Annotated in this window: 574 protein-coding genes, 9 tRNA genes, 1 other RNA gene and 13 pseudogenes (1 of these 597 cut by a window edge); 321 read left to right on the forward strand and 276 right to left on the reverse strand. The window is 71.1% G+C overall.

The genetic code is table 11. The features are described from left to right. From ACZ5VD_RS02025 to ACZ5VD_RS02045, 5 genes are all read left to right on the forward strand, one after another. Positions 1 to 287, forward strand: the final stretch of a protein-coding gene (locus tag ACZ5VD_RS02025; RefSeq protein ID WP_468550521.1) for a serine hydrolase. 565 nt of this gene lie to the left of the window's left edge; only the last 287 of its 852 coding nucleotides appear in the window; its start codon lies beyond the left edge, outside the window; it ends in the stop codon at positions 285 to 287. A 43-nt stretch (positions 288 to 330) separates the two neighbouring features. Next, positions 331 to 1,383, forward strand: a complete 1,053-nt coding sequence (locus ACZ5VD_RS02030) for an esterase-like activity of phytase family protein (protein WP_468680226.1) — start codon at positions 331 to 333, stop codon at positions 1,381 to 1,383. Between the two features lie 149 nt (positions 1,384 to 1,532). Then, complete coding sequence (locus ACZ5VD_RS02035; protein ID WP_468680227.1) at positions 1,533 to 5,246, forward strand: ABC transporter ATP-binding protein; 3,714 nt, start codon at positions 1,533 to 1,535, stop codon at positions 5,244 to 5,246. Positions 5,247 to 5,390: 144 nt separating this feature from the next. Beyond that, complete coding sequence (locus ACZ5VD_RS02040; RefSeq protein ID WP_468550518.1) at positions 5,391 to 5,768, forward strand: hypothetical protein; 378 nt, start codon at positions 5,391 to 5,393, stop codon at positions 5,766 to 5,768. Between the two features lie 91 nt (positions 5,769 to 5,859). Further along, entirely contained in the window at positions 5,860 to 7,284 is a 1,425-nt protein-coding gene (locus ACZ5VD_RS02045; RefSeq protein WP_468550517.1) for a S28 family serine protease, read from the forward strand. A gap of 48 nt (positions 7,285 to 7,332) precedes the next feature. Here ACZ5VD_RS02045 and ACZ5VD_RS02050 read toward each other — a convergent pair whose 3' ends face one another. Then, positions 7,333 to 7,959: a hypothetical protein gene (locus ACZ5VD_RS02050; RefSeq protein WP_468550516.1), complete on the reverse strand. Its 627-nt coding sequence runs from the start codon at positions 7,957 to 7,959 to the stop codon at positions 7,333 to 7,335. Between the two features lie 140 nt (positions 7,960 to 8,099). Continuing rightward, the gene (locus ACZ5VD_RS02055; protein WP_468550515.1) at positions 8,100 to 9,896 is read right to left on the reverse strand and encodes a glycoside hydrolase family 3 protein; all 1,797 of its coding nucleotides are present in this window, start codon (positions 9,894 to 9,896) and stop codon (positions 8,100 to 8,102) included. A 388-nt stretch (positions 9,897 to 10,284) separates the two neighbouring features. Here ACZ5VD_RS02055 and ACZ5VD_RS02060 point away from each other — a divergent pair. Next, positions 10,285 to 10,488, forward strand: a pseudogene (locus tag ACZ5VD_RS02060) (3-phosphoshikimate 1-carboxyvinyltransferase); the annotation flags it as partial. A 12-nt stretch (positions 10,489 to 10,500) separates the two neighbouring features. Then, a complete protein-coding gene (locus tag ACZ5VD_RS02065; protein WP_468680229.1) occupies positions 10,501 to 11,130 on the forward strand; it encodes a GNAT family N-acetyltransferase in 630 nt (209 codons plus the stop codon). Between the two features lie 39 nt (positions 11,131 to 11,169). Here ACZ5VD_RS02065 and ACZ5VD_RS02070 read toward each other — a convergent pair whose 3' ends face one another. Beyond that, positions 11,170 to 12,153, reverse strand: coding sequence for a LysR family transcriptional regulator (locus tag ACZ5VD_RS02070; protein ID WP_468680231.1), 984 nt, complete (start codon positions 12,151 to 12,153; stop codon positions 11,170 to 11,172). 50 nt (positions 12,154 to 12,203) lie between these two features. On the opposite strand from ACZ5VD_RS02070, the gene ACZ5VD_RS02075 reads away from it, so the two are divergent. Then, complete coding sequence (locus ACZ5VD_RS02075) at positions 12,204 to 12,785, forward strand: RBBP9/YdeN family alpha/beta hydrolase (RefSeq protein WP_468550512.1); 582 nt, start codon at positions 12,204 to 12,206, stop codon at positions 12,783 to 12,785. Between the two features lie 18 nt (positions 12,786 to 12,803). On the opposite strand, the gene ACZ5VD_RS02080 is transcribed toward ACZ5VD_RS02075, so the two are convergent. The 3 genes and pseudogenes from ACZ5VD_RS02080 to ACZ5VD_RS02090 form a co-directional block, all read right to left on the reverse strand. Then, on the reverse strand, positions 12,804 to 13,604 hold the full coding sequence (locus tag ACZ5VD_RS02080) for a sugar phosphate isomerase/epimerase family protein (RefSeq protein WP_468550511.1): 801 nt from the start codon (positions 13,602 to 13,604) through the stop codon (positions 12,804 to 12,806). 11 nt (positions 13,605 to 13,615) lie between these two features. Continuing rightward, a pseudogene (locus ACZ5VD_RS02085) lies at positions 13,616 to 13,732 on the reverse strand (MarR family transcriptional regulator); the annotation flags it as partial. 36 nt (positions 13,733 to 13,768) lie between these two features. Further along, complete coding sequence (locus tag ACZ5VD_RS02090; protein WP_468550510.1) at positions 13,769 to 14,815, reverse strand: LacI family DNA-binding transcriptional regulator; 1,047 nt, start codon at positions 14,813 to 14,815, stop codon at positions 13,769 to 13,771. 359 nt (positions 14,816 to 15,174) lie between these two features. Here ACZ5VD_RS02090 and ACZ5VD_RS02095 point away from each other — a divergent pair, with 359 nt between their 5' ends. From ACZ5VD_RS02095 to ACZ5VD_RS02105, 3 genes are read left to right on the forward strand one after another with little or no spacing between them, the layout of a single operon-like run. Next, a complete protein-coding gene (locus ACZ5VD_RS02095) occupies positions 15,175 to 16,326 on the forward strand; it encodes a Gfo/Idh/MocA family protein (RefSeq protein WP_468550509.1) in 1,152 nt (383 codons plus the stop codon). Next, positions 16,323 to 17,474: a dihydrodipicolinate synthase family protein gene (locus ACZ5VD_RS02100; RefSeq protein WP_468550508.1), complete on the forward strand. Its 1,152-nt coding sequence runs from the start codon at positions 16,323 to 16,325 to the stop codon at positions 17,472 to 17,474. Before ACZ5VD_RS02095 ends, ACZ5VD_RS02100 begins: the two co-directional genes overlap by 4 nt. A gap of 35 nt (positions 17,475 to 17,509) precedes the next feature. After that, complete coding sequence (locus ACZ5VD_RS02105; RefSeq protein WP_468550616.1) at positions 17,510 to 18,310, forward strand: sugar phosphate isomerase/epimerase family protein; 801 nt, start codon at positions 17,510 to 17,512, stop codon at positions 18,308 to 18,310. Between the two features lie 203 nt (positions 18,311 to 18,513). Here the strand turns inward: ACZ5VD_RS02105 and rbsD are convergent, their stop codons facing one another. Genes rbsD through ACZ5VD_RS02130 form a run of 5 tightly spaced genes read right to left on the reverse strand, consistent with a single transcriptional unit; the run spans position 18,514 to position 24,353 of the window. Further along, on the reverse strand, positions 18,514 to 18,903 hold the full coding sequence (gene rbsD / locus ACZ5VD_RS02110; RefSeq protein ID WP_468550507.1) for a D-ribose pyranase: 390 nt from the start codon (positions 18,901 to 18,903) through the stop codon (positions 18,514 to 18,516). Further along, a complete protein-coding gene (locus ACZ5VD_RS02115; RefSeq protein ID WP_468550506.1) occupies positions 18,900 to 19,802 on the reverse strand; it encodes a ribokinase in 903 nt (300 codons plus the stop codon). The genes rbsD and ACZ5VD_RS02115 overlap by 4 nt, the downstream gene beginning before the upstream one ends. A 33-nt stretch (positions 19,803 to 19,835) precedes the next feature. Then, positions 19,836 to 21,785: an ABC transporter permease/substrate-binding protein gene (locus tag ACZ5VD_RS02120; RefSeq protein WP_468550505.1), complete on the reverse strand. Its 1,950-nt coding sequence runs from the start codon at positions 21,783 to 21,785 to the stop codon at positions 19,836 to 19,838. Then, positions 21,775 to 23,319: a sugar ABC transporter ATP-binding protein gene (locus ACZ5VD_RS02125; protein WP_468550504.1), complete on the reverse strand. Its 1,545-nt coding sequence runs from the start codon at positions 23,317 to 23,319 to the stop codon at positions 21,775 to 21,777. Before ACZ5VD_RS02125 ends, ACZ5VD_RS02120 begins: the two co-directional genes overlap by 11 nt. After that, on the reverse strand, positions 23,316 to 24,353 hold the full coding sequence (locus tag ACZ5VD_RS02130) for a LacI family DNA-binding transcriptional regulator (RefSeq protein ID WP_468680233.1): 1,038 nt from the start codon (positions 24,351 to 24,353) through the stop codon (positions 23,316 to 23,318). The genes ACZ5VD_RS02125 and ACZ5VD_RS02130 overlap by 4 nt, the downstream gene beginning before the upstream one ends. Before the next feature lie 551 nt (positions 24,354 to 24,904). Between ACZ5VD_RS02130 and recD2 the strand changes: the two genes are divergently transcribed. After that, positions 24,905 to 27,160 (forward strand): SF1B family DNA helicase RecD2, encoded by a 2,256-nt coding sequence (gene recD2, locus ACZ5VD_RS02135; RefSeq protein WP_468680235.1) that lies wholly within the window; start codon positions 24,905 to 24,907, stop codon positions 27,158 to 27,160. 212 nt (positions 27,161 to 27,372) lie between these two features. Next, positions 27,373 to 28,662 carry a citrate synthase gene (locus tag ACZ5VD_RS02140; RefSeq protein WP_468550501.1) on the forward strand — a complete coding sequence of 430 codons (1,290 nt, stop codon included), beginning with the start codon at positions 27,373 to 27,375 and terminating at the stop codon, positions 28,660 to 28,662. Between the two features lie 896 nt (positions 28,663 to 29,558). Here the strand turns inward: ACZ5VD_RS02140 and ACZ5VD_RS02145 are convergent. The 4 genes from ACZ5VD_RS02145 to ACZ5VD_RS02160 all read right to left on the reverse strand — a co-directional run bounded on the left by ACZ5VD_RS02145 (position 29,559) and on the right by ACZ5VD_RS02160 (position 34,075). Continuing rightward, entirely contained in the window at positions 29,559 to 31,814 is a 2,256-nt protein-coding gene (locus ACZ5VD_RS02145; RefSeq protein WP_468680237.1) for a heavy metal translocating P-type ATPase, read from the reverse strand. 81 nt (positions 31,815 to 31,895) lie between these two features. Beyond that, the gene (locus tag ACZ5VD_RS02150; protein ID WP_468680239.1) at positions 31,896 to 32,135 is read right to left on the reverse strand and encodes a heavy-metal-associated domain-containing protein; all 240 of its coding nucleotides are present in this window, start codon (positions 32,133 to 32,135) and stop codon (positions 31,896 to 31,898) included. 91 nt (positions 32,136 to 32,226) lie between these two features. Next, positions 32,227 to 33,174, reverse strand: a complete 948-nt coding sequence (locus tag ACZ5VD_RS02155; RefSeq protein ID WP_468680241.1) for a PrsW family intramembrane metalloprotease — start codon at positions 33,172 to 33,174, stop codon at positions 32,227 to 32,229. Between the two features lie 226 nt (positions 33,175 to 33,400). Then, positions 33,401 to 34,075, reverse strand: a complete 675-nt coding sequence (locus ACZ5VD_RS02160; protein WP_468680243.1) for a TetR/AcrR family transcriptional regulator — start codon at positions 34,073 to 34,075, stop codon at positions 33,401 to 33,403. A gap of 152 nt (positions 34,076 to 34,227) precedes the next feature. On the opposite strand from ACZ5VD_RS02160, the gene ACZ5VD_RS02165 reads away from it, so the two are divergent. Further along, entirely contained in the window at positions 34,228 to 36,441 is a 2,214-nt protein-coding gene (locus tag ACZ5VD_RS02165) for an MMPL family transporter (RefSeq protein WP_468550496.1), read from the forward strand. A 332-nt stretch (positions 36,442 to 36,773) separates the two neighbouring features. Beyond that, a complete protein-coding gene (locus tag ACZ5VD_RS02170; RefSeq protein ID WP_468680244.1) occupies positions 36,774 to 37,817 on the forward strand; it encodes a zinc-dependent alcohol dehydrogenase family protein in 1,044 nt (347 codons plus the stop codon). An 85-nt stretch (positions 37,818 to 37,902) separates the two neighbouring features. Here ACZ5VD_RS02170 and ACZ5VD_RS02175 read toward each other — a convergent pair whose 3' ends face one another. Both ACZ5VD_RS02175 and ACZ5VD_RS02180 read right to left on the reverse strand, forming a co-directional pair. Next, positions 37,903 to 38,103: a helix-turn-helix transcriptional regulator gene (locus ACZ5VD_RS02175; RefSeq protein ID WP_468550494.1), complete on the reverse strand. Its 201-nt coding sequence runs from the start codon at positions 38,101 to 38,103 to the stop codon at positions 37,903 to 37,905. A 407-nt stretch (positions 38,104 to 38,510) separates the two neighbouring features. Continuing rightward, positions 38,511 to 39,428: a sugar phosphate isomerase/epimerase family protein gene (locus ACZ5VD_RS02180; RefSeq protein ID WP_468550493.1), complete on the reverse strand. Its 918-nt coding sequence runs from the start codon at positions 39,426 to 39,428 to the stop codon at positions 38,511 to 38,513. 169 nt (positions 39,429 to 39,597) lie between these two features. Between ACZ5VD_RS02180 and iolC the strand changes: the two genes are divergently transcribed. The 8 genes from iolC (at position 39,598) to ACZ5VD_RS02220 (ending at position 51,156) form a co-directional block, all read left to right on the forward strand. Further along, complete coding sequence (gene iolC / locus ACZ5VD_RS02185; protein ID WP_468680246.1) at positions 39,598 to 40,548, forward strand: 5-dehydro-2-deoxygluconokinase; 951 nt, start codon at positions 39,598 to 39,600, stop codon at positions 40,546 to 40,548. After that, positions 40,545 to 41,426 carry a Cgl0159 family (beta/alpha)8-fold protein gene (locus ACZ5VD_RS02190; protein ID WP_468550491.1) on the forward strand — a complete coding sequence of 294 codons (882 nt, stop codon included), beginning with the start codon at positions 40,545 to 40,547 and terminating at the stop codon, positions 41,424 to 41,426. Before iolC ends, ACZ5VD_RS02190 begins: the two co-directional genes overlap by 4 nt. Positions 41,427 to 41,436: 10 nt before the next feature. After that, on the forward strand, positions 41,437 to 42,252 hold the full coding sequence (iolB, locus tag ACZ5VD_RS02195) for a 5-deoxy-glucuronate isomerase (RefSeq protein WP_468550490.1): 816 nt from the start codon (positions 41,437 to 41,439) through the stop codon (positions 42,250 to 42,252). Beyond that, on the forward strand, positions 42,249 to 44,141 hold the full coding sequence (gene iolD / locus ACZ5VD_RS02200) for a 3D-(3,5/4)-trihydroxycyclohexane-1,2-dione acylhydrolase (decyclizing) (protein WP_468550489.1): 1,893 nt from the start codon (positions 42,249 to 42,251) through the stop codon (positions 44,139 to 44,141). The genes iolB and iolD overlap by 4 nt, the downstream gene beginning before the upstream one ends. A gap of 14 nt (positions 44,142 to 44,155) precedes the next feature. Continuing rightward, positions 44,156 to 45,658 (forward strand): CoA-acylating methylmalonate-semialdehyde dehydrogenase, encoded by a 1,503-nt coding sequence (gene mmsA / locus ACZ5VD_RS02205; protein WP_468550488.1) that lies wholly within the window; start codon positions 44,156 to 44,158, stop codon positions 45,656 to 45,658. A 303-nt stretch (positions 45,659 to 45,961) separates the two neighbouring features. After that, positions 45,962 to 48,610 (forward strand): CocE/NonD family hydrolase, encoded by a 2,649-nt coding sequence (locus ACZ5VD_RS02210; protein WP_468680248.1) that lies wholly within the window; start codon positions 45,962 to 45,964, stop codon positions 48,608 to 48,610. Then, the gene (locus ACZ5VD_RS02215) at positions 48,607 to 49,467 is read left to right on the forward strand and encodes an ABC transporter permease (protein WP_468680250.1); all 861 of its coding nucleotides are present in this window, start codon (positions 48,607 to 48,609) and stop codon (positions 49,465 to 49,467) included. The genes ACZ5VD_RS02210 and ACZ5VD_RS02215 overlap by 4 nt, the downstream gene beginning before the upstream one ends. Positions 49,468 to 49,614: 147 nt before the next feature. Continuing rightward, positions 49,615 to 51,156, forward strand: coding sequence for a vWA domain-containing protein (locus ACZ5VD_RS02220; protein ID WP_468680252.1), 1,542 nt, complete (start codon positions 49,615 to 49,617; stop codon positions 51,154 to 51,156). Between the two features lie 45 nt (positions 51,157 to 51,201). Here the strand turns inward: ACZ5VD_RS02220 and ACZ5VD_RS02225 are convergent, their stop codons facing one another. Together ACZ5VD_RS02225 and ACZ5VD_RS02230 are read right to left on the reverse strand one after the other, a co-directional pair. Further along, positions 51,202 to 51,810 carry a chorismate mutase gene (locus ACZ5VD_RS02225; RefSeq protein WP_468680254.1) on the reverse strand — a complete coding sequence of 203 codons (609 nt, stop codon included), beginning with the start codon at positions 51,808 to 51,810 and terminating at the stop codon, positions 51,202 to 51,204. A 92-nt stretch (positions 51,811 to 51,902) separates the two neighbouring features. Then, positions 51,903 to 53,600, reverse strand: a complete 1,698-nt coding sequence (locus ACZ5VD_RS02230; RefSeq protein ID WP_468680256.1) for an arabinofuranosyltransferase AftB family protein — start codon at positions 53,598 to 53,600, stop codon at positions 51,903 to 51,905. A gap of 130 nt (positions 53,601 to 53,730) precedes the next feature. Between ACZ5VD_RS02230 and ACZ5VD_RS02235 the strand changes: the two genes are divergently transcribed. Next, positions 53,731 to 55,650, forward strand: coding sequence for an AMP-dependent synthetase/ligase (locus tag ACZ5VD_RS02235; protein ID WP_468680258.1), 1,920 nt, complete (start codon positions 53,731 to 53,733; stop codon positions 55,648 to 55,650). Positions 55,651 to 55,723: 73 nt separating this feature from the next. Here the strand turns inward: ACZ5VD_RS02235 and ACZ5VD_RS02240 are convergent, their stop codons facing one another. The 3 genes from ACZ5VD_RS02240 to ACZ5VD_RS02250 all read right to left on the reverse strand — a co-directional run bounded on the left by ACZ5VD_RS02240 (position 55,724) and on the right by ACZ5VD_RS02250 (position 57,800). Next, complete coding sequence (locus tag ACZ5VD_RS02240; protein ID WP_468550481.1) at positions 55,724 to 56,131, reverse strand: rodlin; 408 nt, start codon at positions 56,129 to 56,131, stop codon at positions 55,724 to 55,726. Between the two features lie 149 nt (positions 56,132 to 56,280). Beyond that, complete coding sequence (locus ACZ5VD_RS02245) at positions 56,281 to 57,294, reverse strand: LCP family protein (protein WP_468680942.1); 1,014 nt, start codon at positions 57,292 to 57,294, stop codon at positions 56,281 to 56,283. Between the two features lie 107 nt (positions 57,295 to 57,401). Beyond that, a complete protein-coding gene (locus tag ACZ5VD_RS02250; protein WP_468550480.1) occupies positions 57,402 to 57,800 on the reverse strand; it encodes a rodlin in 399 nt (132 codons plus the stop codon). A gap of 253 nt (positions 57,801 to 58,053) precedes the next feature. On the opposite strand from ACZ5VD_RS02250, the gene ACZ5VD_RS02255 reads away from it, so the two are divergent. The 3 genes from ACZ5VD_RS02255 to ACZ5VD_RS02265 all read left to right on the forward strand — a co-directional run bounded on the left by ACZ5VD_RS02255 (position 58,054) and on the right by ACZ5VD_RS02265 (position 59,944). After that, entirely contained in the window at positions 58,054 to 58,467 is a 414-nt protein-coding gene (locus ACZ5VD_RS02255) for a rodlin (RefSeq protein WP_468550479.1), read from the forward strand. Between the two features lie 246 nt (positions 58,468 to 58,713). Further along, positions 58,714 to 58,941 carry a chaplin ChpD gene (gene chpD / locus ACZ5VD_RS02260; RefSeq protein ID WP_269464759.1) on the forward strand — a complete coding sequence of 76 codons (228 nt, stop codon included), beginning with the start codon at positions 58,714 to 58,716 and terminating at the stop codon, positions 58,939 to 58,941. A gap of 106 nt (positions 58,942 to 59,047) precedes the next feature. Beyond that, the gene (locus ACZ5VD_RS02265; protein ID WP_468680260.1) at positions 59,048 to 59,944 is read left to right on the forward strand and encodes a chaplin; all 897 of its coding nucleotides are present in this window, start codon (positions 59,048 to 59,050) and stop codon (positions 59,942 to 59,944) included. 59 nt (positions 59,945 to 60,003) lie between these two features. On the opposite strand, the gene ACZ5VD_RS02270 is transcribed toward ACZ5VD_RS02265, so the two are convergent. Both ACZ5VD_RS02270 and ACZ5VD_RS02275 read right to left on the reverse strand, forming a co-directional pair. Beyond that, positions 60,004 to 61,257: an NAD(P)-binding domain-containing protein gene (locus tag ACZ5VD_RS02270; protein WP_468680262.1), complete on the reverse strand. Its 1,254-nt coding sequence runs from the start codon at positions 61,255 to 61,257 to the stop codon at positions 60,004 to 60,006. Next, positions 61,257 to 62,549 carry a carboxylate--amine ligase gene (locus tag ACZ5VD_RS02275; RefSeq protein WP_468680264.1) on the reverse strand — a complete coding sequence of 431 codons (1,293 nt, stop codon included), beginning with the start codon at positions 62,547 to 62,549 and terminating at the stop codon, positions 61,257 to 61,259. Before ACZ5VD_RS02275 ends, ACZ5VD_RS02270 begins: the two co-directional genes overlap by 1 nt. Before the next feature lie 149 nt (positions 62,550 to 62,698). Between ACZ5VD_RS02275 and ACZ5VD_RS02280 the strand changes: the two genes are divergently transcribed. Continuing rightward, positions 62,699 to 64,024: a glycoside hydrolase family 26 protein gene (locus tag ACZ5VD_RS02280; protein ID WP_468680266.1), complete on the forward strand. Its 1,326-nt coding sequence runs from the start codon at positions 62,699 to 62,701 to the stop codon at positions 64,022 to 64,024. A gap of 28 nt (positions 64,025 to 64,052) precedes the next feature. Here ACZ5VD_RS02280 and ACZ5VD_RS02285 read toward each other — a convergent pair whose 3' ends face one another. From ACZ5VD_RS02285 to ACZ5VD_RS02325, 9 genes and pseudogenes are all read right to left on the reverse strand, one after another. Continuing rightward, entirely contained in the window at positions 64,053 to 65,204 is a 1,152-nt protein-coding gene (locus ACZ5VD_RS02285) for a GNAT family N-acetyltransferase (RefSeq protein WP_468680268.1), read from the reverse strand. Then, positions 65,201 to 65,857 carry a lipopolysaccharide biosynthesis protein gene (locus ACZ5VD_RS02290; protein ID WP_468550473.1) on the reverse strand — a complete coding sequence of 219 codons (657 nt, stop codon included), beginning with the start codon at positions 65,855 to 65,857 and terminating at the stop codon, positions 65,201 to 65,203. Before ACZ5VD_RS02290 ends, ACZ5VD_RS02285 begins: the two co-directional genes overlap by 4 nt. Next, positions 65,854 to 67,020 carry a glycosyltransferase gene (locus ACZ5VD_RS02295; RefSeq protein WP_468550472.1) on the reverse strand — a complete coding sequence of 389 codons (1,167 nt, stop codon included), beginning with the start codon at positions 67,018 to 67,020 and terminating at the stop codon, positions 65,854 to 65,856. Before ACZ5VD_RS02295 ends, ACZ5VD_RS02290 begins: the two co-directional genes overlap by 4 nt. A gap of 1 nt (position 67,021) precedes the next feature. Beyond that, complete coding sequence (locus ACZ5VD_RS02300; protein ID WP_468680270.1) at positions 67,022 to 67,774, reverse strand: polysaccharide deacetylase family protein; 753 nt, start codon at positions 67,772 to 67,774, stop codon at positions 67,022 to 67,024. Further along, the gene (gene murJ, locus ACZ5VD_RS02305) at positions 67,758 to 69,419 is read right to left on the reverse strand and encodes a murein biosynthesis integral membrane protein MurJ (RefSeq protein ID WP_468680272.1); all 1,662 of its coding nucleotides are present in this window, start codon (positions 69,417 to 69,419) and stop codon (positions 67,758 to 67,760) included. The genes ACZ5VD_RS02300 and murJ overlap by 17 nt, the downstream gene beginning before the upstream one ends. After that, on the reverse strand, positions 69,416 to 70,750 hold the full coding sequence (locus ACZ5VD_RS02310; RefSeq protein ID WP_468680274.1) for an O-antigen ligase family protein: 1,335 nt from the start codon (positions 70,748 to 70,750) through the stop codon (positions 69,416 to 69,418). The genes murJ and ACZ5VD_RS02310 overlap by 4 nt, the downstream gene beginning before the upstream one ends. A gap of 4 nt (positions 70,751 to 70,754) precedes the next feature. Next, positions 70,755 to 72,179 carry an exopolysaccharide biosynthesis polyprenyl glycosylphosphotransferase gene (locus tag ACZ5VD_RS02315; protein WP_468550468.1) on the reverse strand — a complete coding sequence of 475 codons (1,425 nt, stop codon included), beginning with the start codon at positions 72,177 to 72,179 and terminating at the stop codon, positions 70,755 to 70,757. Beyond that, a complete protein-coding gene (locus ACZ5VD_RS02320) occupies positions 72,176 to 73,342 on the reverse strand; it encodes a glycosyltransferase (RefSeq protein WP_468550467.1) in 1,167 nt (388 codons plus the stop codon). Before ACZ5VD_RS02320 ends, ACZ5VD_RS02315 begins: the two co-directional genes overlap by 4 nt. Before the next feature lie 48 nt (positions 73,343 to 73,390). After that, positions 73,391 to 73,789, reverse strand: a pseudogene (locus ACZ5VD_RS02325) (DUF3344 domain-containing protein); the annotation flags it as partial. A gap of 390 nt (positions 73,790 to 74,179) precedes the next feature. Between ACZ5VD_RS02325 and chpG the strand changes: the two are divergent. The 8 genes from chpG to ACZ5VD_RS02365 all read left to right on the forward strand — a co-directional run bounded on the left by chpG (position 74,180) and on the right by ACZ5VD_RS02365 (position 79,374). Beyond that, positions 74,180 to 74,419 (forward strand): chaplin ChpG, encoded by a 240-nt coding sequence (gene chpG / locus ACZ5VD_RS02330; protein WP_468550466.1) that lies wholly within the window; start codon positions 74,180 to 74,182, stop codon positions 74,417 to 74,419. 166 nt (positions 74,420 to 74,585) lie between these two features. Next, a complete protein-coding gene (locus ACZ5VD_RS02335) occupies positions 74,586 to 75,362 on the forward strand; it encodes a hypothetical protein (RefSeq protein ID WP_468550465.1) in 777 nt (258 codons plus the stop codon). 256 nt (positions 75,363 to 75,618) lie between these two features. Continuing rightward, positions 75,619 to 75,906 carry a hypothetical protein gene (locus ACZ5VD_RS02340; protein WP_468550464.1) on the forward strand — a complete coding sequence of 96 codons (288 nt, stop codon included), beginning with the start codon at positions 75,619 to 75,621 and terminating at the stop codon, positions 75,904 to 75,906. 190 nt (positions 75,907 to 76,096) lie between these two features. Continuing rightward, positions 76,097 to 76,597, forward strand: a complete 501-nt coding sequence (locus ACZ5VD_RS02345) for a DUF5949 family protein (RefSeq protein ID WP_468680276.1) — start codon at positions 76,097 to 76,099, stop codon at positions 76,595 to 76,597. Next, positions 76,594 to 77,205: a vitamin K epoxide reductase family protein gene (locus tag ACZ5VD_RS02350; protein WP_468680278.1), complete on the forward strand. Its 612-nt coding sequence runs from the start codon at positions 76,594 to 76,596 to the stop codon at positions 77,203 to 77,205. Before ACZ5VD_RS02345 ends, ACZ5VD_RS02350 begins: the two co-directional genes overlap by 4 nt. Before the next feature lie 139 nt (positions 77,206 to 77,344). Next, positions 77,345 to 77,860 carry a hypothetical protein gene (locus ACZ5VD_RS02355; protein WP_468550461.1) on the forward strand — a complete coding sequence of 172 codons (516 nt, stop codon included), beginning with the start codon at positions 77,345 to 77,347 and terminating at the stop codon, positions 77,858 to 77,860. 163 nt (positions 77,861 to 78,023) lie between these two features. Beyond that, positions 78,024 to 78,524, forward strand: a complete 501-nt coding sequence (locus ACZ5VD_RS02360; protein WP_468550460.1) for a tyrosinase family oxidase copper chaperone — start codon at positions 78,024 to 78,026, stop codon at positions 78,522 to 78,524. Next, positions 78,508 to 79,374: a tyrosinase family protein gene (locus tag ACZ5VD_RS02365; RefSeq protein WP_468550459.1), complete on the forward strand. Its 867-nt coding sequence runs from the start codon at positions 78,508 to 78,510 to the stop codon at positions 79,372 to 79,374. The genes ACZ5VD_RS02360 and ACZ5VD_RS02365 overlap by 17 nt, the downstream gene beginning before the upstream one ends. A 231-nt stretch (positions 79,375 to 79,605) precedes the next feature. Here ACZ5VD_RS02365 and ACZ5VD_RS02370 read toward each other — a convergent pair whose 3' ends face one another. Next, positions 79,606 to 79,902 carry a chaplin gene (locus tag ACZ5VD_RS02370; RefSeq protein ID WP_468550458.1) on the reverse strand — a complete coding sequence of 99 codons (297 nt, stop codon included), beginning with the start codon at positions 79,900 to 79,902 and terminating at the stop codon, positions 79,606 to 79,608. A gap of 198 nt (positions 79,903 to 80,100) precedes the next feature. On the opposite strand from ACZ5VD_RS02370, the gene ACZ5VD_RS02375 reads away from it, so the two are divergent. Next, entirely contained in the window at positions 80,101 to 80,709 is a 609-nt protein-coding gene (locus ACZ5VD_RS02375) for a DUF2087 domain-containing protein (RefSeq protein ID WP_468550457.1), read from the forward strand. Positions 80,710 to 80,806: 97 nt separating this feature from the next. Here the strand turns inward: ACZ5VD_RS02375 and ACZ5VD_RS02380 are convergent, their stop codons facing one another. Further along, complete coding sequence (locus ACZ5VD_RS02380) at positions 80,807 to 81,766, reverse strand: D-2-hydroxyacid dehydrogenase family protein (RefSeq protein ID WP_468680280.1); 960 nt, start codon at positions 81,764 to 81,766, stop codon at positions 80,807 to 80,809. A 1,234-nt stretch (positions 81,767 to 83,000) separates the two neighbouring features. On the opposite strand from ACZ5VD_RS02380, the gene ACZ5VD_RS02385 reads away from it, so the two are divergent. After that, positions 83,001 to 83,786, forward strand: a complete 786-nt coding sequence (locus ACZ5VD_RS02385; protein ID WP_468680282.1) for a helix-turn-helix domain-containing protein — start codon at positions 83,001 to 83,003, stop codon at positions 83,784 to 83,786. Positions 83,787 to 83,905: 119 nt separating this feature from the next. After that, positions 83,906 to 84,514 (forward strand): hypothetical protein, encoded by a 609-nt coding sequence (locus ACZ5VD_RS02390; RefSeq protein ID WP_362309878.1) that lies wholly within the window; start codon positions 83,906 to 83,908, stop codon positions 84,512 to 84,514. A 1,152-nt stretch (positions 84,515 to 85,666) separates the two neighbouring features. Here ACZ5VD_RS02390 and ACZ5VD_RS02395 read toward each other — a convergent pair. The 6 genes from ACZ5VD_RS02395 to ACZ5VD_RS02420 all read right to left on the reverse strand — a co-directional run bounded on the left by ACZ5VD_RS02395 (position 85,667) and on the right by ACZ5VD_RS02420 (position 89,927). After that, positions 85,667 to 86,734: a helix-turn-helix domain-containing protein gene (locus ACZ5VD_RS02395; protein WP_468680284.1), complete on the reverse strand. Its 1,068-nt coding sequence runs from the start codon at positions 86,732 to 86,734 to the stop codon at positions 85,667 to 85,669. Positions 86,735 to 86,987: 253 nt separating this feature from the next. Continuing rightward, positions 86,988 to 87,233, reverse strand: coding sequence for a hypothetical protein (locus ACZ5VD_RS02400; RefSeq protein WP_468680286.1), 246 nt, complete (start codon positions 87,231 to 87,233; stop codon positions 86,988 to 86,990). 8 nt (positions 87,234 to 87,241) lie between these two features. Continuing rightward, positions 87,242 to 87,652 carry a hypothetical protein gene (locus ACZ5VD_RS02405; protein ID WP_362309884.1) on the reverse strand — a complete coding sequence of 137 codons (411 nt, stop codon included), beginning with the start codon at positions 87,650 to 87,652 and terminating at the stop codon, positions 87,242 to 87,244. A 15-nt stretch (positions 87,653 to 87,667) separates the two neighbouring features. Beyond that, entirely contained in the window at positions 87,668 to 87,919 is a 252-nt protein-coding gene (locus ACZ5VD_RS02410; RefSeq protein WP_362309887.1) for a hypothetical protein, read from the reverse strand. A 767-nt stretch (positions 87,920 to 88,686) separates the two neighbouring features. Next, complete coding sequence (locus ACZ5VD_RS02415; protein WP_468680289.1) at positions 88,687 to 89,721, reverse strand: tyrosine-type recombinase/integrase; 1,035 nt, start codon at positions 89,719 to 89,721, stop codon at positions 88,687 to 88,689. A gap of 130 nt (positions 89,722 to 89,851) precedes the next feature. Continuing rightward, a tRNA-Arg gene (locus tag ACZ5VD_RS02420) sits at positions 89,852 to 89,927 on the reverse strand. A 323-nt stretch (positions 89,928 to 90,250) separates the two neighbouring features. Between ACZ5VD_RS02420 and ACZ5VD_RS02425 the strand changes: the two genes are divergently transcribed. The 7 genes from ACZ5VD_RS02425 (at position 90,251) to ACZ5VD_RS02455 (ending at position 99,846) form a co-directional block, all read left to right on the forward strand. Further along, positions 90,251 to 91,858: a dynamin family protein gene (locus tag ACZ5VD_RS02425; RefSeq protein WP_468550455.1), complete on the forward strand. Its 1,608-nt coding sequence runs from the start codon at positions 90,251 to 90,253 to the stop codon at positions 91,856 to 91,858. A gap of 3 nt (positions 91,859 to 91,861) precedes the next feature. Continuing rightward, positions 91,862 to 93,970, forward strand: coding sequence for a YfjP family GTPase (locus ACZ5VD_RS02430; protein WP_468680292.1), 2,109 nt, complete (start codon positions 91,862 to 91,864; stop codon positions 93,968 to 93,970). Positions 93,971 to 94,301: 331 nt separating this feature from the next. Further along, positions 94,302 to 94,766, forward strand: a complete 465-nt coding sequence (locus ACZ5VD_RS02435) for a single-stranded DNA-binding protein (RefSeq protein ID WP_468680294.1) — start codon at positions 94,302 to 94,304, stop codon at positions 94,764 to 94,766. Between the two features lie 333 nt (positions 94,767 to 95,099). Further along, a complete protein-coding gene (locus ACZ5VD_RS02440; RefSeq protein WP_468550452.1) occupies positions 95,100 to 96,488 on the forward strand; it encodes a Cys-Gln thioester bond-forming surface protein in 1,389 nt (462 codons plus the stop codon). Positions 96,489 to 97,089: 601 nt separating this feature from the next. Further along, the gene (gene ettA / locus ACZ5VD_RS02445) at positions 97,090 to 98,754 is read left to right on the forward strand and encodes an energy-dependent translational throttle protein EttA (protein ID WP_468550451.1); all 1,665 of its coding nucleotides are present in this window, start codon (positions 97,090 to 97,092) and stop codon (positions 98,752 to 98,754) included. Between the two features lie 4 nt (positions 98,755 to 98,758). Then, positions 98,759 to 99,172 (forward strand): acyl-CoA thioesterase, encoded by a 414-nt coding sequence (locus tag ACZ5VD_RS02450; protein ID WP_468550450.1) that lies wholly within the window; start codon positions 98,759 to 98,761, stop codon positions 99,170 to 99,172. Further along, positions 99,169 to 99,846, forward strand: a complete 678-nt coding sequence (locus tag ACZ5VD_RS02455) for a DUF8185 domain-containing protein (RefSeq protein ID WP_468680296.1) — start codon at positions 99,169 to 99,171, stop codon at positions 99,844 to 99,846. Before ACZ5VD_RS02450 ends, ACZ5VD_RS02455 begins: the two co-directional genes overlap by 4 nt. Before the next feature lie 238 nt (positions 99,847 to 100,084). Here ACZ5VD_RS02455 and ACZ5VD_RS02460 read toward each other — a convergent pair whose 3' ends face one another. The 4 genes from ACZ5VD_RS02460 to ACZ5VD_RS02475 form a co-directional block, all read right to left on the reverse strand. After that, a complete protein-coding gene (locus ACZ5VD_RS02460; protein WP_468550448.1) occupies positions 100,085 to 101,050 on the reverse strand; it encodes an ABC transporter ATP-binding protein in 966 nt (321 codons plus the stop codon). A 247-nt stretch (positions 101,051 to 101,297) separates the two neighbouring features. After that, the gene (locus tag ACZ5VD_RS02465; RefSeq protein ID WP_468680945.1) at positions 101,298 to 104,069 is read right to left on the reverse strand and encodes an FtsX-like permease family protein; all 2,772 of its coding nucleotides are present in this window, start codon (positions 104,067 to 104,069) and stop codon (positions 101,298 to 101,300) included. 55 nt (positions 104,070 to 104,124) lie between these two features. Beyond that, the gene (locus ACZ5VD_RS02470) at positions 104,125 to 107,352 is read right to left on the reverse strand and encodes an FtsX-like permease family protein (RefSeq protein WP_468680298.1); all 3,228 of its coding nucleotides are present in this window, start codon (positions 107,350 to 107,352) and stop codon (positions 104,125 to 104,127) included. Positions 107,353 to 107,555: 203 nt separating this feature from the next. Then, complete coding sequence (locus tag ACZ5VD_RS02475) at positions 107,556 to 107,960, reverse strand: globin (RefSeq protein ID WP_468550445.1); 405 nt, start codon at positions 107,958 to 107,960, stop codon at positions 107,556 to 107,558. Positions 107,961 to 108,036: 76 nt separating this feature from the next. Between ACZ5VD_RS02475 and ACZ5VD_RS02480 the strand changes: the two genes are divergently transcribed. Further along, a complete protein-coding gene (locus ACZ5VD_RS02480) occupies positions 108,037 to 109,020 on the forward strand; it encodes a methyltransferase domain-containing protein (protein WP_468550444.1) in 984 nt (327 codons plus the stop codon). Positions 109,021 to 109,036: 16 nt separating this feature from the next. Here the strand turns inward: ACZ5VD_RS02480 and ACZ5VD_RS02485 are convergent, their stop codons facing one another. The 4 genes from ACZ5VD_RS02485 to ACZ5VD_RS02500 form a co-directional block, all read right to left on the reverse strand. Further along, a complete protein-coding gene (locus tag ACZ5VD_RS02485) occupies positions 109,037 to 110,716 on the reverse strand; it encodes an FHA domain-containing protein (protein WP_468680300.1) in 1,680 nt (559 codons plus the stop codon). A 68-nt stretch (positions 110,717 to 110,784) separates the two neighbouring features. Beyond that, the gene (locus ACZ5VD_RS02490) at positions 110,785 to 112,134 is read right to left on the reverse strand and encodes a vWA domain-containing protein (protein WP_468550442.1); all 1,350 of its coding nucleotides are present in this window, start codon (positions 112,132 to 112,134) and stop codon (positions 110,785 to 110,787) included. A 98-nt stretch (positions 112,135 to 112,232) separates the two neighbouring features. Beyond that, positions 112,233 to 113,513, reverse strand: a complete 1,281-nt coding sequence (locus ACZ5VD_RS02495) for a PP2C family serine/threonine-protein phosphatase (RefSeq protein ID WP_468680302.1) — start codon at positions 113,511 to 113,513, stop codon at positions 112,233 to 112,235. Beyond that, positions 113,514 to 115,766 (reverse strand): serine/threonine-protein kinase, encoded by a 2,253-nt coding sequence (locus ACZ5VD_RS02500; protein WP_468680304.1) that lies wholly within the window; start codon positions 115,764 to 115,766, stop codon positions 113,514 to 113,516. Between the two features lie 10 nt (positions 115,767 to 115,776). Between ACZ5VD_RS02500 and ACZ5VD_RS02505 the strand changes: the two genes are divergently transcribed. Then, on the forward strand, positions 115,777 to 116,067 hold the full coding sequence (locus tag ACZ5VD_RS02505; protein WP_468550439.1) for a hypothetical protein: 291 nt from the start codon (positions 115,777 to 115,779) through the stop codon (positions 116,065 to 116,067). A 31-nt stretch (positions 116,068 to 116,098) separates the two neighbouring features. Here ACZ5VD_RS02505 and ACZ5VD_RS02510 read toward each other — a convergent pair whose 3' ends face one another. The 10 genes from ACZ5VD_RS02510 to ACZ5VD_RS02555 all read right to left on the reverse strand — a co-directional run bounded on the left by ACZ5VD_RS02510 (position 116,099) and on the right by ACZ5VD_RS02555 (position 128,820). Next, positions 116,099 to 117,442, reverse strand: a complete 1,344-nt coding sequence (locus ACZ5VD_RS02510) for a hypothetical protein (protein WP_468680306.1) — start codon at positions 117,440 to 117,442, stop codon at positions 116,099 to 116,101. Positions 117,443 to 117,509: 67 nt separating this feature from the next. Next, positions 117,510 to 118,574: a glutamate ABC transporter substrate-binding protein gene (locus ACZ5VD_RS02515; RefSeq protein WP_468550614.1), complete on the reverse strand. Its 1,065-nt coding sequence runs from the start codon at positions 118,572 to 118,574 to the stop codon at positions 117,510 to 117,512. Positions 118,575 to 118,603: 29 nt separating this feature from the next. Further along, a complete protein-coding gene (locus ACZ5VD_RS02520; RefSeq protein WP_468550437.1) occupies positions 118,604 to 120,022 on the reverse strand; it encodes a hypothetical protein in 1,419 nt (472 codons plus the stop codon). A 608-nt stretch (positions 120,023 to 120,630) separates the two neighbouring features. Continuing rightward, complete coding sequence (locus ACZ5VD_RS02525) at positions 120,631 to 121,626, reverse strand: N-acetylglucosamine kinase (RefSeq protein ID WP_468680308.1); 996 nt, start codon at positions 121,624 to 121,626, stop codon at positions 120,631 to 120,633. After that, positions 121,617 to 122,882 carry a 6-phospho-beta-glucosidase gene (locus ACZ5VD_RS02530; protein ID WP_468680310.1) on the reverse strand — a complete coding sequence of 422 codons (1,266 nt, stop codon included), beginning with the start codon at positions 122,880 to 122,882 and terminating at the stop codon, positions 121,617 to 121,619. Before ACZ5VD_RS02530 ends, ACZ5VD_RS02525 begins: the two co-directional genes overlap by 10 nt. A 29-nt stretch (positions 122,883 to 122,911) precedes the next feature. Further along, on the reverse strand, positions 122,912 to 123,808 hold the full coding sequence (locus ACZ5VD_RS02535; RefSeq protein WP_468550434.1) for a carbohydrate ABC transporter permease: 897 nt from the start codon (positions 123,806 to 123,808) through the stop codon (positions 122,912 to 122,914). 2 nt (positions 123,809 to 123,810) lie between these two features. Continuing rightward, a complete protein-coding gene (locus ACZ5VD_RS02540) occupies positions 123,811 to 124,752 on the reverse strand; it encodes a carbohydrate ABC transporter permease (protein ID WP_468680312.1) in 942 nt (313 codons plus the stop codon). Continuing rightward, the gene (locus ACZ5VD_RS02545; RefSeq protein ID WP_468680314.1) at positions 124,752 to 126,089 is read right to left on the reverse strand and encodes an ABC transporter substrate-binding protein; all 1,338 of its coding nucleotides are present in this window, start codon (positions 126,087 to 126,089) and stop codon (positions 124,752 to 124,754) included. Before ACZ5VD_RS02545 ends, ACZ5VD_RS02540 begins: the two co-directional genes overlap by 1 nt. 118 nt (positions 126,090 to 126,207) lie before the next feature. Further along, the gene (locus tag ACZ5VD_RS02550; RefSeq protein WP_468680315.1) at positions 126,208 to 127,419 is read right to left on the reverse strand and encodes an ROK family transcriptional regulator; all 1,212 of its coding nucleotides are present in this window, start codon (positions 127,417 to 127,419) and stop codon (positions 126,208 to 126,210) included. Positions 127,420 to 127,719: 300 nt separating this feature from the next. After that, positions 127,720 to 128,820: a mechanosensitive ion channel family protein gene (locus ACZ5VD_RS02555; protein WP_468680317.1), complete on the reverse strand. Its 1,101-nt coding sequence runs from the start codon at positions 128,818 to 128,820 to the stop codon at positions 127,720 to 127,722. Positions 128,821 to 129,158: 338 nt separating this feature from the next. On the opposite strand from ACZ5VD_RS02555, the gene ACZ5VD_RS02560 reads away from it, so the two are divergent. The 5 genes from ACZ5VD_RS02560 (at position 129,159) to ACZ5VD_RS02580 (ending at position 132,916) form a co-directional block, all read left to right on the forward strand. Next, positions 129,159 to 129,695 carry an HNH endonuclease gene (locus tag ACZ5VD_RS02560; RefSeq protein WP_468550429.1) on the forward strand — a complete coding sequence of 179 codons (537 nt, stop codon included), beginning with the start codon at positions 129,159 to 129,161 and terminating at the stop codon, positions 129,693 to 129,695. A 406-nt stretch (positions 129,696 to 130,101) separates the two neighbouring features. Continuing rightward, complete coding sequence (locus ACZ5VD_RS02565; RefSeq protein WP_468550428.1) at positions 130,102 to 130,356, forward strand: hypothetical protein; 255 nt, start codon at positions 130,102 to 130,104, stop codon at positions 130,354 to 130,356. Then, positions 130,357 to 132,453, forward strand: coding sequence for a 4-alpha-glucanotransferase (gene malQ / locus ACZ5VD_RS02570; RefSeq protein WP_468680319.1), 2,097 nt, complete (start codon positions 130,357 to 130,359; stop codon positions 132,451 to 132,453). Then, entirely contained in the window at positions 132,450 to 132,635 is a 186-nt protein-coding gene (locus tag ACZ5VD_RS02575) for a hypothetical protein (RefSeq protein ID WP_468680321.1), read from the forward strand. Before malQ ends, ACZ5VD_RS02575 begins: the two co-directional genes overlap by 4 nt. A 47-nt stretch (positions 132,636 to 132,682) precedes the next feature. Next, positions 132,683 to 132,916, forward strand: coding sequence for a hypothetical protein (locus ACZ5VD_RS02580; RefSeq protein ID WP_468550613.1), 234 nt, complete (start codon positions 132,683 to 132,685; stop codon positions 132,914 to 132,916). 87 nt (positions 132,917 to 133,003) lie between these two features. On the opposite strand, the gene ACZ5VD_RS02585 is transcribed toward ACZ5VD_RS02580, so the two are convergent. Then, positions 133,004 to 133,642: a TetR/AcrR family transcriptional regulator gene (locus ACZ5VD_RS02585; RefSeq protein ID WP_468680323.1), complete on the reverse strand. Its 639-nt coding sequence runs from the start codon at positions 133,640 to 133,642 to the stop codon at positions 133,004 to 133,006. Between the two features lie 114 nt (positions 133,643 to 133,756). Between ACZ5VD_RS02585 and ACZ5VD_RS02590 the strand changes: the two genes are divergently transcribed. Continuing rightward, complete coding sequence (locus ACZ5VD_RS02590) at positions 133,757 to 135,307, forward strand: FAD-dependent monooxygenase (protein WP_468680325.1); 1,551 nt, start codon at positions 133,757 to 133,759, stop codon at positions 135,305 to 135,307. A 71-nt stretch (positions 135,308 to 135,378) separates the two neighbouring features. Here ACZ5VD_RS02590 and ACZ5VD_RS02595 read toward each other — a convergent pair whose 3' ends face one another. Then, complete coding sequence (locus ACZ5VD_RS02595) at positions 135,379 to 135,891, reverse strand: MarR family winged helix-turn-helix transcriptional regulator (protein ID WP_468680327.1); 513 nt, start codon at positions 135,889 to 135,891, stop codon at positions 135,379 to 135,381. Between the two features lie 145 nt (positions 135,892 to 136,036). On the opposite strand from ACZ5VD_RS02595, the gene ACZ5VD_RS02600 reads away from it, so the two are divergent. Further along, entirely contained in the window at positions 136,037 to 137,038 is a 1,002-nt protein-coding gene (locus ACZ5VD_RS02600) for an EamA family transporter (protein ID WP_468550418.1), read from the forward strand. 106 nt (positions 137,039 to 137,144) lie between these two features. On the opposite strand, the gene pepN (ACZ5VD_RS02605) is transcribed toward ACZ5VD_RS02600, so the two are convergent. Then, a complete protein-coding gene (gene pepN, locus ACZ5VD_RS02605; protein ID WP_468680329.1) occupies positions 137,145 to 139,727 on the reverse strand; it encodes an aminopeptidase N in 2,583 nt (860 codons plus the stop codon). 111 nt (positions 139,728 to 139,838) lie between these two features. Here pepN (ACZ5VD_RS02605) and ACZ5VD_RS02610 point away from each other — a divergent pair, with 111 nt between their 5' ends. Next, positions 139,839 to 140,315: a DUF1203 domain-containing protein gene (locus ACZ5VD_RS02610; RefSeq protein ID WP_468680331.1), complete on the forward strand. Its 477-nt coding sequence runs from the start codon at positions 139,839 to 139,841 to the stop codon at positions 140,313 to 140,315. A 10-nt stretch (positions 140,316 to 140,325) separates the two neighbouring features. Here the strand turns inward: ACZ5VD_RS02610 and ACZ5VD_RS02615 are convergent, their stop codons facing one another. After that, positions 140,326 to 141,351, reverse strand: coding sequence for an aspartate-semialdehyde dehydrogenase (locus tag ACZ5VD_RS02615; RefSeq protein WP_468550415.1), 1,026 nt, complete (start codon positions 141,349 to 141,351; stop codon positions 140,326 to 140,328). 302 nt (positions 141,352 to 141,653) lie between these two features. On the opposite strand from ACZ5VD_RS02615, the gene ACZ5VD_RS02620 reads away from it, so the two are divergent. Both ACZ5VD_RS02620 and ACZ5VD_RS02625 read left to right on the forward strand, forming a co-directional pair. Beyond that, on the forward strand, positions 141,654 to 142,187 hold the full coding sequence (locus ACZ5VD_RS02620) for an RNA polymerase sigma factor (protein WP_468550414.1): 534 nt from the start codon (positions 141,654 to 141,656) through the stop codon (positions 142,185 to 142,187). A 1-nt stretch (position 142,188) separates the two neighbouring features. Further along, a complete protein-coding gene (locus ACZ5VD_RS02625; protein ID WP_468550413.1) occupies positions 142,189 to 142,980 on the forward strand; it encodes a hypothetical protein in 792 nt (263 codons plus the stop codon). Positions 142,981 to 143,064: 84 nt separating this feature from the next. Here ACZ5VD_RS02625 and ACZ5VD_RS02630 read toward each other — a convergent pair whose 3' ends face one another. The 3 genes from ACZ5VD_RS02630 to ACZ5VD_RS02640 all read right to left on the reverse strand — a co-directional run bounded on the left by ACZ5VD_RS02630 (position 143,065) and on the right by ACZ5VD_RS02640 (position 149,083). Beyond that, on the reverse strand, positions 143,065 to 146,373 hold the full coding sequence (locus tag ACZ5VD_RS02630) for a S8 family serine peptidase (RefSeq protein WP_468550412.1): 3,309 nt from the start codon (positions 146,371 to 146,373) through the stop codon (positions 143,065 to 143,067). 229 nt (positions 146,374 to 146,602) lie between these two features. Further along, a complete protein-coding gene (locus ACZ5VD_RS02635; RefSeq protein WP_468550411.1) occupies positions 146,603 to 148,366 on the reverse strand; it encodes a TIGR03767 family metallophosphoesterase in 1,764 nt (587 codons plus the stop codon). 210 nt (positions 148,367 to 148,576) lie between these two features. After that, on the reverse strand, positions 148,577 to 149,083 hold the full coding sequence (locus tag ACZ5VD_RS02640; RefSeq protein WP_468680333.1) for an NUDIX hydrolase: 507 nt from the start codon (positions 149,081 to 149,083) through the stop codon (positions 148,577 to 148,579). A 151-nt stretch (positions 149,084 to 149,234) separates the two neighbouring features. On the opposite strand from ACZ5VD_RS02640, the gene ACZ5VD_RS02645 reads away from it, so the two are divergent. Then, positions 149,235 to 150,386, forward strand: coding sequence for a serine hydrolase domain-containing protein (locus tag ACZ5VD_RS02645; protein ID WP_468680335.1), 1,152 nt, complete (start codon positions 149,235 to 149,237; stop codon positions 150,384 to 150,386). A gap of 89 nt (positions 150,387 to 150,475) precedes the next feature. Here the strand turns inward: ACZ5VD_RS02645 and ACZ5VD_RS02650 are convergent, their stop codons facing one another. Beyond that, complete coding sequence (locus tag ACZ5VD_RS02650; RefSeq protein ID WP_468680338.1) at positions 150,476 to 151,546, reverse strand: hypothetical protein; 1,071 nt, start codon at positions 151,544 to 151,546, stop codon at positions 150,476 to 150,478. A 213-nt stretch (positions 151,547 to 151,759) separates the two neighbouring features. Further along, a complete protein-coding gene (gene pepN, locus ACZ5VD_RS02655; protein WP_468680340.1) occupies positions 151,760 to 154,375 on the reverse strand; it encodes an aminopeptidase N in 2,616 nt (871 codons plus the stop codon). Positions 154,376 to 154,534: 159 nt separating this feature from the next. On the opposite strand from pepN (ACZ5VD_RS02655), the gene ACZ5VD_RS02660 reads away from it, so the two are divergent. Further along, complete coding sequence (locus ACZ5VD_RS02660; RefSeq protein ID WP_468680343.1) at positions 154,535 to 155,197, forward strand: mycothiol-dependent nitroreductase Rv2466c family protein; 663 nt, start codon at positions 154,535 to 154,537, stop codon at positions 155,195 to 155,197. A 17-nt stretch (positions 155,198 to 155,214) separates the two neighbouring features. On the opposite strand, the gene ACZ5VD_RS02665 is transcribed toward ACZ5VD_RS02660, so the two are convergent. The 10 genes from ACZ5VD_RS02665 to ACZ5VD_RS02710 all read right to left on the reverse strand — a co-directional run bounded on the left by ACZ5VD_RS02665 (position 155,215) and on the right by ACZ5VD_RS02710 (position 165,234). Further along, entirely contained in the window at positions 155,215 to 155,439 is a 225-nt protein-coding gene (locus ACZ5VD_RS02665) for a hypothetical protein (protein WP_468550405.1), read from the reverse strand. Continuing rightward, positions 155,436 to 156,515, reverse strand: a complete 1,080-nt coding sequence (locus ACZ5VD_RS02670) for a glycerophosphodiester phosphodiesterase family protein (RefSeq protein WP_468550404.1) — start codon at positions 156,513 to 156,515, stop codon at positions 155,436 to 155,438. Before ACZ5VD_RS02670 ends, ACZ5VD_RS02665 begins: the two co-directional genes overlap by 4 nt. A 65-nt stretch (positions 156,516 to 156,580) precedes the next feature. Further along, positions 156,581 to 158,008: an FGGY family carbohydrate kinase gene (locus tag ACZ5VD_RS02675; protein WP_468680345.1), complete on the reverse strand. Its 1,428-nt coding sequence runs from the start codon at positions 158,006 to 158,008 to the stop codon at positions 156,581 to 156,583. Positions 158,009 to 158,036: 28 nt separating this feature from the next. Beyond that, complete coding sequence (locus tag ACZ5VD_RS02680) at positions 158,037 to 159,080, reverse strand: 2-hydroxyacid dehydrogenase (RefSeq protein ID WP_468680347.1); 1,044 nt, start codon at positions 159,078 to 159,080, stop codon at positions 158,037 to 158,039. Further along, a complete protein-coding gene (locus tag ACZ5VD_RS02685; RefSeq protein WP_468550401.1) occupies positions 159,077 to 160,159 on the reverse strand; it encodes an ABC transporter ATP-binding protein in 1,083 nt (360 codons plus the stop codon). Before ACZ5VD_RS02685 ends, ACZ5VD_RS02680 begins: the two co-directional genes overlap by 4 nt. Then, entirely contained in the window at positions 160,137 to 160,982 is an 846-nt protein-coding gene (locus tag ACZ5VD_RS02690) for a DeoR/GlpR family DNA-binding transcription regulator (RefSeq protein WP_468550400.1), read from the reverse strand. Before ACZ5VD_RS02690 ends, ACZ5VD_RS02685 begins: the two co-directional genes overlap by 23 nt. After that, entirely contained in the window at positions 160,979 to 162,073 is a 1,095-nt protein-coding gene (locus tag ACZ5VD_RS02695) for an ABC transporter ATP-binding protein (protein ID WP_468680349.1), read from the reverse strand. The genes ACZ5VD_RS02690 and ACZ5VD_RS02695 overlap by 4 nt, the downstream gene beginning before the upstream one ends. Before the next feature lie 22 nt (positions 162,074 to 162,095). Further along, entirely contained in the window at positions 162,096 to 162,926 is an 831-nt protein-coding gene (locus tag ACZ5VD_RS02700; protein ID WP_468680351.1) for a carbohydrate ABC transporter permease, read from the reverse strand. Beyond that, positions 162,923 to 163,807, reverse strand: coding sequence for a carbohydrate ABC transporter permease (locus ACZ5VD_RS02705; protein ID WP_468550397.1), 885 nt, complete (start codon positions 163,805 to 163,807; stop codon positions 162,923 to 162,925). The genes ACZ5VD_RS02700 and ACZ5VD_RS02705 overlap by 4 nt, the downstream gene beginning before the upstream one ends. Before the next feature lie 5 nt (positions 163,808 to 163,812). Further along, a complete protein-coding gene (locus ACZ5VD_RS02710) occupies positions 163,813 to 165,234 on the reverse strand; it encodes an ABC transporter substrate-binding protein (protein WP_468550396.1) in 1,422 nt (473 codons plus the stop codon). 259 nt (positions 165,235 to 165,493) lie between these two features. Here ACZ5VD_RS02710 and ACZ5VD_RS02715 point away from each other — a divergent pair, with 259 nt between their 5' ends. Genes ACZ5VD_RS02715 through ACZ5VD_RS02725 form a run of 3 tightly spaced genes read left to right on the forward strand, consistent with a single transcriptional unit; the run spans position 165,494 to position 168,777 of the window. Then, complete coding sequence (locus tag ACZ5VD_RS02715; RefSeq protein WP_468680353.1) at positions 165,494 to 167,317, forward strand: FGGY-family carbohydrate kinase; 1,824 nt, start codon at positions 165,494 to 165,496, stop codon at positions 167,315 to 167,317. Next, on the forward strand, positions 167,317 to 167,985 hold the full coding sequence (locus ACZ5VD_RS02720; RefSeq protein WP_468680355.1) for a histidine phosphatase family protein: 669 nt from the start codon (positions 167,317 to 167,319) through the stop codon (positions 167,983 to 167,985). The genes ACZ5VD_RS02715 and ACZ5VD_RS02720 overlap by 1 nt, the downstream gene beginning before the upstream one ends. Positions 167,986 to 167,997: 12 nt before the next feature. Further along, positions 167,998 to 168,777 carry an SAM-dependent methyltransferase gene (locus ACZ5VD_RS02725; protein WP_468550393.1) on the forward strand — a complete coding sequence of 260 codons (780 nt, stop codon included), beginning with the start codon at positions 167,998 to 168,000 and terminating at the stop codon, positions 168,775 to 168,777. Between the two features lie 148 nt (positions 168,778 to 168,925). On the opposite strand, the gene ACZ5VD_RS02730 is transcribed toward ACZ5VD_RS02725, so the two are convergent. After that, positions 168,926 to 169,567, reverse strand: coding sequence for a superoxide dismutase (locus tag ACZ5VD_RS02730; protein ID WP_468550392.1), 642 nt, complete (start codon positions 169,565 to 169,567; stop codon positions 168,926 to 168,928). A 159-nt stretch (positions 169,568 to 169,726) separates the two neighbouring features. Between ACZ5VD_RS02730 and ACZ5VD_RS02735 the strand changes: the two genes are divergently transcribed. Then, the gene (locus tag ACZ5VD_RS02735) at positions 169,727 to 170,140 is read left to right on the forward strand and encodes a hypothetical protein (protein ID WP_468550391.1); all 414 of its coding nucleotides are present in this window, start codon (positions 169,727 to 169,729) and stop codon (positions 170,138 to 170,140) included. Further along, entirely contained in the window at positions 170,137 to 172,323 is a 2,187-nt protein-coding gene (locus tag ACZ5VD_RS02740; protein WP_468680357.1) for a tetratricopeptide repeat protein, read from the forward strand. Before ACZ5VD_RS02735 ends, ACZ5VD_RS02740 begins: the two co-directional genes overlap by 4 nt. A gap of 12 nt (positions 172,324 to 172,335) precedes the next feature. Here ACZ5VD_RS02740 and ACZ5VD_RS02745 read toward each other — a convergent pair whose 3' ends face one another. From ACZ5VD_RS02745 to ACZ5VD_RS02775, 7 genes are all read right to left on the reverse strand, one after another. Beyond that, on the reverse strand, positions 172,336 to 173,733 hold the full coding sequence (locus ACZ5VD_RS02745; protein ID WP_468680359.1) for an amino acid permease: 1,398 nt from the start codon (positions 173,731 to 173,733) through the stop codon (positions 172,336 to 172,338). A 112-nt stretch (positions 173,734 to 173,845) separates the two neighbouring features. After that, positions 173,846 to 174,742 (reverse strand): TauD/TfdA dioxygenase family protein, encoded by an 897-nt coding sequence (locus ACZ5VD_RS02750; RefSeq protein WP_468680361.1) that lies wholly within the window; start codon positions 174,740 to 174,742, stop codon positions 173,846 to 173,848. A 13-nt stretch (positions 174,743 to 174,755) separates the two neighbouring features. Continuing rightward, positions 174,756 to 176,099 carry an LLM class flavin-dependent oxidoreductase gene (locus ACZ5VD_RS02755; RefSeq protein ID WP_468680364.1) on the reverse strand — a complete coding sequence of 448 codons (1,344 nt, stop codon included), beginning with the start codon at positions 176,097 to 176,099 and terminating at the stop codon, positions 174,756 to 174,758. Then, positions 176,096 to 176,845: an ABC transporter ATP-binding protein gene (locus ACZ5VD_RS02760; RefSeq protein WP_468680366.1), complete on the reverse strand. Its 750-nt coding sequence runs from the start codon at positions 176,843 to 176,845 to the stop codon at positions 176,096 to 176,098. The genes ACZ5VD_RS02755 and ACZ5VD_RS02760 overlap by 4 nt, the downstream gene beginning before the upstream one ends. After that, positions 176,821 to 177,669: an ABC transporter permease gene (locus tag ACZ5VD_RS02765; protein WP_468680369.1), complete on the reverse strand. Its 849-nt coding sequence runs from the start codon at positions 177,667 to 177,669 to the stop codon at positions 176,821 to 176,823. Before ACZ5VD_RS02765 ends, ACZ5VD_RS02760 begins: the two co-directional genes overlap by 25 nt. Next, positions 177,666 to 178,730: an ABC transporter substrate-binding protein gene (locus tag ACZ5VD_RS02770; protein ID WP_468680371.1), complete on the reverse strand. Its 1,065-nt coding sequence runs from the start codon at positions 178,728 to 178,730 to the stop codon at positions 177,666 to 177,668. The genes ACZ5VD_RS02765 and ACZ5VD_RS02770 overlap by 4 nt, the downstream gene beginning before the upstream one ends. Before the next feature lie 249 nt (positions 178,731 to 178,979). Then, entirely contained in the window at positions 178,980 to 180,254 is a 1,275-nt protein-coding gene (locus ACZ5VD_RS02775) for an ROK family protein (protein ID WP_468680373.1), read from the reverse strand. Positions 180,255 to 180,735: 481 nt separating this feature from the next. Between ACZ5VD_RS02775 and ACZ5VD_RS02780 the strand changes: the two genes are divergently transcribed. Next, positions 180,736 to 181,314, forward strand: a complete 579-nt coding sequence (locus ACZ5VD_RS02780) for a biotin transporter BioY (RefSeq protein WP_468550382.1) — start codon at positions 180,736 to 180,738, stop codon at positions 181,312 to 181,314. Between the two features lie 283 nt (positions 181,315 to 181,597). Here the strand turns inward: ACZ5VD_RS02780 and ACZ5VD_RS02785 are convergent, their stop codons facing one another. Further along, positions 181,598 to 182,317 (reverse strand): LPXTG cell wall anchor domain-containing protein, encoded by a 720-nt coding sequence (locus tag ACZ5VD_RS02785; protein WP_468680375.1) that lies wholly within the window; start codon positions 182,315 to 182,317, stop codon positions 181,598 to 181,600. 239 nt (positions 182,318 to 182,556) lie between these two features. Here ACZ5VD_RS02785 and ACZ5VD_RS02790 point away from each other — a divergent pair, with 239 nt between their 5' ends. Next, a complete protein-coding gene (locus ACZ5VD_RS02790; protein WP_468680378.1) occupies positions 182,557 to 184,572 on the forward strand; it encodes a serine/threonine-protein kinase in 2,016 nt (671 codons plus the stop codon). A 93-nt stretch (positions 184,573 to 184,665) separates the two neighbouring features. On the opposite strand, the gene ACZ5VD_RS02795 is transcribed toward ACZ5VD_RS02790, so the two are convergent. Further along, entirely contained in the window at positions 184,666 to 186,105 is a 1,440-nt protein-coding gene (locus ACZ5VD_RS02795) for an amino acid permease (RefSeq protein WP_468680379.1), read from the reverse strand. A gap of 216 nt (positions 186,106 to 186,321) precedes the next feature. Between ACZ5VD_RS02795 and ACZ5VD_RS02800 the strand changes: the two genes are divergently transcribed. Then, positions 186,322 to 186,807 carry a ribose-5-phosphate isomerase gene (locus ACZ5VD_RS02800; RefSeq protein ID WP_468550379.1) on the forward strand — a complete coding sequence of 162 codons (486 nt, stop codon included), beginning with the start codon at positions 186,322 to 186,324 and terminating at the stop codon, positions 186,805 to 186,807. A 134-nt stretch (positions 186,808 to 186,941) separates the two neighbouring features. Next, positions 186,942 to 187,748 carry an Fpg/Nei family DNA glycosylase gene (locus tag ACZ5VD_RS02805; RefSeq protein WP_468680381.1) on the forward strand — a complete coding sequence of 269 codons (807 nt, stop codon included), beginning with the start codon at positions 186,942 to 186,944 and terminating at the stop codon, positions 187,746 to 187,748. Positions 187,749 to 187,765: 17 nt separating this feature from the next. On the opposite strand, the gene ACZ5VD_RS02810 is transcribed toward ACZ5VD_RS02805, so the two are convergent. Continuing rightward, positions 187,766 to 188,995 (reverse strand): GNAT family N-acetyltransferase, encoded by a 1,230-nt coding sequence (locus ACZ5VD_RS02810; protein WP_468550377.1) that lies wholly within the window; start codon positions 188,993 to 188,995, stop codon positions 187,766 to 187,768. Between the two features lie 162 nt (positions 188,996 to 189,157). Here ACZ5VD_RS02810 and ACZ5VD_RS02815 point away from each other — a divergent pair, with 162 nt between their 5' ends. From ACZ5VD_RS02815 to ACZ5VD_RS02920, 22 genes are all read left to right on the forward strand, one after another. Further along, positions 189,158 to 190,345 (forward strand): SpoIIE family protein phosphatase, encoded by a 1,188-nt coding sequence (locus tag ACZ5VD_RS02815; RefSeq protein ID WP_468550376.1) that lies wholly within the window; start codon positions 189,158 to 189,160, stop codon positions 190,343 to 190,345. Between the two features lie 159 nt (positions 190,346 to 190,504). Beyond that, positions 190,505 to 190,831: a hypothetical protein gene (locus ACZ5VD_RS02820; RefSeq protein WP_468550375.1), complete on the forward strand. Its 327-nt coding sequence runs from the start codon at positions 190,505 to 190,507 to the stop codon at positions 190,829 to 190,831. 55 nt (positions 190,832 to 190,886) lie between these two features. Next, entirely contained in the window at positions 190,887 to 191,201 is a 315-nt protein-coding gene (locus ACZ5VD_RS02825; protein WP_468680383.1) for a pore-forming ESAT-6 family protein, read from the forward strand. Positions 191,202 to 191,308: 107 nt separating this feature from the next. Next, positions 191,309 to 191,701: a DUF6507 family protein gene (locus ACZ5VD_RS02830; RefSeq protein ID WP_468550373.1), complete on the forward strand. Its 393-nt coding sequence runs from the start codon at positions 191,309 to 191,311 to the stop codon at positions 191,699 to 191,701. 591 nt (positions 191,702 to 192,292) lie between these two features. After that, positions 192,293 to 192,619, forward strand: a complete 327-nt coding sequence (locus ACZ5VD_RS02835) for a hypothetical protein (protein WP_468680385.1) — start codon at positions 192,293 to 192,295, stop codon at positions 192,617 to 192,619. A 78-nt stretch (positions 192,620 to 192,697) separates the two neighbouring features. Further along, positions 192,698 to 193,012 (forward strand): pore-forming ESAT-6 family protein, encoded by a 315-nt coding sequence (locus ACZ5VD_RS02840; protein ID WP_468680387.1) that lies wholly within the window; start codon positions 192,698 to 192,700, stop codon positions 193,010 to 193,012. 59 nt (positions 193,013 to 193,071) lie between these two features. Then, a complete protein-coding gene (locus ACZ5VD_RS02845) occupies positions 193,072 to 193,467 on the forward strand; it encodes a DUF6507 family protein (protein WP_468680388.1) in 396 nt (131 codons plus the stop codon). After that, on the forward strand, positions 193,464 to 195,866 hold the full coding sequence (locus ACZ5VD_RS02850) for a hypothetical protein (protein WP_468680390.1): 2,403 nt from the start codon (positions 193,464 to 193,466) through the stop codon (positions 195,864 to 195,866). The genes ACZ5VD_RS02845 and ACZ5VD_RS02850 overlap by 4 nt, the downstream gene beginning before the upstream one ends. A 51-nt stretch (positions 195,867 to 195,917) precedes the next feature. After that, the gene (locus ACZ5VD_RS02855; protein WP_468550370.1) at positions 195,918 to 196,652 is read left to right on the forward strand and encodes a hypothetical protein; all 735 of its coding nucleotides are present in this window, start codon (positions 195,918 to 195,920) and stop codon (positions 196,650 to 196,652) included. Positions 196,653 to 196,857: 205 nt separating this feature from the next. After that, positions 196,858 to 197,184 (forward strand): hypothetical protein, encoded by a 327-nt coding sequence (locus ACZ5VD_RS02860; RefSeq protein ID WP_468680385.1) that lies wholly within the window; start codon positions 196,858 to 196,860, stop codon positions 197,182 to 197,184. A 97-nt stretch (positions 197,185 to 197,281) separates the two neighbouring features. Next, positions 197,282 to 197,596, forward strand: coding sequence for a pore-forming ESAT-6 family protein (locus ACZ5VD_RS02865; protein WP_468550368.1), 315 nt, complete (start codon positions 197,282 to 197,284; stop codon positions 197,594 to 197,596). Between the two features lie 132 nt (positions 197,597 to 197,728). Continuing rightward, positions 197,729 to 198,079: a DUF6507 family protein gene (locus ACZ5VD_RS02870; protein ID WP_468680392.1), complete on the forward strand. Its 351-nt coding sequence runs from the start codon at positions 197,729 to 197,731 to the stop codon at positions 198,077 to 198,079. Then, a complete protein-coding gene (locus ACZ5VD_RS02875; RefSeq protein WP_468680394.1) occupies positions 198,076 to 200,646 on the forward strand; it encodes an ADP-ribosyltransferase in 2,571 nt (856 codons plus the stop codon). Before ACZ5VD_RS02870 ends, ACZ5VD_RS02875 begins: the two co-directional genes overlap by 4 nt. A 72-nt stretch (positions 200,647 to 200,718) precedes the next feature. Beyond that, positions 200,719 to 201,120: a hypothetical protein gene (locus ACZ5VD_RS02880; RefSeq protein ID WP_468550365.1), complete on the forward strand. Its 402-nt coding sequence runs from the start codon at positions 200,719 to 200,721 to the stop codon at positions 201,118 to 201,120. A gap of 4 nt (positions 201,121 to 201,124) precedes the next feature. Beyond that, positions 201,125 to 201,280, forward strand: coding sequence for a hypothetical protein (locus ACZ5VD_RS02885; protein ID WP_468550364.1), 156 nt, complete (start codon positions 201,125 to 201,127; stop codon positions 201,278 to 201,280). Between the two features lie 78 nt (positions 201,281 to 201,358). Next, the gene (locus ACZ5VD_RS02890) at positions 201,359 to 202,540 is read left to right on the forward strand and encodes a DUF6508 domain-containing protein (RefSeq protein WP_468680396.1); all 1,182 of its coding nucleotides are present in this window, start codon (positions 201,359 to 201,361) and stop codon (positions 202,538 to 202,540) included. A gap of 97 nt (positions 202,541 to 202,637) precedes the next feature. Next, positions 202,638 to 203,081: an HD domain-containing protein gene (locus tag ACZ5VD_RS02895; RefSeq protein WP_468550362.1), complete on the forward strand. Its 444-nt coding sequence runs from the start codon at positions 202,638 to 202,640 to the stop codon at positions 203,079 to 203,081. Between the two features lie 97 nt (positions 203,082 to 203,178). After that, positions 203,179 to 203,490 (forward strand): hypothetical protein, encoded by a 312-nt coding sequence (locus ACZ5VD_RS02900; protein ID WP_468550361.1) that lies wholly within the window; start codon positions 203,179 to 203,181, stop codon positions 203,488 to 203,490. Positions 203,491 to 203,566: 76 nt separating this feature from the next. Next, on the forward strand, positions 203,567 to 204,922 hold the full coding sequence (gene eccD / locus ACZ5VD_RS02905) for a type VII secretion integral membrane protein EccD (protein WP_468550360.1): 1,356 nt from the start codon (positions 203,567 to 203,569) through the stop codon (positions 204,920 to 204,922). A gap of 24 nt (positions 204,923 to 204,946) precedes the next feature. Further along, complete coding sequence (locus tag ACZ5VD_RS02910; protein WP_468680398.1) at positions 204,947 to 206,371, forward strand: MinD/ParA family ATP-binding protein; 1,425 nt, start codon at positions 204,947 to 204,949, stop codon at positions 206,369 to 206,371. Between the two features lie 53 nt (positions 206,372 to 206,424). After that, positions 206,425 to 210,399, forward strand: coding sequence for a type VII secretion protein EccCa (eccCa, locus tag ACZ5VD_RS02915; protein ID WP_468550358.1), 3,975 nt, complete (start codon positions 206,425 to 206,427; stop codon positions 210,397 to 210,399). A 4-nt stretch (positions 210,400 to 210,403) separates the two neighbouring features. Beyond that, a complete protein-coding gene (locus ACZ5VD_RS02920; RefSeq protein WP_468550357.1) occupies positions 210,404 to 211,825 on the forward strand; it encodes a DUF6177 family protein in 1,422 nt (473 codons plus the stop codon). A 69-nt stretch (positions 211,826 to 211,894) separates the two neighbouring features. On the opposite strand, the gene ACZ5VD_RS02925 is transcribed toward ACZ5VD_RS02920, so the two are convergent. Next, on the reverse strand, positions 211,895 to 213,085 hold the full coding sequence (locus tag ACZ5VD_RS02925; RefSeq protein ID WP_468550356.1) for an acyltransferase family protein: 1,191 nt from the start codon (positions 213,083 to 213,085) through the stop codon (positions 211,895 to 211,897). Between the two features lie 486 nt (positions 213,086 to 213,571). Between ACZ5VD_RS02925 and ACZ5VD_RS02930 the strand changes: the two genes are divergently transcribed. Continuing rightward, positions 213,572 to 213,766 carry a hypothetical protein gene (locus ACZ5VD_RS02930; protein WP_030044846.1) on the forward strand — a complete coding sequence of 65 codons (195 nt, stop codon included), beginning with the start codon at positions 213,572 to 213,574 and terminating at the stop codon, positions 213,764 to 213,766. Positions 213,767 to 213,841: 75 nt separating this feature from the next. Here the strand turns inward: ACZ5VD_RS02930 and ACZ5VD_RS02935 are convergent. Continuing rightward, a tRNA-Gly gene (locus ACZ5VD_RS02935) sits at positions 213,842 to 213,915 on the reverse strand. A gap of 130 nt (positions 213,916 to 214,045) precedes the next feature. On the opposite strand from ACZ5VD_RS02935, the gene ACZ5VD_RS02940 reads away from it, so the two are divergent. The 5 genes from ACZ5VD_RS02940 (at position 214,046) to clpX (ending at position 218,929) form a co-directional block, all read left to right on the forward strand. Then, positions 214,046 to 214,122 (forward strand) — tRNA-Pro (locus ACZ5VD_RS02940). A gap of 207 nt (positions 214,123 to 214,329) precedes the next feature. Continuing rightward, entirely contained in the window at positions 214,330 to 215,730 is a 1,401-nt protein-coding gene (tig, locus tag ACZ5VD_RS02945; RefSeq protein WP_468550355.1) for a trigger factor, read from the forward strand. A gap of 391 nt (positions 215,731 to 216,121) precedes the next feature. After that, positions 216,122 to 216,727: an ATP-dependent Clp protease proteolytic subunit gene (locus ACZ5VD_RS02950; RefSeq protein WP_468550611.1), complete on the forward strand. Its 606-nt coding sequence runs from the start codon at positions 216,122 to 216,124 to the stop codon at positions 216,725 to 216,727. 50 nt (positions 216,728 to 216,777) lie between these two features. Then, on the forward strand, positions 216,778 to 217,458 hold the full coding sequence (locus ACZ5VD_RS02955; protein WP_468550354.1) for an ATP-dependent Clp protease proteolytic subunit: 681 nt from the start codon (positions 216,778 to 216,780) through the stop codon (positions 217,456 to 217,458). 184 nt (positions 217,459 to 217,642) lie between these two features. Further along, positions 217,643 to 218,929: an ATP-dependent Clp protease ATP-binding subunit ClpX gene (gene clpX, locus ACZ5VD_RS02960; protein WP_468550353.1), complete on the forward strand. Its 1,287-nt coding sequence runs from the start codon at positions 217,643 to 217,645 to the stop codon at positions 218,927 to 218,929. A 96-nt stretch (positions 218,930 to 219,025) separates the two neighbouring features. On the opposite strand, the gene ACZ5VD_RS02965 is transcribed toward clpX, so the two are convergent. After that, positions 219,026 to 220,003, reverse strand: a complete 978-nt coding sequence (locus ACZ5VD_RS02965) for a hypothetical protein (protein WP_468550352.1) — start codon at positions 220,001 to 220,003, stop codon at positions 219,026 to 219,028. A 136-nt stretch (positions 220,004 to 220,139) separates the two neighbouring features. Between ACZ5VD_RS02965 and ACZ5VD_RS02970 the strand changes: the two genes are divergently transcribed. From ACZ5VD_RS02970 to ACZ5VD_RS03020, 11 genes are all read left to right on the forward strand, one after another. Further along, positions 220,140 to 222,791 (forward strand): valine--tRNA ligase, encoded by a 2,652-nt coding sequence (locus ACZ5VD_RS02970; RefSeq protein ID WP_468550351.1) that lies wholly within the window; start codon positions 220,140 to 220,142, stop codon positions 222,789 to 222,791. 197 nt (positions 222,792 to 222,988) lie between these two features. After that, positions 222,989 to 224,488 (forward strand): bifunctional tetrahydrofolate synthase/dihydrofolate synthase, encoded by a 1,500-nt coding sequence (folC, locus tag ACZ5VD_RS02975; RefSeq protein ID WP_468550350.1) that lies wholly within the window; start codon positions 222,989 to 222,991, stop codon positions 224,486 to 224,488. Positions 224,489 to 224,497: 9 nt separating this feature from the next. Next, positions 224,498 to 224,863 carry a DUF4233 domain-containing protein gene (locus ACZ5VD_RS02980; RefSeq protein ID WP_468550349.1) on the forward strand — a complete coding sequence of 122 codons (366 nt, stop codon included), beginning with the start codon at positions 224,498 to 224,500 and terminating at the stop codon, positions 224,861 to 224,863. Between the two features lie 96 nt (positions 224,864 to 224,959). Beyond that, entirely contained in the window at positions 224,960 to 225,373 is a 414-nt protein-coding gene (gene ndk, locus ACZ5VD_RS02985; protein WP_468550348.1) for a nucleoside-diphosphate kinase, read from the forward strand. Between the two features lie 275 nt (positions 225,374 to 225,648). Next, positions 225,649 to 226,668: a rod shape-determining protein gene (locus ACZ5VD_RS02990; RefSeq protein ID WP_468550347.1), complete on the forward strand. Its 1,020-nt coding sequence runs from the start codon at positions 225,649 to 225,651 to the stop codon at positions 226,666 to 226,668. Between the two features lie 169 nt (positions 226,669 to 226,837). Continuing rightward, positions 226,838 to 227,785 carry a rod shape-determining protein MreC gene (gene mreC / locus ACZ5VD_RS02995; RefSeq protein WP_468550346.1) on the forward strand — a complete coding sequence of 316 codons (948 nt, stop codon included), beginning with the start codon at positions 226,838 to 226,840 and terminating at the stop codon, positions 227,783 to 227,785. Positions 227,786 to 227,797: 12 nt separating this feature from the next. Further along, positions 227,798 to 228,472 carry a rod shape-determining protein MreD gene (gene mreD, locus ACZ5VD_RS03000; RefSeq protein ID WP_468550345.1) on the forward strand — a complete coding sequence of 225 codons (675 nt, stop codon included), beginning with the start codon at positions 227,798 to 227,800 and terminating at the stop codon, positions 228,470 to 228,472. Between the two features lie 116 nt (positions 228,473 to 228,588). Beyond that, positions 228,589 to 230,835, forward strand: coding sequence for a penicillin-binding protein 2 (gene mrdA, locus ACZ5VD_RS03005; RefSeq protein WP_468550344.1), 2,247 nt, complete (start codon positions 228,589 to 228,591; stop codon positions 230,833 to 230,835). Next, the gene (gene rodA, locus ACZ5VD_RS03010) at positions 230,832 to 232,031 is read left to right on the forward strand and encodes a rod shape-determining protein RodA (RefSeq protein WP_468550343.1); all 1,200 of its coding nucleotides are present in this window, start codon (positions 230,832 to 230,834) and stop codon (positions 232,029 to 232,031) included. Before mrdA ends, rodA begins: the two co-directional genes overlap by 4 nt. 102 nt (positions 232,032 to 232,133) lie before the next feature. Next, a complete protein-coding gene (locus ACZ5VD_RS03015) occupies positions 232,134 to 233,648 on the forward strand; it encodes a CYTH and CHAD domain-containing protein (protein ID WP_468680400.1) in 1,515 nt (504 codons plus the stop codon). Positions 233,649 to 233,803: 155 nt separating this feature from the next. Then, on the forward strand, positions 233,804 to 235,765 hold the full coding sequence (locus ACZ5VD_RS03020) for a TIGR03960 family B12-binding radical SAM protein (RefSeq protein ID WP_468680402.1): 1,962 nt from the start codon (positions 233,804 to 233,806) through the stop codon (positions 235,763 to 235,765). Positions 235,766 to 235,861: 96 nt separating this feature from the next. Here the strand turns inward: ACZ5VD_RS03020 and ACZ5VD_RS03025 are convergent, their stop codons facing one another. Further along, positions 235,862 to 236,446 (reverse strand): TerD family protein, encoded by a 585-nt coding sequence (locus ACZ5VD_RS03025; protein WP_468550337.1) that lies wholly within the window; start codon positions 236,444 to 236,446, stop codon positions 235,862 to 235,864. Positions 236,447 to 236,743: 297 nt separating this feature from the next. On the opposite strand from ACZ5VD_RS03025, the pseudogene ACZ5VD_RS03030 reads away from it, so the two are divergent. From ACZ5VD_RS03030 to ACZ5VD_RS03100, 15 genes and pseudogenes are all read left to right on the forward strand, one after another. Further along, a pseudogene (locus tag ACZ5VD_RS03030) lies at positions 236,744 to 237,046 on the forward strand (GNAT family N-acetyltransferase); the annotation flags it as partial. A gap of 15 nt (positions 237,047 to 237,061) precedes the next feature. Further along, on the forward strand, positions 237,062 to 238,240 hold the full coding sequence (locus ACZ5VD_RS03035; protein ID WP_468680404.1) for a phage tail tape measure protein: 1,179 nt from the start codon (positions 237,062 to 237,064) through the stop codon (positions 238,238 to 238,240). Positions 238,241 to 238,288: 48 nt separating this feature from the next. Further along, a complete protein-coding gene (locus ACZ5VD_RS03040) occupies positions 238,289 to 239,068 on the forward strand; it encodes a TIGR03936 family radical SAM-associated protein (RefSeq protein ID WP_468680406.1) in 780 nt (259 codons plus the stop codon). A 249-nt stretch (positions 239,069 to 239,317) separates the two neighbouring features. Next, on the forward strand, positions 239,318 to 243,394 hold the full coding sequence (locus ACZ5VD_RS03045) for an Rne/Rng family ribonuclease (protein ID WP_468680407.1): 4,077 nt from the start codon (positions 239,318 to 239,320) through the stop codon (positions 243,392 to 243,394). A gap of 237 nt (positions 243,395 to 243,631) precedes the next feature. Further along, positions 243,632 to 243,952: a 50S ribosomal protein L21 gene (gene rplU / locus ACZ5VD_RS03050; protein ID WP_081221565.1), complete on the forward strand. Its 321-nt coding sequence runs from the start codon at positions 243,632 to 243,634 to the stop codon at positions 243,950 to 243,952. A 14-nt stretch (positions 243,953 to 243,966) separates the two neighbouring features. Continuing rightward, positions 243,967 to 244,221, forward strand: a complete 255-nt coding sequence (rpmA, locus tag ACZ5VD_RS03055; protein WP_019063244.1) for a 50S ribosomal protein L27 — start codon at positions 243,967 to 243,969, stop codon at positions 244,219 to 244,221. 118 nt (positions 244,222 to 244,339) lie between these two features. After that, positions 244,340 to 245,776, forward strand: coding sequence for a GTPase ObgE (gene obgE, locus ACZ5VD_RS03060; RefSeq protein ID WP_468552700.1), 1,437 nt, complete (start codon positions 244,340 to 244,342; stop codon positions 245,774 to 245,776). A gap of 155 nt (positions 245,777 to 245,931) precedes the next feature. Further along, the gene (locus tag ACZ5VD_RS03065) at positions 245,932 to 246,324 is read left to right on the forward strand and encodes an integrin alpha (protein ID WP_468680410.1); all 393 of its coding nucleotides are present in this window, start codon (positions 245,932 to 245,934) and stop codon (positions 246,322 to 246,324) included. A 61-nt stretch (positions 246,325 to 246,385) separates the two neighbouring features. Further along, positions 246,386 to 246,757, forward strand: a complete 372-nt coding sequence (locus ACZ5VD_RS03070) for a hypothetical protein (RefSeq protein WP_468680412.1) — start codon at positions 246,386 to 246,388, stop codon at positions 246,755 to 246,757. Between the two features lie 90 nt (positions 246,758 to 246,847). Then, positions 246,848 to 248,329, forward strand: coding sequence for an FG-GAP-like repeat-containing protein (locus ACZ5VD_RS03075; RefSeq protein WP_468552703.1), 1,482 nt, complete (start codon positions 246,848 to 246,850; stop codon positions 248,327 to 248,329). 197 nt (positions 248,330 to 248,526) lie between these two features. Then, a complete protein-coding gene (locus tag ACZ5VD_RS03080) occupies positions 248,527 to 250,077 on the forward strand; it encodes an alkaline phosphatase D family protein (RefSeq protein WP_468552704.1) in 1,551 nt (516 codons plus the stop codon). A 113-nt stretch (positions 250,078 to 250,190) separates the two neighbouring features. Then, positions 250,191 to 251,393 carry a hypothetical protein gene (locus ACZ5VD_RS03085; protein ID WP_468680413.1) on the forward strand — a complete coding sequence of 401 codons (1,203 nt, stop codon included), beginning with the start codon at positions 250,191 to 250,193 and terminating at the stop codon, positions 251,391 to 251,393. A 119-nt stretch (positions 251,394 to 251,512) separates the two neighbouring features. Continuing rightward, the gene (locus tag ACZ5VD_RS03090) at positions 251,513 to 253,012 is read left to right on the forward strand and encodes a D-ribitol-5-phosphate cytidylyltransferase (protein WP_468552706.1); all 1,500 of its coding nucleotides are present in this window, start codon (positions 251,513 to 251,515) and stop codon (positions 253,010 to 253,012) included. A 192-nt stretch (positions 253,013 to 253,204) separates the two neighbouring features. Continuing rightward, the gene (locus ACZ5VD_RS03095) at positions 253,205 to 255,307 is read left to right on the forward strand and encodes a hypothetical protein (protein ID WP_468680947.1); all 2,103 of its coding nucleotides are present in this window, start codon (positions 253,205 to 253,207) and stop codon (positions 255,305 to 255,307) included. A 213-nt stretch (positions 255,308 to 255,520) separates the two neighbouring features. Continuing rightward, positions 255,521 to 256,729, forward strand: coding sequence for a glycosyltransferase family 2 protein (locus tag ACZ5VD_RS03100; protein ID WP_468680415.1), 1,209 nt, complete (start codon positions 255,521 to 255,523; stop codon positions 256,727 to 256,729). Between the two features lie 19 nt (positions 256,730 to 256,748). Here the strand turns inward: ACZ5VD_RS03100 and ACZ5VD_RS03105 are convergent, their stop codons facing one another. Together ACZ5VD_RS03105 and ACZ5VD_RS03110 are read right to left on the reverse strand one after the other, a co-directional pair. Further along, entirely contained in the window at positions 256,749 to 258,812 is a 2,064-nt protein-coding gene (locus ACZ5VD_RS03105) for a hypothetical protein (RefSeq protein ID WP_468680949.1), read from the reverse strand. Between the two features lie 234 nt (positions 258,813 to 259,046). Continuing rightward, on the reverse strand, positions 259,047 to 260,327 hold the full coding sequence (locus ACZ5VD_RS03110; RefSeq protein WP_468680417.1) for a phospholipase D-like domain-containing protein: 1,281 nt from the start codon (positions 260,325 to 260,327) through the stop codon (positions 259,047 to 259,049). A 275-nt stretch (positions 260,328 to 260,602) separates the two neighbouring features. On the opposite strand from ACZ5VD_RS03110, the gene ACZ5VD_RS03115 reads away from it, so the two are divergent. After that, positions 260,603 to 267,022 carry an RHS repeat domain-containing protein gene (locus tag ACZ5VD_RS03115; protein WP_468680419.1) on the forward strand — a complete coding sequence of 2,140 codons (6,420 nt, stop codon included), beginning with the start codon at positions 260,603 to 260,605 and terminating at the stop codon, positions 267,020 to 267,022. Positions 267,023 to 267,109: 87 nt separating this feature from the next. Then, positions 267,110 to 267,637 (forward strand): hypothetical protein, encoded by a 528-nt coding sequence (locus ACZ5VD_RS03120; protein WP_468680420.1) that lies wholly within the window; start codon positions 267,110 to 267,112, stop codon positions 267,635 to 267,637. Between the two features lie 7 nt (positions 267,638 to 267,644). Here the strand turns inward: ACZ5VD_RS03120 and ACZ5VD_RS03125 are convergent, their stop codons facing one another. Beyond that, the gene (locus ACZ5VD_RS03125; RefSeq protein ID WP_468680422.1) at positions 267,645 to 269,048 is read right to left on the reverse strand and encodes a polysaccharide pyruvyl transferase family protein; all 1,404 of its coding nucleotides are present in this window, start codon (positions 269,046 to 269,048) and stop codon (positions 267,645 to 267,647) included. A gap of 237 nt (positions 269,049 to 269,285) precedes the next feature. On the opposite strand from ACZ5VD_RS03125, the gene proB reads away from it, so the two are divergent. The 5 genes from proB to ACZ5VD_RS03150 all read left to right on the forward strand — a co-directional run bounded on the left by proB (position 269,286) and on the right by ACZ5VD_RS03150 (position 274,463). Next, entirely contained in the window at positions 269,286 to 270,392 is a 1,107-nt protein-coding gene (proB, locus tag ACZ5VD_RS03130; protein ID WP_468552713.1) for a glutamate 5-kinase, read from the forward strand. A gap of 281 nt (positions 270,393 to 270,673) precedes the next feature. After that, positions 270,674 to 271,135: a hypothetical protein gene (locus ACZ5VD_RS03135; protein ID WP_468552841.1), complete on the forward strand. Its 462-nt coding sequence runs from the start codon at positions 270,674 to 270,676 to the stop codon at positions 271,133 to 271,135. A 149-nt stretch (positions 271,136 to 271,284) separates the two neighbouring features. After that, the gene (locus tag ACZ5VD_RS03140; RefSeq protein ID WP_468552714.1) at positions 271,285 to 272,571 is read left to right on the forward strand and encodes a glutamate-5-semialdehyde dehydrogenase; all 1,287 of its coding nucleotides are present in this window, start codon (positions 271,285 to 271,287) and stop codon (positions 272,569 to 272,571) included. A gap of 143 nt (positions 272,572 to 272,714) precedes the next feature. Then, positions 272,715 to 273,293, forward strand: coding sequence for an SCO2584 family spore wall biosynthesis protein (locus tag ACZ5VD_RS03145; RefSeq protein WP_468552715.1), 579 nt, complete (start codon positions 272,715 to 272,717; stop codon positions 273,291 to 273,293). 99 nt (positions 273,294 to 273,392) lie between these two features. Continuing rightward, positions 273,393 to 274,463, forward strand: coding sequence for an SCO2583 family membrane protein (locus tag ACZ5VD_RS03150; protein WP_468552716.1), 1,071 nt, complete (start codon positions 273,393 to 273,395; stop codon positions 274,461 to 274,463). Between the two features lie 74 nt (positions 274,464 to 274,537). On the opposite strand, the gene ACZ5VD_RS03155 is transcribed toward ACZ5VD_RS03150, so the two are convergent. Continuing rightward, complete coding sequence (locus ACZ5VD_RS03155; RefSeq protein WP_468552717.1) at positions 274,538 to 275,710, reverse strand: M48 family metallopeptidase; 1,173 nt, start codon at positions 275,708 to 275,710, stop codon at positions 274,538 to 274,540. 114 nt (positions 275,711 to 275,824) lie between these two features. Here ACZ5VD_RS03155 and ACZ5VD_RS03160 point away from each other — a divergent pair, with 114 nt between their 5' ends. From ACZ5VD_RS03160 to ACZ5VD_RS03190, 7 genes are all read left to right on the forward strand, one after another. Further along, the gene (locus tag ACZ5VD_RS03160; protein WP_468552718.1) at positions 275,825 to 275,986 is read left to right on the forward strand and encodes a hypothetical protein; all 162 of its coding nucleotides are present in this window, start codon (positions 275,825 to 275,827) and stop codon (positions 275,984 to 275,986) included. Between the two features lie 146 nt (positions 275,987 to 276,132). Then, complete coding sequence (locus tag ACZ5VD_RS03165; RefSeq protein ID WP_266439608.1) at positions 276,133 to 276,297, forward strand: hypothetical protein; 165 nt, start codon at positions 276,133 to 276,135, stop codon at positions 276,295 to 276,297. A 79-nt stretch (positions 276,298 to 276,376) separates the two neighbouring features. Further along, complete coding sequence (gene nadD / locus ACZ5VD_RS03170; RefSeq protein WP_468552719.1) at positions 276,377 to 277,015, forward strand: nicotinate-nucleotide adenylyltransferase; 639 nt, start codon at positions 276,377 to 276,379, stop codon at positions 277,013 to 277,015. Positions 277,016 to 277,031: 16 nt separating this feature from the next. Next, positions 277,032 to 278,789: an LCP family protein gene (locus tag ACZ5VD_RS03175; RefSeq protein ID WP_468552720.1), complete on the forward strand. Its 1,758-nt coding sequence runs from the start codon at positions 277,032 to 277,034 to the stop codon at positions 278,787 to 278,789. Positions 278,790 to 278,893: 104 nt separating this feature from the next. Continuing rightward, entirely contained in the window at positions 278,894 to 279,337 is a 444-nt protein-coding gene (rsfS, locus tag ACZ5VD_RS03180; protein ID WP_468552721.1) for a ribosome silencing factor, read from the forward strand. Next, positions 279,334 to 280,002 (forward strand): histidine phosphatase family protein, encoded by a 669-nt coding sequence (locus tag ACZ5VD_RS03185; RefSeq protein WP_468552722.1) that lies wholly within the window; start codon positions 279,334 to 279,336, stop codon positions 280,000 to 280,002. Before rsfS ends, ACZ5VD_RS03185 begins: the two co-directional genes overlap by 4 nt. 106 nt (positions 280,003 to 280,108) lie before the next feature. Further along, positions 280,109 to 280,181: transfer RNA gene (locus tag ACZ5VD_RS03190), tRNA-Ala, on the forward strand. 78 nt (positions 280,182 to 280,259) lie between these two features. Here the strand turns inward: ACZ5VD_RS03190 and ACZ5VD_RS03195 are convergent. Beyond that, the gene (locus tag ACZ5VD_RS03195) at positions 280,260 to 281,105 is read right to left on the reverse strand and encodes a helix-turn-helix transcriptional regulator (protein WP_468680423.1); all 846 of its coding nucleotides are present in this window, start codon (positions 281,103 to 281,105) and stop codon (positions 280,260 to 280,262) included. Positions 281,106 to 281,199: 94 nt separating this feature from the next. Between ACZ5VD_RS03195 and ACZ5VD_RS03200 the strand changes: the two genes are divergently transcribed. From ACZ5VD_RS03200 to ACZ5VD_RS03210, 3 genes are all read left to right on the forward strand, one after another. Continuing rightward, a complete protein-coding gene (locus ACZ5VD_RS03200; protein WP_468552724.1) occupies positions 281,200 to 282,684 on the forward strand; it encodes an MFS transporter in 1,485 nt (494 codons plus the stop codon). A 246-nt stretch (positions 282,685 to 282,930) separates the two neighbouring features. Next, positions 282,931 to 283,164: a hypothetical protein gene (locus ACZ5VD_RS03205; protein ID WP_053750770.1), complete on the forward strand. Its 234-nt coding sequence runs from the start codon at positions 282,931 to 282,933 to the stop codon at positions 283,162 to 283,164. Positions 283,165 to 283,271: 107 nt separating this feature from the next. Then, positions 283,272 to 283,344: transfer RNA gene (locus tag ACZ5VD_RS03210), tRNA-Ala, on the forward strand. A gap of 117 nt (positions 283,345 to 283,461) precedes the next feature. Here the strand turns inward: ACZ5VD_RS03210 and ACZ5VD_RS03215 are convergent. Further along, positions 283,462 to 285,075 carry an NADH-ubiquinone oxidoreductase-F iron-sulfur binding region domain-containing protein gene (locus ACZ5VD_RS03215; protein ID WP_468552725.1) on the reverse strand — a complete coding sequence of 538 codons (1,614 nt, stop codon included), beginning with the start codon at positions 285,073 to 285,075 and terminating at the stop codon, positions 283,462 to 283,464. After that, positions 285,072 to 286,361: a cytochrome b/b6 domain-containing protein gene (locus ACZ5VD_RS03220; RefSeq protein ID WP_468552726.1), complete on the reverse strand. Its 1,290-nt coding sequence runs from the start codon at positions 286,359 to 286,361 to the stop codon at positions 285,072 to 285,074. The genes ACZ5VD_RS03215 and ACZ5VD_RS03220 overlap by 4 nt, the downstream gene beginning before the upstream one ends. 418 nt (positions 286,362 to 286,779) lie before the next feature. On the opposite strand from ACZ5VD_RS03220, the gene leuS reads away from it, so the two are divergent. From leuS to holA, 8 genes are all read left to right on the forward strand, one after another. After that, the gene (gene leuS, locus ACZ5VD_RS03225; protein ID WP_468552727.1) at positions 286,780 to 289,659 is read left to right on the forward strand and encodes a leucine--tRNA ligase; all 2,880 of its coding nucleotides are present in this window, start codon (positions 286,780 to 286,782) and stop codon (positions 289,657 to 289,659) included. Between the two features lie 291 nt (positions 289,660 to 289,950). Continuing rightward, entirely contained in the window at positions 289,951 to 290,694 is a 744-nt protein-coding gene (locus ACZ5VD_RS03230; RefSeq protein ID WP_468680425.1) for a hypothetical protein, read from the forward strand. Positions 290,695 to 290,765: 71 nt separating this feature from the next. Then, the gene (locus ACZ5VD_RS03235) at positions 290,766 to 291,611 is read left to right on the forward strand and encodes a DegV family protein (RefSeq protein WP_468552729.1); all 846 of its coding nucleotides are present in this window, start codon (positions 290,766 to 290,768) and stop codon (positions 291,609 to 291,611) included. A gap of 197 nt (positions 291,612 to 291,808) precedes the next feature. After that, complete coding sequence (locus ACZ5VD_RS03240) at positions 291,809 to 292,900, forward strand: ComEA family DNA-binding protein (RefSeq protein WP_468680427.1); 1,092 nt, start codon at positions 291,809 to 291,811, stop codon at positions 292,898 to 292,900. Further along, positions 292,897 to 295,629 (forward strand): ComEC/Rec2 family competence protein, encoded by a 2,733-nt coding sequence (locus tag ACZ5VD_RS03245; RefSeq protein WP_468680429.1) that lies wholly within the window; start codon positions 292,897 to 292,899, stop codon positions 295,627 to 295,629. Before ACZ5VD_RS03240 ends, ACZ5VD_RS03245 begins: the two co-directional genes overlap by 4 nt. A 4-nt stretch (positions 295,630 to 295,633) precedes the next feature. Next, positions 295,634 to 296,506 (forward strand): arylamine N-acetyltransferase family protein, encoded by an 873-nt coding sequence (locus ACZ5VD_RS03250; protein WP_468552732.1) that lies wholly within the window; start codon positions 295,634 to 295,636, stop codon positions 296,504 to 296,506. 33 nt (positions 296,507 to 296,539) lie between these two features. Then, positions 296,540 to 296,785, forward strand: a complete 246-nt coding sequence (locus tag ACZ5VD_RS03255; protein ID WP_468680430.1) for a hypothetical protein — start codon at positions 296,540 to 296,542, stop codon at positions 296,783 to 296,785. A 206-nt stretch (positions 296,786 to 296,991) separates the two neighbouring features. Continuing rightward, the gene (gene holA, locus ACZ5VD_RS03260) at positions 296,992 to 297,981 is read left to right on the forward strand and encodes a DNA polymerase III subunit delta (protein ID WP_468552734.1); all 990 of its coding nucleotides are present in this window, start codon (positions 296,992 to 296,994) and stop codon (positions 297,979 to 297,981) included. Between the two features lie 491 nt (positions 297,982 to 298,472). On the opposite strand, the gene rpsT is transcribed toward holA, so the two are convergent. Continuing rightward, positions 298,473 to 298,739: a 30S ribosomal protein S20 gene (gene rpsT, locus ACZ5VD_RS03265; RefSeq protein WP_468552735.1), complete on the reverse strand. Its 267-nt coding sequence runs from the start codon at positions 298,737 to 298,739 to the stop codon at positions 298,473 to 298,475. Between the two features lie 236 nt (positions 298,740 to 298,975). Between rpsT and lepA the strand changes: the two genes are divergently transcribed. Continuing rightward, positions 298,976 to 300,844 (forward strand): translation elongation factor 4, encoded by a 1,869-nt coding sequence (gene lepA, locus ACZ5VD_RS03270; RefSeq protein ID WP_468552736.1) that lies wholly within the window; start codon positions 298,976 to 298,978, stop codon positions 300,842 to 300,844. A gap of 189 nt (positions 300,845 to 301,033) precedes the next feature. Then, on the forward strand, positions 301,034 to 302,908 hold the full coding sequence (locus ACZ5VD_RS03275; protein ID WP_468552737.1) for an AMP-dependent synthetase/ligase: 1,875 nt from the start codon (positions 301,034 to 301,036) through the stop codon (positions 302,906 to 302,908). A gap of 104 nt (positions 302,909 to 303,012) precedes the next feature. Here the strand turns inward: ACZ5VD_RS03275 and ACZ5VD_RS03280 are convergent, their stop codons facing one another. Next, positions 303,013 to 303,582: a response regulator gene (locus tag ACZ5VD_RS03280; RefSeq protein WP_468552738.1), complete on the reverse strand. Its 570-nt coding sequence runs from the start codon at positions 303,580 to 303,582 to the stop codon at positions 303,013 to 303,015. Positions 303,583 to 303,596: 14 nt separating this feature from the next. Further along, complete coding sequence (locus tag ACZ5VD_RS03285) at positions 303,597 to 307,754, reverse strand: HAMP domain-containing protein (RefSeq protein WP_468552739.1); 4,158 nt, start codon at positions 307,752 to 307,754, stop codon at positions 303,597 to 303,599. A 113-nt stretch (positions 307,755 to 307,867) separates the two neighbouring features. On the opposite strand from ACZ5VD_RS03285, the gene ACZ5VD_RS03290 reads away from it, so the two are divergent. After that, the gene (locus tag ACZ5VD_RS03290; protein ID WP_468680432.1) at positions 307,868 to 309,895 is read left to right on the forward strand and encodes a SpoIIE family protein phosphatase; all 2,028 of its coding nucleotides are present in this window, start codon (positions 307,868 to 307,870) and stop codon (positions 309,893 to 309,895) included. Between the two features lie 150 nt (positions 309,896 to 310,045). Continuing rightward, positions 310,046 to 311,278, forward strand: a complete 1,233-nt coding sequence (gene hemW, locus ACZ5VD_RS03295) for a radical SAM family heme chaperone HemW (protein ID WP_468680433.1) — start codon at positions 310,046 to 310,048, stop codon at positions 311,276 to 311,278. 157 nt (positions 311,279 to 311,435) lie between these two features. On the opposite strand, the gene ACZ5VD_RS03300 is transcribed toward hemW, so the two are convergent. Continuing rightward, positions 311,436 to 312,263: a DUF3097 domain-containing protein gene (locus ACZ5VD_RS03300; protein WP_468552742.1), complete on the reverse strand. Its 828-nt coding sequence runs from the start codon at positions 312,261 to 312,263 to the stop codon at positions 311,436 to 311,438. A gap of 34 nt (positions 312,264 to 312,297) precedes the next feature. Further along, the gene (locus tag ACZ5VD_RS03305; protein WP_468680434.1) at positions 312,298 to 313,020 is read right to left on the reverse strand and encodes an MBL fold metallo-hydrolase; all 723 of its coding nucleotides are present in this window, start codon (positions 313,018 to 313,020) and stop codon (positions 312,298 to 312,300) included. A 193-nt stretch (positions 313,021 to 313,213) separates the two neighbouring features. Between ACZ5VD_RS03305 and hrcA the strand changes: the two genes are divergently transcribed. The 10 genes from hrcA to ACZ5VD_RS03355 all read left to right on the forward strand — a co-directional run bounded on the left by hrcA (position 313,214) and on the right by ACZ5VD_RS03355 (position 324,690). Beyond that, complete coding sequence (gene hrcA, locus ACZ5VD_RS03310) at positions 313,214 to 314,230, forward strand: heat-inducible transcriptional repressor HrcA (protein ID WP_468552744.1); 1,017 nt, start codon at positions 313,214 to 313,216, stop codon at positions 314,228 to 314,230. Next, positions 314,231 to 315,367: a molecular chaperone DnaJ gene (dnaJ, locus tag ACZ5VD_RS03315; protein ID WP_468552745.1), complete on the forward strand. Its 1,137-nt coding sequence runs from the start codon at positions 314,231 to 314,233 to the stop codon at positions 315,365 to 315,367. A 379-nt stretch (positions 315,368 to 315,746) separates the two neighbouring features. Next, entirely contained in the window at positions 315,747 to 316,820 is a 1,074-nt protein-coding gene (locus ACZ5VD_RS03320) for a nitronate monooxygenase (RefSeq protein ID WP_468552746.1), read from the forward strand. After that, entirely contained in the window at positions 316,817 to 317,557 is a 741-nt protein-coding gene (locus tag ACZ5VD_RS03325; protein WP_468680437.1) for a 16S rRNA (uracil(1498)-N(3))-methyltransferase, read from the forward strand. Before ACZ5VD_RS03320 ends, ACZ5VD_RS03325 begins: the two co-directional genes overlap by 4 nt. 24 nt (positions 317,558 to 317,581) lie before the next feature. After that, on the forward strand, positions 317,582 to 317,974 hold the full coding sequence (locus ACZ5VD_RS03330; RefSeq protein WP_468552748.1) for a VOC family protein: 393 nt from the start codon (positions 317,582 to 317,584) through the stop codon (positions 317,972 to 317,974). Between the two features lie 453 nt (positions 317,975 to 318,427). Further along, positions 318,428 to 318,958 (forward strand): hypothetical protein, encoded by a 531-nt coding sequence (locus tag ACZ5VD_RS03335; RefSeq protein ID WP_468552750.1) that lies wholly within the window; start codon positions 318,428 to 318,430, stop codon positions 318,956 to 318,958. 85 nt (positions 318,959 to 319,043) lie between these two features. Next, the gene (locus ACZ5VD_RS03340) at positions 319,044 to 322,283 is read left to right on the forward strand and encodes a S41 family peptidase (protein WP_468680439.1); all 3,240 of its coding nucleotides are present in this window, start codon (positions 319,044 to 319,046) and stop codon (positions 322,281 to 322,283) included. Between the two features lie 124 nt (positions 322,284 to 322,407). Further along, the gene (locus ACZ5VD_RS03345; protein WP_468680441.1) at positions 322,408 to 322,761 is read left to right on the forward strand and encodes a histidine triad nucleotide-binding protein; all 354 of its coding nucleotides are present in this window, start codon (positions 322,408 to 322,410) and stop codon (positions 322,759 to 322,761) included. A gap of 7 nt (positions 322,762 to 322,768) precedes the next feature. Further along, on the forward strand, positions 322,769 to 323,674 hold the full coding sequence (locus ACZ5VD_RS03350; protein ID WP_468552753.1) for a ribonuclease Z: 906 nt from the start codon (positions 322,769 to 322,771) through the stop codon (positions 323,672 to 323,674). 20 nt (positions 323,675 to 323,694) lie between these two features. Continuing rightward, entirely contained in the window at positions 323,695 to 324,690 is a 996-nt protein-coding gene (locus ACZ5VD_RS03355; RefSeq protein WP_468680443.1) for an adenosine deaminase, read from the forward strand. Between the two features lie 249 nt (positions 324,691 to 324,939). Here the strand turns inward: ACZ5VD_RS03355 and ACZ5VD_RS03360 are convergent, their stop codons facing one another. Together ACZ5VD_RS03360 and ACZ5VD_RS03365 are read right to left on the reverse strand one after the other, a co-directional pair. Then, positions 324,940 to 326,280, reverse strand: a complete 1,341-nt coding sequence (locus ACZ5VD_RS03360) for an MFS transporter (protein ID WP_468680445.1) — start codon at positions 326,278 to 326,280, stop codon at positions 324,940 to 324,942. A gap of 198 nt (positions 326,281 to 326,478) precedes the next feature. After that, a complete protein-coding gene (locus tag ACZ5VD_RS03365) occupies positions 326,479 to 327,261 on the reverse strand; it encodes an IclR family transcriptional regulator (protein ID WP_468552756.1) in 783 nt (260 codons plus the stop codon). Between the two features lie 100 nt (positions 327,262 to 327,361). Here ACZ5VD_RS03365 and ACZ5VD_RS03370 point away from each other — a divergent pair, with 100 nt between their 5' ends. From ACZ5VD_RS03370 to ACZ5VD_RS03405, 8 genes are all read left to right on the forward strand, one after another. Further along, entirely contained in the window at positions 327,362 to 328,312 is a 951-nt protein-coding gene (locus ACZ5VD_RS03370) for a 5-dehydro-4-deoxyglucarate dehydratase (protein WP_468680447.1), read from the forward strand. Positions 328,313 to 328,356: 44 nt separating this feature from the next. Beyond that, complete coding sequence (locus ACZ5VD_RS03375; protein WP_468680951.1) at positions 328,357 to 329,646, forward strand: glucarate dehydratase family protein; 1,290 nt, start codon at positions 328,357 to 328,359, stop codon at positions 329,644 to 329,646. Positions 329,647 to 330,054: 408 nt separating this feature from the next. Then, on the forward strand, positions 330,055 to 331,197 hold the full coding sequence (locus ACZ5VD_RS03380) for a carbohydrate kinase family protein (protein WP_468552758.1): 1,143 nt from the start codon (positions 330,055 to 330,057) through the stop codon (positions 331,195 to 331,197). Between the two features lie 654 nt (positions 331,198 to 331,851). Beyond that, entirely contained in the window at positions 331,852 to 332,910 is a 1,059-nt protein-coding gene (locus tag ACZ5VD_RS03385) for a PhoH family protein (protein ID WP_468552759.1), read from the forward strand. A gap of 13 nt (positions 332,911 to 332,923) precedes the next feature. After that, a complete protein-coding gene (gene ybeY / locus ACZ5VD_RS03390) occupies positions 332,924 to 333,421 on the forward strand; it encodes an rRNA maturation RNase YbeY (protein ID WP_468552760.1) in 498 nt (165 codons plus the stop codon). Continuing rightward, a complete protein-coding gene (locus ACZ5VD_RS03395) occupies positions 333,418 to 334,728 on the forward strand; it encodes a hemolysin family protein (protein WP_468552761.1) in 1,311 nt (436 codons plus the stop codon). The genes ybeY and ACZ5VD_RS03395 overlap by 4 nt, the downstream gene beginning before the upstream one ends. Further along, positions 334,725 to 335,084: an MmcQ/YjbR family DNA-binding protein gene (locus ACZ5VD_RS03400; RefSeq protein WP_468552762.1), complete on the forward strand. Its 360-nt coding sequence runs from the start codon at positions 334,725 to 334,727 to the stop codon at positions 335,082 to 335,084. Before ACZ5VD_RS03395 ends, ACZ5VD_RS03400 begins: the two co-directional genes overlap by 4 nt. A gap of 234 nt (positions 335,085 to 335,318) precedes the next feature. Further along, the gene (locus tag ACZ5VD_RS03405; RefSeq protein ID WP_468552763.1) at positions 335,319 to 335,672 is read left to right on the forward strand and encodes a cytidine deaminase; all 354 of its coding nucleotides are present in this window, start codon (positions 335,319 to 335,321) and stop codon (positions 335,670 to 335,672) included. Between the two features lie 104 nt (positions 335,673 to 335,776). Here the strand turns inward: ACZ5VD_RS03405 and ACZ5VD_RS03410 are convergent, their stop codons facing one another. Both ACZ5VD_RS03410 and ACZ5VD_RS03415 read right to left on the reverse strand, forming a co-directional pair. Next, a complete protein-coding gene (locus ACZ5VD_RS03410; protein ID WP_468680448.1) occupies positions 335,777 to 337,477 on the reverse strand; it encodes an alpha-amylase family protein in 1,701 nt (566 codons plus the stop codon). Further along, the gene (locus ACZ5VD_RS03415; protein WP_468552765.1) at positions 337,468 to 338,472 is read right to left on the reverse strand and encodes a TIGR03885 family FMN-dependent LLM class oxidoreductase; all 1,005 of its coding nucleotides are present in this window, start codon (positions 338,470 to 338,472) and stop codon (positions 337,468 to 337,470) included. Before ACZ5VD_RS03415 ends, ACZ5VD_RS03410 begins: the two co-directional genes overlap by 10 nt. Before the next feature lie 637 nt (positions 338,473 to 339,109). Between ACZ5VD_RS03415 and ACZ5VD_RS03420 the strand changes: the two genes are divergently transcribed. The 3 genes from ACZ5VD_RS03420 to ACZ5VD_RS03430 all read left to right on the forward strand — a co-directional run bounded on the left by ACZ5VD_RS03420 (position 339,110) and on the right by ACZ5VD_RS03430 (position 342,145). Then, positions 339,110 to 339,586 carry a hypothetical protein gene (locus ACZ5VD_RS03420; RefSeq protein WP_468680450.1) on the forward strand — a complete coding sequence of 159 codons (477 nt, stop codon included), beginning with the start codon at positions 339,110 to 339,112 and terminating at the stop codon, positions 339,584 to 339,586. A 200-nt stretch (positions 339,587 to 339,786) separates the two neighbouring features. Next, positions 339,787 to 341,115 (forward strand): beta-xylosidase, encoded by a 1,329-nt coding sequence (locus ACZ5VD_RS03425; protein WP_468680451.1) that lies wholly within the window; start codon positions 339,787 to 339,789, stop codon positions 341,113 to 341,115. A gap of 1 nt (position 341,116) precedes the next feature. Further along, the gene (locus ACZ5VD_RS03430; RefSeq protein ID WP_468552768.1) at positions 341,117 to 342,145 is read left to right on the forward strand and encodes a DUF916 domain-containing protein; all 1,029 of its coding nucleotides are present in this window, start codon (positions 341,117 to 341,119) and stop codon (positions 342,143 to 342,145) included. Here the strand turns inward: ACZ5VD_RS03430 and ACZ5VD_RS03435 are convergent. Together ACZ5VD_RS03435 and ACZ5VD_RS03440 are read right to left on the reverse strand one after the other, a co-directional pair. Next, entirely contained in the window at positions 342,039 to 342,377 is a 339-nt protein-coding gene (locus ACZ5VD_RS03435; protein ID WP_468680452.1) for a P-II family nitrogen regulator, read from the reverse strand. The two genes, ACZ5VD_RS03430 and ACZ5VD_RS03435, sit on opposite strands and share 107 nt — an antisense overlap. Further along, the gene (locus ACZ5VD_RS03440) at positions 342,374 to 343,717 is read right to left on the reverse strand and encodes an ammonium transporter (RefSeq protein ID WP_468680454.1); all 1,344 of its coding nucleotides are present in this window, start codon (positions 343,715 to 343,717) and stop codon (positions 342,374 to 342,376) included. Before ACZ5VD_RS03440 ends, ACZ5VD_RS03435 begins: the two co-directional genes overlap by 4 nt. A gap of 162 nt (positions 343,718 to 343,879) precedes the next feature. On the opposite strand from ACZ5VD_RS03440, the gene era reads away from it, so the two are divergent. Then, positions 343,880 to 344,839 (forward strand): GTPase Era, encoded by a 960-nt coding sequence (gene era, locus ACZ5VD_RS03445; RefSeq protein WP_468552771.1) that lies wholly within the window; start codon positions 343,880 to 343,882, stop codon positions 344,837 to 344,839. 256 nt (positions 344,840 to 345,095) lie between these two features. Here era and ACZ5VD_RS03450 read toward each other — a convergent pair whose 3' ends face one another. The 3 genes from ACZ5VD_RS03450 to ACZ5VD_RS03460 all read right to left on the reverse strand — a co-directional run bounded on the left by ACZ5VD_RS03450 (position 345,096) and on the right by ACZ5VD_RS03460 (position 347,851). Then, positions 345,096 to 346,427: a GH1 family beta-glucosidase gene (locus tag ACZ5VD_RS03450; RefSeq protein WP_468680456.1), complete on the reverse strand. Its 1,332-nt coding sequence runs from the start codon at positions 346,425 to 346,427 to the stop codon at positions 345,096 to 345,098. A gap of 65 nt (positions 346,428 to 346,492) precedes the next feature. Then, positions 346,493 to 346,759: a protealysin inhibitor emfourin gene (locus tag ACZ5VD_RS03455; protein WP_468552773.1), complete on the reverse strand. Its 267-nt coding sequence runs from the start codon at positions 346,757 to 346,759 to the stop codon at positions 346,493 to 346,495. 21 nt (positions 346,760 to 346,780) lie between these two features. Then, the gene (locus tag ACZ5VD_RS03460; RefSeq protein WP_468680458.1) at positions 346,781 to 347,851 is read right to left on the reverse strand and encodes a M4 family metallopeptidase; all 1,071 of its coding nucleotides are present in this window, start codon (positions 347,849 to 347,851) and stop codon (positions 346,781 to 346,783) included. Positions 347,852 to 348,226: 375 nt separating this feature from the next. Between ACZ5VD_RS03460 and leuA the strand changes: the two genes are divergently transcribed. From leuA to ACZ5VD_RS03485, 5 genes are all read left to right on the forward strand, one after another. Continuing rightward, the gene (gene leuA / locus ACZ5VD_RS03465) at positions 348,227 to 349,948 is read left to right on the forward strand and encodes a 2-isopropylmalate synthase (protein ID WP_468552775.1); all 1,722 of its coding nucleotides are present in this window, start codon (positions 348,227 to 348,229) and stop codon (positions 349,946 to 349,948) included. Between the two features lie 315 nt (positions 349,949 to 350,263). Then, positions 350,264 to 350,959: a TerB family tellurite resistance protein gene (locus tag ACZ5VD_RS03470; protein ID WP_468552776.1), complete on the forward strand. Its 696-nt coding sequence runs from the start codon at positions 350,264 to 350,266 to the stop codon at positions 350,957 to 350,959. Positions 350,960 to 351,096: 137 nt separating this feature from the next. Further along, complete coding sequence (locus ACZ5VD_RS03475) at positions 351,097 to 353,193, forward strand: MMPL family transporter (RefSeq protein WP_468552777.1); 2,097 nt, start codon at positions 351,097 to 351,099, stop codon at positions 353,191 to 353,193. Positions 353,194 to 353,271: 78 nt separating this feature from the next. After that, positions 353,272 to 354,489, forward strand: coding sequence for a sensor histidine kinase (locus tag ACZ5VD_RS03480; RefSeq protein ID WP_468552778.1), 1,218 nt, complete (start codon positions 353,272 to 353,274; stop codon positions 354,487 to 354,489). Further along, the gene (locus ACZ5VD_RS03485; RefSeq protein ID WP_468552779.1) at positions 354,486 to 355,151 is read left to right on the forward strand and encodes a response regulator; all 666 of its coding nucleotides are present in this window, start codon (positions 354,486 to 354,488) and stop codon (positions 355,149 to 355,151) included. The genes ACZ5VD_RS03480 and ACZ5VD_RS03485 overlap by 4 nt, the downstream gene beginning before the upstream one ends. A gap of 299 nt (positions 355,152 to 355,450) precedes the next feature. Here the strand turns inward: ACZ5VD_RS03485 and ACZ5VD_RS03490 are convergent, their stop codons facing one another. The 3 genes from ACZ5VD_RS03490 to bla all read right to left on the reverse strand — a co-directional run bounded on the left by ACZ5VD_RS03490 (position 355,451) and on the right by bla (position 357,945). Beyond that, a complete protein-coding gene (locus tag ACZ5VD_RS03490) occupies positions 355,451 to 356,401 on the reverse strand; it encodes a hypothetical protein (protein ID WP_468680460.1) in 951 nt (316 codons plus the stop codon). Continuing rightward, entirely contained in the window at positions 356,398 to 356,925 is a 528-nt protein-coding gene (locus ACZ5VD_RS03495; RefSeq protein WP_468552781.1) for a SigE family RNA polymerase sigma factor, read from the reverse strand. Before ACZ5VD_RS03495 ends, ACZ5VD_RS03490 begins: the two co-directional genes overlap by 4 nt. Before the next feature lie 147 nt (positions 356,926 to 357,072). Beyond that, positions 357,073 to 357,945 carry a class A beta-lactamase gene (gene bla, locus ACZ5VD_RS03500; RefSeq protein ID WP_468680462.1) on the reverse strand — a complete coding sequence of 291 codons (873 nt, stop codon included), beginning with the start codon at positions 357,943 to 357,945 and terminating at the stop codon, positions 357,073 to 357,075. Positions 357,946 to 358,098: 153 nt separating this feature from the next. Here bla and ACZ5VD_RS03505 point away from each other — a divergent pair, with 153 nt between their 5' ends. Next, positions 358,099 to 359,241: an abortive phage infection protein gene (locus tag ACZ5VD_RS03505; protein WP_468552783.1), complete on the forward strand. Its 1,143-nt coding sequence runs from the start codon at positions 358,099 to 358,101 to the stop codon at positions 359,239 to 359,241. A gap of 3 nt (positions 359,242 to 359,244) precedes the next feature. Here the strand turns inward: ACZ5VD_RS03505 and ACZ5VD_RS03510 are convergent, their stop codons facing one another. The 3 genes from ACZ5VD_RS03510 to ACZ5VD_RS03520 form a co-directional block, all read right to left on the reverse strand. Then, positions 359,245 to 360,726, reverse strand: coding sequence for an alpha/beta hydrolase (locus tag ACZ5VD_RS03510; RefSeq protein ID WP_468552784.1), 1,482 nt, complete (start codon positions 360,724 to 360,726; stop codon positions 359,245 to 359,247). Positions 360,727 to 360,792: 66 nt separating this feature from the next. Then, on the reverse strand, positions 360,793 to 361,077 hold the full coding sequence (locus tag ACZ5VD_RS03515; RefSeq protein ID WP_468552785.1) for a DUF397 domain-containing protein: 285 nt from the start codon (positions 361,075 to 361,077) through the stop codon (positions 360,793 to 360,795). Continuing rightward, positions 361,059 to 361,892 (reverse strand): helix-turn-helix domain-containing protein, encoded by an 834-nt coding sequence (locus ACZ5VD_RS03520; RefSeq protein ID WP_468680464.1) that lies wholly within the window; start codon positions 361,890 to 361,892, stop codon positions 361,059 to 361,061. Before ACZ5VD_RS03520 ends, ACZ5VD_RS03515 begins: the two co-directional genes overlap by 19 nt. Positions 361,893 to 362,210: 318 nt before the next feature. Here ACZ5VD_RS03520 and ACZ5VD_RS03525 point away from each other — a divergent pair, with 318 nt between their 5' ends. Further along, positions 362,211 to 362,426 (forward strand): hypothetical protein, encoded by a 216-nt coding sequence (locus ACZ5VD_RS03525; RefSeq protein ID WP_468552787.1) that lies wholly within the window; start codon positions 362,211 to 362,213, stop codon positions 362,424 to 362,426. A 9-nt stretch (positions 362,427 to 362,435) separates the two neighbouring features. Here ACZ5VD_RS03525 and ACZ5VD_RS03530 read toward each other — a convergent pair whose 3' ends face one another. Then, the gene (locus tag ACZ5VD_RS03530) at positions 362,436 to 363,476 is read right to left on the reverse strand and encodes a phage baseplate protein (RefSeq protein ID WP_468680466.1); all 1,041 of its coding nucleotides are present in this window, start codon (positions 363,474 to 363,476) and stop codon (positions 362,436 to 362,438) included. A 178-nt stretch (positions 363,477 to 363,654) separates the two neighbouring features. Here ACZ5VD_RS03530 and recO point away from each other — a divergent pair, with 178 nt between their 5' ends. Together recO and ACZ5VD_RS03540 are read left to right on the forward strand one after the other, a co-directional pair. Continuing rightward, positions 363,655 to 364,404, forward strand: coding sequence for a DNA repair protein RecO (gene recO, locus ACZ5VD_RS03535; protein ID WP_468552789.1), 750 nt, complete (start codon positions 363,655 to 363,657; stop codon positions 364,402 to 364,404). A gap of 65 nt (positions 364,405 to 364,469) precedes the next feature. Then, positions 364,470 to 365,318, forward strand: coding sequence for an isoprenyl transferase (locus ACZ5VD_RS03540; RefSeq protein WP_468552790.1), 849 nt, complete (start codon positions 364,470 to 364,472; stop codon positions 365,316 to 365,318). Positions 365,319 to 365,428: 110 nt separating this feature from the next. Here the strand turns inward: ACZ5VD_RS03540 and ACZ5VD_RS03545 are convergent, their stop codons facing one another. The 5 genes from ACZ5VD_RS03545 to ACZ5VD_RS03565 form a co-directional block, all read right to left on the reverse strand. Next, positions 365,429 to 367,804 carry a M4 family metallopeptidase gene (locus ACZ5VD_RS03545; protein WP_468680953.1) on the reverse strand — a complete coding sequence of 792 codons (2,376 nt, stop codon included), beginning with the start codon at positions 367,802 to 367,804 and terminating at the stop codon, positions 365,429 to 365,431. 303 nt (positions 367,805 to 368,107) lie between these two features. Next, positions 368,108 to 368,527 (reverse strand): Fur family transcriptional regulator, encoded by a 420-nt coding sequence (locus ACZ5VD_RS03550; protein ID WP_468552791.1) that lies wholly within the window; start codon positions 368,525 to 368,527, stop codon positions 368,108 to 368,110. Positions 368,528 to 368,586: 59 nt separating this feature from the next. Further along, the gene (locus ACZ5VD_RS03555) at positions 368,587 to 369,489 is read right to left on the reverse strand and encodes a metal ABC transporter permease (RefSeq protein ID WP_468552792.1); all 903 of its coding nucleotides are present in this window, start codon (positions 369,487 to 369,489) and stop codon (positions 368,587 to 368,589) included. Next, a complete protein-coding gene (locus ACZ5VD_RS03560) occupies positions 369,489 to 370,277 on the reverse strand; it encodes a metal ABC transporter ATP-binding protein (RefSeq protein WP_468552793.1) in 789 nt (262 codons plus the stop codon). The genes ACZ5VD_RS03555 and ACZ5VD_RS03560 overlap by 1 nt, the downstream gene beginning before the upstream one ends. Next, positions 370,274 to 371,233, reverse strand: coding sequence for a metal ABC transporter solute-binding protein, Zn/Mn family (locus ACZ5VD_RS03565; protein WP_468552794.1), 960 nt, complete (start codon positions 371,231 to 371,233; stop codon positions 370,274 to 370,276). Before ACZ5VD_RS03565 ends, ACZ5VD_RS03560 begins: the two co-directional genes overlap by 4 nt. Before the next feature lie 207 nt (positions 371,234 to 371,440). On the opposite strand from ACZ5VD_RS03565, the gene ACZ5VD_RS03570 reads away from it, so the two are divergent. The 4 genes from ACZ5VD_RS03570 to ACZ5VD_RS03585 all read left to right on the forward strand — a co-directional run bounded on the left by ACZ5VD_RS03570 (position 371,441) and on the right by ACZ5VD_RS03585 (position 375,043). Continuing rightward, positions 371,441 to 372,823: a glycine--tRNA ligase gene (locus ACZ5VD_RS03570; protein ID WP_468552795.1), complete on the forward strand. Its 1,383-nt coding sequence runs from the start codon at positions 371,441 to 371,443 to the stop codon at positions 372,821 to 372,823. 91 nt (positions 372,824 to 372,914) lie between these two features. Next, entirely contained in the window at positions 372,915 to 373,931 is a 1,017-nt protein-coding gene (locus ACZ5VD_RS03575) for an aldo/keto reductase (RefSeq protein ID WP_468680468.1), read from the forward strand. 25 nt (positions 373,932 to 373,956) lie between these two features. Continuing rightward, positions 373,957 to 374,547, forward strand: a complete 591-nt coding sequence (locus tag ACZ5VD_RS03580) for a TetR/AcrR family transcriptional regulator (RefSeq protein ID WP_468680470.1) — start codon at positions 373,957 to 373,959, stop codon at positions 374,545 to 374,547. A 91-nt stretch (positions 374,548 to 374,638) separates the two neighbouring features. Then, the gene (locus ACZ5VD_RS03585; protein WP_468680472.1) at positions 374,639 to 375,043 is read left to right on the forward strand and encodes a VOC family protein; all 405 of its coding nucleotides are present in this window, start codon (positions 374,639 to 374,641) and stop codon (positions 375,041 to 375,043) included. A gap of 54 nt (positions 375,044 to 375,097) precedes the next feature. On the opposite strand, the gene ACZ5VD_RS03590 is transcribed toward ACZ5VD_RS03585, so the two are convergent. From ACZ5VD_RS03590 to ACZ5VD_RS03605, 4 genes are all read right to left on the reverse strand, one after another. After that, a complete protein-coding gene (locus ACZ5VD_RS03590; protein ID WP_468552799.1) occupies positions 375,098 to 375,313 on the reverse strand; it encodes a hypothetical protein in 216 nt (71 codons plus the stop codon). A gap of 200 nt (positions 375,314 to 375,513) precedes the next feature. After that, positions 375,514 to 376,521 carry a helix-turn-helix domain-containing protein gene (locus tag ACZ5VD_RS03595; RefSeq protein WP_468680473.1) on the reverse strand — a complete coding sequence of 336 codons (1,008 nt, stop codon included), beginning with the start codon at positions 376,519 to 376,521 and terminating at the stop codon, positions 375,514 to 375,516. Next, complete coding sequence (locus ACZ5VD_RS03600; RefSeq protein WP_468680475.1) at positions 376,518 to 377,339, reverse strand: peptidoglycan-binding protein; 822 nt, start codon at positions 377,337 to 377,339, stop codon at positions 376,518 to 376,520. Before ACZ5VD_RS03600 ends, ACZ5VD_RS03595 begins: the two co-directional genes overlap by 4 nt. A gap of 371 nt (positions 377,340 to 377,710) precedes the next feature. Beyond that, positions 377,711 to 379,156, reverse strand: a complete 1,446-nt coding sequence (locus ACZ5VD_RS03605; RefSeq protein WP_468680477.1) for an MFS transporter — start codon at positions 379,154 to 379,156, stop codon at positions 377,711 to 377,713. 78 nt (positions 379,157 to 379,234) lie between these two features. Here ACZ5VD_RS03605 and dusB point away from each other — a divergent pair, with 78 nt between their 5' ends. Beyond that, complete coding sequence (dusB, locus tag ACZ5VD_RS03610) at positions 379,235 to 380,389, forward strand: tRNA dihydrouridine synthase DusB (protein WP_468552803.1); 1,155 nt, start codon at positions 379,235 to 379,237, stop codon at positions 380,387 to 380,389. Between the two features lie 49 nt (positions 380,390 to 380,438). On the opposite strand, the gene ACZ5VD_RS03615 is transcribed toward dusB, so the two are convergent. From ACZ5VD_RS03615 to ACZ5VD_RS03625, 3 genes are all read right to left on the reverse strand, one after another. Then, positions 380,439 to 382,319, reverse strand: coding sequence for an alkaline phosphatase family protein (locus tag ACZ5VD_RS03615; RefSeq protein WP_468680479.1), 1,881 nt, complete (start codon positions 382,317 to 382,319; stop codon positions 380,439 to 380,441). A 162-nt stretch (positions 382,320 to 382,481) separates the two neighbouring features. Then, positions 382,482 to 384,419 (reverse strand): amylo-alpha-1,6-glucosidase, encoded by a 1,938-nt coding sequence (locus tag ACZ5VD_RS03620; RefSeq protein WP_468680481.1) that lies wholly within the window; start codon positions 384,417 to 384,419, stop codon positions 382,482 to 382,484. Beyond that, positions 384,416 to 385,963, reverse strand: coding sequence for an MGH1-like glycoside hydrolase domain-containing protein (locus ACZ5VD_RS03625; protein ID WP_468552806.1), 1,548 nt, complete (start codon positions 385,961 to 385,963; stop codon positions 384,416 to 384,418). The genes ACZ5VD_RS03620 and ACZ5VD_RS03625 overlap by 4 nt, the downstream gene beginning before the upstream one ends. 156 nt (positions 385,964 to 386,119) lie before the next feature. On the opposite strand from ACZ5VD_RS03625, the gene ACZ5VD_RS03630 reads away from it, so the two are divergent. The 3 genes from ACZ5VD_RS03630 (at position 386,120) to ACZ5VD_RS03640 (ending at position 390,832) form a co-directional block, all read left to right on the forward strand. Further along, entirely contained in the window at positions 386,120 to 387,376 is a 1,257-nt protein-coding gene (locus ACZ5VD_RS03630; protein ID WP_468680484.1) for an ROK family protein, read from the forward strand. A gap of 415 nt (positions 387,377 to 387,791) precedes the next feature. Next, positions 387,792 to 390,512 (forward strand): pyruvate, phosphate dikinase, encoded by a 2,721-nt coding sequence (gene ppdK / locus ACZ5VD_RS03635; RefSeq protein ID WP_468680486.1) that lies wholly within the window; start codon positions 387,792 to 387,794, stop codon positions 390,510 to 390,512. Between the two features lie 197 nt (positions 390,513 to 390,709). After that, complete coding sequence (locus ACZ5VD_RS03640) at positions 390,710 to 390,832, forward strand: hypothetical protein (protein ID WP_468680488.1); 123 nt, start codon at positions 390,710 to 390,712, stop codon at positions 390,830 to 390,832. On the opposite strand, the gene ACZ5VD_RS03645 is transcribed toward ACZ5VD_RS03640, so the two are convergent. From ACZ5VD_RS03645 to ACZ5VD_RS03665, 5 genes are all read right to left on the reverse strand, one after another. Next, positions 390,819 to 391,175: a hypothetical protein gene (locus ACZ5VD_RS03645; protein WP_468552833.1), complete on the reverse strand. Its 357-nt coding sequence runs from the start codon at positions 391,173 to 391,175 to the stop codon at positions 390,819 to 390,821. The genes ACZ5VD_RS03640 and ACZ5VD_RS03645 overlap by 14 nt on opposite strands. Positions 391,176 to 391,311: 136 nt before the next feature. Next, positions 391,312 to 391,989 carry a hypothetical protein gene (locus ACZ5VD_RS03650; protein ID WP_468680490.1) on the reverse strand — a complete coding sequence of 226 codons (678 nt, stop codon included), beginning with the start codon at positions 391,987 to 391,989 and terminating at the stop codon, positions 391,312 to 391,314. Between the two features lie 49 nt (positions 391,990 to 392,038). Then, positions 392,039 to 392,383 (reverse strand): helix-turn-helix domain-containing protein, encoded by a 345-nt coding sequence (locus ACZ5VD_RS03655; protein ID WP_468552835.1) that lies wholly within the window; start codon positions 392,381 to 392,383, stop codon positions 392,039 to 392,041. A gap of 163 nt (positions 392,384 to 392,546) precedes the next feature. Beyond that, complete coding sequence (locus ACZ5VD_RS03660) at positions 392,547 to 392,984, reverse strand: DUF4333 domain-containing protein (RefSeq protein WP_468680493.1); 438 nt, start codon at positions 392,982 to 392,984, stop codon at positions 392,547 to 392,549. 644 nt (positions 392,985 to 393,628) lie between these two features. Further along, positions 393,629 to 394,093 (reverse strand): excalibur calcium-binding domain-containing protein, encoded by a 465-nt coding sequence (locus ACZ5VD_RS03665; RefSeq protein WP_468680954.1) that lies wholly within the window; start codon positions 394,091 to 394,093, stop codon positions 393,629 to 393,631. Positions 394,094 to 394,154: 61 nt separating this feature from the next. Between ACZ5VD_RS03665 and ACZ5VD_RS03670 the strand changes: the two genes are divergently transcribed. Continuing rightward, positions 394,155 to 395,081 carry an oxidoreductase gene (locus tag ACZ5VD_RS03670; protein ID WP_468680494.1) on the forward strand — a complete coding sequence of 309 codons (927 nt, stop codon included), beginning with the start codon at positions 394,155 to 394,157 and terminating at the stop codon, positions 395,079 to 395,081. On the opposite strand, the gene ACZ5VD_RS03675 is transcribed toward ACZ5VD_RS03670, so the two are convergent. After that, positions 395,060 to 397,042: a SulP family inorganic anion transporter gene (locus tag ACZ5VD_RS03675; protein ID WP_468680496.1), complete on the reverse strand. Its 1,983-nt coding sequence runs from the start codon at positions 397,040 to 397,042 to the stop codon at positions 395,060 to 395,062. The two genes, ACZ5VD_RS03670 and ACZ5VD_RS03675, sit on opposite strands and share 22 nt — an antisense overlap. Positions 397,043 to 397,119: 77 nt before the next feature. After that, positions 397,120 to 397,728 (reverse strand): carbonic anhydrase, encoded by a 609-nt coding sequence (locus tag ACZ5VD_RS03680; RefSeq protein WP_468550864.1) that lies wholly within the window; start codon positions 397,726 to 397,728, stop codon positions 397,120 to 397,122. Between the two features lie 260 nt (positions 397,729 to 397,988). Here ACZ5VD_RS03680 and ACZ5VD_RS03685 point away from each other — a divergent pair, with 260 nt between their 5' ends. Both ACZ5VD_RS03685 and ACZ5VD_RS03690 read left to right on the forward strand, forming a co-directional pair. Next, the gene (locus ACZ5VD_RS03685) at positions 397,989 to 399,011 is read left to right on the forward strand and encodes a response regulator transcription factor (RefSeq protein ID WP_468680498.1); all 1,023 of its coding nucleotides are present in this window, start codon (positions 397,989 to 397,991) and stop codon (positions 399,009 to 399,011) included. Next, entirely contained in the window at positions 399,008 to 400,531 is a 1,524-nt protein-coding gene (locus tag ACZ5VD_RS03690; RefSeq protein WP_468680500.1) for a sensor histidine kinase, read from the forward strand. The genes ACZ5VD_RS03685 and ACZ5VD_RS03690 overlap by 4 nt, the downstream gene beginning before the upstream one ends. A gap of 337 nt (positions 400,532 to 400,868) precedes the next feature. On the opposite strand, the gene nirD is transcribed toward ACZ5VD_RS03690, so the two are convergent. The 3 genes from nirD to ACZ5VD_RS03705 are packed head-to-tail and all read right to left on the reverse strand — an operon-like array spanning position 400,869 to position 405,039. Next, a complete protein-coding gene (gene nirD / locus ACZ5VD_RS03695; RefSeq protein ID WP_468550861.1) occupies positions 400,869 to 401,219 on the reverse strand; it encodes a nitrite reductase small subunit NirD in 351 nt (116 codons plus the stop codon). After that, positions 401,216 to 403,813 (reverse strand): nitrite reductase large subunit NirB, encoded by a 2,598-nt coding sequence (gene nirB, locus ACZ5VD_RS03700; RefSeq protein ID WP_468550860.1) that lies wholly within the window; start codon positions 403,811 to 403,813, stop codon positions 401,216 to 401,218. Before nirB ends, nirD begins: the two co-directional genes overlap by 4 nt. Then, a complete protein-coding gene (locus tag ACZ5VD_RS03705) occupies positions 403,813 to 405,039 on the reverse strand; it encodes an NAD(P)/FAD-dependent oxidoreductase (protein WP_468680502.1) in 1,227 nt (408 codons plus the stop codon). The genes nirB and ACZ5VD_RS03705 overlap by 1 nt, the downstream gene beginning before the upstream one ends. A 255-nt stretch (positions 405,040 to 405,294) precedes the next feature. Here ACZ5VD_RS03705 and ACZ5VD_RS03710 point away from each other — a divergent pair, with 255 nt between their 5' ends. Continuing rightward, entirely contained in the window at positions 405,295 to 406,191 is an 897-nt protein-coding gene (locus ACZ5VD_RS03710; RefSeq protein ID WP_468680504.1) for a LysR family transcriptional regulator, read from the forward strand. Positions 406,192 to 406,391: 200 nt separating this feature from the next. Here ACZ5VD_RS03710 and ACZ5VD_RS03715 read toward each other — a convergent pair whose 3' ends face one another. The 5 genes from ACZ5VD_RS03715 to ACZ5VD_RS03735 form a co-directional block, all read right to left on the reverse strand. Next, a complete protein-coding gene (locus ACZ5VD_RS03715; protein ID WP_468680506.1) occupies positions 406,392 to 407,162 on the reverse strand; it encodes an SDR family oxidoreductase in 771 nt (256 codons plus the stop codon). A 340-nt stretch (positions 407,163 to 407,502) separates the two neighbouring features. Beyond that, positions 407,503 to 408,123 carry a class F sortase gene (locus ACZ5VD_RS03720; protein ID WP_468680508.1) on the reverse strand — a complete coding sequence of 207 codons (621 nt, stop codon included), beginning with the start codon at positions 408,121 to 408,123 and terminating at the stop codon, positions 407,503 to 407,505. Between the two features lie 116 nt (positions 408,124 to 408,239). Further along, complete coding sequence (locus ACZ5VD_RS03725; RefSeq protein WP_468550855.1) at positions 408,240 to 408,758, reverse strand: hypothetical protein; 519 nt, start codon at positions 408,756 to 408,758, stop codon at positions 408,240 to 408,242. A gap of 425 nt (positions 408,759 to 409,183) precedes the next feature. Next, positions 409,184 to 410,125 (reverse strand): aminoglycoside phosphotransferase family protein, encoded by a 942-nt coding sequence (locus tag ACZ5VD_RS03730; RefSeq protein WP_468680510.1) that lies wholly within the window; start codon positions 410,123 to 410,125, stop codon positions 409,184 to 409,186. A 121-nt stretch (positions 410,126 to 410,246) separates the two neighbouring features. Beyond that, the gene (locus ACZ5VD_RS03735; RefSeq protein WP_468680512.1) at positions 410,247 to 411,899 is read right to left on the reverse strand and encodes a M4 family metallopeptidase; all 1,653 of its coding nucleotides are present in this window, start codon (positions 411,897 to 411,899) and stop codon (positions 410,247 to 410,249) included. Between the two features lie 137 nt (positions 411,900 to 412,036). Here ACZ5VD_RS03735 and ACZ5VD_RS03740 point away from each other — a divergent pair, with 137 nt between their 5' ends. Next, the gene (locus ACZ5VD_RS03740) at positions 412,037 to 412,459 is read left to right on the forward strand and encodes a gamma-glutamylcyclotransferase family protein (protein ID WP_468550852.1); all 423 of its coding nucleotides are present in this window, start codon (positions 412,037 to 412,039) and stop codon (positions 412,457 to 412,459) included. 337 nt (positions 412,460 to 412,796) lie between these two features. Here the strand turns inward: ACZ5VD_RS03740 and ACZ5VD_RS03745 are convergent, their stop codons facing one another. Next, positions 412,797 to 414,983, reverse strand: a complete 2,187-nt coding sequence (locus tag ACZ5VD_RS03745) for a molybdopterin oxidoreductase family protein (RefSeq protein WP_468680514.1) — start codon at positions 414,981 to 414,983, stop codon at positions 412,797 to 412,799. A 394-nt stretch (positions 414,984 to 415,377) separates the two neighbouring features. Between ACZ5VD_RS03745 and ACZ5VD_RS03750 the strand changes: the two genes are divergently transcribed. The 3 genes from ACZ5VD_RS03750 (at position 415,378) to ACZ5VD_RS03760 (ending at position 419,103) form a co-directional block, all read left to right on the forward strand. Next, positions 415,378 to 417,021: an amino acid adenylation domain-containing protein gene (locus ACZ5VD_RS03750; RefSeq protein ID WP_468550850.1), complete on the forward strand. Its 1,644-nt coding sequence runs from the start codon at positions 415,378 to 415,380 to the stop codon at positions 417,019 to 417,021. After that, positions 417,018 to 418,268 (forward strand): ferredoxin reductase domain-containing protein, encoded by a 1,251-nt coding sequence (locus ACZ5VD_RS03755; protein ID WP_468680516.1) that lies wholly within the window; start codon positions 417,018 to 417,020, stop codon positions 418,266 to 418,268. The genes ACZ5VD_RS03750 and ACZ5VD_RS03755 overlap by 4 nt, the downstream gene beginning before the upstream one ends. Before the next feature lie 67 nt (positions 418,269 to 418,335). Further along, positions 418,336 to 419,103 carry an enoyl-CoA hydratase-related protein gene (locus ACZ5VD_RS03760; RefSeq protein ID WP_468550848.1) on the forward strand — a complete coding sequence of 256 codons (768 nt, stop codon included), beginning with the start codon at positions 418,336 to 418,338 and terminating at the stop codon, positions 419,101 to 419,103. Here the strand turns inward: ACZ5VD_RS03760 and ACZ5VD_RS03765 are convergent. Then, positions 419,090 to 419,776, reverse strand: coding sequence for a SanA/YdcF family protein (locus tag ACZ5VD_RS03765; protein ID WP_468550847.1), 687 nt, complete (start codon positions 419,774 to 419,776; stop codon positions 419,090 to 419,092). The genes ACZ5VD_RS03760 and ACZ5VD_RS03765 overlap by 14 nt on opposite strands. Positions 419,777 to 420,095: 319 nt before the next feature. Here ACZ5VD_RS03765 and ACZ5VD_RS03770 point away from each other — a divergent pair, with 319 nt between their 5' ends. The 5 genes from ACZ5VD_RS03770 (at position 420,096) to ACZ5VD_RS03790 (ending at position 427,164) form a co-directional block, all read left to right on the forward strand. Beyond that, positions 420,096 to 420,902 (forward strand): sirohydrochlorin chelatase, encoded by an 807-nt coding sequence (locus tag ACZ5VD_RS03770; RefSeq protein ID WP_468550880.1) that lies wholly within the window; start codon positions 420,096 to 420,098, stop codon positions 420,900 to 420,902. Positions 420,903 to 421,066: 164 nt separating this feature from the next. Next, entirely contained in the window at positions 421,067 to 422,353 is a 1,287-nt protein-coding gene (locus tag ACZ5VD_RS03775) for a deoxyguanosinetriphosphate triphosphohydrolase (RefSeq protein ID WP_468550846.1), read from the forward strand. Positions 422,354 to 422,488: 135 nt separating this feature from the next. After that, on the forward strand, positions 422,489 to 423,754 hold the full coding sequence (locus ACZ5VD_RS03780; RefSeq protein ID WP_468550845.1) for an NAD(P)/FAD-dependent oxidoreductase: 1,266 nt from the start codon (positions 422,489 to 422,491) through the stop codon (positions 423,752 to 423,754). A gap of 114 nt (positions 423,755 to 423,868) precedes the next feature. Continuing rightward, positions 423,869 to 425,770 carry a DNA primase gene (gene dnaG / locus ACZ5VD_RS03785; protein WP_468550844.1) on the forward strand — a complete coding sequence of 634 codons (1,902 nt, stop codon included), beginning with the start codon at positions 423,869 to 423,871 and terminating at the stop codon, positions 425,768 to 425,770. A 104-nt stretch (positions 425,771 to 425,874) separates the two neighbouring features. Beyond that, the gene (locus tag ACZ5VD_RS03790; protein ID WP_468550843.1) at positions 425,875 to 427,164 is read left to right on the forward strand and encodes an RNA polymerase sigma factor; all 1,290 of its coding nucleotides are present in this window, start codon (positions 425,875 to 425,877) and stop codon (positions 427,162 to 427,164) included. A 184-nt stretch (positions 427,165 to 427,348) separates the two neighbouring features. On the opposite strand, the gene ACZ5VD_RS03795 is transcribed toward ACZ5VD_RS03790, so the two are convergent. From ACZ5VD_RS03795 to ACZ5VD_RS03810, 4 genes are all read right to left on the reverse strand, one after another. Next, positions 427,349 to 429,277, reverse strand: a complete 1,929-nt coding sequence (locus tag ACZ5VD_RS03795; RefSeq protein WP_468680518.1) for an ABC transporter ATP-binding protein — start codon at positions 429,275 to 429,277, stop codon at positions 427,349 to 427,351. Beyond that, positions 429,277 to 431,010, reverse strand: coding sequence for an ABC transporter ATP-binding protein (locus tag ACZ5VD_RS03800; protein WP_468550841.1), 1,734 nt, complete (start codon positions 431,008 to 431,010; stop codon positions 429,277 to 429,279). The genes ACZ5VD_RS03795 and ACZ5VD_RS03800 overlap by 1 nt, the downstream gene beginning before the upstream one ends. Before the next feature lie 172 nt (positions 431,011 to 431,182). Next, positions 431,183 to 432,634 (reverse strand): xylulokinase, encoded by a 1,452-nt coding sequence (locus tag ACZ5VD_RS03805; RefSeq protein WP_468550840.1) that lies wholly within the window; start codon positions 432,632 to 432,634, stop codon positions 431,183 to 431,185. Between the two features lie 87 nt (positions 432,635 to 432,721). Next, complete coding sequence (locus tag ACZ5VD_RS03810; protein ID WP_468550839.1) at positions 432,722 to 433,027, reverse strand: YtxH domain-containing protein; 306 nt, start codon at positions 433,025 to 433,027, stop codon at positions 432,722 to 432,724. A 161-nt stretch (positions 433,028 to 433,188) separates the two neighbouring features. Here ACZ5VD_RS03810 and ACZ5VD_RS03815 point away from each other — a divergent pair. From ACZ5VD_RS03815 to ACZ5VD_RS03830, 4 genes are all read left to right on the forward strand, one after another. Then, positions 433,189 to 433,261 (forward strand) — tRNA-Asn (locus tag ACZ5VD_RS03815). A 6-nt stretch (positions 433,262 to 433,267) separates the two neighbouring features. After that, positions 433,268 to 433,340, forward strand: a tRNA-Asn gene (locus ACZ5VD_RS03820). Positions 433,341 to 433,569: 229 nt separating this feature from the next. Beyond that, positions 433,570 to 433,643, forward strand: a tRNA-Ile gene (locus ACZ5VD_RS03825). Positions 433,644 to 433,987: 344 nt separating this feature from the next. Then, positions 433,988 to 434,320, forward strand: a complete 333-nt coding sequence (locus ACZ5VD_RS03830; RefSeq protein WP_468680519.1) for a PIN domain-containing protein — start codon at positions 433,988 to 433,990, stop codon at positions 434,318 to 434,320. A 285-nt stretch (positions 434,321 to 434,605) separates the two neighbouring features. Here the strand turns inward: ACZ5VD_RS03830 and ACZ5VD_RS03835 are convergent, their stop codons facing one another. Further along, positions 434,606 to 435,004, reverse strand: coding sequence for an STAS domain-containing protein (locus ACZ5VD_RS03835; protein WP_468680521.1), 399 nt, complete (start codon positions 435,002 to 435,004; stop codon positions 434,606 to 434,608). Positions 435,005 to 435,558: 554 nt separating this feature from the next. Here ACZ5VD_RS03835 and ACZ5VD_RS03840 point away from each other — a divergent pair. The 3 genes from ACZ5VD_RS03840 (at position 435,559) to ACZ5VD_RS03850 (ending at position 437,469) form a co-directional block, all read left to right on the forward strand. After that, complete coding sequence (locus tag ACZ5VD_RS03840) at positions 435,559 to 436,368, forward strand: hypothetical protein (RefSeq protein WP_468680523.1); 810 nt, start codon at positions 435,559 to 435,561, stop codon at positions 436,366 to 436,368. 323 nt (positions 436,369 to 436,691) lie between these two features. Then, the gene (locus ACZ5VD_RS03845) at positions 436,692 to 437,048 is read left to right on the forward strand and encodes a PRC-barrel domain-containing protein (protein ID WP_468550834.1); all 357 of its coding nucleotides are present in this window, start codon (positions 436,692 to 436,694) and stop codon (positions 437,046 to 437,048) included. 49 nt (positions 437,049 to 437,097) lie between these two features. Further along, positions 437,098 to 437,469, forward strand: a complete 372-nt coding sequence (locus tag ACZ5VD_RS03850) for an ANTAR domain-containing protein (RefSeq protein WP_468680525.1) — start codon at positions 437,098 to 437,100, stop codon at positions 437,467 to 437,469. 132 nt (positions 437,470 to 437,601) lie between these two features. On the opposite strand, the gene ACZ5VD_RS03855 is transcribed toward ACZ5VD_RS03850, so the two are convergent. From ACZ5VD_RS03855 to ACZ5VD_RS03880, 6 genes are all read right to left on the reverse strand, one after another. After that, the gene (locus ACZ5VD_RS03855) at positions 437,602 to 437,754 is read right to left on the reverse strand and encodes a hypothetical protein (protein ID WP_468550832.1); all 153 of its coding nucleotides are present in this window, start codon (positions 437,752 to 437,754) and stop codon (positions 437,602 to 437,604) included. A 5-nt stretch (positions 437,755 to 437,759) separates the two neighbouring features. Then, positions 437,760 to 438,380, reverse strand: coding sequence for a DUF5994 family protein (locus ACZ5VD_RS03860; protein ID WP_468680527.1), 621 nt, complete (start codon positions 438,378 to 438,380; stop codon positions 437,760 to 437,762). A gap of 203 nt (positions 438,381 to 438,583) precedes the next feature. Beyond that, positions 438,584 to 439,549, reverse strand: coding sequence for a YihY/virulence factor BrkB family protein (locus ACZ5VD_RS03865; protein ID WP_468550830.1), 966 nt, complete (start codon positions 439,547 to 439,549; stop codon positions 438,584 to 438,586). Positions 439,550 to 439,633: 84 nt separating this feature from the next. Further along, positions 439,634 to 440,017 (reverse strand): substrate-binding domain-containing protein, encoded by a 384-nt coding sequence (locus ACZ5VD_RS03870; protein ID WP_468680529.1) that lies wholly within the window; start codon positions 440,015 to 440,017, stop codon positions 439,634 to 439,636. Between the two features lie 13 nt (positions 440,018 to 440,030). Continuing rightward, positions 440,031 to 440,903: an LLM class flavin-dependent oxidoreductase gene (locus ACZ5VD_RS03875; protein ID WP_468680532.1), complete on the reverse strand. Its 873-nt coding sequence runs from the start codon at positions 440,901 to 440,903 to the stop codon at positions 440,031 to 440,033. A 174-nt stretch (positions 440,904 to 441,077) separates the two neighbouring features. Then, on the reverse strand, positions 441,078 to 441,779 hold the full coding sequence (locus ACZ5VD_RS03880) for an ANTAR domain-containing protein (protein ID WP_468680534.1): 702 nt from the start codon (positions 441,777 to 441,779) through the stop codon (positions 441,078 to 441,080). A gap of 229 nt (positions 441,780 to 442,008) precedes the next feature. On the opposite strand from ACZ5VD_RS03880, the gene ACZ5VD_RS03885 reads away from it, so the two are divergent. Then, positions 442,009 to 442,320, forward strand: coding sequence for an STAS domain-containing protein (locus ACZ5VD_RS03885; RefSeq protein ID WP_468550827.1), 312 nt, complete (start codon positions 442,009 to 442,011; stop codon positions 442,318 to 442,320). After that, the gene (locus ACZ5VD_RS03890) at positions 442,317 to 443,258 is read left to right on the forward strand and encodes an anti-sigma factor RsbA family regulatory protein (protein ID WP_468550826.1); all 942 of its coding nucleotides are present in this window, start codon (positions 442,317 to 442,319) and stop codon (positions 443,256 to 443,258) included. Before ACZ5VD_RS03885 ends, ACZ5VD_RS03890 begins: the two co-directional genes overlap by 4 nt. Positions 443,259 to 443,269: 11 nt before the next feature. Here the strand turns inward: ACZ5VD_RS03890 and ACZ5VD_RS03895 are convergent, their stop codons facing one another. From ACZ5VD_RS03895 to ACZ5VD_RS03925, 7 genes are all read right to left on the reverse strand, one after another. Further along, positions 443,270 to 444,427 carry a hypothetical protein gene (locus ACZ5VD_RS03895; RefSeq protein WP_468680536.1) on the reverse strand — a complete coding sequence of 386 codons (1,158 nt, stop codon included), beginning with the start codon at positions 444,425 to 444,427 and terminating at the stop codon, positions 443,270 to 443,272. Next, positions 444,427 to 447,054: an ATP-binding protein gene (locus ACZ5VD_RS03900; protein ID WP_468680537.1), complete on the reverse strand. Its 2,628-nt coding sequence runs from the start codon at positions 447,052 to 447,054 to the stop codon at positions 444,427 to 444,429. Before ACZ5VD_RS03900 ends, ACZ5VD_RS03895 begins: the two co-directional genes overlap by 1 nt. Positions 447,055 to 447,287: 233 nt before the next feature. Beyond that, a complete protein-coding gene (locus ACZ5VD_RS03905; RefSeq protein ID WP_468680539.1) occupies positions 447,288 to 448,703 on the reverse strand; it encodes a GAF domain-containing sensor histidine kinase in 1,416 nt (471 codons plus the stop codon). Between the two features lie 35 nt (positions 448,704 to 448,738). Next, positions 448,739 to 449,776, reverse strand: a complete 1,038-nt coding sequence (locus ACZ5VD_RS03910; RefSeq protein WP_266439931.1) for a rod shape-determining protein — start codon at positions 449,774 to 449,776, stop codon at positions 448,739 to 448,741. A gap of 146 nt (positions 449,777 to 449,922) precedes the next feature. Further along, positions 449,923 to 451,269, reverse strand: coding sequence for a carboxyl transferase domain-containing protein (locus tag ACZ5VD_RS03915; protein ID WP_468680541.1), 1,347 nt, complete (start codon positions 451,267 to 451,269; stop codon positions 449,923 to 449,925). Continuing rightward, a complete protein-coding gene (locus tag ACZ5VD_RS03920) occupies positions 451,262 to 452,788 on the reverse strand; it encodes an acyl-CoA synthetase (protein ID WP_468680543.1) in 1,527 nt (508 codons plus the stop codon). The genes ACZ5VD_RS03915 and ACZ5VD_RS03920 overlap by 8 nt, the downstream gene beginning before the upstream one ends. Positions 452,789 to 452,882: 94 nt before the next feature. After that, positions 452,883 to 454,268: an SLC13 family permease gene (locus ACZ5VD_RS03925; RefSeq protein WP_468680545.1), complete on the reverse strand. Its 1,386-nt coding sequence runs from the start codon at positions 454,266 to 454,268 to the stop codon at positions 452,883 to 452,885. 182 nt (positions 454,269 to 454,450) lie between these two features. On the opposite strand from ACZ5VD_RS03925, the gene ACZ5VD_RS03930 reads away from it, so the two are divergent. Continuing rightward, complete coding sequence (locus ACZ5VD_RS03930; protein ID WP_468550819.1) at positions 454,451 to 455,158, forward strand: FadR/GntR family transcriptional regulator; 708 nt, start codon at positions 454,451 to 454,453, stop codon at positions 455,156 to 455,158. Between the two features lie 223 nt (positions 455,159 to 455,381). Next, positions 455,382 to 456,254, forward strand: coding sequence for an ATP-grasp domain-containing protein (locus ACZ5VD_RS03935; RefSeq protein WP_468680547.1), 873 nt, complete (start codon positions 455,382 to 455,384; stop codon positions 456,252 to 456,254). Here the strand turns inward: ACZ5VD_RS03935 and ACZ5VD_RS03940 are convergent. The 10 genes from ACZ5VD_RS03940 to pgfA all read right to left on the reverse strand — a co-directional run bounded on the left by ACZ5VD_RS03940 (position 456,244) and on the right by pgfA (position 468,259). Continuing rightward, on the reverse strand, positions 456,244 to 456,840 hold the full coding sequence (locus ACZ5VD_RS03940) for a hypothetical protein (RefSeq protein ID WP_468680549.1): 597 nt from the start codon (positions 456,838 to 456,840) through the stop codon (positions 456,244 to 456,246). The genes ACZ5VD_RS03935 and ACZ5VD_RS03940 overlap by 11 nt on opposite strands. Further along, complete coding sequence (locus ACZ5VD_RS03945; protein ID WP_468680552.1) at positions 456,815 to 457,648, reverse strand: FkbM family methyltransferase; 834 nt, start codon at positions 457,646 to 457,648, stop codon at positions 456,815 to 456,817. The genes ACZ5VD_RS03940 and ACZ5VD_RS03945 overlap by 26 nt, the downstream gene beginning before the upstream one ends. After that, positions 457,645 to 457,908, reverse strand: a complete 264-nt coding sequence (locus tag ACZ5VD_RS03950; RefSeq protein WP_468680555.1) for a Trm112 family protein — start codon at positions 457,906 to 457,908, stop codon at positions 457,645 to 457,647. The genes ACZ5VD_RS03945 and ACZ5VD_RS03950 overlap by 4 nt, the downstream gene beginning before the upstream one ends. Then, entirely contained in the window at positions 457,905 to 458,810 is a 906-nt protein-coding gene (locus ACZ5VD_RS03955) for a DMT family transporter (protein WP_468680957.1), read from the reverse strand. Before ACZ5VD_RS03955 ends, ACZ5VD_RS03950 begins: the two co-directional genes overlap by 4 nt. 15 nt (positions 458,811 to 458,825) lie before the next feature. Continuing rightward, the gene (locus ACZ5VD_RS03960) at positions 458,826 to 459,566 is read right to left on the reverse strand and encodes a class I SAM-dependent methyltransferase (RefSeq protein ID WP_468550814.1); all 741 of its coding nucleotides are present in this window, start codon (positions 459,564 to 459,566) and stop codon (positions 458,826 to 458,828) included. Beyond that, a complete protein-coding gene (locus ACZ5VD_RS03965; protein ID WP_468550813.1) occupies positions 459,563 to 460,933 on the reverse strand; it encodes a condensation protein in 1,371 nt (456 codons plus the stop codon). The genes ACZ5VD_RS03960 and ACZ5VD_RS03965 overlap by 4 nt, the downstream gene beginning before the upstream one ends. Next, positions 460,930 to 465,093 carry an alpha-(1->3)-arabinofuranosyltransferase domain-containing protein gene (locus ACZ5VD_RS03970; RefSeq protein ID WP_468680959.1) on the reverse strand — a complete coding sequence of 1,388 codons (4,164 nt, stop codon included), beginning with the start codon at positions 465,091 to 465,093 and terminating at the stop codon, positions 460,930 to 460,932. The genes ACZ5VD_RS03965 and ACZ5VD_RS03970 overlap by 4 nt, the downstream gene beginning before the upstream one ends. After that, positions 465,090 to 465,767, reverse strand: coding sequence for a class I SAM-dependent methyltransferase (locus ACZ5VD_RS03975; protein ID WP_468550877.1), 678 nt, complete (start codon positions 465,765 to 465,767; stop codon positions 465,090 to 465,092). The genes ACZ5VD_RS03970 and ACZ5VD_RS03975 overlap by 4 nt, the downstream gene beginning before the upstream one ends. Before the next feature lie 149 nt (positions 465,768 to 465,916). Further along, on the reverse strand, positions 465,917 to 467,071 hold the full coding sequence (locus ACZ5VD_RS03980) for a glycosyltransferase family 4 protein (RefSeq protein WP_468550812.1): 1,155 nt from the start codon (positions 467,069 to 467,071) through the stop codon (positions 465,917 to 465,919). A gap of 198 nt (positions 467,072 to 467,269) precedes the next feature. After that, positions 467,270 to 468,259 carry a cell envelope lipid trafficking protein PgfA gene (gene pgfA, locus ACZ5VD_RS03985; protein WP_468680557.1) on the reverse strand — a complete coding sequence of 330 codons (990 nt, stop codon included), beginning with the start codon at positions 468,257 to 468,259 and terminating at the stop codon, positions 467,270 to 467,272. A 424-nt stretch (positions 468,260 to 468,683) separates the two neighbouring features. Between pgfA and ACZ5VD_RS03990 the strand changes: the two genes are divergently transcribed. From ACZ5VD_RS03990 to ACZ5VD_RS04010, 5 genes are all read left to right on the forward strand, one after another. Next, positions 468,684 to 468,836, forward strand: a complete 153-nt coding sequence (locus ACZ5VD_RS03990; protein WP_468680559.1) for a hypothetical protein — start codon at positions 468,684 to 468,686, stop codon at positions 468,834 to 468,836. A gap of 21 nt (positions 468,837 to 468,857) precedes the next feature. Continuing rightward, on the forward strand, positions 468,858 to 470,117 hold the full coding sequence (locus tag ACZ5VD_RS03995) for a PucR-like N-terminal domain-containing protein (RefSeq protein ID WP_468680961.1): 1,260 nt from the start codon (positions 468,858 to 468,860) through the stop codon (positions 470,115 to 470,117). 22 nt (positions 470,118 to 470,139) lie between these two features. Beyond that, entirely contained in the window at positions 470,140 to 470,349 is a 210-nt protein-coding gene (locus tag ACZ5VD_RS04000; RefSeq protein WP_468680561.1) for a dehydrogenase, read from the forward strand. A 590-nt stretch (positions 470,350 to 470,939) separates the two neighbouring features. Beyond that, positions 470,940 to 471,713: an IclR family transcriptional regulator gene (locus ACZ5VD_RS04005; RefSeq protein WP_468550808.1), complete on the forward strand. Its 774-nt coding sequence runs from the start codon at positions 470,940 to 470,942 to the stop codon at positions 471,711 to 471,713. Further along, positions 471,710 to 472,558, forward strand: coding sequence for an SMP-30/gluconolactonase/LRE family protein (locus tag ACZ5VD_RS04010; protein WP_468680563.1), 849 nt, complete (start codon positions 471,710 to 471,712; stop codon positions 472,556 to 472,558). Before ACZ5VD_RS04005 ends, ACZ5VD_RS04010 begins: the two co-directional genes overlap by 4 nt. An 85-nt stretch (positions 472,559 to 472,643) precedes the next feature. Here the strand turns inward: ACZ5VD_RS04010 and ACZ5VD_RS04015 are convergent, their stop codons facing one another. From ACZ5VD_RS04015 to ACZ5VD_RS04025, 3 genes are read right to left on the reverse strand one after another with little or no spacing between them, the layout of a single operon-like run. Further along, complete coding sequence (locus tag ACZ5VD_RS04015; protein ID WP_468680566.1) at positions 472,644 to 474,047, reverse strand: pyridine nucleotide-disulfide oxidoreductase; 1,404 nt, start codon at positions 474,045 to 474,047, stop codon at positions 472,644 to 472,646. Further along, entirely contained in the window at positions 474,040 to 475,305 is a 1,266-nt protein-coding gene (locus tag ACZ5VD_RS04020) for an MAB_1171c family putative transporter (RefSeq protein WP_468680963.1), read from the reverse strand. The genes ACZ5VD_RS04015 and ACZ5VD_RS04020 overlap by 8 nt, the downstream gene beginning before the upstream one ends. A 38-nt stretch (positions 475,306 to 475,343) precedes the next feature. Next, the gene (locus ACZ5VD_RS04025) at positions 475,344 to 476,012 is read right to left on the reverse strand and encodes a toxin-antitoxin system, toxin component family protein (protein ID WP_468550805.1); all 669 of its coding nucleotides are present in this window, start codon (positions 476,010 to 476,012) and stop codon (positions 475,344 to 475,346) included. A gap of 239 nt (positions 476,013 to 476,251) precedes the next feature. Here ACZ5VD_RS04025 and arfA point away from each other — a divergent pair, with 239 nt between their 5' ends. Next, positions 476,252 to 477,766, forward strand: coding sequence for an arabinosylfuranosidase ArfA (gene arfA, locus ACZ5VD_RS04030; protein WP_468680568.1), 1,515 nt, complete (start codon positions 476,252 to 476,254; stop codon positions 477,764 to 477,766). 24 nt (positions 477,767 to 477,790) lie between these two features. On the opposite strand, the gene ACZ5VD_RS04035 is transcribed toward arfA, so the two are convergent. Beyond that, positions 477,791 to 480,817, reverse strand: coding sequence for a beta-galactosidase (locus tag ACZ5VD_RS04035; RefSeq protein WP_468680570.1), 3,027 nt, complete (start codon positions 480,815 to 480,817; stop codon positions 477,791 to 477,793). An 84-nt stretch (positions 480,818 to 480,901) separates the two neighbouring features. Between ACZ5VD_RS04035 and ACZ5VD_RS04040 the strand changes: the two genes are divergently transcribed. The 3 genes from ACZ5VD_RS04040 to ACZ5VD_RS04050 all read left to right on the forward strand — a co-directional run bounded on the left by ACZ5VD_RS04040 (position 480,902) and on the right by ACZ5VD_RS04050 (position 482,704). After that, positions 480,902 to 481,360, forward strand: coding sequence for an RrF2 family transcriptional regulator (locus ACZ5VD_RS04040; RefSeq protein WP_468550802.1), 459 nt, complete (start codon positions 480,902 to 480,904; stop codon positions 481,358 to 481,360). A 103-nt stretch (positions 481,361 to 481,463) separates the two neighbouring features. Beyond that, positions 481,464 to 481,886 (forward strand): hypothetical protein, encoded by a 423-nt coding sequence (locus ACZ5VD_RS04045; protein ID WP_468680964.1) that lies wholly within the window; start codon positions 481,464 to 481,466, stop codon positions 481,884 to 481,886. A gap of 167 nt (positions 481,887 to 482,053) precedes the next feature. After that, positions 482,054 to 482,704, forward strand: coding sequence for a DUF4360 domain-containing protein (locus tag ACZ5VD_RS04050; protein WP_468550801.1), 651 nt, complete (start codon positions 482,054 to 482,056; stop codon positions 482,702 to 482,704). A gap of 83 nt (positions 482,705 to 482,787) precedes the next feature. Here the strand turns inward: ACZ5VD_RS04050 and ACZ5VD_RS04055 are convergent, their stop codons facing one another. Then, the gene (locus tag ACZ5VD_RS04055) at positions 482,788 to 483,588 is read right to left on the reverse strand and encodes an intradiol ring-cleavage dioxygenase (protein WP_468680572.1); all 801 of its coding nucleotides are present in this window, start codon (positions 483,586 to 483,588) and stop codon (positions 482,788 to 482,790) included. Between the two features lie 212 nt (positions 483,589 to 483,800). Between ACZ5VD_RS04055 and ACZ5VD_RS04060 the strand changes: the two genes are divergently transcribed. Both ACZ5VD_RS04060 and ACZ5VD_RS04065 read left to right on the forward strand, forming a co-directional pair. Then, positions 483,801 to 484,097, forward strand: a complete 297-nt coding sequence (locus ACZ5VD_RS04060; RefSeq protein ID WP_468680574.1) for a hypothetical protein — start codon at positions 483,801 to 483,803, stop codon at positions 484,095 to 484,097. A 434-nt stretch (positions 484,098 to 484,531) separates the two neighbouring features. Further along, the gene (locus ACZ5VD_RS04065) at positions 484,532 to 485,905 is read left to right on the forward strand and encodes a DUF3500 domain-containing protein (protein WP_468680576.1); all 1,374 of its coding nucleotides are present in this window, start codon (positions 484,532 to 484,534) and stop codon (positions 485,903 to 485,905) included. 52 nt (positions 485,906 to 485,957) lie between these two features. Here the strand turns inward: ACZ5VD_RS04065 and ACZ5VD_RS04070 are convergent, their stop codons facing one another. Further along, entirely contained in the window at positions 485,958 to 486,374 is a 417-nt protein-coding gene (locus ACZ5VD_RS04070; RefSeq protein WP_468550797.1) for a hypothetical protein, read from the reverse strand. A gap of 302 nt (positions 486,375 to 486,676) precedes the next feature. On the opposite strand from ACZ5VD_RS04070, the gene ACZ5VD_RS04075 reads away from it, so the two are divergent. Next, positions 486,677 to 487,582 (forward strand): arabinan endo-1,5-alpha-L-arabinosidase, encoded by a 906-nt coding sequence (locus tag ACZ5VD_RS04075; protein WP_468680966.1) that lies wholly within the window; start codon positions 486,677 to 486,679, stop codon positions 487,580 to 487,582. An 8-nt stretch (positions 487,583 to 487,590) separates the two neighbouring features. After that, a pseudogene (locus ACZ5VD_RS04080) lies at positions 487,591 to 487,731 on the forward strand (RICIN domain-containing protein); the annotation flags it as partial. Positions 487,732 to 487,831: 100 nt separating this feature from the next. Here ACZ5VD_RS04080 and ACZ5VD_RS04085 read toward each other — a convergent pair. From ACZ5VD_RS04085 to ACZ5VD_RS04120, 8 genes and pseudogenes are all read right to left on the reverse strand, one after another. Continuing rightward, positions 487,832 to 489,508, reverse strand: a complete 1,677-nt coding sequence (locus tag ACZ5VD_RS04085; protein ID WP_468680578.1) for a pyridoxal phosphate-dependent aminotransferase — start codon at positions 489,506 to 489,508, stop codon at positions 487,832 to 487,834. 197 nt (positions 489,509 to 489,705) lie between these two features. Then, a pseudogene (locus ACZ5VD_RS04090) lies at positions 489,706 to 490,767 on the reverse strand (aldose epimerase family protein); the annotation flags it as partial. A 72-nt stretch (positions 490,768 to 490,839) separates the two neighbouring features. Continuing rightward, positions 490,840 to 492,084: a multiple monosaccharide ABC transporter permease gene (mmsB, locus tag ACZ5VD_RS04095; RefSeq protein ID WP_468550795.1), complete on the reverse strand. Its 1,245-nt coding sequence runs from the start codon at positions 492,082 to 492,084 to the stop codon at positions 490,840 to 490,842. After that, positions 492,081 to 493,631: a multiple monosaccharide ABC transporter ATP-binding protein gene (gene mmsA, locus ACZ5VD_RS04100; RefSeq protein ID WP_468550794.1), complete on the reverse strand. Its 1,551-nt coding sequence runs from the start codon at positions 493,629 to 493,631 to the stop codon at positions 492,081 to 492,083. Before mmsA (ACZ5VD_RS04100) ends, mmsB begins: the two co-directional genes overlap by 4 nt. A 43-nt stretch (positions 493,632 to 493,674) precedes the next feature. After that, complete coding sequence (chvE, locus tag ACZ5VD_RS04105) at positions 493,675 to 494,781, reverse strand: multiple monosaccharide ABC transporter substrate-binding protein (RefSeq protein WP_468680580.1); 1,107 nt, start codon at positions 494,779 to 494,781, stop codon at positions 493,675 to 493,677. Positions 494,782 to 494,924: 143 nt separating this feature from the next. Then, the gene (locus tag ACZ5VD_RS04110; RefSeq protein ID WP_468680582.1) at positions 494,925 to 495,893 is read right to left on the reverse strand and encodes a hypothetical protein; all 969 of its coding nucleotides are present in this window, start codon (positions 495,891 to 495,893) and stop codon (positions 494,925 to 494,927) included. Between the two features lie 121 nt (positions 495,894 to 496,014). Continuing rightward, a complete protein-coding gene (locus ACZ5VD_RS04115; protein ID WP_468550791.1) occupies positions 496,015 to 497,019 on the reverse strand; it encodes a zinc-dependent alcohol dehydrogenase in 1,005 nt (334 codons plus the stop codon). Beyond that, the gene (locus ACZ5VD_RS04120) at positions 497,016 to 498,176 is read right to left on the reverse strand and encodes a mandelate racemase/muconate lactonizing enzyme family protein (protein WP_468550790.1); all 1,161 of its coding nucleotides are present in this window, start codon (positions 498,174 to 498,176) and stop codon (positions 497,016 to 497,018) included. Before ACZ5VD_RS04120 ends, ACZ5VD_RS04115 begins: the two co-directional genes overlap by 4 nt. A 764-nt stretch (positions 498,177 to 498,940) precedes the next feature. Between ACZ5VD_RS04120 and ACZ5VD_RS04125 the strand changes: the two genes are divergently transcribed. From ACZ5VD_RS04125 to ACZ5VD_RS04150, 6 genes are all read left to right on the forward strand, one after another. Continuing rightward, positions 498,941 to 499,987 carry a LacI family DNA-binding transcriptional regulator gene (locus ACZ5VD_RS04125; RefSeq protein WP_468680585.1) on the forward strand — a complete coding sequence of 349 codons (1,047 nt, stop codon included), beginning with the start codon at positions 498,941 to 498,943 and terminating at the stop codon, positions 499,985 to 499,987. Positions 499,988 to 500,162: 175 nt separating this feature from the next. After that, entirely contained in the window at positions 500,163 to 501,167 is a 1,005-nt protein-coding gene (locus ACZ5VD_RS04130) for an ABC transporter substrate-binding protein (protein WP_468550788.1), read from the forward strand. Between the two features lie 114 nt (positions 501,168 to 501,281). Further along, entirely contained in the window at positions 501,282 to 502,820 is a 1,539-nt protein-coding gene (locus tag ACZ5VD_RS04135; RefSeq protein ID WP_468550787.1) for a sugar ABC transporter ATP-binding protein, read from the forward strand. Beyond that, positions 502,817 to 503,893, forward strand: a complete 1,077-nt coding sequence (locus ACZ5VD_RS04140; protein WP_468680587.1) for an ABC transporter permease — start codon at positions 502,817 to 502,819, stop codon at positions 503,891 to 503,893. Before ACZ5VD_RS04135 ends, ACZ5VD_RS04140 begins: the two co-directional genes overlap by 4 nt. Then, positions 503,893 to 504,915 (forward strand): galactofuranose ABC transporter, permease protein YjfF, encoded by a 1,023-nt coding sequence (gene yjfF, locus ACZ5VD_RS04145; RefSeq protein WP_468550785.1) that lies wholly within the window; start codon positions 503,893 to 503,895, stop codon positions 504,913 to 504,915. Before ACZ5VD_RS04140 ends, yjfF begins: the two co-directional genes overlap by 1 nt. Positions 504,916 to 505,077: 162 nt before the next feature. Next, complete coding sequence (locus ACZ5VD_RS04150; protein ID WP_468680589.1) at positions 505,078 to 506,274, forward strand: SCO2400 family protein; 1,197 nt, start codon at positions 505,078 to 505,080, stop codon at positions 506,272 to 506,274. Positions 506,275 to 506,307: 33 nt separating this feature from the next. On the opposite strand, the gene ACZ5VD_RS04155 is transcribed toward ACZ5VD_RS04150, so the two are convergent. Further along, complete coding sequence (locus ACZ5VD_RS04155) at positions 506,308 to 506,952, reverse strand: hypothetical protein (protein WP_468550783.1); 645 nt, start codon at positions 506,950 to 506,952, stop codon at positions 506,308 to 506,310. 319 nt (positions 506,953 to 507,271) lie between these two features. Next, positions 507,272 to 507,715: a MarR family winged helix-turn-helix transcriptional regulator gene (locus tag ACZ5VD_RS04160; protein WP_468550782.1), complete on the reverse strand. Its 444-nt coding sequence runs from the start codon at positions 507,713 to 507,715 to the stop codon at positions 507,272 to 507,274. Positions 507,716 to 507,874: 159 nt separating this feature from the next. Here ACZ5VD_RS04160 and ACZ5VD_RS04165 point away from each other — a divergent pair, with 159 nt between their 5' ends. Together ACZ5VD_RS04165 and ACZ5VD_RS04170 are read left to right on the forward strand one after the other, a co-directional pair. Beyond that, positions 507,875 to 508,897: an NADP-dependent oxidoreductase gene (locus ACZ5VD_RS04165; RefSeq protein WP_468550781.1), complete on the forward strand. Its 1,023-nt coding sequence runs from the start codon at positions 507,875 to 507,877 to the stop codon at positions 508,895 to 508,897. Between the two features lie 95 nt (positions 508,898 to 508,992). Beyond that, on the forward strand, positions 508,993 to 509,412 hold the full coding sequence (locus ACZ5VD_RS04170; protein ID WP_468680591.1) for an organic hydroperoxide resistance protein: 420 nt from the start codon (positions 508,993 to 508,995) through the stop codon (positions 509,410 to 509,412). 86 nt (positions 509,413 to 509,498) lie between these two features. Here the strand turns inward: ACZ5VD_RS04170 and ACZ5VD_RS04175 are convergent, their stop codons facing one another. Both ACZ5VD_RS04175 and ACZ5VD_RS04180 read right to left on the reverse strand, forming a co-directional pair. Continuing rightward, the gene (locus tag ACZ5VD_RS04175) at positions 509,499 to 510,650 is read right to left on the reverse strand and encodes a serine hydrolase domain-containing protein (RefSeq protein WP_468680593.1); all 1,152 of its coding nucleotides are present in this window, start codon (positions 510,648 to 510,650) and stop codon (positions 509,499 to 509,501) included. Then, the gene (locus ACZ5VD_RS04180) at positions 510,647 to 513,232 is read right to left on the reverse strand and encodes a M14 family zinc carboxypeptidase (protein ID WP_468680595.1); all 2,586 of its coding nucleotides are present in this window, start codon (positions 513,230 to 513,232) and stop codon (positions 510,647 to 510,649) included. Before ACZ5VD_RS04180 ends, ACZ5VD_RS04175 begins: the two co-directional genes overlap by 4 nt. Before the next feature lie 182 nt (positions 513,233 to 513,414). Between ACZ5VD_RS04180 and ACZ5VD_RS04185 the strand changes: the two genes are divergently transcribed. Further along, a complete protein-coding gene (locus ACZ5VD_RS04185; protein WP_468550777.1) occupies positions 513,415 to 514,203 on the forward strand; it encodes an EI24 domain-containing protein in 789 nt (262 codons plus the stop codon). Between the two features lie 187 nt (positions 514,204 to 514,390). On the opposite strand, the gene ACZ5VD_RS04190 is transcribed toward ACZ5VD_RS04185, so the two are convergent. Both ACZ5VD_RS04190 and ACZ5VD_RS04195 read right to left on the reverse strand, forming a co-directional pair. Further along, positions 514,391 to 515,686, reverse strand: a complete 1,296-nt coding sequence (locus ACZ5VD_RS04190; RefSeq protein ID WP_468680597.1) for a pyroglutamyl-peptidase I — start codon at positions 515,684 to 515,686, stop codon at positions 514,391 to 514,393. Between the two features lie 112 nt (positions 515,687 to 515,798). Then, positions 515,799 to 516,374, reverse strand: a complete 576-nt coding sequence (locus tag ACZ5VD_RS04195) for a TetR/AcrR family transcriptional regulator (protein WP_468550775.1) — start codon at positions 516,372 to 516,374, stop codon at positions 515,799 to 515,801. A 253-nt stretch (positions 516,375 to 516,627) separates the two neighbouring features. Between ACZ5VD_RS04195 and ACZ5VD_RS04200 the strand changes: the two are divergent. The 3 pseudogenes from ACZ5VD_RS04200 to ACZ5VD_RS04210 all read left to right on the forward strand — a co-directional run. After that, positions 516,628 to 517,326: pseudogene (locus ACZ5VD_RS04200) on the forward strand (glycoside hydrolase family 3 protein); the annotation flags it as partial. 129 nt (positions 517,327 to 517,455) lie between these two features. Further along, positions 517,456 to 518,577 (forward strand): annotated as a pseudogene (locus ACZ5VD_RS04205) (glycoside hydrolase family 3 protein); the annotation flags it as partial. 108 nt (positions 518,578 to 518,685) lie between these two features. Further along, a pseudogene (locus ACZ5VD_RS04210) lies at positions 518,686 to 518,922 on the forward strand (fibronectin type III-like domain-contianing protein); the annotation flags it as partial. Between the two features lie 88 nt (positions 518,923 to 519,010). Here ACZ5VD_RS04210 and ACZ5VD_RS04215 read toward each other — a convergent pair. Both ACZ5VD_RS04215 and ACZ5VD_RS04220 read right to left on the reverse strand, forming a co-directional pair. Beyond that, positions 519,011 to 519,982, reverse strand: coding sequence for an aldose epimerase family protein (locus tag ACZ5VD_RS04215; protein ID WP_468550774.1), 972 nt, complete (start codon positions 519,980 to 519,982; stop codon positions 519,011 to 519,013). A gap of 48 nt (positions 519,983 to 520,030) precedes the next feature. Continuing rightward, positions 520,031 to 520,930 carry an SGNH/GDSL hydrolase family protein gene (locus tag ACZ5VD_RS04220; RefSeq protein ID WP_468680968.1) on the reverse strand — a complete coding sequence of 300 codons (900 nt, stop codon included), beginning with the start codon at positions 520,928 to 520,930 and terminating at the stop codon, positions 520,031 to 520,033. Between the two features lie 301 nt (positions 520,931 to 521,231). On the opposite strand from ACZ5VD_RS04220, the gene ACZ5VD_RS04225 reads away from it, so the two are divergent. Beyond that, complete coding sequence (locus tag ACZ5VD_RS04225) at positions 521,232 to 521,726, forward strand: DUF3145 domain-containing protein (RefSeq protein WP_468550773.1); 495 nt, start codon at positions 521,232 to 521,234, stop codon at positions 521,724 to 521,726. A gap of 103 nt (positions 521,727 to 521,829) precedes the next feature. Here the strand turns inward: ACZ5VD_RS04225 and fabF are convergent, their stop codons facing one another. The 5 genes from fabF to ACZ5VD_RS04250 all read right to left on the reverse strand — a co-directional run bounded on the left by fabF (position 521,830) and on the right by ACZ5VD_RS04250 (position 526,787). Then, positions 521,830 to 523,101 carry a beta-ketoacyl-ACP synthase II gene (gene fabF / locus ACZ5VD_RS04230; protein ID WP_468550772.1) on the reverse strand — a complete coding sequence of 424 codons (1,272 nt, stop codon included), beginning with the start codon at positions 523,099 to 523,101 and terminating at the stop codon, positions 521,830 to 521,832. Between the two features lie 79 nt (positions 523,102 to 523,180). After that, positions 523,181 to 523,429: an acyl carrier protein gene (locus ACZ5VD_RS04235; RefSeq protein WP_109001422.1), complete on the reverse strand. Its 249-nt coding sequence runs from the start codon at positions 523,427 to 523,429 to the stop codon at positions 523,181 to 523,183. A gap of 104 nt (positions 523,430 to 523,533) precedes the next feature. Further along, entirely contained in the window at positions 523,534 to 524,535 is a 1,002-nt protein-coding gene (locus ACZ5VD_RS04240) for a beta-ketoacyl-ACP synthase 3 (protein ID WP_468550771.1), read from the reverse strand. Between the two features lie 18 nt (positions 524,536 to 524,553). Then, on the reverse strand, positions 524,554 to 525,492 hold the full coding sequence (locus tag ACZ5VD_RS04245; protein ID WP_468550770.1) for an ACP S-malonyltransferase: 939 nt from the start codon (positions 525,490 to 525,492) through the stop codon (positions 524,554 to 524,556). An 89-nt stretch (positions 525,493 to 525,581) separates the two neighbouring features. After that, a complete protein-coding gene (locus tag ACZ5VD_RS04250; RefSeq protein ID WP_468550769.1) occupies positions 525,582 to 526,787 on the reverse strand; it encodes a PucR family transcriptional regulator in 1,206 nt (401 codons plus the stop codon). A gap of 74 nt (positions 526,788 to 526,861) precedes the next feature. On the opposite strand from ACZ5VD_RS04250, the gene ACZ5VD_RS04255 reads away from it, so the two are divergent. Continuing rightward, positions 526,862 to 527,515, forward strand: coding sequence for a pirin family protein (locus ACZ5VD_RS04255; protein ID WP_468680599.1), 654 nt, complete (start codon positions 526,862 to 526,864; stop codon positions 527,513 to 527,515). A 109-nt stretch (positions 527,516 to 527,624) separates the two neighbouring features. On the opposite strand, the gene ACZ5VD_RS04260 is transcribed toward ACZ5VD_RS04255, so the two are convergent. Together ACZ5VD_RS04260 and ACZ5VD_RS04265 are read right to left on the reverse strand one after the other, a co-directional pair. Next, a complete protein-coding gene (locus tag ACZ5VD_RS04260; RefSeq protein WP_468680601.1) occupies positions 527,625 to 528,446 on the reverse strand; it encodes a serine hydrolase domain-containing protein in 822 nt (273 codons plus the stop codon). A 19-nt stretch (positions 528,447 to 528,465) separates the two neighbouring features. Further along, entirely contained in the window at positions 528,466 to 528,939 is a 474-nt protein-coding gene (locus ACZ5VD_RS04265; RefSeq protein ID WP_468550766.1) for a GNAT family N-acetyltransferase, read from the reverse strand. Positions 528,940 to 529,036: 97 nt separating this feature from the next. Between ACZ5VD_RS04265 and ACZ5VD_RS04270 the strand changes: the two genes are divergently transcribed. Together ACZ5VD_RS04270 and ACZ5VD_RS04275 are read left to right on the forward strand one after the other, a co-directional pair. Next, entirely contained in the window at positions 529,037 to 529,507 is a 471-nt protein-coding gene (locus ACZ5VD_RS04270; protein ID WP_468550765.1) for a MerR family transcriptional regulator, read from the forward strand. Continuing rightward, positions 529,504 to 530,520, forward strand: coding sequence for an aldo/keto reductase (locus ACZ5VD_RS04275; RefSeq protein ID WP_468680603.1), 1,017 nt, complete (start codon positions 529,504 to 529,506; stop codon positions 530,518 to 530,520). The genes ACZ5VD_RS04270 and ACZ5VD_RS04275 overlap by 4 nt, the downstream gene beginning before the upstream one ends. Positions 530,521 to 530,615: 95 nt before the next feature. Here the strand turns inward: ACZ5VD_RS04275 and ACZ5VD_RS04280 are convergent, their stop codons facing one another. The 3 genes from ACZ5VD_RS04280 to ACZ5VD_RS04290 form a co-directional block, all read right to left on the reverse strand. Next, a complete protein-coding gene (locus tag ACZ5VD_RS04280; RefSeq protein ID WP_468550763.1) occupies positions 530,616 to 531,479 on the reverse strand; it encodes a DUF4429 domain-containing protein in 864 nt (287 codons plus the stop codon). 66 nt (positions 531,480 to 531,545) lie between these two features. After that, positions 531,546 to 532,766 (reverse strand): alpha/beta hydrolase, encoded by a 1,221-nt coding sequence (locus ACZ5VD_RS04285; RefSeq protein ID WP_468680605.1) that lies wholly within the window; start codon positions 532,764 to 532,766, stop codon positions 531,546 to 531,548. Positions 532,767 to 532,867: 101 nt separating this feature from the next. Continuing rightward, complete coding sequence (locus ACZ5VD_RS04290; RefSeq protein WP_468550761.1) at positions 532,868 to 533,494, reverse strand: TetR family transcriptional regulator; 627 nt, start codon at positions 533,492 to 533,494, stop codon at positions 532,868 to 532,870. A 66-nt stretch (positions 533,495 to 533,560) separates the two neighbouring features. On the opposite strand from ACZ5VD_RS04290, the gene ACZ5VD_RS04295 reads away from it, so the two are divergent. Continuing rightward, positions 533,561 to 535,180 carry an MFS transporter gene (locus tag ACZ5VD_RS04295; protein WP_468680607.1) on the forward strand — a complete coding sequence of 540 codons (1,620 nt, stop codon included), beginning with the start codon at positions 533,561 to 533,563 and terminating at the stop codon, positions 535,178 to 535,180. Between the two features lie 311 nt (positions 535,181 to 535,491). Next, the gene (locus ACZ5VD_RS04300) at positions 535,492 to 535,797 is read left to right on the forward strand and encodes a small hydrophobic protein (RefSeq protein ID WP_468680609.1); all 306 of its coding nucleotides are present in this window, start codon (positions 535,492 to 535,494) and stop codon (positions 535,795 to 535,797) included. Positions 535,798 to 535,984: 187 nt separating this feature from the next. On the opposite strand, the gene aceE is transcribed toward ACZ5VD_RS04300, so the two are convergent. Further along, positions 535,985 to 538,717, reverse strand: coding sequence for a pyruvate dehydrogenase (acetyl-transferring), homodimeric type (gene aceE, locus ACZ5VD_RS04305; RefSeq protein ID WP_468680611.1), 2,733 nt, complete (start codon positions 538,715 to 538,717; stop codon positions 535,985 to 535,987). Positions 538,718 to 539,091: 374 nt separating this feature from the next. Here aceE and ACZ5VD_RS04310 point away from each other — a divergent pair, with 374 nt between their 5' ends. From ACZ5VD_RS04310 to ACZ5VD_RS04335, 6 genes are all read left to right on the forward strand, one after another. Continuing rightward, positions 539,092 to 539,529, forward strand: coding sequence for a DUF3052 domain-containing protein (locus ACZ5VD_RS04310; protein ID WP_468550757.1), 438 nt, complete (start codon positions 539,092 to 539,094; stop codon positions 539,527 to 539,529). Between the two features lie 129 nt (positions 539,530 to 539,658). Continuing rightward, complete coding sequence (locus ACZ5VD_RS04315; RefSeq protein WP_468680613.1) at positions 539,659 to 540,117, forward strand: peroxiredoxin; 459 nt, start codon at positions 539,659 to 539,661, stop codon at positions 540,115 to 540,117. A gap of 113 nt (positions 540,118 to 540,230) precedes the next feature. Then, entirely contained in the window at positions 540,231 to 540,806 is a 576-nt protein-coding gene (locus tag ACZ5VD_RS04320) for a TerD family protein (protein WP_468550755.1), read from the forward strand. A 100-nt stretch (positions 540,807 to 540,906) separates the two neighbouring features. Then, on the forward strand, positions 540,907 to 541,482 hold the full coding sequence (locus tag ACZ5VD_RS04325; protein ID WP_468550754.1) for a TerD family protein: 576 nt from the start codon (positions 540,907 to 540,909) through the stop codon (positions 541,480 to 541,482). A 49-nt stretch (positions 541,483 to 541,531) separates the two neighbouring features. After that, positions 541,532 to 542,677 (forward strand): DUF475 domain-containing protein, encoded by a 1,146-nt coding sequence (locus tag ACZ5VD_RS04330; protein ID WP_468550753.1) that lies wholly within the window; start codon positions 541,532 to 541,534, stop codon positions 542,675 to 542,677. Positions 542,678 to 542,771: 94 nt separating this feature from the next. Further along, a complete protein-coding gene (locus tag ACZ5VD_RS04335; RefSeq protein WP_468550752.1) occupies positions 542,772 to 543,512 on the forward strand; it encodes a TerD family protein in 741 nt (246 codons plus the stop codon). A 132-nt stretch (positions 543,513 to 543,644) separates the two neighbouring features. On the opposite strand, the gene ACZ5VD_RS04340 is transcribed toward ACZ5VD_RS04335, so the two are convergent. Next, the gene (locus ACZ5VD_RS04340; protein WP_468550751.1) at positions 543,645 to 544,481 is read right to left on the reverse strand and encodes a TerD family protein; all 837 of its coding nucleotides are present in this window, start codon (positions 544,479 to 544,481) and stop codon (positions 543,645 to 543,647) included. 209 nt (positions 544,482 to 544,690) lie between these two features. Between ACZ5VD_RS04340 and ACZ5VD_RS04345 the strand changes: the two genes are divergently transcribed. From ACZ5VD_RS04345 to ACZ5VD_RS04355, 3 genes are read left to right on the forward strand one after another with little or no spacing between them, the layout of a single operon-like run. Next, positions 544,691 to 545,860 (forward strand): HpcH/HpaI aldolase/citrate lyase family protein, encoded by a 1,170-nt coding sequence (locus ACZ5VD_RS04345; RefSeq protein WP_468550750.1) that lies wholly within the window; start codon positions 544,691 to 544,693, stop codon positions 545,858 to 545,860. A 55-nt stretch (positions 545,861 to 545,915) separates the two neighbouring features. After that, the gene (locus ACZ5VD_RS04350; protein ID WP_468680615.1) at positions 545,916 to 548,423 is read left to right on the forward strand and encodes a phosphoribosyltransferase; all 2,508 of its coding nucleotides are present in this window, start codon (positions 545,916 to 545,918) and stop codon (positions 548,421 to 548,423) included. Beyond that, complete coding sequence (locus tag ACZ5VD_RS04355) at positions 548,423 to 549,232, forward strand: HAD family hydrolase (protein WP_468550748.1); 810 nt, start codon at positions 548,423 to 548,425, stop codon at positions 549,230 to 549,232. The genes ACZ5VD_RS04350 and ACZ5VD_RS04355 overlap by 1 nt, the downstream gene beginning before the upstream one ends. Here ACZ5VD_RS04355 and ACZ5VD_RS04360 read toward each other — a convergent pair. Continuing rightward, positions 549,153 to 549,928 (reverse strand): annotated as a pseudogene (locus ACZ5VD_RS04360) (DedA family protein). The gene ACZ5VD_RS04355 and the pseudogene ACZ5VD_RS04360 overlap by 80 nt on opposite strands. A 61-nt stretch (positions 549,929 to 549,989) precedes the next feature. Next, a complete protein-coding gene (locus ACZ5VD_RS04365; RefSeq protein WP_468550747.1) occupies positions 549,990 to 550,208 on the reverse strand; it encodes an FmdB family zinc ribbon protein in 219 nt (72 codons plus the stop codon). A gap of 112 nt (positions 550,209 to 550,320) precedes the next feature. Here ACZ5VD_RS04365 and ACZ5VD_RS04370 point away from each other — a divergent pair, with 112 nt between their 5' ends. From ACZ5VD_RS04370 to ACZ5VD_RS04380, 3 genes are all read left to right on the forward strand, one after another. Next, positions 550,321 to 552,408: a transglycosylase domain-containing protein gene (locus tag ACZ5VD_RS04370; protein WP_468680618.1), complete on the forward strand. Its 2,088-nt coding sequence runs from the start codon at positions 550,321 to 550,323 to the stop codon at positions 552,406 to 552,408. Positions 552,409 to 552,447: 39 nt separating this feature from the next. Next, on the forward strand, positions 552,448 to 553,737 hold the full coding sequence (locus ACZ5VD_RS04375; protein WP_468680620.1) for a polysaccharide deacetylase family protein: 1,290 nt from the start codon (positions 552,448 to 552,450) through the stop codon (positions 553,735 to 553,737). 116 nt (positions 553,738 to 553,853) lie between these two features. Further along, on the forward strand, positions 553,854 to 555,038 hold the full coding sequence (locus tag ACZ5VD_RS04380) for an amidase domain-containing protein (protein ID WP_468680621.1): 1,185 nt from the start codon (positions 553,854 to 553,856) through the stop codon (positions 555,036 to 555,038). A gap of 86 nt (positions 555,039 to 555,124) precedes the next feature. On the opposite strand, the gene ACZ5VD_RS04385 is transcribed toward ACZ5VD_RS04380, so the two are convergent. Together ACZ5VD_RS04385 and ACZ5VD_RS04390 are read right to left on the reverse strand one after the other, a co-directional pair. After that, entirely contained in the window at positions 555,125 to 556,519 is a 1,395-nt protein-coding gene (locus tag ACZ5VD_RS04385; RefSeq protein ID WP_468550743.1) for a hypothetical protein, read from the reverse strand. 73 nt (positions 556,520 to 556,592) lie between these two features. Next, positions 556,593 to 557,363 carry a DUF4097 family beta strand repeat-containing protein gene (locus tag ACZ5VD_RS04390; protein WP_468550742.1) on the reverse strand — a complete coding sequence of 257 codons (771 nt, stop codon included), beginning with the start codon at positions 557,361 to 557,363 and terminating at the stop codon, positions 556,593 to 556,595. 209 nt (positions 557,364 to 557,572) lie between these two features. Here ACZ5VD_RS04390 and ACZ5VD_RS04395 point away from each other — a divergent pair. Then, positions 557,573 to 557,644: transfer RNA gene (locus ACZ5VD_RS04395), tRNA-Val, on the forward strand. Between the two features lie 104 nt (positions 557,645 to 557,748). Here the strand turns inward: ACZ5VD_RS04395 and ACZ5VD_RS04400 are convergent. From ACZ5VD_RS04400 to ACZ5VD_RS04415, 4 genes are all read right to left on the reverse strand, one after another. After that, positions 557,749 to 558,111 (reverse strand): hypothetical protein, encoded by a 363-nt coding sequence (locus ACZ5VD_RS04400; protein ID WP_468550741.1) that lies wholly within the window; start codon positions 558,109 to 558,111, stop codon positions 557,749 to 557,751. Positions 558,112 to 558,312: 201 nt separating this feature from the next. Further along, the gene (locus ACZ5VD_RS04405; protein WP_468550740.1) at positions 558,313 to 558,894 is read right to left on the reverse strand and encodes a dihydrofolate reductase family protein; all 582 of its coding nucleotides are present in this window, start codon (positions 558,892 to 558,894) and stop codon (positions 558,313 to 558,315) included. Between the two features lie 137 nt (positions 558,895 to 559,031). Next, positions 559,032 to 560,027, reverse strand: a complete 996-nt coding sequence (locus tag ACZ5VD_RS04410) for an alpha/beta fold hydrolase (RefSeq protein WP_468680624.1) — start codon at positions 560,025 to 560,027, stop codon at positions 559,032 to 559,034. A gap of 270 nt (positions 560,028 to 560,297) precedes the next feature. Then, complete coding sequence (locus ACZ5VD_RS04415; protein WP_468680627.1) at positions 560,298 to 561,200, reverse strand: ketopantoate reductase family protein; 903 nt, start codon at positions 561,198 to 561,200, stop codon at positions 560,298 to 560,300. A gap of 155 nt (positions 561,201 to 561,355) precedes the next feature. Here ACZ5VD_RS04415 and ACZ5VD_RS04420 point away from each other — a divergent pair, with 155 nt between their 5' ends. Next, positions 561,356 to 561,583, forward strand: coding sequence for a DUF2277 domain-containing protein (locus ACZ5VD_RS04420; protein WP_468550737.1), 228 nt, complete (start codon positions 561,356 to 561,358; stop codon positions 561,581 to 561,583). 257 nt (positions 561,584 to 561,840) lie between these two features. Here ACZ5VD_RS04420 and ACZ5VD_RS04425 read toward each other — a convergent pair whose 3' ends face one another. Next, positions 561,841 to 562,467: a DedA family protein gene (locus ACZ5VD_RS04425; RefSeq protein WP_468550871.1), complete on the reverse strand. Its 627-nt coding sequence runs from the start codon at positions 562,465 to 562,467 to the stop codon at positions 561,841 to 561,843. 265 nt (positions 562,468 to 562,732) lie between these two features. On the opposite strand from ACZ5VD_RS04425, the gene ACZ5VD_RS04430 reads away from it, so the two are divergent. Further along, on the forward strand, positions 562,733 to 563,275 hold the full coding sequence (locus ACZ5VD_RS04430) for a superoxide dismutase family protein (protein ID WP_468680629.1): 543 nt from the start codon (positions 562,733 to 562,735) through the stop codon (positions 563,273 to 563,275). Between the two features lie 141 nt (positions 563,276 to 563,416). Here ACZ5VD_RS04430 and ACZ5VD_RS04435 read toward each other — a convergent pair whose 3' ends face one another. The 4 genes from ACZ5VD_RS04435 to ACZ5VD_RS04450 form a co-directional block, all read right to left on the reverse strand. Further along, positions 563,417 to 563,869, reverse strand: a complete 453-nt coding sequence (locus ACZ5VD_RS04435) for a DoxX family protein (RefSeq protein WP_468550735.1) — start codon at positions 563,867 to 563,869, stop codon at positions 563,417 to 563,419. 86 nt (positions 563,870 to 563,955) lie between these two features. Next, positions 563,956 to 565,902 (reverse strand): FAD/NAD(P)-binding protein, encoded by a 1,947-nt coding sequence (locus ACZ5VD_RS04440; protein WP_468680631.1) that lies wholly within the window; start codon positions 565,900 to 565,902, stop codon positions 563,956 to 563,958. A 169-nt stretch (positions 565,903 to 566,071) separates the two neighbouring features. Continuing rightward, on the reverse strand, positions 566,072 to 567,718 hold the full coding sequence (locus ACZ5VD_RS04445) for an alkaline phosphatase D family protein (RefSeq protein ID WP_468550733.1): 1,647 nt from the start codon (positions 567,716 to 567,718) through the stop codon (positions 566,072 to 566,074). A 195-nt stretch (positions 567,719 to 567,913) separates the two neighbouring features. After that, positions 567,914 to 568,558, reverse strand: coding sequence for an HNH endonuclease family protein (locus ACZ5VD_RS04450; RefSeq protein WP_468550732.1), 645 nt, complete (start codon positions 568,556 to 568,558; stop codon positions 567,914 to 567,916). 498 nt (positions 568,559 to 569,056) lie between these two features. On the opposite strand from ACZ5VD_RS04450, the gene ACZ5VD_RS04455 reads away from it, so the two are divergent. Together ACZ5VD_RS04455 and ACZ5VD_RS04460 are read left to right on the forward strand one after the other, a co-directional pair. Continuing rightward, on the forward strand, positions 569,057 to 569,638 hold the full coding sequence (locus tag ACZ5VD_RS04455) for a TMEM165/GDT1 family protein (protein WP_468550731.1): 582 nt from the start codon (positions 569,057 to 569,059) through the stop codon (positions 569,636 to 569,638). 315 nt (positions 569,639 to 569,953) lie between these two features. Continuing rightward, positions 569,954 to 570,613, forward strand: a complete 660-nt coding sequence (locus ACZ5VD_RS04460; protein WP_468550730.1) for an HAD family hydrolase — start codon at positions 569,954 to 569,956, stop codon at positions 570,611 to 570,613. Between the two features lie 296 nt (positions 570,614 to 570,909). Here the strand turns inward: ACZ5VD_RS04460 and ACZ5VD_RS04465 are convergent, their stop codons facing one another. Continuing rightward, on the reverse strand, positions 570,910 to 571,899 hold the full coding sequence (locus ACZ5VD_RS04465) for a peptidoglycan-binding domain-containing protein (protein ID WP_468680633.1): 990 nt from the start codon (positions 571,897 to 571,899) through the stop codon (positions 570,910 to 570,912). 175 nt (positions 571,900 to 572,074) lie between these two features. On the opposite strand from ACZ5VD_RS04465, the gene ACZ5VD_RS04470 reads away from it, so the two are divergent. Beyond that, the gene (locus tag ACZ5VD_RS04470; RefSeq protein ID WP_468680635.1) at positions 572,075 to 574,123 is read left to right on the forward strand and encodes a DHA2 family efflux MFS transporter permease subunit; all 2,049 of its coding nucleotides are present in this window, start codon (positions 572,075 to 572,077) and stop codon (positions 574,121 to 574,123) included. Between the two features lie 60 nt (positions 574,124 to 574,183). Here ACZ5VD_RS04470 and ACZ5VD_RS04475 read toward each other — a convergent pair whose 3' ends face one another. Continuing rightward, a complete protein-coding gene (locus ACZ5VD_RS04475; RefSeq protein WP_468550727.1) occupies positions 574,184 to 574,696 on the reverse strand; it encodes a GNAT family N-acetyltransferase in 513 nt (170 codons plus the stop codon). Between the two features lie 211 nt (positions 574,697 to 574,907). Here ACZ5VD_RS04475 and ACZ5VD_RS04480 point away from each other — a divergent pair, with 211 nt between their 5' ends. From ACZ5VD_RS04480 to ACZ5VD_RS04490, 3 genes are all read left to right on the forward strand, one after another. Continuing rightward, the gene (locus ACZ5VD_RS04480; RefSeq protein ID WP_468550726.1) at positions 574,908 to 575,639 is read left to right on the forward strand and encodes a hypothetical protein; all 732 of its coding nucleotides are present in this window, start codon (positions 574,908 to 574,910) and stop codon (positions 575,637 to 575,639) included. Positions 575,640 to 575,644: 5 nt separating this feature from the next. Continuing rightward, on the forward strand, positions 575,645 to 576,484 hold the full coding sequence (locus ACZ5VD_RS04485) for a hypothetical protein (RefSeq protein ID WP_468550725.1): 840 nt from the start codon (positions 575,645 to 575,647) through the stop codon (positions 576,482 to 576,484). A 201-nt stretch (positions 576,485 to 576,685) separates the two neighbouring features. Next, positions 576,686 to 577,078 carry an FHA domain-containing protein gene (locus tag ACZ5VD_RS04490; RefSeq protein ID WP_468680636.1) on the forward strand — a complete coding sequence of 131 codons (393 nt, stop codon included), beginning with the start codon at positions 576,686 to 576,688 and terminating at the stop codon, positions 577,076 to 577,078. Positions 577,079 to 577,112: 34 nt separating this feature from the next. Here the strand turns inward: ACZ5VD_RS04490 and ACZ5VD_RS04495 are convergent, their stop codons facing one another. Together ACZ5VD_RS04495 and proP are read right to left on the reverse strand one after the other, a co-directional pair. Then, positions 577,113 to 577,793 (reverse strand): O-methyltransferase, encoded by a 681-nt coding sequence (locus tag ACZ5VD_RS04495; RefSeq protein ID WP_468680638.1) that lies wholly within the window; start codon positions 577,791 to 577,793, stop codon positions 577,113 to 577,115. 132 nt (positions 577,794 to 577,925) lie between these two features. After that, positions 577,926 to 579,374: a glycine betaine/L-proline transporter ProP gene (gene proP, locus ACZ5VD_RS04500; RefSeq protein WP_468680641.1), complete on the reverse strand. Its 1,449-nt coding sequence runs from the start codon at positions 579,372 to 579,374 to the stop codon at positions 577,926 to 577,928. Between the two features lie 356 nt (positions 579,375 to 579,730). On the opposite strand from proP, the gene ACZ5VD_RS04505 reads away from it, so the two are divergent. Continuing rightward, on the forward strand, positions 579,731 to 581,785 hold the full coding sequence (locus ACZ5VD_RS04505) for a bifunctional glycosyltransferase 87/phosphatase PAP2 family protein (RefSeq protein ID WP_468680644.1): 2,055 nt from the start codon (positions 579,731 to 579,733) through the stop codon (positions 581,783 to 581,785). Positions 581,786 to 581,906: 121 nt separating this feature from the next. Here ACZ5VD_RS04505 and ACZ5VD_RS04510 read toward each other — a convergent pair whose 3' ends face one another. Further along, the gene (locus ACZ5VD_RS04510) at positions 581,907 to 583,142 is read right to left on the reverse strand and encodes a cytochrome P450 (RefSeq protein ID WP_468550720.1); all 1,236 of its coding nucleotides are present in this window, start codon (positions 583,140 to 583,142) and stop codon (positions 581,907 to 581,909) included. A 251-nt stretch (positions 583,143 to 583,393) separates the two neighbouring features. Between ACZ5VD_RS04510 and ACZ5VD_RS04515 the strand changes: the two genes are divergently transcribed. Further along, positions 583,394 to 584,563, forward strand: coding sequence for a steroid 3-ketoacyl-CoA thiolase (locus ACZ5VD_RS04515; RefSeq protein ID WP_468550719.1), 1,170 nt, complete (start codon positions 583,394 to 583,396; stop codon positions 584,561 to 584,563). Here the strand turns inward: ACZ5VD_RS04515 and ACZ5VD_RS04520 are convergent. Together ACZ5VD_RS04520 and ACZ5VD_RS04525 are read right to left on the reverse strand one after the other, a co-directional pair. Beyond that, positions 584,560 to 584,844, reverse strand: coding sequence for a DUF397 domain-containing protein (locus ACZ5VD_RS04520; protein WP_468680646.1), 285 nt, complete (start codon positions 584,842 to 584,844; stop codon positions 584,560 to 584,562). The two genes, ACZ5VD_RS04515 and ACZ5VD_RS04520, sit on opposite strands and share 4 nt — an antisense overlap. Further along, on the reverse strand, positions 584,804 to 585,652 hold the full coding sequence (locus tag ACZ5VD_RS04525) for a helix-turn-helix domain-containing protein (RefSeq protein WP_468680648.1): 849 nt from the start codon (positions 585,650 to 585,652) through the stop codon (positions 584,804 to 584,806). The genes ACZ5VD_RS04520 and ACZ5VD_RS04525 overlap by 41 nt, the downstream gene beginning before the upstream one ends. 92 nt (positions 585,653 to 585,744) lie before the next feature. Between ACZ5VD_RS04525 and ACZ5VD_RS04530 the strand changes: the two genes are divergently transcribed. The 8 genes from ACZ5VD_RS04530 to ACZ5VD_RS04565 all read left to right on the forward strand — a co-directional run bounded on the left by ACZ5VD_RS04530 (position 585,745) and on the right by ACZ5VD_RS04565 (position 594,061). Further along, the gene (locus tag ACZ5VD_RS04530) at positions 585,745 to 586,134 is read left to right on the forward strand and encodes an ATP-binding protein (RefSeq protein WP_468680650.1); all 390 of its coding nucleotides are present in this window, start codon (positions 585,745 to 585,747) and stop codon (positions 586,132 to 586,134) included. Between the two features lie 54 nt (positions 586,135 to 586,188). Further along, entirely contained in the window at positions 586,189 to 586,779 is a 591-nt protein-coding gene (locus ACZ5VD_RS04535) for a hypothetical protein (protein ID WP_468680652.1), read from the forward strand. A 51-nt stretch (positions 586,780 to 586,830) separates the two neighbouring features. Further along, a complete protein-coding gene (locus ACZ5VD_RS04540) occupies positions 586,831 to 587,319 on the forward strand; it encodes a hypothetical protein (RefSeq protein WP_468680655.1) in 489 nt (162 codons plus the stop codon). Position 587,320: 1 nt separating this feature from the next. Continuing rightward, complete coding sequence (locus tag ACZ5VD_RS04545; protein WP_468680658.1) at positions 587,321 to 587,779, forward strand: pyridoxamine 5'-phosphate oxidase family protein; 459 nt, start codon at positions 587,321 to 587,323, stop codon at positions 587,777 to 587,779. A gap of 357 nt (positions 587,780 to 588,136) precedes the next feature. Beyond that, on the forward strand, positions 588,137 to 588,595 hold the full coding sequence (locus ACZ5VD_RS04550; RefSeq protein WP_468680660.1) for a GntR family transcriptional regulator: 459 nt from the start codon (positions 588,137 to 588,139) through the stop codon (positions 588,593 to 588,595). Between the two features lie 4 nt (positions 588,596 to 588,599). Then, positions 588,600 to 589,538, forward strand: coding sequence for an ABC transporter ATP-binding protein (locus ACZ5VD_RS04555; protein WP_468550870.1), 939 nt, complete (start codon positions 588,600 to 588,602; stop codon positions 589,536 to 589,538). Beyond that, positions 589,535 to 590,593 carry an ABC transporter permease subunit gene (locus ACZ5VD_RS04560; RefSeq protein WP_468550711.1) on the forward strand — a complete coding sequence of 353 codons (1,059 nt, stop codon included), beginning with the start codon at positions 589,535 to 589,537 and terminating at the stop codon, positions 590,591 to 590,593. The genes ACZ5VD_RS04555 and ACZ5VD_RS04560 overlap by 4 nt, the downstream gene beginning before the upstream one ends. Positions 590,594 to 590,707: 114 nt before the next feature. Continuing rightward, entirely contained in the window at positions 590,708 to 594,061 is a 3,354-nt protein-coding gene (locus ACZ5VD_RS04565; RefSeq protein WP_468680663.1) for a S8 family serine peptidase, read from the forward strand. A gap of 235 nt (positions 594,062 to 594,296) precedes the next feature. Here the strand turns inward: ACZ5VD_RS04565 and ACZ5VD_RS04570 are convergent, their stop codons facing one another. Then, positions 594,297 to 595,442 carry a helix-turn-helix domain-containing protein gene (locus tag ACZ5VD_RS04570; protein WP_468680664.1) on the reverse strand — a complete coding sequence of 382 codons (1,146 nt, stop codon included), beginning with the start codon at positions 595,440 to 595,442 and terminating at the stop codon, positions 594,297 to 594,299. 167 nt (positions 595,443 to 595,609) lie between these two features. Here ACZ5VD_RS04570 and ACZ5VD_RS04575 point away from each other — a divergent pair, with 167 nt between their 5' ends. Further along, on the forward strand, positions 595,610 to 596,215 hold the full coding sequence (locus ACZ5VD_RS04575; protein WP_468550708.1) for a hypothetical protein: 606 nt from the start codon (positions 595,610 to 595,612) through the stop codon (positions 596,213 to 596,215). Positions 596,216 to 596,393: 178 nt separating this feature from the next. On the opposite strand, the pseudogene ACZ5VD_RS04580 reads toward ACZ5VD_RS04575, so the two are convergent. The 7 genes and pseudogenes from ACZ5VD_RS04580 to ACZ5VD_RS04610 all read right to left on the reverse strand — a co-directional run. Further along, a pseudogene (locus tag ACZ5VD_RS04580) lies at positions 596,394 to 596,552 on the reverse strand (DUF1275 domain-containing protein); the annotation flags it as partial. A gap of 212 nt (positions 596,553 to 596,764) precedes the next feature. Next, positions 596,765 to 597,187, reverse strand: a complete 423-nt coding sequence (locus tag ACZ5VD_RS04585) for an aggregation-promoting factor C-terminal-like domain-containing protein (RefSeq protein ID WP_468550707.1) — start codon at positions 597,185 to 597,187, stop codon at positions 596,765 to 596,767. 337 nt (positions 597,188 to 597,524) lie between these two features. Then, complete coding sequence (locus tag ACZ5VD_RS04590; protein ID WP_468680970.1) at positions 597,525 to 598,301, reverse strand: ECF transporter S component; 777 nt, start codon at positions 598,299 to 598,301, stop codon at positions 597,525 to 597,527. Positions 598,302 to 598,456: 155 nt separating this feature from the next. Further along, positions 598,457 to 600,172 carry an ABC transporter ATP-binding protein gene (locus tag ACZ5VD_RS04595; protein ID WP_468680667.1) on the reverse strand — a complete coding sequence of 572 codons (1,716 nt, stop codon included), beginning with the start codon at positions 600,170 to 600,172 and terminating at the stop codon, positions 598,457 to 598,459. Then, entirely contained in the window at positions 600,084 to 601,295 is a 1,212-nt protein-coding gene (locus ACZ5VD_RS04600) for an energy-coupling factor transporter transmembrane component T (RefSeq protein WP_468680671.1), read from the reverse strand. Before ACZ5VD_RS04600 ends, ACZ5VD_RS04595 begins: the two co-directional genes overlap by 89 nt. Next, positions 601,285 to 601,977, reverse strand: coding sequence for an SCO2322 family protein (locus ACZ5VD_RS04605; RefSeq protein WP_468680673.1), 693 nt, complete (start codon positions 601,975 to 601,977; stop codon positions 601,285 to 601,287). The genes ACZ5VD_RS04600 and ACZ5VD_RS04605 overlap by 11 nt, the downstream gene beginning before the upstream one ends. Further along, the gene (locus ACZ5VD_RS04610; RefSeq protein ID WP_468680676.1) at positions 601,974 to 603,221 is read right to left on the reverse strand and encodes a prenyltransferase/squalene oxidase repeat-containing protein; all 1,248 of its coding nucleotides are present in this window, start codon (positions 603,219 to 603,221) and stop codon (positions 601,974 to 601,976) included. Before ACZ5VD_RS04610 ends, ACZ5VD_RS04605 begins: the two co-directional genes overlap by 4 nt. Positions 603,222 to 603,542: 321 nt before the next feature. Here ACZ5VD_RS04610 and ACZ5VD_RS04615 point away from each other — a divergent pair, with 321 nt between their 5' ends. Beyond that, the gene (locus ACZ5VD_RS04615) at positions 603,543 to 604,283 is read left to right on the forward strand and encodes a phosphotransferase (RefSeq protein WP_468680679.1); all 741 of its coding nucleotides are present in this window, start codon (positions 603,543 to 603,545) and stop codon (positions 604,281 to 604,283) included. Here the strand turns inward: ACZ5VD_RS04615 and ACZ5VD_RS04620 are convergent. Both ACZ5VD_RS04620 and ACZ5VD_RS04625 read right to left on the reverse strand, forming a co-directional pair. Beyond that, positions 604,227 to 604,694 carry a nuclear transport factor 2 family protein gene (locus ACZ5VD_RS04620; RefSeq protein ID WP_468680680.1) on the reverse strand — a complete coding sequence of 156 codons (468 nt, stop codon included), beginning with the start codon at positions 604,692 to 604,694 and terminating at the stop codon, positions 604,227 to 604,229. The two genes, ACZ5VD_RS04615 and ACZ5VD_RS04620, sit on opposite strands and share 57 nt — an antisense overlap. Positions 604,695 to 604,736: 42 nt before the next feature. Then, complete coding sequence (locus ACZ5VD_RS04625; protein WP_468550699.1) at positions 604,737 to 605,762, reverse strand: MBL fold metallo-hydrolase; 1,026 nt, start codon at positions 605,760 to 605,762, stop codon at positions 604,737 to 604,739. A 278-nt stretch (positions 605,763 to 606,040) separates the two neighbouring features. Here ACZ5VD_RS04625 and ACZ5VD_RS04630 point away from each other — a divergent pair, with 278 nt between their 5' ends. From ACZ5VD_RS04630 to ACZ5VD_RS04640, 3 genes are all read left to right on the forward strand, one after another. Next, positions 606,041 to 607,498: an aldehyde dehydrogenase gene (locus tag ACZ5VD_RS04630; protein WP_468550698.1), complete on the forward strand. Its 1,458-nt coding sequence runs from the start codon at positions 606,041 to 606,043 to the stop codon at positions 607,496 to 607,498. A 6-nt stretch (positions 607,499 to 607,504) separates the two neighbouring features. Further along, positions 607,505 to 607,738, forward strand: coding sequence for a ferredoxin (locus ACZ5VD_RS04635; protein WP_468680682.1), 234 nt, complete (start codon positions 607,505 to 607,507; stop codon positions 607,736 to 607,738). Positions 607,739 to 607,810: 72 nt separating this feature from the next. Next, complete coding sequence (locus ACZ5VD_RS04640; protein WP_468680683.1) at positions 607,811 to 608,365, forward strand: hypothetical protein; 555 nt, start codon at positions 607,811 to 607,813, stop codon at positions 608,363 to 608,365. Here ACZ5VD_RS04640 and ACZ5VD_RS04645 read toward each other — a convergent pair. Continuing rightward, positions 608,349 to 608,993, reverse strand: coding sequence for a TetR family transcriptional regulator (locus tag ACZ5VD_RS04645; RefSeq protein ID WP_468550695.1), 645 nt, complete (start codon positions 608,991 to 608,993; stop codon positions 608,349 to 608,351). The two genes, ACZ5VD_RS04640 and ACZ5VD_RS04645, sit on opposite strands and share 17 nt — an antisense overlap. Before the next feature lie 176 nt (positions 608,994 to 609,169). Here ACZ5VD_RS04645 and ACZ5VD_RS04650 point away from each other — a divergent pair, with 176 nt between their 5' ends. Genes ACZ5VD_RS04650 through ACZ5VD_RS04660 form a run of 3 tightly spaced genes read left to right on the forward strand, consistent with a single transcriptional unit; the run spans position 609,170 to position 612,362 of the window. After that, complete coding sequence (locus ACZ5VD_RS04650; protein WP_468550694.1) at positions 609,170 to 610,555, forward strand: glycosyltransferase family 4 protein; 1,386 nt, start codon at positions 609,170 to 609,172, stop codon at positions 610,553 to 610,555. Further along, positions 610,549 to 611,295 (forward strand): class I SAM-dependent methyltransferase, encoded by a 747-nt coding sequence (locus tag ACZ5VD_RS04655; protein ID WP_468550693.1) that lies wholly within the window; start codon positions 610,549 to 610,551, stop codon positions 611,293 to 611,295. The genes ACZ5VD_RS04650 and ACZ5VD_RS04655 overlap by 7 nt, the downstream gene beginning before the upstream one ends. After that, complete coding sequence (locus ACZ5VD_RS04660) at positions 611,292 to 612,362, forward strand: prenyltransferase/squalene oxidase repeat-containing protein (protein WP_468550692.1); 1,071 nt, start codon at positions 611,292 to 611,294, stop codon at positions 612,360 to 612,362. Before ACZ5VD_RS04655 ends, ACZ5VD_RS04660 begins: the two co-directional genes overlap by 4 nt. Before the next feature lie 52 nt (positions 612,363 to 612,414). Here the strand turns inward: ACZ5VD_RS04660 and ACZ5VD_RS04665 are convergent, their stop codons facing one another. The 10 genes from ACZ5VD_RS04665 to ACZ5VD_RS04710 all read right to left on the reverse strand — a co-directional run bounded on the left by ACZ5VD_RS04665 (position 612,415) and on the right by ACZ5VD_RS04710 (position 622,036). Further along, positions 612,415 to 612,705, reverse strand: a complete 291-nt coding sequence (locus tag ACZ5VD_RS04665; protein ID WP_468550691.1) for a hypothetical protein — start codon at positions 612,703 to 612,705, stop codon at positions 612,415 to 612,417. Positions 612,706 to 612,838: 133 nt separating this feature from the next. Continuing rightward, positions 612,839 to 613,852: an LLM class F420-dependent oxidoreductase gene (locus ACZ5VD_RS04670; RefSeq protein WP_468550690.1), complete on the reverse strand. Its 1,014-nt coding sequence runs from the start codon at positions 613,850 to 613,852 to the stop codon at positions 612,839 to 612,841. A 115-nt stretch (positions 613,853 to 613,967) separates the two neighbouring features. Then, positions 613,968 to 614,795, reverse strand: a complete 828-nt coding sequence (locus ACZ5VD_RS04675) for a hypothetical protein (RefSeq protein ID WP_468680685.1) — start codon at positions 614,793 to 614,795, stop codon at positions 613,968 to 613,970. 158 nt (positions 614,796 to 614,953) lie between these two features. Then, positions 614,954 to 615,925, reverse strand: a complete 972-nt coding sequence (locus ACZ5VD_RS04680; RefSeq protein ID WP_468550687.1) for an N-acetylmuramoyl-L-alanine amidase — start codon at positions 615,923 to 615,925, stop codon at positions 614,954 to 614,956. A gap of 22 nt (positions 615,926 to 615,947) precedes the next feature. Further along, positions 615,948 to 616,598: a class I SAM-dependent methyltransferase gene (locus tag ACZ5VD_RS04685; protein ID WP_468550686.1), complete on the reverse strand. Its 651-nt coding sequence runs from the start codon at positions 616,596 to 616,598 to the stop codon at positions 615,948 to 615,950. 111 nt (positions 616,599 to 616,709) lie between these two features. Then, the gene (locus ACZ5VD_RS04690) at positions 616,710 to 617,846 is read right to left on the reverse strand and encodes a sialidase family protein (RefSeq protein WP_468680687.1); all 1,137 of its coding nucleotides are present in this window, start codon (positions 617,844 to 617,846) and stop codon (positions 616,710 to 616,712) included. Beyond that, positions 617,834 to 618,379: an RICIN domain-containing protein gene (locus tag ACZ5VD_RS04695; RefSeq protein WP_468680690.1), complete on the reverse strand. Its 546-nt coding sequence runs from the start codon at positions 618,377 to 618,379 to the stop codon at positions 617,834 to 617,836. Before ACZ5VD_RS04695 ends, ACZ5VD_RS04690 begins: the two co-directional genes overlap by 13 nt. A 71-nt stretch (positions 618,380 to 618,450) precedes the next feature. Further along, positions 618,451 to 618,951, reverse strand: a complete 501-nt coding sequence (locus ACZ5VD_RS04700) for an RICIN domain-containing protein (RefSeq protein WP_468550683.1) — start codon at positions 618,949 to 618,951, stop codon at positions 618,451 to 618,453. A gap of 202 nt (positions 618,952 to 619,153) precedes the next feature. Continuing rightward, complete coding sequence (locus ACZ5VD_RS04705; protein WP_468680692.1) at positions 619,154 to 620,143, reverse strand: helix-turn-helix domain-containing protein; 990 nt, start codon at positions 620,141 to 620,143, stop codon at positions 619,154 to 619,156. A gap of 150 nt (positions 620,144 to 620,293) precedes the next feature. Beyond that, entirely contained in the window at positions 620,294 to 622,036 is a 1,743-nt protein-coding gene (locus ACZ5VD_RS04710) for an MFS transporter (protein ID WP_468550681.1), read from the reverse strand. A gap of 322 nt (positions 622,037 to 622,358) precedes the next feature. On the opposite strand from ACZ5VD_RS04710, the gene ACZ5VD_RS04715 reads away from it, so the two are divergent. From ACZ5VD_RS04715 to ACZ5VD_RS04725, 3 genes are all read left to right on the forward strand, one after another. After that, positions 622,359 to 623,828, forward strand: coding sequence for an MFS transporter (locus ACZ5VD_RS04715; protein WP_468680693.1), 1,470 nt, complete (start codon positions 622,359 to 622,361; stop codon positions 623,826 to 623,828). A gap of 105 nt (positions 623,829 to 623,933) precedes the next feature. Continuing rightward, entirely contained in the window at positions 623,934 to 624,473 is a 540-nt protein-coding gene (locus ACZ5VD_RS04720; RefSeq protein WP_468550679.1) for a SigE family RNA polymerase sigma factor, read from the forward strand. Beyond that, a complete protein-coding gene (locus ACZ5VD_RS04725; RefSeq protein ID WP_468680695.1) occupies positions 624,473 to 625,297 on the forward strand; it encodes a hypothetical protein in 825 nt (274 codons plus the stop codon). The genes ACZ5VD_RS04720 and ACZ5VD_RS04725 overlap by 1 nt, the downstream gene beginning before the upstream one ends. Before the next feature lie 191 nt (positions 625,298 to 625,488). On the opposite strand, the gene ACZ5VD_RS04730 is transcribed toward ACZ5VD_RS04725, so the two are convergent. Together ACZ5VD_RS04730 and ACZ5VD_RS04735 are read right to left on the reverse strand one after the other, a co-directional pair. Beyond that, on the reverse strand, positions 625,489 to 626,121 hold the full coding sequence (locus tag ACZ5VD_RS04730) for a response regulator (RefSeq protein WP_468550869.1): 633 nt from the start codon (positions 626,119 to 626,121) through the stop codon (positions 625,489 to 625,491). 194 nt (positions 626,122 to 626,315) lie between these two features. Then, positions 626,316 to 627,632, reverse strand: coding sequence for a sensor histidine kinase (locus ACZ5VD_RS04735; protein WP_468680697.1), 1,317 nt, complete (start codon positions 627,630 to 627,632; stop codon positions 626,316 to 626,318). 272 nt (positions 627,633 to 627,904) lie between these two features. Here ACZ5VD_RS04735 and ACZ5VD_RS04740 point away from each other — a divergent pair, with 272 nt between their 5' ends. From ACZ5VD_RS04740 to ACZ5VD_RS04750, 3 genes are read left to right on the forward strand one after another with little or no spacing between them, the layout of a single operon-like run. Then, on the forward strand, positions 627,905 to 628,780 hold the full coding sequence (locus ACZ5VD_RS04740; RefSeq protein WP_468680699.1) for a MaoC/PaaZ C-terminal domain-containing protein: 876 nt from the start codon (positions 627,905 to 627,907) through the stop codon (positions 628,778 to 628,780). Positions 628,781 to 628,835: 55 nt separating this feature from the next. Beyond that, positions 628,836 to 629,912, forward strand: coding sequence for a Zn-dependent alcohol dehydrogenase (locus ACZ5VD_RS04745; RefSeq protein WP_468550675.1), 1,077 nt, complete (start codon positions 628,836 to 628,838; stop codon positions 629,910 to 629,912). Positions 629,913 to 629,919: 7 nt separating this feature from the next. Further along, the gene (locus ACZ5VD_RS04750; RefSeq protein WP_468680700.1) at positions 629,920 to 630,939 is read left to right on the forward strand and encodes a 3-oxoacyl-ACP reductase; all 1,020 of its coding nucleotides are present in this window, start codon (positions 629,920 to 629,922) and stop codon (positions 630,937 to 630,939) included. 89 nt (positions 630,940 to 631,028) lie between these two features. Here the strand turns inward: ACZ5VD_RS04750 and ACZ5VD_RS04755 are convergent, their stop codons facing one another. Together ACZ5VD_RS04755 and ACZ5VD_RS04760 are read right to left on the reverse strand one after the other, a co-directional pair. Beyond that, positions 631,029 to 631,181: a hypothetical protein gene (locus ACZ5VD_RS04755; RefSeq protein ID WP_468550673.1), complete on the reverse strand. Its 153-nt coding sequence runs from the start codon at positions 631,179 to 631,181 to the stop codon at positions 631,029 to 631,031. A gap of 97 nt (positions 631,182 to 631,278) precedes the next feature. Next, the gene (locus ACZ5VD_RS04760) at positions 631,279 to 632,523 is read right to left on the reverse strand and encodes a hypothetical protein (RefSeq protein ID WP_468680971.1); all 1,245 of its coding nucleotides are present in this window, start codon (positions 632,521 to 632,523) and stop codon (positions 631,279 to 631,281) included. A 781-nt stretch (positions 632,524 to 633,304) separates the two neighbouring features. Between ACZ5VD_RS04760 and ACZ5VD_RS04765 the strand changes: the two genes are divergently transcribed. The 3 genes from ACZ5VD_RS04765 to ACZ5VD_RS04775 all read left to right on the forward strand — a co-directional run bounded on the left by ACZ5VD_RS04765 (position 633,305) and on the right by ACZ5VD_RS04775 (position 636,409). Continuing rightward, entirely contained in the window at positions 633,305 to 634,189 is an 885-nt protein-coding gene (locus ACZ5VD_RS04765) for a Nif3-like dinuclear metal center hexameric protein (protein ID WP_468550672.1), read from the forward strand. Beyond that, positions 634,186 to 634,929 carry a zinc ribbon domain-containing protein gene (locus tag ACZ5VD_RS04770; protein WP_468550867.1) on the forward strand — a complete coding sequence of 248 codons (744 nt, stop codon included), beginning with the start codon at positions 634,186 to 634,188 and terminating at the stop codon, positions 634,927 to 634,929. The genes ACZ5VD_RS04765 and ACZ5VD_RS04770 overlap by 4 nt, the downstream gene beginning before the upstream one ends. 142 nt (positions 634,930 to 635,071) lie before the next feature. Continuing rightward, positions 635,072 to 636,409, forward strand: coding sequence for a bifunctional RNase H/acid phosphatase (locus ACZ5VD_RS04775; RefSeq protein ID WP_468680702.1), 1,338 nt, complete (start codon positions 635,072 to 635,074; stop codon positions 636,407 to 636,409). Between the two features lie 119 nt (positions 636,410 to 636,528). On the opposite strand, the gene eda is transcribed toward ACZ5VD_RS04775, so the two are convergent. Then, positions 636,529 to 637,158, reverse strand: coding sequence for a bifunctional 4-hydroxy-2-oxoglutarate aldolase/2-dehydro-3-deoxy-phosphogluconate aldolase (eda, locus tag ACZ5VD_RS04780; RefSeq protein ID WP_468550670.1), 630 nt, complete (start codon positions 637,156 to 637,158; stop codon positions 636,529 to 636,531). 88 nt (positions 637,159 to 637,246) lie between these two features. Beyond that, the gene (yaaA, locus tag ACZ5VD_RS04785) at positions 637,247 to 638,032 is read right to left on the reverse strand and encodes a peroxide stress protein YaaA (RefSeq protein ID WP_468680704.1); all 786 of its coding nucleotides are present in this window, start codon (positions 638,030 to 638,032) and stop codon (positions 637,247 to 637,249) included. Positions 638,033 to 638,147: 115 nt separating this feature from the next. On the opposite strand from yaaA, the gene ACZ5VD_RS04790 reads away from it, so the two are divergent. Further along, positions 638,148 to 639,608 carry an RNB domain-containing ribonuclease gene (locus ACZ5VD_RS04790; protein ID WP_468680707.1) on the forward strand — a complete coding sequence of 487 codons (1,461 nt, stop codon included), beginning with the start codon at positions 638,148 to 638,150 and terminating at the stop codon, positions 639,606 to 639,608. On the opposite strand, the gene ACZ5VD_RS04795 is transcribed toward ACZ5VD_RS04790, so the two are convergent. Together ACZ5VD_RS04795 and ACZ5VD_RS04800 are read right to left on the reverse strand one after the other, a co-directional pair. Continuing rightward, on the reverse strand, positions 639,541 to 640,164 hold the full coding sequence (locus ACZ5VD_RS04795; protein WP_468680709.1) for a hypothetical protein: 624 nt from the start codon (positions 640,162 to 640,164) through the stop codon (positions 639,541 to 639,543). The genes ACZ5VD_RS04790 and ACZ5VD_RS04795 overlap by 68 nt on opposite strands. Next, positions 640,161 to 640,943 carry a MerR family transcriptional regulator gene (locus ACZ5VD_RS04800; RefSeq protein ID WP_468680711.1) on the reverse strand — a complete coding sequence of 261 codons (783 nt, stop codon included), beginning with the start codon at positions 640,941 to 640,943 and terminating at the stop codon, positions 640,161 to 640,163. The genes ACZ5VD_RS04795 and ACZ5VD_RS04800 overlap by 4 nt, the downstream gene beginning before the upstream one ends. A 105-nt stretch (positions 640,944 to 641,048) precedes the next feature. Between ACZ5VD_RS04800 and ACZ5VD_RS04805 the strand changes: the two genes are divergently transcribed. From ACZ5VD_RS04805 to rnpB, 3 genes and pseudogenes are all read left to right on the forward strand, one after another. Beyond that, positions 641,049 to 641,870, forward strand: a complete 822-nt coding sequence (locus ACZ5VD_RS04805) for an AraC family transcriptional regulator (protein WP_468680714.1) — start codon at positions 641,049 to 641,051, stop codon at positions 641,868 to 641,870. An 18-nt stretch (positions 641,871 to 641,888) separates the two neighbouring features. Next, positions 641,889 to 642,671 (forward strand): annotated as a pseudogene (locus ACZ5VD_RS04810) (DMT family transporter); the annotation flags it as partial. Between the two features lie 139 nt (positions 642,672 to 642,810). Next, an RNA gene (rnpB, locus tag ACZ5VD_RS04815) (RNase P RNA component class A) lies at positions 642,811 to 643,217 on the forward strand. Positions 643,218 to 643,773: 556 nt separating this feature from the next. Here rnpB and ACZ5VD_RS04820 read toward each other — a convergent pair. The 8 genes from ACZ5VD_RS04820 to ACZ5VD_RS04855 all read right to left on the reverse strand — a co-directional run bounded on the left by ACZ5VD_RS04820 (position 643,774) and on the right by ACZ5VD_RS04855 (position 652,514). Further along, entirely contained in the window at positions 643,774 to 644,811 is a 1,038-nt protein-coding gene (locus tag ACZ5VD_RS04820) for an SAVED domain-containing protein (protein WP_468680715.1), read from the reverse strand. A 190-nt stretch (positions 644,812 to 645,001) separates the two neighbouring features. After that, positions 645,002 to 645,937, reverse strand: a complete 936-nt coding sequence (locus ACZ5VD_RS04825) for a nucleotidyltransferase domain-containing protein (protein ID WP_468680717.1) — start codon at positions 645,935 to 645,937, stop codon at positions 645,002 to 645,004. Positions 645,938 to 646,481: 544 nt separating this feature from the next. Beyond that, a complete protein-coding gene (locus tag ACZ5VD_RS04830) occupies positions 646,482 to 646,898 on the reverse strand; it encodes a hypothetical protein (RefSeq protein ID WP_468680719.1) in 417 nt (138 codons plus the stop codon). Between the two features lie 211 nt (positions 646,899 to 647,109). After that, on the reverse strand, positions 647,110 to 650,322 hold the full coding sequence (locus tag ACZ5VD_RS04835) for a tetratricopeptide repeat protein (protein WP_468680720.1): 3,213 nt from the start codon (positions 650,320 to 650,322) through the stop codon (positions 647,110 to 647,112). 467 nt (positions 650,323 to 650,789) lie between these two features. Beyond that, positions 650,790 to 651,203, reverse strand: coding sequence for an integrase core domain-containing protein (locus ACZ5VD_RS04840; protein WP_468680723.1), 414 nt, complete (start codon positions 651,201 to 651,203; stop codon positions 650,790 to 650,792). Further along, on the reverse strand, positions 651,200 to 651,469 hold the full coding sequence (locus tag ACZ5VD_RS04845) for a hypothetical protein (protein WP_468680726.1): 270 nt from the start codon (positions 651,467 to 651,469) through the stop codon (positions 651,200 to 651,202). The genes ACZ5VD_RS04840 and ACZ5VD_RS04845 overlap by 4 nt, the downstream gene beginning before the upstream one ends. A 98-nt stretch (positions 651,470 to 651,567) precedes the next feature. Beyond that, on the reverse strand, positions 651,568 to 651,882 hold the full coding sequence (locus ACZ5VD_RS04850) for a hypothetical protein (protein ID WP_468680728.1): 315 nt from the start codon (positions 651,880 to 651,882) through the stop codon (positions 651,568 to 651,570). Next, positions 651,879 to 652,514: a zinc finger domain-containing protein gene (locus ACZ5VD_RS04855; protein WP_468680730.1), complete on the reverse strand. Its 636-nt coding sequence runs from the start codon at positions 652,512 to 652,514 to the stop codon at positions 651,879 to 651,881. Before ACZ5VD_RS04855 ends, ACZ5VD_RS04850 begins: the two co-directional genes overlap by 4 nt. A 363-nt stretch (positions 652,515 to 652,877) precedes the next feature. Between ACZ5VD_RS04855 and ACZ5VD_RS04860 the strand changes: the two genes are divergently transcribed. From ACZ5VD_RS04860 to ACZ5VD_RS04895, 8 genes and pseudogenes are all read left to right on the forward strand, one after another. After that, on the forward strand, positions 652,878 to 654,527 hold the full coding sequence (locus tag ACZ5VD_RS04860; RefSeq protein ID WP_468680732.1) for a hypothetical protein: 1,650 nt from the start codon (positions 652,878 to 652,880) through the stop codon (positions 654,525 to 654,527). 25 nt (positions 654,528 to 654,552) lie between these two features. After that, positions 654,553 to 654,948: a hypothetical protein gene (locus ACZ5VD_RS04865; protein WP_468680734.1), complete on the forward strand. Its 396-nt coding sequence runs from the start codon at positions 654,553 to 654,555 to the stop codon at positions 654,946 to 654,948. A gap of 141 nt (positions 654,949 to 655,089) precedes the next feature. Then, positions 655,090 to 655,281, forward strand: coding sequence for a hypothetical protein (locus tag ACZ5VD_RS04870; RefSeq protein ID WP_468680736.1), 192 nt, complete (start codon positions 655,090 to 655,092; stop codon positions 655,279 to 655,281). Positions 655,282 to 655,332: 51 nt separating this feature from the next. Next, complete coding sequence (locus ACZ5VD_RS04875) at positions 655,333 to 655,653, forward strand: transposase (protein ID WP_468680738.1); 321 nt, start codon at positions 655,333 to 655,335, stop codon at positions 655,651 to 655,653. A 344-nt stretch (positions 655,654 to 655,997) separates the two neighbouring features. Then, the gene (locus ACZ5VD_RS04880) at positions 655,998 to 656,345 is read left to right on the forward strand and encodes a hypothetical protein (RefSeq protein ID WP_468680740.1); all 348 of its coding nucleotides are present in this window, start codon (positions 655,998 to 656,000) and stop codon (positions 656,343 to 656,345) included. Further along, positions 656,314 to 656,730 (forward strand): annotated as a pseudogene (locus tag ACZ5VD_RS04885) (transposase). The gene ACZ5VD_RS04880 and the pseudogene ACZ5VD_RS04885 overlap by 32 nt, the downstream one beginning before the upstream one ends. Before the next feature lie 330 nt (positions 656,731 to 657,060). After that, positions 657,061 to 658,971, forward strand: a complete 1,911-nt coding sequence (locus ACZ5VD_RS04890) for a DNA/RNA helicase domain-containing protein (protein ID WP_468680742.1) — start codon at positions 657,061 to 657,063, stop codon at positions 658,969 to 658,971. Between the two features lie 177 nt (positions 658,972 to 659,148). Beyond that, positions 659,149 to 661,263 carry a DUF2075 domain-containing protein gene (locus ACZ5VD_RS04895; RefSeq protein ID WP_468680972.1) on the forward strand — a complete coding sequence of 705 codons (2,115 nt, stop codon included), beginning with the start codon at positions 659,149 to 659,151 and terminating at the stop codon, positions 661,261 to 661,263. Positions 661,264 to 661,316: 53 nt separating this feature from the next. Here ACZ5VD_RS04895 and ACZ5VD_RS04900 read toward each other — a convergent pair whose 3' ends face one another. The 3 genes from ACZ5VD_RS04900 to ACZ5VD_RS04910 all read right to left on the reverse strand — a co-directional run bounded on the left by ACZ5VD_RS04900 (position 661,317) and on the right by ACZ5VD_RS04910 (position 662,900). Next, positions 661,317 to 661,445, reverse strand: a complete 129-nt coding sequence (locus ACZ5VD_RS04900; protein ID WP_093774758.1) for a DUF6408 family protein — start codon at positions 661,443 to 661,445, stop codon at positions 661,317 to 661,319. A gap of 277 nt (positions 661,446 to 661,722) precedes the next feature. Beyond that, the gene (locus ACZ5VD_RS04905; RefSeq protein WP_468680744.1) at positions 661,723 to 662,022 is read right to left on the reverse strand and encodes a DUF397 domain-containing protein; all 300 of its coding nucleotides are present in this window, start codon (positions 662,020 to 662,022) and stop codon (positions 661,723 to 661,725) included. Further along, positions 662,019 to 662,900, reverse strand: coding sequence for a helix-turn-helix domain-containing protein (locus ACZ5VD_RS04910; protein WP_468680746.1), 882 nt, complete (start codon positions 662,898 to 662,900; stop codon positions 662,019 to 662,021). The genes ACZ5VD_RS04905 and ACZ5VD_RS04910 overlap by 4 nt, the downstream gene beginning before the upstream one ends. A 441-nt stretch (positions 662,901 to 663,341) precedes the next feature. Here ACZ5VD_RS04910 and ACZ5VD_RS04915 point away from each other — a divergent pair, with 441 nt between their 5' ends. Together ACZ5VD_RS04915 and ACZ5VD_RS04920 are read left to right on the forward strand one after the other, a co-directional pair. Next, positions 663,342 to 664,457: a hypothetical protein gene (locus ACZ5VD_RS04915; protein WP_468680748.1), complete on the forward strand. Its 1,116-nt coding sequence runs from the start codon at positions 663,342 to 663,344 to the stop codon at positions 664,455 to 664,457. A 55-nt stretch (positions 664,458 to 664,512) separates the two neighbouring features. Continuing rightward, entirely contained in the window at positions 664,513 to 665,217 is a 705-nt protein-coding gene (locus ACZ5VD_RS04920; protein ID WP_468680750.1) for a 2'-5' RNA ligase family protein, read from the forward strand. On the opposite strand, the gene ACZ5VD_RS04925 is transcribed toward ACZ5VD_RS04920, so the two are convergent. Continuing rightward, complete coding sequence (locus ACZ5VD_RS04925; RefSeq protein WP_468680752.1) at positions 665,098 to 665,853, reverse strand: ATP-binding protein; 756 nt, start codon at positions 665,851 to 665,853, stop codon at positions 665,098 to 665,100. The two genes, ACZ5VD_RS04920 and ACZ5VD_RS04925, sit on opposite strands and share 120 nt — an antisense overlap. Positions 665,854 to 666,309: 456 nt before the next feature. Further along, complete coding sequence (locus ACZ5VD_RS04930) at positions 666,310 to 667,206, reverse strand: replication-relaxation family protein (RefSeq protein WP_468680754.1); 897 nt, start codon at positions 667,204 to 667,206, stop codon at positions 666,310 to 666,312. 557 nt (positions 667,207 to 667,763) lie between these two features. Here ACZ5VD_RS04930 and ACZ5VD_RS04935 point away from each other — a divergent pair. The 12 genes from ACZ5VD_RS04935 to ACZ5VD_RS04990 all read left to right on the forward strand — a co-directional run bounded on the left by ACZ5VD_RS04935 (position 667,764) and on the right by ACZ5VD_RS04990 (position 694,187). Then, positions 667,764 to 669,371: a TIGR02677 family protein gene (locus ACZ5VD_RS04935; RefSeq protein ID WP_468680756.1), complete on the forward strand. Its 1,608-nt coding sequence runs from the start codon at positions 667,764 to 667,766 to the stop codon at positions 669,369 to 669,371. Further along, the gene (locus ACZ5VD_RS04940; RefSeq protein WP_468680758.1) at positions 669,371 to 670,714 is read left to right on the forward strand and encodes a TIGR02678 family protein; all 1,344 of its coding nucleotides are present in this window, start codon (positions 669,371 to 669,373) and stop codon (positions 670,712 to 670,714) included. The genes ACZ5VD_RS04935 and ACZ5VD_RS04940 overlap by 1 nt, the downstream gene beginning before the upstream one ends. Continuing rightward, positions 670,711 to 674,886, forward strand: coding sequence for a TIGR02680 family protein (locus ACZ5VD_RS04945; protein WP_468680760.1), 4,176 nt, complete (start codon positions 670,711 to 670,713; stop codon positions 674,884 to 674,886). The genes ACZ5VD_RS04940 and ACZ5VD_RS04945 overlap by 4 nt, the downstream gene beginning before the upstream one ends. After that, on the forward strand, positions 674,883 to 676,181 hold the full coding sequence (locus ACZ5VD_RS04950) for a TIGR02679 family protein (protein ID WP_468680762.1): 1,299 nt from the start codon (positions 674,883 to 674,885) through the stop codon (positions 676,179 to 676,181). The genes ACZ5VD_RS04945 and ACZ5VD_RS04950 overlap by 4 nt, the downstream gene beginning before the upstream one ends. Positions 676,182 to 676,578: 397 nt before the next feature. Continuing rightward, the gene (locus tag ACZ5VD_RS04955) at positions 676,579 to 680,229 is read left to right on the forward strand and encodes a LamG domain-containing protein (protein ID WP_468680764.1); all 3,651 of its coding nucleotides are present in this window, start codon (positions 676,579 to 676,581) and stop codon (positions 680,227 to 680,229) included. Between the two features lie 152 nt (positions 680,230 to 680,381). Beyond that, on the forward strand, positions 680,382 to 686,834 hold the full coding sequence (locus ACZ5VD_RS04960) for an RHS repeat domain-containing protein (protein WP_468680766.1): 6,453 nt from the start codon (positions 680,382 to 680,384) through the stop codon (positions 686,832 to 686,834). Between the two features lie 54 nt (positions 686,835 to 686,888). Continuing rightward, positions 686,889 to 687,731 carry a hypothetical protein gene (locus tag ACZ5VD_RS04965; protein ID WP_468680768.1) on the forward strand — a complete coding sequence of 281 codons (843 nt, stop codon included), beginning with the start codon at positions 686,889 to 686,891 and terminating at the stop codon, positions 687,729 to 687,731. A gap of 62 nt (positions 687,732 to 687,793) precedes the next feature. Further along, positions 687,794 to 688,390 carry a hypothetical protein gene (locus tag ACZ5VD_RS04970; protein WP_468680770.1) on the forward strand — a complete coding sequence of 199 codons (597 nt, stop codon included), beginning with the start codon at positions 687,794 to 687,796 and terminating at the stop codon, positions 688,388 to 688,390. A gap of 6 nt (positions 688,391 to 688,396) precedes the next feature. Continuing rightward, the gene (locus ACZ5VD_RS04975; protein ID WP_468680773.1) at positions 688,397 to 688,897 is read left to right on the forward strand and encodes a hypothetical protein; all 501 of its coding nucleotides are present in this window, start codon (positions 688,397 to 688,399) and stop codon (positions 688,895 to 688,897) included. Next, positions 688,878 to 689,432 (forward strand): DUF2399 domain-containing protein, encoded by a 555-nt coding sequence (locus tag ACZ5VD_RS04980; RefSeq protein ID WP_468680776.1) that lies wholly within the window; start codon positions 688,878 to 688,880, stop codon positions 689,430 to 689,432. The genes ACZ5VD_RS04975 and ACZ5VD_RS04980 overlap by 20 nt, the downstream gene beginning before the upstream one ends. A gap of 425 nt (positions 689,433 to 689,857) precedes the next feature. Beyond that, positions 689,858 to 693,166, forward strand: a complete 3,309-nt coding sequence (locus tag ACZ5VD_RS04985) for an SdrD B-like domain-containing protein (RefSeq protein ID WP_468680778.1) — start codon at positions 689,858 to 689,860, stop codon at positions 693,164 to 693,166. A gap of 106 nt (positions 693,167 to 693,272) precedes the next feature. After that, complete coding sequence (locus ACZ5VD_RS04990; protein WP_468550628.1) at positions 693,273 to 694,187, forward strand: hypothetical protein; 915 nt, start codon at positions 693,273 to 693,275, stop codon at positions 694,185 to 694,187. Between the two features lie 5 nt (positions 694,188 to 694,192). Here ACZ5VD_RS04990 and ACZ5VD_RS04995 read toward each other — a convergent pair whose 3' ends face one another. Continuing rightward, a complete protein-coding gene (locus ACZ5VD_RS04995) occupies positions 694,193 to 695,506 on the reverse strand; it encodes a right-handed parallel beta-helix repeat-containing protein (protein WP_468550627.1) in 1,314 nt (437 codons plus the stop codon). Positions 695,507 to 695,593: 87 nt separating this feature from the next. On the opposite strand from ACZ5VD_RS04995, the gene ACZ5VD_RS05000 reads away from it, so the two are divergent. Further along, positions 695,594 to 696,799, forward strand: coding sequence for a Dyp-type peroxidase (locus ACZ5VD_RS05000; protein WP_468550626.1), 1,206 nt, complete (start codon positions 695,594 to 695,596; stop codon positions 696,797 to 696,799). Here the strand turns inward: ACZ5VD_RS05000 and ACZ5VD_RS05005 are convergent. Next, positions 696,714 to 697,421 carry a L,D-transpeptidase family protein gene (locus ACZ5VD_RS05005; RefSeq protein WP_468680780.1) on the reverse strand — a complete coding sequence of 236 codons (708 nt, stop codon included), beginning with the start codon at positions 697,419 to 697,421 and terminating at the stop codon, positions 696,714 to 696,716. The genes ACZ5VD_RS05000 and ACZ5VD_RS05005 overlap by 86 nt on opposite strands. Between the last annotated feature and the right edge of the window lie 92 nt (positions 697,422 to 697,513).

Genomic DNA, 697,513 nt, shown 5'->3' on the forward strand with positions numbered 1-697,513 from the left:
GCGACAACGGCCGCGCCTACATCCTCAAGCTGATGGGCCAGGTCGTCTCCTCGCAGCGCTGGGGGACGCCGTACGGAGTGCCGTCCGGGGTCTCCGTCGCCGTCAAGAACGGCTGGCTGGAGCGCGCCACCAACGGCTGGCGGGTGCACAGCGTCGGCGCCTTCAAGGGCGGCGGCCACGACTACGTGATCACGGTGCTCACGCACGGCAACAGCACCATGAACTACGGGATCACGACCATCCAGGGTGTCGCCAAGGCGGTCCACAAGGACCTCGCCGCTTCATGAGGCGGTCTCCCGTCCGTCACCGGCCCGCCCTAGCGTGACCTCCATGCGCCTGCGAACCGTACTCGCCACCACCTCCGCCGCCCTGGCGGCGGCCACCTGTCTGGCCGCCGCCGGGCCCGCGAACGCCGGGGCCGGGGAGGACGCCGGGAGGAAGACCGGCGAAAGCCACGCCTGTTCGCCGTCCGTCGCCCTCGACCGCTTCTCCGACGCGCTCGACAAGACGACCTACGACGGCACCTTCGTCGGCAACCTCTCCGCGCTCGCCGTGGACCGGGACGGCTCGCTCGCCGCCCTCTCCGACCGCTCCTCCCTGTTCTCCCTGGACGCGAGGACCCACCGGCCCCGCGCGGTGGTCCCGCTCGCCGACGAGAACGGCACCGCCCTCGACTCCGAGGGCCTGGCGATCGACCGGGACGGCACCCGGCTGGTCACCTCCGAGACCGAGCCGTCCATCCGCCGCTACTCCCGCGACGGCAGGATCCTCGACCGGCTCCCCGTCCCGGCCGCCCTTCAGGTGGCCCCGGCCGGCCGGGCCGTCTCCAACGGCACCTTCGAGGGGCTGACCCTGCTCCCGGGCGGGCGCACCCTGCTGGCCTCGATGGAGTACGCCCTCTCCGGCGACAGCGCGGGCATCGTCCGCTTCCAGACCTGGCAGCGGCACGGGAAGAGCTTCCGGCTCGCCGCCCAGTACGCCTACCCGGTCGACGCCGGCCTCGGCGTCCCCGAGGTCCAGGCCCTCCCCGACGGCCGCCTCCTCGTCCTGGAACGCGGCTTCACCTCCGGCGTCGGCAACACCGTCCGCCTCTACCTGGCCGACCCGCGCCGCGCGACCGACACCGGCGCCGTCGAGAACCTGACCGGCCAGAACGGCGTCCGCCTGATCCGGAAGACCCTGCTCACCGACATCGCCACCTGCCCGTCCCTGGGCGCCACGGCGAAGCAGCCCCAGCCCAATCCACTCCTCGACAACATCGAGGGCATGGTGGTCACGGGCCGGCACCAGGGCCGCCTGAAGGTCCTCCTGGTGAGCGACGACAACCAGAACGCGGTGCAGACGACCCGCTTCTACCACCTCCGGGTACGGCCGACCCCCTAGGGGCGCGGGGCCGTATCGATGTGCGGCTCCGCCGCGGGGCGCGTCCAGCCCCCACTCCGCCGCCCCGGAATTGTTGCGGAGGGATGAAATCCGCTTCGTTTCGCGTTGGTGCCTTCCGGAAGATCAGGACTGCTGACGGAGGGCACCGCGTGACACCGCAACGGGGATGGGCACACCGGCTGGCCGGATACGCCTGGCGCCACCCCAAGGACGTCGTCCTCGCGCTCGGCGCCTCCCTGGCCGGCATGGCCGTCATGGCGCTGGTCCCCCTCGCCACCAAGGTGATCATCGACGACGTGATCGTCGGCCACACCCGGGACATGGCCCCCTGGGCCGGCGCCCTGATCGCCGCGGCGGTCGTCGTGTACGTCCTCACCTACATCCGCCGCTACTACGGCGGCCGTCTCGCCCTCGACGTCCAGCACGACCTGCGGACCGACATGTTCGAGACGATCACCCGCCTCGACGGCCGCCGTCAGGACGAGCTGTCCACCGGCCAGGTCGTCGGCCGGGCCACCAGCGACCTCCAGCTGATCCAGGGCCTGCTCTTCATGCTCCCGATGACCATCGGGAACCTCCTGCTCTTCCTGATCTCCCTGGTCATCATGGCGTGGCTGTCCCTGCCGCTCACGCTGGTCGCCGTGGGCGTCGCGCCCGCCCTGTGGTGGATCGCCAAGCGCAGCCGCAGCAAGCTCCACCCGGCCACCTGGTACGCCCAGGCGCAGGCCGCCGCCGTCGCCGGTGTCGTCGACGGCGCGGTCGGCGGGGTACGCGTGGTGAAGGGCTTCGGACAGGAGGACCAGGAGACCGGAAAGCTGCGGGAGGTCGGCCGCCGCCTCTTCGCGGGCCGGCTGCGCACCATCCGCTTCAACTCCCGGTACACCCCGGCCCTCCAGGCCGTTCCCGCACTCGGCCAGGTCGCGATGCTCGCCCTCGGCGGCTGGCTCGCGGTCCGCGGTCACATCACGCTCGGCACGTTCGTCGCCTTCTCCACCTACCTCGCCCAGCTCGTCGGCCCGGTCCGGATGCTCGCCATGGTCCTCACGGTCGGCCAGCAGGCCCGCGCGGGCACGGAACGCGTCCTGGAGCTGATCGACACCGAGCCCTCCCTCAAGGACGGCACCAAGGAACTCCCCGCCGACGCCCCCGCCACGGTCGAGTTCGACGACGTCTCCTTCGGCTACGACGTCGCCGGCGGGACCAACCCCGTCCTCGCCGGGCTGAGCTTCGAGATCCGCCCCGGCGAGACCCTCGCCGTCGTCGGCTCCTCCGGCTCCGGCAAGTCGACCGTCTCGCTCCTCCTCCCGCGCTTCTACGACGTGACCCGGGGCGCCGTCCTCATCGGCGGCCACGACGTCCGCGAACTCACCCTCGACTCGCTGCGGGCCGCGATCGGCCTGGTCCCCGAGGACTCCTTCCTCTTCTCGGACACGGTCCGCGCCAACATCGCCTACGGCCGCCCGGACGCGACCCGGGAGGAGATCGAGACCGCCGCCCGCGCCGCCCAGGCCGACCGGTTCATCGCGGAACTCCCCGACGGCTACGACACCAAGGTCGGCGAGCACGGCCTCACCCTCTCCGGCGGCCAGCGCCAGCGCGTCGCGCTCGCCCGCGCCATCCTCACCGACCCGCGCCTGCTGGTCCTCGACGACGCCACCTCCGCCGTGGACGCCCGCGTCGAGCACGAGATCCACGAGGCGCTCGCCCAGGTCATGCGGGGCCGCACCACCCTCCTCATCGCCCATCGCCGCTCCACCCTGAACCTCGCCGACCGCATCGCCGTCCTGGACGGCGGCCGGCTCGCCGACCTCGGCACCCACGAGGAACTCCAGCGGCGCTCCGCCCTCTACCGCCGCCTCCTCACCGACCCGGACGAACTCGGCGGCGTCTCACCCGGCCACGCCCACCCCGCCGCCCCGGCCGAGGACACCTCCGTACGCGACGAGCTGGACGCGGAGTTCGACGCCGAGCGCGGTGTGACACCACGGCTGTGGACCGGCGACCGCGAGCCCAAGGACGCCGCCCTCGCCGGCACCCCGGCCACACCCGAGCTGCTCGCCCAGGTCGACGCGCTGCCCCCGGCGAGGGACGTCCCGGACATCGACGAGGCGCGGGCGGTCACCACCGAGGAGTCCTACGGACTGCGCAGGCTGCTGCGGGGCTTCGGCGTGCCGCTGCTGATCAGCCTCGGGCTGGTCGCCGTGGACGCCGGCATGGGCCTGCTGCTCCCGGTGATGATCCGGCACGGCATCGACGACGGCGTCACGCAGGCCGCCCTCGGCGCGGTCTGGGCCGCCTCCCTGCTGGCCCTGCTCGCCGTGTTCGTGCAGTGGGGGGCACAGATCGGCGAGACCCGGATGACCGGACGCACCGGCGAGAGGGTCCTGTACTCCCTCCGCCTGAAGATCTTCGCCCAGCTCCAGCGACTCGGACTCGACTACTACGAGCGGGAGTTGACGGGCCGGATCATGACGAGGATGACGACGGACGTCGACGCCCTCTCCACGTTCCTGCAGACCGGCCTCGTCACCGCGTTCGTCTCGGTCGTCACCTTCTTCGGCATCATGGTCGCCCTGCTGGTCCTCGACGTCGAACTCGCCCTCGTGGTCTTCGCCACCCTGCCCCCGCTGATCGTCGCCACGTTCTTCTTCCGCCGGGCGAGCGTGAAGGCGTACGAACTGGCCCGTGAGCGCGTGTCGTCGGTCAACGCCGACCTCCAGGAGTCGGTGTCCGGGCTGCGGATCGTGCAGGCCTTCCGCCGCGAGCGGGACGGCAGCCGGCGGTTCGCGGAGCGCAGCGACAGCTACCGCCGGGCGCGCATCCGGGGCCAGTGGCTGATCTCGATCTACTTCCCGTTCGTGCAGCTGCTGTCGTCGGTGGCCGCGGCGGCGGTCCTGATCGTCGGCGCGGGCCGGATCGACGCGGCGACCCTCACGACGGGCGCCCTGGTCGCCTACCTCCTCTACATCGACCTGTTCTTCGCCCCCGTCCAGCAGCTCTCCCAGGTCTTCGACGGCTACCAGCAGGCCACCGTGTCGCTGGGCCGCATCCAGGAGCTGCTCCAGGAGCCCACCTCCACCAAGGAGGCCGAGGAACCCCTCGAAGTGCTCTCCCTGCGCGGCGAGATCGCCTTCGAGGACGTGCACTTCGCCTACGGAACGGAGGAAGAGGCCCTCGGCGGCATCGACCTCAGGATCCCCGCCGGCCAGACGGTCGCCTTCGTCGGCGAGACCGGCGCCGGCAAGTCCACCCTGGTCAAGCTGGTCGCCCGCTTCTACGACCCGACCGGCGGCCGGGTCACGGTCGACGGCACGGACCTGCGCACCCTCGACCTCACCTCCTACCGCCACCGCCTCGGCGTCGTCCCGCAGGAGGCCTACCTCTTCCAGGGCACCGTCCGTGACGCCATCGCCTACGGCCGCCCCGACGCCACCGACGCCGAGGTCGAGGCGGCGGCCCGCGCGGTCGGCGCCCACGAGATGATCGCCACCCTGGAGGGCGGCTACCTCCACGAGGTCGCCGAACGCGGCCGCAACCTCTCCGCGGGCCAGCGCCAGCTGATCGCGCTGGCCCGCGCCGAACTCGTCGACCCGGACGTCCTCCTCCTCGACGAGGCGACCGCGGCCCTCGACCTCGCCACGGAGGCCCAGGTCAACCAGGCCACCGACCGCATCGCGGGCCGTCGCACGACCCTGGTGGTAGCCCACCGTCTGACGACCGCGGCCCGCGCCGACCGGGTGGTCCTCATGGACCACGGGCAGGTCGCCGAGGACGGCACGCACGACGAGCTGCTCGCGCGGGACGGGCGGTACGCCCGGCTGTGGCGGGCGTTCGTGGGGGAGGACGAGCCGGCGGCGGCCTGACGGCGTGGCCTGAAGAGGCGCGCCGCGGCAACCATCGGACACAGGTCCTGCGTCCGTACATCAGTACGCGTGTCACGCGCGGCAACCGGAGCTGTGGAAGTCACGGAAGTCACGGGAGGGACCACTGTGGACAGGGGTGCCGCGATGCGTCGGCGGCTGGCGCTCGGCGTGGCCGTGCTGACCGCCTCCGCACTGCTCGCTTTCGCCACGCCGGGGGACGCGCTGGCCGCCGGCTCGTCCTGCGCGGGGCGCAAGGTCCGGACGTTCCCGTTCTCCACCGGATCCGTCCAGATCTACAAGCAGCGCGGATACCTCTGCGCGATCACGCTGCCCAAGAAGCCCGGGACCAAGCGCCACATGATGGTCAGCGTGCAGGTGCGCGGCCTCGTTCCGGTCGTCGACGCGGGGCGGTACGCCTACCGTGCCGGGCCGGTGACCGTGCGCTCGGGCACCCGGAAGGTGTGGCTGAAGGGGGCGGTGGGCCGGGGCTCCTACGACTCCGCGGGCTGGCTCCGGCTCTGAACCGCGACCGCACCCCGTCCGAACCGCCCCTGGTGTGAACGCCGTTGCTCCGATAGCTTCCGGCGCACATCTGTTTCACAGGGGAGGGTGCATGCGCAAGGCGCTCAGATGGCTGCTCACGCTGGTGCTGCTCATAGGTACCGTCAGTACGGCAGGGGCGGCCACCGCCGCCGAGCCGGAGGCCACCGACATCAAGGACCGACTGCTCGCCATACCCGGCATGAGCCTGATCGAGGAGAAGCCCTACACCGGTTACCGCTTCTTCGTCCTCAACTACACCCAGCCGGTCGACCACCGGCACCCGTCCAAGGGGACCTTCCAGCAGCGGATCACCGTGCTGCACAAGGACGTCTCCCGCCCGACGGTCTTCTACACCGGCGGCTACAACGTCTCCACGACCCCGGGCCGCCGCGAGCCCACCCAGATCGTGGACGGCAACCAGGTCTCCATGGAGTACCGCTACTTCACGCCGTCCCGGCCCGACCCGGCCGACTGGACCAAGCTGGACATCTGGCAGGCCGCCAGCGACCAGCACCGCATCTTCAAGGCGCTGAAGAAGGTCTACCCCGAGAACTGGGTCTCCACGGGCGGCTCCAAGGGCGGCATGACCGCCACCTACTTCGAGCGCTTCTACCCGAAGGACATGGACGGCGTCATCGCGTACGTCGCCCCCAACGACGTCGTGAACAACGAGGACTCGGCCTACGACCGCTTCTTCGCCGGCGTCGGCACCAAGGCGTGCCGCGACCGGCTCAACGCCGTACAGCGCGAGGCGCTGGTGCGCCGGAAGCCGCTGGAGAAGAAGTACGCGCAGTACGCCGCCGCCGAGGGCTTCACCTTCGACACGGTCGGCAGCCTGGACAGGGCCTACGAGGCGGTCGTCCTCGACTACGTCTGGGGTTTCTGGCAGTACAGCCTGCTCTCCGACTGCGACTCCATCCCCGCGGACGCGAAGAACGCGACCGACGGCGACATCTGGACCTCGATCGACACGATCTCCGGGTTCTCCTTCTACACCGACCAGGGCCTGTCGCCGTACACGCCGTACTACTACCAGGCGGGCACCCAGCTCGGCGCCCCGACGATCAAGTTCCCGCACATCGAGAAGAAGTACATCCGCTACGGCTACCAGCCGCCGCGGAACTTCGTGCCGCGCGACATCTCGATGAGGTTCCAGCCGAACGCGATGCGTGACGTGGACTCCTGGGTGAAGCGCAACGCCCGCCACATGCTCTTCGTCTACGGCCAGAACGACCCGTGGGGCGCGGAGCCGTTCCGCCTCGGCAAGGGCGCGAAGGACTCGTACGTCTTCACCGCCCCGGGCCTCAACCACGGCGCGAACGTGGCCGGTCTGGTCGCCGACCAGAAGGCGCTGGCCACGGCGAAGATCCTGAAGTGGGCCGGGGTCGCGTCCCCGGCCGTCCAGTCCGACCCGTCGGCGGCCAGGCCGCTGGCCAGGTTCGACAGCAGGCTGGACGTGCGTGACGTGGAGCGTGAGCCCACGCTGCGTCCGTAGCCGGGCGGCAACTCCGGTGCTGCGCCCGGCCGTCGGTCCCTCAGTGGATCACACCGGCCGGGCGCAGCCCACCTTGTGCTCGCCGCCCAACTGGACGTACAGGGCCGTCGACAGCGGGCACTGGGCACGCTGGTCGACCGCCTTGGTCACCTGGTGCTCGGGCTTCCTCTCGCCCTTGCCGTCGCAGGCCGTCTCGCGGACCTGGCCGCCGCCGAGGCCGTAGACGCAGTCGCCGACGATGGTGCGCGGCCCGCCCCCGCCGCCCGGGTCGCCGGGATGCGGCGGACCCAGGTTGCGCATACAGGCGTAGCCCTGCGGGATCGCCCCGTCGCCGTCCTCGTCGGACCCCTGGCTCTGTTCGCTGATGTGCAGCACGAAGTCCGTGGTCCCCGGGCACCGCCCGTCGCCGGCCGTGCCGTCGCGGCGGGCCACGACCCGGGCCGCCGCCCGCTCACCGTCGCACGCGACCTCGGTGAAACTGGTGGTGCCGAAGGAACTGCACTCGTCGACCGCGAGGAACACCGCGCCGTACCCGGAGGTCCGCGACGGCGACGGCGACACCGCGGTGCCCGGCCCGCCGCCCGCGTCGGACGCGGGCTCCGAACACCCCGTCACCAGGGCGACCAGCAGCGCCGACAGCGCGCACACCACCCCCACGGACCATCTCTCGCGCATCGCCATCCCCCCGGAAACCCCGCCCAGCGTGACCCGCCGAAGCGGGCACACGCCAGACAAACAGGGTGTTTTGAGCCTTTCGGGGGTGGTGCGCCGGTTGCGTGACGTACGCGTGCTACGCCCCGGGCGCTACGGCCGCTCTACCTTCTGTACGACAGCCCGTGGCCGACCGGATAGAGCACCCGCGCCGGGTCGTCCGCCCGCTGCACCGGCACCGGCAGCCTGCCGCGCGGTGCCACCCGTCCCGCGATCACCCGGGCGGCGGCCCGCAGTTCGACGTCCGTCCAGGAGTAGGTGGCCAAGCAGGCGGACACGGAGGGGAGGTGGGCCACGTCGTACGGGTTGCGGATCGCGACCGCCACCACCGGCTTCCCGGTCGCCACGAGGTGCTCGACGAGGGTCTTCTGACCACTGGCCGCGGTGACGTTGTACGTCCCCACCACCACCGCGTCCACGTCCGCCGCCGCCGCGACGGCCTGGGCGATGACGGTGGCGGAGGGCGCGGTGCCCGTCGACAGCGCGGTGGCCGTGAAGCCGAGTGCGGTGAGCGCGCCAGCCAGCACCGAGGTGGGCGGCCCGGTCGTCCCGGACGGCGAGGCGGGATCGGCCCCGACGACGAGCACCGACCGATGCGTACGCCGGGACAGCGGCAACAATCGCCCCTCGTTCACCAGCAGTGTCGTGGTCCGCTCGGCGATCCGGTCGGCCGCCGCCAGATGCGCCGGGACGCCGACGGTGCCGGTGACCTGGGCCCGGCTGACGTAGGGCTTCTCGAACAGCCGCAGCTTCGCCTTCAGCCGCAGCACCCGCAGCACCGACTCGTCGAGCCGCGCCTCGGTGAGCTCCCCGTCCCGTACGGCCTTCAGGACGGCGTTCCACGCGATGTCCAGGGAGGGCGGGTTGAGGAGCTGGTCCACGCCGGCCTTCAGGGCGAGCACCGGCACGCGGTCGTCGCCGTACTTGGTCCGCACGCCCTCCATGCCGAGCGAGTCGGTCACCACCAGCCCGTCGTAGCCGAGTTCCTCGCGGAGGATGCCGGTGAGGATCGGACGGGAGAGGGTGGCCGGGTCGCCGGAGTCGTCGAGCGCCGGGACCATGAGGTGGGCGGTCATGATCGAGTCGATGCCGGCGCGGATCGCGGCGCGGAAGGGCGGCGCGTCGAGCTGTTCCCACTGGGCGCGGGTGTGGGTGATGACCGGGAAGCCGTAGTGGCTGTCGACGGCGGTGTCGCCGTGGCCGGGGAAGTGCTTGGCGGTCGCCGCGACGCCCGCCCGCTGGTACCCGGCGACCTCGGCGGCCACCAGGCCGGCCACCGCGTCCGGCTCGGACCCGAAGGACCGCACCCCGATCACCGGGTTGGCCGGGTTGACGTTCACGTCGGCGACGGGGGAGTAGTTCTGCCGGATCCCCAGCGCGCCCAGCTCCTGCCCGGCGATCCGGCCGAGGGCGCGGGCGTCGGTCCGGGACGCGCCGGCGCCGATCGCCATCGCGCCCGGGAGGAGGGTGGCGGGCTTCCCGACCCGGCAGACGATGCCGTGCTCCTGGTCGGTGGAGACCAGCACGGGCAGCCCGCGCGGCTGTTCCAGGGACACGCGCTGGATCCCGTTCGACAGGTCGGCGATCTGGTGGGGGTCGCGGGTGTTGTGCGCCCAGGTGAAGTAGATGATCCCGCCGACCCGGTACCGGGCGATCAGCTCGGCCGCCGTGCGGACGCCGAGCTCCTTGAGGTTGGCGTCGATGTCGGCCTGGTCGGGGGCGGTCGCGGAGTGGCCGTAGACCCGGCTCACGAAGAGCTGGCCGACCTTCTCCTCCAGGGTCATCCGGGAGACGAGGGCGCGGAGCTTCTGGTCGGGGGTGCCGGCGTGGGCGGTGCCACCGGTCGCCAGGGCGGCGGTGACGCCGGCGGAGGCGGCGAGGACGGTACGTCTGGAGGGCACGTGCGCTCCTTCCGGAGGTTGATCCACTGAAGGAAACTTCCGTGGAGTCAGCAATATCCGGGAAGTTTCTGCCAGTCAAGGGAAGGCGCACGGAGGGCGCGGAAGAGGGGCCGCCATCGGCGCTGTTGGAGGGGGGCGCGCCGATGACGGTGTGCTGCCGGCCGTGGCGCGGCGGAGAGGGTAGGTCAGCGTTCGCAGCCAGCAGCGAGGCCGACACCGCACCACGGTGACTCTCCGACAGCTTGCGGGTTGGACGGGGGCGCCGGGCGGGGGGTTCCCGGTTTCCCGAAGTCGGTACGGGTGGGATCGAGGGGGCGGGAGGGTCCGACGGCGGTGTCGCCACGCTCCTGCGTCCGCTCCGTTCGGACGACCCGGAGGGCTTCGCCGCAGGGGCAAGGAGTGTGACCGCTTGGAGGCCTGCGCGGCCCCGTCGGGCGCGGAGATCACGTCCTGCGGCGACCGTCGCATCGTGATGCCCTTCGCGGTGGCCGGACCGCGCGCGCCGGGAATCTCGTTCGACGACCCGGGCTGCGTAGGCAAGACTTTCCCCGGTCTCCACGAGGAGTTCGGGGCGCTGTGCGCACGGCTGTGAAGGACGGCGAGAGTGGGCTACAAGCTTGAAGGGCCGCTCCTGGAGGGGGCGTTGGTCCGCCTGGAACCGCTGGAGCGGCGGCACGCGGCCGACCTGGCGGTGGCGGCGGAGCAGGACCGGGGAACCTACGCGTTCACCTGGGTCCCGCGCGCCGCCGAGCTCGACGACTACGTCACCGCGCAGCTCGCCCGCGCGGCCACGGGAATCCTCGCGCCCTACGCCCAGATCTCGACCCGCACCGGGCGGGCGGTCGGCGTCACGGCCTACTGGGAGCCCCGCTGCTGGCTGGCGGACGACCACCTCGACGCCGTCGAGGTCGGCTTCACCTGGCTCGCCCGCTCCGCCCAGGGCACCGGCATCAACGCCGAGGCCAAACTCCTGCTCTTCCGCCACGCCTTCGAAGAGTGGGGCGTCGCCCGCGTCGACCTCAAGACCGACGCCCGCAACGCCCGCTCCCGGGCCGCCATCGAGAGCGTCGGCGCCCGCTTCGAGGGCGTCCTGCGCAACTGGTCCCGCTCCTGGGCCCCGGGCGAGGAGAACCACCTCCGGGACTCCGCGATCTTCTCTCTCACGGCGACGGAGTGGCCGGCGTGCCGGGGGCGGCTGGAGGAGCGGGTGGCGGGGTTCCTGGCGCGCGGGTAGCGGGCCGTGGGGCCCCCGAGATGCTGGGCGACCCGCCGTTCACCTGGTGGGACCGACCGTCCGGCTGCTGGATCCGAGGGGCGCCCCGCCTGGCAACTCCGCCGCGGATGCCGCCAGTTGCTCCCGTACCGCCCGCAACACCGGATCCCCCTCCGCCCCCGCCCGCACCGCCGCGAAGACGTTCCGGGCCGGCGGGTCCCCCTCCGTCGTCAGCAGGGTCACGCGGCGGTGGGCGTAGAGGGGGCGGGCCAGGCGGGGGATCAGGGCGACGCCGTGTCCGGCCTCCACCAGCGCGGCCAGCGCACCCCAGTCGTCGACCGCGTGCCGGATGTCCGGGGTGAAGCCCGCCGCCGCGCAGACCGCCCGCGCCACCGCACCGCAGCAGCTCCGCGCGTCCCCGACGATCCACGCCTCGGTCGCCAACTCCCGCAGCGCCACCGGGCCGCCCCGACCGGCGAGGCGGTGGCCGGCCGGGACGGCGAGGTCCAGGACGTCCGCGAGGAGGTCGACGCGGCTGTAGCGGCGGTCGGTGTGCGGTGGCGCCGCCGCGAAGTCCACCGCCACCGCCACGTCGACCTCGCCCGCGTCGAGCGCGGTGAACAGGTTGGGCGGTTCCGCCTCCACGACGTCGACGCGGACGTGGGGGAGACGCTCGCCGAGGGTGCCCAACGCGGCCGGCAGCAGCCCCAGGATGCCGCTGGAGAAGCAGCCGATCGTCACCGCGCCCCGGCCGCCCGTCTCGTACGCCGCCAGGTCGGCCCGCGCCCGCTCCAGCTGGGCGGCGATGAGGTCGGCGTGGGCGAGCAGGACACGGGCCTGCCCGGTCAGCCGTACCCCCCGGCCGTCCCGTTCCGTCAGCGGTACGCCTGCCTCCCGGGCCAGTGCCGCGAGCTGCTGGGAGACCGCCGAGGGCGTCAGCCGCAGCGCCTCGGCCGTCCTCGCCAGGCTGCCCCGGCGCCGCAGCTCCCGCAGGACGGTCAGCCGGCGCAGATCGACGGTGAAGGTCTCGCTTACCTGTTCCACCGTAAAAGATTAACTGGACCTGGAGGAAGGGGATCGGGGACGATCGGGCCATGACCGCCTACCTCATCCTGCACGGCTGGCAGAACCACCGGCCCGAGGACCACTGGCAGCACTGGCTCGCCGACCGGCTCACCGCACTCGGCCACCAGGTCGTCTACCCCCAGCTGCCGGATCCCGACGACCCCGACCTGGACGTCTGGCTGGCCGAGCTGACCGGCCACCTGGCCGACCTCGACCGCACGGGGGAGCGGGTCGTCCTCGCCCACAGCGCGTCCGCCCTGATGTGGCTGCACGCCGCCGCCCGGGGCATGCCGGGCCTCGCGGACATCGACCGGGTGCTCCTGGTCGCCCCGCCCTCCCCCGTGGTGGTGGCCGGCTACCCGGAGGTCGTCACCTTCGTCCCGCCGCCCCTGGACTTCACCCTGCCCGGGCCCACCCGCCTGGTCGCCGGCGACGACGACCCGCACTGCGCGGAGGGGGTCGGGCCGCTCTACGGCGACCCGCTCGGCATCCCCACCGACATCCTCCCCGGCGCCGGCCACCTCGACCTCCCGGCCGGGTACGGACCCTGGCCGGCCGTACTGGACTGGTGCCTCGACCCGACGGCGAAGCTCACGGTCCGGGAGGCCTGACGTCCGCGGATTCCCGCTCTACGCCGACTCGTTGAGCAGCCGTGCCAGGTGGTCGTGGCCCGCGCCCAGCAGGTCGGACAGCGGGGCCGCCGCCTCGTACCACCGCTTCTCGTACTCCCAGCACAGCCAGCCGTCCCAGCCGTTGCGGGACAGCACGTCGACGCACTCGGTGAGGGGGAGCACCCCGGCGCCGAGCCGGAGCGGGGTGGTGTCCTCGGCCGAGGCGATGTCCTTGACCTGGACGTAGCCGAGGAACGGGGAGAGGGCCGCGTAGGTCTCCGAGGGCTGCTCGCCGCCCAGCCAGGTGTGCATGACGTCCCAGAGCGCGCCGACGTGACGGTGGCCGACCGGGCCGAGGACACGGATCGCGTCGGCGCCGGTGCGGTGCGAGTCGTGGGTCTCCAGCAGGATCCGGACGCCGAGGCCGGCGGCGTACTCGGCGGCCGTGCCCAGCCGCCGGGCGGCCGTGGCGTCGGCCTCCTCCCGGCTCTGCTCGGGTGCCGCGCCGGGAAAGACCCGGACGAAGGGGGCGCCCACGTCACGGGCCAGGTCCAGCAGCCTGCGGATCTCCTCGATCACGACGGCGTCGTCCCCCGGCGCCGCGACCCGCGCGTATCCCGCGATCCCCAGCACCTCCACGCCCGCCGCCTTGAACTCGGCGACCACCTCCGCCCGCCGGGCGAGATCGAGACCGGGATGGACCGGCTCCTCCGGATCCGCGCGCAGTTCGACCCCGTGATAGCCGTGGGTGGTCGCGAGCCGCAGCACGTCGGAGAGGGGCAGGCCGGGGACACCGAGGGTGGAGAACGCCAGTTTCATGGTCCCCACTCTCACTCGCCGGTGCGGGTGAGGTCCAGGCGCCAGTCCTGGCCGATCAGGTCCTTTCCGAAGGAACGGTGGGGTTCCTCGGCGACGAGGAGGAACCTGTGACGCCGGTGGATGCGGCGGCCGTCAACGGCCGTCAACGGTCACCAACGGCCCGTTCAGTCCCGCGGCGCCCCCGAAGACCCCCGCACCATCAGCTCCCCCCGGACCGTGGAGATCCCTCCCGGCGGCGGCTCCTCCCGCCCCATCGCGATCCGCCCGGCCCGGGCCCCCGCCTCCGCCAACGGCAGCCGAACCGTCGTGAGGGAGGGCACCGCGTCGATGCTGAAGGGCAGGTCGTCGAACCCGGCCACGGACACGTCGTCCGGGATCCGCAGCCCGGAGTCCCGCAGGGCCGCGCACGCCCCCAGCGCGACGGAGTCGTTCGCGGCGACCACGGCCGTCAGCGACGGATCCCGCCGCAGCAGCTCCAGCGTGGCCTCGTAGCCCGACTGGCGGTCGTAGCGGCCCCACACCGTCCACCGGGGGTCCTCCTCGATGCCGTGGGCCGCCAGTGCCACCCGGTGGCCCTCAAGGCGGTGCCGGGTCGTCGTGCGTTCCTCGGGCCCGGCGATGTAGCCCAGCCGCCGGTGCCCGAGCCCGATGAGGTGCTCGGTGAGTTCCCGTCCGCCCCCGCGGTTGTCGAAGGTCAGCGCGATGGCCTGGGTCTCCGGCGCGGGTGGCCGCCCGCACAGCACCACGCGCGTCCCCGCGTCGGCGAGCTTGCGCAGCTTGGAGGACATGGCCGCCGCGTGCGGTACGTCCTCCACGGCGCCGCCGGTGAGCACGACCGCCGCCGCCCGCTGCCGCTGGAGCAGGGTGAGATAGGTCAGCTCGCGCTCCGGGGAGCCCCCGGTGTTGCAGACGACCGCCAGCCGCTCGCCCCCGGCACGCCCGCCCGGTCCGCCGATCTCGGCCTGGATCGCGCTCGCCATGATCCCGAAGAAGGGGTCGGCGATGTCGTTCACCAGGATGCCGACCAGGTCGGAGGTGGCCGCGGCCAGGGAGCTGGCCGGGCCGTTCAGCACGTAGTCCAGATCGTCCACGGCCCGCAGCACCCGTTCCCGGGTGGAGGCCGCGACGGGGTAGTTCCCGTTGAGCACGCGCGACACCGTCGCGGGGGAGACCTGGGCGCGGGCCGCCACGTCCGCCAGGGTCACCGTCATGTCGTCGTCCTCCGGTCGCGCATCTCGTCGTACCTCGTTGTACGTGGTGGTGCGTGGGCGTACGTCGTACGTGGTGTACGTCGCCGTACGGGGGTGTACGTCGCCGTACGGTCGTCGCGTGTCGCCCTGCGGCGACACGGTCGGACCGTCCTGGTCGTAGACAGGCCGTCCCGGCCCACGGTTCCCAGGATGTACAGGCATGTCGAGCAGACCATAAAGCCCCCGGCCCCCGATGTTCGCCCCCTCGAACAACTCGACCCTGCCGCGGTCTTGTCCAGACCGCTGCTCAGAGGCTAGCTTCTCATCAGTAGAAAGCGCTTGCTGTGACGCTCATCAGTAGGCCTACGAAAGGGAACGACGTGACACGCAAGACGGTGCGTATCGCCATGAACGGCGTCACCGGGCGCATGGGCTACCGCCAGCACCTGGTCCGGTCCATTCTGGCCCTGCGGGAGGAGGGCGGCCTCGACCTCGGTGACGGCACCGTGCTGTGGCCCGAGCCGATCCTGGTCGGCCGCCGCGAGTCCGCCCTGCGCGCGCTCGCCGACCAGCACGGCCTGGAGCACATCTCCACGGACGTGGACGCGGTCCTCGCCGACCCCACCGTCGACATCTACTTCGACGCCCAGGTGACCTCCGCCCGCGAGGAGGCGCTCCAGAAGGCGATCGCCGCGGGCAAGCACATCTACACCGAGAAGCCCACCGCGACCGGCCTGGACGGCGCCCTGGAGCTGGCCCGCCTCGCCAAGGACGCCGGCATCAAGCACGGTGTCGTGCAGGACAAGCTCTTCCTCCCCGGCCTGCTCAAGCTGAAGCGCCTCATCGACGGCGGCTTCTTCGGCCGGATCCTCTCCATCCGCGGCGAGTTCGGCTACTGGGTCTTCGAGGGCGACTGGCAGAGCGCCCAGCGCCCCTCCTGGAACTACCGCGCCGAGGACGGCGGTGGCATCGTTGTCGACATGTTCCCGCACTGGGAGTACGTGCTCCACGAGCTGTTCGGCCGGGTGAAGTCCGTCCAGGCCATCGCCACCACCCACATCCCGCAGCGCTGGGACGAGAACGACAAGCCCTACGACGCCACCGCCGACGACGCCGCCTACGGCATCTTCGAGCTCGACGGCGGCGCCATCGCCCAGATCAACTCCTCGTGGGCGGTCCGCGTCAACCGCGACGAACTCGTCGAGTTCCAGGTCGACGGCACCGAGGGCTCCGCGGTCGCGGGCCTGCGCAACTGCCGTGTCCAGCACCGGTCCGCCACCCCCAAGCCGGTCTGGAACCCGGACATCCCGGCCACCGAGGTCTTCCGCGACCAGTGGCAGGAAGTGCCCGACAACGCCGAGTTCGACAACGGCTTCAAGGCCCAGTGGGAGCTCTTCCTCAAGCACGTCTACGCCGACGCCCCCTACCACTGGGACCTCCTCGCCGGCGCCCGCGGTGTCCAGCTCGCCGAGCTGGGCCTGAAGTCGTCGGCCGAGGGCCGCCGTTTCGACGTACCGGAGATCACGCTGTGACCATCCGACTCCCCGACCTCCAGGGCGGGCTGCGGACCTACGAGCCCCGCCCCGAACCCCTCGCCGTCACCTCCGGCGCCCCCTTCACCTCCCGTACGGTCTTCTCGGCGGCGCACGTCGTGGCCGACCCGTTCGCGGACGCCACCCCCGACGGGCCCGCCGCCGTCGACTGGGACGCCACCCTCGCCTTCCGCCGCCACCTGTGGTCCCACGGCCTCGGTGTCGCCGAGGCCATGGACACCGCCCAGCGCGGCATGGGCCTGGACTGGGCGGGCGCGGCCGAGCTGATCCGCCGCAGTGCCGCCGAGGCCAGGTCGGTCGGCGGCCTCATCGCCTGCGGCGTCGGCACCGACCAGATCGCCTCCGGCACCCTGGAGGAGGTCCGGGCGGCCTACGAGGAGCAGCTCGCGCTGGTGGAGGAGTCCGGCGCGCAGGCGATCCTGATGGCCTCCCGGGCCCTGGCCGCCGCGGCCACCAGCCCCGAGGACTACCTCGACGTCTACGGCCATCTCCTGCGCCAGTCCGCCGAGCCGGTGATCCTGCACTGGCTGGGCCCGATGTTCGACCCGGCGCTGGAGGGCTACTGGGGGTCGAAGGACCTCGACGCGGCGACGGACGTGTTCCTGGAGGTCATCGCCGCCCACCCCGACAAGGTCGACGGCATCAAGGTCTCCCTCCTGGACGCCCAGCGCGAGGTCGACCTGCGCCGCAGGCTCCCGCAGGGCGTGCGCTGCTACACGGGCGACGACTTCAACTACCCCGAGCTGATCGCGGGCGACGAACAGGGCTTCAGCCACGCCCTGCTCGGCATCTTCGACCCGCTGGGCCCGCTGGCCGCGGAGGCGGTCCGGGTCCTCGACACGGGTGACACGGCGGGCTTCAGGGGACTGCTGGACCCGACGGTCGACCTCTCCCGCCACCTCTTCCAGACGCCCACCCGCTTCTACAAGACGGGTGTGGTGTTCCTGGCGTGGCTCGCGGGCCACCAGAGCCACTTCACGATGGTCGGCGGCCTCCAGTCGGCCCGCTCCCTCCCGCACTTCACCCGCGCCTACGAACTCGCCGACGGCCTGGGCCTGTTCCCGGACCCGAAGCTGGCGGAGGAGCGCATGAAGAACCTGCTGTCCCTGTACGGAGTGAACCAGTGAGCACCGCGGACCTCTCCCGCTTCTCCATCAACCAGATGACGGTCAAGCAGCTGTCGATCCCCGAACTGGTCGACGCCTGCCTGGAGCTGGGCGTGCCGGGCGTCGGCCTCTGGCGGGACCCGGTCCAGTCGTACGGCGTGGAGGCGACGGCGAAGCTGCTCCGCGACGCGGGCCTCGCCGTCACGACCCTGTGCCGCGGCGGCTTCTTCACGGCCCTCGACCCGGACGAGCGTGTGGCGGCCCTGGCCGACAACCGCCGGGCGATCGACGAGGCCGCCACGCTGGGCACCGACACCCTCGTCCTCGTCTCCGGCGGCCTGCCGGCCGGCTCCAAGGACCTGCACGGCGCCCGCGAACGCATCGCCGACGCCCTGTCCGTCCTCGGCCCCTACGCCGAGCAGCACGGCGTGAAACTGGCCATCGAGCCCCTCCACCCCATGTACGCCGCCGACCGCTGTGTCGTCTCCACCCTCGCCCAGGCCCTGGACCTCGCGGAACGCTTCCCCGCACACCAGGTCGGCGTCACGGTGGACACGTACCACATCTGGTGGGACGACAGCGCGCCCGCGCAGATCGCCCGGGCGGGCGCCGGCGACCGCATCCACACCTTCCAGCTCGCCGACTGGACCACCCCTCTGCCCGAGGGCGTCCTCAACGGCCGCGGCCAGATCGGCGACGGCTCGATCGACATGCGGGAGTGGAAGGCGTACGTGGAGGCGGCCGGCTACACCGGCCCCATCGAGGTCGAACTCTTCAACGACGGCCTGTGGGCCCGGGACGGCCGCGAGGTACTGGCCGAGACCGCGTCCCGCTTCGTGGAGCACGTGATCCGCTAGCGGCCACTGCGTGACGGGCGGGGACCGGAAAAAAAATCTGGAATCCCGTACAACCCTTTCCCCACCTGCCCTGTCGTACATGGCATCAGGACTTCTCGGAGGGGGATCCGGGGGGATCGCGGGGGTTCTGATGTGGAGGGGAAAACCCGAGGGGGCCAGGTCGACGGACCTGGCCCCCTCGAAGGTTTCGCACACCGCGCGCTTCAGAAGAACACCCCGCACCGCAGCAGCACGTTCGCGTACGGCCGCGCCTCCCCCGTCCGTACCACCAGCCGCGCCCCCGCCGACAGCTCCTTGAGCCGCTCGTGCGGGACCAGGGCCAGCGTGGGGAAGCGGGTGTCCAGCAGGGCCGAGGCCTCCGGGTTGGCGTCCCGGATCTCCGTCGCCGCCGTCGCACCCTCCACGACCAGCTCGGCGAGCAGTCCGTCCAGTACCTCGGCGAAGGACGGCACCCCCGCCCGGAAGGCCAGGTCGACCACGCGCGGGCCGTCGGGGACCGGCATGCCGGCGTCGCACACCAGCACCCCGTGCCCGTGGCCCAACTCGGCCAGCGCACCGGCGAGATGACGGTTGAGTATCCCGGCCCTCTTCACAGCGCGGCCACCTCCTCAGCCGTCGGGAACGACTCCTGGGCGCCCCGCCGGGTCACGGCCGCCGCCCCGACCCGCGACGCGTACGCCGCCGCCTCGGCCAGTGCGGAACCCGTCCCCAGCCGCCACGCCAGCGCCGCCGTGAACGCGTCTCCCGCACCGGTCGTGTCCATGGCCTCCACCTTCACCGACGCCACCCGCGCGATTCCCCGCGAGGACGCCACCAGTGAGCCTTCCGCGCCCAGCGTCACCACCACCGACCGCGGGCCCTTGGCGAGCAGGATCCGCGCCCAGTCCTCCGGTACGTCGCTCACACAGGCGTCGCCCAGGATGACCTTCGCCTCGTGCTCGTTGACGATCAGCGGGTCGCAGGCGGCCAGGATCTCCGGGGGGAGCGGCCGTGGCGGCGACGGGTTCAGCACGAAGCGGCTGTCCGGCGCCAGGTTCCGTACGACCTCCAGGACCGTCTCCAGCGGGATCTCCAGCTGCGTCGACACCACACGGGAGGCGTGGAACAGACAGCGGGCCGCCCGCACGTCGCCCGGCGTCAGCCGGCCGTTGGCGCCCGGCGAGACCACGATGCTGTTGTCGCCCGACGGGTCGACGGTGATCAGCGCGACCCCGGTCGGCGCGCCGCCCACCAGGACGCCCACCGTGTCGACGCCGGCCGCGTGCTGCGAGTCGAGCAGCAGCCTGCCGTGCGCGTCGTCGCCGACCCGGGCCAGCAGGGCCGTACGGGCGCCGAGCCGGGCCGCGGCGACGGCCTGGTTCGCGCCCTTGCCGCCCGGGTGGACGGCCAGGTCGGAGCCGAGGACCGTCTCTCCGGCCCCGGGACGTCGTTCGACGTCGATCACCAGGTCGGCGTTGGCCGACCCCACGACCAGGAGGTCGTAGTCGTACATGAGGTTGCTCCCCTGGTAGGCGATGTGCGGATCTCAGCCCGTGAACCCGGCCACGTTCTCCTTGGTGACCACCTTCACCGGCACCATCACCGACTTCGCGACCTTGTCCCCCTCGGCGGCCTTCACCGCGTTCCGCACCGCGATCCTGCCGAGTTCCGTCGGCTGCTGCGCCACCGACGCGTACAGCGTGCCCGCCTTGACGGCCGTGAGACCGTCCTCGGTGCCGTCGAATCCGACGACCTGGACGGACTTGCCCGCCTTGGAACCCAGCGCCTTGATCGCGCCGAGGGCCATCTCGTCGTTCTCCGCGAAGACGCCGTCGATGTCGGAGTTGGACTGGAGGAGGTTCGTCATGACGTCCAGGCCCTTGGTGCGGTCCCAGTCGGCGGGCTGCTTGGCGACGACCTCGATGCCCGGGTAGGCCTTGAGGCCCTCGGCGAAGCCCGAGCCGCGTTCCCGGCTGGCGGAGGTGCCCGCCTGGCCCTGGAGGATGACGATCGTGCCCTTGCCGCCGAGCCTCTCGGCGAGCGACCTGGCGGCGAGCTTGCCGCCGGTGACGTTGTCGGAGGCGACGAGCGCGGCGGTGTCCGCGTTGTTGACCGAGCGGTCGACGGCGACCAGCGGGATGTCCGACTTGTTGACGGCCTTCGCCGCCGGGGTCACCGCGTCGGAGTCCACCGGGTTGACGATGATCGTGCCGAGACCCTCGCTGGTGAAGTTCTGCAGCTGGTTGGCCTGCTGGGAGGCGTCGTTCTGCGCGTCGGTGACCGTCAGGTCGACGCCCAGCTTCTTGGCCTCCGCCTGCGCACCGGTCCGGATCTGCACGAAGAACGGGTTGTTGAGCGTCGAGAGCGACAGCCCGATCTTCTGGCTCTTCGCTCCCGAGGAACCGTTGTGCAGGAAGGACATGGCCCCGACGACCGCCGCCGCGACCACGGCCGCCAGGAGGTAGGTCGCGGCCTGCCGGCCCTTGCCGGCGCCCGTACCGGCCGCCACCGGGGTCGCCCCCGCCTTCCGCCGTACCGTGTCGAGCAGGACGGCGAGCGCGATCACGACACCGATGACGACCTGCTGCCAGAACGCGGACACGCTCAGCAGGTTCAGGCCGTTGCGCAGCACCGCCAGGATCAGCGCGCCGATCAGGGTGCCGGACGCCTTGCCGGTGCCGCCCGCGAGGGAGGCGCCACCGATGACGACGGCGGCGATGGCGTCGAGTTCGTAGCCCTGCGCGGCCTGCGGCTGCGCGGAGGACAGCCGGGAGGCGAGCACGATGCCCGCGGCGGCGGCGAACAGGCCGGAGAACGCGTAGATGGCGAGCTTCTGCTTCTTCACCCGCAGACCGGAGAGGCGGGCCGCCTCCTCGTTGCCGCCGATCGCGTACATCGAGCGGCCGATGTACGTCCGGCCGAGCACGAACGCCGTGATCAGGCCCATGGCGACCATCACGAGCACCGGCACCGGCAGCCAGCCGCCGAGGGTGTCGCCGAGGTGGGAGACCGAGTCGGGGAAGGCGATGGGCGAGCCCTGCGAGACGACCAGGGAGAGGCCGCGGGCCACCGAGAGCATGGCCAGCGTCGCGATGAACGGCGGGAGTTTGCCGTACGAGATCAGGAAGCCGTTGACCAGGCCGCACGCTATGCCGGTCGCGACGGCGAGGACGACCGCCAGGACCACCGGCATGCCCTGCGAGGTGGCGCTCCAGGCGAGGACGGTGGCCGACAGGGCCGCCACCGAGCCCACCGACAGGTCGATGCCCGCCGAGACGATCACGAAGGTGACGCCGAAGGCGAGGATGGCGGTCACGGCCGCCTGGACGCCGACGTTGAGGAGGTTGTCGGTCGTCATGAAGTCGCCGGAGAGCGCCGACATGGCGATGACGAGGACGATCAGCGCGGTCAGGGCGCCGTTGTCGAGCAGGAGCCGGCGCAGGCCGCCGGAGGCGCCACCCGTGCCCGTCCTGCCCTTGAGCGTGTCAGTGGCCACCGGAGGCCTCCTTGTCCGTGGTGGGGTTGGTGTGGGGGTTGCTGACGGCGAGCGCCATCACGGCGTCCTGGGTGGCCTCGCCGGCGGGGAGTTCGCCCGCGATCCGGCCCTGGGCCATCACCAGCACCCGGTCGCTCATACCGAGCACCTCGGGCAGATCGCTGGAGACCATCAGGACGGCGGCACCGGCGGCCGTCAGTTCGTTGATCAGCTGGTAGATCTCCACCTTGGCGCCGACGTCGATCCCGCGCGTGGGCTCGTCGAGGATCAGCACCCTGGTGTCGGCGAGGAGCCACTTGCCGATGACGACCTTCTGCTGGTTGCCGCCGGACAACGTCCGTACGTGCTGGCCGAGTCCGGCCATCCGCACGCCGAGCTGCCCGGCGATCCGGGCGGCGGCGGCGCGCTGCCCCTTGAGGTCGACGAGCCCGCCGTGGGTCGCGGCCCGCATGGTCACCAGGCCGAGGTTCTCCTCGACGGAGGCGTCCAGCACCAGGCCCTGGCCCTTGCGGTCCTCGGGGATCAGCCCGATCCCGGCCACCATGGCGGCGTTCACGTCGTGCCGTCGCAGCACCGCGCCCGCGACCTTCACGGCCCCCCGGTCGTAGGGGTCGGCCCCGAACACGGCCCGCACGACCTCGGTACGGCCGGCGCCGACCAGCCCCGCGATGCCGACGACCTCGCCGGCCCGCACCTCGAAGGTCACGTCCTGGAAGACCCCGTCCCGGGTCAGCCCCTCGACGGTGAGCAACGCGGCCGTGTCCGTGCCCTCCAGGGCGGCCCGTTCCCGCGGGTACTGCTGCTCGATCGACCGGCCCACCATGAGGCGTACGAGCTCGTCCTCGGGCGTGTCGGCGGGGACCTGCCCGACCGACCTGCCGTCCCGGATGACCGTGACGCGGTCCCCCAGGGCGGCGATCTCCTCCAGGTGGTGCGTGATGAACACGATCCCGACGCCCTCCTCGCGCAGCGTGCGCACGATGGAGAACAGCTTCTCGACCTCGTCCGAGGTGAGCACGGCGGTCGGCTCGTCCATGATCAGCACACGTGCGTCGAGGCTCAGCGCCTTGGCGATCTCGACCATCTGAAGGCGCGCGATACCGAGTTCACGCACCCGCGCGCGGGGCGACACGTTCACACCGACGCGCTCCAGGAGGACGGCGGCGTCCGCCTCCATCCTCTTGCGGTCGATCATCCCGAGGCGGCGCGGCTGGCGCCCCAGGAAGATGTTCTCGGCGACCGTCAGATCGGGTACGAGGTTGAACTCCTGGTAGATGGTGGCGATCCCGAGGCGCTCGGAGTCCTGCGCACCATGGATGCGCACCTCCTCGCCGCCGGCCAGGATCCGCCCGCCATCGGGCGTGTAGGCGCCGGAGAGCATCTTGATGAGGGTGCTCTTGCCCGCGCCGTTCTCACCGAGGAGCACGTGCACCTCGCCCCGGCGCAGGTCGAAGTCGACGCCGTCGAGCGCCACCACGCCGGGGAAGGTCTTTCGTATGCCCTCGATGCGCAGCAACTCGTCCAGGTTGCTCACGGCTGGCTCCTGTTCGTTACGGGGGACGGCTCTGAGGAAGCCGGAGGCTCGCCGCACGAGCGGCGTACGACGAGACGGGCGGGGAGGGTGACGGACTCGGGGGGCCGCCCCTCGATGCGGTCGACGAGCGCGCGCACGGCGGCCCGCCCCAGCTCGCCCGTGGGCTGGGCGATCGCGGTGATCGGCGGATCGGTGTGCACGAACCAGGGGATGTCGTCGAACGCGGCCAGCGCGATGTCCTCGGGAACCCGCATCCCGCGCGCGCGGATCGCGTCCAGCGCGCCGAGCGCCATCAGGTTGTCGGCCGCGAAGACGACCTCGGGCGGCTCGGCCAGCGCGAGGAAGCCCTCGGTGACCCGCCGTCCGCTGTCGGCCTGGAAGTCGCCCTGCCCTATGTAGGCGTCGGGAAGGTCGAGCCCGTACGCGTGCAGCGCCTCCCTGAAGGCCGCCACCCGCTCCTGGCCCGTGGTGGTCGCCGCCGGGCCCGCGATGATCGCGAGCCGCCGGTGACCGAGTCCGTGCAGATGGGCCACGAGATCCCGGACGGCGGTCCCCCCGTCCGCCCGCACCACCGGCACCTCGACGCCCGGGATCCACCGGTCCACGAAGACCATCGGCGTGCCCGCGCGCACGGCATCGAGCATCAGCGGCGAGCCGCCGTCGGTGGGGGAGACGAGGAGACCGTCGATCCGGCGGTCCAGCAGGTTCCGCACGTGGTGGTCCTGGAGGTCCGGCCGCTCGTCGGCGTTGCCGATGATGACGCTGTAGCCCAGCGCGCGGGCCTCCTCCTCGACGGAGCGGGCCAGCTCGGTGAAGTACGGGTTCATCACGTCGCTGATGACCAGGCCGAGGGTGTGGGTCTGGTCGGTGCGCAGGGAACGGGCGACGGCGTTCGGGCGGTAGCCCAGCGCCGCGACGGCGGCCAGCACGCGTGCGCGTGCGTCGGCGCTGACCGACGGATGGTCGTTCAGGACCCGCGACACCGTGGCGACGGAAACCCCCGCCTCGGCAGCGACGTCCTTGATGCTCGCCATCGCCGCTCCACCTCCTCGTGGAATCGATTACACGACCTCGTGTACCGAGGATTGGAATCGATTACACGACAGTTCACAAGACCCCGAGACCGGATCGTGATGTCGCGGGGTCCTCCGGGCCGGTCCAGACGGGAGGCGAGGAGCGCGCGGCGGTCGGGCGTGCCGCCGGGCGCCCGGCGGTCTCCGGCGGCGCTCCCACGTGATCTCGCCCGCCGGGTGAACGCGGGCGCGGGCGGGCACGGACGGGTGTGGTGGGTGCGGTGGGGCTCTACGGGGTGGACGGCGGACGGCACCGCGGTTGCCGGGCCGAGCCGGGCCGTCTTGGCGGCCTCCGCGATCCGCGTGATCTACGGGATCTGTGTGAGCCGCAAGATCTGAGGGATGGTCCGGGCGCGGCTTGAGGTCCTGCGCACGAGTGCGCCGGCCGTCGCCTTCCCGGGCCGTGGGCGCCGCTCGGTCACGCGATCGCGGTACCCGGCGTCGGCCTCGTGCGGGCCGCTGCGTCCCCCGGCCCGCCCCGGTCTGTCGGTGCCGGGCGGTAACGTCGGATCATGGCCCAGGAATCGGGGAGTGCGGGGAGCGGGGAGCGGCGACTCGCCGTGCTGGAAGGCGTACTGGAGCGGATCACGTACGCCAACGAGGAGAGCGGTTACACGGTCGCCCGGGTCGACACCGGACGCGGCGGCGGCGATCTCCTCACGGTCGTCGGCGCGCTGCTCGGCGCTCAGGCCGGCGAGTCCCTGCGCCTGGAGGGCCGTTGGGGCTCGCACCCGCAGTACGGCAAGCAGTTCACCGTGGAGAACTACACGACGCTCCTGCCGGCCACCATCCAGGGCATCCGCCGCTATCTCGGATCCGGCCTGGTCAAGGGCATCGGCCCGGTCTTCGCCGACCGCATCACCCAGCACTTCGGCCTGGACACCCTCAAGATCATCGAGGAGGAGCCGAAGCGGCTGATCGAGGTTCCCGGCCTCGGCCCCAAGCGCACCAAGAAGATCGCCGACGCCTGGGAGGAACAGAAGGCGATCAAGGAGGTCATGCTCTTCCTCCAGACCGTCGAGGTGTCCACGTCGATCGCGGTCCGCATCTACAAGAAGTACGGCGACGCCTCCATCTCCGTGGTGAAGAACCAGCCTTACCGGCTGGCCGCCGACGTCTGGGGCATCGGCTTCCTCACCGCGGACAAGATCGCCCAGTCCGTCGGCATCCCGCACGACAGCCCGGAGCGCGTCAAGGCGGGCCTCCAGTACGCCCTTTCGCAGTCCACCGACCAGGGCCACTGCTACCTCCCCGAGGAGCGGCTGATCGCCGACGCGGTGAAGCTGCTGCAGGTCGACACGGGCCTGGTCATCGAGTGCCTGGCCGAACTGACCCGGCCCGACGAGGATTCCGGTGAGCCCGGTGTCGTCCGGGAGAAGGTCCCCGGGCCGGACGGCTCCGAGCCCGTCACCGCCGTCTACCTCGTCCCCTTCCACCGCGCCGAACTCTCCCTCTCCGCCCAGCTGCTGCGCCTCCTGCGCACCGACCAGGACCGGATGCCCGGCTTCCAGGACGTGGCCTGGGACAAGGCGCTGGGCTGGCTGAAGGGGCGTACGGGCGTGGAGCTGGCCCCCGAGCAGGAGGCCGCCGTCCGGCTCGCCCTCACCCAGAAGGTCGCCGTCCTCACCGGCGGCCCCGGCTGCGGCAAGTCCTTCACGGTCCGCTCGATCGTGGAGCTGGCCCGCGCGCGGAAGGCCAAGGTCGTGCTGGCCGCCCCCACCGGCCGCGCCGCCAAGCGCCTCGCCGAACTCACCGGCGCCGACGCCTCCACCGTCCACCGGCTGCTGGAGCTCAAGCCCGGCGGTGACGCGGCCTACGACAAGGACCGCCCGCTGGACGCCGACCTGGTGGTGGTCGACGAGGCCTCCATGCTGGACCTGCTGCTCGCCAACAAGCTGGTGAAGGCCGTACCCCCGGGCGGGCACCTGCTGTTCGTCGGGGACGTCGACCAACTGCCCAGCGTCGGCGCCGGGGAGGTGCTGCGCGACCTGCTCGCCGAGGGCGGCCCGATCCCGGCCGTGCGCCTCACCCGGGTGTTCCGGCAGGCCCAGCAGTCCGGCGTGGTGACCAACGCGCACCGGATCAACTCCGGTCAGCATCCCGTCACCGACGGCATGAAGGACTTCTTCCTCTTCGTCGAGGACGACACGGAGGAGGTCGGCCGCCTCACCGTGGATGTGGCGGCCCGGCGCATTCCGGCCAAGTTCGGCCTCGACCCGCGCCGGGACATCCAGGTCCTCGCCCCCATGCACCGGGGCCCCGCGGGCGCCGGCAACCTGAACGGCCTGCTCCAGCAGGCCATCACCCCGGGGCGCCCCGAGCTGGCCGAGAAGCGGTTCGGCGGCCGGGTCTTCCGGGTCGGAGACAAGGTCACCCAGATTCGCAACAATTACGAGAAGGGCACCAACGGTGTCTTCAACGGCACCGTGGGCGTGGTCACCTCGCTCGACCCGGTCGACCAGCGCCTCACGGTCCTGACGGACGAGGACGAGGAGGTGCCGTACGAGTTCGACGAGCTGGACGAACTGGCCCACGCGTACGCGGTGACCATCCACCGGTCCCAGGGGAGCGAGTATCCGGCCGTGGTGATCCCGGTCACCACCAGCGCCTGGATGATGCTTCAGCGGAACCTGCTCTACACGGCGGTCACCCGGGCGAAGAAGCTGGTCGTCCTCGTGGGTTCACGCAAGGCGATCGGACAGGCGGTCCGCACGGTGTCCGCCGGACGGCGCTGCACGGCACTCGATTTCCGGCTCTCGGGGCGGTGACCGCAAAAAATGATCGATCAAATGAGTCATGTGGGTCACAGAGCTCTTCCGGAAGCGGGTCGAGGAGGGGCAGGATGAGCAAGTTGGCGGCACTCAGTGCCGCCGACAAGCCCAACGGCCGACCCCGAGTGCACTCTTCTGCGCCAAATGGGGGATGGTAGAGACAGTCAGGGCAACCTCGAAGAAGAGGCACAACGTCGGTGAGGGATGACGTGAGCGACAACTCTGTAGTACTGCGGTACGGCGACGGCGAGTACACCTACCCGGTGATCGACAGCACCGTCGGCGACAAGGGCTTCGACATCGGGAAGCTCCGTGCCCAGACCGGTCTGGTGACGCTGGACAGCGGATACGGAAACACCGCCGCCTATAAATCCGCCGTCACGTACCTCGACGGCGAGGCGGGCATCCTCCGGTACCGCGGCTACCCGATCGAGCAGCTGGCCGAGCGCTCCACCTTCCTGGAGGTCGCCTACCTGCTGATCAACGGTGAGCTGCCGACCGTCGACGAGGCCACCTCGTTCAAGAACGACATCACGCAGCACACCCTGCTGCACGAGGACGTCAAGAACTTCTACCGCGGTTTCCCGCGGGACGCCCACCCGATGGCCATGCTGTCGTCGGTGGTCTCCGCGCTGTCCACGTTCTACCAGGACAGCCACAACCCGTTCGACGAGAACCAGCGCAACCTCTCGACGATCCGGCTGCTCGCCAAGCTTCCGACGATCGCCGCGTACGCGTACAAGAAGTCGATCGGTCACCCGTTCGTCTACCCGCGCAACGACCTCGGGTACGTCGAGAACTTCCTGCGCATGACGTTCTCGGTGCCGGCGCAGGACTACGAGCTCGACCCGGTCGTCGTCTCCGCGCTGGACAAGCTGCTCATCCTGCACGCGGACCACGAGCAGAACTGTTCGACCTCCACGGTCCGCCTGGTCGGCTCCTCGCAGGCGAACATGTTCGCCTCGATCTCCGCCGGCATCTCCGCCCTGTGGGGCCCGCTGCACGGCGGCGCCAACCAGTCGGTGCTGGAGATGCTGGAGGGCATCCAGGCCACCGGTGGCGACGTCGACTCCTTCATCCGCAAGGTGAAGAACAAGGAGGACGGCGTCCGCCTGATGGGCTTCGGCCACCGGGTGTACAAGAACTTCGACCCGCGCGCGAAGATCATCAAGGCGGCGGCGCACGACGTCCTCTCGGCCCTCGGCAAGTCCGACGAGCTGCTGGACATCGCGCTGAAGCTGGAGGAGCACGCGCTCTCCGACGACTACTTCGTCTCGCGCAGCCTCTACCCGAACGTCGACTTCTACACCGGCCTGATCTACCGCGCCATGGGCTTCCCGACCGAGATGTTCACGGTCCTGTTCGCCCTCGGCCGCCTTCCGGGCTGGATCGCCCAGTGGCACGAAATGATCAAGGAGCCCGGCTCCCGCATCGGCCGCCCCCGCCAGATCTACACGGGCGTCGTCGAGCGGGACTTCGTTCCGGTCGAGGAGCGCTGACACCTGCCGGTGGGGGCGCCGTTCAGGCGGTGCCCCGTCACCGGCCGTGCTTCTTCGCCGCCGGAATCCGCCGGCGTGGCTCCGGAGGTGCCTGCCGGCCCCGTCCCGTCATGGGGTGCGGTGGGTCCGGTCCGCGGCCGGGAGCCCAGGGGTCCGGGGAGCGTCCCCCGGGTCGGCACGGCGCGGGCGTCGTCGAGCGCGATGTCGTTCCGGTCGAGGAGCGCTGAAATCTGTTGGTGGGGGGGGTGCCGTTTCGGCGGTGCCCCCCGTTGGCGTCCCTGAGTCCGGGCCGCGCTCCTGTGGGGCGTCGGGGCTCGTGAGGAAGACGGAAAACGGAAGGCGCCCTGCCGCCGGTCCCCCCACGGGCCGGCGTACAGGGCGCCTTCCCATGTCCCGGTGCGGATTCCCCCCACGGGATCCGGCCGGGCGTCTGTGAGAAGACAGCGCCTGAATCGCTGTCTTGCGAACTGCTGGTACTGCGGTTGAGCAGAACGAGCAAAACTCCTCGTACTACTCCAGTGTGCGGTCTGCCGGGACAGCGCACGGACGGGAGGGCCGCTCAAAGCTCCCCGGAGTACGTGTCCCGGCAACGCACCTCTGAGGAAGTCCCCCAAGACATCCTCAGATGCCAGTCAGCGCCCCCCAAGACGCTTTCCGACATCGTCAACTTAGACCTTCGAACCCCTTCGATGGTTACGTTCACTTCACTGTGATCTGCATCTCTTGCATATGTCCGTTAGATGCGCAAGAGCCCGGATACAGCGAGCGAGACCCAAGCGTAAGGATGATGCGCGAGCCTTGTGAAGAGCTTATGTGAGGCTGGCGCAGGACTCCAGGGGGGCCCTGGGCTCGACTTCGGCTAACCGCCGGTAACCTTCGCGGACTTCGGCGGTGATCTAACGGAACGTTCGCAGCCGGAGGCTGTTCGTCACCACGAACACCGAGGAGAAGGCCATCGCGGCCCCCGCGATCATCGGGTTGAGCAGTCCGGCCGCGGCGAGCGGCAACGCGGCCACGTTGTAGCCGAAGGCCCACACGAGATTGCCCTTGATCGTGGACAGCGTCCTGCGCGACAGCCGGATCGCGTCCGCGGCCACCCGCAGATCCCCGCGCACCAGCGTCAGATCGCCCGCCTCGATCGCCGCGTCGGTCCCGGTCCCCATCGCGAGCCCCAGGTCGGCGGTGGCGAGCGCGGCCGCGTCGTTGACCCCGTCACCGACCATGGCCACGATCCGCCCCTCGGCCTGCAGCCGCCGTACGACGTCGACCTTGTCCTCGGGCAGTACCTCGGCGATCACCCGGTCGATCCCGACGGCCCGCGCCACGGCCTCCGCGACCGTCCGGTTGTCCCCGGTCAGCAGTACGGGTGTGAGCCCCAGAGCGTTCAGTTCCCGCACGGCCTCGGCGCTGGTCTCCTTGACGGCGTCCGCGACGGCCAGCACGCCGTGCGCGACGCCGTTCCAGCCGACCACGACGGCCGTAAGACCGTCCTGCTCGGCCTCCTCCCGGGCGCGGGTCAACTCCTCGGGGAGCGTGGCGAAGAGCCGCCCCACGGCCACCTCACGGCCCTCCACGAGCCCACGTACGCCGCGCCCCGGCACGTTCTCGAACCGCTCGGCGCGGGGGAGCGGGCCGACCCGCTGCTCGGCGCCCACGGCGACCGCCCGGGCGACGGGGTGCTCGGAGGCGTGTTCCAGGGCACCCGCGAGGCGCAGCGCCAGCGTCTCGTCGGCGCCCTGGGCGACGTACACCTTCTGGAGGGTCATGCGGCCGGTGGTGACCGTGCCGGTCTTGTCCAGGACGACGGTGTCGACGCGGCGGGTGGACTCCAGGACCTCGGGGCCCTTGATGAGGATGCCGAGCTGGGCGCCGCGCCCGGTGCCCACCATCAGGGCGGTCGGCGTGGCCAGGCCCAGCGCGCAGGGGCAGGCGATGATCAGGACCGCGACGGCCGCGGTGAACGCGGCGACGGTGTCCCCGGTCGCGCCGAGCCAGCCCCCGAAGGTGGCGACCGCGAGGGCGATGACGACCGGCACGAAGACACCGGAGACCCGGTCGGCGAGCCGCTGCACCTCGGCCTTGCCGTTCTGCGCGTCCTCCACCAGCCGGGCCATGCGCGCGAGCCGGGTGTCCGCGCCCACCCGGCTCGCCTCGACGACCAGGCGCCCGCCGGCGTTGACGGTGGCGCCGGTGACGGCGTCGCCGGCCGTGACGTCCACCGGGACGGACTCGCCGGTCAGCATGGAGGCGTCCACCGCGGAGGCACCCTCGACGACCGTGCCGTCGGTGGCGATCTTCTCTCCGGGGCGTACGACGAAGCGGTCGCCGACGGTCAGGCGGGCCGCCGGGATCCGTACCTCACGGCCGTCCCGCAGCACGGACACGTCCTTGACGCCCAGTTCCATCAGGGCCCGCAGCGCCGCCCCGGCCCGGCGCTTGGCGCGGGCCTCCAGATAGCGTCCGAGCAGGAGGAAGGCGGTGACTCCGGCGGCTACTTCGAGGTAGATCGTCGAGGCGCCGTCCATGCCGCCGACGGTCAGGGAGAAGCTCTCGCGCATGCCGGGCATGCCCGCGTCACCGAAGAACAGTGCCCACAGGGACCAGCCGAACGCGGCCAGGGTGCCGAGCGAGACCAGGGTGTCCATGGTGGCCGCGCCGTGCCGGACGTTCGTCCAGGCGGCCCGGTGGAAGGGCAGTCCGCCCCAGACCACGACGGGCGCGGCGAGGGTGAGCGCCAGCCACTGCCAGTTGTCGAACTGGAGGGCCGGGACCATGGACAGCAGGACCACCGGGACGGCGAGCGCGACGGAGACCGTGAGCCGCTGCCGCAGGGCGGCCTGCTCGGGCTCCTCCGGGTCTCCGGCACCCTCGGCGTCCTCAGGGTTCCGCGCGTCCTCCTCGCGGGGCGGCTCGGGCTCCTCGGCGGTGTACCCGGTCTTCACCACGGTCGCGATCAGATCGGCGACCTCGGTCCCCGCGGGGAAGGTGACCTTCGCCTTCTCCGTCGCGTAGTTCACCGTGGCGCTCACGCCGTCCATGCGGTTGAGCTTCTTCTCGACGCGGGCCGCGCAGGAGGCGCAGGTCATCCCGCCGATGAGCAGCTCGACCTCCGACGCGTGCGCCGGCGGTGACTGTGCGGTGGTGCTGGACATGTCCGTACTCCAGGGAGCGGACCGGACCGAACGGAAACCGGAATCGGCCGGTCGGTACGGTCCGGAGGGGGAGGTCGGTGCTCAGGCCCGGCCGACGAGCTCGAACCCGGCCTCGTCGACGGCCGCGCGCACGGTCTCCTCGTCGAGCGGGGCCGCGGACACGACGGTGACCTCACCGGTCGAGGCGACGGCCTTCACCGAGCTGACCCCGGGGATCTCGGAGAGCTCGCCGGAGACGGAGCCCTCGCAGTGCCCGCAGCTCATGCCGCTCACCTTGTAGACGGTGGTGACGGAACCCGGGGTGTCGGTCTGGGCGCTCATGTCGTTCTCCTCGTCGAGGCGTGTGGGGCGGGTGGGGGCGATGTGGGTCGGTGCGGCCCACAATGGCGTCCACTTCACCCACACTATACCCCTAGGGGGTATTTCTCCAAGAAGGGTCGCGGCGCGCCAGCGAGCGCGCCCACGCGAGGCCGAACAGGGACACGAGGATCAGCCCTCCCACCGAGAACAACGTGAACAGGTGCTGTTGTTGCCCGGTCGGCCACGGGAGGTGGTCCTGGCCGAACGGCCGCCCGTCCGGGCCCGTGCCGACCAGCCGTGCCACCAGCCAGCCCGCGATGCCGTGGGTGGAGTCCCACAGCGCGTGCAGCAGGGCGACGCCGACGTACGTGCCGACCACCGCCCCGGTGAAGCGGAAGTGCCCGTTCGGGCGACGGCAGGACAGCAGCACGCCACCGGCGATCGCCGTCCACAGGCCGTGCCCGAAGGGGGCGAGTACCCCGCGCAGGACTTCCGTCTCCAACAGCGCCCGCAGATCGACGCCCTCGGTCGAGACGGCCGCGTCGAAGGCGTACCCGGCGCTCTCCAGGGCGGCGAACCCGAAGCCGACCGCCGCGCCCAGCACCAGCCCGGCGCGCATTCCCCGGATCCGGGTCCGCCGGCGCAGCACGAACATCAGCGCGCCCAGCTTGGCCGCCTCCTCGATGAGGCCGACGCCGACGAACATCCCCAGGGAGGGGTGCAGCAGGTAGTACTCCATCACCGAGGCGCCCAGGACGCCCAGGACGCCGCCGGTCAGGAAGCAGCCGAGGATCGCGCTGACCCCCAGGTCGCGGCCGTGCCGCTCGTACGCCCACAGGGCGAACGTCACCGGCACCAGGAAGCTGCCCAGCAGGATCAGCGTCGGCAGCAGGGTGGTGTTCCTCGTGACGTACGTGACGAGCGCGGTGAGCACCCACAGCGCGAGCCCGCCGGCCAGGCAGCGCCGCCACGGTCCGGGACGGATCCGCTGCGACGGCGGGGGCTGCTGCGGCCCGGGGATGCGGGCCTGGGGTGCACCGGGCGGCGGAGGACGGGTCACGGCAGGGCCCCTTGCCTGGAATGGGTCCGATTTAGCCGCACTTTATGGCAGATGTGCCATGTGTCGCAGGCCGGGACGCTCATCCTGATCACGCCCATCACGCCCATCACGCCCACCGCGGCACCCGTGCCCCGTGGGCCTGGCTGATCTCCCCGGCGTCGGGCCTGGCCATGGCCGCCGTGCCGGCCGGCTTCGGTCGGCGACGGTCAGAGGGGAGGGGCGGCGGTCAGGGGAGTGGAGTCGTGGTGAGGCCCGGTCTGCCGAGCCGGTTCCCGATCAGCGGGTCCAGGTAGCGCAACAGGACCTGCTTCAGCTCCCGCACATAGGCCTCGCGCTCGGCGTCCTCGTGGGCGAGGACCAGCTCCAGGCCCGCCATGTAGATCCCCAGGCACATGCGCGCGGTGCGGGTGAGGTCGGCCTGGGGCGCCTCGGGCAGGAACGAGCGGAGCAGGTTCTCGACGCGGGTGACGAGGGCGGCGTGCAGGGCGTCGTGCTGCTCGGTGATCCGGCCCGGGGCGTCGGGGCCGTGCATCAGCGCGAAGAACACCGGGTGCTCGCAGTTGAAGTCGATGAACCGGTCGACGACCGCGCCGACAGTCTGCTCCAGCGGGGTCGCGGGGTCGACCGGGGCGAGCGCCTCGCCGTAGGTGTCCTGCATACGGTGCATCAGCCGGCCGCCCAGCTCGACCGCGATGGCTTCCTTGTTGGGGAAGAACTGGTAGAGCGTGCCCGGTGAGACGCCCGCCTCGCGGGCGATGGCGTTGGTGCTGGCGGCCGTGTAGCCGGTGGTGCAGAAGACGTGGGCCGCGGCTTCGAGGAGTTGGGCGATCCGGCGCTCGCCGCGGGCCTGGCGGCGGCGCGGCTGCTCCTGCTCCTGCTCCTGCTGCTGGTTGTCGGGCACGTGTTTTCCCCGGCTCTCCGAAGGCGGTTGACAAACGCGAGTGGTCGCTCGCATTCTGATGAGAACGCGAGTGCTCTCTCGTGTTTGCCATGTTATGCGTTCCACGGTGACGTTCCACGGTGACGTTCCACGGTGAAGGGGGACACCGCATCATGAGCGAAGTCAACGACCGGTCCCGCACCGGCGGCTGGACCCGCCTGGTGACCGCCCGCCCCCGGTTGTCGCTGCTCGCGGCCCTGGTGATCACCCTGCTCGCGGTGGTGGCCGGCAGCGGTGTCGCCGACCGCCTGGGCGCCGGCGGCTGGGAGGACCCGGGCGCCGAGTCGACGTACGCGACCAAGGCCCTGGAGCGCGAGTTCCCCGGCTCCCAGCCCAACTTCCTGCTCCTGGTGGACTCGGGCGGTACGTCGGTCGACGACCCTGCGGTCGCCGCCGAGGCCGAGCGCCTCGCCGCGCGCCTGGCCGGTGAGCGGGGCGTCGTGGGCGTCGGCTCCTACTGGGCGTCCGGCCTCCCCACCCTGCGCGCGACGGACGGCCGCGAGGCGCTGATCGCCGCCCGGATCACGGGCGACGAGAAGGAGATGGGCGCCACCCTGGACCGCATCGCCCCCGAGTACCGGGGCACACACGGCCCGGTGGACGTGACGGTGGGCGGCCCGGTCGCCGTGCGGCACGAGATGCAGACGATCATCCAGGAGGACCTGACCAGGGCCGAACTGATCGCCCTGCCGGTCACTCTGGTGCTGCTGGTCATGGTCTTCGGCAGCGCGGTCGCCGCCCTGCTGCCCCTCGGCATCGGCATCGTCGCGATCCTCGGCACCAACGCGGTCCTGCGCGGCCTCACCGAGGTCACCGACGTCTCCGTCTTCGCCCTGAACCTCACCACGGCGCTCGGCCTCGGCCTGGCCGTCGACTACGCCCTGTTCATCGTCCGCCGCTTCCGCGAGGAACTGGCCACCGGAGCCGACCCGACCACGGCCGTCGGCACCACCCTGCGCACAGCGGGCCGCACCGTCCTCTTCTCCGCCCTCACCGTCGCGGTCTCCCTGGCGGCGATGCTGCTCTTCCCGCAGTACTTCCTGCGCTCCTTCGCCTATGCCGGCATGGCGGTCGTCCTGCTGGCCGCGGCGGCCGCGCTGATCCTGCTCCCCGCGGCCCTGGTCCTGCTCGGCCACCGGGTCAACTCCCTCGACCTGCGGCGCGTGTTCCGGCGCGGAAGGCAGTCGGCGGCCACCCCGCAGGCGGGCGGTGCCTGGGCGCGCACCGGGACCCTCGTGATGCGCCGCGCACCCTTCTTCGCCCTCGGCACGGCCGCCGTGCTCGTCCTGCTGGGACTGCCCTTCCTGGGCGTGAAGTTCGGCACGGCGGACGACCGCCAACTGCCCGCCGGCGCCGAGTCCCACGTCGTGCAGCAGCACATCCGGGACGGCTTCCCCGGCAGCCCCGGTGGCGGCCTCGAAGTCCTCGCCGAAGGCGCGGCGACCGAGGCGCAGTACAGCGCGTACAAGCAGCGGATAGCGGACCTGCCCGAGGTGCGGAGCGTCGACGGCCCGCTGGTCAGCGGCAACGCGGCGTACTTCACCGTGCTCCCGAAGGGCGAGGCCGTCGACACCCCGGCCCAGCGCCTGGTGGGCGAAGTGCGCGCGGTGGACGCCCCCTTCGACACCAAGGTGACCGGTACGGCCGCCGTCCTGGTCGACTCCAAGCACGCGATAGGCGAGCAACTGCCCCTCGCCGGCGCCTTCATCGTGATCGTCACCCTGCTCCTGGTCTTCCTCCTCACCGGCAGTGTGCTGATACCGGTCCAGGCGGTCGTGCTCAACGCGCTCAGCCTGACGGCGATGTTCGGCGCGGTGGTCTGGGTCTTCCAGGACGGCCATCTGTCCGGCCTGCTCGGCTTCACCAGCCCCGGCTCCATCGAGACGACCCTTCCGGTCCTGATGTTCTGCGTCGCCTTCGGACTGTCGATGGACTACGGCGTCTTCCTGCTCTCCCGCATCAAGGAGGAGTACGACAGGACGGGCGACCACGACGAGGCGGTCCGGCACGGGCTGCAGCGCACGGGCGGGCTGATCACCGCGGCCGCGGTCATCCTCGCGGTGGTGATGGTGGCGATCGGCACCTCCAGGGTGACCAACACCAAGATGCTCGGCCTGGGCATCGCCCTGGCGGTCCTGATGGACGCGATGATCGTCCGCAGCCTGCTGGTCCCGGCGGTGATGCGCCTGACCGGCCGGGCCACCTGGTGGGCCCCGGGTCCGCTCAGGCGGTTCCACGCACGGTTCGGACTGAGCGAGGGCGGCGACGGCGACGGAACCGGACCGGCGGTGGAACCGGACCGCGACAAGGTGACCGCGCCCGGCTAGGACCGGACCGGTCCGCCGGTCAGGTCGCGGGAACGCGGCGGTGCTTCGGGAGCGGCGGCGAGCGGCGCGTGGTGCGGGCGCGGGCGGCTCCCCGGCGGAGGAGGGAGCCGGTGGTCGCCGGCAACGCGATCGACGGCAACGCGGCCAGGGGTCCCCGAGGGGGCGTGCCAGAGCCAGAGCGGGTGTCCCCGCGTCCTGGTGTCCCCGCGCTCCGCCGACCCCGCGTCCCGGTGTTCCTCAGACCCCGCGTCCCCGTCTCTGCGGCATCATCGGCCGGACAGTTCCTGACGTTCCGCCGTCAGGGGCGACCGACGGAAGGCAGGGCGGGCGGCATGCGGGCAGTGGTGTTCGAGCGGTACGGGGAGCCGGCCGAGGTGCGCGAGGTCGCGGACCCAGGACCCGCGGACCACGGGGTCGTGGTGCGGGTCGAGGCGACGGGCCTGTGCCGCAGCGACTGGCACGGCTGGCAGGGCCACGACCCGGACATCGCGCTGCCGCATGTGCCGGGACACGAACTCGCCGGGATCGTCGAGGCGGTGGGCCCCCGGGTGACCGCCTGGCGGCCCGGCGACCGTGTGACCGTCCCCTTCGTGTGCGCCTGCGGCACCTGCCCGTCCTGCGCGGCGGGCGACCAGCAGGTGTGCGAGCGGCAGACCCAGCCCGGCTTCACCCACTGGGGCTCCTTCGCCCAGTACGTGGCACTGGACCACGCCGATGTGAACCTCGTCGCGGTCCCGGAGGACATGTCCTTCGCCACCGCCGCCGCCCTCGGCTGCCGGTTCGCCACGGCGTTCCGGGCGGTGGTGCAGCAGGGCCGGGTCGCGGCGGGGGAGTGGGTCGCGGTCCACGGCTGCGGAGGCGTCGGCCTCTCGGCGGTGATGATCGCGGCGGCCTCGGGCGCTCGGGTCGTGGCGGTCGACGTGTCACCCACGGCCCTGGACCTGGCGAGGAAGTTCGGCGCGGCGGAGTGCGTCGACGCGTCCGGCACGCCGGACACGGCAGCCGCGATCCACGACCTGACCGGCGGTGGCGCCCACCTCTCCCTCGACGCCCTCGGCTCACCCGCCACCTGCGCGGCCTCCGTCAACGGCCTCCGCCGCCGAGGCCGCCACCTCCAGGTCGGTCTCCTGCCCTCCCCGACCGGCACGACCCCGGTGCCCATGGCCCGCGCGATCGGCCTGGAACTGGAACTCCTCGGCAGCCACGGCATGGCCGCACACACCTACCCGCCCATGCTGGAACTGGTCCGCACCGGAGCCCTCCGCCCCGACCTGCTGGTCACCTCCACCCTCGCCCTGGACGCGGCACCGGAGGCCCTGGCGGCGATGGGGACGGCGCCGGGGTCGGGGGTGACGGTCATCGAGCCGTGGAGCTGACGGGGCCATCTGCCCACGCGACTGTGGCCCACACGTGACGGTGGCCCCACTCGCGGAGTGGGGCCACCGTCACGTTCTCGGGAGGTCAGGCCTCTCTTCGGCCCCGGTTCCCGGGCCGGGAGGCCACCCAGGCGCGGACGGTGTCCGCGTACCAGTAGGGCTTGCCGCTCTCGACGTGGTCGGGCGGGGGCAGCAGCCCGTGTTTGCGGTAGGACCGCACGGTGTCCGGCTGCACCCGGATGTGTGCCGCGATCTCCTTGTAGGACCAGAGCCTTCGGTCGGTCATGAGTGGCACCTCCCTGCGCGTGCCGCGGCGGCGGCCGGGGGCGGCCGTCCGGGGGAGCCGTGCACTGCGCTGGCGATCACAAAGCCTGTGCCCGGTGAACGACGGAGAGTGAAGGCTGGGCAGTGCCTGTGCACCGGGTGTGACGCAAGACCCGCGTACACGCGACATGTGTGACGCAAAGGGGGCGTCTGTGACAGACCCGGCACAAAGGCGCACGCGGGCTCACGGGCGGGGCGCGTTGACATGGAGGGGACCCTGTGAGCAGGCCCGGCGGCGACGCCGCCGAGGGGCGTGGAGCCGTATCGATATGCGGCTCCGCCGCGGGGCGCGACCAGTCGCATACGGCCCGCACCCGCCCGTGAACAGCACCCGGCACCCCGTGAGGCGCCCCGCCTCACCCCGGAGGGCTACGCCCCGCAGGACCGAAGGAACGCCCGCGTCCGCTGCGCGATCGGCAACGGCTTGTCCGGGTCGCACGGGTACATGTCCTGCTCGACGATCGCGAAGAGGTCGACGTCCAGCTTCTGCGCGGCCTCCAGGACGGGACCCAGCGCGGGCACCCCGGTGGGCGGCTCGCACATCACACCGCGGCCGACGGCCGGCCCGAACGGCACCCCGTTCGCCCGCACGTCCGCCAGGATCTCCGGGTCGACCTGCTTGAGGTGCAGGTATCCGATCCGCTCGCCGTAGGTCTCGATCAGCTTGACGCTGTCGCCGCCGCAGTACGCGTAGTGCCCGGTGTCCAGGCACAGCGACACCAGGTCGGAGTCGGTGGCGTCCAGGAAGCGGACGACGTTCTCCTCGCTGTCGATGTGGGTGTCGGCGTGCGGGTGGACGACGATCCGCAGGCCGTACTCCTCGCGCACCCGCTGCCCCAGCCGCTCGGTCAGCGAGCCGAGGTTCTGCCACTGCTCGGGCGTGAGGGTGTCCGGCTCCAGCACCTCACCGGTCTTGTCGTCCCGCCAGAAGGACGGGATGACCACCAGGTGGGAGGCGCCCATGCCCTGGGCCAGCGCCGCGTTGTCCGCGACATGCGCCCAGGTCTTCTCCCACACGGCCTCGCCGTGGTGCAGGCCGGTGAAGACGGTGCCGGCCGACACCTTCAGGCCGCGCCGGGCGGTCTCCTCGGTGAGGACGGCGGGATCGGTCGGGAGATACCCGTACGGGCCCAGCTCGATCCACTCGTACCCGGACTGCGCCACCTCGTCGAGGAAGCGCTGCCAGGGCACCTGCTGGGGATCGTCGGGGAACCAGACGCCCCAGGAGTCGGGGGCCGATCCGATCCGGATACGGGACAGTGAGGTCTGAGGTGACAACGACGTCATGGCCGTCAGCGTGCTGTTCGGATACGGGAGGTGTCAAGGCCTGGTCCGAATGTCTGGACAAAACATTGACAGGGCGCGCCCCTCGGGGCTAGAAAGCCGTGGAGAGCCGAGACGAAGAGCCGATGCGAAGCCGGCCCGAAGAGCCGACACGAAGGTCGAAGGGAACTCGATGGCGTACGACCTGATCACCATGGGGCGGATAGGCGTGGACCTCTACCCGCTGCAGACGGGCGTCCCGCTGCCGCAGGTGTCCTCCTTCGGCAAGTTCCTCGGCGGCTCCGCCACGAACGTCGCGGTCGCCGCCGCCCGGCTGGGACGGGACACCGCGGTGATCACCCGGACCGGCGACGACCCGTTCGGCACCTACCTGCACGAGGAACTGCGCGGCTTCGGCGTCGACGACCGCTGGGTCACCCCGGTCCCCGGCCTGCCGACCCCGGTCACCTTCTGCGAGATCTTCCCGCCGGACGACTTCCCGCTGTACTTCTACCGCCGCCCCAAGGCCCCCGACCTGGAGATCGACGCCCACGAGCTGGACCTCGACGCCATCCGCGAGGCCCGCGTCTTCTGGGTCACCGGCACCGGCCTGAGCGAGGAGCCCAGCCGTACGGCGACCCTGGCGGCCCTCGCCCACCGCGCCAAGGCCGGCACGACGGTCTTCGACCTCGACTGGCGGCCGATGTTCTGGACGGACCCGGAGTCGGCCCGCCCCTTCTACGAGGAGGCGCTGCGCCACACCACCGTCGCCGTCGGCAACCTCGACGAGGTGGAGGTGGCGACCGGCGTGCGCGAACCGCATGCGGCGGCCCGCGCGCTCCTCGACGCCGGGGTCGAACTCGCCGTCGTGAAGCAGGGCCCCAAGGGTGTCCTCGCCGTCAACAGCAAGGGCGAGTCCGCCGAGGTCCCGCCGCTGCCGGTGACCGTCCTGAACGGCCTGGGCGCCGGTGACGCCTTCGGCGGCTCGCTCTGCCACGGGCTCCTGAGCGGCTGGGACCTGGAGAAGACCATGCGCCACGCCAACGCGGCCGGCGCCATCGTCGCCTCCCGCCTGGAGTGCTCGTCCGCGATGCCCACGCCCGACGAGATCGAGGCCGCGATAGCGGCAGGAGCCGTCAAGTGACCGTCGACCTCACCGAACTCGTCCGCCTGCGCACCCAGCGCCCCGAGGCCGTCGCGGAGGCCGCCGCGCGCCGCCCCCGCCGGTCGCTGCTGAACGACGACGGCCGGCTGATGATCGTCGCCGCCGACCACCCGGCCCGCGGCGCCCTCGGCGTCGGCGACCGCAAGTTCGCCATGGCCAACCGCGTCGACCTGCTCGAACGCCTCTGCCTCGCGCTGTCCCGCCCCGGCGTGGACGGTGTCCTCGCCACCGCCGACATCCTCGACGACCTGCTGCTGCTCGGCGCCCTCGACGGCAAGGTCGTCATGGGCTCGATGAACCGCGGCGGCCTCCAGGGCGCCAGCTTCGAACTCGACGACCGCTTCACCGGCCACCGCCCCGAGGACATCGAGCGGTTCGGCTTCGACGCGGCCAAGCTGCTCCTGCGGATCGACTACGACGACCCGGGCTCCCTCACCACCCTGGAGTCCACGGCCCGCGCCATCGACGACATGGCCGCGCGCCGACTCCCCGTCTTCGTCGAGCCGTTCATCAGCCGCCGCTCCCCGGAGGGCAGGCTGAGCAACGACCTCTCGGCCGAGGCCGTCACCAAGTCGATCGCCATCGCCTCGGGCCTGGGCGGCAGTTCGGCCTACACCTGGCTGAAGGTGCCGGTCTCCGAGAACCCCGACGACATGGCCGAGGTCATGGCCACCTCCACGCTGCCGGCCGTGCTGCTGGGCGGCGAGGTCGGCGGCGATCAGGACGGGGCGTACGAGAAATGGCGGGGCGCTCTTCAACTCCCCACCGTGCGCGGCCTGGTGGTCGGCCGTTCGCTGCTGTACCCGGCGGACGGCGACGTGGCCGCCGCCGTGGACACCGCCGTAGGACTGCTGTGAGGGCCGCCGGATGACCGACAAGGACCTGTATCTCCGCAAGGGTGCCACCGCCGACGCGCACTACGCCCTCGACATCGACCCCGAGCGGGCCGGCTGGGCGTACTCCGGTCTGCGGATCGTCGAGCTGGCGCCCGGCGGCACGCACACCTTCACCGCCGGGGACAGCGAGTGGCTCGTCGTCCCGCTGCAGGGCGGATGTACCGTGCGAACAGAGGGCAGTGAGTTCCAACTCCTGGGCCGGGAAAGCGTGTTCAGCGGAGTCACCGACTTCGCGTACGTACCCCGTGATGCCCGGGCACAGATCGCCTCCGGCGCGGGAGGCCGCTTTGCTTTGGCAGGAGCGAAGTGCGAGCGACGACTCCCCGCCCGCTACGGCCCCGCGCCGGAGGTCCCGCAGGAAGTGCGCGGCAGCGGCAACCGCACGCGCCATGTCCGCAACTTCGCCTCGGCCGACGCCTTCGAGTGCGACCGGCTGATCGCCGTCGAGGTGGTCACGCCGGGCGGCAACTGGTCCTCGTACCCGCCGCACAAGCACGACGAGCACCGGCCGGGCGTGGAGGCGGAGCTGGAGGAGATCTACTACTTCGAGATCGACGGCCCGAACGGATTCGGCTATCAGCGCGTATCCCCTTCCCGTGAGGGCGGTTCGGACGTTCTCGCGGAGGTCCGCTCCGGCGATGCCGTCCTCGTCCCCGACGGATGGCACGGCCCGTCGATCGCCCAGCCCGGCCACGACATGTACTACCTGAACGTCATGGCGGGACCGGGGGAGACCCGGGAGTGGCGGATCTGCTTCCACCCGGATCACACGGAGGGTTACCGATGACGGTGCAGACCTCGACGACGAGGCTCACGGTCGCGCAGGCGCTCGTCCGCTTCCTGTCCGTCCAGTACACGGAGCGGGACGGCGTACGGCAGCGGCTGATCGGCGCGACCTGGGGCATCTTCGGCCACGGCAACGTGGCGGGACTCGGCCAGGCACTGGTCGAGTACGCCGACGACATGCCGTACCACCAGGGCCGTAACGAGCAGTCCATGGTGCACGCGGCCGTCGGCTACGCCCGCCAGTCGAACCGCCTGTCCACCCACGCGGTCACGACGTCCATCGGCCCCGGCGCGACCAACCTGGTCACCGGCGCCGCCCTCGCCACCATCAACCACCTGCCGGTCCTGCTGCTGCCCGGCGACACCTTCGCCACTCGGGTCGCCGACCCGGTCCTCCAGCAGCTGGAGCTCCCGTACGCGGGCGATGTGTCGGTCAACGACTGCCTGCGCCCGGTGTCGAGGTACTTCGACCGCGTCACCCGCCCCGAGGCCTTGATCCCGGCAGCCCTGCAGGCCATGCGGGTCCTCACCGACCCGGTGGAGACGGGCGCGGTCACCCTCGCGCTCCCGCAGGACGTGCAGGCCGAGGCGTACGACTGGCCCGACGCGTTCTTCGCCGAGCGCACCTGGGCCGTACGCCGTCCGGGCGCCGACCCGGTCGAACTCGCCGAGGCCGTACAGGCGATCCGGACGGCGAAGCGCCCTCTGCTGATCGCCGGCGGCGGCGTCCACCACAGCCGTGCCGAGGAGGCCCTCGCCGAGTTCGCCGAGGCCACCGGCATCCCGGTCGCCTCCACCCAGGCCGGCAAGGGCTCCCTGCGCCACGACCACCCGCAGGACGTCGGCGGCGTCGGCCACACCGGCACCGCCACCGCGGACGAACTCGCCCGCCTGGCCGACCTGGTGATCGGCGTCGGCACCCGCTACACGGACTTCACGACCGCCTCCCACACCCTGTTCGAGCAGCAGGGCGTCCGTTTCCTCAACCTCAACATCGCGCCCTACGACGGCCACAAGCTCGCCGGCCGGCCGCTCGTCGCGGACGCCCGCAGCGGCCTCCAGGAACTGACCGGGGCCCTCCAACTGCACGGCCACCGGGTCCCGGACGGGTACATCCGCGAGTACGCCGAGGACAAGGAGCGCTGGGAGCAGCGCGTCGACGCCTGCTACGAGGCCGAGGAGCCGGACGTACGGCCCACCCAGTCCCAGGTGCTCGGCGCCCTGGACGCCCTGGCCGACGAGTCGGACGTGATCATCAACGCGGCCGGGTCGCTCCCCGGCGACCTGCACAAGCTGTGGCGGACGCGCTCCCGGGACCAGTACCACCTGGAGTACGGCTACTCCTGCATGGGCTACGAGATCCCGGCCGCCATCGGCGTCAAGATGGCCGCGCCCGAGCGCAACGTCTGGGCACTGGTCGGCGACGGCACATACCTGATGATGCCGACGGAGATCGTGACGGCCGTACAGGAGGGGATCGCCATCAAGCTGCTCCTCGTCCAGAACCACGGCTACGCCTCGATCGGCGGACTGTCCGAGTCGGTGGGCGGCGAGCGCTTCGGCACCGCCTACCGCTACCAGTCCGAGGACGGTACGTACACGGGGGCCCCGCTCCCCGTCGACCTCGCCGCGAACGTGGCGAGCCTGGGCATGCGCGTCCTGCGCGCGAAGACGGTACGGGAGCTGCGGGCGGCGCTCGCCGAGGCCCGTGCCGCCGACACTCCCACATGTGTCTACGTCGAGACGGAAACGGCAGACACAGTGTCGGGCCCGCCGCCGGCACAGGCCTGGTGGGATGTACCTGTGGCCGAAACCGCGACCCGAACGTCCGCGGTGAAGGCACGTGAGCTGTACGAACGGCACGTCTCCACCCGACGCCGCCATCTGTGAAGGAGCACTCGGTCATGACGAAGATCGTCAACCACTGGATCGGCGGCAAGTCCGTCGACGGCGCGTCGGGTACGTACGGGCCGGTCACCGACCCCGCGACCGGCGCGGTCACCACCAAGGTCGCCTTCGCGACCGTCGACGAGGTCGACGCCGCGGTCGCCGCCGCCAAGGACGCCTACGCGACCTGGGGCACCTCCTCGCTCGCCAGGCGGACCACCATCCTCTTCAAGTTCCGGGCGCTGCTCGACGCGAACCGGGACGCCATCGCGGAGCTGATCACCGCCGAGCACGGCAAGGTGCACTCGGACGCGCTCGGCGAGGTCGCGCGCGGCCTGGAGATCGTGGACCTGGCCTGCGGGATCACCGTGCAGCTGAAGGGCGAGCTGTCGACGGAGGTCGCCTCGCGCGTGGACGTCTCGTCCATCCGCCAGCCGCTCGGCGTCGTCGCGGGCATCACGCCGTTCAACTTCCCGGCGATGGTCCCGATGTGGATGTTCCCGATCGCCATCGCGACCGGCAACACCTTCGTCCTGAAGCCGTCCGAGAAGGACCCGTCGGCCTCCCTCAAGATCGCCGAGCTGCTCGCGGAAGCGGGCCTGCCGGACGGCGTCTTCAACGTCGTCAACGGCGACAAGGTGGCCGTCGACCGTCTCCTGGAGCACCCGGACGTCAAGGCCGTCTCCTTCGTCGGCTCGACCCCGATCGCCCGCTACATCCACACCACGGCCGCCGCGAACCACAAGCGGGTCCAGGCCCTGGGCGGCGCCAAGAACCACATGCTGGTCCTCCCGGACGCCGACCTGGACGCCGCCGCCGACGCGGCCGTCTCGGCGGCCTACGGCTCCGCCGGCGAGCGCTGCATGGCCATCTCGGCCGTCGTCGCGGTCGGTGCGATCGGCGACGAGCTGGTCGAGAAGATCCGCGAGCGCGCCGAGAAGATCAAGATCGGCCCCGGCAACGACCCGGCCAGCGAGATGGGCCCGCTCATCACCGCCGTCCACCGCGACAAGGTCGCGTCGTACGTGACGGGCGCGGCGGCCGAGGGCGCGGAGGTCGTCCTGGACGGCACCGGCTACACGGTCGAGGGCTTCGAGGACGGTCACTGGATCGGCATCTCGCTCCTCGACAAGGTGCCCACGACCGCGAAGGCCTACCAGGACGAGATCTTCGGCCCGGTGCTGTGCGTGCTGCGTGTCGACACGTACGACGAGGGGGTGGCGCTGATCAACGCCTCGCCCTTCGGCAACGGCACCGCGATCTTCACCCGGGACGGCGGCGCCGCCCGCCGCTTCCAGCTGGAGATCGAGGCCGGCATGGTCGGCGTGAACGTCCCGATCCCGGTCCCCGTCGGCTACCACTCCTTCGGCGGCTGGAAGGACTCGTTGTTCGGAGACCACCACATCTACGGCAACGACGGCACGCACTTCTACACCCGCGGCAAGGTCGTCACCACCCGCTGGCCGGACCCGGCCGACGGCCCGGGCGGCGTGGACCTGGGCTTCCCGCGCAACCACTGAGCACAACCGAGGGTGCCGTCCGCGGAGCGGACGGCACCCTCCCCTTTTCTCCGGTGGCTCAGGTCACTCCGCGAGGGTCAGCCGACCCAGGGGGCGCGGGGCTGTATCAATGCGCGGCTCCGTCGCGTGGGTGCGGCAGGCCGCGACGAACCCGCACCCGGCCACCAGCAGGAACCCCCCGAACTCGTGGCCGCCGTACCACGAACGCGGTACACGAAACCGTCCCCGTACCCCCAGGGGATGCCCCCGAAGTCGGTCCTCGGTCGATAACTCCCCGACAGCTTCACCCCGTACCGTTGACGCATGGATCTTCGACTGCCCCGACTACGCGGCCTGCTGCGCGCCCCGCGGCGGCTCACCGCAGCCGCGGCCGTCGTCGTAGTGCTCGCCGGCGCCGGGACATGGACGGCCGCCGCCGACGACACCCCGGCCCCGGTGCACCGCGCCGACCGCGTGATGTCCCTCGACGGCGTCCGTATCGACACCTCGTTCTTCACCTCCGGAGGAACCGGCCGGCGCCCCGCCGTGCTCCTCGGGCACGGCTTCGGCGGCAGCAAGAACGACGTACGTGAACAGGCCCAGGACCTGGCCCGGGACGGCTACGCGGTGCTGACCTGGTCGGCGCGCGGCTTCGGCAGGTCGACCGGGAAGATCGGGCTGAACGACCCGAACGGCGAGGTCGCCGACGTCGAGAAGCTCATCGACTGGCTGGCGAAGCAGCCGCAGGTGCGGCTCGACAAGGCCGGCGACCCGCGGGTCGGCGTGGCGGGCGCCTCGTACGGCGGCGCGATCTCGCTGCTGGCCGCCGGGTACGACGACCGGGTGGACGCCATCGCCCCGGCGATCACCTACTGGAACCTCTCCGACGCGCTCTTCCCGAACGGCGTGTTCAAGAAGCTCTGGGCGGGCATCTTCGTCAACTCCGGTGGCGGCTGCGCCAAGTTCGAGACGCGGCTCTGTGAGATGTACGAGCGGGTCGCCGAGTCCGGCGCTCCGGACGCGCGGGCCGAGAAGCTCCTCGACGAGCGCTCGCCGTCCGCCGTCGCCGACCGCATCGACGTGCCGACCCTGCTCCTGCAGGGCCAGACCGACTCCCTCTTCCCGCTCGGCCAGGCCGACGCCGCCGCCAAGGCGATCCGCGCCAACGGCGCCCCGGTCGACGTCGACTGGATCGCGGGCGGCCACGACGGCGGCGACATGGAGACCAGCCGCGTCCAGTCCCGGGTGAAGTCCTGGTTCGACCGCTACCTCAAGGACGACAAGGGCACCGACACCGGCCCCGCCTTCCGCGTCACCCGCACCCTCGGCACCGGCACCGGTGACGGCGAGGCCCGCCTGACCGGCGTGAGCGCCGACACCTACCCCGGCCTGGAGGGCGACGAGCGGTCGATCGCCCTCGCCGGGCGCGAGCAGAGCGTCGAGAACCCGGCGGGCGCCAGCCCGCCCGCCGTCTCCGCGCTGCCCGGCATCGGGGGCGGCGGCCTCGCCCAGTTGTCCTCGCTCGGCGTCGGCATCTCCCTGGACTTCCCGGGCCAGTTCGCCTCGTTCGAGTCGGCGCCCGTCCGGAACGACCTGCGGATCACCGGCTCCCCGACGGCCACCGTCCATGTGAAGTCGACCGGCGACGACGCCGTGCTCTTCGCCAAGGTGTACGACGTGGGCCCCGGCGGCCGTCAGCAGGTGCTGCCCTCCCAACTGGTCGAGCCGATCCGGGTCGAGGGCGCGAAGACCGGCAAGGACGTCACGCTCACGCTCCCCGCGATCGACCACGAGGTGGAGGACGGCCACCGGCTGCGCCTGGTCCTGGCCTCCACCGACCTCGGCTACGCCTCCCCGGCGGCCCCGGCGACGTACACCGTCTCCCTCAAGGGCGACCTGAAGGTGCCGACGGCGCTCAGCGGCACCGACGCGGCGGCCCCGCTGCCCGCGTGGGTGTGGTGGCTGCCGCTGGCCGGCGCGGTGATCGCCCTGGCCCTGCTGGTGACGGGCCGCCGCCGTACGGCCGCGCCCGCCGCCCCGGACCCGGGCCTCGCCGAAGTCCCCTTGCAGATCACGGACCTGAGCAAGCGGTACGCCAAGTCGGCCGACCGGTACGCCGTCCGGGACGTGTCCTTCCGGGTGGAGAAGGGCCAGGTCCTCGGTCTGCTCGGCCCCAACGGCGCGGGCAAGACGACGACCCTGCGCATGCTGATGGGCCTGATCAAACCGGACGGCGGCGAGATCCGCGTCTTCGGCCACGCCATCGCGCCCGGCGCCCCCGTGCTGTCCCGGGTCGGCGCGTTCGTCGAGGGCGCGGGCTTCCTCCCGCACCTCTCCGGCCGGGAGAACCTGGAGCTGTACTGGCAGGCCACCGGCCGCCCGGCGGGGGACGCCCACCTGGACGAGGCCCTGGAGATCGCCGGCCTCGGTGACGCACTGGCCCGCGCGGTGCGCACGTACTCCCAGGGCATGCGCCAGCGCCTGGCCATCGCCCAGGCCATGCTCGGCCTCCCGGACCTGCTGATCCTGGACGAGCCGACCAACGGCCTCGACCCGCCGCAGATCCGCGAGATGCGCTCGGTGATGATCCGCTACGCGGCGGCCGGCCGCACGGTCATCGTCTCCAGCCATCTCCTGGCCGAGGTGGAACAGACCTGCACCCACCTCGTGGTGATGGACCACGGTCAGCTCGTCCAGGCGGGCCCGGTCGGCGAGATCATCGGCTCCGGCGACACCCTGCTGGTCGGCACCGCCACACCGGTCGACGAGCCGCTCGCCGAGAAGGTCGCCGCGCTGCCGGGCATCGTCTCGGCGGTCCCCGGCGACGAGGGCCTGGTGGTCCGGCTCGACACCGACGGCAGCGCCCAGCGCCTGGTCGCCGACCTCGTCCGGCTGGAGGTCCCCGTGGAGTCGGTGGGCCCGCACCGCCGTCTCGAAGACGCCTTCCTCACCCTGATCGGAGAGTCCGCATGAGCACGCTCGCCGAGCCCGTGGAGGTCGCCGCCGGCTACCGCGCGGGCCGCACGCTGCCCATCCGGGTCGAGCTGGTCCGGCAGCTGAAGCGCCGCCGCACCCTCGTGATGGGCGGGATCCTGTTCGCCCTGCCGTTCGTGCTGCTCATCGCCTTCCAGGTGGGCGGCCCCGGCGAGAGCAACAACCGGGTCAACCTGATGGACACGGCCACCGTGTCCGGGGCGAACTTCGCCGCGGTGAACCTCTTCGCCTCCGCGGGCTTCCTGCTCGTCATCCCCGTCGCCCTGTTCTTCGGGGACACGGTCGCCTCGGAGGCCGGCTGGTCCTCCCTGCGCTATCTGCTCGCCGCCCCCGTGCCGCGGGCCCGGCTGCTGTGGTCCAAGCTCGTCGTCGCGATGTGCCTCAGCCTGGCCGCGATGGTGCTGCTGCCGCTGGTCGCGCTCGCCGTCGGCACGGCGGCCTACGGCTGGGGCCCGCTGGAACTCCCCACCGGCGGCGCGCTGTCCGCCGGCACCGCCGCCCAGCGCCAGGTGATCACGGTGGCGTACATCTTCGTCTTCCAACTGGTCACCGCCGCACTGGCGTTCTGGCTGTCCACCAAGACGGACGCCCCGCTGGGCGCGGTCGGCGGCGCGGTCGGACTCACCATCGTCGGCAACGTCCTGGACGAGGTGACGGCGCTCGGCGACTGGCGTGAGTTCCTGCCCGCGCACTGGCAGTACGCCTGGATGGACGCCGTCCAGCCGAAGCTGGAGTGGTCCGACATGATCCAGGGCACCTCCCTGTCGGTAACGTACGCGCTCGTGCTGTTCGCGCTGGCCTTCCGGGGTTTCGCGCGCAAGGACGTGGTGTCCTAGGTCAACGGAGGGTCACCTACCGGTCTCGACGACCCTCTCCCGTGCCCTCTTCGAGATCCATCCGCAACGCTCCGTCACGCACGTTCCGGGCCCCCGCCCCGTCACAGTCACAGTCACCGGCTTCAACAGGCCAAGGGGGCACGGACGATGGAGCGACACCGAACACGACGGCCGCGAGCCGCTCTGCTCGCGTTCATCGCGGCGGGCGGTCTGCTGCTCACCGGATGCGGCGCGGACGGCACGAGCGACAGCGGCGACAACGACCGGGCGAACGGAGCGACCGGCTTCCCCGCCCCCCGGTACAGCCGGGGCGGCGGCGAGCAGGACGGCGACAGCCCGGACCACGAGTCCCGTGAGGTCGCCCCCTCGCCCGACCACCTCTCCACCTTCGCCCTCGACGTCGACACCGCCTCCTACGGCTACGCCCGCCGCACCCTCGCCGACGGACAGCGGCCCGACCCCTCGACGATCCGCCCCGAGGAGTTCGTCAACAGCTTCCGCCAGGACTACGAACGCCCCGACGGCAACGGCTTCACGGTGACCGTCGACGGCGCCCGCACCGACGAGAAGGACTGGTCCCTGGTCCGCGTCGGCCTCGCCACCCGCCCCTCCGAGCAGCGCGGCGAACGCCCGCCCGCCGCCCTCACCTTCGTCATCGACATCTCCGGCTCCATGTCCGAACCCGGCCGCCTCGACCTCGCCCAGGAGTCCCTCGGCGTGATGACGGACCGGCTGCGCGACGACGACTCGGTCGCCCTGGTCACCTTCAGCGACCAGGCCGAGACCGTCCTGCCGATGACCCGCCTCGACGGCCACCGCGACGAGATCCACGATGCCATCGACGGCCTGGAGCCCACCTTCTCCACCAACCTCGGCGCGGGCGTGAAGACCGGCTACGCCACCGCCGTCGAGGGCCTGCGGGAGGGCGCCACCAACCGGGTCGTCCTGGTCTCCGACGCCCTCGCCAACGACGGCGACACCGACCCCGACTCCATCCTCGACCGCATCGACGGCGCCCGCCGCGAACACGGCATCACCCTCTTCGGCGTCGGCGTCGGCAGCGACTACGGCGACGCCCTGATGGAACGCCTCGCCGACAAGGGCGACGGCCACACCACCTACGTCTCCGACCCGGACGAGGCCCGCACGGTCTTCTGCGAGCAACTCCCGCGGAACATCGACCTCACCGCCCGCGACGCCAAGGCCCAGGTCGCCTTCGACCCGGAGACGGTCGCCGAGTTCCGCCTCGTCGGCTACGACAACCGCCGCGTCGCCGACGACGACTTCCGCGACGACCGCGTCGACGGCGGCGAGGTCGGCCCCGGCCACACCGTGACCGCCCTCTACGCCGTCCGCACCAGGTCGGGCGCCGACGGCCACCTCGCCACCGCGACCGTCCGCTGGCAGGACCCCGAGACCCGCACCCCGCACGAGGAGTCCGGCCAACTGGAGTCCGAGTCCCTCGACGACTCCGTCCGGAGCGCGAGCCCCCGCTTCCAGGTCACCGCGGTGGCCGCCCACTTCGCCGACGCCCTGCGCCGGGGCGACGACCGCTGGGACCCCTTGCCGGGTGCGGTGCCCCTGAGTGAACTGGCCGAACACGCAGACGACTTGGCGGACACCACCGAGGACAAGGCGGTGCGGGACCTCGCCGACACCATCCGCCGGGCCCGACACCTCGCCGACTAGGACCGACGCCGACGCCGGCCCCCGACCCGTCCGCCCGGGCGGGTGCTAGCCGCCGCACACGGACGGCAGCGCCCGCCTCAGCCCCTCCAGATGCAGGAGGTCCAGCTCATGCCCGTACGCGGACCGCGCGGCGGCGACGGACAGCCGCGGGAGGCAGGCAGCACCGGCCCGCACCCCCTGCGTCTCCCGCAGCGCGGCGAGCACCTGTGTGGTGATGCGGTCCAGCACCGGCCGGACCTCCTTCACCAGGTCCGGCCGCTCGGTGGGCCGCAGCCCGGGATGCGCGTCCCAGCGGGCGTACAGCCCGCGCTGCACCAGCTTGTTCGCCTCGATCTGGTCCCGGAACACCGCGCTCACCGCGTCGGGGTCCAGCCCGAGCCCGACCGCCCGGGCGGCCACGTCGTCCAGGATCTGCCGCTCGCGCACCGGATCGTCGATCGGCTGGTCGGTGCCGTACTTGGCGGCGGCCACCTTGTCGGCGACCAGCAGCCGCTCGGCGAACAGGTCGGTGAGCGCGGCGAGTCCGGGCGCGACGGCGGCTGACCGGACAGGTGCCGGGGCGGGCGCGGCGAGGGCCGGGGCGGCGCCGGTGAGGGTGACGGCCGCCGAGGCGCACACGGCGACGAGGACGGAACGAAGGCGTGGGGAGCGCACGGGTTTCCCTTCCGTGGGGGGTCGGTCGTCGAGCAACGTATCGGCCTCGCTCCCGCCGCCCGGCCCCGGGCCCCGACGGCCACCACCGCACCTCACCTTCCGCACAACTCCCGTTCGGCCGCCCTCGGATCGTTCGGGAAGCGGAACGCCGTGCGCTCCCACGCCCCGGCGATGTTCCGCAGAAAGCGCCCCGGTGTCAGCGGATCCCGGGTCGCGGCGCGCAGTTCGGCGAGCGCCCCGCAGCGCAGGGCACGCCGGGCCGCGTCGATCCGCGCCGGGTCGGTCCCGGCCGGCGGATCGGAGGGCAGCCCGCGGTCGGCGGCCAGCCAGGCGCGCGGCAGCCACTTGTCGTGCGCCACCCGCCCGCCCTCGATCCGCTCGGAGTGCGCGGCCAGCGGATAGGCCAGCCCGATCGGGTCGAGCGCGGCCCCCTCCAGCGGCACGACAGCCCCGTTGAGCCCGAGCACCACATAACTCCCGGTGACCGAGCGGGAGTTGGCGGCGGTACGCGGCCCGTTCCGGCCGAACAGCAGCGTCGGTGCCCCCGACCGCAGGGCCGCCCGTACGTCGTGCACATACCTCCGGTGGTGGGACGCCCCGGCGAAGTCGTGGTGCACCGGATGCGGGTCGGCGTTGCTCCGCACGTACACCCCGCGCTCGTCGGCGATCCCGGCCGGCCCGATGTGCCCCGCGTACGGCACCCGCAGCCACCCCGCGCACACCACCGCCCACACCCCCACCCCGACGGCCGCCCACACTCCCACCCGCGACACCGGCACCACGAACACCGGCAGCAGCATCAGCAGCAGCCCCGGCAACAGCATCCGCCCGTGCATGAAGTCCCCGCCGACCTTCACCACGTACACCCAGCACAGCAGCCCGGCGACGACGGGAGCGAGCACGGGCACCAGGGACCCGACCGCCGGCCGGCACCGCTCACGGCCGCCGCACAGCACCGCGGCGAGCACACACACCGCGGGCACCCACAGCAGATAGGGGGAGGCCAGATCCGCGAAGTAGCCGAAGCCGCGCCCCCACAGGCTCCGCGAGGCCTCCTTCGTCACGGCGGGCAGCGGCACCAGATGCCCGTAGTAGCCCGCCCGGAACACCTCGTACACGCCGGGCAGCGCACCCGCCGCCCCCACCCCCGCCAGCGTGCCCCGCCACGAGGGCCGCACGATCAGCCACTGCGCCCCCAGGAAGACGGCCGACACCAGCCCCAGATCGGGCCGCACCAACGGGCCGAGGCCGATTAGTACGGCGGTCGCCAGGGACCCGGGCCGGGCGGTCAACGCCAGCCACGCCCCCGCGATCCAGCAGGTCAGCAGCCCCGTCTCCAGCCCCGAGGTGGCGAAGTCCCATACGGGCGGCAGCCCCAGCAGCAGGAGCGAGCCCAGCGGCACGGCCGCCCGCCCGCCGTACAGCCGCAGCGCCCCGACCCCCGCGAGCGCGAACCCGACGCCGGTCAGCACCAGTCCGCCGTACACCGCGGCGGACGCCGGATCGACCCCCACCGCCCCGGCCGCCACCAGCAGCCACTGCCACAGCGTTCCCGTCGAGGACTCCACCCGCTCACCCGCGTTGAACACCGGCCCGTTCCCCGCGAGGACCTGCCGCACGGTCCGTACGTAGATGTAGGCGTCGTCCGACATCCACCGCCGCCGGAACCCGACGACCATCACGAGGACCGCGGGCAGCAGCCACACCACGGCCCGCGCCATCGAGGGCACGGAGTCGGGCGGCACCTCGGGTGGCGGGGAGGGCTGCTTCGGAAGCACGGGCGAAGGCATCGACGTCATGATCAAGTCATCGGCCCCGGCACAGCCGACCTTGACACCCTCAGTAAGTTGACTCATCAGTAGTAAAGGGCAGTTCGTACGGCAACACGTCAGCAGAGCCGCGACCGGGAGCTGAGCCGTCATGGGCGTACGCAAGGACCTGAAACGAGCGAAGCAGCGCACCGACCTGGCGGCCCGTGTCAGGGTCGAGACCAGCCAGGACGAGCACGGAGTGGTCCGCGAGGCCCGCACCCCCGCCCTCGCCCCGCCCGCCCCGACCGGCACCATCGCCGATCTCCCCTTCACCAACGCGGCCGAGGCCCCGGACGCCGTGGTCCTGCGGCGCCGGAGGCACGACGGCTGGCACCCGGTGACCGCCGCGGTCTTCGCCCGCGAAGTCACCGCCGTCGCCAAGGGGTTGACGGCCGCCGGCCTCGAACCGGGCGGTCGCGTCGCGGTGATGTCCCGCACCCGCTACGAGTGGACCGTCCTCGACTTCGCCATCTGGGCGGCCGGCGGCCAGACCGTCCCCGTCTACGCCACCTCCTCCGCCGACCAGGTGGAGTGGATCGTCCGCGACTCCGGCGCCCGCTTCGTGGTGACGGAGACCGCCGAGAACGCGGCGACGGTCACCACGGGCACGGCCCACCACCAGGACAGACCCCGCATCTGGCAGGTGGACGCGGGAGCCCTCGACGAACTCACCGCTCTCGGCCGCGACCTCTGCGACGACGACCTCACCAAACGCCGCGCCTCCCTCACCCCCGACACGGTCGCGACGATCTGCTACACCTCCGGCACCACCGGCCGCCCCAAGGGCTGCGTCCTCACCCACGCCAACCTGTACGCCGAGGCCGCCAACACCGTCGAGCTGCTGCACCCGATCTTCAAGGAGGTCACCCGCCAGACCGCCTCGACCCTCCTCTTCCTCCCGCTCGCCCACATCCTCGGCCGCACCCTCCAGATCGCCTGCCTGATGGCCCGCATCGAGATCGGCCACTGCCCGAGCATCAAGCCCGACGAACTCCGCCCGGCCTTCAAGGAGTTCCGCCCCACCTTCCTCGTCGGCGTTCCCTACCTCTTCGAGAAGATCCACGACACCGGCCGCGCCACCGCCGAGAAGATGGGCCGCGGCGCCTCCTTCGACCGCGCCGACCGCATCGGCGTCCGCTTCGGCGAGGCCTACCTGAACAGGTTCCTGGACCGCGGCAAGGGCCCCGGCCCCGGCCTCTACGCCGCCTGGGCCCTGTACGACCTGCTGGTCTACCGCCGGGTCCGCAAGGAGCTCGGCGGCCGCATGCGCTACGCCATCAGCGGCGGCTCCCCGCTCGACCGCAACCTCAACCTGTTCTTCTACGCCGCCGGAATCATCGTCTACGAGGGCTACGGCCTGACCGAGACCACGGCCGCCGCCACCATCGTCCCGCCCCTGAAACCCCGCCCCGGCACGGTCGGCCCCCCGGTCCCCGGCACCGCCGTCCGTATCGCCGACGACGGCGAGGTCCTGGTCAAGGGCGGGATCGTGTTCGGCGCCTACTGGAACAACCCGGCCGCCACGGACGCCGTCCTCACCGACGACTGGTTCGCCACCGGCGACCTCGGCTCCCTCGACGCGGACGGCTACCTCACGATCACCGGCCGCAAGAAGGACATCCTCGTCACCTCCGGCGGCAAGAACGTCTCCCCGGCCGTCCTGGAGGACCGCCTGCGCAGCCGCCCGCCCGTCGGCCAGTGCGTGGTCGTCGGCGACAACCGCCCCTTCGTCGCCGCCCTGATCACCCTCGACCCCGAGGCGGTCACCCACTGGCTGGCGGTCCGCAAACTACCGGCCGACACCCCGCTGTCGGACCTCGTCGGGGACCCCCGGATGCGCGCCGACGTCCAGAAGGCCGTGGACTACGCCAACGAGGCCGTCTCCCGCGCCGAGTCCATCCGCGCCTTCACCCTCGTCGAGGGCGAGTTCACCGAGGACAACGGCCTGCTCACGCCGTCCCTGAAGGTGAAGCGGCACGAGGTCCGGGCGGCGTACGGCGAGGAGATCGAGGCGCTGTACCGCAAGTGACGAGGGCCCCGGGCACGCACAACGGCGGGCCACCGGAAGACCGGTGACCCGCCGTGTGCAGCGGAGCGGAGGCTCAGCCGTTGCCGGCACCGTTGCCGGACAGGGCCGAGATGTCGTCCAGGATGTGCGACAGCGGCTCGTCGCCCTTGGCCTGGGTCGAGTTCTCGACACACTGCTGGTTCTGGGGGGCCGACAGGACGTTGATGTCCTGGACGGCGACCGGCACCAGGCCGACGAGGGAACCGGCGTTGACCTTCGCGGGCAGACCGACACAGGGCTTGTTCAGCGAACCCTGGACCAGCGACAGCTGCGGGCTCATGTCACCGAACGTGGCCGAGTTGCCGAACTCCTGCGAAGCGCCGTTGCCGCTGGCGGAAGTGGTGCCGTTGTCGTCACCGATGGCAAGCGCCGGGGTGACGGCCGCGGCAGAAACACCGGCGACGGAGGCGGCGATGGCCGCGGTGGCCCACAGCTTCTTCATGTTCATTCCCTTTCGAAAAGCGGACTCCGGGGAGGAGCTGCATGATCGAGAACGCGCCGACCCCCTCCGGGGTTGCGGGCTTTGCCCCGATTGGCGCAGCGCACTCCCTGACCGCCCGAGCGCCCCTGGGACGCTTCGGGCAGGACCTCTCACGGACAGGCGTAGGAGCTGCCGCGGACGGGCGCGGAGTTCGCCAGCCGCGGCGGGTCCAGGGGCTCGGGCGAGGTGCCCGCTCTGATCAGCGGACGGTCCGCGCGCAGCTTCCCGAACATCGCGTCGGCCTTGGCGCGGTCCCAGGCCAGCGTCGAACCGAGCTCCGGGTGCATCTCGTCGAACCCGGCGATCGGCACCGTCGCGAACTCGGTGTCCCTCGCCGGCACCCGGCTCAGCACGGACGCCAGCTCCACCAGCTCCCCGGCCCCGAAGCCCTGGGGCACCCGCCCCGAGCCGAGCAGGGTGCGCACCACGCGCGTGGCGGCCACCGGATCGGCGAGCAGCTCGCTAGCCCGCAGCCCCCGCAACGCTCCCACCAGGAACCGCTGTTGACGCTGGATCCGGCCCAGGTCGGCGCTGCGGTCGACCTTCCGGGAGCGCACGTACTGCAACGAGGGCCCGCCCGCGAGCCGGTGCGTGCCGGGCGCCAGGTCGAGCTTGGTGGCCTGGTCGCGCAGGGGGCGCGGGGTGCAGACCTCGACTCCGCCCACCTCGTTCACGGCGTCGATGAAACGCCGGAAGTCCAGCTGGAGATAGCGGTCGACGCGCACCCCGGTCATCGACTCGACGGTGCGCACGGCGAGGGGGGCGCCGCCCTCGGCGTACGCGCCGTTGATCTTCGAGGGGCGCGGCGGGCGCTCCCGGCCGGTGGACGCGTCGCGGTAGGGCGGGATCTCCGCGTACGAGTCGCGCGGCAGGCTCACGACACTGATCCGGTCACGGCGGGCCGACACATGGACCAGCATCAGGACGTCGGTGCAGCGGCAGGCGATCCCGCCGGCGTGGAACTCGCGCTTCTCCGCGGCGGAGATGGTGCTCCGGCCGTCCGTGCCCATCACCAGGATGTTCATGGCCCGCGGGGCGGGCGCGCGGACGGAAGGCGTGGGGGCGCCGCCGAGCAGGGCGGCGGCGGTGGCGGACACGATCAGGGAAGAAAGGCTTCTCTTCATCGTCACGCGACGCAACGTAAGCGAGCGGGCCGCCGATGTTCCGGCGGCCCGCTGGCGGGGGCTCAGAATCCAGCCCCTGGGCTCAGGAGCCCTTGCCGTACGACGGCTCAGTGGTTGGCGGCACCGTTGCCGGCCAGCACCGAGATGTCGTCCAGGATGTGCGACAGCGGCTCGTCGCCCTTGGCCTGCGTCGAGTTCTCGACACACTGCTGGTTCTGCGGCGCGGACAGGATCGGGATGTCCTGAACGGCGACCGGCACCACGCCGACGAGGGAACCGACGTTCGCCTTGGCGGGCAGGCCGATGCAGGGCTTGTTGAGGGAGCCCTGGATGAGCGCCATCTGCGGGCTCATGTTGCCGTACGTGGCCGAGTTGCCGAACGACTGCGAAGCACCGTTGCCGCTGGCGGACGTGGTGCCGTCGTCGTTGCCGATGGCCATGGCCGGCGAGGCTGCGCCGACGACGGAGACGGCGACCGCGGCGGTAGCCAGAACCTTCTTGATCACTTGATTAGTCCCTTTCTGGAGAAACCCCGTCCACCGGAGCGTCCTGGTCAACTGCCGCGGGCCCGCTTGGTTGCTGCCATTCACTCCGATGGCCCACAGATCGGTCCGTGAATTGCGCGCCGCGAACGGCCCGATCGGGTGAAGCGCCGGAACCTATCCCCGCGTCGCGGGTTGATGCGAGGGCAGGAACAGCGCGTCTTGCCGGGATGCGTCTTGCACGGGACGCCTCCTGCCCCAGGAAAGGAAAAGCGAAATGCTGAAGAAGGCAATGGCCACGGCGGCGGTAGCCGCGTCCGTCGTCGGTGTGTCGGCGGCGGCAGCCCCCCAGGCGCTTGCCATCGGCGACGACACCGGCACCACCTCCGCCAGCGGCAACGGTGCCCACGGCGAGTTCGGCAACCAGGTCACCAAGGGCAAGATGAGCCCGCAGGCCACCCTGGTCCAGGGCTCCGCGAACAAGCTCTGCGCCGGTGTCCCGGTCAAGGGCAACGTCGGTTCCCTCGTCGGCGTCCTCGTCCCGGTCGCCGTCCAGGACATCCCGGTCCTGTCGGCCCCGCAGAACCAGCAGTGCGCCACGAACTCCACGCAGGCCAAGGGCGACGAGCCGCTGGCGCACATCCTGAACGACATCTCGGCGCTGTCCGGCAACGGTGCGGCCAACGGCTGATCCGCCGATTTCCGAAAACCGCCCGGGTGGCCCCGCAATTTCCTGCGGAGGCCCACCTGGGCGGTTTCCGCATTTGTGTCAATTCTGTGAAGGCGTTCGAGTGAATTATGCGGCGGCATACGTTCCGTAGTTGCTTCTGATGTCTATCCCTCGTTTTACAGCCTGCAGGTCATGGTGCGAGCCGTTCCGACTGTGCTCGCTCGGTTTCGACCGTCACAGGGCATGACCGCAGAGAAGGGAAACCTCATGAAGAAGACCGCAGCTGTCGTCGCGGGCGCGATCATGGCCCTCGGCATGGCCGCCCCGGCCTTCGCCGACGCCGGTGCCGAGGGCGCCGCCATCGGTTCGCCGGGTGTCCTCTCGGGCAACGTGGTCCAGGTTCCGGTTCACGTTCCCGTCAACGTGTGCGGCAACACCGTGAACGTCATCGCTCTGCTGAACCCGGCGTTCGGCAACGAGTGCGTCAACGACTGACGACGTAACGCTTCAGCCACTCGGCTGTGACTGGGCCGGCCCTGGGACGTCCGCTTTCGTTCCGGGGCCGGCTTTTCCCACTTCTACAAGCAGGAAGACAAGTAGATTGCGACAGACCCTGAGTAGGGGAATGGTCGCGGCCGCCGCCGCGACGAGCATTCTGACCCTGTGTGGCGGCCCCGCGCTCGCCGACGTGGACGCGAGCGGGGCCGCCAAGGAATCAGCCGGCGCCGTGTCCGGCAACAGCGTGCAGGTTCCGGTCGACGTGCCGGTCAACGCCTGCGGCGACTCCGTGGACGTCGCCGCCGCGCTCAACCCGACCTTCGGCAACTCCTGTGCCAACGAGTCGGGTTCGCACAAGAACGGGCAGCGGGCCGTGGCCCACGGCTCCGGGTACGGCTCGGACCGCGGCGACGACGACATGCCGGGCTTCGACGAGTCCTGGTCCTACGGCGGCCACGGCGGCTACGGCGACGACGGTGGCTACGGCGACGAGGACTCCCCGGGCGGCTACGGGGACACGCCCCCGACCAAGCCGCCGCACACGCCCCCGACCAAGCCTCCGCACACCCCGCCGACCAAGCCTCCGACGACTCCGCCCACGTCTCCGCCGCACACCCCGCCGACCGGTCCGCCGTCGACGCCGCCGACGACGCCTCCGCACACGCCGCCGACGGGTCCGCCCACCACGCCGCCGACGTCTCCGCCGACGACGCCGCCGCACACCCCGCCGACCGGCCCGCCGACGACGCCGCCCACGGGTCCGCCGCACACGCCGCCGACCGGTCCGCCGTCGACGCCGCCGACGTCTCCTCCCACGGGTCCGCCGACGTCTCCGCCGACCACGCCGCCCACCACGCCCCCGACGACTCCGCCCACCACTCCTCCCACGCTGCCCGAGACCGGCAGTGAGAGTGTGCTGGCCGCGACAGGGCTCAGTGCCGCGCTGCTGGTCAGCGGGGTCGTGCTGTACCGACGAGGGCGAGCCGCCTCCCGCCGGTAGGGCGCAGATCGGGTGCCGGGCATGTACATGTGCCCGGCACCTCCGTGTGTCCGGCCGCGTCAGCCGCGTACCGCGTCCGGCTCGGGGCGGGCGGGTGAGGGGAGTGCCGGGCCGGGCGGCCCCGTCCGCAGCCGACGCCGTACGCCCCGTACCAACGTCTGGGCCGTATAGGTCGCCCCGTACACGAACCGCATCGACGGGCCGAAGCCGGAGGCGGTCAGGAGGCCGGACAGGAAGAGGCCGGGGTGGGACGACTCGAAGGCGCGGGTCGTCGCCGGGGAACCGTCGGGGGCGGTGGCCAGGGTGGCGCGCAGGTCCTCGCGGAGGAGTCCGAGCCGGTCGCGGCTCGCGGTGAAGCCCGTGGCGGCGATGACGTGTTCGGTCTCCAGGGAGTGCGGGCCGTGCGTGCGGCTCCGTACGTCGAGGCGTACCCCGCCGGCCACCGCACGCGCCGCCGTGACCTCGTGGCCCAGCAGGACCTCGACGGCCGGTTCCACCCGGTCCCGGACCCACCAGGCGCCGGCCGGTCCCAGTGCCGTCGCGGCGATGTGGGCCCGCCGCGCTGGAGGGAGACGGGGGAAGAGGCCGGGGTGTTCGGCGTAGAACCAGTTGCGCCAGCCGCAGCCGAGGCCGCCGAGCGGGGCGCGGGCCGACTGGAGCCGGGGGCGTCGCAGGGGCGGGGGCGTGTCGTTCCAGCCGAGGTGGTCGGCGCGGGCCAACACCCGGACGCGGGTGCCCTGTTCGGCGAGGAGCGCGGCCGTCTCCAGGGCCGCCTGGCCGCCGCCGACGACCGTGACGTCCCGGCCGCGGAAGGCGTCGAGGCCGGCGTGGTGGCTGCTGTGCGAGACGAGGGCCGGCGGCAGGGGGCGCAGCACGGCGGGGATCTCGACGAAGGGCAGGACACCCACGGCCAGGGCGACCGTACGGGCGGGGAAGACCTGACCGTCCTCGGTGACCGCCTCGAAGCCGCCGGGGACCGGGGCCACCCGGGTCACCGTGCGTTCGTCGACCTCGGGCACGGCGTTGCGGGCGAACCACAGGCCGTACGCGGCGAACAACTCCACCGGGATCGGCTCCCCGTGCCGGGCCGTCACACCCTGGCCCGCGCAGTACGCGTCGAGCCGCAGACGGCCTTGCGGATCCGACAGGTTGGACGCCCAGGGCTCCGACTTGAGAAACATGCCGCGCGGCATGTGGTCGCGCCAGGACGCCATGGGGCGGCCGAGGACCCGCAGTCGCAGCCCGGCCGACGCGGCGTGGGACGCGATGGACAGGCCGTAGGGGCCGGCGCCCACCACCAGCAGGTCGTCCATCAGCGGCTGTTCGCCTTCTCGTCGTCGGTCAGGTCCGGCAGGGCGGGGGAGGGGGACGGGACCGTCGGGTGGGCGAGGTCGTGCGGCTCCGTCCGGTGGCCGCCGCCGTCCCGGACCGGGCCCCGGGTGCGTTCCCGCAGGCGGCGGCTGACATGGCGGGTCCACAGGCTCCACATCGCGAGGCCCGGCGCCCGGTCGTCGGGGGCGTGCCAGGCCAGTTCGCGGCCTTCGGGTGCGGGGCGCAGGGCGGTGAGGGGCGCGTAGTTCTCGACGACGAAGGTGCGGCCGGGCCGCGGCGCGCCGTCCGGCAGCGGACGGTGGGTCAGGTCCAGGTGCAGGGCGCGTACGACGTCCAGGCCCGCGGTGTCGGTGAAGAGCCGGAACTGGGCGCCGGGGCGCGGGTTGAAGTCGAGCAGGTGATAGCGGCCGGTGCTGCCGCAGCGCCGGAAGTCGAGGTCGAAGATGCCGTGGTAGCCGAGTTCGGCGGTGAGGCGTTCGGCGAGGGCCTGCACCTGGGGGTTCGGCCTCCAGCGGCCCACGGCGGTCAGGCCGGCGCCGCGCGGCCAGGACTGTTCCTTGATGCCGGGGCCGCCGCCCCGCACCGCGCCCGTGCGGCCGGCGTAGCCGTGGAAGAACCAGTCGCGGTCGGGTCCCGGCGGCAGATACGCCTGGAGGAGGAGCCGGCTGCCGGCCTCCTCGGATCGCCGGTACAGCTCGCGCGCCTCCTGGGTGGAGGACACCAGGACCGTGCTGCGCAGTCCGCTGTCCGGGGGCAGCAGCCAGGGGCGGCTCCACTTCGCCACCACCGGAAGGCCCAGCCGCCAGGCCGCGGACGCGGCCCGGGCCGCGCTGTCGGGGGCCACCGTCTCCGGGTGCGGGACGTCGGCCGCCGCGCACAGGGTGGCCAGTTCCGCCTTGTCGGCGACGCGTTCGGCCAGCGCGCCCGGCTGGTGCGGCAGCAGGTAGGAGGGGGCCAGCTCGGCGCGCAGCCGGCCCACCGCGACCGCGCTCGCGTCGTCCATCGGGATGAGGACGGCGGGGCTCGCGATCCGGGCGGCCACCCGGCGCAGCGTCACCGCGATGTCGGCCGCGGTCGCGCCGGGCGGCGGCGGGGGATGCAACTGCCGTACGAAACGGGACGCGCGCACCGGGCTTCCGGCGCAGTCGGCGACCACGTGCACGTCCACGCCGGCCCGGCCGAGGGAGCGCACCGCGCCGAGCGTTCCGTGGTGAAAGGGATTCCGGTCGATCCGCAGCAGAACGGCGGGGACGCGGGTGTCGAAGAGCGACACGGGCATTTTCCTTCGGGTCGTTTCACTCGTGCGGGCGATCGCGGCACTCGAAAGCCGTAACCACGGTGGCGGAATTCATACTGATATGACTGAGTGTCAGTTAGTTGGTGCGAGAAATCTCTGGCACGAGAGTGGAGAAAGGAGCAGGCATGACCTCACAGCAGCGACGGGCCCGTTCCCGGCGACTGGCGTTCATCGCGGCGACAGTCGCCGCGTCGGCCGCCCTGGCGTCGGGTCCCGGTGTCGCCGCGGGGGTGGTGCGGGTCGCCGATCCTCCCGCTCCCGTACCCGTGGTCGACCCCGTCCCCGTCACCCCGGCGAACCCCGCCGAACCGGCCGTCGCCACGACGCCGACGGCCCCTCAGATCCCGGCCGCGGTCGAACCCGTGCCGCCCGCGAAGGTCGGCCCGGCCTTCGGCGCCTACCTCGACTACGGCCCCCGTGGCGTGGCCCGGATCGCCGAACTCAGCCACTGGCTGGGCAACGCCGACCTGCGCGTCGGTCACACCTATCTGCCCGGCGACCGCTGGAGCAACATCGAGGGCGCCCCCGGCTTCCTCGACGTGTGGGCGGACTGGCGGCTGGAACGCGACGACCGGATGCTCGTCCTCAACGTCCCCATGATGGAGCGCAACGAGGAGCGCGTCTCCGACGCCGAGGTCCGGATGCTGCTGCGGCAGGGTGTCGCCGGACGCTTCGACCAGCACTTCCGCAAGCTCGCCGAGCGCCTGGTCGAGCTGGAGGTGCCGGACACGGTCATCGTGCTCGGCTGGGAGATGAACGGCACGACCTACACGCACCGCTGCGGGCCCGACCCGGAGGCGTGGAAGAAGTACTGGAACAGAATCGTCACCACCATGCGGTCGGTGCCGGGGCAGAAATTCCGGTTCGACTTCACGCCGACGCGGGGCCGGGACGCCGTTCCCTGGACGCAGTGCTATCCGGGTGACGACACGGTCGACATCCTCGGGATGGATTCCTACGACCAGCCGTCCGGATTGACGTTCGACCAACAGATCAAGGAGCCCTACGGTCTCCAGGAACACGTGGACTTCGCCAAGGCCCACGGAAAGCCCATTTCGTATCCGGAATGGGGCCTGTTCCGCAATGGCGACAACTCCGAGTACATGCGGCGGATGCTCGCCTGGATGGACGAGCACAAGCCGCTGTACAACACACTGACCGACTACTGCCCGCACGGCGTCTGGCAGTGCGCGGACAACCCCAAGTCGTCCGAGGTCTACCGGTCGGTCCTCTCCGGCCGTACCGAGGAACCGACCCCGGAGCCGACCAAGCCGGTCGAGCCGACCAAGCCGGTCGAGCCCACCAAGCCGGTCGAGCCGCCCAAGCCGACCGTTCCGCCGGGGCCGGTGAACCCGCCGGGCTGCTCGCCGCTGGACCTGGGCGACTGGGTGGAGCACTGGCTCGGCGGGAAGCTGTGTCTGCGTTTCGACTGGTGGTCGCGCAGCCGGTAGGACGGGGAACGAGTGGCGGCAGGTTCGGTCAGGGCCTGCCGCCACCGTCACGCCCCTTCTGTTCCGGCTTCTCGTCCGGCTTGCGTTCCGACCGGGCTTTCCAGCCCAGCAGCAGTTCCTTGCCCCACCGCCGCGCGGCCACGTCGCACAGGACCGCCGCGAGCAGCGGGGCGGTGTGCCGCCGGGCGAGCAACAGGCGCTGGTTGAGGACCGGTTCGGGGCGCCAGTGCTGCTTGTACGGCTCGTTGCCGCGCAGCAGGCTCAGGGTGCCGCGCCCGCCCCCGCCGGTGTGCTCGGCGCACGCGTCGAGCAGCATCACCGCCACGTCCGCCTTGCGTTCCCGCAGGCACGGATGGGCGCCGTACAGATAGCCGCCCGCCAGCCGCCGCGACAGCAGCGTCAGGTCCACGGCCACCACGTCGTCCTCCAGCCGGAACTCGGTGACCACGGCGTCCCCGGAGCGCACCATCGGCCCGACCGAGCGCACGAGATGGTCGCGGAACCGTGGCCGCAGATGCTCGGACGTCACCTTGCGGCCCTGCCACTGCAGTTGGTGCAGTTCGATGAGCCGCCGCAGGGCCTTGTCCACCTCGTCCGGCGCCACGACATGACGTTCGACGCCGAGCGCGGTCAGCTTGCGCAGCTTGGCGCGCACCCGCTGCTGGGCCTTCGCCGAGGGGAGCCGGGCGACCAGGTCGTCCATCGGCAGGGCGGGCAGCTCCAGGCAGAGCGAGTCGCCGACCCGGCGCCGGGGCCCGCGCCAGTGGTCGTAGATCCGCTCGGCGGCGCCGCCGGGGCGCACCTCGCGCAGGTCGATCAGGGCGGTGCGGGCGGCGGTGGCGAGTCCCTCGGCGAGGGCGGTCACGGCCGCCTCGTCGCGCTCGTCGTCCAGCAGGACGTCCCCGTAGTCGGAGATCGCCCCGCCGAGCGGCACCAGCGAGGGGACCGGGCGGCCGACCCGCATCAGCGGAGCCGCGCCGACGAGCCGGTCCCCGTCCCGGACCAGCAGCAGCCGCAGCCGGCCGCGGCGGCCGTACGCCAGCCACCAGGAGTGCAGCCAGGCGTGGCTCTGGAACGGGGTCGCGGCGGCGCACCGGCGATACAACTCACCCCAGTCCTCGGCCAGTTCGGCGAAGGCGCGCTCGTCGGTGACGAGTTCCACCGTGTAGCTGGGGTTCACAGCTGGCCGTGGACGTCGGCGGCCGTGGCGGGCCCGGGCACGGAGGCCGGGCGGCCGGGTTCCTCGATGGCCCGGCGGGGGCGGACCAGCAGCGTCAGGCCGCCGAGCAGGCCGCCCGCGCTCGCGCCGACCAGTCCCGTCACCGTGGACGAGGCCGAGGACGGCGAGGTGGGCTTGGTGGCGCGGGCGAACTGCTGGAGTTTGACGTTGGTGGTGGCCTGCGTGTCGTTGGCGTGCCGGGTCAGCGCGCGGGAGACGGCGTTGGCCATGTCGGCGGCGAGGTCGGGACGCGCGGAGGTGGCCGTGATGGCGACCATCGGGGCGTCCGGCGAGGTCGCCGTCTGCACGCTGTTCCGCAGCGTCCGCACCGGCACCCCCGCCCACACCTGGGCGTCCCCGAGCACCGCGAGCTGCGTGGCGACCCGGCCGTACGCCGTGGCGAAGCCGAGCGCGGACGCCGGGTCGGACTTCTCGGTCGGGACGGCGACGACATAGCTGGTGGCCGTGTACACGGGCGGCTTGGCGAGGCCGTACACGCCGCCGAGCAGGCCGCCGGCGAGGGTGCCGGCCGCGATCACGGACCAGGCGGGGAGGGACTTGGCGCGGGCCAGGGCGGCGGAGGGGCGGCGTGGTCCGGTGAGGTTCTCGGTCATGAGGCGCTGACTCCCTGGGGTGACGGGGACGGTGGCGGGGGCACGGAAGAGGCGGTCACCGCGGCCGCGTAGACGTCCATGAGCTGGGCGGCGCTGCGGGTGATGCTGTAGTGGTGGGCGGCGTCGGGCGCGGTGCGCGGATGCGGGCCCCGGGCGCGGGCGTCCGCGACGGCCCGGGCGAAGGACTCGGGGCCGCCCTGGACGCGGTGTGCGGCGGACGCGCGGTCGGCGGGCAGGTCCTCGATCGCCGGGCAGGAGGCGTAGAGCACGGGCAGCCCGGCCGCCAGCGCCTCCACCGCCGCGAGGCCGAAGGCCTCCTCGGGGCAGGGCGAGGCGAGCACGTCCATCGCGGCGGTCAGCGAGGGCAGATCGGGCCCGGGCGAGCCGTCGGGGACGTAGGGGCGTTCGCCCGTGAACAGCACCCGGTCGGCCACACCCGCCTCGTGCGCGGTCCGGCGCAGGACGCTCTCCTCGGGGCCGCCGCCGACCAGCAACAGCCAGTGGTCGTCGGGCAGCGAGGCCAGGGCGTGGATCAGGACGTCGAACCGCTTGCCCGCGGCGAGGCGGCCGATGCCGCCGATCACATACGCCGTCTCCGGCAGTCCGAGCCGCTGCCGGGTGCGCAGACGCCTCGCCGGGTCGAAGCGGAAGCGGTCCAGGTCGATGCCGTTCGGGACGACCTCGATCCGGGGGCCCGGTACGCCCCAGCGTCTGAGGCGGGCGGCGACCGTGGGGGAGACGGCGACCGTGGCGCGGCCCAGGCGCTCGCTGGCCAGGTAGAGCCCGCGGACGCCCGCGGTCAGCTCCCGGCCCTCCATCTGCGAGTCGCCGAGGGAGTGTTCGGTGGCGACGATCGCGCGGACCCCGGCGAGCCGCGCGGCGAGCCGGCCGTAGACACAGGCCCGGTAGAGGTGGGTGTGCACCAGGTCGTAGCCGCCGCGGCGGATCAGCCGGACCAGGCGGGGCAGGGCGGCCAGGTCGCGGTTGCCGGCCATGCCGAGGTGGGTCACCCGCACCCCGTCGGCGACCAGCCCGTCGGCGACCGCGCCCGGGTTGGTGAGCGTCACGACGTCGCAGTCGACGGGCAGATGCCCGAGCAGCAGCCGCAGTTGCTGCTCGGCACCGCCCACCCCGAGACCGGTGATGACCTGCAGGGCCTTCACCTCAGACCCCCTCGACGGGGTGCCGGCGCAGACGGTGCAGCCGGTACTTCAGGAAGAGGCGTACGGCGGTGTCGTTCTGCCCGATGTGCAGGCGCGGCAGAGCGTGGCGGCCGGTGAACGGGCCGGGGTCGATGGCGCAGGCGTAGGCGTATCCGGCCTCGCGGACGGCGTCGACGGCGCGCTGGTCGATCGTGCCGTACGGGTAGCAGAAGCCGGTCACCGGCGCCCCGGTCAGCTCCTCCAGCGCGGCCCGGCTCTCGACGACCTCCGCCTTGAGCGTGACGTCGTCCGCCTTCGTCAGGTCGACGTGGGTCAGTCCGTGCGAGCCGATCTCGACGCCCTCGCCGGCCGCGTGCCGGATGCCGTCGGCGGTGAGGAGGGGCTTGCGCGGGCCCAGCGGATCCCAGGCGTTGTCGCCGCCGAGGCGGCCCGGCAGGACGAACAGGGTGGCGCCGCAGTCGTGGCGGCGGAGCACGGGCAGGGCGTGCTCGACGAAGTCGGCGTACCCGTCGTCGAAGGTGAGCCCGACCAGGCCCCGGCCCTCGCCGCGGGCCCGGGCGGCGAGCAGATCGGCCATCGAGACGCCCCGAAGGCCCCAGCCGCGGAGCCGGCGCAGCTGGCCGACCAGCCGCTGCGGGGTGACGGTGATGCGGTACGGGTCGTCGGAGCAGTCGCCCACGGAGTGGTACATGGCCACCCAGGGGACGGGCCCGGTGCGGGTGCTGCGGTCGGCGGAGTCAACGGTTGCGGCCATGCGGGAGCCTTCGTGTGACGGTACGGGTGAGGTGTCGTACGGAGTGGAGGGCGGGCGTGAAGCCCTGGGCGTCCAGCGCCCAGGCGAGCAGGGCGAACACGGCGGTCACCGTGGCGGTGCCGACGGCGAGACCGGGCACCGGGTCCTCGAAGCGGCTCGCCACGAACGCGCCCGCGATCGTCGCGACCAGAGCCGCCCGCACCGGCCGGCTCAGTTCGGCCAGCACCCGCCGGGTACGGATCGGGACACTGCGCGGACCCATGCCGGCCAGCAGCAGCACGGCCGTGACGGTGATGCCGGCCGCGTTGGCGGCGGCGATCCCGGTGACACCCCAGGGGCCCACCGCCCAGGCGCCGAACCAGGAGGTGACGATGATGCCGACGGTCATCGTGGCGACCGGGTACCAGGTGGGGCGGCCCGCCGAGAAGTACGAGCGGACCAGACAGCCGACCAGGGTCTGGCCGAGCAGTCCGAGCGCGTACACCCGCATCACGTTCGCCGTCGCCGCCGTGTCCTCGGCGGTGAACGCGCCCCGCTGGAAGAGGAGTTCGATCATCTGCGGGGCACAGGCGATCACCGTGCCCGCGCCGAGCAGCACCAGACAGGCGGCCAGTGCCAGGTCCCGCTCCACCCGGTCGCGGGCCCGCTCGATGTCACCGTCGGCCAGCGCCCGCGCGACCACCGGGAAGGTGACCGTGCACAGCATCAGCGACAGTGTCATCGGGATCTGCGCGACCTTCTGCGCGTAGTTCAGGTGCGAGATCGCCCCGGCCGGAAGGGTGGAGGCGAGGAACCGTTCGATGAGGACCTGGGACTGCCGGCACAGCGCGAAGAGCAGGACGGTGGAGACCAGCGCCAGCGTCACCGCCCGGTCCGGCGCCTCGACGACGGGCTCCTTCGCGACCGCCGCCTTCCGGCGGAACCGCCGCCACACCGACGGCAGTTGGACCGCCACCATCAGCCCGCCGCCCACCGCGACCCCGACCGCCGCCGACCGCACCCCCCACTGCCCGCCCAGCAGGAACATCGCCGTGATGATGCCGGTGTTGTACGCCACGTAGATCGCGGCCGGCGCCAGGAACCGCCGGTGCGCCCGCAGCAGGGCGCTGCAGTACCCGGCGAGCCCGAAGCCCAGCACGCAGAGCGCGGTGACGCGGGTGCAGTCGACGGCCAGGGACGGGTCGGGCAGGCCCGGTGCCAGGGCCTCGACCAGGTAGGGGGCGGTGCCGACGATCAGCGCGGACACGGCGACGAAGGCCAGCGCCAGCCGGGGGAGGGTGGACGCGACCAGCGAGCGGACGGGGTCGCCGGGGGCGCCCTGCGCACGCCGGGCCAACGCCAGGCTGAACGCCGGGATCAGCACGAAGGCCAGCCCGTCCTCGATGAGCAGGGTGGCCGCGAACTCCGGCACCGTCCACGCCACCAGGAACGCGTCCGTCTCGCTGCCGGCCCCGAAGAGCCGGGCCAGCGCCTGGTCGCGGACCAGCCCGAGCAGGGCCCCGGCGACGGAGAGGACCGCCGTGACGAGGGTGGCCTTGGCGAGGAACCCGCGGGAGACGGGGGCGAGTTCGGTGGGGTCCGCGGTGCGGGCCGGGGGGACGGTCGCGGCGGTGTCGGGGGTGGTCCGGGACGGCGTCACCCTCATCGCGCCGCGGCCTTCTCGGCGTACACCGGGACCGGTCGCCCGGCGGCGGCCTCGCGGGAGCCGCCGCCGGCCAGCGCCCACCACGCCACCAGTCCGAAGCACAACGCCGTCAGCACGGTGGAAGGGCCGCCGATGTCGGCGTACACGAAGTCGGTCAGCTGCCAGACCAACAGCCCGCAGGCGACGAGCCCGCAGTCCAGGCCCCGCCCGTCCTCCCGGACCCGGGCCAGCCGGCGCAGTCCGCACACCAGCAGCGCCAGCCAGCTCCCGGCCAGCGCGAGGAGCCCGATCAGGCCCTGTTCGGCGAGGATCAGCAGGTACATGTTGTGCGGGGAGAGCAGCGGCTGCACACGGAAGGCGGCGCCAGCGCCCTCGGTGTCGCTGCCCGAGGACAGCGCCAGCGAGGCGTGCGCGTCCCGGTGTTCCGGGAAGCCCTTCAACCCGACGCCCGCCAGGGGCTGTTCGCGCCACATGCCGATGGCCGCCGCCCACATCGTGTACCGGTCGGTCACGGACTGGTCGGGTGCGTCGGTGACCTGGGTGATGCTGGTGATCCGCTCCTGGAGCATCGCCGAACCGACGCCGAACCCGCCGACCAGGATCACCCCGGTCGCGGCCACCACCGCCCCGACCTTCAGGGCCCGGCGCGTCCCGGCCAGCATCAGCTGCACCGCGCACGTCACCGCCGTCGCGATCCACGCGCCCCGGCTGAAGGACAGCGCGAGCGGCAGCAGCAGGGCCAGTACGCACCCGGCGGCAACGGCCCGCTGCCGTACGGAGGTTCGCCCCAGCGCCAGCCCTACCGCGCACACCAGACCGAAGGACACCACCGTCGCCATGCCCATGACGTCCTGGGCGCCGAAGGTGCCGACGGCCCGGATCTCCTCGCCCTGGTACGAGGCACCGGTCCCGGTGGCGAACTGGTGCACGCCGATCGCCCCCTGCCACAGCGCGAGCCCCACGAACGACCAGGCCAGCAGCCGGAAGTCGGCCCGGCCGCGGATCAGCAGCAGGACGGCGGCCGGGACCAGCACGAAGACCTGGAGATAGCGGCCCATGCCGGTGAGCCCGGCGCCCGGCGAGGACGCCCCCATCGCGGCGACCGCGAGCCCGACCACGGGCAGGCCGAGCAGCACGCCGGCGGTACGGGACAGGGGGCGCCGCCGGTCCCGTACGAGACGGATCGCGCAGTACAGGACCACCAGCGCGGACAGCGCGTCGGCGGGGCCCGCGCCGCCCTCGCCGCCGGGCCCGAGCGGCAGCCCGAGCAGGGCGACCACGGCCAGCACGGGCAGGACGGGGCTCAGGCGGCGGAGCTGTGGAGGTGTCATGGGATCAGCTCCCCGTCGGGCGGACGAGCGCGACGGCGGTGCGCAGCAGGATGCAGATGTCCTGCCACAGCGACCAGTTGTCGATGTACGCGTTGTCGAAGCGGGCCCGGTCCTCGATGGAGGTGTCGCCGCGCAGCCCGTGGATCTGGGCGAGACCGGTGATGCCGGTCTGCATCCGGTGGCGGGCCGCGTAGCCGGGGTAGGTCCGGCTGAACTCGGCGACGAAGTAGGGGCGTTCGGGGCGCGGGCCGACCAGGCTCATGTCGCCCCGGCAGACGTTCCACAGCTGGAGCAGCTCGTCCAGTGAGGAGCGGCGCAGGAAGCGGCAGAACCACGGCATGCGGTGTTCGTTCGCCACGCTCCAGCGGGTCGCCGCCTCGTGCTCGTCGACCGGGCGGTGGGTGCGGAACTTCAGCAGCGTGAACGGCCTGCCGTCCCGGCCGACGCGCTCCTGCCGGAACACCACACCCGGTCCGGCGCTCAGCCGCAGCGCCACCGCGCACACCAGCAGCAGCGGGCTCACCAGCAGCAGCAGCGTCCCGGACACGGTCATGTCCAGCGCCCGCTTGCCGACGCCGCCGTGCCGCCGCGAACCCATCTCCAGCCGACGGCAGGAGAACCCGGCGAGCTGGTCCCGCATCCCGTACGACGGCGAGTCCGCGTCGACGTCCCACACCGCGCAGCCCGACTCGGCGAGCGCCCGCAGCAGCGGCCCCTGCTGGGACCGTACCGAGGGATGCACGACCAGGACGTCCCGGACGCCGTTCTGGATGAGGGCCCGCTCGACCTCCTGACCCGTCGTCAGCACCGGCAGCCCGTCGCCGCCGTCCGGCTGTTCGGCCACCACTCCCACCGGCCGTACCCCGCAGTGCGGATGCCGCAGGACGGCGGCGGCCACCCGCTGCGCGGTCGCCGCCGGGCCGATCACCAGGGCGGCGCGCGGCCGGGTCAGCCGTGTCGTGCGCCGCCGCCGGTGCACGAGAGCGCGGACCGCGCAGCCCGCCGCGCTCTGGATCAGGAAGCCCGCGGCGAGGGTGCGCGCGGAGAGCGCGTGCTGGGGCGCGTACGCCGCCACGAGCGCCGCCAGCGTCAGCCAGGCCATCGCGATCCGGGCGCAGACGGCGGGCAGTTCGTCGAGGACGCCCGGCACGGAGCGGGGCGTGTGCGGCCGCAGCAGCAGGGACGCGGCCACCAGCAGCGCGCCGAGCAGCGGCCGATGCTGGGTTCCGGTCAGTGCCAGGGCACCGAGCAGGGCGGCGACGCCGTCCGCGGCGAGCAGCGGCAGCGGGGAGGCCGGCCGGGCCGGGGGTCTGCGGGCCGGGAACCGGAAACCGGCGGTGATGCCGCGCGGCGGCATGACGGAGACGGGCGAGAATCCGAGATCCCGTGGCTGCCCGCCGGGCGAGGGGACGGTACTTTCCGCGGTCACGAGTGGATGGACTCCCTGTACTCGGTGGGCACGCGCAACGAGGCCCCCAGCAGTTCGCGGTACACGCCCGCCACCGCCTCGGCCGTACGCCGCGCGTCGTGCGTGGACAGGACGTGACGGCGCCCCAGATGGCCGAGCGACTCGCGCAGCAGCGGGTCGAGCAGCAGGTCCGTGACGGCCCCGGCCAGCCCGGCCGGGTTCTCCGCCGGGACGAGACAGTGCGGTGGGAGCCCCGGCGGCAGGCTCTCCCGGGCGCCGTCCACGTCGGTCAGCAGCACCGGTCGCCCGCACGCCATCGCCTCCAGCGGTGCGAGGGCCATGCCCTCCCAGCGCGACGGCAGGACGACCAGGTCGGCGGCCTGGTACCACGGAACGGTGTCGGTGACGGCCCCCGCGAACAGCACGGACGCCGGCGCGCGGGACCGCAGCCGGTCCAGGTCGGGCCCGTCACCGACCAGCACGAGCCGCGCGTGCGGCACCCGCGCCAGGACCGCCTCCCACGCCCGCAGCAGGACGTCCTGTCCCTTCTGCCGGCACAGCCGCCCCACACACGCCACGAGCGGCGCCGCGGGATCGACCTCGGGAAGCAGCGCCGCCCGTACGGTGTCGACGGCGGCCGGGTGGAAACGCTCGGGGTCGATGCCGTTGGGGATCACGCTCCACCGCCCGGCGACCCCGGCGCGCACCCCGGTCGCGCGCTCCGCCGCGCTCACACACACCACCCGGGAAGCCCAACGCGCCCCCCACCGCTCCCACCGCAACGCCAGCTCGGCGGTGGCCCCGCCGACCGCCTCGAACGACCAGGCGTGCGGCTGGAACACGGTCGGGATCCGCCCCCGCACGGCGAGCCGGCCGGCCAATCCGGCCTTCGCACTGTGGGCGTGCACCAGATCGGGTCGTACGTCGTCGATCAGGCGAGCGAGCCGGCGTACCTCCCGAACAAGTGTCGGACCCGGCGAGCGGGTCGCGTCCCAGTGCCGTACGTCGGCACCGAGCGCGCGCAGGGCGGGGGCGAGCGGACCCTCCGGGCAGCCGACCGTGACGTGCAGACCCGCCGTCAGCTGGGCCCGCACCAGGTCGGTCACCACCCGGGCGACCCCGCCGTCCACCGGCTGGGTGAGATGCAGGACCCGCGGCCGAGGGTCGGGGGCTGGCTGGTGCATGCGCGGTTTCCTCGCTCACGGACGGCGCTGGGACGGGCGGGAACGCGCCTACGTGCGGGCGTCTACGGCGACGAAGAGCACGCCGACCCATGCCGCGTCCTGCTGGGAAACGAGCCGGAAGGCCAGCTGGTCACCACCGGGCCGCAGCGCCTTTCCGAGTTCGAACACATCGGAGTCGTGGCCGAGGGCGTTCCGGTACGCCGGAACCCGCTCCGCCGGGGCCGTGCCGGGCTCGGAGATCGTCGAATCCAGTACGTCCGCAAGGGGGTTGGCGGACTCGCCGAGCGGGGTCGCGGTCGCGGCCCGCGCGGCGTCCGCGGTGCCCGACACGGTGAGGGAATCACCGGTACGGCCGCGGTCCCCGTCGTACGCGACCGGTCCGGCGCGGCCGGAGGCGTGCCGCGGTAAGCCGAGGCCGCGCAGCCTGATCTCCTGACCGGCCCGGGAGGAGCCGTAGGTGTTCGGGTCGCGGTCGACATCGACGTAGAACAGGTCGAAGCCGCCGCCCGGGCGCCGACGGGCAGGCCGAGCGTTCCGAGGGCAAGGACGCCCGCCACCGCACGGCGCAGCAACGGAGACCGGGAATTACGCATGACCGGCGTCGCCCTTTCGGGAAAAGAATGCGATGTGCTGGCTATAGGGGTGCGTCAAGAGGTCCGCAACTGTAGCCGCTATCAGTATTTATTCGATGAAACCCGACAAGTGTGTCGGAACGGTGAAGTCGGGCCTTCCGCGAGATCACCCCATTGGCGGCACAACCCGCGCGGGTGCCGCGCGTTGACACAGCGCCGGGCACCCCCGCCCGGAAGTTTGTTTCAACCCAAGGAGCACCTCTCCATGTCGCGTATCGCGAAGGGCCTGGCCCTGACCACCGTTGCGGCCGCCGCCGTTGCGGGCACCGCCGGTCTCGCCGTCGCCGACAGTGGCGCGCAGGGCGCTGCCGCCCACTCCCCGGGCGTGCTGTCGGGCAACGTGGTCCAGGTTCCGGTCCACGTTCCGGTCAACGTCTGCGGCAACACCGTCAACGTGATCGGTCTGCTGAACCCCGCGTTCGGCAACGAGTGCGTCAACGACTGACGTCGTCGCGCGAGCATTTCGCCGGCCGTCCTCCCGTGGCTCCACCACGGGGTGGCGGCCGGTTCGCGTTCTGTTCGGCTCGCCCGAATGGGGTTCGAACAGTTGCAGAGCGCGGAGGCCGCTTCCACGGTGGGTTCAAGATCCGAGCACATCGAAAGGACCACCCATGCGTGCTCTGCCCGCACGGCGTATCGCCTCCTCCGCCCTCTGTGCCACCCTCCTCCTCGGACTCGCCGCGCCCGCCGCGGTGGCGGTCGAGCGGGAGTCGGCCGGCGCGAGCGTCCAGGCGGCGTCCCGTGCACCCGTCCCCGGCGCGGACGGGCTCCTCGCCCAGGTCAAGGGTCTGGGTGACCTCGGTGGTGTGCTCACCCCCGTCACCGGCCTGCTCAACGCCGTACTCAAGGCGGACAACGGCCAGCTCTCCCCCGAGGAGGCCACCAAGCTCGGCGACGCCGTGAAGGACGCCATCGCCAAGGTCACCGCGGCGGCGCCCGCGGCACCCGCGGTCCCGGCGGTCCCCGCCGCTCCGGCAGTCCCCGCGGCTCCGGCGGTCCCGTCGACCAGCACCCTCCCGGCCCTGCCCACGCTGCCCGCGACGACGAGGAGCGGCGACTCCAAGGCGCCGGCCGCCGAGCTGCCCGCCGACCTCGTGGCCGACGCGCTCGCCGGGCTGCAGAAGGCGGTCGACACCCTGCTGAAGGCGGTCACCTCCGGGGACGTCGCCCAGGTGGTGCCGGCCGTCACCGGTGTCGTGACCGGTCTCGTCAACGTCGTCGCCGCCCTCCTGCTCGGCGGCGGGCTGCCCGCCCCGAGCCTGCCGGGGCTGCCGGCACTGCCGAGCCTGCCGAGTCTGCCGACGGGCGGGTTGCCGACGAGTTCGCTCCCCACCGGTTCGCTGCCCACGAGTTCCCTGCCGACGTCGGGATTGCTGCCCACGTCCTGAGTGGTCGCGCGGTGGGGCCGGTCTCCGACGGGGACCGGCCCCACCGCCATTTCCGGTGCGCTTTCCGGCACCCGCTCCGGAAAGCGCAATCTTTCAGGGATCTCATATGAGGATGAGAAACGCCGATGAGACACACTCTTCATTCGGGTGGGTTGCAGAAAGTTTCTGCTCAAAGGGTTTCCGGGCCGGTCGGGGCTCGTTAGGCACGGCGTCAGAATTCTCTCTGGTGACATGAGTTGCCGAAGAAAGGAACACGATGAAGTCCCTGAAGGCTGCCGCTGTAGTTGCCGGTTCCATGGTCCTCGCCGGTGCCGCCGCGCCCGCGTTCGCCCACAACGCCGCCGACGTCACGCCCACCAGCCTCACCGGCGCCGTGAACACCCTCACCTCGACTCCTCTCCAGCCCGGCGACGCGATGCCGCTGCAGCACCAGTCGAACGCGCTGGACTCCGAGAACAAGGACTCCGTGCTCAACACGGTCAAGGGTGCGACCACCACGCTGAACTCCAGCGGGCTTCTCGGCGGACTTCCGCTGCAGGGCTGACGTATTCGAGAGCGCCCGTCCCGAGCCCTCTTCCGGAGCCCTCGCCGAAGGGCCGGTTCCGTACCCCACGGAGTCGGCCCTTCGCGCTGTTCGAAAAACGTCCCTCGTTCGTGTGGACAGGACCTGGGCAATCGCCCGGTCGGGTGAGAACACGGTCGGCCGTATTCCGGTGCGTCGATAAGGTCGCGCGGTGACCTCAACCTCAAGCGAAACCCGCCCCTTCCGCGCGCCCGATCTGGGCACGCTCGTCGTGATGGCCTGGAGCGGTGAAGCCCCCGACGGCGACATGCCCTACCTCCTCGCCTACTCCCTCGGGGACGGCGCGAACGGCCCGGAGGCCTCCACGGCCGCCGTCGAAGCGCTGCTGGAGAACAACGGCCTGCCCGTCGGCGGCGACCTCGTCGACGGCAACGCCCGGCCCAGCCTGCCGGTCAGCCTGCTCGTCGAGTCCGGCACCGCCGTCGTCAACATGCCGGTCTTCAACGCCCAGTGCACCCCGCCCCCGGAGTGGCTCGCCGCCGTGGGCGAACGCGGCTTCGCCTACTTCGTGTTCACCACCCGCCCCTGGCCGGAGGCCGAGCCGGGCAAGCCGGTCGACCCGGAGGCGCTGGCCGCCTTCGCGGGCGCCGACGACACCCTGAACGCGGCGGCGCACGTCGTGCTGCCGGCCCGCGCCCTGCGCAGCCGATGACCGACGCCGCGGGACAGCGCACACGGGCGGCGACCGCCGGCTCCGGCCGGGGCCTCGCCCTGCTGCTGGTGATCACGGGGGCGGCCGGACTGCTGGCCTCCTGGGTCATCACCCTCGACAAGTTCAAGCTGCTGGAGGACCCGGACTTCACCCCGGGCTGCAGCCTGAACCCGGTGGTGTCCTGCGGCAGCGTGATGACGAGCGACCAGGCCGCGGCCTTCGGGTTCCCCAACCCGATGCTGGGCCTGGTCGCCTACGCCGTGGTGGTCTGCGTCGGTGTGAGCCTGCTGTCCGCCGTGGCCTTCCCGCGCTGGTACTGGCTGGTCTTCGCCGCCGGCTGTCTGTTCGGGATCGGGTTCGTGACCTGGCTGCAGTTCGAGTCGCTGTACCGGATCAACGCCCTGTGCCTGTGGTGCTGCCTGGCGTGGGTCGCCACGATCCTCATGTTCTGGTACGTCACCGCACACGCCGTACGGCACGCGTTCCTGCCCGCGCCACGACGGCTGCGGGCCTTCCTCGACGAATTCGCCTGGGTGCCGCCGCTGTCGCACGTCGGGATCGTCGCCATGCTGATCCTGACGCGATGGTGGGACTTCTGGACGAGCTGACTGCCGTAGGTCGTACTACTGCGGCAGTCGGGGGAATCTTGCGCTGGTCGCCGCCCCAGGATCGTTACGCGGTACGGGCATTGAGATCGCCGCATCCCGAACCCGAACCCCGAACATCCTGAAAGGGACCGTACCTGACATGAAGTCGACCACCCGAGGAACCCTTGCCGCCGTCATCGCGGGCGTCGCGGCCGCGGTGGGGGCCACCGCCACCCCCGCCGCGGCGGTGGACACGGTCCCCGTGCCGGTGCCGCTGGAGGGCGTCGAGCACTCCCTCAACATGGAACTGCCCAAGCTCGGCGGGGAACTCCCGCTGCTGACGCCGGGCGCGCCCGAGGGACCGCAGTACGTCGAGGGGCGCCTCATCCCGGAGCGGGTCATCCCGCAGCTGCCGATCAGCGGCGCGCTGCCCGGCGCGGGCCTGCGTACACCGGTGCCGCACATCCTCGGGGACGACTTCGACCACGTCGGCGTCGAGGCGCCCGCCTCCGACCTGCGCACGCTGGCGCCGGGCCTGACCCTCGACGCCCCGCTGACCGCCCCGAACCCCGACAACTTCGGCCTGCCGGAGCCCAAGCTGCCCCAGGTGGGCGTGCTCGCGCCGGTCCTGCAGGCGGTGCCGGGCGCCGACCTGGGCGCGGGGCCCGGCCTGTAGGCCGTACGACCGTACTCCGGAGGGGCCCGGGACCGCTTACCGCGGACCGGGCCCCTCGGCTGTCCGGGCCCGGATGTTCATCTCTTGGGCCCCTGGACGGTGACCGGTCGGGCCGCCGGGCGGTTAGCCGGTGCACAGAGCCGAACCGGACGAGGAGCAGACCATGGTCGTGAGCGCAGGCGGAGTGCCGGTGGGTGCGGAACCCTCAGCGACGAGCCCGGCGAGAGGCGGTCCCGTGCGCGGGAGCCGACGGGACCTGTTGCGCGGGCTGCTCGCCCCGGCCGTCGCGCTGGCCCTCACTCCGCTGGTGGCGGCCTCCCGGCCGCTGCGCGCGGACGATCCGCCCGCGGATATCGCCTTCGACGAGACCTACCGGGGCCGTCACATCCAAGGCGTCAGGACCGCCGCGACCGCCGCGGGACGCACCTTCGACGACGGCAGCTGGCACGTCACCGTGGACGGCCGCCCGCTGCACCTGATGCGCCGCGCCGACGGCACCTGGCTGAGCATGGTCGACCACTACCGGTCCTACGCCACCCCGCTGGAGGCCGCCCGTGCGGCCGTCGACGAGCTGGGACCGGGGCAGCGGCTGCGCGCGCCGGGGACGATCGGGGGCCAAGAACGAGAAGGGGACATGGGGGGACACCATGGTGTACACGCGTAAGGACGTCAGCACGCTGACCGCCGCCGAGAAGCGGCGGTTCGTGAAGGCGATGCTGGAGGTCAAACGGCGGGGCGAGTACGACGAGTTCGTGCGAATGCACATCGAGTACTACGTGGCCGACGGCGAGGGCGGACTGCGGTCGGCCCACATGACCCCGTCGTTCCTGCCCTGGCACCGGCGGTTCCTGCTGGAACTGGAGAAGGCGCTGCGCCGGGTGGACCCGTCGGTGAGCATGCCGTACTGGGACTGGACCAAGGACCGTACGAAGTCCTCCGCGCCCTGGACCAAGGACCTGCTCGGCGGCGACGGGCGGCGCTCGGACCGGCAGGTGACGACCGGGCCGTTCGCCTACAAGGGCGGCAACTGGACCCTCAAGGAGGGCGTCACCGACGCCGAGTTCCTCACCCGGGACCTCGGGCGGGCCGCCGACCCCATCGAGCTGCCGACCCGGAGCGAGCTGGAGTGGGCCCTGAAGGACCCGGTCTACGACGCCTCGCCCTGGGACTCGACGGTCACCAAGGGGTTCCGCAACAAGCTGGAGGGCTGGGGCACCGGACGCGGCAGCGCCGCCTGGCGCAACCACAACCGGGTGCACCGCTGGGTCGGCGGGGCCATGGTCGGCGGTGCGTCCGTCAACGACCCCGTCTTCTGGATGCACCACGCCTTCGTCGACCTGTGCTGGTCGCGCTGGCAGGCCCGGCACCGCGAACACCGCTACCTGCCGGCCAAGCCGCCCGGCCCGGGCAACGCCCAGCGCGGACGGATCCTCGCCCGGCACGAGAAGCTGCCGCCGTGGGGCGTGACACCGGATCAGCTGGAGGACCACGGCCGGATCTATCGGTACGCGTGACCCGGTACGCGGGAGCCGCACGCGTGGGCCGTACGCGTGACGCCTCGGGGCGACAGGGGGGGTGAGGCGGGGTCCGATCCGGGCCGACCCCGGTTCCGATCTGGTTCCGCCCCGGCTGTGATCTGGTTCTGATCCGCTCCTGATCCGCTCCTGATCCGTTTGTGACCAGGACGTGCGAGAGCCCCGGCGCTCGGAGATGCCGGGGCTCTCGCGGGTGTCCGTGAGGACGGATCAGCCGCCGTAGCCGTAGCCACCGTGGCCCGGGCCGGGGTGGCCGGGCTTGCTGTCGTCGACGTTGGCGCACTGGTTGCCGAACGCCGGGTTCAGCAGACCGATCACGCTGACGGTGTTGCCGCACACGTTGACCGGGATGTGGACCGGCACCTGGACGACGTTGCCCGACAGGACGCCGGGGGAGCCGACGGCCTTGCCCTGGGCGCCCGCGTCCGCCATGGCCAGGCCGGCGCCGCTGATGACCACGGCACCGGTGCCGAGCGCCACACAGGCTGCCTTCGCGATGCGAGACATCACGTTCTCCTTCTGACTCGATGAGTGCGGCAGCAGGACGTGCCGCCACACTTCCCCTTCAACGCCGCCGCCCACGGCTGGTAACGGCGCGGGCGGCGCGGATCACCCTTTTTGAACAAGGGAGCGGTTCGAGGAGGGGCACGGGGGCGGGGTGAAAATGGCTTGGGCGGGGACAGGAGCGGTCACTAGCCTCCCGGCATGGAATCCGACCAGCTGTCCCTGATCCGTCTGTTCGCCGAGGAGAGCCGGGTGCGCGCCTTCGCGGCGGTGGCCCTGGGAGCGGGCACCCCGGCGGAGGTGGCCCGGGCGGCCGGCCTGTCCGCGAAGGAGACGGCCCTCGCGCTGCTGAGGCTGCGGGACCAGGGCGCCTTGACGGCGGGCGACGACGGCGAACTGGGCGTGGCGTACGACAGGTTCAGGGAACAGGCGCGGGCCGCCGGGCAGCCGGAGCGGGTGCGGGAGATCCCCTCCGGCGGGGACGAGCGGACCGACATGATCCTGCGGACCTTCGTGCGGGACGGCCGGCTGCTGCGGCTGCCCGCGCAGTGGACCCGCAAGAAGCTGGTGCTGCGGTACATCGCCGACCAGACCTTCGAGCCGGGCGTCGCGTATCCGGAGCGGACCGTCAACGAGAAGCTGCGCGCCTGGTGCGGCGAGGACGGGGACGTGGACCATGTGACGCTCCGGCGCTGCCTGGTGGACCTGCACCAGCTGCACCGGAGCGCGGGGATCTACCGGCGGCCCGCCCCGGTGGACGGGGCGGACGTGGCGGACGGTGTCCCGGGGACGTCGGGGCAGGCGTCGTAGGGACGTGCCGGACGGTGTCCCCGGGACGCCGGGGCAGAGGTCGTAGAGACGTCATGGCGGGCGCAGTACGGACCTCACGGCAGGCGTCGTACGGAGGTCACGGCAGACGTCGTACCGGTGATCCCGCGAGGTAGGCGCGGATGTTCTCGACCGCCTGGCCGTAGTACGTCTCGTAGTTGGCGCGGGAGACATAGCCGAGGTGCGGGGTGGCGAGGAGGCGGGGGGCCGTGCGCAGCGGGTCGTCGGCGGGGAGGGGTTCGGTGTCGAAGACGTCGACTCCGGCGCCGGCGATCCGGCCCTCGGCCAGGGCGGCGAGCAGCGCGTCCTGGTCGACGATCGCGGCGCGCGAGGTGTTGACCAGGTAGGCGGTCGGCTTGAGCAGGGCGAGTTCGGCGGGGCCGAGCAGGCCGCGGGTGCGGTCGCCGAGCGCGAGGTGGACCGAGACGAAGTCGCTGTCGGCGAGGAGGTCGTGGAGGGAGGGGGCGAGTTCCGCTCCCACCTCGTCGGCGCGCTCCTTGGTGAGGTTCTGGCTCCATGCGCCCACCCGCATGCCGAAGGCGAGGCCGATCCCCGCCACCCGGCTGCCGATCTTCCCGAGGCCCAGCAGTCCGAGGCGGCGGCCGTGCAGGTCGGCGCCGACCGTCTGCTGCCAGGGGCCGCCGGAGCGCAGCGCGTTGTTCTCCCCGACGATCCCGCGGGCGAGGCCGAGCAGCAGGGCCCAGGTGAGTTCCACGGGCGGGGCGGAGGAACTGGCCGTGCCGCAGACGGTGACGCCGTGCGCCTCGGCGGCGGCGTAGTCGATGACCGTGTTGCGCATGCCGGAGGCGACGATCAGTTTCAGCCGAGGTAGCCGGGCGATCAGGGAGGCCGGGAAGGGCACGCGTTCGCGCAGGGTGACCACGATGTCGACGTCGGCGAGGGCCGCGGCGAGGGAGTCCTCGTCGGGGAAGTGCGTGTCGTAGGAGACGACATCGACCTCGCCGGCCAGTGGTGACCAGTCGGCGACCTCGGTCGCCACCCGCTGGAAGTCGTCGAGCACGGCACAGCGCAGTGGCACGTCAGTTCCTTTCCCGGAGAGCCTTGTTGCCTTCTCCCCACGGCCGGAACAGCAAAAACGCCCTCCCGGAGGGAGGGCGGAGACTTGCGCCCCCGGCAGGACTCGAACCTGCGGCCAAGCGCTTAGAAGGCAACGTGACTAGCCAAGACTCTAACCTGCGGAAACGTGCTCTGACTACCCCTCAACACCCCATCAGGCACCTTGCGTAGGAATCCCTAGTGAAGGTGCCTACTTGATTCGCTGGTGTTGTGGGCGAGGGTGCTGGACACGACAGAGCCCCGGTTTCCATTGGTTGGGTTTCCGGGGCTCTTCTTGCTGCCTAGAGCTACATGGGCTTACTGCGCTCCCAAGACCTTGACGTCACATGTCCAACCGGCCGTGTCTCCTGCCTGTCGGCCATGGACGGTAAACGTGATGGTCTTGCCAGGAGCGATGGAGTCTGTAGTCATCCTGACTCCGTCCGCCTGTCTCCCCGTGACGTCGAACCAATAGAGCTGAATCACGTAGGCCGTGGGGTCGGGGAGGCTATTGGTTGCCTTGACCTCCATAGAAGTTCCCTGGTCAACGCCACAGTGCGAGACCTTGACCGGCTCGCTCTGCTGCGCCTCACTACTGCTCTCGTCTGCGGACGCAGCACATGCGGTTACCGCAAGGGCAGTTACGAGAGCACCCCCTGCTAAGAGCGGGAGCGTCTTCCTGGTCCTCATTTCCGGACCCCCTACCTTTACCGTTCGACTTCCAGAATGGCCTACCCCGGTCTTTCGAGTGCGTAGACCTCTACGGGCTATGGGCAGTAGCCGTTCACAGCCACATAGCGGATACGTCCCTCTTGTCTAGCTCAGGGTCCTTCTCCCAGGGAGAGGGAGCGTCTTTGTGAGGTCGCCACCCTCTAGGAATTTCACCCCCTGATGGTCCTCCCCGCTGCTCCCACGTGAACCAACGGCGATAGCACCTCTGTAGCCATGCTTCAGCACCGGCACGGCTATTCCATTCGAGAGGCAGGAGCGATGACGGATCTTCGCTGTCAGGGAGTGTGCAGTAGCCCCACATTTCTAAGTCGAGAATGACCCAACGCTTGTGGTCTGGGGTCATCGTGGGCACGTAGCGACTGGGCATGTCTCACGGTTATCGAGCCATTACAGCGACCCGCGACGACTGACAAGGCGTCAGAGGGGCGTCCACTGGGGCGTCAAACCGGTGTCATTGTCGGCGTCAGAGGTCTACCGTTGATCGCATGACGACAGCCAAGCCAGTACCGAACAGCCAGCTCAGGGCGGTGCGTATGGGTCTGCTCATGAGCCAGGACGATCTAGCCCGTGCCATCCGTGACGCCGGGCAGACAGCAGGGGAGCCCAACGACGCCAGTAAGCGGCTCGTACAGCGCTGGGAGGCCGGAACGACCACAGCTCCCCGCCCGGTCTATGCAAGGGCTCTGGAGAGGGTTACAGGGCTTCCCATTGAGGCTCTGGGGTTCGCCCTCCCTGTGCCGATGGCAAGCGTTGCCGACGACGGCCACGGGGGGCATGACCTGGAGCCGTCGTCGGCAACGGCTCCCACGTCCACCACACAAACGGCTCAGACGGCCACCAGGACGCCGAACGGGAACTACTCGGGTATCTGGCTCAGCCGGTATGAGTTCTTCTCCTCTGGACGTGACGAGACGTTCACGGGGCTTCACTACGTCGTGCTCTTGCAGCACGGGAACAAGCTCACGGTTCGCTCTCTGCCGGATGCATCCCTGAATCCGAACTCTCCTCTCACCATGGATCTCACCGTTGACGGGAACGTCGTCACGGGGACGTGGGTGGAGGAGACGGCAACTGAGGGGTACTACGCGGGAGCGCGGTATCACGGTGCCGTACAGATGCTCATTGAGCCGACCGGTAGGCGCATGGTCGGTAAGTGGCTCGGGTTCGGCAAGGAGTTCGACGTGAACACGGGCCCCTGGATACTGGAGTTCAAGGACGCATCAACCAACAAGGCAGCACTGGAGAAGTGGAACGTCCGGCCGGAAGCCTGAAGGCCCAGCACAACCTAGAGAGCCCCTGGATACGGGATGTCCAGGGGTTTCTTCATGTCGAACCGCAGATGTTCCTCAAGTTAGGGTCCAAGGGGTGTGCTGGTGGGCATCCTTGGCCCATGTCGCTTCCAGTCATCGCGATCATCGTTGCATCTGTCAGTGCTCTCTTCACGGGAGCCAACATGCTTTTCTCTGCCTTGACCTATCGCAGGGTGAGGCCGCGCGTTCAGATGAAGGTCCAGTGGACTCTGGTGGGTCCAGACTCCACACGCAGAGCGCTAGAGGGTGTTGGGCAATGGGGCTTCGTCATGCATCTGAAGAACGTGAGTCCCACTGCGGCCAAGGTGAAGGGGCTTCAGTTGGTTACGCGCTACCCGCAGAGACCGAGACGGTGGGACGACCCGTTGCGATCCGACAAACAGAAGTTCATGGACCTGATCCTTGAAGTGCCCATCCCGCTGGAGAACGGCAAAGGGATGATGGTGGAACGGGACAAAGAGCTTCCTGCATTCGGCGGACTGCAATGGAATATTTTGGACGACTGGGTGACCATCCCTAGTACCCTTTGGGAATACCTGACCTTCCAAATCACGCTCACCAACGGGGACGTAGTCAGGGGCGAGTGGTACCACCGTGGACGGCTACGACGCTTCGCCGAAGAGATGCAAAAGATCTTCCCCGAGAAGCAAAACGGCTTCCCGATGCTGACAGCTTCAGAGGAAGACTGACGTTATGGCTGCTGACTGGTGGGCCCGAGGTATTGCCCTCGGTGCCGGACTCGCAACGACGCTCAACATGGCTATATCGTTTGCTACATATCGTCGGGGTCGACCACGTGTCAGCATAGAGCTTGAAAGCGTCGACCCTGGAAATCCCCGCAACGGCATGACCAAGGGGACAGTTATCTTCACTGTGCGATTGGTCAACAATAGTGGGAACACATCCGTAGATGTGGAAGATCTGCGGTTCCTAGTCAAGTTCCGAGGGCATAGTGTGCGGTATGTAAACGAGAAGACAGGCTTTAGTAAACTTACGCTCGAACCCTATGCAGGGAAGCCAGTCACACGGTCTCTTCAGTTGACGGAAATTCAAGCCACCGTGGCAACAGTGTCGTACGTGCAACTAGTCGCCAGCCTCAGTAGTGGGAAGCGGACATGGAGTAAGAAGATAAGGCCCAGAAATATACCGGGCCTGCTGTAGTTCAAGCAGGACGAGTGTGATGCCTTAACGGGCTACGTGGAACTCGGGATCAGGAAGTAAATAAGCGCTCGGTTGCCCTGTCGGAGCCGGGCGCTTCTCTGTGTCCGTAAGCGGAAGCTTCGCGTTCTGTTTGTCAGTAGTAGGTGAGATGATGGAAGTACCTCAAAAGAAGGGAGGTAGACAACATCAACAATCCACAACGTAAGCCAGCGAGGAAGTTGAAGGCGGGTGACCATCTGAGGCTCTGGAACGGCAAGACAGTAGAGATTCTGTCCATCGAACCAGGGACGAACCAGTCAGGAACCAAGTGCTTGATTCTATCGCTCTACAAGATGTCAAAGATGGTAGTGAAAACTCATCGTACGATGACGATGCACTATCCAAAGTAGTAACTAGTCAAGAGAAGTGCCGGTATCTCCGAACTCGGAGGTATCGGCCTCTTTCGTTTAGGGGGTCAACAGTAGTAACTCCTTCTAGTCGAGATACCTACGGAAACCGGGTGTCCTAGCTGGAATTCCTTATGAATTCGCATTCAGTAGCCTTATTCAATTATGAAAGAAAGGTAATTCTGTACCCCGAGCCGGCTGAGGTATTCCATATTGAATTGAATAGGCTTGGGTAATAAGAAAGGTCAGAGAGTGAATATCCCTGGTCTTTCCCGTGGGTATTCGGCGCTCCCCTTATGCTGTTCCTCTCTGACGCTGCGTTTCGTCAAGGCCCTGTGTGCGCCTCTGGGGCTCTTCCGCAGCCTCCCCGTACAGCGTGGCCAGCGAGGCTCTGAAGTCCTCTGTACGTGCCTGCACAACGTCTTGCTTGGCCCTACGGCTAGCCGCTTGCGTAGAGGCTTGCTTGGCCAAGCGGTCAAGGTGTTCAAGACTCTTGTTCCGAGGTGCGGGTACTCGATCAATTCTCTTCTTAGGAGTAAAGGAGTAACCACGCTTCTTAGTCACACCAGAGGAGGGAGACGCGTTAGCGTCGACTACGTCAACCAGAGGAGAGATATCAATCTCTTCTACTTCCTTACCTACTTCACCAGGGATAACCAAAGGATCTGCCAGAGGAGACTTAGTCTCTTCCAAGGCTTTTCCCTGGCCTTCCTTAGTTACTCTCTGGTAATTTGCTAGTTCTGTCTGGTTGATATCTGTCTCTTTAATGATCTGTCTGGTTAGAGGGTCACCCGTGACCTTATCGATAGGGTCACCAATGGCCTTATGCATAGGGTCACCAGTGACCTTATGAACACTCACCATAGGGTCAGAAGTCATAAGGTCACCAGTGACCTTATGGGTTACCCCTTCTGTGGCAGGGGTGTTCTTGCGCTTGGTCGAACGCTTACCCGTGGATAGCTCCTGGTCTACCGTGCTAAGTCTTGGCGTGTACTCCTTGGTGAGAGCGTTGTACTCGGCAGGAATGGCAATCCAGTACTTATTGGAGGTGGCCGTACGGTTCATGACGACCAGCCATCCTGTGTTCTCAAGTTCCTTGGTCCAACGCTTGATGGAAGAGTCAGAGGTCTTGAGCTTGTGGGCTAGGTAGTCACGAGTCGAGTAAGCCTCTCTGTCGTGTCCGGCTAGCTTGTTGATATACATCCATAGTGCGTATGCCTGGAGACTGATGTGTCCAGCCTCTACGTCTTTCCAGATGGCATCTGAGTACATCTCGAAAGATCCGTCTGGATACATGCCTGTAACGGTCGGATTCTCCAATACGTGGATCTTGCGGTCTGTGAAATCGGTTCTGTCTGTCATTTCTGATATCCTTGAAGTAGTTCTGAACAACTGAGCCCGTTGGCTCCTTTGTTGTAGATAGTGAATGTATCTGGACGGTTGACGTCCGAAGGTTTCAATTGCGGCAATCTCCCGCTTGGGTTTGGGTTCGATTGCTAGTTCTGGTTCATGATCCGGTGTACTGCATAGTTCTTTCGCGCATTCCTCCTCCGAAGCCCCGCTGTTTCACTACGAAACAGCGGGGCTTTGTCGTTTTCGTGTGTAGCTCTTGCCCTTAATGCACTTCCAGACTGTAGAGAGTGCTTCTATTTTCGGGTTTGAAGAGAACTCCCTTGGGGTTTCCCCAAGAACTCGAAGACGGTTCCGGCATTCTGCCTGCATTGCCCAGTTCTTCGAGAATGGCATCATAGTCATCAGTGAATTCTTTGCAGAACTCTTCCTTTGGCATGATCTCCCCGGTTCGTTCCAGCTCAGAATAGACGGCTTGCGCCGGAAAGCTCAGTTCACTCGGGTCTTTCATCCGTTCCCCTATCCGCCCATGTAATGGAGGTTTGTGTCTCGTGCTCCCATGAATCCGATAGATGACGTCACCTCATGAAGTACACCCATTCCCTTTAGCTCTTCCAGTACGTTGCGGAACTCACCAGGCGCAGCATTGGGGAAGTGCTCGGCAAACTGTCTCTCTACCTCACTGGTCTTTGCTGGGGTTGGTCTCTCGTATGCGTCGTATGCCTTGACGATTTCAATGACGGCCGGACCGCTCTGTGTCAGCACGGCTTCTCTGCGCTGACGCTCTCGGTGCACCTGAACCATGCGCTGTTGTTCCGCATCCATGGCTTCCTGCTTGGCTCTCTTCTCAGCTTGGTACTGAGGGTCAAGAGCGCGCTGCCAAAAGCTCTTTTCCTGTGCTCCGAAGTTGAATGCGCTGGGGTTGGTCATAGTTTCGTTCCTCTGCTAGATGGTTTGGTAGTCGTGCGGTTTTACGGTTCTGTCAACACTCAGACGTCCTGTGTCTTCAAGTTCGAAGACGGCAGTCTGTAGGGTCTCGATTCTTTTCACGTTGATGATCCTCGTGAGTTCTGGCTGAGTGAATCTTGTACGCCCTTTCTCTGTCTGGCTCTTCAGCCAGAGCAGCAGAACCGTTGCGTTGAGGCTCAACTCTTCGTCTTGTACAAGACTCACCAGCGTCTCGATTGTTTCCGGCATGTCTTCCTTTCTCTCCTATGCGACTAGCTTTCTCTCTGGGCGCGCCAGTAGCTCTCTCAAGCACAGTCGTACCGCTTATATCAATACTGGGACGACGGAACGCAGCGTTCTTCCCTCGGATGTGATCCATCCGGCTTGAATAAGCTCAAATTCGTACGCATCCGGCTGTGGAATAATTGCGAAAATTCCGCATACTGTCTCGGCGGAAATATCTGCCACGCTGTAATGGCACAGCCATAGGCACTTCGCAGCCAAGCTAAGGTCTGTATCCCAGACCGGCAGATCTTCGATTCTGGTCTTTCTCATACTGCTCATTGCTCATCCTCTGGTTCGGTCCAACATCTGAACCTCCCCTCTGACTCCATTATCTCCTACTCAGTCGGAGAAGTAGTAATGAGTAGACCCCCCGAATCGGACAATTCGGAGGGTCGAGTTACTGCTGTAGTTGGGTATGTGGCGAGAATCACACAGTGCGTCCGGATGCTATTCCCTGACCGAAGCTTGCCGTACGGCTCTCCGGGGCGGGGAAAGCCTCACGAATGGCCTCGCCGATGTTTGCTGCGCCTTCCTCGCTGCGTGCTGCCGTTTCGTCGCCCATACGCTCGATGGCGTCAAGGTCGTGTGGCGCTCCTGGTCCGATATCCATGTCTTCTCTCCTCTGTGTCGTGTGTTCTGGCTCCTTCCCCTCATGTCCAATTGTCCCAGCTCCGGCGACTGCATGAGAAAACCCCCAGACGCTGTCTGGGGGCTCGCTCTGTGCTCTTCCGTCAGTACCGGTCTCCCAGTCGCTTAGCCGCCTTCACCGCCCGACTGGTGGCCATGTCTGCCGCATACCTGCGGAGCATGGTGGGGTCTTTCCAGCCCTGAATGGTCATGACGTCCTCGCCGCTCATTCCCGCAGTCAGCATGTCGTCTGTTGCCGTGTGCCGGAACTGGTGGGGGTGGCAACTCTCGTACCCGGCATCCTTGGCCCTGCGGTTCAGCATCCGGTAGAGACCGGAGTAGGTGAGGCGAGACCTGTTCCGAGTGCCGAGCCAAAGATCCTGACCCTTGCTCAGTTTGTGGGCTTCCCTCGCCCTGATGTACCGGGTCAGAGCGACGACCGTACGCGGCTGAAGGGGGATGACCCTGCCCTCTCCCGTGCTCCGTGCATCCTTCAGGGGAACCACCTGTGCCAACCCCTGTTCAAGGTCCAGGGAGTCCAGGCGGAGAGTCAGCAACTCCTCTGCCCTGAGCCCTTCAGTGAGAACGCGCACGATTGCGTGATCCCTGACCTTCTCGAACTCCCTGACTCGGGGGTGTCCGTTCCCTGTCGCCTTCAACAGGTCGGTGACGAAGTCGGCAGAGAGGGTCTGGGGCTTGCCTGCCTTGGGCGGTGCGTACCTTTGAAGCTTCTTGTCCCGGTACGGGTTGGGGACATCGTGCTCCTCTTCCAGCCAAGTGAAGAAGGGGCGCAGGTTGCGCTGAACGGTGTTGGTTCCGCCCTGTTCGTGCTCCTGGAAGTAGGCACGAAAGAAGCGGTTCAGAGTGGCTGTGTCGACTGAGGTGAAGTCCTCTTCGAACCCCTGTGCCGTCATCCACTGGTCCAGCGCACGGACCGCCTTGCAGTACGCCGTGACGGTCTTCTCCTGGTACGGCCGACCATGCTTGTTGTTGGTCGCCCGGAGGTGCGTGGCGTAGTCCTGAGTCGTAGCCTGCTTGATCTCTGACGTGTCGGGGTCCTGAGGGATCGCTCGGAGGGTGGTGGCCCTGCCGGTTCCCTGAGATGCCCTGAGAGGTGACTTCTTCGCCTGTGCCGACACGGGGTGACTCCCTGGTGTCCGGGCTAGGCAAGGTGCAGTCCGCTAGGCGCCTTACCTAACCAAGTCTGGTAGGTAAGTCACGCGGCTTTCGATGATCCTTCTGACCCATAAGCCCAGTTCAGAGAGGATGTGGCGCCCCCGGCAGGACTCGAACCTGCGGCCAAGCGCTTAGAAGGCGCCTGCTCTATCCACTGAGCTACGGGGGCCGGGTGTGGTGGCCTCTGTCGTGGGTGCCCGGGTGTGGGCCGTTCCGTGACGTTGCCGGGGACAAGGATAGGGCTCCCGCGTCCTTGCCCCTGCTGCTTCACCTCCGTGGCTCGATGTGGAGGTTCGGTGAAGCGGTCCTGATAATCGCAGGCAGGTACGAATCGTGCATCGCTTTTGGCGTCTCGCGCCTCGGGTGTTGTGCACTCGTTATGCCTGGACTGTGCCTCCGTCCCAGTCGTCCCTTCCGTCCCCTTGTGTTCTGTCGGCGCGCAGACATGCTCATATGCTTCAGAATTCCCCTAAAATTGGGCATTCTTCGCATGTGGTGACCTTGGACGTACGGCCTCAGCTGCTCGACGCACTCTCCGCCCTGCGCGACCGTGTCGCCGCCGCACGCTTCCCGCTGCCCCTGGCGGGGGCGCCACGCGCGCGTGCCAACCGCGACGAACTCCTCGCCCAGCTCGACGACTATCTGGTGCCCCGCCTGAGAGAGCCCGAAGCGCCTCTGCTGGCCGTGGTGGGCGGATCCACCGGCGCCGGCAAGTCGACGCTGGTCAACTCCCTGGTGGGCAGACGGGTCAGCGAGGCGGGCGTACTGCGGCCGACCACGCGGACCCCGGTGCTGGTGTGCCACCCGGAGGACCATCACTGGTTCAGCGGCATGCGCGTGCTGCCCGACCTCACGCGCGTGTGGGTGCCCCAACAGGACCAGGCGGACGAACTTCTGCTGCCCGGCGAGAACCCCCTGCGCGTCCTGCGCATCGAGACCGCCGACACCCTCCCACCGGGCCTCGCCCTCCTCGACGCTCCCGACGTCGACTCCCTGGTCGCCGACAACCGCGTCCTCGCCTCCGAACTCATCTGCGCCGCCGACATCTGGGTCATGGTCACCACGGCGGCCCGGTACGCCGACGCGGTGCCCTGGCATCTGCTGCGCACCGCCAAGGAGTACAACGCGACACTCGTCACCGTGCTCGACCGGGTACCGCACCAGGTCGTCTCCGAGGTCTCGCGGCAGTACGGCGCACTGCTCACCAAGGCCGGACTCGGCGACGTACCCCGCTTCACCGTGCCCGAACTGCCCGAGTCCGCCTGGGGCGGCGGGCTCCTGCCGGCCACCGCCGTCGCGTCGCTGCGGAACTGGCTCCTCCAGCAGGCGCAGGACCCGGCGACCCGGCAGCACGCGCTGGCCCGAACCGCGTACGGCGTCCTCGACTCGCTCAAGGCCCGGATGCCCGAGCTGGCGAGCGCCGCCGCCGCCCAGTACTCGGCCGCGCTCCGGCTCACCGCCGCCGTCGACGGGGCGTACGACAGCGAGCACGCGCGCGTACGGGGTCGTCTGCAGGCCGGTGCCGTGCTCGCCGGGGACGCCCTGAAGCGCTGGCGGGCCTTCCCGCTCGACTGCAGCGCCGAGGAACTCCTCGACGCCCTGGTGGAGAGTCTCGGCGCGCTCCTGCTGTGTTCCGTCGCCGCCGCCGACGAACGCGTCGACGAGGCCTGGCGGCGCGAACCGGCCGCCGACGCCCCGGAGCTGACCGACCGCGGCCCGACCCCCGAGAGCGCCGAGCACCGCATCGGACTGGCGGTACGGCGCTGGCGGCGGGAGCTGGAGGAGTACGCCGAGGAGGAGGTCCGCGACCTCGACCGCAGCGTCGCGCCCGACCCCGAGATGATCGCCGTCCTCGTTGCCACCGCACTGCTGGGCGGACGCCGGGCGCGATCGGCCGGTGAGGGGCTCGCCGAGCGGATCGGCGCGCACGGCGCGCTGCGGCTGCGCGACCGCGGCGGACGGCTGCTCACCGACCACCTCGACCGGATCATGCACACCGAACGCGAGCGTCGTCTCGCCCCCCTCGACGCCCTCGATGTCCACCCCGAACCGCAGGCCGAACTCATCGCCGCGCTGTCCGTACTGCAGAAGGAGAGGTGACCGGTGACCGCCGTCACAGACCAGGACCACACGGAGCACGCGGACGAGATGGGCGACGCGAGGGAGGCGGGCGAGGTGCGTGAGGTGAGCGATGTGGGTGTCGTGGATGTCGTGGAGGACGCCGGCCGTCAGGGCGAGCCGCCCGTGAGCCCGGCCTCTGACGTGTCCCCCGGCACGGTCCCTGAGGAGGGCGCACCCGAGAACGACTCGCCTGAAGAGGGCGATGCGGAGAGCGACTCCGAGGGGGGCCGGGCCACGGAGGACGAACCCGTCGGTGAAGCGGCCTCCCAGGAAGCGGAGAGGGCGCAGGACTCCGAGGAGTCGGCGCGGGCCTCCGGCGGCCGGCACGCGCGCGTGAAGGACGACGACTCCTCCAGCCGCGCGGGCGGCGCGTCCGGGCGTACGGACCCCGACAGTGCCTGGGACGACGGGCTGATCGCGCGGAGGGTCACCGAGGAGACCACCGCGCGGCCCGCCCCTGTCGTGGAGACCCGGCCGGCCGGTCCGCAGGTCGTGACCCGGCTCGCCTACGACGGACAGCTGCGGTCGCGGCTGGACGCGCTGCGCGAGCTGGTGGGGCTCTCCCGCACCCGGCTCGACAGCAGGACACTCGCCGAGGCAGGCCGGGTCCTCGACGAGGCGGCCGCGCGCAGGCGGCTGTCCGGGCAGCACACCGTCGTCGCCATCGCGGGCGCGACCGGCAGCGGAAAGTCGCAGCTGTTCAACGCGCTCGCCGGAGTGACCATCTCGGAGACCGGCGTACGCCGGCCCACCACCGCCGCGCCCATCGCGTGCAGTTGGAGCGACGGGGCGGCCAGTCTCATCGACCGGCTCGGCATTCCGGGACGGCTGCGGCGGCGCCCGGTGCAGAGCGCCGAGGCGGAGGCGCAGTTGCGCGGGCTCGTCCTGGTCGACCTGCCCGACCACGACTCGGCCGCCGTCCAGCACCGCGAACAGGTGGACCGTGTGCTGGCGCTCGTCGACGCGGTCATCTGGGTCGTCGACCCGGAGAAGTACGCCGACGCCATCCTCCACGAGCGCTATCTGCGGCCGATGGCCGGGCACGCCGAGGTCATGTTCGTCGTCCTCAACCAGATCGACCGGCTGCCCGGAGAGGCCGCCGAGCAGGTCCTCGACGACCTGCGGCGGCTGCTCGACGAGGACGGGATCGCGCTCGGCGAGTACGGCGAACCCGGCGCGACCGTCCTCGCGCTGTCCGCGCTCACCGGGGACGGCCTCGGTGAACTGCGCGAGTCACTCGGCCAGTTCGTGGCGGAACGCGGGGCCGCGGCGCGGCGTATCGCGGCCGACGTGGACGCCGCCGGATGGGGGCTGCGGCCCGTCTACGCGACCGGACGGCGGACCGGGCTCAGCGAGGACGCCCGCGACGACTTCGCCGCCCGGCTCGCGGAGGCGGTGGGCGCCACCGCGGCGGGCGAGGCGGCCGAGCGCGCGTGGCTGCGCAACGCCAACCGGGCCTGCGGAACGCCCTGGCTGCGGCTGTGGCGCTGGTACCAGGACCGGTTCGAACCGACCACGGGGCGGCTGCCGTTGCGTTCCCAGGCCGACGAGGAGGCCACGGCCCGTCAGCGGGTCGAGCAGGCCGTACGGACGCTGGCCGAACGGGCGTCGGCCGGGCTGCCCGCGCCCTGGGGGCAGGCGGTGCGCGAGGCCGCCGTACGGGGTGCGCAGGGGCTGCCCGAGGCGCTGGACGAGCTGACGGCACGGGCGGGACTGCCGCCGGGGCGACCGCCGCGACCGGGCTGGTGGCCCGCGGCCGTCTTCGCCCAGGCGTCCATGACGATCCTTCAGATCGTCGGCGGTCTGTGGCTGTTGGGGCAGATCATCGGGTTCATGTCGCCGAACCTGGGCGTGCCGGTCCTGCTGATGGTGGCCGGCATCATCGGCGGCCCGCTGGTCGAGTGGAGCTGCCGGCTGGCGGCGCGGGGGCCGGCCCGTCGGTACGGCCTGGAGGCCGAGCGGCGCCTGCGTGAGGCGTCCGCCGGGTGCGGGCGGGCCCGGGTACTGGATCCGGTGGCGGCGGAGCTGTTGCGGTACCGGGAGGTTCGGGAGCAGTACGGGCGGGTGATGGGGGTGGGCGCGGGGAGGTGACGGGAGGAGGGGGTGGTCGCGGGGGCTGGGCGAGGGGGAGGGAGCCTGGCCGGGGAGGGGATCGGTGGGAGTGGGGGAGGGGGCGGAGGCTTGGCGGGAAGGGAACTCGGGGAAGGGCGTGGCCAGGGTGGGATCCCTCGTTCGGGTGGCGGAGTTGTCCACAGCCGGGCGGTGATCCACAGGGCTCAGCGGGCTCGGCCCGGCGGAGGCAGTCTGGTTCTGCGGCGACCGCGTACGGATCGCGGTCGCCGCGGCAGACGCAGCCGTACGGGACGGGCCCGTACGCGTATCCGCTCGGCGTGAGTGTGCCGGGCGACGGGAGGGGTTCGAGATGAACGAGACGGTCATCTGCGCGGTGGGCAACGTGGCGACGCAGCCGGTGTTCCGGGAGCTGGCGTCGGGAGCGTCGGTGCGCTTCCGGCTGGCGGCGACCTCGCGGTACTGGGATCGGGAGAAGAACACCTGGACGGACGGCCACACCAACTTCTTCACGGTATGGGCCAACCGGCAGCTCGCGACCAACGCGATGGCGTCGCTCAACGTGGGCGATCCCGTCGTAGTACAGGGCAGGCTGAAGGTTCGTCAGGACGTACGCGAGGGACAGAACTGGACGTCGGCCGACATCGACGCGGTGTCCATCGGCCACGATCTCGCGCGCGGCACCTCGGCGTTCCGGCGCGCGCCCCGGCCGGAGACGGGAGCGGTCGGTGCCCCGGGGCAACCCGAGCCCAACTGGGAGACACCGCCCGCGGAGCCGGACTCCGAACGACAGCCGGAACCGGCTGCGGTGACCTGACGTCAGTCACCGGTCGGAGGCGACAGGGGCGACGAAGACGTCGGGATGTCGGAGGTGTCGGACGTCGGCCGAACTGCGGCTTATCGGTGAATGCGCACCGAACGAACCGGGGTGGATTTGTCGATAAGCCCTGTTCAGGCGCGGTGTCGGCGATAACGATTCCGAGTCGGATCGGTTGACCGAGAGCATCCCAGGGAAGCGCGGTGCGCCAGGTACCTAGGATGCCGGACATAGCTCTCGGGGTTTCTGTTTCTGCTGGTGGGACCACACCCCCACGTCAACGGGTCCTGCTCGAAGGGGAATTCTGTGTTTTCTTCGCTCTCTGCACCGTCGGTGCGCAGGCGAGGCGCGGCCCGCCTCGTCGCCGCCACGTTGGTGTCCGGACTCGTCGCCGCCGGTGTGCTCACCGGTGCCGGCACGGCGTCCGCCGACGAGACGGCGCAGAGACAGGGCGGGGCGACCGCCACCATAGGTGGCCTCAAGACGTACGGCGACGCCGTCATACACGACGACGCCGGGGACCTCACGGTGTCGGCGGGCCTGTTCGAGATGTCCGTCGAGGGCGGCGGCACCCTGCAGACCTACTGCGTCGACCTGCACAACCCCACGCAGCGGGACGCCAAGTACCACGAGACTCCCTGGACCGGCACCTCGCTCGGCGCCAACAACGACGCCGGCAAGATCCGTTGGATCCTGCAGAACTCCTATCCGCAGGTGAACGATCTCGCCGCGCTCGCGGCGGCGGCAGGGGTGGGTGGCAGTGGCCTCACCGAGGAGGACGCGGCGGCCGGCACCCAGGTCGCCATCTGGCGCTACTCGGACCACGCGGACGTCGACGCCGTCGACCCGCAGGCCGAGAAGCTCGCGGACTACCTGCAGAAGAGCGCCCGCGGCGTGGCCGAGCCCACCGCGTCCCTGACGCTCGACCCGTCCGCGGTCTCCGGCCACCCCGGCGAACTGCTCGGCCCGGTCACGGTGCACACCAACGCGGCCGGCGCGACGGTGACGCCTCCGGTGGACGCCGCCACCAGCGGGGTACGGATCGTCGGCAAGGACGGCAAGGACATCACGACCGCGAAGAACGGCGATCAGCTGTTCATCGACGTGCCCGAGGACGCGGCGGACGGCTCGGCCGAGCTGACCGTGCAGGCGTCCACCACCGTGCCGGTCGGCCGGGCCTTCGCCTCCGAGAGCCGCAGCCAGACGCAGATCCTGGCCGGTTCCAGCGAGTCGACGGTCTCCGCGGCGGCGAGCGCGACCTGGGCGAAGGAGGGCGCGATACCCGCGCTGTCCGCGGCGAAGAACTGCGCCGAGAGCGGCCTCGACATCACCGCGGCCAACGTCGGCGACGAGGTGTTCACCTTCGAGCTCATGGGCACCGAGCACAGCATCCCGGCGGGCGAGTCCCGGACGGTGACGATCCCGCTCCAGGAAGACCAGTCGTACGACTTCGCGATCACGGGCCCGGGCGGTTTCGAGCAGCGCTTCACCGGCGTCCTCGACTGCCGGACCCAGGGCAGCGCCACCAGCGGTGACGCGGCGCAGACCCTGAGCGAGCCGAACCCGGCGACGGTGGGCGCCGCCACGACGGACGTGAACCTCGCCGAGACCGGCAGCTCCAACGCGACCCCGATGATCGCGGGCACGGCCATCGCCCTGGTGGTGATCGGCGGCGCGGCGCTGGTGCTGGTGGGCCGGAAGAAGACACCGACGCAGGGCTAGGGCCGGTTGGCGAAGTGCTGGTCATGGCCACTGGTTGAGGGTTACGACCAGCATGGTCGCCCGTAGCCGTAGCCGTAGCAGATGGCGGCGAGCCTGTCGCTCCTCGGTCGTCGTGGAGCACCGCCGCTCGTGACGGCACCGACGGTGACGGCGCTGCTGCTGACCGCTCGGCGGATGTCGCCTGGGGGCGGATCTGGTTCTCGCCGCCGCCGACGACGTAGATACGGGTTGGCTCCGGGAACGAGCTGTTCTGCTCCGCGCCGGTCCACCGACTGTCCCGAAGGAAGACGGGCCCGACCGGTGTGACGTGGGGAGAGCCGTCCGGGCGGGCGGTGTGCGGCCAGGTGTTCCTGTCGCGGGCCGGGCGGCTCAGGCGGTCTAGGACCGCAGCCCTGGGCGGGGGCACGGGATCGGCCATGCCCGCGTCATGTCGCGCGCCGGAACCCGGCAGCGACGGGCGGTGACGGTCCGGCTACCGGTACGGCCGGTGAACGCCCAGGTCGAGGGCCCTGGGCCGAACGGGTTTCCCCCGGGGGGTGGCAGTCAGGCAAGATGGGGTGTATCTGCCCACTGCCAGTTTCAAGCTGCCGGACGGTTTCTCTTGGCTGAGTACATCTACACCATGCGCAAGACGCGCAAAGCGCACGGCGACAAGGTGATCCTTGACGACGTGACGCTGAGCTTCCTGCCCGGCGCGAAGATCGGTGTGGTCGGTCCTAACGGTGCCGGTAAGTCCACCGTTCTCAAGATCATGGCCGGGCTGGAGCAGCCGTCCAACGGCGATGCCTTCCTGTCGCCCGGATACTCCGTCGGGATGCTGCTCCAGGAGCCGCCGCTCGACGAGTCCAAGACCGTGCTGGAGAACGTGCAGGACGGCGCCGCCGAGCTCATGGGCAAGCTCAAGCGCTTCAACGAGGTCGCCGAGCTGATGGCGACCGACTACTCCGACGCGCTGATGGAGGAGATGGGCAAGCTCCAGGACGACCTGGACCACTCCAACGCGTGGGACCTGGACACGCAGCTGGAGCAGGCCATGGACGCCCTGGGCTGCCCGCCCGGCGACTGGCCCGTCACCAACCTCTCCGGTGGTGAGCGCCGTCGCGTCGCGCTCTGCAAGCTGCTGCTCGAAGCCCCCGACCTGCTGCTCCTCGACGAGCCCACCAACCACCTGGACGCCGAGTCCGTGCAGTGGCTGGAGCAGCACCTCGCGAAGTACGCCGGCACCGTCGTGGCCGTCACTCACGACCGGTACTTCCTGGACAACGTCGCCGAGTGGATCCTCGAACTGGACCGCGGTCGCGCCCACCCGTACGAGGGCAACTACTCCACGTACCTGGAGAAGAAGCAGACCCGTCTCAAGGTCGAGGGCCAGAAGGACGCCAAGCGCGCCAAGCGGCTCAAGGAAGAGCTCGACTGGGTGCGGTCCAACGCCAAGGGCCGGCAGGCCAAGTCCAAGGCGCGACTGTCCCGTTACGAGGAGATGGCCGCCGAGGCGGACAAGATGCGGAAGCTGGACTTCGAGGAGATCCAGATCCCGCCGGGCCCGCGGCTCGGCAGCATCGTCGTCGAGGTCAACAACCTCTCCAAGGCCTTCGGCGACAAGGTCCTCATCGACGATCTGAGCTTCACGCTGCCGCGCAACGGCATCGTCGGGGTCATCGGGCCGAACGGCGCCGGCAAGACCACCCTCTTCAAGATGATCCAGGGCCTGGAGACGCCGGACTCCGGTTCGATCAAGGTCGGCGACACGGTCAAGATCTCGTACGTCGACCAGAGCCGCGAGAACATCGACCCGAAGAAGAGCCTCTGGGCGGTGGTGAGCGACGAGCTCGACTACATCAACGTCGGGCAGGTCGAGATGCCCTCCCGCGCCTACGTCTCCGCCTTCGGGTTCAAGGGACCGGACCAGCAGAAGCCGGCCGGCGTGCTCTCCGGCGGTGAGCGCAACCGCCTCAACCTCGCGCTCACCCTCAAGCAGGGCGGCAACCTCCTGCTCCTCGACGAACCGACGAACGACCTCGACGTCGAGACCCTCGGCAGCCTGGAGAACGCGCTGCTGGAGTTCCCCGGTGCGGCCGTGGTCGTCTCCCACGACCGGTGGTTCCTGGACCGGGTGGCCACGCACATCCTCGCCTACGAGGGCGAGTCCAGGTGGTTCTGGTTCGAGGGCAACTTCGAGTCGTACGAGAAGAACAAGATCGAGCGGCTCGGCCCGGACGCCGCCCGTCCGCACCGCGCCACCTACAAGAAGCTGACCCGGGGCTGATCTCTTGCGCCACATCTACCGCTGCCCGCTGCGCTGGGCGGACATGGACGCGTACGGCCACGTCAACAACGTGGTCTTCCTCCGCTACCTGGAGGAAGCCCGTATCGACTTCCTGTTCCGCCCGGACAAGGACTTCAAGCAGGGGTCCGTGGTGGCGCGCCACGAGATCGACTACAAGCGGCAGTTGGTCCACCGCCACCGGCCGGTGGACATCGAGCTGTGGATCACCGAGATCCGGGCCGCGTCCTTCACCATCACCTACGAGGTGAAGGACGGCGACCAGCTCTATGTGCGGGCCTCGACGGTGATCGTGCCGTTCGACTTCGAGACGCAGCGCCCGCGTCGGATCACCTCCGAGGAGCGGGAGTTCCTCACGGAGTACCGGGATGACGACGAGGAGGAGGCCGTCGCCGCATGACGGTCCTCCACCTCGCCGACGAGGGGGAGGCGGCGGATCTCGCGGCCTTCCTCTCCCGGCTGCTCCACTACGACCGTGGAGCAGCGGTGCGTCTCCAGGGAGCCGGCACCGCACTCGCCGTCTTCGGACGGCCGCCGTCCTTCGAGGTGCTGGCGATCCGCGCGGTGCGGCTCGCGAAGCCCTACGAGAACGGGCTGGACGTCATGCTCGACGTGACCGTGTCCGCCGGTGAACTCCTGGAGTCCGTCGACGAGTCCGCGGTCACCGCGGTGGTTCCGGCGGCGGTGACCGGGCCGCCGTGGGCGGGCGTGCTGCCGCCGCGCGGCGGATGGCGGCCCGTGCCCGGGCTGCCGGTACCGGACTCGCTGCGCGCGATGGTCGGCGCGGGCGTCGCCGAATTCCGGTCCCGTACGGGCGAGTTGGAGCCCGAGCTGCGTACGCGGGCCGAACTCGACCGGGTCGGGCGGGAGATCTGGTCCCGGACGGTCGGGGACACCCGGCTGCCGGTGCGGGCCGTGCATGCGGCCCAGTCCCTTGGGTTCCTGCGGTCCATGGAGAGCGCCGGAGATCTGGCGCTGTTCTCGTCCGGCGCGTGGCTGCGGCTGCGCACGCCGTACGGGTCGATCGCCGTACGGCGGGCGGGACTCGGGGCGTTGGACGTCAGCGTCCGCTGAACGGACCTTCGCCGACCGGCCGTTCGCCGGCCGGGTGCTCGCTGACCGGCCGTTCGCCCCGACTGGCCGTTCGTTGGCGGGCGTTGGCTGACCGGGCGTTCGGCGCGGTCTGCGGTCTGCGGTCTTCGGAGGGCGACGTCGTCGGGCCTCCGTCGGGTGGTACCCGCGCCGCGTTGTCGGGTGGGACTCCCGCCGCATCTCTCTGCTCGCTCACGGCGGGTGGTGGTTCCTGCGGTGATCAGTGGTGTTCGCCGGTGTCCGGCCAGACGCCTATGTGGTCCGGTTCGAGTTCCAGGGCGACCCGGTCGCGCATGCCCAGGGCCTGGGTGTACTCGGCGGGGAGCTGGAGGCGGCCGGCGCGGTCGAGCATGGCGTACTCGCGGGCGACGACCGTTTCGTGGCCGGTGGCCGCGTCGATCTCGCTGCGGCGCAGGACCTCCGTGGAGGTACGGCCGTCCCTGATCGCGACCGTGCGACTGACCTCGCCGGCCACCGCCTGGTCGTGGGTGACGATGACGATGGTGGTGCCGAGCTGCTCGTTCGCCGTGCGGAAGGCGGCGAAGACCTGTTCCGCGGTGTGGGAGTCGAGTTCGCCGGTGGGTTCGTCGGCGAGCAGGACCGCGGGGGTGTTGGCGAGGGCCACGGCGATGGCGGTGCGTTGTTGCTGGCCGCCGGACATCTGGTGCGGGCGGCGGTCGCGGCAGTCGGCGATCTCCAGCATGTCCAGGAGTTCCAGGGCGCGTTGGGCGTGGGCGCGGCGGGACCCGCGGGTGCGGGCGCGGCCGGACAGTTGCATGGGGAGGGCGGTGTTCTGGGCGGCTGTCAGGTAGGGGAGGAGGTTGCGGGAGGTCTGCTGCCAGACGAACCCGACGACTTCCCTGCGGTAGGCGAGGCGGTCCTTGGCGGTCATCGTGAGGAGGTCGCGGCCGGCCACGCGGGCGGCTCCCGCGGTGGGGGTGTCCAGGCCGGCGAGGATGTTCATGAGGGTCGACTTGCCGCTGCCGGACGCGCCCACCAGGGCCATGAGTTCGCCCTCGCGGACGAGGAGGTCGAGGCCCTGGAGGGCCTGGACCTCTATGCCGTCCGTGGTGAAGATGCGGACGAGGCGGTCGCAGGTGATGAGGGCGTCGTGGCCGTAGGTGGGGCGGTTGCGGGCGGTGGTCGCGCGGTCGGCCAGGTCGGTGAGGGTGGGGTTGGCGGTCATGGGCGGCCTCCTACGCGGGGGTTCGCTGAGCCGGGGATCGTTCGGCAGTGGCCCGGGGTGGGGGCCGGTCGGGGGTGGGTGCGCTTGCCCGCCCTTGTGGGTGCCGCTCTCGGTGGGTCGGGAGCCGCCCTGCGCCACGACTGGCCGCGGCGGGGGCCGTGCGCCGCACCGGCCGCACCGGCTCCGGCAGTCGTGGTGGGTGCGCAGGCGGTGGTGCGTGTGGTGGTCGTGATGGGGCGCGTGGGGCTCATCGTCCGTCTCCCGCTCGGAGTTCCCGTACCGATCCCCGGCGTCCCGACCACCAGGCCTGGCCCACCGCCACGGCCACCGCGAGCAGCAGGATCGAGAGCGCGGGGAGCGTCAGGGACAGGGCGTCCGTGTGGAGTCGGGGCTTGGTGGGCGGGGGTTGGGTGGTGGCCAGGGCGAGGGTGGTGAGGTCGATGCCGGGGGAGAGGAGGCGGATGGCGGCCCAGCCGGTGAGGGTGCCGCCGAGCGCGGCCAGGACGGCCTGGGGGAGGGACTCCAGGATGAGGAGCCGGCGGCCCTGGGCGCGGGTGAGGCCCATGGTGCGGAGGCGGGCCAGCAGGGCGGTGCGTTCGGGGGCGGCGCGCAGCAGGGCGAGGAGCAGGGCCAGTACCGCGTAGCCGGCGCCGGCCGCGACCGCCGTGGCGTAGACGCGTTCGGCGCCGGACTGGAGGGGTGAGTCGACGTACCGGGCGCGTTCCTCGGCCCGCAGCTGGACGGTCGCGGTGTCGCCCGCCGCCCGGCGCAGTGCCCCGGCGTCGAGGTGGTCGCCGGTCATGAGCAGGGTGTTCGGGCGGGCCGCGGTGGCGTCCAGCCCGGCGCGGTCCACGACCAGGAAGTGGGCGCCGGTGATCGCCGGTGTGCTGTCCCGGACGACGGTGATGCGGATGGTGACCGTGCTGCCGTCCTCCAGGCGGACCGGGAAGGGACGGGTGCCGTAGGTCGCGGCGGTGGCGGGGGACGCCAGTGCCGGCAGGGGCGACTCCGTCGAGGTACGGGTGGCGGCGCGTACGGTCAACTCGCCCTCTCCGAACGCCCCGATCCCCGTCCGGGCCGTCAGGGCCGCGTAGTCCTCGGGGTCCACGCCCACCAGCGGTACGGTCTGCCGGCCGTCGCCCGGCTTCGCCTGGTAGGTGATGCTCGCCACGGCGAGGCCCTCGACACCCGGCGTGCGGCGGACACGGTCCGGGAGGCCGGTCGGCAGCGGGCCGGTCGTCTCGATGCGGGCGTCGGCGCCGACGGTGAGGAGGGACGCGTGGTCGCGGGCCTCGCGTACCCCGGCGAGGACCGAGCCGCCGAAGGCCGCGGTGGTGAGCGCGGTCAGCAGGGCGAGCAGGGGCAGCGCGGCGGAGACGGAGGTGCGGCCCGCGCGGGCCAGGGAGAGATGGCCCACCGCGCCCCGCAGCCGGCCGGCCGGGCGGGCCAGCGCGCGCAGCGGCAGCGGGTACAGCCGCACCAGCACCAGCGCCGCGATCACGCCGATCAACACCGGGGCCAACGACACGAGTTGGTCGCCTGCGGCGCCCGAGGTACCGCGTCGGCGCAGGCTCTCGACCGCGCCGGCCGCGAGGGCCACCAGCGTGAGCTCGGCGACCGTACGGCGTCGGGACGGACGGACCGAGCTCACGTCCGCCCGGCCGCCGTGCAGGCTCACCACCCGGTGGGTGGCGGCGGCCCGCAGGGGCAGCGCGGCGCAGGCGACGGCCGTGACCGCGGCGGCTGCCAGGACGGCGGCCAGGGGGCGGGGGGCGGGGAGGGCGAGCAGTGCGGCGGTGAGGCCGAGGGCGCCCGCGGGGACGGCGGTCACCGCCGTCTCGGCGAGGAGCCGGCCCGTCAGGCCCCGCAGGGAGGCGCCGCGGGCGCGCAGCAGGGCGAGTTCGGTGCGGCGGCGGTCGGCGGCGAGGCCGCCCGCCATCAGCAGGACGACGGCGGCGACCGCGCCGGTGCCGAACGCGGCGACGGAGACCAGCGGGTCGACGCCCTCGCGGAGCCGGGCGTAGGAGACGAGGATGTCGTCGAGGTCGGTGGTCACGTCGGTGACGCCGGAGAGGTACTCGTTGCTGACGACGTCGGTCGTCGTGCGCACCTTCCGCAGTGCCGGGCCGGACTCCAGGGAGGCGATGGCGGTGCGCAGCCGGTCGACGTCGTGGGCGTGCAGGGCGTCGGTGGCGGGCGCCAACTGCCAGTACCGCAGGGGGGTCGCGGGGGTTCCCAGGATCGCCGGGGCCGCCTCCGGGGCGAGCAGGAGGGCGCCGAGCCAGTAGCGGTCCGCGTCGGAGGAGGGGCCCGGCAGGCGGACCAACGTGGGGGCGCGCAGGAGGGGTTGGGCCGACCAGTAGGGGCCGGCCGGGTCGCGCGGGGTGACGATCGCGGTGACGCGGACGGCCAGGGTCGCGCCTTCGACGCCGGGTACGTGGATCACCGAACCGGCCCTGATGCGAAGGCTCTTGGCGGTCGCCGCGGTGACCGCGGCCTCCACCTCGGCCGTCGTGGTGGTCACCTGGCCGCTCGCACGCGGGAGGCGTCCCGCGCTGACGACCGCGTGGCCGGCGAGCCCTTCCTGGGCGACCAGGGACACCTGGGTGGGATCCCCGGTCGGACTCGGCAGCCAGGGGTCCGAGGTCACCAGGTCCGTGGCCGTGCGCACGCCGTACGTCGACTGCTCCCGGTCGAGGGCGAGCGGCCCGGGTACGACGGCGCGCACCTTTCCGTCCAGCCTGGCCAGCGCGTCGGGGCGCAGCGCGTCCTCCCGCCGGGCCGCGGGCAGCATCGGGTCGGGCGGCGGGGCGGCGACCCGCACCCCGCTGTGCTCGGGCCGGGCCTGTTCGACGGCCCGGTGCAGACCGGCGTCCCCGTACCGGTCGACGGCCCGCGGGAACGCGGCGGCCAGACACGCGGTCAGCGCCACCAGCAGCGCGAGCCCCCAGGCGGCGGCGGGAGCCGCCCGCAGCCGGGTGCGCACCCAGGGCGCGAGAACCGGACCGCCGCCGTTCACCGCACCCGTCCCGCTCGCCGCGCCCCCCTCGTCCGCCCCGCTCACCCTCCTCAACTCACTCGCCCCCCTGTTCCCGCAACGACGTGACCGGATCGGCCCGCCGTACCGCCAGCGCCGCCGTGACCAGGACCGGAGGCAGCGCCACGGCCGCCAGGAGTACGGCGACGGCGCCGAGCGGCAGTTCGACGAGGACCGCGGGCGTCGGCCGGGCCGCCTCGGAGGTCAGGACGATCAGGGGGACCACGGCCCGGGTCAGGAGCACGCCCAGTGCGGTGCCCACCAGCAGCGCGAGACCCACCAGCACGCCCTGCTCGACGGCGATCGTGCGGGCCAGCCGCCGGCGTGGTGTGCCCAGGGCGCGCAGTACGGCGAACTCGGCGGTCCGTTCCCGCAGGGAACCCGCCGCGCTGACCGCGAACCCGACCGCGGCCAGCGCCGCCGCCACCGAGGCCGCGACGGCGAACGCGGCCTCGGGGCCCGCGCCGAACGGGTCGTCGCGCAGCTGCTCGGCGAGCTCGTCGCGCACCACCACCTGCGCCGGATCGGTGTCGGGCCGCGCCCGCAACGCCGCGGCGGCCACGGCCTCCTGGCCCGGCGTGGTCCGCAGCCACCACTCGGTGGGCGCGAGGGTCTCGGCGTGCCGCGCCTCCAACACCCGGTTCACGGACCGGAGATCGACCAGCAGCGCCCCGCCGGTGGACTCCTCGGTGGTCGGCAGCTCGCGCACGGACGCCACGATCCGCACGGGCACGGTCCCGCCGCCGAACGCCAGGTCCACCCGCTGTCCGATGCGGGCGCCCGCGGAGGCGAGGTAGCGGTCGGTCGCCACGGCCGTGACGGCGGGCGGCGCGGGCTGCGCGACCTGGAGGCGCAGCGTCAACGACGAGGTGACCCAGGTGTATTCGGCCGGGATGTATCCCGTGCCGTAGTCGACCGCCGGCAGCCCCGACGGCATGGTCAGCCGCGGCGCGGTCGGCTTGGTGCGCTCGTCCGGTCCCGCCGCCTCCGCGTCGCCGGCCGAGGTGACCCGCCAGGCGGCGGGCGGCCGGAGCCGCCGCACACCGCCGTCCTCGGCGACGGCCGCCAACTCCTCGATCACCAGACGGTGTCGCTCGGCGCGGTCGATCGGCTGGGGCACGACCAGCTCCACCGCGGTGAGGGTGAGCGGCCCCGACGGGACGTCCACCTCCAGCGGGTGGCGGCGGCCGTCGGCGGGCAGTTCGCCGGCCGGGACCCGGTACGGGGTGCCGTAGCGGTCCTGGAGGGTGAGGGTGACGTCCGCCGTCGTGGCCGGGTCCGCGGAGCCGCGCAGGGTCGCGGCCAGCCGCAGCCGGGCGGTGCCCGCGGGCACCTTCGCGCCCGCCGACCCGTTCTTCGGACCCAGGCCGGTCAGCAGCGGCCCTATCGGCTCGGACGCCAGGTCGGGGCGGAGCAGCAGGGCGTCCGCCGCGTGCGCGGTGTCCAGCGCGAGGACGGTCGCGGTCCGGTTCGCGGACAGCGCCACCTCCGCGCGTGCGGCGGGCGCGACCTGCCGTACGTGCGGTACGGCCGCGTACTCGTCGGTGCGGCCCAGACCGCCGTCCCCGGCGGCGAGGATCCGCACCGGCACCCCGGCGCGGAAATCGGCCTGGTCGTTCTGCGAGCGGTCCCAGGAACTGCCCTGCCCGATCGCCAGCATGCCCAGCGCGACGGCGAGGACCAGCAGCAGCACCGGCCCGGCCCCGCGCATCGGGCGGCGGGCGATCTGCCAGCCGGCCAGCGCCGCCGTCAGCCCGCGCCCGCCGGCCGCCCGGCGTTCCGCGAGCCGCGCCACCGGCGGCAGCAGCCGCAGCGTCACCACCGTGCCGGCGAGCAGCGCCAGCGCGGGCGCCGCCACCAGCAGCGGATCGACCCCGAGCGTGCCGGTGGCGGTGGCGGTCACGGCGCCGGAGGTCTGGCGGTCGAGCTGCCAGTACGCGACGGCGGCCACCGCCAGCAGCCCGAGATCGCCGCCCGCCCGGATCGCGGAGGGCAGCGCCCGCGCCCGCCCGGTGGCGAACGACGAGGTCAGCGCGGGCAGCGTCACCGCGAGCGCGCAGCCCAGCGCCACCCCCGCCGCCACCAGCCACACCCCCGCGCGTCCCCCCGCCGGCACGTCCAGGTGGAGCCCGATCCGGGCCAGCGGACCCTGCCCGGCCAGCAGTCGGGTCAGCGGCCCCGCGAGCAGCGGCGCGCACACCACCGAGGGGACCGACAGCAGCAGCGCCTCCAGGGCGGCCAGGCCCGCGACCCGGCGTCGGGAGGCGCCCCGGGCCAGCAACAGCCGGGTCTCACCGGTGCGTTCGGTACTCAGCAGCCGGGCCACCAGCAGCAGCGCACAGGCCGCGAGCAGCACCAGCTGGAGCGCGACGATCAGCAGGGTGGAGCGGGAGACCAGCAGCGAACGGTCGACGTGGTCGAGGACCTCGGGCAGGCCGGTGGAGGCGACGGTGATGCCGCTGAGCACCGGCTTCCCCCGCATCGCCGCGCTCTCCGCGCGGGCCGCCTCACGCAGCGCGTCGATCCGCCCGGTCGTCAGCGTCGAGAAGTCGGCCGACGCCAGCCAGGCCGACGGCCCGGCGCTCACCGCCCCGCCGGTCAGCGTGGTGGGATCGGCGAGCAGGGGACCGTACGTCGTGAAGTCGCCCTGCTTGATCCCCCGGCCGCCGAGGTCGTCCAGCTTCCAGTACGGCGCGTCCGCCTGCGTGGGCCGGTAGAGGCCGGTGACCGTGACCCGCGCCTTCGGGCCGCCGAGGCGGTCGGTGAGGGTGAGGCGGGCGCCGGGTTCCAGGCCGAGCCGCCGGGCGGCGGTCTGCGGGAGGGCCACCTCGACGGCCTGCTCGCCACTGCGGGGCAGCCGTCCGGCGACCAGCCGCACCTGCGTCCGGTCCAGGGCCGCGAAGTAGGTCAGATCCGGGTCCCCGGAGCGCTCGGCGGGCGGCTGCACGGAGCGCGGCAGGGCGTACGGGCCCGACCGGGGCAGGGTCCGCACGGTGACCGGCAGCCCGCCGAAGGTCCTGCGGGCCGCGTCCCGTACGGCGGTGTCGGCGGCCGTGCGCTGGGCGGCCGGCACGTCGGCCTTGACGATCAGCGCGGTGTCGACGGCGTTGCGCGGGTCCTGGAGCGAGTGGCGCAGGGCCGCGTCGCCGATCGCGCCCGAGTAGGCGGCGAGGGTTGCCAGGACGGCCGTGGTCAGCAGGACGGTGAGCAGGGCCGCGGCCGGCAGCAGCCGGTGCGCGCGGGCACGCAGAACGACGAACCGCACGGCTCCGCCCCACCCCGTCACCCGCCGGCCCCCCGCCGTTCCGGTCGTCCCCCGTTGTCGAGATCTCCGGGCGATGGTGTCAGAGGGGACGGGCCGCGGGTAAGCGCTTCACGGTCGGACTTGACCGGATCGTGATCGGAATACGGGGTCGGACGACCGGAATCCGGTCTTCAACGACCTTGCCGGTCAAGGGCGTTCGCTTGTCAGCCGGCGGTGTTCACCATCGAGGCCGCCGCGTACGTCAGGTAGTTCCACAGCGTCTGCTCGTGCTCCTCCGACAGCCCCAACTCGTCGACGGCCACCCGCATGTGCTTCAACCAGGCGTCGTGCGCCGCACGGTCCACGGCGAAAGGCGCGTGGCGCATCCGCAGGCGCGGGTGGCCGCGGTTGTCGCTGTACGTCGTCGGGCCGCCCCAGTACTGCATCAGGAACAGCGCGAAGCGCTCCTCGGCCGGGCCGAGGTCCTCCTCGGGGTACATGGGCCGCAGGATCGGGTCCTCGGCGACACCCTCGTAGAAACGGTGGACCAGGCGGCGGAAGGTCTCCTCCCCGCCGACCTGCTCATAGAAGGTCTGCTCCTGAAGCGTGCCGCGCCGGATCTCTTTCACCCGTCCATGGTCTCAGACGGCAGGGCCCAGGACTCAAGGCTTAGGACCAGGCCCGTCCAGGGTGCACAGTGGACGTATGAGCGCGCACGCTCTCGACAGGGATCCGCAGGGCCTCGCCTCCGCCGCGCGGGCGGCGCTGGTGCGGGAGATCGACGCGAGCGGGGCCTGGGCGGCCGACCCGGTGTGGCGGGAGGCGTTCGAGGCGGTGCCGCGGCACTTGTTCGTGCCGTACTACTACGTGGGCGTCGGCGGCGGACACGAGCGGCGCTGGGGCGAGAGCCCCGACCCGCGGACCCGGGAACGCTGGCTGCGCGGCGCCTACGCCGACGCCCCGCTGGCCACCCGGCTGCGCGACGGCGAACTCGTCTCCTCCAGCAGCCAGCCCTCGCTGATGGCGATGATGCTGGCGGAACTGCGGGTGAGGGACGGCGACCGGGTCCTGGAGATCGGCGCCGGCACGGGCTACAACGCGGCGCTGCTCGCGCACCGGCTCGGCGACGACGGCCTGGTCACCACCGTCGACCTGGAACCGGAGATCACCGAGACGGCCCGCCGGCACCTGGCCGCCGCCGGACACCACCCCGTGGTCGTCACCGGCGACGGCACCCGCGGAGTGCCCGAACGCGCGCCCTTCGACCGGATCATCGCGACCTGCACCCTGCCGTCGATCCCGCCCGCCTGGCTCACCCAGTGCCGCCCCGGCGCCCGCATCCTCACCCCGCTCGCCACCGGCCTGATCACGCTGACGGTGGGGGAGCCCGGACAGGCCGAGGGACGCTTCCTGCACACGCCCGCCTACTTCGTGCGGCTGCGCGGCGGCGGTCTCGAACCGGAGCGCGCCCCGCTGGGCGGGGTGCCGAGCGGGGCCAGGAACCACGAACTGTTCCGGTTCCTGCTCGCCCTCACCCGGGGCAGCCTCGACCCGCAGGAGGCGTACGCGCTGTGGCGGCGCGAGGGACGGCCGCCCCGCGAGCGCTACGGCATCACGGTCAGCGGCACCCGCGAGTGGGCCTGGCTGGACGAGCCGGAGGGGCCCTACGCCTGGCCCCTGCCGGTCTGAGCGGTCCTGTCCCGCGCTATCCGCGCCGGACGGTGATCGTCGTCCACGCGCCGACGTGCACCCGGTCGCCGTCCTGGAGCGGGACCGGCACGAAGGGCTGGATCGGCTCCTCGGAGCCGTTGACCGTCGTACCGTTCGTCGAGTTCTGGTCGACGACCGCCCAGGATCCGTCCGGCTGCTGGACCAGCACCGCGTGCTGGTGCGAGACGCCCGGGTCCTCCGGCGGCACCGCCAGATCGATGTCGGGGGTGTCCCCGGTGGAGTGCCGGCGGCGGCCGATGGTGATCTGGTTGCCGGTGAGCGTGCGCTGCTGCTCGGGCGAGAACGCGGGCAGGTTGAGCCCCGCGGCCTCGGGTCCTGAGCGCTGCATCATCGCCATGAAGTAGTCGCGGTCCGGGCCGATGGTCGCCGTCCAGGTGGACGGCTGCTGCGGGTAGCCGGGGCCGGGAGGGGCGGGCGGGGCCTGGGTCGAGCCCTGCTGCGGATAGCCGTAGCCACCGCCGGGGGCCTGACCGGGGCCCTGGCCCTGGCCCGGGCCGCCCTGGCCGCCGGGCGGGGGGAGCACCCAGTCGTCGCCACCGCCGCCGAAGGGCGGGCCGCCCTGCTGCTGCCGGTTCGGGTCCTGCGGGAATCCGGGCGGGCCACCGGGACCACCCTGACCGGGCTGACCACCTTGGCCGGGCTGGCCACCCTGACCGGGCTGGTGGAACGCCTGCGGGGCCTGAGGTCCGCCGGGCCCGCCAGGTCCACCGGGGCCACCGTGCGGAGTCGGGCCGGGGGGCGGCGGGACCGGCCGCGACGGGTCGGCGCCGAACGGGCCGGGGGCGTTGGGACCACCGGGGCCGCCAGGACCGCTGGGGCCGTTGGGGTTGCCGGGGTAGCCGTAGCCACCCTGCGCTCCCGGGCCGCCGGGGCCGCCGGGGCCGCCAGGACCGCCGGGACCGTTGGGGTTGCCGGGACCGCCGGGGTAGCCGTAGCCGCCCTGCGCACCCGGGCCGCCCGGGCCACCGGGGCCGCCAGGACCGTTGGGACCCTCGGGACCGTTGGGGTTGCCGGGACCGCCGGGGTAGCCGTAGCCGCCCTGCGCACCCGGGCCGCCCGGACCCCCGGGGCCGTTGGGGTTGCCCGGGCCGCCGTAGCCGCCCTGGGTGCCGCCGGGGCCGGGAGGGGTGCCGGGGCCACCGGGGGCGCCGTAGCCGCTCTGAGGGGGCGGAACGCCCGGGCCACCGGGGCCCGACGGACCGTTGCCGTACGGCGGGCCCGGCGGGATCGGTTCGGCGGGGCGGTTCATCTGCGAGGGGCGCGAGCCCTGGTAGTCGTAGGCGTCACCGCCGCCGTACGACGGACCCGGCTGCTGCTGGAAGCGCGCGGCCGGGGTGGGGCCGGGCGCCTGCGGGTGCGGTGCGGCCGGGGTGTACGAAGTCGCCGTGTTCGTCAGGAAGTTCCACCGGCACTCCTCACAGAACGGAGCGCCGCCCTCACGGGGCGTACGGCACTGCGGGCACAGCTCCGGCTCGGGCGCACGACCGCCGGGCTGACCCGGCTGGGCACCCTGGCCCTGCGGGGGCGGGAAGCCGTAGCCCCCGCCCGGGGGCGGCGGCGGAGGGGGCGGAGGCACGGCACCCGCCATGCGGTGACCGCAGACCTCGCACCAGTCGTCGGAACCCGACTGGTGTCCGTTCGGGCAGGTCGGCATGTCGGCGCGTCCCCCTCTCCTTCTGTGTCCTACTCGGTCTTGCTCAGTCGTAACGGGGTCTTACACAGTCACTTCTTTACACGAACAGTCTTTGTGGACCGGGTTTCGAGAGTCATCTCGTCGGCCTCCGCGACCTTCGCCTTCAGTCGCACAGTACCTGTCGCGGCATCGACGACGTCCACCACCTTCGCAAGCAGTTTCGCAGTATCCGCGTTCCCCGAGGCGCTCGCGAGCTGAACGGCCCTGCCCAGTTTGGCCGTCGCTCCGTCGAAGTCTCCCGATTTGCGGAGATCGAGCCCTTGTTGGATGGCTTGTGCCAGTTCGGCCTGGCCGGTGTAGTGGGCGACCTGGGGGTTGATCGACGTCGAGGCGACCATGTCGTCGGTCCACACGGCCTTCACCAACCCCTGTGCGCCGGCCAGCGCCTGGGTGCTGCCGTCGGGCTGCGGGACGACCAACGAGATGCGGCCGGCCAGCATTTCCTGGCCCACGTTGGCGGCCGGAACCTCCACGCACACGTGGTAGTCACGGGACTCGTCCCCCCAGGAACCGGTGGGGTAGTCCCCGGCGCGCGGGCCCGACTCGGTGCGGCGGTCGGTCAGTTGCTCGACGGTGGGCGCGACCTGCTTGACGAACTTCACGGTGGTGCCGACCGGCGTCCACAGCCGCAGCGAGACGTCCGCGACCTCCTTGCCCATGGCCGTCTCCATCATCTGCGTGAAGTCGGCGGCCAGGCCCGCCGGGTCGGCGACGATGTCGGACGTGCCGAGCAGCGCGGAGGCTATCGCTGTGACTTCTTTCACTTCCCAGTCGGTGCCCACTCCACGCGCGTCACACGTGAAGCGACCGGCGCAGGTGTCCAGGGCGGCCTTCAGGTCCTCGGGCGACTCGTGTTCGTTGCGGCCGTCGGTGAGCAGGATGCCGTGCCGGATCGCGACGTCCGCGGAGGCCAGCAGCCGGTCGGTGAGCCGCAGCCAGGTGCCGATGGCCGTACCGCCGCCGGCGCTCAGCCTGCGCAGGGCCTGCTTGGCCTGGTCGCGGGTGGCGGCGTCGGCGACCGCGAGCCGGCCGTTGCCCGGGTAGACCTCCTTGGCCACGTGGGTGCCGCCGACCACCGCGAAGTGCACGCCGTCGCGCAGGGTGTCGACGGCGGCGGCCGTGGCATCCCGGGCATTGCGCATCTTGGTCGGCGGGTAGTCCATCGAGCCCGAACAGTCGACCATGATCACCACGGCCGCGGACGGGCCCTCCCCGGGCGCGTAGAGGTTCGGCGCCGCGACCGCGGAGCCGATCGTGCCGCCGCCGGTGGCGGTCACCGTGACGATCGCGTTGACCTCACGGCCGCCCTCCGGCAGGTACTCGTTCTGGTACACGTCCACCGAGAACTGCGGCACATTGGACTTCGAGAAATTGGCCATGCCTGCTCACATCCCCCTCGAACCCCGCCCAGGCGGGACGACGACTGTGGACGGACCGGTCCCCACCGGCCCGTCCGAAACTTCCCCGTGTGCAGCCTTCAGGCCGATCCTGCCCCCTGGGGCGGGGCCGGGAACGGCACGACGGCCACTGTTACGTTGTCGTGGCCCCCGCCGTCCAGAGCGTGGCCCACCAGGACGCGGGCGCTGTGCAGGGGGCGTACGGCGGCGTCCGGCGGCAGGACCTCGGCCATCTCCTCGGCCGCCTCCGCGTAGTTCCACAGCCCGTCGCTGCACACCACCACCACACCCGGCCGGTCCGGCTTGAAGGAAGCGGTGTGCGGCTCCAGTTCGTAGGCGTCCGCGCCGAGCCAGCCGGTGATCGCGTGGGCGCGCTCGTCGGCGTACGCCTCCGCCTCGTTCATCAGACCCGCGGCGACCATCTGCGCGGCCCACGAGTCGTCCTCGGTGAGCCGGGCCGGGGGAGCGCCGCGGTCCAAGGGCACCCAGTAGGCGCGGCTGTCGCCGACCCAGCCGACGACCAGCAGGCCCTGCGTCACCACCGAGCCGACGATGGTGCAGGCCGGTGCGTTCTGGTGCGGGGCCTGCTCCAGGGCCGTGGCCGGCTCGTCGGCCAGCGCGTTGACCGCGTGCGAGGCGGCGACGATCGCGTCGTGCATCGCCTGCTGCGGATGCGTGCCGTGCGGCAGCGCGGCCAGCAGCGAGTCGGTGGCGGTGCGGGACGCGGCCAGCGAGGCGTCGTCGGGACGGGTGGCCGAGGACACCCCGTCGCAGACGATCGCCACGACCGCCGTCGAGCCGTCGGGCAGCGCGGCACAGCCGAGGCCGAACGCGTCCTCGTTGCGGTGGTGGCGCAGACCGCGGTCACTGACGGCGGCGACCGGACCGAAGTCCAGCTCCATGTGATCACGCTCACGCGGCTGGGCGTGCCCGCAGTTCTCGCAGTAGCCGTCGCTGTCCACCCGGCCCGCGCGGCAGGCCACGCACACCTTGACGCCCTCGGGCGGGGTCGGGACCTCGGCCATCCGTGGATCGGGCGCCTGCAGCGGATAGTCGTCGGGCTCCGACGGCCGGTCGAAGCGCACGCCGGAGGCCGGGGACACCGGAGAGCCCGCGAAGGGCTGCTGCGGCTGCGGTTGCTGGTGTTGTTGCTGTGGTGCGGCCGGTGGCAGGCCGGGAGCACCGTCCGGCGGCAGCGGCAGGCCGCCGTTCATGGCGATGGTCGGGTGGTCGCCCGGCCGGGCCGGTACGGCGGACAGGTCGTATCCGCACGCACCGCAGAAACGGTCACCCGATTCGAGGGGCTCCTCGCAACCGGGACACCTCGACAGGGCGGTCTGCTGGGGCATCTGCGACATCAACTACACCCATGTCCGGGGGCGGTAACGGTTGGCACGTTCCACCAGGTCGATCCTCTCCTCGCCGCCCGACGCCAGCCGGGCCAGCGTGCGGTACGAACGCTCCAGGCCGAAGCGCAGGCCCCGCTCGTCCAGGCCACTGCCGAGCAGTACCCGACCCCCGGCGGCTGGGGGAGGGGCGGAACCCTGGCCACCGGAGAGTATCCAGTCCAGCGCACAGCCGAGGACTTCCGCCGACAACTGCTCACGCCGCGCCGGGTCCAGACCGTACGCCTCCAGGGCCTCGACCTGTGCGGCTGCCGCCGTCAGATCGTCCAGGAAGGGTACGTCGGAAGCGACCACCGCGCGTTGCCGCAGCCGCGCCCGGACGGCCGCCACCCGCGCGGCCGTGTAATGGATGGACGACTCCGGTACCGACTCCAGCGTCCGTACGGCGCCCCGCCGGTCGCCGGTGGCGAGCTGGACGCGGGCCAGACCGAAGGCGGCGCTCACATAACTGGGGTCGGTCGACCAGACGAGACGGTAGTACTCGGCGGCGTTGTCGAGCTGGCCGAGCACCTCCGCGCACAGGCCGAGGGCCAGCTTGGGGGCGATCTCGCCGGGGAAGGCGTCGTAGATCGCGTCGAAGCCGAGCGCGGCGGCCTCGTGGTCGCCGGTGACCAGGGCCGCGACGCCCCGGTACCAGACGACCCGCCAGTCGTCGGGCCGCTCCTCCTCCAGCTTCAGCAGGGCCTGGTGCGCGGTGTGCGCGTCCCCGTTCTCCAGCCAGGCCCGGATCTGCCGCAGCCGGGTCTCCGTCGAGTGGGCCGGAGCGGCCGCGAGCGCCCCCAGCAGCTCGGCGGACGCGGTCGCCATCAGGCCGGCCAGGAACCCGGCGTTGGGATCGGACGGATCGACGTGCGGGACGGGCAGCGCGAGTCCGGCGGCGGAGGCGTTGGCGGTCTTGACCAGGCCGGCCGGCAGGGCGGGCGGAGCGGGCAGGGCGCCGGGGTGCCCGGCTCCGGGGGGCGGGGCGGCTTCGGCGGGGCCCGCGGGTGCGGGACGCCGGCCGCGTACGACCCGCGCCCCCAGCCGCGACACCTCACCGTCCAGCTTGGGGAACAACTCCGCGTCCGTGACCCGCACTTCGGGGCCGAACAGGGTCGACAGAGCCGGGCGGGCGCGGCCCGACTGGAGCGAGACGACCTCCCGGAGCACGCCCGTCAGCTGGTCCGACATCTCCTGGGCGGACGCGAACCGGCGGGCCGGGTCCGGGTCGGTGGCGCGGACCAGCAGCCGGTAGAACGACTCGTACTGGCGGAAGACCTCGATGTTGTCGGGGTCGGGCAGGGAGTCCACGAAGACGTTCGTGTAGCCCTGGAAGTCGAAGGTGAGGACGGCGAGGGTACGGGCGACCGTGTACAGGTCGGAGGCGACCGACGGGCCGACCTCGGCGACCTCCGGCGACTGGTAGCCCACCGTGCCGTAGATCGCCGACTCGTCGTCGTCCATCCGGCGCACCGCGCCCATGTCGATCAGCTTGAGCTGGTCCTCGGTCTGGATCGCGTTGTCGACCTTGAAGTCGCAGTAGAGCAGGTTGCGGCTGTGCAGGTGCCCGAGCGCCTCCAGGGCCTCGATGCCGAACGCGCACGCCTGCTCCACCGGCAGCGGATCCCGCTTGCCGTCGGGCGTACGGCGGGCGTTGGCGATCTCCTTGAGGGACTTGCCGCCGACGTACTCCATCACGATGTAGCCGTCGAGCGAGCCGGTGCGCTGGTCGAGGTGTTCGACGAAGTTGTAGATCCGCACGATGTTGGCGTGCTCGATCTCCGCGAGGAAGCGCCGCTCGGAGATCGCGGCGGCCATCGCGTCCTGGTCACCGGTGTCCAGGAGACCCTTGAGGACGACCCAGCGGTCCGACACCGCGCGGTCCACGGCCAGATAGACCCAGCCCAGCCCGCCGTGCGCCAGACAGCCCGCGACCTCGTACTGGCCGTGCACCACATCGCCGGACTTCAGCTTCGGGACGAACGAGTACGGATGCCCGCACTTCGTGCAGAACCCCTCCGTGCGCCCGGCCCGCTCGCCGCGCGAACGCCCCACCGGCGCCCCGCAGTCGGAGCGCGAGCAGAACCGCTTGCGCTCCGGCACCTCCGGGTTCTCCAGGACCATCCCCCGCGGGTCGGGCCGCGGCACACCCGGCACCTCGACCAGGCCCGCGCCCAGCCGGCCGCGCGCCGAGGACCCGGCGCTGGAACCGGAACTGCGCACCGACACCGACCGGTTCGTGGGCCCGCCCGACACCGAGCGCGACAGGCGGCCCGACACCGAGCGCCGGGACTTCGCCGACTGCGACGTCGTACCGCGCGTACTGCGCGAACCACGGCTGCTGGCACGGGAACCGGTACTGCCCGACGAGCCCCGGCCGCCGGCCGTGATCCCGGTGGGCGGCGAACCGACCATCCCGGTCGACGAGACCACCGGGGCGAGACCGCAGGTGTCGCAGTACAGCTCGCCGCCGCCCACGTCCTCGTACGAACCCTCGCAGCCGGGCCGCTGGCAGGGCTGTTGTGCCTGACTCATGACGCCACCGTCCCCCTCTTCGTCACTCACGCTCCGGCCCCCCTGCCGTCCCCGCCGTTTTCGGGTTCGCCCGGCTGCTCCGGCACCCGCGGGGCGGCCAGCAGTTCGCGGGCCGCGTGCTGATAGCGCAGCACGGCCTGTTCGGCGACCCGCAGATCGCAGGGCGCGCTCCACAGCATCCGCCGGGCCGCGTCGTACCGCTCCACCAGGAACGCGTCCTCCGCCAGGCCGTGCCGGGCGACCTTCGCCTTGTACGCGTCGAGGCGGCCGCGCAGCTCCGCACGGACCGCCAGGGGCTGGGTGACCGCGGACAACGACTCGCGGGCGCGCAGCAGTTCGTCCTCCGCCTTCTGCTCCAGGGACTCCAGGAGCGGTGACAGGCGGTGCCACTGGGCGTGTCTGCGGTACTCGGCGGCCGTCGCCAACTGCTCCTGGAGGACCGTCGGCGGGCCGCCCACCACCGGCACCTCCGTGGCGGCGATCTTCGCGAGGACCTCGCCGCGCGCGCTGCGGGCCTCGGCGAGGGTGCGGTCCGCGCGCGAGAGGACGTCCCGCAGCCGCACGAGCCGGGTCTCCGCGTCCTGCCGGACCGTCAGCACGGCGTCGATCTCACGGCGCACATCCTCCAGGGCGCGCGCCTCACGGTCGTACACCGTGGTGTCGGGCCGGCCGCCGCCCGGTGCCGAACTCCCCGGCGTGGGCACCCAGAACGCCAGCGGATCCGACACCACCTGCTCCCGCAGACGCGTCAGCGTGCCCGTGATGTGCTCCAGGTCGTCGCCCGCCGGGTGCTCGCCCGGACGGACCCCCACGGAGTGGGCGAGCGTACGGGTGCGCCGGAGCTCCGCCGCCAGCAGGTCTATCCGGGCGGGCAGCGCCGACCAGACCGCGTCGGACGCCACGACCATGTCCAGCGAGGTCGCGTACAGCTCGTTCATCCGGTCCACCAGCGTCACCAGCGAGAACCGCTCGCTCAGCTTGCTCGAACCGCCGTGCAGGGTCGGCGCGTTGGCCGTCGCCGTGGCGGACCCCGCGACCGTGACGGACTCGCCGCGCAGCAGCTCGGTCAGCTCCACCAGGTCCTCGCGGCTCGACCAGCGGCGGCGGGAACGGATGCCACGGGCGGAACGCAGGGCATCGGTGTAGGCGTCGAAGTACGCCCACAGCAGGGTGATCGACGCGTCCGCGGCCCGCCAGCGCTCCTTGGTGACACCGGTCAGCTCGGCGCCTTCGAGGAGCCTGCGGCCCGCGTGGTCCTGGAGGGCGAGGAGCGAGGTCTCGATGGCCTCGTACTCCGCGCCGAGCCGCGCCAGCGCACGGTCCACCTCGTCCCGGTCCATCACCGGCCCGGCGGGGTCCGTGACGCCCATCGATCACCTCTCGATACGTAGTGTGCGGGCAGCTTTTGAGGTGCCGTCAGCAGGCGTGGACGTGTGGTCAGCTCGTGCGCAGATACTCCGGTGCGGGCGGTTCCGAGGTCGAGGAATCCTTGCCCAGTGTCGCCGAGAGCCACCGGTCGTACGACGCCTGCCAGCCGTCCGCGGTGTCCTTGCGGTAGTCCACCAGGATCTGGTTGACCCGGCGTACCAGATCGTCGGCGTCCTTCTTCATCGCCACGCCGTAGTACTCGTCGGTGAAGGCCTCGCCCTTCAGCTCCACCGTCGGGTCCTGCGCGGCCTGGCTCGCGGCGAGCGCGCCGTCCGTCACCACGGCGTCCACCTCGCCCAGTTGGAGCCGCACCAGACAGTCCAACTGGTTCGGGACCGTGGTCCGCAGATCGGCCGACGCGGCCAGGTCGCCGTCCTTCTGGGCGTTGACCAGGGCCGTGTTGGCGGTGGACCCCGTCGCCGTGCAGATCCGCTGCTTCGCCAGCGAGCCGTCGTAGCCCGTGATCGTGGACGACTTGGCGGCCAGCACCTGCTGGCCCGTCTTGAAGTACGGTGCGGAGAAGGCGACATCGGCCAGCCGCGCGCAGTTGATCGTCATCGTGCGGACCACCATGTCGACCCGGCCGTCCTTGATCGCCGGGATGCGCTGGTCGGTGGGGATCGCCTTGAACTGGACCGCGTTCGGATCGCCCAGTATCTCCTGGGCGATCCGGTGCACCAGGTCGATGTCGAAGCCCTCAAGAGCCGCGTCCTGGCCGCTGTTGGGGTCGCGATAGCCCCACCGGTAGCTGTTCTGGTCGACGCCCACGATCAGCTTGCGCTTCTCGCCCACCCGGGCCTTGATCGCGTCGATGGTGCCGCCGTCCGCGCTTGACGGGGACAGCGTCTGCTTCTCGGGGGCCTTCGCCATCGCGTCCGTGGTGCAGCCCCCTTCGGCGCGTGCCTGACTGCCGTACGCGAGCCCCGGGCCGCCGGTGCCCGTGCTGCCGTCACCACCGCCCTGCCCGATCACCGGCAGCAGCAGCGCGAACGTCAACGCCAGGGCGCAGACGACCGCCATCGCACCGACCCCGCCCCAGCCCTTCAGGCCGGCCCGCGGACGTCGTTCCCGCATCCACCGCCGCATCATCACACCCCCTCCTCTCACCGGTACTCCGACAGCCTGCGGCCGAGCCCCAGGACCGCGCCGGCCGCGCCCAGCACCGCGAGGACGGCAGCACCCACCGTCAGCCCGGTCATCGCGTCCAAGCCGTTACCCGCAGCCTGCTCGAACTCGGTGTTCTCATGCGCGAGTGCCTGGGCGAGGTTGGCGTCGACACTGTCGAAGCACGCGCCGGTGGCGTCCTTGCCGCCTATCACCCGGTCCAGGGCGGCCTGGTAGTTGCCGTTCTCGTCCTGGGTCCGCGCCTCGGCGTGACGCTTCTTCCACTCCGTCATGTTGCCCACGGCCTCGGTCACCGGCTGCTCGCCCGTCTTGTCGTCGGCGAGCTTCTCCGCCTCGGCGAGGCCCTTGCCGAGGGTGTCCATCTCCTTGCCGAAGTCGTAGTCGTAGGCGTCGTACGTCTTGCCGCCCACGGCCACGGTCTCGGCGCCGCGGGCCACCAGCGTCAGGTTCTCGTTGCCCCGCGCCTTCAGGGAGGCGATACGGGCGTCGTGCAGGACGTTCAGTGAGCGGACGCCGTGGTCGTAGGAGTCGTCCAGCGCGGCGCGGGCGACGCTGTGGCCGACGATCAGCCAGAGCAGGACCACCGTGGTCGTGGCGGTCGCCGCCACCAGGCCGTGGTTCAGGACCCGGTTCGTCCGCCGGTAGTTGCGGTGCTGCGCCCAGGCCAGCGCGGCGAGCGCGAGGACGCCGAGGCCGATCGCCGCCCAGGGGTAGGGGGTCGCGTCCGCGTAGTCGGCGCGCAGTCGGTCGTTCTCCTTCTTGTAGAGATCCTCCGCCTCCGGGAGCATCTCCTCCTGCATCTTCTCGTTCGCGTACCGCAGGTACGCGCCGCCCACCGGGAAGCCCTGGCGGTTGTACGTCCGCGCCCGCTCGACCAGGCCCTTGTACTCCGGCAGCAGCTTGTTCAGCCTCGCCACGGTCGCCGCGGCCGACGAGTTCGGGTCGGAGTTGGCGGCGGCCTGGACCAGGCCCTCGGCGGCGGCGTCGATGTCCTTCTCGTACCGGTCGCGGGTGGCGGCCGTCTCCTGGCCGCCGGCGAGGAAGCCGCTGGAGGCGGCGGTGTTGGCGTCCGCGAGGGAGCGGTATATGTCGGCCGCGGCGGAACTCAGCGGCTGGCTGTTGTTGAGGACGTCGTCGGCGGCGGTCGAGCGGTCGGCCATCTGCCAGGCGGTGACGGTGCCGAACACGACGACGAGGAGGGCTAGGACGGCGCCGATGATGCGCAGGCGGCCGGGTTCGGTGGTCGCGGCGGCGCGCAGGCGGTCGACGCCCTCGGCGAAGGCGGTTCTGCGGGGTGCGGGTGGGGTCGGCGGGGCCGGTGGGCCGGGTGGGGCCGGTGGGGGAGGAGAGGTTCCGTTTCGCGTGGGTGGTGTGGATTGCGGTGGAACCGCCGGCATTGTGGGCATGCCGAGTGCCGGTGGTGCCGCGCTGTTTTTCGGCGGGTGTGTCACTTGACCTCCCCCATGGTCATCCGTCGGCGCAAGTATCGCTGCCGGGACTGACATCCGCACCGGCCTTGGGGGGATCTTGATCGGATCGCAGTGTGCCCCCTGCTCATGAATACGCCGGCGGAATCGCTTCGGTTCCCTCGGGTGTGGGTTGCGGGGGGTGTTGCGGGGTTCGCCGCGGGGTTCGTTGTGGGGGCCGCTGCGGGGTTCGTTGTGGGGTCGGGGTCGTGGCGGTACGGCGAGCCCGCCGCGGGTCGCGCCCCTCTGCCCGCTGCCACAGTGGGCCGGTACTGGGACCAGCTAAGCGGCGGGCTTCGCCGCACCGCCACGACCCACTCCGGTGCGTTGGCGGCTGCGGGTGCCAGGTGCCAGGTGACAGGTGCCAAATGCCGGGTGCCAAATGCCGGGTGTCGGGTGTCGGAGGCTGGGGGGTGGCTGCCGGGAGGCGTGGGGCTGTGGGTGACGTCTGGGGGTGTGGCCCGTAGGGGCGGTTACTTCTTGGCGGACCGGGGTGGGGGGTGGGTGGGCGTGGGGCCGGGGGGCTGGGGGCGGGGCCCTCAGGCGGCCTGTGGTGGTGTCGGGTCAGGTTCGAAGTGGGTTCGGGCTCGGGTCTGGGCCTGGCTGGTCGCGCCGGTTCGGTCCAGGCCCAGTAGGGCCGCGCCCAGTACGGGGCTCGCGGTGACCACCTGGGGTACGGCCTTGGGGGCCCGGGTCGCCAGGAGATCGCGTATGCCGTCGGTCAGTCGGGGCTGGTGTGCGGCCAGGACTCCGCCGCCCAGGAGGACGGGTGTCTCCTCCTCCAGGAGGTCGAGGCGGGTCAGGGCCACCGTGGCCATGGTGACGACCTCGTCGGCCAGGCGGTCGACCAGTGCGCGGGCGGTCGTGTCGCCCGAGTCGGCCGTCGTGAAGAGGACCGGGGTCAGTTCGTGCCGGCGGGACTGGGGGATCCGGTCCAGGTGCAGCGCCTCCACCAGGGCGTACACGGAGGGCAGGCCGAAGTGGGCCGGGAGGGTGTCGGAGAGGGCGGTCGGGGCGCCTCGGCCGTCCTCCGCGCGGGAGGCGTGCCACAGGGCCTCCTCGGCGAGGCCCCAACCGCCGCCCCAGTCGCCGGAGATGCGGCCCAGCGCGGGGAAGCGGGCGGTGCGGCCGTCGGGGCGCATGCCGACGCAGTTGATGCCGGCGCCGCAGACGACGGCGACACCGCGGGGTTCGGTGAGGCCGGCGCGCAGGAGGGCGAAGGTGTCGTTGCGGACCTCCACACGCGCGCCCCACGCGCGCGCGTGCAACGCGGCGGCCAACCGCTCCTCCTCGACGGGGAAGTCGGCGTTGGCCAGGCAGGCGGAGACGTGGTCGACCGACGTCACTCCGGCGCTGGTGAAGGCCCGTCCCACCGCGTCCGCGACCTTGTCCACCGCCGCCTCCACACCCACCACGGGGGGTCGGAACCCGCCGCCGCGGGCCGTGGCGAGGACGGTTCCGTCGGCCGCCACGACCGCGACGTCGGTCTTGCTGTTGCCCGCGTCGACGGCGAGGACGCTTGCGGTCAGGCCCACGCGAGGTGCTCCCGGTTGTGCGCGATCAGCTGGTCGGTGAGGGTCTCGGCGTACTCGTACTGGCCGACGAGGGGGTGCGAGAGGAGGGTCTTGAAGACGCGCTCCCGGCCGCCTCGCAGGGCGGCGTCCAGGGCCAGGTCCTCGTACGCCGTCACCTGTGCCATCAGGCCGGCGTAGAGGGGGTCGACGGGCGGTACGGGCAGGGGTGTGGTGCCCTTGCGGTCCACCGTCGCCTGTACCTCGATCACCGCGTCGTCGGGGAGGAACGGGAGGGTGCCCCGGTTGGGGGTGTTCACCACCTGGTACGGGCTGCCGCCCCCGCCGAGCAGTCCGGCCGCCAGGTCGACCGCCGCCTCCGAGTAGTAGGCGCCGCCCCGTTCGGCGAGCAGCTCCGGCTTCTCGTCCAGGGCGGGATCGGCGTACATCTGGAGGAGTTGTCGTTCCATCGCCGCTACCTCGGCTGCCCGGGGCGGCCTGGTGCGGAGTTCCCGTACGACCTCGTCGTGCGCGTAGTAGTAGCGCAGGTAGTAGGAGGGGACGACGCCCAGGCGGTTCAGGAGGGGGCGGGGCAGGTGCAGGTCCGCGGCGATCGTGTCGCCGTACGCGGAGAGGAGCGCGGGGAGGATGTCCTCGCCCTCCGGGCCGCCCAGGCGTACTCCCGTCTCCCAGGTGAGGTGGTTCAGGCCCACGTGGTCGAGATGGACCTCCTGGGGGGCGACGCCGACCAGGCCCGCGAACTTCCGCTGGAAGCCGATCGCCACGTTGCACAGGCCCACCGCCTTGTGGCCGGCCTGGAGCAGGGCGCGGGTCACGATCCCCACCGGGTTGGTGAAGTCGATGATCCAGGCGTCCGGGTTGCCGCGGCGGACCCGTTCGGCGATGTCGAGGACCACCGGCACCGTGCGCAGCGCCTTGGCCAGGCCGCCCGCGCCGGTCGTCTCCTGGCCGACGCAGCCGCACTCCAGGGGCCAGGTCTCGTCCTGCCGGCGGGCCGCCTGGCCGCCGACGCGCAGTTGCAGCAGTACGGCGTCGGCGCCTTCGACGCCCGCGTCGAGGTCGGTGGTCGTGATGACGCGGGCCGGGTGGCCCTGGCGGGCGAAGATCCTGCGGGCCAGGCCGCCCACCAGGTCGAGACGGTCCGCCGCGGGGTCCACGAGGACGAGTTCCTCGACGGGCAGTGTGTCGCGCAACCGGGCGAAGCCGTCGATGAGTTCGGGGGTGTAGGTCGAGCCTCCGCCGACCACGGTGAGTTTCACTGCGGGGTTCCTCGCTTCCTGGGGTGTCCTCACCCCTTTACTCCGGTGAGCGTGACGCCCTCGACGAACGCCTTCTGGGCGAAGAAGAACACGAGGATCACGGGGGCCATGACCAGCACGGTCGCGGCCATGGTGAGGTTCCAGTCGGTGTGGTGCGCGCCCTTGAAGGACTCCAGGCCGTAACTGAGCGTCCAGGCGCCCGGGTTCTCGGACGCGTAGATCTGCGGGCCGAAGTAGTCGTTCCACGCGTAGAAGAACTGGAACAGGGCGACTGCCGCTATGCCCGGTTTCGCCATCGGGAGGACGACCCGCAGGAGAGTGCGCAGGTCCCCGCAGCCGTCCACCTTCGCCGCGTCCAGGTACTCGTTCGGGATCGTCATCAGGAACTGGCGGAGGAGGAAGATCGAGAAGGCGTCGCCGAAGGCCATCGGGATGATCAGCGGCCAGAGGGTGCCGGACAGGTCCCACTGCTTCGCCCAGAACAGGTACATCGGGATGACGACGACCTGGGGCGGCAGCATCATCATCGAGATCACCAGCATCAGGGACAGACTGCGGCCCCGGAAGCGGAACTTGGCGAGCGCGTAGGCCACGGGGATCGACGACACCACGGTGAGGACGGTGCCGGCCCCCGCGTACAGCAGGGTGTTCTTCCACCAGGTCAGGAAGCCGGGGGTGTCGAAGACCTTGGCGTAGTTGCCCCACTCCCAGGTGCGCGGGATCAGGTCGCGGCTGAGGGCCTGGGAGTCGCTCATGAGTGACGTCAGGAAGACGAACACGAAGGGCAGGGTGAAGAAGAGGGCCGCGGCGACGCCGAGGGAGTGGATCGCGATCCATTCGAGGACGGTCCGGCGGCGGGCCGTGCGCTCGGCGGGGGAGGGCGGTGTCCCCCGCAACTCCACGGGCTTGTCCAGTACTTGGGTCATGGTCAGTCACCTGCCTGGATGAGGCCGCCACGGCGTCGCATCAACAGCCCGGTGAACGCCATCGACAGGGCGAAGAGGACGAGTGCCACCACGCACGCGGAGCCGTAGTCGAAGCGCTGGAAGCCGAGGTTGTAGACGAGTTGGGGGAGGGTGAGGGTCGACCTGTCGGGGTAGCCGGGTTCGAACTGGGTGCCCGCGCCCTGGATGACGCCCGAGGCGACCTTCCCGGCGATCAGGGGCTGTGTGTAGTACTGCATGGTCTGGATCACGCCGGTGACCACGGCGAACATCACGATCGGCGAGATGTTGGGCAGGGTCACGAACCGGAACCGCTGCCAGGCCGAGGCGCCGTCCAACTCGGCTGCCTCGTACTGCTCCTGGGGTACGTCGAGCAGCGCCGCCATGAAGATGACCATCAGATCGCCGATGCCCCACAGGGCGAGCAGGGTGAGGGCCGGCTTCGACCAGGACGGGTCGTTGAACCAGCCGGGCGCCGGGAGACCGACGCTTTCCAGGATCGAGTCGACCGGGCCGGTGCCGGGGTTGAGGAGGAAGGCGAAGGCCATGGTCGCCGCCACCGGTGGGGCCAGGTAGGGGAGGTAGAAGAGGGTGCGGAAGACGCCTGTGCCCGTCTTGATCTTCGTGATCAGGAGGCCGATGCCCAGGCCGAAGAGGACCCGGAGGGTGACCATGACCACGACCAGCCACAGGGTGTTGCGGAGGGAGGGCCAGAAGAAGGGGTAGTGCTCGAAGACGTACGTCCAGTTCTTCGTTCCGCTCCACGTCGGCGGGTTGAAGCCGTCGTAGTGCATGAACGAGAAGTAGACCGTCGAGAGGAGGGGGTACGCGAAGAAGACCGTGAACCCGATCAGCCAGGGCGACATGAAGGCGGTGGTGCGCAACGCCGCCCGGCGGCGCTTGGAGGCCAGGGTGAGGGTGCTCATCACTTCGCCTGGGCGATGTCCGTGTCGATCTGCTTCGCGGTGCTCGCCAGGCCCGACTTGAGGTCCTCGGCCTTGCCGCTCTCGTACTCGTAGCCGAAGTTCTGGACCGTCGTGAGGTACACCCCGCCGTTGACGGAGGCCGGAGCGGTCGTGGAGTTCGGGTTGGCGGCGATCTCCAGGAACGTCCTGAAACGCGGGTCGTACTTCAGGTCCGGCGATTTGAGGGCCGCCAGCGTGGACGGCACGTTGTGGATGGCGTTGGAGAAGCCCACCACCGCGGCCGTGTCGGTGCTGATGTACTTGACCAGCTCCCAGGCCGCGTTCTGCTTCTTGCTGGTCGCGGCGATACCCGCGATGGTGCCGGTGATGTAGCCCTTGCCGTACTGGTCGGCCTGATCGTCGGGGACGGGCAGCGGGGCGACGCCGATCTCGAAGTCCGGCTTGGCGTCCAGGGCCATGCCCAGGCGCCACTCGCCGTCCAGCTGCATGGCGACCTGGCCGGTCTGGAAGGGGTGCTTGGGGCCCCACTCGTCGCCGAGCGTCGAGCGGTACTTCTCCAGCCGCTGGTAGCCGCCGAGTTGGTCGACCAGCTTCTTCTGGAGGGTGAAGGCGGCCGCGACGGCCGGGTCCGTGCCGACGGTCGACTTGCCGCTGGAGTCGAAGTACGTCGGTGAGAACTGCCCGAGGTAGTGCTCGGTCGTGGTCTCCCAGCCGTGGTAGTTCGGCATGAAGCCGAGCTGCTTGTAGCCGTCGCCGTCGGAGACCGTCAGCTTCTTGGCGTCGGCCTCGAACTCCGACCAGGTCTTCGGCGGGGTCCTGATGCCGGCCTTCTCGAAGGCGGTCTTGTTGTAGTAGAGGCCGTAGGCGTCACCGAGGAGGGGAACGCTGCACCGGTTCCCCTCGAACTGGGTGTACTCGTTCATCGCCTTCGGGAAGGTCTTCTCCGGGTCGACGCCCGCCTTCTCGAAGAAGGGGTTGAGGTCGACCAGCGCCCCCGACGAACAGAACTTGCCGACGTTGTTGGTGGTGAACGACGAGATCACGTCGGGTGCCTTGGCGCCGCCCGTCCTGAGTGCCTGGTTCATCTTGTCGTCGGTCATGTTGCCGACGATGTCGACGTGGATGTTGGGGTGCGCCTTCTCGAAGCCGGCGACCAGCGCCCGCACGGCCTTCGCCTCGGCGGGCGCGCTCCAGGCGTGCCAGAAGTTGATGGTCGTGTCCTTGGAGGCGTCGTCGCTCGCCCCGGAGTCGGACTGGCCGGTACAGGCGGTGGCGAGGAGGGCGAGGACTACGGAGGCGGAGGCAGCGAGCGCGACTTTCCTTGACATTCCGGGCATGGCGGGGTCTCCCAAGGGCAGGGCGGGGTGAGGTGGTGGGTGTGCGAGAGGTGAACGCGGGGGTGAAAACGCAGGGGTGAAGCGGGTGCGGGTGCGAGCAGGGGTGCGGGTGACGGGTTCAGCGGGAGGTGTCGAAGACCTCGTCGCGGGTGGCGGCCAGCGCGTTCTCCAACGCGCCGCGCAGCACGGGGTGTTCACGGACGTCGCCGACGACGAGCCGGGGCCGGGGTGCCGCCAGCTCCTCCAGTTCGGCCTGGACCAGGGCGCGCAGCGGTTCCCCGCCCGAGGTGAGCGAGGCGCCGCTGAGGACGACGAGTTCGGGGTCGAGGACGGAGACGAGTGAGGCGAGACCGGTGGCGAGGTGGGTCGCGTAGGCCTCCAGGAGGCGCCGGTGGGGGCCGTCGTCGGCTTCGGCGGCACGGGCGACGAGGGCGGCGGCGACCTCGGCGTACGGGCCCGACGGGATGTCCTCGACGCCCAGTTCACGGGCCAGCCTGGGGATCGCCTGCGAGCCGGCCAGCTCCTGGTAGCCGCCGCTGCCCGTCTTGCCGACCTGCCGGACCAGGGGGGTGCCCGGCACCGGGAGGAAGCCGACCTCGCCGGCGCCGCCGGTCCAGCCGCGGTGCAGCCGGCCGCCGAGGACCAGGGCGGCGCCGAGGCCGCCCTCGCTCCACAGCAGGACGAAGTCGCCGTAGCCGCGGGCCGCGCCGAGCCGCTGCTCGGCCACCGCGACGAGGTTCACGTCGTTCTCGTACTCGACCGGCATCGGCAGGGCGGCGGCGAGCTCGTCCAGTAGTGCGGGGGAGTGCCAGCCGGGCAGGTGGGCGGCGTAGCGCAGCCGGCCGGTGTTGGGGTCGAAGGCGCCGGGGGTGCCGATGACGAGCCGGTGGACGTCGTCACGGGCGAGCCCCGCGGCCTTGACCGCGCCGTCCAGAGCGTCGGTGACCTGCCGGACGACGGGCTGGGCGGGGCGTCTTCCCGGGGTCGGGAGTTCGTACGCCCCCACCGTGCGGCCGGTGATGTCGGCGACGGCGGCGCGGACGCGCTCGGGGGTGACGTCGAGCCCGGCGGCGTACGCGGCACCCGCGTTGACCTCGTACAGCTGGGCGTTGGGCCCCGGGCGGCCCTCGCTGGTGCCGGTCGCCAGGACCAGCCCCGACGCCTCCAGACGGGCCAGGAGCTGGGAGGCGGTCGGCTTGGAGAGGCCGGTGAGCTTGCCGATCCGCGTGCGGGACAGCGGCCCGTGCTCCAGGAGGAGGTCCAGGGCGGCACGGTCGTTCATGGCACGCAGAACGCTGGGGGTGCCCGGCGTACCGGAGGTTCCTGCCATGGGTGTCGACACCTGCCTTTCGGCTGTCCAGGTTCCCAGTGATCAGGTCGGGAAGTCCATCGGAGCCTGTCCCGAGTGATTGTTAGGAAGGTTTCCTGTTGGATGGCCTGGACCATAGGCCGAGGGGGGAGGGGGCGTCAAGGGAGAGCCCCCGCGGCAACAGAGTCGTTACCTGCGGGGGCTGTGCGGGAGGGATGTGAGGGCTGCGAGGGGTGCGAGGGGCGTGGGCGCCGGGTCGGGGGCGCGGCGGGCGAGGCCCGGCCGCCACAGGGCAGCGGCCGGGCCGGCCCGCTACTTCGACTACTTCGACACGCTCGGCGGCGTCAGCGGGGTCGCCGCCTGGGCCTGTGGGGAGCCCGTGTTGGAGTACACCGACGGGGCCGCCATGCCGGCCGTCGGGTCGGCGTCCGGGTCGAGGGACAGGGGGACCGTCGGGCCGCCGACGATCTGGATGCCCGCCGCGTCGAAGGCGTGCTTGATGCGCCAGCGCAGTTCGCGCTCCACGGTGAGCGCCTTGCCGGGCATGGTCTTGGCGGAGACGCGGACGACCATCGAGTCCAGCAGGACGCTGTCCAGGCCGAGGATCTCGATCGGGCCCCACAGGAGCTCGTTCCAGGGCTCTTCCTTGCTCATCTTCTCGGCGACCTCGCCCAGGGTGCGCCTCACCTTGTCGAGGTCCTCGCCCGAGCGGACGGTGACGTCGACGCCGGCCGTGGCCCAGCCCTGGGAGAGGTTGCCGATGCGCTTGACCTCGCCGTTGCGGACGTACCAGATCTCGCCGTTGTCGCCGCGCAGCTTCGTGACGCGCAGGCCGACCTCGATGACCTCGCCGGAGGCGACGCCCGCGTCGATGGTGTCGCCCACGCCGTACTGGTCCTCCAGGATCATGAAGACGCCGGAGAGGAAGTCCGTCACCAGGTTCCGCGCGCCGAAACCGATCGCCACGCCCGCGACACCGGCGGACGCCAGCAGCGGGGCCAGGTTGATCTCGAAGGTGCCGAGGATCATCAGGGCCGCGGTGCCGAGGATCAGGAAGGACGCCACCGAACGCAGCACCGAGCCGATCGCGTGCGAACGCTGGCGGCGGCGCTCCACGTTCACCAGCAAGCCGCCGAGTCCCGAACCGTCGACCGACTGACCCGAACGGTTCATGCGGTCTATCAGCTTGGTGATGGACCGTCGCACCGCGACTCTGAGCACCGCCGCGATCACCAGGATCAGCAGGACTCTCAGACCGATCGCCAGCCAGGTGGACCAGTTCTGCTCGATCCAGCTGGCGGCGTTCGTCGCGCTCTCCTGGGCGTCCTGGAGCGACGGCACCGCCGGAGTGGTCGTCTCCGAGGGAGAGGGGGACGGCGACGGTGAGCCGGTGGCGGCGAGCAGGACGGCGGACAAGGACACGGCAGGTACCTCCAGGTGTAGCGGTCCGCCCCTCCGGCAGCGGTCAAGGTCTTCAGGCGCGTTTCTAGGTCACGAAAAGGTCACCGGCGGGGCAGGCCCACCACACTATCGGGGCATCGTGTGTGGATCGTTGCAATGTTCGAGGGAGAGACCACTCTCACCTGGGGATGAACAGGTGGGATGAACAACTCGTGATCCTGGGGACGCCGTAGATGTGGTCGAAAACACTCTCAGCCCGTTACCGGCACATGGTGGCGCTTCCCGCAGGCATGAGGGGAGACTGACTACGCATCGTCCCGGCGCGAGCCACGCGCCGCCGGCGTCCAAGGAGGCCATCCGTGCCGCATGTCCTGGTCCTGAACGCGTCGTACGAGCCACTCGGCGTCGTACCGCTCCGCCGCGCGCTCATCCTCGTTCTGGAGAACAAGGCCGTCTCCCTTGAGGAATCCGGCGCTTTCCTGCACAGCGCGACCGTCACCCTCCCCGCACCCAGCGTGGTCCGGCTCAAGCGATTCGTCCGGGTCCCCTATCGGGGGCCCGTTCCTCTGACCCGCCGGGCGCTGTTCGCCCGCGACGGGGGCCGGTGCATGTACTGCGGTGGCGTCGCAACCAGCGTCGACCACGTCATCCCGCGCAGCCGCGGGGGCAAGCACGTCTGGGACAACGTGGTGGCCTCGTGCCGCCGCTGCAACCACGTGAAGGCCGACCGTCATCTCGTCGAGATCGGCTGGCGGCTGCGCCACAAACCCGCCCCGCCCACCGGCCTGGCCTGGCGCATCATCGGGACCGGCCATAGGGATCCGCGCTGGTTGCCGTACTTGCAGCCGTACGGCGCGGACGACGCCCTGGCCCGGATCGACGGCATTTCCGCCTGACGACGATCCGGGCTTTTGCATACCCGCCGCCCGTCACCCGGTGTCACCGACGGCCCCACGTCCCGGACGTGGGGCCCCTCAAGGTTCCCTCGGCAGGCTCCCTCAGTCGGGCGTCCGATCCGCGCCCGACCCGCGTGTGGCGTGCGGCGTCCCGCCCGCCACGAAGAGCACCCGCGCCACGGCCCCGGCGTCCGCCTTCGCCTCAGCGCCGCGTCGCCCGGCACGGCCGCGCCCGTGACCCCCTCGTCGCCGAGAGTGGCCGCCGTGTGATGTTTGCCCCAATCTGGAGAGGCCGCGACCGAACAGAATGTGACGAGCGGCACGTTGTTCCCTTCTGTACGTCTGCCACCGCGACCGCTGGGTAGGGCTGCGATAACCGATCGTCGTCCTCGACAAGGAGGCCCCCGTGGCCGCATCGGCTCACCTTCTGCTCTCGGCCCTCTCCAAACCCGAGGCGGAGCTGTCCGCCCCGCCCGAGCTGTTCGCCCCGTCCGAGTTGCCCGACCCCTACTTCTGTGTGTTCAGCGCGGAGGGCGCCTGCGCCGAGGCCCCCCTCACCAGCGAGCCGCCTCTGCCGGACGCCGAACCTCTCACCAGCGAGCCGCCGCTCGCCGACGCCGCTCCTCTGACCAGCGAGTCCGACGCGCACGCGGAGCCGTAGATGACAGCGCCCCGGCCGGCCGAGCCCCCTTCCGAGGATCTGTCCCGGCTCGCCGCGCTGTACGGCGTCGCCACCTCCTACAGCCCCTCCCCGGACCGTGCGGTCGCGGCCTCCGCGCTCGCCGTCACCCGGGTCCTGGCCGCCCTCGGCGTGGCCGCGGGCACTCCCGCAGCCGTCTGGGACGCCCTCGCCGCCCGCGAACGGGAACTGCGCGAACGGCTGCTGCCGCCGACGGTGGCGTGCTGGAGCGGCGGCGGCACCCCCGCCGCCCTCGACGCCCTCCCGCCCGGCACCCGGCTGCGCATCGAGACCGAACAGGGCGAGACCCGCGCCGCCGCCGACCAACTCCCGCCCGGCATGCACCGGTTGACCGCCACCGCCCCCGACGGCCGCACCGCCCACGCCCACCTGGTCGTGGCCCCGCCCCGGCTGCCCGCGCCCCGAGGCCGCTCGTACGGCCTCCTGGTCCAGCTCTACTCCCTGCTCTCCCGGCGCTCCTGGGGCATGGGCGACCTCGGCGACCTCGCCGAACTGACCGCCTGGGCCGGCCGCGCGCTGGGCGCCGGATTCATCCAGGTCAACCCGCTGCACGCGGCCGTCCCCGGCGCCCCCACCGACCCGTCCCCCTACCGCCCCTCCTCACGCCGCTTCCCCGACCCGGTGCATCTGCGCGTCGAGGACATCCCCGAGTACGCCCAGGTCGCCGACCGCGAGTCGGTGCGGGCGCTGCTGGAGCGGGCGGAACGGCTGCGCGCGTCCGTGCTGGAGAAGGGCGCGCTGATCGACCGGGACGCCGTATGGGAACTCAAGCGGGAAGCGCTGGAGTCGGTACGTCAGGTACCGCTCGGGCCGGGCCGCCGGGCCGCCTACGTCGACTATCTCGCCGAGCAGGGCGAGGCACTGGAGGACCACGCCACCTGGTGCGCCCTCGCCGAGGTGCACGGCTCCGACTGGTACCGCTGGCCGGCCGGACTGCGCGACCCCCGTTCCCCCGAAACCGCCCGCGCCCGCGGGGAGTTGATGGACCGGGTCGACTTCCACACCCGCCTCGCCTGGCTCACCGACACCCAGCTCACCGCCGCCCAGCGCGCCGCCCGCGAGGCCGGTATGCCGGTGGGAGTGGTCCATGACCTCGCCGTCGGGGTGCATCCCGGGGGCGCCGACGCCTGGGCCCAACAGGCCTACTTCGCGGCCGGCATGTCGGTCGGCGCACCCCCGGACGCCTTCAACGCCCGCGGCCAGGACTGGGGTCTGCCACCCTGGAGGCCGGACCGTCTCGCCGAGTCCGGCTACGCACCCTTCCGGGCCCTGCTGCGGGCCCTGTTCCGCTACGCCGGCGCGCTGCGCATCGACCACGTCATGGGCCTGTTCCGACTGTGGTGGGTCCCGCAGGGCGAACTGCCCACGCAGGGCACCTACGTCCGCTACGACGCCGAGGCGATGCTCGCCGTCCTGGTGCTGGAGGCCTCGCGCGCCGGGGCGGTCGTCATCGGCGAGGACCTCGGCACGGTGGAACCCGGCGTCCGCGAAACCCTGCGCGAGCGGGGCGTACTCGGCACCTCGGTGCTGTGGTTCGAACGAGACTGGGAGGGCGACGGCCGCCCCCTGCCCCCCGACCACTGGCGCGCCGACTGCCTGGCCACCGCCACCACCCACGACCTGCCGCCCACCGCGGCCCGCCTCACCGGCGAACACGTCGAACTCCGCGACAGTCTCGGCCTGTTGACCCGCCCCCTGGACGAGGAACGGGCCGAGGCGTCGGCCGACACCGCGGAGTGGCTCGCCCTGCTCGCCCGGCTGGGCCTCCTGCGGGGCACCGGCGGCGGCATCGACACACTCGCGGAGGAGGCCGAGATCCAGGCCGTCCACCGCTACCTCGTGCACACCCCGGCCCGCATGGTCGGCATCTGGCTCCCCGACACCATCGGCGACCGCCGCCCGCAGAACCTGCCGGGCACCTGGGACCAGTACCCGAACTGGCGACTGCCGATCGCCGACGCGGAGGGACGGCCGGTGACCCTGGAGGAACTGGCGGCCTCACCGCGACTGCACGCGCTGATCGATGTCCTCCGCCAGTCCACGAGCGTCACCCCGTGAGCGTGAGCGTGGACGGGCGGCGGGTGATGGGCGTGGGCGTGGGCGCGGTGGTGGGGCGGGGCAGGCATCGGGTGGTGGCGGGTGGTCGGCCCTTGTCGGCGGCCCCGTCGGTGGTCCCGTTCGCCTCGTACGGCACCCCGGACGCGCGCCCCTTCGGACCGTTCGCTACTTTGGCCCTGTGAAGAAGAACGCCCTGCGCGCCGGCGCCCTGGCTGCCGGTACGACGCTGATGATGCTGCTCATGTCGTCCCCCGCGCTCGCGCTGACCCGCGACGACGGTGACGACCCCGGCACCGGACTGAGCGTCATCGAGACGCTGGGTCTGTTCGTGGTGGCCCCGATCGCCCTGTTCGTGGTCATCACCGGACTGGTGATGGTCCTGGACAAGTCGCACGTGTCGCACCGGGTGACCGTCCCCAAGGCCAAGCCCACGGCCAAGACCGAGGTCGGCTCGAAGGCCTGACCCGGCACGCTCTCCGAGGGCGCCACCCCGCCGTACGCGGCCGGGGTCGGCGCCCTTGTCGCGTTCGGCCTGGTGGCGTGCCCGGCCTCAGGGGCTCGACGCCGTCAGGTACCGCTGCACCGTGGGTGCCAGCCACGCCACGATCTCGTTCGGGTGCAGCGCCACGGCAGGCGGAATCAGGAGCACGTACCGGGTGAGCGCCAGCCCCAGCAACTGGGTCGCCGCGAGGGCGGCCCGCGTCGGCACCTGCTCCTGGTCCGGGCAGACCTGACGGGTGACCGGCAGCAACTGGTCCCGGAAGATGCCCTGCATCCGCTCGGCCCCGGCCCGGTTGGTCACACCGACCCGCAGCAGGGCGGTGAGAACCTCGTTGTCCTCCCACATGTCGAGGAAGTGCGTCACCAGTACCCGGCCGACGTCCTGCTGAGGCAGCGTGGCCAGCTCCGGCAACCGCAGATCGATGGCGACGGCCGCCGCGAACAGGCCCTCCTTGTTGCCGTAGTAGCGCATCACCATCGACGGATCGATGTGCGCGTCCTTGGCGATGGCCCGGATGGTGGCCCGCTCGTACCCGTCGGCCGCGAAGCGCTCGCGGGCCGCGGTGAGGATCGCGTTGCGGGTGGTGTCGGAGCGGCGTGAGGGAGCGGAGGTTGAGGAGACGGATGTGGCAGAGGAGACGGAGGTGGCAGAGGTGGCAGAGGTGGCGGGAGTGGTGCCTTCGGTCATGCCAACGATCGTAGGCCAACGGGCGTAGGCCAACAAGTGTTGACGTGTGCGGTCCGGCAGGACTATCTTCGTCAACAAGCGTTGGCAAACAGTTGTTGGCATCAGGAGGCCGTCATGAGCAGCCCGAGCGACACAAGCAGCCCGAGCAACACGAGCACCTCCACGATCGTCGTCGGCTCCGGCCCCACCGGCCTGCTCCTGGCCGGTGACCTCGCCACCGCCGGCGTCCCCGTCACCCTCGTGGAGAGGCGTCCGCACAAGATCGGCAACCTCTCCCGCGCCTTCGTCCTGCACGCCCGCACGCTCGAACAACTCGACGCCCGCGGCCTCGCCGACGAGCTGGAGGCCCTCGGCCGCCCCCTCGACCGGCTCCGCCTCTTCGGTCGGCTCACGGTCGAACTCGACACCCTCCCCTCCCGCTTCAACCACCTCCTCGTCCTCCCGCAGTACGAGGTGGAGAAGGTGCTGGAGCGACGGGCCGTCGAGGCGGGGGTGGAGTTCCGCTACGACACCGAGGTGACGGGCCTGACCCAGGACGCGGACGGCGTGACGGTGGAGGTCCGCGACCGCAGGGGCGAGCCCGGCGACATCGGGGCGACCGGCGTGACCGGAGCAACCGGCTCGGTCGGTGCGACCGGCGCGGTCGAGGTGCTGCGCGCCGCGTACGTCGTCGGCACCGACGGCATGCGCAGCACCGTGCGGAACGCGATCGGGCTGCCCTTCCCCGGCCGGTCGGTGATCCGTTCCGTCGTTCTCGCGGACGTCAGGCTGGCCGAGGAGCCCGACAGCCTGCTCACGGTCAACGCCGCCGGTGACGCCTTCGCCTTCCTCGCGCCCTTCGGGGACGGCTACTACCGCGTGATCGGCTGGAACCGGGCCCGCGACGTCTCCGACAGCGAGCCCCTCGACCTGGGCGAGGTCAAGGAGGTCACCCGCCGCGCCCTCGGCCGGGACTACGGGATGCACGACGCCCGCTGGATGTCCCGCTTCCACAGCGACGAGCGCCAGGCGCCCGCCTACCGTGTCGGCCGGGTCTTCCTCGCCGGTGACGCCGCGCACGTCCACACCCCGGCCGGCGGCCAGGGCATGAACACCGGCCTCCAGGACGCGGCCAACCTGAGCTGGAAGCTCGCCCAGGTCGTCGACGGCCACAGCGACCCGTCCCTCCTCGACACCTACCAGGCCGAACGCCACCCGGTCGGCAGGTCGGTGCTCCGCAGCAGCGGCGGCATCGTCCGCCTCGCCATGGCCAAGCACCCCTGGGAACTGGCGCTGCGGGCGGCCCTCACCACCTTCCTCGACACCGTCGCCCCGGCCCGCCGCAGGGCGACCGGCCAGATCACCGGCATCGGCTTCCGCTACGACGCCCCGAAGGGCTCCCACCCCCTCGCCGGCACCCGGGCCCCGGACGTCGCGCTGTCCGACGGCAGCCGCCTCTACGAGGCCCTGCGGGGTGGCCGGTTCGTACTGATCACGCCGACCGGACACACGCAGAGCCCCGCCCACAAGGACCGCCTGGTCGTGAAGCACTGGGCGAGCGACCGCCGCACGACCGTCCTGGTGCGGCCCGACGGGTACGTGGGCTGGGCGGCGGACGAGACGCCCACCGGGACGATCGAGGCCGCGCTGGCCGAGTGGGTCGGACCGACCGGGTCCGCCGGATAGATCGAGTGGGTCGGACGGGCCGAGTCGGTCGGACGGACCTCGTCCGGCCGGCCGTCCGGCCGTCCGGGGTTCTACGTCTGTGCGTTGGTCGTAGCGTCGAGCAACTCCCGCAACAACTCGGCCAGTTGGTCGGCCCGTTCGTCGCTCAGGCCGGTCTTGAGGGCCTCCGTCTGGACCGCCAGGCCCGCGCCCACCGCCTCGTCGACGAGGGTGAGCCCCTTCTCCGTCAGGGTCACGTGCAGGCCGCGGCGGTCGTGGGGGTCGGGGGAGCGGCGCAGCAGGGCCGCGCGTTCGAGTTTGTCCAGGCGGCCGGTCATGCCGCCGGTGGTGAGCATCAGCGTGGCGGAGAGCCGGCGGGGGGAGAGGGTGTACGGCTCCCCGGAGCGGCGCAGGGTGGCCAGGACGTCGAACTCGCCGCGGGAGATGCCGAGGGCCGCGTACGCCTTCTCCATGCGGTCGCCCATCGTGCGCGAGAGCCGGTGGATCCGGCCGAAGACCTCCATGGCCGCCGTGTCGAGGTCGGGCCGCACGGTGGCCCACTGCTCGATGATCGCGTCGACCGGGTCCTTGCGCTGTGCACTCATGCGAGGAGTATCCGCCGGGTTCCGGTCGCCCGCAAGAAAGTGACTTGACTGTAAGTTGCTTAGCGCTAAGCTAGTCAGTGTTGAGTCAATCGGCGTCGAGTCGGCGCAGGCGGCGATCAAGCCGTCCTCCGGGAGGGTGTCGGTCATGAAGCGGTCCACGACCGTCCTGTTCACCGCGTTGGCCCCCGTCTCCTGGGGCACCACGTACGCCGTCACCACCGAGTTCCTGCCGGCCGACCGGCCCCTGTTCACCGGTCTCCTGCGCGCCCTGCCCGCCGGTCTCGTCCTGCTGGCCATCGCCCGGGTGCTGCCGCGTGGCGCCTGGTGGGGGAAGGCCGCGGTGCTCGGGGCGCTGAACATCGGCGCCTTCTTCCCGCTGCTGTTTCTGTCCGCGTACCGGATGCCCGGCGGCATGGCGGCCGTCGTCGGGTCGGTCGGGCCCCTGTTCGTCGTGGGTCTGTCGGCGCTGCTGCTGGGGCAGCGGCCCACCCCGCGGAGTGTGCTGACCGGCCTCGTGGCCGCGTTCGGCGTGAGTCTGGTCGTGCTGCGGGCGGCCGGGGCGCTCGACACCGTGGGGGTGCTCGCGGCCCTCGCCTCCACCGCCTCGATGTCCGCCGGGACGGTACTGACCAAGCGCTGGGGGCGTCCGGCCGGCGTGGGTCCCCTCGCGCTCACCGCCTGGCAGCTGACCGCGGGCGGCCTGCTCATCGCGCCCCTCGCCCTCCTCGTCGAGGGGGCACCGCCCGCGCTGGACGGCCGGGCGGTCGGCGGCTACCTCTACCTGGCGCTGGCCAACACGGCGGTCGCGTACTGGCTCTGGTTCCGCGGCATCGGCAGGCTCACCGCCACCCAGGTCACCTTCCTCGGCCCGCTGTCACCGCTGACCGCCGCCGTGGTCGGCTGGGCGGCGCTCGGACAGGCGCTCACGCCGATGCAGCTCGCGGGTATGGCGCTCGCCTTCGGGGCGACGGTGTTCGGGCAGCTCGGAGGGGGTGGGCGGCCCGGACGGTCGGGGCCGCGTACCCGCCTTCGATCGTTCGGCCCTGGTGCGGGTGAAAGCGCGGGTGAAGGTGTGGGCGCAGGTGTAGGTGTAGGTGACGCCCGGACGGAATCGATGGATCTGACCGGTCCGGCGCTGCGGCGTTAGGGCGGGAGCCGCGTCGGCGGTAGGACCGCCCACGCGCTCGGGGGCGGCGTACGAAAGGGGCGTCCGGTGTGGCACCGGACGCCCCTCGTCGTCGTACGAACCGCTTCTACTCGGCCGCCGCGTCCGCCGCCTGGGCCCTCAGCGCGCGTTCCACGCCCGCTCGGGATTCCGAGACGAGTCGGCGCAGGGCCGCGTTCGGCTCGGCGGAGGTCAGCCACTCGTCCGTCTGGCGGAGGGTTTCCTCCGAGACCTGGAGGGCCGGGTAGAGGCCGACCGCGATCTGCTGGGCGATCTCGTGCGAGCGGGACTCCCAGATGTCCTTGAGGATCTCGAAGTACCGGTCGGTGTAGGTGGCCAGCAGCTCGCGCTGGTCGGTCTGGACGAAGCCGCCGATGACGGCCTCCTGGACGGCGTTCGGGAGCTTGTCGGACTCGATGACCGACGCCCACGCCTCCGCCTTGGCCTCCGCGGTCGGCCGGGCGGACCGGGCGGTGGCCGCGTGGCGCTCACCGGCGGCGGTCCGGTCGCGCTCGTACTCGCCGGCGATCTCCGCCTCGTCGAAGCGGCCCACCGTGGCCAGCCGCTGCACCAGCGACCAGCGCAGCTCCGTGTCGACGGCCAGGCCCTCGATCGTCTGCGTGCCCTCCAGCAGGGCGTCCAGCAGGTCCAGCTGCTCCGGCGTACGGGCGGTCGCGGCGAACGCGCGGGCCCAGGCCAGCTGGTGGTCGCTGCCCGGCGCGGCGCCACGCAGATGCGCGAGCGTGGCGTCCGTCCAACGGGTCAGCAGGGACTCGCGGGCGGCCGGGTCGGCGTACAGCTCGATCGCCATCTTCACCTGGCGGTGCAGCGACTGCACCACGCCGATGTCCGACTCCTTGCCGATGCCCGACAGGACCAGCGAGAGATAGTCGCGGGTGGGGAGTTCGGCGTCCCGGGTCATGTCCCAGGCCGACGCCCAGCACAGCGCGCGGGGCAGCGAGGCCGCGAAGTCGCCGAGGTGCTCGGTGACGAAGGCGAGGGACTGCTCGTCGAGGCGGACCTTCGCGTACGACAGGTCGTCGTCGTTGAGCAGGATCACGGCCGGGCGGCGCTTGCCCACCAGCTGCGGCACGGCCGTCGACTCGCCGTCCACGTCCAGCTCGATGCGCTCGTCGCGCACCAGCTTGCCGCCGGCTCCTTCCGAATCGTCCAGTTCGTACAGGCCGACCGCGATGCGGTGCGGGCGCAGGGTCGGCTCGCCCTTGGCGCCGGCGGGCAGGGCCGGGGCCTCCTGGCGGATCGCGAAGGACGTGATGACACCGTCGGCGTCCGTCTCGATCTCCGGGCGCAGGATGTTGATGCCGGCCGTCTGGAGCCACTTCTGCGACCAGGTGCCCAGGTCACGGCCGGAGGTCTGCTCCAGCGCGCCCAGCAGGTCGGACAGCCGGGTGTTGCCGAACGCGTGCGCCTTGAAGTACGCCTGCACGCCCGCGAAGAACTCGTCCATGCCGACGTACGCGACGAGCTGCTTCAGTACGGAGGCGCCCTTGGCGTACGTGATGCCGTCGAAGTTGACCAGCACGTCGTCGAGGTCGTTGATCTCGGCCATGATCGGGTGCGTGGACGGCAGTTGGTCCTGCCGGTAGGCCCACGTCTTCATGGAGTTGGCGAACGTGGTCCACGAATGCGGCCAGCGGGACTCCGGCGCGTACGCCATGCAGGCGATGGACGTGTAGGTGGCGAACGACTCGTTCAGCCACAGGTCGTTCCACCACTCCATGGTGACGAGGTCGCCGAACCACATGTGCGCCAGCTCGTGCAGGATCGTCTCGCCGCGCGTCTCGTACGCGGCGTCCGTCACCTTCGACCGGAAGACGTACTGGTCGCGGATGGTGACCGCGCCGGCGTTCTCCATGGCGCCCGCGTTGAACTCCGGCACGAACAGCTGGTCGTACTTCTTGAAGGGGTACGGGTAGTCGAACTTCTCCTGGAACCAGTCGAAGCCCTGCCGGGTCACCTCGAAGAGGGCGTCCGAGTCGAGGTGTTCGGCCAGCGACGGGCGGCAGTAGATGCCGAGCGGAACGGACTGGCCGTCCTTCTCGTACACGCTGTGCACCGAGTGGTACGGGCCGACGATCAGCGCGGTGATGTACGACGAGATGCGCGGCGTCGGCTCGAACTCCCAGACGTTGCCCTTGGGTTCGGGCGTCGGCGAGTTGGAGACGACCGTCCAGCCGTCGGGTGCCTTCACCGTGAACTGGAAGGTGGCCTTGAGGTCGGGCTGCTCGAACGACGCGAAGACCCGCCGGGCGTCCGGGACCTCGAACTGGGTGTACAGATAGGCCTGGTTGTCGACGGGGTCGACGAACCGGTGCAGGCCCTCACCGGTGTTGGTGTACGCGCAGTCGGCGACGACACGGAGGACGTTGCGGCCCTCCAGCAGCGCCGGGAGCGCGATCCGGGAGTCCTCGAAGAGCTCGGCGGCGTCCAGCCGGTCGCCGTTGAGGGTGACCTCGTGGACGGTCGGGGCGACCAGGTCGATGAAGGACTCCGTGCCGCCCTCGACGACATCGAAGCGCACCGTGGTCACGGACCTGTAGGTACCGCCCTCCTGCGCGCCGGAGAGGTCGAGATCGATCTCGTACGAGTCAACGGTGAGCAGCTTCGCCCGCTGCCGCGCCTCTTCGCGAGTCAGGTTTGTGCCAGGCACGCGGTCATCTCCTCGATATGTGTGGGTTGCGCCATCCTTCCACGCGCCCGCACCGAACGCGATGTCCATTTACCGCCGGTGGCCAGGGCGGACGCGCGTGAGCCTGGGGACATGACGACGTACACCGCACACCCCATCGGCCCGGTGGTCCTGGAAGCCTTGCGCTCCGGTGACGACCGGGGACGGGAGATGGTTCCCGTGACCGACGACGAGGGCGGCGCCCCGCTGCGGTGCTGTCTGCGCCGCAGCGCGCCGGGCGAGCGGATCGCCCTCGTCTCCTACGCCCCGCTGCGCCGCTGGGCGGCCCGGACGGGGGCCACACCGGGGGCCTACGACGAACAGGGCCCGGTCTTCATCCACGCGCAGGCGTGCCCGGGGCCGGAGACGGACGGCCTCCCCTTCACGCACGACCACCGCACGCTGCGCCGCTACTCGGCGAAGGGGCACATCCTGGGCGGCCGGCTCGTCACGCCCCCGGAGGACTTCGGCGAGGCCCTCCGGGAAGCGTTCGACGACCCGGCCGTGGCACTCGTCCACGTCCGGGCCGTCGAGTACGGCTGCTTCCTCTACGAGGTGCGCAGGCCCTGAAGACCGTTTGCTAGCCCTTGAGGCCGTTCAGCTCCGCCGCGACCAGCTCCGCGATCTGCACCGCGTTCAGCGCGGCACCCTTGCGGAGGTTGTCGTTGGAGACGAACAGGGCGAGGCCGTTGTCGACGGTCTCGTCCTGGCGGATGCGGCCCACGTACGAGGGGTCCTGGCCGGCCGCCTGGAGGGGGTTCGGGACGTCGGTGACGGCCACGCCCGGGGCGCCGCCCAGCAGCTCCTTGGCGCGCTCCACGCTGATCGGGCGGGCGAAGCGGGCGTTGATCTGGAGCGAGTGGCCCGTGAAGACGGGGACGCGGACGCAGGTGCCGGAGACCAACAGCCCGGGGATCTCCAGGATCTTGCGGGACTCGTGGCGGAGCTTCTGCTCCTCGTCGGTCTCGTGCAGACCGTCGTCGACGATCGAGCCGGCCAGCGGCAGCACGTTGTAAGCGATCGGCGCGACGTACTTGTCCGGCGCCGGGAACTCGGCCGCCGAGCCGTCGTGCGTCAGCTTCGGCGCGTCCTCGCCGACCTTCTTGACCTGCTCGAACAGCTCGTCCACGCCGGCCAGACCGGAGCCGGACACCGCCTGGTAGGTGGCGACGACGAGGGCTTCGAGGCCCGCCTCGGCGTGCAGCGGCCTCAGGACCGGCATCGCGGCCATCGTCGTGCAGTTCGGGTTGGCGATGATGCCCTTGGGGCGGTTGGCGATGGCGTGCGGGTTCACCTCGGAGACCACGAGCGGTACGTCCGGGTCGCGGCGCCACGCCGAGGAGTTGTCGATCACGACCGGGCCCTGCGCGGCGACCTTCTCGGCCAGCGCCTTGGAGGTCGAGCCGCCCGCGGAGAACAGCACGATGTCCAGGCCGGTGTAGTCGGCGGTCGTCGCGTCCTCCACCGTCACGCCGTCCAGGACCGTCCCCGCCGAGCGGGCCGAGGCGAACAGACGCAGCTCGGTCACGGGGAAGGCGCGCTCCGTGAGGATCCTGCGCATGACCGTGCCGACCTGACCGGTGGCTCCGACGATTCCGACCCTCACGACGACTCCCTAACGTGGTCCTGTGTGTCTGCGGCGTTTCCATGATGCGGCCGACCCCGGTCCGCCTGTCCAATTCTTTGCCCTCCATGCCCGAGGCCTGGGACGCCCCGGCGTGACCGACCGTTGCGGAACTCCCGCCACACCCCCGCTGAGCTGGAGAAATTCGCCTCACGGCGGAGCCGTGCCGCAAGCTGTGCTGCCCTTCGCTCAGGTGTGACGTACACCTCTGAGGGATTTCCCGCCGGTCGGCCGAACGTTTCCGCGCGCCACGGCGTCGTAGAGGAGACGCGGGGAGGGGAGGGGTGTCTGTGCTGCGCAGAAAGGCCCGCCGTGGCCCGGGGGACGAGCACGCCGATCCCCTGGACGCGGCCCAGGAACGCCGGGTGCGAGCGGTGCTCGCCCTGGGCGGGGTACCACAGGCGGACCTGCCGGACGGGGTGCAGCAGGTCCGCCTGCGGTTGCTGGAGCGCGCGGCGCGGGGGGACGAGGCGCCGCGCGACGTGTCCGCGTGGGCGGCGGTCGTCGCCTCCAACCTGGCGATGGACTGGCACCGCGCCAAGCGCCGCCAGGAGCGGGTGGGGGAACGCCTCGCCTCCCTGCGTCAGTCGGAACACCCCTCCGGCGAGGACACCAGCCTGCTCTCCCTCGCGGTCGCCCAGGGTCTGGACGACCTGCCCGACAACCAGCGCCAGGTTCTCGTCCTGCGTTTCTACGCCGACCTTCCGGTGCGCGGGATCGCCGAGGAGCTCGGCATCCCCGAGGGCACGGTGAAGAGCCGACTGCACACGGCGGTACGGGCCCTGCGCGCCCGCCTGCACGAGGACGAGGTGGTGTGACGTGACCGCCGAACACGACGGACGCGGCGAACACGGCGACCGCGCCGAACACGACGGCCGCGTCGGTCTGGACGCGCTGATGGCCGCGATCACCGCGGAGCCGCTGTCCGACGACGCCCGCGCGGACCCCGTCTTCCTGGCCGAACACCGGTCCGCCGAGGCCGATCTCGCCCTGCTGCGCGAGCAGTTGGGGATCATCGGGCAGGCGCTCGGTGACCCGCCCAGGGTTCCGGAACCGGCTCCCGTACGTCCCTCCGGGATCCGGACGCCGGCCCGGCGCCGCACCCTCAACCTGGCCTTCGGCACCCTCGCGGTGGCCGCCGCCGCGGCCGTGCTCTCCGGCATGGCCTGGCTGCTGGCGCAGGCCGGGGGCGGTATCAGCGCCACCTCGGACAGCGGCAGCGACAGCGGAGCCTCCAAGGAGGACGCCGACGGTGTCCTCTTCGGCAGCCCCCGCTACCTGGCCTGCGCCGGCACGGTGGCCGAGGGCACGGTCGCCCGGGTGGAGACGTTCCCCGGCGACGACGAGCTGCTGCGGGTCACCGTCCACGTGACCCGCTTCTACAAGCCGGAGCCAAAGGCGGTGCCTGGGCGCGGCGAGGACGAGCTGACCTATGTGATCAGCCGGTACGAGGTGTCCCGCCCGCTGGAGCAGGGCGACCCGGTGCTGTTCGGTGTCCCGAAGGACGCCACCACCCCGGACCACTGGGCCGTCGGTGCCAAGGAGGTGGCCCGCGAGGGGGCCTGGATCACCGCCTCGCTGCCCGAGTCCCGGAAGCTGGGCTGCCGGTGAGGCACGGGAAAGGGCGGGCGCCCGTCATGTGCTGACGAACGCCCGCCCTGATCTCCGTGACGCGTCACGGCGTGACCGCGGTGACTACGGGGTGACCTTCTCGATCTTCACGTTGCCCGCGCCCGCGACCGTGCCGCGCGCGTTGAGCAGCTGGACCTGGCCGAAGAACTCCCGGCCCTCCGGGGCGGCCGCGGCGGCGGTGACGCTGCCGGAGACCGTGGTGGAGTCGCCCGTGCCGAGCTTCACCGGCGTCGAGCCGTCGACGGTGACGCTGCCGAGGGCGGCGGAGAAGAACACGTCCTGGTAGTCGTACGCCGTGGAGCCGGCCGGGATCGCGTAGCCGATGACCTCGATGGTGTACGTGCCGGCGGCCGGTGCGGCCAGGGACACGGACTCCTCCGAGTCACCGTCGGCGGAGTTGCCCGCCTCGGCGCCCGACTCGTCGTAGACGACGAGGTCGAGGTCGGCGGCGGCGTCGGAGACGTTGCCGATCGCGACGTCCAGGGACTTGGCGCCCTCGGGCACCGTGACCGTGGTCGTCCGGGTCTCGCCCGTGGCGATCGTCGGGCGGGCCGACTTGGACGAGCCGAGCGGGCCGCCGGCCAGCTTGCCGTCGATCGCGGCGAACTTGTTCGTCACCTTCCAGGAGGCGGCGGCCGGGGTACCGACCTTGGCCTCGGGCACGGTCACGGTCTCCGGGTCGAAGGCCGCGCCGAGGACGGCGACGTCCAGCTTGTACGGGTTGTCGAGCAGCGGCGACGTACGGCGCGACTCGACCTCGATCTCCCAGACGCCCGGCACCGGGTTGGCGTACGCCCGCACGTCGGGCTTGCAGCCGTTGCCGTCGAGGTAGTTGTTGTAGCAGAACGGGGTGCCGGTGTTGTCGACCGGAACGCCGTAGGGGTGGATGGCGATGAAGCGGGTCTGGCTCTTGTCCTTGAGCCCGCCGATCGCGACCTCCAGGGACGTGGCGCCCTCGGGCACGGTCACGAAGTACGACTGCGTGCTGTTGCGCTGGACCGTGTCCGACGCCTTGAAGGTGTGGGCGAGCGGCGCGGAGACCACGACCGTCGTCAGGACCTGCTTGTCGATGCCCTCGGTCTTCGGGTCGTCGACCTCAAGGATCGCGCTCTTGAGACCCGCGGACTTCGGCGCGGCCTGGACCTTGACGGTCACCGGCTGGTTCAGCGGCAGCTTCACCTCGTCCGAGCCGACGATCTTGAAGGTCTTCGCCGCGTTGTTCTCGAAGTACAGCTCGTGGCGGATCGCCTTGTCGGCGCCGGACGTACGGGTGACGGTGACGTCGTACGTCTTCTTCTGGCCGGACTTCAGGCCGCCGTCACGGTCGTAGAGGCCCGTGCCGAAGCCCGGGGTCTTCAGGAACTGGTCGATCGTGGTGTCGACCGGCGCCTTGACCGTGTACTCGTGGGCGGTGGCGCCGTCGCGGATCGAGTCCCAGGCGTCCGGGATGTTGATGAGGCCGGCGCCCTCCTCGTAGGCCTGCACATCCTTGATGTGGTCGGCGGTCGAGGTCAGCGCGGTGCGCAGGGTGGCCGGGGAGAGCTCGATGTCCTTCGCCTTGGCGGCCGACAGGAGCAGCGCGGACGCGCCGGCGGCCTGCGGGGAGGCCATCGAGGTGCCCTGGAGCATGCCGTAGCCGGCCGGCAGGGTGTAGCCCGCCTCGGCGACCGGGGCGCCCGGCAGCCAGGTCTGGATGGTGTTGATCGCGGCACCCGGCGCGGACAGGGTCGGGGTGAAGCCGCCGTCCTCACGCGGGCCGCGCGAGGAGAACGGCATCATGGCGTACTTCTTCGACACCTGGGAGCCGTAGTTGGCGGCCCAGGTCTCCTTGGAGATGGTCGCGCCGACCGAGATGACCTTGTCGGCCAGGCCGGGGTCGCCGATCGTGTTGGCGCCGGGGCCGGAGTTGCCGGCCGAGATCACCAGCTGGACGCCGTAGGTGTCGATGAGGCGCGTGTACAGCTCGGAGCGCGCGTTGTTGCCGTCGTTGAGGGCGGGCAGGCCGCCGATCGACATGTTGACGATGTCGACACCGCGGTTGACGACCAGGTCGATCATGCCCTCGGTGAGCGCCACGTTGGTGCAGCTCGGGCCGAACAGGCAGGCCCGGGAGGAGACGAGCTTCGCGCCCGGCGCGGCACCGTCCATCTTGCCGCCGAACAGGCCGTTGGCGGCGGTGATGCCGGCCACGTGGGAGCCGTGCTCGCTGGAGATCATGCCGATGTTGACGTAGTCGGCCTTCGCCCCGGAGGCGTTGTAGACGACGTCCTTGCGGATCTCGACGACGAACGGGATGCGCTCGGCGACGTCGGTCGCCGGGTTGTCGGTGCCGAAGTAGCCGATCTGGTAGCCGTCCTTGTACGGCTTCATCGGCTGCTCGTCACCGAAGTCGTGGTCGTCGTCGAGGTCGACGCGGACCGTGCCGGCGGCGGCGTCGTACAGCACGCCCCAGACGTCGGTGGTGTCGCCGTCGCGGTTGACGTCGCCGAGCTGGTCGCCGCCGACGGTGGCGGACTCGTAGAAGTAGTTGAACTTGTACGAGCCGGCCGGTGCGGTGAACGCCTCGGCGGCGCCGCCGACGGGCGTCGCGGTGAACGCCGGGCCGGCCACGGAGGAGAGCATCCGGCGCCAGGAGCCGTCGCCGTCGGCGACCGGGTCGGTCGCCGTCACCCAGTCGACGATCTTGCGCTCGCCGGTGGTGGTCTTCTGCAGCGCCGGGTGGGAGAGGTCGATGCCCGAGTCGAGGATGCCGATGGTGACACCGCGGCCGTCCGCCTTCGGGTGGTCCTCCACGAAGTCGACGGCGCCCGTCTCGAAGGACGGGTTGTACGGGTTCTCGGCGGGGGTCTTCTTGTTCGGCGCGGCGGCGGCGGTGGCCGTGCCCTTCTTCGCGGCGCCCTTGACGGTGTCCGCGCTAGGCGTCGGGTCGTCCAGCGGGATGTCCTGGCGCAGGTCGATGCCGTGCACGGAGGAAAGCTTCGCGGCGGCGGCGATGGCCGAGTCCGCCTTGCCGGTGGGAACCGTGGCGCGGACGTAGCCGAGCTTGTCGTAGGTGCGGCCGACGAGGCCGCCGTCGACCGAGTCCAGCTGACCGGCGACCTTCTCGGTCTGGCCGGGGGCGGTCGCGACCATCAGCGTGACGGTCTTGTCGCCGTCGGCCTTGGCCTCGGCGAGGACGTCCGCGTCGTCGGAGCCGAGCTTGTCGTGGGCGGACTTCACGCTCGGGTCGGCCGTGACGGGTGCGTCGTCGGCGGCGAGGGCCATGGGTATCGGCCCCGCCGCGGAGAGCGCGGCGACCAGACCGGCGGCCACGGCTATGCGGGCCACGCGTCTCGCGCCCGATATCGGTTCGCGCTGGGGGGTGAGGGTCATCGGCATCCCTTGTAGGTAAAGGAACGAGCGGGTGGCGACCGGGTCCGATCGGACCTGGTCGCAGTCGTCCGGAAGGCGATCCCGGACGATCGCACAGCTTTACGCATGGGAAGGATGTTTAGGGAGAGTTGACCGAATCGATATGGGCGGATGGGGAAAACCCCCGATGCCCTTGGGGGATATGGGCGACGAAAGGTACAAATCGTCAAAGGGGGCGGGGAGTCCTGGTTCAGCCCTTCTTCAGTACCAGCTCCGTGTTCCGGTCCTTCGACTCCCCGGCGAGCACCGTGCTCGCGCCCGGCGCGTTGTAGGACAGCTCGCGGTAGAGGGCGGCCAGGCCGGTCTGGGAGAGGTCGGCGAAGTCGGTGCGGTGCGGGGCGCTCGACTCGACGCAGGTGGTGAACAGCGAGATCGTGCCGTCCTTGTTGTCGACCAGCTCGATGACGCGGGCGAGCTGCGGGTAGTCGACGTGCGAGGCGGTGGAGATCTCCCAGAAGGAGCGGCCGTCGGGGGCGGAGTGCGGGGTGATGTCGTTGCGGTGGATGTGGCCGTTCACCCAGGCCAGCACGCCTGCGTGGCTGCCGAGGAGGGCGAGGACCTCCTGGCCGTCGTGCCGCCGCTCGCCGGGCCGGTTCGGGTCGGGGCGGGTGTTCGTCATGGACTTGCTGGTGTGGTGGCTGAAGACGACCGCGTAGGAGTCCTTGTTGTCGCGGAGCGTCTTGTCGAGCCACTTCAGCTGGGCCGTGCCGATCGAGCCGTTGTAGTGGCCGCCGGGGTCGGTGGTGTCGAGGCTGATCCCGATGACGTCGTCGGCGATACGGAAGCTGTAGTACTGGGTGCCCGCGTCGAGGTTGGCGGACGAGTAGCCGTGGCCGACCGGGCCGACCCCGCGGTAGGCGGGGTCGAGGTGGGCCTTGAGGTACTCGGTGGCCGTGTACGGGGCGCGCCCCTCGTCCGGCGTGACCGAGCGCATGTCCCGGCTGTGCGCCTTGAGGAGGTCGCGGAACGCGGTCCCCATCGGGTCCTTGCCGTTCGTGATGGCGTTCTGGAGCTTCTTCGCCTCGGACGCGGACAGGTTCATCAGCTTCTTGCCGCCGACGGCGTACTCGGCGAGCCAGGAGTCGCCGTGGCCGTAGCAGCCGAGCGGCATGGAGTCGTGGTTGCCGACCGTGGAGTACCAGGGCAGGTTCAGGCCCGGGCTGTTCAACTCCCGTACGGCGGCGGCGAGGAAGCCGTCCAGCTGCGGGAAGCCGAGCTGCTTGTCGGCGTCGCGGACGCTCGTGTCGGGCTGCCAGTACTGCTTGAGACCGCTGTTCTGGACGCCCTCGTAGCGGCGCGGGTCACCGGAGTTGGGGGTGATCCGGCCGCCGCTCATGACGGTCAGGAACCACTCCAGCTCGGTCTTGGCGTTGTTGTCCGTGTTGTCGCCGGTCGTCATCGCGAAGTGCAGCGGGGCGCCGGTGACGGGGGCGCCCCGCAGCGCGTTGACCCGCTCCACCAGCGAGACCGCGCCGTGCACGGTCAGCGCCTCGTGCGGTCGCCAGGCGTGGACGTCCGTGGAGCGCAGGTACTCCAGCCGCATCGGGTGCTGGGCGTCGATCAGGTGCAGGTCGGTGAGTTGCACGAACGCGGCGAGGGTGGTCCGGCGCCCGGCCCGCCCGGTCTTCGGCGCGGCCAGCTCGGTCCGCACCCGCCGCTTCCAGCCCGGGCCGTCGCCGAGCCGCCGGTAACCGGAGCCGGTCCGCGGGGCGGAGACGGAGGCGAGCGTGGTGCCCCGGTCGTACGGTGCCAGGGGCGCGGCCGGCGCCCTGCGGGACTGGGCGACGGGCGCCCCGGCGGCGTCGGCGCCCACGGCGTTGGTGGCGGCCCGGCTGTCGGTGGGCCGCAGGGCGTAGCCGATGCCCGCGGAGACGGACACCGCCCCGGCGGCGGCGAGGACGGTACGGCGGTTGACCTCCAGCGCGGAGCTGGCGACAGAGCGTGTGCGCGACATGGCGCGATCTCCCCGAGTGCGAACTGCGTCGGCAGTGGCGCGGGGTGATCGCCGCCGGTCACAGCCGCGAATTTCCCGCTCGCTCTGGATCGTTGGCACCGGGGATGACCTGCACGTGAACGAGGCCGCAACGCGCAACACCGATCACCGTACGTCGATCTTGGACTACCCTGCGCGTCCGCGGGTGCTCCCCGGACGGCCCGGAGTCGGTTACTCCGTGTTCATCTTTCCGGGTAGGGGAGGGGTTCCCGGCACGGTTTCCCGTGCGGACGCGACCCGTCCCGCCGTCGGCCGCTCCCGCCACAACCGCAGGGCGGTATCGACCAGTTTCACCCGGTTCAGATCCGGTACGGCATCCAGGGCGTGCCAGGCCGCCATGTCCGTGGAGCCGCCGACCTCGTAGCGGAGGTCACCGCCGGTGACCCGGGCCTCGTAGACGAGGCGGAGGCCGTGGTGGTCGGCGGTGCGGCGGAAGCTGCGGCGAGCGGTGCGCCGGGACGAGTCGATGCCGAGCAGGGTGGCGGGCTCGACGCGGTAGCCGGTCTCCTCGGCGACCTCCCGCACGACGGTGTCGTAGGGGTCCTCCCCGTGCTCCATGCCGCCGCCGGGCAGCACCCACTCCGGCGGGCCGCCGTCCGGGGCGGGAGACCGGGACAGCAGGATCTCTCCGTCGCGCACGCATACGGCGTAGGCCGCCACCCTCAACTTCCTTCGCACCCGAGGACGTTAACCCGGTCCCGCGGGCCGCCACCGGAAAAGGGCCGAAACCGGCTCAACCCGCGTATCGGGCCTCAACCCCGTCGGCACCCCCGGGGTCTGTCCCCGCGACCCCGCCCGACGACGGGCGGAGCAGGACGGGGAGAAACAGATGACCGTACGGACGACCTTCGTGGCGGCGACCGCCGTGGCACTGACCGCGGCCCTGGCGGGCCCCGCCGTCGCGGCACCCGTCGACAGAGGTGGCCGGCACGACGCGACCCGCGCCGCGATCGAGGCCGCCGTGAAGGACGGCGTGCCCGGCGTGACCGCCACGGCGAAGGACACCCACGGCACCTGGTCGACGACCGCCGGGGTCGGCAACCTCAAGACAGGGCAGCCGCGTTCGGCGCAGGACCGCTACCGCGTCGGCAGCATCACCAAGACCTTCGTCGCCACCGTGGTGCTCCAACTGGAGGCGGAGGGAAGCCTGTCGCTGGACGACACGGTGGACGCGTGGCTGCCGGGCCTGGTCCGGGGCAACGGACACGACGGCCGCCGGATCACGATCCGTCAGCTCCTCAACCACACCAGCGGCATCTTCAACTACACCGACGACGAGACGTTCGCACGGACGTACTTCCTGAAGGACGGCTTCTTCAAGCACCGCTACGACCGCAAGACGCCCCAGGAGCTGATCGCGACGGCGATGTCCCACCGGCCGGACTTCGCACCGGGCGCGTCCTGGAACTACTCCAACACGAACTACGCCCTGGCCGCGCTGGTGATCGAGAAGGTCACCGGCCGCCCGTACGGGGAGGCGGTCCGCCGCCGCATCACCGGTCCGCTGGACCTGGACGCCACCTCGGTGCCCGGCACCCGGACCACCCTCCCGCAGCCCAGCAGCCGTGCCTACGGCAAGCTGGCCGAGACGACGACGGGACCGACCTACGACGTGACGGAACTCAACCCCGCGCTGGCCTACGGCTCCGGCGACATGATCTCGAACTCGGCCGATCTGAACCGCTTCTACGCCGCCCTGCTCCAGGGCAGGCTGCTCCCCGCCGAGCAGCTGAAGGAGATGAAGGCCACCGTGCCGGCCGGGGAGTATCCGAACGCCGGGTACGGACTCGGCCTGATCGACCGCGAGTTGAGCTGCGGCGTCCACGTCTGGGGCCATGACGGAGGCATCCACGGGTCCTCGTCGGGGGCGGTGACCACGGCGGACGGCCGCCACGCGCTGGCCTTCAACCTCAACGGGGACTGGTCGGGGGACACGGCCGCGGTGATCGAGGGGGAGTACTGCGGCACGTCGGACCGGTAGCCACCGCGCCGGTCACGGCATGAGGAGGGGCCGCCGGGTGCGACCCCGCGGCCCCTCCTCTCCCCTCCTGGTCCCGCCCCGGTCCGTCGCTACCGGGGCAGCACCACGACATACGCGGCCGGGTCGCGGTCCCCGGACGCCATCAGCGCCGTACGGACCACCGCCGCCTGCTGCTCCATCGCCTCCCGCAGCTTCTTCGGCGTGATGTGGACGACGGTGATGCCGAGCCGCTCCAGGTGCTCGCGCTTGCGGGCGTATTCGGACCAGAGGGCGTCGTCGTCCTGTCGGTGCCCCTGCCGGGGTGCGCGGGTGTCCAGTTCGACCGCGACCGCCTGCTCGGGCCAGTACGCGTCCAGGCCGCCGAGGTGCGGGCCGCCCGGCAGGCGCAGATCCACGTTCCAGACCGGGTCGGGCAGGCCGTACTCCTGGACCATCCGGTACAGGCGGTTCTCCGCGATGGCCCGGCCCTCCGCCAGCAGCGAGTCCACCGCGTCCACCACGTGCGGCCGGCTCAGCAGCTTCGCGTTGTTCAACTCCCGTACCACCGCCGCCGGTTCGCAGTGGCCCCCGCGTACCGCCTCCGTCAGCAGCCGGCGTACGTCGCCCGCGTCCGTCAGTTCGGTCACCGCGTCGGCGAGGGCGCGCGGGACCGGGGCGACCGGGACCCCGGTGACCTGCCGCGGGGCCGGCAGGGCGGCCGTGCGGACGATGCGGGCGCAGCCCGTGGAGCGGAGCCGGCGCAGGCGCGGGACCAGGACGTCGATCTGGTCGAGGGCGGTCAGCGGGGGCGTGGCGGAGAAGCCGTGCAGGGTCAGCGCGGCCAGACCCGTGATCATCGCCTCCGCGTACGTCGGCCGGTGCGGCTCCTCCGGGCTCGGCTGGCACGGCACCCCGGTCGTCGCCCGCTCCTTCGCCGCGTACATCAGCACCGCGTGCAGCCGCTCCTCGCCGGTCGGCGGGCCGGGGTGGAGCAGGAACACGCCGGGGAGGAGCTGCTGCCAGGGCCCGCCGGGGCGGCACTGCTCGTTCGTCTCGGACGCCGGGACGCCGTGCGAGCGCAGTTGCGCGGCGGTCAGGACCCGGCGGTGCACCTCGGAGAGGTGGCGCAGCGGGCGGGGGGAGAGCGGCGGCACCGGGGGGAGCGGGGTGTTGTGGTTCATGGCGGGGGGATTCCCGCCCTCGACCGCCTCTCTAACCGCTGTTACACGCTCGTCGACAAATGCGGACAAGGCGGCACTAAAGGACGAGTGTTCGGATGCCGAGTAGGCATCGAAAACCCCTGGTCCATTCGGGGTGGACCAGGGGTTACGGCTCCGATTGCCTGAATTCCGTAACGGTGACGGGACGCTCAGGCTTTGGCCAAAGGTGGCAGGTCAGCCGATGGCACCCGCAGCACCCGCGGCACCGGTGGCCGCCCCGGCGTCCGCGTCACACGCCTGCCCCCGCAGCCCCCGCGCCAGATCGTCCCGTGCCTCCAGCACCAGCCTGCGCAGCGCCGGTGCCGCGTCCTCGTGGGCCGCGAGCCACGCGTCCGTCGCCTCCAGCGTCGCCGGGGAGTGCTGGAGGGACGGGAACAGACCCTCGACCACATGCATCGCGATCTGGATGGAACGCCCGGCCCACACCCCCTCGATCACACCGAAGTACTTCTCGGCGTACGGCGCGAGCAGCTCCCGCTGGGACGGCTGGGCGAAGCCCGCCAGGGTCGCCTCGACCAGGGCGTTGGACAGGACGTCGGACTCCACGAGCTGGGCCCAGGCCTGCGCCTTGACCTCGGCCGACGGACGGGCGGCGAGACAGCGGACCTGGTGCCGCTTGCCGGACGCCGTGTTGTCGCGGGCCAGTTCGGCGGCGAGCAGCGCCTCGTCCGCGACCCCGTGGGCCGTCAGCGGCTGGAGGAACACCCAGCGCAGCTCCTGGTCCACCGCCAGGCCCTCGATCTTCTCCGTGCCGTCCAGCAGGGCCCGCAGCAGCTCCAGGTCCCCCGCGCCGGACGCCGTCGCCGCGAAGAACCGCGCCCACGCCAGCTGGGGCTCGCCGCCCGGCTCGGCGGACCGCAACTCCCGCAGCGCGCCCTCCGCCAGCAGCCGGCCGCCCTCGGCGCGCCACTGGGGCGCCACATAGTGGACCAGCGACGAGGTGGCCCACGCGTGCAGCATCTGCAGGACGCCGATGTCGGACTCGCGGCCCGCGAACCGCAGCACCAGGCCCACGAAGTCCCGCGCCGGCAGCAGCGCGTCCCGCGTCATGTTCCACAGCGCCGACCAGCACAGGGCCCGGGCGAGCGGGTCCGTGAGGTCTCCGAGGCCGCTGCGCAGTGTCTCCAGCGAGGCCGCGTCGAAACGGATCTTGCAGTACGTCAGGTCGTCGTCGTTGACCAGGACCAGGTCGGGGGCCTCGGTGCCGGCCAGCTCCGCCACGACCGTGCGCGGTCCGTCCACGTCGACCTCGGCACGGGCGTACCGCTCCACCGCGCCGGACGCGGAACGCCGGTACAGGCCCAACGCCACCCGGTGGGGCCGCAGTTCGGGATGGGACTCGGCAGCCTCCTGCAGCACCGCCAGTTCGTCGACCGTGCCGTCCGGCGCCAGCAGCACCTGCGGGGTCAGCGCGTTGACGCCCGCCGTCTGCAGCCACGCCCGCGACCACGCGGCCATGTCCCGGCCACTGGTCTCCTCCAGGACCGACAGCAGATCGCCGAGGCGCGTGTTGCCGTACGCGTGCCGCTTGAAGTAGCGCCGCGCGCCCTCCAGGAACGCGTCCTGGCCGACGTAGGCCACCAGTTGCTTCAGTACGGAGGCGCCCTTGGCGTACGTGATGCCGTCGAAGTTGAGCTTGGCGTCCTGGAGGTCGCCGATGTCCGCCGTGATCGGGTGGGTGGAGGGGAGCTGGTCGGCGCGGTAGGCCCAGGCCTTGCGGCGGTTGGCGAAGGTGATCCAGGCGTCGGTGAAGCGGGTCGCGCCGACGTTCGCGAACGTGCCCATGAAGTCGGCGAAGGACTCCTTGAGCCACAGGTCGTCCCACCACACCATGGTGACCAGGTCGCCGAACCACATGTGGGCCATCTCGTGCAGGATCACGTTGGCCCGGCCCTCGTAGGACGCCTGGGTGACCTTGCCCCGGAAGATGAACTCCTCGCGGAAGGTCACCAGGCCCGGGTTCTCCATCGCGCCGAGGTTGTACTCGGGGACGAAGGCCTGGTCGTACTTCCCGAAGGGGTACGGGTAGTCGAAGTGGTCGTGGAAGAAGTCCAGGCCCTGCCGGGTGACGAGGAAGACGTCGTCCGAGTCGAAGTAGGGGGCCAGGCCCTTACGGCACATCGCGCCGAGCGGGATCTCCAGGCGGGTGCCGTCCTCGAACTCCCTTGTGTACGAGTCCGTCACATAGTGGTACGGGCCCGCGACCACACAGGTGATGTACGTCGAGATCGGCTTCGTCTCCGCGAACCGCCAGACACCGTCGGCGAGTTCACCGGCGCCGTTGCTCCACACCGTCCATCCCTCGGGCGCCCGCACCTCGAAGCGGAACGGGCCCTTGAGGTCCGGCTGCTCGAAGTTGGCGAAGACCCGGCGGGAGTCGGCCGGCTCGTACTGGGTGTAGAGGTAGACCTCGCCGTCCTCCGGGTCGACGAACCGGTGCAGGCCCTCGCCGGTCCGCGAGTACGCGCACCGCGCGTCGACGACCAGCTCGTTCTCGGCGGCCAGGTCGTCCAGGGCGATCCGGGAGCCGTCGAAGACCTCGCCGGGGTCGAGGTCCCTGCCATTGAGGGAGACCGCGGTCACACTCGGCGCGATCAGGTCCGCGAAGCTCGACGCGCCGGGCTCGGCGCAGCGGAACCGGATCGTGGTGACCGAACGGAAGGTCCGGGGTCCGTCACCGGTGTCGTTCCCGACGGCCGAACGGATGTCGAGGGAGACGTCGTAGCCGTCGACGGACAGCAGGGCGGCCCGCTCCCGGGCCTCGTCACGGGACAGATTCTCACCGGGCACGGATGGCACTCCCTCGGGCGGTGTTCAGTATGCGGACCGGCTGATCCTGTCATGTGCCACCTGGCTCCGGCAGCCGGGAACCGGCGGGCGGCCGGCGGTGGGAATGGGCGGGCGCCGGTCGCTGTTGCACGGCGAAAGACCCGCATTATGAGGAGACCCATGTCCGAGACCTCGACCGCTTCCGGCAAGACCCCCGTCGACTTCTGGTTCGACCCGCTGTGCCCGTGGGCCTGGATGACCTCCCGCTGGGTCCTGGAGGTCGAGAAGGTCCGCGACATCGAGGTGCGCTGGCACATCATGAGCCTCGCCGTCCTGAACGAGGACCGGATCGACGAGCTGCCCGAGGAGTACCGGGAGATGCTCGCCACCAAGGCGTGGAAGCCGGTGCGGGTGGCGACCGCGGCCTGGCAGAAGCACGGCGCGGACGTCCTCGGCCCGCTCTACACCGCGCTCGGCACCCGCTTCCACAACAACGCCGAGGGCCCGACCGTCGAGGCCATCGCCGGCGCCCTGGAGGACGCCGGTCTGCCCGCCGACCTGATCGAGTACGCCGACCAGACGGACTTCGAGTTCGAGGCCGAGCTGCGCGCCTCCCACAAGGAGGGCATCGACAAGGTCGGCCAGGAGGTCGGCACCCCGGTCATCGCCGTCCCCGGCGCCGACGGCGAGCAGATCGCCTTCTTCGGCCCGGTCGTCACCCCCGCCCCCAAGGGCGAGGAGGCCGCCCGCCTGTGGGACGGCACGCTCGCCGTGGCCTCGGTCCCCGGTTTCTACGAGATCAAGCGCACCCGCACCAAGGGCCCGGACTTCAGCAACCTGTAGCCCACCGGTCCGACCGGTCACTCGGGGGCGGCGGCCTCGTTCCGGAACTTCTCGGGGAGTTCGGCGCCGCCCCGCTGGTGCAGATACGGCTGGTACCACCGGCATCCCACGGCGGTGCAGCGCCAGAGGTCGTCCACGTAGTGGCGCTCCCCCTTCTCCTCCCGGACGACCGCCTTCTCGGCCTCGTTGAACTTCCGGAACTTCTCCCTGCTCTTGCAGGTCGGACACTCCCGCTCGATCATGGATCTCTCCTCGCGATCGCCGCCAGGTCCGGGAAGTCCGTCACCACCGCGTCGACCCCCAGCCCGTAGTACAGCGCGTACTCCGCGAACGCGTCCCCGAAATCGGTGCTTCCGGTACCCCGACGGAAGTCCGCGGGCAGGAACTGGTTCTCCGCCCGGAAGGTGTACGCCCCCACCCGCAGACCCGCCGCATGGGCGTCCGCGAGCAGCGAGGTCGGGGTACCGAGCCGCCCGTCCGCGCCGACCGGCACGATCGACGTCCGGTCCGGGCCGATCCACCGCGCGTACCCGGCGATCTCCGCCAGCCCCGCCGGCGTCATCATGTCCCGGTACGTCGTCGGGTCCCCGCCGGACACCAGGTCGTAGGGCCCGCCCGTCGTCCCCAGCGCCTGCCACAACGGCACCCCCCGTCCCGCCATGCGCTGCAGGCTGGTCGGCTCGAAGGACTGCACCACGCACTCGCGCGGCCCGAGCCCGTTGCGCCGGATCAGCCGGACCAGCTCCGGTTCCAGCTCCAGGCCGATCGAGCGGAAGTAGGTGGGGTGCTTGGTCTCGGGGAAGACGGCGATCGTCCGGCCGTACCGCTTCGAGAGCTGCCGTGCCAGGTCCACCACCTCCTGGAAGGTCAGCACCCGCTCGCGGCCGTCGAAGACGGTGTTGGCGTTGCGGACCAGGGGGAGGCGTTCCACCGCCCGCAGCGTCCTCAGCTCCGCGAGGGTGAAGTCCTCGGTGAACCAGCCGGTCACCGGCCGTCCGTCCACCGTCTTCGTCGTCCGGCGGTCCGCGAACCCCGGATGCCGGGCCACGTCCGTGGTCTGCGAGATCTCGTTCTCGTGCCGGACCACCAGGACGTGGTCCTTGGTCGGGACGAGGTCCGGTTCGATCCAGTCGGCGCCCGTCTGGACGCCGTAGGTGTAGGCGGCGGCCGTGTGCTCGGGGCGCCGGCCGGCCGCGCCGCGGTGACCGATGACCAGTGGTCGCCGGCCGTCGAGGGCGGCGGCGGGCGCGGGTACGGCGGCGGCCGCCGGGGTGGCGGCGGCCGCGAGCAGCAGGGACCGGCGTCTGATGCGGGACATACGACTCCCCTTCCTCGACTTCTCGGCTTCCTCGTCGGGCGGTTCACGTACGTGGCACCCGCGCGTCAGGTGCGTGCCCGGCCGCGGGCGTCCGCCAGCCGGGACAGATGCTCCTCGAACCCCTTCGCGTAGGACGCCGCCCGGCCCGCGTCCGGCTCGACGATCGCCGTCGGCCGCGTCCAGGCCGGCGCGTCCAGCGTCACGCCGTACCGCTCGGCCGCCGCCAGGACCGCGCCCCGTGCGCCCACCTCGCCCTCGACGACCCGCAGCGGCCGGCCGAGGACGTCCGCGAGGAGCCGCATCCAGGCGGGGCTGCGGGTACCGCCGCCGCAGACGGCCAGGGACCCCGTCAGCCCGGCCGCCTCCAGACAGTGGCGGGCCGCGTAGCCGATGCCCTCGCAGGTCGCGCGGACCAGGTCGGCCTTCGTCGACTCCAGGGACACACCGGTGAGTTCGGCCCGCAGCCGCGGCTCGACGAAGGGGGCGCGCTCGCCCGAGGGCGCGAAGTACGGCAGGACCCGCACCCCGTGCGCGCCGGGCGGGGTCGACGCCAGCAGGTCGTCCACCTCGTCGTGGCGGACGCCCGTCGTCGACAGGACCCAGTCCAGCGCGGCCGTGCCGACCATCGCGGGCATGGCCCGCAGCCGGTGGCCGGGGCGGTCCGTGGAGATGTACAGGCCGGCCGGCTCGCCGGTGAGGTCGAGGTCGGTCGTCGCGACCAGGGCGGCCAGACAGGTGCCGACGATCAGCAGACCGTCGCCGGGGGCGGTCACCCCGGCGCCGAGCGCGCAGGCCGGCAGGTCGTAGGGCCCGTTCGCGATCCGGGTGCCGGCCGGCAGGCCCGCGCCGGTCGTCTCCGCCGTGGCGACCGGATCGCTGACCGGCGCGAGCAGCCCGCGGCGATGGGCCAGGCCCAGCAGCTCCACGACCCGGTTGTCGTACGCCCGAGTGCGCGGGTCGAGGAACGGCATCGACGCGTCCGACACGTCCGTCACCGCCCGGGAGGCCCCCGTCAGCCGCTGGAACACCATGTCCTTGCACGCCACGGCGGCCCGCGCCGCCCGCAGCGACTGCGGCTCGTGCCGGTCCAGCCAGGCCAGCAGCGGGCCCGGACTGCCGGGGAACATGGCGCTGCCGGTCCGCCGGAACACCGTCTCGAAGGTGCCGTCGGCCAGCCACTGGTCGAGCAGTTCGTGGGCCCGCCCGTCCATCCAGGAGGCCGCCGCCCGCACCGGCCGGCCCGCCGAGTCGACCAGCCACACCCCGTCGCCCTGCCCGGTCAGACCGGCCAGTTCCACCGGCTCCGCCACCTGCCGGGTGAGCCCCTCCAGTACGGCGACGACCGCCCCGTACACCTCCTCCATGTCCTGCTCGACGAACCCCTCGTGCAGGGCGAGCCCCACCGGGCGGGCCTCTACGGCCAGTTCGCGACCGGTGCCGTCGAACGCGGCGGCCTTCACCATCGAGGTGCCCACATCGATCCCGACGTACATGTCCGCTCCTCGTCAGTCGTCCCCGGTGTCAGGTCAGTCCGTGCGCCGGGGGCTCCCCCCGTACCCAGCGGCCCACCTCCTCGGCTGCGATCGTCGCCGCCTTCTCGGCCACGGCACGGCTCGCCCCGCCGAGGTGGGGGGTGAGTACCACCCGCTCGGCGAGGACCGGGTCCAGGAGAGGGGAGTCCGGGGGGAGGGGCTCGCGTTCGTAGGTGTCGAGGGCCACCGCCGAGACCCGTCCGCTGTCCAGTGCCTCGCACAGCGCGCCCTCGTCCAGCAGGGGGCCGCGCGCCACGTTCACCACGACCGCGCCGGGCGGGAGCAGGGCGAGTTCGCGGGCGCCGATCAGGCCGCGGGTCTCGGCGGTGAGGCGGGCGTGCAGGGTGATGACCCGGGAACGGACGAGGAGTTCGTCGAGCGCGGACACGCGCAGGCCGTGGATCTCGCCGCGGGCGTACGGGTCGTACACCATCACCTGCGCGCCGAAGGCACACAGCACCCGGGCGACCCGGCTGCCGACGGCCCCGTAACCGATCAGCCCGACGGGCAGGTCCTCCAGCTCCAGACCGCTGCGCTCGTACGTGTAGTAGGCGGCCCCCTCCCAACCGCCCTGCCGGGCCAGGAGGTCGTGGGCCCGGGGGATGCGGCGCAGGGCGGCCAGCATCAGGCCCACGGTGAACTCGGCGGTGGCGGCGGCGTTCCGGCCCGGGGTGTAACAGACGCGTACGTCACGGGACTTGGCGGCGTCGAGGTTGACGTTCACCGGGCCGCCCCGGCACACCACGACCAGGCGCAGGTCCGATGCCGCCGCCAGGACGCGTTCGGTGACCGGGCCCATCTGGGTGACCAGTACCTGGGCGCCGGACCCGGTCAGGGCCGCGATCAGCTCGTCCTCGGCATCACTGGCCTCGGTCACCTCCGCCACCGGACCGAACGGCTCCAGCGGCCAGCCGAGGGTCAACTCGGTGGTGTAGAAGGGGTGTTCGCCCAGTTCGGCGGCGAGGGCCCGGGCGATCAGGCCGGGCAGGACGAAGTGGTCGCCGGCGGCCACCACACGCAGGGTCTCGGTCATCGCAGAGAGTCTCCCGTCTCGGCGTCGAAGACATGGGTGAGCCGGTCGTCGGCCCTGACGTGGACCCGCTCGTCGTGCGCGAGCCGCACCTCCGGGTCGGTGAGCACGACCAGAGGGCGCTCGACTCCTTCGAGGGCGAGGGTCGCGATGCCCGACTCCAGGAGGGGTTCGTGGGCGACGACCCGGGCGGGCAGCCCCTGCGGGGCGAGGCTCAGGTCCTCCGGACGGATCCCGACGACCACCTCGCGGCCCGCCGGGACGGGCACCGGCAGCGGCAGCGCGAGCCGTGCCGGACCGGAGAGCCGGGCGTCGCCGTCGGACGTCGTGACGGCCGGGAGCAGGTTGATCGGGGGTTCGCCGACGAAGTCCGCGACGAAGACGTTGGCCGGGCTGTCGTAGATCTCGTACGGCGTGCCGAGCTGCTGGATCACGCCGTCCCTCATCACGGCGATCCGGTCGGCGAGGGAGAGGGCCTCCTCCTGGTCGTGCGTGACCAGGATCGTCGTATGGCCCAAATCCCTCTGGATGCGCTTGAGTTCGCGGCGGGTGGTGTCGCGCTGGGCGGCGTCCAGATGGGACAGCGGCTCGTCGAGGAGCAGCACGTCCGGTTCGCGGATCAGGGCCCGGGCCAGGGACACCCGCTGCTTCTGCCCGCTGGACAGGCCGGCCGGGCGGGCGTCCAGAAGACCGGTGAGGCCGACCCGTACGGCGATCTCCCGCACCTTGGCGTCGACGTCGCCGCGCGCCCCGCGCCGCCGTGCCCGCAGCCCGAAGGCCAGGTTCTCCGCCACCGTCAGCGGCGGATACAGGGCGTAGTTCTCGAACGCCACCCCGATGTTCCGGCGCCGCGCCGGACGCCCGACCAGCGACGCGCCGTCCACCAGGATGTCCCCGCCGGTCACCGTCTCCAGGCCGGCGATCATCCGCAGCGTGGTGGACTTGCCGCAGCCCGACGGACCCAGCAGCCCCAGCAGTTCGCCCGAGCGCAGCGCGAGGTCGAGGCCGCGCACCGCGTCCACCGCGGGGCGCCCGCGCGACCGGTAGGTCTTGCGCAGCTCACGTAACTCCAGTTCGGTCATCGCCGCCGCCCTTCGTCGCGCAGACCTCGTAGCGGACCTTGTGCTCGTCCAGGTCGCGCAGGGCGTCCGGGGACGCCCCGTCGTCGACGAGGAGCAGATCGAAGCGGGACAGCGGGACGACCCGGTGCAGGGCGACCCGGCCGAGCTTCGTGTGGTCGATCAACAGGACGTTGCGGGCGGCCGAGTCGAGCATCGCCCGCTTCACGGACACGATGTGCTGCTCCTGGTGGTAGGCGTAACCCCCGTGCACCGCCGACGTGGACGCGAAGCACAGATCCACCCGCAGCGACTGCACCGCCTCCACGCAGGACACCCCGAGGAACGAGGAGTGCAGCGGGTCGTAGTCCCCGCCGAGCGCCATCAGATGGATGCCCCGCTGGTCGGAGAGCAGGTTGATCGCCTCCAGGAAGTTCGTCACGACCGTGAGGGGGGTGATCTCGCCGAGCCGCAGCCTGCGCGCCATCTCCAGGGTGGAGGTGGAGTCGTCGAGGAGGATCGCCATGCCGGGCTCTATCAGCCTCAGCGCGTGTTCGGCCACGGCGGCCTTCTGCGGGCGCATGGTCTTCAGCCGGTACTGCACGTTCGACTCGAACACCCCGGACGGCTGCGCGGTTACCCCGCCTCTGAACTTCCGTACGACACCCTGTCGTTCGAGCTCGTCGAGGTCGCGGTGGATGGTCATCAGACTCACCCCGAAGCGCTCGGCGAGGTCGGCCGCGGTCGCCGTACCCTCGGCCAGCACCCGCTCGGCCATGGCGGCCTGCCGGGCGGCCGGTCCCTGCTGGGCGCTGCCGCCCGTGCCGCTGTGGTGGTTGCCGCTCATGGTGTGCTCTTCCCGATCCGTCGTCCTGGGCGCTCCGGCCGGTCGGCCTCGAACAGCAGCAGGTTCTCAGGCCGCACCCTCAGCCGTACCGGATCGTCGGCGGCGAGTCGGGCCGCGTCCGCGCGGGGGACCACCAGCGACACCTGCTGTCCGCCGAGCCGCACGGTGACCTCGACGGACCGGCCGAGGACCTCGGTGACGTAGACGGTGCCGGTGAGCTCATGACCGGGGCCGCCCAGCGCGAGGTCACGGGGGCGGACGCCCACCAGGACGTCGGTGCCCTCCCGCGCCGGGGCGGGGAGCGGCAGTTCGACCCCTCCGTCCGCCGACCGGAAGGTCCCCCCGTCGGTGACGACCCCCGGCAGCAGGTTGATCCGCGGCCGTCCGAAGGCCCGCGCGACCTCGGTGTCGCGGGGCCGGTACCAGATCTCCTCCCGTGTCCCCGTCTGCACGATCCGCCCCTCCCGGATCACCCCGATGCGGTCGCCCAGCGCCAGGGCCTCCACCGAGTCGTGGGTGACGTAGAGGGTGGTCGTGCGCCGTACCGCACCGAGCGCCTTCAGTTCGGCCCGCATCTGCTGGCGCAGCTTGGCGTCCAGGTGGGACAGCGGCTCGTCGAGGAGGAAGGCGCGGGCCGGGCGGACCAGGACCCGGCCGAGGGCGACGCGCTGCCGCTGGCCGTTGGACAACTGTCCCACCGGACGGTCCAACAGGGCCGCGATGCCGAGGAGTTCGGCGACCTCGGTGATCCGTGCGCGGGCCTTCGCGGCGGGCAGCCGGTGCCGGGGCGAGCGCAGGGGGGAGGCGAGGTTGTCGTAGGCCGAGCGGTGCGGGTAGAGGGCGTAGCTCTCGAAGCACATGGCGACGCCCCGGTCGTAGGGCTCGACGGCGCCGACGTCCCGGCCGTCGATCTCGACCGTGCCGGCGTCGGGCGGCTCCAGTCCGGCGACGGTCTTGAGCGTGGTCGTCTTGCCCGCGCCGGACGGGCCGAGCAGACAGAAGAACTCGCCCTCGCGGACGTCCAGTTCGAGCCCGTCGAGGGCCACGGTCCGGCCGTACGCCTTCCGGACGCCCCGCAGCGCGATGCTCATGACGTCACCGCCGGCGTGAGCCTCATGACTTCACTGCCCCGAACGACAGGCCCCGCACCAGATAGCGCTGGATCGTCAGCGCCAGCAGCAGCGGCGGGACGACGGACACCAGCGCGGCGGCGGCCGTCAGGTTGTACTTGGGCCGGTCGCCGCCGAGGAAGGACAGCGCGCCCACGGTCACCGTCTGCGCCTCGCTGGAGGTGAGGATCAGGGGGAAGACGAAGTTGTTCCAGGCGAAGATGAAGGCGAGCAGCGACACGGCCGCGATACCCGGTCTGACCAGGGGGAGCGCCACCTTGAAGAACGCCTGCTTGCGGGTGTAGCCGTCCAGCAGCGCGGCCTGCTCCAGCTCCGGGGTCAGATCGGCGAAGTACGACCGCATGATCCACACGATCAGTGGCAGCGTGACGAGCTGGAGCACCCAGATCATGCCGACGTACGTGTCGAACAGGCCGAGCTTCTGGTAGAGCACGAACAGCGGGATGATCACGGTGAGTTCGGGCGCGAAGCGGAACGACAGCAGCGTGAACATCAGGTTCTCGGAGCCCTTGAACCGCCAGCGCGCCGACGCGTACGCCGCCGGCAGCCCGACGACGAGCGACAGCGCCACCGCGCCCACCGACACCACCAGACTGTTGACGAAGAACCGGACGAACGGGATGCCCTCGCTGTCCCCGAGGACCGTCCGATAGCCGTCGAGGGTCGGGGAGAACGAGAAGTGCGTACTGAAGAGCTGGTCGACGGGCTTCAGCGACAGGATCACCATCCAGGCGATCGGGAACAGCGCGAACACGAAGTAGACGACGAGGGCGGCATCGGCCAGCCAGCCCAACAGCCGGTCGGAACCCTTCACTTGACCACCTCCGCGGCCCGCCGCTGGATTCTGCCCAGATACCGCACCAGCACCATCGCGGCGAGGTACACCACCGCCCACAGCACGATCGTGTAGCTGATCCCGAACGAGTACCGCTGGAAGCGGATCGCCTCCAGATAGGCGCGGATCTGGAGCACCACCGTGGAGTCGCCCGGGCCGCCCTCGGTGAGGGCGTAGATGATGTCGAACACCTTCAGCGAGTCCATGAACCGGAAGATCACCGCGACCAGGACGTACGGCCACAGCATCGGCAGGGTCAGCCGCCGGAAGGTGTACCAGCGGCTCGCCCCGTCGACGGCCGCCGCCTCGAAGGGGGAGGTGGGCAGCGACCGCAGCCCGGCGAGCGCGAGGATCGCCACGAACGGCGTGTACACCCACACGTCGACGGCGATCGAGGAGAGCAGCGCCCCGGTCGGGGTGTCCGTCCACTGCACACCGCCGAGCCCGAACGGTTCGAGCAGGTGGTTGACGACACCGACCGACGGTTGCAGCATCAGCTTCCACATGATCGCCGCGATCACGGGAGCGATCATCAGCGGCAGGATCAGCACCTTCTCCAGGACCCGGCCGACGAGGCTCGACCGGTGCAGCAGCAGGGCCACGGCGACCCCGAGGACCGTCTCGACGGCCGCCGCGCCGACCGCGTACAGCACCGTCACCCACGCCGAGTTCCAGAACGCCTCCTGCGTGAAGACGGCCCGGTAGTTCTCGAACCCCACCATGTCGGGCCGCGGCTTGCTCGCCGAGAAGTCGAACAGCGTGTAGTACAGGCCCAGCCCGAAGGGGTAGAGGATCCCGCAGGTCAGGACCAGCGCCGGGACGATCAGCAGGTAGGGACGCAGGGCGGTCCGCCATCCCATCGCGTTCAGTCCACCTTGTCGGCGAGATCGCCCGCCAGGTCGTCGAGGACCGACTTCGCGCCCTGCCCGCCGTAGATCTCCTGGAGGGCCGCGGCCCAGCTCGTGGTCGCGTCGAAGAACTGTGCCTGCGGGGTGAACTGGATCTTCGTCTGGTCGACGACCGTCTCGAACGTCTCGATGAAGCCCGGCAGATGCCGCATCTTGTCCTTGTAGGCGGCGTCCTGGCTGACCGACTTCCTTACCGGGTCTATGTGGTTGTGGGTGATCGCCCCCCGGCGCAGGTGCTCCTTGCCGGTCGCCCACTGCAGGAACAGCCAACTCGCGCTCTTCTTACGGCTCTTGGCGTTCATGCCGAGCGACCAGATCCACATGTTGGTGGCGAGGGAGCCGTCCGGGCCCTTCGGCCCGGGATGGAAGGCGATCTTCCCGGAGGCGGGACTGGCCCCCTCCACGGCCTGGAAGTAGGCGGCCGTGTCCGCGTCGAACAGCATGCCCGCCTTCTTCGCGCCCAGGTCACTGGAGCACTGGTACCAGCTGTACGACGTCCACGAGGGCGGCCCGCCCCGCCTGACCATGTCCGCCCAGTCCCCGGTGAACGCGACGGCCTCCGGGGTGTTCATGGCGGGTGTGAGTTTCCCGCCGTCGACCGTGAAGTCCCTCAGGCCGTTGCGGGCGTACATCGTCATGAAGCCCGGATGGATGGTCGCCCAGCTCCGCGAGCCGCGTACGGCGATGCCGTACATGCCGTCGTAGCCGGCGCCCGGTGCCTTCTCCTTGATGGCGTCGGCGAGTTCGCGCAGCTCGTCGAAGGTCTCGGCGGGCTTGAGGCCCAGCTTCCCGAAGACCTCGGTGTTGTAGGCGACGACGTTCGTCTCCCAGCCCCACGGCAGCGCGTACTGCCCGCCCTGCCCGAGCGGGGCGCCCGCCTTCAGGGACCACTGGTCGGCCTGTAACAGGTTGGGGAAGAAGTCGGCCTGGTCCCAGTCGCCGCCGGTGGCCGAGGAGTTGCTCATCCAGGGGCCGAGGTCCTCCAGCCAGCCCGGCGGCCCGTACTGCCAGACCATGTACGCGCCGAGCATGAAGACGTCGTAGGAGGCACGCCCGCTGGACAGGTCCACGGTGAGCTTGTCGAAGTAGTTGTCCTCGGGGAAGACGTCGTACTCCACCTTGATGCCGGTCTTCTCGGTGAACGCCTTCAGATCGGCGACCAGCGCGTCCGTGTACGGGTGCTTGTTGAGCAGCGCCTTGACGGTCGTGCCCCGCTCCCGCCTCCAGTCGAACGAGCCGGTGACGTCGTCCGCGGCCGAGCCGTCCCCCTGCTGGTCGTCCCCGCCGAACCCGGCGCCGCAGGCGCTCAGCAGCGGGGTCGCGGCGGCAGCGGCGGCCAGGGCGAGGAAGCGTCGGCGGTCGTGCGCGTGCGTGTCCATCCGTGACCTCCAGGTGGGGCTGGGTCCGGTGCTCTGTCGCTGCGTCCGCCCGGGGACGACCCCGGGCGGCTCGGCAGGAGAGCGGGCAGGCCGGGAGGACCGGCACGGACAGTGCGCGGCGATCCCGGTTGACACGGTGAGTCGACTCGTTAACAGAGGGTGGAACGGCGGAAGTAGGGCGTCAATCCCTCGCGCACACGAAAATCTCGGGGCAGAGTGAGAACTTCACGTCTTTGGCAGAGAAGTCGGGGAGGTCCGGATGGTGGCGGAGAGCGAGGCGTGGCTGGGCATCGACCTGGGCACGCAGAGCGTCCGGGCCATGGTCGTCACCGCCGACGGCACGGCCCTCGGCACCGGCACCGCCCCACTGCGCGGACACCGGGAGGGCGGCCGGCACGAGCAGGTGCCGCAGGAGTGGTGGGAGGCGGTCCGGGTGGCGTGCGGGGCGGCGCTGCACGGGCTCACCGGCGGGCGGACCGACGGGAGCCGCGGGGTCCGGATCGGCGGACTCGCCGTGTGCGGGACGTCCGGCACGGTCCTGCTGACCGACGGCCCCGGACGGCCGCTCACCCCCGCCCTGATGTACGACGACACCCGCGCCGCCGCGGACGCGGCCCGGCTGCGGTCGGCGGGACTCGCGGTCCAGGACACCTGGGCGCTGCCGAAGGCGCTGTGGCTGATGCGGGAGTACGGGGGAGAGCCGGGCGCGGGCCGGGCGGGCGGCGGCGGGACCGGTGGGGGCGGGACGGGCGGTGTCCGGACCGGTGAGGGTGGCACGGATGGTGGCGGGACCGGTGGCGTCCGGACGGGTGGGGGCGAGGCGGACGGCGACCGGACGGGTGGTGGTGGGACCGGCGGTGACGGGGCGGGCGGCGTCCGGACCAGTGACGCCCGGACCAGTGGCGGCCGGACGGGTGGTGGGCCCGGTGAGGGCGGGACGGGTGGCGGTGAGACGGGTGGTGTCCGGACCGGCGTCGGTGGGCCGGGTGGTGGTCGAGCCGGTGGTGGCCGGACCGGTGGTGGGCGGGGTCGTGGGGCGCGGTTTCGCCTGGCCCACCAGCCCGATCTGATCCTCACCCGCCTTCTCGGCGAGGTGCCCCCGGCCGACTCCAGCCATGCCCTCAAGACCGGCTACGACCTGGAGCGCGGCGCCTGGCCGGAGGACGTGGGCCTGCCCGAGGGCGCGCTGCCCGACGTCGTCCCCCCGGGCACCCGCCTCGGCGAGGTCTGCCCCGCCGCCGCGGAGGCGACCGGCATTCCCGTCGGCACCCCCGTGTTCGCCGGGATGACGGACGGCTGCGCCGCGCAGATCGCCTCCGGGGCACTGCGGCCGGGCTCCTGGAACTCGGTGCTCGGCACCACACTCGTCCTCAAGGGCGCCGCCGCCACCCCCCTCCGCGACGCCACCGGCGTCGTCTACAACCACCGTGCGCCGGACGGGACCTGGCTGCCAGGCGGCGCGTCCGGCGTCGGCGCGGGCGCGCTCACCGCGGCCTTCCCCGGGGCCGACCCGGCGCGGCTGGACGAAGCGGCGGCCGCGTTCGAACCGTCCGGCGTGCTCGCCTACCCGCTGGTCTCGCCGGGGGAGCGCTTCCCCTTCCTGACCCCCGACGCCACCGCCCTGCGCCTCGGCGCGCCCGCCGGCGACGCCGACCTGTGGGCCGGGCTGCTCCAGGGCGTCGGCTTCGCGGAACGCCTGTGCCTGGACTACCTGCACCACCTGGGCGCCCCGCTCGACGGCCCCCTCACCTTCACCGGCGGCGCCGCCCGCAGCGCGTACTGGAACCAGCTGCGCGCCGACATCCTCGGCCGCCCGGCACGCGTGCCGCGCCAGACCGAACCGGCCCTGGGAATGGCCGCGTTGGCGGCGTACGGGGCCGGGGCCGGAGCCGGACCGGGACTCGCGGAGGTCGCCGAGCGCATGGTCCGCATCCGCACGGTCGTCGAGCCGCGCCCCGGCCGCACCGCCCGGTTCGCGGAGCCGTACGCCCGTCTCGTCGACGAACTGGCGGCCCGGGGCTGGCTCCCCGCCCCCGTCGCGGCGCACGCACACACCCGACTGGAACGGGACACCTCACGCTGATGAACCACACACCCGCACCCACACCCGAGCCCGCGATCCCGCCGACGCCGACGACCCTGCTCCTCGCCCGGCACGGGCAGACCGTCTGGCACGCCGAGAACCGGTACGCCGGCGTCAGCGACGTGGCCCTCACCGACACCGGCCGCGCCCAGGCCGAGGCGCTGGGCCGGTGGGCCGCCGCGCACCCCGTCGACGCGATCTGGACCTCGCCGGTGTCCCGGGCCGTGATCACGGCGGTGCCCGCCTGCCGGGCCCTCGGCCTCACCCCGCACCGCGAACCGGACCTGCGCGAATGCGACTTCGGCGTGGTGGAGGGCCGTACCCTCGCACAGTTCGCGGCCGAGGACCCGCAGGCGGCGGAGGCCTTCCGCGCGGACCCGGTCGCCCATCCCTTCCCGGGCGCCGAGGACCCGCTCGACGCCGCCGCCCGCGGGGTCGGCGCGCTGCGCCGCATCGCGGCGGCCCATCCCGGCGAACGGGTCCTCGTGGTCGCCCACAACTCCCTGTTCCGGCTGGTGCTGTGCACACTGCTGTCGATCCCGGCCGGGGAGTACCGCAGGGTGTTCCCGCGGTTGCGGAACGCGGCGATCAGTGAACTCCGCGTCACCGCCGACGGATCCGCCGCACTTCTCTCACTCAATGTGCCGTGCGAGCCGGGTACGGCGTAGCACCATGGGCGTATGACGGAGATCGACACCTCGGTGCCGCATTCGGCCCGAATCTGGAACTACTGGCTCGGCGGCAAGGACAACTACCCGGTGGACGAGGCGGCGGGTGACGCCTACACCGCCGTGTTCCCCGGCATCGTCACCATCGCCCGCAGCAGCCGGGCCTTCCTCGGCCGCAGCATCCGCTACCTGGTGCAGGAGGCGGGCATCCGCCAGTTCCTGGACGTCGGCACCGGCCTGCCCACCGTCGACAACACCCACGAGGTGGCCCAGCGCCTCGCCCCCGAGGCGCGGATCGTCTACGTCGACAACGACCCCATCGTGCTGACCCACGCCGCGGCCCTGCTCACGTCGACGCCCGAGGGGGCGACGGCGTACGAGGACATCAGTCTCTTCGAGCCGGAGCGGATCCTGGAAGCCGCCGCGAAGACCCTCGACCCGACCCGGCCCACCGCCCTGATCCTCAGTGGCCTCCTGGGCCATGTCGCCGACTACGAAGGCGCCCGCACCATCGTCCGCACCCTCGTGGACGGCCTGCCCTCCGGCAGCTACCTCTGCGTCAACGACGGTTCCCGCGGCACCGACCCCGCCTACGAACAGGCCCAGGACGCCTACAACGAGACCGGTGCGGTCCCGTACTTCCTGCGCCCGGTCGACCGCATCGAGGCCTTCTTCGAGGGTCTGGAACTGGTGGACCCGGGCGTGGTGTCGGTTCCGCTGTGGCACCCCGAGCCGGGCTCGGCCCCGCCGCAACCGATCGGCCAGCACGGGGGGTTGGGCCGCAAGCCCTGAGTGCGGCCGACCCCGCCGGACACGGGAGAGCCCCCACGAGTCATGTCCTCGTGGGGGCTTCCTTCTTTCCGCCTGCCGTCGTGAAGGGTGAGAAGACGATCACGAGGCAGGACGCTCTACGGGGGCGGCCGGCCCGCCCGGCGGGGCGTCAGGGCGTCAGCAGCAGCACGTCCGCGCGGGACTTCGCGGCCTCGTAACGCCGGGCCACGTCCTGCCAGTTGACGACGGCCCACATGGCCTCGATGAAGTCGACCTTCTGGTTCTTGTACTGCAGGTAGAAGGCGTGCTCCCAGGCGTCGAAGACCAGGATCGGGGTCGAGCCCTGGCCGACGTTGCCCTGGTGGTCGTAGACCTGCTCGACGATCAGCAGTCCGCTCAGCGGCTCGTAGGCGAGGACGCCCCAGCCCGAGCCCTGCGTGGTCGCGGCGGCCTTGGTCAGCTGCGCCTTGAAACCGGCGTAGGAGCCGAACGACTCGGTGATCGCGTCCGCGAGGTCGCCCACACCGTCGGCCTCCAGGGGCTCGCCGCCGCCGTCGCCGGTCATGTTGTGCCAGTAGATGGAGTGCAGGATGTGGCCGGAGAGATGGAAGGCGAGGTTCTTCTCCAGGCCGTTCACCGAGCCCCACACCTCCTTGTCCCGCGCCTCCGCGAGCTGCTCCAGGGTGTCGTTCGCGCCCTTCACGTAGGCGGCGTGGTGCTTGTCGTGATGCAGTTCGATGATCTCGGGGCTGATCACGGGAGCGAGCGCGGAGTAGTCGTAGGGCAGTTCGGGAAGCGTGTACACGGGCATGGCGGGGGTCCCCTCCGAAACCTCTTATTGCAATGAGCTTGCAACTACACGCTAGCAGCAACAGGGTGGGTCGGCAGGCGGGGCATGCCGTGGGGGAGTGCGGGGCCGGAGGCGGCGAACTACTATCTGGTCTCGTAGCGACGACGGGGGGTGACGGCCATGGGGCCGGAGATCGCCGAGCTCGCCAGGACCGCGGGCACGACGATGGTGACGCTGATGGCCGGCCAGGCCTGGGAGTCCGCCCGCGACGGCCTCGTCACCCTCTGGCAGCGCTTCCAGCCCGCCCGCGCCGGCACCGTCGGCGACGAACTCGAAGCCACCCGCGAGGACCTGCTCCTCGCCCGCGAGTCCGGCGACCCGGACACCGAGGCCGAACTCACCGGCGCCTGGCAGGCGCGGGTCCGCCGACTGCTCCTCGCCCAGCCCGAGGTCGCCGACGAACTCCGGCGCGTCCTGGCCGAGTTGAGCCCGGAGCCGCCGCCGTCCTCGGTGGAGGTCCGGCTGAGCGCCGAGGTCTCCGGCAGCGGCCGGGTCTACCAGGCAGGCCGCGACCAGCACATCACCGAACGATGAGCGAACCCGTCGCCCGCGCCTCGGGCCAGGGCCGGATCTTCCAGACCACCGGCGACCAGTACATCGAGGAACACCACCACCACTACGACGCCGGAGCCGGCGGCCCCCTCTTCGGACGGCAGTTGGTGCCCCCGGCGGCGTCCGGGCCCGCCGCCCCGGACTCCGTACGCATGCCCCTCGTGGGCCGCGCCCCCGGCATCCTGCGCGACCGCGAGGAACTGCGCGAGGCGCTCGGCGCGGCCGTCGCCGGACCCGGCGGCGAGGTGCACGTCGTGCACGGCATGGGCGGCTGCGGCAAGACCGCGCTCGCCTACTGGCTGTTCACCGAGGCGGTACGCGAACACGACCGCGTCGGCTTCTGGGTCAACGCGTCCGAACGGATGTCCCTGCGCGCCGGGATGCTCGCCGTGGCCGGCGACCGGGGCGCGGCGAGCGGCGAACTGGCCGCCGCGGCGGCGGGCCGGCGGGCGGCGGCCGACCTCGTCTGGCACTACCTCGACCACTCCGCCGACCCCTGGCTGCTCGTCCTCGACAACGCCGACGACCCGACCGTCCTGGAGGACGGGGCGTGGCTGCGGGCCGGCGGGCCGGGGACGGTACTGGTCACGACACGGCACGCCACGTCCTCGCTGTGGCGCGTCCAGGGCGTGACCCGCCACGCCCTGGGCGTGCTGCCGCTGGCCGACGCGGCGCAGGTCCTGTGCGACCTCGCACCGGACGCGGGCGACCTGGCCTCGGCCCGCAAGGTCGCCGCCCGCCTCGGCCGCCTCCCCCTGGCCCTGACCCTCGCCGGCTCCCATCTCGCCCACCAACTCCTGGAGTCGTGGTCCATGGACGAGTACGACCGCAAACTCGGCGAGGAGTCGACGGCGATCGTCGACCGGGGCGCGGCGGCCTACGGCAGCGGACAGTCCCGCCATCTGGTGGGCCGCACCTGGCAGTTGTCCCTGGACACCCTGGCGGAACAGGGACTGCCGGAGGCGACGACCCTGCTACGACTGCTGTCGCTGTGGGCCGCGGATCCGGTGCCGTTGAGTGTGCTGGTGCCGATGGCTCGGGGCGAGGTGGCGATGGACGGTCTGGAACCTGCCCTCAGCGCGGGGCAGTTGGAGCCCGCGCTCAGAGGGCTGCTGGATCATTCGCTGGCGGCGCTCGTCGAGGCGGAGGGGGAGCGGTGCGCGCAGGCGCACGGGGTGCTGCTGGACAGCGTCGGGAACGGAGTACCTCCGGGGCAGCGTGAGGCCCTCGGCGGGATGGCGGCCGCACTGCTGGAGGGCGCACTGCCCGACGCGGGGGACGAGACCCCCGGCAGCCGGGCGCGGCTGACGCTGCTCGCCCCGCACGCCACGCGACTGGCCGACACCGCCCCCGGCGCACGGACGGCGGCCCTTGCCCTGCGGATCGCCGGACAGGTCCACGAGACGGGGAACTACGCGGCCGCGTACGACATGGCCGGGACGGCGGCCGCTGTCGCGGTGCGCGTACTGGGGGAGGAACACCCCCTCGTCCTGGAGGCACAGGACGCTCAGGCGCGGACACTGCTCGCCCTGGCCCGCTACGCCGAGTCCGCCGAACTGCACCGGCGGACGCTTGAGGCACGCGAGCGCGTCCTGGGACCCGACCATCCCGACACTCTGAGCAGTTGCCACGGCCTGCAACAGCCGCTGTACTGCCTCGGCCGCGACGAGGAGGCCGAGCGTCTGTTGCGGCGGTCGATCGACGGTCGGCGCCGAGTGCTCGGGGAGGACTCCCCCGAGACCCTGGAGGCCAGGGCCAACCTGCTTGAGGTGCTGGCGCAGGCAGGCAAGGTGGAGGACGTCGACCGGGAGGCGGCGGTGGTGCGGGACTGCGAGAGGTTCCTGCCGCCGGACCACCTGACCACGGTCGTGGCCCGGCACGCCTATGCCCAGGCGCTGTTCCTGCTGGGGCGTTTCGAGGCCGCGGCGCCGGTGGCGGAGCGGGCGCTGGCCGATCGGATGCGGCTGCAGGGCCCGGAGCACCCGTGGGCCCTCTCTGTTCTCTGCCTCACCGGGAAGGTCGCGCGCGGTCGAGGCCGGACCGCGGAGGCCGTCGCGGTCTACGAGCGGCTGATCGAGGCGCGGGGTCGAGTGCTCGGCGCGGAGCACCCGTTCGTGGAGGAGCACCGCAAGGACCTCGCCCGGTGGCGGGCCGAAGCCTCCTGACGTGCCCCCGCGTCACCCCTCGGCCCTGGCCGCCCGCACCCGCTGCCACCCGTACCCCACCCCCGCCAGAACCACCGTCATCCCACCCGTCGCATACAACTGCACCCGCGTATCCGCCTCCCGGGCCATCAGCACGAGGATCGTCGCCATCCCCGCCAGGGCCACCCATGTCAGCACCGGGAACGCCCACATCCGTACGGCCAGTTGCTCCGGTGTCTCCCTCTCCAGTCGGCCGCGCAGCCGCAGTTGGGACACCGCGACGAAGATCCAGACGACGAGGATCACCGCGCCGATCATGTTGAGCAGCCAGGGGAAGACGTCGTCCGGACGCCAGTAACTCAGCACCACGCACACGAAACCGAACACGCAGGAGGCGAGGACCGCGACCCGCGGGACGCCGCCCGACACCCGGCCCAGCGCCGCGGGCCCCTGGCCGCGCTCGACCAGGGAGTAGCCGATGCGCGAGGCGCCGTAGATGTTGGCGTTCATCGCGCTCAGCAACGCCACCAGCACGACCACGTTCATCAACCGGCCGGCGCCCGGGATGCCGAGGTGGTCGAGGGCGGCGACGTACGGGCCCTTCTCGACGACCGCCGGAGAGTCCCAGGGGACCAGCGTCACGATGACGGCCATCGAGCCGACGTAGAAGAGGGCGATGCGCCACATCGCCGTGCGGACCGCGCTCGCCACCCCGCGGACCGGGTCCGGCGACTCGGCCGCCGCGATGGTGACGGTCTCCAGGCCGCCGTACGCGAAGACGGAGGCGAGGAGGCCGACGACCAGGCCTTCGCCGCCGTTCGGGAGGAAGCCGCCCTCTCCGGTGAGGTTCGAGGTGCCCGGCGCGTCGGTGCCCGGCAGGATCCCCGTGATCGCCAGCACGCCCAGCACCAGGAACAGGGTGATCGCGCCGACCTTCAGGGCCGCGAACCAGAACTCGAACTCGCCGAAGTTCTTCACCGCGGCCAGGTTCGCACCGCAGAACACCAGCATGAACAGCGCCACCCAGGCCCACTCCGGGGTGCCCGGCAGCCAGCCCGTGACGATCTTCGCCGCGCCGATGCCCTCCAGGCCGACGGCCGTGCACAGCAGGATCCAGAAGGACCAGCCGGCGGTGAAGCCGGCCCAGGGGCCGATCGCACGCTCGGCGTGCGCGGAGAAGGACCCGGAGGACGGGTACGCGGCCGACATCTCGCCGAGCATCCGCATCACCAGCATCACGAGAAGCCCGGAGAGGGCGTAGGCGATGACGATGGCGGGGCCGGCGGCGGCGATCCCCGCGCCGGAGCCGACGAACAGACCGGCGCCGATGACACCCCCGAGGGCGATCATCGAGAGGTGGCGCTGCTTGAGGCCGGGCGAGAGGGAGGTGTGCGCCGCCGTGGGGGGCGGCTCTGCGGTGGTGCGGGGCATGGGCGCGGCTCGTCCAGTGCGTGAGATGGGCAAAACGCCCACAGTCTGGGCGGCCCCTCCGGTCAGGAGGACAGGCCGCCCAGCATGTGGACGCCCGCGGCACGCAGCGTGGTTACGCCGCCACGGACGTGTAGTGCGAGGCGTCGCCCTCGATCGCGTAGCTCTCCTTGCCTTCGATGCCGACCGGCACGTCACCGGCGACGGTCACCCGGTGCAGGCGGCGCGGCAGGCCGTTGTAGTTGTCGATGGCGTAGTGCTGGGTGATCCGGTTGTCGAAGAGGACGAGCTGGTTCTCCGACCAGCGGTGGCGCAGGATGTTCTCCGGCCGGGTGACGTACGCCTGGAGCAGGTCGAGGATCCGGCGGGACTCGCCCGGTGACAGCCCGACGATCCGCTGCGCGAACCCGCCGATGAACAGGCCGCGTTCACCGGTCAGCGGGTGGACGCGGACCACCGGGTGGACCGTGCGGTACTTGATCGACGTGAACTGGGCGCGTGCGGCGGCCTGCGCCTCGTCGACGGTCTCCTCCGGTACGGCGTAGTCGTAGTCGTTGGTGTGCTCGGCCCACAGGGTGTCGGCGAGCTTTCGCAGCGGCTCCGGCAGATCGCGGTAGGCGGCGGCCGAGCTGGCGATCAGGGTCTCGCCGCCGTACGGCGGGATCGTGATGCTGCGCAGGGTGCTGGCCTGCGGCGGGTTGAGGACGAAGGTGACGTCCGTGTGCCAGTGGTTGGCGGCCCGGCCCCGCTCGCTGTCGACGGGCAGGACGTTCGGCAGTCCGTCGACGGACGGCACGGTCGGGTGGGCGGTGGTGACGTCCCCGAAGTGCCGGACGAAGGCCTGCTGGCCCTCGTCGTCGAGGTGCACGTCGTCGAAGACCAGCGCCTTGTGCGTGTTGAGCGCCTCGCGGAGGGCGAGGGCCGTCTCCTTGTCGAGGGGCTCGGAGAGGTCGACGCCCAGGACGTGGGCGCCGATGTTCGCGGTGACCTTGCGGATCTCGAAGTCGGACATGTGCGGGGTCCTTTCAGACGCGGGCGAGAGCGGGCGTGACGTGCTGGTTGGCGGGGCGCGGGAGGCCGTAGCGCTCCCGCAGGGTGGCGCGCGGGCCGTACTCCGTGCGGAGCAGGCCGCGGGCGCGCAGGATCGGGACGACGTGGTCGACGAAGGTGTCGAGGCCGGAGGGCAGGACCGCGGGCATGATGTTGAAGCCGTCGGCGGCGCCGTGTGTGAACCACGTCCCGATGGCGTCGGCGACCTGCTCGGGGGTGCCCGCGAAGGTGAGATGGCCGCGACCGCCGCCGAGCCGCCCGATCAGCTGCCGCACGGTGAGGTGTTCGCGCCGGGCGAGTTCCACGACGAGCGTGTAGCGGCTCTTGGCACCCTCGATGGCACTCTCCGGCGGCAGGTCCGCCGGCAGCGGGGCATCCAACTCCAGGGTGCCCGGCTCCCGTTGCAGCAGGCTCTCCAGGCGGCCCAGTCCGTGCGTGTACACGATGTGGTCCTCCAGGAGCTGCTCGGCGGCCAGCGCCTCCGCCTCCGTCGAGCCGATCACCGGGACGATGCCGGGCAGCACCTTGATGTGGTCGGGATCCCGACCGGCCGCCGCCGTACGGGACTTGAGGTCGGCGTAGAAGGCCCGTGCGTCCTCGACGGTCTGCTGGGCCGTGAACACCGCCTCCGCGTACCGCGCCGCGAAGCGCTTCCCGTCCTCGCTCGACCCCGCCTGCACCAGCAGCGGGTAACCCTGCGGGGAGCGCGGCACGTTGAGGGCTCCGGCCACACTGAAGTACGGCCCCTCGTGCCGGGGTGGATGGATCTTCGTGTCGTCGGCCCAGACGCCGGCCGCCTTGTCGGCGACGATCGCGTCGTCCTCCCAGCTGTCCCACAGCTTGAGCGCCACGTCGAGGAACTCGGCGGCGCGGGAGTAGCGCTCGGCGTGCGCGGGCTCGGCGTCCAGACCGAAGTTGCGGGCCGCCTCCGCACCCGCCGTGGTGACGATGTTCCAGCCCGCCCGGCCGCCGCTGATGATGTCGAGCGAGGCGAACTTGCGGGCCAGGTTGTAGGGCGAGTTGTAGGAGGTGGAGGCCGTCGCGATCAGGCCGATGTGCTCTGTCGCCGTGGCGAGGGCGGTCAGCAGGGTGAGCGGTTCCAGGGCGCCCGAGGGGCGTTGGCCCACGCTGTTCCACAACTGGGGGCCGTCCGCGAGGAACAGCGAGTCGAACGTGCCGCGTTCCGCGATCCGCGCGAGGTGGACGTAGTGGGCGAGGTCCACGTGCGCGTACGGGTCGCTCTCCGGCAGCCGCCACGACGCCTCGTGGTGGCCGGTGTTCATCAGGAACGCGTTCAGGTGCAGTTGTCTGGCGGTCACCGGTCGTCCTCCGTCACGTGGTCCTCGGTCACGCCGAGCGCGGCCAGCAGCCGTTCCCGGTATTCGCCCAGCAGCGGATCCCGGTAGGAGCGCGGATGCGGGCGGTCGATGGTCAGGTCGAGGCCGATCCGGCCGTGGTCGAGGACGAGGACCCGGTCGGCGAGCACGATCGCCTCGTCCACGTCGTGGGTGACGAGCAGCACGGAGGGCCGGTGGCGCTCCCACAGCTCTCGCAGCAGGACGTGCATACGGATCCGGGTGAGCGCGTCCAGGGCGCCGAACGGCTCGTCGGCCAGCAGGAGTTCGGGTTCGCGGACCAGGGAGCGGGCCAGGGCGGCGCGCTGGGCCTCACCGCCCGACAGTTCGTTCGGCCAGGCCCGTTCGCGGCCCTTCAGGCCGACCTCGGCGAGCGCCTCGCGCCCCTTGCGGCCCGCGTCCTTGCCGTCGAGGCCGAGCAGGACGTTGTCGAGGACCCGCTGCCAGGGCAGCAGCCGGGAGTCCTGGAAGACCACCGACACCCGTTCCGGAGCGGTCAGCCGACCGCTTCCCGCCACCTCGTGGTCGAGGCCGGCGACCGCCCGCAGCAGGGTGCTCTTGCCGGAGCCGCTGTGCCCGAGCAGGGCGGTGAACTGCCCTGCGGGGAGGTCGAGATCGATGTCGTCGAGGACCGTGCGCCCGTCGAACGACCGGGTCAGACCCCGCAGCCGGACGGCCGGCCGGGTCAGCTGCTGAGCGTGCGGCGCCATGACAGCACCCTCCGTTCGATGAGACGGACCGCGCTGTCGGAGATCAGGCCGAAGACGCCGTAGACGACCAGGCCGACGAGGATGACGTCCGTCTGGCCGTAGTTCTGGGCCTGGAACATCATGTAGCCGAGCCCGCTGGTGGCGTTGATCTGCTCCAGCACGACCAGGCCCAGCCAGGAGCCGGTCACGCCGAGCCGCAGCCCGACGAAGAAACCGGGCAGTGCGCCGGGGATGACGATCTGTCGGACGAAGGCGTACCTCGACAGGCCCTGCACCTCGGCGAGTTCGACGAAGCGGCTGTCGATGCCGGACAGCGCCGAGTGGGTGTTCAGATAGATCGGGATGTAGACGACGATCGCGATGATCGCCACCTTGAAGGTCTCGCCGATGCCCAGCCAGAGGATGAACAGCGGGATCAGACCGAGGGTCGGGATCGCCCGGTTGAGCTGCACGGACCCGTCGATCAGTGCCTCACCGGTCCGGCTGAGACCGGCGGCCAGCGCGAGGGCGATGCCTGCGGTCAGACCGATCGCGAAGCCCGAGCCGGCGCGCTGCAGCGAGGTCAGGATGTCGGTGGGCAGGGTGCCTTCGGTCCACAGGTGGACGCCGGTCTCCAGGACCGTCCAGGGCGCCGGGATCGCCCCCGGGTCGAGCTGCCCGGCGGCGGACGCGGCGGCCCACAGGGCGAGGATGAGGGCGGGACCGAGAAGGCGGGTGGCGGGCAGCCGCCTGCCGGGGGAGAGCCGGCGGCGCCTGCGGACCTGGGGGAGTTCCTCGGCGGCGACGACGGGTGCGGCGGCGGCCGTGGTCACGGCGGCGCTCATGTCCGGTACTCCGCGGCCACGGACTTCGCCGCGATGCCCTCGAAGCGGCGGTCGAAGAGCGAGTCCACCGCGAACTCCTTCACGAAGCCGCCCTCCGCGAGCAGATCCGCGGTCTCCTGCTCCCACTTGATCGCCTCGTCCCAAATCGGTGAGAACAGCGGCTTGTTGGCCAGGTCGGTGATCGCCTGGGCCTGGGGGAGGGTGAGGTTCTGCGTCTTGACGTAGAACTCCTCGTTCCACTCGTCCGGGTGCTCGTACTGCCACACCAGGCCCTTCGCCCAGTACGGGATGTACGCGGCGACCGCGGCGGCCTTCGCGGAGTCCGCCAGCACGGAGGTCGGCGCCCACAGCAGGCTGAGCAGGTCGACGACGTCCGTGGCGATGGCGCGGGCGCCCTTCGCCCCGTACTGCTGGAGATAGGCCGGAGACTGCTGGTTGGCGAGCGGCGCGACGTCCACCTGGCCCGACTGCAGGGCGGTGAGGAACTGGTTGCTGGTCAGCGGCACCAACCGGACGTCGTCGTAGGCCAGTCCTGCCTTCTTCAACGCCCGCAGCAGGACGACACCCTGGGCCTGGCCCTGCGAGAACGCCAGCTTCTTGCCCTTGAAGTCCGCGACCGAGCGGATGTCGCTGCCCGGCTTGGTGGCGAACAGGTAGTTCGGCCTGCGGGTGATGTTGATCGCGACGATCTTCGCGTCATAGCCCTGGAAGTGCGCCTGGATCGGCGGGATCCCCGCGTTGTTGGCGACGTCCAGGGACCCGGCGCGGAAGGCGTTGATGACATCGGGACCGGCGCCGATGTTCGCCCAGCCGGCCACCTCGAACGGCAGCTCGCCGAACCCGGCCAGCTTGAACTGGAGTTGCTGGACGTTCTGGTACGAGGCGATCTTCAGGCTGGTGCCGGCCGGGACCTTCTTCGCCAGCGGCTCGGAGACGGACGCCTTCGAGGCCGCGGCGCTGCTGCCGGCGCAGCCGCTCAGTCCGACGGCCGCGGCCGAGACCCCGAGCAGGGAGGAGAGGAAGAGCCGTCGGTCGATTCCGGGTACGGGTGGAGAAGGCATGGAGGAACTCCGTAAGCTGAAGTGAAAGGAATGCGCGCGCAGTTCCGGGCAGGCGAAAACCCGACAAGGGGGTTCGTGGAATTCACGCGTCTCGCGGAATGCACACAGGAAGTGGTGAGGGCGCGCTCCGGGCGGCACGGCAACGGTGGCCCGGGCGGCGGCGGGGCGTCAGCAACAGAGGGTGCGACAGCTCATGACCAGGATGTTCCTTCCCTCGGACCGGGCCTGTCAATATTCCGCGTTTCTGAATTAACTACGCTCAGGTGAGGCGCCCAGCGGATCCCGGTACAGCACGTCCAGAGCCACCGAACCTCCCGCCACGGCGAGCACGGAATCGCGGAAACTCGTCGGCAGCACGGCCGCCGCCCGCTGCGCTCCGACCGCTTCCCGCAGCGCGGAAAGGCAGTCCTCCCGGTGCAGGACGCCGATTTCGGTGACGACGACGGCCTCCGGATTGAGCACGTCGAGCAGCAGCCCGACCGCCCGCCCGACCCGACGCGCACGGTCCAGCAGCAGCCCCACGGCGACGGGCTCGCCGTCGGCCGCCGCGGCGACCACGTGCATCGGGTTCGTCCCGTCGGTGACCCCCGCCTCCCGCGCCCGCCGGCACAGCGTGCGCTCGCTCAACTCGGCCTGGAGGCAGCCGGTACGGCCGCACTCGCAGGCCTCCGTGCCGCCCGGCACCGGCAGATGGGCGATGGCGCCGGACTGGGAACGCGGCCCGTGGTGCACCTCGTCGTGGGTGGCGAACGCCGCGTCGACCACGTTGCCGACGAACAGATGCAGCAGGCTCCCGCTGCCCCGCGCCCGCCCGAACAGCCGCTCCGCGTTGACCAACGCCCGCGCATGCCCGTCCACATGGACCGGCAGCCCGGTATGGGCGCCGACCACATCCCGCACCGGCACATCCCGCCAGCCCAGCAGGGGGTGCGCCACCACGGTCCCGGAGTCCCGGTCCACCCAGCCGCCGACCGCCACCCCGACCCCCAGCGGCCGGTGTCCCGGCGTCCCGGCCAGCAGCGCGGCCAGCCCCTCGGAGGCCCGGGCCAGCACCCGCGCCGGTTCGACGTCCCCGGCCCCGGTGCCGGTGCCGATACCGGGGTGCTTGAGCCGCCGTTCGGCCAGTACCCGGCCGCGCAGATCCAGCAGCGCGACCGTGGTGTAGGGGACGGCCACATGGACCGAGCCCACAACGAAACGTGAGTCGTCCAGGTCGACGGGCACATGGGGGCGGCCCACACCTTTGGACCGGCGGGGTGTGGCGGCCTCCCGGATGAGACCGAGTCGTGTGAACCGGGCGCAGTAGTCGGTCACCGACGCCGGCGACAGCCCGGTCAGCCGGGCGATGGTGCTGCGCGCGACCGGCCCGTGCTCCAGCACGGAACGCAGCACGACACTGGCGCTGGTCCGGCGCCGATCGGGATCGGCGGCGCGCGGAACGGACGCACCGGAGGGGAGCGACGAGAGGGGTGAGAGGGGTGAGAGGGAAGGGGCAGGAGAGAGGGGTGCCGCGGTACGGGGCATGGGGATCATCCTCGGGAACGGGTCCGACAGTGCGCCGTCTCATGAGTCGAGGCGCACCGGATCCGCTCCGCCGCCCCGGACTACGTGAGGCGGCGACAGACGGCCGTGCCCACGCGTCGCAGGTCGACGTGGCGACGCGACGAGAAGTTCCGGGCCTGGGCAACCATGTGCCCGAAGCTAGCAAAACGACTCCGCGCTGCCCAGACGGCGACCGACGGGCGAGACGGCGGCCGTCCACGCCACCCGTCGACCTGGCCGCCCCGTTGGCGGAACCCGACAGCCTCCGCTCGCGCTCCCGGGTATCCCACACCACCCCACCTCAGTGACCGGCGTCACCCCGTACCCGGTGTAACCCCCATCCTTTGTCCGGAGCCCACCAAGCCCGTGTCGCTCCCTTTGTCGAGCGCTGACGGTGATCGGCCCGAGGACGCTGGGATAGCGTCACCGTGTCCCCCGTGCCCACCACCTTCGCGGAGTCCCCATGAGCACCGTTGCCGCCGCCCCCGCCCGCCCGGGGCGGGTCCTCGCCGACCTGCTGCCCGCCTCCCGTGTCCGGGACGTGGCCCTCGTGGTCGGCGGCGCCGCGCTCACCGGCGTGGCCGCCCAGATCGCGGTGCCCGTGCCCGGCTCCCCGGTCCCGGTGACGGGCCAGACCTTCGCCGCGCTGCTCGTCGGCACGACCCTCGGCGCGAGCCGCGGCCTCTCCGCGCTCGTCCTGTACGCGCTGGCCGGACTGGCCGGTGTGCCGTGGTTCGCGAACGGCACCTCCGGAGTCTCCGTCTCCTTCGGCTACATCCTCGGCATGATCCTCGCGTCCGCCGCCGTCGGCGCCCTGGCCCGTCGCGGCGCCGACCGTTCCGTGCCGCGCATGGCCGGCACGATGCTGGTCGGCGAGGCGATCATCTACGCCGTCGGCGTCCCCTACCTCGCCTTCGCGGCCGACCTCTCCGCGTCCGCCGCCGTCGCGGCCGGCCTCACCCCGTTCCTGATCGGCGACGCCCTGAAGGCGGCCCTGGCGATGGGCCTGCTGCCCACCGCCTGGAAGCTCCTCAAGCGCTGACGCCGAACTCCCTCCGAAGAGGCTCGCCGGGTCGTCCCTCGACCGCACCCCGGCGAGCCTCTTTCGCGTCGTGGGTCCGTGCGGCCCCTCCGCCCGATCGCCCGCCCCGAACGCGAAATCGACGCGCACGGCGTCCGTCCGCCGCGGTGAGACGAACAGGCCGCCCTCGGAGGCGCCCGCGACGCCGTGGGAGGGGGCGGGAGACTCATACGCCGAGGGGGCGCCACCACCTGACACCTGACGTCAGGTGGTGCCGCCCCCGCTGTCCGGCTCTGGGGAGGGCCTAGTTCTCCTGCTGTCGCGGTCGCCGCTGCGACCACCACAGCCCGGCCGCACCGGCCGCGAGCAGCGCCGTGCCCGCCGCCCCCAGCGGCAGGACGTCACGCTCGAACCCGGTGTCGGGAAGCTTGTCCCCGCCCGGGCCGACCGGTGTGTTGTCGGTGCCGAGCAGCAGCGGCGTCGCCGGGGCGTTCGGCGACGGGTTCGTCGTACCGAACGGCACCGGTCCCTGCTGCCAGAACGTCTTCTTCCCGTCGCCGGTCTGCACCGGCAGACAGATCTTTCCGGTCTTGCCGAGATCGAAGGTCGCGTCCACCGCGTACGACTTCGACTTACCGGCCGCGAGATTGTCGATGGGGCAGGCGAAACCGCTGTTCGATCCCTCCGGAAGGTCCTTTTCGTCGATCGCGGAGCAGCCTTGGACGTTCTTGACCGAAAGGCCGTCGAAGCCGACCACCAAAAGCCTGATCTTTCCGCTGTCCTTGGTCCCTTCGTTCTTCACCGTGGCGGTGAGATCGGTTTTTTCCGAGCTGTTGTCGACCGAGATCTTCTCGGGCAGCAGCGTGGTCAGTTCCACGCCCGCCGGTGCCTCGTCGACGGCCTTTCCCCCCTTGCCGCTTCCGGGTCCCTCTTCCGCGCTCGCGGAGAAGGAAAGGATCATCACTGCCGAGAAAGATGCCGTGAGCAGCGATCCCGTGATGGTCGTCGCACGACGAGAACTCATGTTCGTCCCCCTTGGCTGCGCCTGAATTCGCAGTACTTGAAGAGGTACCACAAGATTTCTCCGCACTATGCTGGTACGGCGTGAAGTGTGACCATTGTGTTCCAGTCGGAAGGCGTTGAGGGGGGTGCGGCGGATTGCCGGGGAACGCGGGGAATGCAAGTAATACGGGGAGTGGTGGAATCCCGGGGGCGCTTGTGGCGGGGCGCTATCGATTGGTCGAGAGTATCGGCCAGGGGGGAATGGGGCGGGTGTGGCGAGCCGCCGACGAAATACTCGACCGGCAGGTCGCGGTGAAGGAGATGCGCATCGACGGCCTCGACGCCGAGGACGCCCGCACCCGCCGCGAACGCACCCTGCGCGAGGCCAGGGCCACCGCCCGCATCGACCACCCCAACGTCGTGCGCGTGTACGACGTCGTGGACGAGGGCGAGCGCCTGTGGATCGTCATGGAGCTGGTCGTCGGCCGCTCCCTGGAACGCATCATGGCGGAGGACGGCCCGCTCGGCCCGCGCGCGACCGCGCAGCTGGGACTGGGCCTGGTGGAGGCGCTGCGCCGGGTGCACGAACGGGGCGTCCTGCACCGGGACATCAAACCCGGCAACGTCCTCGTGGAGGACGCCGCCCGGCGCATCGTGCTCACGGACTTCGGCATCGCCGCCATCCAGGACGCCAAGGCGCTCACCATGGTCGGCATGCTCGTCGGCTCGCCGGACTACATGGCACCCGAGCGCATCTCCGGCCGTCCGCAGGGCCCGCCGTCCGACGTGTGGTCCCTCGGGGCGACCCTCTGTGCGGCCCTGGGCGGCCGTTCGCCGTTCTCCCGCGACACGACCCTCGCGACCCTGCACGCGGTCCTGTACGAGGAGCCCGAACTCCCGGCTCTGGAGGGCCCGTTGCGGGACATCCTCGCGGCACTGCTGGAGAAGGACCCGACGGTACGACCGGGACTGGAGGACCTGGAGGAGTCCCTGCGGCCCCTCGCGTACCCGGCGCCACGGACGACGACGGCGACCGTGCCGGTGGGCGGGGGAGCGGCGAGAGAGGCAGGAGGGGCGGCACCCAAGGAGGAGCCGGTTCAGGAAGAGCCGGAGGCGGAGCCGATATCCATACCGGAGCCGGAGCCGGAGCAGGAGCAGGAACCGGCGGCGGCCGACCCCGGCAGCGACCCCGGCCTCCAACGCACCCCCACCCCCGAGGCACCGGACATCCAGGACGCGATCCCACCTCCCCCACCCGCCCGGTCGGCATCGCCGGGATCACCCGCACCCCCCTCCGGCGACACCCGGCATCTGCGCACGGTCCGCGACCCGAGGACCCCCGCGGCGGGGCAGACCCCTGCCCCGCAACCCGCCAGCGCTTCCAGCGAAGCCGCGTCCGAACTGCGCTCCGAGGTCCGCTCGGAGACCCCGCCCGCCCCGCTCCGGTCCGCCGTCACGGTCACCGGCGTCTCGCTCGTCCGCGCCGAGGCACGCACCGAACGGCGTCGCGCATCCGCCCCCGCCCCCGTGTCCGCCTCGGCACCCACGCCCGCGCTCACCCCGGCCCCCGTCACCATGCCACCGGGCGAACTCCCGGGCCCCGCCGTCCCGGCGGACCCTGGTCACCGACGGCGCGGGGGACGCCGTAGGAGCGTCCTCGCCGCCGTGGGCGTGGTCGCCGCGGGTGCCGTCGTCGCGGTCGTCCTGGCGTCGATCGACGGCTCGCCGGGCGGTGACCGGGCGGGCGACTCCCCGGCGGCCTCGTCGGTCTCCTCGGCTCCGTCGGTGGCGTCCTCGTCCGCGCCGGGCGACAGTCCGTCGCCTACCGTCGAGGGCACGTCGAGGCCGCAGAGCCTGCCGCCGGGCGCGCACCGGGAGGCGGGCGGGTTCGCGTGGGCGACGCCCACCGGCTGGCGGCGGGACATCAAGACGGGCGCCGAGGTGCACTACACGTCCCCGGACGGCAAACAGGAACTCGCCGCCAAGTCGTCCCTCGCCCGCGGCGACCTGATGGAGAGCTGGCGCACCTCGGAGCAGAACGCCCACCAGGGCACGGAGTACCGGAAGATCCGCCTGGAGGAGACGGAGTTCCGCGGCAACCCCGCGGTCGTCTGGGAGTACACCTTCACCCTGGACGGCGTCCCCTGGCACGCCCGGCTGCTGGGCTTCAACGCGAACGGCAAGTCGTACCAGATCAACACCTGGTACCAGCCGGACATCGAGACACAGGCCCTCAAGACGTACGACAAGGTCCGGGACAGCTTCACGGTGACGTGAGGGACGAGAAAGGGACGAGAAGAGGGGCCCCGCGGCACGTGCCGCGGGGCCCCTCTCACGCGCGGCCGATCGCACGGACCGGCGCGCGGGCGATCACACCTTGGTGACCTGGCGTCCGCCCTTGACCTTCTCCTTCACGACGGCGACGACGAGGACGCCCGCCGCCACCAGGAGGGACAGCACGACGGTCTCGCGGCCGTCGTGTTCGGTGTCGGTCAGCATGTAGCCGAGGACGAACACGATCAGCGCGGCCGTCGCCCAGGTCAGGTACGGGTACAGCCACATCTTCACGACGAGCTTCTCCGGCGACTCGGCCTGGATGATCTTCCGCATGCGCAGCTGCGAGAAGCAGATGACCAGCCACACGAACAGGGCGACGGCGCCACTGGAGTTGACCAGGAAGAGGAACACGGAGTCGGGGAACTTGTAGTTGAAGAACACCGCGACGAACCCGAACACCACGGACGCGATGATCGCCGTCATCGGCACACCCCGCGAGGTGGTCCGCGCGAACGCCTTCGGCGCGTCCCCGCGCTGGCCGAGCGAGAAGGCCATCCGGGAGGCCGTGTACAGGCCGGAGTTGAGACAGGACAGCACCGAGGTCAGCACGATGAAGTTCATGATCTGGCCGGCGTGCGCGATACCGAGGGAGTCCAGCGCGGCGACGTAGGAGCCCTCGTCCTGGATGGACTTGGCGTCCCAGGGGATCAGGGTCACCACGACGAAGATCGAGCCGAGGTAGAAGACGCCGATCCGCCAGATGATGCTGTTGGTGGACTTGGTGACGGCCCGCTGCGGGTCCTCCGACTCACCGGCCGCGAGGGTCGCGATCTCGCTGCCCATGAAGGAGAAGACCACCAGCAGGACACCGGTGAGGATCGCGCCGGGCCCGTTGGGCAGGAAGCCGCCGTGGCCGGTGAGGTTGGAGAGTCCGGCCTGGTCGCTGTCGACGCCGGGCAGCACTCCGAAGACGGCGAGCAGACCGACGAGGATGAACGCGCCGATCGCCACGACCTTGATGCCGGCGAACCAGAACTCGAACTCGCCGTAGGAGCCGACCGAGACGAGGTTGGTGGCGGTCAGCACCACCATCACGATGAGGGCCCAGCCCCACTGGGGAACGGCCGGTATCCAGCCTTCCAGGATCTTGGCCCCGGCGGTCGCCTCGACCGCGAGGACGACGACCCAGAAGAACCAGTACAGCCAGCCGATGGAGAACCCGGCCCACGGCCCGAGCGCCCGGTCGGCGTGGGCGGAGAAGGACCCGGAGGTCGGGTTGGCGGCGGACATCTCACCGAGCATCCGCATCACCAGCACCACGAGCGTGCCGACGAGCGCGTACGACAGGAGGATGCCGGGGCCGGCGGTGGCGATACCGGAGCTGGAGCCGACGAACAGCCCGGCGCCGATCACACCGCCGATGGCGATCATCGAGAGATGACGGTTCTTGAGTCCTGCCTGGAGACCGTTGCCCGGTTCGCCGGGCGTTCCGGGGTCCGTACCGGCCTTGGACAGAGTCGGCTGCGAGGTCATGGGGGGAATTCCTTTGCGCCGGGTGAGCAGTTTCCCGTACGAGCGGTGTACGAGGGCCTAACAAGTTGGTCCAGTGAATCGGAGGCCAAGGGAATATTGAACCTTTGATTCCGGATCGTTACTTGAGGTTTTCCTGAGGTTCTGTAGTGTTGCTCACGCTTTTCGTGATCGGCCCCCGAGGCTGCTGCCCCGAAACACCCGTGTCACACTCATCCCATGCGCGTGTATCTCGGTTCCGACCATGCCGGCTTCGAACTCAAGAACCACCTCGTCGAGTGGCTCCGGGAAGCGGGTCACGACCCGGTCGACTGTGGTCCCCACATCTATGACGCCCAGGACGACTACCCGCCGTTCTGCCTCCGCGCCGCCGAGCGGACGGCCGCGGACGCCGACGCTCTCGGCGTCGTGATCGGCGGCTCCGGAAACGGCGAGCAGATCGCCGCGAACAAGGTGAAGGGCGTGCGCTCGGCGCTCGCCTGGAGCGAGGAGACGGCGTCGCTCGGCCGCCAGCACAACGACGCCAACGTCGTCGCGGTCGGCGCACGCATGCACACCCGGGAAGAGGCGACCAAGTTCGTCGAGACCTTCCTCAACACCCCGTTCTCCGGTGACGAGCGTCACATCCGCCGCATCGAGATGCTGGCCGGCTACGAGACGACGGGCGACCTGCCGCCGATCCCGGCGCACCACCCGCAGCAGTAGGTTCTACGGCTTTACGGCGCCCTCTCGATCGACCGAGCCGGGCGGTGGGTGGGCATAGGCAGGGGGCCAGGGGGCGAAGCCCCCTGGCGGGGTCCGGGGCGGAGTCCCCGGGGTTGCGGAAAGGAACGCGACAGGTGCCAGAGGGGCACACGATCCACCGGCTGGCACAGGACTACGCCGCCGCCTTCACAGGCACGGCTCCACGCGTGACCAGCCCCCAGGGCAAGTTCAGCGACGCCGCGGCCCTGCTCACCGGTACGGAACTCGCCCGCACCGAGGCCCACGGCAAACACCTCTTCCTGGGGTTCGCCGAGTCCTGGATCCACATCCACCTCGGCCTCTTCGGCAAGGTCACCTTCGGCCCGGCCCCGGCACCCCCGCCCACGGACACCGTCCGCCTCCGGCTCGCGAACAGCACGTCGTACGTCGATCTCCGCGGCCCGACGACCTGCGCCCTGATCACGGACGCCGAGAAGGACGCGATACACGACCGCCTCGGCCCCGACCCGCTCCGTGAGGACGCCGACCCGCGGGCCGCGTACCGGCGCGTCTCCCGCAGCCGTACGACGATCGCGGCCCTGCTCATGGACCAGAAGGTCGTCGGCGGCGTCGGCAACGTCTACCGGGCCGAGGTCCTCTTCCGCCACGGCATCGACCCCTACCGCGCGGGCAAGGACATCACCCCCGCCGAGTGGGACGCGATCTGGGCCGACCTGGTCGGCCTGATGCGCGAGGGCGTCCGCAACAACCGCATCGACACCGTCCGCCCCGCACACATGCCGGAGGCGATGGGCCGCCCGCCGCGCGTCGACGACCACGGCGGCGAGGTGTACGTCTACCGCAGGGCCAACCTGCCCTGTCACATCTGTGGCGGCGAGATCCGCACCGCCGGTCTCGCCGCCCGCAACCTCTTCTGGTGCCCCGCCTGCCAGCAGCGGTGACACCGGACCCCGTCGCCCTAGAACCCGTGCGGCAGCCAGGGCGTCACCGTCGACCCGAACGCGACCGACGCCTCCGCCAGCGCCCCCTGCCGGACCTCCCGCACCCGCCCGGCCGCGGCCAACGACACCAGGGACACGCCCCCGAGGTACGCCGCCCCCAACTCCCGTACCGACAGGGCGAGATCGGCCGCATCCGTCGTACGGGCGCACAACGCGCCCTTCGCGTCGCCGGTGAGCCGCCAACGCCCCGCGTTCCAGCCGCAGAAGGCGTCCTCGACCTCCAACACCACGTCCACCGGCGCCTGGTACGTCCGCGCCTCCAGTGCGGCGCCGACCTCCACCAGTCGCACATGCAGCGAGTCCCGTACCAGCAGCGAACACCGACGGACATCGGAGACCATGTGCAGCCACGCCTCGTCCACCGGGCGCCGCCGCGCGTCGACCGTGGAGGTCAGGTCGATGCCGAACAGGAACCGCCACAGCGCCGCGTGCACCACCGGGTCCAGCGCCTCCACGTCCTCCGGCACCACCGTGCCCTTGGGTCCCGCCGGCTCCCAGTCCGACTTGACCCGGAAGCGCGCGTACCCGACGACCTCCCCGTCCCGCTCGGCGACCACGCACTGCAGGGGCGAGGCGCCGTCCCGACGGTCCTCGGGGTCGAGCACCCACAGTTTCTCCCAGCCGGGAATCCGCGCCACCCGGCCCGGCTGCCCCGACACCAGCCGCCCGTACACCGCCTCGCACGCGTCGAGGACCTCGGCCGGCGCCGCGTACCGCAGCCGTACGTCATCGGTGCCGGGCGGCACGGACAGCCGCACCCGGGCCGTGTCGACCACGGCGTTGACGTGGTGCGTGGCGGCGCCGTACCCGAACCGCCCGTAGATCTCGGGCTCCGAGGCGGTCAGCACCGCCAGCGGCCAGCCCCACTCCCGTACGTCGTCCAGCTGCCGCCGCATCATGGAGCGCAGCACCCCACGCCGCCGGTGCGTCGCGGCCACGCTGACCATGGTCACGCCGGCGGCCGGCACCGCGGCACCCCCCGGCACGGTCAGCCGGAAACTGAACGCCCCCGCCGTGCCCACGCTCTGAGTGCCGTCCCAGACGCCGATGGAACGGTCGATCTCGGTGAGGGAGCGCCACATCTCCCGCTCCTCGGACGACTCCGGCGTCCCGCCGAAGGCCCGGATGAGGTTGTCGTACCACTGGTCCCAGTCGTCCCTTGACAGCACCCGCAAGTCAGTCGCCATGATTCATGCCTACCAGGGCATTGCGGGACGGGCCAGGGAATTTCGCCTTGGTGGCGGCATGACGGCTTTCTGTGAAGTTCACTGTGAAGTCGAACCTCGGACGGGGGACAAGTGGGACCTCCCGTGCCAAGGAGCTGGTCCGATGGATAGGGTCCCGAACTAATGGCAGCAGGACGAGAGCGGCGCGCGGAAGCCGAGACGTTCACAGCCCGGTTGAAGATGCAGTGGCACCGGGCTCGCGTCGGCATGCGCAGAAGCGCTGTCGACTACTTCCGCGGCGACGGCTCGGACTGGGTCGCACTGGCCGGCCTGCTCCTCACCGTGCCCCTGATCGCGGCCGCCACACTGATGAACTCCGTGTGGATCTCACCGGCCGGACTGGTCCTGCCGATCGTCGCGGGCGGCCTGCTGCTGCGCCCGGCGAGCCTGCTCGGCCTGTACGCGGCGGCGGCGACCGCCCTGATCGTGGAGTCGGTCCAGCTCGGCCCGTACACGGAAGGCCCCTCCCGGGTGACACCGGGCGTCGTGCTCGTCGTCGCCGCCTGCGGCTTCTTCGGGCTCCTCATCGCCCAGTTCCGCAGCCGGGTCGGCGTGCCCTGGCGGCGCGGCGGCACCATGCTCTTCGACCTGCGTGAACGCATCCGCGTCCAGAGCAAGCTCCCGCAACTGCCGCAGGGCTGGCACCGGGAGATGGCGCTGCGTCCGGCGGGCGGCCAGTCGTTCTCCGGCGACTTCGTCGTCGCGGCCCGCACCAACGGCGGCCGCACCATGGAGGTCGTCCTGACGGACGTCTCGGGCAAGGGCATGGACGCGGGATCGCGCGCCCTGCTCCTGTCGGGCGCCTTCGGCGGCCTCCTGGGCTCCCTGCCCCCGCACGCCTTCCTCCCGGCGGCCAACGGCTACCTGCTCCGCCAGGACTGGGACGAGGGCTTCGCCACCTCCATCCACCTGGTCCTCGACCTGGACTCGGGCGACTACGAGCTGTACTCCGCGGGCCACCCGCCGGGCCTCCAGCTCAGCGCGGGCAACGGCCGCTGGGAGGAGAAGGCCGCGGAAGGCCCGCTGCTGGGTGTGTACGACGGTGCCCAGTTCGACCCCGTGAAGGGCTCGCTGGGCCCGGGGGACGTGTTGATGCTGTTCACGGACGGGCTGGTCGAGACGTCCGAGCGCGACATCGTCGAGGGCATCGACCGCCTCACCGGCGAGGCCGACCGCTATGTCGCCGGCGGCTTCCACGGAGCGGCCTGGCACCTGATCGAGGCCGTGGCCAAGGACGTCAACGACGACCGGGCGCTGCTGCTCATCTGCCGCGAGGGACCGACGGCGGCGTCGGCGACATCCGCCCCCTGACCATTCGTCCCCATACGTCCACGTGTGCACCACCTCTTTGGTCAACAGTTTGTGCTGCCTCTGTAACTACCGTCGAAGTCCGATTGCCTGGGTAATCGGGGAGTTGGTAGAGATGTAACGCACACCATGTGGTGGTGAGGACTCAACGGGGGAGGCGTGATGAAGTTCGACATGGGCGCACAGACGCTCGCGAACCTGCAGCGTGATTCGCGGGGATCGAGTACCGATCTCGGCACGTTGATCCGCCAGCTGGTGGACGCGGCGGCACCGCTGGAGGGCAAGTTCAACGGTACGGGCCGCGCCATGTTCGACCAGTTCAAGGGTCGCGCGGACCAGATCACCAGCGAGCTCAACGGCTCGCTGTCGGCGATCCTGGGCGGCCAGTCCGGCATGGACGCGGCGTTCACCTCGGGTGACCAGGAGCAGGGCGACAACGCGAAGCAGCAGATGGGCGCCGCCAACTTCGACGGGGCGCGGTTCCGTTGAGCTTGGGGCCGCAGTTGAGCTTGGGGTTCTTCCGACTCTCGGGGAGTGATGTGTGATGGCGGGTGCGAACGCTGATCGTAAGTCGTACGACATTGGTGCGTCGGGGGACACGCAGTCGAACATCCAGGTGGTGATCGGTCGTCTCGAAGAGGTGATCGCGAGTCGTGACCGGCAGGTGAAGAACGCGATGGCGGACTTCACGGCCGATGGCGTGGCGGATGAGTACCACGGCAAGGAACAGCGGTGGAACAACGCTTCGCAGGAAGTGAAGAACATCATCACGCTGTTGAAGTCGACGCTGGAGAAGAACGACGGCACGGCACAGTCGACGCTCCAGCGCGCCAAGGCCGCCGTCGACAACATCGGCTGAGTGCAACTGATTTCAACTGAGTTCAGCCGAGTTCGCATGAGTTCGACTGAGTTCAGCGGGCTTCGGATGGTCTGTGATTCTGTAGGACGTTCGGCGATACGGGGGCTGTGGTGTCGGGCTGGGATCTGAATCCGCAAGGTATTTCAGGTGTCTTGAAGACGACGGGGGAGACGGCGTCGAACCTGGAGAAGTACGGCAAGGCGTTCGGTGAGCACCTGACGTCGGCGGCGACCAGCGCGGGCACCATCTCCGCCGAGGGCGGTGGCGGTGGTGAGGGTGGCGAGAAGGCCGGGGGTGGTCTGGTCGCCCTGGCCCTGTCCCAGTACGCGGAACGGGCGTCGAAGGACCTGCAGTTCGTCGCCGCACGGGCCGGCAAGTCGTTGCAGGGCGTCGTCGACGCCACCACCGCGTACCTCAACGGCGACCAGGAGATGGCCGCCGAGGCGCAGCGCAACACCCTCGCCGCACCCAAGATCGACCTCCCCGGGGCTGGCAAGTAGTGATCAAGCCGGTCAAGTACCCCAGTACACGGGGTACTTGACCCGGCTGGAGACGGACCACGCGACCTGAGGAAGGACGCGGGGCAGGCCCGTAGGACCGACAGGCCCTGGACTCACAGTTCCAGGGCCTGTCGGCGTACTGGACGCTGTCGGCCCTGATCTCGGCGGCCGTCACGGAGTTCCATGTGCCCGTCGGCTCGCGGACGCTTCCCGGTCGAGCCGGTCGAGCCGGTCGAGCCGGTCGATCCCGTGCGTCGCCGTGGACGCCAGACCGAGCGCCGTGCGGTGGCACCAGGTCGAACCAGGCTTGCCGCACTCGGAGTTGTCCGGGCCCCGCCGGACCGCCGCTGTCGTCAGCGGCTCCTTGTGCGGGAGCGAAGGGTGAGGGCGGGTGAGTGTGACACGGCCACCCCGCCGCACGCCGTATCCGCTGCTCAACAGCCCGTAACGGAAACCGGGTCGAGCCGTGGCGCTTCTGTGTGTGCCGGGGGCATCAGTTGCACAGGCAACTATCGGGTTGATAGAGATGAGGGAGTGTCATGAGGTGGATCGGGGACGGTTCGCCGGAGCAGCCCGACGGGGGAGGCGTTAATGAAGTTCGACATGGGTGCGCAGACGCTCGCGAACCTGCAGCGTGATTCGCGGGGGTCGAGTACTGATCTGGGTACGTTGATCCGGCAGTTGGTGGATGCGGCGGCGCCGTTGGAGGGCAAGTTCAACGGTTCGGGTCGGGCGATGTTCGACCAGTTCAAGGGCCGGGCCGACAAGATCACGTCGGATCTGAACGGTTCGCTGTCGGCGATCCTGGGTGGTCAGTCGGGGATGGACGCGGCGTTCACCTCGGGTGACCAGGAGCAGGGCGACAACGCGAAGCAGCAGATGGGTGCCGCCAACTTCGACGGCGCGCGCTTCCGTTGACCTTGAGCTCGGGCTCTGGCTCGGGCCTCGGCTTCGTTCTGTGCGGACTTTATTTCGACTCTCGGGGAGTGGTGTGTGATGGCGGCTGCGAACGCTGATCGTAAGTCGTACGACATTGGTGCGTCGGGGGACACGCAGTCGAACATCCAGGTGGTGATCGGTCGTCTCGAAGAGGTGATCGCGAGTCGTGACCGGCAGGTGAAGTCGGCGATGGCGGACTTCACGGCCGATGGCGTGGCGGATGAGTACCACGGCAAGGAACAGCGGTGGAACAACGCTTCGCAGGAAGTGAAGAACATCATCACGCTGTTGAAGTCGACGCTGGAGAAGAACGACGGCACGGCACAGTCGACGCTCCAGCGCGCCAAGGCCGCCGTCGACAACATCGGCTGACGACGTATGACGCGTGACGTGTGACGTGTGCAGGAATTCGTGAAGTACGGGGGTCGTCGGTGCCTGGCTGGGATGTGAATCCGCAGGGTGTTTCAGGTGTGTTGAAGACGACCGGTGAGACGGCGTCGAACCTGGAGAAGTACGGCAAGGCGTTCGGCGAGCATCTGCAGTCGGCGGCGACGAGTGCGGGCACCATCTCCGCCGAGGGCGGTGGCGGCGGTGGTGAGGGCGGCGAGAAGGCTGCCGGTGGTCTGGTGGCCCTCGCCCTGTCCCAGTACGCGGAACGGGCGTCCAAGGACCTGCAGTTCGTGGCGGCACGGGCGGGCAAGTCCCTCCAGGGTGCGGTGGACGCGACCACCGCCTACCTCAACGGCGACGAGGAGATGGCCGCCGAGGCACAGCGAAACACCCTCGCCGCACCCAAGATCGACCTCCCCGGGGTGGGCAAGCAGTGATCAAGCCGGATCAGATTCCCCAGTTCACCGGTGACCTCCCGCAGTTGGAGACCGACCACGCCGACCTCAAGAAGGACGCCGGGCATATCCGCAAGGCCGGCGGGGACGTGGACTCCCAGTTCCAGGGCCTGTCGGCGTACTACACGGCTCCGGAGGCGGAGAAGCTCTTCGCGACGACGAAGCCGGTCAAGGACCGCGCCGACACCTTCGCCGACGACCTCGACACCGTGTCCGGCGCACTGTCCTCGTACGCCACCGAAATCCGCCCGCTGGACACCAGGTTGAAGGAACTCAAGGCCAAGGCCGAGACCTTCATCGCGTCGGTCAAGGACGACGACGAGTGGGAGTACGACGGCGACAAGGTCGACGAGCACAACGAGATCCGGGACGACATCACCGCGACGGTGGCGGCGTTCTGGGCCGCGGAACGCACCTGCCACAACAAGATCACCGCGATCTGGGGCGGCACCCAGATGGTCGCCGGGGACGGTTCCGACCGCAAGGACCAGTACGGCTTCAACGCGGACGACTTGAAGGACGCGAAGCTTCCCTGGGGAGATGCCGTCGAGGAGAAGCACCACTGGTACGAGATCGGTCACTGGATCAAGTCGTTCCTCTGGGACGGCCTGATCGTCGACGGCATCTGGGGCACCATCAAGGGCCTGGGCACCCTGCTGGGCTTCGCCGGCTGGGAGGCGATGGGCCAGGCCTGGAAGGGCCTCGCGCAACTCGCCACCGGTCTCATCGTCTCCGTCATCCCCGGCGCGGGCGCGCTGTTCTGGACGCTGCCGGACGACAAGATGCCCTCGTGGCTGCGTGATTCGCGTACGGCCATGAAGGAGACAGGCAAGGCACTGGTCGCCTGGGACCAGTGGGGCGACAACCCCGCCCGCGCGGCCGGTGCCGTCACCTTCAACGTCCTGACCACCGTCTTCACCGGTGGCGCGGGCGCCGCGGCGGCGGGTGTCGGCAGGGCCGGCGCGGTGGCCAAGGTGCTGTCGGTCGCCGGCAAGGCGGGCCGGATCATCGACCCGATGACCTACATCGCCAAGGGGGTGGGCGCCGGTCTGTCGAAGATCGGCGACATCGCCAAGGGCCTCAGGGGCATCGGCACCATCGACATCCCCACCCTCCCCGACCACGCGGTCACCCTGCCGGAGGGTTCGGTACGGCTCCCGGACGGCACGGTCCGGCTGCCCGAGGGCGCGGCACTCCCGGAGGGCGCGACCAGACTGCCCGACGGCAACGTCCAACTGCCGGAGCACACGGTCGGGTTGCCGGAGGGCGCGGTGAGGCTGCCCACCCCCGAGGGCGCCCCCACCCAGTACGTGGACCCGAACGGCAACGTCCTGGACAGCGACGGCAGCGTGGTCCAGCATGCGGACCAGGCGCCCACGGAGCCGGTCGTCAACACGGCCGACACCCCGGTGAGGGAGCCGGCCGCGGTCGGAGCCGGCACCAACACGCCGAGTGATCTCGGACACTCCGGCGACCTCGGACACTCGGGCGGCGGCTCGCACTCCGGCTCCGGAGACTCACCCGTCAGCGGCCAGGGCGGCCACGGCGACGACGTGCCCCCGCACCGGGACGGCACGGAAACCTTCACGGACCGCCCCACCGAGGACCCGCCCCACACGGACGGCAGCCCCTCCCACACGGACGACGGCCCGCCCCACGCCGGAAACCCCGACCATGTCGACAACAACGGCAATACCCACAGCGCCGACAACGCCGACAGCGCCCACAACACGGCCGACACACCGGACACCGACCCCCCGGCGTCCCCCGTCCCGGACGACAACGCCCCGCCCAGGTCCCCCCACGAAGACGACCCGCTCCTGATCCGGCAGGACGACGACTTCAAGGCCACGCACAACCAGTTCGGACTGCGGAAGTCGCGGTTCGATCCGGACAGCGGCATCGTCCCGGCCAATCCGGACGGGAAGATCACCCCCCTTGAGCATGTGCTCGGCGGCGCGAACCCGAAGGCCAAGGAAGCGAGCCAGTTCACCTCCTTCGCCCCGAAGGACGGGACCGGGAAGGTCTACGGCAGCCACGAGGTCAACATCGACTACCGGCGACTGCAGGCCGACATCGACGCCGGCAAGGTCCCCGACGTGGAGATCCTGCGCCCCGAGCAGATCCAGCAGAGCATCGGCGACGACATCAGCAAGACCGCGGGCAAGGACGTGGACGTACCGGCGGACCTCAAGCCGACGGACACCGATGCGGTGACCAGGTTCGTGAACGACCTCGGGCTGAGCAAGGGCAAGACCAGCAAGGTGCACCGAAGGGTCATGGCGCTGCTCAACACCCGACGCGACGGCGAATGGCTGATCAGCGGAGTCGTCCCCAAGGAGTACGTGACGGGGCCGTACCCGACGACCAAGACGCCGTGACGCGCCGGATAGCGTGATCCGGCGAGCCGATCCGAGCACAGGAGTACCGACGTGTCCGACACCGACAGCAAGGGTTCGTGGGAGCCGAGTGCCCGCGTCGCCGCCCTGCTCTTCGTGGACTTCGACGGCATGTCCGCCGACCCCGACGACGTCATCAGCGAGGGACTCGACGGCGGCTATCGGGAACGTTCCGAGGCTCTGAAAGAGGTTCTGCGGGATCCGGGCGAGGAACCGGCGGGACGCTTCCTGGCCTGTGTCGCCCTCACGCGCTGGGCGGACGCGGCCGGGTACGAGGCGGTGGTCCGGGCGGCGGGGGCACCGGAGTCCGTCGTATGGCGAGGGGCCTCGTACGACCGGCTGCACGGTCAGGACGACACCTTCGGTGTGCTCGCCGACGCCGTCGGGGACAGCGCCGACATGGTCGAGGAGCGGGGTACGGCCGCCGAGCGCGTCCGGGCCGCCGAGGCTCTGCTGAACGTGGCGGACCGTGTCCAGTTCGACCGCCACATCAGCTCCCTGCTGCGCCAGGAACTCGTCGTCGCCTGCCTGCCCGTCATCAAGGCAGCGGTGGACCGTGGCATCGCGAGGCCGGCCGAGGAGCGGATCTCGTACGATCTCGGCCTGCAACTGGCGCTGATGGTCGCGGCGGCCCATCGCGTCGACGCCGGGTGGGCCCTGGACGCCGCAGGCCGCCTCATCGCCGGCCGGCCCGGTGAACGCGCGCTCGCGGAGCTGCACGACGCGATCCCGGAGACCGAGGGGACCTCGGGGACCCGGGAGGCCTAGCCGCCGGGACGGGTGCCCGGCCGCCGCCGCTCGCTGTGACCCACCTCTCACCAGCCAGGTAACGGGATCCCGGCCGAGTTGTGTTGCTTCTGTGTGTGGTGGGGCCCTCGATTGCACAGGCAACTGGGTGGTTGATAGAGATGTAGGAGACTTATGAGGTGGATCGGGGACGGTTCGCCGGAGCAGCCCGACGGGGGAGGCGTTAATGAAGTTCGACATGGGTGCGCAGACGCTCGCGAACCTGCAGCGTGATTCGCGGGGGTCGAGTACTGATCTGGGTACGTTGATCCGGCAGTTGGTGGATGCGGCGGCGCCGCTGGAGGGCAAGTTCAACGGTTCGGGTCGGGCGATGTTCGACCAGTTCAAGGGCCGGGCCGACAAGATCACGTCGGATCTGAACGGTTCGCTGTCGGCGATCCTGGGTGGTCAGTCGGGGATGGACGCGGCGTTCACCTCGGGTGACCAGGAGCAGGGCGACAACGCGAAGCAGCAGATGGGTGCCGCCAACTTCGACGGCGCGCGCTTCCGTTGAGCAATGCCCACTGGGGCTTCACTGCCCCGTTCTCATCGGTTTCGCCGGTATCGTCGGTTTCTTTCTGTTTGCTCGGTTTCTCGGGGAGTGGTGTGTGATGGCGGCTGCGAACGCTGATCGTAAGTCGTACGACATTGGTGCGTCGGGGGACACGCAGTCGAACATCCAGGTGGTGATCGGTCGTCTCGAAGAGGTGATCGCGAGTCGTGACCGGCAGGTGAAGAACGCGATGGCGGACTTCACGGCCGATGGCGTGGCGGATGAGTACCACGGCAAGGAACAGCGGTGGAACAACGCTTCGCAGGAAGTGAAGAACATCATCACGCTGTTGAAGTCGACGCTGGAGAAGAACGACGGCACCGCTCAGTCGACGCTCCAGCGCGCCAAGGCGGCCGTCGACAACATCGGCTGACGGACGGGTTCGTCTGCCGTAAGCATCCGTTCCGGGGCGATCCGCCCCGGAGCTGTTGTTCGGTATCGGGAGTTTAGGTAAACGGGGGTTTCCGTGCCCGGCTGGGATTTGAATCCGCAGGGTATTTCAGGTGTGTTGAAGACGACCGGTGAGACGGCGTCGAACCTGGAGAAGTACGGCAAGGCGTTCGGCGAGCATCTGCAGTCGGCGGCGACGAGTGCGGGCACCATCTCCGCCGAGGGCGGTGGTGGTGAGGGCGGTGAGAAGGCTGCCGGTGGTCTGGTGGCCCTCGCCCTGTCCCAGTACGCCGAGCGGGCTTCGAAGGACCTGCAGTTCGTGGCGGCACGGGCGGGCAAGTCCCTTCAGGGTGCGGTGGACGCGACCACCGCGTACCTCAACGGCGACGAGGAGATGGCCGCCGAAGCACAGCGCAAGACGCTGGCCGCGCCGGTCGTGGATCTGCCGGGGGTGGGCAAGCAGTGATCAAGCCCGATCAGATTCCGCAGTACACGGGCAACTTGGCCCAGCTGGAGACGGACCACGCGGACCTGAAGAAGGACGCGGGGCATGTCCGTAAGACCGGCCAGGACGTGGACTCGCAGTTCCAGGGCCTGTCGGCGTACTACACCGCTCCGGAGGCGGAGAAGCTCTTCGCGACGACGAAGCCGGTCAAGGACCGCGCCGACACCTTCGGGGACAACCTGGAGACGGTGTCCGGCGCCCTGTCGACCTACTCCACCGAAATCCGCCCCCTGGTCGACAAGTTGAAGGAACTGAAGACCAAGGCCAGCACGTTCGTCGACTCCGTCAAGGACGACGACGAGTGGGAGTACGACGGCGACAAGGTCGAGGAACACAACCGGATCCGGGACGACATCACCACGACGGTGGCGGCGTTCTGGGCGGCCGAGCGGACCTGCCACAACAAGATCACCGCGATCTGGGGCGGCACCCAGATGGTCGCCGGGGACGGCTCCGAGCGCGCGGACCAGTACGGCTTCAACGCGGACGACTTGAAGAACGCGAAGCTTCCCTGGGGCGACCCGGTGGAGGAGAAGCACCACTGGTACGAGGTCGGCCACTGGGTGAAGTCCTTCGTGTGGGACGGCCTGATCGTCGACGGTATCTGGGGCACCATCAAGGGCCTGGGCACCCTGGTCGGCTTCGGCGGCTGGGAGGCGATGGGCCAGGCCTGGAAGGGCCTCGCGCAGCTCGCCACCGGCCTGGCGCTGGCGTCGATCCCGGGTGTGGGAACGGCGTTCTGGCTCCTCCCGGACGACAAACTCCCCTCCTGGATCCGTGATTCGCGCACCGCGATGAAGGAGACCGGCAAGGCGCTGGTCGCCTGGGACGAGTGGGGCAAGAACCCCGGCCGCGCGGCCGGTGCGGTCACCTTCAACGTCCTGACCACCGTCTTCACCGGCGGCGCGGGCGCGGGTGTGGCGGGCGCGGGCAAGGCCGGCGCGGTCGCGAAGGTGCTGTCGGCGGCCGGCAAGGCGGGCAAGGTCATCGACCCGATGACGTACATCGCCAAGGGCGCGGGCGCGGGCCTGTCGAAGATCGGCGACATCGCCAAGGGCCTCAAGGGCGTCGGCAACATCGACATCCCCACCCTCCCCGACGGCGCCGTCCACCTCCCCGACGGCCGCCTGATGGACCCGAACGGCAACCTCATCACGCCGACCGGCGCCATCGACACGACGCCGGTGCACTACGAGACCAACACCCCGTCGGTTCCCCACGGAACCCCCCCGACGCTCCCGCCCCACTGGACCACGCAGGGCTCCCAGCCCTACGCCGGGGCAGCGCACACGGTCGACAACGCCGGGCACTACAACGCGCCCGACTCCGGCCACTACAACGCCCCGGCCGCCGCGAGCCACGCGCCGTCGGGTTCCCCGTACGACCACGCGCCCTCGCCGACCGCGTACGACCAGAACCCGTACACCCAGACCCCGTCGGGGGCCCCGTACGGCCACGCGCCCGGACACGACTTCGGCCCGAACCCGTCGGCGTACGACCACGCGCCCTCGCCGTCGGCCTACGACCAGACCCCGGCCACCACACCGCACACCGGCGCCGGTCACCCCGGTGCCACCACCCCGTGGTACCACCAGGGCCCGGCGTCCCCCGTGCACGACGTCCCCGGCGCCGGTCACGTGGACGACGCCTCGCACGGTGCCGGTCACGCGGACGACGCCTCGCACGGTGCCGGTCACGGCGACGACGCCTCGCACGGAGCGGGCCACGGTGACGACGGTCTCGGTCACCACGCCGACGACGCCGCGCACGCCGGCGACCACGGGGATCTCGGCGACGGCGCCGCGCATCACGGCACGGACGGTCCGGTCGCTCCGGGGCACCAGGGCGCGGATGTGCCGGGGCACGGGGCCGCGGAGCCCTTCGAGTACAAGCCGCACATGTCGGCGGACGACTTCGACGACCTGGCCACCGACGCGGAGAAGCACGCGGTGGCCGAGGCCGAACTGGCGCACGGCACGAACCTCGGGCCCAGCGCCAGCAACAGGGCGGGACAGGCGTACGGCGACGCGTACTGGAACGACTACATCGACCAGCTCGACCCCGCTGCGAAGAACGCGCTCAACAAGTACAGCGACTACTACTACACGCAGATCAACGGCCCGCTACGGGCCGGCGGGGATCTGCCTGCCCCGATCGCCGACATCGTCCACAACATGGACCGGGTCATGGGCACCCGCCCTGTGCCCGAGGACATCATGGTCGTCCGCGGTACCCGGATCGACCACCTCGACCTGGACTCGCCGCTCGACATGCAGGGCAGGACCTACGGCGACGACGGGTACACCTCCACGTCGCTCGGCAAGGACCCGGCCTTCGAGCACCAACCGGTGATCATGCACTGGCGGGTTCCGAAGGGCACCCCGGCTCTCTGGATCGACTACATCTCCGCGAACAAGGGGGAGCGGGAGCTGCTGCTCGCTCGTGGTACGAAGTTCAACGTGACACGCGTCTTCCAGGACTCGGCGGGCAAGTGGCACGCCTACGGAGAGGTCCTGCCGAAGCCGTAGCGAACGGCGTTTGAAGGACTCGGGACCGCGCCGTCGTGGTGGATCAGGCAGACGTACAGGAATGTGGATTTCATGAGCAGCGAACAACCCCCGACCAACTCGCGCTTCGCCGAGGACCTGCAGATGAAGCAGGTCGCAGGTCCGGCGGCGTACAGCCGTCACACCGATGGGCCGGTCACGTACCTCAGGGTCGCCGACCGTGCCGGCACCGTCATCGGGTACGTGTGGGCGAACGACACGGACGATGCGGCCGGCCTCGTGGTGCCGCCGGGGCTTGCGCCCAACGCCGTCAACGCCGGTGCCAGGTGGGTGCGGGCCCTGCGTGACGGCAAGGCGCGGGAGCTCGCCCCGACGGCCCTGCTCGCGGAACTGGAGCAAGGCGCGAAGGACAACGACAAGAGCCACGTCGTCCCGGACTCCCGCGCCGAGGCCCCCACCCTCGCCTCGCTCAAGGAACTGGTCGCCGGCGGCTGAGCCCATGTCGACGAACCCGCGCCTCCACGACGACGTGCACATCAACCTCGTGTCGGGCCCACCGCGCTACCGAAACCACACCGACAAGCCGGTGCGTTACGTCACGGTGGTCGACACAGAGGACACCGCCGCGGTCGAGGCCCTCGCCTCGGCCGGCTAGCGAACCACCGGTGGGTCCGCGCCTGAACCGAGTATCTGCGGAGGTAACGGCCCCCAAGGCCTGAGCAGCATGACGAGCGTGTCCCATCCCGTGCACTACATCACCGTCACCGCCCCCGACGGCGAAGTCATCGGCTACGCCTGGGGCGATGCCACCGACGTCGAGTGGATGAACCGGAAGGCGAGCAGCAGCGCTGCCTACGACGCCGGTACGGAGTGGTACGGCCGGGTCGGTGAGGCCCGCGGCCGTGGCCTCGCCCCCCTCGGCGTCCTCAACCTCCTCAGCCGCGAACCAGGCGTCGGACCGGTCACCGAGGCCGCCGACCGAGCGGCCGTCGAGGAACTCGCCCGCATCGTCACCCCGGCCGACGACCGCCGCCTGCTCGCCCAGCTCCACCGGGACGACACGGAAGCCTGGCAGGAGCTCGCCGACGCCTTCGACGCGCTCACGGACGAGGACCGGGACGTGAAGTGGGGTGGGGGGACCACGTCGACGAGCGGCGCCGTCCAGGTGCCGTTCCCCCTCTACGGTCAGCCGCTGCTCCGTGCCGTCTCCGCCCTGCACAGGATCGGCGCGGTCACCCCGGAGTACCGGTGGACGGACGCCCCGATGCCCGAGGCACCGCCGGACGGACGGCTGCGGCCCTCCGACGCGGTGCGCGCCGCCACCACGATCGTGCGCGGAGAGCACTTCAGCGACGGGACGATCGACGAGGCCGTGCGAAGCGGCCTCCTGGACGCCGTCGTCGCCTCCCTCCGCGCCTGGTACGCCGACCCGTCCGCAGAACAACCCGTACCCGGGAGCGCCGCCGCCGAGCGGCCCCGCCCCACCCCCGCCCCCATCCCCACCCCCACCCCTGTTCCCGCCCCACCCATGTGCAGGTTCTGCGGAGGTTCCCCCGCCGCGGACGTCACCTTCCGTGCCCACCGAGGGCTCGTGATCCTCCTGGGATTCCGCAAGACGGCCGGGCCGATGTGTCTGACCTGCGGGCTGGCCGTGTACCGGGCGCTGACCACCCACACGCTGGCCTGGGGCTGGTGGAGCCCCCTCTCCCTGTTCGTCTTCGCGCCGTTGACGCTGGTCCGCAACCTCCTCGCCGTGCGCCGGGTGAAGAAGCTCCCGGCCCCGGGCCCGGGCATGCTGGGCCCGCGGTACGACCCCGGCGTGCCCGTCCATCGGCGTCCGCGTGCCTACATCGCGCTCGTCCCGGTGCTGTGGTTGCTCTTCATGATCGTGACGGGGTTGTCGGGAGCCGTGTGAGAAGCCGTGAGAGGCTCTCGCACCCCGGCTGTACGGGTGGCGCGTGCATGTCTTATGTTGCGGAAGCGAAGTCAGGGGGAGCTGGATGCCGCAGGAGATGAGTCTCAGCGAGGTGGAGGCCGTCGCCCGTGCCGCGCACGCCGGGCAGACGGACAAGGCCGGACGGCCTTACGCCGAGCATCTGTCGGCCGTCGCCGAGGGCGTGCGGGCGCGTGGCGGGGGTGACGAGCTGGTCGCCGCCGCCTGGCTGCACGACGCCCTGGAGGACGGTGTGCTCAGCGCGCAGTGGCTGGACGACGCCGCGCTGTCGCAGCGCACCAAGGACGTCGTATGGGCCATGACCAAGCGGCCGGACGAGGAGCAGGAGGCGTACGCGAGCCGGATCCTGTCCACTCCGGGCGCCCGGCTCGTGAAGGCGGCCGACCTCGCGCACAACGCCGACCCGGGCCGTCTCGCCGTACTCGACGAGCACACGGCCCGCCGGCTCACACAGAAGTACGCCGCGATGCGGCAACGCCTCGGCCTCGCCCCGGGCGACTGATCCCCCTTGGACATCCACTCAGGCATCCCCTCGGACATCCCCCGGATGTTCCGCCGGGTATCCAGCCCCCACGTACACCCCTACACAGGACGACTGAATGTCACGGGACTACGACAGCCAACTGCTGGAGTCGGTGGCGGTGCGCCGGCGCCGGATGCGGGACGCGCTGCTGTTCGGCGCACAGCGCGCACGGCGGACGGCGGACGAGCGCTTCGGCAAGATGTTCGCCGGCATCGCCATCGCGGCCGTGCTGTGCGCCGGCTGCGTCGGCTGGTCCTTCCTCCAGGCGACCCTGGCGAAGCAGAAGGCCGAGCAGAACAAGCAGCAACAGCAGCAGGAGCAGCTGTACGACCCGACGCCCAGCGCCTCCCCGGGCGGGGCCGGAGACAAGGGTGCGGAGAAGCAGTGAACAGGGTGTGCATGGCAGGCGTGCTCATGTCAGTGAACGCCGATGGCCGAAACGACGCGATGATAGGTTCCGGTGAGTGGTGAGCACAGCAACTTCGTTCCGGACCCAGCTCAGCAGGGTCACTCTGATCGGTGAGCGGCGACGAGCCGACATCGTGCTGCCTTCGGACACCCCGATCGGCCAACTGCTCCCCGACATACTGCAGTTGCTGGACGACCGGGCCGCGGCCCGGCCGACCACCCGGCAGCTGATCACCTCCGACGGATCCGCGCTGCCGCACGACGCCACGCTGTCGTCGGCCGAGGTCCCCGACGGCGCGGTGCTGCGTCTCGTCCGGGCCCACGCCGCACCGCCGGCCCCGGTCGTGCACGATGTGACCGACCAGGTCGCCGACGACCTCGATCTGCGCGGCTGGCGCTGGCGTCCCTCGGTACGCCGGATCGCCGCCGGTGTGGCCACCATCGTGTTCGCCGTGATCGCGGCGCTGCTGGCCCGGCGCGAGTTCGCGCTGGAGTCGGTCGCCACCGGGCTCGCGCTCGTCACCGTGCTGTTCCTGGCCGCCGGTGCCGCGATGGCGAAGATCGGCGAGGGCAACCGGGCCCTGGCCACCGCACTGCTGCTCGCCTCCGGCGGGCTCGGCGCGCTGACCGCCTGGACCGCCGCCGACGCCTACGACTGGTCCGGCACGGCCCGGCTGGCCGGGGTCGCCGGGGCGCTGGTGCTCACGCTCGTGCTGCTCGCCTACTGTTCGCCGCTCGGCCGCGGCGGACTGATCGGGGCCGGCGCGATCGTCGGCGTGGCCGCGCTGTGGGAGGCGGTCGCCGCCGTACAGGACCGGCCGGACCGGATCGGGGCCGTGATGGCCGTGGTCTCCGTGATCCTGCTCGGGCTGCTGCCGCGGTTCGCGCTGATGGCCTCGGGGCTCACCGCACTCGACGACAAGCGGTCCTCGGGCACCTCGGTGAGCCGGCACGAGGTCGCCAACGCCCTCGCCGCCACCCACCGCGGGCTCGCCCTCGCCACCGTGGTCACCGCCGCCTCGGCCGCCGCGGGCGGCTGGCTGCTGACCGCCGCGAAGGAGCCGACCGTCTGGACGGTGGGCCTCGCCTCGCTCACCGCCGTCGTGCTGCTCTCCAGGGCCCGCGCCTTTCCGCTGGTCGCCGAGGTCGTGGCGCTCTTCGGGGCGGCGGCGCTGCTCGTCGTCCGGCTCGCGGTGCTGTGGCTGGATCACACGGGAGGGGCCGGCGCGCTCGTCCTCCTTGCCGCGGCGGCGCTGCTGCCGCTGATGGTCCTCGCGGTGGAGCCGCCGGAGCACGTCCAGGTCCGGCTGCGCAGGTTCGCCGACCTGATCGAGTCCCTCGGAGTGATCGGCCTCTTCCCGCTCGCCATCGGGGCGTTCGGCATCTACGGGCAACTGCTCAACAAGTTCTGAGGCGTAGCAGGAGAGAAGGGCGACATGTCGAGCGGGGACAACTGGCAGAGCGATGTGCTGCGCGACCTGAAGGGTGGCGCGGCCCAGCGGCGTGCCCCCCAACCGGGCGCGCAGCCACAGCAGGCCGCCCAGCAGGGGGAACAGCAGCCGGGCGCCCAGCCCCAGCAGCCGGGCGCGCCCGGGCCGAACGTCCCGCCGCACGGCCCGGCACCGGCGTACGGCTACCCGCAACAGGCCGACCCGGCCCAGCCGCAGCAGCCGTACGGCTACCCGCAGCAGGGCTATGGCTACCCGGCCCCGGGACAGCAGGGGCAGCACGGACAGCAGCAGCCGTACGCCCAGCCGCAGGCGCAGCAGCCACAACAGCCCCACCAGCCCTACGGCGACCAGGCCGCCGCCTACGCCCAGCCTCATCAGGCGCAGCCCCAGCCCCAGCAGGCGTACCCCGCCCAGGCGCAGCCCCAGCCCCAGGCGGCGGCCCCGCAGCAGGCCCACGCCCCCGCGCCCCGGGCCCGTTCCCCCCGCGCCACCCCCGACTCCCGCCCGGTCGTCGACAAGCGGATCGCCTCGGCCGGCCGGGGGCCGCGGCACGGGGAGTCGTTCAGTGCCCGCGCCCTGCGGGCCGTACGCCGGACCGTGTCCTCCTCGGCCGCGCGCGAGGTCGCCGAGACCACCGCGACCGCCGAGGTGCTCCAGCAGCCGGTCACCACCGGCCGGCAGATCGCGGTGACCTCGATTCGCGGCGGCTCCGGCAAGACGACGATCGCCGCCCTGCTCGGCACCACGTACGCCCACTACCGCCAGGACCCGACCCTCGTCATCGAGGCCGACCCGGCGCTCGGCTCGCTGCCGCTGCGGCTCGGCGCGGAGACCCTGCGCTGGACCACCGGTGACCTCGCCGATGTCGTCCAGCCGCAGATGTCGCTCCTCGAAGTGACCGGCTACCTGGTCCAACTTCCCGACAACGCCTGGCTGTTGCCCGGCAGTCAGGGGCAGGTCGGGGCCATGCTGGACACCAGGGCGTACGAGCGGGTCATGGTGTCGATGCGCCGCTACTTCGGGGTGACCGTCGTCGACTGCGAGACGATGCCCGCCGAGGTCGCCCGCACCGCGCTCTCCGCCGCCCAGGCCCGCATCCTCACCGTGCCCGCCACCCTGGAGGGCGTCGCCAGCACGCACGCCGTCCTGCAGTGGATGCGCGGACTGCCCCGGGACATCACCACCACGACGGTCGTCGTGCTCACCGAGACCGTGCCGCACGCCGGCGTCGATCTGGAGAAGGCCGCCGAGCAGTTGAAGGCGACCGGGGCCAGTGTCCGGATCCTGCCGTACGACCGGCACCTGGCGGCCGGGGGCACGATCCGCACCGACCTGCTCGCGCGGGACACCCGGGAGGCCGCCACCCGGCTGGCCGCGGAGGTCTTCCAGCTCTCCCAGAAGAGCCGCTGAGCCATTCCCCGCACGGAGGGAACCAGAAGCCCACTGAGGACGAGGCAAGGACGATGACCACCCGACTGATCCACCGGCCGGCCCGCACCACCCGGCCCCCGGCCTCCCCGGAGTCCCGCACCATTGAGGCGCCGCCCAACCTGCCCGACGGCAAGTCGGGTTCCATCGCGAGCTCGCTGCTGCCCGTCGCCGGTGTGATGTCGTCCGTCGTGATGATGACCGTCGTGCGCAACAGCCAGTTCGCCGGGCTGGGCGCGATCATCCTCGTGGTCACCATCGTCGGCTCCATGGCGATGCTCTTCTCCCAGCGGGGGAAGGCCCAGCGCACCCGCCGCACCCAGCGCGAGGCCTACCTCTCCTACCTGGAGGACACCCGGGAGGAACTGTCCAAGGAGGAGCGCGAGCGGCGCGAGAGCACGGGCGTCCTCAACCCGCCGCCGAACGCGCTCTACGACATCGTGCGCGACCCGGCCCGGCTGTGGGAGCGGCGCCGGATGGACGCCGACTTCCTGCGGGTCCGCGTCGGGACCGGCGAGATGCCCGTGCGGGACCTCAGGGTGGGCCAGCAGAGCTCCTCCGTGCTGACCCCGCCCGACCAGTTCATGCTGAACGAGGCGTCCGCGCTGGTGTCCCGCTTCACCGTCGGCACCGAACTCCCGCTCACCGTCCCGCTCGACCGGGTCGGCAACATCAGCGTCATCGGCAGCCGCGAGGACACCCTCCGCGTGGCCCGCGCCCTCCTCGTCCAGGCCGCCGCGACCCACGCGCCCGACGACGTGGCCATGGCGCTGGCCGCGCCCGGCGACCGGATCGGCGACTGGGAGTGGGCCAAGTGGCTGCCCCACCTGCTCGACACCGAGCAGTTCGACGGCCCCGTCGCCGCCCGCCGCATCGCTCCCTCGCTGCCCCAACTCGCCCGCCAGATCGGCCCCGAGCTGCGCCGCCGCGCCTCCTACGCGGCCGAGGTGCGCCGCGGCCTGTCCGGCAAGGACGCCCTGTCCATGACGTCCCGGCTGCTGGTCGTCGCGGACGGCCACGGCGACGACGCCGTCGACCTGCCCCGCCCGGACGACGCGGTCGGTCTGCGGGACATGAGCATCACCGTGCTGCACCTCCTCGACCAGCGGATCCAGGAGCCCGGCAGCGTGGGGGTGCGGATCACCGTCGACGGCGAGCGGATCCTCATCGAGGACCTGCGCATGCCGGAGCCGATCAGCGCCCACGGCACCGTCGACGAGATCGGCATCCCCTTCGCCGAGGGCCTCGCCCGGATGCTCGCCCCGCTGCGGCTGTCCGCCGAGTCGATGGTCGACGCACCCCTCACCGGCCCCGTCGACTTCGCCGAACTCCTCGGCATCGACGACGTCGCCGGCCTCGACCTGAACCGGATGTGGGCGCCCCGCGGCGAACGCGCCTTCCTGCGCGTCCCCATCGGCATCAGCGACTCCCACGAGCCCGTGCTGCTCGACCTCAAGGAGTCCTCCGAACTGGGCATGGGCCCGCACGGCCTGTGCGTCGGCGCCACCGGCTCCGGCAAGTCCGAACTGCTGCGCACCCTGGTCCTCGCCCTGGTCGCCACCCATCCGCCGGAGGACCTCGCCCTGGTCCTCGTCGACTACAAGGGCGGCGCCACCTTCGCCCCCTTCGCGGACCTTCCGCACGTCGCCGGCGTCATCACCAACCTGGAGAACCAGGCCGGCCTCGTCGAGCGCGTGCACGCCTCGCTGGCCGGCGAGGTCAAGCGCCGCCAGCAGGTCCTCAAGAACGCGGGCAACGTCGCCGACATCGGCCACTACGCCGCCCTGCGCGCGGACAAGCGCCCCGACCTGGACCCGCTGCCGCACCTCTTCGTGGTGATCGACGAGTTCGGTGAACTCCTCACCGCCAAGCCCGACTTCATCGACCTGTTCCTGTCCATCGGCCGCATCGGCCGCTCCATCGGCGTCCACCTGCTGCTCTCCAGCCAGCGCATCGAGGGCGGCAAGCTCAAGGGCCTGGACACCTATCTGTCGTACCGGCTCGGCCTGCGCACCTTCTCCGCCGACGAGTCCCGTACGGTCCTGGACACCACGGACGCCTTCCACCTGCCCCCGCTGCCAGGCTTCGGCTACCTCAAGGTCGACACCAGCCACTACGAGCGGTTCAAGGCCAGCTATGTCTCGGGCGCCTACAGCGGGCCCGTGCAGCGCGAGGAGGAGGACACCGGTCCGCTGGCCCTGGCGTACGAGGCGTACAACACCCTCGGCGACGACGGGAGTTCGGCGCCGGACGAGCCGAAGATGCGGCGCCGGGAGACCGGCCCCACCCAACTGGGCGTACTCATCGACCAGTTGGAGAACGCCGGCTCCCGCCCGGTCCGCCAGATCTGGCTGCCCCCGCTGCCCGCCGCCGTCCCCCTCGACAAGGTCGCCGGACCCGTGGAGGTCGGCCCGCGCGGCCTGCAGCTCGCCAAGCGGCGCGGCCCGCTCCAGGTGCCGCTGGGCATCATCGACGACCCCACCAAGCAGCAGCAGGGCCAGTGGTACCTGGACCTCACCCTGTCCGGCGGCCACGCGGCGATCATCGGCGGCCCGCAGTCCGGCAAGACCACCCTGCTGCGCTCCCTGGCCCTCTCGCTGGCCCTGACGCACACCCCGCAGGAGGTCGGCATCTACGGCCTCGACCTCGTCGGCGGCGGTCTGCAGGCCCTGGCGGGGCTGCCGCACGTCGGCGGGGTCGCCGGCCGCGCCGACCGCGAGCGCGCCGCCCGCACCATCGACTCCGTACGCGCCATGCTCGACCAGCGCGAGGAGCTCTTCCGCATCCACAACATCGACTCGCTGGAACAACTGCGCACCCTGCGCGCCGCGGGCCAGGTGCCCGAGCTGGCCTCCACCGAGATCGTGCTGCTCATCGACGGCTTCGGCGCCCTGCGCGACGACTTCGAGAACCTCGACGACTCGGTCATCGACATCCTCAAGCGCGGCGGCGGCTACGGCATCCACGTCGTCGCCGGCATGCTCCGCTGGAACGACGTGCGCATCGCCACCCAGTCCCAGTTCGGCACCCGGGTCGAGCTGCGCCTGAACGACCCCAGCGAGTCCAGCATCGAGCGCAAGCTCGCCCAGACCCTCGCACCGGAGGAGAAGGGCCGCGTCCTCACCGACGGCAAGCTGTTCGCCCAGGTCGCTCTGCCCCGCACCGACGGCCTCGCCGACACCGGCGACCTCGGCGCGGTCCTGGAGCGCACCGCCCGCCAGCTCCGCGCCACCTGGACCGGCGAGGTCGCCCAGCCGGTACGGGTGCTGCCGCACGTCCTGGAGCCGGAACTGCTGCCCGGCCCGGCGAGCGAGCCGCGCCGCGTCCCCGTCGGCCTGGACCAGACCCACCTGGCCCCGGTGCTGCTCGACCTGTTCCACCACGACCAGCACCTGATGATCATGGGCGACAGCGAGTGCGGCAAGACCAACCTGCTCAAGGTGGTCACCCAGGGGCTGATCGAGCGCTACAGCGAGGACGAGCTGGTCTTCGGCGTCTTCGACCCGCGGCGCGGACTGCGCGGCGCCATCCCGGAGGAGTACCGGGGCGGCTACGCCTACAACTCCAAGCTCGCCGCCGGCCTCGCCGCGGGCATCGCGGGCGAACTGGAGAAGCGGCTGCCCGACGAGAGCGCGGACAGCGAGGACCTGGAACCGGGCAGCTTCTCCGGACCGCGGATCGTGATCCTCGTCGACGACTACGACGTCCTCACCACCGCGGGACAGCAGCCGCTGGCACCCTTCGTGCCGTACATCCCCTCGGCGGTCGACATCGGCCTGCACTTCATCCTGACCCGCCGGGTCGCGGGCGCCTCCCGCGGCCTGTACGAGCCGATGTTCCAGGGCCTGCGCGAGTCCGGCTCCTCGGCGCTGGTGATGTCGGGCGACCGCAGCGAGGGCCAGCTCTTCCCCGGCGTGTACGCGAGCACCCAGCCGCCCGGCCGCGGTGTGCTCGTCCGCAGGGGCCAGCCGAGCCGGCTGATCCAGACCGTCTACGCGGGGACCAGGTGAATCCATGACGAAGGACGTCATCACCCTTACGAAGAAGATGCCCGACCCCCTCAGCGTGATCGCGGGGCTCCTGTCCGGCGGCCCGGACCGACTCGTCGGTTCCGAGGGCGAGGGCGCGGTGGTGCAGCTCTGCGACGAGCAGGGCCGCCCGCTCGTCTCCGTCGAGGCACCGCTGCTCGTGCAGGTCAGGGGCGAGGCGGAGCGGCTGCTCGGGGCCAGCGCGCCCGAGGTGCCGTACTGGTGGACCGAGGCCCGCGCCACGACCGGCGTGAAGGAGGCCGAGCAGCTCGCCGGCACCTTCGCCGCCCGGCTGGCCACCCTGGTCGGCGGCACCGCCTGGCCGCCCGAGGTCGCCTGGTCGCTGGCCGTCGTCAACACCGACGGGATGAGCGCGGCGCCGGTCCCGGCCGCCGCCCAGCCCGCGGTGGACGTCCTCACCGACAAGGTCGCCGTCGTCATCCAGGACCGTCCGGTGGTCGCGATGACCGCCTGGCTCGCGGACGCCTTCCGGGCCGCCGCCAACGCCGAACTCGGCCTCCAGATCGTCACCCCCGCCGGCACCCGCCTCTCCCCGGCGGTCCGCTCCAACCTGCCGGGCTGGCCCTCGCGCTGGGTCGTCCAGGACGAACGGGACGGCTACTACGACGGCCTGTCCGGAGCCGTCCTGGAGTGGAACAACGGCCTCTTCGTCACGGTCGTGCCCCCGGACGCGACCCGCGAGGACCCGCGCACCCCGGTCGCCGCCACCTTCCAGGAGGGCGGCCGGGACACCGGCGAACGCCAGCTGGCCATCTCCTTCCGCACCGTCCACCCGGCCGACGACCGCCTCGTGCTCGGCGGCGCCGTGGAGGCCGTGTGGCGGGAGATCACCGGCGAGGCGCCGGCCGGCTGGGGCACCGAGGAACCCGCCAACCTCCCGTGGTCGCTACGGCAGTTGACCGACGTGGCCTACGAGCGCGCGCCCGCCCCGACCTGGCTGGTCGTCGTCGGCACACCGGAGCGCCCGGGCATCGCGACCGTCCGCGTCACCCGGACCAAGGGCGGTGTCGAGGAGGACGTCACCATGGCGTTCGGCTACGGCCCCGGCGAGCAACTGCCCACGGAGGCCGTGCAGAGTGCCGCCGAGGTCCTCGCCACCCGGCACGACCTGCAGTCCATGCTGGTGCAGGTGCGCCGCGCCCGCCGGGACCTGTCCGTCCCGCCGTGCTTCGAGGGCCCCGGCGTGCCGTTCGCGTTCGTGCTGGGCGCCGAGGAGGTCCGCGAGATGCCCGGCGACCGGGCCCGCCGCACCCCGCTCGCCGAGTCCCCGCGCGAACTGGGCCCGAGGACCCGTCCGGCGCTGTACTACCCGCTGCCGGGCGACCCGTCGGACCTGTCGGGCTGGCAGGACTTCGAACGCCTGATGAGGCACCTCAAGGGCGCCTAGGGCCTCCCCGAGAACGACCGGGCCCCCCACCGCGCGGCGGTGGGGGGCCCGGTCACACACACGGTCGCCTCAGCTCACCGAGGCCTTCTCCCGCACGGGGGGCTTCTCGTGCTGCCCGCGTCCGCGGGCCACTTCGAGGGAGTCCCGCTTGAAGGCCCACTCCATCGACGGCTCCATCGAGAACCGGAAGACCCGGCGCACCGGAGCGGTGCACAGCAGGGTCACGACGGCGGCGGCACAGACGCTCACGAAGATCTCGCCGAGCGGCCGGTGCAGCCAGGGGTGCTCGAACCAGCCCCAGAAGTCGCCGCCCTTGATCAGGAAGCCGTGCAGCAGATAGCCGTACAGCGTGCCCGCGCCGAGCGTGGTGAACCACATCCGCCGCCCCGGCACCCAGGAGAAGAAGCAGGCCGTCAGCAGCAGCGAGCAGCCGAACAGGGCGAGGACCATGATCGGACCGGTCCACCAGGGCGCGCCCAACTCCTGCGCGGAGTCACGGTGGTAGAACCACCCGGTGGCCATCCGGGGTGCCGCCCACCAGCCGACCACCAGCGCCGTCGCGAACACCGGGACCGACAGGATCCGCACCGAACGCCGGCGCACCAGCCGGAAGTGCTCCTGCTTCAGGACCAGGCCGAGCACGAAGAACGGCAGGAACTGCAGCACCCGCTGAAGGTCCAGGTCGTCACCGATGTCCGAACTGAGGGACGCCAGCATCGCGATGGCCAGCGCCAGCGGCAGCGGCCACCGCACCACCTTCCAGATCGGCGTGGTCAGCCGCCAGACGAACAACGCGGCCAGGAACCAGGTCAGATACCAGGGATCCAGGAGGCTGATCTCCTGCTCCGGCGCGTGGTCGCCGTACCGCTTGAAGAGCGAGTAGGCGGTCTCGAAGAGGATGTACGGCACCGCGACGCCGGTGATCAGTCGTTGCAGCCGGTCCGCGCGCATGTCGAAACTGCGCGAGAAGAAGCCGGAGATGATGATGAACGCCGGCATGTGGAAGGCGTACACCACCGTGTACGCGCTTTCCAGGATCCGGCTGTCGCCCTTGAGCGGCTCCCAGGAGTGGCCGATCGCCACCAGCACGATCGCCAGGTACTTGGCGTTGTCGAAGAACGCGTCGCGCTGCTTGCCGGGCCGGCCGCCGGAAGCGGCGGGTCTGGTGTCCTGCGACGAGCGCGGGCTCGGCGCCCGGTTCTGGCCGTGCGGTCGCAGCGACCTCGCTGCGCTTGTGGGGGACGAGGCGGCGGGGAACATCTGAGGCACCCTAGCCTTGGCTGTGGGTTTTCGTAAAACTCTCCACGTCATTACTGGTTAATGCCTTCGAGTACCCGCCTTTCCCGGGAGTTGACGTCCTCATCCACGTGATGACCGACACAGGTCGCCGAGACCGTCTTGTCTGGATTCATGCCGACTAAGCAGGGCATAAGGCGGCTTTGAGGGGCCTTCCGTGGGGATGTCGGCGTGTCTGTGACGTCAATTCGCATTAGTTGCGAACGCGTTGTGCGGACAACGGAACGAACCCCTGAATTCCCTGTGCGGGTGCACGCTCGAATTGCTGTGCGGGTGCCCCTCGTCGGGCCGCCCGCGCACCCGTCCGCGTCCGCCGCGTGTGCCGAAGTCGCCAACGTTGTGTCACGCGGCGCATATGCGGCCCCCATTGGTGGCACGATGGTCCTGGCGGGGTGCGCACGGTCGCGTCCCCGGGCCGGGAGAGCGGACCGACCAAGGGTGTGATCAGTTGTGGCCATTTCACTGTCTGTGGTGCTGCTGTTGGCGATCATCCTGGTGGTGTTGATCCGCGGCGGCTCCCTGAAGGCGGGACCAGCCGTCGTCGCGGTCCTCTTCGGCTTCTTCCTCGCCTCGACCGGCATGGCCGACGACATCCAGCGCTTCCTGAACTCGATAGCCGAGACCATCAACTCGATCCAGTTCTAGGTACCCCGCGACCAGGTACCCCGCAGCACAAAGACCTCCGGCCCGATCCTCGAAGGACCGGGCCGGAGGCCTGTATGGAGCGGGCGACGGGAATCGAACCCGCGTAGCTAGTTTGGAAGACTAGGGCTCTACCATTGAGCTACGCCCGCACAGCACGCGCCGCAGGTCGGACGACCGCGGTACTGCAGGCATCGTAGCGGGTCCGGTGCGGTCGACGCACACCCGTTGAATCCGGCAACCTCGCTGCCTGCGGGCATGTACCCTACGTGTCGCACCAGACGGGGTGTGGCGCAGCTTGGTAGCGCGTCCGCTTTGGGAGCGGAAGGCCGTGGGTTCAAATCCCGCCACCCCGACCACGTACCGGCCACGGCCGGTCACCGCGCGCGATCCCCTTCGCGTGAGCGTCCGACGTGATCGCCTTTGGGGCGTGTCGCCGCTGCCGTTACTATGCAAGCTGCACGCCCGTGTGTCTCTCCTTCTGAAGTCCTCCGGGCGGCTAAGTCCGCCGGAGCCGGTCTGGCTCCGGCAGAAACCAAGATGTCAGCCCCCAAGGAGACCGAACCGTGAAGAGCGCCGTGGAGACCCTGAACCCGACCCGGGTTCGGCTCAGCATCGAGGTGCCCTTCGAGGAGCTCAAGGACAGCCTCGACGCGGCGTACAAGAAGATCAACCAGCAGGTCACGGTGAAGGGCTTCCGGAAGGGCAAGATCCCGGCGCGCGTCATCGACCAGCGGTTCGGCCGCGGTGCGGTGCTGGAGGAGGCGGTCAACGACGCGCTCCCGAAGTTCTACACCGAGGCCGTCAACGAGGCGGAGATCGACGTCCTGGGCCAGCCCGAGGTCGACATCACCGAGCTGAAGGACGGCGAGACGCTGAACTTCACCGCCGAGGTCGACGTCCGCCCCGCCATCGAGATCCCGGACTTCTCCGGCATCGAGGTCGAGGTCGACGCCGTCGAGGTCAGCGACGAGGACCTCGACAAGTCCGTCGAGCAGCTCCGTGAGCGCTTCGCCTCGACCTCCCCGGTCGAGCGTGCCGCCGAGGACGGCGATGTCGTCACCATCGACCTGGAGGCCAAGGTCGACGGCGAGATCCTGGAGGACGGCGTCGCCAGCGGCGTCTCCTACACGATCGGCTCCGGCGAACTGCTGGAAGGCATCGACGACGCCGTGAAGGGCCTGGAGGCCGGTGGCGAGACCACCTTCACCTCCGAGCTCAAGGGCGGCTCGGCGGCCGGCAAGGAGGCCGAGGTCACCGTCAAGGTCACCCAGGTCGCCGCCCGCGAACTGCCCGAGCTGGACGACGACTTCGCGCAGCTCGCCTCCGAGTTCGACACCCTCGACGAGCTGAAGGCCGACAGCCGCAAGCGCCTTGAGAACATGAAGCAGTACGACCAGGCCACGCAGGCCCAGGAGCGCGTCCTGGAGAAGCTGCTCGAACTGGTCGAGGTCCCGGTCCCCGAGAAGCTGCTCGAGGACGAGATCAACACCCGCAAGCACAACCTGGAGCACCACCAGCTCGGCCAGATGGGTCTCGACCTGGAGAAGTACCTGGAGATCCAGGGCAAGACGGCCGAGGAGTTCGACGCCGAGACCAAGGAAGCCGCGGTCAAGGGCATCAAGACGCAGTTCGTCCTCGACGAGCTCGTCAAGCAGGAGAAGCTCAACGTCAACCAGGAGGAGCTCACCGAGCACCTCATGCGGCGCGCGGCCTCCTCCAACATGTCGCCCGACCAGTTCGCGCAGGCGGTCGTCGAGGGCGGTCAGGTTCCGCTCCTCGTCGGCGAGGTCGCCCGCGGCAAGGCCCTGGCCGTCGTGGTCGAGAAGGCCACGGTCAAGGACACCAACGGCGAGGTCGTCGACCTGGACGACGACGAGGAGGAGACGGAGGCCGCCGAGGCCACCGCCGACTCCACCGAGGCCGTCGAGCAGGCCGCGGAGAAGAGCGAGAAGACCGAGGCCTGAGCCTCGCGTCACTCTCTGATGTGAACGGCAGGGCCCTGGGGCGTCACGCTCCGGGGCCCTTCTGTCACGCGTCGGGCGCAGCCGACCCAGGGGCGCGAGGCCGTATCGATATGCGGCTCCGCCGCAGGGGCGCGGGCAACCATCCCGACCCGCGCCCGCCCACCCGCGAGCACCACCACGGCGACCAGGCACCCGAGCCGCACGGACCCGCACCGGCTACGCCCCCGGCGAACACCCGCCTTCCCGGGATTCTCCGGAGGGACCCGCGCGTTAGGGTCCATGAGTACGGGGGCAGGGGTGTCGGCGGAACCGCCGGACGGCCCCCGGCAGGGAAACGCGAAGACGGCCCGGCGCCGTCGTAAGACGAGCAGGTGGATACGTGACGAATCTGATGCCCTCCGCCGCCGGCGAGCCTTCCATCGGTGGTGGCCTCGGCGACCAGGTCTACAACCGGCTGCTCAACGAGCGGATCATCTTCCTCGGCCAGCCGGTCGACGACGACATCGCGAACAAGATCACCGCACAGTTGCTGCTCCTTGCCGCAGACCCGGACAAGGACATCTACCTCTACATCAACAGCCCCGGCGGCTCGATCACGGCCGGCATGGCGATCTACGACACCATGCAGTACATCAAGAACGACGTGGTGACGATCGCCATGGGCCTCGCCGCCTCCATGGGTCAGTTCCTGCTCAGCGCGGGTACTCCTGGCAAGCGCTTCGCGCTGCCGAACGCCGAGATCCTGATCCACCAGCCGTCCGCCGGCCTGGCCGGCTCGGCCTCCGACATCAAGATCCACGCCGAGCGGCTGCTCCACACCAAGAAGCGCATGGCCGAGCTGACGTCCTTCCACACCGGCCAGACCATGGAGCAGATCACCCGCGACTCCGACCGGGACCGCTGGTTCGACGCCGACGAGGCCCGGGACTACGGCCTCATCGACGAGGTCATCACGACGGCCGCCAACATGCCGGGCGGCGGCGGCACCGGGGCCTGAGGCCCCCTGCAAGCCTCCAGCCGACCGCCTCAGCCCCTAGGAGAGAGACAGTGAACGACTTCCCCGGCAGCGGCCTGTACGAGCGCACGCGAGCCGAGTACACGGCCCCGGCCGCCGAGTCCCGGTATGTGATCCCGCGGTTCGTGGAGCGCACCTCGCAGGGTGTCCGCGAGTACGACCCGTACGCGAAGCTCTTCGAAGAGCGCGTGATCTTCCTGGGCGTCCAGATCGACGACGCCTCGGCCAACGACGTCATGGCCCAGCTGCTGTGCCTGGAGTCGATGGACCCCGACCGTGACATCTCGGTCTACATCAACAGCCCCGGCGGCTCCTTCACGGCGCTCACTGCGATCTACGACACCATGCAGTTCGTGAAGCCCGACGTCCAGACGGTCTGCATGGGCCAGGCGGCCTCGGCCGCCGCCATCCTGCTGGCCGCCGGTACGCCCGGCAAGCGCATGGCGCTCCCGAACGCCCGCGTGCTGATCCACCAGCCCTACAGCGAGACCGGCCGCGGTCAGGTCTCCGACCTGGAAATCGCCGCGAACGAGATCCTGCGGATGCGTGCCCAGCTGGAAGACCTGCTGGCCAAGCACTCCACCACGCCGATCGAGAAGATCCGCGAGGACATCGAGCGCGACAAGATCCTCACGGCCGATGACGCCCTGGCGTACGGCCTGATCGACCAGATCATCTCCACCCGGAAGATGAACAACGCGAGCGTGCGCTGACGGCGGACGCTGTATCGTCTGCCGCTCCTCGGCACGGTTCACCGTTGTGCACGACACAGCGCACGTCGAAGTGAACCGTGCCAAGGGGGGCCCGAACGGGGGGCTCGGCAAGGTACCGTCGGACATAAGGCAGCACCAGGAGCCGCTGGACCTAGGCGTCTCCCAGGCGAAGGGGAAGCACACCGTGGCACGCATCGGTGACGGCGGCGATCTGCTCAAGTGCTCGTTCTGCGGCAAGAGCCAGAAGCAGGTCAAGAAGCTCATCGCAGGGCCCGGTGTCTACATCTGCGACGAGTGCATCGACCTCTGCAACGAGATCATCGAGGAGGAGCTGGCCGAGACCAGCGAGGTTCGCTGGGAGGAACTCCCCAAGCCCCGCGAGATCTACGAGTTCCTAGAGGGCTACGTCGTGGGCCAGGAGCCGGCCAAGAAGGCCCTCTCGGTAGCGGTGTACAACCACTACAAGCGGGTCCAGGCGGGCGAGAACGGCGGCGGTCAGAACCGCGAGGACGCCATCGAGTTGGCGAAGTCCAACATCCTCCTGCTGGGCCCCACGGGCTCCGGCAAGACACTCCTCGCCCAGACCCTGGCGCGCATGCTGAACGTCCCGTTCGCCATCGCCGACGCGACGGCGCTGACGGAGGCCGGCTATGTCGGCGAGGACGTCGAGAACATCCTGCTCAAGCTGATCCAGGCGGCCGACTACGACGTCAAGAAGGCCGAGACCGGGATCATCTACATCGACGAGATCGACAAGGTCGCCCGTAAGAGCGAAAACCCGTCGATCACCCGCGATGTGAGCGGCGAGGGCGTGCAGCAGGCCCTGCTGAAGATCCTGGAGGGCACCACGGCCTCGGTCCCGCCCCAGGGCGGACGCAAGCACCCGCACCAGGAGTTCATCCAGATCGACACGACGAACGTGCTGTTCATCGTGGGTGGTGCCTTCGCGGGCCTGGAGAAACTCATCGAGTCCAGGGCCGGCGCCAAGGGCATCGGCTTCGGTGCCACGATCCGCTCCAAGCGCGAGATCGAGGCGAAGGACCAGTTCGAGGCCGTCATGCCCGAGGACCTGGTGAAGTTCGGGATGATCCCCGAGTTCATCGGCCGTCTCCCGGTCATCACCTCGGTCCACAACCTCGATCGCGAGGCCCTCCTCCAGATCCTGGTCGAGCCGCGCAACGCGCTCGTCAAGCAGTACGAGCGCCTCTTCGAACTCGACGGTGTGGAGCTGGACTTCGAGCGCGAGGCCCTCGAAGCCATCGCCGACCAGGCCATCCTGCGCCAGACCGGCGCCCGTGGCCTGCGCGCCATCATGGAGGAAGTCCTCCAGGGCGTGATGTACGAGATCCCGTCCCGCAAGGACGTGGCCCGGGTCGTCATCACGGCGGACGTCGTCCACTCGAACGTGAACCCGACGCTGATCCCGAGGGACGCGCGCGGCCGGGGACCGGGCGAGCAGAAGACGGCGTAGCGGCACGGAGCCGCGCACGCCGAACAGAGACACACACGCCGAGGGGCCCCGGTCAACTGACCGGGGCCCCTCGGCGGTTGAAGCGGACGGCGTGGGTCACGCCTTGACGCGGATCTCCTCGCGGACGCTCTTCGCCATGTCGATCGCGGCGTCCTTGGTGATGCTCTTGGTGTTGTCACCGGGGGAGACCATGGCGATCGTGCTGTAGTCGGACCAGACGCAGAACCAGTCGGTCGACTCCTTCTTGGTGAGGTTGTTGGTGCTCTTCGCCGACTGGCACTTCATGAGCGCCCCGTCGATGTCGGCCTCCTCGGGCTGCCCGACCAGCTCGGCCCTGCCACTGGTGGAGGAGTCGGAGGAACTGTCCGAGATCTCCTTGGTGATGGCGGCGAAGTACTTGTCCAGGGCGTCCTGCGGGTCCTTGATCTCGCCGTACCCGCCCAGCACCGTGACGCCCTTGGCGGTCAGCAGCTCGGACTGCTGCGGCAACGTGCTCGGGTCGTTCGGGTCGTACTTGCTGAAGTCGGCCGTCGAGTACTGCGCGGCGACGGTCTTGCCGTCCTTGATGCCGCTCGCCGTGAGGTACTTGGTGGTGTCCGAGTCGCTGCTCTCGCCGCCCTTGCCGACCCGGGAGTACTCGGAGAGCACGGTCGCCGGCGTGCTCAGCTTGTGCGCGCCGTCGTCCTCCAGGCCGCCACCGCCCGCGCCGACCACGAAGTACGCGCCCACGCCTATCGCGGCCACCACGGCGACGGCGGCGATGACGATGCCCGTCTTCTTCTTGCCGCCCCCGCCCGCCGGCGGCTGCGGCACCCCGTACGGGGCCTGGCCGTAGGGCGGCTGCGCGCCGTACGGAGGCTGGGGCTGGCCGTACGGCTGCTGCGGCGGTACGCCCTGCGGCGGCTGCGCCGGGTAGCCGTAGCCCGGCTGGGCGGGCGGCGGGGCCTGCTGGGGGTACCCGTAGCCGGGCTGGGCGGGCGGGCCCTGCGGCGGCTGGCCGTAGGGGCCCGGCTGACCGTACGGTCCAGGCTGCTGGGGCTGCCCGCCGTACGGGCCCGGCTGGTTGTAGCTCATTTCTGGGTTCCCCTCCAGATACTTATGTGTTCCCGACATCCTGGCGCAGCCACAGGTGACACACGGCATCGGGGGGCCCACCGTTACAGAACAAACGCGTTTCGGGACTGCCCGGTGACACCCCTAAACTGGGCCCGTGACCGAGAACGCTCAGCAGCAGCCATCAGCGCCCCACACCGAACTGCCGACCCAGTACGCGCCGGCCGACGTAGAGGGGCCGCTGTACGAGCGCTGGGTGGAGCGGGGTTACTTCGAGGCGGACGCGAAGAGCGGGAAGCCGCCGTACACGATCGTCATCCCGCCGCCGAACGTCACGGGAAGCCTGCACCTCGGGCACGCCTTCCAGCACACGCTCATGGACGCCCTGACGCGCCGCAAGCGCATGCAGGGCTACGAGGCGCTGTGGCTCCCGGGCATGGACCACGCGGGCATCGCCACCCAGAACGTCGTCGAGCGCGAGCTCGGCAAGGAGGGCAAGTCCCGCCACGACCTGGGCCGCGAGGCGTTCGTCGAGCGCGTCTGGCAGTGGAAGGAGGAGTACGGCGGCAAGATCCTCGGCCAGATGCGCCGGCTCGGCGACGGCGTCGACTGGAGCCGCGAGCGCTTCACCATGGACGAGGGCCTCTCGCAGGCCGTCCAGACCATCTTCAAGCGGCTCTACGACGACGAGTTGATCTACCGCGCCGAGCGCATCATCAACTGGTGTCCGCGCTGTCTCACCGCGATCTCCGACATCGAGGTCGAGTACCAGGACGACGACGGCGAGCTGGTCTCCATCAAGTACGGCGAGGGGGACGACACGCTGGTCGTCGCCACCACCCGGGCCGAGACGATGCTCGGTGACACCGCGGTCGCCGTCCACCCCGACGACGAGCGCTACCGGCACCTCATCGGCCGGCGCATCAAGCTGCCGCTGACCGACCGCACCATCCCGGTCGTCGCCGACACCCATGTCGACCCCGAGTTCGGCACCGGTGCCGTCAAGGTGACCCCGGCCCACGACCCGAACGACTTCGCGATCGGCCAGCGGCACGACCTGGAGTCGCTGACCGTCATGGACGAGCGGGGTGTCATCACCGTCCACGGCCCCTTCGAGGGCCTGGACCGCTTCGAGGCCCGCTCCGCGATCGTCGCCGCGCTGCGCGCCGAGGGCCGGATCGTCGCGGAGAAGCGCCCCTACGTCCACTCCGTCGGGCACTGCTCCCGCTGCAAGACGACGCTGGAACCCCGGCTGTCGATGCAGTGGTGGGTCAAGGTCGGCCCGCTGGCCCAGGCGGCCGGTGACGCCGTCCGTGACGGGCGCGTCGCCATCCACCCCGCGGACATGTCGAAGCGCTACTTCGACTGGGTCGACAACATGCACGACTGGTGCATCTCGCGTCAGCTGTGGTGGGGCCACCGCATCCCCGTCTGGTACGGCCCCGACGGCGAGGTCGTCTGTGTCGGCCCCGACGACGAGCCGCCGACCGGCGAGGGCTGGACCCAGGACCCCGACGTCCTGGACACCTGGTTCTCCTCCGGCCTGTGGCCCTTCTCGACGCTCGGCTGGCCCGAACAGACCGAGGATCTGCGGAAGTTCTACTCCACCGACGTCCTGCTCACCGGCCACGACATCATCTTCTTCTGGGTCGCCCGGATGATGATGTTCGGCCTGTACGCGATGGACGGCGAGGTCCCGTTCAAGACCATCACCCTGACCGGTCTGGTCCGTGACCAGTTCGGCAAGAAGATGTCCAAGTCCTCGGGCACCGCCGTGGATCCGCTGGAGTGGATGAACGCGTACGGCTCCGACGCCGTCCGCTTCACCCTCGCCCGCGGCGCCAACCCCGGTACGGACGTGCCGATCGGCGAGGACTGGGTCCAGGCGTCCCGGAACTTCGCCAACAAGATCTGGAACGCCACGCGCTTCGCGCTGATGAACGGCGCGACGATCGAGGGCCCCCTCCCGGACGCGTCCGAGATGACGGCCACGGACCGCTGGATCCTGTCCCGCCTGAACAAGACGCTGGCCGAAGTCGACGCGTTCTACGACGACTTCCAGTTCGCCAAGCTCTCCGACGCCCTCTACCACTTCGCGTGGGACGAGGTCTTCGACTGGTACGTCGAGCTGTCCAAGACGACGTTCATGGCGGGCGGCGAGCCGGCGAAGGTCTCCGGCCGCGTTCTCGGCGAGGTCCTCGACGTCACCCTCAAGCTGCTCCACCCGGTCGTCCCGTTCGTCACGGAGACCCTGTGGACCACGCTGACCGGTGGCGAGTCCCTCGTCGTCGCCGAGTGGCCCGCGGCCGTGTCCGTTCCTGGTGCCGTCGCGCCGGGCGGTTTCCGGGATCCGGGCGCGGAGCGGGAGATCGAGACGCTTCAGTCCGTCATCACGGAGGTCCGCCGCTTCCGCGCCGACCAGGGGCTGCAGCCGGGGCAGCGTGTCCCGGCCCGTCTCTCCCTGGACGGCACGGCACTGGCGCCCCACGAGGCCGCGATCCGTCAGCTGCTCCGTCTCCAGCCGGAGGGCGACGCCTTCACGGCGACGGCGACCCTGCCGGTCGCCGGTGCGGAGGTCGCCCTCGACCTCTCCGGCACGATCGACGTCCCGGCCGAGCGCAAGCGGCTCGCCAAGGATCTCGCCGCCGCGGAGAAGGAGAAGGCGCAGGCCGACGCGAAGCTCGGCAACGAGGCGTTCCTCGCGAAGGCTCCCGACCAGGTGGTCGAGAAGATCCGCGCGCGGCTCGCGAAGGCGGACGAGGACATCGCCCGCCTCGCCGCCCAACTGGACCGCCTGCCGACGGCCTGACCGTCTCTGGGGGCTGCCGCCCCCAGACCCCCGCTTCGGCCCTGAAGGGGCCTCGTCCTCAAACGCCGGACGGGCTGAAATCAGCCCCTCCGGCGTTTGAGGAGCGGGGGTCCGGGGGCTGGCCCCCGGGTCGGGACGGGAGAGGGCGGCGGGGGCGAGAGGCGTGTGGCTCGCGTGGGCTACGTAGACTGGTCCGCGTGAGTGAGCAGCCCCCGCAAGACAGCAGTGACTTCGACGAGATCATCGCGGCCGAGACCGAAAGGGACCCGGACCTCGCGGTGATCGAGGCCGGCAGCCGCACCCTGCGCACCCAGGGCGCCGCCCCGCAGACGGACGTCCCCGCACGTCCGGAGGACCCCGAGCTCGACCAGGCCCTCAGGGCGGTCGAGACCGAGCTCGCCTCCCGCTGGGGCGAGACCAAACTGGAGCCCTCGGTCGGCCGCATCGCCGCGCTGATGGACGTGCTGGGCGAGCCGCAGCGGGCGTACCCCTCCATCCACATCACCGGCACCAACGGCAAGACCTCCACCGCCCGCATGATCGAGGCCCTCCTCGGCGCCTTCGACCTGCGCACCGGCCGGTACACCTCGCCGCACGTGCAGTCGGTCACCGAGCGGATCAGCCTGGACGGGGCGCCGATCTCCGCCGAGCGGTTCGTCGAGACGTACGAGGACATCAAGCCGTACATCGAGATGGTCGACGCGCAGCAGGAGTACCGGCTGTCGTTCTTCGAGGTGCTCACGGGCATGGCGTACGCCGCGTTCGCGGACGCGCCGGTCGACGTCGCCGTCGTCGAGGTGGGCATGGGCGGCTCCTGGGACGCCACCAACGTGATCGACGGCGATGTCGCGGTGGTCACCCCGATCGACCTCGACCACACCGACCGGCTGGGGGAGACGCCCGGGGCGATCGCCACCGAGAAGGCCGGCATCGTCAAGCAGGACGCGACGGTCATCCTGGCCCAGCAGCCGGTGGACGCCGCCCAGGTGCTGCTGAAGAAGGCCGTGGAGGTCGACGCCACGGTGGCCCGCGAGGGGCTGGAGTTCGGGGTCGTCGCACGTCAGGTCGCCGTCGGCGGACAGCTGGTCACGCTGCGCGGTCTGGGCGGCGAGTACCCCGAGGTGTATCTGCCGCTGCACGGCCCCTACCAGGCGCACAACGCGGCCGTGGCGCTGGCCGCCGTGGAGGCGTTCTTCGGTGTCGGTTCGCAGCGGCCCGAGCCGCTGGACATCGACACGATCCGCAAGGCGTTCGCCGCGGTGTCCTCACCGGGGCGCCTCGAAGTCGTCCGGCGGTCGCCGACCGTGGTCCTGGACGCCGCCCACAACCCGGCCGGCGCGCGCGCCACCGCCGAGGCGGTCGGGGAGGCCTTCGACTTCAGCCGGCTGATCGGGATCGTCGGGGCGAGCGCCGACAAGAACGTACGCGGGCTGCTCGAAGCCTTCGAGCCGATCTTCGCCGAGGTGGTCGTGACCCAGAACTCCAGCCATCGCGCGATGGACGCCGACGAGCTCGCCGCCATCGCCGTCGAGGTGTTCGGCGACGACCGGGTGCAGGTCGAGCCGCGGCTGCCGGACGCATTGGAGGCGGCGATCACGCTGGCCGAGGAGGAGGGCGAGTACGCGGGCGGCGGAGTGCTCGTCACCGGATCCGTCATCACCGTCGGCGAGGCCCGGCTGCTGCTGGGGAAGGGCTGAGACCGCGACATGCGTACGCTCTGTGCTTCGACCCTGATCGGCGAGGTCTTCATCATCGGCTTCGCCGCGCTGGTCGCGATGAAGGACCCCGACCTGGCCGGCTCCACGGTGTGGACGGTCAGCGGCATCGCCATGTTCCTGTGCCTGCTGGTGTGCGGCATGGTGACCCGCCCCGGCGGGGTCGCCCTCGGCTGGGCCCTGCAGATCGCCCTGATCGCCTCGGGGGTCGTCGTCCCGACGATGTTCTTCCTGGGGGCGATCTTCGCGGCCCTGTGGTGGGCGTCGGTGCACTACGGCCGGAAGATCGACGAGGCGAAGGCGAGGTTCGCGGCGCAGGCGGCGGGCGCGGACGCCTCGACGCCGGGCGCGGCGTGACCGGCTCCCTCTACACCTGACGCTGTGTGACAGGAAGCCCGACACGCCCTGTAACCTCATCCCACCGCACACACCGGCCGTAGAAGGAGTCCTCCCGTGAGCCAGCGCACCCTCGTCCTGCTCAAGCCCGACGCCGTCCGTCGTGGCCTGACCGGCGAGATCATCAGCCGTATCGAGCGCAAGGACGGCTGGCAGATCACCGCGCTGGAGCTGCGCACCCTGGACCAGGACACACTGGAGCAGCACTACGGCGAGCACAAGGGCAAGCCCTTCTACGAGCCGCTGGTCGAGTTCATGGCCTCGGGTCCGGTGGTGGCGCTGATCGTCGAGGGCGAGCGGGTCATCGAGGGTGTGCGGGCGCTGGCCGGTCCGACCGACCCGATCGCCGCGGCCCCGGGTTCCATCCGCGGTGACTTCGGCACGATCGTGCGCGAGAACCTCATCCACGCCTCCGACTCCGAGGAGTCCGCCGAGCGCGAGGTGAAGATCTTCTTCGCGGGTCGCGCGTAGCGACCGCGGTACGGGAGGCGGGAAGCGGGAGGTCTGGGGGCGTTTGCCCCCGGGCTTTCTGGCATATGCGTGGCGATCGAGGGAACGAGTGCCCCCGAACGCCCGTCTCCACAAGCGAACCCACACAGCATCTGCTGACAATGGCGGAGACCCTCACGCGGTGTCCGCGAAGGCGCGTCTACGATGGAAGCCTTCACGTCACTGCACCCACCCTGCCGACCTGAAAAGCCCTCAAAAGCTCCTGGAAGGCCAGTCGAATCCTGATGGGGAACTCAATGTCGTTCATCGGCCGTGACATGGCTGTCGACCTCGGGACCGCCAACACGCTGGTGTACGTCAGGGGTCGCGGGATCGTACTCAACGAGCCGTCCGTCGTCGCGATCAACACCAACACCGGTGGCATTCTCGCGGTCGGCGCCGAAGCCAAGAAGATGATCGGGCGTACGCCCGGCAACATCGTTGCCGTGCGTCCGCTGAAGGACGGCGTGATCGCCGACTTCGAGATCACCGAGCGGATGCTCCGCTACTTCATTCTGAAGATCCACAAGCGGCGGTATCTGGCTCGTCCGCGGGTCGTCGTCTGTGTGCCCTCGGGTATCACGGGCGTCGAGCGCCGCGCCGTCATCGAGGCGTCGTCGCAGGCCGGCGCCCGTCAGGTGCACATCATCGAGGAGCCCATGGCGGCCGCCATCGGTTCCGGGCTGCCGGTCCACGAGGCGACGGGCAACATGGTGGTGGACATCGGCGGCGGCACCACGGAGGTCGCGGTCATCTCCCTCGGCGGCATCGTCACCGCCCAGTCCATTCGCGTCGCGGGTGACGAACTGGACAGCTCGATCATCCAGCACATCAAGAAGGAGTACTCGCTCCTCCTCGGTGAGCGAACGGCCGAACAGATCAAGATCACGATCGGTTCGGCGTACGACCTCGACGCTGACGAGCACACCGAAATCCGCGGCCGGGACCTTGTCTCCGGGCTGCCCAAGACCGTCGTCATCTCGGCCGCCGAAGTGCGCAAGGCGATCGAGGAACCCGTCAACGCCATCGTGGACGCGGTCAAGACGACCCTCGACAAGTGCCCGCCCGAGCTGTCCGGCGACATCATGGACCGCGGCATCGTTCTGACGGGTGGTGGGGCGCTGCTCCGCGGCCTGGACGAGCGGCTGCGCCGTGAGACCGGCATGCCGATCCACATCGCCGAGGACCCGCTGGACAGCGTGGCGCTCGGCTCCGGAAAGTGCGTGGAGGAGTTCGAGGCGTTGCAGCAGGTGCTCGACGCCTCGCCGCGCAGATGACGTAACTCTTCGATTCCGCCGTACGGGATGATCTCCTCTCGTACGGCGGATCGTTGATATAGAGGCATAAGCTCACCCAAAGCCTCTGAAACCCCCGACACCTCAATAGCTCAGTACCTCAACACCTGAACCTCTGCACATTTCTATGAGGAAGGCACGGCCGCCGCACGTGAGGGACACACGAGAGAGCCGGCTGCTCCTGGTGCTGCTGGTCGCCGTCGCGTTCGCGCTGATCACGGTCGACATCCGCGGCGGGGAGGACTCACCCGTCGACGGTGCCCGCCAGGGCGCGGCCACGGTGTTCGGCCCGATCGAGGACGGCGTGTCGGCCGCGGTCGACCCGGTCGGCAACGCCGTATCGGCCATCCGTGACTCCGGCGAACGGCACGACCGGCTCGCCGAGCTGGAGCGGGAGAACGCGGCCCTGGAGGCGAGGCTCGGCAGCGACGACCGCAGCCGCAGCCGCCTCACCCAGCTCGACAAGATGCTGAAGCTCACCGGCGCCGGCCAGTACGGCATCAAGGGCGCCCAGGTCATCGCCATAGGAGCGGCCCAGGGCTTCTCCTGGACGATCACCATCGACGTCGGCGCGAACGACGGCATCCAGCGCGACATGACGGTCCTGAACGGGGACGGTCTGGTCGGGCGCGTGACGACCGTCGGCCCGGGCACCGCGACCGTCCTGCTCGCCAACGACCCCGACTTCACCGTCGGCACCCGGATGGAGGCCGGCGACGAACTCGGCTTCGCCTCCGGGCAGGGTGACCGCCCGCTGCGCGTCGAACTCCTCAACGGCAAGGCCGAGATCAAGAAGGGCGACCGTCTGGTCACCTTCGGCTCGCAGGCCGACCGGCCCTTCGTCCCCGGTGTGCCGGTCGGTGTGGTCTCCCGCGTCGACCCCTCCGCCGGCGACCTCACCCGCACCCTCTATGTCACGCCGTACGTCAGCTTCAGCAAGCTCGACATCGTCGGCGTCGTCGTCGAGGCCCCGAAGAAGGATCCGCGCGACACGGTGCTGCCCGCCAAGCCCAAACCGACCCCCACGCCGACTGTGACGGTGACCGTCACCCCGTCCGCGAACGCGCCGGTCGACGGCCAGATCCAAGAAGAGCAGTAGGAGCTGTAGCCCATGCGCGTCAACCGGATCCTGCTGTCCACGTCCCTGGTCGCCGTCGCCCTGGTCCTCCAGGTGAGCGTCCTCGCCCGGCTCCACCTCCCGGGCGCCGTCCCCGACCTGCTGCTCCTGACCGTCCTGGGCCTCGCCATGGTGTACGGCCATGTCGGCGGCGCCCTCGTCGGCTTCGGCGCCGGTCTCCTCGCCGACCTCGCCCCGCCCGCCGACCACGCGGCCGGCCGCTACGCGCTCGTGCTGTGTGTCATCGGCTACCTCGCCGGCCTCGCGAAACCGGAGAACGGCCGGCTGAAGTCGGCCACCGGCCCCATGGTCGTCGTGGTCGCCGCCGCCGTCGGCACCACCCTGCTGTACGCCGGTGTCGGCGCGCTCGTCGGTGACACCGCCGCCCGCCATGTCGGCCTCGGCAGCCTGCTGTTCACGGCCGCGCTGTACGACCTGCTGCTCGCCCCGTTCGTCGTCCCCGGCATCATGGCGCTGGCCCGGCGCGCGGAGAACGACCCGCTCGCCGACACCAACTCCGCCGCCGCCAAGGCCACCGACATCTCCTCCGGCTGGCTCTCGTCCGGCACCGGACTGCGGATCGGCGGCCAGCGCAACGGCCTGAAGGCGAAGGCCGCCCGGGTCCGCACGGCCCGCGCCGGCCGCATCAAGGGGGTCAAGCGGCTGTGAGCGCACGCAAGTTCACCCGAACGGGGACGTTCCGGTGGAACGGGGCCTCACAGGCCCGTCGTTCATCATTCGTACGCGCACACACGTCCGCACACTGAGAGGGGGAGGCAGCCGCAGTGACCAACATCCCCGAGACCGGCCGGACCCCACGCGTCCAGATCCGTCTCATCGTCATCCAGATCCTCGTCCTCTCCCTGCTCGGCACCCTCGGCGGACGCCTGTGGTACCTCCAGATCCGGGAGGGCGACGCGTACGCCGAGGAGGCGTCCGGCAACCACGTCCAGCAGGTCGTCGAGCCCGCGGTGCGCGGCTCCATCCTGGACGCCCGCGGAGTGCCCCTCGCGGACAACGAGACCCGCCTGGTGGTCTCCGCCTCCCGTACCGACCTGCTGAAGATGAAGGACGACGGCAAGGGCGTCCTCACCAAGCTGGCCAAGGTCCTCGGCATGAAGCCCGAGGAGGTCACGCAGAAGGTCCGGCTGTGCGACTCCGAGACGCCCCAGCCCTGCTGGAACGGCTCGCCCTACCAGCCGATCCCCATCACCGACGAGGCCACCGCCAAGCAGGCACTGCAGATCCGTGAGCGCGCCGAGGACTTCCCCGGCATCACCGCCGAGCCCGAGGCCGTGCGCCGCTACGCCGCCCCCGGCCAGGCCAACACCGCCCAGGTCCTCGGCTATCTCTCGCCCGTCACCGACGAGGAGATCACCAAGGCCCAGGACACCGACTCGCCCTACCTGCGCTCGGACCAGGTCGGCCGCTCGGGTCTGGAGCGCCAGTACGACAAGGAACTGCGCGGCAAGGCAGGCGTCACCCGCTACGAGGTCGACAACCTCGGCCGGGTCATCGGCGAGGCCGAGGCCGACCCCGCCGAGGCCGGGTCCAGCCTGGTCACCAGCGTCGACGCCCGCGTTCAGCGGGTCGCCGAGTACGAGCTGAACGACGCCATGAAGGAAGCCCGCAAGATCTTCGACACGAACACCGGCGAGAAGTACAAGGCCGACTCCGGCGCGGTCGTGGTGATGGAGGCCAAGACCGGCCGGGTGGTCGCCATGGCGTCGAACCCGTCGTACGACCCGAACGCGTGGGTCGGCGGCATCTCCGCCAAGGACTACTCCAGGCTCACCGGCAAGAACTCCAACTACCCCCTGCTCAACCGCGCGATCCAGGGCCAGGCCGCCCCCGGCTCGATCTTCAAGGTCGTCTCCAGCTCGGCCGCGGTCAACGCGGGCTACCCCTTCGACGGGAACTACGAGTGCTCCAGCTCGTACTCCATCGGCGGCCAGGTCTTCAAGAACTTCGAGTCCAAGGGGTACGGCCCGATCAACATCGGCCGCGCCCTGGAGGTCTCCTGCGACACGGTCTTCTACCGCCTGGCCCACCAGGAGTGGCAGCGCGACGGCGGCAACACGCCGAAGAAGAACGCCCACGACTGGTTCTACAAGACCGCCCACGAGTTCGGCCTCGGCAAGGAGACCGGCATCGACCTCCCGAACGAGGTCAGCGGCCGGATCCCGGACCGCAAGTGGAAGCAGGACTACTGGAAGGCCAACAAGGACGCCTGGTGCAAGTACGGCAAGAAGGGCGGCACGTACGCGGAGCAGATCGCGTACGAGAACTGCCTCGAAGGCAACAAGATGCGCGCCGGTGACTCCGTCAACTACTCCATCGGCCAGGGCGACACCCTCGTCACGCCGATACAGATGGCGACGATCTACGGGGCCATCTCCAACGGCGGCACGCTGTACGACCCGACGGTCGGCAAGGCGGTCGTCAGCGCCGACGGCAAGACCGTCCAGGAGATCGCGCCCAAGTCGCACGGCAAGCTGCCGGACTCGAAGAAGACGCTCGCCGAGATCGACGACGCCCTCGCGGGAGTCGTGACCCGCGGTTCGGCCGCCTGGCGGTTCGGCGGCTGGCCGCAGGACAAGATCCCGATGCACGCCAAGACGGGTACCGCCGAGGTCTACGGCAAGCAGACCACCTCCTGGTTCGCCACGTACACCAAGGACTACACGGTCGTCATGACCATCTCCCAGGGCGGCACCGGCTCCGGCGCCTCGGGCCCCGCCGTGCGCAAGATCTACAACGCGCTGTACGGCGTCTCCGAGGACGGCAAGATCAACGCCAAGAAGGCGCTGCTGCCGACCCCGCAGAAGAGCCTGCCGAAGATCAAGACGGACGGCTCGATCACCTCCCCGAAGATCTCCAAGGACCCGGCCAAGGAACAGCGGGCCGACCAGAAGAGCAAGACGGAGACGGACGGGCAGACGCTCGCGGCCACGGTGGGCACGACCACCACGGGCAACCGGAACGCGCGCCGGCGACGGCGCGGCAGGGGAAGTCGGAGGATGCTCACATGACCGGTGTGAACAGCTTCCAGGTCTCGGGCTACGGCCCCGAACGCGCGGGCTGGACCCGCCTGTTCGCCCGCGACTCGCTGGCCCGCCGGCTGGACTGGCCGATACTGCTGGCGGCCCTGGCCCTCTCCGGCATCGGCTCGCTCCTGGTCTTCTCGGCGACCCGCAACCGCACCGAGATCAACCAGGGCGACCCGTACTACTTCCTGCTCCGGCACATCATGAACACCGGCATCGGCTTCGCCCTGATGCTCGCCACCGTCTGGCTCGGCCACCGCACCCTGCGCACGGCCGTGCCGATCCTCTACGGCGCCTCGGTGTTCCTGATCCTGATGGTGCTCACCCCGCTCGGCACCACGGTCAACGGCGCGCACTCGTGGATCGTGATCGGCGGCGGCTTCTCGCTGCAGCCCTCCGAGTTCGTGAAGGTCACGATCATCCTGGGCATGGCGATGCTGCTGGCGGCCCGGGTGGACGCGGGCGACAAGCCCTACCCCGACCACCGGACCGTGCTCCAGGCGCTCGGCCTGGCCGCCGTACCGATGCTGATCGTGATGCTGATGCCCGACCTCGGGTCCGTCATGGTCATGGTCATCATCGTGCTGGGCGTGCTGCTCGCCTCCGGCGCCTCCAACCGGTGGGTGTTCGGACTGCTCGGCGCCGGGGCGACCGGTGCCATCGCCATCTGGCAGCTGCACATCCTGGACGAGTACCAGATCGCCCGCTTCGCCGCGTTCGCCAACCCCAGCCTCGACCCCGCCGGCGTCGGCTACAACACCAACCAGGCCCGTATCGCGATCGGTTCCGGCGGCCTCACCGGCTCCGGCCTCTTCCACGGCTCGCAGACCACCGGCCAGTTCGTGCCGGAGCAGCAGACCGACTTCGTGTTCACGGTCGCGGGGGAGGAGCTGGGCTTCGTCGGCGGCGGCCTGATCATCATCCTGATGGGTGTGCTGCTGTGGCGCGCCTGCCGTATCGCCCGCGAGACGACCGAGCTGTACGGCACGATCGTCGCCGCCGGGATCGTCGCCTGGTTCGCCTTCCAGGCCTTCGAGAACATCGGCATGACCCTCGGCATCATGCCGGTCACCGGCCTGCCGCTGCCGTTCGTGTCGTACGGAGGCTCGTCGATGTTCGCGGTGTGGGTGGCGGTGGGGCTGTTGCAGTCGATCCGGGTGCAACGGCCCATGTCGGCGTAGGGACCGGCGGCCCCTGCCGGCGTCGGGATTTTCCGGCAGAGGCCCTGGCCTGCGGGCCGCGGCCCTCTGCCGTACCGGCCCGACTGCGACTAGATTCAGTTCATGGCGGAGACGAAACGCGAGATCGAGCGCAAGTACGAATCCGATGAGAGCGGGCTGCCCGACCTCACCGGTGTCGCCGGCGTCGAGACCGTTCTCGACAAGGGCGTCGCGGAACTGGACGCCACCTACTACGACACCGCCGACGAACGCCTCGCCGCGTCCTCGATCACCCTGCGCCGCCGCACCGGCGGCTCCGACGCGGGCTGGCACCTGAAGTTCCCGATCGCCCCGGGCGTGCGCGACGAGGTGCGGGCCCCGCTCTCCGACACCCTCCCGGAGGATCTCGCCGGCCTGGTCCGCTCCCGGGTCCGGGACACCGAGCTGGTGCCCGTGGTCCGGCTGCGTTCGGCCCGGGACGTACGCGAACTGCTCGACTCGCAGGGGCGGCTGCTCGCCGAGGTCAGCGTGGACGCCGTCCGCGCGGAACGGCTGAGCGGGGGCGCGGGCGACGCCCAGTGGACCGAGATCGAGGTGGAACTCGCCGACGACGGCGACCCCGTCTTCCTCGACAAGGTCGAGAAGCGGCTGCGCAAGGCGGGCGTACGGCCGTCGAAGTCGTCGTCGAAGCTCGCGCGGGCCCTCGCCGAGACCGCCCCGAAGGACCTCGCGCCGAAGAAACGGGCGGTGCCGCCCGAGGAGCCCGCGACCGCCGGGGACCACGTGCTCGCGTACGTGCGGGTCCAGCGGGACGCGATCGTCGACCTCGACCCCGCCGTACGCCAGGACGTCGAGGACTCCGTGCACAGCATGCGCGTCGCCACCCGACGGCTGCGCAGCACCTTCAAGTCGTTCGGCACGGTCCTCGACCGGGCCGTCACCGACCCGATCGGCGACGAGCTGAAGTGGCTGGCCGGCGAGCTGGGCGTGGACCGCGACCGCGAGGTGCTCACCGAGCGCCTGACGGCCGCCCTCGACGAGGTGCCCGCCGCCCTGGTCTTCGGCCCGGTCGCCGAGCGGCTGAACACCTGGGCGCACGCCAAGCAGGGCGGAGCGCGCGGCCGGCTGATCGGCGTCCTCGACTCCCGGCGCTACCTCGCCCTGCTCGACGCCCTGGACACGCTGATCGCCGGCCCGCCGCTGCGGAAGGCGGCCGGGAAGCAACCCGGCAAGGTGATCGCCAAGGCCGTGAGGAAGGACGTCGGCAAGGTCTCCGCGCTCGTGGAGCAGGCCCTGGAACTGGAGCCCGGCCCCGACCGGGACATCGCCGTGCACGAGGCCCGCAAGAAGACCAAGCGCACCCGCTATGCGGCGGAGACGGCCACACCCGCCCTCGGTAAACCGGCCAAGGACCTCACCAAGGCCATGAAGTCCCTGCAGAGCCTGCTCGGCGAGCACCAGGACAGCGTGATGGCCCGGGGGACCCTGCGCGAGCTGGCCGCGGTCGCCCACGCGGCGGGGGAGAGCTCCTTCACGTACGGGCTGCTCCATGGGCGGGAGGAGCGGCGGGCGGCGGACGTGGAGGCCGAGCTGCCCGGTTTCTGGGACGGGATCAAGGACACGGTCACGGCCCTGTGAACCCCGGGCCGGGCTCCGGGCCGAGCCGCCGGGCGTACGGGGGGCGGCCACGACCGCGTTACGCTAGATGGTCACCCCGGTCGATTCCCCGCCCGCCGGTTCCGTCCCGTTGTTCCCGTCCTGTCAGTCCAGTCCAGCTCACGAAGGTGCGCGACATGTCTGCCGAAGTCGCTGCGTCGGTCTTCCCGCAGCTCGAAGCTCTGCTCCCGCATGTGCAGAAGCCGATCCAGTACGTCGGCGGAGAGCTCAACTCCACCGTCAAGCCCTGGGAGTCGTGCGATGTCCGCTGGGCGTTGATGTACCCGGACGCCTACGAGGTCGGACTGCCCAACCAGGGCGTCATGATCCTCTACGAGGTGCTGAACGAGCAGGAGGGCGTCCTCGCCGAGCGCACCTACAGCGTGTGGCCGGACCTGGAGGCGCTGATGCGGGAGCACGCCGTCCCGCAGTTCACGGTCGACAGCCACCGTCCCGTGGGTGCCTTCGACGTGTTCGGCCTGTCCTTCTCCACGGAGCTGGGCTACACCAACATGCTGACGGCGCTGGACCTGGCGGGCATCCCGCTGGAGTCGAAGGACCGCGGCCTGGACGACCCGATCGTGCTGGCCGGCGGCCACGCCGCGTTCAACCCCGAGCCGATCGCCGACTTCATCGACGCGGCGATCATCGGCGACGGCGAGCAGGCCGTCCTCGACATGACGCGGATCATCCGCGAGTGGAAGGCCGAGGGACAGCCGGGAGGCCGCGAGGAGGTCCTCTTCCGCCTCGCGAAGACCGGCTCGGTGTACATCCCGGCGTTCTACGACGTCGAGTACCTCGCGGACGGCCGTATCGCCCGCGTGGTCCCCAACAAGTCGGGTGTCCCGTGGCGGGTGTCCAAGCACACGGTGATGGACCTGGACGAGTGGCCCTACCCCAAGCAGCCCCTGGTCCCGCTCGCCGAGACGGTCCACGAGCGCATGTCGGTGGAGATCTTCCGCGGCTGCACGCGCGGTTGCCGCTTCTGCCAGGCGGGCATGATCACCCGCCCGGTCCGTGAGCGCTCCATCACCGGCATCGGCGACATGGTGGAGAAGGGCCTGAAGGCGACCGGCTTCGAGGAGGTCGGCCTGCTCTCCCTCTCCTCGGCCGACCACTCGGAGATCGGCGACATCGCCAAGGGCCTGGCCGACCGGTACACGGAGGACAAGGTCGGCCTGTCCCTCCCCTCGACCCGCGTGGACGCCTTCAACGTCGACCTGGCCAACGAACTCACCCGCAACGGCCGCCGCTCCGGCCTCACCTTCGCCCCCGAGGGCGGCTCCGAGCGCATGCGCAAGGTCATCAACAAGATGGTCTCCGAAGAGGACCTGATCCGTACCGTCGCGACGGCCTACGGCAACGGCTGGCGCCAGGTGAAGCTGTACTTCATGTGCGGCCTGCCCACCGAGACCGACGACGACGTCCTGCAGATCGCCGACATGGCGATGAACGTCATCCAGAAGGGCCGCGAGGTCTCCGGCCAGGGCGACATCCGCTGCACGGTGTCGATCGGCGGCTTCGTCCCCAAGCCGCACACCCCCTTCCAGTGGGCCCCGCAGCTCTCCGCCGAGGAGACGGACGCCCGCCTCACCAAGCTCCGCGACAAGATCCGCGGCGACAAGAAGTACGGCCGCTCCATCGGCTTCCGCTACCACGACGGCAAGCCCGGCATCGTGGAAGGCCTGCTGTCCCGTGGCGACCGCCGCATCGGCGCCGTCATCCGCGCGGTCTACGAGGACGGCGGCCGTTTCGACGGCTGGCGCGAGCACTTCTCCTACGACCGCTGGATGCGCTGCGCCGACAAGACCCTCCCCGCCTTCGGCGTGGACGTCGACTGGTACACGACGCGCGAGAAGACGTACGAGGAGGTCCTCCCCTGGGACCACCTCGACTCCGGCCTCGACAAGGACTGGCTCTGGGAGGACTGGCAGGACGCCCTCGACGAGACAGAGGTCGAGGACTGCCGCTGGACGCCGTGCTTCGACTGCGGGGTGTGCCCGCAGATGGACACGTCGATCCAGATCGGCCCGACCGGGAAGAAGCTGCTGCCTCTTACGGTCAAGAAGGACGCCGCGGCGAGCGGGCACGTTCACTGAGGTGGGTGCGGTCGTCGTGGGGCCCGGCCGGGGTGTGGCGCGGGGTGCCGCCGGTGGTTCGCACCGGCGGCGGCTTCCTGCGCTGTAGGTGTGCGGCTACTTGCTGGCCGCGAAGCGCATCAGGGCCAGTTCGTCGCCCTGTTTGATCTTTCCCGTCACGTTGATCACCTCGAGCTTCCAGGCAGCGCCGGACCGGACGGCCTTGGCGACGGCGCAGCCGTTGTCCGTGGTGAGCATGCTCGGCCAGATGTCGGCGACCTGCTGGGTGCTGCCGCCGGACGCGTCGTACACCTTGAAGCTGATGTTGCGCGCCTTCTGGAACGAGCTGCCCTTCTTGTAGGCGGCGGCGACGAACACGATCGAGGTGATGTGGGGCGGGATCTTCGCGAACTCGACCGTGACGGTCTCGTCGTCGCCGTCCCCGTGTCCCGTCTGGTTGTCCCCGCTGTGGAGCAGGGAGCCGTTGCCGATGGGGTCGAGCGAGTCGAGACCCGCCAGGCGCACCGGGTCGCCGTCGTGCAGGGCGATGGCGATCAGGTCGAGGTCGGTGCCGGTCTTGCGGCGGAGTTTGCCCATCACTCCGCCGCTCGCGCCGGAGGTGGGGTCCCAGGAGGCGCCGATGGACAGATGGGTCACCCCGTCCAGATCGGCCGGGCCGTCTTCCTTCGTGAGCGTAATCATGGGCCCATACTGCCTGGGCCTTCACCGAGGTCCCAGAACAGGGCCGCCCCGATGGCCGGGGACTCCCGGGCCACCGTGCCCAACAGGTGCTCGTCAGGGGCGTGCTGGGCGCAGGACGGGTGGGAGTGGGGGATCCAGACCGTAGGGAGTCCCAGGACGTCGGCGAAGGCGAGGGCGTCGTCGGGGAGGGTGCCACCGAGGTGGGGGGGAGGATCGTCGAGGGCCTGCCGGTGGTGCGGTGCAGTGAGTGGACCCGGAGGGGGCGGGGCTGAGGCGGGTCGCCGGGACCGCGTGTGGTGGTTCGTGGACGGTCACACCTGTCTCGGGCGGATCCAGGTACGTCATCGGTTGACTCCGCGGCTGCGGGACTACGGCGGGCATATCGGGTACGGCGTACGGCCGACCGTGCGTCGCCGGGGTCACGCGACCGGCATGCTCCGGGCGGTGCTGCCCCGCGCCGCGGCCCTGGGACTGGAGAACGTGCTGGTCACCTGTGATATCGACAACACCGGGTCTCGTAAGGTGATCGAGGCCAACGGTGGCGAGTTCGAGGACGAGCGGGGCGGGAAGTTGCGGTACTGGATCCGGACAGGGAACTGAGGCGTCTACGTCGGTATGGATCTGGAGAAACGGTCGCCGAGACCGGAGCCGCCACGGCCGCCGCAGGTGCCCGAAGGTGAGGGATGCCTCGTCGTCGCGATCCGTGTGCCGGTACGCATCGTCGTCCTCGTGCTGGTCGTGCCCGTGCGGATGCTGTGGGACGCGTTCGTCGTGGTGGGACGGGTGTTGCGGGACGTCGTGCTGCGGCCGCTCGGCCGGGCACTGCTGTGGGTCGCGCGGGCCGTCCTCGTCTGGCCGCTCGTGGGGCTCTGGCGGTATGTCGTGGTGCCGCTCGCCAAGGGACTCCGATGGCTCGGCCACACCCTCGTCGTCGTGCCCCTCGGCTGGCTGTACCGCTGTCTGCTGACACCCCTCGGGCACGCCCTCGCCTGGGCCGCGCGGGGCATCGGGGCCGCGCTGGCCTGGGTGTACGCGCACGCGCTGACGCCCGTGGGGCACGGTGTCATGTGGGTGCTCGCCGGTGTGATGTGGGTGCTCAGGGGGATCGGGGTCGGATTCGCCGCCCTGTGGGCCGGACTCGCCGTCCTGGGCGTCGGGATCTACTCGGTCGTCGCCTGGCTGGCCCGGTACCTGTTCGTCGTACCCGCCGTGTGGCTCTACACATGGGTCCTCACCCCCGTCGGCCGGGCGGTCGCCTGGTGTGTCCAGGGCGTCGCGTGGTGCGTCAGCATGATCGTCACCGGTATCGGCATGGCGCTGTACTGGATCGCCCGCATCCTGTTCGTGCTGCCCGTGCTCGCCCTGTGGCGCTGGATCCTGATGCCCGTCGGGCGGGTGCTCGCCGTTCTCGCGCGGGAGATCGGAACGGCCCTCGGACATGCATGGCGGATCGCCGGACATCTCTCCCTCGTCGTCGGACGCTTCCTCGGGACCCTCTTCCGGTGGATCTTCGTCGAGCCGGTGCGATGGGTGTACCGGACCGTCCTCACCCCCGTCGGACACGTCGTCCGTGACCTGGTCCTGCGGCCCGCCGCCGAGGTCGCCCGCAGCGTGCGGCGGGCCACCCGGCAGGCCCTCGCCTCCGCCCGCGAGTCCGTACGGCAGGCGCGCGCCGACTTCCGGCGGATGGTCTTCGGGGAGCCGAAGCAGCCGCAGCCGGTGGACGCCGGGGAACCGACGGGCGGCGACACACGTACTCTTGGTAGAAGTACGACCGCTCTCACGAAGGACTGAACGACACTGGGCAAGCGACAGCCCGAAGGCCCGCCGCCCGCACCCGCGGTGCAGCGCATCCGACTGCGCTACACCAAGCGCGGCCGCCTCCGGTTCACCAGCCACCGTGACTTCCAGCGCGCCTTCGAGCGTGCGTTGCGCCGCGCCGAGGTGCCGATGGCGTACTCGGCGGGGTTCACGCCGCATCCGAAGGTGTCGTACGCCAATGCCGCACCCACCGGCACGGGCAGTGAGGCGGAGTATCTGGAGATCGCCCTCACCCAGGCGCGTGACCCGGAGGAACTCAGGATTCTGCTCGACGAGTCGCTGCCCACCGGGCTCGACGTCATCGACGCGGTCGAGGCCCGCACCTCCGGCCTCGCCGACCGGCTCACCGCTTCCGTATGGGAGCTGCGGCTGGACGGAGTGGATCCGGCCGACGCCGAACGCGCGGTCGCGGTCTTCAACACCGCCGAGTCCGTCGAGGTCCAGCGCACGACCAAGAACGGCGTTCGGACCTTCGACGCCCGCTCGGCGGTGGCGCACCTCGAAGCACTCGGTCAACAGGCTGATAGGCCGACCGACCAGGCCTGTGCGATACTGCGCCTGGTTGTTCGGCACGTGACGCCTGCCGTACGACCCGACGACGTCCTGTCCGGTCTCCGCGCCGTGGCCGACCTGGCGCCGCCGGTCCCCGCAGCGGTGACCAGGCTGGCGCAGGGGCTGTTCGATGCAGGGACCGGCACGGTGACCGACCCGCTCGCGCCCGACCGCGAGGCAGTGGTGGCCCTCTCGACGGCCACTCACGCTGCCGCCGCGACGGCGCAGGTGCCGGAAGGTTCCGCGTAGGGACGGACGTCGTACAAGCGCCGCCCTCGGACTCGGGAGCCACCTGGGTCGGGCAGCGCACCGACCACAAGACTTTCGCCAGGCCGTACGCATTCGGCGTACGGAACCGGCGAGACAGGACACAGAAAGCTCCCGTGCGGCGCCCGCGCCCCGGACGGCGGCACCGCGCAACGCGCGAGCCGCGGACGTCACCGGCATCATCGCCGGACCAGGCGCGGCGCCCGGGAGCCTGACGGGAGAAACGCCCGCATGCTCGAACCGACCGAACCCGCAGAGTCCTCAACGGGCTCCGAATCGAACACCCCCAGCGACACCCTGCCGCCGCGTCGTCGGCGCCGTGCCGCTTCCCGTCCGGCGGGTCCGCCGGGTGCCTCGTCCGAGGCACCGGAGGAGACCGTCGCGCCGGCCGTACCGGCCGCCGATGCCGAGGACCTCGTCACCGACGAGGAAGAAGCCGCCGAGACCAGCGAGGTCGAGGAGGTCGCCGAGGCTGTCGAGAGCCCGGTGGCCGACGAGGCCGCGCCCCGCACCTCGCGTCGCCGTGCCACGCGCCGTGCCTCGGCACCGGCCGGGGCTCCCGCCGCGGCCGAGGCCGCCGAGACCGTCGTCACCGCGCCCGTCGCCGCCGAGGCTGTCGAGAGCCCGGTGGCCGAAGAGACCGCTCCCGCGCCTCGGACGCGTCGCCGTGCCACCCGCCGGGCGTCCGCGCCCGCCGGGGCACCGGCTTCCGCAGAGTCGGCCGAGGTCACCGAGACCGTCGTGCCGCCCGTCGCCGCCGAGGCTGTCGAGAGCCCGGTGGCCGACGAGGCCGCGCCCGCGCCTCGGACGCGTCGCCGTGCCACCCGCCGGGCCTCCGCGCCCGCCGGTGAGCCGGTGGAGACCCCCGCCGACGCCCCTGCCGACACCGTCGCCGACGCTCCCGTCGCTGTGACCGCCGAGCAGCCCGACTCCGACGAGGCCGCCGAGGACGCCGCTCCGCGCCGTTCGCGGCGCCGTGCCACGCGTCGGGTGTCCGCGCCCGCCGGTGCCGAGTCCGAGTCGGCCGAGGAGGCCGTGGTGACGAGCACGCCCGAACCCGAGGTTCCCGCCGCCCAGAGCGAGCCCGCCGAGACGCCCGTCGAGGACGCCTCCCCGCGTCGTCGGCGTCGTGTCGCCCGCAAGGCCGCCACCGGCTTCGCCGCGCCCGCGCAGCCGGCCGGCGGTGCGGACGACGACGAGGCTCCGCGCCGCCCGTCGCGGCCCGCCGTGGCCGTGTTCCAGGCGCCGGTCTTCACCGAGCCGCAGTTCCAGACCCCGCAGCGGGCCGCCGCGGCGGCGGCTGCCGAGGCCGTGACCGAGGTCGAGCCCGAAGAGGTCGAGGAGACCGTCGAGGAGCTCCCCGAGGAGCAGAGCGGCCGTCGTCGGCGCCGTCGTCGGGGCTCCGCCCCCGCGCAGGAGCCCGAGGCCCCCGCCGAGCCGGTCGCCGAGACGGTCGTGGAGGAGGAGCCGGAAGAGGCCGACGAGGCCGAGGACTCCGCCGAGGGCGACGAGTCCGAGGACACCGGTTCGCGCCGGCGTCGTCGTCGGGGCGGCCGTCGCCGTCGCCGGGGCGACCTGGCCGACTCCGAGTCGGGCGACGGCGACGACCTCGCCGACGAGCAGGCCTCCCAGGACACCGAGGACAGCGCCGGGCAGGCCGACGAGGATGCCGAAGCCTCCGAGGACGCCGACGACCGTGAGGACGCCGGCGGCTCCAGCAGCAGCCGTCGCCGCCGTCGCCGTCGCCGTCGCGCCGGTGACTCGTCCACCGAGGGCGAGCCCGGTGACGGCGACCCCGAGCGCACCGTCGTCAAGGTCCGCGAGCCCCGTCCCCCGCGGGAGAGGGGTTCCGAGCCGTCCGACGAGGTCCAGTCCATCAAGGGCTCGACCCGCCTGGAGGCCAAGAAGCAGCGCCGCCGGGAAGGCCGTGAGCAGGGCCGCCGACGCGTCCCGATCATCACCGAGGCCGAGTTCCTGGCCCGCCGCGAGGCCGTCGAGCGCGTGATGGTCGTCCGCCAGCACGGCGACCGTACGCAGATCGGCGTCCTGGAGGACGGCGTGCTCGTCGAGCACTACGTCAACAAGGAGCAGTCGACCTCGTACGTCGGCAACGTCTACCTCGGCAAGGTGCAGAACGTGCTGCCGTCGATGGAGGCCGCCTTCATCGACATCGGCAAGGGCCGCAACGCCGTGCTGTACGCCGGTGAGGTCAACTTCGAGGCGCTGGGCATGGGCCACGGCCCGCGGCGCATCGAGAGCGCGCTGAAGTCCGGGCAGCCCGTCCTCGTCCAGGTCACGAAGGACCCGATCGGGCACAAGGGCGCGCGTCTGACCAGCCAGGTCTCGCTGCCGGGCCGCTACCTGGTCTACGTGCCCGAGGGCTCGATGACCGGCATCAGCCGCAAGCTGCCCGACACCGAGCGGGCCCGGCTGAAGACCATCCTCAAGAAGATCGTCCCCGAGGACGCGGGCGTCATCGTGCGCACCGCCGCCGAGGGTGCGAGCGAGGAGGAGCTGCGCCGGGACGTCGAGCGGCTGCAGGGCCAGTGGGAGGACATCCAGAAGAAGGCGAAGAGCGGCGGCAGCTCGAACGCGCCGACGCTGCTCTACGGCGAGCCGGACATGACCGTCCGGGTCGTCCGCGACATCTTCAACGAGGACTTCACCAAGGTCGTCGTGAGCGGCGAGGACGCGTGGGAGACCATCCACGGGTACGTCTCGCACGTCGCGCCCGACCTGGCCGAGCGGCTGTCCCGGTGGACCTCCGAGGTCGACGTCTTCGCCACGTACCGGATCGACGAGCAGCTCGCCAAGGCGCTGGACCGCAAGGTCTGGCTGCCCAGCGGCGGTTCGCTGGTGATCGACCGGACCGAGGCGATGGTCGTCGTCGACGTCAACACCGGCAAGTTCACCGGCCAGGGCGGCAACCTGGAGGAGACGGTCACCAGGAACAACCTGGAGGCGGCCGAGGAGATCGTGCGTCAGCTCCGGCTGCGCGACCTCGGCGGCATCATCGTCATCGACTTCATCGACATGGTCCTGGAGTCCAACCGGGACCTGGTGCTGCGGCGCCTCCTGGAGTGCCTGGGCCGCGACCGTACGAAGCACCAGGTCGCCGAGGTCACCTCGCTGGGTCTGGTCCAGATGACCCGCAAGCGGGTCGGCCAGGGACTGCTGGAGTCGTTCTCCGAGACCTGCGTCCACTGCAACGGCCGCGGCGTCATCGTGCACATGGAGCAGCCGACGTCCGTCGGAGGCGGCGGCAAGCGCCGCAAGCGCGGACGTGGCGGTGACGGGCAGCCGCACGAGCACCACGAGCACGAGGCGGCCGTAGAGGCTCCCGAGACGGTCGAGGAGAGCGTGGCGGAGGTGGCGGCCGAGGCCGCCGAGCCGATCTCGCTGCCCGAGCCGGACTTCGCACCCGACGAGGAGCTGTACGGCTCCGTCGCCGAGGCGGAGGCCGCGGCCGGACGGGGTCGTTCGCGGCGCCGGTCGAGCCGACGGGCGTCCGCTCCGGCGGGTGCCCCGAAGCGGGACCGCGACGACCGGCGGGACGACCGGCGTGGTGAGCAGCGCGACGAGGCGAGGACCGAGGCCCCGGCCGAGGTTCCCACCGCGCAGGACGTGACGGCCGAGGAAGAGGTCGAGCGTTCGGTGCTGCCGGAGCAGGCGGCCGTCGCGCAGACCGAGCCCGTCGCCGTCGAGGACCCGGTCGTCGAGGCGTCGGCGCCGGTCGCCGAGGACGCCGCGCCCAAGGGCCGTACCCGCCGTCGCGCGACCCGCAAGGTGTCCGCGCCGGCCGGTTCGCCCGCGGGGGCCGAGGCCGCCGTGGTGACGGTCGCCGAGACCGCGCCCGTGGCCGAGCCGCAGGCCGAGGCCGTCGTCGAGGCCCCGGCCGAGGCGTCCGCCGAGAGCGCCGCCCCGGCCCGTCCGCGGCGCCGTGCCGTGCGCAAGGCCACCGCACCCACCGCGTCCGAGGAGGCGGCCGTGCTGGTCGTCCCGTCGGCGGCGGAGGAGCCGGTGGACGTGTCGTCCGACGCCGAGGCGGAGGCCGACGGCGATGGGGCGGCTCCGGCCAGGAAGACGGCCCGTAAGACGGCCAAGAAGGCCACGGCGAAGAAGGCCGCCGCGACCGCCGCCACCAAGAAGACCGCGGCCAAGAAGACCGTCGCGAAGAAGACGACGGCCAAGAAGGCGGCGAAGACCACCACCGCCAAGACGGCCGCCAAGAAGTCGGCGTCGAAGAAGACCGCGGCGGCGGAGCAGCAGTCGCCCGCCTCGGTCTCGGCGTCCACCGACGAAGGCTGACGAGGCCTGACGTGGGGGTGGAGCCGGTCCGCGTGACCGGCCCCACCCCCACGGCGCCCGGCCCGGTTTGACCCGTTCGGCCGCGGCCCCGTAACCTTGACCAGCGGCGTGTCCCTAGACGTGCCACATCCCCGTAAACCTCATCCTCCAGGGCACTGGGTGCTCAGGAGAGGCCGCTCGCGTGTCGGGCGGCTGGACTGCGGGGGTGCCGTTCCCGAGCGAGAGAGTGAGATCCGCGTGTACGCCATCGTGCGCAGCGGTGGTCGCCAGCACAAGGTTGCTGTCGGCGACATCGTTGAGGTTGACAAGATTTCCACTGCCAAGGTAGGCGACACGGTCGAGCTCTCGACCTTGCTCGTTGTCGACGGCGAAGCTGTTACCAGCGACCCGTGGGTGCTGGCCGGCATCAAGGTCCAGGCCGAGATCGTGGACCACCACAAGGGCGTCAAGATCGACATCCTTCGCTACAAGAACAAGACCGGCTACCGCCGTCGTCAGGGCCACCGCCAGCAGTACACGGCGATCAAGGTCACTGAGATCCCCGCGGCTGCGAAGTAAGGGACTGAGGAGAGATGGCACACAAGAAGGGCGCATCGTCCACCCGGAACGGTCGCGACTCGAATGCCCAGCGGCTCGGCGTGAAGCGCTTCGGCGGTCAGGTCGTCAACGCGGGTGAGATCCTGGTCCGCCAGCGCGGCACCCACTTCCACCCCGGTTCGGGCGTCGGTCGTGGCGGCGACGACACGCTGTTCGCGCTGAACGCCGGTGCGGTGGAGTTCGGTACCCACCGTGGCCGCAAGGTCGTGAACATCGTTCCGGTCGCCTGATCGGAAGCTTGCGCGAGGCGGACCTCACTTCCCTCACGGGAAGCGGGTCCGCCTTTCGCGTGTTGCTCCTAGGCAGAGCAGTCAAGTAACACCCCGTACGTAACTGGAGGCACATCCCATGACCACCTTCGTGGACCGCGTCGAGCTGCATGTCGCCGCGGGTAGCGGAGGTCACGGCTGTGCCTCCGTCCACCGTGAGAAGTTCAAGCCGCTGGGCGGCCCGGACGGCGGCAACGGCGGCCGGGGCGGCGACGTCACCCTGATCGTCGACCAGTCCGTGACCACGCTGCTCGACTACCACCACTCCCCGCACCGCAAGGCCACCAACGGCAAGCCCGGTGAGGGCGGCAACCGGTCCGGCAAGGACGGGCAGGACCTCGTCCTCCCGGTCCCGGACGGCACCGTCGTCCTCGACAAGGCGGGAAACGTGCTCGCCGACCTGGTCGGGCACGGCACCGCGTACATCTCCGCCCAGGGCGGCCGCGGCGGCCTCGGCAACGCGGCGCTGGCGTCCGCGCGGCGCAAGGCGCCGGGCTTCGCGCTGCTGGGTGAGCCGGGGGGCTTCCAGGACATCGTCCTGGAGCTGAAGACCGTCGCGGACGTGGCCCTGGTCGGCTACCCGAGCGCCGGCAAGTCCTCGCTGATCTCCGTGATGTCGGCCGCCAAGCCGAAGATCGCGGACTACCCGTTCACCACGCTGGTCCCGAACCTGGGCGTGGTCACCGCCGGCTCGACCGTCTACACCGTCGCCGACGTGCCCGGCCTCATCCCCGGTGCCAGCCAGGGCAAGGGCCTGGGCCTTGAGTTCCTGCGGCACGTGGAGCGGTGCAGCGTGCTCGTGCACGTGCTGGACACGGCGACCCTGGAGTCCGACCGTGACCCGCTGTCCGACCTCGACATCATCGAGGCGGAGCTGCGGGAGTACGGCGGCCTCGACAACCGGCCGCGGATCGTCGTCCTGAACAAGATCGACGTACCGGACGGCAAGGACCTCGCCGAGATGGTGCGGCCGGATCTGGAGGCCCGCGGCTACCGGGTCTTCGAGGTGTCGGCGATCGCGCACATGGGGCTGAAGGAACTGTCGTTCGGGCTGGCCGAGCTGGTCGCCAAGTTCCGGGCGGCGAAGCCGCAGGAAGAGGCCACCCGGATCGTGATCCGGCCGAAGGCCGTCGACGACACGGGCTTCACCGTGAGCCTCGAAGAGGACGGGCTGTTCCGGGTGCGGGGCGAGAAGCCCGAGCGCTGGGTGCGGCAGACCGACTTCAGCAACGACGAGGCCGTGGGCTATCTCGCGGACCGGCTCAACCGCCTCGGTGTGGAAGCCGCGTTGATGAAGGCGGGCGCCCGCTCCGGCGTCGGTGTCGCGATCGGACCCGAGGACAACGCGGTCGTCTTCGACTGGGAGCCGACGGTGATGGCGGGTGCCGAGATGCTCGGCAGGCGTGGCGAGGACCACCGGCTGGAGGAGCCGCGGCCCGCGACGCAGCGGCGCCGGGACCGGCAGGCCGAACGGGACGAGGCGACGCAGGAGTTCGACGACTTCGAGCCGTTCTGAGCGGCGAGGCGCGTCACGGCGTGAGGTGACTCCGGGGAAAGCTCCGGTATACGGCAGGGCAACCAACCGTCACTCCGGCGAGTCGTACTGGGCAGTGCGGATGAGGATCTTGAGCCTCTCCGCGGTCAACTGCCCTTTCGACAGCCGGAGTCGACGTGCCCGAACCTGTTTCCCGCCGTGGCGCACGGGGTGTGTGCGGCGCACGACGTGCCGTCGCGGTCACGGTCGCCGTGCCGGCCGCGAGAACGAGTACGAACGCGAACGCGCTGCCGGCCGCCCGGGCCGAGGCCGAGGCCGGTGTACGGCAGGGCTCGGTACAACGGGGCTCCGTGCGGCAGGACTTCAATGGTGACGGCTTCGAGGATCTCGCCGTCGCCGCGCCCCGTGCCACGGTCGGCGGGAAGGCCGGGGCAGGGTACATGGCCGTGCTCCATGGGTCGGCCGGCGGTCTGAAGGCCGCGTCCAAGAAGGTGTACACGCAGGCCTCTTCCGGGATATCCGGCACGGTCGCGAGCGGCGCCCGGCTCCGCGACACGTTCCCCCGCTGACGACTGCTCTCCTCAGGCTCTTCCCGGTCCTCTCGGGCCGCGCGACACCTTATGGGGCACCATGAACCGGCGCAGTACCGGCCGACGCGGCCGACCCACCCGACGCATCCGGCCGGCGGCCGTCGCGGTCATCATGGCCCTCACCCTTCCGGTGGTCACGCACACTGCCGCCCCCCCTCGCCCCTCCTCCACGACGGCCGCGAGGCTCCAGGACGACTTCCTCGGCACGCAGGCCGCCCTCGTCGACGCCGAGGCGAGCGCGAAGAGCGGCCTGGTGGTCGGCGACCCCGCCGAGAACGCGGGCAACGGCTCCGTCCGGGTGTTCCCGGCTGCGCCCGCAGGCATCACCGCGAGCGGCTCCCTCTCCTTCGGCGCGGCCAAGGCGGGCGCCCCGGCGACGGGAGCGCGCTTCGGGGGCTCGCCGGCGCACTGACGGCGACCACGGCCTCGTAGCGCCCGCACCACGACCACGACCGCACGACTGCGTAGCACCCGCACCACCACCACAACAGGAGGCAGCGACATGAACAGACCTCGACGGGCATGGCACACGGGTCTCGCGGTGGTCCTGGCGGTCACCGGGGCCGTGGCCCTTCCCGCGGCCCAGGCCGCCGCCGACGGCCGGGCCACCGCGACCGAGCTGCGGGACGACTTCAACGGTGACGGGTACGCCGACCTCGCGGTCGCGGCGCCCTCGGCGACCGTCGGCGGGAAGAAGGGCGCCGGGTACGTCGCCGTGCTGTACGGCTCGGCGAGCGGGCTGCGCACGGCGACGAAGCAGGTGTTCAGCCAGAACACGGCGGGCGTGCCCGGGAGCGCGGAGACGAACGACGCGTTCGGCAGCGCGCTGGCCACGGCCGACCTCGACCGGGACGGGTACGCGGACCTCGTCGTCGGCGTGGGAGGCGAGGACACGGCCGACGGGGGCACCGACTCCGGACTGGTCGAGGTGATCCGGGGCGGTGCGAAGGGCCTGTCCGGTGGTGTCGCGACGGCCACGGGGCGTGCCTACGACGGGCTCGGCGCCCGGGGTCACCTGACCGTCGCGGACGTGAACGGCGACGGTGCCACGGACGTGGTGACCGTGGAGAACGTGCACGACCTGCGGGTCCTCAAGGGCCCCTTCACCCCCGCCGGTGCGTACAGCGGCGAGCAGGTGGTGAAGGACCCGTACGACAGCCGGGTCCTCGACCTGGACGCGGGGGACGTCAACGGCGACGGCGTCACCGACGTGGTCGCCACCGAGAACAGCGGGGACGAGTTCGACGCCCGCCGCGTCTCCTACTGGCTCGGCACCCCTCAGGGCCTCACCCCGTTCACCCTCGTCTGGGACAACGACGGTGCCCAGCTCCAGGGCGGCGAGAACCTCGACGTGGGTGACGTGAACCGGGACGGCTTCGCCGACATCGTGGTGGGCCGTGCCGTCGACGGGTACGACAGCGACCTCGACACCTACCTCGCCAAGGGCGGCCGGGTCGCCTGGATACCCGGCACCGCGGACGGGCCGGACGGCGTGAACGCGGTGTTCCTCAACCAGGACAGCGCCGGAGTGCCCGGCACCGCCGAGAAGGGCGACGGCTTCGGCACCGACGTCCAGATCGCCGACGTCACCGGCGACGGCTACCCCGACGTGGTCACCGGCCTGCCCGGCGAGGACCTCGGGTCCGTGAAGGAGGCGGGATCCGTCGTCGTGCTGCGCGGCGGTGCGAAGGGCCTCACCGGCGCCGGCGCCCAGGCGGTCACGCAGAACACCGCCAACGTGCCGGGCGCGGCGGAGAAGAACGACGCCTTCGGACGGGCCGTCCACCTCGGTGACGCGAACGGCGACGCTCTGGCCGACCTGGCCGTCGGCACACCGGGGGAGAACACGGGCGCCGGGTTCGTGTGGACCTTCCGCTCCGGTCCGGCCACGGTGGTGACGCCGAACGGCACGACCGCCTTCGGCGCGTCGGTCCTCGGCACGGTCGCGGCGGGCGCGAGGCTCGGCACGGGCTTCGCGTACTGACCGACCGTCAGATCGGGGGGCTTCTTCTGGCCAGCCGTCAGATCCGTTGTGGCCACGGGTGGTTACCGTGCCGCAACGGGTCGCCTGTTGTCTCCTCACCTGTCATGCACGCGAAGGGCTCTGTTCAGCGGGCGGACCGACCGGAGGCGTGAGCTTCCACATGTCCACCAGGCAAGCGAGGCAGGGGAGTTCGCCCGATGACCGGAGCAGTATCGCCCGACCGACGCCGCTTTCTGACCGCGGGAGCCGCCGTGCTCGGCGCCGCGGCCTCCGCCCAGCTGTGGTTGCCGAACAGCGCCCGGGCAGCGGAGACCCCGCTGCCCGACGGCGTGTTCAGCCTCGGAGTGGCCTCCGGCGATCCACTGCCGGACGGCATCGTGCTGTGGACCAGACTCGCCCCCGATCCGCTGAACGGCGGTGGCATGCCCGACGAGGCCGTGCCGGTGCGCTGGGAACTCGCCGAGGACGAACGGTTCAGAAAGATCGTCCGGCGCGGCACGGCCCACGCCCTGCCCGCGTACGGACACAGCGTTCACGTCGACGTACGGGGACTGCGCGCCGGCCGCGCCTACTGGTACCGCTTCCGCGCCGGCGACCAGCTCTCCCGCACCGGCCGCACCCGCACCGCCCCCGCCCGGCACAGCTCCGGCGGCAACCTGAGGATCGCGCTCGCCTCCTGCCAGAACTGGCAGCACGGCTATTTCACGCCCTACGCGGACATGCTGGCCCAGGACCCCGACGTGGTCCTCTTCGTCGGCGACTACATCTACGAGTCGTCGCCGTCGGCCACGGCCGTACGACGGCACGAGGGCACCGGAGAGCCGTACAGCCTCACCCAGTACCGCAACCGGTACGCCCAGTACCACGCCGACCCCGACCTCGCCGCGATGCACGCGAACGCGCCCTTCGTGGTCAGCTTCGACGACCACGAGGTCGACAACGACTTCGCCGGCGAGATCCCGCAGGACCCCGACCGGCAGCCCCACGACGCGTTCGTGGCCCGGCTGACGGCGGCCTACCAGGCGTACTACGAGCACATGCCGGTGCGCGCGAGCGCCGTACCCGACGGTCCGCACATCCGGATGTACCGCCGGTTGGAGTTCGGGCGGCTGGCCCGGCTCAACGTGCTGGACACCCGGCAGTTCCGCAGCGACCAGGCGACCGGCCAGGCCGGTGCCCAGGATCCGGCGCTGACCATGCTCGGCGCCGACCAGAAGCAGTGGCTGCTGGACGGGCTGCGCGAGTCGCCCGCCCGCTGGAACCTGATCGCCTCGCAGATCATGATGGCGGAGACCGACCTGAGGATCGGCGAGGGCAAGCTCTGGTACTACGACGCCTGGGACGGCTACCAGGCCGAGCGCAACGGGCTCCTGGAGGAGTTCAGGAGGGTCCGCAACCCGGTCGTGCTCTCCGGCGACCGCCACCTGACGATGATCAGCGACCTGAAGCAGGACTTCGCCGACCCGGACTCCAGGGTCGTCGGCGCCGAGTTCGTCGGCACCTCCATCTCCAGCAACGGCGACCAGGACCAGGCCGCCTTCCACGCCCAGTGGGACCCGCTGATGGCCGACAACCCGCACTGGAAGCTCCTCGACGCCCACCGCGGCTACCACCTGCTCGACGTCCGCCGCGAAGGCGTCGAGGCGCAGGTGCGGATCGTCGACACGGTGCTGAGGCCGCAGGCCACCCCCAGCACGCTGGCCAGGCTGCGGATCGACGCGGGCAGGCCGGGTGTCCGGCTGGTGTGACCGGCGCGGGTGACATGGCCGTATGACGTCCGTGTGACGGGAGCCTGGGACTCATCTGTGTCCCAGGTCTCTCTCAGCGCTGTCTCAGGAAGCCCTCTTACCGTCCCTTGACCATGGAGACGGACTGTACGAGGGACGACGATCCGGTGAACGGCGTGACCGCCCCGCTGCCCACCGGCACCCGGCTGCTGCACATCGGCCCGCACAAGACCGGTACGACGTCGATCCAGGGCGCCCTGTTCGCCGCCAAGGACGCGCTGCCCGCGCACGGGGTGGTCTTCCCCGCCGACACCAGGCACCCCATGGAAGCCGTGCTGGCCGCCTGCGCCCGCCCCGGCATGATGGGCAACGCCGAGCCGACCGAGCGGCACTGGAAGCGCCTGCTGGACCAGGTCCGCGCCACCGGCCTGCGCACCTCGGTGATCAGCAGCGAGTTCTTCGCCGACACCCCGGACGAGGAGACCGTCGCGCGGGTCGTCGAGGAGCTCGGCGGGGACCGGGTGCACATCCTGGTCACGCTGCGCCCGCTGGCCCGGATCATGCCCTCGCAGTGGCAGCAGTACGTGCAGAACGGCCTGCGCATGGGCTACGAGGACTGGCTGGAGCACATGCTCCGCAAAGCCCCGTACGAGAAGCCCAATCCCAGCTTCTGGCACCGCCACCGGCACGACCGGCTGGTGGAGCGCTGGGCGCGGGTGGTCGGCCCCGAGCGGATCACCGTCGTCGTCGTCGACGACCGCGACCGGGGCGCTCTGCTGCGCACCTTCGAGCGGCTCCTCGCGCTGCCCGCGCATCTCCTGCAGCCGGTTCCGGACGCCGCGAACCGTTCTCTTACCCTTGCCGAGACCGAAATGCTGCGGAATCTTAATATGGAATTCCGGGGCAATGGACTCCCGGACGAGCTCTATTCCCAGCTTGTGCGATACGGCGCGGTGATGCATATGAAGAACACGTGCACCCCCGGTCCCGACGACGTGAAGATCGGCACACCCCGGTGGGCGGTCGAGGCCGCCGGCGGGATCGGCGCGCAGATGGCGGAGCGGATCGGGGCGACGGGGGTACGCGTCCTGGGTGACCCCGCGCTGCTGTCCGCCGTCCCGAAGCCCGCCGGTGAGGCGCCCGGCGAGGTGCCGGGCGAACCGAGGATCGCTCCCGAAGTGGCGGCCCGGGCCCTGTACGGGGTCCTCGCGGCCGCCGCCGCGGCGCCGGTGCGGCACTCCGCACCGGCCAAGGCGCGTACGGTTCACCAGACGCCCTCGAAGGAACTGGTGAAGGTGCTCGGGCATCGCTGCCTGAAGCGCCTCCGGCGCCACTGAGGGTGCAAGGTGAATGACGGGTTGCGCGCACATATGCAGCGAAGGGCGCTCACCTTGCACTGCGGTAACCACAAGTGGGACCATTTCCACATTCCCTGTCGCCCCGAGGTAGGTCACCTGTGTCACAGCGCATAGCCAAGCCCCGTACCACCGCAGTGATCCTGGCCGGTGGAACCGGCCAGCGCGTGGGTCTGTCGATCCCCAAGCAGCTGCTGAAGATCGCCGGCAAGGCAGTCATCGAGCACACGCTGACCACCTTCGAGAAGGCGGACTCGATCGACGACATCATCGTGCTGATGGCGCCGGGCTATGTGCCCGACATCGAGAAGATCGTCGACAAGGCCGGGTTCAAGAAGGTCAAGAAGATCATCGAGGGTGGCTCCACCCGGAACGAGACCACCGAGCGCGCCATCGCCGCCCTGGGCGAGGGGCTGGCCGACGGCGAGGACGTGAACGTCCTGTTCCACGACGCCGTACGCCCCCTGCTGTCGCGCCGCGTCATCGACGACTGCGTCACGGCGCTGGAGCGCTTCCAGGCGGTCGACGTCGCCATCCCGTCCGCGGACACCATCATCGTCACGCGGACCCACGGCGACGACGGCGAGTTCATCACCGAGATCCCGGACCGCTCCCGGCTGCGCCGCGGCCAGACGCCCCAGGCGTTCAAGCTGTCCACCATCAAGCGGGCCTACGAGGTCGCCGCCGGTGACCCCAACTTCCAGGCCACGGACGACTGCTCCGTCGTGCTCAAGTACCTGCCGGACGTGCCGATCCACGTCGTCGCGGGCGACGAGTACAACATGAAGGTCACCCAGCCGGTCGACGTCTTCATCGCCGACAAGCTGTTCCAGCTGGCCTCCACCGCCACCCCCGAGCAGAAGAGCGAGGAGCTGTACCGCCAGCTCCTCACCGGCAAGACGGTCGTCGTCTTCGGCGGCTCGTACGGCATCGGCAAGGACATCGCCGAACTCGCCGAGGCCTACGGCTCCAAGGTGTACGCGCTCGGCCGCTCCACCACCGGCACCCACGTGGAGAACCCCGAGGAGGTCGACGACGCGCTGTCGAAGGCCTACGCCGAGACCGGGCGCATCGACTACGTCGTCAACACCGCGGGCGTCCTGCGCATCGGCAAGCTGGCCGAGACCGACAACGCGACCATCGAGGAAGCGCTGAAGGTCAACTACCTGGCCCCGGTCCAGATCGCCCGCTCGTCGTACAAGTACCTCTCCGAGACCAAGGGCCAGCTGCTGCTGTACACGTCCAGCAGCTACACCCGGGGCCGCGCCGAGTACAGCCTCTACTCCTCGACCAAGGCCGCCATGGTGAACCTCACCCAGGCGCTGTCCGACGAGTGGGCCGGCGACGGCATCCGGGTCAACTGTGTCAACCCGGAGCGCACCGCCACGCCGATGCGCACCAAGGCCTTCGGCCAGGAGCCCTCGGGCAGCCTGCTCTCCTCCGAGGCCGTCGCCCGCACCTCGCTCGACGTGCTGCTCTCCGAGCTGACCGGGCACGTCATCGACGTCCGCCAGCAGGACCCGACGGCGTCCGCCGGACAGGCCTCCGGATTCGAGCAGGCGCTGGCCAGTGTCCTGGACCGTCAGGACGGCGTGGCATAATCAACAACAATTAGTCGTCTGACATTCAGGCCTCTGTGGCTGCCCGTTCGCGGAGCATTCGCAGGGGCCTGAATCCGTAAAATTACCGGAACTGTGCACAAGGTTTTTTCCGGATTTTTTCGACTTTCGCAAACCGGCACCCCTCCAAGAGCAGGTTTCTCCGTGATAAGCACCGCTATTCGCGTCGCCCGGGTGGGCAGCGCGGCAGAGCTGGCCGCGGCGGCCCTCATGATTCTGGGCTACCCCGCCCTCATGCTGGCCGCGCTCGTCCCGAGCGTCCCCGCCTTCGCGGCCGCGACCGCCGTCACGTATCTGGCGGACCACTATCTGCACCGCAAGGGCAGCTATCTGATCAACCGGCTCAGCAAGGTGCGGGCCGGTCTGTCGATCCGCTTCCTGATCCGGCAGCTCCTGCTGATCCTGCTGCTGGCCCGCCTCGACCTCTCGGACAGCCTGGTCTTCTACGGCGCGACGGCCTGCTTCATCGCGTTCTACGGCCTCCAGGCCCCGCACGGCGCGCTGGTCACCCTGATCCGCAACCGCCGCCGGATGCCGGTCGCCACCCGCAACGTCGACCTGGCCTCGCGCGTCCGCATCCCGGACGCCCCGCCGAAGGGCCTGCTGAGCCGCTCCGCGGAGAAGATGCTCCACCTCGACCTCGCGGCCGTGGTCGGCATACTCGTCTCCGCCGCCCTGGACTCCGCCGTCGCCGGCTTCATCGGCATCGGCGTCACCCTGGCCCTGGGCACCCTGTACGTCGCCGCGCTGCTGCCGTACGTCCGCGGCCGGAAGATCCCGCCCACCGCCGACAAGGTGCTGGCCGCGGTCGACGACTGGCTGCGCGAGTACCGGCCGCAGACGGTGCTGTACTTCTCCGGCTCCAAGGACTCCGCCTACCAGGTCAACATGTGGCTGGAGACCATGGAGCAGCTGGACTCCAGGCCGCTGGTCATCCTGCGTGAGCGCGTCATACTGCAGAACCTGGCGCCCGGCACGGTCCCCGTCGTCTGCGTGCCCGGAGGGGTGCACCTGATGAACATGGACCTCTCCTCCGTGCGCGTCGCGCTGTACGCGGCGAACGTCGGCAAGAACATCCACCTGCTGCGGGTGCCGACCATGAAGCACGTCTTCATCGGCCACGGCGACAGCGACAAGCTGGCCAGCGTCAACCCGTTCAGCAAGGTCTACGACGAGGTGTGGACCGCGGGCCGGGCCGGCCGCGACCGCTACGCCATCGCCGACGTCGGCGTCCGTGACGACGACATCGTCGAGGTCGGCCGCCCGCAGCTGGCCCCGATCGACGGCTGGAAGGGCACGCCCGAGGGCCGTGTCCCGACCGTGCTGTACGCCCCCACCTGGGAGGGCTGGGACGGCAACCCCGGCAACACCTCGCTGGTGCTGGCCGGCGAGAACATCGTGAAGCAGCTGGTGCAGGCCGACCCGCCGGTCCGTGTCCTGTACAAGCCGCACCCCTTCACCGGCACCGTCAGCGCCGCGGCCGGCGCCGCGCACCGGCGGATCACCGCCCTGGTCGAGAAGGCCGCCGCCGACCGGGCCACCGACCCGCGCTTCCCCGCCGACGCGGCCGGCAAGGCGAAGGCCAGGGCGGACCTCGCCCGCATCGAGGCCCGGATCGCCACGCTGGTCGGCAAGGGCGGCGAGAAGGGCGACGAGGCCGAGGCCACCCGTGACGGGCTGGTCGACGTCAGGAAGCACGAGGAGATCGCCCGGCTGCGCGCCGACTGGAACGACGCGTACTGGACCTCCGTCGGGACCTGGGAGCACCGGGTCGTCACGGGCGCCGAGCCGCGCCTGTACGACTGCTTCAACGTCTCCGACGCGATGGTCTCCGACATCTCCAGCGTGGTCTCCGACTTCATCGCGAGCGGCAAGCCGTACGCGGTCACGGACTCCGCCGAGCTCGGTGTGGACGAGTTCAAGCGGCAGAACACCGCCGTGCGCGCCGCGGTGATCCTGTCCAACAGCGCGGCCGAGCTGGGCGGCCTCCTGGACGCGGTCCGGGACCCGGCGGCCGACCCGCTGGCCGGCGACCGGGACGAGCTCAAGCGGTATCTGCTGGGCCCGGACGAGCCGACGTCCATCGAGCAGTTCAACACCGCGGTGTCCGACCTCGCGCACAAGGCCGACACGCGCAATGCCGGCCAGGAGTCGCGGGCGTCGGTCGGGGCCGCGGAGGCGGCGGAGGCCGAGGCGGAGGCCGAGGCGGAGCTGGCGAACGCGCTGCCCGCTCCGGGGGCGGCGCCGGCGGGCGAGTCGGACGGCCTGACGGCGTGACCGTGCGCTGACCAGGAGCCCCCGGCGGTCGGGGCCCGGTTCCCGAGGATCACCTCCTCGGGAACCGGGCCCCTTTCTGTGCGTTCGCACAGGAATCACTGTGAGCTGGCTCACGAAACCCCGCTGTTTAGGCAACCGCTTCCCGGAGTCGTCCGTCTAGCAAGGTAGCCAATGAGGCGATACAGGGGGGATTATCCGTGACCAGGGGGAAAAGTGACCATTGCGCAACCTGATGTGAGCGTGATCATCGGGGCGTATGAAGCGATGCCGTATCTGGTCGAGTGCCTCGCGTCCGTGGAGGCACAGACCATCGACCGGACACGCATCGAGGTCATCGCGGTGGACGACGGTTCGACGGACGGGACGGGGGAGTACCTGGAGGAGTTCGCGGCCCGCACGGACCTGCGGGTCACGGTGATCCGGCAGCCGAACTCCGGCGGACCCAGCGGCCCGCGCAACGTCGGCCTGGGCAAGGCCGCCGGGCGCTACGTCTTCTTCCTGGACGCCGACGACCGACTCGGCCCCGAGGCGCTGGAGCGGATGGTCGGCATCGCCGACGAGAACGGCACGGACGTCGTCCTCGGCAAGGTCGAGGGTGTCAACCGCGGTGCCCCCAAGTCGATGTGGGGGCGGACCGTGGGGCGCACCGACGTCTTCTCCTCCAACATCAAGTTCACGCTGAGCGCGCAGAAGCTCTTCCGGCGGGCACTGCTGGAACGTCACGGCATGCGCTTCGACGAGTCTCTGTTCACCGGCGAGGACGCGCTGTTCACGATGGAGGCCTATCTGCGGGCGGACGGCGTCTCCGTCGTCGCCGACCACACCTGCTACTACCTGGTGGGCCGTGACGACGGCAAGCACGTGACGAAGAGCGGGGGTTACGCCCTGCGCTTCGACTCCGCCCGTTCCCTGATGGCGGTGATAGCGGACCTGGTCCCGCCGGGCCCGAAGCGGGACGTGCTCATGGTCCGCCCCTTCGTGATCACCCTGCTGCCGCAGTTCGGCCCGCAGTACCTCAAGGACAACGAGGAGGTCCGGCGGCACAAGTTCGAACTGGCCCGGCCGCTGATGGACGCGTACTGGAGCGACGAGATCGCCCGCCGCCTCAAGGTCCACGAGCGGCTGCGGCTGCACCTGGTCGCCGCCGGACAGGCCGAACTCCTCAAGGAGGTCGTGGCGTTCGTCCGGGCGAAGAAGCAGGCGCCGGCCATCCTGGAGAAGAAGGGCCGCCGCCTCTACCTCGTCTACCCCCACTTCCGCGACCGCTCGGCCGGCGTCCCCGACGCGATCTACCTGGCCGACGCCCGCGAGGCCCGGGTCTTCCCGGGATACCGCGAGGGCTCGGTCGACACGTTCGTACAGCGGGCGGCACGGAAGGCGCGACGGGTGCTGGCGCATCGTCAGGTGGGGGCGGCGGCCTGATCCGGCGGGCGGTCCTCCGTCAGGGTCCGGCGGGCTCGCCGACGGGCGCCTCGACGTCCTGGCGCTGGCAGGGGAGTTCCGCCGCCAGCCGCTCGGCCATCCGGACCTGGTGCCGTCGTGCCGTCGAACACAGCTCCTGCGCCGCCCGGTTGAAGCGCTCCTGCGAAGCCGGCTCGTCCGGTCCCAGCAGATGCCGCTTCAACGCGGCACGTGCCTCGACCAGTTCGTCCTTCTCCGGATGCCGTACGGCGTCCAGCAGCGCCGGTACCCCGCCCGCGTCGGGCGCCAGCACGGTGGCCGCCCGAGCCGTCGGGAAGGCCTCGCGGAACGTCTCCTCCGGCAGCCCGCTGGTGTTGGCGACCGCGTACGGCTTGCCGCTCGCCAGGAAGTCGCTGACCACGCTCGACACATCGCTGACCAGCAGATCGGCCCGGTTGAAACAGGCGTACAGCGCAGGGCGGACGTCCGTGACGACCTGGTGCTCCCACTCGGGCATGGAGGCCCAGTAGGCCTCCTCCCAGGCCTCGGTGGCGAGGGCCACCGCCTCGGCCCGGCCCGGTGCGGGCGTGGACTGCAGCAGCATCCGCTCGACCTGGTCGGCACCGGAGCGGCAGTCGATCGAGGTGAGCTCGTCCAACTCCTTGGTCCGGCGGGCGAGTTCGCCGTCGACGGCGGGGCGCTCACCGCTCCGGCCCCGGTTCGCGGCCCGGACCAGCTCCCGGATCCGCAGATCGGCGGCCCCGGCGCGCGGGTCCACGGAGCCGGTCAGCGGATGCGGCTTGTACAGCAGTCGTACGCCCGGATCCGCCAGCAGTTCCCGCACCAGGTTCTCACCGGCGCCGACCACCGACGTGTTGCCGGGGTTGCCGTCCCAGCCCTCCCAGGTGGGCGCGTACAGGACCGTGCAGTACGTTCCCGTCGGCGGGCCCGCGTAGGGCAGTACCGCGTCCAGTTGCGGGCGGCCGATCTCCCGCACGTCCTTGTCCTCGACACCGACCTCGGCCAGCGCGTACCGCTCGCGCGCCGCGGGACCTGCCACCCACACCTCGTCGTACGCCTTCGCGTACGGGTTGCAGGAGGACAGCTTGTCGCTCTCGCCGTGGTTGACGAAGGTGTGCTTGAGGGTGGGGATGCGCAGGACCTGCGAGGTCTTGCCGGAGTTCGAGGGGTGCACGAGGACCTGGAGCGTGGACTGCTCCAGACGCATCAGCGTGGACACCTTCGGCAGACAGACGATCGGCACGTCGGTCGCGGCGATCTTCTGCACCATGAAACGTTCACGCAGCACGATCAGCGGGCGCCCCTCCAACTGGGCGAGCGGCTCCAGCCACATGTTCGCCTGGTACGCGGAGGACACCCCGCCGGAGAAGTAGAGGCCGACGGTCGGCTTGTAGTCGGCCAGCCACGCGTCGAACCAGTCGACCACCTGCTGCTCGCCCGCCGGACGACGGCTCGGCAGCAGCCGTAGCAGCAGGTCGAACAGGCCCATCACCGCGAGTCCGAGGGACAGGGAGATGCCGAGGGCCGCGCAGCGCAGGTCGTCGGTGGCCGTGGTGGCGAGCAGGCCGGCCGTGGCGGGCAGGCCGAAGACCAGCAGGCGGTGGCCGGGGCGGCGCAGCAGGACCGGCGGGGCCGGGGACAGGCGCAGCGCGGAGGCGTCGATGTTCCGGGTGACCACGGGCAGGGTGCGGGTGCGGCGGACCAGGACGGAGAGCGCCTGGATCGCGCAGTGCAGCGCGTAGAACGCGAGCAGTCCGGCGACGAGCGGGGCGTACACCGTCTCCCGGTTCTGCTCGCCCAGCCGCAGCAGACCGAAGACCAGCAGCAGGTCCCGCAGGACGTGCCGCACGGTGAGGTCGGCGTGCGTCTTGGCGAGCACCGTCACCATGCCGCGCTGCCATCGGTGCAGCACGCCCTCCGCGACCAGCGAGGCGACGGTCGCGGCGAGCAGCAGCGGCAGTCGGGGCAGCAGCGCTCCGACGGCCTGGGTGGTGAAGGCCGCCGCGAAGAGCGCGGTGAGGAGCGCGGGGGCGGCGTGGCGGCGGAGCGGGCGGGCGGCCGGGGTCGTCCGCCGGAGGCGGATCAGCCCGGAGAGCCGCCGGCCGGGGCGCTCCGCCGGCGCGCGGCGAAGCCGGAATCTCGCGGTGCGGCGGCGGGGGAGGGGTTCGGACACTGCGGTCACTCCAGGGTCGGCGCAGGACGTCGTGCGCACGGGTTGTCGTGCGCATGGGTTAACGCACGTCGACCGCCGGACGACACGCATGTGTCCGGCGGCCCTGGAGCGATCGCGAGGTGTCAGGTGTCCTCGTGGCGGGGCTCAGGTCGTCGGTACCGTGTCCTCGGGGGTGGTGGTGACGCCCTTGCAGGCGTTCGAGGTGTCGGCGGTGCCGGGAACCGCCGCCGCCCTCACCGCGGTGAAGTTGGTGACGTAGGCGTCGTGGGCGGTGTCGCTGTCGACCTTGAGGAGCGCCTCGTCGTTCTTGGTGAGGGCGGGCCCGCTGTAGTTGTGGCTGCCGGTCCACAGGACCTTCTGGCCGACCGAGCCGTCGTACTTGCCCTCGATCAGCAGGTACTTGGAGTGGACGATGCGGGAGGCGGTGCCGGTGTCGCCGTCGTCGTCCCAGTTGTAGCAGCGCAGGGCGGGGCCGCCGGAGGCGTGCAGGGTCTCCCAGGTGCCGCTGGAGGAACCGCTGTCGGTGGTGGCGTAGACGATGTCGACGGTGCAGCCGGCCTTCTGCAGGGCGACCAGTTTCTGGGCGACGGCGAGGCGGGTGAGCTTGAACATCGCGACCCGCACCTTGGTGCTCCTGCTGGTGCCGTTCTCGGTGTAGGTGCAGGTCACGTTGTCGAGGACGCCGGTGACGGTGTCACCGGGCGCCGGGTCGTCGGCGGGGCGCGGGAAGAAGTACACCTTGTACGGGCTGCTGGTGGTGTAGCTGTACTGCCAGCTGTCCCAGTCCTTGCCGACCAGCTTGGCGAAGTAACTGCCGTACGCGGCATAGAGGGTGGCGTTGCCGGGGATCACGTACGCGTCGTTCCAGAACCTGCTGTAGCTGGACGGTGTCATGTTCGAGGAGGACTGCACGACGACGTTGTACGCCCCGTCGAGCTGCGAGAACAGCCAGAACTTGTTGTGGTTGATGGACGCTCCGAGCGAAGGGTCGCCCAGGCAGGACTTGTTGACGGGGCACAGTCCGACGAAGGAGCCCTGGGTGGTGTCCGTGCCGAGGGCGGCGGTCAGGATGCCGTAGCCGGCGTCGTTCGGGTTGTCGCTGACGCTGCTCTCGTCGAGCATCAACTGGACGTCGACGCCACGGGTGTGCGCGTCCGCGAGAGCCTGGGCCAGCCCGCTGTCCCAGAAGTGGTAGACGGACGCCCTGATCGAGGATCCCGCCGGTGACTGGCCTATGTACTCCAGCAGCCGGGTGCGTATCGCCTGTTGCTCGGTGACGGTGCCGGTCGGGTTGTTGAAGACCGGGCCGGCGGTGACGGCGGCGGACGCGCTGTCCGCCAGGCCGAGTTGGAGTCCCGCGGTGAGCGAGAGCGCCGCGGCGAGGGCGGCGGATCGGGTGGATCGGTGACGGAATGCGAAACGCATCGGAGCCCCCTGGCAAGAGTTCGAACTGACGCTTACTGATGCCTACTGATGCTTGGTTTGCGGATGTTGCCAGAGAGGGCGCAGTTCTGAACAGATCAGATCGTTTAACTATCCAATAGGTCCCTTTTGTTGACCTGGTCTGTGTGATTCACCCGTGGTTACACTCCCGTCACTCAGGTGGGGGGTGGGGTTCACGACTTCGCTGCCTGTCATGCCCATGATCGTTTAACGGGGGTTGGTGAGTCGTGAAACCCGGACGTCGAAGACTTGCTGTGATGCTCGTCAAGGCACTGCTGGCCACCCTGTTGGTGGCGGTGTCCTTCGCACCGACGGCGGCACTCGCCCTGCCGTCGGGCAAGCGGCCGGACGTACCGGCCAGACCGCTCGGCGACGCCGTGCCGCAGCAGGTCGAAGAGGGCGTGACGAAGACGCCGAAGGTGGTCTGGCCGAAGGCCGGAAAGGCCACCGTCCAGGTACCGGCCGCGGATGCCGCGCCCAGGGACGTGAAGCCCCCGGGCGCGGCGTCCGCGGCCGTTTCCGTCCGGGCCGCGAAGAACGCGGGCCGCGCCCTGGCCGTCAGCGGCCCCGCCCGGGTCTCCGTCGAGGTGCTCGACCGCGAGGACGTGGAGCCCTACGGCGGCGTCGGCCTCGGCCTGCGCGTCCGCCGCGCCGACGGCTCCGCCAACGCCGGACCCGTCCAGGTCGACGTCGACTACTCGCGCTTCGCGGGTGCCTACGGCGGGGACTTCGCCGGCCGGCTCCAGCTGATCAGGCTGCCCTCCTGCGCCGCCACCACCCCGGACGTCCCGTCCTGCCGCCAGGGCACCGTGGTCGCCACGGACAACGACACCGGGACACAGACCCTCACCGTCACCGTCGACGCCGCCCCGGACGCCGCGAACTCACTGCTCGCCGCCGAAGCGGTCACCTACGCGCTGGCCGCCGGCTCCTCCTCGGACCAGGGCGACTACCGGGCCACCCCGACCAACCAGTCGGGCAAGTGGAACGTCTCCCTCGGCTCCGGCGCCTTCACCTACAACGTGCCCATCGAGGTGCCCAAGCCGCCCGTCGGCTCCGCACCCGAACTGGCCCTGAACTACAACTCCCAGTCCATCGACGGCCGTACCTCGGCCTCCAACAACCAGGCCTCCTGGGTCGGCATGGGCTGGGACCTCAACGTCGGCCACATCGAGCGCAAGTACAAGAACTGCGTCGACGACGGCCACGGCCCCGACCAGAACCAGCAGTGGGGCGACCTGTGCTGGGACTCGCCCAACTCCACCACCGACCCCAACGGCGCCGTCTACCAGATCACCCTCGGCGGCGAGAGCTCCGAGCTGATCCAGGACGACACCGGCACCGGCGCCTTCCACATGAAGGACGACAAGGGCTGGAAGATCCAGCACCTCAAGGGCAGCCCCGCCAACCCCGACAACACCGACGAGTTCTGGGTCATCACCAAGCAGGACGGCACCCGCTACTACTTCGGCTGGGGCCGCTCCGAACGCGACACCGGCCTCGCCACCCGCTCCGTCCTCAGCGTCCCGGTGATCGGCGACGACGAGGGCGAGCCCTGCTACGACGGCGGCCGGCCCACGTACTGCAACCAGGCCTGGAAATGGAACCTGGACCGGATCGTCGACCCCAACGAGGTGGAGACCTCGTACTTCTACGACAAGGAGACCAACTACTACCGGTCGGTCGCGGGGAGCGACAAGGCCCGTAAGTACGACGCGAGTTCGTATCTGAAGCGCATCGAGTACGGCTGGTCGTCGCAGATCCCCGGCGCCCAACTCCCGGCGCAGGTCCTCTTCGAGCACCTGAACCGCTGCAAGGAGCGGACGGAGGAGCCCAACCCGCTGGACAACACCGCCGCGTCCTGCCCGACGATCGACTCCTCCCCGTCCTCCTACCCGGACGTTCCGACGGACCTCATCTGCGACGGCTCCTCGGACGACTCCGCCTGTGCCGGCAAGACGTACTACCCCACCTTCTTCCAGCGCGACCTGCTCTGGGAGATCAAGACCCAGGTGCGGGACAACAACGCCGCTGCCTGGAGCACCGTCATGCAGTACCAGATGCGGTACGCCATGATGAACCCCGACGGCGAGGTGGGCGGTCAGCTCTGGCTCGACTACATCCAGCGCCGCGGCTACTCCGGCACCGACATCACCCTGCCCGCCATCAACTTCGACGGCGCCTGGCAGGACAACCTGGTCGGCTCCGGCACCCTCAACTTCCGCCGCGTCGAGCAGGTCGTCACCGACACCGGCTCCACGATCGACGTCACGTACGGCCACGCCACGGACTCCGACGGCACGGTCTCCCGCCAGTGCGACGAGTCCAGTCCACCGTCCCAGGCGAACAACGACTACGAGTGCTTCTGGCAGAAGTGGACGCCCGAGGGCGAAACCACGGCACGCACCGGTTGGTTCAAGAAGTTCGTCGTCACCAAGGTGCAGGTCGACCCGGGCAGCTACGACGACGGCGTGCCCACCATGACCACGACCTACGAGTACGACGGCGCACCAGGCTGGGCATTCGCCAACAGCCCCCTGGTCAGGGACGAGGACGAGACCTGGTCCGACTGGCGCGGCTACGCCAAGGTCCTGGTCACCACCGGCGCCAACGCCAACCTCCACTCGACCTACCACTGGCTCTACCGGGGGCTGGACGGGGACCGGACGTCGAAGACCGACGCCGGTGCCACCCGCAGTGTGTCGGTGAAGGACTCCGAGGAGGCGTCGTACACCGACTCCGCCTGGCTGGGCGGCCGGACCCTGGAGACCTCCGTACGCGACAACGAGGGCGCGTCGCAGAAACGCGAGTGGCACGCCTACTGGACGCACAACACCGCCCAGTACACCGGCCTGCCCGACGCCCGCTTCGTCCGCGAGAGCAGGGTCCGCACCCTGGAGAAGGCCTACGACTCCAGCGACGCGGACCTCTCCACCTGGCGTGAGCACATCGTGGAGACCGAGTTCGACGACACCGAGGCGGCCTCCACCACCTTCGGCCTGCCCATGCGGGTCGACGACTGGGGCGAGAGCGGCGTCTCCGACAACCACTGCACCGAGTACGGCCGCGCCTACAACACGGCGGACATGCCCGACGACTCCACCGGCACCGTCCGCTGGATGGTCTACCAGGACGACGAACGCCACTACAACGTCGGCTGCACCACCGTCCAGAGCGACAAGACCGCCGGCACGCCCTTCGCCCACCTGGACCGCCGTACGGCCACCTACTACGACGGCTCGACCACGTGGGACGGCAACAACACGGCGCTGGTCGACGGCAACGCCACCGAGACCCGGATCTACACCGACGCCGACGTGGCCAACGCCCGCGTCACCAAGGCGCACTTCGACGACGCCGGCCGCGCGGTGAAGACGTTCGACGGCAAGAACAACGCGACGACGACCACCTACAACCCGGCGACGTCCTGGCCCGTCAACGGCGTGGCCACCACGACCCCGGACCCGGACGGCACCGGCGCGGGCACCGCACTGACCTCCACGGCCTACTACTCCCGCTTCTGGGGCGAGGTCTGGAAGTCGGTCGACGCCAACGGCAACACCACCCAGGTCACCTACGACGGCGTCGGCCGGACCACGAAGGTCTTCAAGCCCACCGAGGCCGCCAACTACCCCGACGGCACCGCGTCGATGGCCTTCGACTACCTGCTGCCGATGCGGAGCGCCACGGCGTCCATCCCCTACCAGGCCACCGGCGCGCCGCTGAAGGCGACGACCAAGGTGCTGCAGAGCGGGACGACGTACGCGAGTTCGTACGGCTGGGCCGACGGCCTCGGCCGCACCCTGGAACTCCAGGTCCCGGCACCCTCGGGCACCGGGATGACGGTCGGTGTCACGCGCTACGACTCCTCCGGGAACGTGGCGGGCACCTCGCAGGAGTTCTACAACTCGGCGACGGCCGGCTCGAAGGTGGTCAACCCGGCGGTCTCCGCGATCCCGTCGTACACCGACCTGGAGGTGGACTGGGCGGGCCGCACCACGCTGAGCCGGTACCAGGTGAACGGCAACCCGCAGGACGCGGGCAAGGTCACCACCACCTACAGCGGTGTGGACCTCACCACGGTCACTCCGGCACTCGGCCAGCCCGTCGAGACCTACAGCGACGTCTACGGACAGACGGCGAAGGTCGTCGAGCACGTGGGCACCCAGTCCAACGCCACGACGTACGAGTACACGCGCAGCGGCGGGCTGAAGTACGTCCACGACGCCAACGGCAACTCCACCCACTACACCTACAACTTCGTGGGTGACCGTCTGCTCACCGAGGATCCCGACAGCGGGGACTCGACCACCACGTACGACGCGAACGGGGACGTGGCGACGGTCAAGGACGGCAACGGCACGGTCCTGACCTACGCCTACGACGCCCTCCGCCGACCGACCACGGTCTCCCAGGGCGGCACGGTGCTCACCAGGACGGCGTACGACCACGACAACGGCACCGCGGTCCCCGGGGCCAAGGGCCAGGTCACGTCCACGACGTCGTACGACACCGCGGGCAACGCGTACACCGGCAAGGTCACGGCGTACGACGCGCGCGGCCGGACCACGAAGAAGACCGTGACCGTCCCGAACGCCGGCGACGGCGCCGGGCTGAACGGCACGTACACCTTCACCTACGGCTACGACCTGGCGGACCACACCACCTCGGTGGAGTATCCGGCCCTCGGCGGACTGCCCGCCGAAACCGTCACCTCCGCCTACTCCGGCCAGGGACGCCTGACGAAGGTGTCCAGCGGACTCACCACCTACCTCAGCGGAGTCGGCTACGACGACTACGGCCGGACCGTCTCCCGCTCGCTCGGGGTCTCCGGCACCGACACCAGCATGACCCGGACCCTCGCCTACGACGACGCCAACGGCACGGGCTGGCTCAAGAACGTCACCACCAGCACGCTGACCGGTGGGACCTCGACGAAGATCCAGGACGACACCTACACCCGGGACAACAACGGCAACGCCACCGCCCTGCGCGAGAACACCGTCGGGCAGCAGCAGTGCTTCACCTACGACGACCTGGGGAGGATCACCGGCGCCTGGACCCAGGCGGCCACCGCCTGCGGCACCACGCCGGCCTCGGACTTCGCCGGGCCCGACCCGTACCAGGAGCAGTACGGCTACGACAAGATGGGCAACCTCCAGTCGCTGACGGAGAAGACCTCGGCGTCGACCGCCGCGGCCACCCACGACTACCACTACCCGGGCTACAGCGCGGACGAGTCCACCTACACGGCGGACACCGCCCGCCCGCACGCGGTCACCAGCGTGGTCACCGGGTCGAGCACCGACAGCTACGGCTACGACGAGGCCGGCCGGATGACGTCCCGCACCGTGGGCGGCGTCTCCTCGACGCTCGCATGGTCGCCGCTGCACCGGGTCAGCTCGGTGAAGACCGGCAGCGCCACCACGTCGTACGTGTACGACGTGGGAGGCAGCGTGCTGCTGCGCAACGCCCCCACGGAGAAGGTCCTTTACGTCGACGGCCACGAGATCCACAAGGCGACCGGTGGCGTCGCCCAAGCCAGCCGCTACTACTCGGCCGACGGCACCGGCCTCGCGGTCCGCACCGCCGAAACCACCGGAAACGGCAAGCTGACCTGGCTGCTCAGCGACAACCAGGCCTCGACCCAGCTCATGGTCGCGGCCGTGGGCGGCACCGTCACCCGCCGCCGCTACAAGCCGTTCGGCAAGCAGCGGGGCACCACGGCGAGCCTTCCGGGCACGGTGGACCGCGGCTACGTCGGCCAGCCCGAGGACGACTCCACCGGCCTGTCGATGCTGGGCGCGCGTATGTACGACCCGGGCCTCGCCCGCTTCCTGAGCCCCGACGAGCTGAACAAGCCGTACTCCCCGCAGGAGGCCAACGCCTACAGCTACGCCGCCAACAACCCCATCGCCTACAGCGACCCGAGCGGCCTGGAGATCGGCTCCCGCCCCAACTCCTGCCAGTACTCGCTCGCGAACTGCAGCAAGAAGGTACAGAAGCAGGTCGGTTACAACCCGAAGACCGGGGTGACGGACTACAAGAAGGGCACGCTGTACGGCGGTTCGATCGTCACCAACAGCCAGGGGACGCCGTCGAAGACGTACAAGCTCCCCGTGCCGGTCTACAACTGGCTCAAGGAGGACCTCGGCTACCGGGGCAGCCGCAACATGGGGCGCAGCGAGGTGGACGCCTGGATCAGCGCCATGGGCGACGACAAGGAGTTGAAGGACCTGCAGTTGGCCGCTTCGGGGTTCTCCGGCTGTCTCTCCAGCAAGCTGGCCGGCGGCGAAGGCTGCATGAAGCAGATCAAGGGTCAGTACAAGAAGCAGCTGGAGAAGGACGAGGACAAGGGCTTCTGGGGCACGGTCGGCGGACTCGTCAAGGACAACGCCGGCGCGATCATGGGTGTCGCCGCGGTGGCGGGGTGCGCCTTCGCGGGAGGTCCGGTCGGCGTCGCCGTATGCGGCGTGGTCTTCGGAGCCGCCGCGGGGGTGACCGACAACTACCTCGACGACGAGGCGGACCACTCGGTCGGCGGGTATCTGGTGGCAGGTGGGGTGGGTGCGGGCCTCGCGTGGGCGGGCGCCGGAGCCGCACGGTGGGCTGCCCCGCATGTCGCGCGAGCGGCCAGCAACCGCAACTTGTGGAACATCGCCCGCGGAGGCGACTGACAGAGTAGGAAGCAACAGGCAGAACCCGGTGTGCGGAGGCCGAAGACCGGCCTCCGCACACCGGCTCGGTTACGGAGGAGGCAGTCGGTGGGCTCGCTGAAGCAGGCGTTCTTCAAGATCGACCGGCGTCTCGGCGGAGCCGAGCCGCCGCCCAGGGCGCAGGTGTTCCTCGCCCGGCATCCGCTGGGCTCCGGATGGGTCGTCGGCGTCGCCTTCTGGCTGCTGTTCGCTGTGGTGCTGTCCGCGTTTGGCGACCCCTGGCGCTTGATCCAGGCGATGCTGGTCGGTTTCGGCATGGGGCTGTTCACCTGGCTGGGCTGCCGCTTCGAGCGTAGACGCCAGGCTCACTACGGACGGACGGGGGGATTCCGATGGAATCCCCCCGAGGCTCCCGTACCCGAAGAAGACCGTCCGCCGGTCTGGTTCGAAGGCATGCAGTGGATCTGCTTCTGGGCGACGGCCACGGTGCTTCTGTGGCTGGTCGGCCGGCTGAAGGAGCCCCCCAACAGCTGGCCGACCAGCTCGGTGTACGCGGGAGTCTTCGTCGTCACGGGCTGGCTCGGCCGAATCGTCAGGGAGCGCAAACGCCGTCGCGCAGCGAGGGGCCGGAGCTGAGCGGACCCTACCCCCGCCCCGACTGGATCACCTTCCGGATGGGTCCGCCCACCATCCGCCGGGCCCGCCGGTACACCGACACCGACACCGGGGCCCCCGCCCCCGGCACCGAGACCGTCGGACCCGACTTGGTCCGGGTCAGCTCACGCTTCAACTTCGCGTTCTCCTTGGTGAGTTGGTCGACACGGCCGTAGAGCCAGCCGAAGCGCGAGGTGAGGGCGGTCAGGTCCGTGTCTATCCAGGGGCGGATGCCGGCCGGGAAGGACAGGGAGCGGACGCGGTCGTCGTAGGCGGCGCCGCTGTCGCCGTGCGTGAAGGTGTTCTGCAGGCCGTTGCGGTCGAGGAAGGCGGTGAACCGCTCGAAGCGCTCGTGGTGGTTGCCGACCAGGCCGCTGAAGTCGGCCTCCTCGTACAGCCGTGCCGGGTCGACCTCGTCCGGCTTGCCGTCGATGAGACGGTGCGGGATCTCGAAGTAGCGGCACAGCTCCAGGGTGCGCGAGTCACCGCACAGCACCGTCGCCGGGGTGCCCGCGAGCAGCGCGGCGATGTTGCCGTGGATGCGGGAGCCGAAGGAGAAGTCGAAGGCGCGCAGGTCGTCGATCCAGGTGACCGGGTCGATGTAGACGCGGGCCTTGCCCTCCGCGTACATCGGGTGGTCGGGGTGGGTCGGCATGGCCGTCACCCTGCCGTTGGCGTCCGACACGTCCCGCCAGTGCAACTGCCGTGCGTCGCTGAGGTTCTGGCCGATGAACCGCAGGTGCGGATAGCGCGCGTGGGTCCGCCGGATGATCCGGTCCAGGCCCTGCTTCTGCACCGCGTTGTGCGAACCGTTGATCGCGATACGGGAGTCGCTGGTGAGCGCCGCGGCCCGCTTCTGTACGCCGAGTTCCTTGCCGTACATGAACAGGGACGGGCAGCCGATCACCTCGACGTCCCGGAAACCCATGTCCTTCAGGTATGTCTCGGTGAACTCGCCCCGCACCCCGATCGAGGCGCTGCGGTCGAGCACCGCGGAGACGAACGCGCGGACCGACGGCTCCATCGGCTTCAGCCGCGCCGGGTTGTAGTCCAGCCCGGCCTGTCCGCCGACACCGACCACCACGACGGGGATCCGCAGCCTGCTGATCAGCCGGGTCAACCGCTGCAACTGCGGTTCGAACGACGGCCGGAACGCGTTCGCCAGCGGCACCACGAAGGCGTCGTACTCCTCGTTGATCCGCCCGGCCGCCGCCACGTCCGTTCTGATCCCGTTGGAGACGACCTCGGTCCCCGGCACTTCGAGGATCTTGTGGGTGGCGTCGCTGAAGATCAGGTTGCCCGAGTTGGTGGCGATGACATCGCGGTGGAGAGCTTCCTCGACAGGGATGGCGTCGTAGGGGCTCTTCCCCGAGCGGAGGAGTATGCGGTTCACACCGCGAACTTTAGATGGCACAGACTTCAACTTAAGTTTGGATCCTCTTTGATTTCTATAAGGAACGAGCACAACCTTTTTGCCGTATGCGAAGCGTGAGCAAACGGTGACGTGGGGGAGTGGTGGTACGTGTCCGGGAGATGGACCGACGCGCGCCGCCCGACCCCCTTCGCGTAGATTGCGCGACAGCCGAGGTGCGAGGGGACGGAACGCAAGGTGGCAGGGGCAAGGCAGGCCGTGAGCGAGGCCCGCAGGATCGTCGTCAAGGTGGGTTCCTCGTCGCTGACCACCGCCTCCGGCGGCCTGGACGCGGACCGGGTCGACGCGCTCGTCGACGTCCTCGCCAAGAGCCGCAGCGGAGGCGAGAAGGAGGTCGTCCTCGTCTCCTCCGGCGCCATCGCCGCCGGTCTCGCCCCCCTCGGCCTGCGCCGCCGCCCCAGGGACCTGGCCCGCCAGCAGGCCGCCGCCAGCGTCGGCCAGGGACTGCTGGTGGCCCGCTACACCGCCTCCTTCGCCCGCTACGGCGTACGCGTGGGCCAAGTGCTGCTGACCTCCGACGACATGAGCCGGCGCGCCCACCACCGCAACGCCTCCCGCACCCTCGACAAACTGCTCGCCATGGGCGCCTTCCCGATCGTCAACGAGAACGACACCGTCGCCACGGACGAGATCCGCTTCGGCGACAACGACCGGCTCGCCGCCCTCGTCGCCCACCTCGTCCACGCCGACCTGCTGGTGCTCCTCTCCGACGTCGACGGTGTGTACGACGGCGACCCGAGCCGGCCCGGCACCTCGCGGATCGTGGAAGTGCGCGGCCCTGCCGACCTGGCCGGCATCGACATCGGCACTGCCGGCAAGGCCGGCGTCGGCACCGGCGGCATGGTCACCAAGGTCGAGGCGGCCCGGATCGCCGCCGCCGCCGGCATCCCCGTCGTACTGACCAGCACGGTCCACGCGACCGACGCGCTCTCCGGCGGCGACACCGGCACCTACTTCCACCCCGCCGGCAAGCGTTCCGGCGACCGGATGCTGTGGCTCCAGCACGCCTCCACCCCGCAGGGCTCGCTGACGCTGGACGACGGGGCGGTGAAGGCGGTCGTGGACCGGCGCAAGTCGCTGCTGCCGGCCGGGATCGCCTCCGTCGAGGGCGAGTTCACCGCGGGCGACCCCGTAGAACTGCGGGACGGCCAGGGGCGTGCGGTGGCCCGCGGACTGGTCAACTTCGACGCCAAGGAGATCCCCCGGCTGATCGGGCGCTCCACCCACGAACTCGCCCGTGAGCTGGGCCCGGCGTACGAGCGCGAGGTCGTGCACCGGGACGACCTGGTGATCCTGAACCCCTGACACCGGCCTCCCGATGCCCGGCCGGGGCGGGCGGGCCACCCCTGCCCGGCCGGGTGCGCCACCCGAAAACGGGGTGAACGCCCCGACAATGCCGTAGCCCTGAGGTGGACGTTCCGCAAAACCGCCCCACAGACGCCTCCGGCCTGCTCAACTTTGTCTCAGGGGCAACCTCAGGAGCAGTCTCCGGGGCACGTTCCGCAGGAGCAGGACTACGACCGCGAGTACGAGCACGAGCGTCAGCGCTGCTCGGCGATTGGGTAAAGGAGGCCGTCGTGAGACGAGTGCGCCCTGGGGCGTCGGCGGCCCGCAGCGGCACCGGCGGTGCCGCCGCGCGCATGGTCGGCGAGGAGCGTGCCCTGACCAGCGTCGCGGCCGGCGACCGGTACGAGGAGCCCGCCGACCTGCCCAGGCTGTGGCACGTCACCCTCAGCGTCTCTGGCGAGGAGGCCCCGCTGAAGGAGGTGCGGCGCGGACTCGAACAACTGGCCCACGACCACCCGTTCCTGCTGACCAGCAGATACGCCAACGACCACGCGGAGATCCGCTACTGGGAAGAGGCCCGCGATCTGCACGACGCGGCAGCCGTCGCCCTGCGCCTGTGGGGCGAGCACCGGCAGACCTCCCAGCTCCCGCCCTGGGAGATCGTCGGCCTGGAGGTCATCGACCGCGGGACCTACCACCAGCGCATCGCCGAGGGCTACGGACCGGCCCCGGCGACGCCGGTAGGAGTACACCCGTACTGAACACGACCACGGACCGTAACCATCACTTGAGGAACCCCCGCGGCGAGTGACCACGTCCGCGAGAGCGGCCCCCGTTTGGGCGCAAAAGCAGCGTCTCGCGGTGTGGAACATCCGGTGGACGCGCCCGCGCCGCGCACTACCCTTCCCGTATGACCACGCTCTCGCCGTACGACTCGATGTCCCCGGTCAACCGGGCCGCCTACCGCGCCAAGGCCGCCGCCGCCGACCTCGCCCCGCTGCCGCGGGCCGAGAAGGACGACGCGCTGCTCGCCATCGCGGACGCGCTCGAGGTCCGTACGAGCGAGATCGTCGAGGCCAACGCCAAGGACATCGCCAGGGCCCGCGAGGCCGGCACCAGCGAGACCGTCATCGACCGGCTGACCCTGACGCCGGAGCGGGTGCGGGCCATCGCCTCGGACGTCCGGGACGTCGTGGCCCTGCCCGACCCGGTCGGCGAGGTGGTCCGCGGCTCGACCCTGCCCAACGGCATCGACCTGCGCCAGGTCCGCGTCCCGCTCGGCGTCGTCGGCATCATCTACGAGGCCCGCCCGAACGTCACGGTGGACGCCGCCGCCCTCTGCCTGAAGTCCGGCAACGCGGTGCTGCTGCGTGGCTCGGCCTCCGCGTACGAGTCCAACTCCGCGCTGGTGCGCGTCCTGCGGGACGCCGTGGGCGGGGCCGGACTGCCCGCCGACGCCGTCCAGTTGGTGCCCGGCGAGAGCCGCGAGAGCGTCCGCGAGCTGATGCGCGCCCGCGGCCTGGTCGACGTGCTCATCCCGCGCGGCGGCGCCTCCCTCATCCAGACCGTGGTCACCGAGTCCATCGTCCCCGTCATCGAGACCGGCGTCGGCAACTGCCACGTCTACGTCGACGCCCACGCCGACCTCGACATGGCGGTCGAGATCCTGATCAACTCCAAGGCCCAGCGGCCCAGCGTCTGCAACGCCGCCGAGACCCTCCTCGTCCACCAGGACATCGCCCCCGAGTTCCTGCCGCGCGCCCTGGACGCCCTCGCGGAGGCCGGGGTGACCGTGCACGCCGACGAGCGGGTGCTGGCGTACGCGAAGGACTCCAAGGCGACGGTCGTGGAGGCCACCCTGGAGGACTGGGAGACCGAGTACCTCTCCTACGACATCGCCGCGGCCGTCGTCGACTCGCTGGACAAGGCCGTCGAGCACATCCGGCTGTGGACGTCCGGCCACACCGAGGCCATCGTCACGACCTCCCAGCAGGCCGCCCGCCGCTTCACCCAGCTCGTCGACTCCACCACGGTCGCGGTCAACGCCTCCACCCGTTTCACCGACGGCGGCCAGTTCGGCTTCGGCGCGGAGATCGGCATCTCCACGCAGAAGCTGCACGCGCGCGGGCCGATGGGGCTGCCGGAACTCACCAGCACCAAGTACATCGTCACCGGGGACGGCCACGTACGGCGCTGAGTCGCCCGCCCGGGCTCCTGACCTGGCACATGCGCCGGACCCGCGCGCGGGGAGCCTCCCGTGCCGCGGGAACGGCGTCTCATCCACCGGATGAATTTCCCTACCCGCTGCCCAAATTGACCCCCCAGGTCTACTCTGGATCCGTGCCGGAGGACGTGGGGGGCACGCCGTTCCCTGACGGCTGGGAGCCCGACGACGACCACGACCGCGGGGTGTCGGACGAAGAGTTCGCCTCCGTGGTCTTCGACGAGGCCTTCGTACGGGCGGCCGTGGTGCACGAGCCGACCGCCGTCGAACGCCTCCTTGCCGCCGCGCAGGCGAGAGCCGAGGCCTCCGAGGCCGAGGCCCGCCGAGCGGCCCTCGCCAGGGGCGAGCGCTACGAGGACGGGTACGGCACCGACGACCCCGCCGGATTCGGCCATGATCCGGAACTCGACGACCTGGACGACGCCGACATCCTCGAAGGCCGCTACGGCGCCCCGGGGACCTACGGCAAACAGGTCCGCTGGCACCGCCCCGTCGCCTGGCTGCTCGCTCTCGTGATGGGTATCGGCATGGTCGCGCTGGCTTTCGCCGCGGTCTACCGCAGTGCCTCCTCCGGCGACCGGAACCAGGTTCCGCCGCCCGCCTCCACCGGCCAGGAACAGGGCAGCGCGGCGGCGCCCTCCGCATCCGCCGACTACTCCCAGCCGGCCGTCTCCGCGGTCCCGCGCACACCCTGAGCGCTCCCGGAAGCTCCTGTCCGATCCTGGTGAGAACCTGTCAGAAGTTGTCGCACAGCGGGGCGTTTACCGAAGGGCCCCGCGACCTACTCTGAAGATATGGGCGGACCTGGAGACCCACCTGAGGGGGCACCCGAGGGTGGTCCCGGAGGTGGAGAGGACGAATACCGATCCGTCGTCTTCGACGAGTCGTTCGTCCGCGCTGCCCGCCTCCAGGAGTTCTCCGCGCAGGAGCGCATCGCCGACCACGCGCCCGCCGTACGCCGTCGCCCCCCGCTGCGCCGCGGCCTGTCCCGGCAGGCACTGATCCTGGTCCTGCTGATCGCCGTCGCCTTCGGCACCGCGGTCTACATGGGCGTACGGCACCCCTACCAGACCCCCGTGGCCCGGCAGCCCGTCGAGCCCCTGCGGATGACCGTCATCCCGCTCGCCCCGCAGGGCGAGGTGCCCGGCCACACCGATCCCGAGTTCCTGTACGCGCACAGCCCCGCCGCCCAGTACCGGATCGGCGCCGAGGGGATCCCGCTGCCCGCCTCCCGGCGCACCGCGCACTTCTCGGACAGCCAGGTGGTCGCCGCCCTGACCACCGCCAAGGACTACATCGTCCGGTCCTCGCTCTACCCGGACGTCCTCACCGGCGAGCAGATCCGTCCCGTGCGTGTCCTGCTCGACACGGAGCAACTCGACCAGTTCGACGAGAGTTTCGACCGGCCGTCCGCCGACGGGCGGCACGCTCCCACCGGCTGGCTGGTGCGCTTCGACCCGACCGGCGCCGAGCTGGCCGACGTCAAGATCCGCGTCCAGGGCACCCTCCAGGCCGCCGAGACCGACTCGGCCACGCTGGAGGTCACCGCCGACCACACCTTCGTGTACGCGCTGCGGTCCACCGGCGCCGACGCCAAGGCCCACGCCTCCCTGTTCACCGTCCGCCGCGAGCTGCACTTCCGCTTCGACCGCGACGACCTGCGCCTGCACACCGCCCAGCTCGTCGTCTCCTACGTGCAGGCCGGGCCGCTGTCCTGTGCCGAGGACTCCACCGACCACCTGCGCCCGCTGCTCGCCGGCCAGACCGCCAAGGCGGGCGGCCCGGCCGGCACCGACCCGTACGCGACGGGCGGCACGACGCCGCTGTGCGGATCACTGGCGACGAGCGCGCAGCCGAAGGTCTGAGCGGCGGCGGCTCCGGGCCCCGCCGGCTGCGCTGAGCCCCCGGCCGGTCTCCCCAGCCGTCTGTCGGCCGTCGTTCAGCCGTCGTTGCGCGGGGGAGTGTCCGTCCCGTTCGCCGGACCCGGACCGTCGTCCGGCGTGTCCCGCGGCGTCGTGTCGCCCGGCGGCTGGTCCGACGGTCCTTGGTCCGCCGGCGCCTGGTTCGTGAAGCCGCCGAAGCCGCGCCGGACCCGGCCGCCCAGATCCCCGGCCCCGCCGGCGAGGTCGCTGACCAGCTTCATCAGCGGGTCCTTGGAGGTCTTGACATGCGTGGCGTAGTGCGACGCCGACTCCCGGAACGAGTCGGTGACCGAGGTGTCCTTGTCCTCGCTGCGCCGCGGGTAGTGCCCGTCCAGGATCCGCTGGTAGTCCCGGGACTCGGACCACTTCTTCAGCTCGGCGGCGCGGATGGTGGTGAAGGGGTGGGAGCGCGGCAGCACGTTCAGGATCTTCAGCACGGAGTCGCGCAGGTCGCCCCCGGCCTCGTACTCCTCGGCCTGCTTCAGGAACGCGTCCACGTTCATCTCGTGCAGGTGGTTGCCGCCGGCGAGCTTCATCAGGCCGCGCATCGAGGCCGTGAGGTCCTGGCCGACCAGGAGGCCCGCGCGGTCCGCGGACAGCTCCGACTTGCGGAACCACTCGCGCAGCGCGGTCACGATCGCCATGATCGCGAGGTTGCCGAGCGGGATCCAGGCCACCTTGAGGGCGAGGCTGGTCAGGAACAGCAGGATGGTGCGGTAGACCGAGTGACCGGACAGGGCGTGCCCCACCTCGTGCCCGATCACCGCCCGCATCTCCTCCTCGTCGAGCAGCTCGACGAGGCCCGTGGTGACGACGATGATCGGCTCGTCCAGGCCGATGCACATCGCGTTGGGCTGCGGGTCCTGGTTGACGTACATCGGCGGGACCTTCTCCAGGTCCAGGATGTAACAGGCGTCCCGCAGCATGTCGTTGAGGTGGGCGAACTGCTGGTCGGAGACGCGCACCGAGTCGGAGAGGAACAGCAGCCTGAGGCTGCGCTCGGGAAGCAGGCCGCTCAGCGCCTTGAAGACCGTGTCGAAGCCGCTCAGCTTGCGCAGCGCCACCAGGGCGGAGCGGTCGGCCGGGTGCTCGTACGCACGGGAGGAGATCCCCGGGAAGCGCCTGCGTTGCCTGCTGGGCACGTTCTCGTGCCCGTTCTGCTGGTGGCCGTCGGACATGTCTTCCCCCATGTGCGTGTAGGTGGCCCTTTGCGGACCCTTGTGCGGTCCTTTGCGCCCCCGAAGCAGAGCCCAGCCTAGGCGGAGTTACCGTGGACGGGCACTACAGCGAAGGAGTTCCGCGCCATGGAGCACAACCCCCGGGCCGCCTGGCTCGCCGAGGCCGCGCGCGCCGCCGAGCAACAGGGGGCGGGGAATCTGCTCCGGGTCGTACTGATCGTGATGGTGCTGGGCTGTGTGCTGACCGCGTGGTTCCTGCTGCGGGGGTACAGGCAGAAGGACGAGTGACGCGAGGCGAAGGTTCCCAATGGCGGAGTCGGCGTGATCGGCGTCGGGCCGCCCGCTTACGATTGGGCCGACATCTTTATCCCGCCCTCCCTCACTCTCGACTGCGCTCGAAGCGGGGGACCCCCATCGGATAGGTCCTGCTGAAGATGAGCTTCCACAGCACCGCTGCCCAGTTGGTCACCCTCGCCGCCGAGGGCGAGGAGCACGGGGGCAACCACGAGAGCCTCGACCCGCTGGTCACCGGCGGCGCCGCCTTCGTCATCCTGATGCTCCTGCTGTGGATCACCACTCGTTTCAACCGCGACCGCTGAGGCACGCGGTGCCGATAGCGGGGCACTCCGGGCCTCCTTTGGCCGACGCCCTCAGGCCGGGCCGGTAGGGTCTGCACGCATGGGAGAGCAGGACATGCCTACCGGCCCGGGCAACGGCCCGTCGAACCCCGGCAAAAGGCGTCTCGGCGTCATGGGTGGAACGTTCGACCCGATCCACCACGGACACCTCGTGGCGGCCAGTGAGGTCGCCGCGCAGTTCCATCTGGACGAGGTGGTGTTCGTCCCGACCGGCCAGCCGTGGCAGAAGACCCACCGCAAGGTCTCCCCGGCCGAGGACCGCTATCTGATGACGGTCATCGCGACCGCCGAGAACCCCCAGTTCTCGGTCAGCCGCATCGACATCGACCGCGGCGGCGCCACCTACACCGCGGACACCCTGCGCGACCTGCGCTCGCTCAACCCCGACACCGACCTGTTCTTCATCACCGGTGCCGACGCGCTCGGTCAGATCCTGACCTGGCGGGACACGGAAGAGCTGTTCTCCCTCGCGCACTTCATCGGGGTCACCCGGCCCGGTCACGTCCTGTCCGACGCCGGTCTCCCGGAGGGCGGTGTCTCGCTCGTCGAGGTCCCCGCTCTCGCCATCTCGTCCACCGACTGCCGTGCGAGAGTCGCCAAGGGCGACCCCGTCTGGTACCTGGTGCCGGACGGCGTCGTGCGCTACATCGACAAGCGCGAGCTGTACCGCGGCGAGTGAGCCGAGAGGGGCACCGGTGAACGACCGATACGACGCGGGGTACGGGGGCGAGCCGTACGAGCTCGTCGGCTACGACGACTACGGCCGGCCGGTGTACCAGCCGGTCCGGCAGCAGCCGTCACAGCAGCCACCGCAGCAGCCACAGCAACAGCAGCAGGCCCCTCAGCAGCCCTACGACCCGTACGGGCAGCAGCAGGGCTACGGCTACGACCCGTACGCCGCGGGCGGCCGGCAGCCCGTCCCCCCGTACGACCCCTACGACACCGCCCGGCAGACCCCGCCGCCCTACGACCCCTACGGCACCGGTGCCCAGCAGGGCGCCGCGCCGCCCCCGTCGTACGACCCCTACGGGCAGGCCGCCACCAGCGGACAGCAGCCCCGGGTCGCCGAGCAGACCGCCTACATCCCCCAGCAGGCCGGCCCGGCCGAGGAGACGGACGCCACCGGGCGGGGGCACCTGCCCCAAGCGGACGGCGACCAGCTCCCCGGGGGCGAAGAGCAGTACCACACCGAGCAGTTCGCGTTCGTGGAGGAGCCCGACGGCGACTCCGAGGACGTCATCGACTGGCTGAACTTCACCGAGAACCGGACCGAGCGCCGCGAGGAGGCCAAGCGCCGCGCCCGCGGCCGTCTCGTCGCCCTCGTGGTGGTCCTGGCGCTGGTCGCGGTCGGCGGTGTCGGCTACCTCTGGTACGCCGGGAAGCTGCCCGGCCTGTCGTCGCCCGACGAGAAGACCGGCACCGCGACGGCCGTGAGCGCCCAGAACCGTGACGTGATCGTCGTCCACCTGCACAACACCTCGGGCGGCGGCACCTCCACGGCGCTGCTCGTCGACAACACCACCACCAAGCGGGGCACCACGGTCCTGCTGCCCAACTCCCTCACCCTGACCGACGACGACGGCGGTACGACCACCCTCGCCAAGTCGGTCGAGGACGACGGCTCCTCCGGCACCCGCGACTCCCTCGACGGTGTCCTCGGCACCGACATCGAGGGCACCTGGCGACTCGACACCCCCTACCTGCAGAACCTGGTCGACCTGGTCGGCAACATCGAGGTCGACACCGACACCGCGGTCCCCGACCCGGGCGCCAAGAAGGGCGCGGCACCCCTGGTCGGCAAGGGGAAGGACCAGACGCTCAGCGGCAAGGCGGCCATCGCCTACGCCACCTACCGCGCCTCCGGCGAGGCCCAGAACGCCCAGCTGGAGCGGTTCGGCCAGGTCATGCAGGGCGTGCTGCGCAAGGTGTCCTCCGACCCCACGGGGGCGACGACCACCGTGCAGACCCTGGCGCAGATCCTGGACCCCTCGCTCACCGACAAGGACCTCGGCACCTTCCTCGCCAAGCTCGCCGACCGAGCCAAGGGCGGCGACTACAGGACCGCGCTGCTGCCCGTGCAGGGCGACGGCACCCTGAGCGCCGAGGCGAGCGACAGCGTCGTCAAGGACGTGCTCGGCGGCACCGCGAAGAGCCCCGACAAGGACGCGGCCGTGAGTGTCTCCGTCCAGAACGCCACCGGCGTCAAGGACAACACCGAGAAGGTCCGCGTGGTCCTCCTCAACGGCGGCTTCACCTTCCTGGAAGGCGGCACGGCCTCCGCGGCCCAGGCCACGTCCAAGGTCGTCTACGCCGACGCCGCCGACAAGGCGAACGCCACCGAGGTCGCCAAGACCCTGGGCCTGGCCACCGGCGCGGTCACCAAGGGCACGGTCCCGGGGAGTGCGAACGTGGCCGTCGTCCTCGGCCAGGACTACGAGCCGGCCTCCTCCTAGCCGAGCCGGCCGGGCCGCCTCACGTGATCCGCTGATCGCGTGGGGCGGCCTCGGCGGTCCGTGAGACCCTTGGTGCCAAGTGTCCGCCGACCGAAAGCCTTGTAGTGACCGCGACTGACCGCTCTCTCGAACTCATCACCGCCGCCGCCCAGGCGGCTGCCGACAAGCTGGCGCACGACGTCATCGCCTACGACGTCAGCGACGTCCTGTCGATCACCGACGCCTTCCTGCTGGCCTCCGCGCCCAACGACCGCCAGGTCAAGTCCATCGTCGACGAGATCGAGGAGCGGCTCCAGAAGGAGCTCGGCGTCAAGCCGGTGCGCCGCGAGGGCGACCGCGAGGCCCGCTGGGTCCTGCTCGACTACGTGGACATCGTCGTCCACGTCCAGCACAGCGAGGAGCGGGTCTTCTACGCCCTGGAGCGGTTGTGGAAGGACTGCCCGGAGCTCGAACTGCCCGCCGACGCCAAGGCGACCCGCGGCAAGGGCGTGGAGCACGCCAAGCTGCGCGCCGAGGAGGAGACCGCCGAGTTCGGGGACGCGCGGTGAGCGCCCCCTCGGGCGTCGCCCGCACGCCGGGCCGTGGCCGCCGCGTCATCCTCTGGCGGCACGGCCAGACCCTGTGGAACGTGGAGCGCCGCTTCCAGGGCACCACGGACGTCCCCCTCACCGAGACCGGCGTCTCCCAGGCCCGGCGGGCCGCCCGGCTGCTGGCCTCCCTGGAGCCCGACGCGATCGTCGCCTCGGACCTTCAGCGGGCCGCCGACACGGCCGCCGAGCTCGTCGCGCTCACCGGCCTGGAGGTGACCCACGACGAGGGTCTGCGCGAGACCTACGCGGGCGTCTGGCAGGGGCTCACGCACGAGGAGATCATCGCCCGGCACGGCGAGGAGTACGCGGGCTGGAAGCGCGGTGAGCCGGTGCGCCGGGGCGGCGGCGAACTGGAGACCGAGGTCGCCGACCGCGCCGCCCCCGTGGTGCTGCGGCACGCCGAGAAGCTCCCCGACGACGGCACCCTCGTCGTCGTCAGCCACGGCGGCACGATCCGGACGACCATCGGGCGCCTCCTCGGTCTGGAGGCCCACCACTGGGAGAGCCTCGGCGGGCTCTCCAACTGCTGCTGGTCGGTGCTCGGCGAGGGCGCCCGCGGCTGGCGCCTCCTGGAGCACAACGCCGGCACGCTGCCCGAGCCGGTGCTCGGCGACGACGACTGAGCGCCGCACCGGAGCCCGCGACCGGGCCCTCGACCCGGATTTCACTTTCCGGCAGGTCGCAGGCTAAAGTTCTTCTTGTTCGCCCCGCCGAGCGGGAAGAACGTGAGGGGCTATAGCTCAGTTGGTAGAGCGCCTGCATGGCATGCAGGAGGTCAGGAGTTCAATTCTCCTTAGCTCCACAGATCGACACTCTTGAGTTGTCAAAGATCGATGGATTGCTTGATGAACATCCCGTCCCCTTGGGGGGCGGGATTTCTTTATGCTCTCTTCAGCAGAGCCGTGCGACGGGCCGTCTCCTCGTCGACCGGTGTGTAGACCACGATCCGGCACTCCGGCATCCCGTTGATCGACAGCGACAACGACGTCATCCGCAGCTCGCCCACCGCGGCGTGCCGGAACGTCTTCACCCGCCTCCCGGGCTCGGCCACGTCGCCGCTCTCCCACAGCCGCGCGAACAACGGGCTCGCCGCCGAGAGCCCCCGTATGAAGTCCTCCCAGACGGGCTCCCCGGCATGCAGCCCGTACGCGGCGCGCAGGGTCGCCACCATCATCGGCAGCTCCGTCTCCCGGAACACCAGCGGGCAGTCCTCCTCCGGCACCGTGAACAGCCCCCACAAGGCGTTGGGCGGGCGGTCGGACCGCATCGGTCCGGAGAGGAACAGGTCGCGGTAGCCGGAGTTGGCGGCCAGGATGTCGTACCGCCCGTTGTAGACCACCGCCGGGCGGGGTTCGAGGGCCTCGATGATGCCCAGGACCTCTGGTCCCACGGTCTGCGCGGTGGTCTCCGGGGCGTGCGCGTACGGCACTTCGGCGAGGTGGTAGAGGTGCTCCCGCTCCGGCGGATCGAGCCGCAGGGTGCGGGAGACGGCGTCCAGGACCTGCGCCGAGGCGTTGATCGGGCGGCCCTGCTCCAGCCATGTGTACCAGGTCACCCCCACGCCGGAGAGCTGGGCGACCTCCTCGCGGCGCAGCCCCGGTGTGCGGCGCCGAAAGCCCGGCGGCATGCCCACGTCCGCCGGTGTCACCCGCGCCCGCCGCGACCGCAGGAATACGGCCAGTTCGGGCCGGCGGCGCTGTGTCGTCCCCATCGTCACGTCCCCCATCGTCGGCTTCGGACCCGCCCCGTGCCAGGTGCTGTCAGTACCAGCATCAGCGGGCACTCGGCACCCGTACCGGAGCGGCGCCAGGCTCGGCGCCATGACGACCACACCCCGGACAGGGCCGGGTTCCGCACCCGTTCCAAGTCCTGTCACCAGTAGAACCCCCGCCACTGACAATCGGTCCCGGTCCCGGTCCCGGCCGCTGCTCGCGCTCGTCCTCGCCGCCCAGTTCATGGCGCTGCTCGACGTGTTCATCGTGAACGTGGCGGCCCCCACCGTCGCCGCCGACCTCCATGCCTCCGGCGCGGACCTGCAACTGGTGATCGCCGGATACGCCCTCACCTACTCCGTGTTGTTGATCACCGGGGCCCGCCTCGGCGACCGGTTCGGCCACGGCCGGGTCCACCTCGCCGGGCTCGCCCTGTTCACGGCGGCCTCGCTCGCCTGCGGCCTGGCGCAGGGCGCCACCGAACTGATCGTGTTCCGGCTGGTCCAGGGCGCCGGGTCGGCGGTGATGATCCCGCAGGTGCTCAGCCTGATCCAGCGCAACTTCACCGGCGAGGCCAGGATGAAGGCGCTCGGCGCCTACTCGGCGGTCCTCGCCGTCGGTGCCGCCGCCGGTCAGGTACTCGGCGGAGTCCTGGTCGACGCCGACCTGTTCGGCACCGGCTGGCGACCGGTGTTCCTGGTCAACGTGCCGGTGGGCGTCGCCCTGTTGGTCCTCGGCAGCCGGGTCCTGCTGCCCGGCGACGGTGCCGGCGCGCCGCGGCGGGTCCGCGGTCTCGACCTGCCCGGCCTGGTGCTGCTGGGGGCGGCCGTGTCGCTGTTCACGGTGCCGCTGGTGCTCGGGCAGGAGGAGGACTGGCCGCTGTGGTCCTGGCTGTCCCTGGGCGCCTCCGCGGTCGTGTTCGCCCTGTTCTGCGGCTACGAGTCCCGGCTGGCCCGGCGCGGCGGTGCCCCGCTGATCTCGCCCCGGGTGCTGCGCCGTCCCGGCATGGGCCTCGCCGTCTTCCGGATCCTGGCGGTGATGGCCGTCAACGGCGGTTTCCTGTTCGCGCTCACCCTGCACGTCCAGGGCGGCCTCGGATACAGCGCGCTGCGGGCCGGTCTCACGTTCGCGCCGACCGCGGTCGTCTTCGGGCTGGTCGGGCTGACATGGCGGCGCTGGCCCGCTTCCTGGCAGCGTGCCCTGGCGCCGGCCGGGTTCGTGATCACCGCGTCGGCGGTCGCGGGCGTGGGCCTCGCCCTGAAGGGCGGCGGTGAGGGCGGTGCGCTGTTGTACGTCGCGTACGCCGGAGTGGGCGTCGGGCTCGCGCTCGCCTTCAGTCCGACGCTCGCCAGGGCACTGGCCACGGTGGCGCCCGAGGACGCGGCGGACGCCAGCGGTCTGCTGGCCACGGTCACCCAGCTCGGACAGCTGACCGGCGTCGCGGTATTCGGCACACTGTTCTTGAACCGGCTTGAGTCACTTGGGGTCCTGGAGTCGTATACCTCTGCGGAGGCGCTCCTGGCGTGCATGTTCGCGCTGGCCGGGACGGCCGCGGCGGGTGCCGTGTCCGGACTGGTACTGAGGCGTCGCTGACCGTATTGGTCCGGCCGTGGCAGAATCAAACGGCCGGAAGGGGGCGCGGCCCGACGGGAGGGAGTAGTGATGCCTGCGAGCATCCTCGTGGAGGTCGGCCACCTCCGCGAAGCAGCGTCGACACGGGATACGGTCACCCGCCTCAGCTGCCCTTCCTGCGGTTCCGTCCACGTCGCCCAGGTTCTCGGTGACAACGGAGGGATCTCCTACGTGTGCACGGCCTGCGGCCACAGCTGGAGCTGATCGATGGGTGCACACAGGCGAAAGTGCGACTGGTGCGGCAGTGGTACGCCGATCGTCCGCGACATGGAGCCGGTCAACCCGGAGTACCAGTACTGGTGCGAGGAATGCGCGCGGGCGCTGATCATAAAAGGCGACCCGATCGAGACGTACCGTGAACTGGAGGGCGAGCCGATCTACGGCCGGCTCCTCGAAGAGCACTGCACGCTCAAACGGTTCTATTCGTTCGTCACCGCATAGGCCGACATCGGTCGACGTATCAGGACAGAACGGAAACGATTTGGTGCTCTCCCCGGTGGCCCGGTAATGTTGGCTCCGCCGCCGGGGAACAGGGCGGCACAGTGCAAGGGGCTATAGCTCAGTTGGTAGAGCGCCTGCATGGCATGCAGGAGGTCAGGAGTTCAATTCTCCTTAGCTCCACAGAAGTCGAAGGCGGGTCATCCGAGAGGATGACCCGCCTTCGACGTTTTCGCGAGGTCTCTGCCGACGGCAGACGAACGGCGGGCCGCCCTCAAGGGGCGGCCCGCCGACGTGTGTTCAGCGTCCCAGGGCGCGGCGTCCGCGGCCCTGGGAGAGGACCGGGAGGTTGTTGCGGGTCGCACCCTGCGAGCGGGTGTCCTCCTCCAGGCGCAGGGCCAGCGCGGGGCAGCGTCGCACCGCGCGCAGCGCCTTCGCCTCCGCGTAGCGCGGCACCTGGGCCTGCGCGACGGTCGGGAAGCCGTCGGCGCCGAGTTCGAAGACCTCCGGGAGGATGTCGGCGCACAGACCGTGGCCCCGGCACAGCGTCCAGTCGACGTAGATCTTCTGGCGGCTGGGGCCGTTCTCCTCGGACGCTCCGCCGCCCGGGAGGCCCGTGGGTGTCTGGCCGCCTTCGAAGAGCGGCAGAACGCCCTCCACGGGCCTTCCGCAGCCGTTCCCGAGGACGTGGGCGGCCAGGTCGTCCGTGAACGCCTTGATCGTCGACTCCAGGAACATCGCGGAGCCGTCGGGGTGCGAGCACGCGCCGCGCCGCTTCACGTTCTTGGCGACCTGCTTGAGGGCTTCCAGGGCGGCCGGGCCGCCGCCGTTGATGATGTCCTCCATGCCGCGTGCGGCGGCCGGCAGGCCGAGGTAGCAGGGACCGCACTGTCCCGCGCTCTCCTCGGCCAGCCACTGGGCCACCCGCAGCGACTCGCCCAGCGGGCAGGTGTCCTGACTGATCGGCAGGATCGCGCCGGCGCCGAGCGCACCGCCCACCGCGTCCAGGGAGTTGCGGGAGACGACCGCCTCGTTGACCGTCGCCGCGTCGATCCACTTGCCGTGGTAGCCGCCGGTCAGCACACCCTGCGGGACCGGCGGGGCGCCGGCCAGCTGAAGGACGTAGCGCAGCGGCACGCCCGTGGGGACCTCGATGACCATGGGGCGCGCGACCGCGCCGGAGACCGTGAGCATGACGGTGCCCGGCTCGTCGTACAGACCGGTGTTGCCGTAGCGCTCCGGGCCGATGCGGGCGGCGATGGCGAGCTGGGCGAAGGTCTCGGCGTTCGACAGCAGGGTGGGTGCTCCGCCCACGCCGGTCTGTGAGGCGCTGACCTTGCGGCCGGGCGGGATCGCCGGGCCGCCGTCGATGGAGCGGATCAGCGACGCCGCCGCTCCGGTGACCATGCGGATGGGATTGCGCTGCACGCGCGCGCGTAGCGCCGAACGACGGCCGTTGCTGAGGCCGCGTTCGGCGAGCGCGGCCTCCATGGAGCGTTGCGTGGACTCACGGGTGACCCCCACCACGAGCGTGCGGGCACCCAGCGCCTCCGCGACCAGCAGAGCGCCGTCCAGGATGAGGTGCGGGGCACGGTTGATGAGCACCGTGTCCTTGCGGCAGGCCGGCTCGTCCTCACTGCCGTTGACGACGACGACCGGCCGTACACCGCGCTTGATCGCCGCCTCGGCGACGGAGCGCAGCTTCTTGTGGAAGGGGAAGCCCGCGCCGCCGCGGCCCTTGAGATTGATGTTCTCCGAGAGCTTCGCGAGCTGCTCTCCACCCATGGGTTCGAGCGGCCCGTGCACCTTGAGGTGCATGGGCAGATCGAGCCTCTCGACAAGGTCGAAACCCGACGTGAGCTGGGGAAGGCCGACCACGCGGACTTCTGGGACGTCGGGCAGGGCCTCGTTCACTTAAAGCCTCCGGAAGGCGTGTTCCAAGGTTCGCCCGAACCCGGTGCGTCGAAGTCGTACGAAGCACCGGGCAGTGTTTCAGTGGCGGGACCGCTGTTGTACGTGTCGTTCGGGTTGTACGTGTTGTAGGCGGCATTCGACTCACCGGTGTCGTACATGTCACTGCTGCCGTACTGGCCCGCGCCCTGGCTGCCGTATGCGGGGATGTTGTATCCGGTGTCCTGGAACGGGTCGTAGGACGAGGGCGGTGCCTCTCCGACCGGCGGCGGCAAGGGGATCGGCCAGCTGCCCGACGTGCTGCCGCCGTTGTCGGCCCGCGGGATCGCCTCCGTGGGCTGCGCGTCCATCTGCATGTCCATGCGGGCGGTCTGGTCCGCGTAGGGCTGCTGCTGTTGGCGCGGTGTGGACACCGCGCGGTAGGCGGCCGCGAAGCCGTTCGCGGGCTCCGGGGTTGCCGGCGGGGACGCGGGGGTGCCGTACGGAGACGTCGTGCCGGGCTGGGAGCGCGGGCCGCGCTGGTTCTCGTAGCCCGGCAGCGAGGAGCCCTCCGCCATCCTGGCCCGGCTCGCGTCGAGCCCTTCGCGGCTCGGCCGGTCCTCGGGGGTCCCCAGGACCGCGGCGATCTGGTCGGCGACCCTGCGCTTGACCGGGCGCGGGGCCGCGCGCAGGGCCAGGGCGGCGGTGACGCCGAGCAGGGACAGGCCGTACAGGATCACGAAGATCGGTTTGGCGGTGCGGCCCGCGTACAGACCGTGGATGAGTGCCGCGCACCAGGCCGGGTAGGCCAGCATGTGCATGGCGCGCCAGCGGGCCGCCACCGGGGCGGGGGAGGCGAACTTGCTGCGCAGTGCGCCGGTGATACCCACGAAGATCATGAGCAGGCCGGCCAGGGAGCCCAGGCCGATCAGGCCCTCGGCCCCGGTGATGCCGAGCGAGAAGGGGATCAGCGCGGCGATCAGGGAGGTGTGATCGAGCGCGATCTTGGTGGTGATGTGCAACAGCAGGAACGCGATCGAGGCGACTGCGGTCGTCCGGTGCACCGCCTGCCCGATGATCCGCTGGCGGGTGTTCAGGAAGATCCGGTCCTGGGCGACCAGGCCCCAGATCACCGAACAGCTCAGTGACACGAGGCACAGAACGCCCGCGCCGAAGTTCAGGAAGTCGCGGAAACGGTCACCTCCCACCAGTACGGACACGGGTATGAGGAGCAGGAAGGCAGCCGACGCCACCCCATAGGCCGACCGGCCCGTCTGGGGAAGCGAGCTGTTACTACGACGAGGGTTCATGGGGGCAACTCCGAGCAGTTTCGGGAAAGCGGTCCCGCTGCCGCACTCTAAGTGGCTCCATACCGATGGGTACGAGGTTTGAGTTATTGCGTTGTTATCAAACGACTGCGAGGTTGTTGTGATGTCCCTTAGTAGCTGTTACGCGAAGTAACATTTGGCGCTGATTGAGTTGAGGATCACGGCGACACCCGGTGCCAAGGAGGCATACGTAAGCGCGTCGCATCCTGCTCAACGGCTGCGGTACCCTAACGCCATGCGTGCCGTACGCCTCCTGCTTAGCGAGCCGCGCTGATCACTCCCGACCGCCGGTGACCGGCGTGGTCGGAATCGGCGCGGCGTCCCCTCCTGTGCGAGGGGATTTTTCATTTCCTGGAAGTCGCAGCCGCCGGCAGAGACGATCGATGGAGCTTTGAGGACCATGAGCGAGACGAACCCCGCTGTCACCGCCGAGGTGGCCGCGCCGCACCGCTACACGGCCGCCATGGCGGCCGACATCGAGGCACGCTGGCAGGACGTCTGGGACGCCGACGGCACCTACGCGGCGCCGAACCCGAGCGGCGACCTGGCCGATGACCCGGAGCTGGCCGCCAAGCCCAAGAAGTTCATCATGGACATGTTCCCGTACCCCTCCGGTGCGGGACTGCATGTCGGCCACCCTCTGGGCTACATCGCCACCGACGTCTCCGCCCGCTTCCACCGGATGACCGGGCACAACGTCCTGCACACCCTGGGCTTCGACGCCTTCGGCCTGCCCGCCGAGCAGTACGCCGTGCAGACCGGCACGCACCCGCGGGTCTCCACCGAGGCCAACATCGAGAACATGAAGGTCCAGCTGCGCCGGCTGGGCCTGGGCCACGACAAGCGCCGGTCGTTCGCCACGATCGACCCGGACTACTACAAGTGGACCCAGTGGATCTTCCTGCAGATCTTCAACTCCTGGTACGACGACGAGGCCGACAGGGCCCGCCCCGTCTCCGAGCTGATCGCCCAGTTCGAGCGCGGTGAGCGCGTCGTACCGGGCCACACGCGCGCGTGGCACGAGCTGACCGCCACCGAACGCGCCGACGTCCTGGGCGAGTTCCGCCTGGCCTACGCCTCCGACGCGCCGGTCAACTGGTGTCCCGGCCTGGGCACCGTCCTGGCCAACGAGGAGGTCACCGCCGACGGCCGCTCCGAGCGCGGCAACTTCCCCGTCTTCAAGGCCAAGCTGCGCCAGTGGAACATGCGCATCACCGCCTACGCCGACCGGCTGATCGACGACCTGGACGCGCTGGACTGGCCCGAGGCCATCAAGCTGCAGCAGCGCAACTGGATCGGCCGCTCCGAGGGCGCCCGCGTCGACTTCCCCGTGGACGGCGAGGCCATCACGGTCTTCACCACGCGCCCGGACACCCTGTTCGGCGCGAGCTACATGGTGCTGGCCCCCGAGCACCCGCTGGTCGAGAAGTTCACCCCGGCCGCCTGGCCCGAGGGCACCCACCAGGTGTGGACCGGCGGTCACGCCACGCCCGGCGAGGCCGTCGCCGCCTACCGCGCGCAGGCCGCCTCCAAGTCCGACGTGGAGCGCCAGGCCGAGGCCAAGGACAAGACCGGCGTCTTCATCGGCGCCTACGCGACCAACCCGGTCAACGGCGAGCGCATCCCCGTCTTCATCGCCGACTACGTGCTGATGGGCTACGGCACCGGCGCGATCATGGCCGTCCCGGCCGGCGACCAGCGCGACTTCGAGTTCGCGCGCGCCTTCGAGCTGCCGATCCACTGCATCGTGGAGCCGACCGACGGTCGTGGCACCGACACGTCGACGTGGGAGAACGCCTTCGGGGCGCACGACGCGAAGATCATCAACTCCTCCAACGAGGAGATCTCGCTGGACGGCCAGGCCGTCGCCGAGGCCAAGGCGCGCATCACCGAATGGCTGGAGCGCAAGGGCATCGGCGAGGGCACGGTCAACTTCCGGCTGCGCGACTGGCTGTTCAGCCGCCAGCGCTACTGGGGCGAGCCCTTCCCGATCGTCTACGACGAGGACGGCATCGCCCGCGCCCTGCCCGAGTCGATGCTGCCGCTGGAGCTGCCGGAGGTCGAGGACTACTCGCCGCGCACCTTCGACCCGGACGACGCCGACAGCCGGCCCGAGACCCCGCTGTCCCGCAACCAGGACTGGGTCGACGTCGTCCTGGACCTGGGTGACGGACGCGGCCCCCAGCCGTACCGCCGCGAGACCAACACCATGCCCAACTGGGCCGGTTCCTGCTGGTACGAGCTGCGCTACCTGGACCCGCACAACGACCAGAAGCTGGTCGACCCGGAGATCGAGCAGTACTGGATGGGCCCGCGCGAGGGCCAGCCGCACGGCGGCGTCGACCTGTACGTCGGCGGTGCCGAGCACGCCGTACTGCACCTGCTGTACGCGCGCTTCTGGTCCAAGGTGCTGCACGACCTGGGGCACATCGCCTCGGCCGAGCCGTTCCACAAGCTGTACAACCAGGGCATGATCCAGGCCTTCGTCTACCGCGACAGCCGTGGCATCGCGGTGTCCGCCGCCGAGGTGGAGGAGCGCGACGGCGCGTACTACCACCAGGGCGAGAAGGTCTCCCGACTGCTGGGCAAGATGGGCAAGTCCCTGAAGAACGCGGTCACTCCGGACGAGATCTGTGCCGAGTACGGCGCCGACACCCTGCGCCTGTACGAGATGGCCATGGGCCCGCTGGACGTGTCCCGGCCGTGGGACACGCGCGCGGTGGTCGGCCAGTTCCGGCTGCTGCAGCGGCTGTGGCGCAACGTCGTCGACGAGACGACCGGCTCCCTGACCGTGGTGGACGCCGAGGCCGACGAGGACACCCTGCGTGCCCTGCACAAGGCGATCGACGGGGTGCGCCAGGACCTGGAGGGCATGCGGTTCAACACCGCCATCGCCAAGGTCACCGAGCTGAACAACCACCTGACCAAGGCGGGCGGCGCGATCCCGCGGTCCGTCGCCGAGCCGCTGGTGCTGCTGGTCGCCCCGCTGGCCCCGCACATCGCCGAGGAGCTGTGGCGCAGGCTGGGCCACACCGACTCGGTCGTCCACCAGGACTTCCCGGTCGCCGACCCGGCGTACGTCGTGGACGAGAGCGTGACCTGCGTCGTGCAGATCAAGGGCAAGGTCAAGGCGCGGCTGGAGGTGTCCCCGTCCATCTCCGACGACGAGCTGGAGAAGGTCGCACTGGCCGACGAGAAGGTCGTGGCGGCGCTGGACGGCGCGGGGATCCGCAAGGTGATCGTGCGGGCGCCGAAGCTGGTGAACATCGTTCCGGCGTAGGCGTAGGCGTAGGCATCGGTATACGGGCGGCGGACGTGGAGGCGTGGCGTAGGCGGGTGCCCGGGTCCGAGGCTGGGTCTGAGGCAAGGGCAGGGGCCGGATTCGGCTTCGGCTTTGGCTTTGGCTTCGGACTGAGTGGGTCTGGGGCTGGGGCCGTGGCTTCGGCGTGAATGTCTCGGGGTCGTCCCCTACGGGCAGGTTCGGGGTTCTGTCGGAACTCCGAACCTGCCCGTTGCGTTTACCGTTGAAGAGCGGCGCGGTGCGTGCCGTGCCCGGTCGAGGAGGAGCGTCGTGGAAGCAGTGATCGCAGTAATCGCCCTGCTTTTCGTGCTCTTTGTCGCGCTTGGTGTGTACGCCACGGTGAAGGTGGTCGGGGCAGCCAAGCGCGGAGTGGACCGCACCATCACCCAGGCCCGCCGTTCGGTCGAGGACCACACGCTGCGAGCCAAGTCCTTCGTCCAGCTCGGAGCGGCGGGTGAGATCGCCCAGCTGCGGCTGAAGCTGCGTACCTCGATGCGCGCCACCCAGGACGCCCTGCACGCGGGTGTGGCCGAGGACGAGTCCCTCAAGGAGTCCCTCGGCCTCTTCGAGCGCCTCAGCGCGCACGGACACGAACTGGACGCGGAACTGCGGCGGCTGGAGACCGAACCCGACAAGCCCACGCTCGGCGAGCGACTGCCCGGCCTGCGCGAGCGCACCGAGCGGATCGTCCAGTCGGCGGACTCCCTGCGCTGGGCGGCCCGCGACCGGGCCCGCCGCTTCGCCCAGGACGACCTCGATTCGCTCAACTCACAGATCGACGTCGAGGCCGGCGCCCTGCGGCACTGGACGACCTCGGAACCCGCCTCCGCCACGCCGCCACCCCCGTGGCCGGAGGCCCCTGCCGCCGCCGACGCCGGCACGACCGGGCAGACCTGGCCCGAGACGCCTCGGGCACGTGCTGCCGAGGAGCCCACGCGGCCCGCCATCACCCCGCCGGGTCTGCGTCCCACCTACCCCTGGCAGAAGAAGACCCGCCCCGAGAGCACGACTTGATCCGGACACCGGCGCCCAGGTGAGAGGGGCCGGGCTGCCGCCGGGGCGCTACGCCAGGTAACCTCCAGCTCATGTCCCGCCATGTCGCGATCGTCACCGATTCAACGGCCTACCTGCCGCCGCGGACGATGGAGCGTCACGGCATCACCTCGGTGCCGCTGACCGTGGTCCTCGGCGACCGGGCGCTCGAAGAGGGCACCGAGATCTCGACCCGTTCGCTGGCTCAGGCACTGCAGAAGCGGCGTCCTGTCACCACCTCGCGTCCCAGCCCCCAGGTGTTCGCGGAGACCTACCGCAAGGTCGCCGAGGCCGGCGCCACCGGCATCGTCTCCCTGCACCTGTCCGCAGAGCTCTCCGGCACGCACGACGCGGCGGTCGTGGCGGCGCGTGAGGCGCCGGTGCCGGTGCGGGTGGTGGACACCGGGATGGTCGCGATGGCCCTCGGGTTCTGCGCGCTCGCCGCCGCCGAGGTCGCGGAGTCCGGCGGCACGGTGGACGAGGCGGTCACGGCGGCGGAGAAGCGGGCCGCGGGCACATCCGCCTACTTCTACGTCGACACCCTCGACTTTCTGCGCCGTGGCGGCCGGATCGGCGCCGCGCAGGCGCTCTTCGGCTCCGCGCTCGCGGTGAAGCCGTTGCTGCAACTCCAGGGCGGGCGGATCGAGCCGCTGGAGAAGGTGCGCACGGCGTCGAAGGCCATTGCGCGCCTTGAGGAGATCGTGGTGGACCGGGCCGGCAGCGCACAGGTCGACATCGCCGTGCACCATCTCGCCGCCCCCGAACGGGCGTCGGTGCTGGCGGACCGTCTGCGGGAGCGGGTGCCGGGGCTGGCCGATCTGCATGTGAGCGAGGTCGGGGCGGTGATCGGGGCGCACACGGGGCCCGGGTTGTTGGGGGTCGTGGTCTCACCGCGGTGAGGCGGCCTTCGCCCGGGGCTTGCTCGGATCTTGCTTGTTCGGGGTGTTCGGGGGTTCGAGTGCTTGGGGTGCTTACTCGGTGTCCTTGCATGGAGTGTTCGCTCGTGTGGGTGACGGAGTTTTCCACAACCGGGTAGTAATCCACGGGAATCGACCAAGATCATCGCGGACGGATCGATGTGTCCGATCCTCTGCGCATGGCACTTCGATCACGATCACATCCGCATCCGCGCACACCGCACGCGACCAGTGGCCCGGGACGTGCGCCCGCCTCTGACGGACGCACCCGCCACCGCCGCACGCCCGCTCTCGGCCGTGCCCGACACCGACATGCCTCCGCGGACGAACTCAGGCGGAGGGCAGAGGCGTTGTTCGCCGACCGAGCGGGGGAGTGGCGGGAGTCGGGGAAGGGACCGCCGGGTGGGGGCGGGGAGGAGACGGGGGAGACGGGCGTCGGTATCGGCGAGTCCGAGGCCGGGTCCGAGGCCGGATCCGAGTCCGGGTTCGGGGAGTCCGACGGCGGCTTCGGGGAGACCGAGGTCGGTTCGGGGGATGTGGGGCGGCGGCGGAGCTGGGGTGGGCTCGCGCTGCGGGAGCGGATGCCGGTGTGGGTGCAGACGAGGTGTGGTCTGGAGCGGCGGAGTGTGCTCGCGCTCTCCGTGCTGCTCGTCGTCGCCGCGGTGTTCGCCGTGCAGCACTTCTGGGCGGGCCGCACGGAGGCCGTCCGAGCGCCCGAGGTGGTGCGTGCGGCGGCACCGTACGAGGAGGGGCGGCAGAGCGGTGGGTCGGCGGCGCCGGCCGGCTCACCCGGTGCACCGAACGCCGTGGGGACGGCCGGGGCGGAGATCGTCGTGGACGTCAGCGGCAAGGTTCGTGAACCGGGCGTCCACAGCCTTCCGGCCGGTTCGAGGGTCGCCGACGCGTTGCGCGCGGCCGGTGGGGTGCGGCCCGGCACGAAGACCGACGGTCTCAACCGGGCCCGGTTCCTGGTGGACGGCGAGCAGGTCGTCGTCGGCGCAACGGCTGCCGCGATGCCCGGCACGGGAGGTGCGGGCGTCGGCGGCCAGGCCGGCTCGGTGACGGGGGCGGCACCCGCGGGTCCCGTCTCCCTCAACACGGCCACGCTGGACCAGCTCGACACACTGCCGGGCGTCGGCCCGGTACTGGCACAGCACATCGTCGACTACCGCACCCAGCACGGCGGTTTCCGCTCGGTGGACGAACTGCGTGAGGTCAACGGCATCGGCGACCGTCGCTTCGCCGACCTGCGGAATCTCGTACAGCCATGAGGCGCTCTCCCATGAGGCGTTCTCCTCTGGCCACGAGGCAGACCTCCGGCGCGCCCGGCGCCCACGGCAGTCCCGACCCCGGGCCCGCCTCCACCGTTCACGCGGCTTCCGGGAACCGGCTGGGGGACGCTCACCCACGGCAGGAAGGCCCGACGGATCTACGCCTTGTGCCACCCGCCCTCGCGGCCTGGGCGACGGCCGCGTCGATGCTGGACGCCCCGCCTCAGTGGGTGACCATCCTCGCGGTCGTGTGCCTTGCCGTGGGCGTCGTCCTCCTCGTGTCCCTGCGGGCGCGTGTCCGAGCCCCGCGTGTCACCTGGCCGCGGGCTTCGGCCGCCGCCGTGCTGCTCTGCGTCGGAGCGGCCGCGGTGTCCGCGGGGCTCCACGGGGCCGATCTGAGGCGAGGGCCGGTGCCCGCGCTGGCACGGGAGTACGCCACCGTGACCGCCGAGGTCGAGGTGACCTCGGATCCCCGGCTCACCCGGCCCCGGATCACGGGGAACCATGCGGCACCGGTCTCCGTGCTGATCAACGGCGAGGTCCGACGCGTCGAGGCGGTGCGCGGATCGGTGCCCGGGCCGGCGCTCGGCTCGGTGCACGGCACGGCGACGGGGTCAGCGCCCGCGTCGGCGGTGGTGACGCGCACGCCGGTGCTGATGATCGTGGATGTGGACGAGGGCCGGAGCGGGGGCGGAGGTGGGAGCGGGAGCGGGGGAGTCGGTCGAGGTGGTGTCGGGGCGCCGGTACCGCCGACATCAGGGCCGGCGCAGGCTTCCGATGGCGGGCCGGGGCGGTCGCCCTGGTTGGGACTGTTGCCGTCCACGCGGTTGCGGGTGACCGCGCGGCTGGCGCCCGCCATGGGCGGCGGTGACCGGGTCGCGGCGGTGCTGCGGGTGCGGGACCGGGCGGTGCCGGAGGTGGTGGCGGAGCCGTCGGCGGCGCAGCGGTTCGCGGGCCGGCTGCGGGCGGGGCTGCGGGAGGCCACGGCCGGGCTGTCGACGGACGCGCGGGCGCTGCTGCCGGGGCTGGTCGTCGGGGACACCGCGCGGATCACTCCGGAACTGGACGAGGCCTTCAAGGAGACCGACCTCGCACACACCCTGGCTGTCTCCGGCAGCAACCTCACGATCATCCTCGCCCTGCTCCTCGGTCCGCCCGGTATGGCCCAACTCGCCGAGCGCCGTGGACTCGCGCCCCGCCTGGGCATCTCGCTGCGGGCCACCGCGCTGCTCGGCGGGGTGCTCACCCTGGGGTTCGTCGTCGTGTGCCGGCCGGACCCGAGTGTGCTGCGGGCCGCGGCCTGCGGGGCCGTCACACTGCTCGCGCTCGCGACCGGACGCCGGAGGTCACTGATCCCGGCGCTGGCGACGGCCGTCCTGCTGCTGGTGCTGTACGACCCATGGCTGGCCCGGAGTTACGGCTTCCTGCTCTCCGTCCTGGCAACCGGCGCCCTCCTCACGCTGGCGCCGCGCTGGAGTCTGGCGCTGCGGCGGCGCCGGGTTCCGCCGCGGTTGGCCGAGGCGCTGGCGGCTGCGGCAGCCGCGCAGGCGCTGTGCGCTCCGGTCGTGGCCGTGATGTCGGCGCGGGTGAGTCTGGTGGCGGTGCCGTGCAACCTCCTGGTGGAGTTCGCGGTCGCGCCGGCCACGGTGCTGGGCTTCGCGGCGCTGGCGACGGCGCCCGTGCTGATGCCGGTGGCCAAGGGCATCGCCTGGTGCGCGAGTTGGCCTGCCGAGTGGATCGCGGAGATCGCCCGTACCGGGGCGTCACTGCCCGGTGGGGGAGTGGACTGGCCGGGCAGTTGGGCCGGGGCTGCGCTGCTGCTCCTGGTCACCGGGGCCGTCCTGCTCGTCGGCCGAAGGCTGCTGGGACATCCCTGGCTCTGTGCGGGCTGCGCGCTGCTGGCCCTGCTGGCGGTCGTGCAGCCGCCCCCGCTGACCAGGGTGATCACGGGCTGGCCGCCGCCGGGCTGGCGGCTGGCGATGTGCGACGTGGGACAGGGCGACGCGACGGTGCTCGCGGCGGGCGAGGGCGCGGGTGTCGTCGTGGACGCGGGGCCCGACCCTGCGCTCGTCGACCACTGCCTGCGCGCGCTCGGCATCACCAGGATCCCGCTGGTCGTGCTGACCCACTTCCACGCCGACCATGTGGCGGGGCTGCCCGGAGTGTTGAGAGGGCGGTCGGTCGGGGCGATCGAGACGACCGGCTACGAAGAGCCCACGGACCAGGCCGAGTTCGTGCGGAGGGAGGCGGCGGCCCGGCGCGTTCCCCTGACTCGGGGGGTGGCCGGTGAGCAGCGGCGGACCGGGCCGCTGTCCTGGGAGGTGGTGTGGCCGCCGCCGCGCGCTGCGGCGGAACCGGAGGGACCGAACGACGCGAGTGTCGCGATGCTCGTGAGATCGGCGGGGCTGCGGTTCCTCCTGCTCGGCGATCTCGAACCCCCGGCACAGCAGAAGCTGTTGAGGTCCCCCGCGGGAGCACGGCTGGGCGGGATGGACGTACTCAAGGTCGCCCACCATGGATCGGCCTATCAGGATCCGGAGCTGATGCGCAGGGTGGCACCGCGGCTGGCGCTGATCTCCACGGGTGCCGACAACTCGTACGGACACCCCGCTCCGAGCACGGTCGCGGCGCTGCGGGCCGGGGGTGCGGCGGTGTTGCGGACCGACAGGGACGGGTCGCTCGCGGTCACGGGTTCGGGCGGCGGGGAGCTGGGGGTGGCGCGAGACTGAAGCCATGAATTCCGCACAGGTTGACGCCTATCTCCGCCGCCTGGGAGTCGAGCCGTCTGCGTGGCCCACCGGCACCGGCACCGATAAAGACATAGGCCCCGACACGGGTACCGGCACCGGCCCTGGAGTCGGTGCCACCATCGACGTGCTGCGCGATCTGCATCTGCGCCATCTGCGGACCGTGCCCTTCGAGAACCTGTCGATCCACCTCGGGGAGGAGATCGTGCTGGAGGAGGAGCGGCTGTTGGACAAGGTGGTGGGGGCGCGGAGGGGAGGGTTCTGTTACGAACTCAACGGCGCGTTCGGGGCGTTGCTCACCGCGCTCGGCTTCGACGTCACGCTGCTCGCGGGGCGGGTGTATGGAGAGGACGGGCGGTTGGGCATTCCGTACGACCATCTCGCGCTGCGGGTGCGGACGGTGGACGGGGGCGAGTGGCTGGCCGACATCGGGTTCGGGGCGCACAGCCACTATCCGCTGGAGTTCGGGGCGCGAGGTGAGCAGGAGGATCCCGGCGGCAGGTTCCGGATCGTCGAGGCGGGACCGGACGCGGCGGATCTCGAGGTCGTGGTGGGCGACAGGGCTCAGTACCGGCTGGAGACGAGGCCGCGGGTGCTGGGGGACTTCGTGGCCGGGGCCTGGTGGCACAGCACCTCGCCGCGGTCGCACTTCACGCAGTCCCTGGTCTGCTCGCGGGTCACGGAGGACGGCGGGCGGATCACGCTCAGCGGGCGACACTTCAAGGCCACGGCGGGGGACGGGACGCGGGAGGAGCGTGAGCTGGGGACGGACGAGGAGGTGCTGGCGGTGTACCGGGAACGATTCGGGGTGGAGCTCGACCGTGTGCCGGTGGTGCGCGGTGCGAAGAAGGGAGAGTGACGTCGGGCGGGCGGGGTGGCTGACAATGGCTCCGTGAGTGATGTGAGACATGTGCTGGTGCTGCCCGACCGGGACGCGGCGGAGGAAGTGGCCCAAGCGCTGCGGGAGCGGTTCGGGGTCGACGAGGAACCGCGGCTGGTGCGTGACGCGCTGGCCGGGGAGGACGACGCGGAGGACGCGCAGTGGCTGGTCGTGCTGCGCGATGACGGGGAGCGGTTGGATCCGCGGGAGCTGGACGAGTTCGCCGGGGAGTGGGACGGGTGGCGGGAGGAGCCGTAGCCCGCGGGAGGAGCCGTGGTCCGCGCGAGGCGGAGGAACCCCGGGGTGGCGGGGTAGCCCCGCGAGGTGGGGTGGCCCGTGAGGCAGGGAAGGCCCGCGAGGTGGGGAGGGCTCGTGCGTGGGCGTGGACCCGCGTACACGCACGCGTCCACCCGTGCTCCGGCGCGCGGACCTCGTTGTCAGTGGCCCGTGCCATGCTGTACGCGATGGCCAGGAAGAGTGCTGATGACGACCTGCTTGCCCCTGTGACGCTTGCCGTCGGTCAGGAGGAGCTGCTGCTCGACCGTGCCGTGCGGGAGGTGGTGGTGGCGGCCAAGGCGGCGGATGCCGAAACGGACGTGCGGGATCTGACCTCGGACCAGTTGCAGCCCGGGACGCTCGCGGAGTTGACCAGCCCGTCGCTCTTCTCGGAGCGCAAGGTCGTCGTCGTCCGCAACGCGCAGGATCTGTCGGCCGACACGGTCAAGGACGTGAAGGCGTATCTCGGGGCGCCCGCCGAGGAGATCACGCTGGTGCTGTTGCACGCGGGCGGCGCCAAGGGCAAAGGGCTGCTGGATGCCGCGCGCAAGGTGGGGGCGCGGGAGGTGGCGTGCCCGAAGATGACGAAGCCGGCGGACCGGCTGGCGTTCGTGCGGGCCGAGTTCCGGGCGATCGGGCGGTCCGCGACGCCGGAGGCCTGCCAGGCGCTCGTCGACTCGATCGGGAGTGATCTGCGGGAGCTGGCGTCAGCGGTGTCCCAGCTCGCTTCCGATGTCGAGGGGACCATCGACGAGGCCGTCGTCGGGCGGTACTACACCGGGCGGGCCGAGGCTTCGAGCTTCACCGTCGCCGACCGGGCGGTGGAGGGGCGGGCGGCCGAGGCGCTGGAGGCGCTCAGGTGGTCGCTGGCCACGGGCGTCGCGCCGGTGTTGATCACCAGTGCGCTGGCGCAGGGCGTACGGGCGATCGGGAAGCTGTCGTCGGCGCGGGGCGGGCGGCCCGCGGATCTCGCGCGGGAGCTGGGGATGCCGCCGTGGAAGATCGATCGGGTGCGGCAGCAGATGCGGGGTTGGACGCCGGACGGGGTGGCCTACGCGTTGCGGGCTGTGGCCGAGGCCGACGCGGGGGTGAAGGGCGGGGGGGACGATCCCGAGTACGCGCTGGAGAAGGCTGTTGTGGCGATTGCGCGGGCGGCGCGGTCCAGGGGGCGGGGGTAGCGCTGCGGGCGGGGGTGAGTTTCGCCCTCGCCGCCCCTTCCCGTCCCGTCCTCAGGGGCTCCGCCCCTGACCCCGGGCGGGGACTGCGTCCCCTGCACCCCTCGCGGGGCTCTGGCCCCGTACCCCGCTGGGGCTGCCGCCCCAGGCCCCGCTTCGGCCCTGAAGGGGCCTCGTCCTCAAACGCCGGACGGGCTGAAGAGGGCTGGCCCGGCGTGAAAGCAGACTGAGTGCGACCAACCCCGGAGCGAGACCAGATCAAGTGTGGTCGACCCCGAGTGAGGCCCGGGCCGAGTGTGGTCGGGGGGCGGGTGAATGGCGAAAGCCCCGCCGGCTGTCCTGGGGAAGGGCAGTCGGCGGGGCTTTCGGTTGGTGCAGGGGTGAGTCCGTGCCCGCGTGGCGAACGCAGGTCGCGCACAGACTCGGGGTGCCGGACGGGAGCGGAAGAGAGGGCCCGCTCGATTCCTGCCGGCGGTTCAGATCAAAGAAGAGGTTCAGCCCTTGAGGGAGGTGACCTTCGAAGCAAGCGCCGACTTCTTGTTGGCGGCCTGGTTCTTGTGGATGACGCCCTTGGAGACGGCCTTGTCGAGCTGACGCGCGGCAGCGCGCTGGTACTCGGTGGCCTTCTCGGTGTCACCCGCGGCAGCGGCCTCGCGGGCCTTGCGGATCGCGGTCTTCAGGGAGGACTTGACGGCCTTGTTGCGCAGCCGGGCCTTCTCGTTGGTCTTGATCCGCTTGATCTGGGACTTGATGTTCGCCACGAATGAGCCTCTACAGGTTCAGGCACGGGGCCACTCGGGTCCCGTACCGATGATTTCCAGAAGATGTGCCTCGTGCTGAGAGGGCATGAGACACAGCTACCCAGACTAGCAGTGGGCGTCCGAGTGGCCCAAACCGGTCGCCGGTCCCCGCCCGTGGGACCATGGAGGTCTACGTATCGATCCGATCCGACCCGAGACCGCAGACACTGCGGACGCCTCAAGAATCAGGACCCTGCGTGCCCGCGATCCCTAGCCATGTGCCCGAGCCGAGCCGTACCGACCCGGCCCGGATCCGCAATTTCTGCATCATCGCGCACATCGACCACGGCAAGTCCACGCTCGCCGACCGGATGCTCCAGCTGACCGGCGTCGTCGACCAGCGGCAGATGCGTGCTCAGTACCTCGACCGCATGGACATCGAGCGTGAGCGCGGAATCACGATCAAGTCACAGGCGGTGCGTCTGCCGTGGGCCCCCACCCACGACAAGGGCGACACGCACATCCTGAACATGATCGACACCCCGGGTCACGTCGACTTCACCTATGAGGTCTCGCGGTCGCTCGCGGCCTGCGAGGGCACCGTGCTCCTCGTCGACGCCGCCCAGGGCATCGAGGCCCAGACTCTCGCCAACCTCTACCTGGCGATGGAGAACGACCTCAAGATCATCCCCGTACTGAACAAGATCGACCTGCCGGCCGCCCAGCCGGAGAAGTTCTCCGAGGAGCTCGCCAACCTCATCGGCTGCCAGCCCGAGGACGTGCTCAAGGTCTCGGCGAAGACCGGCATCGGTGTGGACGAGCTGCTGGACCGGGTCGTCCGTGACGTCCCGGCCCCGGTCGGCGTCAAGGACGCCCCCGCCCGCGCGATGATCTTCGACTCGGTCTACGACTCCTACCGGGGCGTGGTCACCTACGTCCGCGTCATCGACGGCCAGCTCAACAAGCGCGAGCGCATCAAGATGATGTCGACCGGCGCCACGCACGAGCTCCTGGAGATCGGCGTCTCCTCGCCAGAGATGACCTCGGCCGACGGCATCGGCGTCGGCGAGGTGGGTTACATCATCACCGGCGTGAAGGACGTCCGTCAGTCCAAGGTCGGTGACACCATCACCAGCAAGGACAAGGGCGCCACCGAGGCCCTCGGCGGGTACAAGGACCCCAAGCCGATGGTCTTCTCGGGTCTGTATCCGCTGGACGGTTCCGACTACCCCGACCTGCGCGAGGCGCTGGACAAGCTCCAACTCAACGACGCGGCCCTCGTCTACGAGCCGGAGACCTCCGCGGCGCTGGGCTTCGGTTTCCGTGTCGGCTTCCTGGGGCTGCTGCACCTCGACGTCATCCGTGAGCGCCTGGAGCGCGAGTTCAACCTCGAACTCATCGCCACCGCGCCCAACGTGGTCTACCGCGTGATCATGGAGGACGGGAAGGAGCACACGGTCACCAACCCGAGCGAGTTCCCCGAGGGGAAGATCGACAAGGTCTTCGAGCCGGTCGTCCGGGCCACGATCCTCGCTCCCAGCGAGTTCATCGGCTCGATCATGGAGCTGTGCCAGACCCGGCGCGGCACCCTCCTCGGCATGGACTACCTCTCCGAGGACCGCGTCGAGATCCGCTACACGCTCCCCCTCGCCGAGATCGTCTTCGACTTCTTCGACCAGCTGAAGTCGAAGACGCGTGGGTACGCCTCCCTGGACTACGAGCCCACCGGCGAGCAGGACGCCCAGCTGGTGAAGGTCGACATCCTGCTCCACGGCGACCGCGTCGACGCCTTCTCCGCCGTCACCCACAAGGACGCCGCGTACGCGTACGGGGTGCGGCTCGTCGCCAAGCTGCGCGAGCTGATCCCGCGCCAGGCCTTCGAGATCCCCATCCAGGCCGCCATCGGCTCCCGGGTCATCGCCCGCGAGACCATCCGCGCCATCCGCAAGGACGTCCTCGCCAAGTGCTACGGCGGTGACATCTCCCGTAAGCGGAAGCTGCTGGAGAAGCAGAAGGAAGGCAAGAAGCGGATGAAGATGGTGGGTTCCGTGGAGGTTCCGCAGGAGGCGTTCATCGCCGTCCTGTCCAGCGACGAGAACGCGGGATCCGGCAAGGGCAAGAAGTAGCCGCGCGGGACGCCTGAATTCCGGGGCCCGTCATGCGTCAGCGTGGCGGGCCCCGGGCTCTTGTTCAGGTGTAAGTGACCCTCTGTTGCCTCTTACGCGGGGGCCGGTCGCCCTTTACTCTGTCCCTGCCCGATAGTTACTCGCGAGTTAAACAAGCCAGCCGCACTGCCGCGGGCCCCGGAGGATGTCGTGAGCGACACACAGACACTGATCGAGAACCGCCCGCCGACCGTGGCGGCCCTCTTCCTGGAGCGCGTGGCGGCCACACCGGACGCCGAGGCATACCGTTATCCGGTGCCCGCGGCCTCCGGCGAGGGGCCGGACGACTGGAAGTCGCTGAACTGGGGACAGACCGCCGAGCGGGTCTACTCCATCGCCGCCGGGCTGATCGAGCTCGGCGTACAGCCGGAGCAGCGGGTCGCCCTCTCCTCCTCGACGCGGGTCGAGTGGATCCTCGCGGACCTGGGCATCCTGTGCGCCGGCGCCGCCACCACCACGATCTACCCGCAGACCAACGCCGACGAGTCCGCGTTCATCCTCGCGGACTCCGGCAGCAGGGTCCTCTTCGCGGAGAACGCCGAGCAGCTCGCCAAGGCGCGTGAGAAGCGCGCCGAGCTGCCCGACCTCACCCACATCGTGGTGATCGACCCGGCCGGCGCCGAGACCGGTGACTCGGTGCTCACGCTCGCCGAGCTGGAGCAGCGCGGCGCCGCGTACCTGGAGAAGAACCCCGACCTGATCAAGGAGAAGGTCGGCGCGATCACCAGGGACCAGCTGGCCACCCTCATCTACACCTCGGGCACCACCGGCCGCCCCAAGGGTGTCCGGCTCCCGCACGACAACTGGTCGTACATGGCGAAGGCCATCGCCGCGACCGGGCTGGTCAGCGCCGACGACGTGCAGTACCTGTGGCTGCCGCTGGCGCACGTCTTCGGCAAGGTGCTCACGTCCGGGCAGATCGAGGTCGGGCACGTCACCGCCGTCGACGGCCGCGTCGACAAGATCATCGAGAATCTTCCGGTCGTGCAGCCGACGTACATGGCGGCCGTCCCGCGCATCTTCGAGAAGGTCTACAACGGGGTCGCCGCCAAGGCCCGGGCGGGCGGCGGCGCCAAGTACAAGATCTTCCAGTGGGCCGCCGAGGTCGCCCGCGAGTACGCCAAGGTCACCCAGGACAACTTCCGGCACACCGGCACGGCCTCGGCGCCCTTCGGGCTCTCCGCCAAGCACAAGGTCGCCGACGCGCTGGTGTTCGCCAAGATCCGTGAGGCGTTCGGCGGCAACCTGCGGGCGTGCGTCTCCGGCTCGGCCGCGCTCTCGCCCGAGATCGGCTACTTCTTCTCCGGCGCCGGCATCCACATCCTGGAGGGCTACGGCCTCACCGAGTCCTCCGCCGCCTCCTTCGTGAACCCCGGCGAGGCCTACCGCACCGGCACGGTCGGCAAGCCGCTGCCCGGCACGGAGGTCCGGATCGCCGACGACGGGGAGATCCTGCTGCGCGGCCCCGGCATCATGGAGGGCTACCACGGGCTGCCCGAGAAGACCGCCGAGGTCCTGGAGTCGGACGGCTGGTTCCACACCGGCGACATCGGCGAGCTGTCGCCCGACGGCTATCTGCGGATCACCGACCGCAAGAAGGACCTCATCAAGACGTCCGGCGGCAAGTACATCGCGCCCGCCGAGGTCGAGGGACAGTTCAAGGCGGTGTGCCCGTACGTCTCCAACATCCTGGTGCACGGGGCCGACCGGAACTTCTGCACGGCCCTGATCGCGCTCGACGAGCTGTCCATCCAGGCGTGGGCCGACGAGAACGGGCTGACGGGGAAGCCGTACGCGGAGATCGTCGCCGCGCCGGTGACGGTCGCGATGGTCGAGGGCTATGTGAAGCAGCTCAACGAGGGGCTGCAGCGCTGGCAGACCATCAAGAAGTTCCGGCTGCTGCCGAGGGACCTCGACATCGAGCACGGTGAGATCACGCCGAGCCTGAAGCTGAAGCGGCCGGTGGTGGAGCGGGAGTACAAGCACCTGATCGACGAGATGTACGCGGGCTCACGGGAGGCGTAGCGCCTCGGTGGAGGGGGGCGGGGGACTGCTCGGCGATCGGCGGTTCGGCGTGGCTGTCGCGCCCGCGCGGCGGAGCCGCACGTCGATCCAGCCCCGCCCCCCGGTCAGGACACGCGTGCCCTGGCCATCAGTTCGCGTAGCTCCCTCACCTGTGCGCGTAGCGTCGGCAGATCCGCGGCGTCGGTCAACTGCGCCTCCAGGGAGGCCAGTCGGGTGCTCATCTCCCCGAAGTCCGCGTGCTCCTGCGCCAGCAGCCGCTCCAGTTGCTGGTTCTTGCGGTGCAGGTCGAGGAAGACGGTGACCTTCGCGCGCAGCACCCACGGGTCGAACGGCTTGGTCAGGTAGTCGGCGGCACCGGTCGCGTAGCCCCGGAACGCGTACCCGGTGTCGTCCTCCGCGCCGGTCAGGAAGATGATCGGGACGTCCTTGGTCTGGTCGAGCCGTTTGATGTTCGCGGCGGTCTCGAAACCGTCCATGCCCGGCATCCGGATGTCCAGCAGGACCAGGGCGAACGGTCGGCGCAGCAGTGCCTTCATCGCCTCCTCGCCCGAACGCGCCCGGACGAGCGGTTCGTTGAGGGACCCCAGGATGGCCTCCAGGGCGATCAGGTTGTCCTCCATGTCGTCGACCAGGAGGATGCCCGCGCTCTCTTCGGTCGTTGCCTCAGCGCTCATGTGACCGGCCTCATTCAGTCGTCCGTGGTGGTGACCGCGGCCTCCTCGACCGTCACCCGCTCGGTGACCGCCGCCCGCTCGATGTCGTGCGACCGCGCGGTGTCCTCCGCGTGCTCGGGGTCCAGGAGCGCGCACACGACGGTCAGCAGCTGGTCGACGTCCACCGGCTTCGGTACGTAGTCGTTGGCGCCCCGCGCGATGGACTTCTCCCGGTCGCCCGGCATGGCCTTCGCGGTGAGCGCGACGATGGGCAGGCCCGTCCAGCGGGGGGTGCGGCGGATGGCGGCGATCGTCTCGTAGCCGTCCATCTCCGGCATCATGATGTCCATCAGGACGAGTTCGACGTCCTGGTTGCGCTCCAGGGTCTCGATGCCCTCGCGGCCGTTCTCGGCGTAGAGGACGGGCATGCCGACCCGGCCCAGGACATGGGTGAGGGCGAAGACGTTGCGGATGTCGTCGTCGACGATCAGCACCCGGCGCCCGGCCAGCACCTGGCCCGCCCGGCCCGCCCTCCACTCCTCCAGCTTGGTGGGCGTGGGCCACGAGTCGTCCGTGTCGTGGACGGAGTACGGCTCGATGGACAGGTCCTCCGGCACCGGCAGCGGACGGTCCTCGGGGGCCGGGCCGGTCGCCGGGTGGCCGGGGCTGACGACGGGGACGTACAGCGTGAAGGTGGACCCCTGGCCGGGTTCGCTCTCGGCGACGATCCGGCCGCCCAGCAGGCCCGCGATCTCCCGGCTGATGGACAGGCCCAGGCCGGTGCCGCCGTACTTGCGGTTCGTGGTGCCGTCGGCCTGCTGGAACGCCTCGAAGATCACCGGGAGTTTCTCGCGGGCGATGCCGATGCCGGTGTCGGAGACGGAGAAGGCGATCACGTCGTCGCTGTCCCGGACGTAGCGGCGCTCGGGGTCCTGCATCCGGGTCACCCGCAGCTCGACCCGGCCGGTGGCGGTGAACTTGATCGCGTTGGAGAGCAGGTTGCGCAGGATCTGCTGGAGGCGCTGCTCGTCCGAGTACATCTCCCGCGGCACGTCCTCGCCGACCGGCACCTCGAAGGCCAGCCCCCGGTCCAGGGTGAGCGGGCGGAAGGTGGCGTGGACGTAGTCGAGCAGCTTGATCAGGGGCAGCCGCTTCGGGCGTACGTCCATCCGGCCGGCCTCGATCTTCGAGAGGTCGAGGATGTCGTTGATCAGCTGGAGGAGGTCGGAGCCCGAACGGTGGATCGTTGTCGCGAACTGCACCTCCTGGTCGGAGAGACGGCCGTCCGGGTTGTCCGACAGCAGCCGTGCCAGGATCAGCAACGAGTTGAGCGGGGTGCGCAGTTCGTGGGACATGTTCGCCAGGAACTCCGACTTGTACTGCGAGGAGGTCGCCAACAGGGCGGCCTTCTCCTCCAGTTCCGCGTTCGAGCGCTGCAACTCCGCCTGCTGCTTCTGGAGTTCGTCCGAGCGCTCCTGGAGCTGCATGGCCAGGCGCTGGGACTCGCCGAGCAGGGACTCGGTGCGGGAGTTGGCGATGATGGTGTTGATGGCGACGCCGATGGTGTTCACGAACTGGTCGAAGAAGGCCAGATGGACGTCGGAGAAGCGGGAGAAGGACGCCAGCTCGATCACACCGAGGAGCTTGTCCTCGAAGAGGATCGGGATGATGACGACGCTCGCCGGGGCGGCCTCGCCCAGACCACTGTTGATCTTGATGTAGTCCGGCGGGGCCTCCTCCACCAGGATCCGCTTCTTCTCGCGGGCCGCCTGCCGCACCAGCCCGTGCACCGGCATAGCGCCCGTGTCGACGGTCGCGCCCTGTGCGGAGCCGTACCCCGCGATGAACGCGAGGCCCTTGGCGGGGATGGCGGTCCGCAGGGTGTCCTCGTCGGGGTCGGCCAGGAAGAACGCGCCGTACTGGGCGTTCACCAGCGGGGTCAGCTCGCGCAGGATCAGGTCGGCGACCTCCATCAGGTCCCGGTGGCCCTGCATCAGCGCGGCGAGGCGGGCCAGGTTGGACTCCAGCCAGTCCTTCGCGCGGGTCGTCTCGCGGAGGTTGGCCACCATCAGGTTGATGTTGTCCTTGAGTTCGGTGACCTCGCCCTGGGTCTCCACCGTGATGGAGCGGGACATGTCACCCTGGGCCACCGCCGAGGCCACCTCGGCGATCGCGCGGACCTGGGTGGTGAGGTTGAGCGCGAGTTCGTTGACGTTGGTCGTCAGGCGCTTCCAGGTGCCGTAGACACCCTCGACCCTTGCCTGGCCGCCGAGTTGGCCCTCGGAGCCGACCTCGCGGGCCACGCGTGTGACCTCGGAGGAGAAGGAGGAGAGCGTGTCCACCATCGTGTTGATGGTCGTCTTCAGTTCGAGGATCTCGCCCCGCGCGTCCACGTCGATCTTCTTCGACAGGTCTCCCTGCGCCACCGCCGTCGCCACCTGGGCGATATTGCGGACCTGTGAAGTCAGGTTGTCCGCCATGTAGTTGACGTTGTCGGTCAGATCGCGCCAGACGCCGGAGACACCCAGCACCTGGGCCCGGCCGCCCAGCCGGCCGTCCGTGCCGACCTCGCGGGCCACCCGGGTCACCTCGTCGGCGAAGGCGCGCAGCTGCTCCACCATCGTGTTGACGGTGTCCTTCAGTTCGAGGATCTCGCCGCGGGCGTCGACGGTGATCTTCTTCGACAGGTCGCCGTTCGCCACGGCCGTCGTCACCTGGGCGATATTGCGGACCTGCGAAGTCAGGTTCAGGGCCATGAAGTTGACGTTGTCGGTGAGGTCCTTCCAGACCCCGCTGACACCCCGTACCTGGGCCTGACCGCCGAGGTTGCCTTCCGTGCCGACCTCGCGGGCGACCCGGGTGACCTCGTCGGCGAAGGCGGAGAGCTGGTCGACCATGGTGTTGATCGTCGACTTCAGCTCCAGGATCTCGCCCTTCGCCTCCACGGTGATCTTCTTGCCCAGGTCGCCCTGGGCCACCGCGGTCGACACCAGGGCGATGTTGCGGACCTGTGAAGTCAGGTTGTCCGCCATGAAGTTGACGTTGTCGGTGAGGTCCTTCCAGACCCCGGAGACACCTCTCACCTGGGCCCGGCCGCCGAGGTTGCCCTCGGTGCCGACCTCGCGGGCGACCCGGGTGACCTCGTCGGCGAAGGCGGAGAGCTGGTCGACCATGGTGTTGATGGTGGACTTCAGCTCCAGGATCTCGCCCTGGGCGTCGACGGTGATCTTCTGGCTCAGGTCGCCGTTCGCCACGGCCGTCGTCACCTGGGCGATGTTGCGGACCTGTGAAGTCAGGTTCGAGGCCATGAAGTTGACGTTGTCCGTGAGGTCCTTCCAGACCCCCGACACGCCCCGCACCTGGGCCCGGCCGCCCAACTGCCCCTCGGTGCCGACCTCGCGGGCCACCCGGGTCACCTCGTCGGCGAAGGCGGAGAGCTGGTCGACCATCGTGTTCACGGTCAGCTTCAGTTCGAGCAGCTCGCCGGTCGCCTCGACCGTGACCGTGCGGGTCAGATCGCCGCGGGCCACCGCCGTGGTCACCAGGGCGATGTCACGGACCTGGGCGGTCAGCCGGGACGCCATGGTGTTGACCGCCTCGGTCACGTCCCGCCAACTTCCGGACAGACCCGTCACCTTGGCCCGACCGCCTAGCCGGCCCTCGGTGCCGACCTCACGGGCCACCCGGGTCACCTCGCCGGTGAACAGGGAGAGCTGGTCGACCATCTTGTTCACCGCCCGGCCCAGGCGGCGCAGATCACCGCGCAACTGCCGGTTGCCGTCGTGCAGATCGACCCGCTGGGTCAGATCACCGCCGGCCACCGCGTCCAGCACCCGGGTGGCGTTGGCCGCCGGGGCGACCAGGGCGTCGAGCAGCTGGTTCACGTCGTTGACCCGGGAGGTCCAGGAGCCCTGGCCCGGGCTCGCCGAGAGCCGCTCGTCGAGCCGGCCGTGCCGGACCAAGTCCCGCTTCACGCGCTGCACTTCCGTGTTGAAGTGCGTGCTGCGGTCGATCACCTGGTTGAAGACGGCGGTCAGTTCGGCCACCAGTCCGTGGCCCGATTCCGGCACTTTCGAGAAGTCGCCGTCCCGGGCCGCGGTCATCGCGGCGAGCAGGGGACGCAGATCCGATGCTCGAATCAGGCCATCTTTGTGTCCATCTTCGAGCACACGCGTAGCACTGTTCTCACTCATGGCGGCCCACTTCGGTAACTCGGCGCTTATGGCCGTGGCCAGTCTGTCACTCTGTCGCCATCGACTGAGGCGTATTCGTCCGAACCGCTCAGCGAGCTGCAGGGGAGCTGTCCATGGGGGCCATTCCGGCGCAACGGGAGACCGATTCCCGTGGCTCTGATGCGCCCGCGCACGAGAGCGCGCTCCCGCGCGTCGAGGTCCACGCACCCACCGACGCGCCTGAGCACACCCGTCCGTCCACGTCCTCGCACCCGCCTCCGGCCGCCTCCCCGCGCGCCCTGGCGCACGCCGAACTGCCCGGCAGCTCCCTCGCGCCCGGCGCCGCCCGCGCACTCCTGCGCGCCGCGCTCTCCGAGTGGGCCGAACGCGGACTGCCCGGCACCGAGCACCTCACCGACCGGCTGGCCGGAGACGGCGTGGTCGTCGTCAGCGAACTGGTCACCAACGCCGTCGTGCACGCCGGCACCGACGTCGAGGTGGACTACCGGCTGGAGGGGGAGAGCGGCGCCCTCGTCGTCGAGGTCCACGACCACCACCCCTCACGCGCCCCGCGCGACACGCCCTTCGACCCGTCGTACGACCCACCGGAGTACGGGAACGGCCTCCGACTGGTCGCCGCGCTCTCCGAGTCCTGGGGCATCACCTACCGCACCGGCGCCAAGACGGTGTGGGCCCGGCTGTCCGCGCGGGGCGCGTCGGCCGCCGACGCGCGCGAGGCGTACGCGGGGGAGAGCGGGCTGCGCGTCGCCGAGATACTCGCCCCGGAACCGCAGCGCGTCGAACAGGACCGGGACTGGCTCAACCGCGGCGCCCTCTCCTTCCTCGCCGAGGCCTCCGACCTGCTCGCCGGACAGCTCGACGAGAACCTCGTGGCCGCGCTCGCCGGGCAGCTGATCGTGCCGCGGCTGGCCGACTGGTGCGCGGTGTGGCTGGAGGACGAGCTGACCGGCCGGGGCGGCTGGCCGGCCGACGGGGCCGGGGGAACCGGGCCGCGCCTGACCCGGGTGTGGCACAGCAACGAGAACCGGATCGAGGAACTCCGCCAGGCCCTGGAGAAGGAGCCGCCCCGCCCGCCCGAACCCGCCCGCCCCGGGCCCGCCCCGTTCCCGTGGCCCGGCGACGCGCTCGGCCCGCACGGAGGCCACGGCTCCGCGCTCGCCTACCGCCTCGCGGCCGGCGGCCGCCCGCTCGGCACCCTGGTCATCGGCCGCTCCGGACTGCTGAGCTTCCCGGACGAGATCACCGGCCTGGTCGAGGACCTCAGCCGGCGGGTGGCCCTCGCCGTCGGAGCGGCCCGCCAGTACGCCCGCCAGGCCACCATCAGCGCCGTCCTGCAACGCGGACTGCTGCCCGGCGCGGTGGCCGAGATACCGGGGATGCACAGCGCCCTGGTCTACGAGCCGTGCGACAAGGGCGGACCCAGCGGCGACTTCTATGACCTCTTCCCGGCCGGCGACGGCCGCTGGTGCTTCGCCGTCGGCGACGTCCAGGGCAAGGGCCCCGAGGCGGCCGTCGTCATCGGCCTCGCCCGGCCCTGGCTGCGGCTGCTGGCCCGCGAGGGATACCGCGTCGCCGACGTCCTGGACCGCCTCAACCAGCTGCTCCTCGACGACGCCACGGAGGCCGCCGACGCGGCGGCCCGCGCGCTGGCCTCCGCGAGCGGCCGGCCCCTCGCACCCGGCGACGGCCCGCAGACCCGCTTCCTCTCCCTCCTCTACGGCGAGCTGGTCCCTTTCGACGGCGGTGTCCGCTGCACCCTCGCCTCCGCCGGGCACCCGCTGCCGCTGCTCCTCGGGGCGGGCGGCGAGGTCCGTACGGCCGCACACCCGCAGACCCTCCTCGGGGTCGTCGAGGACGCCACGTACACCAGTGAGACCTTCGAGCTGCGGCACGGCGACAGCCTGCTGTGCGTGACCGACGGGGTCACCGAGCGGCGCAGCGGCTCGCGCCAGTTCGACGACGAGGACGGGCTCGCGGAGGCGCTCGCCGGCTGCGTGGGACTGGACGCGGAACTGATCGCGGAGCGCATCAAGCGGCTGGTGCACGAGTTCGGCGAACGGCCGGCGGAGGACGACCTGGCGCTGCTGGTCCTCCAGGCGGACTCAGGGCCGGGCCGGCGGGCGGACCGTTCTACGGGCTGACGGGCGTACCGACGGGTGCTGTGGCAGGCAGGCGGGCAGGCAGGCTGACGGGTGTGCCGGCTGGTGGGCTGACGGCCGTACCGACAGGTGTGGTGACGGGTGCGCCGGCGGGCGGACCGAGGTCTCCGTGGGTGCTGGACAATGGAGGGCATGCCTTCCGCACTCCCCGACGGCGAGCCCGTCCCCGACGACGGCGCGTTGCCCGCGCCCGCGCTCGCCGGGGCGGCCGACCGCCCCCTCGGGTTCTACCTGCACGTTCCGTACTGCGCGACCCGCTGCGGCTACTGCGACTTCAACACCTACACGGCCACCGAGCTGCGCGGCACCGGCGGGGTCCTCGCCTCCCGCGACAACTACGCGGACACCGTGATCGACGAGATCCGGCTGGCCCGCAAGGTCCTCGGCGACGACCCGCGCGAGGTCCGCACGGTCTTCGTCGGCGGCGGCACGCCCACGCTGCTGGCCGCCGGGGACCTCGTACGGATGCTGGGGGCGATCCGCGACGAGTTCGGCCTCGCCGCCGACGCGGAGATCACCACGGAGGCGAACCCCGATTCGGTCGACCCGAGCTACCTGGCGACCCTGCGCCGGGGCGGCTTCAACCGGATCTCCTTCGGCATGCAGAGCGCGAAGCAGCACGTACTGAAGATCCTGGACCGCACCCACACGCCGGGGCGCCCCGAGGCGTGCGTGGCGGAGGCGCGCGCGGCGGGGTTCTCGCACGTCAACCTCGATCTGATCTACGGCACCCCGGGCGAGTCGGACGACGACTGGAGGGCCACCCTGGAGGCGGCTCTCGGTGCCGGGCCCGACCATGTCTCGGCGTACGCCCTGATCGTCGAGGAGGGCACCCAGCTGGCCCGGCGGATCCGCCGGGGCGAGGTCCCGATGACCGACGACGACGTGCACGCCGACCGGTACCTGATCGCCGAGGAGCTGCTGTCCGCGGCGGGCTTCGACTGGTACGAGGTCTCCAACTGGGCCACCTCGGAGGCGGGACGCTGCCTCCACAACGAGCTGTACTGGCGGGGCGCCGACTGGTGGGGGGCCGGGCCGGGGGCGCACAGTCACGTGGGGGGCGTGCGGTGGTGGAACGTGAAGCATCCGGGGGCGTATGCGGCGGCGCTGGCGGGTGGGCGGTCGCCGGGGGCCGGGCGGGAGGTGCTGTCGGCGGAGGATCGGCGGGTGGAGCGGATTCTGCTGGAGCTGCGGCTTCTGGAGGGTGTGCCGCTGGAGCTGCTGAAGCCGGAGGGGCTCTCGGCCTCTCGGCGGGCCCTGTCCGACGGGCTTCTTCAGGAGGGGCCGTACGGGGAGGGGCGTGCGGTGTTGACGCTGCGGGGGCGGTTGCTGGCGGACGCGGTGGTGCGGGATCTGGTGGACTGAGGGTTTGATTCGCCCCCGCCGCCCCTTCCCGTCCCGTCCCTGGGGGCTGCCGCCCCCAGACCCCCGCTTCGGCCCCGAAAGGGCCTCGTCCTCAAACGCCGGACAGGCCGAGAGGCGCCGGCCGGCTGGAAGGTGAGACGCCCGGCCGGTCGGAAGATCAGGCGCCGGGGCGGCCGGGTGGGGGTGGTGTGGTGACGAAGTCGATCAGTTCTTCCACCCGGCCCAGGAGTTCCGGTTCCAGGTCCTTGTAGGTGGTGACCCGCTTCAGGATGGCCTGCCAGACCGCGCCGGTGTTGTCCGGCCAGCCGAGGGCGCGGCAGACGCCGGTTTTCCAGTCCTGGCCGTGGGGGACGCGGGGCCAGGACCGGATGCCCACGGCGGAGGGCTTCACGGCCTCCCAGATGTCGATGTAGGGGTGGCCGACGACCAGGGCGTGTTCGCTGGTCACCGCGGCGGCGATACGGGACTCCTTGCTGCCCGGCACCAGGTGGTCCACCAGGATGCCCAGCCGGGCGTCGGGGCCCGGCGCGAACTCCTCGACGATCGACGGGAGGTCGTCGACGCCCTCCAGGTACTCCACGACCACGCCCTCGATGCGCAGGTCGTCGCCCCACACCTTCTCGACCAGTTCGGCGTCGTGCCGCCCCTCGACGTAGATACGTCCGGCGCGGGCCACGCGCGCGCGTGCCCCGGGCACGGCGACCGACCCGGAGGCCGTACGGGAGGGGCGGGTCGGGCTCTGGCCGGTGGGGCGTACCAGGGTCACCACGCGGCCCTCCAGGAGGAAGCCGCGCGGCTCCAGGGGGAAGACGCGGTGCTTGCCGAAGCGGTCCTCCAGGGTGACCGTGCCGGCCTCGCAGCGGATCACCGCGCCGCAGAAGCCGGTCCCCGCCTCCTCGACCACCAGGTCCGGGTCCGCGGGGACCTCCGGCGCGGGCTGGGACTTCTTCCACGGCGGGGTGAGGTCCGGAGAGTACGGGCGCATTCGGACGACGATAGGAGAAGACGCCGCCGGCCGGTCACGACACGCCGAAACGCCCGGCCAGCGCGTCCCGCTGCGCCCGCACGAACGCCGCGTCCACCACCGCTCCGTGACCGGGGACGTACAGCGCGTCCTCACCGCCCAGGTCGAGCAGCCGGTCCAGGGCGGCGGGCCAACGGGACGGTACGGCGTCGGGGCCCGCCTGGGGCTCCCCGGACTCCTCGACCAGGTCGCCGCAGAACACGACCGCCGGGTCGCCCGGTACGACGACCACGAGGTCGTGCCCGGTGTGCCCGGGGCCCACGTTCGCCAGCAGGACCGAGGGGCCGCCGTCCAGGTCGAGACCCACCTTGCCCCGCACCGGGTGGCGGGGGTGTACGAGGGTGTCCGCGGCCGACTCCGCCGCCCCGGCGTCGAGGCCGTTGCGCACCGCGTCCGCGCACAGGTGCTCACTCCGCTCCCGGAACACGTCGTCCGCGCCGGCCGCGGTCAGCACCTCCGCGCCCGCGAAGGCCGCCGCCCCGAAGACGTGGTCGAAGTGCGGGTGCGTGAGCGCGAGGAAACGCACACGGCGACCGGCGAGCGCCTCCGCCTGACGCCGCAACCGGACGCCCTCCGCGAGACTCGACCCGGCGTCGATCAGCAGCGCCCCACCCGCGCCCACGACCAGCCCGACCGTGCAGTCCCACCGCGGAAGACGGCACCGGCCGACCCCGGCGCCCAGCCGCTCCCACCCCAACTCTTCCCAAGTCACCGTCATACGGCGACGCTAGCGGGGAAGCATCCCCGGGCACGACCTCGCCGGGTACGGTCTCGCCCGGCGCGCCCTCGCGGGGGACCGGCCTTGCCCCGGGCGTACCCCACGGCCGTACACTGGCTCCGGGTGTGCTGGCACTCGGATGTGACGAGTGCCAGGCGAGGCGCTACGGGATCGACTTCTGGAGGTGTGCGCGATGCTGAGTGAACGCAGGCTCCAGGTGCTGCGCGCCATCGTCCAGGACTATGTCGGCACCGAGGAACCGGTCGGTTCCAAGGCGCTCACCGAGCGGCACAATCTCGGGGTCTCCCCGGCGACCGTGCGCAACGACATGGCGGCCCTGGAGGACGAGGGGTTCATCGCCCAGCCGCACACCAGCGCGGGGCGGATCCCGACCGACAAGGGCTACCGGCTGTTCGTCGACAAGCTGGCCGGCGTCAAACCGATGACCGGACCGGAGCGGCGCGCCATCCAGAACTTCCTGGACGGCGCGGTCGATCTCGACGACGTGGTGGCGCGGACCGTACGGCTGCTCGCGCAGCTGACGCGGCAGGTCGCCGTCGTGCAGTACCCGTCGCTCACACGGTCGACGGTGCGCCATGTCGAGCTGCTGTCGCTGGCCCCCGCGCGCGTGATGCTCGTCCTGATCACGGACACCGGGCGGGTCGAGCAGCGGATGGTCGACTGCCCGGCGCCGTTCGGCGAGGCCTCGCTGGCCGATCTGCGGGCACGGCTCAACAGCCGGGTCGCCGGTCGCCGGTTCGCCGACGTGCCGCACCTGCTGGAAGACCTCCCCGAGGGCTTCGACATCGAGGACCGCGGCACGGTCTCGACGGTGCTCTCCACTCTGCTGGAGACGCTCGTCGAGGAGAACGAGGAGCGGCTGATGATCGGCGGCACCGCCAATCTCACCCGCTTCGGACATGACTTTCCCCTCACCATCCGGCCCGTCCTGGAGGCCCTTGAGGAGCAGGTCGTGCTCCTCAAACTCCTTGGTGAGGCCGGGGATTCGGGCATGACCGTGCGTATCGGTCACGAGAACGCCTATGAGGGACTCAACTCCACTTCAGTGGTGTCGGTCGGCTACGGTTCGGGCGGCGAGGCAGTCGCCAAGCTCGGCGTGGTCGGACCGACCCGCATGGATTACCCGGGAACGATGGGAGCGGTACGCGCAGTGGCACGGTACGTCGGACAGATCCTGGCGGAGTCGTAAGTGGCCACGGACTACTACGCCGTTCTCGGCGTGCGCCGCGACGCGTCGCAGGAAGAGATCAAGAAGGCCTTCCGGCGGCTCGCACGCGAGCTGCACCCGGACGTCAACCCCGATCCGAAGACCCAGGAGCGGTTCAAGGAGATCAACGCCGCCTACGAGGTGTTGTCGGACCCGCAGAAGAAGCAGGTCTACGACCTCGGCGGAGATCCCCTGTCCCAGGCGGGCGGCCAAGGCGCGGGCGGCTTCGGTGCCGGCGGCTTCGGGAACTTCTCGGACATCATGGACGCCTTCTTCGGTACGGCGTCCCAGCGGGGGCCGCGCTCGCGGACCCGGCGCGGCCAGGACGCGATGATCCGGCTGGAGATCGAGCTCGACGAGGCTGCCTTCGGCACGACGAAGGACATCCAGGTCGACACCGCGATCGTCTGCACCACGTGCAGTGGTGAGGGCGCGGCGCCGGGGACCTCGGCCCAGACGTGTGACATGTGCCGCGGTCGCGGCGAGGTGTCGCAGGTGACGCGGTCCTTCCTGGGCCAGGTCATGACCTCGCGGCCCTGCCCGCAGTGCCAGGGCTTCGGCACCGTGGTCCCCACTCCGTGCCCGGAGTGCGCGGGCGACGGCCGGATCCGGTCGCGGCGGACGCTGACCGTGAAGATCCCCGCCGGTGTCGACAACGGCACCCGGATCCAGCTCGCCGGCGAGGGCGAGGTCGGGCCCGGTGGCGGTCCGGCCGGTGATCTGTACGTCGAGATCCACGAGTTGCCGCACGCGATGTTCCAGCGCCGGGGTGACGACCTGCACTGCACGGTCACCATTCCGATGACCGCGGCCTGTCTCGGTACCAAGGTGCCGTTGGAGACGCTGGACGGTCTGGAGGAGGTCGACATCCGGCCCGGTACCCAGTCCGGCCAGTCGATCCCGTTGCACGGCCGGGGTGTTACGCATCTGCGGGGTGGCGGTCGTGGTGACCTCATCGTGCATGTCGAGGTCCAGACGCCGACGAAGCTTGATGTGGAGCAGGAGCGGTTGCTGCGTGAGTTCGCCAAGCTGCGGGGTGAGGAGCGGCCCATCGGGCAGTTTCAACCCGGGCAGCAGGGGCTGTTCTCGCGGCTGAAGGACGCGTTCAACGGTCGCTGACGGGGGTGTGGCGGCGGGGGCTTCTTCTCGCCCCCGCCGCCCCTTCCCGTCCCGTCCCTGGGGGCTGCCGCCCCCAGACCCCCGCTTCGGCCCCGAAAGGGCCTTGTCCTCAAACGCCGGACGGGCTGGGAGCGGGTGCCGCCCCAGACTCTCGCTTCGGCCCCGAAAGGCCTTGTCCTCAAACGCCGGACGGGCTGGGAGCGGGTGTCGGCCCAGGTCCCCGCTTCGGCCCCGGAAGGGTCTCGTCCTCGGGCGCCGGGCGGGCTGGGAGGGTGTCGGCCCAGGTCTCCGCTTCTCGCCGAACGGGCTGGAGGGTAGCGGTTCGTGGCAAGGGGCGGCCGGATTCGGACTTGTTCGGAGGACGTGACAACATGCCGTCATGTCCTCCGCACTGACCGATCTCTTCCTTCACCCGATCGTGCAGGCCCCCATGGCGGGCGGCGTCTCCGTACCGACGCTCGCCGCCGCCGTGTGCGAGGCCGGCGGGCTGGGGTTCCTCGCTGCCGGGTACAAGACGGCCGACGGGCTGTACCAGGAGATCAAGCAGTTGCGGAGCCTCACGGCCCGTCCCTTCGGCGTGAACCTCTTCATGCCGCAGCCGGAGTACGCGGACCCGGCGGCCGTCGACGTCTACGCCCATCAGCTGGCCGGCGAGGCGTCCTGGTACGAGACCGAGCTGGGCGACCCCGAGAGCGGACGCGACGACGGCTACGAGGCCAAGCTCGCCGTCCTGCTCGACAACCCGGTCCCGGTGGTCTCGTTCCACTTCGGCGTGCCCACCCCGGACGTCCTGGACTCGCTGCGCCGGGCCGGCGTCTTCACCCTGGTCACCGCGACCACCGCCGAGGAGGCCTACGCGATCGAGCGGGCGGGCGCCGACGCGGTGATCGCGCAGGGCGTGGAGGCCGGCGGGCACCAGGGCACCCACCGTGACATCCCGGAGACCGACGGTTCCGGCATAGGCCTGCTGTCCCTGATCGGGCAGATCCGCGAGACCGTGGGCATCCCGGTCGTCGCCGCCGGCGGCATCATGCGCGGCAGCCAGATCGCCGCCGTGCTCGCCGCGGGCGCGAGCGCCGCCCAGCTCGGCACGGCGTTCCTCGCCACCCCCGAATCCGGCGCGCACGCCGTGCACAAGCAGGCGCTGACCAACCCCCTCTTCGTCCGTACGGCGTTGACCCGCGCCTTCTCCGGCCGCCCGGCCCGCGGCCTGGTCAACCGCTTCCTGCGCGAGCACGGCCCGTACGCGCCCGCCGCCTACCCGGAGATCCACCACCTGACCTCGCCGCTGCGCAAGGCCGCCGCCAAGGCCGGTGACGCGCAGGGCATGGCGCTGTGGGCGGGGCAGGGTCACCGGATGGCCCGCGAACTGCCCGCCGGGCAGCTGGTGGAGGTGCTGGCGGCCGAACTCGCCGCGACCAGGACAGCGTTGTCATCGGGAGGCGCGCGATGACCGCGCCGGTGTTCGTCGTCGAGCACTTCGACGCGGGCGGCGGCGGTCGGTACGTCCTCGACGGCCCCGAGGGGCGGCACGCCGTCTCCGTGAAGCGGCTGCGGGCCGGGGAGCGGGTCGTGCTCACCGACGGCGCCGGACGCTGGGCCGAGGGCGAGGTCGTCGCCGCCGAGGGCAAGGACCGGCTGGTCGTCCAGTTGGCGGGCGTCGCCGAGGAGCCCCCGGAGTCCCCCCGCATCACCGTCGTCCAGGCACTCCCCAAGGGTGACCGGGGTGAACTCGCCGTGGAGACGATGACCGAGACCGGTGTCGACGCGATCGTGCCGTGGGCCGCCTCCCGCTGTATCACGCAGTGGAAGGGCGACCGCGGGCTGAAGGCGCTCGGCAAGTGGCGGGCCACCGCCCGCGAGGCCGGCAAGCAGTCCCGCCGGGTCCGCTTCCCCGAGGTCGCGGACGCGGCAACCGGCAAGCAGGTCGCCGCACTTCTCGCCAAGGCCGACTTCGCCGCCGTTCTGCACGAGAGCGGCGAGGAGGCCCTCGCCACCGCCGAACTCCCCGCCGAGGGCGAGATCGTCCTGGTCGTCGGCCCCGAAGGCGGGGTCTCCCCCGAGGAGTTGGCGCTGTTCGAGGAGGCGGGCGCGAAGGCCTACCGACTCGGGCCGACCGTGCTGCGTACCTCGACCGCCGGGACCGCGGCGGCCGCTCTGCTCCTCGGCCGCTCCGGCCGCTGGTCCTGACCCCGTACACCGTAAGGACGGCTCGTGGAACTCGCCCAAGTACGCCTGCTCGTCGGCGACTTCGCCGCCTGCTACCGCTTCTACGCCGAGGTCCTCGACCTCAAGCCCCAGTCGGGGGCGACCGAGGGACCGTACGAGAAGTTCAGTCCCACCGTCGGCTCCGCGGGCATCGCCCTCCAGGACCGGGCCATGATGGCCGAGGTGCTCGGCGAGCTGGGCGACGAGGCCACCGGCCACCGGTCCCTGGTGGTGCTGCGCGTCGACGATCTGGACGCCTGCTGCGAGCGGATCGCCGACCGCGGGGCGACCCTGCTGCACGGCCCGGCGGCGATGACGGACCGGATGCGGGTCGCCCACCTCAAGGACCCGGAGGGCAACCTCGTGGAGCTTCAGGAGTGGCTGCTGCTGCGCGGCTGACCACCGCGGCCGGGAGCAGTTCCCAGCCGTCCAGCTCACTGTCCGACCCGCCGTCCGAGCCTCGGTCCCGGGAGAGCGGCCCGCGCTTCGACGCCTCGTCGACCGGGGCGCGGACGACGCCGGGTTCGTGCAGGTCGAGGTAGCCGCTGTCGTCCTCCACCCCGCCCGAGTGCCCGGGGCAGCCGCCGCGGGCGTCGCGTCCGGGGCCGGACCGGAACACGATCCGGGTGCCGGTCCCGGCGGGGGCGCCCTCGCGGAGCAGGGTGAGGGTCTCGCGGCAGGGCTCGCCGTCGCCGTGTCCGTGGCGGACGTTCTACAGGTAGACGGTCCGCTCGTCCACGACCAGCCTTCTGAGGCTGTGGTCCTCGCGCGTCCCCCACGGTGGACGTGGGGCGCACGGGGTGGCCGTATGCGCTCTACCGCGACGGGCGGGACGGTGGGAGGCTGCCCTGCATGGGGGCGTTGACGATGATGCGACGCCGCCCGCGCGTGCGGCGTGCGGCGGCCGGGACGGCGCTGTCCTTGCTCGCGGTGGGCGGGGCGGTCGCCTGTGATCCGAGCGGGCTCAACTCCGCGACCGTGGCGTACACCACCGACCAGACCGTCACGGCGGAACTGGAGCGGCGGAACACGAACGTACGCTGGCTCACCTGCACGGCTTCGTACGGCGACGGTCGCTCGACGCCCTCGGCCACCGAGAACGCCGTGGCCGAGGTCGACTGTGTGGGCGAGACCGACGACGGCCAGGACATCACCGTCACGGGCCGGATCACACGGGCGGTCAGCGGGGCGTGTGTGCGCGGCGACCTCACCGTGAAGATCGACGGAAAGCAGTGGTTCCACGTGCAGGGGCTCGGCAACTGCAACGCCGAGACCACCCCGCCGGTGAACGATCCCGGCGGGCCCGGCCCGACGGTCACCGTCACGGTCACCAAGACCGTCTACTGCCAGAAGGCGCCCCAGTGCTGGCCCGACGGCAAGTGAGCTCCCGCCTGAGGGGGTTGGGCGTGTGATCCAAACCTGGTCCAAACCCCTGTCCCCGCCCGTCGCGGGTGCATAGGGTGATCGGGTGACACAGTCTGCGACCACCGCGCCCCCCGCGCCCGCCTCCGGGTATCTCCGCTTCCCCCACCTGCAGGGCGAGTTGGTCGCCTTCACCGCCGAGGACGACGTGTGGCTCGCCCCCCTCGACGGCGGCCGGGCCTGGCGGGCCAGCGCCGACAACGTGCCGGTCACCCACCCCCGGATCTCGCCCGACGGCACCACCGTCGCCTGGACCTCCACCCGCGACGGCGCCCCCGAGGTGTACGTCGCCCCGGTCGACGGCGGCCCCGCCAAACGCCTGACCCACTGGGGCAGTTCACGCACCCAGGTGCGCGGCTGGACCGCCGGCGGCGAGGTCCTCGCCGTCACCACCCACGGCCAGGCCAGCCTGCGTCGCAGCTGGGCCCGGGCGATCCCGCTCGACGGCGGCCCCGGCACGACCCTGCCCTACGGCCCGGTCGGCGACGTCGCCCAGGGCGGCCCGGGCACGGTTCTGCTGTCCGCGCCGATGGGCCGCGAGGCCGCCTGGTGGAAGCGCTACCGGGGCGGCACCGCGGGCAAGCTGTGGATCGACACCGACGGCCAGGGGGACTTCGTACGGCTGCACGAAGACCTGGACGGGAACATCGAGTACCCCGTGTGGGCGGGGGACCGGATCGCGTTCCTCTCCGACCACGAGGGCGTCGGCGCGCTGTACTCCTCCCTCGCCGACGGCTCCGACCTCCGGCGGCACACGCCGCTCGACGGCTTCTACGCCCGGCACGCGGCCGGTGACGGCACCCGGGTCGTGTACGCCTGCGCCGGTGAACTGTGGATCCTCGACGACCTCGACGGCGCCGAGCCGCGCCGGCTCGACGTGCGGCTCGGCGGGCAGCACGTCGACCGGCAGCCGTTCACGGTGAACGCCGCCCGCTGGTTCGGCTCCGCCGCCCCCGACCACACCGCCCGTGGCAGCGCGGTCGCCGTGCGCGGCGCCGTGCACTGGGTGACCCACCGCGCCGGACCGGCCCGCGCGCTCTCCGCCGAACCCGGCGTCCGGGCCCGGCTGCCTCGCACCTTCCGCACCGAGGGCGAGGAGTGGGTGGTGTGGGTGACGGACGCCGAGGGCGACGACGCCCTGGAGTTCGCGCCGGCCACCGGCCACGCCCCCGGCGGCACCCCGCGCCGGCTCGCCGCCGGACAGCTCGGCCGGGTCCTGGCCCTCGCCATGGCCCCCGACGGCAGCCGGGCCGCGGTCGCCGCCCACGACGGCCGCGTCCTGCTCGTCGAACGCGAGACGGGCGAGGTCCGCGAGATCGACCGCAGCGACGAGGGCGACGTCTCCGGGCTGGTGTTCTCGCCCGACTCGGCCTGGCTCGCCTGGTCGCACCCCGGCCCCGGCCCGCTGCGCCAACTGCGCCTGGCCAACACCACCGACCTGTCCGTCACCGAGGCGACCCCGCTCAGATTCCGTGACTACGCCCCGGCGTTCACCCTCGACGGCAAGCACCTCGCCTTCCTCTCCAACCGTTCCTTCGACCCGGTCTACGACGAGCACGTCTTCGACCTGGCCTTCGTCGTCGGCGACCGCCCGCACCTGATCACGCTGGCCGCGACCACGCCCTCGCCGTTCGGCCCGCAGCGGCACGGCCGGCCCTTCGACGCCCCCGACAAGGACGAGACGCCCGACAGCGAGGGCACCCCCGCCACCCGGATCGACCTGGACGGCCTCGCCGACCGGATCGTGGCGTTCCCGGTCGAGGCGGCCCGCTACTCCAACCTGCGCGCGGCCAAGGACGGCGTGCTGTGGCTGCGGCATCCGGTGCGCGGTGTCCTCGGCTCCTCCAGGGCCACCCCGGACGACCCGGACCCGCACACCGAGCTGGAGCGCTACGACCTCGCCCAGCAGCGCATCGAGCATCTCGCCGCCGACGCCGACCACTTCGCGGTGAGCGGCGACGGCAAGCGGGTCCTGCTGTGGACGGACAGTCGGCTGAAGGTCGTGCCCAGCGACCGGCGCGCCTCGAACGACGACGACAGCGACACCAACATCACCGTCGACCTCAGCCGCGTACGGCAGACCGTCGACCCGGCCGCCGAGTGGCGGCAGATGTACGAGGAGACGGGCCGCGTCATGCGGGACCACTTCTGGCGCCCGGACATGAACGGCGTCGACTGGACCGGCGTCCTCGACCGCTACCGCCCCGTCCTCGACCGGGTCGCCACCCACGACGACCTCGTCGACCTCCTCTGGGAGGTGCAGGGCGAACTCGGCACCTCGCACGCCTACGTCGTCCCGCGCGGCGGCCACGGCGGCGGGCCCCGGCAGGGACTGCTCGGCGCGGACATCTCCCGCCACGAGGACGGCCCCCAGGGCGCGGCCCAGTGGCGCATCGACCGCATCCTGCCCACCGAGACCTCCGACCCTGACGCCCGCTCCCCGCTCGCCGCACCCGGTGTCGCGGTCCGGGCCGGCGACGCGATCGTCGCCGTCGCGGGCCTGCCGGTCGACCCGGTGACCGGGCCCGGCCCCCTGCTCGTCGGTACGGCGGGCAAACCGGTCGAGCTGACGATCTCGCCGTCCGGCGGGGGCGAGGTACGGCACGCGGTGGTCGTCCCCACGGCCGACGAGGAACCCCTGCGCTACCACGCGTGGGTCGCCGACCGGCGGGCGTACGTCCACGAGAAGTCCGGCGGGCGGCTCGGCTATCTGCACGTCCCGGACATGCAGGCGCCCGGCTGGGCCCAGATCCACCGCGACCTGCGGGTCGAGGTGGCCCGCGAGGGGCTCGTCGTGGACGTCCGCGAGAACCGCGGCGGACACACCTCCCAGCTGGTCGTCGAGAAGCTCGCCCGGCGGATCGTCGGCTGGGCCGTGCCGCGCGGCATGCGGCCCTACAGCTACCCGCACGACGCGCCCCGCGGGCCGGTCGTCGCCGTCGCCAACGAGTTCTCCGGGTCCGACGGGGACATCGTCAACGCGGCGATCAAGGCGCTCGGTATCGGTCCCGTCGTCGGCACCCGGACGTGGGGCGGGGTGATCGGCATCGACAGCCGGTACCGGCTCGTCGACGGGACGCTGATCACCCAGCCGAAGTACGCGTTCTGGCTGGAGGGATACGAGTGGGGCGTGGAGAACCACGGCGTCGACCCGGACGTGGAGGTCGTCCAGCGACCGCAGGACCACGCGGCGGGACGGGACATCCAGCTGGACGAGGCGGTACGGCTGGCGTTGGAGGCGCTGGAGACCGCTCCGGCGAAAACACCGCCCGGCTCGCCGGCCTGAGGGGCACGGGGCCGTATCGACATGCGGCTCCGCCGCGTGGGCGCGACCAGCCACGACGCACCCGCACGCGGCGACGATACGATGCCCACCCGCGACCAATCCGCTGAACCCCGGAGGGAACCGCATGGCAGGGGAACCGCAGGACGACTGCCTGTTCTGCAAGATCGCCACAGGGAGCATTCCGGCGACGATCGTCCGTGAGACGGAGACGACCGTCGCGTTCCGGGACATCAACCCCCAGGCGCCCACCCACGTCCTGGTGATCCCCAAGGCGCACCACGAGAACGCCGCCGCCCTCGCGACCGCCGCCCCGGAACTCGCCGCCGACGTCCTGCGCGAGAGCCAGTCCGTCGCCGACGACGAGAAGCTGGACAGCTACCGGATCGTCTTCAACACCGGCAGCGGCGCCGGCCAGACCGTCTGGCACGCCCACGCGCATGTCCTCGGCGGTCGTGGCCTGCACTGGCCCCCCGGGTGAGTCGCCCGTGTCCGTACGTGAGTTGGTGGTCCTCGGCACCGCCAGCCAGGTCCCGACCCGGCACCGCAACCACAACGGCTATCTGCTGCGCTGGGACGGCGAGGGCATCCTGTTCGACCCCGGGGAGGGCACGCAGCGCCAGCTGCTGCGCGCCGGGGTCGCCGCCCACGACCTGAACCGGATCTGCGTCACGCACTTCCACGGCGACCACTCGCTGGGTCTGTCCGGAGTCATCCAGCGCATCAACCTGGACCGGGTCCCGCATCCGGTCACCGCCCACTACCCGAAGTCCGGGCAGCGCTTCTTCGACCGGCTGCGGTACGCCACCGCCTACCGTGAGACGGTCGGGATCGTCGAGGCGCCGGTGAGCGCGGACGCAGTGATCGCCGAGGCCGGCGGCTACACCCTGGACGCCCGCAAGCTCTCCCACCCCGTCGAGTCCTACGGCTATCGCCTCACCGAACCCGACGGCCACCGCATGCTGCCCGACCGGCTCGCCGCGCACGGCATCAAGGGCCCGGACGTGGGCCGGATCCAGCGGGAGGGCGTACTCGACGGCGTCCGGCTCGACGACGTCAGCGAGATCCGGCGAGGGCAGCGGTTCGCGTTCGTCATGGACACCCGGCTCTGCGACGGCGTGTACGCGCTGGCCGAGGACTGCGACCTGCTGGTCATCGAGTCGACCTTCCTCGACGAGGACGAGCGACTGGCGGTCGACCACGGGCACCTGACGGCCGGTCAGGCAGCCCGGGTCGCGCGGGACGCCGGCGTACGGCATCTCGTGCTCACCCACTTCAGTCAGCGCTACTCCGAGCCGGAGGAGTTCGAGCGGCAGGCGCGGGCCGCGGGCTTCGAGGGGGAGCTGACCGTGGCGCACGATCTGCTGAGGGTGCCGGTTCCGAAGCGTCGATGAAACCCCCGTACCATGCTTCGATGTCCCTCCCCAAAGCTGAACTGCACCTGCACATCGAAGGCACCCTGGAGCCGGAGCTTGCTTTCGAGCTGGCCGCCCGCAATGGCGTCGAGCTGCCGTACGCCGACACCGACACGCTGCGCAAGGCGTACCGGTTCGAGGATCTCCAGTCCTTTCTGAACCTGTACTACGAGCTGATGGCCGTGCTCCGCACCGAGCAGGACTTCGCGGACCTGGCCGACGCCTACCTCGCGCGGGCCGCCGCGCAGGGCGTGCGGCACGCGGAGATCTTCTTCGACCCGCAGGCCCACAGTGCGCGGGGGATCGGCATGGGGACGGTCGTCGAGGGGCTGTGGCGGGCGCTGTCCCGGAGCGAGGCGGACCACGGCGTCTCCACGCAGCTGATCATGTGCTTCCTGCGGGACGAGTCCGCCGCGTCGGCGCTGGAGACCCTGGACGAGGCGAAGCCGTACCTCGACCGGATCGTCGGCATCGGCCTCGACTCGGCTGAGGTCGGGCATCCGCCGGTGAAGTTCCGCGAGGTCTACGAGGCCGCCGCCGCGCTCGGTCTGCGCCGCGTGGCGCACGCCGGTGAGGAGGGGCCGCCGGAGTACATCACCGAGGCCCTGGACGTGCTCGGCGTCGAGCGGATCGACCACGGGCTGCGCTGCGTGGAGTCCCCCGAGCTGGTCGAGCGGCTCGTCCGGGACCGTGTCCCGCTGACCCTCTGCCCCCTCTCCAACGTCCGCCTCCGCACGGTCGACGTCCTCGCCGAGCACCCGCTGCCCGCGATGCTGGAGGCCGGGCTGCTGTGCACGGTCAACTCCGACGACCCGGCCTACTTCGGCGGCTACGCGGGCGACAACTTCGACGCGGTGCGCTCGGCGCTGGGCCTCGGCGAGGACCGCCTGCGCGAACTCGCCCGCAACTCCTTCGTCGCGTCCTTCCTGGAGCACGACGAGGAGCGCCGGGCGCGGTATCTCGCGGAGGTCGAGGCGTACGAGTTCCCCGCGTAGGGCCCGTCCGGCGGTCGGGCCGGAGGAGACCGGCGTGCCGGGCCCCGCGACCGCGGCACGACCCGCCGCACCGGGCCCGGCGGCCAGGGGGCGTTTCGAGAGCCCCGCACAGCACCCACGGCGCCCGGCACGCGCTCTTGGCGCAGCGGCCGAAAGCCCACGTACAACCAGCGCGAGGGTTTTTCTCCGGCACGCCGAGAGCACGCACCGGACACCGCGGGCGTTGTACGGGGCTTTCGGAACGTCTCCCTAGTCGGCTCCGGATCCCGGTGTGGCGCTCGCCTGCCGGGGGCCCGCCGTGTCGTAGGCCCGTTGGGCGGGGACGGACGGGGTGTCGATCGGGATCTCCACGACCGGCTGCCCGGGGACGCCGGCTCCCGGGATGGCGTCCGCGGGGGTGCCGGTCGAGGCGGCGACCACCACGGCCGGGGTGCCGCTCCGGCGGCGTACCGCGACGGTGAGGGGGGTGCGTCCGCCGGTGTGCAGGGCCACCGCGGTCATGGGGAGCGCGACGGCCAGGAGGCCGACGGCGAGGATCGTGCCCATGGCCGGGAAACCGGCCTGCGCGGACAGCAGGCTGCCGGTGAGCGGGCCGGCCGCCGTGCCGAGCGAGGACGCCGAGCCGACGAGGACCGCCCAGCGACCGCGCGGGTCGAGGGAGGCGGCGAGGCCGAGCAGGTACGACAGGACGATCGGGTAGAGCGTGTTCCAGGCGATCTCGCCGGTCGCGAAGGTCGTCAGGTCGGTCGCGGAGGCGCTGAGCGTGATGCAGCCGGCGATGAGGACCGTGCCCAGACCGATCGGCAGGGCGCGGCCGAGCCGTGGTCCGAGCGCGCCCGCCGCGACGACCCCGCACAGCCCGGTGCCCAGGGCGACGGCGAAGATCGCGCCGACCGTCGCCTCGGACAGGTGGGCCTGGGTGAGGCCGATCCGGCCGCTGACACCCCACAGGGAGTTCTGCGCGAGGGACCAGCAGAGCAGGGTGGCGGCGAGGACGGCACCGGCCCGGGGGTGCGGCAGGGGAGTCCTGGCGCGCGGGGCCCGGCGGGCGACCGTACTGACCGGCAGGTGGCCGGTCAGCGGCCACACGGCCAGCGCGGTGAGCGCGATGGCCGCGAGCGGCAGACCGTGTCCGGGGCCGAGGTGCGGGACCGTCAGATAGACGACGCCGGCGAGCGCGGAGACACAGAGCAGACCCAGCGTGGTCGTGCGGTGCGGGTCGCGCTGGGCGGCGATTCCGGTGGCGGCGACCGTGGTGGCCGTACCGGAGCCGAAGCCGCCGAGTATCGCGCCCACGACCACGGCCGGGACGGAGTCGGTGAGGGCGGCGGTGCCGTAGCCGAGGACGGCCAGTGCGAGGCCGGCCCGGGCCAGGGTCCGGGCGCCGATCCGTTCGACGCGGGCGGCGAGCAGGAAGCCGGCCGCGGCCGAACTCAGCAGCAGGGCACTGCCGACGGCACCCGCCTGCGTGGCGGACAGCGGCAGCCCCGAGTCGAGGCGGCCGACGGTGGTCGGGAGGAGGTAGGGGGCGAGGTACCCGGCCGTGAAAAGGGCAATGAGGGGCCAGGGCGTGGTGGTGCGGGCGAACACGGGCGTTCCCAGGGCATGCGAAAGAAGCGGCTCAAGAAGGGGGTGGGGCGCAGGCCGTCGACGGACAGGAGCGCGCGGCCAATTTGTATCAAGCACGTGGTTCCGGAAAGAAGCCCGGGGGGTGTGATGTGGGGCACGTCGGGTTTGGGGTCAGGAGGGCCGGGTAAACGAGCTGCCCTTCCCAGGTGAACGGGGTTGTCAGCGCCAGTGCGGCGCGCCCCCCGCGCCGGGTGCCGTCGCCTCGACCTTGCCCCTCATCTCCCGCATCACCGCGACGATCCGCACCTCGTGCTCCGGCGTCAGCCGGGCCACCGGCACCGAGCAGCTGATCGCGTCCTGGGCGGGGGAGTCGTAGCGCAGTGCGAAGCCGAAGCCGACGATGCCGACGACGCCCTCCTCGCGGTCGACGGAGTAGCCGCGCGCCCGTACCTCGGCGAGGTCCGCCAGCAGCGAGTCCCTGGTGGTGCGGGTGTTGGGGGTGAGTGCCCGGTACGGCCCCTCGGGCAGCTCGGTGTCGTCCCGCTCGGCCAGCAGCGCCTTGCCGAGGGCGCCGACGTGGGCCGGCAGTCGGCGCCCGACCCGGCTGATGGTCCGCAGGTACTCGTGGGACTCGCGGGTCGCCAGATACGCCACGTCCCGGCCGTCCAGGCGCCCCAGGTGGATCGTCTCGCCCAGCGCCTGGGACGCCTCGTCGAGATAGGGCCGCGCGGCACGCACGCGCGGGTCGGAGTCGAGGTAGCTGGTACCGGTGAGCAGGGCGTGGATGCCGATGCCGTACAGCGAGCCGGTGACGTCGGTGCGGACCCAGCCGCGCGAGATCAGGGTCTGCAGCAGCGCGTACATGGAGCTGCGCGGCACGCCCAGCTCGTCGGCGAGTTCCTGGAGCCGCGCCGGACGGTCGCCCCGCGCGGCGAGCAGGTCCAGCAGCTCGACCGTGCGCGCGGCCGACTTCACCTCGCGGACGCCCCCTGTCTCTGCCATGGGTCGATCGTAATCGGGGCGACCGGACCATTGACGGAACCCGTTCGCGTATCTAACCTCCATTCTCATACGTAGATGACGTCTACATAGGGAGATGGCAATGGCCAGGGTGAGTCCCGATACGGACGCGGTGACGCGTCGGCTGCGGGAAGGCATGGAGAACGGCGTGCTGTCGTTCCCGCTGACCAGCTTCCACGACGACGGCACCCTTGACCCGGACGGCTATCGCGCCTACGTCGCCGACCGCATCGCCACCGGCCCCGGCGCCGTCTTCCCCGCCTGCGGCACCGGCGAGTTCTTCTCCCTGGACGAGGACGAGTACCGCCAGGTCGTCACCATCACCGTCGAGGAGGCCGCCGGGCGGGTGCCCGTCGTCGCCGGCATCGGCTACGGCTGGGCCCAGGCCTCCCGGTTCGCCCGCATCGCCGAGGAGGCCGGCGCCGACGCCCTCCTCGTCCTGCCGCACTACCTGGTCGCCGCCCCACAGGACGGACTGGTCGCCCAGCTGGAACAGATCGCCGCCCGCACCCGGCTGCCGCTCATCGCCTACCAGCGCGGCCAAGTCACCTTCACCGCCGCCTCGTTGAAGCGCATCGCCGCCATCCCGACCGTCATCGGCGTCAAGGACGGCCACAGCGACCTCGACCGGCTCCAACGCCTCACCCTCGCCGCCCCCGAGGGCTTCCTCTTCTTCAACGGGGCCGCCACCGCCGAGATCCAGGCCCGCGCCTACGCCACCGTCGGCATCCCCGCCTACTCCTCCGCCGTCCACGCCTTCGCCCCCGAGATCGCCAACGCCTTCTTCACCGCGTTCCAGAGCGGCGACGCCGGCACGGTCGAGAAACTGCTGCGCGACTTCTACGTCCCCCTCGTCGAACTCCGCGACCGGGTCCCCGGCTACGCCGTCTCCCTGGTGAAGGCGGCGGCCCGGCTGCGCGGCCGTCCGGTGGGACCCGTGCGCGCCCCGCTCACCGATCCCTCGGCCGGTGACCTCGCCGACCTCAGGATGCTGCTGACCGCCGGACTCGACCTCGTAGGAGCCTCCCTGTGAGCCACCCCGTGAACCACTCCGCGCATCCCTCCGCAGACCCGTCCGTGAACCTCACCATCACGGACGTACGGCTGACGCCGATCCTGGTCGCCGACCCGCCGCTGCTCAACACACAGGGCGTGCACCAGCCGTACACGCCCCGGCTGATCGTGGAGGTCGTGACCGCGGACGGGGTCACCGGCGTCGGCGAGACCTACGGCGACACCAAGTACCTCGAACTGGCACGGCCGTTCGCGGAGAAGCTCGTCGGCCGTCAGGTGTCCGACCTGAACGGCCTGTTCGTCATCGCCGACGAGGTGGACGTCGACGGCTCCCGGGTCCTCGGCCAGGTCGACGTCGGCGGACTGCGCGGCGTCCAGACCGCCGACAAACTGCGCCTGTCCGTCGTCTCCGGCTTCGAGGTCGCCTGCCTCGACGCCCTCGGCAAGGCCCTCGGTTTGCCCGTCCACGCCCTGCTCGGCGGCAAGCTCCGGGACGCCGTCGAGTACAGCGCCTACCTCTTCTACAAGTGGGCCGACCACCCCGAGGGCATCGCCTCGGAGAAGGACGACTGGGGCGCCGCCCTCGACCCGGCCGGGATCGTCGAGCAGGCCCGCAAGTTCACCGAGCGCTACGGCTTCACCTCCTTCAAGCTCAAGGGCGGCGTCTTCCCGCCCGACGAGGAGATCGCCGCCACCCGGGCGCTCGCCGAGGCCTTCCCCGGACACCCGCTCCGGCTCGACCCCAACGGGGCCTGGAGCGTGGAGACCTCACTGAAGGTCGCCAAGGAACTCGGCGACGTCCTCGAATACCTGGAGGACCCGGCGCTCGGCACGCCCGCCATGGCCGAGGTCGCCGCACAGACCGACGTACCGCTCGCCACCAACATGTGCGTGACGACCTTCGCCGAGATCCAGGAGGCCTTCACCCGGGGCGCCGTGCAGGTCGTGCTCTCCGATCACCACTACTGGGGCGGACTGCGCAACACCCAGCAACTCGCCGCGGTCTGCCGCACGTTCGGTGTCGGCGTGTCCATGCACTCCAACACCCACCTGGGGATCTCACTGGCCGCGATGACCCACGTGGCGTCCACCGTGCCCAACCTCCACCACGCCTGCGACTCCCACTACCCGTGGCAGTCCGAGGACGTCCTCACCGAGCGGCTCACTTTCGAGGGCGGGTCCGTGACGGTCTCCGACGCGCCCGGACTCGGTGTCGAACTCGACCGGGAGAAGCTGGACTTCCTGCACCGGCGGTGGCTCGACGACGACGGTGCGCTGCGGGAGCGGGACGACGCGGCGGCGATGCGGGTCGCCGAGCCGGGATGGGAGACACCCGCCGTGCCCCGCTGGTAGCGCCGGGTTCCTTTCCCGCCTCCCCCCGCCGCCCCTCCCGCCCCCGCCCGTCCCGTCACCAGAGGACGCCGCCCCCTCGCCCCCCGTTCCGGTGGCCGGCCCCCGTACCCCCCGCTCCCCGAACGCCGGAGGGGCTGGAAACGCCGGAGGGATGGCGTCCCTCGCCGTCTCCGTGTCGCCGCGTCGAGCGTCCCGCCGGTGTGGGGCGGTGGGCGCGACGGCCGGATCCGGACACAGCCGCGGCGGAGCCCGGGGCCGTTCGCCACCCCGGAGGCCACACCGGGCACGGCCCGGATCCGCGACGGCCCGGCGCGGACCGACGCGACCTGCGGTGACGGTGTGACGACGGCGGGTTGTCAGTGGCGTGGTGCAGACTGGCCTGAACGGCACCACGTCAGGGAGCGCACCGTGATCGCGTCCACCGCGTCCATCGGAAAGGGACCTTCGCGCCGCGGAGAGGCCGGGCACCGCAGGGCCCAGGTCGACCCGCTCACCGCCGTGCGCACACCCGAGGACCCGCCCTGGGACGTGTACCTCACGGGCACCGTCTTCCTCGACATCATCTTCACCGGGCTCGACTCCGCCCCGGTGCGCGGGACCGAGTCCTGGGCACGCGGCATGGGGTCGAGCCCCGGCGGCGTGGCGAACATGGCGACCGCGCTGGCCCGCCTCGGCCTGCGGACCTCCCTCGCGGCGGCGTTCGGCGACGACCACTACGGCGAGTACTGCTGGGACACGCTGGAGACCGGCGAGGGCATCGACCTCGCACCGTCCCGCACGGTCCCCGGCTGGCACTCCTCGGTCACCGTCTCCATGGCGTACGAGGGGGAGCGCACGATGGTCTCGCACGGCCACGAGCCACCCCCCGAAGAGCCCGCCCCCGACTGCCCGCCCCGCGCGCGTGCCGCCATCGCCTCCCTCACCCCGGGCCAACGCGCCCCCTGGATCGCCCAGGCCGCGAGCAAGGGGGCCCGGATCTTCGGCGACGTCGGATGGGACGACACCGGGGCGTGGGACCTGGCGGGGCTGGCCGACCTGGAGCACTGCGAGGCGTTCCTGCCGAACGCGGAGGAGGCCATGCGGTACACGGGCACCTCGTGCCCCCGCGCGGCGGCGCACGCCCTGACCGATCACGTTCCGCTGGCCGTCGTCACCCTGGGCGCGGAGGGGGCGTACGCGGTGGACCGGCGGACGGGGGAGACCGCGGAGGTCCCGGCCATCGCCGTCGACGCGCTCGATCCGACCGGCGCGGGGGACGTGTTCGTGGCGGGGTTCGTCACGGGGACGCTCGCGGGCTGGCCGCTGGCCGACCGGCTGGCGTTCGCCGGCCTCACGGCCGCGCTGTCCGTCCAGGAGTTCGGCGGATCGCTCTCCGCGCCCGGCTGGTCCGAGATCGGGGCGTGGTGGCGCAAGGTCCAGTCGGTGGCCGAGCAGGACCCGACGGCCCTGCGGCGCTACGGATTCCTGGCGGGCCTGGTACCGGACGAGGCGGCCCGGCCGTGGCCCCTGCTCAGGGCGGTACCGACGATCGGCTTCGGCCGGTCGGCATGACCGCACCCGGGCGGGCCGGTGAGCCCACCTTGGACCCCCCTGGACAGCCGGGCACTCCAGGGCACCCAGCACCCGGCCACACCAGCCGCCGGACGGCCGAGCAGGCGGACACCCCCGAACACCCGGCAACACCGGGTACTCCAGGCGGGCGGCCGGGCACCTCAGGCGGCTGAGCGGCCGGGCACCTCGGTGAGGCGGGCACTCCCCGGCACCTGGGCCCCGGGCCTTCAGGCGGCCGGGCGGCTGGGCCGCTGGGCACCTCGGGGAGGCGGGCACCCCCAGGCACCCGGGCCTTCAGGCGGCCGGGCACCCCCAGGCACCCGGGCCTTCAGGCGGCCGGGCACCCCAGGGAGGCGGGCACTCCCCGGCACCCGGGCCCTCAGGTGGCCGGGCGGCTGCGCGGTCGGGCGCCCCGGGGAGGAGGTCGCTCCCAGGCGCCTGGGCACCCCGGGCCCTCAGCCGGGCAGGCGGGCACTCCCACCGGGTGTCCGAGGCGGGCGGTCGGGCAGCAGGGGTGACGGGCAGGCGGGGAGACGGAGGGTGCGGAAAAGGCCTACGGCGTTGTCAGTCCACCGTCGTACCCTTGGGAGCGCGAGGCCGCTCTCAGCTACGCGGCCGTGACGAGGAGGATCCGCAGGCCTTAAGCGCCGGCCCATGACTCAGACACCCACAGCTCACACACCCGCGCAGGGTCAGGCGAGTGCCCACTTCACCGTCCCCGCCCAGCACCCCATGGTGGCCTTGCTGGGGTCCGGCGACACCCTGCTGCGCGTCATCGAGAGGGCCTTCCCGGCGGCCGACATCCATGTCCGGGGCAACGAGGTCAGCGCGGTCGGCGACGCCGCCGAAGTCGCTCTCATCCAGCGACTGTTCGACGAGATGATGCTGGTGCTCCGCACCGGACAGCCGATGACGGAGGACGCAGTGGAACGCTCGATCGCCATGCTGAGAGCCAGTGAGAACGGCGAGAGCGACGGCCAGGAGACCCCGGCCGAGGTGCTCACGCAGAACATCCTCTCCTCGCGCGGCCGCACCATCCGCCCCAAGACCCTCAACCAGAAGCGGTACGTCGACGCGATCGACAAGCACACGATCGTCTTCGGCATCGGCCCCGCCGGCACCGGCAAGACCTACCTCGCCATGGCCAAGGCGGTGCAGGCCCTGCAGTCCAAGCAGGTCAACCGCATCATCCTGACCCGCCCCGCGGTGGAGGCGGGAGAACGCCTCGGCTTCCTCCCGGGCACCCTCTACGAGAAGATCGACCCGTACCTGCGCCCGCTGTACGACGCACTCCACGACATGCTGGACCCGGACTCGATCCCGAAGCTGATGGCGGCGGGGACGATCGAGGTGGCACCGCTGGCCTACATGAGGGGTCGTACCCTTAATGACGCCTTCATCATCCTGGACGAGGCCCAGAACACGAGCCCCGAGCAGATGAAGATGTTCCTCACCCGGCTCGGCTTCGAGTCGAAGATCGTGATCACGGGTGACGTGACGCAGGTGGACCTGCCGAGCGGCACGAAGTCGGGTCTGCGGCAGGTGCAGGACATCCTCGAAGGTCTCGACGACGTCCACTTCTCCCGCCTGACGTCCCAGGATGTCGTCCGGCACAGGCTGGTCGGCCGTATCGTCGACGCGTACGAGAAGTACGACAGCGAGAACGGTACGGAGAACGGCACCCACAAGGGCGCCGGTAACAAACGGAAGTAGAGCCGGCACCACCATGTCGATCGACGTCAACAACGAGTCCGGAACCGAGGTCGACGAGCGGGCGATCCTCGACATCGCCCGCTACGCGCTCGCGCGGATGCGCATCCACCCGCTCTCCGAGCTCTCGGTGATCGTCGTGGACACCGACGCCATGGAGCAGTTGCACATCCAGTGGATGGACCTGCCGGGGCCGACCGATGTCATGTCCTTCCCGATGGACGAGCTGCGTCCGCCGTCGAAGGACGACGAGGAGCCCCCGCAGGGGCTGCTCGGCGACATCGTGCTGTGCCCCGAGGTCGCCGAGCGGCAGGGCAAGGAAGCGGACACCCGGCACTCCATGGACGCGGAGCTCCAACTCCTCACCGTCCATGGCGTGCTGCACCTCCTCGGCTACGACCACGAGGAGCCCGACGAGAAGGCCGAGATGTTCGGTCTGCAGGCCGCCATCGTGGACGGCTGGCGCGCGGAGAAGGGCCTGACCGGCCCGTCCCCGGCCCCGACCGTCTCATGAGCCCCACCCTCGTCTCCGGCGCGATCGCCCTGGTCGTCGCCGCCTGGCTCGCCGCCTGCGCGGAGGCGGGCCTCGCGCGCGTCTCCAGCTTCCGTGCCGAGGAGGCCGTACGGAACGGCCGCCGCGGCAGCGCGAAGCTCGCCCAGATCGCCGCCGACCCGACCCGCTATCTGAACGTGGCGCTGCTGGTGCGCGTCGCCTGCGAGATGGCCGCCGCCGCGCTCATCACCTACGCCTGTCTCCAGCAGTTCGACGGGACCACCGAGGCGCTGCTCGTCGCGATCGGCGTCATGGTCCTGGTGTCGTACGTCGCGGTCGGTGTCTCCCCGCGCACCATCGGCCGCCAGCACCCCCTGAACACGGCGACGGCGGCGGCGTACGTCCTGCTGCCGCTCGCGCGGATCATGGGCCCCATCCCGTCCCTGCTGATCCTCATCGGCAACGCGCTCACCCCCGGCAAGGGCTTCCGCCGCGGCCCCTTCGCCTCGGAGGCGGAGCTGCGGGCGCTGGTCGACCTCGCCGAGAAGGAGTCGCTGATCGAGGACGAGGAGCGCCGTATGGTGCACTCCGTCTTCGAGCTGGGCGACACCCTCGTGCGGGAGGTCATGGTCCCGAGGACCGACCTCGTCGTCATCGAGCGTTACAAGACCATCCGGCAGGCGCTGACCCTCGCGCTGCGCTCCGGTTTCTCGCGGATTCCCGTCACCGGGGAGAGCGAGGACGACATCGTGGGGATCGTGTATCTGAAGGACCTGGTCCGCAAGACGCACATCAGCCGGGACGCGGAGAGCGAGCTGGTGTCGACGGCGATGCGGCCGGCCGCGTTCGTGCCGGACACCAAGAACGCCGGTGACCTGCTGCGCGAGATGCAGCAGGACCGCAATCACGTGGCCGTCGTCATCGACGAGTACGGCGGTACGGCCGGCATCGTCACCATCGAGGACATCCTTGAGGAGATCGTCGGCGAGATCACCGACGAGTACGACCGTGAGCTCCCGCCGGTGGAGGAGCTGGGCGACGACCGCCACCGGGTCACGGCCCGCCTCGACATCACCGATCTGGGCGAGTTGTACGGCCTGGAGGAGTACGACGACGAGGACGTGGAGACGGTCGGCGGGCTGCTGGCGAAGGCGCTGGGCCGGGTCCCGATCGCCGGGGCGTCGGCCGTGGTGGAACTCCCCGACGGGCGTGAGCTGCGACTGACCGCGGAGGCCGCCGCGGGCCGCCGGAACAAGATCGTCACGGTGCTGGTGGAGCCGGTGGGCCCGGTCGGCGCTCTCGTGGAGAAGGAGGCGAAGGCGGAGTGAGACCGCAGGAGTTGCGCGCTTTCTGTCTCTCCTTCAACGCGGCCGTGGAGGACTTCCCCTTCCGGCCGGAGGTCTCCGTCTTCAAGGTCGGCGGCAAGCTCTTCGCCCTCACGACCCTCGACGCCCTGCCCCTCACGGTCAACCTCAAGTGCGGGCCGGAGGACGCGCTGCGGCTGCGGGAGGAGCACCCCGGTCTGATCGTCCCCGGCTATCACATGAACAAGCGCCACTGGAACACGGTGACGGCCGACGGCGACCTTCCGGACCGGCTGGTCAAGGAGCTCGTCGAGGACTCGTACGACCTGGTGGTGGCGGGACTTCCGCGTGCGGAGCGGCTGCGCCTGGACCGGCCCTGAGTCCCTCGTCCATCCCGGACAACGGCGAAAGCCCCGCCCCGCGTGCTGCGGGGTGGGGCTTTCGACTCGGAGCGCCGGGCAGGCCTTGCACCTGCATTTCCCCGCAGGAAGCGGGGCGTCTTTCCTTGGACGACCAACGCGCGAACGGTTACCGGGTGTTCCGGTGACCGGCTCAAGATCAATCGTACCGCATCCGGTGGGTGGTCTCGCCAGGGTTCTCCGTATGCTCGCCTCATGACCGACAGCAACGCGCTCGACCCCGAGGACCGCAAGATCGTGACCCTGGCCCGTTCGGCGCGGGCCCGCAACGGTGTGCCCGAGGGGGCGGCCGTGCGGGACGAGACCGGGCGGACGTATGTCGCCGGGACCGTCGCGCTGGACTCGCTGAAGCTGAGTGCCCTGCAGACGGCGGTCGCGATGGCGGTGGCCTCGGGTGCCACGTCCCTGGAGGCCGCCGCGGTGGTGACCGACGCGGAGTCCGCGACGCCTCAGGACCGGGCGGCCGTACGGGATCTGGGCGGGCCCGGAACGCCGGTGCTGGTGGCGGGGCCGGACGGTGTGGTGCGGGCGACGGTGCTCGCGGGCTGACCTGGCGTACACGGCCTGGCGGTGCCCGCGAGAGCGGCACGGCGCGTTCGAGGAGTGCGTGCTCCTGCTGCTCCTGCCGCACCGGCCGCGGTCCTGCGGCTCCTTCAGCCGGAAGCGACCCGATCGGGATCGTCGGCCGGGGTGCCGGCGCGCAACCACCGGTACCCGTAGGCGGGCAGTTCGACGCGGAGCAGACCGTCGTCGGACACCGTGAGACCGGCGTGGCCTTCGTCGAGGAGGTCGGTCAGCCTGGCTCCGGGCGCCGTCTCCGGGAGCCGCAGTTCTACGGTGCGGGGGCGGCCCGCGAAGTTGTGCAGGGCCAGGACCCTCCCGTCGGAGGTGCTGTTGAGGTGGGCGAGCACGGCCTGATCACCCGTCTCCACCAGGCGGTACTCGCCCCAGGCGAGTTCGGGAGCCTCCCGGTAGCGCTCGACGAACAGCCGTATGCGGCTCAGTAGCGAGCCGGGGTCGCGGCTCTGCTCGTACACGTTGACCTTCTGGGGTGCGAACGCCCCGTCCGCCAGCGGGTTGGGGAAGGTGTCCGGCTCGGCGATGGAGTAGCCGGCGCCTTCCTGCGGGGTCCACTGCATGGGGGTGCGTACGGCCTGGCGGCCCTCCGCGGCCAGGTTCTCGCCCATGCCGATCTCCTCGCCGTAGAAGAGCACGGGGGTGCCGGGCAGGGTGAAGAGCAGGCTGTAGGCGAGTTCGACACGGCGGCGGTCGCCGTCGACCATGGGGGGCAGCCTGCGGCGCAGTCCCCGGTCGTACAACTGCATGTCCTTGTCCGGGCCGAAGGCGGCGAAGACCTCGGCGCGTTCGTCGTCGCTGAGTTTGTCGAGGGTGAGCTCGTCGTGGTTGCGGACGAACGTGGCCCACTGGGCGTCGCGCGGGGCGGCGGGGCGGTCGCGCAGTGCGGCGGCCAGCGGACCCGCCTCCTCGCGAGCCATCGACAGGTACATCTGCTGCATCCCGACGAAGTCGAAGCACATGGTGAGTTCGTCGCCGCGGTCCGAGTCGGGGTCGCCGAAGAACCGGGTGAGGTCGCCGTAGGGCAGGTTCACCTCGCCGAGCAGGATCGACTCGCCGTTGCGGCGGCCGAGGAAGGCGCGCAGGTCAGCGAGGTACTCGTGCGGGTCCGGCAGCGCCCCGGCGTCGTTCTGCCCGTCCGTCTCCAGCAGGAACGGCACGGCGTCGACCCGGAACCCGGACAGCCCGAGCTGCGTCCAGAAGCCCATGACGCGGGCTATCTCGTCCCGTACCGCGGGGTTGGCGACGTTGAGGTCGGGCTGCTGCTTGTAGAAGCGGTGCAGGTAGTACTGGCCGCTGCCCTCGTCGTACTCCCACAGGCTGTCCTCCGCGTCGGGGAAGACCACGCCTTGGGGGCTGTCCTCGGGGGGCTCGTCCTGCCAGACGTACCAGTCGCGGTGGGCGGAGTCCCGGCCGGAGCGGGCGTCCTGGAACCAGGGGTGGGCCTCGGAGGTGTGGTTGACCACGAGGTCGGCGATGACGCGGATGCCGCGGTCCTTGGCGGTGCGGACGAACTCGGTGAAGTCGCCGAGGGTGCCCAGCCGGGGGTCGACACCGTAGAAGTCGGTGATGTCGTATCCGTCGTCGCGTTCCCGTGTCGGGTAGAAGGGCATCAGCCACACGCAGGTCACGCCGAGGCGCACCAGATGGTCGACGCGCTGGGTGAGGCCGGCGAAGTCGCCGATCCCGTCGCCGTTGCCGTCCTGGTACGTCTCGACGTCGAGGCAGTACACCACCGCGTTCTTCCACCACAGGTCGGAGGTACGAGTCAGACGCATCGGTACTCCTTCGCCGTGGCGGGAAGCGGGCGGGTCACGTCGAGCCGGGGCAGTACCTCGGCGCCGAACGTCTCGATGAACGAGGCCTGTTCACGGCCCACGTGGTGGAGCATCACGGTGTCGAACCCGAGCTCGGCGTACTCCTGGAGCCAGGCGGTGTGCCGGCCGAGGTCGGAGGAGACGTTGACGGTGCCCGCCACCTGTTCGGGCGTGACGTGCTCGCTGACGATGTCGAACAGCTCCGTGGAGTCCAGGTCCCAACTGGCCGGGGGTGTGTGCACGTTGGTGCGCCACTGGTCGTGCGCCAGCGCCAGGGCGTGGTCCTCGTCGGGCGCCCAGCTCAGGTGCACCTGGAGATGCAGGGGCCCTCGGCCGCCCGCGTCGCGGTAGGCGCCGGCGATCTCGCGCAGTCGCTCGGGCGGGGCGTTGACCGTGATGAGGCCGTCCGCCCACTCGGCGCACCAGGCGGCGGTGGCCGTGCTGCACGCGGCTCCGACGAGCGGCGGCACATCGGGCGGCAGCGTCCACAGGCGGGCCCGGTCCACGGTCACCAGTCCGTCGTGGCTGACCTCCTCCCCCGCCAGCAGTGCGCGGATGATGTCGACGCACTCCCGCAGGCGTGCGTTGCGTACGTCCTTGCGCGGCCAAGGGGCGCCGGTGATGTGCTCGTTGGAGGCCTCACCGCTGCCGAGCGCCGCCCAGAACCTGCCCGGGTACATGGACGTGAGGCTCGCGATCGACTGGGCGATGATCGCGGGGTGGTAGCGCTGTCCCGGCGCGTTCACCACGCCGAACGGCATCCGGTCGGTGGCCTGGAGAGCGGCGCCGAGCCAGGACCAGGCGAATCCCGACTCTCCTTGGCGGACACTCCAGGGCGCGAAGTGGTCCGAGCACATGGCGGCGGTGAATCCCGCACCTTCTGCCTGCACCACGGCGTCGAGCAGGTCCGCGGGCGGGATCTGTTCGTGCGAGGCGTGTAATCCATAGACGGTCATGCCGCGCCGGGTACCCGCCGGAGTGATCCTCAGCGAAGCAGTCACGGCGCGTCGCCCGTCCCGTTGTACGCAGACGCGACCGGAGGGCCTCATTCCAGCCATGGAGCGGGTGTTCCGCCCGGCTGCGGCTCGGCCGAAGACCCGGCCAACTGCCCGGCACTGGCCGAATCCCGTTCGGTGGTCGAGACGATTCGCACCCGCCCCGCCTTCCCGTAGGCCGAACCGGCCGCACACGGTGAAAAGGATGTCGCCCGGTCGGATCCGGGCCGTCCCTCGGTGCGGATGTATTCGAGCCCGCGATCGTAGCTCTCGTTTTCTTACGCAATGGAAATGCGGCGCTGGATGTCTGAGCATGGCGATCAAGTGCGAGTGCTGTGCTCGTTCTGAAATTCGCGTAAGTGAAGAGAGAGTGTGATTTTCGTTGGCCCTGCCTTCTTTGGCGGTTCGGGAAACAGGGAGCAGTTTCGGAATTCGCCGTCGATTTCGCGATGTGCCGAAAGGCGTTCGCGTGTCCTGTTTGTAGCAATGGGGGAGTCGTGACCGGCCGAATATCACCCTTGCCGCCCTCCGTCCCATGCGCCTCAATGGGACCACCAGATCTGACGGAGTATCAGATCTGTCGGAAGGGAGTCCCCCCATGAAAGGCAAGCGACTAGGAACAGGAGCGGCCGTCGCGGTCGGAGCGCTCGCGCTCACCGGCCTCGCGTTCGCCCCCACGGCCGTGGCCGTCACCCCGGACACCGCCACCATCACCGCCGACTGCGGCGCCTTCGGCGGTGGCGAAGCCACCCTGACGGCGACCCAGGACGGTACCGCCGCCACCCTCACCCTCAGCTCCACCGCGATCACCGCACCGATCGCGCTGGGCGAGGACTCGATCAGCTCCACCCTCACCCTGGTGAACGCCGCCGGCGGCAGCACCGCCTTCACCGGTACCGAGAACCCGGCCATGGCGGCCGGCGACCCGGTCACGGTCGGTCCGCTGGACGGCACCGTGGCCTCCGGCGACAGCCTGGAGGCATTCGGCGGTTCCCTGCAGATGACCGTCTTCGGTATCACCATCACCTGTTCGGCGACCGGGCCGCAGTCGCCGAGCCCCTTCGTCTTCGACTGACCCGACACGCACGACCAACCCCCCACACCAACTGAGCCGTCGGTTCCCGGCGTTGACACCATGCACAACAAGCAGCCCGGGAACTGACGGTCCATCAGTTCATCGTCGCGTCTCCATTGACTTCTCACGCGATCCACACGTCAATGCCCCCTGTCGGCGCAGAAGAGCCGCTGCGCCCGCATCCCTCAGGAGGGGCATCCATGGGATCGACCAACCGAAGACGCCGCTGGGCGGCGCTGCTCGGGGCGACCACGCTCGCGGTGACCGTCGGCGGCACACTCGCCGCCCCGGCCGTCGGCGCGACCGTCCAGTCCGCCGACGTGAATTTCGGCACGCACTGCATCCCGCCGCCGATCGCGGGCATCCCGCCGATCGACGGCACCACCACCGCCAACATCTCGGTGGACGACACCACCCCGACGGTCGGCGACACCGTCACCGTGACGTACACGGTGGTCAAGCCCGCGGCCAGCAACCCCACGGCCATCGCCCTGCCCGCCGACATCATGACGCCCACCGGCAAGGTCACCCTCGGCGGCGCCCAGACCGGTGCCGTGACCGTCGCCGGTCCCAAGAAGAACGACCCGGTGCCCGGCAACGGCGCCTTCCCGTCCTTCTCGATGACGGGTACCTTCACCGTCACCGCGCCCGGCGCGATCACGCTCTCGCCCGGTGACTACAACATCCACACCAGCTACATCCTGGAGCTGGACACCCCCTGCACGGTCATCACTCCGCCCGCCCCGGTCTCGGAGACCGTCACCGCGACCTCCGGCGGCCAGACCAACACCCGTGCCATCGCGCTCGGTTCGGCCTCGGGCGCCCCCGGGGCCGGCGTCGCCGTCAACGGCAGCGACTTCACTCCCGGGGCGAGCGTCACCCTGGCCGGACGGTCCGGGAGCACCCAGACCGCCGACACCGCCACGGTGACCGCGGACTCCACGGGCGCCTTCAGCGGCACCCTCGCCGTCAACGACCGCACCACGACCGGGATCGTCGCCTACGAGGGCGGCTCCTGGAACGAGGAGAAGGGCGCGGGACCCGCCGTGTACGTCGTCGTCGACGACACCCCCGTACCGGACGGCAGCCAGAAACTCACCACCACGGTCCGGGCGGGCACCCTGTCCATGTCCCAGGCCGGGGACGCCGTCCAGCTGTCCGCCGTCGACTTCGGCGAGGGCGGCCCCTCCAAGGGCGACCTCCGGGCCGTCACCGTCAAGGACTTCCGCGGCGGCCCCGCGGGCTGGTCCCTCACCGGCAAGGTCACCGACTTCACCGGACCCGGCGCCAAGATCGACGCCGGCAAGCTGAGTTGGAACCCGGCCTGCGCCACCAAGGCCGGCAGCCCGAGCACCTGCCAGGCCGGATCGTCGGGCACCGTGGGCAGTTCGGGGGCGACTCTCGCGTCCACCCCCAACGGCACGGTCACCGGTGGTGAGTTCACCGCCGACGCCGCGCTGTCGCTCGACGTGCCGGCGTTCACCCCGCCGGGCTCGTACTCCGGCGTCCTCACGCTGACGCTCAGCTGACATGCGGAGACCGTATGTGCTCCTCCTGGGCCTGTGCCTGGGGCTGTTCCTGTTGTCGGCGGCGCCGGGCACACCCGCCCACGCCGCCGACAACGGCAGTTGGTCGGTGTACCCGACCTCCTCGCAGATCGCCGAGCGCCCGTACTTCTACCTCTCCGCGGACCCCGGCACGACCCTCGACGACAAGATCGTCGTCGCCAACAAGACCGGCAAGCCGCTCACCTTCCGCCTCTACGCGGCCGACGCCTACAACACCGCCCGCGACGGCGGTTTCGCCGTTAAGACGCTGAAGGAGAAGCAGCGCGGCGTGGGTGCCTGGGCGAAGCCCGCGCGCACCCGGGTCACCGTGCCCGCGCACGACGAGGTCACCGTGCCCTTCACGCTCCGGGTGCCCGAGGACGCCGAACCCGGCGATCATCCGGGCGCGTTGGTGGCCCTGGACGAACGCGTCGACCGGGGCGACGGCTCCCTCGCGCTCGGCGTACAGCGGGCCGTGGCCGCCCGCGTCTACCTCCGCGTCGGCGGCCCCACCCTCCCCGCCATCGCCGTCGAGGACGTCCGCGTCACCCACCACCAGCCGCTCGTCCCCGGCCTCGGCGACAGCACGGCGACGGTCTCCTACACCCTCCACAACACCGGCAACGTCACCCTCGACCCCAAGGTGGAACTCCGCGCGGAGGGCCTGTTCGGCCGCACACTCCTGGCCCGCGACCTGTCGAAGATCCCCGCCGAACTGCTGCCCGGCCAACGGGTACGGCTCTCCGAGCCGTGGCGCGGCGCACCTCAACTCGACTGGGGCGACGTGACGTTGACGGCGAGCGCCAAGGACACGACGGAGTCGTCGAGCGCTTCCTTCGTCGCGCTGCCGTGGCTGGTCGCGGCGGTCCTGGGCGGTGTCCTCGTGGTGGGGGCCGTCCTGCTGATCAGAGCGCGTCGGGGCCGCGCTCGCCCGTCCGTACCCGTACGACCGTCTCCACCGGAATCGCCCACACCTTCCCGTCCCCGATCTTCCCCGTCTGCGCGGCCTTGACGATCGCCTCGATCACGGGCTCCAGGTCCGCGTCCTGGACGACGACCTCGATCCGCACCTTGGGGACCAGATCGACCTGGTACTCGGCGCCGCGGTACACCTCGGTGTGGCCGCGCTGCCGGCCGTAGCCGCTGGCCTCGGTCACGGTCAGACCGTGGACGCCGAGTTCCTGGAGGGCGGTCTTGACCTCGTCGAGACGGTACGGCTTGACGATCGCGGTGATGAGCTTCATGCCTGAGGCTTGACCTTCTGCGCGGAGGGGACGACGGACGCGGTGACCGGGGCCCCGTGGCCCAGGACGCCGTGATCGTATGCGGTCTCGGCGTGCACCGTAAGGTCCAGGCCGGTGTGCTCCTGCTCCTCGCTGGCCCGCAGGCCCACCGTCTTGTCGATCAGCTGGGCGATGCCGTACGTCACGAGGAACGCGTACGCCCCTACGGCGAGCACGGCCACCAGCTGCTTGCCGAGTTGGGCGAGGCCGCCGCCGTAGAGGAGACCCTCGGCGCCACCGGTCAGCTCGGCGGTGGCGAACACGCCGATCAGGAGCGTGCCGATGACCCCGCCGACCAGGTGGACACCGACGACGTCCAGGGAGTCGTCGTAGTTCAGCTTGAACTTCCAGCCCACGGCGTACGAGCAGACCGTGCCCGCGGCGAGGCCGACGACCAGGGCGCCGAGCAGCGAGACCGACCCGCAGGACGGGGTGATCGCGACCAGGCCCGCGACCGCGCCGGACGCCGAGCCCAGCGTCGTCGGGTGGCCGTCGCGGCGCTGCTCCACGAAGAGCCAGCCGAGCAGGCCGGTGCAGCCGGCGGCGAGGGTGTTGAGGAACGCGGCGGCGGCCAGACCGTTGGCGCCGAGCGCGGAGCCCGCGTTGAAGCCGAACCAGCCGAACCACAGGAGACCCGCGCCCAGCATCACCATCGGCAGGTTGTGCGGGCGCATCGCGTCCTTCTTGAACCCCAGCCGCGGGCCCAGGACCAGGCACAACGCCAGTCCGGAGGCGCCGGAGGTGATCTCGACGGGCAGGCCGCCCGCGAAGTCGAGGGCCCCGAGACGCTCCAGGATCCAGCCGCCGGGACCCCACACCCAGTGGGCGACGGGAACGTATACGAGCAGTGCCCACAGCGGTACGAACAGCAGCCACGCCCCGAACTTCGCCCGGTCGGCGATGGCACCGCTGACCAGGGCCGCGGTGATGATCGCGAAGGTGAGCTGGAAGGTCGCGAAGAGGAGGGTGGGGACGGTGCCGTGGACGCTGTCCGGGCCGAGGCCGGCCATCCCGGCGTGCTCCAGGCCGCCGATGAGCCCGCCGCCGATGTCCGCGCCGAACGCGAGGGAGTAGCCGGCGGCCAGCCACACGACCGTGACCAGGGCGATCGACACGAAACTCAGCATCAGCATGTTGAGGACGCTCTTCGTGCGGACCATGCCGCCGTAGAACAGGGCCAGGCCCGGGGTCATCAGCAGGACCAGGGCGGTCGCGGCGAGCAGCCAGGCGGTGTCGCCGGTGTCGAGCCGCGCGGCGGCCTGCGCGGCGTGCGTGGTGGTGAGGGGCACGGTTGTCTCCAACGGTGTGGGGGCTCGTCAGAGGTTCACCGGCACGCGTTTCGGGATGCGCACAAGGGTGTTTCCGTGATGTTTCGTTGCGTGAGGGTTTCCGAAAGCTCACGCGGAGGAGTGTGGGGGGACGCTTGTGCGGCAGGGCTCTGTGGATCAGGGAGAATGGGCGCCATGAGCGTTCGCAGTCAGTCATCCGAGCCGCCGGAACCTTCGGGGGCACCCCACCGCGCCGGCTTCGCCTGCTTCGTGGGCCGCCCCAACGCGGGCAAGTCCACTCTCACGAACGCTCTGGTCGGCCAGAAGGTGGCGATCACCGCCAACCAGCCGCAGACCACGCGGCACACGGTACGGGGCATCGTGCACCGGCCCGACGCCCAGCTGATCCTGGTGGACACCCCTGGGCTGCACAAGCCGCGCACGCTGCTGGGCGAGCGGCTGAACGACATCGTCCGGACCACCTGGGCCGAGGTCGACGTGATCGGCTTCTGCCTCCCGGCGAACGAGAAGCTCGGTCCCGGTGACCGCTTCATCGCGAAGGAACTCGCGTCGATCAAGAAGACGCCGAAGATCGCGATCGTCACGAAGACCGACCTCGTCGACAGCAAGACGCTCGCCGAGCAGCTCATCGCGATCGATCAGCTCGGCAAGGAGCTGGGGTTCGAGTGGGCGGAGATCGTGCCGGTCTCGGCGGTCGCCGACCAGCAGGTGGGTCTGCTGGCCGACCTGCTCGTCCCGCTGCTCCCGGAGAGTCCGGCCCTCTATCCCGAGGGTGACCTCACCGACGAGCCCGAGCAGGTCATGATCGCGGAGTTGATCCGGGAGGCCGCGCTGGAGGGGGTGCGGGACGAGCTTCCGCACTCCATCGCCGTCGTCGTGGAGGAGATGCTCCCGCGCGAGGACCGGCCCGCCGACAAGCCCCTCCTCGACATCCACGCGTTCGTCTATATCGAGCGGCCCAGCCAGAAGGGCATCATCATCGGGCCCAAGGGCAAGCGGCTCAAGGAGGTCGGCATCAAGTCCCGCAAGCAGATCGAGGCGCTGCTGGGTACGCCGGTGTTCCTGGACCTTCATGTGAAGGTCGCCAAGGACTGGCAGCGGGACCCTCGCCAACTGAGGAAGCTCGGCTTCTGACCACCCCACCCAGGGGGCTCCGCCCCCTGGACCCCCGACCTTCGCCCACCCGCCGCCCGACTCGGTCGGCCAAGAGGTGACCGCCGACCCCGGGGGCTCCGCCCCCGGACCCCGGGCTTTCGCCCACCCGCCGCCCGACTCGGTCCGTCAAAAGGTGGGCGCAACGCAGGGGCGCTCGGCCCGCCCTCGTCCAGGCGAGTCGGGCGGGTGGGCGTGGGCGAAGGGCGGGGGCGCTGGGGGCGGAGCCCTCAGGGGTTCAGGTCCGTTGGGCTCGCAGGGCGTCGCGCAGCCAGGTGTACGACGCCTTCGGGGTTCGGGTCAGCGTCTCGAAGTCGACGTGGACCAGGCCGAAACGCCGGGCGTATCCCTCCGCCCACTCGAAGTTGTCCAGCAGCGACCACACGAAGTAGCCGCGGACGTCCACGCCGGAGGCCGACGCGTCGTGCAGGGCGCGGATGTGGCCGTCGAGGTAGGCGATGCGGGCCTGGTCGTCGAGGCCCTCGTAGGAGCAGCCGTTCTCGGTGATGACGATCGGGGGGAGACGGTCGGCGTAGCGGTCGCGGAAGGTGGTGAGGAGTTCGGTGAGGCCCTCCGGGACCACCGGCCAGCCGAAGTCCGTCACCGGGACGCCCTCGATCTCCCGTACGGAGAAGGGGAGTTCCGCCGGGATCGTCAGACCGCCGAACTCGATGTCCTCGCCCTGCGGGGCGCCCACGCGGGTCGGCGCGTAGTAGTTGACACCGTAGAAGTCGAGGGGCTCGCCGATGATCTTGAGGTCGGCGGCGACGTCGCCCGGCATCAACTCGCCGAGTCCGTCCGGGTATTCGCCCAGCAGCACCGGGTCCGCGAAGAGTCGGTTCAGCAGCAGGTCGTAGAAGCCGGCCGCCTCCAGGTCCGGCTGCTCCTGTGACGCCGGCCAGGTCGGGCCGTGCGAGTTGGCGATGCCGATGTCCGTGGCGCCGGCCGCCCGCAACGCCCGTACCGCGAGACCGTGGCCGAGGAGCTGGTGGTGGGCGGCCGGGAGCGCGTCGAACATCAGCCGCTCGCCCGGCGCGTGCGCGCCCAGCGCATGCCCGAACAGGGTGTGTTCGGCGGGCTCGTTGATCGTGATCCACTTCGTCACCCGGTCGCCGAGCCGGTCGGCCACGACCGACACGTACTCCGCGAAGTGCGACGCCGTGTCCCGGTCCAGCCAGCCGCCGCTCTCCTGGAGGGCGAGCGGCAGGTCCCAGTGGAAGAGGGTCGGGACCGGGCGGACGCCCGCCGCGCACAACTCGTCGACCAGCCGGTCGTAGAAGTCGAGGCCGCCTGCGGCCCGCACCCGCGGCCAGGAGATCGAGAAGCGGTACGCGTCCACGCCTAGGCCCGCCAGGAGGGCGACGTCCTCGCCGTAGCGGTGGTAGTGGTCGCAGGCCACCGCCGCCGTCGTGCCGTCCTTCACCCGGCCCGGCTCGGCCGTGAAGGCGTCCCAGACGGACGGTTCACGCGCGTCCACCGCGCCCTCGATCTGGTGGGCCGAGGTCGAGACGCCCCACAGGAAGCCGTCCGGGAACTGGGGTATCGGGTTCGTCGCCATGCGCCGGATCATCGGTACTGGCGGGTAGGGAAGTCAAGAGATGACCGGGCGGTCAACGGGCGGGCGGGAACGACGACTTACGCGCCTTCCTTGAGAACCCTGGAGATCAGCGTCCGCTGTTCCTCGGTGAGCCGGGGATCGGCGGCGTACACCGTCCTTCCGTCCACGGTGATCTGGTAGGCGAAACCGTCCGGTACCCCGACCGGCGGTGTGTCCCGGCCGGCGGTGACCGCCTTCTCGGCGAGGGCCTGCCATTCGAGGGCATCGGGCCGCCCCGAGGTGTTCACCTCGGCATACCGCTCGATGCCCGCGAACCCGCCCGTGCGCCTTACCTGAATACGCATGGGTCCCTGTCTAGTACGGAGTCAGAGAATGCGCACGCCCACCTGCTCCCACGCTTTCGCCACGGCCTGGAGTTCCTCGCTCCCGTCGCCGTGGCGCTCCCGCGCCGCCTTGACGGTCAGCTTGGCGAAGTCGCCGAAGAAGGCGCGTTGGCCGAGCTCGCCGCCCGACAGGGCGTCGTACCAGATCTGTCCCGCCTTCTCCCAGGCGTAGCCGCCGAGGGCGGTCGCGGCCAGGAAGAACGCGTGGTTGGGGATGCCGGAGTTGATGTGGACGCCGCCGTTGTCGCGGCCGGTGCGGACGTAGTCGTCCATGGTCGCGGGCTGCGGGTCCTTGCCGAGGACGTCGTCGTCGTACGCCGTGCCGGGCTCCTTCATGGAACGCAGGGCCTTGCCGGTGACGCTCGGGGCGAGCAGGCCCGCGCCGATCAGCCAGTCGGCCTCGGCGGCGGTCTGGCCGAGCGTGTACTGCTTGATGAGGGAGCCGAAGACGTCGGACATCGACTCGTTCAGGGCGCCCGGCTGGCCGTAGTACGTGAGGTTCGCGGTGTACTGCGTGACGCCGTGGGTCAGCTCGTGGCCGATCACGTCGATCGGGAGGGTGAAGTCGAGGAAGATCTCGCCGTCGCCGTCGCCGAACACCATCTGCTCGCCGTTCCAGAAGGCGTTGCCGTAGTTCTCGTCGTAGTGGACCGTCGCGTCCAGCGGCAGGCCGTCCCCGTCGATCGAGTGGCGGCCGTACGCCTTGAGGAAGAGCTCGAAGGTGGCGCCGAGACCGGAGTAGGCGCGGTTGACCGTGGCGTCCTGGCCGGGGTCCTCGCCCTCGCCGCGCACCTTGGTGCCCGGGAGGCCGGTCCGGTGCCCGGCGTCGTAGAGGGTGCGAAGGGGCTGGTCCGACGGTGCCTTCGCCGACGGCGCCGTGGCGAGGCGGAACTCGGTGGTCACCCGGCGTTCGCCGCGCAGTGCGCTGTCGCGGACCAGGGTGCGCCGGGCGGGGCCGGAGAGTGCGGGGTTGTCGTTGTCGGCCAGTTTGTCGAGGATGTGAGGTGGTACGACCGTGCAGAAGACGGGCTGGAAGCCCCCGTTTGTCGTCATGTTCGGCACCCTTGCACTGAGTTATTTCGATGTCACTAGGTGCAACCATGATTGGTGAAATATGGGGATGCTCCCGCCGCGGGCGGTCGCTCTCTGCTACGAACCGCGGGTTCGCGGTGACTGGTCGCACCCGCGCCGCGGAGCCGTGCATCGACACGGCACCGCGCCCCTTCAGTACACGGGGTCCCGCATACTGATACGGAACCCCGTGTCCGACAGCCGTCGGCTAGCATGCTCCGCATCATGCGATTCGGGCTGCTTCTCCTTAGCTGCCGCGGCGAGGGCCTGTAACCGAGGCCGACCCCCTCCCCGCGGAGTTTTGGCGTTGCGCCGTCGGCCGTCCTTCAGGACCCGCCTTCGAGGAGCCCCCGCATCATGGTGAACCGCCAGCAGCCCACCTCCATGCCGATCCACAAGTACGGCCGGTACGAGCAGGTCGACATCCCGGACCGCACCTGGCCGGACAACCGGATCACCGCCGCCCCCCGCTGGCTCTCCACCGACCTGCGTGACGGCAACCAGTCCCTGATCGACCCGATGTCGCCCGAGCGCAAGCGCCGGATGTTCGACCAGTTGGTCAAGATGGGCTACAAGGAGATCGAGGTCGGGTTCCCGGCCTCCGGCCAGACCGACTTCGACTTCGTGCGCTCCATCATCGAGGAGCCCGGCGCGATCCCCGACGACGTCACCGTCTCCGTACTGACCCAGGCCCGCGAGGACCTGATCGAGCGGACCGTGGAGTCGCTGAAGGGCGCCAAGCGCGCCACCGTGCACCTGTACAACGCGACGGCCCCGGTCTTCCGCCGGGTCGTCTTCCGCGGCTCCAAGGACGACATCAAGCAGATCGCCGTCGACGGCACCCGTCTGGTCATGGAGTACGCCGAGAAGCACCTGGGCCCGGAGACGGAGTTCGGCTACCAGTACAGCCCGGAGATCTTCACCGACACCGAGCTGGACTTCGCGCTGGAGGTCTGCGAGGCGGTCATGGACGTCTGGCAGCCCGGTCCGGGCCGCGAGATCATCCTCAACCTGCCCGCCACCGTGGAGCGTTCGACGCCGTCCACGCACGCGGACCGCTTCGAGTGGATGAGCCGCAACGTCTCCCGCCGCGAGCACGTCGTCATCTCCGTCCACCCGCACAACGACCGCGGTACGGCCGTCGCCGCCGCCGAGCTGGCGCTGATGGCCGGCGCCGACCGCGTCGAGGGCTGTCTGTTCGGGCAGGGCGAGCGGACCGGCAACGTCGACCTGGTCACCCTGGGCATGAACCTGTTCTCGCAGGGCGTCGACCCGCAGATCGACTTCTCCGACATCGACGAGATCCGTCGTACGTGGGAGTACTGCAACCAGATGGAGGTCCACCCGCGCCACCCGTACGTGGGCGACCTGGTCTACACGTCCTTCTCCGGCTCCCACCAGGACGCCATCAAGAAGGGCTTCGACGCCATGGAGGCCGACGCCGCCGCGAAGGGCGTCACCGTCGACGACATCGAGTGGGCGGTGCCGTACCTGCCGATCGACCCGAAGGACGTGGGCCGCTCCTACGAGGCGGTCATCCGGGTCAACTCGCAGTCCGGCAAGGGCGGCATCGCGTACGTCCTGAAGAACGACCACAAGCTGGACCTGCCGCGCCGGATGCAGATCGAGTTCTCCAAGCTGATCCAGGCGAAGACGGACGCCGAGGGCGGCGAGGTCACCGGCGGCGACATCTGGGCGACCTTCCAGGACGAGTACCTGCCGAACCCCACGAACCCCTGGGGCCGCATTCAGGTCAAGAACGGGCAGTCGACGACCGACACGGACGGTGTGGACACACTGAAGGTGGAGGCCGCCGTCGATGGCGTCGACACGGTCCTGACCGGTACCGGCAACGGACCGATCTCCGCCTTCTTCGACGCCCTGCAGTCCGTCGGCATCGACGCCCGGCTGCTGGACTACCAGGAGCACACGATGAGCGAGGGTGCGTCCGCGCAGGCCGCGTCGTACATCGAGTGTGCGATCGGGGACAAGGTGCTGTGGGGTATCGGTATCGACGCCAACACGACGCGGGCGTCGCTGAAGGCGGTTGTGTCCGCCGTCAATCGGGCTGCTCGTTGACGGTTCGCTCCGTGAGGGGTGCCGTAGGGGGTTGATCGTCGGCCGCGGCGCCGTCGCGGCCTGTCGCGCCCACGCGGCGGAGCCGCCTGCGGACACGGCCCCGCACCCGGCACCTGTAGGGCCCCGCCCGCCATGTTCTGGTGGGCGGGGCCCGACTGTTTCCGGCCATGGGGCTGTGCAGGTCACGGGGAGGTCTCGTCCGAGGTGATGACTCCGCCTCCTTGATGTGGCTAACATCACGCAAGCGCGGCGATGTTGCCGGTGGGGGCACCGCCCGCGCCCTTAAGGCTGCGGGGGAATTACGGAGGTGCTGACGTGCTGCCAGGACGGGGACGAAACGGCCATGCCACCAGGCCTGCGCGCCTCCTGGGCACCCGTACCGCGTGGACGACCGTCGGGGACGGGGAGTTCTTCTGCCCGGGCTGCGGAGGCGACCGCAACTTCCAGCGGCTGACCGGACGCCGCCGCTTCACCCTCCTCGGTGTGCCCGTGCTGCCGCGCGGCGAGACCGGTCCCGTCGTGGAGTGCGCGGCCTGCCGCCGCCACTTCGGCACCGACGTCCTCGACCACCCGACGACCACCCGCTTCTCCGCGATGCTCCGCGACGCCGTCCACACGGTCGCCCTCGCGGTGCTGTCCGCGGGCGGCACCTGTTCCCGTACGTCCCTGGAGGCCGCCGCGGGCACGGTCCGCTCCGCCGGCTTCGACGACTGCACCGAGGACCAGCTCAACGCCCTCGTCGAGGCGCTGGCCGCGGACACCGGCCGGGTCTACGGCCGCCCGTGCGGAGCCGGCCTCGCCATAGAGCTCCACGAGGCCCTCGACCCGCTGGCCCCGCACCTCGCCCCGGCCGGCCGCGAGGCGATCCTCCTCCAGGGTGCCCGCATCGCCCTCGCCGACGGCCCGTACACCCCGGCCGAACGCGATGTCCTGGCCATCGTGGGGGCCGCGCTCACCATCTGCGCGGATGACGTGACCCGGCTGCTGGCGGCGGCCCGGACACCGTCCTGATACTCCCCCGGGAGTAACCGCGCTCCCGGGCCACCCCCGGCAGTAGCCCCCAACTCGCCCTCTCGCCCGACGAATCGACCCCGCCCCGCCGGAAGTCTGGAAGCGACCCAGACATCCGACCGGAGGGGGGCCCGTTCATGGGGGCCGCAATGACAGCTGTACGGCGACGGCGGGTCGTGCCCTGGGCGGTGCTCGGGCTGTGGATCGCCGTGCTGGCGCTGGCCTCGCCGTTCGCGGCGAAACTTGCCGACGTGCAGCGGGACCGGGCCGTGGACTATCTGCCGGCGAGCGCCGACTCGACGCAGGTCGCGAAGATCCAGGAGCGGCTGCCCGGCGGGGAGGCCACCGAGCTGGTGATCGTGTACCACCGGGACGGTGGGCTGACAGCGGCGGACCGGGCGACCGCCGCCGAGCAGGTCGCCGGGATCGCGAGCGCGCACCCGCTCACCGCCACGCCCAGGGGCATCCCGTCCCAGGACGGCACCACCCTGATGTACCCGGTGGCCAGCACCGAGCCGGGGACGGACGCGGAGGCCCGCGACCGACTCGTCAACGAGGTACGGGAGATCGCCGAGGGCGGCGGCGGGCTGAGCGTCGACGTCGGCGGGGAAGGAGCGTTGGCCACCGACGCGAGCGAGGTCTACAACGCGCTCGGCGGGCCGCTGCTCTGCACCACCGCCGCGGTCGTCGCGCTGCTGCTGATCCTCATCTACCGCAGCCCGTTCCTGTGGCTGGTGCCGCTCGCCGTGGCGGGCATCGCCGACTATCTGTCGATGGGCGTGGCCTACGGGCTCAACCAGGGCTTCGGGACCTCCGTGTCCGGCCAGAGCTCCGGCATCATGACGATCCTCGTCTTCGGCGCGGGCACCGACTACGCGCTGCTGCTCATCTCCCGCTACCGGGAGGAACTGCGGCGCGTCGAGCGGCCGTACGACGCCATGGCCGCCGCGCTCAAGGGGTGTGGGCCCGCCGTGCTGGCCTCCTCCGGCACCGTCGCCGCCGGGCTGCTGTGCCTGCTCGCCGCCGACCTCAACAGCAGCCGCGGGATGGGGCCGCTCGGCACGGTGGGCGTGCTGTGCGCGCTGGTCGCGATGCTGACGCTGCTGCCCGCGATCCTCGTCCTGCTGGGCCGGCGCGCCTTCTGGCCGCTGGTGCCCCGCCACGGCAGCACACCCAAGGCCCGCCGGTCGCTGTTCGGCGCGATGGGCGACTCGGCGGGACGCCGGCCGCTCACCGTGCTCGCGGGCGGTGCCGTACTGCTCGGGGCGCTCGCGCTGGGCACGCTGAACCTGCCCGGCAGCCTCAAGCAGGAGGACTCCTTCACCAGCAGGCCCGACGCGGTGGCCGCCATGGAGACGCTGGCCCGGGCGTATCCCGAGCGCAGCACCCAGCCTCTCACCGTCATCACCCCCACCGGCCGCGCGGACGCCACGCTCGCCGAGGTCCGGGGCACCGGGGGTGTCGACAGCGCCGAGCGCGGCCGGAGCGGCGACGGCTGGACGGAGATCTCCGTCATCGCCGTCTCCGCACCCCAGTCCGCGGGGGAGACCGCGACCATCGAGGTCCTGCGCGACACACTCGACGGCTCCTACGTCGGCGGACCCAGCGCCGAACAGCTCGACCTGAAGGACACCAACGCCCGCGACCGGCTGATCGTCGTGCCGCTCGTGCTGTTGTCCGTGCTGCTGATCCTGATCGCCCTGCTGCGGTCGGTCGTCGCGCCGCTGATCCTGGTGGCCGCCGTGGTCGCCGTGTGGGGCGCCGCCCTCGGCATCGCGGGGCTCGTCTTCGGCCCGGTCTTCGGCTTGGAGGGCACGGACCCGGGACTCGGGCTGCTGTCCTTCGTGTTCCTGGTGGCGCTGGGGGTCGACTACGGCATCTTCCTGATGCACCGGATGCGTGAGGAGTCCCTGAACGGCGCCGAACCGGTCGCCGCCGCGCTCACCGCGCTGCGCACGACCGGCGGGGTCATCGCGTCGGCCGGGCTGGTCCTCGCGGCCACGTTCGCGGTGCTCACCAGCATGCCGCTCGTCCCACTCGTGGAGCTGGGCTTCGTGATCGCGGTCGGGGTGCTGCTGGACACCTTCCTCGTCCGCACCTACCTGGTCACCAGCGCCAGCGTCGCGCTGCGGCGCAGGATGTGGTGGCCGGGGAGCCTGTCGCGCGAGCCCGAACCGCCCCAACCGCCCGTGCCGCCGAAGGAACCGGAGCCTGTGGCGGCCTCCGCCCACTGATCCACCGGCGCCCCTCCCCTCCCGGAGGGGCGCCTCGCAGCGGAGGATGAACCCGTGCAGGAGACCAGTCGAGCGCGCTTGAGTGACCGGGTCATCGCGGCGATCCACCGCGACCCCCGCACCGCCCCGCACGGCACCCGCAACGACGTGCTGCTCGCCGTCGCGCTCGCCGTGGTCGCCGTGTGCGTCGGGCTGTTCACCGACGACGGCCGCCGTCCGGACGCGCTCGGCTGGACGCTGCTGCTCGCGGTGCACGTGCCGATCGTGTGGCGCCGGCGCCGGCCGATGCTCGTCCTCGCGCTGGTGGTGGTGCTCGTCGTGCCGTACCACGCGCTCGACAACAACCACAACGCGCCCACCGCGGCGGCCTTCACCGCGCTGTACACGGTCGCGGCCACCGGGACCACCCTGCGGACGATCCTGTCGGGCGGTCTGGTGCTGGCCATCTCCCTGACCGTGATGCTCACCGTCGACACCAAGCAGGCGCTCGAACTGGTGCGGATCTCCGGCTGGATCATCGCCGTGCTCTTCTGCGGCATCGACATGCGTTCCTACCGTCGCTACGTCGCCGCGATCGTCGACCGTGCCGAACGCGCCGAACGCACCCGCGAGGAGGAGGCCCGCCGCAGGGTCGCCGAGGAGCGGCTGCGGATCGCCCGCGACCTGCACGACCTGCTCGCGCACAGCATCACCCTGATCGGGGTGCAGACCTCGGTCGCCGCACACGTCCTGACCGCCGACCCCGACCGCCTCGACCGCGCCACGGTCGCCAAGGCCCTCGACGACATCGCCGACACCTGCCGGAGCGCACGGGGTGAACTCCGTACGACACTGGAGGTGTTGCGGGCCTCCGAGCACGGCGCGGGCCGCGGTCCGCTGCCCGGCCTCGACGGGCTGCCCGACCTGGTGGCGGCGGCGCGGCTCGCGGGCGCGCGGGTCGAGCCGGACGTACGGGTCGCGCAGGCGCCGCCCGCGGTCGGTGCGGCGGCCTACCGGATCGTGCAGGAGGCGCTGACCAACGCGGTGCGGCACGCCGGGCCAGAACCCGCCGTACGCGTCGAGCTGTACGAGGATCAGGGCGCCCTGCATGTCTCGGTGACCGACGACGGGATCGGGCCGCCCGCGGGCGGGGGCGTTCCCGGGCACGGGCTCGTCGGGATGCGGGAGCGGGCCCGCAGTGTGGGTGGCACACTCGACGCCGGGCCGCGGGTGCCGGGGCAGGGGCCGGAGCGGGGCGGGTTCGCGGTGACCGCGGTGCTGCCGCTGGGCACCGTCACACAGGGGGGAATCGGATGACCATCCGGGTACTGCTCGCCGACGACCAGACGCTCGTCCGCGAGGCGTTCGCGATGCTCGTCGAGTCGGCGCGGGACATGGAGGTGGTCGGGCAGGCGGGCACCGGGCGGGAGGCCGTCGCGCTGGCGCGGGCCACGCGGGCCGATCTGGTGGTGATGGACATCCGGATGCCCGATCTCGACGGGATCGAGGCGACCCGGTCGATCGCCGCGGACGCGGATCTCGCGGGGGTGAGGGTGCTCGTGCTCACCACCTACGACACGGACGAGAACATCGTCGACGCGTTGCGGGCGGGGGCGTCCGGGTTTCTGGTGAAGGACACACGGCCGGCCGAACTCCTCGACGCGATCCGTACGGTGGCGGCGGGGGAGGCGTTGCTGTCGCCGGGGCCGACGGCCCGACTGATCGCACGGTTTCTTCGCAGTCCTGACGTGCCGGTGGCCGGGGGAGGGCCGGAGTGTCTGTCCTCGCGGGAGCGGGAGGTGCTGGCGTTGGTGGCTCGGGGGCTCAACAACACGGAGATCGCCGGGGCGTTGATGCTGAGTCCGCTGACCGCGAAGACGCATGTGAGCCGGATCATGGGCAAGCTGGGGGTGCGTGACCGGGCCCAACTGGTCATCGTGGCCTACGAGTCGGGAATCGTGGCCCCGGAAGCCAGGTGATTCCGGGTGGGAACGCACGCCCCTGGAGGCTCCGCCCCCAGACCCCCAAGACCTATGCCCACCCACCACCCGACTCGGCCGCTTGAGAGGTGGGGTAATCCTCTGGTCCGCCCGGCGTTGGTGGGCGCGCCGCCGACGGCTGTCCGAGTCGGCTCTGTGAAGGGTGCGGTATCTCTCCGGTCCGCCGCCCGATTCGGTCGCCTGAAGGGTGTGGTGTCCCTCCGGTCCGTCCGGTGTGGGGAAGCAGAGGGCCTGTCGGTCGGGGGCGCCGACCCCTGTGCGGCGCCCCCGACCCGGCGCTAGGGGAGGGTCTTCTCGTAGTACTTGTCGTCGTCGGAGTCGTAGACCAACTTGCCGTCGGCGTCGTACCCCTTGATGTGGGGGGCGGCGGTGACCTGCTGGTTCAGGATGCCGGAGGCGATGAACCAGCCGTGGTCCAGGGCGGCTTCGCTGCTCGCGCCGCCGCCGTAGGAGACGGTCACCTTCGAGACCGTGGACCGGACCGTCCCGATGACGCCCCAGCGGAAGGGCAGCGTCCAGTTGCCGTGGTCGAGGAACGACTGCTGGTAGAGCTTGCCGCCGTTCATGTCGGGGAACACGAGGCCGGCGTCCGGCAGCCCCTCGCTGTCGGCGCCGCCGACGTTCAGGCCCGAGGCCTCGCCGTCCTTGACGGTGCAGATCACGCGGGTCCGGGGCGGCTGCTCCCGCACGGCCACCACGAACATGCCGTCGCCGGGCGTGTTCGAGTCACCGGTGCTCTTCATCGCCAGGATGATCCGGTAGTCGTCCACGTCGCCGAGGTTCGTGCGGCCGCCGACCGTGCCGGAATCGTTGGCCCGGTCGAGGGTGAAGCATTTCTCCAGGTCGGCGGAGGCCTGCGCGAAGGTGATGCCGTCGAGGAGCTGGCCGGGTGTGGCCGGGCCGACGGGTCCGGTCGGCGTGGGTGCGGCCGTCGGGGCCGGTGATGCGGAGTGCGACGCGCTGACCGTCGTCTGCGGTGACGTCGTGGTGGACGCCCCGCCGGGACCGCCCAGCGCGTACGCCCCCACCGGTACCGCCGCCAGCGTCACCAGTACCGCCCCGGCCGCCGCCACCCGGCGCCGCCGCTCGACCACGCCCCGGCGCCGGATCTCCGGGTAGGGCGCGGGGGAGGGCCGGATCGTGTAGGCGTCCTCGGCGAGCAGTTCCCGCAGCTGCTCCTCGAACTCCCGCTGATCTCCCGGCTCTTGGGGCCGTTGGTCCTCACTCACCTGGTGCCTCCCTGCGGGGCGCCGTCCATGACCTGGGCGAGTCCCGGATATGTACGCAACTTCGCCAGCCCCTTGGACGCCTGGCTCTTGACCGTGCCGGGGGCGCAACCGAGGGTCTCGGCGACCTCCGCCTCGGACAGGTCCTCCCAGTAGCGGAGGACTATCACCGCCCGCTGCTTCGGCGGCAGCCCGGCGAGCGCGCCGAGGAGCGCGCTGCGCTCGTCGGCCCATGACACGGCCTGGTCCCGGCCCGCGACCTCCGGCGGCGCGGCGGTCAGCGACTCCGCGACGCGCCGCTTGCGGAACCGGTCGCTGTTGCAGGTGACCAGCATCCGGCGGACGTACGCCTCCGGGTTGTCGCTGCGCGACACCCGCCGCCAGGAGCGGTACGCCTTCGTCAGCGCGGTCTGTGTCAGGTCCTCGGCGTGGTGCGGATCGCCGGTGAGCAGATACGCGGTCCGTACGAGCCGGGACCACCGGGCTCTGACGAATTCCTGGAACTGGGCCTCTTGTTCGGCCTGCATCAAGCACCCTCCCTCGCCCCCCAGACCACCGTTCTCCCGGATTCGGTTGCCCGGGACCCGACAACGGGTTCGGACGGGCCGGTGGAGGGGGGGCGGGGGCGGGGCAGCGGCGTACGTACGGCGGTTCAGCCGAGATCGGCCGAGGGATCAGCCGAGGGTCTCTGCCACCACGGTCGCAGTCTCCGCGATCAGGGTGTCGTCCCAGGCGGCGTCCTGGACGGGCTGCGTCGACAGGACGGCCAGCACGATCGGGGCGCCGTCCGGCGTCCAGGCGACGGCCACGTCGTTGGTGGTGCCGTACGCACCGGAGCCCGTCTTGTCGCCGACGGTCCACGTCGGGGGAACCCCGGCGCGGATGCGCTTGTCGCCGGTGGTGTTGTTCAGCAGCCAGTGGGTGAGCAGCTCGCGGTCGCGGCGGTTCAGCGCGTCGCCGAGGGCGAGTCGGCCGTAGGTGCGGCCGATGGCGTACGGGCTCGTGGTGTCCGTCCTGCGTCCCGGCTCGGCGGAGTTGAGGTCGGGTTCGATGCGGTCCAGGCGGGTCACCGGGTCGCCGAGGGATCGGCAGAAGCGGGTGATCGCGGTGGGGCCGCCGAGTTCGCGGAGCAGGAGGTTGGCCGCGGTGTTGTCGCTGTAGCGGACGGCCACGTCGGCGAGTTCGGCGATGGTCATGCCGGTGGCCAGGTGCTTCCTGGTCTGCTCGGAGCCGCTCACCAGGTCGGCTTCCGTGTAGTGGATCCGGCGGCCGAGGACCTCGCCGTCCCGGTCCAGGTCGCGCAGCACGGCCGCTGCCGCCAGGGTCTTGAACACCGAGCAGATGGGGAAGAGTTCGTCCGCGCGGTGCCGGACCGACCTCTTGGTGGCGAGGTTGTGGGCGAAGACGCCCAGCCGGGCGCCGTGTCGCTCCTCCAGGTCGCGGAGGCGGGCGGTGACGTCTGTGGTGCCGGTGGCGTGCGCGGTGGTGCCGGTGAGCAGCGTGGCCGCGGCGGCGGTGCCGGTCGCCAGGAGCGTGCGTCGGGTCATCGGGGACTTGGCGGAGCCTAGGATCTTGCTCTCCTTCGTTCGTGGGGCTCGACGATCTCTCTCTGGATCGACGCCCTCGCTCATCCCTTGGTTGCGCCGCAATAGACCATCGGCCGACGGCGGCGGGGTGCCGGGAGCGGCACAGTGAACGGCATGGAGAAGACCAAGGGGATCAATCGGGCACAGTTCCTGGCCGGTGCCGCGGGTGTCGGGGCGGCGGTGGCGCTCTCGTCCGCCGGCCCGGCCGAGGCGGCCTCGCGCGGACCGGCGGCCACCCGCGGGCTGCGGCATCACGGCGTCGTCTACACCGTCGGCGCCGGCGAGACCCCCGGCACCGCCTTCAGCACCGCCCGGATGCGCGAGGACGTCCGGATCATCCGCGAGGACCTGCACGCCGACACCCTCGACGTCACCGGTGACGGCGTCGAACGGCTCACCGCCACCGCCGCCGAGGCCGCCGAACGCGGACTGCACATCTGGCTCCAGCCGACCGTCGGGGACATCCCGGAGCGGGACATCCTCGAACACCTCGCGGAGACCGGGCGGTTCGCGGAGCGGCTGCGGCGGCACGGCGCGAGTGTGGACCTCAGCGTGGGCTGCGAGTTCTGGCTGTTCGTGCCCGGGATCGTGCCGGGCAAGGACGTACTGGAGCGCATCGAGAACCTGCAGAACGGCACGGTCGACTGGGAGCGGATGCAGCGCCGCCTGGACCGCTTCACGGCCAAGGCGGCGAAGGTGGGCCGCTCGGTCTTCCGGGGCCGGCTGAGCTACGCCGCCGCGCAGGACGACCAGGTCGACTGGAACCTGTTCGACATCGTGGGCATCGACTACTACGCGAACTTCCCCCGACATGCGGACCACGTCCGGGAGTTGGGGAAGTACCTGCGCTGGGGCAAGCCCCTGGCCATCACCGAGTTCGGCACCTGCACGTTCGTCGGCGCCCCCGAGGCGGGCGGCATGGGCTGGGACATCGTCGACTACGAGAAGGACCCGCCGGAGATCAAGGGCCACCCGGTGCGCAGCGAGCGCGTCCAGGCCGCCTATCTGACCGGTCTGCTCGACGTCTTCGAGTCCATGGGGCTGTACGGGGCGATGGCCTTCGAGTTCCTGACCGCTGACGCCCCGCACCGCCCCGACAACGCGCTGTACGACCTCGACCTGGCGAGCTACGGCATCACCAAGGCCATCAAGGACCGTCCGGACGACCCGGCTTCGGGGTGGCACTGGGAGCCGAAGGAGGCGTTCCACGCGCTGGCCCGCCGCTATGCCCGGGCCGCCGCCCGCCGGCCCCGGTAGACATCAGGCGCAGGAGAGGTCGGCCTTCGGCCGCTCGCCCGTGGCCAGGAAGCGGGACACCGCCGCGTCGCCGCAGGCGTTGCCGTTGCCGAGATAGGCGTCGTGGCCGGTGGCGTTCACGGTGACCATGACGGCACGGTCGCCCAGGGCATGGCGGAGCTTGAGGGCGCCGGAGAGCGGGGTGGCCGGGTCGCGCTCGTTCTGTACGAGCAGGATGGTGGACGGCCCTCGGTCGGTGATCCGCACCGGCGCCTCCCGCTGCGGGTACGGCCAGGCCGCGCACACCATCGCGTTGCGCGGCATGCCCGCGGTCAGCGGGTACTTGGCCCGGCTCTCGGTGACGCCCTTCTGGTAGTGGGCCGCCGACGTGGGCCAGGCGACGTCGTTGCAGAGGGTTCCGGCGCCGATCGCGGTGACGTTCTGGAGCACCTCCTCCGGCGGGTTCTGCGGCGCGGGCGGCAGGGTGCCCGCGCGGGCCGCCAGGATCAGCTCGGCCAGCTTCGGATAGTCGTCGGGGTCGTACATGCTGTCCTGCATCGTCTGGCGCAGGACGTTGCCGTTCAGCTCCGCCGGGTTGGCGCCGGGCCACGGGAGCGGGGTGCGGTCCAGGTCGGCGGCGAGGCGCAGGAACCGGGTGCGGACCTCGGCCGCCGTACGGCCCACCCGGTTCGGGTTGCCGGGCTCCGACGCCCACTTGGCGAACTCCGGGAAGGTGTCCTCGACGCCCACCTCGAACGCGGCGAGCCAGGAGCGTCCCACTCGCCTGTGATCGGGGTCGTCGTTGCTGTCCAGCACGATCCGGTCGGTGCGCTGCGGGAAGAGCTCGCTGTACACCGCCCCCACGTACGACCCGTAGGAGACGCCCCAGGCGGAGACCTTGCGCTCGCCCAGCGCGGCCCGGACCCGGTCCAGGTCACGGGCCTCGTTGGCCGTGCTGATGTGCCGCAGCAGCTCGCCGCCGTTGCGCTCGCAGGCGTCCGCGATGCGCCGCGCGGTCTCCATGGTCCCGGTGACCGACCCGTCCGGGGCGGGCCAGGGGAGCAGTCTCGTGCGGGCGAGGTCGGCGTGTTCGAGACCGCAGCTGACGGGTGTGGACGGGGCCATCCCGCGCGGTGCGAACCCGATCAGGTCGTACGCGTCCCGCACCTCCTGCGGCAGCCGCTGCCCCTTCCCGGAAGGGTCACCGAGGCTGTCCCCGCCCGGCCCGCCGGGGATGAGCAGCAGCGCGCCCCGGCGGGTACCGGGGTGCTCGGCGGGGATCCGGGACACGGCGATGTCGATCGTCCGGCTGCCCCGGTCGGCGTAGTCCATCGGCACCTTGACGGTCGCACACCGCTGACGCGGGTCGAGACCGGCGCCCTCGCACTTCGTCCACCGGAGAGAGGTGGCCGCGGCTGCGGAGGCGGGCGCGGTCAGTGGGGTGGCGAGGCCGAGGAGTACGGCGGAGGTGGCGATCAGGGCGGCGTTTCGCTTGATCTGCGTCATGCGAACGAGCCTGGCCGACCTTCGCCGCCCGCCACATCCGGGTAACTCCCGTGTTTGGGGAGGGGGTTACCCCACCTTGTCCCTGACGGTGCGGATGAACTCCGTCCAGGCGGAGGCCCCGAGGAGCAGCACGGGTCCACCGGCCACCTTGCTGTCGCGGACGGGCACGACACGGGGGATTCCGTCGGCGACCTCGACGCAGTTGCCGCCCTCGCCGTTGCTGTAGGTGCTCTTGCGCCAGCGGGCGGCGCCGGGGAAGTCGTGTGCGACCTCGACACATTCCTCGCCGCCGCTGCCACCGCTATAAGTGCTCTTGTGCCAGCGGGCGTTGGTCAGGTCGTACCTGTGCATCGTCTGTAGTCCTCCGCCGCCGATTCGATCAGGGCCAGGGACGCCTCTGGCGACACAGCAGCGGCCCTGAGCAGATCGTAATCTGCTTGTGCTCGCTTCACCACGGCCGGATCGTCCAGCAGGTTCCCCGAAAGCACGCCCTCTGTATAGACGGTTGGCGGGGCCTCTTCGAACTCCATGAGCCTCATCAGCTTGCCCATCTGCGGGTGCGCCCCTGCAGAGAACGGCAGTACCTGCACCAGTACTTGGCGGTTGTGCACCAGCGCCGCAACGTGGTCCAGTTGCTGGGCCATCACGGCAGGAGAACCGACCGGGACGCGTAGTACCGCTTCGTGTAGGAGTGCCCAATACAACGGCCTTGCAGCGTCCCTGAGGATGTGGGCGCGTTCCAGGCGGAGGTTGACCATCTCCTCGATGTAGGTGTCCGTCACTAGCGGGTTACTTGCCAGGTAGATCGCGCGGGCGTACTCGGGTGTCTGTAGGAGACCTGGTACCACGGCGGGTGACCACTCGTGGATGCTCGTCGCCAGCCGTTCCAGCTCCGCCGCGTGGGCGAAGTACTCCGCGTACCGCTGCTCCTGGATGAGCTTGAGCCAAAGCCGCTCGAAAATACCGTCGGTTTGTAGCGCCTCGTCAATCCGCTGCGCGATATCCAGCTGCGGCTTTCGAATGGCCTGCTCGAACTGACCGATATAAGCTCCGGACACGAAGACACGTAACCCCAGCTCGACTTGGGTGATCCCCGCGTCCTCCCTTCTCCGCTTGAGCTCTGCCCCGAAGAACTCCCAGACTGCCTGCCGCGAACCGTTGGCCACAGCCAACCTCCTTCCGCTGACCCGCACTTGTAGTGCGCAGACTCCTGCCGAGTGTAGGTGCAGAGAGGCATCGTGGATGTACGAAGAGTGAAACTCAAAAAGAAAGGGGAGCACGGTGGGGTCAGAACATGCGGCGCACTGCGTCGGAGAAGCGGAGGAAACGGTGAAAGAATTGCGCACGGCGCTTCTTATGGCGGGAATTACACTGCCGTCACTTGGGCTCGATCCCGTGATGTCGGCACGGGAAGCGCCCTGTCCACTCGTCGAATTGGGGCGGTGTTCCGTCGAGACCGCGCAGCGCCTCGCGGCGGTGCTTCGATGAAGCCGCCGGTCGGCGCGTACGTCGTGGACACCCGGTGCGGGAGAGTGGGGATCGTCATGGGGCACGAGGGGCCGTATGTGCAACTGAGACCGTATGGCGGAGGCCGGGAGTGGGACGCCGAGCCGGTTGCCGTGCGGCACGCCACCCCCGCCGAGCGGCTCTCCGCCGCGACCGCGTACGCCAACGCACGCAGTCGCGGTGAGGTGCCTTGACGGGCCCGGTCACCAGGCGCTGACGAACTCGCTCTTGTAGAACACCGTCGCGTCGAAGGCGTCGGGGGTCCCCTCCTTCGCCGAGATACCGCAGGCCAGCCGCGGCTGACCGGACACGATCTGGATCGCGGCGCCCTGCGGCTCACGGCCGGGATAGGAGGCGGCGACACCGTGCGGGTAGACCTCCCGGTAGGAGCCGCCCGTGTCGTTCAGGTCCAGGACGACGATGTACGAGGGGCCGCCGGGGCCGCCGTAGGAGAGGTAGACGTACTGGCCGCACAGGGTGATCCCCTGGAAGAGGTCGGCGTCGGTGAGCCCGAGTTCGCTGTTGTTCGGGATCGCCCGCTCGACCAGGCGGTTGCTCTGGCCGAGTCGTCCGGCCGCCGCGTCGGCCATGGTGAACACCGCCACGCGCCAGACGCGGGTGGCCGGCTCCTGGGTGGCGTAGCGGATGAGCAGGCGGTTCGTGTACGGGTCGATCGCCGGCCGGGGGAGCTTGGCGTAGGAGTCGAACGTCGGTGTCCGGTCGTGGATCGTGAGGGACGGGTTCGTGTGGTCGAGGGTGACGCCGTTCGTGAAACGGAAGCGGGAGAGTTTCTGGCCCGCTCCGTTCGCGGTCGAGGCGCCCTCGATCCACAGGTAGGGCGTCGAGCCGGAGCCGGTCGGCTCCACGCCCATCGACGAACCGTGGCCGAAGCCGTGCAGGGCCATCGTGCCGAGGATGCCGCCGGAGAGATCGGTCTTGGTGATCCAGAGGTCTCCGCTGTTCTCGGTGCTCTGGCCCGGCCGGTCCTGGACGAAGTAGACGTGGCCGTTGACGTTGTCGAAGGCGAAGGACTGCATCGCCCAGTACGGCTGGTGCAGGGTGGCCCGGCGGACGAGGACGTCGCCGTCGCCGGCCAGTCTGAAGTGGTTCGTCGGGTCGACGACCGCGTGGGCCACTCCCGCGGTCCCGAGGGTGATCGCCGGGCTCGCCACCGCGAGCGCCGCGAGGCCTGTCCCGCCGCGCAGCACCCGCCGTCGGCTCGGTCTGTGTCCGTTCTGCTCCATCGTGGGTTCCCCCCTGCGCTCGATGATCATTTCGGTGACAGTCTCGAACACAACTGAGGTCTGCGGGGCGGGGATTGACCGATGAGGGGTCAGGTTCCGCGTCCTCCGGCGGGCAGGGGCGCGGCCTGATCGGTCGGCACCGCACCGCGGCGCTCCTCCGGTACGCGAGAATGGGTCCATGAGTCTGTTCCGTGACGACGGTGTCGTGCTGCGCACCCAGAAGCTGGGTGAGGCGGACCGGATCATCACGCTGCTCACGCGCGGTCACGGACGGGTACGGGCCGTGGCGCGCGGGGTCCGCAGGACCAAGTCGAAGTTCGGCGCCCGCCTCGAACCCTTCTCCCACGTCGACGTGCAGTTCTTCGCGCGCGGGAGCGAGCTGATCGGGCGCGGGCTGCCGCTGTGCACCCAGAGCGAGACCATCGCGCCGTACGGGGGCGGGATCGTCAGCGACTACACCCGCTACACCGCCGGCACGGCCATGCTGGAGACCGCCGAGCGGTTCACGGACCACGAGGGCGAGCCGGCGGTGCAGCAGTACCTGCTGCTCGTCGGCGCGCTGCGGACCCTCGCCCGGGGCGAGCACGCCCCGCACCTGATCCTCGACGCGTTCCTGCTGCGCTCCCTCGCCGTGAACGGCTACGCGCCCACCTTCACGGACTGCGCGAAGTGCGGGATGCCCGGGCCGAACCGGTTCTTCTCGGTGGCGGCGGGGGGCTCGGTCTGCGTCGACTGCCGGGTGCCGGGGAGTGTCGTACCGTCGCCGCAGACCCTGGAACTCCTCGGGGCGCTGCTTACGGGAGACTGGGAGACCGCGGACGCGAGCGAGCCGCGGCACGTCCGGGAGGGGAGCGGGCTGGTGTCCGCGTATCTCCACTGGCATCTGGAGCGCGGGCTGCGCTCGCTCCGTTACGTCGAGAAGACCTAGACGCAGAAGACCTGGACGCAGAAGGCCTGCACACCCAGGCAAGGCAAGAGGGAGACGAGAAGCACATGGCCGTACGCGGGATCCTGGGGCGCCAGCGCCGCGAGTACAAGACGCCGGAGCCGCACCCGTCCGGGGCCCGTGCGCCCAAGCTCCCCGGCGAGCTGATCGCCAAGCACGTGGCGATCGTCATGGACGGCAACGGCCGCTGGGCCAAGGAACGTGGCCTGCCGCGCACCGAGGGGCACAAGGTCGGCGCCGAGCGGGTCCTCGACGTGCTCCAGGGCGCGATCGAGATGGGTGTGGGCAGCATCTCCCTGTACGCCTTCTCCACCGAGAACTGGAAGCGCTCGCCGGACGAGGTGCGCTTCCTGATGAACTTCAACCGTGACTTCATCCGCAAGACCCGTGACCAGCTCGACGAGCTCGGTATCCGGGTGCGCTGGGTGGGCCGGATGCCCAAGCTGTGGAAGTCCGTCGCCAAGGAGCTCCAGGTCGCCCAGGAGCAGACCAAGGACAACGACAGGCTGACCCTGTACTTCTGCATGAACTACGGCGGCCGGGCCGAACTCGCGGACGCGATGCAGGCGATGGCGGAGGACGTGAAGGCGGGCCGTCTCGACCCGTCGAAGGTCGGCGAGAAGACCATCCAGAAGTACCTGTACTACCCGGACATGCCGGACGTGGACCTGTTCCTGCGGCCGAGCGGCGAGCAGCGCACCTCCAACTACCTGCTATGGCAGAGCGCTTACGCCGAGCTGGTCTTCCAGAACGTCCTGTGGCCCGACTTCGACCGGCGCGACCTGTGGCGGGCGTGCGTCGAATTCGCCTCCCGGGACCGGCGGTTCGGCGGGGCCGTTCCGAACGAGCAACTGCTGGAGATGGAACAGGGCATGAAGGGCGACACCGAGGTCTGAGCACAGCCCGTCCGCGGGCGGCACAGCGGTACAGCAGCGCAGCGGCACCCGGCGTTCCCGCGCCGGGTGCCGCTGTGGTTCCGGGACCGGGGCCGGGACCCCGGGTGGGGTCAGCCGGTCGTCACCGCCGTGTCGTCGATCACGAAGCTCGTCTGGAGCGAGGAGTCCTCGACACCGGTGAACTTCAGCACGACGGTCGTGCCGGCGTAGGCCGACAGACCGATCGACTTCGCGACGTACCCGCCGGCCGCGTTCAGGTTGGAGTAGGTGGCCAGAGTCGTCGACCCGGCGGTGACCGTCAGCTTGTCGTACTGGGTGCTGGTGGTGGTCTCGGCCGTGTCGATGTGCAGGTAGAACGTGAACGTGGTGTTCGTGCAGCCGCTGGGGATCGTCACCGACTGGGACAGCGTGTCGGTGTGCGTCGAGCCGTAGCCGTCCAGCCAGGCCTTGTAGGAGCCGGTGCGGGCCGCCTGGTCGGTGTCGGTGGTGATGACGCCACTGGTGGCGGTCCAGGAGGTGCTGCCCGACTCGAAGCCGGCGTTGCCGAGCAGCTGGGCCGAGGTGCAGGTACCGCCGCCGGTCGCGCTGACCGTCCAGGTGAAGGACGCCGTGCCGGTGGCGCCCGTGCTGTCGGTCACCGTGACGGTCGAGCCGTAGGTGCCCGCCGCCGTCGGGGTGCCGGAGATGGTGCCCGTGGAGCCGCTGATCGACAGTCCGGTGGGCAGTCCGGTCGCCGCGTAGGTCAGCGTGCCGCCGTTGGTGCTGCCGGCCGTGATCGCCAGGCTCACCGCGGTGCCGACCGTGGAGGACTGGCTGCCCGGGTTGGTGACCGTGACCCCCGTGGTCGGCACGGTGATGTGGCTGCCGACGTTGATCCCGGCGAAGGCGTTGCCGACCCCCGCGTACTGGGCGGAGCCGCTGCCGTACAGCGCCGCGGCGGCGTTCAGCGCGGCCGTGCGGGCCTGGGCGTAGGTGGTGCTGGACGTCATGTACGTCGTCAGCGCCTTGTACCAGATCTGGAGTGCGGCGGCCCGGCCGATGCCCGCGACGGCGACCCCGTCGGAGGTCGGGCTGTTGTAGGTGACGCCGTTGATCGTCTTGGAGCCGCTGCCCTCGGAGAGCAGGTAGAACATGTGGTTCGCCGGGCCCGAGGAGTAGTGGACGTCCAGGTTGCCGACGCCGGAGTACCAACTGTCCGCGGAGCCGCCGTCCTTGTCGGGCTCGTCCATGTAACGCAGCGGCGTGCCGTCGCCGTTGATGTCGATCTTCTCGCCGATGAGGTAGTCGCCGACGTCGGAGGAGTTGGCCGCGTAGAACTCCACGCCCGTGCCGAAGATGTCGGAGGTCGCCTCGTTCAACCCGCCGGACTCGCCGGTGTAGTTGAGGTTCGCGGTGTTGGAGGTGACGCCGTGCGTCATCTCGTGCCCGGCCACGTCCAGCGAGGTCAGCGCGTGGGTGCTGCCGGTGCCGTCGCCGTACGTCATGCAGAAGCAGTCGTCGTCCCAGAACGCGTTGACGTACGCGGTGCTGTAGTGGACGCGCGAGTAGGCGGCGACGCCGTTGTTCTTGATGCCGCTGCGGCCGAAGGTGTTCTTGTAGAAGTCCCAGGTGGTCTGGGCGCCGAAGTGGGCGTCCACGCCGGCGGTCTGGGTGTGGGAGCCGGACCCGGTGCCCCAGGTGTCGTCGGCGTCCGTCATCAGGGTGCCGGTGCCGGACGTGCCGTTGTTCAGGCTGTACGTCTTGTGGGTGCCGCGCGTGGTGTCGTTGAGCTGGTACGTCGAACCGGACAGCGTGGTGCCGATGGTGACCGTGCCGCTGTACTGGCTGTTGCCGGTACCGGTCTTGATCGCCTGGTACTGGTACAGCTCGGCGCCGGTGACGGCGTCGGTGATGACGTGCAGCCGGCTGGGCGTGCCGTCGTCCTGGAGGCCGCCGACGACCGTCTCCCAGGCGAGTTTGGGGGTGCCGTCGCCCGCCCAGATCACCTTGCGGGCGCTGTCGACCGTGGGTGTCTCGGCGTCGAGGGCCTTCGCCGCCCTGAGCGCCTTGGTCCGGGCGGACGCCTTGGTGAAGGCCGGGGTGGTGGAGGCGACCTTGATGGTCCGCTTGCTGTTGAAGGTCGTGCTCACCGTGCCGGCGGCCAGGGAGGCCGGCGGGGTGTGCACGACCAGGTCCCCGCCGAGCACCGGAAGACCGGCCCAGGTGCGCTCGTAACGGGTGTGCAGGGTGCCGTCGTTGTCCTTGACGACGTCCTTGACGACCAGCTTCTCCCGGGCGCCGAGGCCGAGGGTGGCGGCGGTCGTCGTGGTGCGGTCCGCCGCCTTGCGGACCAGCGCGGTGCGTTGCGCGGGGGTCAGCTCGGCGGGGAGGCCGCCGGTGCGGACCGGGCTGGGATGCGGTGCGGCGTCGGGCCGGGCGGCGGCCGGCACGCTCTGGAGGCCCGCGGTCAGGAAGACGGTCGCGGCGGTGAGGGCATAGGCCACCATCGCCCTCTGGGGGATCGGTCTCACTCGAACTCCTCCTGCGTCGGCCGCGTGAGGCGGCCGTGACAGACAGACCGGGCTGACGGGGGTGTGCGGCCCGGGGCGAGCTGAGCAGGCAGTGCGGGAGCCAATGGGGGGTGGCTGGTGAAGAATGGCACCGCTGACCGGTGCATGACATTTCTGTGCGTGAGGTTGAGGGTTATCCCTCGGTGTTCTCAGTGCTCTCGGCGCTCTCTGTGCTCCCACGCGGAAAATCCCCCGGCCGTCCGGCGCGGGGGATTCGACGGGGAACCGGTGGCGGGGGCGTCAGCTCCGGGAGGCGGCCGCGCAGTCCTCGCACGTGCCGAAGATCTCCACCGTGTGCGCCACGTTCACGAAGCCGTGCTCCGCCGCGATGGCCTCCGCCCACTTCTCCACCGCGGGGCCCTCGACCTCGACGGCCTTGCCGCAGACCCGGCAGACGAGGTGGTGGTGGTGATCGCCGGTGGAGCAGCGGCGGTAGACGGACTCGCCGTCGGAGGTGCGCAGGACGTCGACCTCACCGGCGTCGGCGAGGGACTGGAGCGTGCGGTAGACCGTGGTCAGCCCGACCGAGTCGCCCTTGTGTTTGAGCATGTCGTGGAGATCCTGCGCGCTGCGGAACTCGTCGACCTGGTCGAGGGCTGCCGCCACGGCGGCCCGCTGCCGGGTGGCGCGGCCCTTCACGGGCGGTCCTACGGTGGTCACCGGTTGCCTCCTCACATCTGTACCTGCCGGGCCATTGTGCCAGCCCGGTCGGTCAGCGGTCAGACGCCGACCTTTCCGTCGCCTGCCCGGCTGGCCGGAATCACACACTCCGCCGGATCGTCGGCGGGCCGCGAGGCCGCCAGGGCCCGCGCGCGACGACGGGCCAGCGGGGTCGCGAGGACGGTCAGGGCGATGAAGGCGGCGATCGTCAGCAGCACGATCGTCGCGCCGGGCGGCACATCCTGGTAGTACGACGTGACGGTGCCGCCGATCGTCACCGAGACGCCGATCGCCACCGCGATGGCGAAAGTGGCGGCGAAACTGCGGCTGAGCTGCTGCGCGGCCGCCACCGGCACCACCATCAGCGCCGACACCAGCAGCAGACCGACCACGCGCATCGCGACCGTGACGGTGACCGCGGCGGTGATCGCCGTCAGCAGGTTCAGGGCCCGCACCGGCAGACCGGTGACCCGGGCGAACTCCTCGTCCTGGCTCACCGCGAACAGCTGGCGGCGCAGACCGATGGTGACGAGAACCACGAAAGCGGCCAGGAAGCAGATCGCCGTGACATCGGACTCACTGACCGTGGAGAGCGAGCCGAAGAGGTACGACATCAGGTTCGCGTTGGAGCCGGTCGGCGCGAGGTTGATGAACATCACGCCGCCGGCCATACCGCCGTAGAAGAGCATCGCGAGGGCGATGTCGCCGCGGGTCTTGCCGTACCAGCGGATCAGTTCCATGGCGACCGCGCCGGCGACCGAGACCGCGGTCGCCATCCACACCGGCGACCAGGAGAGCAGGAAGCCGAGGCCGACGCCGGTCATCGCGACATGACCGATACCGTCGCCCATCAGGGCCTGGCGGCGCTGGACGAGGTAGATGCCGACGGCGGGCGCGGTGATGCCGACCAGGACGGCGGCGAGCAGGGCCCGCTGCATGAAGGCGTAGTCGAGGATGTCCATCAGCTCAGCAGTCCCGTCCGGATCGGTTCGGCGTCGTGAGCCGCGTGCGGGTGTACGTGGTCGTGGCCGGGCAGCGCGTGCTGGCCGAGGGCCTTGGGAGGCGGGCCGTCGTGCTGGACACAGCCGTCGCGCAGGACGACCGCCCGGTCGATCAGCGGCTCCAGGGGGCCCAGTTCGTGCAGCACCAGCAGGACCGTCGTACCGGCGGCGACCTGCTCCCTGAGCGTGTGGGCCAGCACCTCCTGGCTGGCCAGGTCCACGCCCGCCATCGGCTCGTCCATGATCAGGAGTTCGGGTTCGGCGGCCAGCGCGCGGGCGATCAGCACCCGCTGGTGCTGGCCGCCGGAGAGGGCGTTGACGGAGTCCTTCGCGCGGTCGGCCATGCCGACCAGGTCCAGCGCACGGCGTACGGCCTCGTGGTCGGCCTTGCGCAGCACGCCGAAGCGGGCGCGGGAGAGGCGGCCGGAGGAGACGATCTCGGTGACCGTCGCGGGGACGCCGCCGGCGGCCGTGGTGCGCTGCGGGACGTAACCCAGGCGCGCCCAGTCGCGGAAGCGGCGCCTCGGGGCGCCGAACAGCTCGATCTCGCCGTCGCTGACCGGGACTTGGCCGATGATCGTGCGGATCGCCGTGGACTTGCCGGAACCGTTGGCGCCGAGCAGCGCGACGACCTCACCGCGGGACACGGTGAGGTCGATTCCGCGCAGGACGGGGCGCGAGCCCAGCTCGGCACGGACGCCGCGCAGGGAGATGACGGGCTCGCTCACGAGGTCCTCCGTAGAGATCATTTGGCGCCTAGAGCGGACTGCAGCGCCTTGAGGTTGGACTCCATGACCTGGAAGTAGTCGTCGCCCTTGGACTTGGAGGTGATGCCCTCGATCGGGTCGAGGACGTCGGTCTTGAGGCTTGCGTCGGAGGCGATGGTCTTCGCGGTCTTGTCGCTGACGAGCGTCTCGTAGAACACCGTGGTGACGCCGTCGGCCTTGGCCATCTTCTCAAGGTCCTTGACGCGGTTGGCGCTGGGCTCCGACTCGGGGTCGAGGCCGTTGATGGCCTCCTCGGTCAGGCCGTAGCGCTCGGCGAGGTAGCCGAAGGCGGCGTGCGTGGTGATGAAGACCTTGGTCCTGGTGTCCGCCAGGCCGTTCTTGTACTGGACATCGAGAGCGTCGAGCTTCTTGACCAGGGCGGCGGTGTTCTTCTTGTAGTCGGCCGCGTTGTCCGGGTCGGCCTTCTCGAAGGCCTTGCCGACGCCCTCGGCGACCTGGGCGTAGCGCACCGGGTCCAGCCAGATGTGGGGGTCGAGGCCGGCCAGTTCCTCGTTCTCGTGGTCGTCGTGCTCGGCCGCGTGGCCGCCGACCTCGTTGCCGTGCTTCTCCAGCGTGGTGAGGGAGGCGGCGTCGATCTTCGTCTTGACCTCGGACTGGGCCACCGCGTCGTCCACCGCGGGCTGGAGGTTCTTGAGGTAGAGCACCGCGTCGGACTCCTGGAGCTGCGCGGTCTGCTTGGCGCTGATCTCCAGGTCGTGCGGCTCCTGGCCGGGCTCGGTCAGGTTGGTGATGTTCACATGGTCCCCGCCGATCTCCGAGGCGAGGTACTGCAGCGGGTAGAACGACGCGACGACGTCGAACTTGTCGGTGTTGCCGGCCGCCGCGCTCTCACCGGAGCAGGCGGAGAGGGTCGTCAGGCCGAGGGCGGTGGCCGCGGCGACCGCGATGCCGGTTATGTGCTGTCGTCGTACGTTCATGACAGTCATTTTCAACAAATATGGAAACCGTTGTCAACAAAGCCTGGGGTAAGCACTGGGTAAGCCCGGTACGCGACCCTTGGGGGCTTCGCCCCCCGGCCGATTTGATTGAGGGGGAGGCCTCGCCGGTAACCTGAACCATTCGCTCTGAAGCAATGCTCTGAAGCATCTCGCTTCGTCGCCCGTCGTCGTAATGAAGAGAGCACCGTGGCCGCCGACAAGATCGACACCATCGTCAGCCTGAGCAAGCGCCGAGGCTTCGTATTCCCCTGCAGTGAGATCTACGGCGGCCAGAAGGCCGCCTGGGACTACGGACCGCTGGGTGTCGAGCTCAAGGAGAACCTGAAGCGTCAGTGGTGGCGCTACATGGTGACGTCGCGCGAGGACGTGGTCGGCATCGACTCGTCCGTCATCCTGGCCCCCGAGGTCTGGGTCGCCTCCGGCCACGTCGCCACCTTCTCCGACCCGCTCACCGAATGCACCTCCTGCCACAAGCGGTTCCGCGCGGACCACCTGGAAGAGGCGTACGAGGCCAAGCACAACCGCCCGCCGGAGAACGGCCTGGCGGACGTGAACTGCCCCAACTGCGGCAACAAGGGCCAGTTCACCGAGCCCAAGCAGTTCTCGGGTCTGCTCTCCACCCACCTCGGCCCCACCCAGGACACCGGCTCCGTCGCCTACCTGCGCCCCGAGACCGCCCAGGGCATCTTCACCAACTTCGCCCAGGTGCAGACCACTTCGCGCCGCAAGCCGCCGTTCGGCATCGCGCAGATGGGCAAGTCCTTCCGCAACGAGATCACGCCCGGCAACTTCATCTTCCGGACCCGCGAGTTCGAGCAGATGGAGATGGAGTTCTTCGTCAAGCCGGGCGAGGACGAGACGTGGCAGGAGTACTGGATGGAGCAGCGCTGGAACTGGTACACCGGCCTGGGCATGCGCGAGGAGAACATGCGGTGGTACGACCACCCGAAGGAGAAGCTCTCCCACTACTCCAAGCGCACCGCCGACATCGAGTACCGCTTCCAGTTCGGCGGCAACGAGTGGGGTGAGCTGGAGGGCGTCGCCAACCGCACCGACTTCGACCTCTCCGCCCACGCCAAGGCCTCCGGCCAGGACCTCTCCTACTTCGACCAGGAGGCCGGCGAGCGCTGGACGCCGTACGTCATCGAGCCCGCGGCCGGTGTCGGCCGCGCGATGCTGGCGTTCCTCCTCGACGCCTACGTCGAGGACGAGGCCCCCAACGCCAAGGGCAAGCTGGAGAAGCGCACGGTGCTGCGCCTGGACCCGCGGCTGTCCCCGGTGAAGGTCGCGGTGCTCCCGCTCTCCCGCAACCCCGAGCTGTCCCCGAAGGCCAAGGGGCTCGCCCAGGCGCTGCGCCAGAACTGGAACATCGACTTCGACGACGCCGGCGCCATCGGCCGCCGCTACCGCCGCCAGGACGAGATCGGTACGCCGTTCTGCGTGACGGTCGACTTCGACACCCTGGACGACAACGCGGTGACCGTGCGCGAGCGGGACACGATGAAGCAGGAGCGGGTGTCGCTGGACCAGATCGAGGGGTACCTGGCGAGCCGGCTCGTCGGCTGCTAGTTCCCGCGGTTTCCGGGAGGGCCGAGCGGCACTGACGGATGACAGCTGACAGATATTGAAATCTGTCAGCTGTCATGTCAGGGTGGGTGGCATGACGATGCCAACCCGCTCCCTCGGTACCACCGGACCCCAGGTCTCCGCCCTCGGCCTCGGCTGCATGGGCATGTCCATGATGTACGGCGATGCCGACCGCGCCGAATCGATCGCCACCCTCCACGCCGCCCTGGAGGCGGGCGTGACACTGCTCGACACCGGCGACTTCTACGGCATGGGCCACAACGAACTGCTCATCGGCGAGGCCCTGCGCACCGCACCCGCCGCCCGCCGCGAACAGGCCCGGGTCAGCGTGAAGTTCGGCGCCCTGCGCGGCCCGGACGGCGCCTGGGGCGGCTACGACGGCCGCCCGGCCGCCGTGAAGACCTTCGCCGCCTACTCGCTCCAGCGCCTCGGCGTCGACCACATCGACGTCTACCGGATCGCCCGGCTCGACCCCGCCGTACCCATCGAGGAGACGGTCGGCGCGATCACCGAACTGATCGAGAAGGGGTACGTCCGGCACGTGGGCCTCAGCGAGGTCGGCGCCGACACCATCCGCCGGGCCGCCGCCACCGCCCCCGTCAGCGACCTCCAGATCGAGTACTCGCTCATCTCGCGCGACATCGAGGCCGAGGTCCTGCCCGCCACCCGCGATCTCGGCATCTCCGTCACCGCGTACGGCGTCCTCTCCCGCGGACTGATCTCCGGCCACTTCACCGGCGACCGGAAGCTCGCCGCGAACGACTTCCGGGCACGGTCCCCGCGCTTCCAGGGCGACAACCTCCAGCACAACCTGAACCTCGTCGAGGCGCTGCGGAAGATCGCCGAGCAGAAGGGCGCCAGCGTCGCGCAGATCGCCATCGCCTGGGTGCTGGACCAGGGCGCGCGGCACGGCGACGACATCGTGCCGCTGGTCGGCGCCCGCACCCGGGAGCGGCTCACGGAGTCCCTCGGCGCGCTGGACGTCACGCTGGAGGCGGCCGACCTCGCCGCGATCGAGGAGGCCGTACCGGCCGGTGCCGCCGCCGGCGACCGCTATCCGGCGGCGCAGATGGCACACGTGGAACGCTGACCGGGACGCCCGGTACGGTCTGCTCATGCCACCGACCAGCGAGATCCTGACCGCCGAGCGCATCCTCGAAGCCACCGAGGAGGTGCTGCGCCGGCACGGCCCGGCCAAGGCGACCGTGGTCGACGTGGCTCGCGCCCTCGGCGTCAGCCACGGCAGTGTCTACCGGCACTTCCGCACCAAGGCGGCGCTGCGGGAGGCCGTCACCAAGCGGTGGCTGGACCGGGCCTCGCAGGCGCTGGCCGGTATCGCCGCCGACACGGGCCGCGACCCCGCGAGCCGCCTCCGCGACTGGCTCACGGGTCTCTTCGAGGCCAAGCGCCGCAAGGCGGGCGACGACCCCGAGCTGTTCGCCACCTACATGGCGCTGATCGGCGAGGCCGGCGGTGCGGTCGCCGGGCATCTCGCCGACCTCACCGGCCAGTTGACCGGCATCGTCCGCGAGGGCGTGACGGCGGGCGCCTTCAGCGCCCCCGACCCGGCGACCACGGCCCGCGCCCTGTTCCAGGCGACGGGCCGCTTCCACGACCCCCGCTACGCGCGGGAGTGGGAACTGCCCGGCGTGGAGGCCGAGTTCGAGGCCGTGGTGGAGCTGCTGCTGCGCGGACTGCGGGCCTGAGACGGGCGGAACCGTCGGCGGTCGCCGGGAATCGTTCGGCGGGCCGCCGGGTTGACGGGATGTTCGTACCCGCGATCTTCGAGGAGCCGGCATGTCCGACGAACCCACCGTCCGTGAACTCCGCCTGGTCGTCACGGCGGCCGACTACGACGCGGCCCTGCACTTCTACCGTGACGTCCTCGGACTGCCCGAACGCGCCGCGTTCGCCTCCGAGGACGGCCGGGTCACCATCCTCGAAGCCGGCCGCGCCACCCTGGAGCTGACCGACCCGAACCACGCCGCCTTCATCGACGACGTCGAGGTCGGGCGGCGCGTGGCCGGACCCATCCGGGTCGCCTTCCAGGTCGACGACTCCACCGCCACCACCGAGAAGCTGGCCGCGGCCGGAGCCGAGATCCTCGCCGAGCCGACGCGCACCCCCTGGAACTCCCTCAACTCCCGGCTGGAGGCCCCGGGGGCGCTTCAGCTGACCCTGTTCACCGAGCTCGGCGAGTAACGGGGGACGGGGCGCCGGAGGGTCGGAGGGGCGGAGGGCCAGGGGGTCGGGCGACTAGGAGTTGCCGGTCCCGGTCGGATCCACGGTCGCCTGGTGTTCCTCCGCGAGGTGCTCCTCCGCCTTCAGCCACGGGAGGAACTGGGCCGCCTTGCGCCAGCCGCAGGTGTCGCATCTGATCGTGCGCTGCATTCCCGCTCTCTGGACCCGGACCACGTGCTCGCGCCCGTGCTGGTCCCAGCGGCTCACCTTGCTCGTGTTGATCTCCAACATGCTGCCTCCAGAGGCCAGGCCCTGTCTGTTGACGCTGAGTCCGTCCGAGCGGCGTCTGTCGACGCAGCAAGGAGTGTGCAGCAAGACCAACATCAACAGGGAATCCTTCACACCGAGTTGGCCAAGCCGTGTCGTGGGCCCGGGCCTGGGTCCGGTCGCGGTCCGGCCGTGGGTCCGGTCGTGGGGCCGGGCGGGCGTGCTCAGCGCACTCGGCCCTCGAAGCACTCCGTCCCGTCCGACTCGCCGTCCGTCCTTCCGGCTGCCCTGCCGCCCGCTGTGCCGTGCCTCGTGTCGTCGGGCGCCGGGCGGAAGCAGGCGCGGACCATCGTGCCGGGGCGGGTGGCGGTCATCGGCGTGTACACGTAGGCCGCCGCGTCGGCGTCGTTCTCCACCTTGACCACCTTGACCACCTCGGCCCCGGGCCTGGACCGGGCCCCGGTCCCGGTGGGCCGTGGGCTGCCGCTCGCGGTCACCTCCAGCCGGTCGCCGATCCGCGTCTCCCACATCCGGGCCCAACTGGTCCCGCACGCCCGGCTGTGCCGCAGTTCCAGCATCGCTCCCGAGGCGGTGCGGTACGAGGCGAGGGTCTGCGGGCCGACCCCGCACTTCATGTGCATCGGGCTCTTGCCCTCGCACGACGCTCCCCGGCAGCGGGGCTCGGTGACGGGAGGGGGAGCGGCGGTGGGGGACCCGGGAGGCTCGTCCTGGCCCAGGAGGAGGACCAGGGCGACCGTCACACCGCCGACGACCACGGCACACGCCGACGCCAGCACCGCCACGGCCGCACCCCGGCGTCCGATGCGCGGGACCTCGCGTGAAGAAGGAGCGGACACCTGGAACGGGGCGGGCGGGACGGGCAGGGCGGGCAGGACGGGTTGTGGTGCCGTGTCCCGTGCGGTGCCCCCTGGCGTGCCCGGCGGTGGTGCCGGCGTAGCCGCGGGAACCGGCTGCGCCGCGCGCCCGCTCGACTCCGACTCCGCGATCTCCCACAGCGCCAGACAGCGCCCCTCCGGTTCCGCGGCGAGCCGGCACAGCTCCCGGACCGCCTCGCGCGGTGGGACGGTCTTGCCGTTGAGGTAGCGCTCCCAGGACGACTTGCTGAACGCGGTCCGGTCCGCCAGGCCCTTCATGCTCAGGCCGGTGCGGTTGCGCAGGTCCCGCAGCGAGGCCGCCAGCCGTGCCCGTTCAGGGGTCGTCGTCCGCGTCATCGCCGTAAGGCTCCCCAGGTGTGCCGGCCGATGATGCCGTCCACGACGAGGCCGGACCGCTTCTGCAACCGCTCGACCGCGAGCTTGGTGTGCGGGCCGAAGATCCCGTCGACGGCTCCCGGCGAGAAGCCCGCCCTGCGCAGCAGACACTGGGCCTCGGCGATGTCCGGTCCGGCGAGGCCCTCCGCCAGGACGGCGTCCCGGGTACGGCTGTTGCCCGCGTACCAGAGGCCGTCGCTCTGCCGCACCTCGCAGGCGTACGTCCGTTGCCCCGACGACGCGGGCGACGGCGACGCGGACCGGGTGGCCGAGGCGGGCGGGGCCGCCGAGGCACGGCCCTCGCCGTCCGAGAGCCGTACCACCAACAGGACCGCCGAGGAGACGGCCAGCACCAGCGCCACGGACCCCGCGACGAGCGCGACGCGCAGCGAACGCCCGTGCCGTGTCTCCTCGTCCGGCACTCCCACCGTGACGGTCACGTCCGTCACGTCGGCCGCCCGGGGCGCTCCGGGTGCCTCGGCCGTCCGCGGTGCCGAGGTGCCCGCGCGGCCCTCGCCCCAGGCCTCGACGGCCACCTCGTGCAACGCGAGCAGCCGGGTCGGATCGTCACCTGCGACCCGGGCCATCGCCTCGACCGCCTCCCGGGGCGGCAGCGACCGCCCACCGAGGTACCGCTCCCACGACGACGCGCTGTACCCCGTCTTCGCGGCCAGTTGGTGCAGGCTCAGCCCGCTGTGATCCTTCAGGCGGCGCAGCCGCACCAGTAACTGCCGTACCCGTGGATCGAGTTCCCCGGGCAGCGCTTTCCAACGCGACATGTTCCCCCCACTCGCGTTCGCGGGCCGGGGTCAGCAGCCCGCTTTTCCCGCGCATTCTGCATCAGCTTCCACGAGGTGCCCCATACATCGGTTCCCGCCCCCGTACCGAATCGGCCACCACCCAGCGCAGCGGCCCCGGCGCACCGGCCCCGCCGGATCACCGCGTCGCCCGACGTCCTCACAGGTCAGCGAGCCGGCCGCCACGGGACGCCCGCTCCACCCCGGCCACCACACCCCGCCCCACCACCCGCCACGCAGTCTCATTGCCGAGCTGCACACCCCGAGGTGCGGGGCGACCATGTGCCGCTCTGCCGGGCTGCGCGCCTCACCGAAACCGGCCCCGGACCCGCCTATCCGCGCCCCCCGGGCCGCTACGCCACGACCCTGGTGGTCTCCCGTACCTCCGTGGACTCCAGGCGTTCGGCTGTCCGTTCCGCGGTTCGGCGGGCCCATGGGCCGCTGGTCAGCGCTCCGAGTACGAGTACCGCGAAGCCGCAGCCCGCGAGGATCCACCAGCCGGGGCGGGCGGCGGAGACGAAGGTGTCCCGGTACGAGGACGAGTCGACGCCGGTCGCGAGTACCGCGCCGATCACGGCGACGCCGAGCGTCTGCCCCAGCTGCCGGCTGGTGGAGGCGACGGCCGCGGCGACCCCGGCCTGGCTGCGCGGCATCCCCGACACCGCCGTGTTGGTGATCGGCGCGTTGATGAAGCCGAAGCCGATGCCGAACAGGACGTACCCGACGAACAGCGTGGTGTTCGAGGTCTCGGCCTCGAAGGCGGCGAAGAGGACGCCGCTGGCGGTCATCGCCACTCCGGCGATCAGCAAGGGGACGCGGGGCCCCAGGCTGCCGACCAGGCGCCCCGACAGCGGTGCGCACAGGAACGTCGGCACGGCCATCGGCAGCATCCACAGGCCCGCGTGCAGGGCGTCCAGGCCCCGCACGTTCTGCAGGTACAGCGTCGACAGGAACAGGAACCCGCCCAGCGACGCGAACCCGGCGACCGCTATCACCGTGGCCCCGCTGAACGGAGCCGAGCGGAAGAACCGCAGGTCGATGAGGGGTTCGTCACGCCGGGGCTCGTACCAGAGGAGCCCCGCCAGCGCGGCCACGGCGAGCACGGCGTACGGGAGGATCGCGGTGAACCCGGCGTTCGGCGCCTCGATGATCGCGTACGTCAGGGAGCCGAACAGGGCGATGACCAGGACCTGGCCGACGGGGTCGGGGCGGCGGGCCTTGGGGGCGCGGGACTCGGGGACGTAGCGCAGGGTCAGGAGGAGGGCGGTGAGGCCCACCGGGAGGTTGACCCAGAAGATGGCGCGCCAGCCGACGGACTCGACGAGCAGCCCGCCGACCAGCGGCCCGGCGGCCATGGAGATGCCGACCACCGCGCCCCACACACCGATCGCCCGGGCCCGTTCGCGCGGGGCCGTGAACGTGTTGGTGATGATCGACATGGCGACCGGGTTGAGCATCGAGCCGCCCACCGCCTGGACCATCCGGAAGACGACCAGCGTGTTCAGGTCGGGGGCCACCGAACACAGCGCCGAGCCGGCGGTGAAGACGACCAGGCCCGCCATGAAGACCCGTTTGCGGCCGATCCGGTCGGCGGTGGAGCCGGCCAGCATCAGCAGGGAGGCGAGGACCAGGGTGTAGGCGTCGATCGTCCACTGGAGGCCGGCCGTGCTCGCGTGCAGTTCCTTCTGCATCGAGGGCAGGGCGACGTTCAGTGCGGTGTTGTCGAGGCTCACGATCAGCAGGCTCATGCAGCAGATCGCGAGGACGAGCATGCGTCGACGGTGGCTGAGCTCGGGCATGCGCTCCATCGTACGCCGATTTCGATAGTGCGGCTAACTAACGAAATTTGCCAACTCATTGCACGGCACAATGGAGGGATGTCCACGATCGCGCCCACGCGGAACACGACCCTGCGGATCGGCCCGCACGCCGTCACGCCCCCCGTCGTCCTGGCCCCCATGGCCGGGATCACCAACGCGCCCTTCCGCACCCTGTGCAGGGAGTTCAGCGGCGGCAAGGGCCTGTTCGTGAGCGAGATGATCACGACCCGGGCGCTGGTCGAGCGCAATGAGAAGACCATGCAGCTGATCCACTTCGACGCGACCGAGAAGCCGCGCTCGATCCAGCTGTACGGCGTCGACCCGGCCACCGTCGGCAAGGCCGTCCGCATGATCGCGGAGGAGGGCCTCGCCGACCACATCGACCTGAACTTCGGCTGCCCGGTCCCGAAGGTGACCAGGAAGGGCGGCGGCTCCGCCCTCCCGTACAAGCGCCACCTGCTCCGCGCCATCCTGCGCGAGGCCGTCGGCGGCGCCGGGGACCTCCCCGTCACGATGAAGATGCGCAAGGGCATCGACGACGACCACATCACCTACCTCGACGCCGGCCGGATCGCCGTCGAGGAGGGCGTCACCTCCATCGCCCTGCACGGCCGCACCGCCGCCCAGCACTACGGCGGCACCGCCGACTGGGACGCCATCGCCCGCCTCAAGGAGCATGTGCCGGAGATCCCCGTGCTCGGCAACGGCGACATCTGGTCGGCTCAGGACGCGCTGCGGATGGTGCGGGAGACGGGCTGCGACGGCGTCGTCGTCGGACGCGGCTGCCTCGGGCGGCCGTGGCTGTTCGCGGACCTGGTGGCCGCCTTCGAGGGCCGGCACGAGGACATCGCGCGCCCCTCCCTCCGCGAGGTCGCCGACGTCATGGTCCGGCACGCCACCCTGCTCGGCGAGTGGATCGGCGACGAGGCGCGCGGGGTCATCGACTTCCGCAAGCACGTCGCCTGGTACCTGAAGGGCTTCGCGGTCGGATCCGAGATGCGGGGGCGGCTCGCGATCACCTCCTCGCTCACCGAACTCCGCTCCGGACTGGACGAGTTGGACCTCGACCAGCCCTGGCCGACCGGCGTGGACGGGCCCCGCGGCCGTACCTCGGGCAACAACCGGGTGGTGCTGCCGGACGGCTGGCTGAAGGACCCGTACGACTGTGCGGGGATCGGCGAGGACGCGGAACTGGACACGTCCGGGGGCTGAACCCCCGGACGGGCCCCGGACCTTCGCGGGGCCCCGTCCTTCGCGGTGCTCAGTCCTTCGAGGGGTGCGGGGTGGACCCGTACGCCGTCAGGAACCGGTCCCGGAACGAACTCATCTTCCACACCGGCGCGTTCTTCGCGGGCCGCAGACCGTCCGTCCAGTGCCAGGCGGCGATCTTGTCGAGGACCTTCGGGTCCTTGGCGACGATCGAGACCGGCACGTCCCGGCTGGCGCCCGTGCCGCTGACCCGGGCGATGGGCTGGTGGTCGCCGAGGAAGACGAGGACGGTGTCGTCGGTGCCGTAGCGCTCCAGCCACTGGGTGAGGCTGGTCACGGAGTACTGGACGGACTTGCCGTACTCCTGCTTGGAGCGCTCGGAGTCGGTGAGGACCTCGGAGGGGTCGACGCCGGCCTTCTCGATCGGCTTGAAGACCGAACCGTCGCCGATCGTGTCCCAGTCGACCAGCTTGGGGATCGGCGCCCACGGCTGGTGGCTGGAGGTCAGGATGATCTCCGACATCAGCGGCTTGTCGCGCTTCTTGCTGTGCACCTGCCGCTGGAAGGCCTCCAGCGCGTACTGGTCCGGCATCGTCGACCAGCTGAACTTCGGGCCCTTGTAGCCCAGCTGGAAGGCGTTGTAGATCTTGTCGAGGCCGTAGAACTTCCCCTCAGGCCAGGCCTTCTGGATGCCGGGCATGATGCCGACCGTGTCCCAGTCGCCGGTCTTCTGGAACGCCTTGGTGAGGCTGAGGTGGTCGCCGTTCATGACCGTGCGGTAGCGCTGCTGGTTGTCGATCCACAGGCCCGACATGGTGGTGGAGTGGCCGAGCCAGCTGCTGCCGCCGTACGTCGCCGACGTCATCCAGCCGCTCTTCGCGTGGAAGCCGGCCTTCTCCAGGGCCGCGGTGCTCGTGTCGAGGGTGTTGACGACACCCGGGGCGATCCCCGGGTCCTCGATGGCGCTGCGGCCGTAGCTCTCGATGAAGGTGAAGATGACGTCCTTGCCGCGCAGGTCGGGCACCAGCTGGGCGCCGGGTGTGTTCCCGAAGGTGTCGGCCTTCGCCTCCTTCGCGAACGCCGCCTCGTCACGGAGCGTGTCCTGCACCCGCCGTGCGTGGATCCCCAGCGCGCCGCTGGCCCGGTCCGAGGCGATCGGCATGCCGTTGATCTGCAGACCGAGGGTGGAGCAGGTGATCCACACGGTGCCCGCGATCAGGGTGGCCCGGGTGGAGGTCTGGGTGTCGCGCACCAGCAGGTTGCTCAGCCGGACCGTCGCCAGCGCCAGCACGACGAACAGCAGCACGACGAGCACGACCGCGCCGACCGCCGCGCCGATGGCCGTCGCCCGGCCCATCGAGTCCGCGACATAGGACTGGGCGTCGTCCAACAGCCCCCAGTCGAGGACCAGGTTGAAGCCCCGGCCGAGATACTCGCTGAACCCCATGTCCAGCAGGTTCAGCACGGTCAGCACCCCGAGGACCACCCCGGACAGCGCCGCCACGACGATCCGCGGCCGGCGCGGCAGCGCGAGCATCACCACCGCCAGCACGATCGCCTCGGCCGGCAGCCGCGTGAACCGGTTGTACTGCACGGCCGCGACGGTGGGCGGCATCAGCAGGGCGACGAAGACGAGGAGGGCGGCGAGGGCCGAGGTCGTCCAGTAGAGGGCCCGGGCACCCGAAGGATGCCGGGTGCGCCAGGAACGCCAGTGCGCCAGGCGGGCCTTGAGACGGGCCGTGAGCGGGACGGGCGCGGACTCGGAGCTTGCGGACTCGGCGGCAGCGGACTCTGCGGCGGCGGGGTCGGTGTCGCCGTCCGTCCCGGGCGCGGCCTTCGTCTCGGTCCCGGCCTCGGTCTCCGTCGCGCTCGCCGTCTTCTCGGGCTCGGCCTCCGAACCGGCCGTCTCTTCGGTCACGGCTTCGCTCGTCACCTCTGTCGCCTCCTCGCTCAACGCTCTGACAGAGGCAGTCTCCTCGGCCGTCTTACCGTACGGTTCGGCTCCGTCCGGTGTTCAGCCGATTTGCCCAGTGCTCGGCAAACACCGGGCAAACGCCTCACCAACCGGCCCGGCGCCGGCCCGGTCGGACCGACCCTACGCGCCGCCGACCGCCGTCAGCAGCGCCAACGGCGCCGCCGCCGACCGCGACTCCCGCACACACGCGTGCGGATACGGCACCGGCTCCGCGTGCGTGTCCCGGCCGTAGCCCGCGATCACCTCCGGCAGCCGGTGCCCGGTCGCCGTCGCCGCGTCGACCAGACCGTGCGCGACCGTACGGGCCTCGTCGTGCAGTCCGTAGCGGGCCAGGCCCAGCGTGATCAGCGCGTTGTCGTGGGGCCACACCGAACCGCGGTGGTACGACAGCGGGTGGTACGCCGGCTGCCCGGCCGCCAGGGTGCGCACGCCCCACCCGGAGAAGAAGTCCGGTTCGAGGAGCCGCCGCCCGACGGCCTCGCCGTACTCCTTGTCCAGCAGCCCCGACCACAGCAGATGCCCGGCGTCCGACGCCAGCGCGTCCACCTGGCGGCCCTCGCCGTCCAGCGCGAGGGCGGGGAAGGAGCGTTCCCGCATCCAGAAGTCCCGCTGGAAACGGTCCCGCAGATCGGCGGCGGCCTGCTCCAGGAGGGCCGCGTACGTCTGGTCGTCCCACGCCGTGCGGGCCAGCCAGGCGGTGCGGCGCAGCGCGTCGTACGCGTACCCCTGGGCGCCCGCCGCCATCACCGCGCCGCTCGCGCGGGTGCCGTCGGCCGAGCAGATCGCGCCGGGGGAGTCCTTCCAGTTCTGGTTGGCGAGGCCGCCCTGGTCGGCGCGGTAGACCAGATAGCCGCGCGAGGTCAGGCCGCCGTGGTCCAGCATCCAGCCGATCGCCGCCCGCGCGTTCGGCTCCAGCCGCCGGGCCAGAGCGGTGTCCCCGGTGTGCTCGGCATACGCGCCGAGCAGCACCAGGAACAGCGGGGTGGCGTCCACCGAGCCGTAGTACCGGCCGTACGGCACCTGCCCGAAGTGCGCCAGCTCGCCGTGCCGCACCTCGTGCACGATCTTGCCGGGCTGGGCGACCGACTCCGGGCCGACGTCCGTCGCCTGGGCCGCGGCCAGCGCCAGCAGCGTGGCGGCGGCCGGGCGGGGCCGGTACGGCAGCGCGAACAGGGAGGTCAGCAGGGCGTCCCGGCCCAGCAGGGTGAGGAACCAGGGGGCGCCGGCCGCCGGCACCTTCAGCTCCTCACCGTCGGGACCGGTCGCCGGTACCTGGAGCGAGGCCAGGTCCGCGAGCCCGCGCGCACAGGCCGCGGCCAGCTCCGGCCAGCCGGTCGGGAAGGCCACGCCCTCCACGAACTCGCCCTCCAGTGCCAGGAGTTGTTCGTTCAGTGCGGCGGGGGAGCGCGGCACTCGCAGGGCCCGCCTGTCGCCGTGCGGCCGGGCCATCACACGCAGGGTCAGCTCGGCCGTGCCGTGCGGTTCCAGATCCAGGGACCAGACGAGGCGCCGGGCGCCGGTGCCGGTCTCCTCGACGCCGTCCGGGGCGGGCTCGGCCGACACCGTCGTACAGGAGTGCCACTCGCCGCGCCGGTAGCCGAACTCCACGCCGTCGTCGAGGACCTGACGGGAGCGGGTGGCTCCCCGCTTGGCGTAGGTGCGGTGGTCGGAGCGGAGTTCGAACTGGTCGGTGAAGTCGGCGTCCGCGGTCATCGCGAGCCGGACCGTCGTCCGCTCGGGACGGTTGCTGGTCACGCGCAGGGACTCGACGAACGCGCCGTCACCGACGGCCTGTTCACGGAAGAGCGTGTACGCGGGCGGCTCCTGGCGACCGCCGCGCGGCACCAGCACACACCGCGCGGTGTCCCCGTCGGCGACCGGCGACAGGGCCTCGGGCACCGCGCCGTCGACGGTGAGCTGCCACCGGCTCAGATGCCGGGCGTCCCGCACGAATAACCCGTCCGGGGAACTGCCGCCCCGTACGCCGCTGATGTCCCCGCCGTCGCCCACGGCAGCGAACGTCCCGCCGTGCACGAGCAGATGATGCCGGTCCGTCATCCCCGGTCCCCTCCCCTGTCTCCCTTGTCACTCATCCCGAACGTCCTCAGGCCGGTGGCGGACACGTCGTGCCCGTCGTGTCCCGGGCCGGTGTGCAGCAGGTCGAGCGTGAGCGCGGCGGTCCAGCTGAAGCCGGTCGCCCCGCAGGCCTCGCCGGTGAACGGATCGACGTACTCCGCGAAGTCGGACGTGTCGGCGGTGTCCAGGACGGCCTGGCGCAGGGCGTCGGCCCGCCCCTGCTCACCGTGCGTGCGCAGCCCGCGCTCCACCAGCCAGGCGGTGTTGAACCAGGCCGGGCCGCGCCAGTAGCGGTGCGGGTCGAAGGCCTCGCCGAGCAGGTCGTAGCTCGGGACCAGCCGGGTCGAGTCGCCGACCCCGAAGTGGCCGCCGCCCAGGGTGCGCAGCAGCGCGTCCGTGATCTCCCTCGGCAGCCCGGGCAGCAGCAGCGGCACGATCCCGGAGACACCGCGCTCCCGGATCAACTCCCCGCCCGGGCCCCCGCCCCGCACGTCCCGGCAGAAGAACATCCCCTCCGCCGGGTCCCACAGCCGCTCGACGAGGGCCGCCGTGAGCCGCTCAGCGCGCGCGTGCCGGGCCGTTCCGGTGGCGCCCAACTCCCGTGCGATCCGGGCGAGTGCGTGCTCGGAGGCGATGAGCAGGGCGTTGAACGCCGGATCCTCGACGGCGAACTCGCCCGCCCGGCGCCCACCGCCGCCCTCGACCGAGGCCCCGCGGGTCGCCCCCGGCTGTGCCCCGTCGGCGTATCCGCCGTCCCGGTAGTCCGTCGCCAGCCGCACGTACCGCCCGTAGTCGAGATCCGTCGGCCGGTCCTCGGCCGCCCCGTGGTCGAGGTCGGCACGGCGGAAGGAGCGGGCCGGGGCCGGGGTGATCCTGCTCAACGGGGCGTCCCAGCAGGGGCTGTTGTCCATGCCCTGTTCCCAGGGGTGCACGACGGACGCCAGCGACCCCCCGCCCAGATCCCGCCGGTGCAGCAGATAGCGGTGCCAGGCCGCGAGCCGGGGATACATCCGGGCGAGGAAGCCGCGCGCCCGCGACAGCCCCGGGTCGGCAAGGTGCACCAGCCACGCGGCCAGCGCGTGCACCGGTGGCTGCACGATGCCCGAGGTCTGTACGGTGCGCGGGGCGCCCGCAGCGCGCCCCGCGGTCGAGGAGCGCCAGAAGTCGGGGCTCGGGAAGTACGCGTCGAGCGGGACGGAGGGGTTGAAGACGATGTGCGGGATCCGCCCGTCACCCCACTGGGCGCCGAGCAGCGTCTCCAGCTCCGTCTGCGCCCTGAGCGGCGACAGGTGGCGCAGGCCGATCGCGATGAACGCCGAGTCCCAGGACCACTGGTGCGGGTACAGGCCGTGCGAGGGCACCGTGGAGGAGCCGGTCCAGTTGCCTTCCAGGACCCGGGCGGCCCTGAGGTGCAGGGAGCGTGTCGGGGACGCCGAATGTGTCGTGACCGCCGGATCGTATGCAATGGCGGAGTCCGCCGGGCGGCCGACGACCGGACGGGCGATGAGCTGGGCAGTGCGATCCACTCGGGGCTCCCCGAAGACGACAGGGCCGACCGGTTAGGCAGCGACCATCCTAGAGTTACGTCTATTTAACACGCAAAACTCAATATGTAATGCAAGCTTGAGAAACACAAGGGGGTGCGCATGACCGGGCGAGGCCGGACGACGGGACGAAGTCGGATGACGGGACGGGGCCAGATCGGCGCCGGAGATCTGCTCGAACTGGTGCGCAGTGGCCGCGCCACCACCCGTGGCGCCCTCCAGCAGGCCACCGGACTCTCCCGTGCCACCGTCGGCCAGCGCCTGGACCGCCTCTTCCGAGCGGGCTGGCTGCGCGAGGGCGCCGGCGGCCCGGTCGACTCACCGCTCGGCGGCCGTCCCTCCATCACGCTGGAGTTCGACGACGCCCACGCGGTCGTCCTCTCCGCCGACCTGGACACCCGCCACGCGCGGGCCGCCGTCCTGTCCCTCGCCGGCGAGATCCTCGCCGAGCACTCCGGCATCCTGGTCATCGAGGACGGCCCCGACGCCGTACTCGGCGAACTCGGCCGCTGGTTCGCCGAACTCCTGGAGAAGGCCGGCCGCCGGGCGGGCGAGGTCTGCGGCATCGGCCTCGCGGTGCCCGGCCCGGTCGACATCGAGGCCGGCCGGGTCGTCCAGCCGCCGATCATGCCGGGCTGGGACGGCTACGACATCGGAGGCCGCCTCGCGAGAGCCTTCGCCGAGCACACGGACGCGGGCGCGGCAGCCGCCCCGGCCTCAGCCCTCATCCCGGCCCCCGTCTCTGTAGCCCTCCCCGTCCCGGTCCTGGTCGACAACGACGCGAACCTCATGGCGTACGGCGAGCAGCGCACCGGACACCCGGACTGCTCGGCCTTCGTCCTCGTCAAGGTGTCGACCGGCATCGGCGCCGGGGTCGTGGTCGACGGCTCGGTCTACCGGGGCATCGACGGCGGCGCCGGCGACCTCGGCCACATCCGGGTCCCGGCCGGCGCCGACGCGCTGTGCCGCTGTGGTTCCTACGGCTGTCTCGCCGCCGTCGCGAGCGGCGGTGCCGTGGCGCGGCGGCTGGCGGAGGCCGGGGTGCCGGCGGCGTCCGGCTCGGACGTACGGGACCTGCTGGCCTCCGGGCATCCGGAGGCGGCGGCGTTCGCGCGGGACGCGGGCCGGCAGGTCGGGGACGTCCTGGCGACCGTCGTCACCCTCCTCAACCCCGGTGTTCTGATGATCGCGGGGGATCTGGCCGGGACCCCCTTCCTCACGGGCGTGCGCGAGCTGCTGTACCAGCGGGCGCTGCCGCGCTCCACCGCTCATCTGGACGTGGTCACCTCACGGCTCGGCGAGCGGGCGGGCCTCATCGGAGCGGGCGCGATGGTGGTGGAGCACCTGTACGCGCCGGAGCGGGTGGAGGAGCGGTTGGCGGGGCTGGGGGTGTGACCACGGTGTTTCGACGCGGGGTCCGGTCCGGAACGGCGTCCGCATGGTGAAATCCCGGCGTCTGTGACAGCGTGATTATCGCCACCCTTGATAAGGGTTGCGCTCAGATGAGCGTCTTGTGATCGACTGCACTTCTCCAAGGGGTGGCACTGAGTGCCACCCCTTGATCGTTCATCGATCGAAAACAGATGGGCTCACAGGCGCTCCGATGAGCGAATTTCTGCAGTGTGAGCGCGCTTGCGTTCAAGAAGTGAAAGCATCGACCTGTCTCCGCTTGCCACGCTGTGACTTTCGATCCGGTGGCGGGCGAGTGGTTACAGGCGTATGACGCACAAGTGGACGTACCCAGAAGCCTTCGATCTGGGTATGTTCCTGGCCGTCAGGGCAGCCACCGCGTCCCGAGGAGTCGAGACCCGTGTCGGAAAACAATGATCCCCACGTAGCGAAGTTCGTTTACGACTTCACTGAGGGCAACAAGGACCTCAAGGACCTCCTGGGTGGCAAGGGCGCCAACCTCGCCGAGATGACCAACCTGGGCCTTCCGGTGCCTCCGGGCTTCACCATCACCACCGAGGCCTGCAAGGTCTACCTCGACAGCGGCGCGGAGCCGGCGGCACTGCGTGACGAGGTGAGTGCGCACCTCGACGCGCTGGAGCGGCGCATGGGCAAGAAGCTCGGCCAGGCCGACGACCCGCTGCTGGTCTCGGTCCGCTCCGGCGCCAAGTTCTCGATGCCCGGGATGATGGACACGGTCCTCAACATCGGCCTCTCCGACAAGTCGGTCCAGGGCCTGGCCAAGCAGGCCGGCGACGACCGCTTCGCGTGGGACTCCTACCGCCGCCTCATCCAGATGTTCGGCAAGACGGTCCTCGGCGTCGACGGCGAGCTCTTCGAGGACGCCCTGGAGGCGGCGAAGACCGCCAAGAAGGTCACGGTCGACACCGAGCTGGAGGCGGCGGACCTCAAGAAGCTCGTCACCAGGTTCAAGAAGATCGTCAAGACCGAGGCCGGCCGGGACTTCCCGCAGGACGCGCGTGAGCAGATGGACCTCGCCATCCACGCGGTCTTCGACTCCTGGAACACCGACCGCGCCAAGCTCTACCGCCGCCAGGAGCGCATCCCCGGCGACCTCGGCACGGCCGTCAACGTCTGCTCCATGGTCTTCGGCAACCTGGGACCCGACTCGGGCACCGGCGTCGCCTTCACCCGCGACCCCGCCTCCGGCCACCAGGGCGTCTACGGCGACTACCTCCAGAACGCCCAGGGCGAGGACGTCGTCGCGGGCATCCGCAACACGGTCCCGCTGGCCGAGCTGGAGACGATCGACAAGAAGTCGTACGACCAGCTGATGCAGATCATGAACACGCTGGAGAACCACTACAAGGACCTCTGCGACATCGAGTTCACCATCGAGCGCGGTCAGCTGTGGATGCTCCAGACGCGGGTCGGCAAGCGGACGGCGGGTGCGGCCTTCCGTATCGCGACGCAACTCGTCGACCAGGGCCTCATCGACGAGGCGGAGGCGCTCCAGCGCGTGACCGGCGCCCAGCTGGCCCAGCTGATGTTCCCGCGCTTCGACGAGGACACGAAGGTGGAGAAGGTCGGCCGGGGCATCGCGGCGTCGCCGGGTGCGGCGGTCGGCAAGGCGGTCTTCGACTCGTACACCGCGGTGAAGTGGTCGCGTTCGGGCGAGAAGGTCATCCTCGTCCGCCGCGAGACCAACCCCGACGACCTCGACGGCATGATCGCGGCCGAGGGCATCCTGACCTCGCGCGGCGGCAAGACGTCCCACGCGGCGGTCGTGGCCCGGGGCATGGGCAAGACGTGTGTGTGCGGCGCGGAGGAGCTGGAGGTCGACACCAAGCGCCGCAGGATGACGGTCCCGGGCGGACACGTCGTCGAGGAAGGCGACCTGATCTCCATCGACGGGTCGAGCGGCAAGGTCTACCTGGGCGAGGTCCCGGTCGTGCCCTCCCCGGTCGTGGAGTACTTCGAGGGCCGGATGCACGCGGGCGCCCACGACGCCGACGAACTGGTCGAGGCGGTCCACCGGATCATGGCCTTCGCGGACCGCAAGCGCCGGCTCCGGGTCCGCGCCAACGCGGACAACGCCGAGGACGCGCTGCGCGCCCGTCGCTTCGGCGCCCAGGGCATCGGTCTGTGCCGGACCGAGCACATGTTCCTCGGCGACCGGCGCGAGCTGGTCGAACGCCTCATCCTGGCGGACACCGAGGTGGAGCGCGAGGAGTCCCTGAAGGCACTGCTCCCGCTCCAGAAGCAGGACTTCGTCGAACTCTTCTCGGCGATGGACGGCCTCCCGGTGACGGTTCGTCTCCTGGACCCCCCGCTGCACGAGTTCCTCCCGGACATCACGGAACTCTCGGTCCGCGTGGCCCTGGCGGAGTCCCGCCAGGAGCCCCACGAGAACGAACTCCGCCTCCTCCAGGCCGTCCACCGCCTGCACGAGCAGAACCCGATGCTGGGCCTGCGGGGCGTCCGCCTGGGCCTGGTCATCCCCGGCCTGTTCACCATGCAGGTACGGGCCATCGCGGAAGCCGCGGCCGAGCGCAAGACGGCGAAGGGCGACCCGCGCGCGGAGATCATGATCCCGCTCGTCGGCACGGTCCAGGAGCTGGAGATCGTCCGCGAGGAGGCCGACGAGGTCATCGCGGAGGTGGAGGCGGCCACGGGCGTTCAGCTGAAGCTCTCCATCGGCACGATGATCGAACTGCCGCGCGCCGCGCTGACCGCCGGTCAGATCGCCGAGGCGGCCGAGTTCTTCTCCTTCGGCACGAACGACCTGACCCAGACGGTGTGGGGCTTCAGCCGCGACGACGTGGAGGCCTCGTTCTTCACCGCCTACCTGGAGAAGGGCATCTTCGGAGTCTCCCCCTTCGAGACGATCGACCGCGACGGCGTCGGCTCCCTGGTCAAGCTGGCCGCGGAGGCCGGCCGCGCCACCCGCCCCGACCTCAAACTCGGCGTCTGCGGCGAACACGGCGGCGACCCGGAGTCCGTCCACTTCTTCCACGAGGTCGGCCTGGACTACGTCTCCTGCTCGCCCTTCCGGATCCCGGTGGCCCGCCTGGAGGCCGGCCGCGCGGCATCACAGTCGACGGGCAGCGACCACCGATAACACCGCTGGGGCTTCCCTACGGCCCCTGCCGAACTCCGGGACCGCGGCTCGTCCCCGACCGACCCTCACCGATGGGCGGCGGTCCCGGATCACGAGGAGAGGGCGGCACCCTGTGCGGGGGTGCCGCCCTTTCGGGCATCATCTGCGGAGACTGTGAAGCTACGTCGCTGACCAGGCGAAATGGCATGGTCCTGGTCATGCCGTACGCCTGGGTCGCGACCGTGACACGCAGCCGGCTCGGCACCATCGGCGGGCTCGTCGGCGTGGTCGCGTTCACCCGGATCGTCGTGCACGCCTGGCGGCGCCTTACGAAGGCGTGATCCCCGCCTGCCGCTGCTCCCGCACACGCCGCCTCATGGCCGCACCTTGAGTGGCGAACGCGAACAGGAATGGGATCGCGGCGGCGATCCCGGCCCAGAGAATGAGAATGAGGTAACCGTAGGCAGGGTTCCGAGTAGTGTCCGCGTTCGCCTGTACAAGGAGGACAACGCTCATCACGAACGCAGCCACCATGAAGACCGCGGTGATGACTGCGAGCCAGATGAGAACGCTGGCCCATCGCCGGTAGCCGGCGCTGACCGGCCGGGCTTGCGGTGGCGCGTACGCCCACCAGGGCGCACCGGGCATCTGGGCCGGGTGAGGGGCTGGCTGCTGTTCAGACATGGGGCTCATTCCTACTGTGCGCGGCCCCGAAACACCACCCTCACCGGGTGTCGAACAGGGCCTCGATCCACTGACGGACACTGCGAGGCGGCCGTGCCCTCGGCGAGGGACGGAATCGGCGGCGCGACCGACCGGTTCACTTCTTCCTGTCGTCCCACGAGTCGACGCCGAAGGTGCGCAGCAGGACGACCAGCGTGGCCCCGAGCCGCCAGTCCAATCCCGGCGCGTGCACATGCAGCTTGTCGCCGCGGGATCTGAACTCCAGCGGCAACTGCCCACCCGCGCGCCACCTGATGCGCCGGGGGCAGCGCGCGGCACCACCCACGCCGGGGGAACTGTCGAAAACGCTGAACACGGTGATCAGCACCATCATGGGCAACAAGAGCCACCACATGCACCACCAGAAGATCCGGCCCTTGAAGCCCACCATCTCAGGGCCGCCGGGCTGACTCACGGTCCAGCGGGTGCGCAGTCCCCGGCCACGGAGCGCCTTCTCGCGCACGAGCGTGCCGATGAGCTCGCCGTGCGCACCGAGCGCCTGAAACGTCGCGACACCGCCGGTCGCTGACAGGGTCAACAAGGTGGCCACCCGCTCCCGGCGGTGCTCGTCGGCCCACAGGACGAAGGAGCGAGCGCCGCTGCTGCGGGCCGCGAGGTATACGGGTATGCCGCCCGGCGGCAGCTCGCGCTCCACGTACGCGACCACCCGGGCCGGTCCCGATCCGTCGGAGAAGTCGACCAGGTCCTTGACCGGTTCCGGAGGGCCGTCGTGGACTCTTTCCCGGGAGACCCTCATGGTCAGTACATTGCTCACCCGACGTGCTCCTTCGTGCTGGGGCAGGTGCGGCTTCAGTCGCGCCCACTCAACGTCTGTCAGATTTTCCGCGGGTTGCCGAACGACGATGTGCTCCCTGCTCCCCGTCCCACCCGTGCGCCAGGGTGCCGTGCTCCAACTCCCGTACGAGACGCTCCCCTTGCGCAGGGCTCAAAAGCTCCACGCACATCGGCCCCTTCGACCGCAGTGCCTCCGCCCCGCCCTCGCGCCACGTCCTGCGCCACTTCTCCACCTGGCGCTCCCCGCCCCGAAGCTCACGCGCGATGTCCCTGGTCTTCTCCCCGCGCGCGAACCGCTGCGCGGCCTCCGGCCTCAGCCGCTCACGAGCCGCCTGCTTCCTCGGTGTCGGCCCGCCGCCCTGCGCGTAGCTCATCCCTCCGGCATACGGCGACGATCACGAAACGTCAGATCCCCACCCCCCACTACGAGTTCGACCGCAGTGGCGGCAGCCACGCAATGCCGCCTGGCCACTGCGAAAGGACCGGATCTCCGACCTTGGTCTTTCGTTTCGCCAACGGGTCGCGCGGGCTCTGCGTCTACTCGACGCTGTCGTCGACCTTGAGGTTGTAATAGACCTGCTTGCCGTTGACCGAGGTGACAGTGACGATGACGCTGAAGGTGTCACTGGCGGTAGTGACCTGGCAGCGGATCGTGGCGCCGACCCGGGCCGGTAGGTGCCCAGGACAGGTGACCATTTTGGGACGCTTGCCGGTGTCCGAGGCGATCTTGTCGGAGATCGTCAGCGCGACTCTGGCCTTGTGGACGGCCCCGCCCTCGTTGACGCCCGTGTTCTCGGGCTCCGTGGGGTCGTCACCGGCCGGCTGCTCCTCGGCTGTCGGCTGTTTCTCGGCCGTCGGCTGCTCCTCGACAGCGGCTGCGTCCTCGCTGGCCGTCGCCGCATTCTTCTTTTCCGCGTCGCCCATGCTGAAGGAGCATCCGGTGGCGAGAAGCACCGTCAGTGTGCCCAGTGCCACCGCGGTTGCCATCCTCTTGTTACGCCCCGTGTGCCGCACTATGTCCCCCTGTTTGTGAACGATGAGAAAAAGATCAGGAATACGCAATCGACTGAATCGGGTGTGCGCATAAGTGGTTGAGGTGGACTGTCGCGTGATCGACGCCCTCTGCTCCGCCGAGGCGACCCCCTCGACGTCACACTAGCCAGGCCCGGTCGCTGGGTGTGCCGGTCGTTTGCCCCACAAGGAACGGCCGCTGCACACACGGGAGTACGCGCAGGGTGCAGCTCTTCTGCGGGAGCTTTGACCTGCGGGGTCGCTGACCGCGGGGTGTTTGCTCGATCCTCGACATCGGACGGCGGGACGCTTCGGCGCCCGGGTCCGGGGCCAGTTCGTGTGCGACGAGGTGGAAGCCGGGCTGCGGCTGGAACTTTTTCACTCGGCGGCCTCGCCGGTCGCCGGCTCCACCACGATCACAGTCACACGGGCGCCCGCCGGAAGCCGGTGCGGCTTGCGCCGCCGCCCATTGAGCCCCGAGCCGACCCCGGGCACCACTTCCGCGACCGGCGGGCCGAGCCCGGTAGGCCCCTGAGGTGTTGCGTGGGAAGGGGCGGCACCCGGTCGACCTGGGCCGTTGGGAGCCGCCCCTCGTGAAACCGGGTCGGTCAGTGGGCGTTGCGGCGTCTGCGGGAGGCGCGCGCGATGGCTCCGCCGGCCAGGGGGATCGTCGCGCCGCCCGCCGCGAGGTACGGGGTGGTGCCGGTGCCGCCGGTTTCGGCCAGGTCGGGGGTCCTCCGGCCGGTGGTGCCTGCGGTGGCCGTGTCGGTGTCGGTGTCCTTGTCCGTCGCCGGGACGAAGTCCGCCGGTGGGCTGTCGCAGCCGATGCCGTCCTGGTCGCGGTCCAGGTGGTCGCCGTAGTGCTCGTCGCCCTGCGCGATGTTGGCGTAGCCGTTCTCGTACGCCTCGGTGCAGTTGGCGAACGGGTGGGTGCCGTCATGGGCCGCGGCGTCGGTCGGCAGGGCGGCCAGGGCCAGGGCCGGGGTGGTGACGGTCGCGGCGGCGGGCTCGCGGAACGGGTCCCTTGCCGGCGGAAGGGGTCCCTCTTCTCCCGGACGGCCCTCCCGGACGATTACGCCGGGCGCCCTCCGCTCGTAGGCTGACCCCCCACCCGTCAGCGGAGGGAGGTCGGCCATGGCCGGCTGGACCGAGAACGACATCCCCGATCAGGGCGGCCGTATCGCCGTCGTCACCGGGGCCAACAGCGGTATCGGGTACGTGGCCGCAAGGGAGTTGGCCCGCAAGGGCGCCCGGGTGGTGCTCGCCTGCCGGAGCGAGGCGCGCGGCGGCGAGGCCGCGGACCGACTCGCCGCCGAAGTCCCGGGCGCGGAGCTGGAGTTCCTGCGGCTGGACCTGGGCGACCTGTCCTCCGTACGGCAGTTCGCGGAGGCGTTCTCGTACAACCGGCTCGATCTGCTCGTGAACAACGCGGGCGTGATGGCCCTGCCGTACGGGACGACCGCGGACGGGTTCGAGACGCAGTTCGGCGTCAACCACCTCGGGCACTTCGCGCTCACCGGCCTGCTGCTGCCCACCCTGCTCGCCACCCCCGGCGCGCGTGTGGTGACGCTCTCCAGCTTCGCCCACGCGATGGCCAACATCGACCTCACCGACCTCAACAGCGAGCACCGGTACCGGCGTTGGGCCGCCTACGCCCGCTCCAAGAGCGCCAACCTGCTCTTCACGCACGAACTGGCACGTCGGCTCGCGGCGCATGGCGCGGACGTCGTCGCGGCGGCGGCGCACCCCGGGTACGCCGCGACCAACCTCCAGACCGCGGGCGCCCGGATGTCCGGCCGCCGGGCCAGCGAGCGCTTCATGGAGGTCGGCAACCGCTTCTTCGCCCAGTCCGCCGAGGCGGGCGCCCGGCCCACCCTGTACGCCGCGACCGCGCCCGACGTACGTCCCGACTCCTTCACCGGACCGTCCTTCGCGATGTGGCGCGGGGCGCCCGCCCCCTCGCGGCGGGCGCCCTGGACCCTCGACGACCGGGCGAGCGCCCTGCTGTGGGCGGAGTCGGAGCGGCTCACCGGGGTCGGTTACGGGGACCTGAAGGCGTAGTCCGAGGAGGGGTCGCCCCAGGTGTGCTCCGGAGTGCCGTACGGGGTGGGGGCCGGGGCGTACTCCTCCGTGTACCGCTGCGCGAAGTCCTCCGGCATCGGCCTGGAGTCCAGGTAGAACCACTCGGCGGTGGGGCCCGGGGCGGCGGAGGCGGCGGCGGGTACCGGGGTCTCCGGGCGGAAGGGCGCGGGGTGTTCGGGAGCCGCGGGAGTCGCGGCAGCCGTGGGGGTCGGTCCCACGCCCGCCGCGGCGCCGCGTGCCGGGCCCGGCATCAGGAGCTCCACCCGCAGGCCCTTGCCACGTTGCTGGGCGGTGAACTCCTCCACCTGGCTGCGACAGGCGTGGTCGAGATGGGTCACCCCGGTGAGGTCCAGCCGGATCCGCGGCCGGCCCGCCTCGGCGGCGGACTCCAGCGCCTCGATGACCTGGGGCAGGCGCAGGAACGTCGCGTTTCCGGCCATGACGACCTTCGCGGTGTCGTCCTCGACGTGCTGCTGGATGACCGTCTGCGACATGCGCACCGCGGCCAGCACGATGCCCGCCGCGAGGCCGATGAGGACACCCTCCAGGAGGGCCGTCGCGACGATGACCAGGGTGGTGACCGTCATGACCGCGAACTCGCCCCGGTCCTGCCGCCACATCTTCGGGAACTCCTCGGGCGCGAAGAGCTTCCAGCCGCTGTGGACCAGGACGCCCGCCAGGACCGAGATCGGGATCAGGGCCAGTACCTGGGGGAGCAGGAGCGCGAACGCCAGCAGCCACAGACCGTGCAGGGTGCGTGAGAGCCGGGTCTTCGCGCCCGCCTGGACGTTCGCCGAACTGCGGGCCACCACCGCCGTGATGGGCAGCGCGCCGACGAGGCCGGCGAGCGTGTTGCCGGCGCCCTGGGCGATCAGCTCGGGGTTGTAGCGGGTGCGTGGACCGTCGTGCATACGGTCCACCGCGGCCGCCGTGAACAGGGACTCCGCCGAGGCGATCACCGTGAAGGTCAGGATCGCGGTGATGATCCCGGCGTCCGCCAGGCCCGCGAACTGCTCCCCGCCCGGTACGTCGACGGAGGCCAGCAGATTGCCCACCTGGAGGGTCTTCACGTCCACGCCGGGCAGCGCGGCGACCGCGATGCCGATGCCGACGGCGACCAGGGCCGCCGGGACCTTCCTCACCGGACCCGGCACCTTCTTCCAGAGGAAGCTCAGGACGACCGTGACGATGCCGAGACCGGCCGCGATCATCGTCTGCGGATCGGCCACGGTGTCCGCGAGCAGGCCGGGGATTCCGGCCATGTTCTCCAGCGGGGTGCCGGGCGCCTTCGCGTCGGCCACCGGGTACGCCTGGCTGAACATCAGCGGGAGGCCGATGCCCGCGAGCATGCCCTGCACGACAGCCAGGGAGATCGCCTGGAAGAACCGGCCGAGCTTGACCAGGCCGAGGACGATCTGGAGGAGGCCGGAGAAGAGGACGATCACGCCCAGCATGGCCACGCCGTACTCCAGCACGGTCTCCGCGACCAGCGCGGCGAGACCGGCGGCCGGGCCGCTGACCTGGAGCGTGCTGCCGCGGGCCGCGCCCACCACGAGGCCGCCGATGACGCCCGAGATGATGCCCAGCTCGGCCGGGACACCGGAGGCGACGGCGACCCCGATACAGAGCGGGAGGGCGACCAGGAAGACGACGAGGGACGCGGTGATCTCGGTGGCCAGGTCGCGCTTCGGGGCGCCGGAAGCGCCGGGGGCGGCTTTGGGGGAGGCCTTGGTGAAGACGCCGGAGGCCTTGCCGAAGGGCGAAGTCCTGGCGGGGGCAGGGACCTTGGGGGCGACGCTGGGCCTGGGGGGCGCGCCGCTCTCAGGAACGCCGGGGGCGCCTGGGGTGGCGGGGGCGCCGGGGGCGACCGGATCGGCCAGGGCGACCGGATCGGCCGGGTCGGACAGGAAGGCGGCGTCCATGAAGGAGGTGTTCGACATGAACGAGTCCTCCGGCGAGAAGCCGCGTCCCCCTCCCTCCGGACCCCGTGCCCGGGCGTGCCGCGCGTGCGTACCGCTCATGCCGCGTGCACCCGGAACAGGCCGTCCTCGTCCAGTTCGTGCACCTGGCCGGTGTCCACCTCGTAGTACCAGCCGTGCAGACGCAGTCGGCCTGCGTCGAGACGCCGTCGGGCCGTCGGGTAGTTCCGCAGCAGGGCAAGCTGGTTGACGACGTTCAGCTGGGCGGTGTCCGGCAGCGAGGGGTCCTCCTCCGCGCCGCCGTCCAGCACGGATGCGAGCCTGGGGCGGGCCAGTTGCAGCCAGGCGTCCACACCGGGCAGGGCGGACAGGTCGTCGCCGGACTTGAGGGCGCCCATCGCGCCGCAGTGGGAATGACCACACACCACGATGTCCTGAACGCCGAGCACCTCCAGCGCGTACTCGATGGTGGCCGCCTCCCCCGAGGCGCCCTGTCGGCCGTGCGGCGGAACGATATTGCCCGCGTTGCGCAGCTCGAATATCTCACCGGGCCGCGCGCCGGTGATCAGGGCGGGTATCACCCGTGAGTCGGAGCAGGTGATGAATAGCGCCTCGGGGTATTGGCCCTCGGCCAGCCTCCGGTATTCGCCGCTTTCGCATTCGACCCGTCGACTGAACGAGCGGGCGCTGTCCAGCAATGCCTTCACGGTTCCTCCCGGTGAGGGTTCCTCGGTAGGTAACACCTGGTCAGAGGTTGTTGTCGACCAGTTCTCCAGAACCGTAGAGGAGCGTCTGCCAGGCGAAGGTTAGCGGAACACTAAATTGCTGACAGGGCCGGGACATTTCTTGTCCGGAGCTGAGCCGGCGATCACATTGGCCGGGATCGACACGACGTTCCCATGGCCTTTCTTGTAGCGTGACGGGTTCATGAAACAGTGAATTCGGCGCACGGGAGAGACGGGAACGCATGGGTGTACGAGTCCTGCTCATCGAGGACGATCTGACGATCGCCGAACCGCTGGTCGAGGGTCTCGGGAACTTCGGACTGATGGTGCGTCATGTGGGCACCGGTGCCGAAGGGTTGAGGGGGCCGTACGACGATGTCGTGCTGCTCGACCTGGGGTTGCCGGACATGGACGGCATCGACGTCTGCCGCGGCATCCGACAGACCTCCGACGTCCCCATCATCATCCTCAGCGCGCGGGGCGAGGAGGCCGACCGTGTCCTGGGCCTGGAGCTGGGCGCCGACGACTATCTGGCGAAACCATTCAGCATGCGTGAGCTGGTGGCACGGGTGCGGGCGGTGACCCGGCGGACCCAACGTGGCCAGGGGGCGGGGGAGTTCGGGTCGTGGACCGGTATGGCGCCGGCCGGCGGGACGGCGGCCGACGGGGTGGCGGTCGGTGGGGCGGCGCCGGTCGGAGGGCCGGTCGGCGGGACGCCCTTCGGAGGGGCATCGTTCGGAGGGATGCCGTTCGGCGCGGCGACGATCGGTGCGGCGCCGGTCGGTGGTGAGCCCTTCCCGGGGCCGGCCGAGCCGCTCCGCGAGCCCGCGCCCCCGCTGTCCCGGGCCGTCGAGGCGCCCGCGGCGGCCGACACCGCCGTGGGCCCCCTGGTCGTCGACCGGCGGACCCGGCAGGTGTGGGTCGGCGAGCAGGCGGTGGTCCTGACGCCCAAGGAGTTCGAACTGCTCGCGCTGCTCACCGAGGACCCGGGCGCCGTGTACTCGCGGCAGCAGATCCTCGACCGGGTGTGGGACCCGCACTACGAGGGCCCGACGAAGACCCTGGACGTGCATGTCGCCACGCTGCGGCGGAAGTTGGGGCATCCCGCCTGGATCCAGACCCTGCGCGGGGTGGGGTTCCGGCTGGCCGTCCACACCACCCCGCCGAGCCCGCCGCCGACGTACGACCCACCGGGCCCCGCCCCGTCGGCGTACGACCCGTCGGCGTACGAGCCCGGCAACGCCTACCCGGCGGCCTACCGGTGACCCGTCGGCTGCTGCTCAGCTACCTCACGCTCGCCGCCCTGCTCCTGCTCTGTCTGGAGATCCCGCTCGGCTTCGTCTACTCGCGCGGTGAACGCGAGCGGGTGACCAACGCGGCGAAGGACGAGGCGGAGTCGGTGTCGGCGTTCGCCTCGCTGTCGATCTCGGAGGGGCGGGCCGCGCAGGACCTGCCCGAGCGGGCCGCGCACTGCGCCGACCGTATCGGCGGCAGAGTGCTGATCGTGGACAACACCGGCGTCCTGCTCGCCAGTTCGCATCCGGTGACGGCGGACGAGGCGAGCCGGCTCGCCTCCTGGCCGGGTATCGCCGCCGCCCTCAAGGGGACCGCCACGGCGGACGTCCGCACCTCCACCATCGGCGGTGTGCAGTACCTCGCGGTGGCCATCCCGGTACGGCACGGGGCCGAGGCGCAGGGTGCCGTCCGGATCACCGTGCCGACCCGGATGGTGCACGAACGGGTCCACCACGTCTGGCTGTTGCTGGCCCTCGGAGGCCTCGCGGCACTCACCGCGGTCGCCGTCGTGGGCTTCGCCATCGCCCGCTGGACGGGCCGCCCCATCCGTGAACTGGAGAACGCCACCCACGAGTTGGCCTTCGGCGGCACCGCCGTACCGGTGGCGATCACCAAGGGCCCGCCCGAGGTGCGCAGTCTCGCCGCGACCTTCAACCGCACCGCGGCCCGTCTGGAACACCTGCTGGCCTCCCAACGGGCCTTCGCCGGCGAGGCCTCGCACCAACTGAAGACCCCGCTGGCGGCACTGCGACTACGGCTGGAGAACCTGGAGAACGACATCGCCCTGCACGCCCGTGGCGGTCTCACCGCCGCGCTGACCGAGACCGACCGGCTGGCCCGGATGGTCGAGGGGCTGCTCGCGATGGCCCGGCTCGACGAGAGCGCCGCCGAGCGGGAGCGCGTCGACCTGGACCGGGTGTGCGCCGAACGGCACTGCGCCTGGACGCCGTTGTTCGAGCGGCACGGCGTGCGCCTCGTGTCGGTCGGGGACCCCGCGGGCGAGGTACTGGCCGTGCCCGGGGCGGTGGAGCAGATCCTCGACAACCTGCTCTCCAACGCCCTGCGCGTGTCACCCCACGGGTCCACCGTCTCGGTGGACCCGCGACGCCACACGCCCCACGAACGCCGCTTCCCGCACCGCCCGACCGGACCGGCATGGGTCGAACTGCACGTCATGGACGAGGGCCCGGGCATGACCGAGGAGCAGCGCCGCCGCGCCTTCGACCGCTTCTGGCGCGCCCCGGACGCCCCCAAGGGCGGTACGGGGCTGGGCCTCGCCCTGGTGCAGCGCCTCGCCCACGCGAGCGGCGGCGAGGCGTCCCTGCGCCCGGCGCCGCGCGGCGGCCTGAACGCGGTGGTCCGGCTCCCGGCGGTACCGGCCCGGCCCGGGATCGCGGGCAGCGCGGCGAACACCGGGAGCAACGGGATGCCCGCCCAGCGTCCGGGGCGACGCCTGCAGACCACGACCCAGGGCGGCGCCCGGCGATGAGAGCCGGACGGCCGGGCCGGACCGTCAGGCCGAGCGTGCGGGGCGGGCCGACGGGCCGTCACGTCGTCGGGGCGGTGCAGACCGCCCCTCACGCCCCGCAGGTCCCGCCCGCCCGGCAAGTCGTCAGGCCAGGCAGGTTATTGGGCCAGGCAGGTCGTCAGGCCGGGTCCGCCGGGCAGGTCGGCGGGTTGGGCAGGTCGGGCAGGCCCTTCACGCCGCTCCCGCCCGGCACGCCCCTCACGCCGTGCAGCGCCTCACGCCATGCGGCTCTTCACACCGTGGGTCCTTCACGCCGTGCGGCCCTTCACAGCATGGGTCCATCACGCCGTTCCGCCCGTTACGACGTCCGTACCTCGTAAGTCGTGATGCGTACCGTCTCGTCGTCGAGGCACTGGCCGCTCAGCAGGTCGAAGCGCTGCTTGAGCAGGGGGGAGGCGACGAAGGAGCGGCCCTGCTGGGTGCCGGTCAGGCCGCGTGAGAGGACGGCCGCGCCGCCGAACGGGTCGCGGTTGTCGACGGCGTACAGCTCGCCCGCCCGGTCCCGGAACAGGGCGACCTGGCGGCCGTCGGGCAGCAGGGCTGCCACGCCCCGGCCGGGAAGCAGCCGGCTGAGGTCGCAGACCGTGAACCAGTCCTCCTCCAGCTTCAGTTGGACCTTGAGGTCGGTCGTCTCGGGTGCCAGGGTCATCGCTGGGCGCTCCCTTCCAGGGGACGGTGGCCGATGGACAGCAACGGCAGGTCGGGCTTGATCTGGTCGCGCTCGGGGACGAACCCGACGACCGGGTCGGGGGTGTCGGGCGCGTTCACGAAGGAGACGAACCGGGAGAGCTTCTCGGGGTCGTTGATGGTGGTCGCCCACTCGTCGGCGTAGTGCGACACGTGGTCCGTCATCAGGGACTCCAGCTCCTCGCAGATGCCGAGGGAGTCCTCCACCACCACGTCGCGGACGTGGTCCAGGCCGCCGGGGATCCGTTCCAGCCAGGTCGAGGTGCGCTCCAGGCGGTCGGCGGTGCGGATGTAGAACATCAGGAACCGGTCGATCAGGCGGATCAGCCCGGCGTCGTCGAGATCCTGGGCGAGCAGGTCCGCGTGGCGCGGAGTGGCGCCGCCGTTGCCGCCGACGTACAGGTTCCAGCCGTTGGAGGTGGCGATGATCCCGAAGTCCTTGGACTGGGCCTCGGCGCACTCGCGGGCGCAGCCCGACACCGCCGACTTGAGCTTGTGCGGGGACCTGAGCCCCCGGTAGCGCAGCTCCAGGTCGATGGCCATGCGGACCGAGTCCTGGACGCCGTAGCGGCACCAGGTCTGGCCCACGCAGGACTTCACGGTGCGCAGCGACTTGCCGTAGGCGTGCCCGGACTCGAAGCCGGCGTCCACCAACCGGGTCCAGATCAGCGGGAGTTGTTCGACGCGGGCGCCGAACATGTCGATGCGCTGACCGCCGGTGATCTTTGTGTAGAGGCCGAAGTCACGGGCGATCTCACCGATGACGATCAGGCCCTCGGGGGTGATCTCGCCGCCGGGGATACGGGGGACGACCGAGTACGAGCCGTTCTTCTGCAGGTTGGCCAGGAAGTGGTCGTTGCTGTCCTGGAGGGAGGCCTGCTCGCCTTCCAGGACGTAGCCGCTCGCGCCGATCGTCGGGGCGAGGGAGGCGATGATCGAGCCGACCGCCGGCTTGCAGACCTCGCAGCCGTCGCCGCCCCGGGCGCCGTCGCGGCCGTAGCGGTCCAGGAGATCCTGGTAGGTGTTGATGCGCAGGGCGAGGACGATCTCGTAGAGCTCCTCGCGGGTCTGCGCGAAGCAGCCGCACAGGCCCTTGTCGACCTCGACGCCGTTCGCCTCCAGCTCGGCGGTGACCAGCTGGCCGAGGACCTTGACGCAACTGCCGCAGCCGGTACCGGCCTTGGTGCACTTCTTCACCTCGGGCACGGTGGTGCAGGAGTGCTCGGTCACCGCCCCGCGGATCGCGCCCTTGGACACGTTGTGGCAGGAGCAGATGACCGCCTCGTCGGGGAGGGCCGACGGGCCGAGCTGGACGGCCTCCCCGCTGCCGGCGGGCAGGACGAGCGACTCGGGCGAGACCGGCGGGACCGAGCCGGTGAACGCCTTCAGCGTGCCGTACGCGTCCGCGTCGCCGACCAGGATGCCGCCGAGCAGCGTGCCGTCACGGCCGATGACCAGCTTCTTGTACAGGCCCGAGCGGGAGTCGGAGTAGACGACGTCGAGGCAGTCCTCGGCCGTGCCGTGCGCGTCGCCGAAGGACGCCACGTCCACGCCGAGCAGCTTCAGCTTGGTGGAGAGGTCGGCGCCGACGAAGGACGCCTCGTCGCTCGCGATCGTCGCGGCGACCGTCTCGGCCTGCTCGTAGCCGGGGGCCACCAGGCCGTACACCCGGCCGTCACAGGCGAGCGCGCACTCGCCGATCGCGAAGACGTGCGGGTCGTTCACCGTGCGGCACTGCTCGTCGACCGTGATGCCGCCGCGCTCGCCGACGGTGAGGCCGGACTCGCGGGCCAGCTGGTCGCGGGGGCGGACACCGGCGCTGAACACCACCAGATCGGCGGCGAGTTCGGAGCCGTCGGACAGCTTCATGCCGGTGACGGCGCCGTCCTCGCCGACCACGATCTCCTGCGTGCCCACGCCCGTGTGGACGGACAGGCCCATCTCCTCGATGGTCCGCAGCAGTGCGGCGCCGCCGCCCTCGTCGACCTGCACCGGCATCAGCCGGGGCGCGAACTCCACGATGTGGGAGGTGAGTCCGAGGCCCTTCAGGGCGCCCGCGGCCTCCAGTCCGAGCAGACCGCCGCCGACCACCGCGCCGGTCGTCGCCCTCGACTTCGCGTACGCCTCGATCGCGAGGAGGTCCTCGATCGTGCGGTAGACGAAGCAGCCCTCGGCGTCCTTGTTGGGGACCGGCGGCACGAACGGGTACGAGCCGGTGGCCAGGACGAGGACGTCGTAGTCGACGACCAGACCCGAGCGGGCGGTCACCTTGCGGGCGCCGCGGTCGATGCTCTCCGCGGGGTCGCCGACGTACAGCTCGATGCCGTGGTCGGCGATGAACTCCATGTCGGTCATGGAGAGTTCCTCGGGCGTCCGGCCCGAGAAGTACGAGGTGAGCTGCACGCGGTCGTAGGCCGGACGCGGCTCCTCGCACAGCACGACCACGCGGTGCGTGGCGGTCAGACCGCGCTCGGCGAGCGCTTCGAGGAAGCGCTGGCCGACCATGCCATGGCCGACGAGCACGATCGTGGGGGCGTCCCCCAGGGCGGCGGTCATCAGGAGCCTCCATCGTTGGTGAGCAGGTGGAGCAGAGGGGCACCACCGGCGGGGAGCGGCTCTGCTCCCTCCCAGGCGCGGGCGAGTGCGCCGACGGTGCCCAGTTCGCCGACGAGAACCCCGCCGACCAGGCGGTCGTCGCGGACGACGACCTTGCGGTAGGTGCCGCGGGTGGCGTCGGCGAGCTGCACCACGTCGTCACCGGGAAGGGCCTCCGTCTCGCCGAACGCGGCGAGGTCGAAGGGGCCGAGGGGGTTCTCCTGCCCGGCGAGCGTGAGCCGGGTCAGCGAACGGGTGCCGGTGTAACGGGCATCGGCCCGTCCGGCCAGCGACTCGGCCAGTACGTCGGCCTGTTCGAGGGCCGGGGTGGCGAGCCCGTACACCGTGCCGTCGTGCTGCGCGCAGTCGCCGAGGGCCCGGATGTGCGGGTCGGACGTACGGAGTTCGTCGTCCACGACGATGCCCTTGCGGACGTCGAGCCCCGCCCCCTGGGCGAGACCCACCCGGGGGTGGACCCCGCAGGCCAGCACCACCAGGTCGGCGTCGAGGGCGTACCCGTCGGCCATCTCCACCGAGCGGACCGTGCCGCCGAGGGAGCGCACGTCACGTACCCGGCACTCGGTGTGGATCTCGACACCCAGGTCCCCGAGGTGACGCCGGACCAGTCGCGAGGCGGCCGGGTCGAGCTGGCGCTCCATGAGCCGCTCGGACTGCTGGGCGAGGACGACCTGGGCGCCGCGCAGGGCGAGCGCCCGGGCCGCGGACACACCGAGGAGCCCGCCGCCGACGACGACCGCCCGCACACCCGGCCGTACCGCCTCGGACAGGCCCAGGCAGTCGTCCATCGTGCGGAAGGCGTGGACGCCCTCGGGCAGCACGTGGTCGGGGCCGAACAGGCCGCGCAGGGGCGGCAGCACCGGGTTGGAGCCGGTGGCCAGGACCAGCGTGTCGTATGCGATCTTGGCGCCGTCCGCGCACTCCACGGTCCGCCCGGCCCGGTCGATGCCGGTGACCCGGGCCCGCGTCAGCCCGGCGGGCTCCGGCAGGGCGATCACGTCGGGGTGGTAGCGGCCGGCCAGCACTTCGGCGAGCAGGACCCGGTTGTACGGCCGGTGCTCCTCCTCGCCGATGAGCGTCACGGCCACGCCGAGCTCACCGAGGCGCCGGGCGAGACGGACGCCCGCGAGTCCGGCGCCGATCACCACCACACGCGTATTCGAGGTCATGTCCAGGAGCGTGCGTTGCCGGTGTTACCCGGCCGCATCACGTCTGTTTCCCGCGGGGAACGCTGCCCTCAGCGGGAGCGGACGAGAGGTGTGAGGGTTCGGAGCGGCCACCGGGAGCACCCGGTGAGGCGGCTCTGTCCGGCACGAGAGTGGGTGGCCCGGTGGAGTAAACGCGCCGCCTCCCGTGTTGTCGCACCTTTATGGGCGTGACCCCGCGGTGGACCGCGGGCCACCGCGGGGAGGGGACGGGAGCCGATGAGTCTTCGTCAGTACGAGTACGCCCTGGCCGTGGCCGAGGAGGGCTCGGTGACGGCGGCGGCCGAGCTGCTGCGTGTCGCTCAGCCGTCGGTGTCGCAGCAGATCCGCGGGCTGGAGCGGGAACTCGGCGTGGAGCTGTTCACCCGCACGCCGACCGGACTGGTGCCCACGAAGGTCGGCCGCGCGTTCCTGCGGGAGGCGGAGGTCGCGGTCAGCGCGTCGCGGCGGGCGAGGGCGACGGCACGGGCCGGTGCCGACGAGGTGGTGGGCGAGCTGGTGGTCGCGGTGCAGATGGGCTTCGGGACCCGGCAGCTGCCGGGCGCGCTGGGTGCGCTGCGTCGCCGCTTCCCGCGGGTGGAGGTCACCGTCTTCGAGGAGCCGAGCTCCGCCGAGCTGGAGCGGCTGTGCCGCCGGGGCGTGCTGGACCTCGCCCTGATGGCGGCGTGCGAGCGGAGTCCCGCCGACGCCCACCACCTCGGCGACGAGGAGTTCGTCGTGGTGCTGGGCGCCGGGCACCGGCTGCTCGCCGAGGACCGGGTCGAGCCGCGCGCACTGGAGGGGGAGCCGTGGGTGAGGTTCGACCGTGAGAGCGCGCTCGACGGTGTGCTGCTGAACGTGCTGCGGGACGACGAACGGCCCCCGACCACGGCCGCCCGCGTGTCCCAGACGGCGACGGCCGTGCGCTGGGCCGCCCACGGGCTGGGGGCGACGCTCGTCCCGGCCTCCGCCGTGCCCCCCGGCCACTGCCACCTCGTGCGCCCGGTGTTCCCGGCCGTGTCCCAGCCCGTCATCGCCGTGCTCCGGCCCGGCGCGGGCCCGGCGGAGACGGCCCTGCTCGAACTCCTGCGTCAGGAGAACTGGTGCGAGTCCGTACGCGTCCCACCGGTTTCCTGATGGCCGGGTGGGAAGGAGACGGGCGCCGCCGGATTCTCTGACGGAAACCGGCGGTTTGCGGAAACCGGTCGTTTGCGGAAACCGGCGGTCTGTGGAAACGGCGTGGTGCTGAACCCGGATTCTGGATTCTTTCGGGACTTGTTTTCCGGATCCGGTGTTCCGGAATTCCGTCGGCAATCACGTCGGCGATTACGCCGGCGTCACCCCCGGGGGAATTCGCCGCCGTCCACGACGAGATTGCTCCCGGTCAGCCAGCTCGCCCGGTCGGACACGAGAAACAGCACCGCGTGGGCGATGTCGTCGGGCTGACCGTCACGCCCCAGCGGCACGGTGGTGCCGTTCCGGCCTTGGGACGGGTCCAGGCGCGCCCACTGCTCCCGCGTCAGCTCGCCGCCTGGGGTGGCGGTCCTGCCGGGAGTCACGGTGTTGACGCGGACGCCGGACGGGGCCAGCTCCAGGGCCAGTCCCCGGCTGTAGTTCTCCAGCGCCGCCTTGGCCGCCGTGTAGTGCAGGAACGGAGGCGGCGTGGCGGGGACCGCGGCGGAGGAGACGTGCACGATCACCCCCGCGCCCCGTTCCCGCATGCCCGGTACCAGCAGCGAGTCCAGGCGTACCGAGGCCAGGTAGTTCAGGTCGAGCTGGTCCTGCCACTCCTCGTCGGGGATGGCCGAGGTGCTCTCGTAGGGTCGCGCCCCACCCGCGTTGTGGACCAGGACGTCCACCCCGCCGAGCACCTCCCGCGCGGCGGTGGCGAGCGCCTCCGCGCCGGCCCGTGTCCGCACGTCGGCCGCCACGAAGGCGGCCCCCTCCGGCGCCGGGCTCGTCGCCGACCTGGCGGTCGTGAGCACCTCGGCACCCGCGTCCAGGAGCCGGCGCACGACGGCGGCTCCAATTCCGCGAGTACCACCCGTCACCAGAGCCCGCTTTCCTTTGAGTTCTCGCGTTCCCGATCCGTTGTCGATCGTGGTCATGCCACCGGTCCTCTCGATCACGTACTCGTCCGCTCGACGGAAGGGGATGGGACGGGCGCCGTGCACATTCTCGGGAATTCCCGGGAATGCGTGGTGAGCACCTCGTCGAGCTGTTTCACGGTACGTTCGGAAAAGAGCGAGAGGCAAAGACGAAATATCAGCGGGTGCCATAGGGGATTCCTATGGCACCCGACGCGCGCCGGGCCCGCCCCGTGCCGGTCGTCAGACCTTCATCCCCTTGGGCGCCGACCTGCTTCCGGCGGGCGGGGCCGGGCGGGTACGGGATCGCGCCCTGGTGCTGTTCCTCTCGGACGCGCCGCACCTCACGGGCATCCGGTGCTCAGCGGCTGCCCGTGAGGTGCGCGAAGGCCACGACGTTTCCCTGATAGCCGGTGCTCCGCGAGTAGCCCCCGCCGCAGGTGATCACCCGTAGCTCGGGCCGCCCGGCCGCCCCGTACACCTTCTCGTCGGGGAAGCCCTTCGCGTCGTACACCTCGACCGCGTCCACGGTGAAGACGGCCACCCCTCCGTCGCGCCGGTCCACCTCGACGACCGCGCCCTTCCGCAGCGCGCCGAGGTCGTAGAAGACGGCGGGGCCGTCGGCGTTGTCGACATGGCCCGCGACGATCGCGGTGCCTCTCTCACCGGGGGTGGTGCCGGCCTCGTACCAGCCGGCGAGGTTCTTCCGCGCGGCCGGCGGGACGTCGAGGCTGCCGGACGGGGTGAGGCCGAGGCCCGTCAACGGGGCGTTCACCCGGATCGAGGGGATGCGGATCCGGTCGGGCGGGGAGGGCGGCAGCGCGGGCGCGGCGGTGTGCCGGACCCGGGGATCGACGCGGGCCTCGGCGGCCGACGGCTGCGGCGGCGCGTGCGACTCGGCACCACTGCGCAGCAGCCAGGCGCCGGAACAGAGCGCGACCGTGGTGAGCACCGCTATCGCGGCGTTGCCGAACCTGGACATGACGCACCCCCCTCGGGAAGACCCCACCCCCTGTCCCCCTCCGGGCCGCGAGGGGGGTCGGGCCCGGAGGGGGAGGGGGCTTGCGGTACCGGCGGACGGACAGCGGAGGGTGTCCGTCAGATCCCGTCGCCTCTCGCCCGGCGATGCAGGAGCCAGGTACCGCCCGCGGCGGCGACGGCGAGAGCCGCCACGCCGGCCGCGGTCTGTACGGGGTCGGGGCCCAGTGCGCCCCCGACCCCCGTCTTGACACTTCCTCGCGGAGACACGTGCTCACGGGTGGACGTCAGCGTGACGACCAGGTCGCCCGCGACCCGCCGGCCACCCTCCGCGCAGGTCGCGACGATCTCGTACGTCCCCGGCTGCGCGCTCGGCGGCACCCGGAACCGTCCGATCGCGTCGCCCTCGTGCGTGCCGGGCGCCAGCGTGAAGGTACCGGCGCCCACCGCGCTGGCGTCGCCGGCCGCCGTACCGCCGTCCCCGCAGCCGGCCGTGTTCACCGTGACCTGCCCGCCCGGCACCACGGAGGACGGGTAGACCTCCAGGCTGCCGGTGCCGGCGTACGCGGGTGTGACGCCGAGGCCGGTGACGGCGACGGCGAACGCGGTACCGGACAGCAGACGGGCGGTACGTCGCATCGATGCTCCCTGGAGCTCTGCGGTGCACTTCGGTGGGGCTGCCCTTTCGAGGTAAGTGGCAGTGAGCCGAGACCGCTTCCCGAGAGAACGTCGGAATTGCGGTGAATGGGTGTCAGGCGGGGCCCACCCGAAGGGTTTCGTCCGGAGTTTCAGCAGGTCACCGACGTGAGACGGGTGCCTGGGGAAAAGAACCCGATGAGTGCGGGGCGCGGGTGTGAACGGGTGACCCGGTCCGGCGTCGAGGTATCCGGCCACAGTGTCGTGCGCCTGGTCCGGGCGCCGTGCCCCCACCGAGGAGGAAGCCCGTGCGTCGGTCCTTCGTGCGCGGCGGAGCGGTCACGGCCGCGCTGCTCGCGCTGGTCCTGATGCCGGCCGGTGGCGCGGGCTCCGCGGCCCGGGCGCTCTGCGCGGGCGGCATGCGGCGGTCAGGTCCGCATGCCGCCCGCGTCGCGTCCCGCCGTACCGTCCGCGTACTCGGCCAGCACCTCCGTCACCGCCCGCCGCCCCACCGCCGCGAGCACGGGATTCCGCCCGCCCCGGTAGTAGTGCACCGCCGTCAGCCCGAAGCAGAGCGCCCACCCCCGCCCCCGCGCCCACGTGGCGTCGTCCACGTCGGCCGCCGCACGGAACACCTCGCGGGTCCCGGCGTCGAACAGGGTCCACCCGGCCAGTACGTCCGCCGCCGGATCCCCGACGCCGAGACCACCGAAGTCGATGACCGCGGTGAGCCGGCCCTCCTCGGTGAGCAGGTTCCCGGGCAGCAGGTCGCCGTGCAGCCACACGGGAGCGCCGTCCCACCGGGGCAGCCGGAGACCGTCCTCCCAGACGGCCGTCGCGGCTGCCGCGTCCAGCGTCCCGTCGGCGCCGAGGTCGTCGATCGCGGCCCGGACCTCCTCGTCCTCGCCGGCGAGCGGTCCGCCCCGCCACGACCTCGGCCCGCCCGTGGCGTCGACCCGCCGCAGCGCCGTGACGAAACTCCCCAACCGCACGGCCGCATCGGCGAGTTCGGTGAGCGGGGCGTCGTAGGCGTTCTCGCCCTCAAGCCAGCGGTACACGCCCCACGGCAGCCCGTATCCGCGCCCGGGCCGGCCGAGCGCCAGCGGTTCCGGTACGGCCAGCGGAAGGCGCGGGGCCATCCGCGGCAGCCACCGCTGCTCGACGTCGATCTGCCGTCCCCCGCCGGGCAGCCGCGGCAGCCGTACGACCATGTCGTCGCCCAGCCGGTACATGGCGTTGTCGGTCCCGGCCGAGGTGAGCCGCCCGACCGGCAGTCCGGCCCATCGCGGGAACTGGTCCGCCACCAGCCCCCGGACCAGCGTCACGTCGATGTCGAGCTCGTCGGCGTGCATCTTCGTGGTGGTCGACATGAGGCTCCGGGGAGGGGCGGGACGGCAGCGGAGCGTATCCGGAGGGCGATCCGCGCCGCCACGGCATTTCCGCACGCGAAGGCGCCCCGGCCGGACGACGACCGGGGCGCCTCCCCCTCACTCACGCACCGACGTCGACCGCGCTCCAGGCCGCCGCGACCGCCCCGTACTCCGAACTCCCGGCCCCGTAAAGGTCCTTCGCCGCGTTCAGGGTCGCCGTACGGGCGCCCGCGTAGTCCGTCGACGACGTCATGTAGACCGTCAGCGCCCGGTACCAGATCGCCCCGAGCTTGTCCCGGCCGATGCCCTTCACCGAAGAGCCGTCGCACGTGGGCGAGTGGTAGCCGACACCGTTCACCGTCCTGGCGCCGCTGCCCTCCGCGAGGAGGAACGCGAAGTGGTTGGCGACGCCGGAGGAGTAGTGGACGTCGAGGTCGCCCAGCGAGGAGGTCCAACAGTCCGCGGAGACACCGTCCTTGGACGGCTTGTCCATGTAGCGCAGGGCGTCCCGGCCGAAGCCGGAGCGGACGATCTTCTCGCCGATCAGGTAGTCGCCCGGGTCGGAGGCGTTGTCCGCGTAGAACTCGACGAGCGTGCCGAAGATGTCGGAGGTGGCCTCGTTCAGGCCGCCGGACTCGCCCGAGTAGGTCAGCGCGGCGGTCTTCGACGTCACGCCGTGCGACATCTCGTGGCCGGCCACGTCCAGCGACACCAGCGGTCCGAGCTGCGTGCCGTCGCCGTCGCCGTACGTCATGCAGAAGCAGTCGTCGTCCCAGAAGGCGTTGTTGTACCGGGTGCCGTAGTGCACGCGGTTGAACGACCCCTTGCCGTCGCCCGCGATGCCGTCGCGGGCGTGCACGTTCTTGTAGTAGTCCCAGGTGACGTCCGTGCCGTACTGCGCGTCCACCGCCGCCGAGGCGCGGTCGGCGTCCGTGCCGGTGCCCCAGTGGTTGTCCGTGTCGGTGAAGAGCGTCGCGGGCGCCCGGCTCAGACAGATGGCCAGCACGCACAGGTCGTTCTGGTTCGCCGCGTCACCGGTGTACGTGTTCCCGCGCGTGGCGTCCTTCAGCTGGTACGTCGATCCCGACAGGGTCGTCCGCAGCGGAACCGTGCCGCTGTACAGGGACTTGCCGTCACCGGAGGCCGACTCGACGCTGTCCCAGGCGTCGATCTGGGTGCCCGTGCCGGCGTCCGTCAGGATCGTGCGCGCGAGCGGGTTGCCGAGGCCGTCCTGGGCGACGGCGTCGGTCTGCCAGGCCAGCCTGGGGGAGCCGTGCAGGGCGTCGACGACCAGCCGCGGCTTGGCGGTGATCTTCCGCAGGGTCTCGCCGAGGTTGGCCGCGCGCAGCGCGTTCACCGCGAGGTCGGCGGCCTTCGGCGCGGCCAGCTTCGGCGTGATGTCCGCGAGCGAGATCGCGCTCCTGGTCGCGCGGTCGGCGCCGCGATAGCTTCCGTCGGGGGCCAGATGGACCACGAAGTCGCCGCCCAGGACGGGCAGTCGACGGTACGTACGGTCGTAGCGGACGTGCTGGGCGCCGTCCGCGTCCACCACCACGTCCCGGACGGCCGTGTCCTGCGCGGTGCCCAGACCCAGCGCCGCGGCCCGGTCGGCGAGCACCGCCGCCGCGTTCTCCAACGCGGTGGCCCGGGTCGGGCGTTCGGCCGCGTCGGCGGCGGGGGTGAGCGCGGCGGCCAGCAGGGTGGCGGTGGTGGCGGCCACGCCGGCGGTGGCGAGCCGACGGGAACCTCGGACATACGACCGTATTCGGCGCATCGGTCTCCTAGGGAAGGTGCCACGAAGGCGTGGGGGTGGCGCCGATCTTGATGGCGGTTCAGTCGATTCAAGGGGCCGCTGTCATGCCCTGTCCATAGCGCGGATGCGGAGGTGTGTGAGGGGTGAGAATCGTTTCTGTGAGCGCCTCGCACCTGCCCTTCTTCGTCTACGGCACCCTCCGCCCCGGCGAGCCCAACCACGACCTCTTCCTGCGCGGCCGTACCCGCGCCGAGGAACCCGGCCGGCTCACCGGCGCGGTCCTCTACGAGGGGCCCGGCTATCCGTACGCCGTCGAGGACCGCGGGGGAGTGGTGCACGGCGAGGTCGTCACCGCACGGCCCGAGGCGTACGGGGAGTTGCTGCGCGCGCTGGACCTGCTGGAGGAGTACACGCCGGGCGATCCGCGCAGCCTCTACGAACGCGTGGAGCGCGAGGTGGGCGTCGGCGGAGACGGTCGGGTGGTGCGGGCCTGGGTGTACCTCGCCGCGCCCGCCGTCGCCGCCCGGCTGCGCGCCCGTGGCACCCGCATCGGCGGCGGCGACTGGCGGATGCGCGGCTGAACCGCCCCGCGTGGGCGACCGGCTGGGACCGCCCCGTGCGGCGCGGTGGTCCGGTGTGTCGGCCCGCCCGGCCTCCGGCCATGACCGACAACGAGATCACCGGACGACGTGCCCTCGCGATCAGCGGGGTGGTCGCCGGGGCGGCCGTGGGTCTCGGCATCGGCTCGTGCTCCGCGGACTCCGAGAGGGCCCCCTCGCTCTCCCGCTCGGCGTCCGCGTCCGGGTCGGCGTCCGTCTCGTCCGGCCCGTGCGTGCTCAACGGCAGTGTGACGACGGAAAGCGGTACCCCGGGCGCCCGGTCCGGCATGTCTCGTCCGCGTCCGGACGTCGAGGCCTGTCAGTGCGGTACGGACTCCAACCGCACCGCGCACGCCTTGAACTCCGGCATCCGTGAGGTCGGGTCGAGGGCCGGGTTGGTCAGGGTGTTGGCGCGGCCCTCGCCGGGCCAGTGGAAGGGCATGAAGACGGTGTCGGGGCGGATCGTGGTCGTGATCCGCGCCGGCGCCACCGCCCGGCCCCGCCGGGAGACCACGGCCACCGGGTCGCCCTCGGCCGCGCCGAGCCGTTCCGCGAGCCGCGGGTGCAGCTCCACGAACGGGCCGGGGGCGGCGGCGTTCAGTTCGTCGACCCGGCGGGTCTGGGCGCCGGACTGGTACTGCGCCACGACCCGGCCGGTCGTCAGCAGCACGGGATACTCCTCGTCCGGCTCCTCCGCTATCGCCCGGTGCGAGACGGGGACGAAGCGGGCGCGGCCGTCCGGGGTGGCGAAGCGGTCCAGGAAGAGGCGAGGGGTACCGGGATGGACCTCGCCGGGGACGGCCTCCTCGGAGCGAGACCCGGAACCGTCCCCGGGATCGGCCCCCTCCGCCCGTTCCACCCTTTTCGTCCCCTCCGCTCCCTCCGTCTCCGGCACCGCCTCCACCGCCGGGCACGGCCAGAACACCCCGTTCTCCTCCGCCAGCCTCCGGTAGGTGATCCCGGAGTAGTCGGCCGGCCCGCCCGCGCTCGCCCGGCGCAGCTCCTCGAAGACCTCCTCCGGGTCGGTCGGGAAACCCTTCTCCACGCCGAGCCGGTCGGCGAGTTCGTGCATCACGTCCAGGTCGCTGCGGATGCCCTCGGGCGGGCTGATCGCCTGCCTGCGCAGCAGCACCCTGCCCTCCAGGTTGGTCGTGGTGCCCGTCTCCTCGGCCCACTGGGTGACCGGCAGGACGACGTCCGCGAGGGCGGCGGTCTCCGACAGCACCACATCGCACACGGCGAGGAAGTCCAGCGACCGCAGCCGCTCCTCGATGTGCGCGGCGTTCGGCGCCGACACCACCGGGTTGGACGCCATCAGCAGCAGCGACCTGATGTCCGTGCCCATCGCGTCCAGCAACTCGTACGCGCTGCGCCCCGGCCCCGGAAGGCTGTCCGGGTCCACTCCCCACACCTCGGCGACATGCCGTCGCGCCGCCGGATCGTCCAGCTTGCGGTAGCCGGGCAACTGGTCGGCCTTCTGGCCGTGTTCGCGTCCGCCCTGGCCGTTGCCCTGGCCGGTCAGACAGCCGTACCCGGAGCGGGGGCGGCCTGCCCGGCCGGTCGCCAGGCACAGGTTGATCCAGGCGCCCACCGTGTCGGTGCCCTTGGACTGCTGCTCGGGTCCGCGGGCGGTGAGCACCATCGCGGACTCCGGCTCGCAGAACATCCGTACGGTCTCGCGGAGTCGGGGCACGGACACGCCCGTGATCCGTTCCACGTACTCCGGCCAGTGCGCCATCGCCGCGGCCCGGGCCGCCTCCCAGCCGGCGGTCCGCTCGCGGACGTACTCCTCGTCGACCCGCCCCTCGGCGACGACCAGGTGCAGCAGTCCGAGCGCCAGTGCCAGATCCGTGCCGGGCCGGGGCGCCAGGTGCAGGTCGGCGTGCTCGGCGGTCCTGGTGCGGCGCGGGTCGATGACGATCAATGTGCCGCCGTTCTCCCGCAGTTCGTCGAAGAAGCGGAGGGCCGGCGGCATGGTCTCCGCGGGGTTGGAGCCGACGAGGATCACGCAGCCCGTCCTCGGGATGTCCTCCAGCGGGAAGGGCAGCCCGCGGTCCAGCCCGAACGCCTTGATGCCGGCCGCCGCCGCGGACGACATGCAGAAGCGGCCGTTGTAGTCGATCTGCGAGGTGCCGAGCACGACCCGGGCGAACTTGCCGAGCGTGTACGCCTTCTCGTTGGTCAGACCGCCGCCGCCGAAGACCCCGCACGCGTCCGGGCCATGCTCCGTGCGCGTGCGGGACAGCCCCTCGGCGATCCGGTCGAGTGCCTCGTCCCAGGAGGCGGGCACGAGTGTGCCCTCGGAGCGCACCAACGGGGAGGTCAGCCGCACCCGGGACGAGAGCACCGCCGGCGCGGTACGGCCCTTGCCGCACAGCGCGCCCCGGTTCACCGGGAAGTCCGCGCGCTCACCGACCTCGACGGTCCCGTCCGGTACGGGTGTCAGGTTCATCCCGCACTGCAGGGCGCAGTACGGGCAGTGCGTGGGCGTCGCGGAGTTCTGCATGCCTTTCAGCGTGCTTCGGCCGTGTTACGCGGACGGGGGCTCCCTGTTACGCGCCCGGCACGGCGACCTCCCCGTGGCCGGACCGCCGACGTGAGGCGCCCGCCCGCTCCCCGCTCAGGCACATGCCTGCCCACCACGCAGTCGCCGCCGGACGGGAGAAAAGTTGCCGCTGTGGCGAAAGACGCCACATGTGGCGCGTTCCGCTCCGTGATTGGCCGATCACGCATCGTTGAGGGTTGAAAGAGCGGGACTGCACACTGGTCCATCGCGCGCGACCCCGCACGGCGTTCGACATCCGGGCATGCCCGCCGGTCATTCCGGCCGCAGCCACACGCGGCTCCACCGCCTGTGGCACACCGTCACGCGAAACAGCCAGCCAGGAGGTCCCCCCAACATGCCTCTGCGCCATCTGACCCGCCGCGACCAGTACCTCTTCCGGCAGTACGGCCACGGCCCCACCGTCACCGTCCCGGACCCACTCGTCCACCACGCCGTGGAACGGCAGGCCGCCGCGGTCCCGCACGCGGTCGCCGCCGAACACCTCGGCGCGACGATCACCTACGGCGAACTCAACCGCTACGCCGACGCCCTCGCCGCCCGCCTCGTCCGTGAGGGCGTACGCCCCGGCGACCACGTCGGCCTCTTCGTCCGCCGCTCCATCCCGATGCTCGTCGGCCTGCTCGGCATCCTGAAGGCGGGCGCCGCCTACGTCCCGCAGGACATCGGCCTCACGCCCCCGGCGCAGCTCGCCCACGTCGTCCGCACGGCCGGTGTCCGGGTGGTCCTGACCGTCGCGGAACACGCCCACCGTGTGCCGCCGACGGACGGCCGGCGCCCGATCGCCCTCGACGAGCCGCTGCCGTACATCCCCGGCCCCCGCCGCCCGGCCGGCGAACCGGACCCGCTCCCGGCCGTCCACCGGCCGGTCCGCCCCGACGACGGCTGCTACGTCCTGTTCACCTCCGGCACCACCGGCCACCCCAACGGTGTGAAGGTCACCCACCGCAACGTCGCCAACCTCCTGCTCACCCGGCCGGGCGACCTCGGCATCCGGCCCGGCGACCGGGTGGCCCAACTCCTCAACATCGCCTTCGACATGGCCGCCTGGGAGATCCTCGGCTGCCTCGCCCACGGCGCCACCCTCGTGATCCGCGGCAAGGACATCGCGGCGGCGGCCGGCACCGCGACCGTGCTGATCGCCACCCCGACCGTGCTGTCCGGCATCGACCCCGCCGCCTGCCCGTGGGTCCGTACGGTCGCCGTCGCCGGGGAGCCCTGCCCGCGGCCCCTCGCCGACCGCTGGGCCCACCGGGCCGCCTTCTTCAACTGCTGCGGGCCCACCGAGACGACCATCGTCAACACCATGCGCCGCCACGACCCGGCCGACCCGCTCCTCACCATCGGCCGCCCCACCCCCAACAACACGGTCTACGTCCTCGACGCCGACCTCAGACCGCTCCCCGTCGGCGAGGTCGGCGAGATGTGGGCGGGCGGCGACTGCGTCTCGGCCGGCTACCTCGGCAACCCCGGCCTGAACGCTGAGCGTTACGCCCCCGACCCCTTCCTCGGCGGCGAGCGCCGGATGTTCCGCACCCGCGACCTCGGCCGCTGGACGCCCGACGGCGACCTCGAACACCTCGGGCGCACCGACGACCAGGTGAAGGTGCGCGGCTTCCGCGTCGAACTCGACTGCGTCTCCTCGGTCCTGGAGTCGGTCGAGGGCTGTGTCCGCGCGGTGACCCTGAAACGGGACGCCCGCACCCTGGTCTCCTTCGTCTGCCCGGCCGACGTCGACCCGGACACGGCCCGCCGCGCGGTCGCCGCCGCCCTGCCCTACTACTGCGTCCCCGCGGAGGTCCTGCCGCTCACCGCGCTCCCCGAGACCGACCGCGGCAAGATCGACAAACCGGCGCTGCTGCGGCTGGCCGAGCAGCGACTGGCCGCGGGGCGAACGGCCCCGCACCGAACGGCACTTCAGGAGACGCCACCGCACGCGGCAGCACTTCAGGAGACGGCGCTCCAGGAGGCGACACGATGACGACCTCCCTCGACCGGCAGTCCTCCGCCGCCCTGCCCCCGCTCACCTCGCGTGCCCGCCGCCTGTTCAAGCACCCGCGCCTGATGCACTACAATCGTCTGGCGGCGCTGGTGCTGCTGGCCAACATCGCCTTCCTGGCGGTGAGTTGGTCACCCTCGGTGAGGACGATGGGGCATGCCGCCCTCGCCGACCTCGCCCTCGCCGTGCTCGTCCGTCAGCAGTACGTCGTCAACCTCTTCTTCAGGCTGGCCACCTGGGCGCCCACGAGCTGGCCGCTGAAGGTCCGCTGGACGCTGGGGAAGGTGTACCACTTCGGCGGACTGCACGTGGGCGGGGCGCTGGCGGGAGCGGCCTGGTTCCTGGCGCTCACCATCAACACCACCAACAGGCCTCTCATGGTGGTGGGTTGGTCCCTGATGGCCCTGCTCGTCCTCATCATCGCCACCGCCCTGCCTCCCTTCCGCTCCCGCCATCACGACCACTTCGAGAAGATCCACCGCTTCGGCGGCTGGATCGCCCTCGCCCTGTTCTGGACGCACACGCTCCTGTCGTCCCCGGGCCCCGTGGAGGTGTCGGTGCTGGCGGTCGTCACCTTCAGCGTCGCCCTGCCCTGGCTGCGGCTGCGCAAGGTCGACGTACGGATCGAACGCCCCTCCCGGCACGTCGTGCTGGCCCGCTTCGACCACGGCGAGACCCCCTTCGCCGGTTCCTCCACGGCGGTGAGCCGCAGCCCGCTGAAGGAGTGGCACTCCTTCGCCAACGTCCCCTCGCCCGGCGAGCCCGGCTTCCGGCTCACCATCTCCCGGGCCGGCGACTGGACGGGCTCGTTCATCGACGACCAGCCCTCCCGGGTCTGGGTGAAGGGCATCACCACGGCCGGCGTCGCCAACATCGAGACCCTCTTCACGAAGGTCGTCTACGTGGCGACGGGCAGCGGCATCGGCCCCTGCCTGCCCCACCTGCTCGCCGCCGAGGTGCCCTCCCGGCTGGTCTGGGCGACCCGTGACCCCCGCACCACCTACGGCGACGCCCTCGTCGACGAGATCCTCGCCGTCCAGCCGCACGCCCTCGTCTGGGACACCTCCCGGCGCGGCAAGCCCGACATGGTCCGCCTCGCCTACGAGGCCTACCGCGATTTCGGCGCCGAGGCGGTGATCTGCATCTCCAACAAGAAGCTCACCTGGCAGGTGGTGCACGGCCTGGAACAGCGCGGGATCCCGGCGTACGGCGCGATCTGGGACTCGTGACCCCGCGCCCGGGCAGACCCCGCCCTCGGGAAGACCCCGCGCCCAGGAAGCGACTTCGGAGGCGAACATGAACACCCTCAAGCTCGAACGCCACGACCGCGTGGTGACCGTACGGCTGCACCGTCCGCACGTCCGCAACGCGCTGAGCGGCGAACTCCTCGCCGAACTCCTCGACGCACTGCGCCCGTTGGACGCCGATCCCGGGGTCGGCTGCTTCGTCGTCACCGGCTCGGAGACGTTCTTCGCGGCCGGCGCCGACATCCGGGAGATGGCACCGAAGACGGCCGTGGAGATGGCGGCGGAGGACTACTTCGCCGCCTGGGAGGACTTCGCGGACCTCCGCACCCCGAAGATCGCCGCCGTCAACGGGCCCGCACTGGGCGGCGGGTGCGAACTGGCGATGATGTGCGACCTGGTGGTCGCGGGGGAGTCGGCGCGCTTCGGCCAGCCGGAGATCAAGCTGGGCGTGATCCCGGGCATCGGCGGCACCCAGCGGCTGACCCGCCTGGTGGGCCGGGCCAAGGCCATGGACCTGGTCCTCACCGGCCGCACCATGGACGCGAGGGAGGCGGAGGCCACCGGTCTCGTCTCCCGGGTGGTCCCCGACGACAGGGTCCTTCCCGAGGCCCTGGAAGCGGCGGCGACCATCGCCTCCTACGGCGCCGCGGCCATCACCGCGGCCCGCGAGTGCGTCGACCGCGCGCTGGAGACCGGCCTGCGCGACGGCATCCGCTTCGAACGCCGGGTCTTCCACGCCCTGTTCGCCACGCACGACCAGAAGGAGGGCATGAGCGCGTTCCTGGAGAAACGCGCCCCGCGCTTCACCGGCCGCTAGCGAGCGCCCTGCCGACCCCCGGTTCCCTCGGCCCGAGGAACCGGGGGTCGGGCTCGAACACCGCGTCCAGGGCCGCCTTGCCCGCCGCGAGGATCTCCCGGGCGCCCCCGTAGTACCAGGTGATGTCGTGCCTGGCGTCCACCCCGACGCCGTACGACGTGACCCCGGCCGCCTCGCACAGCGCGACCGCCCGCCGGATGTGGAAACCCTGGCTGATCAGCACGGCCCGGTCCACACCGAAGATCTTCTTCGCGCGGACGCAGGAGTCCCAGGTGTCGAAGCCGGCGTAGTCGCTGACGATCCGGGTGTCCGGAACGCCGTGCCGGGTCAGATAGGTGCGCATCGCGTCCGGCTCGTCGTAGTCCTTCCGGCTGTTGTCACCGGTGACCAGGACGACCTCGACACGGCCCTCCCGGTACAGCCCGGCCGCCGCGTCCAGCCGGTGGGCGAGATACGGCGACGGCTCCCCGGCCCACAGACCGGCGCCGAACACGACGGCGACATCGGTGCGCGGCACGTCCGCCGCCGTCCGCAGCCGGTCGCCCGCCACCAGGTACATCCAGGTCACCGGCAGCAGCGCCAGCACACATCCGGCCATCACGGCCTGCACCAGCCGCCGCTGCCCCGCACGGGTGCGCGGCAGGCGGGGTCTGCGCGGCTTCGGCAGTCGCATCGGAAGGTCCCTCCCCGGTCGCTTTCGACAGTCAGAGACGTCCTGTCAGGTCCTCCGGTTCGCCCAAAGCCACGTGACCAGCTTCACTCCGGCCGACGAATACGCAGGTCACGGCAGCTCACAGACCCCCTGCACCCCACCGTGAACCCCTGGAAAAAACCCGTCATTCCCGCGCAACGGGGAGGCAACCTCCCGGCCCCACCATCGGTTCATGAAGGCGACGAGCACGTCGAACGCCCCTCCCGAGAAGACGAAGACCCCGTCCCTCCCCGGCGCCCTGCCGCTCCCGGGGGCCGACCTCGACAGTACGGCGCACCTCATGAACCGGATCAGCAGCCAGCTCGCCACCCAGCTCAGCCTCGTCTCGCGCGACGGCCGCCGACGCCCCGAGCCGCCCGCGCTCGTCCTGGTCGCCCACGGCAGCCGCGACCCGCGCACGCTGAGCACGGTCCACACGCTCGTCGAGCGCGTCCGCGCACTGCGCCCCGGCCTGCCCGTGCACCTCGGGCACATCGAGCTGAACGCGCCCCTGCTCCCCGACACCCTCGCCTCCCTGGGCACCGCCGAGGCCGTCCTCGTCCCGCTGCTCCTCAGCCGCGGCTACCACGTCAAGCGCGACATCCCCGAGATGGCGGCCGCTTCGCGGGCCCGCACGCGCGTGGCCGACCCCCTCGGCCCGCACCCCCTCCTGGTGGAGACCCTCCACGCCCGTCTCGTCGAGGCCGGCTGGCGCACCCGCATGGACGAGCCGACCCGCCGCTCCAGCGCGGTGGTCCTCGCGGCGGCGGGCTCCCGCGACCCCGAGTCGGCGATCGACACCGGCCGCACGGCCCGCCTCCTCGCCGACCGCCTGGGCGTCCCCGTGGTCCCGGCCTACGCCTCGGCGGCCACCCCCACCGTCGACACGGCGATCCGCGCCCTCACCGCCCGGGGCCGCCACCGAGTGGCCGTGGCCTCCTACTTCACGGCCCCCGGCCTCTTCGCCACCCAGTGCGCGGAGAAGGCCCCCTGGATCGCCTCGGCCCCCCTGGGCACCCACCCGGCCATGGCCCGCCTGATCCTCCACCGCTACGACCAGTCCCTGGCGACCCAGGCGCCGGCGACCCCGGCCTTGGCCTCGGCCTAGAACGCCGGGCCGGAAAGCCCACCCAGGGGGCGCGGGGCTGTATCTGATGTGCGGCTCCGCCGCGTGGGCGCGACCAGCCCCACCGGACCCGCGCCCGCCCACGACAGAACCCGCGGACGAGCAGGCGCGCCCCGATTGTCACCCCCTCCGCTTACTGTCGAGTCATGGAAGGCAATCACCACAACCACATCTCACCTCCCGGCTACGACCCGACGTCGGTCGACCGCTGGGCCACCGAACCCGACAAACGCCCGGGCCGCACAGCCTTCCAACGCGACCGCGCCAGGATCCTGCACTCCTCCGCCCTGCGAAGGCTCGCCGGCAAGACCCAGGTGGTCACCCCCGGCACCCGCAACATGGCGTGGGACGCCAGCCCCCGCACCCGCCTCACCCACTCCCTGGAGTGCGCCCAGGTGGGCCGGGAACTGGGCGCGGCCCTCGGCTGCGACCCCGACCTGGTCGAGGCGTCCTGCCTCTCCCACGACCTCGGTCACCCGCCCTTCGGCCACAACGGCGAACAGGCCCTCAACGAGTTCGCGGAGGACTGCGGCGGCTTCGAGGGCAACGCCCAGTCCCTCAGGCTCCTCACCCGCATCGAGCCCAAGCGGTTCACCGCGGACGGCTCCGTCGGCCTCAACCTCACCCGCGCCACCCTGGACGCCGCCACCAAGTACCCGTGGCCCCGCGGAGCGCACCCCACCGACCCCAAGTCCCCGAAGTTCGGCGTCTACGACGACGACCGTCCGGTGTTCGACTGGGTCCGCGAGGGCGCCCCCGGCACCCGCACCACCTTCGAGGCCCAGGTCATGGACTGGGCCGACGACGTGGCGTACTCCGTGCACGACGTCGAGGACGGCCTGCACGCCGGTCACATCGACCCCAACTGCCTGCACGCGGAGCCGGAACGCCAGGCGGTCTTCGCGGTCGCCGTCGGGAGGTACGTCCCCGAGGACACCGACCCCGCCGCCCTCGCCGAGGCTCTCGACCGCCTCCAGGACCAGGAGTGGTGGCCGCACGGCTACGACGGCTCGGCCGTCGCCCAGGCCCGCCTCAAGGACGCCACCAGCCAGCTCATCGGCCGTTTCTGCCTCGCCGCCGAGGGCGCCACCCGGGCGGCGTACGGCGGCGGCCGGCTGACGAGATACGGCGCCGAACTCGTCGTACCGCACGAGACGCGCCTCGAATGTGCGGTCCTCAAGGCGGTCGCCGACCGGTACGTCATGCAGCGCGCCGAGCAGGAGCGGTTGCGGGCCGACCAGCGGATCGTGGTCGCCGAACTGGCCGAGGCGCTCACGTTCCGCGCCCCGGACGGTCTGGACCCCCAGTTCCGCGCCCTGTTCGACCACGCGCCGGACGACCGCGCCCGCAAGCGGGTGATCGTCGACCAGATCGCGTCCCTCACCGACGCGTCCGCCCGTTCGCTTCACGCACACCTGACGGGGAAGGCGTGATGCCGAGGGCACACACGTGACCTGAAACGAGCCCGAATGTGACACTCCGTGGCCTGATCGGGCCACTCCCTCTTCCCCCATCACACTCCGTGCGGGACGCTCCCATGTGGCGGCACCCTTACGAGGAGGCATCAAGTGGTCGACGCGGATCAGACATTCGTCATCGTCGGAGGCGGTCTCGCCGGCGCGAAGGCGGCCGAGACGCTCCGAGCGGAGGGCTTCACGGGCCGCGTGATACTGATCTGCGACGAACGCGACCACCCCTACGAGCGCCCGCCGCTCTCCAAGGGCTACCTCCTCGGCAAGGAGGAGCGCGACAGCGTCTTCGTCCACGAACCGGCCTGGTACGCGCGCAACGACATCGAGCTGCACCTCGGCGAGACCGTGGACGCCGTCGACCGCACGGCGAAGACGGTCCGCTTCGGCGCGGACGGCACCGTCGTCCGCTACGACAAACTGCTCCTGGCCACCGGCGCCGAGCCGCGCCGCCTGGACATCCCGGGCACCGACCTCGTGGGCGTCCACCACCTGCGCCGCCTCGCCCACGCCGAACGCCTCAAGGGCGTCCTCGCCGCCCTCGGCCGGGACAACGGCCACATCGTGATCGCCGGGGCCGGCTGGATCGGCCTGGAGGTCGCGGCGGCGGCCCGCGAGTACGGCGCCGAGGTCACCGTCGTCGAACCCGAGCAGACCCCGCTGCACGGCGTCCTCGGCCCCGAGCTCGGCAACCTCTTCGCCGAGCTGCACCGCGAGCACGGCGTCCGCTTCCACTTCGGCGCCCGCCTGACCGAGATCGTCGGCCAGGACGGCGTGGTCCTGGCCGCCCGCACCGACGACGGCGAGGAGCACCCGGCGCACGACGTCCTCGCGGCGGTCGGCGCGGCCCCGCGCACCGCCCTCGCCGAGGCGGCGGGCCTGGAGCTCGCCGACCGGGCGTACGGCGGCGGCCTCGCGGTCGACGAACGGCTGCGCACCTCCGACCCCGACATCTACGCCGCCGGTGACGTGGCCTCCTTCCACCACGCCCTCTACGGCACCCGGCTGCGCGTCGAGCACTGGGCCAACGCCCTGAACGGCGGCCCGGCGGCGGCCCGCGCGATGCTCGGCCGCGACCTCACCTACGACCGGGTGCCCTACTTCTTCTCCGACCAGTACGACATGGGGATGGAGTACAGCGGCTGGGCGCCCCCGGGGTCGTACGACGAAGTGGTGATCCGGGGGGACGCCGCGAAGCGTGAGTTCATCGCCTTCTGGGTGAAGGAGGGCCGGGTGCTGGCCGGGATGAACGTGAACGTGTGGGACGTCACAGAACCGATCCAGCGGCTGATCAGCACCAAGGCCCACGTGGACACCGACGCCCTCGCGAACCCACACGTTCCGCTGGACAGTCTGACCTCCTGACGCCACGAGGGCGATCCGCTGTCGCACCACCCCCGTGCTGCCATCCCCCGGACCCCCGGCCGGGGGCGGTCGCCTCGCCCCATGGGTGTCAGTTCTGCCCCGTAGACTCACCTCGTGGCAGGACGGATCAACGACGAGGACGTGAAGGCGGTTCGGGACGCGGTCCCGATCGACGCCGTGGTGTCCGAGTACCTCCAGCTGCGCAACGCGGGCGGCGGGAACCTCAAGGGGCTGTGCCCCTTCCATGACGAGAAGTCGCCGTCCTTCCAGGTCAGCCCGAGCAAGGGGCTCTTCCACTGCTTCGGCTGCCAGGAGGGCGGCGACACCATCACGTTCGTGATGAAGGTCGACCACCTCTCCTTCTCCGAGGTCGTCGAGCGCCTCGCCGCCCAGGCCGGCATCACCCTGCGCTACGAGGAGGGCGGGTACAACCCGGCCCACCAGCGCGGCGAGCGGATCCGCCTGGTCGAGGCCCACAAGGTGGCCGCCCAGTGGTACATGGAGCAGCTGGCGAGCAGCCCCGAGGCCGACGCCGGCCGTAAGTTCCTCGCCGAGCGCGGCTTCGACCAGGGAGCAGCCGAGCACTTCTCCGTCGGCTACAGCCCCCAGGGCTGGGACCACCTCACCCGCTACCTGCGCGGCAAGGGCTTCACCGACAAGGAGCTGACCCTCTCCGGCCTCTCCCAGGAGGGCCGCCGCGGCCCCATCGACCGCTTCCGTGGCCGGCTGATGTGGCCGATCCGGGACATCGGCGGCGAGGTCGTCGGCTTCGGCGCCCGCAAGCTGTACGAGTCGGACAACGGCCCCAAGTACCTCAACACGCCCGACACCGCGATCTACCGCAAGTCCCAGGTGCTGTACGGCATCGACCTCGCGAAGAAGGACATCGCGAAGGCGAGCCGCGCGGTCGTCGTCGAGGGCTACACCGACGTGATGGCCTGCCATCTGGCCGGTGTCACCACCGCCATCGCCACCTGCGGCACCGCCTTCGGCGGCGACCACATCAAGATCCTCCGCCGGCTCCTCATGGACAACGGCTCGGCCCGCGTGATCTTCACCTTCGACGGCGACGCGGCCGGCCAGAAGGCCGCCCTGCGCGCCTTCGAGGACGACCAGAAGTTCGCCGCCGAGACGTACATCGCCATCGCCCCGGACAACATGGACCCCTGCGAGCTGCGCCTCGCCAAGGGCGACGAGGCGGTCGCCGACCTGGTCGAACCCCGCACCCCGCTCTTCGAGTTCGCGCTGCGCCAGATCGTCGTCCGCTACGACCTGGACACCCCGGCCGGCCGGGCCGCCGCCCTGGACGAGGCGGCCCCCATCGTCGCCCGCATCAAGAACAGCGGCGCCCAGCACGAGGTGGCCGTGCAACTCGCCGGCATGCTCGGCATCCTCGACACCCAGTTCGTCGTCAAACGGGTGGCCCAGCTGGCCCGTTGGGCCCGCGACCGCGGCGGCCAGGGCCCGGCGCCCCAGCGCGGCGCCCGGCAGCAGTACGACACGCAGTCCCGGCCCGCCGTGTCCGGCCCGGCGCTCAACCTCCGCAACCCGGTCTACGCCACCGAGCGCGAGCTCCTGAAACTCGCCCTCCAGCGCCCCGAACTGGTCTCTCCGGCCTTCGACGCGTACGGCGTCGACGAGTTCACGGCCCCGCCCTACGCGGCGGTCCGCCAGGCGATCACCGACGCCGGGGGCGCCGAGTACGGCGTCCAGGACGGGCAGGAGTACCTGGTCCGGGTCCGTGACGCGGCCCCGGACAACACCGTGCGCGCGATGGTCACGGAACTCGCGGTCGAGGCGATCCTGCGCAAGACGGTCGACGAGAACTACGCGGGCGACCAGCTCGTCACGGTCCGCCGTCGCGCGGTCGAGCGCCGCATCCGCGATGTCCAGTCCACGATGACGCGCATGGCCGCGGGCGGCGACCCGGCCCAGCTGGCCGCCGTACAGAACGAGTTGTGGGTGCTCCAGCAGTACGACCAGGCGTTGCGCGGGCACGGAGCCGCAGCTCTCTGAGCGTGTCGCGTCCGGCAGGGTAACCGGGCGGTCACGGACCGGACTCAGAAAGTCCCCGCACGCCCCTCGTGGCGGCGATGTGTCGTACTCCACACTGGGTTCCGGTGCCTGAGTCCTCGGAGCGCGGCCGATCCGTCCCCAACGGGTCCCACACCCCCGCGGTTCCGCTCATCGCGTACGGGACGGACAGCGGCGAGGCCGTCGACTCCGCTCCCGAAGTAGCGCTGCCGCACACCTCAGCAGCGATCATCCTGGAGGTCGCCCCCGTGCAGACCCAGACCCTGACCCAGACCGACATCGCTACGGACGGCACGGAAACGGATCCGGAGACCGACGTACTCGGCGCGGTCCCGCAGCAAGGCCGTGCCGTGCACCACCCGGAGGCGGAGCCCGAGGCCCCGCCGGCCGAAGCGCTGGAGAGCGCCGAGGCCCCCGAACCGGTCGAGGTTCCCGAGCCGGTCCGGGGCCGCGTCGACAACGGCGCCCCCTCCTCGGACCTGTTCCGCCAGTACCTGCGGGAGATCGGCCGCATCCCGCTGCTCACCGCCGCCGAGGAGGTCGAACTCGCCCGCCAGGTCGAGGCCGGCCTGTTCGCCGAGGAGAAGCTGAGCAACACCCCCGACCTGGACAGTCAGTTGGCCCTCGACCTGGACCGTCTGGTCGTCCTGGGCCGGATGGCCAAACGCCGTCTCATCGAGGCGAACCTGCGGCTCGTGGTCTCCGTCGCCAAGCGGTACGTCGGCCGCGGACTGACCATGCTGGACCTGGTCCAGGAGGGCAACCTGGGCCTGATCCGGGCCGTCGAGAAGTTCGACTACGCGCGCGGCTACAAGTTCTCCACGTACGCCACCTGGTGGATCCGCCAGGCCATGTCCCGCGCGCTGGCCGACCAGGCCCGCACGATCAGGGTCCCCGTCCACGTGGTGGAGCTGATCAACCGTGTCGTCCGCGTCCAGCGCCGCATGCTCCAGGAACGCGGCTACGAACCGACGCCCGAAGAGGTCGCCGATCACCTGGACCTGACACCGGAGCGCGTAAGCGAGGTCCTGCGCCTGGCCCAGGAACCCGTTTCCCTGCACGCCCCGGTGGGCGAGGAGGACGACGTCGCCCTCGGCGACCTCATCGAGGACGGCGACGCCGCCTCCCCTGTCGAGTCGGCGGCGTTCCTGCTGCTCAGGGAACACCTGGAGGCCGTGCTGTCGACGCTCGGGGAGCGCGAGCGCAAGGTCGTCCAACTCCGCTACGGCCTCGCCGACGGCCGCCCGCGCACCCTGGAGGAGATCGGCCGCATCTTCGGTGTGACCCGCGAGCGGATACGGCAGATCGAGTCGAAGACCCTGAACAAGCTCAGGGACCACGCCTTCGCGGACCAGCTGAGGGGCTACCTGGACTGACGCCGGCTGCGGGCCGGCAGGGGGCGGGTCGCGCGGTTCCCCGCGCCCCTGGGTAGCCACGGCCGAGGCGGCGGTCATGTCGCCGTGGCCGCGGGCAGTCGTGCCGCCGGGGCGGCACGGGTGGGCGCGGCACCCCGCGAGCGCGGGCCGGCACACCCACCCGGCCTCGGCGCCGGTGACCCGATCAGTCGACCTCGGCCACCGCCTGCGCGAACTGGGCCTTGTACAGGCGTGCGTACGCCCCGTCGGCCGCCAACAGGTCGGTGTGGGTGCCCTGTTCGACGATCGAGCCGTTCTCCATGACGAGGATCGTGTCCGCGTCCCGGATCGTGGAGAGCCGGTGCGCGATCACGAACGACGTACGCCCGTGCGCGAGTTTCGCCATCGCCTTCTGGATCAGCACCTCGGTACGGGTGTCGACCGAACTCGTCGCCTCGTCGAGCACCAGGATCACCGGGTCGGACAGGAACGCCCGCGCGATGGTGATGAGCTGCTTCTCACCGGCGCTGACCCCGCTGCCCTCGTCGTCGATCACGGTGTCGTAGCCCTCGGGCAGCGTCCGGACGAACCGGTCCGCGTGGGCGGCCCGTGCGGCCTCCTCGATCTCCCCGCGCGTGACCTCGCGCGAGGCGCCGTACGCGATGTTCTCGGCGATCGTCCCGCCGAACAGCCAGGTGTCCTGCAACACCATGCCGATGCCGGCCCGCAGTTCGTCCCGGGACATCCGGGCGATGTCGACGCCGTCGAGGGTGATCCGCCCGCCGGACACCTCGTAGAACCGCATGAGCAGATTGACCAGCGTGGTCTTGCCGGCGCCGGTCGGTCCGACGATCGCGACCGTGTGCCCCGGCTCGACCTTCAGCGACAGTTCCTCGATCAGCGGCTTCTCCGGCTCGTACCGGAACGACACCTGCTCCAGCGCCACCCGCCCGCGCAGTTCCTCGGGCTTCACCGCCGGTACCGGATCCGCCTCCTGCTCCTCCGCGTCCAGGAGTTCGAAGATCCGCTCGGCCGAGGCGACACCCGACTGCACGAGGTTCGCCATCGACGCGACCTGCGTCAACGGCATCGAGAACTGCCGCGAGTACTGGATGAAGGCCTGCACATCACCGATGGACAGCGAGCCGGACGCGACCCGCAGTCCGCCGACCACGGCCACCAGCACATAGTTGATGTTCGACACGAACATCATCAGCGGCTGCATGGCCCCGCTGTTGAACTGCGCCTTGAACCCGGCCTCGTACAACGCCTCGTTCTGCTCGGCGAACTGCTGCGCCGACTCCTCCTGGCGGCCGAACACCTTCACCAGTGTGTGACCGGTGTACATCTCCTCGACGTGCGCGTTCAGCTTGCCGGTGGTGCGCCACTGCTGCACGAAGTGCGGCTGCGACCGCTTGCCGATCCGGGTGGCGACGACGAACGACAGCGGCACGGTGACCAGCGCGACCAGGGCGAGCAGCCACGACACCCAGAACATCATCGCCAGCACGCCGATGATGGTGAGCAGCGAGTTGATGAGCTGGCCCATCGACTGCTGGAGGGTCTGCCCGATGTTGTCGATGTCGTTCGTGGCGCGGCTGAGCACCTCACCCCGCTGCCGCTTGTCGAAGTACGACAGCGGCAGCCGCGACAGCTTCGTCTGCACGTCCTCGCGCATCCGGAACATCGTGCGGTTGACGGTCCGGTTGACCAGCCGGGTCGCCACCGCCATCAGCAGACCGGCGATCAGGAACACCCCGAGCGCGAACAGCAGGACCTGCCCCACCTCGTGGAAGTCGATGCCCTGGCCGGGGGTGAAGTCGGTGCTCCTGAGCATGTCGGCGACGCCGCCCTCGCCACGCTCCCGCATCGAGTCGAGGACCTGCTCCTTGCTGGCGCCGGCGGGCATCTCCCGTCCGATGATGCCCGCGAAGACCAGGTCGGTGGCCTTGCCGAGGATCTTCGGCCCGACCACGTTGAGGCCGACGCTCAGGACCACGCAGAACAGCATCACGCAGAGGGTGAACCGCTCCGGCCTGAAATGGCCGAGCAGCCGCCTGCCGGACGCCTTGAAGTCCAGCGAGTGGTTGTCGGGACCGGTGCCGGCCATCATGCGTCCCATGGGCCCGGCCATCAGGCAGCCTCCGCTTCGGTGAGCTGGGAGAGCACGATCTCCCGATAGGTTTCGTTGTCCGCCATCAGCTCGCGGTGGGTGCCGGTGCCGACGACCCGGCCCTCGTCGAGGACGACGATCCGGTCCGCGTCCCGGATGGTGGCGACCCGCTGGGCGACGATCACCACGGTCGCCTCGGCGGTCTCCTGCCCGAGCGCCGCCCGCAGTGCCGCGTCGGTGGCGTAGTCGAGAGCGGAGAAGGAGTCGTCGAACAGGTAGATCTCCGGCCGCTGCACGAGCGTACGGGCGATGGCGAGCCGCTGCCGCTGACCGCCGGACACGTTCGTCCCGCCCTGCGCGATGGGGGAGTCGAGCCCGTTCTCCAGCCCCTCGACGAAGCCCTTGGCCTGCGCCACCTCCAGCGCGTGCCACAGCTCCTCGTCCGTCGCGTGCGGATTGCCGTAGCGCAGGTTGGTCGCCACCGTGCCCGCGAACAGGTACGGCTTCTGCGGCACCAGCCCGACGGTCTTCGCCAGCAGCACGGGGTCGATCTCCGCGACGGCCACCCCGTCCACGAGGACCTCGCCGTCGGTCGCGTCGACCAGCCGGGGGACCAGTCCCAGCAGCGTGGACTTGCCGCTGCCGGTCGAGCCGATGACGGCGGTCACCTCACCGGGGCGCGCCACCAGGTCGACGGACCTGAGGACGGGCTCCTCGGCACCGGGATAGCGGAACCCCGCCCCGCGGATCTCCAGATGCCCGTGCCGGCGCAGCTCCCGCACGGGCGCGAGCGGCGGGACGACGCTCGACGACGTGCCGAGCACCTCCTCGATGCGCTCGGCGCACACCTCGGCGCGCGGCACCATCATGAACATGAAGGTGGCCATCATCACGGACATCACGATCTGCATGAGGTAGGCGAGGAAGGCCGTCAGATCGCCGATCTGCATGCCTCCGCTGTCGATCCGGTGGGCGCCGAACCAGACCACCGCGATCGACGACAGGTTCACGGTGGTCATGACCACCGGGAACATCAGTGCGAGCAGGTTGCCGGTCTTCAGCGAGATGTCGGTGAGGTCGGTGTTGGCCTTCCGGAAGCGCTGCTCCTCGTACTCGTCCCGGACGAAGGCGCGGATCACGCGGTTGCCGGTGATCTGCTCGCGCAGCACCCGGTTCACCGTGTCGAGACGCACCTGCATGGAACGGAACAGGGGCCGCAGTCGCCGCACGATCAGCGTCACGCAGATCGCCAGCACCGGCACCACCGCGATCAGCACCGCGGACAGCGGCACGTCCAGGCCGAGCGCCAGCACGATGCCGCCGACGCACATGATCGGCGCCGACACCAGCAGCGTGAACGTCATCAGGGCCAGCATCTGGACCTGCTGGACGTCGTTCGTGGTCCGGGTGATCAGCGACGGCGCGCCGAACTGGCCGACCTCCCGCGCCGAGAAGGACTGCACCCGGTCGAAGACGGCGGCCCGCAGGTCCCGGCCGAGCGCGGAGGCGGTCTTCGCGCCGTAGTACACGGCGGCGACGTTGCACACCACCTGCACCAGCGAGATGCCGATCATCACGGCGCCGAAGGACAGGATGTAGCCGGTGTCGCCCTTCACGACGCCGCTGTCGATGATGTGCGCGTTCAGCGTGGGCAGGTAGAGAGTGGCGCAGGTCTGCAGGAACTGCAGCAGCACCAGAAGGGCGATGGGTTTCTTGTAGGGCCTGAGATAGGTCCGCAGAAGTCGTATGAGCACGCTTGGTCTCTCGGAGTCGGCGGTGGGAGCGATTGGTTGCCCCTGGCCCCTATCGTCGAACACTCCACCCGTGTTACCTCAACCGATTAAGCCGTCAGCAGTGCTTCGTACGGCCTTACGGGTACGCCTCCTACCGGACTCTTACCTTCCGCTCCGTCCGCGGTACCGCCCGCTACACCCGGAACGCCCCCGGGTGGGTCTGCTCCCGCACCGACACGAACTGCTGACGCACCGCCTGGCCCACCGCCAGCTCCTCGCCCGGATCCAGCACCTGCGCGGTCGCGCCCTGCCAGGCCGGCGGGGTGCGCGGGTCGAGGGCGCCCTGCGACACACCGAGCGCCCAGGCGGCCTGCCGGGCCGAACCGATCGCCGCGTAGTCCGCCGGCTGCGGTACGACGACCTGCGCACCGAACAGCGCGGGCGCCGCCGCCTGCACGGCCGACAGCTCGGCCGCCGCACCGAGCAGGAAGACCCGCCGCACCTCCACACCCCGGCCGCGCATCACGTCCAGCGCGTCCGCGAGCCCGCACAGCATGCCCTCGAACGCGGCCCGCGCCAGATGCTCCGGCCGCATCGACTCCCGTCTGAGCCCCGCCAGCGTTCCGGCGGTGTGCGGCAGGTTCGGGGTGCGCTCACCCTCCAGATAGGGGAGGAACACCAGCCCGTGCGCCCCGGGCGTCGACTTCATCGCCAGGTCGGACAGACTCTCCAGATCGGAGAGCCCGAGCATCTCGGCGGCGCCGCGCAGGGTCCGTACGGCGTTCAGCGTGGTCACGACCGGCAGGTGCATGCCGGTCGCGTCGGCCAGGGAGGTGATCATCCCGCTCTGGTCGACCAGCGCCTCGGGGTGCACCGCCATCACCGACCCGGACGCTCCCAGCGAGACGACCGCGTCGCCCAGGCCGAGCCCCAGCCCGAAGGCCGCGGCCATCGTCTCGCCGGTCCCCGCGGAGATCAGCAGCCCCTCCGGAGTCGTACCGGCCGCGTCGGAGGGCCCGATCACCTCGGGCAGCATGACCTGGTGGCCGAGCGCCAACTCGACCAGGTCGGGGCGGTAACCGCCGGTGGCGGCGGACCAGTACCCGGTGCCGGACGCCCCACCGCGATCGGTGGTCCGCCGCACCGGCCGCCCCAGGAGCTGCCACACCAGCCAGTCGTGGGCCTGCAACAGGACGGCCGTGCGCTGCGCCGCCTCGGGCTCGGTCTTGGCGAGCCAGCGCAGCTTGGTCACCGGCTGCGCCGCCTGCGGCACACAGCCCACCGCCTGCGCCCACGCCTCGCGCCCGCCGAGCGCGTCGATCAGGTCGGCCGCCGCGACCTGCGCCCGCTTGTCCCCGCCGACCATCGCCGGCCGCACCGTGTTGCCCTGGGAGTCCAGCGGCACCACCGCGTTCTGCTGCGCGGACACGCCGATGGCCTGCACCCCTTCGAGCAGCCCGCCGCCGGCGGCTTCACCGAGGGACAGCAGCCAGGCCTGTGGATCGACATCGGAAGGCCGCCCGCTGTCGGCGTTCTCCATCGGGTGCGGCGCATAGCCCTGCCGCAGCACGGCACCCGTGTCCGTGTCGCAGACGACGATACGAGTGAATTCGGGCGAACTGTCCAACCCGGCGACTATCCCCATGGCCAAAATTCTGCCGTACCGCGGGGGGTGACTGTGTCGGCTCGGGGGCCCCTGCCCGGATAAGGGCCCCCGGTGTGACGAAGTCCCCTAGGTATTGCTGGTACCCCAGTCGTCCTCGGTGGTGCCGTTCGCGTTGCGTTCCCGCAGCGACCGCACCCGGTCGGCCACCGAGTCGGGCACCCGGTCGCCCACCTTCTCGCTCACCGCGTGGAAGGCCTTGCCGGCGAACTGGCGGCCCTGCTGCGCGGCCGACTCCGCGGTGTTGCGGACGGCGGGGTTCTGCGCGACCTGCCGCGCGGACTTCTTCAACTGCTCGTAGCGCTCGCGTCCGGCCTTCGTGCCCAGCACGTAGCCCAGAGCGAGTCCGACGACGAACGTGAGCCGGTAGCGCATGACGGCCACCCTTCCCTCGTGTAGGTCTCCGGCGTGGCATCGGTGCCATGGGGGGAACCGATTGGCGGAGCACCCCCCTGCTTGCGCTAATGTATGTGTCGCAGCGAGCACACGCCCCCTGGCGAATACCCAGGTAGATGCGTTCGATGCAAACGAGGCGTTCCCCTGTAGCTCAATTGGCAGAGCAGCCGGCTGTTAACCGGCAGGTTACTGGTTCGAGTCCAGTCGGGGGAGCTTCGATCTTCCGTAGCTCAATTGGCAGAGCAGCCGGCTGTTAACCGGCAGGTTACTGGTTCGAGTCCAGTCGGGAGAGCGCACTGAACGAGGACCCCACCGGGGTCCTTTTTCATGTCAGGGGCCATCCGAGCGCATCCGGCGGCCGACGGGGACATCCAAGGACATCGGAGGGCATCCGGAGGGAACCGCGCAGGTCACAGCGGAGTCCTCAAGGGCATGCGAAGTCGACCATACGAAGCAGGAGATCGTATGAGCGGCTATGCTGCGGCAGACGGCGCGCACACGTGTACGCGACACGCCGCTATGGGGCGGTAGCTCAGCCGGTTAGAGCAGCGGACTCATAATCCGCCGGCCGTGGGTTCGAGTCCCACCCGCCCCACCTGTGCAGGCTTCCGGCCTGCGGAAACGTTCATCTTTTCGGGTGTCGGGGCGTCAACTGTGCCCGAACGGGCTGAATTCGCTGCTCTTGGGCGTGCAGCTGGGCAGTGCTCGGGGAGAGCTTCAGCCCCTCTGACCTGCTGCCGAGTAGACGATCGCGGTATCGCTCGCGGTCCGGGTGACTGCCTTGAGCGCGTCCTCCCAGGTGAAACCTTCGACAGGCCCGGCGCAGACCGGGATCCAGCCGTGCGGGACCCGGACGCACAGGCCGCACGCGCCGTCGGCACACTCCTGCACGGCGTGGGACCGGGCGGCTGAGCCGAAGCGAGGGAAGCCCGCTGCCTCGTGCCTCCCCAGCTGTCGCCGTCTCCACGGTGCGAGGGGAAGCGCGCCGAATTTCTCCACTCGGCAACCAGCTCTTCCCATCGGGACGAGCTGGCGGAGGAGTTGGACGCGCTCTGTGTGTTCTCGCCCGTTCCGAAGGATGCCTGGCGTTGGGTCGACACCGCCCAGTACGAACTGACCCAGCAAGGCCGGCATCGTGCGGCGGGACCGATCGGCCTGTTGGTCTGCGCGACCGCGGTCCATCACGGGCGCACCGTCCTCCACGTGGACAACGACTTCGTGACGGTGGCCGGAGTGCTCAAGGACCTTCACCAGCGTGACGTGCGCACCTGATCTCCTGGAGCCGGTTCGCCTCCGTCATCCTGTTGGCCCCTCAGTCATCGTCGCTGACGTCACTGTCCCAGGACCGTGAATCTGGTCCGTCCTCTGAGTGCAGCCGTCGCACCGTCCAGATCCGTGAGCCGTGCGGCCAGGGTGGCCTCCGCGAGCCGGGGTGCAGGGTCTCGATCTCGTCCGGGATCACCGAGGAGCCGTCGGGGATGCCCGCAGCCCTTCAGCGCGGTGAGCAGTGCGGTGTCTGGAGGAGGCCGAGCGCCGTGACATGGTCGGACGGGGCCCTCACAGCGTGCCGCCCGGGAGTGCGGGTACGGGCGGAGGGGGCCGGTGTGGGGGCGAGGGTTGTGGGGGCGGCAGGCTCGGGAGGGCGAGGAAGAGGGAACCGGAGCCTGTGAGGTCGACGAGGCGTTCCAGCGCCGGGCTCGGGTGGTGCAGCCGTAGGTATCCTCCGGCCTCGGTGCTGTGCAACAAGGCGTGGAGGAAAGTGTTCAGGCCGCTGCAGTCGCAGAAGGTCACATCGGTGACATCGACGTCGATGGCGCGGATGCCGTCGTGCAGGCACCGCTCCAGCGACGCGCGCACCAGGGGCGCCGAGTCCAGGTCGATCTCACCGGTCAGGGTGACCAGCGCCCGGTTGTCCGTGTCGTGCCGGGAGACGCTCAGGATGGGTGCGGTACGCATGGTCAGGGTGCCTCGGTTCACGAGACCGCGCCGGGCTCCCGGTACGGTCCTACTGACGTGCGGGCAGGTGGAGGGCCGGTCCGGCAGCCGGGAATCCGGGGCGTAGGACCCAGCCGGTCCCCTCGGGGATGCGCAGGGCGACGGGACGAATGATCCGCTCTCCGCAAGCAGGAGCGCCAAGCGATGGTGGCCCGCCGGGGTCTGGGACGTCCCTACGCAGCATAGCCCTGAGGCCGGTCCAGCGGTGGTCCGCAACCGGGGTACCAGGATGTTTACACGCGTTGATCGGGCGGCGTCGACGCTCTGCCGCCCCGGTGCGGGTGGGCGGCCACCGGCTGCCGTCGCCGATCGCAGATGAAACGCGGTCAGATGGGCAGTCGTCCCGTTGTGCCGTCGGCACCGCCGAAGGAGCCTCGCAGGCATCCGCCGCTGCCGCGGGGCCGGGCGATGCTCCCCGGAACTCCTTCAGACCTCGCGTCGACCCTGCTGTGAGCGGGACAAGTCCGGCCCTCACGACGATGGCTCTCGGGCTCCGGAACGATCAAGGGACATGGATGGCGAGTCGCAGAGACGAAGCGGAACGGGCGCCGAAGCGCAAGGTGTTAGACCTGACCGTGGTGCAGGTGGTGGCGAGCGCGCTCGCGACCGTGGTGGGCGCGGTGTTGGCGTCCCTGCTGGGGGTGACCGGGACGATCATCGGCGCCGCCGTGGTCAGCGCCAGCGCGACCACCGGCGCGGCGGTCTTCTCGCACGCTTTCCGGCGGACCGGCGAGGGGATCCGGGGCCGGGTGCCGCAGGTGGGGGTGGCGCAGGTGGGGGTGCCGAGGACGCCGGGGGAGGAGCGGGCGGAACACCGCGCGGACGCCCGGGCGGCGTTCGGTCCGCCGGTGGACTCTTCCGTCGCCGACGCGACACCGCCCTTCGCGCCCTCCACGGGAGAGTCGGTCACCACCTATCGGGGTGGCTCCGTCCGGAGGTCCATCGGCTGGAAGAAGTACGCCCTGGCGACGGGCCTGGTGTTCGCCCTGGCCATGGTCACGGTGACCGCGGTCGAGTTGATCATGGGCAAGCCGGTCGCGGCCGTGGTCAAGAACGAGCCGGGCAGGGGAACCTCGGTGGGCGGTGGCTCGGCCGGTACCTCTGGTCCCGCCGACCCCCGGACGCCCACCCCGACCGTGTCCGGCGGCGCGACATCGCAGCCGGAGGGCTCCGCCTCGCCGGACAGGAGTGTGGCACCGGACACCGGCGCCGGTCCCAGTTCCCCTCCCGGCTCCAGCTCCGCCTCCGAGGCTCCGGCGCCGTCCGCGCCGTCCAGCCGGGATGCTGTGAGCAGTGCGGATGCCACCGCTGACGAGCAGGGATGAGGCGGGGAAGGGTGCGCCCCGGGAAGACGACAGGTGGCGAGGCGGTCCGCTGTCCGGAACCTCTGGGCAGGACTACGCTGTGGAGTGAGGCCCCAGTCCCCGGTATCGCTGCTGAGCTGATTCCCGCTCCCGGGGAGGCCCGCCGTGTTCGTTCTGCTGTTGATCCTCGTCATGGTCCTGTTCGCCTCCGGCTTCCTCAGCCCCGTCTGGTGGATGGCCGCGGCCGTGGTGGTCTTCGGCGGAACGCACCACGGCCGCGGTGGCCCCGGGCGCGCTGACGCCGCGAGGACCCGTTGGGATCGCGTATATCGAAGGAGAAGCTCATGATTCACGCTGCCGATGTCCGTGAGTGGCGCGACCGGGATGTCGTGGACACGGAGTCGCACAAGATCGGTGTCCTTGAGGCGGTCTATGTGGACACCGTCACCGATGAGCCGGCCATGGCGACGGTGCGGATCGGTCTGCCCACCCGGCACCGGCTGGTGTTCGTTCCCCTTGAGGACGCGATCGTCGGACCGGGATACGTCAGGGTCGGTTACGTCAAGGCGCTGGTGAAGCAGGCTCCTTCGATCGGCACCGACGACGTGCTGCCCGCCGAACAGGAGGAGGCGATCTTCAAGCACTACGGCCTGCCCTACCAGCCCGGTGCGGCCGGTGAGCGGCAACTGGCGCGCCGCTGAACGTCGATGGAGCAACCCACCGTGTGGTGACGACTGTGATGGGGACTGTGTGGTGAGGGCCGGGCTGCCGACCGTCGTCTCGACCGACGAGGCGGCCCTGCTGGCCGAGATCTCCGAACTGCGCGCCGAGAAGGAGAAGTTGGGGCGGGCACTGGCGAGCCGTGCGGTGATCGACCAGGCGCGCGGCATGGTGATGGCCCTGGCGCCGTGTTCCGGCGCGAGGGCCCGGGATCTGCTGGTGGACGTGTCGCAGCACTGCCACGTCAAGCTCCGGGACGTGGCCGCGGCCCTGGTCGCCACGACGGCCGGCACGACGATCGCCACCTCGGCCACCACAGCGAAGGACGAGGCGCTTCCGGAGGAGGTGCGGCGGGAGCTGCGCCGAGCGCTGCGGCTTCTTCGTGCGGCGGACCGGGGGTGACGGGGAGTGCCCGTCGAGGAGTTCCCAGAGGGGGCTGCGGGTGCGGGTGCGCGGGGCGGGTGTTGGGCTCGTACCGTCCCGTCTGGCGGGGAGGAAGAGCGGGGAGCGGTACGCCGGTCTGGTCGGCGGGGATCACGAGGTGACCCACTTCCCGCCGGTTCCGGTGCGACCGCTGTCGGGGAACGCGGCGATGCGCTCGTCGTGCCGGTGGTTGACCAGGTGGACCGGGAACGTGCCCGGAGCGATCATCGCCATGAGCGCGAACACGGTCACGAAGGTCTCCACGGCTCTCACATCCGCTGGGCCGGATTCGGAGGAGCGGCTGAGGCCGACGGGACGCCGAGCACCGGAGCGGTGACGGCGGGGATCCGCCCACGTGAGGGTGGGCCGCCGACCGCGTGGCCTCCCTCGGAGTCCCAGACCGCCTCCAGGGCCCGGTCGGTCTCCGCCACCGTGCGCAGCCGCGCCGCCTCCGCCATCAACTGGCTCGCGGTGGACGTGCGCAGGGGGTCGCTCGCGGCGGCCATCAGCCAGGCGGCCGAGAGGGGAGTGGTCCCCGGAGGGATCACCAGCAGGTCCCAGCGGCCCACGCGGTAGGAGAGGAGCAACATCTGGTGCGGGTCCTGCTGGGCCATGAACGAGCCCACCTTCACGACATGCCGTCCGACGGCCACCCTGCGCGGGACGGTCGGCCATTGCACGGGATTCACCGTGACCCTGGTGATCCGCCCCCACAACGGATCGAGTACGGCTGTCAGCGCGGGAAGTTCCGCCCCGAGGTCGCGGGAGCGGGGCCACCAGGCGCCGTCCAGCAGAGCGGGTGCGGAACCGCTGGGGGCCAGCGACATCCGCAGCGGGGGAGGGGAGGGCTGGTCTTCGAGAGTCGGCGCGTACGAAACGGTCGCAGTCATGATGCGAACCCTGCTCCGGACGGTTGGCACCGGCCCGGCGTAGTCGATCGCCGAAAACGACACGAGCATGGAGGCCGGTGCGCGAAATACTCTCGGTAACCCCAGGGTACTCCTCCGGCAGGGGGACGGACCGGGTCCAGGCCGGTATCGACGCCCCCCCACACGGTCGTACGCATCCGGCTCGACAGCCCGACAGCCCGACGTCACGGACCCGGCCCCGGATCCGGTTTCACGGCCTCCGTGATTCCGGCCCGGGCCGCTTCGAGCTGGGCGGCGAACGCGATGCCGAGGAACAGGGAAACTCCGGTCAGGTTGGCCCACAGCAACAGGGCGATGAAGGCCGTCAGCGGTCCGTACAGGGCACCGAAGGACCCGCTCTCGGCGACGTAGAGCGCCAGCAGCCAGGTCGCGGTGATCCACAGCACCAGGTGGACCGCCGAGCCGAACGCCAGCCAGGTGTAGCCCGGTTGGTCCCTGCGGGGCGCCCAGCGGAAGATCACCGCGGAGCCGACCCAGGCGAGCACCACGCCCAGCGGCACCTGGAGCGGCCCCCACCAGTCGAGCCCGGAGCGGGGCCAACCGAGGGCCTGCACCACCGCGTTCCCGACGGCGTCCCCCGCGGCCAGCACCAGGAACCCGAGGACCATCGGCATGCCCGCGGCCACCGCGAGAAGCAGGGACCGCCCGTACTTGGCGAGGAAGGGCCGGTCGCGCTCTATCCCGTAGATACGGTTGGCGCCCCGCTCGACCTGGGCCATCGCCGAGGCGAGGTTGAGTACGGCGAAGGCCAGGCCCAGCCACATGGCGACGGCGCTCCAGACGCCCGAACCGGCGCTGCGTTCGGTGCCCTCCAGGGCGTCCTCGACCAGCCGCGCGCTGGCGCCCGGCACGATGTCGCCGAGGGTGAGTTCGATGATCCGGCTCACGCTCTCCGTGTGCACCGTGGTGGCCACGCCGACCAGGGCGATGGTGAACGGCACCATGCCCAGCACCACTTGGAACGCGAGGGAGCGGGAACTGGTGAAGCCGTCGGCGTAGCGGAACCGGACGAACGCGTCGAGGAGGAGTCGGCGGCCTCCGTAGTGCCTCAGCGCGGTGAGCGCCTCGTCTCCGGAGAGCTCCTCCCCGATCATGTCCCGTGTCTGCGGGACATGCGCTGCGGTTCCCATCGAGAGCGTCTCTTCCTGTCGTGCTGCGTACGGTGCGGGCGCCGCCGGTGTCATGGGCGGCGGGCCCCGAGCTTTCGCGGATGATCAGGCCGGTGCCGGTGCCGGTGCCGGTGCCGGTGGTCGGTGGTCGTTCTCCAGATGGCCGCGCAGGAGTTCGAAGGTGTCGCGGTCGGGGCCCTGGAGGTCCATGCGGGAGGGGGTGACGAACTCCGCGCGCGGAGCGTCGTCGAAGCCTACGACGCCGGCCTCTCCCGGCACCGCGCGCCCGGCACGGCGCGGGGCGCGCGGTACGCCGAGGGCCAGGTCGTCGTTCCCGCACAGGAGCGCCGTGACGTCCGGGGCGCGGGCGAGTTGCCGGCCCTCTTCGCAGCCGGTCCGGGCGTCCTGGCCCAGACCGCCGCGGGAGCGCGCTCGCCGAGTGGGCGGCCCGCTCCTCGCGGATCGGTGTCCCCGCCGGTGGAAGGGCACCGGCGCCGGATGGTCAGCGGCCGGCGGCCTTGAGTACGGCTTCCAGTTGGCGGAGCGGCTCGGGGCCGGCGATGCGCAGGACGACCGTGTCCGCTCCGGCAGCCGCCAGTTCGTCGAGCTGTCCGGCGGCCTCGGCGGGTGTGCCGGAGACGGTGAACACCTCCTCCTGGGGGCGGCCGAGCCACCCGGCCTGGCCCTCGGTGTTCGGGTGCAGGAGCCGTGCCACCTCGTCGGAGTCCTCGCCGACACAGCAGAACGCCAGCACCGTCAGGGTGTGGTCGGCGTTGGCTCCGCCCTTGGCGGTCAGCGTCTGGATGTTCTCCAGGTCGCGCGGTCCGTGGCCCTCGGCGACCAGCGTGCCGTCCGCGACCCGGCCGGAGAGCTCCAGTGAGCGCGGGCGGACCACCCCCGCGACCAGCGGCGGCGGTTCGGCGGGCGGATGCACGAGCTGGATGCCGTCCAGCCGTACCTCCCGGCCCTCCAGGTCGATGCGCTCCCCGCGCAGCAGCGCGCGTACGGCGGTGATCGTCTCCTCCAGCAGGGCCAGCGGCGAGCGCGGGGCGACGCCTACCGAGGCCATCCACTCGCGTACGCCATGCCCGATCCCGGCCACGAGCCGTTCGGGGAACACCCGGGCCAGCGTGGCCAGTTCCATCGCGAGCAGCGCCGGGCTGCGCAACGGGGCGGGCGCGATGCCGATACCCACCCGGAGGTGTTCCGTCGCGCCCAGGGCCACGGCCGCCGCCGACACCCCGCCGTTCCAGCCGAGGTCCTCGACCACCCACAAATCGTCCGCGCCGAGCGCCTCGGCCTGCCGTGCGAACCCGGGCAACCCCTCCGGGGCCCAGTCGCGGTCGTACATCACACCGATCCGAAGGTTCGTCATGCGTCGGAACCTATGCTCCGTCCGAGGAGCGGATCAATGCCGGGGTGGAGCGGGGCGGGGCGGCGGACGGTTCGTTAGGGGGCGTGGGCGCGGGCATGGGCGTAGGTCTGAGGTTGGGCACGAGCCTCGGGGTGGGCATGGCCTCGGGGTGGACGTGGGCCCAGGGGCGGCTCGTTACCGCTCCTGCTCCCGCCCCCGTCGCCCCACCGCCGTGCGCAGCGCGGTACGCACCTCCGCCGGCGGGGCCGGGCCGTCGGTGCTCGCGCTGGCGGTGACCGCCGCGGCGACCGAGTGGAGCTTGGTGTTGGAGAGCTGGGAGACCTCTCGGAGGATGGTCCAGGCCTCGTCGGAGGTGCAGGCGTGGGTGGCCATCAGGATGCCGCGTGCCTGGTCGATCACGGGTCGGGAGACGATCGCCCGGCGGAGCTGGTCGACCTCCTCCTGGAGTTGCCGCAGTTGCTCGGCGCGTTCCCGGGCGACGGCGGAGGAGGCGGCCGGGGGGTGGGGTCCGGGGGCGGAGGTGTCGTCCCCGGCACTCGGGGGGTCGGTGGTGTGCCGGCCGGCCAGTTCCAGGAGCCGGCGCGGCTGGCCGTCCCAGTTCAGGGTCACGACCGGTATGCCGTGCCGGTGGCCGTAGTCGTCGAGGGTCTCCAGGAACTGCAGCCCGGCGGTGTCCATGAAGATCACGCCGGTCATGTCCAGTTCCACCCGGCCGGTACCGTCCGGCAGTTCCGCCAGCGTCCTGGCCAGGACGTCCGCCGATCCGTGAACGAGCTCCCCGCGCGGGGTGAGCACCGCTCGGTCCGCCTCCGTACGCCTCTCGATCACCAGGGCTTTCAGCCGCCCCGCGAGGGGTGAGTGTGCCGCTGAGGTCATGTCCCCGCCTTGTAGTCCCCGACAGTCTTCATGACGTTGCGTGCCCCCGTCCGCCGGGCCGGTACCGTGGGGCGCGGCGGCGCTGACTGAGCACCTGCCCGCCGTACGACGTACTACACACCGTCTTCACGACTGTCGGAAACGGTGCGGGGTATGTGCGGTCTCGTTCGTGGAATGGGGGGACGGTGTGGGCATCCGGTACCTGACACCTTTTGGGACCGCCGACGCGGTGCCGGAACTGACGGTGTCCCCGCTCGGCACACGCAGTGGGCTGCGCGTGTCGGGGGAGGTCGTCCTGGCGACGCACGACGTGTGGAGACGGGCGCTGGAACAGGCCGTGCGGGACGACGAGGACGTCTACCACCTGGAGCTGTCCTCCGTGACCTTCGTCGATGTCGCCGGTGCCGGTGAACTCGCCGCCGTCGCCCAACAACTGGACGAAGGAAGGCGGATCGTGCTGAACCAGCCGCCGCGCGCCCTGCGACGCGTGCTGGAGATGTTCTGGCCCGACCTTCCGGCGATCGAGGTGTCGATGTCATGAGTGCCACGGCCGAACTCTCCGAACCGTTCGTCCACCCCGCCCTCTTCTACGGTGACGAGCAGGAGTACGTGGCGGGCACGGTGTCCTTCGTGCGCGCCGGGCTCGCCGCCGGTGACCCGGTGGCGGTCGCCGTGCCCGGCGAGAACCTCGGGCTCATCCGGGACGGCCTCGGAGCCGACGCCGACGCCGTACGGCTCCTCGACATGCGGGAGGCCGGGCGTAACCCCGGCCGGATCATCCCCGGCGTGCTGCGCGCCTTCACGGACACCCAGCCGCCCGGCCGTCGGGTACGCATCATCGGCGAGCCGATCTGGGCGGGCCGGTCGGAGACCGAGTACCCCGCCTGCGTCCAGCACGAGGCGCTGATCAACGCGGCCTTCCGGGGCCGCGCGGTCAGCATCCTCTGTCCCTACGACGTCCGGAGCCTGGCCCCGCAGGTCATCGCCGACGCGTACGCCACCCACCCCACCGTGATCCACGCAGGCTCCGGTCCGGAACGGGACAGCGGGGAGTACGCCCCCGACACCATCGTCGCCCGCTACAACGAACCGCTGCCGCCGCTCACCGACGTGCCGTCCTTCACCTTCGACGCGGACTCGCTCTCCCAGACCCGGCACATCGCCACCGGCCTGGCCGCCCGCCTCGGCCTCACCGGCGTCCGCCTCCAGGACCTCGCCCTCGTCACCGCCGAACTCACCACCAACAGCGTGATCCACGGCGGCGGTTCGGGCACCCTGCGGATCTGGGCCGACGACACCCACGTGCTCTGCGAGGTCCACGACAAGGGCCACCTCACCGACCCCCTCGCGGGCCGCTACCCCGCGACCCGCGACCAACGAGGCGGCCGGGGACTGCTGATGGTCAACATCGTGGCGGATCTGGTGCGGGTGCACACGGGGGTGGAGGGGACGACCGTGCGGTGCTGGTTCGCTCGGTGAGCGCCTGAGCGCTATGAGCGCTGATGGAGGAAGACCGCGCCTATGTCCCGTCCGCGCTGCCTGAGTTCGGCGATCTCTTCCTGACGCCAGGAGCAGTCGAAGCGGAGGTCCGCCTCGCGTGCGTGCCGTAGGGCTGTGTCGCAGGCTTGTTCAAAGGCGGCCAGGCGCGGAACGATCTCGGCGGGGAGGCGGGCGTCCTCGGGGCGGGGGAGGGACTGGGGTCTGCGGTAGTACCTGTCGTCCACGGGACGCATGCCAGCCGCGTGGCGGACACCTGCCAGCTCCAGATTGGCGAGGCAGCGGTACCAGCCGTACCGCATCCAGGGCGTTGAGTCCGGCATGAACGTTTCGTGGGCCAGCCGTAATCGGACCAGGTGACCGGGGTGTGCCGGATCGTCCTCGTCCGGGTCGAGAAGCAGCGCGTAGATCGCGTAGGCCGTCGCGAAGACGCGGCTTTCCGGCCGTTGTGGAGCGGCCAGTGCGTCGATCTGCCTCGACGCGGACCGTGCGGCTGGGACGTTGTTGTCGAAGAAAGCCAGGTCGGCCTGGCACGCCGCCATGAACAAGCTCTTGTAGAAGCAGTCCTCCAAGGGGGCGACCTGAGCCATCCAGCGCTGTGCCTCGTTCCGGTGGTCGAGCATCAGACACGCCCGAAGTGCGCTGAACGCCATGTTCCGGGACCAGATTTGAGGGCCGGTTCCCTCTCGGTGGGCCCAGGCCCGTTCCAGGGTTTCGAGCGCAGTCGCCCAGTTCCCCCTGAGGGAGAGGAGAGTGGCCCTTGTGTACGTGGTGTTGCTCCCCTCCTCACCCCAGGCACTCACGGCGAGGGTCGCGAGGTGTTCGACAAGCTCATCGATATCGGCGACCTCTGTTTCACGTGCCAGGGCCCAGTCGACGAACAGGTTCTGTAACCAGTAGCGCTCCTTTTCATCGCCTACGAACCTGGGTTGATGCACAGCCTCAAGCAGCAGATGGAGACCCCGATCGGGTTCCGAGGTGTGTGACCAACTGCTCGCAGCACCCCGTAACGCCCTGAAGGCCTTCCAGCCCCACTCGCGCTCCACAGCCAGGTCGCGAGCCTGCTCGAAGAGCAGCGCCGCGGTCCACGCCTCGCCCATGTCCGCGGCCTCTTTCGCCCGCCGGATCAGGCCGTCGTAGTCCTTCTCCATCACGCCGAAGCCACCCGCCGGACCTCCTCCTGGACCTTCTCGACGATGTACGGAGCCAGGCTCTGGAACTTCTGTCCCAGCAGCCTCCCCACCACCTCGACCTCAGCGGTCAACCAGTCCTGCGCGGTCGAGTACCGGCCGGACAACTCTGCGAGGACCGTTCGCGACAGGACGACCGGGGCGATCAGCTGCGCCAGGCGCTCCGGCGGGATGTAGATCGCGTGGTCTCTGCCCTGGAGGAGTTCCTGGATGACCTTGGACATGCGCATCTTGGAGTGCAGGTACTCCCCGAGTGCCGGGTTGCCGGGCTCGTACGAGATGTAGAGCAGCCCTTGGAGGTCGGCGGGCAGGGCCGTCCCGTTCGCGGGGGCGTCCTCGCGCAGGAGGACGACCGGGCGGTCGCGGCGGTCGCTGAAGGCGGCGCCCAGTTCGAACATCACGTTGGGGTTGGCGTCGGTGATCTCGGCGATGAAACCGTCCGCGCCGTCCATGAGGATCTGGAGGTTGTCGAGGAGACGGTGGTCCTCCTGCTGGTCGCGGGCGACGACCAGCCGGCACCCCCACCGCTGTTCCACGGCCTCGCGACAGGCTTCGACCAGAGGTTCGTAGCGGTCGGTGAACGGTGTGATCATGAAGAAGGTGCGGAGGCCGGTCCGGCTGTCCGCGACGGCGCGATGACGGCCCTGGGCGGCCTGCAGCCGCTCGTCCAGCACCTTGCACCGGGTCTCCAGTTCCAGGGCTTCGAGGCTGCGCACCATCAACTGCTGCAACTGGTCGTGGAACGTGCTCGCCGCGTGGGCGGTGATCAGCTGGCCGTTGGCGAGCACCGCGCTGTGGTACAGCGCCAGCATGAGCCGCTGGACCTCGCGGTGGGAGCCGTCCTGGTGCGAGGCGAGCCGCTGGACGAGGGGGTTGAGGGCGTTGATGGTGAGCCACTGGCCGGTGCCGCGTGTCATCCGGGCGACCGCTTCCGCCATCTCCCGGATGTTGGCCGACGCGTTCGGGTCGAGGAGTACCTCCTCCGCCTTGATCTGGGCCTTGGCCCGGGAGTCCGCCCGGAGCACCACCGCGATCTCCGGCGGCTCGAACTCGCGGGCTTCGGTGCGGATGCTCTGGTTGTCGGGGGTGCGCAGGACCGCGCTCATCCGCTCCGCGAGCTTCTGGACGGCCGTACCGTCCTCCCCGGCGGTCTGCCGGAAGATGGCGTCGCCGGACGGGGCGTCCTCGCGGTCCATGTGGACCAGTCGGAGGGAGACGCCGGGCAACCTCGTGTAGGCGTCGAGGAGTTCGGGCTCGAAGACGAAACTGGCGTCGACCACCGTGGTCCCGGCCGCGTTGGCGATCTTGAAGTACTGGCGGGAGGCGTCCATTCCGCTGACGCACTGCAACGTCTTGGGTCCGCCCGGCGGGTCGGGGAGGCGCTCCAGGATCTCCGGCAGGGTGCGCAGCGCGATGCCGGGGCCGATCTCGCCCAAGGGGTCGATGACGGCGTCGTTGCCGGGCTCGTCGGGGAGCCTGTTGGTCCGCCACAGCAGCAGGTCGGCGAACTTGGCGAAGAACTCGTCGTAGTAGTAGCTGGCCGCGGCGAAGTTCATCCGGTGGTAGCGGGCGATGTCCGCGAACCGGTCCCGCTGATTGTCGCGGAGGCGTTCCAGGTGCTCGATGACCAGATTGCCGAGGGCGTCGCGCAGGGCCGCCCACCCGTCGTCGCGCAGGAAGTTGTCCCGGGCCGCGGTCGGCGTGAGATCCGGGGTGTTGATCACTCCGTTGATGAAGCGGGCCCACTGCGGCAGGATGTCCTGCTGGTTCTCGCAGAGGAACATGCGCCGCTGGAACAGCCGGATCGTGCGCGGCTGGTCGACCGTGTGGTAGCGGTCGCGGGTGATGTACAGGACCCCGTCCGCCTGTACCGGGCCACGGAGTTGGACGGGGATGACTTCGAGCACCTGATCGTTGAGGACGCGCTCCACGTAGTAGCGCAGGTCGTAGCTGAGCTCCTCCGGGGTGAGGCCGGCCCGCTCCCACGGCATGTGCATGGTGTTCTCGGGCTCGTTCGAGCCGTTGAGATGGATCGGGACGGTGAGCATGTCCGCGTAGTGGCGGATCAGCTTGCGGACCTCCGCCTCCTGGATCATCCCGCGGTCCTCGGCGCCGGCCAGGGTGACCGTCACCGTGGTGCCCGCCGAGGGGACCTCGTACTCCGTCAGGCGGTACTCCGCGCTGCCCGCGTTCTCCCAGAGCCAGCCCGTCTTCTCGCCCACCGTGCGGGTCGTCACCCGCACGGTGGAGGCCACCACGAAGGCGGACAGGAAGCCGATGCCGAACTGGCCTATGAGCGTGTCGTCGTGCTCGCGCTCCTCCCGCGTCAGGCTTCTGCCGATGTTCGCCAGATAGCCGATCAGGTCGTCGCGGTCCATGCCGATCCCGGTGTCCCGGACCGTGATCGTCAGGTCCTGGGGCCGGGTCTCCACGTCGATCCGGCCGACCACTCCGTCCTGGTCGGCCCGCCTGCGGATGCCGTCGTGGGCGTTCTGGATGAGTTCGCGGATGAACACCTTCTTCTCGCTGTAGAGGTGGTTCGCGATCATCTGGATGAGACCTTCGAAATCGAAGGACATCTCAGGCATGGTCGACCTCCCCGCTTCCCCCGGGCCGGCACGAGCGATAGTGATGCCGGTCACACTATGTGCGTATAAGGAGGGTAGCGTCGAGAACGGGTCCCGCACGGTCGGTGGCGCCAAATCCCTGGAGGATCACCGTCCCTGACTGATCATCACGAACGGCCGGCGGTCATCGCGGTCTCCGCACGGCGTGAGCCTTCCCCCTCAATCGCCTGGTCCCGCCGACCTCTTGGGTCCGCTCAGCAGGGCGACCGCCAAGTCACCGTGGTGCCGGAGGAGTTGTCCCCGGTTCCCTCTCCGTCGTCGAACACCGTCAGTTCCACCCCGTCCCGTCCGTCCGGCAGTGTCGTCGTGCTGTCGACGGTGATGTCGACGCGGGTGACGGCGGGGCGGTGGGAGGCGGTGGTGAGGGCGCGGCGGAGGGTGGTGAGGAGGTGGGTGGCGACGTCGTCGGGGATGCGGTTGTCGACGGGGCCCAGGAAGTGGGTGGAGGGTTTGACACCGAGGAGGGCGGTGGCGGCCGCGGTCTCCCGGAGGACCTTGCCGCGGAAGGTGGTCGGGGCGTCGGCGGGGGGTTGCTGGAGGTCGAAGATCGTCGTACGGACCTCCTGGATCGTCGACTGGAGTGCGTCGACCGCTCGGCCGAGGGTCTCGTGGACGTCGGGCTCCGGGCAGCGGCGCTGGGTGGACTCCAGCATCATGCCGGTGGCGAAGAGGCGTTGGACCACGAGGTCGTGCAGGTCGCGGGCGATGCGGTCGCGGTCCTCGTAGACCGCGAGGCGTTCGCGGCGGTGGCGGGTGTCCGCGAGGACCAGGGCGAGGGCGGCCTGGGAGGCGAACTGGGTGGCCAGGAGCCGTTCGTCGGCGGTGTAGGGGCGGTCGCCGCGGTGGCGGGGGAGGGCGAGGGTGCCGATGAGGCGGCCGTCGGCCTGGAGGGGCAGCATCATGCTCGGGCCGAACCGGTGCCGCACGGGGGTCGTCATCCGGGGGTCGGTCGCCGAGTCGTCGATGAACACCGGTTCCCCGCCGAGGAGTTGTTCGAGGACCGGGCTGCCGGGCGCGATGGTCGTGCCGACGATGTCGCCCGGATCGCCGTACGTCGACGCGGTCACGATCTCCATGCCGCCGGCCTCGGTGGGCTGGAGGATGACGCCCGCCGACGCGTCGGCGAGGAGGCGGGCCCGTTCGGCGACCGTCAGCAGCGCGTCGGCGGCGCTCTCTCCGGTGAGCAGGGCGGTGGTCACGGCCGCCGCGCCCTCGATCCAGCGCTCGCGCTGCCGGGCCGCCTCGTACAGCCGGGCGTTGCCGATCGCGATGCCGGCCTGGGCGGCGAGCATGTGCAGCAGGTGCTCGTCCTCGGTGGTGAAGGGGGTGCCGTGCCGCTTGTCGGCCAGGTGGAGGGTGCCGAAGACCTCGCCGTCCACGGGGATCGGCACGCTGAGGGAGCCGGCCGAGCAGGGCACGGCTCCCGTCGTACGGATCTCGGTGAGCCCGTCCTGGCCGGGGTCCGTGGTGCCGAGCGCCGCGTGGCGGGCGTCGGTCAGCTCGGCGGCGCTGTCCACGATGTGCTGGAGGGTGGCGCGCAGTTCGAGGTCGGTGCCGACGCCGAGGACGGCTTCGAGGAGGGGCGGGAGGTGGGGGAGGGGATCACTCATGCCGGACGCTCGTACGGGGCGCTCGCGCCGGGACGTCAGGTGGCCAGCGGGTCCAGGACCAGCGGCTCGATCTTGCCCTCCAGCATGTAGCCGAGGCCCTGGGCGGCACACACGTCCGGCCGTTCCGCGATGTGCACCGGCATGCCCGTCGCGTGCCGCAGCATCTGGTCGAAGCCGGGCAGCAGGGCGCTGCCGCCGACCATCATGATCCCGCGGTCGGCGAGGTCGGCCACCAGGTCGGGCGGGCAGTTGCGCAGCACCCGGCCGATGCCGTCCAGTACGGCGGTCAGAGGGGTCTCGATCGCGTCCCGTACGGCGGCGGTGTCGACCTGGACACTGCGGGCGAGGCCGGTGGCGACGTCCCGTCCGTGGATCTCGGTGGAGGCCGGGCCCTGCGGGGTGAGGCCGTTGCCGGACAGGGCGAGCTGCAGGGGCCGTACGGACTGGCTGGGCAGCATCAGCTCGTGTTCGTGGCGTAGGTGCTGCACGATCGCGTGGTCCACGGCCTCGCCGCCGACCGGGATGCGCTCCGCGGTGACGATCGAGCCGAGGGAGAGCACGGCGACCTGGGTGGCGGCGGCCCCGCACACCATGATCATGGTGGCTTCGGGCCGCTCGACGGGAAGCCCGCAGCCCACGGCCGCGGCGATGAGGGTGTCGACCAGCTCCACGCGGCGCGCCCCGAGCCCGACGAGCGTCTCGATCGCCGCCCGCTGGGCCAGCGGGTCGGCGTCGTGCGGGGTGCAGGCGGCGGCGCGCAGCCGGGGCTTGCGGCGCAGCGCGCGGCGGACCTTGTCGCCGAGCAGATGGCGCAGCATGCGCTGGGCCATCTCGATGTCGACGACGGTGCCGCCGGAGACCGGCCTGACGACGCGGATGTAGTCGGGGGTGCGGCCCGTCATCTTCTCCGCGAACTCGCCGACCGCGATCAGCGCGCCGGTGCGGGTGTTCACGGCGGCGGCGGACGGCTGGTCGACGACCAGCCCGGCCCCCTTCACGTACACCCGCGTCCGCGCCGCCCCCAGGTCGACGGCGAAGTGGCAGCGGCGCAGCTGCTCCAGACTGGCGGTCATGGCAGGTCCTCCCGAGAGCACAGACCGTGGGCCGCCGGGTGGTGGCCTCACTAGGCATCGTGCGGGGGCGGGGGAGGGGGCGCGTCTTGTGGTGGGCCGGGTGGGGTGCGGCTGAACGGGTTTTTTGTCTGTTATGTCTGATGTAATCAAAATGTAAAGGTTGGGTCGTCCGTTCGTACGACGCCCAGGTCGGCCAAGTCCTGCGGCCGGATGCGGAGCTGATCCGCCGTCGCCTCGACCTCCCCCGGCGGTCGCTTCAGGATCGCCGCCGCGAGTTCGGGGGCGATGACCGAGAAGTAGCTGTCCGGCGCGGCCCAGGTACGGCCGGGGGCCGCGAGGGCGAGGGCGCCGCCCGAGCCGCCCTCGCCGATCAGGAGGGTGGTGATCGGCGTACGGGCGGCGGCCACCGCGCCGAACGCGTCCGCGACGGCCGCGCCCACGCCCTCCCGTTCGGCCTGAGCGTCGTTGGCCGCGCCGGGGGTGTCCACCAGGGTGAGCACCGGAATACCGAGCCGGTCGGCGAGGCGGATCAGCCGGGCGGCGGTGCGGTAACCGGCGGGGCGGGTCGCCGTACCGGTCTGGGCGGCGTACGCGACCGTACGGCCCTCCCGTGCGTCGAGACCGAAGCCGCACAGCATGCCCTCAGGGTCGGTGCCGCCGCAGCGGTCGCCGTTGATCGCGACCCGGTGGGTGAAGTACGCGTCCAAGTAGCTGTCCGCACGCGGGCGTCGTGGGCCCCGGGCGCGCCGGACCGCCGCCCAGCCGGTAACCGGGAGGTCCGTCGCGCCGAGGGGCGGCGGCACCGGCGCGGGCTCGGCCGAGGGCGCCGTGAGCAGACGCAGCCACCGGCCCAGCGTCCGCCGCAGCTCCTGCGGCGCCACGACCGCGTCGGCCGCGCCCGCCGCCACCTGCGCCTCGGCCGTGTACGCCGCCGGGTCCGCGTCCGCCGGCCGGACCCGGGAACCCGCGAAGCCGACCTGCGCGCCGGGCAGCGCGAGGACGACGTCGGCGCCCGCGCCCAGCGTGGCCCAGCCGCCGCCCGTCGTCGGATCCCGCAGGACCGCGATCTGCGGCAGCCCCGCCTCCCTGATGAGCGCCGACTGCCTTGCCACGCGCTGCAGTTGGGTGAGGGCGAGCATGCCCTCCTGCATCCGGCTGCCCCCGGTCGCGATCAACGGCACCACCGGCAGCCGGTGTTCACGCGCATACGTGTACGCCGCCTCCAGCCGGTCCCCGGTCCGCTCGCCCAGTGAGCCGCCCAGGAAGCCGAACTCGAAGGCGATCAGCACCGCCCGCGTCCCCCCCACCCGCCCGGTGCCGCAGACGACGGACTCCCGCTCCCCGGTGCGCTCGGCGGCGCGGGCCCGCGAGGCGTCGTAACCCTGCCAGCCGAGCGGGCCATCGGGTGCGGACTCCCTTTCCACATAAGGGAGTTCGGTGAAGTCGTCGGTGACGGCGGCGAGGGTCTCCCGGGCGTTCGCGCGGTCAGTCACGGGCCAGCGCCCGCTTCATGATCTTCCCCATGTCGTTGCGGGGCAGGCCCCCGAGGTAGTGGACGACACGCGGTCGCTTGTGCGGGGCGAGCCGGCTCGCCACATGGTCGGCCAACTCCTGTGCCGTCGGCGGCGACTGGGGATCCGAGGGCACGATCCACGCCACGATCCGCTCACCCAGGTCCGGGTCCGGCTCGCCGGTGACCGCGGCCTCCCGTACCCCCGGATACTCCAGGAGCGCGTTCTCGATCTCGCCCGCTCCGATCTTGTAACCCCCGCTCTTGATCAGGTCGGTGGCCTTGCGGCCGACGATCCGGACATAGCCGTCGGGGTCGCGCACGGCCATGTCCCCGGTGCGGAACCAGCCGTCGGCGGTGAAGGCGTCGGCCGTGGCGTCCGGCCGGTTGAGGTACTCGGTGAACAGGTTCGGGCCGCGCACCTGGATCTCGCCCACGGTCTCGCCGTCGTACGCCGTGATCGGCGCCCCGTCCTCCTCCACGAGCCGCAGTCCGACCCCCGGCAGCGGAACGCCGACGGTGCCCGCGCGCGGCTCGCCGTCCGTCCGCACACTCGGCCGGGGGTCCGGGGGTGCCCACCGGGACGAGCACAGCATGAGCGTCTCCGTCATGCCGTACCGCTCGATCACCCGGCGGCCGGTGGCGGCCGTGATGCGCTCGTGGTCGTGCACCGGCAGGGCGGCGGAGCCGGAGACGAGGAGCCGGGCCCGGCCCAGCGCCTTCGCCAACTCCGGTTCGTCGGGCAGGGCCTGGGCGATGCGGTGGTACATCGTCGGGACGCCGAACAGCATGGTCGCGCCGGCGTTCAGCTCACGCGCCACCCCGTCCGTGTCGAACCGGCCCAGATGGCGGACCGATCCGCCCCGCCGCAGCGGGCCGAGGACGCCCAGGACCAGGCCGTGCACATGGAACAGCGGCAGCCCGTGCACCAGCACGTCCTCGCCGGTCCACTGCCAGGCGTCCGCGAGCGCGTCCAGGGTGCTGGTGATCGCCCGGCGGGGGAGGACGGCACCCTTGGGCGGGCCGGTGGTGCCCGAGGTGTAGACGACGAGGGCGGGGTCCTCCTCGGAGGGATCCGGGGAAGATGCCTGCGAGGGGGAGGCGGCGGAGGGAGAGGTCACGGCGGGAGAGGCGGCCTGTGCGTCGACGTCGATGTCGATGTCGACCCGCTCCAAGTCCGCCAGCGAGGAGGGGAGTTCGTCTCCCGGGGCGGCCAGTACCAGGGTCGGCGCGCTGTCCGTCAGGATGTGCGCGAGCTCCTTCTCCCCGGACTTCGGATTCAGCGGTACGGCGGCGACCCCGGCCTCCAGCGCCGCGACCACCGCGACGGCGGTCTCCAGCGCCGGGGTCGCCCAGACGGCCACCCGGCCCGCTCCGCCGATCCGCGCCGCGAGGGCGGCGGAGGCGGCGCCCAGGTCGCCGTAGGTCAGGGACCGGTCGCCGAACCGCAGGGCGGGCCGGTCCGCCGGGCCGTCGGTCAGGGCCGGGAAGAGAGAGGTCACGCGTCGTACTCCTTAACTGTCACCGACTGTCGCTGTCTGCCGTGCGCTGGCCGTCGTGTGCTCTGTGCCGGGTGCTTTGTGCCGTGCGCAGTGCCTACCCCCAGCCCGGCACGACCATCACCAGCCACGCCACCGCGGGTACCACCGCCACCACGATCCCCCCGTAGACCATCAACTGCCGGAAGAAACGCTCGCGGTCGACGTCCGGTGCCGCGGCCAGCACCAGCGCGCCGTTCGTCGAGAACGGGCTCACGTCCACCACCGTCGCCGACACCGCGAGCGCCGCCACCATGCCGACCGCCCCGATCTCGCCCTGCGCGAGGAACGGCACGGCCAGCGGGATCAGCGCGCCCATGATCCCCACGGAGGAGGCGAACGCCGACACGATCGCGCCGATGTAGCAGAGCAGCACGGCGGCCAGCAGCGGGACGCCGATCCCGCTGACGCCCTCGCCGGCCCAGGTGATGGTGCCCATCTCGTCCAGCACACCGACGTACGTCAGGACACCGCAGATCAGCAGCACCGTCGACCAGGCGATCTGCCCGACCGCCTTGCGGCTGTCGTCCGGCCACGCGGTGCTCAGCAGCACGGCGAGGGTGATCGCGGTCAGACCGGCGTCGAGGTCGAAGGCGAGCACCGCCACCACGAGGGCGACCAGGGCGGCGAGGGTGGCGGTCCGGGCGGGGGTGAGGCGGGCGGGGTCGGGTTCGGTCCCGGTGACGGTGGCGGTGAGCGTCCCGGAAGGGCTGGTGCCGGTGCCGGTGTCCGCGCGGGTGCGCGTGCCCGCGCCGCCCTCCGGCAGGTCCTTGCCCCCGGCGCCGGTGTCCGGCGGCTCCTCGTCCCCGGTGCTCCCCTCCGGCGTGAGGGCCCCTTGCCGCCACAGCTTCAGCCCGCCGAACAGCACGAACATCACGCCTGCGATGACCAGGTTGGTGAACAGGGACGCGAGGAAGAGGGCGATCTCGTTGCCCGGGAGGTTCTCGCGCTCGACGATGCCGTTGACGATCGTGCCGTAGATGCTGATCGGCGAGAAGCCGCCGCCCTGGGCGCCGTGCACGACCATCGCGCCCATCAGCAGCGGACTGATCCCGTACCGGGAGGCGAAACTCAGGGCGATCGGCGCCACGATGGCGACCGCGGCCGGGCTGACCGCGCCGATCGCGGTGAGCGCGCCGGTGAGGAAGAACATCACCCAGGGGATCAGCGCCACCCGCCCCCTGACCAGCCGGATCGAGGCGTGTACCAGCCAGTCGGTGGTGCCGTTGGCCCGTGCGATGGCGAAGAGGTAGGTGACGCCGACGAGCACGACGAACAGGTCGCCGGGGAAACCGGCGAAGATGCCGTCCGCGTCGAGGTCGGCGACGAGTTCACCGACCACGAAGGCGGCGGCGAAGGCCAGTGCGCCCATGTTCACGGAGCGGGTCGTGGCGATGACGAACACCACGACGAGCACGAGGATCGAGAGGAGTTCGGGGGACATACGGGCTCCCGTGGCTGTGAGGGAGTGGCCGAGTGGCTGAGCCACCTGTGCCGGAGGTAGGTCGACAGGCTGGTCAGCGTGGGCGCGGCCGGGCCGTCCGTCAAGGGGTCCCGCACGAATTGGCTCAGCCACTCGGCCGCCTCGACGCCCGGTGTTACGCTCCCGACGAGAGGGGGGAGCCTGTGACCGACGCCCTGCGCCCCATGACGAAACAGCGCCTGTACGAGCAGGTGCTCGACCGGCTGCGCCAGTACGTCACCGAGGGCCGTCTCACGTCCGGCGACCGGCTGCCGCCCGAGCGCGATCTCGCCCAGCGGCTCGGGGTCAGCCGGGCCTCCGTCAAGCAGGCGATCGTGGTCCTGGAGGTCCAGGGGCTGGTCGAGGTGCGGCACGGCGGCGGCACCTACCTGGTCCGCGACAGCCTCGACGTCGAACCCGTCGAGCGGATGGTCGAACGCCGCCGGCGCCTCCCCGACGTCCTGGACGCCCGGGAGGCCCTGGAGACGAAACTCGCCGAACTGGCCGCCGAGCGCCGCACGGAGGACGACCTCGCGGCGATGCGGGCGGCGCTCGCCCACATGGCCGAGGAGATCGAGGCGGGCGGGCACGGGGTCGAGGGCGACCGGCTCTTCCACGCGGCGGTCACCGCGGCCGCCCACAGCGGCCTGCTCGCCGAGTTCATGCGCTCCATCGCCGACCAGATCGCCGAGAGCCGCACCGAGTCCCTGCGCCAGCCCCACCGCCCCGCCCGCTCCCTGGCCCAGCATCAGGCGATCCTCGACGCCATCGCCGCGGAGCAGCCGAAACAGGCGGCCACCGCGATGCGCCGCCACGTCCGAACGGTGGCGAAGGTCCGGCTGCTGGACTGGGAGCCGGAGGAGGACCGCTAGGCCGACCGGGCCGAAGCCCTCCGTCTCCACCACGTCCGCCACCAGACAGCGCACGTCGTCCGGGCCGCCCGCCGTGTTCGCCGCGGTGACCAGGTTGTGTACGGCCTCGTCGGGTGCCGCCACCGATGCCCGGGCCGCACCGAAGGGGAAGATCGAGCGGGGGGCCGTGGTTGCGTGGAGGCCGGTCGGCCCGCCGGTCGAGCCGTACGAGAAGGAGTCCGCCGTGCCCCGAATCGCCCTTGTCACCTACGATCCCCGGCCGGAGCCCAGCAGGGACGCCGATCTGCCCGTCCTGCTGGCGGCGCTGCGCGCGGCCGGGGCCGGGGCGGACGCCGTGTTCTGGGACGACGCCGACGTCGACTGGGGCGCCTACGACCTCGCGGTCATCCGGTCCACCTGGGACTACAGCTGGCGCGGCGCGGAGTTCGTGGCGTGGGCGGAGCGGTGCGGCAAGGCCACGCGGCTGGCGAATCCGGCCGAGGTGGTGCGGTGGAACACCGACAAGCGGTACCTCGGGGAACTCGCGGAGGCCGGGGTGCCCGTCGTCCCCACCCGCTACCTCGCGCCCGGCGACCCGGCCGACCTGCCCGCCGACGGCGAGTACGTCGTCAAGCCCACCTCCGGCGCGGGCGCCCGCTACGCCGCGCGCTACACGCCCGGGCAGCACGAGAGGGCCGTACGCCACCTCGCCCGCCTGCACGAGGAGGGGCTCACGGCGATGGTGCAGCCGTATGTCCGGAGCATCGACACCCGGGGTGAGCGGGCCCTGCAGTTCTACGGCGGCGGTCTGCTGCACGCCAGTCGCAAGCGAGCCGTCCTCGCCCCCGACACCGCCTTCGACGCGGACAAGGTGGCCCACCCGGGGCTGGAGCCCTGGACCGCCACCCCGGCCGAACTCTCCGTCGCGGAGCGGGCGTTGGCCGCCGTACCGCACACGTCCGGGCTGCTGTACGCCCGCGTCGACCTGGTGGACGGGGACGACGGGGAGCCGCGGGTGATGGAACTGGAGCTGGTCGAGCCGAACCTCTTCCTGTTCCTGCACCCGGAGTCGGTGCCGGCCGTGGTCGAGGCGGTGCTCGCGGCGGCTAACCGCTGACCGTCACCCGCTGCAACAGCCCCCACGTGAAGTCGGCGACGACCTCCCGCCGCACCCCCTGCCCGTCCGGAGCCGCGAAGGCCAGGCCCCAGCGGGTGGGGGCCGTGCCCTGGAGGGGCCGGGCGGGCGCGAAGGCCCGGGCCGCCTCGTCGACCGTGCAGGACCAGGGGGTGAGGTCGTCCAGGGTCTCCAGCACCGGGCCCGCCGTGCCCGGGGTGCGGATCAGCCACTCGTTCCAGGCGGTGCCGTTCGGGGCGAGGAGTACCTCGAAGCGGAGGTCGGGCCACAGCGGGAGGGGCCAGAGGCGGGCCTCGCACTCCAGGTCGCCGATCCGGCGGGTGAGGACCGCTGAAGGCTCGCCCAGGATCGAGCGGTAGCGGGAGGCGGCGGCGCGGGAGCGCGGGGAGCGGACCATCGCCTGCCAGCGCCGGTTGGCCTCGCGCATGTCCGCGACCGAGACGCCCAGCTCGTGCCGGGCGTCCTCGACCAGGTCGGGCTGGTGGTCGGCCATGCGGCGCAGCAGGACCAGTTGGAAGTCGAGCGGGGTGAAGGGGCCGGGGCTACCCGGGGGCTTTCCGGAGGGCATGCGTCCCATCGTCCCCCACCTGGTGCGGGCCGGGGCGGCGGCCGTCCGGGAGGAACAGCACCGAGTTGACGTAGCGCGGGCGGTGGCGGAAGGGCAGGACGCGGCGCAGCAGACCGTGGGCGACGACGTACGAGGACACCGACTGGTGGGCCTCCAGGGGGAAGGCGGCGAGCGGCACCCAGTTGTCGCCGGGCAGCACCCAGCCGTCGTAGCCGAGCAGCGTCAGGTAGGTCACCACCGGTGCGATCGGCTGGATACGGGACTCCAGCTCGATGAAGAGGGCCGGGCGGTCGCGGCCCAGCAGGCCCGTCGCCCCGCGCAGCACCGCCAGCTCGTTGCCGTCCACGTCGACCTTGATGAAACCGACGTCCCGCAGGGCCAGTTCGTCGAGGGTGACGCAGCGGACCTCCACCGCCCGGCCGTGGATGTCCCGGCGGACCAGCGAGGACACCCCCCGGTCACCCGCGTCGTCCGGCGGCAGCCACAGCCGGGCCGTGCCCGGGCGGTCCGAGGCCGCGGCCTGGACGACCCGGACGTTCGCGGGCGCGGCGGAGGTCAGCAGTCGCGCCAGATGCGGGACCGGCTCGACGGTCACCACCTGGCGGGCCCGCCCGGCCAGCCGCCGCGTCCAGGGGCCGTACCAGCCGCCGACGTCCACGGCCGTGCCGCAGCCCGCCGGGCACAGGTCCGCCAGTCGCGCCAACTCCGGTTCGAACCGCGGGTACACGGCTCTGGCGACCGCGGCCACCAGCCGCCTGGGCAGATGCGGGGCCACCCGGGCGGCCCAGGTGCGCGCGGGGGCGCTCACGGGGCCGTCCCGGGGGCTTGGGGGGTCTGCGGGGAAGCCTCGGAAGAGCGCAGCAGGAGTTCCTCGTGTTCGTCGTCCGTGACCTGTTCGCCGGAGGACGGCAGCAGCTGCGGAATGCCGTCGACGATCGGGTAACGCCGGTGCAGGCGCGGGTTGTAGAGGGACTCCTCCTGCGCCGCGTCCTGAGGTACGACGAGGTGCAGCGGCCCCTTGTCGAGCGGGCACGCCAGAATCTTCAGCAGTGGGTCGTCGGGTTTCACGGGGGTGTCAACTCCTTGGCACCGAGGGAGGGTTGAGGCGCCTGGTCGTGCTTCGGCATCGCCAGCAGTACGGCGACGGCCAGCACGATGCCCGCGAGGCGCAGCGCGAGTCGGACCGGGTCGTGGGGCAGCGCCTCGCCGAACGCGAGCGTGCCGAGCACCGCGGTGAACAGACAGGTCACCGTCGTGCACACCGGCACGATCAGCGAGGCCCGGCAGCGTTGCAGCGCCGCCTGCGACATGACGAGCCCGAACGCCCCGGTGAACAGCAGGAGATACGGATACGGGGAGCGCAGCAGCGCGAGCAGGGCGTCGCCGAGACCGCTCCCCGTCAGATAACTGGACACACCCTTGATGGCGAGCGAACTGACGCCGTACAGCAGACCCACCGCCACGCCGTACTCCACACCCGTGGTCGGCAGACGATGGCGGTGCCGGGTGCGGCGCTCGGCGGAGTTGTACAGCCAGACGCCGGCCGCCAGCGACGGCACGCACACCAGCAGGACCAGCGGGTAGGGCGCCTCCTGGCTCACCGTGTCCGAGCTCTCGTTCAGCGACAGCACGACCATGAGCAGCGCGGCGAGGATCGCGCCCAGCGCGTACCGCTCGCGGCCCGACGTCTCCTCGCCCAGCAGCCGCGCCGACAGCAGCACGAGGAGCACCAGACCGGAGACGAAGATGCCCTGCGCGGCGGCGATCGGCAGCGTCCGGTACACGGCGAGCTGCGCCGCGAACCCGGAGGCCAGCGCCAGCGACCCGCCGATCCACAACGGACTGCGCAGCACCAGTCCGAGCAGCCGGACCGGCCGGCGGATGCTCACCTCGGGCAGGTCGGCCAACGCCCGCTTCTCCAGGACGAATCCGGTGCTGTAGAGGACGTTCGCCAGCAGGGCCGCGGCCACTCCCCACCACATCGTCTACGTCCTTCGGGCGTGGAGCAGCAGGATCGACGCGAGGGCGGGTCTGGCGCAGGCCAGCCGGTCCAGCGGGCGCAGCGGGCGCGGTACGCCGTGGAAGGGAGCCCCTTCGAGCCGTACCACCGCGAAGCCGGCCGCGGTGACGAACTCCCGCAACGCCCGCGCCGTGTACAGCCGCAGATGTCCCACGACCTCGCGCCCCGGCCGGCCGTGGATGCCCCGCAGGCTCACCTCGGAGAACACCGGCTGCACTCCGGCCAGCAACAGGGCCCGGTTGTACCAGGCGGCCAGGTTCGGTGTGGACAGCATCAGATGGCCCCCCGGGCGCAGTACGCGGCGGATCTCGTCGAGCGCGGCGTCCGGGTCGACGAGATGCTCGATCACCTCGCTGAACAGCACGGCATCGGCGGAACCGGTGGCGAACGGGAGCCCCGCGCCGGTGAGTTCGCCGCGCACCGGATGGGTGAGACGGTCGCGGGCGCGCTTCAGGGCGTCCTGGGACCAGTCGACGCCGACGATGCGGTGGCCGGGAAGCAAGGGGGCGGCGGTCGCCGCGGCGGTGCCGTCGCCGCAGCCGATGTCGAGGATCGTGCACGCCTTCTCCCGCGATGTCGCCGGGCCGAGGGCGGTGGCCAGCATGCGGGCCTGGCGCAGCGAACGGGGGGTGCCGGAGGCGACGGGGACGGCGGGATCCTCGTAGAAGTCCCTCAGTTCCCTGGGGAGTTGCGTGGTGGCGGTCATGCGCCGGCCTCCGTGGTGTGCAGATGGTGCGCGAAGAGGTCCCGCAGATGGGCGCCGTCGTCGTGCCCGAGCAGGGATCGCGACCAGCGCAGGGCGAGGTGGAGGCGGCCCGCGGTGGAGGCGGTGGTCACGGTGAGGCCGCGGGGCATCCGGGCCGGCGCGGAGAACCACACCGCGTGCGCGCGGCCGGCCTCCTCGCCGAAGTCCAACGGGTACGGGATGCGGCCGATGTTGCTGAGCAGCGTCGTCGACGTCCAGGGTGCGGCGGCCCTGCGTAGACCCCGGGTGAGCGCGGCCCGCCATGCCACGGGGGTGACCGGGGCGGTCAGGAACGCGGCGCCGTGGCCGAGTTGGGGGCGGGGCAGGGACTTGAGGGCGCGGGTGCGGGTCGCCGTGCGGCGCAGCAGGTCGGCGACCGGAGGATGCGCCAACTCGGCTGGTGAGAAGGGGACTTCGACGAGGCGGGTGCCGTTGCCTATCGGCATCGTGGTGTCCCGGGGGCGGTCGTCCACGGGCATGGTGATGCGCAGGGGGCGGGGGCGGGCCCCGTGTTCCCTGTTCCAGTGGGCGATGGTGAGGGCGGTGGCGACCATCAGCTGGTCGTTCACCGTGTAGGGGGCGCCCTTGGGGCGGTGGGGGAGGGCGAGTTCGGTGACGAGGAGACCGTTGCCGGGGGAGAGTTCGGGGGTGCCGGGGGCGACCCTCGCGGGCCGGGACCAGTTGGAGGGGGTGTCCTCGGGGGGCGGCGGGGGCTCGGGGGTGCGCAGGGGCGGGGCACTGGGGGCGTTGTCCCTGCCGCCGTAGAGCTCTGCCGCGGTGGCGAGCACGCGCAGACAGGCGGGCCCGTCCAGGGCGGTGTGGTTGATGGTCAGGAAGAGGACCGTGCCCTTGCCGTGCACGGTGTCGGCGCCGGGGGGCGGGGCCGCTTCCCGGCGCCGGCCGGGTGCCGCCGCGGGTGCGCCGACCGCGTCCGTCGCCTCGCTGCCCTCCGCGCGGCCCGCTCCCTCGACCACCTCCACTCGGATCGGTGGGGACAGGGAGAGGGGCGGGGCCTCCACCAGGGCCCGGGTCCGGGCGGCGCGCAGGGCGTCCTCGCCCCGGGTGGGGAAGCTGACGACCTCGATGTCCGGGTCGGCCGTCAGCTCCCACTCGTAGCGGCGTCGGTACCAGTGGCCCGGTGCCTCGCGCATGAGGATGCGCGGGTGGCGGTGCAGGGCCTCGGTGAAGGCCTTGCGGAGGCGGATCGGGTCCAGGTGGCCGGGCAGGTGGACCTCGATGTGGACGGTCTCCGGCTCCTCCTCCTGGAGGCAGTGCCGGGCGACCTCGTCCACCACGGGGAACGGGATGCGCGGCGGTGCGGTCGTCATGCGGGTTCCTCCCTTCCCTCGTCCACCCGTTCCCGCACACTCACCAGGCCCGCGAACAGCCCTATCAGGGCGAGCAGTTGGGCTACCGGGCCGAACGCCCCCTGCTCCGCGCCGACCGGCTCCCCGGCTCCGACCGCCGCCGCGATGCCCGCTCCCGCGAGCGCGACGAACGCGATCGGGACGAGGAGCGCGTGCCGTCGGTACGCGAGGAGGGCCAGCGCCGGGACCAGCAGCGCGAACCAGCCGGCGATCACCGCGCCGACCAGCGTCAGCGCCACCGCGCCGAGCCACAGGCCGGGCGGGGGCGGCAGAGGTTGCGGGTCGTCCGGGTTGGGGGCGTGCCGGCGCCACAGCACCAGGGCCAGCAGCGCGGCCAGTGCCACCGCGCTGCCGATCAGTCCGGCGTCGTAGGTCGTCGAGGGCTCGTACGACAGTGTCACGGTGCCGCCCGCGCCCGCGGGGATCCGCCAGCCCTGCTGCCAGCCGTCCAGCCGTACCGGTGAGAGTTCCTTGCCGCCGAGGGTGGCCTTCCAGCCGTCGTTGTAGTTCTCGTACGTCGTGAAGTAGGAGGCCGCGCCCGAGCCGACCGACACCTGGCGCCGGTCGCCCAGCCAGTCCCGTATCCGCAGATCACGGGCGACCGGTGTGGGCTGTGCCACCGTGCCCCGGGTCAGGGTCACGTCGGTCAGGGCCAGCGGTCCGGCGTCTCCGGCCTCGACCCGGTGAGGGCCCGCGCTCAGCTCCAACTCGCCGTCGGACGTGTTGGACTGGCAGGGCGTCACCTGGACGGGGCGGCGTTCGGTGAGGTCCCGGACCGTGCCCTTCACGCTCGTCGGGTACAGTTCCCCGTCGACCGCGATCACCGGGCCCTGCCCGCACGGCAGCGAGAAGGTCCGGGTCGCCTTGGGCTGGGGGGTGCGGTAGCGGTCCAGGGCCGGGAGGTACGCCTCGGTGAGGCCGACGGGGAGTTGCAGGTCCTCGTCGGCGATCGGGTTGTGCAGGACCAGCGGGGCGGTCTTGGTGATGGTGATGTCGAGGCGGTCCGTGGTGATCGGGGGGAAGCGCACCCAGCCGTTCTCGTCGACGCCGGAGATCACCGCGCCGTCGGGGGAGGAGATGTCGACCTCGGTCGGCCGGGTGGACAGACCGCCCGCGGCGGCCAGGACGAGTTCGCCGACCGGCTGTTTGTCGGGCCAGCGCAGATGGATGGTGGGGTCGTCGCCCGCGATCCAGGCCGTGGTCAGATCGCCGTCGGTGAGGTTGCGTGCCGCCAGGCCCGTGCCGAGGTTCGCCGTGGAGTCGGCCGTCGCGGTGATCCGGCCGGCCTGGTCGGGGGCGATCTCGTAGAGCAGCCGGTCGAGTTCCTCACCGCTGACCGGGACCGCGCTCGCCCGCACGTCGTACGTCCCCGCCGTCCGAGTGGAGAAGCGGCGGTGCAGGCCCGCCTCCGTGCCTGTCGGGGAGAACCCGGCCGGGTCGGCGGAGCGGTGCAGGGAGACGATCTCGGCGGAGGCCGAGGCGGAGGCGGCTGTGTTCTCGGCGGTCCCGGCGTCCGTGGGGAGCCGGAGCATGCGCGTCACCTGGACGTCCGGGAGGTCGATCTCGGAGAAGCCCGCACCCGCGAGACCGGTCCGCCGGGCCACCGAGTCGGTGATCGTGATTTTCATCCAACTCGTCGCGCCCTTGGGTGCCTTGATGCTCTGGGGTGAGCCGTCGGGGCGGAGGAAGCTGCTCACCGACCCCTTCTCCGTCTCCACCCGCACCCGGGTCGGCGCCGACCGCACGCTCTCCTGCGGCAACGGCGTGACCTTGAAGGACGACGGCATGTCGTACGACCCGCCGGAGAAGGCGATCCGCAGCCACTCGCCGTTCGGCGAGCCCGCCACGCCCTCCGCCCAGGCCGTGTCCGGGTTGCCGTCGAAGGCGTTCACCGGGTCGAACTGGGGCAGGTGGAACAGCCAGTTGCCGTACGAGGACGCGGTGACCGCGCGGGCGCCGCGCAGTTCGGCGACCGTCTGGTGGTCCTGGCCGGTGGTCGGCAGGATCTGGTGCGGCGGGTCCCCGGCGTCCTGGGCGGCGCCGGACGCGTTGCGCTCGTCGCGGGTATACGTGTACGACGTGTTGGCGTTGACCAGGCCGAACCGGGTGTCCGCGCGGCGCAGTCCGTCGCCGACGATCTGGAGCGGCGGGGTGCCCAGCCCGGGATGGTTGTCACCGGTCAGGACGGTCGCCCGGCCCCGCAGTTCGGTCGCCAGCGGCAGCAGCGCCTCGGGCCCCCCGGACACCACCGCCGTGTCGGCGACCGGTGTCAGCCCGGCCTGCCCGGGCCGCTGGACGTCCTCGCTCGCCGGACGGTAGATCTCCACCGCCCGCTGCCTCGGATACAGGCCCTCGACCTGGAGCGGGGTGTCGTGCGCGATCGTCCCGCCGGTCATGAGCGGGCCGAGCCCCGTCACCCGCTGGTAGCCGGACTGTTCCAGGGTCCGCTTCACGGTCGAGGTCGGGACCTGGCCGATCTGGTCCGGGTCGAGATCGTTGCGGACCACGACGTAGTAGACGCCGGCCCGGCTCAGATAGTCGGCCAGGCCCGGGACCGCGCCGCCGGTCATCAGCGCCTGCTCGACCGCGTCCATGGCGCGCCGGTTGCCGGCGGTGCCGAACGGGACGTAGTCGCGCTGCGCCCAGCGGGACTCGGCGAGCGCGTCGAGGGGCTGGTCGATGGGGGAGCCCCAGGTGTAGATGCCGTGCGCGGTCGCCGGGACCACCAGGGCGCGCGAGTCGGGAGAGTACTTCTCCAGCCAACTCGCCGTGGACTGCCAGTACTTGGGGAGCTGCTGGAAGGAACCCGGGTTGAGGATCGAGCCGTTGAGGTACGGCCACAGCAGCCCGGGCAGGATCAGCACCGCCGCGATCAGCGGGGCGAAACGACGGCCCCGGATCCGACGGGCGCCGCGCGGCTCGGCCGCCACACCCACCAGGTGGGCGAGGCCGAGGACCAGGGCGAGCGCGAGTCCGACCTGGAACTTGTAGATGTTGCGGAAGGGCGCGAGACCGCTGTTCAGCCAGTCCTGCACCGTCTCGTGGAAGGGTGCGCCGAACGGGCCGCCGTACCCCGCGAGCAGTACCAGTACGGCCGTCAGCGCGGTCAGCACCAGCCAGCGCCGCTCCGGCAGGTCCCGCCGGGCCAGCCCGGCCAGGCCGAGGCCGGCCGCGCATGCCGAGCCGAGGATCACCACCACCGAGGACGCCACCGTCCAGCCGGCCGGCAGCCAGGACTCCCCCAGGTGCAGATAGGCGACCCAGTTGCCGCCGCCGCGCAGCGCCTCCGTCGCCGCCATCGTCTCCGTCGTGGTCTGCGAACTCTCCACGTACGGGAGGAAGTTCTCGCCGTAGGCGCCGAGCAGGAGGAGCGGTATCCACCACCAGGCCGTCGCCAGGAGCACGGCCGGCGTCCACCAGGCGATCAGCTTGCGCTGCCGGGGGCCGGGCGGCCGGGAGAGCAGGTAGAGGCCGGCCGGGAGCAGGGCGGCCAGCGTGGAGGCCGCGTTGACACCGCCCATGAACGGCACGATCAGCGCCGAGCGCAGAGCGGCGATCCGGGCCGTGTAGCGCTCGTCGGCGAGCGGGAGCAGGACCCACGGGAGGAACGCGCCGGGCAGCGCCGCCGCCGAGGTCGACCCGACGACGATCGTGAACACCGGCCACAACGCGTAGGCCGCCGCGGCCAGCAGCCGGGAGACGCCGCTGCCGATGCGCAGCCGCTCCGCCAGCCGCAGCGCACCCCAGAAGGCCACCGACACGATCAGCGACATCCACAGCCGCTCGATCAGCCACACCGGCAACTGCACGGCGTGGCCCAGCCAGTAGAACGGCAGCATCGGCCACACATAGCCGACGTACTGGTCCGCGATCCCGCCGAACGAGCCCTGGTCGTGCCACAACTGGCCGAGGTCGGCGAGGAACCGGCCCGGGTCGGTGGTGACGCCGAGCTTGGTGTCGAAGGTCTGCCGGCCCGGTCGTACCGCCAGGAACAGCACGAACACCACGGCCCAGAACCCCAGGAGCCAGCGCCGCGACCTCGGGCCCTCCGGCGGGCCCGACATGATCGCGGTGCTCGGGACGGCCGCCGGGGGAGGGGCCTGGACCGTGGACGTCGTCATGGTGGACACCGCCGGAGGATGAGGAGGAGGTTCCAGGTGGCCACCTCGCGGATCCCGGGGACCCTGACGACGGTCTCCGCGAGAAAGGGCCAGTAGCGGGAGCGCGCCGAGACGACACGGACGTCGTCACGGGCGCGCACCTGCCGCAGGGTCGGGCCGATGTGCACGGCGAACAGGTTCTCGCCGAGGGTGTGCTTGGCGTCCCGTCCGGTACGGCGCCGGTAGCGGGCCCGCGCCCGCTCGGCACCCAGGTAGTGCCAGGGCGCCCACTCGTGACCGCCCCAGGGGGAGAGCCAGTTGGTGAACGACACGTAGATCAGCCCGTCGGGGCGGGTGACCCGCACCAGCTCGCTGAGGAAGGTCTGCGGATCGGCCACGTGCTCAAGGACGTTGGAGGAGAAGGTGACGTCCGCGACCCCGTCGTACAGCGGCAGCAGGTAGCCGTCGGCGATCACCGTTCCCTCCGGCGGCTTCCCGCCCAACTCCCGGGCGTCCGGCTCGAAGAGGTGCGCCTGGGCGCCCCGGCGCCGGAACTCGGCGGTGAAGTGCCCGCTGCCGCCGCCGACATCCACGACGGTCCGCCCGGCGACGGGCCCGTCGTAGGCCTCGACCTGGTCGACGGCGTCCCGGGCGAGGAGCGAGTAGCACGTCTCCGGGTCGTCCTGCTCACGCAGGAAGGCCCGGAAGAGGGCGAGGGAGCGCCGGAAGGACGGATCCTTGAAAGGCCCGTCCGGTGAGGCGCCCCGAGGGCGCGGGGAACGGCGCGACCAGCCACGACCGACCGGCACGCGCGAGCCGGCCTTGCCGACACGGCGCACGGGCGTCACCGCACCCAGCCCCTCACCGCCTCGGAGGCCACCGCCCGGAACTGCCGCACCGTGCGGTCCCAGCGATAGCGCGCCGCGCGGTCCCGCGCCGCCTTGCCCATCAGTTCCCGGCGATGTCCCGACAAGGCCAGCGTGCACCAGGCCGCGGCGAAGGACGACTCCCCGTGGGCGAGGACGCCCGTCTCACCGTCCACCACCGAGTCGCGCAGACCGGGCACGTCGAAGGCGATCGACGGGGTCTGCCGGGTGGCGGCCTCGGTGACCACCAGGCCCCAGCCCTCCACCGCCGAGGGATGCAGCAGCAGCCAGGCCGCGCACAGCAGCCGGTGTTTCTCCGCCTCGGAGACATGGCCGGTGAACTCCACGCCGGGACCGGCGAGTCGCTCCAGCCGGGCCCGCTCCGGGCCGTCGCCGACGATCACCAGCCGGCCGCCGGTGACCGGCCGTACCCGCTCCCAGAGTCTCAGCAGCAGATCGATCCGCTTGTACTCGACGAGCCGGCCCACCGCCACGAACAGCGGCTCGGGCGACCGGTCGCCGCGGGGGCCGGGTTCCTCGACGCCGTTGTGCACGACCCGGATGCGGTCGCGTTCGACGCCGATCCCGCGCAGCGCGTGGGCCGTCGAGGGGGAGACGGCGACCAGCAGACTCCGGTGCCGCGCGGCACCGGCCAGCGCCCAGTGTTCGAGTCTTCGGCCGATCCGGGCGGCCGGGGTCAGCGCCCCGCCGAACCGCATCTTCCACAGGTCGGTGTGGACGTGGTTGACCAGGCACAGGGTGGGGCCGCGGTGCCAGAGAGGGGCCAGGTACGGCATGCCGTTGCAGACCTCGACCAGCAGGTCGCAGTCGCCGACCTGACGGGCGAAGGCGGAGCGGGCGCGCAGGTAGTGGCCGAACTCGCCGCCCGCCGACACGACCCGGTAGTCCCGGTAGGAGGCGGGACCGCCGCACAACAGGGTGACCTGGTGCCCCAGCCGGGTCAGGCCGTCGGCGAGTCGGTCGACGAGCAGCTCGGAGCCGCCGGCGGCCGGGTTGTCCAGATCTCGATGGGCGAGGAAAACGATTCGGCGCGGCGGTGGGGGGAGCGCCGAAGGGTGCTGCGACGCCCGGGGAAACGCGGCGCGCAGCGAGGATGGCACGTGCTGGGGCATCGGTGCTCCAACTCGTCTCAGGGTGCGGAACTCAACGTGGGGGAGGAGAGTCTTCGTTTCTGTGCGGGAGATGGGAGCTTCTTGCGAGGCGGGTGTGGACGGGCTGTGCTCGGGTGGGGTGGACAGTTTTCGCCCCGCCGTTCGCCACGGCTACTCACGGAAGTGACAATTTCCGGCTTTATTAGAGCTGACGTCACGTCACATCGTGAGCGGAACACGGGACTTGTCGGGCGTCTCGTCCGATTCCGGATGCCTGCGCCCTCGTGCCACCAAAACGCCCCCCGTGACCGCCAGGACGAATCCGGCCACAGCAGCACCGGCCGGCAACGTCGCACCCACCGCGTGCAGTTGACCACTGTCCCGCTTCGCCTGCCGTACCGCCTCCTTCTGCGTCGCCGTGGTGAACGAGATCTTCCGGCTGTCCAGCAGGACCGCCGCGTCCCGGTCCGCGCCGGGTGCCCGCAGGGTCCGCCGCGGGCCGGTCTGGGCGTAGATCACCCGGCCGGTGGCCTGGTCGACGACCAGTTCGACGCCGTGGTTGGCGTACCACTCCTCGGCCAGCACCTGCGGGCGGTCCGGCTGGTCGACGATCGTGCCCGGCACCAGCCGCGTGCCGGTCTTCGACGGCGGGACCGTGCCGGTGAACCGATAACCCGTGTACCCCTGGACCTTCTTCGTACCCCGGTACTGCAAGGTCACCGTGGAGCCCAGGGTGTTGTCCCACCAGCGGTAGGAGCGTTTCTGCACGTCGAACGGGAACTTCAGGTACGCCTCGCCCTCGATGTACGGGGTCTCCCGGCAGCAGTGCACCGGCTCGGTCGTCGTCCGGTCCATCACCCAGCGGTGCGGGACGAAGTCCAGCGCGTCGTGCGGATCGTCGGCCGGCAGCGACTTGTCCGTGTCGACCGAGGTCGTCACGTCCCACACGGCGGCCCTGCCGCTGCGCTCGCTGTCCTCGACGTTGCCGCGCACCCGCTGGGTGACGGTGATGCGCTGGTCGGGGACGGTCTTGACGCGCTCGGTGTCGAAGACACTGCCCGTGCCGCGGTAGACGGCGGTGGTGTCGATGTCGATGGGGTTCACGGCGGCCCGTGGCTCCACGTACCAGGCGAGCAACGGCGCCAGGACCAGCAGGAATGTGCCGAGTCCCAGCAGAACGAGGGAGAAAGGAGAGGCTGTTCGGCGCATCCGGACACTCCTGTGGCGTGAGATGACGGAGTTCGGGCCGCTCTGGGCCCTGTCGTCACACTCCGGTCGTCCGCCTGAAGGGCGGGTCCCGCGGCGTCTGGTGCGCGCAGCCGCAAGGCGGAGGAGGCTGTGACATCAGCCGCTGCCGCGGCGGGCGACGCGGAGCGTCGGCGACCGACGGCAACGCCGCAGATGCGTGCACCGGACGACGCGGGGTAGACGGGCGTGTGACGACAGGGCCCTTGGGCCGAGGACCGTAGGCGCCTCTTGACGGAGTGTCAATCTCTTGACGTAGTCCCGTGGATTGTCGACACTGGGCCCGACGGGCAGGGCGGGACGCCGGGGTGGGACCTCCGGATCGAGGGATCGAGCCGGACCGAACGGACCGGACAGAGAGGCTGACCCTGCGATGTCCAGACTGCCGATGCCCAGATTGTTGTCCGCCGTACTCACCGTGGCGCTCGGCGCCGCACTCGCCGTCGGCGCGGCGCTCGGCGTGGTCGCGATCCTCGAAGCGACGCCCGACCAGCCCAACACGCCCCTGATCACGTACGAGCAAGCGGGCCAGGGGAGTTGACCCGTGCCGCCCAGCCGCAGGATCGCCGCCGAGGCGAGTCCGGAGGCCCGCCCGGCACCCGTCATCACCCGCTCGGCCTGGCACGACGTGCCGGGACTGAAGGTCCGCCGGTTCGCGGCCATCGCCATGGCGGAGGCACCCGCGCTCGCCGAGGAGATCCTCCGCGAGATCCGTCGCGAGTACCCGCACCTGCCCGAGGTCCTCGACGAGTCCGGCGAGCCGATGGCCCTGATCGGCATCCGCCGCGCCATCGAGGTCTTCGTCCAGCACCTGGAGCACTCCGAGGGCCGCCCGTCCGTCCCGCCCGGCGTCTTCCACGACTTCGGCCGCGGCGAGGGCCTGGGCGGCCGCAGCCTCGACTCGCTGCAGGCGATCTACCGCATGGGCGTACGGCTGGCCTGGCGCCGGTTCGCCGACATCGGCCAGCGCGTGGAGATCCCGCCGCCCGCGATGTACGAGCTGGTGGACGCGGGCTACGAGTACCTGGACGGCCTCGTCGACCAGTCCGTACGCGGCTACGCGGAGGCGGCGGCCCGCCAGGCCGGCGAACGGCTCCGGCTCCAACGCCGCCTGATGGAACTGCTGTTGGCCGAGCATCACCGAGGCGACCCCGCCGACGCGCTCACCGAACGCGCCGCCCGGATCGGCTGGGCGCTGCCCGAGAAGGTCGCGGTGGGCGTCCTGTTGCGCCCGGCGCGGGAGGCGGTGGCGCCCGCGGTGGGACAGGGGGTGCTGCTCGACATGGAGTACGAACAGCCCCGCATGGTCGTCCCGGAACCCGACGCCGCCGGCCGCCCGGAGCTGCTCCACCGTGCGCTGACCGGCTGGGCCGGGGCGATCGGCCCACCCGTCCCGCTCGCCGACGCGGCGAAGTCGCTGCACTGGGCCGAGGCGGCCGTACGGCTGATGGAACGCCGCCTGTTACCGGTCGGCGGTGTCCTCCACTGCACCGAACACACCGAAGCGCTGGTGCTGTTGCAGCCGGAGGAGCTGATCGACGACCTCGCCCTGCGCTGCCTCGCCCCGCTCACCCACTGCGGCCCCACCCACGGCCGACGCCTCGCGGAGACGTTACTGGCGTGGCTGGAGACCAGGGGCGGCGCACCGGAAGTGGCGGCCCGGCTGGGGGTCCACCCCCAGACGGTCCGCTACCGGCTCCGCCAGATCCGGGAGTTGTGGGGCGCCGAGATCGACCACCCCGACCGCCGCTTCGAACTCGAACTGGTGCTGCGCGCCCAGCGGTTGCGGGGGATCCTGGGAGAGCCGCGGGGGCGGGGGTGAGCAGGCGCCCATGCTGCGGGGCATGTCCGCGGCAGCCGGCGTCGCCGCCCTCGCCCGCCCCGGCTGCGGCGGGCCGCTGACCCTCGGGGCGATGGCGCCGTGCCGACGCGAGGAGGACGGCCGCCGGGTCTGCCGCGTGCTCCTCGGCTGCGCCGGACGGCACAGCCGGTGGCGATGGTCCGACCGGCCGGACGGTGAGCGGGAACGCCGCCCGTATCCGCAGCGGTTCTGAACCTCTCTCCCACGCCTGCCGCCGTGCCCGTCTCCCGCGTCCGGCAAGGGGGCGACCTTCAGGGTTCCGGCGGTGTACCCGCCCGCGCCGCCGAACGCCAGGGCGGTGCCGTGCCCGCCCCAGGCCCGCACATCCAGCGCGGTCACGCCGGGCGGGGCCTGGAAGTCCTCCCTGGTGCCGGTCGCGTCGAACTGCCGGCAGCCCGTGAAGCCCGCCGTCGGCGCGCACGCACTGCCCGCGACCGGGGTGTCCACCGCCGCGGCGGGCACCCCGGCCCAGCCGCCCTCGGCGCCGAGCGCCACGAGCGCGACGCCCGCCGCCCCACGTCTCAGGCGGCCACGGCGCAGCGCAAGGGATTCCCGCTTCGTCAACCACTCCATCGCTCGGGACCGGCTCTCCCATGGGCCGGCGGGCCCCCGGAGCCGGTGAATAAGACCCCAGTGCGGAGAAAAGGTCGTATCTGTGAGGCGGAAGTGACACGGCGCGACCATTGCCGGGGGAAACGCACTATGACTAGCCTGTGTTCGTCATGCCGATCGTCTGTTGAAATTTCGAACAGTCGCCTGAGACACAAAGGGAGGGGGCCGGTCGTGGGACGCCTTGTACCTGCGGTGACCCGAGCTCTCGACATTCTTGAGCTCTTCCTCGACGGGGACGGGACGCTCTCCGCCCCCGACATCGTGCGCAGGCTCCAGCTGCCGCGCACCACCGTGCACGAACTGGTCACCACGCTCGCGGCGCGGTCGTACATCGTCCAGGTGCCGGGCCAGCCGGGACGCTACCGGCTCGGGGTACGCCCGTACCAGCTCGGCAGCCGGTACGCCGAGCAGCTCGACCTCGCCGCCGAGGGCCAGCAGGTGGCCCGCTCGGTCGCCGAGACCTGCGACGAGACCGTGCACGTCGCCATCCTGGAGGGCACCGACGTCATCTACATCGCCAAGGTGGACTCCACGCACGCCGTGCGCATGGTCTCGGCGGCGGGCCGGCGACTGCCCGCCCACTGCACCTCCGTCGGGAAGATGCTGCTGTCCTCCCTCCCCGACCACGAACTCGCCGCGCGCGTCCCGGACGACGCCGACCTGGTCGCGATGACACCCAACAGCATCACCGAACCGGACGCGCTGCGCGAGGCCCTCGCCGAGATCCGGCAGCGCGGGGTCGCGGTGGAGAGCCGCGAGTCCAACCCGGACGTGTCCTGTGTGGCCGCGCCGGTGCGCGACCGCGCCGGCCGGGTCGTCGCCGCGCTGTCCATCTCGGTGCCGATGATCCGCTGGAGCGACGAGCGCCGGGGCGAGCTGGAGCAGCTCGCCGTGAAGGGCGCCGCCGAACTGTCCGAGCGACTCGGCTACCGGAGCGTGGCATGACGTACGCGTACGAGGTGGCGGTCCGCGCCGAGGCGACCCTCGGCGAGGGCCCGACATGGGACGCGGCGGCCGGCCGGCTCCTCTGGATCGACATCCTGGGCAGCCGCGTCCACACCTACGACCCGGTCTCGGGCCGCCGGACGATACGCACCACCGAGCAGCACGTCGGCGCGGTCAAGCCGCGCGCGGGCGGCGGACTCGTCCTCAACCTGCGCGACGGGGTGGCGCTGCTGGACGCGGACGACACCTTCCGCTGGCTGCACCACGAGCCCGTCCCGGGGCGCCGCGCCAACGACGCCGCCGTCGCCCCCGACGGCTCCCTGTGGACCGGCACCATGCGCTACGACGAGGCACCCGGCGGCGGCACGCTGTCCCGGGTCACCGGTGACGGCGCGGTCGACGTCGTCCTCGACGACGTGGCGGTGAGCAACGGCACCGGGTGGAGCCCCGACGGCCGGCTCATGTACTACGTCGACTCGCCGACCCGCCGCGTGGACGTCCTCGACTTCGTGGACGGGCGGGCGCTGAACCGGCGCCCGCTGGTGGAGATCGAGGAGGGCGCGGGCTTCCCCGACGGGCTCACGGTCGACGCGGACGGCTGTGTGTGGGTCGCGCTGTGGGACGGCGGTGCGGTACGCCGCTACACCCCCGACGGCGCACTGGACCGCGTGCTCGACCTGCCCACGCCCCGGATCACGGCCTGCGCGTTCGGTGGCGCCGACCTGACCGACCTCTACGTCTCGACGGCCCGCGTGGGCCTGACGGCACCGCATCCGGTGGCGGGCTCCCTGCTGGTGGTGCCGGGAGCGGGCCAGGGCGTGCCCCAACCGGCGTTCGCGGGCTGACGGAAGAAGCCGTGGCGGCCCGGCACCCACGGGGTGCCGGGCCGCACCCGCCCGTGCCGCCCGCGGGCCGGGCGGTGCCGGCCCGCTACGACAACCCCGCCGCCTTCCGCTCCTCCGCGGTCAACGGCGGTCCGCTCAACGCCGGTTTGAGCGGACCGACCGCCGCTGCCAGCAGTACCGAAGGGCCGAGCAGCACGCCCGCCCCCCGCTCCAGCGACGTCACGTCGGTCACCCGGCGGGCGATCCGGCCGCTGCCGGTGGCCGTGTGCATCAGCCGGCCGACGTATCCGGCCGCGAGCCGGTCCCGGAGGGTGGGGCCGCCCTCCGTCGCGCCCGGGTAGAACACGTCCTGGCTCACGGCGAGATCCCAGGCCGCGCCGGCCGGCCGCACCACCGCCTTCTGGATCCGACGGGCCAGCCCCGGCGCCGCCCAGCCCTGACGCCGTGTCACCTCCCGCAGGATCAGGGCGCTCTGGGCGCCGACCGCCAGTCCGTGGCCGTAGAGCGGGTTGAACGAGGCGAGGGCGTCGCCGAGGACGGTGAAGTTCTCGGGCCAGGCCGGCATCCGCTCGTAGAAGTAACGGCGGTTGAGGGTCGTGCGGGTGACCGACACCTCGGACAACGGCTCGGCCCGCTCCAGGAGTTCGCCGAGCACCGGGTGCCGCAGCTCCTCGCGGGCGAATCGGACGAAGTCCTCGCCGGCGGCGGTGGGTTCGCCGCCGCGGGTGCCGTTCAGGGTGACGATCCAGCGACCGTGCTCGATGGGCAGCAGGAAGCCCGCGCGGCCGGGGGCGCCGTCCCGGGGGTCGGGCTGCACGTTGACGACCGGGTAGCCGTCCCGGGCGCCCTCGGGGGCGAGATAGAGGCGGCTGGCGTACACCAGCCCGGAGTCGACCTCGCGCCGCTCCGGCTCGGGCAGTCCGAGGTCCGTGAGCCACCGGGAGGCCCGGGAGGCGCGGCCGGTGGCGTCGACGACCAGCCCCGCCCCGACGACCCGCTCACCCCCGTCGGGGAGCCGCACCCACACCCCGGTGACCGCCGTAGCGTCCCCCTCCAGCCCCAACACCTCGGAGCCGTCGAGGAGTTCGACGCGGTCGTCGGCGAGGACCTGTGCGCGGATCGTGGCGTCCAGCAGGTCCCGGCCGGCCAGGATCACGTGGTGGGACTCGGGCCAGCGCCGGAACCAGCCCCGGGAGCCCAGCACGACCATGTCGGTGGTGACCGGCGCCCGGCGGGCCCCGGCGGCCCGCAGTGCCTCGGTGACCCCGGGCAGCAGCTCCTCCACCGCCCGTACGCCGCCCGACCACAGCATGTGGGCGTGGCGTGCCTGCGGCAGGCCCTTGCGGGGCTCGGGGCCCTCGGGCAGGACGTCACGCTCGACGACGACGACCCGGTCGGCGAACCCCGCCAGCGCGCGCGCCGCGAGCATGCCGGTGTGCGAGCCCCCCAGGACGACGGCGGTTCTGGCGGGGGTGGGTGGTTCAGTCATGCGCGGACACACTCTCTGCAGGGGCGGCGGCGCGGGCGCGCACCGCCGTGATGTCGTCGGGGCGGCGAAGGGCGTCGGAGACGGCCCGGATCTCGCGCAGCAGATAGGTGGTGTCCGGCTCCGGCGTCCGCTCGTCGCCGAGGCCTTCCGGGACCCCCGCCGTCGAAGAGCCCGAGGCGCGTTGCCCGGCGGCGGCGTCCAGGATCGTCACGGCGGCGGCGAGTGCCTGGGCCCGGCCGCGCTCGAAGCCGAGGGCGACGGCGGCGTCGTAGGACCGGCCGCGCAGGTCCTCGTCGAGGTGGCGGGCGAGCTGGAGGAGCCCGTCGCGGATGAACGTCTCGCGGCGGATCAGGCGCAGTTCGGCCGGGGCGCGCAGGGTGAACGGCTCACGGCCACCGGTCGCGGTCCGCATCAGCAGGTAGAGGGGCCGCAGCCGGCGGTGGTGGTCCCGGACCCGCCAGCGCTCCTGGAGGTACTGGCCGGCGTGCGGCACGATGAAGCCGACCGCGACGAAGATGGCGGCGACACAGGCGGCCGAGGGCCCCACGTTGGTGGAGAGCCAGTCCAGGTCGTGGCCCGTCCAGCGGGCGATGACGGCGGTGAGCTTGGACGCGGCGAAGAACAGGTTCGTCGTGAACCCGACGCCCAGGAGCCTCAGCCCCCAGCGCAGCCAGCCGTCCAGGCCGTCGGTGCGGATCCAGTTCCAGACGAGCCGGGCGGTGACCGTGGAGGCCACGGTGTGCGCGGTCAGGTAGAGCAGGATCTGCTCGCGCATGAACGGGGTGTTGGCGTAGTAGGTGTCCAGGTCCCGCAGCCGCTCCACCGGGGCGTCGGCGAACGCGAAGAGCACCCACAGGGCGACGATCACCCCCGCGTAGGCGGCGACCACCCAGCGGGTGGTGCCGCGGGTGCGGTCGGCGCGGTCGGTGAGGCCGTTGCGCCAGGCGATGATCAGCAGCAGCCAGGACGCGCAGAGCGTGGTGAGCAGGGAGTACACCCAGGGTGCCGAGATGTTCGGGACCCCGGTGACGCGGTTGGTCCAGGCGATGGTGCTCGGGGCGGCGAAGACGAACACCGCGCAGGCGAAGAGCAGCAGACCGCCGACGGCGCGCAGCAGCGGGTCCCGCCACATCTTGACGATGCTGGGCAGTTTGATCGCCAGGGCGACGGTCAGTACCGCGGTGGGCAGCCAGAAGGAAATGTTCAGTTCGCCGAGGACCCGGGAGGGGTCCAGCGCGAGGACCGCCGGGTCTGCCACCAGGTGCGGGGGGCCGCCCGGTGGTGCGAGGGTCGCGGTCACCGTGCCGCTCCTCCGCGACCGCGGTAGCCCATGGACCGCTGTACCGGGTCGAGCGGTGCGCCGGCGCCGCCGTCCACGATCAGGGGGCGGAGCGTGGCGGCGAGCCGGTGGCCGAAGTCGTCGGCCTCGGCCTCGTCCCGCTCGCGGGAGCCGTCGCGGGCGGCCACGGTCAACGCCAGGTCCTGCCAGCCGGATCGGCCGGCGAGGGCGTCGGGCCGGCCGGGGAGTGCGGGGGGCCGCTCGGCGAGGGCGTCGGCTCGGCCGGAGAGGGCGTCGGCCGCTGCCGTGCCGGCCGCGTGGTGGTGGGTGTGCGCGGCGTGCATGTGCCACAACTCGTGGCCGAGGATGACCAGTTGCTGGACGGCCTCGGCGCGTTCCTCGACGATGACGAGGTCGAAGTCCTGGAACTCCACCCACAGGCCGGTGACTTCGATCTCGTCGGGAAAGCGCTCGAAGCGCAGTTCGACGGGGCGTCCGCCGCGGCGGGCGCTCATCTCCTCGCACAGGGCCGCGCACAGGGCGCGCACGCCGGCCGGGGGACGGGGTCTGGCGCGCAGGGCGGTGGCGAGGTCGGCCGCCAGGCGCCGCAACGCGCTGCGGCGCCGCGGACTCCGCAGAGCCGCGGCGATCCGGGACGCAGTACTCCGCGCGCCCGCGATGTCCATCGTTCCCCCTTCGCACCGCCGTTCGGCGGCGCGTCCGAGATTACGCGCCCACCCCGGTCCACGTCATGCGATGTCCGGTGATGGGTTTCGGTCCGGAATCCGGCCGGGCCATTGACGCACAAGCGCTTTCTATTTAGCGTCCCGTTCGAGGTTACGGGCGGGATTCGAGATACCGGACGGTCCGTGCGGAGTGAAGACTGCATCCGACGAAGAGCGACAGAACCACCCGAGAGGACCCCATGAGCGCCACCGCCCGCTTCACCCTCGACCCCGCCTTCACCGTCGGCGAGGTCAACCCCCGCCTGTTCGGATCCTTCGTCGAGCACCTCGGCCGCTGTGTCTACACCGGAATCTTCGAGCCGGGCCACCCCGCCGCCGACGAGGCGGGCCTGCGCACCGACGTCCTGGACCTGGTCCGGGAACTGGGCGTCACCACGATCCGCTACCCCGGCGGCAACTTCGTCTCGGGCTACAAGTGGGAGGACTCGGTCGGCCCGGTCGAGGACCGCCCCCGCCGCCTCGACCTCGCCTGGCGTTCCACCGAGACGAACCGCTTCGGCCTCTCCGAGTACATCGCCTTCCTGAAGAAGATCGGCCCCCAGGCCGAGCCGATGATGGCCCTCAACCTCGGTACCCGCGGCGTCGCCGAGGCCATCGAGCTCCAGGAGTACGCCAACCACCCCGCCGGCACGGCGCTGGCGGAGCGGCGGATCGCCCACGGCGACAAGGACCCCTTCGGCATCCGGCTGTGGTGTCTGGGCAACGAGCTGGACGGCCCCTGGCAGACCGGCCACAAGACGGCCGAGGAGTACGGCCGGATCGCCGCCGAGACGGCCCGCGCGATGCGCCAGATCGACGCGGGCGTCGAACTCGTCGTCTGCGGCTCCTCCAGCCAGTCCATGCCGACGTTCGCCCAGTGGGAGGCGACGGTCCTGGCGGAGACGTACGACCTCGTCGACCACATCTCCCTGCACGCCTACTACCAGCCCGAGGACGGTGACATCGACTCCTTCCTCGCCTCCGCCGTCGACATGGAGTCCTTCATCGAGAACGTGGTCGCCACCGCCGACCACGTGGGCGCGAAGCTCAAGTCCAAGAAGAAGATCAACCTCTCCTTCGACGAGTGGAACGTCTGGTACACCTCCGAGTGGCACGAGATCGAGGACTCCGGCACGCGGGACTGGGCGGAGGCCCCCCGCCTCCTGGAGAACAGCTACAGCGTCACCGACGCCGTCGTCTTCGGCTCGCTCCTCATCGCGCTGCTGCGCCACGCCGACCGCGTCACCGTCGCCTGCCTCGCCCAACTGGTCAACGTCATCGCCCCGATCATGACCGAGCCGGGCGGCCCGGCCTGGCGCCAGACGACGTTCTTCCCGTTCGCGCAGGCCGCCCGGCACGGCCGCGGCCAGGTCCTCGACGTCCGGGTCGACTCACCGACCTACGAGACGAAGAAGTACGGCGAGACCGACCTGCTGCACGCCACCGCCGTGCGCGCGCAGGACGGCACGGTCACCGTCTTCGCGGTCAACCGCAGCCGCACCGACGCGCTGCCCCTCGAAGTCGCCCTCGGCGGGCTGGACCTGACGGACGTCGTCGAGCACAGCGCCGTCGCGGACGCCGACCCGGACGCCCGCAACACCCTCGACGACCCCGAGCGGGTCGCCCCGCACCCGGTCCAGGGCACTTCCCTGACGGACGGCACCCTGACCGCCGTGCTGGAGCCGCTGTCCTGGAACGTGATCCGGCTGGCGTGACCCCCGGGACCGGGGGCCGCGGCCTCAGCGGCCGGGGGAGTCCACCGGGGTCACCGGTACTCCTCCGGCCGCCGAGCCCAGCAGCGTCAGCCGTACGTCCCGCGGTCCGGACGGCGTCGTGCCGTCGGACAGGACGGCCAGGGCCAGGGTGTTGGCGCCACGGGTGCGCAGGATCCCGTTGGGCAGGACGAAGGTGTGCTGCGGGCCGACGTCGTTGACGTACTGGCCCAGGTTCCAGCCGTTGAGGAAGATCTGCACGCGGTAGGCGCGGTCGGGGTCGTCGTCGAGGGTGAGCCCGATCGACGCGTCGATGCCCGCGTCCACCGCCGGCCGGAAGGTCTTCCGGTACCAGGTGACGCCCTGCCGGCGGTCGCCCCGGGGCCCGTCCACCGCCGTCCAGCCGCCGTCCTCGAACCCGGGCAGATGCCAGCCCTCCCGCTCCCCGAACAGCCCGCCGTTGTTCAGCGGGCCGCGTACCGGGTCGGCCGCCGCGGCGCCCTGCAGCCGCCACCGCACCTTCGGCGAGGACCCCTCGAACGTGGCCGCGGTCAGCCCGCGGGCCGCCTTGTGGGCGTCGTTCGCGTCGCCGTCCTCGTCGTGCTGCATCCGCCGGACCAGGATGGACAGGACGTGCGGGGCACCGTCGTCCTCGTCGAGCGTCCCACGCGACCTCTCCCGCACCTCCCCGCGGAGTTCCTCCCGCACTTCCCCGGGCAGCGCGAAGGTGGCCGTCTTCGCCCAACTGCCCTGACCCACCGTGTCGTTGTCCGGCACCGGCATCCGGTGCGTGCCGAGCGGCTTCCCGTCCAGCCAGGCCATCAGCAGACCCTGGGTGCCCGTGCTGTAGGAGAGCGAGACCGACGCGATGTCGGACGAGGCCGTGAACCGCCCGCGGTACCAGACGTCCCCGTAGTGGAAGCCGTAGTCGTCCGCGAACAGCACGGGCTGTCCCTCGGGCACCGGCGTGGTGCTGTACGACGTCTCCTTGTCGGCCGTCGTCCAGCGGGAGTCGTCGAAGTCCGGGTCGGACTCGGGGTTCTCGGTGCGGCGCCGCCAGCCGGAGGCCAGCGAGGGCAGCGGCACCGGGCCCACACCGGGCAGCGGCTGCTCGGCCAGCAGGCTCTCGGTGACGCTGAGCCGGGTGCGCAACGGGCGCTCGTTCCAGGTGACTTCACCGACCCCGCGCGGCCCCCACACCTCCAGGCCGGTCACATCGGTGGTGTCCCCGGTGACATGCACGGTGGAGTCGCGCACGGTCACCTCGCGCACCAGCGACGGGCCGTACACCAGCACCGTGCCCGAGGGGGTGTCGACCGGCCACAGCCGCAGGGCGGTCGCGTCGTCGGCGAAGAACAGCAGCAGCGGCCGCTCGGACCCCGCCGCCTCGACCTTGACCCGGGTCAGTCCGCCGACGCCGAGCGGCGCGGTCACCCGCAGCAGACCGCGGTCGTAGACCCAGGCCGCCTCGGCGTCCAGCCGGGTCGTCACCGGGTCCTCGGCGCAGTCCAGCACGACCCGCGCCATGTCGCCGTGCCGCCCCGAGAAGACGGCGATGTCCTGCCGTCCGGCGGTGACGCAGAACATCGGCTGCACGGTGGCGTACTTCAACTTCCGGCGCCCCAGGGCGAGTCCGGCGGTCAGCAGCAGCGCGTCCCGGGCCGGGACGGTGAACGGCACCTCGATCCCGGCGTCCGGCATCGTCGAGGAGATGTCTTCCTCGGAGTCGTTGCGCACGACGTAGACATGGGAGCCGGTGTCGGGGTTGGTCAGGTGGTAGACCTTCAGTCGCTCGTCGCTCGCCCGCACCCGCGGGGCCGGGTCGAGCTTCGCGAAGTCCGGGACGCGTTGCAGCAGATGCCCGATCTGGTGCATGGGTGCCAGCTTGGGAGTGGCCCGCCGCCCCTCGTCGAAGGCCGCCCCGTAGTCGTACGACGTGTAGACGGCCGGGGCGGGCAGCCAGCCCCACGAGGTGCCGCCGAAGGTCATGTAGACGTTGTTCAGCGTGACGCCGTTGGCGAGGTTGGTGAGGTGGAAGCGCCGTTCGTAGGCGGCGTCCCGGGTCCGTCGGGCCTCCGCGTACCCCTTGCCGCCGAAGGTGACCCCGCCCCACGGGTCGAACCAGCCGCCGCCGGACTCGGGCATGAACCCGGGCGTCCGCGGACTGGCCGTGACCCCGCCGGTCCGCCCGCCGGACCCGAAGTGCCCCCAGTCCGAGGGCGTCTGGGCCGGATCGGGATAGCCGTCGAAGCCGTACAGCCAACGGCCCTTCTCGCCACCGGTGTCGAACGACCCGGGCAGCCAACGCCCGTTCCTGCCCTTGTCGTTGTGGAACAGCGGTACGTCGATTCCGTCGGCCCGCACCTTCTTGTACAGGTGGGACATGTACGCGCGGCCGGTCGGGTCGTCGGTGAAGGAGTCGTACTCGTTCTCGATCTGGTAGAGCAGGACCGTGCCCAGGCCCCGGGTGAACTGGTGCCGGGCGACGATCGCGTTGACCTCGGTCAGCCACTCGTCGGCGTAGGACAGATAGGCCGGGTCGGCGGTGCGGGCCCGGCCCTCGGTCGCCGTGAGCCAGCCGGGGAAGCCCCCGCCGTCGACCTCCGCGTTGATGTACGGGCCCGGGCGCAGGATGACGTACAGACCGGTCTCGGCGGCCGTGCGCAGGAACAGGTCGAGGTCGCGGACGCCCGTGAAGTCGTAGGCCCCGGGCGCGGGGGAGTGGTAGTTCCAGGCGACGTACACGCTGACCGCGTTGTGGCCGTGCGCGCGCATCTTCTGCAGGACGTCCCGCCACAGCGAGGGGCTCGGCAGCCGGAACGGATGCATCTCGCCCGACCACAGGACCAGCCGCCTGCCGTCGACGAGCAGCGAGTACCGGTCGAAGCCGACCGTGTGCCCGCGGCCGTCCGCGGCCGGCGGCCCCGGCGCGGGCCCCGTGCGCACGCCGCGGGACGCGTGGGCGTTGGTGGGAGAGCCGCCGCTGCCGCCCAGCGCGAGGCCGAGCGCCGTGGTGCCGGCGAGGGCACTGAAAGTCCGTCTGCTGAGCCCCAAGGGAGCGCCTCCTGTTGTGCCTGTTCCGTCCGCGACCGAGGGTGCTGGGCCATTCTGTACGGTCGGACGCCGCACAATTGTCGTATGAGGATCTCTGCGCGGGCGGACTACGCGGTACGGGCGGTGCTGGAGCTCGCCGTACGAGAGGGCGACGGGCCGGTGAAGGCCGAGGTAATCGCAGCCGAACAAGGAATTTCGCACAAGTTCCTGGAGGGGATTCTCGGCGATCTGCGGCGCGGCGGAATCGTCGACAGCCGGCGCGGCGGAGGCGGCGGTTACCGGCTCGCCCGCGAGGCCGCCGCGATCACCGTCGCCGACGTCATCCGCGCGGTCGACGGGCCGATCGTCTCGGTGCGCGGCGAGCGGCCCACCGGACTCGCGTACACCGGCTCGGCGCAGCCGCTGCTGCCGCTGTGGATCGCGCTGCGCGCCAACGTGCGCCGGATCCTGGAGGGCGTCTCCATCGCCGACATCGCGGCGGACGCCCTGCCCGAGCCGGTGCGGGCGCTGGCGGCGGAACCGGCGGCCTGGGAGAACCCCTGAGGCGGTGAGCGCGGTTCGTCCCGGTCTCAGCCCGCGCTCAGAATGACGCCCCAGGGTCACGTCCCGTCCATCCCCACCCATCCGGTAGGGAACCCGGCCCGCGCTGCCGGCCGGCGGCCGGATGGAGCCGCGCAAGGTGATCGGCTCCATCGGCACCAGCGAGTTCCTGGTCGCGGTCGCCGCCGGCTTCGGCTTCCTGCTCTCCCTCGGCTCCCAGGGCCTGGACCTCCTGTGGGTCGCCGCGTTCCTGCTCGGCGGTCTGGTGGCCGCGCCGCTCGCCGCGTGGCTGGTCCGGCTGATGCCGGCGCGCGTCCTCGGCTCGGCGGTCGGCGGCGTCATCCTGGTCACCAACGTCCGCACCCTCCTCACGAGCGACTGGCTCGGGGTGTCCGGGACGCCCGCGACCCTGGTGCACGTCGTGCTGTACACGGTGTGGGCCGGGGCGGTGGCCCACTCGGTCCGGGCCCACCGGCGGGAGCGGGCGGCGGCGGAGTCCGTGGCGGAGCGCCGGGTGGTGGGGGTGTGAACAGGCTGGGGTGAATGGCCGGAGTTCGACCTGTCCATGTCATTCAGGGCTTCCTACGATGCGATCGCCCCCGATGCTTCACAGCAACTCCACAAGTTATTCACGGAGTTGACAGGTGAGGCCCGGGTGCGTCCACCCCCCACCGATCCCTTCGAAAGGGAGAGCCCATGGCAACAGGCCTGCTCATGGGGGGCGCGATCGCCGCGCTCCTCACCGCCGCACTGCCCGCACAGAACCCGTCCGGCGGGTTCGAGGACCCGCCCCCGGACAAGATCGTCATCAAGGTCGCCACGGTGAACGGCTCGGGCTGCCCGCAGGGCACCGCCGCGGTCGCCGTCTCCCAGGACAACACCGCCTTCACCGTGACCTACAGCGACTACCTCGCCCAGGCCGGGGGTAACTCCGACCCCACCGCGTTCCGCAAGAACTGCCAGCTCAACCTGCTCGTCCATGTCCCGGCGGGCTTCACGTACGCCATCGCCAGCGCGGACTACCGCGGCTTCGCCGCACTCCAGACCGGCGCGAGCGCCGTGCAGAGAGCCTCGTACTACTTCCAGGGCTCGTCGAACACGGTGTTCAAGAACCATCCCTTCGCCGGCCCCTACGACGACAGCTGGCAGGCCACCGACACCACCGACTGGGCCCAACTGGTGTGGGCCCCCTGCGGAGTCCAGCGCAACTTCAACATCAACACCGAGCTGCGGGTGACGGCCGGCAACCAGTCGCCGGGCAAGGTCAGCTTCATGACGATGGACTCGACGGACGGTGACATCAGCACGGTGTACCACCTGGCCTGGCAGCAGTGCCCGGCCAAGTGACACGGGAGAGGTGAGAAAGGGGCCGCCCGGACGACCGGGCGGCCCCTTTCCGTCACGACACCGTGCCGGGTGCGGGAGGCGGGTCAGCTCTGCTCGACCCCGAGGGTGAGTGTGCCGGTGTAGCCGGCGGAGGGCGAGCTTCCCAGGGCGGTGAGGGTGAGCAGGCCGGAGGCGGCGCCTCCCTCGTCGTAGATCGAGTCCTGGGCGAGGGTGGTGCGGGTGACCGTGTTGGCCGCGTACGGGGAGAGCGCGCCGACCCGGGCCGTCACCGTCTCGTTGAAGAAGAGCTGGCCGGTGTGCAGCTCCTGGCCGCCGGTGAACGAGCCGTCCGAGGTGAGCGTGACGTTCGTGTGCACCTTGATGTGGATGTGCACACACCGGCCGCGGTACCAGCCGGGGTAGACGGTGGTGATGCGCGCGACGCCGCTGGAGTCGCTGAGCACGCCGCCGCGCAGGAAGGTGCCGTTGTCGGGCTCGGTGTGGCCGTTGTTGCCGACGAAGCCCGAGTACTCGCCGAGCGCGTCGCAGTGCCAGATCTCGACCAGGGCGTTGCTCAGGGGCACGCAGGTGTCGTCGTCGACGACGGTGAGGGTGAGCCGGAGCGGGAAGCCGGTCTTGTTCTCGCTGATGTCGGAGCGGACGTACTGTCCGTCGAGGTAGTAGGGGCCTTCGGTCATCTCCTTGGTGAGGGTGCAGACGGCCGCGGCGGCGACGGGGGCCGCGTCGGCCGTGTCGGTGGTGTCCGCGGTGGGGGACCCGGGGGCGGCGGCACCTACGGCCAGGGCCGCCGCGGTCGCGCCGGAGGCGATCAGCACCGTGCGCCGCCGGACCTGTTTGGCCCCCTCGGCTCTGCTGGCGGGGGAGGTCTCCGGAGAGTTTTCCATCGAAGAGTCTGTCATGAACACGACACCATAGAAGTGGATTCTGTCGGTCGGCTGTCAGTCGGGTAAAGCGACGATCCGTCAAGTCCCTTGCGAGACAGCCCGTCCGGAGGGGTGGGGCGAGGTAGCGTGACACGACAAAGGTGTGAATAGGATCAAAAGTGACAAATCCGCGAGGGTACGAGACATCGAAAGGGCCGCACATGGGAGTACGCATGAGGCTGACCGGGCGCGTCGAGAGCCGCATCGCCAAGGACTTTCCCGGCCGGGACGGCCAGGTCGTCGAGGAACTCCTCGCCGAACTCGTGAACCACCTCACCGAGCGCGGCGACCGCGAGGACAAGGAACGCATCGCCGCCGCCACCCTTGTGTGCAGCCGAGGCCGCATGGACCGCCTCCTCGACGCGGTCCAGCTGGCCAAGGAGGACTGCCGGGACGTGCTGGTGGGAGCGGGACTGGCGGACGCGGGCTGGCGGGAGCGGCTGGAGGCGGACTTCGGGCCGGGGGCGTGAGGGGCGCCCCGGCGCTCCCGGCGGCCCCGGCCGGCCCCGGTGGCCCCGGCCGTCCGGGAGACGGGCCTGTGGGTGGCCGGGAGGCCCGCCCGGTGATGTCGGCACCCCGCCCGGTGAGGCCGGTGCCGAGGGTGCCGCCGGGGACTCCCGCGTAGGACTTCGGCGGGGAATTCCCGCCCAGGGCTTCGGCCGGGACTGCCGTAGTGGTCCCGCTTCCTGACCGGAAATCGAACGCCGCCTCGGCTCCAGGGCCCGCCCCGCCCCGTCCCGGCCGGGGCGGCGCGGCGCGGCGCGGCGCGGCAGGCGGGTGCCCGTCCCCTCCGCCGCCCCTCGGAAACAGCCCGATGCCCTCGTCCGGCGACGGCCGGCCGGGCATGCGGTACTCACAGGTTTCTCCCAAGGGTGCTTCAGGTCGGTCATGGATTTTGGTCTCCATGCACGGACACGCACACGGACACCGACCACGCACCCCCGAAACCGAGCGCACCCGCCGCTGGTTCATGAACAAGGCGCTGCTCGCCGGCGGAGCCGCCGCCGTGGCGACCATGACCGGCTGCTCCTCGGGCTCCTCCGGCACGGCGGGCACGGCCGCGTCCTCCGGTGCCCCGAGCGGCATGCCCTCCGGTGGCCCCGGGGGCGGTGGCGGGGGTGGCGGCATGGGCCCCGGGGCCACGCAGGTCAAGTACGCGGACGTCGTGGGCGTCACCACCGACGGCGAGGTCGTCGAGGACCTGTACGCGATCCACTCGACGGACGTCTCCACGGACGGGCTGGTCAAGGCGGCGCAGGCGTTCCTGGACGGGCTCTCCGCGAAGGAGCGCAAGTCCTGCGTGTTCGACATCGACGCCGACGAGTGGACGGCGTGGAGCAATGTCGACGGCTACGACCGCAAGGGCGTCCGGATGGGCGACCTGACGGAGAAGCGGCGCGACCTCGGCTACGCGCTCCTCGGCACCGCCCTCTCCGCCGACGGTCTGGCCCGGACCCGCGGCATCATGAAGCTCAACGCGTTCCTGGGCGACTCCAACGGCGGCAACCAGAAGACGCTCACCGAGGGCCACTACTTCTTCACCTTCATGGGAACCCCGTCGACCACCGAGCCGTGGGGCTTCCAGTACGAGGGCCACCACGTCGCCATCAACTACTTCGTCCTGGGCGACCAGGTGGTGATGACGCCGACCTTCATGGGCTCGGAACCCACGACGGCCACGTACCAGGGCGAGAAGATCACCCTCTTCCGGCCGGAGACCACGGCCGGCCTCGCCATGATCCGCTCCCTCACCGAGGCGCAACTGGTCAAGGCCGTCTCCTCGCAGGGCAACGGCAACGAGGACATGAAGGCCGGCGCCGGCCAGGACAACCTGAAGCTCGCCCACGAGGGCCTGCCCTGCTCCGGCCTCACCTCCGCGCAGCGGAAGAAGCTGCTGGACCTGGTCGGGGTGTACGTCGGCTACATCGACGAGGGGCATGCCGCGGTCAAGATGACCGAGGTGAGGAAGCACCTGGACGACACGTACTTCCTCTGGATGGGCGAGACGGAGGACGACTCCGCCTTCTACTACCGGGTGCACAGCCCGGTCGTCCTCATCGAGTACGACGCGCAGGCGCCGCTCTTCTACAAGGGGGACTCCTCGGCGAGCCCCAGCGCAAGCGCCGACGCGAGTTCCGACGGCGGCGGCCCGGGCGGCGGCATGGGCATGGGCGGCGGCACGCCGTCCCAGGAGCACATCCACACCATCATCCGCACCCCGAACGGCGGCGACTACGGAGTGGACCTGCTCAAGCTGCATCTGGCGAGCGACCACTGAGACACCGGCGCCCCCGCCCCGAGCCGATCCCGGGGCAGGGGCCGGTTTGTGGTCAGTTCGCCGCGCAGGCGAAGTTCCAGGCGCCGTAGGAGCCGCTGACGTAGCTGCCGTTGTCGACGAGGCCGACCCGGAAGTAGAAGCACTCGTCCTCGTCGAGGTCCGTGTTGTACGGGACCGAGTCGTCCCAGTCGTACCCGGTGTAGCTCCCGGTGTAGTCCGTGGACCACTTGGCGTCGCTGGTGGAGGGGTTCACCGACGTCTGGGTGGACTGCAGGCGCACGCCCCGGCCGTCCGAACAGACGTCGAGGAACCGGAAGACGTCTCCGTAGGCCGAGAACCCCACGACGCCACAGGCGTTCGCGGACGTCTCGTAGTCGTCGATGGTGAACGCGTGGGCCGAGGTGGCCGTCGCGAGGGTGAGCGCTGACGCGGCGATGACGGTCACTGCGACGCGTCTGAACTTGGGCATGCCTGTCTCCTCGCACACGAGGGAGCGGGACCTTCACAGGAACTCCGCGATGGTCATCGGACTATGCCCAAAGCTTGACCGTTCGACAACCCTGCCTTGGCCGCCAAGTGCGGTGAGTGTGAGGGCCGTTGACGCGCAAGTGATTCGATTCTACGGTCCGGGCGTCCGCATCGCCGATCGCTGGTCGGGATGCCGAACCTCTCGTCCCCAGGAGGCCCCGCGTGAGCCGCACCTCCCGAACCTCCCGCAGTACTCGCAGCACCGCACTCCTCGCCGTCCCCGCCGCCGTCCTGCTCGCCCTGATGCCGAGCAGCGCGTCCGCGTACCCCGACCCGGGCACCGTCACCGGCGCCACCGTCGTCCACGACCCGACGATGATCCGTACCCCGGCGGGCCGCTATCTGGTGTACGGCACCGGTGGCGGACTCCGGTACAAGTCGTCCACGGACCGGATCGCGTTCACCGCCGGGTCCGACGCGTTCTCCGCCAAGCCGGGCTGGTGGGCGTCGTACGCCACCGAGGCGTGGGCGCCCGACATCTCGTACCACGGTGGCAAGTACCTGATGTACTACGCCGTCTCCACCTTCGGATCGAACAAGTCGGCCATCGGCGTGGCCGGTTCGACGACCGGGCTGCCGGGGTCCTGGACCGACCACGGCACCGTCTACGCCTCCACCGCGTCCAGCGACTACAACGCCATCGACCCGAACCTCTTCGTGGACGACGACGGCAAGTGGTGGCTTTCCTTCGGCAGTTGGTGGACCGGGCTGAAGATGATCCAGATCGACCCGTCCACCGGGAAGCAGCTCTCCTCCAACCGCACCCGGTACCCGCTCGCCTCCCGCCCCACCGGGACCAAGGCCGTCGAGGCGCCCTCCCTCGTCAAACGGGGCGGCTACTACTACCTCTTCGCCTCCTACGACACCTGCTGCGCCGGCACCGGTTCGACCTACAAGGTCAAGGTCGGCCGCGCCACCGGTGTCACCGGGCCGTACCACGACAAGAACGGCGTCGCGCTGACCGACAACGGCGGGACGCCGGTGCTGGAGTCCCACGGGCGAGTCATCGGCCCCGGCGGGCAGTCCGTCCTGAACGACTCCGACGGCGACCTGATCGTCTACCACTACTACGACGGCAGCGACAACGGCACGCCCAAGCTCGGCATCAACCTCCTGAACTGGAGCAGCGGATGGCCCGTCGCGTACTGACCCTGCCGACCGACAGCGGTGACGTCCGGATCGTCAACCGGGCCACCGGCAAGGTCGCCGACGTGGCGAACTGCTCGACGGCGGACGCGGCCGACGTACGCCAGTGGTCATGGCTGTCCAACACCTGCCGGCAGTGGCGACTGAACCCGGTGCAGAACAGCCGCCCCGGGGGCGCGGGGGACCGCGCGACCCGTCACGACGGGTCCCCGGTCGCCCCGCGCCCCCGGGGTCACGGTGTGCGGGCGGGCCTCAGCCGACCTGTCCCATCCCCGCCGCGTTCGGCCAACTCTGCGCGTTGGGCCAGCCCGTGGCCGGCGCGGCGGACAGATCGGCCGGCCCGGCCGGGCCGGTCATGCCGCGGACCTGGGCGGCGGTGAGGCCGCCGCGGGCCGGGACGCCGGGCGGGGTCTGGCCGTTCATCGCGGCGGCCGGCGCGGCCATCGGGGGCACCATCGGGGCCATGGGTGCCATGGGTGCCATGGGTGCCATCGGCGCCAGGGGCGGCTGTGGCGCCATCGGGGCCTGTGGAGCCGGGGCGGGGTAGCTCGCCGGCTGCGGCGCCGCCTGTGCCATCACGGGCATCGGCATCCCGGCCCCGGCGGACTGTCCCGGCGCGGCCTGTGCCATCGCGGGCATCGGCATGCCGGCGCCTATGGACGGGGCCGCCGAGAGTCCCGGCGCGGCGGCCATGGCCTGAGCGGCGAGGCCGTGCATACCGGCGCCGTTGGTGGAGCCGACCAGCCGGTCCACTGCCGCCGTACCCGAGCTGTAGCCGGTCCCTTGAGCCAGCTCGGGCACGGCGGCTCCCCTCCTGGTCCCGTAGAGCACCTGTTCCAGGCCGGACACCAGGCGACGCACGTCCACCTGGGGGCGCACCACGAGGCGCAGGAAGCGGCTGGAGGAGCCGATCTTGTTGCCGCACTCGCGGACGAGGATCCGGTGCTCGGTGAGCATCCGGTCCCGGACCACGGTGCCCTCGGCGCCGACGGGCAGGCGCACGAAGAGGAAGTTGCCCTGGGAGGGGTAGACCGTCAGCCCGGGCAGGGAGGCGAGCTGGCTCGCCATGTCGAGGCGGTCCCGGCGGACCTGGTGGAGGCTCTGCGCGTACTCGGCGCCGTGCTCCTTGAGCATGAACACCACGTACTCGGCGAAGGCGTTGAGGTTCCACTTCGGCAGCATCGAGCGGACGCGGCCCGCCAGCGACGGGTTGGCGACCATGTAGCCGAAGCGGATGCCGTGCAGACCGAAGTTCTTGCCGAGGCTGCGCAGGACGATGACGTTCGGCCGGATCATCGCCTCCTGGACGACGCTCGGTTCGGCCTCCGCGTCCGCGAACTCCAGGAACGACTCGTCGATCACGATCAGGTCCAGGTCGGCCATCGCGTCCATGAACTGCACCAGCGCGTGCTTGTGCAGGAAGCCGCCGTCGGGGTTGTTCGGGTTGCAGATGACGGCGACCCGGGTGCCGCGGGCGCGGATGAACTCGGCGTACTGGGCGAGGTCCAGGGCGAAGCCGCTGGACTCCTGGAGCGGGAACATGTCGACCCGCTTGCCGGTCTCCATCGGCTGGTCGGTCCAGCGGCCGAAGGTGGGGACGGGGACGGCGAGGGACTCGCGCACCAGCAGGTGGTCGATCCAGGTGATGAGTTCGGTCGAGCCGTTGCCCATCGCCACGGCCTGCGGCGGGAGTTGCAGCAGGTTGCAGAGTTCGGCCGTGATGGTGTCGGCGCCGCTCGGGTAGTACGTGATGATGTCCCGCAGCCGCGACGCCATGGTGTCCAGCATGGCGGGGGTGGGGAAGTAGGGATTGCAGGGGATGCAGAAGTCGACCGGACCGGCCCCTTCGCCGCCCTCCCGCGTCAGTGCCGCCATCGACGGGCTGTGCGCCGCGGTGCTGCGGAACAGCGAGGTGACGTTGTCAGCCAAGGGAGCCTCCGTATGGGGCGGGCCCGGTGGGGACGACCGGGCCCGTCGTCATTGGGTGGCCCGCGCGATGGAGCACGGACCGCTCATACATACGGAGGCTGGGGTGGCACTGTTCAACCGCTGAGAAACGGGTAAGAACTTGTGCGCCGCCTGTGAAGGAGGGTCAGGAGTGAAGGGATACCACGCGTGCGGGGCCCTCAGGCGCCGAACGAGTGGACCGTCGTCGACCGGTACGTCTGCCCAGGTCGCAGCGTGGTGGACGGGAACGACGGCTGGTTCGGGGAGTCGGGATAGTGCTGTGTCTCCAGGCACAGCGCGTCGCCCTGGCGGTAGACCGTGCCGCCGGAGCCGACGAGGGTGCCGTCGAGGAAGTTGCCCGAGTAGAACTGCAGGCCGGGCTCGGTCGTCGCGATCCTGAGCGTACGGCCGGAGTGCGGGTCCCGCAGGGTCGCGACGTGCTCGGGGCGGTCCGTGACCCCCTTGTCGAGGACCCAGTTGTGGTCGATGCCCTTGGCGTACAGCAGTTGCTGGTGGGGGACCCGCAGGTGCGCGCCGACCGTCCTGCCGCGGCGGAAGTCGAAGGGGGTGTCCGCGACCTGTGCCGGTTCGCCCGTGGGGATCAGGCCCGAGTCGACCGGCGTGTAGCGGGCGGCGGCGATCTCCAGTTCGTGGTCGTGGATGCCGCCACCGGACTCGCCGGCCAGGTTCCAGTACACGTGGCTGGTGAGGTTGACGACGGTGGCCCGGTCGGTGGTGGCCTCGTAGTCGATCCGCCAGTCGCCCTGCCCGGTGAGGGTGTACGTCACCTTCGTCCGCAGCGTGCCGGGGAAGCCCATCTCGCCGTCGGCGCTCGTGCGGGAGAGGCGCAGGCCGACGTCGGGGCCCTCGGTGAACGGCTCCACGTCCCACACGTGCTGGTCGAAGCCCCGGGCGCCGCCGTGCAGGCTGTTGACGCCGTCGTTGACGTCCACCTGGTGGCTCTCGCCGTCCAGGGTGAAGCGGCCCTCGGCGATGCGGTTGCCGTACCGGCCGATCAGCGCGCCGAAGAACGGGGACTTGGTGACGTAGTCCTCGATGGTGTCGAAGCCGAGGGAGACGTTGGCGTGGTGGCCGTGCCGGTCGGGGATCTCCAGGGACTGGACGACGCCACCCCAGGAGAGGACCTTGAGCCGGGTGCCGCCGTTCTCCAGCGACCAGCGATGGACCTGTGTGCCGTCGGCGAGCTTCCCGAAGAGCTCCTTCACGGGCTTCCTGCCTCCCTTGGTGCGAGTGTGCGGAAACGAAGGGGTCCCGCGGACCGGCGGTCCGCGGGACCCACGACGACGAGGTGGCTACGAACCCGACTTGCGCTTGTTCCACACGTCGAAGCCGACCGCCGCCAGCAGGGCGAGGCCCTTGATGACCTGCTGCCAGTCGGAGCCGACGCTGAGGAGGTTCATGCCGTTGTTCAGCACACCGAGGACGAGGCCGCCGATGATCGCGCCGAGGACGGTGCCCACGCCGCCGCTCATGGACGCGCCACCGATGAACGCCGAGGCGATGGCCTCCAGTTCGTAGTTCAGGCCCGCCTTCGGGGAGGCCGCGTTCAGACGGGCGGCGATCGCCAGACCCGCCAGGGCCGCGAGCGCGCCCATGTTCAGGAAGACCAGGAAGGTGACCTTCTTGTCCTTCACGCCGGACAGCTTCGCCGCCGGCAGGTTGCCGCCGATGGCGTAGATGTGGCGGCCGAAGACGGCGTTGCGCATGATGTAGCCGTAGCCGACCACCAGCGCGCCCAGGACCAGCAGGATGATCGGCGCGCCCTTGTAGCTGGCGAGCAGCATCGTCACGACGAGGACCGCGGCGACGATGGAGACCAGCTTGAGCAGGAAGATGTTCCGCGGCAGCACGTCCAGCGCGAACTCCTGCTGGCGCTTGCGGTCGCGGAACTCCTGGAGGACCACGAAGACGATCAGGGCGAGGCCGAGCAGCAGCGTGATGTTGTGGTAGTTGGTGTTCGGGCCGGTCTCCGGGAGGAATCCGTTGCCCATCTTCTGGAGCCCGTCGGGGAAGGGGCCGAGGGTCTGGCCCTCCAGCAGGATCTCCGTGAAGCCGCGGAAGATCAGCATTCCGGCGAGGGTGACGATGAACGACGGTATGCCGAGATACGCGATGAAGAAGCCCTGTGCCGCGCCCGCGGCGGCACCCACCAGCAGACACAGCACCACGGCGACCGGCCACGGCACGTCGTTCTGCACGGTGAGGACGGCCGCGAACGCGCCGACGAACGCGGTCAGCGAGCCGACCGACAGGTCGATGTGGCCGGCGATGATGACCAGCATCATGCCGATCGCGAGGATCAGGACGTAGCTGTTCTGCAGCACCAGGTTGGAGACGTTGCGCGGCAGCAGCAGGTCGCCGTCGGTCCACACCGCGAAGAGCGCCACGATCAGGCCGAGCGCGATCAGCATGCCGTACTGGCGCATGTTGCGGCGCAGACCGTCCAGCATCAGCTGGAGCAGACCGCCTCCCGAGGCCGTCCCGCCCTTTCCGGGCGGCGCCGGGGCCGGCGTCTTGGCGGTCACATCCGTGCTCATCGCGTTACCTCTTTGTCCTTCGTCATCTGGCGCATCAACACTTCCTGCGTGGCCTCGGCCCGCGGGACCTCACCGGTGAGCCGTCCGGCGGCCATGGTGTAGATGCGGTCGCACATCCCCAGCAGTTCGGGCAGCTCGGAGGAGATGAAGACGACCGCCTTGCCCTGGGCGGCCAGTTGGTCGATGACCGTGTAGATCTCGTACTTGGCGCCGACGTCGATACCGCGCGTGGGCTCGTCCAGGATCAGCACCTCGGGACCCGCGAAGATCCACTTGCTGAGGACGACCTTCTGCTGGTTGCCGCCGGACAGCTTGCCGACCGGTTCGAAGACGGTCGGCGCCTTGATGTTCATGGACTTGCGGAAGCCCTCGGCGACCTTCCGCTCCTCGTGCTCGTCGACGATCCCCCGCTTGGAGACCTTGCCCAGCGCGCTGAGCGAGATGTTGCGGTTGATGGTGTCGATGAGGTTGAGGCCGTAGTGCTTGCGGTCCTCGGTGACATAGGCGATGCCGTGCCCGACCGCCTCGGCGACCGTCTTGGTACGGATCTCCTTGCCGTCCTTGAGGACCGTGCCGTCCGCGTGCCGGCCGTACGACCGCCCGAACACGCTCATCGCGAGTTCGGTGCGGCCGGCGCCCATCAGGCCCGCGATGCCGACGATCTCCCCGCGCTTGACGTTGATCGACACGTCGTCGACCACCTTGCGCGACTGGTCGATCGGGTGGTGCACGGTCCAGTTGCGGATCTCCAGTGCCGGAGCCGCCTCCAACTCTCCCTCGTACGCGGTGCGTTCGGGGAAGCGGTGGTCGAGGTCGCGGCCCACCATGCCGGAGATGATCCGGTCCTCGGTGGTCTCCTTCGCCTTCACGTCGAGCGTCTCGATGGACTTCCCGTCGCGGAGGATCGTGACCGAGTCGGCGACCTTGCGGATCTCGTTGAGCTTGTGGGAAATGATGATCGAGGTGATGCCCTGCTTCTTCAACTCCAGGATGAGATCCAGGAGTTTGTCGCTGTCCTCGTCGTTCAGAGCCGCGGTGGGCTCGTCCAGGATGAGCAGCTTCACCCTCTTCGACAGCGCCTTGGCGATCTCCACGAGCTGCTGCTTGCCCACGCCGATGTCGGCGACGCGGGTCTCCGGGTGGTCACCGAGACCGACCCGGCGCAGCAGTTCGCTGGCGTGCTTGAGCGTGTCGTTCCAGTTGATGAGCCCGCGGGTGGCGTGCTCGTTGCCGAGGAAGATGTTCTCCGCCAGGGACAGGAACGGCACCAGCGCCAGCTCCTGGTGGATGATGACGATTCCGTGCTGCTCGCTCGCCCGGATGTCCTTGAACTTGCCGAGCTCTCCCTCGAAGAGGATGTCGCCCTCGTACGTGCCGTGCGGATGGACACCGGAGAGCACCTTCATCAAGGTGGACTTTCCGGCGCCGTTCTCACCGCAGATGGCGTGGACCTCGCCCTGCCGGACGGTCAGCGTGACGTCCGAGAGCGCTTTGACACCGGGAAAGGTCTTGACGATCGAGCGCATTTCCAGGACGGGTCCCGCCATGGTCGTGCCTTCCAATCTGTGTCGAACAGGGGGCTTCGGCGGGTTACTTGAGGTCGGCCGCCGTGTAGTAGCCGCCGTCGACCAGGACCTTCGTGTAGTTGGACTTGTCGACGCTCACCGGCTCCAGCAGGTAGGCGGGGACGACCTTCGAGCCGTTGTCGTACGTCTTGTCGTCGTTGATCTCCGGCTTCTTGCCGTTCAGCGAGGCGTCCACCATGTTCGAGGCGACCTTGGCCAGCTCACGGGTGTCCTTGTAGACGGTCTGCGTCTGGCCGCCCGCGATGATCGACTTCACCGAGGCCAGCTCGGCGTCCTGGCCGGTGAGGACCGGCAGCGGCGTGGATCCGGAGCCGTAGCCGTCGGACTTCAGCGCGGACAGGATGCCGATCGAGATGCCGTCGTACGGCGAGAGCACCGCGTCGACCTTCTCGCTCTTGTACGAGCTGGTCAGGATGTCGTCCATGCGGCGCTGGGCGGTGGCGCCGTCCCAGCGCAGCGTGGTGACCTGGTTGATCTTGGTCTGGCCGGACCGGACGACCAGCTTCTTGCTGTCGATGTACGGCTGCAGGACGCTCATCGCACCGTTGAAGAAGTACTTGGTGTTGTTGTCGTCGTTGGAGCCGGCGAACAGCTCGATGTTGAACGGGCCCTTGCCGCTCTTCAGGCCGAGCTTGTCGACGATGTAGCTGGCCTGGAGCTGGCCGACCTTCTCGTTGTCGAAGGACGCGTAGTAGTCGACGTTCGCCGTGCCGAGGATCAGGCGGTCGTAGGCGATGACCGGGATGTTGGCGTCCTTGGCCTGCTGGAGCACGCCGTTCAGCGACTTGTTGTCGATCGCCGCGACGATCAGCGCCTTGACGCCCTGGGTGATCAGGTTCTCGATCTGTGAGACCTGGTTCTCGGGGTCGTCCTCGCCGTAGACCAGCGTGGTCTTGTAGCCCTTGGACTTCAGGTCCGCCTCGACGTTCTTGCCGTCGGCGATCCAGCGCTCGGAGGACTTGGTCGGCATCGCGATGCCGATGGTGCCTCCCTTGGCGCTGCCGGTGCTCTCCTCGCTGCCGCCCTCGCCGCTCTGGCCGCAGGCGGACAGGGTCAGGGCGAGGGAGGCGGCGCCGGCTATGGAGGCGAGTGCGGCTCGGCGAGTGCGCATGATCATCATCCTTGATGTCTGGGGCGGGCTCGGTCTGGTCGTGCGGACCACTGTGTGGCGTGACCATGATGGCGACCGAAAGGAACGCGTGTGGGATTGTGTGTGCCCGCGTCGTCTTTTGTGAAGGGGCGTTGTCCGGAACGTTATGCAGGCGTTTCGAACCGCTTGAGCGTGCCGGGCAGCCGCGAGCCGAGCGGCGCCATGTCGCCGTCCGCCCCGTGTCGTGCGAGCAGGTCCAGGGCCAGCCGGCCGCGCCGCACTCTCTCCTTCGCGGTGGACAGCGTGAGATCGCGCATGTGGTGACCGTACGGGTAGATCCCGGGGGCCTTCGAGAGGCCGAACTTCAGGTAGAGCGGGGCGCCGCGCCGGATCAGCTCGGCGACCTCGTACATCCGTACGTAGCCGCCGAGATCGTCGGGCGCCTCGATGTACATGTCCATGGGGGCGGCCGACACCCGCCGGATCTCGGTGAGGTGATCGAGCGTCAGATCGCTGGGCACGTTGATCGAGTCGCCGCCCAGGTTCTCGTACACCGCGTAGGCCGCCGGGTTCACCGGCCCGATCAGGGCGCTCACCTTGAGCGTGGTGTCGGCCGGGATGATCCCGGCCAGCCGCGCCCGGTGCAGCGCCCACAGCACGCCCTCGTCGGCGACGAGGAGGCACTTGACGCCAAACTCCGTTGCCCGGACGGCGTCTTCGACGCATCCGGCGACCGCGTCGTGCCCCCGGGCGCGCAGTCCGCCGCCCTTGGAGTCGGTGCGGGTGGAACCGCCGATGTCCCAGGTGCCGCGCGGACCGGTGAACAGGCAGAGCTCGATGTCGCGTTCGGCGGTCGCCTCCACCATCTCGGTGATCTCGGCGTCGGTGAGCATCCAGACACCGCTGCCCTGGCTGACCCGGTGGATCGGCACATCGAGCCGCGAGGCCTCCTTGAGGACGACACCGAGCGCCTCGGGCCCCTCCACGGAGGGAACCTCGGTGCGCCAGCGACCGCCGCCGGGGAAGGTGTGCGGCGAGGCGTCGGAGGGGTCGAGGGCGGGCGCGTTCAGGCCGAGCGCGGCGAGCGCCTGCTCGCCCGGTCGTCGTGCCGCGCTGGCGGGGGTCTCGGTCACAAGCTGTCCTTCGCGTTCGGTATTTCGGACGAGGATCGCGGCTCTGTATGCGCAAGGCTGTGGGAGTACGCCGGTACGAAGTCGTCTTGTACCCCGTACCGGCGTACGGCTCAGAGGTGTGTCACGGACGCAGGAGGACCTTTCCGACCTTCGGATCGCCGGACCCCACCAGGTCCAGGGCCTGCGGGAACTGCTCCAGCGGCAGTTCGTGCGTGACGAGCGGCAGCGGATCGAGCAGCCCGGCCCCGAAGACCCGCACCGTGTGCGCCCACGCCGCCGGCGGCGCCCCGAACACGGTGTGCACCTCCAGCTGCCGTACGACGAGGTCGGTGGGGTCCAGACCGTCGGCGCCCGGCGCCGGGATGCCGGTGAGGACGAGCCGGCCGCCGCGCCTGAGCAGGGAGGCGGCGGTGTTGGCGGCGGACGCCGAGCCGGCGGTCTCGATGACGACGTCGAAGTCGTCCGGCAGATCCTGGTCCCGGGTACGGAAGTCGGTGGCGCCGAACGTCTTCGAGAGCTCCGCGCGGTCCGGGCGGGTGCCCACCACGAGCAGCTCCGAGGGCGAACCCGCCTTCAGGAACTGGACGGCGAACATCCCGAGCGTGCCCGTGCCCACGACGGCGACCCGCTCGCCGGGCCGCGCGTTCGCCTTCAGCGCGGCGGCGGCGACGCAGGCGGCGGGTTCCAGGAGCGCCGCCGCCGTCAGGTCGGCGTCGTCCGGGAGGACGTGCAGCAGCCGGGCCGGCAGGGTGAGGGTCGTGGCCATGGCGCCGGGCTGGGTGAAGCCCGTCTCCTCGTAGCCGGCCGTGCACAGCGTGGTCTCGCCCTCGTGGCAGCGGTCGCAGACCTGGCAGTTCCTGAAGCCCTCGCCCACCGCCTTGCGGCCGACCAGGGACGCCGGTACGCCGGAGCCCACCGCCTCGACCGTGCCGGACCACTCGTGGCCGGGTGTGAGCGGGTAACGGACGTACCCCTCGGGCCGGTTGCCCTGGTACACCTCGCGGTCGCTGCCGCAGATCCCGACGGCGTGGACGCGGACGAGCACCTCCCCGGAGGCAGGCTCACGAGGGGTGTGCTCGACGAGCCGGTGCTCGCCGGGCGCCTCGATGACGACGGCGGTGCTCACTGCTGGGCGCCCTTCGGCTTGCGCTGCTCCCAGCCCTCGGCCCACAGGTCGAACCGGGCCTGCTGCTGCGGGAACTCGGCGGCGGCGTCGACATCGAGCTCGACCCCGAGGCCGGGGGCGTCGGAGAGGTGGAAGTAGCCGTCCACGACCTGCGGGGCGCCCTTGACGACCTTCTTGATCTCCGCGTCCGCGAAGTCGTTGAAGTGCTCAAGGATCTTGAAGTTCGGCGAGGTGAAGCCCACTTGGAGGGAGGCGGCGGTGAGGACGGGCCCGCCCACGTTGTGGGGTGCCACCAGCGTGTAGTGGGTCTCGGCGGTCGCGGCCAGCTTCCGGGTCTCCCAGATGCCGCCGATGTGGCCGACGTCGGGCTGGATGATGTCCACGGCCTGGCTCTCGAAGAGCTCGCGGAACTCGATGCGGTCGTGGATCCGCTCACCGGTGGCGACCGGGATGTCGACCTTGGCGGCGACCTTCTCCAGCGCCTTGAGGTTCTCGGGCGGGCAGGGCTCCTCCAGCCAGGCGGGCTTGAAGGGCGCGAGGTCCTTCGCCAGCCGGATGGCGGTGGCCGGGGAGAAGCGGCCGTGCATCTCCAGCATCAGCTCGGTGTCCGGGCCGATGGCGTCCCGTACGGCCTCGATGAGCGAGACGGCGTAGAGGGACTGTTCGTGGTCGAGCTCGAAGTGCCCGGTGCCGAAGGGGTCGATCTTGAGCGCCTTGTACCCGCGCTCGATGACCTGCTGGGCCGCCTTGTGGTACGCCTCGGGGGTGCGCTCCGTGGTGTACCAGCCGTTGGCGTACGCCTTGACCTTGTCGGTGACCTTGCCGCCGAGGAGCTGCCAGACGGGGACGCCCAGCGCCTTGCCCTTGATGTCCCAGCAGGCCATCTCGATCACCGCGATGCCGGACATCACGATCTCGCCGGCCCGCCCGTAGTCGCCGTACTTCATACGGTGGACCAGGTCCTCGACAGCGAACGGGTCCGACCCGAGAATGTGGTTGGTCTGTGCCTCGTGCAGATAGCCGAGCAGTGCGTCGGTGTGGCCCAGCATGCGCGTCTCGCCGACGCCCGTGAGTCCCTCGTCCGTGTGCACCTGGACGTAGGTCAGGTTGCGCCATGGCGTTCCGACCACATGCGTGCTGATTCCCGTGATACGCACGTCAGCTACTCCCTAGGCTTTCAGCTTGTTCGAAATTTCGGCTCGCGTTCGAAATGCTGGCTCGACGGTAAGGACGACCCGGTCGGAGTGTCAATGGGTCGGGTGGTCGAACGCGTAACGGATTCGACGTGACGGCCGGCCCGGCCCGGCGCGGTCCCGGCCGGGCGCCCCGCACGTCGGGGCGGGGTACGCCCATGGACGCTTCCGGGAGTCTCCGCGGCCTTCCGGCGGGCGCACATGATCGGTCCACGGGGTGGGGCGGCGGCGGGGGCGAGGGCCCGGCCGGGGACCCGACGGAGGGCTCGGGCCCGGATCCGGCCCGGTCCGGGACGGGCCGCCGAAGGGCCGGAATCCGGCGCTGCGCCAGTGCGGCCGGCCCTGCCCCCGCGGTGCTGTGCGTACACGTGAAACCGCATGTCAACGCCGCCGGACCGGGATCCGCGGGACGGGCGGGGGATGCCGTCGCGATCGGCGGCCCGTCCAACTTCCGCCACCTGCCACGTTATTCAACCGTGACGACTTCCCGCTGCAGCCCTCTTGACCGCCATGAATTGTTAGCGCTCACAATGACCTCCGCATTCACCGATCGATGCCCACCGGCATCCAAGGAGGTTCGAGCGTCGTGTCGGCAGTGATCCCGCCCGCCTTACCGGCCGGCGCCACGAGGTCGCCCGGAATCCCGGCGTGACCCGGGCGGCGCGGAACCGTCCGCCCGCGACACAGGACAGGACCTGTCGGCAGGCGACCTTGGAGGAGGTGTGGCCGTGAACCCCTTGCAGCTCCGGGCACCCACCATGGCCGATGTGGCCCGCCTGGCCGGGGTGTCCCACCAGACCGTGTCCCGCGTCCTGGGGGAGCACCCCAATGTGCGGGACGAGACGCGTGCCAAGGTGCTGCGCGCCATCGAGGAGATGGGCTACCGCCGCAACTCCTCCGCACGGGCCCTGGCGACCCGGCGCACCCGCACCCTGGGTGTCGTCGCCTCCAACACCACGCTCTACGGGCCGGCCAGCACCCTGTTCGCCCTGGAGGAGGCGGCGCGTGCCGAGGGGTACACCGTCTCGACGGTCAGTCTGCGCAGGCTGGTGGTGGAGACGCTCTCCGAGGCCCTGGACCATCTCAGCGAGGGCGGGGTGGAGGGAGTGATCGCCCTCGCCCCGCAGCGGTCGGCGGTCGAGGCGCTCGCCGAACTCCGCCATCCCTTCCCGGTGGTGGCCGTGGGGACCGGGTCCGGCGCCGAGATCCCCAGCGTCAACGTGGACCAGCGGCTGGGCGCGCGGCTGGCCACCGACCATCTGCTGGCCGCCGGCCACAGCAAGGTCTGGCATCTCGCCGGGCCCGAGGACTGGCAGGAGGCGGCCGACCGGGTCGTCGGCTGGCGGACGGCCCTCGAAGCGGCGGGCATCGAGCCGCCGATGCGGCTGCGGGGGGACTGGAGCCCGCTGTCGGGCTATCGTGCGGGCCAGGAACTGGCCGGCTGGGTGGGCCGCGGCCTGACGGCTGTCTTCGTCGCCAACGACCAGATGGCGCTGGGGGTGTTGCGGGCACTGCGCGAGGCGGGGGTGCGCACTCCCCAGGACGTGGCGGTGGTCGGTTTCGACGACATTCCCGAATCGGAGTTCTTCGCGCCGCCGCTCACCACGGTCCGGCAGGACTTCGCGACGGTGGGCCAGCGGAGCATCGCCCTGCTGCTGGACCTCATCGAGGGCCGGGCCCCCACCGGGACGCCCAGTGTCTCGATCGAACCCCAACTCGTCGTCCGTGCCAGTACGTTCCCACAGGCGCCGCAACCGGGGGACGCTCCCGCCTGACGCGGCACCGGCAGGTCACATTCGCACACCAGTGTGACCGATATTTCGAATAATGATCGACAGGCTGGACGCAGCGAGGTCGGTTCCGCCGAATACCAGCAAGTAGCAGCAGTACCAGCGGGTCCATCGAGTACAGCGGTCCATCCCCGGACCGGCTCTTCAAAGGAGAAGAAACATGCTCAACAGGAGAAACTTCCTCACCGCGGCGATCGGCGTGGCGGCTGCGGGCACCCTGGCTGCCTGTGCCAAGGAGGACGCCGGCTCCTCCGGCACCTCCTCCGGCGACAGCAAGGCGATCACCCTCGGCTTCTCCCAGGTCGGCTCCGAGAGCGGCTGGCGCAGCGCCAACACCGACTCGGTGAAGTCCGCGGCCAAGGAGGCGGGTTACAACCTGAAGTTCTCCGACGCCCAGCAGAAGCAGGAGAACCAGATCTCCGCCATCCGCAACTACATCGCGCAGAAGGTGGACGTCATCGCCTTCTCCCCGGTGGTCGTCACCGGTTGGGACGCGGTGCTCAAGGAGGCCAAGGCGGCGAAGATCCCGGTGGTCCTCACCGACCGCTCCGTGGAGACCTCCGACGAGTCCCTGTACGTGACCCTGGTCGGCTCCGACTTCACGGACGAGGGCCGCCGCGCCGCCAAGATCCTGGAGAAGGTCCTGGACAAGGCCGGCCACAAGGGCGCCGTGAAGATAGCCCAGCTGGAGGGCACCACCGGTGCCGCCCCCGCGATCGAGCGGGCCAAGGGCTTCAAGGAGGTCATGGACGCCGACCACGCGGACGACTGGAAGATCGTCGTCAGCCAGACCGGCGACTTCACCCGGGCCGGCGGCAAGCAGGTCATGGCCGCCTTCCTCCAGTCCAACCCGGACATCGACGTGCTCTTCGCGCACAACGACGACATGGGCATCGGTGCCATCCAGGCCATCGAGGCGGCCGGCAAGAAGCCCGGCAAGGACATCCTGATCGTCACGGTCGACGGCGTGAAGGACGGCTTCGTCGCCATGTCCGAGGGCAAGATCAACGCCATCGTCGAGTGCAACCCCCTGCTCGGCCCCCAGCTGATGGAGGTCGTCAAGACGGTCAACGACGGCGGCACGGTCGAGCGCTGGATCAAGACCAAGGAGAGCGACTTCATGCAGGACCAGGCCGCGGCCGCGCTCCCGGACCGCAAGTACTGACCGACCCACCCACCGGCGGGGAGCCTCCGGCCGGCCGAGAACGCCTCGGCCGGCCCGGCTCCCCGCGGCCCCGGCCCGCTGCGGGCCTGAACCGATTCCATGAGGAGCGCTGCCATGGCAGAGCCGCAGCCCGTCCTGGAGATGACGGGCATAGTCAAAGAGTTTCCGGGAGTAAGGGCTCTGTCGGGCGTCGACTTCCGGCTCTTCCCCGGCGAGATCCACGCCCTGATGGGCGAGAACGGGGCGGGGAAGTCCACCCTGATCAAGGTGCTGACCGGGGTCTACTCCCTGGACGGCGGCACCATCACCCTGGACGGCAAGTCCGCGCGGATCGACAGCCCGCTGCAGGCGCAGCACGCCGGCATCAGCACGGTCTACCAGGAGGTCAACCTCTGCCCCAACCTGTCGGTGGCGGAGAACATCTTCATCGGGCGTGAACCCACCCGCGCGGGCCGCATCCAGTGGAAGCGCATGCGCAGCGAGGCGGCGAAGCTGGTCGACCGGCTCGGCCTCGACATCGACGTCACCGCACCGCTGTCCGCGTACCCGCTGGCCGTCCAGCAACTGGTCGCGATCGTCAGGGCGGTGGGCACCGGCGACAGCGACGGCGAGGGCTCCGGCACCAAGGTGCTGGTCCTGGACGAGCCGACGTCCAGCCTCGACCGCGACGAGGTCCTCGAACTGTTCCGCCTGATGCGGCAGTTGAGGGACGAGGGCGTCGCGATCCTGTTCGTGTCGCACTTCCTGGACCAGATCTACGAGATCTGCGACCGGATGACCGTCCTGCGCAACGGCGCCCTGGTGGGCGAGCACCTGGTCCGGGACCTCGACCAGGTCGGGCTGATCGAGCTGATGATCGGCAAGGCCCTGGACCAGCTGGAGGAGCTCCACGACCACCAACTCCACGCGGACGTCGGTGAGTCGCTGCTGAAGGCGGACGGTCTCGGCCGGAGCGGCGGCATCGCCCCCTTCGACCTGGAGATCAAGAAGGGCGAGGTCGTGGGCCTCGCCGGCCTGCTCGGCTCCGGCCGGACCGAACTGGCCCGGCTGCTCTTCGGCGCCGACCAGCCGGACAGCGGCAAGGTGACCATCGGCGGCAAGCCGGTCTCCATGAGCGCCCCGAACGACGCCATCGGCGCCGGTATCGCGTTCTGCTCGGAGAACCGCAAGACCGAGGGACTGGTCCCCGACCTGACGGTGCGGGAGAACATCATCCTCGCCCTTCAGGCGGCCCGCGGCTGGATCCGGCCCATCCCGGCCGCCCAGCGCGACGAACTGGTCGCCAAGTACATCAAGGCCCTGGACATCCGCCCCGCCAACCCGGAAGCCCGAGTGGGCCAGTTGAGCGGCGGAAACCAGCAGAAGGTGCTCCTCGCCCGCTGGCTGATCACCCAGCCGAAGCTGCTGATCCTGGACGAGCCGACGCGCGGCATCGACATCGGCGCCAAGGCGGAGATCCAGAAGCTGGTGGTCTCCCTCTCCGAGGACGGCATGTCCGTGCTGTACATCGCGGCCGAACTGGAGGAGGTGCTCCGGCTCAGCCACACCATCGGAGTGCTGCGGGACCGCCGGCTGGTGGCGCGGCTCACCAACGGGCCCGAGCTCACCACCAGCAAGATCCTTGAGACCATCGCGAGCGGAGAACAGCAGTGACCACCACCTCCCGCTGGCGAGCACTGGCGCACCATCACCTGTTCTGGCCGTGCGCGGTCCTGGTCGCCCTGCTGCTCGTCAACGTCCCCTTCACGCCCGACTTCTTCTCGATCAGGATGACGGACGGCCACCTCTACGGCAGCCTCGTCTCGATCGTGCTGTTCGGCTCGCCCCTCATCCTGGTGGCGGTCGGCATGACCCTGGTCATCGCCACCGGCGGCATCGACCTGTCGGTCGGTGCCGTGGTCGCCATCACCGGGGCGCTGACCTGTTCCTACATCAGCGACCAGGCGGACCAGAGCGCCCTGTCCGGAGTGCTGCTCGCGATGGGCCTCGGCCTGGTCGCCGCGGTCGTCTGCGGCCTGTGGAACGGCTTCCTCGTCGCCAGGATGGGCATCCAGCCGATCATCGCCACGCTGATCATCATGGTCGCCGGACGCGGTGTCGCCCAGCTGATCACCGACGGCCAGATCATCACGATCAACAGCGAGCCGTACAAGCTGATCGGCGGCGGCTACTGGCTGACGCTGCCCTTCTCCATCTTCGTGGTGGCCGCGGTCGTCGCCGTCACGGTGGCACTGACCCGCCGCACGGCGCTCGGCCTGCTCGTCGAGTCGGTCGGCGGCAACGCCGAGGCCAGCCGGCTGGTCGGCATCAGGTCCCTGCGCATCAAGATCATGGTCTACATGTTCTGCGCGCTGTGCGCGGGCATCGCGGGCCTGATGATCAGCTCCAACACCTCGGCCGCGGACGGCAACAACGCCGGCCTGTGGATCGAACTCGACGCGATCCTCGCCGTGGTGATCGGCGGCACCTCACTGCTGGGCGGCCGGTTCTCCATCGGCGGCACGGTGGTCGGCGCCCTCGTCATCCAGACCCTCACCACCACGATCTACACCATCGGCGTACCGACCCAGACCAACCTGGTCTTCAAGGCCGCCGTCGTCATCGTCGTCTGCCTGCTGCAGTCCCCGAAGTTCCGCGCCAAGGTCTTCGGCGCCCGCGGACGGGCCGCGGCCCCCGCGGCGCCCGCCCCGGTGACCGAGGCCGCTCCCAAGATGGAGGTGTCGTGATGAGTACGACCACCCGGACCCCCACGACGCCGGAAGCCCGTACGACGTCCAAGGCCACGCGCCTGCTGGGCGACCCGCGGCTGCCCGTCCTGGTCACGGCCGTCCTGTTCCTCGTGATGTACGGCGTCGGCCTCGGCCGCTACCAGAACTACGGCTTCGGCGAGCCGCAGGTGTTCCTCAACCTGTTCATCGACAACAGCTATCTGCTGGTCGCCGCCGTCGGTGCCACCTTCGTCATCATGTCCGGCGGCATCGACCTGTCCGTGGGCTCCGTGATCGGCTTCACCACCATGCTCACGGCCTGGCTGGTGGAGGATGTGGGACTGCCGCTGCTGCTCGTCGTCCCGATCTCCCTGGGCGTCGGCGCGTTCGGCGGCTTCCTCATGGGCTACGTGATCCACAACTTCGAGATCCAGCCCTTCATCGTGACGCTGGCCGGACTCTTCCTCTTCCGGGGCCTGTGCCTGGTCATCAGCAAGGAGTCGATCGCCATCAACGACTCCGCGGTGAGCAGCCTCGCCCAGACGCGCGTGCCGCTGGGCGTGGGGGACCTGTCGATCGGTGCCCTCGTGGCGCTGGCCGTGCTGGGCGCCGCCTTCTACGTCCTCCACTACACGCGCTTCGGGCGCCGGGTGTACGCCATCGGCGGCAACGAGCAGTCGGCCCTGCTGATGGGTCTTCCGCTGGGCGGCACCAAGATCGCCGTGTACACGATGAGCGGGTTCTGCTCCGCGCTGGCCGGGCTGCTGTTCATGCTGTACATCCAGTCCGGTGACCCGCTGCACGCCGTGGGCATGGAACTCGACGCGATCGCCGCGGTGGTCATCGGCGGCACCCTGCTGACGGGCGGCTCCGGCTATGTCCTGGGCACCGTCTTCGGCGTCCTCGTCCTCGGCCTGATCAAGAGCATCATCCAGTTCGAGGGCACGCTCAGCTCCTGGTGGACGAAGATCGCCACCGGTGTGCTGCTCTGCGCGTTCATCCTGATCCAGCGGGTCATGACGACCCGTAGGAAGACCTGAGCCGAGGGGGACGCGGACCGTTCCGGCGCTCTTCGCCATCCGCTTTCGACGCGATGGGGGTGGATCATCCTCCGCCGCCGCGCCGGAACGGCCCGTTCCCCACACAATATTCACGGTCGACTCTATGAATCCTGCGCACCGGGAACCTAATCTTCCCGCGTCATGGACTACTGCGACCCGTGCCGACGGCACCTCAACGGCGCCCTCGCCTGCCCGGGGTGCGGCACCCCAGCCGATTCCCTCAGCGCCTACGCCGCACCGCCCCACGCCCCGGCCGGAACGGCACCGGCGGCGCCGGGAGGGGCCTACCCGCCGTACGGCACCGACACCCCGTACGGCGACGCCTACGCGGTCGCGGGCCACGCGGGCGCGTACGGGAGCGAGGGCGCCGGCGCGATGTACGGCGGCGGCGAGATGAGCGCCCCGTACGGGACCGGCCAGACGGGCATGGCGTACGGGGACGGCAGGGCAGCCGACCCGTACGGGACCGGGCAGGCGACCACCGGGTACGAGGGCGGCCGGGCGGCCACGGAGCACGGAGGCGGTCACGTACCCGCCTCCTACGGGGATCCCCGGGCGGCCGTGCCGAACGGGGACGACGGGCCCGGGAGATCCGGGTACGGCGACGGTCACGAGAGCGGTGCCGCGGAGTCGGAGTCCATGACGGAGCCCGGGACCGCCGAGAGCCGGGCCGGGACCGTGGCGGAGCCGTCGGGCGGCCGGGCGGCACGGCGGCGCGCACGAGGGCGCGGCGGCCGGGACGCCGAGCCCCTGGAGGACCCCGAGGGCCACGACGACCACGAGGATCCGGACGACTACCACGACGACGAGGACGGCGACGGCCCCGCGGGCGGTGCCAGCCGACGCGACCGCAAGGCCGCCGCGCACCGGCGCCGCCGACGCCGGACCCTGCTGGTGGCCGCCGGCTTCGTGCTGGCGGCGGGCGGGCTGAGCCTCGCGGAACTCGGGATGGACGCGCCCGGCTCCGATACCCGGCCCGCCGCGGCCGGCGACCAGTCCGCGGACGGTGCCGCGTCCTCGGAGAGGGGCGAGACCGATGACCCGCGGGACGAGGCGGCCGGCACGGACGCTTCGGCCTCATCCTCCCCGGGCACGTCGGCATCCCCGTCGGCCTCGGAGTCCACGAAGGACAACGAGACGAAGAAGGACGAGGACGACCCCGACAAGGACGCCCAGTCCGCGACCACGGGCTCGACCCCCGGCACGTCACCCACGACCCCCGACCCGACGGTCTCGGATGCCCCCGCGACCCCCACGGCGGACCCCACGACGCCGGAGCCGACCGTGGATCCGACGCCGACGGAGACATGCGACCAGTTCCTGTGGTGGTGCACCTGAGGGTGCGCCTCGGCCGTACCCGGGGGTTCCGCGCTACTCGGGGACCGTCAGCGAAGCCGGCCGGTCAGGACCCGTCCCGGCCGTCGGCCGCCGGGCCAGCAGCACGCCGGCGACGATGATCCACAGGCCGGACGCGAGGAACGCGACGAACCCGGCCCACGGAACGAAGATCACCACTCCGAGGACGATCCCGGCCCAGCCCAGCCAGCGCGGCAGAGGCGTGCCGCTGCGTGCCGTGTGCAGCCCGGCGGCCAGCAGCATGACGCCGATCCCGGCGACGAACGGGATGAAGGAGTCCATGCTGAGCGCGTTCAGGGCGTGGAACGTGTCGCCGCCGATGCCCGGTTCGTCGGCGGCGTCGACCAGCGCGAGCGTGGTGGTGCAGGCGAACCAGAAGCCCGCGGCGGACAGGAGGCCGCCCGCGAAGGCGACCTGGGGCAGCCAGCCGTGCCGGTCGGACTCGGCGAGGTGGTGCCGGAGACTGCCGGCGAAGAACACCAGCAGCGCGCCGGCGAGGACCAACAGATAGGTGGCGGCGGCCTGTTGGGCGCTGTTGTCGTCGTAGAAGAACCTGATCTGCCGGCCGGGATCCCCGATCTCGGGAGAGGATCCGCTGATACCGAAGGCGATCGCGATCAGGACAACGGCCGCGACGCCGGTCAAAGGTCCGAGGCGCATGGGAGCCCTCCGATCCGGAGATTCGGGCACCCCTCTTCAGGGTTTCAGGCAACCCGACACCCTGCAAGCGGGGGAGCGAGGACCCGGCCGGACATGGATCTACGACCCCGGCCCCGGCCGCGATCCTGCCCCCGGGCCGCGACCCCGGCCCCAGACACGGCTCTACGATCCTGACCCCGGGCGACAGAACCTGAGCCGCACCCCCGGACCGACAGAGGCTCACTCAACACGAGGCCCCAGGCTGACAGAGCCTCCAGCCCCGGTCCCCAGGTCATCGCCGGAACTCAAGTCTCCAGCCCGGCCGGCAGGCCGACAGAACTCAAGCTTCCAGTTCCAACATCCGCCGCAGCAGGTCCCGCAACACCAGCCGCTCCCCGTCCGACAGCCCGGCCATCGGTTCGCGCGCGAAGCGCAGCCCCTCGCGCAGTTCCCGGGCCACCCGGCGCCCCTCCTCGGTGGTCGCGGCCACCTTCACCCGGCGGTCGGTCGGATCCGGCCGGCGTTCGACGAGGCCGCGCGACTCCAGCCGGTCGACGATCCCCGTGACGTTCGACGGCTCGCACTTGAGCTTGCGGGCCAGCTTCCGCATGGGCAGCGGCTCCAGGGACAGCAGACTCAGCAGCCGTGCCTGCGCGCCGGTCAGCGCGTGTCCCGCCGCCGCGTCCTCGAAGTCCTCGTAGAAACGGGCCACGACGTCACCGATGAGCTCGACGACCTCAAGGGTCAGCGCGTCGGGCCGATGGGTCTTCTCGGGTGTGGACATGAGATCCAGGGTACCCGGTTACTTGACATCCTGAAATATTCAGGCGCATGGTTGTTTCAGGTACTGAAGCATTTGTGCTCGGCGTACCGGCGGCAGGCGACAAGCGTCACCGGCGCCGAGCGCCCCAGCACTCCACAGCATTGAGGAAGGCCCGGTTCCATGTCCGACACCCCCACGCTCCCCTCCGTCAGCCGCGAATGGCGCCTGCTCAGCCGTCCCGTCGGCTGGCCCAAGCCCGAGGACTTCGAGCTGGCCGAGGCGGAGATCCGGCAGCCCGGCGCCGGCCAGGTGCTCGTACGCAACAAGTACCTCTCCGTCGACCCGTACATGCGCGGCCGGATGAGCGCCGCCAAGTCGTACGTGGCCCCCTTCGAGCTGGGCAAGGCCATGCAGGGCGGCGCGGTCGGCGAGGTCGTCGCCTCGAACGCCGAGGGCTTCGCCGCCGGCGACCACGTGCTGCACTTCGGCGGCTGGCGCGAGTACGCCACCTTCGACGCCCAGCAGGCCGTCAAGGTCGACCCGGAGGCCGCCCCCCTCTCCACCTACCTCGGCGTCCTCGGCATGACGGGCCTCACCGCCTACGCCGGTCTGCTGCGCACCGCCGCCTTCAAGGAGGGCGACTCGGTCTTCGTCTCCGGCGCGGCCGGCGCGGTCGGCGGCCAGGTCGGTCAGATCGCCAAGCTCAAGGGCGCCTCCCGGGTCATCGGCTCGGCCGGTTCCGACGAGAAGGTCAAGCTCCTGGTCGAGGAGTACGGCTTCGACGCGGCGTTCAACTACAAGAACGGCTCGGTCTCCGAGCAGCTGCGCGAGGCCGCCCCGGACGGCATCGACGTGTACTTCGACAACGTCGGCGGCGACCACCTGGAAGCGGCCATCGGCTCGCTCAACCTGCACGGCCGGATCGCCGTCTGCGGAATGATCTCGGTCTACAACAGCACCGAGCCCGCCCCCGGCCCGAAGAACCTCGCCCGCCTCATCGCGACCCGCGGCCGCATCGAGGGCCTTCTGGTCGGCGACCACTACGACTTCCAGCCGGAGTTCGTCCGCGAGGTCGGCCCCTGGGTCGCCTCGGGCGCGCTCAAGTACCGCGAGACGGTCGTCGAGGGCATCGAGAACAACCTGGAGGCCTTCCTCGGCGTCCTGCGCGGCGACAACACCGGCAAGATGATCGTCAAGCTCTGACCCTGGCGCTGAATTTCCGGCATGCGGTAACTTCTTTCCGAAACCGTCGCGATCGTGGGCGCGAGTCGCGGCGGACCGAAGAGGAAGACCACCGCATGCCCATTCAGCAGTCCGACGTCCTGTACACCGCCGTCGCCACCGCCGAGAACGGTCGCGACGGCCGGGTCGCCACCGACGACGGCACGCTCGACCTCGTCGTCGACCCGCCCGAGGAACTGGGCGGCACCGGCACCGGCACCAACCCGGAGCAACTGTTCGCCGCCGGGTACAGCGCCTGCTTCCAGGGCGCCCTCGGGGTGGTGGCCCGACAGGAGAAGGCCGACCTCTCCGGGTCGACCGTCACCGCGAAGGTCGGCCTCGGCAAGAACGACGACGGCTTCGGGCTCATCGTCGAGATCACGGCCACGATCCCGAACGTGGACGCGCGGACCGCCCGGACCCTGCTGGAGCGGGCCCACCAGGTCTGCCCGTACTCGAAGGCGATCCGCGGCAACATCACCGTGACGCTCGGCTGAGCACGGTCGTTGCCCACGACGAGGCCGCACCCCTGGACGTGGGGTGCGGCCTCTTGTCGTACGTCCGTACGGGCGCCGTACGGTACTCAGCTCGCCAGTGCCGCCGTGTGCACGGCCCTCACCAGCCGCTCGTTCTCCGGCGCCGCCCCGCCCGGGAAGGCCATCCGGCGCCGGGTGTAGCCGTACGCCAGGCCACTGCGTGGATCGGCGAAGGCCTGCGAACCGCCCGCTCCGCTGTGCCCGAACGTCCCGGCACCCAGGAACGGATGCCAGGTGTCCGCCGTCGCCTGGAAGCCGAGTCCGTACGACTTGTGCGCCCGGGCCACCAGGTCGTAGCCGATGGACTGGATCTGCCCCACCTCGGCGATGGTGTCGGGCTTCAGCAGCGGTGGCCGTCCGTCCAGCTCGCTGATCGCCGCCGTGTACATCCCGGCGAGCCCGCGCGCGGCGGCGACCCCGCCCGCCGACGCCGGTCCCTTGGCGCGCACGGTACGGGAGTTGGCGTACTCCACCAGGTCACCCGCGTCCGGGACATGCTGGTTGAAGGCGATGGCGGAGAGCGTGTGCGGACCGGTCGGCACCGAGTCCAGCAGGGCCTGCTGGGTCGCCGTCGGGATCATCGGCTGGACGGATCGGTAGCGGGGCTCCAGCGCCTCGGGCAGTCCCAGGAAGAAGTCGAGACCGTACGGGGCGCGGATCCGCTCCTCGTACACCTCCTGGAGGCTGCGGCCGGTCGCCCGCCGGACCACCTCGCCGGTGAGCGCGCCGATGACGAGCGCGTGGTAGCCGAAGGCCGTACCCGGCCGCCAGAACGGCCGCTGGTCCGCGAGCCGTTCGGCCACCGCCCGGTCGTCGGCCAGCTCCTGCCGGGTGAACCCGGCATCGATGCCGACCACGCCCGCCCGGTGCGCGAGCAGGTCGCGCAGGGTCAGCGCGCCCTTGCCCTCGGCGCCGAACTCCGGCCAGTAGTAGGTCACCTTGCGGTCCAGTTCGAGCGTGCCGTCCTGCACGAGCAACGCGACCACGAGATGGGCGGCGCCCTTGGTCGACGAGTACACGCCGTACAGGGATCCGGCGTCGGAGCCGTCCCCCGTCCACAGGTCGACGACTTTGCGGCCGTGTACATACGCACACAACTGTCCCTCGTAGTCCGGGCGTTCCCCCGCCGCGAACGCGGTGAACTCCTCACGCACCGCCTCGAACCCGTCCGCGACGGTGCCGTGGATCTCCTGCGTCATCCGCTCTCCTCACCTGTACCGCCGCTCACCCGTCCCGCAGTGAACAATGCGCGTGCGACCTGCGCGAATTCCCCCTTCGGATGGTCCCGGAAGAGGGGTTCGGTGCCGAACAGGACGGCCCCCGAACTGCTGACGACCGAGGCCTGTCCGGCCGCCTCGGCGGGACCGCCGGAGCCGTTCTCCGTCGGCCGCCAGTGTCCCGACACGAGCGGGTTCCCGGACGCGTACGTCTGCTCGACCCGGACCCCCGGCCCGAGGTCGGTGAACCACACCGGCGCGTACACGAACCCGTGGTCCGGCGCGCCGGCCGTCACCGGTCCCGTATTCACCACCCGGACCACGCCGTTGGCGTCCCCGTTGCCCTCGACCGGCTTCGCCGCCAGCAGTCCGGCGGCCCCGGCGAGGTCGGCCCCGGCGACACCGCGTCCGACGAGACCGTGCCCGGCGGCGAGGAACGCGTCGAGGGCCGCGCGGGCCGTCGCGTTCAGGGCGTCCCGGTCCAGGCCCGCCGACACGAACAGCACATCCGCCGACGACCAGTCGAAGCCCGCGTTCAGGACGGCCGTCGAGACCGGCGTGACCGCGAAGTTCATCTCCCGCAGCGCGAACAGCTCACCCGGTGTGACGGCCGCGGCCACCCGAAGCCGCCGCAGTTCGCCCGTGCCGGCCGTCCTGGTCGCGTCGAAGACGACGTCGTAGGTCCGGGCCGCGGCCCGTGCCTTCGCCCGCGCCGACGCCGGCACGACGGCACTGCCGTCCGCGGACCGTCGTACCGGAACACCCTGTTGCAGAAGGGAGTTGAGTGCGGCGATCTCCCGCGGGTCGTCGAGCCGCAGCCGCAGATCGCCGCGCGGGGCGACATACCCCACCGGCACGGCCGCTCCGACTGCCCGTAGCGGTACGCCGGTCAGCGTGCCGGACGTCACCGGCCTGACCTCGGCGCCCCACAGCCGGCCCAGGCTCCAGCCCGAGATGTCGTACATCACCGAGACCTTGTCGCTGATGTCCCGGCCGTCGGCGAGCAGCACATTGGCCAGCCCTCGCTTGGGCTGACGCATGTCGACGACATACGAGCCCTTCGCGTAGGACCGGCCCGCGAGCCTGAAGTCCCGGGTGGCGCGGTCGACTTGGACGTCGTTGGCGAGGAGGTGGTCGACGAGACGGGCGGCGGCGGTGGAGCCGCGGGAGGCGACCGGGATGACGTAGGCGCGCGGGAAGGACGTGGTGTACACGTCCTCCGGGCCGATGCCCGGCACACCCGGCACGGTCTTCTCCGACACCGGGACCTGCGCGGCGCCCGCCGTCCCGCGCCGGAACACCTCGATCTGGTCCGCGACCAGCGAGGCGCGGTGCGTCCGCACGAAGTCGAGGGTGGCCCTCAGGGCGGCACCGGCCACGTCCACGTTGATCGCGGACCGGCGGCGCAGCTCGCTCTCCGGCAGGCTGGTGTAGGCGGCGTTGTTCACGGTCAGGGGGATCTCCACGGTGTGCGCGGCGACCGTGCCGTGGAAGGCCGCGTACTGCGGGGTGAAGATCGGCGGCCAGTCGTCCCAGCCCTCCTCCTGGTCCCGGAAGGGGATCTGCGCGGGCTGCACGCCGTCCTTCGCGGGCGTGTAGCCGAGGCCGTTGACGGCGGACTCCATGCCCAGGGCGTTGGCGTAGGTGTTCTTCAGGAAGAGGTCGTACTCGTAGTTCTCGCCGTGCGGGGGAGTGGTCGGCTCGATGAGGGTGCCGTTGACATAGCCGTGCAGGTCGAGCATGACGGCCGGCTGCTTGTCGATCTCGATCTGCCGCATCGCCCGCACCTCGGGCTGCGAGGCGGTGACGAAGTCCCGGTTCATGTCGAAGCCGTTGGCGTTGGCCCGGGTGCCGGCGATCCGGCCGTCCGGGTTGGCCGTGATGTTGAAGTAGAGGCGGGAGTGGGCGAGAAGGCTCTCGGTGCGGGCGTCGGTGGCGGTCGCGAGCTGCTCGATGAGCCGCAAGGAGGCGTCGGTGCCCTCCCACTCGTTGCCGTGGATGTTGTTGTTGAAGAAGACCGGGGCCTTGTAACCCGCCTTGATCGAGGGATCCTTGGCGGCCTTCGCGGGCGCGCTCTCGATCAGCTCGCGCATCCGCTCCTGGGCGCGGGCCCGGCGGGCGCTCTCCGGGGCGGTGACGGTCACGAGATAGAGCCGGTGCCCGCCCGCCGACCGGCCCGCGATCTCGACGCTCACCCGGTCGCCGAGCCGCTGGATCGCGTTCAGCTTCGGCGCGATGGCGTGGTACGGGGTGAGGCCCAGCTTGAGGGACTTGTCGGCGGGGTTCTCCGGGTCGGGGGCCAGGACCTGTTCGCGCGGATAGCCGCGCCCGGCGTCTGCCGTGGGGAGCGCCGCGCCGGCGAGGGCCCGCTCGGCGGCGCTCTGCGGGCCGCGGGCGGCGCGTGCGTCCAGGGCGGGTCCCTCGCGGGTGACGGGGGGACTCGGCTCGGCGACGGCGGTGTGGGGGGTGAGCAGGAGTGAGCCCGCCGTGGTGACGGCGAGAGCGGTGAACAGGGCGGGTCGCGCAGGAACGGGTCTCGCAGGAACGGTTCTCGTGATGCGCACGCGTACCTCCTCCGGGGCTTCCTGTGATCGGTACGGCGAGATCTACCTGTTCGACTCAACTGCGACAAGAGGGAGTTGGCGCCGCCGTACCCCGGATGCCCCGGATGGCGCATCCCGGGGGCGTGTACGGGGGCGTGCCGAGGCCCCGAGGGGGACGGGCCGGCCCCCGATAGAGTTCACCCATGCGCGATCTGGGGACGGGATTCAAGTACCTTCTGAAGGGCCAGCGTTGGGTGGCCCTGCACGGCAAGCAGTACGGGTTCGGCCTGCTCCCGGGCCTGATCACCCTCGTGCTCTACGCGGCGGTGCTGGTCTCCCTGGCCCTGTGGGGAGTGGACTTCGTAGCCTGGGCGACCCCGTTCGCCGACGACTGGTCGAGCCCGTGGGCCGGCATCTTCCGAGGCCTCCTCACCGCGGTGCTCTTCGCCCTCGCCCTCCTCCTCTCGGTCATCACCTTCACCGCGGTCACCCTCCTCATCGGCCAGCCCTTCTACGAGACCCTCTCGGAGAACGTCGACCGGGACGTCTCACCCGACGGCACCGCCCCCGAGTCCGGCCTGTCCCTCGGCCGCGAACTCTGGATCTCGGCCCGCGACAGCCTTCGCGTCCTGGTCCGCGCCGCGCTCTGGGGAATCCTGCTCTTCGCGTGCGGCTTCGTCCCGGTCGTGGGCCAGACCGTGGTCCCGGTGATCGGTTTCCTCGTCACCGGCTTCTTCCTCACCCAGGAACTCACCTCGGTCGCCCTCCAACGCCGCCGCGTCGACCTCCGCGACCGCCTCGCCCTCCTCCGCACCCGCAAAACCCTCACCTGGGGCTTCGGCACCCCCCTCGCCCTCTCCTTCCTGATCCCCTTCGTCGCGGTCTTCCTGATGCCGGGCGCGGTGGCCGGCGCCACACTCATGGCCCGCGACCTCCTGGAAGAGGACACGGCACACCCCGATACGGAAGACCCCGCCGAACCCCCCACCTGAACACAAGCCGCCCGAGCCCCTCTCAGCCCGTCCGGCGTTTGAGGACGAGGCCCCTTCAGGGCCGAAAGGGGGTCTGGGGCGCAGCCTCGGCGGGGTCGAAGGGGCGGAGCCCCTGGGGACGGGACGGGAAGGGGCGGCGGGGGCGAGGAAACCCAGCCCGCCACCCCACCCCACCCCGCCCCCACCCTCACAGTCCCGACTCCACCGCCACCCGCAGAATCCCCCGCACCTGCGCGATGATGTCCACCCGATTCCGCACGAACTCCGCATCGGTCACCACCCCACTCCCGGGATCCGTGTTCCCCGCCCCGAACTGCAGCACAGGCGTGTGCACATGCCCACCCGGCAGCACCTCGTGCAACCCCAGCCGGTCCCGCAGCAGCGTCGCCCGGTAGGCGATCTCGTTGGAGAGGTAGTCCCCGCCACCCCCGGCCCGCGCGGTGGACCCCGGAGTCGGCCCGCCCGGCCGCACGACAGCCGCCGTACCCCCCGCCGGAATCTCGGTCACGCTCGTGTTGTCGTACACCGGGAACCGCCCGGTGGACGCGGCGACGATCTGCGCGTAGGGCAGGGTCGTGGTCGTCCACTGCGGCTGCGAGGCAGGATCGGCGACCGGCACGGTCTCGGTCCGGCCGATGTTGTCGTTGTCGCCGAAGCCGCCCCGCCAGGCCCCGTTGGTCCGCTCGACGTCGAACCGCCCGACACGCCCCTGGCTCACCGTGGTGAAGAGGTCCACCCGCTTCAGCCAGGGGCGCAGCGTCCGCTCCACGGTTCCGTCCGTGAAGTCCTGCCAGCGCACGGGGAACACGACGGTCTCGACCCGCGCCGGCCCGTCCGCGGTCTCGATCACTGTGCCGTCGAGCGCGAGCGCGGTGGCCCCGGACGGGTTGGAGATCCGGACGTCCCGGTCCAGCGTGAACGGATCGAACCCGGTGACGAGAACCCGCTTGATGCCCTTGCCGTGCTTGGCTCCCTTGACTCCGTTGATGCCCTTGCCGTGCGGATACCGGATCGCGGTCTGCCCCCGCGAGGTCCGCTCCAACTCGCCGAGCAGAGAGGCCCGTCGGGCCTCGCTCAGCCCGAACCCCGGCTCCCACGTCCGCACGTCCCGCGTCATCGCCAACCGCGCCCAGTACAACGGCCGGTCGTCGTCCCGGCTGAGGTCACCGCCCGCCGGCCCCCGCCCCTGCGCCCGCTCGACGGCCCGACGCCACAGCGCCGATCCCTCCCGTACGACGACCCGCCGCGCCTCCGCGGAGGAGCGGGCCGCGTGCAGCTCGCGGGTGAACCGGGCGCTCAGGGCGTCGAATCCGGACCGCCGGAGGATCTCCTGCGGCGCGGCCCGGTCGAGCCGCTGTTCCTCGACGGTGGGGGAGAGGGCGGTCTCGGTGGCGGAGTCCCGTGTGGACGCCTGCGCGGGCGCCGCCAGCCCGGCCACCAGGGCCAGTCCGAGTACGCCGATCCGAACACGTAGAGAGTTCAAGGGACTTCAGTTCCTTCCGTCGCGGTGGGGCGCGTGGGGCGCGAACGGCCGCAGTATCGCCTGACGGAAGTGGTCTACGCCATGGTGCGTCGCACGAAGGGGGTCGTGGTGATCAGCCTTCGCCCAGCAGCGTGAGGAAGTCCCGGAACGCGCCCGGCATGTCCACCGACTCCGGGTCCAGCAGCCACTGGTACTGCAGACCGTCCATCACGGCGACGAGCAGCGGGGCCGCGCGCTCCGGGGTGAGGCCGCTCGGCAGCCGGTCGCCGTACTCGGCGCGCAGCACCTGCGCCATGCCCGCCCGCACCTGTGTGTACCGCTCGGTGAAGTAGCCGCGGGTGGGATGTCCCTCCGTCACGCTCTCGCCGAGCAGCGCCGAGAAGGTCTGGACGATGCCCGGCCGCATCGCGTTGTACTCGACGAGCGAGACCAGCAGGTCCAGTCGCTGGGGCCGGGTCGGCACCGCGTCCCAGCGGTCCCGCTCCTCCAGTACGGCGACCAGCAGCGCGTCCTTCGTCGGGAAGTGGTGCAGCAGCCCCTGCTGGGTCAGCCCCACCCGCTCGGCCACCGCCGCCAGGCTCGCGCCCCGGTATCCGCGCTCGGCGATCACCTCCAGGGCGGCCATGACGATCGAGGCCCGCCGCTCCTCGCTCCTGACTCTCGCGCTCATGGCGTCACGGTACGACACCCACCCCAGTGGAATATAACGTCACGATAACGAAACCTACCGAGCTACAGGTAACCGATGCAGGATGGAGGAACCGCACGGACTTCAACGAGGAGGCACCGCCATGGCGGGAACCCCGACATCCCCGGACACCGAGGCGGCCGTAGCAACCGCCCTGGGCAAGCTGGACCTGGACGCCAAGACCCGGCTCCTGGCCGGCAAGGACATGTGGTCGCTGCCCGCCCTGCCGGAGATCGGCCTGGCCTCCCTCGTCATGTCGGACGGCCCGATCGGCGTCCGGGGCGTCCGCTGGACCGCCGCCGACCCGTCCATCGCGCTGCCCTCACCCACCGCCCTCGCCGCCACCTGGGACCCGGAGCTGGCCCGCCGGGCCGGCACGCTCCTCGCCCAGGAGGCCCGCCGCAAGGGCGTCCACGTGCTGCTCGCCCCCACCGTCAACCTGCACCGCTCCCCGCTCGGCGGCCGTCACTTCGAGGCGTACAGCGAGGACCCGTACCTCACCGGTCTGATCGGCTCCGGCTATGTGACCGGCGTCCAGTCCGGCGGCGTCGGCACCACCGTCAAGCACTTCGTCGCCAACGACGCCGAGACCGACCGCTTCACCGTGAACAACCTGGTCTCCGCACGCGCCCTGCGCGAGCTGTACCTGGCCCCCTTCGAGCTCATCGTCGAGAACGCCCACCCCTGGGGCATCATGACCGCCTACAACACGGTCAACGGCACGACGATGACCGAGCACCACCACCTGGTGAACGAGGTCCTGCGCGGCGAATGGGGCTTCGACGGCTTCAACGTCTCCGACTGGATGGCCGCCCGCTCCACCACCGGCGCCATCAAGGGCGGCCTCGACGTCGCCATGCCCGGCCCGCGGACCGTCTACGGCGACGCCCTCGCCCAGGCCGTGCGGGACGGCGAGGTCGAGGAGTCCACGGTCGACGACGCCGTCCGCAACGTCCTGCGGCTCGCCGCCCGCGTCGGCATCCTGGAGGGCGCCGAGCCGGCCGTCACCGCACTGCCCGACCCCGTCGACGGCGAGGCCCTGGCCCGCGAGATCGCCCGCCGCTCCTTCGTCCTGGTGCGCAACGAGGTGAGCGACGGCCGTGCCGCCCTGCCCCTGAAGCCCGGCGGCACGGTGGCGCTGACCGGCGCCGCCGCCCGCGATGCCCGCGTCCTCGGCGGCGGCTCCGCCACCGTCTTCCCGGCCCGGATCGTCTCCCCGCTCGACGGCCTCACCGCCGCCCTGCCCGACGGCACCCTCAGCTACGTCGTCGGCGCCGACCCGAACACCGAACTCGCCGTCGCCGACCAGGGCTTCGAGCTGCGCGCGGTGTGCCGTGACGCCGACGGCCAGGTCATCGGCACGGCCTCCGTCCCGAGCGGCCACATCCAGTGGATGGGGGAGGACCTCCCCGACGGCGTCACCCACGACCGCCTGCACACCGTCGAGCTCACCGGCACCTTCACCCCGCGCGAGAGCGGCCCGCACATCTTCGGCATCAAGGGCCTGGGCGCCTTCGCCCTGCGGATCGCCGGCACGACGTACTACGACGACGTCCAGCGCACCGACAAGGACGACCCCTTCGTCACCTTCTTCGAGGCCCCGGTGCCCCGCGCGCAGGCCGAACTCACCGCGGGCGAACCCGTCGAGATCTCCCTCACCCACGTCGTCCAGCTGCCCGAGGGCGTCCCGATGAAGATCGTCGGTTTCACCCTCGCCCACCAGGAACCCCGGCGCGATCCCGACGAACTGATCGCCGAGGCCGCCCGGGCCGCCCGCGCCGCCGACACGGCCGTCGTCGTGGTCGCCACCACCGAACGCGTCGAGTCCGAGGGCTACGACCGCACGGACCTCACACTCCCCGGCCGCCAGGACGACCTGGTCCGCGCGGTCGCCGCCGCCAACCCGAACACCGTCGTGATCGTCAACGCGGGCTCCCCGGTGGAACTGCCCTGGCGCGACGAGGTCGCCGCCGTCCTGCTCGGCTGGTTCCCCGGCCAGGAGGGCGGCGACGCCCTCGCCGACGTCCTGACCGGCGCCCACGAGCCCGGCGGCCGTCTCCCCACCACCTGGGGCGCCCTCGCCGACGCCCCGGTCACCCAGGTCGTCCCGGACGACGGCGAACTCGCTTACCGCGAGGGTGTCTTCATCGGCCACACCGCCTGGGAGCAGCAGGGCCGCACCCCCGTCTACCCCTTCGGCCACGGCCTCGGCTACACCGACTGGACCTACGAGTCGGTCGAGGTCCGGGGCACCACTGTCCGGGTCCGCCTCCGCAACTGCGGCGAGCGCCCCGGCCGCGAGGTCGTCCAGGTCTACCTGGCCCCCGCCGAGCCCGGCACCGAACGCCCGGCCCGCCGCCTGGCCGGCTTCGCCGGCGTCACGGCCGACCCCGGCGAGAGCGCGGAGGTCACCGTGGAACTCCCGCGCCGCGCCTTCGAGATCTGGGACGAGCAGGAAGGGGCATGGTCGTTTGTGAAGGGTTCGTACGAGATCCAGGTGAGCAGGTCGATCGCGGACCGTCGGCTCACCGCGACGATTAACGTCTGATCCGGGACAGGTTCCCCAAGAGCAGCCCCGGCCCGGGACCTGACCCCTGGGCCGGGGCTCAGTCACACCGGGCCGCAGCCACCCTGAGCTAACGGGTGGAGAACCCGTACACCGTCTCCGACCGGTACACCTCGCCCGGCCGCAGCACCGTGCTCGGGAACTCCGGGCGGTTCGGGGAGTCGGGGAAGTGCTGGGTCTCCAGCGCGATGCCGTCACCGGGCGCGAACGGCTCGCCGAGGTGGTCGGCGGTGTACAGCTGGAGGCCGGGTTCGGTGGTCGCCACGGTCAGCACCCGGCCGGACGCCGGGTCGTACAGCTCGGCGACCTCCGCGGCCTCCGGCGTCAGCCCCTTGTCGAGCACGAAGTTGTGGTCGTACCCGGAACCCGTCTTCCGCGCCTCCCGGAAGTCGAAGCGGGTGTCCGCGACCTCCTCCAGGACACCGGTCGGGATCAGGTCCGCGTCGACCGGCGTGAACCGGGAGGCGGCGATCCGCAGTTCGTGCCCGCCCGCGCTGCCCGCCCCGCCGAGGTCGAAGTAGCTGTGGTTGGTCAGGTTCACCAGGGTCGGCGCGTCCGTGACCGCCTCGTACACGAGCCGCAGCGCACCGGACTCCGTCAGCGTGTACGTCGCCGACACCTCCAGCCGCCCCGGGAAGCCCTCCTCGCCGGGGGCACTGACCCGGCTCAGCCGCACCCCGTGCTCCACCGGCGCCATGTCCCACACCCGCTTGTCGAAGCCGCGCCCGCCGCCGTGCAGGGAGTTGGGCGGGTTGTTGAGCGCGAGCGCGTACGTCCGGCCGTCCAGCGGGAAACGGCCGCCCGCGATCCGGTTCGCGTACCGCCCGACCAGAGCGCCGACATACGGTTCGGGGTGCGCCACATAGCCGTCCAGCTCCGCGAACCCCAGCACCACGTTCCCGGCCCGCCCCTCCCGGTCCGGGACCTCCACCGACTGCACGATCCCGCCGTAGGACAGGACCCGCACCCGGACGCCGGCCCGCTCCAGGGTCCAGCGGTGGACGGGAGTGCCGTCGGGCAGCGTGCCGAAGAGTTCGTTCATGCGCGGAACTTTATTTCACCGGCGCCGGAACCCTCCCGCACGCCTCCCTCAGGCCTTCTTCCCGGTGACCTCCCGATAGGCGATCTCCGCGAGCCGCGCCTGCCCGTTCACACTCGGGTGGAACCAGTCCCAGTGGCTCAACTGGGCGGTGCCGAACCGGAAGTCGTACACCGCGCCCCCGTCGAAGCGGCAGTGGCGGTCCTTCGCGCAGACCTCCCCCAACACCTCGTTGTAGTCCTCCACCCGCCGCTGCACGGTGTCCCGCCGCTCGGTCGCCGCCGCGTCCAGGGCGTCCGCGTCGCCCAGCATCGACGGGCACAGGCCCAGCTTCCACACCTGCTTGCCCATCGGGTTCGTCCGCCCCTGGGACCAGAGCCGCTTCAGGTTCGGCACGCTCGCCACATACACCTGCGCCTTCGGCGCGGCCTTGCGCAGCGCGCTCACCGCGTCCTCGAAGTCGGCGCGGAAGGCGGACACCGACGTCATCACCGACGTACTGGACCGGCAGGCGTCGTTCGCCCCCACCATCACCGCCACCAGCGCCGGCTTGCGCACCGCCGCCCGGGTCATCTGACCGGGCAGGTCCGCCATCCGCGCCCCGGTCACCGCGTAGTTCCAGCTCCGCTCGGCCGCCTTCGCCCTCCCCAGCAGCCGTACGGCGAGACTGTCGACCTTCGTGCTGCTGCCCGTCGCCCACGACACCTCGGGGCAGTCCGACAGCACCGAACACGCGTCGAAACCGCGGGTGATCGAGTCCCCGACGGCGGCCACCGACGCCGGGCTGCTGTCCCAGGCCGGCGTCGGCTTCGGGGACGGCTTGGACTGCCGCGCCCCGGTGCCGGTCGGCCCTGGCGAATTGCCCCCCACGGCGTCACAGCCGGTGACGCCCAGGACGGACGCCGTCAGGACGGCGAGAACGGCGCGCGAGCGATGCCCCTGCTTCCGCATCCGGTGGTGATCCCCTCGGTCGTCGAACGACGTGTCGTCGGCTGATGTGTCGTGAGCTGATGTCATGAAAGGCGAAAAAGGTCCTCCTCCCATAACAACGCGCGCGAGTTCCCGACGCCCACCGCGCAACGGTTCACCCCCGTCCTGGCGTCCTGCCGGGTGAATGGCGGGGTTTCGGGGCACCGGGACCGACGGTACGTCACACTCCTCGCGCCGCCGCACGGTAGCCTCGCCATCAACGTGGCCCCGGCCACTGCCGTCCGTCAGTTCGCAAGATGTCCCGCTCTGCCCGGAGGTCCCGGTGACGACACGTGGAGTTCTGTACGTGCACTCCGCGCCGCGCGCGCTGTGCCCACACGTCGAGTGGGCCGTCGCCGGGGTGCTCGGCACACGCGTCAACCTCGACTGGATCCGGCAGCCCGCCGCGCCCGGCACCTGGCGCTCCGAGTTCTCCTGGCAGGGTCAGGTCGGCACCGCCTCCAAACTGGCCTCCGCGCTGCGCGGCTGGCACCTGCTGCGCTTCGAGGTCACCGCGGAGCCCTGCCCCACCGCCGAGGGCGAGCGCTACAGCTGCACCCCCGAACTCGGCATCTACCACGCCGTCACCGGCATCCACGGCGACATCCTGATCCCGGAGGACCGCCTGCGCGCGGCGCTGCTCCGCAGCCAGCACGGAGAGACGGACCTGGAGGGTGAACTCGCCAAGCTCCTCGGCAAGCCCTGGGACGACGAACTGGAGCCGTTCCGGTACGCGGGCGAGGGCGCGCCGGTGCGCTGGCTGCACCAGGTGGTCTGAAGTACGGAACAGCGCTCCGAAGTTCTGAACGGGGCTCCGAAGTCCTGAACAGGGAAGGGCCCCCACCGACCGGTGGGGGCCCTTCCCTGCGTGCAGACGTCTGTCAGACCGAACGGAACGCCAGCACCACGTTGTGCCCGCCGAACCCGAACGAGTCGTTCAGCGCGGCGATCCGGCCCTCGACCGGCAGCTTCCGGGCCTCGCCGCGCACGATGTCGGCGTTGGCCTCGGCCTCCGGGTCGAGGTTCTCGACGTTGATGGTCGGCGGGGCCACCCGGTGGTACAGCGCGAGCACCGTCGCCACCGACTCGACACCGCCCGCACCGCCCAGCAGGTGACCGGTCATCGACTTGGTCGCGGAGACCGCCATGTGGTCGGCGTCGTCGCCGAACACCTGGCGCAGCGCCTTCAGCTCGGCGACGTCACCGGCCGGCGTCGAGGTGGCGTGCGCGTTGACGTGCACGATCTCGGCGGGGTCCAGGTCGGTGCCGGCCAGCAGGTTCCGCAGGGCCGCCGCGATACCGCGCCCCTCCGGCTCCGGCTGCACGATGTCGTGGCCGTCGGCCGAGATGCCCTGGCCGACCGCCTCCGCGTAGACCCGGGCGCCGCGCGCGGCGGCGTGCTCGGCGGACTCCAGGACGATCACGCCGGAGCCCTCGCCCATCACGAAGCCGTCGCGACCCGTGTCGTAGGGACGCGAGGCGCCCTCGGGGTCGTCGTTGTTCTTGGACATCGCCATCATGTTGCCGAACGCGGCGATCGGCAGCGGGTGGATCGCCGCCTCCGTGCCGCCCGCGACGACGACGTCGGCGCGGCCCGTCCGGATCATCTCGATGGCGTAGCCGATGGCCTCGGCGCCCGACGCGCAGGCGGAGACCGGGGTGTGCACGCCCGCGCGGGCGCCGACCAGCAGGCCCACGTTGGCGGACGGGCTGTTCGGCATCAGCATGGGGACGGTGTGCGGGGAGACGCGGCGGACGCCCTTCTCCTTGAGCACGTCGTACTGGTCGAGGAGGGTCGTCACACCACCGATGCCGGAGGCGATGACCGCGCCGAGCCGGTCGGGGTCGGCGGCGTCGTCCTCACCCGCCCTGGCGGTGTAGCCGGCGTCGGCCCACGCCTCCTTGGCCGCGATCAGCGCGAACTGCGCCGAGCGGTCCAGTCGGCGGGCCTGTGGCCGTGGAATGACCTCGGTCGGTTCCACGGCGATCTGAGCGGCGATGCGGACCGCCTGGTCGGCGGCCCACTCCTGCTCCAGGGGCTTGACGCCGGACTTGCCGGCGACCAGGCCCTCCCAGGTCGAGGCTGCGTCGCCACCCAGCGGTGTGGTTGCGCCGATACCGGTGACGACCACGGTGCGATTGGTCGAGCTCACGGGAATTCTTTCTCCAACGGATACGAGGATTCAGCGGCGCCACCGCCGGGTGGCGGGGCAGGCTCCGGGGCCTAGAGGATCAGCCCTGGTTCTTGAGGATGTACGCGGTCGCGTCGCCGACCGTCTTGAGGTTCTTGACGTCCTCGTCGGGGATCTTGACGTCGAAGCGCTCTTCGGCGGCGACGACGACCTCGACCATGGACAGCGAGTCGACGTCCAGGTCGTCGGTGAAGGACTTGTCCAGCTGGACGTCCTCAACCGGGATGCCGGCGATCTCGTTCACGATGTCGGCGAGACCGGCGACGATCTCTTCCTGAGTGGCGGCCATGTCAGGCGCTCCTTCTTAGTGTTTCCGAGGGTGTGGCGTTGCCCGCCGCGTGGAGCGGCGGGTGAGTACAGCCGCACCGGATCGCGTGATCCGGCACGGAGTGCCTAGGGGAGGGTAACGACCGTCGCGGCGTACACGAGACCCGCCCCGAAACCGATGACGAGCGCGGTGTCGCCGCTCTTCGCTTCGCCGGTCGCCAGGAGCCGCTCCATCGCGAGCGGAATCGAGGCGGCCGAGGTGTTGCCGGTGGTGCGCACGTCACGCGCGACCGTGACGTGCTCCGGCAGCTTGAGTGTCTTCACCATCGAGTCGATGATCCGCTCGTTGGCCTGGTGGGGAATGAAGACGTCCAGGTCGTCCGAGCTGATCCCGGCCGCGTCCAGCGCCTGCTGGGCGACCTTCGCCATCTCGAACACGGCCCAGCGGAACACCGCCTGGCCTTCCTGCGTGATCGCCGGGAACTTGGCGACCTCGCCGTCGCGGTAGTCCGTCCACGGCACGGTCTGCCTGATCGTCTCGGACTTGTCGCCCTCGGAGCCCCAGACCGTGGGACCGATCGCGGGCTCCGGGGAGGGGCCCACGACGACCGCGCCCGCGCCGTCGCCGAACAGGAAGGCGGTGGCCCGGTCCTCCAGGTCGGTCAGGTCGGACAGCCGCTCCACGCCGATGACGAGGACGTACTCCGCGCTGCCCTCGACGACCATGCCCTTGGCGAGGGTCAGGCCGTAGCCGAAGCCCGCGCAGCCGGCCGAGATGTCGAAGGCGGCGGCCTTGTTGGTGCCGAGCTTGTCGGCGATCTCGGTGGCGACGGCCGGGGTCTGCTTGAAGTGCGAGACGGTCGAGACGATCACGCCGCCGATCTGCTCGGCGGAGATCCCGGCGTCGGCGATCGCCTTGCCGGAGGCCTCGATCGACATGGCCGCGACGGTCTCCTCGTCGTTGGCCCAGTGCCGGGTCTCGATGCCGGAGCGCGAGCGGATCCACTCGTCGGACGAGTCGATCGTTTCGAGGATCACCTCGTTCGGCACGACCCGGGTGGGGCGGTAGCCGCCCACACCGAGGATCCGCGCGTACGGGGCGCCCTTGCTGGGCTTGATCTTCGACATTGCTGTCCGGGCTCCTTGTCAGGCGCCCGCCGCGTCAGCGGCAGGTGGGGTTGTCTCGGCGATGAGCTCGCGAGCGGCGTCGAGGTCGTCGGGGGTCTTGAGGGCCAGCGTCTTCACACCGGGCAGCGCGCGCTTGGCGAGGCCGGTCAGGGTGCCGCCGGGGCAGATCTCGATCAGGGCGGTGACGCCGAGTTCCTTGAAGGTCTCCATACAGAGGTCCCAGCGGACCGGGTTGGCGACCTGGCCGACCAGCCGCGCGACGATCTCGTCGCCGGTCGCGACGGTCCTGCCGTCCTTGTTCGAGACGTAGGTGATCTTCGGGTCGGCGGGCGTCAGGGCCTCGGCGGCCTTCGCCAGCGCGTCGACCGCGGAAGCCATGTGGTGGGTGTGGAAGGCGCCGGCCACCTTGAGCGGGACGACCTTGCGGACGCCCTCGGGCTTGTTCTCGTTCAGCGCCGCGAGCTGCTCCAGGGTGCCCGCGGCGACGATCTGCCCGGCCCCGTTCACGTTCGCCGGGGTCAGGCCGAGCTTCTCCAGGTGCGCGACGCTCACCTCGGGGTCGCCGCCGAGCAGCGCCGACATCCCGGTCTCGGTGACGGCGGCGGCCTCGGCCATCGCCAGACCCCGCTTGCGGACCAGGGTCAGCGCGGCGGTGTCGTCGAGGACGCCCGCGAAGGCGGCGGCGGTGATCTCGCCGACGCTGTGTCCCGCGACGGCGCCCGGCGTGAGGTCACCGAGTGCCGCGGCGGACAGGATCCCGGCCGCGACAAGGAGCGGCTGGGCCACCGAGGTGTCGCGGATCTCGTCCGCGTCGGCCTGAGTGCCGTAACGGGCGAGGTCCAGTCCGATGGCGTCGGACCACGCGGCGACGCGGTCGGCGGCACCGGGAAGTTCGAGCCAGGAGGTCAGGAAGCCGGGCGTCTGGGCGCCCTGGCCGGGAGCGACGAGTACGAGCACTCTCACACTCTCTCTTGTGGACGGCCACGACCGCCCGTGGGGACAGGGACGAAGAACACGAGGGGGTTTTGTGGGGCCCCGACAAAAGACTAGGTCTGGAGATCTCCGTCGGCCAGACGTCCCAGGATCAGCGCGATGCGCAACGTGAACGCCGAACGTACATCGGAGGGCGACCATCCGGTGACGTCAGTCACACGTCGGAGCCGGTAGCGCACGGTGTTGGGGTGGACGAAGAGCATCCGTGCGGCGCCTTCGAGACTGCTCGCCTGTTCGAGATAGACCGACAGCGTCTCCAGGAGTGCCGAGCCGGCTTCCTCCAGCGGTCTGTAGATCTCCTCCACCAGTTGGTCGCGGGCCGCGGGGTCGCCGGCCATCGCGCGCTCGGGGAGCAGATCGTCCGCCAGTACCGGTCGCGGGGCGTCCTGCCAGGCAGAACACGCCTTGAGGCCCGCTGCGGCGGCCTGCGCGGACCGGGTGGCGGCCTCCAGATCGGGTACGACGGGCCCCGCCACCACCGGCCCGGCGGCAAACGGGCCGATCAGCGACTTGGCGACGGCGAGCGGGTTGTCGCTGCCGCCCGCGATGACCACGAGGCGGGCTCCGAGCACTCCGGTCAGGACCTGGAGCTTGGCGTGCCGGGCGGCCCGGCGGATGGCCTCGACGGTCAACTCGCTGTCACCGTCGGGGGCGGTGCCCAACACCACGCACACATGCTCGGGCGAGTTCCAGCCGAGGGCGGCGGCCCGGCTGACGGCCCCCTCGTCGGCCTCCCCGCTGAGCACCGCGTTCACGACCAGGGACTCCAGGCGCGCGTCCCAGGCACCTCGTGCCTCGGCGGCCTGGGCGTACACCTGGGCGGTCGCGAAGGCGATCTCGCGGGCGTACACGAGCAGCGCCTCGCGCAGGATGTTCTCGTCGCCGGGGGCCGCCACCTCGTCGATGGCCGACTCCATGACCTCGATCGTGGTGCGCACCATCTCGACGGTCTGCCGCAGGGTGATCGCCCTGGTCAGCTCGCGGGGCGCGGTGCCGAAGACATCGGTGGAGATGGCCTGGGGGGCGTCCGGGTGCCGGAACCACTCGGTGAAGGCGGCGATACCGGCCTGGGCGACGAGCCCGATCCAGGAGCGGTTCTCCGGAGGCATCGCCCGGTACCACGACAGCGTCTCGTCCATCCGCTGGATGGCCTGCGCGGCGAGCTGCCCGGACGACCTCTCCAGTCGCTTCAGGGTCGCGACGTGCGGGTGGGCAGCGGTCGCGGCGGGATCGCCTGCGTGGGATTCGGGTTCGGGCACGGGACAAGACTGCCTTATCCGGACGGGAGTACGCGCCGCCGGGTGCGGGGTGAAGGACTACGGTGGTCCGCGTGATGGACGTACGGCGTGCCACCGAGCGCTACCGAGGCGGTGACCCGGAGGCCGGGATCGAGTCGCTCCACGCCTTCTCCTTCGGGCCGCACTACGACCCCGACAACCTGCGCTTCGGCGCGCTGATCGCCTGCAACGAGGAGTGGCTCGCCCCCGGTGCCGGTTTCGACGAGCACCCGCACAGTCACACCGAGATCGTCACGTGGGTCGTCGAGGGCGCGCTGACCCACCGCGACTCGGCGGGCCACGAGAGCGTGGTCCGTGCCGGGGACGTCCAGCGCCTCAGCGCGGCGGCGGGCGTCCGGCACGTCGAGCGCAACGACGGCCCGGGGGCCCTGACCTTCGTCCAGATGTGGCTCGCCCCGCTGGAGCCCGGCGGCGACCCGTCCTACGAGATCGTCCACGGCATCGCGGACTCCACCCCGTACGCCGTCCCGGAGGCGGGCGCGATGCTCCACGTCCGCCGACTGGGGGCGGGGGAGCGCACGGCGGTACCGGACGGGGCGCGTGCCTACGTCCATGTCGTACGCGGCGAAGTGACCCTGGACGGCGTCCACTTGACCTCGGGCGACGCGGCCCGCATCGCGGACGCGAAGGACCTGGAGGCGGTGGGGGTGACGGGGGCGGAGCTCCTGATCTGGGAGCTGACGGACTGACCGGGGCTCCCCCCGAACCCTCACGGGTTGCGCCCACCCTTTGAGCGACCGAGTCGGGTGGTGGGTGGGCACAGGTCGGGGGTCCAGGGGGCGGAGCACCCTGGGGGCCTCAGCTCCGGGTCTCCGTCAGTACCGCGTCCGTGAACGCCGGCCACACCTCGGCCGCCCAGGGTCCGAAGGCGCGGTCGGTGAGGGCCACGCAGGCGAGCCCCGCGTCCGGGTCGATCCAGAGGAACGTACCGGACTGGCCGAAGTGGCCGAAGGTGCGCGGGGAGGACGAGGATCCGGTCCAGTGCGGCGACTTGCCGTCGCGGATCTCGAAGCCGAGACCCCAGTCGTTCGGGTTCTGGTGGCCATAGCCCGGCAGGACACCCTTGGTGCCCGGGTACTGGACGGTCATCGCGTCGGCGACCGTACGCGGGTCGAGCAGCCGCGGTGCCTGGACCTCCGAGGCGAACCGCACCAGGTCGTCCACCGTCGAGACCCCGTCCTTCGCGGGCGAGCCCTCCAGCGACGTCGACGCCATGCCCAGCGGCTCCAGCACCGCCTGCCGCAGATACTCCGCGAACGGGATCTCCGTGGCCTTGGCGATGTGGTCGCCGAGCTGCTCGAACCCGGCGTTGGAGTACAGCCGCCGCTCCCCGGGCGGGGCCGTCACCCGGTGCTCGTCGAAGGCCAGCCCCGAGGTGTGCGCGAGCAGATGACGGACCGTCGCGCCGGGCGGCCCGGCCGGTTCGTCGAGCTCGATCGCGCCCTCCTCGTACGCGACGAGGGCGGCGTACGCGGCGAGCGGCTTGGTGACCGAGGCCAGCGGGAAGCGCTGCCCGGCCGGGCCGTGGGCACCGAGGAGGGTGCCGTCCGCCCGTACGACGGCCGCCGAGGCGGTCGGAACCGGCCAGTTCTCGATCAAGCTGAGGCTCTGCAAGGACATGCGGTCGAGCCTAAGCGGCTCAGAGCATGAGCCCCATCGTGGGGTCCGGCTTGCGGGCGAAGCCGAGGGCGGCGTACAGCGGCTCGGCCTCCTCGGACGCGGTCAGCAGGACCTGCCCGGCGCCCCGCTCGCGGAACCAGGCGAGGAGCTCCTCCATGCATGCGCGCGCGTAGCCGCGGCGGCGCGCGTCCGGCTCGGTGGCGACGCTGAAGACGTACCCGGAGACCCCGCGCGGGTTCCCCGCCTTCCCGATCCGGTAGTCGATGGTCCCGGCGACCAGCGCCGCCAGCACCCCGGGCCGGTCCGGGTGGTCGACGACGAACGCCGCGAAGTCCCGGTCCGGCTCCGCGAGCCGCGCACGCAGGGCCGGCAGTCCCTCCGCGTGCCACGCCGTGTCCCCGGCGTCGGGACCGGGCATCGAATCGATCATCACCTGGCGCAGACGCAGTACTTCCGCTGCGTCCTCGGTCGTGGCACGGCGTACGAGACTCATGACGAGCACGCTAGCCATCACCCCCGCCCCAGGTCCTGCCCATTTCTTACCGGTACCGCTTGCTTGGAGTGCACTCCAAGGCCATAGCGTGGAGGTCATGACGGTGATGGAGACCGAGACCACCGGGGCAGGTGCCGACAGCTGTGCCGGCCCGCCGCATTCCGCCCGGCGTCCGGACGGCCAGGACAGCTACACGATCAGCGAGGTCGTCGCGCTCACCGGGCTGACCGCGCACACCCTGCGCTGGTACGAGCGCATCGGCCTGATGCCGCACGTCGACCGCTCGCACACCGGGCAGCGTCGCTACTGCAACCGCGACCTCGACTGGCTCGACCTGGTCGGCAAGCTCCGGCTGACCGGCATGCCGGTCGCGGACATGGTGCGGTACGCGGAACTGGTCCGCGAGGGCGACGACACCTACACCGACCGCTTCGAGCTGCTGAAGGCGACCCGCGAGGACGTGCTCACGCGGATCGCGGAACTCAACGACACGCTCGCGGTCCTCGACCGGAAGATCAATTTCTACGCGGACGCCGGGCGGGCCCTGGCGTCGGAGAGGTCCCGATGACGGACGGCACGATCCCCGCGGTACGGCTCGGCGACGACGGCCCCGAGGTCGGCGTACAGGGCCTCGGCTGCATGGGCATGAGCTTCGCGTACGGCCCCACGGACTCCGGCGAGTCGAGGGCCACTCTGGAACGGGCCCTGGAACTCGGCGTCACCCTGTACGACACGGCGGACGCGTACGGCGCCGGGGAGAACGAGAAGTTCCTCTCCCCGTTCTTCAAGGCGCACCGCGACGAGGTGGTCGTCGCCACCAAGTTCGCCCTCTCGATCCCGCCGGACGACCCGACCAGGCGGGTCGTCCGCAATGACCGGCCCTATGTCCGCGAGGCCGTCGAGGCGAGCCTGAAGCGCCTGGACGTCGACGTGATCGACCTCTACTACATGCATCGCCGCGATGTGAACGTGCCGATCGAGGACACCGTCGCCGCCATGGCCGAGCTGGTCCGCGAGGGCAAGGTCAAGCACCTGGGCCTGAGCGAGGTCACCGGCGCGGAGCTGCGGGCCGCGCAGGCCGTCCACCCGATCGCCGCCGTGCAGTCGGAGTGGTCCCTGTTCAGCCGGGACATCGAGGCGAACGTGGTGCCGGCCGCCCGCGAACTGGGCGTCGCGCTCGTCCCGTACTCCCCGCTCGGCCGCGGCTTCCTCACCGGGTCCTTCGCCGACGCCGACCAGGACCTCACCGCCGACGACTTCCGCCGCCAACAGCCCCGCTTCACCGGCGAGAACGCGACCGCCAACGGGGCGCTGCTGGAACCGATCCGCGAGGTGGCCAGGGCCCACGGCGCCTCCTCGGGCCAGATCGCCCTGGCCTGGGTCCAGCAGCAGGCGCGGATCCACGACCTGCCGGTGGTCCCGATCCCGGGCACCCGCAAGGTCGGCAGGATCGAGGAGAACACGGCGGCGACGGGGATCGAGCTGACGGAGGCCGAACTGGCCGTACTGGACGCGATCGCCGCGAAGGTGGCGGGCAACCGCTACGCGGACATGACGTTCAGTTCCGCGGGCAGGGAGTAGGGAACGCCGGTAGGGGGCGCGGTGCCGTATCGATGTGCGGGCGCGCCGCGTGGGCGCGGGCAACGACACACGACCCGCACCCGGCACCGCATCCCCTACAGCTCGGCCAGCAACTCGGCCTTCTTCACGGAGAACTCCTCGTCGGTCACCAACCCGGCCTGATGCAGCTCCCCGAGATGCCGGATCCGCTCGGCGATATCGGCGGGGTCCCGGCGCGTCGCGGCGGTGGCCGGGACGGCCGCCCCCGCGGAGCGGTCGCGTACCGCGGCCAACACCGCTGCCGCGAACGGCAGTGACTCGTGGACCGGCCCGTATCCGAGCCCGAACACCAGGGCCGCCGGATCCTGGTCGGCCGGCGTGGGCGGCGCTCCGGTGTCCCGGTCCCGTCGCTCCAGTCGCAGGTGCCCCTCGAACAGCTCCGGGGACCGCCACTGCACCCCGCTCAGCTCGGTCACCGGAAAGCTCTGGTCGCCGGCCTTCCACTTCGCCGACGACGCCCCGGTCCAGAACCAGCGGAAGCCGACGGTCCTGCCGTCGAAGGACGCCTTCCCGTCGTACGCCTTGAACTGCAGGGGCACTTGGGGGGCCGGCACCAGGAACCGTTCGGCGGGCTCGTCGCCCGCGTCGGTCAACCGGTCGCGCAGCTCGTCGGCGTAGTACTCGGCGAGCGTCTCCTTGTCGGCGGGCAGGACCAGCCGGTAGGGATCGCAGCCGTCCTTCAGCTGGCCCGCGGCCGCCTCCATCAACGGATCGGCGCCGGGGCGTGGCAGGGCGTGCAGTACCACGGACCCGCGTTTGCCGGGTGTGAGTGTGACGCCGGCGATCGCATGCAGGGGGATACGGCGTTCCCCCAGTGCCTGGAACAACTTGGGTGTCCGAATGCCCCGTTCGTAACGGATGAGCACGGAGTCGGACTCGAACTCCCAGGCGGCATGAAATCCGGCCAGTACGTCACCCATGCGGCTCATCGTATGCGGCACGAGCTCCTTCGTCCCCTCCCCGCGCAAACCGCGGTTTCTTCGTCTCTACGCGCGTCCGGCCGACGCCGTCCCGGACAAACCCGTCCGGCAGACCTCGGTATCGCCCGCGCAGTGCACCGAGCGGTATGCGCCAATGCCGATCTCCGCGAAGTTCAGCAGGCTCTCCGTACCCGGTTCGAAATAGCCGCTGTGTCCGTCGGCACCCCGCGCCGACAGCACCCGCGCGCCGAACGCGGCGGACATCGGGTCCGCCCCGTGACCGAGACCGCCGACCTCCAGATACGGCACGTCCTGGATCCAGTCGTCGGCGTCCCGCATCGCCCACACATGCGCGGAGGTGTGGAGGCTGGACGCCTTCGCGGCCCGCATCCCGGGACTGCCGGCCACCGCTATGTCGGAGACCCGGTCCGGCATCGAGCGGGCGGCGAGGCCGCACACCACGGAGCCGTAGCTGTGGCAGAACAGGGAGACCGGGGTCTTCCCGGGCAGGGCCCGCACCAGCGCGTTCAGCCGGACCGCGCCGTCGGTCGCGCGCATCGCGGTGGCCGAGTCGATACCGAGCCCGCTGGGCGCGGTGTAGTCGGCCCAGGCGATGACCGCGGTGCGCGTCGACGGGCTCGCCGTGCGCTCGGCCTGGTAGAGGGCCTTGGCCATGCCGACGGGCGCGGAGTATCTGCGGTTGGTGCGCTGGAAGGTGAGCAGGTCGGTGTCGACGCCGGGGACGACGACCGAGACCCGCTCCGCCTTGCCCAGGCTGCCGAAGACCTCGGCGACCCGGCCCGAGCCGTCGGGGTCGAAGGCGAGGACGTGGCGGCCCTTGGTCATCAGCGACGCGTAGCGGTGCATGCGCCGCCCGGCCTCCTGCTGGCCGTCGGCGGTGAGCCGGATGTCGCGCATGCGCTTCAGCTCGACCTTGTGGGCCTGTCCGAGGGCGATCCGGTTGGCCCGGTAGCGCAGCTCGACGGGGGCGCCGTTCATGTTGCCGACGGCGAGCGGATAGCGCCGGGCGAGGCCGGTGCGCTGCTGTGCGGTCAGCGAGGCGAAGAAGCGGGCGAGACGGTGGGGCGTCGTCTCCCCGGGGTCCGGGAGCCGGTGCCCGGCGACGCTTCCGTGCTCCCACTCGGAGAGCGAGGCCTGCATCGCGGTACTGCTGTGCTGACTGCGCAGTGCCGTCCAGCCGGTGGTCGCCAGCATCACGAACACCACGGCCAGCGCGAGCACTGCGCGCCAGACGTTCAGTTGCGGGGAGGTGTCGAAGGAAGTCACTGAAAGGACACACTAGGAGAACGAGAGGGTCTCGCGTTAACCAAGTGGCGTGAATCACGTTTGGTCAAATCGGCATATTTCCGCCCATAGTGCGGGCACCTTCAGGCCGTTCGCCAGTTTCCCGCCAAGGACGGTCCCACCTGTTCGAGGTACGCGACCGTCAACGCGCGCATCGCGTCGAGGCTGGAGTCCCCGCGCGCGCTCCACTGCCGCTCGGTGACCCGCATCACCCCGCTGAACACGGCCACCGTCAGCCGCGGGCGCGGATCGCCGTCCACGTCCACCCCCTCGCGTTCGGCCAGTACCCGCGCGATGGTCTCCTCCACCTCGGTGGAGCGGCGCAGATGGGCGGCGAGCAGCACCGGCGTCGACTCGATCACCTGGTACATCCGCAGATACAGCTCCACCGGTACGACGGACTCGACGATCTCGTTGAGCGTGTCCCAGCCCTCCAGGACGGCCTGCCGCAGCGCCTCCATCGGCGCCTCGTGCGCCGGGCGCTCGCGCACCGACTCCACGAAGCGGGCCAGCGTGAGCTCCGCGACGGAGAGCGCGGCCTCCTCCTTGTTGGCGAAGTAACGGAAGAAGGTGCGCTGCGAGACGTCGACCGCGTCGGCGATGTCGTCGACGGTCGTCCCGTCGTAGCCCCGGCTGGTGAACAGTTCGAGGGCGGACCGCATCAGCGCTTCGCGGGTGCGTTGTTTCTTGCGCTCACGCAGTGTTTCCATAGCCGTCAGTTACTGTCTTGTGAATTGGTTTGTCAATTGTCAGAGGCTGTCATTAGCCTCGCGGGTATGACTAGTCAGACCACCATCGACAAGACGGGGCCGGGGGACGGGACACCGGCCGCCCCGTCGGACCAGCCGCCCGCCGGCGGGCTGCGCGGCCACCCCTGGTTCACGCTCATCACCGTCGCGGTCGGGGTCATGATGGTGGCCCTCGACGGCACCATCGTGGCGATCGCCAACCCGGCCATCCAGCAGGACCTCAAGGCGAGCTTCGCCGACGTCCAGTGGATCACCAACGGCTACTTCCTCGCCCTCGCGGTCTCCCTGATCACCGCGGGCAAGCTCGGTGACCGCTTCGGCCACCGCCAGACCTTCCTGATAGGCGTCGTCGGATTCGCCGCCGCCTCCGGCGCCATCGGCATGTCCAGCAGCATCGCCGCGGTCGTCACCTTCCGGGTCCTGCAGGGCCTGTTCGGCGCGCTGCTGATGCCGGCCGCGCTCGGCCTGCTGCGCGCGACCTTCCCTGCCGAGAAGCTCAACATGGCCATCGGTATCTGGGGCATGGTCATCGGGGCCTCCACCGCGGGCGGCCCGATCCTCGGCGGCGTGCTCGTCGAGCACGTCAACTGGCAGTCGGTGTTCTTCATCAACGTGCCGGTCGGCATCCTCGCCGTCGTCCTCGGCGCGGTGATCCTGCTCGACCATCGCGCGGAGAACGCCCCGCGCTCCTTCGACATCCTGGGCATCGCGCTGCTGTCGGCCGCCATGTTCTGTCTGGTGTGGGCGCTCATCAAGGCCCCCGCGTGGGGCTGGGGTTCCGGCACCACCTGGACGTTCCTGCTGGTCGCCGTCGCCGGCTTCGGGCTCTTCGCCTTCTGGGAGACGAAGGTCAAGGAGCCGCTGATCCCGCTGGCGCTGTTCCGCTCGGTCCCGCTCTCCGCGGGTGTCGTGCTGATGGTGATGATGGCCATCGCCTTCATGGGCGGCCTGTTCTTCGTCACCTTCTATCTGCAGAACGTGCACGGCATGAGCCCGATCGACGCCGGTCTGCACCTGCTGCCGCTCACCGGCATGATGATCGTCGGCTCCCCGCTCGCGGGCGCGATGATCACCAAGCTCGGCCCGCGCATTCCGCTGGCCGGCGGCATGGCGGCCACCGCCCTCGCCATGTACGGCATGTCGACGCTGGAGACGGACACCGGCAGCGCCGTCATGTCCCTCTGGTTCGCCCTGCTGGGTCTCGGCCTCGCGCCCGTCATGGTCGGCGCCACCGAGGTCATCGTCGGCAACGCCCCGATGGAGCTCTCCGGTGTCGCCGGTGGTCTCCAGCAGGCCGCGATGCAGATCGGTGGCAGCCTCGGTACGGCCGTCCTCGGCGCCGTGATGGCCTCCAAGGTCGACAGCGACCTCGCGGGCAACTGGGCGGACGCCGGGCTTCCGCAGCTCGCCCCGACCCAGCTGGACCAGGCCTCGGAAGCCGTCCAGGTCGGTATGCCGCCGGTCGCCCCGGGCACTCCGGAGGCCGTCGCGGTGAAGATCACCGACGTCGCGCACGCCACCTTCATCTCCGGCATGAGCCTGGCCTCCCTGGTCGCGGCCGGGGTCGCGGCCGTCGCCGTCCTGGTGGCGCTGCTCACCAAGCGCGGCGTGAACGCGGAGGCGGGCGCGGGCGTCGGGCACATCTGACGCCGGGCGCACACCCGTTGCCGAACTCGGGGAGGAACGGGCGGAGTTCCCCTATCAGGGTGACAACGCTAAAGATTCCTCGCACCCGGTACGCGCCGCAGGTCACAGTGGGTCAAGCCCTCCGGTACGGCACGTTCCCCAGGCAAGTTCGGGGACGTTCGTACGACAAACGGAGGCGACCGGATCTGCGGCGCGCTGCCGGAGGGGGGCGGCGCGCCGCAAGGCCGGGGGATGGGTGAGCGCAACCGGGGTACCCGCATGGTCGAACCCGGAAAGAACCCGAATCAACCGATGGGTTCAGGGAGTTGACGATGGCGGCTTTCGGACAAGGAACGCGCAAACGCCCCCGCTCGCGTGGCCGGACGTGGTCCCGGAGCGGGCCGGACAGCGCGACGCTCGGAATCATCGGAGTCATCTGCGCGATCGCCGGATTCTTCGTGCTGGGGATCATCCTCGGCCCCGTGGCGATCATCTGCGGCTGGCTGGCCATGGGCCGCACCTGGACGGGCAGCCGTTCCGTCCCGGCCCTGGTCGCCGTGGTGCTGGGCGCCATCGACACGCTCCTGGCGGTCATCTGGCTCGCCGGAGCGGCAACCCCGGCCACCGGACTGTTCTGACCGACCCGGGCGAGCACAAGAGCAGGGCCCCCGGTGGGACGCGCCGGGGGCCCGCTCCTGCCCGGGCGTCCCGCTCAACGGGGCACCCCACCGCGTCACCCGGCGTCCGGATGTTCCCCTCCGCCCGGTGAACGGCATGGAGAGGCCCCCACCGGCCCGCGGGCCGGTGGGGGCCTCTCGCGGAGCGCTACGCGTCGCCGCCCGCGGCCCCCGGGTCCGCCGCCGCGACGTCGAGCAGCTGGTACCGGTCGATGGCCTGCTTCAGCGCCGACCGGTCGACCTTGCCCTCCCTGGCCAGCTCGGTCAGCACGCCCAGCACGATCGACTGCGCGTCGATGTGGAAGTGCCGGCGGGCCGCCCCGCGGGTGTCGGCGAAACCGAACCCGTCCGCGCCCAGCGACTGGTACGTCCCCGGCACCCACCGCGCGATCTGGTCCGGAACCGATCGCATCCAGTCGGAGACGGCCACGAACGGGCCCCCGGCGTCGGCGAGTTTCCGTGTCACGTACGGCACCTGCTGCTCCTCCTCGGGGTGCAGCAGATTGTGCTCCTCGGCGGCCACGGCCTCGCGCCGCAGCTCGTTCCAGGAGGTCGCCGACCAGACGTCGGCCTTCACGTTCCACTCCTCGGCGAGGATCCGCTGCGCCTCGATCGCCCACGGCACCGCGACGCCGGACGCGATGATCTGCGCCGGGATCGACCCCGAAGTGCCCTCGCTGTAGCGGTGGATGCCCTTGAGGATGCCCTCGACGTCCACGCCGTCCGGCTCGGCCGGATGCTGGATCGGCTCGTTGTAGACGGTGAGGTAGTAGAAGACGTTCTCGCTGTCGGGCCCGTACATCCGGCGCAGACCGTCCTGCACGATGTGCGCGATCTCGAACCCGAACGCCGGGTCGTACGCCACACAGCCCGGGTTGGTCGAGGCGAGCAGCTGCGAGTGGCCGTCCGCGTGCTGGAGGCCCTCACCGGTCAGGGTCGTACGGCCGGCGGTCGCGCCCAGGACGAAACCGCGCGCCAACTGGTCGGCCATCTGCCAGAACTGGTCGCCGGTGCGCTGGAACCCGAACATCGAGTAGAAGACGTACACCGGGATGAGCGGTTCGCCGTGCGTGGCGTACGAGGAACCCGCGGCGATCAGCGAGGCGGTGCAGCCCGCCTCGGAGATGCCGTCGTGCAGCATCTGCCCGGTCGGCGACTCCTTGTAGGCGAGCAGCAGATCGCGGTCCACGGCCTCGTACTGCTGCCCCAGCGGGTTGTAGATCTTCGCACTCGGGAAGAAGGAGTCCATGCCGAAGGTGCGGTACTCGTCCGGCGCGATCAGCACGAACCGCTTGCCGATCTCCTTGTCCCGCATGAGGTCCTTGAGGAGCCGCACAAAGGCCATGGTCGTCGCGATGGACTGCTGACCCGAGCCCTTCTTCACGGACGCGTAGGTCTTGTCCTCCGGCAGTGCGAGCGGCTTCGCACGCACCACACGCGTCGGGACGTAGCCGCCGAGCGAGTTGCGGCGGTCGTGCATGTACTGGATCTCCTCCGAGTCCCGGCCCGGGTGGTAGTAGGGCGGCACGCCCGACTCCAGCTCCTGGTCGGAGATCGGCAGGTGCAGCCGGTCGCGGAAGCCCTTGAGGTCGGCGACCGTCAGCTTCTTCATCTGGTGCGTGGCGTTGCGGCCCTCGAAGTTCGGGCCCAGCGTCCAGCCCTTGATCGTCTTGGCGAGGATCACCGTCGGCTGGCCCTTGTGCTCCGCGGCCGCCTTGTACGCCGCGAAGATCTTCCGGTGGTCGTGACCGCCGCGGCCCAGGTGCAGGATCTGGTCGTCGGTCATGCCCTCGACCATCGCGCGCAGCCGCTGGTCGTCGCCGAAGAAGTGGTCGCGGATGTACCCGCCGGTCTCGGTGGCGTACGTCTGGAACTGGCCGTCCGGCGTGGTGTTCATCTTGTTGACCAGCACGCCGTCGCGGTCCTGCGCCAGCAGCGGGTCCCAGGAGCGGTCCCAGACCAGCTTGATGACGTTCCAGCCGGCGCCCCGGAAGATCGACTCCAGCTCCTGGATGATCTTTCCGTTGCCGCGTACCGGGCCGTCGAGCCGCTGGAGGTTGCAGTTGACGACGAAGGTGAGGTTGTCCAGGCCCTCGCGGGCGGCGATGGACAGCTGGCCGAGCGACTCCGGCTCGTCCATCTCGCCGTCCCCGAGGAACGCCCACACCTGCGACTTGGAGGTGTCCGCGATCCCGCGCGCGTGGAGGTAGCGGTTCATCCGGGCCTGGTAGATCGCGCCGATCGGGCCGAGGCCCATGGACACGGTCGGGAACTCCCAGAAGTCCGGCATCAGCCGCGGGTGCGGGTAGCTGGACAGCCCGTGGGGCGCCTTCGACTTCTCCTGGCGGAAGGCGTCCAGGTTCTGCTCGTCCAGCCGGTCGAGGAGGAAGGCGCGGGCGTAGATGCCGGGGGAGGCGTGGCCCTGGAAGAAGATCTGGTCGCCGCCGTCGCCCTCGTCCTTGCCGCGGAAGAAGTGGTTGAAGCCGACGTCGTAGAGCGAGGCCGAGGAGGCGAAGGTGGCGATGTGGCCGCCGACGCCGATACCGGGGCGCTGGGCGCGCGAGACCATGACCGCGGCGTTCCACCGGGTCGCGTTGAGGATCTTGCGCTCGATCTCCTCGTTGCCCGGGAAGAAGGGCTCGGCCCTGGTGGCGATGGTGTTGACGTAGTCCGTGCTGCGCATCTCCGGCACGGCCACGCGCCGCTCGCGGGCGCGCTCGATGAGCCGGAGCATCAGGTAACGGGCCCGCTCCCGGCCGCGTTCGTCGACCGCGGCGTCAAGGGAGTCGAGCCACTCCTGGGTCTCCTCGGGGTCGAAGTCAGGAACCTGACTCGGAAGGCCGCCAATGATGATCGGATTGCGATCGGATCCGGAAGCCACGCTGTTCCTTACCTGTCAGAGGGCTGCTTTGCGAGGGATTTCTCGGGGTATTCGGTGTGCCTGCACCGTTCCCCATCGTGTACCTCGGCGCCGCAAACGTCATCTCTACTGTGAGGTAACCCGGGTCTCGCCCGTGAGAGCGCCCCCACGCATACGTTCCAAACACACAAACAGGGCGGAAAGGTGTGGGGTGCGTCACCCACGCTCGGGACGGTGTGCCGTAGGTTGCGGCGACACGGCCGGTATCGTCACCGTTTCGGCGGTCCGAACGGCCGGGTACTTGCGCGATCCGTCCCGCCCGTGTGGACTACGGCCAATGCTTCGCGCACGCGCGTGGCTGAGACATTCATCGATTCATGATCAGGAGGCAACCCGTGAGCGCGACCGCGGACCACGCGGAGGAGCGGACGAACCCTGCCGTCAGGCTGGGGTTCCAGCCCGAGCAGGTGGTCCAGGAGATCGGCTACGACGACGACGTAGACCAGGAACTCCGCGAGGCCATTGAGGAAGTCATCGGCAGCGACCTCGTGGATGAGGAATACGACGACGTCGCCGACGCCGTTGTGCTGTGGTTCCGGGACGAGGACGGCGACCTGACCGATGTACTGGTGGATGCCATCACGTACATCGAAGAGGGCGGTTCGATCCTGTTGCTGACGCCGAAGACCGGCCGGGACGGCTACGTGGAGCCGAGCGACATCTCCGAAGCCTCGACCACGGCAGGGCTCTCCGCGTCCAAGAGCGTCAGTGTCGGCAAGGACTGGAGTGGCAGCCGGCTGGTGACGCCGAAGGCCGCGAAGTCGAAGAAGTAGCCCGCAGCTCCGGACGGGCTGGGCCGCACTCGGCGGTTTGGCCGAGCCCCCCAGCCCGTCCGAAGGCCCTCGGTGATCCCTGCGTAGGGTGTTCTCACCCGAACAGCCCATGAAGGGACATCCGAGGCGATGGCGATCCAGGTCGGCGACAAGGCCCCCGACTTCGAGCTCAAGGACAACCACGGCAGGACCGTGAAGCTGTCCGACTACCGGGGCGGCAAGAACGTCGTGCTGCTCTTCTACCCCTTCGCCTTCACCGGCGTGTGCACCGGTGAGCTGTGCGAGCTGCGCGACCACCTGCCGCGGTTCGCCGACCGGGACACCCAGGTGCTCGCCGTCTCGAACGACTCCATCCACACCCTGCGGGTCTTCGCCGAGCAGGAGGGCCTTGAGTACCCGCTGCTCAGCGACTTCTGGCCGCACGGCGAGGTCTCCCGCGCCTACGGCGTCTTCGCCGAGGACAAGGGCTGCGCGGTGCGCGGCACCTTCGTCATCGACAAGGAGGGCGTGGTCCGCTGGACCGTCGTCAACGCCCTGCCGGACGCCCGTGACCTGAACGAGTACGTCAAGGCGCTCGACACCCTGTGATTCTTCGGTTCCAGGCCATGCGTGGTGCGGGAACCCGTTACTAGGATCGACTCGTTGATCCGACAGAGAACGCACGGCGGGGCTCCCGGCCCCTGGACACCAATGGAGGACTTGTGGGAGTCAGCCTCAGCAAGGGCGGCAACGTATCGCTTTCGAAGGAGGCCCCGGGACTGACCGCGGTCATCATCGGTCTGGGGTGGGACATCCGCACCACCACCGGCACCGACTTCGACCTCGACGCCAGCGCCATCCTCACGAACACGGACGGCAAGGTCAGCAGTGACGCCAACTTCGTGTTCTTCAACAACCTGAAGAGCCCGGACGGCTCGGTCGAGCACACCGGCGACAACACCACCGGTGAGGGTGAGGGCGACGACGAGCAGATCAAGGTCAACCTCGCCGGCGTCCCGGCCGACATCGACAAGATCGTCTTCCCGGTGTCGATCTACGACGCCGAGAACCGTCAGCAGTCCTTCGGCCAGGTGCGCAACGCGTTCATCCGCGTCGTGAACCAGGCCGGCGGCGCCGAGATCGCCCGGTACGACCTCTCCGAGGACGCGTCCACCGAGACCGCCATGGTCTTCGGCGAGCTCTACCGCAACGGCGCGGAGTGGAAGTTCCGCGCCATCGGCCAGGGCTACGCCTCGGGCCTGCGCGGCATCGCGCAGGACTTCGGCGTCAACGTCTGAGCCGTCAGGTCCCGCCGTCCGGCGCCGCACCGTTCGTGTGCGGCGCCGGACGCGCAGGGCAAGCAGAGAAGTACCGGCCCCAAGGGGAGGGACCAGCATCATGGGCGTCACGCTCGCCAAGGGAGGCAATGTCTCCCTGTCCAAGGCCGCACCCAACCTCACCCAGGTGATGGTCGGGCTCGGCTGGGACGCGCGCTCCACCACCGGAGCGCCCTTCGACCTCGACGCCAGCGCGCTGATGTGCAACGACGGACGGGTGCTGGGCGACGAGTGGTTCGTCTTCTACAACCAGCTCAAGAGCCCGGACGGCTCGGTCGAGCACACCGGTGACAACCTCACCGGTGAGGGCGAGGGCGACGACGAGTCGCTGCTGATCGACCTCTCCAAGGTGCCGCCGCAGGTCGACAAGATCGTCTTCCCGGTCTCCATCCACGATGCCGACCAGCGCGGCCAGACCTTCGGTCAGGTCAGCAACGCGTTCATCCGCGTGGTCAACCAGGCGGACGGCCAGGAACTCGCCCGCTACGACCTCAGTGAGGACGCCTCCACCGAGACCGCGATGATCTTCGGTGAGGTCTATCGCTACCAGGGCGAATGGAAGTTCCGTGCAGTTGGGCAGGGGTACGCGTCGGGTCTGCGGGGCATCGCTCTAGACTTCGGAGTCAACGTTTCGTAAAGCCGAGTACGGTGCGGGAAAGACCCGTGCTCACACGATTGGGTAGCCAGTGCTTCTGAAAACCTTCGGCTGGTCGTTCGCGGTCACCGCGCTCGGCCTGGTCGCGGCGGTCTTCTACGGGGGGTGGGAGGCCCTCGGGCTCGTGGCGATCCTCTCGATCCTGGAGATCTCCCTGTCCTTCGACAACGCGGTGGTCAACGCCGGAATCCTGAAGAAGATGAGTGCCTTCTGGCAGAAGATCTTCCTCACCATCGGTGTCCTCATCGCCGTGTTCGGCATGCGCCTGGTCTTCCCCGTCGTCATCGTGGCCGTCAGCGCCTCGATGGGGCCGATCGAGGCCGTCGACCTCGCCCTCACCGACAAGGACCGCTACCAGCAGCTGGTGACCGACGCCCACCCGTCGATCGCCGCCTTCGGTGGCATGTTCCTGCTCATGATCTTCCTCGACTTCATCTTCGAGGACCGGGACATCAAGTGGCTGAAGTGGCTGGAACGGCCGCTCGCCAAGCTCGGCAAGGTCGACATGCTGTCGGTCTGCATCGCCCTGATCGTGCTGATGATCTCCGCGATGACCTTCGCCACCCACGCCCACCAGCACGGCGGCACCCACGCCGACAAGGCGGAGACGGTCCTGCTCTCCGGTATCGCCGGTCTGATCACGTACATGATCGTGGGCGGTCTCTCCGGCTACTTCGAGGACCGGCTCGAAGAGGAGGAGGAACGCGAGCACGAGGCGGAGGAGGAAGCCGCCCGCAGCGGCAAGCCGAAGTCGGCGGTCGTCCTGGCCGGCAAGGCCGCGTTCTTCATGTTCCTCTACCTGGAGGTCCTGGACGCGTCGTTCTCCTTCGACGGTGTGATCGGCGCCTTCGCCGTCACCAACGACATCGTCGTGATGGCGCTGGGCCTGGGCATCGGCGCGATGTACGTCCGGTCGCTGACCGTGTACCTGGTCCGCGAGGGCACCCTCGACGACTACGTCTACCTGGAGCACGGCGCGCACTACGCGATCGGCGCCCTCGCCGCGGTCCTCCTGATCACCATCCAGTACCAGATCAGCGAGTTCATCACCGGCCTGATCGGTGTGGTCCTGATCGGCTGGTCGTTCTGGTCCTCGGTGCGCCGCAACAAGGCACTGGCAGCGGCAGAGGGAAAAGCGACGGGCTCGGACAAGACTGAGGTCTCGTCCGGGGTGTGACACCCCCCGGGGTGAGGAACGCTCTGAGCGGGGCGGTATCGAGGCGAGGCCTCGGTGCCGCCCCGCCGGTCTTTGACGTGAAGGTGGGGCGGGAATGGGTTTCTTCGACGGGCTCTGGGGCGCGCGCGAGTCCGACTTCGACTCGGGCAACGCGGCGACCAACTCCATCGAGCTGACCAAACGGCACACCCAGGTCTCGCTCACCAAGCAGGGGGCCGCCACCGGGCATCTGCGCGTCAACCTGGCCTGGCGGATGCGCACCTCCGACCTCGGCGGCTCCCAGCGGGAGAGCCTGCTGCGCCACCCCTTCAAGGCCCTGAAGCCGCCGGAGGTCATGGGCCACAGCCAGAGCATGGTCAACGTCGACCTCGACCTGGGATGCCTGTACGAACTCCAGGACGGCACGAAGGGCGTCGTGCAGCCCCTGGGGGGCTTCCTCGGGGAGATCAACGGGGCGCCGTACGTGAAGCTCAGCGGGGACGACCGGTTCGGATCGGCGTCCGGGGAGACGATGTATGTCAACCTCGACCACCGGGACGAGATCAAGCGGCTGCTGGTGTTCGTGTACATCTACGACCAGACCCCGGCGTTCGACCGCACCCACGCGATCGTGACGCTCTACCCCAGCAACGGCCCGCGGATCGAGATAGGCCTGGACGAACGGCACCCCCAGGCCCGTTCGTGCGCGGTGGTGATGATCGAGAACGTCAAGGGCGAGCTGATCGTGCGGCGCGAGGTGAAGTTCGTCTACGGCTTCCAGGCCGAGCTGGACCGGCTGTACGGGTGGGGGCTGCAGTGGGGGCGCGGGTACAAGGCGGCGAAGGCGGACCGCTGACGCCGCGTCCCGGCCGGCTCGCGGAAGGGCTCGGGTGTTCCGCTCGGCGGCGTCCGGGGGGCGTGTGCGGCTCGGCACGCCCTCGCGGCGGAGCCGCACACGCACGCCCCCGCGCCCCTCGGGGCGGTGCCGCTAGCGTCCGATGAACTGGGGGCCCTGCGGAGGCAGCCGGAACTCCTGGGCCGGGGCCGCCGCCGTCACCGGCTGGGGATAGCCGTAGCCGCCCTGGGCGCCCGTGGTGGCCGCGGCGGCCGGGGCCTGCGGGTAGCCGTAGCCCGGCTGGACCGTGGGGGCGGGCGGCTGGGGGTAGCCGTAGGCGGGCTGGGTCGGGACCACCGTCGGCTGTTCCGGGGGGAGCGGCTGGGAGAACTCCGGCGGGGCCTGGGTGGCCGGCGAGACCGGTTCCTCGGAGCCCGGGAGCTGCTCCGAGTCGTCCACCAGGATGCCGTAGTCGGTGGCCAGGCCCTGGAGGCCGTTCGAATAGCCCTCGCCCAGGGCACGGAACTTCCAGCCCTCACCGCGGCGGTACAGCTCGCCGCAGATCAGGGCGGTCTCCTGGCCGGTCTCCGGCTTGACGTCGAAATACGCCAGCGGCTCGCCGTCGGCCAGCGTGGCGTCGTACAGCAGGATGCGCAGGCCCTGTACGCGGTCGAAGGTGGCACCGTCCGCCGAAGCGACCAGCAGAATCCGGCTGACATCGGACTCGACACCGGTCAGATCTGTCTGGATCGTGTCCGTGAGCCCCTCGGCGACGCGCTTCTTGCCGAGCAGCCACACCTTCCCGGAGGGGTGGCGGGGCTGGTTGTAGAAGACGAAGTCCTCGTCGGAACGCACCCGGCTCTCGGTGTCGAGGAGCAGGGCCGAGGCGTCGACGACAGGGGAACCCTGCCCGGGCGCCGAGCGCAGCACCGCGCGTACCGTGGTGGCTTCGAGCGGGACGTTCGACCCCTTCAGCATCGCGTGCGTCATGCGGTCATCCTGCCCTCTCGGTCCTGGTCACGACAACGTGGGGTGGCAGATCCGTCTGCGCGGTCCTGCTCGGCCGTGGCCTGCCTGTGCTTGTCCGCGTTACCTTAAATTCATGCCCTGAGGGAACCTTTGACATGGGTCCCTACGTACTATTACCGGCCACCTGTGGACATCCCGCAGGAGTCGAACAGCATCCACGGGGGAGTTCCATGCGTCACTTCGGGCACATCGCCCCTGAGGTGCGACAGCGCCTCTTCCACCGGGAGCCCTGCGAGTTCACCGCGGGCTCCTCGGCCCGGCTGCTCTCGGCGGCCCTGGGTGCCACGCTCTACAGTCCGGCCACCAGGCCGCGCCTCGCCGACGACATCGTCAAGCAGACCGGGCGTGGCGTGGTCTCGATGGTGCTGTGCCTGGAGGACTCGATCGGCGACGAGGACGTGGCGGACGCCGAGGAGAACCTCGTACGCCAGTTCACCGACCTCGCCGGGCGGGGCGCGGCGGAGGATCTGCCGCTGCTGTTCATCCGGGTCCGCCTCCCCGAGCAGATTCCCGACCTCGTACGACGGCTGGGCCCGGCCGTGCGGCTGCTGTCCGGATTCGTCCTGCCGAAGTTCACCGAGGAGCGCGGCATCCCCTTCCTGGAGGCCCTGGCGGGCGCCGAGGCGGCGAGCGGGCAGCGCCTGTTCGCCATGCCGGTGCTGGAGTCGCCCGAGCTGATGTACCGGGAGTCGCGGGTGGAGACCCTGGAGGGCATCGCCCGCGCGGTCGACAAGTACCGGGACCGGGTGCTGGCGCTCCGCCTCGGCGTGACCGACTTCTGCTCCTCGTACGGACTGCGCCGGGCCCCCGACATGACCGCCTGGGACGTCCAGATCGTCGCCTCCGTGATAGCCGACGTGGTGAACATGCTGGGCCGGGCCGACGGCACCGGGTTCACGGTGACCGGGCCGGTGTGGGAGTACTTCCGCGTCCAGGAGCGCATGTTCAAGCCACAGCTGCGCCGCAGCCCCTTCCTGGAGGGCAAGGCCGAGGAGCTGCGCGAGGCGCTCATCGAGCACGCGATGGACGGCCTGCTGCGCGAGATCTCCCTCGACCAGGCCAACGGCCTGCTCGGCAAGACCTGCATCCACCCCTCCCATGTGCTGCCGGTGCACGCACTGTCCGTGGTCAGTCACGAGGAGTTCAGTGACGCCCAGGACATCCTGCGGCCCGAGCGCGGCGGCGGCGGGGTGCTCAGGTCGGCGTACACGAACAAGATGAACGAGGTGAAGCCGCACCGCGCCTGGGCCGAGCGGACCCTGTTGCGCGCCGAGGTGTTCGGTGTGGCGAACGAGGACATCGGCTTCGTGGAGCTGCTCGCGGCCGGACTCCCCGAGTGACACCGCAGAAGAAGACCGAAATCCCCGAGCGACACCGCAGAACAACAAGGGACGTATGAACCACGCAGTGAACAACGGCGTCTGGTCCGGCAGCTGGGTCGCCGAGCGACTCGGCGTCGAACTGGTGGGCGACGACGAGCTGACCGGGCTGCTGGGGCTGGCCCTGCGCCGCAACCCCAAGCGGGCGCACCTGCTGGTGTCGCACGTGCTGGGCAAGCACGTCCCGCAGTCGCCGTCCGTCATCTACGGCCACGGCTTCGCCCTCGGGCGCCGGGTCCTCGACCTCCTCGGCACCGACGAGGCCCGCCGGGCCGTCGTCCTCGGCTACGCGGAGACCGCCACCGGCCTCGGGCACTCCGTCGCCGACGGCCTGGGCGTCGCGCCCTATCTGCACTCCACCCGCCGCCCCGTCCAGGGCGTCGCCCCGGCCGGCGGCTTCGAGGAGTCCCACTCGCACGCCACCTCCCACCTGCTGCTGCCGGAGGACCCGGCGCTGCTGGTCGGGGACGGAACGCTGGTCCTGGTCGACGACGAGTTCTCCACCGGGAACACGGTCCTCAACACCATCCGTGACCTGCATGAACGCTATCCGCGTCGCCGGTACGTGGTGGTCGCCCTGGTCGACATGCGCTCGGCGGCGGACGCCGGCCGGCTGGAGGGCTTCGCCCGGGAGATCGGCGCCCGCGTCGACCTGGTGGCCGCCGCCTCCGGGACCGTACGGCTGCCGGACGGGGTGCTGGAGAAAGGGCAGGACCTGGTGGCGCGGTACGAGTCCGACGCCCCGGGGGCGCGGGGCGGTGCCGAATCCGCGGCCACCGCCGCGGGGGCGCGACCGGCCCCCACCGGCCCGCAGTCGGCCGTCCCCGCCGTCAGGCGAGTCGAGCTGCGCTGGCCCCGCGGGCTCCCCGACGGCGGTCGGCACGGCTTCACCCCCGCGCACCGAATACGCCTGGAGGGCGCGCTGCCCGCGATGGCCGCCCGGCTCGCCGAGGCGCTGCCCGCGCAGGCCCGGCGGGTCCTCGTCCTCGGCTTCGAGGAGCTGATGTACGCGCCGCTCAGGCTGGCCCGCGAGCTGGAGCAGGTCACGGACGCCGAGGTGCGCTCCTCCACCACCACCCGCTCACCCGTCCTCGCGGTCGACGACCCCGGCTACGCGATCCGCAGCCGCCTGGTCTTCCCCGCCCACGACGACCCGGCCGACGGCCCCGGCGAGCGCTACGCCTACAACGTGGCGGGCGGCGGCTTCGACGCCGTCATAGCCGTCGTCGACTCCGCCGCGGACACCCCCGAACTGCACGCGCCCGACGGGCTGTTGGCCCGGCTGGCCGACCACACCCCGCACGTCCTGCTCGCGGTCGTCCCCTCCTACGTCCCCGAGCCGTTGCACGTCCCCGAAAGGCCCGCCATGCTGCCCGAGCCCCTCCGCGGCCCCGCCTTCTCCTCGTATCCGCCCGAGGAGGTCGGCTGGCTGCTCCAGGACCTCTCGGACGTGACGCTGGAGGCGCCGACCGAGGAGCGCGAGGAGGCCATCCAGAGCGGCGGCGCGCACTACGCCGAGTCGCTGCCGGTGGAGTACCAGCCCAGCGAGCAGTACCAGGAGCTGTTCCACACCGCCCTGGACGGGTCGGCGGAGCGGCTGGCGCTGGCGGTCGGCGCGGTCACCGAGCTGGTCCTCGCCGAGCGCTCGCCCCGGCCCGTGCTGGTCTCCCTGGCCCGCGCGGGCACCCCGGTCGGCGTGCTGATGCGCCGCTGGGCCCAGTTCCGGCACGGCCTCGACCTGCCGCACTACGCCGTCTCCATCGTGCGCGGCCGGGGCATCGACGCCAACGCGCTGCGCTGGCTGGCCGCCCACCACGACCCGCGGGACGTGGTGTTCGTCGACGGCTGGACCGGCAAGGGCGCCATCACCCGCGAACTCGCCGAGGCGGTCGAGGAGTTCGAGGCCCAGGGCGGCGCCGTCGGCTTCGACCCGGAGATCGCGGTGCTCGCCGACCCGGGCTCGTGCGTGCGGACGTACGGCACCCGCGAGGACTTCCTCATCCCGTCCGCCTGCCTCAACTCGACGGTGTCCGGCCTGATCTCGCGTACGGTCCTGCGCGCCGACCTGGTCGGCCCGAACGACTTCCACGGCGCGAAGTTCTACCGCGAACTCGCCGGCGCAGATGTGTCGGTGGCCTTCCTGGACGCGGTCGCCGCCCGTTTCCCCGAGGTCGGCGACGCCGTGGCCGCCCAGGCCAAGGAACTGCTGTCCGGCGACCGCGCCCCGACCTGGGAGGGCTGGGCGGCCGTCGAGCGGATCAGCGAGGAGTACGGCATCCACGACGTGAACCTGGTCAAGCCCGGTGTCGGCGAGACCACCCGGGTGCTGCTGCGCCGGGTGCCCTGGAAGATCCTGGCGCGGGCCGGAGCGGGGGCCGACCTGGACCACGTACGCCTGCTCGCCGAACAGAGAGGTGTCCCGGTGGAAGAGGTCGCCGAACTCCCTTACACCTGCGTGGGGTTGATCCACCCCAAGTACACGCGGGGCGCCACCGGCGCCGACGGCAGGGCGGTGGCTCTCTGATGCCGGTGCTGGTGGCGAGTGACCTCGACCGTACGCTCATCTACTCCGCGGCGGCCCTCGCGCTGACCATGCCGGACGCGCGGGCGCCCCGGCTGCTCTGCGTCGAGGTGCACGAGAGCAGGCCGCTGTCGTACATGACGGAGACGTCGGCCGAACTGCTCGCCGAACTCGGCGACCTGGCCCTCTTCGTCCCGACGACGACCCGGACCCGCAAGCAGTACCAGCGCATCAACCTGCCCGGGCCCGAGCCGAAGTACGCGATCTGTGCGAACGGCGGCCACATCCTCGTCGACGGCGTCTCCGACCCGGAGTGGCACGCACGCGTCACGGCCCGGCTGGCCGAGGAGTGCGCCCCGCTCGACGAGGTCCGCGAGCACCTGTTGGACACCGCCGACCCGCTCTGGGTGCGCAAGCACCGGATCGCCGAGGACCTCTTCGCCTACCTCGTGCTGGACCGTGAACTGCTCCCCGAGGAATGGGTGAAGGAGCTCGCCGTCTGGGCCGAGAACCGCGGCTGGACGGTCTCCCTCCAGGGCCGCAAGATCTACGCCGTCCCGAAGCCGCTCACCAAGAGCGCGGCCATGCGCGAGGTGGCCCGCCGCACCGGCGCCGAGCTCACTCTGGCCGCCGGTGACTCGCTCCTCGACGCGGACCTGCTCCTCGCCGCGGACCGCGGCTGGCGGCCGGGTCACGGCGAACTCGCCGAGGCCGACTGGACCGGCCCGGCGATCAGCGCGCTGCCCGAGCGGGGCGTCCTGGCGGGGGAGCGGATCCTGCGGGAGTTCCTGCGCGGTGTCCGCGGCGCCTGAAGGGCCGCAAGGGGTGCCCTGAGGACCTGAACGGGGTCCTCAGGGCTACGACTCGGTGTTCACGTCCTGCGTCCGCCTGCGGCGGCGGCCCGATCCCGGCCGCCGCAGCAGCCGTACGGCGAGGAGCGCCACCACCGCGAGGGCGGCCGCCACCAGGACGACCTTCGAGTACGCGGACGCGATGTCCGTGACCTGGGTCCAGTTGTCGCCCAGCAGATAGCCGGCGAGCACGAACACGGTGTTCCAGATCGCGCTGCCCAGGGTGGTCAGGCCGAGGAACACCGGCAGGGGCATGCGCTCGACGCCGGCCGGCACGGAGATCAGGCTGCGGAAGATGGGGATCATCCGGCCGAAGAACACCGCCTTGGTGCCGTGCCGCAGGAACCACGCCTCGGTCTTCTCGATGTCCGAGACCTTCACCAGCGGCAGCCGGGCCGCGATGGCGACCGTGCGGTCACGGCCGAGCAGCGCGCCGACCCCGTACAGGGCGAGCGCGCCGATCACCGAACCGGCGGTGGTCCACACCAGCGCGGCCAGCAGGTTCATCTGGCCCGTGCTCGCCGCGAACCCCGCGAGCGGCAGGATGACCTCGCTCGGCAGCGGCGGGAACAGGTTCTCCAGGGCGATGGCCAGACCGGCTCCGGGCGCGCCGAGCGTGTCCATGAGTCCGTTGATCCACTGCGGGGCGGCTGTCATGCCTGTCACGGTAGGAAACCGCACCTGAAGATTTCCTGAGGAAGCAGGTCAGGGGCGGTCGTCAGCCGCAGCACCCACCGCCGCAGCAGCCGCCACCGCCACCCTGGGAGGGGGCCGGGGCGGGCCCGGAGGCCGAGCCGCCGACCGCCACCGTCGACAGCAGCTTCACCGTGTCTCCGTGGCCGGCGGGGCAGGAGGCGGGCGCGGCGGACTCAGCCATCGGTCGGCTCAGTTCGAAAGTGTCGCCGCAGGTGCGGCAGCGGAAATCGTAGCGAGGCATGCGCACAGTTTAGTCCCTATTGTGGCGGGCGCGGATCCCGTGATTTCGTTTTCGTTCTTTCTGTTCTTCCCCATGTGGAGAACTTGCGAAGATCGACTGGTAATTTGGGCTGGTGACCCAGGCGGAGCAGCGGGGAGAGCCCCCGGAGTCGGATACCACTCTGTATCTACGGATATCCGATCTGGACATACCCGACGACCGGAAAGAACTACCTGTACCGGGAAATCGGCGTAAAGCCCGATTAGCTCGTAAAGTCCACAGATTTTCTCTGCCTTCGCCGGATTACCCGCGCCGCGGCCGGACCGGCTGGCGGCGCTGGGCGCCGTCCTGGCGGCAGTGGCTGGGCGGTGTGCTGACGTCCGTGGGGCTCAGCTGTCTGCTGCTGGGCATCGCCTACGCGGCCACCGACATCCCGGACGACCTCAACACGTACGCCACCCAGCAGGACAACGTGTACTTCTGGGCCGACGGGACGCCCATGGCCCGTACCGGCTGGGTGCAGCGGCAGGCGATGCCGCTCAAGGACATCCCCGAGGACGTCCGCTGGTCGGTGCTCGCCGCCGAGAACGCGAGCTTCTACAGCGACCCCGGCATCTCCGCGCAGGGCGTCACCCGCGCCCTGGTCCGCACCCTCGGCCAGGGCGACACCCAGGGCGGGTCCACGATCACCCAGCAGTACGTCAAGAACGTCTACCTGAACCAGGACCAGACGGTCGGCCGCAAGTTCACCGAGGCGATGATCGCCCTCAAGCTCGACAACCGGATGAGCAAGGACGACATCCTGGAGGGCTACCTCAACACCAGCTGGTTCGGCCGTGGTTGCTACGGCATCCAGCGCGCCGCCCAGGCCTACTACGGCAAGGACGTCGGTGAACTCGACGCCAGTGAGGGCGCGTTCCTCGCCTCCCTCCTCAAGGGTGCCGGCCTGTACGACCCGACCCTGAGCGGCGCCAGCCGTGCCCGCGCCGTCGAGCGCTGGGGCTGGACCCTGGACCGGATGGTCGACATCGGCAGGCTGACGAAGGCCGAGCGGGCCACGTACACGAAGTTCCCCGAGCCGCTGAAGCGCAACCCGCTCTACGACACCGGTGAGCAGACCGACTACCTGGTCGAACTGGCCTCGCGGTACGCCAAGAAGGCCGGGGGGATCTCCGCCAAGGACTTCGACCTCGGCGGCTACCAGGTCTACACGACGTTCGACCACCAGCGGGAGACCCGGCTCGCCGACGCCGTGGCCAAGGCCCGCAAGCAGGCCCGGAAGGGCGATCCGAGCGCGGCGAAGACCGCGCACTACGGGGCCGCCTCGGTGACCGCCGACGGCCGGATCCTCGCCGTCTACGGTGGCCCCGACCACCGGAAGCAGGGCTACAACGAGTCCAACTCCACCACGGTTCCCGCCGGTTCGGCCTTCCTGCCGTTCGTGTACGCGGCCGGCCTGGAACACGGTGTCCGCAAGAGCCGGGACGGCGGGACGACACGTGTCACGGGGGAGTCCCGGTACGACGGCGACGACGACGTGCCGGTGACCACGCCCGAGGGCCCCTACTGGGACCGCAGCGGCAAGAAGGTGTCCGCGAGCAACGACGGCGACCTGTCCTACGGACCGATCTCCCTGCACCGGGCGCTGGAGCTGTCGGTGAACACCCCGTTCATGCAACTCGGCATGGACACCGGCCTGGACAACGTGCGCGCGACCGCCGTGGCCGCCGGACTGCTGCCCTCCAGCATCGGGGCGCAGGTGCCCGCGCTGTCGATGGGCGGCTCCACCCCCAGCGCGATCCGCATGGCCGGCGGCTACACCACGTTCATCGCCGGCGGCAGGCGCACCGAGCCGTACTCCGTGCGCAAGATCACCCGCAACGGCACCGGCATCGCCCTGGACACCCCCGCCCCGACCCGCGCGATCCGCGCCGACGTGGCCGAAGAGGTCACCTCCGCGCTCGCCGACGGCTTCCGTACCGCGCACCCCGACGCCGTGCCGTCCACCGGTACGCGGGTGACCGGGAAGTCGGGCACCACCTCGGACGACACCGCCTCCTGGTACGTCGGCACGCACGCGTTCGTGTCCACGGCCGTCGTCGTCTACCGCATCGACCTGGCCAAGAGCCTCGAACCACTGCCGTTGAAGGGCCTCGCGGGCACCGCCGACGACAGCGTCCCGTACGGCATCTGGTCAGGAGCCATGGGCCCGCTCGGCTGACCACCGGACAGGCCTCACCCCCCTCGAAATGAGCAGCACATGAGACAACCGTCGGGCCGCCGACGCAAGGCCCCGGCAACGCGCCGCCCCGCCACGCCCCGACCGCGGTTCCTGAGTCTGGCGGCGGTCCTCGCCGTCGCGTCCCTGGCCGCGGGGTATCTGCTGCTGGGCGGCACGGACGACACCGCACCGACCGCCTCCGTGGGGCACGGGGGAACCGTGAAACCCTCCGCGCGGGCGACCGGGGAGCCGCAGTGGGACGGGAGGACGGAGGTGCTGGGGGACGGCTCCACCTCGTACACCGGCCCGCAGCAGGGCCGGTTGAAGCCGGTGCCGCTCAAGCCCGGTGAGAAACCGCCCCAGTTCGTCGTCTTCTCCTGGGACGGCGCACTGGCCGGCGACGACGAACTCTTCGCGCACTACCGGGAGATGTCCCAGAAGTACAACGCGCACATGACGTTCTTCCTCACCGGCATCTACCTGCTGCCCAAGAGCAAGGCGGACCTCTACCGCCCCCCGCAGCACTCCGAGGGGTCGGCGGCGATCAGCTTCCCCACCGACGAGCACATCCGCACCACCCTGGAGCAGCTCGGCAAGGCGTGGGAGGAGGGCAACGAGATCGGCACCCACTTCAACGGCCACTTCTGCGGCAAGAAGGGCGGCGGTGACTGGAGCGTCGCGGAGTGGAAGAGCGAGATCGACCAGTTCTTCGCCTTCGTGGAGAAGTGGAAGACCCACACCGGCTACACCGACCTCGACCCGCTGCCCTTCGACTTCAGGAAGGAGGTCACCGGCGGGCGCGCCCCCTGCCTGGAAGGCCAGAAGAACCTGCTGAAGGCCGCCGAGAGCTACGGCTGGCGCTACGACGCCAGCTCCGCGGGCGACTTCCAGATATGGCCGGCGAAGAAGGGCGACATCTGGGACTTCCCGTTGCAGATGCTCCCGTACGAGGGCGGCGACTACCAGGGCCTCTCCATGGACTTCAACTTCCTCTACAACCAGTCCGAGGGCGAGACCGACGGGCCGGTGGCCAACTACCCGCGGTGGCGGCAGGAGACCGTCGGCTCCTACCTGGCCGGATTCAACCGGGTGTACTACGGCAGCCGCGCCCCGCTGTTCATCGGCAACCACTTCGAGGAGTGGAACGGCGGCATCTACATGAAGGCCGTCGACGAGGTCATGGCGGGGGTGTGCGTGAAGAAGGACGTCAAGTGCGTGTCCTTCAAGGAACTCGCCGACTGGCTCGACGTGCAGAGCCCGGCGACGCTGGAGCGGTTGCGCGGCCTGGACCCCGCGCAGTCGCCGGACTGGTCGACCGTCGTGAAGTGACGGCCCGTCAACTCCCTTGGCAGTAAGACGTATCCCGGTTCACGGGATCTCCATATGACATGCAAAAATTCCACAACCCGGCATCCCCCATTGCCGGGGCAAGAGGGGAAGCACTCGTGAAGTCAAGAAACATCGGCCGTACGCGCGCCCGCGCCGTCACCGTCGTCGCGGCAGCCGTGTCGGTCGCCGCCGGAGCGGCGCTGCTGCCGGCCGCGAGCGCGAGCGCGTCGACCGCGCGCTCCGCCGTCCCGACGGTGGACCAGCAGACCAGGGCCACCTTCCAGCGGCTGGCGGACGCGGTCCTCACCGACCGCACCGACGCCCTGGTCGACGGCGGCCAGGGCGAGCGGACGGAGCCGCTGACCGACGGCTTCTCCGGTGCCGTGAAGCTGTCGGCCGGGCTGGCCCGCAGCGAGGACACCGCCCGGTCCGTGCTGGCGGACCGCAGGGACCGGCTCGCCGCGCTCGGCGAGAAGTACCGCGGGGGCACCACCGACGTCACCCTGAACAGCGCCCGGCTGCGGGGCGACCAGGCCGTGGTCGCGGTCACCGAGACCACGACCCTGGCCTACGAGAAGGTCCGCGGCGACGAACCGGCGTCGACCGGCTTCCAGGCCCACCACGAGCTGACGTTCACCGCCGGTGCGCGCGGCGGCTGGCGGCTGACGGACATACGGAACACCGACACCGCCGACGTGGCGGCGGTGAACCAGCCGCTCAGGCAGCCCGCCGTGGCCACCGTCGCCGCCGACACCATGCCGTCGGCCACCCGCGCGGCCACCACCCGCCCCGCACCCGCCAACGCCAAGAACCTCACCGCGAGCGGCCTCGACTACAAGGCCATGGCCACCTACGCGGAGAAGTACTGGAGCACCTACAACCCGGAGTACCCGAACTTCAACGGGCACGGGGCGGGCGGCGACTGCACCAACTTCGTCAGCCAGTCCCTGAAGGCCGGTGGCTGGAAGCACGTCCCGGGCTATGTGTACGACTACACCAAGTGGTTCGGCAACGCCGACATCCAGTCGGACTCCTTCGTCGGCGTCAACGAGTGGTCCTGGTTCGCCCTCAACTCGAAGCGGACCACCAACCTCGCGAACGTCTACCAGATGGACGTCGGCGACGTGCTCCAGATGGACTTCGACAAGGACGGGTCCAAGGACCACACGATGATCGTCACGTACCGCAGTGCGCAGGGCGTGCCGTATCTGACGTACCACTCCGTCAACACCTACCGCAGGTCGGTGGCGAGCATCATCGCGTCGGAACCGAACTCCCTGTACTACGCCTTCCGCACCTGATCCACCCCGGCCCGCCGCTCCGGCCCACCGCGCCGTCCGCCGGGCCGGGGCGGCGGGTCCGCTCGGTGCGGCAGGCAGGCCGGCCCTCAGGGGGCGGTCGTCCCGCGTTCCTCGCGGATACGGGTCACCACGCCGGCCACCGCGCGCCGCACGGCCTCCGTCTCCGTCAGGAAGTGCCAGTAGTCGGGGTGGCGCCCCTCCAGGCCGGTGATCGCGCGGTCGAGGCGGGCCACCGAGTCGTCCAGCGGGCGCGCGTCGCGAGGGTCGGGGGTGTTGCGGCCGGCCATGGCCAGGCGCTGGGCGTCCCGGATGGCGAAGCGGGTGCGGTCGATCTCCTGCTGCGGGTCCTTCTGTACGGCGTTCAGCCGGCGCAGCCGGTCGCCGGCGGCCGAGACGGACTCGTCGGTCGTGTTCAGCAGCGCCCGGACCGTGGACAGCAGGGCCGTCGCGTCCGGCCAGCGCTGTTCGTCGCGGGCGGCGCGGGCCTCGCGCAGCTTCAGCTCGGCCTGCGCCACGTTCTCCGTGGCATGGTCCGGCACATGCTGGAGGTCCTGCCAGCAGGCGGCCGTGAAGCGCCGCCGCAGGTCGCTCAGGATCGGGTCGACCTGCCCGGCACGGGTGGTCAGGGCCTGGGCGCGGGTGCGCAGCGACACCAGCCGGTGGTCGATCTCGGCGGCCCGCTCCGGGAGTCGCTCGGCCTCCACCCGGACCGACTCGGCCTCCCGCGCGACCCGCTCGGCGCGTTCCAGCGTCTGCGGCACACCGTGCGCTCCGGCACCCTGGTTCAGCTTGGTCAGCTCGGGTCCCAGGGCGGCGAGCCGGGCGGCCAGGTCGTCCGCCGTCAGCCCCGATGCCCGTACCGCGTCCAGTGCGTTGGACGCGGCCAGCAGTCCCTGCCGGGCCCGCTCGACGGACGGGGCGAGGCGGGCCAGCTGGGTCTCCGCCTTGCCGAGCAGGGGGCCGAGGCCGGCCGTGAAGCGGTCCAGGTCCTGCTTGACCCGGCCCAGTTCGTCCTTGGCGCGGGTGAGCTGGGTGCGGGCCTGCGCCGCCGCCGAGGCCTCCAGGTCGTCGCGGTCGAGGTCGTAGGCGTCCACCGCCTCGATGTACTGGTGGCTGGCCTCGTCGATGCGGGCGCTGACCGCCTGGAAGTCGGCGACCGCGCGCCGGGCGGCGGGCGAGTCGTCGACGGCCGTGATGGTCTCTATCGAGATCCGCAGATCTCGCTGGGCGGTGTCCAGCTCGTAGAACGCGGCCGCGGCGGCGTCCTTCGCGGCCTGCGCCTCGGCCCGCTGGCTCTCCGCGCGCCCGCCGAACCAGCGCCGGGTGCCGCTGCCGCCGCCGCTCGCGAAGGCGGCGGGCAGCGCGAGGACGACGACGAGGGGCAGCGCGGCCAGGGTGAGGGCGTCCCGCAGTGCGTGACGCACGGGGTCGTGTGCGCGCGGCACCATCGGCGAGTCCGGCTGCGAAGGTGTCGCCGTCACATCCCTCTCCCGTGCTGTGGTCCGTCCTGCCGATGTCATTCTCCCACCGGTTGAGGACGAACACACGGGCCGGTCAGTTCGCGGTGCGGACCGTTACGTGGCCGTCGCCCGTCCGCGCGGACACCACATGGGAGCTGGAGTCGCTCCGGGGCACCGAAATGTCCTCGCCGCCGTCGCCCGTCGTGCTCGTCACCCGGTAGGTGGCCTCGGGCAGTTCGATCGTCACGGACCCGTCGCCGCTGCGGGACTCCACCCGGTCCGGTACGGCGGCCAGTTCGAGGTGGACCGAGCCGTCGCCGGTGCGGGTGCTCACCCGGCGCGAGGAGACGTCGGCGCGGATCGAGCCGTCGCCGGTGCGCAGCTCCAGCGGGGCGCTGGAGTCGGTGACCCGCACCGAGCCGTCGCCGCTGCGGATGTTCAGCGCGTCCTGGAAACCACGGGCGCGCACGCTGCCGTCGCCGTTCTCCACGTTCACCGCGATGCCGCGCGGCACCTCGATGCGGTGCTTGGCCGCGCAGTCGGCGACCACCCCGCTGCACTTCAGCCGCAGCTTCAGCCGGTCGTCCTTCATGGACCAGGTCACCTCGGGGTCCTTGCCGAGGGCGACCGAGCCCTTGAACCAGCGGGTGACGTCGATCGTGCCCGCCTTGTGCGCGTCGGCGGCGACGATCTCCAGCGCGGAGTCGTCCGAGTCGATCGTGAGCGTGTCGCCCCGCAGGGCGAAGGACTTGTGGTCGGGATCCTTGTCGTCCGCGGCGGCGGCACCACAGGCGGTGGCGCCGGCGAGGAGGGCCGCGACGACACCGGCCACGGCGGCGGCACGGACGGGAACGGTACGGATCATGACGGTCTCCCCCTGGGACGAGCGCCGGGCCTCTGCCACGACACTCTTCGACCGTACGGAGCGCGGCCTCGCCGGGGCATCCGGACCGCTCCCGGATCACCGGTGGGGTTAACCCCCGGATCACCCCGGACACCGTCCCGACGTGGCCCTCGCACCGATACGGGTTTGCGGGACCGTGCCCAGGGCCATGTAGGCTGTCGACTCGTCTCGGGTGCGTAGCTCAGGGGTAGAGCGCCTGCCTTACAAGCAGGATGTCGGCGGTTCGAAACCGTCCGCGCCCACAGTGGTGAGGTGAACGAGAAACGGAGAAGGGGTCCCCGGCCGATCGCGGCCGGGGACCCCTTCTCCGTTCTACGGCGTCTTCTTCGGCGGGGCCTTCCTCGGTTCAGGGGTGTTCCGTCTCCGGCTGCTCGGGGGCCTGCGGAGTCTCGTGCGCGTACTTCAGCTTCGTGCGGGCGTCCACGCGTTCCGGTGTCGCGACCTCCGCCCAGAAGCGGTGGCAGCTCACGAAGACGGCGAGTTCGTGCTCACGCCGGCGGAGCTTCTCCACCGTGGCCTGCTCGTCGGCGGTCCAGCCGGGGGAGGCGGGCCGCTCCACCTTGCGCCAGCCGCCCGCGTCGCTGAAGCCGTCCAGGGGCTCGACCGACCAGGGGAGCCGTTTGAGCAGGGCCGACAACTCGGCCCGGACCTGATGCAGCTCCTCCTGACCGGCGAGGAGGTCACTCGGAAAGTCATAGGTCGTAGCCACGCGCTAATGCTACGCCTGTTCGATTTTGGGTGGCGAGTTCCTTCGGGGGGTTCGTGTGAAGTCGCAGTCGCAGTCGACGGCGCAGGCGCGGGGTGCGGCACGCGCTCAGCCGGAGAGGGATCCCCCGGCCGCGCTCCGAGGCACCGCCGCTTTCTTTCCTGCCGCTCGATCGACCTGATGGCCTGATCGGCCTGACAACGGCTAGCGGCGGACCCGGTAGCGCAGGTGCAGTACCCGGTCGCCCTGGATCACCGTGTGCGGGTCGTCGAGCAGGTGACGCGCGTCCGTCGCACCGAAGTACCGCTTGCCCGAGCCGAAGACCACGGGCACCACGTCCATCGCCACCTCGTCGACCAGGCCGAGGGCGAAGGCCTGGCCTCCGACGTCGCCCGCCGCCACGGCGACCGTACGGTCCCCGGCGAGTCCCCGTGCCTTCGCGAGCGCCTCGGTCACGTCGTCGACGAAGTGGTACGACGCCTCGGGGTGCCAGCCGTCGGGCTTGGGGCGGTGTGAGACCACGACCACGTGCTCGGCCGCCGGCGGGGCACCCTCCCAGCCGTTGGTGATGTCGAACAGGTGCCGTCCGATCACCACCACCGCGATGCTGTCCCACAGCGGCTTGACGTACTCGGCCGAGGTCCGGGTGATTCTGCCGCCCTTCTCGCCCTCGCCGATCTGGACGTCGCCGTTGCCGTACCAGTCGAACAGGGGGCCGACCTGGTCGTCGGTGTCGGCGATGAAGCCGTCCACGGACACGACGCTGTGCATCACCACGGTGCTCATCACATCTCCCAGGGGTCCAGAGGTTCCCGGGTCCGGAGGTCCGGATGCCCGGAGGCGTCGAGGGCTTGGGGCTGCCTCGCTCAAGGACAGACCCGGGGCGCCGCCGAAAATCATCGGGGCATCCGGCGCCCCCGCACTCAGCCGGTCGGCAGGGAGGCCAGCCAGGCGGTCAGGCGGCGGTTGACCTCCTCGGGGCGTTCCTGCTGGATCCAGTGCCCGCAGTCTTCGAGGAGGTGGGAGGAGCGCAGGCCGGGCAGGGTGGCGGGGAAGGCGTCGAGCGCGTCCGCCAGCCAGGTCGTCGAGGCGTCCAGGGTGCCGCCGAGGAACAGGGACGGCTGCTCGACGGGGGCGCCGGCGTGGTCGGCCAGGTCCTTCCAGTCGTGGTCCATCGCGCGGTACCGGTTCAGGGCGCCGGTCAGACCGGTGCGCTCGAACTCTCCGGCGTAGACGTCGAGTTCGGCCTCGCCGAGCCAGTCCGGCAACCGTCCTGCGGGGAAGCGGTCGCGCAACGTCCCGCCCGGGCTGACGAAGTGCGGGTCGGGGGCGCCGGGCCCCGGCAGGGTGTCCGCGGAGAGGGCGGCGTAGAAACCGGCGAGCCAGCCGCGTACGTCCGGTTCGATCTCGCGCTCCGCCCGGCCCGGCTCCTGGAAGTAGGAGACGTAGAACTCCTCCTTCCCGCCGCCCAGTCGGGCGAAGATCTCACTCGGCCGAGGGCCGCCGGGCGGGGTGTAGGGCACGCTCAGCAGGCCGACCGCGCGGAACACGTCGGGCCTGAGCAGCGCGGAGTGCGCCGCGACGGTCGCGCCCCAGTCGTGTCCGACGACCACCGCGGACCGCTCGCCGAGGGCCTCGACCACGGCCGCGTTGTCCGCGACGAGCTCCAGCAACCGGTACGCCGCCACCGCGTCCGGCCTCGACGAGCGCCCGTATCCGCGCACGTCGATCGCGACCGCGCGGTAGCCGGCGGAGGCCAGGGCCGGGAGCTGGTGGCGCCACGAGTACCAGGACTCCGGGAAGCCGTGCACCAGCAGGACCAGCGGCCCCGCGCCGAGTTCCACGGCGTGGACGCGGCCGGCGGGGGCCGGGAGCAGGTGGTGGATGGCGTCCCTGAGCTGGGGGTTCGGCTGCGGCATGCGTCGTCCTCGGTGCGTGGCTTCGGCGCTGTGGCCCGTACGACGATCCTGTGGCGCCGCGGAGGGCGGGCGCGAGGAATGTTGCCGGTTCGGCAAGTCGGCCACATCGAGACGGCCACCATTCAGACGGCCACATCGAGACGGTCGCAGCAGATCAGCCCCAGCAGGCCAGCCACGGCAGGTCGGCCACGGCAGGTCGGCTCAGGCAGGTCAGCCACAGCGGGTCGGCCACGGCAGGTCGGCTCCGGCGAGCCCGGCCCCGACCCCGGTTCAGTGGCCGGCGTCCCTCAACTCCCGTACCAGCTGGGCTGTCACGGGCACCCGCACGCCGTGTCGTTCGGCCGCGCGCAGCAACGCCCCGCCGATCGCGTCCAGTTCGAGAGGCCGGCCCGCCTCCGCGTCACGCTGCATGGACGACTTGGTCGCGGGCGGGAAGCCGTCGTAGCGGGCGAGTGCCTGGGCCGGGTCCGACGGTCCGCCGCAGGCGGCGCTGACCGCCGCGGTCTCCTCGACCAGGGCCGTCAACTCCTCGCGGTACTTGGTGCGTACGTCGCCCAGCGGGAGCCCGTGACGGGTCGTCAGCAGCGCGAAGGGGGCCAGGAACGACATCTTCGCCCACAGGGCCGCCGACTCGTCGGGCAGCACCCGGGTGGTCGGACCGGCGGCCGTCAGGGCCCGGGCCAGCGCGTCGAGGCGCTCGCCGGGCACGCCCTCTCCGGTCAGGTCGACCTCGGCGAAGGGGCTGCCGTGCTCGATCACACCCGGCGCCACCCGCGTGGACTCCACCCGGATCACCGCGGGCGCCACCCGGTCGGGGCGGTAGCGGGTCCGCAGGGTCGCGGGGTGCTCCACGCCGTTCAGCAGCGGGACGACCAGACCGTCTCCGAGGGCCGTGGGCGGGACGCGGCCGAGGGCGGCGTCGAGAGCCGTGTGCTTGACGGCGACCACGCAGACATCCACCGGCTCGCGCAGGACGGTGTCCGCCTCGACGCGGGCGGTGAAGTCGCCGAACTTCTCGCTACGGACACGGATTCCGGCCCTGCGGAGGGTGTCCGCCGTCTCCTCGCCGGCCAGGCAGATCACGCGGTGGCCTGCGCGGGACAGCAGGGCGGCGAGCAGGCCGCCGGTGCCGCCGGGGCCGAGGACGGCCACGCTGAGTTCGTCGTATGCCATGTGAGGGTTCCTCTCTGGGGTCGGCCCCGGGTCGGTGGCCGCCTCGGAGCGATCATCGCAGGGGCGACTGCGTCGGCGCTCCCGGTTCGTGGACCTGGTTCATGGAATCGGGCGGAGGCCCGGCGGTATTCCCCGGCGGGAGCGAGACTGGGGGTATGTGCCGCAGCATCAAGACGCTTCGTCCGCCCGTACTGCCCGAGGAGGCGACGGAGGAGGAGATCCGGGCCGCCGCCCTGCAGTACGTCCGCAAGGTCTCCGGGTTCCGGGCCCCCGCCGCCCACAACCAGGAGGCGTTCGACCGGGCCGTGGAGGTGATCGCCGAGGCCACGGCGGAGCTGCTGGCCGGGTTGGAGATACGGGGAGCCGCGCGCAAGGCGGGGTAGCGCGGGCGGGCGTCGATGCCGACGGGCGGGCCACGCGGCCCTGCGCCGACAGGACACCGTCCGAGCCGACGGGGCGGCGCCCGCACGGACTCCCCACGGGCCGGCGGCGTACACACAGCCGTCAGCCGTCAGAGCCCAGCCCATAGCCGTCAGATGCCGGAGCCCAGTCCACAGTCCCCAACCCGCGGCCATCGCGCGTTTCCGCCCGCACTCCGCCCGCCCTTCGCTCCTTGCCCCTACCGCGTCTCCGCGGCCCCTTACGGCGTCTCCGCCGCCTGCGGCTGTCGTCGCATGACGTAGGCCGCTCCCGCGCCCGCGCCGAACAGCGCCAGCACGGAGACGCCCGTCGCCAGCCAGGTCGTGCCCAGCCACTGGGCGCCGAAGTAGCCGAGGGCGACGCTGTAGGCGGCCCAGGAGAGGCCCGCGAGGGCGGACCAGGGGAGGAAGTCGCGGGCGCGGCGGTGGGCGGCGCCGGCGCCGAGGGAGACGACCGAGCGGCCGGCCGGGGCGAACCGGGCGAGGACGACGAGGGCGCCGCCGCCCCGGGCGAGGGCCGCGCCGAGACGTTCCTGCGCGGTGGTCAGACGGCGGGAGCGGGCGATGGCGCGGTCCAGGCGGGCACCGCCGCGCCAGGCCAGGCGGTACGCCACCAGGTCGCCCAGCACGGACGCGGTCGTGGCGCAGAGGATGAGGACCAGGATGTCGGGTACGTCGTGTGCCGGGACCTGGCCGGTCGCGGCGCCGGTGCCCGCGGCTGCCGCGGTGGCCGCGGTGATGACGAGGACGCCGCTCGGCAGGACCGGCACGAACACGTCCAGCAGGACGGATGCGGCGATCACCGCGTAGATCCAGGGGCTGCCGGTCAGCAGCCCCACACTCTCCATGCTTTCCAGCACCGCGAACTCCCCGTGATCCCCCGTGGTCCCACCCTGCCGCAGCCCTGCAGGGGAGCGGCAGGGACGGCCCGTAACAGCCTTACAGCGTACGCCTGTGGTGTGACAGGAGATTCACGGGGGGCTCGGGGGTTCGTCACGGCATGTTCACTCGGCTGCCGCTTCCCGGGGGCGGCGGGTGCGGGTGTCCCGTAGCAACGGAGAGGGGCCCGGATCCCCGAGGGATCCCACCGGAAGGTAAGGAACGGTACACATCATGGTGGCAGGTATATGTGCGGGCGCCGTCGTCGCGGCCGTGCTCGCGAGCGGCACCGCCGACGGTGCCCATGACTCCCACGGCTACCGGATGAGGACGGACGCCCGCTTCGCGCCGCCCACCGCCTTCGTGCCCTCCGCGGCGCTGACGTACGACGGGAGGCTGGTCCCGGCCGCCGCCTGGATCGAGGTGGCCCAGCACACCGAGGAGCGCGGGGCGACGACCGTACGCCTGCGGGTCGAGGGGCTCCGGCCGGGCTACGAGTACGGCGTCCACGTGCACCGGAAGCCGTGTGCCGCCGACCCGGCCGCCGCGGGCGGGCACTACCAGCACGAGCCGTCCACCGAGGCGCACCACGTCAACGCGGACAACGAGGTCTGGCTCGACTTCACCGCCGACGAGCGCGGCTCGGGCCGGGCGAGCGCCCGTCACACCTGGGGTTTCCGGCAGGGCGAGGCGTCCTCCGTGGTGATCCACGACGAGCCGGGCAGCAAGGGCGTGCGCGTCGCCTGCTTCACGGTGCCCTTCGGCTGGACCGTCTAGCGGAAACCCGGACAACAGAGGACCGAGGACAGGCGACCGGCGAACGAAGAAGTAAGAGCGAAGGCCGCACGGGCGACGGCGTCCGCCCCGCGCATATCGCGTGGGAGCGGACGCCGTCGTCGTTGGTGGGGCGACCCTGGATCAGGCCGCCACCGGCGTCTTTTCGGACGCCGGCTTCGCCGTCGCGGTGGAGCGCCTGCCGAAGAGCTGGTCCAGGCCGAGGGCGCCGGAGCCGGTGAAGACCAGCAGCAGGAAGGCCCAGCAGAACATCGCCGAGGGCTCGCCGTTGTTCTCCATCGGCCACAGGCCGGTCGGCTGGTGGACCTTGAAGTACGCGTAGGCCATCGAGCCCGAGCAGACGAGCGCGGCGGCCCGGGTGCCGAGGCCGAACAGGACGAGGGTGCCGCCGACCAGTTGGATCACGGCCGCGTACCAGCCGGGCCAGGTGCCGGCCTCGACGGTGGCTCCGCTGCCGCCGGCGCCACCGAGCACGCCGAAGAGCGAGGCGGCTCCGTGGCAGGCGAAGAGCAGGCCGACGACGATCCGGAACAGACCGATCGCGTAGGGCTGCGCGGTGTTGAGACGTGCGGACATGTGGGGGTTACTCCTTCGGTCGGCCGGCCCGTGAAAGGCACCGGTCTGGGGGACGGAACCGAGTGAGTGGCCCAGGTTAGGCGCGCCTAATCAATGCTTGCAAGTTCAACATTTGGCCAATAGTTCGCCTCTGTTGCCCCTCCCGTTTCGGCCGCAGCTGCACGTAGAGCCGCTCTGGCCACTGCATCCGCGTCCGAAAGCGTGACCGAATCCACACCTGGCCGGGCCCCGGCCGCGGTCACCCAGTGCACGCCCTCCGTGGGTACCCCGAAGGCCAACCGCCTTGGATGTGCCCGGCCTTGACGGTCGATCAGACGGTACGGGCGTTCTGTTACGTCCAGCCCCCCGGTTTCGTAACCGTCCACGGTGTGCGGCCGGCACTGCCCGGTCTTCAGCAGCCGGGCGAGCAGGTCGTCCGCGGTGCGCCGCAGATCGGGCTCCGGCAGCCGCGCCTCGACGAGCGTCGTCACGCGCACGGCGGAGTCCGGCACCTCCGGGGAGCGCGCCACCCACGCCCCCTCCGCCTCCCGGACCTCCAGCCGCGGCCCGAGCACCTCCACCACGCCCGCCGCCACCAGCGCGGCCAGCTCCTCGATGCGGCGCCGGGGCGGGCCGATCGACAGGAAGGCGTTGAGCGGGGTGTACCAGCGGTCCAGGTGGTCCCGGCGCGAGGTGCCCGCGAGTCCGCCGTGGTCGACGATCCGCCGCAGTTCGTTGCGCAGGTCGCGCAGCACGTCCTGGGCGGCCTTCAGCGGGCCCGTGACATTGCCGAGGGCGGCCTGCGCGGCGTCGTCACGGAGGTGGGCGAGCAGCCACTCCCGCCAGGCGCGGGGGCCGGGGAAAGTGTGGCCCGTGTACGGGCGGGACATGCGGTCCCAGGACCAGCGGTCCTCCGGCGCCACCCCGAACTCCTCCAGTACGGCGGCTTCCTGGACGCTGCCGTGCGCGGTGGCGAGGAAGCGGGCCCGGAAGGCGGCGGGTCCGAACCGTCCGGCGCCGAAGGCCGCGGTCCCGCCCAGGGCGCCGAACTCGCTCTCCCCGACCAGTGTTTCGTAGTAGACCGTTTCGACCTCCTTGGCCACCAGCGGCCATATCTCCGTGAGGAAGTCCGGGGCCTCGCCGGAGTCGGCGCGCTTGCGGAAGCGGGCGATCGTCTCGTCGGTGAGGACGAGCGGGAGGTGCCGGCCGTAGGGGCCCTTCCCGTTGTCGCCGCGGGCCTGGTAGGGCACTCCGCGCCGGGAACCGGCGTACAGGCGTGGCTCGCGGCCGGAGGGCAGGTAGCGCAGCCCCGGCCCGTCGGGGACGAAGCGTCCGCCGCGGCCTGTCGTCAACAGGGCCGTGTGGTCGAAGAAGTTGAGCCCCAGACCGCGCAACAGCACCGGTTCGCCGGGGGAGAGGGGCGACAGGTCGACGTCGGCGGGGTTGGCGGGCGGGACGTGGCGCAGGCCGTGCTGTTCGGCGTAGCGGGCGAGCCGTCGTACGGCGGGGTCCGCGGCCGTCGGCAGATGGCCCTGTGCGAGGACGACGGCGGACAGGCCGGACAGGGTGCGGCCGTCGTCGAGAGCGAGGCTCTGGAGGCCGCCGGGGGCGTCGTCGAGCCGTACCGCGCGCGCCGCGTGGGTCTCGACCCGGATCCCGGGCGGAGCCTCGCGCACCGTCCGCGCGAACACCCACTCCAGGTACCGGCCGTACTGGGCCCGGGTCGGGTAGGCGTCCGGCCCGAGCGTGCCGCCCGCCCACTCGTACAGGCTCGGGCCCGGCCGGATCGGCCCCGAGCAGTCCACGCTGTCGTCGGTGAACAGGGTCACCTGCGAGGCCACGGTGTTCATCAGCAGCTCGGACGACTGCGCGGTCCGCCAGACACGGCCGGGTCCCGGCGGTGCCGGGTCGACGACATGGACCGTCAACCGGGCGCCGGGCGGGAGGAGTTCCGGCGCCGAGGCGCAGAGGCGTTCCAGGACACCGGTGCCGCGGGGGCCGGCGCCGACCAGGGCGACGGAGAGGGGCACATGGTCCTCGGGCGGTGCGGGCAAGAGGAGAACTCCCGGGCGTGTGGGGCGCGTGGCGACGACCGCTGGAAGCGGACGGTCCGCCTCATCATGCCGTCGGGAACCGGCGCGGCCGGGCCCAGGGTGCCAGGACTGTGGGACGCATCACGCGCATCACCGGTCACGGGCACAAGAAACGGTCGGAAGGCGTCGATCAGCGGGCGAGTTCGGACTCCATGACCGTCTCCAGTCGTGGTCCGGCGCCCCGCACCGCCCGTGCCTGCTCCAGCCGCAGCCGGGCCGAACGGCCGCGCAGTGTCAGGCTCATGAGCTGGTTGCCGAACCAGGGGCCGCCCGTCCGGCGCCAGCTGACCGGCGGCTGCGGGGTGCGCGCGTGCCAGGCGAAGCGGCGGCCCAGCGCCCGGGCCACCGCACTCCAGCCGAAGCGGAAGCCGAGCCGTATCGAGAGCGGGATGGAGTTGTGGACGGGGGAGCAGGTCAGCTGGAGGACGTGGGCGTCCGGGGCCTCGGCACGCCACTTCGGCTCGGCCACGTACGCGTGGTGCACGTCCCCGGACAGCACGAGGATCGTGGCCGGTGCCTCCGGGCCCGAACCGGCCTCGGCGAAGAGGTCCGCCAGTGCGGTGAAGGACTCCGGGAAGGCCGCCCAGTGCTCCAGGTCGGCCTTGCGCCGCAGATCCTCGCCGAAGCGGGCCCAGCGGGCGCCCTTCTCGCCTCGGCACAGTGCCGCGTTCCACGCCTCGGCGTCGTGCACGAGGTGCGGGAGCAGCCAGGGCAGGGAGGTGCCGACGAGGAGGTGGTCGTACGATCCCGGCTCGTCCAGTGCCTGTTCGCGCACCCACTGCTCCTCGCCGGGGTCGAGCATCGCGCGGTTCTGCTCCTCCAGGACGCGGGCCGCCCTGCTGTCCACCATCAGCAGCCGGACGCGGCCGAAGTCGCGGCGGTAGCTCCAGCGGACCGAGGCGGCGTCCTCGTCGGCCCGGCCGGCGAAGGCGCGCAGCACGTCGGTGCCGTCGGGGGTGTCCCGGACGGCGGCGTAGACCGGGTCGTCGGCCAGTTCGGTCGGGGACAGGTTCCCCAGGTGCTGGTGCACCCAGTAGGACATCAGGCCGCTCATCAGCCGTTCCTGCCACCAGCCGGTGGCCCGCATGTCCGCCAGCCAGGAGTCGGAGGTGTTCCAGTCGTCGATGACGTCGTGGTCGTCGAAGATCATGCAGCTGGGCACGGTGGACAGTAGCCAGCGGACCTCGGGGTCGAGCCAGGACTCGTAGTAGAGCCGGGTGTACTCCTCGTAGTTCGCCACCTCGCTGCCCGGCGCGTCGTTCAGGTCGCGGCGGGCGGCGAGCCAGTGGCGGGTCGCGTCCGTGGTCTCGTCGGCGTACACCTGGTCGCCCAACAGCAGGAGCACGTCCGGCCGTTCGCCCTCGGGGTCGCTCATCATCCGGGAGGAGAGGGCGTCCAGGGCGTCCGGGCCGACCGGGTCCTGTTCGCCCTTCGGGGGCGAGGCCCAGCGGCAGGAGCCGAAGGCGACACGGACGTCGTCCCCCTCGGTCGGGGTCTGGATGACCGAGGGCGGGAACTCCGAGAAGGGCGCCTCGTCCAGCGGCCACACACGGGTGCCGTCGAGGAACACCTCGTAGGCCCGGGTCGTGCCCGGGGTCAGGCCCGTCACCGGCACCAGGGCGTAGTGGTGGCCCTCGACCTGGAAGGTGGGGGCCTCGCCCCCACCGCCGTCCGCACAGCGCACCTCGGCGGTGCACGGTCGGCTCGCCTCGACCCAGACCGTCGCGGACGTACCGTCGGCAAACCTCAGCAGTGGTCCAAGGCGCAGTCCCGCCACGTGATCGCCCTCCTCCGTCGCCCCGTACGGTACGGAACGACGGAGGGGAACGGGGAGGTTCCGGAGATCACGGTTTGTCGATCCTTGTGGATCTCTCAGGCGCGTGGACCGCTCGGCTCCGGAACGCCGGTCCGGGTACCGGCCCGAACGCCGGTCCGTGCAGAGGTCCCGACCGACGCTGGTCCGAGTGCCGGTTCAGCAGCCGGAGAGATAGCTGGTGAGCGCGCTCTTCTCGGCCGAGTCGACCGAGAGGTCGTAGTAGTACTTCACCTGGACCCAGGCGCGCACGTAGGTGCAGCGGTAGGACGTGACCGACGGCATCCACTCGGCCGGGTCCTGGTCGCTCTTGGCCTGGTTGACGTTGTCCGTGACGGCGATGAGCTGCGGGCGGGTCAGGTCGTTGGCGAAGTTCTGGCGCTGGGTGCTGGTCCAGCCGTCCGCGCCGGAGTCCCAGGCCTCGGCCAGCGGCACCAGGTGGTCGATGTCGAGGTCGGAGCCGGCGGTCCAGGTGGCGCCGTCGTAGGGGGAGTACCAGGTGCCGCTGGTGGCGGCGCAGGCGGAGCTGGTGACGACGTTCGAGCCGTCGCGCTTGAGGACCGTCTCGCGGGTGTTGCAGGTGCCGCTGATGGTGATCCAGTGGTTGAACAGGTCACGGTCGTAGCCGGTGCGGTCCTCGGCCGAGACGGTGAGCGAGGCGAGGTAGGTGCGGGCGGTGGCGGCGCTGACCGGGGTGGGGAGGGCGGCGGAGGCGTTCGGGCTGTTGAAAAGCAGCGCGGAGGCTATGAGGCCGGTGAGCGCAGCGAGTATGCTGACGCGTCGACGCGCGTAGAACTTCGACATGCGAACTCCCAGGGGATGTGGGGGCGTTGGAGAGCGAGCGTTCGAATGCTCCCGCCGCCGTGTTGCGGGGAGGTGTGCGTTGGGTGAGAAGTTAGTGACGTGTTCATGACACGACAAGGGGCGTGACGCCTCGGCTTCTCGGACCACCTCCCGGACCGCCTCTTGGGCCGTGCCTCCCGGACCGCCTCGTGGATCCGTCTCGCGGGCATCTGCCGGTCGGGTCCGCCCGTCGGATCGGCGTCGGATCGGGCTCGCGGACGGTCGCGTACGATGGACGGCGCAGAAGGGGAGTAGCTCTTCGCCGGACCGTCGACATACTGCTCAGCTCGTCTGAGCCGGCGCCCGGAGGCAGATCCTTGCGGATCGGCCAGCGAGACCTTCGGCAAGCAGTGCACATCCGTGCTTTTCGGCATGGATGCCATGTGCGCTGCCGTGCCGAGGTGTCGTAGCAGCGTTCATCACACTCTCGGTGGGGCAGCCCGAACCGATTGAGGACCCTTGATCAGCTTCACCGTGACGGCACTCGTCTTCGGCGTCGTCTTCCTCGCCGAACTGCCGGACAAGACCGCACTCGCCGGCCTCGTCCTCGGCACCCGCTACCGCGCCTCCTACGTCTTCGCGGGCGTCGCCGCCGCCTTCGCCCTGCATGTCGCCCTCGCCGTCGCGGCGGGCTCCGTGCTGACGCTGCTCCCGCAGCAGCTCGTCCAGGCACTCACCGGCGTGCTGTTCCTGGGCGGCGCGGCCGTGCTCCTGCTGAAGAGGGACGAGGGCGAGGAGGAGATCCGCAAGCCGGAGGACCAGTCCTTCTGGAAGGTCGCCGGGGCGGGCTTCATGCTCATCCTGGTCGCCGAGTTCGGCGACCTCACGCAGATCATGACGGCGAACCTCGCGGCCCGCTACGACGACCCGCTCTCCGTCGGCCTGGGCGCGGTGCTCGCGCTGTGGGCGGTGGCCGGACTCGGCATCGTCGGCGGAAAGGCCCTGATGAAGCGGGTTCCGCTGCGGCTCATCACCCGGATCGCGGCGCTGCTGATGCTGGGACTCGGCGTGTGGAGCCTGTGGGAGGCGGTGACGGGCTGAGGCAGGGCCGTGGGCGGCCGGGTGAGGGGTGTGGGGGCGGGGTGGCCTCGTGACCGGTTTCGTGGGTGGCGTCGCGGCCGGCCTCGCGGGCGGTCCCGTGGGTGGCTCTGTGGGCGCTCGCCCGGCGGGCGGGCGAGCTGAACGGTGGGTGAACTGTTGCGCAAGACGGTGGCGGGAAGCCCCCTTTGTTTTGTACCGTAGAGAAACAAAGTGGCTCCCGCCCGTTTTCCCTGACCGGCGGGCGGGGCCGCCTTGTTTCCCGGGGCCCACCCATACGCCCCCGCGCCCCTCCGCCCCGCGTCTTGGAGCTGCCCGATGACGGCCACCGCCGTGCTCACCGCCCGCGCCCTCCTGCTGGACATGGACGGCACCCTGGTCAATTCCGACACCGTCGTCGAGCGCTGCTGGCGGCGCTGGGCCGACGGGCACGGGCTGGACGGGGACGAGGTCATGAAGGTCGTCCACGGCCGCCAGGGGTATGCCTCGATGGCACTGCTGCTGCCGGGCCGCCCCATGGAGCAGAACCACGCGGACAACACGCGGATGCTCGCCGAGGAGACCGCCGACATGGACGGCGTCGTCGCGATACCGGGCGCCCCCGAGTTCCTCGCCTCCCTGCGCGGCCTGCCGCACGCCCTGGTGACCTCCGCGGACGTGCCGCTCTCCACCGCCCGTATGACCGCCGCGGGCCTCGCCCTCCCCGACCTCCGCATCACCGCCGAGTCCGTCGGCGCGAGCAAGCCCGACCCCGAGGGCTTCCTCAAGGGCGCCGCCGAACTCGGTGTCGCGCCGGCCGACTGTGTCGTCTTCGAGGACTCCGGCGCCGGCATCCAGGCCGGCCACGCGGCCGGGATGCGGGTCGTCGGCGTGGGCCCGCGGGCCGGCGTCCACCGCCCGGACGTCCTGGTGCGGGATCTGACGGAGGTACGCGTCGTGGCGGGGGCGGACGGGGCGATCGAGCTCCACGTGGGCTGAGGCGGGGGCTTCACCGCCTTCACGCGGGCTGAGGAGTGGCTTGACCGCCCTTGCCGCCGACTGAGGGCGACTCGGCCGCGCTGGTGACTGTCCCGGTGCTGTGCGCCCCCGTGCGGGGATGGCCCGCTGGTGTGGTGGGGTCGGTCCGTGGCAGGGCGTGCCTCGGCGGGTGGACAGTCCCGGCCGGGGGGACGGTTCCGGCCGGGTGGGCAGGGTGGCGCGCCCCGCCGGGTCGTCACCCCGGGTACCGCTCAGGGGCCGTCCGGTGGCCGTCCCGGGCACCGCCCCCGGAGACGTCAGGGTTCCGTCGTCTCCGATTCCAGCTTGCTTCGGGTGGGGTGGTCGTACGAGCCGAGGTTGGTGTCCGTGCTCACCTTGCGGGACCACTGGTAGTTGCGGAGGGCCTCTTCGAGCTGGGTGCTGAAGACGCCGTCGATCTCGTTGTTGTAGAGGTACAACTGGCGCAGGCGCTGCTGGAGTTCGGTGACCTCGGCGCCCCGGTCGCCCAGGCGGAGGACGGGGGCGATGCTGCGGCTCTGCTCGGACCCCCCGTCCGGCGCGGCGGCGCTGCTCGCGGCGGACTTGGTCGGCAGGGGTGAGCCGGACGCGCTCGGCGAGGCGCTGGACGCGGACACCGAGGGCGTGGCACCGGGCGAGGGACTCGCGGTGGGGGAGGCCGGGGCGGCCGCGGCCGGCGGCGCGGGGGAGGCCGGTGCGGGCGGGGGCGCGGACGCCGCGCTCGTGGAGGCGTCCGGCACGGCGGCCCGTACGTCCTGCGGCGGTGCGCTGCTGCGCGTCGGTGTCTCGTACGAGAACAGTCCGCTCGCCATCCCGGCCGCCGCCATCACCGAGACGACGGCTCCACCGGCACCGAGCAGGACGGTACGGCCCCGGCGGCGGCCCGGCCGTTCCTCGTCGTCGGCGGGGAGCGGACCCTCGGGTTCCTCGAAGAGGCGCAGGTCGGTCGGGCCGGGCGCGGGAGCGCCGGGCACGGTGGGAAGGGCGACCGTGGCGTCCCCGGCGGCCCGGTCCGGGGTGATCGGGCGCAGCGCCATCGTGGCCTCGACGGCGGGCACGTCGGACGTCTTCTCGTCAGGGTGTGCCCCCTCCAGCTCGACGTACGGCCTGATCCGCAGCGGATCGAAGTCCTCCGCGGCGGCGGCATCCGCCGTGCGGGCGTCGCGCAGGGCGTCGGACGCCCGCTCGGTGCAGGCGCACGACGGGGTGTTGTCGGCGCCCCTGGGGGTACCGCATTCAGGGCACAGATGCCCCTTCGGCTCGTCCATGTTGTCCATCCCTCCCCTCGCGTCTCCCCCTCGCGAACTCCAGAGATTATCCAGACCTCCTCCACACCAGGGGACACGAGCCCCCGGAACGACGGCTTCCGGCGGGATTCAACAGGCCATAACCGGTCACACCGATCACGATGGGTAGAGGGAACGAGACCCTCGGGAGGTCTTCATGGCGGAGGATGCGCCCGCTCTGGCGGGTCAGCTGCGGGATGCCCGCGACGGGCCGGTTTCCGCCAACGTTCTCGTCTCGATCGGCGCGCTGCTCCTGGGGATGCTGCTGGCCGCCCTGGACCAGACGATCGTGTCGACCGCCCTGCCCACGATCGTCAGCGAACTCGGCGGCATGGACCACCTGTCCTGGGTGGTGACGAGCTATCTGCTGGCGGCGACCGCGGCGACCCCGCTGTGGGGCAAGCTCGGCGACCAGTACGGCCGCAAGCGGCTGTTCCAGATCGCGATCGTGATCTTCCTGGTCGGCTCGGCGCTGTGCGGCGCGGCGCAGGACATGTCCCAGCTCATCGCCTTCCGGGCGCTCCAGGGTCTGGGCGGCGGCGGGCTGATGGTGCTGTCGATGGCGATCGTCGGCGACCTTGTGTCGCCGCGTGAACGCGGCCGCTATCAGGGGCTGTTCGGGGCCGTGTTCGGGGCGACCAGTGTGCTGGGCCCGCTGCTCGGCGGCTTGTTCACCGAACATCTCAGTTGGCGCTGGGTGTTCTACGTCAACCTGCCGATCGGAGTCGTGGCCCTCGCGGTGATCGCGACCGTGCTGCGCATCCCGAGCAGGTCGACGCGGCACGTCATCGACTACCTCGGCACGTTCCTCATCGCGGCCGTCGCGACCTGTCTGGTGCTGGTGGCCTCGCTGGGCGGCACCACGTGGGGCTGGGGCTCGCCGCAGATCGTCGGGCTGGCGGTGCTGGGCGTGGTCCTGGCCGTCGTGTTCGTGGCGGTGGAGCGGCGGGCCGCCGAACCCGTCCTGCCGCTCAAGCTCTTCCGGATCCGTACCTTCACGCTCTCCGCGGTCATCAGCTTCATCGTCGGCTTCGCGATGTTCGGAGCGATGACCTATCTGCCGACGTTCCTCCAGGTCGTGCACGGCGTCAGCCCCACCATGTCGGGTGTGCACATGCTGCCGATGGTGTTCGGGCTGCTGCTGTCGTCGACCCTGTCCGGGCAGATCGTCAGCCGTACCGGCCGCTGGAAGGTGTTCCCGGTCGCGGGCACCGGCGTCACCGCCCTCGGACTGCTCCTGCTGCACCGGCTCGACGAGCACAGCTCCACCGCCGAGATGAGCACCTGCTTCTTCGTGTTCGGCCTGGGCCTCGGCCTGGTCATGCAGGTCCTCGTGCTGATCGTGCAGAACGCGGTCTCCTACGAGGATCTCGGCGTCGCCACCTCCGGCGCGACCTTCTTCCGCTCCATCGGCGCCTCCTTCGGTGTCGCCGTCTTCGGCACGGTCTTCGCCCACCGGCTCGGCGACGAACTCGCCGACGCCTTCAGCGGCACGCGGCTCCCGCCCGGCGTCTCGGTGGGCGCGCTGGAGTCCGACCCGCGCGGCATCGGCGCCCTGCCGGCCGCTCTGCGACCACCGGCCCTGGACGCGTACGCCACGTCCATCACCGACGTCTTCCTGTACGCCGCCCCGGTCGCCGTCGTCGGCTTCGTCCTGGCGTGGTTCCTGAAGGAGGACCGGCTGCGCGGCTCGGTCACCGCGCCGGACCTCACCGAGACGCTCGCCAGCAACCCGGTGGAGAGGTCCTCCTACGACGAGGTGTGCCGGGCGCTGTCCGTGCTGGGCACCCGGGAGGGCCGGCGCGAGATCTACCGGACGATCACCGCGCGGGCGGGCTACGACCTGCTCCCCGCGGCGAGCTGGCTGCTGCTGCGGATCAGGAAGCACGGCAGCGTGGAACCGGCCTTGCTGGCCGAGCGCGCCACCCTTCCCCTCACCGTCGTCATCGAGGCCGCCCGGCAGGTCGAGGAGCGCCGCCTGGCCCTCCGCGAGGGCCTGGACCTGCGCCTGACCGAGGAGGGCCGCGAGGTCGCCGACCGGCTCGCCGAGGCCCGTGAGGAGTCCCTCGCCGAGCTTCTCGGCGACTGGTGGGGCCCGGACCGGCCGACCGACCTGGTCCAGCTGGTGAAGGAGCTGAACACCGAACTGTGCGGCTCGGAGACGGAACGCCCGCACGACGAACGTCCGGTGTCCCGGTTCGGCTGATCCGTCCGCCCGGCCCGTTCGTCCGACTCCGCTCGCTCGCCCCCGTTCGCCCGGCCGGGCTCAGTCCAGCCGCTTGCGGAACCAGTGCTCGGCGTACCGGTCGTCGTTGTGCGGGGCGGTCTCCTCGTAGCCGAGCCGCGCGTACAGGGCGCGGGCCTCGACGAGGTCGGCGCGGGTGTCGAGGATCATCCGCCGGGCGCCGAGGGCCCGCGCCGCGTCCTCCGCCGCCCGGACGAGGAGCGCGGCGCCGCCCCGGCCCCGCATCCCCTCGTACAGGAACACCCGGGTCAGCTCGGCGGTCCCGCCCTCCAGCAGCCGTACGCCCGCACTGCCGCCCGGCTCGCCGCCGTACCGTCCGACGATCAACAGGCCGCTCGGCGGGGTGAGTTCGGACCCCGAGTGGGCGGCGATCTCCCGTTCCAGTTCGGCGGGGTCGGTGCGGTGGCCCTCGTGCAGCAGATACCAGCGGTCGCTGACCTCCGTGTAGTACGCCCGCCAGAGCGCGGCGGCGACGGGGGAGTCGTGCGGCTCCGGGGCGATGGTCCAGGTGGTCGTGGCCGTCTCTTTGGTCATGGCGGTCATTCTCGGCGGGTCGGCCGGGCGCTCCGCAACCGGATAAGGGCGACCTCGTCGGGCGACACGGCCGGCGGTGCGAACGGGAGGACACCGAATCACCACGCCGTCGCCATCGATGTGCGGACTGTTTGGACTGCGAGGCCCGGGTACCCGGTGGAGGAACCGGCTTGTACGGAGAGCCGGTTGGCAGAGAACCTGGAAGGCACTCATGTCCACAGGCGTGATCATCGCTCTGATCGTGGCGGCCGTCGTGATCGTCGCTGCCGTCCTGACCCTGCGGGCCCGGCGCGGGCCCGGTGGCCACAACCTGAAGCGGCGCTTCGGCCCCGAGTACGACCGGGCCGTGGCCCGGCACGACGGGGACGAGAAGGCCGCCGAGCACGAGCTCGCGGAGCGCGTGCAGCGGCACGGATCGCTGCGCGAACGGCCGCTGGAGTCCGCGCAGCGTGAGCAGTACGAGGCCCGCTGGACGGCCGCGCAGGAGCGGTTCGTCGAATCGCCGCGGGAGGCCGTGGCGGAGGCGGACCGGCTGATCGCCGAACTGGCCGCGGTCCGCGGCTTCCCGGACGGCTCGCAGTACGAGGAGCAGTTCGCCGCGCTGTCCGTGCACCACGCGGACCACGTGCACGGGTACCGGCGTGTGCACCGCGTCGCCCAGACAGGTGACGGTGGCGCGCAGAACGGCGACGGCCGCTCCGGAACCGAGGAACTGCGCGAGGCCATGGTCGACGCACGGGCCCTGTTCGAGGACCTGATGCGCCCGGCCCGGCACCGGGGGGAGACCCGGAAGCCGGTCGAGAGGTCCGACGAGTCGGCCGAGAGGCTCGACAGGTCCGACGGATCGGTCGACAGGCCCGAAGGCGATGCGACACAGGGCCGCGACGACGGCCGTTCCCACCAGTCGTGGGGATTCACCAGGCGTCATGCGAAGGGGAGTTGAGTGACATGACCGATGCTACGAGCGGTCCGGGCGCCGAGGGCGCCCCGCGCGAAGAAAAGTCGAAGGGCCGGGCGAACGTCCCGGCGGCTCCGGGGCGTGATCCGGTGACGGGCGAGAAGACGTCGGGCGACACGTCGGCCGTGACGGCCGAGCGCGCCCGCGAGCAGCAGAAGTCGGGCACCGGCCCGGCCACCGGCGCCTCGGGCGGTTCCGGCGTCCTCGGCGAGGGCGGCCGAGACAGGCGTGACGGCGGAGACAGGCGCGAGACACGCGACGGGCGTGAGGGTCTCGGTGGCGAGACGGCGACTGGTCGCGAGACAGCGACGGGCCGTGACGCCGCGCAGGGTCGCGACGTCCGGCAGAGCCGTGACACCGCCTCGGGCCCGCCCGGCACGCCGGGCACCCCTGGCGCCCAGGCTCCCTCCGGCACCCCCGCCGGTCGCGGCCCCTCCGGTACGTCCGGTGACGCGGCGCCGCTGGTCACCGGCTCCGAGCAGAGCCACGGCGGCCACGGCGGCCCCGGGTCCGAGCAGGGTCGTGACTCGCACGGCTCCCGTCTCGTCCCCAACGACGAGTCCGACAAGCTCACCGAGCGGTTGCAGCACGCCGTCGCGGGGTTCGTGGACGAGCCGAAGTCCGCTGTCCAGGAGGCCGACCAGGTGCTGGAGGAGGTCGCCGCCCGCTTCGCCGACGCGGTGAAGACCAGGCGCCGTACCCTCCGCGACTCCTGGGAGTCCGCGGACGGCGGCACCGGCGACAAGCCGGCCACCTCCGGCGACACCGAGCAACTCCGCCTGGCCCTGCGGGACTACCGCGAACTGGCGGAGCGCCTGCTGCACATCTGACGCCCCACCGCGCCACCCGGCGCTTGTGACGGAAGCCGGACGACGTCCTCGACGTCGTCCGGCTTCCGTCGTCCGGCATCCTGGGTCCGTAGCCGTAGCCGTAGCCGTAGCCGTAGCCCATAGTCCGTTGTGTCGGACGGGCCGGGGTCGGGCGATTTATCATGCGGCGGCTGTGTAAGGACACTTCAGGAGGAGCTGCACGTGCTCGAACTCACCATGGCGGCCGTCTCCGCGGCGGAGGAGGGTGCCACGGCAGGCATGCTCATGGCCGACTCGCCCAGCGAGCCGGGCTCCGTCCTGCGGGTCGGCCGGGACGCGACGGTGTGCCGCCTCGCGACGCCCGACGACTGGCTGTTCGTCTCCCGGGTCCACCTGGAGTTCCTGTGCGGTCCTGACGGCAGTTGGCAGGTGACGTGGCTCCAGGGCTCCCAGCCCGACCCGTCCTCCGAGGTCCGCCTCACCACGGGCCCGTACGCGCAGCCGCTGCCCTACGGCGGGACCCTGCCGCTGCCCAGGGGCGGCAGCGGCGAGATCGTCGTCCAGGACCGCACCGCCCCGCGCAGCGTCAACGTGGGCTTCTACCACGAGGTGTGAGCACAGGCGTGAGTACACGTGTGAGCAGCGGCGTTCACGCCAGCACGCGGGCCAGGGCGAAGCCGTCGTAGCCCTTGCTGCCCACCGTCTGGATCGCCGTGCCGCTCAACCTGGGGTGCTTGCCCATGAGTTCGAGGGCGGTCCGGGTGCCCTGGACGTCCGGCTGGATGCTGTCGGCGTCCGCGACCCGGCCGCCCCGGACCACGTTGTCGATGATGATCAGGCTGCCGGGGCGGGTGAGTTGGAGCGCCCACTCCAGGTAGTGCGGGTTGTTGTCCTTGTCGGCGTCGATGAAGACCAGGTCGAAGGGGGCCGGGTTCTCCTTGTGCTCCTCGGCCAGCTTGGGCAGCGATTCCAGTGCCGGGCCCACCCGCACCTGGACCAGCTTCTCCAGGCCGGCGCGGGCGAGGTTGCGGGTGGCGACCTCGGCATGCCGGGCGCTGTACTCCAGGGAGACCAGGCGGCCGTCGGCGGGGAGCGCGCGGCCCAGCCAGATGGTGCTGTAGCCGCCGAGGGTGCCGATCTCCAGGATGGTGCGGGCGCCCTGGATCTGGGCGAGGAGCTGGAGGAACTTGCCCTGGGGGGCCGTGACGGCGACCTGCGGGAGGTCTGCGGCTTCGCTGTCGCGCACGGCCGCGGCGAGGACCTCGTCGTCGGGGGAGAGGTGGGTGGTGAAGTAGTCGTCGACGTCGTCCCAGCGCTGCGACTCGCTCATGCACCTGTGCCTTTCGTGTGCCTAGTTAGATCCGCTAACTAGCTGCGCTAACGAATATAGTCGCGCCCCGGTTCCCTGTCAGCGTCCACCCGCCGTCGGTGCCGCCCCGCCGACGGTTTTCGGCCGATCACCTCAGGCCGGGGACCGGCCCTCCACGGCGGGCGCCGAGCCCGGCAGCGGCCGTCCCGCCGACTCCGTCATGAACCACACCGCGACGCCGCCGATCACGGCCGCGGCCATCATGTAGTAGGCGGGCATCATCATGTTCCCGGTCGCGCCGATCAGGGCCGTCACCACCAGCGGGGTCGTTCCGCCGAACAGGGAGACCGACACGTTGAAGCCGATGGACAGGGAGCCGTAGCGGACCCGCGTCGGGAAGAGGGCCGGCAGCGCGGCCGGCATCGCCGAGGTGAAGCAGACCAGCAGCAGGCCCAGCGCGCCCATGCCGAGCGCGATGGCGAACAGGCTGCCCTGGCGGATCAGCAGCAGGGCCGGGACGGACAGCAGCAGGAAGCCGGCGCAGCCCGCGGCGATCACCGGGCGGCGGCCGATCCGGTCGGTCAGGGCGCCCGCGAAGGGCTGCACGACCATCATCAGCGCCATCACGGCCAGGACGACGAGCAGACCGTGCGTCTCGTCGTACTTCAGCTCGCTGGTGAGGTAGCTCGGCATGTACGACAGCAGCATGTAGTCGGTGACGTTGAAGACCAGCACCAGGCCGACGCAGAGCAGCAGTGTCCGCCACTGGCCGGTGACCATCTCGCGCAGCGGCACCTTGGGACGGTCGGCCTCGGCCTTGGCGACCTCGGCCGCGAACGCGGGGGTCTCCTCCAGGCGCAGCCGCAGATACAGCCCGACGACGCCCATCGGGCCCGCGATCAGGAACGGGATCCGCCAGCCCCAGCTCAGCAGGTCCTCGCTGGACAGCAGGGCGGTCATCAGCGTGACCAGACCCGCGCCGCCGATGTACCCGGCGAGGGTGCCGAACTCCAGCCAGCTGCCGAGGAAACCGCGCCGCTTGTCGGGGGCGTACTCGGCGATGAAGGTGGAGGCACCCGCGTACTCGCCGCCGGTGGAGAAGCCCTGCACCAGACGGGCGGCCAGCAGCAGGAGCGGGGCGCCGACGCCGATCGAGGCGTACGACGGGATGAGGCCGATGGCGAAGGTGCCCGCGGCCATCATGATCATGGTGAGGGCGAGGATCTTCTGACGGCCGACGCGGTCGCCGAGCGGGCCGAAGACCAGGCCGCCGAGCGGGCGGACCAGGAAGGCCGCGGCGAAGGCGCCGAAGGTGGAGAGCAACTGGGCGGTGGGGTTGCCGGACGGGAAGAAGACCTTGCCCAGGGTGACCGCGATATAGCTGTAGACGCCGAAGTCGAACCATTCCATCGCGTTGCCCAGCGCGGCCGCCTTGACGGCACGTTTCACGAGGGCCGGGTCGGTGACGGTGGCGTTCCTCGGGACGGCCGGGTCCGCGGTCGGGTCTCCCGCGGGGGGACCGGAGGGCTGACCCGAGGAGGGGCCGGAGGATCGGCCGGAGGGCTTGCCGGAGGACGGAGTGGCGGCTGGGGCACTCGGCAAAACGTCGCTCGCCTACCTTTCGAGGGGACAGGGGAAAGGACGACCATAGGAGGACTTGTCCTGGTCACGTGGCGCGTACGGCTCGTTGCATGGTGCACATAAATGCTGTGTATGCAGGGTCGACTCCCGGCCACACAGGGGATCTTCCGACCCCTCGGTGTGATCCTTCTCGCCTCCCGCTGAGGTGACGGACCCGTCCGCGGACTATCGTCATCCGGACAAAAGGCGAGCGGACGTCAGGTGAAGCGGGGGTTGCCCGCGTCTCTCTGAGGGGGTGCCGCGAGTCTCATAGAGTTCGCTGAGCAATCCCGACGCATGGGATGTGTGAGACGAATGGGGCGGGAGGCCGACGAGGCGTGGCAAATGCGGAGCACGGTGGGCGACCGGCGGAAGCGTTCGGAGCGACGGCAGCCGGGACGGCCACGCCTGACCAGGCCCGCCTGCGCGCGGCCCGGCTCGGTCTGTGGCTGGTCGCCGCGGTCCTCGCCGTACGACAACTGGCCGTCGTCCTCAGCACGCCCAAGGGGGAGCGGCTGACGGATCTGGAGACCTGGGTCGGCCCGAACGGCGTCCTCCATGTGAAGGGCTCGCTCTACGACTCGACGCGGTTCACCGGCACGCCCTTCGGCGGGCTGGTCATGAAACCACTCACCAGAGCCGCCGAACAGGCCCTGGGCTGGGGCTGGACCTTCGGCACGCTGCTGCTGGTCGTCGCGCTCGGCCTGGTCGCCGCCCGCGCCCTCCCCCAGCCCGTCACCCGCCGCAGCTCGCTGCTGGCCGCGCCGGTCGCGATCAGCCTGCTGATGCTGTCGCTGCCGGTGCGCAACACGCTCTGGCTCGGCCAGACCAGCATCATCCCGGTCCTGCTCGTGCTGCTGGGCTGCTTCGCCGTACGCGGCGAGCGGGCCAGCGGCCTGCTCATCGGCTTCGCCGCCGCCCTGCAGCCCACGGTCCTGCTCTTCGCCCCGCTGCTGTGGTTCACCGGCCGCCGCAAGGCCGCCCTGTCCGCCGGCGTGACCTTCGCCGGCTGCACGGCGCTGGCCTGGGCGGCGATGTCCCACGACTCGTACACCTACTGGGTCCACCACATGGCCGGCGTCGGCCTCGGCGGCCCCGCCGACGACCTCGCCAACCAGTCCCTGCACGGTTTCCTGCTCCGCCTCGGCCTCGCCGGCCCGCTGGAGATCGCGCTCTTCCTGCTGCTGGGCGCCTCGGTCGCCGCCCTCGGCGTGCGCCGCGCGGTGCGCTACGCCCGTGACGGACAGCTCCTGCTCGCCGTCGCGGTCACCGGCTGCGCCGCCATCGCCGTCTCGCCGACCACCTGGCAGCACCAGCTGCTGTGGGTGCTCCTCGCGGTCGTCGGCCGGGTCGGCAAGCGCGCCTCGGACCGGTACGTGTGGCCGGTCGCCGTCGTCCTGGTGATGACGCTCCCGGCCACGATGATGCTGCCGCACATGCCCGCGCTGTACGTCCTGCGCGACAACGTGGTGCTGCTCGCGGCCGTCGCCGCGGCCACCGCCGTCCCGTTCCTGTCGCGCACCTCGCCGTACTACCGGGCCCCGATCCCGACGGAGTACGCCCCACCCGTCCCGGCCCGCTTCCGGCACGTTCCGCTGCTGCCCTTCCTGCGCCGCGTGCTCAGCCGCCCGAACCTGCTCCTCGAACTGCTGCTCATCCGGGTCACCTACGCCGCCTACCAGCAGGTCCGTCTCGCGGCGACCGGCGGCTCCAACTCGGCCGGGCGGGCCCGCGCCGAGCAGCACGGCCACCAGATCCACGACCTGGAGCGCTGGCTCCACATCGACATCGAGCACTGGGCCAACCACGCGGTCGTCAAGGTCGACTTCGTCCGGAACTTCTTCGACTTCTATTACGAGTCGTTCCACTTCTTCGTCCCGCTGAGCGTCCTCGCCGTCCTGTACTGGCGCCGCCCCGTCGACTACCGCTGGGCCCGTTCCTCCCTCGGCTTCGCCACCCTGCTCGCCCTGGTCGGCTTCTGGCTCTACCCGCTCGCCCCGCCGCGCCTGATGCCCGACCTCGGCATCATCGACACCGTGCACGGCGTCCAGGACTTCTCCCAGCCGGACTACGGCACCCTGACCGCCCTCACCAACCAGTACGCGGCGATGCCCTCGCTGCACTTCGGCTGGTCCCTGTGGTGCGGGCTCGTCATCATGCTCGTCGCACCGAAGCGGCGGATGAAGGCCCTGGGCCTGCTGCACCCGCTGTTCACCCTCACGGCGATCGTGGTGACCGGAAACCACTGGGTGCTGGACGCGGCGGGCGGCGCGGCCGTCGTCCTCGGCGGCTTCGGACTGGCCTACCTGTTCCAGGGCCCGCGGGCCGGCAGCGTGAAGCCGGCACCGGTCGACAGCGAACCGGCGCTGGTGAAGGACCCCGCACGGAGCTGAGCCGGCGCCCGGTCGGCCGGGCTCGGCGGAGGCACTCTCCGCAACGCCGGAACGGGCCGACGGCGCCGGGAAGCCGTCGGCCCGAGTGCGGGGCGGGTGTGCGGTGGATCCGGCCGGTACGTCAACTCGTGCTGACCTGAAGCTCCTTGACGCCGTTGATCCAGGCGGAGCGCAACCGGCGTGGATCGCCCGTCGGTTTCAGGTTCGGCATCGCGTCGGCGACGGCGTTGAAGATGAGGTCGATTTCGAGGACGGCCAGGGACTTGCCGAGGCAGTAGTGCGGGCCTCCGCCGCCGAAGCCGAGGTGGGGGTTGGGGTCGCGGGTGATGTCGAAGGTGTCGGGGTTCTCGAAGACGTCCGGGTCGTGGTTGGCGGCGGCGTAGAACAGCCCCACCCGGTCGCCCTTCTTGATCAGTTTGCCGCCGAGTTCGGTGTCCTGGGTGGCGGTCCGCTGGAAGGAGTTGACCGGTGTCGCCCAGCGGACGATCTCCTCCGCCGCCGTCGACGGCCGCTCCGCCTTGTACAGCTCCCACTGCTCGGGGTGGGTGAGGAAGGCGTGCATGCCGTGGGTGATGGCGTTGCGGGTCGTCTCGTTGCCCGCGACCGCCAGCATCAGCACGAAGAACCCGAACTCGTCCGCCTTGAGGGTGCCCTCGTTCTCCGCGGTCACCATCGTCGTCACGATGTCCTTGGCCGGGCACTGCTTGCGGTCGGCGGCCATGTTCATCGCGTAGGCGATGAGAGCCATGGCCGATTCCTGGCCGACCTCCTCGGTGATCGCGTACTCGGGATCGTCGTACGAGATCATCTTGTTGGACCAGTCGAAGATCTTGGCCCGGTCGTCCTGCGGGATGCCGATGAGCTCGGCGATGGCCTGGAGGGGCAGTTCGCAGGCGACCTGGGTGACGAAGTCGAAGGAGCCGGACTGGGCGCTCGCCTCCGCCGCGATCCTGAGGGCGCGGGAGCGCAGGTTGTCCTCCAGGGCGCGGATGGCCCTCGGGGTGAACACCCGTTGCACGATCTGGCGGACCCGGGTGTGTTCCGGCGGGTCCATGTTGAGCAGGATCAGCCGCTGGGCGTCGATCGCGTCGCGCTCGATGTGCTCGTTGAAGCGGATGATCGCCGTGTTGAGGGACGAGGAGTACAACTCCGGGTGTGTGGAGACGTACTTGACGTCAGCGTGCCGGGTGACGGCCCAGTACCCCTGGTCCTGGAAGCCGGCGAGGTTCTCCGTCTGGGGGATCCAGCGGACCGCCTCGGCCCGGCGCAGTTCGGCGAACTCCGTGAGGGGGACGCGGTCTTGCAACAGATCGGGGTCGGTGAAGTCGAACCCGTCGGGGAATACTGGACAGGGCATGGGCGACTCCGGCTCAGGCTCCGGACCGCACGGCTTCTGACGGTCCATCAGGAATGAGGTCGCCGTGAAGGTAGTAACGCGTTCCAGAACTAGCAAGGGGTGCGGCACCTCGAATTGAGTGCACGCCCCTTGCGGTGGCGGGCGACCGGTCAGCAGACTGCAGGTGGAACTAGAACACGTACTAGTTCCGCGTGGCGGGCCGGGCCGGGACGCCCCCGCGCCGCGCGGGTACCGGAGGAGAGGAACTCCCCATGGCCGCGGAACCCGTGATCGTCGAGGCCGTACGCACCCCCATCGGCAGGCGCGGCGGAGCGCTCGCCAACCTGCACCCCGCCTATCTGCTGGGCGAGACCTACCGAGAACTCCTCGGCCGTACCGGCATCCCCGCCGACGCGGTCGAACAGATCGTCGGCGGCACGGTCACCCACGCCGGCGAGCAGTCCATGAACCCCGCGCGCACGGCCTGGCTGACGGTCGGCCTGCCCTACGAGACGGCCGCGACGACGGTCGACGCACAGTGCGGCTCCTCGCAGCAGGCCTCCCACATGGTGGCCAACATGATCGCCGCGGGCGTCATCGACGTGGGGATCTCGTGCGGCGTCGAGTCGATGTCGCGCGTGCCGCTGGGGTCCGGGTCCAAGCACGGCCCCGGGAAGCCGTTCCCCGACGAGTGGAACGTGGACCTCCCCAACCAGTTCGAGGCCGCGGAACGCATCGCCCGCCGTCGCGGACTGACCCGGGAGAACGTCGACTCGCTCGGGCTCCTCTCGCAGGAACGGGCCGCCGCGGCCTGGGCGGAGGAGCGGTACAAGAGGGAGACGTTCGCCGTCCAGGTCCCCACCACGGAGGACGAGCAGGCCACCGGGCTCGGCATGTGGCGCCTCGTCGACCGGGACGAGGGCCTGCGCGACACGTCCATGGAGGCCCTGGCGGGCCTCAAGTCGATCATGCCGACCGCCGTCCACACGGCGGGCAACTCCTCGCAGATCAGCGACGGTTCGTCGGCCATCATGTGGGCGTCGAAGCGGATGGCACGCGCGTTGAAGCTGCGGCCCCGGGCACGGATCGTCGCCCAGGCCCTGGTCGGCGCCGACCCGCACTTCCACCTCGACGGCCCGATCGACGCGACCCGCGCGGTGCTGGGCAAGGCCGGCATGTCCCTGAAGGACATCGACCTCGTCGAGATCAACGAGGCGTTCGCGTCCGTGGTGTTGAGCTGGGCCCAGGTCTTCGACCAGGACCTCGCGAAGGTCAACGTCAACGGCGGCGCCATCGCCCTCGGCCATCCCGTCGGCGCGACGGGAGCCCGGCTCATCACGAGCGCCCTGCACGAACTGGAGCGCACGGACAAGGAGTTCGCACTGGTGACGATGTGCGCGGGGGGTGCGCTGGCCACCGGGACGATCATCCAGCGGCTTTAGCCGACGTCCGACGTCCAGTTCACGAAGGCCGTGAAGGCGGCGGGGCCGAGGGTGAGGATCGGTCCCGCCGGGGTCTTGGAGTCGCGGATGGCGAGGGACGCGGGGGCGGTGGTGGGGAGTTCGGCGATCTCTACGCACTCGCCGCCCTGGTCGCTGCTGTACGACGACTTGCGCCAGGTCAGCTGCCCGAGTGGCGCGCACTCCACGCATGAGCCGCCTTGGTCGCCGCTGTAGCTGGACTTACGCCACCGAGTCCCCGTCGGAACTGCCTTGCTCCCCATAGCGCTCCTCCATCACTCGCCGGATCAACTCCGCCGAGTCCTTGAGGGAGAGAGCGGCGGCTCGCAGGTGATCGTAACGGAGTGAACAGTCCTGGATGGTGTCCGGGTTCGCGGTTGGATGTCCGCTGCCGTATCCCTCGGTGTAGACGATGGTGGGGTCGCTCGCGAAGCGGAAGACGTCGAACGAGCCTTGTAGTCCCGCGTGCACCCCGGCCGAGAACGGCAGAATCTGGATGTTGATGCGAGGGTTGTTCTCGAAGGCCAACAGCCGAGTCAGTTGGCCTCGCATGACAGCCGCGCCACCGATTTCCTGGCGGAGGGCTGCCTCGCTGATGACAGCCCAGAAGACCGGTGGGGCATCCTTGTCGAAGATGCGCTGACGGGCGAGCCGCACGGCAGTGCGGTCATCCAGGTCCTCTTGGTCCAGTGCGCCGAGCACGGCATGCGCATACGTCGTGGTCTGCAGAAGGCCGTGCACCAGGTGCGTATGGAAGGTGCAGATCTCGATTGCCCTGGCTTCGAGTTCCGCCACCTGTTGAAACCAGGCCGGCAGTTGGCTTCGCATCACTAGCTCGACGAGTCGGGAGAGTAACCCGCCCGTGCCCAGCGCCGCGTCCACCCGCTCGCTCAGTTCCGGCGTCGGCAGCTTCCTCGCGGTCTCGATCTGGCACAGCATCGAGCCCGTGTAGTTGACGATGTCACCCAGCTGTCGCTGGGTCAGCCCGGCGGCTTCGCGGTGTCGCCGCAGCTCGAAGCCGTAGTAGTCGAGTGCCGACGCGCCGGGATCGAGGGCGTTGATGTGGGCCACGGGAAGTCCCCTCTAGGGCAGGCCGGTTCACAGTCGAACCAGTTGTATTCATCCAGTGGCCCACGGTAGTTATGCGAGGTCACCCTCGTCCTGTGAACTCATACATTCCCCAGTACCGCCTGAGTCTCACCGCAGGCGAACACTCCGCCCGTCACATCCGCCGCATCGTCCGCTCGCTGCTCGACGAGTGGGGGCTCCAAGAGCTCACCGACGCCGTGGAGTTGGGCGTGACCGAGCTGGTCGCCAATGTCGTACGGCATGTTCCGGACCGGCGGTGTGCGCTGGTGGTGCTGCGGCTGGCGGGGGCGGTGAGAGTGGAGGTGGGGGACGGGGTCCCCGAGCTGCCTTGTCTGTCACGGGGGTTGTCGATGGAGGCGGAGGGAGGCCGGGGGCTGGTGTTGCTGGACTCCGTCGTCGACAAGTGGGGGGTGGGGCCGCGGTCGGGGGGCGGCAAGGTGGTGTGGTTCGAGTGCCGCGGTTGAAGTGACGGGCTCACGCCGCTGGATATCGCTTTCACCCGCGCTGATGATGGGTTCATGACTCAAGACGCCGGTGAGAGAGACACGAAGGACTCCTGGGCCTACCGGTGGAAGGTCCGGCCGAGGCACGGGTTCGTCGAAGGCGGGGGATTCCCCCTGCTGGTGCTGTTGCCGCTGGCCCTCGTGTGCGCGTTCTTCTCGGCGTCCTGGTCGTTCCTGTTCGGCGCGTGGGGCCTCGCATGGATCGCCTACTCGGCGCGGTACTGGATCCCGGTGTGGCGTTCGGTGGTCGAGATTCGGGTGGGGCAGGGAGACCAGGGGCGGTTGCTGCTGCGGCAGCGGTACGGGCGCAGTCGGACGTACCCCCTGACAGCCGTCACCGGCCTGCGTCCGCTTCAGGTGGGCAACGCCTCCTTCGTCGACGTGGAGTCCGGACAGGACGACGAGTACGAGGAGAAGGACGAACTGGTGCTGCGGCTGGACGTGAAGGGTGCGGAGTACACGACCTACAACGCACGGTGCACCGCGGTCGCCATGGAGCCGCTCGTCAAGGCGCTGCGCCGCGCCTGCCCCGACGTGGTCGTGGCCGAGACCGAGTTCCGCCGGACGGTCTTCGTCGACGTCGAGCGGGGCATGTCGCCCGGCTGACCTCGGGAGCACGGGCACCGATGAGTTTTGTGCGCGGCTGCCGTCTGTCGTGTGGAGGAGGTGATCGCGATGGACGCGACGGCACGACAGGAAGCTCTGGGGCGGTTGGACGTGCTGGTCGGTGAGTGGGTGGTGGAGGCGGTGTTCGGTGGTGGTCCGCCCCGGTCCACCGGTCGCAGCGTGTTCGAGTGGGCCCTGGGCGGGCAGTTCCTGATCCAGCGCACCAGCGCCCCGGAACCCGCCCCCGACAGCGAGGCGATCATCGCGGTGGACCCGGAGAGCGGCGAGTACACGTACCACTACTACGACTCGCGGGGGATCGTACGGCTGTACTCGATGACCTTCGCCGACGGTGTGTGGCGGCTGCTGCGTGAGGCGCCGGACTTCTCGCCCCTGCTGTTCCGGCAACGCTTCACCGGGCGGTTCGACGACGACCGCGACACCATCCACGGAGTCTGGGACCGGGCGGAGGACGGCCCGGAGGACGCCCCGGCCGACTGGGGCAAGGACATCGAGTTCACCTACCGCAGGAGCCGCTGAGATGAAGCCCGACGAGATCGTGCGCGGCATCGTCGAAGAGAACCTGTACCTGGTCCTCGCCACCGCCGACACCGACGGCCGGCCCTGGAGTTCCCCGGTCTACTTCGCCCACGTGGACTGCCGTGAGTTCCTCTGGCTCTCCTCGCCGGAGGCCACCCACTCCCGCAACATCGCGGTACGGCCCCAGGTGGGCATCGCCGTCTTCGACTCGTCGGCCGCGATCGGCACCGGCCAGGGCGTGTACATGGCCGCGACGGCCGCGCGGGTGCCCGAGCCGGACATCGAGCGCGCGATCGACACCTTCTCCCGCCGCTCCCTCCGCCACGGCGGCCGAGCCTGGACCGGCGACGACCTCAACCCTCCCGGTGGGCTGGTCCTCTACCGCGCGGTGGCCGACGACCACTCGATCCTGGCCAAGGACGGCCGCCCCGATCACCGGATCCCGGTCGACCTCATCTGACCGTGACCGTGGAGACGCCCTGTGGGGCCGTCTCCGATGCGGGGTCCGGCGCGATGGCCTGGTCGTCGTCGTGGCCCTCGTCGCGCCGGTCACCGCTGCCCCCGCCGGCGGTGGAGCCATCTCATGGGTTGTCGTTCTGCCTGCCGCCGCTTCCGCGTGCGCCGAGCCTGGCCATGAGCGCCCTCGTCGGACCGGCCCCCATCAGGCGTCTCTTGCCGGACATGCCTTGTTCCCTGTCCGCTGATGTCCCAGAAAGGGACGGTCAGCAGGCCTCCCATCCGCTTCTCCTCGTCCCCGGTCGGCATTGACAACCTCCCTCGCACCCCTCCATCATCATTCCACTAATCACATAGTGGAATGGTGGTGGTGATCGTGGAGTACCGCATCGACAGGCGGAGCGGGGTCCCCGCCTTCCAGCAGATCGTGCAGCAGACCAAGCAGGCCCTCCGGCTGGGCGTACTCGTGCCGGGTGACCGGCTGCCCACCGCCAAGGAGGTCGCCGCGACCAGCACGGTCAACCCGAACACCACCCTCAAGGCGTACCGCGAGCTGGAGCGCGAGGGCCTGGTCGAGCCGCGACCGGGCCAGGGCACCTTCGTGCGCCGCACGCTGGGCCGCCCCGAGACGGGCACCGACTCGCCGCTGTACGCGGAGCTGGTGGCGTGGATGTCGAGGGCGGCCGGGGCCGGTCTGGAGCAGGAGGACGTGGCCGCGCTGGTCGCGTCGGCGATGGAGAAGCAGTACGCCGCCGGGAACGTGGCGGCAACGGGGTCCACGACAACGGGGTCCACGACGACTAGGAGCACAGGTGAGTGAAGGTATGTACGCGGGGGAACCGGCGATCGAGGCGTACGGGCTGGGGATGCGCTACCGGCGGGGCTGGGCGTTGCGGGACTGCTCCTTCCGGCTCCCGGCGGGACGGATCTGCGGCCTGGTGGGACCCAACGGGGCGGGCAAGACCACGCTGCTGAGCATCGCGGCCCATGTCCTGCAGCCGACGAACGGCTCGATCAGCCTGTTCGGTGAGGCTCCGGGCTCGGTGGAGTCCAGTCGGCGTACCGCGTTCCTCGCCCAGGAGAAGCCCCTGTTCCGCCGCTTCACCGTGGCGGAGACCCTGCGTCTGGGCCGGGAGCTGAACCCCGGCTGGGACCAGCGCGCCGCCGAGGACATCATCCGCGCGGGCAACGTGCCCTTCGAGGCGAAGATCAGCACCCTCTCCGGAGGCCAGCGCACCCGGGTCGCCATCGCCCTCGCCTTCGGAAAGCGCCCCGACCTGCTGATGCTCGACGAGCCGATGTCGGACCTCGACCCGGTCGTGCGCCACGAGATCATGGGCACCCTCCTCGCCGAGGCCGCCGAGCGCGGAACCACCGTGCTGATGTCCACCCACGTCCTGGCCGAACTGGAGAACGTGTGCGACTACCTCGTCGTCGTCTCCGGCGGCGGAGTGCGCCTCGCCGGTGACGTGGACGAGCTGATGTCCGTGCACACCCTGGTCACGGGCGCCAAGGAGGGTGACGGCATGCCTCCCGCCCTCGCCCTCGGGCACCACACCCTCGTCGAGTCCCGGATCAGCGGACGGCAGTTCACCGCGCTCATCCGCCCCGAGGGTCCGGTCACCGGCCCCTGGGACATAAACGCCCCGACCATGGAGGAACTCCTGCTCGCCTATCTCCGCTCACCCGACGCACCACCGCTGATCACCCCCACCGCCCAGGTCCACGGCCAGGGGTTCGGCACCGGGGCGGTGGCGGCATGAGCACCTTCACCAGCGCCTCGAACCCGGCCGGCACGACCGGCACCCCGACCGACGGCAAGAACGGGACCATGAACGCGACCACCGCGGAGGCCACCCGGCGTCCTCACCTCAGTGGTATGACCTGGCTGATCTGGCGTCAGCACCGGGCCGCGTTCTGGTCGATCCTCGCCGCCACCGCGCTCTCCGTGGCCTGGATGGTCTACCAGCGCGGCCAGTTGGTCGACTTCCTCGACGGCTACGGCTATCCCGGCAAGAGCCTCGACGAGGCGGGCGGCAGGTTCCAGCAGTACAACGACGCGTTCTCCTTCGTCTCCACGGGTCTCCAGGCGATACCCATCCTGCTCGGTGTCTTCCTCGGCGCCCCGCTGCTCGCGGGCGACCTGGAGAGCGGCACGGCCAAGCTGGTCGCCGCCCAGTCCATGAGCCGGACCCGCTGGCTCGCCACGAAGCTGGGGCTGGCCGGACTGGTGGTTCTGGTGAGCACGGGTGTGTTGTCGGCGGTGTTCGGCTGGTGGTGGAACCCCGTCAAGTCCGAGGTCACGGTCATGGACTGGACCTCGGGAGAGGCGTTCAACACCACGGGCCCGGTACCCGTCGCCCTCACCCTCTTCTCCGTCTTCGGCGGGGTGGCGATCGGCGTGGTGCTGCGGCGCACGCTGATGGCCATGGTGGTCACCTTCGGCTTCACCGTCGTCCTCCAGCTCGTCTGGGGCTACTTGCTGATGTCGCTCGGCAACGTGATCACGGTCACGACGAACAAGGGTGTTATGGGCGAGAACTCGTTTCCGCCGATACCCAAGAGCGCGTACCAGATTGACGAGTCGTATCTCACCAGCGGCGGGGATCTCCTGGGGTGGAGCACCTGTTCGCAGTCGTCGACCGACGCGGCACGGCAGGCGTGCCTGGACAAGGCCGATGTCGTGGGCTGGTCGGCGGAGTACCTCCCCATGTCGCAGATGAACGGCATGCAGTGGTTCGGAGCGTCGATCCTGTTCGCCCTGACCGCCGGTGTCGTGGCGTTCCTCTTCCTCTGGGGCCGTAAGCGGCTCGTCTGAGTCCCGCCCCCCCCGCGCCCCTTTCGGAGGGGCGCCTCTTCCCACCCGTTGATTCCTTGTCCCGTCCGCCGGGCTGCTTCGCCATGCCCGGAAGTCCGGAGAGAAAGGCATGCCTTGAACCACCGCAAGAGGCGAACGGGTGAGGCTTCGGCTCTCGCCCTGTTCACCGCCGCCGCCCTTGCCGCCACCCTGCTCAGCGCGCCGGGAACCCAGGCCGCGCAGACGGGAAGCGGTAGGGCCGGCGCCCTCGGCAAGGCCAGGACCGTCACCCTCGTCACCGGCGACCGCGTCACCCTGGACGCCACCGGACAGGTCACCGGTGTACGGCCCGCCAAGGGGCGCGAGGGCACCACCTTCCGCATAGCCCGGAACGACGACCGCACCTACGTCGTCCCGCGCGACGCCGAGCGGCTCCTCGCGAACGGCACCGCCGACCGGCGGCTGTTCGACGTGACGCAGCTGGTCGAGTGGGGGTACGACGACGCGGCCCGCCCCGACCTCCCGCTGATCGTGACGTACGCCAAGGGTCACAGCCTCGCGCCGAGCGCGCTGTCCGCCGCCGGTGCCCGGATCAGCCGGGACCTGCCCAGCGTCAACGGGGACGCGCTGAAGGCCCGTAAGTCCGAGGGGGCCGAGCTGTGGGAGACGCTCACCGGCAGCGGTGGGACGGCGCGGGCGAGATCGGCCGCCGCCGACCGGGTCGAGACGATCTGGCTCGACGGGAAGGTCGAGGCGGCCCTCGACCGGAGCACCGCCCAGATCGGCGCCCCCGAGGCCTGGGCGGCCGGGTACGACGGCAAGGGCGTCAAGGTCGCCGTGCTGGACACCGGGGTCGACGACACTCATCCGGATCTGGAGGGCCGTGTCGACGCGGCGAAGAACTTCTCCGAGGCGGCGGACACCGTCGACCGGGTGGGCCACGGCACCCATGTGGCGTCGACGGTCGCGGGGTCCGGCGCGCACTCCGGGGGCACGTACAAGGGGGTCGCGCCGGGCGCCCGGCTGATCAGCGCCAAGGTGCTCGACGACGGCGGCTACGGCGAGGAGTCCGGCATCATCGCCGGTGCGCAGTGGGCGATCGCGCAGGGCGCCAAGGTGATCAACCTCAGCCTGGGCGGCCCCGACAGCCCCGGTGACGACCCCGTCGAGCAGGCGGTGAACGAGCTGTCCGCCTCCTCCGGCGCCCTCTTCGTGATCGCCGCCGGCAACGAGGGCCCGGACGCCGCCACCGTCGGATCGCCGGGCAGCGCCGCCGCCGCGCTCACCGTGGGTGCGGTGGACCGTACCGACGCGATGGCCGACTTCTCCAGCCGGGGCCCGACGGCGGACGGTTCCCTCAAGCCCGACCTCACCGCGCCCGGCGTCGACATCGTCGCCGCGAAGGCCGCCGAGGGCACGGAGGGCGACCCGGCCGCCGACGGCTACGTGTCGATGAGCGGTACGTCGATGGCGACCCCGCATGTCGCGGGCGCCGCCGCGATCCTCGCCCAGCGCCACCCCGACTGGACCGGTGAGCGACTCAAGGCCGCCCTCACCGCCTCCGCCAAGCCGACCGCCGGCGTCTCGGCGTTCGCGCAGGGCACGGGCCGTACGGACCTCGTCCGCGCCCTCGACCAGCAGCTCACCACGACCCCCGCCACTCTCGGCTTCGCTGCCCAGCAGTGGCCGCACACCGACGACCGGCCGGTCACCGAAACGGTCACCTATCGCAACGACGGCGACCGCCCCCTCACTCTCGACCTGACCACCGAGGCGTACGGCGAGGACGGAAAGCCCGCGGCCGAGGGCATGTTCGAGGTCTCGCCCAAGCAGCTCACCGTCCCGGCGGGCGCCACCGCGACCGCCCAGGTCACCGTCGACAGCGGCGCGGGCACGGCCGACGGCTCCTTCGGCGGCGCGGTCACCGCGACCGACGGCGCGGGCACCACCGTGCGGACCGGTATCGGCGTACACCGAGAGGTCGAGTCGTACGACCTGACGGTCAAGCACCTCGACCTGCAGGGCAAGCCCGCCCAACGTTCCGAGACCGGGGTGCAGGGCCTGGACAACGAGGTCTGGCGGGACTTCTCCGACGACACGGACGGCGAGTTCACCGTACGGCTGCCCAGGGGCCGGTACAGCCTCGAAGGCCGGATCGACACGGGCGCGAACCCCGAAGACCGTTCCGGGGAGCTGGCCCTCCTCCTCAACCCGAAGGTGTCCCTCACCCGTGACACCACCCTCGTCATGGACGCCCGTAAGGCCGATCCGGTCCGGATCACGGTGCCGGACAGCCGCGCGAAGCAGACCGACGCCACCCTCAACTACGGGTTCGACATCGGCGGGAACCGGAGCATCTCGACGTACCTCATGGGCAGCTTCGCCACGTTGCGCGTCGGTCAGTTCGGCGCCCGGCTTCCGGCGGGTGAGGCGTTCGCGCAGTACAACGGCACCTGGACGCACGGCAGTACGCGCTACCGGCCGGTCTGGAACCGTACCGGCGACCTGTCGGGCTTCACCGCGAACCCGAAGCGCGGGCAGTTCGCCAAGGTCACGCTCGCCGCGGGTGCGCCGGCCAAGGGCAAGACGGCGACGCTCGTCGCCGCGCCGATGACTCCGGGCGGCTCGTCGTTCGACCTCTTCCCCGACACGCGCTCGCTGCCGGGCGCCTTCACCGAGTACGTCCTGCCGGGCGTGCGGTGGCGGTACTCCGTCTCGCAGGGCAGCGGCAAGGACGCGGACGGCGAACCGGTGTGGGAGGCCGGCCAGTGGATCGCGAAGCCCCGCTCGTACAGCGCGGGCAAGGAGTACACCGAGCGGTTCAACACCGGCGTCTTCGGCCCGCACCTCACCGGCCCGCTGACCGACGGCGAGGACCGCCCCGGCGCGGTCCGCGTCGGCAACACCTTCCTCGCCTACCTCCCCCTCTTCTCCGACGGTGCCGGCCACATCGGCGACTCCCAGTACAGCAAGGCCAGGAGCACCCTGTACGCGGACGGCACCCGAGTCTTCGCCATTGACGAGCCCTTGAACGGCGTCTCGTACGAACTCCCCGCCGCGAAGCGGGCGTTCCGCCTCACCACGGACGTCTCCCGTCCCACCACGCTGTCCTCGGTCAGCACCCGGATCACCGCCGAGTGGACCTTCACCTCCGCGCACGTCACCGGCGACGGGCAGCGGCTGCCGCTGTCGGTGGTCCGCTTCACGCCCCGGCTGAGCTCGGCGAGCACGGCCAAGGCGGGTACGCGTTTCTCGGTCCCGTTCACGGTCGAGGGCGCGGCCACCGCGCGCACCGCCCGCAAGCTGGCCTTCTCCGTCTCGTACGACGACGGCCGCACCTGGCACCCGGCGAAGGCGGTCGACGGCAAGCGCCTCGACCTGCGCCACCCGGCGAAGGCGGGCACGGTCTCTCTGCGCGTGACGCTCACGGACGCGGCCGGCAACACCCTGAAGCAGACGATCCAGCGGGCCTACCGGACCGTCAAGTAGACGTCTGTACACGTGGACGAGACGGTCGTCGTCCTCGATCGACGCGGTCGGCAGCTTCGCGACCGCGTCGAGCGAGGTCACCGTCGCGTCGTGTCCGAGCTCGCCCCGGATCACGGTGCGCTGTTCCTTCATGTGGGCCAGATCCGAACGGGACTTCGACAGCGCGTCGGTGCTTGCGTAGTTCTCCAGGTCGGTGCCCTTGGCAACGGCCTTCCCGTTCGAAGTTGCTCATCGGTCACCCGGTCTGGCCAGAGTCCGAGTCTGTGATCCAGCGCCCTTCGGCGGAGTCGTGCACGTACGCCGGCCTCCCCTTGGTCCCGCTCGTGCGGAACGGCTTCCCGCCGTCCGTGATCCGCACCGTCCCCGTACGGCCCCCGGTGCTCCACTCCAGCTCCAGGTACCAGCGGCAGTCGCAGCCCGCCGTCCGCGCGGAGACCAGCAGCTCCTCGGGGTCGGAGGAGGTGACCTTGTACGGGAAGGAGACGGCCGGGATCTTCCGGACCTCTGCGCCGGAGGCGTCAAGGCCGTCGACGGGTCTCGCGAGCGGGCGCGGCCGGTCGAGGTCCACGGCGAAGTGGCGCGGGGTGACGGCGCCGCCACAGCCGTTGTCCATCCGGTACGCGTTCCACGGCAGCGGCGCGTCGCGGTCGACCACGCGCACGTGCAGGGCATGGAGGACGACGGCGTCGGACGGCGACCGGCCCTGGACCGTGATCCGCACCAGCGCCTCCCCGCCGTGCACGGCACCGTGCGTCCCGGCCCACGCTCCGGAGTCGGCCGTGACCGGCGGCGGGGCGACCGCGCGGGGGGCCCGGTCCACGAGGTAGGTGTGCCCGCAGCCGCCCTCCCAGAGCTGGGAACCGATGCTCCAGGTGAAGGGGAGGGGGGCCGCGGTCCGCCCCGGAGCGGTGGAAGCGGGAGCGGGGGCGGAAGCCGTACGGGTGGGGTGGCCGAGCAGGGCGGCGGCGAGGGCGAGCACGACGAGGGCGACGGCGGCGGCGACGAGGAGGGGAGCGGGGGCGCCACGACGGGGGCGGGCGCGGGGCGCCTCCGGCGCGGACGGTTCCGGGTTCGATTCCGGCGCGGCCGACACGGCCGGCACAGGCGTGGGCGCGGGCGAGGCCGCTCGGCGGCGGGCGCGGTCCGCCTCCGTCCAGGCCGCCTCCAGGGCCCGCCGTTCCTCCTCGTCCGCCCCGCACAGCAGGGCGAGGCGGTCGACCAAGGCGAACTTCTCCGGGACGGTCGCGCCCGAGCAGTAGCGGTGGAGGGTGGACGCGCTGACGCTCAGCCGCCGGCCCAGCGCCTCGTAACTCCTCCCGTCCCGCGCCTTCAGCGCGCGCACGAGCCCCGCGAACTCCTCGACGGCGGCGTCCTTCGGCATTCCATCCCCCTCGACCCTGCGTCCCATCCTTCACGTCCTTGCACGTCAGCGGGGGTGGAATGGTTCCGGGACGACTGGTGGGCGCGTGATCGTTGCAGTCGGCGGGCGCCGGCCCCACGCTGGTGGAGCACTGACCGACCGAACGACCCGACGGGGGATCCACCACCATGAACAAGCTCCGCACCGCCTTCGCCACCGCAGCCGCTGCCGCACTGGGCCTCGCGGCCCTCGCCACAGCCCCGGCGCAGGCCGCTGCCCAGCCCGCCTTCCTCGCCGCCTCCCAGATGCCGGCGTCGTCGACGCCGTGGACCGCCACGCAGGTCTTCGCAGGCGTCCCGGAGAACGGCGGCGTCCTCTGCGCCCCGTACAAGATCCCGGCGCAGAACACCCGCTACCGCGAGTTCAGCACCGAGCTCGACACCAACGGCGTCCAGGTCACCACCGTCGCCCGTACCGAGGCCGACGCCGTGAAGCTGGTTGACACCCTTCGCGGGGCCCTCGCCGGCTGCGGCCCCCTGCTGGAGCAGCAGAACCCGGGCCTGCAGGCCGTCAGCGCCTCCCACGGCAAGCTCGCCGTCGAGGAGGGCGCCTGGGTCTACAGCCTGGACACCGCCGACCCGCAGATCGGCATCTCCGACATCCACCTGTTCTCCGTCGGCCGCGACGGCCGCACCGTCACCCTCGTCCGCTGGGGCCAGATGGGCGACCTCGAGGACGCCCCGCTGACCGCCTTCCGCACCACGACGAAGACCGCCGTCAACAAGCTCCACTGACCCGGGGGCTCCCCCGAGGGCTGACCACAGCTCGACAGCGGCGCGGCCGGAACCCGGGCGCGCCGCTGTCGTGCCCACCTGCTCCGCCGGCGGCGACCACTTCCTGGCCTTCACCAGCATCGCCTGCACCCTCATCTGCTACCGCAGACTCGCCGAATGAGATGGCCTCTTAGGCGGGGGAGGAAGCCAAGTTGGCGGTGAAGACGTGGCCGAGGCCCGGATAGCTCACCGCGTCGATCAGGCCGCTGACCACGGTGAGGGCGAGGAGGACCGGGGCCAAGGGGAGTCCGCGGGCCTCGCGGGTGGCGGCTGCGAGTAGCGGTGGCGGCAGCGTCAGGGGCTGCGGCGGAGTTCTCCGTGCTCATGGGCGGGCGGCGGGCGGCGGGCGGGGTTCGGGTGTGTCAGTACACCTGGGCCGGTACACCCCGGCTCGGCCTGGCCCGGACAGGGCGAAGGCGGCGGCCCCGGGGATCGGGGGCCGCCGCCTTCGCGTGCGGGGGCTGCGCTCAGCGCGGCTTCGTCACAGCAGTCCGGCTCAGTACCAGCGGCTCAGTACCAGCCGTTGGCCTGCCAGAACGCCCAGGCGCCGGTCGGGCTGCCGTAGCGGGAGTTCATGTAGTCGAGGCCCCACTCGATCTGGGTCTCGGCGCTGGTCTTCCAGTCGGAGCCGGCCGAGGCCATCTTGGAGCCGGGCAGGGCCTGGACCAGGCCGTAGGCGCCGGAGGAGGCGTTCGTGGCGTCGACGTCCCAGCCGCTCTCGTGCTCGACGATCTTGCTGAACGCGTTGTACTGGGCCGTGCTCGGGATCATCTTGTGCGCGATCGCCTTGGCCTGGCCGGCCGAGGAGACCGAGGTGGCCGCCTGGCTGGGGGTCGCCGTGAGGACCATGCCGGTGGTGGCGGCGGCCAGGGCGGCGGCGGTCAGGGCCTTCTTCGGGGAGGCGATGCGACGAGCGATGCGGGCGACGGACACGGAGAACCTTTTTCTTCGGGGACTGGGCGGTCGTGGCCTGTCCTGACCACACGCTGTGCGGCGGGGACATGCCGCGGCGCCGCGACCGTGAAGGCTCGTCGGCGCCGTGCGACGTCATCCAGAGAAACAGGCTCGACCGGTGTCCGCAATGACCCCTTTTACTAGTTGTGGTCGCATCGAGGGGAATCGGCGATCGTGTGAGCGGGCTCTCAATATGCAGGTCAGATGGGGTGCGAGTGAGGTGATATGTCTGAAATCTTCCTACTGTTCCGGTTAGTAGGTGATGTGGGTCATGTGGGGTGGTTCACCGCGTGAGTAACCGCCCGCGGTCACCCCCTCACGGTGCGGGTGCCTCGAAGGTGACCGGCGTCTCGAAAGCCGCCCGGCGGGTGGCCCGGCGCAGGGCCCGCAGAAGCGCCGGACCCAGCAGCACCGTCAGGACGACCGTGACGAGGGCCCGGCCCAGGTCCCAGCCCATCGAGGTGGCCAGGCAGTACGCGACGAAACGGGCCAGGTTGGCGGCGACCTCCCCACCCGGGTCGAAGGCGATGTTCGAGGCGTTCCCCTTCATGAAGGTCCAGCCCGCGAGGTTGGTGACCGTGCCGTACGCGAAGGCGGAGAGGAAGCCGTAGCCGCCGAGAAGCGCGAGTTCCGCACGGCCGCGCAGACGGTCGGTGCCCGGCAGCAGGCCCGCGCCCATCGCGAACCAGCCCATCGCCAGCATCTGGAACGGCATCCACGGCCCCACCCCGCCCGTGAGCAGCGCCGACGCGAACATCGTCACCGAGCCCAGCACGAAGCCGAAGCCCGGGCCGAGCACCCGCCCGCTCAGCACCATCAGGAAGAACATCGGCTCGATACCGGCCGTCCCGGCGCCGATGGGGCGCAGTGCCGCGCCCGTCGCGGCCAGCACGCCGAGCATCGCCACCGCCTTCGGGCCGAGACCGGACTCGGAGATCGTCGCCGCCAGGACCGCCACGAGGAGCAGCAGGAGGCCGGCGAAGAGCCAGGGCGCGTCCTGTGCGTGCGCGCTGACCTGGGAGGCCGGCGGCGCGAGGAACGGCCAGCCGAGGGCCGCCACACCCACCGCGCTGACCAGCACGAGGGCGGCGATCGAGCGGGGGCCGAGGCGGACGGCCCGGGCCTGGCGGGCGGTGCCGGTGCGATGGCGGGTGACGGTGCCGTGGCCGGTGGCGGTGCCGGTGCCGTGGCCGGTGGCGGTGGGGTGGCCGGGGTCCGTGGGGTGCAGCGTGTGCCGTGTGTGCCGTGTCACGACAGTGCCTCCCTCACCTGGGCGACCGTGAGCCACTTCCGCGGCGCCAGGATCTTGGTGACCTGCGGGGCGAAGGAGGGGGAGGCCACCACCACGTCCGCGGTCGGGCCGTCCGCGATCACCTCGCCGTCGGCGAGGAGCACCACCCGGTGGACCAGCTCGGCGGCCAGCTCCACATCGTGCGTCGCCAGCACGATCGCGTGCCCCTCGGCCGCCAGCCCGCGCAGGACCGTGACCAGGCGGGCCTTCGCCGCGTAGTCCAGGCCCCGGGTCGGCTCGTCGAGCAACAGCAGGGGAGGGCGGGCCGTGAGGACCACGGCCAGCGCGAGGGCCAGCCGCTGCCCCTCGGAGAGGTCACGCGGGTGGATGTCGTCGCCGACACCGGGGAGCAGCTCGGTGACCAGCGCCCGGCAGCTGCCCGGCGCCGCCCCCGCGTCCCGGTCGGCGGCCTCGCACTCGGCGCCGACCGTGTCGGCGTACAGCAGGTCGCGTGGTTCCTGCGGTACCAGGCCCACGCGGCGGACGAGTTCGGGCGGTGCCGTGCGATGCGGTACGACCCCGCCGACCCGCACCGATCCCGCGGCCGGTTCCACCAGGCCGACCAGCGCGGAGAGCAGCGTGGACTTCCCGGCGCCGTTGCGGCCCATGAGCGCGACGGTCTCGCCGGGCGCGAGGTCCAGGTCGACATGGCGCAACGCCTGGACGCGCCCACGACGTACAGCGAGGGCGCGGACTTCGGCCGGGGGAGCGGAAGTCGGCGCCGGGGCGGGCTTCCTGGAGAGTCCGGAGAGGAACGGGAGGGGCGGGAGGAAGGGGAGGGTGCGGCGGGGCGGTGTGCGCGGTGCGGGGGCCGGTGCGGTCGGGGCCGCCGAGGGCACGGTCTCCGGTGCGTCCCGGCCCGCCAGCCGTTCCCGCAGGCCGTCCGCCCGGCGCCGCGCGTCCCGGACCGTCAGTGGCAGCGGGGCCCAGTCCGCGAGCCGGCCCAGGGCCACCACCGGCGGGTACACCGGAGATACGGCCATGATCTCGGCCGGGGTGCCCAGGACCGGGGCCGCGCCGGGCGAGGGGAGGAGGGCGACCTGGTCGGCGTACTGGACGACGCGTTCCAGGCGGTGTTCGGCCATGAGGACCGTCGTGCCGAGGTCGTGGACGAGGCGCTGGAGGACCGCGAGGACCTCCTCCGCGGCGGCCGGGTCGAGCGCGGAGGTCGGCTCGTCCAGGACGAGGACCCTCGGGTGCGGGGTGAGGACCGAGCCGATCGCCACCCGCTGCTGCTGGCCGCCGGAGAGGGTGGCGATGGGGCGGTCGCGCAGGCCGGCGAGGCCGAGGAGGTCGAGGGTCTCCTCGACGCGGCGCCGCATCACGTCCGGGGCGAGGCCCAACGACTCCATGCCGTAGGCGAGTTCGTCCTCCACGGTGTCCGTCACGAAGTGCGAGAGCGGGTCCTGGCCCACCGTGCCCACCACGTCGGCGAGTTCGCGCGGCTTGTGCGTCCGGGTGTCCCGGCCGGCCACCGTGACCCGGCCGCGCAGGGTGCCGCCGGTGAAGTGCGGGACGAGCCCGCTCACCGCGCCGAGGACCGTCGACTTGCCGACCCCCGACGGGCCGACGAGCAGCACGAGTTCACCCTCCGGGACCGCGAAGTCCACGCCCTGGACGGCGGGTTCGGCGGCACCGTCGTACGTCACGGAGACGTTCTCGAAGCGGATCACGACGGTTCCTCGGCATTCGTGCGGAAACTGGGATCGGGACGGGGGCGGGATCGGGGGCGACGAACGCGGGGAGCAGGCCGAGCAGGACGGCCGCCGCCGGCCAGAGCGGGAGGGCGGGGGCGACGAGGGGGACCACACCCGGGTCCAGGGCCCCGGGATCGTACGCGGCGGCGAGGACCATCAGCCCGGCCACCGCCGCGCCCGACCCGGCGACCAGCCACGCGCGGACGTCCCAGCGGTCCGGACGGTAACGCGTGCGCAGCGAACGCCGGCCGCCCAGCCGCAGTCCGGCGAGGGCGGCGACCAGCCCGGCGAGCAGCACGGGCAGGCCGTAGGTGCCGCCCTCCGCGGTCAGCAGCCCGTACGTGCCCGCGCAGACGCCGAGCAGGCCGCCGAGGGTGAGGGCGGCGGTCGTACGGCGGACCGGGGCGGGGACGTCGGCGCTGCGGCCGTAGCCGCGGGCGTCCATCGCGGCGGCGAGGGCCACGGACCGTTCGAGGGCGCCCTCCAGGACCGGCAGCGCGACCTGGAGGAGACCCCGGACGCCCTTGTCGGGACGGCCGCGCAGCCGGCGGGCGGCACGCAGACGCTGGACGTCGAGGATCAGGTTCGGGGCGAAGGTGAGGGCCACGACCACGGCCACACCCATCTCGTACAGCGCCCCCGGCAGGGACTTGAGGAGCCGGGCCGGGTTCGCGAGCGCGTTCGCCGCGCCCACGCAGATCAGGAGCGTGGCCAGGCGCAGTCCGTCGTAGAGGGCGAAGAGCAGGCCCTCCGCGGTGACCCGGCCGCCCAGCCGGATGCCCTGCGCCCAGTGGGGCAGGGGGACTTCGGGGAGCGTGGCGAGCACGTGCGTGCCGGGGATCGGGGAGCCGAGGACGACGGCGAAGGTCAGGCGGATGAGGAGGACGGCCAACGCGAGCTTGAAGAAGACCGTGTAGGCGCGGGCGGTGGGGGTGTCGGGGCGGCGCGCGGCCACGACGTAGGCGGAGACGGCGATGAGGAGGGCGAGGAGGAGCGGGTTGGTGGTGCGGATGGCGGCCGTGCCGAGGCCCAGCGCCCAGAGCCACCAGGCACCGGAGTGCAGGGTGGCCGCGCGGGGGTTCCGGTCGCTATGACCCATCCCTGCGACCGTCCCCGCGCCGCCGCGCCTGCCACACCGCCGCCGCGCCCAGCGCGGCGACGGCGGCGGCGCCCGCGAGCAGGCCCGCCGAGGGGCCGCCGCCGTCCCCGGTGCTCTTCCCCTGGTCCGTCTTCCCCTCGGCCGCCGTCCCGGTGGCCGTCCGCGTCGGCTTCCGCTCCGTCGAGACCTGCTCCCCGCAGCCCGTCTTCGGGTAGTCGGAGATCGCGCACAGCAGCGCGTCGCTGCCGTAGCGGAGGGGCTTGGCCACGGCGGCGAGGGCCTCGGCCGTCGTCGCGTCGGGCGCGGTCAGCGCGCAGGCCGTACGGGCCGCCGGCGGGGTCTCCCCGGAGGGGGCGTCGGCCGCCGTACCGAAGTCGATGACCAGCGCCACCCGCTTCCTGCCGTCCTCGGCCGGTGTCCTCGCGCAGATCGTCGCGAAGTCGGCCGTGCCGCGCGGCTTCGTCGCGTCGGCGGAGTCCGCGCTGACCGCGAAGCGGAAGCCCTGGACGTCGCCGTCGGAGGGGCGGGTGGTGGAGGGGCCCTGGGTGGCGTACGTCCACTGCTCGCCCGTGCGCTCCCAGAAGGACCAGTAGCGGTAGCCGGCGGCCTGGGCCGGGCCCGCGTTCCCGAGGAGCAGGAACGCGGCGAGGACCAGGAGGATCGCGGTACGGAGACGGGTCACGGCCGGCGCTTCTTGCTGCGGCTGCTGAACAGGAAGCCGATGCCGGCCCCGGCGGCGAGACCGACGCCGATCATCCACCAGATGTCGGCGCTGGAGTCGTCCCCGTTCTCGGCGTTCTGGGCGTTGTCCTCGGGCGGGTCCGTGTCGCTGGCGGCCGTCGTCGACCCGGAGGCCGGTCCCGTCGCGTTGAGCTGCTTCACCAGGTCCGTGCCGCCGAAGTCGTGCGGGTCCGTGCCGGTCGCGTGCGCGGCGAAGATCAGCTGGGCGTAGGCGGCGGGACCGCTCTGCGCCGCCCAGGTGGAGGACTCCCGCTCCAGCCACTCCAGCGGCTTCTTCGCCTGAGCGGCCTGGCCCTGCGCGGCGAGCGCGACGACGGCGTCGGCGGTGTTGCCGTAGTCGGGCTGGTCGGTGGCGCCGGGGAGAGCGGACATGAGGTGGCCGTCCTTGGCGAGGGCCTCGGTGAGGTAGGCGGCCCCGTTGGCGGCTGCCTGTCGCGGGGTCGGGCGGCCGGAGTCCGCGCAGGCGGCGGCCTTCGCCTGCGGGACGGGCCCGACCACGAGACCCTTGCCGAGCGCGCCGACGACGCCTGCCGCCGTGGCGTCCGGGTTGGCCGCCAGCTCGCCCTTCTTGTCGGGCTGGAACGCGAAGGCACCGGCGTCGGCACCCTCGCCCTCGCAGGGCAGGGCGAGCTTCACCAGCGCGTCGTACGGCCCCCGGCCGCCCTTGCGCACGTCCGCCGGCTTGTCCCCGACGGCGGTCAGCGCGCCGACGACGACGGACGTCGAGTTGGTGTCGCTGGCGCCGCCCGGGGTGTAGCCCCAGCCGCCGTCCTTGTTCTGTACGGACTTCAGCCAGGCGACGGCCTTGCCGGTGACGGCGTCGTGGCCGCCGAGCGCGGCGAGCGCCTGCACGGCGGCGGCGGTGTTGTTGGTGTCGATGAGGAGCTTGGCGTCGCAGGCCGTGGTGGTGTCGGCGCGGTAGGGCGCGAAGGCGCCGTTCGCGCACTGCTGCCCGGTCAGCCAGGCCACGGACTGCGCGGCGGGCTCGACCCCCACCGTGTGCTGGGCGAGCAGGGCGAGGGACTGCCGCCAGACGCCGTCGTACGTCGGGTCGGTGGAGCCGTACAGGGCGGCGGGGAACGCCTGCGAGGCGGAGGGGGACGGGTCGGCGGCGACGGCGGGCGCGGCGGCCCCGATCACGGCGGTGGCGGCGGCCAGCACCGCGGCCCTGCGGCGGACGTTCATGATCGGCGGGTGCCTCTCCCTGTCGGGGAGCCGGGCAGCACGGGACACCCCGGCGGCTCGGCCCCGTATACCTCGACGGTGCCGCACACCGGCCGGTTGCCGGTGCGCGTGAGCCGGTCACGATCCGTCCGGGGCGGTCCGGCTCACCACGGCCTCACCGAGGCTGCGGTTCACGGTTGCGGGTCAGCGCCGGATTCGCACCGGCTTCTCCCCGTACGGGTGTGATACGACCCCGTCACTGTACCGGCCCGTAACGCACCTCCTGAGGGCAGCCTGTGAGCCGGGCCCGGCGAGGGCGGGGGCGGGGATAGGTTCGGGCCCATGCAGCCGACGGGGAGACTGCTCGGCTCCGGCCGGGCCGCGGACGTGTACGAGATCGACGCGGCATGGGTGCTGCGCCGCGACCGGGAAGGGTACGGGGACGCGGCTGCCGAGGGCGCGGTGATGGAGTACGTCGGGGCCCACGGCTACCCGGTGCCGCGGGTCCGCCCGGCCGACTCCACACGCACCGACCTGGTGCTGGAGCGGCTGTACGGTCCGACGATGCTGACGGCGTGCCTGGCCGGCTCCCTGGGCCCCGGCGAGGCGGGCGCCGTCCTGGCCCGGCTGCTGCGCGCGCTGCACGCGGTCCCGCCGCGCACCTCCGCGGGCCGCCGCGTCCTCCACCTGGACCTCCACCCGGACAACGTCGTCCTCACCGCGGACGGCCCCCGCGTCATCGACTGGTCCGACACGGAGGAGGGCGAACCCGGCCTGGACTGGGGGATGTCCGCGACGATCCTCGCCCAGGTCGCCGTCTCCACAGGCCCGCTCGCCGCCCCCGCCCACACCATGCTCACCGCCCTCCTCGCCGACCCGTCCCACCTCACCGACGCGGGCCTGGTGGAGGCCCGGCGACGACGTGCGGCCAACGTGACGATGAGCCGGGCCGAGGTGGAACTCCTGGGAGAGGCGGAGGAGTTGATCAGATCGCTGGCGGCCTCGGCGCCCCAGCTGGTCCCGGGTTCACTGCCGGGGCGTCGGGCCGCCGAACGGCAGGAACAGGGTCCGGGCGGCGAGTAGCCAGCTGCCGTCGGGCTGCCTGCGGAACGCGTCCTCGTAGTGGCCGACCTGGACGGGCGGTCCGGACGGGACGGGGGCCGTGCCGCCGCCGTGGCCGTCGACCCGGTACGTCGTGAAGTACGAGGTCGCCGTCGCCGTGTCGGCCGAGGCCGCCGTGACGAGGATGTTCGACATCAGGCGGCGGGAGAGACGGTCCGCGGGGCGGGCCGCGAAGTACTCCCGCAGCGCCTCCCGCCCCTCGACCAGACGGTCTCCGGCGGGCCACTCCCAGCGGCCGTCGACGGTGAACAGCTCGGCCACGGAGCCGGGTTCACCGAGGTCGAGACGGTGGACGAAGCCGATGATCAGGCGCTCGCAGGCGCGCTCGGCGAGCAGGCGGTCGAGGGGGTCCATACGGTCGAGCGGGTCCATACGGTCGTGGGTAGCACGGGAGCGAGGCGCCGGGCGACCGGGTCATACCGCCACGTACGTCACCGGCTCGCTCCCCGCCACCGCCTCCGCCCGGCCCAGCTTCACCAGCCGGCGCAGGTGGGCCTCCGCCTCCGAGACGGCGATGGTGCGGGAGCCGTAGGGGATCTGGGCCCAGGGCCGGTTCCACTCCATGCGCTCGGCGAGCTGCCAGGGAGTGAGAGGTTCGGCGAGGAGGGTGGCGAGGCCGGTGAGGCGGTCCTCGTGGTGGTCGAGCAACTCCCGTACACGGGAGGCCGCGTCGGTGAACGCGTGCTGGTGGGCCGGCAGCACCTCGGCGGGGTCCAGGCGGCCCACGCGCTCCAGGGAGTCGAGGTAGTCGCCGAGGGGGTCGGTGACGGTGACGTCGTCGGGGTCCTCGTACAGGCCGATGTGCGGGGTGATCCGGGGGAGCAGGTGATCGCCGGAGAACAGGCGTCCGTGGCCCGGCAGTCGGGCGGGATGCTCCTCCTCCAGGTGCAGGCAGACGTGGCCCGGGGTGTGGCCGGGCGTCCAGATCGCGCGCAGTCGGCGGCCGGGCAGGGCGAGGAGGTCGCCGGGGACGATCTCACGGTCGGGCAGCGCGGGAGAGAGGCCGGGCAGGGTGTGGGAACGGGCGCTGCGCAGCGGGGCGATGTGCTCCTCGGGGGCGCCGGCCGCCTCCAGCTTGGCCGTCATGTAGACGAACCAGCGCCGGGGGCGGGTCTCGCGGGTGCGCCGGACGATCGCGCCGTCCGCCTCGTGCATCGCGATCCAGGCGCCGGAGGCCTCCCGCACCTTGCCCGACAGGCCGTGGTGGTCGGGGTGGTGGTGGGTGATGACCACGCCGTGGATCTCGTCGATCGTGGTGCCGCACGCGGTCAGGCCCTCGGCGAGGGTGTCCCAGGACGTCGGGTCGTCCCACCCGGTGTCGATCAGTACCGGCCCGCGGTCGGTGTCGACGACGTAGACCAGGGTGTGGCCGAGGGGGTTGTCCGGGATGGGTACCCGGACCGACCGTACGCCTCCGCCGTGATCGGTTGCCTGCGTCATGGGCTCCCCTGTCGCCGATTCCGCAACTATAACTAGAACAGGTTCCCATGGGAGCCCAAGTCACCTGTCGGGCCTGCCGGTCGGGTGTCCGGACCGGGCGGCCGGATGTCCGGGCCGGCCCTGGCGCGGCAGGCGCCGGTTCACGTGCGCCGACCGGCGCGCCGGCCCATGAAGGTGTCGCGAAGTGGTGTGAGCTCCGTGGACTCCTCCGGGGAGAGCTGGTATCCCTCTCCCTATCTGATGAACCGTCAGAGAAGGTTTCCGGGGAGGCAGTCGCCATGACCGAGCTCGTGGAACACGGACAGCTGTTCATCGGCGGGGAGATGACCGACCCCCTCGGCACGGACGTCATCGAGGTGATCTCGCCGCACACCGAAGAGGTCATCGGACGCGTCCCGCACGCCTCCAAAGGCGATGTCGACCGGGCGGTCGCCGCGGCGCGGAAGGCCTTCGACGAGGGGCCCTGGCCGCGGGCGACCCTCGACGAGCGGATCGAGGTGGTCACCCGCATCAAGGACGCGATCGCCGTACGGCACGAGGAGATCGCCCGTGTGATCTCGTCCGAGAACGGGTCGCCGTACTCCTGGAGCGTCCTGGCGCAGGCGCTCGGCGCGATGATGGTGTGGGACTCCGCGATCACGGTCGCGCGGAACTTCACGTACGAGGAGAGCCGTGACGGCGTTCTCGGCCGCATCCTCGTGCGGCGCGAGCCGGTCGGGGTCGTCGCGGCCGTCGCCCCCTGGAACGTCCCGCAGTTCGTGGCCGCCGCCAAGCTCGCACCCGCGCTGCTCGCCGGCTGCACGGCGGTGCTGAAGCCGTCGCCCGAATCGCCCCTGGACGCCTACATCCTCGCCGACATCGCGCGCGAGGCCGGACTGCCCGAGGGCGTCCTGTCGATCCTCCCCGCCGACCGCGAGATCAGCGAGTACCTCGTCGGGCATCCCGGCGTGGACAAGGTCTCCTTCACCGGCTCGGTCGCGGCCGGTCGGCGCGTGATGGAGGTCGCCTCACGCCATCTCACCCGCGTGACCCTGGAGTTGGGCGGGAAGTCGGCGGCGGTCGTGCTGCCGGACGCGGACCTCGCGACCGCCGTCCCCGGCATCGCCTCCGCGGCCTGGATGAACAACGGACAGGCGTGCGTGGCCCAGACCCGCATCCTGCTCCCGCGCTCCCGCTACGACGAGTTCGCCGAGGCCTTCGCCGCGGCGGCCGGCGCGCTGGTGGTCGGCGACCCGCTGGACCCGGCCACCCAGGTGGGCCCGCTGGTGGCGAAGCGGCAGCAGCAGCGCAACCTCGACTACATCCGGATCGGCCAGGAGGAGGGCGCGAAGATCCTCACCGGCGGCGGGCGCCCGCCCGGCCAGGACCGCGGCTGGTACGTCGAGCCGACCCTCTTCGGTGACGTCGACAACTCCATGCGGATCGCCCGCGAGGAGATCTTCGGCCCGGTCATCTGCCTGCTCCCGTACGGCGACGAGTCCGAGGCCGTGAAGATCGCCAACGACTCCGACTACGGGCTCAGCGGCAGCGTGTGGACGGGCGACGTCGAGCACGGCGTCGACATCGCCCGCCAGGTCCGCACCGGCACGTACTCGGTGAACACCTTCAGCCTCGACATGCTCGGCCCCTTCGGCGGCTACAAGAACTCCGGACTGGGACGGGAGTTCGGGCCCGAGGGCTTCGGCGAGTACCTGGAACACAAGATGATCCACCTGCCGGCGGGCTGGGAGGGCTGACCGACCATGGGCGACCGCTGGCAGATCGAGGTCGACCGCTCCCTGTGTATCGGCTCGGCCCAGTGCCTCCACCACGCGCCGCAGGCCTTCCGCCTCGACACGGGCCGCCAGTCCCATCCCCTCGCCCCCGAGACCGACGCCAACGAGCAGATCCTCGCGGCGGCGGAGGGCTGCCCGGTCGAAGCGATCATGATCACGCTGCTGGAGAGCGGGGAGCCGGTGTTCCCTCCGGAGGATTAGCGGTTTCGTGCGACACTCCGCCTCACGTTCGGGACGTGCGAGAACGTACAAGACGTGTGGGGCGGGAGAGGTATGCGTGGGGTGGGAGCGGCCGTGGCGGTCGTCGTCGCGGGAGTGCTGACGGCGGGATGCGGGAGCGGTGACGGCGGCGGTTCGGCCGCGCGGCCGACGGGGAGCGAGGCGCCCGCGGTGGGCGCGGGAGAGCGGACGGTGACCGTCGCCGCCGTCCAGGGGGACGTCCGGGCCGCCGTGGCGGCCGGGGGATTCGGGCGGATCGTCTTCGCCGACGAGGAGTCGGCGGCGATGCGGCAGCGCCCGTGCCAGGTGGCCGGGCAGGCGCGGACCCCCACCGCGCCGGACCGGAAGGCCGCGGAGCGGGTGATCGCCGAGCTCACGGATCGCGGCTGGACGGCGACCGACCCCAGCACCGACGCGGGCGTGGCCGGCTGGGTGCTGGACCGGGGCGGATGGACGCTGAGCGTCCTCTCCGGCGAGGTGTCCGCCCAGGAGATGGCCGCGGCGGCTCCGGCGGCCGAAGGAGCGGACGGGGGCGGTGAGTTCAAGGGAGTGGTGATCCACGGATACGGCATGGACTGCGGGCCCGGCACGGCTACCGCGTCTCCTTGACCTCCGGCGCCTTGGCCTCCGTGAGGTCGATCAGCCGGCACACCGTCTCGATGTCTATCTTCACCTGGGCGATCGAGGCGCGGCCCGACAGCCAGGTGATCAGGGCCGAGTGCCAGGTGTGCTCGATCACCCGGACCGCGGAGAGCTGCTCCGGCGTCGGGTTCTCCAGCCCGATCGCGTCCAGGACGATCGCCGTGGTCTGCCGGGAGACCTGGTCGACCTCGGGGCTGACGCTGCGGTCCGCGAACGTCAGGGCGCGGACCATCGCGTCCGCCAGGTGCGGCTCACGCTGGAGTGCGCGGAAGGCCCGCATCAGGGTCTCCGCGACCCGCTCCGCCGCGCTCTCGCCCGCCGGGGGCTTCTTGCGCAGCGTGCCGTGCATGTGTTCCAACTGGTCCTGCATGGTGGCGACCAGCAGATGGATCTTGGACGGGAAGTAGCGGTACAGGGTGCCGAGCGCCACCTGCGAGGACTCCGCGACCTCCCGCATCTGCACCGCGTCGAACCCGCCCCGGCTCGCCAGCTGCGCGCTCGCGTGCAGGATGCGCCGGCGGCGGGCCTGCTGCCGCTCGGTGAGCGGCGCCGAGTCGGACCGCTCGGTACTCGTACTGGCATCCACCTTGGTCATCTCGTCCGCCTTGGCGTCCGCACGCCGGTCGTGGCGTGAATCACCTGATCCACTGCTCACAGTGTCCCTACCTGCCGGTAGATTCAGAGCCTCTTGAACGATCAAGTCTGAAACTTGTTCTAGATTAGCGTCCCGGCGTAATCTCGCGGGACAGTGCAGGGAGAAGGGGGCCAAGAGTGACCGCTGGGGCCAGTCAGGCGGGGCCTTCCGAAGGTTCCGCCGCCGACGGCGAGCGACCGCTCCACATCGCACTCCTCACCTACAAAGGGAACCCGTTCTGCGGGGGGCAGGGTGTCTATGTACGGCACCTCTCGCGCGAGCTGGCCCGCCTCGGCCACACCGTCGAGGTCATCGGCTCCCAGCCCTACCCCGTCCTCGACGAGGGCCACGACGACCGCCTGAGCCTGACCGAGCTGCCCAGCCTCGACCTCTACCGCCAGCCGGACCCCTTCCGCACCCCCAAGCGTGGCGAGTACCGCGACTGGATCGACGCGCTGGAAGTCGCGACGATGTGGACCGGCGGCTTCCCCGAGCCCCTCACGTTCTCGCTCCGCGCCCGCCGCCATCTGCGCGCCCGCCGCGGCGAGTTCGACGTCGTCCACGACAACCAGACCCTCGGCTACGGCCTGCTGGGCGATGTCGGGGCCCCGCTGGTGACGACGATCCACCACCCCATCACCGTGGACCGCCGGCTGGAGCTGGACGCGGCGGAGAACCGGCGCCAGCGCCTGTCCAAGCGCCGCTGGTACGCCTTCACCCGCATGCAGAAGCGGGTCGCCCGCCGACTGCCCGCCGTACTCACCGTCTCCGGCACCTCCCGCCGGGAGATCATCGACGACCTCGGCGTCCGCGACGACCGTATCCACGTCGTCCACATCGGCGCCGACACCGACCTGTTCTCGCCGGATCCCTCGATACCCGTCGTCCCGGGCCGCGTCGTGACGACCTCCAGCGCCGACGTGCCGCTCAAGGGCCTGGTCTTCCTCGTCGAGGCCCTCGCCAAGGTCCGCACCGAGCGCCCGGACGCCCACCTCGTCGTCGTCGGCAAACGCCCCGCGGAGGGGCCCGTCGCCCAGGCGATCGAGCGGTACGGCCTCGAAGGCGCCGTCGACTTCGTCAAGGGCATCTCGGACGCCGAACTGGTCGACCTGGTGCGCTCGGCGGAGGTCGCCTGCGTGCCCTCGCTCTACGAAGGTTTCTCCCTGCCCGCCGCGGAGGCCATGGCGACCGGCACACCGCTGCTCGCCACGACCGGCGGCGCGATCCCCGAGGTCGCCGGCCCGGACGGCGAGACCTGCCTCGCCGTACCCCCGGGCGACCCGGGCGCGCTGGCGGCGGGGCTCAAGCGCCTGCTGGCCGACCCGGAGCTGCGGGCCCGGCTCGGCGCCGCCGGCCGCGAGCGGGTGCTCACGCGGTTCACCTGGGCGAAGGCCGCCGAGGGCACCGTGGCCCGGTACCGCGAGGCCATCGCCGGCCTCGCCCCGGCCGCCGTCACCCGCGGCCCCGCGGCCCCCGTAGCTGTTGACGTTGTATCCGATCGCGAAAGCAGGGCCACGTGCTGACCGTCGACTTCTCCCGGTTCCCGCTCGCTCCGGGGGACCGTGTGCTGGACCTCGGCTGCGGCGCGGGCCGGCACGCGTTCGAGTGCTACCGGCGGGGCGCCCAGGTCGTGGCCCTGGACCAGAACGCCGAGGAGATCCGCGAGGTCGCGAAGTGGTTCGCGGCGATGAAGGAGGCGGGCGAGGCCCCGGAGGGTGCCACCGCCACGGCGATGGAGGGCGACGCCCTCGCCCTGCCCTTCCCCGACGAGTCCTTCGACGTCGTCATCATCTCCGAGGTGATGGAGCACATCCCCGACGACAAGGGCGTACTCGCCGAGATGGTACGGGTGTTGAAGCCCGGCGGCCGGATCGCGATCACCGTCCCGCGCTACGGACCCGAGAAGGTCTGCTGGAGCCTGTCCGACGCCTACCACGAGGTCGAGGGCGGCCACATCCGCATCTACAAGGCGGACGAACTCCTCACCAGGATCCGGGAAGCCGGCCTCAAGCCGTACGGCACCCATCACGCGCACGCGCTGCACTCGCCCTACTGGTGGCTCAAGTGCGCGTTCGGCGTCGACAACGACAAGGCCCTGCCGGTGCGGGCGTACCACAAGCTGCTGGTCTGGGACATCATGAAGAAACCACTGGCCACCCGGGTCGCCGAACAGGCGCTGAACCCGCTGATCGGCAAGAGCTTCGTGGCCTACGCGACCAAGCCGCACCTGCCCGTCGCCGCTGCCTCGGTGGACGCCAAGTGACCACCCCCCGGACAGAACACCTCGTCCTGCCCGGGGTCCTCACCGCCGAGCAGGCCGCCGCGACCGTCGCCGGCATCCTCGCCGTGCAGCGTGAGGACGGGGCGATCCCGTGGTTCCGGGGCCACCACCTCGACCCGTGGGACCACACCGAGGCCGCGATGGGCCTCGACGCGGCCGGCGAACACGACGCCGCGGCCCGGGCCTACGACTGGCTGGCACGCCACCAGAACGAGGACGGCTCCTGGTACGCGGCCTACGCCGACGGGGCGTTCGACGACGTCACCGACCGCGGCCTGGAGACGAACTTCGTCGCCTATGTGGCCGTGGGCGTCTGGCACCACTACCTGTCCACCGGCGACGACACCTTCCTCGACCGGATGTGGCCGACGGTCTACGCGGCGGTCGAGTTCGTGCTCCGGCTCCAGCAGCCGGGCGGCCAGATCGGCTGGAAGCGCGAGGACGACGGCACACCGACCACGGACGCGCTGCTGACCGGCTCCTCCTCGGTCCACCACGCGCTGCGCTGCGCGCTCGCCATCGCCGAACAGCGCGAAGAGCCGCAGCCCGACTGGGAGTTGGCGGCGGGCGCGCTGCGGCACGCGATCCGCCGGCACCCGGAGCGGTTCCTCGACAAGGGCCGCTACTCGATGGACTGGTACTACCCGGTGCTGGGCGGCGCGCTCACCGGCGCGGAGGCCAAGTCCCGTCTGGAGGCGGACTGGGACCGCTTCGTGGTCCCCGGCCTCGGGGTGCGCTGTGTCGTCCCCAACCCGTGGGTCACGGGCGGAGAGTCGGCCGAACTCGCCCTCACCCTGTGGGTGATGGGCGAGTCCGACCGCGCGCTCGATGTTCTCCAGTCGATCCAGCACCTGCGGGACGCGGAGTCCGGCCTGTACTGGACGGGTTACGTCTTCGAGGACAAGGCCGTCTGGCCCCGGGAGCTGACCACGTGGACGGCCGGCTCCCTGCTGCTGGCCGTGGCCGCACTGGGCGGCGACGAGGCCACCTGCACGGTCTTCGCCGGCGACCTGCTGCCCCGCGGCCTCGACCCGGACTGCTGCGACTGAGGGTGCCGGCGGGCCGAGGCCCCGAGAGCGCCGAGGAACTGGCCTCGGCGGGTCAGTGCCGCACGCGGTTGGCGATGGCGTGGCCGACGAAGAGGTACACGACCGCGGCCAGGCCGTAGCCCGCGACGACCCGCGCCCATTGCTCGTCGAAGGTGAACAGATCGTAGGACCAGCCGGCGAGCCAGCGGGCCGCATCGTGGATGAACTGCACGAAGTCGTTCGCACGGTTCGCGTCCAGCAGGTACATCAGGATCCACAGGCCCAGGATGAAGGCCATGATGTCGGCGATCACCGCGATGACTCTGCCGGCCTGACCGGCACCATTGCTATATCGAGGGGACATGCTCATCGAATTGCCGCTCAACCCCGTATGAAACCTGGACGGTTCCGGGCCGTCGCCCCGCGGACGTTCATCGCGCAAGTCTCGCTCGTTCGAATGGCGTTCGACCTGCGCAGCGTCTGTTCTCAGTCTGTTCTCACGATGCGTTGAGCTCGGCGAGGACCCGCAGGGTGTGCCGGTCCGGAGCCATCGCCAGCAGATCGGTCACCGGCCCCTTGCGCCACAACTCCAGCCGCTCCGCGATGCGTTCGCGCGGCCCGACGAGGGAGATCTCGTCGGCGAACGCGTCCGGCACGGCGAGCACCGCCTCCTCCCGGCGGCCGGACAGGAACAGCTCCTGGATCCGCCGGGCCTCTCCCTCGTAGCCCATCCGTGCCATCAGATCGGCGTGGAAGTTGCGGGCCGCGTGCCCCATCCCGCCGATGTAGAAGCCGAGCATCGCCTTGACGGGCAGCAGACCCGCCGAGACGTCGTCGCACACCTTCACCTGGGCCATCGGCGCCACCATGAACCCCTCGGGCAGCCCGGCCACCGCCTCCCCGTACGCCTCCGGCCGGTTCGGCGACCAGTACAACGGCAGCCAGCCGTCGGCGATCCGGATCGTCTGGGCCACGTTCTTGGGCCCCTCGGCGCCGAGCAGGACGGGCAGGTCCGCGCGGAGCGGGTGGGTGATCGGCTTGAGCGGCTTGCCGAGACCGGTGCCGTCGGCGCCCCGGTAGGGGTGGGAGTGGAACCGCCCCTCCAGCTCGACCGGCGCCTCCCGCCGCAGAACCTGCCGTACGACGTCGACGTACTCGCGGGTCGCGGTCAGCGGCGACTTCGGGAACGGGCGGCCGTACCAGCCCTCGACCACCTGCGGACCGGACAGCCCGAGCCCCAACAGCATCCGGCCGCCGGAGAGATGGTCCAGGGTGAGGGCGTGCATGGCCGTCGTGGTGGGGGAGCGGGCCGCCATCTGGGCGACCGCCGTGCCGAGCCGGATCCGGGAGGTCTGTGCGGCGATCCAGGTGAGCGGGGTGAACGCGTCCGAACCCCAGGACTCGGCGGTCCACACCGAGTCGTAGCCGAGCCGCTCGGCCTCCCGCACGAGCGGAACATGGTCCGGGTCGGGGCCGCGACCCCAGTAGCCGAGCGTGAGACCGAGCCGCATACCTGCCTCCTGACGATCCGTCAGCCGAGGTGACCGGGGGCGACTGTACGACAACGGCCCCCCGCCCGGAAGGGCGAGGGGCCGAGCGTCGAAGACCGGGAGTCGAAGAGCGGAATCAGCCGCGCTGGATGCCCGACGTGTCCTGCAGCACGCCACGACGGCCGTCCTGCGTCTGCGCGACCAGCGCGCCACCGCGCTGCTCGACCGCCAGGTACCAGGTACCGGGCGCCAGTTCGGCGATCGGCGTCGGCGAACCGTCCTCCGCGAACAGCGGACGCGGCACCGGCACCGCGAACCAGAACGGCGAGAACTCCGGAGCCGGCGGCTGCGCCTGGGCCTGCTGCGGCTGCGGAGCCCCGAAGGGCTGCCCGGGCTGCGGCTGACCACCGTACGGCTGCTGCTGCCCGCCCGGGGCGCCGGGGTAGCCGTACCCACCGGGGGGAGGCTGGGCGCCGTAGGGCTGCGGGGCGGCCGGCTTGGGCGCGGGGATGAGGGCGGGCTGGAGGGCGGGGACCAGGGGGGTCGCGACGGCTGCCGCGGCCATGACCACGGTGGCGACGAGGGCGAGGATCAGGCCGACGCCGGCGCTCAGGCTGCCCTCTCCCGCCCCCGGGAAGTTGTTCGTGCCGCTGGCGGGGTCGAAGATGTTCCCGAGGGCGCTCCACGCCGCGAAAACCGTGAACGCGACACCGAACTGGCCGAGGTCGAGCCCGGCCACCTTCGGCACCTGGGGCAGGCCCCGGGACAGGACGACGAGCGCGGCACCGATGATGCCCGCGAGCACCACGCCCATGAGGATCGGACCGCTCGCCCAGGCGCTGGGGAAGTCGTAGTCGTCCGGGGCCCCGTCGGCGGAGTAGAAATCGAGGAACGACGCGATGAACAGCAGAACAGCTGCTCCGATCACCACGCCGTCGCCTCGAGTGAGGGAGCGGATATTCACTTCAGGTCCTTCGTAGGTCGTCTCGTCGTCGGTAGAGGCGTCGCCGTCACCGTGTCGCCCTCAGGCCCCGGTGTGAAGCGCGGGGGTGGCCCCTCATCGTAGGGACGACACTATCGTCCGTCCGATCAGGGTGTCCGCCCGGATCAGCGCGCTGAGCACTACCCGCGCAGGAAACTCACGATTCCCTCAGAGATCCCTTGCGCCGCCTTCTGCCGCCAGGCGCCGCTGGTCAGCAGCGCCGCGTCCTTGCTATCGCGCATGTTGCCGCACTCGATGAACACCTTGGGAACCGTTGACAGATTGAGACCGCCCAGGTCCGTACGGGTGTCCAGTCCGGTCCCGCCGCCGATGTAGTTGGAGGGTGCGCTGCCCGTCGCGCGCACGAAGTTGCCCGCGATGCGCTCGCCCAGTTCACGGGAGGGGGCGGTGATCGCACGGGTGTCGGCGGCGCCCTCGTGCACGCTGCCCGGCAGGATGACGTGGAAGCCGCGGTTGCCGGCCGCCGAACCGTCCGCGTGGATCGAGACGACCGCGTCGGCCTTCGCCTGGTTGCCGATCCGGGCGCGCTCGTCCACACACGGACCGTAGGACCGGTCGCCGTCCTGGGTGAGCTTCACCGTGGCGCCCTGTTCCTGGAGCAGGGTGCGCATCCGGTGGGCGACGTCGAGGGTGAACCTGGCCTCCGCGTATCCGGAGTTGGTGGCCGTCCCCGTGGTGTCGCACTCCTTCGAGTGCGTACCGATGTCCACCTTGCGGTTGATCTCGGCCGGGTGCTGGAAGTTGCCCGGATTGTGGCCCGGGTCGATGACGATCACCTTGCCGGTGAGGGGGCCGGAGACGGCGGGCACGGAGGGGCTGGGAGCCGGGTCCGAGCCGGGTTCCTTGGGGTCGTCGTCGCCGGTGGAGGCCGGCGCGGAGCTCTTCGGGGACGTCCCCGGCGAGGCCGACGCGCTCGCCGACGTGGGCGTCCCGACGGCGTCCGACGAGTCCCCGCCCGACCCGCCCACCACCTCGTACACCAGCCAGCCGAGCAGCGCGCCCGGCACGAGGGCGGCGAGCGCGACGGTCAGGGGGCGGCGCCGGGAGCGGCGGGGCTGGGGAGGATCGAAGTCCGGACCTACGTACGACACGTCAGTGACTCTAACCGGGGGGTCAGGCCCCCGGCGCCGTTCGCCGCAGGACGCGCAGCGAGTCGGTCGCCGAGACCTCCGTGAAGGCGCCGGACGCCAGGGCCCGGAGGTAGACGCGGTACGGGGCCTGCCCGGTGAACTCGTCGGCCGGGTCCGGGAACACGTCGTGGATGACGAGGAACCCGCCCTCGGCGACCCGCGGCGCCCAGCCCTCGTAGTCGGCGTTCGCGTGCTCGTCGGTGTGGCCGCCGTCGATGAAGACCAGGCCGAGGGGGGTGCCCCAGACCTTCGCGATCTGCGGCGAGCGGCCGACGAGGGCGACGACGTGCTCCTCCAGGCCCGCCTTGTGCAGCGTGCGGCGGAAGGTCGGCAGGGTGTCCATCAGGCCGAGCTCCGGGTCGACCGTCTCCGGGTCGTGGTACTCCCAGCCCGGCTGCTGCTCCTCGCTGCCCCGGTGGTGGTCGACGGTCAGCGCCACGACCCCGGTCTCGCGGGCCGCGTCGGCGAGCAGGATCGCGGACCGCCCGCAGTACGTGCCGACTTCGAGCAGCGGCAGCCCGAGAGCGCCCGCCTCGACGGCCGCCGCGTACAGGGCGAGGCCCTCAGCCGCGGGCATGAACCCCTTCGCGGCCTCGAAGGCGGCCAGGATCTCGGGCTTGGGGGCCGCGGGCATGGGGGTCCTCTCCGTCGGACGCGGATGCTCGGGTAAGCGGGTACGCGCGTTCGGGAGTCCATGCTGCCGTACCCCCTGCCCGGTGGGTGACAGGGGGTACGGCAGCGGGTGTCACCCGGTGGTGTCGGAGATGTCGAGCTTGTTCACCTTGATGCGCGAGGTGTCGAACTCCCAGGCCACGTAGTACTTGCCCGGGGCGTACTCGTCGGCCATGGCGTACGTGTCCCAGCCCGCGCCCGTGCCGGCCGGCGTCGGGTCCAGCTGGCTCGCCGGTCCGTCGGCGAAGAACTTGCCGGCGCTCCAGGCCGCGCCGGTGCGCCTGACCTTGTAGTTGAGGACACCGCGGTCCGTGCCGGTGTTGTAGATGTACAGGTACCGGCCGTTGGCGTCCTTGGTGAAGTAGCTCTTGGCGGCGTTGTGGCTCGGCAGGCTGGAGTCGAGGGCGAAGGGCGTCCAGCTCCGGCCGCCGTCGGAACTGGTGGCCGTCACGGCGTTGGTCTGGCTGCTGCGGGCGACCATGACCAGCTTGGCCGGGTCGTCCTGCGAGGTGGCGATCTGTGGTTCGCCGCCCAGGTAGCCGTTCGGGTCGGGCACGAAGCCGCCGGCGGTCCAGTTCTTGAGGTTCGTGGAGCGCAGCACGCCGTTCTTGCGGCCCGAGGACCAGAAGGGGATGACGTGGGTGCCGTCCGCCAGCAGGAGCGGGCGTCCGGCGATGATCAGGTTCTTGATGCCCGTCGGGTTGGTCGTGGCGTCGTAGTACGGGATGTCGACGGGGTAGTCCTGCCAGGTGTGTCCCTGGTCGGTGCTGCGCTTGACGACGACGGCGTTGATGTCGAGGCCGTTGCGGCTGGTGGCCGCGGTCCGGCCGAGGTACGCGAAGAGGTCGTTGCCCGACTGGTAGAGGACGACGTAGTGCCAGGCGTACTCGCTCGTCTCCTGGGCCAGCGTCCTGGGACGGCTCCAGGAGGTGCCGCCGTCGGTGGTGTACGCGTACCGGATGTAGCCCTGGTCGACCGCGCCGGGCAGGGTGCCCTCCCGCCAGGCCACGACCGCGTTGTTCGCACTGGTGCTGATGATGTCGGGCGTGCGGGGGCCGTCGCCCTCGGTCGCCGTGTTGACGTGGACGGTCCGCTCGCCCGAGGTGCCCTCGGCGGAGGCCGAGCGGGGCAGCAGAAGGCTCGCCAGGACGGCGAGCACGAGCGCGGCCAGGAGGGCGGGCCAGACCCGCCGGGACGTCACCACAGCCATTGCTGGTCCCCGTTCGTGGAGCAGGGCCACTGGACGGCCTCCGAGCCGGCGGTCGTGCTGGTGTTGGGGATGGCGAGGCACATGTCGCTGTTCACGTTGCGCAGGCGGTCGTAGGCCTCGTCGTGGACCCAGATCTGCTCGGTCGCGTCGGTGCTGCTGTTGCAGGGCCACTGGATGGCCTTGGCGCCCTGCGTCACGCTCTTGCTGCCGATGGCCAGGCACTTGGCGCTGGCCTTGTTGACCACGTGGTAGCCGCCGGTCACGGCTTCGAGGGTCCAGTAGTTGCTGTCGCTGTTGCTGCACGACCACTGGATCATCACGGTGCCGTTGGCCGTGCTGGAGCCGGGGTTGGCCAGACACAGCCCGGTGCCCTGGTTGTAGAGGCGGGCGTGGACGGGGGTGTCGGCCGCCGCGGCGGTCGCGGTGGTCGAGCCGGTCTCCGCCGCCGACGCCGTGGCGGTCAGGGAGGAGCCCGTGAGCAGGGGGGTGCTCAGCAGGGCGACGGTCGTCACAGCGACGACGTGTCTTCTCATTCGTGGGCTTCCTTGGTTGCTGTTCGACGAACAAGGAGCGGCCCTCGCGATGAGGGCCACTCCGGTGCGCCCTACCAGAGCCACCGCTGGTCGGTGCTGGTGGTGCAGGTCCACTGGACGGCCTCGGTGCCGTTGGCCGTGCTGCTGTTGGGTATGGCCAGACACTTGTCGCTGTGCAGGTTGCGCAGACGCCTGGCGCTGTCGTAGACCCAGACCTGCTCGCTGCCGCCGTCGCAGGTCCACTGGACGGCCTGGGTGCCGTTGGCCGTGCTGGCGTTGGGTATGGCGAGACACTTGTCGCTGTTCTGGTTCCGGACGACGTAGCGGTCGCCGTTGCCGCCTTCCACCGACTCCAGCTGCCACTGCTGTTCGCTGCTGGTGCTGCATCCCCACTGGACCAGGCCGACCCCGTTGGCCTTGCTCGCCTGGGGAACCGCCAGACACTTCAGGGTTTTCACGTTCAGGACGGTGGCGTATGCGGTCGCTCCCGCGTTGGCGGGCGTGGAGAAGGCCAGGGCGCACACGGCTGTGGCGGCGACTGCCGCGACGCGCGTGATCGTGTTCATGGACATGACGGCGAGGGCTCCTCTGTATCAGTCGATGTGATCGGTCGAGCGACTGCGTGATCAGCATGGACGTGGCCAGCGGGGCTGTCGTTAGCGATGAGTCCACTGTGACTTGGCGATGGGTCCACCCCCGCCGCACCCCTGGCCCGCTACGGCAATACGGTGGCTCTACGGCTCTACGGCTCTACGGCTCTACGGCTCTACGGCTCTACGGCTGTTCGGCCGTCGCTTCGAGCCGGTGCTCCCTGGGCGAGACCCCGTAGGCGGCGCGGAAGGCGCGGGTGAAGTCGGAGGCGCGGAGGAAACCCCAGCGGGCCGCGATCGCGTGGATCGGAGCGGTACGCAGCGCGGGGTCCGCCAGGTCACGGCGGGCCCTCTCCAGCCGCAGACCGCGGATCCATGCCGCGACCGTGTCGCCCTGGGTCTGCTGCTGGAACAGCCGGTGCAGATAACTGAGCGAGATGTGGTGTGCGGCGGCGATCAGCGGTGGGGTCAGCGCCGGGTCGTGCAGGTTCTGCCGGATGAACTCCCGGATCCGCAGCGTCATGGCCTGCCGGCGGGTCTCGGGCGAGAGCGCGGACTCCGCGCCCAGCGGCTCGGCGAACCAGACCGACAACAGGTCCAGCAGAACCGTGCCCAGGCGCGATGTCGCGGACGGGGGGAGGGATTCGGCCTGCCGGTCCAGTCCGACGAGGAAGTCCGCCAGCAGGGCGCCCGTCCCCTCCCGCCCCGACAGCGGCGTGCTCAGCAGGACCCCGACCCGTTCCGGGGACAGGGGCAGCAGTGTCTTGGGCAGCTGCACACCTATTCCGGTGATGACGTGCCGGGGTTCGGTGCCCTGCGATCGGACGTCGGACGGGCTTGAGGTGTCGCACACCCACAGATCGCCCGTGCTGTAGGTGTTGGTCTGTCCGACATGGTCGAGGCTGATCCTGCCCCCGCGTATCAGCGACAGCTGGTACTGCTCGGGGTCGGACTGCCGGATCAGCTTCGGGGTGCGCCGGAACCGCGTCGGCATGAAGACCGTCGGCCAGACCACCAACGGACCCAGCTCCAGAAACCGCTGCTCCGCCCGGTAGTCGGCGAAGTGGGCACTGCTCACCTCGCTGGGTGCGATGGTCCGGCCCATCAGCTCACGCCAGTAGTCGAATCTGTCCGGAACCGGCACATCCGTGCTCCTGAACACTGTTCCGATCATTGCGTCCCCGTCCCCGTCCCCGTACTCGGTGTCCATCGGAGCCTGTGACGCGCTCCGCCCCGCCAGGATTATCGGCCCCGCCCGCCGGAGAGAGCCGGGCAGGGGCGGGCAGGGGGAGGGAGGAAGGGGCCGGGGGAAGGAAGGGCCGGGTCAGCGAGCCGCGACCGTCTCCGTCGGCAGCGACAGGTCCAGGTCGACCGCGCTGTCGTCGCCCGCGTGGGTCGCCGAGGAGGCGAGCGGGCCGTGGCCGGTGGCGCGGGCGGCGAGGACGTAGGCGCCCTGGGCCGGGACGAGGAGCGCGTAGCTGCCGTCCTCGGCGGAGAGGGTGGCGCCCGCCTGACGGCCGCGCCGGTCGATCAGTGTGACCTTGGCGCGCGGGACCGGGGTACCGGCGGCGTCCAGGACCCGGCCGCGGAAACCGCTGAGCACCTCTTCGGCGCGCTCCAGGTTGGCGTCCTCCTCGCTGCTCGCGCGCAGTCGCGGCCGGTCGGCCGGGCGGTTGCGGGGCAGGAAGAGGGCCATGAGGAGGCCGATCGCGACGGCGCCGGTGGCGATCAGGAAGGAGACGCGGAAGCCGTGCATGGTCGGGACCGCGACGCCGTTGACGTTGTTCGCGGTGTTGGCGAGCACCATGCCGATGACGGCACTGGAGACCGACGTACCGATGGAACGCATCAGGGTGTTGAGGCCGTTCGCCGCGCCCGTCTCCGAGGCCGGGACCGCGCCGATGATCAGCGCGGGGAGCGAGGAGTAGGCGAGGCCGATGCCCGCGCCCAGGATGACCGCGATGACGAGGCTCTGCCAGGGGGCGCTCATCAGGCCGAGGCCGGCGCCGTAGCCGATCGCGATGATCAGCATGCCGAGGATCAGGGTGACCTTGGGGCCGTACTTCGCGGACAGGCGGGCGTAGACGGGGGCCGTGAACATCATGGTCAGGCCCAGCGGGGCCACCAGCAGTCCGGCGGTCACCATCGACTGGCCGAGGCCGTAGCCGGTCTCCTTGGGCAGCTGGAGCAGCTGGGGCAGGACCAGGGAGACGACGTAGAAGGAGACGCCGACCATGATCGAGGCGAGGTTGGTGAAGAGCACCGCGGGGCGGGCCGTGGTGCGCAGGTCCACCAGCGGGGCCTTCAGGCGCAGCTCCATCACGCCCCACAGGACGAGGACGACGGCGGAGGCGGCGAACAGGCCGAGCGTGGTGCCCGAGGTCCAGCCCCAGTCGCTGCCCTTGGTGATGGGGAGCAGGAAGAGGACGAGGCCGATGGACAGGCCGATCGCGCCCAGCACGTCGAAGGTGCCCTCGGCGCGGGCCGGGGACTCGGGGACGACGAGCAGGGTGAGGACGATGGAGAGGACGCCGAGGCCGGCGGCGCCGTAGAACAGGGCGTGCCAGTCGGCGTGCTGGGCGACCAGGGCCGCGGCGGGCAGGGCGAGGCCGCCGCCGACGCCGATCGAGGAGCTCATCAGGGCCATCGCCGAGCCGAGCTTCTCGCGGGGCAGCATGTCCCGCATCAGGCCGATGCCGAGGGGGATCGCGCCCATCGCGAAGCCCTGGAGGGTACGTCCCGCGATCATCATGAGCAGGTCGCTGGTGAGGGCGCTGACCAGGGCGCCGACGACCATCACGGCAAGGCTGAAGATCAGCATGCGCCGCTTGCCGAAGAGGTCGCCGAGGCGGCCCATGATCGGTGTGGCGACGGCACCGGAGAGCAGAGTCGAGGTCAGGACCCAGGTGGCGTTGCTGGGCTCGGTGCCCAGCAGCTGAGGCAGGTCCTTGATGACCGGCACGAGCAGGGTCTGCATCACCGCGACCACGATGCCCGCGAAGGCGAGCACCGGGACGAGGGCCCCGCTGACTCCGCGTGCGGGCTGGTCGGTCGACGAGTGCGTCATGGAGTGGGGCCTCCAGGCCGGGAAGTGGGTGAGCCCTCCGGACCCGGGCGGGATGCCGGATGCCGGATGGCTGCGGTGCGGGACAGCTGAGGTGCGCGATACGTGCAGGGTGAACCCCGTGCGCCCGGGCAACTATTCCGATGCTTCGCCCCACTAACGATTTCTTTATCTTCTCTTGGGGAAGAGGGCCGGTCCGGGGACGGGGCGGTGGTTCAGGGGGAAGCGGGCCGGTCCAAGGCAGGCGACGGCAGCTCAGGGGAGGGTCCGGGTCGGGCGGCCTACGTCGAAATCCCGATGCAAGGAGCGTCGGGCGGTTGAGAGCATGACACCCATGCTCGAAGCCCCCGGCGTCACCCGTGTGTCCCGCCGCCGTGCCACGCCGCCGCCCTGGCTGCTCGTGGCACTGGCCTGCGCCGGACAGTTCCTGGTCGTCCTCGACGTGTCCGTCGTGAACGTGGCACTGCCGTCCATGCGCACCGATCTGGGGCTGAGCGAACAGGGACTCCAGTGGGTCGTCAACGCCTACGCCATCGCCTTCGCCGGCTTCATGCTGCTCGGCGGGCGGGCCGGTGACCTCTACGGCCGCAAGCGGATGTTCCTGGTCGGCCTCGGCCTGTTCACGCTCGCCTCACTGGCCGGCGGGCTCGCCCAGGACGACTGGCAACTGCTGATGGCGCGGGCCGTACAGGGACTCGGCGCGGCCGTCCTCGCGCCCTCCACCCTGACCATCGTCACCTCCGCCGTCCCGGAGGGCGCCGCACGCGCGCGTGCCATAGCGACCTGGACGGCGGTCGGCGCGGGCGGCGGCGCGGCCGGCGGGCTCGTCGGCGGACTGCTGGTGGAGACCCTCTCGTGGCGGTGGGTACTGCTGATCAACGTGCCGGTCGGAGCGGTGGTCCTGCTCGGCTCCCTGGTGTGGCTGGTCGAGGGCCGGCGCGGCGACGGACGCCGGCTCGACCTGCCGGGCGCGCTGCTCGTGACCGGCGGCCTCGCCACACTCGCGTACGGCATCTCCCAGACCGAGGCCGAGGGGTGGACGGCGGCGGCCACCCTGGTGCCCCTGCTCGCCGGACTCGCCCTGATCGGCTGCTTCCTCGCCGTCGAGGCCCGTACGGCGGCGCCGCTGATGCCGCTCGCCCTGCTCAGGGTGCGGGCGGTGGCGTCCGCGAACGTGGCGATGTTCCTGTGCGGCTCCGCGATGTTCTGCATGTGGTTCTTCATGACGCTGTACGCGCAGAACGTGCTGGGCTACTCGCCCCTGGACGCCGGTCTCGCCCTGGTGCCCAGCTCCCTCGCCGTGGTCGTCGGCTCCAAACTCGCCCCCTGGCTCATGCGGCCGGCCGGGGCACGGGCGGTGGCGGTACTCGGGACCCTGGTGGCGGTCGCCGGGTTCGGATGGCAGTCGACGATGACCGCGGACGGCGCCTACGTCACCACGATCATGATCCCGGGCATCCTGATGATGCTGGGCGCGGGCCTGGCCGCGACACCACTCGCCGCACTGGCCACGGCGGGGGCCGAGCCGGGGGAGGCCGGACTGGTCTCGGGGCTGGTCAACACCTCGCGCACGATGGGCGGTTCGCTGGGACTCGCGGTCCTGTCGACGATCGCCGCGGCCCGCACAGCAGGACGCGGCTCCCCACAGGCCCTGACAGAGGGCTACGCCCTGGCGTTCCGGGTCGGGACGGGCGTGCTGGCCGCCGGGGTGGTGCTGATGCTGGTGTGGCTGCCGCGGGGCGGGAGCGGCGGGGGTGGCTCGGAGCGGGACGGGAGCGGTGACGCCTCGGAGTGAGGGGCGGTGGGGTGAAGTGAGGCCGGAGGATTTTCCGCAGGGTGCGCGTGGGGAGGCAACGGTTCGGGCGGTCCATGGACTCCTTTACCCATCTAGGAGGTGCCCATGGGGGATCGCAAGGAGGCTCGGGACGAGGAGTTCCAGAGCTTCGTCATCGGCCGCTGGCCGCGGCTGTTGCGGACGGCATTTCTCCTCACAGGGGAGCAGCACGCCGCGGAGGATCTGGTCCAGTCGACGCTCGAACAGGTCTATGTGGCCTGGCGCAAGGTCGGCTCGGCGGACGACCCGGAGGCGTACGTACGACGCGTGATGATCAACGCACACGCCCGCAAGCACCGCAGGCGACTCAAGGAGTTCCTGGCACGCAAGGACGACTCGGGGCTGGTGCGCGAAGTCGCCGACAGCGGTGACCACATCTCCCGGGCGGAGGACCGCAACGCCCTGCTGAAGGCGCTCGGCCAACTGCCCCCGCGGCAGCGCGAGGCGGTGGTCCTGCGGTACTGGGAGGACCTGACCGAGACACAGACCGCCAAGGCGATGGGCTGCTCGGTGGGTGCGGTGAAGAGCAACGCGGCCAGGGGGATCGCGAAGCTCCGAGCCATACCGGGTCTGGCCGAGATGGTGACGAGCGGAGGGCGACCGTGATGAGCGCGGACCGGGAGACGAACCACGACATGACGAACAGCGACATCACCGACATCGCCGTCCTGCTGGCCGACGCTACGGATGAGGTGGAGATCGGTATAGCCCCTTACCAGGCGGTGGTCCGCGGCGGCCGGCGCCGCAGGGCACGGCGCTGGGCGGTGGCGGCGGCCACGACCCTGGTTCTGGCCGGCTCCTCGGCGACCCTGGCGGTGGCCGGGCTGCCGGGTGGTGAGGGGGAGCACGTGGTGCCTGCGGCCACCCGGTCCTCGTCGCCGGACATGTTCACGCCTCAGCGGATCACACTCGGGAGCGGAACCGAGAACGGCAGGAAGTGGCGCGTCGTTCTGGACGTGTGGGCGGCGCCGCGCTCCGAGGCGGAGGCACGGGCCCAGTCGAAGGCGCAGGGCCGTTGGACGACGGGCCTCGTCGAGAACACCCTGGAAGCCCGCTACCCGGGCGATCTGGTCGGCCGACACGCGTACTTCCTCCACCGGGGCTTCGGGGAGGTGGATTCGATGGCCACGGTCAGGGTCCCCTACGTGCGTCCGCTGCCGACCACGGGCGTCGAGGCACGGCCGGTGAGTCTGGAGGAGGACGCCAAGGGTCCCTCCCGCGTGGTGGTCGGCCAGGTCAACAAGACCGCCCAGCGCGTGACCTGCACGTGGAAGGACGGCACGTCGACCGAGATCCGCAGGGCGCCGTCGAACCAGAAGGACAGCAGCGACGAGTTGGCGATCAGGGCCGTCGAAGGGGCTCCGTTCGACTGGTTCGTGTGCGTGGCACCGCAGGGCACCTCCTACAAGTCGGCGGAGGTGACGAAGTAGGACGATCCGGGTGATGGTCGCAGGGAAGGGTGACCGGTATGGCGACGACCGGCGCCTGACGGGTACGACATGGTGCTGACGAACCGGCCGAGTCCCTGCACTCAGCGGAGGGCTTCGCTTGGAGAGGGCTGATGGGACGGGAGGAGCCCCGTCCGACGGGCATGTGATCCAGCCTTGCGTCGATGGCCGCCCTACAGCCACCCCTGTTGACGGGCCTCCCGCGTCGCCTCCGTGCGGTTGCGGGTGCCTGTCTTGCCGATGGCGGAGGAGAGGTAGTTGCGGACCGTGGACTCCGAGAGGTTCAGCTCGGCGGCGACGTCGGCGACGGTCGAGCCGTCCGCCGAGACCCGGAGCACCTCGCACTCCCGGGCCGTGAGCGGATTGGGGCCGGCGCTGAGCGCGACCGCGGCGAGTGCGGGGTCGATCACCGTCTCGCCGGTCAGCACCCGGCGGATCGCGGCGGCCAGTTCCTCCACGGGCCCGTCCTTGACGAGGAAGCCCGCGGCACCGGCCTCCATGGCACGGCGCAGATAGCCGGGCCGGCCGAACGTGGTCAGGATCAGCACCCGGCAGTCGGGGGCCTCGTCACGGAGTACGGCGGCGGCATCCAGGCCGCTCATGCCGGGCAGTTCGATGTCGAGGAGCGCGACATCGGGGCGGTGGATCAGGGCCGCGTCCACGATCGCGTCACCGGCCGCCACCTGGGCCACGACCTGGATGTCGGGCTCCATCCCGAGCAGCAGGGCGAGTGCTCCGCGCATCATCCCCTGGTCCTCGGCGAGCAGGACCCTGATGGATCTGGCGGGGCGATGGTCCCGCGGCATCTCGTTCACGGCCCAAGGGTAGGGCGCGGGGGGCCGGTGTGCGCTGTGCCGCGGTGGTGGAGGGCTGGACCGTATGGGGGAGGGAGGGTGCTGGAGGGAGAAAGGGTGCGGGACGCGGGGGAGGGCGGGGAACGGCGAGGCGTTGGCCGGACCGGGCCGGCATCCCATCGACTCTTCCGGTCTCCCGGATCGGTTCAGGCCCCGGTCGGTTCCGCCGACCCGGACCGCCTTCCGGGCGACCGCACGCCCGCTCCCGTAACAGCCCCGGCTCCCGCCAACTCCTCTACCTCCACCGGCAGTTCCGCCCGCACCTCGAACCCGCCCCGTGCCCCCGGCCCGGCCTCCAGCGAGCCGCCCGCCACGGCGAGCCGTTCCGTCAGGCCCTTGAGACCGGTGCCGCCGACGACCTGGAGCGGGAGTGGAGCCAGGGCCGGGGACGGGGTTGGGGTCGAGATCGAGGGAGAGGGCGTGCCGGGGACGGACGGGGCAGGGGTGTGGCCGTCGTCCGTGATGCGGAGACGGGTCCGTTCGGAGGTGCCGGTCACGGCGATCTCGCACCGGCTCGCCCCGTCGCTGTGGCGTACGACGTTGGTGACCGCCTCGCGGACCACCCAGCCCAGCAGCGCCTCGGTCCGGGCGGCGAGGGGCGGGCCGGAGCGGTGGACGACGGGTTCGATGCCCGCGGCCACGAGCGCCGAGCGGGCCCGGTCGAGTTCGGTGCTGAGACTGCCCTCGCGGTAGCCGGTCACCGCCTCGCGGATCTCGGTCAGCGCCTGCCGGCCGACGGACTCGATGTCGGTGATCTGCGCCAGCGCCGCCGTCAGGTCCCGGTCGGCCAGCCGACGGGCCGCCTCCGACTTCACCACGATCACCGACATGGTGTGTCCGAGCAGGTCGTGCAGATCGCGGGAGAAGCGCAGCCGCTCCTCCTCGACCGCGCGCAGGGCCAGTTGCTCGCGGGCCGCCGTCAGCTCCCGTACCGCCTCGGAGAGGGAGAGGATCGCCGCCGTCACCATCGTCGAGATCCAGGTCGCGTACGCCGTGTCGAGGCCGCCCCAGCCCTCGCGGGCGAAGGAGGTCACGCCGGCCAGCAACGCCACGGCCGTGCCGGCCCAGCGCAGATGCGGCAGCCGTACGACCGCGCCGGTCGCGAGGCCGAGCAGGGGGAAGAACAGCAGCCAGTTGCCGCCGTACCCGATGGCCAGCGCACAGGTCACCAGGCCCATCAGCGCGAGTGCCACCCGGGTGGAGGTCGCCTCCCGGGTCTCCTTCGCGAAGGCGCGGAACGCGACGTAGACATAGAGGGAGTTGAAGGCGAGCAGGCCGAGGCCGCCGATCAGCGGGTTCGGGGTCTGGCCCTGGAAGAGGTTGGAGAGGGATCCCATCCCCAGCAGCAGCCAGGGCAGCAGGCTGAAGCCGTTGGGCGCGGCCCGCCGCGCGGCCTCGCACCCGGCCCTGCGCCGGACCTTGCGCCGGACCCTGCTGGTGGCCTTCTCGGTGTTCTCGGACATGACGTCGACGCTACGCACCCGCCCGCCCGGCCGGCAGATGCGGATGTACGGACCCGGGCAGGACAAATGTCACGGGTGGCCCCGCCACCGCCCCCTCACGCGCTCTCGCCCACCTCGCTCTGACACTCCGTCAGGAGCCTTCACAAGTGCGGAGCGCTGGGCTATACAGAGGGCGCCGGACTGGAACGCGTTCTAGATCGGCCCGTGTCGACCTCGGTGCGGCCGACGGTGCGGACGACCGTACCGAGGTCTCTGAGCCTTCAGGAGCCCCATTGCCCATCGACGCAGCCAAGGCCCTGGCAGCCGAGCCCCGTTCCGGCGAGATCGCCTGGAGCGTGAAGGACGTGCAGCTGTACCACCTGGGCATCGGCGCCGCCGCCAATCCTGACAAGCAGAGCCCCGCCACGGACCCCGACGAACTGCGCTACACCCTGGAGTCGAGGCTGCACGTCCTGCCGAGCTTCGCGACCGTCGCGGGCGCCGGCTCACCGGGGGTGATCAACAGTCTGTCCATGCCCGGTATCGACGTCGACCTGGCCCGCGTCCTGCACGGCGGGCAGAGCCTGGAGATCCACCGCCCGATCCCGGCCGAGGGCAGAGCCACCGCGACCTCCCGCATCGCCGCCGTGTACGACAAGGGCAAGGCCGCCGTCCTGGTGATGCGTACCGAAGTCTCGGACGCCGACGGCCCGTTGTGGACCAACGACGCCCAGATCTTCGTACGGGGCGAAGGGGGCTGGGGCGGAGACCGAGGGCCGTCCGCCCGGCAGGACGCGCCCACCGGCGAGCCCGACAAGGTCGTCGAGCGGCCCGTCCGCGCGGACCAGGCCCTGCTCTACCGTCTCTCCGGAGACCGCAACCCCCTGCACGCCGACCCCGAGTTCGCCAAGATCGCCGGGTTCGAACGGCCCATCCTGCACGGGCTGTGCACCTACGGCATCACGCTCAAGGCGGTCGTCGACACGCTGCTCGGCGGTGACGTGTCCCGGGTGCGCGCGTATGCCACCCGGTTCGCCGGGGTCGTGTACCCGGGGGAGACCCTGCGGGTCAGCATGTGGCGGCAGGAGGGCTCCGTACGGGTGGCCGTGCACGCCGTCGAACGGGACGACGCACCCGTCCTCGTCGACACCGTCGTCGCACACACGTGAGAACAGCCTTTTGTCCGACCGCAGTTGAGGGCCCACAGTCGAGGGGAGCCGCACCATGCGCGCAGCCGTACTGCACGAGATCGGCCAGGACAAGCTGGAGGTCCTCGACGACGTCGAGGCGGTGGGCTTCGGCCCCGGCAAGGCGAGGATCCGGGTCCGGGCCACCGGCCTGTGCCACTCGGACCTCTCCGCGATGGGCGGCGTCCTGCCGCAGCCCGCACCGTTCGTACCCGGGCACGAGGGGGCGGGCGAGGTCCTCGAAGTCGGTGAGGGTGTAACCGGCCTGAAGCCCGGCGACCGGGTCGTCGTCTGCTGGCTGCCCGCCTGCGGTGTCTGTCCCGCCTGCAAGCGCGGCCAGACCGAACTGTGTCTGGCCGGGTTCATGAACGCGGGCACCCCCAACTTCCGGCGCCCCGGCGGTGACGTCTTCGGCTTCGCCGGAACCGGCACCTTCGCCGAGGAGGTCGTGGTCGACGCGGGCTGCGCGGTGCCCATCCCCGACGACGTGCCCTTCGACATCGCCGCGCTGATCGGCTGCGGGGTGACCACGGGTCTCGGGGCCGCCCTCAACACGGCGGACGTGGAGGCCGGTTCGTCGGTCGCCGTGATCGGGTGCGGTGGCGTCGGCATCTCCGCGATCCAGGGCGCCCGGCTCAAGGGCGCCGCCGAGATCGTCGCCGTGGACCCGGTCGCCTCGCGCCGCGAGTCCGCGCTCAAGTTCGGTGCGACCAGGGCCGTTTCACCGGACGAGCTGGCCGACGCCAAGCAACAGCTCACCGCGGGCGAGGGCTTCGACTACGTCTTCGAGGTCGTCGGCAGGTCCGCGACCGCCCGGACGGCGTACGACAACACGCGGCGCGGCGGCACCCTGGTCGTCGTCGGCGCGGGCGCCATGGACGACTTCCTCCAGCTCAACATGTTCGAGCTGTTCTTCGACGAGAAGCGGATACTGCCCTCCATGTACGGCGGCGGGGATGTCCTGCGCTCCTACGAGCGGACCATCGCCCTGTGGCGGGCCGGCCGGATCGACCTGGCCGGACTGATCACCCACCGGGTACCGCTGAGCGAGATCAACGAGGCGCTCGACCAGATGCGCACGGGGACGGCTCTCCGTACCTGCATCGAGATCTGAGGGCCGTATGACTCACCCGACCCCGCCACCGACTCAGCCGGCCCAGCCGTCAACTCGCCCGACTCAGCCATCGACTCACCCGACTGACCCGGCTCTGCCACTTCAGGGGCTCTCCGCGATCGTCACCGGCGCGGGCCGCGGCCTCGGCCGGGCCGAGGCGTTGGAGTTGGCCCGGCTCGGCGCGGCCGTCGTCGTCAACGACTTCGGGCAGCCCGGCCGGGACGGCTCGGGTGCCGCCTCGACCGCCCCCGCCGAACAGGTCGCCGCCGAGATCCGCGCGGCGGGCGGCAGGGCCATCGCCCACACCGGGGACGTCGCCGACTTCCAACAGGCGGGCGAACTCACGGCGTTGGCGATCGCCGAGTTCGGCACCCTGGACATCCTGGTCAACAACGCGGGCATCCTGCGCGACCGCATGGTCTTCTCCATGACCGAGGACGAGTGGGACGCGGTGATCCGCGTCCACCTCAAGGGCCACTTCAACACCACCCACTTCGCCGCCGCACACTGGCGAGAGCGGTCCAAGGCGGTCGGCGGGCCGGTGTACGGGCGGATCGTGAACACCTCCTCCGAGGCCTTCCTCGCTGGCTCCGCCGGACAGCCCAACTACGCTGCGGCCAAAGGGGGGATCGTCGGACTCACCACGTCGACGGCTCTCGCGCTCGGCAAGTACGGGGTGACCGCCAACGTCATCTGCCCGCGCGCCCGCACCAGGATGACCGAGGACGTCTTCGCCGGCCTCGACCAGCCCGCCGAGGGCCTGGACCCGCTCGCCCCCGAGCATGTCGCCCCGCTCGTCGGCTACTTGGCCGCGCCGGCCGCCGCCCACGTCAACGGTCAGCTGATCGTCGTCCACGGCGGCATGGTGGCGATCGTCGACCGCCCGCGCGTCCAGGCCAGGTTCGACAGCAAGCAGGAGACGTTCACCTACGACGAACTCGACGCCCTGCTCACCCCGCACTACGCGGACCGCGCACCGGGGGAGACCTTCGCGGCGGCGGAGGTACTGGCACTACGGCGATCCTGAGCCCCCTCCCCACTGCCTGCTGAACGCGAAGGTCCCCGGCATCCGTCGATGCCGGGGACCTTCGAAGTGGCCGGATGTCCGAGCCTTTGTCAGGCCGCGTTCTCGGCCTGTTCGGCCGGCTTGCGGTGTCGCCCGCGCGGGGCCGCCTCGTTGTCCTGCGCCGCGACCGGACCCCGGTGCCGGCCTTGGCCGGTGGACTCCTGGACGTCGGCGGTGTGCTCGTTCTTGTTGGCGTCACTCATCGGAAGAAACTCACCCCGTCAACATGATCTTTCTAACAGCCGGGCGAGTTTAACCGGCGCCCCAGGGCTCGGATCCAGACGGCCACGCCAACCGCCACTACTTCGTTACAAGACGCCCCAACGGCGCCTGCTGAAGGGGCACGGGACGCAGTGCGACGGGGGCCGGAGAGCCCGGTTCCGGCGGTTCCCCAGGCCCGGACGTCGAGGGTGAGCCCCCCGATGTCCGGGTCCGTGAAGCCCAGCCGTCCCGGCCCGGACCCTCGGCCCCCGCGTCCCCTGCCCTCCCCATATCCCCCGTGTCCCCCGAAGGTGCCGTCATCCGTGCCACCCCGCACGGCGCCCCGGCCGTCGCGTACGGCAGGAGGAGCACCCCGTCCTCGGTCCACAGCCCGGCGCCCGCCAACCAGCCCTCGGGCGCCGGGAGATGAAGCATCCGGCGCTGCGTCGGCCGCCACACACCGACCCAGCTGCCGGCCGGGCCGTCGATCCGCAGCGCGACCGCGCAGTTCTCCGGCATCAGCACCTGCCCCGGCTGGACGGCGAACGGCGTGACCGTGCACCCGGGCACCCGCAGGCTCTCCGGGAAACGCACCGGCCGCGTGCTGCCCAACACCCCCCAGCCCAGCCGGTCGTGCCCCGGCGACGGCGCGTCCGAGCGGATCAGCAGCAGCCCGCTGTCCGGGTCGGCCAGCAGCAGCCGGTCGTCGCTGTCCGCCGCGATCTGGAGCAACGGCGAGACCTCACCGCCGCGTTCCAGGTCGACCACGACGGCCTTGGTCCGCCCTCCGGCCTCCCGGTCGAGCGCCAGCATCCGCCCCGTACGGTCCAGCCACGCCCCGCCCGAGCAGCGCCCCGGGATCTCGGCGATGTGCTCGGGCCCGAACGCGCCGCCCGCCACCAGCCACACCGTGCTGGAACGGCGGCCCACGGCGAGGGCGTACGCCTTCTCGCCGCCCGGCGCGGGCGGCAGCAGCCGCAGCCGGGTCCCCTCGTCCGGGCACTCGACCGCACCGAGCGGCAGCTCGCCGGTGTCGGGGCCGGTTGGGTACAGCAGCGAGAAGTCGTGCCGTCCGCCGGCCAGCCGCCGGATCAGGACCCGTCCGTCGCCCATCGGCTGCACCTCGGTGCCGGGCTCCTCCGGCTGGTTGCCGGGCAGCGGCACCGCGTACGGCTCGGGGCCGTCCAGCGTCCAGCGCTCCGGGAACCAGGAGTCGCCGCCCAGCGTGAGACGCGCCGCGTAGGCGCCGTCCGCCGTGATGACGCACCCCGGCGGCACGGCGAGACGATCCGCGTCTTGCGACGGGGAGGCGATGTCGTCCGGGTCTTCCGGGTCTTCCGGCATGGGAACGATGTCTTCCACCGAGGGAGCGATGCCTTGTGCCGAGGAGTCGATTCCGTCCGCCGAGCAGCCGATGCCGTCCACCGAGGAGTCGACGCCATACGCCACCGCGGACTCGACGCCGTACGCCGCAGCGCGGCTGCCTTCGGCGGCAAGGTCGTGGCCGCCGGTCACAGGCTCGCGGCCCTCGATCACAGGGTCGACGTCCTCGGCCATGGGCTCGCGGCCCTCGGTCACGGGCTCGAAGCCTCCCGTCACGGGCCCGGCGTCTTCCGCCACAGGCCGCCCGACGCCTCCCATTGCGGGCCCGAGGCCCACCGCTACGGTCCCGAGGTCCACCACTACGGTCCCGAGGCCCACCGCTACGGGACTGATGCCTACCGCTACGGGTTCGATGCTCACCGCTACGGGCCCGACGTCTCCCGCCGAAGCGTCGCCGCCCTCCCTCGCGGGCTCGCCGCTTCCCGTCACGGGCTCCACGCTGTCTCCCGTCACGGGCCCGACGCCTCCCGCCGCAGGCTCGACGCCTTCCGGCGAGGGGTCGATCGACGAAGAGTCGATGTTGTCCGCCGCAGGCTCGATCGCACAGGCCGTCATCGTCTGGTCACCTCCGGCGACGAAGCTAGTTTTCGTACGCACGGGCGTGGGACCGACGGGTGGTCTCTTCACACAAAGGGGTGGCCCAGGAACGATTCGCCTGAGGAACCCGGGGCGACTGTGCTGGGCGGGGCGGCCGACGGCTCCACCGGTTCAGTGGGGGAGAACAGCCAGGTAGCCTTTCCCCGTGCCCCGTCTGTCTGAAGTCATCACCGCGCTGGAGAAGCTGTGGCCCGCCGAGCGGGCCGAGTCCTGGGACGCGGTCGGCACCGTCGTGGGCGACCCCGACCAGGAGGTCACGCGGGTCCTCTTCGCCGTCGACCCGGTCCAGGAGATCGTCGACGAGGCGGTGAAGCTGGGCGCCGACCTGCTCGTCACCCACCACCCCCTCTATCTGCGCGGTACGACGACGGTCGCGGCCTCCACCTTCAAGGGCCGCGTGGTGCACACCCTGATCAAGAACGACATCGCGCTGCACGTCGCCCACACCAACGCGGACACCGCGGACCCCGGCGTCTCCGACGCCCTGGCCGGCGCGCTCGACCTGCGGGTCGTACGCCCCCTGGTGCCGGACCCGACCGACCCCGAGGGCCGTCGCGGACTCGGCAGGGTCTGCGAACTCGACCACCCGCTGACCGTGCGCGAACTCGCCGCCCGCGCCGCCGAACGCCTGCCCGCGACCGCGCAGGGCATCCGGGTGGCCGGCGACCCCGAGGCCGTCGTCCGCACGGTCGCCGTGAGCGGCGGCTCCGGCGACAGCCTCTTCGACCAGGTCCGTGCGGCCGGAGTCGACGCTTTCCTGACCGCGGACCTCCGCCACCACCCGGCGTCCGAGTTCATCGCGACCGGCGTCCACCGTGCGACCGGCGCCCACAGTCCCCTCGCGCTGCTCGACGCGGCGCACTGGGCCACCGAGTGGCCCTGGTGCGAGCTGGCCGCCGCCCAGCTCGACGAGATCTCCGACCGTGCGGGATGGGGCCTCCGTGTCCACGTCTCGAAAACGGTCACCGACCCCTGGACCGCCCACGCGGCGTCCGCCGCCACATCAGACCCACTGGGAGCCCCCAACTGAACGCCGCGCCCGCCGACCAGATCCGTCTCCTGGACGTCCAGGACCTCGACGTCCGCCTCCAGCAGCTCGCGCACAAGCGCCGGTCGCTGCCCGAGCACGCCGAGATCGACTCGCTCACCAAGGATCTGACCCAGCTGCGCGACCTCCTCGTCGCCGCGCAGACCGAGGAGAGCGACACCGCCCGCGAGCAGACCAAGGCCGAGCAGGACGTGGACCAGGTGCGCCAGCGCGCGGTCCGCGACCAGCAGCGCCTGGACTCCGGCGCGGTCACCTCCCCGAAGGACCTGGAGAACCTCCAGCGCGAGATCGTCTCCCTCGCCAAGCGCCAGGGCGACCTGGAAGACGTCGTCCTGGAGATCATGGAGCGCCGCGAGTCCGCGCAGGAGCGGGCCGCCGAGCTGACCGAGCGGGTCGGCTCCGTGCAGGGGAAGATCGACGATGCGACCGCCCGCCGGGACGCCGCCTTCGAGTCTCTCGACGCCGACGCGGCGACGGCGACCAAGGAGCGCGAGGTCATCGCCGGCGCGATCCCCGACGACCTGATCAAGCTCTACGACAAGCTGCGCGCGCAGCAGGGCGGCGTCGGCGCGGCCAAGCTGTACCAGCGGACCTGCCAGGGCTGCCGTCAGGAGCTCGCGATCACCGACTTCAACGAGGTCCGCGCGGCGGCTCCCGACACGGTCGTCCGCTGCGAGAACTGCCGCCGCATCCTGGTGCGTACGTCCGAGTCGGGACTGTAGGCACCAGCCGACAGAGCCACCGGGCAACAGCGCCACCGGCCGACGGAGCCGGCAGGCGACAGCGGCACCAGGTGAGAGAGCCACCAGCCATCACAGGCACTGGGCACTGGGCAACAGAAGTACTGGGCAAGGGGCGTACGCCGTGCAGTCGTTCATCGTCGAGGCCGACGGCGGGTCACGGGGCAACCCGGGGCCCGCGGGCTACGGATCCGTGGTGATCGACGCCTCGACGGGGGAGACCCTCGTCGAGGCGGCCGAGTACATCGGCGTGGCCACGAACAACGTGGCCGAGTACCGCGGGCTGGTGGCCGGCCTGCGCGCCGCGCACGCACTCGACCCCACGGCCGAGGTCCACGTCCGGATGGACTCCAAGCTGGTCGTCGAGCAGATGACCGGCCGCTGGAAGATCAAGCACCCCGACATGAAGCCGCTCGCGGCGGAGGCGGCGCGGATCTTTCCGGCCTCCCAGGTGACGTACGAATGGATGCCCCGGGCCCAGAACAAGCACGCCGACCGGCTGGCCAACGAGGCGATGGACGCGGGCAAGCGGGGCGAGCAGTGGTCGGCGTCGGCTTCGACGGCCGACCTGGACGCACGTGCGGCGAGGTCCGCGGCTCCTGAGCCGGCGGGTCCGCCGGTCGACGCGACGCCGGGTGACGCGACGGCGGGTGCGGCACGGGCGCGTGCGGCGCTGGCGGAGGGGCGTTCCTTGACCGACCCCTCTTCCGGTCGCGGAGCGGCGGAGTCCTCGGGCGGCGGCGCGACGGAGTTCTCCGCGGGCGGAGTCGCGAAGGCCGAGGCGGATGTGCGGGCCGCGCACACGGTGGCGTCCCCCGGCTGGGGCGCCGCCGACATGGGCGCACCCGCCACCTTCGTGCTGCTCCGGCACGGGGAGACCCTGTTGACGCCCGAGAAGCGGTTCTCAGGGAGCGGCGGGAGCGATCCGGCCCTGTCCGCCATCGGCCGGGACCAGGCCGAGCGGGTCGCGGTCGCGCTGGCCCGGCGCGGAACCGTCCAGGACATCGTGGCCTCGCCGCTGACCCGGACCCGGGAGACCGCCGCCGCCGTCGCCGACCGTCTCGGACTTGAGGTGAGCATCGACGACGGGCTGCGCGAGACCGACTTCGGCGCGTGGGAAGGCCTCACCTTCGGCGAGGTCCGTGAGCGCTACCCGGACGACCTGAACAAGTGGCTGGCCGACCCGGAGGCCGAACCCACCGGCGGCGGCGAGAGTTTCGCGGCGACGGCCGTCCGGATCGCCGCCACCCGCGACCGGCTGGTCACGGCGTACGCGGGCCGCACGGTCCTGCTCGTCACCCACGTCACCCCGATCAAGACGTTCGTACGGCTCGCCCTGGGCGCCCCGCCCGAGTCCCTGTTCCGCATGGAACTGTCGGCGGCCTCCCTGTCGGCGGTCGCGCACTACGCCGACGGCAACGCCAGCGTCCGCCTCCTCAACGACACGTCCCACCTGCGCTGACCGACTGAGCGACTGACCGGCCGGCCATCTGACGGACTGGCCAAGTGACGGACTGGCCGAGTGACGGTCTGACCGGTTGACCATTGACCGGCCGGCCAACTGACCGGCCGGCCGGGTGACTAGCGGGTGCCGAGGCACGCGGCGGCCCGCGCCAGTTCCTCGATCCGGGTCCAGTCCCGCGCCGCCACCGCGTCCGCGGGCAGCATCCAACTCCCGCCCACACAGCCGACGTTGGGCAACGCCAGATACGACGGCGCCGAGTTGGCCCCGATCCCGCCCGTCGGGCAGAACCGCGCCTGCGGCAACGGCCCGGCCAGCGACCGCAGATACGCCGTACCGCCCGCCGCCTCGGCCGGGAAGAACTTCATCTCCCGCACCCCGCGCTCCAGCAGCGTGACCACCTCGGACGTGGTCGACACCCCCGGCAGGAACGGCACCCCGGACGCCCGCATCGACTCCAGCAGTACGTCCGTCCAGCCCGGGCTGACCAGAAAACGCGCCCCGGCGGCCACCGACGCGGTCACCTGCTCCGGCGTCAGCACCGTCCCCGCGCCGACCACCGCCTCGGGCACCTCCCCGGCGATGGCCTCGATCGCGTCGAGCGCGGCGGGCGTTCGCAGAGTCACCTCGATGGCGGGCAGCCCGCCGGCGACCAGCGCCCGGGCCAGCGGCACGGCGTCGGAGGCGTCCTCGACGACGACGACGGGCAGCACGGGAGCGAGGTCCAGAAGGGAGGGTGACGGGGCCATGCCCGTCATCCTGCCCGCGGCGTGCAGCATGCGCAAAGGGCGTTGCGCATGCTGCAACCGATGCTGTTCAGGTGTTCCGTTCAGGTGCTCAGTGAACCTCGTCCACCAGCACATCCAGCGCCCACGCCTTGGCTCCCGCTTTCGTGGGCGCCTCGGCCTCCACCTCGTACCCGAGATCCCGCAACGCCGTCACCAGCTCCGCCGGACCCTCGGGCGCGATCCCGGCCGACAGCAGACTGCGGACGATCCGCCCCTTCGTCGCCTTGTTGAAGTGGCTGACGACCTTCCGGGTCGGCGCGTGCAGCACCCGCACCGTCGCCGTCCGCCCGGCTACCTCACCCTTCGGCTTCCACGCCGTCGCGTACGCCGAGGACCGCAGGTCCAGCACCAGCCCGGCCCCGGCCGCCTCGGGCAGCGCCGCCGCCATCGGCGTACGCCAGTGCATGCCCAGCGCGCCGAGCCCGGGCAGCCGTACCCCCATCGAGCAGCGGTAGGAGGGGATGCGGTCGGTCACGCGGACCGCGCCCCACAGCCCCGAGAAGACGAGCAGCGAGCGGGCGGCGCGCTTCTTCGCGGCGGCGTCCAGGGTGGCCAGGCCGAGAGCGTCGTAGAGCACGCCGGTGTAGATCTCCCCGGCGGGCCGCGCGCCCGCCGTCCGCAGCTCCACGTTCTTCGCGATCTCGCCCCGCAGGCCCTCGCTCAGCCCGAGCACCTCGCGGGCCTTGTCCTCGTCGCCGACGCACAGGTCGACCAACTCGTCGAGGACGGCCTCGCGGGCGGCGGTGAGCCCCGGCAGTGACAGCGACTCCAGTTTCAGCGGGGCGCCGCGACCGGAGGATGCCTTGCCCTCGGAGGGCGGCAGCAGGACGAGCACGGGTGGATCTCCTTCGGTAAGGCGCGTGGGGGAGAGCGGAGCGCTGTGGGGCGCTGCGAAGCTCCGGAACAGCGTACGGCGTGCCACGTCAGGGCCTGGGACCTACGCTCGCTGTATGCCCCGCCGCCACATCCGCGTGACCGGCGCCCCCGAAGCCCCCCTCCGGGCCGCCTTCACCGCACTGCGCACCGAACTCGGCGTGCCCGCCGACTTCCCGCCCGAGGTACTCGCCGAGGCGGAGCGAGCCGCGAAGGCCCCCGCTCTCCCGCCCCACCACGACGCCACGGACCTCCCCTTCCTCACCATCGATCCGCCCACGTCCACCGACCTGGACCAGGCGATGCACCTGACCCGGCAGGGCGCCGGCTACCGCGTCCGGTACGCCATCGCCGACGTCGCCGCCTTCGTCACAGCCGGGTCGGCGCTCGACGCGGAGGCCCACCGTCGGGTGACCACCCTCTACTTCCCCGACGAGAAGACCCCGCTGCACCCGCCCCTGCTCAGCGAGGGCGCCGCGAGCCTCCTCCCGGACCGGGTCCGCCCGGCCGTGCTGTGGACGATCGACCTCGACGCGGACGGCCGCACGCACGCCGTCGACGTCCACCGCGCCCTGGTCCGCAGCCGGGCCAAGCTCGACTACGCGGGCGTACAGAAGGAGATCGACTCCGGTCGTGCCGAGGAACCGCTCGCGCTGCTGGCCGAGGTGGGCCGGCTCCGGGAGACGCTGGAGGTCGAGCGCGGCGGGATCTCCCTGAACGTCCCCGAACAGGAGATCGTCGAACGGGAGGGGACCTACGAGCTGACGTACCGCGCCCCGCTCCCCGCCGAGGGCTGGAACGCCCAGATCTCCCTGCTCACAGGCATGGCGGCAGCGGACCTGATGATTGCCCACGGCACCGGCGTACTCCGCACCCTGCCCGCCGCCCCCGACGGCGCCGTCGGCCGCCTCCGCCGCACCGCGCACGCCCTGCACATCGACTGGCCGCACCACGTCTCCTACGCCGCACTCGTCCGCTCCCTCGACCCGCACCGCCCGTCCCACGCCGCCTTCCTCCAGGAGTGCACGACCCTCCTGCGCGGCGCCGGCTACACGCCCTTCCGCGACGGCGCCCTCCCGGACATCACCACCCACGCCGCCGTGGCCGCCCCCTACGCCCACTGCACGGCCCCCCTCCGCCGCCTCGTCGACCGCTACGCCTCCGAGATCTGCCTCGCCGCCGCAGCCGACCGGCCCCCGCCCGACTGGGTCCTGGCCGCCCTCGACGCCCTGCACGGCGAGATGGCGGACGGCGGCCGTCGCGCCGGGGCCGCCGAACGCGGCTGCGTCGACATCGTCGAGGCCGCCCTGCTGAAGGACCGGGTGGGGGAGGAGTTCGACGGCTGGGTGGTGGACGTCGAGGAACGCCGACCTGCCGTCGGGACCGTGCAGTTGGAGACCCCGGCGATCATCGCTCGCATCGAGGGCGGCGGAGCCCCGCTGCCGCTGGGGGAGCGGCTGCGGGTACGGCTCACGCGGGCAGATCCGGGGCCGGGATCCCAGGACTCCCGGACGAGAGTGCGCTTCGCGCCTGCCTGACGGCGTGTACGAGCGCGTCGGCGTCGTCGGCGTGGACGCGCACCAGACGGACGTCCCGGCGACGCCCGAGAAAACTCACGTGCACGACAGGCTCGGCGAGTTCGATCGTGACGGAGGTCTGCGCCCCTACGGCGAGGTCGAGTTCACCCGCCGCGCGCTCATGAGTGGCCCGCATCTCGCGGCGTACGCCCGCGACCGAGGAGAGCGGGACACGCAGATCCACGTGCACGCCACGGCGGATCCGCAGCGAGCCGGCGTCGAGGACATGCGGCCGGACCACGTTGGCCGCGTGCAGTCCGACGACGAGGACGAGGGTGTACACATCCAGGGCGAGCCACACCCGGTGCACGGCCGGATGGCCGCGCAGCAGCACGGACATCGTCAACGACTCGACCACACACACGAACGCGAACCCGAACATCATGGCGCCCTGCCCACGGGCGTACCCGAAGGCCCGCCCGCCGCCCGCGACGCCGTGGGTCCTCCTGGCCGCCCACAGCACCAGACTCGCGAGCATCCGCACCTCGTGCAGGACGAGCACGTACACGGTCCTCATCTCCTGCCCCCTTCTCCCTCTCCCTCTTCCTCGCCACGCCGGGTGAGGATCCGCAGCGTCCGGCGGACCGCCTCCGCCTGCGCGGGCGCGAAGTCCGCGTAGAGCGCGCGCAGGAAGCTGTTGTCGGCGTCGATCTCCCCCTCCGGGACGATCTCGGGAGGCAGACAGTCGGCCAGGGCGCGGGCCGCCTCCTCCACCCGGGGATCGGCCGGTTCGGCGTCGACGAGCGCGTCGAGCAGCGCATAGGCGGTGCGGGCCCGCCCGGCCCCGTCCGGGGCGGCGAAGGCACTGCCCAGCAGGCCGATCATCCGCGCCCGGTCCTCGGGCGTCGCCGAGGTGTCGATCAACGCGAGGATCTCGCGGTCCTTGGCCGCCATGGGCGAGTCGGAGACCTGCCCCACCTCGCTGAACAGCGCGGCGAGCTCCGGCGACACCGGCCCCTCGGCACCGGCCGGGCCCTCCTGCTCCAGGAGGGCCCGCAGCCGGCCCCGCCGCTCCCGGATCGCCGCCTCCTGCCGGGCGAGATCCTCGTCCAGCTCACCGAGCACCTCGACGAGATCCTTACCGGCGTCCTCCGCGAGCACGTCCCGCACCTCGGCCAGCCCGAGCCCCAGCTCGGTCAGCCGCCGGATCCGGGCCAGCACGACGGCATGCCGCAGCGTGTAGCTCCGATAGCCGTTGCCGAGCCGCTCGGGCTCCGGCAACAGCCCCTGATGGTGGTAGTGCCGCACGGCCCGGGTGGTGACACCGACCGCGGCGGCGAGTTCTCCGATCCGCATGGGACCAGTAGAAACGTTGACGTTGCGGCAGGGTCAAGCGAGCGCCTTGGGCGGTATGGAATCGGGGCCGGCGAGTGTTGGAGCACAGGGGAACGGGGGTGTGTCATGGGCGAGCAGGCACTGTGGACCAGAGCGCGGCTGGGCCGCTGCGGCCCACCACTCGATCTCCTGACGGCCCGCTTCGACCGGCACGTCTACGCCTCGCACGCCCACGAGCAGTTCAGCATCGGCATCTGCGTCGGCGGCTCCGAGGTCATCGACTACCGGGGCGGCCACCTCCGCCCCGGCCCGGGCTCCCTCGTCGTACTCGCCCCCGGCGAGATGCACACCGGCCGCCCCGCAGCCTCCGACGGCTACGCCTACCGCGCCCTGTACCCCGAGCCCTCCCTCCTCACCGACGGCACCGTCGGAGGCCTCCCGTACTTCCGCGAGCCCCTCCTCGACGACCCCGAACTCGCCACCGCGCTCCGCCTCGCCCACACCGAACTCAGCACCTGCCCCGACCCGTTGGAGGCCGAGTCCCGCCTCCCCTGGCTGCTCACGGCGCTCGCCCGCCGCCACTCCACGGCCCGCGCGGCGAGCGACACCGTGCCCGGCGCCGCCCGCATCGCCCACGCCGTACGCGACCGCCTCGCCGACGACCTCCTGGAGCCACCCTCCCTCGCCCTGCTCGCCGCCGACCTGGGCCTGTCCCGCTACCAACTCCTGCGCGCCTTCCGCACGACGATGGGGATACCGCCGTACGCCTGGCTCGCCCAGCACCGGGTGAACCGGGCCCGCGGCCTGCTGGAATCGGGCCTGCGCCCGGCGGAGGTGGCGGCCCTGGTGGGCTTCGCCGACCAGGCACACCTCACCCGCTGGTTCCGACGCGTCCTCGGCGTCACCCCGGCGGCGTACCGCAACAGCGTTCAAGACGGCCGCCGCTGACGACGCGACCATGACCGCATGACTGCACGCGGCTGGTTCCTGTTCTCCCTGATGGGAGTGGTCTGGGGCATCCCCTACCTGCTGATCAAGGTAGCGGTGGACGCCCCCCTGTCCCCCTCCATGGTGGTGTTCACCCGCTGCGCGCTGGGCGCGGCACTGCTCCTGCCCTTCGCGATACGCCAGGGCGGCCTGTCCACCACCGTGCGAACCCACTGGCGCCCGATGCTGGCCTTCGCGTGCATCGAGATCATCGGCCCCTGGTGGACCCTGACCGACGCCGAACGCCACCTGTCCAGCTCCACGGCGGGCCTGCTCATCGCCGGCGTCCCGATCGTCGGCGTGGCCCTGGCCCGCTTCTTCGGCGACACGGAGCGGCTGGGAGCGAAGCGGGTGACCGGACTCGGCCTGGGCCTGGCCGGCGTAGCCGTCCTCACGGTCCCGCACCTGACCGGCGGGGACGCGAAGTCGCTGGCCGAGGTACTGGTGACGGTGGTGGGCTACGCGACGGCCCCCCTGATCGCCGCGCGCTACCTGAAGGACGTCCCCACCCTCCAGCTCATCGCCCCCTGCCTGGCCCTCGCGGCCCTGGTCTACGCCCCCGCGGCGGTGCTGACCCGGCCGTCGGCGATGCCTTCGCCGTCCGTCCTGGTCGCGCTGGCGGCCCTGGGCGCGGTCTGCACCGCCATCGCCTTCGTCGCCTTCCTGGAACTGATCAAGGAGGCGGGCCCGACCAGGGCGACGGTCTTCACGTACGTCAATCCGGCGGTAGCGGTGGCAGCGGGAGCAGTCTTCCTGGACGAGCCGCTGACGGCAGGCATCGTGGCGGCCTTCACCCTCATCCTGGCGGGCTCGGTACTGGCGACGGCCTCGGGTCCGGCCTCTGGTCCTGCTTCTGGTCCTGCCTCGGGCACCCGCCCGGTAGCATGGTCCACACGGCAGACGAGCCGGGCGGACGGCCGCGTGGAACCCCTCACAGGGTTCCCCGAGGAACGTCCGGGCTCCACAGGGCAGGGTGATGGCTAACGGCCACCCGGGGTGACCCGCGGGACAGTGCCACAGAAAACAAACCGCCGGGGATTTCGGTCCCCGGTAAGGGTGAAACGGTGGTGTAAGAGACCACCAGTGCCCAGGGCGACCTGGGCAGCTAGGTAAACCCCACCCGGAGCAAGGTCAAAAGGAGCCGCCGTAACACGCGACTCTGCGAGGACGTTCGAGGGCTGCCCGCCCGAGTCCCCGGGTAGACCGCACGAGGCCGACGGCAACGCCGGCCCTAGATGGATGGCCGTCGCCGGGGGGATCGTGAGGTCCCCTCGGAAACAGAACCCGGCGTACGGCCCGGCTCGTCTGTCGCCACCTGCAACTTTGCTTGGGAAAGGGCCTCTGAGCTGCGGCGGAGGCTCTTTCTGGTCTTTCGGGGGCTTGCCGCGTTGGGCGGTGAAACGTCCCTCGGACAGGGCTGAACGACGCTCGTACGCCATGATGAGGAAGCTCTGGGCTGATGTCGACGTCGTGTGTGCGTCCACGCCGATGGGCTTGGAAGAGTACGCCGACTCCATCGGGAATGGCCTTATGGTGATTGACATGATCGTGGGCGCTCTACAACGTGTGCTTGTATTCCCGGGCCGGGGATCGGCTATTGAACAGTCTATGCCAGGGCCCGTCGTGGCTGCCTACGAGCGGCTTTGTGCTGAGGGCTTTGAGAGCCGACCTCTGCCAGCTGACGTTGTTGCCCGTTCTGGCGCTTAACGCTGTCAGGCTCCGACGGCGGGGCTTGCCTATCGCTCTTGGTAATTTTTAGGGTGATAAGTCATCCCTGCCGAGCTAGCTTGCATGTGGACAGCCTGCTCCGAACACGCTATGGCCGAGCACTGCAAAGCTCGATACTTTCTCGGGTCTACTGGACTTATCGAATTTCTATGGCTTGTTCGTAGGAACCGTGGTCTACAAGATCATATGTGACGATCGAGGGTTGAATTACTGGATCGCGTACTCGACCCAAAGTGATCGCGGCAGAGATCGGTAGAGCGCCAAAGAGATGTAGGCGGACGATATTCTTGTGGCGCCTCTCAAGTTCGCCGAAAAATCTCCGATACGTCACGCGAAGATTTTCGAGCGTATCTCTTGAGTCCATAATCCCACCGGAAGGAGTCTCATTTATAGGGTACATGCGAAACACTGGATAATGCTTCAAGTGTTGAGGAATTTCAGTCTCATGGACTGTTCCGGAGATGCTTGCCAGCAGGATCGCTTCAGTGCCGTTAGCGACCGGAGGTAAGGCGATGTCGAACTCGACAGGAGGCTTCAGGTTGGGCCAGATCCATGAGTTAGTAGTTTGCTGACGTTGATAGAAGTCGATACCGTATCCATCGCCTAGCTTTCGACCCAGATAAACGAGCAGTGGAAGTCGCGCGTACGCAAAGACACTCACGTGCTCTACGTGCCCTTTCCTCAATCCGTCGTTTAGCTTGTTATCGACGACTTCATCAATCATGGTTTTGGCGGAACCGTAGTATTCTGCTGTTGGTGCTGAATTTACATCTTTGGCGTCTGCGTATTCTCCTGGCAATTGCCTTAGATCGATTTCTAGCCCATGGCGATCATATGAGAGTTTGAAGTACGGGAATCGATCGCTTGATGCAACTACTGCTTCTGATGCTGTTCTCTGCGCGAGTTCCCGAGGGCTTCCACGTAGCTGTCCAATCATTCGTAGAACCACGGTTCTACGGTCACCCCCGAGGCCTGTTACATGCTTAATTCGCTCCTCATGATTGCGCTTTGTTTCGACGAGCTTTTGTACTGTAAAAATGTTCAGGGTGACGGGGTCATCAATCTCTGCATGACACTCTCCGCATGCAAGGATTATGTTGTCCGCCAGATCTCTCTGTTCCTTTGGGTAGTTAGTCAGCCCGCGAGGGGAAGCATCGGACTGCTGCTGTCCCACGATGTGCGCCAGCTCGCCAAGCGAAACGGGTTCGTCCGTCAGATTTCCATCCAGTAGGTCTCTATTGCAGATCGCGCATCGACCGCCGGAACGGACCCAAACTCGCCGTTTCTCAATTTCCTTTAGGTTGGGGCGTGTGCCAATTTTGCGTCGTTGACGTGCTGGCTTTGGGCTCACTGAGCAGCCTTCGCTAAGAACTCATTGGGATCTGAGGCGTCAGAAGAAGCCCCTGAATCGATTTGCGACTTTCGGGAAAATTTCCGGAGACGGCATCTTTGATTGCTCTGTCGAGCACTCTACAGGCGTCATCCAAACGTGCAAGGACTTCGTCTTTCTGTCTCTCCAATCCGATGGGTGAGCCAATTCCGGCGGGGTCTGGAGTGAGTCCATGGTTTAGAGAGTCCCTCGCATGGTGGAAGAAGGACTGCACTCCTTCCAGTAGAGGCGTGGGTCGCACGATACAGGAAAGAGCCAATGCCTTGATATTCCACGATGAGAGCGGTTGTTCAGCCTTACGATTCCATTGCTTGACGATCCGGACTACAGCGTTAAACGATGAATTCGTTGCAAAATTTGCTTGCCTGATCATTTCGCTATGCTTGATGGGGTCTGACCTGTCCCACGCGTTCCGTTGGAGGTTTGGGATAAATACCCCGGCACCCTCTATATTATCAAGAGCTACGATCACATCTGCCGTGAATTTGTAACGTTGTTTCCTTGCGTTCGATCCAAAATTAACGACGACTGCGCGCTTTTGGTCGGTGAAGTCTGCGGAAAGTCCCGGGTAGTGTCCACCCGCCAAATCCTCGATGACTTCACATGTGTGTTTCATGATTCTACTTGGGCTATGGTGTCGCTCATTAGTGGCCCAAGGTTCCCTGAGAATAACCCCTAGGTCTACATCGTTGAGTGGACTCAGGGCGTCACCATGCGCAATGCTGCCATTGACGTATACTCTTGACTCAAATCCCTTCGAGAGTGCTGAGCTGAGAACATGTAGGCGCTCTTTAGCTTCAGCATATTCGGTGCTGGTTACTGCTATCTGATGGTCAATCGCAAGTAGCAGGCGTTCTAGTTCTTGCTCGGCCGCACGGGGCTGAGATTTTATATCGCGGCCGTGAGTCACTTGAACCTCCTCTCGTGGAAGACGCTAAGAATGCATCTCAGCATACTCGGATGTAGGGGACCAATGGTGTCCTGGCGAAGTCGCCTGGCCTGCCACGAAGAAGCTCGTTCCAGAGTTCTCCTGCGGCTGTTGGAGGGCCCGGAGGGCGGTGCATCTACCTGCAGATCACGTCCGTTGTACGCCTGTCTGCGGCCTGAGCGGTCGATGCCCGCTGCCCCGGCCCCAGCGGCGGTCTCGGTTGTGGTCTCACCGGCGCCTCATTCCGGGGTAGTCCAACAGCCATCCACCGGGAGCTGAAAGCCTCCCTGGCCAGGGAAGGGGCCCGTCTTGCGGATAACTACGGACGCCCCCGGAGCAAGATCGAAAAACTCATTGTGCGGTGTTCACGCACGAGCGCCCTCCCAGACAGCGGAAGGGCGCTCAACGATGACCAGCGTCGACACCGCGACAGTTCGTAGCAGGTGGCAGCTTCGATTCGGTTTGCTGCCACGGGCTGGTGACCCGAGGCGGTGGAACCGGCGCCGAGTTCGGGATGGGGGCGGGGTTACGGACGGATCGTTGTGTTGTCTCCAGTGACGGCCGTGCCGATTGTCTGTGCGGCGATAGACCGTTCACCGGACGCGGTGATCGTCACCGCACCGGCAGGGGGAAGCTGGGCGGCCAGTTCGGCAAGCAACTGCGGATTTTTCCTTAGTGTCCGCTTGATCTGCTGACGCAGCGCGGCTGCAGCATCGGTGTCCCCCGGCTCCTCGGCCGCCTCACGCACCGCCGCCTCCAGCTCCGGGCGTGCGGCCGGGCTCCGGCGGCGCCAGACCGCGTGCAAAATACTGCGCCCTGCGTTCGCCGTGGCTCCCACCGCAGCGTCCTCAGCTCGGGCCAGTACCCCCGCGCCATAGGCACCCAGAGCCGCGCCTAGATACGGCCCTGCCTGCTCCAAAAACTGCACGATCTCCGCTTCCACAATCTACCCCTGAAATCCTGTCATTGACTGAGGCCAGGGCATCAGACTAGGCCGCCCAGCCAGCGCGCACGCGGCAACTCTGCATTCGCGGACGATCGGCCGGCCTCACTCCACGCGAGCCAAGCGAAGATCTTCCTGCCCCTGTCGCGGCCTGGTTACGCTCCCGACTGCCAGGCCGCTGACCAGGCAGACGGAGAGCTTCAATGGAGTACTAACGGTCAGACCTCGAAGTGGCGTACTCGGCTGCGTCGATCCTTGCGCGGATCTGTGCGACGAGGGGGTTCTCCGGGCCTAGGGTGGGCTCGATCCGGCCGAGGGCTACGCGATAGACGGCGATCGCCTTTTGGTGTGCACCAGCTTCCTGGTGGGTGTCCGCCAGGGTGAGTTGGGCGCTCAGGACATTCGGGTGGTCGCCGAGGGTCTGCTGCCAGTGAGTGAGGTTGGTTTCGTACAGCGGCACAGCCAAGTCGGGTCGGTCGTTGGCCCGGTAGATCTCAGCTAGGTACTGCCGTTGCTTGAGTGTGTCTGGGTGGGTGACGCCGAGTTCCTTCTCGGTGAGCGTAACGCTGTATTCCAGCAGTTCGGTCGCCCGGGCGAGGTCGCCGGACCCGCCGAGGGCACGGGCCAGCATGGCGGTGCAGTGAAGTGTTTGCGAGTGGACGCGGCCTCGTTCGGCCTCCAGCTGGGCGCGGACATCCTCCAGGACGGCGACGGCCTGTGCCGCGTTGTCGGACTCCAGGTGAGCGGCGGCCAGGTTCGTCCGGCTGGTGACCGTATGCGGGTGCGTTTCGCCGAGGATGAGGCTGGCGTTGCGCACGGCGGCTTCGAGGACCTGGACGGCGCGCGGGGCGTCACCGACCGTGAGGTGTGCGATGGCCAGGTTGCTCCGACACACCATGGTGTGCGGATGCTCCTCGCCGAGCGAACGGATGCACCGTTCCAGCGTTGACTCCGAGAGGGACACTGCCCGTGCCGCATCGTCGGTCTGGCGCAGTGCGTCGGCCAAGCCGATGTAGTTGGACAGGGTGTCCGGGTGGGACTCGCCGAAGACCTGCTCGCACTGGGCGACGACGGTTTCGAACAGCGGGACGGCGCGAGCCGGGTCGCCCGCCGCGAGGCGGGCATTCGCGAGGCCGCTTCGGGTGGCGAGGGTATGGGGGTGGGTCTCGCCGAGCAACGCCGCACGGTGCTTGAGGATGGTGTCGTACTGGGCGATTGCCCGTCCAGCGTGGCCAGCGGTCTGGTACGCCTGCGCCAGCCCGTTCCTGGTGGTCAGGGTCTGGGGATGGGCGTCGCCGAGGAGGTGGGCGCTCTGCGCGGCCGCGGTCTCCAGCAATGGAAGCGAACGGGTGGAGTCTCCAGCGTCCCGGTAGGCGCAGCCGAGGTTCGCACGGATGGCAATGGTCTCTGGGTACGCCTCACCGTATACCTCCTCGCATCGGGCCAGGGCCGTCTCGAGGTGCTGCGCTGCCTTGTCGGGGCGTCCGGCGGTCAGATAGGCGTAGGCAAGGTTGTTCCGGCTGGTGATGGTTTCGGGATCGCCGTCGCCGAGGGCCTGCTGCCGTTGCACGAAGACGGCGGTGTACATCGGAATGGCGCGGGACAGGTCGCCTGAAGCGAGGTAGACCGCCGCCAGACCATGCTGGCTGGTCAGCGTGGCAGGGTGGGTTGGTCCTAGGAGTCGCTGGTACTGCGTGAGTGTGGCCTCATGCAGAGAGACAGCACGATCCAAGTCGCCGGATGCATGGTAGGCGCGGGCCAGTTCCTCGCAGCTGACGAGAGTGTCGAGGTGATCATTGCCAAGCGCGTGCCTACGCCGGGACAACGTCTCCTCGTGAAGTGTGATGGCACGGGCCAGATCGCCGTATTCACAGTACGAGTTGGCAAGGTTGAAGGCGACAGTCAGCGTCCCCGGGTGCGAGTCGCCGAGTACCTGGGTGCACTGGGCGACCAACGGTTCGAGGATGGCGATGGACCGTTCGAAGTCGCTGGCTCTGTGGTAGGCGTTGGCCAGGTTCGCGCGGGCCTTCAGGGTGAGTTCGTGCTCGGCGCCGGCGAGCACTTCGCAGCGGGTGAGGGCCGCCGTGAGCAGCGGAACGGCGCGGGCGTCATGACCGAGGCCCTGGAGATACCTTGCAGCGCTCGCGTACCGTCCGGCGGGAAAGGTGTCAGAGTGTCCGTCAGGAGTGGTGGCCGCGAGCGCCACGAGGTGCGGGAGGAGCCGATCCCAGGCGGGGGACCGGCCAGAGTCGGGCGGTTCTCCCATGGGGGCGACCGCGGCGCTCAGCAGCCGTTCGGCCTCTAGCCTGCCGGTTGGCGCGCTGTCACCGATGGGCGGCTGGTTCCGGAGTGTGGTCTGGACGAGGCGGTGGATGCTCACCGAGTCCTGGGTGAGGGAGACCATGCAGTAGACAGCAAGCACGCCTAGGGCTTCGTGAAGGTCGTCGCTGTCGTCGGTGATAGGGGTCAGCAGTCCAACTGGGATGTCGTCGGGGGCCAGCCATGCCAGTGTGGACAGGACGCGGACTGCCAGGGGGTTGCGCTCCGTGAGGGTGCTAATCGTCTGGCGCCAGATCCGGGCGACGGTGCGCTCTGGGTCTACACCTTCGGGAGCCTTGTCCAACGCGCCTATCAGCCTTCGGCGGTAACGTTCAATGCTGATCGTCGGGTTCTGCGCGAGGTAGGCGCCGGCCTGCATCAGGGCGATGGGAAGCTGCCCCAGATCGGCTGAGAGGGCCCGGGTCTCTTGTATCTGACGGTGGGTCGGCGAAGTCGCGCCGAGCACCTGGCTACAGAGGAGATCACTCGCTGCAGCCAGGTCGAGTACGTCGAGTGCCAGCGTTGCGACGGAGGTCGGCCAGCTAGCTGATCGTCGGCTGGTGGCGATGACGTGGCCGTTAGGCGTGCTGACGTAGGGCTGCAGATCGGCCGGATTCTCAACGTTGTCGAAGATCAGCAGCCACCCCGGATGCCACTGCAGCCACAACGTCGCCCAGGCGGCGCGTTCTTCAGTAGAGGCGTTGCCGGCCCACACGGGGATCAACCGCAGAGCGAGGTCGGCCAGCGATTGCTCGATGTGGTCGGGTGATGCGGCGGCAATCCACCACATCACGGTGTAGTCGCGACGGTGTCTGTGGGCGTACGCCAGCGCGAGGGTGCTTTTGCCGACGCCGCCGAGGCCTTGGACGACGGCAGTCCCGGCGGCCGGCTGCCCGAGCGTGCCGCGCAGCCAGTCCAGCTCGCTCGTGCGGCCGAAACACAGGGGGAGCGGCGGCAGGTTGGTGAGCCCGGCAGGGGCCTGGACATCGCGCGCCGAGTTCAGCAACTCGGCCGTCAGAACGTTGACCGGGCCGGTGATCGCTGTCCCGATGTGATGGGCGGCGACGGATCCGGCCCCTAATGCCTGGAAGGTGAAGTCCGTCACCGCAGGACCCGCCGACTCTCGTGGCGAACGGTGACCGTTGACCCTTCTCTGCCCGACGGCCTACTGCGTGCCACCATCTCGGTCCCCTCTGCAGGCCGGCTGGATGTCTCGCTCTCCAGCACGGAGCGTACGCGTTGCCCATGTTGGGTCAGTATCGGCTGAGCGGCGGCGAGAGTTGCATGGAATCGGGACTTCGTCGCTGACACGATCGTTGATGGCGAGGCCGGGCACGCTCTCTGCAGGAGCCAGTGGTCTCAAGACTCCTCAGTCTCAGTTGTGGTCTCAGTTGGCGGGGAATCTGGGGTGGTCCACCTTGGTCCGTGGTCGTCCGACACCAACACTGACCAGCTGTTGTGTTCTCGCGGTGGATGCCTGTGGAAGCCGGTGGATCAAGATCGGACAACTCGTAATGCGCAGGTCTCGGGTTCGAATCCGAAGGCTGAACCGCCCCGGGTTTGTCGGAGACTCTAGATCGCGGTTGTGACCTGGGGTTTCTGGGTTGTCTGGTAGCGGCTGGTTTCGTATTCAGCTGGCGGGACGTGGCTTATCTCACCGTGCAGGCGGCGGAAGTTGTACCAGTCGATCCATTCGGAGGTGGCCGACTCGACCTCGGCCAGCGTCTTCCAGCGCCGCCGGGGCTTGATCAGCTCGGTCTTGTAGAGGCCGATCGTGGATTCCATCAGGGCGTTGTCGTATGCGTCGCCGACCGAGCCGATGGAGGCTGCGATGCCGTCGCGGTCGAGGTGCTCGGCGAGCTTGAACGAGGTGTACTGGGCGAGTTCAATTGGTCGTTGCAACGGGCCCGGGTCGAGCCGGCCGAGCGGTACGCCCGAGGCGGTGACGTGCAGCAGCACGAGCTCGGCGACGTGGTCGGCGGTCATCGGGCGCGCGTCCCTTCTTCGTCCGCAAGTTGACGAACGTCATGTACGCGCCGGGTAAGCAGGCGAGCGACGAGGCGCCGAGCGCGCGAGGTCTCCCGCGCGCGAGGCGCGGCCGGTCGCGCGGCCGAGGTGGTGTTGATCTCCCACCCCTCGGCGGTGAGGCGGTCGAGCAGCTCGGATGCGGTGACCGTGGCGCGGTGCGGCGGTAGTTCGAGGGTGCCCGTCAGGTGCGCGGCGAGGGCGGCTCGGGCGGCGTTCGGGGTCATCGGCGGAGTCCTCCGTCGGTGTGTCGGGCGCGGACTTCGCGCGGGGCGGGCGGGGTGGCCATCAGGCGGGCGAGGCGGTGTTGCTCGTCCTCGGTGTGCTAGTCGAGGACGCGCTCGCAGAACGCGGCAATCTCCTCGGCGAGTTGGGACTCGACGCGGTCGCGCTGCTCGGCAGCAGCTCGGCGCAGGGCGGGCCCGTCGAGGGTGTCGACGTTGCGCCACCGGCCCCTGCGGTGGTGTTCGGCGACGACGTGCGCGCCCTGGTCGGCCCACTCGGCAGCGCGACGGCGGACGCGAGGGCCGTCGGAGTTCTGGCAGATCGCCGGGGGCCCGTTGTGCGGCCATGTGGCGGTTGACCGGAACGTGTCGGTGTTGCGGGTGGTCTCCCGGGCGTGGTGTCGGCGGCGGGTCATGCGGCCTCGACCTCCCGTACGGCACGGATACGGGCGGGGTGCGGCTTGGCCGCGGTGCATGGCTGGCCGGGTTCGGCGTTGCACTCCGGGCACGTGGCGCAGGCGGTCGCGTAGGCATCACGCCGGGCACCGTGAACGCCGGTGCGCAGTTCGACGCCGCGCGAGGACTTGCACAGGCGGCGGACGGCGGCGCGGCACTGCTCGTGCGGGCAAGCGACGGCGAGCCGACGAGCGAGGCTTGGCGGCCAGGCAACGTCTTGCGGATGGTGACTCGGGTCTCCTCGTTCACGTACGGGCGCGGCTCGTCGTCGACACTGCGCCCGACGCCGGCGGCGAGGGCGAGCACTTCCCGCGGCGGGGCGGCGTCGAGGGCCTGCCCGATCGTGCGTGTGGGCAGGGCGCCGCCGGCTGCGGCGGTGAGCTGGGCGCGGCGGCGCTCGGTGAACTCGACCGAGGACTCGTCGGGGTGGCCGTCGTAGACCGGGTGGGCGGTCTCGATCCGCTGCGTGCGCCGGCCGGCGCGGATCTTGCACGTGGGCGGGGGCGATCCATGCCTCGGTGCGGCGTTGTGGTCGGCGACGGCGTCTCGGGTGTCGTCGTCGAGCGGGATGTCGCGCAGGGCATACGCCCATGCGGGGGCGTCGGATTCACCGATGGCGCGGCGGTCGAACGCGGCGCACAGGGTGAGCAGTTCTGCGGCGTCGGCCGGGGTCATGGGGTGGCCTCCTGTGCTCCTGCCACGCAACAGCCAGCACAGGCACGGCCGCGCTCCCGGTGAGGCCCGATGCCCGGGTTCCGGCGGAACGCCGTCTGTGTCGTCGGTAAATCCACGGCAGGGAGGTGCCTTTCGGTCATTGTTCGATCCGAATACCCCAGTGCGCCACTTGTGTGGGTTTGCGATATGGCAGCGCTTGCCATGTGCGAGGACGATGCCCCTCTGCGTCCGCCGTATTCAGGTGTAGCGGTGGGGCATCGGAGACACGGGGGTGGGGGACTTGTCCTACGCGGAGCATCAGTCTGTCTTTTCAGCACCAGCGGTGCCGTTAGAGACTGCGGCCGATGCGCGGGAAGCGGTCAAACATGAGGTCTATACCGAAGGGATCACCCGCCGGTTGAGCGCTGCGGCCTTCGCCCGTACGGACTGGCTGGCCGTGTTACGCGCCGAACTGGCCCGGCTGTGGAAGGAGTTGAAGGCAGCCTTCAGGAAGCGGTTTCGGTGGCTCTTTCCTCCCAAGGAAGCGGAGAAGGCCCTTGGCTCCTCTGGGCCGGTACCGCCGTCGGTCGTGGTGGGTGAGGACTATGCGGTCTGGGTTCGGCGGAGGATCAAGAAGTCGAAGCGGCCGGTGCCGGTGTACGGCTTCCACCAGGAGCCCGTGGTGGAGGCCTCCGACTGCGCAATACGCCATATGCGTAAACGGCGAGCGACTGTCGCTGGAGTGGTCGCGGTTGCCGTCTGGCAGGCCATCGTCGGCACTCTGACGGTGGGGTGGGCTGCCCTCACCTTGGTCGTCGGGGTGTGGGGTGTGTACCTGGTCGAGCGCTACCTGGCACAGAAGCGCCTCAACGCCCTGTTGGCCGGTGATCTGCACGCGGCTCCGACAGCCCTTCAGGCTTACGCTCTGCCGTATCTCCGGGAGCGCCGCGACAGTGGCGACCGGGACCGCTTCCTCGGAGCGGGTCTTCAGGTATGGCCACCTGCGGTCATCGGCATCGACGTCGAGCCTGCGCCGGAGAACCAGGATGTCGGAGACGACGACCCCGGGGCGCCTCTGGGACTCGATTCGCCGGCACAACGCCACAGCCAGCCCGACATGGCCGAGGTGGCAAAAGCCGTTCTGGACGCTCTGGCTCAGCACAACAAACCAGTGGCCCGCAAGCCACTGAAGCACTTCACCGTGGCCCAACTGCACACGCATGTTGCGCGCCGACTGGACGACCCGGCGCCCGCTCATCACCGCGATCACCCCATCCCGCGCACACAGGTCAGCGGCATCGCCGGCATCCACTACACACGCTGGGACCAGATAGGTGACGACGCCTGGTGCACTGTGCACGCTCTCGCCGAAGACAACATCGGCGACAAGCCCGCCGAGGAGATCGCCCGACGCTACATCTGGGCCAGGGTCACCGCCTGGAACGGCGATCTCATCGCCGCCGTCCTGATTCACCTCGCCTACCAGGGCGGCTTTCTGCGCGTCACCGTCCGGCCGCACATCATGGGCCCGCTCAACCCGAGGGTCGCCGATCTTAAGCCCGCCGCCCCACACAGCCTGAGATGGCTCGCCCGCACCGCATTCAACGCTCTCGGTGACATCTACATCGGAGCCGACCGATTCATACGCCGCACTGCCCGCAAACGCCCCGAACTCGACCCAGGCAGCGGACCGGTCAGCCTCCGCGAGGTCTACAGCGTGCGCTGGATCGAGGACATGCACACCAATGACGACGCCCGATACTACGTGCAGATGATGCAGCGTCGCGTCTTCGACTCCACCGAGAACTTCCTGCGCGACCACAACGTCGACATCGCCGCCTACCAGCAACAGGCCACTGCGATCTACAACTTTGGCGTCATGAACGGCGGCACCATGGCTGGCCCCGTCCAGGCCACGCCGTTCTCCAACAACCCCTCCATGACCAACTGACCCGTACCCCCACCAGGAGCCCCGCGTGACTATCCGCCGCCAGCCCGATCCGGTTCCCAACGGACCCAACTTCGGCATCATCAACACCGGCAACATGACCGGACCCGCCCAAGCCGCGGCGTTCTCCCAGCACGTCAGCCAGACCAACAAAATCACTAACGAAGCCGTAGACAAGGCCCGCGAGAGCATCGACGATCTTCGACGGCGCTTGGAGGAACTACGCGACCAGTACCCCGAGGTGGATGCTGCCCTGCGCGACCTCGCCATGATCACCCCGCGTCTGGACGAACCCGATCGGGACCCCGGCACCCTGCGCTACATGCTCCAGAACCTCGTCGAGCGCTGCGGCGGATTCCCCAACCTCCTGGCCGCAGCCCAACTCGTCCAGTCCACCGTCATTGCACTACTGCCTGGATCTTGACCACCCCTGGCTGCGGATAACGAGGGAGCCGGGGCTCCAGCAGGTCCAATGCTTCCTCCCAGCGGAGGCGGTCGGCCCCACGACCGGCCTTCGGCCGGTGAGGTTCGTAGCTGCACGCCCCGTACCCGAACGTGTCCATCGATGACGAAACCGCCAGCCGAAGCTGTGGACCACCTACTCCTTCTCGGCCACCGCCGCACCAGTAAGATCGCTGCGGTCGACCCCGACCAGCTGGACGATGTGCCGCCGTCGGGCTGCTCCAACGGGTACTACGTCGTCCTGCACGACGCGGGCATCCCCGTGTTCGAATGCCTCGTCGTCACCATCGACTAGAGCGGCGCCCAGGGCGCCGACGGCATCGCCAAACTCTTCAACCAGCCCCAATTGCCCACCAGCGCCCTGGACCTGGAGCTGGACGATCCCGGCTTCCACCACAGTGTGCTGGGCGACTTCCGTGACCTGCTCGCCCAGGGCGACCATGCCGACCAACTCCTTGACCTGGCCCTGGCACGACTTGCGGCGGCCGGGCTGGTCAGGCAGCGAGGCCGACAGTGCACCGACTTCACCCACGTCCTGGCCGCGGCCCGTGATCTGACGCGCCTGGAACTGGTTCTCGAAGCGGTCCGAGCCGCCCTGGAGGAACTCGCCCGTGACGCTCCCGAGTTACTCGATCCCCTGGTCACCGCCGAATGGGCCGAACGCTAAGGGCGCCCGGTGCGCCTGTGCTCCCAGCCCAGCCACCCGATCGCGCGGCTGACCCAAGCCGGCGCCGATGCCCACGCGCTGCTCGCCTTGGCCCGCACCCGGGCTCCCAACCGGGCCACCGGTCCCGCACGAGAGGTGCTGCGGCAGATCCTGGTACAGGAGTTCATCGTCGATGAGCGCGGCCGCGCGCCGGCAAGGACGGCTTCCCGCCGGGCGGCCGACAGATCCGCTCGCCCTATGACCTGGACACCCGCTTTGCGCTGCGCGGGAACACACGGTGGGGCGGCTACCTGCTGCATGTGACGGAAACCTGCGACTCCGACCGCCCGAATGTGATCACTGACGTGGCCACCACCGTGCCGACCCGGGACACCACGGCCGTGCCTAGCATCCACACCCGCCTGAACAAGCGATGTCTTCTCCCTGCCCAGCACCTCTTGGACGGCGGTTACCTCTCAGTGGCCCTGCTCGACCAGGCCGACCGTACCTACGGCGTCACCCTCATCGGACCGGTCAAGGCCAGCGGACAGTGGCAACACAAAGAGCAAACCGGCTTCGCCCGCGACGACTTCACCATCGACTTCGCGAACCGGCAGGTCACCTGCCCACGCGGCCAGGCCACCATGAGCTGGGCGGAGGCTCCGGCTCAGGCCCCCCTACATCGCCGCCCGCTTCCGCCCCCGCCACTGTGACCCCTGCCCGGCCCGGTCGTCATGCGCCCGCGGCCGTGCTGCCCGCACGGTCTACTTCCTTCCCCAACAACTGCATGAACTCCAGGCACGTAGCCGCGCCGACCAGTAGGACCCCTCCTGGCGCCGGCTCTACGCCGTGCGCTCCGGAGTCGAAGGCACCATCGCTGAGTTGGCCCTCGGCCACCGGGCGCGCCATCGCCGGTACCACGGCCTGCCCAAGACTCACGTCCGGCACGTCCTGACCGCGATCGCCGTGAACAACGAACGCCTTACCGAACAAGATCCCCAGAACGACACCCACCGCCCTTGCCCACCGACAGCGTTTCAGCAATACCTTGTGTCGCACGGCTTCCCCCGCCCCTTGTGGTGGCGCCAAGGAAAGTGATCCCCCACCCAAGATCCCCGACAGAGTCCCTCCACCAGAGGCTTCGTCGTTGCGCAGGACCGTCCAACTCGCAATCAGCACTGCCACCTTGGAAGGGTTCTGTGTCGGCGTGAGAAGACGTATGTCAGGCACTCCAGTATCCGAACACCAGGAAACTGGGTACGGCGTCCGCTGTCGCTGCTGGCTACCACCCATAGGACTGGGAGTAGCGCCAGGTATCCTCAGACACATCGCCAACGCGGCCCGACGGGCTTCCGTTCCACTCCGGTGGAGTCTCGAAGGACATGCCCCCACCCGCACGAGTCTCTTCGTGCTGCCTGGGGGAAGTTCTTGCTGTTCCGCGCGTCCGCGAAAACGGTCGCCGTCATGGCACTCGACGGTTCACTGTTCTTGCACCTCACCGAACAGTTCATCCACATGCACGGCTATGGGCCCGGAACCTCGGAGTTGCGTTCCTGGGAGCGCAGCATCCCCATCCTGGCCGCCGCGCTCAACGACGCCGGCCTGGGCGACGTCGAGGTCATGCTGGAGTACGCGCTCCCGCTGAACAGCAAGCGTGCCGACGTCGTCCTCGCCGGAGTGCACCCGGTCACGCAGGAGCCGTCCTACGTCGTGGTGGAGCTGAAGCAGTGGAGCCAGGCGGATCCGCACGAGGACGACCCCACTTTGTGCCTGGTCGACGCCTACGCGCATCCCGTGCTCAACCCGATCGAGCAGGTGGGGCGATACTGCGACTACCTGGTCAACTTCAACGGCGCGGTGGCCGAGCACGGCGAGCGGGTTCACGGAGTGGCCTTCCTTCACAACGCCACCGAGTTCGGAGTGGCGGGGCTGCGGGAGATCGAGCGCGATGGGCAGGGACTGCTCTTCACGGGGGAGCGTCGCGGTGCGTTCCTGGACCACCTCCGGTCGAAGCTGAGCGACAAGCATCCCGGGGCCCGTGCGGCGGACGAACTGCTCGCGGGTGCCACCGTGCCGTCGAAGCAGTTGATGTCCGTGGCGGCTCAGGAAGTGCGGGAGCGACAGCAGTTCGTCCTCCTCGATGAGCAACAGGTCGCCTACCGCATGGTGCTCAACGCGGTGGAGAGGGCGAAGCGCGCCGACCACAAGGAAGTCGTCATCGTCACCGGCGGCCCCGGTACCGGGAAGAGCGTGATCGCGCTCCAACTGCTCGGCGAGCTCTACCGGAGGGGCGTGGCCGCTGTCCACGCGACCGGCTCGCAGTCGTTCACCAAAACGATGCGCAAGGTGGCCGGCTCCCGGAAACGGGAAGTCCAGGATCTCTTCAGGTACTTCAACAGCTTCATGACCACGGAGAAGAACAGCCTGGGTGCCCTGATCTGTGACGAGGCGCACCGTATCCGGGAGACCTCCGCCAACCGCTACACCCGCGCGGACCTGCGGACCGGCAGGGCACAGATCGACGAACTCATCGACGTCGCCCACGTACCGGTCTTCTTCCTCGACGAGCACCAAGTGGTGCGTCCCGGTGAGATGGGCACCGTGGACGAAATCCGTGAGGCTGCTTCCAAGCGGGGCATCGACTGCCATGTAGTCCCCTTGGAAAGCCAGTTCCGCTGCGGAGGCAGCGACGCCTACCTGCGCTGGGTGGTCCGGCTCCTTGGCCTGGAGCTCGGCGGACCGGTCGTGTGGGAGCCCGACGACCGCATGCAGTTGCTGGTCGCGGACAGCCCTGAAGAACTGGAGGCGTTCCTCGACGCCCGCCGCGCCGAGGAATACGGTGCACGGATGTCCGCGGGCTACTGCTGGCGGTGGTCCCCCGAGCCCAAGCCCGGCGATCCACTGCCTCCCGACGTCGTCATCGGGGGCTGGGCCCGGCCTTGGAACCTGCGCGGGGACCGGTCGGTCTCCGGCGCGCCTCCGTCCGCACTGTGGGCCACCGACCCTGCGGGATTCGGGCAGATCGGCTGCGTCTACACCGCCCAGGGGTTCGAGTACGACTGGTCCGGCGTCATCATCGGCCCGGACCTGGTCTGGCGGGGTGACCGCTGGATCACCGACCGCACCGCCTCCAAGGACCCGGTGTTCAAGAAGGCCACACCGGACACCGATGTGGACCGTCTCATTCGGAACACGTACAAGGTGCTGCTGACGCGGGGGATGGTCGGCACGATCGTGTACTCGACCGATCCGGAGACCCGGGAGAAGCTGCGGGAACTGGTGTCTGGCCGACCTGAGCCACGGCCTGCCGCGATCGAGGAGCCCCTTCTGCGGCGGTGAGCCCGTGATATCCGGCCATGATGTCCGTGCTTCCAGCCGACCGACGTGTCCCATGCGTCGGGACGGGACGTCACTTCCTAAGATCCCAGACGTCATTGCGGCCCGACGGGCTTCCCCACGTGGACATGCCCCCACCCGCACGAGTCACTCGTGCCCTGGGGGATCCGCCTCGTGTCCATGCTCCTGCTGAAACTGGCAGCGCGGGATCTGCTGAACCTGAACTCAAGACGCCGTATGGTGCCCCACCTCGCCGCGAGGTGGAAGCACTTCCTCAGCACCGACGCTTCGTTCACCGAACGTTCCGCCTGGGCAGAGAGCCTGGTGCATCTTGCCGAAGACCTGGTCGCCGCCGACCGGGGGAACGTCGAGATGGTCGTCGAGTGCGCGGCCACACTCGACGAGGCCGAACGCGCTGGGGACCCGCGGCTCATAGACGTCGTCCTCGTAGGCCATCATCCTGAGGAGAACGGGCTGTCCGTCCAACTCGTCGAGCTGAAGCGGTGGTCGACGGTGACCCGGGTGGAGCGAGCCACCGCGGAACTCGTGCATGTCCCCGGCATGGGGGAGAAGAAGCATCCCGCGCTGCAACTGCGCGAATACTTCGAGGCGTTCACGGGTGACAGAGGTCCGCTGCACGGACTGGACTACGAGTGCGGCGGCTTCGCCTATCTGCACAACGCCACCGACGCCGCAGTACTCCCACTGGTCGGCGTGGACGCGCCGACCGGTTCCTACGCCCGTGTCTACACCAGCGACCGCCGCACCCAACTGCTGTCGGACCTGCGGAGCAGCTTCGCCGTGGACGGTGCCGACTCGGCGGCCGAGATCCTTTTGCGGAGCATGGGCCTGCGCAACACCCCGTTGCTCGACGCCATGATCCGCTCCAGCGGTGAGGACACGGTCTTCACCCTGCGCGGTCGTCAGAAGAAAGTCGCGGACCAGATCCTCGACACTGCCGCCAAGGTGCTTCCCGATTCCCGGCAACCCGCGCTCCTCCCCGACGAGCGACGTGTGGTGTTCCTCGTCACGGGCGGTGCCGGCACGGGCAAGAGCGCCATCGGCCTCCAGCTCAAGGCTGAACTGGAGGCCGATGGACGCACGGTCAAGTACGCGAGCGGCAGCAGGGCCTTCAACGGCGCCCTGCAGGAGCATGTCGGCTTCGGCGACCGGGAGTTCAAGGAGACCTTCACCTACTTCAGCAACTTCGTCACCCCACCCGACCCGCCGCTGGACGTGCTGATCTGCGACGAGGCCCATCGCCTGCGCGACCGCTCCACCAACCGCTTCTGGAAACCAGAGGACTGGGGCACCAAGCCCCAGGTGGACGAGCTCCTCGACGCCTCCCGGTTGACGGTGTTCTTCCTCGACGAGGGGCAGTCCGTGCGCCCGCAGGAGGTCGGCACCGCCGCTCTCGTGGAGGACGCGGCACAGCGCTACGACGCCCACCTGGTCCGTAGCTGCCTGCGGGAACAGTTCCGGTGTGGCGGCAGCGACGCCTACATTCGCTGGGTGCGCGGTGCGCTGGGGGTGTCCGACGCGGAGCCGGAGCTGTGGACCCCGGACGGACTGATGCATGTCGAGGTCGTGGACAGCCCGGAGGAACTCGAGCGGATCATTCATTCCGAGGCTGAGGCGGGAGCGTCAGCGCGCATGGTCGCCGGATACTGCTGGCCCTGGACGAAACCCCTGGGCAAGGAGAAGCGGCTCGAACCCGACGTCCGGATCGGTGACTGGCACCGGCCGTGGAACGCGGACAGCGAGTCCTTCTGCGTGAACAAGACCGTCCCGCCTTCCAAGATCTGGTCCGTGCACGAGAACGGCCTCGGTCAGATCGGCTGTGTGTACACCGCGCAGGGCCTGGAGTGGGACTGGTGCGGCGTGATCATGGGTGAGGACATGGTGCGCCGGGGCGACCGTTGGGTGTTCCGCCGGGGCAAGGAGAGGGCGGACAAGGAGTCGGGCGTCAAGCGGGTAGCCGTGCCCGGGTCGTTCGATCCCAAGGTGAAGCCGAAGAGTGTGGACGACGACGAGTTCGCCCGCCTCGTCCGGCACGCGTACCACGTGCTGATGACCCGGGCGAGCCGGGCGACCGTGCTCTACTCCACGGACGAGGAGACCCGGGAGTACCTGAAGGGGCTCGTCGGCGGCGTCGAGATCCACGGTCTGCGACCCACCTGGGAGAACCTGCCGGAGCAGGCGCGACAGCCACACCTGCCCCGTCCTGACCGAGGGCGGCGCCGCCGCAGGAAGCGCCAGAAGAACACCCCGCCCGGAGAGCTGCGTCTCTTCTGACGCGGGGACCAGCACGTGGAGTGGCGGGCTCTCCCGGGCCCGCCACCTGCCGGTCAGAAGACCAGGCGTGCTGCCGCGGTCAGGGCCGCCATCAACAGGTTGATGACGACCCCCACCGCGACGTCGACCAGAATCTGACGAATCCGGTCACGACGTGCAAGCTTGTACTCAACGGGGTTCATCGGTTTCCACTCCTGAGCGTGAGCTGGGAATGGCAGGGATCGCCCTACCGGGCATCCGCAGTCACACCGCGTACAGCACGCGGTGGAGACCACTCGTCACTCATCGCCGAGGACCGGCACCTGGAACACCGCCGACGTACCCTCCGGGAAGGTGCGCAGCGGGTAACCACGTTAGTGCACAAGCCAGTTGACGCGGATCGATTTTGGACGCCGCGGTGTCTGCGCCTAGGCCCCGGACTGGAGGGCGTCGATCACCCGGGCCGCATCACCGAAGCCTCTACGCAAGCAGGGGATTGACAGGTCCTCGGTCGCGCCCACTGCACATCCGCTGTGCACTGGGCGCGCAGATGCCCCCGGAGGCGATCCCGCTGACCAGCGCGCGCATCGCCGCCTTCGAGAAGAGCAACAGCCCACGGCCGATGTCCTTGGAGTCGCGTACTGCGGCGTATTCGTCCAGTTCCGCAACTTCCACGCAGTCGTTCGCACCCCCGCTGTATGAGCTCTTCCGCCACCGCGCGTGGGTGAGATGGACGTCGTACCGAGTTGTCGTGACATCGTGTGGGGCGGGCGTGCTCACTCTTCGAGTTCCTTGCTGATGCTCGCGATGCGGGTGCGGGTCTCCGACGGGTCAAGGGCGGCGCTCCTCAACTGGTCGAAGATGTCTGTGTAGTTGTCCACGTCCTCCGGGGACTTGAGATACACGGAGTTCTTGGGATTCTCCAGCCACACCAGGTCTGGTGTGGGGTGCGGGGAGGTCAGGATGACGAACGGACCGTACAGGCCGGGGTGCGCTCCGAGCGAGAACGGCAGTAGTTGCACGGTGACGTTCGGGTGCTCGCTCGCCTCTGCCAGCTTCCGCATCTGGTCGCGCATCACTTCGGCGGAGCCGACGGTCCTGCGCAGTACGGCTTCGTCGAGGATCGCCCAGAGCCTGGCGGGATTCTCACCGCCCAAGCGGCTGTTCTGCCGCTCCATGCGGACCCTGACCAGGGACTCGACCTGCGGTGGGGAGAGGTCCTTTCTCATCTGGGAGATCACGGCACGCGCGTAGTCCTCGGTCTGGAGCAGCCCTGGCACCAGCATCGGCTGGTAGCTGGCGAGGTGCGTCGCGCCGGCCTCCAGCGCGAGGTATCCGTCGTAGCGGGTCGGGGCGAGGACCGTGGAGTACTTCCGCCACCAGGGCTTCTGCTGCTCCTTGTCTGCCCGTACGAGGTCGAGCACGTCGGCGCGCCGGTTGTCGTCGACGACGCCGTACAGGTTCAGCAGAGCCCGGACGAGAACCGGTGTCGTACCGCGTTCGCCATTTTCGATTCGGCTCAATGACCCTTGGTTGATCTCCAGTTGATCGGCGACCTCGGTGAGGGTGAGCCCAGTCGCGTCGCGCAGCTCCTTCAGTCGAGCCGCGAGCTGTCGCCGGTACACGGACTGCGGGACCAGGCTTCTCTTCAAGGCCATGCCGGAAGTCTCCCCGCATCGAGGACGCCTCTACAACCCATCCGGGTCAACTTTGCAAGACATATTGCCTAGTTGACGGTTGCGTCGGCATGCTGTCAGGAGTCACGGCGCTCGTACGGGCGGGCGCCGTAGCCGACCGATGAGCGACGCGTCGCCACGACCCCACTACCGGCACGCGCCTCCGCATCGGTCCCGCACGCCGCACCAGGAGGGTGGGCCATGCCACGGACAACGCTGCTCCGGCAGCTTCTCCAGCTACGGCACCTGACTACACACGAGGCTTTCGCCGCCCAGTACGAGCGGTCTGCCGTCCGGCTGGCGGAGCTCGACCGCGACCCTCGCTTGGCGTCCCTCCAGGTTTCTCCGCGCCAGTTCGACCGCTGGTACGGCGGGGAGTTACTGACTCTGCCTCGCCCTGATGCCTGCCGGGTGCTGGAACACATGCTGGGCAGACCCGTGTCCGAGCTGTTCTCCCCGGCGATCGCCGGGGACGCAGAGCCTGGTCTCTCCGGGGAGCGCACGCGTCGGCCGGCGTCAAGTCTCCCTCCGTCACGCGAGGACGACGAGAACCCACTGGACATCGTCACCCGGACCCGGCAGCTCACGGCCAGCAACGCCGACGACGCGACGCTCGCCTTCCTCGACTCCTCCTTGGAGGGCATCACCAGTAGGTACGAACAGGAGGGGCCGTATACCCTCCGTCCCCAAGCCCGCCAGGTGCGGCAACTCGCCCACATCCTCCTCGACGGCCGCCAGCCCCCACACACGCGCCGGGAGCTCTTCCGCCTCGCCGCCCGAGCCTCCGGCTTGCTTGGCTACATGGCAGTCAACACGGGCGACTTCGCACTCTCGGAGGCGTACTGCACCGAAGCCCGGGATCTCAGCTGCGAGATCGGCGACCTGGACACAGAACTCTGGGCGTGCGGGACCCTCTCCTTCGGCCTCTACTACGCCGGCCGGTACGACGAGGCGGACACCTGCGCCGCCGAGGCCGTCGAGCGCGCCCCGCGCCATGCCCAGTGCATTCGCCTGCTGGCCAACGGACGGGCCCGGGCCCTCGCCAAGACCGGTGACCGCGGTGCCGTCGAGCAGGCCATCGGACAGGCACTCCGCCTCTCCGATCTCCACGAGGTACCCGTCGGGCTGACCTCCTGCATCTCCTTCGAACCGTACGGACGCGCCCGAACGCTGGCCAACGCCGTCACGTCACACGTGGCGCTACGCCACACAGCCCAGGCACTGCGCGACGCCGAGCACATCGACGATCTGGTGGAACACTCGACGTCCTCCTGGAGCCGTTCGCTCGTACGCCTCGACGTCGCCACCGCGTTGCTCCAGCAGCGCACGCCCGACATCGACCACGCGATGGCGCTGGGCCGCCAGGCCCTGCGGTTGTGCGCAGACACGCCGATCAGCTCCGTCTACCAACGCTCCCGCGACCTGCACGAACTGGCCGGGCCATGGCGTGATCACCCGGCGGTAGGCGACTATGGCGACGAGTTCCGAACCTGGAGCTCGCAGCCAGCCGCCCTGACCATGGCGTCATCCGCGTCGTAGACGCCGTCGGTGTCGTCGTACTCCGGGGCAGTGTGAAGCCGAAGGAGTCCGACGGGTGCCCCTGCTCAGCGCCGATCCCGCCGCGTTCCCCGCCGAGCCCCCCGCCGACACGCACGACCCGGCGGTAACCGCGGCCCACGACTGGGCGGCGTTCAGCGCACTCGACGAGATGACCGACCACTGGGCACGCCCTGGTTGGGCGGACGGCAGCCGGGCGTACTACTGGATGCTGACCTTCCCGGACGACCAGCCGCTCGCTGCCCTCGCCCGGCACTGCCAGGAGAAGCTGGCGCCCCTCGGCTTTGACCCGGTACCGACGGACGGACTGCACATCACCCTCGCCCGCGTCGGCAGCCCGGACGCTGTCGCCCCCGACCAGCTGGACAGCCTGGCGCGGGACGCCGAGGCGCTCGTACCCTCCGCGTTCTCTGTACGCGCCATGCCGTTGGCCGGCTCCCGCGGTGCCGTCCGCCTGTCCCTCGGCCCGTGGGAACCCTTGATCCGGCTGCACCACGCGCTGGACAAGGCTGGAAACAGTGCCGGCCTCGTGTCGACGAAGCCGACTTCGGCCTTCCGCCCGCACCTGAGCCTCGCCTACAACAACCGTCAGCGCCCCGCCGCCCCCGTCGTGGATACGGTTTCAGGACTCCGCGTCCTTCCGGCCGTTGAACTCTCCGTGACTGCCGTCCAGTTGGTGGAGCTCCGCCGCGAAGGGCGGACGTACCGTTGGGACGTGCGGAAGAGCGTCTTCCTCGGATAGCCCGCAGGCATCCAGAAGGAGGAGCACCACCACTTCCTTGCCGATCGCGGTAGGCCTGACCGACCACCCGGCCGCCAACTCCTGGACGAGCAGCAGTCCGAGACCACTGTCCGTCAGCTCATCCAGCGCCTCGTCCGCCGGCCGGGCCCGGACCCTGGAGACATCCCGCCCCGCGTCGTGGACCCGCAGCACCGCCACGTTCCGGTAGACCTCCATGCACATGCAGTCCGGTCCGCCGACTGTGTGTCTGACCGCGTTGCCTACCAGCTCCGAGGCGACCAGGACGGCGTCGTCGACCCGCTCCAGTGAGGCACGTCCCTCAAGGACCTCGCGTACGAGCCTGCGTGCGAGGCCCGACGGCTCGGCGCAGTCGGCCAGTTTCACCCAATGACGCCGTACTGGTGTGCGCCTGCAGAGGCGCTCTTCGTCCACCGCGTCCATCGCCACTTCTCGTTTCCCGTAGGCACTGGATCGATCAGCCTCGCCACCCGCGAGCCGCGGCGGCACGCCGCGTCTCCGCCTCTTCGCGAGCTGCCTGACGGCGGACGAACGACGTGCTGACGGCGTACCGCCGCCGACTGCCCCCGGCGAGGCTCTGGTGGCCCCTGCACCGAACCAGGGGGTTGGCAGGTGCATCCTCGGTCGCGCCCACTGCGCATCCGCTGCGTGCTGGGCGCGCAGACGCCCCTATGCGCAATCCGCTGATGGCCGGGTGCGCAGCAACGTCCTCCGGGCGGCTACGCAGGCTCCGCTTGCTCCGCGGCAGCGACTGCGCAGCGTCCACGGGCACTGCGCAGTCGGTGCGCAGTGCCCGTGCGTATCGCTGTGACCTGCCGTGGTTGGGCTCTGCGCAGGCGTGGTCGGCTCCAAGGTCGGGCCTTGCGCAGCCGGGTCGGCTCCATGGTCGGGCTCTGCGCAGGTGTGGTCGGTTCCGTGGTCGGGCCTTTCGTAGGCGTGGTCGGCTCCATGGTCGGGCCTTGCGCAGGCGTGGTGGGGCTCGTGGTCGGGTCTTGCGCAGTCGCCGTGCGCGGTCGGTGCGCGGTGCGCAGGGTGGCTGTCGGCGGCGGTTGAATCACCCGTCGCCGACAGTGCCTACAGGGGCAGTATCTGGTTCCATGCGACCGCGGTGGCGGGGTCTTGGACGGGGTGCCAGACCGGCGAGGAAGGGCCATGGCTGCGCAGGTCTGTCAGTGACGCCACGTAGACGGGAACGTAGCGGAGGAAGCCGTCCGCCTCCAGGTCCCGGGCAGCTGCACGCAGGGCGCGGATACGCGTCTCGACGCCGGCCGGACCGGTGCCGTCCAGGACGAACAAGACGCGAGGAAAGAGCGGATAGCGCCGCCGCCATGCCTCCTCCACCGGGTCCTGCGTTGCTGCGGACCGGCCGCGGGCGACGGGTGTGGGGGTGTAGCGGCGGAGGCGAGCGTAGGCGCCGATCTTCCTGGCCAGGCGTTCCGGGCCCATGGTGGCCCGGTCGACCTCGATGAACGCTCGCAGCATCGACCCGCCGTCCACGGCACCTCGCCGGTAGTACATGAGGGCGTCGGGTATGACGGCCTCGCCGCCTCCGAGGGAGTGATGAACCTCGGGGACCCAGTCCAGAGGCCGGCACAGGTCGCCGTGTCGACGCGCGTCTTCGACGAAGGCAAGCGCGGTCTCGGTCACCGTCAACGTGTGCTCCAGCCGTAGCCGGGCAGCTGTCGGATCGGACACCGTCCTCGGTGGTCGTCGCCCGCGCAGTTCCGGCCACTCCGAGGCGATGTGCGCGCCGTACGACGTCGGGAACCATCCGCGCAGCCGTCCGGCCCGGGGCAGGGTGATGCGGTCGACCAGTCCCTCATCGCGCAGCTTGGCCATCCGTCGCCGCGTCTGCTCGACGCGCACCCCCGGCGCGATCAGCCGGTGCAACTGCTCGGTGGTGGCCATCCGGTACTGCGTCAGCACCGCCAGTGCCAGGCGGTCCCCACCGCCTGTATCCACGTCCCTCATCGTCGGTCAGCCTCTCGTGCACAGGTGACGCCGTCCTGCCCGGCGCCACGCGTACGGCCACAGCAGCAGCTGACCCCGACCACACCTGTGACCACAAAGATCCGACCACGGTCACGATGCGACAACACCACTGACGACCAGGCTGACTTCCCCGCCGACATCCCCCGCGACAGCCGTCAGCGCCCTGCGCGCCATGGGCGGCATATCCGCAGGTCACCACGGCGGTCACGGCGTGGTCGCCAGCCCTACATCCCCCTCTGCACACCCCGCGCCCGCCCCAAATCAGAAGAAAAGCAGGTGATAGGGGACGGCGGGCGAACGGGTGCGTGCCGCCGGGGGATCGGGGCGCCGTTTCCCATGGTGCGCGCCGGCGGTCGCCGACGCGCTCGCGCGCCGAGCCCGGCGCACGCCAACAGCAGCACCACCACACCGGCGTGCGGCACGTCCGCCGTCGGCCGGTGACGCGCACACAGGCCCGAGCCCGAGAGCCCGCACGACCCGGCCGGATTCCCCGAACCGTCTCCGGAGTGTCAGTGCCGGTCCGTACGCTCGACAGCATGGTGGGGGACGAACTGTACGAAGAACCACATGGCGAGCGGTCCGGTAAGGAGGGCGACACCGAGACCTGGCAGCGGCTGAGCGCCTACGCCTATCTCAGCGCGCCCGAGCGACTGGAGTACGTCGCGGTGATGCGGGTGTTCTGCGGCACCCTGCTCGCGGACCTCGCCGTACCCGATGTGCTCGCCAAGCTGGCACAGGCCGGTCACCCGGCGGCGGTGTGCGAGGCGGAGACACTCAGCGCCCGGCTCGAACAGCTCGTGCGCTGGGGCAATCTGCTGCGCAGCACGCACACGGTCACCGCGACCAGCATCGCCGAGTACCAACGCTCCCGGTCCCGCTACCAACTGTCCAAGCTGGGCGAACGAGTACAGCGTGACGCCGACGAGGTGCTGGCGGGAGCGGATGCCGCGCGGGAGGTCAGCAGTGAGCTCCTCACCCTGGTCGACCGGGGGCTCAAGGAGATCGCCGCCCTGGCCGCCGCGCCGGGCGGCGCGGACCCGCAGTCGGCACTGGAGAAGATCAGCACCCTGTTCGCGCAGTTCGCCGAATTCGCCGAGTCGGTACGGGACTTCTACGCTTATCTCGGCCAGGTCCTCGCCCGCTACGACCTCGACGGAGCCGAGTATCAGGGGTTCAAGGAACTGCTGCTCGACTACGTAGAGGCGATCACCGAGGACGTGTCCTTCCGGGCTCCGCGCATCGCCGCCCATCTCCGGGCGATCTGGCCGCACCTGCCCGCGCTGCTGAGCCGTATCGACGCCCATGCGGCTGGCATCGGAGCGCTCTCCGACGCGCTGCCCGAGACGCGGGTGCAGCGCAGCAGGGGACGGGAGTTGGCCGACTGGGAGGGGCTGCGTGACTGGTTCGCCGACAGCGACGGCCAGGGCAGCCAGGTGGACCAGCTCCGGGACGCGACCCTGCGTGCCCTGCAGTCGCTGCTCGCCAACGCGAAGCGGATGTTGCGCTCCGCGGCGGGGGAGATGTCCCGTCGCAAGGACCTGCTCAGGCTCGCGGCCTGGTTCGACGCCGCGGAGCCCGAGGAGGCCCACGACATCGCGGTGGCGGCCTTCGGGCTGTACGGGGCACGGCATCTGGGCGTGGCGCCGGATCCCGACCTGCCTGTACCGGCGTATGTGAGCTGGTGGACCGGCCCCGTCGTGGAGGTGCCGGTGGCGTTGCGCGAGCGTGGCAGCCGGGCCCCGCGCGGGAGGGCCGCGGCGGTGGAGGACCACCGTGAGCAGAAGCACCGCCTTTTGGAGCAGGCGCGCGAGCAGGCTTCCGCCCGCCGGGCGGCGGCCGCCGAGCTGCGCAGCGCATCCGGCCGGTTCGACCAGGTGAGGCTGGGTTCCGCGGCCATGCGGCTGCTGCTGGAACTGCTCACCGCCGCCCTCGGCAACGCCCAACTGCACAAGGAGGCCGGTGACTTCCAGTTCGATGGCGCGCAGGCAGGCGATGCTGATCTGGGCATCAGGCTGACGGCGTGGCGCACCCCGGGCAGGCACACCCTGCTGCGTTCGGTGGACGGCGACCTGACGGCGGACGACCTCACCCTGGCCATCGACAGCGCCTCGGTGCCCGCCGCGGCCGAGGAGGCGAGCGCTTGATGGCCCTGCCCTCCGCCCACGACGTGGCACTGGCCGCCGAGCGCCGCGCCGCCGCCCGCCTTCTGCTGGCCCACCCCCTGGTCACCAGCAACGGCCCGCACAGCGACACCTTCCCGCTGATTCGCCGCCACGCCGACTGGCTCGCCCAGCGCTTCCAGCAGGTGTTCGGCTACCGGCTCCTCATCGAGGCGTCGTACGCCCGCCTGTTCAAGGCAGGCCTTGGCCCCGGCTCCGGCCGCCGCCTGGAACGGCCCTCCACCGGCACGCCGTTCACTCCACGGACGTACGCCTATCTGACCCTTGCCCTCTCGGTCCTCGTCACCGCCCCGGAGCAGCTCCTGCTCTCCCAGCTCGTCGCCGACCTGAGGTCCGCGGCCGTGGACGCCGGGATCGAGATCAGCGACACCGGGCGTCAGGCGGAGCGGCGCACGCTCGCCGCCGCGCTGCGCCAACTCGTCGACTGGGGCGTGCTGGCGGAGACCGAGGGGCACGTGTTGGCCGTTGCCGAGGAGCGGGGCGGCGAGGCGCTGCTGACTGTGGACCGCGAGATCGCCCGCGCGATCGTCGCCGGACCACTGGCGCGCAGCCGCGACGGAGCCGAGCTCGTACGCAGCGCCGCCGACCCCGGCTTCGGCGGCCCGCGCACCTACGTGCGCAGGCGCCTCGTCGAGACACCGGTCGTCCACCTCGACGACCTCACCGGCGCCGAGCGCGAATGGCTGCGGACCCGGCAGCGGCGCGAGTCCCAGGCCTTCTCCGAACTGCTGGGCCTGGAGGCCGAGATCCGTGCCGAGGGCATCGCCCTCGTCGACCCGGACGGCGACCTCAGCGACCTGCACCTGCCCGGCACCGGTACCGTCGCCCAGGCGGCGCTGCTGCTGATCGGACGGCTGGTCGAGCGACTGCGCCCCGAGGATCCCGGCCACCCCGCCGTCGGCGGCCGGCTGGTCATCGGCGTTCCCGTCCCGGACGGGCTGTTGCCCGAACTCCTCGATGAACTCGTCGAGGAGTACGGCCGACGCAGCAACTGGCAGCGCGGCCTGCTGGAGAACCGGGACGGGCTGCTCGCCGCCGTCCTCGACCTCCTGGTCCGCATGCGCCTGATGGCGCCCGTCGGCCCACTACGCGCCGATGGCCACGGCGTGCCCGAGGGATACGAGGACGCGGCGCTGGACGGCCGGCCGGTCACGGATGTCGCGGGCGCCCGCGGGCAGGATCGAGCGGGCGGTTGGGTGCTGCTCGCCGCTGCCGCCCGATTCGCCACCACGGTGGCCCTCACGCCCCGCACCGAACACCCCTCAGCACACGACGTCTCGCAGAAGCCCCAGGAGCCGCCCCGGTGAACCGCCCGCCTTCCGCGCACCGCTACCGCCTGCACCGCGCCGGCATCCGCAACGTCTGGCAGTACGACGAGCAGGAGTTCGCCTTCGGTGAGGGCCGCCTGCTGCTGCGCGGCAAGAACGGCGCCGGCAAATCCAAGGCCCTGGAGATGCTGCTGCCCTATCTCCTCGACGGTGACGCCCGCGCTCTGGATGCCACCGGGACCGGCCGGACCACGCTTTTGTGGCTGATGCTCGACGGTTTCGAGCAGACCAACCGGCTGGGCTACCTGTGGGTGGAGTTCATGCGGACGGACGAGGAGGGCAACGACCACCACCTCACCCTCGGTGCGGCCATCCGCGCCTCCCAGTCGACCAGGACGGCCAAGCCGTTCTTCTTCGTCACCTCACTGCGGGTGGGCGAGGGCCTGCACCTGGCCCCCGCCGGTCAGCCGTTGCCGCTTGAGCAGCTCAAGTCGCTCGTCGGCCCCGAGAACATCACCGACCGTGCCGTGGAGCACCGGGCCCGGGTCGCCCGCCACCTGTTCGGCCTCACCGATCCGGCGCGCTACCGCAACCTGCTCCACCTGCTGCACCGCCTGCGCCGCCCCACCATCGGTGACCGCATCGATTCCGGCGGTCTGGTCTCCGTCCTCGCGGAGACACTGCCCGCGCTCGACGACGAGGTCGTGGAGAAGGTGGCCCGCAACCTCGACGATCTGGACGCCGTACGAACTGACCTCGGGCGCCTGGAGCGAACCCACGAAGCGCTGCAGACCTTCCTGACCGGCTACCGCGGCTACCTGCACGGGGCGCTGCGCCGCCGGGCCGACGACGTGCACGGCGAACTGGAACGGCTGGCCGAGCGTCGCCGTTCGGCGGGCGAGGCGGTGAAGAAGGTGGCGACACTCCGCACGAGCGAAGACGAACTCGCCGCCCGCCTCGACGTCCTCCAAACGGAGGCGGACCAGGCCGAGACGGACCTCGCCGCCCTGCACGACGGCGCTGCCTACCGAAGCCTGAAGGAACTCGGAGAAAAACGCGCCACGGTGACCGCACTGCACAGCGCGGCGGCGACCGCGTTCAAGGCCCTGCGCAAAGCCCACAGCAGCCAGGAAGAGACAGCACGCCGGCTCACCGACGAAGCCGGCAGGCTCGGCGGAGACCTGGTCGAACTCGGCACGACCTACGGTGAGTTGCTGCGCGAGGCGGAGCGGTCCGGGCTCGACCCCGTGCACCTGGGCGAGCCCGCGACGATCCCCGCCACCCCCGTCACGGACGTGGCGGCGGCCGAACTGACCGCCCCCGACGGTGACTTCCACCTCGTGCGGCACAGCGAAGTGCTGGCCCTCGACCCGGAAGCCTGTGCGGGCGCCCTGCACACCTGGGCCGCCCAACTGGACGCCGCTGGGCCGGTGATCAGAAACCGGGCCCGGGCCGTGACCGAACTGAGCGCCCTCATCGGCAAGACGCGCCGCGCCCAGGGCGAGGCGCACGAGGCCGATGCCGCCCGGGAGCGTCTGGAGGAGCAGGCGGACGAGGCACGTGAGCGGGCCGGACGCCGACGGGAGGAGACGGCACGCGAAGGGCAGGCGTACGCGGGCGCCGTACGGACCTGGACCGAGCGGATGCGGAGTCTCACCGGTATCTCCCTCGACGCCGTACACGCCCTGATCGCTCACGACCCGGCGGAGGGACCGCTGCCCGCCCACGCCCCCGACGAGATCGCCGACACCGCACGGTCGGCCATCGAGCCGTGGCTCGCGGAACTGGGCGAACAACGCGACACGCGTGCGGTGGCGATCCGGGAACTGACCGCCGAACAGGACCGCCTGGCGCGGGAGCGGAACGACTGGGAAGCCCGCACCGACCCCGAGCCCGCACCTGCGCCCCACCGCTCGGCACCCCGCACACCCGGCACCGGCGCACCCCTGTACCGGCTCGTGGACTTCGCCGAGGGCCTGGAGCCGGCGGCTCGGGCAGGCCTGGAAGCCGCACTCGAAGCGAGCGGCCTGCTCGACGCCTGGATGTCCGGCGACGGCACCGTCCTGGACCCGGCCACACGGGACACCCTCCTCACCCCCGGCACACCGGCCGCCGCACCCACCCTCGCCACGGTGTTGCGCCCCGTCCTCGCCCCGGACAGCGCGGTGACGGCCGAGCAGGTCGAGCGCCTGCTCCAAGCCGTAGCCCTGGTCACCCACGCGACCGCGGGCACGACGGCCGAATCCGCGATCGGCACCGACGGCTCCTGGCAGCTGGGCGTCGCCCGAGGCCGCCACACCAAGGCGACCGCCGAGTACGTCGGCGCAGAGGTACGCGCCGAGACCCGCCGCCGCGCCTTGGCCGAACTCGACCGGCAACTCACCTATACACGAAAGAAGTTGACCGAGCAGGAAAGAGACCTGCGGATCCTGACGGAGCACCGCACACAAGCGGCCGACACCCTGAGCCACCCACCCACGGCACGCCCGCTGACCGACGCGTGGGCCCGCACCACCGAAGCCGAACGTGCCGCACAGGTACTGGCCGGCAAGGCATCCGCTGCCGCCCGCGAGGCGGAGCAGGCGCGCACCCGCGCGGTCGCCGCCAGGCGTGAGGCCGAGGCGACCGCGAGCGCCAACGACCTCCCGGTCGAGTCGGCCGCGCTCGACTCCGTACGCCTGTCCCTGGACCGCCTCGGCACCGGAACGGAACGACTGCGTCGGCGTCTGCACGCGGTGACGTCCTCCGCCGACGCCCATCGCCAGGGCCGCGAAGACTACGACCGCGCCCTGACGTCCACCCGGGAAGCGGAGTCCGACTACATCGAGCCGCTCACCCGTCTGGACGCCGCCCGCCGCATGGTCCTGGGCCTGGAAGAGGCCCTGGGCGCGCCGGAACAGGAGATCCTTGCCCGCGAGGACGGGGCGAAGCGACGACTGGAGGCGGTAGGACGCCAACTCCCCGGCGCAAAACGCGACGTGGACGCCGTACACGATGAACGCGTGCGCGCGGAGGAGGACGAGCGGGTACGACGGGCCGCGCTGGCCACCCAGGAGGGCGAGGCGATCACCAGTGGCAGGCGACTGCGTACGGCACTGTCCCTGCCGGGCGTGATGAAGGGCGCGGACCTCGACATCCGGGCGCAGGACGAGAAAAGCGAGCCGCAGGTCCCCGAGGACGGCGCACCCGACCGCACCAAGGCACTGCGCCGGCTCGTGGAAGCCGTACGCAGCCGCCTGGACGCCGAGCGGCGCGACATCTCCGACACCGCCCTCCTCAACCGTCACACCGACCTGCGCGACCAGCTCTCCGGAGGCTACGACGCCACACTGGAGGAACACGACGGCATCAAGGTCTGCCGTCTCGTCGACGACCACGGCCCGGCGGACATCGCCGTGGTCGGCGAGCGCATCGCCGCCCAGGCGGCCGAGGCCCGCGAACGGTTGACGGAGCGCGAACGAGAGGTCTTCCAGCGGTTCCTGACCGGAGAACTGGGCGACCACCTCTCCGGTCAGGTCCTGGCCGCGGGCGCCCTGGTGGCCGCTCTGAACGGCACCCTGTCCACGGTCCGGACGTCACACGGGCTGGGCGTCACACTCGACTGGAAACTGGCGGACGGCGTGGAAGCCGACGTCAAGGCGGCCGTCGACCTCCTGCGCAGCCCGTCCGGCCTGCGCACCCGCGAGCAGTCCGAGCAACTCCGCGACGTACTCCAGCGCCGCATCGAGGACGCCCGCCGCGCCGACCCGGGAGCGGGCTACGCGGCCCATCTGCGCACCGCCCTCGACTACCGCGCCTGGTTCACCTTCACCCCCTGGGTGGTCAACGACGCCGCCCCGGGCACCCGCCGCAAACTCTCCGGCCGTACCGGACTCAGCCAGGGCGAGCAACGCGTCCTGTCCTACCTGGTCCTCTTCGCCGCCGCGGCCGCCCACTTCACCAGCCTCGCCGAGGCAGCCCCGCACGCACCGCGACTGATCCTGCTGGACGACGCGTTCGCCAAGGTCGACGAGCCCACCCACGCGCGCCTCGGCCGCATCCTCGTCGACCTGGACCTGGACTTCGTCCTCACCAGCGAACGCCTGATCGGCAACTGGCCCGACGTGCCCTCGCTGCACATCTACGAGTGCCTGCGCGATCCGCACGTGAGGGGAGTGGCGACCCTGCACTACACCTGGAACGGGCGGCAGAGGCGGCTGGTGTCGGTATGACCGGCCCCAGAGCGCTGGACAACACGCCCGTGGACGCCGAGACGCTGGCCTTCCTGACCCGGCCCGGCCTCGCCCGCCTCTGGACAGCCGCACGCACCCGCCTCGAACGCAACGGCCTCCAACCGACCGGCACGATCAGGCTCCAGCACCTGGACGCACAGGAACGCCAGGACCTCTCCCTCCTCCTCGCGAAACCGCTCAACGACCCCACCGCCACGATCCGCCTGCCGGACCTGGACGCCCGTCTGCGCACCACCGCGGTCGGCCGTGGCCTGGCCGAGACACTGGCGGCACTGGGCCCGGCCCTGACCGACCGCCGGGCGGCCCGGGATGCGGCGGCGGCGCAACGAGCCGGGCTGTGGTCCGCGGCGGAAGCGGCCCTGGCCGCCACACCCCTGGCGCCCCAGCCCTGGGCGGCCCAGTGGCTGGAGGAGACACGACGCGCGGGTACGGTCACCCGCCAGGACCGGCACACCGCGACCACGATCCTCGACCAGGCGATCGGGACCCTGGCCACGCTCTTCCCCGGCCCGGACGGCGAACCCACCCCCGCCCTGTGGGGCCGCGGCGAACTGGCCACCCGCACCACCGGCTCGGCCCACGGCCTGGACGACGGCACCCTGCTCTCCCGCCTCGTCCTGCGCGGCATCGCCCTGGCATCCGGCACCGACTTCCCCGCCAACGCACCGGGCCGCCGCGCCCTGTGGCGCCTGGCCTCGGTCACCCCCGACGAGGTGTCCAGCACCGTCCTCGGCTACGGCCTGCGGCCCACAGGAGCGAGCTGGGGTGAGCGAACCCTGCGAGAACGCGCGGACCACGGCCTGGAGACCCATCTGACCCTGCGCGAACTACGCGTCCTGCACCTGGAGATGCCCGCGCGCACCCGGATCCACGTGTGCGAGAACCCACGCGTCGTCGAAGCCGCAGCCGACGCCGGCTGCACCCAGGCCCTGATCTGCACCTCGGGCAGCGCGACGACGGTCGTGCTCACCCTGCTCGACGCGCTGGCCGCCGCCGGGTGCGCCTTCGCCTACCACGGTGACTTCGACTGGCCGGGGATCGCGCTGGCCAACCGTGTCGTGGAGCGTTACGACGCCCAGGCATGGCGCATGACAGCGGGGGACTACGAGTACCTCGCGACCCGCACCCAACTGCAGGGCACTCCGCAGCTCCTCCTCACCGGGCCGCGGGTGGAAGCCGTCTGGGATGCGGAACTGGCCCCGGCCATGGAAGCCCTGGGCATCGCCCTCCACGAGGAGGCGGCGCTCGACCTGCTCCTGGAGGACCTCGGCTGACCCTCGGGAGAGAAGACGCGGCCGGCGGCGCGACGCAGCTGCGGTCGCCGTTCCGTCCCGGCCTTCTGCCGAAGCAGGGCTCTCGCTCATGAGCAGCCACCGGACGCTGCGACCACCGGCGTACGGGTCCCATTGTTCATTGGTTTACCTCCCGTTTCCCCTTTCATTGCCTTCCAGATCGAAGAAGGTCTCATTTCCGTTGAAGTCTTGACCATGTCCGATCAATGTGAGTAAAAATGGCAACCACTGTGAAGATCGTGTGGTTCGGGGGGTTGCTGTGCTGTCTGGCATAACGCGTTGCCACGTCGGTGTTCGGGAGAGACGGCTGCGCGATGTGGCGGTCTTGGTCACGTCGATGGCCGTGCTCGCGGCAGGCGCAACCGTCAGCCTCGCGGCCGTGGCCCCGCCCGCCCACGCGGATTCGGCAGCCGGGACCGCCGAGGCAAAGACCTCCGAGGCCCAACAGGCCGCCGCAGAAGCCGCCGAGACCGGCGACCGCGTAGAAGTCGTCGGCGAGCGAACCGAATACACGACGACCTACGCCAATCCCGACGGCGTCACCTTCTCCCTCAGCCAGTCCACCGTGCCGGTGCGGGTGAAAGGGGCCGGCGGGACCTGGCACGACCCCGACGCCTCGCTGGAGCACCGGGCCGACGGCACGGTCGGGCCGAAGGCGGCGGTGACGGATGTGTCGTTCTCCGGTGGGGGAGACGGCGCCGACCTGGTGAGCGTGGCCGAGGGCGGTAAGTCGCTGACGGTCGGCTGGCCCGGTCAGTTGCCCGCGCCGACCCTGGACGGCGCCTCGGCGGTGTACGCGGACGTACTGCCCGGCGTGGACCTGCGGATGACCGCGACCACCGAGGGCTACCGGCAGGTCCTCGTCGTCAAGTCGCCCCAGGCGGCGGCCGGTGACGAGTTGAAGAAGCTGGACTTCCCCGTCGAGGCACAGGGGTTGACGTTGCGCGGCGGCGCCGGCGGAGGTCTGGACGCCGTCGACGACAACGGCAACGCCGTGTTCCGCACCCCCGCCGCTCGTCAGTGGGACTCCGCCGGAGACGCCACGCCTTCCGCCGCGTCCTCCGCCGCACCTTCCAAGATGTCCGCCCTGTCGCTCCGCGCGGCCGACGAACCGGTCGCCTCCGACGGTGACGTGAATCCCGACCCCGCCTCCGGCCCCAGCGACGGCGACGCCGCCGCCGTCCTCCCCGTCACCGCGGGCGACGACTCGATCAGCGTCGTGCCGGACGCCGAACTGCTGACCGGGGACGACACCGTCTACCCGGTCTACGTCGACCCCGACGTGTCCTGGAGCGAGTCCGAGCGCACCCTGCTGTCCTCGGACGGCGACACGTTCTACAACTTCTCCGGCGGCGACGACGGCGAGGGCGTCGGCTACTGCAGCACGTACGTCACCGGCGGTTACGCCTATGTCTGCGGCTCCGGTTACAAGCAGCGCATGTACTTCGAGTTCGCGCCGACCGCGCTGCGGGGCAAGCGGGTGCTGGACGCGACGTTCCGGGTGACCGAGCGCTGGTCGATGTCCTGCGACAGGACGACCGTGCAACTGGTGCGGACGCCGAACATCTCGTCCGCGACCCGGTGGCCCGGTCCGACCAGCAACTGGGACATCATGGGCGACCGGACCGTCTCCGCAGGCCGGGGCACCGCCTGTGATCCGGACCAGCCGGACGCACCCATCGAGTTCAACGACGACCCGGCGCAGAACTACGAGAACCTCACCAACACCGTCAAGGCCTTCGCGGCCGGCGGCTTCTCCCGGCTCACCCTGATGCTGAAGGCGTACAACGAGTCCGACCCCAACGGCTGGAAGCGGTTCGACGACGACGCCGTCCTCGATGTGACGTACGTCGGTGTTCCCGCCCCGCCGACCGGCCCGGGCGTCCTGTCCGGCGAGGTCACCTCCTGCGAGACGGACGCCGCAGACCCCGACATCCTCTCCGACCCCACGCCCACGCTCACCGCGGTGGCACAGACACTCTCCGGCGGAGAGAGCGGCGCGAACCTGCGCACCCACTTCTATGTACAGAAGAAGGCGAGCGACGGGTCCTGGGCCGTGGCCACCGAGCCCGTACGGCCGGTCAGCCCGGGGTACGTGAACGACGGGCAGCGGGTGTCGGTCAGTTCGCCCGTGACACTCACCGACGGCGGAACGTACCGGATGGCGGTGTTCACCCGCTCCTACTACAACGGCGGCGCCGACTATCTGGAGTCCCACAGCACGGTCACCACCAAGGGCTGGTGCTACTTCAAGGTCGACACCACCGCCCCCAAGGCGCCGGTGATCACCTTCGGCACCACGTACACGGCATGCTCGGCCAACGCCTGTGCCGCGGCCGGCGGGCCGGGCGTGAAGGACGAGTTCGGCTTCTCCCCGGCGTCCGGTGACGCCGCCACCGTCGTCGGATACCGCTACAAGCTGTCCTCCGCCACCTCCTGGTCGGCGACCGTGTCCGGGAAGACGGTGAAGAAGGCCCTCGCCCCCGATCTGGCCGGCACGCAGGTCCTTCAGGTGCGGGCCCTGGACAACGTGGGCAGCGGACGCTGGGGTGCCATCGGCAGCGTGCGGTTCAACGTGCAGGAGAGCCAAGGAGCCACCGGACGCTGGCACTTCGACGACAGCGCGGTCGGCTCCGGCGGGACCGTCGCGTCCGACTCCGCCACCACCGCCGGGACACGGCACCCGGCCACCCTCTACACCACTGGTTCCGGCTGGTCCTCCCTCGCCCGCCGTGGCTCCGCCGACCTCTCGCTGTGGCTCAACGACACCTCCGACACCACCCGGCAGTCGGGCTACGCCGCGACCACCGGGCCGGCGGTCAACACCCAGTCCTCGTACACCGTTTCCGCCTGGGCGTACCTGACCGAGAGCAGCGCCTACCGGACCGTCCTGTCCCAGACCGGCAGCGACAGTTCGGGCTTCTCCCTCTACTACTCGGCGGGGGTCAAGCGGTGGGTGTTCCGCCTCAGTTGGACCGACAGCGGCGGCACCCGCCGCTTCGTCACCCAGAACGCGGCGGCGGAGGGCGTCGTCCTGAAGACATGGACGCAGCTCGCGGGCGTGTACAACGCCGAGGACAAGACGATCCAGCTGTACGTCAACGGCCGCGCCCAGGGCAGCCCGGTCGCCGTGCCGGCCGGCGGTGAGAAGCAGACCCCGGACGGGGCCCTGCAGTTCGGCCGGGCCAGCTATGTGGCCGGCACCTACGAGCAGTACTGGCGCGGCCGGGTCGACGAGGTCGCCGTGTTCCAGGAGGCCCTGCAGCCCGGCGACATCGCCAAGGAGGCCAGGCTGCTGGACAGTTCCGGGACCGCGACGGCCACCGAGATGGTCGCCGCCTGGAACCCCGAAGGGGCGAGCGGCACCACGCTGGCCGACAGCCTCTCCGGCTACGGACGCTCGCTGACACTGTCCGGGGGCGCCTCGCTCGACGGTGAGGCGATCGTCCTGGACGGCACCGACGACGCGGTCACCACGTCCGGCCCGCTCGTCGACGAGACCGGTTCCTTCACCGTGACCACCGAGGTCGAACTCGACCAGGCCGCCCTGAACGCCAAGGGCACCGGCTACATCGGCCAGGTGCTGGGCCAGCGCACGGCCGACGGCTCGGCCTGGGGCCTGTGGTACGAGCAGACCGGCACCGAGACCCGCTTCGACGACGACGACAATCCCTACGAAGTCCCGGTCGGATTCTGGCGGTTCGGACGCCTCGCCGCCGACGGCACCTTCACCGCCGTCGACTCCGACAGCGCGGCGGTCGTCGGCAGCCGCGTGCGACTGACCGGGGTGTACGACGCCCAGGCCGGGAACGGCGCCGGGGCCGGGACCATCGCCCTCTACCTGGACTCCACGCAGAACGACACGGACACGCCGTACACGGCCGTCGTCGGCTCCGGCGAACTCGCCGTCGGCAAGGGCTTCGTGAACAGCGCCTGGGGCCACTACCTGCCCGGCCGGATCTCCGACATCCGGATCTGGACGGGCGCGGCGACCGACGGCACCCAGATCGACACCATGATCGGCGGCTGACCGCCGCGGTCCCCGCCCTCCTCCGACTCTCCCTTCCCTCCTTCGACTCCTTCCCTCCGTGCCGCGTCGCGGCCGTGCCTTGACAGGGGTATGTCGTGAACACCGGTACGAGAGTGCTCCGTTGGCTGCGCAGTGGACGTGCAGGTGTCCTCGTGACCCTGACACTCGCGCTGACAACGAGCGCGTTGCCCTCCGCGCAGGCGGCCCCGGCGCAGGCGGCGGCCGGCCTCGGGCGTCCCGACGCGCCCAAGCAGCGGGACAGTGACGTCCGAGCGGTCACCGGCCTCGGCGCGAAGAAGGCCCGTGCGGCCGTCGCCGCGGCCCGGCAGGAGAACGCGGGCCAGGCCCGACGGGCGGCAGCCGAACAGCGGGTGACCTGGCCCACGCCCGGTCGCGTCGAGGCGGCGATACCCAGGGCGCGCACCCGCCACGCCGCCGTCACCGCGGGCGGCCTCCCGGTCACCGTCGCCCCCGGCAGCGTGGGCAAGGTGGCCGCCGGTGACACCACGATCCGAGTGCTCGACCGCAGGTCGACCGCGGCGGCAGGGGTGAAGGGCGTCCTGCTCACCGCCTCGGCCACGCAACCGGGCCGCGCCCGAGTCGCCGTCGACTACGGGGAGTTCGCCTCGGCCTACGGCGGCGGCTGGTCCGGCAGGCTCGGCCTGCTGCGCCTGCCGGCCTGTGCCCTGACCACTCCCCAGAAGGCGGAGTGCCGCAAGGGCACCCCGCTGGCCTCGCACAACGACGTCAAGGACCAGACCGTCTCCGCCGACGTCGCGATGGCCGCGGACACCATGAGCGCCACCGTCCTCGCCCTGGCCGCCACGTCCGCGGCCTCCTCCTCCGGTGCCGGCAGCTACACCGCCACGCCCCTCTCGTCCTCCTCGACCTGGGAGGCGGGCGGCAGCGCCGGCTCGTTCAGCTGGTCGTACCCGATGAGCGTGCCGCCCGCGGCGGCGGGCCCCGCGCCGACGCTGCAACTGTCCTACGACTCGGGCGCCATCGACGGCCGCACGGCGTCCACCAACAACCAGACCACCCAGCTCGGCGAGGGCTTCGACCTGTCGGCGACCTCCTACGTCGAGCGGTCCTACGGCAGTTGCGACAAGGACGGCCAGGACGACAAGCACGACCTGTGCTGGAAGTACGAGAACGCCTCCCTCGTCCTCAACGGCAAGTCCAGTGAGCTGGTCAAGGACGACACCACCGGCGTCTGGCGGCTGGCCAGCGACGACGCGTCCACCGTCACGCGCTCCACCGGCGCCGACAACGGCGACGGAAACGGCGAGTACTGGACGGTGACGACCGGCGACGGCACCAAGTACGTCTTCGGGCTCGACAAGCTCGCCGGCGCCGGCACCGAACGCACCAACTCGGTGTGGACCGTGCCCGTCTACGGCGACGACTCCGGCGAACCCGGCTACGACCAGGGCTCCGCCTTCGCCGACCGCGCGGTCACCCAGGCCTGGCGCTGGAACCTGGACTACGTCGAGGACCCGAGCGGCAACGCGGCCAGCTACTGGTACACCTCGGAGACCAACGCCTACGGCAAGAACGGCGCCTCCACCGCCACCACCGAGTACACCCGCGGCGGCTACCTCACCAAGATCCTCTACGGCCAGAACAAGGACACCCTGTTCACCGGCGTCACCTCCGACAAGGTCACCTTCACCTACGCGGAGCGCTGCACGGCCTCGGACTGCTCCGAGCTCAAGGACTCCACCGCGCCCAACTGGCCCGACGTGCCCTACGACGCGATCTGCAAGAAGGACGCCGACTGCGACGCGCACAGCCCGGCCTTCTTCACCCGCAAGCGGCTCACCCAGATCGACACCTGGGCCTGGTCGGCCACCGGCAGCGCGTTCACACCCGTCGACACCTGGGCGTTCGCCCAGCAGTACCTGGACGGCGGTGACATCGGCGACAGCACCGACCAGACACTGACCCTGAAGAGCATCACGCGGACCGGCAAGAACGGCACCGCGGTCTCCCTCGGCCCGATCGCCTTCACCTACCAGATGCGGGAGAACCGGGTCGACGCCACCGACGACATCCTCCCGCTGACCCGCCCCCGTATCGAGAGCATCACCTCGGAGACCGGCTCGATCACCCGCGTCACCCTCTCCGAGCCGGAGTGCGTGCGAGGCTCGGCCATGCCGGCCGCGGAGGACGACAACGCCACGTCCTGCTACCCGCAGTACTGGGGCATCAACGGAGCGAGCGAGTCGAGCATCGACTGGTTCCACAAGTACCGCGTCCTCGCCGTCAACGTCTCCGACCCGACCGGCAAGAACGACGCCGTGGAGACCTCCTACAGCTACTCCGGCCCGGCCTGGCACTACAACGACAACCCGCTGGTCTCCACCGACGAACGCACCTGGTCCATCTGGCGCGGCTACGGCAGGGTGACCACGACCAAGGGCGTCGGCGGCTCCGCCGTCAAGACGGTCTCGGTGTTCCGGCAAGGCATGAACGGCGACCGACTGCTCGGCACCGACGGTGAACTGGATGCCGGCGCCCGCCGCTCCGCGACCGTCAAGGGCATCGACTTCACTGGCCTCGACGTGCCCGACCAGACCGACAGCGACCAGTACGCCGGCATGCTGCGCGAGCAGATCGCCTACAACGGCTCCACTCCGGTCACCGTCACCGTCAACGACCCCTGGTCGAAGAAGACCGCCACCCAGCACAAGTCGTACGCGGACACCGAGGCCTACTACGTCCGTACCGCCAAGACCTCCACGCACACCTACCTGACGACCGACGCCGACTGGCGCACCACCGCCACCGCCACCGCCTACGACGACTACGGCATGGCCGTCACCGTCGACGACGCCGGTGACACCGCCAAGAGCGGCGACGAGACCTGCACCCGCACCTGGTACGCCCGCAACGACTCCGTCGGCATCAACTCCCTGGTCTCCCGCAACCGTTCGGTCGCCCGAGCCTGCTCGGTCGCCGAGACCTCCCTGTCCCTGCCGACCTCGTCCGCGAGCCGCGGGGACGTCCTGTCGGACACGGCGACGTACTACGACAACACCTCCGCGACCGCGTGGAGCGCGAACCAGACCCCCACCAAGGGCCTCAAGACCTGGGGCGGCCGAGCCTCCGCGTACCCGGCCACGGCGACCGGAGGCGAACGCAACCCCACCGCCTGGCAGACCACCGGCAGCAGCACCTTCGACAGCCTGGGTCGCGTGGCGACCTCCACGAACTCCGGCGGCCAGACCACGAGCGTCGCCTACACGCCCATCGCGGCCGGCCCGCTGACCCGTATCGTCCTGACCAACCCCAAGTCCCAGAAGTCGTACACCTACCACGACCCGGCGAGCGGTCAGATCACCAAGGTCTACGACGTCAACACCAAGCTGACCGAGACGTCGTACGACGCGCTGGGCCGCACCACCGCCGTCTGGCTGCCCAACCGTTCCCACTCGGGCGACCAGAGCGCCAGCTACACGTACGACTACTCGGTGACCAGCGACAAGCCGTCCTGGACGTCGACCGGCACGCTCAAGGCGGACGGCGACACCTACAACACCACCTACACCGTCTACGACTCGCTGCTGCGCACCCTGCAGACCCAGACGCCCACGGCACTCGGCGGACGGCTGCTGACCGACACCCGCTACGACAGCCGCGGCCTGGCCTACGAGACGTACGCGGACATCTTCGACCAGGACCACACGCCGACCGGCACCTACACCCGCGCCGAGTACGGCGAGGCGCCCAAGCAGACGGAGACCGCCTTCGACGCGGCGGGCCGCCTCACCACCAACACCCTCTACATCTACGGCGTCAAGCGCTGGTCCACCACGACCAGTTACACCGGCGACTCCACCGCCACCACCGCCCTGTCCGGCGGCTCCGCGGTCCGCGAGATCACCGACGCGCTCGGCCGAACCGTCGAACGCCGCGAGTACGCGGGCACCGCCACCTCCGACGCCGACTACGGCGCGGGCAGCGGCGCGACCTACACGAGCACCCTGTTCACCTACACACCCGACGGCAAGCAGAGCACGATCACCGCTCCCGACCGGACCAAGTGGAGCTACGACTACGACCTCCACGGCCGTCAGGTCTCCGCGACCGACCCCGACAAGGGCACGACGAGAACCGAGTACACCGCCGGCGACCAGGTCGCCAAGGTCACCGACTCGCGGGGGACGTCCCTGCTCTACGACTACGACGTCCTCGGCCGCCAGACGGGGGAGTGGACGGGCTCCAAGACGGACGCCAACAAGCTGACCGCCTGGGCGTACGACACCCTCGCCAAGGGCCAGCTGGACTCCACGACCCGCTACGTGGGCGGGGTGGGCGGTACGCCCTACATCAAGAAGGTCACCGCCTACGACGCCAACTACCACGCCACGGGAACCCAGTTGGTGCTGCCGGGGAGCGACGCACTCGTCAGCTCCGGCGCGGTGAAGGCCACGCTCGACTTCTCGACGTACTACAACATCGACGGCAGCCAGCAGTACATCAACGAACCGGCCGCCGGCGGCCTCGCGAGCGAGAAGGTCACCTCCGAGTACAACGCGGCCGGCCTGCCCACCAGCCTCTCCGGCACCACCGGTTACGTCCTCGGCGTCAGCTACTCCGCCCTCGGCCAGACCGAACAGCTCACGCTGGGCACCTCCACCGCGACCGGCACGAAGAAGGCGTACCTCACCAACACCTACGAGGAGGGCACGGACCGCCTCACCCAGGCCGTCCTCACCGACCAGACGCACGGCTACGAGCTCCAGGAGCTCAACTACGCGTACGACGACACCGGCAACGTCACCTCCATCAAGGACCCCACCACCCTCGGTGGCACGTCCGCAGCCGACAACCAGTGCTTCACCTACGACGGCCACCGCCGTCTGACCGAGGCCTGGACCCCCGCCGCCGGCGACTGCGCGGAGTCGGCGCGGACCACGGCCGGACTGGGCGGGCCGAGCTCCTACTGGACGTCGTACACCTACACGGACTCCGGCCTGCGGGCGACGGAGACCACGCACACCACCGCCGCGACCACGAAGAAGAACTACTGCTACGGCACCACCCAGCCGCACGCCCTCACCGCGACCACCGCCGCCGCCTCCTGCACCGGTGTCACCCCCGCCTACGGCTACGACTCCGCCGGCAACACCACCGCTCGCCCCGACGGCACCGCCACCCAGTCCCTCACCTGGTCCCCCGAGGGCAAGCTGGCAGAACTGAAGGAGGGCACCACCGCCACCGGCTACGTCTACGACGCCGACGGCAACCTGCTCATCCGCCGCAACGCCTCCGGCGAGACCGTCCTGTACCTGGGCACCACCGAGGTCCACCTGGACAACACCACCGGCAAGTACTGGGCACAGCGCTACTACGGCTTCAACGGCAACGCGGTCGCCCTGCGCACCAACAAGTCCGGCACCGACACCCTGTGCTGGCTGGCCGCCGACCAGCACGGCACGTCGAGCGTGGCGCTCAACGCCTCGACCCAGGCCGTCACCAAGCGCTACACCACGCCCTTCGGCGCGACCCGCTCCGGCGGGACGGGCAACTGGCCCGACGACAAGGCGTTCCTCGGCAAGACAGCGGACGCGAGCACCGGTCTGACCCACATCGGGGCCCGCGAGTACGACCCGGCGACGGGCCGCTTCATCAGCGCCGACCCGCTGCTCGAGGCAGACAAGCAGCAGACCCTGAACGGCTACACCTACGCCGCCAACAACCCGGTCTCCTTCTCCGATCCGAGCGGCGAGATGCTCATGGAGTGCTTCACCGGCGAGATCAAGTGCCGGGGCGGCATGCCGATCTCCAACAACAAGGACCCCGACACCGGCTCCAAGGGCGGCACGGGCAAGGGCGGCAAGACGGTCGTCCGCAACGGCGGCAATACCAACGTCGGTTCCGCCTGCGGCCTGACCTTCGGCCTGAGCGGTCACGACGCCGCGGTCTGCCAGTCGGGCTACGCGGCACAGGTGTGGGCCATGGAGAACAAGGTCGAGGGCTATGTGACGGTCGACATCGGCGACGGCGGCACGACGGCGAACACCGTCCCCGGCGCGAGCGGCAACAAAACGGGCAACGACGGCGCCGCCGACGTCATCCTGTGGACGAAGGACAAGGTGTACATCTGGGAGGTCAAGCCAGGCAACGGGTACGGCAAGACCGACGGTCCCAAGGATCTGACCAGGTACGTCGAGGGCATGGAGGACCACTTCGACGCGGTGGGCGACGACCGCGAGGTCGAGCGGGGCCCGGGCCTGCTGTCGGGCCGGGCCGCATCCCGTGAGGGCATCGTCAACGTCTGGTCCAAGGTCGCGTATCCCGGCATGCGCTTCTACGGAGGCAAGCCCCGCAAGGACCCCACGCCCAGCCCCAGCCCCGTCCCCAAGCCCGGAGCGAGCACCGCGGCTCCGGTCGAGGAACCCGCACCGGGAACGGTCGACGCCCCGGCCCTGGAACCCGTGCCGGGCCCGACCGGGGTGGCCTCCGCCGGCGGTGCGGCGGGCGGCTTCCAGATCTCTCCGGACGCGCAGAAGGCCGGAGCGGGAGCGCTCGTCTTCACCGGCGTACTGTTCACGGTCGGATTCGTCTTCAACGGCCTGACAGGCGGCGCCTTCGCCTAGCGGAGCGGCACGTAGGGTCGGGATCGGGAGCGATGTGAGAAGGAGGAGGCGTTGATGGAAGACGAGGCACCGGGGATGGACGTGCACATCGAGGTCACCCTCGACGAGCAGTCGGCCGTGTCGCGCGGCGAGGTCCTGGCCCGTTGGTTCAGGGCCGCGGTCGACTCCTTCTTCCCCGATCCGGCCGCGTACGACGAGGCCCACGTGTCGGTCGACGACTCGTTCGAGAGGGGTGGGGACGTACTGCGGGCCAAGGGGGTCGAGGAGAACTGGCGGGCGCTGGAGGAGAGGCTCCTGCGCCACCCCTTCCACGCCTCGGTCAACTTCTTCGTCCCGGTGGACCACCCCTACGAAACGGTGGGCGACTTCGGACGCGTGACCAGCTCCTATCTGCGCAGCGACGGCAGCTACACGGCCCTGGCCGTCGGGCTGCGGGCCGCGGAACGGACCGCGGACCCGGAGCTGTGCGCGCGGATCGTGGACTTCCTCGTCACCGCTCTGGACGGTTCGGATCCCGCCTTCACGCGCGTGGAGTACCTGGACTTCGCTGACACGACGCACCTGGAGGCGGCGCTACTACGGACCCGCCGCAAGTCCCTGCGCGAGTCCCGCACCCACCTCCGCGGCTACTCCTGGGTCACCGGTGTGCCGAGCGAGCTGGCCGCCCGGCTGGGCGGCGCGCAACGACTCGCGGACACCGGTGTCTTCCACGCCGTACGGGAACTGCGCGGCGGCGGGCTGCTGCTCCAGGCGACCGAGACCCTCGCCGGGTACGACGACCGGGCCATGCGCGAGATCTTCCGGGTGCTGGCACCGGTGCTGCCACCCGGCATCCCCCGTGACGACCCCGCCCGCCCGGAGCTGCGGGTCGTCTTCGAGGACGCGAGCGGAATCTGAGTGCCTCGGCCCGGACCCGGGCTCCCCTGGACACCCTCATCAAGCAGCACGTCGCGCCGGTCATGAAGGCGGCCGGCTTCACGAAGAAGGGCAGGACCTTCCGGCTGGTGGCACCACACGGCGATCACCTGCTGATGGAGGTCCACCGGGAGGCGGTCAACCCGGGCCGGGAGGTCTTCGACGTCACGTTCACGCTGGTTCCCCTGTCCCACTGGGAGTTCGTGAACCGCCAGTACGCCGAACCGTCCCAGCCCGACGCCAGTGGGGCCCTGGCCACCTGCCCGGTGATGCCGCCGGCCGAGGTCGCCCACGAGCCCGACGAGGAGATGCCGTTCCGGTCCCGGTGGGCCTTCGTGGAGCCGGGCACCCGGGACCTGTGCGGACGGGAACTGGCCCGGGTCCTCATGGAGGAGTCGATTCCGTACATGGTGCGACTGCTCGATCGCGGGACGCTGCTGGAGGAGACCCGGGTCAACCCGAACGGTGAACTGTTGCGCCTGAGGGGTTGGCCCATGACCGAGATCTTCCTGCGCGTCGACGACGACCCGGTCGCGGACGTGACCGCCCTGGTCGACAAGGCCGAGGCCGAGGAGGTCTTCGCTCCCTTCGTCACCTGGGCCCGTGAGCGGCTGGCCCGGCGCGCGGCGCGGGAGGACTGAGGCGTCGTGGGCTTCTGGGGCTCCTTCGTCGTGTGCCGCGGCGAGACCCCGCTCGACGACCTCCAGGCGGTCGTCGAGCGGCACGACGGCATCGACGAACACGAGCACCGGCCCGGCGGCTGGCAGATCGGCCGCTACCCGGGCCCGGAACTCGCCGACGACGGCCCGGGCCTCCTCGCCGACCTGGCGGAGGAAACGGGGGCACCCGCCCTGGCCGGGTTCGTGCTGGACAGCGACACGGTCTTCATCGAGGGCCACTCGGCGGTCGGCGGGTACTGGCGGGCCTGTCTGGCACGCGCGGCGGCCCAGAGCTACTGCGAGGACGACGACGAGGACTTCGACGCCCAGTTCCCGCTCCCGGAGCAGGCCGCGCGCGCCGCGGCCGCCTGGGCGAGCGAGGCGGGACTCACCCCCGACGCGGCCGGCCTTCTCGCGGTCTTCGCCGTGGAGGACGCCGATTTCGCGGAGGAGCTGTTCCTTCGGCTCCTTGAGGCCCTGGGAGTCTGAGGGACCACGGTTCTCTGCGTCCCGGAGGGACCCGAGTGGAAGACGAATCGCCCAGCATGGACGTGACCCTCTGGGCCACGCTCGACGAACAGGCGGGCGCGCCACGTGGGGACCTCCTCGCGCGCTGGTTCCGTACCGCGATCGACTGCTTCTTCTCCGGTGGGGCGGAGGAGTTCGCCGACTCGTACGCGGTCGTTGCACCTCGGGCAGCGCGACGACGGTCGTGCTCACCCTGCTCGACGCGCTGGCCGCCGCCGGGTGCGCCTTCGCCTACCACGGTGACTTCGACTGGCCGGGGATCGCGCTGGCCAACCGTGTCGTGGAGCGTTACGACGCCCAGGCGTGGCGCATGACAGCGGGGGACTACGAGTACCTTGCGACCCGCACCCAACTGCAGGGCACTCCGCAGCTTCTCCTCGCCGGGCCGCGGGTGGAAGCCGTCTGGGATGCGGAACTGGCCCCGGCCATGGAAGCCCTGGGCATCGCCCTCCACGAGGAGGCGGCGCTCGACCTGCTCCTGGAGGACCTCGGCTGACCCTCGGGAAGAGAAGGCATGCCCAGCCGGCCGCCTGGCCCTGACCTCCTGCCCGAACGCCGCGACAAGGTCGGCGACCGACAGGATCACCCGTACCCACGCGGACCGACGGACCCCCGAGGGAACCACTTCCTACCCCCGCCCCCGCAGCGCCCCGCACCCGAGCCCCCAAACCCTCCCCGTGAAGGTCCCGTGAAGACCACTCTTCAGCCCGATCCCGCGCCACCCCCGATCAGTCCGTTAATCCGACATTCCTCCTAACGGGTCGATTCGATCATCTTTACCGTTCCTATACATATCTAGATGGGGGTCCGCTCTACGCTCCACGAGACGAGGACACCGTGTTCAGAGGAGAACCAGACGCCGGCGCAGCGCGCCGGTGGACGCAGGACGCTCCGCCGGGGCGGAGGAGACGGCTGGCCGGGGTGGCCGGTCTGAGTTTCGCGTTGGTGGTGACCGGGTCGTTCGCGGGTGCGGCGGCCGGTCCGAGGTTCGAGGGCGCGGCGGTGCGGGCCGCCGCACCCGGGGACGGCACCGTGACCGTCCGGGTCGTCACCGAGGTCGACGCCGACGGTGCCTACGACAGCGTGCTGGAGCCGGGGCTCGCCGGTGTCACGGTCACCCTGACGGACGACGCCGGTACGGTCCTGACCAGCACGACCGGGGCCGACGGCACCGCCGTCTTCACCCCGGCGACCTCCGCCCTGACCGGCGGCAGGTACCGCGTCCAGGTCACCAACCCCGACCCGGGCAACCTCTCCCCGGCGGTCGCGGGCCTTGGCACCGGTGCGGACGTCATCCGCAGCAACGTCGGCTTCGTCGACGTCTCCGGCGGCACGAGCGCCACATACACGACCGGTTTCTGGGAGCCTGGCGTCTACTGCCAGGAGAACCCGGACCTGGTCACCTGCAACATCGCCAAGGGCGACGCCCCCGGCACCTACAAGGGCCTGGTCTCCTTCGGCGGGGACTTCACGAACACGTCCCCCGGCGGAGACGTCACCCAGCTGACGGACAACACCCGACAGCAGGCCGTGTTCGGTATTGGCGTGGACCGCACCGGCAACACGTACATGGGCACGCTCGTCAAGCGGCACGCGGCCTACGGCCCGGCGGGCAACACCAACACCATCTACCGCCAGTTCGGCACCAGCGCCACCGTCGGCACCTTCGTCACGCTGCCCGGCACCCTCACCGAGCACGTCACCACCGACAACTGGCTGCACGACGACGCGGTCTACGCCAAGGTCGGCCGCGAGGGTATCGGTGACGTCGACGTCTCCGGCGACGGCAGGACGCTGTACGCGGTCAACCTCAGCGACTCCAAGCTGTACAGCGTGCCCATCCAGGGCTCCGGTGACGCCGTCACCCCCGGCACGCCGACGCCGTACGACATCCCCAAGCCGGCGACCTGTGCCGGCGAGTGGCACCCCTACGGCATCGGCGTGCGCGGCAAGCGCGTGCTGGTGGGCGGGGTGTGCGGCGCCGAGTCGACCGTCACCACGGCCGCCCCGTGGGGCGACCCCACGCAACTCGGTGCGCATGTCTACGAGTTCAAGAGCGGTACGTTCAGTGAGATCTTCACGCACGCGCTGAACTACGAGCGCGGCTGCGCCTACCGGTTCACCGGACTGCCGGCCGACGCCTACCGCTGCACCAAGCCCTCCACCGTCGGCCAGGTCATGAGCGCCGAGTGGGAGGCCTGGAACGAGCGGGTCCCGGGCCGGGAGTCGCACTCCTTCATCTCCGCGCCGCAGCCGATCCTGTCCAACATCGAGATCGCCGACAACGGCGACCTGGTGCTCGGCTACCGCGACCGCTTCGGCGACATGACGGGCACCTCGACCTACGCGTACAACAGCACGGCGGAGCCGCTGCTCACCGGCATCGCCGCCGGTGACGTCCTGCGCGCCTGCAAGTCCGGGACGACGTACACGCTGGAGAACAACGGCTCCTGCGGCGCTCTGACCGGCAGTCTGCCGGGCAACGGCGAGGGCCCCGGCGGCGGCGAGTTCTACGACGACTCCACGACCCTCTCCGACGCGGTCCACGACCAGCTCGGCGAGGGCGGCATGGTGCTCCAGCCGTACCGCGACAAGGCGTGGAGCACGGCCTACGACCCGTTCAACGCCTACCAGCAGGGTGTCCGCCGCTGGACCGCGGACAGCGGTGCGGTCGAGGGCAACCTCCTCGTCCAGACGACCTGGGACGGGACTGCGGCCCTCCGGCAGAACCTCTTCGGCAAGGCCAACGGCCTCGCCGACCTGGAACTCGTCTGCGACCAGGCGCCGGTCCAGATCGGAAACCGTGTCTGGTACGACTCCAACGGCAACGGCGTCCAGGACCCGTCCGAGCCGCCGATCGCCGGTGTGGTCGTCACACTGACGTCCACCGACGGCCGCGAACTCACGGCCACGACCGACGCCGACGGCGAGTACTACCTCGGGACGAAGGAAGGCCTGAAGCCCGACACCTCGTACGCGGCCGCCTTCGACTACAGCGGCATCGACCCGTCCACGCTGCCCGGCTCCCCGACCCTCGCCGAGCTCAAGTGGACGGCGAAGGAAGCCGGTTCGGACCGCGCGATCGACTCGAACGTCGACCCGGAGGGCAAGACGACCGTCGCGGTCGGCGCGCCGGGACACGTCGACCACACGATCGACGCGGGCCTGGTCGGACCGGTCGACAAGCTGGGCGACTACGTCTGGTACGACGAGAACGGCAACGGCCTGCAGGACCCCGGTGAGAAGCCCGTGCCAGGCCTCACGGTCAACCTGGTCGACCCCGCCACCGGCGATGTCATCAGGACGACCAGGACCGACGACCAGGGCAAGTACCTCTTCGACAAGCTGGCGGACGGCTCGTACAAGGTCTGCTTCGTGAAGCCGGACGGCTACCGGTGGACGACCCGGAACGCTGGCGGGGCCGGCGACGATTCGGTCGTCGACCCGAGGACGGGCTGTACGGACCCGGTGACTTTGGGCCCGGCCAAGCGCCAGGACCTCACCCTGGACGCCGGACTCGTCCCGCTCAACAAGCTGGGCGACTACGTCTGGTACGACGAGAACGGCAACGGCCTCCAGGACCCGGGCGAGCCCGGCGCCAAGGACGTCACGGTCAAGCTGATCGACCCGGACACGGGGCGCGTCGTGCGGACGACCAGGACCGACGCCGACGGCAAGTACCTGTTCACGGATCTGCGGGACGGGAAGTACAAGGTCTGCTTCAGCAAGCCGCGAGGCTTCCTGTGGACCAAGCGGCAGGCGGGAGCGGTGGGTGACGACTCCGTCGTGTATCCCGCCACCGGATGCTCCGGCGTGGTCACCCTCGGTCCGGGCCACCGCGTGGACCTCACCCTCGACGCCGGTCTGGTCAAGGCGCTGAGGCTGACGGTCGTCAAGTCCGACAAGAAGACCGGTAAGCCGCTGCGCGGCGCGGTCTTCGAGCTGTGGCTCGACAGCAACGGCACACCGGGGCTCCAGCGGTCCGGCGCCAAGCGGGACAAGCGGGTCGACGACTGCGTGACCGGCAAGAACGGCAAGTGCGCCTTCACGTATCTGCCGATCGGCACGTACTACCTCGTGGAGAAGGACGTCCCCGAGGGTTACGTACTGCCCAAGAAGCCGGTCACCGGCCCGTACGCGCTCACCCTGCGGAACGCGGCGACGGGCGACGGCCTGGTCGTGCGGATCGCCAACGAGCGGGGGGAGCCCTGCAAGGGCAAGAAGTGCTGACGCCCTGCCCAGTGGGGTGACGGCCGCGCACCCGGGAGGGTGACGCGGGGCGGGCCGCGTACCGGTGTCGACCGGTACGCGGCCCGCCCGCGTGTAGAGACGTGCCATGCGCAACAGTGGCGGGAAACAGCGGCGGACAACGGTGCTGACAGCGGTACGGACCCGGGTTCCCGGTCGATCCCGACTCCGGTGGGCGGCGGGGATCGCCGCGGCCGGGGCCATCGCCTGTGGCGCCGCCCTGCTGCTTTCCGGCGGCGGGGCGGCCGGGCCGCGACCGGTCTCCGCCGACGAGGCGCAACGCATGGCGCTCGCCCGCTTTCGCACGTACCAGGTCAGCCCGTCACGGGTCACCGTCCGGACGGCCGCGGGCGACGGCACGGTCGTGGTGCGCGCGGTGGTCGACCACCGGCGGCACCGGGGGGTCGGCTGGTACGAGGTGACGGGCACCGGACGCCCCGACGGCGGACTGCTGGCCTGGGACCGGAGCGGGCTCGCGGTCGCGGTCACGGGCGCACGAGACGGCGAGGGGAGGAGCGGCGAGGAGAAAGCGGGGAAGACCCCGGCTGCCGGGTCCCGGCCCGGAGCTGCTCCCGGCCCCGCCCCCGCCTCCCCCGAGCGGGCGCTGCGCGAGGCCGCGCGGCTGAAGCCGACCGAATGGAGCCGCCGTGCCTACGGCGGCACCCCGCTCGACACGGCCCTGCGGCTGACGCTGTCCATGGCGGCCGACCGCCCGGACAACGCCCAGCTCCTGGCCCGGTCTGGCCCCCTCCGGCTCCGCGAAGAACGGCTCGACGGGCGCCGCTACGACGTCTTCTCCGGCCCGCGCCCCCGCCCGAACGCCTCCGCGTCGCCGTCCCGCTCCCGCACCGAGCGCTCCCCGCTGACGTACTGGATCGACGGGGAGGGCGGCCTGCGCCGGGTCATGGCGGACACGGGGCCGGGCCGCACGATCACCGTCGACCTCGGCGGGGTCAGGGTGCGGGGTGCGGGGGTGCCGGGGGAGCCCTGGGGGGAGCGGTAGACCGGTCAGCGGCGGGGCACCGCGCTCGCCGTCGCCGGGAGCGGGAACTCAGCCGGGTCGACCTGGCCGGGCAGGTCCGTCGCCGGGCGGGGTGGGGTCGTACGGGCCCGCGGCATGGAGGGCTGGGCCGGTGGCGCCGGGACCTCCTGGAACGAGATGCCCGGGGGCGCCTGGACGGGGGCCGGCTGGCCCAGGGGGGCCGGGACCAGGCCCGTCGTGTCCTTGTCCAGGGTCGCCCGCGCCGCCTTCCCGCAGCGTGTCGCACGGGGCAGCCGGGCCGGGCTCGTGGTCGATTCCCCGTTGGCGGTGAGGCAGTTGCCGGCCGCGGAGCCGGTGGCCAGCACCAGGTCGATGCCGTTGGCGCGGATCCGGTTGGCGAGCACGGTGTTGGCACGCGCCGGGTAGCCCTGTACGTCGCTCAGCAGCACCCCGGCGGCCCGGTTACCGCTGATCAGGTTGCGCTCCACGACGTTGCCGCGACCGCCGCCGGCGCCGATCCCGATGCCGAAGCCGCCGTCGGCCTGCTCGGGGCTCGCGTCGTCGTTGTTGTCGGTGAGCGCGTTGCCCGCGACGACCGCCCCGTGCTGCGGGCCCAGCGCTTCCAGGTCGTTGGAGTTGAGGGTCAGCCCCACCCGGTTGCGGTCGGCCCGGTTGCCCAGCAGATACAGCCGCTCGGAGGCGTTGGTGACCTCCAGGCCCACCGCGTTGTGCTCCACGGTGTTGTCCCGCACCACCGTGTCGCACGGACGGCACTGGCCGACGTAGATCCCGGAGTCGGCGTGCCCGGACGCGTAGGAGCGCTCGATGACCCCGGAGCGGGCGTCGAAGGCGTAGATCCCGTACAGCGCGTTGTTGTACGCCGTCACGTACGAGGCCCGGAACCCTTTCAGCGGGGGGAACTTGACGGTGTCCAGCGGGTCGTACGCCGAGCCGCCCGCGCCGCCCGCCTGGAGGCTCTCGTCGGTCACGCCGGTGAACAGCACGCCGTTGGCGAGGTGGTTGCGGACGGTCAGGTTCTCCACGACGGAACCGGCGCCGGTCACGGTGATGCCGTTGGCGCGCCGGAACTGCCCGTCGACGATCACTGTCGACCGGTCGGTACCGCGCAGCACGACCCGGGGCGCGGACACCGTCACGCTCTCCCGGTAGACCCCCGGCGAGACCAGCACCAGGCCGCCCTCGCCGACCTGGTCGACGGCGCGTTGCAGGGACGGGGTGTCCTGCGGGACGCGGACGACCGAGGCCGGTGCCGCGCCCCCGGACCCCGGTGCGGAGCCGCCGGTACAGCCGGTGGCGCCCATCAGGAGCAACAGGGACACGGCCGGCAGCCCATGGGACACGGCCCGCGTGAGACGAAGAAAGTGAGTGTTTCGCACGATCGAAGATGTATCGTCCCGTTCGATCCCATGACAGCACATGCCGCTTTCGCCACGCCCGACGGCGCGTCGGACCCCGCCCGCCGGGACGTCCTGGCCCGCGCCGCGGCCCTCGGCGCGCTCGCCGCGACCGCCGCCTGTTCCGCCGGAGCACCGGACTCACCGCCCGCCGCCGGTCCGGCGACGTTCCGTTTCCGGGGCGTCCGCCAAGGTGGCGTGACCACGCCGCCGCAGGACGCGGCCCTGGTCGTGTCATACGACCTCGCCCCCGGCGTGCGCGGAGCGGCGGGGGCTCGGGCGCTCCGGGAGGTGCTGGCGCGCTGGACCCGCGCGCTGGACGACGCCCTGGAGGGGGTCGCCGACGAGGCCTTGGACGGCGCCGGCGATGAGACTGTGGGCGGGGCCGCCGTCGGTCTGGAAGGGGCGGCGCGGGCGCACCTCACCGCGACCGTCGCCGTCGGTCCACGACTGCCCAAGATGCTCCGGGTACCCGCGCCCGCCGCCCTGCGCGAGCTGCCACCCTTCCCCGACGACCGGCTCGACCCCGCCCACAGCGGCGGTGACCTGCTGCTCCAGCTCTGCGCCGACGACCCGGGCACCGCCCTGGCCGCCGCGACCACGCTGACCCGGCTGGCCGGCGACACCCTGCGCCCGCGTTGGCGGCAGACCGGCTTCCTGCCGCCCACCCCGGCCGGGCGCACCCCCCGCAACCAGCTCGGCTTCAAGGACGGCACGGAGAATCCGACCCCGCTGGAGTGCGAACGCTGGGTCTGGTCCGACGACGGAACCTTCCTGGTCGTACGCCGTATCCACATCGGCGTCGACGCGTTCGCCCGGCTCGGTACGGCCCGGCAGGAGGAGGTCATCGGCCGGCACCGGGCCAGCGGGGCGCCGCTGGGCGGCAGCCACGAGCACGACGACGTGGACATCTTCGCGAAGACCCCGCAGGGGCGGTACGTCATTCCGCTGCGGTCGCATGTCCGCGCGGCCAGCCCCCGGCTCGACGCCGGGGCGCGGATGCTGCGGCGCGGATACTCCTACGACGCCGGGCCCGACGACCGGGGACTGCTGTTCCTCGCCTTCATGCGGGATCCGGCGCTGTTCGCGCGGGTCCAGCACCGGATGACCGCGGGGGACGAGCTGAGCAGGTTCACCGAGCACCGGGGTTCGGCGGTGGCGTACGTACTGCCGGGTGCTCGTCCGGGCGAGGATCTGGGTGCTCGGCTGCTGGCCTGAGCGTGCGTTCCGTACCCGGTTTGGTGCCCCACACGAACACGGCGTCGTCCTCGGCGAGGGCGTCCCACAGCCGCCGCGCGTCGTCCCGGCGCAGGTTGACGCAGCCGTGCGAGCCGCCGGAGAACAAGTCGCCGACGGTGCCGTGGAAGGCCTGGCCGTCGCTGAAGAACTGGGCATAGGGCATGGGCGCGTTGTCGTACAGGTCGGAGTAGTGGTCGAGGTTGCGCCAGTAGACGGAGTGCCAGCCGGTGCGGGTCTCGTAGCCGTCGCGGCCGGAGCGGATCGGCACCGGCGCGAACACCACTCGACGTCCCGTCTGCACCCACATCAGCTGCCGGGTCAGGTCGACGCACGCGACGCGGTACGAACGGACGGGGCAGTCGCCCGCCGCGTTCGGGGCGGGACGCGCCTCGACGACCAGCATCGTGCGGTAGGTCGCGAGGCCCGCGTAGCCGTCTGCGGGGCGCAGGCCGTTACGGCCCTGGAAGTCGCGGATCGCCACACAGTCGGCCGGGCCCTGCCGCCCGTCCACGGGCAGCCGCAGATGCCGCTCCAACTCCCGCTGGTACGGCCCCGTGCCCGCCGTGCAGGGCCCCGGCGCCGGGGGGGAGGGGGGGCCCACCCCCTGCGGCCCCCCCCCCCCCCAGAACCCGACCGGCCACCCGGACACGAAAAAAAAAGGACAAGGAAAGCCCAAGAAACAAAAAAAAAGGC

It is taken from the genome of Streptomyces sp. NPDC032822, from assembly GCF_055578825.1.

Excerpts from the sequence above, each read along its gene's own strand:
- ACZ5VD_RS04795 (WP_468680709.1), bottom strand. The coding sequence starts at position 640,164 with ATGAGGACCGTGTACGTGCTCGTCCTGCACGAGGTGCGGATGCTCGCG.
- ACZ5VD_RS04895 (WP_468680972.1), top strand. The coding sequence starts at position 659,149 with ATGCTCCTGCTGAAACTGGCAGCGCGGGATCTGCTGAACCTGAACTCA.
- ACZ5VD_RS02815 (WP_468550376.1), top strand. The coding sequence starts at position 189,158 with ATGGCAGCAGGACGAGAGCGGCGCGCGGAAGCCGAGACGTTCACAGCC.
- ACZ5VD_RS03320 (WP_468552746.1), top strand. The coding sequence starts at position 315,747 with ATGTCCTCCGCACTGACCGATCTCTTCCTTCACCCGATCGTGCAGGCC.
- ACZ5VD_RS03595 (WP_468680473.1), bottom strand. The coding sequence starts at position 376,521 with ATGACGCGGACGACGACCCCTGAACGGGCACGGCTGGCGGCCTCGCTG.
- ACZ5VD_RS02765 (WP_468680369.1), bottom strand. The coding sequence starts at position 177,669 with ATGAGCGCCGCCGTGACCACGGCCGCCGCCGCACCCGTCGTCGCCGCC.
- leuA (WP_468552775.1), top strand. The coding sequence starts at position 348,227 with ATGGTGAACCGCCAGCAGCCCACCTCCATGCCGATCCACAAGTACGGC.
- ACZ5VD_RS03585 (WP_468680472.1), top strand. The coding sequence starts at position 374,639 with ATGTCCGACGAACCCACCGTCCGTGAACTCCGCCTGGTCGTCACGGCG.
- ACZ5VD_RS04685 (WP_468550686.1), bottom strand. The coding sequence starts at position 616,598 with ATGCCCGCGGCCCCCAAGCCCGAGATCCTGGCCGCCTTCGAGGCCGCG.
- ACZ5VD_RS02310 (WP_468680274.1), bottom strand. The coding sequence starts at position 70,750 with ATGACACCTCCACAGCTCCGCCGCCTGAGCCCCGTCCTGCCCGTGCTG.
- ACZ5VD_RS03710 (WP_468680504.1), top strand. The coding sequence starts at position 405,295 with ATGAGTCTTCGTCAGTACGAGTACGCCCTGGCCGTGGCCGAGGAGGGC.
- ACZ5VD_RS04315 (WP_468680613.1), top strand. The coding sequence starts at position 539,659 with ATGGCGATCCAGGTCGGCGACAAGGCCCCCGACTTCGAGCTCAAGGAC.
- ACZ5VD_RS04345 (WP_468550750.1), top strand. The coding sequence starts at position 544,691 with ATGCGTCACTTCGGGCACATCGCCCCTGAGGTGCGACAGCGCCTCTTC.
- ACZ5VD_RS03515 (WP_468552785.1), bottom strand. The coding sequence starts at position 361,077 with ATGCACAGGTACGACCTGACCAACGCCCGCTGGCACAAGAGCACTTAT.
- ACZ5VD_RS02080 (WP_468550511.1), bottom strand. The coding sequence starts at position 13,604 with ATGAAACTGGCGTTCTCCACCCTCGGTGTCCCCGGCCTGCCCCTCTCC.
- ACZ5VD_RS02040 (WP_468550518.1), top strand. The coding sequence starts at position 5,391 with ATGCGTCGGCGGCTGGCGCTCGGCGTGGCCGTGCTGACCGCCTCCGCA.
- ACZ5VD_RS04700 (WP_468550683.1), bottom strand. The coding sequence starts at position 618,951 with ATGTCCATGAACACGATCACGCGCGTCGCGGCAGTCGCCGCCACAGCC.
- ACZ5VD_RS03495 (WP_468552781.1), bottom strand. The coding sequence starts at position 356,925 with ATGCAGGCCGAACAAGAGGCCCAGTTCCAGGAATTCGTCAGAGCCCGG.
- ACZ5VD_RS02435 (WP_468680294.1), top strand. The coding sequence starts at position 94,302 with ATGAACGAGACGGTCATCTGCGCGGTGGGCAACGTGGCGACGCAGCCG.
- ACZ5VD_RS04265 (WP_468550766.1), bottom strand. The coding sequence starts at position 528,939 with ATGAGTCTCGTACGCCGTGCCACGACCGAGGACGCAGCGGAAGTACTG.
- ACZ5VD_RS02965 (WP_468550352.1), bottom strand. The coding sequence starts at position 220,003 with ATGAGCTACAACCAGCCGGGCCCGTACGGCGGGCAGCCCCAGCAGCCT.
- ACZ5VD_RS02030 (WP_468680226.1), top strand. The coding sequence starts at position 331 with ATGCGCCTGCGAACCGTACTCGCCACCACCTCCGCCGCCCTGGCGGCG.
- ACZ5VD_RS04295 (WP_468680607.1), top strand. The coding sequence starts at position 533,561 with ATGACTAGTCAGACCACCATCGACAAGACGGGGCCGGGGGACGGGACA.
- ACZ5VD_RS04260 (WP_468680601.1), bottom strand. The coding sequence starts at position 528,446 with ATGTCCTTGCAGAGCCTCAGCTTGATCGAGAACTGGCCGGTTCCGACC.
- ACZ5VD_RS04335 (WP_468550752.1), top strand. The coding sequence starts at position 542,772 with ATGGGTTTCTTCGACGGGCTCTGGGGCGCGCGCGAGTCCGACTTCGAC.
- ybeY (WP_468552760.1), top strand. The coding sequence starts at position 332,924 with ATGTCGATCGACGTCAACAACGAGTCCGGAACCGAGGTCGACGAGCGG.
- ACZ5VD_RS03795 (WP_468680518.1), bottom strand. The coding sequence starts at position 429,277 with ATGGCCGGGCCCATGGGACGCATGATGGCCGGCACCGGTCCCGACAAC.
- ACZ5VD_RS02950 (WP_468550611.1), top strand. The coding sequence starts at position 216,122 with ATGCCCTCCGCCGCCGGCGAGCCTTCCATCGGTGGTGGCCTCGGCGAC.
- ACZ5VD_RS03165 (WP_266439608.1), top strand. The coding sequence starts at position 276,133 with ATGAGCTTCCACAGCACCGCTGCCCAGTTGGTCACCCTCGCCGCCGAG.
- ACZ5VD_RS03140 (WP_468552714.1), top strand. The coding sequence starts at position 271,285 with ATGACCACGCTCTCGCCGTACGACTCGATGTCCCCGGTCAACCGGGCC.
- ACZ5VD_RS02715 (WP_468680353.1), top strand. The coding sequence starts at position 165,494 with ATGGTGGCGGAGAGCGAGGCGTGGCTGGGCATCGACCTGGGCACGCAG.
- ACZ5VD_RS04760 (WP_468680971.1), bottom strand. The coding sequence starts at position 632,523 with ATGCCGGAAGACCCGGAAGACCCGGACGACATCGCCTCCCCGTCGCAA.
- ACZ5VD_RS02390 (WP_362309878.1), top strand. The coding sequence starts at position 83,906 with ATGTCGCTTCCAGTCATCGCGATCATCGTTGCATCTGTCAGTGCTCTC.
- ACZ5VD_RS04625 (WP_468550699.1), bottom strand. The coding sequence starts at position 605,762 with ATGACGCAGGCAACCGATCACGGCGGAGGCGTACGGTCGGTCCGGGTA.
- ACZ5VD_RS03325 (WP_468680437.1), top strand. The coding sequence starts at position 316,817 with ATGACCGCGCCGGTGTTCGTCGTCGAGCACTTCGACGCGGGCGGCGGC.
- ACZ5VD_RS02925 (WP_468550356.1), bottom strand. The coding sequence starts at position 213,085 with ATGTTCCCCGCCGCCTCGTCCCCCACAAGCGCAGCGAGGTCGCTGCGA.
- ACZ5VD_RS04805 (WP_468680714.1), top strand. The coding sequence starts at position 641,049 with ATGGGCGAGCAGGCACTGTGGACCAGAGCGCGGCTGGGCCGCTGCGGC.
- ACZ5VD_RS03435 (WP_468680452.1), bottom strand. The coding sequence starts at position 342,377 with ATGAAGCTCATCACCGCGATCGTCAAGCCGTACCGTCTCGACGAGGTC.
- ACZ5VD_RS02860 (WP_468680385.1), top strand. The coding sequence starts at position 196,858 with ATGAAGTTCGACATGGGTGCGCAGACGCTCGCGAACCTGCAGCGTGAT.
- ACZ5VD_RS02910 (WP_468680398.1), top strand. The coding sequence starts at position 204,947 with ATGTCGAGCGGGGACAACTGGCAGAGCGATGTGCTGCGCGACCTGAAG.
- ACZ5VD_RS04485 (WP_468550725.1), top strand. The coding sequence starts at position 575,645 with ATGACCGATGCTACGAGCGGTCCGGGCGCCGAGGGCGCCCCGCGCGAA.
- rodA (WP_468550343.1), top strand. The coding sequence starts at position 230,832 with ATGACCGGTGTGAACAGCTTCCAGGTCTCGGGCTACGGCCCCGAACGC.
- ACZ5VD_RS03775 (WP_468550846.1), top strand. The coding sequence starts at position 421,067 with ATGGAAGGCAATCACCACAACCACATCTCACCTCCCGGCTACGACCCG.
- ACZ5VD_RS02215 (WP_468680250.1), top strand. The coding sequence starts at position 48,607 with ATGAGCACGCTCGCCGAGCCCGTGGAGGTCGCCGCCGGCTACCGCGCG.
- ACZ5VD_RS03605 (WP_468680477.1), bottom strand. The coding sequence starts at position 379,156 with ATGCCCGAGCTCAGCCACCGTCGACGCATGCTCGTCCTCGCGATCTGC.
- ACZ5VD_RS04745 (WP_468550675.1), top strand. The coding sequence starts at position 628,836 with ATGCGCGCAGCCGTACTGCACGAGATCGGCCAGGACAAGCTGGAGGTC.
- ACZ5VD_RS04725 (WP_468680695.1), top strand. The coding sequence starts at position 624,473 with ATGAGCGCGGACCGGGAGACGAACCACGACATGACGAACAGCGACATC.
- murJ (WP_468680272.1), bottom strand. The coding sequence starts at position 69,419 with ATGAGGGTGACGCCGTCCCGGACCACCCCCGACACCGCCGCGACCGTC.
- ACZ5VD_RS02810 (WP_468550377.1), bottom strand. The coding sequence starts at position 188,995 with ATGGCGACTGACTTGCGGGTGCTGTCAAGGGACGACTGGGACCAGTGG.
- ACZ5VD_RS04470 (WP_468680635.1), top strand. The coding sequence starts at position 572,075 with ATGGCGGAGGATGCGCCCGCTCTGGCGGGTCAGCTGCGGGATGCCCGC.
- ACZ5VD_RS04855 (WP_468680730.1), bottom strand. The coding sequence starts at position 652,514 with ATGGGCGTATGCCCTGCGCGACATCCCGCTCGACGACGACACCCGAGA.
- ACZ5VD_RS02775 (WP_468680373.1), bottom strand. The coding sequence starts at position 180,254 with ATGCCCCGTACCGCGGCACCCCTCTCTCCTGCCCCTTCCCTCTCACCC.
- ACZ5VD_RS04270 (WP_468550765.1), top strand. The coding sequence starts at position 529,037 with ATGACGGTGATGGAGACCGAGACCACCGGGGCAGGTGCCGACAGCTGT.
- ACZ5VD_RS04365 (WP_468550747.1), bottom strand. The coding sequence starts at position 550,208 with ATGCCTCGCTACGATTTCCGCTGCCGCACCTGCGGCGACACTTTCGAA.
- ACZ5VD_RS03720 (WP_468680508.1), bottom strand. The coding sequence starts at position 408,123 with ATGTCCAGGTTCGGCAACGCCGCGATAGCGGTGCTCACCACGGTCGCG.
- ACZ5VD_RS02335 (WP_468550465.1), top strand. The coding sequence starts at position 74,586 with ATGCGTGCTCTGCCCGCACGGCGTATCGCCTCCTCCGCCCTCTGTGCC.
- ACZ5VD_RS02550 (WP_468680315.1), bottom strand. The coding sequence starts at position 127,419 with ATGGCAGGAACCTCCGGTACGCCGGGCACCCCCAGCGTTCTGCGTGCC.
- nirB (WP_468550860.1), bottom strand. The coding sequence starts at position 403,813 with ATGACCGCCGCCCTGGGGGACGCCCCCACGATCGTGCTCGTCGGCCAT.
- iolD (WP_468550489.1), top strand. The coding sequence starts at position 42,249 with ATGACGGTGCAGACCTCGACGACGAGGCTCACGGTCGCGCAGGCGCTC.
- ACZ5VD_RS04555 (WP_468550870.1), top strand. The coding sequence starts at position 588,600 with ATGTACGCGGGGGAACCGGCGATCGAGGCGTACGGGCTGGGGATGCGC.
- ACZ5VD_RS04055 (WP_468680572.1), bottom strand. The coding sequence starts at position 483,588 with ATGGAAAACTCTCCGGAGACCTCCCCCGCCAGCAGAGCCGAGGGGGCC.
- ACZ5VD_RS03365 (WP_468552756.1), bottom strand. The coding sequence starts at position 327,261 with ATGGCAGAGACAGGGGGCGTCCGCGAGGTGAAGTCGGCCGCGCGCACG.
- ACZ5VD_RS03840 (WP_468680523.1), top strand. The coding sequence starts at position 435,559 with ATGGCGAGTCGCAGAGACGAAGCGGAACGGGCGCCGAAGCGCAAGGTG.
- ACZ5VD_RS02045 (WP_468550517.1), top strand. The coding sequence starts at position 5,860 with ATGCGCAAGGCGCTCAGATGGCTGCTCACGCTGGTGCTGCTCATAGGT.
- ACZ5VD_RS02540 (WP_468680312.1), bottom strand. The coding sequence starts at position 124,752 with ATGAGCACCCTCACCCTGGCCTCCAAGCGCCGCCGGGCGGCGTTGCGC.
- ACZ5VD_RS04350 (WP_468680615.1), top strand. The coding sequence starts at position 545,916 with ATGAACCACGCAGTGAACAACGGCGTCTGGTCCGGCAGCTGGGTCGCC.
- ACZ5VD_RS03765 (WP_468550847.1), bottom strand. The coding sequence starts at position 419,776 with ATGCGACTGCCGAAGCCGCGCAGACCCCGCCTGCCGCGCACCCGTGCG.
- ACZ5VD_RS02705 (WP_468550397.1), bottom strand. The coding sequence starts at position 163,807 with ATGGGATGGCGGACCGCCCTGCGTCCCTACCTGCTGATCGTCCCGGCG.
- ACZ5VD_RS03865 (WP_468550830.1), bottom strand. The coding sequence starts at position 439,549 with ATGGGAACCGCAGCGCATGTCCCGCAGACACGGGACATGATCGGGGAG.
- ACZ5VD_RS02990 (WP_468550347.1), top strand. The coding sequence starts at position 225,649 with ATGTCGTTCATCGGCCGTGACATGGCTGTCGACCTCGGGACCGCCAAC.
- ACZ5VD_RS03015 (WP_468680400.1), top strand. The coding sequence starts at position 232,134 with ATGGCGGAGACGAAACGCGAGATCGAGCGCAAGTACGAATCCGATGAG.
- ACZ5VD_RS02800 (WP_468550379.1), top strand. The coding sequence starts at position 186,322 with ATGCGCGTGTATCTCGGTTCCGACCATGCCGGCTTCGAACTCAAGAAC.
- ACZ5VD_RS04495 (WP_468680638.1), bottom strand. The coding sequence starts at position 577,793 with ATGAGCGAGTCGCAGCGCTGGGACGACGTCGACGACTACTTCACCACC.
- ACZ5VD_RS02920 (WP_468550357.1), top strand. The coding sequence starts at position 210,404 with ATGACGAAGGACGTCATCACCCTTACGAAGAAGATGCCCGACCCCCTC.
- ACZ5VD_RS02635 (WP_468550411.1), bottom strand. The coding sequence starts at position 148,366 with ATGTCGCGCACACGCTCTGTCGCCAGCTCCGCGCTGGAGGTCAACCGC.
- ACZ5VD_RS04450 (WP_468550732.1), bottom strand. The coding sequence starts at position 568,558 with ATGTCGAAGTTCTACGCGCGTCGACGCGTCAGCATACTCGCTGCGCTC.
- ACZ5VD_RS03685 (WP_468680498.1), top strand. The coding sequence starts at position 397,989 with ATGGGTGTACGAGTCCTGCTCATCGAGGACGATCTGACGATCGCCGAA.
- ACZ5VD_RS02350 (WP_468680278.1), top strand. The coding sequence starts at position 76,594 with ATGACCGACGCCGCGGGACAGCGCACACGGGCGGCGACCGCCGGCTCC.
- ACZ5VD_RS02240 (WP_468550481.1), bottom strand. The coding sequence starts at position 56,131 with ATGAAGAAGCTGTGGGCCACCGCGGCCATCGCCGCCTCCGTCGCCGGT.
- ACZ5VD_RS02770 (WP_468680371.1), bottom strand. The coding sequence starts at position 178,730 with ATGCCTTCTCCACCCGTACCCGGAATCGACCGACGGCTCTTCCTCTCC.
- ACZ5VD_RS03405 (WP_468552763.1), top strand. The coding sequence starts at position 335,319 with ATGACCGACAGCAACGCGCTCGACCCCGAGGACCGCAAGATCGTGACC.
- ACZ5VD_RS02220 (WP_468680252.1), top strand. The coding sequence starts at position 49,615 with ATGGAGCGACACCGAACACGACGGCCGCGAGCCGCTCTGCTCGCGTTC.
- ACZ5VD_RS03895 (WP_468680536.1), bottom strand. The coding sequence starts at position 444,427 with ATGGAGAAGGACTACGACGGCCTGATCCGGCGGGCGAAAGAGGCCGCG.
- ACZ5VD_RS04570 (WP_468680664.1), bottom strand. The coding sequence starts at position 595,442 with ATGCCGAAGGACGCCGCCGTCGAGGAGTTCGCGGGGCTCGTGCGCGCG.
- ACZ5VD_RS05000 (WP_468550626.1), top strand. The coding sequence starts at position 695,594 with ATGACAGCACATGCCGCTTTCGCCACGCCCGACGGCGCGTCGGACCCC.
- ACZ5VD_RS03905 (WP_468680539.1), bottom strand. The coding sequence starts at position 448,703 with ATGAGTGATCCCCTCCCCCACCTCCCGCCCCTCCTCGAAGCCGTCCTC.
- ACZ5VD_RS03080 (WP_468552704.1), top strand. The coding sequence starts at position 248,527 with ATGACCGGAGCAGTATCGCCCGACCGACGCCGCTTTCTGACCGCGGGA.
- ACZ5VD_RS02725 (WP_468550393.1), top strand. The coding sequence starts at position 167,998 with ATGACGGAGATCGACACCTCGGTGCCGCATTCGGCCCGAATCTGGAAC.
- hemW (WP_468680433.1), top strand. The coding sequence starts at position 310,046 with ATGCCTTCCGCACTCCCCGACGGCGAGCCCGTCCCCGACGACGGCGCG.
- ACZ5VD_RS03305 (WP_468680434.1), bottom strand. The coding sequence starts at position 313,020 with ATGACGGTGACTTGGGAAGAGTTGGGGTGGGAGCGGCTGGGCGCCGGG.
- ACZ5VD_RS04620 (WP_468680680.1), bottom strand. The coding sequence starts at position 604,694 with ATGGACCCGCTCGACCGTATGGACCCCCTCGACCGCCTGCTCGCCGAG.
- ACZ5VD_RS04025 (WP_468550805.1), bottom strand. The coding sequence starts at position 476,012 with ATGGACATCGCGGGCGCGCGGAGTACTGCGTCCCGGATCGCCGCGGCT.
- ACZ5VD_RS03970 (WP_468680959.1), bottom strand. The coding sequence starts at position 465,093 with ATGACGACGTCCACGGTCCAGGCCCCTCCCCCGGCGGCCGTCCCGAGC.
- ACZ5VD_RS03415 (WP_468552765.1), bottom strand. The coding sequence starts at position 338,472 with ATGACCGTCTATGGATTACACGCCTCGCACGAACAGATCCCGCCCGCG.
- ACZ5VD_RS04910 (WP_468680746.1), bottom strand. The coding sequence starts at position 662,900 with ATGGCCTTGAAGAGAAGCCTGGTCCCGCAGTCCGTGTACCGGCGACAG.
- ACZ5VD_RS02300 (WP_468680270.1), bottom strand. The coding sequence starts at position 67,774 with ATGGCCGCAACCGTTGACTCCGCCGACCGCAGCACCCGCACCGGGCCC.
- ACZ5VD_RS04075 (WP_468680966.1), top strand. The coding sequence starts at position 486,677 with ATGCCGAGCAGCGCGTCCGCGTACCCCGACCCGGGCACCGTCACCGGC.
- ACZ5VD_RS04575 (WP_468550708.1), top strand. The coding sequence starts at position 595,610 with ATGAACAAGCTCCGCACCGCCTTCGCCACCGCAGCCGCTGCCGCACTG.
- ACZ5VD_RS02230 (WP_468680256.1), bottom strand. The coding sequence starts at position 53,600 with ATGCCTTCGCCCGTGCTTCCGAAGCAGCCCTCCCCGCCACCCGAGGTG.
- ACZ5VD_RS03160 (WP_468552718.1), top strand. The coding sequence starts at position 275,825 with ATGGAGCACAACCCCCGGGCCGCCTGGCTCGCCGAGGCCGCGCGCGCC.
- ACZ5VD_RS04410 (WP_468680624.1), bottom strand. The coding sequence starts at position 560,027 with ATGCCGCAGCCGAACCCCCAGCTCAGGGACGCCATCCACCACCTGCTC.
- ACZ5VD_RS03845 (WP_468550834.1), top strand. The coding sequence starts at position 436,692 with ATGATTCACGCTGCCGATGTCCGTGAGTGGCGCGACCGGGATGTCGTG.
- ACZ5VD_RS02895 (WP_468550362.1), top strand. The coding sequence starts at position 202,638 with ATGAGTCTCAGCGAGGTGGAGGCCGTCGCCCGTGCCGCGCACGCCGGG.
- ACZ5VD_RS04325 (WP_468550754.1), top strand. The coding sequence starts at position 540,907 with ATGGGCGTCACGCTCGCCAAGGGAGGCAATGTCTCCCTGTCCAAGGCC.
- ACZ5VD_RS02075 (WP_468550512.1), top strand. The coding sequence starts at position 12,204 with ATGACCGCCTACCTCATCCTGCACGGCTGGCAGAACCACCGGCCCGAG.
- ACZ5VD_RS03385 (WP_468552759.1), top strand. The coding sequence starts at position 331,852 with ATGACTCAGACACCCACAGCTCACACACCCGCGCAGGGTCAGGCGAGT.
- ACZ5VD_RS03235 (WP_468552729.1), top strand. The coding sequence starts at position 290,766 with ATGTCCCGCCATGTCGCGATCGTCACCGATTCAACGGCCTACCTGCCG.
- ACZ5VD_RS03085 (WP_468680413.1), top strand. The coding sequence starts at position 250,191 with ATGGAGACGGACTGTACGAGGGACGACGATCCGGTGAACGGCGTGACC.
- ACZ5VD_RS04690 (WP_468680687.1), bottom strand. The coding sequence starts at position 617,846 with ATGGCTGTGGTGACGTCCCGGCGGGTCTGGCCCGCCCTCCTGGCCGCG.
- ACZ5VD_RS03525 (WP_468552787.1), top strand. The coding sequence starts at position 362,211 with ATGAAGCCGCCGGTCGGCGCGTACGTCGTGGACACCCGGTGCGGGAGA.
- ACZ5VD_RS02980 (WP_468550349.1), top strand. The coding sequence starts at position 224,498 with ATGCGTACGCTCTGTGCTTCGACCCTGATCGGCGAGGTCTTCATCATC.
- ACZ5VD_RS03900 (WP_468680537.1), bottom strand. The coding sequence starts at position 447,054 with ATGCCTGAGATGTCCTTCGATTTCGAAGGTCTCATCCAGATGATCGCG.
- ACZ5VD_RS03115 (WP_468680419.1), top strand. The coding sequence starts at position 260,603 with ATGCTCGTCAAGGCACTGCTGGCCACCCTGTTGGTGGCGGTGTCCTTC.
- ACZ5VD_RS04930 (WP_468680754.1), bottom strand. The coding sequence starts at position 667,206 with ATGAGGGACGTGGATACAGGCGGTGGGGACCGCCTGGCACTGGCGGTG.
- ACZ5VD_RS04750 (WP_468680700.1), top strand. The coding sequence starts at position 629,920 with ATGACTCACCCGACCCCGCCACCGACTCAGCCGGCCCAGCCGTCAACT.
- ACZ5VD_RS04430 (WP_468680629.1), top strand. The coding sequence starts at position 562,733 with ATGGTGGCAGGTATATGTGCGGGCGCCGTCGTCGCGGCCGTGCTCGCG.
- ACZ5VD_RS02675 (WP_468680345.1), bottom strand. The coding sequence starts at position 158,008 with ATGTACGTCGGGATCGATGTGGGCACCTCGATGGTGAAGGCCGCCGCG.
- ACZ5VD_RS04925 (WP_468680752.1), bottom strand. The coding sequence starts at position 665,853 with ATGCACCTGCCAACCCCCTGGTTCGGTGCAGGGGCCACCAGAGCCTCG.
- iolB (WP_468550490.1), top strand. The coding sequence starts at position 41,437 with ATGACCGACAAGGACCTGTATCTCCGCAAGGGTGCCACCGCCGACGCG.
- ACZ5VD_RS03580 (WP_468680470.1), top strand. The coding sequence starts at position 373,957 with ATGCCACCGACCAGCGAGATCCTGACCGCCGAGCGCATCCTCGAAGCC.
- ACZ5VD_RS02865 (WP_468550368.1), top strand. The coding sequence starts at position 197,282 with ATGGCGGCTGCGAACGCTGATCGTAAGTCGTACGACATTGGTGCGTCG.
- ACZ5VD_RS03675 (WP_468680496.1), bottom strand. The coding sequence starts at position 397,042 with ATGTCGAACACCTCCTTCATGGACGCCGCCTTCCTGTCCGACCCGGCC.
- ACZ5VD_RS02175 (WP_468550494.1), bottom strand. The coding sequence starts at position 38,103 with ATGACCGACCGAAGGCTCTGGTCCTACAAGGAGATCGCGGCACACATC.
- ACZ5VD_RS04160 (WP_468550782.1), bottom strand. The coding sequence starts at position 507,715 with ATGTCCACACCCGAGAAGACCCATCGGCCCGACGCGCTGACCCTTGAG.
- ACZ5VD_RS04235 (WP_109001422.1), bottom strand. The coding sequence starts at position 523,429 with ATGGCCGCCACTCAGGAAGAGATCGTCGCCGGTCTCGCCGACATCGTG.
- ACZ5VD_RS02395 (WP_468680284.1), bottom strand. The coding sequence starts at position 86,734 with ATGACAGACAGAACCGATTTCACAGACCGCAAGATCCACGTATTGGAG.
- nadD (WP_468552719.1), top strand. The coding sequence starts at position 276,377 with ATGGGAGAGCAGGACATGCCTACCGGCCCGGGCAACGGCCCGTCGAAC.
- ACZ5VD_RS03555 (WP_468552792.1), bottom strand. The coding sequence starts at position 369,489 with ATGGACATCCTCGACTACGCCTTCATGCAGCGGGCCCTGCTCGCCGCC.
- ACZ5VD_RS03565 (WP_468552794.1), bottom strand. The coding sequence starts at position 371,233 with ATGAACGTACGACGACAGCACATAACCGGCATCGCGGTCGCCGCGGCC.
- ACZ5VD_RS04600 (WP_468680671.1), bottom strand. The coding sequence starts at position 601,295 with ATGGGTCATAGCGACCGGAACCCCCGCGCGGCCACCCTGCACTCCGGT.
- ACZ5VD_RS03395 (WP_468552761.1), top strand. The coding sequence starts at position 333,418 with ATGAGCCCCACCCTCGTCTCCGGCGCGATCGCCCTGGTCGTCGCCGCC.
- ACZ5VD_RS04215 (WP_468550774.1), bottom strand. The coding sequence starts at position 519,982 with ATGAACGAACTCTTCGGCACGCTGCCCGACGGCACTCCCGTCCACCGC.
- ACZ5VD_RS02730 (WP_468550392.1), bottom strand. The coding sequence starts at position 169,567 with ATGCCCGTGTACACGCTTCCCGAACTGCCCTACGACTACTCCGCGCTC.
- leuS (WP_468552727.1), top strand. The coding sequence starts at position 286,780 with ATGAGCGAGACGAACCCCGCTGTCACCGCCGAGGTGGCCGCGCCGCAC.
- ACZ5VD_RS04640 (WP_468680683.1), top strand. The coding sequence starts at position 607,811 with ATGCGTGGGGTGGGAGCGGCCGTGGCGGTCGTCGTCGCGGGAGTGCTG.
- ACZ5VD_RS02145 (WP_468680237.1), bottom strand. The coding sequence starts at position 31,814 with ATGTCCAGCACCACCGCACAGTCACCGCCGGCGCACGCGTCGGAGGTC.
- ACZ5VD_RS03860 (WP_468680527.1), bottom strand. The coding sequence starts at position 438,380 with ATGACTGCGACCGTTTCGTACGCGCCGACTCTCGAAGACCAGCCCTCC.
- mmsA (WP_468550488.1), top strand. The coding sequence starts at position 44,156 with ATGACGAAGATCGTCAACCACTGGATCGGCGGCAAGTCCGTCGACGGC.
- ACZ5VD_RS03540 (WP_468552790.1), top strand. The coding sequence starts at position 364,470 with ATGGCCGTACGCGGGATCCTGGGGCGCCAGCGCCGCGAGTACAAGACG.
- ACZ5VD_RS02410 (WP_362309887.1), bottom strand. The coding sequence starts at position 87,919 with ATGCCGGAAACAATCGAGACGCTGGTGAGTCTTGTACAAGACGAAGAG.
- chpD (WP_269464759.1), top strand. The coding sequence starts at position 58,714 with ATGAAGAAGACCGCAGCTGTCGTCGCGGGCGCGATCATGGCCCTCGGC.
- ACZ5VD_RS02900 (WP_468550361.1), top strand. The coding sequence starts at position 203,179 with ATGTCACGGGACTACGACAGCCAACTGCTGGAGTCGGTGGCGGTGCGC.
- ACZ5VD_RS04240 (WP_468550771.1), bottom strand. The coding sequence starts at position 524,535 with ATGTCGAAGATCAAGCCCAGCAAGGGCGCCCCGTACGCGCGGATCCTC.
- ACZ5VD_RS04845 (WP_468680726.1), bottom strand. The coding sequence starts at position 651,469 with ATGACCCCGAACGCCGCCCGAGCCGCCCTCGCCGCGCACCTGACGGGC.
- ACZ5VD_RS02820 (WP_468550375.1), top strand. The coding sequence starts at position 190,505 with ATGAAGTTCGACATGGGCGCACAGACGCTCGCGAACCTGCAGCGTGAT.
- ACZ5VD_RS04300 (WP_468680609.1), top strand. The coding sequence starts at position 535,492 with ATGGCGGCTTTCGGACAAGGAACGCGCAAACGCCCCCGCTCGCGTGGC.
- ACZ5VD_RS03250 (WP_468552732.1), top strand. The coding sequence starts at position 295,634 with ATGAATTCCGCACAGGTTGACGCCTATCTCCGCCGCCTGGGAGTCGAG.
- ACZ5VD_RS04755 (WP_468550673.1), bottom strand. The coding sequence starts at position 631,181 with ATGAGTGACGCCAACAAGAACGAGCACACCGCCGACGTCCAGGAGTCC.
- ACZ5VD_RS03035 (WP_468680404.1), top strand. The coding sequence starts at position 237,062 with ATGGATCTGGAGAAACGGTCGCCGAGACCGGAGCCGCCACGGCCGCCG.
- ACZ5VD_RS03805 (WP_468550840.1), bottom strand. The coding sequence starts at position 432,634 with ATGGGGATAGTCGCCGGGTTGGACAGTTCGCCCGAATTCACTCGTATC.
- ACZ5VD_RS03770 (WP_468550880.1), top strand. The coding sequence starts at position 420,096 with ATGAACCGGATCAGCAGCCAGCTCGCCACCCAGCTCAGCCTCGTCTCG.
- ACZ5VD_RS02290 (WP_468550473.1), bottom strand. The coding sequence starts at position 65,857 with ATGACCGAGAACCTCACCGGACCACGCCGCCCCTCCGCCGCCCTGGCC.
- ACZ5VD_RS02400 (WP_468680286.1), bottom strand. The coding sequence starts at position 87,233 with ATGAAAGACCCGAGTGAACTGAGCTTTCCGGCGCAAGCCGTCTATTCT.
- ACZ5VD_RS04720 (WP_468550679.1), top strand. The coding sequence starts at position 623,934 with ATGGGGGATCGCAAGGAGGCTCGGGACGAGGAGTTCCAGAGCTTCGTC.
- ACZ5VD_RS02745 (WP_468680359.1), bottom strand. The coding sequence starts at position 173,733 with ATGCCCCGCACCACCGCAGAGCCGCCCCCCACGGCGGCGCACACCTCC.
- ACZ5VD_RS02115 (WP_468550506.1), bottom strand. The coding sequence starts at position 19,802 with ATGTACGACTACGACCTCCTGGTCGTGGGGTCGGCCAACGCCGACCTG.
- ACZ5VD_RS04950 (WP_468680762.1), top strand. The coding sequence starts at position 674,883 with ATGACCGGCCCCAGAGCGCTGGACAACACGCCCGTGGACGCCGAGACG.
- chpG (WP_468550466.1), top strand. The coding sequence starts at position 74,180 with ATGTCGCGTATCGCGAAGGGCCTGGCCCTGACCACCGTTGCGGCCGCC.
- ACZ5VD_RS04710 (WP_468550681.1), bottom strand. The coding sequence starts at position 622,036 with ATGACGCACTCGTCGACCGACCAGCCCGCACGCGGAGTCAGCGGGGCC.
- ACZ5VD_RS02385 (WP_468680282.1), top strand. The coding sequence starts at position 83,001 with ATGACGACAGCCAAGCCAGTACCGAACAGCCAGCTCAGGGCGGTGCGT.
- ACZ5VD_RS02515 (WP_468550614.1), bottom strand. The coding sequence starts at position 118,574 with ATGCGGGAACGACGTCCGCGGGCCGGCCTGAAGGGCTGGGGCGGGGTC.
- ACZ5VD_RS02170 (WP_468680244.1), top strand. The coding sequence starts at position 36,774 with ATGCGGGCAGTGGTGTTCGAGCGGTACGGGGAGCCGGCCGAGGTGCGC.
- ACZ5VD_RS03750 (WP_468550850.1), top strand. The coding sequence starts at position 415,378 with ATGCCTCTGCGCCATCTGACCCGCCGCGACCAGTACCTCTTCCGGCAG.
- ACZ5VD_RS03245 (WP_468680429.1), top strand. The coding sequence starts at position 292,897 with ATGAGGCGCTCTCCCATGAGGCGTTCTCCTCTGGCCACGAGGCAGACC.
- ACZ5VD_RS03425 (WP_468680451.1), top strand. The coding sequence starts at position 339,787 with ATGGGATCGACCAACCGAAGACGCCGCTGGGCGGCGCTGCTCGGGGCG.
- ACZ5VD_RS03530 (WP_468680466.1), bottom strand. The coding sequence starts at position 363,476 with ATGGAGCAGAACGGACACAGACCGAGCCGACGGCGGGTGCTGCGCGGC.
- ACZ5VD_RS04165 (WP_468550781.1), top strand. The coding sequence starts at position 507,875 with ATGTCCGACACCCCCACGCTCCCCTCCGTCAGCCGCGAATGGCGCCTG.
- ACZ5VD_RS02785 (WP_468680375.1), bottom strand. The coding sequence starts at position 182,317 with ATGAGTTCTCGTCGTGCGACGACCATCACGGGATCGCTGCTCACGGCA.
- ACZ5VD_RS04665 (WP_468550691.1), bottom strand. The coding sequence starts at position 612,705 with ATGTCCCCTCGATATAGCAATGGTGCCGGTCAGGCCGGCAGAGTCATC.
- ACZ5VD_RS03510 (WP_468552784.1), bottom strand. The coding sequence starts at position 360,726 with ATGACGCAGATCAAGCGAAACGCCGCCCTGATCGCCACCTCCGCCGTA.
- ACZ5VD_RS02660 (WP_468680343.1), top strand. The coding sequence starts at position 154,535 with ATGTCCGAGACCTCGACCGCTTCCGGCAAGACCCCCGTCGACTTCTGG.
- ACZ5VD_RS03280 (WP_468552738.1), bottom strand. The coding sequence starts at position 303,582 with ATGAGCGCTGAGGCAACGACCGAAGAGAGCGCGGGCATCCTCCTGGTC.
- ACZ5VD_RS03345 (WP_468680441.1), top strand. The coding sequence starts at position 322,408 with ATGGCAGGGGAACCGCAGGACGACTGCCTGTTCTGCAAGATCGCCACA.
- ACZ5VD_RS02840 (WP_468680387.1), top strand. The coding sequence starts at position 192,698 with ATGGCGGCTGCGAACGCTGATCGTAAGTCGTACGACATTGGTGCGTCG.
- ACZ5VD_RS04280 (WP_468550763.1), bottom strand. The coding sequence starts at position 531,479 with ATGGGTGACGTACTGGCCGGATTTCATGCCGCCTGGGAGTTCGAGTCC.
- ACZ5VD_RS04175 (WP_468680593.1), bottom strand. The coding sequence starts at position 510,650 with ATGACGCAGGAGATCCACGGCACCGTCGCGGACGGGTTCGAGGCGGTG.
- ACZ5VD_RS02535 (WP_468550434.1), bottom strand. The coding sequence starts at position 123,808 with ATGACCCAAGTACTGGACAAGCCCGTGGAGTTGCGGGGGACACCGCCC.
- ACZ5VD_RS02130 (WP_468680233.1), bottom strand. The coding sequence starts at position 24,353 with ATGGCGAGCATCAAGGACGTCGCTGCCGAGGCGGGGGTTTCCGTCGCC.
- ACZ5VD_RS02735 (WP_468550391.1), top strand. The coding sequence starts at position 169,727 with ATGGGGCCGGAGATCGCCGAGCTCGCCAGGACCGCGGGCACGACGATG.
- ACZ5VD_RS03560 (WP_468552793.1), bottom strand. The coding sequence starts at position 370,277 with ATGATCTCTACGGAGGACCTCGTGAGCGAGCCCGTCATCTCCCTGCGC.
- ACZ5VD_RS02610 (WP_468680331.1), top strand. The coding sequence starts at position 139,839 with ATGACGACGTACACCGCACACCCCATCGGCCCGGTGGTCCTGGAAGCC.
- ACZ5VD_RS03600 (WP_468680475.1), bottom strand. The coding sequence starts at position 377,339 with ATGTCGCGTTGGAAAGCGCTGCCCGGGGAACTCGATCCACGGGTACGG.
- dusB (WP_468552803.1), top strand. The coding sequence starts at position 379,235 with ATGTCCACGATCGCGCCCACGCGGAACACGACCCTGCGGATCGGCCCG.
- eccCa (WP_468550358.1), top strand. The coding sequence starts at position 206,425 with ATGACCACCCGACTGATCCACCGGCCGGCCCGCACCACCCGGCCCCCG.
- ACZ5VD_RS04535 (WP_468680652.1), top strand. The coding sequence starts at position 586,189 with ATGACTCAAGACGCCGGTGAGAGAGACACGAAGGACTCCTGGGCCTAC.
- ACZ5VD_RS02885 (WP_468550364.1), top strand. The coding sequence starts at position 201,125 with ATGTCGACGAACCCGCGCCTCCACGACGACGTGCACATCAACCTCGTG.
- ACZ5VD_RS02490 (WP_468550442.1), bottom strand. The coding sequence starts at position 112,134 with ATGGCCAATTTCTCGAAGTCCAATGTGCCGCAGTTCTCGGTGGACGTG.
- ACZ5VD_RS04635 (WP_468680682.1), top strand. The coding sequence starts at position 607,505 with ATGGGCGACCGCTGGCAGATCGAGGTCGACCGCTCCCTGTGTATCGGC.
- ACZ5VD_RS02760 (WP_468680366.1), bottom strand. The coding sequence starts at position 176,845 with ATGGCGCCGCACGCTCAGCAGCTGACCCGGCCGGCCGTCCGGCTGCGG.
- ACZ5VD_RS03355 (WP_468680443.1), top strand. The coding sequence starts at position 323,695 with ATGTCCCTCCCCAAAGCTGAACTGCACCTGCACATCGAAGGCACCCTG.
- ACZ5VD_RS04050 (WP_468550801.1), top strand. The coding sequence starts at position 482,054 with ATGGCAACAGGCCTGCTCATGGGGGGCGCGATCGCCGCGCTCCTCACC.
- ACZ5VD_RS03760 (WP_468550848.1), top strand. The coding sequence starts at position 418,336 with ATGAACACCCTCAAGCTCGAACGCCACGACCGCGTGGTGACCGTACGG.
- ACZ5VD_RS03110 (WP_468680417.1), bottom strand. The coding sequence starts at position 260,327 with ATGCGTTTCGCATTCCGTCACCGATCCACCCGATCCGCCGCCCTCGCC.
- ACZ5VD_RS04420 (WP_468550737.1), top strand. The coding sequence starts at position 561,356 with ATGTGCCGCAGCATCAAGACGCTTCGTCCGCCCGTACTGCCCGAGGAG.
- era (WP_468552771.1), top strand. The coding sequence starts at position 343,880 with ATGAGCGTTCGCAGTCAGTCATCCGAGCCGCCGGAACCTTCGGGGGCA.
- ACZ5VD_RS02320 (WP_468550467.1), bottom strand. The coding sequence starts at position 73,342 with ATGCACCAGCCAGCCCCCGACCCTCGGCCGCGGGTCCTGCATCTCACC.
- ACZ5VD_RS03045 (WP_468680407.1), top strand. The coding sequence starts at position 239,318 with ATGCTCGAACCGACCGAACCCGCAGAGTCCTCAACGGGCTCCGAATCG.
- ACZ5VD_RS04130 (WP_468550788.1), top strand. The coding sequence starts at position 500,163 with ATGCTCAACAGGAGAAACTTCCTCACCGCGGCGATCGGCGTGGCGGCT.
- ACZ5VD_RS04790 (WP_468680707.1), top strand. The coding sequence starts at position 638,148 with ATGCCCCGCCGCCACATCCGCGTGACCGGCGCCCCCGAAGCCCCCCTC.
- ACZ5VD_RS02050 (WP_468550516.1), bottom strand. The coding sequence starts at position 7,959 with ATGCGCGAGAGATGGTCCGTGGGGGTGGTGTGCGCGCTGTCGGCGCTG.
- ACZ5VD_RS02460 (WP_468550448.1), bottom strand. The coding sequence starts at position 101,050 with ATGACCGCCAACCCCACCCTCACCGACCTGGCCGACCGCGCGACCACC.
- ACZ5VD_RS03960 (WP_468550814.1), bottom strand. The coding sequence starts at position 459,566 with ATGACCGCCACCACGCAACTCCCCAGGGAACTGAGGGACTTCTACGAG.
- ACZ5VD_RS02790 (WP_468680378.1), top strand. The coding sequence starts at position 182,557 with ATGGGGCGGGTGTGGCGAGCCGCCGACGAAATACTCGACCGGCAGGTC.
- ACZ5VD_RS04730 (WP_468550869.1), bottom strand. The coding sequence starts at position 626,121 with ATGCCGCGGGACCATCGCCCCGCCAGATCCATCAGGGTCCTGCTCGCC.
- ACZ5VD_RS04465 (WP_468680633.1), bottom strand. The coding sequence starts at position 571,899 with ATGGACGAGCCGAAGGGGCATCTGTGCCCTGAATGCGGTACCCCCAGG.
- ACZ5VD_RS03730 (WP_468680510.1), bottom strand. The coding sequence starts at position 410,125 with ATGTCGACCACCACGAAGATGCACGCCGACGAGCTCGACATCGACGTG.
- ACZ5VD_RS04290 (WP_468550761.1), bottom strand. The coding sequence starts at position 533,494 with ATGGAAACACTGCGTGAGCGCAAGAAACAACGCACCCGCGAAGCGCTG.
- ACZ5VD_RS03460 (WP_468680458.1), bottom strand. The coding sequence starts at position 347,851 with ATGACGACAAACGGGGGCTTCCAGCCCGTCTTCTGCACGGTCGTACCA.
- ACZ5VD_RS03290 (WP_468680432.1), top strand. The coding sequence starts at position 307,868 with ATGGGGGCCATTCCGGCGCAACGGGAGACCGATTCCCGTGGCTCTGAT.
- ACZ5VD_RS04460 (WP_468550730.1), top strand. The coding sequence starts at position 569,954 with ATGACGGCCACCGCCGTGCTCACCGCCCGCGCCCTCCTGCTGGACATG.
- ACZ5VD_RS04405 (WP_468550740.1), bottom strand. The coding sequence starts at position 558,894 with ATGAGCACCGTGGTGATGCACAGCGTCGTGTCCGTGGACGGCTTCATC.
- ACZ5VD_RS02150 (WP_468680239.1), bottom strand. The coding sequence starts at position 32,135 with ATGAGCGCCCAGACCGACACCCCGGGTTCCGTCACCACCGTCTACAAG.
- ACZ5VD_RS03155 (WP_468552717.1), bottom strand. The coding sequence starts at position 275,710 with ATGGGGGAAGACATGTCCGACGGCCACCAGCAGAACGGGCACGAGAAC.
- mmsB (WP_468550795.1), bottom strand. The coding sequence starts at position 492,084 with ATGAGCACGGATGTGACCGCCAAGACGCCGGCCCCGGCGCCGCCCGGA.
- ACZ5VD_RS03420 (WP_468680450.1), top strand. The coding sequence starts at position 339,110 with ATGAAAGGCAAGCGACTAGGAACAGGAGCGGCCGTCGCGGTCGGAGCG.
- ACZ5VD_RS03070 (WP_468680412.1), top strand. The coding sequence starts at position 246,386 with ATGAACCGGCGCAGTACCGGCCGACGCGGCCGACCCACCCGACGCATC.
- ACZ5VD_RS03620 (WP_468680481.1), bottom strand. The coding sequence starts at position 384,419 with ATGACGGACCGGCATCATCTGCTCGTGCACGGCGGGACGTTCGCTGCC.
- ACZ5VD_RS03075 (WP_468552703.1), top strand. The coding sequence starts at position 246,848 with ATGAACAGACCTCGACGGGCATGGCACACGGGTCTCGCGGTGGTCCTG.
- ACZ5VD_RS02405 (WP_362309884.1), bottom strand. The coding sequence starts at position 87,652 with ATGACCAACCCCAGCGCATTCAACTTCGGAGCACAGGAAAAGAGCTTT.
- ACZ5VD_RS02650 (WP_468680338.1), bottom strand. The coding sequence starts at position 151,546 with ATGAACCACAACACCCCGCTCCCCCCGGTGCCGCCGCTCTCCCCCCGC.
- ACZ5VD_RS02740 (WP_468680357.1), top strand. The coding sequence starts at position 170,137 with ATGAGCGAACCCGTCGCCCGCGCCTCGGGCCAGGGCCGGATCTTCCAG.
- ACZ5VD_RS03645 (WP_468552833.1), bottom strand. The coding sequence starts at position 391,175 with ATGTCTGAACAGCAGCCAGCCCCTCACCCGGCCCAGATGCCCGGTGCG.
- ACZ5VD_RS04060 (WP_468680574.1), top strand. The coding sequence starts at position 483,801 with ATGAGGCTGACCGGGCGCGTCGAGAGCCGCATCGCCAAGGACTTTCCC.
- ACZ5VD_RS02365 (WP_468550459.1), top strand. The coding sequence starts at position 78,508 with ATGGTGTACACGCGTAAGGACGTCAGCACGCTGACCGCCGCCGAGAAG.
- arfA (WP_468680568.1), top strand. The coding sequence starts at position 476,252 with ATGAGCGCCACCGCCCGCTTCACCCTCGACCCCGCCTTCACCGTCGGC.
- ACZ5VD_RS02510 (WP_468680306.1), bottom strand. The coding sequence starts at position 117,442 with ATGGGCGTCACGGACCCCGCCGGGCCGGTGATGGACCGGGACGAGGTG.
- ACZ5VD_RS02750 (WP_468680361.1), bottom strand. The coding sequence starts at position 174,742 with ATGTCCGACTTCGAGATCCGCAAGGTCACCGCGAACATCGGCGCCCAC.
- ACZ5VD_RS03735 (WP_468680512.1), bottom strand. The coding sequence starts at position 411,899 with ATGCGCCGAATACGGTCGTATGTCCGAGGTTCCCGTCGGCTCGCCACC.
- ACZ5VD_RS04735 (WP_468680697.1), bottom strand. The coding sequence starts at position 627,632 with ATGTCCGAGAACACCGAGAAGGCCACCAGCAGGGTCCGGCGCAAGGTC.
- ACZ5VD_RS03450 (WP_468680456.1), bottom strand. The coding sequence starts at position 346,427 with ATGATCCGGCGCATGGCGACGAACCCGATACCCCAGTTCCCGGACGGC.
- ACZ5VD_RS02665 (WP_468550405.1), bottom strand. The coding sequence starts at position 155,439 with ATGATCGAGCGGGAGTGTCCGACCTGCAAGAGCAGGGAGAAGTTCCGG.
- ACZ5VD_RS03630 (WP_468680484.1), top strand. The coding sequence starts at position 386,120 with ATGACGGGACGGGGCCAGATCGGCGCCGGAGATCTGCTCGAACTGGTG.
- ACZ5VD_RS04000 (WP_468680561.1), top strand. The coding sequence starts at position 470,140 with ATGTCCGCGGCAGCCGGCGTCGCCGCCCTCGCCCGCCCCGGCTGCGGC.
- ACZ5VD_RS02235 (WP_468680258.1), top strand. The coding sequence starts at position 53,731 with ATGGGCGTACGCAAGGACCTGAAACGAGCGAAGCAGCGCACCGACCTG.
- ACZ5VD_RS02825 (WP_468680383.1), top strand. The coding sequence starts at position 190,887 with ATGGCGGGTGCGAACGCTGATCGTAAGTCGTACGACATTGGTGCGTCG.
- ACZ5VD_RS02680 (WP_468680347.1), bottom strand. The coding sequence starts at position 159,080 with ATGACCGAGACCCTGCGTGTGGTGGCCGCCGGCGACCACTTCGTCCTG.
- ACZ5VD_RS04545 (WP_468680658.1), top strand. The coding sequence starts at position 587,321 with ATGAAGCCCGACGAGATCGTGCGCGGCATCGTCGAAGAGAACCTGTAC.
- ACZ5VD_RS02695 (WP_468680349.1), bottom strand. The coding sequence starts at position 162,073 with ATGAGCATCGCGCTGCGGGGCGTCCGGAAGGCGTACGGCCGGACCGTG.
- ACZ5VD_RS02580 (WP_468550613.1), top strand. The coding sequence starts at position 132,683 with ATGATGCTGCTCATGTCGTCCCCCGCGCTCGCGCTGACCCGCGACGAC.
- ACZ5VD_RS02355 (WP_468550461.1), top strand. The coding sequence starts at position 77,345 with ATGAAGTCGACCACCCGAGGAACCCTTGCCGCCGTCATCGCGGGCGTC.
- ACZ5VD_RS03410 (WP_468680448.1), bottom strand. The coding sequence starts at position 337,477 with ATGCGTCTGACTCGTACCTCCGACCTGTGGTGGAAGAACGCGGTGGTG.
- ACZ5VD_RS03670 (WP_468680494.1), top strand. The coding sequence starts at position 394,155 with ATGGCCGGCTGGACCGAGAACGACATCCCCGATCAGGGCGGCCGTATC.
- ACZ5VD_RS03335 (WP_468552750.1), top strand. The coding sequence starts at position 318,428 with ATGGGGGCGTTGACGATGATGCGACGCCGCCCGCGCGTGCGGCGTGCG.
- ACZ5VD_RS03990 (WP_468680559.1), top strand. The coding sequence starts at position 468,684 with ATGCCCAGATTGTTGTCCGCCGTACTCACCGTGGCGCTCGGCGCCGCA.
- ACZ5VD_RS03505 (WP_468552783.1), top strand. The coding sequence starts at position 358,099 with ATGGAGAAGACCAAGGGGATCAATCGGGCACAGTTCCTGGCCGGTGCC.
- pgfA (WP_468680557.1), bottom strand. The coding sequence starts at position 468,259 with ATGCGCCGAACAGCCTCTCCTTTCTCCCTCGTTCTGCTGGGACTCGGC.
- ACZ5VD_RS02280 (WP_468680266.1), top strand. The coding sequence starts at position 62,699 with ATGACCTCACAGCAGCGACGGGCCCGTTCCCGGCGACTGGCGTTCATC.
- ACZ5VD_RS03745 (WP_468680514.1), bottom strand. The coding sequence starts at position 414,983 with ATGCAGAACTCCGCGACGCCCACGCACTGCCCGTACTGCGCCCTGCAG.
- ACZ5VD_RS03810 (WP_468550839.1), bottom strand. The coding sequence starts at position 433,027 with ATGCGCTACCGGCTCACGTTCGTCGTCGGACTCGCTCTGGGCTACGTG.
- ACZ5VD_RS03940 (WP_468680549.1), bottom strand. The coding sequence starts at position 456,840 with ATGCCCTCCGGAAAGCCCCCGGGTAGCCCCGGCCCCTTCACCCCGCTC.
- ACZ5VD_RS04965 (WP_468680768.1), top strand. The coding sequence starts at position 686,889 with ATGGAAGACGAGGCACCGGGGATGGACGTGCACATCGAGGTCACCCTC.
- ACZ5VD_RS04990 (WP_468550628.1), top strand. The coding sequence starts at position 693,273 with ATGCGCAACAGTGGCGGGAAACAGCGGCGGACAACGGTGCTGACAGCG.
- ACZ5VD_RS04390 (WP_468550742.1), bottom strand. The coding sequence starts at position 557,363 with ATGATCCGTACCGTTCCCGTCCGTGCCGCCGCCGTGGCCGGTGTCGTC.
- ACZ5VD_RS02670 (WP_468550404.1), bottom strand. The coding sequence starts at position 156,515 with ATGTCCCGCATCAGACGCCGGTCCCTGCTGCTCGCGGCCGCCGCCACC.
- ACZ5VD_RS03195 (WP_468680423.1), bottom strand. The coding sequence starts at position 281,105 with ATGGGGGACGTGACGATGGGGACGACACAGCGCCGCCGGCCCGAACTG.
- ACZ5VD_RS03590 (WP_468552799.1), bottom strand. The coding sequence starts at position 375,313 with ATGTTGGAGATCAACACGAGCAAGGTGAGCCGCTGGGACCAGCACGGG.
- ACZ5VD_RS04695 (WP_468680690.1), bottom strand. The coding sequence starts at position 618,379 with ATGAGAAGACACGTCGTCGCTGTGACGACCGTCGCCCTGCTGAGCACC.
- ACZ5VD_RS02210 (WP_468680248.1), top strand. The coding sequence starts at position 45,962 with ATGGATCTTCGACTGCCCCGACTACGCGGCCTGCTGCGCGCCCCGCGG.
- ACZ5VD_RS04425 (WP_468550871.1), bottom strand. The coding sequence starts at position 562,467 with ATGGAGAGTGTGGGGCTGCTGACCGGCAGCCCCTGGATCTACGCGGTG.
- ACZ5VD_RS03890 (WP_468550826.1), top strand. The coding sequence starts at position 442,317 with ATGAGTGCCACGGCCGAACTCTCCGAACCGTTCGTCCACCCCGCCCTC.
- ACZ5VD_RS03430 (WP_468552768.1), top strand. The coding sequence starts at position 341,117 with ATGCGGAGACCGTATGTGCTCCTCCTGGGCCTGTGCCTGGGGCTGTTC.
- ACZ5VD_RS02720 (WP_468680355.1), top strand. The coding sequence starts at position 167,317 with ATGAACCACACACCCGCACCCACACCCGAGCCCGCGATCCCGCCGACG.
- ACZ5VD_RS02455 (WP_468680296.1), top strand. The coding sequence starts at position 99,169 with ATGACGGTCCTCCACCTCGCCGACGAGGGGGAGGCGGCGGATCTCGCG.
- ACZ5VD_RS04015 (WP_468680566.1), bottom strand. The coding sequence starts at position 474,047 with ATGACTGAACCACCCACCCCCGCCAGAACCGCCGTCGTCCTGGGGGGC.
- ACZ5VD_RS04510 (WP_468550720.1), bottom strand. The coding sequence starts at position 583,142 with ATGCCCTGTCCAGTATTCCCCGACGGGTTCGACTTCACCGACCCCGAT.
- ACZ5VD_RS03220 (WP_468552726.1), bottom strand. The coding sequence starts at position 286,361 with ATGAACCCTCGTCGTAGTAACAGCTCGCTTCCCCAGACGGGCCGGTCG.
- hrcA (WP_468552744.1), top strand. The coding sequence starts at position 313,214 with ATGCTGAGTGAACGCAGGCTCCAGGTGCTGCGCGCCATCGTCCAGGAC.
- ACZ5VD_RS03835 (WP_468680521.1), bottom strand. The coding sequence starts at position 435,004 with ATGCGTACCGCACCCATCCTGAGCGTCTCCCGGCACGACACGGACAAC.
- ACZ5VD_RS02690 (WP_468550400.1), bottom strand. The coding sequence starts at position 160,982 with ATGAGCGGCAACCACCACAGCGGCACGGGCGGCAGCGCCCAGCAGGGA.
- ACZ5VD_RS03655 (WP_468552835.1), bottom strand. The coding sequence starts at position 392,383 with ATGAGCTACGCGCAGGGCGGCGGGCCGACACCGAGGAAGCAGGCGGCT.
- ACZ5VD_RS04170 (WP_468680591.1), top strand. The coding sequence starts at position 508,993 with ATGCCCATTCAGCAGTCCGACGTCCTGTACACCGCCGTCGCCACCGCC.
- ACZ5VD_RS02105 (WP_468550616.1), top strand. The coding sequence starts at position 17,510 with ATGACGGTCAAGCAGCTGTCGATCCCCGAACTGGTCGACGCCTGCCTG.
- ACZ5VD_RS04610 (WP_468680676.1), bottom strand. The coding sequence starts at position 603,221 with ATGAACGTCCGCCGCAGGGCCGCGGTGCTGGCCGCCGCCACCGCCGTG.
- ACZ5VD_RS03455 (WP_468552773.1), bottom strand. The coding sequence starts at position 346,759 with ATGCGTATTCAGGTAAGGCGCACGGGCGGGTTCGCGGGCATCGAGCGG.
- ACZ5VD_RS04065 (WP_468680576.1), top strand. The coding sequence starts at position 484,532 with ATGCACGGACACGCACACGGACACCGACCACGCACCCCCGAAACCGAG.
- ACZ5VD_RS04010 (WP_468680563.1), top strand. The coding sequence starts at position 471,710 with ATGACGTACGCGTACGAGGTGGCGGTCCGCGCCGAGGCGACCCTCGGC.
- ACZ5VD_RS04550 (WP_468680660.1), top strand. The coding sequence starts at position 588,137 with ATGGTGGTGGTGATCGTGGAGTACCGCATCGACAGGCGGAGCGGGGTC.
- ACZ5VD_RS02880 (WP_468550365.1), top strand. The coding sequence starts at position 200,719 with ATGAGCAGCGAACAACCCCCGACCAACTCGCGCTTCGCCGAGGACCTG.
- ACZ5VD_RS03575 (WP_468680468.1), top strand. The coding sequence starts at position 372,915 with ATGACGATGCCAACCCGCTCCCTCGGTACCACCGGACCCCAGGTCTCC.
- ACZ5VD_RS04645 (WP_468550695.1), bottom strand. The coding sequence starts at position 608,993 with ATGACCAAGGTGGATGCCAGTACGAGTACCGAGCGGTCCGACTCGGCG.
- ACZ5VD_RS02585 (WP_468680323.1), bottom strand. The coding sequence starts at position 133,642 with ATGACCGAAGGCACCACTCCCGCCACCTCTGCCACCTCTGCCACCTCC.
- ACZ5VD_RS04705 (WP_468680692.1), bottom strand. The coding sequence starts at position 620,143 with ATGATCGGAACAGTGTTCAGGAGCACGGATGTGCCGGTTCCGGACAGA.
- ACZ5VD_RS04375 (WP_468680620.1), top strand. The coding sequence starts at position 552,448 with ATGAGACAACCGTCGGGCCGCCGACGCAAGGCCCCGGCAACGCGCCGC.
- ACZ5VD_RS04520 (WP_468680646.1), bottom strand. The coding sequence starts at position 584,844 with ATGGGGAGCAAGGCAGTTCCGACGGGGACTCGGTGGCGTAAGTCCAGC.
- ACZ5VD_RS02685 (WP_468550401.1), bottom strand. The coding sequence starts at position 160,159 with ATGACCGAACTGGAGTTACGTGAGCTGCGCAAGACCTACCGGTCGCGC.
- ACZ5VD_RS03240 (WP_468680427.1), top strand. The coding sequence starts at position 291,809 with ATGGCACTTCGATCACGATCACATCCGCATCCGCGCACACCGCACGCG.
- ACZ5VD_RS03545 (WP_468680953.1), bottom strand. The coding sequence starts at position 367,804 with ATGGTGGCCTATGCCCTCACCGCCGCGACCGTCTTCCTGACCGCGGGC.
- ACZ5VD_RS02090 (WP_468550510.1), bottom strand. The coding sequence starts at position 14,815 with ATGACGGTGACCCTGGCGGACGTGGCGGCCCGCGCCCAGGTCTCCCCC.
- ACZ5VD_RS04155 (WP_468550783.1), bottom strand. The coding sequence starts at position 506,952 with ATGCGCCTCGGACCTTTGACCGGCGTCGCGGCCGTTGTCCTGATCGCG.
- ACZ5VD_RS02630 (WP_468550412.1), bottom strand. The coding sequence starts at position 146,373 with ATGACCCTCACCCCCCAGCGCGAACCGATATCGGGCGCGAGACGCGTG.
- ACZ5VD_RS04915 (WP_468680748.1), top strand. The coding sequence starts at position 663,342 with ATGCTGGGCAGACCCGTGTCCGAGCTGTTCTCCCCGGCGATCGCCGGG.
- ACZ5VD_RS03925 (WP_468680545.1), bottom strand. The coding sequence starts at position 454,268 with ATGTCCCCCGAACTCCTCTCGATCCTCGTGCTCGTCGTGGTGTTCGTC.
- ACZ5VD_RS04970 (WP_468680770.1), top strand. The coding sequence starts at position 687,794 with ATGAAGGCGGCCGGCTTCACGAAGAAGGGCAGGACCTTCCGGCTGGTG.
- ACZ5VD_RS02270 (WP_468680262.1), bottom strand. The coding sequence starts at position 61,257 with ATGGACGACCTGCTGGTGGTGGGCGCCGGCCCCTACGGCCTGTCCATC.
- ACZ5VD_RS04715 (WP_468680693.1), top strand. The coding sequence starts at position 622,359 with ATGACACCCATGCTCGAAGCCCCCGGCGTCACCCGTGTGTCCCGCCGC.
- recD2 (WP_468680235.1), top strand. The coding sequence starts at position 24,905 with ATGGCCCAGGAATCGGGGAGTGCGGGGAGCGGGGAGCGGCGACTCGCC.
- ACZ5VD_RS02600 (WP_468550418.1), top strand. The coding sequence starts at position 136,037 with ATGAAGCGGTCCACGACCGTCCTGTTCACCGCGTTGGCCCCCGTCTCC.
- ACZ5VD_RS03485 (WP_468552779.1), top strand. The coding sequence starts at position 354,486 with ATGACCATCCGGGTACTGCTCGCCGACGACCAGACGCTCGTCCGCGAG.
- ACZ5VD_RS04355 (WP_468550748.1), top strand. The coding sequence starts at position 548,423 with ATGCCGGTGCTGGTGGCGAGTGACCTCGACCGTACGCTCATCTACTCC.
- ACZ5VD_RS02360 (WP_468550460.1), top strand. The coding sequence starts at position 78,024 with ATGGTCGTGAGCGCAGGCGGAGTGCCGGTGGGTGCGGAACCCTCAGCG.
- ACZ5VD_RS04670 (WP_468550690.1), bottom strand. The coding sequence starts at position 613,852 with ATGCGGCTCGGTCTCACGCTCGGCTACTGGGGTCGCGGCCCCGACCCG.
- ACZ5VD_RS04515 (WP_468550719.1), top strand. The coding sequence starts at position 583,394 with ATGGCCGCGGAACCCGTGATCGTCGAGGCCGTACGCACCCCCATCGGC.
- obgE (WP_468552700.1), top strand. The coding sequence starts at position 244,340 with ATGACCACCTTCGTGGACCGCGTCGAGCTGCATGTCGCCGCGGGTAGC.
- ACZ5VD_RS04135 (WP_468550787.1), top strand. The coding sequence starts at position 501,282 with ATGGCAGAGCCGCAGCCCGTCCTGGAGATGACGGGCATAGTCAAAGAG.
- ACZ5VD_RS04275 (WP_468680603.1), top strand. The coding sequence starts at position 529,504 with ATGACGGACGGCACGATCCCCGCGGTACGGCTCGGCGACGACGGCCCC.
- chvE (WP_468680580.1), bottom strand. The coding sequence starts at position 494,781 with ATGCGCACTCGCCGAGCCGCACTCGCCTCCATAGCCGGCGCCGCCTCC.
- ACZ5VD_RS04615 (WP_468680679.1), top strand. The coding sequence starts at position 603,543 with ATGCAGCCGACGGGGAGACTGCTCGGCTCCGGCCGGGCCGCGGACGTG.
- ACZ5VD_RS04070 (WP_468550797.1), bottom strand. The coding sequence starts at position 486,374 with ATGCCCAAGTTCAGACGCGTCGCAGTGACCGTCATCGCCGCGTCAGCG.
- ACZ5VD_RS03200 (WP_468552724.1), top strand. The coding sequence starts at position 281,200 with ATGACGACCACACCCCGGACAGGGCCGGGTTCCGCACCCGTTCCAAGT.
- ACZ5VD_RS04840 (WP_468680723.1), bottom strand. The coding sequence starts at position 651,203 with ATGACCGCCGACCACGTCGCCGAGCTCGTGCTGCTGCACGTCACCGCC.
- ACZ5VD_RS03640 (WP_468680488.1), top strand. The coding sequence starts at position 390,710 with ATGCCGTACGCCTGGGTCGCGACCGTGACACGCAGCCGGCTCGGCACC.
- ACZ5VD_RS03755 (WP_468680516.1), top strand. The coding sequence starts at position 417,018 with ATGACGACCTCCCTCGACCGGCAGTCCTCCGCCGCCCTGCCCCCGCTC.
- ACZ5VD_RS04340 (WP_468550751.1), bottom strand. The coding sequence starts at position 544,481 with ATGACGCACGCGATGCTGAAGGGGTCGAACGTCCCGCTCGAAGCCACC.
- ACZ5VD_RS03705 (WP_468680502.1), bottom strand. The coding sequence starts at position 405,039 with ATGACCTCGAATACGCGTGTGGTGGTGATCGGCGCCGGACTCGCGGGC.
- iolC (WP_468680246.1), top strand. The coding sequence starts at position 39,598 with ATGGCGTACGACCTGATCACCATGGGGCGGATAGGCGTGGACCTCTAC.
- ACZ5VD_RS02485 (WP_468680300.1), bottom strand. The coding sequence starts at position 110,716 with ATGCCGACCTGCCCGAACGGACACCAGTCGGGTTCCGACGACTGGTGC.
- ACZ5VD_RS03285 (WP_468552739.1), bottom strand. The coding sequence starts at position 307,754 with ATGAGTGAGAACAGTGCTACGCGTGTGCTCGAAGATGGACACAAAGAT.
- ACZ5VD_RS04415 (WP_468680627.1), bottom strand. The coding sequence starts at position 561,200 with ATGGCATACGACGAACTCAGCGTGGCCGTCCTCGGCCCCGGCGGCACC.
- ACZ5VD_RS02780 (WP_468550382.1), top strand. The coding sequence starts at position 180,736 with ATGAGCACCGTTGCCGCCGCCCCCGCCCGCCCGGGGCGGGTCCTCGCC.
- ACZ5VD_RS02590 (WP_468680325.1), top strand. The coding sequence starts at position 133,757 with ATGAGCAGCCCGAGCGACACAAGCAGCCCGAGCAACACGAGCACCTCC.
- mreD (WP_468550345.1), top strand. The coding sequence starts at position 227,798 with ATGCGCGTCAACCGGATCCTGCTGTCCACGTCCCTGGTCGCCGTCGCC.
- ACZ5VD_RS04560 (WP_468550711.1), top strand. The coding sequence starts at position 589,535 with ATGAGCACCTTCACCAGCGCCTCGAACCCGGCCGGCACGACCGGCACC.
- ACZ5VD_RS02520 (WP_468550437.1), bottom strand. The coding sequence starts at position 120,022 with ATGCCGGCGGTTCCACCGCAATCCACACCACCCACGCGAAACGGAACC.
- ACZ5VD_RS02165 (WP_468550496.1), top strand. The coding sequence starts at position 34,228 with ATGAGCGAAGTCAACGACCGGTCCCGCACCGGCGGCTGGACCCGCCTG.
- ACZ5VD_RS03025 (WP_468550337.1), bottom strand. The coding sequence starts at position 236,446 with ATGATTACGCTCACGAAGGAAGACGGCCCGGCCGATCTGGACGGGGTG.
- ACZ5VD_RS03150 (WP_468552716.1), top strand. The coding sequence starts at position 273,393 with ATGGGCGGACCTGGAGACCCACCTGAGGGGGCACCCGAGGGTGGTCCC.
- ACZ5VD_RS02795 (WP_468680379.1), bottom strand. The coding sequence starts at position 186,105 with ATGACCTCGCAGCCGACTCTGTCCAAGGCCGGTACGGACCCCGGAACG.
- ACZ5VD_RS03725 (WP_468550855.1), bottom strand. The coding sequence starts at position 408,758 with ATGCGACGTACCGCCCGTCTGCTGTCCGGTACCGCGTTCGCCGTCGCC.
- ACZ5VD_RS02180 (WP_468550493.1), bottom strand. The coding sequence starts at position 39,428 with ATGACGTCGTTGTCACCTCAGACCTCACTGTCCCGTATCCGGATCGGA.
- ACZ5VD_RS02375 (WP_468550457.1), top strand. The coding sequence starts at position 80,101 with ATGGAATCCGACCAGCTGTCCCTGATCCGTCTGTTCGCCGAGGAGAGC.
- ACZ5VD_RS04255 (WP_468680599.1), top strand. The coding sequence starts at position 526,862 with ATGGACGTACGGCGTGCCACCGAGCGCTACCGAGGCGGTGACCCGGAG.
- ACZ5VD_RS03715 (WP_468680506.1), bottom strand. The coding sequence starts at position 407,162 with ATGACCACGATCGACAACGGATCGGGAACGCGAGAACTCAAAGGAAAG.
- ACZ5VD_RS03370 (WP_468680447.1), top strand. The coding sequence starts at position 327,362 with ATGGCCAGGGTGAGTCCCGATACGGACGCGGTGACGCGTCGGCTGCGG.
- ACZ5VD_RS02595 (WP_468680327.1), bottom strand. The coding sequence starts at position 135,891 with ATGAGTGCACAGCGCAAGGACCCGGTCGACGCGATCATCGAGCAGTGG.
- yjfF (WP_468550785.1), top strand. The coding sequence starts at position 503,893 with ATGAGTACGACCACCCGGACCCCCACGACGCCGGAAGCCCGTACGACG.
- ACZ5VD_RS04480 (WP_468550726.1), top strand. The coding sequence starts at position 574,908 with ATGTCCACAGGCGTGATCATCGCTCTGATCGTGGCGGCCGTCGTGATC.
- mmsA (WP_468550794.1), bottom strand. The coding sequence starts at position 493,631 with ATGGCGGGACCCGTCCTGGAAATGCGCTCGATCGTCAAGACCTTTCCC.
- ACZ5VD_RS04800 (WP_468680711.1), bottom strand. The coding sequence starts at position 640,943 with ATGCGGATCGGAGAACTCGCCGCCGCGGTCGGTGTCACCACCCGGGCC.
- ACZ5VD_RS02245 (WP_468680942.1), bottom strand. The coding sequence starts at position 57,294 with ATGAAGAGAAGCCTTTCTTCCCTGATCGTGTCCGCCACCGCCGCCGCC.
- nirD (WP_468550861.1), bottom strand. The coding sequence starts at position 401,219 with ATGACCCTGGCACCCGAGACGACCGACCTCAAGGTCCAACTGAAGCTG.
- ACZ5VD_RS04940 (WP_468680758.1), top strand. The coding sequence starts at position 669,371 with ATGGCCCTGCCCTCCGCCCACGACGTGGCACTGGCCGCCGAGCGCCGC.
- ACZ5VD_RS02710 (WP_468550396.1), bottom strand. The coding sequence starts at position 165,234 with ATGGACACGCACGCGCACGACCGCCGACGCTTCCTCGCCCTGGCCGCC.
- ACZ5VD_RS03910 (WP_266439931.1), bottom strand. The coding sequence starts at position 449,776 with ATGACCGCCAGTCTGGAGCAGCTGCGCCGCTGCCACTTCGCCGTCGAC.
- ACZ5VD_RS04185 (WP_468550777.1), top strand. The coding sequence starts at position 513,415 with ATGCGCGATCTGGGGACGGGATTCAAGTACCTTCTGAAGGGCCAGCGT.
- ACZ5VD_RS03205 (WP_053750770.1), top strand. The coding sequence starts at position 282,931 with ATGGGTGCACACAGGCGAAAGTGCGACTGGTGCGGCAGTGGTACGCCG.
- ACZ5VD_RS03475 (WP_468552777.1), top strand. The coding sequence starts at position 351,097 with ATGGGGGCCGCAATGACAGCTGTACGGCGACGGCGGGTCGTGCCCTGG.
- ACZ5VD_RS04870 (WP_468680736.1), top strand. The coding sequence starts at position 655,090 with ATGACGAAACCGCCAGCCGAAGCTGTGGACCACCTACTCCTTCTCGGC.
- ACZ5VD_RS02545 (WP_468680314.1), bottom strand. The coding sequence starts at position 126,089 with ATGCCCGGAATGTCAAGGAAAGTCGCGCTCGCTGCCTCCGCCTCCGTA.
- ACZ5VD_RS02645 (WP_468680335.1), top strand. The coding sequence starts at position 149,235 with ATGACCGTACGGACGACCTTCGTGGCGGCGACCGCCGTGGCACTGACC.
- ACZ5VD_RS04900 (WP_093774758.1), bottom strand. The coding sequence starts at position 661,445 with ATGAACCCCGTTGAGTACAAGCTTGCACGTCGTGACCGGATTCGTCAG.
- ACZ5VD_RS03980 (WP_468550812.1), bottom strand. The coding sequence starts at position 467,071 with ATGCCCCAGCACGTGCCATCCTCGCTGCGCGCCGCGTTTCCCCGGGCG.
- ACZ5VD_RS04435 (WP_468550735.1), bottom strand. The coding sequence starts at position 563,869 with ATGTCCGCACGTCTCAACACCGCGCAGCCCTACGCGATCGGTCTGTTC.
- ACZ5VD_RS04630 (WP_468550698.1), top strand. The coding sequence starts at position 606,041 with ATGACCGAGCTCGTGGAACACGGACAGCTGTTCATCGGCGGGGAGATG.
- ACZ5VD_RS03875 (WP_468680532.1), bottom strand. The coding sequence starts at position 440,903 with ATGACGAACCTTCGGATCGGTGTGATGTACGACCGCGACTGGGCCCCG.
- ACZ5VD_RS04040 (WP_468550802.1), top strand. The coding sequence starts at position 480,902 with ATGAGGATCTCTGCGCGGGCGGACTACGCGGTACGGGCGGTGCTGGAG.
- holA (WP_468552734.1), top strand. The coding sequence starts at position 296,992 with ATGGCCAGGAAGAGTGCTGATGACGACCTGCTTGCCCCTGTGACGCTT.
- ACZ5VD_RS02370 (WP_468550458.1), bottom strand. The coding sequence starts at position 79,902 with ATGTCTCGCATCGCGAAGGCAGCCTGTGTGGCGCTCGGCACCGGTGCC.
- ACZ5VD_RS02340 (WP_468550464.1), top strand. The coding sequence starts at position 75,619 with ATGAAGTCCCTGAAGGCTGCCGCTGTAGTTGCCGGTTCCATGGTCCTC.
- ACZ5VD_RS04220 (WP_468680968.1), bottom strand. The coding sequence starts at position 520,930 with ATGCGGAAGCAGGGGCATCGCTCGCGCGCCGTTCTCGCCGTCCTGACG.
- recO (WP_468552789.1), top strand. The coding sequence starts at position 363,655 with ATGAGTCTGTTCCGTGACGACGGTGTCGTGCTGCGCACCCAGAAGCTG.
- ACZ5VD_RS04850 (WP_468680728.1), bottom strand. The coding sequence starts at position 651,882 with ATGACCCGCCGCCGACACCACGCCCGGGAGACCACCCGCAACACCGAC.
- ACZ5VD_RS02255 (WP_468550479.1), top strand. The coding sequence starts at position 58,054 with ATGCTGAAGAAGGCAATGGCCACGGCGGCGGTAGCCGCGTCCGTCGTC.
- ACZ5VD_RS04150 (WP_468680589.1), top strand. The coding sequence starts at position 505,078 with ATGGACTACTGCGACCCGTGCCGACGGCACCTCAACGGCGCCCTCGCC.
- eda (WP_468550670.1), bottom strand. The coding sequence starts at position 637,158 with ATGGCCCCGTCACCCTCCCTTCTGGACCTCGCTCCCGTGCTGCCCGTC.
- bla (WP_468680462.1), bottom strand. The coding sequence starts at position 357,945 with ATGACCCGACGCACGCTCCTGGCGACCGGCACCGCCGCCGCGGCCACG.
- rpmA (WP_019063244.1), top strand. The coding sequence starts at position 243,967 with ATGGCACACAAGAAGGGCGCATCGTCCACCCGGAACGGTCGCGACTCG.
- ACZ5VD_RS04935 (WP_468680756.1), top strand. The coding sequence starts at position 667,764 with ATGGTGGGGGACGAACTGTACGAAGAACCACATGGCGAGCGGTCCGGT.
- ACZ5VD_RS03020 (WP_468680402.1), top strand. The coding sequence starts at position 233,804 with ATGTCTGCCGAAGTCGCTGCGTCGGTCTTCCCGCAGCTCGAAGCTCTG.
- ACZ5VD_RS03965 (WP_468550813.1), bottom strand. The coding sequence starts at position 460,933 with ATGACGACCGCACCGCCGCGCATCCCGTTCCCCGTGGTGGACGAGGTC.
- ACZ5VD_RS04475 (WP_468550727.1), bottom strand. The coding sequence starts at position 574,696 with ATGACCAAAGAGACGGCCACGACCACCTGGACCATCGCCCCGGAGCCG.
- ACZ5VD_RS03300 (WP_468552742.1), bottom strand. The coding sequence starts at position 312,263 with ATGCGCCCGTACTCTCCGGACCTCACCCCGCCGTGGAAGAAGTCCCAG.
- malQ (WP_468680319.1), top strand. The coding sequence starts at position 130,357 with ATGACAGCGCCCCGGCCGGCCGAGCCCCCTTCCGAGGATCTGTCCCGG.
- ACZ5VD_RS02835 (WP_468680385.1), top strand. The coding sequence starts at position 192,293 with ATGAAGTTCGACATGGGTGCGCAGACGCTCGCGAACCTGCAGCGTGAT.
- ACZ5VD_RS02480 (WP_468550444.1), top strand. The coding sequence starts at position 108,037 with ATGAGCGCGCACGCTCTCGACAGGGATCCGCAGGGCCTCGCCTCCGCC.
- ACZ5VD_RS03880 (WP_468680534.1), bottom strand. The coding sequence starts at position 441,779 with ATGACCTCAGCGGCACACTCACCCCTCGCGGGGCGGCTGAAAGCCCTG.